This window comes from Lysinibacillus piscis, from assembly GCF_026012395.1.
Classification (GTDB): domain Bacteria; phylum Bacillota; class Bacilli; order Bacillales_A; family Planococcaceae; genus Lysinibacillus; species Lysinibacillus piscis.
Genome location: NZ_BRZA01000002.1, coordinates 1 through 922,746, shown reverse-complemented (window position 1 = coordinate 922,746; position 922,746 = coordinate 1). Strand labels below are relative to the sequence as shown.

At 38.1% G+C, this 922,746-nt stretch carries 951 protein-coding genes, 17 tRNA genes, 1 other RNA gene, 6 pseudogenes, 3 CRISPR repeat arrays, 11 riboswitches and 9 other annotated features (1 of these 998 only partly in view); of the genes and pseudogenes, 204 read left to right on the top strand and 771 right to left on the bottom strand.

Going from position 1 to position 922,746, the window contains the following annotated elements; translation table 11 throughout:
* The 4 genes from OPF91_RS11145 to OPF91_RS11130 all read left to right on the top strand — a co-directional run.
* Window positions 1-194 carry the 3' portion of a PTS lactose/cellobiose transporter subunit IIA gene (locus OPF91_RS11145; protein ID WP_264988823.1) on the top strand. It extends 133 nt beyond the left edge of the window, so the window shows 194 of its 327 coding nt (coding positions 134-327); its start codon lies beyond the left edge, outside the window; it ends in the stop codon at window positions 192-194.
* Window positions 191-1,612, top strand: coding sequence for a glycoside hydrolase family 1 protein (locus OPF91_RS11140; RefSeq protein WP_264988822.1), 1,422 nt, complete (start codon window positions 191-193; stop codon window positions 1,610-1,612). The genes OPF91_RS11145 and OPF91_RS11140 overlap by 4 nt, the downstream gene beginning before the upstream one ends.
* Window positions 1,587-1,880: a PTS sugar transporter subunit IIB gene (locus OPF91_RS11135; protein ID WP_264988821.1), complete on the top strand. Its 294-nt coding sequence runs from the start codon at window positions 1,587-1,589 to the stop codon at window positions 1,878-1,880. Before OPF91_RS11140 ends, OPF91_RS11135 begins: the two co-directional genes overlap by 26 nt.
* Window positions 1,881-1,956: 76 nt before the next feature.
* On the top strand, window positions 1,957-3,270 hold the full coding sequence (locus OPF91_RS11130; RefSeq protein WP_264988820.1) for a PTS sugar transporter subunit IIC: 1,314 nt from the start codon (window positions 1,957-1,959) through the stop codon (window positions 3,268-3,270).
* 40 nt (window positions 3,271-3,310) lie between these two features.
* Here the strand turns inward: OPF91_RS11130 and OPF91_RS11125 are convergent, their stop codons facing one another.
* Complete coding sequence (locus tag OPF91_RS11125) at window positions 3,311-3,550, bottom strand: cyclase (RefSeq protein ID WP_264988819.1); 240 nt, start codon at window positions 3,548-3,550, stop codon at window positions 3,311-3,313.
* Between the two features lie 352 nt (window positions 3,551-3,902).
* Here OPF91_RS11125 and OPF91_RS11120 point away from each other — a divergent pair, with 352 nt between their 5' ends.
* Window positions 3,903-4,889 (top strand): phosphotransferase enzyme family protein, encoded by a 987-nt coding sequence (locus OPF91_RS11120; protein ID WP_264988818.1) that lies wholly within the window; start codon window positions 3,903-3,905, stop codon window positions 4,887-4,889.
* Window positions 4,890-5,106: 217 nt separating this feature from the next.
* Here OPF91_RS11120 and OPF91_RS11115 read toward each other — a convergent pair whose 3' ends face one another.
* Window positions 5,107-6,027: a Gfo/Idh/MocA family protein gene (locus OPF91_RS11115; RefSeq protein ID WP_264988817.1), complete on the bottom strand. Its 921-nt coding sequence runs from the start codon at window positions 6,025-6,027 to the stop codon at window positions 5,107-5,109.
* Between the two features lie 393 nt (window positions 6,028-6,420).
* Between OPF91_RS11115 and OPF91_RS11110 the strand changes: the two genes are divergently transcribed.
* The 5 genes from OPF91_RS11110 to OPF91_RS19100 all read left to right on the top strand — a co-directional run bounded on the left by OPF91_RS11110 (window position 6,421) and on the right by OPF91_RS19100 (window position 10,007).
* Window positions 6,421-6,744, top strand: a complete 324-nt coding sequence (locus OPF91_RS11110; RefSeq protein WP_264988816.1) for an ArsR/SmtB family transcription factor — start codon at window positions 6,421-6,423, stop codon at window positions 6,742-6,744.
* Complete coding sequence (arsB, locus tag OPF91_RS11105) at window positions 6,737-7,792, top strand: ACR3 family arsenite efflux transporter (protein ID WP_264988815.1); 1,056 nt, start codon at window positions 6,737-6,739, stop codon at window positions 7,790-7,792. The genes OPF91_RS11110 and arsB overlap by 8 nt, the downstream gene beginning before the upstream one ends.
* Window positions 7,793-7,807: 15 nt before the next feature.
* Entirely contained in the window at window positions 7,808-8,260 is a 453-nt protein-coding gene (gene arsC, locus OPF91_RS11100; protein WP_264988814.1) for an arsenate reductase (thioredoxin), read from the top strand.
* Window positions 8,261-8,355: 95 nt separating this feature from the next.
* Window positions 8,356-9,711, top strand: a complete 1,356-nt coding sequence (locus OPF91_RS11095) for an NAD(P)-binding domain-containing protein (protein WP_264988813.1) — start codon at window positions 8,356-8,358, stop codon at window positions 9,709-9,711.
* Window positions 9,712-9,770: 59 nt separating this feature from the next.
* Complete coding sequence (locus OPF91_RS19100; RefSeq protein WP_309297424.1) at window positions 9,771-10,007, top strand: GNAT family N-acetyltransferase; 237 nt, start codon at window positions 9,771-9,773, stop codon at window positions 10,005-10,007.
* A gap of 432 nt (window positions 10,008-10,439) precedes the next feature.
* Here OPF91_RS19100 and OPF91_RS11085 read toward each other — a convergent pair whose 3' ends face one another.
* Window positions 10,440-10,862 (bottom strand): VOC family protein, encoded by a 423-nt coding sequence (locus OPF91_RS11085; protein ID WP_264988812.1) that lies wholly within the window; start codon window positions 10,860-10,862, stop codon window positions 10,440-10,442.
* 413 nt (window positions 10,863-11,275) lie between these two features.
* On the opposite strand from OPF91_RS11085, the gene OPF91_RS11080 reads away from it, so the two are divergent.
* A complete protein-coding gene (locus OPF91_RS11080) occupies window positions 11,276-11,977 on the top strand; it encodes a DNA alkylation repair protein (protein ID WP_264988811.1) in 702 nt (233 codons plus the stop codon).
* A 115-nt stretch (window positions 11,978-12,092) separates the two neighbouring features.
* Here OPF91_RS11080 and OPF91_RS11075 read toward each other — a convergent pair whose 3' ends face one another.
* The 3 genes from OPF91_RS11075 to OPF91_RS11060 form a co-directional block, all read right to left on the bottom strand.
* Window positions 12,093-12,911 (bottom strand): SPL family radical SAM protein, encoded by an 819-nt coding sequence (locus OPF91_RS11075; RefSeq protein WP_264988810.1) that lies wholly within the window; start codon window positions 12,909-12,911, stop codon window positions 12,093-12,095.
* A gap of 385 nt (window positions 12,912-13,296) precedes the next feature.
* Window positions 13,297-13,686, bottom strand: coding sequence for a RidA family protein (locus OPF91_RS11065; RefSeq protein WP_264989148.1), 390 nt, complete (start codon window positions 13,684-13,686; stop codon window positions 13,297-13,299).
* Between the two features lie 227 nt (window positions 13,687-13,913).
* Window positions 13,914-17,018 (bottom strand): MMPL family transporter, encoded by a 3,105-nt coding sequence (locus OPF91_RS11060; protein ID WP_264988809.1) that lies wholly within the window; start codon window positions 17,016-17,018, stop codon window positions 13,914-13,916.
* 171 nt (window positions 17,019-17,189) lie between these two features.
* Between OPF91_RS11060 and OPF91_RS11055 the strand changes: the two genes are divergently transcribed.
* From OPF91_RS11055 to OPF91_RS11045, 3 genes are all read left to right on the top strand, one after another.
* Window positions 17,190-17,762 (top strand): TetR/AcrR family transcriptional regulator, encoded by a 573-nt coding sequence (locus OPF91_RS11055; RefSeq protein WP_264988808.1) that lies wholly within the window; start codon window positions 17,190-17,192, stop codon window positions 17,760-17,762.
* Window positions 17,763-17,875: 113 nt separating this feature from the next.
* Window positions 17,876-18,856, top strand: coding sequence for a permease (locus OPF91_RS11050; protein WP_264988807.1), 981 nt, complete (start codon window positions 17,876-17,878; stop codon window positions 18,854-18,856).
* Window positions 18,853-19,731, top strand: coding sequence for a TIGR03943 family putative permease subunit (locus OPF91_RS11045; RefSeq protein WP_264988806.1), 879 nt, complete (start codon window positions 18,853-18,855; stop codon window positions 19,729-19,731). Before OPF91_RS11050 ends, OPF91_RS11045 begins: the two co-directional genes overlap by 4 nt.
* On the opposite strand, the gene OPF91_RS11040 is transcribed toward OPF91_RS11045, so the two are convergent.
* Window positions 19,706-19,909 (bottom strand): hypothetical protein, encoded by a 204-nt coding sequence (locus tag OPF91_RS11040; RefSeq protein WP_264988805.1) that lies wholly within the window; start codon window positions 19,907-19,909, stop codon window positions 19,706-19,708. The genes OPF91_RS11045 and OPF91_RS11040 overlap by 26 nt on opposite strands.
* Window positions 19,910-20,065: 156 nt before the next feature.
* Here OPF91_RS11040 and OPF91_RS11035 point away from each other — a divergent pair, with 156 nt between their 5' ends.
* Window positions 20,066-20,641 carry a Uma2 family endonuclease gene (locus OPF91_RS11035; protein WP_264988804.1) on the top strand — a complete coding sequence of 192 codons (576 nt, stop codon included), beginning with the start codon at window positions 20,066-20,068 and terminating at the stop codon, window positions 20,639-20,641.
* Between the two features lie 218 nt (window positions 20,642-20,859).
* Here the strand turns inward: OPF91_RS11035 and OPF91_RS11030 are convergent, their stop codons facing one another.
* The 4 genes from OPF91_RS11030 to OPF91_RS11015 form a co-directional block, all read right to left on the bottom strand.
* Window positions 20,860-21,477, bottom strand: coding sequence for an FMN-binding negative transcriptional regulator (locus OPF91_RS11030; protein WP_264988803.1), 618 nt, complete (start codon window positions 21,475-21,477; stop codon window positions 20,860-20,862).
* Window positions 21,478-22,002, bottom strand: a complete 525-nt coding sequence (gene paiA, locus OPF91_RS11025; RefSeq protein ID WP_264988802.1) for a spermidine/spermine N(1)-acetyltransferase — start codon at window positions 22,000-22,002, stop codon at window positions 21,478-21,480. It abuts the gene before it with no gap.
* A 15-nt stretch (window positions 22,003-22,017) separates the two neighbouring features.
* Window positions 22,018-22,470 (bottom strand): MarR family winged helix-turn-helix transcriptional regulator, encoded by a 453-nt coding sequence (locus OPF91_RS11020; protein WP_264988801.1) that lies wholly within the window; start codon window positions 22,468-22,470, stop codon window positions 22,018-22,020.
* 126 nt (window positions 22,471-22,596) lie between these two features.
* Window positions 22,597-23,187: an SCO family protein gene (locus OPF91_RS11015; protein WP_264988800.1), complete on the bottom strand. Its 591-nt coding sequence runs from the start codon at window positions 23,185-23,187 to the stop codon at window positions 22,597-22,599.
* Window positions 23,188-23,652: 465 nt separating this feature from the next.
* Between OPF91_RS11015 and OPF91_RS11010 the strand changes: the two genes are divergently transcribed.
* Window positions 23,653-23,988, top strand: a complete 336-nt coding sequence (locus OPF91_RS11010; RefSeq protein WP_264988799.1) for a DUF485 domain-containing protein — start codon at window positions 23,653-23,655, stop codon at window positions 23,986-23,988.
* Window positions 23,989-23,999: 11 nt separating this feature from the next.
* A complete protein-coding gene (locus tag OPF91_RS11005; protein ID WP_264989147.1) occupies window positions 24,000-25,544 on the top strand; it encodes a solute symporter family protein in 1,545 nt (514 codons plus the stop codon).
* 214 nt (window positions 25,545-25,758) lie between these two features.
* Here the strand turns inward: OPF91_RS11005 and OPF91_RS11000 are convergent, their stop codons facing one another.
* From OPF91_RS11000 to parE, 12 genes are all read right to left on the bottom strand, one after another.
* Entirely contained in the window at window positions 25,759-25,914 is a 156-nt protein-coding gene (locus OPF91_RS11000) for an NUDIX domain-containing protein (protein WP_264988798.1), read from the bottom strand.
* Entirely contained in the window at window positions 25,915-26,664 is a 750-nt protein-coding gene (locus OPF91_RS10995) for a TatD family hydrolase (RefSeq protein ID WP_264988797.1), read from the bottom strand.
* Window positions 26,654-27,394 carry an ABC transporter ATP-binding protein gene (locus tag OPF91_RS10990; RefSeq protein WP_264988796.1) on the bottom strand — a complete coding sequence of 247 codons (741 nt, stop codon included), beginning with the start codon at window positions 27,392-27,394 and terminating at the stop codon, window positions 26,654-26,656. The genes OPF91_RS10995 and OPF91_RS10990 overlap by 11 nt, the downstream gene beginning before the upstream one ends.
* Window positions 27,372-28,142, bottom strand: coding sequence for an ABC transporter permease (locus OPF91_RS10985; RefSeq protein WP_264988795.1), 771 nt, complete (start codon window positions 28,140-28,142; stop codon window positions 27,372-27,374). Before OPF91_RS10985 ends, OPF91_RS10990 begins: the two co-directional genes overlap by 23 nt.
* On the bottom strand, window positions 28,142-28,432 hold the full coding sequence (locus OPF91_RS10980) for a thiamine-binding protein (RefSeq protein ID WP_264988794.1): 291 nt from the start codon (window positions 28,430-28,432) through the stop codon (window positions 28,142-28,144). The genes OPF91_RS10985 and OPF91_RS10980 overlap by 1 nt, the downstream gene beginning before the upstream one ends.
* 1 nt (window position 28,433) lies before the next feature.
* The gene (locus OPF91_RS10975; RefSeq protein ID WP_264988793.1) at window positions 28,434-29,429 is read right to left on the bottom strand and encodes an ABC transporter substrate-binding protein; all 996 of its coding nucleotides are present in this window, start codon (window positions 29,427-29,429) and stop codon (window positions 28,434-28,436) included.
* Window positions 29,430-29,525: 96 nt separating this feature from the next.
* A riboswitch (TPP riboswitch) is annotated at window positions 29,526-29,636 on the bottom strand.
* 83 nt (window positions 29,637-29,719) lie between these two features.
* Window positions 29,720-30,169, bottom strand: coding sequence for a hypothetical protein (locus OPF91_RS10970; RefSeq protein ID WP_264988792.1), 450 nt, complete (start codon window positions 30,167-30,169; stop codon window positions 29,720-29,722).
* A gap of 145 nt (window positions 30,170-30,314) precedes the next feature.
* Entirely contained in the window at window positions 30,315-31,091 is a 777-nt protein-coding gene (locus tag OPF91_RS10965) for an SDR family oxidoreductase (RefSeq protein WP_264988791.1), read from the bottom strand.
* Window positions 31,092-31,436: 345 nt separating this feature from the next.
* Window positions 31,437-31,928 (bottom strand): DUF3267 domain-containing protein, encoded by a 492-nt coding sequence (locus OPF91_RS10960; RefSeq protein ID WP_264988790.1) that lies wholly within the window; start codon window positions 31,926-31,928, stop codon window positions 31,437-31,439.
* Window positions 31,929-32,130: 202 nt separating this feature from the next.
* On the bottom strand, window positions 32,131-32,442 hold the full coding sequence (locus OPF91_RS10955; RefSeq protein WP_264988789.1) for a CHY zinc finger protein: 312 nt from the start codon (window positions 32,440-32,442) through the stop codon (window positions 32,131-32,133).
* Window positions 32,443-32,519: 77 nt separating this feature from the next.
* Entirely contained in the window at window positions 32,520-34,961 is a 2,442-nt protein-coding gene (gene parC, locus OPF91_RS10950; RefSeq protein WP_264988788.1) for a DNA topoisomerase IV subunit A, read from the bottom strand.
* Window positions 34,962-34,963: 2 nt separating this feature from the next.
* Complete coding sequence (gene parE, locus OPF91_RS10945) at window positions 34,964-36,934, bottom strand: DNA topoisomerase IV subunit B (protein WP_264988787.1); 1,971 nt, start codon at window positions 36,932-36,934, stop codon at window positions 34,964-34,966.
* 305 nt (window positions 36,935-37,239) lie between these two features.
* On the opposite strand from parE, the gene plsY reads away from it, so the two are divergent.
* The 6 genes from plsY to OPF91_RS10915 all read left to right on the top strand — a co-directional run bounded on the left by plsY (window position 37,240) and on the right by OPF91_RS10915 (window position 42,362).
* Entirely contained in the window at window positions 37,240-37,842 is a 603-nt protein-coding gene (gene plsY / locus OPF91_RS10940; protein WP_264988786.1) for a glycerol-3-phosphate 1-O-acyltransferase PlsY, read from the top strand.
* Window positions 37,843-37,862: 20 nt separating this feature from the next.
* Window positions 37,863-38,150 carry a HesB/YadR/YfhF family protein gene (locus tag OPF91_RS10935; protein ID WP_264988785.1) on the top strand — a complete coding sequence of 96 codons (288 nt, stop codon included), beginning with the start codon at window positions 37,863-37,865 and terminating at the stop codon, window positions 38,148-38,150.
* 122 nt (window positions 38,151-38,272) lie between these two features.
* Entirely contained in the window at window positions 38,273-39,808 is a 1,536-nt protein-coding gene (locus OPF91_RS10930) for a spore germination protein (protein ID WP_264988784.1), read from the top strand.
* On the top strand, window positions 39,808-41,013 hold the full coding sequence (locus tag OPF91_RS10925; protein WP_264988783.1) for a Ger(x)C family spore germination protein: 1,206 nt from the start codon (window positions 39,808-39,810) through the stop codon (window positions 41,011-41,013). The genes OPF91_RS10930 and OPF91_RS10925 overlap by 1 nt, the downstream gene beginning before the upstream one ends.
* Window positions 41,014-41,016: 3 nt before the next feature.
* Window positions 41,017-41,265 (top strand): hypothetical protein, encoded by a 249-nt coding sequence (locus OPF91_RS10920; protein WP_264988782.1) that lies wholly within the window; start codon window positions 41,017-41,019, stop codon window positions 41,263-41,265.
* The gene (locus tag OPF91_RS10915; protein ID WP_264988781.1) at window positions 41,262-42,362 is read left to right on the top strand and encodes a GerAB/ArcD/ProY family transporter; all 1,101 of its coding nucleotides are present in this window, start codon (window positions 41,262-41,264) and stop codon (window positions 42,360-42,362) included. Before OPF91_RS10920 ends, OPF91_RS10915 begins: the two co-directional genes overlap by 4 nt.
* A gap of 43 nt (window positions 42,363-42,405) precedes the next feature.
* On the opposite strand, the gene metA is transcribed toward OPF91_RS10915, so the two are convergent.
* From metA to OPF91_RS10890, 5 genes are all read right to left on the bottom strand, one after another.
* Window positions 42,406-43,341, bottom strand: a complete 936-nt coding sequence (gene metA / locus OPF91_RS10910; protein WP_264988780.1) for a homoserine O-acetyltransferase MetA — start codon at window positions 43,339-43,341, stop codon at window positions 42,406-42,408.
* Window positions 43,342-43,427: 86 nt separating this feature from the next.
* Window positions 43,428-43,537: riboswitch (SAM riboswitch) on the bottom strand.
* Window positions 43,538-43,695: 158 nt separating this feature from the next.
* Window positions 43,696-43,965 carry a hypothetical protein gene (locus OPF91_RS10905; RefSeq protein WP_264988779.1) on the bottom strand — a complete coding sequence of 90 codons (270 nt, stop codon included), beginning with the start codon at window positions 43,963-43,965 and terminating at the stop codon, window positions 43,696-43,698.
* 321 nt (window positions 43,966-44,286) lie between these two features.
* On the bottom strand, window positions 44,287-45,162 hold the full coding sequence (locus OPF91_RS10900; protein ID WP_264988778.1) for a phosphotransferase family protein: 876 nt from the start codon (window positions 45,160-45,162) through the stop codon (window positions 44,287-44,289).
* 82 nt (window positions 45,163-45,244) lie between these two features.
* The gene (locus OPF91_RS10895; RefSeq protein ID WP_264988777.1) at window positions 45,245-46,165 is read right to left on the bottom strand and encodes an aldo/keto reductase; all 921 of its coding nucleotides are present in this window, start codon (window positions 46,163-46,165) and stop codon (window positions 45,245-45,247) included.
* Between the two features lie 186 nt (window positions 46,166-46,351).
* On the bottom strand, window positions 46,352-46,819 hold the full coding sequence (locus tag OPF91_RS10890) for an NUDIX hydrolase (RefSeq protein WP_264988776.1): 468 nt from the start codon (window positions 46,817-46,819) through the stop codon (window positions 46,352-46,354).
* A 419-nt stretch (window positions 46,820-47,238) separates the two neighbouring features.
* Here OPF91_RS10890 and OPF91_RS10885 point away from each other — a divergent pair, with 419 nt between their 5' ends.
* Window positions 47,239-49,032, top strand: a complete 1,794-nt coding sequence (locus OPF91_RS10885) for a M3 family oligoendopeptidase (protein WP_264988775.1) — start codon at window positions 47,239-47,241, stop codon at window positions 49,030-49,032.
* 56 nt (window positions 49,033-49,088) lie between these two features.
* Here OPF91_RS10885 and OPF91_RS10880 read toward each other — a convergent pair whose 3' ends face one another.
* From OPF91_RS10880 to OPF91_RS10830, 11 genes are all read right to left on the bottom strand, one after another.
* Window positions 49,089-49,499 (bottom strand): hypothetical protein, encoded by a 411-nt coding sequence (locus tag OPF91_RS10880; RefSeq protein WP_264988774.1) that lies wholly within the window; start codon window positions 49,497-49,499, stop codon window positions 49,089-49,091.
* A gap of 21 nt (window positions 49,500-49,520) precedes the next feature.
* Window positions 49,521-50,528, bottom strand: coding sequence for a GTP 3',8-cyclase MoaA (gene moaA, locus OPF91_RS10875; RefSeq protein ID WP_264988773.1), 1,008 nt, complete (start codon window positions 50,526-50,528; stop codon window positions 49,521-49,523).
* A gap of 42 nt (window positions 50,529-50,570) precedes the next feature.
* Window positions 50,571-52,079 (bottom strand): nitrate/nitrite transporter, encoded by a 1,509-nt coding sequence (locus OPF91_RS10870; protein WP_264988772.1) that lies wholly within the window; start codon window positions 52,077-52,079, stop codon window positions 50,571-50,573.
* A gap of 185 nt (window positions 52,080-52,264) precedes the next feature.
* Window positions 52,265-52,780 (bottom strand): hemerythrin domain-containing protein, encoded by a 516-nt coding sequence (locus tag OPF91_RS10865; protein WP_309297423.1) that lies wholly within the window; start codon window positions 52,778-52,780, stop codon window positions 52,265-52,267.
* Between the two features lie 14 nt (window positions 52,781-52,794).
* A complete protein-coding gene (locus OPF91_RS10860; RefSeq protein ID WP_264988770.1) occupies window positions 52,795-53,442 on the bottom strand; it encodes a response regulator in 648 nt (215 codons plus the stop codon).
* A gap of 16 nt (window positions 53,443-53,458) precedes the next feature.
* Window positions 53,459-54,505: a sensor histidine kinase gene (locus tag OPF91_RS10855; RefSeq protein ID WP_309297422.1), complete on the bottom strand. Its 1,047-nt coding sequence runs from the start codon at window positions 54,503-54,505 to the stop codon at window positions 53,459-53,461.
* Between the two features lie 11 nt (window positions 54,506-54,516).
* Complete coding sequence (locus tag OPF91_RS10850; protein ID WP_264988769.1) at window positions 54,517-54,954, bottom strand: GAF domain-containing protein; 438 nt, start codon at window positions 54,952-54,954, stop codon at window positions 54,517-54,519.
* Window positions 54,955-54,999: 45 nt separating this feature from the next.
* Complete coding sequence (narI, locus tag OPF91_RS10845) at window positions 55,000-55,683, bottom strand: respiratory nitrate reductase subunit gamma (protein WP_264989145.1); 684 nt, start codon at window positions 55,681-55,683, stop codon at window positions 55,000-55,002.
* On the bottom strand, window positions 55,676-56,251 hold the full coding sequence (narJ, locus tag OPF91_RS10840; RefSeq protein WP_264988768.1) for a nitrate reductase molybdenum cofactor assembly chaperone: 576 nt from the start codon (window positions 56,249-56,251) through the stop codon (window positions 55,676-55,678). Before narJ ends, narI begins: the two co-directional genes overlap by 8 nt.
* Entirely contained in the window at window positions 56,244-57,785 is a 1,542-nt protein-coding gene (gene narH / locus OPF91_RS10835; protein ID WP_264988767.1) for a nitrate reductase subunit beta, read from the bottom strand. The genes narJ and narH overlap by 8 nt, the downstream gene beginning before the upstream one ends.
* Entirely contained in the window at window positions 57,775-61,449 is a 3,675-nt protein-coding gene (locus tag OPF91_RS10830) for a nitrate reductase subunit alpha (protein ID WP_264988766.1), read from the bottom strand. The genes narH and OPF91_RS10830 overlap by 11 nt, the downstream gene beginning before the upstream one ends.
* A gap of 219 nt (window positions 61,450-61,668) precedes the next feature.
* On the opposite strand from OPF91_RS10830, the gene OPF91_RS10825 reads away from it, so the two are divergent.
* Entirely contained in the window at window positions 61,669-62,040 is a 372-nt protein-coding gene (locus OPF91_RS10825; RefSeq protein ID WP_264988765.1) for a nucleotide excision repair endonuclease, read from the top strand.
* Window positions 62,041-62,096: 56 nt separating this feature from the next.
* On the opposite strand, the gene panF is transcribed toward OPF91_RS10825, so the two are convergent.
* Together panF and OPF91_RS10815 are read right to left on the bottom strand one after the other, a co-directional pair.
* The gene (gene panF, locus OPF91_RS10820; protein ID WP_264988764.1) at window positions 62,097-63,542 is read right to left on the bottom strand and encodes a sodium/pantothenate symporter; all 1,446 of its coding nucleotides are present in this window, start codon (window positions 63,540-63,542) and stop codon (window positions 62,097-62,099) included.
* Complete coding sequence (locus OPF91_RS10815) at window positions 63,527-63,802, bottom strand: YhdT family protein (RefSeq protein ID WP_264988763.1); 276 nt, start codon at window positions 63,800-63,802, stop codon at window positions 63,527-63,529. The genes panF and OPF91_RS10815 overlap by 16 nt, the downstream gene beginning before the upstream one ends.
* Before the next feature lie 265 nt (window positions 63,803-64,067).
* On the opposite strand from OPF91_RS10815, the gene OPF91_RS10810 reads away from it, so the two are divergent.
* The 3 genes from OPF91_RS10810 to OPF91_RS10800 are packed head-to-tail and all read left to right on the top strand — an operon-like array spanning window position 64,068 to window position 65,325.
* Window positions 64,068-64,409 carry a DMT family transporter gene (locus OPF91_RS10810; protein ID WP_264988762.1) on the top strand — a complete coding sequence of 114 codons (342 nt, stop codon included), beginning with the start codon at window positions 64,068-64,070 and terminating at the stop codon, window positions 64,407-64,409.
* A 1-nt stretch (window position 64,410) separates the two neighbouring features.
* Window positions 64,411-64,725 carry a DMT family transporter gene (locus tag OPF91_RS10805; RefSeq protein WP_264988761.1) on the top strand — a complete coding sequence of 105 codons (315 nt, stop codon included), beginning with the start codon at window positions 64,411-64,413 and terminating at the stop codon, window positions 64,723-64,725.
* Between the two features lie 21 nt (window positions 64,726-64,746).
* Complete coding sequence (locus tag OPF91_RS10800) at window positions 64,747-65,325, top strand: TetR/AcrR family transcriptional regulator (RefSeq protein WP_264988760.1); 579 nt, start codon at window positions 64,747-64,749, stop codon at window positions 65,323-65,325.
* Between the two features lie 80 nt (window positions 65,326-65,405).
* Here the strand turns inward: OPF91_RS10800 and OPF91_RS10795 are convergent, their stop codons facing one another.
* Both OPF91_RS10795 and OPF91_RS10790 read right to left on the bottom strand, forming a co-directional pair.
* Window positions 65,406-66,386: a diaminopimelate dehydrogenase gene (locus OPF91_RS10795; RefSeq protein ID WP_264988759.1), complete on the bottom strand. Its 981-nt coding sequence runs from the start codon at window positions 66,384-66,386 to the stop codon at window positions 65,406-65,408.
* A gap of 294 nt (window positions 66,387-66,680) precedes the next feature.
* A complete protein-coding gene (locus OPF91_RS10790; RefSeq protein ID WP_264988758.1) occupies window positions 66,681-69,491 on the bottom strand; it encodes an S-layer homology domain-containing protein in 2,811 nt (936 codons plus the stop codon).
* A gap of 236 nt (window positions 69,492-69,727) precedes the next feature.
* Between OPF91_RS10790 and OPF91_RS10785 the strand changes: the two genes are divergently transcribed.
* Both OPF91_RS10785 and OPF91_RS10780 read left to right on the top strand, forming a co-directional pair.
* A complete protein-coding gene (locus tag OPF91_RS10785) occupies window positions 69,728-69,907 on the top strand; it encodes a hypothetical protein (RefSeq protein ID WP_264988757.1) in 180 nt (59 codons plus the stop codon).
* 100 nt (window positions 69,908-70,007) lie between these two features.
* The gene (locus OPF91_RS10780; RefSeq protein WP_264988756.1) at window positions 70,008-70,397 is read left to right on the top strand and encodes a hypothetical protein; all 390 of its coding nucleotides are present in this window, start codon (window positions 70,008-70,010) and stop codon (window positions 70,395-70,397) included.
* 32 nt (window positions 70,398-70,429) lie between these two features.
* Here OPF91_RS10780 and yeiL read toward each other — a convergent pair whose 3' ends face one another.
* The gene (gene yeiL / locus OPF91_RS10775) at window positions 70,430-71,095 is read right to left on the bottom strand and encodes a transcriptional regulator YeiL (protein ID WP_264988755.1); all 666 of its coding nucleotides are present in this window, start codon (window positions 71,093-71,095) and stop codon (window positions 70,430-70,432) included.
* Between the two features lie 97 nt (window positions 71,096-71,192).
* On the opposite strand from yeiL, the gene OPF91_RS10770 reads away from it, so the two are divergent.
* Window positions 71,193-72,344 carry an MFS transporter gene (locus OPF91_RS10770; protein ID WP_264988754.1) on the top strand — a complete coding sequence of 384 codons (1,152 nt, stop codon included), beginning with the start codon at window positions 71,193-71,195 and terminating at the stop codon, window positions 72,342-72,344.
* 43 nt (window positions 72,345-72,387) lie between these two features.
* Here OPF91_RS10770 and OPF91_RS10765 read toward each other — a convergent pair whose 3' ends face one another.
* The 4 genes from OPF91_RS10765 to OPF91_RS10750 form a co-directional block, all read right to left on the bottom strand.
* Complete coding sequence (locus tag OPF91_RS10765) at window positions 72,388-72,777, bottom strand: hypothetical protein (protein WP_264988753.1); 390 nt, start codon at window positions 72,775-72,777, stop codon at window positions 72,388-72,390.
* A complete protein-coding gene (locus OPF91_RS10760) occupies window positions 72,774-72,980 on the bottom strand; it encodes a helix-turn-helix transcriptional regulator (protein ID WP_264988752.1) in 207 nt (68 codons plus the stop codon). Before OPF91_RS10760 ends, OPF91_RS10765 begins: the two co-directional genes overlap by 4 nt.
* 153 nt (window positions 72,981-73,133) lie before the next feature.
* A complete protein-coding gene (locus OPF91_RS10755) occupies window positions 73,134-74,051 on the bottom strand; it encodes an exopolyphosphatase (protein ID WP_264988751.1) in 918 nt (305 codons plus the stop codon).
* A 66-nt stretch (window positions 74,052-74,117) separates the two neighbouring features.
* Entirely contained in the window at window positions 74,118-75,548 is a 1,431-nt protein-coding gene (locus OPF91_RS10750) for an aminotransferase-like domain-containing protein (protein ID WP_264988750.1), read from the bottom strand.
* A gap of 100 nt (window positions 75,549-75,648) precedes the next feature.
* Between OPF91_RS10750 and OPF91_RS10745 the strand changes: the two genes are divergently transcribed.
* The gene (locus OPF91_RS10745; RefSeq protein WP_264988749.1) at window positions 75,649-76,251 is read left to right on the top strand and encodes a LysE/ArgO family amino acid transporter; all 603 of its coding nucleotides are present in this window, start codon (window positions 75,649-75,651) and stop codon (window positions 76,249-76,251) included.
* A 35-nt stretch (window positions 76,252-76,286) separates the two neighbouring features.
* Here OPF91_RS10745 and OPF91_RS10740 read toward each other — a convergent pair whose 3' ends face one another.
* Genes OPF91_RS10740 through OPF91_RS10730 form a run of 3 tightly spaced genes read right to left on the bottom strand, consistent with a single transcriptional unit; the run spans window position 76,287 to window position 78,241 of the window.
* Window positions 76,287-77,267, bottom strand: a complete 981-nt coding sequence (locus OPF91_RS10740; protein WP_264988748.1) for a DUF3221 domain-containing protein — start codon at window positions 77,265-77,267, stop codon at window positions 76,287-76,289.
* On the bottom strand, window positions 77,260-77,769 hold the full coding sequence (locus OPF91_RS10735) for a sigma-70 family RNA polymerase sigma factor (RefSeq protein ID WP_264989144.1): 510 nt from the start codon (window positions 77,767-77,769) through the stop codon (window positions 77,260-77,262). The genes OPF91_RS10740 and OPF91_RS10735 overlap by 8 nt, the downstream gene beginning before the upstream one ends.
* Window positions 77,770-77,809: 40 nt before the next feature.
* Window positions 77,810-78,241 (bottom strand): Lrp/AsnC family transcriptional regulator, encoded by a 432-nt coding sequence (locus tag OPF91_RS10730; protein ID WP_264988747.1) that lies wholly within the window; start codon window positions 78,239-78,241, stop codon window positions 77,810-77,812.
* Window positions 78,242-78,379: 138 nt separating this feature from the next.
* Here OPF91_RS10730 and OPF91_RS10725 point away from each other — a divergent pair, with 138 nt between their 5' ends.
* On the top strand, window positions 78,380-78,964 hold the full coding sequence (locus OPF91_RS10725) for a DJ-1/PfpI family protein (RefSeq protein WP_264988746.1): 585 nt from the start codon (window positions 78,380-78,382) through the stop codon (window positions 78,962-78,964).
* Window positions 78,965-79,021: 57 nt separating this feature from the next.
* Here OPF91_RS10725 and OPF91_RS10720 read toward each other — a convergent pair whose 3' ends face one another.
* Window positions 79,022-80,473 (bottom strand): S-layer homology domain-containing protein, encoded by a 1,452-nt coding sequence (locus tag OPF91_RS10720; RefSeq protein WP_264988745.1) that lies wholly within the window; start codon window positions 80,471-80,473, stop codon window positions 79,022-79,024.
* A 112-nt stretch (window positions 80,474-80,585) separates the two neighbouring features.
* Window positions 80,586-81,575, bottom strand: coding sequence for a glycerophosphodiester phosphodiesterase family protein (locus tag OPF91_RS10715; protein ID WP_264988744.1), 990 nt, complete (start codon window positions 81,573-81,575; stop codon window positions 80,586-80,588).
* Window positions 81,576-81,711: 136 nt separating this feature from the next.
* On the opposite strand from OPF91_RS10715, the gene OPF91_RS10710 reads away from it, so the two are divergent.
* Entirely contained in the window at window positions 81,712-82,056 is a 345-nt protein-coding gene (locus OPF91_RS10710) for a hypothetical protein (protein ID WP_264988743.1), read from the top strand.
* 173 nt (window positions 82,057-82,229) lie between these two features.
* Here OPF91_RS10710 and acnA read toward each other — a convergent pair whose 3' ends face one another.
* The gene (gene acnA / locus OPF91_RS10705) at window positions 82,230-84,935 is read right to left on the bottom strand and encodes an aconitate hydratase AcnA (protein ID WP_264988742.1); all 2,706 of its coding nucleotides are present in this window, start codon (window positions 84,933-84,935) and stop codon (window positions 82,230-82,232) included.
* A gap of 419 nt (window positions 84,936-85,354) precedes the next feature.
* Between acnA and OPF91_RS10700 the strand changes: the two genes are divergently transcribed.
* Entirely contained in the window at window positions 85,355-85,504 is a 150-nt protein-coding gene (locus tag OPF91_RS10700; protein ID WP_264988741.1) for a YjcZ family sporulation protein, read from the top strand.
* Between the two features lie 259 nt (window positions 85,505-85,763).
* Here the strand turns inward: OPF91_RS10700 and OPF91_RS10695 are convergent, their stop codons facing one another.
* The 7 genes from OPF91_RS10695 to OPF91_RS10665 form a co-directional block, all read right to left on the bottom strand.
* Entirely contained in the window at window positions 85,764-86,039 is a 276-nt protein-coding gene (locus tag OPF91_RS10695) for a YolD-like family protein (protein WP_264988740.1), read from the bottom strand.
* A gap of 14 nt (window positions 86,040-86,053) precedes the next feature.
* Window positions 86,054-86,278: a transcriptional regulator gene (locus OPF91_RS10690; protein WP_373877043.1), complete on the bottom strand. Its 225-nt coding sequence runs from the start codon at window positions 86,276-86,278 to the stop codon at window positions 86,054-86,056.
* Between the two features lie 231 nt (window positions 86,279-86,509).
* Window positions 86,510-86,920 carry a YkvA family protein gene (locus OPF91_RS10685; RefSeq protein ID WP_264988739.1) on the bottom strand — a complete coding sequence of 137 codons (411 nt, stop codon included), beginning with the start codon at window positions 86,918-86,920 and terminating at the stop codon, window positions 86,510-86,512.
* A 198-nt stretch (window positions 86,921-87,118) separates the two neighbouring features.
* On the bottom strand, window positions 87,119-87,586 hold the full coding sequence (locus OPF91_RS10680; RefSeq protein ID WP_264988738.1) for a GNAT family N-acetyltransferase: 468 nt from the start codon (window positions 87,584-87,586) through the stop codon (window positions 87,119-87,121).
* 92 nt (window positions 87,587-87,678) lie between these two features.
* On the bottom strand, window positions 87,679-87,834 hold the full coding sequence (locus OPF91_RS10675; RefSeq protein ID WP_264988737.1) for a hypothetical protein: 156 nt from the start codon (window positions 87,832-87,834) through the stop codon (window positions 87,679-87,681).
* Window positions 87,835-87,906: 72 nt separating this feature from the next.
* Window positions 87,907-88,110, bottom strand: coding sequence for a hypothetical protein (locus OPF91_RS10670; protein ID WP_264988736.1), 204 nt, complete (start codon window positions 88,108-88,110; stop codon window positions 87,907-87,909).
* A 16-nt stretch (window positions 88,111-88,126) separates the two neighbouring features.
* On the bottom strand, window positions 88,127-89,602 hold the full coding sequence (locus OPF91_RS10665; protein WP_264988735.1) for a methyl-accepting chemotaxis protein: 1,476 nt from the start codon (window positions 89,600-89,602) through the stop codon (window positions 88,127-88,129).
* Window positions 89,603-89,913: 311 nt separating this feature from the next.
* On the opposite strand from OPF91_RS10665, the gene OPF91_RS10660 reads away from it, so the two are divergent.
* The 3 genes from OPF91_RS10660 (at window position 89,914) to OPF91_RS10650 (ending at window position 91,465) form a co-directional block, all read left to right on the top strand.
* Window positions 89,914-90,945 carry a DUF418 domain-containing protein gene (locus OPF91_RS10660; protein ID WP_264988734.1) on the top strand — a complete coding sequence of 344 codons (1,032 nt, stop codon included), beginning with the start codon at window positions 89,914-89,916 and terminating at the stop codon, window positions 90,943-90,945.
* 52 nt (window positions 90,946-90,997) lie between these two features.
* The gene (locus tag OPF91_RS10655) at window positions 90,998-91,216 is read left to right on the top strand and encodes a hypothetical protein (protein WP_264988733.1); all 219 of its coding nucleotides are present in this window, start codon (window positions 90,998-91,000) and stop codon (window positions 91,214-91,216) included.
* Between the two features lie 141 nt (window positions 91,217-91,357).
* Complete coding sequence (locus tag OPF91_RS10650; RefSeq protein WP_264988732.1) at window positions 91,358-91,465, top strand: YjcZ family sporulation protein; 108 nt, start codon at window positions 91,358-91,360, stop codon at window positions 91,463-91,465.
* 603 nt (window positions 91,466-92,068) lie between these two features.
* On the opposite strand, the gene OPF91_RS10645 is transcribed toward OPF91_RS10650, so the two are convergent.
* From OPF91_RS10645 to OPF91_RS10610, 8 genes are all read right to left on the bottom strand, one after another.
* On the bottom strand, window positions 92,069-93,274 hold the full coding sequence (locus OPF91_RS10645; protein WP_264988731.1) for an EAL domain-containing protein: 1,206 nt from the start codon (window positions 93,272-93,274) through the stop codon (window positions 92,069-92,071).
* A gap of 168 nt (window positions 93,275-93,442) precedes the next feature.
* Window positions 93,443-94,546 carry a TFIIB-type zinc ribbon-containing protein gene (locus OPF91_RS10640; protein WP_264988730.1) on the bottom strand — a complete coding sequence of 368 codons (1,104 nt, stop codon included), beginning with the start codon at window positions 94,544-94,546 and terminating at the stop codon, window positions 93,443-93,445.
* A gap of 12 nt (window positions 94,547-94,558) precedes the next feature.
* On the bottom strand, window positions 94,559-95,884 hold the full coding sequence (locus OPF91_RS10635) for an SPFH domain-containing protein (RefSeq protein WP_264988729.1): 1,326 nt from the start codon (window positions 95,882-95,884) through the stop codon (window positions 94,559-94,561).
* 302 nt (window positions 95,885-96,186) lie between these two features.
* Entirely contained in the window at window positions 96,187-96,312 is a 126-nt protein-coding gene (locus OPF91_RS10630) for a hypothetical protein (protein WP_264988728.1), read from the bottom strand.
* Window positions 96,313-96,391: 79 nt separating this feature from the next.
* The gene (locus tag OPF91_RS10625; RefSeq protein WP_264988727.1) at window positions 96,392-96,766 is read right to left on the bottom strand and encodes a DUF423 domain-containing protein; all 375 of its coding nucleotides are present in this window, start codon (window positions 96,764-96,766) and stop codon (window positions 96,392-96,394) included.
* A complete protein-coding gene (locus tag OPF91_RS10620; RefSeq protein WP_264988726.1) occupies window positions 96,763-97,191 on the bottom strand; it encodes an acyl-CoA thioesterase in 429 nt (142 codons plus the stop codon). The genes OPF91_RS10625 and OPF91_RS10620 overlap by 4 nt, the downstream gene beginning before the upstream one ends.
* A 759-nt stretch (window positions 97,192-97,950) precedes the next feature.
* Window positions 97,951-99,093 carry a glycerate kinase family protein gene (locus OPF91_RS10615; protein WP_264988725.1) on the bottom strand — a complete coding sequence of 381 codons (1,143 nt, stop codon included), beginning with the start codon at window positions 99,091-99,093 and terminating at the stop codon, window positions 97,951-97,953.
* Between the two features lie 34 nt (window positions 99,094-99,127).
* Window positions 99,128-99,649: a hypothetical protein gene (locus tag OPF91_RS10610; RefSeq protein WP_264988724.1), complete on the bottom strand. Its 522-nt coding sequence runs from the start codon at window positions 99,647-99,649 to the stop codon at window positions 99,128-99,130.
* 183 nt (window positions 99,650-99,832) lie between these two features.
* Here OPF91_RS10610 and OPF91_RS10605 point away from each other — a divergent pair, with 183 nt between their 5' ends.
* Window positions 99,833-100,201 carry a hypothetical protein gene (locus OPF91_RS10605; RefSeq protein WP_264988723.1) on the top strand — a complete coding sequence of 123 codons (369 nt, stop codon included), beginning with the start codon at window positions 99,833-99,835 and terminating at the stop codon, window positions 100,199-100,201.
* 44 nt (window positions 100,202-100,245) lie between these two features.
* On the opposite strand, the gene OPF91_RS10600 is transcribed toward OPF91_RS10605, so the two are convergent.
* Window positions 100,246-100,980 carry a class I SAM-dependent methyltransferase gene (locus tag OPF91_RS10600; protein ID WP_264988722.1) on the bottom strand — a complete coding sequence of 245 codons (735 nt, stop codon included), beginning with the start codon at window positions 100,978-100,980 and terminating at the stop codon, window positions 100,246-100,248.
* Window positions 100,981-101,209: 229 nt separating this feature from the next.
* Here OPF91_RS10600 and hutG point away from each other — a divergent pair, with 229 nt between their 5' ends.
* Complete coding sequence (hutG, locus tag OPF91_RS10595; protein ID WP_264988721.1) at window positions 101,210-102,154, top strand: formimidoylglutamase; 945 nt, start codon at window positions 101,210-101,212, stop codon at window positions 102,152-102,154.
* 52 nt (window positions 102,155-102,206) lie between these two features.
* Here hutG and OPF91_RS10590 read toward each other — a convergent pair whose 3' ends face one another.
* The 9 genes from OPF91_RS10590 to OPF91_RS10550 form a co-directional block, all read right to left on the bottom strand.
* On the bottom strand, window positions 102,207-103,463 hold the full coding sequence (locus OPF91_RS10590) for a polysaccharide deacetylase family protein (RefSeq protein ID WP_264988720.1): 1,257 nt from the start codon (window positions 103,461-103,463) through the stop codon (window positions 102,207-102,209).
* Window positions 103,464-103,728: 265 nt separating this feature from the next.
* Window positions 103,729-104,232 (bottom strand): GNAT family N-acetyltransferase, encoded by a 504-nt coding sequence (locus OPF91_RS10585; protein WP_264988719.1) that lies wholly within the window; start codon window positions 104,230-104,232, stop codon window positions 103,729-103,731.
* Between the two features lie 138 nt (window positions 104,233-104,370).
* Window positions 104,371-105,192: an aldo/keto reductase gene (locus OPF91_RS10580; RefSeq protein WP_264988718.1), complete on the bottom strand. Its 822-nt coding sequence runs from the start codon at window positions 105,190-105,192 to the stop codon at window positions 104,371-104,373.
* 18 nt (window positions 105,193-105,210) lie between these two features.
* On the bottom strand, window positions 105,211-106,041 hold the full coding sequence (locus tag OPF91_RS10575) for an aldo/keto reductase (RefSeq protein WP_264988717.1): 831 nt from the start codon (window positions 106,039-106,041) through the stop codon (window positions 105,211-105,213).
* Between the two features lie 73 nt (window positions 106,042-106,114).
* Window positions 106,115-106,504, bottom strand: a complete 390-nt coding sequence (locus tag OPF91_RS10570; protein ID WP_264988716.1) for a DUF3995 domain-containing protein — start codon at window positions 106,502-106,504, stop codon at window positions 106,115-106,117.
* A gap of 52 nt (window positions 106,505-106,556) precedes the next feature.
* Window positions 106,557-108,233: an AAA family ATPase gene (locus OPF91_RS10565; RefSeq protein ID WP_264988715.1), complete on the bottom strand. Its 1,677-nt coding sequence runs from the start codon at window positions 108,231-108,233 to the stop codon at window positions 106,557-106,559.
* 70 nt (window positions 108,234-108,303) lie between these two features.
* The gene (locus OPF91_RS10560) at window positions 108,304-108,639 is read right to left on the bottom strand and encodes a hypothetical protein (protein ID WP_264988714.1); all 336 of its coding nucleotides are present in this window, start codon (window positions 108,637-108,639) and stop codon (window positions 108,304-108,306) included.
* Window positions 108,640-108,753: 114 nt separating this feature from the next.
* Window positions 108,754-109,233, bottom strand: a complete 480-nt coding sequence (locus tag OPF91_RS10555; RefSeq protein ID WP_264988713.1) for a nucleoside 2-deoxyribosyltransferase — start codon at window positions 109,231-109,233, stop codon at window positions 108,754-108,756.
* Between the two features lie 2 nt (window positions 109,234-109,235).
* A complete protein-coding gene (locus OPF91_RS10550) occupies window positions 109,236-109,673 on the bottom strand; it encodes a GNAT family N-acetyltransferase (RefSeq protein ID WP_264988712.1) in 438 nt (145 codons plus the stop codon).
* A 70-nt stretch (window positions 109,674-109,743) separates the two neighbouring features.
* Here OPF91_RS10550 and OPF91_RS10545 point away from each other — a divergent pair, with 70 nt between their 5' ends.
* Window positions 109,744-111,684, top strand: coding sequence for an elongation factor G (locus OPF91_RS10545; protein WP_264988711.1), 1,941 nt, complete (start codon window positions 109,744-109,746; stop codon window positions 111,682-111,684).
* Window positions 111,685-111,808: 124 nt separating this feature from the next.
* On the opposite strand, the gene aspA is transcribed toward OPF91_RS10545, so the two are convergent.
* From aspA to OPF91_RS10510, 7 genes are all read right to left on the bottom strand, one after another.
* Complete coding sequence (aspA, locus tag OPF91_RS10540; RefSeq protein WP_264988710.1) at window positions 111,809-113,227, bottom strand: aspartate ammonia-lyase; 1,419 nt, start codon at window positions 113,225-113,227, stop codon at window positions 111,809-111,811.
* Window positions 113,228-113,469: 242 nt separating this feature from the next.
* Window positions 113,470-114,096 (bottom strand): NAD(P)-dependent oxidoreductase, encoded by a 627-nt coding sequence (locus OPF91_RS10535; RefSeq protein WP_264988709.1) that lies wholly within the window; start codon window positions 114,094-114,096, stop codon window positions 113,470-113,472.
* A gap of 71 nt (window positions 114,097-114,167) precedes the next feature.
* A complete protein-coding gene (locus tag OPF91_RS10530; protein ID WP_264988708.1) occupies window positions 114,168-114,578 on the bottom strand; it encodes an Rrf2 family transcriptional regulator in 411 nt (136 codons plus the stop codon).
* A 74-nt stretch (window positions 114,579-114,652) separates the two neighbouring features.
* The gene (locus OPF91_RS10525) at window positions 114,653-114,859 is read right to left on the bottom strand and encodes a thymidylate synthase (RefSeq protein WP_264988707.1); all 207 of its coding nucleotides are present in this window, start codon (window positions 114,857-114,859) and stop codon (window positions 114,653-114,655) included.
* A gap of 47 nt (window positions 114,860-114,906) precedes the next feature.
* Entirely contained in the window at window positions 114,907-115,077 is a 171-nt protein-coding gene (locus OPF91_RS10520) for a hypothetical protein (RefSeq protein WP_264988706.1), read from the bottom strand.
* Window positions 115,078-115,211: 134 nt separating this feature from the next.
* Entirely contained in the window at window positions 115,212-116,189 is a 978-nt protein-coding gene (locus OPF91_RS10515; RefSeq protein WP_264989142.1) for a thymidylate synthase, read from the bottom strand.
* A gap of 54 nt (window positions 116,190-116,243) precedes the next feature.
* Window positions 116,244-117,152 (bottom strand): hypothetical protein, encoded by a 909-nt coding sequence (locus OPF91_RS10510; RefSeq protein ID WP_264988705.1) that lies wholly within the window; start codon window positions 117,150-117,152, stop codon window positions 116,244-116,246.
* A gap of 213 nt (window positions 117,153-117,365) precedes the next feature.
* Here OPF91_RS10510 and OPF91_RS10505 point away from each other — a divergent pair, with 213 nt between their 5' ends.
* The 4 genes from OPF91_RS10505 (at window position 117,366) to OPF91_RS10490 (ending at window position 121,184) form a co-directional block, all read left to right on the top strand.
* Window positions 117,366-119,558: an ATP-binding protein gene (locus OPF91_RS10505; RefSeq protein WP_264988704.1), complete on the top strand. Its 2,193-nt coding sequence runs from the start codon at window positions 117,366-117,368 to the stop codon at window positions 119,556-119,558.
* Window positions 119,551-120,177, top strand: a complete 627-nt coding sequence (locus tag OPF91_RS10500) for a response regulator transcription factor (protein ID WP_264988703.1) — start codon at window positions 119,551-119,553, stop codon at window positions 120,175-120,177. Before OPF91_RS10505 ends, OPF91_RS10500 begins: the two co-directional genes overlap by 8 nt.
* 85 nt (window positions 120,178-120,262) lie before the next feature.
* Complete coding sequence (locus tag OPF91_RS10495) at window positions 120,263-120,676, top strand: GNAT family N-acetyltransferase (RefSeq protein ID WP_264988702.1); 414 nt, start codon at window positions 120,263-120,265, stop codon at window positions 120,674-120,676.
* A 316-nt stretch (window positions 120,677-120,992) separates the two neighbouring features.
* Window positions 120,993-121,184: an aspartyl-phosphate phosphatase Spo0E family protein gene (locus tag OPF91_RS10490; protein WP_264988701.1), complete on the top strand. Its 192-nt coding sequence runs from the start codon at window positions 120,993-120,995 to the stop codon at window positions 121,182-121,184.
* Window positions 121,185-121,222: 38 nt separating this feature from the next.
* Here OPF91_RS10490 and msmX read toward each other — a convergent pair whose 3' ends face one another.
* The 16 genes from msmX to OPF91_RS10410 form a co-directional block, all read right to left on the bottom strand.
* The gene (msmX, locus tag OPF91_RS10485) at window positions 121,223-122,323 is read right to left on the bottom strand and encodes an ABC transporter ATP-binding protein (protein WP_264988700.1); all 1,101 of its coding nucleotides are present in this window, start codon (window positions 122,321-122,323) and stop codon (window positions 121,223-121,225) included.
* Between the two features lie 130 nt (window positions 122,324-122,453).
* A complete protein-coding gene (locus tag OPF91_RS10480) occupies window positions 122,454-123,338 on the bottom strand; it encodes a PucR family transcriptional regulator (RefSeq protein ID WP_264988699.1) in 885 nt (294 codons plus the stop codon).
* 99 nt (window positions 123,339-123,437) lie between these two features.
* On the bottom strand, window positions 123,438-124,406 hold the full coding sequence (locus OPF91_RS10475; protein WP_264988698.1) for a sugar phosphate isomerase/epimerase family protein: 969 nt from the start codon (window positions 124,404-124,406) through the stop codon (window positions 123,438-123,440).
* Window positions 124,407-124,431: 25 nt separating this feature from the next.
* On the bottom strand, window positions 124,432-125,475 hold the full coding sequence (locus tag OPF91_RS10470; RefSeq protein WP_264988697.1) for a Gfo/Idh/MocA family protein: 1,044 nt from the start codon (window positions 125,473-125,475) through the stop codon (window positions 124,432-124,434).
* A gap of 18 nt (window positions 125,476-125,493) precedes the next feature.
* Window positions 125,494-126,519, bottom strand: a complete 1,026-nt coding sequence (locus OPF91_RS10465; protein ID WP_264988696.1) for a Gfo/Idh/MocA family protein — start codon at window positions 126,517-126,519, stop codon at window positions 125,494-125,496.
* A 5-nt stretch (window positions 126,520-126,524) separates the two neighbouring features.
* The gene (locus tag OPF91_RS10460) at window positions 126,525-127,244 is read right to left on the bottom strand and encodes a ThuA domain-containing protein (RefSeq protein WP_264988695.1); all 720 of its coding nucleotides are present in this window, start codon (window positions 127,242-127,244) and stop codon (window positions 126,525-126,527) included.
* 18 nt (window positions 127,245-127,262) lie between these two features.
* Window positions 127,263-128,276: a LacI family DNA-binding transcriptional regulator gene (locus OPF91_RS10455; protein WP_264988694.1), complete on the bottom strand. Its 1,014-nt coding sequence runs from the start codon at window positions 128,274-128,276 to the stop codon at window positions 127,263-127,265.
* Window positions 128,277-128,335: 59 nt separating this feature from the next.
* Complete coding sequence (locus OPF91_RS10450) at window positions 128,336-129,160, bottom strand: carbohydrate ABC transporter permease (RefSeq protein WP_264988693.1); 825 nt, start codon at window positions 129,158-129,160, stop codon at window positions 128,336-128,338.
* On the bottom strand, window positions 129,160-130,020 hold the full coding sequence (locus OPF91_RS10445) for a carbohydrate ABC transporter permease (protein WP_264988692.1): 861 nt from the start codon (window positions 130,018-130,020) through the stop codon (window positions 129,160-129,162). Before OPF91_RS10445 ends, OPF91_RS10450 begins: the two co-directional genes overlap by 1 nt.
* A gap of 346 nt (window positions 130,021-130,366) precedes the next feature.
* On the bottom strand, window positions 130,367-131,656 hold the full coding sequence (locus OPF91_RS10440; protein WP_264988691.1) for an ABC transporter substrate-binding protein: 1,290 nt from the start codon (window positions 131,654-131,656) through the stop codon (window positions 130,367-130,369).
* A 450-nt stretch (window positions 131,657-132,106) separates the two neighbouring features.
* Window positions 132,107-134,020: a threonine--tRNA ligase gene (gene thrS, locus OPF91_RS10435; RefSeq protein ID WP_264988690.1), complete on the bottom strand. Its 1,914-nt coding sequence runs from the start codon at window positions 134,018-134,020 to the stop codon at window positions 132,107-132,109.
* 456 nt (window positions 134,021-134,476) lie between these two features.
* Window positions 134,477-134,863 (bottom strand): hypothetical protein, encoded by a 387-nt coding sequence (locus tag OPF91_RS10430; protein ID WP_264988689.1) that lies wholly within the window; start codon window positions 134,861-134,863, stop codon window positions 134,477-134,479.
* Between the two features lie 50 nt (window positions 134,864-134,913).
* Entirely contained in the window at window positions 134,914-135,393 is a 480-nt protein-coding gene (locus OPF91_RS10425) for a GNAT family N-acetyltransferase (protein ID WP_264988688.1), read from the bottom strand.
* A 20-nt stretch (window positions 135,394-135,413) separates the two neighbouring features.
* Entirely contained in the window at window positions 135,414-135,755 is a 342-nt protein-coding gene (locus OPF91_RS10420) for a DUF3147 family protein (protein ID WP_264988687.1), read from the bottom strand.
* Entirely contained in the window at window positions 135,731-136,153 is a 423-nt protein-coding gene (locus OPF91_RS10415; RefSeq protein WP_264988686.1) for a MarR family winged helix-turn-helix transcriptional regulator, read from the bottom strand. The genes OPF91_RS10420 and OPF91_RS10415 overlap by 25 nt, the downstream gene beginning before the upstream one ends.
* 166 nt (window positions 136,154-136,319) lie before the next feature.
* A complete protein-coding gene (locus OPF91_RS10410) occupies window positions 136,320-138,443 on the bottom strand; it encodes a 5'-nucleotidase C-terminal domain-containing protein (RefSeq protein ID WP_264988685.1) in 2,124 nt (707 codons plus the stop codon).
* 466 nt (window positions 138,444-138,909) lie between these two features.
* Here OPF91_RS10410 and OPF91_RS10405 point away from each other — a divergent pair, with 466 nt between their 5' ends.
* Window positions 138,910-139,182: a hypothetical protein gene (locus tag OPF91_RS10405; RefSeq protein WP_264988684.1), complete on the top strand. Its 273-nt coding sequence runs from the start codon at window positions 138,910-138,912 to the stop codon at window positions 139,180-139,182.
* A 675-nt stretch (window positions 139,183-139,857) separates the two neighbouring features.
* Here the strand turns inward: OPF91_RS10405 and OPF91_RS10400 are convergent.
* A complete protein-coding gene (locus OPF91_RS10400; protein ID WP_264988683.1) occupies window positions 139,858-140,247 on the bottom strand; it encodes a YybH family protein in 390 nt (129 codons plus the stop codon).
* 272 nt (window positions 140,248-140,519) lie between these two features.
* Between OPF91_RS10400 and OPF91_RS10395 the strand changes: the two genes are divergently transcribed.
* On the top strand, window positions 140,520-140,972 hold the full coding sequence (locus OPF91_RS10395; protein ID WP_264988682.1) for a VOC family protein: 453 nt from the start codon (window positions 140,520-140,522) through the stop codon (window positions 140,970-140,972).
* A 304-nt stretch (window positions 140,973-141,276) separates the two neighbouring features.
* On the opposite strand, the gene OPF91_RS10390 is transcribed toward OPF91_RS10395, so the two are convergent.
* The 6 genes and pseudogenes from OPF91_RS10390 to OPF91_RS10365 form a co-directional block, all read right to left on the bottom strand.
* Window positions 141,277-141,837, bottom strand: coding sequence for a GNAT family N-acetyltransferase (locus OPF91_RS10390; RefSeq protein ID WP_264988681.1), 561 nt, complete (start codon window positions 141,835-141,837; stop codon window positions 141,277-141,279).
* A 490-nt stretch (window positions 141,838-142,327) separates the two neighbouring features.
* On the bottom strand, window positions 142,328-142,750 hold the full coding sequence (locus tag OPF91_RS10385; RefSeq protein WP_264988680.1) for an ester cyclase: 423 nt from the start codon (window positions 142,748-142,750) through the stop codon (window positions 142,328-142,330).
* A 197-nt stretch (window positions 142,751-142,947) separates the two neighbouring features.
* Window positions 142,948-143,823, bottom strand: a complete 876-nt coding sequence (locus OPF91_RS10380; protein ID WP_264988679.1) for a gluzincin family metallopeptidase — start codon at window positions 143,821-143,823, stop codon at window positions 142,948-142,950.
* A 361-nt stretch (window positions 143,824-144,184) separates the two neighbouring features.
* On the bottom strand, window positions 144,185-144,772 hold the full coding sequence (locus OPF91_RS10375; protein WP_264988678.1) for a YpjP family protein: 588 nt from the start codon (window positions 144,770-144,772) through the stop codon (window positions 144,185-144,187).
* A 463-nt stretch (window positions 144,773-145,235) separates the two neighbouring features.
* Window positions 145,236-145,686: pseudogene (locus OPF91_RS10370) on the bottom strand (helix-turn-helix domain-containing protein); the annotation flags it as partial.
* A gap of 91 nt (window positions 145,687-145,777) precedes the next feature.
* Complete coding sequence (locus OPF91_RS10365; RefSeq protein WP_264988677.1) at window positions 145,778-146,287, bottom strand: DinB family protein; 510 nt, start codon at window positions 146,285-146,287, stop codon at window positions 145,778-145,780.
* 814 nt (window positions 146,288-147,101) lie between these two features.
* On the opposite strand from OPF91_RS10365, the gene OPF91_RS10360 reads away from it, so the two are divergent.
* Complete coding sequence (locus OPF91_RS10360) at window positions 147,102-148,688, top strand: catalase (RefSeq protein WP_264988676.1); 1,587 nt, start codon at window positions 147,102-147,104, stop codon at window positions 148,686-148,688.
* Between the two features lie 189 nt (window positions 148,689-148,877).
* A CRISPR array of direct repeats spans window positions 148,878-150,470; the repeat unit is 29 nt; unit sequence ATTCACATTCCACTTAGTTAATAAAAAAC.
* 323 nt (window positions 150,471-150,793) lie between these two features.
* Here OPF91_RS10360 and OPF91_RS10355 read toward each other — a convergent pair.
* The 5 genes from OPF91_RS10355 to OPF91_RS10335 all read right to left on the bottom strand — a co-directional run bounded on the left by OPF91_RS10355 (window position 150,794) and on the right by OPF91_RS10335 (window position 154,688).
* On the bottom strand, window positions 150,794-151,135 hold the full coding sequence (locus OPF91_RS10355) for a YhjD family protein (protein WP_264988675.1): 342 nt from the start codon (window positions 151,133-151,135) through the stop codon (window positions 150,794-150,796).
* Window positions 151,128-151,469: a YolD-like family protein gene (locus OPF91_RS10350; RefSeq protein ID WP_264988674.1), complete on the bottom strand. Its 342-nt coding sequence runs from the start codon at window positions 151,467-151,469 to the stop codon at window positions 151,128-151,130. The genes OPF91_RS10355 and OPF91_RS10350 overlap by 8 nt, the downstream gene beginning before the upstream one ends.
* A gap of 15 nt (window positions 151,470-151,484) precedes the next feature.
* Window positions 151,485-152,741, bottom strand: a complete 1,257-nt coding sequence (locus OPF91_RS10345; protein ID WP_264988673.1) for a Y-family DNA polymerase — start codon at window positions 152,739-152,741, stop codon at window positions 151,485-151,487.
* Between the two features lie 727 nt (window positions 152,742-153,468).
* Complete coding sequence (locus OPF91_RS10340; protein ID WP_264988672.1) at window positions 153,469-154,269, bottom strand: class I SAM-dependent methyltransferase; 801 nt, start codon at window positions 154,267-154,269, stop codon at window positions 153,469-153,471.
* Window positions 154,257-154,688: a BrxA/BrxB family bacilliredoxin gene (locus OPF91_RS10335; RefSeq protein ID WP_264988671.1), complete on the bottom strand. Its 432-nt coding sequence runs from the start codon at window positions 154,686-154,688 to the stop codon at window positions 154,257-154,259. The genes OPF91_RS10340 and OPF91_RS10335 overlap by 13 nt, the downstream gene beginning before the upstream one ends.
* Before the next feature lie 338 nt (window positions 154,689-155,026).
* Window positions 155,027-156,275: direct repeats of the CRISPR family, unit length 33 nt; unit sequence GTCTCTCTCTTTATTGAGAGAGTGGATTGAAAT.
* A 336-nt stretch (window positions 156,276-156,611) separates the two neighbouring features.
* On the opposite strand from OPF91_RS10335, the gene OPF91_RS10330 reads away from it, so the two are divergent.
* The 3 genes from OPF91_RS10330 (at window position 156,612) to OPF91_RS10320 (ending at window position 158,292) form a co-directional block, all read left to right on the top strand.
* Window positions 156,612-157,457, top strand: a complete 846-nt coding sequence (locus tag OPF91_RS10330) for an MBL fold metallo-hydrolase (protein ID WP_264988670.1) — start codon at window positions 156,612-156,614, stop codon at window positions 157,455-157,457.
* Between the two features lie 72 nt (window positions 157,458-157,529).
* Window positions 157,530-157,991, top strand: a complete 462-nt coding sequence (locus OPF91_RS10325) for a DinB family protein (RefSeq protein WP_264988669.1) — start codon at window positions 157,530-157,532, stop codon at window positions 157,989-157,991.
* 37 nt (window positions 157,992-158,028) lie between these two features.
* Complete coding sequence (locus OPF91_RS10320) at window positions 158,029-158,292, top strand: excalibur calcium-binding domain-containing protein (RefSeq protein WP_264988668.1); 264 nt, start codon at window positions 158,029-158,031, stop codon at window positions 158,290-158,292.
* A gap of 24 nt (window positions 158,293-158,316) precedes the next feature.
* On the opposite strand, the gene OPF91_RS10315 is transcribed toward OPF91_RS10320, so the two are convergent.
* The 4 genes from OPF91_RS10315 to OPF91_RS10300 all read right to left on the bottom strand — a co-directional run bounded on the left by OPF91_RS10315 (window position 158,317) and on the right by OPF91_RS10300 (window position 160,636).
* The gene (locus tag OPF91_RS10315) at window positions 158,317-158,943 is read right to left on the bottom strand and encodes a DUF2306 domain-containing protein (protein WP_264988667.1); all 627 of its coding nucleotides are present in this window, start codon (window positions 158,941-158,943) and stop codon (window positions 158,317-158,319) included.
* An 18-nt stretch (window positions 158,944-158,961) separates the two neighbouring features.
* Complete coding sequence (locus OPF91_RS10310; RefSeq protein WP_264988666.1) at window positions 158,962-159,531, bottom strand: TetR/AcrR family transcriptional regulator; 570 nt, start codon at window positions 159,529-159,531, stop codon at window positions 158,962-158,964.
* Between the two features lie 108 nt (window positions 159,532-159,639).
* Window positions 159,640-160,059 (bottom strand): hypothetical protein, encoded by a 420-nt coding sequence (locus OPF91_RS10305; protein ID WP_264988665.1) that lies wholly within the window; start codon window positions 160,057-160,059, stop codon window positions 159,640-159,642.
* A complete protein-coding gene (locus tag OPF91_RS10300) occupies window positions 160,046-160,636 on the bottom strand; it encodes a DNA-3-methyladenine glycosylase I (RefSeq protein WP_264988664.1) in 591 nt (196 codons plus the stop codon). Before OPF91_RS10300 ends, OPF91_RS10305 begins: the two co-directional genes overlap by 14 nt.
* Window positions 160,637-160,731: 95 nt before the next feature.
* Here OPF91_RS10300 and aac(6') point away from each other — a divergent pair, with 95 nt between their 5' ends.
* From aac(6') to OPF91_RS10270, 6 genes are all read left to right on the top strand, one after another.
* Window positions 160,732-161,166: an aminoglycoside 6'-N-acetyltransferase gene (aac(6'), locus tag OPF91_RS10295; RefSeq protein ID WP_264988663.1), complete on the top strand. Its 435-nt coding sequence runs from the start codon at window positions 160,732-160,734 to the stop codon at window positions 161,164-161,166.
* Between the two features lie 217 nt (window positions 161,167-161,383).
* A complete protein-coding gene (locus OPF91_RS10290; protein ID WP_264988662.1) occupies window positions 161,384-162,337 on the top strand; it encodes an ABC transporter substrate-binding protein in 954 nt (317 codons plus the stop codon).
* A gap of 104 nt (window positions 162,338-162,441) precedes the next feature.
* Entirely contained in the window at window positions 162,442-164,064 is a 1,623-nt protein-coding gene (locus tag OPF91_RS10285) for a helix-turn-helix domain-containing protein (protein ID WP_264988661.1), read from the top strand.
* Window positions 164,065-164,105: 41 nt separating this feature from the next.
* The gene (locus tag OPF91_RS10280) at window positions 164,106-165,266 is read left to right on the top strand and encodes a helix-turn-helix domain-containing protein (RefSeq protein WP_264988660.1); all 1,161 of its coding nucleotides are present in this window, start codon (window positions 164,106-164,108) and stop codon (window positions 165,264-165,266) included.
* A 45-nt stretch (window positions 165,267-165,311) separates the two neighbouring features.
* The gene (locus tag OPF91_RS10275) at window positions 165,312-166,280 is read left to right on the top strand and encodes an ABC transporter substrate-binding protein (RefSeq protein WP_264988659.1); all 969 of its coding nucleotides are present in this window, start codon (window positions 165,312-165,314) and stop codon (window positions 166,278-166,280) included.
* A complete protein-coding gene (locus OPF91_RS10270) occupies window positions 166,277-167,077 on the top strand; it encodes an alpha/beta hydrolase (protein ID WP_264988658.1) in 801 nt (266 codons plus the stop codon). The genes OPF91_RS10275 and OPF91_RS10270 overlap by 4 nt, the downstream gene beginning before the upstream one ends.
* A gap of 299 nt (window positions 167,078-167,376) precedes the next feature.
* Window positions 167,377-170,500: direct repeats of the CRISPR family, unit length 33 nt; unit sequence ATTTCAATCCACTCTCTCAATAAAGAGAGAGAC.
* Window positions 170,501-170,674: 174 nt separating this feature from the next.
* Here OPF91_RS10270 and cas2 read toward each other — a convergent pair.
* From cas2 to OPF91_RS10170, 20 genes are all read right to left on the bottom strand, one after another.
* Complete coding sequence (gene cas2 / locus OPF91_RS10265) at window positions 170,675-170,965, bottom strand: CRISPR-associated endonuclease Cas2 (protein WP_264988657.1); 291 nt, start codon at window positions 170,963-170,965, stop codon at window positions 170,675-170,677.
* A gap of 9 nt (window positions 170,966-170,974) precedes the next feature.
* Window positions 170,975-172,006 carry a type I-C CRISPR-associated endonuclease Cas1c gene (gene cas1c, locus OPF91_RS10260; RefSeq protein ID WP_264988656.1) on the bottom strand — a complete coding sequence of 344 codons (1,032 nt, stop codon included), beginning with the start codon at window positions 172,004-172,006 and terminating at the stop codon, window positions 170,975-170,977.
* Window positions 172,006-172,656, bottom strand: coding sequence for a CRISPR-associated protein Cas4 (gene cas4, locus OPF91_RS10255; RefSeq protein ID WP_264989141.1), 651 nt, complete (start codon window positions 172,654-172,656; stop codon window positions 172,006-172,008). Before cas4 ends, cas1c begins: the two co-directional genes overlap by 1 nt.
* A complete protein-coding gene (gene cas7c, locus OPF91_RS10250) occupies window positions 172,646-173,497 on the bottom strand; it encodes a type I-C CRISPR-associated protein Cas7/Csd2 (RefSeq protein ID WP_264988655.1) in 852 nt (283 codons plus the stop codon). The genes cas4 and cas7c overlap by 11 nt, the downstream gene beginning before the upstream one ends.
* A gap of 2 nt (window positions 173,498-173,499) precedes the next feature.
* Window positions 173,500-175,410, bottom strand: a complete 1,911-nt coding sequence (cas8c, locus tag OPF91_RS10245; protein ID WP_264988654.1) for a type I-C CRISPR-associated protein Cas8c/Csd1 — start codon at window positions 175,408-175,410, stop codon at window positions 173,500-173,502.
* Complete coding sequence (gene cas5c, locus OPF91_RS10240; RefSeq protein WP_309297436.1) at window positions 175,411-176,127, bottom strand: type I-C CRISPR-associated protein Cas5c; 717 nt, start codon at window positions 176,125-176,127, stop codon at window positions 175,411-175,413.
* 23 nt (window positions 176,128-176,150) lie between these two features.
* Window positions 176,151-178,625, bottom strand: a complete 2,475-nt coding sequence (cas3, locus tag OPF91_RS10235; RefSeq protein WP_264988652.1) for a CRISPR-associated helicase Cas3' — start codon at window positions 178,623-178,625, stop codon at window positions 176,151-176,153.
* A gap of 476 nt (window positions 178,626-179,101) precedes the next feature.
* Window positions 179,102-179,863 carry a DUF817 domain-containing protein gene (locus OPF91_RS10230; RefSeq protein WP_264988651.1) on the bottom strand — a complete coding sequence of 254 codons (762 nt, stop codon included), beginning with the start codon at window positions 179,861-179,863 and terminating at the stop codon, window positions 179,102-179,104.
* Between the two features lie 3 nt (window positions 179,864-179,866).
* The gene (locus OPF91_RS10225; RefSeq protein ID WP_264988650.1) at window positions 179,867-180,088 is read right to left on the bottom strand and encodes a helix-turn-helix domain-containing protein; all 222 of its coding nucleotides are present in this window, start codon (window positions 180,086-180,088) and stop codon (window positions 179,867-179,869) included.
* A 10-nt stretch (window positions 180,089-180,098) separates the two neighbouring features.
* Entirely contained in the window at window positions 180,099-180,578 is a 480-nt protein-coding gene (locus OPF91_RS10220) for a DUF2975 domain-containing protein (protein ID WP_264988649.1), read from the bottom strand.
* A gap of 126 nt (window positions 180,579-180,704) precedes the next feature.
* Entirely contained in the window at window positions 180,705-182,138 is a 1,434-nt protein-coding gene (gene proS / locus OPF91_RS10215) for a proline--tRNA ligase (RefSeq protein ID WP_264988648.1), read from the bottom strand.
* 190 nt (window positions 182,139-182,328) lie between these two features.
* Window positions 182,329-182,496, bottom strand: a complete 168-nt coding sequence (locus tag OPF91_RS10210; RefSeq protein ID WP_264988647.1) for a hypothetical protein — start codon at window positions 182,494-182,496, stop codon at window positions 182,329-182,331.
* A gap of 101 nt (window positions 182,497-182,597) precedes the next feature.
* Window positions 182,598-182,814 (bottom strand) — a binding site (T-box leader).
* 153 nt (window positions 182,815-182,967) lie between these two features.
* A complete protein-coding gene (locus tag OPF91_RS10205; RefSeq protein WP_264988646.1) occupies window positions 182,968-184,536 on the bottom strand; it encodes a glycoside hydrolase family 10-like protein in 1,569 nt (522 codons plus the stop codon).
* A 262-nt stretch (window positions 184,537-184,798) separates the two neighbouring features.
* Window positions 184,799-187,000, bottom strand: a complete 2,202-nt coding sequence (locus OPF91_RS10200; protein WP_264988645.1) for a 5'-nucleotidase C-terminal domain-containing protein — start codon at window positions 186,998-187,000, stop codon at window positions 184,799-184,801.
* 265 nt (window positions 187,001-187,265) lie between these two features.
* Window positions 187,266-188,303 (bottom strand): lactonase family protein, encoded by a 1,038-nt coding sequence (locus OPF91_RS10195; protein ID WP_264988644.1) that lies wholly within the window; start codon window positions 188,301-188,303, stop codon window positions 187,266-187,268.
* 96 nt (window positions 188,304-188,399) lie between these two features.
* Entirely contained in the window at window positions 188,400-188,867 is a 468-nt protein-coding gene (locus tag OPF91_RS10190) for a GNAT family N-acetyltransferase (protein ID WP_264988643.1), read from the bottom strand.
* A gap of 156 nt (window positions 188,868-189,023) precedes the next feature.
* Window positions 189,024-190,565 carry a YndJ family protein gene (locus OPF91_RS10185; RefSeq protein WP_264988642.1) on the bottom strand — a complete coding sequence of 514 codons (1,542 nt, stop codon included), beginning with the start codon at window positions 190,563-190,565 and terminating at the stop codon, window positions 189,024-189,026.
* A complete protein-coding gene (locus tag OPF91_RS10180; protein WP_264988641.1) occupies window positions 190,534-191,133 on the bottom strand; it encodes a DUF4166 domain-containing protein in 600 nt (199 codons plus the stop codon). The genes OPF91_RS10185 and OPF91_RS10180 overlap by 32 nt, the downstream gene beginning before the upstream one ends.
* Window positions 191,130-192,041, bottom strand: a complete 912-nt coding sequence (locus tag OPF91_RS10175) for a DoxX-like family protein (protein ID WP_264988640.1) — start codon at window positions 192,039-192,041, stop codon at window positions 191,130-191,132. Before OPF91_RS10175 ends, OPF91_RS10180 begins: the two co-directional genes overlap by 4 nt.
* A gap of 14 nt (window positions 192,042-192,055) precedes the next feature.
* Window positions 192,056-193,402, bottom strand: a complete 1,347-nt coding sequence (locus tag OPF91_RS10170; RefSeq protein WP_264988639.1) for a trypsin-like peptidase domain-containing protein — start codon at window positions 193,400-193,402, stop codon at window positions 192,056-192,058.
* Window positions 193,403-193,454: 52 nt separating this feature from the next.
* On the opposite strand from OPF91_RS10170, the gene OPF91_RS10165 reads away from it, so the two are divergent.
* The 3 genes from OPF91_RS10165 to OPF91_RS10155 are packed head-to-tail and all read left to right on the top strand — an operon-like array spanning window position 193,455 to window position 197,363.
* Window positions 193,455-194,087 (top strand): sigma-70 family RNA polymerase sigma factor, encoded by a 633-nt coding sequence (locus OPF91_RS10165; protein WP_264988638.1) that lies wholly within the window; start codon window positions 193,455-193,457, stop codon window positions 194,085-194,087.
* A 52-nt stretch (window positions 194,088-194,139) separates the two neighbouring features.
* Window positions 194,140-194,868 (top strand): ABC transporter ATP-binding protein, encoded by a 729-nt coding sequence (locus OPF91_RS10160; protein WP_373877049.1) that lies wholly within the window; start codon window positions 194,140-194,142, stop codon window positions 194,866-194,868.
* Window positions 194,868-197,363, top strand: a complete 2,496-nt coding sequence (locus OPF91_RS10155) for an ABC transporter permease (protein WP_264988636.1) — start codon at window positions 194,868-194,870, stop codon at window positions 197,361-197,363. Before OPF91_RS10160 ends, OPF91_RS10155 begins: the two co-directional genes overlap by 1 nt.
* Window positions 197,364-197,386: 23 nt before the next feature.
* Here OPF91_RS10155 and OPF91_RS10150 read toward each other — a convergent pair whose 3' ends face one another.
* Window positions 197,387-198,064: a type 1 glutamine amidotransferase domain-containing protein gene (locus OPF91_RS10150; RefSeq protein ID WP_264988635.1), complete on the bottom strand. Its 678-nt coding sequence runs from the start codon at window positions 198,062-198,064 to the stop codon at window positions 197,387-197,389.
* Window positions 198,061-198,399: an ArsR/SmtB family transcription factor gene (locus OPF91_RS10145; RefSeq protein ID WP_264988634.1), complete on the bottom strand. Its 339-nt coding sequence runs from the start codon at window positions 198,397-198,399 to the stop codon at window positions 198,061-198,063. The genes OPF91_RS10150 and OPF91_RS10145 overlap by 4 nt, the downstream gene beginning before the upstream one ends.
* Before the next feature lie 168 nt (window positions 198,400-198,567).
* On the opposite strand from OPF91_RS10145, the gene OPF91_RS10140 reads away from it, so the two are divergent.
* Window positions 198,568-199,566: an NADP-dependent oxidoreductase gene (locus tag OPF91_RS10140; RefSeq protein ID WP_264989140.1), complete on the top strand. Its 999-nt coding sequence runs from the start codon at window positions 198,568-198,570 to the stop codon at window positions 199,564-199,566.
* Window positions 199,567-199,599: 33 nt separating this feature from the next.
* Here the strand turns inward: OPF91_RS10140 and OPF91_RS10135 are convergent, their stop codons facing one another.
* Window positions 199,600-200,124, bottom strand: coding sequence for a tubby C-terminal domain-like protein (locus OPF91_RS10135; RefSeq protein ID WP_264988633.1), 525 nt, complete (start codon window positions 200,122-200,124; stop codon window positions 199,600-199,602).
* A gap of 177 nt (window positions 200,125-200,301) precedes the next feature.
* Here OPF91_RS10135 and OPF91_RS10130 point away from each other — a divergent pair, with 177 nt between their 5' ends.
* Window positions 200,302-200,808, top strand: coding sequence for a cysteine hydrolase family protein (locus tag OPF91_RS10130; protein ID WP_264988632.1), 507 nt, complete (start codon window positions 200,302-200,304; stop codon window positions 200,806-200,808).
* A gap of 66 nt (window positions 200,809-200,874) precedes the next feature.
* On the opposite strand, the gene OPF91_RS10125 is transcribed toward OPF91_RS10130, so the two are convergent.
* From OPF91_RS10125 to OPF91_RS10015, 23 genes are all read right to left on the bottom strand, one after another.
* Complete coding sequence (locus tag OPF91_RS10125) at window positions 200,875-201,300, bottom strand: DUF1801 domain-containing protein (protein ID WP_264988631.1); 426 nt, start codon at window positions 201,298-201,300, stop codon at window positions 200,875-200,877.
* Between the two features lie 130 nt (window positions 201,301-201,430).
* Window positions 201,431-202,147 (bottom strand): toast rack family protein, encoded by a 717-nt coding sequence (locus OPF91_RS10120; RefSeq protein WP_264988630.1) that lies wholly within the window; start codon window positions 202,145-202,147, stop codon window positions 201,431-201,433.
* 111 nt (window positions 202,148-202,258) lie between these two features.
* Window positions 202,259-203,122 carry a hypothetical protein gene (locus OPF91_RS10115; protein ID WP_264988629.1) on the bottom strand — a complete coding sequence of 288 codons (864 nt, stop codon included), beginning with the start codon at window positions 203,120-203,122 and terminating at the stop codon, window positions 202,259-202,261.
* Window positions 203,106-203,639, bottom strand: a complete 534-nt coding sequence (locus OPF91_RS10110) for a sigma-70 family RNA polymerase sigma factor (protein ID WP_264988628.1) — start codon at window positions 203,637-203,639, stop codon at window positions 203,106-203,108. Before OPF91_RS10110 ends, OPF91_RS10115 begins: the two co-directional genes overlap by 17 nt.
* A 362-nt stretch (window positions 203,640-204,001) precedes the next feature.
* A complete protein-coding gene (locus OPF91_RS10105) occupies window positions 204,002-205,042 on the bottom strand; it encodes a ribonucleotide-diphosphate reductase subunit beta (RefSeq protein WP_264988627.1) in 1,041 nt (346 codons plus the stop codon).
* Between the two features lie 9 nt (window positions 205,043-205,051).
* Entirely contained in the window at window positions 205,052-207,322 is a 2,271-nt protein-coding gene (locus tag OPF91_RS10100) for a ribonucleoside-diphosphate reductase subunit alpha (RefSeq protein ID WP_373877048.1), read from the bottom strand.
* Between the two features lie 93 nt (window positions 207,323-207,415).
* A riboswitch (cobalamin riboswitch) is annotated at window positions 207,416-207,600 on the bottom strand.
* A 66-nt stretch (window positions 207,601-207,666) separates the two neighbouring features.
* Window positions 207,667-208,344: a hypothetical protein gene (locus OPF91_RS10095; RefSeq protein ID WP_264988626.1), complete on the bottom strand. Its 678-nt coding sequence runs from the start codon at window positions 208,342-208,344 to the stop codon at window positions 207,667-207,669.
* Window positions 208,341-208,838 carry an ECF transporter S component gene (locus tag OPF91_RS10090; RefSeq protein ID WP_264988625.1) on the bottom strand — a complete coding sequence of 166 codons (498 nt, stop codon included), beginning with the start codon at window positions 208,836-208,838 and terminating at the stop codon, window positions 208,341-208,343. Before OPF91_RS10090 ends, OPF91_RS10095 begins: the two co-directional genes overlap by 4 nt.
* A gap of 21 nt (window positions 208,839-208,859) precedes the next feature.
* Window positions 208,860-209,252, bottom strand: coding sequence for a bifunctional adenosylcobinamide kinase/adenosylcobinamide-phosphate guanylyltransferase (locus tag OPF91_RS10085; protein WP_264988624.1), 393 nt, complete (start codon window positions 209,250-209,252; stop codon window positions 208,860-208,862).
* Window positions 209,204-209,800, bottom strand: a complete 597-nt coding sequence (locus tag OPF91_RS10080) for a histidine phosphatase family protein (protein WP_264988623.1) — start codon at window positions 209,798-209,800, stop codon at window positions 209,204-209,206. The genes OPF91_RS10085 and OPF91_RS10080 overlap by 49 nt, the downstream gene beginning before the upstream one ends.
* Window positions 209,770-210,552, bottom strand: a complete 783-nt coding sequence (gene cobS, locus OPF91_RS10075) for an adenosylcobinamide-GDP ribazoletransferase (RefSeq protein ID WP_264988622.1) — start codon at window positions 210,550-210,552, stop codon at window positions 209,770-209,772. The genes OPF91_RS10080 and cobS overlap by 31 nt, the downstream gene beginning before the upstream one ends.
* A 12-nt stretch (window positions 210,553-210,564) precedes the next feature.
* Window positions 210,565-211,137, bottom strand: coding sequence for a bifunctional adenosylcobinamide kinase/adenosylcobinamide-phosphate guanylyltransferase (locus OPF91_RS10070; RefSeq protein ID WP_264988621.1), 573 nt, complete (start codon window positions 211,135-211,137; stop codon window positions 210,565-210,567).
* A gap of 152 nt (window positions 211,138-211,289) precedes the next feature.
* Window positions 211,290-211,898, bottom strand: a complete 609-nt coding sequence (locus OPF91_RS10065) for a histidine phosphatase family protein (RefSeq protein ID WP_264988620.1) — start codon at window positions 211,896-211,898, stop codon at window positions 211,290-211,292.
* A complete protein-coding gene (locus tag OPF91_RS10060; RefSeq protein WP_264988619.1) occupies window positions 211,895-212,980 on the bottom strand; it encodes a pyridoxal phosphate-dependent aminotransferase in 1,086 nt (361 codons plus the stop codon). Before OPF91_RS10060 ends, OPF91_RS10065 begins: the two co-directional genes overlap by 4 nt.
* A complete protein-coding gene (cbiB, locus tag OPF91_RS10055) occupies window positions 212,967-213,923 on the bottom strand; it encodes an adenosylcobinamide-phosphate synthase CbiB (protein WP_264988618.1) in 957 nt (318 codons plus the stop codon). The genes OPF91_RS10060 and cbiB overlap by 14 nt, the downstream gene beginning before the upstream one ends.
* Window positions 213,920-214,597, bottom strand: a complete 678-nt coding sequence (locus OPF91_RS10050) for an adenosylcobinamide amidohydrolase (RefSeq protein ID WP_264988617.1) — start codon at window positions 214,595-214,597, stop codon at window positions 213,920-213,922. Before OPF91_RS10050 ends, cbiB begins: the two co-directional genes overlap by 4 nt.
* Before the next feature lie 24 nt (window positions 214,598-214,621).
* Window positions 214,622-214,804: a hypothetical protein gene (locus OPF91_RS10045; RefSeq protein WP_264988616.1), complete on the bottom strand. Its 183-nt coding sequence runs from the start codon at window positions 214,802-214,804 to the stop codon at window positions 214,622-214,624.
* 103 nt (window positions 214,805-214,907) lie between these two features.
* Window positions 214,908-216,260, bottom strand: coding sequence for an aspartate kinase (locus tag OPF91_RS10040; protein WP_264988615.1), 1,353 nt, complete (start codon window positions 216,258-216,260; stop codon window positions 214,908-214,910).
* 501 nt (window positions 216,261-216,761) lie between these two features.
* Complete coding sequence (locus OPF91_RS10035; protein WP_264988614.1) at window positions 216,762-217,361, bottom strand: DUF2812 domain-containing protein; 600 nt, start codon at window positions 217,359-217,361, stop codon at window positions 216,762-216,764.
* A complete protein-coding gene (locus OPF91_RS10030) occupies window positions 217,354-217,671 on the bottom strand; it encodes a PadR family transcriptional regulator (protein WP_264988613.1) in 318 nt (105 codons plus the stop codon). The genes OPF91_RS10035 and OPF91_RS10030 overlap by 8 nt, the downstream gene beginning before the upstream one ends.
* Window positions 217,672-217,792: 121 nt before the next feature.
* Window positions 217,793-219,925 carry a type IA DNA topoisomerase gene (locus OPF91_RS10025; RefSeq protein ID WP_264988612.1) on the bottom strand — a complete coding sequence of 711 codons (2,133 nt, stop codon included), beginning with the start codon at window positions 219,923-219,925 and terminating at the stop codon, window positions 217,793-217,795.
* A 91-nt stretch (window positions 219,926-220,016) separates the two neighbouring features.
* Window positions 220,017-220,562: a GNAT family N-acetyltransferase gene (locus tag OPF91_RS10020; protein ID WP_264988611.1), complete on the bottom strand. Its 546-nt coding sequence runs from the start codon at window positions 220,560-220,562 to the stop codon at window positions 220,017-220,019.
* A gap of 58 nt (window positions 220,563-220,620) precedes the next feature.
* A complete protein-coding gene (locus OPF91_RS10015; RefSeq protein ID WP_264988610.1) occupies window positions 220,621-221,127 on the bottom strand; it encodes a hypothetical protein in 507 nt (168 codons plus the stop codon).
* Between the two features lie 67 nt (window positions 221,128-221,194).
* On the opposite strand from OPF91_RS10015, the gene OPF91_RS10010 reads away from it, so the two are divergent.
* Window positions 221,195-221,650, top strand: a complete 456-nt coding sequence (locus OPF91_RS10010; protein WP_264988609.1) for an NUDIX domain-containing protein — start codon at window positions 221,195-221,197, stop codon at window positions 221,648-221,650.
* A 64-nt stretch (window positions 221,651-221,714) separates the two neighbouring features.
* Here the strand turns inward: OPF91_RS10010 and OPF91_RS10005 are convergent, their stop codons facing one another.
* From OPF91_RS10005 to OPF91_RS09995, 3 genes are read right to left on the bottom strand one after another with little or no spacing between them, the layout of a single operon-like run.
* Window positions 221,715-222,158 carry a GNAT family N-acetyltransferase gene (locus OPF91_RS10005; RefSeq protein WP_264988608.1) on the bottom strand — a complete coding sequence of 148 codons (444 nt, stop codon included), beginning with the start codon at window positions 222,156-222,158 and terminating at the stop codon, window positions 221,715-221,717.
* A 9-nt stretch (window positions 222,159-222,167) separates the two neighbouring features.
* Window positions 222,168-223,100: a PD-(D/E)XK nuclease family protein gene (locus OPF91_RS10000; protein WP_264988607.1), complete on the bottom strand. Its 933-nt coding sequence runs from the start codon at window positions 223,098-223,100 to the stop codon at window positions 222,168-222,170.
* Window positions 223,101-223,116: 16 nt separating this feature from the next.
* Window positions 223,117-223,851, bottom strand: coding sequence for a sulfite exporter TauE/SafE family protein (locus OPF91_RS09995; RefSeq protein ID WP_264988606.1), 735 nt, complete (start codon window positions 223,849-223,851; stop codon window positions 223,117-223,119).
* A gap of 76 nt (window positions 223,852-223,927) precedes the next feature.
* On the opposite strand from OPF91_RS09995, the gene OPF91_RS09990 reads away from it, so the two are divergent.
* Window positions 223,928-224,413 (top strand): DUF1648 domain-containing protein, encoded by a 486-nt coding sequence (locus OPF91_RS09990; protein WP_264988605.1) that lies wholly within the window; start codon window positions 223,928-223,930, stop codon window positions 224,411-224,413.
* 34 nt (window positions 224,414-224,447) lie between these two features.
* Here the strand turns inward: OPF91_RS09990 and OPF91_RS09985 are convergent, their stop codons facing one another.
* The 7 genes from OPF91_RS09985 to OPF91_RS09955 form a co-directional block, all read right to left on the bottom strand.
* Window positions 224,448-225,071: a hypothetical protein gene (locus OPF91_RS09985; protein WP_264988604.1), complete on the bottom strand. Its 624-nt coding sequence runs from the start codon at window positions 225,069-225,071 to the stop codon at window positions 224,448-224,450.
* Entirely contained in the window at window positions 225,068-225,247 is a 180-nt protein-coding gene (locus OPF91_RS09980) for a hypothetical protein (protein ID WP_264988603.1), read from the bottom strand. The genes OPF91_RS09985 and OPF91_RS09980 overlap by 4 nt, the downstream gene beginning before the upstream one ends.
* Window positions 225,244-225,426: a helix-hairpin-helix domain-containing protein gene (locus OPF91_RS09975; RefSeq protein ID WP_264988602.1), complete on the bottom strand. Its 183-nt coding sequence runs from the start codon at window positions 225,424-225,426 to the stop codon at window positions 225,244-225,246. Before OPF91_RS09975 ends, OPF91_RS09980 begins: the two co-directional genes overlap by 4 nt.
* An 18-nt stretch (window positions 225,427-225,444) precedes the next feature.
* On the bottom strand, window positions 225,445-225,885 hold the full coding sequence (locus OPF91_RS09970) for a GNAT family N-acetyltransferase (RefSeq protein ID WP_264988601.1): 441 nt from the start codon (window positions 225,883-225,885) through the stop codon (window positions 225,445-225,447).
* 11 nt (window positions 225,886-225,896) lie between these two features.
* On the bottom strand, window positions 225,897-227,120 hold the full coding sequence (locus OPF91_RS09965) for a GNAT family N-acetyltransferase (protein WP_264988600.1): 1,224 nt from the start codon (window positions 227,118-227,120) through the stop codon (window positions 225,897-225,899).
* Entirely contained in the window at window positions 227,117-227,848 is a 732-nt protein-coding gene (locus tag OPF91_RS09960) for an AAA family ATPase (protein ID WP_264988599.1), read from the bottom strand. The genes OPF91_RS09965 and OPF91_RS09960 overlap by 4 nt, the downstream gene beginning before the upstream one ends.
* Before the next feature lie 266 nt (window positions 227,849-228,114).
* Window positions 228,115-229,563, bottom strand: a complete 1,449-nt coding sequence (locus tag OPF91_RS09955; RefSeq protein WP_264988598.1) for a DHA2 family efflux MFS transporter permease subunit — start codon at window positions 229,561-229,563, stop codon at window positions 228,115-228,117.
* Window positions 229,564-229,879: 316 nt separating this feature from the next.
* Between OPF91_RS09955 and OPF91_RS09950 the strand changes: the two genes are divergently transcribed.
* The gene (locus OPF91_RS09950) at window positions 229,880-230,095 is read left to right on the top strand and encodes a hypothetical protein (RefSeq protein WP_264988597.1); all 216 of its coding nucleotides are present in this window, start codon (window positions 229,880-229,882) and stop codon (window positions 230,093-230,095) included.
* Window positions 230,096-230,263: 168 nt separating this feature from the next.
* A complete protein-coding gene (gene fumC / locus OPF91_RS09945) occupies window positions 230,264-231,655 on the top strand; it encodes a class II fumarate hydratase (protein WP_264988596.1) in 1,392 nt (463 codons plus the stop codon).
* A gap of 245 nt (window positions 231,656-231,900) precedes the next feature.
* Here the strand turns inward: fumC and OPF91_RS09940 are convergent, their stop codons facing one another.
* From OPF91_RS09940 to OPF91_RS09915, 6 genes are all read right to left on the bottom strand, one after another.
* Complete coding sequence (locus tag OPF91_RS09940) at window positions 231,901-232,785, bottom strand: stalk domain-containing protein (protein ID WP_264988595.1); 885 nt, start codon at window positions 232,783-232,785, stop codon at window positions 231,901-231,903.
* An 81-nt stretch (window positions 232,786-232,866) separates the two neighbouring features.
* Window positions 232,867-234,141 (bottom strand): glycerophosphodiester phosphodiesterase family protein, encoded by a 1,275-nt coding sequence (locus OPF91_RS09935; protein WP_264988594.1) that lies wholly within the window; start codon window positions 234,139-234,141, stop codon window positions 232,867-232,869.
* A 13-nt stretch (window positions 234,142-234,154) separates the two neighbouring features.
* Window positions 234,155-235,756: an amidohydrolase gene (locus OPF91_RS09930; protein ID WP_264988593.1), complete on the bottom strand. Its 1,602-nt coding sequence runs from the start codon at window positions 235,754-235,756 to the stop codon at window positions 234,155-234,157.
* A 13-nt stretch (window positions 235,757-235,769) separates the two neighbouring features.
* Window positions 235,770-236,447 (bottom strand): TIGR04104 family putative zinc finger protein, encoded by a 678-nt coding sequence (locus OPF91_RS09925; protein ID WP_264988592.1) that lies wholly within the window; start codon window positions 236,445-236,447, stop codon window positions 235,770-235,772.
* Between the two features lie 156 nt (window positions 236,448-236,603).
* Window positions 236,604-238,025, bottom strand: coding sequence for a GGDEF domain-containing protein (locus OPF91_RS09920; protein ID WP_264988591.1), 1,422 nt, complete (start codon window positions 238,023-238,025; stop codon window positions 236,604-236,606).
* A gap of 424 nt (window positions 238,026-238,449) precedes the next feature.
* Complete coding sequence (locus OPF91_RS09915) at window positions 238,450-240,222, bottom strand: cation:proton antiporter (protein WP_264988590.1); 1,773 nt, start codon at window positions 240,220-240,222, stop codon at window positions 238,450-238,452.
* Between the two features lie 116 nt (window positions 240,223-240,338).
* Between OPF91_RS09915 and OPF91_RS09910 the strand changes: the two genes are divergently transcribed.
* The gene (locus OPF91_RS09910; RefSeq protein WP_264988589.1) at window positions 240,339-240,788 is read left to right on the top strand and encodes a MerR family transcriptional regulator; all 450 of its coding nucleotides are present in this window, start codon (window positions 240,339-240,341) and stop codon (window positions 240,786-240,788) included.
* Complete coding sequence (locus OPF91_RS09905) at window positions 240,766-241,119, top strand: DUF4260 domain-containing protein (protein ID WP_373877042.1); 354 nt, start codon at window positions 240,766-240,768, stop codon at window positions 241,117-241,119. The genes OPF91_RS09910 and OPF91_RS09905 overlap by 23 nt, the downstream gene beginning before the upstream one ends.
* 54 nt (window positions 241,120-241,173) lie before the next feature.
* Here OPF91_RS09905 and OPF91_RS09900 read toward each other — a convergent pair whose 3' ends face one another.
* Together OPF91_RS09900 and OPF91_RS09895 are read right to left on the bottom strand one after the other, a co-directional pair.
* Window positions 241,174-242,190: an inorganic phosphate transporter gene (locus OPF91_RS09900; RefSeq protein ID WP_264988587.1), complete on the bottom strand. Its 1,017-nt coding sequence runs from the start codon at window positions 242,188-242,190 to the stop codon at window positions 241,174-241,176.
* 15 nt (window positions 242,191-242,205) lie between these two features.
* Window positions 242,206-242,826, bottom strand: a complete 621-nt coding sequence (locus OPF91_RS09895; RefSeq protein ID WP_264988586.1) for a DUF47 domain-containing protein — start codon at window positions 242,824-242,826, stop codon at window positions 242,206-242,208.
* A 770-nt stretch (window positions 242,827-243,596) separates the two neighbouring features.
* On the opposite strand from OPF91_RS09895, the gene OPF91_RS09890 reads away from it, so the two are divergent.
* A complete protein-coding gene (locus OPF91_RS09890) occupies window positions 243,597-244,217 on the top strand; it encodes an NAD(P)-dependent oxidoreductase (RefSeq protein ID WP_264988585.1) in 621 nt (206 codons plus the stop codon).
* A 68-nt stretch (window positions 244,218-244,285) separates the two neighbouring features.
* Here the strand turns inward: OPF91_RS09890 and OPF91_RS09885 are convergent, their stop codons facing one another.
* Entirely contained in the window at window positions 244,286-244,609 is a 324-nt protein-coding gene (locus OPF91_RS09885) for a YnfA family protein (protein WP_264988584.1), read from the bottom strand.
* A gap of 119 nt (window positions 244,610-244,728) precedes the next feature.
* Here OPF91_RS09885 and OPF91_RS09880 point away from each other — a divergent pair, with 119 nt between their 5' ends.
* Window positions 244,729-245,496 (top strand): sporulation protein, encoded by a 768-nt coding sequence (locus tag OPF91_RS09880; RefSeq protein ID WP_264988583.1) that lies wholly within the window; start codon window positions 244,729-244,731, stop codon window positions 245,494-245,496.
* A 35-nt stretch (window positions 245,497-245,531) separates the two neighbouring features.
* On the opposite strand, the gene ptsP is transcribed toward OPF91_RS09880, so the two are convergent.
* From ptsP to OPF91_RS09830, 10 genes are all read right to left on the bottom strand, one after another.
* Window positions 245,532-247,244, bottom strand: a complete 1,713-nt coding sequence (gene ptsP, locus OPF91_RS09875; protein ID WP_264988582.1) for a phosphoenolpyruvate--protein phosphotransferase — start codon at window positions 247,242-247,244, stop codon at window positions 245,532-245,534.
* Window positions 247,241-247,507, bottom strand: a complete 267-nt coding sequence (locus tag OPF91_RS09870; RefSeq protein ID WP_264988581.1) for an HPr family phosphocarrier protein — start codon at window positions 247,505-247,507, stop codon at window positions 247,241-247,243. Before OPF91_RS09870 ends, ptsP begins: the two co-directional genes overlap by 4 nt.
* Entirely contained in the window at window positions 247,504-248,208 is a 705-nt protein-coding gene (locus OPF91_RS09865; RefSeq protein ID WP_264988580.1) for a glucosamine-6-phosphate deaminase, read from the bottom strand. Before OPF91_RS09865 ends, OPF91_RS09870 begins: the two co-directional genes overlap by 4 nt.
* 25 nt (window positions 248,209-248,233) lie before the next feature.
* Window positions 248,234-248,944 (bottom strand): sugar isomerase domain-containing protein, encoded by a 711-nt coding sequence (locus tag OPF91_RS09860; protein WP_264988579.1) that lies wholly within the window; start codon window positions 248,942-248,944, stop codon window positions 248,234-248,236.
* A 49-nt stretch (window positions 248,945-248,993) separates the two neighbouring features.
* On the bottom strand, window positions 248,994-250,139 hold the full coding sequence (gene nagA, locus OPF91_RS09855) for an N-acetylglucosamine-6-phosphate deacetylase (RefSeq protein WP_264988578.1): 1,146 nt from the start codon (window positions 250,137-250,139) through the stop codon (window positions 248,994-248,996).
* Between the two features lie 131 nt (window positions 250,140-250,270).
* Window positions 250,271-252,211 (bottom strand): N-acetylglucosamine-specific PTS transporter subunit IIBC, encoded by a 1,941-nt coding sequence (gene nagE / locus OPF91_RS09850; protein WP_264988577.1) that lies wholly within the window; start codon window positions 252,209-252,211, stop codon window positions 250,271-250,273.
* Window positions 252,212-252,391: 180 nt separating this feature from the next.
* The gene (locus tag OPF91_RS09845) at window positions 252,392-252,616 is read right to left on the bottom strand and encodes a DUF2651 family protein (protein WP_264988576.1); all 225 of its coding nucleotides are present in this window, start codon (window positions 252,614-252,616) and stop codon (window positions 252,392-252,394) included.
* 31 nt (window positions 252,617-252,647) lie between these two features.
* A complete protein-coding gene (locus tag OPF91_RS09840; protein WP_264988575.1) occupies window positions 252,648-253,283 on the bottom strand; it encodes a DUF3885 domain-containing protein in 636 nt (211 codons plus the stop codon).
* A 29-nt stretch (window positions 253,284-253,312) separates the two neighbouring features.
* Complete coding sequence (locus OPF91_RS09835; protein WP_264988574.1) at window positions 253,313-254,170, bottom strand: patatin-like phospholipase family protein; 858 nt, start codon at window positions 254,168-254,170, stop codon at window positions 253,313-253,315.
* A gap of 38 nt (window positions 254,171-254,208) precedes the next feature.
* Window positions 254,209-254,436, bottom strand: coding sequence for a PH domain-containing protein (locus OPF91_RS09830; RefSeq protein WP_264989138.1), 228 nt, complete (start codon window positions 254,434-254,436; stop codon window positions 254,209-254,211).
* A 191-nt stretch (window positions 254,437-254,627) separates the two neighbouring features.
* Here OPF91_RS09830 and OPF91_RS09825 point away from each other — a divergent pair, with 191 nt between their 5' ends.
* Window positions 254,628-255,440, top strand: coding sequence for a pentapeptide repeat-containing protein (locus OPF91_RS09825; protein ID WP_264988573.1), 813 nt, complete (start codon window positions 254,628-254,630; stop codon window positions 255,438-255,440).
* 75 nt (window positions 255,441-255,515) lie between these two features.
* Here OPF91_RS09825 and OPF91_RS09820 read toward each other — a convergent pair whose 3' ends face one another.
* The 12 genes from OPF91_RS09820 to OPF91_RS09765 form a co-directional block, all read right to left on the bottom strand.
* Entirely contained in the window at window positions 255,516-257,237 is a 1,722-nt protein-coding gene (locus tag OPF91_RS09820) for an FTR1 family iron permease (protein WP_264988572.1), read from the bottom strand.
* The gene (gene efeB, locus OPF91_RS09815; RefSeq protein WP_264988571.1) at window positions 257,212-258,459 is read right to left on the bottom strand and encodes an iron uptake transporter deferrochelatase/peroxidase subunit; all 1,248 of its coding nucleotides are present in this window, start codon (window positions 258,457-258,459) and stop codon (window positions 257,212-257,214) included. Before efeB ends, OPF91_RS09820 begins: the two co-directional genes overlap by 26 nt.
* 6 nt (window positions 258,460-258,465) lie before the next feature.
* On the bottom strand, window positions 258,466-259,332 hold the full coding sequence (efeO, locus tag OPF91_RS09810) for an iron uptake system protein EfeO (RefSeq protein ID WP_264988570.1): 867 nt from the start codon (window positions 259,330-259,332) through the stop codon (window positions 258,466-258,468).
* Window positions 259,333-259,493: 161 nt separating this feature from the next.
* The gene (locus OPF91_RS09805) at window positions 259,494-260,693 is read right to left on the bottom strand and encodes an MFS transporter (protein WP_264988569.1); all 1,200 of its coding nucleotides are present in this window, start codon (window positions 260,691-260,693) and stop codon (window positions 259,494-259,496) included.
* Between the two features lie 11 nt (window positions 260,694-260,704).
* Window positions 260,705-261,124, bottom strand: coding sequence for a MarR family winged helix-turn-helix transcriptional regulator (locus OPF91_RS09800; RefSeq protein WP_264988568.1), 420 nt, complete (start codon window positions 261,122-261,124; stop codon window positions 260,705-260,707).
* Window positions 261,125-261,319: 195 nt separating this feature from the next.
* Window positions 261,320-262,273 carry a nuclease-related domain-containing protein gene (locus OPF91_RS09795; RefSeq protein ID WP_264988567.1) on the bottom strand — a complete coding sequence of 318 codons (954 nt, stop codon included), beginning with the start codon at window positions 262,271-262,273 and terminating at the stop codon, window positions 261,320-261,322.
* A gap of 260 nt (window positions 262,274-262,533) precedes the next feature.
* Window positions 262,534-263,604, bottom strand: coding sequence for a hypothetical protein (locus OPF91_RS09790; protein ID WP_264988566.1), 1,071 nt, complete (start codon window positions 263,602-263,604; stop codon window positions 262,534-262,536).
* 398 nt (window positions 263,605-264,002) lie between these two features.
* A complete protein-coding gene (locus OPF91_RS09785) occupies window positions 264,003-264,620 on the bottom strand; it encodes a hypothetical protein (RefSeq protein WP_264988565.1) in 618 nt (205 codons plus the stop codon).
* Window positions 264,621-264,802: 182 nt separating this feature from the next.
* Window positions 264,803-265,471, bottom strand: a complete 669-nt coding sequence (locus tag OPF91_RS09780; RefSeq protein ID WP_264988564.1) for an ankyrin repeat domain-containing protein — start codon at window positions 265,469-265,471, stop codon at window positions 264,803-264,805.
* Between the two features lie 13 nt (window positions 265,472-265,484).
* Window positions 265,485-266,171 (bottom strand): response regulator transcription factor, encoded by a 687-nt coding sequence (locus OPF91_RS09775; protein WP_264988563.1) that lies wholly within the window; start codon window positions 266,169-266,171, stop codon window positions 265,485-265,487.
* Window positions 266,168-267,616 carry a sensor histidine kinase gene (locus tag OPF91_RS09770; protein ID WP_264988562.1) on the bottom strand — a complete coding sequence of 483 codons (1,449 nt, stop codon included), beginning with the start codon at window positions 267,614-267,616 and terminating at the stop codon, window positions 266,168-266,170. Before OPF91_RS09770 ends, OPF91_RS09775 begins: the two co-directional genes overlap by 4 nt.
* Window positions 267,617-267,747: 131 nt before the next feature.
* Window positions 267,748-269,073, bottom strand: a complete 1,326-nt coding sequence (locus tag OPF91_RS09765) for a PepSY-associated TM helix domain-containing protein (RefSeq protein WP_264988561.1) — start codon at window positions 269,071-269,073, stop codon at window positions 267,748-267,750.
* A gap of 366 nt (window positions 269,074-269,439) precedes the next feature.
* Between OPF91_RS09765 and OPF91_RS09760 the strand changes: the two genes are divergently transcribed.
* Window positions 269,440-270,486, top strand: a complete 1,047-nt coding sequence (locus tag OPF91_RS09760) for a Cj0069 family protein (RefSeq protein ID WP_264988560.1) — start codon at window positions 269,440-269,442, stop codon at window positions 270,484-270,486.
* Window positions 270,487-270,537: 51 nt separating this feature from the next.
* Here the strand turns inward: OPF91_RS09760 and OPF91_RS09755 are convergent, their stop codons facing one another.
* Entirely contained in the window at window positions 270,538-271,275 is a 738-nt protein-coding gene (locus OPF91_RS09755) for a tetratricopeptide repeat protein (RefSeq protein WP_264988559.1), read from the bottom strand.
* A 142-nt stretch (window positions 271,276-271,417) separates the two neighbouring features.
* Here OPF91_RS09755 and OPF91_RS09750 point away from each other — a divergent pair, with 142 nt between their 5' ends.
* From OPF91_RS09750 to nspC, 3 genes are all read left to right on the top strand, one after another.
* A complete protein-coding gene (locus OPF91_RS09750) occupies window positions 271,418-271,627 on the top strand; it encodes a hypothetical protein (RefSeq protein WP_264988558.1) in 210 nt (69 codons plus the stop codon).
* 145 nt (window positions 271,628-271,772) lie between these two features.
* On the top strand, window positions 271,773-272,999 hold the full coding sequence (locus tag OPF91_RS09745; RefSeq protein WP_264988557.1) for a saccharopine dehydrogenase family protein: 1,227 nt from the start codon (window positions 271,773-271,775) through the stop codon (window positions 272,997-272,999).
* A complete protein-coding gene (gene nspC / locus OPF91_RS09740; protein ID WP_264988556.1) occupies window positions 272,999-274,138 on the top strand; it encodes a carboxynorspermidine decarboxylase in 1,140 nt (379 codons plus the stop codon). Before OPF91_RS09745 ends, nspC begins: the two co-directional genes overlap by 1 nt.
* 44 nt (window positions 274,139-274,182) lie before the next feature.
* Here the strand turns inward: nspC and OPF91_RS09735 are convergent, their stop codons facing one another.
* The 6 genes from OPF91_RS09735 to mce all read right to left on the bottom strand — a co-directional run bounded on the left by OPF91_RS09735 (window position 274,183) and on the right by mce (window position 280,162).
* On the bottom strand, window positions 274,183-275,049 hold the full coding sequence (locus tag OPF91_RS09735; protein WP_264988555.1) for an amidase: 867 nt from the start codon (window positions 275,047-275,049) through the stop codon (window positions 274,183-274,185).
* Between the two features lie 43 nt (window positions 275,050-275,092).
* Window positions 275,093-275,182, bottom strand: a riboswitch (cyclic di-GMP riboswitch).
* Window positions 275,183-275,375: 193 nt separating this feature from the next.
* Window positions 275,376-275,864, bottom strand: a complete 489-nt coding sequence (locus OPF91_RS09730; RefSeq protein WP_264988554.1) for a chemotaxis protein CheW — start codon at window positions 275,862-275,864, stop codon at window positions 275,376-275,378.
* Window positions 275,865-275,880: 16 nt separating this feature from the next.
* Window positions 275,881-276,999 (bottom strand): M20/M25/M40 family metallo-hydrolase, encoded by a 1,119-nt coding sequence (locus OPF91_RS09725; protein WP_264988553.1) that lies wholly within the window; start codon window positions 276,997-276,999, stop codon window positions 275,881-275,883.
* A gap of 82 nt (window positions 277,000-277,081) precedes the next feature.
* Window positions 277,082-278,035: a hypothetical protein gene (locus OPF91_RS09720; RefSeq protein WP_264988552.1), complete on the bottom strand. Its 954-nt coding sequence runs from the start codon at window positions 278,033-278,035 to the stop codon at window positions 277,082-277,084.
* 160 nt (window positions 278,036-278,195) lie between these two features.
* On the bottom strand, window positions 278,196-279,743 hold the full coding sequence (locus tag OPF91_RS09715; protein WP_264988551.1) for an acyl-CoA carboxylase subunit beta: 1,548 nt from the start codon (window positions 279,741-279,743) through the stop codon (window positions 278,196-278,198).
* A gap of 2 nt (window positions 279,744-279,745) precedes the next feature.
* Window positions 279,746-280,162 (bottom strand): methylmalonyl-CoA epimerase, encoded by a 417-nt coding sequence (mce, locus tag OPF91_RS09710; RefSeq protein WP_264988550.1) that lies wholly within the window; start codon window positions 280,160-280,162, stop codon window positions 279,746-279,748.
* A gap of 260 nt (window positions 280,163-280,422) precedes the next feature.
* Here mce and prli42 point away from each other — a divergent pair, with 260 nt between their 5' ends.
* The gene (gene prli42 / locus OPF91_RS09705) at window positions 280,423-280,518 is read left to right on the top strand and encodes a stressosome-associated protein Prli42 (protein WP_264988549.1); all 96 of its coding nucleotides are present in this window, start codon (window positions 280,423-280,425) and stop codon (window positions 280,516-280,518) included.
* 18 nt (window positions 280,519-280,536) lie between these two features.
* On the opposite strand, the gene OPF91_RS09700 is transcribed toward prli42, so the two are convergent.
* The 5 genes from OPF91_RS09700 to OPF91_RS09680 form a co-directional block, all read right to left on the bottom strand.
* Window positions 280,537-281,526: an aromatic acid exporter family protein gene (locus OPF91_RS09700; protein ID WP_264988548.1), complete on the bottom strand. Its 990-nt coding sequence runs from the start codon at window positions 281,524-281,526 to the stop codon at window positions 280,537-280,539.
* 60 nt (window positions 281,527-281,586) lie between these two features.
* Window positions 281,587-282,027 (bottom strand): BrxA/BrxB family bacilliredoxin, encoded by a 441-nt coding sequence (locus OPF91_RS09695; RefSeq protein ID WP_264988547.1) that lies wholly within the window; start codon window positions 282,025-282,027, stop codon window positions 281,587-281,589.
* Between the two features lie 93 nt (window positions 282,028-282,120).
* Window positions 282,121-283,206 (bottom strand): methylmalonyl Co-A mutase-associated GTPase MeaB, encoded by a 1,086-nt coding sequence (gene meaB, locus OPF91_RS09690; RefSeq protein ID WP_264988546.1) that lies wholly within the window; start codon window positions 283,204-283,206, stop codon window positions 282,121-282,123.
* Window positions 283,206-285,359 (bottom strand): methylmalonyl-CoA mutase, encoded by a 2,154-nt coding sequence (gene scpA, locus OPF91_RS09685; RefSeq protein WP_264988545.1) that lies wholly within the window; start codon window positions 285,357-285,359, stop codon window positions 283,206-283,208. The genes meaB and scpA overlap by 1 nt, the downstream gene beginning before the upstream one ends.
* Complete coding sequence (locus tag OPF91_RS09680; protein ID WP_264988544.1) at window positions 285,359-287,047, bottom strand: methylmalonyl-CoA mutase family protein; 1,689 nt, start codon at window positions 287,045-287,047, stop codon at window positions 285,359-285,361. The genes scpA and OPF91_RS09680 overlap by 1 nt, the downstream gene beginning before the upstream one ends.
* Window positions 287,048-287,296: 249 nt before the next feature.
* Between OPF91_RS09680 and OPF91_RS09675 the strand changes: the two genes are divergently transcribed.
* Both OPF91_RS09675 and OPF91_RS09670 read left to right on the top strand, forming a co-directional pair.
* Window positions 287,297-287,602 (top strand): hypothetical protein, encoded by a 306-nt coding sequence (locus OPF91_RS09675; RefSeq protein ID WP_264988543.1) that lies wholly within the window; start codon window positions 287,297-287,299, stop codon window positions 287,600-287,602.
* Between the two features lie 68 nt (window positions 287,603-287,670).
* Window positions 287,671-287,964 (top strand): YdcP family protein, encoded by a 294-nt coding sequence (locus OPF91_RS09670; protein WP_264988542.1) that lies wholly within the window; start codon window positions 287,671-287,673, stop codon window positions 287,962-287,964.
* Between the two features lie 120 nt (window positions 287,965-288,084).
* On the opposite strand, the gene OPF91_RS09665 is transcribed toward OPF91_RS09670, so the two are convergent.
* The 6 genes from OPF91_RS09665 to bcd all read right to left on the bottom strand — a co-directional run bounded on the left by OPF91_RS09665 (window position 288,085) and on the right by bcd (window position 295,092).
* Complete coding sequence (locus OPF91_RS09665; RefSeq protein WP_264988541.1) at window positions 288,085-288,879, bottom strand: hypothetical protein; 795 nt, start codon at window positions 288,877-288,879, stop codon at window positions 288,085-288,087.
* A 252-nt stretch (window positions 288,880-289,131) separates the two neighbouring features.
* Window positions 289,132-290,466, bottom strand: a complete 1,335-nt coding sequence (locus tag OPF91_RS09660) for a dihydrolipoamide acetyltransferase family protein (protein ID WP_264988540.1) — start codon at window positions 290,464-290,466, stop codon at window positions 289,132-289,134.
* A gap of 25 nt (window positions 290,467-290,491) precedes the next feature.
* Window positions 290,492-291,475: an alpha-ketoacid dehydrogenase subunit beta gene (locus OPF91_RS09655; protein WP_264988539.1), complete on the bottom strand. Its 984-nt coding sequence runs from the start codon at window positions 291,473-291,475 to the stop codon at window positions 290,492-290,494.
* On the bottom strand, window positions 291,475-292,491 hold the full coding sequence (locus OPF91_RS09650; protein WP_264988538.1) for a thiamine pyrophosphate-dependent dehydrogenase E1 component subunit alpha: 1,017 nt from the start codon (window positions 292,489-292,491) through the stop codon (window positions 291,475-291,477). Before OPF91_RS09650 ends, OPF91_RS09655 begins: the two co-directional genes overlap by 1 nt.
* Window positions 292,492-292,507: 16 nt before the next feature.
* Entirely contained in the window at window positions 292,508-293,935 is a 1,428-nt protein-coding gene (lpdA, locus tag OPF91_RS09645) for a dihydrolipoyl dehydrogenase (protein ID WP_264988537.1), read from the bottom strand.
* 62 nt (window positions 293,936-293,997) lie between these two features.
* Complete coding sequence (bcd, locus tag OPF91_RS09640) at window positions 293,998-295,092, bottom strand: branched-chain amino acid dehydrogenase (RefSeq protein ID WP_264988536.1); 1,095 nt, start codon at window positions 295,090-295,092, stop codon at window positions 293,998-294,000.
* Between the two features lie 335 nt (window positions 295,093-295,427).
* On the opposite strand from bcd, the gene OPF91_RS09635 reads away from it, so the two are divergent.
* On the top strand, window positions 295,428-295,664 hold the full coding sequence (locus OPF91_RS09635) for a DUF2627 domain-containing protein (RefSeq protein ID WP_264988535.1): 237 nt from the start codon (window positions 295,428-295,430) through the stop codon (window positions 295,662-295,664).
* Between the two features lie 29 nt (window positions 295,665-295,693).
* Here OPF91_RS09635 and OPF91_RS09630 read toward each other — a convergent pair whose 3' ends face one another.
* The 3 genes from OPF91_RS09630 to OPF91_RS09620 form a co-directional block, all read right to left on the bottom strand.
* Window positions 295,694-296,422: a glycerophosphodiester phosphodiesterase gene (locus OPF91_RS09630; protein ID WP_264988534.1), complete on the bottom strand. Its 729-nt coding sequence runs from the start codon at window positions 296,420-296,422 to the stop codon at window positions 295,694-295,696.
* Window positions 296,415-297,986, bottom strand: coding sequence for a flagellar assembly protein A (locus tag OPF91_RS09625; protein WP_264988533.1), 1,572 nt, complete (start codon window positions 297,984-297,986; stop codon window positions 296,415-296,417). The genes OPF91_RS09630 and OPF91_RS09625 overlap by 8 nt, the downstream gene beginning before the upstream one ends.
* 414 nt (window positions 297,987-298,400) lie before the next feature.
* Window positions 298,401-298,910, bottom strand: a complete 510-nt coding sequence (locus OPF91_RS09620) for a GNAT family N-acetyltransferase (protein ID WP_264988532.1) — start codon at window positions 298,908-298,910, stop codon at window positions 298,401-298,403.
* 396 nt (window positions 298,911-299,306) lie between these two features.
* On the opposite strand from OPF91_RS09620, the gene OPF91_RS09615 reads away from it, so the two are divergent.
* Entirely contained in the window at window positions 299,307-299,702 is a 396-nt protein-coding gene (locus OPF91_RS09615; RefSeq protein ID WP_264988531.1) for a VOC family protein, read from the top strand.
* 406 nt (window positions 299,703-300,108) lie between these two features.
* Here the strand turns inward: OPF91_RS09615 and spo0A are convergent, their stop codons facing one another.
* The 11 genes from spo0A to nusB all read right to left on the bottom strand — a co-directional run bounded on the left by spo0A (window position 300,109) and on the right by nusB (window position 311,352).
* Window positions 300,109-300,900: a sporulation transcription factor Spo0A gene (gene spo0A, locus OPF91_RS09610; RefSeq protein ID WP_264988530.1), complete on the bottom strand. Its 792-nt coding sequence runs from the start codon at window positions 300,898-300,900 to the stop codon at window positions 300,109-300,111.
* A 281-nt stretch (window positions 300,901-301,181) separates the two neighbouring features.
* Window positions 301,182-302,165, bottom strand: coding sequence for a SpoIVB peptidase S55 domain-containing protein (locus tag OPF91_RS09605; RefSeq protein WP_264988529.1), 984 nt, complete (start codon window positions 302,163-302,165; stop codon window positions 301,182-301,184).
* Between the two features lie 123 nt (window positions 302,166-302,288).
* On the bottom strand, window positions 302,289-303,980 hold the full coding sequence (gene recN / locus OPF91_RS09600; RefSeq protein WP_264988528.1) for a DNA repair protein RecN: 1,692 nt from the start codon (window positions 303,978-303,980) through the stop codon (window positions 302,289-302,291).
* Window positions 303,981-303,998: 18 nt separating this feature from the next.
* Window positions 303,999-304,448: a transcriptional regulator AhrC/ArgR gene (ahrC, locus tag OPF91_RS09595; RefSeq protein WP_264988527.1), complete on the bottom strand. Its 450-nt coding sequence runs from the start codon at window positions 304,446-304,448 to the stop codon at window positions 303,999-304,001.
* A gap of 100 nt (window positions 304,449-304,548) precedes the next feature.
* A complete protein-coding gene (locus tag OPF91_RS09590; RefSeq protein WP_264988526.1) occupies window positions 304,549-305,367 on the bottom strand; it encodes a TlyA family RNA methyltransferase in 819 nt (272 codons plus the stop codon).
* The gene (gene dxs, locus OPF91_RS09585; RefSeq protein ID WP_264988525.1) at window positions 305,364-307,268 is read right to left on the bottom strand and encodes a 1-deoxy-D-xylulose-5-phosphate synthase; all 1,905 of its coding nucleotides are present in this window, start codon (window positions 307,266-307,268) and stop codon (window positions 305,364-305,366) included. The genes OPF91_RS09590 and dxs overlap by 4 nt, the downstream gene beginning before the upstream one ends.
* A 229-nt stretch (window positions 307,269-307,497) precedes the next feature.
* Window positions 307,498-308,373: a polyprenyl synthetase family protein gene (locus OPF91_RS09580; RefSeq protein ID WP_373877041.1), complete on the bottom strand. Its 876-nt coding sequence runs from the start codon at window positions 308,371-308,373 to the stop codon at window positions 307,498-307,500.
* Window positions 308,374-308,607 carry an exodeoxyribonuclease VII small subunit gene (gene xseB, locus OPF91_RS09575; protein ID WP_264988524.1) on the bottom strand — a complete coding sequence of 78 codons (234 nt, stop codon included), beginning with the start codon at window positions 308,605-308,607 and terminating at the stop codon, window positions 308,374-308,376.
* Entirely contained in the window at window positions 308,604-309,962 is a 1,359-nt protein-coding gene (gene xseA / locus OPF91_RS09570; RefSeq protein WP_264988523.1) for an exodeoxyribonuclease VII large subunit, read from the bottom strand. The genes xseB and xseA overlap by 4 nt, the downstream gene beginning before the upstream one ends.
* 101 nt (window positions 309,963-310,063) lie before the next feature.
* The gene (gene folD, locus OPF91_RS09565; RefSeq protein ID WP_264988522.1) at window positions 310,064-310,921 is read right to left on the bottom strand and encodes a bifunctional methylenetetrahydrofolate dehydrogenase/methenyltetrahydrofolate cyclohydrolase FolD; all 858 of its coding nucleotides are present in this window, start codon (window positions 310,919-310,921) and stop codon (window positions 310,064-310,066) included.
* Between the two features lie 50 nt (window positions 310,922-310,971).
* Window positions 310,972-311,352: a transcription antitermination factor NusB gene (nusB, locus tag OPF91_RS09560; protein WP_264988521.1), complete on the bottom strand. Its 381-nt coding sequence runs from the start codon at window positions 311,350-311,352 to the stop codon at window positions 310,972-310,974.
* A 267-nt stretch (window positions 311,353-311,619) separates the two neighbouring features.
* Here nusB and OPF91_RS09555 point away from each other — a divergent pair, with 267 nt between their 5' ends.
* Window positions 311,620-312,789 carry an MFS transporter gene (locus OPF91_RS09555; RefSeq protein WP_264988520.1) on the top strand — a complete coding sequence of 390 codons (1,170 nt, stop codon included), beginning with the start codon at window positions 311,620-311,622 and terminating at the stop codon, window positions 312,787-312,789.
* Between the two features lie 44 nt (window positions 312,790-312,833).
* On the opposite strand, the gene OPF91_RS09550 is transcribed toward OPF91_RS09555, so the two are convergent.
* From OPF91_RS09550 to OPF91_RS09540, 3 genes are all read right to left on the bottom strand, one after another.
* Entirely contained in the window at window positions 312,834-313,244 is a 411-nt protein-coding gene (locus OPF91_RS09550; RefSeq protein WP_264988519.1) for an Asp23/Gls24 family envelope stress response protein, read from the bottom strand.
* A gap of 474 nt (window positions 313,245-313,718) precedes the next feature.
* Window positions 313,719-314,204, bottom strand: coding sequence for a hypothetical protein (locus tag OPF91_RS09545; protein ID WP_264988518.1), 486 nt, complete (start codon window positions 314,202-314,204; stop codon window positions 313,719-313,721).
* 204 nt (window positions 314,205-314,408) lie between these two features.
* Complete coding sequence (locus OPF91_RS09540; RefSeq protein WP_264989136.1) at window positions 314,409-314,843, bottom strand: protein kinase family protein; 435 nt, start codon at window positions 314,841-314,843, stop codon at window positions 314,409-314,411.
* Window positions 314,844-314,963: 120 nt separating this feature from the next.
* Between OPF91_RS09540 and OPF91_RS09535 the strand changes: the two genes are divergently transcribed.
* Window positions 314,964-315,269, top strand: a complete 306-nt coding sequence (locus OPF91_RS09535; protein WP_264988517.1) for a hypothetical protein — start codon at window positions 314,964-314,966, stop codon at window positions 315,267-315,269.
* An 813-nt stretch (window positions 315,270-316,082) separates the two neighbouring features.
* Here OPF91_RS09535 and OPF91_RS09530 read toward each other — a convergent pair.
* The 3 genes from OPF91_RS09530 to OPF91_RS09520 form a co-directional block, all read right to left on the bottom strand.
* The gene (locus OPF91_RS09530) at window positions 316,083-316,349 is read right to left on the bottom strand and encodes a hypothetical protein (protein WP_264988516.1); all 267 of its coding nucleotides are present in this window, start codon (window positions 316,347-316,349) and stop codon (window positions 316,083-316,085) included.
* A gap of 826 nt (window positions 316,350-317,175) precedes the next feature.
* Window positions 317,176-317,661, bottom strand: a complete 486-nt coding sequence (locus tag OPF91_RS09525; protein WP_264988515.1) for a phage antirepressor KilAC domain-containing protein — start codon at window positions 317,659-317,661, stop codon at window positions 317,176-317,178.
* A gap of 81 nt (window positions 317,662-317,742) precedes the next feature.
* Complete coding sequence (locus OPF91_RS09520; RefSeq protein ID WP_264988514.1) at window positions 317,743-318,324, bottom strand: tyrosine-type recombinase/integrase; 582 nt, start codon at window positions 318,322-318,324, stop codon at window positions 317,743-317,745.
* Window positions 318,325-318,873: 549 nt separating this feature from the next.
* Between OPF91_RS09520 and OPF91_RS09515 the strand changes: the two genes are divergently transcribed.
* Complete coding sequence (locus OPF91_RS09515) at window positions 318,874-319,074, top strand: YegP family protein (protein WP_264988513.1); 201 nt, start codon at window positions 318,874-318,876, stop codon at window positions 319,072-319,074.
* Between the two features lie 247 nt (window positions 319,075-319,321).
* On the opposite strand, the gene OPF91_RS09510 is transcribed toward OPF91_RS09515, so the two are convergent.
* Window positions 319,322-319,612 (bottom strand): hypothetical protein, encoded by a 291-nt coding sequence (locus OPF91_RS09510; protein ID WP_264988512.1) that lies wholly within the window; start codon window positions 319,610-319,612, stop codon window positions 319,322-319,324.
* A gap of 8 nt (window positions 319,613-319,620) precedes the next feature.
* Window positions 319,621-319,791 (bottom strand): hypothetical protein, encoded by a 171-nt coding sequence (locus OPF91_RS09505; protein ID WP_264988511.1) that lies wholly within the window; start codon window positions 319,789-319,791, stop codon window positions 319,621-319,623.
* Between the two features lie 134 nt (window positions 319,792-319,925).
* Here OPF91_RS09505 and OPF91_RS09500 point away from each other — a divergent pair, with 134 nt between their 5' ends.
* Window positions 319,926-320,261, top strand: coding sequence for a helix-turn-helix domain-containing protein (locus tag OPF91_RS09500; RefSeq protein WP_264988510.1), 336 nt, complete (start codon window positions 319,926-319,928; stop codon window positions 320,259-320,261).
* A gap of 331 nt (window positions 320,262-320,592) precedes the next feature.
* Window positions 320,593-321,612, top strand: a complete 1,020-nt coding sequence (locus tag OPF91_RS09495; protein WP_264988509.1) for a GTP pyrophosphokinase — start codon at window positions 320,593-320,595, stop codon at window positions 321,610-321,612.
* A 285-nt stretch (window positions 321,613-321,897) separates the two neighbouring features.
* On the opposite strand, the gene OPF91_RS09490 is transcribed toward OPF91_RS09495, so the two are convergent.
* The 16 genes from OPF91_RS09490 to OPF91_RS09415 all read right to left on the bottom strand — a co-directional run bounded on the left by OPF91_RS09490 (window position 321,898) and on the right by OPF91_RS09415 (window position 334,291).
* Window positions 321,898-323,181 (bottom strand): hypothetical protein, encoded by a 1,284-nt coding sequence (locus OPF91_RS09490; protein ID WP_264988508.1) that lies wholly within the window; start codon window positions 323,179-323,181, stop codon window positions 321,898-321,900.
* Window positions 323,182-323,656: 475 nt separating this feature from the next.
* Window positions 323,657-324,070 (bottom strand): hypothetical protein, encoded by a 414-nt coding sequence (locus tag OPF91_RS09485; protein ID WP_264988507.1) that lies wholly within the window; start codon window positions 324,068-324,070, stop codon window positions 323,657-323,659.
* 10 nt (window positions 324,071-324,080) lie between these two features.
* Window positions 324,081-325,124, bottom strand: coding sequence for a tyrosine-type recombinase/integrase (locus OPF91_RS09480; protein WP_264988506.1), 1,044 nt, complete (start codon window positions 325,122-325,124; stop codon window positions 324,081-324,083).
* Between the two features lie 91 nt (window positions 325,125-325,215).
* Window positions 325,216-326,583 carry an acetyl-CoA carboxylase biotin carboxylase subunit gene (accC, locus tag OPF91_RS09475; protein WP_264988505.1) on the bottom strand — a complete coding sequence of 456 codons (1,368 nt, stop codon included), beginning with the start codon at window positions 326,581-326,583 and terminating at the stop codon, window positions 325,216-325,218.
* A 12-nt stretch (window positions 326,584-326,595) separates the two neighbouring features.
* Entirely contained in the window at window positions 326,596-327,096 is a 501-nt protein-coding gene (accB, locus tag OPF91_RS09470) for an acetyl-CoA carboxylase biotin carboxyl carrier protein (RefSeq protein WP_264988504.1), read from the bottom strand.
* A 408-nt stretch (window positions 327,097-327,504) separates the two neighbouring features.
* Window positions 327,505-328,050: a SpoIIIAH-like family protein gene (locus tag OPF91_RS09465; RefSeq protein ID WP_264988503.1), complete on the bottom strand. Its 546-nt coding sequence runs from the start codon at window positions 328,048-328,050 to the stop codon at window positions 327,505-327,507.
* Entirely contained in the window at window positions 328,051-328,389 is a 339-nt protein-coding gene (locus tag OPF91_RS09460) for a SpoIIIAG-related protein (RefSeq protein WP_264988502.1), read from the bottom strand.
* A gap of 132 nt (window positions 328,390-328,521) precedes the next feature.
* Window positions 328,522-328,665 carry a hypothetical protein gene (locus tag OPF91_RS09455; protein WP_264988501.1) on the bottom strand — a complete coding sequence of 48 codons (144 nt, stop codon included), beginning with the start codon at window positions 328,663-328,665 and terminating at the stop codon, window positions 328,522-328,524.
* A gap of 1 nt (window position 328,666) precedes the next feature.
* Complete coding sequence (locus OPF91_RS09450) at window positions 328,667-329,425, bottom strand: stage III sporulation protein AE (protein WP_264988500.1); 759 nt, start codon at window positions 329,423-329,425, stop codon at window positions 328,667-328,669.
* Between the two features lie 164 nt (window positions 329,426-329,589).
* On the bottom strand, window positions 329,590-329,967 hold the full coding sequence (locus OPF91_RS09445; protein WP_264988499.1) for a hypothetical protein: 378 nt from the start codon (window positions 329,965-329,967) through the stop codon (window positions 329,590-329,592).
* 5 nt (window positions 329,968-329,972) lie between these two features.
* Complete coding sequence (locus tag OPF91_RS09440) at window positions 329,973-330,182, bottom strand: hypothetical protein (protein ID WP_012295089.1); 210 nt, start codon at window positions 330,180-330,182, stop codon at window positions 329,973-329,975.
* A 283-nt stretch (window positions 330,183-330,465) separates the two neighbouring features.
* Complete coding sequence (locus OPF91_RS09435) at window positions 330,466-331,473, bottom strand: NAD(P)H-dependent flavin oxidoreductase (protein WP_264988498.1); 1,008 nt, start codon at window positions 331,471-331,473, stop codon at window positions 330,466-330,468.
* A 193-nt stretch (window positions 331,474-331,666) separates the two neighbouring features.
* Window positions 331,667-332,224 (bottom strand): elongation factor P, encoded by a 558-nt coding sequence (efp, locus tag OPF91_RS09430; RefSeq protein ID WP_264988497.1) that lies wholly within the window; start codon window positions 332,222-332,224, stop codon window positions 331,667-331,669.
* A gap of 18 nt (window positions 332,225-332,242) precedes the next feature.
* Window positions 332,243-333,304, bottom strand: a complete 1,062-nt coding sequence (locus OPF91_RS09425; protein ID WP_264988496.1) for a M24 family metallopeptidase — start codon at window positions 333,302-333,304, stop codon at window positions 332,243-332,245.
* A 2-nt stretch (window positions 333,305-333,306) separates the two neighbouring features.
* Window positions 333,307-333,741 (bottom strand): type II 3-dehydroquinate dehydratase, encoded by a 435-nt coding sequence (gene aroQ / locus OPF91_RS09420; RefSeq protein WP_264988495.1) that lies wholly within the window; start codon window positions 333,739-333,741, stop codon window positions 333,307-333,309.
* 124 nt (window positions 333,742-333,865) lie between these two features.
* Window positions 333,866-334,291, bottom strand: a complete 426-nt coding sequence (locus OPF91_RS09415) for a hypothetical protein (RefSeq protein WP_264988494.1) — start codon at window positions 334,289-334,291, stop codon at window positions 333,866-333,868.
* A 125-nt stretch (window positions 334,292-334,416) separates the two neighbouring features.
* Here OPF91_RS09415 and OPF91_RS09410 point away from each other — a divergent pair, with 125 nt between their 5' ends.
* On the top strand, window positions 334,417-335,349 hold the full coding sequence (locus tag OPF91_RS09410) for a DUF1385 domain-containing protein (RefSeq protein ID WP_264988493.1): 933 nt from the start codon (window positions 334,417-334,419) through the stop codon (window positions 335,347-335,349).
* Window positions 335,350-335,425: 76 nt separating this feature from the next.
* On the opposite strand, the gene OPF91_RS09405 is transcribed toward OPF91_RS09410, so the two are convergent.
* The 5 genes and pseudogenes from OPF91_RS09405 to lipM all read right to left on the bottom strand — a co-directional run bounded on the left by OPF91_RS09405 (window position 335,426) and on the right by lipM (window position 341,979).
* Window positions 335,426-336,346: a phosphotransferase gene (locus OPF91_RS09405; RefSeq protein ID WP_264988492.1), complete on the bottom strand. Its 921-nt coding sequence runs from the start codon at window positions 336,344-336,346 to the stop codon at window positions 335,426-335,428.
* A 384-nt stretch (window positions 336,347-336,730) separates the two neighbouring features.
* On the bottom strand, window positions 336,731-337,651 hold the full coding sequence (locus OPF91_RS09400) for a serine hydrolase domain-containing protein (protein WP_264988491.1): 921 nt from the start codon (window positions 337,649-337,651) through the stop codon (window positions 336,731-336,733).
* 398 nt (window positions 337,652-338,049) lie between these two features.
* A pseudogene (locus OPF91_RS09395) lies at window positions 338,050-339,831 on the bottom strand (vitamin B12-dependent ribonucleotide reductase); the annotation flags it as partial.
* A 344-nt stretch (window positions 339,832-340,175) separates the two neighbouring features.
* A pseudogene (locus OPF91_RS09390) lies at window positions 340,176-340,970 on the bottom strand (ribonucleotide reductase barrel domain-containing protein); the annotation flags it as partial.
* A gap of 178 nt (window positions 340,971-341,148) precedes the next feature.
* Window positions 341,149-341,979 carry an octanoyltransferase LipM gene (lipM, locus tag OPF91_RS09385; protein ID WP_264988490.1) on the bottom strand — a complete coding sequence of 277 codons (831 nt, stop codon included), beginning with the start codon at window positions 341,977-341,979 and terminating at the stop codon, window positions 341,149-341,151.
* A 137-nt stretch (window positions 341,980-342,116) separates the two neighbouring features.
* On the opposite strand from lipM, the gene OPF91_RS09380 reads away from it, so the two are divergent.
* Entirely contained in the window at window positions 342,117-342,494 is a 378-nt protein-coding gene (locus OPF91_RS09380) for a rhodanese-like domain-containing protein (RefSeq protein ID WP_373877047.1), read from the top strand.
* Window positions 342,495-342,547: 53 nt separating this feature from the next.
* Here the strand turns inward: OPF91_RS09380 and OPF91_RS09375 are convergent, their stop codons facing one another.
* The 12 genes from OPF91_RS09375 to comGC all read right to left on the bottom strand — a co-directional run bounded on the left by OPF91_RS09375 (window position 342,548) and on the right by comGC (window position 352,957).
* Window positions 342,548-343,510 carry a glutaminase gene (locus OPF91_RS09375; protein WP_264988488.1) on the bottom strand — a complete coding sequence of 321 codons (963 nt, stop codon included), beginning with the start codon at window positions 343,508-343,510 and terminating at the stop codon, window positions 342,548-342,550.
* 87 nt (window positions 343,511-343,597) lie between these two features.
* Window positions 343,598-345,919 carry an ATP-binding protein gene (locus OPF91_RS09370; protein WP_309297435.1) on the bottom strand — a complete coding sequence of 774 codons (2,322 nt, stop codon included), beginning with the start codon at window positions 345,917-345,919 and terminating at the stop codon, window positions 343,598-343,600.
* Window positions 345,919-346,080, bottom strand: coding sequence for a competence pheromone ComX (gene comX, locus OPF91_RS09365; RefSeq protein WP_264988486.1), 162 nt, complete (start codon window positions 346,078-346,080; stop codon window positions 345,919-345,921). Before comX ends, OPF91_RS09370 begins: the two co-directional genes overlap by 1 nt.
* A 265-nt stretch (window positions 346,081-346,345) precedes the next feature.
* Window positions 346,346-347,809 carry an aminomethyl-transferring glycine dehydrogenase subunit GcvPB gene (gcvPB, locus tag OPF91_RS09360; RefSeq protein ID WP_264988485.1) on the bottom strand — a complete coding sequence of 488 codons (1,464 nt, stop codon included), beginning with the start codon at window positions 347,807-347,809 and terminating at the stop codon, window positions 346,346-346,348.
* Window positions 347,802-349,148: an aminomethyl-transferring glycine dehydrogenase subunit GcvPA gene (gcvPA, locus tag OPF91_RS09355; protein WP_264988484.1), complete on the bottom strand. Its 1,347-nt coding sequence runs from the start codon at window positions 349,146-349,148 to the stop codon at window positions 347,802-347,804. The genes gcvPB and gcvPA overlap by 8 nt, the downstream gene beginning before the upstream one ends.
* Before the next feature lie 91 nt (window positions 349,149-349,239).
* Complete coding sequence (gene gcvT / locus OPF91_RS09350; RefSeq protein WP_264988483.1) at window positions 349,240-350,343, bottom strand: glycine cleavage system aminomethyltransferase GcvT; 1,104 nt, start codon at window positions 350,341-350,343, stop codon at window positions 349,240-349,242.
* Between the two features lie 201 nt (window positions 350,344-350,544).
* Window positions 350,545-350,639: riboswitch (glycine riboswitch) on the bottom strand.
* A 145-nt stretch (window positions 350,640-350,784) separates the two neighbouring features.
* Complete coding sequence (locus OPF91_RS09345; RefSeq protein WP_264988482.1) at window positions 350,785-351,297, bottom strand: shikimate kinase; 513 nt, start codon at window positions 351,295-351,297, stop codon at window positions 350,785-350,787.
* A gap of 20 nt (window positions 351,298-351,317) precedes the next feature.
* Complete coding sequence (locus OPF91_RS09340) at window positions 351,318-351,518, bottom strand: hypothetical protein (RefSeq protein ID WP_264988481.1); 201 nt, start codon at window positions 351,516-351,518, stop codon at window positions 351,318-351,320.
* Window positions 351,496-351,984 carry a competence type IV pilus minor pilin ComGF gene (comGF, locus tag OPF91_RS09335; RefSeq protein WP_264988480.1) on the bottom strand — a complete coding sequence of 163 codons (489 nt, stop codon included), beginning with the start codon at window positions 351,982-351,984 and terminating at the stop codon, window positions 351,496-351,498. Before comGF ends, OPF91_RS09340 begins: the two co-directional genes overlap by 23 nt.
* Window positions 351,914-352,231: a hypothetical protein gene (locus OPF91_RS09330; RefSeq protein ID WP_264988479.1), complete on the bottom strand. Its 318-nt coding sequence runs from the start codon at window positions 352,229-352,231 to the stop codon at window positions 351,914-351,916. The genes comGF and OPF91_RS09330 overlap by 71 nt, the downstream gene beginning before the upstream one ends.
* Entirely contained in the window at window positions 352,224-352,658 is a 435-nt protein-coding gene (gene comGD / locus OPF91_RS09325) for a competence type IV pilus minor pilin ComGD (protein ID WP_264988478.1), read from the bottom strand. Before comGD ends, OPF91_RS09330 begins: the two co-directional genes overlap by 8 nt.
* A gap of 2 nt (window positions 352,659-352,660) precedes the next feature.
* Window positions 352,661-352,957: a competence type IV pilus major pilin ComGC gene (gene comGC, locus OPF91_RS09320; RefSeq protein ID WP_264988477.1), complete on the bottom strand. Its 297-nt coding sequence runs from the start codon at window positions 352,955-352,957 to the stop codon at window positions 352,661-352,663.
* A gap of 139 nt (window positions 352,958-353,096) precedes the next feature.
* Between comGC and OPF91_RS09315 the strand changes: the two genes are divergently transcribed.
* Window positions 353,097-353,339: a hypothetical protein gene (locus OPF91_RS09315; protein ID WP_264988476.1), complete on the top strand. Its 243-nt coding sequence runs from the start codon at window positions 353,097-353,099 to the stop codon at window positions 353,337-353,339.
* 60 nt (window positions 353,340-353,399) lie between these two features.
* Here OPF91_RS09315 and OPF91_RS09310 read toward each other — a convergent pair whose 3' ends face one another.
* The 56 genes from OPF91_RS09310 to OPF91_RS09035 form a co-directional block, all read right to left on the bottom strand.
* The gene (locus tag OPF91_RS09310; protein WP_264988475.1) at window positions 353,400-353,690 is read right to left on the bottom strand and encodes a hypothetical protein; all 291 of its coding nucleotides are present in this window, start codon (window positions 353,688-353,690) and stop codon (window positions 353,400-353,402) included.
* Window positions 353,691-353,748: 58 nt separating this feature from the next.
* Window positions 353,749-354,423, bottom strand: coding sequence for a M15 family metallopeptidase (locus tag OPF91_RS09305; RefSeq protein ID WP_264988474.1), 675 nt, complete (start codon window positions 354,421-354,423; stop codon window positions 353,749-353,751).
* Window positions 354,420-354,806: a phage holin family protein gene (locus OPF91_RS09300; RefSeq protein ID WP_264988473.1), complete on the bottom strand. Its 387-nt coding sequence runs from the start codon at window positions 354,804-354,806 to the stop codon at window positions 354,420-354,422. The genes OPF91_RS09305 and OPF91_RS09300 overlap by 4 nt, the downstream gene beginning before the upstream one ends.
* A 112-nt stretch (window positions 354,807-354,918) precedes the next feature.
* Window positions 354,919-355,077, bottom strand: a complete 159-nt coding sequence (locus OPF91_RS09295; RefSeq protein ID WP_264988472.1) for a hypothetical protein — start codon at window positions 355,075-355,077, stop codon at window positions 354,919-354,921.
* Window positions 355,077-355,364 carry a hypothetical protein gene (locus OPF91_RS09290; protein WP_264988471.1) on the bottom strand — a complete coding sequence of 96 codons (288 nt, stop codon included), beginning with the start codon at window positions 355,362-355,364 and terminating at the stop codon, window positions 355,077-355,079. The genes OPF91_RS09295 and OPF91_RS09290 overlap by 1 nt, the downstream gene beginning before the upstream one ends.
* Before the next feature lie 15 nt (window positions 355,365-355,379).
* The gene (locus OPF91_RS09285; protein ID WP_264988470.1) at window positions 355,380-356,747 is read right to left on the bottom strand and encodes a hypothetical protein; all 1,368 of its coding nucleotides are present in this window, start codon (window positions 356,745-356,747) and stop codon (window positions 355,380-355,382) included.
* Entirely contained in the window at window positions 356,748-357,176 is a 429-nt protein-coding gene (locus tag OPF91_RS09280; RefSeq protein WP_264988469.1) for a hypothetical protein, read from the bottom strand.
* Entirely contained in the window at window positions 357,145-358,770 is a 1,626-nt protein-coding gene (locus tag OPF91_RS09275; RefSeq protein ID WP_264988468.1) for a hypothetical protein, read from the bottom strand. Before OPF91_RS09275 ends, OPF91_RS09280 begins: the two co-directional genes overlap by 32 nt.
* Window positions 358,771-358,778: 8 nt before the next feature.
* On the bottom strand, window positions 358,779-359,123 hold the full coding sequence (locus OPF91_RS09270; RefSeq protein WP_264988467.1) for a DUF6711 family protein: 345 nt from the start codon (window positions 359,121-359,123) through the stop codon (window positions 358,779-358,781).
* Window positions 359,124-359,137: 14 nt separating this feature from the next.
* Window positions 359,138-362,194 (bottom strand): tape measure protein, encoded by a 3,057-nt coding sequence (locus OPF91_RS09265; protein ID WP_264988466.1) that lies wholly within the window; start codon window positions 362,192-362,194, stop codon window positions 359,138-359,140.
* The gene (locus tag OPF91_RS09260) at window positions 362,178-362,513 is read right to left on the bottom strand and encodes a hypothetical protein (RefSeq protein ID WP_264988465.1); all 336 of its coding nucleotides are present in this window, start codon (window positions 362,511-362,513) and stop codon (window positions 362,178-362,180) included. Before OPF91_RS09260 ends, OPF91_RS09265 begins: the two co-directional genes overlap by 17 nt.
* Before the next feature lie 53 nt (window positions 362,514-362,566).
* Window positions 362,567-362,926, bottom strand: coding sequence for a DUF6096 family protein (locus OPF91_RS09255; protein ID WP_264988464.1), 360 nt, complete (start codon window positions 362,924-362,926; stop codon window positions 362,567-362,569).
* 300 nt (window positions 362,927-363,226) lie between these two features.
* On the bottom strand, window positions 363,227-363,649 hold the full coding sequence (locus tag OPF91_RS09250; RefSeq protein WP_264988463.1) for a phage tail tube protein: 423 nt from the start codon (window positions 363,647-363,649) through the stop codon (window positions 363,227-363,229).
* A gap of 14 nt (window positions 363,650-363,663) precedes the next feature.
* Entirely contained in the window at window positions 363,664-364,017 is a 354-nt protein-coding gene (locus OPF91_RS09245; protein ID WP_264988462.1) for a hypothetical protein, read from the bottom strand.
* Window positions 364,017-364,451, bottom strand: a complete 435-nt coding sequence (locus OPF91_RS09240) for an HK97-gp10 family putative phage morphogenesis protein (RefSeq protein WP_264988461.1) — start codon at window positions 364,449-364,451, stop codon at window positions 364,017-364,019. The genes OPF91_RS09245 and OPF91_RS09240 overlap by 1 nt, the downstream gene beginning before the upstream one ends.
* On the bottom strand, window positions 364,448-364,777 hold the full coding sequence (locus OPF91_RS09235) for a hypothetical protein (RefSeq protein WP_264988460.1): 330 nt from the start codon (window positions 364,775-364,777) through the stop codon (window positions 364,448-364,450). The genes OPF91_RS09240 and OPF91_RS09235 overlap by 4 nt, the downstream gene beginning before the upstream one ends.
* Window positions 364,758-365,081 (bottom strand): phage head-tail connector protein, encoded by a 324-nt coding sequence (locus tag OPF91_RS09230; RefSeq protein ID WP_264988459.1) that lies wholly within the window; start codon window positions 365,079-365,081, stop codon window positions 364,758-364,760. The genes OPF91_RS09235 and OPF91_RS09230 overlap by 20 nt, the downstream gene beginning before the upstream one ends.
* A 4-nt stretch (window positions 365,082-365,085) precedes the next feature.
* Window positions 365,086-365,271, bottom strand: coding sequence for a hypothetical protein (locus OPF91_RS09225; protein ID WP_264988458.1), 186 nt, complete (start codon window positions 365,269-365,271; stop codon window positions 365,086-365,088).
* Between the two features lie 50 nt (window positions 365,272-365,321).
* On the bottom strand, window positions 365,322-366,314 hold the full coding sequence (locus tag OPF91_RS09220; RefSeq protein WP_264988457.1) for a major capsid protein: 993 nt from the start codon (window positions 366,312-366,314) through the stop codon (window positions 365,322-365,324).
* Window positions 366,315-366,336: 22 nt separating this feature from the next.
* Window positions 366,337-367,044, bottom strand: a complete 708-nt coding sequence (locus OPF91_RS09215; protein WP_264988456.1) for a DUF4355 domain-containing protein — start codon at window positions 367,042-367,044, stop codon at window positions 366,337-366,339.
* Window positions 367,045-367,141: 97 nt separating this feature from the next.
* A complete protein-coding gene (locus tag OPF91_RS09210) occupies window positions 367,142-367,384 on the bottom strand; it encodes a hypothetical protein (protein ID WP_264988455.1) in 243 nt (80 codons plus the stop codon).
* A gap of 60 nt (window positions 367,385-367,444) precedes the next feature.
* Window positions 367,445-367,678, bottom strand: coding sequence for a hypothetical protein (locus tag OPF91_RS09205; protein ID WP_264988454.1), 234 nt, complete (start codon window positions 367,676-367,678; stop codon window positions 367,445-367,447).
* Between the two features lie 5 nt (window positions 367,679-367,683).
* A complete protein-coding gene (locus tag OPF91_RS09200) occupies window positions 367,684-369,234 on the bottom strand; it encodes a minor capsid protein (protein WP_264988453.1) in 1,551 nt (516 codons plus the stop codon).
* Between the two features lie 22 nt (window positions 369,235-369,256).
* On the bottom strand, window positions 369,257-370,651 hold the full coding sequence (locus OPF91_RS09195; protein ID WP_264988452.1) for a phage portal protein: 1,395 nt from the start codon (window positions 370,649-370,651) through the stop codon (window positions 369,257-369,259).
* A 4-nt stretch (window positions 370,652-370,655) separates the two neighbouring features.
* Window positions 370,656-371,954, bottom strand: coding sequence for a PBSX family phage terminase large subunit (locus OPF91_RS09190; RefSeq protein ID WP_264988451.1), 1,299 nt, complete (start codon window positions 371,952-371,954; stop codon window positions 370,656-370,658).
* Window positions 371,941-372,705: a phage terminase small subunit gene (terS, locus tag OPF91_RS09185; protein WP_264988450.1), complete on the bottom strand. Its 765-nt coding sequence runs from the start codon at window positions 372,703-372,705 to the stop codon at window positions 371,941-371,943. The genes OPF91_RS09190 and terS overlap by 14 nt, the downstream gene beginning before the upstream one ends.
* A 396-nt stretch (window positions 372,706-373,101) precedes the next feature.
* On the bottom strand, window positions 373,102-373,335 hold the full coding sequence (locus OPF91_RS09180; RefSeq protein ID WP_264988449.1) for a DUF7662 domain-containing protein: 234 nt from the start codon (window positions 373,333-373,335) through the stop codon (window positions 373,102-373,104).
* 88 nt (window positions 373,336-373,423) lie between these two features.
* Window positions 373,424-373,858 (bottom strand): helix-turn-helix domain-containing protein, encoded by a 435-nt coding sequence (locus tag OPF91_RS09175; RefSeq protein WP_264988448.1) that lies wholly within the window; start codon window positions 373,856-373,858, stop codon window positions 373,424-373,426.
* An 80-nt stretch (window positions 373,859-373,938) separates the two neighbouring features.
* On the bottom strand, window positions 373,939-374,199 hold the full coding sequence (locus OPF91_RS09170) for a hypothetical protein (protein WP_264988447.1): 261 nt from the start codon (window positions 374,197-374,199) through the stop codon (window positions 373,939-373,941).
* Window positions 374,186-374,629 (bottom strand): ASCH domain-containing protein, encoded by a 444-nt coding sequence (locus OPF91_RS09165; RefSeq protein WP_264988446.1) that lies wholly within the window; start codon window positions 374,627-374,629, stop codon window positions 374,186-374,188. Before OPF91_RS09165 ends, OPF91_RS09170 begins: the two co-directional genes overlap by 14 nt.
* Before the next feature lie 20 nt (window positions 374,630-374,649).
* Entirely contained in the window at window positions 374,650-374,751 is a 102-nt protein-coding gene (locus OPF91_RS09160; RefSeq protein ID WP_264988445.1) for an olfactomedin domain-containing protein, read from the bottom strand.
* A 100-nt stretch (window positions 374,752-374,851) separates the two neighbouring features.
* Window positions 374,852-375,130: a hypothetical protein gene (locus OPF91_RS09155; protein WP_264988444.1), complete on the bottom strand. Its 279-nt coding sequence runs from the start codon at window positions 375,128-375,130 to the stop codon at window positions 374,852-374,854.
* A gap of 122 nt (window positions 375,131-375,252) precedes the next feature.
* Window positions 375,253-375,507 carry a hypothetical protein gene (locus OPF91_RS09150; protein ID WP_264988443.1) on the bottom strand — a complete coding sequence of 85 codons (255 nt, stop codon included), beginning with the start codon at window positions 375,505-375,507 and terminating at the stop codon, window positions 375,253-375,255.
* Between the two features lie 238 nt (window positions 375,508-375,745).
* A complete protein-coding gene (locus OPF91_RS09145; RefSeq protein WP_264988442.1) occupies window positions 375,746-376,345 on the bottom strand; it encodes a DNA methyltransferase in 600 nt (199 codons plus the stop codon).
* A gap of 56 nt (window positions 376,346-376,401) precedes the next feature.
* Complete coding sequence (locus OPF91_RS09140) at window positions 376,402-376,692, bottom strand: hypothetical protein (RefSeq protein WP_131522292.1); 291 nt, start codon at window positions 376,690-376,692, stop codon at window positions 376,402-376,404.
* A 37-nt stretch (window positions 376,693-376,729) separates the two neighbouring features.
* Window positions 376,730-376,912, bottom strand: coding sequence for a hypothetical protein (locus tag OPF91_RS09135; RefSeq protein WP_264988441.1), 183 nt, complete (start codon window positions 376,910-376,912; stop codon window positions 376,730-376,732).
* Window positions 376,913-376,957: 45 nt separating this feature from the next.
* Window positions 376,958-377,206 (bottom strand): helix-turn-helix domain-containing protein, encoded by a 249-nt coding sequence (locus OPF91_RS09130; RefSeq protein ID WP_264988440.1) that lies wholly within the window; start codon window positions 377,204-377,206, stop codon window positions 376,958-376,960.
* A 2-nt stretch (window positions 377,207-377,208) separates the two neighbouring features.
* Window positions 377,209-377,628: a DUF1064 domain-containing protein gene (locus tag OPF91_RS09125; protein WP_264988439.1), complete on the bottom strand. Its 420-nt coding sequence runs from the start codon at window positions 377,626-377,628 to the stop codon at window positions 377,209-377,211.
* 77 nt (window positions 377,629-377,705) lie between these two features.
* On the bottom strand, window positions 377,706-377,885 hold the full coding sequence (locus tag OPF91_RS09120; protein ID WP_264988438.1) for a helix-turn-helix transcriptional regulator: 180 nt from the start codon (window positions 377,883-377,885) through the stop codon (window positions 377,706-377,708).
* The gene (locus OPF91_RS09115; RefSeq protein ID WP_264988437.1) at window positions 377,882-378,073 is read right to left on the bottom strand and encodes a hypothetical protein; all 192 of its coding nucleotides are present in this window, start codon (window positions 378,071-378,073) and stop codon (window positions 377,882-377,884) included. Before OPF91_RS09115 ends, OPF91_RS09120 begins: the two co-directional genes overlap by 4 nt.
* Window positions 378,066-378,452: a hypothetical protein gene (locus OPF91_RS09110; protein WP_264988436.1), complete on the bottom strand. Its 387-nt coding sequence runs from the start codon at window positions 378,450-378,452 to the stop codon at window positions 378,066-378,068. The genes OPF91_RS09115 and OPF91_RS09110 overlap by 8 nt, the downstream gene beginning before the upstream one ends.
* 100 nt (window positions 378,453-378,552) lie before the next feature.
* Window positions 378,553-378,780, bottom strand: a complete 228-nt coding sequence (locus OPF91_RS09105; RefSeq protein ID WP_264988435.1) for a hypothetical protein — start codon at window positions 378,778-378,780, stop codon at window positions 378,553-378,555.
* A complete protein-coding gene (locus OPF91_RS09100) occupies window positions 378,777-379,853 on the bottom strand; it encodes an ATP-binding protein (RefSeq protein ID WP_264988434.1) in 1,077 nt (358 codons plus the stop codon). Before OPF91_RS09100 ends, OPF91_RS09105 begins: the two co-directional genes overlap by 4 nt.
* The gene (locus OPF91_RS09095) at window positions 379,750-380,598 is read right to left on the bottom strand and encodes a DnaD domain protein (RefSeq protein WP_264988433.1); all 849 of its coding nucleotides are present in this window, start codon (window positions 380,596-380,598) and stop codon (window positions 379,750-379,752) included. The genes OPF91_RS09100 and OPF91_RS09095 overlap by 104 nt, the downstream gene beginning before the upstream one ends.
* Window positions 380,599-380,613: 15 nt before the next feature.
* On the bottom strand, window positions 380,614-381,258 hold the full coding sequence (locus OPF91_RS09090; protein WP_264988432.1) for a hypothetical protein: 645 nt from the start codon (window positions 381,256-381,258) through the stop codon (window positions 380,614-380,616).
* A complete protein-coding gene (locus OPF91_RS09085) occupies window positions 381,242-381,376 on the bottom strand; it encodes a hypothetical protein (protein ID WP_264988431.1) in 135 nt (44 codons plus the stop codon). The genes OPF91_RS09090 and OPF91_RS09085 overlap by 17 nt, the downstream gene beginning before the upstream one ends.
* A 9-nt stretch (window positions 381,377-381,385) precedes the next feature.
* Entirely contained in the window at window positions 381,386-381,562 is a 177-nt protein-coding gene (locus OPF91_RS09080; RefSeq protein ID WP_264988430.1) for a hypothetical protein, read from the bottom strand.
* Window positions 381,563-381,575: 13 nt separating this feature from the next.
* A complete protein-coding gene (locus tag OPF91_RS09075) occupies window positions 381,576-382,379 on the bottom strand; it encodes a PD-(D/E)XK nuclease-like domain-containing protein (protein WP_264988429.1) in 804 nt (267 codons plus the stop codon).
* Window positions 382,330-383,253 (bottom strand): hypothetical protein, encoded by a 924-nt coding sequence (locus OPF91_RS09070; RefSeq protein WP_264988428.1) that lies wholly within the window; start codon window positions 383,251-383,253, stop codon window positions 382,330-382,332. Before OPF91_RS09070 ends, OPF91_RS09075 begins: the two co-directional genes overlap by 50 nt.
* An 81-nt stretch (window positions 383,254-383,334) precedes the next feature.
* On the bottom strand, window positions 383,335-383,619 hold the full coding sequence (locus OPF91_RS09065; RefSeq protein WP_264988427.1) for a YqaI family protein: 285 nt from the start codon (window positions 383,617-383,619) through the stop codon (window positions 383,335-383,337).
* Window positions 383,595-383,894, bottom strand: coding sequence for a hypothetical protein (locus OPF91_RS09060; RefSeq protein WP_264988426.1), 300 nt, complete (start codon window positions 383,892-383,894; stop codon window positions 383,595-383,597). Before OPF91_RS09060 ends, OPF91_RS09065 begins: the two co-directional genes overlap by 25 nt.
* A 96-nt stretch (window positions 383,895-383,990) precedes the next feature.
* Window positions 383,991-384,128, bottom strand: a complete 138-nt coding sequence (locus tag OPF91_RS09055; RefSeq protein ID WP_264988425.1) for a hypothetical protein — start codon at window positions 384,126-384,128, stop codon at window positions 383,991-383,993.
* Window positions 384,129-384,227: 99 nt separating this feature from the next.
* Window positions 384,228-384,431 (bottom strand): hypothetical protein, encoded by a 204-nt coding sequence (locus OPF91_RS09050; protein WP_264988424.1) that lies wholly within the window; start codon window positions 384,429-384,431, stop codon window positions 384,228-384,230.
* Between the two features lie 19 nt (window positions 384,432-384,450).
* Window positions 384,451-384,696 (bottom strand): hypothetical protein, encoded by a 246-nt coding sequence (locus OPF91_RS09045; RefSeq protein ID WP_264988423.1) that lies wholly within the window; start codon window positions 384,694-384,696, stop codon window positions 384,451-384,453.
* An 80-nt stretch (window positions 384,697-384,776) separates the two neighbouring features.
* The gene (locus OPF91_RS09040) at window positions 384,777-385,064 is read right to left on the bottom strand and encodes a hypothetical protein (protein WP_264988422.1); all 288 of its coding nucleotides are present in this window, start codon (window positions 385,062-385,064) and stop codon (window positions 384,777-384,779) included.
* A gap of 223 nt (window positions 385,065-385,287) precedes the next feature.
* Complete coding sequence (locus OPF91_RS09035) at window positions 385,288-385,455, bottom strand: hypothetical protein (RefSeq protein WP_264988421.1); 168 nt, start codon at window positions 385,453-385,455, stop codon at window positions 385,288-385,290.
* Window positions 385,456-385,513: 58 nt separating this feature from the next.
* On the opposite strand from OPF91_RS09035, the gene OPF91_RS09030 reads away from it, so the two are divergent.
* Entirely contained in the window at window positions 385,514-386,335 is an 822-nt protein-coding gene (locus OPF91_RS09030; protein WP_264988420.1) for a TIGR02391 family protein, read from the top strand.
* On the opposite strand, the gene OPF91_RS09025 is transcribed toward OPF91_RS09030, so the two are convergent.
* A complete protein-coding gene (locus OPF91_RS09025) occupies window positions 386,319-386,519 on the bottom strand; it encodes a hypothetical protein (protein ID WP_264988419.1) in 201 nt (66 codons plus the stop codon). The genes OPF91_RS09030 and OPF91_RS09025 overlap by 17 nt on opposite strands.
* A gap of 58 nt (window positions 386,520-386,577) precedes the next feature.
* On the opposite strand from OPF91_RS09025, the gene OPF91_RS09020 reads away from it, so the two are divergent.
* Window positions 386,578-386,847: a hypothetical protein gene (locus OPF91_RS09020; protein ID WP_264988418.1), complete on the top strand. Its 270-nt coding sequence runs from the start codon at window positions 386,578-386,580 to the stop codon at window positions 386,845-386,847.
* Here the strand turns inward: OPF91_RS09020 and OPF91_RS09015 are convergent.
* The 4 genes from OPF91_RS09015 to OPF91_RS09000 all read right to left on the bottom strand — a co-directional run bounded on the left by OPF91_RS09015 (window position 386,840) and on the right by OPF91_RS09000 (window position 388,729).
* Window positions 386,840-387,040, bottom strand: a complete 201-nt coding sequence (locus OPF91_RS09015) for a hypothetical protein (protein ID WP_264988417.1) — start codon at window positions 387,038-387,040, stop codon at window positions 386,840-386,842. The genes OPF91_RS09020 and OPF91_RS09015 overlap by 8 nt on opposite strands.
* A 16-nt stretch (window positions 387,041-387,056) precedes the next feature.
* Window positions 387,057-387,233, bottom strand: a complete 177-nt coding sequence (locus OPF91_RS09010; RefSeq protein WP_264988416.1) for a hypothetical protein — start codon at window positions 387,231-387,233, stop codon at window positions 387,057-387,059.
* A gap of 20 nt (window positions 387,234-387,253) precedes the next feature.
* Window positions 387,254-388,036, bottom strand: a complete 783-nt coding sequence (locus OPF91_RS09005; protein ID WP_264988415.1) for a phage antirepressor KilAC domain-containing protein — start codon at window positions 388,034-388,036, stop codon at window positions 387,254-387,256.
* Between the two features lie 75 nt (window positions 388,037-388,111).
* Window positions 388,112-388,729 (bottom strand): BRO-N domain-containing protein, encoded by a 618-nt coding sequence (locus tag OPF91_RS09000; protein ID WP_264988414.1) that lies wholly within the window; start codon window positions 388,727-388,729, stop codon window positions 388,112-388,114.
* 197 nt (window positions 388,730-388,926) lie between these two features.
* Here OPF91_RS09000 and OPF91_RS08995 point away from each other — a divergent pair, with 197 nt between their 5' ends.
* Entirely contained in the window at window positions 388,927-389,313 is a 387-nt protein-coding gene (locus tag OPF91_RS08995) for a helix-turn-helix domain-containing protein (protein ID WP_264988413.1), read from the top strand.
* Window positions 389,314-389,336: 23 nt separating this feature from the next.
* Here OPF91_RS08995 and OPF91_RS08990 read toward each other — a convergent pair whose 3' ends face one another.
* Both OPF91_RS08990 and OPF91_RS08985 read right to left on the bottom strand, forming a co-directional pair.
* On the bottom strand, window positions 389,337-389,681 hold the full coding sequence (locus OPF91_RS08990; RefSeq protein ID WP_264988412.1) for a hypothetical protein: 345 nt from the start codon (window positions 389,679-389,681) through the stop codon (window positions 389,337-389,339).
* A gap of 146 nt (window positions 389,682-389,827) precedes the next feature.
* Window positions 389,828-390,160: a hypothetical protein gene (locus OPF91_RS08985; RefSeq protein ID WP_264988411.1), complete on the bottom strand. Its 333-nt coding sequence runs from the start codon at window positions 390,158-390,160 to the stop codon at window positions 389,828-389,830.
* A 521-nt stretch (window positions 390,161-390,681) separates the two neighbouring features.
* On the opposite strand from OPF91_RS08985, the gene OPF91_RS08980 reads away from it, so the two are divergent.
* Entirely contained in the window at window positions 390,682-392,202 is a 1,521-nt protein-coding gene (locus OPF91_RS08980; RefSeq protein WP_264988410.1) for a recombinase family protein, read from the top strand.
* Between the two features lie 81 nt (window positions 392,203-392,283).
* Here the strand turns inward: OPF91_RS08980 and comGB are convergent, their stop codons facing one another.
* Together comGB and comGA are read right to left on the bottom strand one after the other, a co-directional pair.
* Window positions 392,284-393,357, bottom strand: a complete 1,074-nt coding sequence (gene comGB, locus OPF91_RS08975; RefSeq protein WP_264988409.1) for a competence type IV pilus assembly protein ComGB — start codon at window positions 393,355-393,357, stop codon at window positions 392,284-392,286.
* Entirely contained in the window at window positions 393,335-394,354 is a 1,020-nt protein-coding gene (gene comGA / locus OPF91_RS08970) for a competence type IV pilus ATPase ComGA (RefSeq protein ID WP_264988408.1), read from the bottom strand. Before comGA ends, comGB begins: the two co-directional genes overlap by 23 nt.
* Window positions 394,355-394,700: 346 nt before the next feature.
* Between comGA and OPF91_RS08965 the strand changes: the two genes are divergently transcribed.
* Window positions 394,701-395,402 (top strand): helix-turn-helix transcriptional regulator, encoded by a 702-nt coding sequence (locus OPF91_RS08965; RefSeq protein ID WP_264988407.1) that lies wholly within the window; start codon window positions 394,701-394,703, stop codon window positions 395,400-395,402.
* Between the two features lie 121 nt (window positions 395,403-395,523).
* Complete coding sequence (locus tag OPF91_RS08960; protein ID WP_264988406.1) at window positions 395,524-395,766, top strand: DUF2626 family protein; 243 nt, start codon at window positions 395,524-395,526, stop codon at window positions 395,764-395,766.
* 42 nt (window positions 395,767-395,808) lie between these two features.
* On the opposite strand, the gene OPF91_RS08955 is transcribed toward OPF91_RS08960, so the two are convergent.
* Window positions 395,809-396,453, bottom strand: a complete 645-nt coding sequence (locus OPF91_RS08955; protein ID WP_264988405.1) for an MBL fold metallo-hydrolase — start codon at window positions 396,451-396,453, stop codon at window positions 395,809-395,811.
* Window positions 396,454-396,619: 166 nt separating this feature from the next.
* Between OPF91_RS08955 and OPF91_RS08950 the strand changes: the two genes are divergently transcribed.
* Window positions 396,620-396,799: a DUF2759 domain-containing protein gene (locus tag OPF91_RS08950; protein WP_264988404.1), complete on the top strand. Its 180-nt coding sequence runs from the start codon at window positions 396,620-396,622 to the stop codon at window positions 396,797-396,799.
* Window positions 396,800-396,900: 101 nt separating this feature from the next.
* Here OPF91_RS08950 and OPF91_RS08945 read toward each other — a convergent pair whose 3' ends face one another.
* Window positions 396,901-398,796, bottom strand: a complete 1,896-nt coding sequence (locus OPF91_RS08945; RefSeq protein ID WP_264988403.1) for an LTA synthase family protein — start codon at window positions 398,794-398,796, stop codon at window positions 396,901-396,903.
* Between the two features lie 640 nt (window positions 398,797-399,436).
* Between OPF91_RS08945 and OPF91_RS08940 the strand changes: the two genes are divergently transcribed.
* Complete coding sequence (locus OPF91_RS08940) at window positions 399,437-400,405, top strand: GGDEF domain-containing protein (protein ID WP_264988402.1); 969 nt, start codon at window positions 399,437-399,439, stop codon at window positions 400,403-400,405.
* Window positions 400,406-400,471: 66 nt separating this feature from the next.
* On the opposite strand, the gene OPF91_RS08935 is transcribed toward OPF91_RS08940, so the two are convergent.
* The 3 genes from OPF91_RS08935 to rpmG form a co-directional block, all read right to left on the bottom strand.
* Window positions 400,472-400,678 carry a YqgQ family protein gene (locus OPF91_RS08935; RefSeq protein ID WP_264988401.1) on the bottom strand — a complete coding sequence of 69 codons (207 nt, stop codon included), beginning with the start codon at window positions 400,676-400,678 and terminating at the stop codon, window positions 400,472-400,474.
* The gene (locus OPF91_RS08930) at window positions 400,671-401,264 is read right to left on the bottom strand and encodes a 5-formyltetrahydrofolate cyclo-ligase (RefSeq protein ID WP_264988400.1); all 594 of its coding nucleotides are present in this window, start codon (window positions 401,262-401,264) and stop codon (window positions 400,671-400,673) included. Before OPF91_RS08930 ends, OPF91_RS08935 begins: the two co-directional genes overlap by 8 nt.
* Before the next feature lie 72 nt (window positions 401,265-401,336).
* On the bottom strand, window positions 401,337-401,486 hold the full coding sequence (gene rpmG, locus OPF91_RS08925) for a 50S ribosomal protein L33 (RefSeq protein ID WP_008408521.1): 150 nt from the start codon (window positions 401,484-401,486) through the stop codon (window positions 401,337-401,339).
* Between the two features lie 150 nt (window positions 401,487-401,636).
* Between rpmG and OPF91_RS08920 the strand changes: the two genes are divergently transcribed.
* Entirely contained in the window at window positions 401,637-402,089 is a 453-nt protein-coding gene (locus OPF91_RS08920) for a hypothetical protein (RefSeq protein WP_264988399.1), read from the top strand.
* 1 nt (window position 402,090) lies between these two features.
* A complete protein-coding gene (locus OPF91_RS08915; RefSeq protein ID WP_264988398.1) occupies window positions 402,091-402,579 on the top strand; it encodes a hypothetical protein in 489 nt (162 codons plus the stop codon).
* A gap of 35 nt (window positions 402,580-402,614) precedes the next feature.
* Here the strand turns inward: OPF91_RS08915 and OPF91_RS08910 are convergent, their stop codons facing one another.
* The 12 genes from OPF91_RS08910 to OPF91_RS08855 form a co-directional block, all read right to left on the bottom strand.
* Window positions 402,615-403,187, bottom strand: a complete 573-nt coding sequence (locus OPF91_RS08910; protein ID WP_264988397.1) for an anthranilate synthase component II — start codon at window positions 403,185-403,187, stop codon at window positions 402,615-402,617.
* The gene (gene trpE / locus OPF91_RS08905; RefSeq protein WP_264988396.1) at window positions 403,184-404,569 is read right to left on the bottom strand and encodes an anthranilate synthase component I; all 1,386 of its coding nucleotides are present in this window, start codon (window positions 404,567-404,569) and stop codon (window positions 403,184-403,186) included. The genes OPF91_RS08910 and trpE overlap by 4 nt, the downstream gene beginning before the upstream one ends.
* Before the next feature lie 127 nt (window positions 404,570-404,696).
* Window positions 404,697-404,909, bottom strand: a binding site (T-box leader).
* Window positions 404,910-404,946: 37 nt separating this feature from the next.
* The gene (locus OPF91_RS08900; protein ID WP_264988395.1) at window positions 404,947-406,011 is read right to left on the bottom strand and encodes a mechanosensitive ion channel family protein; all 1,065 of its coding nucleotides are present in this window, start codon (window positions 406,009-406,011) and stop codon (window positions 404,947-404,949) included.
* Window positions 406,012-406,172: 161 nt separating this feature from the next.
* A complete protein-coding gene (gene phoU / locus OPF91_RS08895) occupies window positions 406,173-406,832 on the bottom strand; it encodes a phosphate signaling complex protein PhoU (protein ID WP_264988394.1) in 660 nt (219 codons plus the stop codon).
* 13 nt (window positions 406,833-406,845) lie between these two features.
* Window positions 406,846-407,679 carry a phosphate ABC transporter ATP-binding protein PstB gene (pstB, locus tag OPF91_RS08890; protein WP_264988393.1) on the bottom strand — a complete coding sequence of 278 codons (834 nt, stop codon included), beginning with the start codon at window positions 407,677-407,679 and terminating at the stop codon, window positions 406,846-406,848.
* Window positions 407,680-407,691: 12 nt separating this feature from the next.
* Window positions 407,692-408,570, bottom strand: a complete 879-nt coding sequence (pstA, locus tag OPF91_RS08885; protein ID WP_264988392.1) for a phosphate ABC transporter permease PstA — start codon at window positions 408,568-408,570, stop codon at window positions 407,692-407,694.
* Window position 408,571: 1 nt separating this feature from the next.
* Window positions 408,572-409,519: a phosphate ABC transporter permease subunit PstC gene (gene pstC / locus OPF91_RS08880; protein ID WP_264988391.1), complete on the bottom strand. Its 948-nt coding sequence runs from the start codon at window positions 409,517-409,519 to the stop codon at window positions 408,572-408,574.
* A 59-nt stretch (window positions 409,520-409,578) separates the two neighbouring features.
* A complete protein-coding gene (locus OPF91_RS08875; RefSeq protein ID WP_264988390.1) occupies window positions 409,579-410,556 on the bottom strand; it encodes a PstS family phosphate ABC transporter substrate-binding protein in 978 nt (325 codons plus the stop codon).
* Between the two features lie 482 nt (window positions 410,557-411,038).
* Window positions 411,039-413,246 carry a peptidoglycan D,D-transpeptidase FtsI family protein gene (locus tag OPF91_RS08870; RefSeq protein WP_264988389.1) on the bottom strand — a complete coding sequence of 736 codons (2,208 nt, stop codon included), beginning with the start codon at window positions 413,244-413,246 and terminating at the stop codon, window positions 411,039-411,041.
* 232 nt (window positions 413,247-413,478) lie between these two features.
* Window positions 413,479-414,084 carry a superoxide dismutase gene (locus tag OPF91_RS08865; protein ID WP_264988388.1) on the bottom strand — a complete coding sequence of 202 codons (606 nt, stop codon included), beginning with the start codon at window positions 414,082-414,084 and terminating at the stop codon, window positions 413,479-413,481.
* A 127-nt stretch (window positions 414,085-414,211) separates the two neighbouring features.
* Complete coding sequence (locus OPF91_RS08860) at window positions 414,212-414,691, bottom strand: DUF456 domain-containing protein (RefSeq protein ID WP_264988387.1); 480 nt, start codon at window positions 414,689-414,691, stop codon at window positions 414,212-414,214.
* Window positions 414,692-414,756: 65 nt separating this feature from the next.
* Entirely contained in the window at window positions 414,757-416,385 is a 1,629-nt protein-coding gene (locus tag OPF91_RS08855; RefSeq protein WP_264988386.1) for a Na/Pi cotransporter family protein, read from the bottom strand.
* A gap of 388 nt (window positions 416,386-416,773) precedes the next feature.
* On the opposite strand from OPF91_RS08855, the gene OPF91_RS08850 reads away from it, so the two are divergent.
* The 4 genes from OPF91_RS08850 (at window position 416,774) to OPF91_RS08835 (ending at window position 419,627) form a co-directional block, all read left to right on the top strand.
* The gene (locus tag OPF91_RS08850) at window positions 416,774-417,283 is read left to right on the top strand and encodes a DUF1189 family protein (RefSeq protein ID WP_264988385.1); all 510 of its coding nucleotides are present in this window, start codon (window positions 416,774-416,776) and stop codon (window positions 417,281-417,283) included.
* Window positions 417,284-417,337: 54 nt separating this feature from the next.
* A complete protein-coding gene (yqfZ, locus tag OPF91_RS08845; protein ID WP_264988384.1) occupies window positions 417,338-417,682 on the top strand; it encodes a protein YqfZ in 345 nt (114 codons plus the stop codon).
* A 250-nt stretch (window positions 417,683-417,932) separates the two neighbouring features.
* On the top strand, window positions 417,933-419,042 hold the full coding sequence (gene ispG, locus OPF91_RS08840; RefSeq protein ID WP_264988383.1) for a flavodoxin-dependent (E)-4-hydroxy-3-methylbut-2-enyl-diphosphate synthase: 1,110 nt from the start codon (window positions 417,933-417,935) through the stop codon (window positions 419,040-419,042).
* A 12-nt stretch (window positions 419,043-419,054) separates the two neighbouring features.
* Window positions 419,055-419,627: a 5' nucleotidase, NT5C type gene (locus OPF91_RS08835; RefSeq protein WP_264988382.1), complete on the top strand. Its 573-nt coding sequence runs from the start codon at window positions 419,055-419,057 to the stop codon at window positions 419,625-419,627.
* A 43-nt stretch (window positions 419,628-419,670) separates the two neighbouring features.
* On the opposite strand, the gene OPF91_RS08830 is transcribed toward OPF91_RS08835, so the two are convergent.
* Entirely contained in the window at window positions 419,671-419,820 is a 150-nt protein-coding gene (locus OPF91_RS08830) for a hypothetical protein (protein WP_264989157.1), read from the bottom strand.
* A gap of 184 nt (window positions 419,821-420,004) precedes the next feature.
* Between OPF91_RS08830 and OPF91_RS08825 the strand changes: the two genes are divergently transcribed.
* Both OPF91_RS08825 and OPF91_RS08820 read left to right on the top strand, forming a co-directional pair.
* Window positions 420,005-420,409, top strand: coding sequence for a hypothetical protein (locus OPF91_RS08825; protein ID WP_264988381.1), 405 nt, complete (start codon window positions 420,005-420,007; stop codon window positions 420,407-420,409).
* 409 nt (window positions 420,410-420,818) lie between these two features.
* Window positions 420,819-421,547 carry a metallophosphoesterase gene (locus tag OPF91_RS08820; protein ID WP_264988380.1) on the top strand — a complete coding sequence of 243 codons (729 nt, stop codon included), beginning with the start codon at window positions 420,819-420,821 and terminating at the stop codon, window positions 421,545-421,547.
* Window positions 421,548-421,566: 19 nt separating this feature from the next.
* Here the strand turns inward: OPF91_RS08820 and cyoE are convergent, their stop codons facing one another.
* From cyoE to OPF91_RS08800, 4 genes are all read right to left on the bottom strand, one after another.
* Window positions 421,567-422,505 carry a heme o synthase gene (gene cyoE, locus OPF91_RS08815; protein WP_264988379.1) on the bottom strand — a complete coding sequence of 313 codons (939 nt, stop codon included), beginning with the start codon at window positions 422,503-422,505 and terminating at the stop codon, window positions 421,567-421,569.
* A 218-nt stretch (window positions 422,506-422,723) separates the two neighbouring features.
* Window positions 422,724-423,374 carry an alpha/beta hydrolase gene (locus tag OPF91_RS08810; protein WP_264988378.1) on the bottom strand — a complete coding sequence of 217 codons (651 nt, stop codon included), beginning with the start codon at window positions 423,372-423,374 and terminating at the stop codon, window positions 422,724-422,726.
* 17 nt (window positions 423,375-423,391) lie between these two features.
* The gene (locus tag OPF91_RS08805; protein WP_264988377.1) at window positions 423,392-423,949 is read right to left on the bottom strand and encodes a hypothetical protein; all 558 of its coding nucleotides are present in this window, start codon (window positions 423,947-423,949) and stop codon (window positions 423,392-423,394) included.
* Window positions 423,950-424,047: 98 nt separating this feature from the next.
* Window positions 424,048-424,527, bottom strand: coding sequence for a thioredoxin family protein (locus tag OPF91_RS08800; protein WP_264988376.1), 480 nt, complete (start codon window positions 424,525-424,527; stop codon window positions 424,048-424,050).
* A gap of 175 nt (window positions 424,528-424,702) precedes the next feature.
* Between OPF91_RS08800 and OPF91_RS08795 the strand changes: the two genes are divergently transcribed.
* On the top strand, window positions 424,703-426,760 hold the full coding sequence (locus OPF91_RS08795; RefSeq protein WP_264988375.1) for a YhgE/Pip domain-containing protein: 2,058 nt from the start codon (window positions 424,703-424,705) through the stop codon (window positions 426,758-426,760).
* Window positions 426,761-426,829: 69 nt separating this feature from the next.
* On the top strand, window positions 426,830-427,300 hold the full coding sequence (locus OPF91_RS08790) for a PCYCGC motif-containing (lipo)protein (protein ID WP_264988374.1): 471 nt from the start codon (window positions 426,830-426,832) through the stop codon (window positions 427,298-427,300).
* A 45-nt stretch (window positions 427,301-427,345) separates the two neighbouring features.
* Here OPF91_RS08790 and OPF91_RS08785 read toward each other — a convergent pair whose 3' ends face one another.
* The 5 genes from OPF91_RS08785 to OPF91_RS08765 are packed head-to-tail and all read right to left on the bottom strand — an operon-like array spanning window position 427,346 to window position 433,980.
* On the bottom strand, window positions 427,346-429,400 hold the full coding sequence (locus tag OPF91_RS08785) for a cellulose biosynthesis cyclic di-GMP-binding regulatory protein BcsB (protein WP_264988373.1): 2,055 nt from the start codon (window positions 429,398-429,400) through the stop codon (window positions 427,346-427,348).
* A gap of 11 nt (window positions 429,401-429,411) precedes the next feature.
* The gene (locus OPF91_RS08780) at window positions 429,412-430,671 is read right to left on the bottom strand and encodes a glycosyltransferase family 2 protein (protein ID WP_264988372.1); all 1,260 of its coding nucleotides are present in this window, start codon (window positions 430,669-430,671) and stop codon (window positions 429,412-429,414) included.
* Entirely contained in the window at window positions 430,664-432,106 is a 1,443-nt protein-coding gene (locus OPF91_RS08775; protein ID WP_264988371.1) for a DUF2334 domain-containing protein, read from the bottom strand. The genes OPF91_RS08780 and OPF91_RS08775 overlap by 8 nt, the downstream gene beginning before the upstream one ends.
* Window positions 432,096-432,953, bottom strand: coding sequence for a diguanylate cyclase domain-containing protein (locus OPF91_RS08770; protein WP_264988370.1), 858 nt, complete (start codon window positions 432,951-432,953; stop codon window positions 432,096-432,098). Before OPF91_RS08770 ends, OPF91_RS08775 begins: the two co-directional genes overlap by 11 nt.
* Window positions 432,928-433,980, bottom strand: a complete 1,053-nt coding sequence (locus OPF91_RS08765; RefSeq protein ID WP_264988369.1) for a hypothetical protein — start codon at window positions 433,978-433,980, stop codon at window positions 432,928-432,930. Before OPF91_RS08765 ends, OPF91_RS08770 begins: the two co-directional genes overlap by 26 nt.
* 391 nt (window positions 433,981-434,371) lie before the next feature.
* Between OPF91_RS08765 and serC the strand changes: the two genes are divergently transcribed.
* Together serC and OPF91_RS08755 are read left to right on the top strand one after the other, a co-directional pair.
* Complete coding sequence (gene serC, locus OPF91_RS08760; protein WP_264988368.1) at window positions 434,372-435,460, top strand: 3-phosphoserine/phosphohydroxythreonine transaminase; 1,089 nt, start codon at window positions 434,372-434,374, stop codon at window positions 435,458-435,460.
* Window positions 435,461-435,611: 151 nt separating this feature from the next.
* Window positions 435,612-435,923, top strand: a complete 312-nt coding sequence (locus tag OPF91_RS08755; protein ID WP_264988367.1) for a hypothetical protein — start codon at window positions 435,612-435,614, stop codon at window positions 435,921-435,923.
* A 42-nt stretch (window positions 435,924-435,965) separates the two neighbouring features.
* Here the strand turns inward: OPF91_RS08755 and OPF91_RS08750 are convergent, their stop codons facing one another.
* Genes OPF91_RS08750 through OPF91_RS08740 form a run of 3 tightly spaced genes read right to left on the bottom strand, consistent with a single transcriptional unit; the run spans window position 435,966 to window position 437,997 of the window.
* Entirely contained in the window at window positions 435,966-436,376 is a 411-nt protein-coding gene (locus tag OPF91_RS08750) for a Fur family transcriptional regulator (protein WP_264988366.1), read from the bottom strand.
* Window positions 436,373-437,236, bottom strand: a complete 864-nt coding sequence (locus tag OPF91_RS08745) for a metal ABC transporter permease (RefSeq protein ID WP_264988365.1) — start codon at window positions 437,234-437,236, stop codon at window positions 436,373-436,375. The genes OPF91_RS08750 and OPF91_RS08745 overlap by 4 nt, the downstream gene beginning before the upstream one ends.
* Window positions 437,237-437,250: 14 nt before the next feature.
* Window positions 437,251-437,997: a metal ABC transporter ATP-binding protein gene (locus tag OPF91_RS08740; RefSeq protein WP_264988364.1), complete on the bottom strand. Its 747-nt coding sequence runs from the start codon at window positions 437,995-437,997 to the stop codon at window positions 437,251-437,253.
* Between the two features lie 97 nt (window positions 437,998-438,094).
* On the opposite strand from OPF91_RS08740, the gene OPF91_RS08735 reads away from it, so the two are divergent.
* On the top strand, window positions 438,095-438,331 hold the full coding sequence (locus OPF91_RS08735; protein WP_264988363.1) for an endonuclease IV: 237 nt from the start codon (window positions 438,095-438,097) through the stop codon (window positions 438,329-438,331).
* Between the two features lie 66 nt (window positions 438,332-438,397).
* Here the strand turns inward: OPF91_RS08735 and OPF91_RS08730 are convergent, their stop codons facing one another.
* From OPF91_RS08730 to OPF91_RS08705, 6 genes are all read right to left on the bottom strand, one after another.
* The gene (locus tag OPF91_RS08730; protein WP_264988362.1) at window positions 438,398-438,928 is read right to left on the bottom strand and encodes a hypothetical protein; all 531 of its coding nucleotides are present in this window, start codon (window positions 438,926-438,928) and stop codon (window positions 438,398-438,400) included.
* A complete protein-coding gene (locus OPF91_RS08725) occupies window positions 438,912-439,460 on the bottom strand; it encodes a hypothetical protein (protein ID WP_264988361.1) in 549 nt (182 codons plus the stop codon). Before OPF91_RS08725 ends, OPF91_RS08730 begins: the two co-directional genes overlap by 17 nt.
* Before the next feature lie 146 nt (window positions 439,461-439,606).
* Window positions 439,607-440,500, bottom strand: a complete 894-nt coding sequence (locus OPF91_RS08720; protein WP_264988360.1) for a deoxyribonuclease IV — start codon at window positions 440,498-440,500, stop codon at window positions 439,607-439,609.
* A gap of 12 nt (window positions 440,501-440,512) precedes the next feature.
* The gene (locus tag OPF91_RS08715) at window positions 440,513-441,814 is read right to left on the bottom strand and encodes a DEAD/DEAH box helicase (protein ID WP_264988359.1); all 1,302 of its coding nucleotides are present in this window, start codon (window positions 441,812-441,814) and stop codon (window positions 440,513-440,515) included.
* Window positions 441,815-442,007: 193 nt separating this feature from the next.
* Complete coding sequence (locus OPF91_RS08710; RefSeq protein ID WP_264988358.1) at window positions 442,008-442,418, bottom strand: SRPBCC family protein; 411 nt, start codon at window positions 442,416-442,418, stop codon at window positions 442,008-442,010.
* Between the two features lie 410 nt (window positions 442,419-442,828).
* Window positions 442,829-444,064: an EAL and HDOD domain-containing protein gene (locus OPF91_RS08705; RefSeq protein ID WP_264988357.1), complete on the bottom strand. Its 1,236-nt coding sequence runs from the start codon at window positions 444,062-444,064 to the stop codon at window positions 442,829-442,831.
* 311 nt (window positions 444,065-444,375) lie between these two features.
* On the opposite strand from OPF91_RS08705, the gene vrrA reads away from it, so the two are divergent.
* Window positions 444,376-444,840 carry a VrrA/YqfQ family protein gene (gene vrrA / locus OPF91_RS08700; protein ID WP_264988356.1) on the top strand — a complete coding sequence of 155 codons (465 nt, stop codon included), beginning with the start codon at window positions 444,376-444,378 and terminating at the stop codon, window positions 444,838-444,840.
* A gap of 74 nt (window positions 444,841-444,914) precedes the next feature.
* The gene (locus OPF91_RS08695) at window positions 444,915-445,889 is read left to right on the top strand and encodes a 4-hydroxy-3-methylbut-2-enyl diphosphate reductase (protein ID WP_264988355.1); all 975 of its coding nucleotides are present in this window, start codon (window positions 444,915-444,917) and stop codon (window positions 445,887-445,889) included.
* 42 nt (window positions 445,890-445,931) lie between these two features.
* Here the strand turns inward: OPF91_RS08695 and OPF91_RS08690 are convergent, their stop codons facing one another.
* From OPF91_RS08690 to ccpN, 10 genes are all read right to left on the bottom strand, one after another.
* Complete coding sequence (locus OPF91_RS08690) at window positions 445,932-446,180, bottom strand: DUF2164 domain-containing protein (protein ID WP_264988354.1); 249 nt, start codon at window positions 446,178-446,180, stop codon at window positions 445,932-445,934.
* Between the two features lie 15 nt (window positions 446,181-446,195).
* Window positions 446,196-446,411, bottom strand: coding sequence for a hypothetical protein (locus OPF91_RS08685; protein ID WP_264988353.1), 216 nt, complete (start codon window positions 446,409-446,411; stop codon window positions 446,196-446,198).
* 14 nt (window positions 446,412-446,425) lie between these two features.
* On the bottom strand, window positions 446,426-447,547 hold the full coding sequence (locus tag OPF91_RS08680; protein WP_264988352.1) for a Nif3-like dinuclear metal center hexameric protein: 1,122 nt from the start codon (window positions 447,545-447,547) through the stop codon (window positions 446,426-446,428).
* Window position 447,548: 1 nt separating this feature from the next.
* On the bottom strand, window positions 447,549-448,241 hold the full coding sequence (locus OPF91_RS08675; RefSeq protein WP_264988351.1) for a tRNA (adenine(22)-N(1))-methyltransferase: 693 nt from the start codon (window positions 448,239-448,241) through the stop codon (window positions 447,549-447,551).
* 247 nt (window positions 448,242-448,488) lie between these two features.
* Window positions 448,489-448,836 (bottom strand): c-type cytochrome, encoded by a 348-nt coding sequence (locus OPF91_RS08670; RefSeq protein ID WP_264988350.1) that lies wholly within the window; start codon window positions 448,834-448,836, stop codon window positions 448,489-448,491.
* Window positions 448,837-449,022: 186 nt separating this feature from the next.
* Window positions 449,023-449,592 (bottom strand): hypothetical protein, encoded by a 570-nt coding sequence (locus OPF91_RS08665; protein ID WP_264988349.1) that lies wholly within the window; start codon window positions 449,590-449,592, stop codon window positions 449,023-449,025.
* Between the two features lie 175 nt (window positions 449,593-449,767).
* The gene (rpoD, locus tag OPF91_RS08660; RefSeq protein ID WP_264988348.1) at window positions 449,768-450,895 is read right to left on the bottom strand and encodes an RNA polymerase sigma factor RpoD; all 1,128 of its coding nucleotides are present in this window, start codon (window positions 450,893-450,895) and stop codon (window positions 449,768-449,770) included.
* 32 nt (window positions 450,896-450,927) lie between these two features.
* The gene (gene dnaG / locus OPF91_RS08655) at window positions 450,928-452,760 is read right to left on the bottom strand and encodes a DNA primase (RefSeq protein ID WP_264988347.1); all 1,833 of its coding nucleotides are present in this window, start codon (window positions 452,758-452,760) and stop codon (window positions 450,928-450,930) included.
* Window positions 452,761-452,956: 196 nt separating this feature from the next.
* On the bottom strand, window positions 452,957-453,769 hold the full coding sequence (locus tag OPF91_RS08650; RefSeq protein ID WP_264988346.1) for a pyruvate, water dikinase regulatory protein: 813 nt from the start codon (window positions 453,767-453,769) through the stop codon (window positions 452,957-452,959).
* A 14-nt stretch (window positions 453,770-453,783) separates the two neighbouring features.
* Window positions 453,784-454,419: a transcriptional regulator CcpN gene (ccpN, locus tag OPF91_RS08645; RefSeq protein ID WP_264988345.1), complete on the bottom strand. Its 636-nt coding sequence runs from the start codon at window positions 454,417-454,419 to the stop codon at window positions 453,784-453,786.
* A 373-nt stretch (window positions 454,420-454,792) separates the two neighbouring features.
* Between ccpN and OPF91_RS08640 the strand changes: the two genes are divergently transcribed.
* Together OPF91_RS08640 and OPF91_RS08635 are read left to right on the top strand one after the other, a co-directional pair.
* The gene (locus OPF91_RS08640; protein ID WP_264988344.1) at window positions 454,793-456,178 is read left to right on the top strand and encodes a glycine--tRNA ligase; all 1,386 of its coding nucleotides are present in this window, start codon (window positions 454,793-454,795) and stop codon (window positions 456,176-456,178) included.
* A gap of 20 nt (window positions 456,179-456,198) precedes the next feature.
* A complete protein-coding gene (locus tag OPF91_RS08635) occupies window positions 456,199-456,405 on the top strand; it encodes a chorismate mutase (protein WP_264988343.1) in 207 nt (68 codons plus the stop codon).
* Between the two features lie 219 nt (window positions 456,406-456,624).
* On the opposite strand, the gene recO is transcribed toward OPF91_RS08635, so the two are convergent.
* The 12 genes from recO to OPF91_RS08575 all read right to left on the bottom strand — a co-directional run bounded on the left by recO (window position 456,625) and on the right by OPF91_RS08575 (window position 466,679).
* Entirely contained in the window at window positions 456,625-457,395 is a 771-nt protein-coding gene (recO, locus tag OPF91_RS08630; RefSeq protein WP_264988342.1) for a DNA repair protein RecO, read from the bottom strand.
* A 65-nt stretch (window positions 457,396-457,460) separates the two neighbouring features.
* Window positions 457,461-458,378: a GTPase Era gene (gene era / locus OPF91_RS08625; RefSeq protein WP_264988341.1), complete on the bottom strand. Its 918-nt coding sequence runs from the start codon at window positions 458,376-458,378 to the stop codon at window positions 457,461-457,463.
* A complete protein-coding gene (locus OPF91_RS08620; protein WP_264988340.1) occupies window positions 458,365-458,781 on the bottom strand; it encodes a cytidine deaminase in 417 nt (138 codons plus the stop codon). Before OPF91_RS08620 ends, era begins: the two co-directional genes overlap by 14 nt.
* Before the next feature lie 135 nt (window positions 458,782-458,916).
* Window positions 458,917-459,267 (bottom strand): diacylglycerol kinase family protein, encoded by a 351-nt coding sequence (locus tag OPF91_RS08615; RefSeq protein WP_264988339.1) that lies wholly within the window; start codon window positions 459,265-459,267, stop codon window positions 458,917-458,919.
* Entirely contained in the window at window positions 459,268-459,738 is a 471-nt protein-coding gene (ybeY, locus tag OPF91_RS08610) for an rRNA maturation RNase YbeY (protein WP_264988338.1), read from the bottom strand. It lies immediately after the preceding gene.
* A gap of 10 nt (window positions 459,739-459,748) precedes the next feature.
* A complete protein-coding gene (locus OPF91_RS08605; RefSeq protein WP_264988337.1) occupies window positions 459,749-461,869 on the bottom strand; it encodes an HD family phosphohydrolase in 2,121 nt (706 codons plus the stop codon).
* A gap of 172 nt (window positions 461,870-462,041) precedes the next feature.
* On the bottom strand, window positions 462,042-462,998 hold the full coding sequence (locus OPF91_RS08600) for a PhoH family protein (RefSeq protein ID WP_264988336.1): 957 nt from the start codon (window positions 462,996-462,998) through the stop codon (window positions 462,042-462,044).
* A 2-nt stretch (window positions 462,999-463,000) separates the two neighbouring features.
* Complete coding sequence (locus tag OPF91_RS08595) at window positions 463,001-464,113, bottom strand: sporulation protein YqfD (protein ID WP_264988335.1); 1,113 nt, start codon at window positions 464,111-464,113, stop codon at window positions 463,001-463,003.
* Window positions 464,103-464,357, bottom strand: a complete 255-nt coding sequence (locus tag OPF91_RS08590; RefSeq protein ID WP_264988334.1) for a hypothetical protein — start codon at window positions 464,355-464,357, stop codon at window positions 464,103-464,105. Before OPF91_RS08590 ends, OPF91_RS08595 begins: the two co-directional genes overlap by 11 nt.
* A 55-nt stretch (window positions 464,358-464,412) precedes the next feature.
* Window positions 464,413-464,811: a YqfB family membrane protein gene (locus OPF91_RS08585; RefSeq protein ID WP_264988333.1), complete on the bottom strand. Its 399-nt coding sequence runs from the start codon at window positions 464,809-464,811 to the stop codon at window positions 464,413-464,415.
* A gap of 26 nt (window positions 464,812-464,837) precedes the next feature.
* Complete coding sequence (gene floA / locus OPF91_RS08580; protein WP_264988332.1) at window positions 464,838-465,839, bottom strand: flotillin-like protein FloA; 1,002 nt, start codon at window positions 465,837-465,839, stop codon at window positions 464,838-464,840.
* Window positions 465,840-465,857: 18 nt separating this feature from the next.
* Window positions 465,858-466,679: an NfeD family protein gene (locus OPF91_RS08575; RefSeq protein ID WP_264988331.1), complete on the bottom strand. Its 822-nt coding sequence runs from the start codon at window positions 466,677-466,679 to the stop codon at window positions 465,858-465,860.
* Between the two features lie 143 nt (window positions 466,680-466,822).
* Here OPF91_RS08575 and OPF91_RS19140 point away from each other — a divergent pair.
* Both OPF91_RS19140 and OPF91_RS08565 read left to right on the top strand, forming a co-directional pair.
* A pseudogene (locus tag OPF91_RS19140) lies at window positions 466,823-467,009 on the top strand (transposase-like zinc-binding domain-containing protein); the annotation flags it as partial.
* Between the two features lie 427 nt (window positions 467,010-467,436).
* Window positions 467,437-467,958, top strand: a complete 522-nt coding sequence (locus tag OPF91_RS08565; RefSeq protein ID WP_264988330.1) for a GNAT family N-acetyltransferase — start codon at window positions 467,437-467,439, stop codon at window positions 467,956-467,958.
* Window positions 467,959-468,566: 608 nt separating this feature from the next.
* On the opposite strand, the gene rpsU is transcribed toward OPF91_RS08565, so the two are convergent.
* The 16 genes from rpsU to chrA form a co-directional block, all read right to left on the bottom strand.
* On the bottom strand, window positions 468,567-468,740 hold the full coding sequence (gene rpsU, locus OPF91_RS08560) for a 30S ribosomal protein S21 (RefSeq protein WP_004227078.1): 174 nt from the start codon (window positions 468,738-468,740) through the stop codon (window positions 468,567-468,569).
* Window positions 468,741-468,894: 154 nt separating this feature from the next.
* Window positions 468,895-469,464, bottom strand: a complete 570-nt coding sequence (locus OPF91_RS08555; protein WP_264988329.1) for a manganese catalase family protein — start codon at window positions 469,462-469,464, stop codon at window positions 468,895-468,897.
* A gap of 24 nt (window positions 469,465-469,488) precedes the next feature.
* Window positions 469,489-469,752 (bottom strand): spore coat protein CotJB, encoded by a 264-nt coding sequence (locus OPF91_RS08550; protein ID WP_264988328.1) that lies wholly within the window; start codon window positions 469,750-469,752, stop codon window positions 469,489-469,491.
* Window positions 469,745-469,972, bottom strand: coding sequence for a spore coat associated protein CotJA (locus OPF91_RS08545; RefSeq protein ID WP_264988327.1), 228 nt, complete (start codon window positions 469,970-469,972; stop codon window positions 469,745-469,747). Before OPF91_RS08545 ends, OPF91_RS08550 begins: the two co-directional genes overlap by 8 nt.
* Before the next feature lie 152 nt (window positions 469,973-470,124).
* Complete coding sequence (gene deoC, locus OPF91_RS08540; protein ID WP_264988326.1) at window positions 470,125-470,793, bottom strand: deoxyribose-phosphate aldolase; 669 nt, start codon at window positions 470,791-470,793, stop codon at window positions 470,125-470,127.
* 152 nt (window positions 470,794-470,945) lie between these two features.
* Window positions 470,946-473,204 carry an ATP-binding cassette domain-containing protein gene (locus OPF91_RS08535; protein WP_264988325.1) on the bottom strand — a complete coding sequence of 753 codons (2,259 nt, stop codon included), beginning with the start codon at window positions 473,202-473,204 and terminating at the stop codon, window positions 470,946-470,948.
* Between the two features lie 102 nt (window positions 473,205-473,306).
* Entirely contained in the window at window positions 473,307-474,656 is a 1,350-nt protein-coding gene (gene mtaB / locus OPF91_RS08530; RefSeq protein ID WP_264988324.1) for a tRNA (N(6)-L-threonylcarbamoyladenosine(37)-C(2))-methylthiotransferase MtaB, read from the bottom strand.
* A 215-nt stretch (window positions 474,657-474,871) separates the two neighbouring features.
* A complete protein-coding gene (locus OPF91_RS08525) occupies window positions 474,872-475,165 on the bottom strand; it encodes a 3-isopropylmalate dehydrogenase (protein ID WP_264988323.1) in 294 nt (97 codons plus the stop codon).
* 159 nt (window positions 475,166-475,324) lie between these two features.
* Complete coding sequence (locus OPF91_RS08520) at window positions 475,325-476,056, bottom strand: 16S rRNA (uracil(1498)-N(3))-methyltransferase (protein ID WP_264988322.1); 732 nt, start codon at window positions 476,054-476,056, stop codon at window positions 475,325-475,327.
* Window positions 476,057-476,122: 66 nt separating this feature from the next.
* A complete protein-coding gene (gene prmA, locus OPF91_RS08515) occupies window positions 476,123-477,064 on the bottom strand; it encodes a 50S ribosomal protein L11 methyltransferase (RefSeq protein ID WP_264988321.1) in 942 nt (313 codons plus the stop codon).
* 21 nt (window positions 477,065-477,085) lie between these two features.
* The gene (gene dnaJ, locus OPF91_RS08510; protein WP_264988320.1) at window positions 477,086-478,207 is read right to left on the bottom strand and encodes a molecular chaperone DnaJ; all 1,122 of its coding nucleotides are present in this window, start codon (window positions 478,205-478,207) and stop codon (window positions 477,086-477,088) included.
* 107 nt (window positions 478,208-478,314) lie between these two features.
* Window positions 478,315-480,150, bottom strand: coding sequence for a molecular chaperone DnaK (gene dnaK, locus OPF91_RS08505; RefSeq protein WP_264988319.1), 1,836 nt, complete (start codon window positions 480,148-480,150; stop codon window positions 478,315-478,317).
* A 76-nt stretch (window positions 480,151-480,226) separates the two neighbouring features.
* The gene (gene grpE / locus OPF91_RS08500) at window positions 480,227-480,778 is read right to left on the bottom strand and encodes a nucleotide exchange factor GrpE (protein ID WP_264988318.1); all 552 of its coding nucleotides are present in this window, start codon (window positions 480,776-480,778) and stop codon (window positions 480,227-480,229) included.
* A 24-nt stretch (window positions 480,779-480,802) separates the two neighbouring features.
* A complete protein-coding gene (gene hrcA / locus OPF91_RS08495) occupies window positions 480,803-481,825 on the bottom strand; it encodes a heat-inducible transcriptional repressor HrcA (protein WP_264988317.1) in 1,023 nt (340 codons plus the stop codon).
* A 174-nt stretch (window positions 481,826-481,999) separates the two neighbouring features.
* Entirely contained in the window at window positions 482,000-483,139 is a 1,140-nt protein-coding gene (gene hemW, locus OPF91_RS08490; protein WP_264988316.1) for a radical SAM family heme chaperone HemW, read from the bottom strand.
* Window positions 483,140-483,212: 73 nt separating this feature from the next.
* Window positions 483,213-484,373 carry a chromate efflux transporter gene (gene chrA, locus OPF91_RS08485; protein WP_264988315.1) on the bottom strand — a complete coding sequence of 387 codons (1,161 nt, stop codon included), beginning with the start codon at window positions 484,371-484,373 and terminating at the stop codon, window positions 483,213-483,215.
* A 301-nt stretch (window positions 484,374-484,674) separates the two neighbouring features.
* Between chrA and OPF91_RS08480 the strand changes: the two genes are divergently transcribed.
* Entirely contained in the window at window positions 484,675-486,363 is a 1,689-nt protein-coding gene (locus tag OPF91_RS08480) for a methyl-accepting chemotaxis protein (protein ID WP_264988314.1), read from the top strand.
* Window positions 486,364-486,526: 163 nt separating this feature from the next.
* On the opposite strand, the gene OPF91_RS08475 is transcribed toward OPF91_RS08480, so the two are convergent.
* Together OPF91_RS08475 and OPF91_RS08470 are read right to left on the bottom strand one after the other, a co-directional pair.
* The gene (locus tag OPF91_RS08475; protein ID WP_264988313.1) at window positions 486,527-486,814 is read right to left on the bottom strand and encodes a hypothetical protein; all 288 of its coding nucleotides are present in this window, start codon (window positions 486,812-486,814) and stop codon (window positions 486,527-486,529) included.
* Between the two features lie 127 nt (window positions 486,815-486,941).
* Complete coding sequence (locus tag OPF91_RS08470) at window positions 486,942-488,384, bottom strand: MDR family MFS transporter (RefSeq protein ID WP_264988312.1); 1,443 nt, start codon at window positions 488,382-488,384, stop codon at window positions 486,942-486,944.
* A 172-nt stretch (window positions 488,385-488,556) separates the two neighbouring features.
* On the opposite strand from OPF91_RS08470, the gene OPF91_RS08465 reads away from it, so the two are divergent.
* The gene (locus OPF91_RS08465; protein WP_264988311.1) at window positions 488,557-489,186 is read left to right on the top strand and encodes an HAD family hydrolase; all 630 of its coding nucleotides are present in this window, start codon (window positions 488,557-488,559) and stop codon (window positions 489,184-489,186) included.
* A gap of 41 nt (window positions 489,187-489,227) precedes the next feature.
* On the opposite strand, the gene OPF91_RS08460 is transcribed toward OPF91_RS08465, so the two are convergent.
* Together OPF91_RS08460 and OPF91_RS08455 are read right to left on the bottom strand one after the other, a co-directional pair.
* A complete protein-coding gene (locus OPF91_RS08460) occupies window positions 489,228-489,653 on the bottom strand; it encodes a GatB/YqeY domain-containing protein (protein WP_264988310.1) in 426 nt (141 codons plus the stop codon).
* Between the two features lie 38 nt (window positions 489,654-489,691).
* On the bottom strand, window positions 489,692-490,099 hold the full coding sequence (locus tag OPF91_RS08455) for a hypothetical protein (protein WP_264988309.1): 408 nt from the start codon (window positions 490,097-490,099) through the stop codon (window positions 489,692-489,694).
* Between the two features lie 360 nt (window positions 490,100-490,459).
* On the opposite strand from OPF91_RS08455, the gene OPF91_RS08450 reads away from it, so the two are divergent.
* Window positions 490,460-491,128, top strand: coding sequence for a Fic family protein (locus OPF91_RS08450; protein ID WP_264988308.1), 669 nt, complete (start codon window positions 490,460-490,462; stop codon window positions 491,126-491,128).
* Window positions 491,129-491,236: 108 nt separating this feature from the next.
* On the opposite strand, the gene lepA is transcribed toward OPF91_RS08450, so the two are convergent.
* From lepA to gpr, 4 genes are all read right to left on the bottom strand, one after another.
* Window positions 491,237-493,063 carry a translation elongation factor 4 gene (lepA, locus tag OPF91_RS08445; RefSeq protein ID WP_264988307.1) on the bottom strand — a complete coding sequence of 609 codons (1,827 nt, stop codon included), beginning with the start codon at window positions 493,061-493,063 and terminating at the stop codon, window positions 491,237-491,239.
* A 123-nt stretch (window positions 493,064-493,186) separates the two neighbouring features.
* Window positions 493,187-493,966: a class I SAM-dependent methyltransferase gene (locus OPF91_RS08440; protein ID WP_264988306.1), complete on the bottom strand. Its 780-nt coding sequence runs from the start codon at window positions 493,964-493,966 to the stop codon at window positions 493,187-493,189.
* 152 nt (window positions 493,967-494,118) lie between these two features.
* Window positions 494,119-494,949 carry a stage II sporulation protein P gene (gene spoIIP, locus OPF91_RS08435; protein ID WP_264988305.1) on the bottom strand — a complete coding sequence of 277 codons (831 nt, stop codon included), beginning with the start codon at window positions 494,947-494,949 and terminating at the stop codon, window positions 494,119-494,121.
* 59 nt (window positions 494,950-495,008) lie between these two features.
* A complete protein-coding gene (gpr, locus tag OPF91_RS08430; RefSeq protein WP_264988304.1) occupies window positions 495,009-496,028 on the bottom strand; it encodes a GPR endopeptidase in 1,020 nt (339 codons plus the stop codon).
* Between the two features lie 163 nt (window positions 496,029-496,191).
* On the opposite strand from gpr, the gene rpsT reads away from it, so the two are divergent.
* Window positions 496,192-496,440 carry a 30S ribosomal protein S20 gene (gene rpsT / locus OPF91_RS08425; protein ID WP_264988303.1) on the top strand — a complete coding sequence of 83 codons (249 nt, stop codon included), beginning with the start codon at window positions 496,192-496,194 and terminating at the stop codon, window positions 496,438-496,440.
* A 119-nt stretch (window positions 496,441-496,559) separates the two neighbouring features.
* Here the strand turns inward: rpsT and holA are convergent, their stop codons facing one another.
* Window positions 496,560-497,570: a DNA polymerase III subunit delta gene (gene holA / locus OPF91_RS08420; protein WP_264988302.1), complete on the bottom strand. Its 1,011-nt coding sequence runs from the start codon at window positions 497,568-497,570 to the stop codon at window positions 496,560-496,562.
* A gap of 158 nt (window positions 497,571-497,728) precedes the next feature.
* Between holA and OPF91_RS08415 the strand changes: the two genes are divergently transcribed.
* The gene (locus tag OPF91_RS08415) at window positions 497,729-497,866 is read left to right on the top strand and encodes a YqzM family protein (RefSeq protein WP_264988301.1); all 138 of its coding nucleotides are present in this window, start codon (window positions 497,729-497,731) and stop codon (window positions 497,864-497,866) included.
* Between the two features lie 22 nt (window positions 497,867-497,888).
* Here OPF91_RS08415 and OPF91_RS08410 read toward each other — a convergent pair whose 3' ends face one another.
* From OPF91_RS08410 to OPF91_RS08400, 3 genes are all read right to left on the bottom strand, one after another.
* Window positions 497,889-500,159: a DNA internalization-related competence protein ComEC/Rec2 gene (locus tag OPF91_RS08410; RefSeq protein ID WP_309297419.1), complete on the bottom strand. Its 2,271-nt coding sequence runs from the start codon at window positions 500,157-500,159 to the stop codon at window positions 497,889-497,891.
* A 47-nt stretch (window positions 500,160-500,206) separates the two neighbouring features.
* A complete protein-coding gene (locus OPF91_RS08405) occupies window positions 500,207-500,776 on the bottom strand; it encodes a ComE operon protein 2 (RefSeq protein WP_264988300.1) in 570 nt (189 codons plus the stop codon).
* A 129-nt stretch (window positions 500,777-500,905) separates the two neighbouring features.
* The gene (locus OPF91_RS08400; RefSeq protein WP_264988299.1) at window positions 500,906-501,532 is read right to left on the bottom strand and encodes a helix-hairpin-helix domain-containing protein; all 627 of its coding nucleotides are present in this window, start codon (window positions 501,530-501,532) and stop codon (window positions 500,906-500,908) included.
* A gap of 198 nt (window positions 501,533-501,730) precedes the next feature.
* Between OPF91_RS08400 and OPF91_RS08395 the strand changes: the two genes are divergently transcribed.
* The 3 genes from OPF91_RS08395 to OPF91_RS08385 are packed head-to-tail and all read left to right on the top strand — an operon-like array spanning window position 501,731 to window position 503,755.
* Window positions 501,731-502,252: a sigma-70 family RNA polymerase sigma factor gene (locus tag OPF91_RS08395; protein ID WP_264988298.1), complete on the top strand. Its 522-nt coding sequence runs from the start codon at window positions 501,731-501,733 to the stop codon at window positions 502,250-502,252.
* Window positions 502,224-503,282 (top strand): hypothetical protein, encoded by a 1,059-nt coding sequence (locus OPF91_RS08390; protein ID WP_264988297.1) that lies wholly within the window; start codon window positions 502,224-502,226, stop codon window positions 503,280-503,282. The genes OPF91_RS08395 and OPF91_RS08390 overlap by 29 nt, the downstream gene beginning before the upstream one ends.
* 56 nt (window positions 503,283-503,338) lie before the next feature.
* Window positions 503,339-503,755, top strand: coding sequence for a DUF3997 domain-containing protein (locus tag OPF91_RS08385; RefSeq protein WP_264988296.1), 417 nt, complete (start codon window positions 503,339-503,341; stop codon window positions 503,753-503,755).
* Between the two features lie 11 nt (window positions 503,756-503,766).
* On the opposite strand, the gene OPF91_RS08380 is transcribed toward OPF91_RS08385, so the two are convergent.
* The 10 genes from OPF91_RS08380 to OPF91_RS08335 all read right to left on the bottom strand — a co-directional run bounded on the left by OPF91_RS08380 (window position 503,767) and on the right by OPF91_RS08335 (window position 510,262).
* Window positions 503,767-504,279 (bottom strand): GNAT family N-acetyltransferase, encoded by a 513-nt coding sequence (locus tag OPF91_RS08380; protein WP_264988295.1) that lies wholly within the window; start codon window positions 504,277-504,279, stop codon window positions 503,767-503,769.
* A gap of 59 nt (window positions 504,280-504,338) precedes the next feature.
* Window positions 504,339-505,079, bottom strand: a complete 741-nt coding sequence (locus OPF91_RS08375; protein ID WP_264988294.1) for a class I SAM-dependent DNA methyltransferase — start codon at window positions 505,077-505,079, stop codon at window positions 504,339-504,341.
* 1 nt (window position 505,080) lies between these two features.
* Complete coding sequence (gene rsfS, locus OPF91_RS08370) at window positions 505,081-505,425, bottom strand: ribosome silencing factor (RefSeq protein WP_264988293.1); 345 nt, start codon at window positions 505,423-505,425, stop codon at window positions 505,081-505,083.
* 98 nt (window positions 505,426-505,523) lie between these two features.
* Window positions 505,524-506,084, bottom strand: a complete 561-nt coding sequence (gene yqeK, locus OPF91_RS08365; RefSeq protein ID WP_264988292.1) for a bis(5'-nucleosyl)-tetraphosphatase (symmetrical) YqeK — start codon at window positions 506,082-506,084, stop codon at window positions 505,524-505,526.
* The gene (locus OPF91_RS08360; protein ID WP_264988291.1) at window positions 506,074-506,643 is read right to left on the bottom strand and encodes a nicotinate-nucleotide adenylyltransferase; all 570 of its coding nucleotides are present in this window, start codon (window positions 506,641-506,643) and stop codon (window positions 506,074-506,076) included. The genes yqeK and OPF91_RS08360 overlap by 11 nt, the downstream gene beginning before the upstream one ends.
* Window positions 506,644-506,652: 9 nt before the next feature.
* Window positions 506,653-506,955 carry a ribosome assembly RNA-binding protein YhbY gene (gene yhbY / locus OPF91_RS08355; protein WP_264988290.1) on the bottom strand — a complete coding sequence of 101 codons (303 nt, stop codon included), beginning with the start codon at window positions 506,953-506,955 and terminating at the stop codon, window positions 506,653-506,655.
* Between the two features lie 2 nt (window positions 506,956-506,957).
* Window positions 506,958-507,791: a shikimate dehydrogenase gene (gene aroE / locus OPF91_RS08350; RefSeq protein WP_264988289.1), complete on the bottom strand. Its 834-nt coding sequence runs from the start codon at window positions 507,789-507,791 to the stop codon at window positions 506,958-506,960.
* 30 nt (window positions 507,792-507,821) lie between these two features.
* On the bottom strand, window positions 507,822-508,925 hold the full coding sequence (gene yqeH / locus OPF91_RS08345) for a ribosome biogenesis GTPase YqeH (RefSeq protein ID WP_264988288.1): 1,104 nt from the start codon (window positions 508,923-508,925) through the stop codon (window positions 507,822-507,824).
* On the bottom strand, window positions 508,922-509,443 hold the full coding sequence (locus OPF91_RS08340) for a YqeG family HAD IIIA-type phosphatase (protein ID WP_264988287.1): 522 nt from the start codon (window positions 509,441-509,443) through the stop codon (window positions 508,922-508,924). The genes yqeH and OPF91_RS08340 overlap by 4 nt, the downstream gene beginning before the upstream one ends.
* A gap of 36 nt (window positions 509,444-509,479) precedes the next feature.
* Window positions 509,480-510,262, bottom strand: a complete 783-nt coding sequence (locus OPF91_RS08335) for a phosphatidylserine decarboxylase (RefSeq protein WP_264988286.1) — start codon at window positions 510,260-510,262, stop codon at window positions 509,480-509,482.
* A gap of 94 nt (window positions 510,263-510,356) precedes the next feature.
* Here OPF91_RS08335 and pssA point away from each other — a divergent pair, with 94 nt between their 5' ends.
* Together pssA and sigK are read left to right on the top strand one after the other, a co-directional pair.
* Complete coding sequence (gene pssA / locus OPF91_RS08330; RefSeq protein WP_264988285.1) at window positions 510,357-510,899, top strand: CDP-diacylglycerol--serine O-phosphatidyltransferase; 543 nt, start codon at window positions 510,357-510,359, stop codon at window positions 510,897-510,899.
* 86 nt (window positions 510,900-510,985) lie between these two features.
* Window positions 510,986-511,693: an RNA polymerase sporulation sigma factor SigK gene (gene sigK, locus OPF91_RS08325; protein ID WP_264988284.1), complete on the top strand. Its 708-nt coding sequence runs from the start codon at window positions 510,986-510,988 to the stop codon at window positions 511,691-511,693.
* Between the two features lie 294 nt (window positions 511,694-511,987).
* Here sigK and mtnN read toward each other — a convergent pair whose 3' ends face one another.
* From mtnN to OPF91_RS08290, 7 genes are all read right to left on the bottom strand, one after another.
* Window positions 511,988-512,680: a 5'-methylthioadenosine/S-adenosylhomocysteine nucleosidase gene (gene mtnN / locus OPF91_RS08320; RefSeq protein WP_264988283.1), complete on the bottom strand. Its 693-nt coding sequence runs from the start codon at window positions 512,678-512,680 to the stop codon at window positions 511,988-511,990.
* 60 nt (window positions 512,681-512,740) lie between these two features.
* Window positions 512,741-513,391, bottom strand: a complete 651-nt coding sequence (locus OPF91_RS08315) for a YrrS family protein (protein ID WP_264988281.1) — start codon at window positions 513,389-513,391, stop codon at window positions 512,741-512,743.
* 165 nt (window positions 513,392-513,556) lie between these two features.
* Window positions 513,557-514,045, bottom strand: a complete 489-nt coding sequence (greA, locus tag OPF91_RS08310) for a transcription elongation factor GreA (RefSeq protein WP_264988280.1) — start codon at window positions 514,043-514,045, stop codon at window positions 513,557-513,559.
* 180 nt (window positions 514,046-514,225) lie between these two features.
* The gene (udk, locus tag OPF91_RS08305; protein WP_264988279.1) at window positions 514,226-514,864 is read right to left on the bottom strand and encodes a uridine kinase; all 639 of its coding nucleotides are present in this window, start codon (window positions 514,862-514,864) and stop codon (window positions 514,226-514,228) included.
* Window positions 514,864-516,144, bottom strand: a complete 1,281-nt coding sequence (locus OPF91_RS08300; protein WP_264988278.1) for a peptidase U32 family protein — start codon at window positions 516,142-516,144, stop codon at window positions 514,864-514,866. The genes udk and OPF91_RS08300 overlap by 1 nt, the downstream gene beginning before the upstream one ends.
* 11 nt (window positions 516,145-516,155) lie before the next feature.
* On the bottom strand, window positions 516,156-517,088 hold the full coding sequence (locus OPF91_RS08295; protein ID WP_264988277.1) for a peptidase U32 family protein: 933 nt from the start codon (window positions 517,086-517,088) through the stop codon (window positions 516,156-516,158).
* A gap of 5 nt (window positions 517,089-517,093) precedes the next feature.
* On the bottom strand, window positions 517,094-517,726 hold the full coding sequence (locus OPF91_RS08290; protein ID WP_264988276.1) for an O-methyltransferase: 633 nt from the start codon (window positions 517,724-517,726) through the stop codon (window positions 517,094-517,096).
* 520 nt (window positions 517,727-518,246) lie between these two features.
* Here OPF91_RS08290 and OPF91_RS08285 point away from each other — a divergent pair.
* Together OPF91_RS08285 and OPF91_RS08280 are read left to right on the top strand one after the other, a co-directional pair.
* Window positions 518,247-518,924 carry a hypothetical protein gene (locus OPF91_RS08285; RefSeq protein WP_264988275.1) on the top strand — a complete coding sequence of 226 codons (678 nt, stop codon included), beginning with the start codon at window positions 518,247-518,249 and terminating at the stop codon, window positions 518,922-518,924.
* A 14-nt stretch (window positions 518,925-518,938) separates the two neighbouring features.
* The gene (locus OPF91_RS08280) at window positions 518,939-519,181 is read left to right on the top strand and encodes a hypothetical protein (protein WP_264988274.1); all 243 of its coding nucleotides are present in this window, start codon (window positions 518,939-518,941) and stop codon (window positions 519,179-519,181) included.
* 129 nt (window positions 519,182-519,310) lie between these two features.
* Here the strand turns inward: OPF91_RS08280 and mltG are convergent, their stop codons facing one another.
* The 10 genes from mltG to recD2 all read right to left on the bottom strand — a co-directional run bounded on the left by mltG (window position 519,311) and on the right by recD2 (window position 532,503).
* Window positions 519,311-520,438 (bottom strand): endolytic transglycosylase MltG, encoded by a 1,128-nt coding sequence (gene mltG / locus OPF91_RS08275; RefSeq protein WP_264988273.1) that lies wholly within the window; start codon window positions 520,436-520,438, stop codon window positions 519,311-519,313.
* A 118-nt stretch (window positions 520,439-520,556) separates the two neighbouring features.
* Window positions 520,557-521,087 carry a DUF1292 domain-containing protein gene (locus OPF91_RS08270; RefSeq protein WP_264988272.1) on the bottom strand — a complete coding sequence of 177 codons (531 nt, stop codon included), beginning with the start codon at window positions 521,085-521,087 and terminating at the stop codon, window positions 520,557-520,559.
* Between the two features lie 120 nt (window positions 521,088-521,207).
* Window positions 521,208-521,516: a DUF1292 domain-containing protein gene (locus OPF91_RS08265; protein WP_264988271.1), complete on the bottom strand. Its 309-nt coding sequence runs from the start codon at window positions 521,514-521,516 to the stop codon at window positions 521,208-521,210.
* 21 nt (window positions 521,517-521,537) lie between these two features.
* Complete coding sequence (ruvX, locus tag OPF91_RS08260) at window positions 521,538-521,954, bottom strand: Holliday junction resolvase RuvX (RefSeq protein WP_264988270.1); 417 nt, start codon at window positions 521,952-521,954, stop codon at window positions 521,538-521,540.
* Entirely contained in the window at window positions 521,951-522,223 is a 273-nt protein-coding gene (locus tag OPF91_RS08255) for an IreB family regulatory phosphoprotein (RefSeq protein ID WP_264988269.1), read from the bottom strand. The genes ruvX and OPF91_RS08255 overlap by 4 nt, the downstream gene beginning before the upstream one ends.
* Before the next feature lie 87 nt (window positions 522,224-522,310).
* Window positions 522,311-524,971, bottom strand: a complete 2,661-nt coding sequence (gene alaS / locus OPF91_RS08250) for an alanine--tRNA ligase (RefSeq protein ID WP_264988268.1) — start codon at window positions 524,969-524,971, stop codon at window positions 522,311-522,313.
* 68 nt (window positions 524,972-525,039) lie between these two features.
* Window positions 525,040-525,255 (bottom strand) — a binding site (T-box leader).
* Window positions 525,256-525,304: 49 nt separating this feature from the next.
* Window positions 525,305-526,270: a magnesium transporter CorA family protein gene (locus OPF91_RS08245; RefSeq protein WP_264988267.1), complete on the bottom strand. Its 966-nt coding sequence runs from the start codon at window positions 526,268-526,270 to the stop codon at window positions 525,305-525,307.
* Window positions 526,271-526,527: 257 nt separating this feature from the next.
* Window positions 526,528-526,697: riboswitch (M-box (ykoK) riboswitch) on the bottom strand.
* Between the two features lie 47 nt (window positions 526,698-526,744).
* Window positions 526,745-528,181, bottom strand: a complete 1,437-nt coding sequence (hpaB, locus tag OPF91_RS08240) for a 4-hydroxyphenylacetate 3-monooxygenase, oxygenase component (protein WP_264988266.1) — start codon at window positions 528,179-528,181, stop codon at window positions 526,745-526,747.
* 168 nt (window positions 528,182-528,349) lie between these two features.
* Window positions 528,350-530,035: a polysaccharide deacetylase family protein gene (locus OPF91_RS08235; RefSeq protein ID WP_264988265.1), complete on the bottom strand. Its 1,686-nt coding sequence runs from the start codon at window positions 530,033-530,035 to the stop codon at window positions 528,350-528,352.
* Window positions 530,036-530,106: 71 nt separating this feature from the next.
* On the bottom strand, window positions 530,107-532,503 hold the full coding sequence (recD2, locus tag OPF91_RS08230; RefSeq protein WP_264988264.1) for an SF1B family DNA helicase RecD2: 2,397 nt from the start codon (window positions 532,501-532,503) through the stop codon (window positions 530,107-530,109).
* Between the two features lie 159 nt (window positions 532,504-532,662).
* Between recD2 and hisA the strand changes: the two genes are divergently transcribed.
* Window positions 532,663-533,418 carry a phosphoribosylformimino-5-aminoimidazole carboxamide ribotide isomerase gene (gene hisA, locus OPF91_RS08225; protein ID WP_264988263.1) on the top strand — a complete coding sequence of 252 codons (756 nt, stop codon included), beginning with the start codon at window positions 532,663-532,665 and terminating at the stop codon, window positions 533,416-533,418.
* A gap of 111 nt (window positions 533,419-533,529) precedes the next feature.
* Complete coding sequence (locus OPF91_RS08220; RefSeq protein ID WP_264988262.1) at window positions 533,530-533,814, top strand: hypothetical protein; 285 nt, start codon at window positions 533,530-533,532, stop codon at window positions 533,812-533,814.
* Window positions 533,815-533,875: 61 nt separating this feature from the next.
* Here the strand turns inward: OPF91_RS08220 and OPF91_RS08215 are convergent, their stop codons facing one another.
* The 4 genes from OPF91_RS08215 to cymR are packed head-to-tail and all read right to left on the bottom strand — an operon-like array spanning window position 533,876 to window position 537,305.
* Window positions 533,876-534,538 carry a tetratricopeptide repeat protein gene (locus tag OPF91_RS08215; RefSeq protein ID WP_264988261.1) on the bottom strand — a complete coding sequence of 221 codons (663 nt, stop codon included), beginning with the start codon at window positions 534,536-534,538 and terminating at the stop codon, window positions 533,876-533,878.
* A 53-nt stretch (window positions 534,539-534,591) separates the two neighbouring features.
* Window positions 534,592-535,716 carry a tRNA 2-thiouridine(34) synthase MnmA gene (gene mnmA / locus OPF91_RS08210; protein WP_264988260.1) on the bottom strand — a complete coding sequence of 375 codons (1,125 nt, stop codon included), beginning with the start codon at window positions 535,714-535,716 and terminating at the stop codon, window positions 534,592-534,594.
* 16 nt (window positions 535,717-535,732) lie between these two features.
* Entirely contained in the window at window positions 535,733-536,878 is a 1,146-nt protein-coding gene (locus OPF91_RS08205; protein ID WP_264988259.1) for a cysteine desulfurase family protein, read from the bottom strand.
* A 7-nt stretch (window positions 536,879-536,885) separates the two neighbouring features.
* The gene (gene cymR, locus OPF91_RS08200; protein ID WP_264988258.1) at window positions 536,886-537,305 is read right to left on the bottom strand and encodes a cysteine metabolism transcriptional regulator CymR; all 420 of its coding nucleotides are present in this window, start codon (window positions 537,303-537,305) and stop codon (window positions 536,886-536,888) included.
* Between the two features lie 128 nt (window positions 537,306-537,433).
* On the opposite strand from cymR, the gene OPF91_RS08195 reads away from it, so the two are divergent.
* Window positions 537,434-538,717 carry a replication-associated recombination protein A gene (locus OPF91_RS08195; protein ID WP_264988257.1) on the top strand — a complete coding sequence of 428 codons (1,284 nt, stop codon included), beginning with the start codon at window positions 537,434-537,436 and terminating at the stop codon, window positions 538,715-538,717.
* A gap of 64 nt (window positions 538,718-538,781) precedes the next feature.
* Here OPF91_RS08195 and OPF91_RS08190 read toward each other — a convergent pair whose 3' ends face one another.
* The 14 genes from OPF91_RS08190 to hisS form a co-directional block, all read right to left on the bottom strand.
* A complete protein-coding gene (locus OPF91_RS08190; protein ID WP_264988256.1) occupies window positions 538,782-539,426 on the bottom strand; it encodes a hypothetical protein in 645 nt (214 codons plus the stop codon).
* 138 nt (window positions 539,427-539,564) lie between these two features.
* Window positions 539,565-540,326: a tRNA threonylcarbamoyladenosine dehydratase gene (locus OPF91_RS08185; protein WP_264988255.1), complete on the bottom strand. Its 762-nt coding sequence runs from the start codon at window positions 540,324-540,326 to the stop codon at window positions 539,565-539,567.
* 158 nt (window positions 540,327-540,484) lie between these two features.
* Entirely contained in the window at window positions 540,485-541,447 is a 963-nt protein-coding gene (locus OPF91_RS08180) for an N-acetylglucosamine kinase (RefSeq protein ID WP_264988254.1), read from the bottom strand.
* 63 nt (window positions 541,448-541,510) lie between these two features.
* On the bottom strand, window positions 541,511-542,593 hold the full coding sequence (locus OPF91_RS08175; protein ID WP_264988253.1) for a DUF871 domain-containing protein: 1,083 nt from the start codon (window positions 542,591-542,593) through the stop codon (window positions 541,511-541,513).
* Between the two features lie 100 nt (window positions 542,594-542,693).
* Window positions 542,694-543,977, bottom strand: a complete 1,284-nt coding sequence (locus tag OPF91_RS08170) for a PTS sugar transporter subunit IIC (protein ID WP_373877040.1) — start codon at window positions 543,975-543,977, stop codon at window positions 542,694-542,696.
* 41 nt (window positions 543,978-544,018) lie between these two features.
* Complete coding sequence (locus OPF91_RS08165; RefSeq protein WP_264988251.1) at window positions 544,019-544,339, bottom strand: PTS sugar transporter subunit IIA; 321 nt, start codon at window positions 544,337-544,339, stop codon at window positions 544,019-544,021.
* A 12-nt stretch (window positions 544,340-544,351) separates the two neighbouring features.
* Complete coding sequence (locus tag OPF91_RS08160; protein WP_264988250.1) at window positions 544,352-544,663, bottom strand: PTS sugar transporter subunit IIB; 312 nt, start codon at window positions 544,661-544,663, stop codon at window positions 544,352-544,354.
* A gap of 204 nt (window positions 544,664-544,867) precedes the next feature.
* The gene (locus tag OPF91_RS08155; RefSeq protein ID WP_264988249.1) at window positions 544,868-546,043 is read right to left on the bottom strand and encodes a GNAT family N-acetyltransferase; all 1,176 of its coding nucleotides are present in this window, start codon (window positions 546,041-546,043) and stop codon (window positions 544,868-544,870) included.
* A gap of 15 nt (window positions 546,044-546,058) precedes the next feature.
* Window positions 546,059-546,334 carry an HPr family phosphocarrier protein gene (locus tag OPF91_RS08150; RefSeq protein ID WP_264988248.1) on the bottom strand — a complete coding sequence of 92 codons (276 nt, stop codon included), beginning with the start codon at window positions 546,332-546,334 and terminating at the stop codon, window positions 546,059-546,061.
* Between the two features lie 16 nt (window positions 546,335-546,350).
* Window positions 546,351-547,070 (bottom strand): sugar isomerase domain-containing protein, encoded by a 720-nt coding sequence (locus tag OPF91_RS08145; RefSeq protein ID WP_264988247.1) that lies wholly within the window; start codon window positions 547,068-547,070, stop codon window positions 546,351-546,353.
* Between the two features lie 4 nt (window positions 547,071-547,074).
* On the bottom strand, window positions 547,075-547,797 hold the full coding sequence (locus OPF91_RS08140; protein WP_264988246.1) for a GntR family transcriptional regulator: 723 nt from the start codon (window positions 547,795-547,797) through the stop codon (window positions 547,075-547,077).
* A 225-nt stretch (window positions 547,798-548,022) separates the two neighbouring features.
* Window positions 548,023-548,223: non-coding RNA, 6S RNA (gene ssrS, locus OPF91_RS08135), on the bottom strand.
* 242 nt (window positions 548,224-548,465) lie between these two features.
* Entirely contained in the window at window positions 548,466-550,235 is a 1,770-nt protein-coding gene (gene aspS / locus OPF91_RS08130; protein ID WP_264988245.1) for an aspartate--tRNA ligase, read from the bottom strand.
* 34 nt (window positions 550,236-550,269) lie between these two features.
* Entirely contained in the window at window positions 550,270-551,535 is a 1,266-nt protein-coding gene (hisS, locus tag OPF91_RS08125; protein WP_264988244.1) for a histidine--tRNA ligase, read from the bottom strand.
* A gap of 164 nt (window positions 551,536-551,699) precedes the next feature.
* Window positions 551,700-551,943 (bottom strand) — a binding site (T-box leader).
* Window positions 551,944-552,076: 133 nt separating this feature from the next.
* Between hisS and OPF91_RS08120 the strand changes: the two genes are divergently transcribed.
* Entirely contained in the window at window positions 552,077-553,636 is a 1,560-nt protein-coding gene (locus tag OPF91_RS08120; protein WP_264988243.1) for an N-acetylmuramoyl-L-alanine amidase family protein, read from the top strand.
* A 63-nt stretch (window positions 553,637-553,699) separates the two neighbouring features.
* Here OPF91_RS08120 and OPF91_RS08115 read toward each other — a convergent pair whose 3' ends face one another.
* From OPF91_RS08115 to recJ, 9 genes are all read right to left on the bottom strand, one after another.
* Window positions 553,700-553,918 (bottom strand): DUF2642 domain-containing protein, encoded by a 219-nt coding sequence (locus tag OPF91_RS08115; protein ID WP_264989134.1) that lies wholly within the window; start codon window positions 553,916-553,918, stop codon window positions 553,700-553,702.
* Window positions 553,919-553,998: 80 nt separating this feature from the next.
* Window positions 553,999-554,439: a D-aminoacyl-tRNA deacylase gene (gene dtd, locus OPF91_RS08110; protein WP_264988242.1), complete on the bottom strand. Its 441-nt coding sequence runs from the start codon at window positions 554,437-554,439 to the stop codon at window positions 553,999-554,001.
* Between the two features lie 18 nt (window positions 554,440-554,457).
* The gene (locus OPF91_RS08105) at window positions 554,458-556,653 is read right to left on the bottom strand and encodes a RelA/SpoT family protein (protein WP_264988241.1); all 2,196 of its coding nucleotides are present in this window, start codon (window positions 556,651-556,653) and stop codon (window positions 554,458-554,460) included.
* Between the two features lie 151 nt (window positions 556,654-556,804).
* Window positions 556,805-557,719: a pseudouridine-5'-phosphate glycosidase gene (locus OPF91_RS08100; RefSeq protein WP_264988240.1), complete on the bottom strand. Its 915-nt coding sequence runs from the start codon at window positions 557,717-557,719 to the stop codon at window positions 556,805-556,807.
* Between the two features lies 1 nt (window position 557,720).
* A complete protein-coding gene (locus OPF91_RS08095) occupies window positions 557,721-558,815 on the bottom strand; it encodes a carbohydrate kinase (RefSeq protein WP_264988239.1) in 1,095 nt (364 codons plus the stop codon).
* A gap of 197 nt (window positions 558,816-559,012) precedes the next feature.
* Window positions 559,013-560,080 (bottom strand): branched-chain amino acid aminotransferase, encoded by a 1,068-nt coding sequence (locus tag OPF91_RS08090; protein WP_264988238.1) that lies wholly within the window; start codon window positions 560,078-560,080, stop codon window positions 559,013-559,015.
* A 159-nt stretch (window positions 560,081-560,239) separates the two neighbouring features.
* Complete coding sequence (gene cbpA, locus OPF91_RS08085; RefSeq protein WP_264988237.1) at window positions 560,240-560,881, bottom strand: cyclic di-AMP binding protein CbpA; 642 nt, start codon at window positions 560,879-560,881, stop codon at window positions 560,240-560,242.
* A gap of 336 nt (window positions 560,882-561,217) precedes the next feature.
* Window positions 561,218-561,730, bottom strand: coding sequence for an adenine phosphoribosyltransferase (locus OPF91_RS08080; RefSeq protein ID WP_264988236.1), 513 nt, complete (start codon window positions 561,728-561,730; stop codon window positions 561,218-561,220).
* A gap of 24 nt (window positions 561,731-561,754) precedes the next feature.
* Window positions 561,755-564,070, bottom strand: coding sequence for a single-stranded-DNA-specific exonuclease RecJ (gene recJ, locus OPF91_RS08075; RefSeq protein WP_264988235.1), 2,316 nt, complete (start codon window positions 564,068-564,070; stop codon window positions 561,755-561,757).
* A gap of 395 nt (window positions 564,071-564,465) precedes the next feature.
* On the opposite strand from recJ, the gene OPF91_RS08070 reads away from it, so the two are divergent.
* Window positions 564,466-564,747 carry a hypothetical protein gene (locus OPF91_RS08070; protein ID WP_264988234.1) on the top strand — a complete coding sequence of 94 codons (282 nt, stop codon included), beginning with the start codon at window positions 564,466-564,468 and terminating at the stop codon, window positions 564,745-564,747.
* Between the two features lie 123 nt (window positions 564,748-564,870).
* Window positions 564,871-565,107 carry a hypothetical protein gene (locus OPF91_RS08065; RefSeq protein ID WP_264988233.1) on the top strand — a complete coding sequence of 79 codons (237 nt, stop codon included), beginning with the start codon at window positions 564,871-564,873 and terminating at the stop codon, window positions 565,105-565,107.
* Window positions 565,108-565,161: 54 nt separating this feature from the next.
* Here OPF91_RS08065 and OPF91_RS08060 read toward each other — a convergent pair whose 3' ends face one another.
* Window positions 565,162-565,551, bottom strand: coding sequence for a hypothetical protein (locus OPF91_RS08060; RefSeq protein ID WP_264988232.1), 390 nt, complete (start codon window positions 565,549-565,551; stop codon window positions 565,162-565,164).
* A gap of 286 nt (window positions 565,552-565,837) precedes the next feature.
* Between OPF91_RS08060 and OPF91_RS08055 the strand changes: the two genes are divergently transcribed.
* Window positions 565,838-566,443, top strand: a complete 606-nt coding sequence (locus OPF91_RS08055) for a hypothetical protein (protein ID WP_264988231.1) — start codon at window positions 565,838-565,840, stop codon at window positions 566,441-566,443.
* Between the two features lie 75 nt (window positions 566,444-566,518).
* Here the strand turns inward: OPF91_RS08055 and trpA are convergent, their stop codons facing one another.
* From trpA to OPF91_RS08025, 6 genes are read right to left on the bottom strand one after another with little or no spacing between them, the layout of a single operon-like run.
* Window positions 566,519-567,286, bottom strand: coding sequence for a tryptophan synthase subunit alpha (trpA, locus tag OPF91_RS08050; RefSeq protein ID WP_264988230.1), 768 nt, complete (start codon window positions 567,284-567,286; stop codon window positions 566,519-566,521).
* A complete protein-coding gene (gene trpB, locus OPF91_RS08045; RefSeq protein ID WP_264988229.1) occupies window positions 567,283-568,494 on the bottom strand; it encodes a tryptophan synthase subunit beta in 1,212 nt (403 codons plus the stop codon). Before trpB ends, trpA begins: the two co-directional genes overlap by 4 nt.
* Entirely contained in the window at window positions 568,494-569,108 is a 615-nt protein-coding gene (locus OPF91_RS08040) for a phosphoribosylanthranilate isomerase (protein ID WP_264988228.1), read from the bottom strand. Before OPF91_RS08040 ends, trpB begins: the two co-directional genes overlap by 1 nt.
* The gene (trpC, locus tag OPF91_RS08035; protein ID WP_264988227.1) at window positions 569,105-569,896 is read right to left on the bottom strand and encodes an indole-3-glycerol phosphate synthase TrpC; all 792 of its coding nucleotides are present in this window, start codon (window positions 569,894-569,896) and stop codon (window positions 569,105-569,107) included. The genes OPF91_RS08040 and trpC overlap by 4 nt, the downstream gene beginning before the upstream one ends.
* Complete coding sequence (gene trpD / locus OPF91_RS08030; protein ID WP_373877039.1) at window positions 569,893-570,930, bottom strand: anthranilate phosphoribosyltransferase; 1,038 nt, start codon at window positions 570,928-570,930, stop codon at window positions 569,893-569,895. Before trpD ends, trpC begins: the two co-directional genes overlap by 4 nt.
* Before the next feature lie 8 nt (window positions 570,931-570,938).
* Window positions 570,939-572,246, bottom strand: a complete 1,308-nt coding sequence (locus OPF91_RS08025) for a chorismate-binding protein (RefSeq protein ID WP_264988225.1) — start codon at window positions 572,244-572,246, stop codon at window positions 570,939-570,941.
* Between the two features lie 258 nt (window positions 572,247-572,504).
* Window positions 572,505-572,729, bottom strand: a binding site (T-box leader).
* Between the two features lie 334 nt (window positions 572,730-573,063).
* Between OPF91_RS08025 and OPF91_RS08020 the strand changes: the two genes are divergently transcribed.
* Entirely contained in the window at window positions 573,064-574,752 is a 1,689-nt protein-coding gene (locus OPF91_RS08020; protein WP_264988224.1) for a methyl-accepting chemotaxis protein, read from the top strand.
* A 48-nt stretch (window positions 574,753-574,800) separates the two neighbouring features.
* Here the strand turns inward: OPF91_RS08020 and secDF are convergent, their stop codons facing one another.
* Together secDF and OPF91_RS08010 are read right to left on the bottom strand one after the other, a co-directional pair.
* A complete protein-coding gene (gene secDF / locus OPF91_RS08015; RefSeq protein WP_264988223.1) occupies window positions 574,801-577,068 on the bottom strand; it encodes a protein translocase subunit SecDF in 2,268 nt (755 codons plus the stop codon).
* A 252-nt stretch (window positions 577,069-577,320) separates the two neighbouring features.
* A complete protein-coding gene (locus OPF91_RS08010; RefSeq protein WP_264988222.1) occupies window positions 577,321-577,629 on the bottom strand; it encodes a post-transcriptional regulator in 309 nt (102 codons plus the stop codon).
* A gap of 93 nt (window positions 577,630-577,722) precedes the next feature.
* Between OPF91_RS08010 and OPF91_RS08005 the strand changes: the two genes are divergently transcribed.
* Window positions 577,723-579,240 (top strand): putative polysaccharide biosynthesis protein, encoded by a 1,518-nt coding sequence (locus tag OPF91_RS08005; protein WP_264988220.1) that lies wholly within the window; start codon window positions 577,723-577,725, stop codon window positions 579,238-579,240.
* Here the strand turns inward: OPF91_RS08005 and OPF91_RS08000 are convergent.
* The 8 genes from OPF91_RS08000 to OPF91_RS07965 form a co-directional block, all read right to left on the bottom strand.
* Entirely contained in the window at window positions 579,237-579,872 is a 636-nt protein-coding gene (locus OPF91_RS08000) for a DUF421 domain-containing protein (RefSeq protein ID WP_264988219.1), read from the bottom strand. The two genes, OPF91_RS08005 and OPF91_RS08000, sit on opposite strands and share 4 nt — an antisense overlap.
* A 107-nt stretch (window positions 579,873-579,979) precedes the next feature.
* On the bottom strand, window positions 579,980-580,249 hold the full coding sequence (gene yajC, locus OPF91_RS07995; RefSeq protein ID WP_264988218.1) for a preprotein translocase subunit YajC: 270 nt from the start codon (window positions 580,247-580,249) through the stop codon (window positions 579,980-579,982).
* A gap of 147 nt (window positions 580,250-580,396) precedes the next feature.
* Entirely contained in the window at window positions 580,397-581,542 is a 1,146-nt protein-coding gene (gene tgt / locus OPF91_RS07990) for a tRNA guanosine(34) transglycosylase Tgt (protein ID WP_264988217.1), read from the bottom strand.
* 163 nt (window positions 581,543-581,705) lie between these two features.
* The gene (gene queA / locus OPF91_RS07985; RefSeq protein ID WP_264988216.1) at window positions 581,706-582,746 is read right to left on the bottom strand and encodes a tRNA preQ1(34) S-adenosylmethionine ribosyltransferase-isomerase QueA; all 1,041 of its coding nucleotides are present in this window, start codon (window positions 582,744-582,746) and stop codon (window positions 581,706-581,708) included.
* 18 nt (window positions 582,747-582,764) lie between these two features.
* Window positions 582,765-583,769 (bottom strand): Holliday junction branch migration DNA helicase RuvB, encoded by a 1,005-nt coding sequence (gene ruvB / locus OPF91_RS07980; protein ID WP_264988215.1) that lies wholly within the window; start codon window positions 583,767-583,769, stop codon window positions 582,765-582,767.
* Between the two features lie 25 nt (window positions 583,770-583,794).
* On the bottom strand, window positions 583,795-584,415 hold the full coding sequence (gene ruvA / locus OPF91_RS07975) for a Holliday junction branch migration protein RuvA (RefSeq protein WP_264988214.1): 621 nt from the start codon (window positions 584,413-584,415) through the stop codon (window positions 583,795-583,797).
* A 90-nt stretch (window positions 584,416-584,505) separates the two neighbouring features.
* Window positions 584,506-585,351, bottom strand: coding sequence for a phosphotransferase (locus OPF91_RS07970; RefSeq protein WP_264988213.1), 846 nt, complete (start codon window positions 585,349-585,351; stop codon window positions 584,506-584,508).
* Between the two features lie 22 nt (window positions 585,352-585,373).
* Window positions 585,374-586,330 carry a LysM peptidoglycan-binding domain-containing protein gene (locus OPF91_RS07965; RefSeq protein ID WP_264988212.1) on the bottom strand — a complete coding sequence of 319 codons (957 nt, stop codon included), beginning with the start codon at window positions 586,328-586,330 and terminating at the stop codon, window positions 585,374-585,376.
* A gap of 135 nt (window positions 586,331-586,465) precedes the next feature.
* Between OPF91_RS07965 and OPF91_RS07960 the strand changes: the two genes are divergently transcribed.
* Window positions 586,466-587,002, top strand: a complete 537-nt coding sequence (locus OPF91_RS07960) for a transcription repressor NadR (RefSeq protein WP_264988211.1) — start codon at window positions 586,466-586,468, stop codon at window positions 587,000-587,002.
* Between the two features lie 51 nt (window positions 587,003-587,053).
* Here OPF91_RS07960 and OPF91_RS07955 read toward each other — a convergent pair whose 3' ends face one another.
* From OPF91_RS07955 to OPF91_RS07935, 5 genes are all read right to left on the bottom strand, one after another.
* On the bottom strand, window positions 587,054-587,449 hold the full coding sequence (locus tag OPF91_RS07955) for a thiol-disulfide oxidoreductase DCC family protein (protein WP_264988210.1): 396 nt from the start codon (window positions 587,447-587,449) through the stop codon (window positions 587,054-587,056).
* A gap of 12 nt (window positions 587,450-587,461) precedes the next feature.
* Window positions 587,462-588,337 carry a prephenate dehydratase gene (pheA, locus tag OPF91_RS07950; protein ID WP_264988209.1) on the bottom strand — a complete coding sequence of 292 codons (876 nt, stop codon included), beginning with the start codon at window positions 588,335-588,337 and terminating at the stop codon, window positions 587,462-587,464.
* A 70-nt stretch (window positions 588,338-588,407) separates the two neighbouring features.
* Window positions 588,408-588,863, bottom strand: a complete 456-nt coding sequence (gene thrR / locus OPF91_RS07945; protein ID WP_264988208.1) for a transcriptional regulator ThrR — start codon at window positions 588,861-588,863, stop codon at window positions 588,408-588,410.
* Between the two features lie 24 nt (window positions 588,864-588,887).
* Window positions 588,888-590,177 carry a GTPase ObgE gene (gene obgE / locus OPF91_RS07940; protein WP_264988207.1) on the bottom strand — a complete coding sequence of 430 codons (1,290 nt, stop codon included), beginning with the start codon at window positions 590,175-590,177 and terminating at the stop codon, window positions 588,888-588,890.
* Between the two features lie 6 nt (window positions 590,178-590,183).
* Window positions 590,184-590,711: a Spo0B domain-containing protein gene (locus OPF91_RS07935; protein WP_264988206.1), complete on the bottom strand. Its 528-nt coding sequence runs from the start codon at window positions 590,709-590,711 to the stop codon at window positions 590,184-590,186.
* A 150-nt stretch (window positions 590,712-590,861) separates the two neighbouring features.
* Window positions 590,862-591,045, top strand: a riboswitch (cobalamin riboswitch).
* 136 nt (window positions 591,046-591,181) lie between these two features.
* On the opposite strand from OPF91_RS07935, the gene OPF91_RS07930 reads away from it, so the two are divergent.
* On the top strand, window positions 591,182-592,165 hold the full coding sequence (locus OPF91_RS07930; protein ID WP_264988205.1) for an ABC transporter substrate-binding protein: 984 nt from the start codon (window positions 591,182-591,184) through the stop codon (window positions 592,163-592,165).
* Between the two features lie 15 nt (window positions 592,166-592,180).
* Window positions 592,181-592,822 carry a sulfite reductase gene (locus OPF91_RS07925; protein WP_264988204.1) on the top strand — a complete coding sequence of 214 codons (642 nt, stop codon included), beginning with the start codon at window positions 592,181-592,183 and terminating at the stop codon, window positions 592,820-592,822.
* 85 nt (window positions 592,823-592,907) lie between these two features.
* Here the strand turns inward: OPF91_RS07925 and OPF91_RS07920 are convergent, their stop codons facing one another.
* From OPF91_RS07920 to OPF91_RS07845, 16 genes are all read right to left on the bottom strand, one after another.
* A complete protein-coding gene (locus OPF91_RS07920) occupies window positions 592,908-593,687 on the bottom strand; it encodes an ABC transporter ATP-binding protein (RefSeq protein ID WP_264988203.1) in 780 nt (259 codons plus the stop codon).
* A gap of 4 nt (window positions 593,688-593,691) precedes the next feature.
* Window positions 593,692-594,735: a FecCD family ABC transporter permease gene (locus OPF91_RS07915; protein WP_264988202.1), complete on the bottom strand. Its 1,044-nt coding sequence runs from the start codon at window positions 594,733-594,735 to the stop codon at window positions 593,692-593,694.
* 237 nt (window positions 594,736-594,972) lie between these two features.
* A riboswitch (cobalamin riboswitch) is annotated at window positions 594,973-595,156 on the bottom strand.
* A gap of 65 nt (window positions 595,157-595,221) precedes the next feature.
* Entirely contained in the window at window positions 595,222-595,521 is a 300-nt protein-coding gene (rpmA, locus tag OPF91_RS07910; RefSeq protein ID WP_264989133.1) for a 50S ribosomal protein L27, read from the bottom strand.
* Window positions 595,522-595,534: 13 nt separating this feature from the next.
* Window positions 595,535-595,873 carry a ribosomal-processing cysteine protease Prp gene (locus OPF91_RS07905; protein WP_264988201.1) on the bottom strand — a complete coding sequence of 113 codons (339 nt, stop codon included), beginning with the start codon at window positions 595,871-595,873 and terminating at the stop codon, window positions 595,535-595,537.
* A 16-nt stretch (window positions 595,874-595,889) separates the two neighbouring features.
* Window positions 595,890-596,198, bottom strand: a complete 309-nt coding sequence (gene rplU / locus OPF91_RS07900) for a 50S ribosomal protein L21 (protein WP_264988200.1) — start codon at window positions 596,196-596,198, stop codon at window positions 595,890-595,892.
* A 14-nt stretch (window positions 596,199-596,212) separates the two neighbouring features.
* Window positions 596,213-596,288, bottom strand: a sequence feature (ribosomal protein L21 leader region).
* Window positions 596,289-596,370: 82 nt separating this feature from the next.
* Complete coding sequence (locus tag OPF91_RS07895; protein ID WP_264989132.1) at window positions 596,371-596,937, bottom strand: site-2 protease family protein; 567 nt, start codon at window positions 596,935-596,937, stop codon at window positions 596,371-596,373.
* Between the two features lie 34 nt (window positions 596,938-596,971).
* Window positions 596,972-597,526, bottom strand: a complete 555-nt coding sequence (locus tag OPF91_RS07890; RefSeq protein WP_264988199.1) for a peptidoglycan DD-metalloendopeptidase family protein — start codon at window positions 597,524-597,526, stop codon at window positions 596,972-596,974.
* Between the two features lie 91 nt (window positions 597,527-597,617).
* On the bottom strand, window positions 597,618-598,415 hold the full coding sequence (gene minD, locus OPF91_RS07885; RefSeq protein ID WP_264988198.1) for a septum site-determining protein MinD: 798 nt from the start codon (window positions 598,413-598,415) through the stop codon (window positions 597,618-597,620).
* Between the two features lies 1 nt (window position 598,416).
* Window positions 598,417-599,085, bottom strand: a complete 669-nt coding sequence (minC, locus tag OPF91_RS07880; protein WP_264988197.1) for a septum site-determining protein MinC — start codon at window positions 599,083-599,085, stop codon at window positions 598,417-598,419.
* Between the two features lie 29 nt (window positions 599,086-599,114).
* Window positions 599,115-599,639, bottom strand: coding sequence for a rod shape-determining protein MreD (mreD, locus tag OPF91_RS07875; RefSeq protein WP_264988196.1), 525 nt, complete (start codon window positions 599,637-599,639; stop codon window positions 599,115-599,117).
* Entirely contained in the window at window positions 599,639-600,553 is a 915-nt protein-coding gene (gene mreC, locus OPF91_RS07870; protein WP_264988195.1) for a rod shape-determining protein MreC, read from the bottom strand. Before mreC ends, mreD begins: the two co-directional genes overlap by 1 nt.
* A gap of 13 nt (window positions 600,554-600,566) precedes the next feature.
* On the bottom strand, window positions 600,567-601,586 hold the full coding sequence (locus OPF91_RS07865) for a rod shape-determining protein (protein WP_264988194.1): 1,020 nt from the start codon (window positions 601,584-601,586) through the stop codon (window positions 600,567-600,569).
* 515 nt (window positions 601,587-602,101) lie between these two features.
* Entirely contained in the window at window positions 602,102-602,710 is a 609-nt protein-coding gene (locus OPF91_RS07860) for a group-specific protein (protein ID WP_264988193.1), read from the bottom strand.
* 340 nt (window positions 602,711-603,050) lie between these two features.
* Entirely contained in the window at window positions 603,051-603,722 is a 672-nt protein-coding gene (gene radC, locus OPF91_RS07855) for a RadC family protein (protein WP_264989131.1), read from the bottom strand.
* Window positions 603,723-603,754: 32 nt separating this feature from the next.
* Entirely contained in the window at window positions 603,755-604,351 is a 597-nt protein-coding gene (locus tag OPF91_RS07850) for a Maf family protein (RefSeq protein ID WP_264988192.1), read from the bottom strand.
* 84 nt (window positions 604,352-604,435) lie between these two features.
* Window positions 604,436-605,071: a hypothetical protein gene (locus OPF91_RS07845; protein ID WP_264988191.1), complete on the bottom strand. Its 636-nt coding sequence runs from the start codon at window positions 605,069-605,071 to the stop codon at window positions 604,436-604,438.
* 156 nt (window positions 605,072-605,227) lie between these two features.
* On the opposite strand from OPF91_RS07845, the gene OPF91_RS07840 reads away from it, so the two are divergent.
* Window positions 605,228-606,469, top strand: coding sequence for an MFS transporter (locus OPF91_RS07840; protein WP_264988190.1), 1,242 nt, complete (start codon window positions 605,228-605,230; stop codon window positions 606,467-606,469).
* An 8-nt stretch (window positions 606,470-606,477) separates the two neighbouring features.
* Here the strand turns inward: OPF91_RS07840 and OPF91_RS07835 are convergent, their stop codons facing one another.
* The 4 genes from OPF91_RS07835 to OPF91_RS07820 form a co-directional block, all read right to left on the bottom strand.
* Window positions 606,478-607,737 (bottom strand): bifunctional folylpolyglutamate synthase/dihydrofolate synthase, encoded by a 1,260-nt coding sequence (locus OPF91_RS07835; protein WP_264988189.1) that lies wholly within the window; start codon window positions 607,735-607,737, stop codon window positions 606,478-606,480.
* Window positions 607,734-609,026: a bifunctional folylpolyglutamate synthase/dihydrofolate synthase gene (locus OPF91_RS07830; RefSeq protein ID WP_264988188.1), complete on the bottom strand. Its 1,293-nt coding sequence runs from the start codon at window positions 609,024-609,026 to the stop codon at window positions 607,734-607,736. The genes OPF91_RS07835 and OPF91_RS07830 overlap by 4 nt, the downstream gene beginning before the upstream one ends.
* Before the next feature lie 76 nt (window positions 609,027-609,102).
* Complete coding sequence (locus OPF91_RS07825; protein WP_264988187.1) at window positions 609,103-609,504, bottom strand: hypothetical protein; 402 nt, start codon at window positions 609,502-609,504, stop codon at window positions 609,103-609,105.
* A 168-nt stretch (window positions 609,505-609,672) separates the two neighbouring features.
* On the bottom strand, window positions 609,673-612,321 hold the full coding sequence (locus OPF91_RS07820; protein WP_264988186.1) for a valine--tRNA ligase: 2,649 nt from the start codon (window positions 612,319-612,321) through the stop codon (window positions 609,673-609,675).
* Window positions 612,322-612,480: 159 nt separating this feature from the next.
* Window positions 612,481-612,713: a binding site (T-box leader), on the bottom strand.
* Window positions 612,714-612,792: 79 nt separating this feature from the next.
* Here OPF91_RS07820 and OPF91_RS07815 point away from each other — a divergent pair.
* Window positions 612,793-612,987 carry a YszA family small membrane protein gene (locus tag OPF91_RS07815; RefSeq protein WP_264988184.1) on the top strand — a complete coding sequence of 65 codons (195 nt, stop codon included), beginning with the start codon at window positions 612,793-612,795 and terminating at the stop codon, window positions 612,985-612,987.
* Here OPF91_RS07815 and OPF91_RS07810 read toward each other — a convergent pair.
* The 22 genes from OPF91_RS07810 to OPF91_RS07705 all read right to left on the bottom strand — a co-directional run bounded on the left by OPF91_RS07810 (window position 612,970) and on the right by OPF91_RS07705 (window position 639,883).
* Window positions 612,970-613,539, bottom strand: a complete 570-nt coding sequence (locus OPF91_RS07810; RefSeq protein WP_264988183.1) for a valyl-tRNA synthetase — start codon at window positions 613,537-613,539, stop codon at window positions 612,970-612,972. The two genes, OPF91_RS07815 and OPF91_RS07810, sit on opposite strands and share 18 nt — an antisense overlap.
* A 112-nt stretch (window positions 613,540-613,651) precedes the next feature.
* Window positions 613,652-614,098 (bottom strand): SRPBCC family protein, encoded by a 447-nt coding sequence (locus OPF91_RS07805; protein WP_264988182.1) that lies wholly within the window; start codon window positions 614,096-614,098, stop codon window positions 613,652-613,654.
* Between the two features lie 88 nt (window positions 614,099-614,186).
* Window positions 614,187-614,912: a hypothetical protein gene (locus tag OPF91_RS07800; protein WP_264988180.1), complete on the bottom strand. Its 726-nt coding sequence runs from the start codon at window positions 614,910-614,912 to the stop codon at window positions 614,187-614,189.
* Window positions 614,905-616,233: an AAA family ATPase gene (locus OPF91_RS07795; RefSeq protein WP_264988178.1), complete on the bottom strand. Its 1,329-nt coding sequence runs from the start codon at window positions 616,231-616,233 to the stop codon at window positions 614,905-614,907. The genes OPF91_RS07800 and OPF91_RS07795 overlap by 8 nt, the downstream gene beginning before the upstream one ends.
* Window positions 616,234-616,406: 173 nt before the next feature.
* Window positions 616,407-617,339 (bottom strand): ABC transporter permease, encoded by a 933-nt coding sequence (locus OPF91_RS07790; protein WP_264988177.1) that lies wholly within the window; start codon window positions 617,337-617,339, stop codon window positions 616,407-616,409.
* Entirely contained in the window at window positions 617,317-618,240 is a 924-nt protein-coding gene (locus OPF91_RS07785; RefSeq protein ID WP_264988176.1) for an ABC transporter ATP-binding protein, read from the bottom strand. Before OPF91_RS07785 ends, OPF91_RS07790 begins: the two co-directional genes overlap by 23 nt.
* Window positions 618,241-618,518: 278 nt before the next feature.
* A complete protein-coding gene (locus tag OPF91_RS07780) occupies window positions 618,519-619,049 on the bottom strand; it encodes an SF0329 family protein (RefSeq protein WP_264988175.1) in 531 nt (176 codons plus the stop codon).
* A gap of 60 nt (window positions 619,050-619,109) precedes the next feature.
* On the bottom strand, window positions 619,110-620,402 hold the full coding sequence (hemL, locus tag OPF91_RS07775; protein WP_264988174.1) for a glutamate-1-semialdehyde 2,1-aminomutase: 1,293 nt from the start codon (window positions 620,400-620,402) through the stop codon (window positions 619,110-619,112).
* Window position 620,403: 1 nt separating this feature from the next.
* On the bottom strand, window positions 620,404-621,384 hold the full coding sequence (gene hemB / locus OPF91_RS07770; protein WP_264988173.1) for a porphobilinogen synthase: 981 nt from the start codon (window positions 621,382-621,384) through the stop codon (window positions 620,404-620,406).
* Window positions 621,381-622,142 carry a uroporphyrinogen-III synthase gene (locus OPF91_RS07765; RefSeq protein ID WP_264988172.1) on the bottom strand — a complete coding sequence of 254 codons (762 nt, stop codon included), beginning with the start codon at window positions 622,140-622,142 and terminating at the stop codon, window positions 621,381-621,383. Before OPF91_RS07765 ends, hemB begins: the two co-directional genes overlap by 4 nt.
* Window positions 622,132-623,064: a hydroxymethylbilane synthase gene (gene hemC / locus OPF91_RS07760; protein ID WP_264988171.1), complete on the bottom strand. Its 933-nt coding sequence runs from the start codon at window positions 623,062-623,064 to the stop codon at window positions 622,132-622,134. Before hemC ends, OPF91_RS07765 begins: the two co-directional genes overlap by 11 nt.
* 18 nt (window positions 623,065-623,082) lie before the next feature.
* Window positions 623,083-623,910 (bottom strand): cytochrome C assembly family protein, encoded by an 828-nt coding sequence (locus OPF91_RS07755; RefSeq protein ID WP_264988170.1) that lies wholly within the window; start codon window positions 623,908-623,910, stop codon window positions 623,083-623,085.
* Between the two features lie 329 nt (window positions 623,911-624,239).
* Window positions 624,240-625,589, bottom strand: coding sequence for a glutamyl-tRNA reductase (hemA, locus tag OPF91_RS07750; protein ID WP_264988169.1), 1,350 nt, complete (start codon window positions 625,587-625,589; stop codon window positions 624,240-624,242).
* Window positions 625,590-625,915: 326 nt separating this feature from the next.
* Window positions 625,916-628,843: a VWA domain-containing protein gene (locus OPF91_RS07745; RefSeq protein WP_264988168.1), complete on the bottom strand. Its 2,928-nt coding sequence runs from the start codon at window positions 628,841-628,843 to the stop codon at window positions 625,916-625,918.
* A 40-nt stretch (window positions 628,844-628,883) separates the two neighbouring features.
* The gene (locus OPF91_RS07740) at window positions 628,884-630,335 is read right to left on the bottom strand and encodes an S-layer homology domain-containing protein (protein ID WP_264988167.1); all 1,452 of its coding nucleotides are present in this window, start codon (window positions 630,333-630,335) and stop codon (window positions 628,884-628,886) included.
* 95 nt (window positions 630,336-630,430) lie between these two features.
* Complete coding sequence (locus tag OPF91_RS07735; protein ID WP_264988166.1) at window positions 630,431-632,086, bottom strand: hypothetical protein; 1,656 nt, start codon at window positions 632,084-632,086, stop codon at window positions 630,431-630,433.
* A gap of 178 nt (window positions 632,087-632,264) precedes the next feature.
* Entirely contained in the window at window positions 632,265-632,438 is a 174-nt protein-coding gene (locus OPF91_RS07730) for a YjfB family protein (RefSeq protein ID WP_264988165.1), read from the bottom strand.
* A 116-nt stretch (window positions 632,439-632,554) separates the two neighbouring features.
* A complete protein-coding gene (yihA, locus tag OPF91_RS07725; protein WP_264988164.1) occupies window positions 632,555-633,136 on the bottom strand; it encodes a ribosome biogenesis GTP-binding protein YihA/YsxC in 582 nt (193 codons plus the stop codon).
* A gap of 3 nt (window positions 633,137-633,139) precedes the next feature.
* A complete protein-coding gene (lon, locus tag OPF91_RS07720) occupies window positions 633,140-635,464 on the bottom strand; it encodes an endopeptidase La (protein WP_264988163.1) in 2,325 nt (774 codons plus the stop codon).
* Window positions 635,465-635,769: 305 nt separating this feature from the next.
* Complete coding sequence (gene clpX / locus OPF91_RS07715) at window positions 635,770-637,038, bottom strand: ATP-dependent protease ATP-binding subunit ClpX (RefSeq protein WP_264988162.1); 1,269 nt, start codon at window positions 637,036-637,038, stop codon at window positions 635,770-635,772.
* A gap of 456 nt (window positions 637,039-637,494) precedes the next feature.
* Window positions 637,495-638,784 carry a trigger factor gene (gene tig, locus OPF91_RS07710; RefSeq protein ID WP_264988161.1) on the bottom strand — a complete coding sequence of 430 codons (1,290 nt, stop codon included), beginning with the start codon at window positions 638,782-638,784 and terminating at the stop codon, window positions 637,495-637,497.
* A gap of 118 nt (window positions 638,785-638,902) precedes the next feature.
* The gene (locus OPF91_RS07705; RefSeq protein ID WP_264988160.1) at window positions 638,903-639,883 is read right to left on the bottom strand and encodes a tetratricopeptide repeat protein; all 981 of its coding nucleotides are present in this window, start codon (window positions 639,881-639,883) and stop codon (window positions 638,903-638,905) included.
* Between the two features lie 133 nt (window positions 639,884-640,016).
* Between OPF91_RS07705 and OPF91_RS07700 the strand changes: the two genes are divergently transcribed.
* From OPF91_RS07700 to qoxD, 5 genes are all read left to right on the top strand, one after another.
* On the top strand, window positions 640,017-640,859 hold the full coding sequence (locus OPF91_RS07700) for a DUF2785 domain-containing protein (RefSeq protein WP_264988159.1): 843 nt from the start codon (window positions 640,017-640,019) through the stop codon (window positions 640,857-640,859).
* 520 nt (window positions 640,860-641,379) lie between these two features.
* The gene (gene qoxA, locus OPF91_RS07695) at window positions 641,380-642,273 is read left to right on the top strand and encodes a cytochrome aa3 quinol oxidase subunit II (protein WP_264989130.1); all 894 of its coding nucleotides are present in this window, start codon (window positions 641,380-641,382) and stop codon (window positions 642,271-642,273) included.
* 19 nt (window positions 642,274-642,292) lie between these two features.
* Window positions 642,293-644,236, top strand: coding sequence for a cytochrome aa3 quinol oxidase subunit I (qoxB, locus tag OPF91_RS07690; RefSeq protein WP_264988158.1), 1,944 nt, complete (start codon window positions 642,293-642,295; stop codon window positions 644,234-644,236).
* A 1-nt stretch (window position 644,237) separates the two neighbouring features.
* Window positions 644,238-644,837, top strand: a complete 600-nt coding sequence (gene qoxC / locus OPF91_RS07685; RefSeq protein WP_264988157.1) for a cytochrome aa3 quinol oxidase subunit III — start codon at window positions 644,238-644,240, stop codon at window positions 644,835-644,837.
* Window positions 644,837-645,121, top strand: coding sequence for a cytochrome aa3 quinol oxidase subunit IV (gene qoxD / locus OPF91_RS07680; protein ID WP_264988156.1), 285 nt, complete (start codon window positions 644,837-644,839; stop codon window positions 645,119-645,121). Before qoxC ends, qoxD begins: the two co-directional genes overlap by 1 nt.
* A gap of 273 nt (window positions 645,122-645,394) precedes the next feature.
* On the opposite strand, the gene OPF91_RS07675 is transcribed toward qoxD, so the two are convergent.
* Window positions 645,395-646,030: an HAAS signaling domain-containing protein gene (locus OPF91_RS07675; protein WP_264988155.1), complete on the bottom strand. Its 636-nt coding sequence runs from the start codon at window positions 646,028-646,030 to the stop codon at window positions 645,395-645,397.
* Window positions 646,031-646,585: 555 nt separating this feature from the next.
* On the opposite strand from OPF91_RS07675, the gene OPF91_RS07670 reads away from it, so the two are divergent.
* Entirely contained in the window at window positions 646,586-647,446 is an 861-nt protein-coding gene (locus OPF91_RS07670; RefSeq protein WP_373877038.1) for a DUF6612 family protein, read from the top strand.
* Between the two features lie 218 nt (window positions 647,447-647,664).
* On the opposite strand, the gene OPF91_RS07665 is transcribed toward OPF91_RS07670, so the two are convergent.
* Together OPF91_RS07665 and OPF91_RS07660 are read right to left on the bottom strand one after the other, a co-directional pair.
* Window positions 647,665-648,087, bottom strand: coding sequence for a universal stress protein (locus tag OPF91_RS07665; RefSeq protein WP_264988153.1), 423 nt, complete (start codon window positions 648,085-648,087; stop codon window positions 647,665-647,667).
* A gap of 149 nt (window positions 648,088-648,236) precedes the next feature.
* On the bottom strand, window positions 648,237-650,249 hold the full coding sequence (locus OPF91_RS07660) for a helix-turn-helix domain-containing protein (RefSeq protein ID WP_264988151.1): 2,013 nt from the start codon (window positions 650,247-650,249) through the stop codon (window positions 648,237-648,239).
* A gap of 139 nt (window positions 650,250-650,388) precedes the next feature.
* On the opposite strand from OPF91_RS07660, the gene OPF91_RS07655 reads away from it, so the two are divergent.
* The 3 genes from OPF91_RS07655 to OPF91_RS07645 all read left to right on the top strand — a co-directional run bounded on the left by OPF91_RS07655 (window position 650,389) and on the right by OPF91_RS07645 (window position 655,234).
* Window positions 650,389-651,618 carry an MFS transporter gene (locus tag OPF91_RS07655; protein ID WP_264988150.1) on the top strand — a complete coding sequence of 410 codons (1,230 nt, stop codon included), beginning with the start codon at window positions 650,389-650,391 and terminating at the stop codon, window positions 651,616-651,618.
* Between the two features lie 18 nt (window positions 651,619-651,636).
* On the top strand, window positions 651,637-653,073 hold the full coding sequence (locus OPF91_RS07650) for a M20 family metallopeptidase (protein WP_264988149.1): 1,437 nt from the start codon (window positions 651,637-651,639) through the stop codon (window positions 653,071-653,073).
* A gap of 721 nt (window positions 653,074-653,794) precedes the next feature.
* Window positions 653,795-655,234: a protein adenylyltransferase SelO gene (locus OPF91_RS07645; RefSeq protein WP_373877037.1), complete on the top strand. Its 1,440-nt coding sequence runs from the start codon at window positions 653,795-653,797 to the stop codon at window positions 655,232-655,234.
* Between the two features lie 50 nt (window positions 655,235-655,284).
* On the opposite strand, the gene OPF91_RS07640 is transcribed toward OPF91_RS07645, so the two are convergent.
* The 18 genes from OPF91_RS07640 to OPF91_RS07555 all read right to left on the bottom strand — a co-directional run bounded on the left by OPF91_RS07640 (window position 655,285) and on the right by OPF91_RS07555 (window position 670,850).
* Complete coding sequence (locus OPF91_RS07640) at window positions 655,285-656,427, bottom strand: acyl-CoA dehydrogenase family protein (RefSeq protein WP_264988148.1); 1,143 nt, start codon at window positions 656,425-656,427, stop codon at window positions 655,285-655,287.
* Window positions 656,428-656,442: 15 nt separating this feature from the next.
* Window positions 656,443-657,210, bottom strand: a complete 768-nt coding sequence (locus OPF91_RS07635) for a 3-hydroxyacyl-CoA dehydrogenase (protein WP_264988147.1) — start codon at window positions 657,208-657,210, stop codon at window positions 656,443-656,445.
* A gap of 12 nt (window positions 657,211-657,222) precedes the next feature.
* Window positions 657,223-658,374 carry a thiolase family protein gene (locus tag OPF91_RS07630; protein ID WP_264988146.1) on the bottom strand — a complete coding sequence of 384 codons (1,152 nt, stop codon included), beginning with the start codon at window positions 658,372-658,374 and terminating at the stop codon, window positions 657,223-657,225.
* A gap of 41 nt (window positions 658,375-658,415) precedes the next feature.
* On the bottom strand, window positions 658,416-658,913 hold the full coding sequence (locus OPF91_RS07625) for an AMP-binding protein (RefSeq protein WP_264988145.1): 498 nt from the start codon (window positions 658,911-658,913) through the stop codon (window positions 658,416-658,418).
* A 475-nt stretch (window positions 658,914-659,388) separates the two neighbouring features.
* Complete coding sequence (locus OPF91_RS07620; RefSeq protein ID WP_264988144.1) at window positions 659,389-660,891, bottom strand: SH3 domain-containing protein; 1,503 nt, start codon at window positions 660,889-660,891, stop codon at window positions 659,389-659,391.
* Window positions 660,892-661,541: 650 nt separating this feature from the next.
* A tRNA-Arg gene (locus OPF91_RS07615) sits at window positions 661,542-661,615 on the bottom strand.
* Window positions 661,616-662,078: 463 nt separating this feature from the next.
* A complete protein-coding gene (locus tag OPF91_RS07610; protein WP_264988143.1) occupies window positions 662,079-662,555 on the bottom strand; it encodes a hypothetical protein in 477 nt (158 codons plus the stop codon).
* A gap of 80 nt (window positions 662,556-662,635) precedes the next feature.
* On the bottom strand, window positions 662,636-663,289 hold the full coding sequence (locus OPF91_RS07605) for a uridine kinase family protein (RefSeq protein ID WP_264988142.1): 654 nt from the start codon (window positions 663,287-663,289) through the stop codon (window positions 662,636-662,638).
* A 68-nt stretch (window positions 663,290-663,357) separates the two neighbouring features.
* Window positions 663,358-663,861 carry a metallophosphoesterase gene (locus tag OPF91_RS07600; RefSeq protein ID WP_264988141.1) on the bottom strand — a complete coding sequence of 168 codons (504 nt, stop codon included), beginning with the start codon at window positions 663,859-663,861 and terminating at the stop codon, window positions 663,358-663,360.
* A 12-nt stretch (window positions 663,862-663,873) separates the two neighbouring features.
* The gene (locus tag OPF91_RS07595; RefSeq protein ID WP_264988140.1) at window positions 663,874-664,470 is read right to left on the bottom strand and encodes an XTP/dITP diphosphatase; all 597 of its coding nucleotides are present in this window, start codon (window positions 664,468-664,470) and stop codon (window positions 663,874-663,876) included.
* 2 nt (window positions 664,471-664,472) lie between these two features.
* Window positions 664,473-665,219 (bottom strand): ribonuclease PH, encoded by a 747-nt coding sequence (gene rph / locus OPF91_RS07590; protein ID WP_264988139.1) that lies wholly within the window; start codon window positions 665,217-665,219, stop codon window positions 664,473-664,475.
* Window positions 665,220-665,396: 177 nt separating this feature from the next.
* On the bottom strand, window positions 665,397-666,194 hold the full coding sequence (racE, locus tag OPF91_RS07585; RefSeq protein WP_264988138.1) for a glutamate racemase: 798 nt from the start codon (window positions 666,192-666,194) through the stop codon (window positions 665,397-665,399).
* A gap of 10 nt (window positions 666,195-666,204) precedes the next feature.
* A complete protein-coding gene (locus OPF91_RS07580; RefSeq protein WP_264988137.1) occupies window positions 666,205-666,657 on the bottom strand; it encodes a MarR family winged helix-turn-helix transcriptional regulator in 453 nt (150 codons plus the stop codon).
* 73 nt (window positions 666,658-666,730) lie between these two features.
* A complete protein-coding gene (locus tag OPF91_RS07575) occupies window positions 666,731-666,952 on the bottom strand; it encodes a helix-turn-helix domain-containing protein (RefSeq protein ID WP_264988136.1) in 222 nt (73 codons plus the stop codon).
* Between the two features lie 109 nt (window positions 666,953-667,061).
* On the bottom strand, window positions 667,062-667,517 hold the full coding sequence (locus tag OPF91_RS07570) for an acyl-CoA thioesterase (RefSeq protein ID WP_264988135.1): 456 nt from the start codon (window positions 667,515-667,517) through the stop codon (window positions 667,062-667,064).
* A gap of 121 nt (window positions 667,518-667,638) precedes the next feature.
* Window positions 667,639-668,418 carry a succinate dehydrogenase iron-sulfur subunit gene (sdhB, locus tag OPF91_RS07565; protein WP_264988134.1) on the bottom strand — a complete coding sequence of 260 codons (780 nt, stop codon included), beginning with the start codon at window positions 668,416-668,418 and terminating at the stop codon, window positions 667,639-667,641.
* A gap of 5 nt (window positions 668,419-668,423) precedes the next feature.
* Window positions 668,424-670,178 (bottom strand): succinate dehydrogenase flavoprotein subunit, encoded by a 1,755-nt coding sequence (gene sdhA, locus OPF91_RS07560; RefSeq protein ID WP_264988133.1) that lies wholly within the window; start codon window positions 670,176-670,178, stop codon window positions 668,424-668,426.
* A gap of 57 nt (window positions 670,179-670,235) precedes the next feature.
* Window positions 670,236-670,850, bottom strand: a complete 615-nt coding sequence (locus tag OPF91_RS07555) for a succinate dehydrogenase cytochrome b558 subunit (protein ID WP_264988132.1) — start codon at window positions 670,848-670,850, stop codon at window positions 670,236-670,238.
* 274 nt (window positions 670,851-671,124) lie between these two features.
* Between OPF91_RS07555 and OPF91_RS07550 the strand changes: the two genes are divergently transcribed.
* Entirely contained in the window at window positions 671,125-671,559 is a 435-nt protein-coding gene (locus OPF91_RS07550; RefSeq protein ID WP_264988131.1) for a YslB family protein, read from the top strand.
* A 48-nt stretch (window positions 671,560-671,607) separates the two neighbouring features.
* Here OPF91_RS07550 and OPF91_RS07545 read toward each other — a convergent pair whose 3' ends face one another.
* The 19 genes from OPF91_RS07545 to OPF91_RS07455 all read right to left on the bottom strand — a co-directional run bounded on the left by OPF91_RS07545 (window position 671,608) and on the right by OPF91_RS07455 (window position 698,429).
* Window positions 671,608-672,834 carry an aspartate kinase gene (locus OPF91_RS07545; protein ID WP_264988130.1) on the bottom strand — a complete coding sequence of 409 codons (1,227 nt, stop codon included), beginning with the start codon at window positions 672,832-672,834 and terminating at the stop codon, window positions 671,608-671,610.
* Window positions 672,835-672,998: 164 nt separating this feature from the next.
* Window positions 672,999-673,177, bottom strand: a riboswitch (Lysine riboswitch).
* Between the two features lie 53 nt (window positions 673,178-673,230).
* Window positions 673,231-675,021, bottom strand: coding sequence for an excinuclease ABC subunit UvrC (gene uvrC / locus OPF91_RS07540; protein ID WP_264988129.1), 1,791 nt, complete (start codon window positions 675,019-675,021; stop codon window positions 673,231-673,233).
* A 118-nt stretch (window positions 675,022-675,139) separates the two neighbouring features.
* Window positions 675,140-675,451: a thioredoxin gene (gene trxA / locus OPF91_RS07535; RefSeq protein WP_264988128.1), complete on the bottom strand. Its 312-nt coding sequence runs from the start codon at window positions 675,449-675,451 to the stop codon at window positions 675,140-675,142.
* A gap of 149 nt (window positions 675,452-675,600) precedes the next feature.
* A complete protein-coding gene (locus OPF91_RS07530) occupies window positions 675,601-676,578 on the bottom strand; it encodes an electron transfer flavoprotein subunit alpha/FixB family protein (protein WP_264988127.1) in 978 nt (325 codons plus the stop codon).
* A 53-nt stretch (window positions 676,579-676,631) separates the two neighbouring features.
* Window positions 676,632-677,405 carry an electron transfer flavoprotein subunit beta/FixA family protein gene (locus OPF91_RS07525; RefSeq protein ID WP_264988126.1) on the bottom strand — a complete coding sequence of 258 codons (774 nt, stop codon included), beginning with the start codon at window positions 677,403-677,405 and terminating at the stop codon, window positions 676,632-676,634.
* A 108-nt stretch (window positions 677,406-677,513) separates the two neighbouring features.
* Window positions 677,514-678,287 carry an enoyl-CoA hydratase gene (locus tag OPF91_RS07520; RefSeq protein WP_264988125.1) on the bottom strand — a complete coding sequence of 258 codons (774 nt, stop codon included), beginning with the start codon at window positions 678,285-678,287 and terminating at the stop codon, window positions 677,514-677,516.
* 14 nt (window positions 678,288-678,301) lie between these two features.
* Window positions 678,302-678,883 (bottom strand): fatty acid metabolism transcriptional regulator FadR, encoded by a 582-nt coding sequence (gene fadR / locus OPF91_RS07515; protein WP_264988124.1) that lies wholly within the window; start codon window positions 678,881-678,883, stop codon window positions 678,302-678,304.
* A gap of 144 nt (window positions 678,884-679,027) precedes the next feature.
* Window positions 679,028-680,719, bottom strand: a complete 1,692-nt coding sequence (locus OPF91_RS07510; RefSeq protein ID WP_264988123.1) for a long-chain-fatty-acid--CoA ligase — start codon at window positions 680,717-680,719, stop codon at window positions 679,028-679,030.
* Between the two features lie 357 nt (window positions 680,720-681,076).
* Window positions 681,077-681,490 (bottom strand): DUF350 domain-containing protein, encoded by a 414-nt coding sequence (locus OPF91_RS07505; protein ID WP_264988122.1) that lies wholly within the window; start codon window positions 681,488-681,490, stop codon window positions 681,077-681,079.
* A 29-nt stretch (window positions 681,491-681,519) separates the two neighbouring features.
* Complete coding sequence (locus OPF91_RS07500; RefSeq protein ID WP_264988121.1) at window positions 681,520-683,886, bottom strand: endonuclease MutS2; 2,367 nt, start codon at window positions 683,884-683,886, stop codon at window positions 681,520-681,522.
* Between the two features lie 18 nt (window positions 683,887-683,904).
* Window positions 683,905-685,614, bottom strand: coding sequence for a DNA polymerase/3'-5' exonuclease PolX (gene polX / locus OPF91_RS07495; RefSeq protein WP_264988120.1), 1,710 nt, complete (start codon window positions 685,612-685,614; stop codon window positions 683,905-683,907).
* Between the two features lie 60 nt (window positions 685,615-685,674).
* Complete coding sequence (locus OPF91_RS07490) at window positions 685,675-686,214, bottom strand: CvpA family protein (protein ID WP_264988119.1); 540 nt, start codon at window positions 686,212-686,214, stop codon at window positions 685,675-685,677.
* Window positions 686,215-686,219: 5 nt separating this feature from the next.
* Window positions 686,220-686,480: a cell division protein ZapA gene (gene zapA, locus OPF91_RS07485; protein WP_264988118.1), complete on the bottom strand. Its 261-nt coding sequence runs from the start codon at window positions 686,478-686,480 to the stop codon at window positions 686,220-686,222.
* A gap of 621 nt (window positions 686,481-687,101) precedes the next feature.
* Complete coding sequence (locus OPF91_RS07480) at window positions 687,102-691,442, bottom strand: S8 family serine peptidase (protein ID WP_309297417.1); 4,341 nt, start codon at window positions 691,440-691,442, stop codon at window positions 687,102-687,104.
* Between the two features lie 551 nt (window positions 691,443-691,993).
* Window positions 691,994-694,411: a phenylalanine--tRNA ligase subunit beta gene (gene pheT / locus OPF91_RS07475; protein ID WP_264988117.1), complete on the bottom strand. Its 2,418-nt coding sequence runs from the start codon at window positions 694,409-694,411 to the stop codon at window positions 691,994-691,996.
* Between the two features lie 15 nt (window positions 694,412-694,426).
* Complete coding sequence (gene pheS, locus OPF91_RS07470; RefSeq protein WP_264988116.1) at window positions 694,427-695,464, bottom strand: phenylalanine--tRNA ligase subunit alpha; 1,038 nt, start codon at window positions 695,462-695,464, stop codon at window positions 694,427-694,429.
* Window positions 695,465-695,852: 388 nt separating this feature from the next.
* A complete protein-coding gene (locus OPF91_RS07465) occupies window positions 695,853-696,623 on the bottom strand; it encodes a TrmH family RNA methyltransferase (RefSeq protein ID WP_264988115.1) in 771 nt (256 codons plus the stop codon).
* Window positions 696,624-696,648: 25 nt separating this feature from the next.
* On the bottom strand, window positions 696,649-697,623 hold the full coding sequence (locus OPF91_RS07460) for a sensor domain-containing diguanylate cyclase (RefSeq protein WP_264988114.1): 975 nt from the start codon (window positions 697,621-697,623) through the stop codon (window positions 696,649-696,651).
* A 2-nt stretch (window positions 697,624-697,625) separates the two neighbouring features.
* The gene (locus tag OPF91_RS07455; protein WP_373877046.1) at window positions 697,626-698,429 is read right to left on the bottom strand and encodes an alpha/beta fold hydrolase; all 804 of its coding nucleotides are present in this window, start codon (window positions 698,427-698,429) and stop codon (window positions 697,626-697,628) included.
* A gap of 150 nt (window positions 698,430-698,579) precedes the next feature.
* Between OPF91_RS07455 and OPF91_RS07450 the strand changes: the two genes are divergently transcribed.
* Window positions 698,580-698,741: a YfhD family protein gene (locus OPF91_RS07450; RefSeq protein WP_264988112.1), complete on the top strand. Its 162-nt coding sequence runs from the start codon at window positions 698,580-698,582 to the stop codon at window positions 698,739-698,741.
* A gap of 79 nt (window positions 698,742-698,820) precedes the next feature.
* On the opposite strand, the gene OPF91_RS07445 is transcribed toward OPF91_RS07450, so the two are convergent.
* Together OPF91_RS07445 and OPF91_RS07440 are read right to left on the bottom strand one after the other, a co-directional pair.
* The gene (locus OPF91_RS07445; RefSeq protein ID WP_264988111.1) at window positions 698,821-700,977 is read right to left on the bottom strand and encodes a bifunctional diguanylate cyclase/phosphodiesterase; all 2,157 of its coding nucleotides are present in this window, start codon (window positions 700,975-700,977) and stop codon (window positions 698,821-698,823) included.
* A gap of 288 nt (window positions 700,978-701,265) precedes the next feature.
* Entirely contained in the window at window positions 701,266-701,784 is a 519-nt protein-coding gene (locus OPF91_RS07440; protein ID WP_264988110.1) for a sigma-70 family RNA polymerase sigma factor, read from the bottom strand.
* 213 nt (window positions 701,785-701,997) lie between these two features.
* Between OPF91_RS07440 and sspI the strand changes: the two genes are divergently transcribed.
* Window positions 701,998-702,207 (top strand): small acid-soluble spore protein SspI, encoded by a 210-nt coding sequence (sspI, locus tag OPF91_RS07435; RefSeq protein ID WP_264988109.1) that lies wholly within the window; start codon window positions 701,998-702,000, stop codon window positions 702,205-702,207.
* A 168-nt stretch (window positions 702,208-702,375) separates the two neighbouring features.
* Here the strand turns inward: sspI and argF are convergent, their stop codons facing one another.
* Complete coding sequence (gene argF, locus OPF91_RS07430; protein ID WP_264988108.1) at window positions 702,376-703,341, bottom strand: ornithine carbamoyltransferase; 966 nt, start codon at window positions 703,339-703,341, stop codon at window positions 702,376-702,378.
* Between the two features lie 255 nt (window positions 703,342-703,596).
* Here argF and OPF91_RS07425 point away from each other — a divergent pair, with 255 nt between their 5' ends.
* Window positions 703,597-704,064 carry a DUF2975 domain-containing protein gene (locus OPF91_RS07425; protein WP_264988107.1) on the top strand — a complete coding sequence of 156 codons (468 nt, stop codon included), beginning with the start codon at window positions 703,597-703,599 and terminating at the stop codon, window positions 704,062-704,064.
* A 202-nt stretch (window positions 704,065-704,266) separates the two neighbouring features.
* On the opposite strand, the pseudogene fic reads toward OPF91_RS07425, so the two are convergent.
* From fic to OPF91_RS07400, 5 genes and pseudogenes are all read right to left on the bottom strand, one after another.
* Window positions 704,267-704,868 (bottom strand): annotated as a pseudogene (fic, locus tag OPF91_RS07420) (protein adenylyltransferase Fic).
* 259 nt (window positions 704,869-705,127) lie between these two features.
* Window positions 705,128-705,250, bottom strand: a pseudogene (locus tag OPF91_RS07415) (peptidase M28); the annotation flags it as partial.
* Window positions 705,251-705,364: 114 nt separating this feature from the next.
* Complete coding sequence (locus OPF91_RS07410) at window positions 705,365-706,210, bottom strand: Rpn/YhgA-type helix-turn-helix domain-containing protein (RefSeq protein ID WP_264988106.1); 846 nt, start codon at window positions 706,208-706,210, stop codon at window positions 705,365-705,367.
* A gap of 379 nt (window positions 706,211-706,589) precedes the next feature.
* The gene (locus tag OPF91_RS07405) at window positions 706,590-707,678 is read right to left on the bottom strand and encodes a M42 family metallopeptidase (RefSeq protein WP_264988105.1); all 1,089 of its coding nucleotides are present in this window, start codon (window positions 707,676-707,678) and stop codon (window positions 706,590-706,592) included.
* 79 nt (window positions 707,679-707,757) lie between these two features.
* The gene (locus OPF91_RS07400) at window positions 707,758-708,240 is read right to left on the bottom strand and encodes a dUTP diphosphatase (protein ID WP_264988104.1); all 483 of its coding nucleotides are present in this window, start codon (window positions 708,238-708,240) and stop codon (window positions 707,758-707,760) included.
* Window positions 708,241-708,336: 96 nt separating this feature from the next.
* On the opposite strand from OPF91_RS07400, the gene OPF91_RS07395 reads away from it, so the two are divergent.
* Complete coding sequence (locus OPF91_RS07395) at window positions 708,337-708,732, top strand: sigma-w pathway protein ysdB (RefSeq protein ID WP_264988103.1); 396 nt, start codon at window positions 708,337-708,339, stop codon at window positions 708,730-708,732.
* A 115-nt stretch (window positions 708,733-708,847) separates the two neighbouring features.
* On the opposite strand, the gene OPF91_RS07390 is transcribed toward OPF91_RS07395, so the two are convergent.
* The 16 genes from OPF91_RS07390 to hflK all read right to left on the bottom strand — a co-directional run bounded on the left by OPF91_RS07390 (window position 708,848) and on the right by hflK (window position 728,451).
* Window positions 708,848-709,111, bottom strand: coding sequence for a DUF1294 domain-containing protein (locus OPF91_RS07390; RefSeq protein WP_264988102.1), 264 nt, complete (start codon window positions 709,109-709,111; stop codon window positions 708,848-708,850).
* 123 nt (window positions 709,112-709,234) lie between these two features.
* Window positions 709,235-709,594 carry a 50S ribosomal protein L20 gene (gene rplT, locus OPF91_RS07385; RefSeq protein ID WP_264988101.1) on the bottom strand — a complete coding sequence of 120 codons (360 nt, stop codon included), beginning with the start codon at window positions 709,592-709,594 and terminating at the stop codon, window positions 709,235-709,237.
* Between the two features lie 59 nt (window positions 709,595-709,653).
* Window positions 709,654-709,854 (bottom strand): 50S ribosomal protein L35, encoded by a 201-nt coding sequence (gene rpmI / locus OPF91_RS07380; RefSeq protein ID WP_264988100.1) that lies wholly within the window; start codon window positions 709,852-709,854, stop codon window positions 709,654-709,656.
* A 32-nt stretch (window positions 709,855-709,886) separates the two neighbouring features.
* Window positions 709,887-710,393, bottom strand: a complete 507-nt coding sequence (gene infC / locus OPF91_RS07375; protein WP_264988099.1) for a translation initiation factor IF-3 — start codon at window positions 710,391-710,393, stop codon at window positions 709,887-709,889.
* Window positions 710,394-712,097: 1,704 nt separating this feature from the next.
* Window positions 712,098-714,029: a threonine--tRNA ligase gene (gene thrS / locus OPF91_RS07370; protein WP_264988098.1), complete on the bottom strand. Its 1,932-nt coding sequence runs from the start codon at window positions 714,027-714,029 to the stop codon at window positions 712,098-712,100.
* 348 nt (window positions 714,030-714,377) lie between these two features.
* Window positions 714,378-715,316: a primosomal protein DnaI gene (dnaI, locus tag OPF91_RS07365; protein WP_264989127.1), complete on the bottom strand. Its 939-nt coding sequence runs from the start codon at window positions 715,314-715,316 to the stop codon at window positions 714,378-714,380.
* 2 nt (window positions 715,317-715,318) lie between these two features.
* Window positions 715,319-716,704 carry a replication initiation and membrane attachment family protein gene (locus OPF91_RS07360; protein WP_264988097.1) on the bottom strand — a complete coding sequence of 462 codons (1,386 nt, stop codon included), beginning with the start codon at window positions 716,702-716,704 and terminating at the stop codon, window positions 715,319-715,321.
* Between the two features lie 17 nt (window positions 716,705-716,721).
* The gene (nrdR, locus tag OPF91_RS07355) at window positions 716,722-717,189 is read right to left on the bottom strand and encodes a transcriptional regulator NrdR (protein ID WP_264988096.1); all 468 of its coding nucleotides are present in this window, start codon (window positions 717,187-717,189) and stop codon (window positions 716,722-716,724) included.
* A 200-nt stretch (window positions 717,190-717,389) separates the two neighbouring features.
* Complete coding sequence (locus OPF91_RS07350; RefSeq protein ID WP_264988095.1) at window positions 717,390-718,412, bottom strand: glyceraldehyde-3-phosphate dehydrogenase; 1,023 nt, start codon at window positions 718,410-718,412, stop codon at window positions 717,390-717,392.
* Window positions 718,413-718,622: 210 nt separating this feature from the next.
* Window positions 718,623-719,225: a dephospho-CoA kinase gene (gene coaE / locus OPF91_RS07345; RefSeq protein ID WP_264988094.1), complete on the bottom strand. Its 603-nt coding sequence runs from the start codon at window positions 719,223-719,225 to the stop codon at window positions 718,623-718,625.
* 13 nt (window positions 719,226-719,238) lie between these two features.
* On the bottom strand, window positions 719,239-720,111 hold the full coding sequence (gene mutM / locus OPF91_RS07340; protein ID WP_264988093.1) for a bifunctional DNA-formamidopyrimidine glycosylase/DNA-(apurinic or apyrimidinic site) lyase: 873 nt from the start codon (window positions 720,109-720,111) through the stop codon (window positions 719,239-719,241).
* A 68-nt stretch (window positions 720,112-720,179) separates the two neighbouring features.
* A complete protein-coding gene (polA, locus tag OPF91_RS07335) occupies window positions 720,180-722,807 on the bottom strand; it encodes a DNA polymerase I (RefSeq protein ID WP_264988092.1) in 2,628 nt (875 codons plus the stop codon).
* Between the two features lie 178 nt (window positions 722,808-722,985).
* Window positions 722,986-725,805 (bottom strand): S-layer homology domain-containing protein, encoded by a 2,820-nt coding sequence (locus OPF91_RS07330; RefSeq protein WP_264988091.1) that lies wholly within the window; start codon window positions 725,803-725,805, stop codon window positions 722,986-722,988.
* Between the two features lie 168 nt (window positions 725,806-725,973).
* Window positions 725,974-726,375, bottom strand: coding sequence for a DNA polymerase I (locus tag OPF91_RS07325; protein WP_264988090.1), 402 nt, complete (start codon window positions 726,373-726,375; stop codon window positions 725,974-725,976).
* Window positions 726,376-726,490: 115 nt separating this feature from the next.
* Window positions 726,491-727,492 carry a protease modulator HflC gene (gene hflC / locus OPF91_RS07320; protein WP_264988089.1) on the bottom strand — a complete coding sequence of 334 codons (1,002 nt, stop codon included), beginning with the start codon at window positions 727,490-727,492 and terminating at the stop codon, window positions 726,491-726,493.
* Complete coding sequence (hflK, locus tag OPF91_RS07315; RefSeq protein ID WP_264988088.1) at window positions 727,492-728,451, bottom strand: FtsH protease activity modulator HflK; 960 nt, start codon at window positions 728,449-728,451, stop codon at window positions 727,492-727,494. Before hflK ends, hflC begins: the two co-directional genes overlap by 1 nt.
* Window positions 728,452-728,852: 401 nt before the next feature.
* Here hflK and OPF91_RS07310 point away from each other — a divergent pair, with 401 nt between their 5' ends.
* Window positions 728,853-729,005, top strand: a complete 153-nt coding sequence (locus OPF91_RS07310) for a hypothetical protein (RefSeq protein WP_264988087.1) — start codon at window positions 728,853-728,855, stop codon at window positions 729,003-729,005.
* A gap of 128 nt (window positions 729,006-729,133) precedes the next feature.
* On the opposite strand, the gene pnpS is transcribed toward OPF91_RS07310, so the two are convergent.
* The 5 genes from pnpS to citZ all read right to left on the bottom strand — a co-directional run bounded on the left by pnpS (window position 729,134) and on the right by citZ (window position 734,455).
* Entirely contained in the window at window positions 729,134-730,657 is a 1,524-nt protein-coding gene (gene pnpS / locus OPF91_RS07305; protein WP_264988086.1) for a two-component system histidine kinase PnpS, read from the bottom strand.
* Window positions 730,654-731,370, bottom strand: coding sequence for a response regulator transcription factor (locus OPF91_RS07300; protein ID WP_264988085.1), 717 nt, complete (start codon window positions 731,368-731,370; stop codon window positions 730,654-730,656). Before OPF91_RS07300 ends, pnpS begins: the two co-directional genes overlap by 4 nt.
* Window positions 731,371-731,426: 56 nt before the next feature.
* Window positions 731,427-731,867: a MaoC/PaaZ C-terminal domain-containing protein gene (locus OPF91_RS07295; protein ID WP_264988084.1), complete on the bottom strand. Its 441-nt coding sequence runs from the start codon at window positions 731,865-731,867 to the stop codon at window positions 731,427-731,429.
* Between the two features lie 129 nt (window positions 731,868-731,996).
* Entirely contained in the window at window positions 731,997-733,259 is a 1,263-nt protein-coding gene (gene icd / locus OPF91_RS07290) for an NADP-dependent isocitrate dehydrogenase (protein WP_264988083.1), read from the bottom strand.
* Window positions 733,260-733,339: 80 nt separating this feature from the next.
* The gene (gene citZ / locus OPF91_RS07285) at window positions 733,340-734,455 is read right to left on the bottom strand and encodes a citrate synthase (RefSeq protein ID WP_264988082.1); all 1,116 of its coding nucleotides are present in this window, start codon (window positions 734,453-734,455) and stop codon (window positions 733,340-733,342) included.
* 544 nt (window positions 734,456-734,999) lie between these two features.
* On the opposite strand from citZ, the gene OPF91_RS07280 reads away from it, so the two are divergent.
* Window positions 735,000-735,965 carry an AI-2E family transporter gene (locus OPF91_RS07280; protein WP_264988081.1) on the top strand — a complete coding sequence of 322 codons (966 nt, stop codon included), beginning with the start codon at window positions 735,000-735,002 and terminating at the stop codon, window positions 735,963-735,965.
* Here OPF91_RS07280 and OPF91_RS07275 read toward each other — a convergent pair.
* From OPF91_RS07275 to OPF91_RS07240, 8 genes are all read right to left on the bottom strand, one after another.
* Complete coding sequence (locus OPF91_RS07275; RefSeq protein WP_264988080.1) at window positions 735,949-736,338, bottom strand: FxsA family protein; 390 nt, start codon at window positions 736,336-736,338, stop codon at window positions 735,949-735,951. The genes OPF91_RS07280 and OPF91_RS07275 overlap by 17 nt on opposite strands.
* A gap of 124 nt (window positions 736,339-736,462) precedes the next feature.
* Window positions 736,463-738,223, bottom strand: coding sequence for a pyruvate kinase (gene pyk / locus OPF91_RS07270; RefSeq protein WP_264988079.1), 1,761 nt, complete (start codon window positions 738,221-738,223; stop codon window positions 736,463-736,465).
* A 25-nt stretch (window positions 738,224-738,248) separates the two neighbouring features.
* A complete protein-coding gene (pfkA, locus tag OPF91_RS07265; RefSeq protein ID WP_264989126.1) occupies window positions 738,249-739,208 on the bottom strand; it encodes a 6-phosphofructokinase in 960 nt (319 codons plus the stop codon).
* 196 nt (window positions 739,209-739,404) lie between these two features.
* Window positions 739,405-740,361: an acetyl-CoA carboxylase carboxyltransferase subunit alpha gene (locus tag OPF91_RS07260; protein WP_264988078.1), complete on the bottom strand. Its 957-nt coding sequence runs from the start codon at window positions 740,359-740,361 to the stop codon at window positions 739,405-739,407.
* On the bottom strand, window positions 740,354-741,211 hold the full coding sequence (gene accD, locus OPF91_RS07255) for an acetyl-CoA carboxylase, carboxyltransferase subunit beta (RefSeq protein WP_264988077.1): 858 nt from the start codon (window positions 741,209-741,211) through the stop codon (window positions 740,354-740,356). The genes OPF91_RS07260 and accD overlap by 8 nt, the downstream gene beginning before the upstream one ends.
* Complete coding sequence (locus OPF91_RS07250; RefSeq protein WP_264988076.1) at window positions 741,198-741,863, bottom strand: FadR/GntR family transcriptional regulator; 666 nt, start codon at window positions 741,861-741,863, stop codon at window positions 741,198-741,200. The genes accD and OPF91_RS07250 overlap by 14 nt, the downstream gene beginning before the upstream one ends.
* A 285-nt stretch (window positions 741,864-742,148) precedes the next feature.
* Window positions 742,149-745,181: a DNA polymerase III subunit alpha gene (gene dnaE / locus OPF91_RS07245; RefSeq protein ID WP_264989125.1), complete on the bottom strand. Its 3,033-nt coding sequence runs from the start codon at window positions 745,179-745,181 to the stop codon at window positions 742,149-742,151.
* A 25-nt stretch (window positions 745,182-745,206) separates the two neighbouring features.
* On the bottom strand, window positions 745,207-746,151 hold the full coding sequence (locus tag OPF91_RS07240) for a DHH family phosphoesterase (protein ID WP_264988075.1): 945 nt from the start codon (window positions 746,149-746,151) through the stop codon (window positions 745,207-745,209).
* A gap of 90 nt (window positions 746,152-746,241) precedes the next feature.
* Here OPF91_RS07240 and OPF91_RS07235 point away from each other — a divergent pair, with 90 nt between their 5' ends.
* Entirely contained in the window at window positions 746,242-746,547 is a 306-nt protein-coding gene (locus OPF91_RS07235; RefSeq protein WP_264988074.1) for a YtpI family protein, read from the top strand.
* Window positions 746,548-746,579: 32 nt separating this feature from the next.
* On the opposite strand, the gene OPF91_RS07230 is transcribed toward OPF91_RS07235, so the two are convergent.
* The gene (locus tag OPF91_RS07230) at window positions 746,580-747,887 is read right to left on the bottom strand and encodes a DRTGG domain-containing protein (protein WP_264988073.1); all 1,308 of its coding nucleotides are present in this window, start codon (window positions 747,885-747,887) and stop codon (window positions 746,580-746,582) included.
* Between the two features lie 98 nt (window positions 747,888-747,985).
* Window positions 747,986-748,666 (bottom strand): metal-dependent hydrolase, encoded by a 681-nt coding sequence (locus tag OPF91_RS07225; protein ID WP_264988072.1) that lies wholly within the window; start codon window positions 748,664-748,666, stop codon window positions 747,986-747,988.
* A 120-nt stretch (window positions 748,667-748,786) separates the two neighbouring features.
* Between OPF91_RS07225 and OPF91_RS07220 the strand changes: the two genes are divergently transcribed.
* The gene (locus tag OPF91_RS07220; RefSeq protein ID WP_264988070.1) at window positions 748,787-749,875 is read left to right on the top strand and encodes a M24 family metallopeptidase; all 1,089 of its coding nucleotides are present in this window, start codon (window positions 748,787-748,789) and stop codon (window positions 749,873-749,875) included.
* Between the two features lie 133 nt (window positions 749,876-750,008).
* Here the strand turns inward: OPF91_RS07220 and OPF91_RS07215 are convergent, their stop codons facing one another.
* From OPF91_RS07215 to OPF91_RS07195, 5 genes are all read right to left on the bottom strand, one after another.
* A complete protein-coding gene (locus OPF91_RS07215; protein WP_264988069.1) occupies window positions 750,009-752,012 on the bottom strand; it encodes a methyl-accepting chemotaxis protein in 2,004 nt (667 codons plus the stop codon).
* Window positions 752,013-752,731: 719 nt separating this feature from the next.
* Window positions 752,732-752,917: a hypothetical protein gene (locus OPF91_RS07210; RefSeq protein ID WP_264988067.1), complete on the bottom strand. Its 186-nt coding sequence runs from the start codon at window positions 752,915-752,917 to the stop codon at window positions 752,732-752,734.
* 277 nt (window positions 752,918-753,194) lie between these two features.
* On the bottom strand, window positions 753,195-753,656 hold the full coding sequence (locus OPF91_RS07205; RefSeq protein WP_264988066.1) for a hypothetical protein: 462 nt from the start codon (window positions 753,654-753,656) through the stop codon (window positions 753,195-753,197).
* Between the two features lie 613 nt (window positions 753,657-754,269).
* On the bottom strand, window positions 754,270-755,091 hold the full coding sequence (locus OPF91_RS07200) for a type II CAAX endopeptidase family protein (protein ID WP_264988065.1): 822 nt from the start codon (window positions 755,089-755,091) through the stop codon (window positions 754,270-754,272).
* Complete coding sequence (locus OPF91_RS07195) at window positions 755,084-755,653, bottom strand: PadR family transcriptional regulator (protein WP_264988064.1); 570 nt, start codon at window positions 755,651-755,653, stop codon at window positions 755,084-755,086. The genes OPF91_RS07200 and OPF91_RS07195 overlap by 8 nt, the downstream gene beginning before the upstream one ends.
* A 518-nt stretch (window positions 755,654-756,171) precedes the next feature.
* On the opposite strand from OPF91_RS07195, the gene OPF91_RS07190 reads away from it, so the two are divergent.
* Entirely contained in the window at window positions 756,172-757,308 is a 1,137-nt protein-coding gene (locus OPF91_RS07190) for a Fic family protein (RefSeq protein ID WP_264988062.1), read from the top strand.
* 334 nt (window positions 757,309-757,642) lie between these two features.
* Here the strand turns inward: OPF91_RS07190 and ald are convergent, their stop codons facing one another.
* Entirely contained in the window at window positions 757,643-758,758 is a 1,116-nt protein-coding gene (gene ald / locus OPF91_RS07185) for an alanine dehydrogenase (protein WP_264988061.1), read from the bottom strand.
* A 322-nt stretch (window positions 758,759-759,080) separates the two neighbouring features.
* Here ald and OPF91_RS07180 point away from each other — a divergent pair, with 322 nt between their 5' ends.
* Entirely contained in the window at window positions 759,081-759,530 is a 450-nt protein-coding gene (locus OPF91_RS07180) for a universal stress protein (RefSeq protein WP_264988059.1), read from the top strand.
* 44 nt (window positions 759,531-759,574) lie between these two features.
* Here the strand turns inward: OPF91_RS07180 and OPF91_RS07175 are convergent, their stop codons facing one another.
* The 4 genes from OPF91_RS07175 to sppA form a co-directional block, all read right to left on the bottom strand.
* Complete coding sequence (locus tag OPF91_RS07175; RefSeq protein WP_264988058.1) at window positions 759,575-760,504, bottom strand: class I SAM-dependent methyltransferase; 930 nt, start codon at window positions 760,502-760,504, stop codon at window positions 759,575-759,577.
* A 76-nt stretch (window positions 760,505-760,580) separates the two neighbouring features.
* Entirely contained in the window at window positions 760,581-761,084 is a 504-nt protein-coding gene (gene tpx / locus OPF91_RS07170; RefSeq protein WP_264988057.1) for a thiol peroxidase, read from the bottom strand.
* 80 nt (window positions 761,085-761,164) lie between these two features.
* Entirely contained in the window at window positions 761,165-761,767 is a 603-nt protein-coding gene (locus OPF91_RS07165) for an RDD family protein (RefSeq protein ID WP_264988056.1), read from the bottom strand.
* Between the two features lie 13 nt (window positions 761,768-761,780).
* Window positions 761,781-762,794 carry a signal peptide peptidase SppA gene (gene sppA / locus OPF91_RS07160; protein ID WP_264988054.1) on the bottom strand — a complete coding sequence of 338 codons (1,014 nt, stop codon included), beginning with the start codon at window positions 762,792-762,794 and terminating at the stop codon, window positions 761,781-761,783.
* A gap of 244 nt (window positions 762,795-763,038) precedes the next feature.
* A riboswitch (TPP riboswitch) is annotated at window positions 763,039-763,136 on the top strand.
* A 75-nt stretch (window positions 763,137-763,211) separates the two neighbouring features.
* On the opposite strand from sppA, the gene thiM reads away from it, so the two are divergent.
* Genes thiM through thiE form a run of 3 tightly spaced genes read left to right on the top strand, consistent with a single transcriptional unit; the run spans window position 763,212 to window position 765,437 of the window.
* Complete coding sequence (thiM, locus tag OPF91_RS07155; RefSeq protein WP_264988052.1) at window positions 763,212-763,976, top strand: hydroxyethylthiazole kinase; 765 nt, start codon at window positions 763,212-763,214, stop codon at window positions 763,974-763,976.
* The gene (thiD, locus tag OPF91_RS07150) at window positions 763,964-764,788 is read left to right on the top strand and encodes a bifunctional hydroxymethylpyrimidine kinase/phosphomethylpyrimidine kinase (RefSeq protein ID WP_264988051.1); all 825 of its coding nucleotides are present in this window, start codon (window positions 763,964-763,966) and stop codon (window positions 764,786-764,788) included. The genes thiM and thiD overlap by 13 nt, the downstream gene beginning before the upstream one ends.
* Window positions 764,778-765,437 carry a thiamine phosphate synthase gene (gene thiE, locus OPF91_RS07145; RefSeq protein ID WP_264988050.1) on the top strand — a complete coding sequence of 220 codons (660 nt, stop codon included), beginning with the start codon at window positions 764,778-764,780 and terminating at the stop codon, window positions 765,435-765,437. The genes thiD and thiE overlap by 11 nt, the downstream gene beginning before the upstream one ends.
* A gap of 41 nt (window positions 765,438-765,478) precedes the next feature.
* Here thiE and OPF91_RS07140 read toward each other — a convergent pair whose 3' ends face one another.
* The 5 genes from OPF91_RS07140 to ezrA form a co-directional block, all read right to left on the bottom strand.
* A complete protein-coding gene (locus OPF91_RS07140; protein ID WP_264988049.1) occupies window positions 765,479-765,697 on the bottom strand; it encodes an alpha/beta-type small acid-soluble spore protein in 219 nt (72 codons plus the stop codon).
* Between the two features lie 121 nt (window positions 765,698-765,818).
* Entirely contained in the window at window positions 765,819-767,027 is a 1,209-nt protein-coding gene (gene thiI, locus OPF91_RS07135; protein WP_264988048.1) for a tRNA uracil 4-sulfurtransferase ThiI, read from the bottom strand.
* A gap of 3 nt (window positions 767,028-767,030) precedes the next feature.
* On the bottom strand, window positions 767,031-768,182 hold the full coding sequence (locus tag OPF91_RS07130) for a cysteine desulfurase family protein (protein WP_264988047.1): 1,152 nt from the start codon (window positions 768,180-768,182) through the stop codon (window positions 767,031-767,033).
* Between the two features lie 95 nt (window positions 768,183-768,277).
* On the bottom strand, window positions 768,278-768,748 hold the full coding sequence (locus OPF91_RS07125) for a GNAT family N-acetyltransferase (RefSeq protein ID WP_264988046.1): 471 nt from the start codon (window positions 768,746-768,748) through the stop codon (window positions 768,278-768,280).
* Between the two features lie 82 nt (window positions 768,749-768,830).
* Window positions 768,831-770,531 (bottom strand): septation ring formation regulator EzrA, encoded by a 1,701-nt coding sequence (gene ezrA, locus OPF91_RS07120; RefSeq protein WP_264988045.1) that lies wholly within the window; start codon window positions 770,529-770,531, stop codon window positions 768,831-768,833.
* A 280-nt stretch (window positions 770,532-770,811) separates the two neighbouring features.
* Between ezrA and hisJ the strand changes: the two genes are divergently transcribed.
* Window positions 770,812-771,606, top strand: a complete 795-nt coding sequence (gene hisJ, locus OPF91_RS07115) for a histidinol-phosphatase HisJ (RefSeq protein WP_264988044.1) — start codon at window positions 770,812-770,814, stop codon at window positions 771,604-771,606.
* A 26-nt stretch (window positions 771,607-771,632) separates the two neighbouring features.
* Window positions 771,633-772,112 (top strand): free L-methionine (R)-S-oxide reductase MsrC, encoded by a 480-nt coding sequence (gene msrC / locus OPF91_RS07110; RefSeq protein WP_264988043.1) that lies wholly within the window; start codon window positions 771,633-771,635, stop codon window positions 772,110-772,112.
* A gap of 70 nt (window positions 772,113-772,182) precedes the next feature.
* On the opposite strand, the gene OPF91_RS07105 is transcribed toward msrC, so the two are convergent.
* Window positions 772,183-773,895: a sensor domain-containing diguanylate cyclase gene (locus tag OPF91_RS07105; protein WP_264988042.1), complete on the bottom strand. Its 1,713-nt coding sequence runs from the start codon at window positions 773,893-773,895 to the stop codon at window positions 772,183-772,185.
* A gap of 623 nt (window positions 773,896-774,518) precedes the next feature.
* On the opposite strand from OPF91_RS07105, the gene rpsD reads away from it, so the two are divergent.
* Window positions 774,519-775,121: a 30S ribosomal protein S4 gene (rpsD, locus tag OPF91_RS07100; RefSeq protein ID WP_264988041.1), complete on the top strand. Its 603-nt coding sequence runs from the start codon at window positions 774,519-774,521 to the stop codon at window positions 775,119-775,121.
* A gap of 310 nt (window positions 775,122-775,431) precedes the next feature.
* Here rpsD and OPF91_RS07095 read toward each other — a convergent pair whose 3' ends face one another.
* The 49 genes from OPF91_RS07095 to OPF91_RS06855 form a co-directional block, all read right to left on the bottom strand.
* Window positions 775,432-775,872 carry a hypothetical protein gene (locus tag OPF91_RS07095; RefSeq protein ID WP_264988040.1) on the bottom strand — a complete coding sequence of 147 codons (441 nt, stop codon included), beginning with the start codon at window positions 775,870-775,872 and terminating at the stop codon, window positions 775,432-775,434.
* A gap of 255 nt (window positions 775,873-776,127) precedes the next feature.
* Window positions 776,128-776,799: a M15 family metallopeptidase gene (locus tag OPF91_RS07090; protein ID WP_264988039.1), complete on the bottom strand. Its 672-nt coding sequence runs from the start codon at window positions 776,797-776,799 to the stop codon at window positions 776,128-776,130.
* Window positions 776,796-777,218: a phage holin family protein gene (locus tag OPF91_RS07085; protein WP_264988038.1), complete on the bottom strand. Its 423-nt coding sequence runs from the start codon at window positions 777,216-777,218 to the stop codon at window positions 776,796-776,798. The genes OPF91_RS07090 and OPF91_RS07085 overlap by 4 nt, the downstream gene beginning before the upstream one ends.
* Window positions 777,219-777,407: 189 nt before the next feature.
* Complete coding sequence (locus tag OPF91_RS07080; RefSeq protein WP_264988037.1) at window positions 777,408-777,545, bottom strand: XkdX family protein; 138 nt, start codon at window positions 777,543-777,545, stop codon at window positions 777,408-777,410.
* A complete protein-coding gene (locus OPF91_RS07075; RefSeq protein WP_264988036.1) occupies window positions 777,545-777,760 on the bottom strand; it encodes a hypothetical protein in 216 nt (71 codons plus the stop codon). Before OPF91_RS07075 ends, OPF91_RS07080 begins: the two co-directional genes overlap by 1 nt.
* Entirely contained in the window at window positions 777,760-780,213 is a 2,454-nt protein-coding gene (locus tag OPF91_RS07070; protein ID WP_264988035.1) for a hypothetical protein, read from the bottom strand. Before OPF91_RS07070 ends, OPF91_RS07075 begins: the two co-directional genes overlap by 1 nt.
* Complete coding sequence (locus tag OPF91_RS07065) at window positions 780,214-780,822, bottom strand: hypothetical protein (protein ID WP_264988034.1); 609 nt, start codon at window positions 780,820-780,822, stop codon at window positions 780,214-780,216. It lies immediately after the preceding gene.
* Window positions 780,815-781,123, bottom strand: coding sequence for a hypothetical protein (locus tag OPF91_RS07060; RefSeq protein ID WP_264988032.1), 309 nt, complete (start codon window positions 781,121-781,123; stop codon window positions 780,815-780,817). The genes OPF91_RS07065 and OPF91_RS07060 overlap by 8 nt, the downstream gene beginning before the upstream one ends.
* Window positions 781,120-781,788 (bottom strand): DUF2612 domain-containing protein, encoded by a 669-nt coding sequence (locus OPF91_RS07055; protein WP_264988031.1) that lies wholly within the window; start codon window positions 781,786-781,788, stop codon window positions 781,120-781,122. Before OPF91_RS07055 ends, OPF91_RS07060 begins: the two co-directional genes overlap by 4 nt.
* Window positions 781,781-782,959 carry a baseplate J/gp47 family protein gene (locus OPF91_RS07050; RefSeq protein ID WP_264988030.1) on the bottom strand — a complete coding sequence of 393 codons (1,179 nt, stop codon included), beginning with the start codon at window positions 782,957-782,959 and terminating at the stop codon, window positions 781,781-781,783. The genes OPF91_RS07055 and OPF91_RS07050 overlap by 8 nt, the downstream gene beginning before the upstream one ends.
* Window positions 782,937-783,293 (bottom strand): contractile injection system sheath initiator, encoded by a 357-nt coding sequence (locus OPF91_RS07045; RefSeq protein WP_264988029.1) that lies wholly within the window; start codon window positions 783,291-783,293, stop codon window positions 782,937-782,939. The genes OPF91_RS07050 and OPF91_RS07045 overlap by 23 nt, the downstream gene beginning before the upstream one ends.
* A gap of 10 nt (window positions 783,294-783,303) precedes the next feature.
* The gene (locus OPF91_RS07040; protein WP_264988028.1) at window positions 783,304-783,618 is read right to left on the bottom strand and encodes a PAAR domain-containing protein; all 315 of its coding nucleotides are present in this window, start codon (window positions 783,616-783,618) and stop codon (window positions 783,304-783,306) included.
* A 13-nt stretch (window positions 783,619-783,631) separates the two neighbouring features.
* Window positions 783,632-784,123 carry a Gp138 family membrane-puncturing spike protein gene (locus tag OPF91_RS07035; RefSeq protein WP_264988027.1) on the bottom strand — a complete coding sequence of 164 codons (492 nt, stop codon included), beginning with the start codon at window positions 784,121-784,123 and terminating at the stop codon, window positions 783,632-783,634.
* On the bottom strand, window positions 784,120-784,956 hold the full coding sequence (locus OPF91_RS07030) for a phage protein (RefSeq protein ID WP_264988026.1): 837 nt from the start codon (window positions 784,954-784,956) through the stop codon (window positions 784,120-784,122). Before OPF91_RS07030 ends, OPF91_RS07035 begins: the two co-directional genes overlap by 4 nt.
* On the bottom strand, window positions 784,949-785,269 hold the full coding sequence (locus tag OPF91_RS07025) for a phage baseplate plug family protein (protein ID WP_264988025.1): 321 nt from the start codon (window positions 785,267-785,269) through the stop codon (window positions 784,949-784,951). The genes OPF91_RS07030 and OPF91_RS07025 overlap by 8 nt, the downstream gene beginning before the upstream one ends.
* Window positions 785,266-785,790 carry a phage baseplate protein gene (locus OPF91_RS07020; RefSeq protein ID WP_264988024.1) on the bottom strand — a complete coding sequence of 175 codons (525 nt, stop codon included), beginning with the start codon at window positions 785,788-785,790 and terminating at the stop codon, window positions 785,266-785,268. Before OPF91_RS07020 ends, OPF91_RS07025 begins: the two co-directional genes overlap by 4 nt.
* An 11-nt stretch (window positions 785,791-785,801) precedes the next feature.
* Window positions 785,802-787,988 (bottom strand): phage tail tape measure protein, encoded by a 2,187-nt coding sequence (locus OPF91_RS07015; protein ID WP_264988023.1) that lies wholly within the window; start codon window positions 787,986-787,988, stop codon window positions 785,802-785,804.
* Between the two features lie 4 nt (window positions 787,989-787,992).
* Window positions 787,993-788,226 carry a hypothetical protein gene (locus tag OPF91_RS07010; protein ID WP_264988022.1) on the bottom strand — a complete coding sequence of 78 codons (234 nt, stop codon included), beginning with the start codon at window positions 788,224-788,226 and terminating at the stop codon, window positions 787,993-787,995.
* Between the two features lie 13 nt (window positions 788,227-788,239).
* Complete coding sequence (locus OPF91_RS07005) at window positions 788,240-788,509, bottom strand: hypothetical protein (protein WP_264988021.1); 270 nt, start codon at window positions 788,507-788,509, stop codon at window positions 788,240-788,242.
* Between the two features lie 25 nt (window positions 788,510-788,534).
* Complete coding sequence (locus OPF91_RS07000) at window positions 788,535-788,924, bottom strand: phage structural protein (protein WP_264988020.1); 390 nt, start codon at window positions 788,922-788,924, stop codon at window positions 788,535-788,537.
* 12 nt (window positions 788,925-788,936) lie between these two features.
* Entirely contained in the window at window positions 788,937-789,962 is a 1,026-nt protein-coding gene (locus tag OPF91_RS06995) for a DUF3383 domain-containing protein (RefSeq protein WP_264988019.1), read from the bottom strand.
* Window positions 789,963-789,966: 4 nt separating this feature from the next.
* Window positions 789,967-790,452 carry a phage neck terminator protein gene (locus OPF91_RS06990; protein ID WP_264988018.1) on the bottom strand — a complete coding sequence of 162 codons (486 nt, stop codon included), beginning with the start codon at window positions 790,450-790,452 and terminating at the stop codon, window positions 789,967-789,969.
* Complete coding sequence (locus OPF91_RS06985) at window positions 790,449-790,790, bottom strand: hypothetical protein (RefSeq protein ID WP_264988017.1); 342 nt, start codon at window positions 790,788-790,790, stop codon at window positions 790,449-790,451. Before OPF91_RS06985 ends, OPF91_RS06990 begins: the two co-directional genes overlap by 4 nt.
* Entirely contained in the window at window positions 790,790-791,254 is a 465-nt protein-coding gene (locus OPF91_RS06980) for a hypothetical protein (RefSeq protein WP_264988016.1), read from the bottom strand. The genes OPF91_RS06985 and OPF91_RS06980 overlap by 1 nt, the downstream gene beginning before the upstream one ends.
* On the bottom strand, window positions 791,255-791,617 hold the full coding sequence (locus tag OPF91_RS06975) for a DUF4054 domain-containing protein (protein WP_264988015.1): 363 nt from the start codon (window positions 791,615-791,617) through the stop codon (window positions 791,255-791,257).
* A 10-nt stretch (window positions 791,618-791,627) separates the two neighbouring features.
* Window positions 791,628-791,939, bottom strand: coding sequence for a hypothetical protein (locus OPF91_RS06970; RefSeq protein WP_264988014.1), 312 nt, complete (start codon window positions 791,937-791,939; stop codon window positions 791,628-791,630).
* 16 nt (window positions 791,940-791,955) lie between these two features.
* A complete protein-coding gene (locus tag OPF91_RS06965) occupies window positions 791,956-792,864 on the bottom strand; it encodes a DUF2184 domain-containing protein (RefSeq protein ID WP_264988013.1) in 909 nt (302 codons plus the stop codon).
* Between the two features lie 13 nt (window positions 792,865-792,877).
* Complete coding sequence (locus tag OPF91_RS06960; RefSeq protein ID WP_264988012.1) at window positions 792,878-793,324, bottom strand: structural cement protein Gp24; 447 nt, start codon at window positions 793,322-793,324, stop codon at window positions 792,878-792,880.
* Between the two features lie 12 nt (window positions 793,325-793,336).
* On the bottom strand, window positions 793,337-794,443 hold the full coding sequence (locus OPF91_RS06955; protein WP_264988011.1) for a DUF2213 domain-containing protein: 1,107 nt from the start codon (window positions 794,441-794,443) through the stop codon (window positions 793,337-793,339).
* Window positions 794,444-794,521: 78 nt separating this feature from the next.
* The gene (locus OPF91_RS06950) at window positions 794,522-794,713 is read right to left on the bottom strand and encodes a hypothetical protein (protein WP_264988010.1); all 192 of its coding nucleotides are present in this window, start codon (window positions 794,711-794,713) and stop codon (window positions 794,522-794,524) included.
* The gene (locus OPF91_RS06945; RefSeq protein WP_264988009.1) at window positions 794,710-796,053 is read right to left on the bottom strand and encodes a minor capsid protein; all 1,344 of its coding nucleotides are present in this window, start codon (window positions 796,051-796,053) and stop codon (window positions 794,710-794,712) included. Before OPF91_RS06945 ends, OPF91_RS06950 begins: the two co-directional genes overlap by 4 nt.
* A complete protein-coding gene (locus tag OPF91_RS06940; RefSeq protein ID WP_264988008.1) occupies window positions 796,046-797,386 on the bottom strand; it encodes an anti-CBASS protein Acb1 family protein in 1,341 nt (446 codons plus the stop codon). The genes OPF91_RS06945 and OPF91_RS06940 overlap by 8 nt, the downstream gene beginning before the upstream one ends.
* 15 nt (window positions 797,387-797,401) lie before the next feature.
* Window positions 797,402-798,868 (bottom strand): phage terminase large subunit, encoded by a 1,467-nt coding sequence (terL, locus tag OPF91_RS06935; protein ID WP_309297416.1) that lies wholly within the window; start codon window positions 798,866-798,868, stop codon window positions 797,402-797,404.
* The gene (locus OPF91_RS06930) at window positions 798,846-799,796 is read right to left on the bottom strand and encodes a terminase small subunit (RefSeq protein ID WP_264988007.1); all 951 of its coding nucleotides are present in this window, start codon (window positions 799,794-799,796) and stop codon (window positions 798,846-798,848) included. Before OPF91_RS06930 ends, terL begins: the two co-directional genes overlap by 23 nt.
* A 221-nt stretch (window positions 799,797-800,017) precedes the next feature.
* On the bottom strand, window positions 800,018-800,959 hold the full coding sequence (locus OPF91_RS06925; RefSeq protein ID WP_264988006.1) for a hypothetical protein: 942 nt from the start codon (window positions 800,957-800,959) through the stop codon (window positions 800,018-800,020).
* 251 nt (window positions 800,960-801,210) lie between these two features.
* Window positions 801,211-802,500 carry a hypothetical protein gene (locus OPF91_RS06920; protein ID WP_264988005.1) on the bottom strand — a complete coding sequence of 430 codons (1,290 nt, stop codon included), beginning with the start codon at window positions 802,498-802,500 and terminating at the stop codon, window positions 801,211-801,213.
* Window positions 802,501-802,752: 252 nt separating this feature from the next.
* Entirely contained in the window at window positions 802,753-803,166 is a 414-nt protein-coding gene (locus tag OPF91_RS06915) for a helix-turn-helix transcriptional regulator (RefSeq protein ID WP_264988004.1), read from the bottom strand.
* A gap of 72 nt (window positions 803,167-803,238) precedes the next feature.
* Window positions 803,239-803,457: a hypothetical protein gene (locus tag OPF91_RS06910; RefSeq protein ID WP_264988003.1), complete on the bottom strand. Its 219-nt coding sequence runs from the start codon at window positions 803,455-803,457 to the stop codon at window positions 803,239-803,241.
* 2 nt (window positions 803,458-803,459) lie between these two features.
* The gene (locus OPF91_RS06905; protein WP_264988002.1) at window positions 803,460-803,735 is read right to left on the bottom strand and encodes a hypothetical protein; all 276 of its coding nucleotides are present in this window, start codon (window positions 803,733-803,735) and stop codon (window positions 803,460-803,462) included.
* Window positions 803,736-803,757: 22 nt separating this feature from the next.
* Entirely contained in the window at window positions 803,758-804,609 is an 852-nt protein-coding gene (locus OPF91_RS06900; RefSeq protein WP_264988001.1) for an ATP-binding protein, read from the bottom strand.
* Complete coding sequence (locus tag OPF91_RS06895) at window positions 804,548-805,474, bottom strand: DnaD domain-containing protein (RefSeq protein WP_264988000.1); 927 nt, start codon at window positions 805,472-805,474, stop codon at window positions 804,548-804,550. The genes OPF91_RS06900 and OPF91_RS06895 overlap by 62 nt, the downstream gene beginning before the upstream one ends.
* Window positions 805,475-805,518: 44 nt before the next feature.
* Window positions 805,519-806,289, bottom strand: coding sequence for a PD-(D/E)XK nuclease-like domain-containing protein (locus OPF91_RS06890; RefSeq protein WP_264987999.1), 771 nt, complete (start codon window positions 806,287-806,289; stop codon window positions 805,519-805,521).
* A 352-nt stretch (window positions 806,290-806,641) separates the two neighbouring features.
* The gene (locus OPF91_RS06885; RefSeq protein ID WP_264987998.1) at window positions 806,642-806,923 is read right to left on the bottom strand and encodes a YqaI family protein; all 282 of its coding nucleotides are present in this window, start codon (window positions 806,921-806,923) and stop codon (window positions 806,642-806,644) included.
* Window positions 806,923-807,111: a hypothetical protein gene (locus OPF91_RS06880; protein ID WP_264987997.1), complete on the bottom strand. Its 189-nt coding sequence runs from the start codon at window positions 807,109-807,111 to the stop codon at window positions 806,923-806,925. The genes OPF91_RS06885 and OPF91_RS06880 overlap by 1 nt, the downstream gene beginning before the upstream one ends.
* A 347-nt stretch (window positions 807,112-807,458) precedes the next feature.
* Window positions 807,459-807,812 carry a hypothetical protein gene (locus OPF91_RS06875; RefSeq protein WP_264987996.1) on the bottom strand — a complete coding sequence of 118 codons (354 nt, stop codon included), beginning with the start codon at window positions 807,810-807,812 and terminating at the stop codon, window positions 807,459-807,461.
* Window positions 807,800-808,039, bottom strand: a complete 240-nt coding sequence (locus OPF91_RS06870) for a hypothetical protein (RefSeq protein WP_264987995.1) — start codon at window positions 808,037-808,039, stop codon at window positions 807,800-807,802. Before OPF91_RS06870 ends, OPF91_RS06875 begins: the two co-directional genes overlap by 13 nt.
* Window positions 808,040-808,048: 9 nt before the next feature.
* A complete protein-coding gene (locus OPF91_RS06865; protein ID WP_264987994.1) occupies window positions 808,049-808,300 on the bottom strand; it encodes a DNA-entry nuclease in 252 nt (83 codons plus the stop codon).
* A gap of 494 nt (window positions 808,301-808,794) precedes the next feature.
* Window positions 808,795-809,619, bottom strand: a complete 825-nt coding sequence (locus OPF91_RS06860; RefSeq protein ID WP_264987993.1) for a BRO-N domain-containing protein — start codon at window positions 809,617-809,619, stop codon at window positions 808,795-808,797.
* Between the two features lie 206 nt (window positions 809,620-809,825).
* A complete protein-coding gene (locus OPF91_RS06855; protein ID WP_264987992.1) occupies window positions 809,826-810,053 on the bottom strand; it encodes a helix-turn-helix domain-containing protein in 228 nt (75 codons plus the stop codon).
* Between the two features lie 166 nt (window positions 810,054-810,219).
* Between OPF91_RS06855 and OPF91_RS06850 the strand changes: the two genes are divergently transcribed.
* The 6 genes from OPF91_RS06850 (at window position 810,220) to OPF91_RS06825 (ending at window position 815,876) form a co-directional block, all read left to right on the top strand.
* Complete coding sequence (locus OPF91_RS06850; RefSeq protein WP_264987991.1) at window positions 810,220-810,582, top strand: helix-turn-helix domain-containing protein; 363 nt, start codon at window positions 810,220-810,222, stop codon at window positions 810,580-810,582.
* A gap of 220 nt (window positions 810,583-810,802) precedes the next feature.
* Window positions 810,803-811,696, top strand: a complete 894-nt coding sequence (locus OPF91_RS06845) for a hypothetical protein (protein ID WP_264987990.1) — start codon at window positions 810,803-810,805, stop codon at window positions 811,694-811,696.
* Between the two features lie 89 nt (window positions 811,697-811,785).
* Complete coding sequence (locus OPF91_RS06840) at window positions 811,786-812,247, top strand: ImmA/IrrE family metallo-endopeptidase (protein WP_264987989.1); 462 nt, start codon at window positions 811,786-811,788, stop codon at window positions 812,245-812,247.
* A gap of 609 nt (window positions 812,248-812,856) precedes the next feature.
* Window positions 812,857-813,381, top strand: a complete 525-nt coding sequence (locus tag OPF91_RS06835) for a hypothetical protein (protein WP_264987988.1) — start codon at window positions 812,857-812,859, stop codon at window positions 813,379-813,381.
* 384 nt (window positions 813,382-813,765) lie between these two features.
* Window positions 813,766-814,968 (top strand): iron-containing alcohol dehydrogenase, encoded by a 1,203-nt coding sequence (locus tag OPF91_RS06830; protein WP_264987987.1) that lies wholly within the window; start codon window positions 813,766-813,768, stop codon window positions 814,966-814,968.
* A 104-nt stretch (window positions 814,969-815,072) separates the two neighbouring features.
* On the top strand, window positions 815,073-815,876 hold the full coding sequence (locus OPF91_RS06825; RefSeq protein ID WP_264987986.1) for a cobalamin-binding protein: 804 nt from the start codon (window positions 815,073-815,075) through the stop codon (window positions 815,874-815,876).
* 162 nt (window positions 815,877-816,038) lie between these two features.
* On the opposite strand, the gene tyrS is transcribed toward OPF91_RS06825, so the two are convergent.
* Both tyrS and OPF91_RS06815 read right to left on the bottom strand, forming a co-directional pair.
* Window positions 816,039-817,307 (bottom strand): tyrosine--tRNA ligase, encoded by a 1,269-nt coding sequence (tyrS, locus tag OPF91_RS06820; RefSeq protein ID WP_264987985.1) that lies wholly within the window; start codon window positions 817,305-817,307, stop codon window positions 816,039-816,041.
* 63 nt (window positions 817,308-817,370) lie between these two features.
* Window positions 817,371-817,574: a binding site (T-box leader), on the bottom strand.
* Window positions 817,575-817,831: 257 nt separating this feature from the next.
* On the bottom strand, window positions 817,832-818,320 hold the full coding sequence (locus OPF91_RS06815) for a hypothetical protein (RefSeq protein ID WP_264987984.1): 489 nt from the start codon (window positions 818,318-818,320) through the stop codon (window positions 817,832-817,834).
* A 425-nt stretch (window positions 818,321-818,745) separates the two neighbouring features.
* On the opposite strand from OPF91_RS06815, the gene OPF91_RS06810 reads away from it, so the two are divergent.
* The 3 genes from OPF91_RS06810 to OPF91_RS06800 all read left to right on the top strand — a co-directional run bounded on the left by OPF91_RS06810 (window position 818,746) and on the right by OPF91_RS06800 (window position 823,800).
* Complete coding sequence (locus OPF91_RS06810; protein WP_264987983.1) at window positions 818,746-819,477, top strand: helix-turn-helix domain-containing protein; 732 nt, start codon at window positions 818,746-818,748, stop codon at window positions 819,475-819,477.
* Between the two features lie 372 nt (window positions 819,478-819,849).
* Window positions 819,850-822,822 carry a transglycosylase domain-containing protein gene (locus tag OPF91_RS06805; RefSeq protein WP_264987982.1) on the top strand — a complete coding sequence of 991 codons (2,973 nt, stop codon included), beginning with the start codon at window positions 819,850-819,852 and terminating at the stop codon, window positions 822,820-822,822.
* Between the two features lie 90 nt (window positions 822,823-822,912).
* The gene (locus tag OPF91_RS06800; RefSeq protein WP_264987981.1) at window positions 822,913-823,800 is read left to right on the top strand and encodes an NAD-dependent epimerase/dehydratase family protein; all 888 of its coding nucleotides are present in this window, start codon (window positions 822,913-822,915) and stop codon (window positions 823,798-823,800) included.
* Window positions 823,801-823,871: 71 nt separating this feature from the next.
* Here the strand turns inward: OPF91_RS06800 and argD are convergent, their stop codons facing one another.
* The 6 genes from argD to acsA form a co-directional block, all read right to left on the bottom strand.
* Window positions 823,872-825,002 (bottom strand): acetylornithine transaminase, encoded by a 1,131-nt coding sequence (argD, locus tag OPF91_RS06795; RefSeq protein WP_264987980.1) that lies wholly within the window; start codon window positions 825,000-825,002, stop codon window positions 823,872-823,874.
* A complete protein-coding gene (argB, locus tag OPF91_RS06790) occupies window positions 824,999-825,775 on the bottom strand; it encodes an acetylglutamate kinase (RefSeq protein WP_264987979.1) in 777 nt (258 codons plus the stop codon). The genes argD and argB overlap by 4 nt, the downstream gene beginning before the upstream one ends.
* Entirely contained in the window at window positions 825,738-826,970 is a 1,233-nt protein-coding gene (gene argJ, locus OPF91_RS06785) for a bifunctional glutamate N-acetyltransferase/amino-acid acetyltransferase ArgJ (protein ID WP_264987978.1), read from the bottom strand. The genes argB and argJ overlap by 38 nt, the downstream gene beginning before the upstream one ends.
* A gap of 13 nt (window positions 826,971-826,983) precedes the next feature.
* Window positions 826,984-828,018, bottom strand: coding sequence for an N-acetyl-gamma-glutamyl-phosphate reductase (gene argC / locus OPF91_RS06780; RefSeq protein ID WP_264987977.1), 1,035 nt, complete (start codon window positions 828,016-828,018; stop codon window positions 826,984-826,986).
* Between the two features lie 191 nt (window positions 828,019-828,209).
* Complete coding sequence (locus tag OPF91_RS06775) at window positions 828,210-829,607, bottom strand: hypothetical protein (RefSeq protein WP_264987975.1); 1,398 nt, start codon at window positions 829,605-829,607, stop codon at window positions 828,210-828,212.
* A gap of 112 nt (window positions 829,608-829,719) precedes the next feature.
* A complete protein-coding gene (gene acsA / locus OPF91_RS06770; protein ID WP_264987974.1) occupies window positions 829,720-831,447 on the bottom strand; it encodes an acetate--CoA ligase in 1,728 nt (575 codons plus the stop codon).
* 206 nt (window positions 831,448-831,653) lie between these two features.
* On the opposite strand from acsA, the gene OPF91_RS06765 reads away from it, so the two are divergent.
* From OPF91_RS06765 to OPF91_RS06755, 3 genes are read left to right on the top strand one after another with little or no spacing between them, the layout of a single operon-like run.
* Complete coding sequence (locus tag OPF91_RS06765) at window positions 831,654-832,286, top strand: GNAT family N-acetyltransferase (RefSeq protein WP_264987972.1); 633 nt, start codon at window positions 831,654-831,656, stop codon at window positions 832,284-832,286.
* Between the two features lie 22 nt (window positions 832,287-832,308).
* Window positions 832,309-832,962, top strand: a complete 654-nt coding sequence (locus OPF91_RS06760) for an acetoin utilization AcuB family protein (protein ID WP_264987971.1) — start codon at window positions 832,309-832,311, stop codon at window positions 832,960-832,962.
* Entirely contained in the window at window positions 832,959-834,116 is a 1,158-nt protein-coding gene (locus tag OPF91_RS06755) for an acetoin utilization protein AcuC (protein WP_264987970.1), read from the top strand. The genes OPF91_RS06760 and OPF91_RS06755 overlap by 4 nt, the downstream gene beginning before the upstream one ends.
* A 77-nt stretch (window positions 834,117-834,193) precedes the next feature.
* Here the strand turns inward: OPF91_RS06755 and ccpA are convergent, their stop codons facing one another.
* Together ccpA and OPF91_RS06745 are read right to left on the bottom strand one after the other, a co-directional pair.
* Complete coding sequence (gene ccpA, locus OPF91_RS06750) at window positions 834,194-835,204, bottom strand: catabolite control protein A (RefSeq protein ID WP_264987969.1); 1,011 nt, start codon at window positions 835,202-835,204, stop codon at window positions 834,194-834,196.
* A 185-nt stretch (window positions 835,205-835,389) separates the two neighbouring features.
* A complete protein-coding gene (locus tag OPF91_RS06745; protein WP_264987968.1) occupies window positions 835,390-836,463 on the bottom strand; it encodes a bifunctional 3-deoxy-7-phosphoheptulonate synthase/chorismate mutase in 1,074 nt (357 codons plus the stop codon).
* A 174-nt stretch (window positions 836,464-836,637) separates the two neighbouring features.
* Between OPF91_RS06745 and OPF91_RS06740 the strand changes: the two genes are divergently transcribed.
* Window positions 836,638-838,788 carry a cell division protein FtsA gene (locus tag OPF91_RS06740; RefSeq protein WP_264987967.1) on the top strand — a complete coding sequence of 717 codons (2,151 nt, stop codon included), beginning with the start codon at window positions 836,638-836,640 and terminating at the stop codon, window positions 838,786-838,788.
* Between the two features lie 92 nt (window positions 838,789-838,880).
* Here the strand turns inward: OPF91_RS06740 and OPF91_RS06735 are convergent, their stop codons facing one another.
* From OPF91_RS06735 to OPF91_RS06695, 9 genes are all read right to left on the bottom strand, one after another.
* Window positions 838,881-839,360, bottom strand: a complete 480-nt coding sequence (locus OPF91_RS06735) for a YtxH domain-containing protein (protein ID WP_264987966.1) — start codon at window positions 839,358-839,360, stop codon at window positions 838,881-838,883.
* A gap of 77 nt (window positions 839,361-839,437) precedes the next feature.
* Window positions 839,438-839,926 (bottom strand): DUF948 domain-containing protein, encoded by a 489-nt coding sequence (locus OPF91_RS06730; protein WP_264987965.1) that lies wholly within the window; start codon window positions 839,924-839,926, stop codon window positions 839,438-839,440.
* Between the two features lie 126 nt (window positions 839,927-840,052).
* Entirely contained in the window at window positions 840,053-841,354 is a 1,302-nt protein-coding gene (gene murC / locus OPF91_RS06725) for a UDP-N-acetylmuramate--L-alanine ligase (protein WP_264987964.1), read from the bottom strand.
* Between the two features lie 147 nt (window positions 841,355-841,501).
* The gene (locus tag OPF91_RS06720) at window positions 841,502-844,165 is read right to left on the bottom strand and encodes a DNA translocase FtsK (RefSeq protein WP_264987963.1); all 2,664 of its coding nucleotides are present in this window, start codon (window positions 844,163-844,165) and stop codon (window positions 841,502-841,504) included.
* A gap of 162 nt (window positions 844,166-844,327) precedes the next feature.
* On the bottom strand, window positions 844,328-844,942 hold the full coding sequence (ytpR, locus tag OPF91_RS06715) for a YtpR family tRNA-binding protein (RefSeq protein WP_264987962.1): 615 nt from the start codon (window positions 844,940-844,942) through the stop codon (window positions 844,328-844,330).
* Entirely contained in the window at window positions 844,939-845,763 is an 825-nt protein-coding gene (locus OPF91_RS06710; RefSeq protein WP_264987961.1) for a DUF1444 domain-containing protein, read from the bottom strand. The genes ytpR and OPF91_RS06710 overlap by 4 nt, the downstream gene beginning before the upstream one ends.
* Window positions 845,764-845,784: 21 nt before the next feature.
* The gene (locus OPF91_RS06705; RefSeq protein WP_264987960.1) at window positions 845,785-846,300 is read right to left on the bottom strand and encodes a hypothetical protein; all 516 of its coding nucleotides are present in this window, start codon (window positions 846,298-846,300) and stop codon (window positions 845,785-845,787) included.
* Window positions 846,293-846,832, bottom strand: coding sequence for a DUF84 family protein (locus tag OPF91_RS06700; protein WP_264989123.1), 540 nt, complete (start codon window positions 846,830-846,832; stop codon window positions 846,293-846,295). The genes OPF91_RS06705 and OPF91_RS06700 overlap by 8 nt, the downstream gene beginning before the upstream one ends.
* A 62-nt stretch (window positions 846,833-846,894) precedes the next feature.
* Window positions 846,895-847,971, bottom strand: coding sequence for a M42 family metallopeptidase (locus OPF91_RS06695; RefSeq protein WP_264987959.1), 1,077 nt, complete (start codon window positions 847,969-847,971; stop codon window positions 846,895-846,897).
* A 154-nt stretch (window positions 847,972-848,125) separates the two neighbouring features.
* On the opposite strand from OPF91_RS06695, the gene OPF91_RS06690 reads away from it, so the two are divergent.
* Window positions 848,126-848,440, top strand: coding sequence for a hypothetical protein (locus tag OPF91_RS06690; RefSeq protein ID WP_264987958.1), 315 nt, complete (start codon window positions 848,126-848,128; stop codon window positions 848,438-848,440).
* A 42-nt stretch (window positions 848,441-848,482) separates the two neighbouring features.
* Here the strand turns inward: OPF91_RS06690 and OPF91_RS06685 are convergent, their stop codons facing one another.
* From OPF91_RS06685 to pepV, 7 genes are all read right to left on the bottom strand, one after another.
* Window positions 848,483-849,709 (bottom strand): carboxylate--amine ligase, encoded by a 1,227-nt coding sequence (locus OPF91_RS06685; RefSeq protein WP_264987957.1) that lies wholly within the window; start codon window positions 849,707-849,709, stop codon window positions 848,483-848,485.
* Window positions 849,710-849,810: 101 nt separating this feature from the next.
* A complete protein-coding gene (locus tag OPF91_RS06680; RefSeq protein WP_264987956.1) occupies window positions 849,811-850,674 on the bottom strand; it encodes a YtnP family quorum-quenching lactonase in 864 nt (287 codons plus the stop codon).
* Window positions 850,675-850,694: 20 nt separating this feature from the next.
* Complete coding sequence (trmB, locus tag OPF91_RS06675; RefSeq protein ID WP_264987955.1) at window positions 850,695-851,333, bottom strand: tRNA (guanosine(46)-N7)-methyltransferase TrmB; 639 nt, start codon at window positions 851,331-851,333, stop codon at window positions 850,695-850,697.
* 54 nt (window positions 851,334-851,387) lie between these two features.
* Window positions 851,388-852,317 carry a diacylglycerol/lipid kinase family protein gene (locus tag OPF91_RS06670; protein ID WP_264987954.1) on the bottom strand — a complete coding sequence of 310 codons (930 nt, stop codon included), beginning with the start codon at window positions 852,315-852,317 and terminating at the stop codon, window positions 851,388-851,390.
* Window positions 852,318-852,320: 3 nt separating this feature from the next.
* Window positions 852,321-853,316, bottom strand: coding sequence for a nuclease-related domain-containing protein (locus tag OPF91_RS06665; RefSeq protein WP_264987953.1), 996 nt, complete (start codon window positions 853,314-853,316; stop codon window positions 852,321-852,323).
* Window positions 853,317-853,441: 125 nt separating this feature from the next.
* Window positions 853,442-854,287, bottom strand: a complete 846-nt coding sequence (gene dat / locus OPF91_RS06660) for a D-amino-acid transaminase (protein WP_264987952.1) — start codon at window positions 854,285-854,287, stop codon at window positions 853,442-853,444.
* A gap of 27 nt (window positions 854,288-854,314) precedes the next feature.
* Window positions 854,315-855,721 (bottom strand): dipeptidase PepV, encoded by a 1,407-nt coding sequence (gene pepV, locus OPF91_RS06655; protein WP_264987950.1) that lies wholly within the window; start codon window positions 855,719-855,721, stop codon window positions 854,315-854,317.
* A 401-nt stretch (window positions 855,722-856,122) separates the two neighbouring features.
* Between pepV and OPF91_RS06650 the strand changes: the two genes are divergently transcribed.
* Window positions 856,123-856,344 (top strand): DeoR family transcriptional regulator, encoded by a 222-nt coding sequence (locus tag OPF91_RS06650; protein ID WP_264987949.1) that lies wholly within the window; start codon window positions 856,123-856,125, stop codon window positions 856,342-856,344.
* Window positions 856,345-856,488: 144 nt separating this feature from the next.
* A complete protein-coding gene (locus tag OPF91_RS06645; protein WP_264987948.1) occupies window positions 856,489-857,658 on the top strand; it encodes an MDR family MFS transporter in 1,170 nt (389 codons plus the stop codon).
* A 39-nt stretch (window positions 857,659-857,697) separates the two neighbouring features.
* Here OPF91_RS06645 and OPF91_RS06640 read toward each other — a convergent pair whose 3' ends face one another.
* The 4 genes from OPF91_RS06640 to asnB all read right to left on the bottom strand — a co-directional run bounded on the left by OPF91_RS06640 (window position 857,698) and on the right by asnB (window position 863,871).
* On the bottom strand, window positions 857,698-859,227 hold the full coding sequence (locus OPF91_RS06640) for a GGDEF domain-containing protein (RefSeq protein ID WP_264987947.1): 1,530 nt from the start codon (window positions 859,225-859,227) through the stop codon (window positions 857,698-857,700).
* 320 nt (window positions 859,228-859,547) lie between these two features.
* Window positions 859,548-860,261 carry a pseudouridine synthase gene (locus OPF91_RS06635; protein ID WP_264987946.1) on the bottom strand — a complete coding sequence of 238 codons (714 nt, stop codon included), beginning with the start codon at window positions 860,259-860,261 and terminating at the stop codon, window positions 859,548-859,550.
* Window positions 860,262-860,273: 12 nt separating this feature from the next.
* Window positions 860,274-861,884, bottom strand: a complete 1,611-nt coding sequence (locus OPF91_RS06630; protein WP_264987945.1) for a putative polysaccharide biosynthesis protein — start codon at window positions 861,882-861,884, stop codon at window positions 860,274-860,276.
* A 136-nt stretch (window positions 861,885-862,020) separates the two neighbouring features.
* Window positions 862,021-863,871, bottom strand: a complete 1,851-nt coding sequence (asnB, locus tag OPF91_RS06625; protein ID WP_264987944.1) for an asparagine synthase (glutamine-hydrolyzing) — start codon at window positions 863,869-863,871, stop codon at window positions 862,021-862,023.
* A 159-nt stretch (window positions 863,872-864,030) separates the two neighbouring features.
* Between asnB and OPF91_RS06620 the strand changes: the two genes are divergently transcribed.
* A complete protein-coding gene (locus tag OPF91_RS06620) occupies window positions 864,031-865,281 on the top strand; it encodes a BaiN/RdsA family NAD(P)/FAD-dependent oxidoreductase (protein WP_264987943.1) in 1,251 nt (416 codons plus the stop codon).
* 89 nt (window positions 865,282-865,370) lie between these two features.
* On the opposite strand, the gene OPF91_RS06615 is transcribed toward OPF91_RS06620, so the two are convergent.
* The 6 genes from OPF91_RS06615 to OPF91_RS06590 all read right to left on the bottom strand — a co-directional run bounded on the left by OPF91_RS06615 (window position 865,371) and on the right by OPF91_RS06590 (window position 872,946).
* On the bottom strand, window positions 865,371-866,069 hold the full coding sequence (locus OPF91_RS06615) for an AIM24 family protein (protein WP_264987942.1): 699 nt from the start codon (window positions 866,067-866,069) through the stop codon (window positions 865,371-865,373).
* A 59-nt stretch (window positions 866,070-866,128) separates the two neighbouring features.
* Window positions 866,129-867,679, bottom strand: coding sequence for a glutathione ABC transporter substrate-binding protein (locus OPF91_RS06610; RefSeq protein ID WP_264987941.1), 1,551 nt, complete (start codon window positions 867,677-867,679; stop codon window positions 866,129-866,131).
* Between the two features lie 199 nt (window positions 867,680-867,878).
* Window positions 867,879-868,757, bottom strand: a complete 879-nt coding sequence (locus OPF91_RS06605; protein ID WP_264987940.1) for a DMT family transporter — start codon at window positions 868,755-868,757, stop codon at window positions 867,879-867,881.
* 80 nt (window positions 868,758-868,837) lie between these two features.
* Window positions 868,838-870,046: an amidohydrolase gene (locus OPF91_RS06600; RefSeq protein ID WP_264987939.1), complete on the bottom strand. Its 1,209-nt coding sequence runs from the start codon at window positions 870,044-870,046 to the stop codon at window positions 868,838-868,840.
* Window positions 870,043-871,293, bottom strand: a complete 1,251-nt coding sequence (locus tag OPF91_RS06595) for an amidohydrolase family protein (protein WP_264987938.1) — start codon at window positions 871,291-871,293, stop codon at window positions 870,043-870,045. Before OPF91_RS06595 ends, OPF91_RS06600 begins: the two co-directional genes overlap by 4 nt.
* A 99-nt stretch (window positions 871,294-871,392) precedes the next feature.
* Window positions 871,393-872,946, bottom strand: a complete 1,554-nt coding sequence (locus OPF91_RS06590) for a glutathione ABC transporter substrate-binding protein (protein WP_264987937.1) — start codon at window positions 872,944-872,946, stop codon at window positions 871,393-871,395.
* Window positions 872,947-873,131: 185 nt separating this feature from the next.
* Here OPF91_RS06590 and nikC point away from each other — a divergent pair, with 185 nt between their 5' ends.
* The 7 genes from nikC (at window position 873,132) to OPF91_RS06555 (ending at window position 879,730) form a co-directional block, all read left to right on the top strand.
* Window positions 873,132-874,034, top strand: a complete 903-nt coding sequence (gene nikC / locus OPF91_RS06585; RefSeq protein WP_264987936.1) for a nickel transporter permease — start codon at window positions 873,132-873,134, stop codon at window positions 874,032-874,034.
* 14 nt (window positions 874,035-874,048) lie between these two features.
* Window positions 874,049-874,969: a nickel ABC transporter permease gene (nikB, locus tag OPF91_RS06580; RefSeq protein WP_264987935.1), complete on the top strand. Its 921-nt coding sequence runs from the start codon at window positions 874,049-874,051 to the stop codon at window positions 874,967-874,969.
* A gap of 12 nt (window positions 874,970-874,981) precedes the next feature.
* Entirely contained in the window at window positions 874,982-875,989 is a 1,008-nt protein-coding gene (locus OPF91_RS06575; RefSeq protein WP_264987934.1) for an ABC transporter ATP-binding protein, read from the top strand.
* Between the two features lie 4 nt (window positions 875,990-875,993).
* The gene (locus tag OPF91_RS06570) at window positions 875,994-876,986 is read left to right on the top strand and encodes an ABC transporter ATP-binding protein (RefSeq protein WP_264987933.1); all 993 of its coding nucleotides are present in this window, start codon (window positions 875,994-875,996) and stop codon (window positions 876,984-876,986) included.
* 112 nt (window positions 876,987-877,098) lie between these two features.
* Window positions 877,099-877,785, top strand: a complete 687-nt coding sequence (locus tag OPF91_RS06565) for a sensor histidine kinase (protein ID WP_264987931.1) — start codon at window positions 877,099-877,101, stop codon at window positions 877,783-877,785.
* Between the two features lie 6 nt (window positions 877,786-877,791).
* Complete coding sequence (locus OPF91_RS06560) at window positions 877,792-878,490, top strand: response regulator transcription factor (protein ID WP_264987930.1); 699 nt, start codon at window positions 877,792-877,794, stop codon at window positions 878,488-878,490.
* 4 nt (window positions 878,491-878,494) lie between these two features.
* Window positions 878,495-879,730, top strand: a complete 1,236-nt coding sequence (locus OPF91_RS06555) for a permease (RefSeq protein ID WP_264987929.1) — start codon at window positions 878,495-878,497, stop codon at window positions 879,728-879,730.
* 146 nt (window positions 879,731-879,876) lie between these two features.
* Here the strand turns inward: OPF91_RS06555 and OPF91_RS06550 are convergent, their stop codons facing one another.
* The 4 genes from OPF91_RS06550 to OPF91_RS06535 form a co-directional block, all read right to left on the bottom strand.
* A complete protein-coding gene (locus OPF91_RS06550; RefSeq protein ID WP_264987928.1) occupies window positions 879,877-880,149 on the bottom strand; it encodes a hypothetical protein in 273 nt (90 codons plus the stop codon).
* Entirely contained in the window at window positions 880,109-880,255 is a 147-nt protein-coding gene (locus tag OPF91_RS06545; protein WP_264987927.1) for a hypothetical protein, read from the bottom strand. The genes OPF91_RS06550 and OPF91_RS06545 overlap by 41 nt, the downstream gene beginning before the upstream one ends.
* Before the next feature lie 94 nt (window positions 880,256-880,349).
* Complete coding sequence (gene leuS, locus OPF91_RS06540) at window positions 880,350-882,764, bottom strand: leucine--tRNA ligase (RefSeq protein ID WP_264987926.1); 2,415 nt, start codon at window positions 882,762-882,764, stop codon at window positions 880,350-880,352.
* 76 nt (window positions 882,765-882,840) lie between these two features.
* Window positions 882,841-883,041: a binding site (T-box leader), on the bottom strand.
* A gap of 50 nt (window positions 883,042-883,091) precedes the next feature.
* Complete coding sequence (locus tag OPF91_RS06535; protein ID WP_264987925.1) at window positions 883,092-884,270, bottom strand: MDR family MFS transporter; 1,179 nt, start codon at window positions 884,268-884,270, stop codon at window positions 883,092-883,094.
* Window positions 884,271-884,408: 138 nt separating this feature from the next.
* Here OPF91_RS06535 and mnmL point away from each other — a divergent pair, with 138 nt between their 5' ends.
* A complete protein-coding gene (gene mnmL, locus OPF91_RS06530; RefSeq protein WP_264987924.1) occupies window positions 884,409-885,365 on the top strand; it encodes a tRNA modification radical SAM protein MnmL/YtqA in 957 nt (318 codons plus the stop codon).
* Window positions 885,362-885,934 (top strand): tRNA 5-(aminomethyl)-2-thiouridylate-methyltransferase MnmM, encoded by a 573-nt coding sequence (mnmM, locus tag OPF91_RS06525; protein WP_264987923.1) that lies wholly within the window; start codon window positions 885,362-885,364, stop codon window positions 885,932-885,934. The genes mnmL and mnmM overlap by 4 nt, the downstream gene beginning before the upstream one ends.
* Window positions 885,935-885,991: 57 nt before the next feature.
* Here the strand turns inward: mnmM and OPF91_RS06520 are convergent, their stop codons facing one another.
* Both OPF91_RS06520 and OPF91_RS06515 read right to left on the bottom strand, forming a co-directional pair.
* Window positions 885,992-887,503 (bottom strand): alanine/glycine:cation symporter family protein, encoded by a 1,512-nt coding sequence (locus OPF91_RS06520; protein ID WP_264987922.1) that lies wholly within the window; start codon window positions 887,501-887,503, stop codon window positions 885,992-885,994.
* Window positions 887,504-887,630: 127 nt separating this feature from the next.
* Window positions 887,631-888,437, bottom strand: a complete 807-nt coding sequence (locus OPF91_RS06515; protein WP_264987921.1) for an alpha/beta hydrolase — start codon at window positions 888,435-888,437, stop codon at window positions 887,631-887,633.
* A 210-nt stretch (window positions 888,438-888,647) separates the two neighbouring features.
* Here OPF91_RS06515 and OPF91_RS06510 point away from each other — a divergent pair, with 210 nt between their 5' ends.
* On the top strand, window positions 888,648-889,169 hold the full coding sequence (locus OPF91_RS06510; RefSeq protein WP_264987920.1) for a gamma carbonic anhydrase: 522 nt from the start codon (window positions 888,648-888,650) through the stop codon (window positions 889,167-889,169).
* 27 nt (window positions 889,170-889,196) lie between these two features.
* Here the strand turns inward: OPF91_RS06510 and metK are convergent, their stop codons facing one another.
* On the bottom strand, window positions 889,197-890,402 hold the full coding sequence (gene metK, locus OPF91_RS06505; RefSeq protein ID WP_264987919.1) for a methionine adenosyltransferase: 1,206 nt from the start codon (window positions 890,400-890,402) through the stop codon (window positions 889,197-889,199).
* Window positions 890,403-890,627: 225 nt separating this feature from the next.
* Window positions 890,628-890,744, bottom strand: a riboswitch (SAM riboswitch).
* Between the two features lie 640 nt (window positions 890,745-891,384).
* On the opposite strand from metK, the gene pckA reads away from it, so the two are divergent.
* On the top strand, window positions 891,385-892,971 hold the full coding sequence (pckA, locus tag OPF91_RS06500; RefSeq protein WP_264987918.1) for a phosphoenolpyruvate carboxykinase (ATP): 1,587 nt from the start codon (window positions 891,385-891,387) through the stop codon (window positions 892,969-892,971).
* 23 nt (window positions 892,972-892,994) lie between these two features.
* Here the strand turns inward: pckA and OPF91_RS06495 are convergent, their stop codons facing one another.
* The 10 genes from OPF91_RS06495 to OPF91_RS06450 form a co-directional block, all read right to left on the bottom strand.
* Window positions 892,995-893,783, bottom strand: a complete 789-nt coding sequence (locus tag OPF91_RS06495) for an alpha/beta hydrolase family protein (protein WP_264987917.1) — start codon at window positions 893,781-893,783, stop codon at window positions 892,995-892,997.
* Window positions 893,770-894,234, bottom strand: coding sequence for an NUDIX domain-containing protein (locus OPF91_RS06490; RefSeq protein WP_264987916.1), 465 nt, complete (start codon window positions 894,232-894,234; stop codon window positions 893,770-893,772). Before OPF91_RS06490 ends, OPF91_RS06495 begins: the two co-directional genes overlap by 14 nt.
* A gap of 66 nt (window positions 894,235-894,300) precedes the next feature.
* Entirely contained in the window at window positions 894,301-895,224 is a 924-nt protein-coding gene (locus tag OPF91_RS06485; protein WP_264987915.1) for an aminopeptidase, read from the bottom strand.
* Window positions 895,225-895,236: 12 nt separating this feature from the next.
* Window positions 895,237-895,998, bottom strand: a complete 762-nt coding sequence (locus OPF91_RS06480; protein WP_264987914.1) for an IclR family transcriptional regulator — start codon at window positions 895,996-895,998, stop codon at window positions 895,237-895,239.
* Between the two features lie 81 nt (window positions 895,999-896,079).
* Window positions 896,080-897,348 carry a M20 family metallopeptidase gene (locus OPF91_RS06475; RefSeq protein WP_264987913.1) on the bottom strand — a complete coding sequence of 423 codons (1,269 nt, stop codon included), beginning with the start codon at window positions 897,346-897,348 and terminating at the stop codon, window positions 896,080-896,082.
* 4 nt (window positions 897,349-897,352) lie between these two features.
* On the bottom strand, window positions 897,353-898,294 hold the full coding sequence (locus OPF91_RS06470) for a DUF1177 domain-containing protein (RefSeq protein WP_264987912.1): 942 nt from the start codon (window positions 898,292-898,294) through the stop codon (window positions 897,353-897,355).
* Between the two features lie 166 nt (window positions 898,295-898,460).
* Window positions 898,461-899,453 (bottom strand): ABC transporter ATP-binding protein, encoded by a 993-nt coding sequence (locus OPF91_RS06465; RefSeq protein WP_264987911.1) that lies wholly within the window; start codon window positions 899,451-899,453, stop codon window positions 898,461-898,463.
* Window positions 899,440-900,459: an ABC transporter ATP-binding protein gene (locus OPF91_RS06460; protein ID WP_264987910.1), complete on the bottom strand. Its 1,020-nt coding sequence runs from the start codon at window positions 900,457-900,459 to the stop codon at window positions 899,440-899,442. The genes OPF91_RS06465 and OPF91_RS06460 overlap by 14 nt, the downstream gene beginning before the upstream one ends.
* A 15-nt stretch (window positions 900,460-900,474) precedes the next feature.
* Entirely contained in the window at window positions 900,475-901,341 is an 867-nt protein-coding gene (locus OPF91_RS06455) for an ABC transporter permease (protein WP_264987909.1), read from the bottom strand.
* Between the two features lie 2 nt (window positions 901,342-901,343).
* On the bottom strand, window positions 901,344-902,306 hold the full coding sequence (locus OPF91_RS06450; protein WP_264987908.1) for an ABC transporter permease: 963 nt from the start codon (window positions 902,304-902,306) through the stop codon (window positions 901,344-901,346).
* A 212-nt stretch (window positions 902,307-902,518) separates the two neighbouring features.
* On the opposite strand from OPF91_RS06450, the gene OPF91_RS06445 reads away from it, so the two are divergent.
* From OPF91_RS06445 to OPF91_RS06430, 4 genes are all read left to right on the top strand, one after another.
* The gene (locus tag OPF91_RS06445) at window positions 902,519-904,135 is read left to right on the top strand and encodes an ABC transporter substrate-binding protein (RefSeq protein ID WP_264987907.1); all 1,617 of its coding nucleotides are present in this window, start codon (window positions 902,519-902,521) and stop codon (window positions 904,133-904,135) included.
* Between the two features lie 65 nt (window positions 904,136-904,200).
* Window positions 904,201-905,262 carry an amidohydrolase family protein gene (locus tag OPF91_RS06440; RefSeq protein ID WP_264987906.1) on the top strand — a complete coding sequence of 354 codons (1,062 nt, stop codon included), beginning with the start codon at window positions 904,201-904,203 and terminating at the stop codon, window positions 905,260-905,262.
* 1 nt (window position 905,263) lies between these two features.
* Window positions 905,264-906,415 (top strand): amidohydrolase family protein, encoded by a 1,152-nt coding sequence (locus OPF91_RS06435; protein WP_264987905.1) that lies wholly within the window; start codon window positions 905,264-905,266, stop codon window positions 906,413-906,415.
* Window positions 906,412-907,077, top strand: a complete 666-nt coding sequence (locus OPF91_RS06430) for an AroM family protein (protein WP_264987904.1) — start codon at window positions 906,412-906,414, stop codon at window positions 907,075-907,077. Before OPF91_RS06435 ends, OPF91_RS06430 begins: the two co-directional genes overlap by 4 nt.
* Before the next feature lie 46 nt (window positions 907,078-907,123).
* Here OPF91_RS06430 and OPF91_RS06425 read toward each other — a convergent pair whose 3' ends face one another.
* Entirely contained in the window at window positions 907,124-907,441 is a 318-nt protein-coding gene (locus OPF91_RS06425; protein WP_264987903.1) for a transposase, read from the bottom strand.
* Between the two features lie 127 nt (window positions 907,442-907,568).
* On the opposite strand from OPF91_RS06425, the gene ytzI reads away from it, so the two are divergent.
* The 4 genes from ytzI (at window position 907,569) to OPF91_RS06405 (ending at window position 909,199) form a co-directional block, all read left to right on the top strand.
* The gene (gene ytzI / locus OPF91_RS06420) at window positions 907,569-907,712 is read left to right on the top strand and encodes a YtzI protein (RefSeq protein ID WP_264987902.1); all 144 of its coding nucleotides are present in this window, start codon (window positions 907,569-907,571) and stop codon (window positions 907,710-907,712) included.
* Between the two features lie 15 nt (window positions 907,713-907,727).
* A complete protein-coding gene (locus OPF91_RS06415) occupies window positions 907,728-907,877 on the top strand; it encodes a hypothetical protein (protein ID WP_264987901.1) in 150 nt (49 codons plus the stop codon).
* Window positions 907,874-908,107 (top strand): membrane protein insertion efficiency factor YidD, encoded by a 234-nt coding sequence (gene yidD / locus OPF91_RS06410; RefSeq protein WP_264987900.1) that lies wholly within the window; start codon window positions 907,874-907,876, stop codon window positions 908,105-908,107. The genes OPF91_RS06415 and yidD overlap by 4 nt, the downstream gene beginning before the upstream one ends.
* 102 nt (window positions 908,108-908,209) lie before the next feature.
* Window positions 908,210-909,199 carry a metal ABC transporter solute-binding protein, Zn/Mn family gene (locus OPF91_RS06405; RefSeq protein WP_264987899.1) on the top strand — a complete coding sequence of 330 codons (990 nt, stop codon included), beginning with the start codon at window positions 908,210-908,212 and terminating at the stop codon, window positions 909,197-909,199.
* Here OPF91_RS06405 and OPF91_RS06400 read toward each other — a convergent pair.
* From OPF91_RS06400 to OPF91_RS06370, 7 genes are all read right to left on the bottom strand, one after another.
* The gene (locus OPF91_RS06400; protein WP_264987898.1) at window positions 909,150-910,247 is read right to left on the bottom strand and encodes a transglutaminase domain-containing protein; all 1,098 of its coding nucleotides are present in this window, start codon (window positions 910,245-910,247) and stop codon (window positions 909,150-909,152) included. The two genes, OPF91_RS06405 and OPF91_RS06400, sit on opposite strands and share 50 nt — an antisense overlap.
* A 293-nt stretch (window positions 910,248-910,540) precedes the next feature.
* Window positions 910,541-911,095 carry a VanZ family protein gene (locus tag OPF91_RS06395; protein WP_264987897.1) on the bottom strand — a complete coding sequence of 185 codons (555 nt, stop codon included), beginning with the start codon at window positions 911,093-911,095 and terminating at the stop codon, window positions 910,541-910,543.
* A gap of 4 nt (window positions 911,096-911,099) precedes the next feature.
* Window positions 911,100-912,527: an o-succinylbenzoate--CoA ligase gene (locus OPF91_RS06390; RefSeq protein WP_264987896.1), complete on the bottom strand. Its 1,428-nt coding sequence runs from the start codon at window positions 912,525-912,527 to the stop codon at window positions 911,100-911,102.
* A gap of 79 nt (window positions 912,528-912,606) precedes the next feature.
* Complete coding sequence (gene menB, locus OPF91_RS06385; RefSeq protein WP_264987895.1) at window positions 912,607-913,425, bottom strand: 1,4-dihydroxy-2-naphthoyl-CoA synthase; 819 nt, start codon at window positions 913,423-913,425, stop codon at window positions 912,607-912,609.
* The gene (menH, locus tag OPF91_RS06380; protein ID WP_264987894.1) at window positions 913,422-914,246 is read right to left on the bottom strand and encodes a 2-succinyl-6-hydroxy-2,4-cyclohexadiene-1-carboxylate synthase; all 825 of its coding nucleotides are present in this window, start codon (window positions 914,244-914,246) and stop codon (window positions 913,422-913,424) included. Before menH ends, menB begins: the two co-directional genes overlap by 4 nt.
* Window positions 914,234-915,958 carry a 2-succinyl-5-enolpyruvyl-6-hydroxy-3-cyclohexene-1-carboxylic-acid synthase gene (gene menD / locus OPF91_RS06375; RefSeq protein WP_264987893.1) on the bottom strand — a complete coding sequence of 575 codons (1,725 nt, stop codon included), beginning with the start codon at window positions 915,956-915,958 and terminating at the stop codon, window positions 914,234-914,236. Before menD ends, menH begins: the two co-directional genes overlap by 13 nt.
* On the bottom strand, window positions 915,951-917,327 hold the full coding sequence (locus OPF91_RS06370; RefSeq protein WP_264987892.1) for an isochorismate synthase: 1,377 nt from the start codon (window positions 917,325-917,327) through the stop codon (window positions 915,951-915,953). Before OPF91_RS06370 ends, menD begins: the two co-directional genes overlap by 8 nt.
* Window positions 917,328-917,650: 323 nt before the next feature.
* Here OPF91_RS06370 and OPF91_RS06365 point away from each other — a divergent pair, with 323 nt between their 5' ends.
* A complete protein-coding gene (locus tag OPF91_RS06365; protein WP_264987891.1) occupies window positions 917,651-918,571 on the top strand; it encodes a 1,4-dihydroxy-2-naphthoate polyprenyltransferase in 921 nt (306 codons plus the stop codon).
* Window positions 918,572-918,593: 22 nt separating this feature from the next.
* Here OPF91_RS06365 and OPF91_RS06360 read toward each other — a convergent pair whose 3' ends face one another.
* From OPF91_RS06360 to OPF91_RS06270, 19 genes are all read right to left on the bottom strand, one after another.
* Entirely contained in the window at window positions 918,594-919,517 is a 924-nt protein-coding gene (locus OPF91_RS06360; protein ID WP_264987890.1) for a dipeptidase, read from the bottom strand.
* A 49-nt stretch (window positions 919,518-919,566) separates the two neighbouring features.
* Window positions 919,567-919,989, bottom strand: coding sequence for a TraR/DksA C4-type zinc finger protein (locus OPF91_RS06355; protein ID WP_264987889.1), 423 nt, complete (start codon window positions 919,987-919,989; stop codon window positions 919,567-919,569).
* A gap of 66 nt (window positions 919,990-920,055) precedes the next feature.
* Window positions 920,056-920,817 carry a MerR family transcriptional regulator gene (locus OPF91_RS06350; RefSeq protein ID WP_264987888.1) on the bottom strand — a complete coding sequence of 254 codons (762 nt, stop codon included), beginning with the start codon at window positions 920,815-920,817 and terminating at the stop codon, window positions 920,056-920,058.
* A 397-nt stretch (window positions 920,818-921,214) separates the two neighbouring features.
* Window positions 921,215-921,286, bottom strand: a tRNA-Glu gene (locus OPF91_RS06345).
* 2 nt (window positions 921,287-921,288) lie between these two features.
* Window positions 921,289-921,379 (bottom strand) — tRNA-Ser (locus tag OPF91_RS06340).
* Window positions 921,380-921,384: 5 nt separating this feature from the next.
* Window positions 921,385-921,461, bottom strand: a tRNA-Asn gene (locus tag OPF91_RS06335).
* Window positions 921,462-921,468: 7 nt separating this feature from the next.
* Window positions 921,469-921,542: transfer RNA gene (locus tag OPF91_RS06330), tRNA-Ile, on the bottom strand.
* Between the two features lies 1 nt (window position 921,543).
* Window positions 921,544-921,617, bottom strand: a tRNA-Gly gene (locus OPF91_RS06325).
* Between the two features lie 7 nt (window positions 921,618-921,624).
* Window positions 921,625-921,700, bottom strand: a tRNA-Phe gene (locus tag OPF91_RS06320).
* 31 nt (window positions 921,701-921,731) lie between these two features.
* Window positions 921,732-921,807, bottom strand: a tRNA-Asp gene (locus OPF91_RS06315).
* Window positions 921,808-921,821: 14 nt separating this feature from the next.
* A tRNA-Met gene (locus tag OPF91_RS06310) sits at window positions 921,822-921,896 on the bottom strand.
* 43 nt (window positions 921,897-921,939) lie between these two features.
* Window positions 921,940-922,032: transfer RNA gene (locus OPF91_RS06305), tRNA-Ser, on the bottom strand.
* A 20-nt stretch (window positions 922,033-922,052) separates the two neighbouring features.
* Window positions 922,053-922,129, bottom strand: a tRNA-Ile gene (locus tag OPF91_RS06300).
* Between the two features lie 6 nt (window positions 922,130-922,135).
* A tRNA-Met gene (locus tag OPF91_RS06295) sits at window positions 922,136-922,209 on the bottom strand.
* A 24-nt stretch (window positions 922,210-922,233) separates the two neighbouring features.
* Window positions 922,234-922,309: transfer RNA gene (locus OPF91_RS06290), tRNA-Ala, on the bottom strand.
* A gap of 37 nt (window positions 922,310-922,346) precedes the next feature.
* Window positions 922,347-922,423, bottom strand: a tRNA-Pro gene (locus OPF91_RS06285).
* 16 nt (window positions 922,424-922,439) lie between these two features.
* A tRNA-Arg gene (locus tag OPF91_RS06280) sits at window positions 922,440-922,516 on the bottom strand.
* A gap of 9 nt (window positions 922,517-922,525) precedes the next feature.
* Window positions 922,526-922,614, bottom strand: a tRNA-Leu gene (locus OPF91_RS06275).
* 6 nt (window positions 922,615-922,620) lie between these two features.
* Window positions 922,621-922,695: transfer RNA gene (locus tag OPF91_RS06270), tRNA-Gly, on the bottom strand.
* Between the last annotated feature and the right edge of the window lie 51 nt (window positions 922,696-922,746).

The following is a 922,746-nucleotide window of genomic DNA, read 5'->3' as shown; positions in this document are numbered from 1 at the left end:
CAAAGGATGAGTTGAAGAAAGCGCAAAAGGTGCACGCTGATTTGATTTTTGAAGAAGCGAATGGCACTTCACCAGATTTTTCTTTATTGCTTATGCATAGTGAAGACCATTTTGCAATGGGACAAATTATTGTCGAATTAGCAACAGAAATGGTAGATCTTCATGAAAAAATAGAAAGCAGGTGTGGAGAATGAGGGAGAATTTTCTTTGGGGAACCGCAACAGCATCCTATCAATGCGAAGGTGGCTGGGATGAAGGCGGCCGTGTTCCATCACTTTGGGATACGTACCTTCACAATAACCAATTAGAAAATGGTAATGTCGCTTCAGATCATTACCACCAATACAAAGAAGATATTCGTCTGATGAAAGAGGGAGGACATAAATCATACCGCTTCTCACTTGCATGGCCGAGATTAATAAAGAATCTTGAAGGAGAAATTAATCCTGAGGGTGTTCAATTTTATCATAACATTATTGATGAATGTCTAACAAATGGCATCGAACCATTTGTGACGATTTTCCATTGGGATTTGCCACAATACTTAGAGGATATTGGCGGTTGGACAAGCCGTAGAGTGGTAACGGCTTATGAGGAGCTGGCAAAACTCGTTTTCTCTGAGTACGGTGAAAAAGTTACTTATTGGACGACCTTTAACGAGCCAAGATACTATGTTTTTAGTGGTTATAAAATTGGAAATTACCCACCAGGAGTTAATGATACGCAAAAAACCATTGAAGCTTCTTTTTACATGATGCTGGCCAATGCAAAAGCGATAAAAATCTATAAGGATATGAACTTAAAAGGGGAAATTGGCATTGTCCATAGCTATGCCCCAATCTTTGGTGTGGATGATTCGTTAGAAACGAAAATAGCCATGAGAAATGCTGATAACTACTTTAATAATTGGATTTTAGACACGGCCATTAAAGGTGAATTGCCAATTGATATGTTAACGAGATTGAATGACAAGTACGATCTTTCCTTCATTCAAACGCAGGATCTTCAAGATATGAAAGAAAACACAGTTGATTTTATCGGATTAAACTATTACGCCAGAGCTCTTATTCGCCCTTATTCAGGTGGTGAGACAGTACTTAGAATCAATAATAGTGGTTCTTCTGCCAAAGGAACAAGTAAAGTGGTGGTGAAAAATTGGTTTGAGCAAGTGTGGGATCCAAACTCTGAGTTCACCGAATGGGATACAGAAATTTTTCCACAGGGACTTTATGAAGGTATCTTAATGGCTCATAAAAAATATGGTATTCCGATTTATGTAACTGAAAACGGTGTTGCTGATTACGAGGATGTAAGCGTTGAGCAAGTGAACGATGAGAAAAGAATAGCCTTTTTAAATGATCACATCGATGCGATCATCAGGGCGGTTGAAGCTGGTGCTGATGTACGTGGCTATTACATTTGGTCAACGATGGATTTATACTCTTGGAAAAATGGCTGCGAAAAACGTTATGGACTAGTAGCCATTGATTGGGAAGATAACTGTAAAAGAAAGCCAAAAAATTCTTACTATTGGTATAAAAAGGTTTGTGAATCTAACGGAGAAATGATTGAAAGGAAGAGAGAATATGAAACAAATTTTGTTAGTTTGTAATGCTGGTATGTCATCAGGTATCCTTGCTCGAAAAATGGAGGATGCTGCTAATGGCACAATGACAATTAAAGCAGTCGGCGTTAGTGAGTATAAGGATCACGTTGAAAATAAGGACCTGTTAATAGTAGGACCTCAAATTCGATTTCAACTGGATGAAATCAGTAAAGCTGTTCCCATTCCAGTTATGCTAATCGATTTTCAAAAGTATGGGTTAATGGATGCTGAAGGAATCTTAAATGATGTTAGAAGTGCCTTAGAAATGAATTAGTTGAGCAATCGGGCAGAGAGCAATCCACATCTGCCCGAAATAATAGACAGTTTCCATTTGAAAAGGAGGGTTAATCATGAGTAAGTTTTCTGCAATGAGTCAGGTAATCGAACGAAGAATTCTACCATTCGCCAATAAGATGGGGCAACAACGCCATTTGGCTGCCATTCGAGATGCCTTTATTACTTTATTACCAATCAACTTAATGGGTGGTCTTGCTGCCATTATCAAATCGCCACCAGTAACAGAATCGACAACCAATGGGATGTTGCTCGCATGGAACTCGTTTGCTATGGCAAACGACCTTTTATTAAACTGGCTGTATGCGTTTACATTAGGTGCCATGTCATTGTATATTTGTGTGGGTGTAACGCATTTTTTATGCCGCCATTATAGCGTAAATAGTTTTATCCCGATTTTATTTTCACTCGTTGGATTTTTCCTTACTGTAACAGAGCCAATGGAATTAGGGTGGGACGGAAAATCCTTATCGTTTTCTTTTATTGATGGAAAAGGGATTCTTCCAGCCTTAATTATTGCCATCTTAACAACAGAGCTATATCAATTGATGAAAAAGAAAAATTTCGGGAAAATCTCCATGCCACCTGGTGTTCCACCGAGCTTAAGTGATGTTTTTGCTTCTCTATTTCCTGGCATGATTTTGATTACTGTTTATATTTTGATCTTTGCTTTATTCCGTTCGTTTGATTCATCATTTGCTAGCTTTATTTTCACGCAAATGGCACCAGCGTTTAAAGCTGCTGATAGCTTAGTATTTGTTATTTTCATTACGATTCTTATACACTTCTTATGGTTCTTTGGTATCCACGATGCCTCACTTTCAGGGGTTGTAGGTCCAATTCGTGATGGCAATTTATCCATCAACGCATCTGCTAAAATAGCAGGAGAAGTACTGCCAACTATATTTACCACGCCATTTTGGGTATACTTTGTGGTGATTGGTGGCTGTGGAGCTGTACTTGGATTAGCCGTTCTATTAATGTTTTCAAAATCTAAGCAGCTAAAAACAATGGGGAAGGTTGGTTTCCTGCCAGCACTATTTGGCATATCTGAACCATTAATCTTTGGCATTCCATTAATGCTTAATCCCATTTTCTTTATTCCATTTATCTTTGCGGCAACCGTAAATGCGGTGACTACATTCCTGCTCATGGATTGGGGCATAATCGCAAAAACATTCTCCATGGTATCATGGAATATGCCTTCATTCTTAGGAGCCTTCTTTTCAACATTAGACTGGAAAGCACCGATACTAGTCATAGCTTTAACCATTTTGAATACGCTCATCTATTATCCTTTCCTAAAAATATATGACCGTCAGCTATATAATAGAGAACAAGAATTTAATGCTAAAAAGGTTGAATCTTAAGGTATCTGTAAACTGTAGACAAATCCAAAAACGGGTTTGCCTACAGTTTTGTTGTATCATCCGCATGATGAGCGCTTCGTTTATGCTGCTCGTTAATAATTTGTTTGTTAAGAATTTTGACGTTGCCAACCATGAGCAGCCGCATATCTTCTACAATATACTTTGCTAATTCTTCGTCAGCTATATCGTCTCCATCAATATCAAGGCGAAACGCTTGTCCTTGAAGGCCACCTCCATTTGTAAACTCTATTTCAAAATCAAATAACACTCTCTTATCCATTGTCATACCACCTTTATTTTAGTGTGTTAGTCATTCTCATTGTAATCGACAACTATAGCTACAACTATATATTTTTCAGTCAGCATCATATAAATTTATATATATACGTCATGCAAGTGTCGTCACGATTATAGGTAATTCATATAGATGAGCGTAATTTTATATGAAGCGTTGACATTGATACTAATTTTACATAAAATTAGTATATATAGGGTTATTTAGTTTTATAACCCAAACAGCAGGAAGGGGTGACTATTGAAAATGATCGAATTTCAAAATAGCATGCCAATGAGAGGGAGTACTTCTTAACTAAAGTTTAAGCCTCTCATTGGCAATGGGAGGAAAATAAAAGATGATGGATTTAGGAATTATGGTAAGAGGAGTAGCTTCTGATGCCGTCGCACAGAGGCTTGTTCAATTTTGGGAACACGACGAGGGAACTTTGGAGCTGTGGCGTGCAAGTTCAAACTTTGTCTATGGCTTTGAACGGAATCAAGTTCAATATTTTTTGAGAGTTAGTTTGGAACAGGATAAATCTATTGAACAAATAAAAGCCGAGTTAGAATTTATGTGCTATTTACAATTAAATGGATTTCCATCTGTAATACCCATTCACTCAATAAGTGGACAATTAATTGAAACATTAAAAACACCAGAAGGAACGTATATAGCTGTTGTCTTTAGTGAAGCAAATGGTATCCATTTAGATGCTGATACAATTACTGCAAAACAGATGGAGGAATGGGGAAGATCACTTGCCTCACTTCATTGTTTATCTAAAACTTTCGAGCCTGTATCTGAAAAAAGAAAGAATTGGTTGGACACAGTACAGTTCATGGAAGATGTATTTAACAAGCATCCAGCAGAACAAACAGCCTTAGAAGAGCTAAGTAGGGTGACCAATTGGCTGCAATCGCTGCCTACTAACAAAGATGTCTTTGGATTGATACACTATGATTTTCAATTAGACAATATTTTTTGGGAAGAGAATCAGGGCCCTCATTTCAATATAATCGACTTTGATGACGCGATATATCACTGGTATGCACTTGATATTGTCACAGCACTTGATGATTTTATTGACGATGATAATCCTTGTTCACCATTACTTATTCAATCTTTTTTGAATGGCTATCGTTCCAAAATGGATTTAAAAAATGATATAGTAGCCCAATTCCCACAGTTTCAAAGATATGCAAACTTATATAAGTTCTCTAGAATAATAAAATCCTTGGATCATGATGAAATAAATGAAGCACCATCTTGGTTTCCTGGATTGAAGAATAAATTGATTCATGTTGCAGATGAATTAAGACAAAGCTTTCAAAAACCATGGTAAATGAATAGCATGAAATAACTAAATAAATAAGCCATTCCAAATTTTGGAGTGGTTTTTACTTTTATCATATAAATAACTGTACAGCTCTAAATGAACAAAAGGGCATAGTGTAAAAAGACATACATATTATGGAACAAACATTTTCTTTTTAACTACATAACATCAGTGAGATATAGATACAAAGCTGAGGATAAAGTCAGCTTTGTATACCTGTTACTTAAGTGTTTTGCTTTAGTAGTTGGTCGACAAGTAGTTGAGATTTTAAACCTTCTAATCCATTAACAAGAGGTTGTTCATTATTGTGAATACAATAAATGAAATGTTGTACAGCATCTTCAAAGCCTCGTTGTTTTAAAGTTGTTTCCCATGAAGAAGAAAAAGTTGTAGATATGGCATTGGCTTCTTCGATTTCTGTTGTATTCATATTTTTTACACGGATAATTGCTCCATCTGTTACCAATTCTATTTGCTCTAAATTCGTTCCTGCTTTTCGATGCATAGCTGTGGTGAAAGATCTATTTTGAGAAGATGCATACGTATGTTGCGCAAATAAAAGTTGCCTTTCATCGTTTGTATAAATAGTACCATGCAGCACGCTAAGATTTTCATCAACCAACCAACGTACCGTATCCACTAGGTGAAGATAATCATCTAGCATTGTGAACTCATAAGAATACGGACCAACACTATCCATTCTGTGCTTTTCAACACGTACCCAAGCTGCTTTATGCGCTTTTTCCTTTGCTTTCACATACATGGGAGCAAAACGACGATTAAATCCAACCATAAGCTTTCGTCCCAATTTTTCACTTAATTCGACTAATTTTTCTGCCTCTGAAATGGATGCTGCTAATGGTTTATCAACATATACATCTATCCCTTTGTTAAGCAGTTCCGAAACCACTTCATAATGTGATTCAGTTGAGCTATGTACAAACATAGCATCGCACTCTTGAGCCAATGCTGGTAAGCTATGAAAGTCTTGTATACGGTATTGATTGCAGATTGCCTTTCTCTTTTCTTTATTGGGGGAAAATGCACCCACAAATGTCCAATCTGTTTCTTTTGAAAGAATAGGTAAATATGCTTTCTGAGCAATACCACCCAGTCCTACCATTCCAATTCTAGGCTTTATCAAATGGATCATCCTTTATCATTTATAGATTTTGTACCATAGTAATGCTACAACTTACTTTTAGTATACAATAATGAAGAGACAAATAGTTTTAAACCTTAAATCATCTATAACGTTTTTATCTTGATTCAGCAAATGTTTTTTGTATCAAAAGCGAAGCACCATATATTCTGAATTCATGATGGTGATGTACCAGCAATAACTCTTTAGATAATGGGTGTGAATAAAATGAAGTAGCTACAAAATAATTTTCAAAAATGAGTAAATAGCCATTGCAATTATTTGTAGGTTCGCATAATATAAGTTTATAATTATATACATATACAATTACCTGTATCATGAGGTGATTTTATTTTAAACAATATATAAGAAAATGCTTATATAAGGAGAACCCATATGGAACACACACTAATAGAGAAACAATTAAAGGCAGCAGCTGATTTGAACCGTATTAAATTACTTGCATGCATGAAGAATGGAGAGGTATGTGTATGTGATTTTGTAGATATTCTAGGAATTTCACAGCCAGCAGTTAGTCAACATCTTAGAAAATTAAAGGAGGCAGGTATTATTACGGAAAGAAAAGTAGGGACTTGGAAACATTACCGTTTAGTTGAGGAACAAACACCTTTGATGCAGGGAATTTTAGCACAAATTCAGCCTTTAAATAGGTGCAACTGTGATACAGATTGTTGTCATGGAGGAAATGAACATGAATAATGAAGCTTTAACCAAACAGCTTTCTTTTCTAGATCGTTACCTTACTCTTTGGATTTTTATTGCAATGGGTATCGGTGTTGTATTCAGTATCACAATACCTACAATTGGTGAGGCATTAGAATCCATGTCTATTGGCACAACATCTATACCGATTGCCATAGGATTGATTGTGATGATGTATCCTCCTCTTGCCAAAGTTAAATATGAGGAAATGTGGCGTGTATTTAAGGATTGGAAAGTACTTTTACTCTCACTTTTTCAAAATTGGTTACTCGGACCGTTTCTTATGTTCTTTTTAGCAATTATCTTCCTGCATGATTATCCCGAGTATATGGCAGGGCTCATCATGATTGGTTTAGCCCGATGTATCGCCATGGTCATTGTATGGAATGATTTAGCACGTGGGGATCGCGAATACGTTGCTGGCTTAGTTGCATTTAACTCCATCTTTCAAATCGTGACGTATTCGATTTTTGCGTACTTTTTCTTGAATGTATTACCTGGTTGGTTTGGTTTAGAAAACTTCCATGTATCTATTTCCATGTGGGAAATTACAAAGAGTGTGTTGATTTATTTAGGAATTCCGTTCGTTGCAGGTTTCCTCACACGTTGGATTGGCATCAAAACAAAGGGAAAAGAGTGGTATGAGGAAAAGTTCTTACCTAAGATTTCACCACTTACTTTAATCGCATTACTGTTTACAATTGTGATGATGTTTGCTCTAAAAGGAGAGCAATTAGTTGAATTGCCACTGGATGTAGTACGCATTGCGATTCCATTATTTATTTACTTTGTGATTATGTTTGTTGTATCATTTTTTTCTTCACGCAAAGCTGGCGCATCTTATCCTGTCACAGCAGCACTTTCATTTACAGCTGCAAGTAACAATTTTGAGCTAGCGATTGCAGTAGCTGTAGGTGTGTTTGGGCTTCATAGTGGGGTAGCCTTTGCCGCTGTTATTGGACCACTTGTAGAAGTACCTGTTCTCATTGCGCTCGTATGGGTAGCCTTACACTGGCAAAAAAAATACTTTCAAACGATTAAATGATAAGGAGCAATGATAATGACAAATACACTTTATTTCTTGTGTATAGGGAACTCTTGCCGTAGCCAAATGGCTGAAGGTTGGGCAAGAAAGTTACTGCCCTCAGATTGGATAGTAAAAAGCGCTGGTATTGAAGCACATGGCGTGAACCCAAAGGCTATCCAAGTAATGACCGAGATAGGAATCGATTTATCGCATCACACATCCGATTTAATTGACCCTGAAACATTAAATAATGCAACGTTGGTTGTTACACTGTGTGGGTATGCTGCTGATAAATGTCCAATGACACCTTCACACGTTCGTCGAGAACATTGGGGCTTTGAAGACCCAGCGAAAGCGACAGGAACAGAGGAAGAAAAATGGACTGTATTCCAAAATGTACGTGATGCCATTGGAAAGCGTATTGAACGATTTATTACAGAGGAACTGAACGAAAAAGCTGTTAGGAACGAGTCACATATTATTTAATCACTGCGCCTAGCTTTATGTTAGGCGTAAAAATACACTCAATATATAAGTAAATACTTATATTATAAATTAAAAAGGAAGAAGGAATTTTATTTATGGAAACACTAAAGGTTATCCAGCCAAATGCTTCTTGTTGTACAGCTGTTAAATTTACTGAGATGGATGTAGATTTTCATGCTATCACTAAAAATTTACCTATCATTATCATTGGCGCTGGTCCGATTGGGCTAGCTGCAGCTGCTCATTTAGTAGAGCTAAATCAATCATTTCTGTTACTAGAAGCAGGTAAAGAAGTGGCTTCTACTATTCGAACATGGGGGCATGTCACACTATTTTCCCCATGGCGATATAACATCAATAAAGCCGCAAAAGCTTTATTAGAGGAGACGGATTGGCAAGAGCCAGACTTAGATACTTTACCAACAGGACATGAGCTAATTGATTGCTATTTAAAACCTCTAGCCGAACTAGCGCAAATCAAACCTCATATTCACTTGAATACCAAAGTTGTAGGGATTTCAAAACAATTCAATGATAAAATGAAGTCAAAAAATCGAGTAAATCAAGCCTTCCAGGTATATGTTGAACAGGGCAATGACTTGGATATCATTGAAGCAAGAGCCGTAATTGATGCGACAGGTACATGGGGAAATCCAAACCCAGCAAATGCTGCAGGCGTATGGTTAAAAACCGAAAAAGCATTAGCACACCATATCGAATATGGCATTCCAGATATTAAGATGAATGTGGAAAAATACGCAAATAAGAAGATTGCCGTCATCGGTGGTGGTCATTCAGCGATTAATACATTACTATCGCTAGCCGAATTACAAGAAGAAAACCCTTTAACTCAACTTGTTTGGATTATGCGTAAAAAGTCTGTAGAGGAAGCCTATGGTGGTGAGGAAAAAGACGCTTTAGAAGCACGTGGCACGCTAGGAATTCGCATTCATGAATTAGTAGACACAGGTAAGGTGGAGGTCATTACGCCTTTCTATGTTTCACAGGTGAAAAGGGGAGAAAGCATTCATATTATTGGGACTGTAAATAATGAACAAAACGTATTAACGGGATTCGATGAATTAATTGTCAATGCAGGGAGCCGTCCAGATTTTACAATGAACAGTGAGTTACGCTTTTCAATTGATACAGTAACAGAAAGCGTACAAGCATTAGCGCCACTGATTGACCCAAATGAACACAGCTGTGGGACAGTACGAGCGCATGGTGAAGAAATACTTCGACAACCTGAAAAGGACTTTTATATTGTTGGTGCAAAGAGTTATGGACGCGCACCTACATTTTTAATGGCAACAGGCTATGAACAAGTCCGTTCCATCACAGCCTATTTAGCTGGCGATAAAGAGGCTTCAAAACGAGTGGAATTGAAGTTACCTGAAACAGGTGTATGTGGAATTAATCTAGCCGATAACTCAAAGTCATGTTGTTAATTCATTGACTGCTAGCTTTCGCTAGCAGTCCTTTTAAAATACGAAAGGGGTAATAAGATATGGATAAACTGATAATTCGCAAAATGGAACAGAAAGACTTAAAAGAGGTATTAGCAATTTATAAAGAAGGAATCGACACAGGAATGGCAACCTTTGAAACGAATGTACCAAGTGAACAAATCTGGGATGAAGGGCATCATGCCACATTGCGCTTTGTAGCAGAAGAAAACAATCGAGTAGTGGGTTGGATTGCCATTTCACTCGTTTCTACCCGTAAAGTTTATTCTGGTGTTTGAAGAGAGTGAAAAAGTAGGATTTTGGACACTGCAATCATCCATTTTTGCGATCAATTTCATAAGTATTCAATTACATAAAAAGATGGACTTTAGAATTGTGGGAACAAGAGAAAAAATTGCTCAATTAAATGGTAAATGGCATGATACTGTGATAATGGAAAAACAGCATTCTTTGTAAAATGTCTGCAGTCTGCAAGTTCTTGTCCTCATACAACATACACATATCTAAGCCCTCCTCTACGCCAAACGATTTTAGTTTACATAATATAAATTATAGGAAGTTATATATAACTAAAAAATATAACAATACATTCTCTGCTCAGCAATGAAATTTTTTTCTAATTGTTTACCGTCAATTTTGTGAGAAAAAGGAGCCATTAAAAAACGACTTTGTCATTCGTACAAAGCCGTTTCTCTACTTTTATCGTATGTCTAACTTTGATATCCTTTAGTATAAATTTGGAATCTTACACCGAATTTATCTTTAATCACTCCGAAAGCAGGACTAAAACCAGTTTCTGTTAGTGGCATTTCAACTTGTCCACCATCCTGTAAGGCTTCAAAAATTTGGCGAGCTTTGTCTGCATTGTCAAAGGTAACACAAATGATTACTAGGTTCCCTTCATGTGCTGGCTGACCTGGGAATGTATCTGAAAGCATAATTACAGACTCTCCAACCCTCATCGTTGCGTGCGAAACAAGGTCTTTTGTATCCTCATGGATAGGAAAATCTGGGGTAGTAGGAATTTCACCATATGTAATAACCCCTAAATTTTCCGCATGAAATACCTTTTCGTAAAATTCAATTGCCTCTTTTGCATTTCCGTTCAACTGTAAATAAGGAATCAATTGCATTTTTTCAGCTCCTTTGATTTTATTGGAAGTAGGTACTCCAAATAATATTATAACCAATTTGCTTTATTTAAATAAAACCCTTTTTTTCTTGTACTATCCTGCCCGTTAGTTTAAGTATGTTTCTTCACAAACTCACTTATATTACTCGCATTATAATTATTCTATAGATTCAGTTTACACTTACCTACTTAATCAAGTAATTAAACGACTTTATTGTCACTTTACACTTTGAAGGTTTAACGCTCTTGCAATGAATGATTACTAGTCAGCTTTTATTTATCCAGTATTATCTATACAATGGTTTCGATATCTTGCTGTTATATTCAATTTTTGGCTTTTTCAGAAAAAAATCAGTTATAGTAAGGTTGTCAACTACTAAAAGTAACGAAAGCAAACAAAATAGGAGAACTCGAATGGAAAATATAATTAGAAAACAAATTTTTGAACTCATTGATACAGACTATCAGAAGTTTTCGGCCGCACTTATACCTACTACTAACAATGTATTAGGTGTTCGGCTGCCAGAGCTTCGTAAAATAGCTAAAAAAATTGTAAAGGGTGACTGGCGCACTTACCTTGAAACTGCAAAAGATGAATATTTTGAGGAAATCATGCTGCAAGGTATGGTCATTGGCTATGTTAAGACAGATATTGAAGAACTCCTGTTTTATGTGGCTTCGTTCGTGCCAAAAATTGATAATTGGTCGGTATGTGACAGCTTTTGTACAGGTCTTAAATCTACAAAGGAAAATAAAGAGCGTGTATGGGCGTTTTTACAGCCCTTTCTGTCTTCTAAGAAAGAATATGAGATACGATTTGGAGTGGTTATGCTCTTAGATTTTTATATCGAGACCGAATACATCGAAAGAGTGCTCAACCTCTTGGATTGTGTAAAGCATGAAGGGTTTTATGCCAAAATGGCGGTTGCATGGGCTGTCTCTATCTGTTATGTGAAGCTCCCTGATTCAACAATGGAATATTTGAGAAACAACACGCTCGATGATTTTACCTATAATAAAGCCCTGCAAAAAATTACAGAATCTAATCGTGTGGATAAAGAAACAAAAAGTCTCATCCGCAGTATGAAACGGAGTAAGAAAAGGTCAATAGAATGAAAAATAAGTTGGTATATGAAATACATATATCTGAATATCACTGTAATTTCATTTACAAAAATGTATTTTTCCCATTTTAAGAACTATCTTTACATGCAATCACTTCTTATTATTTTTACGGCTCGAACCCTGTCTGGCTCATATAAACCTGATTTTCCGGAAAGATTTCTATCAATCTGTTATATACTTTATTAATAACTTCCGGTCCATACCATTCTTCTAAGCCAAGTTGGGCATATTTTTTTTCAATTCCAAGTTTTCTTGTACGTTTTCCCCCACTGCCATCACCCATAAAGTAGTCATCCATACATATCCGATTGACAAATGGCTTCAATTTCTCAGGAAAATAATCCCCACTCGGTAGTATGGGTGCTATCGCAACTTGGGTCGGTATTCCCGCACCTGCTAATTTTTCCAATGTCTTAAAGCGTGCCTGAATCGGAGGTGCCTCTGGAGTGAAATGTTTACGTATCGTTTCCGAATCCGTTTCAATCGTCATACTTACCCGAACCCTATCTTTTAACTGCTGCAGCAAATCGATATCTCTACTTACAAGTGGGCTTCTCGTCTGTACTAATAGGAAGTTAGGGGGATCTTCTACCATAACCTCTAGTAAAGATCGCGTCACTTTTTCCTTATACTCTATGGGTTGATACGGGTCTGTGCTTGATGACATAAAAATGGTTACATTTCCTTTGGCTTTGGCACGATGAAGCTCCTTGCTTAGTAAATTTGCAGCACCATTTTTAACATCAACCCAATTTCCCCACTCCCCTTCTCGAAAAAGGGATACAGGCATTTGACGTACATAACAATATGAACAGCCAAATGAACAGCCTGTATATGGATTTAGTGAGTGAGTATAACCGGAAAGAAAGCCTGTCCCTTTATTAAGAATGGTTTTCGGGTTTTTATAGAATAATTCACTTTTCATGACAAAACCTCATTTCTATTCATTGTAATAAAATAACCATTTATACCCTAAATTATTCCATATATTGAAAAGTAGCAACAAAAAGAGATTGTAAAATATATTCATGAATGGTTTGATCTTGATAACGATTTACCGTCATTTTATGAAATATTTAGCATTAATGAGGTTACCCAAGTTAATTTTCATGGAGATTAACTATCAATAATTATTGACTCAAAAAATGAATAAAGATAACAAACAAGCTCTTCTATACTGAGAGAGAAGCTATCATTTTTATGTCCCATATTTAGGACGCAAAAATGATAACTTTTGTTATTAATGCCTTATATAGTAGGATTTAAACTTATAACTTTCATGTCCCTATACATCTTCCTATAGTATCCATTCAACTATCCTTACATGCCCAAGCATCAATCTCTACCTTAAAAACTGGGGCTGCTAGCGCTACCACATATAGCATCGTTGTACAAGGGAGATGTTCACCTAAAAAATCACCAATTATTTTTCTTCTTTGCGTTGCTTCAAAGTCTCCAACTAAATAAAAAACTAGCTTTGTTAAGTCGCTAACTTGCATATCAGCGGACGCAAGGTTTCTTTTTATATTCTCTAAGGCTAACTGTAATTGCTCTAATGGATTTTCAGGAACTGTTCCATCTACTTCCATCCCTAATTGTCCTGACAAAGTAAGCCATCTTTGAGGACCTGTTATTTCTAGTTGATGTACGTATGGTGCTACAGGTTGATGTATCGTTTCTGGATTTCTTGCAATTTTCAACATATCTCACCTCTTTTATTGTTAGAAAACTCTATATTCTATTATAGTAGTTATAGGAATTGATGTCATTGCCAAATGATAGTTCATAGTGATTTCTTCCATTATTGTTAACTATCGTCTGAATTTTATATGTATTTAAAAGCCATTTAGCATCTTTTATCAAACTTAAAGACACTAAAAAATCGATTTATACCAAGCAATTAGTATAAATCGATTATTAAATAACCTTAGCCTTCCTTTTTCATTCTCCCCATTGCCCGAATTCGCTCTACAATGCCGAACAATGCAGGAATCAAGATTGGTAATGTCACAAAGCTAAGCAAGAAAAGACCGAAAATAACAGTCAGTGCGATTTCCATAAGTGTCAGGATCCCTGAAGGAATCAAAGCTGCAAATGTACCACCAAGAATAATGGCTGCTGCTATCACAACACCACCAATATGACGTGTAGCATCAACAATCGCCTGTGTAGAATGATGATCCATCTCTCTATAACGCATCAGTAAAAAGATACTGTAATCCACACCTAGCGCTACAATCATAATAAAGCCAAAGAACGGTACATTCCACCCTAGCTCATTGACATGTAATAGCTTCATACTAAATAATTCACTCATCCCAAGAGCTGTGAAGTAGGTTAATACAAGCGCGCCTATAATGAAAATCGGTGTCAAAAATGAACGGGTAATGATGATGAGAATGATGCCTATGCCAATTAACATCATCATTGCTGTTCGTGTGAAATCTCCATTCGCAATTTCTTCAAGGTCTACGTTTTGAGCCGTTTTTCCACCAATTGCAGCCTCCATACCCTGTAACGCATTATGTTTCATAATCGCCTGCTCAATTCGCTTCACAATAACCATCGCTTCCTTTGAATATGGGTTAACATCTAATATAATACCCATTTTCGCTGTTTTTCGGTCGTCAGACATATACATATTCAATGAGCTTTGGAATGCAGTACTTTTTAAAGCATCTTGTGGAATATAGAATTTTTCAGATGCCTTTGATTCGCTTAGACCTGTCAAATAGTGTTGAGCATTCGTTAAACCTCTGCTCACTTCCTGCAAGCCATTTGTACTTTCAGCTAAGCCCGTTTGTAAGGTTATCATGTTATTTGCTAAATCTGTTAAGCCAGTAAGTAGTTGCTTTTGCCCATCATTAATCACTGTTAAGCCAGCTGCAAGAGCTGGTGTTTGGCTTGCCATTTCATTGGAGCCATTAGCTGCCTTTTGCAACCCTTGTTTTAAACTAGATGATCCGTCATATAGCTGACTTACACCAACCTGTAATTGAGAAAAGCCATGATTCACTTGGGCAAGCGCCGTATTTGCTTCTTTAAAAGACGCTAGTGCCTCTCCATATTGAGCTGTTAATACTTGTAATTGTGCTGATAAATCACCTAGCTGTTGCTTGTTAGTTGAAGCAATATCCATTGTAGTTTGCACATGAACATCATTCGCTAACTCTGGCTTTGATTGGATAAGTGCTGTCATGCTATTTTCAATCTGCTCATAGCTTTTTTGAACACTGTCCACGGTGTGCTGAATCGTTGAAAAGGAGCTGCTAAACGATGCTAACCCTTTTTCAATTGCCGTATAGCTGTTCATTAGTTGTGCTACCGAATGTGATAAAGTAGCCATATTCTCTTTGACAGATGCTAGTCCTTCTTCTAGCTCCTGTGCACCATTAGCCCCTGTCCCTACACCGCTTGCCAATTGCTCTACAGCATCGCTTAAACTAGCAACACCTGCTTTCACATCAGTTGTTCCATCAATTAATGCTTGAACATTTTCTATATCATTTGTATCAGCTTGCTTAAATTGCTGCTCAGCTGTAGATAAGCCATTATTTATTTTGCCAACACCGTCATTAGCATCACCAAGTCCATTATTCAATTGCTTGGTTTGCGCTGTCATATAGAAATCCGTTATTTTTTCACCAATTGGACGAGTGGCAGTTAACACCTCTGCTACACCATCTATTTGAGTAATTTGTTCAGCCAGCTCATCTAATGCTTGTAATGATTGGGCATTATCCAATGCATGATTTGACTGGATAACTAGGGTTGTTGGAGAAGAAAAGCCAGCAGGAAAATGTTGCTCAATCACATTAATTCCTTGTTTAGAGGAATAGCGGTCATCCACCTCCAACAAATCATTGTAGCTTAGTGAATGGCTATAGCTCATAACAAATGGTACACATAAAATAGCGATAAAAATTAACGCAATAAATGGTCTGATAACAGAGGTCCTCGCTAAAAGCCCCCAAATTTTGCTTTCATTATGCCCATGAAATGTTTTCGCTGGCCAGAATAGCTTCTTCCCTAATAGCATCATAAAAAACGGATTTAAGGTCATTAATACAAGGACAAGGACAGCTACGCCAATCGATACAGATGAACTTGCTTGGTATAATTTGAATTCAGCTAAAATCAGTGCGATAAACCCAATAAACACCGCGAGCGCACTATATAGCACAGTTTTACCAGCCGTTTTATACGTTGCGCGAACGGCTGCCCAGCTATCCTCCTGTTTGACTAACTCCTCCTTAAATCGTGTAAATAATAAAATATTATAATCTGTCCCAATACCGAATAAAATTACGACTAAAAATACTTGTGTAAAATTCGAAAATGGGTAATTAAATTGATCTACTAAGTGCGCAATAATTCCAAGCGACACTAAATAGGATATGCCTACTGATAACAGGGAAACGAACGGCACGATTGGCGAGCGGAAAATAAGAATAAGCACCACAATAATAAAAATAACCGAGATGACTTCCGTTTTTTGAATTCCCTCTTGTGTGGATTGAACAAAATCCTCCATCACAAGACTATCTCCTGTCAAATAGACGTCTACATTTTCGCTAGCTACAATTTTATACAGCTCTTTCGCTACGTCAGCAATTTCTCGATTATTTTTCTGTACAGAAATTTGCGCTAAAATAGTAGATTTATCTTGAGAAATAAGCTGTTGCTGTGTTTGCTCATTATCTAAATGCGTCATCATTTGACGAATACCTATTGCAGATTGTTGACTTTTTAATTGTTTGATTATTTTTTCTATCTCTGTCTTTTGTGAAGTTGTCAATGCTTGCTCATGACCACTATTGAAAATAGCAATGATTTGATAACTGTCACCATTATTCTCATTCATTTGCTTCAGCATCGCCTCAGCTTGATTACTTTGGGCACTGTCAGGAATCGTAATTTGTCCTTTTTCCCTTACTAATTGCTCCAAATTGGGCATTGTCATAACAATCATGACTGTCACTACTATCCATAAAACGAACGAGGCCAATCGCCAATTCATTATTTTTTTCATCGTTATGTCCCCTACTTTCAAAATCAAACACATGTATACTTTTGTCTGTAAGCAAAGTATACTTAGCCTTATAGCACGGCACAATGTTCAATTTTTGCCCATATGTATAATTTTGAACACTTCCCTACTATAATGTATAACTTTAGAAAAATTTTTGGAGGAGAGCTAAAAATGGCTAGTAAAACAGAATATAAAAGTGCGATTCGCTCACGAAAAATGATTCGATATGCATTAGCAGCATTAATTTTAGAAAAGGAAATAGAAAAAATAACGGTTAAAAATATTGTAGAAAGAGCTGAAATTAGTAGAGGCACATTCTATGCCCATTATGCGGATATTTTTGCCGTTTTTGAAGAAATAGAAAATGAAATAATGGACAATATAGTAGCGTTTCTGCAAGATTTCACAAGTGTTGATATTATTCAAAACCCCATGCCATTGTTAGTAAAAGTAACTCATTTTTTCGAGCAGGATATAGAATTTTATCGCACAATTACCAATACACAATGTGCTCCTACTTTTATCACAAAATTGCAGGATGTTTTAATAGCGAAAATTTTAAGCTGCGATGAAACCTGCCAATCGAACGATGAGTTAATATATCATGTTCATTTTTTAGTCGGTGGGCTTGTTTCACTCTATCAAGACTGGTTCGCAGGAAAATTCGACTGTTCATTAGAAACATTAACAACGACTGTTGCCCGCACGATGACAAAAGGATTCCAACCGTATACTTTGATATAAAGTGACCAGACCAGCTAGATACTGGTCTTATCTTTTGCCTAAATTGTCATATCTGACTACTACCTCACATAAATTACTTTAAAACGTAATTATTACTGTTTATGGAGGGAATAATGGGACAATTTATATATCGATCGACTACTTGGAGCATTTTGGCGATATTACTTTTGCTAGCACTCGCAATGAACGTTAGCACTTTGCACACCTCAATACTCAATCTCAACACGATATTTTTAAGTATTCTAATAGAAGCACTCCCATTTGTATTAATAGGCGTGCTAATCGCAGGTTTTATTCAAATTTTTATAACAGAGGCACATATTCAAAGATGGATTCCGAAAAATAAAGCACTGTCAATTATCATGGGCTGTGTCGTTGGGGCGTTATTTCCTGCTTGTGAATGTGGAATCGTGCCTATCGTCAGAAGATTGATGACAAAAGGCGTTCCTTTACATGCAGCGATGGGCTTTATGTTGACGGGCCCACTTATTAACCCTATTGTCATTCTTTCCACTTATATGGCTTTCGGCAATGATTTAAAAATAGCAGGGCTACGCATGTTGCTAGGCTTTTGTATTGCCGTCATCGTTGCACTAATGATTGGTGTTTTTTTTAAAGGAACGCAATTTAAAAAAGAGCCTTTCCATCCTAACCACACACATCTCACGACAAATGCATCCTTTTTCGCTAAATTACTGCATATGTTACAGCATGCAATCGATGAATTTTTCGATATGGGGAAATATTTAATTATAGGGGCTTTTTTAGCTGCTTTTGTGCAAACATATATATCTACCAAAACACTTGTATCAATAGGCAATGACCTCCCCTCTTCCATGCTTGTTATGATGGGACTAGCCTATATTTTGTCACTTTGCTCAGAGGCAGATGCCTTTATAGGAGCTTCATTTAGTGCCATGTTCCCTTCTCCAGCCATTTTAGCCTTTTTAATTTTTGGCCCTATGGTGGACTTGAAAAATACGATGATGCTATTAGGTGTATTTCGATTGAAGTTTGTGATATGGCTAGTCATGCTAATTGCTACTGTGGTTTATGGTAGTTTACTGCTATTAGCGCATGGAGGGATATTGTGAAAGTTCATTTTCAACAGGTGGTCAAAGCGATTATTTTACTTGCTTTTTCAGCGATGATTGCAAGTCTACATGTTACTGATAATATCCAAAAATTTATTAATCCGAAATATGAATATTTAAGCATCACAGCCTCTCTATTATTTTTTATGTTGTTTATCGTACAAGTGACTCGAATTCTATCATTTTCAGCAGTAAAGCATCACCATTGTAGTCATGACCATGAGATAAAATTATTTTCTTATATCATTATTTTACTACCTATTATTAGCGGATTTGTATTTCCTGCACAGCTAATGGATGCTGCAATGGCTGAGAAAAAAGGTGGTGTTTTGATGCTAGCTAAGCAGCAACAAGCAAAAATAGAAGACTATCTCACTACCAACGAGCCAATAGTGGAAAATATTTATGATGCTGAGCCTGACCCAGGGCTGTTGGAGGGTAAACAGGAGATGACAAAGCAGGAATATGACACCCTAAAAAAACAGCTTGTCGCCAAACCCATCATTCAAATGACGGATAAGGATTACACAATTTATTATGAGGATATCAACAATAATTTATCAACGTATATAGGGAGAAAAATACAATTGAAGGGATTTATTTTAAAGGAAGAGGACTTTGCTGAAAATCAATTGGTTCTATCCAGATTTTTTATTACACATTGTATTGCCGATGCCAGCATTGTCGGGTTTCTAGCTGAATTTCCCGAAGCTATTTCCTTGCAGGAAGATACATGGCTTGAGGCAATTGGCACATTAGCGATAACCGAATTAAACGGCTCCTACTTACCCGTTATTAAAATAGAAGAATGGGTACAAATCGAGGAACCACAAACACCTTATTTATACCCTATTGATATTTTTTTGAGTCCGTAATTTTAGCAATCGCTTGCTCGGCTAACTGAAGAGCTCCTTCGAGATGTCCATCAAATGATGAATTTGTTTCTGTACCAGCAAAAATAAGCTTATTCTTCCATGCACCTACTATTTGTGATTGACCATAGCTTGGGTAATCTCTGAGTCGTTCTAAATCTTCCTCCATAGACCGTTTCAATGTCCATTGACCAATCTTTATAAAGCATCTACTCTCCTTGAGCAGCTACCCTTTGCTTGCTTTGGAAATGGAGGGCTAAATTGACCCTCCCTATCAATAGAAATACGTATCACATATACACTATACTGGAAGCACAAAAATAAGGAGTTGAAGCGAATGGCGATGAGCGAACCATTTATAGACCCTCGTACAGAAATAATTGATGGTGAGGCGATTATGATGTCACTCCGTCCGACACTGAACCACAATACCATTATCACCAATCTAGCCTTACTAATGGGTAACTATCTGAAAGGTAAAAAATGCCGCTACTTTACGGACGGTGTGGACGTTCATTTTGATGAAAAAAATAGAGAGATTCCTGATAGTATGATTGTATGTAACCCCAACATCATGAAACCGAATGGCATATATGGCGCGCCTGACTTAATGGTTGAAGTGCTTTCACCATCTACAGCACGCAAGGATAGAGGGGATAAGAAAGAACTCTATGAAAAACATGGCGTAAAAGAATATTGGATTATCGACCCTGTCGCTAAATCGATTGAGGTCTATTTATTAAAAGAGGGCAAATATAACCTTGATAATGTCTATACCGTGCTTCCTGATTGGGATTGGGAGCAAATGTCAGAGGAAGAGAAAAAAGAAGTGGCACTCACATTAAAAGTATCGCTTTATGACGATTTCATTATCAATATTAACGATGTATTCGAAAATGTTATTGCCTATTAACTCTCTACAAAGAGGTGAAAACCATGCGAGAAAAATATGGTTTTGCAAACGATCGAAGAAATCCATATGTATAAAAACGATTGCAAAACGGTTGAGCTATCATTCATAAACGAAAGACGCTAGGATATATTCAACCCCTTTTGCTCGATTAACGGCCTCAGTTTGTTAAAAGCCAGAATATCCGTCATCCAAGCCACAGATGTTCTGGCTTTTGCCAATTACTTCATATGCCTTTTTTTCATAGCATCTGCTATCCGATCCGCCTGTGGTTCCTTTTCTTTATAAAGCTGCTGAATAATATTGGCATAATCCGTAGCATTCCGATTTTGACTTAATTTATAGGCAGCTTGCATTTCTGTTATTTTAATTTTAAATCCTTTGATGCCTTTCATTTCTTGCTCTAACAATTCAGGAGACAGCTTATCCCATAAAACAGGATTTTCACGGAATTTCTCGTATTTTTCAAGTAATTGCGCTAAATCTTGTGCTAGCTCTTTGCCCTCCATAAGACTTGCTTTACCATATATATGGACAACTTGATAGTTCCACGTAGGCACATTTTCTTTTTCATACCAAGAGGAAGAAATATATGCATGTGGACCATTGAAGATGACGAGCACTTCATCCACCTCCTCAAACGTTCTCCATAGTGGATTGCCATATGCTAAATGACCTGTGAGGTAATCTTCCCCTTGTATTGTTTGTAGCATCAAGGGTATATGGGCTGCGATTGGTTTCCCCTTTCGAATGGAAACGATTGTAGCGAAGGCATTATGGGTAACAAATTCTGTAATTTCTGTTACATCTGTTATGGTGTAATATTTAGGAATATACATCTAAATCGCTCCTACCGCTTTTGTCATAATAATATCTATTTGTTCTTCATCCCCCATATAAAATGAATGCGCTCCTGTTTGCCTAAAGCCCATTTTTTGATAAAAGCCGATTGCTGGCTCATTTTTCTCCCATACACCAAGCCAAATACTCGCTTTTCCTTGCGCGGCAGCGATTGCTACAGCTTTGTCGATTAAATAGTTGCCAAGCCCTTTACCTTGATGACCATTTCTAATATAAATGCGCTCAATTTCGAGTGAATCGTCCCCCATTTGCTCCGACTGTGCCTCATCCATATTGACCTTTAAATAGCCTACAAGTTCTTCTTGATCATAGATGAAATAAAAAGTGGAGTGTGCTGTAGTCAATTCTTTTTCTAATTGCTCAGTATGAAAGGCTTTTGCCAAATAAGCCTGCATATTTTCAGGTGAATTTTGCGCTTGAAATGTCTCATAAAATGTAGTAATACTTACTTCTTTCAATTGTTGTACATCGTCAAGTTGACATTTTCTCATGGTGATTGTCATTCGTCCGATCCTCCATTAATATTCTCTTTTATGCCCTTTTTTCACATATTCCCAATCCACTTCCACGTTTTTTCTCACTCTTTGCAACAGCTCGGCAATCAGCTTCGTCTCGCTTGCTGAAAAGCCTGTTAATGCGACGCTATTGGAATAATCATTTTCTCTTTTAATAATGGGGTAAATTTGTGCCCCTTTTGCTGTGGCAAAGAGCCTTTTGATTTTTCGATTATCGGAATCATCTCTTTTTTCAATAAAACCATTCAATTCTAGCTTTTTAATGGCTCTTGCTGCGGTTGTACGGTCAACTTTAATCATCTCCGCCAGCTTTTCTTGAATAATGCCAGGATTTTCGTAGATTCGTACAAGGTATAAATACTGCCCTTTCGTCAGGTCGTATTCTTTAAACTCGATATTACTAATGGAATCCAACGCTCGAGCAATCATACCAATTTCTCGAAGAATCTCTTTCATTCATGCTCTCCTTCGTATATTTTATTGCAAATGCAACATAAAAATCTTATATTAAATATAACGTAATTTTATTGTATTTGCAATAAAAGACGCCCCCTTTCAACAAAGGAAAGGTGAGCGTCCTTCTTATTTTTCTTGCATTAAAGCCTTCATATCTGCCACAATCGTTTCTGTTGGCACATCCTCTGAGCCATTATAGTCTTTCACAACCGTACCATCTGCATTGACTAAATAAAATCGCGACATATGTGTTACTTGGTCGGAGTTCACCGTTTTTCTTACTAATGATTGAAATGAATTTTTAGCGAACTCTTCGATAAATGCCTGTTGGTAGCCTGTGAATAGCTGCCATTTACTAGCATCGATTGGTGAAAATTTATTCAAATAATCAGCTAATACTTGTGGATGGTCAATTTCAGGATCAACACTAAAGCCAACAATTTGATAATCCTCCAGCCCTTTATCTTTCAATGCCTTTTGGATTTCCGTCATATTATATGTCATTGGCGGACATATTGTCGTACAGCTTGTAAAAATAAACATCGCTAACCATGGCTTGCCCTTTAAATCAGCCAAGCTTACTTGCTCATTGTGCTGATTCGTCACAGTAAAATCCTCTACTTGAATATCGAGCTCAGGCTTGAATTGATAGCTACCACATGCACTTAATATAACGCTTATGAGTAACATACAAGCAAGCAACATACTTTTTTTCATATTGCAAATCACTTCCTAATTCATTTAACATCCTATTCATTGTATAAGAAGATGCAATGAAAGTACAAGGCTATGATTTTTTATTATGTTATCGTAACTGTTATATAATAAGAACCCCCTATTTTCCCTTCATTATTTGTGATTCATTACCATCTTATCCGTTTTTTCTTTTCTTTCATTTATGCAGAAATTTTCTCTTTTGAGCAATGAAATTGTCAATATATTATTTTTAAAATATATATTCCTCCATGATAAATTCTTATGAATATCAATCAAATCCTTATTATATCAATATTTTTAAAATAACTAAAAATTACAAATAGTAAAAATTCTATATTGCATTATAAAATTTTTCCTACTAAAATAAATGAGAATAAGAGAATAAATATACTTTTTATAGCAAAATCATCTGTGCTATAACAATTACTTATTCAATTATTTTCACAAACATTAGGGGGAATGTGAATGGCAAACAAACAAGTAAACAAAAAGAATGATATTGACTATGATGCAATTGCACAGCAAGCCTCGTTTAAGGCCTTAGTCAGAAGAAAAAATACGTTTCTTTGGTCGATAACAGCAGTCTTCTTATGTGGCTATCTGTTATTACCGATTCTAACCTCTTACACGACAATTCTACATCAAAAGGCAATTGGGGATATTACCTGGGTGTGGATTTATTCGGCAGGGTTATTTGTGATGACATGGGGGTTATGTCACTTATATGTAGCGAAGGCAAACAGCTTTGACAAAGAAGCAAAGGCAATTATCGCTGAATATGAAAATGGAGGTAATCACTAATGAACAATGGTATGAGCTTGATAGCGGTCTTTTTCTTCGTCGCAATTGTTGGATTAACGCTTGTTATTACATGGTGGGCATCAAAACGTACCTCCTCTGCTAGTGATTTCTATACGGCGGGTGGCGGTTTAACTGGCTGGCAAAATGGACTAGCTATTGCAGGTGATTATTTATCCGCAGCTTCTTTCTTAGGGATTGCAGGCGCAGTTGCTTTGTTTGGCTTTGATGGTTTCTTCTTCTCTATCGGCTATTTAGTAGCTTATTTAGTCGTATTATATATTGTAGCTGAGCCATTACGTAATCTTGGGAAATTTACATTAGCTGATATGATTACAGCACGTTTTGATAAAGCGAAGGTGCGTGGTACAGCAGCACTAAGTACCATTACCATTGTATTATTTTATATGATTGCACAGCTTGTTGGTGCTGGTGCACTGATTCAATTACTATTAGGCATTGACTATTGGATTGCGGTCTTACTTGTGGGGACAATGATGACCATTTATGTATTATTTGGCGGAATGACAGCTACTTCTTGGGTACAAATTATTAAAGCCTGCTTATTAATGCTTGGGACAGTCATTATTTCATTTTTAGTGTTGAGAGAATTTAACTTCAGCATCGCCAATATGTTCACCGAAATGAAAACGGTTACAGAGAATGGTGAAGATTACTTAAATCCAGGACTGAAGTATACAAATGGCATTGATACGATTTCAATGTTGATTGCATTAGTATTAGGAACAGCAGGGCTTCCACATATTTTAATGCGTTTCTTTACAGTAAAGGATGCACAAACAGCTCGCTCCTCTGTTATTTGGGCAACATGGATTGTTGGTATTTTCTACGTCTTAACCATTTTCTTAGGCTTCGGTGCAGCGGCATTCGTTGGAAAGGAAAACATTATTGCAGCAAATGCGGCTGGTAATATGGCTGCCCCACTACTGGCAAAGCAGCTTGGTGGCGATATTTTATTCTCCTTTGTCTGTGCAGTAGCCTTTGCTACGATTTTAGCTGTAGTTGCTGGTCTTGTATTATCAGGTGCATCTGCCCTATCGCATGATATTTATGGGCAAATCATTAAAAAAGGGAAAGTTACGGAAAAGCAACAAGTCACTGCAGCTCGTCTTGGCTCTATCGCTATTGCTGTTGTATCCATTATTTTAGCACTTGGTGCACAAACGTTAAACGTAGCCTTTTTAGTATCCATTGCCTTCTGTATTGCGGCATCCTCCAATTTACCTGTTATTATTTACACAATTTATTGGAAGCGTTTTAATACAGCAGGCGCGGTCACAGCGATGCTAACAGGTTTGATTTCAGCACTTATTTTAGTCGCTGTGTCACCAAATGTGTGGAACCCAGTTGAAGGTAAGGCCATTTTCGTGGGAACAGCCTTAATTTCCTTAACAAATCCAGCTATTATTTCTGTACCACTAGGCTTCTTAGGTGGCTTTATTGGCACATTATTATCAAAAGAAACAGATGCAGCGAAGTATCGTGAGGTTGATGTCAAAGCCAATACAGGGATTTCAGTGCAAGATGTGTCACATTAATTCACATAAGCCGAGAACATATGAATGGTTCTCGGCTTATTGATAGAATGTTTGGATTTTAAGTGTAGCAATAGCTATCCACATCGGCTCATATATTCCTCTCCCAGCAGTTGTATATTCAATCCCTTGTCCCGTTCCAAAAACACACCAACGATAGTAGCAAGAAAAATAACGTGCTGTTCCATCTCATCTAGACAGGTTTGAATCTCCACTGCTACTCAAAGTTTTCTCTTTTTGCAGCTTCCTCTGCTATTTCACCCGCTTCTATACCCCCACCTGGAAAAACATAATACAATGAATTGCCACGAATGCGTTTGATTACTGCTACCTTATGCTCTTGAATGATAATAACTGTGCTTCGTACTCGCATTTATAGCCCATAAAAAAACTTCGTATTGTGCGTAATCTGGTCAGCTACTTTCTGGCGCTCTAGCCCTTTCAAAGAAGCTATGACATCAATACTTTGATACATCATATATGGAGATGTCCGTTGCTTGTCAAACGGTCCCTCAAACGGCCAAGGTCCATCCGTTTCGACCATCATTAGCCCTAAAGGATAGGCTTGAATTAACTGTTGGATTTCCTGCTCATACAAGCAATCAGGTGTAATCGAGATAAAGTAACCGTTACGGATCATACGTTGCACTACTGCTTCACTGCCCTTAAACCAATGAAAATGTGCTTTTGTCACTTGATGTTTTTCAAGTAAATCACAAACAATTTCAGCATCCTCATAAACAGCATGCAAAACAATCGGCTTATGCAATTCCTTGGCGAGCACAAGAAAACGCTCTAATAGTTGAATGTAGGGCGTATAATCAACAGACTGCTCTTGTTTTAAATAATACGGCAATCCCACTTCCCCAATGGCTACCATATGATGTGCATGCTGACGTATCCATGCGAACAGCGCCGCTTCCTCTGTCTCATTTAGTAAAGCTTGCTCTGGATGAAAACCAAATGCTGCCTTCACTTTTGGATAAACTTGTGTAAGGGCTAATGTCTGTTCACAAGAATCTCTATCCATACTGACCGCAATCACCATTTCTACCTCTTCTAGCAATGCAGGAATTTCCTCTGCCTGATATTTGTCTAAATGAATATGGGCATCAATCAGCATACGCTTCCTCCTTCAAATAGGTAAATAGCTGCTGCTTTAAAGCTGTAAAAGTAGCTGAATGGCGAATATCCTCTGTGCGTGGTCGTGCAAATGGAACCTCTATTTCTGCTTTGACCGTAGCAGGTCGCTTCGTTAAAACAATGACACGATCTGCTAAAAATAAAGCCTCCTCAATACTATGTGTAACAAACAACACCGATTTACGATACGTCTCCCACGTTGACACAAGCCATGCCTGCATTTCCAGTCTTGTAAATTCATCCAAAGCTGAAAAGGGTTCATCTAAACATAAAATCGGCTTATTGCTGACAATGGCACGGATGAATGATACACGTTGCTGCATACCTCCTGACAGCTCATGTGGATAAGCTTGCTGAAATGCTGATAGTCCCACCTTATCTAGCCATTCCTTTGCTAGCTCCATATTCGGCTTATGCCGTAACTCCTCCACAAGTATTACATTGTCTAGAATAGTGCGCCATGGCAGTAAACAAGGCTGCTGTGGCATATAGCCAATAACGCCACGCTGTTGTTGAATTGCTTCCCCATCTAATAAAATAGCGCCCTCATCCAGCGACGTTACCCCGCCAATTAATTGAAAGAGTGTACTTTTCCCGCTACCAGATGGTCCGATAATCGCTACGAATTCCCCATCCTGTACCTCAAAGGAAAGCCCCTGAATGACTTGTAGGGAATCAAAGCTTTTATCAATGTTTTGAATATGTAACATCTGCGCCCCTCCCCTTGACAAATAATTGCTCTAGCAAACGAATCAGATAAAATAATAATAAACTTAAAAGGATAATCGCAAAAATAGCCACAAATACACGGTCTGTACGGAAGGAGGATTGAGATAATGTCATATAAACGCCAATGCCCTTCTTCGCCCCAAGCCATTCTGCAATTACTGCCCCCATTACACTATAAGTAGCCGCAATTTTAACACCTGAAAAAATCGCAGGGTAAGCATACGGCCATTCCAATTTCCAAAATAATTGTGATTTGCTTGCACCAATCATTTGAAAATAATGCTTGAGCTCAGCTGGTGTTTGACGAAAGCCATCCATTGTCGCAATCACAATCGGAAAGAAACAGACAAGACAAATAATAATCAGCTTCGGCAATAAGCCAAAGCCAAACCAAATAATTAATAATGGCGCTAATACGAGGACAGGAATATTTTGCGACATAATCAAAATCGGATAAAGCAGCTCACGTATAAAGACAAAGCGATGTAGTAAAATCGCTACACTTAATCCACAAAGCACACCGATTGTCAACCCTAGTAACGCTAATTGAATCGTCGCCATTACATGTGGGAAAAAGGTATCATAGGATTGTGTGGCTTCCTTAAAAATCCTGCTAGGAGCTGGCAATAACCAATGTGGAATTTCGGCAAGCCGTACAGAAATCTCCCAAATACATAAGAGGAAGGCGATAAAAAGCATCGACCTTCCTTTGTTCAACCCTCGCTTCATCAACGATATTTCTCCGTTAATGTACCTAATGTAATACCTGCTGGTTGGTATAAAATTTTCACCTGTGTAATCACATTGATAGCACCAAGCTCAATCATTTTTTCATTCATTCGTTCAATAATTTGCAGTAATACAGGTAGTTCACCTTCCATCGTTGTTTCTAATGGATGTACCTCATAGGGCACACCAGCCGCATCAATAATCGCAATAGCAGCATCCACATATGGAATAACATCCTCGTATTTTTCTGTTTTTGGAATGATTTGTACACTAATTAATGAGTTCGCCATCTTATTTTGTCTCCTTTGTTGGTAAAAAGTCATTTGTAAAGGCTTCTGAGGCATTAAAATTTCCCTCTAATACTTGATTGTCTTGCATCCATTTCGCATAGTTTTCCCATACAGCCAGCTTTTGTTCCCCCCATTGTGCTGCATCGTCCTGATACTTGTTTGCTAGCCATTCCTGACTTTTATGTACAAGCTCTTTATCTAAATCAGGTGCTGCCTCTAATAAAATAGCTGCCGCTTCACTTGGGTTCACCATTGCATATTCATAGCCCTTTGCTACCGCAGCAACAAAGGCTTTGACTGTATCGGGATGGTCCGCTATCATTTTTTCATTTGTCGCAAGAACAGGTGTATAATAATCCAATTGCTCACTATAATCTGTTAAATACAGCATATTTAATTTTTCCCCACGTAATTCTGCTTCAATACCTGTCCATGCATAATAAATCCATGCAAAATCAATATCTTGCTTCATCATCGTAAAGAAGTCTAAATCGCCTGCATTGACAATATCCAGTTTATTAATATCTGCATTCTCCGTTTGCATTAATGATTGTAAAACTGCCTGTTCTAACGGTGCACCCCAGCCACCATATGTCTTACCTTCAAAATCCTTTGGTGATGTAATACCTTTTGACGCAATCGATGCAAAGCCAGATGTATTATGCTGAATGACAGCCGCAATGGACACTAATGGTACATCCTGCACACGTGCCTGTGTAATGGCTTCTTGATAGCTCACCCCAAACTCTGCCTTGCCTGATGCCACAAGCTGATCTGCTCCTGCATCACCTGGCGATAAAATCTCGACATCTAATCCTTGCTCTTTAAAATAACCTAGCTTTTGTGCCACATAGAGCCCTGTATGATTGGTATTTGGTGTCCAATCCAGCACAACGGAAACCTTTTGCAAGGTATCCCCTTCTTGTTTACTATCTTTTTGGCTACAGCCAGCCACCAGCACGAGCATAGCCAACAATAATATCCACCATTTTTTCATTTCTAAATCCTCCTCCACAATGATTCCATATGAAACGAATAGAAAAAAAGCGCCTAGGAATGTTCCCAGACGCTTTGTAATCACAATCAAAATTTTCGTTTTGAATTCGATGTTCCCTACGCTGGTACGAGCCAAATCAGGTTCAAAGGGTGAGCATCTATCGGACACAATCTCAGCTAGCATTCACTAGCTCCCCTACATTCTTTTCATATGCACTTGTCGTTGAATATTATAACCATAGAATCAGAGAAATAACAAGAGCCATCAGACAAAGTATTTTTCACTTCAATTTAAGCTCTTTTCTGTAGTTGAAAAATAGCACGCTCATGTTTGGCTATTTTATGTTCAAAGTATTCTAAATCTGCTTTTGTTGCTACCGTTTCAAAACGAGCCATTGTTTCGATATGGTATTCAGCTAGTTTTCCTGTTTGCTCATACATGATATGCTGTTTTGCTTCAATGCTCGCCAATCGTTCATTTGTTTTCTGTTGCTCTGATTTTAAATTTTGAACATCTTTTTTAAGTACTTTAACATCTTCTTTAAGCACTTTAACGTCCTCTTTAAGCACTTTAACATCTTCTTTAAGTACATCAACATCTTCTTTAAGCGCTTTAACATCCTCTTTTAATACCTGTACATCTTCCTTTAAGTCCTTGATATCTGTTTTCATCTCTTGCATATTTGTTTCCATACTCGTTACTTTTTGTAGTACTAATTCAAATAATTCACGATCTGTCATTGATATGTCACCCCTTCCACCAAGTTACTTTAAACTATTACTTAACATCATTGTACCATTTATTTATAACTTCGTTGAGAGAAAATACACGTTTTCTCTAAATTCAAGATTTCGGCGTTTTTTGCAAATTTACTGTCCAAAATGTTCACCAAAACCCACCATCTGAATGAATAATTTGCCCTGTAATCCATGCGGCTTCATCACTCGCTAAAAAAACCACTAATTTCGCCGCATCCCTTGGTTCGCCAATTCGCCCCATTGGAAATTTAGGTAATAAATTAGCTTTTAAGTCATGGCCCATCCATCCACTATCTGTTGGCCCAGGGTCCACGGCATTCACCGTAATTTGAAGCGGTGCTAATTCGAGTGCAACGGATTTTGTGAAGGTAGACACAGCCCCTTTTGTCGCTACATAGGCTAAATTACCAGGCTCAGGCGATTTATCTTGACCTGATACCATATGAATCACACGTCCACCATGCCTGCCTTCAATTTGACGAGCAAATTCCACAGTCAATAGACATGTACCTCTAACATTCACATAATAATGAGCATCTAAAATCTCAGCATTGATTGTACGAAAATCCACATCAACGGAATGTGTGGCATTATTCACAAGAATCGACGGAGAGCCTAATTTTTCATGCACTTCAGCTAGTAATTGTTTTGGTGCATCTAGCTGTGACAAATCCACTGCCATCGATTCGCAGCGTACACCTAAATGGCGAATTTCCTCCATCAATTGCAAAGACCAATTTGCATCTTTCTCCACAACATAGGGCATCTGTGCATCATAGCTTGACCAATGTGTAAAGAAAATGTCCGCGCCTTCACTAGCCAAAGCCCGACATATCGCTGTCCCAATTCCATTCACTCGGCTTGCCCCTGTAACAATCGCAATTTTATTAGTTAAACGTTTCATAAAAGCATCTCCTTTTTTAGAAACGCCGAATACGAACATGCTAGGTAGAGATGTATACTACGCCAAAAAACGAATACCTAAAATCGGCATCCGTTCGGCGTGTTACTAGCACATGAACTCAGCGATTCAATAATGGTGTATAGAAAAATAGACATAGTTCTCCCTTAGAGCCCTTCATCTATTTCTTCAATTACTTCACCATTAAAGAATATCTCCCATTCAAGTCCATGCCCCTTTCGTACATCTCTATAGTGCTATCGTATCGTAAGTATGGATTATAGTAAAGTCATTCGTTTTTTCTAGCATCAAGTGAATCTATTATGTAGAAATAAAAATCATGTAATCTTAGTTAACTCGATAATAACCTCTGCAAAAAACAGCATTTCTTGGTTTAAGTGCAATTAAACAGGAATTAATGATATCTGAAGCGGAAATCAGTGTGTTGATCCAGCTTACAAATAATAAGATTGATTTGATATTACTTGGTACATATAAAGATAGAATGACAGGAATGATTGATAATAGAATAAAAGGTAAGCTCATAAATAACCAAAATCTCGTTTTAGACAGGACTGCGTTTGTATTTAGCCAAAAAAATCCTCGAAAAGTTAAGCTAATATCGCCTTTTTTATTTATGGTAATAATATGAATATATTCGTGAATAATAAAAACAATAATACCCATTATAATGAGCCAAAAAATATGAATGTGCATGAAGCTTGTTTCAAAAAAGGAAGGTATCAGTAAAATAATGAACTGCAATAGATAGACAAATTTCATATAATGTTGACGATACCAATGATTCTGTATGAAAGGCGTCCAATCTGACAACTTCATATCTATCTGTGGTAAGTGCCGAAACCAAAGTATTATAATTGTTCCCCCCTTACTTAAGCAAATTTAGTTTTTAAAATTTTTAATCCCTTATTGCCAAATTATTCATTTTATTTCTAACTAATATTATTTTAAAGTAAATTTCTATAAAAGGCTATTTATAAATTCAAATATTGGTTGATTATCCCACAACCAAAGCTGTTGATTAATACACAAAATAAAGATGATAATGATTTGCACAGCCTTCATTAAATAACGACTGACAGTGTGGGCAATGTGTTACAGCCATGTACTCCTCAATCGTCAGCTCTGTTTGACACTTGCCACATAAAATAGCTTTTGTTCCCCATTCCTCTTTCTCCCAGCGCTCAATGGCATGATCGGCATGCTCCTCATGACATTGATAGCATGGATAATATTGCGCACAGCATTTGAATTTAATCGCAATAATATCTTTTTCTGTATGATAATGCACACATCTCGTTTCCTCATCCACAATCGCACCTAAAACACGCATCCTCATCCCTACTTTCTCCCATTTCTATAGAAAAACATCGCCCTGTATCATTTATACAGGACGATGAAAAAGTCATTTTAGTTTTCCTCAGCTTGCTCTTTTTTCACAGTCAATACGTAAGAAATAGCGCCATCTGCGGTAATATCGATTTTAAAGGAGCCATTCGATAAACGATCTGCACGTGACAACGCTTGAACATCAAGTAGCTCTTGAACACCTTTTTCTGTGCCAATCACTAGTTGTTCATCATCTGTTGCTTTGACAACCGCTACAAGACGATGAGGATTTGTTTTTAATTCGGTTAGAATTTTCACACCACGTTTGGCACGATTCGCTAACTCTACCTCAGCGACATTCATTTTTTTCACAGCTCCACGCTGTGTTACAACGGCTACATATTCAGTCTCACTCGGATTTAAAACATTCACACCAACCAATGTCTCATCGGTTTTTAATGTGATTCCTTTGACACCACCTGTTTTTACACCTGTTATCGGCAGCTCCTCGATTGGGAAACGTAGCGCATAGCCAGTATCTGTCGTCAATAACAATTCCGCTTCATCTGTCACAAATCCTGCGTAAATCATTTCATCGCCAGCTTTGACATTCATTGTTTTAATAGACTTCGAGTAACGAGACACGGCATAATCAGCAAGTGGTGAACGCTTAATTTGCCCTTCTTTGGTCGCTGTTAATACATACATTGCTGGTTGCTCAAACGTCGCAAAACCATAGGCTGCCAGTATCGTTTCGTCTTCTCCCGTAGGCACGATGCTTGAAATATGCTGACCAAGCTCCTTCCATCGAATATCAGGTAATTCATGCACAGGCTGATAAATATAATTTCCTTTGTTTGTAAATAGCAATAGATGATGCTGTGTATTTAATAACCCTTCATACAATACATAATCAGAATCTTTCATCGCTAAATCTTGACCATTGGATGCAGCATGTGAGCGTGTAGATGTTCGCTTAATATAGCCATCCTTCGTCAACGTAACAACAACCTCTTCACTTGGTACAAGCACATCCAATGTAATTTTAATGTCCTCAATATCCTGTTCAATTTTAGAACGGCGTGGCTCTGTAAAACGTTTTTTAATGTCTTGTAACTCTTGCTTAATCACGCGTACCAATTTCGTATCACTCTGTAAAATACCCTCTAACTTCGCAATCGTTTGGTTGAGCTCATCTTGTTCAAGCTTTAATTCTGTAATATCTGTATTCGTCAAACGATATAATTGCAAACTCACAATGGCTTCCGATTGTGCCTCTGTAAAATCAAATTGTCCTTGTAAATTCGCTTTTGCATCCTTTTTATCTTTAGACGCACGAATTGTCGCAATCACTTCATCTAAAATGGATAAGGCTTTCATCAAGCCCTCTACAATATGTGAACGCTCCTTCGCCTTTTGTAAATCATAAATAGAACGATTCGTCACAACCTCTTTTTGATGGGCAATATAAGCATCCAGCAATAATGGCAATGTCATTAAGGTTGGACGGCGATTATGAATGGCAATCATATTAAAATTGTAGGCTACTTGTAAATCCGTTGTTTTAAACAAATAATTTAAAATACCTTGCCCTGGCACATCTTTTTTCAGCTCAATCACGACACGCAATCCTGTACGATCCGATTCATCACGAATATCTGCAATCCCCTCTAATCGCTTATCGACACGCTGCTCATCAATTTTTTTTACCAAATTTGCTTTATTAACATCATAAGGTAATTCTGTGATAACAATTTGCTCTTTTCCACCTTTAATGGACTCGACAGCCGCTTTAGCACGGACAATAATTTTCCCACGACCTGTTTCATATGCTTTTTTAATGCCGTCTACACCTTGAATAATCCCACCTGTTGGGAAATCTGGCCCTTTAATAACCGTCATTAACTCATCAACCGTTGTCTGTGGTTTTTCTAAACGCATCAATACAGCATCAAGCACTTCGTCTAATGCATGTGGTGGAATATCGGTTGCATAACCAGCAGAAATCCCTGTAGAGCCGTTCACCAATAAATTTGGAAAACGCGCTGGCAACACAGTTGGTTCCATATCTTGGTCATCAAAATTCGGCACAAATTCCACCGTCTTTTTGCCAATATCTCGCAGCATTTCTGTCGCAATGGCAGACAGTCTTGCCTCCGTATAACGCATGGCTGCTGGTGGATCTCCATCTACAGAACCGTTATTTCCATGCATCTCAATCAACATATGACGAGCTTTCCAATCTTGGCTCATCCGTACCATTGCTTCATATACCGAGCTATCTCCATGCGGATGGTAGTTACCAATGACATTCCCGACTGTTTTCGCCGATTTACGGAATGGCTTATCATGTGTATTGCCCTCTGTATGCATGGCATATAAAATACGACGCTGTACAGGCTTTAGTCCATCACGTGCATCAGGCAGTGCACGGTCTTGGATAATATATTTACTATAGCGACCGAAACGATCACCCATTACTTCCTCTAGTGGTAAATCTTGAAATACTTCTGTTTGACTCATACTTAAACCTCCTCTTGCTGGATGAATTCATTGTCTAAAATATTGACATCATCCTCCATGCCAAAGTTGACATTGGCTTCAATCCATTTACGACGTGGCTCTACTTTATCGCCCATCAACGTTGTCACACGGCGCTCTGCACGTGCACCATCTTCAATTGTGACACGAATTAATGTACGTGTTGCTGGATTCATCGTCGTATCCCAGAGTTGGTCAGCATTCATCTCACCAAGACCTTTGTAGCGTTGAAGTACATAGCCTTTCCCGACCTTTTTCATCGCTTTTTGTAGATCGTTTTCAGTCCACGCATATTCCACTACTTCTTTTTTGCCTGTCCCCTTCGATACTTTATACAATGGTGGTAAAGCAATAAATACCTTGCCTGCTTCAATCAATGGGCGCATATAACGATAGAAAAATGTCAGTAGTAACACTTGAATATGTGCGCCATCTGTATCCGCATCGGTCATAATCACTACTTTATCATAGGCAGCATCTTCTACAGCGAAATCTGTCCCAACACCTGCACCAATAGCATGAATAATCGTGGCAATTTCTTCATTTTTCATAATATCTTGTAGTTTCGCTTTTTCCGTATTAATGACTTTCCCACGCAATGGCAAAATTGCTTGGAATGTACGATCTCGACCTTGCTTAGCAGAACCTCCTGCCGAATCCCCTTCGACTAAATACAATTCATTTTTCGCCGCATTACGAGATTGAGCAGGTGTTAGCTTACCAGAAAGAATCGTGCTACCTTTTTTATTTTTCTTGCCGTTACGTGCATCCTCTCTTGCTTTCCGAGCCGCTTCTCGCACCTGTTGCGCACGAATTGCCTTTCGTACAAGGGAAGCAGATAGCTCCGCATTTTCTTCTAGTACATATAAAATTTGCTCAGACACGACACCGTCTACCGCAGAACGTGCTTCACTTGTGCCAAGCTTGCCCTTTGTTTGTCCTTCAAATTGCAATAAATGCTCAGGAATACGGACAGAAACAATAGCTGCAAGACCTTCTCGAATATCTGTGCCCTCTAAATTTTTATCCTTCTCTTTTAACAGTCCAATTTTACGTGCATATTCATTAAAAACCCGTGTTAAAGCAGCCTTTGCGCCTGTTTCATGTGTACCACCATCACGTGTGCGCACATTGTTGACAAAGGATAAAATCGTTTCTGAATAGCCATCATTATACTGGAAGGCAAATTCTACTTCGATTTCCTCTTGTGTACCTTCCACATATTTCACAGGATGCAAAACATCTTTTTCCTCATTCAAATAACCAACAAATGCCTCGATACCGTTTTCATAGAAGAACGTATCTTGCTGTCCTTCTTCACGCTCATCAATTAAGTCAATTTTTAAACCTTTTAATAAAAATGCAGACTCCCGTAAACGTTCAGCTAATGTCGCATAATTATATTTTGTCACAGAGAAAATCGTTTCATCAGGTAAAAAATGCACCAATGTACCCGTTTGCTTTGTGTTACCAATTTCCTCTAATGTTGTCACAGGTTGTCCACCATTTTCAAAGCGCTGACGATATTTTTTCCCATCGCGATGAATCGTCACTTCTAAAAATGTTGATAAGGCATTCACAACAGAGGAACCGACACCATGTAAACCACCACTCGTTTTATAGCCACCTTGTCCAAATTTTCCTCCTGCATGTAAAACAGTGAAAATAATTTCAGGTGTCGGCTTGCCCATTTTGTGCATTCCTGTTGGCATTCCACGTGCAAAATCACGCACGCTAATGCTCTGATCTTTGTGGATGGTAACAATAATATGTGAACCAAAGCCAGCCAACGCTTCATCTACGGCATTATCGACAATTTCGTATACGAGATGATGAAGTCCTCGACCGTCTGTGGAACCGATATACATACCTGGGCGCTTCCTTACTGCCTCTAATCCCTCTAATACTTGTATGGCGTCATCATTATAGACGCTCGTTGATTGTTTATTCGTCAACAAAATTCCCTCCAAAAAACAAACGAATGTTCTCTTTTAGTTTCTCATTATTATAATAACATTGCTTGTCAATAGCTAGTGATTTGTAAGCACCGTTTTCAACAAAAACATAGAACTCTATTCTACCAAAGGAATGCGCAGTTGACAAAATTGCCAAATGACCTATTTTTCTCTTAGTTGTACTGAATTCAAGAAGACAGATGAAATTCCCTTCTCTACATTGTAGATTTCCTTAAAAAAGTGTAAAATATTTATTACAAACTATTAGTACCAAGTGGTAGAATAAAAGGGAAAGGGGTTGTGTTATGTTCAATCTACTCATACTTGCTTGTGCCTATTTAATTGGCTCCATTCCATCTGGGTTATGGATTGGCAAAATTTTTTATAAAACGGATATTCGTGAGCATGGTAGCGGTAATTTAGGTGCAACCAATACATTTCGCACGTTAGGGAAAAAAGCAGGAATCGTTGTAACCATTATGGATGTACTCAAAGGCACGGCAGCTGTATTACTTGTCACATTGCCTGTGTTTTCAGATGCGACAGTTCACGGCTTAGTGCTAGGGCTTGTTGCGGTAGTTGGTCATATGTTTCCTATTTTTGCAGGGTTTCGTGGAGGCAAAGCCGTTGCTACCTCAGCAGGTGTTTTATTAGGTTATTCGTGGCCATTATTTGTTGTTCTGTTTATTACATTTATGGTGACATTGAAAATCACTAAAATTGTTAGTTTAACCTCTATGATTGCCGCTTTGGTCGCATTAATTTACGCTATCGTTTATTATGTTATCACAGGTGATTATGCACTAGGCATTTTAGTCGCCTTTCTATTTACATTTATCGTCTATCGTCACCGTGCTAATATTACACGTATTAAAAACGGAACAGAGCCAAAAGTCAAATGGCTTTAACGAAGAAAGGAGCACCCTGTATGGATATTACGCTAACAGAGAAAGCCTTACAATGGTTTAAAGAAGAGATGGAGGTTGCTCATGGTGACACCATTCGCTTTTATGCAAGATATGGTGGCTCTAGTCCTTTTCATGAAGGCTTTTCACTTGGTATGACACGTGAAGAACCCATTGAAATTGGTGTTCAAACAGTCGTAGATGGTGTAACGTACTATATTGAAGCAAAAGATATATGGTTTTTCAATAATCACAATTTACATGTAGATGTCAATGTAACAATAGATGAATTGCAATATGACTATCGTTAATAAAGCAGCGTTTCTCCTTCATGTGAGAAGAAACGCTGCTTTATTTTTATTTGCTAAGTTTAGCGCAATGAAAAATTGTCCATTCTATAGATAATGCAAGCACAAGTAGAGGAGGAGCCAAGATGTCTGTTTCAAAAGGAAATGATACCTCCCATATCAATGCCACAGAAGATTGTCTTCATCGCTCGCTAGCCAAAAATATCAAAATTATTAAGCAAACGCTTGGCAACAGTGATGATATTATCATAAGGCAACTTGTCATAGATGAAGCCCAGAACCAGTCCATAGCTATTCTTTATATAGACGGTTTGTCTGATAAAACAGCTATTTCAGATGCTATTATTGACAAGCTCCTGCTCAATACGAACGACTTCACTATCGAACATATAAAAGCATCTTGTCTAACAATAGGAGATGTCAAAGATATTACACAGTTTATGACGCTCTATCAAACATTGCTAAATGGCGACGCTGTCATTTTAATCGATAACTGTGTGACAGGCATTGCCACTAATACGAAGCATGCAAAAGATCGAGCTGTCATGGAGCCTTCTACTGAGTCCGTTATTCGTGGACCACGAGAGGCATTTACGGAAACGCTACGCACTAACACAGCTTTGATTCGTCGAAAAATTAAAAGCCCCAACCTGTGGATTAAGTCCCGTATCATAGGTGAAGTGACACAAACAGACGTATCTGTGATGTATATCAATGGTATTGCTAGTGATAAAATTGTCGCTGAGGTGCTTGCACGATTAGACCGTATTAACACAGATAGTATTTTGGAAAGTGGCTATATCGAAAGCTATATTCAAGATGCGCAACTTTCTTTATTTCCAACTATTTACAATACAGAACGACCAGATGTCATTGCAGGCGAATTATTAGATGGCAAAATCGCGATTTTAGTGGACGGCACGCCCTTCGTATTAGTCGTTCCTGCTTTATTCACATCATTTTTACAATCAGCAGAGGATTATTATCAAAATTGGATGGTCAGTACATTAATAAGGGCTCTACGCTTTTTTGGTATCAGTCTCGCATTAGTCGCGCCCTCTCTTTATGTAGCCATCACGACATTCCATCAAGAAATGCTACCAACGCCGATGCTGATTAGTATTGCCTCACAGCGAGAAGGTGTGCCCTTCCCCGCCATTGTAGAAGCCCTTATTATGGAGGTTGCCTTTGAAGTATTGCGTGAAGCAGGTCTACGTATGCCTCGAACGATTGGTCCAGCTGTTTCCATTGTTGGTACGTTAGTTATCGGTCAAGCGGCTGTGGAAGCAGGCGTTGTATCCGCAGTGATGGTTATTATCGTTGCATTGACTGCGATTTGTAGCTTCTTATTCCCTGCTTATGGCTTATCCAATACAGTTCGTGTTTTACGCTTCCCACTAATGATTATCGCCTCTATGTTTGGCTTATTTGGTGTGATGTTTGGTGTCATGATAATTCTGCTCCATCTATGCAGTATTCGCACATTTGGCGTTCCTTATTTGTCACCATTTGCGCCATTTATTTTAAAGGACCAAAAAGATGCTTTTATCTTATTTCCACGTAAAGCTTTGTTGACACGTCCACGTCTAATAAATCAAAAAAATATGGTCAGAGGGCATCGTTATATCGCTATTAAAAGAAGGAATCAGAGGGATGGATAATGCACAAATTACAATTGATTGGCTGTCTGTTAATCGTGTCTTTACTACTAAGTGGTTGTTGGAGTAAACGAGAGTTAAATGAATTAGCAATTGTCACTGCACTTGGTATAGATAAAGTAGATGATGGCTTTGAGATTTCCATCCAAATCGTTGAACCAAGTGAAATTTCTGCTAAACAGCCCTCCGCTGGTCGCTCACCTGTCATCACCTATCATGAAAGAGGTAAAACAGTTTTTGAAGCTATTCGAAAAATAACAACATTAGCTGCACGAAAGCCTTATTTTTCCCACCTTCAAATTGTCGTAATCGGCGAAGAGTTAGCGAAAAGTAACATGGTGGATGTGCTTGATTTTATCTCACGAGATCATGAATTCCGAAATGATTTTAATATTATTGTGTCACATGAGGTCAATGCCAAGGAGGTGTTAAGTATATTGACGCCTATTGAAAAAATTCCAGCTAGTAAAATGCTGAACTCCCTGCAAGCATCTGAAAAGGTGTGGGGTTCTGTATTAACTGTCAATATTGATGATTTAATTAACACGCTCAGTAATAACGAGGAAAGTGCTGTTATTTCAGCCATTACGATGGATGGAAGTAAAAGCTTAGGTATGAGCCAGACAAATGTACAACAGGCGGAAACCTCGACATTATTAAAATATATTGGTTTAGCAATTTTTAAAAACGGGCAGCAAATTGGTCTATTAAATGCTGAGGACAGCAGGGGAATTAGCTATTTAGATAATAAAATAGAAAGCACTGTAGAAATCATCTCCTGTCCAAAAGAAGGCACATTGACAACCGAAATTACACATGCTCAAACGAAAATAAAGGGGCGCTTTGAGGGAAATATGCCACAGCTCAAAGTACAAATTACGATTGAGCAAAATGTTGGTGAAGTTGAATGTATGCTAAATTTAGGTGAGAAAAAAACGATTGAGATGATTAATAAACGCACAGAGGAGCTTATTCATAAACGCATTGAACATACGTTACAGATACTACAGCAAGATTATCAAGTAGATGTGCTAAGCTTTGGTGAAGTTTTACACCGTAAAGACCCTGAGAAATGGAAAAAAATCAAAAAAGATTGGCTTGCTATCTTCTCAGAAATGCCGATTCATATTGAAGTCAATGTGAAAACACAAGCATTAGGGACAATGGAAAACTTCCCTGTCCGAAACGAAAAAAATATGGGGGAATAATGAATGCTTACTGTCATTTGTATCATTGTTGCTTCAATTATCATTGCCTTTATCTTTATTCCTAGCTTGCTCAAAATAAAAGATACGAAAACCATTGTGATTTTTTCACTATTATTACTAATTGGTGCTCTATTGAATAGTTTAAATGCCTTAAACATCCATGTGCCTAGTCCACTAATCCCTCTTGTTATGATTTTATCACCCCTAAAAAAAATTCTTGATTCATGGCGAGAGGGAGGCACAAGAAAATGAACAAGGAAATGATTAGCTCTAGGCAATTTACCATTATTACCCTTCTTTGTTCGATTGGTACAGCTATTCTTATCATCCCAGCAAGCATTACTAATGATGTGCAACAGGATGCCTGGATTGTAGCGTCAATCGGTGTGATTTTTAGTTTATTAATCATCAAATTATTTATCACTTTAGGCAAACGCACACCTTCCTTCACATTTCCTCAAGCCATTGAGAAAATAGTAGGAAAATTTTTTGGAAAAGCGATTAATCTTTGTTTTACCATGTTAATGTTACTTTCAGCAGGTGAATTGCTTTATTTTATAGGCATTTTTATGAAAACAGAGATTATGCCCGAAACCCCCTCTATGTCATTTGTCTTGCTATTTGGGATTATCGTGATGTATGCGGCTTATTTAGGCATTGAGGTCTTTGCACGTTCGGCTGAAATCCTCTTTCCTGTGTTCGCTTTTATCTTTATTGTCTTTGTACTCTGTATCTCACCACAGATTGATATCGGCAATGTGCAACCAATATTAGAAGCCTCTCCGTCATCTATGGTATTTAGCACGATTCGCTTCATGAGTCTATTTTCCTTTCCTCTTGTCATATTATTAATAGTATTTCCATCAAATGTCGATGTCCAAGAATCGGCTACAAAAGGCTTTTATATTGGAGCAATGATCGGTGGCGTCGTATTAGTAACGGTTATTTTGTTATCCATACTGGTATTAGGTCCAACATTAACTTCTTCCCGTACCTTTCCAAGCTATGCGCTCGCTCAACGAATTTCTATAGGAGACTTTTTACAACGAATTGAAGTTATTATGGCTGCGATGTGGATTACTACAATTTATATTCGAATGTTTATGTATTTCTACGCAAGTGTTATTAGTATGGCACAAGTGTTTAATATTGCCAATCATCGACCACTCATTATCCCACTCGGTATGATTAGTATGGGATTATCCCAAGTGATTCACCCTACTATTATTGAATCCAATCTATACAATCAAGAGTACTGGCCAATCCTTGCTACTATTTTCATGGTTTTATTACCACTTATGTTACTCATTATTGCCATGCTTCGTCACATAAAAGCACCTTCAAACTAAAGCCCATTTGTCCTTTTTTCAAAAGATAAATGGGCTCATTTCTTTAAATATGATATTCGATTGCGTCCACAAAATCCCACTCATATGGCGTTTCTTGATAAACATAATAGTTAAGCCAATTGGAGAACAGTAAATGTGTATGGGCACGCCATGTATTGATTGGCTCCAATGACGGATTATCATTTGGGAAGTAATTCACAGGCACAGCGATGTCTAGTCCTTTTGCAATATCACGACTATATTCATCTGCTAATGTCGTGGCATCATACTCTAAATGTCCTGTGATAAAAATGTTTTTATTATCCTTCGATTGCACAATAAAAACACCTGCATCTTCTGAATAAGATAATAAACGTAAATTAGGGTGATTGCGTACTTCTTCAATTGATACAGATGTATAACGAGAATGAGGGGCATTGAATAAATCGCTAAAGCCACGTACTAAATCGACCGTTAAATCTGTAATCACATGCGAATAAATACCAGAGCATTTAGCTGGTAGCTCGTATTTACCTATATTGTAGTGGTGATATAAAGCAGCCTGCGCTCCCCAACATATATGTAACACAGATGTGACATGTGTTTGCGACCAGTCCATAATTTCAGCAATTTCTTGCCAATAGTTTACTTCCTCAAACGCCATTTTTTCTACAGGCGCTCCTGTAATAATCATGCCATCATACAAGCGATGACGAATTTGATCAAACGTTGTATAAAACAGTTGTAAATGCGATTTACTAACATTTTTCGATTCATGTGTCGCTGTGTTTAAGAACGTAATATTCACTTGGAGCGGTGTATTTCCAAGTAAACGTAATAATTGTAACTCCGTTTTTTCTTTTTCAGGCATTAAATTTAAAATTAAAATATTTAACGGACGAATTTGCTGCGTTTTCGCTCGGTCCTCTTCCATCACGAAGATTTTCTCCTCACGCAAATGCTCTCCAGCTGGTAAACTTTTCGGAATATTAATTGGCATACTACTTTTTCCCCTCTCCATCAAATCATTAAAAAATCCCCCTCATTCCATATGAGATAGAATGAGAGGGATTTTCATCACGTTCACGCTTATCTCTCAAAGGACAATGCCTTTGCTGGAATTAGCACCTTTCTACACAACGTAGAGGTTGCTGAAGCTTCACAGGGCCAAATCCCTCAGCTTCTCTTGATAAGAAATTATTTAACTAAAGAAAATTGTAGCATGGATGGGGGTGAATAGCAATAGTGTTGTTGACACCATTTATACTACATCTACACTGTATTTTAATTGGTTATAACCACTTCTAATTAATTCCTATAACAACGTAATTCTACCATTTTAAAAAGTATCCTTTTAGTTTCTAAGATGTGTTTTTAATAATTCTATCTCAAAATCTAATTTTTTTGAAACCTCAATTATTTCTAACACCTGCGTTTTCAATTCAGCATTCTCAGCAGTTTGCTTCATGATAGTATCTAATTTTAAACCCTGTCTATTTAGTTCCTTTTTTTGTGCTTGCATTTCTACTTGAAGCCCTTGCACATCTGTTTTAATTTCTCTCTGTTCCTTTAAAAGCGTCCCCAAAACTTCCAGGACATGGTGCTGAAAGTCATTGTGATCCATCTGATTTTTCATCTCCTAAATGTTTTTATTCACCGTCATCTATAAAAAATTTGTTTTTATTATCACACATAAAAAATGTCTTGATTCCGCCATTCTCCATATTCAAATTTTAACATTGCTATTCCTTCCAATTCAATTAAAATTAATTTTTAATTCCTCGCTCAGTCGGGTTATTTAAATCTATTTCATTTCCATACCATAATTTTATTTTTTTATGTATCTAGCGAATTTTTTTAAACATAATAAGAACGCATGCTAGCATGCATAGATTATATTGTAAAAAAAGGAAATTTAAAAATACTTTTTACTAGAACAAACCATCTATCTATAATCGTTAATACCACTTTCAAAAGCCTCTTTATCGTTATGTTCTACCCCATGTAATGCTTCTTGTAAAGCGAATGTACTTTGATAAAAACGAACTCGCTCTGCTATTTCATTGCCATTAGGATATAAACGAATGCACGTATTAAAGAAATCTTCACCATAGCTAGAAAGAATACCCGCAAAATCATACGCTGGATCACCTAAGCCAGAGCCACCAAAATCTATTATTCCTGAAATTTTACTTGTTTCTGGATTCCACAAAATATTAGATGCACCAAAGTCCCCATGAACAAGTGTTATATCGAAATTTGACAATGCTTGTCCATTTAGGAATGTTTCAAAAGCATTAACGATTTCTGTTTGGGCATCTTTTCGGATATAGGAAAATAGTTTAGTTTGAATCTTATCATATAAATGCTGCATTTCTTCATAAGGATTACGAACCTTTAGCTTCAAGTCCTGACCTACTTTTTTTCCTGAAATAGCATGGAGTTCTACAAGAAAAGAAACAAGCTGTTCTGCCAATCCCTTCACTACTTCGCCACGTTCAATACTTAATAAATCTTCCTTCCACAAAGGTGCTCCTTCTATTAGATGATAGCCAGTAAAAGCTTGACCTGGTTCTTCTGATTCAAGTGACTGATAGCTTGGGTTGGGAATAGGAATCGAAACAATATTTTGAATGTACGTCAAAATAGCTGTTTCTCTCCGTAATTGCATGATTCCATTTGGATACTTTGGAAATCTAAAAACGAATGAGTCATTTATAATAAATACGTCATTATTCTGTCCAATTTCATTTAGATGAACGTTTTCTATGGAAAAATTAGGATAAATCAATTGAATCTTTTCAAGCAAGTCATTTTTCATGTCATCAAACTTCCTTTTCTATTGCATTAATGGATAAAAATCAATGACCGCTAGCCAAACAGCTAAACGGTCACTTTATTATTTATGGAAGGATATTTCCTGCTGCTTGGTAAATAGCGTACCATTCTTCACGAGTTAAAACAATATCACTTGCCTCCGCACAATCCTTCAAACGATCCATATTCATCGTACCAATGACTGGCTGCATCTTCGCAGGATGACGAAGTAGCCATGCAACCACAATTGTTGTATTACTGACACCATATTTCACAGCGATTTCATCGATTTTTTTATTCAGCTCTGGAAATTTTTCATTGTTTCCTAAGAATACCCCCTCGAAAAATCCATATTGGAATGGAGACCAAGGCTGAATCGTTATATCATTCAATCTACAAAAATCGAGCACGCTTCCATCACGATTCACAGCAGAGGCATTTTCCATATTGACGTTCATGCCGTTGGAAATCATTGTTGCATTCGTAATACTAAGTTGTAACTGATTCACAACAAGTGACTGCTTCACAAACTTCTGCAATAGCTGAATTTGCATTGGATTTTGATTAGAGACACCAAAGTGGCGTACTTTGCCAGAGCTCTCCAATTGTTCAAACGCTTCAGCGACTTCCTCTGGCTCTACTAATGTATCTGGACGATGCAGTAACAACACATCTAAATAATCCGTTTTTAGACGTTTTAAAATGCCATCTACCGAATTTAAAATATGTTCCTTAGAAAAATCAAACATTCCTTTACGAATACCACATTTGGACTGAAGAATCATTTTTTCTCGAATGTCACTGTTCATCTGAATCGCATCCGCAAAAATTTCTTCTGAAGCTCCTCCACCATAAATATCCGCATGGTCAAAAAAGTTTGCTCCCAATTCAAGCGCTGTTTGTACAAATCGCTCCGCTTGTACTTTATCTAGCGAACTCATACGCATACAGCCAACCGCAATATTCGGTACTTCCAAAAGACTTGCACCAAGTTTAATTGTTTTCAAAATAAGTTCCTCCTCATATCATCGAATAATCTCTTAGTTTACGAGATTTCGTTGCCTATACAAACTTTAAGCCTGCTTTGTATTTCGGTCAATATTTAATTGAAAATTGAGATAATTAAATAAAGAAAACATATCTCTCATTTCTCATTTCTCATTTCTCATTTCTCATTTCTCATTTCTCATTTCTCATTTTACAATAGGTTGCTTGACCTGCTGTTGCCAATCAAGAATAAAAGGTGCTTGTGTTGGATTTAAGTTTGACGGTAGTTCATGTCTTGCCTTAAATGTAAGCTCTTGACTTTCATAATCTATCTTAAGATGACCTGTATACTTGCTACAATGGAAAATAATTTGCACGCTAAATACCTGATCACCATTAGGATAGCTGACTAAACTCTTCTCCCCTGAATATAAGCCAAATAATGTAATTGTATCAAGATGTAACTGTGTCTCCTCATACACCTCTCGTTTTACCGTTTCTTCAAATGTTTCTCCTATTTCCATAAGCCCACCTGGAATTCCCCACATCGCATTATCTGTTCGCCGCTGCAACAGAATTCGCCCTTCTGCATCTTCAATAATCGCCCCACAGCCCACTGTGAGCAATGGTTCATGTCCAATCATAGCTCTCATTGTTTTAATATAATCACGCATCAATATACCCACTTTCTCCTATACTTCCCATTGATATAATAACGCAATCTTTCAAAAAGAGGTTCATTTTCAAATGAGGGGTGCCATTGTGAAAAAATTAAGTGTTGCGCTTATTGGCATCATTGTGCTTTTTCTATTGAACGAACTACTAAGTAAATACATAGTAAATGAATATACAGCTTTATTGCTATGAACGGCATCAATAAATTACATTCCAGCATAATTGCATTTGGATTTTTATGAACTTGTAATAAAAAGTTAGCATACATCAATCGACTTACATCGTGTATATTCTCAAAATCCATGATATCCATTAAGATTGAACCAAGAGAAAAAATATTTCGTAACACGAAAAAAATCCGTGAAAAAATTTCTAAATTTTTGTAAAATAAAGAAGAATACTTAGAGGAGGTTTTTATATGACAACGAATTACCCTGAAGTATGGGATGTAGAGGTGTTTTTTGAAGGTGGTAGCACGTCTCCACAATTTGTGGCACATTTAGAGCATTCAGCTAACCTAGTGCAAGAGCTACAACAGCTTGTCAATGCACTAGCTATCCCACAAACAGCGAGTGATGCCATTCATATTGTACAAGTATTAGATAAAGTAAAAGAAGTACGCCAACATCTAGCACAGGCTGGCGCTTTTTTATCCTGTTTAACAGCGCAAAACATTAAAGATAAAGAAGCGCTGTTACATTTAGGTAAATTATCTGCTATTTACGCTGAATCCGCACCGACATTTGAAAAACTGCGACAAATCGTTGGTCAAATTGAAGGCACTGTTTTTGAGCAACTATTAGCTACAGCAGAGCTTGCACCATTTGCCTTTATTTTAACGGAGTGGCGTGAGGCATCAAAGGAATCTCTTTCTGAAGAAGAGGAAGCGATTATTTCTGCCCTAGCTGTAGATGGCTACAAATCATGGGGCGAAATGTATGATGTGCTGATTAGTGATATGCGTGTCGAAGTTGAAATCGATGGTGAAGTAAAATCGCTTTCTGTAGGACAAGCGAATAATTTAAGCTCACATAAAGACCCAAAAGTACGTAAGGCAGCGTTTGAAGCCATTGAAAAAGCATTCACCGCACGGGAAGATTTTTTTGCGAAAACATTAAATCATTTAGCAGGCTTCCGTTTAAGTGTTTATAAAAAACGTGGTTGGGACAATGTTTTAAAAGAGCCATTAACGATTAATCGTATGAAGGAAGAAACATTAGACGCAATGTGGGGTGCGATTACAGAGCGAAAAGCTACATTCACTCGTTATTTAACACATAAAGCGCAAATGCTTGGTGATGACAAACTGAAATGGTATGACTTTGATGCACCTGTCACAGAGGCAACAGCGAAAATGGATTACCAGCAAGGGGCAGCCTTTATTTTGAAACATTTCGGGCGCTTCGGTGCAGAGTTAGAAGCGTTTTCTCGTACAGCCTTTGAGGACGGTTGGATTGAAGCAGAGGACCGTGACAATAAAAAACCAGGTGGCTTCTGTACAGGCTTCCCACTTTCGCAGCAGTCACGTATTTTCATGACGTATTCAGGCTCGATGTCCAATGTTTCGACATTAGCACACGAGCTTGGCCATGCATTCCATAGCTACGCATTGCGCCCTGTTCACCCATTAAATACAAGCTATGCGATGAATGTAGCGGAAACAGCGTCTACATTTGCGGAAATGATTGTGGCAGATGCAGCGGTTGCTGAAGCACAGTCAAAAGAAGAAAAAATTGCGTTATTAGAAGATAAGGTACAGCGCTCCGTTGCCTTCTTTATGAATATTCATGCACGTTTCCTTTTTGAAACACGTTTCTATGAAGAGCGAAAAAATGGACTTGTTTCTGCACAGCGTTTGAATATGTTAATGGAGGAAGCACAACGTGAGGCATATGCAGGTGGTTTAGGTGAAACACATCCACATTTTTGGGCAACAAAGCTACACTTCTATATTACAGGTGTCCCATTCTATAACTTCCCTTATACATTTGGCTACCTCTTCTCACTTAGCATTTATGCGAAAGCAAAAGAAGAAGGCACAGGCTTTGAGGAGAAATACATTGCCTTATTGCGTGATACAGCTGTCATGACGGTAGAAGATTTGGCAATGAAGCATTTAGGTGAAGATATTACAAAGCGTGAATTTTGGCTAAAAGGCATTGCACTTTGTGAACAAGATGTAGAAGAATTTATTGCACTAACAACAGCGTAAATAGATTGTGAAAAGGTGGAGACAAAAGCTACAGTAGCCTTTATCTCCACCTTTTTTTAAAATAATAATCGTTCCTCGTCTCTACTATGAATTTCATTAATCGTTAATAAAGCATAGAATCGTTGAATAATTGCTTCATTTAGCCCCTCTTCTTGTCGAATCGCGTGAATATCTTTCACGATGATACGCAAAAGTTCGTGGTCACGAGCTAATTGAATAACCGTTTCTTTCAATGCCTCATTATGTTGCACTTTTTCCTCATAAAAGCCCGATTCTTCAGCATCTGCATGGCTAATGACACGCGTTTCCCAATAATCAAGTAAATCATCCGCTGCATGGTTCGCCTCTTCAACTTTTCCTTCTTGCCATAATGCTAGAAAATGGTCTGTTTTTTGAATAGCACCTGATAGGCCTCCTGCATGTATTGTCTGATGTGCATGTAATTGTCTTAATGCTGGACCCGCCATTAAAAGTCACCCTTTCTGTCACTACCCACCAATATACGACATATTGATTTTGGTGCGATTTTTCTTGGTTTGTGCTGTTCGTTCATCTGAATAACGGTCTGTTCGATGTTCCCAAACATCCACAATCGCTGCACGTAATTCAGCATCTGTAGCTCCCTCTCGGATTAATGCACGCAAATCTAATCCATCAGAAGCAAATAAACAAGTGTAAAATTTCCCGTTTGATGACAATCTGGCCCTTGTACAGGAGGAACAAAAGGATTCTGACACAGAGGTGATAAAGCCTACTTGCACACCATCATCTTGATAGCGGTATCGTTTAGCCACTTCCCCAAAATAGTCAAGCTCAACCGCTTCTAAGTCAAATTCCTGTTGAAGTAAACTTACTATTTCTTGTTTCGTTACTACTTTCGCAAAGCTCCAGCCATTATCATTCCCAACATCCATAAACTCAATAAATCGTAGGACAATGCCTCTCTTTTTAAAATAACGAGCCATTGGAATAATTTCTTGTTCATTGACATGTTTTTGAACGACCATATTGACTTTGATATGGAAGCCAAGTTGCTGCGCCAATTGAATATGCTCCAATATTAATGCTGGTTGAATGCCTCGACCATTCATCTGACCAAATAACTGTCCATCTAAAGCATCCAAGCTCACATTAATTCTTTTTAAACCCGCATTTCTCAATTTTTCACCATATTGCTTTAATAACACACCATTCGTTGTCAAACCTATATCTTCAATGCCCTGTAACTGTGTTAATTGGCTAACCAACTCATGAATATTCCTTCGCATCAAGGGCTCTCCACCAGTTAAGCGAATTTTTTTGACGCCAAGTTGTGCAAATATATTGACCAGCCTTGTGATTTCCTCAAATGTTAACAGCTCATCTTTCGGTAAAAAAACGTAGTCATCTCCGAATATTTCCTTTGGCATACAATAGCTACAGCGGAAATTGCAGCGATCTGTGACAGAAATACGCAAATCTTTCATAGGTCTATTGAGTTGATCCTGTATCGTCATGGTATCCCTTCTTTCTGTGCAATGACCACTGTAATGATGGAGCTATTCAGACGTTTTCTGGCGATGTGCCGTTATATCTGTAAATGTACCTACATAGCTGACATCTTCCCCCGTTTCATCTTTGACAGCACTAATATTCAGCCACTCCAAAAATTCTTCCCCATTTTTTTTGCGATTCCAAATTTCTCCCTGCCATGCCCCTGTTTCCTTAATGCTTTTCCACATAGCATCATAAAATTCCTTCTCTTGTCTAGCTGTTTTTAAAATTCTTGGCGTTTGTCCAATGACCTCTTCATCACGGAACCCTGTTAAAGCAGTAAAAGCGGGATTCACAGCTTGTATTTTACTCGTAATATCCGTGACAATAATACCTTGCCCTGTAGAATTAAATACTTGCTGAGCTAGATTTAATTTGTCTTGATAATACATACTTACTACTAATACTAAGCTCGCTAACGATACGGAAGATAACAGCATAAAGCCAATCGCATATTGACCTGTAATCGAATGAATGGCTGCTAGTAATAATGGTGGGAAAAACCCTCCAAGTCCTCCCATCATCGACACAATCCCATTGGCAATTCCTGCTTGTTTATTGAAATAAAATGGCACAAGCTTAAAAATAACACCATTGCCGATTCCTGCACAAAGCGCAATGACTAAACAACCAATAGAATAGAGTAGTATTGACGGTGAAAAGGCTAGCATAATAGCTGCTAGTGTATACACTAAAAATACCCCCATTAATAAAAACAAAGGCTGAAATTTATCACCTAACCAACCACCAATCGGTCTAAACAATGTGGCAATGGCGATAAAACCAGCAGTCCGAATCCCTGCATCTACTTTATCTAATCCAAAATTACTCACAAGAAAATTCGGTAAATACACCGTGAATGCCACGAACGAACCGAACGTGATGAAATAAAATAAAGAAAAGTACCATAGCTTTGGATTTTTGTATACACCTTTTATTTGCTCAATAATCGGTGTTTTCACTTTTACTTCTTGCCGGTCCCCTAAAATAAAGTTCAGCACAATGAATATCAGTAATAAAATTAAATAGAGCTTGATTGTTAATGACCAACCAATTTGTGTGGCGATGATCGGAGCGGCAAACGTAGAGATAGCCGTCCCAATATTCCCTGCGCCGTAAATACCGTTGACAAAGCCATGTTTTTCTTTTGGATAATACTTTGGTAGAGAGGTAACACCTACTGAAAATACAGCACCCCCTACCCCTAAAATCAGTCCACCAATAACTAAATCAATATAGCTAGAAGCTTCACTAATATAAAATACAGGAAATAGCAATAACACAAAGCTAATTAAAAAGACAAGTCGTGCACCAATAATATTGGCATAATAGCCAAGCGGGATACGCAAAATAGAGCCGAGTACGACAGGTATAGCCGTCAAAATAGCAATTTTATCAGCAGGTATATCGATATCCTCTCGAATAAATGGCAGTAAAGAAGAAATAATCACCCACACCATAAACCCAACAACTAAATTCAATGTTTGCAATGGCAATTGTACTTTTTTTATCATTTAAACCACCTTTTTCTTCTGGTACTAAATGACACATGTATTGATTCCCTATGTATAGTGTAGCGAAAATGTTGGTGAATGCTAATAGGGGAATCCCCTTAACTGCACAGGCGATTCCCTAAAAAATAATGTAGATAAATAGCTTGAATAACATAAAAAATAACCAATGACGAGCAATGGTTATTTTAAATAATGCACGTATTTAATTGCTCAAGCAATATATCTTGGTCTACCGCCTTCATGATGCGCTCTGTCATGGGAAACAGAACGGCTTGTTCTTTCACAAAATGCACCATCAATACTTCAAATGCTTCCCCTGCATCTTTGGCGATAGCTGTCATATCTTCTACTGTCAGTTGGTCAATACCGACTCTTGTATGATGCAAAAAATGACCGATATATGCATCGATTTCTTCATGCTCTGCCTCAATAGTCACAATAGGTCCCTGCTCCTTGCCAATATATTGCCCAAGTAAAGGAAAGAAGTATTGCTCTTCTTTTTCCGTATGTTTTTTTAAAGGCTCGATAAATTGAATAAGCAAAGTTCGTAACTGTTTGAATGCTACAGTAGCCTCCTCCTGTTGATAGACAGCATTTTCAAAATTAAGAACGATTTGATGCCAATCCTCCATTAAATGCATTAAATACTGATGCTCATTTTCCAATATACGCATCGCATAATCCTTGTTTTGAAACTTCATCATTTACACCTCCCTTAAAAATCAAGCAATTTCTTTTTTAAAGCATACTCTACTAGCTCAGGACGGCTTTTTAAATCGAGCTTTTCCATAATTTTTGCCTTATGTGCCTCCACGGTTTTCACGGAAATAAACAATTTCTCCGCAATATCTTTATTGCCATATCCTTTCGCTACTAATGGTAAAATTTCGAGCTCTCTTTTCGATAGCACATGGAATGGGTCATGGTCGACAAGTGCTTGATCTTTTTTGATAAATTCTTTGACAAGAGAGGTCGCCATTTTCGGATGAATATACGTTCCTCCTTCATAAATCGTCCGTATGGCACTAAGTAATTCCTCGTCAGGTGCATTTTTTAAGATATAACCAGAAGCACCACTTTTCAACACATGAAACATATACTCTTGATCCTCATACATCGTCAACACTAAAATTTTTGTGTTCGGAAAATCTTCATTAATTTTTCCTGTAGCGATTAAGCCACTTTCACCTGGAGGCATACTTAAATCAAGCAACAATATGTCAGGCTTATATTTAGCGACCATTAAGTGGGCTTCAATACCATCCGCAGCCGTTGCCACCACTTCCATATCCTCTTGATAGTTTAAAATCATCGAAAAACCGCTACGTACCACTGCATGATCATCTGCAATTACAATTCTCAACCCGCTCACTACTCCTTTACACAGGGACTTCTAAATGCACTTTCGTTCCATTCCCAATAGAGGATGTAATCGAAAACGTACCTTTGACAAGCTCTGCTCGCTCTTTCATGCCAAACAAGCCTAACCCTGTCCCTTTCGTTTCCCGATTGCTCATATCAAAACCATTGCCCTGATCAATGATATCTAGCATTAATGTATTTTCTGTCTCATACAAATGAACAAATATTTCATCGACATCCGCATATTTTAAAACGTTCAATATCGCTTCTTGACATACACGATAAACAACCGTTTCGATTTCATTGTTAAAACGTTTTCCTTGGATTTTATGACTATAATGGACAATCAAACCATAATTTTTTTCAATCCATTTAAAATGGGAGCGAAATGCTGCTTCAATACCTAAATCATCTAGTGAAGACGGTCTTAGCTCTACCGACATATTGCGTATTTCATCCAATAATCTCGTTAAGGATGTTTCAATATGTTTCATTTTTTGCGAGACATCTGCTGGGTCTTGTAAATATTTCATCACACGTATATCCACAAGTGAGCTGAGTATTTCTTGTGCTACCCCATCATGTAACTCTCTTGAAATTCTTTTTCGTTCATCTTCCTGTGCCTTAATAATATGCTTAATCGTTGTATTATGAAATAATAACTCCTGTGTTTCTAATTGTTTCGTTAAATTTCTTAAAATTAACACTTTCGTATCTTCAGCCTGATCAATAGTATGAAAACTAGCTACATATGGAAGAACACCTTTGCCTTTCGTTTCTAAATAAATTTGAAAAGAGCTGAAATCTTGCCGAGGATTTAAAAAATAGCAGCTTTGACAAGTCACTAATTCCTCTGTGCTTGTATACCCTTTACAGCTTAAACAAATTGACTTTTCTCTTCCTTGTAGCATTTCCTCTAAAACGCCTGCTTCTAAAATTTCTTTAGCTGCGGGATTTAAGTTCAGTAATTTATTATCCTTGCCAAAAAAGAAAATCGCCTCTGAACTATATTCATACATTCCTAATAAACAGTCTATTAATTGTGAAGGCATATGATTAATCACGCTTTTGCCACCTACCTTTCATAGAAGCCAGGAACATCTGTACTCATATTTTTTTTTATGGTTTCATATAACACATCGGTCATGGCATCCTCTATTCGATACCCTAAAAGAATAACCCCTTGTACTTTATGATTTTGATAAAGAGGTAAGGCACAGAAGCTTTTTATTTTTTCAGATACAACAATCGGAAAGTTGAATAAATCCTTCATTGGATATTCAGTTGTGACATTTTTGACAAGCATCGGCTTCCCTGATTTGAAAACAGAGCCTGCCACTCCCTTACCTGATTGCAGCACAATTCGTTTAAAGCGATCACTTATATTACCCGCTGCATACTGCCATGTCAATACATAGTCCAATTGAGCTGGCTGTATAAAGGCTAACATCACAAGATCCAGCCCATACTTCTCCTTTATCATCGTTATGATTTGTTGAAAATTAGTATCCATCGTCATACTCCTTATGGCTAAAAAAGAAGACCGAAGTCTCCTTTTTTATGATCCTGAATGATTTTTTCTATAGAGAATATAACTTCTACCTACATAATTCAATGGTACACTCCAAACGTGAACTAATCTAGTAAAAGGCCAAAATGCTAGAATTAAAAATCCTGCTAACACATGGATTTTAAAAGATAGTGGCACATTTGACATTAGCGTAGCATCAGGTTGTAAAATAAATAAATGTCTAAACCAAAGGGAAATCGATGTACGGTAATCAAAATCAGGCTGTACAGCATTTGTTACAAGTGTCGCATACATTCCCATAAACACGATAAACAACAACAAAATATTGACGATGACATCAGATGTTGAGCTTAACTTGCGCACCGTTGATTTTGTGAAGCGACGTGCTGTTAAAACAATCATTCCTGCTAGTGTGACAAAGCCAAAAAATCCACCAATGTAAACAGCGCCGATATGGTAGAGATGATCGTTGACACCTAAAGCAGCCATCCATGATTTAGGAATGCCTAGCCCTGAAATATGACCGAAAATAACAGGAATAACACCTATATGGAAAAGTAAACTACCAATCATTAATTGCTTTTTCTCAATAAATTCACTCGATTTAGCCGTCCAGTTAAATTGGTCTGTTTTATAGCGAAAAAAATGTCCGACAACGAAAACAGCTAGACAAATATAAGGGAAAATCACCCATAATAGCTGATTAATCATGTTCATTGCCAACCGCCTCCCTTATTAAGCATGCTTTTAATGTGGCTCGAATGCCTTTCACAAGAGTTAGATAAGGGCTTTTTAACTCCTCTAATGCTTTCACTAAGTGGTACGTCCCATCCTCAAGCACTGCAAATAAAATAGCAAAACTTTCTTGTGCACGTGGATCATTCCGCCATTCCGCTGCATATAAAAACTCACAAATCAATGGTAAATAATCCGAAAGCTCCTCTGCTGGCATATTTAAGCCAAACATTTCATACATCACCTTGAGCTTTGCTAACATTTGCCCACGTTCTTTCGCATCTTCAAACTTAAAATAAGTCATGTATAATGTGGCTCGCTTTTGAAAATCAAACGTTTGTACATATATTTCTTGTACATCATCTAAGCTATATGTCTGTATGTCCTGCCAATACGTTTTCACAAGCTCGAAAGCTGGATCATTTGGAGTAAAGGACCCTTCCATCACCTGAGGATGGAAGGTCAATTTTTCAGGATAGCTTAATTGCTGTGAAAAGAAACCAAAAGCTGTCTTATGAGTGTATAAATAATCGAGATCAATCACGCCAAATACCTCCGTAGAAGTTCTCTTCATATATTTCTTTGCCTGTTTTATTCATTGGATTTGGTGATGCAGGCCCACAACCATCACAGCCCATATCATAGCCCATTGAGCCTTGTGCACGGTATGGGTCCATATAGCTTTCACGATGAGACGTTGGCACAACAAAACGATCTTCATATTTTGCAATCGCCAAAAGTCGATACATTTGCTGTGTTTGGTGTGCTGTTAAGCCTACACGTGCCAAACGACTTTCATCGAATGCTTTACCAGAAGATAATGCTCGCATATAAGAGCGCATCATCGCCATACGTTGTAAAGCTTCTTTTACAGCTGTTGCATCACCAGCAGTCAGCATATTGGCTAAATATTGAATAGGTGTTCTCATTTCCTCTATAGCAGGGAAAATCATATCTGGATTTTTAATCGAATCCTTCCCTTCAAAATAATTCATAATCGGGCTAAGTGGCGGCACATACCATACCATTGGTAATGTACGATATTCAGGATGTAAAGGAAAAGCAAGCTTATATTCAATCGCCAGCTTATAAACAGGTGAATTTTGCGCTCCTTCAATCCATTCTTCAGCAATGCCATCTTTTCGTGCCTGCTCAATCACTGCTGGATCATATGGATTTAAAAAGATATCACATTGTGCTTTATACAAGTCTTTTTCATTGGGTGTCGAAGCTACTTCTAACACACGATCCGCATCATATAGCAGTACGCCTAAATATCGGATGCGTCCTGTACATGTTTCGGAGCAGACGGTCGGCAAGCCTGATTCAATACGTGGATAACAAAACGTACATTTTTCGGCTTTATTTGTTTTCCAATTGAAGTACACTTTTTTATAAGGACAACCAGTCATACAGTAACGCCAGCCACGACAAGCCTCTTGGTCTACAAGAACGATACCATCTTCTTCCCTTTTATACATTGCACCAGATGGACAAGATGCTACACAGCTAGGATTTAAACAATGCTCACAAAGCCTTGGTAAATACATCATAAACGATTGTTCGAAGTTAAATTTAATTTCTTCCTCTATCTTTTGGATATTCGGATCTTGTGGGCCTGTAATGTGAGCGCCAGCAAGATCATCCTCCCAGTTTGGTCCCCATTGTAAATCCATATATTCACCCGTCACCATAGATTTCGGTCGAGCAACAGGTGAGTGCTCTCTTTCAGGTGAGGTTGTTAGCTTTTCATAATCATATGTCCACGGCTCATAGTAATCTTTCATCTCTGGCATATCAGGATTATAGAAAATTTTCCCGAGAGCCACTTTGGACAGCTTGCTACCAGATTTCAGCTCTAGCTTGCCCTTGCGCATTTGCCAGCCACCTTTATAGACCTCCTGATCTTCCCAGCGTTTCGGATAGCCCATGCCTGGCTTTGTCTCTACATTGTTAAACCACATATATTCAGCACCTTCACGATTTGTCCAAGTGCTTTTACATGTCACACTACACGTATGACAGCCAATACATTTATCTAAGTTCATTACCATTGCAATTTGCGCTTTAATCTTCAAGCCAGTTAACCTCCTTCATCTTCCGAACCGCTACATAGCCATCTCGCTGATTGCCTATAGGTCCATAATAGTTAAATCCATAACTTAACTGTGCGTAACCCCCAACCATTTGTGTCGGCTTGACATGAATCTTTGTAGGAGCATTATGACTGCCGCCACGTTCTTCTGTTATTTCAGAGCCAGGAACATTAATATGCTTATCTTGCGCATGGTACATGAATAGTGTTCCTTTTGGCATACGATGGCTAACAACGGCTCTTGCTGTAACAACGCCATTTCGGTTATATACTTCTAGCCAGTCATTATCATTGATTGCATGTGCAGCGGCATCCTCATTGTTAATCCATACGGTTGGGCCACCTCTGAATAGCGTTAACATATGCAAATTATCCTGATACGTACTATGAATATTCCATTTGCCATGTGGTGTTAAATAACGTAATACTAAGGCATCTTTGCCCCCTATCACCTGCTTATCCTTCGTACCAAACACCATTGGCGGTAGTGTCGGTTTATAGACAGGTAAGGATTCGCCATATTGTAAGAAAATCTCATGGTCAATATAAAAATGCTGCCGTCCTGTTAATGTTCTAAAAGGCACTAAACGCTCAATATTTGTCGTGAAAGGTGAATATCTTCTGCCCGACTTATTAGAGCCACTAAAGACAGGTGTTGGAATCACTTCTCTCGGTTGCACCGTAATATTTTCAAACGTAATTTTTTCCGCTGCTCGGTCTGCTGAAATATCCTTTAGCTCAACCCCTGTATCTTGCTCAGCAGAAGCCCACGCCTTTTGTGACACTTTGCCATTCGTTGCAGACGATAAATGTAAAACGGCATTGACCGCCTGTCTTGCTGTTTGGATTTTTGGTAGTCCATTTTTAATGGTGTTATCAAAATGGGTGCCATTGATTTTTTTCATATCCTCATATTCCTCTGAAACAGAGAACGTAACACCATGTGCACCAATTTTATTTTTCTCTGCTAATGGTCCAAGCGAAATAAATTTATCATAGATTTTCGTATAATCCCTTTCGACAATTGTAAAATTAGGCATGGTTTTCCCGATGATTGGCTCAATCTCGCCTTTTTTCCAGTCCTTTACTACACCTAATGGCTGGGAAATTTCACTTTTCGAATCATGAGCAAGTGGAGATGTCACCACATCCTTATACACCCCTGGCAAATGCTCTTCAGCCATTTTGGAGAATGTTTCAGCAAGTGTTCGATAAATATCCCAATCTGAACGCGATTCCCATAATGGATCGACTGCTGGATTAAATGGATGTACAAATGGATGCATATCCGTTGAAGAAATATCCGTTTTCTCATACCAAGTAGCAGCAGGAAGGACGATATCTGCGTATAAAGGTGTCGTCGTCATTCTAAAGTCGAGTGAAACAAGTAAATCTAATTTCCCTTCGACATCCTCTCGCCAAATGATTTCTTCTGGTTTTGTCTCCTCGTTTGGTGTAGCAAGTAACCCATCACTTGCACCGAGTAAATGCTTCATAAAATATTCTTGCCCTTTTGCGGAGCTTGATATTAAATTAGAGCGCCACACAAACAGTGATTTTGGGAAGTTTTCTGGTGCATCGGGATCTTCAATCGCCCCTTTTACTTCTCCCGACACGACTTGATCATAGGCATGTTGAATAATTTCCTCATTTGTCGCATGCCCTTTCTTGCCAGCTTCCTCTGCAAAGAGCAAGCTATTTTTATTGAATTGTGGATAGGATGGAAGCCAGCCTAGTCGAGCAGCTAGTACATTGTAATCTGCTGGGTGCTGGTATCTGATATCACCAGCAAGCGGTGACTTCAAGGAATCATTACTCATCTCTTCATACTTCCATTGATCTGTTGCAAAATAGAAAAAGGATGTAGCGTTTTGTAATCGCGGCTGTGCTTGCCAATCTTTTGCAAAGGCAATCGTAGACCAGCCTTCAATCGGACGTACTTTTTCTTGCCCTACATAATGCGCCCAGCCACCACCATTGACACCTTGTGAAGCTGTTAAAATGACTAAATTTAAGATAGAACGATAGATGGTATCACTATTAAACCAGTGATTAATCCCTGCACCCATAATAATCATGGAGCGACCATTTGTATCAATCGCATTTTGTGCAAACTCACGTGCCACTTGCACAACGACTGAAGCTTTCACTCCTGTTATTTTTTCTTGCCAAGCAGGTGTATAGTGCGCCCCTGCATCCTCATAGCTTTTGGCGTTGTACGGGCTATCATTTCGTTTAATGCCATATTGACTTAACATTAAATCATAGACTGTTACGGCTAGTTTTGTACTGCCATCTGCTAACGTGATGGGCTTTGTTGGAATATGACGACTAAACGTGCCATTCGTTATATGGTCGAAAAATGGAAAAACAATTTCTTCCCATGTCATCTCATCCTGTTCCACTGTCAACGCTGGATCAATTGTCGAGCCATCTTCATTTTCCAATATCAAATTCCACTTTTTATCTTCTTCCCAACGCTGTCCCATTGTGCCATTCGGGACGATTATTTGCCCTGTGATTTCATCGATAATAACAGGCTTCCATTCCGCATGTGCTGTTGTATCTCCCAGATCACTAGCACGCAAGAAACGACCTGCCTTATATTTACCTTCATACTCATCCAGTAAAATTAAAAATGGCATATCTGTATATTGTTTAGCGTATCGAATAAACATGCCTTCTTTACGCTGTACATAAAATTCATCTAAAATCACATGTGTCATCGCCTGTGCCACGGCTGCATCTGTTCCTGGATGTGGAGCTAACCAATTATCTGCAAACTTCACATTCTCTGCATGGTCAGGTGCAATGGATACCACTTTTGTTCCTTTGTAGCGTACTTCTGTCATAAAGTGGGCATCAGGCGTTCGCGTTAAAGGCACATTAGACCCCCACATAATTAAATAACCTGAATTATACCAATCTGAGGATTCAGGCACATCTGTCTGCTCTCCCCAAATTTGTGGAGAGGCTGGAGGTAAATCGGCATACCAGTCATAAAAGCTAAGCATTTCTCCACCAAGTAAGCTGATAAAGCGAGAACCAGCTGCATAGCTAATCATGGACATCGCTGGAATCGGTGTGAAGCCTGCAATTCGATCTGGTCCATATGTACGAATCGTATAAATCAATTGCGCACAGATTAGCTCCATTGCATCTTGCCATGAAACACGTACATGTCCTCCTTTACCACGCGCTTTTTTATAAGCAAAGGATTTTTCAGGATTTTCTACAATGCTTGCCCAAGCATCGACAGGATTACTATGTTCATGTAAAGCAGATTTCCATAATCTCCACAGTCGTCCTCTCATATAAGGGTACTTCACACGTAATGGGCTATATTCATACCAAGAAAATGACGCTCCACGTGGACAACCTCGTGGTTCAAATTCTGGCATTTCAGGTCCACATGATGGGTAATCAATTTGTTGATTTTCCCAAGTAATAATGCCATTTTTCACAAAAACCTTCCAACTACAGGAACCCGTACAGTTTACGCCATGTGTTGTGCGCACGACCTTATCATGCGACCAACGTTCACGGTACATATTTTCCCAATCTCTGCTTTTTTGTTCAAGAATCGACCAACTACCTGAATACTTTTCTGTAGGTTTAAAATACTTTAAGCCAAATTTACGTTTCATGTGTATCGATCACCCTTTCCTTTTGAATGATAAAGTTTGACGGGAATCAATAACTTGTTCATTCTTATAGCTTTATTATGAAGGACGATAAAAATTTGCGACATTAGGGAAAGTCCTATACAATAGCGGGTTTTCCCTAGACAACGATAGACCATTGTTTCCTTGTGCCTAAAATTATGATAAGATAAGCCTTATGTAACAGAGAGGAACGTGAAGAAGATGATTAAAATTGAATTTCCAAAACCGAATGTTGTTATTCGTCAGCGTGAGCAAGATTTAAAGCCAGGGGACGTACCGATTACGCCATATCACGGCTTTATTGATTTCCACCAAATTACACGTGATAAAGGTGGTATTTTCTTATTTTATAACCAAGCGAATGAGTTATTATTTGTAGGGAAAGCACGTAAAGTTCGCCAACGCATTAAAAAGCATTTTGAGGATAATGTGTCACCAATGAAAAATCATCGTGATGAGATTTATAAAATCGAAGTATATGAAGTAGAAGACCCAATGGAGCGTGAAATTTACGAAACATATGCAATTAATACGTTCCGCGCTAAATACAACACAGAAAAAGTATTTTATTAATACTAAACGATGAATAAAAAGCCGTTTGCCTTTATAGTGGCAAACGGCTTTTTGTATTAAATCACCCATTCCTCGTCCTTACATAAAGAGCTTGTACACAGACTCACTATAACAAAAACGATGAAAGATATAATAATCGGCAATGTTACAGTATGCATACCAAAGATTGAGGGATAGAAGCGGTCAATGAAAATATAGAGACCCATTCCTGTAATCATTGATGTAATAGCACCATATTTATTCGCCTTTTTCCAGTATAAACCTAAAACGACTGTCCAAATAAAGACAGCCTCTAGCCCACCAAACGCAAATAAATTCAGCCATACTAATAAATCAGGTGGGTTTAAAGCAAACACAATAACGGCTAGACCAATTACCGTTGTCACAATAAAGCTCGCTCGCTTAATTTCCTGCTCGGATGCTGTCGATTTGATATAATTCAAATAAATATCTTTCACAACCGTTGAGCTGACAAGCATTAAGAGTGCATTGACTGTGGACATGGTCGCTGCCATTGGTGCGGCTAATACAACACCTGCTAAAAATGGTGGTAGCACCTTTAATGTTAAAAGTGGCATGACTTTATCACCAATTTCAATACCTGGTAATACAGGTCGGGCTAGTACACCAATGACATGCATCCCAAACATGATCGTACCAATAGCAATTGTTCCAATAATAATGGCTCTATGCATACTTTTGGAATCCTTATAGCTCATTGCCCGTACAGCAATTTGCGGTAGCCCCACAACGCCAACACCAATTAAAATCCAAAATGTGGAGACATATAGTGGTGTTAATTCTCCCTTTGCGCCATATGGAGACACAAAATTTGGATTTTCTGCAACAAGTGCAGCCATAATGTTCTCTATACCACCACCTGCAATCACTGTGCCAATTAATAAAATAACCGTACCAATCACCATAACAGAGCCTTGTACTAAATCACTCAATGCGACAGCACGAAAGCCACCTATAATCACATAAACCAGGACGGAAATAACAAACAGAAAGAGTGCAGTTGTATAATGTAGTCTTGTTAATGATTCAATTAAGCGTGCTCCACCTACCCATTGCGCGGTCATAGCGGAAAATAAAAACACAATAATACTAATAGCAGATAGAATGACAATTGTATGACTTTTATAGCGTTCTCGTAAAAAATCAATGAGTGTAACAGCTTGATAACGTCTCGCAAGAATAGCAAATTTCTTACCTAAAATCATTAAAACAAAGTAACCAGCAGGTAGCTGTGCCATTGCTAATAGCACCCAACCTAGTCCTTTTGTGTAAGCAACACCTGGACCACCGATAAAGCTACTCGCACTCCCATATGTAGCCATCATTGTCATAGCTAAAAGAAATCCTCCCATTTCACGACCACCGAGGAAGTACTCCTGTAAAAAAGAATGCGAGGAGCGGACATGCTGATTTGCCCAAATACCTATTCCGAAAATAATGATTAAAAATAATAGCAGTGGAATAATTACTTGCCAGTGCATTCGTCATCTACCTCCTCATCAAAGGGCACTTCCTTAAAAAATAGCTTGATGACAAGCCAAATAAGAAAAATCATAAAAATTGTTCCTGCCATACAGCTATAGAAAAACCATGCTGGAAAGCCTAATATATACGTGTAGCTTGCTGGGTCACCAGAGCCTAGTCCATAAGCAAATCCGAACCAAATCAAAAAATTGATGATAACCAGTCCGATGCCAATCAAAGCCTCCCGGTGTGCAATAATAAAACGTTGGTCCTTCACAATTTCTTCCTCCTTTACTTCTCCCTATTTTACAGATACTAGCACGTGAAGAAAAGCGTTAAAATGCTTCCCATCCTATTACTTCCTCATTTTTTGCTTAATTACATGCAAAAATAAATGATTATTCGATGATTTTCTTCTTATTTCAGTAGTTGCATTAAAATAAAAAAGGCATTACAATCTAACTAACGTTAGTTAGATTTTTGTTTAATAATAACTAACTAATTATTTTATGATAAAAGACATTACCGAAAGGAGCATTTTTATGGCATGGTTTTTTCTTATTGTTGGAGGAATTTTAGAAGTAGGTTGGGCTTTAGGTTTATCCTACTCAGATGGATTTACAAATATAAAAGTAGTAATACCAACTATGATAATGCTAGTAGTAAGTTTTTATTTTTTTGCTAAAGCATTAAAATATATTCCCATTTCAACTGCCTACGCTGTGTTTACTGGTCTTGGCTCGTTTGGGACAGCTGTAGTCGGTATGATGTTTTTAGGTGATTCTGTCAGTGTTATTAAAATTGTACTAGTCTTGACGCTCATTAGTTGTATTATGGGCTTGAAATTTGTATCCAATCAACCTACAGGAGAGGAGAATGTTTGATATGAGTTGGGCTTTTATTGTGATAGCAGGATTATTTGAAATCGGAGGAGTCATATTCTTAAAAATAGCAGCAGGCTTTTCAAAATTAAAGCCAACATTGATTTTTATTACATGTATGCTATGTAGTTTTATTTTCCTCTCCTTGTCATTGAGAGAAATACCGATTAGTATTGGTTATGGTATATGGACAGGTATTGGCGCAGCAGGTAGTGTTTTATTGGGCATGTATGTTTTTAAAGAGCCAAAAGATGCACGAAAATTAGCATTGGTTGGTGGTATTATTATCAGTATTGTCGGCTTAAAATTAATTTCTTAAAAGTGGGTGGAGGTATAAATGATGAGTAAAGGGGAAGAAACAAAACAGAAAATCGTAAATAGCGCTATTCTTTTGTTTTCGACAAAGGGATATGACCAGACGTCTATTCGAGATATAGCACAACAAGTCAATATAAAAGCACCGTCTATTTATGCCTATTTTTCAAGTAAAGAAGAATTGTTTGAACAGGTTCTCAATTTTGTAATGAATGATTATCAGCAGTTTATACACAGTCAAGCAAATGCCATTCATCATCTTTCTGTCAAAGAACAATTATATACATTGTTGCATGTATTAAATGATTATTTTTATGAATATGAGCTAGGGCATTTTATTAGTAGATATGTGATGCTGTCCCCTGAGCAATTTAAAGAAACGGTTATTCAAAAATATCAGCAATCTGAAGAGGAAATTAAAGATTTATTGCGCAGCATTTTAACGACCGAATCGGAAAAATACATCGATACAGATATTATTATTATGTCATTTTTATGTATGTTGGATGGCATGCTTTTTTACATGATTAATTTCTCACAAGCTGAATACGAAAAAAGACTAAAGGCAAGCTGGGAGGTCTTTTGGAAAGGAATTCTTCAATAATTCTTAGCTGTTCATGTAGAAGAAAAAAAGGAGCGCTTATTACCTTTTTAGCAATAAGCGCTCCTTGTCATTTTTACGAATTATAATAGTTCTTGGCGTAATTCAGCAGCTGATTTTGGTGATAATAAACCAAATGGAATATCAAATACTGTTTTAGCCCCTTTATCTCCTGCTTGGCTTAAGCGGTGAATGGCACGAGTATAGGCTACAAGTACGCTTGATGTAAAGTTTGGATTGCTTTCTAGTTTCAATGAAAATTCAAGAATTTGTTTGTCGTCTGCCCCACTGTTACCACTACGGATGACAAATCCACCATGTGGCATCCCTGTATGGTTAGTTGTAAATTCTTTTTCTGAAATAAAGTTCACTGTTGTATCATATTCATCAAAGTAGTTAGGCATTGTCACAATTTCTTGCTCCACTTTCGCTGCATCTGCACCTTCCTCAAGAACAACCCAGCATTCACGTGCATGTTTTTCGCGTGTTGTCAGTTCAGGATTTTCTCCGTTACGCACACGTTCTACAGCATTTTTAATCGGCAATGTATATTGCACGGCATTTTTGACACCTTCAATGCGACGAATAGCGTCTGAATGTCCTTGGCTTAAGCCATCACCCCAAAATGTATAGGTTGTGCCTACTGGTAACACTGCTTCCCCTAATAAACGATTTAATGAGAATAAGCCTGGATCCCAGCCTACTGAAATCATGGCCACTTTCCCTGACTTTTGTGCCGCTGCATCTACCGCTTCAAAAAATTCTGGAATTTTCGCATGTGTATCAAAGCTGTCAATCGTATTAAACCATTGTGCAAAATGTGGTCCTTGCTCTGGTAAATCGGTTGCTGAGCCCCCACATAAAATCATCACGTCAATATCATTTTGGAATTTTTCTGCGTCGTCCACTAAATAAACGCTCGCATTACTAGCAACCTTCACTGTTGATGGGTCACGACGTGTAAATACCGCCACTAATTCCATATCTGGATTTTGTGAAATGGCATACTCAACACCACGTCCTAAATTTCCATATCCTACAATACCTACTCGAATTGTGCTCATTCAAATTCCTCCTCATGATTACGTGACCTTGTGAAAACCTTCACGTTATATTTATACATAATACTTTGTGTTTCTAAAATTCACAATAGTTTGAGTACATATTTTCACTAAGGAATGATACTAATTTAATATAGATTCCATCCATTTTAAGCATTGATTTTCATCATGTGATGAGCAAATGAAAACAGACGGCCAACTGGAAAAGACCGTCTGTTTTCATTCAGAATAGGCGTACGTTTATTTATTGAGCAAAGCAAGCAACTTGTTATTTTGCTTAGATGATATCACAGCCATCTATTGACTATTCTTTACTGCCGTCTGAATTTCATAAAATGCCCAATGCGCTGGTGTGACATCTGTAAATGATGCAGTATCTACAGTCGTTAGAAGTTCTAATTCAAATAAGCGATTTAATACTTTTACAGCCTGCGCTCGTGTCAGCGTACTATTGGGTTTGAAAGTAGCTGAATCTACACCCGTCATAATACCGAGAGCACTAATTTGTTGAATAGCATTGGCAGCCCAATCATTTGGGGCAACATCTGTGAATATTTTATCTGTAGTCGGCTCTAGACAAAATGCCGCTGTATGGCTTTCTAAACAATTTGCTTCAATCCAGCGCATCGCTACTGTTGCCATTTGTGCTCTTGTCATCGTGCCATTCGGATTAAAAGTTGTGCTAGAGATTCCATTAAATAATCCCATAGTCCGTACATATTCAATCGCATTTTTAGCATCATGCTCCTCTGTATCGGCAAATGTAACAGTAGCTTCTGGTATATTATTATTTGTTACATAGCGTGCAAACATACTAGCTATTTGCGCTCTTGTAACAGCCATATCTGGACGGAAAGTTCCATCAGCGTAGCCTTTAATATAGGGCACCTGTATAGTATCTTCTTGATTTGGTGGCTCTATAGGATCATCTTCAGGTACATATAAAGTAGAAAATGTAGAGAATTTATCTACGTCAAATTGTAAGCCGCTTGTTTTGTCATCAAATGGTACAACCTGACCTTGAATAACCTCCTTTGTACCATCGCTATGCTCAATATAAACCACCAAATGCTCAAGCTGTTGCTGTGTGATAGCGCTTGGTAAAGGAAGTGTTAGCGTAACAGGACGATTTTGCAGATTCGTTTCAATCTTCATTGGACGTCCTAATAATTCAATCGTTGTCACACCTACTAAATTCTTCACCTGCTCCTCTATCCTTGCCCGTTCTTCAATAGCTTGCTGTGCTGCTTGTGTTTTAATCGGTATGATACGGAAGTACAAATCCTCCTCCACTATATCAAGCGAATCATTGCTAATATTGATACTCACACCTTGCGTCTCCATGATAAGATGAACATCACTATTTTGTAATAATGTAAGTGCATTACGTGGAATTGAGATATCTATCTGACTTATGCGATCCAGCATATCTGGCATTAACATGTACACTGTATTTGCATTATTTTCTGTTAGCTTGGCTAGCATTTCTATCATATTTTGTGTTGTGAAAGTAATTGTATCATGCCATGTACCATCTGCATTTTCTACACGTTTTATTTCCACTCTAGATACCATTTGGTCATTCCCCATAGCCATCGTAATCGTCAATGGTTCACGTGTATTGACACTTTCTTCAATCATAGGAGATGGTGTAAAGTCATTGAATCCTTTCACAATAACTGTAAAGATTTTCGTGTCTGTAACACTACCTTTACGGATCGTCGCTGTTAAAGTAACACTACTATCTCCATAGGTTGGTCGCATTACGACACCATTCGGCTGAATAACGGAGGGGTTACTAGATGTCCAACTAATCGCCGTATCATGCAACCCTGCTGTAGCTAATTGTAAAGGTTGCGTGACATGTAGTACATTATCAGCTGCTGTATAACCGATTGTTAAAGCTGCTTTGGCATCTGTTACAGCCGTTACTAATGACTTCACGGTTACTTGTGCCACATTACTTATAGCAGTTGCTGTTTTCACCCCACCTACACTAAGATTGGTATTTGTAACAACTACATAATAATACATTGTACCCGATACGTTCGTTGGTACAGTATAAGAAGCATTTGTTGCACCATGAATCAGCGTTCCTCCCATTGTGCTGTTGTTAGTATGGCTATACCATTGATAACTTAAATTGCCACCATCATTTACACTCGCATCAACAGTTAGTATCACATTCTCTTCTTCATACACGGTCTTATTTAATGGCTGACTATGAATCAGTGGTATGACTGCATCTGTTATCGGCTTCACAGTTACTTGTGCTGTATTACTGAATATGGAGGCTGTCTTTGTACCATTGACGTTATTATTTGTGTTGATAAGCCCTACATAATAATAAGTTGTCCCTATTGTATTCGTTGGTACAGTATAAGAAGCGCTATTGGCATCCAAAATTGGTGTTCCGCCACTAGTATTGTCCACGGTGTTACTAAACCATTGATAATTTAAAGTACCACTATCACTTATACTAGCATTGACAGATAACGTCGCAAGCTCTCCTTCAAATACGTTTTTAGTCGATGGCTGACTATGAATCGTTGGTGTCGCTGCATGAATTAACGGATTGACTGTAAAGCTTATTTGCACACTCTCACTTAAGCCACCATCTGCTGTGAGTGTTAATGTTTCAGTATAAGTACCTGGTGCTAATCCTACTTTAGGGCGAATATTTAATACGGTTGATCCTACGCCTGCTCCTAATGTATCTAGAGGAACTGTTCCATGAATAAAGCTTGTACTTGCCCCACCACTTAAACTAGCTCTAACATTGCTAATGACTTCACTTGGTAGTCCTATTTTCGTCAATGTAATATACTGTTGAATTGTAAGTGTGTCATTAGATCTATAGCCTTGAACTAAATTACTAAATGTAACGGTGGCTGGTGACGCAGTAAATGTCGGACCAGAGATAGCCATTTTAGTAACAGGCATGGTTTGTAAGCCTTGTACATGATAATTCTTTTTCATTATAGGCTGCTGCACTAATAAGGTTTTATCACTGTTAACAATTGCACTTGCTGTAGTGCTCTCTGCTAACCCGAACGTCCAAAAACAGAGCATACAGCTTAGCATAATGGATACGATTTTTTGCTTCATTTTTTCTCCCTCCATTCTTTATGTTAGTGTTTATTTCTATAGTACATGATAAAGGTTAAAAATAGGTTAAAATTTCAGAATATTAAGAATTTTTATTAAGACGTTCAACTATTTTTTGATTAACTTTATTCTCTTTAACCTATTTATGTGAAAATTCTGTAAATTAATTGTAAATTCAGTCTTTTTCAACTAAAAATCTTATACACTAGTAATAACCACAAAAGGGGGCATGTTGAATGAAGATGTATTGTATCCAAGTAAATGATATGAACGCACATTGTACAAGACCACCGTTTGAGCCATTAATGACCTGTACATATACACATGAGGTATATTTCTACCATAGCCATAAAGAAATTGCACGTTGGTTTATCAAAAAAAGTGAGTATAACAAGCATCACTCACACTTTTCATAGCCTACAAGTCTATTCCATCTCAATCCCCCATCACAAATTATCTCCAAAAGTACCCTTCTCACGACTATTTCGCTATAATGAAAGAAAGGGAGGCTATAGGATGAGCTACGATTTAATGGTATTCGACAAAGAGCGAGCGCCTGATACACGGGAAGATTTTTTAGCTTGGTATCATGAACAAACGAAATGGTCAGAACCACATGATTATCAAATAGCAGCACACACAACACCTGCACTACAAAAATGGTATGCCGATATCATTGAGCACTTTCCTAACATGAATACAGTAGACGAAGAGCTATTGGATGAAGATGAGGACAATGAATTGGAAAGCAGATTAGCAGAATACAGCATTGGCTATCATAGTATTTATGTCTGCTTCGCCTGGTCAGTCGCCGATGAAGCCAATCGCATAATGAAGATGCTTGCACAGAAGCATGATGTTGGCTTTTTTGATGTCAGTTCTACCAATGGAGAGATTATTCGATAGAAAGGGAAATGGTCATATGCCACTTTCCCTTTTTAGGAGATTTCCTGTGCTAAATAAGCAAGCCCAGCCTCATCCACAATATGATAGCCATTTTTTTGTTTCACTAAAATCCCCTGCTCGCAAAACTGCGCCAGTACATATAATAAATGGCGATAGGACACGCCTAAGTATTCACAAATTTCCGTATGCTTTTCTTTATAAATCCCTTGCTCAGCCGACAATTGAATAAAAGCAGCAAGCCGATTTTCCAGTGGATAGGCTTGATTTTGTGTATATTTCGCGGTCATGTTCGCTGCCTTTTCCCCTAAAAACACACAAAGTTTTCGTAAAAAGCGGGCATCTGCTAATAGCTTTTCTTTACAATTTTGCGTGGTAATGGACAAGCAAATTGTCGGTGTGACCGTTTGAATGCCCTTTGTATACTTTGTTTCATTGAGCAGCTCAATCTCTCCCATAAAAAGAGGTGCTTTCAAATATTCAATTAAGGAAACCTTGCCATTTTTATGTGTCACATAAAGCTTGGCCTTTCCTTCCATCATATAGTACAGCGTATCTGGAAATAAACCCTCTTGGAAAATCCACTCCCCCTTCTCAAATTGACATACTTCCAAAAATGGTGAGACATCAAAAGAGAAAAAATCATCAATCTGGTATTTTTCAAGATAATATGTACGTTCTTTATGTGATAGGATTTGCATCTTTTTTTACCCTTCTTTAAAAATATGAGATTTCTCACATTATTGTAGCGAAGAACATGCTATGATTCAAGATAGTTATTGGAGGGACGGATGCTTTATGAATAAACAACGCTGGCTTTCACAAAGCTTTTTTACATTTTTCTTTACATGGGGAATTTTTATTCCGTATTGGACAGGTTGGTTGGTGGATGCTAAACAGCTAACCGTATCACAGGCAAGCATCATCATGGGCTGTGGTTTATTGGCACGAGCTGTTTCTAATTTATTTATTTTCCCAAGCCTATCTAAATACATGCACAATAAACAATTAATGACATTATTAACGACTGGCGCATTAATCATCGTCTTATTGTATATTCCAAGCTCTACCTTCGCTTTTTTACTGATTGTAACGGTTTTGTTTAGTATGGTTTATCCAGCTATACAGTCGGTTATTGAAAGTGGTGCAGCAATCCTTGTGCAGCAAGGTCATATACACTATGGTAAAAGTCGCTCATACGGCTCTCTTGGCTTTATCGTGGCCGTTTTAATTATTAGTATGTTAACAGGTGTTTTTGGTGATACGATTATTTTTTGGAGTATGGTTGTAGGTCTTATTGGGATATTATTAATGCAGCAATTGGAAACACCACAAGAGCTACTCGTTGTGCCAACAAAGGAGCAGCGTGCAAAATCCTTGTCCATGAAGAAGCTTTGGGCATATAAAAGTCTGCTTATTGTCTTGCTTGTTGTTATTTTACTGCAAGGTTCCCATGCCTCTTATTACAATTATGCCTATATTTACCTAGGCGATTTACATGTCAATCCTTTTTATATGGGGATGATTTTGAATATCGCTGTTATTTGTGAAATTTTATACTTTATGAAGGCGGATACGCTGTTTAAAGGATGGCGCTCATCCTCACTTTTATTGTTAGCGGCAAGTGGTTCTTCTGTGCGCTGGCTTTTGATTTACCTATTCCCAAATGTCTGGGTCTTTATTGCTTCTCAAACATTGCACGCATTATCCTTTGCACTGGCTCACTTTGCCTTTATCAATTACATTTCAAAAAACTTGCCAAAAGAGCAAATTCCAAATGCACAAGGATTATATTCAGCCTTAGCTATGGGACTTAGCACAGCCATCCTTACATTTTTAGGTGGTTATTTGTACGAAATTACCCCTGGACTCGCTTTTTTAGCGATGCTCATTTGTACCATTCCTGCGATTGGGCTAATTTTGCTTACACGGACGAAATATCAATATTAAAATAAAAGGCAGGAATATTGCGTTTTCACAACATTTCTGCCTTTTAACGATATTTTTTCGCCATAACAAATTCTACAAATGGTAAAGTAATCAATGCAAGCCCTAATATACTTACCAAAAAGATATTCATTGTACCATTGACCATTTTATCGGCTACTACTGCTAGCATAATAAAAGCGATTAGCAAAAAGTAACTGATTTTCGAACTTTTCTCTATAATTCTTTGACCAAGCTCTTCTTCCGCTAATATACCATCCTTATCTTCTTTACTACCCCAAGTAAGCATAGAGAAAAATAGCATCAATAATCCAGCAATGCTGATAATTTCATTGAAGCCCACTTCTCTGCCTGTTATTCCTTTAAAAATAGCATAACCAATTACAAGCAAAGTAGCTATAGCAATACTCATCGCCATCCATATACGTATTTTCATTGTTGGGCCTCCTCATCATTTGCAAATAAATTGTCTACTGTTGTGCCTAGAATGTTTGCAAGGTTAAAAGCTAATTGTAAGCTAGGATCATATTTAGCATTTTCAATCGCGTTAATCGTTTGTCTACTGACATGACATAAATCCGCCAATTCCCCCTGCGAAATCCCCTTTTTTTCACGATATTCTTTGATGTTATTTTGCATACAATCAACACCTTTAATGAAAGTGAATGTAAAACATATTTTACATCTTTATTATAAAAAAGAAATAGATTGCCTGTCAAATATCTTTTACAAGTAAAGTGCTCTTATATAAAACAAAAAATCGAGCATGTCCCATGAACATGCTCAATTCCTTTATGCTTGCTTAAAGTTCGCTACAATTTCTTCAATCACTGTATTCGCATTGTCATATGGTACTTGGCATGTACCAGCCGCTTCATGGCCGCCACCACCATGTGCACGCATTAAATGCCCCACATGTGTTGTGCATGTTTTATTAATAATGCTGTAGCCACATGCAATTGCACAGTTTTTTTTACGGAAGCCATCTACAATCCATAGCGATACATTTTGCTCTGGATAAAGTGCATAAATCATAAAACGATTACCTGGATAAATCGTTTCTACATCACGTAAATCGGTAATAATCACATTACCATCTATGCGTGTATGTGTTTTTAACATCTCTACAAACAGTTCATTTAATTCATAGTAACGTTTGACACGCTCCTGTACATCCTCGTCCTGAAGAATTTCTTCCACTGTATGCGTTGCACAAAGTTCTACCAGTTTTTCCATCAACTGATAGTTACTAATGCGGTAGTCACGATAACGTCCAAGCCCTGTACGTGCATCCATAATAAAGGAAATCAAATCCCAGCCTGTCGGATTTAAAATATCTTCTTTAGAGAAATGTGCTGCATCTGCCTTGTCTACACCACGCATAATATCATCAAGTGCTACACCAAATTTATCACGACCACCGAAATAGTCGTAGACAACACGTGCTGCACTGTCTGCAATACGTACTTCTCCTTCAAATTGGAAATTCTCCTCTTGAGAACGACGCAATTCACTTGCATGGTGATCAAACCACATACCACAGCCTGCCATATATGGAACATTCGTTAAAATATCATTTTTCGTAATGTCCACTTTACCATCCTGCATATCCTTTGGATGCACAAACAGCATATCATCAATCATATTTAACTTGTTTAATAGAACGGCTGTCACTAAGCCATCAAAATCAGATCTCGTTACTAAACGCATACAATTCAACCCCTTATACTCATCAACTATACGCTAATTGTATCATTTTCAAGCAGGACTGAATAGCTAGAAATTATGCGCTGTCACACAATCATATAAAATTTGAAGTCCCTTTTGTAACTCATCATATGTTGCGTACGCATAAGATAAGCGAATATGATGCATATCTTGTGGCTGATAAATATAGCCAGGGTTTAATAAGACATTGTGCTGTAATAACGCCATAAATAAGGGTTTTCGTACAATGGGTTGATGAAATTTCAGCCAAATATAAAAGCCGCCCTTTGATGATTGCCATGAAGCGATAGAATGAAATTTTGCTTGCAATAGGCTCTCGACATATATGGCTCGCTGCTGTAATTGTTGACGGAGGTTCATCAAATGTTGCTCATATTTACCTGATTGAAGCCAATATCTCACTATTTCTTGGGAAATGGCACTGGAACCGTAGTCCGTTTGCATTTTAATATCTGCTAGACGTGTGATAACAGTTGTTGGACCGATAATCCAGCCAATTCTAAGACCTGGGCTTAATGTTTTTGAAACACTGCCAATATAAAGAACTTGCCCACTTACATCCATTGCCTTTATCGGTGTGGAATCTCCAGCAAATAAGAGCTCATGGTATACATCATCCTCAATAATGGGAATACGTGATTGTTGGCAAGCCTCATATACTTGCTTTTTTTCTGCCATTGTCCAAACAGCACCAGTTGGGTTATGCAATGTTGGAATAGCATAAAAAATCGCTTGTCGCTTCCGTTTTTGTTGAGCCAATGTGGTTGCCAGTTCAGATGTACGCTGTACGGCTACCATTTGCATCCCGATTGACTGAAAGGGCTGTATTGAATGTAAATAAGAGGATTTTTCGTGAAAAACAATGGCCCCTTGTTCTAATGTGCCCATTGCAATGAGCTGAAGTGCCTGCAATGCTCCTGACACAATACAAATATTTTCGGGCTGTGCATGAATGCCCCTTTTTTTCACATAGGCACAAATCGCCTGACGTAAAGCGAGGCTACCTTGTGGTGATGAATAGCCTAACACTTTAGGCTGTAAAGTAATTTGCTGTAAGGATGCTTCTATTTCGGCTGTTGGCAATAAACTCGGTGCAAGCTCACCCGTGCCTAATCGAATCATATCGTCACGTTGCTCATAGTCATTGATTAATTGAATCGTATAATCATTCGGTTTATGTAAGCTCGTTTCAATGGAATGTTGCCAATTCGGTTGGGTGCGTTGCAGCAAGGCATGCCATGATTTGGGGGCAACATAGACACCCGCACCAACTCTCGCTTCTAGCAACCCCATGCTCTTTAATTCCTCCATTGCTTGTTGAATGGTGCTACGATTAACACCAAATTGCATAGCCAAAGCTCTTTGCGTAGGAAGCTTTGTACCTGCTCCCCAGTCCCCCCTCTCGATATGTTCTACAACCCATGCAATAATTTGTTGCTGTAATGTTTGCTTCCCTTGTTTATTTGGTTGCCAGCTCATATGTAGCCTCCCTCAATTGGATGGCTAAAAAACCATCCAATTGGTCGTTTTCATTTAGTTATACCATAAGTAGAATAAAGAGAGAAAGGAGAGATACACATTGGAAGCATTTTTTCATGGGGTCATTTTAGCATTTGGACTTATTTTGCCATTAGGTGTACAAAATATCTTTGTTTTTTCACAAGGTGCTACACAGCCACAGCTGATGAAGGCATTTCCCGCCAGTATAACCGCTGCCCTTTGCGACACGCTCCTAATTGTATTAGCCGTCTTTGGTTTATCATTGATTGTGCTACAATTTGAATGGCTACGACTTCTGTTGATGGTGGGTGGTATCATCTTTTTACTTTATATGGGCTATACTATTTGGCGCTCGAATCCGTCATCTGTCGTAAATAGCGAGGCACTACCTGTAAAAAAACAAATCGTGTTCGCCCTGTCTGTGTCACTATTAAACCCTCATGCCATTTTAGATACAATTGGTGTCATTGGTACGAGTGCCCTGAAGTATAGTGGCATAGAACAGTTATTATTCACGATAGCCTGTATATGGATTTCATGGGGATGGTTTTTTGGCTTAGCCATTGCAGGAGCATCTTTAAAAAAGCTGGATGGTACAGGGAAATTAATGAACATGTTTAATAAATGCTCGGCACTTTTTATTTGGGCAACGGCTTTTTATTTGATGATTGGTTTAACATAAGCAAAAACGCCATCTCCAAATGGCGTTTTGCTGACTTATGGCGCTTCTTCAATAATTTTTATACTTTTCGTAGTTATTTCTTTATAATAGGCCACTTCACTATAGTCTACTTGGACACGATCACCAACAGACAAGGATTTTGGTGTATCTTTACGTTTGAAACGTACACCATTGCCACGTTTTGTAATCATTTCTTGTGTTGTGAGCTTGCCAATATCCTTAGCTAAGGCTCCTGGCACAACGACAAATTCTGTATCGGTCATTTCTACGACTAGTCCAAATACAGAGGAATGTGTGACTGCCTTCTCATTTGCATATGCCGTATATTCAGGAGGAATCGCATATTTCTCTGTTAAATAGGTATACTGTTTGTCATAATGTTGCTCTAAATATGCTCTCGCCTCTTGCAATCTTTTATATAGCGGCTGTTCTTGTGAATTTTTTAGGATAAATAATTCATAAGTTGCGTACTTATAAGCTAAATTATAGCCATACTCTTGCCAATACTGTTCCTCTGTTAGTTGTAATTTTTTCAACGCATAGATATACTCTTCAGACTGTTTCCATCGTGTTACTACTTCGTCAATCTGCTTTTGTGTAGGAACCATCCCTTTTGCCTGTGTATAGGCAAAAACAGATTCTACATTCATAAAGCCTAATTTTACATTTTTCTGTAACTCTTGTTCTCTCTGTGGATAGCTATTCTTTGGTACTTCTATCGTTTCTAAATTATGCTGTAATAGCTTTTCATCCAATACAGTTGGCACAGGCATGCTTGTTGTTTGTTCCTGTGCAGGTGACATCGGTATGCTCGCTGTTTGCCCTTGTTGCGGGATAGATTGGATGTAAATAAACAAACCAATACCACTTGTCAATATCACTGTGACAATAGGATATACCCAACGTCTTGTACTTTGCCGTTGCTCTCTCTTTTCTAGCTGCTGTACAACATTGCTCATCACACGCTGTTTGCTTTCTGTTAAATTGCGTAATACACGTATATCTGCTTTAGTCATGTAAAAGCACCTCCCACTCAATATCCTCAAGACTCGATTTCAGCAATTCTCGACCACGACGTAGCCTTGTTTTCACTGTGCTGTCAGGAATCATTAATAGTTCGGCAATCTTCGCAACAGGCATTTCCTCAAAGTAAAAATAAATCAAAACCTCTCGTTGCTTTAACGGTAGTGCAAGAATGGCATTTTCAATAATTGTTCGTTCATCCTGCTGGACAAGCATATCTCTCTTTATCACGACTTCCTTCGTAAAAATCTTTTGTTGCACTTGCATTTTACGATAAGTCCAGCTGCGTAAATAATCTTTACTGCGATTAACGACAAGTCTCGATAAGTACGCCTTTAATTCCCCTCGTTCCTCATAATTTTGCTGATTATCATAAAATTTAATAAAGACATCCTGCACAATATCCTCAGCCGCTTGCAAATCACGTACATAGTAAAAGGCAAGTCTTAGCAAGCGTTCTGTATGTAATGTCATGATGTTTTCAAGTTCTTCCATGCGCAATAACCTCTCCCCCTTTCTACACTATAAACGAGGCTCACTGTGAGAAGGTTTGGATAATTGTCTTATGATGGGAAGATAAAATAATATTTGTGGAAGGTGTACCATACGGCATCGCAGCATCGATAAATTGCTCTAACGTTTCGACAGAGTAGGTCGCAATTTTTACGATATAGCTAATCTCTCCTGCTACGCGATAGCATTCTAAGACATCTGGATGTGCATGACAAAACGCAGCTAGACTTTTACAATCAATAGACTTGAATAAAATCATTGCTTGGATAGTACGTTCCAGCTTTTTAAGATTGACTTTAGCATGATAGCCCTCAATAACGCCCTGCTCCTCTAGCTTTTTCACCCGTTCAATCACGGCTGGGGCAGATAAATGTACCTTTGTCGCCAATTCTTTCATTGAAACTTTCGCATGTTGTTGTAATTCCTTTAAAATTTCTGCATCAATATGATCCATTTGATTTCTCCTTTTTTAATTTGGTAAATAGCTCATGATTCCTTTGAAAATAAAGTAAATCTACTAAAATACATTATACAGCTTCTGTTAACACAAAGAAGCTTCTATTACAATGAAAGACAAGGAGGGAATAGAATGATGTCAAAAACTTTATTACTATTAGCGAATGGCTTTGAAGCGGTCGAGGCGAGTGTCTTTACAGATGTACTCGGCTGGAATAAATGGGAGGGAGATGGCTCTACAGAGGTAGTGACAGTAGGGCTACATGAAGAATTACAATGTACATGGAATTTCAAGGTCAAGCCAGAGAAGTTGCTACATGAGGTGACATTAGAGGACTTTGATGCACTTGCTATTCCTGGCGGCTTTGAGGAGGCAGGCTTTTATGTGGATGCATTCAGTGAGGATTTTCAAGCGGTGGTCCATCATTTTGACGCACAGAAGAAACCAATTGCCACGATTTGTGTAGCTTCATTAATTTTAGGGCATAGCGGTATCTTAAAAAACAAGCAGGCAATAACATATAATCATCCTACAAGTAAACGATTAACACAATTAGCAAGCTATGATGCGGTGATTATGAATGAACGGATTGTGCAAACAGGGCATATTGTAACCTCCTCTAATCCAGGAACAGCCTTTGATGTTGCCTTTCGTTTATTAGAAATATTGACCACTGTTACTAATACACAGAAAGTAAAGCGTTTGATGGGCTTTCAGTAATGATGGTAATGCCCTCGACTCTAAAAAGAAATCGAGGGCATTTATTTTGTATAGCCATTATTTTGCTTGTGGTTCTTCTGCTAAAGCATCCAAATCAATTTCCTTCGCATTTTTTAATACATCTTGTGGAATCGTAATCGTTGTCACTGCATCAAAATCATGATAGTTGATTGTTACTTGCTGCTGCAATTTCACTTTGTTACCCTCTACATTCATGTTTAAGGTCATATCAATCGCAATTTCTTCTACATTAAATGTCTCTTTATTAATAAGTAGTTTGTATGCGAGACCATCGAAGGACATATTGCCTAACTGTGCCTCCACATCAGCTCCCATATCGAAGTCCATTGACGTTAGCTGCTGTTTCACAAGCTCTGTGAATTTATCGCCAGCGCCCTTCAATGTTAATTCATAGCGGTTCGCTGTTTCTTGAATTGTCATATCTTCCGCAAATGATTGTAGCATAGCTAATTGCTCTGCCACATCTGTCTGCATACCTGTTTGACCTAGCATTTCATCAAAGAACTGGCTTGGGAGCTTCATCCACACCTTTTGATCCGCATCATACATATACATGCCATCTTTAGCCGTCATATACATTTTAATTGGCAAATCCATTGCTTCCCCAGTTGTCGGGTCTGTCATCGACATCGTTCCATCTGTAAAGAATTGCATTGGCTCTGTGACAATATCCATTGTCATTTTGCCTTTAGAATTAACGGTTGTCGTTTCTTTGCCATCATTCATCGTAATTGCTTGTGACATCGTCATCGTCGCTTTTACACTTTTCAATGTTTCTTGCTTTGCTAATGTTTTAGCAAATACTTCTTCTAATAACGCACTATCGTTTGTTGTAGCTGGTTGCTCTTGTGTTGGTTGTGGTACAGATTTCTCACCAGTTTCCTGTAATGCATTCACGATAAATGTCGCTAATTGACCTCGTGTCACATTTTTGCCTACACCAAATTCTGTTGCAGAAATACCCTTCGCAATGCCTGCTTCATGCAATGCTGTAACTGCATTGGCAAATGGACTGTCCTGTGGTACATCTGCAAATGGACTTTTCCCTTGTGCTGTTAAGCCTGTTGCTTGTGCGACCATCATTGCCATTTGCCCACGTGTAATCGTATCATCTGGACGGAATGTGTTATCCTCATAACCTTGTACAACGCCTAGATTTACGAGTGTAGCAATCGCCTTGTAGTACTGGTTAGATTTGTTTACGTCTTTGAAATTCATGTTTTGTGCATCTGTTGTTGTTAGTTGGAATGCACCAACAATCATTTTCGCCGCTTGCCCACGTGTTACATCCTGTGATGGCTTAAAGGTACCATCTGGAAAACCATTAATGATTCCTGCTGCCTGCAATGTTGAAATACCTTTAAAATGTGCATGATTTTCGCCCACATCTGAAAATGGACTAGCAGCTGATACAGGTGCTACTGCTAAAGCTGTTATCGTCACTGCTGCTGCCGTTGCTGTGTAAAGCTTATGTTTTTTCTTTGTCATTATTTTTTATCCCCCATTTATGTAAATTTTAAAAGGTTTACATTTCTATTTTACATAAATGAATGGGAGAGTGCTATAAATTTGGTAATTAATTCGATATTCGAAATAGAAGTTACTCATTTGTACGTGATTCTTTCACAATTGGTGCAATCAAATCTATTCGATTTGTCCAAATACCACCTGTATAGGAAGTAGGTAAACGCTCTAAATCTTGTAAGCTATCAAAGCCTTCAGACCATTTCCCATTGCCTGCAACCAAAATAACCCTCGTATCAGCCCCATCCATGCGATTCAAAAATTTATTAGGCCAGCCCCACAGCCATGGAGCAATATTTTCTGGAACATGAATTTGTGTATGATGACATGCTTTTGGTACATAGCCTGTCCAACCAAGTCCGATATATGGTAGCAAACAGCTTTTTAATGTTGCTTTCGACATCACAGGTATTTTGGGTAACACTGTCTTGAATGCTTGGATTGGCGCATCACCACCATACACCGTTAGCTGTCGTTGCTGTTGTACGGGTAAATGTGCAATAAGTTCAGCTAACTGTACACCTTCCTCTGCTTCATTACTTTTAATATGAATAAGGAATTGACCTTCTGGAAAATGGGTTAGCACCTCTGTTAAAGAAGGCATTAAGCCAACACCCTTTCCGCGAAAAGGATATGTCTTTCCGCCATCCGCTGTATAGCCATAGCCAATATCTACTTGTTTTAACTCCGCCATTGTATAAAGCTTGGGCTCACCTGTTGCATCTGTTCGACAATCCAATGTCCAATCATGAAATACTGCCAATTGCCCATCCTTTGTTGGACGCACATCCAACTCCACAACATTCGCCCCTGCTGTAAAGGCTGCCTTCATAGATGGAATCGTGTTTTCTAAATATGGATGCACTGGCTCATCAATATGTTCTGCCGTACAAGTATCCCCCTCTATTCCTACCATACTAAATGATTGGGCCATACCTCGATGCGCTAACAGTAAAGGTTCACTATGACGTGCTTTTGTTAAATCGGAACTATTATTCAAATATATGAAAATCGTTATTAACAGTATGATGATAATCATTCGTTTACGTATTTTTTTCCATTTCATCGAACAGTTCACCTTCCTTATTTCTTTCTGTTATAATTATAAAATATGCAATAGTAACTTTTCTACTCAATTACCATTAATCAACACACTAACCTTTTTCTTTTTTTATAAATTAAACAAAAGGAGGCTAAATCTAATGAGATTTTTGATTATTTTATTGAGCATTTTACTGCTATCAGCTTGTGAAGGAGAAACATTTGTATTTACTGGTGAAAGTGATAACTGGAAAATGAATTATGAGGTAGAAAAATCAAGAGAAGGCTGTCAACGAACTGCTGGTGCTATTAAATACATTGGTAAAGAGCCTATGCCAAAAATGATTGAAATTTCTTATGACAAAGCTTCTGGTAATAGCCCACTCGATCATAATGGTGTATACACATTAATGAACGGTTGTTCAAATGCTAGTGCAGATGAAGAACTTGAATTGACTATCAAATGGAATGATCAAACAGAAATAATCCCTTTAACTGTAAAATAGAACGAACCTTCAATCAGATTATTTGCCCCTGCTTCCATATGAGGATTAGACCTTCTGTTGTGAAATAGGGTTCATATAGTTTATTAATATGGAATACATGTATCAAACTAATGATTTGAGAATACATAAAACCAGCATGCTAGAAAAATCTAACATGCTGGTTTTCATTTTAATTATTCAGCTGCTTTTGCACGAAGAACCATTTGTAGGATACCACCATGACGGTAGTAATCTACTTCAACTTCTGAGTCAAAACGAGCCAATGCGTCGAATGTTTTCACAGAGCCGTCTTCTGCTTTTGCTGTTACTGTTAAAATATCACGTGGTTTTACATTGTCTGTAATGTTCACTGAGATTTCTTCTTTACCAGTTAAGCCTAAAGACTCCGCAGAATCACCATTTAAGAATTGTAATGGTAACACACCCATCATCACTAGGTTTGAACGGTGAATACGCTCATAGCTTTGTGCGATAACTGTTTTAATGCCTAGTAAGAATGTACCTTTCGCAGCCCAGTCACGTGAAGAACCCATACCGTAGTCATTACCTGCAAGTACTACTAAACCTGTGCCTTGCTCTTGGTATTTCATACATGCGTCATAGATATACTCTACGTCACCTGTTGGCCAGTAAGTTGTGAAACCACCTTCTGTACCTGGAGCTACTTGGTTACGAATACGGATGTTAGCAAATGTACCACGCATCATTACCTCATGGTTACCACGACGAGAACCATAAGAGTTGAAGTCACGAATAGCTACACCATTTTCGATTAAATATTTACCTGCTGGTGTATCTTTACCGATTGCACCTGCTGGCGAAATATGGTCAGTTGTAATAGAGTCACCGAACTTCGCTAAAATGCGTAAGTTGTCTAAGCTTTGAATAGCTTCTGGCTCTTTCGCAAGACCTTGGAAGAATGGTGGGTTTTGGATATATGTTGATTTGTCATCAAATGTGTATAGAGACTCAGTTGATGTCACAATTTCATTCCATTTTTCATTCGCTGTGAATACAGTTTCATATTCTTTTTGGAATAGCTCACGGTTAACAACAGTGTTTAATACTGCGTTTACTTCGTCAGTTGATGGCCAAATATCAGCGAAGAATACATCATTACCATCTTTATCTTTACCGAATGAATCTTTTTGTAAGTCAATATCCACTGTACCAGCAAGTGCATAAGCAACAACAAGTGGTGGTGAAGCTAAGTAGTTTGCTTTTACAAGTGGGTGTACACGACCTTCAAAGTTACGGTTACCAGAAAGAACAGATGTTACAAATAAATCATTTGCTTTAATTGCGTCTTCGATTTCAGGTAGTAATGGACCTGAGTTACCGATACATGTTGTACAGCCGTAACCTACAGTGTTGAAGCCGATTTGGTCAAGATAATCTTGTAAACCTGAATCTTCAAGGTAACCAGTTACAACTTTAGAACCTGGTGCTAAAGAAGTTTTTACCCATTTTGGCACTGTTAGACCTTTTTCAACAGCTTTTTTCGCCACTAAGCCCGCAGCAATCAATACATAAGGGTTAGATGTATTTGTACAAGAAGTGATAGCAGCGATCGCTACAGCACCTGTTGGAATTTCTACATCACCTTCTGCAAATTTTGCTACAGATGTTTTTGCGAATTCATCCTCTGTTAAACCGAAGCCTTGTGTACCTTGTGGCGCTACAACTGCTTCTTTATAACGTGTACGCATTTGAGATAGTGGAATCAAATCTTGTGGACGCTTTGGACCAGAAAGGTTTGGTTCGATTTCTGCTAAGTTTACTTCTAATACATCTGTGTAAACTGGCTCTAATGTTGGATCAAAGAACATATGGTTAGCTTTTAAGTAAGCTTCGACCACTGCGATTTGCTCCTCATCACGACCAGTTAAACGCATGTAGTTTAATGATTCTTCATCAATAGCGAAGAAACCACATGTAGCACCATATTCAGGCGCCATGTTTGAGATTGTTGCACGGTCAGCTAATGGTAATTTAGATACGCCAGGTCCGAAGAACTCAACGAATTTACCAACTACACCACGTTGACGTAATACTTGTGTTACTTTTAATGCTAAGTCAGTTGCTGTTGTACCGTTTGGCAGGTCACCAACTAATTTAACACCGATAACTTCTGGAATTGGGAAGTATGAAGGCTGTCCAAGCATACCCGCTTCTGCCTCGATACCACCAACGCCCCATCCAAGAACACCAAGACCGTTAATCATTGTTGTATGTGAGTCAGTACCTACTACTGAATCAGGGAATGTTTCGAATGTACCATCTGCATTTTCGTTTACGTGTACAACTGGTGCTAAATACTCTAAGTTTACTTGGTGAACGATACCTGTTGCTGGTGGTACAGCACGGAAGTTGTTATAAGCTGTTTGTGCCCATTTTAAGAAATTGTAACGCTCTGCATTACGTTCAAATTCAAGGTCCATGTTCGCTTGTAAAGCTGCTGCATTTCCGTATTTATCAACTTGTACAGAGTGGTCAATTACAAGGTCAACTGGAATAGCAGGGTTGATTTTACTTGGGTCGCCGCCCATTTCCTTCATTGCTGAACGAAGAGATGCAAGGTCAACTACTACTGGTACACCTGTAAAGTCTTGTAATACAACACGAGAAGGCTTGAATGGTACTTCTGCTTCTGGGTCAGCACCGTTACCCCATTTTGCTAATTCGTTTACATGTTCTTCTTTAATCACATATGCATCATATTGACGTAAAACAGATTCTAATAATACTTTAATTGAATAAGGAAGGTTTGAAATTTTTGCAACGCCTGCTTTTTCAATCGCAGCTAAATCATAATAATTATACGTTTTACCATTGACTTCGAATGACGCACGACTGTTGTGTAAATTACCTTGTGTCATTTGAGATTCCCCCTACTGTCTATTTGAAAAGGTTTAACAAAAGCATCTTTTCTCCAATTCCTATGATAACGTATTTATATTCATAAGTAAATTACATTAATATTATCCTTTTTCATAAGTTTTGCTTATGACCTTGCTATCCATCCTCCTATTTTTAATTTTGAGGTTGTTGTCATAGCAAGGTTTTGTTTTAAGGTATGTTTTTATACCTATGTATTTAAGTGTACCTCAATCATACATAATAATGATAAATTTCATCCCATACATATAATGGTAGCAACAGAAATCTTATCAAAACAGAAAATGATTCATTTTAAACGATGACTAACTTTCTTTTATTGGCATTTTGTTGCATAGTTCAAAACCCCACCTCTTCTCTACAACTAACATATTATATATTATAGAAAGGAGGCATACTTATGGGATATTATGGCGGAAATGTTGGTGGTATTAATAACTGTGGCTGTAACAGCGGCAGTTATGGTAATGGTTCATCATTTGCCTTAATTGTTGTTCTATTTATACTTTTAATTATTGTTGGCGCTACTTTCATGAATAGAGAGTGTTAACATTTTCAATTCAAGGGTCACTCTCAGCATGGTGACCCTTTTATCGTTACTTTTGTCATTGTGCGCAATTCATTTTCATCGATTACATCCCAAAATATGAAGAATGATTTCGATGATACGTTTTGTTTAAGATCTTGCTGTTCATCATCATGTTATTCATTTTGATATTGTTGTCATAGAAAGGCTTTGTTTCAAGGAGATATTTATAACTACCTACTTGAAATGTTCTCGAAAATAAAATGAATCACCTTCTATTTAATTAATCATCCATATGTGACACACTTAAAATATCAAGAAAATGTATTTTGTAGATATTGGAGTATTTATCTTGAATATGAATTAATTTCGTATTTGCATCCATTTTAACAACTACGCCAGTTAGCAGTTCATCCTTTTTATAGATGGCAAAGTTTTTATATGCCTTTTCCTCCATTGCCTCTGTCAACACCGTTGCAAGTTCCTCTAGCTCAAATTCATCACGAGTTGGATGCTTAGGTTCTTTTTTTTTCGATGTCGTTTCTTTTTTATCTACCATTGTTCTCTTCCTTCCTATATAATGCTTCGATCTTTTTTATTCACTGGAATGATGGCTAGAACATTGCTGGTAATAAATGTGCGTTTTGCCCGCCTCTCGAAACAAAATGCTTGAAACATATCTCCAGCTATTTTAACGACTTTCACCCGACGCTTAGATATTTTCCCGTCCTTCGCCATATACATCATATGAACCAATTGACCACGCTGCATCGCTTTCATTAATTGCTCTTTCATCATTCCACACCTCTCAAAAAGAACATTTGTTTCTATAATTTTAGAACAAACATTCCTTTTTATCAAGTGGAATTTTTAGAAAATAGACGTACTGTGATTTCTTTGATCTCTAGTGCTGTTATCACGAATTCAATTATCCTTCAAACTCCCTAAAAATCTTCTTAAATAAATGTGAATTTGTATGTACATACTGTTATAAATAAAAGGAGCAATCATCCTTTCAGACGAGTGCTCCTATACTAATTGATCATCGATGTCTGAAGTATCAACATCTTCTCCAAACCAATCTGTTAATTTTGCCTTGGCTTGCTGTTTAATATCTTCGTCAATATACATAGCCACTCGTACTAAGGCTGCTACTAATGCGCCGATATCATCTGCATAGCCTACTCCAACAGCCATATCAGGAATTAAATCAAAAGGAAAGATAAAATACCCGAGTGCCCCGATAATAATGACTTTATCTTTCTTTGGTACTTCCTCTTTTTGCAAGACAAAATATAAAATGAGTACCGCATAGACAACAGAAGAGCCTGCTTTTTTAGCATATTTTTTGATTTTTGCCCATAATTTATCCTCTGAATAATGTGTATCGTGTTGTTGCATAATTTCATTATCAATGGATTCTTGCCGTTTTTCCACCATCTCAAATTCCCCCTCTATATATCTACTATATATGATTTTAAGAATAGTGACAAAAAAAGAGAGTTCTTCATAAATGCTTTCTATCCTATAACAATTTAAACTAAAGGTGAAATTTAGATTAAATCGATTTTTAGGCATTTAATTACATTTAAAAAGAATTAATAAAGCTGCATAATTTTTATTAGGCCAAAGTCTCCATCAGTTCAACAACTTCTTTAAATCAATTCTTGTGTAGGTTTTACTATAGGTCGTACCATCATCATGATAGAATATAGCATGTTTTAAATATGGAATAGAGATAGGTTCGTAACCATGTTTACTAATTAACTTTATCATTTTGGGGTTTTCAATTGGATCAACACTCACAAATATCTCAGAATGACCTAAATCCCTTGCAATATTTTCTCTATACCGAATTAAATCTGAACCTATACCATTCCCTCGATAATCCGCTTTTACATATAAATCACTTAGTTTAGGAAGCAAAGTACCTTTTAATTTAAGAACTCCAAAGCCAAATATACGTGAACCTTGTTCAGCAATTGCCAAATATATTTCCTTTTTTGCAGATTGCTTTAAATAATTTGTGAATAAATCTTTATTATTTCTAATATCACATAAAGCTGATAAGTCGTTTTCATTCGCTAATCTTATTATGTAGTGCATTGCTACTTCTCCTTTTTTACTTCACTACCCCATTAGTGCCATTTCCTAAAAAGAAACATGCTAGACTAAATCTAGCATGCGCATTTGTTCTATTATTTATTTTTGTTGCATGTGTTTTTTTCTGTAGGTGTATTCTGTTTTTGCTCCTTGGTCATCTGATTCTTATTACGCGTATCCAAATCATCTGGGCTTAGCTCTTGTCCGAACTCTTCACGTACATTCTTCTTAGACGATTTTTTCTCCACCATCCTCACCTCCATGTTTAGCGTATCCACTTCATCGCCTTTTATGCACAGTGGGCAAGGATAGTTAATTCAAATTTAATCACAAGAAGAGCTACTAGAGGAAGTATCTGTACAATCAGCTACTGAGGTATCCTGTTCAGCAACAAATGTGGTTGGTGGTAGCGTATCATTTGTATGTGATGTCTGTGAGTGTGAACTGCCTTGTTTCCCTGTTTTAATTTGACTACCTACAATACCTATGACTAATCCCCCAACAATTAGCATAATAAAAAACCCCATCTTTTCCCTCCTCTCATTATTTTTTAGCTGTAGCAAGCGTTTTTAGTGTATGACTTAATGTTTGTAGATGATTGGTTGTTTCCACAAGCCTATTTAACATCTGATTTTCATCTTCAACAGCATGAACAATTGCACTAGTAGAAATGGCATTATGCTCTGCCATATCATTTAACTTCTCCACCTGCTGTTGGATGTAATCAAATTGTGCAATAGCATTTGTTAATTCCTGCATACCACGTGTTAAATCTTGGTTGCTCTGTGTGAAAGTATTTTTTAAATGCTGGAAAAAATGGCTCACCTCTTGCAGAGATTGTTCTCCATGTGTTTGAGCTTGCTCACCTTCCTGTGAACGTTGTTGTGCCTCTGTTGATTTGGCGAATAAGCTTTGTGTTACCTGTGTAATATTCACTGTAATGGCCGCACTTTCCTCCGCTAATTTACGAACTTCCTCTGCTACAATCGCAAAGCCTTGACCATGTTCACCTGCTCGTGCCGCCTCAATCGCTGCATTCAATGCTAATAGATTGGTCTGTTCGGCAATATGTTGGATGCCAAGTAATAACTGGTCCACTGTTTGCAAACTATTCTGTAGTGCATTTACAGTACCCGCTGTAGCATGCATCGCTTGATTCATCACAGTCATTTGCATCATAGTGCTCTGCATTTTCTCCCAACCTGTCATGACCTCCTGTTGCAAATTCGTCGATTGTGCTACGGTATCTTTGGAAATAACCAATGTATCATTCACTAAATGCATGGATTCTGTCATCGCATTGTGAATAAACTGTAGACTTGAAGCCTCCTGTTGAATACTTGCTGAAATAGATTCGGAAGCCGTAACAATATCATGACTACCATTAGCTAACTGTGCCATTGTCTGCTGAAATTCTGTGACATGCACATCTAATGCTTGACTACTTGTCTCAATTTCATGAAACGTCTCCTGCAGTTGTTGAAAAGAATGCTGCACTTCAGCTTGTTGTTGACTAGCATGATGAATCAAGGCATTTCCCCAACGTGCAATTAAATAAAAGGCAATAATCACGCCGTTTAAAATGGATAACAGTGAGACAAATGTGATGGCTGTATTGAATGGTCCAAGTAAGCTATCAGGTCTTACAATATAAAGCATAATAAAGCCCATATTTACAAGAAATCCATACAAAACAATAAGTTTACTTTTAAAATACAGCGCAATAATAGCAACTGTACATAATAAAATATAATGTTTACTTAGTGAAAATTGGTCAATTATAAATAAGGTAAAGACAATTGTCGCAGGAATCATACCAAAAATAAAGCCTTTTATATAAGGCGATATTGGCAAAAAATAATTACCCACAGCTAATGCGACCACTGCAAGACCAACAACTAAAAATAATACCCCCCGTGAAACCACTAAAGGTCCACAAATAAGCATCGCTAAAATTAAAATAATGGCCAAATTGACACGATGAACCTTTTGTGTGTCATATTGAAATGTGACTCCCATCATACCCCTCCATAAAATGAATAGTGATTCATTTATTATACAAAAAAATGGCTATCATGTCATCCATTCAAATATAAAAATCACTTTATGTGGTAACAACACGATAATGCCTTTGCACCATTTTTCCATATTGCTTCGTGCTCACTAACGTTAACTGCTGAAATGGATGATATCAATATCATGGATAATATGGATTTTAGCCTACAATTTACAAGAAAATATTTACTGAACTAAATAGAACATAACAAATTTGTAATGTTTTTGTCCTATGTAACTTCTGTATACTTAATTTGTTAAGGAGGAGATTCGTGTTGCAACCAATTGAAAACAATCAACGCATTGATGTATTGGATTATTTGAGGGGATTCGCATTACTTGGGATTATTCTTGTCAATATTCCCGATCTATTGAGGCTCGATATACCAAAAACATCGACAGATATTATATATCATCACTTTTTATTGCTTTTTGTGGAGGGGAAATTTTTCACGATTTTTTCTTTTTTATTTGGTGTAGGCTTTTATATTTTTATCTCTCGTGCAAAAGCCCAACAAAAGCGAGCCTATTTATTATTCACTAATCGCTTAATGCTTTTACTCGTGATGGGGATTATACACACTTTCTTCAATTCAGGGGAAGCCTTAAAATTTTATGCAATCTATGGCTTATTCGCATTGCCTTTTTACAAAGTACGAAAAGAAATCAATTTAGTGATCAGTTTGATTTTATTAGCTTTAACTGCTTACTTCGGTATAAAAGCTGCCATGCCCCTACCGCTCATCTTACTAGGCTTAACGGCTGGACAGTATCACATTTTTGAAAAAATAGCAGAACATCGTCAAAAAATTAGGCAATTCACTATTGTGATGTTTGGCATAAGTATTGTAGGTTTGCTCTATCAATGGCAGTACGTGCCAGAAGGGAATGTTCAATTTAATGAGCTATCTGAGCAAGCGTTAGCTCAACATGTGACCAATGTTCAGCAATTCAGCTTAATTGGCTTACAAATCAGTCCTTTTGTGTCAGCATTTTATGTAGGTTTGCTTATGTTATTGCTGCAGTACCCGTTTGTCAAAATCGCTCTTTCACCGTTACAAGCATATGGGCAAATGGCGTTAACTAATTATTTAGGACAGACCGCACTTATTTTATTAATTGGCCATCAATTCGACCTCATGAATACGACTGCATACATTCATACATTATGGATTTGTATCGGTATTTATATCGTCCAATTGCTCTTTAGTAAGCTGTGGCTCACCTATTGCCGTTTCGGTCCAATGGAATGGCTATGGCGAATGGGAACATATTGGTCCATTCCACCATTTTTGGCTAAACGTTAAGCACCCATCTACCATTTATGGCATATGATGCTATAGTATGGAGGGGGATTGGATGGGGCAACCAAAACCAGAAAATCAAGCGGCCAAGTTAGCCGTGATTGGTACTGCTTTGACAACACTTGGTGATGCGATTGCAACGATAGCAGCCGTCATGGCTTTAGAGGAGGTACAGCAAGACGAAGAAAATAATCAACGCGATATGTTAAATTTACAGAAGCAAATTGATGCACTAGCATTAGAAATTAAACAAATTAAAAGAATGCTTCGTTAAAAATCTGGGTACATGGCGAATGTACCTGGATTTTTTATTTTTGAGAATGTCGCCTTATACAAAATCTTGTTATTTAAGATGAATACCCTTTAACTTTCCACTGCTATACATATTATAGATTGTAGAAAGGAGGGATATTCTATGGGATACTATGGTAATAATAACAATGGCTACAGCGGTTCATCATTCGTGCTAATTGTTGTACTATTTATTCTTCTGATTATTGTTGGCGCATCTTTCTTGTATTAAGCTAAAAGCATCAGTTGCTGTCTATAAATAATATCACTTCATTGTCAGAGTCATTTTTTCTTGATAGATAGTTATCGCACTTCCTATTAGCAGCCATTCATATTGTATAGAAGGAAAATTAGTATACCTCAACCTTAATACTATAGCAATGACTCTAATGGCGAGTTTCTACTAAACATTATCTATTGTCGTGTCCTACAAGTTTAATACTCTCACTTCTACTATTTAGAATGATATCCCTTTCCCTTCTAACCATTATTAAGGGTTACGCTTCTCATGGTAACCCTTTCAACTTTTTTTCTAACATCATTCTCTATTTGATGGAATCTGCAAAGCACCTCTATAACAGGAACAAATTCAATGTAAAAAGGACACGCCTATTGACGTATCCTTTGCAATCCCGAACATTTTATATTTTATAGAATAATGGACCTTTTAATTGATACAAAATTCATTGGCGATACACCGGAAATGGTAACGAGGGCATATGCTCACTCTCTTACTGATGAGAATCGAAAACACTCCTTCAATTAAGTTTAAATAAATTTGGGGTACAAGTATCATTTATACCCCACAACCCTTGATATATAAGCATTTGTCCGATTATCTAAAAATACCATGCTCATACAAATAGTCATATGATAAGTCAATAAACAAGTATTCGTGCTCATTGATTGCGGTCGAGAAGGTGCGTGTAATTTCTCCTGTTTCAATATCTCGATACAGTTCTGAAATTTCACCACTTTGGTCGTTACGCATTTTTATAATCGTTTGCAGGAAATATGGACGCCAGCTCCAGTTTTTATTAATTGCTTGAGGCTGTAATTCCCATCGATTGTCTTTACGCATAATATTGGGTGTTAGCTGGAAACCATCCTCATTACAAATATAGAGGCGGAATGAGCAGTCTTCCAATTGCTGTGCCAGCTGCAGTAAATTGGACAAATCATCACTCGATGGTTTTACTCGCTGAATCTTGTTTTCTAGCTTTTCACGTAATTTTTTCAATTCCATATATTGTGCCTCTAGCATTTTCTTTTCAGAGACAATGAATTTCTGGCATTCTTCCTTAAAACGTTCTTTCAAAATATCTTTTTCAATAAATGCTTGATTCGTATTCGCTAAATAGGGACCTTGATAAAAACGTCCACCATTTTTCCATGCAAATTGCAATTGATAGACTGTTTCAATGCCTTCAAATAAAAGATTTGCCCCGATTTTATGGGCTAGACTACCAATGGCGGAAATCATATCTGCTTGTGCTGACCAAGAGTTATAGTTGAGCTCATGGATATTGACCTTTAAAATTTGCGGCTCTAATAAGGCAATACGCTCTAAATGACTTTCCGCTCCAACCCCCTGTAATGCCACCTTCACTCCAAAAGTTGTAAAATAGCGCAGTGCATGATGTAAGCGGTCAACATCACCCCTAAAATGATGCTCAGCAATGACCAATACAACACGGCTCAAATGCTTCTCTGGAATATAATGTTGAATAATCGTGAAATGACTCTCTCCAAAGTCTTGCATCAATAGATTTGGATTACTTGGAATATAAATATCTACATCGGAAACAATTTGGCTGACTTGTGCTAATGTCGCATGTAAAATTTTATGTTCCATATCAATGCGATACTCTTCTGGAATATCCTCATTATTTAAAAAATCGTCTAAATGGATTTGTTGCTCACCCATTTGCAATCGTCCAGATACCTCATAGCCAATCACTGTGTGCGCATCTGCACTAAAAATGGGTTGAAAATACCCATGTATTTGATCTAAATTTGTTAATACTTCCATCGCGTCCATCGCTGAACCTCCTATACAGGAATCATCCACATACTGTTAACTGTATCATAATTCGTTTATCCCGAATTCGCAACACATGACACCTCTCTATTTACTATATGCCACTTTCTTTGTGACAGCTATGATAAAAGCAGTATCCCATTTTAATGGAATACTGCCATAGCTCTCTTAATTTGTATTGAGGAAATACCAAACACAGGCGATAACCATCAATGATAATAAGACCGCAATGGTTACACGAAGTGGCGAAATCGGTGCATCTCCACCAACTCGTCCTGTTTGTCCGTTGACCATAAAACGATAAATTTTTTCTTTATAGCGGAATGAAGAAAGCCAAATCGGCAACATCAAATATTTGTAGGTAATATTATCATGTGTCGTAGAAAAGCGTAAATTCGACACCACATCCGCTCGTTTTTCACGGCGAATTCGCTCTGTAATTTGCGCATGTAAATGATTGTTAATATCTTGCTGTGCCTGCTTCCAACCATCTTGTAAGCCAATACTATAACGCTCCGATAAAAAGCCTGCGACATATTCAGGTTTATAGCCTTTATTATTCAATAAATTAAAAGGTTCAATTTTACGCATCATATTTCGATCATAGCGTGTTGTAGCACTAACTAACTGGTCATCAATAAACTCCTGATAAAAGCCACTTGTTGAATACCAATCTGTTTCTGTGCGTGTTTTACCATCCTTATCTGTCACAGTGCGGTGACGACCATAGCGAGCGGAATATTGCGAGCTTGTTTTTGTATCGAATGTCCAGTATGGTAGATAGACGCCTTTAAAAGCGTCTGGCTTGGCACTATTTTTCGCTGCTCTCGGTGTAAACCAGCGCCCGTTAATCCACTTTTGGAAGTTTGCTCCTGCTTGCTTCGCTGTGACCTCAAAGCTACAAACGCCATTCGGTGCTAGTGTATTAACAGCACTTGCCTCCATAACTTGGTTAGAGCCACAATAGGGACAGCTATCTGCTACTTGTAAGGCATCATAAATCGTTTCTGCTGCACAGGCTTTACAAATCACTGTTTTTTTCTCTACACCCCAGTTGAAGTTGCCGCGTTGCTCAGCTTTAGCAAAGTCCATTTCCTGTGCCACTTTGTCTTCTTCTTTTTCTGGTGCTGCAATTTCTGTTTCATAGCCACAATAAGGACAAGATAATTTACCACTTGCTGGATTAAATTCAATCGAAGCACTACATGATGGACATTCGGCATCAAATTCTAATTTGGCTTCTTCCACATGCTCCATATCTTGTGTTGCCATATAGCATTCCTCCTATTTGACATCGTGTGCATCGAATACATCGCCACACTCAGGACAGAATTTAGGTGGTGTTGCTGGGTTTTCAGGCTCCCATCCACATTTATCACAAGCATATTGCATGGCACCCTCTGGCTTTTTCCCACCACATTCACTACAGAACTTTCCTTTATTCACTGCACCACATGCACATGTCCAGCCTTCCTCAGCAGGTTTGGATGCGCCACATTCTGCACAGAATTTCCCTGTGTTGTCATGACCACATGCACATTTCCATGTATTTGGTGATGGAGCTGTTTGTTGTGGTGCTTGCTGTGCCATTTGCACTTGTTTGTTTTGCTCATTCATTTGGAATAATTGACTAGCATTAACGCCACCTGCTTGATTCGCCATGTTCAGCCCCATAAAGCCTGTCATTGCGCCACCTTCATTATTTGCCGCCGCAATCATTGCATCTGCTTGTGCCCCTGTTAAATGGGCTGCTGCCATACCAGGATCACGCATAACGGCATTGCGTTGTAGCTGCTTAATCATCGCTTCATCTTCTTCAGATGCTTTTAATGAACTAATGCCAAAAGAAACAACCGCAATGCCTCGTGTCGCCAGCCATTTTTCAGATAATACTTTATTCAAAGCATCAGCAATGGCCATCGTATGCGCAGGAATTTCACTATAGCGTACACCGCTCGCTGAAATTTGCGCAAAGGCAGGCTGTAATGCAGTCATTAGCTCTGTTTTTAATTGGCTATCAATCGTATCACGTGTAAATTCACGCTCCACGTTGCCACTAACATTTGTATAGAATAATAGTGGGTCTACAATTTTATAAGAATATTCACCATGACAACGAATCGCAATATCAATATCTAGTCCAATATTACGATCAATGACACGGAATGGGATTGGTGCAGGTGTGCCATATTTATTACCCACGATTTCTTTTTTATTGAAATAATAAACACGTTGGTCTTTGCCAGGTTCACCGCCAAATGTAAAGCGTTTGCCAATTTGCTTAAATGTTTCTTTAATACTACTTGCTAAATCACCAGAGAAAATAGATGGCTCTGTCGATGTATCATAGACGTATTCACCAGCTTCCGCAGAAAATTCTACGACCTTGCCTTGCTCCACAATCATCATACATTGCCCTTCATTAATCGCAATAATAGAGCCATTACTAATAATATTGTCATTGCCTTTATTCGTACCCTTTTTAGAAGTACGTTTTAAGCCCTTTGTCACAAGCACATCGGCTGACAAAGAATCACAATAAAAATATTCACGCCATTGATCCTCTAATACCCCTGTTAAAGCACCATATCCTGCTTTTAATAAACCCATACCAAATCCCCACTTTCACCAATTATTATTTTCATTATAATGTACTATATGTCAAATGCTCAATCGGTTTTATCGCCACTTATATGAATTGCATACGATAGTAATCTACATCTCGTACAGTTTCGATATCGGTTACGGTGATTGTTTTGCTAGAAATGCGCTTTTTCGGCAGACTTCCCTTCACCAACCAAAAAAACAAGTAATTCTACTCTATCCTCTACATGTATATAGGAATGAATATAATGCGTGAATAGCCCAGCATTCCATTGTCCATCGATACAATACACATGTATAAAGTTAGTTCATAAGGTGGATTGCCCCATCGAATAATATGTAATTTGTAAAGGCGCTTCAGCTTCAGCATATACAACCAGTGCTACATCATCTTTCTTCTGTAAAGCATGATTTTTTCGGATTAAGCTTTCCATTCTTTGCCTTTCATTGTCACAAATCCTCTATCATCGGCTTCCTACAATGAACGAGCTGCTACCAATACAAAATATCATGTCATTGTAATATCTCAACAGCCACTAGTACCCATGCTACAATAAAGAGCATGCCGCCAATTGGTGTAATCGCTCCTAATTTTTTAATACCTGTTACAGCTAATACATATAAACTACCTGAAAAAAAGACAATACCTGCAAACATCAAATAGCCTGCCCACGCAAATAATGAAGAAGCCCCCCATAATGCTTCATTGGCTAAAATGCCTATACCAATCAATCCCAATGCGTGATACATATGGTATTGCACAGCCGTTTCCCAAATAGCGGCATAGCGTGGTTCTGTAAATTTATCTTTTAAAGCGTGTGCCCCAAATGCTCCTAATACAACAGCTAAAGCTGCTAAAATCGCTCCAAGCCCTGTAAATAATGTCATGCCTCGTCTCTCCTCATTACTTCTTTATATTTCGCATCCCAAGCAGGATCTACCTTACTTAAAGAAACAGGGCGCAATGTATCCTTGTGCGCTAAAATATGAACAGAATGAGCCGTTGCTGCGACAGTACCATCCTCATGTAAAATTTCATAGCCATAAGTTGTACGCAAACGGTCATGCTTGTCAATCCATGTCCTTACTGTTGCTATTTGCCCATAATGCATGGCTGCCTTATAAGAAATAGATAAATCCATCACTGGTGACACATAGCCTTCTTGCTCTAAGGCTGCATACTGAAAGCCTAAATCACGGATTAACTGTGTCCGCCCAATTTCTAGCCAGATGACATAATTTGCGTGGTAGACAACACCCATCTGGTCTGTCTCTGCATAACGTATTTCAATTTGTTTTTCACTTACAAACATATTCTTCACCTCGGTTACTATCATACCTTGTTGTGTAGACGTTTGTCAGTATTGAAGTATTATTTTAGAATGATTGTTTTTATTAGGTTTTAGGCGTATGTTGTGGAATTTTTCACCAATCTATTTTTTATTGATGTCCATAGGAATGTATAGAAATGTTTCAATTTGGGGTACAGTACCTACTTTTTGCTGTATCGCTTTCATTAGTAACTCACGCTAATCATCTATTATGACTTTGTTTGTACATAATTAACAAATCCAAAACAGACATTTCAGCAATAGCCTCTGAAAAATCCAAAGCATAATCTCTATCTCTAATGTAGCATGTTCAAATTATTGTTTACTCAATATAACCTCTCATTTAGTTGAAAATTAATTGTCTTTACTACTTTCATCAAGTTTTTTTGAACAATAGTAACATAAAAAACCAGAAATTAAAGAAATAAGAAAAGGAATGATTGCAATTAAGGGCATTACAATTGTCCAATAGAGTAAATATGCACTTATTGCAAATATAAACCAACTGATTATATGTAGAAAACTTGATAGAAACTCTTTAAATGCCAGCAAGATGTCTGCCTCCCTCCCAATATCTTAGTCTATTAGAATTATGCTAGGAAATTCGGCACATTTCTACTTTATTTGTTCAACAGTTCAACAAATTAAATTTTCTATATATCTCCTGTTATTTAATTCTTGCTATTCTATCGATGTAACCACTTCTGTATTAGCAACAAGATTTACTGTACAATTTTAAAATTAAGAGAGGAGTCTCATAAAGCGAGCCACATTTTCTGCTGTTCTTTCTAAGTTTTGCTTTCCGTGCAATAAAGCATTATCTAGCGTTGTCGCTTCTGGCATAATCCCAAAAATAGCATCGATTTTTTCATACAGTTCATCAATATCGTTGCCTATTCTTCCTGCAAAAGCAATGACAGGCTTTTGATATTTTTTCGCAATGGTTGCTACCCCAAAAGGCGTTTTGCCATACTGTGTTTGACAATCAATACTGCCTTCCCCTGTCCACACCATATCTGCCTCTTTTATTTTCTCCTCCAAATTTACATAGTCAATGACTAATTGAATGCCCTCTTTTAATGTACCATTTAAAAATGCCATTAATCCTGCACCTAAACCACCTGCAGCGCCAGCTCCCTGTACATCGATAATATCCTTATTGAGTTGTCTTTTGATACTATCTGCATAATGCCTTAAATTATCATCCAATAGTGTCACCATTTGTGGAGTAGCTCCCTTTTGTGGTCCAAACATATAGGAAGCGCCATATTTACCGCAAAGAGGCGTATTGACATCACAGGCAACATCGATTGTTATATCCTTCAGTCTTGCATCCAAATGAGCTAAATCAATCGTAGCAAGCTTACCTAGTTCGCCACCGCCAAAGCCGAGCTCCTTGCCATAACTATCTAATAATTTCCCACCTAATGCCTGCACAACACCCGCACCACCATCATTCGTTGCACTACCACCAATACCAATTAGCAGTTTTTTGACCCCCTTGTCTAAACAGGCATGAATCAACTGCCCTGTACCGAAAGTTGTTGTCAATAAAGGATTCCTTCTTTCGGTTGCTACTAGATGAATTCCGCTGGCACTAGCCATTTCAATTACGCCTGTTTGCCCATCACCTAAAATGCCATAACACGCTTCTACTTGATCGCCAAGAGGACCCATTACTGGTAGAGAATAAACCTCTCCACCTGTAGCATCCACTAAAGATTGCATTGTGCCCTCCCCACCATCCGCCATCGGAATATGGATACATGTAATATTTTTATTTACTTTTTTAATCCCCTTTTCCATCGCCTCGCATGCGTCCTTAGCCGTCATGCTTTCCTTGAATGAATCAGGTGCTAATACAATCACAAAATTTTTCTTCAATAGGATGTCCCCCTCTCTTCTATGAGTACTAAATTTATTTACGACTAGGAAAAAACACATAGGACAAACTAATAATGACATCAATCACTAAAACAATACCCCATATTCTCATAATCTGTAGCAATGGCGTTGCATCTGTATTTGTCCCAACTAAAATAACCATTCCATATAAAGCACAAGCACCAATGACAAAAGCAATTATATGGCGTGCAAGCATGTTCATTTCATGTAGAGCCTTTTCTTTGCCAGTAAGTCGTATTTTTTTGGGCTTCTTTAAAAACCATTGCTGGAATTTATCATCTGCCCAAGCAATCATCGTTTTACCATAGGCAATGGAAACCCCGATATAAATAGCCGCAATCCCATGTGAAATGGCAGCGGGTGTACCTCTTTTTAAGTCGACTATCGTCAGTATAATCAGTAATAGGTCAATAACAGGTGTTAAAGCAAAGAAAAAGATACTAAGCTTTGGCATTTTGAAAGCATAACGACTAATCAATCCAAAGATAATAACAATCCAAAAAGCAATTTCTGCTGTAATAATCCACGTAATCATACAAACCTCTCCCTTTTAATTGAAAATTCCTCCAGTCTTTATCTAACTGTATGTACGGTAAAAAATTTAAATAGTTTCAAACTATTGAAAGTCTTATTCAAAAACAATTGGACACTTCACCAATGCAGAAGTATCTCTACATCATAGTCTAATACTATTACTAAACAAGGGAGTGTTTAAGTAATGGAGTCAAAGCGCTATTTGGAGCGTTCCGACAGAGTTTTTTATAATTTCTATAAATTTCGTAAATGTCTATGCCTGTCTCCTACTGCCGATTATGATGAACCAATAATGAAAATTTATAACTTTCATCACACAAAATCAAAACCATCAGCAAATACAAAAGCAAATCGTTATTTTTTAACACGTTGTGAACCTGGTACAGCTGTCGATATTTTTTTAGCTAATGGTAGTAGCTTTCTAAATGTCTATTTTCTCCATATAGATAATAAAAATCAGTGTGCTTATTTCCTTGAAATTGCAGACAAAGCCATGTCTATTATTGTGGATTATGCTAAAATCATAGCTGTTCGTCTGCATCGTGCTATCTAAACAAAAATGACCAGCCTCATTTTGAGCTACTGGTCATTTTTTATTTATCTTTTTTCTGCTGCAATCATTAAAAACATCGGTCGACGAAGCTCATCACGCATTTCAGCAATTGCTTGTAGCATTTCATCTGAAGGTGTTGATTCCTTTACTGCGTTTATCTGAAAGCCTGCCTCAATAACAGCATTCATATAAGTTGCTACTGTACGATGATATTTGATAACATCATTGTTTAAAAATGATGTTTCACGTCTACCTTCAGTTTGATAATAGTCGACTGGCCAATGCAATCTGTTTCCATGGTCATCATAATACCAATCCTGTTTACTGCAGGCTGTAAAAATAGGATGCTCCACTGAAAAAACGAACGAGCCACCCAACTTTAAAGCACGATATACTTTACGACAAATGACTTCAAATGACTCTATATAATGAAATGCCAATGAGCTAATGATAACATCGAACTGTTGATCAGCAAAATGAATGTCTTCAATTGGTAGCTGTTGATAGGAAATGCCAGAGTCATTTGTTAATTCACGTGCTCTTTGTAGCATTTTTTCAGAAATATCTACTCCTATTACTGTATGAGCATTTTGCTCACGTGCATAGCGACAATGCCAGCCAAATCCACACCCTAAATCAAGTACATCCTTATCTTTTAAATCTGGTAATAATGTTTGCAGTATATGCCACTCTCCAGCAGCCTTCAGCCCTTCAGTGGAACGAGGCATTTGTTCATAGGCATTAAAAAATAATGTATCATCATATTTGTTTTGTTTCATTTTGTTTTTATCTCCCAACATATCAATGTGTTCCCTAATTATACCACAATCAATGCCTCTTATTTATTTTACGTGAATAAGTAATGATGATTTTATAATACTAGGTGCGAATATTAATTTAAAATATTTATTTTAATGTCGGATAATCTGTTATTAACCCCTTGCTCTACACAAGCTTTCAATTATATAGTAAGCATATACATATTAAAATTGGAGCTGAGACAACACGATGTATATTATGACAGAGCCAAAACATTGGCAAGGCCGCATTGATTCTACAACAAATCCAAGTAGCTTTCGTTTGCACCAAAAAATAACAAGAGTACCAATTAACGATGTACAGCCATCAGAGCAGCTACTCGCAGGTATTGTTGGCTTTATTTGTGATGAGGGTGTCGAACGCAATCAAGGACGCATTGGTGCGGCACATGCGCCAAATGCACTCCGTGAAGCATTATCTAGCCTTCCATGGACATTTGAGGAAGAGCAACAAGTCATTGATGTAGGAAATATTGTTTGTTTAAATCATGCGTTAGAGGCGGCACAGCAAGAGCTTGGCGAGGTTGTGACGACATTGCTGACAAAGCAGACAAAATGTATTGTGCTTGGAGGTGGACATGAAACATTATATGGACATTATTTAGGTGTGCGGGCAGCTCTACCAAAAGATGCGACGATTGGTATCGTCAATATTGACGCTCATTTCGATTTACGGTCTTATGATAAACAACCCTCGTCAGGCACAATGTTCCGTCAAATTTTAGAGCAAGACCCTTATGCCCATTATTTTGTACTAGGCATTCAGCGTTACGGCAATACAAAGGAATTATTTGAAAAAGCAGATGAATTACAAGTACAATATGTGTTAGCGGAAAATATCACCGCTGAAGCGATGCAAGCACTTCAGCACTTTATGGACCAACATGATTATATCCTACTCACATTATGTACAGATGTGCTAAATGCGGCGTTTGCCCCTGGTGTTAGTGCTACATCTCCATTTGGGCTTGATCCAACAACAGTTCGCACAATCATTCGCCAAGTGGCCTCCCATCCAAAGGCACATTCCTTTGATATTTGTGAAGTCAATCCTTTACTTGATGTCAATGGACAAACGGTTAAATTAGGTGCTTATTTTATCTATGAAGCATTAAATCAATTAGTAAAAAAATAAACTCACACAAAAATACCACGCAACAAGTCTATTTCCGTTGCGTGGTATTTGATTATTGCAATATCTCACTCACCGTCACCAATTCATAGCCTTGCTTTTGCAAATAAATAATCACATTTTCTAAGCCTTGTGCTGTCGATAGATGGATGTCATGCATTAAAATGATACTGCCATCCTTCACAGAGGCTTGCACATAATGTAAAATTTTCGCTGCATTGCGGTGCTTCCAATCGAGTGTATCAATAGACCATAGGATTGTTGGCATCACCAATGTCGCACGAATTTGCTCATCTGTCGCACCATACGGCGGTCTGAAAACAGTTGGATATTGACCGATTACCTCATAAATGGCATTGCTTGTGCGTTCGATTTCTTGCTTCACATTTGCAACAGATAAGCTTGTTAATTTGGAATGATTCCACGTATGGTTGCCAATTTCATGACCTGCTTCATCAATTTGCTGAACAAGTGCTGGATTTTTTGCTACATTGCGACCTACCATAAAGAAGGTTGCTTTACTATTATATTTTTTTAATATGGTTAAAATTTGTGGTGTTACTTTAGCATCTGGCCCATCATCAAATGTTAAAGCCACTCGCTTTTTCATTCCTTTGCCTGCTGTTACGCCCTTGTTATAAATCTTATTGTCAGGCTTTACTAAATCACTCAAGTCCGTTGCCTTCACATAGCCCTGCTGCTCATCTGCCACAATATACGCCCATCCTGCTAACACTGTATATTGTTGAACAATTGTTTTTGTAGGCACTGTGCCGATTGTTTCACCACTTGGACTTGGGGTTTGTCTTAGCACTGCACCGTTTTTTACATGTACCTGTTTTTGTAACACACTTGGCTTTTTTAGGCTTGCTGTTGCTACATAACCCATTGCATGTCCATTGTAGACAAATGACCAACCACCAGGCACTACGCCATAAACCCAAGCCATACTATTTTCATATAGTTCTCCTATCACTTGGGCACTGGGACTCGGATATGTTACTACATGTGTACCACCTTTTTTCCCTACTACATAGATGTCTGCTGAGGCGTTTTTTAATGCAGCAGTTGCCACATATCCTACAAGCTGTGGTGTCTGAATATGGGTCCATTCCACATTAACAGGTGTCGCTAACACATAGCTCCCTTGTGCCATATCTCCTAATCGTTCACTTGTTGCAGAAGCTTCGGTATATAAAACTGTATCAAACATAATTTGTTGAATCATTGGCTTATTTTCTGCGTGTACATGTATAGCACTAAGCCACATCATACTAAATAGAGCCATTACACAAGCTACATATTTTTTCATCCACCTATCCCCCTTTATCTGACTACATATTAGGTTTTTATTATAGAATACTCTTGTTGATGTGCCTAGAGCAGAAAGTAACTAAAACCCACTATTCACTAGGGTTTGTGTTCCTATTCAGTATATTTTAAAAACTTTTATTGCATTGCTGGGCAATACAATCAGCAAACAATAGTACCAAAGCATTTTCTGTTTTTCCTTTATTTCATTCTCAAAAATCGTTGCTTCTCGTTTAGCTATCTTCTTCAGCTAAGCTTCTATTAACTTACTGAACCTTTCCAGCATATATACAATGATTTTTATTGAAAATAAACGATTCTTTTTCTTTAGTGAAACCATTTTTCTCTGCTACACGTATAGATGGAATATTTCTAGGGTCAATGATACTTATCAATTTAGTCAAGCCCAATTGATTAAAGCCATATTCCTTACAACCTGTAGCTGCTTCCGTTGCGAAGCCATTTGACCAATATTTTTTATGGATATGATAGCCGATTTCTACTTCCATTCTTCCATCTACTATCTGTTTAACTAGTCCACAATCCCCTATTAATTCATCGGTTTCCTTCAGGCAAACACCCCATAATCCAAAGCCATCTTTCTCGTATCGTTCTTGGTTTTTCTTGATCCAATTTTGAGTTTGTTCCAAATTAAATGGTGCTGGATAATATACCATTGTTTCAGCATCTGAAAAAATAGAAAAAAGAGTATGTACGTCCTCCTTTCTATATGGTCTTAAGTACAATCGCTCTGTTTCTAAAATAATCATTCTATTACCTCTCCCCTATCTATGTAAACAAGTATATGATTGTATAATTCTGTGTTATATCCCATGTTTCCTTTATTAATCTAACCTGAACCAAGATAAAACCACCCTTACATCGGTAAAGGTGGTTGCTTATTCATATTAAAAATCAAAATTATCAGGGTCTGCACTTGTACGATGGAATGTATTTAATGCAGAAATAGCAGCTACTTCATCCGCTGCTAACGCAAAATCATACACATGTAAATTTTCAGCAATACGTGCTGGTGTAACAGATTTTGGAATCGCAATATTGCCGATTTCTAAATGCCAGCGCAATACGATTTGTGCGGGTGTTTTGCTATATTTCTCTGCTAAATTGCGAATAACAGGGTGTGTAAAGACAATACCTGTTCCAAGTGGTGCCCAAGCTGTCACGGCAATTTGATGCTCATGACAAAAAGCACGTAATGCATCTTGTGATAAGGATGGATGACATTCGATTTGATTAACCATTGGCTTAACATTCGCTACAGCAAAAACTTCCTCTAAGTGGTGCTGATGGTGGTTGGATACCCCTGGTACACGAATGAGCTTTTCCTCATATAAGCGCTCAATGGCCTTATATGTGTCAGCCAACGTTGGTTTTGGCCAATGTGTTAAATATAAATCGATATAGTCTAATTGTAACTTTTTTAACGATGTTTCAAACGCACGCAATGTATTATCAAAGCCTTGGTCTGAATTCCATACTTTTGTTGTAATAAATAGTTCAGAACGGTCGATTCCTGATGCTTTAATCGCATCGCCTACCGCTTCTTCATTGTCATAAATGGCTGCTGTATCAATCGCACGGTAGCCTGCTTTTAATGCTTCTGTCACACCGTTAAATGCGACTTCATGCTCCTTCATACGAAATACACCATAGCCGATACGTGGCATTTCTACACCATTCGCTAATGTAATTGTTGTTGAAATTGTCATCATTGAATCCTCCTATAATTAAAAGTCAAAGTGGAAATTGTCTGGGTTTTGCCCAAAGCGCTTATCTTGATGTAGCGCATCAATGGCTTGCATGTCTGCCTCTGTTAACACAAAATCAAAAATTTGCGCGTTTTCCTCAATACGAGCAGGTGTCACTGATTTTGGTATAACGATATTGCCATGCTGTAAATGCCAGCGCAGTACGACTTGTGCTGCTGATTTGCCACGTCGTTGACCAATTGCTTGCAGTGTAGCATCTGCTAGTACACTACCACGACCAAGTGGTGACCAGGCTGTAATGGCTACATTTTGTGCTGCACAAAATGCACGTAAGCTTTCTTGGGTTAAATATGGATGCATTTCAATTTGATTGACAGCAGGTGCTGTATTCGCTGTTGCTAATAGCTGCTCTAAATGATGCTGATGATGATTGGACACGCCAGGTACACGGATTAACTTTTCGTCATATAAACGTTCAATCGCACGATATGTATCAGCAAATTTATCCGCAACAGGCCAATGCGTTAAATACAAATCGATATACGCCATATCTAGCTTTTTCAATGATGTTTCAAAGGCACGTAATGTATTATCATAGCCCTGATCGCTATTCCACACTTTTGTTGTTACAAAGATGTCTTCACGTGGTATGCCTGAATGGCGAATGGCCTCACCCACTTCTTCTTCATTATAATAAAGGGCTGCCGTGTCAATCGCACGATAGCCAAGCTGTAGGGCCTTCAAAATGGCTTCAATCGTCACATCACGCTCTGTCATTTTATAAACGCCTAAGCCAAACACAGGCATATCCACACCATTTGCTAACGTTTTTGTACTTTGTAAATGCATATCATCTGCCTCCTTTCACTTAGATAATTCTATTATATACGGAAAAGCGATTTATTTCGAGAAACGAATCTTTTTAACTCATGAAAAGATATACAATGCTCAAAAATAAGCAGAGTGGACTGTACAGCCATGTATCATAGCTTGCAAATGTTGAATGACATATTCGTTTAAAAAATCCGACATAATGAAAATCACGAATCGCACGTAAACCAATCACAATACCACAAACAATACTGCCTATTTTAGATAGTTTATTAGCTGGAAATGAATACAAATAACCACCTTGTATTAGCAATAAGAGCCCTGCTAACCAAAGGAGACAGCCAACAATACCTGTTACCATCCCTGTGGCGTAAAGATAGCTTGTTGTGTACCTTCTTGCGTAGGTATCACAACGCTTGCGCCCTCCAAAAGCCCAATAAATATGCAGACAGCCAATTAGCCAAAGTATACTAATCGCCACTATTCCTAATCAACGATCCATCCAGTCTCTTACCTTTGTTATTTTTATGTACTTAAAATGTATTCGCAAAGAGTTGCTCTGCCATTCCTTGCACAATGTCTTCCTCTGTAAAGGTCATTAAATCTTCTTTGCTAATGGACGACTGCTGAATGAGACGGTTTGACTGCAATGTCACCAATTTTTCAAAGAGATTGCGAATATAGCGCCCATTAGAGAAATTCGGTATTGTTTCCACAGGCATTTGATGAAGCTGTTCACGTATATGCCCAGCAAAAGCCTCTCCATACTGGTAGTCATTTTGTCGGCAAAGCATCGCAAAAATCTCATACAATTCCTCTGTGCTGAAATTATCAAATTGCACAAAATGATTGAAGCGTGATTTAAAGCCTGGATTCGCTAATAAAAACTCCTCCATTAATTCTGTATAGCCCGCTACAATGATGACTAAATCATCGCGTAAATCCTCCATTGCCTTCAGTAAGCTATCAATAGCCTCTCTTCCAAAGGCATCCTGCTTATCATGCACTAATGAATAGGCTTCATCAATAAAGAGCACACCACCCTTTGCCTTATCCACAACTTCCTGTACTTTTAAAGCCGTTTGCCCCACATAGCCTGCTACTAAGCCTGCACGGTCTGTTTCCACAAAATGCCCACTAGACAAGACACCAAGATGCTTATAAATTTGTCCAATAATACGTGCTACCGTTGTTTTACCTGTACCAGGGTTGCCAGAAAACACTAAATGATAGGTAATCGGGAAGCTTGTTAAGCCGTGATCAACACGCAAGCTTTGAATTTTAATAAAATTAATTAAATTATGTAATTCTTTCTTCGCATTCGGCAGCCCTACAAGTTCATCTAATTGTGCTTGTAGTTTCGCTATCTCTCGCTCAATTTCAGGTGTGATGCGCAGGCGTTTCCCGTTGGTAAATTCACCACTATAAATCGGTTTGCCATCCTCATTAAAATAATCGCCACGACCATGCATTTGCCCATTAACAAGCTCCCCTATATAACGTGCTTGCCCATTCGCATAATACAATGTCCCTTTCCCTGTTAGCGCATCCTCTTTAAACTGCCCCTCTGCCTCTAAAAGACCTTGACGTGAATAGACCTTACCTTTGCCATGACGTGTATCCTCGAAAAAATAGCCTTTATATTGAACAGATGTCACGCCATTTGTGATTTCCTCCATCGTTGGCTCTTCTGTTGCATAATAAAGCGTCCCTGCCCCTTGCATATGATTCCAAATAAAATCACCCTCATATTGCAATAAGCCGTTCGGATAATATTGTTTCCCTTTACCTTTTTTAATACCATGCGCAAACTCGCCTTCATAATAAGGGCGATTCAAATGGGGATACTGGCTGCGTAGTGCTTGATAAGGAGCAATGACTTCTTCTTCATAATATAAAATGCCATAGCCTTCCATTAAATCATTGCGAAATTGTCCTTCATAGTAAAGATTGCCGTCTTTATATAAAATACCACTCCCTTGCTTTTTATTTTGAATAAATTCGCCTTGATATACCTTTTTGCCCTTTAAATACATGATGCCATTGCCTTGTTTGACATGGTTGGCAAACTCGCCCTCAAACAATAGTTCACCCTCTTGGTCAAATAGCATCCCTTTGCCATCATATATGTCATGACCAAAATCGTTTTTCTTCATGCCCCCCCGATACATCAGCTTGCCATCAGGGTAATATAATTCTTTTTCCACCATTATACATTCATCCTTTTGTTAAAGTTATCCCTTTATTATAGCGAAAACTCTGAATATTCTCGATAAATTTTTATATTCTTGGTGGAATGACCTCTGTGATAAGTAATAAAAAGAAAACAAGCCCTATCGCACTAAATAAAGCAGAAGCTAAAAATACAGGTCCCACTCGATATGTAAAGGATTCTCTTTTTTGCATAATACCCGTTTGCGCACTCGCTTGCACGGAACTATAGCGTGATGTCCATCCACCGCCACTTGAAAAATAAAAAATAATACATGCACATGCAAAACCGATAAAGAACATGACCTCAATAAAACGCACATTAAAATAAGATGCAACCGCATAACTAATAGCGCTTTCTACAGCAATTGTCAACAAGCCAATCAGTAAATTTTTCTTATTCATCCATAACCCTCCTAAATTTAACATTGCTATCTATACGGTTTATTAAACAAAAAGGTTTCATCAAAGAAGATAAAATGGCGCACAAGAAAACGAATTTCTGATACGCCATTTGTTTTATAGCCGATATTGCTGGATAGCTGTTACTGCTTCCTCAATTGATGAAGTAATGATACCATTACGCTTAATCAAACCAACTACAAATAAATTACGGTAAACAAATTGATTTTCCAAGCCGTCCTGTATTAATGCCTCAATCTTTGCTTGATTGTCTCGACCTTGCTGGCGCACATCTGTTAATACGCCTACAATCGGACGACCTAACATCGCAAACGCACCGATTTCTGCGGCTACCCCCGAATCAATTTCCACACCATCCAACACCGCTATTAACACATCACTTTGCTGTAGTTTTGCCAAATCTGCCTCGGCAATCGCTAAGCTGTCTGCATAGGCGCTTTTATCATTAATTGCATCATTTTCCTGTGGCACATATAAATCGATATGTGGAATAGCTGCTCGTATTGCCGCTGCAAGCTGTTCATTGACAATACGGTCCCCTAACGAAAATAAACCATTTGCTAAATAAGCCTTCATTGTCATTCCTCCAATGTTTTTTCAAATACAATCTTATGTCGCCCTTTATCATCTACAAAAGTGGAGACAATATCAAAGCCATGTTTCAAATTAGTGATTAACATGGCTTTATAGGCATTTCTTCCATATGTACGCACACGCTTATAGCCCTTTTCCTGTAAAAAACGATGTTGCTGTACCATTAATTGACTAGCAATACCACGTCCTCGCATTTCTTCACGGACACCGCCAAGCCAGCTATAAAAAACGCCATCTGGATGACAATAACCGAGCTTAAAGCCTACTAATTGTTCTTCCTCTTCAGCTAGTAGACAAAGTAGGTCTTCCTTGCTTTCTAGCTTAGTAGCTGGTAAATCAGCACCATCAAAAACATGGGCATGTAGTGCTTGCAGCGGTTGCAACCATTCATAGGGCACACCCTCCATTGTTAAAATCCGCATTTATATCCTCCCTTCCCTACTCCTCTATTATACACGGTCTGCTATAATGGTTGGGAATGGAGGATTTTTTATGTTTAAAACACTCGGTGTTCTTGCCCATGTAGATGCAGGCAAAACAACTTTTTCAGAGCAATTACTTTACCATACAAACAGCATCGGACAGCGTGGTCGTGTGGACCATCAGGATGCGTTTTTAGATAATCATGCATTAGAGCGTCAACGTGGCATTACCATCTTCGCTGAACAAGGTCGCATGCAAATCGGTGAAGATGTCTATACATTAATTGACACACCTGGACATATTGATTTTTCACCAGAGATGGAACGTGCTATTCGGGTGATGGACTATGCCATTGTGATTCTTAGCGCTGTAGAGGGTGTACAAGGACATACGGAAACGGTTTGGCAGTTACTGCGACAATACCATATCCCTACTTTCTTTTTTATTAATAAAATCGACCGTGAAGGTGCACAAGTAAATCGTGTGCTCACACAGCTGCAAAAAGATTGTACAGAGCATGTCCTATTGATTGATGAGCCATTACAAGCGGACTATGTATCACCAGCAATTAAAGAATGGCTAGCTGAGCGAGATGAACAATTGCTCGAAGCCTTTCTTCAAGATACATTAGATGCACCAGCTTGTTTGGCAGCCCTACAAAAAATGATACAAACTGAACAAGCCTTTCCTTGTTTTACAGGTGCTGCATTAAAGGATATCGGGATACAGGAATTTCTAACACAGCTTCCTTTTATGACAGCTACCGACTATACAAATGATGCTGCTTTCCTTGGTGAAGTGTTTAAAATACGTCACGACGGCCATCAACGCCTCACTTTTTTGAAAGTATTGCAAGGCACACTGCGCGTACGAGATGATTTTGCCTTTGGCGATACGACAGAAAAAGTGACAGAAATTCGCTTGTATAATGGCCATCGCTTTGAAGTCGTACAAGAAGTGAGGGCAGGTGATATTTGTGCTGTGAAAGGCTTGAGTCAAGCGCCTATTGGGACCATCATCGGTAGCGATACACTCGTAAAACCTTATGAATTAGTACCACCCCTACAAGCAAAGGTGCAATATGAGGGGGAACAGCATATTAAGGATGTTTTAAAGGTATTCCGTTTACTAGAGGCTGAGGAACCATCCTTACGTGTCGTTTGGCAGGAGAAATTCCAAGAGATTCATGTCCATATTATGGGGGTCATTCAGCTTGAAGTATTAACCGATATTTTGTCCAATCGCTTCTCACTCATGATGACATTCGGCGAGCCCCATATTTTATATATGGAAACGATCACCACAACGGTAACAGGCTATGGACATTTTGAGCCATTAAAGCATTATGCAGAGGTGCATTTATTAATGAAGCCAAACAAGCGTGGGATTGGTCTTACGTTCACGAATGCCTGTCATGCCGACCATTTATCAGTTGGACATCAGCGTTTAATTGAGCAGCATCTTTTTGAGCGTGACCATCATGGCTTATTAACGGGCTACCCTATTACTGATATTCATTTTACTTTACTAACAGGACGAGCCCATGTCCAACATACGGATGGTGGTGATTTCCGTGAGGCTGCTTTCCGTGCATTGCGACAAGGCTTAGAACAGGCAGAAATACAGCTACTAGAGCCTTATTACCGCTTTAAACTAAAAGCACCCAGTGAATTAATTGGTCGTATGATGACCGATATTCAACAAGCAGCAGGTACGTTTGAAGCACCTATTGTCACAGAACAAGATGCCATGTTAACAGGACGAGTACCTGTAGCTACTTTTATGAACTATAGCACGACATTTGCAACATATACCAATGGCAAAGGAATGATTTCCTTGCAATTTGATGGCTATGATGATTGTCATAATACAGAGGAGGTCGTAGCACAAATTGGCTATAATAAAGACGCCGACCCTGACTATACCTCTACTAGTATTTTTTGTGCGAAAGGCAAAGGCTATGCCGTCCCATGGCAAGAAGCACAGGCAGCCATGCACTGCTTAAAATAAATCAGTCGATGGGGTGGCTCCGCTATCCGTCACTTTCGCGATTCTATCCGTCTATTTGACTGTTCTATCCGTCTAAAAAGCACTTTGACCACAAAATACGGTCAAAGTGCTTTGTTTTACCTCTTTATTTCAATGTCATCATACTTGCTCCTGCAATACCAGGATGTGTCATTTCGTATGGGTCTAAAATCAAATCCAATTGCTCGGTTGTTAAAACGCCTGATTCAAGACATAGCTCACGAATGGAACGGCCTGTTAAAATGGCCTCACGTGCAAGGCGTGCCGCTACTTCATACCCAATATGCGGATTGACAGCTGTCAGTACGCCAACACTTTTCTCTACATATTCCTTCATACGATCTTCATTTGCTTCAATATCCTTTAAGCAATTGTCCGTAAAGGCATGGAATACATTATTCATAATGCTAATGGATTGAATTAAATTAAAGACAAGCACTGGCTCCATCACGTTCAGTTCCAGTTGCCCAGCTTCCGATGCCAATGAAATCGTATGGTCATTGCCAATCACTTGGAATGCTACTTGATTCAATACTTCTGGCATTACAGGATTGACTTTCCCAGGCATAATCGAAGAACCTGGTTGACGTGCTGGTAAAACAATTTCGCCTAAACCTGCACGTGGACCTGAAGCCATTAAACGTAAATCATTGGAAATTTTCGACATATTAATCATACAAATTTTCAATGCACCAGATACCTCTGTATAAGCATCCGTATTTTGTGTGGCATCTACTAAATGTGTGGCTCCTTTTAATGGTAAGCCTGAAATTTCTGCTAAATGCTTATCCACTGATTGAATATAGTCTGGAAAAGCATTTAAACCTGTACCAACCGCTGTAGCCCCCATATTCACATCATATAAGTTAGGACGTGTTTGGCGAATGCGCACAATATCTCTATTGATCACACGACAATACGCTTCAAATTCTTGACCAAGACGAATTGGCACGGCATCTTGTAAATGTGTACGTCCCATTTTAATAACATGAGCAAATTGCTCTGCCTTTTGATGGAACACAGCCTGCATTGTATCCATCGTTACTAGTAACTCATCTAATAAATTTAATACGGCTATATGAATCGCAGTTGGGAATGCATCATTTGTTGACTGCGACATATTCACATGGCTATTCGGACTAATTGTATGATAATCGCCTTTTTCTTTTCCTAGTAGTTCTAACGCACGGTTTGCGATGACTTCATTGGCATTCATATTAATCGATGTACCTGCCCCACCTTGAATTGGGTCTACAATAAATTCAGCATCCCATTGACCATCAATGACTTCCTGTGCAGCGGCTACAATCGCTTCTCCAATATCTTTAGGTAATAAATGAACATCCATATTCCCTAATGCAGCTGCTTTTTTAACAATCCCCATTGCTTGAATTAATGCTGTATGAATTGTATAACCTGTAATTGGGAAGTTTTCTGTCGCTCTTAGTGTTTGGATACCGTAATACACATGCGCTGGTAGTACACGCTCCCCTAAAAAATCTTTTTCAATACGTTGTGTAGACATCATTGTCGTCTCCTTTATTCCCCATCTATTGAAGCGCTTTCATTATTCGCTTTATGTATGGTATGTTACCTTCTTGATAGTAGCTAATTCCAACCGAATTGTAAACAGTCATTTTTCAGAAAAATGATATCCCCAGAATAATAATAGCTACACAAAGAAAAAACGAACGTTATGCTACACGTTCGTTTATCCTTCATTTATCCCGTATTAACAGGCTGTAAGAACCCGATTGAAGGTTCACTTTATTGTGCCACTACTGTAAATCGGCTATTTTCATGTTGAGGATTTTCAATTTCATCCATTAATGCTATTGCATAATCCGCATAACTAATATAGCTTTCACCAGCAGCATTGACTAATAAATGATCTACACCCGTTATAAAGTTTCCTGTACGTGGGCCTTCCGCATCAAAGAAAGCAGCTGGGCTGAAAAATGTCCAATGGATGGAGGATTGCTGTAAATCCTTTAAGTTTTCACCTTGATTTTTCGCTGTTGCATAGAACATCTCTGGAAAATCTGGTGTATCCATCACACGGATTGTTTTGTCAGCGTCCACAAATAAACTTCCCGCTCCTCCGACAACAACTAATTTCGTTGCGATGCCATTGAAAAGAGGAATTAAATGACGCCCTACTTTCACATGTAAGTCTTCCTGTCCAAGTGGTGCACCAAAGGCATTAACCACCACATCAAATTGTTCAACATCTGCTTGTGTCAAAGCGAACACATCTTTTTCTACAATTTTCACATCATTCGCTACCTTAGAAGCAGAGCGTACAAGAGCCGTTACATCATGCCCACGCTGTAAAGCTTCCTCCATCACTTTTTGACCTGCTTTTCCTGTTGCACCAATAATACCTATTTTCATCTTCTTCATTCCTCTCTTTTCGTTGTAACTTAATCAGTTACAGGTTGTGCGAAAAATCAACCTCGTTGCATTTAACGAAGTTGATCGAGCACATCTTGCAAAGTCTGTGCTTGTAGTTGTTCTTTCATTGCTCGCCAAACCGATGTATAGCTTGCTTCTAGCGATTGTTGGATTTTTTGTCCAACATGACATGCTGGGTTAGGCTCTTCATGAATTGTAAAAAGTTGCTTGGGTCCATCAATGGCTTCATAAATCATGAAAAGTGTGATGTCTTTCGGCTCCTTTAGTAATTCATATCCTGCTATACCTGGCTGTGAAGTGAGCAAATCTGCTTTTTTCAACATACCAATCATGCGACGTATGACCACAGGATTGGTATTCACACTACCTGCGATAAAGTCAGAGGTTAGCTGACTTTTATCAGACGTTATGGCAATTAGCGAAAGTACATGGATCGCTACCGATAATCGACTGTTCACCATCTCTATCACCACCTGTTGTAACTATTATAGTTACATCTCAATGAAAAAGCAAGAAATTTGAGCATAGTTCTTTTCTATATTTGCTTCACATAAATGACAAGCTCTTGTTTGATTTCTCCATTTTCTTCATAAAAATCAAGGTTATGAAAATCATATTTAAAGTGGCCCATTGGAAATGTAATACTTTCTCCTTGGGCTGCCACTAATACACCTGCTACATCCTGCGACACGAGTTGTAATAACTCGGTTCCTGAAACAGAATCCACAAAAATAATATACATATTAAAAAGCACCTCCCTCGTTAGTATACATGAGAAGGCGCTTTCATTTATAGTCTTTCTTTATAACCATTTAGACGAATGGCATCCACAACTTGCATTAACTGACGTAATTGCTCATTTGTTAACGCTTTAGAAGGATAGGTGGTACTATCACGCATAGTAGTGTCCATCGGTTTTTTTACTTCCCTTTCTACTACTTGCAACATAACTGTCTCCATCCTTTTCACCTCTACCTCATCATTTGACTTACATCAATACACACTATATACAAAATACACCAAATTCAAGTGGAATGCCATACGTCCTATAGCCTATTTTAGGAGCAACTTCCAAAAGCTGCTCCCCCCATCTGCTATACAGCAATCGGTGCTTTAATCGTTGGATGTGGATCATAGCCTTCAATCGTAAGATCTTCTAGCTCTATATCAAAAATGGACGTTTTATTCGGATTGATTTTCAAGGTTGGTAGTTCCTTTGGTTGACGTGAAAGCTGTTGTTGCACTTGCTCCACATGGTTGCTATATATATGTGCATCCCCAATGCTATGAATAAATTCGCCCACTTCTAATCCACATTCATGTGCGATTAAATACGTTAATAATGCGTAGGAAGCAATATTAAACGGACAGCCCAAGAAAGCATCCAAGCTACGCTGCATTAATTGACAGCTTAAACGACCATCTGCCACATAAAACTGGAACATGACATGACATGGCGGTAATACAGCTTTACTTCCTTTTGCCCCTGCATGGATGACATCTTCAGGATTCCAAGCATTCACAATGATACGTCTTGAATCAGGATTATGCTTAATTTGCTCGATAACATCTTGTAATTGGTCAATCGTATCCCCTGTGCTTGTCGTCCAATTACGCCACTGTTTGCCATACACATTCCCAAGTTCCCCATACTGTCTGGCAAACACATCATCAGTTCGTATTTGTTCGCAAAAGAAAGCCAATTGTTCTTGATATTGACGGTTAAATGCTTCATCTACTAAACAACGACGCCCAAAATCGGTCATATCAGGCCCATGATAATCGGCTGATTCCACCCATCTTTTAAAAGCCCATTCGTCCCAAATATGATTATTATGTTGTAATAAATAGCGAATATTCGTATCCCCTTTTATAAACCATAATAATTCACTCGCTACTAGTTTGAATGGTACACGCTTTGTTGTTAACAGCGGGAAGCCTTTCGTTAAATCAAAGCGCATTTGATAGCCAAATATGCTATATGTACCTGTCCCTGTACGATCTTCTTTTTTAATGCCATTATCAACTATATGTTGCAGTAAATTTAAATAGGCTATTTCTGGATGTGTCATATTGTCTAGCAGCTCCTTCATTTGTACTGCCATTCATTATACCATTTACATATATCAGAAGAAATCCTCCTGTGGTCCATGTACTAATTCCTGCTCTGTGACGGAAAAAAAGGTTGGTAGTAAAATAATATTAATTAGTATTGGTACAATGATAAATAGTAAATCAATGCCAGGACTAAAATAGAGACTAAACGCTGTTAATAAGCCAGATACCACTAAAAACACGATTTGTAACAGCATAATGAAAAAAGGAATGCTTTGATACGTGTATTTCAGTTTACGAAAATGATGGATACTTTCTGCATTTTCAAGAATGTGGTTTTTAAAGCGCTTTGATAACAAGACACAGGCAATAATTTGGAGCACAATAAAGCTACCATAAAGACCACTATAGCCAATTAGTTGTTTTTTAGAGATGGAGCCATCAAAATGACCAACACGTTGCTGTAATAGTTCATTGACTGCCCCCTCGTAAATATATTGTCTGTCACTTAAAAATGCCAATGGCTCAGCAAAGCCAAGTGAAGCCCAATCTTTCGTGTTGATTGTCCAATTGCTCAATTTGCTAGCTAAAACACGCAATTGGATGACTTCATCTTTACCAAACATGCCTACTAACACTTGATAGGGAATAGCGATTTTCATTTGTCCATTCTGCTTTTGTTGAAATAAATCTTGCACGAAGAAAGTGTATGATACATCTGATCGATGATTTTCATAATGAACATCTTTAATTTTCCAATGACTTGCTAGTGAAGATTCAATATCTTTCTGCATATCTGCATGGGACATACCCTCATGTAATGTTTTAGGAACTTTATAGACGAAATGATTATCACCACCAATAATACAAATATCCACTTCTACGGCTTCCTTTGTCACCTCTTGTGCAGAAATCGTCATTGACCCTACGCTAATGGTAATGAGCAGGAAAAGGATGAAAACCTTCCAGCCCTTTTTCATAAACAACACGCCTCCTTTCATTATCTATATTAATTTTAGGCTACCATACCTACTACCGAAAATACGATTTCGTGATTCCGAAAACATGGTGGTGGTTTTCCGAAAGAATCGATTTCGGTATTCCCTAATCACTCATTTTTATGGATAATATATGGTAGAATGATAAAGTAAAAGTGAAACGGGGCATTTTGATGATAGCAATGAGGTTGATTTATGAATAAATGGCGTTACAGTATACTGACAATCTATGTATTGCTAAGTGTCTATTTACTGATTGTTGCCATACGTGTACCCTTTGTCAGTATTGCAGTGGATACAACAAATGAGCAGGCAGTTATCACCTCCTTTTATTATCCAAAGTGGGCACATGCACAGCATATAGAAAAAGGGGATTTTTTACTAGCGGTTGATGGACAACCTATACAAGATAATCGCTCGGTTCAGCGCTATTCCGTTGTGCGTGGAGCATCCTCTTTAACAATCGAAAAACCCGATGGCACTATAAAAACGATTTCCGTGAAACATCAAGATATTCCAATTGAGTTTTATTTGCACGTTGTTTTTCCAATTGTTTATTTTATTTTTTCCTTTGGTGTTGCTTGCTATTTATGGCGGAAAACAATGCATCACGCCTTAACAAATTTATTGATTTACTTTTTATTAACATGCTCACTGGCGTATACGAGCACAGGTGCATCTGGTCGTGGAAATATAGTCGGTATGTTCGTTGTTGGCATTGGTATTTTATTATGCTTAGTACTGCTAATTCATTTTTTGCAAAGGTATTGTGAGTACTTACACATCGCATGGCCACATATACAAGCAAAATGGCTCTATATACTGCCCATATTATTAGGAATCGGGGATGTATTTATTTTATATGTACCGCATATACGGGAAACCATTTCTGTAATGAACTTAACGATATTTGCCTTTTTACTACTGTACATTATTTATATTTTATTGCGCAGTTATTTGCAGACCAAATCGGCAAAAATTCGCTTTATTGCTGTCGCATTGATTACGCCATTTTTGCCTTTTTTATTGTTATTTGTCATACCAGAAATTTTAAATTACCCGCCGTTTCTGCGCGCAGAGTTTGCGGCTTTATTTTTACTAATGATTCCCTTTTCCTTTATTTTCATTCAAGTCAATGAACGCTTATTTGATTTGGAATATCAGCTCTCTCGCTTACGCTATTACTCATCTTTAGCTTTTTGGATTGCGCTTTTGTTCATAGGGGGCACGATGCTATTTTTCATCAAAGAGCTGCCTACTGTGAAGGTAATTAGCCTATTTATTTTTACATTTTTACTGCTAGTTGCTAGTTTTTATTTAAAAGAGCAACTCGATTTCAAATATCGGAAAGTGATCTTTTCCTCTACAGGGAATTATGTACATAATTTATATGCTGCGGTCCATCATATGGGGAAAGCGAAAAATTTAGAGGAGCTTTTAGAGCGATTTCGAAGCGAGTTAGCCGAAAAACTACGCACCACCGCTTTTTCTATCGAGCGGACAACGGAGGATATGTCCTTTCATGCAGGTGAAATTCATACGACGTTTGGTGTTACGCATCTATTACTTTATGATACAGGTGAAGAAAAAATCATTTTGTCTATTCATCATGTACTGCAAAAAGAGGAATTATTATGGTTGGAGCTTCTGGCGCTGTACGTGTCAATGTTTATTGATAATTTGAAACAAATGGAAGATTTAATACGAGAAATACAACATATACGCACAACAAATAATGCACAGCTACCATGGCTAGATACATTATTATGGAACATGATTGAGAAAGAAAAAAGTATTTTGGCACAGGAACTACATGATACGATTTTACAAGAGCAACTCCATTTAGCACGTGAGCTTGATTTACTAACAGATGCGCCAACTATTCAAAAAGATAAAGTACTTCGTATTCGAGAGCAACTCTTAGATGCCACACATGATTTACGAGAATACTGCGAAAATTTAAGCCCACCACTACTGGATACATTTGGCTTACAAATTGCTTTGAAAAAATTGATTCAAAAAACAAAAATACGTGCTGATTTTTTAGTACATGCACAAATTGAGCCAGTACATTTTCATGATGCTGCCTTGCATTTAGTTGTTTATCGACTTGTACAAGAACTCTTAAATAATGCGATTAAACATGCAGAAGCAACAGAGGTTTCCCTCCAACTGCAAGCAACAGCTAACGGGTTCATCCTGCAATATGATGATAATGGCATTGGCTGTGATGTAGAGGATTTAATGCCATCTTCTGCTTCAATGGGCATCAATGGCATTCGAGAGCGTGTTCGTGCCTTTAATGGTTCGATTTCGATTACCTCTCAGCCAAACGAAGGTATGCATATTATTATTCAAATACAAGAGAATGGAGATTTTCATGATTAATCTACTTATTGTTGATGACCATCCCGTTGTACTAGACGGTACGAAAACATTATTGCAAGATTTAGCCAATGTCTCTATTCATACTGAGCGCAATAGTACGGCTGTCTTATCTAGAATGGACATACAAACCTTTCATCTATTTTTAATTGATATTAATATGAAGGTCATTAACGGTATCCAGCTTGCGGACTTGATTAAGAAAAAACAGCCTGATGCGTTCATTGTCCTTTATACAGGCTACGAGCTCTCCGATTATTATGAATTATTAATTGAAAAAAAGGTGGATGGCTTATTGTCGAAACTTGCAACAAAAGAGCAAGTTATTCAAACAATTCAAGCGACTTTGCGTGGAGAAATTTTATTAGCTGCCGATTTTTTAGATTTTGTACAACAACGGACGAATGTACCGACTACGGAGCACGACGTATTGTTAAGCGATAAAGAACAAGAAATTTTAAACCTTGTAGCACAAGGCGCTACGAACAAAGCGATTGCTTCAACACTCGGTGTCACACAGCGCACCATTGAAAATTATTTATCCAAGCTATTCGTCAAGCTCAATGTCGAATCACGTGCAGAGGCAGTCATTGTAGCAAAAGCAAAGGAATGGATTCATTAATAGCTAGGAGGCATGATTTTGTTATTACACTATTGATTGTTACGAACTACCCTATCATGAAAAACACTACGGGAGTTGGTAACGAATGCTTTACACAAATAGTCTTACAGAAATTTCAGCTAATATGTTACAAGGCTTTTTTGATGGCTGGCCTAATCCACCAAGCCCACAAACCCATTTAAAGCTATTACAAAATAGCCATAAAGTTGTTATTGCGATAGACGACACGAGTAAACAGGTCGTTGGCTTTATCACAGCGATTAGCGACGGTGTTCTATCTGCTTATATTCCAATGCTTGAAGTTTTACCAGCCTATCAAAATAAAGGCATTGGTCAGGAATTAGTGACAAGAATTTTACAAGAGCTAGATGCTATTTATATGATTGATTTGTGCTGTGATGATGAATTGGTGCCTTATTATGAGAAATTTGGCATGATGAAGACAAATGGTATGTGTGTAAGAAATTATGACAGACAATCAGGAATTTCCAATAAATAACATAAAAAAACGCTTGGATTTTCGCTCCAAGCGTTTTTCTATACTTCTTCATTTTTAAACATAACTCTATCTACATCATACTAAAAATATAAATGCTAGCCATACAAGCACACAGTTTCGTCGCTGTGTGCTTGTTTTGATTGATTGATTGATTGATTGATTGAACGAATCCATATTCAGTTATGACAAATTTGTGAACCTTTGATTTCTTTACACAATACGACAAATTTTTCAAATACACTATTATACACTATAAAAGTTGTGTAAAATCCCATATCCCATTTTAACGAACTACAAATAGTAGGAGGAACCTATATTGTTACATCTATTATATAAACTAGCCTTAAAAATAATGATTGAAATGAAACGGAAGATCATGTATAAAAAAGCGGAACATTTAGGCTTTACACATCCTGCCGTTGTTCAATACAGCCAACAATTAGATGTGTTACTGAATCGCTATAATAAACATCGTCAACCATGTACAATAAAACTGCACTTTAAATGATGAAATATCATCATTCAAAGTGCAGTTGCTCTGGATGCTTATGGACGAATACGCACTTCCGTTGTTACATCAAAGAAATGTGCCTTATTCATATCAAATGCTAGTTGAATTTGCTCCCCTGCCACAATATCAAGACGTGAATCTAAGCGTGCAACGAAACTTTGACCAGCAAGCTCAGAATATACCATAATTTCCGCACCAAGTAGTTCAGAAACAGAGACAGTTGCATTGAATGCAGAATTTTCGAATGTCTCAAGGAACACAAGCTCATCACGAATATCTTCTGGACGGATACCAAGTGTAATCTCTTTTCCAACATAGCCTTGTTCACGTAAATAATTCATTTTTCCTTCAGGTACATTTAATGTTTGATCACCAACTTTTACAAAGCCCTCACTCAATTGTGCTTTAAAGAAGTTCATTGGTGGTGAACCGATAAAGCCTGCAACAAAGGCATTCTCTGGATTTTCATATACTTCTTTTGGTGTACCAATTTGCATGATTTTCCCAGCCTTCATCACGACAATACGTGTCGCCATTGTCAATGCTTCTGTTTGGTCATGCGTTACATAAATAGTCGTTGTTTGTAAGCGTTGGTGAAGCTTAATGATTTCAGCACGCATTTGGACACGAAGTTTAGCATCTAGGTTGGATAGTGGCTCATCCATTAAGAATACTTTTGCGTCACGGACAATTGCACGCCCAAGTGCTACACGTTGACGCTGACCACCAGATAATGCTTTTGGCTTACGTTTCAAATATTCTGTCAAACCTAAAATTTGTGCCGCCTCTTCCACACGTTGCTTAATTTCAGCTTTTGGCACTTTACGAAGCTTTAAACCGAATGCCATATTGTCGAAAACGGACATATGTGGGTATAACGCATAGTTTTGGAATACCATTGCAATATCACGGTCTTTCGGTGCTACATCATTCACACGGCGCTCATCGATAAAGAAATCGCCTTTTGAAATTTCCTCAAGCCCTGCAATCATACGAAGTGTTGTTGATTTACCACAACCTGATGGTCCAACAAAAACAATAAACTCTTTATCTTTAATATGTAAATTGAAATCCTCTACTGCTGTTACGTTACCGTCATAAACTTTATAAATATGATTTAATTGAAGCTCTGCCATGTCAATTCCTCCTACAATCTTTTCTTGTTTCTATTGTATACGCTTACAAACAAAATAAAAATGGACAAGATGCACAAAGATTGCTCATACAATTTGTACACATTGCCCATATTTATAGCTCCAGCTCACTTTACCGCTTGCCACTTAACAGGCAAAGCATATACACAACAAACGCCCCTTCATAAGAACGTATATCGATACCTGTCCGATGGATGAATTTATCGAGGCGATATTGTAAACTATTGCGATGTAAATGCAATTGCTTCGCTGTTTGGCTCACATTTAAGTGATTCTGAATCAACAATTGTAGCATATTGCGTAAATCGTAATCCTCTTGAAACAAAGCTAGCTCATTGGCAAATAATCGAGATAGCTCACCACCGCTTTGTACGACTAATAACTGTGGTATAAGCATTTCAATTCTCATGACACGTTGCTCAGGCATAAACAAAACTGCTTTACGTGCCGCCTCTAATTCATTGTGATACATCGCTTTCAATGATAGCTGAACAGTTGAAAAGCGCCCTAAAAATAAACGTCCTGTTATGTAAAAATCACCAGCTAGCACATCTAAAAAAATACGAACATCCTCTTCTTGCACAGGATAATCGGATTCTTCTTCTATTAAAAGGCATTCCTTTTCCCCTATCCAAACAACCAATAGCTTATAATCGAAAAAAGTGTCCACTGCCTCCAAAAAGCCGCTCTGATCATTGGCAGACAGCTGAACATACAAAAAACGTACCCTCTCCGTCTTCGCCTCTGGGCATTCCCCCTCGCCAAACAGAAAATCCCACCATGCCTGTGCAAGTGGTGCATATTGATTTGTCTGTTTTTCCTGCTCCATCAATACATAAAAATGAGCAAGTAACTGGGCCTCCTTCTCTGTAATATCCTCTTTAGGAATCGCAATATAGCGATTATGGCTTTTATCATAATAGTGTAGCTTTGTATCATCTGACAGTGGCTGCTCTGTCATGATTGCTTTTGGATAAATCGCTTCAATTTGATTCATTATGCAAGCCTCCTTTTCGTATAGCGACTATATCATAAATGCCTAGCAACAGCAAAAGACTGTAGGAAGAAATAAATCTCCCTACAGCCTCTCTATGCTTTATGCCCACCACATCTCGCCCGATGAGTCACGAATTAGCACATCATTTAAGTTCTTCACTGCACGATTGAACCCTTCCTCAATAGACATAATTGGGTCCTCATGTTCAATGCTCACAACATGATCATAATTGTATATGCGTAAGGCACTCATCATATCAGACCATTCTTTCAAGCTATGACCGCAGCCCACACTACGGAATGTCCATGCACGTGTTTGCACATTGCCATAGGGCTGCATATCTGTCAGGCCATACATATTGACATTGTCTTGGTCGATATATGTGTCTTTCGCATGGAAGTGATGAATTGCGCCTGCTTTACCAAGAATTTTAATCGCTGCTACTGGATCAATACCTTGCCACCACATATGACTTGGATCAAAGTTCGCACCAATTGCCTCGCTTGTTGCTTCTCGTAGCTTCAATAAAGTGTACGGTGTGTGTACAAGGAAACCACCATGTAATTCGATACCGATTTTCACATTATGGTTTTCTGCTAATTGACCAATTTCTTTCCAATATGGAATTAATTTATGTTCCCATTGCCATGTTAACACATCTGCATATTCCAGTGGCCATGGTACAACTGGCCAGTTTGGTTGTTTGGCGTCCTCAGAATCACCCGCTGTGCCTGAAAAACAGTTGACAACAGGTACATTTAATAATGAAGCAAGCTCAATTGTTTTACGCAATGTCACATCTGATTCTTCTGCAAAAGCCTTATCTGGTGAAATGGGATTGCCATGACAGCTAAACGCACTAATTGTTAGACCACGTGATGTCACTGCCTCTAAATACGCTGTTCGCTTTGCCTCGTCCGCTAATAGTTCATCTAATGGACAATGGGCATTCCCAGGGTAACCGCCTGTACCGATTTCGACTGCATCAAGGCCTGCCGCTTTCACATGGTCAAGCATATCTTCAAATGATTTACCTGCAAATAATACTGTAAACACACCTAATTTCACTGTAACCGCTCCTTTTTCACCACAATTAGTTTGAATTGATTGTTACACTAGCCCCTTTGGTAGAACTCTCATAAATAGCTTCAATCACACTGGATACATGCATTGATTCTTGTGGGCTTGCAATGGCAGTGCTTTCTCCAAGACAGCAAGCCACAAAATGCTCTGCCTGTAACAAATCATATGATTTTTCTTCAGGTATAAAATCGACCGTATTTGTCATCAGCATACCATTTGCTGCTTTATTGATACGCAGTGGGAAAACATCAATCCCACCCTTTGTACCTGAAATACTAAGACTTTCCTCGTCCGCTAAAATATTCGCTGCCCAAGAGGTTTCGAGTAAGATGACTGCACCATTTTCAAGACGGATAAAGGCTGTCGCATGATCTTCTACCTCAAAGGTCTCCGCATCAATTGTACCCCATTCATTGACAAGTCCTTGTTGACGACTTAATGCATTAAAGGTTGCACCACTCACTTCAGCTGGTTTTGGATTACCAACTAACCACAAAGCCAAATCCAATAAATGACAGCCGTAATCAATCAATGCACCACCGCCCTGTAAATCACGGTTCGTAAATACGCCCCAACCTGGCACTTTTCGACGACGCATGGATTGAATGCGAATCACAAGTGGCTCACCAATTTCACCAAGCTCAATCAATTGCTTCGCTGCACGTGACTCCTTCATAAAGCGCCAATGATAAGCAATTAACAATACTTTTCCTGATTTTTCAGCCGCTGCTGTCATCGCTTCACATTCCTGCGTATTCAGTGCCATTGGTTTTTCACATAATACGTGTACACCTGCATTCAAAGCCTGAATAGCGATAGGTGCATGGAATTTATTTGGCGTACAAATTACCAAAGCATCTATTTTATCTAGCATGTCCTCTAATTGCTCACAAACATACGGAATATCGAAGTCTTTCGCAACCTTCTGTGCCTGTGCCTTGTTCATATCGCTAACAGCCACTAGTTCTACTGTAGGAAGTTGCAAAAAGGCGGGAATATGACGCCCTGTTGCAATACCGCCTACACCAATGACGCCGATTCGTAGTTTTGTCATGTTGTTCACCTCTTCAAATTACACACGAACAATTTGCTTTGTATCGTGGGATGCCAATGCGGCTAAAATCACTTGTAATGATTTTTTCCCTTCTTGTCCACATATAGGTGGTGTTGTATCCTCTACAATGCTGCCAATAAACTGCTCAATCACATGGGAAGTCGTTTGTTTTCCCTCTTCATTGGATTGAATAGCACCTAAGCTATGACGCTCACTATTGCCGTTTTTATAATCAATAATTAATGAATAGTCAGGATCATCCTCTAAGCGTAAAATACCTTTTTCTGCATAAAATACCGTTGAATTATCTTCACTACCGTTGTATGCCCAGCTTGCTGCTAATGTGCCAATAATGCCGCTTGCTGATTTTAAGATACAGACCGCACTATCATCTACCGTAGAATTTTCTTTCGCAGCCTGCTCAACAAATGCCGCTACCTCTACAAATTCCTCGCCTAATAAATAGCGTAGTAAATCCGTTTTATGCACACCTAAATCACCCATTGCACCGATAAAGGCTAATTCTTTTTTAAAGAACCAGCTATTCGCCCCATCTGCACTCCAGCCCTCAGGTCCACCGTGTCCAAAAGCAGAACGGAAGCTATAAATACGACCAAGCTCGCCACTTGCAATGATTTGACGTGCTTTTACATGGGAAGCCACAAAGCGTTGATTATGCGCAATCATCAGCTTTTTCCCGCTTTTTTCAACAGCCGCAATCATTGCATCTGCTTCTTCACTTGATGTAGCCATTGGTTTTTCGCATAGCACATGCTTACCTGCCTCAAGTGCTGCAATCGAAATTGGTGCATGTAGTGCATTTGGTGTACATACGCTAACTGCATCTATATCCGCTTCTTGTAATAATTGCTCATAGCTTGTGTAAGCCTTTGCACCGTATTGATTGGCAAAGCTCTGCGCACGCTCTGCAACAATGTCGCAAAAGGCAACAAGCTCTACATTGTCCTGTGCTGCATATTCTGGAATATGACGGTGCTTCGCAATACTTCCGCATCCGATTACTGCTACTTTTAATTTTGTCATGGCTCTCATTCTCCTTTTAATGTTTCAAGTGGTTGTGCATTGCCATATACAGGGCGCTCGCGTTTCACAGGTGCAGCCCATTGTACAGCATTTTTAAGTATCGTTTGAATTTGTTCATTATGATACGTTGGATAAGTTTCATGTCCTGGGCGGAAATAAAAGATTTTGCCGTTGCCACGTTTATAGGTTACGCCACTACGGAATACCTCGCCACCCGTAAACCAGCTCACAAAAATCAATTCATCTGGTGCAGGGATATCAAAATGCTCGCCATACATTTCTTCATTTTCCAATTCCACATACTCACCAATGCCCGCTGCAATTGGATGAGATGGATCAACTACCCAAAGGCGCTCTTTATCTGTTGCTTCACGCCATTTCAAATCACAGGAAGTGCCCATTAATGTTTTGAAAATTTTCGAGAAGTGGCCTGAATGCAAGACAATTAAGCCCATGCCATCTAATACACGCTGCTGTACTTTTTGAACAATCGCATCATCGACTTCATCATGTGCAATATGTCCCCACCAAAGTAACACATCTGTCTTATTTAATACTTCATCTGTTAATCCATGTTGTGCTTCATCTAATGTAGCAGTTGTAACGTGATGATTTTCTTCTTGTAAAAAGCTTGCTAGTACGGCATGGATACCTTGTGGATAGATTGCTTTTACTTTGTCATTGCGCTGCTCATGGCGGAATTCATTCCATACTGTAATGTTCATTTATTGTCGCCTCTTTTTTCACATTTTTTTACATGATTCTCTTGTTACAATCGTGGCTGGCACTAAAATATTGCGTTTCATCATCTTTGGATTTTCTAATAAATCGACAAGTGATTTCGCTGTTTCATAGCCAAGCTGGAATGGATGAATATCCATTGTTGTTAAAGGTGGACTAGATAGCTCTGACAGCATCGAATTCGTAAACGCTGTGACAGCTATATCATCTGGCACACGCAGCTTTTGCTCATACAGTGCTGATAAAATGCTCATAGCCCTCAGCTCATCTGTTGTCACAATGGCTGTTGGTCGTGGTTGTTGAGCCATGATTTGTTGAACAACGTTTCGAGCATTTTCCTTCGATACTTCCTGTCTGAATATATGCTCTGTTTGAATATTCGCCTGTATTAATGCCTGTCGATAGCCTTGTTCACGATCTTTATGTACTTCAAATTTCGGATCACCACCGATATAGGCAATACGTGTATGACCAAGTTGAATTAAATATTCCGTCATATCACAGGCTGCTTTGACATTATCATTATCAACATACATCACTTTATTGCTATGTTCAGTCGGTTTACCTAGCATCGTAAAAGGGAAATCTTGCTCTACTAAAAAGTCAAATACAGGGTCTTGATATTGAGAATAGAGTAAAATCATGCCATCTACACTTTTGCCCTGTACCATATTCACCACTTCTTGATAAATTTCATCCTCCGCTTCGCCGTTAACAGTTAAAATACTATATTTTTTTGCGCGTAATAAATCATTAATACCTTGCAGTGCTTCAGGAAAAAATGGATCAGACAGCAAATACTTCGATGACATTTTACGAATCACACCAATCGTTTGGGATGATTGTGTCACAAGCTTTCTAGCTAGTAAATTAGGATGATAGCCAAGCTCCTGCATGACTTTTCTCACTTTTTCCTTTGTTTCCTGCGTAATTTTAGGATGATCTGCAATTACACGAGAGACTGTTGATGGTGCAACTTTTGCCTTTTTCGCGACATCTTTTATTGTTACAGTCATACTTTATACCCCCTCATAAATCGCATCTATCATACCATTTTTTGTACTATAAAATATATTTATTTAACTGCCCCTTCAGATACACCTTTAATAATTTGTTTTTGTGCCAGTAAGTAGAACACAATAACTGGAATAATTGAAATCGTTAACCCCGCAAGTGCTAAATGCCACTGCTTTGTATATTGACCGAAGAATAAGAATAATTTCAATGGAATTGTGTCTGTGCCCGCACCACTAATCACAAGAGATGGCAATAGATAATCATTCCAAATCCAAATGATATTTAAAATAGCTACTGTCACTGAAATTGGTTTCAGCATTGGTAGAATAATATACCAAAATACTTGGAATTTATTACATCCATCAATTGTTGCTGCCTCGTCAAGTGATTTTGGAATACCTTTTAATGCTCCGTAGTATAAGAAAATTGATAAACTACAGCCAAAGCCTAAATACATAAACATTAAACCATAAAAGTTTAAGGCATTCATTTTTCCAAAAAGCGATACTAGTGGAATCATGACCGATTGGAACGGAATCAGCATCGCCGCTACAAATAGGAAGAAGATTACACCCGATAGCTTGCTTTTATTGCGTGATAAAGCATAGGCTGCCATTGCAGAGAAGAAAAGAATAATCGCAATACTCACCACAGATAAAATAAGCGAGTTCATAAACGTTTTCAAAAAGGCTAGCTCTTTAAATGCTTGTGTAAAGTTATCAAATGTCCATGTTGCTGGTAATTTTGTTGTATTTGTAAATATTTCCAATTTCGTTTTGAACGCATTGACAACCATTAAATAAAACGGTGATAGCCATAGAAGACCAAGTAGAATGCCGCATAATTCAAGTAAAAGACGCTGCTTCGATTTCTTTTTCTCCATTACATCTCAACCTCCCGTTTCTTATTAATGTACACTTGTGTCAAGGAAATAATGGCTACAATGATAAAGAAGATAATTGCCTTTGCTTGAGCAGTTGCCATCATATTGAACTTAAACGCTGTATTAACGATGTCCATCGCCACCATTGTTGTCGAATCGTAAGGTCCACCATTTGTTAAAGATAAGTTTTGGTCGTAAATTTTAAAAGCATTCGATAATGTTAAGAACATACTCACCGTAAAGGCAGGCATAATCAGTGGGAACGTAATATTACGGAATTTTTGCCAATGGTTTGCCCCATCAATATCTGCTGCTTCTAATAATTCACCTGGTACATTTTCAAGGTAAGCAATGTAGATAATCATAATATAACCAGCCATTTGCCAGCTCATTAAAATGACCATTCCCCAAAAACCTGTTGTGGAATCAGACAACCAGCCCTGTAACCAGCCGATACCTGTCGCCTTGCCAATTGCACTAAAAACATTTACAAATACAAATTGCCAGATAAACCCAAGGATTAACCCGCCAATTAAGTTTGGCATAAAGAATACTGTTCTCAAAATATTACGAGATTTGATTTTAGTTGTTACCAACATCGCTAAGCCTAAGCCCATGATGTTAATGACAATAACGGATGCTACGCAAAATTTCACAGTGAACCATAGCGCATTGCGGAATGCCTCGTTTTTCAAAACATTCACATAGTTATCTAGCCCAAGAAACTCTGTATAACTGATTCCATTCCAGTTTGTGAAGGAATAATAAACGCCGAATAGAAGAGGAATTAAAACCACTGCACTTAAGGCAAACAAAACTGGAGCAAGGAATAGCCAGAAAGAAACATCTTTATTTTTCATGTTGGCAACCTCATTTCAAATAATTTTTTTAAACAATGCGTGCTGCTTGACGCATAGCTTTCATTATCAATTACGCCCCAGCGTAATTGCGTCTGGATTTTTTTCGAGTTCACTCGAAAAAGCTCCTCTTCCAAATCCATGACACATGGTTTTTCTGTGCGAAAGCGCAGCGTCAGCAACATCCGCCGGGGCTTTTATCTTGATTCAGTGGGCGTTTGGACACCCACTGAATCAAGATAAATCTAGTTGGTAGTTTGCTATGGTTGGCATTAAGCTCTCCTAATGCCAACCATGCATTCCATTAACATATACTGCTTGTCATCATCAACACGCATGTAAAAATTGGTTATTTACGAAGCTCTGCCCATTTTCCTTTAGATGATGTAATCGCTTCTTCCCATGTTGCTTCACCAGCTAAATATTTTTGTAAATCTGCACCCATAAGGTCTGTCCAACCAGTTGGGAATCCTTTGAATGTCCAGCCAGTTGTGTTACCAGCTTGTGCATATTCATACACTGTTTTTGATAGTGGATCTGTAATTTTTGATGTGTCATAGTCACTATATGCTGGGATAAATTTGAATTGTGTTAATACAGCTTCTTTCCCCTCATCAGATGTATACATCCAATCTAAAAATGCTTTAGCTGCTTCTTGTTGTTCTTCACTTACTTTGCCATTAACAGCCCAATAGTTTGGTACGCCAACTGGCATCTTCATTTCGCCATCCACTGGAATTGGCATTAAGCCGATATTTTCTGCAAGTACTGGGTCCATTTGTTCTACCGTTGGATATACCCAGTTCCCTTGTTGAATCATTGCTACACGACCTGTTGAGAATAGTTCTTCTACTTGTTTAGAGTAGTCTAAGCTCACTACTGGTTGTACTGAGTATTTATTTTGTAAATCAATATGCTTTTTGAATTGATCTGCTTTTGTAAAGGCTAATTCTTTGGCATTAAATGCTTCAAGTGCACTGTTATTAAAGTCTGTCGCTACAAAGGCATTCACACCGTGTTGCCCCTCTGTCCATTTTTCTTTACCAGCCATTGCGAATACTGCTTCAAGCCCTAGTGCCTCTTTTTGGCTATCGATTTTTTCAACCGCTGCTGTTAAATCTTCAATTGAATGAATAGCTGCTGCATCTACACCTGCTTTTTCAAACACTTGCTTATTATAAACAAAGCCATAACCTTCTTGATTGTAAGGTAAACCATATACTTTACCATCTACTGTGATAGCATCTAATGTTCCAGCAAGTGCTGCATCCGCTGCTTTTGTAGCACCTACATCTGTTAAACGGTCGCGGTATTCATCAATATCCGCAGGACCACCAATATTGAAAATAGCTGGCTCATTACCTGATGAGAATTTCGCTTTTAAAGCACCTGCATAATCGTTACCGCCACCAACTGTTTCAATGTTAATATCAACGTTTGGATTTGCTTCTTCATATTGTGATGCTAATACTTCAAATTGATTTTTAAACTCTACTTTAAACTGGAAAATATCAACGACCGTTTTGTCACCGCTTTTACTTTTACTTGATGAGCTGCCATTGTCTGCTGTTGAACAGCCTGCAAGACCTAATAACAATGCAGACGTAAGAATTAATGCACTTTTCTTGAACTTAAACATATTCTCTACCCCTTCGCTATTTGATAATCAGAATGAAAACGTTGTCATTCTCAACTCTTGAAATCACTATAGCATTATTTGTGACAAAACGTCAACACTTTTTACGCAATCGTTTGCACAAAATTTAAAAAGCCATAAAACGTTGATATATCAATATTTTATGGATTTTCTAATCAATTATTTTAATATTTTATGAGCAAACGATTGCTTTTGAAGTCAAATTATTCAGTCTATTCAACTGGTGAAAATCGACAATAGATGACAAAACCATGCTAGTTTACACTACAAGCCATTTACCTACAAATGGTTGTCGAATACTTACAAAATTTTGTCGATTGTCTACGAACTTTTGTCGAATATCTACCAATTCGTGTCGATTGTCTACCCATCTGTTCACCAAATAGCAAAAACCAATGAAATCAAGTACAATTTCATTGGTTTGCTTCTTTTTTATAAACTTTTCTGTTGGATTGCTTGCTTTATTTCAGCAATAAAATTGGCTAAAAGTTTTTCTTGCAAAGCTTGCTGTCCATAGCGTCGAACAGTGACACTTTCTTGCTCTTTTTCTTGGTCACCTAGCACTAAAATATAAGGGATTTTTTGCAATTGTGCCTCACGAATTTTTTTACCGAGCTTCTCTTGCCGTGCATCGACATGCACACGAATTTGTTCTTGTTGTAAAGCTGTGACAACTTGTTGCACATACTCTTCATGCACATCTGCAACCCCTATTACACGTACTTGCTGCGGGGCAAGCCATGTCGGGAAGGCTCCACCAAAGTGTTCAATTAAAATACCTAAAAAACGGTCGATTGAGCCAAAGACAGCACGATGAATAACGACAGGTCTTACTTTTTCATTATGCTCGTTCATGTATGTTAAATCGAATTTTTCAGGTAATTGAAAATCAAGCTGCACTGTTGCACATTGATGACTGCGTTGGATGGCGTCCTTAATATGAATATCAATTTTCGGTCCATAAAATGCTCCGTCACCTTCATTTACTGTAAATGGTAACTGTAACCGATGCAGTACATTTTCCAATGCCGCCTCCGCTCGATTCCATAATGTAATGTCTCCCATATAATCAGCAGGACGTGTTGATAATTCCAATGTATAGTCGAAGCCAAATACACGGTACACTTCATCAATAATTTGTAAAGCAAGTGTGATTTCTGCTTCAATTTGCTGCGGTGTCACAAAAATATGTGCATCATCCTGACAAAATGTCCGCACACGAAGTAAGCCATTTAAAGCACCACTAAATTCATGGCGATGCACTTGCCCAAATTCCGCCATACGAATCGGTAAATCTCGATAAGAATGCAGACTATTTTTAAAAATAAGCATATGCCCTGGACAATTCATTGGCTTTAAGGCAAAGCTTTGATGATCCACATGTGTAAAATACATATTGTCCTTATAATGATCCCAGTGACCTGACTGCTCCCACAACCGTTGATTCATCATCAATGGTGTACGTACTTCCTGATAATCATATTTTGTCTGTACACGACGTAAATAGGCTTCCAATTCATTGCGAATAATTTGACCATTTGCTAAATAAAACGGCATACCTGGCGCTTCCTCTGAAAACATAAACAAGCCTAACTCTTTCCCTAGTTTTCGATGATTACGCTTCTCCGCTTCCTCTAAAAATACAAAATAATCGGCAAGCTCCTCTTTGGATGCGAAAGCCACGCCATAAATACGCTGTAACATACGATTTTGACTATCACCACGCCAGTAAGCACCTGCGATATGCATCAATTTAAAATGCTGTAATTTCCCTGTGGATGGTACGTGTGGACCACGGCATAAATCGTAAAATTCACCCTGTTCATACATTGTAATCACTTCATTATTCGGAATATCCGCTAACAATTCCAGTTTCAAAACATCTTGTGCAAATAGTTGTTGCGCCTCTAATCTTGTTACCTCTCGACGCTGAATAGACAGATTTTCTTGAACGATTTGTTTCATAACTTTTTCAATTTTTTGCAAATCATGTGTTGTTAACGAATGAGGCAAATCAATATCATAATAAAAACCATTGTCAATCACGGGCCCCACGCCGAATTGTGCATCTGGATATAAACGTTTCACTGCTTGTGCTAACAGGTGGGCAGTCGTATGACGAATCGTTGTTATGCCTTCCTTTGAACTTGCATCATACAACATTATCGCTGCATCGGTTGTTAAAGGGTGCGTCAAATCCGTGATGGTGCCATTTACACTCCCTACGACTACTTTTTTGCGTAAAGCAGGACTTAACGCTTGTGCAATATCGGTTAGTGTCACACCTTTTAGAAATTCTCGTTGTGTTCCATCTGGCAATTGAATTGTAATCACTTGATTTGACATGTTCTACACTCCTTTTTATAAAAAATCAATTATGCCCCAGAATAATTGCATCTAGATTTTTTCGAGTGCACTTGAAAAAGCTCCTCTTTAAAATCCATGACACGCACCAGGACTTTTATCTTAATTCAATGAGTGTCCAAACACCTACTGAATCAAGATAAAAATAAAAAAACACATATCCGTCCTCTAAAGGGACGAATATGTGTTTAATATCCGTGGTTCCACCCAAATTCCCACTAGTATAGCTAGTGGCTCATTGTGATGCAGTAACGTTGCAAGACGGTGCAAGTTTCCAAGCACTGCTCAAAGGTAGTAAGTGATAATCGCTTTATTTAGGAAGCTTCCAGCCATGACTTCCCTCTCTGTAAATCGCTGCATCACACCCATGTCCTTCTCATCGCCGATTCCATGATTGTATGAAATTGTTATTTACTATAACGAATGGCTATCTTTTTGTCAAGCCTCTTTTTTTGTCTGTAGCTTCATTTTGAAAGTGAATGGAAATTTTAAATAGTGATACTGAATCGTAATCGTCTGAATGCTTGAATGGTCGATTTTCAATGCATAATACGTAGTTGAATCAGGGACAATATCAATTTGTCTAATATTATAGATAGACAAATCCTCACGACCTGTTATCGTCATTCCTGCTACAAAGGGAGCTTCCTTACTGACGATTAGTTTACCTGTATCCACTCGTTGATCGTTTACAAGCACTTGCTGTAACGTAATATTTCGTACACCTGTATTTTCAATCTCAATTAATGTTGCAGTTGGGCTATCCTTCACCGCCATATATTGATGCACAGCAAGTGGTGGCTGGCTTTTTATGTATATAATCAAAACGGCTCCTATTAGCAATACACTCCATATACAAATAAAGATGATTTTTTTCATGTACATAACCATTTTTGCAATCGTAGCTCGTCACGAATAGGAATACCCTCATAGCCAATCAATGGAATTTCAGGCTTATACTTTCTCGCTTCGGCAACCGCATTTGACAATACTTCTACTAAAAAGTAGCCACGTTTTTGATAAAAGCGTAAAGCATCTAAATTATCATTTGTCGTAATAAGTGTCACTGTCGTGCAATGTTGATCTTTTGCCCATTGCTCCACGGCCTGTACAAGCAATGAGCCAATTCCTTTTCCTTCCTGACTACTATCTAAGGAAATGATTTCACATTCCTTGTCTCGCACTACATAAGTTACTAGTCCAATAATAGCCTGTTGCTCGTCTAAATAAGCAAATCCATCGAGTGTCTGACAATCATATACACCACTGGATATCACCATTTCTGTACTCCCCCAATGGTCATGAAAAAACTGTACTACTTGTTGGCTTGCTAATTGCGCAATCGCTTGAATCATCTAGCTCTCTCCTCTTACTATCAACCTTGAAATAACTGACCAATCATTTTTTGAACACTTAAACAAATCACCCATGAAACAATGCCTAATCCAATCGCTAGTGCAATGTTCACTGATGATCTCATCGCCACATAAATCACATAGAGCATGATAATGGTAGCAGGTAGCCCAATCATCACACCTAGTACAAATTTTTGTATATGCTCATTTGGTTCATGTTGTACTGTTAACCAAATAATACTCAAAATACTGACAAGTGGCAATGCAGCAATGAGTCCTCCGTACATCGGAAATTTCCGCGCTACCTCTGATACAATGCCGATAATGGCGGCAGATATTACAATTTTGATGACTGTGTACATGCTATGGAAACCTCACTTAATAATTGAAACGCTGATTTGATTTGTTGTTGCTCTTGCTCAGATAATTGCGCTAATGCATCCTGTAATTTTTGTTCATCTAACTGGGTATGTTTTTTGACTATAACAAAGCCTTCCTCAGTCAGATGAAGATAAACCTTTCGCTGATCCTGCTCGGCACGTTCCTTATGAACCCATCCTCGCTGTTCTAATTTTTTTATATGCTCCGATGCCGTATTATGTGAAATATGCAGCAACTCCGCTATATTTCTGACCGTCACCTGCCGCTCTTTCTGAATCATTTGCAAAATACGAACACTTTGATGGGAAATCGTTTCCTCATGTGTCGTATGAAGATGATAGAAAATCGTTGTAAAGCAATCATTAATTGTTTGAATCATCTACTGACCTCCTTATGCGATTGGTGAAACGATAAACAGTGAGTAATTTTATTGATTGAAGGATTATTTTATATCGTACAAACAGATTATATCGCAAATAACGATATATTTACAAGCAAAAAAACAGCATGCTAGAAATCATTCCTAACATGCTGTCCATTCATGATTATTTTTTTGCGATATCAACAATGCGTCCTTCAGTTGTTGTTTTCACTTCTTTTAGTGAAAGCAATTGCTCTTGAAGGTTTTCCCAATCTGATAAACCTAAATCTGTGACACGACCTGCTTCATATGCTTTTCCAAACATAGTGAAACCATCTCCACCTTTAGCTGTGTAAGCGTTTGTTGCTACTGTATATGTTTTACCATCTTCTAATGCTACATATTTACCAGTTGCTTTATCGAAATATTCGATTGACACAACGCGTGAGCCCACTTCTTTAGATGAATCATATTGTACTTTTGCTCCAGCAACGTGTAAGAAACCACCATTTTCTTTTGGTGAGCTTTTCACAGATACTTCAAATGCTGCCTTTAACTCAGCGCCTGTCACATCCATAAGAGCTAATGTGTTACCAAACGGCAATACAGTAATCACTTGGCCAACTGTAATATTACCTGCTGGAATTGCTGCACGAATACCACCACCGTTTTGCAATGCCATGACAACTGTTTTGTCTGTATATTTTTGTGCTTTCGCTAACATACCATCTGTAATGATATTACCAAGTGCTGTTTCATTGCTACGTACACTTGTTAAATCTGTTTCAGTTGCACGTGGATTTACTAAGTCTTGTGCTAGTTTCACACCAATTTCTTTATTGTTTACTGCATCTACTTTCGCTTTATATGGCGCAAGTATTTTCACTGCTGCTGAATCTGGTGTCACCTTAGCAAGGTCGATTAATGCTCCATCATACTCTGTAACAACACCATTTTTGTCAAAGGCTACATCCACTGTACCTAAATATTTTGCATATTCATTTGCTTGTACAATTATTGTTGCATCCTTCGCTTCACCAACTGTATTTGTATCAACCACAACTGGCTTATCTAATTTCGTATGATCGTGTGCACCAACAATCACGTCAATACCTGGTACGTTTTTCGCTAATAAAATATCATTGTCCACATTCGGGTTATCATTATAACCGATATGTGTTAAAGCGATAATTTTATTAACACCCATCCCTTCAAATGCCGTTACTGCTTTTTTCGCTGAATCAATGTAGTTAGAGAACGTTACTTTTCCTGGTGAAGAAATATCTGTTGTTTCTGCTGTCGTTAAACCAAAAATCCCTACTTTTTCACCATTGATTTCTTTCACAATACCATGATAAATTTTACCGTTTTCAGGCTCACTTGATACTAAATCTGTGAATAAGCCTTTGAATTTATCATCTGCTGAAAAATCAGCATTGGCATCTACAAATGGGAAATTGGCTGCTTTAATAAAGTCAACTAATACTTGTAACCCTTCAGATGTTGAACCTGAATCGAATTCATGATTTCCAAATACCATTGCATCAAAACCGATTTCATTTAATACAGCTATATCTGCTTTACCTTGGAATTCATTATAGTATAGCGTTCCTGTTAATGCGTCACCTGCATGCAATGTTAACACATTGTCCTTTGTTGCACGTTGCTCTTTCACAACTGTGGCTACTTGAGCAATACCTTCTGCACGAGAGTGTGTATCATTCACATGTAAAATAGATAAATTGAATACATCGTCTGCTGGTACTTCTGGTGTTTCTGGGTTGAATTGTGCTAGTGCTTCTGTAATTAATGTTGCTAATTGACCACGTGTTACATAGTCAGCTGCTGCATAGCTTTTTGCACTTTCTAATTCTGGTAATGTTGGCACTGCCGCAATCATTTTTGCTAACTGACCATGTGTAATCGTTTGGTCTGGACGGAATGTGTTGTCTTCATAACCTGTAATTACATTTAAGCCTACAAGTGCCGCAATTGGTCCGTAGTATTGGTTTGATGTAGCAATGTCTGTAAATTTAGGATTTACAACATTTTTCGTATCTAGCTTTAATGCACCTGCAATCATTTTTGCCGCTTGTCCACGTGTTACATTTGCATCTGGCTTGAATGTGCCATCTGGGTATCCGCTTACAATACCTGCTGCATAAAGCGTAGCAATGCCTTCAAAATGAGCATGGCTCTCACTTACGTCTGAAAAAGGGCTTGCTGCGGATGCTGGTGCTGCTGCCACCGCTGTGATTGCTAATGCTGCTGCAGTTGCTGTGTAAAATCTGTTTCGTTTGTTTGCCATTATAAATGATACCCCCACTAATCATGAAAAATTATGAATCTTACATACAAATTCTACATGAACATTGGATAAAATGCTAGAACATTCACAATTTGTTGTTACATTCTCTTTTTAGACAAGTCTAGGTAGATTATGCGGCAATTGATGATTATTCCTCTATAGACACAGTAAATATAGGTTTTACAAGAAGCTACAAAATAATTCATACAGCGAAAATAGCTCCCCTGCTTTTACAAAATTTTAATACTTTAGCAATATAATTTACCTTTTTCAGGAGAATAAATAACGCATATTCCCAAACTCGCTGGCTCTATATGGTTATATCCATTTCTCCATTTTGTATCTCGTTTTCTTATTGAATACGTGAGCTTTAGCCCTTCACCCCAAACAGCCTAAGACAAATAACATATCTAGAATAAAATACAGTGTAACAAATACTTTAAAAGCGAGGAGTAATCAAATGTACATGGGTAATCAACAACCTTATCCAAATTATCAGCAAGCAAATCCTAATGCCTATTATCAAGATCGTCATCTTCAATCTCAAACACTTTCAGCTATCAGCCCTGCGGTTAGTCATGGATTAAGAGAGGCTCATTACCTTGGCTATCAACATGCTTTAACAGAAGCGGTTGCTATCGGTTATTTAATGGGCAAAGGCTATAATTATGACACGGCATGGCAAACTGTAGAATCATGGTGGAGACCACAAGGAACACCGTTACCTAATATGTATTAATTTAAAAAATCGTGGACTTCAATGAGCGTGTGGAACTATTTGAAAAAATAAATACCTGCTTTAATGTTATAAATTGCGTACTGTGAATATCATATGATGCGTAATGAAGGAGCTATAAATCTCTGTAAAGGACTGTTTCACCTTCATCCAAGATGAGCAAATTTAAAATGCCAAAACGTTGATTTAACCATGTTTTGGCATTTTAAATTCAAATGATTTTATAACAAAAGAGGCTCTTTTTAGGGTTTTATCATGGTATAATTTATGCAAAATATATAATGAGGTAAATTTATGGACATATTTTCAAGTATATCAATAAGGGGCGGCTTGTTACATATTATTCCACCCATGTTATTACTCCCTATTATCATGGTGACTTGCGTAGTGATTTACAAAATATTATTAGGGAAAATCTTGCCTACCAAAATCTATAATTTCTTTATTGGACCTGTTGCCTTACTCGGATTTTTTGTATGGGCAATTCCAATGAATATGGGATTTTACGAATTTTTTAGAGCAATCATGTAATTGCTCTTTTTTGTTCATCTCGCTTCTACCATTGTTAGTATTTTTTTCGAATCACTATAACATCATTTCTTAACTTCAAAGCATAATAAAGTTATTGAATGAATGCACCTGTTAGTTTAAGCACAAGATTTCATAATCCACCAACACCTACTGATTGATTAATTCTGTACCATATGAGTTATCAATTGCGCAAAGCCATTCGCCTTGTGAATTTCTTTTAAACACATATGTTGCTCTTCTATCCATTGAATACGCTGAATCATCTTTATCCGCATCAAGTAACGTTTGGGCTATAACTAACGCCGTATCACCTGCTTCTAAAATAATCATTTCCCCTTGTGTTGGTACAATGCTGTTGTTAAAGTATGCTGCAATGGCAATAAATGCGTTTTTGATTTCCTCTTTACCTCGTACAATCATTCCAGGTTTTACAACTAAAATGGCATCATCTGTATAGTAATTCATTAATGTATCAAAATCTTCTTGCTTTATTGCCATATCACACTTTTTAATTACCTCTTTTAATGGATGCTCCATAAAATACTCCCCCTCTAAATTGTATTTTAGATAAATTTTACATCATTACAATTTGTCAAACTACCTTTTATGAACGCTTTCTTGTCAATTAACTATACTAACGACAGGACAATATATCCACTTTTTATACATAATTGATTTGTTAGATGGATATTTAAAAGTACAAAGTGTTGTTCGTTAATAAGATATTATGTTTGGTAGGAATTTGTACCTTTTCATAGAATAATTATATAAAGATGATAATAAATCTGCACATATAAGGAGATAAGGCTATGACAAACAACAAATTACTACGAATGGATAATGTCGGAATCGTTGTAGAATCCCTTGATGACGCCATTTCTTTTTTCGAGGAGATTGGCTTGACTCTTGAAGGACGAGCTACTGTCGAAGGTGAATGGGCTGGTCGTGTCACTGGATTGGACTCTCAATGTGTGGAGATTGCCATGATGGTTACCCCAGATGGCCACAGCCGACTTGAACTTTCGCGATTTCTCACCCCACCTACTATAGCAGATCACCGAACCGCTCCTGTCAACGCCCTTGGTTATCTACGTGTCATGTTTGCCGTTGAAGACATTGATGAAATGGTAACCAGACTCACTAAACATGGTGCCCAGCTCGTTGGTGAAGTGGTCCAGTACGAGAATTCATATAAGCTCTGCTACATTCGTGGAATCGAAGGGCTTCTAATCGGTTTGGCGGAGCAGCTTAATAACAAATAAGTAATTGATCTTTTAATGAAAAAAAGCATCCTAACAGCTAAGACCGTGATTTGTGTTGCTAACGTTAGGATGTTTTTTAAAAGGTTATAAGTGATAGTCGAATTCACTACCTATTATGATTTTGACAAATGATTTGTACTTCAAGTGTACCTGCCAATTAATCTTTGTCTGTACTCTCCTCCATAATAAAAAGGACATGCACGCACACATCCACCTAAATTTTATTATTTTGTCATAAAAAATACGCTACCCAATATGAGTAACGTACCTGCTGAACAGTAGAAGAAATATAGTAAAAGAATATTTAATTTTGAGAATTAAACCAATCTTTTCTAAGTAATCCCATACAATGAATATCGTAAAACTTCCCAAATCTAAATAATTCCTCTTTTAAAGTCCCTTCTAAAGAAAACCCACATTTTTCATAAGAAGCAACTGCTCTTTGATTGAAACTAAATACTTGAAGCTTCACTTTATTTAAATTCATATAATTGAAAATAAAGTCGATCAATATTTTCATCGCATCTGTGCCATAGCCTTTTCCTTGATATGCGGCTCCAATGGAAATACCGACATGACATGTACTGTTTTTCCAATTCACTGAATACACAGCAATCGTTCCAATAAAGATCTGCTCATCTTTCAGCTCAATCCCGAATATATATTCATCTTTTTCAGGATTTACTTCACTTAGAAACTTCTCATGGTCACTGTTCGTTGGTGGAAATGGAATCCCATCATTCATTAATAATCGACTTTCCACAACATCTTCAATTGTATAAAAATTTTCATAATCATCTTTTGTGATTTTACGTAAAACGACTTTATCACCTGTTAGAAATTTTTCAATATAATGCTTTATCATTTTTTATCCCCCAATTAATATGCAGGGAACAGCAGTAAGGGTTATTCTACTGAACCCTTGCGAATTTTTTGTTTCTTTAATCCTTGTAAAACTTCTAATACAATACATGCCATCAAGAGTTCATCTCCCTTTACTTATGATAGTTAAATTATATATAAATTTAGCATTTTTTTCAATCGAATTATTTAACAAGTCAACCTATCACTAAGTCTTCGATAATCTACTACCTCTTTTTTCTCAATAGGTTAACCAAATCCTTAATTAGACAATAAAAATAACGCTAGCCACTGACTGCGTTTAGCTACCCTCTGTTGCTAGTAAAATATAATCCACCACTATTATTCAAAGGCTTTGTTAGTATACGTCATTGGCTATTGATACGATTCTTGTTTTGCCATACCTGTACTGCTGAATATGAAATACCCATATTACTTGTTATTACTCATTATGCTAGTGGCTTTGCCCATAATAAAAAACACCCCGAAGGATGTTAATTACTTTGATTGCGTTTAAGCTGATTTTCAATACCAGCCCGATCAATTTGAATCCAATATTCTGCTATTTTTCCATCTTTAATTCTATATACAGCGCTCGCTATTTCAATAATTGGAAGATTTGTTGGCTGATATTCATCGACCTCTCCTATATGCGTACCAACCTGTTTCCAACGTACATATACTTTATGATCTTGTACCATAAACTCTTGGATTTCTAATGAAAAATCGCCATATGCTTCTACCATTTCTTTTACATGGTCTGCATACTCTTTGGGCGTTCTTATAACCGTTAATTCCTCTTCAGAAATAACTTGGTGTGCCAATACTTGATCTGCCATTAATTCAGCCGCATAATCTGGATGATTGCCCGAACGTACTTCTTCAAAAAACTTCTTAACAATTTGCTCTGGTGTCATTTAAGTCCTCCACTATAATTTACTGTATACGCTAGCGAGGATAGCAATATCTCCTCCATTCTTAATAATAAGGCAAGAGATAATGAATTGGAATCTTATTCTACAAGTACCTCTTTCAAAACTGCAGCAAATTGGGTGCTGTCATCACAAGGTTTTTAGGTGTTTGATTCCATTTTCAAAGCTCTCACACAATCGAGCTATTCCTTTACAAAATACTTTGAATCAATTTGTTCAACAAGTGAAGGATCTATTATCATTTTTATTTTATATTCATTGATTGGTTCTTGAATATTTTTAATAAAAGTGATCCAATCTTGCTCTATCTCGCCCATATTCTTCCCATATACTTCTTCTATTTTATTCGCTACATTCTTTTGATTGTAAATTTTTTCAAACTTCTCTAATCCATATGTATCAATTAAATAAGTAGTAAAGGAAGCCGCATGATTATAACTCATACTCTGTAGAGTAGACCCTGTTGGACTTTTAAGGTCTGGTCGGAAATAGAGATTATCTTCGATCGGATCTATTAATTTGCTAATAGGCATTAATTTATGTGAATCAATAAAAAACTTCACCAGCTGATGGGAATAGGAGTCTCCTTTTCCAAACTTATCTTCCATGTAAGAGGCAAAACCTTCTGGTGTAAAATAGCCATAACCATCTCTTTTTTCAAAATTGTTTCCATAACCATAACCAAGTAAAGAATGTGTCAGTTCGTGAACAAGTGGATATTGTCCTTTTGTAATACCATATAGTTGAACTTCCGATCTCAGCCCCCATGACATGCCATATCCTTCATTGAGATATACATTTATTCGCTCAGCTGGAACATAATCCGTTTGAATTGAATTGCGAATAGCATCATAGGCAGCAACAAGTTCGTCTTTTATTAATTCTACTTTTTGTTGTCGAGCTCCCATGTTATTAATAATCACGAAGGTTGTTTTGCCATCCGATGTAACCACAATATTTTCATCACTTTTTTCTTGTTCTTTAGGAATAACGGTATCTTGCGTACAGGCAGTTAATAAGAATACTAATATAAGTAAGCAGCTTCTAAATTTAAACATTTTTACCCCCCCAGAAAAAATAGTATTTTTCCAATTATACGGACTTATTATGTAAAAGTTTCATTTTTTGTAATATTTCTAAATAGTGAAATGTAACAATATAGCCAAGAGTACTAATTGTTTCATGATTCAACCTTTTTATAGCAATGACTTTATCAATTATTTCATGAATATGAGGAGCACAAAGTCAATAATTTTATGTAGTATCCACCATTTTACTGGGGCATATAGGACTGTATAGTGCGACTATTAATCGAAACTACACATAAAATACACCCTTTTACCAAATCGCTATAAACGTTGATACACCAACGTTTCCAAACAAAAAACACCCGTATCGCCAACGAGTGTTTCATACTGTTTAGGATAGCCATTTTGGTGGCGTGTTTTTTTCCCAATAAATATCGCCTAAATGATTGTGTGCAGTGAAGTCATCTTCTGCACTATGATAATGGAAATTGTAAAAATAGCCATCTAATGGGCGTTTTTCAGTGCGTACATGAAAACGAATCACGTCATTTCCTGTTTCCGTATTGCTGATATTGAAGATTTTTTCGCCGTAATTGCCACTTGGTCTTTCTGTAATAGTTAAGTTAGCAGCAGTTCCTTCGTCTAAACGTGCTACCGTCATGGCAATGGCTTCCTCCATTTTTGGAAAAATGATTTGGTCAAATTCTTCGCCAATTTTTGGACCAATTTTTGTGCCAAATTTCAAATAGGATTGTTCTTTTGCTGCGTCAATTAATAAAGAGGTATGGTCAATGGTGTCTGCTGGTGGTGCTTCCACTTGTGCCACAACTGTCGTATTGTCCTCTGGTGTTGGATTAATCGCCGTTCTATTAGCCGAATGACCGTCAAATACTTCCCAAATTTCATGGGTAGGTGTGATTAAACCAAATGTTAAAAGCGCTACCGTAATGACAATGCTTTTTTGAATCCATTTTTTCATCGTTAATCATCTCTCTTTTATGTACAAATTCGTAACTCTCTTATCAATATATACGTACAACCGAATAAAAGGTTTCATCTTTCTATCATTCATTGTACAATATGAATGTATAAATGTGTCGTTTTAAAAGGAGGTACAAAGCATGGGTATCGCAATGGGTATTGGTCTTTTACTAATGTTAGGTTATTTAACATCTTTATGCTTCACGGACTAATTTTTATATTATGCAATAAGCACCCTATTATGCCCCCGAAAACCTATTATAACAAGGTTTTCGGGGTTTTGTCATTTTTTTCAACTTTGCATAATCGTGCAGGATAATGCACAAAGTTGGGGCAAAATTCGGGGCAAAATTGGGGCAAGTTTTGTTATAAGATGCTTACCATTTTGTCCTTGCATAAAACAATAGCACATTGATAAAAAATTTTTTCTTGGCGGCGCTATAAAATAGAACGAAGGCATTCAACTTTTTTAAATACTCGTTTTCCATTTCTAGTTGTTTAATACGTGCCTCAAGTGCTTCGGTAGAGCCTTTAACTGGTGCTTGTTTTAATTGTTTTCATGGATGTACGCCCCTTTTTCTTTGATTGAAAGACATCTAATCCTTGAATTTCATATTGCTTTCTCCAAGCACTAATTGTTGAAGGGGCAGGTATCTTAAAAATCGCTGCCGTCTCGTTTAAGGACGTACCATTTTCAATCATAAAATTTAGTACATCCATTTTAAACGTTAGTGTGTAATTTGTATATGGCTGAATAACAGCTTCAACACCATTGTATTCATATTATTTCACCCATTTAAGAATTGCTTTATTATCAGTTCCCAAAGATTTAGCGATATCATTGGAACTTTCTTTTCCGCTTAAGTAACGTACAACAGCTTGTATTTTATCTTCGGCAGTATACTTGACCATAGAAAAACTGCACCCCAATTGTTAAATGGTGTCTAACAATTGGGGTGCAGTTCAAATGAGAAATTAGGTTTTTTCATTAATAGAAAAGGACTTATAAGTATTTTTCACTAATCACTTTCATATGGTGTAACTCGTGCCCAGCAATGCCATATGCAATGGTACCTAACGAAACTGGGCTGTTCATTACAGTTCCATTACGAACCCACGCTACATCATCTATGGTTGAAATAAGGCTTAACGTGTTGGAGCGTACCGCGTCTAAACCAGTTAGTAACTGCTCCCAGGATAATTTGTTGAAGTTTGCCTCAGCAACGTATTGATCCTGATCCATTGCTGGGAGTTGTGCACTTTCATTTCGCGCAATGGCAAGCATTCGATACGACATCACACGTTCCGAGTCGGTCATATGCCCAATTACTTCTTTTAAAGTCCATTTCCCTGGTGCGTACGCCTTCCTTGCTAACTCCTCTGACACGCTGCTTAAGAGGGTAAGAGTCTTAGTTCGTTGCTTACTAAGTATTTCTTCAATATCTCCATCTGGCACAAGACTAACATACCTCTCATGCTCTGGGTTTTCAATAAATAATGGTCTTGGACGCACAAGAATCCTCCTCATCAGAATAGTTAATTATGGTTCTAGGCTAATATTCGACTGTCAAGAAGATATTTCCTTTATTTTCAATTTCATTACTGCAAGATAATTGTAAATTAAATAACTCTATTATCTCTGTACATGTCTACTGATTCTTCCTTTTTGCCATAATACACCTCTCAACTAAATAATTTAGATACAAAAAAACACACGTTTGGAGGTATTTCAAATATACTCCAACATGCATTTTTAAACAACCTTTTTATGAATTGGCTGTTTTCGTATAGATTGTGGCTTTCTTGACCTTACTAATAAAAGGTTGAATACTTGTTAAATCATCTAATTTTGTGTACTGGTGATATTTTATATAAATCGCCCTATAGATCATTAAGTAATCAATTACGCCCCAGCGTAATTGCGTCTGGATTTTTCCGAGTTCACTCGGAAAGTTCCTCTTCAAATCCATGACACACGGTTTTTCTGTGCGAAAGCGTAGCGGCAGCAACAGATACAGGCTTTTGGACACCCACTGAATGGAAGTAAAAATAGGCATTCATCCCCTGTAGAGGAAGGGGTCTTCTGTATCTGACGCTTCACTTTCGATACAAAAACTATTTGCTGAATCAAGATAAAGAAAAACGATATAAAATGCCCTCATCTTTTTCGCTTAATTTTCTACGAATTATGGTTTGCTAAAATAGTTTCAAAATGTCTTTTATCTAATGAATCTAAATTTTTTAGCCATTCACTCCTTTTTATTTAAATGTCTAGTTCGTCCCAATATTGGACAATATAACATTATCTACCCGAAAGGAGTTATCTAATGACAAAGCAAAACGATTCGACACATCAGCAGGATACAACTTTAACCAATCGGCAAGGGCATCCCATTACGAACAATCAAAATTTACGAACGGTTGGGAACCGTGGCCCTGCAACACTTGAAAATTACGATTTTTTAGAAAAAATTAGTCATTTTGACCGCGAAAGAATTCCTGAACGTGTAGTACATGCGCGTGGTGCTGGTGCGCATGGTTATTTTGAAACATACGGTGTTGTTGGTGATGAGCCCATCTCTAACTATACACGTGCAAAGGTCTTTCAAGATAAGGGCAAGCAAACACCTGTATTTGTACGTTTCTCTACTGTAATTCATGGAGGTCATTCCCCTGAAACATTACGAGACCCACGAGGCTTTGCCGTAAAGTTTTATACGGAGGATGGCAACTGGGATTTAGTCGGTAATAATTTAAAAATCTTCTTTATTCGTGATGCCATGAAGTTTCCCGATATGATTCATGCCTTTAAGCCTGATCCGATTACCAACCTTCAAAGAGTGGAACGCTTTTTTGATTTTTGTGCGAGCTCTCCAGAAACCTTCCATATGGTGACGCTTGTCTACTCACCTTGGGGTATTCCAGCAAACTATCGCATGATGCAGGGCTCTGGTGTTAACACTTATAAATGGGTGAATAATGAGGGAAAGGCTGTTCTAGTGAAATATCATTGGGAGCCGCTTCAAGGCATTAAAAATTTAACACAACAAGAAGCGGAAGAAATTCAAAAGGAAAATTTCAATCACGCTACACAGGATTTATATGATGCGATTGCACGTGGAGAATATCCTGAATGGGAGCTCAATATTCAATTTATGGAGGATGGTCCACACCCTGAGCTTGATTTTGATCCATTGGACGATACAAAGCTTTGGCCAAATGATCAGTTCCCATGGTATCCCATTGGCAAAATGGTGTTAAATAAAAATCCTGAAGATTATTTTGCTGAGGTGGAGCAGGCAGCTTTCGGCACTGGCGTACTCGTCGATGGCTTAGATTTTTCAGATGATAAAATGTTACAAGGTCGCACATTCTCCTATTCTGATACACAACGTCATCGTGTAGGGGCTAACTATTTACAGCTACCGATTAATGCACCGAAAAAGCATGTTGCAACAAATCAAAGCGGTGGGCAAATGATGTATAAACGCGATTTAGCGCATGGGCAAAATCCACATATTAATTACGAGCCTTCCATGTTAAATGGCTTAAAGGAAGCAACACAAAGTGGCAAAGAGTATACACCATATATTGAAGGAAATCTTGTTCGTGAATCCATCGATCGTCAAAACAATACGAAGCAAGCTGGTGAAACCTATCGTAATTTTGAGCAATGGGAACGTGATGAGCTACTTACCAATTTAATACGTGATTTATCGGTCTGTCATGTCGATATTCAAAAAGCCATGCTTGCTTTGGCAGAGGAAGCCGATGAGGAATACGGTCGCTTATTGAAGGCAGGCTTGCAGAAAGCACAAAATGATGCTAGTGCTTCAAAACCACTTGGCAATATAGAGGGTAACGAAGCGCCGAAAGATGCCATTAATAAAGGTCATGATGCCGAGCCTTATTAACACTTTAAAAGCTTTATCCCATCAAGAGAGGATTAATATTATCTCCCCTTTAAGTAGACCATGTTGAAAACTACAGTACGCTGTAGTTAATATCCTACTTAAAGGGGATTTTTTGAATAATGTATGAAATTGGGCTAATTTATTAATAAAAAACAGATAGAAATGATGTACATTGATAATCATCTACATCTTTACATTCCACTTAGTTAATAAAAAACGGAACTGGGCTGGCAGGACAATCCGCAACGCATGAATTCACATTCCACTTAGTTAATAAAAAACGAAGTGGTATACATGAAGCAAGCAAAATTAGTCGAAGATTCACATTCCACTTAGTTAATAAAAAACTGATGACGCAGCTTGATATGCTATTAGAGCATTTTGATTCACATTCCACTTAGTTAATAAAAAACTTAAACAGCCTGTAATACCTCTGTCACACCTTTAATCATTCACATTCCACTTAGTTAATAAAAAACGTTGTAATTACTGTCATGGGATGCTATATCAAAATTATTCACATTCCACTTAGTTAATAAAAAACTAATCCTTCTACCTGCTTGGATATTCGAGCAGGCGAATTCACATTCCACTTAGTTAATAAAAAACGAAAGTGTCTAGTAACACTACGTTGTCTAGCTCTTTAAATTCACATTCCACTTAGTTAATAAAAAACAATAAGCCATCTGCAAAGGAATTGATTGTCATGATTGATTCACATTCCACTTAGTTAATAAAAAACTTAAACAGCCTGTAAAACCTCTGTCACACCTTTTAATTCACATTCCACTTAGTTAATAAAAAACCAATAGTAGATTAATTATGTAATCTAATGTGTACACATTCACATTCCACTTAGTTAATAAAAAACTACCAAACTTGCAGTATCTCCTTCTGAAGTAGACTATTCACATTCCACTTAGTTAATAAAAAACGATGATGTTAAACGCAAGCAATATTTCGATTATACTATTCACATTCCACTTAGTTAATAAAAAACTTAAATCAACCGAGACACGACGCATGAGTTGCATATTCACATTCCACTTAGTTAATAAAAAACTATATTGATTGAAATGTGTATTTGTGATTAAAGTAAAATTCACATTCCACTTAGTTAATAAAAAACTAACACGCAGTAGAACCATTGTGTGTAGTAACGAAATTCACATTCCACTTAGTTAATAAAAAACGGTGTGGTTGCTACTATATGAAAAGGATCTTTCCAAATTCACATTCCACTTAGTTAATAAAAAACTAACGACTTGACTATCCATATCGTTTATTGTTTCAAATTCACATTCCACTTAGTTAATAAAAAACATAAAATCAGCCGCCTTGCGATTTAAGTCTTTTTTATTCACATTCCACTTAGTTAATAAAAAACTGCTTTACATCGCTTATATGCTGCACTTCCGGAAACATTCACATTCCACTTAGTTAATAAAAAACTGAAAGAAATTCGGGGTGATACGACGCAATTACAACTATTCACATTCCACTTAGTTAATAAAAAACCAAAAGATTCAAGAATTAGAAGATGCCTTATTATTAGATTCACATTCCACTTAGTTAATAAAAAACAAACACTAACTGTTGAAGTTAACCCTGATAATTATAATTCACATTCCACTTAGTTAATAAAAAACAGTAATATCGTATCAGGTCTAGGTACTATAACTAACAAATTCACATTCCACTTAGTTAATAAAAAACGTGATTACTATGTATCTTGATGTAGTTATGCGCTTAAATTCACATTCCACTTAGTTAATAAAAAACCCACCTCAATAATAACCAAAAAAGCTAGTGATATCAATGGTTTGCTACACTAACTTTCATTGGCAGATTTAGATTTTTGCAGTCAATCGGTAGTGTTGAATTTATCCTGGATGCCAAAAATGGGTTGAAGCCCTGTGACATCTAGGCTGAACTCACTTCATCATGAAAATCGATTCACTGCAATTTCAGCCTACTAACCTTTTTTGGTTTAGACAATGCATTATAAAAATCCTTAATTAGTTTATAAAAACATACTTTCAAAATCCTTTTCTGGAGCTACAGCTTTTTCTTCACTCTTTTCTCAAGGCACTTTGCTAAGTTGGTTATTTGTTCATATAATGCAAAAGTAGTTGCTCCACTTGACTTTTTAAAGCCTGTTTAGCATATCGAAGTATCGTATCATTGCCTTGTGTTGCTATTTTTACATCACTAAAATATTCATTTACTTTCATCCAACAAACAATGTGAATCCCTTTTTTGGCTAATCTTCGTTTATAATTATAATAATCATGCCTCAAATTTTTTAATGCTTGTTCAACGATACCCAGATAAAATTTTTTCATTTTTAATGTTTCCAGTGTTGATAAGTCATTTTGCAAGGAACGAATGGCGAGATCTAGTATAAGAAATCCATGAACTTCTTGACGAACCTCACAATTAATCATGGTAGTCATCCACTAACTGTACAACATCAATAGAAGAGAAGGAAATTCGCTTTACTGTCAATGATGTTTCGAGTAGTAGCTCATGTGTGGTTCTATCAATTGCTGTAATCATACCTACCGCTTCTTGCCATGATTGATTTTCCCACCATCTAAACTGTAAGATACTCCCTGTACCTACCGTTTGTTGAATCATTTGCTGTAATTCTTCTAGCTCCCACTCCATTTTTTCACTAGGGAATACACAGCACTCCTCTTGCTCCCAGTCATGTAACATTCTCACATGCTCAGGTAACATCATAGGCATCCATTTGATAGTACCTCTATCTTTCATCATCACTAACCCCTCCCCTTAACCAATATGTCCTCCAACCAGTTGATTACGCTTTAGCGCTGTGCCATTTTTCGTGAAGGATACTGCTCGCAATATCGATGTTTCACCAAAGCGTTCACGAATGGCATCCATTGTGTGACCAAGTATTTGACGTTGCTCTTTCCTTGTGTCAAATAAATCAAGCTGTATACTGGATGCCCATTCTAAATTCGAAATACGTACAGAAAGTTGCCTTGCTGGTTTATTAGCGAAATGAATAGTAAGTAATTCTTTACATACAGCATATAGTTGCAACGTCTCATTAGTAGGTTCTGAAATGGTTTTGGAACGATAAAAGCTTTTGGTCATAGCGGTATGGCTATAAGAGAGACCTAGAGATATGGTTCGCCCTACATAACCAGCAAGTCGAGCTCTTTTGGCAACATCTTCACACATCTCTAATAACACAACTAAAATTTCCTGACTTGTATGATAATCACGCATAAGCATTTGCCCCTTACCTAAACTCATTCGCTCTTTTACTAAAGGCTCCTCAAACGTTGATAAATCAATTCCCCATGCATGGTAGTAAAGTTGATTACCTATAATGCCAAAATATTTTTCAAGCATAGTAAGATTTGCATGGGCTAAATCATAGACACTAAATATCCCTAATTCATGTAGCTTGGATTCCATATGGCTCCCTATCCCCCACATTCGGGACAATGGTTTAACTGGCCAAAGCTTTTTGGGAACATCATCGTACGTCCATTGCGCAAACCCCGTGTCTTTCGCATCCAAATCAAGTGCTAACTTTGCCATCAGCATATTTGGTCCTATGCCAATGGATGAAGGAATACAAAATTGATTGTAAATAGCCTGTTGAATTGCTTTTGCTGTTTCTTCAGGCGTGCCCCACAATCGTTTTGTCCCAGTTAAATCAATAAAGCTTTCATCCACACTATATATATGAACCGCCTCTCTTGGCACAAACTGGGCGATAAGCCGTGTAATCGCCATTGACACATCTAAAAAAAAGCTCATTTTAGGCTCAAACAGCTTGATATCTGAATGCTTTGGTATTTCATAATAACGGCTACCCGTTTGAATATGGAATCTTTCTTTCATCATTGGTGAAGCCGCAAGCACCACACTACCAGGCTGTGTAAAATTGGCTACCACTGCAATTGGCGTCCGTAGAATATCAAGTCCATGCAACATCGCCATACAGCTTGCGTAAAAGCATTTCATATCAATACATACAATTGGGCGATCCGGCATTTTTTCATAATCCATACAAATATACGCTCCTCTCACAGAACATTTGTTTGTATTTATAGTATGTCTCCTATAGCTATTTTACAAGTGGTAATTTATTCAATTTTAAATATATAGTAGTTAAGATAATACAAAAATTAAAATTATTCTGAAATTTATTCCTATAATAAAAGATACTCTACTTGTTCTTCTAAAAATTCTTTACAAAAATAAGCTATTTTCCATTCATTGTTTCAAGTATTCTCTACTTAGCATTCAAACGTCTTAGTTACTCAACTTCTTCTAACAAAATACATTTGATTTTAGTGAACTCCTATAATATAACTGCTCTGTAATCCTATTTTGACGTACATGTTACCAAAACAATTAGACAAGGGGTGACCTCGCACTCATGCGAAGCCACCCCTTTAGTATTTAATAGGTAACATTTTCGTAAATTGTAAAAGTCTCAACCCAATCATCTGGGGAATATAAAGTGCCGCGATAAAATTCCACTGTATGCCTTCTAACTTAAGCAACGCAAACCCAACCTTCTTTTGCGTCCTTGCAGCCCCAAAGCATGCGCCAGTGTGAATAAGCATCATCAAAAACAAAAAGTAGAATGCCAGATTACAGAAATATGCCACCTAAAATAGCATGAACTAATTATAACACATTGTGTTTAAAAAGTAAAATCGCTGTTATAGCAAAGCTTTATAGGCATTTTGAATTTTTCATCTTTTCAAAGCTATCGCACCATCTTATGTTAGTCAAAAAGTTCATTCTTTTCAATCACACCATAATGAAACTTCGCCGTCTGACGGGTAAAGCGTTGAAAGCCATACTGCTCAAAATAAGCCGATTGATAATGTGCCTTTAACACAACACGGTTTTTCGCTACACGTAGCGCCTCTTGCACCCATTCAGCCGTCAACACCAAATGATTACCAGCCTGACGTAGTGCTTCAAAATTCTTCGCTTCCTCAATAGTCTCCTCAAACATAGGGTCCATATAGACGACATCAAAGGCATTTGCAGGTTGCTGCTTTAAAAATTCAACCGCCTCTGCATGCACCACGTCAATTTGTCGCATACAAGCAGTCAAAGGTAATTTCGCCGTATCATACATCTGCATCCCATGTTTCACGATAAAAGCAATATTGTGATTCGCCTCAAGTCCAACAATTGTACCCTGCTCCCCCACTGCAAACGCCGCCAGCATACTATCTGCTCCCATACCAAGTGTGCAATCTAAAAAGGAATCCCCCATTGTAAGCTGACAAGCGTCCAGCATTGGCTCCGCTTCACCACGTGCCACCCGCTTCAAACGAAATGCCGCTGAATTGGGATGAAAAAAGAAAGGCGCATTCGCACCTTTCGCATAATACTCATAACGATTTTTGCCCGCTACAATTACGTTTGCCTGTAATTCATGCCCAATCGCCGCAACTGAACGTTTTTGACGTGCAACAAATTCAATGTTTAGCGTTTCACATACAAATTGTGCGAGCTTCTCTGACAATTCGTCTGGTCTTCCTGCTGTTGTGACAACCGTTACTCCGCACATACTTGCTTTAATACATCTACCAAATGGTCGCGCACTTGCTCCATTGGAAAGCCTTCAATATTTTCACGTGGAATGAAATAAGCAAGTTGCCCATCCTTTAAAATGGCCATTGAAGGAGAGCTTGGTGGTACTTCCTCAAAAAATGCCCGCATCGTCGCAGTTGCTTCTGGGTCCTGCCCTGCAAATACCGTCACTAACTGATCCGGCTTCACTTCTGCAATTGCTTCATTTGCTGCTGGACGTGCCAAGCCTGCCGCACACCCACAGACAGAGTTAATAACTACTAATGCTGTTCCCTTTTGCTCTGCCATAAATTCATTTACTGCATCAGCTGTTGTTAATTGTGTAAAGCCTGCATCCACCAATTCCTGACGCATTGGCTGTGTTACTTGTTTCATATATTCATCGTACGCATTCATGCTTTTACCCTCTTTCATGTATATTCACAAAGCCTATTATAGCAAGGTTTTTGAGCGCTGTAAAAGATTTGAGTTTCATAGGTTTTCGTAGAATTTCGGGAAAAATGTGAGTTTTTTGTGATGTTAAAGAGAGTTTTAATATAGACAAGGCTTTGATTTTATAGTTAGAAAAATAGTTGGTGCGAATGTAAAGTAAACATGATTTTCTAGGGGGATTCGCACCAACAAAGTTGAGGATATTCCATTGAAATGGAATATTGAATAGGATAATATTATCTATAGATTTATTATTTTAGTGAAAAACGACGATAATTATTATTTTTCACTCATTTTTCACCGTCTCTCTCTTTATTGAGAGAGTGGATTGAAATCGTCAATGAGGTAATCACTAGTATTAACTGGTTAAGTCTCTCTCTTTATTGAGAGAGTGGATTGAAATTGAGGATACATATGCCTGTGGAATTTGATAGTAGTCTCTCTCTTTATTGAGAGAGTGGATTGAAATTTTGATAACGATTGGAACTAAAATAGTTGCCACGTCTCTCTCTTTATTGAGAGAGTGGATTGAAATGAGCGTAGCCAAATAAGGATTTACGACTCCATAAGTCTCTCTCTTTATTGAGAGAGTGGATTGAAATGATAGTGGAGATACAAGATATTATTGTGGCTATTTGTCTCTCTCTTTATTGAGAGAGTGGATTGAAATCATCACGGGTATATCGACTAAAAACTGTTGCTAAATCGTCTCTCTCTTTATTGAGAGAGTGGATTGAAATTTATATCCTTCTGGGGCTTCTCCTACCCAGTTATCGTCTCTCTCTTTATTGAGAGAGTGGATTGAAATAAGATAACTATTATGTGAAATCAAATTTACAAGATGTCTCTCTCTTTATTGAGAGAGTGGATTGAAATTGCTTATTTTTATCGTGATGATTTATTAAGCAATAGTCTCTCTCTTTATTGAGAGAGTGGATTGAAATAAAAGTGGCTTAAACAGCTTACTGATTTAGGTTATGTCTCTCTCTTTATTGAGAGAGTGGATTGAAATTATCGTTGATGTGATTGCAGATGATAAAAGGCTTGTCTCTCTCTTTATTGAGAGAGTGGATTGAAATAGAATCGCCATTTCTGGAACTTTTTTGTACTGCTCGTCTCTCTCTTTATTGAGAGAGTGGATTGAAATACAGAAAAGAAAAAGCACTTTTTCTCAAAAATTGTCTCTCTCTTTATTGAGAGAGTGGATTGAAATATCACATAGGTGATGTTCATGGATGTTATACTGCGTCTCTCTCTTTATTGAGAGAGTGGATTGAAATGCTGTTGGCGGGATGTTTGGCGGATTACTAATAGCGTCTCTCTCTTTATTGAGAGAGTGGATTGAAATATGCATCATACGCTCATCACCATAATGCATATAGGTCTCTCTCTTTATTGAGAGAGTGGATTGAAATTTCTAATACCATAATATTTGTATCTCCATGTTGTCTCTCTCTTTATTGAGAGAGTGGATTGAAATACCGCTTTTATCGCAATATTAGCCCCCGCAACAAAAGCGTCTCTCTCTTTATTGAGAGGGTCGATTGAAATAGGAAAAGTGCATACTTCAGCAACTTTTGAAAAATATTTCTCTCCATTAAGAGATTGAACTGAAATACACCTCTCCCACACATTTTGTTCTTACAATCATTCACAAAACATATACCACAAATAAATAGCACATAGAAACAAACTATTTAAATTTTTCTAAAAAAAAATTTTATTCAAACTAATTATCTGCTATAATTTTCCTCAGTACAAAAGGAGGTACAGGTCCAATGGTAAAAAAATAACCTGAGAAAATCTTCTATTATTTTATTAAAATTAGAATAAACATGTAGATTTTCTCTTTCATCGAATGAATCGCTAAAATAGAGGAGATTGAACATGTTAAATAAATTAAGTGATACGATTTATTATTTATCCAACCAAGACGATAAAGACCGTCCTACATTAGGATTAGTGTGTGGTGACCGATATAGTCTCATTATCGATACTGGCAATTCAACACAACATGCGAAAGAATTTTTACTAGAAATCGAAAAACTCAATGTGCCACCTATTAAATATGTAGTCATTACCCATGCACATTGGGACCACTTTCTTGGTATGAATGAATTTGATGCAACTGTGATTGTTAATCGTCAAACAAATGAACGATTAAAGGAATGGCAAAGTTATCAATTTGATGATGATTCACTACAACAGTATGTAAATACGAATCAAATAAGTGCTAAATGTATGGAAATTATACAAACTGAGATACCCAACAGAGATGTTTTCAAATTGAATTCTCCAGATATTATCTTTGAGCATACATTAACCATTGATTTAGGGAATAAAGTTTGCCTAATTGAAAGTATTCAAAGCACACATACAGATGACTCTACCGTTATTTATATTCCTGATGAAAAGGTTTTGTTTTTAGGTGATGCTGCCTATGGGACAACGACAAATTCGCTATTCCATTTCAAGCAGTCTTTGTTAGCACCTATGATTACGGATATTCAAAAATATGATGCGGAATGGTTCCTGCTTGGTCATGAATCCATTTGTGATTTACATGAGATGACTCTTTATTGGGACGAGTTAGTAGCGGCAAGTCAAGCTGCCCAATCTACCTCCCTCGAAAATGCAGTAGATTGTTTTAAAGCAGAAAAGCAAAGAGATCCTAACGACAATGAATTGTTTTTCTTACAAGCATTTGTGAATGACCGTATCGTTCAATCATGATGATAATAGCCACTTCATTCAATATGGAGTGGTTATTTCTTTCACTTATCACTTAAAGGAGATGATACATACATGATAGAAGCTAAAACCATCTTATCAGACCAATTGCTGGCGAATGCCAATGATCCGAGTTGGTATCTTTCATTTGCTGAGGCTGTTGATGGACTTTCTGAAGCAGATGCCTTTTGGAAACCTGATGATACCAGCCATAGTATTGCTGAAATTGTCCAACATTTAATTTACTGGAATGAAACTTGGCAATTATGGTATAAGGCGAATCAAGTAAATGCTGATGCTCAAACCGATAATGCAGAGACATTTTTGGTACAGGACGGCATAACTTTCCTTGCATTAAAAGAAAAGTTGCTACAAATATTGCTTCATTGGCAAGCACTTATTGAAGAAAAACAACTTTTATCGATTGTCAATGGATATGCTGTGAAAGCTGAATGGTGGGGAATTATAGCCAATGCTACTACACATAATGCTTATCATATTGGACAAGTAGTCTATATTCGTAAAATGGCAAAATAATCATTGATAGCAACAACCTATTGAGGGGGAAATGAACATGAAAAAACGAGCAACAACACTTATTGTAAGCACATTACTAATTGGCGGTGCACTCATTGCTCCAATTTCAACAGATGCAGCAGCAAAATCTTATTCAAATTGTGCGGAATTAAATAAAGACTATAAAGGTGGCGTGGCAAAAGATGCTAACGTCAAAAATAAAGGTGGCAAAACGAAATTTGCTCCATTTGTATCAGCCGAGCTATATAAAGTAAACTCCTCTAAAGATCGTGATAATGATGGCATTGCTTGTGAAAGGTAATAAAAAATAGACAAAGCGCTTTGTCTATTTTTTATTATCCCTTTTCGTATACACCCACGCAAACAGTAAATTCGGCACCCAGCATAGCCATGCAATAGCGGCGTAATACGTTGGATATGCCTCCTCTCCAAACAGCACCATACACAATGGTAGCCATAAACGTAATGTTACAGCAGCAAATGTTAAGCTATAGCTTCTAATCGCCCATTGCCGATGAATAGACCTTTGCCTTTTTACCGCATAATAAACAGCCATCCCTGTTGTACCTAGCCAACAAATCGCAAGGAAGAAAAAGCCAAGTTGTGCTACTAGCCCACCTGTTGCATAAAAGGCTACATAGCCCCCTGCAATCCCCCCTAAAACAATGCTCCCTGCATAAAGATAGCCAATTGTTTGATGTAGCCATAGCTTTGTCGCTCTTATTTTTTTGACAAATAATAATGGTCCAATTACTAATGCAATTGTTCCACCAACAATATGCGTAGCTAACATTGGATGCCATATACTAGACAGCCATTCCTTATACACATTCACTTTCGTTTGATAAAAACCCGATTGCTCTACGCCAATAATGCCATATTGTACGATAGCATAGATCCCGATTAAAACAGCAAATAGACCAAGTATCCATAACCCCATATGTTTTTTCATCGCCAATACGCTCCCTTTTCAACGAATTGCTTTCATTAAAAACTGTGCATGTAAAAATGCGATTTCCTTTACCTCATCAAAATTTTTACTATGATGCAGATGGTGGACAATAAAGCCATGTAACGCCATAAAAACAGAGTATATATCTGATAACATGATGGATTCTCGACAAAGTGGATGGACAGCTTGTGCAAATTTCGCATAGCTTTTACTAGCCGCTTCCTGTGATAAACTATTCACCTCCTCATTCCTCATGACAAACATATATTCATATTGACTTTGGTTATTCAGACCGAACCTCATCAAACAAAGAAAAATATGAATCAATTTTGTGTCGGGCTCCCCCTCTTCCTTTAATGTATTGGCTAAAAGCGTATCTAATTCGGCAAAATATTCTTCCACAACGGCATAAAATAAGGATGCTTTATTTTTAAAATGATAATAAATAGCACCATGGCTACATGCCAACTCTGTCGCAATGACGCGCATAGATACTTCTTGAAAGCTTTTTTCAAGAAATTGCTTTCTTGCAACATCGATAATCATTTCTCTTGTTAATTCCTGCCCTGCTGGTTTACGTGGTGTCATAGCTTCTCCTTTTAATTGAACGGTGGTTAATTAAAATATACAGGGTTTACTAGTCCATGACAATAGCTTGTCAAAATAAAAAGTGCCACGTTGTGTGACACTTTACACTTATTTATACAATTCTTGATAGACAATGACCTTTAAAGCAAGTTGCTCTTCTGGTGTTAATTTCCCTTGGATTTCTTGGATAACCTCTTCCTGTGACAGCGTACCGTTTTGTGCCTTCACACGAATATCATTTAATGTCGTCACGCCAACCTTTTGAATCAATACCTTTGTCGCTTCCTCCTTTGTTGTAAAAGGTAATTCACTCGGATCAGCCGCCTTTGCCTCTTCCATATAGCCTGCAAGTACCGCATCCTGCTCAATCACTTGCTTGACCGCTTCCACCTGTCCACTATCTACTAATTCCGTCGTCACCGTCTCCGCTATTTTTTCAGAAGCAAAATCCATACCGAAATAATAAACTGCATAGCCAGCTAATCCAAGCACAAGTATCGTCACAAGTAAAAATTTAATCAGCTTCATGCACAAGCTCCTCCTCTGTCCTTTCACTGCGGCATAAACAATCCACCACATGGTCGTTTACCATGCCAACCGCCTGCATAAAGGAATAACAAATCGTACTGCCGACAAATTTAAAGCCATCCTTCTTCAATTGCTTACTCATACGATCACTAATTTCTGTTGTCACAGGTACTTCGGCAAGCGATGCCCAATGATTAATAATTGGCTGATGGTCAACAAATTGCCAAATATACTGTGAGAATGAGCCATATTCCTCTTGTATGCGTAAAAAAGCCTGCGCATTTGTGACAACGCTAGCAATTTTTAATTTATTGCGTACAATTCGTGTATCCTCACGCAATTCATGTAACTTGTCCTCTGTATAATGAATTATTTTCGTTGCATCAAATTGGTCAAAGGCTGCACGATAGCCTTCTCGTTTTTGTAAAATCGTCCACCAGCTTAAGCCTGCCTGTGCCCCTTCTAAACAAATCATTTCAAATAAATGCTGATCATCATGAACAGGTACACCCCATTCTTTATCATGATACGCTACATATAAGGGCTCCTCTAACTTTACCCATCCACATCTTGTCATACATAAATCCCTCCCGTGTCTTCTATATATACGATTTTTCTACAACAGAAGTTTCGTCCTACAAGCTATAATACATGATAGAAGGAGGTTTTTGTATGATTAAACAAGCAGTAGCAGAAGATGCACAACAAGCCGCACAATTAGCTTTATTATTATGGCCAAATCACACATTATCCGCATTTATAGAAGAAATGACACAGCTTATCACAGCACACAACGCCACCATCCTCCTAGCCTATGAGGGAGCTGAGGCAATTGGTTTTGCACAATGCCAACTGCGCACCGATTATGTAGAAGGCACAAGCTCAAGTCCTGTTGGCTATTTAGAGGGCTTGTTTGTTCAAGAACCGTACCGCAAACGTGGCATAGCTCAACAGCTTGTATCTGCCTGCGAGCACTGGGCAAAACAGCAGGGCTGCACTGAGTTTGCGAGTGATTGTGAATGGCAGAATGCTGAAAGTATAGCCGTTCACAAAAAGCTTGGTTTTCAAGAAGCAAATCGAATCGTATGCTTTACCAAAAAATTATAATGTCGGACAGTACAAGCCAAGCATAGTAAACCTCATATGCTTGGCTCTATTGCGCCCTTTCTATCCAAATTTGAATTAGGCACTCCATTACATTTTGGATAAATATCAATATACCCTCTTTAATTTCTCCATTGTACAAGAGAAAGGACTATTTTATGCTAATTAACAGCGATAATGATTCTCATTATCTAATAAATAGCTTTACGGAGGAAAAAATATGAAAAAGTTCAATCGATCACTGCTTATTTATAGCTTGCTATTAATGATAGGCATTTTACTGGCTGCTTGTGGTGGACAAGAGGAAAAAACAACAAAAGAAGATACACCAACTGAAGCCAAAACACGCACTTATAAAGACTATATAGGTCATGAGGTAGAAATCCCTGTCAATCCTGAACGAGTGGTTTACCATGGAGAAGGCTATGGTGATTTACTTGCTTTAGACATCCAAACAGTGGGTGCAGGGTTCTCATGGATTACCAATTATGCTTGGGAAGATCGTGTAAAAGATGTGGAGGACGTTGGTTTTCCAATCAATGTAGAAAAAACATTGGCACTGAAACCTGACCTGATTATTATTGGGACAACTGATGAAAAAATATATGCGCAACTTTCTAAAATTGCACCAACGATTGTCTTTGATACGTTTGCACCGTTAGATCAACGTTTAACTGAGCTAGGCGATATATTGAATAAAAAAGATGAAGCAGCGCAATGGCTCAATGACTATACAGCAAAAGCGGAGACGATGTGGCAGTCACTTGTCGCTGACGGCACTGTGAAACAAGATGAAACAGTATCCGTTTTAACTTATTATCCAGGAAATCGTTTATTTGTAATGGCACGTGCAGGGCTTTCTCAAATTTTATACGATTCAAAAGTACTGAAGCCAAATGACAAAATTCAAGAAATACTTGATGCGGAGACAGGATTTGCTGAAATTTCCACAGAACTTCTTTCTGAATATGCAGGTGACCATATTTTCATCCTTACACCAGTAGATAATGAAGCGCAACAATCCACAAAAGACATGCTGGAAAGTCCAATTTGGAATAACCTACCTGCTGTGAAAAATGGACATGTCTATACGATTGATATCGAAAAAAGCGATAGCGATGCCTCTACTAGACAATGGCTATTAGAAGAACTACCTACTATCCTAAAAAAATAATGATATTTTGAAGAGACATTTCATCTGCTATTGAAATGTCTCTTCACTTTTTATACAATACGATTAATTGATAATCATTTTCATTTAAGAAAGGACATACATATATGCAAGACAAGAACACCTCAACATTCCTTTTTCAGCTTATAGATATTACTTATATTTCACAGCGTCAGCCTCTTTTAACAGCTGCTCACTATACATTAATTATTTTTAAACAGGGCAACGGCACGTTAACGATTGATGAGCAGCCCCATGTTGTGACAAAAGGGAAAATTTTTCTTATACAGCCCTATTCTACAGTAGATATATCCACTATAGATGAAGATGCCTGTTTTTATCAAATAACCTTTAGCGCTTTCCAGACCGTACATCAGGAGCTTGCTGTCTACAAAGGGCAACTTTTCTCTGAGCAAGTTGCCTTTACTTTATATCCTTACACTCGCTTTTTGCGCCTTACAGAAAATTTATATAAGCTGAAACAGCATCCTGATTACTTGAAACAGCAAAGTCTATTATATGAACTGTTCAGTATGCTATTTGAGCCACAACTTCATAAACAGCACACATTAAATATGACAAAGGCCGTTGAACAAACCATTGACTATATCCATACATGCTATCAACAGACTTTAACGGTGAAGGAACTAGCAGAATTAGCTTGTATAGCACAATGGCAATATAGTGCCGCTTTTCAAACAATAACAGGCAAAAAGCCACTCGATTATATCACCGATCTACGTTTGCAAAAGGCGAAAAAGCTGCTAGAGCAAACAAATGAGCCTTTAAAAAATATTGCACAACGGGTGGGCTTTGATGATGAATATTATTTTAATCGACGCTTTCGACAAATTGTTGGAGTGCCTCCGAAACAATATGCTCGGCAACAGCGACAAAAAGTGCTTGTCACGGATTGGACTGGTCATAAAGTAGAAATTCCCTATGCACCTCATCGCATTATTTACCATGGAGAAACGTTTGGCGATATGCTTATTTTTAATATTCAGCCCATAGGTGGTTATAAATCCATTATTAATAAATCTGTCTATAAACACCATGTACCAGCTATTCAGGATGTAGCTTTTCCCATTGACATTCAGAAATCGTCTATGTTAAATCCTGATTTAATTATTTTTACCAATAGTGATGAACAACAATATCAAAATCTAGCCGATATCGCCCCTACCGTGACACATAATTCTTGGGATACCCTTGATGAACGAATTCGCTTATTAGGTAACTGGCTTAGTCAAAAACAGCGTGCAGAGGACTGGTTATCACATTATCAGCAAAAGGAAACCCACATGTGGCAACAACTGCAATCTGTTATTCAATCAGGCGAAACGGCTTCTGTTTTTATTATAGATCATGGGAATCGACTTTTTGCGATGGGTTGTACTGGGCTATCCCCTACCCTTTTTCATCCACAGGGTTTTCAGCCTCAGAAGCACGTTCAGAAATTACTTCAAGCACGGTTAGGCTATAAAGAAATCACAGTCGATGAATTACCACAATATGCAGGAGATCGAATATTCATGCTTTTATCCGATCAACTTAATGCTCAAATTGCTACGCTAGACTTAATGAATAACGATATTTGGAAGAGCCTTCCTGCTGTGCAAAAAAACCATGTTTATTTAATAGACGCAGCTAAGTGGAACTATAATGATGCTTTTACAAGAGAAAAACTGCTACATGCATTGCCACAACTATTAGGTCATATCTCGTAATGGCTTCATCAAGTAAAAATGACAAGAGGTGCAATTTCAACATGACAACGTCCATATCCTTAAAGGATATTCGAGATTATATCGCTCAAAACCATCATCTGCCCCTATCCATTGAGCATCTAGCTTATATTGCTGGTTTAAGTGCCAGCTATTTTGGTGAGGCATTTAAAAAAGCATATGGGCAAAGTGCTACGGATTATTTGACAGAGCTGCGTATTGGTCATGCCAAACAGCTACTACGTGATAGCGACTTATTACTCCGTGATATTGCTAGAGAAGTTGGCTATAGTGACGAATTTTATTTTAGCCGTAAATTCAAAAAAGAGGTCGGTGTTTCACCATCTGTCTATAGTAAAGCAGCCCGTCAGCGCATTTCTACTTTTTCTGTAGCTACGATGGGCAATCTATTAGCGCTTGGTATACTCCCTGTTGCAGCGCCCATGAATGCGAAATGGAGCCCTTATTATTACAATCATTACCATGAGCACATTCACGCCCATTTAACTATTTTTGATACCGAGTCAGAGGACAATTTTAGAAAACTAGCATCAGTCAAGCCAGATATCCATATTTTTCAGGAGGAGCCTTCTCTTATCATGGTTGACTGGCTAGAATCCATTGGCGTTAAACCGATTTATATTCAAACAAATAATTGGCAAACACAGCTAATGGAAATTGCTAGTGCTATCAATCGACAAAATATAGGCACACAGTTTATTCATGACTATAAACAGAAAGCATTACAAGCCAAGCAAGCAATCCAACAAGTAGCAAAACAAGATGTTTTCGCTGTTCTGCGATTATGTGAAGATCAACTATTTTGTTATTGCAATCAAGGCATTCAAGATGTTTTATTTACCGATTTACAGCTTCAGCCTATTGATACACAGCGGCAAACATGTAATGAGCCTATGACACTTGAAGAATTACTTGCCATTAATCCTGACCGTTTATTGCTCATTATTTGTCCTGATGCAAGCACGCGTAATTATTGGTTGGCACTACAATATGTTGATAGCTGGAAAAAGCTACAAGCAGTCAAAAATGGGCATGTCTATGTTCTTCCATCCAATCCTTGGTTCGAGTATTCAGCCATTGCCATCAACCGTATGCTAGATGAAACATTACTAATGCTAACAGGGAAAAATCCAAATCCATTTCCTGTTTCTGTCCATGGTATCCTATCAAATGCTAGCTTATAATCCTATTTGAGAATGATTATCATCAAAAAGGAGACTTGAAACAGCATGAACAACCAATCGTCAATTATTTGCAAACCAATCTATATCATGGTCCTTTTACTGTTAGCAATTAGTATCGTAACAGCTTGCAGTGCTTCCCCTGAGAAGGCCAAGGAAGAAAAACCAGCACCAGCAGAAACTAAACTTTATCCATTAACAGTACAGGATGAGCTTGGTCATGATGTGACATTACCAGCGAAGCCTACGAAAATATTTGCACCTATTCTAGAGGATTCCCTACTAGCTTTTGATATCAAGCCCGTTGCACAATGGTCAAATGGTGTAACACCACAGCTTTATTTACAGGATCAGTTAAAGGATGTGCCTGAAATTAGCTTTGCCAGTGGTCCACCATCTGCTGAAGCTGTGATGGCTTACAAACCCGATTTGATTATTTTACCTAACTCTTTTTATGTAGAAAATGGCACATATGAGCAATATGCGAAAATTGCCCCTACTTATGTATTTGATAACGCATCGAATAGTGTAGAAAATACGATTCAAGTAATGGGACAATTGCTAGATGAGCAAGATAAAGCAACGCAAGCCTTACAGCAATATCAAGCTAAGGTCGATACAGCAAAAGCACAGCTCACTTCTGCTACAGCAGGTAAAAAAGTAGCGTTAATCCGCTTTAACGCAAAAGGAATGTTTTTCATGACAGATGAATATTTTAGTGGCTATGTATTAACACATGAATTAGGCTTTACGCAAAGTGATTTTGTGAAAAATGGAGCCTTTGAAGTATCGTTAGAAATTTTACCTGAATTAGATGCAGACTCTATTTTCTTGATTAATGATGGTCATTTAGGCGATGCGTTTTTACAGGAGTTAAAGGACAGCTCTATTTGGCAAAGTACTACTGCCTTTAAAAACGGGCAAGTATACGAAACATCAGGCGATCATTGGCTAAATGGTGGCATTCATGCACAAGGAAAGGTTATCGAGGATGTATTGGAGTTTTTAGCGCCATGAACACAATGACCAAAATACCTTATAAGCAAGATCACTATTTTGAATATGCCATGACTTCCAAGCAACAGCTAGATTATCGGATATTGTTTGCCTCGCCAGTCGACGAGCCTCCAGCAGATGGCTATGCAGTCATTTATGCCTTAGATGGAGATGCCCTCTTTTCAACACTTGCAGAGGCAGTAAAGCTCCAAACAAGAAAACCAAAAGGCTTTGACCCGATTCTTGTTGTTGGCATCGGCTATCCATCAAAAGAGCCCTTTGATATAGAGCGTCGATGCCATGATTTCACACCGCCAGTCAGTGAACAGCAGTTACCCTCTCGTCCTGATGGTACACCTTGGCCATCTAATGGTCATGCTGACGATTTTCTCGACTTTCTTGAACAGGAGCTTATGCCTACTGTAGCAAAGGAATGGCCTATTAATCCAGCGAAACAAGCAATTGTCGGTCATTCCTTGGGCGGGCTATTCACATTGTATACTTTATGTACAAGACCACGGCTATTTAGCCATATCATCGCTGGAAGCCCCTCTGTTTGGTGGGGAGACAATGCCATCCTAAAGAAATTAGATACCTTTATCGAAACATGGCAAGGTGAACAGCCCCTTCATTTACTCCTCACAATTGGAGCGAATGAATTGCCTGATATGCTAGAAGGAACCGATCAGGTAGCGGAACAAATACAACAGCTATTGGACAAAAATCTGCACACAAGCTATGTCAAATTTTCCGCAGAAGATCATGTTAGTGTCCTCCCTTGTATGCTTAGTAGAATACCTCGCTTTATGCAATCATAATGCGTATTTAAAAATGCCAAAGTGTTATTAAATCAACACTTTGGTATTTTTTAGCTTTAGTAATCTTTATTGAAAATATTTATAATCATAGCGAGATATACACTTCACGTATATACGACACTCTCCCTTTGAAACCTTCCATTCTAAATAACGAGCCATTACAATAGGCAAGCCTTCTATTGAAAACAATGCAACATTAATCAATTTTATCAATTAATGAAATCGCTTCCGTATGTGTAAACAGATTGATGAAAGTTTCATAGAGACTGCCCTAGTACAAACCAACAAGTGTATGTGTAATTTTAATCTCGTCTCTCAATAAAGAGAGAGACAGAGCAAAAGCGCCTACCACTGCCTTTATGGATTTCAATCCACTCTCTCAATAAAGAGAGAGACCTACGTTGAATAGGAATAAGTCGTTCAATTACTATTTCAATCCACTCTCTCAATAAAGAGAGAGACTTGGAGGGATATTACGCCAATGGAAATGATACAATTTCAATCCACTCTCTCAATAAAGAGAGAGACCATCCTCTTTCTGCTTATTTTGATACATAGCATAATTTCAATCCACTCTCTCAATAAAGAGAGAGACGCTATTCGTAATGGTTCTGCCACGACTGACCAGATATTTCAATCCACTCTCTCAATAAAGAGAGAGACGAAAAGGCAGCCTTACAATTAACACAATCTTGGCAAATTTCAATCCACTCTCTCAATAAAGAGAGAGACTGACACACTGGAAACAGATGATCCAAAGGTTATCAAGATTTCAATCCACTCTCTCAATAAAGAGAGAGACTTGGAGGCTATGAAAATAATGATATAGTCTTTATATTTCAATCCACTCTCTCAATAAAGAGAGAGACAAGCGATGAAGAAAGAGAGCTTTATGGCTCCATTATTTCAATCCACTCTCTCAATAAAGAGAGAGACGCGCCATACATTCGCTCAATTGAGCCTAGACAATGATTTCAATCCACTCTCTCAATAAAGAGAGAGACAGCAAATCAATTCGTATTTCTTCAATACGTTTTATTTCAATCCACTCTCTCAATAAAGAGAGAGACTCAGGGATACGCTCTGTTGGTACAAATGCGTAGATTTCAATCCACTCTCTCAATAAAGAGAGAGACTGAGTAGCATATTTTTCACGTAGAATTTCAATGATTTCAATCCACTCTCTCAATAAAGAGAGAGACCAAAATAAAAAGACTGCTCTTTTTCCGATGGAAATTTCAATCCACTCTCTCAATAAAGAGAGAGACAAATCGGGTGCTAAGTCGGCTGTGTCGGTTTTAAAATTTCAATCCACTCTCTCAATAAAGAGAGAGACGGTTTTCGACACACTCATGCAGTTCTCCTACTGATTTCAATCCACTCTCTCAATAAAGAGAGAGACTTTATAGACACATATGTTCGTGTTTTGTATAATGATTTCAATCCACTCTCTCAATAAAGAGAGAGACTTTCGGGTACAATAATCCGCTTCCGTCCAAGACATTTCAATCCACTCTCTCAATAAAGAGAGAGACATTGATGAGCTTTGCTGGATTATTTGACACATTTATTTCAATCCACTCTCTCAATAAAGAGAGAGACACAAGTAACCATCAAAGAAACAGGTAAAGCTGTAATTTCAATCCACTCTCTCAATAAAGAGAGAGACTCCAGATGGGCCTTAAAATTAATTGACAGGAGAATTTCAATCCACTCTCTCAATAAAGAGAGAGACGCGAGTAAAGCGTCCACGCAAATTTACTTTTGCGATTTCAATCCACTCTCTCAATAAAGAGAGAGACCAAAGACGTTTGGATGCAGGTGAGCATATAAATAAAATTTCAATCCACTCTCTCAATAAAGAGAGAGACTTTGTATTCAAAGCCTCAACATCAACACCAATTACTGATTTCAATCCACTCTCTCAATAAAGAGAGAGACTTTAAAGTGATTGGTACACCATCTACAAGAAACATTTCAATCCACTCTCTCAATAAAGAGAGAGACAGGCAAGTGGTGGGACAAGTGATCCAGTTTTTACAATTTCAATCCACTCTCTCAATAAAGAGAGAGACCGAAGCCCTTGCCAGTACAAAATCAGCCCATCACCATTTCAATCCACTCTCTCAATAAAGAGAGAGACGGCTGTCTCAACCACGGGGAATGCTCTTAAAAAATTTCAATCCACTCTCTCAATAAAGAGAGAGACGATTAGCTCGTAGTGCTGCGTTAAATCCATGGGTAGCATTTCAATCCACTCTCTCAATAAAGAGAGAGACGATTTTTTCATTGCGACTTTTATTAAGGCGAATGATTTCAATCCACTCTCTCAATAAAGAGAGAGACTGCTGTAATCGTGTGCAAACAATCATCTAATGCAATTTCAATCCACTCTCTCAATAAAGAGAGAGACATTTTAGCATTACGCGCTTTTTTTAATAGCGCTCATTTCAATCCACTCTCTCAATAAAGAGAGAGACGTTCGACGTCATTGACCAGTTATGGCTACAAATTATTTCAATCCACTCTCTCAATAAAGAGAGAGACTGTCACGTTCCGATATGTTTGTTAAGTCTGCCAATATTTCAATCCACTCTCTCAATAAAGAGAGAGACACCATAGGTTAGTGTATATGTCAATAGTTTTGGGATTTCAATCCACTCTCTCAATAAAGAGAGAGACAGTTCAGCATCAATGGTGTCAGCATTTTGATTTAATTTCAATCCACTCTCTCAATAAAGAGAGAGACTCTCAATAGCTTTTTCATCATTACTTTCTAAAAGATTTCAATCCACTCTCTCAATAAAGAGAGAGACGACATCATCGACAAGGCAGTCGAGCAATGTAATATTTCAATCCACTCTCTCAATAAAGAGAGAGACAACATCAGCTGTAATAACTTCCCCTATTGATTGATTTCAATCCACTCTCTCAATAAAGAGAGAGACGTCTGCCAGGGCAAAAGAAAAATTCGGCGCCGATGCATTTCAATCCACTCTCTCAATAAAGAGAGAGACAGATATGATTTTAGAGTATGTAAAATATCACTAGTATTTCAATCCACTCTCTCAATAAAGAGAGAGACACCTCTCAAAAAGAACGTTTGTTTTTATTTATTATAATTTCAATCCACTCTCTCAATAAAGAGAGAGACGAGTATTGCATGACCAGACAAGGCGTTTAGAGGACATTTCAATCCACTCTCTCAATAAAGAGAGAGACGGTAAACATCTTCCGTATCTTGCCACAACAGCGAATTTCAATCCACTCTCTCAATAAAGAGAGAGACCGTCTTGTTCACTTTGTTCAAATTACGCATAAATATTTCAATCCACTCTCTCAATAAAGAGAGAGACCTCTCAAAAAGAACGTTTGTTTTTATTTATTATAATTTCAATCCACTCTCTCAATAAAGAGAGAGACGGTGAAAAATGAGCGAAAAATAATAATTATCGTCGTTTTTCACTAAAAAAATAAATCTATAGATTATATTATCCTATTCAATATTCCATTCCAATGGAATATCCTCAACTTTGTTGGTGCGAATCCCCCTAGAAAATCATGTTCGCTTCACATTCGCACCAACTATTTTTCTAACTATAAAATCAAGGTTTCTTCTACATTAAAACTCTCTTTAGCACCAATATGCTCTACCTTTGACTTATATTGATTTCCTAATTGATAGAAACGCAAACTATCCATTTCTTCATCAATAATATCCGTTAATTGCAACTTTAATTGTTTAAATTGAGTGGCATCTACTATACATTCAAAAACGGAATTTTGAACACGCAAACCATAATTTTCACAAATTTTCGCTACTTTTCTTAGCCGCTTTTGACCTGAAGCAGATTTTGTTGCAACATCATATGTGACTAAAACCAGCACATGTATCCCTCATTTCCATAAAAATGGTGGGTATTCCTCTAAATCTCCACGTAAATAGCGTGCTAATAACATTGCCTGTGCATGTGGCACAAGACCCCAATTAATTTTCTCTTTCAAGAATGGATGTGTTAATGTCTCCTGTTTTCGCTCTTGCCATGCTTGTATAAACTTCTTTCGACCATCCTCTGTCAACAACACAGCACCATTTTCCTTTTGAATAAAATCTTTAGCTGTTACAATTTTTTTATTGATTAATTTCAAAACAAAGCGATCTGCTACCACTCCTCTTAATTCTTCCATCACATCTAATGCTAAAGAAGCTCTACCTGGTCGATCTCGATGTAAATAGCCAACATAGGCATCTAATCCTACATTTTCAAGTGCTGCACTAACATCTTTTGCAAGTAATGTATAGGTGAAAGATAGTAAGGCATTGACATTATCCGTTGGCGGTCTACGATTTCTTGTCTTAAAATAGAAAGACTCCTTCTGCTGTAAAATCATTTGATCAAAGCATTTAAAATAATGATTGGCTGCCTGTCCCTCCAAGCCACGTAAAACATCTAAATCTTCTGTTTCTAAAATTTCCTTTAAATAGTCACTTAATGTAGCCGATATCTTTTTAAAAGCTGGTACATCAATACGCAATGGATAATCTCGTGTCATACGCTCCAAAATCCATTTTTGATTCGCTACTTTAGCAAAAATAAAATTTCGTGCAATTTTTGCACTTTCTTCTACACTTTCAGATAGACGATATTGTGTTTTGCGTAGTACAACATTACCTTTAGATTCACCTACCACTCTTGCTAAAAACCTACCGCTTCTTGATAAAAACGTAAGAGAAATATTACGTTCTGCACAGGCATGCATTAAGCTTGGACTCGCTCCTGCATAGCCAAATGTACATATAGCCTCTAAATTGTGCAGTGGAATTCGTCCTAGCTGCTGCTCATCATGTGTTACAATCACTGTTTCGCCCTTTAATGTTAAATAAATATCAGGTGTTGTAATAAATAATGTATTTAATAGTTTTCTCATTACAAAAACCCCTTCATGTATTGACGTACAGGTGTTGAATTAACCAATGTCGGTAAGCATATATTTTCTAAAGAACAACTTTTACAGTGCTTTCCAATTCTTACTTTCGGTGTGTGGCGACGATTATAGTAATTGTACATTTGTTTAAAAATCAATCTTACTTCATCCTTTAACTGCTCTGTAATGATTACTTCTTCACGTCGCTTGATTTCATCATAAAATAAATAGGCTTTTGGTACTTCACAAACAAACATTTCCTCTAAGCACATGGCTTGAGCAACAAGCTGTACAATATCTTCCTGTCCTACTTTTGGTTTACCACGTTTATATTCGATAGGCACTGGTAGATATTTTCCCAATTCCCCCATCAGCTCAATGCCATCTTGATCTTGTATAAATTCTACAACATCACAAATACCTGTTGTTTTTAACTCGTGAGAGCGAATAGGCATCGCTCTCACGATTAATTTATTGCCACGTTTTTCACGAATAAAAGGCTGGTCTGCTTTTTGATGAATATACTGCCCTTCTATCGTTCTTACATTTTCTGCCCATTGTTGCTCGATATGAATAAGTGCCCATTGTCTTTGACAAAAACGAAAATGTTGAATGCCCGATAACATTAAATAATTATCTTCATTATTTTCCATCCAACTCATATACTTTCAACCCCTCTAAAGGTGTCATTTGAATAAATTCTTCGTAAAATTCATGAGCATCTTCTGGTATTTCAACTTTTAACGAACGGTGCACCTTAGCAGAGGAATATTGACCAAGCTTTGAATCATGCTCCCACCAAATCACCTTATGTACTTCTAGTGACCCCTCTGGGCGGGCTGATGATGCATCATTCTCAAATAAAGAAACAAGCGCTTCTTTTAATTTTTCTGCATCTTCTCTTGTAAAACCTGTTTTTTCAGCAAGCTGTGTATTGATACTACCTACAAATTTATATACACCAAAATCTACACGATGTTTCATTCCCATTGTGTCAGAGCCTTTTTTGTCACCTGTCACTGAATTGACGCTTTTCGTAATTTGGATACTTGTAATATCAATCGGCTGTACACTGATTGCCGGATGGATGGACACAGGACCACGCACACCTACAGATAAATTACTACCTTTAAAAGCAAAAACTTGGCCAAATGCGCGTACATCATACCAAGTATTAGCCGCAATTGTTGCAAAAATATCTGCATCTCCACCCTTTTTATCTGCTTTAATCTTTTTTAACTCTGGTATATCATCAGCGCGATCATTTAAACTTTTAAAGCCATCTGTTGCACGATCATCTGATTGTACAAAAATCGCCTCACCTAAATCCTGCAAACGATTACGTAACTTTCGTTTAATACAAACATCGGATACTTCCCCATAACCATCAAAATTTTGGCGTGGACGATTGCCATTCAAAGGATCTCCATTTGGATTGGCATTATGAACTGAAAAAATAACAGCAAAATCAATTTTATGATCTAAAATAGTCATGATTATTCCGCTCCCTCTTTATGCTCTTTTTTTGTATATAAATCTTGTCGTTGACTGTAGTAGCCTAATAAATATTTTCCACTCAACGGCTTATTGTTAAAGTCCTCCAACTCAAATTTGGAAGCAATTTCATCAATTAGTTTGGAATAACGAATACCTTTTTCACGCAATTTCATTTGATATGGCTGTAAATTACGTTGAATAGTACTCCAAGTTCTTTGTGGATTACTTTGAAACATGTTCATATAACGCAGTGCATTCGTTGCACGATTTTCTTCTGCACCTAAAGCACTTCTTTCCAACACATCTGCTACTGCTAATAGTCGGCCAAATAAATAGTCTCGATTGGTTGTTTCTGTATTTAATGCCACATGCCATCCCTCCTTTATAAAATGCTTTCTTACCAATGCACAAGCAACAGTCAACACTTGCTCCCATTCCCATTTTTGATCGTAAAATTGTGGATTAGAAGCACGAATAATTGCGCTACGTGTAATATCTAACGGCACATTTCTTCCATCTAATACACATGGTAATAAACGCTCCATTACACCTTTCACTACTTTATCATTCGGTCTTGGTCCAAAAGCTGCGTGCGCGATGGTATAAAATGATGGTGAGCCATAAAACTCTTTCCACTCATCGCCCTTTTTACGCACTTGACGCCAGCTTGTTTCACGATGCCATCTACGTAAACGGTCAAAGTATGTCTGTATTTGAAAATCTCGATAATACAATACTGCCATCCGTCCTGGTGTAGCTGCATCTAACGTCAACACAAACACTTTTTCATTGGCTAGTTGCTCAAACGACATCTTTTTTTGCACGCCTACTAATAAACCGCTATATTTCTTCGCCATCATTTCCCTTGTTTCAACATGTTCATCATCTTCTATAGCTGTTTCCTGCATGAACGCTTCAAAATCAATCTCTTGTTCAAATAAATCTTCTGTAGCAGAAAACATATCAATATAGGTTGAACCCCAAACAAGAAAGACACGCCCATCTATTTGTTTACCTTGACGTTCAATGAGCCATTTCAAGGCATTATGTGCTTTTTGGGATACGTCGTAACTAATATTAGCTGCTTGTAAGCTATCCTTAAAACGTCCCCGATATGTGTAGCCTGTACTATCATTGGCTGAAATTAATTTTGCTTTATCTCCTGAATTGCGCAATTTATTGGGATGCCGCTCAATCATTGGAGAACGTTCACCTGATACATAGCAAATATCTTTCTCTTTTAACTTCGTATTGTAGTAATCAATATACGCATTAAAAATTTCTTCATTGCGCCAAATTGCTGGCAAAATCTGTTCTGGTTCATGAATAGTAAATCGAATAAATGCACTTGCTTGTTCCCCTGTTAAAATAGAAAAAATTTTTGGTCGCTCTTGTTCAGTATTTTTCCATTGCTTTAACAGACGATTTTGTCCATCAACATGCAAAACCCCAGCCTGTACTAAATCTTTTATTACCGTGCCTTGCTTTACATAGCTATAAATTGCCTCAACATGTGAATGCGTATAAGGCGATGTACACCAATCACCCAATTGCTCGATATATTTATGAAAGGCTTCTGTTTTGTCATCTTCTCCTGTATATTGACAATAATCGCCCGCTACATACATTAATTTATCGTGTAAAACATGAGGTGCAAACTTTTTACCCGCCCGACTACCCGATTCCTCTGTAAAAGGTAATATCGTATTCACTTTGTCAATAACTCGTGCTTGCAGGAATTCCCCTGCCAAATTCACTGTCACTTCAATATGCGCTGTTTGGGTTGTATGGGAAATCGGTAGCAACATATATTCCACCATTTTCCCATCCTTTGTTGGCTTTTCGACAACTTTTCCTACTTCATTTATGCTATTTTCATAGGTTTCATACAATGCCTGCAAATAATTCATCTACTCGCCTCCTTCCAATTCATCATATAAATCAGCAACAGACTGCATTGATTGCCCAATTTGGAATGATTTTGCTTCCATTTCGTAAAGCGGTCTGACAAGTGTACATTCTTCTGGACGGATAAATTGAATTTTGCCATAGGTCATTTTCGGTTGCCACAGCCTCGTTTCCAACATACTTCGACCTGTTTCATCTGGATAATTAATACCATGTACCATCGTACCAAAGTGCATTTCATCAATTTTATCGTAAAAGCCATCACCTTCTCCAAAAACACATGGCATTACATACCCTTGACATTCACGTGTTCCTAGGAAAATATCACGTCGCCCACCTTTTTCAACGCAACGTTTCGCAATATTATGATGCTTATGTTCATCAAAATCTACCTGTAAATCAGGACGGTTTTCATTGAAAATAAAATGTGCTCGCACTTGATACTTCACATTACGCAAATAACTGTAATTCGCCAATGTATTGCCACCACTCATTTCAATCGGGCGTACCCCTTTTGATTCCATGCGAATTGGCTTCATCACACGCACCTCATCAATCACCCAAATAATGCTCGGTTTCCAGTAGATTGATTCTGTAATACCCTTTAATGCCGAGTATGAAGGAATTTGTGTCGTCATTTTCTCCCCACCTAACTTCATCAATGGGTCTGTAAATAAAGCATAGTCCCCAAACACCTCATATTCAATTTGATTACGCACCTTTGTCATTCTCTCACCTCCCTTCACATCAGTAAATTTGCCATCGCTGCCTCACCCTCTACACTTAACCCATACGCATCATCATAAGCTGTGTCTTTCGCTATATAGACTTTTGTAAAACCAAAGTCAAAGATGTCAATCAATCCATTTTCACATAGTGCATTTAATTCATATTTAAATACATTGACACTATACTGTTGTAACTGCTTTAAAAAGAAGGACAAATCAGTAATACGGTCTCCAGCTAATAGTTGCGTAATTAAATCTCTTCCCTTGCCATAAGGGACAAGCACAGTCTGTGTATTCGCTTCAATCACTTCAAAATGCTGTGCCGCTGTTTTAAAACTAGCCTTCAACCAAAAATCTCCATTAAATTCCTTCCATAACACACTGTTTTGTGTAAATAAAATATCGTACATTGACAGTGAAATCCCTTTTAATGGATAATTCAACATACCTGCCAAATGCTCATAAAATAAACGGAAATAATAGGTCATCGCCTGTGCCGCTAATAAATCACCACCATAACGTGTGTCATCTTCTGCCACATCACGTAACAATAAATTCGTACAATCCTTGCCTTTATCAATCGTCATCAGCCATTTCAATGATTCTTCTGCATGGTTAATCAAATACACCTCTCGCAATGCCACTTCTCCATGCCGATTACAACGACCCGCCGCCTGCGCAATTGAATCAAGTCCAGCCAATGAACGAATAACACATTGGAAACTAATATCCACACCAGCTTCCATCAACTGCGTACTAATACAAACAACACGTTTCTTCGCTTTCAACTTGCACCTTATTTCTCGTAAAATTTCTTTACGATGTGCCACACACATCCCTGTACTTAAATGATAGATACCATCACCTTTAAGCTCCTCATATAAAGCCTTCACTACACGCTTATTATTCAAAATAATCAATATATTTTGTACAGAATCAAGTTTGTCCTGAACAAATTGGCGAATATCCGCTGTAAACCAACCTTCTTTTTTGATTAATGGTACAAGTTTTGTTCGTTTAAACGCACTTGCAATGGCTGGTAAGTTGTCAATCAGTTCACCGTCCACCGCAATCCCATGCTTCACATATTCCAGTGCTGGTTGCGTTGCTGTACAAAGCAAAATCGTTGTATGACAGCTTTTACTTAAAAAATTCAATGTTTGGTTAAATAGAGAAACACAAGTAATCGGCACAGACTGCACTTCATCAAAAATAACAATGGCATTACTCAAATTATGTAACCGTCTTTCATTGCGAGATTTACCACTATAAAATGTATCCAAATACTGCACCATCGTTGTAAACACAATTGGAATATCCCAATTATCCTTAGCATTCGCTAGCTTACGCCTTTTCTCTAATTCATCATAAGATAATGGCTTGTCCTCATCTACGGTTGCTTCTTCTAATACATTGCTATGATGTTCTAAAACATATTTATCCACCTGTAAAATCTTTCTTACTTCTTGTGCATTTTGTTCAATAATGGTTGTATAAGGCACAATATAAATAATCCGCTCCTTGCCATGTTCCAGTGCATGCTTTAGCGCAAAACGCAAACTCGCTAACGTTTTCCCACCGCCTGTTGGAATCGACAATGTATAAATACCAGTAGGCAAAGTAGCTTTATCCAAACAATTATCAGACATTTGTTGGCGCAACTTCGTAATGTCATTCGCTGGGGCTTTCTGTTGTATGTCAACAAGTTGCCCCTCTAGTCGCTGTAAAAATTGGTGATAGAGTTCGGTTGTTGCTGGAGGAGATACCTCGTCGTTCACTTGCTCATCAAAATTTCGCGAATTCGTGCGATCTGCATCTATCAAGGCACTGAAAACCATTTTTGTTAACAAAGTAATGGCAGGTCGAGGAGCTTCATAAATGGCAAGCTTCATCTTTTGTTGATACGCCACTCGCTCTGATTGTGCTGTCAAGCCATTCAACACAGTCATCATCGTTTGCATCGTCTTTTGTTGATACGGCTTAATAAATGCCATGAACTCCTGATATGCCTGTGCAATATAAGCCTCTAGCTCCTCACGCGTACAAACTTCACTAAAAAAGCGTTCCTCAATCACAGCAAAATCAATCGGTTTTTTAGGTGTTTGACGATTAGCAAATGGCGACTCACCCTCCATATTTACCATATCTAATAATTGCCCATGATGTCCATAAATCACATTTGCTACACACTCAACCAATGGCTTCATCTTGGCATGATAATGTACCATCAAAAAACGTCCCCCCGCTGTCGAATGATTGACACTCCCTCGTTTCGGTGGTTGCGATGGATTTTCATAGGCTTCTTTTATGTAGTCCTGAAATTCATCACTATATTTCCCCATATCATGTAGTAATGCAGCAAGTCCTGTTATATGTGGAATACCTAATTTTCTACCAATATCTTCTGCTATTTTTTGTGTTTCTTTTAGGTGGATGGGAAGAGGTTGAACTTGTCCATCTAATTTCCTAATGTGTGCGATGGAGCTCATCATGTAAACACCCTTTCTTTATTTTTTCATATTGTAAAAAAGCTTGATGGTTCTTTCACAATAATCTAGCCTAGTAATTAATCTTTTTTCACTACTTCTACTTTTGTATTTGCAATATACTTATTTCTGAAATTCCATCAAATAAGTAGTCAATTTGAAATTACTATCCGTTATTTACTATATTTAACTATAAGATACCATTAATTTTCAGAAAAATCAATATTATATATGAAAATATGTCATTTTTAATGTCATATTTTCATATAGTTCTAATTAGAATAATATAATATTTTAATTTATCTAATCAAATTTCAATTTTTATTCTCTTACTCATTGTGTTATTCTAAACATGTCGTAATAATTTATTACGTGGATTGAAATTAATTAGAACGCTATGACATATGCATTTGTATTGATATGCATAGAAATCCTCCAGTTTATTAAAACACTGGAGGATTTCTACTTAATTATTTGATTTATTGTTGCCCTTTCACCCGCTTCAAAACCGCCACAATCAAAAAGCTCACAATCACCAGCAACAACCAAGAGCTTACCTTCCCTACATGCACCAAGCTCCACGTTGCTGTTTGATTAGGATATTGCCAAGCGCCAAAGAACGTGGCGATATTTTCGGCAATCCAGATAAAAAAGCCGATTAACACAAAGGATAGGGCAAGAGGCATACGATAACGCCTGTCACCCACCTCATAACTCACCCATGTGCGCCAAAAGATGATAATGACACCAACGGATAACCACCAGCGTACGTCAATCCAAAAATGATGGGTAAAGAAGTTCAAGTAAATGGCTGTTGCGAGTGTGACAACGAGCCAAAATGGGGGCCAGTTCACCAGCTCGACATTCAAACGCCGCCATGCTTGGCAAAGATAGCTAGCGACACTGGCGTACATAAAACCACTATATAAAGGAACGCCAAAAAGTTTGAAATAGCCTGCCTCTGGGTATGACCAAGAGCCCATATGTACTTTAAATACTTCGAGTGCTAGCCCAATTAGGTGAAACAATGTAATGACCTTCAGCTCATCCTTTGTTTCAAGTCCTGAACGCATCATCCACCACTGCATGACGAGGCAGATGATGAGCAGCCAATCGTAGCGGGGCAACAATGGTAATGGAATGAATTTTGTTATGGCTAAGGAAGTAAAAATCACTACTGGAAAGAGACAAGATAGTGCTTGCTGCCAGCCAAAACGGATAAGCTGTCTGAATGCGTTCATTTTTTATCCCTCTGTCTGCTCATCATCTCTATATTCCAAAATATCACCAGGCTGGCAGTCTAATGCTTTGCAGATGGCTTCCAGTGTAGAAAAACGAATTGCCTTTGCTTTGCCATTTTTTAAAATAGATAAATTCGCCATTGTAATTCCTACACGCTCTGTTAATTCTGTGACACTCATTTTTCGTTTTGCTAGCATTACGTCAATATGAATAATTATTGCCATCAAATTCACCTCAAATCGTTAAGTCATTTTCAGATTGGATTGCAATGGCATTGTTTAATAGTTTTTGTAGCACTGCCGCAAAGACTGCTACTGCCAGCGCCGCGCCTCCAATCAACACACCGTATAAAATAAGACCTGGCGCATCATCGTCATCTGCAATCAAGAATAAAAAGGGCAGGCTTACCACATATACGCCACTAATCAACAACGCACACTGCTTGATGCGTTTAATGGCTTGGACAGACAGCTCTGAAAATGCGATATTTCGATCAATATAGCTTAGCAGTTTATGTGTTTGATAAAGTGCAACGAAGTACATACAGGCTGTTGCGTACAAGCAACCAACAACAATGTAATAGGCATATGCGATTGAAATTTCATTATTAATAGTAGAAATAATGACTTTTGGTAAAACAAATATACAGATGGCTAACACAGGTAGACCCATTAACATCACAACGATTTTCAAAAAAAGTGTTTCTCGTTTCATACAAGCACCTCACTTCTAAATATTTGTTCTAAATATAACATCTCATTTATCGTTTTTCAACAAATAAACATCGAAAAACAAAAAAGCATTTCTCTAAAATCAAGAAATGCTTTGTCATATGAATTTTTAATAGGCTCTAGCAAACCAAACCGTATGTTGTGCCTCTTGCTCACAGCAAATGCAGGTCGATTTTTGAACAGGTGGCTGGAACGGAATATTACGTGTGGTAAATTTCGTTTCTTCCTTTACCTTTTTCTCACAATCTGCACTGCCACACCAGCCTGCTAATACCCAGCCTGGAATTGTGCCTGCTGCTTTACTTGCTTCAATATGCTGCTGTAGCTGTGCCAAGGAATCAATTGTCACATGGGCATTAGCATCTCTAAATTGACGTGCTTTTGTAAGAAGACGTTGTTGCATATGTGCAAGCTCCTCCTCGACTACTGTGACTAACTGTTCCAAATTCACTGTTTGCTTGTCATCCTCATCACGAGCCTTGACGATAGCCTGCTGATTTTCGTAATCACGTGGTCCTAGCTCAATACGCAGTGCCGCCCCTTTTTGCTCCCATTTATTAAATTTAAAGCCTGCTGTTTGATCCGTATCATCCAATCTCACACGAATCCCTTTTGCCTTTAAATCCTTTTGAAGCTGCTCTAGCTTTGCGACAATCTCTGGATGCTTTTTAAACGGCCCCACTGGTATTAAAACAACCTGTGTTGGCGCAATTTTCGGTGGTAGCACTAAGCCCTTATCATCACCATGCACCATAATAACAGAGCCAATCAGTCGTGTGGATGTACCCCATGATGTTGTATGCACATGTGTATGCTCGTTATTTCTATTTAAATACTTAATATCGAAGGCCTCTGCAAACTTTGTGCCTAAATAATGGGATGTCCCCGCTTGCACAGCCTTGCCATCTCTCATCATTGCTTCAATTGAAAATGTATCCACAGCACCTGCAAAACGCTCTGATTCGGTTTTTGTACCACCATAAACAGGAATAGCTAAAATATTTTCCACGACCTCTTTATAAATAGCCAGCATTTGCATCGTTTCATGACGTGCCTCTTCTTCATTTTCATGTGCAGTATGTCCCTCCTGCCATAAAAATTCAGAGGTACGGATAAACGGTAATGTTTTCTTTTCCCAACGAAACACATTCGCCCATTGATTCAGTAGTAGTGGCAAATCACGATAGCTGTTCACCCATTTGGCATACAAATGACCAATCATTGTCTCAGAGGTTGGTCGTAATGCTAGACGCTCCTCTAATGGCTCACCTGCTGCCTCTGTCACCCATGGTAGCTCAGGTGCAAAGCCTTCAATATGCTCTTTCTCTTTTTGGAAAAAAGATTCAGGAATAAGCATTGGGAAATAGGCATTGCGATGTCCTGTCTCTTTAAAACGCTGGTCCATCGCTGCTTGAATATGCTCCCAAATTTCATAACCATCTGGTCGAAACGTAATACAGCCTCGTACAGGTGTATAATCCATTAACTCCGCATCTTGAATTGTTTTTAAATACCATTTTGTAAATTCATTTTCTTGATACATTGACAATCCACTCCTTTTGAACAAAATCAATTACGCTCCAGCGTAATTGCGTCTGGATTTTTCCGAGTTCACTCGTATAAAGGATGTTAGCCTAAAAGCATCACATCCTGTGACAACGGCTTGTTACTGTCACTGCGTTGTACTACGCTTTCGTACAGAAAACATTAACTGACCTACATCGTGTAGACCCTCAAAATCCATGACACACGGTTTTTCTGTGCGAAAGCGGAGTGAAACGCAGCGTCAGCACCTGTTTTTCTGTACCGAAAGCATTAGCGTCAGGTACAACATCCGCCGGGGCTTTATCTTGATTCAGAGGGCGTTTGGACACCCACTGAATGGAAGTAAACATCGGCATTCATCCCCTCCCTGTAGAGGAAGGGGTCTTCTGTATCTGACGCTTCACTTTCGATACAAAAACCATTTGCTGAATCAAGATAAAAAGCACAAAGTTATCCTTGTTAGGACGTCTTTGTGCTTAGCAAACGTGGTACCACCTATTTTCAGCTTTAATTGCTTAAAGCCCTCTCACGTTGGATAACGGTAACGAGCCGATTATGTTTGCATAATTTCTCCGTGGTAGGGTTCAATAAAGAAGCGGTGATATAGCTCTCAGCTATTGCTATATTTTCTGTCTCACAATTCTTTATTTACTTAGCCACATCCATGAATTTTGGCTACTTCACTTGATATATGCTTTCCATCATAACAAACAGCATACATAAATTCAATGACCATTTAACATACCTTGATTTATTTAAACCTGTACCATACAAAAAAGCCAATGCATCCTCTAAAAAAAGAATCGCATCGACTTTATTCGTTATTTCTATTCGCCTGCTGTCACGACAAATGTGTCTGTGCTTTCTACACCCATAGCAGAGACAGCTTTGATGCCGTATGTGTAAGCGCGTTTAGTAAAAGCCGTTTTATCTACAAATACTGTGTTGCCATTCGTATTGTATACAACATCCACAATATTTTGTGGATCTTCATAGGAGCCTTCTTGAAGACCATTAAAGCGATAAATAACATATTTGCGTGGCTGTGTGCGATTTTCGTCTGTAATATTAATTTTACGACCAGCTGTTTCTTTTGTCACCTGTACAACAGTTGGCATAGCTGGCACTGTTGAATCATCCCAAGATGTATCTGGTGTCAGTGCTGTATAGTTATACAATTGTTGCTCCACAATCGTTGCATAGCCTAGCTTATTACTTTGAATATTTTTTAACGAGAAATGCATTTGCCCTTTTGCAGCTGCTTGTGCTACACGATTGGCTATAATTTGATTTGGTAGCTCCATTTTATCCTTCCATGCTGTATCACTATCTGCTCCTACCTTGTAATCGGCAAGCCCAATATAGAGATTGACAGGATGTGTCTGTGCATAGGTTTGCACTTCACGGCTCCACCAATCAAGCAATGTACCATATTTCGCTACAGCTAATGTGCGTGACCAATAGATTTGTGGGGCAATATAATCAATTGTTCCTGCTTTAATCCATGCTCTTGTATCTGCATATAAATCATCATAGTTATTGACACCTGCACGTGTATCACTGCCTGTTGCATCCATTGATTTATTGCGCCAAACGCCAAATGGTGAAATACCAAATTGTACATGTGGCTTTGTTTCTTTAATTGCGGTATACAAATTTTTCACCAATTGATTGACATTATCACGTCGCCAATCTTCCACCTTTTTAAAGGACGTACCATATTTTTTATAAGCAGCTTGGTCTGGAAAGGCTTCTTTCGCAATTTTGTATGGATAGAAATAATCATCCATATGCACTGCATCAATATCATAATTGGCTACAAGCTCTTTCACTGTATCAATTAAATAGTTTTGTACTTCTGGTAAGCCTGGGTTGAAATAATACTGTTTACCATATTTCACAACCCAATCTGGATGTTTTTTCGCCGCATTATCAGCCGACAAACTTGTTAGTGCTTGTCCTGCCATTGTGATACGGTATGGATTCATCCAAGCATGTAATTCCATCCCTCGCTTATGTGTTTCCTCTACCATAATCGCAAGTGGGTCATAGCCAGGGTTTGTTCCTTGTGCCTTCCCTGTAATATAGGCAGACCACGGAGCTAATGTAGATGGATACAGGGCATCACTTGTTGGTCGTACTTGAAAAATCACTGCATTAAACTTGCTTGCTTTCAGTTTATCCAATGTTTGGCGTGCCCATGTTGTGTATTGCTCCTGATTCATACCTGCTTTCATATCCAAATTGAGCACGGTCGGAATCCATGCCGCCCGCATTTCTCTTTTCGGCTGTGTCGTGCTAGCTGCCTCTGTTTGCATAGGAATGCTTGAGACACTCAAAGCAAACACGATAACCATTAAACTAATCATCTTCCACACACTATTTTTCTTCATCATGTTTCTACTAATGCCTCCAATTTCCTATTTTCCTATTCTAGTATACGACAGGGATGCCATACACTCAATGCATATCCAAGCTCCATCACATCATCCATACAGTTTCTTGTCATGAAAGAAGAGCCTATACTATAAAACAACATTACTTGTAAAATGGTTCCATGCAAGCAATAACACTAAGATTCTTTTATTACCTACTAGACGCACACGCTCATAAAAATGAAAAAGAAGCAAGCCATTTTACTGGTTGCTTCTCCTATTATTACTTATCGCTAATGTTTACATAGTTACTATGAATATAGCCGAATTTACCTTTATACGAAATTTTATACCAGCCTTTTTGGAATCCTAAAATCGTTATTTCCGTGTTTTTAGAAAGCGTTCCATATAGCTGACCTTCGTTTGATGACGTAGAACGGACATTTACAGAATTGGCAGTGACGATGCCTTTTGATAACTCGAAGTGAATACCAGTCGACTTCGGTTTCTCTGTTTCTTGTTCCTGCTCTGCTTCAGGAGTATTCAACACTTTTACTAGTTGCTGATAAAATTCTCCTGTCGTTTTTGCTTCAGCAAATTGACTTGCCTCTACATTCGCTTTTGTTGCTAATTTTTCAATCTCTTCTTTTGTGATCGCATCTTTTACATTAATCGAAGCAATATTTGTATATTTTCCATCTTCTGTTGTAGGAACAGTTAAAATACCTTGATTAATTAACTCCACAACAGCCGCACGAGCAGGTGATGTTGTATCAACACCAACAATTTTCCAGTTATTTTGGATAATAGGCTCATACACACCATTCATTTCTTCTTTCAAGTAGCGAATAGATAGATTACGGATTGTGCCTCCTGTTTCTCCATACGCACTTTCTTCTTTAGAGGACCAAATCATATTAAATTTACGTCCTTCAAGTGCTTGCCCTTTTGACACAAGGAAGTCCATTCTATATGCGTTCATACCAAGCTTTAAGTTGTCTTCCATTTTAATTGGTGTACCATCTAATTTGCGAAGATTTTTAATTCTATTGCCAGGCTGCTCTGTTAAATCAATATCATACTTTACATTACCAAAATAATCATTCGTACTATATTTAGAGGCACGTCGTGTTTTATCGAAGCTAACTGTCACATCTCCATCACGTGTGCTATTAAAATAACCAACAGCCCATTCCATATAATCCTTTAAATCTTTGCCTGTTACTTCATAGACAGATACTTCTCCGCCAGCAAATTGATAATTATAGGCAATATCCTTTTTCTTAATAGGCCCTACATTTAATGAGGCTTTATCATTATCAATTTGGTGTGCAACTACATCAGCCTTACTATAATGAAGCATTACCTCATGGAAGAAGTCTGACAAAGGTGTTTCTTGAATGTGTACAGTGGGAATACCTTTCATTTCATTTTTAGGGACAAGGTCTGTTCCTTTTAGCTGTGCCACTTCGATGTTCGCATCTGCACGTGCAAACTCATGATATGGCTTTAAGATTTCTTCCAATTCTTTATCCGATTCCACAAATGTGCCATCTGCATTTTTTACTGGAATTGTGGATGCGTCTTTTGCTTTTAATGTCACTTGCTCGCCTTGACGAGTAAATGTTAAATCAATTCGTGAAATATGTGAGCCGTATTTATTAGGCTCTGTAATAACAATGCCATTCACTTCTTCTTTATTAATTAGTACATGGTTATGACCTGCAAAAATAGCGGCTAGCTCTGGAATAGCATTCGCCATTTCCTTCACACCTGTTCCTGGTTTACCGTTTTCATTTTCCAGACCCATATGCATAAGACCAACCATTACATCTACTTTACCTTCTAATTCTTTTACCGCTTTTTTCGTTTCTTCGATTGGATTTTTAACAACTAAGCCATCTAAATGATCTGTGCCTTTTTCATACTCTGTAATCAGTGGCGTTACCATCCCGATGATACCGATTTTAACCCCTTCACGCTCAATAATCGTATACGCTGGTAAATAACGCTCCCCGTTTTCTTTGTAAACATTACCAGCAAGTCTTGCTCCGTTGAATTGACTAGATACTTTATCTAGTACATCCAAGCCGAAATTGAACTCATGATTACCATATGTCCAAGCCTCATAGCCCATTTCATTAATCGCAACCGTCATTGGAGACTTTGGTTGATCATTAAACAATTCAGCCGAATTATCCTGTATCAAATCACCATTATCCAATAAGATTGTATTTGGGTTATCTTGACGCACCTTCTTAATAATCGTATATAATTGCGTCAAGCTTCCCGTTAAATTAGCGCCATCTGTCGCATAATCCCACGGCATGGAGCGACCATGAATATCGGATGTCGCAAGAAGTGTAATATGTATATCCTTATCGCCCTCTTGTGCACTAACAGATGATTGTGTAAAGAAAATCCCTGTGGCAAAAATCAATACCGCAATACTTAGTATAGATATCGCTTGTTTTAATTTCCTCATTTTCACATAACTCCTTTTCCAAATTTTAAAATTTATTTTACTAGTTTAGCACTTCAAATTATTTTTCACAACATAATATTTTTAATTGAAAATATGGATGAAATAAGGTTTAATAGTGCAAATTTATTATATTTGGCAATCTAATGGAATAATTAGTGCTATACAAACGAAACAACCATCTACATACATTAGACGGTTGTTCAGAAAAAGATTATGAGTAGCCACTTCTCACCATACATGACACATTGCTTAGTCAATCCCTATCTTATTTCACTACTTTTATACAGACAGGTTTTTCAATCGTATACGTTGCATTTTGTAATGCCAACTCACCCTTATTATTCATTTTAGCAAATGTTAATTGATCAGAATTTTGGTTGCCCATTACGATAAGTTCATCGGAAATGACAGCAAAGTTGCGGGGTGTAGCTCCTCCTGTCTGCAAACAATCATGCCATGCTAATTGCCCCTGCTCACCAATCGTAAAGACAGCAATACTATCATGACCACGATTTGATGCCAAGACATATTTGCCCGATGGCGATACATGAATATCTGCCCCTGTGTTATCACCTGAAAAATCAGCAGGTAATGTCGAAATGGTTTGCAGTAAATGGAATGTTTGTGCATCTTCAGCAAATTGCAATACATCAATAGTTGACGTTAATTCGCTTAATACATACACTAGCCTATGCTCCTGATGAAAGGCTACATGGCGAGGTCCACTTCCTAATGGCATTTGATGCGTATTGACCAATGTTAGCGACCCATCCTCAGCAGTACCGTATAAAGAAACTGTATCACAGCCTAAATCCTGTACGATTTTATAGTTGAGGGCAAAAGGTAAAATTTCAATGGAATGGGCATGTGCCGCCTCTTGTCTTACTTGGTTAACACTGCTTCCTTTATGCTGAATAACCTGCTGACAAGGCTGGATTTCAAATTTGTCATTTACCTTAAAAACAGCTATTGAGCCAGAGACATAATTGGTTACATACAGCGCTCCTTTATCCGCGTCATAGATGACATAACAAGGCGCAGCACCGTGAGTAGATTGGCGACTTAGCTCGATTAATTGCTGCTGCTCCTTATCATATCGATAACTGTATACAGAACCATCCTCTTCTTCACTAACAGCAAAAATATAGGATTGATAAACAGTCACAAACGAAGGAGAATCGATGGATTTCATTGCCACCTTCTGCTGGATTGCTAGTGTCTCTGTATCTAATGTGATGATTTCTAGTGCCGCCGTATTTGACTTTTGATAGGTTCCAATTACTAAATCAACTGTATTGTACATTCTAACCACCATCCCTTTCATAATTAAACGTATACTGAATTTTACAGCTTTATGAGGAAAAAATAGAAAATTTTATTATCGATCTGACATCAATTTTTATACTTTCAATATCTTCTCCATCGTCACAATTGGTATCCTGCTCCCCATTGTACTAACAATCGTTTCTTCTAAAATAATGCGATAGCCTAGTTTTTGATAGTAACAGATATTCTTTTGCTCACTTTGACGTACTTTACATGTTATGTACGAGAGCTGCTGGGCTATAGCAAATTGTTCAATGAAATACAGCAATTGTGTTGCAACACCCTTACCCTGTGCACTCGGCAGGACAGCTAAACGTGAAAAATATAATGAGGCTTGCTGAATGGTGCATTTGACAACAGCAATTAATGTATCCTGTTCACTTGCGCCAAAAATAAGAACACCTTGGTTAAGCTCCTCCTGTATCGATAGAGCGGTTTCCTGTAAAGCGCTGGATGGAACTGGCTCGTTTTCATAACGCTGAAATGCTGCGTGTATGACTTGAATAATCTCTGTTGGCTGCTCATTGCGTTGAATGTACATGTTAACCCCCTTTATGTATATACAAACTGAAAATAGCATAAAAATACAAACATATCAATGTGGCAACCTTCTCAAGCCTCCCTAATTAGCTAAATTAAAGAGGCTGAATACAATTTATTCGTATCACTATTCAGCTAACTTCCTAATTTTCATTCGCTATAAATTTGTAGGCTCAATTACATACTCAATACGTAAAAAGGGCAATCCAAAAAGACGCATTTGATGACTAGCCGTTAATGCTGAGGTATCTTTGACTGTAATGATAAAATGCTCCTGTAATGGTAACTTACAAACAAAACGGCCTATTGCCAAATAAATACCTGCATCACCATCTTGCTCACTTGTTAAATGAAGCTGCCCATTCTTTGCCTCCACATATAACACACCGACCATTGTTGAAAATGGCAATGGTAGCGCAATATTCATATAAGTCGTTTCTTTAGTGGTATGCTGCGAATAAATGGCCGTGAAAACTGTTTGTCGCCCAATAGTACGAATCCATGCTCGTGGTGCTACACGTCCATCCTCCTGTGCACTCACTTTCACAATTTTACCTGTCATTTCAATCTGCTTGCTTGAAAATGGCAGATTTAATTGCTGTATGATGCGACTAATACCTTGATAAACCAAAGCGAATGGCTTAAACCATCCTCTCCATTGTACAGATGCCAGTAAACGATATTGTGTCGTATGCTCATAAAAATGAACAATTGCAGGCGGTACTTCTGTTGTATTGACAAAATCCTGTAGCGAGTCCACTAGTCCAGCATGTGGCTCCTGCTGTGTACGTAATTTCCCTCGAATTTGACTCACAGGAAATTGCACGGTTTGTTGCTTTGTCGGAGGTACTGCCATTGCCCAAGCAAGGACACCGATTCCAGCAAATAATAGCCCATTCATCACACCATGAAATTGCAACATCCTCGGAATGGTTACATAGCCGAACGCATATAGTAGTGACCATAAAATAGTGACACAAAGGGAGCCGTAAGAAATACGCAACAATACACCTTGTATAACAGGAAGCTTGCTTTTGATTGTCAGGGCAAACAATATGTAAATCGCTACAATATAGAGCACAACCGATACAACTTCTAGTACTTTAGAAAATGTAATACCTAACGCCGTCAGTATTGGACCTGCCAATAAAATCACTGCGACCATTGTATAGCCCTTACTTTTATGTATACGCCCAAACAGTCCGACTGAGATAATAAGTATACAGGCTGAATAATGAAAATGAATCGCTGTCAACCATGTAATAAGCGGTGAAAAGCCTGTATCTATCTGCGCAGTATAGGCAAAAAACCATAGCCCTCCCATGAAGATATATAGTAAGCCAATGTCTATCATGATCTCTGCTATATCAGTAAAGCCTCTTTGTAGAAATCGTTTCACACCTTGCCACGCAATAAATACTGTATAGAAAACATACATAATCGCCAACAAATCCGCCAACCAGCCCGCTGAAAACCAATGCAATAATGTCACAGTTCCCATCATTATGACCAGTACTATTTTACCTACTGTCTGCAAATCCACAATCATTTTCACCATGGCAGGCACAAAAACAAGCTGTGCCATCGTCAATAACAGTAAATAATCAGGTTGTGGACTAAACAAATAACAAAGTATGAAAAACATCATGCCTACTAGCACTAGCGGATTAGCTAGATTGTGGCGTAAATTCACCAGCATACATCATCAGCCTCCCTAGTAATGGATTATGAATGAAAACATGGATTGTAAACACCTCTTTTTGATCATCGTAGCCTTCCTCTACTGTCACACGTCCCTCCAACCACTTTGGTATACGTACCTTACCAAAGCGCTGTAGCCCAGAGCGAATCACTAACCGTCCCTCCTGTGTGACAGCAAAATGTAAATCCGCATAAAACAGTGCTGGTGAGCCTAAATAGTCTTTGACAACCTTTTTTACAGGATCAATGGTCATACGTGCATCAAAATATCTTGTTTGCTGTGGGAAATAAAAAGTGCGCTCCCATAGCACCTCCAGCTCACCATTTGGCAAAGCATGGCATGTATTACGGATAGTAAAAGGGATATTCGTGCCCGATTCAGGAAATAAAAAACGCATATAGGCTGCTAAATAATAAAATGGACGCATCCATACCGCTCCTGACTGAATCGTCTGCATCACACCTGTAGCGACAAAAGCTGTATCTAGTGGCAAAGCATAGCGTTGTTGTAGCTTAGGATGCAGTCGATCAAAATCTGCTCCTAATAATGTTTGATAAATGGTCATCTGCTAGCTCCTCGCTTTCGTTTACAGCTTTTCGCACTCGGCATATCTTTACTGAGCACCAGTCCGATAATCGATAAAACCCATAAGGCACTATTGAATGTAATTGGATTAAAAGGCGCAATGGCTAGCTGGTCATCCGCCAAAATCGCACTCACTGTCAGTAATGGAAAGAGCCCTATTTGTAAACCAAATAACAACCTCTTACCAGATGGCCATAGCCAACAAAGCGCAAACAAGCTTTCTACAATACCAATCACATAAACAATGACAGTCGCATCCGAAACAGTGAGCAATTGTGCGGTCATCTTTACTTCATCAGCATGTGGAATTAGCACTTTTGGTACAAGACCGTGATAGAGCCATACAAAGCAAAACAGTAAGCTCACTAACTGTACTAAAAAGAAACGGCGATATTGGCTCGCTGGATTTTCCCCTTTTTCCAGCCATCTTCTCAACACATCAAAGCTAAGTGCCGTAGCCCAACCCATCATTGGTCTGAAAAACAAATCGAAAAATTTACCTATGGAACCGTAGCGAACATCATAATCATACTGCGTTAGAAAAGTAAGTCCCTTATGATGCGGTATGTACTGCCAGTAACCTCGCCCTTCCGCAATCGGTGACATTTTCTGTGGTGTACCGAAATGTAAGGAGGATGTTCTCGTACCATCTTCTTTGTGATGCTCCCCCTTACTCTCACCCCAGCCACTGACGGCTAACCCTGGCATAATTTTCGTTGTATAGGTAAAGCGCTGTGGCTCCGCTGCTGTCGCTTTCGGTAAATAGGTAATCGATGTAAAGCGTAAATCCCACTGCTCATGCAATGCAGGTGTTTGCGTATAGGTCCAAACTTGCTCGATTGACGTTGTTGCCATCTCAATTTCAACGTAAATGGGCTTGTGTTGCACATCATCACCTTCTTCTAAATTGTTTGTTCGATAAATTTCTCCGCAAATTGGTACAGAATGGCAGCAGGTACAGCGAGATTCAAATTTTGCCCCCCATCAAAGCCCGCCGTATTTAAACCAACTAAGCGACCATACATATCGAGCAATGCACCGCCAGAGCTACCATTAGAAATCGGTGCAGTAAATTGAATCATCGGCATAGAACGTATATCTCGAAACCCTGACACAATGCCGTCGGAAATCGAATTAAATAAACCTAATGGACTGCCAATTGCGACAATTTTTTGCCCTCTAACTAATGAAGCGTGACGATACACAGGTAACGCAGGACATTGCTTCCCTACTTTTAAAATAGCCAAATCGTAATCTTGATGATATTTCACTAATTGATTTGTCCAATATTCCTCTGTATCATTTTCATAAAGCACAGAATAATAATGTCCACCTGCCACTACATGGAAATTCGTGATGATATAGCCTTGTGAATGAATCACAACCCCTGAACCACCACAAATGATTTGCTGATCTTCATCATAGACCTTAATCATCACCACCGCACTCGAAAGCCCTGCTAGTTGCTCATAGCTCCATTCCTCGGTGGTTTGTATTGGTAATGATGTTGATTTTGGCTGTGGTGCTACTGGCATTTCAGATAAGTGCCATTGCGCTGTATACACATGCTCACATTGATAAAGCGTTGAATAGCTATTAATCGCCTCATCGAGATGAGCAATATCTTCCTTTGTATTCATATAGCAAATATCACAACCGAGCTGAGATAAAAAATATAAAAAGAAGAGCTCTTGCTGTTTTATGTCACCCATAAAAAGGAGCTTTGGTGCAACAGTCGGAGATGGAAAAAGCTGTGGCAAATAAAGTGCCATCCAGTGCAAGCATTTAATGCCGAAATTTTTGACAACCGTTGCATTTGTTGTCGTTTTTCGATACATCGCCACTGTACGCAAAAAAGCGATTTTTTTTGTCCATTCCAATGTTTCATGACAAAGTGACTCTCCTAGTGATAGTTGCTGTAGCAACTTAGCATCAAATAATTGTGCATCGATGGCTTGCCACTTTTCCCAAATGACCGATAAACGCTGACTATTTTGTGGATCGATTCTCGCATCCAAGCCTTGCAATCGTTTATAAGCAATATGAGTGGCATTTGCTGCAAAATGACGCTCCATCTCGTGAAGTGTTTCTTCATATTGTGCAATGGACTGTGGAATGCCAATATAACGGACAAATAACACCTCTTTTTGTATGGCTGCTGCATTTTGTGAAGTAATTGCCCTAAAATCAGCGAGTGGCTCTTTTGTATGCTTCAATTTGACTTTTAGCGGCTTTGTTGTAACAATCATCCACAACCCTCCCTGTTTTCTAAATCTTACTTCTATTGTAAAGAAAATAGCAATGGATGCACTACATTTTGCAAAAATAGTTGAATCGAAATACTTGTTTGCGGAGTCTAATAGTCGGAAGGAGGCGTTTTTCATTACAACTGAACTAGTGCAATTAGCGCAAAATGGCGATGAGCAAGCCTTTTATACACTTATCCAGCAAGAACAACCTAAATTGTATCGCATGGCTTATGTCTATGTGCAAAATGAAAATGATGCTATCGAAGTATTTCAGCAAACCATTATTCGAGCATATGAAGGATTGCCACAATTAAAGGAACCTCATTATTTTTCGACATGGCTAACACGCATTATGATTAATTGCTGTAAAACATATGTAACCAAAAACGGTACTGTACAGCCTGTGGAGCCTTCAACACTAGCCAATGTGAACAGCACATCCCCTACATACATCGAGGAGGAGCTTGATTTATGGCAAGCCTTATGCCAGCTAGAGGAAAAATACAAGACCGTGTTACTATTGCGCTTTTATCAAGATTATTCTGTAAAGGACATTGCCGTCATCTTACACTATCCTGAAGGCACAGTAAAAACTCATATTCGCCGAGGTTTACAAGCTTTACGACATCAACTAAAGGGGGCATACATAGATGACTGGGTTCAATCCGTTGAAACACATCATTGAGGCAATTCCAATTCCTGAGGAGCGTTTGACAGAGGTGTTACGTGTAGAAGGTATGTCGAAAGTTTTTCAACAAAAGCATCATACTGTACATGCCTTAAAAAATATTCATTGCACCATTTATCAAGGTGAAATGGTAGCTATTATGGGGACAAGTGGCTCTGGTAAAAGTACATTACTCAATATGATTAGTGCCATTGATGAGCCAACAGAAGGTGAATTATTTTTATTTGGTAAAAGAGCGCATCATATTTATCAGGAACCAACAGCATCACAATTCCGCAAAGAAAATATCGGCTTTATTTTCCAATCATTTCATCTATTGAAGGACTTAACAGTAGAAGATAATGTCGCACTCCCTCTTATTTTAAATGATGTACCAAGCAAGGACATTAAGGAGCGTGTGCAACAAATATTGCAAAAATTACATATGGTGGCTTGGGCAAAACACCGACCAAATGAACTGTCAGGTGGACAAAAACAACGTGTCGCTATTGCACGTGCATTGATTGCCAATCCACCTATTTTACTAGCAGACGAGCCAACAGGGGCGCTAGATGTCCATACTACAGATGACATTTTAGCCCTGTTAGTGACATTACAAAAGGAGCTAAAGCAAACCATTCTACTTGTTACACATGATCCCTATGTGGCGACCTATGCCAATCGAGTATTATTTTTCCATGATGGAGCTATTGTGGATTCTTATCAAAACACACAAACAGCAGTGGATTTAGATGCCATCTTGGCAAAATTCAAGCAAGTAACAAGAGGTGAAGTCTAATGTTTACGATGCGTACCATTGCCTTTAAACTATTTCGTGCTGCATGGCTCAATGTTTTGACAAGTATTAGTATAATTACAATTGCTATTTGTCTTATTATGACGATGAGCGTTTATAGCTGGAATGCACATCGTCAAATGACCAAGGATATTCAAGCATTACTTGGTAAAATGGATATTATGGTCGGCTATAACCCAGAGCAGCATAAGCTATTAAGTCATACACACATAAACGATTTTCAAACAATACCAGATGTTATCAACGTTTCGAGCGTTTCGTTAGCACATACAATCGTCGAGCATGAAGCCCATACAACCTTTTACACTGTTGGGGTGGAAAATGATGCACTGGTGAAAAGTCGCTATCATTTCACAACCAATTTAGGGTTACAGGATGTGGTAATATCTGAAAATGTAGCACGTATTTTCAAGAAAAAGGTTGGCGATTCCCTTCATATTGCCATGCCTCAGTTAGATGGACCATCACAATCTTTCATAATTCGAGAAGTTTTACCTACGATTAAGGGAACAGATAGTCCAAGTATGGTTTTATTAGCCAATGACGTGCTAAAAACTTGGATGCCTAGGAACGATGCACAAACAGCTGGTATGTTTGCATTACTCGAAACACAATCTAACAAAGCGACACTTGTTGGCATGACATTGAAACAGCTTGACCCTACATTACGAGTCGATGTCATGAGCGATTATGCAATTTTTAAGAAGAATTTACAAGCTCTTATTATTTTTATTGCCGTGCTAGCTGTCTTTATTTTATTAATTGCCAGTGTGTTATTGCTCTCTACCTTCCAGTTATTATTTTATAAAATGAAAGAACAGTTAATGGTTTTACGTGCACTTGGAGCCTCTACTAAACAAATTAAAAAGCTGGTACAGTGGCAACTCTCTCTCATTAATATGATTGGTGTATCATTAGGCACAACGCTCAGTCTACTCATCACGAAAAGTTTGTTACCACAGCTTATTCAATGGATGAAAGTTCCTGATGCGAAAACAGATTTACCTGTTCTATTCGTTCTATTGATTGCATGTGGTAGTTTTGGACTCTTACAGTTAGTGACTCAATGGCAAGTACGAAAAAGCAGTAAGTTATTACCGTTACAAATCGCTACAGATAATGAGATACTCAGTTTGCAATGGACGAAATGGAAAACATGTATAACAGGTGGGATGGCAGTCGTTGCTTGCCTATTATTTGCGAATGCCTATCATATGGGAAACGGACAAGGCGCTTTGATGATTTTATTTTCCACATTATTCCTATGTGGTACCCTACTCTTTATCATGCCTTATCTTTTTTCTGCTTTATTAAAATTCGCTTTAACCCCCATTCGTACTATTGCTGGCAAAGAAGCCTATTTAGCTTGTCAGCAATTAATGCCACAAGTACGACGTAATATGCCAATTATTCTAAGCATTATTGGACTAATGGTTATTTTAACGTTCGGTAGCTCTCTCTTAAAAACCGTGCAACATAATGAATTAACCTCTATTGATTCACGCTATGAAACAACAATAAAAATAGATAATGAACTTGCGGACCCAAGTATATTGCCCGCTATCATTGATGAAATTGAAGCATTACCAAGTGTGACCTATGCCTATACAAAAAGCAATGCGTCTTATGTTGCCTTACAGTTTAGAAATGAATGGCTACACGAAAACTTTGAGACGATTGATATTCAAAAATGGATTCAACTCGGAAAACTACCAGCGATTCAAGGAAATTACAAGGATGGCATTATTGTCACAAAGCGCTTCGCTGACAAGTATCAGCTAGTTATTGGAGATACCATGACCACAGGGACATTTGATGAAACCTTACAACGACAAATAACAACTGACACGGTACAGATTATTGGAATTGCGCTGGATGACTATACACATTATATGGATATTTACGTCGATTGGTCCTCTACATTAGCGGTAGCCACTAAACCAACTATTCAATCTATTATGGTAGAAACAAACGATACGCAGCAAACGATGACAGAACTAACTTTCTTAGAACAACGATGGCCAGCCTTAAAATTGACCGATAAAGAGACAATACTGGTGCAATCCAGCGAAATGTTTTTCCAACGTTGGAGCTTATTTGTTGGCGTTTTTATCATTTTAATTGTGGCAACCTGCTTAGGTGTGCTACAAACTTTATTACATGTAATTTATACAAAGCGACAAGATTATGCCATTCAGCGTTTACTTGGCTTATCACCAAATGGTGTGATAAAGCTAATTTTGACGCAAGTATTGTCATTCGTGTTGTATGGGCTAGCTATTGGCTCACTTTTAGGACTACTCTTAACCAAAATGCTTAGTCTTATTGACGATGAAGCACATGTCTATTATGATTTCCTCACATTAGGACTGACAAGTATCGTCTTTGTTGTTGCTACCTTAGTCGTCTTTTTATGGCAAGGCTATTGGATTAGTCGTAAAAAATTAACACAAGAAATGACAACAGCCCCTCTCTAATTGATGGGGCTGTTTTAGATTACTTATTTTAAATTAGCTAACAATGTTTGAGCGACAGCTTTTGTCGAAAATGGATTTTGACCCGTGATGAGCCTGCCATCTTGCACGACAAAGGAACGGAAAGCCCTAACTTTTTGAAAGATGGCGCCATTTTTATTCGCGATATCGATATTTAAAAATGGCACAATTGATTTTTTACCACTTAACAATTCCTCCGTAGTAGTAAAGCCTGTGATTTTTTTATTTTGGATAAGATAGTTGCCATTCGTATCTTTAATATGTAATAATCCAGCAATACCGTGGCAAACAGACGTGATATAACCGCCATTATTATAAATCGCTAAGCTAAGTTGCTGCAATTCAAGATTATGAGGAAAATCCCACATCACACCATGGCCACCTGTATAATAAATAGCCATATACTCATTTGGATTCACATCTTTAGGCTGCATGGAATATTTTAACGCTCGGTTTTGAAAATCCTCACTTTCGTAAATAGAAAAAGTGGCTTCATCCGCATACTTCAAACTCCTTGGATCAAGAGGCACAAAGCCACCTTTTGGACTAACATAATCGACTTCAAAGCCTTGTTTTGTGACTTCCTCAACAAATTCAGTAGCTTCTCCAAGCCATAACCCTGTAGCATCTGTTGTACCTTGATATCTTGTTGCATTGGTTAACACGACTAAAATTTTTTTCATTTTGTTTCCACACTTTTGCCCATTATTTCTGTCACGTGATTCAGTAATTTTTTTAATTTATCAATCTCCGTTGTCTTATGTGATAAAGAATAGTAATTTTTAGTCCCCTCACTATGTAGCTCAATTAAGCCAACTTGTTTTAGGATTTTTAAATGATGGGATACTGCTGGTCTAGAAAGCTCTGTTGCATCGGTTAAATCAATAACACGTAAGCCTTTACAGCTATTTGCTTGCAAAAGTGTAATGATGATAGCTTGACGTTTTTCATCACCGAGTGCAATCAAAAAATCACTCACCTCATCGAATTCTTTTTTTAATTGGTTTAAGTCGCTCATAGCACACCTCTAACGTTTAATATTTTAAACCATTGAACCATCTCTTTTGCTTATTGTCAATTATTTTGACAAAGTGAGATTTAGTTGACAATTTTATCGTTACACTCTAACATGATTAATGGTTTAAACGAACGAACTAATAAAGGAGATTTTTACATGGAACAATATATGAATGCCGCACTAATCAATCATTATGGTCAAAAGCAACTTGAGATAAAAAAAGTAGCAATGCCGAAAATTTCTGCTGATGACGTATTGGTGGAGATTCATGCAGCAAGTATTAATCCTATTGATTTTAAAGTGAGAGATGGGAAATTGAAAATGCTATTGAAGTATAACATGCCATTAATTTTAGGTAATGATTTTTCGGGTGTTGTCATTCAAGTAGGGAGAAATGTGACTGCATTTAAAGTGGGCGATGAAGTATATGGTCGACCAAGAAAGTCAAGAATTGGGACATTTGCGGAATACATCGCTATTCATCAGGATGATATCGCCATGAAGCCGAAAAATGTAAGCTTTGAAGAGGCAGCAGCTATCCCATTAGTTGGTCTTACTACCTATCAAGCTTTCCACGATATTATGCAGCTAAAACCAACAGATAAAATTTTGATTCAAGCTGGCTCAGGGGGAGTTGGCACGTTTGCCATTCAACTTGCAAAGGTAATGGGTGCCTATGTAGCAACTACCACAAGTGCCAAAAATGAAGCATTCGTTAAAGATTTTGGGGCAGACAGGATCATTGATTATACAACAGAAAAATTCGAGGATGTATTAACAGATTACGACTATGTTTATGATACATTAGGTGGCGAAGCCTTAAAGAACGCATTTAAAATTCTAAAACCTGGTGGGAAAATTGTGTCACTATCTGGCATACCCAACTATCGCTTCGCTAAAGAGTATGGATTGAATATATGGAAATCCTTTATTCTAAAATTAGCAACACGCAAACTAACAGCATTAGAAAAGCAACACAAGGTTCAATACCATTTTCTATTTATGAAGCCTAGTGGAGCACAACTCGCTATCATTCGAGAGTTGATTGAAGCACAAAAAATCAAGCCTATTATTGACCGTGTTGTCTCGTTCCCAGATATTCAAAAGGCTTTTGACTACGCTGAATCAGGCAGAGCAAAAGGCAAAGTGATTATTAAAATTAAATGATAACTATAAGCAATTATGTCTCAGCGTCATTGCTTATGCACCGATAAATAATACAGCCTGTCCAATAGTGATAAAAAAAGCTTCCTGTTGGATAGGGCTGTCTGCTTCAATTTGCACAGTCATCGTGAAGTAACTGTCATGGAAAGTAGCCTGCCATCGTGCAATAGGCTGCTCATCGATAGAGAATACCGACCAATCTTCCATTTCTTTATTGAGTTTGATTGTCTGCACACCATCTGTAATCATAAGGTCAGGCAGCATCAACTTCCAGCCATCATAGGCAATCGTATAGTCCTTACCTGTCTGCCAATCCTTGCCTTGAAAATAGACACGTCCGCGTCGGGTCATTTTTTTACAGGTGAAAAGCGGCTGACCGCTGACATCTTTGGTATCATAGCGTACAAAATAGCGATACTCCATTGTGCGGTCGAATGCTTTTTTCAAAGCATTACTATAAACACGTTGCACAGTGGAAGTAACCTCTCCCGCTTCATTCAAAATGGAGACTACTTCTGTCGATTCAATAGCCATTGGTTGTGTATATGTAAAAGTTTTCAATTGCTTATCTTCCTTTCAATATGTCACATCCATTTTACATGATTTTAATACGCAATAAAAGTTTAGCAATCCCCTCGTGTGTACTATCAAAATAGTGAAGACTGCTATTATTATATATATTGCTTAGTGTATAATAGCGTATGATGAACATATTGCAACGTGAAAGAGGTAAAAATAATGGAGACTTGTGCCGATGTTTTAATGGTTATTGATTTGCAAAATGGTGTATGTTATGACAATGGAGAGTATTTATTTGATTTACAAAATTTACTTACGAAAGTGAACAGTAGAATCTCTCTCTATAGACAATCACATAAACCCATCATTTTTGTCCAACACTGTGATGAAACATTAGTACCTGAAGGCGAGCAATGGGCTATTCATACAAATCTAGATGTTCAAGAGCAAGATTTTATTATACAAAAAACACATGCAAATTCTTTTTACCACACAAATTTAAAAAATCTTTTAGATCAATTAGCTGTTCATCGTATTGAGTTTTGTGGTGCTCAAACCGAATACTGTATGGATGCTACGATTAAATTTGCGCATGGATTGGGCTACGAAAATGTGATGGTACAAAAAGCAACCTCTACTTTTAATAATCCATTGCTGTCTGCAAAAGAGACAATCGATTTTTATGAGAACATATGGGACCGTAGATTTTTAAACATCTTAAAATAAATAATTTCATTAAAAAACGAGCAGCTCTCCAATAGCATCGAGAAGAGTTGCTCGTTTTTTGCGATTCTATGATTGATTAGGATACATTTTTTGAACAACCGCTATCGATTGTATAATAAGTTGCTTTAACACATCCACATCAATATCAGCTAGCTTATTGACATAAACACATGATTTTCCTGTTGTATGCTTCCCTAAACGGCTTAATGTACTTTCACGCTCAGGGTCCTCTGGTGCAAAATAGAGGCTGATTTTTGCTTTGCGAGGTGAAAAGCCAGCAAGTGGTGCATCCCCTTCATGCCCTGTTTGATATTGATAATGATATTTGCCAAAACCAATAATACTCGGTCCCCACATTTTTGCCTCATAGCCTGTTACTTCTGTAAAAATATCCACTAATCGATACGCATCCTCACGCTTTTTCGGAGAATCAACACTTTCGATAAATTCAATGACACTGTGATCTGTTTCTTTTGTTTTTAATTCGTACATCGGGAATCCTCGCTCTCTAAGTCAAAGTTTTTATGATAGAAAACATTTTGCACAACCACTTTCCTCCTTCCAAACTACCACAAAACAAACGCCAAATACAAAAAATCGTATTTGACGTTTATACTACTTATTATTTATCTAATGTAAATGTCACATCTCCAACGCCCATTTCAGCACGTATATTGATGACAACATCTGCCTTATCATAGGCTTCATTGACATAGACATCGTTCTCTTTCGCTATTAAACCATCCGTATTTAGAGAACCAATGCCTTTCTCTGCTGTAATTTTCACACCTATCTCTGTTGGTAAAATCACGGTTGTTTGCCCTACACCTGATTCGATTGTTGTGTCAAAGCTCTTTGCCCAATCGCCACCTAAGTTCACCGTCAAATCACCTACACCTGTATCAATATCTAAGCCTTCAAGTTGTAGTCCACGTAAATCCAAATCAGCCACAGAGGCACCCGTTTCAACAGCTAAATTCATCGGTACATCTTCATTTAACATAATAGACCAGTTATTTTTCACTTCCGAGAATCCGAAGCTTTTAGCATTTTTCTGCTCAATGGACACTTCGCCTGTTTTTCCCTGCAATTGATAGCTTACTTGTGGCGCTAATTTCTTTTTATTGTACACTGCTGTGCCTTCTACCCATTCCTGTGCACCTTTTTTGACCGTCATTTCACCTACACCAAGCTCAATATCTACCTCTAATTTTTTTGCTTTATCTTTGTTCACTACAATGGATTCCTCCGCTGTTTTCCCAGGTAGAATGGAGAAACACCCCGTCAACAACATCACGGAAACCCCCATCATTGCCCCTACTACCATTAATTTCTTCATCTAAATTGCCTCCTTCTGTATACTATATCTACTGTTTTTAGTATATAGAAGTCGCCTTTTTCCAGAAACGCACCTCCGTTGGATATATGACTAAGACCTTAGACGGAGGGGTCATCCATCATATGTCCAAATTCGTTCAGGCTTATATAGAAGTGTTTCATTTCCTTGTGCATCTACACCGTAAATCGTCCAACTTTGATAGGTAGTGGGGATAGCCGTTAATGGAGAATCCACCAATTGTTCAATCCGCTCATGGTCATTTTGTAAAATCAGCTTCTGTACATTTGCATGTTCCTTTAGTGGGATAAGCAGTGTTTGTATATCACGTATATAGATTGCTGATAGTAACGTTTCATCTGACGTCATCTGTGCCGTCTCAATTTTATAGCCTCGCCCATCATGCATTAAAATAGCTATGATTGGACCATAATCGCTCGTTTTCAAATAGCTAAAACGGTATTGCTGTAATGTCATCGTCTCGTAAAAATGAAGCCCCTCGATACGACCAATCGGCCAAATGCCATCACGCAAAGCCATTTCCATATCCGCTTCTGTTGTGACATAATAGCGATAGCCAATACGATCATTGATATTATCAGCGATGGCTATCACAACAATCACGCATAATAATACACGCCACCACCATTTTTTGATGACCGCTACTATCATAAAGCCAATTAATAAAATAGCACTTATCATTCCCGTTAGCATCCATGGTCTTAGTAACACGCTAAAATCCCTTTCACGCCCTGATTTTTCCGCATAGACTGTCGGCGCAGTGGACGTGCTATCCATCACAGGGAATAGGATAAAAGCTAGGACAAGACAGCTAAGAACTGTCGCTGCAAGGGTTACTGGTGCAATGATTTTATTCTGTTGTGGTCGATTGATTTTTTGCCATGTTTTTTGCTGTTGTTCTGCTGAAAATGTTTGCTGGCTATACATTGTGTCAATTGCTTTACGAATCGAATCCATTTTCAAATCCCTCCTCCTGTAATGTTACACCAACCATTTGTCGTGCTCGCCTCAATCTTGTTTTCACTGTATTTTCGGGTAACCTTACTAATACAGCGATTTCCTTTAGCGAAAATTCCGCAAAATGAAAAAGCAATAGTACATCCTTATATTTTGTCGGCAACCGCTCAATCGCATGTACGAGGAAAGCGTCCGCTTCCTGTGCAAGCAGCTGTACTTCAGGTTCATCTCCATGACTTATTAGCTTATGCCAATAATCAATGATTTGTAATTTTGTATAACGCCAGCTCGTTAAATAATTATGACAATGATTAATAGCAATGCGATATAAGTAGGTTTTCACGGCTGCTTCTTCTCGGAATTGCTCCATTTTTTCATAATATTTCACAAACGTGTCCTGCACTAAATCCTCTGCAACCGTCCAATTATGTACATATGTATAACAAAGCTTCAGCAAATAATTGCCATAAATTCGCATCGCCTCTGTTAAACGCTCATCCTTTTGCTGCTTTTCCATGCCCTCACCCCTTTCCTGCGTTAGTAGTTAGACTGACGAATATAGGAAAAGTTTCATTTCTAGCAAGAAAATCTTTTTAACCATTTAGCTAGAGCGTGTCTGAAAACTACAAATTCAGGTGCTATGTACACTTTTTACAATCATCATGTTGTGCAAAAACTATGCCAAAAGTAATGTTTTGCCCGAAAAGTAGTTGAATTCGCTCGTAAAATAGATTGTTTCGCCCGCAAAGCAAACGAATTCGCCCAATTATCCATGTAGTAAGCCGTTTTCAGACACGACCTACGCTGAATACTTTCTTCTATACAAAAAAGCGCTAAAAATATGGATTTCTAGCGCTTTTAGTCCTTCAATGTTCTTTATTACAAATCATCAAAGCCATTATCTTCTACATTCACTTTGACATATTGACGAGAACGCTGCTCAAAGAAATCCGTTTTTCCTTGATCTACATCCTCATAGGCTTTCACCCACTTCAATGGATTTTTACGATAACCGTCAAATGGTCGCTCCACCCCTAATTGGTGACAACGCACATTAGCATAAAAATACACATAATCATGTACATCCTCAACATCCAAGCCATCAATTTTATCGCCAATCACTTCATTTGCCCAATCAATTTCAAGCTGTACAGCCTCACGGAAAATAGCCTGTACATGGGCTGCTCGCTCTGGTGTATCATATTCAGGGTATTCTGCTAATAGCTCCTGATAAATTTTCACAAATAAATCGACATGAAGCTGCTCATCACGGTTAATGTAATTAATCATTGTAGAGGTAGCTACCATTTTTTGATTGCGTGCCAAATGATAAAAGAAAGCAAAGCCTGAATAGAAGAACAATCCCTCTAAAATAACATCGTAGACAATCGCCTCTAGCATACTTTCTACTGTTGGTTCTTCGGAGAATGCATGATAGCCTTTAATAACAAAATCATTGCGGCGCTCTAGCACAGGCTCTGTCCGCCAAAAATCAAATGTCCGATCCTGCTCATCCTTTGTCACAAGACTAGACAGCACATAGGAGTACGAATGATTATGAATCACCTCCTGCTGTGCTAAAATAATCATCAAGGCATTTAAGCTCGAATCTGTTAAATAATCCGCTACCTTACCCGCAAAATCCGTTTGTACGCTATCTAGCAATGCTAATAAACCAATAATTTTCAAGAAAGATTCTCGTTCATCTGCTGATAATGTAGAAAATTGTTTGACATCATTGCTCATATTAATTTCAAATGGTGTCCAAAAGTTTCCTAGCATTTTTTTATATTTAGGATATGCCCAGTTAAAACGAACATCATCCCAGTTTAAAATATTGGATGAATGCCCGTTGACGATGCTTGTAGAACGGTTTGGTGCTGTTTTATCCATAATCGGTCGTTTCGTAATTGTTGTCATAATGTCCTCCTAGCTTGCACACGATTCACATTCGATTAATTCCACCGATGTAGAACGTACATAATAAGTCGTTTTGACACCACTTGCCCAAGCGTGTAAATGTAGTGCCAGTAAATCCTTTGCCTGTATCGTATTTTGCACATATAAATTTAAAGAAATGCCTTGATCAATATGACGTGCACGTGCGGCATTTTGCTTAATTGTCCAATTTTGGTCAATAAAATAAGCGGATTTATAATACCATGTTGTCACAGGTGATAAATCAGGTACTGTCACTGGAATTTTATAATCCTTCTTCTCCTCTGAATAGCTTTTTTGGAAAATCGGGTCAATCGTTGCTGTACTGCCTGCTAAAATAGAGGTAGATGAATTCGGAGCAATGGCCATTAAATAACCGTTGCGTAGCCCTGTTTGTGCCACCGCTTCACGCAATGCTTGCCATTTGTCACCCATATAAGCACGTTTGTCAAAATAGGCTCCTGTTTGCCAATCCGAGCCTTCAAACAATGGATATGCACCTTTTTCTTGCGCTAACGTATTAGATGCTTGAATCGTTAAATAGGCAATTTCCTCATACAGCCTATCTGCATACGCAACAGCCCCAGCCGACTCCCATTGAATATTTTGTAGAGCTAATAAATGATGCCAGCCAAATGTACCAAGTCCAATACCACGATAGCGCAAGTTTGTACGCTCTGCCTGTTTTACTGGAATATCATTGAGTTCAATAACATTATCTAGCATCCGTACTTGAATCGGAATTAAACGCTCCAACACATCAGCAGGAACCGCTTTGCCTAAGTTAATGGATGATAAGTTACAAACAACGAAATCCCCTGGCTTACGACGTGTCACAATGACATCATCCTCTAATACAAGTGACTCAAATTCAGTTGGTGACATATTTTGTGCGATTTCTGTACATAAGTTTGAGCTATAAATCATGCCTTCATGTTTATTTGGATTCATGCGATTCACTTCATCACGATAAAACATAAACGGTACACCTGTCTCTAATTGAGAGCGCATAATACGCTTCATAATATCAATGGCTGGTACAACCTCACGATTTAGTAATGGGTTCGCAATACATTCGGCATATTTTGTGCGGAAGGAGCCAGCACCCTTTTCTTCATCATAGAAATCCTCTAAGGAGAAGCCCATCACCTCACGTACTTCATGTGGGTCAAATAAATGCCAGTCGCCACGTGCCTCCACTGTTTCCATAAAGAGGTCAGGCAAGCAAAGCCCTGTGAAAATATCGTGTGCACGTAGGCGTTCATCTCCATTATTTAAACGTAAATCTAAAAAGGTGAACACATCCTTATGCCAAACATCTAAATACACAGCAATCGCCCCTTGACGCTGCCCAAGCTGATCGACTGACACCGCTGTATTATTCAATTGTTTAATCCATGGTAAGACGCCACTCGATGCCCCTTTAAAGCCTTTAATGGAAGAACCACGACTGCGAATTTTCCCCATATAGACGCCAATCCCACCACCATATTTCGATAATGTGGCTACATCTGTATTCGTATCATAAATACTTTGTAAGCTATCATCCACTGTATCGATAAAGCAGCTAGATAATTGTCCATGTGTTTTCCCTGCATTCGATAAGGTCGGCGTGGCAACGGTCATATACAAATTACTCATCGCCCAGTAAGCCTCTTTGACCTTTTCTAAACGGTTCACAGTTTCATCCTGCATTAATGTCATCGCAATCACCAGCCAGCGTTCCTGTGGTAATTCGACAGGTGCTTTTGTATAATCACGCACAACATAACGATCCATTAATGTTTTCAAACCAATATAGGTAAATAATGTATCACGGCTTGGCTCTAACACGATCGCCAATTCCGCTAATTCTTGTGTAGTGTATTTTGTCGTTAAATCCGTATGGTATAACCCTGCTTCTGTATAGCGCTGTAATTGCTGTGGAAAGGATTGATAAACGTCCTCCGCTGTCACACCACGCATAATGGCAAATTGCTCATAAAGCTTTGCTAAATAAAGCTGTGCCGCTACAAATGTCCAATATGGCTCCTCTTCATCAATCAAGCTCAATGTTTGTAAAACCATCGCCTCTGCCCATGCTTCAAATGTCGCTTCTTCATTTTTGCGTAACCAACGCTCTGATAAGCGTAAAAAGCTTTCCAGTTCATCCTCCGTGTAACTGTTTTTTAGCTTTGTTAATTGTTGTTCAATTTGATTTGTCATTTCCAATCTCTCCTTTTGCTCACTAACACGAAAAAGCGATGATGCACCATGCATCATCGCTGTAAAATCGGAAATGGAAATGAAGGACATGCATACAAAAACGTATGCAAATCAATCGCCTCCACCTCTCAATCCCCGAAGAATGTGCTGCTTATTTTGGAACAGGTGGCAGGTCTCCTGGCTCATGCTTCCTCCAAATAATCACCTTCCCGTTGTTCACAGTGGTTTATCGATTATTTGTCAGCACTCACAGTTGCGGGGACAGCTTCGGCTTACATTTACTGCTTCCGAATTCCCTTTTAAACCATATTGGTACCGCTTGTCCAACTACTATATATTGTGTTTGACTTCCTCAATTAATCTAACATATTGTGTTTATCGTGGCAATAGGCGTTTTGTCCTTAGCCTATTGTGAGCTTATGAAAATGCCTTTGGAAATAGTGTTTTGCCAGCTGCTCATTTTCTGGACGAATACCGAGCAACACAATCGTACAAGGACCAGCCGTTTTCATACAATCAACGGGACATGTAATCGTTCGTTCACCAAATAAACGGCTAAATTCTGCCTGTAAGCCTTTTGAACCAACAGGCCAAACTTGCTGCACAACTTCCTTCTGCCATGCTTGAAAAACAGCTTGTACCTGTGCTACATCCTCCGCTTGCTCGACCACCTCCGCCCCAACAAGTGGTAGCCCATATGTGTACCAAATCAGGTCATCTGTTGCATATAGATCTCGCTGTTGCTGCTCGCCAAGCATTGTAATAGCTAGCGCCGATTGCATTGTCGACATATTGGATTCTGTACTGCCTGCAATCGGTGGACATGATAGTGCTGCCTCTTCAAATACTTGCTGAATGCCCAAGCAATAGTGTGACCATGTGACATCACCTGAAAAATTGGCAAGCAAAATTTGTGTTGGCAAGGCATTGGCTGCTAATTGCTCAAAGAATGTGACACGTGCTGTAAAATAAGCGGTCAATTGGTTTGGAGCAGCTACAACATCTTGTGGTTTCTCACCAATTGCTGCTGCATTATCCATTGTGGCAATCCAGTTGCCTATTTGGATGGCATTTCTCAATGTACTCGCCCTTCCTTACGCATCAAAACTTTCGTTAACACAGGTAAAACAATCGCTACCACAACTAAATTAATTGTGGTTGCTATCAATAGGTTCACAATAGCACCGAAATAGAAGGCTGGACTAATAATAAAATAAAATGGCAATGGCGCTACAATGCCATTTAGCAGTAATGCAACAGGCCATTTCCAAAAATGCCAGCCCTTTTTGTGCATGAAGCCAAAAATCCACACGACGATAAACATTTCAATAGCAATAATGATATGTAATGGCCCAAACGGAAAACCTGATGTTAAAGCCGTCACCATATGCCCAATAAGTCCTGCCACTCCTGCCAATATAGGAGATAAAAAGACCACACTTAAAAAAGCAGGAGCTGAATCCAATGCGGCACTATTGACAATAGGCGCTGGTATTTTAATCATTGCTCCAATAGCACAAATAGCCGCAACAAGTGCCGTCATTACTAGTTTGATTAATTTTTGTCGATTCATAGCCATTTCCTCTTTTCCGCATTATTTTAATCGTTCCCCAATTCCATACCAAATTCGTTCTACATGTGTGGCTCTAGCAAATAACGCTTGATATAAACGTCCACATGTGTCACGCAAATATCTTGCCTGCTTATCCATCGGTACAACACCACGCCCCATATCTGTGACAATCACGTACAAGGTACACTGCTTTTCAATCGCCTCAAATGTTGTGACAATATGGTCAATAAGTGGTGCATCTTCGGTTAAATTTTGTGTGATGAGCCATCGTTCTAGATTTTTTACGACAAGCGTCTCTCCTGCCACTGCTTCACTTGGTAACACACCATCTATAAGTGTGACGGATTGACCATCGAGTAGACGCATTACATAGTCGGTTTTGCCATTATAGGCGCCGCCAATAAAGACATGCATCTCGCTCCCTCCTCCCAAGCTGCTTGTGTAAAATGTAATGTCCATTGCTGATGATGTGGCACTGTATAGGACCAAAAAGATTGTGCTGTTGGCGCAAAGGCAACAAGTAACGCGCGAATAACGCCACCGTGGACAACCAGATAATATTCCTGATTGTCTTTTGGCAATGCGCGAAAGCCTTTTTGCACACGCTGACAAAATGCGTTAAATGTTTCTCCATTAGGTGCTGGCGATTGTGTTGGGTCGTCCAGCCATGCACAATAGCGTTCATCTGTTTTTAATTCCTCATAGGTTTTACCTTCAAAATCACCAAAATTCATTTCACGTAATTGCTTGTCTGCTAAATAGTTGGCATTTGGAAAATAAGCGGCAGCCGTTTCTCGACAGCGACATAGATCGCTACCATACACCGTTGAAACAGTCGAGCTAATAATTGGCAGTACAGAGCCATCTGCTAATGGCGCATCTGTCCAACCTATATAACGTTTTTCTCTATTTTCCTTTGTTGGTGCATGTCTTAATAAGTGCACAGTAACAATATCACCCATAATACAGCCTCCATTCCTTCGATTGATGCCCCCAATAAATCACCTGACACGCCTCCAAAATGACGTATCGTAAATTGACGAAAAAGCCAAAAGACCATTACTACTACAAGAAGCAGTAAAGCGGGAACATAGGATAAACCAATTATAGTATACAGTACGCTGTAGACAATAATGACGAGGACAAACAGCCAAGCTATTAAATGGTTCGGTAGTATATGTGCTTTAAAAAAAGCAGCAAGCCCTTTGTCTCTTGAGCATTTTAAGGATAAAAAGTAGAAAATCATGCCTAGTCGTGTTAAAAATGGCAACAATATTACCATCCATAGAGCAAATTGCTGCTGTATAAGCAGCTCATGAATGATTACTAACTTGCCAAGCACTAAAAATAGCACAGCTAGCACACCGAATGCACCTACACGCGGATCATCTAATATTGCTAAGCGTTTTTCTTGTTCTCGATAGGAAAAAAACGCATCGCTCATATCAATAAAGCCATCTAAATGCAGACCACCTGTTAAAAAAGCGAACAGTCCGACAATTAAAAAGGCAAGCAACAGTTCACTGCTCGCTGTCCATGTAGTCAAGATGTAGAGTACAAGTGCAACAAAGGCTCCCATACATGCGCCTATCAACGGTAAAAAAGCGAACATACCTGTAATCGTGCTTTTCGACAAAGGTAGTTCTTTTTTTATCGGGATACTCGTGAAAAACTGCCATGTTAATAAAAAACTATGCCAGATGTTTTTTGCCATGTCATCCCCTCATTATTTCCATTTTTTCAAGCAACCATAATCCATCTCATACGCCTCATCGGCAATAGATGCCAACCATTGATGTAATTCACCCAATGTCTGACGATACAGCTCTACTTCCCTATTAGCATATGGTGGCTCTTCAAATAATTCATTGGATACAACTAATAATGTTACTTGTTGTGTAAGGGCCATTTGGATAGCCTGCTTTAATTCAGCTAATTTCTGCTCCAAGCATCCTGACTGTGAGATACATGGTGTACCTGCTTCGAAGCCATCATATAAAGCGTTTGCCAGCCATGTTGTGACACAGTCCCATAGCACAATATCACCTGTTTGTAGCTGTGCAAGCGCATCTGCCAGATCTACGGGTGCTTCCATTGTCAGCCATTGAACAGCTTGTGTTTGACGGTCTGCTTGATGTCTCGCAATGCGACTTGCCATTTCAGCATCTAAGGCGACACCAGAGGCAATATACAGTAAACGCTTATTTTGTTGGGCTTCTTGATAGTAACGAATAGCCGTTTGTTCCGCAAAATGTGATTTCCCACTGCGTACACCACCAGTAATAAAAAGAAGTGGCATTCCCCTACACCTCCTCTTGTACTATAAATAACGAAAAGAGCGATTTATCTACATCACTTTGTCGAATATCCACGTTATTTTGTCGATTGTCTACGAAGTTGTGTCGAATATCCACGCAATGTTGTCGATTGTCTACGAAACCCTTTCTCTACTTAGTCTAAATGGGTTATATTTCCAATCTCCTTCACCAACCATTGCTGCTCTACTCGCTCAATCGTTGTGACACTGGTACCATGAATAAATGGCTCCGCCCATAATGATGCCAACTCACGCCCTAAAACAGCATTTAACAGACATTTAATCGTAACTGCATGAGAGACAATTAAAATCGTGCCATTTGGCTCACGCTCCGCAACCGCAAGCAGTACCTGTAATGCACGTTCTGTCACAGCTTCAAAGCTCTCTGTATGTGTCGGCTGAAATTTTTCTGGTGCATATAAATAGTTACTATAAGACAGCTCATCTACCGCGATAATATCCTCTACCGTTTCTCCTTGCCAATTACCTAGAAAAATCTCTCGTAAACCATCTTCCTCTACAATAGATAATGAACGTTGCCCAAGAACAATACGCATCGTTTCCATTGCTCGTCCACTTGAACTACTATAAGCGGCTGTAAATGGCACATCCCGTAACGCCTCACACAATTTTTCAGCTTGTGCAATACCTGTTGCTGTCAGTGGTGAATCCAACCAACCTTGTAGACGCTGCATTTGATTCCATATTGTTTCTCCATGTCTTACCATATAAAAAGTTGTCATTCTTCCACTCCTTGAAACCATGCTTCCAAACAGCTTTTTAAATAAGTCATCGCTACTTGATTTTTAATGCCTATACGGAACCATTGTCCGTCCAAACCGAGAAAATTATGCGTATGACGTAAAACAATGCCTCTTGTCAAACAATGTTGAAAAAAAGTATCATTGTGCGCAACTGTTGGTAAAGCAAAGCATACATAATTGGTCACACTATTTGTCACTTGGCAGCCATGCTCACGCAAATAGTGCTGCAATGCTTGTCTTTGTGCTACAGCATAAGTAATTGCTTGCTCCCGATAGTGTGTTTCTTGTAAGCAATTAGCCCCAATCGTCAACGCAAGTGCATTCAAATTCCAATGGGCAAGCATTTGTTGAAGTGCGGCTATAATAGCTGGTTGTGCGACTAAATAACCAAGACGAATACCTGGAATGGCATACATCTTTGTCATCGAACGTACCACAATTAGATGTGGATACTGTTGAATTTGAGGAATCCATGAATAGGCTTCCTCCACCCAATCCATAAAGGCTTCATCAAACACAAGCTCACATGCTACATTCGCTCCATGAATAAGCAATTGTTCAATGTCCTGTTGATTTGGTAATACACCTGTTGGATTATTCGGTATACATAGATATAATGCGTCCGCCTCCACCATCGCCTGTTGAAGCTGCTCCATTGGTAATGTATAATCCCGAACATCTTCCACAACAATCGATTGTACCTTTGCTCCTGCTGCTCGCAATGTGCGCTCATACTCTGAAAATGTTGGATGTATCAAAATCACCCGTTTATGACGGTAGCGTTTCGCTAGGACAGTCAAAAGCTCAGATGCCCCATTTCCTAGCAACACCTCTGTCTTATCGAGCTGATGAAAGGCTGCCACCTGTGTCAAAAATGGCTCACCTTCTGGATTCGGATAATGTTGCAATAGAGAGAGATAGCTTTGCCATTGCTGCTCTACAAAAGCAGGTGGACCAAATGCATTGACATTTTCACTGAAATCATAGACTTTAGCTGGCATTTCAAGCCCTAATTGTTGATACAAATACTGTGGATTCGCTCCATGATTAGGCAATAACAAAAAGTAGCACCCCCCATGCTAACATGACAAGTGTGAATAACAATGTAGCGATACGCATATGTCGAATGGCTGTGAGAATATGTTGCTTTGTGAGCGGTACTAATTTTTCGCCCATCACCGCTCGATTCGAAACGATACCTTGATATGTATTTCGCCCACCTAGCTGTACACCAAGCTGTACGGCTGTCGCTGCCTCTAAGTAACCACTATTAGGGCTTGGGTGTTTTTTAGCATCCTGTAGCCAGCGCTTCAATCGTGTGCTTAAAGAATGAGCTGTTTCATTTTTCGTTCCCAAAACCATCAACAAGCCTGTTAAACGACTTGGAATAAAGTTCAAAACATCATCTAGCTTGGCTGAAAACATGCCGAACTCTTGATATTTCTCATTTTTATAGCCAACCATTGAATCCAATGTATTGACCGCTTTATAGCCCCATAAGCCAATCGCTCCAAATAAAAAGGCATAAAATAATGGAGCTGTAATGCCGTCACTCGTATTTTCAGAAACGGTTTCGACAACACCTCGCACAATTTCATCCTCCCCAAGCTTTTCTGTATCGCGCCCTACAATCCATGAAAGCTTCACACGTGCCTCTGCAAAATCGCCTTGTGCTAATGGTGTATACACTGCTAGTGCTGCTTCCTTTAAACTGCGTTGTGCCAAGCCAATCCCAATCAGCAAGCCTTCGACAACAATGCCAAAGAGCAGACTCACCCGATAGCTCATAATAATCAGTATGGTCACCACCAGCATCGTTGTGCCAATGACAGCTAGTGCCATCAACATACCCTTTAGCTTCCGTGCTCGTCCTTTATTCCAAAGTGCTGTTTGAGATTGAATCAGTGTACCAATCCAACGTACAGGATGTGGCAGTTTTGGCGGATCACCCACGATTAAATCAAACAGAAGCCCTATCAAGCAGGCTATGACAAGTGGTATCATTTCTCCTTTTCCTCCTGTGCTTTTTTATAACGCGCTATTGCCTCACACATTGTTTCATAGACGCCATGACCGATGACTTTGCCTAACAGTGTAATTGGGCCTGCATATTGATGATAGTCCCCTTCCTCTGTCGACGCAATTAATAAACTATCTGTGGATGTACCTGTAGCAAGCGTCCCTGTTGTTGGGTCTATAATTTGTCCATCCAATAAAGCTCTCACCTTTGCTTCTGTTGAGGAAATCATGGCTTGAAAGAGCGCTTCATCCGATAGTCGTCCATTAATAAGCACCCATGTATTAATCGTTCCAGGATAATACAGCTCTTGTCGATGAAACGCCCTCGTAATATCTACCGCATTACTAAGACCAGCCGTAATCATCACCACTAGATGAATGCCTTCATATGTAAACTCTCGAACTGTTGCATAGTGAGCAGGAACAGCTGTCATCATGGCGACTGTATCGTCTACTGGAAAGTTTTCCTTTTGTAAGAAATGCGCTAATTCCTGATGTGGCTGACGCTCATCATAGCTTTTCGCTACAGAACGATTCACCAAATGTCGATAATAGCCAAAGCCTGGATGGTGCATTGCGGAGGATACAACCTTCATCGGTGCTTCGGTTCTTACCATTACATAATGCTCTAAAATTTCTATCGCTGTTTTGTCTAACATCGCTACCGATTCATCCCCTTTTACCTAACGCTTTTGCTGTAATTGTTTAAAGCGCACAATGGAGCCTCCAATAATAAACACCCAGCCAATCGCTATATACACAATCTTCATCGTTTTCGTTTCGGCAGGTAATACTTCCATGATTGTCAAACACACGAATAATATGCCGATTACCGAAAGAAACATCCCAAATGATAATTTTTTCATAAAAAAGCCTCCAATTCTTATGTATGTTCTCGATTTTACTGCATCTGAGGCCAAAAGAAAACACTAATCCATATCGTCAACGCATGGATTAGTGTTCATAGTATTAGGCATGTGCAAAAAATTCTTTATACAATGCTTGTAAAATTTGATTCTCGTATTCCTGTAAGACACCAAATACTAGACTAACTTCTGATGAGCCTTGATTAATCATTTCAATATTGGCACCTGTTTGAGAAATGGCCGTTGCTGCGCGTGCTGCTAAGCCTGTATTATGACGCATTCCTTCTCCCACAATGACAATCATAGAGAAGCCGTGACGCATTTCAACATGCTCAGCCTGTAATTCATTTTTCACACGTTCAATGATGCGTGTTTCATTTTCTGGTGTTAATTGATGAGAACGCATAATCACTGAAATATCATCTAAACCAGACGGTGTATGTTCATACGAAATATTTTCGTCCTCTAAAATTTGTAGTAGTCTGCGTCCAAAGCCTACTTCACGATTCATTAAATATTTTGACACATATAAAGTTGAAAAACCACTGTCCGCCGAAATGCCCGTTACTGGGCGACCTGTTGCTGGACGACGTGCAACAATGCGTGTACCTGGCGCTGATGGATTATTTGTATTTTTAATGTTCACGGGCACCCCAATCTTATAAACAGGCATTAATGCTTCATCATGGAATACTGAAAAGCCTGCATAGGATAGCTCACGCATTTCACGATACGTGATTTCTTTAATTTCCACTGGATCATTGACTACTTTTGGATTAGCTGAAAAGACACAATCAACATCCGTAAAGTTTTCATATAACTCTGCCTCTACAGCCGCTGCTAAAATAGAGCCTGTAATATCAGAGCCACCACGGTCAAAGGTGCGCAATACACCCGCTTTAGTGTAACCGAAGAATCCTGGGAACACAATAATTTCTTTTGTCTCTTTTAACACAGCTAAATTCTCATAGGCTTCTGGTAATGCAAAAGTACGCTCTGGTAAATCATTCACCACTAAGCCACTTTTAGGACTAACGTAGCGTGCTGGCATACCGATAGAAGTGAAATAAGCGGCAATCAATTTCGCATTATTATCTTCACCTGCCGCCTTAATGCTGTCGATAAACAGTTCTTCATTTGTTTGGTCGCCTTGTACGCGCTCACGTAAATCCTCTGCAATCACATCGCAAATGCTATTATCTAAATGCAAGCCTTCTGCAATCGCTTGGAAACGGTTCACCACATTTTGTATTTTTTCTTCGACCTGTTCATTTTTTAATGCTGCATTTGCTAGTTCAATTAATAAATCCGTTACTTTGATGTCATCTCCTGAGCGTTTGCCTGGCGCTGATACTGCTACGATTTTACGTGCAGGGTTTGCTTTGACAATAGCAGCTACCTTTTGAATTTGTTCAGCACTTGCCACAGATGTTCCACCAAATTTACATACGATCATATTGTATCAAATCCTTACTTTTTAAAATAATGTATTTTCCGAAAAAACAATTGAATGTACACAGTGTACAAATTATCATTCTCTACGTCAATACAATTTTTTAAATTCTGCATAGAAAATGGACAATTTTTCGTACTGTTTGATATATTATACGGATTTCATCTGAAATAGTTAAGGTTTTTTAAAAATTTTTTCATAAAGTTCACAGAATCATGAAAATTCTAGACAATCAATTACGCCCCAGCGTAATTGCGTCTGGATTTTTCCAAGTTCACTCGGAAAGTTCCTCTTCAAAATCCATGACATCTGCTGGGGCTTTATCTTGATTCAGCGAGCGTTTGGACACCCACTGAATGGAAGTAAAAATAGGCATTTATCTCCTCCCTGTAGAGGAAGGGGTCTTCTGTATCTGACGCTTCACTTTCGATACAAAAACCATTTGCTGAATCAAGATAAAAGGAGGTACATAGTGTGATGCAACCCCCTTCATCATGGAATCAGCTAATTGTTTTTAGTTAACTCTTTCTTATATTTTAAGTATGTGCGAATAAAGACGATGCTGCCAATCATGAATAACCATGGGAGACTAAATCGCAAAAGGGCAAAGGGTGTTTCAAATAAAAAGCTAGTGACAAAATCACTGCCTTCCTTTTCCCAAAGATTAGGTGTAAGGTAAGCTGCTTTCACATTTATATATTGTGACAAATTATTAAACAAACTAATCGTCAACACAATAAAGAGGAGTGTAAGCGAGCTATAATAGGTTGTTAAACGGTTTAAATACGCTTTTTCAGATCCATTATCAGAGTACAGTTCATCAAGTTCTCCATTTGGATTTAGCCAATAATGTAAGGAAGAATGACGAGAGCCTCCGATATACTGCCAACCAAAATCCTCATATAGTTGTACATATTGCATGTACATCTCTGCTGATTTGAATGATTGAAAGTCGAGACGAATCGTTTGTTCAGCTATCTCCCTTTTTTCAAAATAATAAACGCCATAGCGATTAGCCTTGCGACATACCCATCCCTGCGTAATCATTTCATTTAACCATCGCTCTTCTTTTTTTATATCAACAAACATTCTAAATTTATTCATGGTGCTCAACTCCTTCATACAATGAGAGAATATGGTGCAAACGCTCTTTTTCAATTTGTAAAATATGGAGACCCTCATCTGTAATACGATAAACTTTTCTCCTTGGTTCTTCAGACGCCACTAATACAATCCAGTTGTATTTCAATAAATTTTCGATTGCTCCGTATAAAGTACCTGCCGCAATACGAACTTGCCCCTCACTCATCACCTCTATCTTTTGCATAATTGCATAGCCATGCAGCGGTTCTCTTAATGCCAGCAATATGTAGTGCATTGTTTCTGTCAAAGGGAGTAATTTATGTTTTTTCATATAATCCACCTCACTAACTATACAGTTTAACTATATAGTTGTATTGTATACAGTTTAACTATACATGTCAACTGTATAAAAAAACCGTGCAATGGCGATGTTATTCACCATTGCACGGTTTTCATTGTGCTCGATTAAAATCAAATTCAATTTTACCATCAACGAAATAAAGTGCTGCGCTAAAGGATTTGCCACTTTTCGCTTTGAACCCTTTTATTGTGGACGTTTTACCATTACTACACAAATCTTTAATGTTTTTTTCCGTCAGTTTCTTCCCTAGTAAACGCTCAGGAAATGTTTGCTTACAGCCATCTTTATACGCTGAGCAACCATAAAATTTCTTACGTAAGCTAATCGTACCGACTTTACATGTTGGGCACAGTACAATATCTTTTGCCTTTGCTTGCGTCCATTGTTCTGCTTCAATGGTCAACTGATTAATTTGATTTGGTACTTCTGCTATTAATTGATTAATAAACTTGCCAATATTCTCGATAAAATGATTGACTGAGCCTTCACCACGCCCAATCTTCTTTAAATAAATCTCCCATTTCGCTGTCATAGAAGGGCTAGCAAGTAAAGTGCCTTCAATCGCTTGGCATAATAGTTCTCCCTTTGGCGTTATGTTGACAATATTTTTCTTCACTTCAATAAATCCATGCTTTTTAATCGTCTCAATAATACCGCTTCGAGTTGCCTCAGTTCCAATTCCTTCTACAGCATTTAATACCTCGATTTCTGCTTCATCCTCCACCGCTTTGCCACATGTTTTCATCATGGTAATTAACTGCCCTTCTGTATACGGCTTAGGAGGTGTTGTCGTCCCTTCAACAATCGCAATTTGACCTTGCACCATTTCACCTTGTATAACAGCAGGTAGCGCTTCTTCCTGTTGACGAGGTTCCTTTTCCTCATCAAAAAGCTCTTTCCAGCCCTTTATCAACTCTGTTTTACCGACTGACTTAAACGCCATATTTTTCACATTGGTGATAATCGTTTTCTCATCATACTCATAATTTTGATGAAACATAGCAAGTGTTGTACGCACAATTTCCATATAAATATTGCGCTCATCTACCAACATCGACTGTAATGCTTTTGCAGTTGGAATCTTTTTCGTTGGAATAATGGCATAATGCTCCCCGACATTTGCACTATCTACATAGCGTTTGTTATTCCCTCTTGCAATAGACATAAATGACTTGCCAATCAATTGCTGGTATTTTGGTAATGTCTCCTGCAAATAGCTGTACTCATTATGCGTAATCAGTTGGGAATCGGTACGAGGGTAAGACACGAGCTTTTTTTCATACAGTGACTGTGTGAGCTTTAAGACATGCGCTGGACTATATTTCCAACGTTTATTAGCTGTAGCCTGTAACGTGGACAAGGCATGGAGCTTTGGTGGCTGGATATGCTTTGTTTTATTCACCACACTCGTAATTTGCCCCATCTCTATTGGTTGAATACCATGCTGCTGTAGTAATTGCTCGGCTTCCGCTCTAACTTTTGTCTTTAGTTTAGCCTTTCCTTTATAAATCCCTTGCTGTGCCTTAAATAGCCCCTCAATCTCATAAAAATTTTCTGGCTTAAAGTTTTCAATTTCTTGTAATCTTTTATAAATTAAATAGACCGTTGGCGATTGTACGCGCCCAATGGAAATACTTCCTTTAAACCCTTTTTGCTGCAATAGCAATGTATACAGGCGACTGCAATTCATGCCAACGAGCCAGTCGCTAATTTGACGTGTTTTCGCTTCTTGATACATCAATAAATCCTGTTCATTGCTTTGCATATTCAGAAAGCCTTTGCGAATTTCATCGACCTCTAAAGAATTAATCCATAAACGTTTAACAGGCTTTTTCACTTTCGTCATTTTATAAATCGAATAAAAGATATTTGCCCCTTCACGCTCCGCATCACAAGCGTTATAAATCATTGTTACTTGCGGATCATGGAAAATTTTTTTCACCGCTTGAAACTGCGAATACATATGAGAAACTACTTTATCCTCATATTTATCTAAAAAGATAGGTAGGGAAGCGAGTGACCATTTTTCCCATTCCTTTTTATATTCTTTCGGCTCCTTTAACTCCACCAGATGACCAATGCCCCAAGTAATCACTGCACCAGCAGGGAATGTAGGACAAGGCTCTAATTCAATAAATGTTTTTTCTTTTTGTTTAATTTTAAAGGCCTCTGCATACGCTCTTGCCTGAGAAGGTTTTTCAGCTAAAATAGCAATTTTCCCCATAAATCATCACATCTTCTTTTAAAAATTTTCTCTACACATATCAGAACAAACGTTTTTTCTAGTATACTGTAAGAGAAAGCTATTTTTCCAGCTAATTCGCCCCTTCATATGCTGTTTTTAGAAGTGCATAAATGATTGTATCGTGCGCCTGCCCATGCTGATACATATAAGCTCGTAAAATACCTTCCTTTTGAAAGCCCATTTTCAATAACAGCTGACTTGACGCTGCATTTTCGATAAATACAACCGCACCAATCCGTGTCAAATCCATCTTCTGAAAGCCATATGCAAGCACTTCAGTCAGTGCCTCTTGCGCATAGCCTTTGTGCCAATAATCTGGATGGAGCTCATAACCAATCTCCGCTCGTTTATGTGCCTTTAACCAATTATGAAAACCGATTGTCCCTATAATTTCAGCTGTTTCTTTCAGCTCAATGCCCCAACGAATCCCTTTCTCTGTAGCAAAGCTTTGCGCAAACAGCTCAATTAATCGTTCAGCCTGCTGTAATTCCTGAAAGCGCTCCTGCCCATAATAGCGGATCACCTCTTCATGTGCAAAGCATTGGAAAATTCGCTCTGTATCTTGTGTAGTCAATGCTCGTAAGCGTAATCTTGCTGTTTCTAGTAATGGAAACATCCATATTCCCCCATTCTTTCTTCTTTCATATGTTCTAGGGAGAATAGCAAAAATCCTTTTATCCAAAATAATAAGCGATGACTTCATCATAGGAATGAAAAATAATACCACCCTGTGTTTTATAATTAAAGGTTGGCTCTTTGCAGGCATTGTATAAACTTTTAGCTTGTTGCAACTTGTCCATCATTTGCTCCATGACCTCTGCATAGCCATCCACATCTTGACTGATTTTAGCTACTTTTACTTGCTTAATCGTTAACACAATCGAAATTTGATCCTCAGCATAGCTATTCAGATTAATAAAAAAACATTCTTCTAAATGCTTGGAATGCTTATCTACATTAATAACCGCTTCCTGATAGTTAGCAATCAGCCCTGTAGATGTGCGTGTAATCGTAAAGTCTTGTTCCGTTAATTTTTGGTCAATACTATCTAAAAACTGCTGTGTTTCTGCCTCTAATTGTGGTGTAACCGTTGTTTGAATCAAATCATCACATTGCCGATAAAGTGCATCAATTTCTGCCTGCTTATCAACAAGGTATTTAAAATTTGTCAGTGCATACATCGAACATCTCCCCTTTGTTATAATGTTGACAAGCGCACTTACTTTTATGCAAATAAGGAGAACAACTATGACCATCAGAAACTCGATCAAAGCCATTATTATTGAAAATAATCATATTTTGCTTACGAAAAACCATGATACGGACGGTGATTTCTATCTTTGTCCTGGTGGTGGACAAGAACACGGCGAAACATTTTATGTAGCATTAGCGAGGGAATGTCTAGAGGAAATTGGTTGTCATGTAACGATTGGCGAACTACTTTTTATCCGTGAGTACATCGGAAAAAATCACGAGCATGCCTCTTTTGACGCCCATGTGCACCAGGTCGAATGTTATTTTCACTGTCAAGTAAACGGCGCACCACATCAGCCAACAAACCCTGACAGCCATCAAATTGGCATAGAATGGGTTCCTCTGCAAGACTTAGCCCATTATCGACTCTATCCAAAAGAGTTGATAGCCTATATTCAACAGCACCATTTTGAACAGGCTACACCTATTTATTTAGGCGATATTAATTAACACAAAAATGAAACCACCTACAATCCCAATTTCATTGTAGGTGGTTGATAAATTTTCTAATCACTCATGTAAATACTTTTACCATCGTGTAATAGCTGCTACCTGGTGGGTAATCTTTAATTTCTCCGACCACCTGATAGCCTTTTGCCTCATAAAATGTCCGTGCTTGAAATTCATAGGTCGTTAATAGTGCCTTCGTTGCCCCCATCTGTTTGGCAACTTCCTCAGCCTGTGCCAGTAATTGCCCACCTAGCCCCTGTCCACGATAGGTATCCTGAAACCAAAATTTATGAATTTCCATCCAATCCCAGTAAATCTCCGCTGTTAGCCCACCCAGCCATTGCTGTTCATCATCCGTCACCATAATGTTTAACGGCTGAATTGCTCCCGCTTCACGACTTGCTCGATGGGAATGGGAATGTTCGTTATTATAGGCACGAATTTGCTCATTTAAAAAGGCTGTAAATTCCTTATGCTCCTCCGTTAAAACAGTTACTTTGTAAACCATTCTATCTCCCTACCTTCTACATAATTCCTTAAAATTACAGCTACGACAATGCCATTCCTCTACTGTTTGTGGAAAATCCTCTACATCCACAGGCTCATTGACTAAAATATCTGCCTGAAATTTTTTCATTTCCAGCACACTGTGTCGAAATGTATAGAGCATATTGTCCATATCCGTTGCTGTAAATTGGTATTTTTTACGCTTACCTGTCAGCAAATATTCATTGTACACAGCAATCTTCTCTAATGGCACACGATACTTTTGCTGAATATAATAGGCATACAAAGCTAATTGCTGGCGATCATCGTCCGATTCACCACCTGTTTTCCAATCAATAATTACCCATTGCTCGGCTAGTTCATCATAATAATGAAAGTCCATTACAACAAACACCTGTATATCATCTATTTTCATCGAACGAAATTGCTCAGGCTCACCAATTCGCAATGAACCCCTTTTCGCTGTAATATACTGGAATGTCTCACTTTGTAAAAAATGTGTAACAACAATTGGTAAACGCTCCCGATACGTTTGTACTAATGCAGCATCTAATTGACCATCATAATAAATCTCCTGCATCATATGAAAGCGATTCGGCTTGTAACGCCACTGCTCCATATAACGTGTCGAATCAATATACGCCGTATTCAATTGTCCACGTGCTCGCTGTACAAGCTCTGCCTGTGTAGCTGTTGTACCTGTCTGCATATATTCGTTCAACGTTTGTTCAATCAGATGATGGACAATCTGCCCAAATAATAGTGGCATCGATTGCAATTTTTTTAGACGATACACATACTGATGGAAAGGCTCTACATCATGATGCAGCCAGCCATTATGTGCAAAATAATAGTCATAGCCATATTTACGCGCACAACTTGCCAATGTTTTATAGCGTGAAAATGACCATGAGAATGTTGGAAATGGTTTTATATCAAACATCAAGATTTCTCCTTCATTAATTGATAAAATCATACAGTAGCTGCACAATTAATAGCAACGTTACGATGCGTAATAGTAGCTTTACTTGCTCTATTTTAATTTTTCGAGCAAGCGCAATGCCTATTTGTGCGCCAATTATAGAGCCGATCGTTAAGGTACAGGTTAATGTCCAGTTGATTTTGCCTGTTATAATATAAATAGTGGCGGCTCCAAGACCCATCGCAAAAACACCTACACGAGATAGCCCAATTGCCTTGATATACGAAACTTTTGAATAGGCATATGTATAAATAGCTAGTGTTGTGCTACCTGGACCAAAAAGACCGTCATAAATACCGATTCCAAGCAAGACAGCTCCCTTTTTCCAATCCATCAAAAAGGATTCCTTATCTCCAAAATGAATTCCACTCACAAAAGACGTAATAAGTGCAAAGCTTAATAAAATAATCGCAACCAATGTTAATGTTTGCCCGCTTAACAATGCTGCGAATAGCCCACCGAGTGTACCTCCCACTAAAGAGACAATCAATACAGCATAAACTTCCTTCCAAGCGAGCTCCTTATTTTTAAAAATTGTATAAAAGATGGAAAAAGAGCTGACCATCGTCGATATTTTATTGGCACCAATGGCTGAATGCACAGGTACACCCATTAATAGCATCGTAGGCAATGTGATTAAGCCCCCACCCCCAATTAGCGTGCCAATAATACTCCCAATAACCCCAACAGCTAAAAATAATATATACTCCATCCAACATCCTTCCTTCTGTCCGTTACCTACTTATGGTACAGTATAACAAACTATAGTATGGAAATGAGGTGAATCCATGCCATCCACAAAAAAAATAGCAACACCACGCTTTTGTCGTCATTTGACGGGATTAACTATTCTTATCTTTAGTGCAGGTGTAGTTGCCACAATTATGCACTATTCCAATTTACCTGCTTCTATTCCTGTACTACAAAGCTTCACAAGTCGTGATGCTCAATTTGGACCAAAGATTGCTATTTTTTATTTACCCTTTGTCGCTTTTATGCTTTTTTTATTATTGCAGTATTTAGAATACCGAGCGACTTTCTCACAGTCCACTGAAACAGGAGCACAGCACAAAAATAGAATCATGACCTTTTGCCTAATTAAAAATAGTATTCTTTTATACTTTACATACTCCTTATGTAATGATTTAGCTGTTGCTTTTGGTCATCCACGTATTTTACAGCAATGGCAGGCATATGCATTTTTAGCCTTACTATTCGGTATTCTAGGAATAGGCATTATTCGTGGGTTATTCCTTACACGCCATGTAAAGTGAGGCTATCCATCCAAGACAAAAAGCTAGCCACACATTAGGTGTTAGCTAGCTTTTGCTTCATTTTCGCAAAATTATGAATGAGTGTATATTTTTGTACGCCTCGTGCCTGCTCTACGCTTTGTTGTACACATTGCTCGAAACGTTGATCGTCTTTATATGTATAGGCATAAACAGCTTCTACTGCTGGCTGCATCCATGGCTGTGTCAATTGCTCACTATACATCGCCTCTGTTCGCCCCTCTAATGCAGCAATATAGCAATGGGCATAGCTTGCGAAAGGCTCCTTTTGAATCTGTAAAGCTGCTTGCTTCGCCTGTTCCAAATCCTCCTGTATAATTGCTTTCATAAATCGATAATTATATTGAATAAAAGGCCGCTTGTATTTCTTGATAATGACATCGAATGCTTCCAGTAATTCTTCCTCTGTCCCATGCACCATCAAATAAGCAGCTTTAAAAATAGGCTCCTTTTGACGCGCTTTTATAAATCGCTCTACAGTCCGCATATTATTTGTCCGATACGCCACATACCAATAATGTAAAGTAGATATAGTTGGCACAACCATACAAATAGCAATCGACATAGGCAATGACAGCTTCAAAAAAATGATAAGTAAGAAAATCGCGATGTACACCATCGTTAATCGTAACAATCTCATGCTGTACCCCCTAGCCATTTTTTACGCATTTTGCTCGTCAATAGCAGCCCTGCGCCAATCAAAAACACGAGAGCGGCTCCCTTCATCAGAGGTACAACAAAAAATTTACTAACAAGTACGACAACCACAATATAATACATCATCATTGCCACTAAAAATAACCTTAATTTATTCATTCGTCACACCTTTTCTCCTTTAATGCTTCCTCAATAGCTGTCAATGCTTTAGGACCCATCCCATGTAAAGATTTTAATGTAATTAAATCGATATGCTCTAGTTGTTTTAATGTTGTATAGCCCGCCGCGTTCAATGCACGAATCGCAGGCTTGGCTACACCCTTTGGCCATTCTGTCATACATATCGCTCCTCCAAACTACCAATATTTACTGTAATGCAAAACAGTTGTATCCACCTGCATCTCCATTTGCTCATATAACCTTTGTGCATTTTTATTATCAACTGCTGTTTCTAATGTGATATAACGTGCATTTTGTTCTTCACAGTACACATAGCATCGCTCGATTAAGCTCTTTGCTACGCCTTGTTGACGTGCCTGAGCGGTTACAAACAAATCGTTTAAAATAAAGGCTTTTTTCATCGCCACAGATGAAAAGCTTGGATATAGCTGCACAAACCCCACTGGCTGTTCATGAATAGAAGCAAGAAAAATAATGGACTCTCTGTTAGTAAAACGCTCCGTTAAAAACTGCTCTGCTCCAGCTAAATCAGAAGGCTGTCCATAAAACTCACGATAAGCATTAAACAGCGGGACAACCTCCTTCAAATTTTCCTGTGTAACAATTCGAATATCCATTTTGGCTCCTCCTAAAAATAATCAATAAAGGTTGGAATCCCTATTGGCAAGAGTTCCTCAAGCAATATCACATCTGAAATTGTGCCCCGTAAACGTTCAATTTTTTCTAAATAGCTTGGACGTTTATAGCCTAACAGCATCGTTGCCAATGTTTGTACCGTAAGCTGAACTGCCTGCTCTGCTAAAGCGTCACTCACCTTGTCAACTGTTACCTGCCCATGCTGCTTTGTCACCACAAATGTCCCATGATTCCATGGTACAATACGGTCATGCACAGCGAAAGTCAGTTGGAAATCATCTCCCTCAAATGGATATCGCTTTAAAAATGGCTCCACATCGACAATACGTGCCATAAAATAAGGGGACACCTTTTGAATAATTTCGCTATCCTCCAACAAAAAGGCTACCGCTTCATTGCCCGTTGTTTTACCATAGACATTATAAATCATGGAGCTATGAGCAGACACAAAATTCCATAATCCTTTACGTGCTTCCTCCTGCAAATAAACGATTTCATCTATATAGTAATTTTCTTCCATAATGCGATAAAACATATAGCCTTGTGGGATGTCCTCTTCATCATAATAAACGGCTGCCTGTAGCTGCACATCACTATCGATAAATTTTTCCTCCCAAAAATCCTCTTGAAACTTTTCATTCCAAGCAATGCTGTTACGCACCATCACACCGTGTGTTTTCTTCGCATAATTCGCATAGATGGTGACAACATCCTCATGTTTCGGATGCACACGACGAATTTTACCATGAATGCCTGTATGGTGAGGTAATTGTGTATCTTTAATTTCAAATTCCACAATATCGCTCATAATTTCCCAGCCCTTTTTACGATAATAAGGAATCGAATAAGGAAATAAATACGAAATATATTGCCCCTCTGCACGCATACGCTGTAAGCATTCCATAATAAGCCCTTCCATTAAACCATGCCCTGAATATTCAGGATATGTGCCAACAGCCGTAATGCCACCCATATCATACACTTCCCCATGCACATTGACTTGGAATGGCAAACTTAAAATTTGTGATACAAGCTGCGCCCCATCAAACCAGCCAATTGCATGACCTACATCAAATTGCTTACTTTTGGCATTTACAAAGCGACGGTCTTTATGAATAGACATGGACATTTGAAAAACATAATTGAGTAAATCGATGGATTGTGCCATTTCATCTAAATGAATTTCCCGCATAATCAAGCCTTTTCGTTGGTTCATGATTCCCTCTCCTCATCAAATAGCTCGGCAAAGATCGCTTCAGGTGCATGTAAAAAACGTTTCGTCACAATATAATGAATCGTCTCCTCATAGCGAATCGCTTCAATTGGTTCACAATCAAAATTATAAATGGTGGCATTAGGATAGCCTAGTAAAATGGGTGAATGTGTCGCAATAATAAATTGTGCCTCATGCTCTAAATCCTTCATAATTTTCAATAGACTCAATTGACGTGTTGGTGACAATGCCGCTTCAGGCTCATCCAATAAATAAATCGCCTTACCTTTAAAACGATTCATAAATAAAGATAAAAACGACTCCCCATGTGATTGGTGATGTAGGGATTTTCCACCAAACGCTGCATACTTATTAGGATGAGACTCTAATAAATCAATATGACTGGCAAATTGATAAAATGTTTCTGAACGTAAGAAAAAGCCATTTGTTATTTTAGGTAGCCAAGATAAACGAAGAAATTCACCTAATGCTGACTGTGCCTCATGTACCTCATAGCTGTTTTGCCGTCCACCACCCGCTGTATTGAAATCACAACGATCTGCAATTGCTTCCAATAAGGTTGATTTACCAGAGCCATTTTCCCCAACAAAGAACGTCACATTCGTTGGAAATTCAAGCTCCTGCAAATGCTGGAGGCTTGGAATATTAAAAGGGTAGACATTTTTCTTGTGTATTTTTTCTTGCAAAACTTTACATGATTTCAAATACATCAGACATCCCTCCTTTCTTTATTTTACCATAAATTGAAGCGACAGTCGGTGTCCAATAGTCTGTAGCTGCCACTTTGCTTTCAATACCAAAAAAGAGCACCCTCTAAGGATGCTCTTTACAGGTTATTTTGTTGCTGACGTTTCACTTTCGCACAGAAAAACACTTGTTGCTGACGTTTCACTTTCGCACAATAAACATCTGTCGAATGCTTACAAAGCTTTGTCGATTGTCTACAAACCCTTTCTCCTCTTCCATTCCCCATTGATTACATTGGCATTGTATGATTTGGCTTCACTCTCTTAATAAAGAAAGCCAGTAACAAGGCAATAGCAGCTATCCATGTGGAAATGAGGAATGTATACGTAATCCCATCTAACATCGCTTCGTTCATTATTTGCTGCGACATAGCACCCGTTTTAGCAACCAATGCTTCTGCTTTAGCTGTCGTGTGATTGTTCATCACAGTAATCAACACCGCCGAGCCAATAGCACCTGATACTTGCTGTAATGTATTGTTCATCGCTGTACCATGTGGATTATTATGCGCTGGTAACTGGTTCAAACCGTTCGTCATCACAGGCATCATCACCATAGACATCCCAAACATCCGCAACGTATACAATAAAACCAGTGTGGTATATGCTGTCTCCATCCCTATTTTACTAAAGTAATAGGTTGTAACAATCGTAATTGTCAAGCCAATCACAGCTAGACTTCTGGCGCCATATTTATCAAAGAGCTTCCCTGTAATCGGTGACATAATCCCCATGACAATCGCACCTGGTAACATTAATAACCCTGAATCCATTGGTGAAATCCCACGAATCGTTTGTACATAAATCGGCATTAAAATCATCGCTGAAAACATCGCCACTGAAATGACAATGGATATCGTTGAGGATAGGGCAAACATTGGATATTTGAAGATGCGAAACTCCAACATTGGCTCAGCCATACGAAATTGACGAAGGATAAAAGTAATAAGTGCAAGTGTTCCAATGATAATTGTGCCATATACAAGGATATTATCCCATCCTTTTTCCCCTGCCGAACTAAAGCCATACAGTAAGCCACCAAACCCAATACTGGATAGCACAAGCGACCACACATCTAACTTAATAGCCCGTTGTGGTGTCACATCCTTTAACTTAAACGCCGCTAAAATTAACGTGATAATCGCAATTGGCAATACAAGATCAAATAACATTCTCCAGCTATAATGCTCAATCAACCAGCCAGAAAGTGTTGGTCCAATTGCTGGTGCTGTAATCATCACAAGCCCAAACATTCCCATCGCAGCACCACGCTTTTCAACAGGGAAAGCCGTTAGCATCACATTCATTAATAAAGGCATCATAATGGCTGAGCCTGCTGCTTGAATCATACGTGCACCTAGCAACACACCAAATACTGGTGCAATACTTGCTAAAAATGTTCCTAACGTAAATAAAGCCATCGCTGTCATAAATAATTTTCTATCTGTAAAACGTTGAATGAAAAAGGCACTAGCAGGGATTAAAATTCCATTAATTAGCATATAGCCTGTAGAAAGCCATTGTACAGCCGTTGCATTCACATCAAATTCCTGCATAATGGCTGGTAACGCAATATTGAGTAATGTTTCATTCAAAATCGCCACAAATGCGCCAATAAATAAAATAGCTATCATGCCATAAGGTGCTTTGGTATCAACCGTATTTATTTTCTCTGACATTTCACATCAGTCCTACTTTCGTATTTAGAGTTCGTTTTGCTACCTTCCATTTATTCAAGTTTTCACTCCTCACAACACTCCTTTTCTAGCCAAATATAAAAGTTGACAAACAAACAGACTATGTTATATAATTAAGATAGAGGTAGTATACAAAATTCTAATTATATAATGTCTATCTATATTAATTTACCACAAGATTGCTTATTTTTCAATGTGGTAAACTTTTTTTTGTCTTCTTTTTCCCCTACAATTGTTCTATTATCCTAAAATCCCACATACATTATGCCAACCTCAATGAATAAGGAGAATCTTCCCTATGTTTACCATTCATTTTTATGAGCATAAAACGGTTGTTTTAAGCCAGTTACTCACACATATCCCCTGCATCGAAACGAACATCCAACTCAAAGGACGGAAAGCGAAAGTAAACCATGTCCAACAAATCAATGAGCAAACGTATCATGTGTATGTACTATTTGAAAAAATACCACCAAAACCACCTATCAAAGATCTTGGCAAAAAGAAAAGATAATGTTGACTTTTTAATTGATAAAGATTATCATTATCAACAGATAATTTCTTATCTCCATATGGCAACATTCAAATCCCCCCTCTTTTTTTGAATGTAGTGCATATTTTGCGGATATTCTTTTAATAGAGAATATCCTTTTTTTAATCAATGACTGAAGGAGCTGACAGTATGGATTATCGTATTGAAAAAGACACTATGGGTGAAGTGAAAGTACCTGCTCATAAAATTTGGGGCGCACAAACACAACGCAGTAAGGAAAACTTTCAAATCGGCACAGAGCAAATGCCAATTGAGCTTATTCAGGCGATGACGATTTTAAAGAAAAGCGCCGCCCTTGCCAATCAAAGGTTGGGCAAGCTGTCTGCGCTGAAGGCAAAGGCTATCGTACAAGCAGCTGACGAAATTTTATATGGGCAGTGGGACGACCAATTCCCGCTTGTTGTTTGGCAAACAGGTAGTGGCACACAAACCAATATGAATGTCAATGAGGTCATTGCGCACCGTGCCAATCAAATTTTACAGGATACTGGCGAAGTAGACCGTATCCATCCAAATGACGATGTCAATCAATCCCAAAGCTCGAATGATACATTCCCAACAGCTTTACATATTGCGGCTGTTTTAAAAGTAGAAGATTATTTATTGCCACGTTTACGTACATTAAAAGCAACCTTACATGAAAAATCACAAAAGTTCCAAGATATTATTAAAATCGGCCGTACCCATTTACAAGATGCCACACCATTAACACTAGGTCAGGAAATTAGTGGCTGGGTAGTGATGCTGGAAAAATCAGAACATATGATTCAGCAAAATATTCACTATATGAAGGAGTTAGCAATTGGTGGCACAGCAGTTGGGACAGGTATTAATGCCCATCCTGAATTCGGGGAGCGTGTCGCAGCGGAAATCAGTGAGCTAACAGATAAAGCATTCACATCTGCTCGCAATAAGTTTCATGCCCTCACAAGCCATGATGAAGCCGTTGTAGCACATGGAGCATTAAAAGCACTGGCTGTTGATTTGATGAAAATTGCCAACGATGTACGCTGGTTAGCAAGTGGCCCTCGCTCAGGTATTGGTGAAATTACGATTCCTGAAAACGAACCAGGCTCATCCATTATGCCAGGTAAAGTAAATCCAACACAAAGTGAAGCCATGACAATGGTCGTGACACAAGTAGTTGGCAATGATGCTACAATCGCCTTTGCTGCCTCACAGGGTAACTTTGAGCTTAATGTTTTTAAGCCTGTGATTATCTATAATTTTTTACAATCTACACGCCTACTTGCAGATACAATGAAGTCCTTTAATGACCATTGCGCCCTCGGTATTGAGCCAAATAAAGAGGTACTTGACCATAATTTGAAAAACTCATTAATGCTTGTGACAGCATTAAATCCATATATCGGCTATGAAAATGCCGCAAAAATTGCTAAAAAAGCACATCAAGAAGGCACGACATTGAAGGAAGCTGCCCTTGCTACAGGTTTATTGACAGAGGCACAATTTGATGAATATGTAGATCCTGCTACGATGATTTATCCGAATGTGAAATGACATAGATACAATATTGATACATCAATAGGATAGAAATGGATTGGAGCGAGCTGCTTCAATCCTTTTTTATTTAGTAGCATAATACTCCTTTACCTATCAATAGAATAGCTATCACATATACGCTGTACTGTAAACGCAAATAAAACAGAAAGCACCTATTCATATTGGCTAGGCACTTTCCGTTTTAATTTATACTACACATAACAACCCTCTACAGTTTCACACCGTAGAAGGTTGTTCCCATCTTATTCTTGCATTAAGCCCTTAATAAATTCCACAGGCACATAGGTTTTTCCCTTTTCTAATAATGCAGGTGCTATCGTAAACATTCTTAATGTCTTATTGTAGCCATATGCTTTTTGATCCCTTGTAATCGTATAGGATACGGCATCCTTTGATACGATAGCTCCTTGACCAGTTGACTCTACTTTATAGCCAAGCTGCTCTGCAATTAAGCGTAATGGCACCATTTTTGTACCTTCAACCTCATAAAAATCCGTATCGATAATCGCCTGTACTTGATTGTTGATCGGTTTCTGCTCTATTGTATCCAACACCACTACTTTTGTCGGTGCTGTTTGGGCAGGAATACTTCTTGTTGATACAGTATAAAACACTAGCAAATAGTGATTAGCTAAAACACTTTCAAAAGTCGCCGCCTTCACTTTTTTTCCTGAAGCATGGCTTACCTCGATTTGCTCACCAATGATTAATTTTAAAAAATGGTCTGTATCAACTAAATCTTGATTAAAAAAATCTACTTCAACATTCCCCACTGCCTCCGTCTCCACAATGATAACCTCTGGATGAGTAGCATTTTTAGTCAATGTATAGCCTGTTATCTGATCTCCCTTTTGTAGCTCAACTTTCTGCCCTGTGTTATCAAAAATAAGTGTATTTGGATGCCCAATAAAGACATGTATCGTTTTATCCGTTTTCACTGTATAATGGATTTCATTTTCATTGCTCTCCATTTTCTCTATCGTCCCTGTGATTTTGAAAAAGATAGGCTCCTGCTGCTCCTTCACTGTCACAGCTACCTCACTTTCTTGTGCCGATACTACTGATGGTACAGATCCGCTTACTACAACTGCTGCTAGTACGAATGGTATCATTTTCGTATAGTTCATCTGCTGACAACTCCTTTATAACCTTGTTATACGAGTAGTCGTTTGCTAATTGTAAAGGTTACTTAATAACGAAAAAATTTTTTATTCGCGCTGTACGCTCGCTGCTTGCGCTACCTCATCTGTAATAATACCTGCAATAGAAGGAATCATCAGTCCACGTAGTTGTTGTAAGTCATTGACAGTCCATACAAAAAGAGCGATATGTCGTTGTTGTAATTCTTTCAGTAATGTAGCGTTTACCCATGATGCCTCCACTGCAATAAAATCCATGTTTTCCTCTAATTGCTCTACATTAAGGGCATAGACAATTCCCACTCGTAATCGTGGCACTAGCTTTTTTAATTGCTTCATGGACACGACATTGGCTGATTGGACATAATATGTATCAAGTACATGATAGCTTTGTAATTTTTTCGCAAATTGCAGCAGCACATCTTCCGTTTCTTGCCCATGGATTTTTAATTCAATCACTAATGGAATCTTCAATTGTTTAGCTGCTACAATAAAATCATCTAATGAGGGAATTTGTTCTTTTATACCATGATGATAAATTGGGATTTTTCTTAACTCTGCCAATGTCATATTTGTAATGATGCCATTTTTCCCAGCTAGCCGTCTTAAAGTACGATCATGAAAAACAACAAACTCGCCATCTGCTGTCTGCTGTACATCGATTTCTACTAAGTCAGCTCCTTTGCTGGCAACATCGAGTAAACCCGTCAATGTGTTTTCAACACTCGTATTTGTATGACTACGATGGGCAATCAATTTTGGCTGTGTGGCATTTTCATAGTATGCCAGCAACCAACTATTAAACAAACACAGGACAAGAAACAACATCACCCCTGACCAATGTTTGTTTATTCTTTTTTTCGTTACATACATTGTAGAAATAGCATATTTTCGTTTCATCCATAATTGTACAAATAGCAATTGCCAAAAGCCTAGGATAAACAATAACCCTATTTGCACAATCGCAAGCAAGCTTGGCCAAAAATACTTTATGAACAACACACCCACTAATAGCCATTGCCATATCGCTCTCTTTGTATAACGACTATTTGTGGGCTGTTGTTGTACGAATTTCAGCAGTTGTTTTATTTCCCAACGTCCTAACAACAACAGGATGACAAGTAATAAAACCATCCATCCTTGTACAATGGGATTTGTGATAAAAGGATACCAATTTTGTCTTGTTAGCTGTGTATAGCCTGTCATTGTAAGGGCAAACTTTTCAAAAAAGAGCATTACGATTGAAACGATGATTAGCTGTAGCCCTTTCATTTTTACATACGCATAACGGTGTACATAGACGATTTTAATCGTATCACCTATGAGTCGAGCACTTTGCCGCACATCGTTCCCCCAATCATCCTTGTTTTTCTAACATATGATTGTCCACTATGCTCTCATGTCTATAAACCACTTGATCATCAACAATTGTATACGCAACAGGAATGGTCGGTATCCTATCAAGTTCGACTTGGAAAACATCCTCCATCAGTACAGTAAAATCTGCTGTATAGCCCACTTGAATCTTTCCTCTACAATGGTCTTGCTGAATAATTTGTGCCGCCCCAACTGTATATAAGCGCACCGCTTCAAAGCGAGAAATTTTCTCCTTAGGACCATACCCTTCATGTGACTCTCCAATATTGCGTCTCGTCACCGCCGCATAAATTCCTTGCAATGGATTCGGTACTTCAATCGGTGCATCACTGCCACCAGCGACAATCAGCCCTGCATCTAGCAAGGATTTTAATGGATGTAAGCCTTGCGCTCGTTCCCCCCCTAATTTTGCCACTTCTGCATTATACTCTCCTTGCACAAATTGTGGCTGCATATCTACTGCAACAGGTAAACTTGCCAATCGGTCAAGCAATGCCTCGTCCACTAAACTACAGTGGATAATACGATCAAGCTGGCCTTCCTTCGGTGGTATTGCCCCAAATACATCTAAAATGGTCGCAATGGCTAAATCCCCAATCACATGAACTGCCACCGTTTGATTATAGTGACGTGCAAGCCGAACATAGCTCATTAGCTGTTCCTTTGAATGGACTAGTATCCCCGCATTATTCGGCTCATCGCAATATGGTTCTCTCAGTGCCGCCGTTCGCCCACCAAATGCGCCATCCACGAAAATTTTCATAGCGCCAAATTCAACATAAGGAGAAGAAGGTTCACGGCGATCCATCACTTCCTCAAAAACAGTGTGATGCTGTAATAAATGTACTTTAAACGATTTTTTCGCCTCTACAATGTGACGATATGCAGTAATCGGCTGACTAGGTGGTCCATAATAGCTTAAATCCTCTGAATGCCCGCCGACTAAGCCATACGCCTGCAAAGATTTTACTGCTTTTTCTAATGCGTCCTCAATATAGACAGGTGTAATATGTGGCATATGGTTGACAATCATATACAGTGCCGCATCCTTTAACACACCCGTTAGCTGTCCATTTACCTTTTCAATTACACCACCCTCTGGTGACGGTGTGTCAGACGTGATTCCTGCAAATGCCAAAGCCTTGGAATTCGCTAAAATTAAATGATGACAACTTCTTTTCACAATTAAATGGACATCTCCAAGTGCATCTAGCTCTGCTAAAGATGGGAATATCGGTTCATCAAATTGCGTTTCATTCAAACCAATCGCAATCACCCACTCCTCGGCTCCGGAGGCTTGCATACGTGCCTGCAACAGCTTGACTAATTCTTCTTTACTCGTCACATGTGAGACGTCTAAATGCTTTAATTTTTCTCCGTAACCGATAATATGTAAATGGCTGTCCACAAAGCCAGGGTACATGACCTTCCCCTGTAAATCATGTATTGTCGTCGCTTGTGGTGCTAAATTTGCTCGTGAGCCTGTTGCTGTAATGATGCCATTTTCCACAAGGACCGCTTCCACTGTCTCCCCTTCACATGCCATCGTATAAATTGTACCGCCTGTCCATAATGTTGCCATACATTTTCTCCCCTTACCATAATGGTTTTTCCTCTTCTTGCAAATCATACGAATATGGTGTTGTATAGTAAATCCACCACAATGCACCTATACCATAAAATGCGATACCAATCCAAAAATGTTGGAACATATTCATGCAAAATATAGTAATTGGGATTAATATATACAATCTATTCATCCATCTTTTCTGCCCCATTACACGATATTGCTTTTTTTGACAATACGGGCATGTGACAGAATTATCGTTTGACATCGCTACACGTCGCGCTTGTTTGACTGACCATTGTTCGCCACACGCTATACAGCTAGGCAAATCAATACCTCTTTTGTAGTCCACACGTTTTAGGATGATTGTAGCACCAACAATGAAGCAAAGTATACAGACACCCTTTACCATATCCGTTACAAAAGGATTCCATGAAGTGATTGTAGGCTGGCTTGCCGTTCGTTGTGTTGAAGTTTGTGTCAATAAATAGCCAAAGAACACAAGCCCTATTGTAAAAGCCAGCAACACGGCTCGATAATGCCATGAATGTTGCTTTCGTTGTGGGCGTTTTTGATGTGCTTGTTGAATAATGATTTGCTTTCTGTCCTCTGTTAATTTCACATTATGCAATTCATATAAAATATCCTTTTTAAAACGACTCATAGCGTAATCCCCATGCTCTGCAATAATATCTTCTATATCCATACGGCCTTTCACCTTCGTTCTACCATTCTACACTACTGACGGATACCAATGGATAAACGATTCACATTCCATTCATTAATTACAGCTTTTTGGATACCCTGATAAAAAAACTACCTATTTTCATTGGTTCGACCAGTGAATAATAGGTAGTCTCTATTAATTAAAAATCGTCACTTGATTGCGACCGTTTCGTTTTGATTGGTAGAGCGCAATATCTGCATTATGAATCAACTCGCCTAAATTAAATGCTTGCTCATGATTGCTCATACTCACACCTAAACTATAGGCTAAAGAAATCAGCTCATCATGACACGTAAATGGCATCTCCGTTAAAGCGTCATATAAATTATTAACGATGTCTTGCAACACAATATTTTCCGTCAAACGCATTAAAACAATAAATTCATCTCCACCAAAACGAGCAACAATGGCATCAAATGCTTGGAAATAATTTTTCAATATCGTTGCTGTATTGATTAACACCGTATCACCAAATAAATGACCTTTTGTATCATTTATTTCTTTAAAATGATCTAAATCCACCATAATCAACGCTAATTGTTCACCATTGCAAGCAGCAGCCTCTATCATCTGATTGGCATTCGCATCAAAGTAGCGGCGATTATACACATTTGTTAGCGGGTCAATATAGGACGTTTTTTCAAATTGCTTTTTCTCATCACTATACTCTATTTCAAATAAGATATGTGTGTAGTTTTCTTGCTGAATTTTTAATAATGTCTCAATATATTCTTTTTGTATTTTACATAAAGCCTCAACGTCATTTTGCTGTTCAATAATTTGCATCAATGAATCACAAATAGCTTGCATCATTTCCCAATCACTATTTTGGAAGGCATAGTTTTTTGCTTTTTGATAAGTATCAATCGCCTCCTGAATACGACCTGTTTTATGGCAATATAAGGCATGTACATTGAACACTTCAATTTCTGGTTTAGCATACGGTGGCGATTGAATCACCTGTAATAGTTCTTGGATGATTGCATAGGCTCCGTCAAACTCACCTAGCCAAATTTGCGAAGTAGCTAAATTTACCTTTGAAAAATGGACGCCTTTAAAGGGATTGGAATGTTTCACCTCGAAATAATTACCATAATAAAGACTTTTTAACGCAAATTCTTTTGCTTTATCATAGCGCCCCATTTTCAGCTCTAAATGACTAAGGTTATTATTGATTTTGCCAATTCCTTCTACATCATTTATACGTTCTGCAATTTCTAACCCTTTCAGCATTAAATCTTCCGCTTTTTTGAGATGCCCGAAGATTTCCCAATAAATAGCCATAATATTATAATAACTAATGATATCTGTATCACTACCATATTGAAAAGTTAATTCACGATATTGTTTTAATAAACTAATAGCCACTTGCAAATTACCAACTTGGTAATGGCTCGCACATCTGTAACGTAATAACAAAATAGCTTTATCGTACATACCAAATCCATGGGCATTTTCAATAGCCGCATCACTCAATTCGATATATTCAAAAAAACGATTTTCGTTATATAGCTCCGTTAATGTCAGATATAGCTCCTCAAACTCTTGGATGCTCACACACCGCCGCCTCCTTTACCAATTTGTATACGATATGTAATTAGCAGTATTCTACTATAAGATATGAAAACACTTTCAAAAAATTAATCGTCGTTCATTTCATGTTATATCGCTTTATATCTTTAATACTAACTTTTCTCGAATAATATTACAAGTCTTTAGTCACATTTCTCAACATCAAAAAACGAGTTATATAAAACATTCTTACTAGCATCTACCAATTTTTAATCCCTTAGTGGATGGAGTATGTCATGCGTTATCAACTCGATATGAAAACACAATATGTAGAGATTATAAAATATTTTGACAAAAGAAGAAATATAGAACGTAAAAAAATATCGATTTGTTTTTAGCATCTCGTTCTTGGTCCAAAAAGTAGCCCAAATTAACAACGGTCATCTTCCCATGTTAATCTGGGCTATTTTTATAGTAAGCTAATAACACTATGCGGTTCCTGTTGTATTTGCTTATATTTATTCATCATATCAAAAATAATTTCACCATTTGGACGAATTGCATATACCATCACAGCTTGTGGATTTTGTAATTTATACTGTTCAATTGTATAAACATCTGTAATTTTTGTCTGACGTAGACTTGCTCCTTGTTCAATTCGTTCATTCAATTGTTGAATATCATAGTTTGATGCTACTAAACGCTGCCCACCATATTTGCGTGAATAATTTTCTGGATCAGCTGAATGTAATGCCGTTTGATAAATATTAAATCTTCCTAAAATAGGAAGAAACTCTGCACATACTAAAACATTGTATGCATCCTGTGTTGTTGCAGCAATTAACTGATTATACGGTGTTAAATCCACATAAAATTCCGTATGCTCACTTAAAATATCGCCAACCTCAGTCTTAATGCCTTGTTGTCGTGCCATCGATAGCTGTTGCCAAGAGGAATCCATTAATAAGACCTCGACATTATTATGCTGTAGTGAGGTAGCTAGCTGTGTGGTAAATGAGGACGCCCCAACAATTACAACACCTGTACCAGAAGAGGCCTGTAAATCTAATTTTTTTGCTAACCAACTAATACTGAAACCATGTGCTACTACTGTTGTAAATACTAATGCCAATGTCAATGCTGTCAATAACTGAGCGCTTGGAAATCCAGCTTCCTGTAAAGCTGTCGCAAAATAGCCCGAAACCGTCAAAGCAACAATACCTCTTGGTGCTATCCATCCAATCAATAAGCGTTCCTTTTTCGATAAACCTGCATTGATTGTCGCTCCCCAAATGGACAATGGTCTCACAATAAACATCATCGTTAAACCAAATAAAAACATACGCCAATCTAAAATTTGGGCCAATGTGTCGGTTGTTAGAGAAGCCGTCAGCATAATAAAGACGCTCGATATTAAAATAACAGAAATATTTTCTTTAAAATGAAGCAATTCATGATGACTTGTTAAATGCATATTGGCCATAACTAGCCCCATAACAGTGACAGCAAGTAAGCCTGTCTCATGCATAATGGCATCACTTATTGCAAAAACAAGTAAGACCGTTACAAGCAACAAAGGGGATTTTAAAAATTCTGGAATAATTCCACGCTCCAAACATTGTCCCATTAAAAATCCAACTATGCCTCCTAATAACGCTGCTAGCAAAGCAGAAACAAAGAAAATCAAAATGGAGGTGCTACCCTCTAATTGATAGATATTAAGCACAACTTGATAGGCAAATAACGCTAATAATGCACCGAATGGATCAACAACAATGCCTTCCCATTTGAGAATAGCTGCTGGACGTTCCTTTAATTTTGCTTGTCGCAATAATGGCAAAATAACTGTTGGACCTGTCACGATAAATAAGCCACCAATGACAAAGGCTACTGGCCATGATAATCCAGCTACATAATGCGCTGCCATAGAGCCTGCAATCCATGCTATCCCCGCACCAATTGTCGCAATTCGTTTAATTGCTTTACGAAACTCACGTATCTCTCGAAAATCTAAGCTCAAACTACCTTCAAATAAAATAACTGCAACAGCTAAAGAAATCAATGTATGGAATATTGGTCCAAATGTTTCCTTTGGCGATACCAATCCTGTAAACGGTCCTATTAATAGCCCAGCCATACTCATTATCACAATGCCAGGTAGCCGAAAACGCCACGCTATCCATTGGGCTAATAACCCTACGAAAAGAAGAAATGGTACTTGAAATAATAAATTTTCAAACATACATATCACCTGCAATTCATGTAGATAAATAGTGTATTCCCTATTTTCTAAAAATGAAAACCATACTTGACCTTAGAGTATACTCCAATGCTACGATAATTGCAGGAGGGGTTAGCATGTATATTAAACAGTTTGCTACACAATATCAGGTATCACCAGACACTGTTCGCTATTATGAAAAAGAGGGGCTTCTACATCCTATTAAGCAATCTAATGGCTATCGTGTATATGACGCTAAGTGTGAATATACCATGAAATTTATTCTTGTTTTGAAGCAACTCGGTTTTACATTACAGGAAATAAAGCAACTCATTTTGTTAGAGCAAAAACCGATTTCTGTCACTTGCAATCAAGAAACACTCCAACACTTTGCCTACAAAATAACAACGATTGAACAGCAATTGTATTTTTTACAGCAAGCATTACAATCTTTACAAACAATTCAAGGCTTAATAATAGACGAACAATACGAGAAAAATAAAGAAATTATTGCAGCTATTATCGACAAAACGTATCAAAATTTAATAAAGGACGGTGATGAATGTGAAATTACGTCACATTATTAAATTAGAATACGCCAGCATTGCACTACTTTGTCTATTGTTTTACTGGTATTATCAATTTCCATGGCTATATCTTATTTTGTTTTTGCTCACCCCTGATATTAGTATGGTAGGCTATTTAATCAATGGAAAAGTCGGCGCTTTATTTTATAACATGAGCCATAGCTTTATTTGTCCAGCTTTCCTATTATTTATTGGCATTGTTTGTACAGAAAACGTCTGTATGATGATTGCTTTAATCTGGTTGATGCATATAGGGGTAGATCGCGCATTAGGCTACGGTCTAAAATACAAGGATGCCTTTACTCATACACATATACAACACATTCCTTAATGGAAACGTGTATAAAAAAAGGAATGTACTTCAATTTGTACATTCCCCTTCCATTTAAAAGAACACATTTAATATAAAGTAAATGAGTGCCGCCATCACTGCCGAAATTGGCATCGTAATAATCCATGTCATTACGATACGACGAGCTGTTCCCCATTTTACACCTTTGACACGATGTGCTGTTCCCACTCCCATAATCGAAGATGAAATGACATGTGTTGTAGAAACAGGTAAATGAATCAATGTTGCCCCAAAAATAATGGAAGCAGAAGCAAGATCGGCTGCCACCCCATTAACAGGACGAATTTTCATGATTTTACCGCCAACTGTTTTGATAATTTTATAACCACCAACAGAAGTCCCTAGTCCCATCGCACAGGCTGCTGCAAAACGTACCCAAAATGGAATATCATCGCCTTGATGTAAGCCACCTGCGATTAAAGCGAGCGTAATAATCCCCATTGCCTTTTGCGCATCATTTGTACCATGTGTAAACGATTGTAATGCCGCTGTTCCGATTTGCATCGTGCGGAAGCCTTTGTTCGTTCTATATAAATTCATATCTTTAAAAATAACTTTTAGTAATGTCATCATCATAAAACCAGCCACAAAAGCTAGTAATGGTGAGAAAATAAGCGCTTGAATAATTTTAATAAAGCCAGCATAGTTCAGCACATCAAAGCCTGCTGCAGCAATTGCCGCACCCGCTACTGAGCCGATTAATGTATGAGAGGAGCTCGATGGAATCCCGTAATACCACGTTAGTAAATTCCATGTAATAGCTGATAAAAGCGCCGCTAAAATAACGACCGAGCCTGTAATATCTCCATCATATGCGTTTAAACTAAATGGATTGACAATATCTTTTGTCAAAGCTTTCGCTACCCCTACAAAGGTAATAGCCCCGATAAAGTTCATAATCGCAGCCATATAAACGGCTGTACGTGGCTTCAGTGCACGTGTTGATACAGATGTCGCAATCGCATTAGCTGTATCATGGAAGCCGTTAATAAAATCGAAAACAAGTGCGAATATAACGACTAATATCGTAATTAATAAAATCGTATCCATGTGTTACACTCCACCCTATGCATTACGCATAATTATTGTCTCAATGGTATTGGCAACCGTTTGGCAATAATCAGCAATATTTTCAAACTGCTCATAAATATCCTTGAAAATAATAAGACGCATTGGATCTTTTTCTTGAATAAATAATTGTTTCATTGTAGAACGGAAAATTTCATCACATTCGCGCTCATAGTCTTTGATTTGAATCGCATGTTGACGCATGTCCACCAATTTTTTGTTATTTAATAATTCCATTGCTTGTACCATTTCGTCTGTACTTTTCGCAATATAAGATAAAAACTGACGCATTGGCTCTGTCACTTCTGTCAAATTGTACATGTTGAAGTGTGCAATACAGCCTTCCATGCCATCTAAAACATCGTCTAATTTATTGGCTAATGCCAAAATATCCTCACGTTCAATCGGTGTCATAAAGGATTTATTGAGCATCACAATTAGCTCATGAATCAATTTATCACCGTCTGTTTCGTATCGCTTCATTTTATCAGCAATTTCTTTTAATACCTCTACATTGTCTGTTGGTGCATTTTGTGCATACTGTATCGCTTCATTTACATTTTCAGCGATTTTTAATAGTACTTGAAAAAATGGGTCTTTTTTGTTTGAGTTGAACATCAATGTTCCTCCTGTATCATCCATAATGTCGATTTTTGAAACCTTCTACACAAAATATTTACACAATAAAACAAAAATTTAAAGATACATCGTTTGATTTTTACAAACATGTAATATTGGAAATGTCACAATTTAAATGGATATAGGGAAAAATAGACATGTATATAGTATAAATTTTATATTAATATTAATTTTATAGTATTTTTCAATCATCACTGCAAAAATGAGGAAAATGACAGCGCCATCTTTTTACCTCTTGAAAATCCAATTATTAAGATTTTGTAAATTTATAAATCGCTTTTCTGCTCAAAAAACAACACCACATACAGAATTTTCAATTAAAAAGAGTGCCTATTATAATTAATTCTCCAATACATTGAAGTGAAAGCTCCTTTCCATCATTTTATATACTTTATTATCACCATCTAACAGGACTGTATCCATCTAATCTGCATTCAGCTAGACTTGGCTTCTTTCGTTTTTACGGACGAATGGAGCTATGAATTGGGCGAAGTTATGTATTTTGTGGGCGAAATGCTACTTTCGTTGGTGAACATAATAAGAATTTGCTTAGGAATTTCATAAACCTTGCTTGACTTTTAATAAACACTTTGAATCATTGTGCTTATCAAAATCCAAATTTGTTCTATAAATAAAGTGATTATCTGTAAAATTAATTCACCCATATGTTACTCCACATTGACCTAAAGTAGTGGTAAGAAGTATCATTGAGGGCGTATTTGTCTTCTTATTTTTAAAGGGGTGAGGATATGAAAATTTTAATTTTAGGAGCAACTGGTCGAGTGGGTGGTCATTTATTGAAATATATCCTTAATGATGGACACCATGTTACTGCCCTTGTTCGGATGCCAGAAAAGATTCAATGGAATAATGAAAAATTAACGATTATCCAAGGTGATGTTTTAGATAAGGATGCTATTGCTACAGCTCTACACGAGATAGATTTAGTCATTAGTGCATTAAATACAGATGGAACAACTACTTTATCCGAAAGTATGCCACTCATAATTGAAGCAATGCAAAACCAAAACATTCAACGTATTATCACTATAGGAACGGCAGGAATCCTGCAAAGTAGAAGTACCCCTAGCTTACTGCGTTATCAGTCAGGTGAATCAAAACAGAAGTCAACCCGTGCAGCAATTGAGCATCATAAAGTGTATGAGCTACTGAATCACTCAAAACTCGATTGGACAATTGTTTGTCCTACTTACTTGCCAGATACAAAACGTTTAGGAGCTTATCGTATAGAACGTCATTTTTTGCCAATGGATGGTAAGGAAATATCTGTTGCAGATACCGCAGAGTTTGCATTTAGCCTAATCCAAAGTAGAGATTTTTTAAAGACTCGTATTGGTATCGCCTACTAAATAAAACGCTTCTTTTGTTTACTTGGTTCTATTTAAAAAGGTAGCTGCCTACTACGGCAACTACCTTTTTAGGATGAACGTGGCAATAATATAATCAGTACACCAATTAAACAAACACCTGCACCAAGCCAATCAAGTGTATCGGGCTTTTTGCCATCCACACCCCAGCCCCATAAAATAGAAAGGACAATAAACACACCACCGTATGCAGCATACACTCGTCCAAAGGTTGGAAATGTTTGAAAGGTAGCTATGACACCATACAGTGCTAATGCTAGACCACCTAAAACTCCCCAATACATAGGCTTTCCTTCTCGAAGCCATTGCCAAATCAAATAACCGCCACCAATTTCACCAAGCCCTGCCAGTAAAAATAAAATCATTGCCATCATTATGTAACCCTCTTTTCACTCGTCCATTTCAACTTCATTATAAAAAAATTTTACTACACTTGAAACCTTTTCAATGAATCATCGTATCTATAGCTAAACAATTAGATGGAGGAATGGATATGTCATTTTTTAATAAAGCACTTGCGAGTATCGGGATTGGAGCAGCAACAGTCGATACAAAATTAGAAAGAGATACTTACCGAGCAGGTGATGTCATGCGTGGTGAAATTATTGTGCGAGGTGGTCATACAGCACAACAAATTGATGCGATTTATGTATCACTGCATACAACCTATATTCGTGAATCAGGTGACCGTAAACACACAGAGGTAGCAACATTACAAAAAATGAAGGTAACAGACCCCTTCTCCATCGCGGCTGGGGAACATAAAGCCTTTCCCATTGCACTAACATTGCCATTAGATACACCTATCACCATTGGTAAAACACAAGTATGGCTACAAACAGGTCTTGATATTAAAAATGCAGTCGATCCAACTGATAAAGACTTTATTCGTATACAGCCCACTGACTTAGCTACCCATGTTTTAAATACGATACAAGGACTGGGTTTCCGTTTACGTGAGGCTGAGTGTGAGCATGCACCAGCTAAATTACGTGGCGCTTATCCGTTTATACAAGAATTTGAATACGTACCAACAGGACAATACCGTGGACATTTAGATGAATTAGAAATTACATTCTTATCACAATCAACATCTTCAGTAGATATTTTAATGCAAGTTGATCGTAAAGTACGAGGAATCGGTAGCTTCTTTGCGGAGGCACTCAATATGGATGAAAGTCATGTACGCACAACCATTACAACACAGGACTTACCAACGATTCAAACGAAGCTACAACAACTGATTACCAAGCATTTATAAGCATGAAAAAGAGGACCTATCATAGGCCCTCTTTTTTATTTCACGATTTGTTTTACTTTTTCTAATACTTCATCCGCTGTCGCTAGCTGTAATGCTTCTGTTGCTAATGCTTGCATATCTACCTTAGACAAACGCTTAATTAATGAACGTGTTTTTAAAATAGATGTAGCGCTCATAGAGAATTCATCCAAGCCTAAACCAAGTAAAAGTGGTACGGCGTGTTCATCGCCCGCCATTTCGCCACACATGCCTGTCCATTTGCCTTCTTTATGTGAAGCATCGATGACCATTTTCACCAAACGTAAAATGGCTGGGTTATATGGTTGATATAAGTAAGATACTTTTTCATTCATACGGTCCGCTGCCATTGTATATTGAATCAAGTCATTCGTACCGATAGAGAAAAAGTCTACTTCTTTCGCAAACGTATCCGCCATCACAGCTGTCGATGGAATTTCGACCATGATGCCGATTTCAATCGTTTCACTAACCGCTTCACCTGCCGCTAACAAATTCGCCTTTTCTTCTAAAAGAATGGCTTTTGCTGAACGGAATTCTTGCAATGTGGCAATCATCGGGAACATAATTTTCAAATTACCATAGTTAGATGCACGCAATAAAGCACGCAACTGCGTACGGAAAATATCTTGACGGTCTAAGCATAAACGGATAGCACGGTGACCAAGGAATGGATTCATTTCCTCTGGTAGTGGTAAATAAGGCAAATGTTTATCGCCTCCGATATCCAATGTACGAATAACGACTGGTTTACCATCCATACCTTCTAATACCGTTTTGTAAGCTATAAATTGCTCATCCTCTGTTGGTAAATTGTCACGTCCCATGTACAAAAATTCTGTACGATAGAGACCGACACCTTCCCCGCCATGGCGAAGAACACCATCTAAATCATTTGGTGAGCCAATATTAGCAACCAATTCTACTTGTGTCCCATCACTTGATAACGTTTTTTCGTTTAATAGCTTCGCCCATTCTTCTTGTTGAGCAGCAAATTCTGTAGCTTTTTGACGATAAGCGGCTACAACCTCTTCATCTGGATTGACAAGAACATTGCCTGTTAATCCGTCGACAATGACGATATCCCCATCTTGAATTGTTGTTGTCGCTGTACCAGTTCCAACGACAGCAGGAATCTCCAATGAACGCGCCATAATCGCTGAATGTGACGTACGTCCACCAATATTTGTCGTAAAACCAAGCACAAAATCACGATTTAACTGTGCTGTTTCAGATGGTGTTAAATCATCTGCCACTACAATTACTTGTTCCTGAATATTGCTTGGGTTTGGAATATGAACACCTAAAAGATGCGCTAAAATACGATTGGAAACGTCTTTAATATCCGCCGCACGCTCTCTCATGTATTCATTATCCATGCTTTCAAATAATGCTACGAAAGATTTTACAACTTCCGTTAATGCGTATTCTGCATTGACCATCGCCTCAGCAATTTTTTGCTTCATTGCACCGACTAGTTCTGGATCGTTTGCCACTAGCAAATGTGCACCAAAAATAGCAGCCTCTTCTTCACCAAGTTTTTCACGTGTTAACTGTTGAATTCCAGTTAGCTCTTCAATCGATTGAGCAAGTGCATCATCTACACGCTTTTGCTCTGCTTCCACGTCTGAAATCACTTTTTGACTCACTGTTAAATCTGGCTGTACTAAACGATACGCTTTGGCAATGGCAATGCCGTCAGATGCGGCAATACCTGTTAGCTGTATCATTTCGCTAGCCCCGCTTCTACAATTAGTTTTGTTACAGCTTCAAATGCCTGTGCTTCATCTGCACCGTCCACTTGTAATGTAAATGATGAACCTTGTTTTAAAGCTAATGCCATTACATTTAAGATGGATTTTAAATTTGCTACTTTTCCAGCTGTATGTAACTCAATTGTTGACGCAAATGGTGTTGCCGCCGCTACTAATTGGCTTGCTGGGCGTGCGTGAATACCTTGCGGGTCTACTACTGTAAATTGTTGTGTTTTCATAATGAATTCTCCTCTTCTTGTAGGTCTGTTAAAATAATCACATTTGGATGCTTCGTCAAGGCACTTGCTGGTACTTCTTCTGTATATTCTGATGCAAGTACACGTTTTAGTACCTCATGCTTAGCTTCTCCAACAGCGAGTAACAAAATGCACTTCGCACGCATAATGGATTGAATTCCCATTGTAAAGGCTTGTGTTGGTACTTCATCAATCGTATCGAAGTAACGTGCATTTGCTTGACGTGTTGACTCTTCTAGCTCTACAAGATGTGTCAATGAGTCAAAGGATGTTCCTGGTTCATTAAAACCAATATGACCATTTTGTCCAATACCTAGTAATTGAAAATCTAGTGGTTGTTGTTGCAACAAATCTTCATATTTTGCTGCTTCTGCGACAACATCATTTGCTAGACCATTTGGTAAGTGGGATGCTTTAAATGGCTTGTATTGAAATAGATGTTGCTGCATGTAATATGCGTAGCTTTGCTCATGTGTAGCGCTTAGCCCAACATATTCGTCTAAATTATAACTCAAACTTTCTGAAAAATCGATATTTGTTTCACGAATTTTAGCATATAACGGTTCCATTGTACCACCTGTAGCCAAACCGAATGTTGTTGCTCCGTCATTTTTAACCTGTGTAATAATCGCTACTGCGCGGTCATATAGCGCTTCTTTTGAAGAAAAACGTTCTACTTTCATAGTATCCCTAACCCTTCTTTTTTTATTAAAAATCAATTCGATGGCCATATTTTGCAATGAGCTCATCATTGTTTGTCGTACCTAAATTACTGCTGCTAAACACAGGCAACATTTGCTTATTTTTGTTCATTTGCTCAATTATTTCTGCAAACAAAGCATTTAAAATCGTAGCGCCCAATACCGTGGAAACTGGTGCATATTGCAATTGTTCCACAGTTAGCACACCATCACCTAATGGTACATGTGTATCTAACACTTCATCCACTATTTGCTCCAATCTTTTACCAGATGGGTGACGTGATGATTGATCTTGATAAACTAATGATTGCAATGAAATTGTTAAAATACCCGCTTCTTTTGCATACAGTGCCATATCAATTGGCACTGGATTTCTAGCTGAAGTCGAAATAATAATACATATATCATGTTGTTCAAAATGCAGTTGCTCTTTATAAGGAGCTAAAAAGTCTTGCTGTTTTTCATTTTCTGATGATTGTAATGCACCTTGATGTAACATTAATGGCTCAATTTGAATTGGCTTAATCGGTACAAGACCACCAGCACGGTAGTACGACTCTTGTGCTAATAGCATCGAATGACCTGAACCAAATAATTGAATAATGCCGCCCTTTTCAAGACGTGGTACAATTTGCTGCGCAATATTGGCAATTTGCGTGCCTTCCTGTGCTTCCACCATCTCCAAATAGCGTTTTACTTGTTGAAAGTAGGCGTTCATCTCTTTCTCCTCCTGTTACTCAATTAAAAGAAACGAGCATAACAATGAATTATGCTTCGTAAATAATTTTTCCCGCTTTAATCGTTTGGTGGACAACTAACTGCGCATCCAGCACAAGTACATCTGCATCTGCCCCTTGTGCAATGCGTCCTTTATTAGCCAAAGATAGCTGCTCAGCTGCATTGTAACTTGACATCTTTACAAGCTCTTCCAATGAACAATTCGTCACAAGCTGCATATTACGCACAGCTTGATCCATTGTCAAAATACTGCCTGCCAGTGCACCGTTTGCTAAATGAGCCCCATGCTCTGTAACATGAACGACTTGACCACCTAAATCATACTCACCATAGGGCATCCCTTTTGCACGCATTGCATCTGTAATTAAAATAATGCCATCTGCTCCTTTTAAACGATACGCTAATTGTGCAGCATCCTTATGCATATGAATGAAATCCACAATCATTTCTGCCTTTACAGCCTCTTGTAATAACACCCCACCTACTGTACCTGGATCACGGTGGTGGAATGGACGCATTTGATTGTATAAATGAGTACCTTGTGTCACACCATACTGAACGGCTTCTACCATCTGCTCAAAGGTTGCATCGGAATGACCAATGGACACAACCACACCACTCTGCGCAATTTTTCGTACATCCTCTAGGCTTTGTGCTTCCTCAGGCGCAAGTGTTACTTCTTTAATTTTATAGCCACTCAATGCTTGCCATTTCATAAATACATCGATATTTAATGGCACCATATACTCTACAGGCTGTGCACCTGCTCGTTTTTTTGAAACAAACGGCCCTTCAAGGTGAACGCCTAATACTTCTGCTTCATCTGCGCGTGGCACAAATTGAGCAACATTGGCAAGCGCTTGCTCAATATTATCAAAGCTTTGTGTCATTGTTGTCGCTAAAAAGCTAGTTGTGCCCTCTTTGGCAAGTGACTGCGCCATCGTATGGAGACTCTCATCTGTCGCATCCATCGTGTCCATTTGTGCGGAGCCATGAATGTGCATATCAATATAACCAGGGAACAAAAATTTTCCTGTACCATCTAGCTGTTGTCTACCTTCTGCCTCAATGCCTCGTGCAATTTGTACGATCTTTCCACCTTGTAGCAATACATCCACATGCTCATCTCGCCCTGTTGCATTGACAACTGTGATGTTGCGAATTACTAAATCCATATGAAACATCTCCTAATGATGAAATGGTTATGCCTTTATTTAAAGGCTTTATCTTAACTCAGCAGGAATTCCCTCATGCACCTGCTGAACTAAGATAAAAGCCAAAGTCATGATGACTTTGGCTCCTGTCATTACTTGTTAATCGAAATAATATTCGAAGAGCCTGCTCGTTGGTAACCTGATTTCTCAAGTTTAACTTCTTGCCCTGTTAAGTTTGTGAAAATAACAGGTGTTACAAGAGACGGCACGAGGGTCTTAATACTTGCTAAATCTACTTTGATTAAAGCATCTCCGCGTTGAATGATTTGACCATCTGTTACGAGTGTTTCAAAGCCTTCCCCATTCAACTTCACTGTATCTAATCCAACATGAATTAAAATTTCTACACCCGTATCAGCTTTTAAACCAATCGCATGTTTTGTTGGGAAAATCATCACAACTTGACCATCAAATGGTGCATATACTGTACCATCTTGTGGATTAATACCAAAGCCAGGTCCCATCATGCCTGAAGAAAAGGCTTCATCAGGTACTTCAGATAGTGGCAATAGCTCACCTGTAATCGGCATTTCAAAATCACTTGAAGCAATTGTTGCCTCTACTGATTGTTCTGGCGTTGATGCCACTTGTTGTAATGCTACATTAGCAGGTGCTGGATTTCCTTTTTTCAAGCGTTCTTTCATTGCTTCTGCTAAAAATTCTACAGATGTACCAATAATTACTTGCACATTTGTTTTGCTAATACGCATCACACCACGTGCGCCTGTTTGTTTTAAAACTTTATCATCTACTTGACTTGCATCACCCACTGTTAAACGAAGACGTGTTGTGCAGTAGTCAATTTGTTTAATATTTTGTTGTCCACCTAATGCTTCGATTGTATGATAAGCACGAACATCTAAGTCACTTGTTACAGCTGAAGCGCCCTCTGTTTCTTCCTCATCATCTTCACGACCAGGTGTTTTTAAATCTAATTTTTTAATCACTACATAGAAAATTACGAAATAAACTGCTCCAAATGCAAGCCCTAATGGCAATAACATCAATGGTTTATCTGCCAAACCAAAGTTTAATAACCAGTCCATTAAACCAGCCGAGAAGCCGAAGCCATCACGGAAGCCGATAACGTGTGCAACCGCAAGTGAAACACCTGTTAAGACAGCATGTACACCATATAATACTGGTGATAAGAACATAAATGTAAATTCAATCGGCTCTGTAACACCTGTTAAGAAGGCTGTTAGCGCAATCGATACAAACATCCCACCAACTGCAGCACGCTTTTCCTTTTTCGCTGCAAAATACATCGCTAAACATGCACCAGGTAAACCAAACATCATAATCGGGAAGAAACCAGCTTGGAAATATCCTGCTGTAGTATCTCCATTTAAGAAGCGGTTAATATCCCCTTTAACAACTTCTCCTGCTGCATTCGTAAATTCACCAAAATCAAACCAAACAACTGTATTAATAACATGGTGTAAACCTACTGGAATTAATAAACGGTTTAAGAAACCATATGCACTATAACCAAGTGCACCTGCACCGATAATCCAGTTCCCTACTGCATCAATACCATCTTGTACTGGTCCCCAAATAACAGCTAAAATTGCGCCTAATAATGTAATGACTACTGAGGTAATAATGGGTACAAACCGTCGTCCACCAAAGAATGATAGCCACTCTGGGAACTTAACGTTATAAAACTTATTATATAATAGCCCTGCTGTAATACCTGAAATAATACCACCAAATACACCCATATTTAAGTCTGCATTAACAGCCCCTAATACAGCTACTAATACAAGCTGTGCAATCGCACCCGCTAGTGCTGCACCACCACTATTATCATGCGCAAAGCCCATCGCAATACCAATAGCAAAAATAATAGGTAAATTACCTAAAATTGCATTACCAGAAGCAGCCATAATACTAGCAATATACTGAATTGCTTCATTTGGTACTGCACCAAGTAAATCTCCAGAGCCTAAACGTAGTAATAACGCCGCTGCTGGCAAGGTTGCGATTGGAAACATTAATGATTTACCAATCTTTTGTAAAAAAGCGAACATCTTTTTTCCTCCCCTTTTTTGGTATAGTTGTCTAGACCACTTTTTAAAAAAGCGTTTTCAACAAGTTAGTAACTATTATATTCCGACTTTTTAAAAAAATAAATAGTTTTTTTAAATTTTTGTGACGCTCACAAAAAAATAATCCTCTAAACCATTGGCAATAGTGGCTTAGAGGAATTTTTATTTATATTTAAAAAATAGCAAAATACTCACTAAAAGTGATAAAATTGTATAAATAACTGTCCAAAAAAGAAAAGTAGGGTTAAAAATTGTATAGGTGAGTATAACAAAAATAACACAGGTAATAATTGGCGCAATAAACCATTTTTTCACTAAAAAGAAACTACTAATCGAAAAGATAACTACAATTATCGGCCAAAATAAAAAAGCAAATACAAATTCCAACTATTCCAGCTCCTTCTATTTTTAAAACAAATTATGGCTTAGTTTGTATGTCCCACTCTGCCAAATAGTCTACTAAATGTTTATGCCATGTTCTGTCCACATTCATTATTTCACAGCCCCTATCATCATACAAATGGAAAATACTCTTTGTACGAACATTTATCAAAAACACATCGGGAGCAAACATACTATGCCTACTGTTTAAACGTGGTGATTGATGACGAAAATCTTCATGAATACATGTTTTTAAAAGTAGCGCTAATTTTAAATCTGACACTTTACAAAATAGCTCCATTTGTTGAACAAACACAGTGTCCTCATCATATTGCCAGTGATGGTCTTGTAAACGTACCTTATACTTTTTCTTTTGGTCTTTTACATAGCGCCTGAAAAAATTTGGGTACACTGTTTTCTGGGCTAAATATGGATACGAATTTACCACTACAATCACTTCATCGGTTTCCTTAAACAAGAGCGCACTCATTTCAGCTACTTGTTGATACAAAATATGAAATTTCGTTAAAGAACGCTTGTGGTCATTGTGAGTTTGATCAATGCCTCCATTATGACCTAGCTCAACATGGATACCTGTATGCCAATAATGATACGTGTTGGACCATAACATTAACCCATTATAATATTTTTGCATGAATTTTTTAAACTGCATGTCTAAACACCTTTTTTAATTTCTAACCCTTACTGTAAAAACCGTTTCAACGCATCCATCTGCTGTATCGCTTGTTCATAGCCCATTTGATAATTTTTCTTCATTTGCATTGTATCTTTTTCAAAGCTATTTAAAGGTGCTGTTGGACGAAAGATAAAGGTTTTTCCTTCTGCTTCTAACTGCTCACACAGGGCTAAAGAGGCATTATAATGTGCAGCACGTTTTTGCATACTCGTCACTAAATTAGGATAACGTTTGGCGAGTAGCTTCATCGCCCATTTACTTTGACGATCCATCTTTTTTTGATAACCCTTTGGACGTGTCAGCACAAGTACGTGCTTCTGGAATCCTTGCTCTACACTATGTTGAATGGGTATTGGCTCAGCTAAACCGCCATCATAATAAGGCGTGTCATTCAGCTTAATTTCAGGAAATAAAATCGGGATGGCACAGGTTGCACGTAGCATTATACAAGCACGGTCCATCTGTTTTGCATCCATATATTCCACCTGTCCTGTATAAGCATTTGTAACACCAAATAGCAATGTTCCATCATATTGCTGGTATGTATCCCAATCGAATAAATCAAGCTGGTTTGGAATCACATTATAGGCGAAATCTAAACCAAATAAACTCTTTTCTTTGACAAAGTTTTTTAGTCCCATATAACGCTTATCATGTCGATAATCTGTCAGCACGCGCAAAGAACGCTCCTTTTGCTGAGAAACATAGGAGCAAGCATTGACTGCACCGCCTGAAATCGCCACAACGTAGGGCATCATTATATGATGTTCTAATAAGGCATCTAAAACACCCGAACTAAAGACAGTCCGAAATGTGCCCCCTTCTAAAATTAAACTCGCATTTTGAACATTGACCTGTAACATCCTTCCACACTTCTTTCTACATTCACAAAACACAGCTATTAGCCAATTTTTTCTTGCACCTTTGCTACAAATTGTTCGATATTACCCTCTTGAATATGCGCAATCTTTTCACGAGCACTCTCATGGTAGAAAATAATTTTTGCACCACTCAATAGCTCGCTCTTAGCCTCAATTGAATCCAGTTTATCATAGGCAAATTCCTCAAATGTTTCACTATCCATATATTTGGTATAAAAGAATAGACGCTGATTAGTTGCAGCTAATATGCCTTTGCGCTGGCCACCTGCACCAAATGTCGGATAGTGAAATAAACCGTCATTTCTTATTTTCCTACATTATAGTATCATTCAACAAAATATACCAATCATCACCCCTATTATTTTGGACACTACTTTCGTTCTTTCTATAAGTACGTTAAAATAAGGAAAAATAAACACAAGGAGACAAATTATTTCCTATGACAAGCACTGATTACACAACACTCCGTCAAAATTTACAGGCAGATTGTCAGCAATGCTTTGGGCTATGCTGTACCGCGTTAACCATTACAGCCTCTAGTGACTTTGCTCTCAATAAGCCTGCTGGAACACCCTGCCCTAATTTACAAATAGATTTTCGCTGTCAAATTCACCATCAACTTCGTGACAAAGGCTTTAAAGGTTGCACTGTTTTTGACTGCTTAGGTGCAGGCCAAAAAATATCGCAACAAACATTTCATGGGCAAGATTGGCGACAACACCCTGAAATCGCAGACACGATGTTTCGTGCCTTCCCTATAATGGAACAGCTATTTGAAATGATTGCTTATGTAGCCGAAGCTTTAGCCTACAAGCTCCCACCACAGCTTACTAAAAAACTACAAGCACAATTAGCAACCTTACAGAATGCGACTGAGCTAGATGCAGATGAATTGGAGAAATTGGATATTGTCAGCTATCGTCAGCCTGTCAATGCACTATTATCGGAAGCAAGTCAACAAATTCGACAAAGCCAGTCCAATTTTAGAGGGGTTGATTGGATGGGCAAAAATTTAAAGGGAAAAAATTTAAAACAAGCGGATTTACGAGGCGCTTACTTAATTGCAGCTAATTTACAACAGGCGGATTTACGTGGTGTTGATTTAATTGGTGCTGATTTACGAGATGCTGACCTACGTGGAACAGATTTATCGACCAGTCTTTTCCTCACGCAAATGCAAATCAATTCTGCACGAGGCAATAGCCAAACAAAGCTTCCTTACTATATTAAACGCCCAGTTCATTGGCAGTAAATTAAAAATAGCTCTCCATATAGGTAGTAGAACCCCAAAAGTTAGTATCAAAACTAACTTTTGAGGCCAACACCATCAAGAAGAGCTATTTTTCTTTTTATATACAATGGTTGCTAAAACAAGTACGAGTAAAAGGCCTTGACCAACCATCGTTTCCACAGTTGGGTAAAAACCGATGAAATTGACAATCGGTAAGCCATCGACAATTGTTGTGGATATCGTATCTCGCAATTGCAGTGTATGCAAGCTCACACCAATAATTTTAAAGGCAAGTACATAAATGAGTACGGTTGCCACTGCAAAAAAGCGATGAATTGGTATTTTACCACTGGCTTTCAATAATACCACCGTGAAAATCGCTAAAATCACAAGTGCTACGACAATTCCTAATGCAAATTGCGAAGTTGCCATTTTAGGGGCAAGCCCTGCATAAAAGACGAGTGTTTCTGCTCCTTCACGGAAAACAGATAAAAAGCTAATCATCGCCATCGCAAGGACAGAGCCACTAGAAATGGCTTGGCCAAGCTGTTTAGCAATATAGCGATTCCAGCTTGCTACACTGGATTTACTGTGCAGCCAGATACCAACACCAATCATCATCGCAGCAGCAAGTAAGCCCACATAGCCTTCCATCAATTCCCTGTTCATATCGATTGTTGCCGATTGAAAAACAGTGGACATCAGTACAGCAGCAACGGCTGATAGTAGAATCCCTGCTAATGCCCCGATATAAATCCAGCGACGCATTGCCTTTTGTCCTGAGCGCTCTAAAAAGGATACTAAGGCTAAAATAATCAGCAATGCTTCTAAGCCCTCACGCAGTAAGATCAAAGCAGCGTCCCATAATGTATAATCTGAATTTCCCTGTATTAATTCAATTTCTGTACGAAATGTTTGCAGCTTATTTTGTACAGTCGGCACATCCACATTCGATTTTAATAAATCACTGACAATGATCGGCATATCGCTTTCGATTTTTGTATACAGACTACCATTACGTGTCGAAATATCAATCTCCACACTTGGCCATATACGAATAAAATCTTTTATTTTATTAGAAGCTGCCTTGTAATCTCCTGCATCAATAAAATCATTTGCTTCATCAATATAGGCAATTAATGTCGCTAAAGAATAATCGCCCTCTACCACTTTGGCTGTATCATGTCCCGCTACAAAATCCTCAATGCTTTGTTTCACATCGGCATATTGAGCTTCAATTGTCGCAATAGCAGGTGTCTCTGAAGCTAATTCAATGCGAATAAATGCCATTTGTGTTTCAATTTGCCCATACATAGCAATGCTTTGCTCACGTACAGGCCGTTCATTTTTATTCCAACGTACATTAAATTCCTTATAGGCTTGATCAATTGCCTTTACATCACCACTTGCCAACGCCTTTTCAAATGTCGTCATCACAGGCTTGAATTTTTGACCAAATTCTGCTCGCTGTGCTGCCTCATCAACAGGGTTTTCAAGCTTTTCTAAATGACGTAAAGCATTTGATAGCTCTATTAATGCGGCTAAACGCTCTTCTTTAACTGTTGCTTGTACAGCTTTCGCAAGTGCTTGATCTACTTTTGCCTTTGCGTCCTTTTGCTCAGAAGTCACAGATGCCCATGCTTCCGTAAATTGTGTCAGCGCCTGTGTTGCCTCTGCTTCCTTGTCTTGCTTTGTGTTCATCAGCGCATCGCTAATCGCAATATAGAATTGACTATAGGATTGTGCCGCCTGTGCAGGCAGTGTAAAAGCAAGCAATATTACCATGATAAGACTACAGTGCATTAAAAAGTGCTTCACCTAAATAACTCCCCTTTTGTACACCAGGGAAACATGCAAATACGGCACTACCTCGGTGGGTAATATATTCATTTAACTTATCCATACGCCCTAAGCTATTTTGTACAGCAATAAATTGCGCAGGATCCTTTTGAAAGGAAATAAATAATAAGCCCGCATCATGCGCACCTGTATTCGACATTACACCAGATGCGTATGAATAAGAACGGCGCAACATTTGCACACCTGATTTACGCGCTAAATGCGTATGGGACGTATCAGGCATAAGATATTCGCCATTACTGTCCTTCTCCTCTACATCAAAGGCATCAAATTCTTGCGTTTTTCCTAGAGGTGCACCACTATCCCTATGACGACCAAATGTTGCCTCTTGGTCCTTTAATGATGTACGGTCCCATGTTTCTAAATGCATTTGAATTTTACGTGCGACTAAATAAGAACCATCTTTTAACCAACCATTATCCACCCATACAGCCTTTTTTAATTCCTGCACATCGGTCGGATTGCCTGTACCGTCTTTAAAGGCAAATAAATTGCGTGGTGTGCCTCCTTTTGCTGGAAAGGAATTAAAGCCTGCTTGCGACCATTTAATTTCCACTTTACCAGAGGCTGCACGCACTAAATTACGTACGGCATGGAACGCTACTTGTGGGTCATCCGCACAAGCCTGAATACATAAATCACCACCTGTCCATTCCTGCTGGAGCTGGTCCTTTGGGAAATGTGGTAAATCCTGAAGTGCTGTAGGCTTTAAATGCTGCATAGCCAATTTATCAAATAAAGAAGGACCTATGCCCACTGTAATGGACAAATTCGCCGCATCCAGTCCTGCTGCTTCTCCCGTATCCCCTGTTGGCACACGCGTATTCGTTGTCGCTTCTACCATCGTTTCTCCATTCATTAAACGCACAACAAGAGGTGTCCATTGCTTGAACAACTCTTGTAGCTCCTGCTTCGATGTCAATAACACATTCAGTGAAGCAAAGTAAATATGCGTTTGTACAGGTGTCACGATGCCAGATTGATGTGGACCATAAAAATTCACTTTATTTTGGGCCGTTGTACTATCATCCTCTAATAGCTCATAGCCCATCGCTTTCATAACGCCGCCTAGACCTGAAGCACCAATAGCTACCCCTGCCATACCGACACCTGTTAGCTTTAACATCTCACGTCTAGAGATTTTTTTCTCTGTCCATTTATCATCTTTTGACACTGTCATCTATTATCACTCCAAAATGATCCCCATTTGACTTAAAGGTTCACCAAGCTGATTCACAGCCGCTGCTAATGCTTTTGTATCATCCTCTGTTAACGCCTCGTAGGACACATAGCCACCATCAGCTGTTGCATGTTTTGCCAATAAATCATCTACTGCTTTGAATTTTTCATCCAATGTAGTAACTAATGCTGCATCTTTTTCTTCTAATTTCGTGCGCAGAATGTCAAAGATTTTTTCAGCACCTTCGATATTGGCTTTGAAATCATATAAATCGGTATGGGAATAAATTTCCTCTTCACCTGTAATTTTCGATGTAGATACTTCATTTAACAGGTCTACTGCCCCTGTAATCATTAAATCAGGCGTCACTTCTACTGTTTGTACTAAAGCATGTAATTCCTTCGCATCTGCTAATAATTGGTCTGCTACTGCTTCATAACCTGCTGTAGTATTTTCTACCCAAAGTGCATGCTCTAATTTATGATAGCCTGTCCACTCTTCTTCTCCTTTACCTTCCTCTTGAATATCTGCTAAACGCCCATCAATGCGTGGGTCAAGATCACCAAAGCTCTCTGCAATTGGCTCAGAGCGTTCAAAATACATACGTGCAGGTGCATAAGTCGCTTTTGCCCCTTCCATGTCGCCAGCCTTCACGAAATTCACAAATTTTTCTGTTTCCATTAAAAACTGATCCATTTGCTCAAGTGCAAATTGTTTATATGCTGCTAATTCAGCCGATAAATCAACCTCTTTTGCCGGCTCTGCTTGCTCTGTTGCTGGCTTATCCTCTTTTTTTGCTTCCTCTGTATCACCACAGCCAGCCATTAACACGCCACCCGCAACAAGCACTGATAATAATGATTTATATTTCATAATAAATACCTACTTCCGCATTAGTTTACATGAAAATGATAATGATTATCATAATTGAATGCAAGCGCTATTTTCATTTAAAGCAAAAAACGACATTTCGCAGTTCCCTTATACAGAAAACTAGCAAAATATCGTTTTTTCTACAATATAATGATTCTAATCTACGAAATTTGTACTTCTTTTGTTTTTTCATTTTTCCCATATAAAAAATAATACAGCACAATCGCCACTAAAATAACAAAGACCATTGCCAAGAAAATTTTACTGTAGCCCATTGTTGATGCAAATAAACCTAAGACATAAGGCCCGACACCTAAACCAGTATCATATAAAATAAAATAAGTGGATGTCGCAAGTCCTAATCGCTCATGTGGTGTTACCTTGACGGCTACAGCTTGTCCTACAGAATTGAAATTTCCGTAGCCAATCCCGATTCCTGCCGCTGCTAATAAGAGCACAAAACTGGTTGTAGCTGTACTAAATGCATACATACCAAGTGCATAAATAATAAGACATGGATATACCACAATATTAGCGCCTCTTGTATCAAGTAGCTTACCTGTGAACGGGCGTGTCACTAAAATGACAATCGCATAAACGATAAAGAAATAGCTACCTGCTGTCACTAAGTTTAACTCCTTCGCATAAAACGTTAAAAAGGACATCACACCTGAATAAGCAAAACCAATAACAAGAGCCACAAAGGCAATCGGTAAGGCACGCATTTCAATAAAATTAGAGAGTTGAAAGCCACTTTTTTCTGTAACTGCTTTCGCTTTCGTAGGTGAGGCTGGTACAGTAACAATAAAGTACATGAAGAAGCATATGACCGCCAACACAGAATCAACAGCGAAAATCATACGGTAATCGCTAAACATTTGTGTTAATAAAATGCCTACAAACGGTCCAATCGCTGTCGCTAAGATGGCACTTAAACTATAATAGCCAATCCCTTCTCCACGTCGCTGTGGCGGTAAAATTTGTGCAATCATCGTTCCTGTTGCCGTGCTTGCTATACCAAGTGCAATCCCCTGTCCTAAACGAATGAGCATTAATAATGGTAAATTAATCGCAATGAAATAAGCCATTGTCAATAACATAAAGGATAGTAGCCCAACAAATAATGTTTTTTTGCTACCTGCACTCCCGATGATGCGCCCTGTACCGATACGACCAATTAACGTACCAATAATAAAAATACTCGATACAAGCCCTGCCGTACTTGTCGATGCATGGAAATGCTCTACCGCATAGCCTGCAATTGTCACCATTAATAAGAAGAAAATGAGTGTAATTGTAAAGTTAATTAAGGAGACGATTAAAAAATCTTTTGTCCATAATTTTTGTTTTGTTGTTTCCATTTGTCTTACTCCTATCTATTGATGTTCGCACATATTTTGGCTAACACCTGTGTTGCAATCAGCATCTCTTGCTCGGAAACTCCTGTTAATGCTTCCTTTAAATAGGGCTTTAAATACGCTTGAATTTCTTGTACAACTTGTTCACCACTTGTTGTTAACTGTACAAGCTTTTCTCGCTTATCTTGCCCTGTCATCGTTTCCACATAGCCAAGCTCTACCAGCTTTTGTACAAGCCTTGTCACACTTGGCTTTTCAATATACATAAAGTGTGCAATGGTCACGAGTGAATGTGGTCCTTTGTCATGTAATAGCCTCAAAACCGCCCATTGCGAATTGTATAATTGATATTTTCCTAATAGCGTATTGATATGATTAATGAAAGGTCTGTATAGTAAGCGATATTCATTAAAAAAATCCTGTTCTAGTGTCAAACGATCACCTCACATGAAATTAATTAGTTACCCTAACTAACCATATACCTAAAATAGCTCTTTGTCCAGAGCTATCCACCTGTTTTGAATTTCTATCCGTCACTTTTGGCATTTTATCCGTCTGTTTCGAGGTTCTATCCGTCACTTTAACATTTCTATCCGTCTTCGCCCCAAAAAGCCAACATAATCCCAATTTCATGTTGGCTCCATAATCCAATATTGACGGTGTCGCTTCTCTCCCACGGCTTGTAATGGTAATTTCTTCAATAATTTATAAGCAATATTGGGAGAATCAATTGCGAAAAATGTACAAAAGCTTTGATTTGTTAACATCTCTCCCATTAGCAAGCGATAGTCCTCTAGCGTTCGCAGCAAAGCATTGGCATCAATCAAGCCACATCGCCGACAAACCCATTTTTTATAATGATAGTCCATCTGTTGCCCATTTGAGCATTGTGGACAAAGTACACCCTTTTGAATGTCCTGCAACGGTAATGACAGTTTACGCTGAAATGGCCTATGTTTGGCCAACAACTGCTGTGCGAGCTGGGCTAACTCCTTTTCATCCAGCATCACGTTCGGATATTGCTGTAGTAGCTTTCGCACATAGTAACGTAGGCCCGCTACATGAAAAATTGCTTGGTCACTTAAGCCATTCGACAAAATCGCCTTCTTTGTAGCCATCACAACAGCATGATGCACTGGGATGGTCATGTGTACCTGTTGTAATTCCCAAGTCAACCATTCCTGATGTCGCCTTACTTGATAAAATGGGTTGGTCATACCATCTAATTGCCCATCTATTGTTGTCCTTGTAAATTGGGCAAATTCCTTATCAAGTTTCAGCATACCTGCAATATTCTTGATTTCAAGCAGTAAAATAAAATGAGGACAGAGCAAAATTGTATCTATTTGATGGGATGTACCGAAGCGATTGGTCACTTGTAAATCATGAAGAAAGTAATGTGGGAAAGGTAAGTCGATTTCCAGCCATTCTGCATCCACACGCTGCTCTCCCGCAAAGCCAGCCTGTATGCGTCTTAGCTGTTCTTCATAATACATATAATCACGATGTGTAGCAGGCAATCGATAAAGCAATGCCTCCAACATTTTCTTTGTTTCTGATGGTTGTCGTGCCAAAAGAATCAATCTCTTCACCTCCTGCTAGTATTATATCAATTGCGCTGGGGCGTAATTGCGTCCGGATTTTTTCGAGCTTGCTCGAAAAAGTTCCTCTTCAAAATCCGTGACATCCGCCGGGGCTTTTATCAAGGTTGGTATGGGTGTTCAAACACCTATGCCAACCTTGATAAAAAAGAACCTCATAAAAAGAGGTTCTCAAAAACTTACTATTCTGAGCATTCAAAATCAATTTTTCTAGCCTAAAAATACGACTAACCAACTATATTTTAATTACTTTTTGCTGTTAGCGTAATATTTGTTGCCGCAGCCCAATTGTTTAATGGTAGCACTTTATATGAAACGTTCGCTTGTAATGTACCACCTGTAATATCAAAAATACCAATAGTGCCTTTTCTTGAAGAATAGCGATATTGTGCTTGAAGCTTACTACCATCTGTACCTTGTAGCTCAACACTTCGGCCTGCTAATAAATCTGCTTGTGGGTCTTGTGCTAATTGAATTTCAATAGATTTCTCATCCACTGTTTTCGCAGATTGAATCGTTAATGGTGCAATGACTTTCGCTACAAAGCTCTTGTTATCAATCTCTGCCCATTCCGCATACACACGATAAGTTACACCTGTTTTAAATGTTTCACCAGCAGGTAGTCTAAATTGTGGTGCTTGTTTGCCATCAGCAGCCTGTGTAAATGGTACATAATTTGCTACAAATTCCTCACCATTGCTTCCTTTAACCGTTACATAACGATCACGCAATGAGGAAATCACGTCGAAGCGTTGACCATTCGCATCTCGATTTTGTTTATCTAAACTAAAGGCTAAGCTGCCACGTCCTTGTCGATATGCTTCGATAATATTGGCATAATCCACAACGCCATCTTCTAAAAATGATTCTAATTTCAGCGTATCATTGGTTACTTGTGCTGCATCACGTACAAACACTTTTTCATCTGTGCCTTCAAACACTTTGTTACGTTGCTCTTTATAGCTTACTGTGTAAATAAAATCATCCTCTTGGAATGTTACAGGAACGATGTATGTGCTTTTAGCGCCTGTCATTAAGCGAGGCACATTGACAATTTCTAAATCACCGTTAAATGTAAAATGCTTTTTAATAGCAGCTAAATTATTTTGATCCACATCTTCAGCAGCTAATGGCTGATTAAATGTAATTTGTAATGTCATTGTGTTTAATGGTTTAATCATTGTCATTTTTGCTACTTGCTCCTGTTGTTCTGTAGCGGCTGCCTCTGCACGGGTTGGTATATCGACTGCAACTACTCCTGATAAAATTGAGAAAGCAAGTGCAACGGGTACAATTCGTTTTTTAAATGTCATAAATTTCATTCTCCTTTAATGTGTAATTTGTTTACAAAACTTATGATAAAGACAACATCTAAACTGCCTCTAAATAAACTATTAAAAAAACATTAAATAATAGAGAAATTAATTTAAGATAGTAAATTCCAAACCATAGACAAAAGCCATCGAGAAGTTTTCGATGGCTTTATCTATGGTGTGAAACCTAGTCTAATTAAGATTTTTTCTGTTTATCCATTTAAATACTACCGTTAATACTATTACACAAGATAGTATTAACAAAGAAATAATCAATGCCACATAAGCATTTTTTTGATCTGGATGGAGATATGAATATATGCTTAGAATAATACTAGAAAAAATCATGAAAAAAATGATTGAAAAAAAAAGCTTTTTCATAATTGTTACCAGCCTTCTTATTGTGGATTTACCCAATACGGATAAAAATCATTGGTAATAGGATTTACTAATATTCGAATCTTAACACCAGTTCCATCAGCGTTATTGTAAGCTAGAATTCCCCCTCCTATTACATAAACGGCAGAGGCAATTCCAAATACAGGAGCTGCACCTGGAAATGGAAGAAACGCCATGATTGCATGAGCTCCACCACCAATAGCTATTATTGCAATTATTTTATTTGTTTTACAAGAATCTATATACATTGTACCAGCAACCATATTTCCATCATATTTATTTTGTCCACTACAATTTTTTTCAACTGAACTTCTGGAAAAAACATTTTGTTGAAGTAGTCCAGTTTCATTTTCAGTTAAGTAAATATTAGCTTTTTCATAAGTTTCTTTTAATTCAGTAGCAAGTTGAGGATCTGCTCCGTCTAGAATTGCTTGTTCGTAATCGAAGTCTATCAGATTCCCACTAACATCAATGTATTTTTGGAAATCTTTTATCTTTTCATTATAGATTTCTGATGCTACGTGTCCAGTAAATTGGTTTTCTTGAGCAAAAACATTAGGAGTTAAAAAAACTATACTTATAAAAAATATAAGTACTACTGATAATATCTTTTTCAATTCTACCCCGCCTTTTATTATTTGATAAATCTAATTATATCAATAAAAGGTAAGTAATGAATGTTTTCTACAAACAAATACAATTTATGATAAAATTATACAAATAACTGTAATATAGATATTTTCGAGAGATACAGTTTATAGCAGGAGAAATTTACATGGATCACCTCACTTTGTCATTGCTATTTCGCACCTGCCTCTTGCAATAATTTTACAATCTCCTTAAACCCTTTTGCTTTGGCATGCTGTAAAGGTGTAACGTTATCATCATCTGGAATATTAACATCTGCTCCATGGGCAATCAATAAACGTACTACTTGTTGCTGTGTGGCATTGCCATCATTTAAAATAATCGCTTCCATCAAAGCTGTCCAGCCCAGACGGTTGACATGATTGACATCTATATTCGTTTTCATTAATAGCTCTTCAATGACAGCAATATGCCCATGCTCAGCAGCAGGAATAAGCGCTGTTCCACCGTAGCGATTGGTAATGCTAGGATCTGCTCCAGCTTGAATTGTTAATTTGACAATTTCTAAATAGCCTTCCGCCCCCGCATAGAGAAATGGGCTGTTCAACATATCATCTTGCTTATTGACGTCTGCTCCCGCCTCAATTAACAGTTTTGCTATTGCTACATCATGATTGTAGGTTGCCTTCATTAGGGCTGTTCGTTTGTGGGCATCCTGTGCATTGATATCAACAGGCTTTTGTAAAATAGCTTGGACTGCTTGAACATCGCCTTGTTCGACTGCCTCAAATAATTGTTCCACTAATTTCTCACCCCCTTTTGGTAATGGTGTAGATAGGAAAAAGAGTAAACCACAAATAATAACAACGATAGGTTTCATCTATAGCTCCTCCTTATACATTAAAACGATAGCCCGCTCCCCATACCGTTTCAAGATATTTAGGCTGAGCAGGGTCTCGTTCAATTTTTTCGCGCAGCTTGCGAATATGCACTGTGACTGTTGATACATCTGCGGCTGATTCATAGCCCCAGTTTCGTTCATAAAGCTGCTCCTTACTCAACACTTGGTTCGGATGCTTGACAAAGAACACGAGTAAATCAAATTCCTTCGTTGTAAAAGCGACCTCTTCTCCATTGATGTGAACCTTGCGTGCAGATGTATCAATCGTCATTCCATGAATGGCCATAATATGACCCGTGTCCTGCTTACCAGCTAAACGGTCATATCTTGCTAAATGTGCCTTCACTCTTGCTACAAGCTCACTCGGACTAAATGGCTTCGTGATGTAATCATCTGCCCCTAGCCCAAGTCCTCGAATCTTATCAATATCCTCTTTTTTGGCTGATACAAATAAAATAGGTATATTATGCACCGCCCGTATTTGCTTACAAATATCAAAGCCATTCATCCCTGGTAGCATAATATCTAAAATAATTAAATCATAGCTGCCCTGTAATGCCTCTTGTAGCCCATCTTCCCCATGATGCTGCATCGTTACTTGGAAATCATTAATCTCCAAATAATCACGCTGTAGCTCAGCAATACTCACTTCATCTTCAATTAGTAAGATACGTTTCATTCGTTGTCTCCTTTATTTAGTGAAATAAATAGGCTTGTCCCCTTCGTTAGCTCACTGGTTGCCCAAATGGTACCGCTCATTCCCAATACAATTTGCTTGGCAATCGCTAAGCCTAGCCCACTGCCACCTGTCTCCGAATTACGTGATTTTTCTGCACGATAAAAGCGGTCAAAAATATGGGGTAAAGCTGTAGCCTCAATGCCTGCACCATTATCCTTTACTTCCACCACAACTTCATCAGCTTTTTCATATAGCGTAATCGTAATTTGCTTGTGCTGCTTATCCATATATTTTGCACTATTGTTGACTAGATTCGTTAATACACGTCTTAATTTATCACGGTCTGCCTTCACATAAAGTGAGCTGCTCAGAGGCCTATACTGCAATTGAATATCTCTCGCTACTAAATCCAAATTGACCTCCTCCACAAAATCACGCATATACTGCTGTAAATCAATCGTTTCCATCGTAAAAGGCACTTTTTTTAAATCTAACTTTGAAAATAAAAATAATTCATCAATTAAGACATCCATATCTTTCGCTTTCGTATGAATCGTCGTTAAATATTTAGCCATTTTTTCCTCTGTGTTCGCTACACCATCCTTTATGCCCTCTACATAGCCGATAATTGCGGTAATGGGTGTTTTTAAATCATGGGAAATATTAGACAATAATTCTTTGCGATTTTCCTCATACTGTAATTGCAGTTGCACAGATTCTTTTAGCTTGATTCGCATTTCCTCAAAGGCACGATTCAGCTGCCCAATTTCATCCTTTGACTGTGTAACAATCTCAAAATCTAAGTCACCCGATTTAATACGTTCTGCTCCTTCTTTTAAGGAAGAGATAGGCTTTACGATACTTCTTGAGACAACATAGTTTAACAAACCGATAATGAGCATAAATATCACAAATAATAGAATCAATAAAATCGGTAATAGCTCCCTCGTTAATTCAGTATAGGAGCTGACTTTGCGTAACACGAAAATACTGCCCTCTGTTTGGTCTGAAAAATAAAAATCAAACTTCACATATGTGTAAAAGGCATTGTCTAGCATAATGGTGTCTCGTGTATTAATATTCGTTGCCTCGAAGCCAGGTAAATGTGCCAGTAGCCTTCGCTCATAGTCAGCCTTTGATGTGTAAATGATGTGTTGACCCTTCCTCACAGCAATTTCAATTGTAGGTGCTTCAATTTTTTGTAGCTGTTCACGATCCAATAATTGCTCTGGACTCCTTTTAGCGAGTAGTTTCAAATCTAGAAAAGCACTTTCCTCAGCCGACGTTAAAGGTTTTTGCACATAGGATTTTTTATAAAAATGTTCAATCGCCCTAACATCCCCTGTAACGGCAAAAGAAAATAAAAACCCTGCTGCTAGGAAAAGTAAGATGGCAATTAGCATGACGGCTATATAAGATAATAAAAATCGTGTTTTAATCGACATAACAATCCCCCCGTGCAAACACCTTACCATATAAATCTTAAAATTTTATAAACTGGTGCTAAAATTTTTATTTCGAGGTTGTAAGCATAAAAAATCCCGTCCTGAATTTAGAACGGGAGTCGTCGGATTTGCTACTTTTTGAAGCGCTGAATGATCCATTCCACCAATACTACGATTAGCAAGGATAAACCAAATAACGGCATGATCATTCCTAATACAATCATAAAAAGGATAAATGGTATCGATAATGTTTTATGCATTGTTGGTGGTGCTGATAACTGACCTTGTTTTTTGCGTAAAAGCCATGTTCTAAAGCCCCAAATAATCACTACTAAAAAGGCAATACATACTAATAAATTCATGACTTTATTCGGCCAGCCAAATAAATGCCCTTCATGTAGCGGGATTCCCCATGTAAACCATTTCGCTAAAATACCATAATCAGCGTAGTCCACTTTATCAATAAAAGCACCACTGTATTGATCAAAATACATCGTTGTTTCATCATAAGGGCTAACATCTAAGCCTGTGACACCTGTATTGCTCGATTTCGCTACTGTATAAACGCCATCCTCTGTCATTGGATAAATAATGGCATATGGTTTCGCGATAGCCATTCCATCGATTTCTTGTTGTAGCTTTTCTATCGTTAGACGATACGGATTTGCTGTTACGACATGCCCACTCGCGCCATGATGCGCATGTGAACTCGGCGCTGTTTCTTGACGTGTTGCCCACGGAATTTCACTCATATCTGATGTTGGAGGCTGTTGTTGTAATAAAGGAACACCGATAGAAGGATGCTCTTGTGCCGCAGAATAAATAAATTTCCCCATCAATGCTGACCATGGTAAACCTGTAAAGATAATGACAACCATCGGGATCGTAATGATGACACCTAACAGCGCATGAATTCTTCTACTCGTTTGACGTTTATTGGATTGCTTTGTCTTCTTAAACAGCTTGGCGCTTACGGTCATATATACACCTGACAGCAATAAGAAAATCGCCCAGCAAGCCGCTAATTCTACTAAATAATTGACGAATGTACCACCGATAAATAGTGAACTATGCAAATTCCTAATAATATTAGCAAACGTATAAGCTGCATCCTGCCCACCGATAATTTGATTATGTTCGTCTAAAAATAGATATTTTTCAGCTCCATCTGCATTCATCATCGTTAGTCTTGTATTATATGGCTCTTCTAGCTCTATAATTTTCATCGTATGATAGCCTGCATATGCCTGCTCTGCTTGTTTGACAGCATCATCAATGGACAAATTCTCCGTTTTACCACTGTCACCGAAGAAATAGTTGTCATAAAGCTGATTTTCAACATCCGTATAAAATAAATAGCCAATACCACTTAACGTTAACGAAAGAAGTAATGGTGTAATAAATAGCGCAGCATAAAAATGCAGTCGCCAAAATCGTGTGTAAAGCGTATTTTTCATCTTGTATTCCCCTATTCTTTCAATATGCAAAAATAATTATATAGAAGAAAAGTGAAATAAGAATGAAATGTACCACATAAAAAAATAGTAAGTGTGACATGTACCATCATCACCTACTATTTTTTCACCCTAGTATTTCTTTTAAGACGTTTGTATAAGCAGCTACAATCGCTTGTTCCTGTAAGCTAAATTCCTCTAAAAAAAGTGTTACTACAGCAGTATTATGTTCTACACATTTTTCCATCAAAATCAACATGTTATGCCATATCTACAGAGAACATTTACAATTTCTATACTTACAAAAAAACGACTGTTATTTTATGATAAAGAAGTAAGTGACTATGAAAATGGAAAGAGGCACCCATGATGCAAAAGAAAGTGATTTTTTTCGAGGTACAAGGTGGTACAGATAAAGGTCCTGATGGCTATCGCAAAGATACGATGCCAATGGTTCATGCACTAAAAGAGCGTGGGCAAGATGCGGAAGTTATTTTCTTTGATTTGGCAAAAAGAGAGGACATTTTTCAATATGTGAAAGAGCATGGCATTGCCTATGTGTCACGAATCAACCCAGGAAATTTACAGCACGAAGCGGAATATTTCGATATGCTACGTGAGCTGTGTGCAGTAGGTGTTATTGGTATGCCACATCCAGAGGCAATGATTGGCTATGGCTCAAAAGATGTGCTCTCAAAGCTAACATCTACCAACCTAGTGCCTGATGACACATTTGCGTACTACACGGTTGAGACCTTTCAATCGCAGTTCCCTACTTCTTTAGCTAGTACAGAGAGAGTCTTGAAACAAAATCGTGGTTCAACAGGTGAGGGGATTTGGCGTGTACAATTAGTAGAGCCACTTGCCGAGGGTCTCACAGCCGTGCCACTAGATGCACAAATTAAGTGCACAGAGGCGAAGGATAATCATGTGGAGTATTGGCAACTTGCTGAATTTATGACATTTTGTGAGCAATATATTACAGGGACAAACGGTATGTTAATCGATATGCGCTTCCTACCACGTATTGTCGAAGGTGAAATTCGCCTCTTTATGCTGAGAGATAAACCTGTCCATGTCGTACATAAAAAACCAGCCGACACAGAGGATGCCTTTAGTGCCACACTGTTCTCAGGCGCACAGTATCGCTATGATGCGCCTGAAGCATGGCAAGCACTTGTCGACAATTTCCTGACACAGCTACCACTTGTGACACGTTTATTAGGCAATTATGCTTTACCATTAATTTGGACAGCAGATTTTATGCTTGATACAAACGAAGCTGGTGAGGATTGCTACATTTTAGGAGAAATGAATTGCTCCTGTGTAGGCTTTACATCTGAGCTTTCTTTAGCACATCAAGTTGCAGAGGAAATCATCACCTATCTTGCTGAACAAACGGCTACAACTGTTTAATTTTAAAAATGCGAAAAATCGGCTTTATGATTTTTCGCATTTTTCATGTATTTATAACAATTGCTTCTGCCATTGTGTGAATAAATCTATCGATTGGGTAATCGCTAATTTTAAAGCGACCTGTTTCGCTGTGCAACGTTTCTTCGCTTTACCCCATGCTGCTTCTAGTGCTGGTACATAGCTTAAATTTTTTGTCGTTGTCACAAGCTGGAAAAAAATATTACCTTGTATATAATGCCAGCGTGGATTCATACCATCTAATTGTATCGCCTCTTCAATAAGACGTAACGCTAAGTACGGACTCTCCTCACTACGCTGTACATATTGAGCAAAAGCACCCCAGTATAACGCTTTATTCGGCTGAAGTTTTATCGCCTCTACATATTGTACCATCGCTTTTTCCTGTTCCTTCGCTAGAGCAAAAAATTCCGCCATCGTATAATACGCATTTGCCTGCGCTTCGCTTGAACCAGCCAGTAATTCATCCACCACTCGACCAAACTGCGCTTCATCCTGACTGCCAATATAAGCTGCTAATACATCACGCTCAGGATAGGACTCGTCTGCCCGCTCCACACTCTGCTTTACTTTTTCTGCCGTCGGTTCTGGCATATTGGCATAGCCATTCGCTTCTAGTAAAGCTATATGTTGTTGCAGCATCGAAACAGACTGCTCGTCTGTCGCAAGTGCCCCAGTCACTACTTTTTTAGCCAATTGATAGCTCTCTTTTACATGTCCATTAATAAATAATTCATTGATCTCTTGGACATATTCTTCAAATTGTGTCATTTCTAATTGGTGACCTCGCTTTCATCTATAACCTATGTAGACTTTACTTAGTAGTGTACCATCTCTTTGCAAGAAAAAGTATTAGATAAATAGTCAGAATTATGAGATAATTTTAAAATATTATCAATTAGGGGGGGCTTTTATGCAAAAAATGATTCCATGGCTGGCTTGCATCTCAGGAAATTTATTAACATTAGGCGCTATTTTCATCTACGCTTTGCAAAGTCACATACAAATAGCCCTCAGTAGTTATATACTCGTCACACTTTCTTTTAATGTTATTTTATTTATCTTTTTTAGTGTATGGAAGCTTGAAGAGCATTCTTTCGTCCAGCAAGTCGATGAATTTTAAAGCGTTTTTCTGCTATCTTGACAACAGATTGTAGAAAAATAAATTTTTTTGTAGAAATTTTTGAAACAATGATTGAGTAGTACTTCGATTTTCTGTATAATCAGCTTGTTTGACAATACTATACTACGAACTTGGGGGTAGACAATTGGGTAAAGCATTGATTATAGGAGCTGGCGGTGTAGCTAGCGTTGTGGTACACAAGTGTGTTCAAAATTCGGACGTCTTCGAGGAGATTTGTATCGCAAGTAGAACTGTTTCAAAATGTGACGCTCTAAAAGAAAAATTAGATGGCGGAAAAACAAAAATTCATACTGCACAGGTAGACGCAGACAATACAGAAGAGGTGATCGAGCTAATTAAATCGTTCGGACCAGATGTTGTCATTAATGTTGCATTACCTTATCAGGATTTAACAATTATGGACGCTTGCTTAGCAACGGGTGTACATTACGTGGATACAGCAAACTACGAGCCACCTGAAACGGCAAAATTTGAATATAAATGGCAATGGGCTTATAAAGAAAAGTTTGAAAAAGCTGGCTTAACAGCACTACTTGGTAGTGGTTTTGATCCAGGTGTAACAGGCGTTTTCGCAGCACATGCCCAAAAACATGAATTCGATGAAATTCATTACATCGATATCGTGGATGCAAATGCTGGCGACCATGGCTACCATTTCGCTACAAACTTCAATCCAGAAATCAATATTCGTGAAATTACAGCGAATGGTCGTTACTGGAAAGAAGGCAAATGGGTAGAAACAGCACCTCTTGAGAAAAAAGAAGTGTATAACTTACCAGAAATCGGACCAAAAGATATTTACCTTCTTTACCATGAAGAATTAGAATCTCTTGCGAAAAACATTCGTGGCTTAAAGCAAATCCGCTTCTGGATGACATTCTCTGAGAAATATTTAACGCATTTACGTGTATTGGAGAATGTTGGTATGACATCTATCGAGCCAATCGAATTTGAAGGGCAAATGATTCAGCCAATCCATTTCTTAAAAGCTGTTCTTCCTGATCCAGCATCACTTGGACCACGTACAAAAGGTAAAACAAATATCGGTTGTATTATTCGTGGATTAAAAGATGGCAAGGAAAAAACATACTATGTATACAACGTATGTGACCATGAAGAATGCTATAAAGAAGTGGGCTCACAAGCGATTTCTTACACAACTGGTGTACCAGCTATGATTGGTGCCATGTTAGTAATGAATGGCGAATGGCGTAAGCCTGGTGTTTGGAATGTAGAAGACTTCAATCCAGACCCATTCATGGATGCGTTAAACAAATGGGGTCTACCATGGCAAGAAAGTCATAACCCTGAGCTATTAGATCTTGACTTAGATGCGAAGGAATTGAACTAATGAAACCCATCGATTTTTCAAAAGTGCCATCTCCTTCTTTTGTAGTGGACGAACGTTTATTAACAAAAAATTTAGAGCTATTAAAGTCGATTCAAGATCGTACAGGCTGTCGTATTCTGCTTGCATTGAAAGGCTTTTCGATGCATTCTACATTTCCATTAGTTGGGGAGTATTTAGCAGGCATTACGTCAAGCTCCCTATTTGAAGCACGACTTGGCTATGAAAAAATGGGCAAAGAGGTACATGTCTATGCGCCAGCCTATGTGGAGCATGAGATGGACGAGCTACTTGGCTATGTCGATCACATTGTCTTTAATACTTTTGGTCAATGGGCGAAGTACAAGGATAAGGTGAAAGCTACTGGGAAAGCGATCGAATGTGGTATTCGCATCAATCCTGAATACTCAGAGATTGAAACAGCGCTTTACGACCCTTGTTCACCAAACTCTCGCTTTGGCGCAACGATTGCAAACTTTGACCCATCACAGCTTGATGGTATTGATGGCTTACACTTCCATGCTATGTGTGAACAAAACTCAGATACATTAGAGCGTATCATTGAAGTAGTTGAGGAAAAATTCGGTGATGCTTTACATCAAATGAAATGGTTGAACTTCGGTGGTGGTCACCATATTACACGTGATGACTATGATGTGGAAAAGCTTGTATCTATCATTAATCGTATTCAAGAGAAGTACAACTTACTTGTTTACCTTGAACCAGGTGAAGCCATTGCTTTAAACACAGGCTATTTAGTCGCTACAGTCTTAGATATTCAGAAAAATGGTATGGATCTTGCTATTTTAGATACATCTGCAACATGTCATATGCCAGATGTACTGGAAATGCCTTATCGTCCGATGATTATCGGCTCTGGACAAGCAAATGAATTCGCCCATACTTATCGTTTAGGTGGGCTAACATGTCTTTCTGGCGATGTGATTGGGGATTATTCATTTGAAGAACCATTAAAACCAGGTGACCGCCTTGTCTTTACAGATATGGCACACTATTCAATGGTAAAAACGCATATGTTTAACGGTGTGAATTTGCCAGCAATCGCTTCTTATAACGATGAAGAAGGGATTAAAGTCATCCGTCAATTCCAATTTGAGGATTATAGTGGGCGACTATCATAGTAGAAAAAGCGTGCTAGAGAGTAGTATCTCTAACACGCTTTTCTTTATGGTTGTAATGCTCTCCAGCTATCGACATGGTGAATAGCAATACCTTTAAATCCAGCCTGCTGTGCATAATGCTGTTGAACTATGGCTAGTTGCTCATTCATATAACGCTCCCCGTCTTCATAGAAGGAAATTTGCTGCCCTTCTGCCGAGGCATCTGTTTCTACCCCAACAACAACTGATTTTCCTACTTGTCCTGCAAAAGCAATTTCATGCTGAACAATATCAATAATATTTTGCGCTTGATCGCGGTAAGCCATAATTGTGACACTATCTACTTGTTGGATTACCCAATCTGCTAATAAGCCTTTGCCAAATTGACCTTTATATGTTATTTCATCAAACCAAAATGGGATATCTGCCTCTATAGATAATTGCATAGTATGTGCCTGTGATACAGCATTAGTAAGCAATGTTTGGTATGCATCTACCACTTGTGCTTGCTGTTTAGACCAATCACTATGTAGATAAGGTTCCACATCTAAATGGATACCTGAAAAACGAGCTGTTGTCGCCTGTTCTTGATAGGAGCGCAACCAATTCATAAACTGTGTAAGTGCTACGTCAGATGATACCCAGTTTGCTGCCCCGTCCAATGCATACACTTGAATGCCTTTAGCTGTCGCTTCATTAATAAACTCATTGTAATAATGCATATCTATATCTGTATTTATTTGTAAATATACTTTTGTCACTGTCTTCTCTTCTAAAAACGATAAAATAGTTGTACCATCAGTCATTATTTTAGATGTATCCCATAGCCATGTCGTTCTGTCCTGCATGCCCATTGCTTCTCCTTTTTCAAACGACAATGGCATTATCAATAGCATTGCCACCATTACTGCTACTACTACACGTTTTAACATACTTACTCTCTCCATTCTACATGCCAAGACCCATAGAATGGAATCTGGCAACCTGACAATCATGCACTAAGAATAGTGTTTAGACTCATGGCTTTGCGTCCTTCTCTTTCGATGAAGTTTGCCTTTTTCAGTATTATTTTTTAATTCAATTATACATTTTTATCAGCTAAATGGATGTAGGTATATTGACTATTTTTCGACTTTTTTCGACAAAAAAAGAGACTGTCCAATAAGCTTCTTTAGAGCGAAATTGCATACATTTAAAAAGGCAGAAACATTGTTAAATCAACATTTCTGCCTTTCACTATTTACAACAGCGCACCCGTTTAGGACAGCTCCTCTGCTTTCTCATCTTCCAGCATTTTATGTAAATACTGAATAATTTCACGAATACCGTCTAATGAATCGACTAAAATTTTTGGGTCTACATACGTAATCATACGATTTTCTAAATTAGCCACCGCCGTAAAATAGCGTGTTTTTGCATAATTCACAAGACCCATCTGCTGCAATACATTTTCCTCAAAATCCAAAATCTCACGTGCTTCCGTTACAAGAAGTCCATAATTAACAATATCTGTATTCAAGACAATCACACGTGCTGTTGGTGAATTAGATGAACGATTGTATAAAATACGCTCAAAATCAAGTACAGGAATTAATTCCCCACGAATGCGTGTAAAGCCTAATAAGTAATTCGGTAAATGTGGAATTGGTGTAACACGCTCTAATTTTTCAATGGAAATCGCCTGCTCTACTGGCACAGCGTATTCCTCTGTTCCACAAGCAAACACAACGGTCTTGACATTGCCCATATAGTTTCCCCTTTTCTTACGATACTTTGACAGATTCTTTGACAACTTCTACAAGTAAATCTGCTAATTTTTCTAGCTCTTCGATTGGCATTTTTTCATTTGTTGTATGAATATCCTCATAGCCTACAGATAGATTAACGGTTGGAATGCCAAAGCCTGCAATTACATTTGCATCAGAGCCACCACCTGAAATGCCTAACTGTGGTGTACGGTTCACATTACGCACCGCTGCCATCGCAATCTGTACCACTTTATCTGTCTCTGTCACACGGAAACCAGGGTACATTAATTCCACCTTCACCTCTGCGCGTGCATTTAAGGAGGCTGCTACTTGCTCAAATGTTTCCTGCATATGCTTTGTTTGAGCATCTAGCTTTGCTTGGTCAATGGAACGTGCTTCGGCTAGAATATTGACTTCATCACAAACAATATTTGTCGCCTGTCCACCCTCGAAACGACCAATATTGGCTGTTGTTTCCTCATCTAAGCGACCCAATTTCATTTGTGCAATACATTTAGACGCAACTGTAATAGCCGATACACCTTTTTCTGGTGCTACGCCTGCATGCGCTGTTTTTCCAATAATTTTGACGAATAGCTTTGCTTGGAATGGGGCAGCAGTCACAATTCCCCCTACTTTACCATCACTATCCACCGCAAAGCCGTATTTTGCATGAATTTTAGCAGGGTCTAGTTCCTTCGCCCCAACAAGCCCACTTTCTTCGCCAGCCGTTATAATAAATTGGATATCACCATGGGCAATTTGCTGTTCTTGCAAACGCTTTACCATTTCAAATAATGCAGCAAGCCCTGCTTTATCATCTGCACCTAAAATCGTTGTCCCATCTGATACGATATAGCCATCCTCACGAATTGATGGTTGGATGCCTTTCCCTGGTACAACTGTATCCATATGAGCTGTAAAATAAATTGGTTCAACAGCTAATGAACCCTTTAACGTAGCAATAATATTGCCTGCCCCATGTCCATTACGTGTATGTGCATCATCTTGCTCTACCGTAAAACCTAGTGCTGTCAGCTTATCGACTAAAATCGGTGCAATGACCTGCTCATATTTTGTTTCTGAATCAATTTGTACAAGCTCTAAAAATTCTTCCACTAAACGACTTGTCATGTTATAAGACCCCTTGTTCATAAGATATCTTTTATTGTAGCATAACGTCTTAGAGCTGGAAATCCTTCATTGTGAATCGCTGTTAGCCTTCGTAAATAATTTCCTGTTCGGCTTGTAAAAGCACTAAATAATCCATTGCTTTTTGTTGTTTATCTTGTAAACGTAAAAGTGTATTGTGTACATCATCTTGTACTCTAGAAATTTGCTCCCTTGCTGTGGAAATTTTCGCATGGATAGACCAAGCTGAAAAAATATCATCAAAGAAATAGTCTGCAAATTTCACAAAGCCATCTTTTTCAATATACAAGGCATTCGTTGTCACCGTTTGTATATCTAACAGTTCATTGTGAAAGCGTTGTAGGGCAATTTGTGCGTTATGTAAGTCTATTTCCGACTGGTCAAGTGAGTCATGTTTTAAATGTGTTGCTAGCAAACCGCCACCAAAAAACGTATCCCATGTAGAATAATCACTCGCTGAATGCAAGGAAGCCGCTACTTGCCCAAGCTTCGTCAAAGCCACTTGCCCAGCTTCTTCGGCTTCTTTTATTTCCTTAAGCATCTGCTTGGTTTCAAGCTCTTCATTCATTAATTGCTCTAATTTCGCCACTTGGGTAGGATGGTGTACTTGTAAATAGCCCTGCTTTTTCGAGAGAATGTGCTTCAAAGCCTCCTGCAATTGCTGGGCATCGATACAGCGAAGTTGCTTATCTATTCGCTCTGAATCTTCTGTCAAATCATGTGCTACTTTTTTGGCTTCCTTTATCTTCAATTCTAACACAGCCGCTTGATCTATTTTTTCTTCTCGTAATTCATCCTGCTGCCCTGTCCATGTACGTACCATATTCATAAATGAGAAATGTTCCAGCTTATTTAGCTTAGTTTGAATTTCTTTAAGTGCTTGCCTATGTTTATCTATATCTTGCTTAACATGCTCGATTTGCTTGGTAACTAATTGCTTCTGCTCATTTAGTCGATGAAGCATTCGTATTTGTGTATGTATACGTTCTTGTTCTTTTTGTAACATTTCCCATTCCATCCGCTTCAGCTCCCTCTTTTTATTTGTACGAATAAACAGGAAAAATGTTTCAAATTTAATCATGAATAGGCTATTTTTCTTATCTACTGATCCATGTATTGCTTATTTTGGTATAAAAAATAGGACTATCAAGTAAATCCATCACTCGATAGCCCTTCTCTTATAATGGCATATTGCCGTGTTTTTTTGCTGGGCGTGTTTCTTGTTTATTCGTCAGCATATCTAATGCTTGAATCAGCTTAATACGTGTATCGCGTGGGTCAATCACATCATCTACCATACCACGAGATGCCGCCACATATGGATTCGCAAATTTTTCTTTATATTCCTCAATTTTCGCTGCACGTGTTGCCTCTGGGTCCTCTGACTGCCCAATTTCACGGGCAAAAATAATATTAGCTGCGCCTGCTGCCCCCATCACCGCAATTTCAGCGTTTGGCCATGCAAACACAAGATCAGCGCCAATGGATTTAGAATTTAATGCTACATATGCACCACCATAGGCTTTACGCAAAATAACCGTAATCTTTGGCACTGTCGCCTCTGAATAAGCATATAAAATTTTAGCACCATGACGAATAATGCCACCATGCTCCTGCTTTACACCTGGGAAGAAGCCTGACACATCTTCAAATGTAATAATGGGGATATTAAATGCATCACATGTACGAATAAAACGTGCTGCTTTATCAGAGGAATCAATATCCAAGCCACCTGCTAATACTTTCGGCTGATTACATACAAGCCCCACTGATTCACCTGCGATACGTGCAAAACCAACCACTACATTTCTCGCAAATTCTGAATGGACTTCCATAAAGGAATCCTCGTCCACTACTTGTGCAATGACTTTTCGTACATCATATGGGCGTGTTGTTTCAATTGGTACAGTATCCACAATATTTGGACGATAATCCTCTCCCGCTGGACGTGTGCCACGAGGTGCTTTTTCTTTATTGTTTTGTGGCAAATAACTAAGTAACTGCTTAATATGTGCGATGGCTTCCTCCTCAGATGGTGCACGGAAATGCGCGTTGCCACTTACCGCATTATTAACCTTCGAGCCACCTAAATCCTCCGCAGAAATTTGCTCACCTGTTACTGTTTCAATCACTTTTGGCCCTGTAATAAACATTTGTGATGTTTCATCCACCATTAAAATAAAGTCCGTAATCGCTGGTGAGTAGACCGCACCACCTGCACATGGTCCCATAATGACTGAAATTTGCGGAATTACACCTGAATAAATGGCATTGCGGTAAAAAATATGCCCATAGCCATCCAGTGACACAACGCCTTCTTGAATACGTGCGCCACCTGAATCATTAATCCCAATAAACGGTGTACCATTTTGTGCTGCTAAATCCATCACAGCCGCAATTTTCTTCGCATGCATTTCGCCAAGTGCACCACCAAATACAGTAAAATCTTGTGAAAATAAATAAACAGGGCGACCATTTACTTTCCCATAGCCTGTGACAACACCGTCACCTGGTCCCTCCATTTTATCCATTCCAAAATCGACTGTACGATGGGTAATAAATGGATTAATCTCAAAAAATGTGCCTTCATCTAGCAGTAAATCAATACGTTCACGAGCCGTTAGTTTCCCTTTTTCATGCTGCTTGTCGATGCGCTCATAGCCCCCACCAAGCTCTATTTCTGTTTTGCGATCATATAAGTCATTAATTTTATCAAACATGTCCATGGTTAGTATTTATCCCCTTTGCCACTTTTATCACATAGTTCATAGAGCACACCATAGGATGATTTTGGATGCATAAAGGCTACTTCCGCACCACCTGCGCCTAGTTTCGGCTCCTCTGATAAAAGCTGGATGCCTTTCTCACGAAGCTCTGCCATCCGCTCCCGAATACCTGTGACACCGAAAGCAATATGATGTACACCCTCACCACGTTTTTCGATAAAGCTATGAATAGTGCTTTGCTCACTCATCGCCTCTAATAGCTCCAGTTTGACATTACCAGCATCAATAAAGGCTACTCGTACTTGCTGTGATGCTACTTCCTCCACCTTTAAAAGTGTTAAGCCCAATGTTTCGGTATAGTATGTAATGCGTTCCTCTAAATTTCGTACCGCAATTCCGATATGATCCACTTTCTCCATCATGACATCCCCTTCTGCTATGATACATCATCTATTTTACAGATTTTCTATGTAAAACTCTACTACTTGCGAAAAAATGCAAAAGAGGTGACCATATGTTGGCCACCTCTTTGCTCTTGCTTATGCGTGTTCATTTACTAACCTTGACATGAATAGCTTACCACAATCTTCTGAACAAAATCTAAACATGTAGCTACCCCTTGAGAATTTCCGCAAATTTGTTAAACTAGTGAGTAAGAACAAAAGGAGCGAGTGAACAAATGAGCAATAAAAAATTCCAAAAAGTTGTCGTTTATATTATGGTTGTGACAATGGTCATTTCATCTTTAGCATTCGGTTTGTCTATGCTTCTATAACAAAGGAAGCGTCCCTCGTCAATTGGGACGCTTTTTTGCTAGCTTTAAGCCGATAAAGGATTGCTTAATTTCTAAATAACGATCCATTTCCTCGATAAATTGATAGAGTGCTGCCTGTGCTAAAAATTCCTCATGATTTTGTGGCAAGGGTAGCTGTGCAAAATCCTCTTTCACTTGTGTGAGCTTTTCTCGGTAATGATGAGCCGTATTACCTGAATGCACATGTTCACCAAGATCTTGTAAAAAGTCAGCCACAATAGCCGCTTCTTGCACGATAATCGGCAATGCAGTTATTTTCGGCAACATTCTATCCATAATTTCAAGCTGTTGCTCCCGCATATCAAAATAGCGATAATAATCATTTTGACGACGTGTAAAATGATTTTCTACATCTTTAAAAGCAATCGATTTCGCATCATCTAATAGCTGAAACGCTTCGATAATCTCCTGTCCACCCCATGACGTATCACCATCTCGTAAATAACTAGCAATTTTCAGAAAAATAGTACGGTACAGCTCTTCTATTCTCGTCGTATAATAGGTCAACTCTTTTTGACTATCTGGCATATACATATTCACGGCAAGCCCTACACCATAGCCCACCGCCATTAATGCGAGCTCATTGCCCACAAGTGTCCACGAAAAATGACCAGCTACATAAATATGCATCATAATAACCGCACTTGAGACAAAGCCATCTGTCACCTGTAATGACACAAGTATTGGAATAAACAACAGCAACATCCCTGCAAAAACAAGTGGATGATAGGCAAATAACTCAAAGCTGACAAAGGCAAATATCATGCCGATTAAACTCGCCACAAAGCGTGTATATACGGCTTGTACCGATTTTTTCTTCGTAGGCTGTACACAAAGAATCGTCAAAATACCTGCTGAAACATAATAGGTTAAATCAAAATATTGTGCGATGGCAATCGCAATCGCTGTGCCGATAGCTGTTTTCACTGTACGATAGCCAATGGAAAATCTCTTCACCTTGCACGTCATCCTTCCTGCATACAACAGTAGCAAGCCTTTGTTTATACAAGGCTTGCTACGTGATAACGATTATAGCTCGTCACAATATTCCTCAAAATTTGCTTGTAGGTTTGTGACAACAGACATTGGATCATGTCCTTCAATTTCATAACGGCCTACTTCTGCCACAACTTGCCCATCTTTTAATAAGACGAATGATGGAGAAGATGGTAAATGGTCCTCACCGAAATGATAGCGAGCTGCCGCTGTCGCTTCTTTATCTTGCCCTGCAAATACCGTTACAAGATGGTCTGGACGTTTATCATAATGCACACATTGAGCCGCCGCTGGACGTGCAATACCTCCTGCACAACCACAAACAGAGTTCACCATCACAAGCGTTGTACCTGGACGTGCAATCGCCTCTTCCACCGCTTCTGGCGTGCGCAACTGCTCATAGCCTGCCGCCTCAATTTCAGCACGTGCTGTTTTTAAAATTTCCTGCATAAATAAATCATAATCCATGCTCATAAATGTATAGCCCCTTTCTAAATTGCGTTCGTTAGCATACGCTTTTACATCCTCTATCATAGCAGTTCATCACGCATTTGTGCACCGAATTGCTCATTTCTTATGAAATAAACAGTCCACACCTTGTGCGACAGTTAATTGACCTGTTAAAATTTGCTGTTCTAACAGCTGTACTTGTACTTTGTGCGCTGGATTGCCATAAAAAGAATCGATTAAATGGTCAATAATCATCGACTGGAACCAATCCTTCGTTTGCTTCTGACGTCGGATTGCCCAATATTCATTTGCTTCAATAGCTTCTTGAAAGTTTTTAATGGTCTGCCACACTTCATCTAACCCGCGTTTTTCCAATGAACTAACAGGCAGTGCCGTAGAAAGCCAGCCAGGTGTCGCAGGCTGTAAAAAGTGCAACATTTGCTTGTACTCAGCCACCGTCTTTTTCGCTAAACGACTATTGTCACCGTCCGCTTTGTGTACGACAATCGCATCTGCTAGCTCCATAATGCCTTTTTTCATGCCCTGCAATTCATCACCAGCCCCTGTTAAGACGAGCAATAAAAAGAAATCGACCATCCCACGGACATAGGTTTCACTCTGACCAACACCTACTGTTTCAATTAAAATTACATCATAGCCTGCTGCCTCACAAACAAGCATCGTTTCTCGTGTCTTTTTATGCACACCACCTAATGTACCCGCAGATGGTGAGGGGCGTACAAAGGCATTGGGCTTTTTTACTAATGCCTCCATTCTCGTTTTATCTCCTAAAATGCTACCGCCTGACAATGATGAGCTAGGGTCAATCGCTAATACGGCTACCTTTTTCCCCATATCACAAAGCATTGTACCAAAGGCTTCAATAAAGGTGCTCTTTCCTGCTCCTGGTACACCTGTAATACCAATGCGAATGCTGTTCCCTGTATAAGGTAACAGCTCCTGTAGCAATGCCTGTGCCTGCTCTTTATGTGTCGCATTGGCACTTTCAATCAATGTGATGGCCTTTGATAGCTGTGTGCGAGCACCTGCACGAACTTCCTTTGCCAGTGCTTGAATATCTAATGTATCTGCCTTTTTCTTGCGGAACTTTTTCGGCTTACTGTCATACATGCCATCATGACTGGCTGCTACCCCATCCATCACCACTAACGCACTTTCGACCTGTTCCTGTTTTTTGTCCATCAGTCAGACACTTCCTCATAGCCTAGGCGCTTGTAAATTTCCTCAATAATCTTTTGTGCAGATACAGGAAGTACCGTACCAGGTCCAAAAATAGCCACAGCACCAGCCTCATATAAAAATTCATAATCTTGTGCAGGAATGACGCCACCCACAATAATCAAAATATCTTCTCGTCCTAACTTTTCTAGCTCTGTAATCAGCTCTGGCACCAGTGTTTTATGACCAGCCGCAAGTGAGGATACACCAATGACATGGACATCATTTTCCACCGCCATTTTTGCTGCCTCAGCAGGTGTCATAAATAATGGCGAAATATCCACATCAAAGCCTAAATCGGCATAGCCTGTCGCCACTACTTTCGCTCCACGGTCATGCCCATCCTGCCCCATTTTAGCCACTAAAATACGTGGGCGACGTCCTTCATTTTCTAAAAACTCCTCTGTCATTTGCTTCACTTCCGCAATTTGCTCCTCATCTGAGAAATTGGCAGCGTACACCCCTGAAATAGAACGGATAATCGCTTTATGACGACCAGATACAGCTTCAATCGCATCTGAAATTTCACCTAATGACGCGCGTGCCCTTGCCGCATCTACTGCCACTGCTAGTAAGTTTTCATTGCCATCCTGTGCTGCCTTCGTTAAACGAGCTAATTGCTTTTGTACTGCTACCTCATCACGTGTCGCCTTCATCTGCGCTAAACGTTCAATTTGCTTTTGGCGTACCAATGTATTATCAATATCTAAAATATCAATCGGCTCTTCCTGTGTTAAACGATATTTATTGACGCCGACAATCGTTTCTGTTTTCGAGTCAATTTTCGCTTGACGCTTCGCCGCAGCCTCCTCGACTTTCATTTTCGGTAAGCCTGTTTCAATCGCCTTTGCCATACCACCAAGCTCCTCAATTTCTTCAATTAAAGCCCATGCGGATTTTGTCAGCTCATCTGTTAATTTTTCCACATAATACGAGCCACCCCACGGATCAATCACTTTGGTCATCGCTGTTTCCTCTTGTAAAAATAACTGCGTATTCCGTGCAATACGTGCTGAAAAATCTGTTGGCAAGGCAATCGCCTCATCTAAAGCATTTGTATGCAGTGATTGCGTATGTCCCATTGCAGAGGCATTTGCTTCAATTAATGTCCGTGTCACATTATTAAATGGGTCCTGCTCTGTCAATGACCAGCCTGATGTTTGGGAATGTGTACGCAATGCGAGCGATTTTGGATTTTTCGGGTTAAAGGTTGACATCATCTGTGCCCATATTCGACGTGCCGCACGCATTTTCGCTACTTCCATATAATAATTCATGCCAATTGCCCAAAAGAAAGATAGTCGTGGCGCAAAGGCATCAATATCAATACCTGCCTTTAAGCCTGTGCGCACATACTCTAAGCCATCTGCCAATGTATAGGCAAGCTCAATATCATTCGTCGCTCCAGCCTCTTGAATATGATAGCCTGAAATCGAAATGGAGTTAAACTTCGGCATATAGTTTGCCGTATATTCAAAAATATCCGCAATAATTTTCATCGACATCGCTGGTGGATAAATATACGTGTTTCGTACCATATATTCTTTTAAAATATCATTTTGAATGGTCCCTGTTAGCTGTGCTGGTGTCACACCCTGCTCCTCTGCCGCTACAATATAAAAAGCTAGCACTGGCAAGACAGCCCCGTTCATTGTCATGGAAACAGACATTTGATCCAGTGGAATTTGGTCAAATAAAATTTTCATATCCTCCACAGAATCGATAGCCACACCCGCTTTCCCCACATCTCCTTTAACACGCGGATGGTCGGAATCATAGCCACGATGTGTAGCTAAATCAAAGGCAACCGACAATCCTTTTTGCCCCATTGCTAAATTACGTTTATAAAATGCGTTAGATTCTTCCGCCGTGGAGAAGCCTGCATATTGACGGACCGTCCACGGGCGTGCCACATACATCGTTGGATATGGACCACGTGTATTTGGTGCAATACCTGCTACATCTTGTAAATGCTTGACACCTTCAAGGTCTTCTTTTGTATATAGTTCTTTAATGGCTATACCTTCGTTTGTCATAAATGGATTGGTGGATTGCTGTGGCAGTTCTTCTGTTAACATATGTGCAATATCCACAGCTTGAAAATTAGGCTTACTCATTATTGAACCTCCTTGACACGGACTAATACGTTCGTTAATTTTTCAATGATATTTTGGCCTGCAAAAATAAAGCCATTTAAGCCCTGTGCCTGCCACTGTGCCTCTTGCTCTTTAAATTTACCCGCTACATCTACTAGTATGTGAGCTGGCTTTGCTGCTAATATAGCGTCTAGCATTGCTTTTGTATCCTCATCATTACCTGCTATAACTACATAATTAGCCTGTACAGACTGTAGCCATGCAATCGCTTCTCCCACTGTCTCCATTGGTACACTATGCTCTGGTACTAAGCCAACTGTATGTAAGAAGCCTGTAACAAAGTCAACACGTGGCTTCGCATTTTTAAACGTACCAGCTGTTAAAATAGCGGTTTTCACTTGCGCTGCTGTCATCTCTGCACGCAATTGTTCAAACGGCTCTGCTACACGTTTCATATGGCTATACAGCGGATTGGTTGCTTGTGTCAGCACATCTGCTGGGTTGGCATAAATATTCGTACCAATCAAGGAATGCTTACGTGTTTGTACAGCTTGTAAACGTGCTTGATGGACGGCTTCAACTTCTTGTGTTAACTGACCTGATGCTGTATACACATCAAAGCCTCCAGCCGCTTCAATCTCTAAAAATAATGCCCATGCCGCCTTCACCAAATCCGCTGTTAACGATTCAATAAAATAAGCGCCTCCTGCTGGGTCTTTTACTTTGGAAATCGTCGTTTCTTCTGTTAACACTAATGATACATTGCGTGCAATACGCACAGACTGCTCTGTTGGCTGTGTGAGTATATCATGTGGATGCACGGTCAACACATCGATACCACCGATAAATGCCGCTAATGCTTCATTGCCTGCACGTAATAAATTGACATAGCTATCTAACTTGGAAAAACTTCTTAAAGAGGTTTCTGCTACTATAGGCACACGCATTGTAGTCGATACCCCATACGCCGATGTAAACGCTTTCCAAAGAACTTTAAAAGCACGAAGTTTAGCGATTTCGGTAAAGAACTGTGTATCGACCGCAAAGGACACGTAAAATTTCTTCGTAAATGCCTCAAAATCTTGTAGCTTTGTCGCCTCTTTCGCTGCTAGTGCTAGTGCATACGCCAATTCTTGTACAGCATTGGCTCCTTCATAATGATACACAGTTGTATCAGCACCGATTGAGCGCACGTTCGGCAAATGGTCATAAGAAATCGCCTCCTGTGCAACAATAAAGCCCTTCACGATTTGACATTGCTCCTCTTTCAAAACATCAAATACCTTTAATAATGGATCACTAGCATTGGTTACCATCAATTTAAATGGATGGTTTAGTAAATAAGCTGACAACTTTGTTAAGACATCCTCTGTCCAGTCAAAGCTCACACGGCTATCGATTGTAATCACTTCATTCCCTCGCTGTAAACCATTTTCTAATTGAGCAAAAAAAGCCTCACTTGTTTCTGCATAAAGCTGCTGTGCTAGCTGGAATGTAGCTGTTTGTTGAAAGGAACGAATGGTTGACACTTGCTGCTCTAGCTCTGCACCCATTTTTTCAATTAATTGCTCCTGTGTATACAAAGGCTCAATTGTAATGCCCTCATTTGTTTTTGTTAGTAGCGATTCAAATGGCTTCCCCTTTAAAGCCTTCAATGCCTCTCCCTGCCACGCTGCATACGATGGCTTGGCAAATTCTATATTTTTCATGTATAAACGCTGCCCCCTTAGTGTTTCTATTACTATTTTAGCAGAAAATACGCTAGAAACATCTTTTTCATTGTAAAAATAAAAGACGCAAATAAGAGACAATTCGTCCATTTGTAAATTGATGATAAAAATTGGACATTTGTAATGTATGGAAAAATTAAGTTTTATGAAGCACATATTGTTATGTATGATTTTTATTCTTCGAGTGAAAATAGAATAAAGTATATCAGAGAGCATAATTTGTGGCATATGAAGCTAGAGGTTCAACTAAATAATGATGCAAATACGAAGTTTAAGTATGTATTAACGATTGTCTACAAGAGCAATACAGATAATTTGCAAAATATCATCATCATGTATGATCAATATCAACTTGGGACATGGATAATTGACCAAAATGAAAATCGGTCTGACGGTTTTTCTACGCATAAGACCGTTATTTATACAAATAATAAAGAAGAAACTAATTTCGAGCTTACGAAACAATCAGAAATTCCCTATACAATTTATTGGAATGATGACCATGCAACATTTGTTTTACATAACCAGCCTTAATCTTTCACTACTCCCCATCTATTTAAGTGAAAACCCATCAATACCAAGGTTTTTGAAATGCTGACGACATGGTAAAGCATCAAGCGGAATCAGCTATACAATTAGCACAAGGTATCGTCATTGATAAGGAAAAAACATTTGGTCAATTCAAATTTTCAACATTAAGATGTGGAATATTTCACCAAGGTACAGTATATACAGAAGTCAAAGGCCCCACATATGGTGAACAAGGTTGCATGAGTGTTCCTACCACTGTTCTACTAAGGGAATTTGACTACAACGTAGAAGTCGATATTCTCAGCCTGATTGCGAATACAACATTTCGTGGCGCAGATATGAATTGGATCAATAAAGTAGTTTAAAAAATCCCCTTTGTGTAGTATTTATTTAATACTTCAAGAGGGGATACCATATTAAGTTTCGTCATTGCTTATGCATTGACCATTTGTTATTTATCAAATAAACTTCCTACATTCCATTCTTTAAACTGAAAAATTGTACTTAGGGCTTTGAGCAGTTGGTAACTTAAATGATTGCATTTCTTGAAAATTGGAAATGAAATCATTCCATTTTGTACGCAGTTCTTCTTGAAAGCCTTGTAAAAGCTTGTCAGAATCATTGTATAAATTTTGTTGATGATTTTTAAAGTTTGCTAACATTTTTTCAAAGGATTCTGTAAACTTAGCCGGGTTTGATAAATCTAATTCATTATAAAAACCTTTAATTGTTTTCTCTTGTTCATTAACAAACGACTTTATTTCATCAAATGATTTTGACTTGCTGCGTAGTATTGGGGATTTCTGCACATTTCGATATAGTGCTTCCTGTATTTTTAATTCATAGTTATAGCTCTCTTCTTGATATTGTTGAATAGCTTGTCCCATCTGCTCTTTATATTTATCAGGAATCAGCCTTTCTGTAATCAATTGCAATTGCATTCCTGTTTGAGCACGAGTCATTTTATAATAATCGCCTGCCCATGCACCTGGCTTTTTGATACTTTCTTGAATTAATTTCATAATGCGGTCTTTTTCATCAGAACTAAGCTCCTCAATATCATTAATAAACTCGAATGGAGCTATATCACCCGAATCAACTACTGTTAATTTTGGGGAGCTTACTGAAGTATCATTCTCGAACTTAACAGCAGGATTATTTTTTATTATTTCTTTTGCTTGCTCTTCAATCTTTTTCAGTTCTTCCCCCTTATTTAACGAATGATTTCTCAATGAAACGGCATTTTCAACATTAAATCCATTTGTTTTGATAATATTCAAATTATTCCCTCCCATCTTTATTCTTAGTATCGGTTCTGTTATACATTTATAAAGCAGTAATGAAATTTCATATTTAACATGCGCTCCATTAATAAAATCTTTAGAGAGAATGTTCTTCACTTCAGTAATAGACACATTTCCATCAACATGTTTTGTTACAGCATTATTCGAATTTACCAAATATCCATTTAATCAATAAATTATAGGCATAAAAAATCGGAAGCCCTTTATCCTAGTGGCTTCCGATTTTCTTTAATAAATAGGTGTTGAAGATGCGTTCGTGTTTTCTAATATTTCTTTCACACGATTTAAGAATTTGCCACACACCAGTCCATCTAACACACGATGGTCTAATGATAAGCAAAGGTTGACAATATCACGTGCAGCAAACATTCCACCTGGCATAATGACAGGTTTTTTCACGATGCTTTCTACTTGTAAAATAGCTGCTTGTGGATAGTTGATAATGCCCATGGATTGTACAGAGCCAAATGCACCTGTATTGTTCACAGTGAATGTACCACCTTGCATATCATTCATCGCTAATTTACCTGTGCGCACTTTTGTTGCTAGCTCTGAAATTTCTCTCGCGATGCCTTTAATTGTTTTTTCATCTGCATGTTGAATAACAGGAACGAATAAGGCATCGTCTGTCGCAACTGCAATCGAAATATTAATCGCATGCTTTTGAATAATTTTATCGCCTGCCCACATCGAATTCATCATTGGGAATTCTTTCAATGCTTGTGCGACAGCTTTTACAAAGAATGCAAAGTAAGTTAAATTAAAGCCTTCTTTTTGCTTGAACTCTTTTTTCAAGCTATCACGATAAGCCACTAAATCTGTTACATCGACTTCCATCATCATCCACGCATGTGGTGCTTCCTGTACACTGCGTAGCATATTGTTCGCAATCGCACGACGCACATTCGTTACTGGAATTTCAATATCACCTGCTTGAACAGGTGGCTGTGGTGCCACTGCTGGTGTGCTTGCCTGTGATGCTGGTGCTACAGTCACTCCTGCCTCTGGTTGTGGAGTGGCAACAGGTGCTTCCACTGGTGCTGTTGGAATTGTGCCTGATTCGATTAATGTTACTATATCTTTTCTCGTAATACGACCACCTTCGCCTGTACCCGTCACAAGCTCTAATGCAATATCATGCTCCTGTGCAAGGCGCAATACGGCTGGTGAATAACGTGCCTTATCCTTTTTCACCGCTTTAGCTGGCGTTGGTGCTGGTGTAGACGCTTGTACTTCTTGTTTCCGTTGTACCCCTGCATTCAAGATAGCTGTACTTACCGATGATTTTTTAGGTGGTGGCGGCGGTGGCAACTCCTCTTCACCTGCTATTTCAATTGCACAAACAACTGCACCGACTGGTAATGTTTGTCCTTCTGTGGCAAATAATTCAGTAATAACTCCCTCAAAAGAAGATGGGATTTCTGCATTCACTTTATCTGTAACAACTTCTGCTAATGGATCATATTTTTTCACTGTATCGCCTGGTTTCACAAGCCATTTTTCAATTGTTCCTTCTGTTACACTTTCCCCAAGCTGTGGCATTGTAATATTTTGAATCGCCATTCCACTATTCCTCCCATCTATAGCGTTAGAATGCGGCTAACTCACGCATCGCACGCTCTACTTTGTCAGGATTAATCATAAAGTATTTTTCCATTGTTGGTGCATATGGCATTGCAGGTACATCTGGTCCTGCCAAACGTTGAATTGGTGCATCGAGCTCGAATAAACAATGCTCTGCAATAATGGCTGCTACTTCGCTCATAATGCTACCTTCTTTATTATCCTCTGTTACTAATAATACCTTACCTGTTTTGCTCGCTGCCTCAATGATTGCTTCTTTATCTAGTGGATAAACGGTACGCAAATCCAAAATATGTGCCGAGATGCCGTCTGCCGCTAAACGTTCTGCTGCTTGTAAAGCAAAATGCACGGCTAAACCATATGTAATCACCGTTACATCATCACCTTCACGCTTCACGTCTGCTTTTCCAATTGGTAATGTATAATCCTCCAATGGGACTTCTCCCTTAATCAAACGGTACGCTCGTTTATGCTCAAAGAATAGTACAGGATCTTCATCACGAATGGCTGCTTTTAATAAACCTTTTGCATCATATGGTGTCGATGGAATGACAATTTTCAATCCAGGTGTTCCTGCAAATAAAGCTTCTACAGATTGTGAGTGATACAATGCCCCATGAATACCACCACCAAATGGTGCACGAATAACCATTGGACATGACCAATCATTATTAGAACGATAACGAATTTTCGCTGCCTCTGAGACAATTTGGTTCACTGCTGGCATAATAAAGTCAGCAAACTGCATTTCAGCAATTGGACGTAAGCCATACATTGCTGCCCCGATACCAACACCTGCAATCGCACTTTCTGCAAGCGGTGTGTCTAGTACTCGATATTCGCCAAATTGATCGTAAAGGCCTGTTGTTGCTTTGAATACGCCACCTTTACGTCCAACATCTTCTCCTAAAATGAAAACACGTTCGTCACGTTCCATTTCTTCCTTCATCGCCAATGTAATCGCATCAATATAAGACATTACTGTCATTACATCTCACCCCCGTCTACTGGTGCATATACATAGTTCAATGCATGCTCTGGTGTTGCATATGGGGCAGCCTCTGCATAATCAGTTGCCTCATTCACTTCAGCCATAATACGTTCCTCAATAGCCGTACGGATTTGCTCTGTCAGTACGCCTGCCTCTGTTAAATACTTTTCAAATAAAACGATTGGGTCCAATGCTTTTCCCTCTGCGATATCCTCAGCCGTACGATATTGACGGTCATCATCATCAGAGGAATGGGCTGTTAAACGATATGTTACAGTTTCGATTAAGCTTGGTCCTTCTCCATTACGTGCTCGGTCTGCTGCTTCTTTTACCACTTTGTATACTTCTAATGGATTTTTCCCATCCACTGTTACACCAGGCATACCATAGCCAATACCACGGTCAGATACCTTTGCACAGCCTAATTGACGGTCAACAGGTACAGAAATAGCATATTGATTGTTTTCTACCATAATAATAACGGGTAGCTTATGCACACCTGCAAAGTTAGCTCCTTCATGGAAATCACCTTGGTTGGATGAACCTTCACCTAACGTAACAAATGTGATAAAATCATCCTTTTGCAAGCGACCTGCAAGTGCTACACCTACTGCATGTGGTACTTGTGTTGTTACAGGTGAAGAACCTGTTAAAATGCGATTTTTCTTTTGTCCAAAATGGCCAGGCATTTGACGACCGCCTGAGTTCGGGTCTTCTGCTTTAGCAAAGGCTGATAACATTAGCTCTTTCGGTGTCATGCCAAAATGTAAGACAACGCCCATATCACGATAATATGGTGCAATATAATCCTTATCTTTATTTAAAGCGAAGGCTGCTCCAACTTGTGCTGCCTCTTGTCCTTGACATGAAATTACAAATGGAATTTTCCCTGAACGATTCAGTAACCACATACGCTCATCTAATCGTCTTGCCATTAACATCGTCTCAAACATCGCTAGTACATCTTCATTCGATAATCCTAAATCTTCGTGCTTGATTTGAACATCCTGCATACGAACACCCTCCTAATTAAAAATGGATTGCACGTGAATCTACTGCTAAGGCTGCCTCTGCTATGCCTTCATTTAATGATGGATGAGGATGGATCGCCTGTCCGATTTCCCACGGTGTTGCATCAAGTAATTTTGCTAATGACGCTTCTCCGATTAAATCTGTTACATGTGAGCCAACCATATGAATGCCTAATACATCATTCGTTTCTTCATCTGCTACAATTTTAATGAAGCCTTCTGCATCCCCATTCACAAGTGCTTTCCCAATCGCTTTAAATGGAAACTTCCCAACTTTTAGTGTAAAGCCTTGCTCTTTTGCCGCACGCTCCGTTAACCCGATGCTTGCCACCTCTGGATGTGAATACACACATTTCGGCACAGCTAACGCATCTAGCTTCTCTGTTTTTCCTGTTGCAATATGCTCAATGGCACATATGCCCTCATGAGAAGCGACATGTGCAAGCTGTAAGCCACCAATCACATCGCCTATAGCATACATATGCGATTCTTTCGTTTGATACGAGTCATTTACTTGAATAAAGCCGTTTTCTACTTCGATTTCTGTATTCTCAAGACCAATTCCTTGTGTATTCGCTTCACGACCTACACAAAGTAATAGCTTTTCTGCTACAAATGTTTCTGCTTGTTCACGCACATTCGCCGAAATGAAAACGTTATCATTTTCGATTTTAAACGTTTCTGTGTCAATTCGTGCATCGGTCACAATGCGAACGCCACGCTTTTCTAATTGCTTTGTCACTTCCTTAATGACATCTGCGTCTTCTGTAGGTAAAATGGCTGAACCATATTCAATGACCGTCACTTCTACGCCAAAATCACATAGCATGGATGCCCATTCAATACCAATCACACCACCGCCGACAATCAGCATCGATTTTGGTAAAGCTTCTAGCTGTAGGGCATGGTCTGAATTTAATACATGCTTCCCATCTACTGGTAAGCCTGCCATACTGCGTGGCTTAGAGCCTGTTGCAATGACCACATTTGTTGGCACAAGCATTTCATTTTCACTACCATCGCTCATTTCCACGGAAATAGTACCTGGCATTGGCGAAAAAATGGAAGGTCCTAAAATGCGACCTGTACCATTGTACACATCAATTTTCCCTTTTTTCATCAATGCCATCACGCCTTGACTCAGTTGTTCGACAATCGCTTGTTTACGTGCCTGTACTTTATCAAATTGCAATGTCACACCCGCTACTTCTACGCCATAATCTGCGGCTGTTTCATTCGCTAATCGATATACCTCTGCACTGCGAAGTAATGCTTTACTTGGAATACAACCTTTGTGCAAACATGTACCGCCTAAACGCTCACGCTCGACAATCGCCGTTTTTAATCCTAATTGTGCGGCACGAATTGCTGCGACATAGCCTCCTGTACCTCCGCCTAAAATGACAACATCATAATTATGAGCCATGTTGAATCCTCCCTATGAGAAAGCACTTTTTAATTGAAGAGAAGTCGATAAATCGACTTCTCTTAACGACCGTGTAAAATATTTTTTTCATTTTTTAAGAATTGGCTACGTGATTTTGCTACACGTGCAATACGTTCTTCTGCTAAACGATTTGCTGCTAAGTATGTTGGAATACCATCACGTTTTGAAATAGCGAAGATTTTTTCGATGCTATCATAAATACCATCTACACGCTTCATCGCACGTTCACGATTATAGCCATACAATTCATCCGCTACGTTAATAACACCGCCTGCGTTAATCACATAGTCTGGTGCATAGACAATGCCCATTTCATGGATTAAATCACCATGACGTGAATCTTTTAATTGGTTATTCGCACAACCAGCAATCACTTTTGCTTTCAATTGTGGAATTGTATCATCATTAATAATAGCACCTAATGCACATGGTGCAAAAATATCTACATCTTGTCCATAAATTTCATCTGGCGCTACTGCTGTTGCTCCAAAATCATTCACCACACGCTCAATCGCCGCTTGGTTAATATCTGTCACAATCAACTTTGCACCCTCATTATGTAAATACTCACATAGTTTGTAGGCAACATTTCCTAAACCTTGTACAGCCACTTTCAAGCCTTCTAATGAATCTGTTCCAAAAGCTTCTTTTGCAGACGCTTTCATTCCACGATAAACACCGTAAGCTGTTACTGGCGATGGGTTACCTGATGAACCAAACGCTGGTGAAATACCTGTTACATAATCTGTTTCTTCATGAATTAAATCCATATCTGTTACTGTTGTTCCCACATCTTCAGCCGTGATATAACGACCGTTCAGTCCGTGAATGAAACGACCTAATGCACGGAACATTTCTTCATTCTTATCTTTAAACGGATCCCCAATAATAACCGTTTTTCCACCACCAAGGTTTAAACCAGCTACTGCATTTTTATAAGTCATTCCTCGTGCTAAACGTAGTGCATCTTCAATTGCATTTTCTTCTGTTGCGTATGTCCACATACGTGCGCCGCCTAATGCTGGCCCAAGTGTTGTGTCATGAATCGCAATAATCGCTTTTAAGCCTGATGCCTCGTCTTGACAAAATACTAATTGTTCATAATCATATTTCTCCATATACTTGAAGATTTCCATGAAAATTCGCCCCTTTATTTTGGAAAGTACATCCCCAAACGTACAGTCCACTTAGAATGATAAACTCAACGCTTTTATTACTTAGTAATGGATAATATTATTCCATTTAATTTTACAATACTGACAAATTCACAATTTCGCAACTATTATTATTCTTTCTCTACTAAGAAAGAATTTTCCGAATATTCTTTCGTATATTGGATATGTACTATTTTGTGACAGTCCATAAAGTAACGATGCCGATTGGCGATGCGCTGAATTTGCTTAAAGTTCCCCTACCTTGACATTCCTTTTTCGACAAGTACAATTAAGAATAAGCAGAAGGAGGGACTAGCATGGCTCGTCTAGCTGCATTTATTGTAATGTTAATTCCTGGCTTAATGGCTGCAGGTGGCATTAAATTTATGCGTGATACATTATTTGGTAAACTCATCTCACCTTTCCCATTTTTATGGGTACAATTTGTTGTGGGAATTATTCTATTTGTTCTCGGCTTTGGTTTTTTTGCAGGATTTTTACTTCATCGAGATCGAAAAAATGGAAAAGTGGCACCACGTTTCCAAAAAAAATAAAATGAGTAATCCAATAGGCATCTATTGGATTACTCATTTTTTATTTGCTGTGATAAAACATAATCAGGATAGTCTGTAATCCAGCCTTTCACCGCAGGATGTGGATTCGTTAAAAAAATTTCACTGCCATCAACCGCATAAAAACGACATGCTTTTTTACTTGCTACGCATGCCTCTAAATATCTGGTTTTATAGTATTTTTTGTGCATATGAACTGTATCGATCGCCTCATAATCACTCAACAAATCCCAATGTAGCTTCTTCGTCGCAATGAGGGCTGTTTCATAATCTGTCTTCCATTTCACCATTTCTAACAATTCATAATGAAAAGATGAAAAATGGCTACCCTTCGGCAACACTAATCCCTCTAGCATTGCATAAAGCGCATCATGATTATCCAGTAACGTTGACTTTAATTCAATGTTAAGTGGCATTTGTCGTTCATTTGCCCATACGACAACATCATGGAATGTTGGCATTGTATATTTTGAGAAGAGCCTTCTCCATGATTTTCCTAACTTATATTTTTGAAGTTCCTTTACTGTACATTCATTAATTGCTTTATGCTTGCCCGTCAATCTTTTCAACTGTAAATCATGATAAATGACAGGAATGCCCTCTTTTGATAATTGCACATCTAATTCGATACCATCTGCACCTAATGCTAGTGCTTTTTCGAATGCCTGCCATGTATTTTCTAATGCCCTAGCAGATGCACCACGATGCGCATATACAGGAAGACGTGCTACACTAGACATTTAACTCACCAAACTCCAGCAAAAATTTCCCATTTGTCATTTTTGTTAATAAGGAGGATTTTTTGCCAATTTGAATATGCGTACCTGGATACGCCTCTTTCGTCACAACAATTTCTGCTTTACCTGTTCGTCTAAGCTCATCCATAATTTGTTTCACTTCATGATCCACCTCAGTCGCCTCTGCCTTCAACATGGATAGCGTCTGCTTCACTTGTTCAAATGAAGCCTTTTGTTCATCTGTCAATTGGTTCAAAATAGGCAGTATACTTTTGATTTTTGATTCATATTCTGTGATTTGTGTTTGTAAATCTTTGAGCTTTGTCGCTTTCGTCTGCATAGCCGCATAATTTTCCTGCTTGTTGACGCTTTCAATAATCAAATCCGTTCTTCGTTCTAAACGATTGCCAGAAATAGCAGTGACAATAGTATCTCTTGCTATCGCACGTCCACCAATAATTTTTCCTTTGCGCTCATCTACAAAAATAGATTCCGCCGATAATTGTGAACCAAGTGCATAAAAACCAATATGAATGCTATTATTTGCCGTTAAATTAGCCTCATTCACATGCTTTACAAAAATATTTCCACCCGCTTCAACCTGTGTAGAGCCAAGACCAAAAATACCGCCTCGAATATAAATATCGCCTTCAATCGATTTAATAAGCTTCGCACCACTTACGCCCTCTATGCCTTCGATTGAAATATCACCTGTTGCAATAACTGTATAGCCTGTTGTAACAGTTCCCTTAATACTTAATGAGCCGTTAAACTCCAAGTTACCTGTTTCCACACCAACATCACCATTAATCGGTAAATGACGATTAACACCAATCATACCTTTGACATCATCTAATACACCTGCGATTTTAGAGCGAATAACAATTTTGCCATCTTCCTCTACTTCGTAGGCTGATTTTTTATCATATTGTATTGGTAAATCACGTCCTGGCGTTGCTGTAATTATGTCACCTAATACATTTTTCCCCGATTCACCAACTGTCGCCGGAATCTTTTCACCAAGCCATGAACCTTCTGAAATTTCTGAAATAAAATTCATATCATAGTAGTCTGCCTTACCGTCTTCACGTATAACAGGCTTTCTTTCAGGCTTAGGTAAATATGTAATTTGTGCATCTTTTCCTGCCACTGGTGGCGTACCTTCAGCGATTAAAAATGCTTTTCCAGGCTCTATTTTTGTAAGGTCTATGTCAAAAACACCATGAACCACCCCTTGTTCTTCAAGCACCTCTAAAATTTGCTGTACTAAGCTTTCCTGATTTTCCTTCATATACTGAGGTGTCTCATAAACAAAGATAGAAGCCGACATTTTATCACGTGCTATTTCCAAATCTACATTTGGAAGCCAGCGTCCTATTTCAACGGGCAGCTCACTAACAGTCGCTAAAACATTTTTTAATTTTGAAAAGTTGGATAATTTAAGTCGTGGATAATTGCGCAAAATCGTATCGAAATCTTTTAATGAGAAGCCTGTATTCAATGTACGTATATATACATTTCCATTCTCTTCAGATAATTCTAAATAATCATTCCGAACTAGAATCACATTACCTCCTCCTTCCCTCTATCTGTAAGTATATACAATCTCCTGCTATTTGTTTAGAGACAATTGTCACTACTAGTAAAGAAAATATCCTTACTTTATACGCATAAAAAATAATGAAATTTTATTTTTATAATAAATAATATGTAAAAATAACCACATATTTACCTTTAAATACCTTTATGAACATAAATGAGCTACCTATACTACACCAAATTGTATGTATATACTTCAGCATATCAATTAACTTAGCAACCTCCACAACGATTCCATTCAATTAATCAAGCCTTTAGAACTATACTATCGTTGGATGGATTATTTCACTTTAATACCATCCTATTTTATTCTATTGGAGCACTCTGATTTATCGTAATGCAACCGATAAACCACGGTGCCCCTAGTCATAGTACAATCACATTATATGGATTGAGAGAAACGCCAAAACAATAATTCTTTCGTTTCTTTATACATGATTGCCCCAGCTTTTTCTAGCACTCTATGTGATGCGATATTGTCCCTTTCCGTATCAGCTATTACATACTTAACATCTAATTGACTTAACAACCACTTTTTCATCGTCAAAATAGTTTCTGTCATATAACCATTTCCTTGATATGTAGGAAATGTATAATATCCAATAATCACCTCACCATTGTTGTTCGGACGACCTTTTAACATAATCCCACCAATTATACAATTTTGAGATTTCAAGACGATTATCCAATTGGTATACCACACAAAGTTTTGTTCATCCTCCAACAATTTAGCAAGTCTTACTTTCATGGCTGATTGGATCTCTACATCAAGCAAAATATCTGTTTCATGTAAGGATAATTTTGATGTTAATTCTTTTTGATTAGCGATTAATAATGATAAATTTTCTGCATTTAAAGGAATTATTCTTAGTCTATCTGTATGTAATTCCATCGTTCCAACACCCCTATCATATAAATTAAGTAAACAATTTACGAATAGGTTATCTTAATGGCAACAACTCTCCTTGTTTTTTTAGCATAAGAACGTCCTTAAAGAAATGAACTGTTTGATATCAAGATTAAATTATAGCATTCTTCTATTCGTTCTCAAAAATGATTGAAGCTTAAATATAGGAAGATATATTCCAAATAAAGAAACATATTTAACAGTGATAATAAAGTTAGTAATATATAGGCATAAAACTCCTCCACTTTAAGGCATGCTTATGATTATACATTTTGCTTCCATGCTCCTGTATTACCAATTTAATTTGTCAATATATTAAAATTGTAACTAAAAAACTATCTGATAAAATAATTAATATAACTTAGAAAAGGAGGTCATCCATTGCCACAAGGACTTATTCATCATATTGAAATATATGTTTCCGATTTAAAAAGCTCAATTAAATTTTGGAGTTGGTTTTTAGAGGAATTAGGATATCAGCCTTTTCAATCGTGGGAAGGTGGTCATAGTTGGAAAATAGGAAAGACATATATCGTTTTTGTACAAACGGAAGAACGGTTTATGGACATACCTTATCATAGATGTCGTGTAGGTCTAAACCATCTGGCATTCCACGCAATTTCTCGTCAGCAAGTAGACGATATGACAAAAAAGTTAGAACTCAAAGGTATTAAAATTCTTTATACTGATAAGCATCCCTTTGCAGGTGGAGAAAAGCATTACGCTGTTTATTTTGAAGACCCCGATAGAATTAAGGTTGAATTGGTAGCACCTTGATTGTTTATTTTTATCAATTTATCTATTTTTTACACTTCTTTATTCTAGCCACATCATCGCTATATTTGCAATAGCGCACATTAATAAGGTGTATATGCCATCATGCGTTTCACTCGATGGTATTTAGCATTCTACATGCTGTTCCCACTATTACTTGCTCAAATGTGTGATACCTCAATCTGGTCACCACTACTAATACCATTTCAAACAACAAAAGAACACCTCCAATCTACAAGAAGAATACTTGTAAATTGGAAGTGTTTCATGTTTAAAATAAATACTTAACTAAGTATAAATGAAACAAATAAAGTTCATTGTATACTTTTAGTAGTTTATCGCTTAAATATTTTGCGGTCAGACTACTTCAAATTCACTCAAACCCATACACATCAACGCTTCATTACTCCTAGCTCGCCATCATATCAATACGAATTTTATCCGCAATCATGGCAATGAATTCTGAATTGGTTGGTTTTGATTTTAGGTGATGTACTGTATAGCCAAACATTGATGAAATAGATTCATAGTTCCCACGATTCCATGCGACCTCAATGGCATGGCGAATCGCTCGCTCCACACGTGAGGAAGTGGTGTTGAATTTTTTTGCTATCTCTGGATATAAAATCTTTGTGACAGAGCCTAAAAGTTCAACATCCTCATACACCATTTGAATCGCTTCACGTAAATAGGAGTATCCTTTAATATGAGCAGGTACACCAATCTCTTTAATAATGGCTGTAATCGTACTATCCAATTGATGTTGATTTAATTTTTGTGGTGCTGCTGTCTGTAATACACTTGATTTTTTAGGTAGTGCTGGTTTTTGCCCTGCACACGTTAAAATTTTCTGTACCAATTGATCGAATTCAAATGGTTTTAGCATGAAATACGATGCACCATACTCAACAGCTTGTTTCATCACATCTTCTTGACCGAAAGCCGTTAACATAATGACTTGTATTGTGGACAAGCGTTCATTTTGATGGATAGCTTGTAATACCGCTAACCCATCCAAATGCGGCATAATGATATCTAATAGTAAAATATCTGGTGTTACTTCCTCCAACATTTGTAGACACACTTTTCCATTAGGAGCTGTGGCGATAATTTCAATTTCCGAATGCCCTTGGAAATATTGCTCCATTGCATTTAATAATTCACGATTATCATCCGCAATCGCTACTTTAATTTTTGACATTTTAGTTCCTCCTTCTACACAGTGCATTGCCTTTTAGCAAAGCGAGTATTCCATCGAAATATTGTTTTTGACGCACTCTAAAAATTTCGACATTTTAAAAGTGAAAACCTTCTATATTTCCAAAAATGAGTATGTAGTCCGATATTTTCTATTTTTATCGACATATTATGCTAAAGGCTTTCAAATATGGACAGCCCTTCTTTTTTCTATTGTAGTGAATAACTACAATAAACACCACATCTTTTTATGGAGCCATCCCGAAAGATAAGCTCCACATATAGTTAAGATGATTTTCTGAGCATTTCCGCTACTGAAATGGCTGCACCCTTTTTTGGCTCCTCCACAAACATATGCGTAACAGCGCCTACAAAACGCCCATCTTGAATGATAGGGCTGCCACTCATCCCCTGTAAAATACCACCTGTTTTTTCAATTAGCTTTTCGTCCGATATGACAAATTCAAGTCGCTCATTGCTAGCCTTTATAATATCAATCGCAAAGCGTTCCACTTTTTTACCTTCTATCGCTGTGTAAATTTCTGCTTTGCCGATTTTTATATCTTTTTCATGCATAATTTCAATCGCTTGTGGCAATCTTTGTTGATAACCATCTTCCCAACGGCCAAAAATACCGTAAACTGTATTTTTATCAATAGTTCCTAAAGGGCTTTGTTGCTTTTCAATGGAGGATATTTTGTAGCCAGGCTGTCCAGGCGTGCTTTTGCGAATTTGTTGAATCGAGGCTAAAAAAATAGAGCCACGTAAAAATGTTGGGGCTTGTTGTAATGTGGCATCTACAATTTGATGTCCTAATGCACCATATTTTTTTGTCTCTGGATCAATGTATGTCAGTGTTCCTACTCCATCTGTTTCGTCCTTCAAAAAAGAAATGACATGTTCCGCTTCTTGCGCCTGTAATTTTACTGTCATTTCTTTTCCTTCACTATTGATTGTCCATGTTTGCTGTCCCTTTTGTGCAATCGCTTGTTTGGCTTCTGCTAGTGTTTTGACAGCTGTGTCGTTAATTTTTTCAACAACTGCACCGCCCTTCATCCACTCATTTGAAGCTAACAAGACATCATGCGCAACAAAAACATGAGATAACTGTAGCTGAATGCCAATCGCTTCGCCCATCGGTATTAGCTTTTTGGCTGCAAACGCTTGAGCAGGCATCCACAACAACATGATGAGCATAGGCAATATGACAAATTGTCGCTGTCGCTTCGCTTTCGCACAGAAAACACATTGATACCAACGACGATTCATATGACACCTCCTTTTCTTTATTGTCCTTTTACTATGTGTTGTTGCGTCATTCTTATAAGCGGTAAATATTTGCGCAAAATGCAAAAAACCTAGAAACCACCCAAACGGTTTCTAGGTTCATGCTTATCTCATTTGCATTTTGCGTGCATTCGCCATATTTAATAACTCTGTCGCGTGCTGCAATGTTAACTCCGTAATTTCTGCACCTGACATCATGCGACTTACTTCTTCGATACGTGCATTTGTATCAATTTCTTGTAAAGAAGTAAATGTGCGATCATGTTCGACCTCTTTTTTAATAAAGTAATGATGGTCGGCCATCGCTGCAACTTGCGGTAAATGCGAAATACACAGCACTTGCGAATTCATGGAAATAGCTGCAATTTTTTCAGCAATCGCCTGTGCAACACGACCACTGACACCTGTATCCACCTCATCAAAAATAATGGATGTAATACCATTAGATGTTGAGAAAATCGTTTTTAATGCTAACATCATTCGTGATAATTCCCCGCCAGATGCAATTTTAGGCAAAGATTTCGGTGGTTCGCCGACATTCGTTGAAATATAAAATGTCACTTGATCTTTCCCATTGCTATCAAAATGCAGTAATTCCTCAAAGTTGACAATGAATTTTGCCTTTTCCATATGTAATTCACGCAGCTCTGCCATAATGGCTTCACTTAAATCTTTCGCAGCTGTTTTACGTACAGTCGATAACTCTGTAGCAAGTTGTTGTAATACGGCTTCCATTTCGACTACTTTGCGTTCTTTCACTTGCAAAATTTCATCTCGATTTAATAGCTCATTTAACTCCACTTTAATTTTTTCATAATAAGCTAAAATTTCTTCCACTGTCGAGCCGTACTTACGTTTTAAATTTTGTAACAAGGCTAAACGCTGCTCTACTTCATTTAAACGTGCAGGATCAAATTCCAGCTCATCCAACACATTTTTCACTTGATAGGCAGCATCCTGTAAGGCATAAAAGGCTGTTGTGACAGCTTCTGATGCTTCTTTAAATTGCTCATCCACTATTGCCGCATCCTCTAAAGCTCCCATGGCATTGCCAATCCAATCAAGCCCTTTTGACTCTCCCTGAATGGCTTCATAAGCCGCATTGGAACGTTCAAAAATTTTATTAAAATTCATGAGACGACGACGTTCATCCAGTAGCTCATCTTCCTCACCGAGCTTTAAATTTGCCTCTTCAAGCTCTTTCATTTGGAATTGATATAAATCGATGCGTTGAGCCATTAATTGTTCATCAATCGAGATAGAGGATAATTCCTTTTTCAGTGCACGGTATTCTTCATACTGTGTTTGATATGTTGTATAAATCGGTGCTAAAGATTCTTCCGCGTAATGGTCCAATAAATAAATATGCTGCTTTTCATCCATTAGCTCCTGATTTTCATGCTGTCCATGAATATCAATTAAGCTTGCACCAATATCACGAAGTACAGACAACGGTACAAGTTTGCCATTGACACGACAGACGCTTTTCCCTGTATCATGTACATCACGTCGTAAAATAATCGTATCTTCCTCGATTTCAATACCTGCCTCCTCCAATTTCTTGTAGACAGGATGTTTAGCATGAGAAATTTGGAATAAGCCACCTAGTTCAGCTTTTCTTGCACCATGACGAATAAATTCCGAATTCCCTCTACCACCTGCTAGTAAATGGACAGCATCAATTATAATCGATTTTCCTGCGCCTGTTTCACCCGTTAAAACCGTTAAACCACCTGAAAAGCTAACTGTTAAATCTTCAATGATGGCAAAGTTCCGAATGCTGAGTTCTCTTAACACAATGTCACCTCTTCGCTTTTACAGCATTTCTAATAAGCGATTTTTAATGTTTTCACGTTCACTATCATCACGACAAATAATTAAAATCGTATCATCACCAGAAATCGTACCCAAAATTTCAGGCCAATCTAAATAATCAAGTAGTGACGCAATAGCATTTGCATTACCTGGAAGTGCTTTCATCACTAAAAAGTGTGAAGCCCCATCAATGCTCACAAAGGCATCTGCCAATGCACGATGTAATTTTTGTACAGGATTAAAGCGTTGATCTGCGGGCAAACTATATTTATAACGCCCATCTTGTAAAGGAACTTTCACAAGGTGCAACTCTTTAATATCACGTGATACAGTTGCTTGTGTCACATTATAGCCTGCTTCTTTTAAAAAATCGACTAAGTCATCTTGTGTTTCTACTTCATGATTGGCAATAATATCCCTGATGCGTATATGTCTTTGATTTTTGTTCATTACAATCACCTCTTATAAATAATGAATTATCTGTATATTTACACTACCATTTAAAAGTGAAAAGCACAAGAAAAAACACGGCTCAACAAGTGAGCACGTGTTATTTTAACGTTTGATGTGCTTCTTCCACAAGTGCATTAAAAGCTGTATATGCAACAATATCTTCCCCATCTCGTGGGTTCACTAAGTGGAATAAAAATTCAATATTGCCCTCTCCACCTGTAATTGGTGAAAAAGAAGCATCTTTCACCACAAAGCCAACTTCTGTTGCCATTGTCGCCGTTTTTTCTAATACATCAATATGCACCTTTTTATCACGAACAATGCCTTTTTTGCCGACATTTTCTTTCCCTGCCTCAAACTGTGGCTTCACCAGTGCCATCACATCACCGCCAGGTAGCAACACTGTTTTTAATACAGGTAAAATTAAAGATAATGAAATAAAGCTTACATCAATCGTTGCAAAATCAGGCAACCCCTCTGTTAAATCTGTGGCAGTTGTATAGCGGAAATTCGTTTTTTCCATTACTGTCACACGTTCATCAGAGCGGATTTTCCATGCAAGCTGATTGGAGCCAACGTCTAGCGCATAGCAATGACGTGCTCCATTTTGTAATGCGCAATCCGTAAAGCCCCCTGTAGAGGAGCCAATGTCTAGCATTAGCTTGCCCTCTACGGACATATCAAAAATTTGGAGTGCCTTTTCTAATTTTAAGCCACCACGACTCACATATTTTAAATCAGAGCCTTTTACTTGTAATGGTGCATCTATCGCGATTTTTTCGCCCGCCTTATCAATGCGGATTTCATTGGAAAACACAAGTCCAGCCATAATAGAGCGCTTGGCTTTTTCACGTGTTTCACATAATCCTCTTTCGACAAGTAAAATATCTACACGTTCTTTCGGTTGTTTTGTCATACGTTCTTTAAACCTACTTGCTGTTTTTGTTGTAGTAAAACATGCATTCGTGCCACTGTATCCTCAGCCGTTACATGAATTTCCTCAAGCAACTGATCTACATCACCATGCTCAATAAATTGATCTGGAATCCCAATGCGGTCAATTAATGCCTGTAAATAACCATGATCATGTGCAAATTCTAGCACACCACTGCCAAAGCCACCTGTTAACACTGCTTCTTCAATTGTCAAAATAGGCTTACGGCTTGTTAGTAAACGATGCAGCATTTCCTCATCCATCGGCTTAATGAAACGAGCATTCACTACCTCTACTTCAATTCCTTGTTTAGCCAATAAATCAGCGGCTTTTAATGCCATTGGAATGGTTGTACCAAATGTTAAAATCGCTGCATCTTGCCCTTCACGTAGTACTTCCCAGCTACCAATTGGTAACACCGTTAATTCTTCATCTAATGGTACACCAATCCCATTTCCTCGTGGGTAACGCAAAGCAATTGGACCATCTTCATAGTCTAACGCTGTTTTGACCATATGCTGTCCTTCATTTTCATCTTTCGGCATCATAATCGTCATATTTGGCAAGCTGCGTAAAAAGGCTATATCAAAAACGCCTTGATGTGTTTCACCATCTGCACCAACTAAGCCAGCACGGTCAATACCGATAAAAACGTTTAAGTTAGGACGAGCAATATCATGGAGCACTTGGTCATAGGCACGTTGTAAAAATGTTGAATAAATCGCTAAAAACGGTTTCATTTTTTGTGTAGCAAGTCCTGCTGACATTGTCGCTGCATGCTGTTCTGCAATGCCGACATCAAAGAAGCGATTTGGGAAATCCTGCTGAATCCCTTGTAGCTTGGAGCCAACTGGCATAGCAGGTGTAATCGTGACAATTCGCTCATCTTGGTGTGCCACTTTACGAACCGTTTCCGCAATAAGGCTACTCCATGCTGGACCTTTTGCTTCTGATTTTACAAATGCACCATTTTCAATTTTGTAAGGCCCTGTTCCATGCCAAGTACCAACTGTATCACTTTCAGCAGGTTGGTAACCCTTCCCTTTTTTCGTAATGACATGTACAAGCACAGGCCCTTTTACTTTTTTCGCATGTAATAATGTCGTTTCTAACGCATCAAAATCATGTCCATCAATTGGTCCTAAATATTTAAAGCCTAATTCTTCAAAAAACACACCTGATACGACTAAATATTTTAAGCTATCCTTCACACGTTCAGCAGTAGAAGCTAATTTACCACCTAGGACAGGAATTTTATGCATCAAGGATTCAAGCTCTTCTTTTGCTTTGGAATATTCCTTGGCTGTACGAAGGCGTCCTAATACACTGTGTAATGCCCCTACATTTGGCGCAATCGACATTTCATTGTCATTTAAAATCACAATCATATTTGTTTTCGCATGTCCGATATGATTTAATGCTTCAAGTGCCATGCCCCCTGTTAATGCACCGTCTCCGATAATCGGTAGGACAAAATTCTTTTCATTTTTAATGTCTCGTGCAGCTGCCATCCCCATGGCTGCTGATAGAGAAGTGGAACTATGACCTGTTTCCCATTCATCATGTTCACTCTCCACACGCTTTGGAAATCCACAAAGCCCCTTGAACTGACGTAATGTATCGAACTGATTTGCACGTCCTGTTAAAATTTTATGCACGTAAGCTTGATGACCGACATCCCATAAAAATTTATCTTTTGGGCTATCAAACAGTTTATGCAGCATAATTGTTAATTCCACAACACCTAAGTTCGGTCCAATATGCCCACCTGTGATCGAGCATTTCTCAATTAAGAAGGTACGAATATCTTGTGCTAAATGCTCAAGCTCCTTCTTATCTAAGTTTTTTAAAAAGGAAGGACTAGTAATGTTAGTTAAATCCACCTTTCACACACACCTTTTCAATAAATTAGTCACTATTATAACAGTGTTATCCTGATACCGAAAGCGAGAAACCCCAGTAGATATTTATCCCACATTAACAGGCAGTATGTTTCACTAATGGATTGGAAATACTACCTCATCTACCTGTGACTTTCTCTGAATTTGGCACAACCATCTAACTAGCCAAAAACAACCCTATCTATTCTAGCATATTCTCAACATCACACGTTTAATTTTTTCGTCGTACAATATACGCTGCAAATGCACGCAATAATTCTGCATCTACTTGTAATTCGTCAAGTGCTTGAATGGCTGCTTCATAATGCTCATTCAATTTCTGTTTTGCTCCATCTAATGTTAACAGTGCAGGATAAGTACTTTTATCACTCGCAACGTCTTTTCCTGCTGTTTTACCTAACTCCTCTGTCGTCCCTTCAATATCCAAAATATCATCTTGAATTTGGAAGGCAAGACCGATATGATGGGCATATCGCTTCAGCACATCACGTTCTTCTACTGTTGCATCTGCTAATACAGCTCCAGCCTCAATGCTAAAGCGTAGCAATGCGCCTGTTTTATTTATGTGTACATGCTCAAGCTCCGTTAGATTTAGTTGACGTTTTTCGCCCTCCATATCCAATACTTGACCACCAACCATACCTTCTGCACCCGCTGCAATACTTAATAAATTTACAAGCTCGATACGCTTGTCAGCAGTAATTTCCATACGGGCTAAAATACCGAAAGCAAGCGTATTCAATGCATCACCAGCTAAAATAGCAAGCGCTTCACCAAATACCTTATGATTCGTTAATTTACCACGACGAAAATCGTCATTATCCATACTTGGCAAATCATCATGAATAAGAGAATAGGTATGAATCATTTCAATGATAGCGCCAACCGTATAGCCCACTTCTTCATGTTTTTTATATAACTCTAAAACCGCTACTACAAATAACGGGCGAATCCTTTTCCCACCAGCTTTTAATGAATAAAGCATGGCATCCTTCAGCTGTTCAGGTGCTTCGATTTGCTCCACAAGCGCATACATCGTCTCTTCCACTTGTGGCACATTGTGAGCAATAAATTGTTGTAATGACACTTACATCTCTCCCTTTACTGGATCAAAAGCTGCGGTCTCGCCTGTCTCATGTACAATAGATACTAACTGTTCTTCCGCATGTTGTAGCTTGTTATGACAAAGCTGTGACAGCTCCATTCCTTGCTTGTATAAGTCAATCGCATTTTCTAGTGGCACATCACCCTGTTCTAGCTGACGTACAATATCCTCCAATGTTTGCATTGCCTCTGCGAATGATTGTTGTTTTTTCGTCATTGATCTTCTCCCCCATCCTTTAACACAATTTTCGTCACTTCCGCAGTAATCTCGCCATCATGAAACGCAATCGTGAGCTCATCCTGTAATTGTATGGTACTTGCAGACTTTAGCATGTGCTCGTTTTGATACGTCACTGTAAAACCTCTTGTTAAAATGGCTAGTGGATTCAATGCTTCAAGTGTTCGGACAGTCGCCTCAAACTGCTGCTGTTGATGGCGAATCGTTTGGGCTGTTGCCTGTGTTAATTGTTGTACACGTGTCGCCAGCTCTCGCTGATGAAAATGAAGTACCTTTTTCGGTGAATACTGTTCCACAGTACTGCGTAGCTTTTGCAACTGTGCTGCTTTTTTCATTACATCTACTTGCAATGCTCTTTGTAATCCTACCTCTAGCTGTATCAACCTTTCTGTAAATGGTCGATACAGACGTTCTGGCATTGCTAATGGGTATGATGCTTGTAGCTTCTGTAGACGTTGACGCTCTGTTAAAAGTTGCGCCCTAACCATCTGCTGAATTTGCGATTGCTGTGTGAATAATCGCTGCAACAGCTCCTGTTGTGCAGGAACAGCCATCTCAGCTGCCGCTGTTGGTGTTGGTGCACGTAAATCTGCCACATAATCTGCAATTGTCGTATCTGTTTCATGACCAACTGCACTAATAATAGGAATATGACTACTAAAAATCGCCCGTGCTACACTTTCTTCATTAAATGCCCATAAGTCTTCAATCGAGCCACCACCACGCCCAACAATAAGCACATCACATCTTGCTTCTTCGTTCGCCTGTTCGATACTACGCACAATACTTGGCGCAGCTTGTCCACCTTGTACAAGCGTCGGATAAATGAAAATCGTTGCCAATGGGTACCGTCTTTTTAAGGTTGTACAAATATCTCGAACTGCCGCACCTGTCGTGGAGGTAATCACACCAATTGTCTCAGGTAATTTTGGAATAGGCTGTTTCCATTCCGCTTTAAAAAGCCCTTCTTGTTGTAACTGCTCTTTAAGTTGATTAAAGGCTACAAATAAGCTGCCAATGCCATCTGGCTGCATTTCTTGCACATACAGTTGATATGTGCCATAGCCTTCATAGACATTGACATCCCCTCGTATAAATACTTGCATACCCTCTTTAGGTTCAAAAGCTAATTGACTAGCTGACGCTTTAAACATTGTGGAAGCAATCCGTGCACCATCATCTTTTAATGTGAAATAAATATGCCCAGACTGGTGAATTTTCACATTCGATAATTCCCCTTTTACATACACTTCACGTAAATGTGGGTCAGCGTCAAATTTGCGCTTAATATATTTTGTTAATGCTTTTACCGTTAAATAAGAAGCGGATGACATCTTTTCATGCTCCTTTGCTCAAAACTATATTTATCATACCATTTTTTTATCGTAAACAGCAGAAAAACCTCCACAATAACGATGGAGGCCTTTCATTTCAATTAATTTGTTTGTGCAAATGTATTTTCTGCTGCTTGCACTGTATTGAATAATAACATCGTAATTGTCATCGGCCCTACACCACCTGGCACTGGTGTAATATGAGAGGCAATGCCATCAACCTGTGCAAAGTCGACATCACCGCATAGTTTATTGTGCTCATCACGGTTAATGCCCACATCAATAACGACTGCCCCTTCTTTCACGTGTTCCTTTGTAATAAAGTTGGCACGTCCAACTGCGGCAATTAAAATATCAGCTTGTTTTGTGAAATATGGTAAATCAGGTGTTTTAGAATGTGTATACGTCACCGTTGCATCTTTTTGCAGTAGCAATTGCCCCATTGGTTTCCCCACAATATGACTGCGCCCTACAATCACCGCATGTTTGCCCGCAATGTCGATTCCTGAATACTCTAATAGCTTCATCACGCCAAATGGTGTACATGGTAAAAATGTTTCTTGTCCAAGCATCATTTTGCCAACACTTACTGGCGAGAAGCCATCTACGTCTTTTTCTACGGCAATGGTTGCAATGACTGTATCTTCATCAATATGCTTTGGTAATGGTAGTTGTACTAAAATACCATGAATATCTTCACGTTCATTTAAGTTTTGAATTTGTGTCAATAATTCTTCCTGTGTCGTTGCTTCTGGTAATTTCACAAGCTCAGAAAACATACCAATCGCTTCACAAGATTTTTGTTTATTACGCACATATGTAGCTGACGCTTGATTGTCTCCTACTAGAACAACCGCTAAGCCAGGTGTTAAGCCTCGCTCTTTTAGATGAGCCACACGCTTAGCTACTTCATTACGAATTTCTTGACCGATTTCTTGACCATTAATAATTGCTGACATATATTCTTGTACCCCTTCCATTTTTCACACATTTCTTTTAACAAGTCTTGTTATTGCTCTGTAAATTTAGAAAGTACACCATTGACAAATTTAGACGAACTATCGTCGCCAAATGTTTTGCAAAGTTCAATCGCTTCATTTAATACAACTCTTTTTGGTGTTTCTGGCATATATAAAATTTCATATACAGCTAGACGTAAAACGGTTCTTTCAATTTTTGGTAATCGTGCAAGTGACCATTTTTCTAAATGCTGTGTAATCGCCGCATCAATTTCCTCTAGATGTTCAGCCGTTCCAGTAACAATCTTTTCGTAGAATGTATTTGTCGGTTGCCCTTTAATATGGCTCATCGCTTCTTCCACTGTTAAATCGGTATTGTCTAGCTGAAACAATACTTGCAACGCTTTTTCACGCGCTTCATGTCGTTTCATGTAAAAGCTCTCCTTCATCAGTAACATTAGAATTTATCATAGCACAAATTCGTGTCAGAAACACGAATTCATGCAAGTTTTCAATAATCTGAAACCTTTTTCAAGCATTTTGTTGCTACTTTGTAGATATCCACAAAACGAAAGCGCTTTCTTTATTTTTCCAAACAAAATCTTTGACTATATAGTTACTATAGGGGTTATTGTAATACATGGACATTATATAGAACGTAGATTTTATCAATCCATTACGTTTGGAAGGAGAACTTTATGAGCAAACAACAATTACTCACATTAGCGATTTTATTATCCAATTTATTTATCGCCTTTTTAGGCATTGGCTTAGTCATCCCAGTTTTACCAACATTGATGAATGAGCTACATATCTCAGGCTCTATTGTCGGTTATATGGTAGCTGCCTTTGCCATTACACAGCTAATTGTGTCACCTATTGCGGGGAAGATGGTGGATAATCTCGGCCGAAAACCAATGATTGTCATGGGACTTTTCATTTTCGGATTATCTGAATTATTATTCGGGATTGGTCGTTCAGTAGAAATATTATTTATTTCACGTATGCTAGGTGGCGTCAGTGCCGCATTCATTATGCCAGCCGTAACTGCTTATATAGCAGATATTACGACAATGGCTCAACGTCCAAAGGCACTGGGCTATATGAGTGCAGCTATTAGCACAGGTTTTATTATTGGTCCTGGTATTGGTGGACTATTAGCAGAATTCGGTACACGCATACCCTTTTATACAGCAGGTGTACTTGGTTTCCTTGCCGCAACCCTGTCGTTCATATTATTAAAAGAACCAACACGTGCAACAGATGATCAAGAAGCCGCACCATCTATTTTTAGTAGCATTGGGCGTATTTTTAGTCCGATGTATTTGATTGCCTTTTTATTGATTTTTGTGCTGTCCTTTGGATTAGCTGCTTTTGAATCATTATTTAGCTTATTCGTTGATCATAAGTTCGCCTTTACATCAGCAGATATTGCCATCATTATTACAGGAAGCGGCATTGTGGGCGCTATTGCTCAATTAGTGCTCTTTGATTGGCTGACGAAAAAAATGGGAGAAATTAATGTTATCCGTTACTCTCTCGTTCTATCAGCAGTTCTTACATTTGTAATGACGCTTGTTCATCATTATTTTGCTATATTGTTCGTAACCTTCTTCTTATTTGTTGGTTTCGATCTTATACGACCTGCGATTACGTCCTATTTATCAAAAATTGCAGGCAATGAACAAGGCTTTGTCGGTGGGATGAACTCCATGTTTACAAGTTTAGGGAATATATTTGGTCCTATTATAGGTGGTATTTTATTTGATATCAATTTGAACTATCCATACTATTTTGCTGCCATTGTCTTAGTCATTGGGACGATTCTTGCATTCTTTTGGAAGAAACCAAAACATATTGAACTATAATCAAAAAAGCTCGCAAATCATGATGCGAGCTTTTTCTTTGTGACTTATTCTTGAATAGCTACTTCCTCTTTATCGAAATGAACACCTGTAATATGAACATTGACCTCAGCTGTTTCCAATGCTGTCATATTCAAAATTGCTTGACGAATTTGCGTTTGTACATCCTTCGCTACTTTCGGAATGGTATAACCATATTTTACTGAACAAAAGACATCAATGGCGATTTCTCCTGTCTCTGTTACACCTGATTTAATCCCTTTATTGTGTACTTTTTTACCAAAGCGCTCCACAACACCCGTTGCAATATTACCACGTGTCGCAGCCACACCCTCCACTTCATTCACAGCGATTCCAGCTACAATCTCGATAACCTCTGCAGCCACTTCAATTTTACCAAGTTCCTCTTTACCGGAAGGTGTTGGTTGTACAAAAGATTGTCCTATTTTTTCTGCCATATTGACTATCATCCTTTCTTCTACCCGTTACTACTATTATACTGCAATATGGCCATAATAGCGTATAGTTTCTGTTGTCTAAATTTTAGCTCTCCTATTCATATAGTTAATAAAACCTAATTCAAAGCTGAAGTAATAGACTTTATCAGACATAACGAGTATACTTTAATATTTAATAAATGTAGGGCTTATATTTATGATGAAATTTCATGTGTGCAAGTCCTTTTATTATGTGTTTATACGGTCAATTGAAAACTCCTAGCATTGATTAAATCATCTTCATGAATGATTTTCCCTAGCGAATTGAATCTCATTACTATCCACGAAGCATTTTCGGAAGAACTGTTACACTTAATTTGACAAAGTATCATAAAAAAGAGTAGTAATGGTAGTATCTTCAAAATATACTTTGAGGTACTGTCCATTTACTACTCTCTATGTGTACTTGTCACTAAAATATATAAATATACTATTTTAAATTTCTAATTGTTTTAAAATATTTAGTATTTTAGTTTTTGTAGAATGACCTACTAAATTTCCATATTGAAGATCCTTTGTTGCACGTGCACTAAACTCAGCAATCCAATCTCTCTGACCAAATTTATCTGCATTCGTTTCATACATACTGAAATTTTTCGCAACTGGCATTGACGATAGTTGGGCTGCTTGTTTGATATAATCAGTTGCTCTACCATAATCAAACGTTAAGCTCATAAGCTCCTTCAAAGAAATGGCTCCTGCTTTATGAAGTGAATTTGCGATTTCTTTCATTTCATCAAATGTGGCATTTCGCACATCATATGTTTGCGAAAGTTCTTCCCAAACATTTTCATTCGTAGCAGCGGGTATTATGTCGTTCGTCTCTTGAATTGAAAATACAATATGTTGTGACGGCGTTTCCAAACGCTGACTAGTAGTAGACCAAGAACTAGGTTGTGAAGAAGTAATTATGTTTAGCATTCTATTTCCATCCTCTCTCATAACGATATTTATTTAATATACATTGAATCAAATATTTTATTCCATGGAGAATTCGTAGATTTATTTTCATAATAGAAAGAACCATTTTTATAGCCACTAGCATTTCAGAAAACAAAATAATCATCTATACTATTATCGCCATTAACGTCGATAAATTGAGTATCAATCTGTGTTAATTTTGCATTATTCATTATGTAAAGACGAATCATTAAAAGAGCCTTTAATATCTGAATTTAATGATGTTAATTCTAGCTCTGGAATTTTAACAAGCCCAAAATCAGATATTTTAGCTACAATTACATCTTCATATCTTATTAGTAGTGCATTGTAAGGACTAATATCTCTATGAAGATAGCCTTTTGAATGAATATATTTAACAGCTTTTAATACTTGAAAACATATGTTTTTCCTTTGTAGAGTAGAAAGAGGGTCGTTATTTTTTAATATATATTCATATAATGTATAATCCATACATTCCATAATGTATTCGTTTTTATCGTTGTTATATCTATAAACTTCTACAATATAAGGTGAATGCATTTTTTGCATTTCTGTAAATTCATTTTTAAATCTAATTAATTCTTTCTGGTCTAAATCTTTTTTTGCTCTTTTAACAATAACGGTGTAGTTTAGTTGAATAACAACATGGGTTTTTGTAGTAAAATAGTAGACGATAGGTGCATCTTCATCTTTTCAGGAAAATGGGATGGGCTATCGTTTAGTTAGGAGGTAGAGGTTTTGGCTGTTTTGGCTGTTTATGGTGTTTGGGGCGTTTTGATTTTGATAGTTGCCATAATTTTATTTTGGTCGACTGGATTACCGAAGATTAAAAGTAAAAAATTATCATTTGTGATGATTAGTTTGGGATTGAATGTAATCGCAACTCCATTGGCTTTTTTTATAGGTGGAATGGCAACAGCCTCCCCGACCAGCACTACAAATGATTTTTGGACAGGATTTCTAATCGTACAGGGAATACCCATTTTAATACTAATAATTGGAATTTCAAAATGGTTTATCATTGACAGAAGAAAAAATAAATAAGTATATCAATTACGCCCCAGCGTAATTGCGTCTGGATTTTTTTCGAGTTCACTCGTATAAAGGAAGTTAGCCTAAAAGCATCACATCCTGTGACAACGGCTTGTTACTGTCGCTGCGTTGTACTACGCTTTCGTACAGAAAACATTAACTGACCTACATCGTGTAGGCCCTCAAAATCCATGACACACGGTTTTTCTGTGCGAAAGCGGAGTGAAACGCAGCGTCAGCACCTGTTTTTCTGTACCGAAAGCGTTAGCGTCAGGTACAACATCCGCCGGGGCTTTTATCTTGATTCAGTGGGCATTTGGACACCCACTGAATGGCGTAAAAACTGGCATTCATGGGGCTGTCTAATAAGTCTCTTTTATAACAAAATCACTTGAATTTAAAATGCCGAAACGCTGTAAAATCAACGTTTCGGCATTTTATATTTAGGCTCAAATACCCCGTTTGGGACAGCCTCTCTTCTGTTGAATCAAGATAAATAGTAATAATTAATTAGGTTTAAAAAGACAAGTTTGTGAAGAAATCTACTTAAACTATAGGAGTGCTTTACTTCAATAAGAACAGGGCTTGCGTCTATAATTAATTTTTATATATGCAAGTCCTTTTGTTATGGTATCAACACGTATACGAACGTCTTTCCAAAAGTTTCTCTCTATCCATCCGTTATCGTAAAGTCGATTTAAAATAGCTTTAATGACACGTAAACGGCTTTGTTTCGATACATCTGAAATATCCCTAAGCTTGCAAGCCAACCAAATATAGACTTCAATTTAATGTCATCTACGTATTCAATTTTCATTGCATCTACTAAACGTTTAAAAGTATAATATATTCGCTGATTGTAGCCTTACGAACGCCCGACAGACGCATTTGTTCTTTCACAATTAACAAAGCACTATTAATTTCTACACCTTTCTTACCCTCATGTAATTCAGCTACATCAATCATTAGCTTTGGTGGAGTAATCAGTATCGTATCTTCCTCTTTAAACGTACCCTCAAAACTTGGTAGCTGTATAGCTTCTGTCACATCCTCTAAATCAAAAATCCCTGTACGCTGACCTTTTCTAGCCAAATAAAAAACCTCCTAACAATTGAATGCTAGAAGGTAATTTTATTGCGATATTTGGAATGCATTCTATTCCCTAAATCCACAAACACTTACTTCGCTTTCTCAGCCACACCCAAAACATCATTCTCTTCTAGGAACTTCGTATTGAATTGCGCCGATTTGAAAACGTCATTGTTCATCAACGCTTGGTGGAACGGAATTGTTGTTTTAGGGAAAAATTTCAAATGTTTGATTTGCATATCATTGTTGATATTACAAGGTTTATATTTAAACTTGGGATAAAGTAAATATGGAACAGAAATTCCTTACCTTTAATAATAGATAATATACACTATTTATATGGGTTTTTACAATAGATATAGATTGTCATATCGTGCCGTTTTCTGAATCGGTGGATGGAAGTGTTAGAGGTAGGGGTCAAAACAAAATGTGCCTTTCATCGGAATCGCTTACTAGGGGCAGGGCATACCACTTCTATCCTCACAATCTATACAACTCCATAGAAGCGCTCCTGTGACGTTCTGATACTAGCTGACCTTCACATATTAAACTCTCTCATGGAACGCTGACAGGGGCTTACATGAAGCCACAGACACATGATAAGTCACCTATATCACATTCAAAATAAAACTGTGATTTTACTTGTCAATCCATAAAATTTTAATGTGCCGTAAAGCCCTATAAATTAAGGTTTTCGTCTGAATATACCTAAACGTAACCTTCGGAAAATCAACTAAATTTCTTCAATACGTCACTGATTGCAATTGCTAAAAAATCTGATTTCTTGATTCTATGAAGCTCACAAAAAGCGTCTAGTTGCTCTATAAGCTCATCCTGAATGACGAATGTCTTCTTTGCTTGTGCTACCTGTAGGAACACTTTGAATAACTTCTAAGATGGCTATAGCACCACCTGAATCATTCTCCACTGTACCTTTAGCTAGTTGTTGTTGTGCTAGGTGCTTTAATATCATGATTTCTTCTTGTGTAAATTCATGAGTAATATCTGTATTATCATCAGTAATATCATTAGTATTCTTTTCTTCTACATCAATTGTATCAACATCGGTAATATCAATATTACTATTAACACCATATTCCATGATTAACCACAAAGAGCGATTCCTATAATCCTTTGATTCATCCATTAGAACATACCGCCATTTTCGTTCAGCACTATCGTATTCATAGCCCATTGAAGAAAGCACATGCTTTAGCTTCTTCTCACCAATACCGATTTCTTTCGCTATCTGTTTCATGTTCATTGCTTCATGTGCTTGCTCTATCTCTAGTATCGTACTGTCTAATGTTAGCATTGTTGCACCTTCCCTCTTTACATATTACTCTTTATTACCAAAAGAATAAGAGCATATCAATGATGATATACCCTTAATTCACTAGAAGAATGATATGCTCTTAATGCTATTTTCAATTGATTCCTCTGTAATACCTATGTAGCGTAGTGTAGTCTTTTGTGATGAATGGTTGAATATCTCCATCAATGATGCTACGTCCTTTGTTGCTTGATAGTATGTGTAGCCGAATGTCTTACGCATTGTATGTGTGCCAATTGAATGGTTATCTATCATGTCACCTGCTTTGGCAATGATACGGTATGCTTGTGTTGTTGTGATGTGACTATCGCCTTTACGACTTGGAAACAGATAGACAGTACCTTGTGGCAATGTTTCAATGTAGTCTGCAATGTCTGCCATCAAGTTGTTAAGATATACTGTACGCTCCTTCTTTGTTTTTCCTTCTCTAATCTTAAACGAGCTTTTCCCTTTCACTTGTTCTACCTTCAAAGCTACTAAGTCACCACAACGTAAGCCTGTTGAGATACCTAGCTTAAATAGTAATTGGTCACGTAATCCATTTTGTGACATTCCTAACGCTTCGATTAATTCATTAATTTCCTGCTTACTTTTTATGGGTTGTACATCTATCAACATGCCTTTCTTTTCATTCAAATTAGCCATAATTTTATCCCTTCTTCAATGTATGCTTTTTTTATTATTTTTAAAATATCATACATTCAAACAAGTATCAATAATGAAATGCCTTTATACCAAGGTTTTATATGTATGCTAACTACAAAAAGAATACATTCAATTAATCTTACAAATTCATTCGTACACCTTATCGTTAAATGATACATACTTACAGCTTTATTACATTGCTATTCAATCAAATAGGAATATACGTTCCATTTTAATAAGAATCACTATTTTTTAATAATTCAGTTGAAACCATCATCATTAGTCAATGGTTATGTATGTTTCCCTGTGTTTTGATTGATTGGACTAGTAGCGGTTTAGCCCTTATCGTATCGCATAAGGTAACAAGAAATTTTTTTTGTTACAAACTTATAAGAAATATTTTATAAATTTGAAACTTTCTACATTTTTCACCGTATATAAAAATGAATTTGATTTTTACAATTCAAACTATGGGCAATTAATCATTTTGTTCAACATGATTGAAGTAATTATTTAATTCAACTTATATATCGAAAGGTGGAATTTATCATGTTTTTTTCAAGTACTAACCCCAAATTTGAAATCCTAAGAGCCAAAGATAATCAATACTACTTTGTGCTAAAAGCTCCTAATGGTGAGATTATTGCAACAAGTGAAACCTACACAACAAAAGAAAACTGTAAAAATGGTATTAATTCAGTCATAGTAAATGCACCAAAAGCAACTGTTGTTGACTATTCTAGTTTATAGAATTATTAACAAAAATATTTATCATTCAAGACAACAACATTCTAAAGGACTTGTGTATGACTCCTGCACAAGTTCTTTTCACGCTTACCAACTTGCTAGTAAACCCTTTAACATGGCTCACATAACGCTCCATTTTCACCATCCACCAAGTTGTCGTGACTGCATTAAAGCACCTCATAGCGTGACTGTGAGCTTCTGACATGACAACAAAAAAAGATAGAGCTGTTCGCCCTATCTCCTATGTAACCTATTCATTGTCTATCAGCCAATCTAATTTCTTTTCAGCGTCATCAATATCTACTTTCCCATCAAAATTCCAATCGTTAGGGTCATAGGAATCACGCTCACCAAAATTCCAATCATAGATAAGGATTATTACAACTAAAACAAAACCAATAAGTAATAATGTGCCACAACCTAACTTTTGAGGTGAATCGTTATTGTTTTCCACTTCTGTTTTTCCATTCACTTTTCTTTGTTCCATCCTTTCGTTGAATATCCTCTGTTGGTCTGCCTTAACTTCATCTTTAATACTCATAGTTCACCTCAATATTTTTCTTCAATTGGTTTATTCTCTTTACATTTTTCTCCATCAGCCACTTGATTAGATTGAGCATATTCGAGAGCTTGCATAATTCCAAGTATGTATTGCTTCCCTTCGTCATTTAGCTTCTTAAAACTACTCTCTAATTGCTTATATTTATCTTCATTCTCCATAATACCCCTCCCTAGCAAACCTTATGAGAGTATTATATAATTTCATAGAGAGTGATTCAACTCTATTTTAATTATATTTACTTTCAAAGTGAGTGAATATGTGATATTTTGAATACAATAATGAGGTGATAAATATGTCTATAACTATCAATCAGCGTGTTAAACAGATACGCACAGCACTTAACCTGTCACAAGCGAAATTCGCTACTGCCATTTCAATTTCTAATAGCCATATAGCAGGCATTGAGTTAGAACATCGCAAGGTAAATGACCGCATCATCAGACTAATTTGTATCACTTTCAATGTGAATGAAAATTGGCTCAAAAGTGGTGAAGGCGATATGTTCAAAAACCCTGCTGATACTAAGTTTGAAATGGCAATGAATGTTTTTAAAGAGCTGAATCCTGATTATCAAGAATTTGTTTTAAAGCAAATTGATGAGCTATTGAAGATTCAAAACAAGAAGTAGGGCTATCCTTTGTTGGTAGCTCCTATTGTCTACACACTCGATATGTTATACTTAAACGCTCATACAGGCTCTGTAACCACCTAAAAATGAACATAAGCTTACTCATATTGTTACTTACAGGACGTGTATTGACTTTAAAAATCCATCTGAGAGCTGATTTTCAATTTATCTGGGAACACACGCTCTAGTAACTACTAAACAGCCTCTGTGTGAACGATTCCTCTGCTTAACTAACCAATGTTAACAAGGTCAGAATTACGTTATAGCTAAATCACATTTCTTAATCTAGAATAGAAAGATAAAGATGAATTTTATAAAGGAGGCTACTTGGATGACTTCTACTACAATTAAAGTAGGTAGCAACTTTAACATTGAAGCAGTAGAAAAAACATTTTCCCAACTCTTCCACGTCTATAAACAACTTGAGGAAGAAGGAAAGCACACATTAAAACTCGCTCTAAATCAAGAAAATATCAAGATACACACAATTTTATCAAGGGTTAAAGAAAAAGATTCATTCTTGAAAAAAATTGAAGAAAAACAGACTACTAACCCTTTTGAAGATATTACTGATATTGTTGGTTTAAGAGTTGTTTGCTTATTCTTATCGGATATTGAAAAAATTACAAAAGTAATCAATAATAATTTTGAAATCATTTTAGAGGATAACAAAATCACTGACCCTTCTAATTTCAATATGTTTGGTTATATGTCTGCACATTATATTGTAAAGATTAAGCAACACTTCAAAGGTTCTAGATATGATTCAATAAAGAATATAGCATTTGAAATTCAAGTAAGAACAATTTCAATGGATGCTTGGGCAAATATTTCACACTTCCTAGAGTACAAAAGTGACAACGATATTCCACCTGAGCTCAAACGTGATTTCAATGCTCTCAGTGGTCTTTTCTATGTTGCAGATACTCACTTTGAAATGTTTTACAAAGAACGTCAAGAAAACACCATATCTATTTCAGAAGATATTGAAGGTATAGTAAAGAAAAGTAACAATCACGAAGATATAGCGTTAAACTTAGATAGTTTAACCCTATATTTAACTAATAAATTTTCAAATCGACCTCACGCAAATAGTAAAATTGTATCGCACTTTGTATCCGAATTACTTAAGAGTGGCTATACTACAATTCAAACACTCGATATGCTGATAGAAAAAGGTTTCGAAGCCTCCTTAAAATTTGAAGTCGATAAATTCGGTAAGCCACACTATACTGATGTTGGATTTACACGTCTTATATTAACTATTGCAGATAATAACTACAGAACTATAATAAATCCACATGTAGAAGATTCTGAATTAACACCATATCAAATGTTAATAAATAAATAAACTATTTTTCCGAGTACATCACACCTAAGCGATGTGCTCTTTTTTATTATAGGCTAGCTAGAAACCCTACTTCTCTCAAAGATTGCTGAACGCTCCTCACGTATAGTCACTTTAACTCTAAAGAGTACAAGAATGATGCACTTTGCAGACTTTTCAAATCATTTTCACCGCAACTTCATAATGATATATTCACACATACAGCAATACTACTCCATACATACTATCCTACTCCCTAGCTGTACTGCTGTTAAGGGCTAGAAGTAATAATACATCTAAGTGGAATCCTCATGAGCTACCTTTAAGTTTCGATTTCATACGCTTTATTGTACTTTCAGAACAACTTAATAGCTCTGCAAGCTCCTTATTCTTCAATTCGGGCTGTTGCTCCATTAGCCTATTCAAAGCCATCATGCGTTCATCTGACAGCTCCCTACGTGATTCTTGATACTCAGCCATTGGTCGAATACCATTTTCCCTTCTCTTAGCTTCTTTATGCTTCTGCTCTCGTTCCTTTTTGACTTGCTTACTAATAATTGTTGTAAGCTGTCTCTGCTGTTCTAACGTGATATTCAAATCAGCTATCAGTGTAGTATTAGTCATTTTATATGCCACTTGGTTCACTGAATTTATTGCCCCTCTTATTCTCGAGTCAGGCAATGGTTTATAGAAGCTTGCGTTGATACGTTGCAAATTTCGTTCAATCATCTTATCATCCATCCCTACTGCTTTAGTGCAAATAGCATAGTTGAACAATAAAGTCTTACGGTTCACTACAGGTTGAATTTCAAGAAGTTTCTCAAAATCTTTCAAACGTGCTTGATTCAAGCTATATTCTGTTAATAAATGACTAACAGCTTTTTTATCACCCTTTTTCTTCTTAGTCTTCGGGGTAACGACTTCCTCATTTATCACTTTCGGTTTACTAGGAAGCTCAGGTAAAAGAAACTCCTTCATTTCTCCAATTGAGTAACGAGCATCTCTTAAATACTCTGCTCGTATAATACCACCTGTTCTCGAAGAAATACTTCCTGCTAAACGAAAAATTTGTGTGACCGATTTAGCTTTATTATCAGAATGAAGATGTTGAAATCTCTCATATATTTCATTTTGCATACGAAGCCACAATTTGAGATAACGGTCATGCTTCATATATTCCATTAACCAAATAAGCTGTAGACCACGCCCACTATGAATAATAATATTTGGTGGCAATATGACCTCATTTGCTATCATTTCATCAATTTGATAACGTGCTTCAATTAAATCCATTCCCTCTTTATAGAAATCTAAATCGGTATAGAGTGCATTAAGTCTTACACAATCTTTTGATACCCTCTTATAGCTCTTAAAAGTATTTAAGGAAAAATACACATCCTTCCCTAACCATTCACTTTGAGGAATCTCATAGTAGATTGCTTTCCCTATTCTACTTACCATCTTAGGTTGTTCTTCTGTGAGTTGAATTAACTGAGCAAAACGTTTATTATCTCCATGTACAAATTGAAGTAAATCAATAGCAGATATTGCACTAGGATTTGTGTCGAAACAGTTGTGAGTAAAGTGATACATTTTTATTTCTCCTTTTGTTCGCTTACGCCTGCTACAAAAGGGGCTTTACCATATATATTGAAATAACTTCAAACAAAAAAACACTTCTAAACTATTGTTTAAAAGTGTCTTTCTAATTGTTATTGTCTTTTCAAATAGACACGTATAACAAGATAGACAGCCTTAGTATAGTTCAATAAATTTACATAACAAAAAGCCCTATTGGCAGGGTATTTTTTTCGTATTTTATTATTTATCTATACTAGGCACATGCTCTATTAAAAGAGCGTCTGTTTGCTGTAAATGCCTAAAAAATCATATTACTATTATTGTACATCAAATTATTATCAATTGAAAGCCCTCCAACCAAAAATACCAATTTTCTCAATTGATTCTATATTTGAGGTCAATAACTATTTATTCTACTCTCCAAGAGTATTCAAATCTTCATAATAAAAACACGCCACCTCTTGAAAGATTAGCGTGTTTGACTTATCTATATTAGCTTTCTGTCTTTATCTTCATCAATATCAATCTCTACTGCCTCTACAATCTCAAAGCTCTCCACACTAGTTAACATCATTGTTTGACCATCACTTGTTGTAATAACAATGCTGTCAATGTTCCCCTGTGCTGTTGTAAATTCATTGAATCCTTCAAAATCATGCGGTACTGAAAAAGTAACTTTGTAATCTATCATCGGTTGTTCGCTCCCTTTGTCTTCCATATCATAGAAATATTTAAGCATCAAATGTAAATCTTCCTTTGTTAGCTCAATTGACCCCATCCTAAAAGGCGGTTGACTACTATAGACTGCATACTTATCGAATGTAACTACGTTGTATATGGCATTGTAGCGAGCATGAAGCTCATATAAACCATAGTTTGCTGTATTGATAATTTTTGACATTGTATCCCCCTCATAAGTAATCTCTTAAATCTTTCGCTACTTCATCCACTGATAACCCTAGATAAGCAGTCGTAGTAGCGAGAGACTTATGTGATAATGCCTTACTGATTAACGCTACATTTGCGCCTTTTCTTAGCAGATTAGTTGCATATAACCTGCGTATGGCGTGAGGGTTAATGTCTTTTAAATGATATTTTTTTGCATAGTAGGATAGCCTTTTTGATATGGTGCAAGTTGATTTTTCTGTAATAAGTGATTCACCAAATTTATTAATAAAAATATATTTATTGCGTTTTCTATAATGACTTCGAATTTTATTGTTTTGTGCAATCAACCGCTTCAAAAAGCGTTCTAATTCATCATCAATAGGAAGCTTTAATGCCTCCCTCCCTTTCATAATGTCTCCCTCAATCATTAGTAACTGATTATCAAAATCAATATGCTTCTCTTCTAATCGCACTAATGTATTCACTCTCAAACCACATTTATAAATTGTTAAAACAGCTACTGCGTCACGAAAATGAATGAAGTTGCTCATATCAAAAGTAGACAATAAAATAGCTAAATTATTTTCATTGGCAGGGGGCTTAATTTTGCCATCTACCTTTATTTTTACATCTTTCCAAAATCGCTTTTCTATCCATCCATTGTCAAACATGCGATTTAGTATTGCCTTTACAACACGTAGTTTACTTTGCTTTGTAATATCTTTGATGTTCCCTAAAGAAGCAATAAAACCAAACAATGTTTCCAAAGAAATTTCGTCTACATATTCAATATTCATGTTTTTCAACATGCGAGTAAAAATATAATCATATTCGCCAATTGTTCGCTTCCGAATACCTGACAGTCGCATTTGCTCTTTGACAATCATTAAAGCTGAATGGGCGCTAATACGATTACCTTTTAATCGAACAGAATTAACATCCACCACAATGGATGGTGCTATTATAAGTGGTTCGTCATTCTCATTTTTAGGATTCATTTTTTTCAGCTCAATGGGACTTATATGTTCTAAATCAAATATCCCTGTCCTCTGCTTATTTTTAGACATAAAAAAACCTCCAACCTAAATAAATTTAGTTAGAGGTAAAAAATTTCGGATATTCCGATTTGTTTTATTCCAAGTTTTATTCCCTAAACACTTACTTCGCTTTCTCAGCCACACCCAAAACATCATTCTCTTCTAGGAACTTCGTATTGAATTGCGCCGATTTGAAAACGTCATTGTTCATCAACGCTTGGTGGAACGGAATTGTTGTATGAATACCAGGACCCGCTACTTCAAATTCACTTAATGCACGATTCATTTTAGCGATGGCTTCCTCACGTGTATCGGCATGAACGATAAGCTTTGCCACCATTGAATCATAATAAGGAGGAATCGTGTAGCCTGCGTAAACAGCGGAATCAATACGCACACCATAACCACCAGGTGTGATATACGTATCCACTGTCCCAGCAGATGGGATAAAGTTTTTGTAGGCATTTTCGGCATTAATACGGCATTCGATTGCCCAGCCCTTTAATTGAATATCCTCTTGTGTAAATGGTAGCTTCTCACCAGAGGCAATTTTTAATTGCTGCTGCACTAGGTCAACGCCTGAAATCATTTCTGTGACAGGATGTTCTACTTGGATACGTGTATTCATCTCCATAAAGTAAAATTGATCATCCTGATAATCGTAAATAAATTCAATTGTACCCGCACCCTCGTAGTTACAAGCCTGTGCTGCTTTTACCGCAGCCTCGCCCATTTCTGCACGACGTTCTGCTGACAATGCTGGTGATGGTGCTTCCTCTACCAGCTTCTGCATGCGTCGTTGTACTGTACAATCACGCTCACCTAAATGCACGACATTGCCATAGCCATCCGCTAACACTTGGATTTCACAGTGACGGAAATACTCAATAAATTTCTCTAAATACACACCAGGATTCCCGAAAGCTGCTGCAGCCTCTTTTTGTGTAATATCAATCCCTTTGACAAGCTCTTCTTCTGTACGTGCTACGCGAATCCCTTTACCACCACCACCAGCAGTTGCTTTAATGATGACAGGATAGCCAATCGTAGCCGCCCATTTTTTCCCTGTTTCAATATCAGGGACGATGCCTGTACCTGGTACAAGTGGCACGCCTGCTGCTTCCATTGTTGTACGTGCTACATCTTTAATGCCCATGATTTTAATGGAGTCAGAAGATGGCCCGATAAACTTAATGCCTGCATTTTCGCAAGCCTCTGCAAAGTCAGCATTTTCTGAAACGAAGCCATAGCCAGGGTGAATACCATCTACCCCTGTTTTCTCCGCAACACTTAGGAGAGCAGCGAAACTTAAATAAGAGTCTTTCGATAGCTTTGGTCCAATGCAATACGCCTCGTCCGCTAATTTTACATGTAAAGCATCTTTATCTGCCTCTGAGTATACGGCAACAGATTGTATGCCTAGCTCTCGACAAGCACGAATAATGCGTACGGCAATTTCACCACGATTAGCAATTAATACTTTTTTCATCATTCGCACTCCTTAATTCGCTCTTACAAGGAATAATGGTTGACCGTATTCTACTAATTCACCGTCTTTTACAAGAACCTCCACGATTTCACCTTGTACCTCTGCTTCGATTTCATTGAATAGCTTCATTGCTTCAACGATACATACAATCGTTTCATTGCCAACTTTGTCACCAATATTCACATATACTGGTGATTCAGGATTTGGTGATTGATAAAATGTTCCTACCATTGGAGAAACAATTTTATGTAACGATGCATCATTAACAGCTGGCGCAGCTGCCACTGGTGCAGGCACTTCCTCTACCTTTACTGGTGCTACAGATACTTCTGGTGCCACTTGCTGTACAACAGGAGCTACTACCTCAATTTGTGGTGCAACCGCTTCCTTTACAACGACCGCATTATTTTTTTTCAATTTTACTTTTGCGCCGTCTACTTCATATACAAACTCATCAATCGAAGATGCATCTACTAATTTAATAATTTCACGAATTTCTTGGATTTTTAACATGTTGAACGCTCCTTATAAAATCAATTATGCCTCGACTAGTCACGCCAAAATCTGTGATATATACAAGGCCTCTATTTTGGTTTAAGTAGGTGTTCCATCTCCTTCAACAACCAAAATCAAAATATAGTACGACTACTATTCTATAGTTTTTTGCAGCAATTTGAAATAGTTTCACCAAAATTCTCTATCGCTCTGCTGATATGTTACCTTGCTTTATCGCCCATAACAAAAGGCTTTCGCTATGATACCGAAAGCCTTTTCATTATATCAATATACATTACAATGTAAACTTGTACATTTTACATTTTCAAGAAAATCAACACTTCATATCTATTTTTCTGATAGTTTATTTTCTTAAAAATAATTGTAAAATAATTTTAATCCCTTACTTCTATCTATTATTTTATGTTAATAATTATTTGTACTAAATTTCACATTTACATCGCTTGCCCCATCCATTTCTGTTCGTACAAGATGGATAATTTCATTGGCCTGTGTTTTGGATAATTCTTCTGCCATCACCGTAACAGATACTTTTTCTCCCTCTGCACGAACAAAGGCATCTGAATAGCCCATTGATTTGATTAGCATTTCTAACATAACTTCCGCCGATTCTTGCTTAATTAGTTTTTCCATATCATTAAAGGCTTGGTTTTTCTCTTCGGCTGAAGCCTGATCAGAAGCAATTTTTTGTGTTAATTGCTGATGTAGCTGACTTCTTTCATCGCTCATCTGCATACGCATTTCCTCAAATAAATGGCTTGGTGAAGATACTTCCTTTGTCTCACCTTCCTGCTCCGCTACACCTGTAATTGCTGTTTGTTGCAATGTATCATCTGTAAAAATGGTTAAGCCATTAAATTGTTTAGATGGATCTACCACATAATAAACCGAAATAACAGCTACTAAACTTAATAATGTCATCAACCAAACTGTTCTTCTACGTACACGCATTTACTGTTCCTCCTTATTTTCCATTGGTACAATTACAATCCGATGAATCGGTAATTGCATCATTTGACTAATAACCGTCCGAATTTCATTTTTCATGAAAATGTCTGATGCTCCCTGCGCCACAACTAAAATCCCTGTGACAGTTGTTTTTTGCTGGTCAGTTCCTCGAAAATACTGACTAAATAATTTATTATCATCTTGTGCCACTTCCAAATCACCATAGTAAAAATAAACTTTTACCTCCCCAACACCTTGTATGGCTTGTAATACTTGTGCTAATTTTTCTTCATTTGTTACCTGTGATACACGCTCATTTGACTGAAACATAGGTAGAATCATTGAGATGCCCACGGAGGCAACAACGAGTATTATGATCCATGCTGCTCTTTTTTTCTGAACTTTTTCCACTTCACTTGTACATTGCCTCCCCTCATCCCTTTCTTTTTCAAGTGTATGTACGCTTGTTTCCTCCTATGAATGAATAAATGGAATCTTTAGTATCCATTGTAAAAAGGCTAATGTCATCACAATTTTCACAAGATACACCACCTCTCGATCTTGCTCTAAAAAGAGGAATAGCTGACAAATAAAAAGAAGTGCGAGTAAAAGAAGCACGTTATTTCCCTCCAGTCATAATTTGCACAAAGACAATTAGGAAAAAACAAGAAAACATAAAGGAAAAAGCGATGAGGAACGAAATAGCACATAATGTAAACAAAGATTTACTAACACTATCAAGTAACCGACAAATATCATCAAACGCAATCGGTTCTAAAATAGCAGCCAACATTTTAAGAGAGTATGCACTAATCACTAGCTGCACAGTTGGTATAAACGACACTGTAATAACTGCTATAAATGCACTAATGCTGCTTGCTGAGGACGAAAATTGTGTCATGCGTTGGAACATCGAAAAACTATCTACGACAAAAGAGCCAACAACAGGGATATTTTCTTCTATTAATTTTTTGACAGGTTCTGCGACGGCTGCATTCACACTAAAAGCGGCTACACCACTAACAGACATTAACAAAATATAGCAAATAACAGAGGCTGATACGATGCTCAATAATGTAAAACGAATAAGCTCTGCAATACGTGTAAATGAAATTTCTTTGACCATGACACTGCACACATCAAACACGATGGCTAATAATACACCTGGAATCAGCCATTTACTGCTCACAATGGTCAAGGCTTGTACAAAAAATAACAACATGGGCTGCCAAGAAGCTACGGCTGTAATACTACTAGATAATAGAAAGCTGGATGTTAGAATGGGATAAAAGGCGGTAAATAAATGGGCTAGTCCTTGGGCAATTTCATCAATTAATGTAAAGGCTTGTACCACAATAGGGCCAATGGTAGCTAACACAATGAGAAAAAAAGGATTCTCGTTCCTTTTTCAAACTGAGGCAGTAGAAGATTGATGATGAGAAAAATTAGCATATAGCTACAAAGTAAAAGCGTCATTTTTAATAATAGAAAAAAAGGATCTGTCAGAAATGCCACTAACTGCTCAACCAAGGATTTCACCCCCTACATAATACGCTGTAAAATGGCTGATACTTCTTGTAAAACTGTTAAAAACTCCTTTAACCAATACATAACGATGACAATTTTCACACCATCAAATACGATATGTCCAAGCAATTTATAACCATGTTCAGCAAGTAACATCGCTACCCACTGTCCAACATAAAAAAGGCTCGCACTGATGAAAATTAGTTTAGCATATGATAAAAAAGAAAATAATTCCATTAATTGTTTAACAAGTGGTACTAATAAAGTTGAGAACAGTAGGCTAAATAGTAAAAAAGCAAACATCACACTCATCAGTGCATGAAGTGGTTGAATGACCTCTTTTATTAACAGTAGAAGAAGCAATATAATAATAGCGATTAGCACTAGTTCCATGTAAGCTACCCAGAAGAGGTCAACCATTGGAAGAATGTAAGAATTTCATTAAAAAACAAGCGCAAAAATCGCAATAGCTCCGCTGTCATATATAAATAGGCGATAAAAAATAAAAAAAACGAGAACTCCTTCTTCCCTGTTTGATCAAAAAAAACATGAAGAAGCGCTACGACTAGGCCCACTCCCGCAACTCTTAACACATCTTGTAATTCCATTCATACGCCTCCTCGTGTACAGCAATATATGTCCTTGAGCAAAAAAAAAGACCTCTAAGGTGAAACAACACCTTATCAGTCCTTTTGTAATATTTCACTAAGAATTACTAGTATATGCGCGTGAAATACCAATCCATAGTATATTCATTTTTTGGTGTTTTATAACAAAAAAAACAAATGTTCAAACTAAAACGATAGCCAAAATCGGATTCAGTAAAAAGGAGACGGCAATGGTCAAATCAATCATCACTTACACAGCTCCTATACTTACACTTTAAATAACTTATACTAATTGTTCGACAATGCTTTTGACAGTGCCTGTTTGTTGCACTAAATGACTATTTTCACCCATCCATAATGCTCCATATGCTGGATTTCCTTGCGCTACACTTTCCTTACGAATAGGCGCTGTTAAATAGTGCTGTAATGGATATGGCGCAATCGTAGCTGTTTCCATTTGTTTGATGAAAGCATTCACTAGACCTCTTGCTGATTTACCTGTAAATGCTCGTGTAATTGTTGTCTGTTGTGCTTTTGACTGAATGACAGCCTCTTTATACAGCCTAGCAATCTCACATTCATCTGCCACTAATAAAGCGGTACCGATTTGAGCTGCTACTGCACCATTCGCAAGCACTCGTCGGACATCAGCTTGTGTCACAATACCACCTGCTGCAATAAATGGAATCGTTAATTGACCTGCAACTTGTTGAATGAGCTCATCTAATGTAACCAATTGGACAGGTTCAGTGAAAGAACCGCGATGACCACCTGCTTCTCCGCCCTGCAATACAACAGCATCTAATCCTGCTTGTTCTACGCGCTTCGCTTCTTCCAACGTTGTCGCCGTCCCAATCAAATAAACATCATGATTTTTTAAACGCTGAATCACGTCATCGGATGGAATGCCAAACGTAAAGGAGCAAATGGCTACTTGTTCATCTATCACTGCCTGTATTTGTCCTTCAAACACTTCCGTTGACATGACACTTTGCACGGGAGATAGCCCAAGTTCATCATAAAATGGTTGTAAAGCCATACGTGCTTGTTGTAATACTTCAATATCAATACGTGGTTCATCTTGTACAAATAAATTAATCGCAAATGGTTTGTCTGTCAATTGTTTCACCTGTTGAATAAATTGCTGTGTCTGTTCACCATTTAAGTAGCCTGCGCCAATGGAACCTAAAATGCCTGCCTCTGCACAAGCTGCTACAAATTTAGGCGTTGTCACACCAGCCATGGGTGCTTGAATAATTGGATGTGTTATGTGAAATTTTGTTTGTAACATCAAATCCTCACTCCTTCTATTTCCATTGTAAACATTTTTCTACTTATCGACATCTATCCGATGACCGAAAGAATAGCCATTTTTCCGCAACGATACCGCTCTTCTCTACCTTTTGTACTACATTCAACATCATTTATGCTCAATCGATACAAAAAACCTACCTCATAAAAAGGTAGGTTTTTGTCTGTTATCATTATGCGCGTGACACGTATGAGCCTTCTGATGTGTTGATGATTAACACATCACCTTGGTTAACGAAGAATGGTACTTGTACGATTAAACCTGTTTGCAATGTTGCAGGTTTTGTACCGCCAGAAGCTGTATCACCTTTAATACCTGGTTCTGTTTCTACTACTTCTAGTTCAACAGTGTTTGGTAACTCAACACCTAACATTTCACCTTGGTATGATTGGATATGCACTTCCATGTTTTCTTTTAAGAATTTTAATTCATATTCGATTGCTGCTGAAGCAAGCTCTGTTTGCTCATATGATTCTAAATCCATGAATACATGCTCATCGCCTTGTGCATATAGATATTGCATTTTACGATTGTCAATTTGTGCCTTTTCTACTTTTTCACCAGCACGGAATGTTTTTTCATTCACAGAGCCATTGCGTAGGTTACGTAATTTAGAACGTACGAATGCAGCCCCTTTACCTGGTTTTACGTGTTGGAAATCTAACACACGGTATAATTGGCCATCTACAATAATTGTAAGACCTGTACGAAAATCATTTACTGAAATCATTCTTTATTCCTCCATCATTTATAAAATAATCAATTCTTTTGACGAATGTGTTAGTAGCTCATTACCTGTTTCCGTAATTAAAATATCATCTTCAATACGGACACCGCCGATACCTGGTATATAAACACCTGGTTCAATTGTAACAGCCATACCTGGTTCTAATACCGTTTCTGAGCGGAAAGATAGACCAGGGTTTTCATGCACTTCAAGACCAATACCATGTCCTAATGAGTGACCAAATGCTTCACCGTAACCTTTTTCTTTTAAGAAGTCACGTGCAATGGCATCCGCTTGAATACCCGTTAAGCCAGGGCCTACTTTTTCAAGTGCTAAAAGCTGTGAGCCAAGTACAGCATTGTACATATCCACTAACTTTTCAGATGGCTCACCTACTGCTACTGTACGTGTAATATCTGAAATATAACCGTTGTATAATGCACCGTAGTCCAATGTCACAAAGTCGCCTTTTTCAATCACTTTATTTGTTGCAACACCGTGTGGCAATGCAGAACGTAGACCTGATGCTACGATAATATCAAACGAGGATTGTGTTGCACCTTGTTTACGCATGAAAAATTCTAATTCATTCGACACATCAAGCTCTGTTTGACCAGGCTTAATGAAATTTAAAATATGTGTAAATGCGTGATCAGCAATTTCACACGCAACCTTAATAATATTAATCTCTTGTTCCGTCTTAATCAAGCGAATTTTTTCAATTAAGCCTGAAGTCGGCACTAATTCAGCCGAAATATTGTTTTTATATAGCTCATATGTGCTATAGCTCACAGTATCTTTTTCAAAGCCTAATGTTTGAATGCCCATTTCCTGTACTTGTTTCGCAATTTCCTCAATAATTGTTTTTTCATGTTGGACAATGCGGTAGTTCGCTATTTGTGTTGCAGCCTGCTCTGTATAACGGAAATCTGTAATAAATACCGCATCATTTTGTGACACAATCGCAACACCTGCTGTACCTGTAAAGCCTGTCATATAACGACGGTTATAACCATTTGTAATCAATAAACCATCAATATTTTGTTCTTGGAGTGCCTTGCGTAACTTTTCTAGTTTCAACATAATCAATTCTCCCTCTCAATAAATGTGCGTAGCGCTAGTTCATAGCCCTTTGTCCCAAGTCCTGAAATTTGACCAAGACAGGCAGGAGCAAGATAGGAATGGTGACGGAAAGCCTCACGCTTATGAATATTGGAAATATGTACCTCTATTACAGGTACCGTAATACCTGCAATGGCATCATGTAATGCAATGCTTGTATGTGTATAGGCACCTGGATTAAAAATAATACCATCATACTGTTCATCTTCTGCTTCATGCACCCAATCGACCAGTACCCCTTCATGATTCGATTGACGAAAATCTACTGTAGCTCCCAAAGTGGCTGCCAGCGCCTGCAATGTACATTTGACATCTTCTAATGTCTCATATCCATAAATATGTGGCTCTCGTTTACCAAGTCGGTTTAAGTTCGGTCCATTTAAACATAATAGCTTCACGCACTATTCGCCTCTTTCTATGTACTTGCCATGTATACGATGAATTGAACGAACATGCGATACTACTCTTTTACATACCGCATGATGTCACATTTTATTTTATCATACAAGGCGTATTCAGCAACTAATTTTCCTTTTGAGCCGTATGCTCTTTTTGATGAAAATTAGCCGTTTCTAATAAAAAGCGCAACAGACAAATCACAATGACAATAAAAGGAATTGATAATTTTTTAAAGGAGACAAGCTGTAGTGGTAAATCGAGTACCACCCATTCTAACGTAATCGTCACTAATAAGCCTAATAAAAGGGAGGATAACACAGCAGGAATCATATGCAAATAACGTAACGTCATAAATAATAAAAAACTAAGAATACACAATAAAAAAATAAAAAAGCTCCATTGAAATAGTTTCGAGCTTCCCTCAAATAAATGCCATTTTTTATAAAAGCCTAACGGATGCCATTGAATAAGATGAAACAGATGGAGTCCTTTTAAACAAAGCGCTAAAACACATGCACTGACAATCGCTGTTATACTCGCTGTTTTCACTGCCACTACCCCTTTTTACCATCAGTGTAACCATATCAAATTTTTCCTATGCGTAATGCTAGAGCTTTTTCACTAAATTTAGTACAATGGTACAGTTGAAAACTATATAGAGAGTGGTGTTAGCTTTGAGCAATTCACCTGTATACGGGGGACAAGCACAGTTAGAAGGTGTGATGTTCGGAGGAAAGGAACATACGGTTACAGCCATTCGCCGTAACGATGATTCCATTGATTATTATCATTATAAAAAAGTACAAAAACCTATTTTACAAAAACTAAAAAAAATCCCATTTGTACGGGGTGTCGTGGCATTGGTGGAATCAGCAGGTCTAGGCTCACGTCATATGCAATTTTCAGGCGATCGTTATGATGTAACACCAGGTGAAGAAGAAGACCAAAAGGAAGAAGGTTCAAAGCTACAAATGATTTTAGGGGTAGCCGTTGTAGGGGTACTATCTTTCTTATTTGGTAAATTCGCTTTTACATTAGTGCCTGTTTTTATGGCCAATCTATTTTCTCCTTGGATTGAGGGCAAGGTTGGTCAAATTTTACTAGAAAGTAGCTTTAAGCTAGTATTGCTACTAACCTATTTATATTTTATTTCACTCACACCACTTATTAAACGCGTGTTCCAATACCATGGTGCTGAGCATAAAGTGATTAATTGCTATGAAGCAGGTATGGATATTACAGTGCAAAATGTACAAGCACAATCACGTCTACACTATCGCTGTGGCAGTAGTTTTATTTTATTTACTGTTTTTGTCGGCATGTTTTTATATTTCTTTGTGCCAGCAGAGCCGTTATGGTTACGTCTTGTGGACCGTATTTTATTAATCCCTGTCGTTCTTGGCATCTCCTTTGAAGTATTGCAAGCGACAAATGCTTGCCGTAATATACCTGTCTTACGCTTCCTTGGCTATCCAGGTTTATGGCTACAATTGCTGACAACGCGTGAGCCAAATGATGAGCAAGTCGAAGTAGCGATTGCTTCTTTCAATATGCTCCTTCAAGTCGAAGAGCAGCCAGAAATCGCCGCTACATTGAATCATGATTAAATCTATAAGCAAAAGAATCCATTTTGAAAAAATTAATCAAAATGGATTCTTTTTTTATCAAGAAATATATAATTTTTTAAAGTTTATAGCCAGCACCATCAATCAAAACACGAATTAAGCTATGAAACAATTTTTGCTGTGAAGCGTTTTGCCAGTCCTCTTCATATTCAGCCATTAACCACATTACTTCATCGAGGAAGACGTGCTGTTTCGCCTTTTCCCAAAATACTTTCTCTTGATCAGTTAACACAATATATTCTTTATATCCTGCTAAAAATAATGCCCATTCATCAATTGTAAAAACACGGTCTGGGGCTTCTTTATGCTCATTATGAAAAAGTAACAATGCCAAGGCTAGGTCAAAGATTCTTGGTATCCACATAGCATTGTCTGAATCAATCAAATACGGTTCTGGAATTAAAACTAGATTATTGGCTTTAAAATCATGAGGTGTTGTAACATGCGGTAATCCTGCATGGGCAAGCTCCTGTTGACTCGCAACACTTTCTAATAGCTTTGTTTTCAATTCCGTACCAATTTCAATTCCAGCTTTATTTGCATGTTGAATAATTGCTTCCATGCTCTCTTCTACTTCTTGCTGATTAAAATCATAAACATCGTAGTCAAGAAGGTTATAAGTATTGGAAACAGGTGACAAACGATGAATTTGTCCTAACATTTTGCCAGCTTCATAGATTTCCTCTTCTGTGCCTGCATATTTTTTACCTTCTATAAATGGATAAACAACAAAATTTGTGTCCTCATATTTTTGTGGATTAGCTACTTGTAATTTCACTGGCGTGACAACATTTACCCCATTATCTTTTAGCATTGTAATATAAGACATGACACTCTCAGCTCTTCTTTGCGTACGTTTTACAACGACATCTTTATCACCATGTTTAACTCGATATACAGGTGAATAGGGATAAATACTTACAGGCTCTTCTTGGACTTCAAATCCAAAAATCTTCAAAATTTCTTTTCCATTCATCATTTGTAACCACCTATTATTTTTTAGAACACTGATTGTAGAAGAATGAAAGCTACAAGTTCATCTCTTTTGCAATCTTCACTCTTCTATTTTAACATGATTAGCTCATTTTTAGTTCAATACAATTCCATTAAATGGTATTTTTGAGAACGAAATCGAGCATATCCAAAATGCAAGAATCACAACATGATATAAAGATACCCCTTTAGATTACTATAATCCAAAGGGGCATCTTTATGTCCAATCTACAACATGTAGCTTTGGAATAAAGTTTGATTAAAAAATATCCCTCAATCCTTATCTAATCGCAACTTCAAAAACTCCATTTTGAAAAAAGATTAAGCCATCGGAGGAGGAGATAAATCCCTTTTTATTTGTATAAATGTCTCACTTACCCATCCAACTACCTAAAAGTTCTTCAAAAAAGAGTCTCGGTGTAGATTGCTCATCATATTGTAGATGGCTTTTGACTACAGCCATTATATTTAACTTCGGTACAATAAATATATATTGTCCGTATAACCCACTAGCATAGTAATATGCTATTTGAGTATTATTAGTAGTACTTTCATAGGTCCATAACTGATAGCCATATCCATATGTTCCTTCATTAATAGTAGTATCGACTTGTTTGTATGGTCTTATCATTTGTTGGACAAAGTCGGATGAAATCAACTGCTTTGAATGAAATTGCCCCTCGTTTAAAAATAAAAATCCAAGTTTCACCATGTCCTCTACATTTAATGAAATACTAAAGCCACCCCCGTGAATTCCTTGTGGGTCCTTTACCCAAATGTATTTATGGATCCCTAATGGATGGAATAAATACTTCTCAGCAAACGATGCGGTAGAAGTACCTGAAATTTTTTGGATAATTGCGCTTAATAAATGAGAGTTGCCATTATGATATTGGAAGGTTGAACCTGGTTTATGTATCATTGGTTGATCTAGTATGAACTTAACCCAGTTTTTTGAACCTTGAAAATTCCCTACTTGTAACCCCGAGGTCATAGTCAACAAATGAAATAGTGTAATTTCCTCCTTCACTGGGTCATTAAATTCTAGTATTTCTGGAAAGTAGTGATGAATAGGCTCATGAATATTTTTTATTAGCCCTTTATCCACCATAATGCCAATTAATAGAGATATAATACTCTTTGTAATGGAATAAACCTTTGACGGCTTTTCTACGACTTTTTTATTCTTTAAATATTCAAAGATCCGTGTATTTCCTTTATAAATGACAAATGCTTCAATTTTAACCTTTTTGACCTTCTTCTCTAACTCATGAAAAGATATTTCACTCATACTTCTAATCCCTCATTCACTAACTTTCGTCATTAGTTGATGTGCATTACTTCATAATATAACATAAATTCCATATTTAATCAAAAATATTATTCAATTAAATAGCCCATTTGTTGAACAAAATTATAAATGATTACTCTTTTTTATAAATCTACATTTAAACGGGTAGACCGACCTTTTGAAGATATTTCTTGAATATTTAACCACAGTTTATAATCTGCACTAACTCTCGAGCCACGACCTTCTTTAATCCACTTTCCAACTTTAAATGTTCTAGTTCTTTTAGATATAAAAACACCCCTTTGGCTAAAAAATAACCAAAGGGGTAAAGCTTCGCAACATTTTACAAACATCGTAACTTTATTTCAAAGCTATACAACTAGTAAACACTTTTTATCTTACAAGCCACACTTCAACTGTGCACCACAGTTTGTACATGTGTTACAGCCGCCCATTTCCTCAACTGTTCCTTTACGACAAACAGGACATGTATTACCAACGTCTGAGCCAATTACCGTTGTGGATTCTAATGCTTGAATTGTATCTACTAGCACAACAGGACGCTTTGTTTGCTCCTCTACTAGCTCTTCCTCAAATGATAGCTGATCCATATCATTTTCTTCTGCCTTCAATGTTAGCACCTGTGAATCGCGGCTACCATCTACATAAACCGTACCACCTTTTGCTCCACCACGGTACAAGCGTTCATACACTTTTTCAACCTGCTCTACTGTATAGCCTTTTGGTGCATTCACCGTTTTAGAAATCGATGAATCAATCCATTTTTGAATAATACATTGTACATCTGCATGGGCTTCTGGTTTTAGCTCCATCGCCGTTACGAACCATTCAGGTAATGCTTGTTCATTTACCTCTGGATGTTTTGCTAAATATTCTTGCACAATTTCAGCCTTTACTTCAATAAACTTACCAAGACGACCAGAACGGTAATAGGTGAAGGAGAAGTAAGGCTCAAGACCTGTCGCTACACCCACCATCGTACCTGTAGAACCTGTTGGCGCTACTGTTAGTAAATGCGAATTACGAATACCTGTCGCTAAAATTTGCTCTTTAATATGAGCAGGCATTTTCTGCATAAAGCCTGTTTCTGTGAAGGCTTTGCGTAAACGAGCTGTTTCTTCCTCTGTTGCGCCTACAAGGAATGGGAAGCTGCCGCGCTCTTTTGCAAGCTCTGTCGATGCCTCATACGCTGTTTCCGCAATTGTTTTAAAGATTTCATCTACTAATGCGTTGCCTGCCTCTGAGCCATACTCTTTTTCACAGTAAATCAATAAATCCGCTAAGCCCATCACGCCTAAGCCTACACGTCGCTCGCCAAGTGCTTGTATACGGTTTTCTTCTAGGAAATAAGGCGTTGCATCGATTACATTATCCTGCATGCGTACGCCAACACGAACCGTTTCACGTAATGCCTCGTAATCGACTGTTTGATTTTCTTTATTGGCAAACTGTGCTAAATTCACAGCAGCTAAGTTACAAACGGAATACGGTGCAAGTGGCTGCTCACCGCACGGATTTGTTGCTACAACGCTTTGTCCATAGGCTTTCGCATTTGTCATATCATTGGCATTATCGATAAAGAAAATGCCTGGCTCTGCTGAATACGTCGCACAAATATTAATCAAATTCCATAATTCTTTTGCTTTAATTGTGCGGTATGTGCGTACTTTATAGCCCAATTTCTCCCATTCACGTACATCGCCAATTTTATGCCATTCACGATTGTAAACAGCCATTTCTTCTTTTGTATATTCTTCAACAGCTGGGAAACGAAGCTCGAAATCTGCATCCTGTTCAACAGCCGTCATAAATTCTTTTGTCAACGTAACCGAAATATTCGCACCTGTTAAAAATTCTGAATTGTGGACAGTATATGTCCCACCATCACGTAGCTTATTTTCAGCTTCACGAATAATCGCTGTATCAAAGCCACCGAAGCCTTCAATATTTTTATAGTTCACAATGCCTTGATACATCGCTTCTTCTTGCAATGATAAAGGTTTAAAGTTTAATTTTTCTTTTGCTAAACGGATAATTGTTGCATCCGTTGTATTTTCGATTAAGTACCGTAGAATACGTGGATTTTGCATTTTTGAAATAATAAATTCCACGATATCAGGGTGCCAATCTGCCAGCATAATCATTTGTGCTCCCATTTTTTGTTACAAAAAAATAGTGAATATTATTTTTTTGGTATGGTCATTTCTGCCATACTCTTATGCTTTCACATAAGATCAGACTATATCATCAAAGAATCGTGTCCTTTGTCTCGCACCTCATAAGAGCGTTACCGCATCCTATAATTTACTTCTTTCATACTTGAGAAGCTTAGAAAGTTTCAATAGTCGTTGAACGTTCATCTACGTTTCCATAGATGCTTCGCTGCTGATTGCCCAATCTTTTCTTTTTTCAAGCATTCACGCCTAGCCTCACAGCTTACGTTGTAGCAAGAAAAGCTCTCAGGGTGTTCCAGCAATTCGCGAGATTACGTCGCCGAGTCTTAACGACGTGATCCACCCTGTTCAACAAGGTGAGTCAGCTTTGCAATATCATCTAGCCATGAGACAGAGCCAGAAGATTTCCCATTGACGCCACGTGCCAATGTGTTGCGTGGACGAAGTGTCGAACCATTTGTCCCAACACCACCACCACGGCTCATAATTTCCATTACTTGCTTACGGTGATCACTAATGCCTTCACGTGAATCCGCTACAAATGGCATCACGTAACAGTTGAAGAAGGTCACATCCGTTTCAGAGCCTGCTCCATAAATCACACGTCCTGCTGGAATAAATTTCAGCGATACAAGCTGCTCATAAAATTTCTCAAACCATTCTTGACGCTTGTCCGCTGTTTTTTCTACTGCGGCAAGCCCCGTCGCATTACGCTTGGCAATTTGCTCATAAAAAATTTCTAATGGCTTTTCTAACACATCAATTGAGCGTGTGATGATACCACTTTCTTGCTCCTGTGGGTTATCTAAAGCACTACGATAGTCTTCCTCAATTAAAATATCTGCTGTTTTTGTCGACCAATCTAACGTTTGAATTGTTCCTAAACCCCTTGCAGGAAATCTTGGATCAGCCTTCACCGTTAAAACAACAAAATCACCAACTTTTAACGTTTTCTTTTCTGTATCCTTAAACGAATAGCGATCAATCATCACGAGTCTTGACACACCTTTATGCGTAATATGCATATCTGGTGTTACAGGATGCACCTGTGGAAATTGTTCAATATCCTTGTTTAATTGCTCAAATTGTGTGTTTACTTCGGGTTGATGATTTAGCGTTACCATCATTTTGCCTCCCTTACAATAATAAATACACAATATCATGTGTTATTAACACTACATATTGTGTATTGCTTTATTTTAAAATACTATATATAGTTTTTCAATTCAACTCTTGCAATTTTAGCGAACATACGAACCACTTGCTATAACAAGGTTTATACTACTAAAAAATATTTTTTCTCTATTTTTTGAAGTTCCATTCATCCTGTTTATATTTTTTTTCTTCAAGCGCATGCACATATGCTAACTGCTCTTCAGAAAGTGTAAATGGTTTTAACTCAATTTGCAACGATTTTGCAAAGCCATCTCGGAAAGCCACAACACATTGCTCAATCGTCACAGGCTCCTTCGCCAAGGTATTAATCGCCACTGCTTTTTCTGGTAATTTTCTGCGCATACGTGCTTTCGCTTCATCACTGGAGAAATTAAACACAGATAATAATTTTTCCTGATCTAAATCAAGCAAAATCGCACCATGCTGTAAAATAACACCCTTTTGACGTGTTTGCGCACTGCCCGCAATTTTTTTACCCTCTACAACAAGCTCATACCAGCTCGGTGCATCAAAACAAACCGCACTTTTCGGCTGCTTTAAATCCGCTCTTTTTTCTTCTGTATCAGGCACACTAAAATAAGCATCCATCCCTAAATGATGAAAGCCTTGCAAAATACCTTCACTTAATACTCGATATGCCTCTGTCACCGACTCAGGCATATCAGGATAGCTTTCTGATACGATGACGCTATATGTCAACTCATGCTCATGTAAAACCGCTCTACCACCTGTTGGTCGACGCACAAAGCCTAAGCCTTGCTCCTTCAGTGCTTCAAAATTAATGTCTCTTTTTGCTTGTTGGAAATAACCAATCGACAATGTAGCTGGCTCCCATTCATAAAAGCGAATTACTGGTGGAATTAATCCCTCACTATGCCAATCAAGCAATGCCTCATCCAATGCCATATTAAAAGAAGGACTACATTTTCCCGAATTTAAAAAATACCATGTTGTCATTTCGTCATCTCCTACAATTCTGTCATGTCTATGTAACACAATCTAGTTAATTTTATCAAACTCATTGGACTATCGCTAGCGCATCTTTTATAATAAGTAAGAAGATAGAAAGGGGTAAGAACATCTTGAGCATATGGATTTCACTCGGTGTTGTGCTTGTAGTCCTATTAGCATATTTAGGGCTTAATGCACTGCGCCTCAAAAAAGCTGTCACAAATTTAACACAGGAACAATTTATTGAAGGGTATCGTAAAGCACAAATAATCGATGTGCGTGAGCAAAAAGAATTTGATGCAGGTCATATTCTAGGTGCACGTAACGTCCCATCGTCTGCAATGCGTCAACGCTACAAAGAAATTCGTCCAGATTTACCAGTATATTTATACTGCCAAAATACAGGTCGTAGCGCACGTACAGCATTATTCCTTAAAAAGCGTGGCTACCATCAAATTTACCAACTACAAGGCGGCTTCCGTACTTGGACAGGTAAAATTAAATCGAAGAAAACATACTAGACTATCCAACAAAAAGAGCCATCTCCTTTGACCGAGATGGCTCCTTTTATGCATTAAAAAATAGTCATTTGCCATTTAGTCGCAAGATACTTTAGCAACTGAACACCTGCCACGCTATTGCCAATCTCGTCAATCGCAGGTCCATAAATGCCGATGCCACAGCCTGTAGGAAATGGTGAATGTAAGCTTGCATGACTTGGTACAGCTGCCAAAATCGCACCTGAAACACCACTTTTCGCAGGCAAACCTATAAACGCTGCGAATTTGCCCGAAGCATTATACATCCCACAAGTCACCATCAATGCTTTCGCCATCTTGGCAACCTCTTTTGAAAAGAGTTGTGTTTTTAAAAGTGGGTGATAGCCATCATGCGCAATGACTAAGCCAATCTTAGCCAAATCCGTAACCGTTACTTCAATGGCACACTGCTTCAAATAAACTTCAAGAGCCTCTTCTACAGGACAATCTAAAAAGCCTGAATCCATTAAATAATAAGCGAGGGCACGATTGCGGTTAGCCGTTTGCCATTCTGATTGAAAAACAGCTTCATTAATCGTAAGTGCCCTTCCTGTAATTTGCTGTAGGAAGTGGAGTAGCTTTGTTAGCTTTTCAGATGGCGAATGCCCTGTCAGCATGGAGGATACCGTAATCGCACCTGCATTAATCATCGGATTAAAAGGTTTGCCTGGCTGATGGCTCTCCAAGCGAATAATCGAATTAAATGTATCACCTGTTGGCTCTACATCTACTCTTTCTAAAACATATGGTAAGCCTTTATCCATACATGCTAAAATAAAAGTCAGTACTTTGGATACACTTTGAAGTGTGAATAATTCCTCACTATCGCCAGCACGAACTTCGTAGCCATCTGGTCCAATAACAGACACAGCCAAGTGATCAGGATTTCGTTCAGCTAGCATGGGAATATAGCTAGCACAGCGCCCCTCTTTGGCAAAGCCTCTGAATTGCTCAACACCATTTATCACCACTTGCTCCTGCATGTCCTTTTTTTCCATTCAAACATCGTCCTTTCCATTGCCAATAGTAGCTGTCACACTATACAATACCACAAAAAAACCTCCTAAAATAATTAAGAGGTTTCTTTAACTCGGCATAAATGGATTTGCAATGGCTTCATCCGGATTTGTCTGTGTATACTCTCTTTCATTAACTGTAATACGAATCGACATCCCTTTACCTACAGTTGATTGGATAATGAATTGACCGTTAAAGGCTTGCACGCGCTCCTGCATCCCACGAATTCCCATAGACTCCCTTAATACAATTTCATCTATATTGCACCCTACGCCATCATCTGCATAAATAATTTCAAAGCCTTCCTTTGTTTCTAATAAATGAATGTCCACTGTTTTTGCCTGTGAATGCTTCAGGGCATTATTTAATAGCTCTTGAAATAGGCGAAAAATCATAAGGTTCAAACGCTCATCCTCTAAATATAAACGATCGACTGTGTATCTTAATACAAATGGCACACGACGCTGCATCTTTTGCAATAGCTTATCCAGTGCAGCACTCAGGCCCAATGTATCGAGTAAAGGTGGCTTTAAATTTTCACAATAGCTTCTTAAATCACTTAATGATGTCAGCATATGTTCGTGAATTTCAGACAGCTTAGATTGAATCGACTGAACATCTCTTGTGTGAACAAGCACATCCATCTCTCTTGCAATATGAAGCTGTTCCTGTAAATTCGTATCATGTAATTCTTGTGCCAGTTGATATTTTTCTTCCTCAAAACGAATCCACAGTAGTTTATTCAGCCATGGCAATTGATTGCGGTCTACTTCATGCACATTTTTTAATTGATTCAGCAATTCTTCCACTTGCTTTGTATTTTCGATAAAATTGTTGACATATAAAATAAGCAATTCCAGCCACAACAATTCCTCATCTTTTAATGTGATGGATTGATGATGGTCAATCACCAATATCCTTTTGAATTGAATATCTTGATGGATAAAGGCAACATAGAAATGCTCCGTCTTTTTAATTGTACCAACATGTAATTTCTCCAACAAAATTTCATCGATTTGCTCCTGTGTAAAACGTTTCGACTGGCTTGTGGAATGAATTTGATGTGTCTCAAGATTATAAGTCACAACATATGTATGATCGATTTCCAAATGTAAGGCAACTTCTTTGGCGAATCGTTCTAATAAGTCATTAATTTTAATTACTCTGCCAATACTATCAATCGTTGTATATAAACGATGAATATAGTCACCTTTGGTAGAAAACAGAATTTTCCGTTTACGATAATCGATTTTTTCTTTAATAAAAAAGAGCATAACCAGTGAGATACAAGCAAATACTAGGAGTTTAGATATTTTCGAGAAAGATATATCGGTAAACCAATACATCCCTAGCCCTATCCAAAGCGCATAAACTAAGGAAAAATTCACGTAATAACGTAAGCGAGTAATATAATACTGAATATCAAAAATCCGCTCCGTTAATTGGGTGAAAATAAAGCTGTATGGGATAAGCATTAGAAATAAGGAACAAACTTCAGCAGATATTATTGGTTGCTTTGATAAAAGTTTTGGTACTACATATAGCACAAGGAAAGGTAAGAATGGTGTAACTACACTTATTAATAATACTTTTAATGGTGTTAATTTATAGATAAAATAGCCAGCTATTATAATGCCTAAAACTACTACTAGCAATACTAAGAATATGGCTAAAGTAAACTGAGAAAGTAATTGATATATATTGGTATAAAAAACACTATATACACCAAAAAATACAATTAATACAGGAATTAAGTATAACCATATTATTTTATCAATAAATACCCATTTAATATTCAAAAACTCAAAATATTGCTTTAAAAAATGAATCAGTAGTACTAAGCATAAAATCATACTGCCACGATTAACAATAATACCAATACTATTTTGTACACCTGAAGCACCTATACTCGCATATGCTAATGAAATTGTTAATATGAATAATATTAGTAAATTTAATAATAGGTCTTGTTTATGTTTAAAATATAAATAACATGAGATAATTAATGACAATAAATAATAACAAAAAGGTACAACAAATATGTAATAAAATTGTGATGGAATTTCTGTTATGTTAACCTTTATATGAACTAAACGACCATTTTCTTTTTGTAAAGTTAAATCATTGGCTCTTCTAATAGAAAGATTACGTTTTACATTAGTAATATCTTCTACATTCCTTCCATCTACTTGAATTACTGTGTCTCCAATACTAATTTGCTTATTTTCAGCCCAATCTTTATAAAAAAAGTCCGAGATTATCCATGCCCCATTTATTTCTTCTAAAACAATATTTATGTTTGGTTTACTATAAGTGATTGTTAATGAGTATATCCCTAGTAATATATACAAACTTATAGTAAACCAAAACCACTTGCTTTTAATAAACACTAATCCCAATACATACTACCTTTTGTATTTAACTCTCCCTCAAACGTTTCCACAATCGCTTGTTGTTCCTGCTCTGTTACACCAAGAAGAGAAGCCTTATTTTCTTTTAGTGCTGTAACTACTGATGGGTTTTTTTCTAAAAATTGAATTACATTAATCATAAAATCTCCTCATTTCTATTATTTTTCTGCAACTACATTATACTCATCATTTAATTAACCATTGTTTAACAAGGTATTAATAACCATAAATGTAATCGCAACTTCATTATACTACCTTCTACTAATTAATCAACATTATTTTCTATTAATTTTAAAAATTTTGTCAGATGAAAAGATATTTTGTCAGTAATTCCGTTATTTTGTTTATATACATAGAAAAAGCTATTCCATAAGTATGAACATACTCATGAAATAGCTTGTCATTTTACGCTTGTTGGTAACGCAGTACTGGTGTACGAGCAGCACGTGTTTCATCTAAGCGAGAAACAACGGTTGTATGTGGTGCTTCTTGTACGATCGATGGATTTTCCTCTGCTTCTTTCGCAATTTGAATCATAATATCGCAGAAAGCATCCAATGTTTCTTTTGATTCTGTTTCTGTTGGCTCAATCATCAACGCCTCTTCCACATTTAATGGGAAGTATGTTGTTGGTGGATGGTAGCCAAAGTCAAGCAGACGTTTAGCAATATCTAATGTACGCACACCCAATTTCTTTTGACGACGACCAGATAGAACAAACTCATGCTTACAATGACGGTTGTATGGTAGGTCAAAGAATGGCTCTAAGCGACGCATCATATAGTTTGCGTTTAGAACCGCATATTCTGTTACTGCTTTTAGACCATCTGGACCCATTGTACGAATATACGTATAGGCACGTACGTTAATACCAAAGTTACCATAGTACGGTTTCACACGACCAATTGATTGTGGACGATCATAATCAAAATGATATGTGCCTTCTTCTGTCTTCACTAATACTGGTTTTGGTAAGAATGGGATTAAATCTGCTTTTACCCCTACTGGACCTGAACCTGGACCACCACCACCATGTGGACCTGTAAATGTTTTATGCAAGTTTAAATGTACACAGTCAAAGCCCATATCGCCAGGACGTGCCTTACTCATAACCGCATTTAAGTTCGCACCATCATAGTAAACTTTACCGCCAACAGCGTGAATAAGCTCTGCCATTTCGATAATGTTTTCTTCAAATAAACCAAGTGTATTTGGGTTTGTTAGCATTAATGCTGCTGTATCAGGACCCACTACTTGACGTAAATCTTCAATATCAACTAAACCATTTTCGTCTGATTTTACTGTAATCGTTTCAAAGCCTGCTACTGTTGCAGAAGCTGGGTTTGTACCGTGTGCAGAGTCTGGCACGATAACTTTGTTACGATGCCCTTCTCCATTTGCCTCATGGAAAGCACGAATCATCATTAATGCTGTCCATTCACCATGTGCACCTGCTGCTGGTTGTAATGTTACTTCGTCCATTCCTGTAATTTCCACTAATGAGGTTTGTAAATCATATAGAAGCTCCATTGCGCCTTGTACTGTTGCTTCATCTTGTAATGGATGTACATGTGAGAAGCCTGCAATACGTGCAACAGTTTCATTAATTTTTGGATTGTACTTCATTGTACAAGAGCCAAGTGGGTAGAAACCAGAGTCAACACCGTGGTTACGGCGAGAAAGTGCTGTATAATGACGCATAATATCAAGCTCAGATACTTCTGGTAAGGCAGCCGCCTCTTCACGAATTAAGTTTGCAGGAAGAATGTCTGCTAAATCAACTGCTGGCACATCCAGCGCTTCTAAGTTGTAGCCTACACGTCCTTCTTTCGTAATTTCAAAAATGAGTGATTGATTTTCGTTATGCATGAAGAGCCCCCATTTCCGCAACTAGTGCATCAATTTCTTCCTTTGTGCGTAATTCTGTCACAGCGATTAGCACGTGCTGTTTTAAAGATTCATATGTTTGACCTAATGGATAGCCACCAATAATGCCTTTTTCTAATAAACCTGCATTTATTTCTTTCACACATTTAGTTGTTTTTACAACGATTTCATTAAAGTGTGCGCCTTGGAATGCTACTGTAAAGCCAGCCGCCTCAAAAGCATTTTTCGCATAGCGTGTTTTGGCAATGTTTTGTGTCGCCATTTCACGAACACCTTGTTTCCCTAAAGCTGTCATTGCAACAGATGCTGCTAATGCTAAAAGTGCTTGGTTTGAACAAATGTTAGATGTCGCTTTATCACGACGGATATGTTGTTCACGTGCTTGTAATGTTAATACATAGCCACGACGTCCTTCTCCATCAACAGTTTCTCCTACAAGACGACCTGGTACTTTACGCATTAATTTATTTGTTACAGCGAAGAAACCACAGTGTGGCCCACCAAATGCTTCTGCAATACCAAACACTTGTGCATCACCTACACAAATATCCGCACCTAGTTTGCCAGGTGGTGTTAATACGCCTAGTGCTAACGGATTGGAAGACACAACAAACAAGCCTTTCGCTTCATGCACGATATCGCCAAGTACTTGTAAATCCTCTACTTGACCGAAGAAGTTCGGATATTGTGCAATAACAGCAGCCGTATTGTCATCAACCAATGCTTTCAATGCATCCACATCCGTGACACCATCTTTATGCGGTACTGTCACCACTTCGATAGACTGACCATATGCATATGTAGCTACTACATCACGATATTCAGGATGAACCGTTTCAGACACTAAAATCTTTTTACGACGTGTGTGACCTGCTGCTAACATACCAGCCTCAGCTAGTGCTGTACCACCATCGTACATAGAAGAGTTTGCTAAATCCATGCCTGTTAATTCAGCAATCATTGTTTGGAATTCAAAAATTGCTTGTAATTCACCTTGCGAGATTTCAGGCTGATATGGTGTGTACGCTGTATAAAATTCAGAGCGTGAAATCACATGATCAACAATGACTGGTTTATAGTGGTTATAAACACCTGCACCTAAAAAGGATACGTGTGAACTTGTATCTTTATTTTTCGCAGCCATAGCAGACAGCTCTTTTATTAAAGCTGCCTCTGACTTTGCTTCTTTAATATTATATAAGCCTTGAAAACGAACTTTTTCAGGAATATCTTCAAATAATTCATCTACAGAAGATACACCAATTACGTCTAACATTTCTTTTTTGTCTTGTTCCGTCATTGGTAAATAACGATGTTTCATAACTATAAGTCCCTCTTTTCAGCTATTATTTTGCTTCAATTCACGTAGCACTAGAAAGAGTATCTTGCTCCTTCTACCATTCATTTGCTTATTATTTTGAACGTTTATAAAACGGTGTTGCCACTGTTACTACTTTTAACTGCTTTCCACGAATTTCGATTGTTAATTCTGTACCAATCGCTGCATATTGGCTATCAATTAAAGCATGACCTACATTACGTTTGGATGAAGGAAGCTGTGTACCTGTTGTCACTTCACCAATTTCCTGTCCATCTTTAAATACTTTATAGCCATGACGTGGAATGCCTTTATCAATCATTTCAATTCCCACTAACTTGCGTGGTAAACCATTTTCTTTTTGTTCTACCAACGCTTCATGACCGTTAAAGCCATCTTTATTTAATTTCACAGCAAAGCCAATACCCGCTTCAAGTGGTGAAATAGTTGCAGATAGTTCTTGTCCGTATAATGGTAAGCCTGCTTCAAAACGTAATGTATCACGACTACCTAAGCCTGCTGGTACAACACCTTTGTCTTTACCAGCTTCTAAAATTTTATTCCACAATGCTTTAATATCCTCTGGAGAACCATATAACTCAAAACCATCTTCCCCTGTATAGCCACTGCGAGAAACTAATACTTTGTGACCTGCTACATCAACATTTTCTTCAAAGCGGAAATAGTTAATCGCATCCACATCCGTCGCTGTTAATGATTGAAGCACTTCTACTGATAGTGGTCCTTGTAATGCAATTTGTGCATAGTTGTCAGATTGATTATCGATCGTTACATCATATTGATGCTGATTTTCCATCATCCAATCGTAATCCTTATCAATATTCGCTGCATTGACACATAATAAATAGTGATTGTCAGCTAATTTATACGTTAATAAATCATCCACAACGCCGCCATCTTCATAGCACATTGCATTGTATTGTGCTTGACCTGTGGCAATTTTGGCAATGTCATTTGACAAAAGATTCTGTAAAAAAGCGAGTGCGTCAGGACCTGTTACAAAGATTTCGCCCATATGAGACACATCGAATAACCCTGCACGATGGCGTACTGCATCATGCTCTTCTTTAATAGAAGAAAATTGGACAGGTAACTCCCAGCCACCAAAATCAATTGTTTTCCCACCGTATTTTGCATATTCATCAAATAAAGGTGTACGTTTTAAAGCATTTGACATTTTTTTGCCCCCTTAGTGTTATGTACCTACTACGTCACATCATTCGTCTGCTTTCATAGACAAAAAAAGACAGACGAACCCCTTTTTAGGATTCTCTGTCCTTGCACCTGAAAGTTACACCAAACAAATCTGCATGACATCATGCCAATCTGTCGGCTTTCCCCTTTGGTGGCTGTTATCATACAGCGCTCTCCAGAGTTGCGTCTTATACGAGTCCTTTTACCTGAGAGATTCATAGCACCTTACTACTTGCTCCTTCGGTGACGCCTACATGCGTGCTCTCCCCGTATAATCATCCGCCCAAGATGTTCTTGGTGTTATTTAGCAATCATTACATTATGAATGATTCATTTGTCTATATCCTAACATTAATTCATTTGAAAAGGCAATCTTTTTTTAATCCTTCTCAAAACACGAACATTAGATAATAAAAACAGATAATCATTCGCCTTTTAGACGTTTCGCTTGGAATACTAAATAATCAAGAATTTGACGAAGTGACCTACCTTCTGTCAACACTTGTATATGGCCTACTTCCCGATAAAACTTCCGTCTGTATTGGAAAAGTTTGTATAACTCCTCTTTTGTAGAGCTTTGCACAATCGGGCGGTTGGTATCATGTTGAATACGAGTATATACATCTTCAAATGTCGCATCTAAAAAAAATACCAGTCCACTCCGTCTCATAATTGTCCGATTTTCCGCATTTATTGCCACACCACCACCTGTTGAAATAATGCAAGCCTCGTCCCTAAAAGTTTTCAAAAATTCAGTTTCAATTTCTCGAAAACGAGCCTCGCCATATTTTTCAAAAATTTGTGGAATGGTCATTCCCTGCTGTCTGACAATTTCATGATCCATATCATAATACGGTATTTTCAATAAATAGCTTAATCGTCTCCCCAACACGCTTTTCCCACTGCCCATAAAACCAACTAAATAAATTTTTCGCACTTAAAATCACCTTCTTATAACTACGATTCTACACTGTCTGACAAAATTTGTCCTAATAAATTTATCGTAGCGCGAACATGTAACTGTTCTAGTCCATCAAATGTTTTCAGCTGAATTTCATAAGACGCACAATACGCAAGAATAAAAGTAGTTACCAAAAATAATAATGCAATTGCAACGAAAAAAACAGCCCCTCTATCATTTTTCAATAATTGGTACATAGAAAGTGCGCTCCTTTTTGATACCACTCGGCATTTCAACCGCTACTGTGACATGACCATCTATATACTCAAACTGACATCTTCTCACACCGTTAAGTAAAGGAATATGTCCCCCTGCCACTTGATCACGAATCAGGTCACTGTAACAATCAATATTATGGGTAATGTTGTTTGCTTTAAACGTAATTCGTCTCTTATCATAACGAACACTAAATGATTGGATATTTTGTAAATACATATTGAAATCATAGACAAATAGCTCCCACTTGGATTGTTCGTCAGACATCACTGTTTTATTCATCGTGCCAAACCATAGCATAAGGGTAATAAATAAATGAGAAATGAGCACAAAGACAACTAGTTGAAATAATGCCTCTAGTAATGTATAGCCCGTCTCATTTCGCCATTTCCCCCGACAGTTGGATACATTTTTGACGCATTTGTCTCGTATTTTGAAAATGCACACACACCTCCTGTCCATCAAACACCCAGTTATACGTTACATGATCAATAATGGTTGTCCCTTCCGTTTGCTGTAATGCTCGATATAGCTTCAGTCCTTCATATGCCGTTTCTGCTGCCACAACCTCCAATCTTTTATTGTAAAGTGTTGTTTTCATCGTATAACTGACTGGTAGTAGTGTGGCACATAACATCATGATGATACTTACAGATAGAATGGTTTCTACAAATGAATAACCTCCCTCATTCAACTCTCGCTCGCCCTCTTCCTAATGTGAGAATCACCCGTTTCGTTCCATAGGGTGTTCTAAAAATTAATGTTCCTGCATTCACAATGCTGCCTGTATTCGTGTATCGAATAGCAATAATTGTACTTGGGCTTGGTGCAAACTCCACACCTTTTGGATAGGGCCTTTTATAAACATAGGTATACAAATCTTTTTTTACTCCGTAGTGCCTTGCTGATTCTTCAAATCGCATCTCTAAATATTCTCGTCGATGCATATTGTAAATTTGCGTATATTGAATATCTAATTGCATTTGTTTAAAAAAACGGTCAATTTCTCTTTTTTCTGCTATACTGAATGAAAATTTAACAATGAGTGTGGATAAACAAATCATAATAAACAATACAAGAAGTGTTTCGAGCAGTGTAAAACCTTGTTGTGACTTGACCATGCTCAACCACCAGCATTTGTAGCAGAAGGAGCATTCGCTAATTTCACTTCTCCTTCACTCGTAATGACAATCGCCTCTTTATTTGGACAGCTTGTTTCATTTTCTTTCAAATAGCCTTTAGCCACTAAATCTTCTATCGTTGGATACCCCATATAATCCACACGATATGCCTCTACTTGTCCTTGCACCATGGCGATATATGCTTTACACCCTTTTTCATCAATCGTAGCGAAATGTTTGGTTACGTTTGGGATTGAAACTAAGATTAAAATGGATATAATTAACAATACAATAAGCATTTCTATAACTATATGGGATAACCCTTACATAATTTGTTATACTACTGTTCTATATGGTCTTTTCCTATTTATATATATGTACATTTTGTAATTTATCTTATAAACTATATACAAAATTATACATATAAGGAGGTTTACTATGAAACATCGTCCACCAATAGCTTATCACAGCGCAGGTAAAGATATTATTGAAACCGATGATGAACGCTTTTTTGCCCTCAACGGCTGGGATGGCGAGCGCTATATGAATTGTTATGAGTGTACTTACTTTGGTCAGAAAATTAGCCAAACGGTATATGTGGTACGTCCTGTATGGGGAAATGCTGTGCTGGGCATCACAGATGAAGAAGATTTTATTTTGGATTATGTAGTTGAAGAATAGTAAATGACCAGCAAAGCTAAAAAGCCGAGCTGGTCATTTGTTTATATAACTCAAAAGTAGTTATCTGTCTATAGAAGATTTCCATTTATAAGATACTACTTCTCCAACCAAAATAGTTTTGACATTATTTAAATCAAAAGGGCCGTATCCTACTAATTTCTTTAGCTCTTTAATAATTATTTCTTCTTGATTTTCTAGTAAGTTACCTTTGTTAACTCTAACACTTGTTCCAGAATATTCAATTTCAAATTTATAACTAAGATGCCCAGAAGCATAATCACCTGAAATAATTAATGTAAATGCACCTTTATTTTTAAGTCTAACTTTAGAAATTCTTAAATTAACAAACATAGATACTCTCCCCTTTACTGGAAAGTATAATAGTAATGTAAAATATATGCAACAATTATTAGTTGTTGTTGCGTCGTTGCTGAATCGTAATGTACAATCCTAACAAACGATCTGTAGTCATGTGCTTATTTTGCAGGTCCTTCAAATGGGATGCCTGAATAACACCTTCTTGAATGGCTTGCGCTAAAAAAGCCTCTGCAGCAGTTTCCATCGCAGGGCTTTCTGGATTCCAAGTTGTATTTGTCAATGCGTTTTCCTCCTTTGGTTTATCTTCCACAATTAATTGTACTTGCATCTTGCTGTTACTTGGTACAACAACCTGCCCTTCTAACTTATAGCCTTTTGGTGGTGTCCAATTTGATTTAACTTCAAAATGTGGTCGGTCAATGTTACCTACCCAATCACCACCCCATGTAATACCTAATTTACGAGCAATCGCCCCCACTTTACCCAATGTTGCCACATCATACAATGATTGTGGTGGACCAACAGCAATGTCCCATGCTAGGCGTGATTTATGATTGCTTTGTAATGTCCAAGTAACAATTTGCCCAGGTCTTGTGCGGCCCTGTGCATATAAGTAATTCTGGCGCTCTTGGCTACGATACGTTTCAGTAATAAAAATATTGGAGATGCCTGCTTTATAGCATTCCTGAAATAGCAATCGACAGGCAGTTTGTGCAGCTGGTAATAACTCGGCTAAATCTCGACATGTAGTTGTTACGCTTGTCATTTACGTTCACCTTCTTTATTCAGTTTTTCAATTGTCTCTCCTACAATACCTGGCATATTAACACCCAATGTTTGTAGATTTTCCGCAATTGAGCCACCTTCCTTGTACAAGAAAAGCCCCAAAGTAGCTCCTAACAACACAAAGTTAAAACCGAATAGTAAATCTAATACAAGCACCAAAACAATGGCTATTAGCTCCCCAATCCATCTAATAATGCCGTCACGCATGATTGCTGATTTGTAAGGACTAACCTTCTTCCATGTTTTTAATAGGCCCGTCAGAAAATCGAGAGATTTAAAAATAAAGTACGCTGCCAACATGTAATAAATCGGCTTTGGTACAACCGCAAAAATCGGGTGTTGAATAATTTGTGTAATGTCCATAAAATACCTTCCTTTTTCTCCATAATAAAAAGGACACGCAAATGCGCATCCTTCAAAATCCCAAACGTTTGGGATTATAGACAATAAAAATAACGCTAGTCATTGACTGCGTTTAAATGCCTTCGGTATTCGCTAAAATGTAATCCTCCACGGCTTGTCGGTATGCCTCATTTGTGATGTCATCAATGACATATGTTTGACCTGTTTTTGGATTAAGACCCCCCAACAAAATTCGCTCTGCTGCAATTCTCACTACAATTTGATTGACCATTATAAAATCCCTCCATTTTCTGCGTCTGCTGCTAGTAATAAAGCATCCTCTAATTCACGGATGCGGCGTTGTTCCTCATTTTCAATCGGTTGTAAAATAGGTACTCTATTTTCCATATCAATACCAATAATCATATTCTTTGAGTAATCGATTGAACCATAATCAACATCAATAAACTCTACTATCTCATCCACATCACGAGGCGCCTCTGCATTGTTAATTTCGCCTGCTGTAAACAATATGTTGCCTGTAGAGGCATTATAATAAATCCTATTTCCTACTTGCATGTATGAATCCCTCCTTCACTTAATAGCCCACCAATCGAATTGTCCTGTCCCCAACGGGTAAGCTACTTTGACGTCAAAACCGCCAGCAAACACAGAAAATACATTTCCGTTATTGGTGTTACCCATAATAGTAATAAACTCAGATGTTGTCCATGTACTGTTATACAATCCCCATGCTTGTATATTCCCTCCTCTCGAACGAAATATGATAGCACGTGGTTTGAATGATAGTCCACTCACTACAAACATCGTTTGACTTTGAGTGCTCGTAATAGTCCCTGCGCCTGATACGATATTACTTAAATTTAAAATATTTGCCGCCATGACTGCGAACTCGGCTGTTGGTGATGTCACAACACCCATTTGGGTAATGGCGTTCGCGATGGCGGTTTTACCATTACTTACAGATTGCTTTAAATCATCAAGATAAAAATAATTATTGTCATGTGTGTCTAAAACAATTATCCTACCGTCTTGTAAAAATGACATAGCAACTTTGCCGTTACGTAAAAACTCAAAACCATAGTCTGCAGTGTCACTAGCATTAAATCGTACATGAGCACTGTGTTGTTTATTATTTGTCCTGAATAATAAACTGCGTAATGCACCCTCAATAACAACGTCCTCTTTTGTCACAAGTAATCCAGTAATTGTATTATCACCTTGCTTCGTTACAAAACCAGAAGATTGTGGTAACCAGGGGTAACCATCACCCGTAGGAGAACCACTATCCCATATCCTAGTACCTGCTGATTTTAAGTCGCCAAATATAGAGTATGTTCCTATCATTTCAACTTTGACCGTTAGCGGATTACGTGCTGTAGGGGCTTTACTTAAGGATATATCTATCCCATTTGGACCATGTACAATATCGCCTATTTTATAAGACTTAGCAAATGTTGGAGATATACTAATTATGTCCATTTGATTGTAGTAAAGAGTATCAGTGTGTTTTGCTATATTATATACAACTTCAGCACCACCTCGTACTGTCGAGTGACCTGCTGCTGTTGCATAAGTTACTTTAATAAGCCCAGAAAAATGACTAACACTAATTCCAACGATTAGCCTTTCCACATTAACTTCAGACTGCCAATCTTCCGCAGTCACATGAAAAACTTTTGATACACTATAAGTACCTAAGTTACTTATATCAACATCATTATAAACACCTTTTTGCCACGAGTTACTGGCTTGTTGGTCAGATTTAACAAGTTGTTCTTCAATCTTATTCATATTCGCTGCCATAATAGGTGTACCTGGCTCATTGATTTGACCTTCGGCAGGCATTAAAGTAGTTGTTCCATCCCCATTATCTTGCAATGTAAATGTCCGAGGTTTTTCAACTTCTCGGTTTTTCCATATGGTCGGTTCATATGCCAATTAAATCAACCCCTCTCCCACTATATAAGCACCACAAATAGGCACAGCGTCTACGTTACCTCTGTAATGCAAATATAGTAAATTCAAATTATGTTCTAATCGATGAGCGTCTATATAGGAAAAAGCATCGTTTGCTTTCCAGTCCAGTTTGTTAGGTAGCCACCCTGCTGGAGTTAAACGTTGTCGTAATAAATGCTGATTGCTTTCTATTCGATTTAAACTATCAGCAAAATCAATATGTTTCATATCACGATTGTACACAGTGTTTAATGGTGGACCCGCAATAAAATACCTTACAAAATCAGCAATAACTTCTGTATTGTTTTCCACTCTATTGAGGTCTTCGAAATTATAAAAATCGCTTGAAGACCAATCTAATTTAGGAGCTATCCACACATTACACACCGCCTCTCGCTTCTGTTTTGCCACTTAAATAGCCTGCAAATTCATATTCTTGTTTGGTGATTCTCGATTGTTTTTGTGCAGCAAATGAATCCTCAATAAAGACAATATCTCCACATTCAAGCGCTGGATTTTGACGCCAATTAACTTGGTAGATTGCGCGTAAATTACTTTCATCTATAATCCATTTAGCTACATCCTGTGCATGGGCAAACGTATTAATTAAAGGATTATCACATTTAAGTGAAACACCTTCGCGGACGTCATCGTTAGCAAATGTATATTCTGTTTTAGTCCCTCCAGAATGAACAACCATAATAAATGTTTGAACTAGCTTTTCTAAACTGATTTGTGGCTCCTTGTAAACATTGTCAAACGTGATATTTTTCATGTCATACCCAGAGTAAACTGTTGGTGTAACCATACCTGTAAACACATCAAAACCTGTAAAGTTAATATAAGAAGTGCTTTCATCTAATATTGCAAAAGGCTTAATAATCACAGTACCTTCTCTATCTTGATAAACAGCACTTTTGCTTGCAATACCTATACATTGAAGAGCTTTTCGGTAGGTTATTTTGTCGTTAAACCCGTTTGTAGTTATACTTTTCAAAGTATTATCGATAAAGTATTGAGCCACACCTACTTTGATTAAAATATCCTCTGCTAGCTCATACAGATTGGACACAGTTGATTGAGTGTACTCTTTTTCCAATAGCTCAAAAATATTACGAGCTGTAAATGTCGTTGTGAGGGCTCCTTCATCAGATTGCCAATCCGTTAAGTAAAAGCCCTTTGCAGTTATATATTCAAATGTATCTTCCTCAATTTCAACACCTAGCTTTACAGCTACTTCTTGGCGCTCTTTCAAGAATCGATAGAACCCTTGAGGATTCAAAATGTTGAACTCTTTGCTTGAGTTATCAATGGTAAATTTCAGCTCATTCGCTGGCAATGTATCACCAACCACATTCATCTGTTCTACTAAATTCACTTTGATTAACTTGTTACCCTCATACTCCTGAAATACACCAAAATCGATATTTACAAGTCTTGCTCTTCTATAAGGTTTAGCCCATTTATAAAAAGTAATAACGATTTTTCTGTATTCATCCAAGCCATGCACCCAAACAAAAGAAGCTCCTTTATGCCCCTCTACTAATTTCGACGTGATTAAAATATTGTTCTCCTGAAACACTTCAATTTTAAAATCAGAAGGATACTCATTGGTTAACACATCAAAAGATAAGGTAAGCCCCATTGAATTATGAGGCTCTTCAAATGTAAGTGTTATAACTTGAGGTGTAGAGAAAACACCATCTGCTCCACTTATTTCCCCACTCCACCAGCCTACCTCACTGTCACCATCAACAGGCTTCGGCGGAATGCGAAAACTGCCATCTAATCTAAAATAATCTCGTTCAAAAGTAGCGTATTTATTCATTGTTTGGCGTGCTCGATTCGTAACTTGCCAAAGTCTACTTAACGGAGCTTCAGAGCTGGCAGAAAGTGTTACATCTTCGTAAGCAGCGTTATCTAAAATCTCAAAGTGGACTTTGGCAGATGTTTTCCTTATTGGGGCATACACAGCTGACTTAAATTCTCTACTTACCTCAATCATAACCTCACCTACTTTTCAATAATATTGAATTTAATATCTTTCCAACGTACATCACCATTACGAAAATCAAGCGCTCCGATAGTTCTATCACCTGCATAAAAGGTTCCTGACTGGCGAGAGTTTGTTTGCGGATCCTCATACTCTACTTTAAAAAAAACAGGACTTACAGCGTTTAATACTAACTGTAAGTCCAATTTACTAAGGTGCTTCCATGCCAAATCAATTTTTCTTTTTGTGGTAATACGTTCAATTATCATATCTCCACGAGCATTTCGCTCTGCCTTAGAAATATCAAGAATCCCTATTGAATAATCTGAAGGAGTGGGAATCTCCTTACCATCAATTTTTATCAAGATACCTCACTCCTTTAGATTGGTTGAATGATTGTCGAGCCTAAACGTTGTCCTTCCTTCACAAGATAAGGATTAAGGATACGGGCTAAAGTTGTCCCATCCACATTGAGAATGATGTCTCCACCATCGTTATTTGTAGACTGTGGCCCGCCCATTTGCATGGCTGCCATTACTGCTGTACCAAGCGCACTCGCTAACTTGTCAACAAATGGTGTATTTTCTAACGGAACAACCATTTCTGCCCCAGCCTCACCAGCAATGTAATTACCAAAATTAGTTGCTCCGTCTACGATACCACCTCGTGCAAGTTTAGGGATTTGCGGTACACGTATAGGATTTATTTTTATATCCACCCCAGGTATTTTATCAACTAATGACGTAGCTCCCTGAATCAAGCTATTCAAATGGTCCAGAATACCTCGAATAGCAAAATTGATAACATCAATTGTCAGATTTAGAACACCTTTAAAAATCCCTGAAATCATCTCAATTAATCCCTTATAGATATCAACTATTCCTTGCCACGCCTTGCGCCAGTTTCCAGTAAATATCCCTGTTAAAAAATCAATTATTCCACCAAGTACTTTTAGAAGACCTTTTATAATGTCAGCCAATCTAGCTACAGCTGTCGATACAATGTCCACTATAAATAAGAAGATATTCTTAAATTCAGGACCCAGAATATCAACAAGAAATTTTACAATCGGTGTTATGAACTTGTTTGAAATTTCAAGAGCTCCGTTAACAAGTTTTGCTATGAAATCACCAAGTTCTTTTATTAATCCCTTTAAATGTTTGTCCCATAACTCTGTGAGCTTCTCCAAAAAGGGTTCTACTATCGGTTTCAACACTTTGTCCCATAATCTCTGAAAAATATCCTCAATATTTTTGAATAAATCTTTTAGATTATTTAATAAATCTTTTCCGTGTTTATTCCAAAGATCAGCTACGATTTTTAGTGTATCTGTCACGATTTTTTTCACTAAATCAAATGTTGGCTCAATGACTGATTTATAAATATCATTCATTAAGTTAGCCGCCCATTCAAAGGCTTCTGCGGCCACTTCAAATGCAGCCACCAAAATGTCCGTGAAAATAGGAACAACTGTTTTAATAATGGTGTTCGCGATGGGGATAGCGAATTTATTTAAAATATAATCAACAAAAGGTTTAATAGTACCATCTAACAAGGTTTGGAGGGCTCCGCCTACTCGAGGTACAAATTCAAGGAATGCATTTTTTATCTTTTCAAGAGCAGGTAGAATAACCGTAGCTGTTAAGTTATTAAGCGTTTCTGTCATATTTCCAAATGTTTTAGCAAACAACTGCATCGCAAAAACTAAAATATCTGTAAAAATGGGGGCAAAGGTTTTAATCAGTTGGGATGAAATAGGAATAATAAAACTATTTATCATGTAATCCACTAAAGGCTTAATAGTTCCATCTAATAAGGATTGCAATGATGCTGCAACAGATGAATTTGCTTCTAACCAGGCTGATTTTATACTTTCTAATGACGGAAGAAAAGTGCCGTCCCATAAAGTTATCAATTCGTTTGTAACGTTTTGCATTGTTTCAGCAAGTAACTGCATAGACCAAACAGCTACATCTGCAAATACAGGTGCAAAATCTTGTACAAAGCCTGTTACAATAGATGGGATAAAATCAAATAAAATATATTCTGCTGCCGGCTTTAAAAAATCATTCGTTAGTTGCTGTAATGTACCACCCATTTCAACAAACGATTGTTTAATTGGACCTATAGCATCTCGCAATGGCTGTAGTGCTGGACCTAATCCGCTGAATGCATCAGCAAATCTTGCTCCAAGGCTCTGTGCACCTCCCCATAAATCGTTAAACGACTCCTTGATTTTATCAACCATTTCTTGGATATGCGCCGGAATTGTCTCTGTATCGATTTCAGGCATTTCAAAATCTGCAATGTCATCGATTCCTCCAATTCCACCTACATCTCCCCCCGATCCACCAGAGCCACCTCCACCCCCGGAATCACCATCAGCTTTTTTGGACGGCTCAGAAAGTGAATTGATTTCATCAAATCCTGCTACTGCTCGTTTTGCTTCTTCTGCGGCTTTCTTAACTTTCTTACCTGATTTTTCTGCTTTCTTCCCCGCATTTTCAGCCGCTACACCCATCGAATCTTGTACTGCCGCACCACCTCCGATTGATACGCTAGCCTGCTTATTTGACTTCGAAACACCAAATAAAGCCTGCATAAAGAATTTAAAATATGCTGTCACTTTAACTAGCCAACTAGCCACTCTTTGTAATATTGGGATAACAAAATTTGCAATTGGCATAAATGCATCACCAATGTTAGTTTGGATATCCCCTAATGTTTTGTGTAATAGGGATAATCGTCCCGCAAAAGTATCTGCATATCTTGCAGCGTCGCCAACTTGAAATTTAGTTTCATCCATGATTCCGTTTACTTCGGCCTGAATTTTCTGTTGTTGCGTAAGATTGTTTGCAGTAGTACCAATTGACTTTGCATACTCATCCCACATTTTTGCCACGTTTTTTGTTACACCTGCATTATCAACTAATATGGAATTTTCGCTTTTTAAACCTTCTGCTGCACTTGCAACAGCTGCACCTAACGTGTACGACGATTGTCGACCAAACGCCGCAGCATCCTTTAATCGTTCCATCACCAGTTGTATTTGTTCGTCATTATATCCTCGTGCAGCTAAATTCTTATAAGCTGTCACAGCATCGCCAAGGGGGACTAAACCATCCGCAATATATTCATTAATGAAACCCTTTGCCTTAGAAAAAGAACGCCCTTGTCCCTCGATGATACTTTGTAAGCCAAGGAATGCACCTTCGAGATCACTTGATGCTTGTATAGCGTCTTTAATGTACTTACCGATGGCTAATCCAGATAAAACAATGGCTATTCCTTTAAAAGCACTCTTGATAGCATCAGTAGATTTTCTGACAGCACCTTCCATGCCACTAAGCTCTTTCTTTACTTTGCCCATTTCGCTTCGAAGTTGTGAGGTTTCAGATGTGATTAAAATCTGCAATTCTTCAATTGTCATCGCCATGCTGTAATCCACCTCGTTTCCTTTTCTCAGCTGCATAAGTTTCGATGCGAGCTTTCATAAGCTCCCAGTTTTGTTGCTTGATTTTCTGTTGCTCTGCTCGTTTTTCAAGTTCAGGGAAAATGCTAGGGAAGGCTTCGTGTATTTCTTTTGGTTGCTGTTTACTTCCTAGAGCGATGCCAACTAGATGAGAGATGAGATTCGCTTGGTGATAGGCAACAATTGATTGATATTGCAGTTCGACTTCTTGCCTTTTCACATGGCCTTTTATCACCGCTAAAATTTCCGCATACGTCATATCCCAATAAAAAACTGCATCCACGCCAGCTTCTACAGCTAATGGATACAGTTTTTCGAATAGCTCTGTTAAATTTTTTATTGGTTCGCCTGTTGCGTCGATGTCTCTTGCGTCTTCTCCTGACTCGGGAAAAAACCCGATACGCGAAATACCTCGATTAACACAGGCAATAAATCTGTATAGGCATTGCCATCCTCTACATATTGGTCATATAAATTGACGATATCATCAAACTTAACCCCATGATGAAACTTTTGGATAGCTGCATGAAAAATCAATAATACGCTACTGATAGAAGGCATATTTCCACTTTCTACAGCCATTAGAATATCCAATGGGTTTCTTCCGCCGAGCTTCTTTTCTAAGTCGATTGTTGCAGCTGCTGTAATGCGTAACTTGAACTCTTCGCCACCATAATTTAAGGATGTATATTTCATTATTTTTCCTCCAATATAAAAAGCACCCTCGAGTTTGAGAGTGCTTCTAAATTATTTGTTATCTGATTTTTGATTTACAAAATGGGCAATAACTTTTTGATTTAAATGGGTATGTAAGTAGCCAAAAACCTGATGTAATAAGGCATAATCCTACAAAAACCCATGATATTTGTCTCTTTGGCTGTACTGGTCTTTGGCACAAACCACAATGAATAATTGCGCTCATTGATATCCCCCTAACAAACCTTATTTATAGGGGTATTTTACCACAAAATCAAACATGCTCCAACATCTTAATAACTATGGAGTCGGATTTGTCACTGTAATATCGCTCTGCAGCGACATAGAAGCAGTGAACGTCATAGCTGCATTTACTGCTGCTGAATCCATTTTTACGTTTACGTATGCATCAAATTCATGCCCTGTACCATCTGGATATTCAACCTTGAATGTTACCACTTTCCCTGCATCTTGTAGCCCCCGTAATACACGGTAATTACTACCCGATGTTTCATTGTCATACAGGAATTTAAACGCCAAATCCCCTAAATCTCGAATACCAGGGATATACTGCTTCACTGATGATGCTAGAGTAGTAACATCCACTTTCTCTGGGTCTCCACCTAGCTCAGGTACTTCCATTAGATGCTCAATTTCAGTAAATGAACCTCCGCTAGTAGCTTTATAGCTTAAAGTCGTGTCTTTTGTTAATAAGCCTGCCATTTTTCCACTCTCCTTTATTGATGAACAAATTTTGTCCGTTTATCTACTACACCACGAAAGCGCATTGTTTTTCGTTTTATGCCACTGGGATCGTTTAAGTCAGCTTGAAACTGCCGAAGAAAACCAATACTAGCCATTTTCTCATTCACAGCTTGAGCAATCGATCCTGTTGACCTTGTATGCCACACATCTATTAAAATGATAATTTCAGACTGTAGCTCTGTATGCATAGCTCTGTAATTGGAGTTATCTGCCTCTTTAAACGTAATATGCGGCGTTTGTGCTGGTCCGGATGGAAACTCATCAGAAACAGATACCCCTTCCATTGTATTAAGCAATGCAAAGATTTCAGGTTTCACATCATACATTAACGACCACCTAACTTCCTTATCTCTTTTTGCAGATGTTCTTTTAATGTTTGCTTTATCTTTACTTTATTTTGCTGTAAAGCTGGATATAGATAAGGCTGTGCATCCATCCCTGCCCAATCCTGACGATAATTTAAGTTTTGAGGGGATTTAGGAGGAGATGGCGACCCTTCCCCTCGTTGTCCTGTCCCGAATTCTACATAAGCAGCATATTCAACATTTGTAGAGACTTTACCAATAATAATGTCCGATTTTTCCTCGACAGTTCCTTGTATACTATTTTGCAATCTGCCTTCATCAGCTGGCGCAAGGTCTTTCGCATCTCCTTGAACTTGCTTGATAGCTTGGCGTATACCTGTTTTTAAAGCTTTTTTGCTGTTGCCCCCTAGCGCATCGATTTTCCTTACAAGGCTGTCCAACCCTCGAATTGTCATGTTACCACCTTCTCTAAATCAATTACAAAATGGGTATTCCATGGACGAATCGCTACTACTTTATAATCTGGATCTTTATCAGCTGCTACAAAAATGCAGAGACCATCGTTTTCAGTTAAATCATCGATCGTCTCTGCATAAGCGACTAACATGTACTTGATTTTTGCACCGTACATCTCTACATGCATTTTGCCGCCTGCAGGTTGCACATTTGCATGTAGTGTACCGCCATCTCCCCAACCGTCGTATGTTGTACCGTCATCCTCTGTTACCTTTCCAAATTTTTTTAAGGTGCAAGGCTTTAAATCACGTTGTCTTAGCCGCATAGCGTGTCGCCTTTAGCAATCTAGCTTGGATAATGATATTTTGTATGGACTGTGGTAAAACATCAAAGGAACGGCTAATGCCACCCTCTGAGTGGGATGTCTGCCCCTCAACCCCTTGCATGTTGTAACGAATAACAGCAATTTGACGGATGGTTGACTCTAATAATTTCGGCAGTTCGGCACGATTAGTCCAAGTTAAAATGTCATCTTGAACATCATCTAAAATAAGTTGAAGCTCTGCATCTTTGGTATCGTCACTTATTCCCAAGGTCATTTTCAATTTATCTAATTGAGTTTGAGACATCTCCTCACTCCTCTTGCTCAGTAATCAATTCTTTTAGCTTTTTCGCACCTAATTTAGACGCATTTTCAATTCCTAACTGTTGAGCACGTTCACGTAATTGACTTAATTCATCGCTTTGTTTTTTCTCTTTTTCAAGGGCTGCTTTTGCTGCTAATTCTCTGCGCCTGCGTTGGAATGCTGTTGCTGACAATGTTATCATCCTTTCCTTGGGATTATAAAAAGAGAGGTTGTCGGCCTCTCTTACTCCAATTTATAATTAAATTTCACGATACGAATTGCTTTAGGTTCATACACACGCTCCCAATTAGCCACAAGAGCGACTTCTGCATTTGATGGTGTTGGACCAGTAACAGTTGCATTTTTAAATGCTACACCACGTGGATGCAACACAAATGCCTGACGATTAATCAAGATATCATCCCCCGCGAGAGAATCACGATCAGTTTCAACTGCTTCGGGATGGAATCCATTTCCTAAACCAATAGCACCTTCACCGAACAAGTATGATGTATAAACACCTGCATTTACTGGATGTCCGTCATCAACAATTACTCGTCGCCCCATGTAAGTAGGAATTTGTACTTTCCCTTCCGAATCAGGAATGAATTCAATGAGATTTTGCTTTTGCAAATGTGTGTATGAAGCACTATGCATCGAAATAGCTGTAAGAAGGCTTGATGCATCCCCTAGCTTTTGTTTGGCATCAAGGAAAGTAGAACCAGATAAAAGAGCTTTGTCACCTGCTAAAGATGAAATATCATGTGTATTGTCAGCCATTGTTGGCGCTGCAAATACACCTTTCAGCATAGCGAATAACAACGCTTGTCGGCGACGTGCCCAATAAGTAGCAACTAAATCACCGATAGCCGCCATAGGGTCGGAACCTGCTAAAACATGCGCTAAGTCATTCGAACTCCATGCCTTTCCTCGTAGGAATAACGCCGCAACATCTTGTCCAGCTGTAATCTTACCTGGTGTTAATGCATTATCATCAGACAATACTTCATCGTCGCCATCAAGATCTTCCCAATACGGCATATTGATGAGTTTTCCGCCTCCCTGTGCTAACTTATCTAATTCAGGGTTATTAGAAATGATGCCAGATGCCTGCAACGCAGATAATTCCATAGAACGTTGAATAACATACGGGTTAAACACCTCTGGAACGATGACATCACTAATTTTTGTTTTAGCAAAGAATTGAATATCTAATTTTACTAATAGTTTACTCATATTGAACCACTTCTCCTTTTTATTACTTAGCAGCTGCAATAAGTTGCTTCGCTAAGTCTGGATTTTCTTTTAAAATGCGACCTTGTTCAGTAAGGTTGAAGTCAGGACCTTTCTTCCAAGGATTCTTTTCACCTCCGCCTTTAGCACCTCCTCCGCCTGGAGGATCGCTACGCAGACGTTCATTAACACCTGCTTCCACTGCTGTGCGGAATGCAGTTTCAACAGCATCTAGACTTGCATTAGTAGCCTCAGCGCTAGAATAGACAAGGATATCTGCTAGCGTTTTTGGTAAACCTTTTTCAGCAAGAGTTTCTAACGCTGCAGCACGGAGTTCACGGCGAGTAATTTCACCTTCTCGCTTCAACAATTCATTTTCACGCTTCTGACGTTCATGCTCAGCCTTTTGCTCGGCGTTCATTTTCGCCAGCTTTTCAGCTTCCGTTTTCGCTTCCTCTAGTTTATCTTGGTAATCTTTTTCCCATTTTTTATGTGCCTTACCTAAACGCTCTCCTAAAATGCGGGTAATCTCCGCCTGTTGTTCTGGAGTAAATTCGACCTTTTTATCTTTGTCTCCATCACTCTCTCCAGAATCATCATCGTCAGTACCTTCATCGTCACCGTCTGCAAAGAATTGCAAATCAAGTTTTAAAGGCTCAAACGCTTTAACAGCTTGTTTAGGTTTTGAAAATAAAATCTTGACAAACAAAATAAACATCTGAATAAATTTCATAATTACCTCCACCGTTTAACGCCCGTCGGCTATTTCCATGCTGCTTTTAGAGTCTTCGGCACGTTTTGGACATAATAAAAAGCCGTATCACTACGACTTAAACTTCTTCAATATTCGCTGCAACTATAGCCATCGTTATGTCACTTTGAATGTGAGACATTAAATACTGGCGTTCGTTTACATCTGCATTGGCATATCCTGTTAAGACCTCGCCATTTGTTGAATGTTCTGCAGCTAAAGTGATGTTTTTAATTTCACCTTTTTTAGCTAAATCAAGAATCTGTTCAATCACATCAACAATTTGGGCTTGTGGCGTGCTAATTCGTGTAATTTTTGCCATATATTTATCTCCTTTAGGCGTAATAAAAGCACTCTCTAAACCTGACAAGGCAGAAAGTGCTTAATTAAAGAAGGGCTCTATATCAATTTCCGACTTAATATAAACCGCACCGATAACGTAATCGTTATAAACTTTTATAATCGATCCTTTCAAATTATAGGATTGAATTTTACTATTATCCACATCGGTCAATAAATCTTTCTTACGTAGTTCTGGAAGGTGTTTCTCTAAAGCCGAACACTGTTTTACAAAGATTTCTTCATCCGGTTGATTGCAAATATTGTATTCAAACACTTTAATCACTCCAGTCCTAATTTTTTATTTACTTTTTTATTTGTCTTACCAGCTGTGTCAATAATATCTTGATAAGCCTGCTCTTTGGTCAATCCTTTGCGCTCCATTTTACTTATAACTAGATCTTCAAATTCGATATTCGGATTACTTTCGTTCAAAGCTTCTGCAGCTTCTCTATTATTCATCATTAACCGTGCTTCTGTACGATATCGGTTCCTCATAGCGTGTGCTTGTTCGGCTTGGTTCTTCAAAGGTTTGCTTCCGTCAATCTTATTAATGATATCCTTATCATGTGCGATGTACCATTGCCGTACTTCTTTATCACTAAACTTGCCATTGAACGTCTTTCTGTAGTCTAAAGAGTTTAAAACCTGCTGTTTTCTACTCTTTAAATCCTCCCAAGTCTTTCTTTCATTGTACTTCAAATTCTGAAACTTGGTAAAGCTTTTAGCTCCTAATTCCTTACCATAAACCAGTTTATATTTCTCATATTGTATTTTATCAGCTGCTTTATTTGCAAGCTGGGTTTCTATAATAACTACCCGATTAGTACCATGTTTTTTATCTAAACTTTTTCGCCATTGGGCATAATTCATGCTAGCAGGTATCAGTTCTACTTCACCTGTAACAGGGTCTCTAGCTCTCCGTTGTACACCCTCAAGTGTTTTAGGACCGAAATATGCTCGAGTGGTTGAACGGCAAAAAACATGCATCGGAGGCATGTTAACACCAGGCTTTGCATCCTTTACCTTATAAATTTCACCATCTTGCTTTTGGCAAATGGTAGATGTTCTTTTATCTAATACAGCCCGAAAGATATATTCGTCTATTTCTGCCTCGATATAACTCTCCATTTCAGCAGCATTCGCCATATAGGTTGTTTCAGTGCGAATTAAACGATTGGCCGCATGTTTACCCACATTCATTCGTTCAGACAGTTCACGTGCCATTTTAGCAGTGCCTGTACCTGCCATGAATCCTGCTGTGATTACCTCCGTTATTTGCGAAGCTAGTACATCAGTATTACTCCAGACACGTTGACTGAAATGTTCACCACTCCACGGATTTTTTAGGATGGATTCGACTGTACTTGCTGGCATGGCGGCAAATTCAAAGCCAACCCCTAGACCTTGTTGGATATCAAACATAGTACGATAATAGGCGTCATTTATGGTGCTTGCACAGCCTGCTGTAGTAGCCTTTATTTCGGCGTCAGCGATTATTTTTGACTGTAGGTATATATTTTCTTTCAGCGCCTCTAAACGGGTAATACGTGCCACATAAGCAGGAGCATTTAATCGATTTAACAGTTGACGTTTAATAGCTGGATCTTGTACTTTATCTATCTTTCGTTTAGTGGCGTTCCATTCTTTTCGTGAGATGGGCTCATTTAATATCTGTCGAGCTTCTGTCGCTGAGAGATCGCCATCCTTAGCAAACTTATCAAATATCTTTTGAGTTTCAGCATTAATATCCTGCTGTGCCTTGTCATAAGCACTGGTTACTGTCTTAACAGTAGAATCAGCTGAGTGATGGTATTTATCCATGCGCTCCATTGCTCGCTTATCCCAGTAGGCGTTACTTCTCGATTTCAGCGTCATCGTCTGTCACGTCCTCGGGTGAGTCTGTAGGGAATCCAAATGAACGCTGTTCACGTTTCATCCTCTCCTCTAGCTCTTTTTGAACCTTCTTCTGTTCATCCTCCGATGATTCTACAAACGGCAGCAAAGAAAGAAGTGTTTCACTACTCACTAAACCAATAAGGGAAACGATATCCTGAATTGTCAACTCATTTTCTGGCAGATTTCGAATCATAGTAATCTCTACGTTTGATATATTAACAGCCTGCGCTTTTACAGTGAGGATGTTTGCAAATAACTTTAATCGTTCACGTAATCCTTGCACGAAGTAGCGCTCTTTGATCACAGCCAATTGCTCTAATCCGAATAACTTGTACTTCATAGCAACCCCCGAAGCATTAGAAGCAAAGTTTTCATCCGTTAAATTCGGCACCATGGAAAATTCATGGATATCCTTTTTAATAGCATTTTTCAACACTTCAACTTCTGTTTCGTTCAGCCCCTTTGTAAGCCATCCTGCATCAGCACCAACTGGTAGTTCAATAATTTTATGCTTTTTGATCATCCGTGCTGTTTCTGACTGTTCCTTTTCGGTATCTCCAAGTGATACACCTATTAATTTTAAAAGAGCGTCAACAAGCTGTTCCTTGTCATTGATACGGTCAGATTGCAGTAAATTATATGCATCGATTAAACTTATCTGTTGTTCAAAATCTCCTTGCTGTTCTTCATTGTTCCAAAATTCAACGACTGGTACACTTTGATAATAATGAGGTAGCGTTTCTATCAACTCATATTCTTCAGCATCGATTTTTTCCGTGAAATATTTGACAATTGATGTTGCCGAATAAACATTGATATTCCAGCCAATTTCTTTGTTGTCTATATCTCGTTTTTCATAGTAATGAACTGCAAACATCGATTTATATTCGACCGTATCGTCAACGACTAGGAATATCTGTCGTGGGTCAATCACTGTTACTTTGGGAATTGGTACTTCATCACTCGACATAAAATGGAGCTCTAACCCTATCCCAAAAATAGATAAGTCTTTTGACAGTTCTTGGTCATGAGAAACGATATCGATTTCTTTATAGGCTGCTGAAATAGATTCAATTTGTTCACCCTCATACTTAATCGGCTTACCAAACGTATACCCTGTTGCAATATCCGTAATATACTTTGCGTGATTCGCCACTATTTTATTATTAGGCAGACCCATTTCGTCACCGGAGAGTTCCCGCGCTAAAATAACGTGCTCTCCTTTGTAATAATTTTCAAGATTATTTAATCGACCTATACTTGTTTGATGCTCTGCGATACAACTGACAAGTAAGGGAATTGGAATATTGTTAATATCCTCAACTAAGCTCCTATCACGAATAATTGCCATTTCATCACCTCAATCCTAAAACTGATTTTTTGTTTACTTTTAGTTTTACTTGACCTACTAAAATCGTATTAACGAAATATCTATCTCCATCTAATTGATGGTCGTTTTGTTTAATTGGCTTATCTTCCCCGCGTTCAGCAGCTTTCGGGTCCCATATATAGGATGAAAACTCACGAAACGTTTCTTCACACACATCGTTATATAATATCTTGCCTTCAATGAGCGCAGATGCAAGGTTACGTATGCCGTCTAACACTTCATTCTTTGCTTGTATCACGTTATATCTAGCCTGTTTTAAAGCAGCTATGAATGATGCAGCAGAAGGGTCAACAATAATTGCACTTGGTTTAATAGTGCCTAAAAACTCCTTCATATCGCTTACATATTCTTGGTCTGTTTTCTGTTTGCTCGTCTTACGTCCATCGTAGTGATATTCTTTGACCTTGTACCAAACACCATTAAAAAGACCCCACAAACCAAACGTTGTAGGGTTCTGCGTGCCGTAATCGACACTGACATAATATTTTGTGTATGCACGTTCAATTGTTTTAACACTATGCTTGTCTATGTCGAACATGTCGTAAATAATACCTTCAGCAAGCACCCACAAACCCAAAATGTAGCGTTTATAGAAAACACCAACATACATACGCTTATAACGCTCTTTAACAGATTCAGCTAATGAAAGATTATCATCCATCGTGAAATGTAGATGGATTAAATTTTTCTCTTTTACCTTGTCAATCCAGTTGATTTTGAACCAATGGTATGGTCCTTCTGGGTTGCAGTTGAACCAATATTTAGAACCATTCACAGAACAGCGCCCTGTAGCTTGGTTAACAAATGATTCGGGCATAAGTGCAGCTTCATCAAAAAAGACGCCAGCTAACGTGATACCTTGTATCAAGTCCTGCGAGCGTTCGTCTTTACCACCAAAAATATAGAAATAGTTAACCTTATTGCCTTTTGAGATAATCAGCAAATTGTCAGCACGATGATCTTTTACTTGATACCCACGTGCTTTGAGCATTAATTTCAGCCAAAATACTACATTGCGTCGAAAAGAGCCAATAGTCTTTCCACACAATCCGAAGTTTTGGCTATCAAAGCTCTCCATCGCCCACATGACGAACGATAATGACATGGATACTGTTTTACCTGAACGGATAGAACCGTCGGCTATGATGCCATCCTTATCCTTAACTGGCGAATCTTTATGCCACCAGGTTAAAACCTTTTTTTGTTTTAGTGAAAACGGACTGAATTTGAAAATGGCTGCTTTAATCTTTTTAAGCATCGTCATCAGCCCACACTTCTTTAGCTGTTGCTCCTAAAGCTTCCATAAAGCCGTCATCTTCTGTTTCTTCTTCTGGTCCATTTTCTTTTTGAATAGCAATTTTTGTTTTATCAATCTCCAACTGCATCTGTTCAAGTTTTAAGCGTCGCTCATCCGTTTTATCAGTGATTGAATCAAATTGCTCAATCAAGTTTCGTAGCTCGCTAATGGCTCGACTTTGGGCTGTTAAAAATTGAGCTTGCCGATCCCAGGCAAATTGAAACTCATACTCTATTTCCTTACCAAACTGCGTATCTTTACGCTTTTTGAGCTCTTTAATCATTTCATCTTTCGACTCCACAAACATAATTGATTGCGCTCGCATGATAGCCATATACTGTAATTTAATTTGATCCCATAACATATCTGCTGTAGAAATACCTTCTTCAATTTCGGCAAATAAATCTTGCAATTCTACTGGAATAACACGACTATAGAATCCATGTTTTACTGCATTTGTGTTTTGCTTAGGTGCACCATGACCCTTTGCATTATTGTTGCCTACAGGAGCACCTCTACTGCGTTTAGTAACATTACTATTCGGTTTGGTAACGTTACCTTTCAAATGTTCATCCCAACTGTCTTGATTTTTCCATTTTCTAATTTGCGAATCAGACAAATCCAATTGAGCTGCAATATCCTTCAAAATCATTTGCCCCTGGCTTTTAAGCCACATTTGAAATGCTTCATCGCGCTTTGGATTTCTTGGTCTAGCCATAATTCATCAACACCACCTCCGAGCTATTTGTTTGTTTTGTAATTACTGCATCACCTCATTATGCTAGTTGCTTTGTCCATAATAAAAGCCACAACTCGAAAGAGTGTGACTTGGATTAAATAAGTGATTTTATTGTACTTGTTATAACCGAAGTACCTAATCTTTTAAAAAAAATGGGGCCGCCCATGCTGTCCCCTCTCCGCACAACGTTTAAATTGCGCAGGTCGGTGGTCGGTTGGTCTGTCTTTTGTAATTAAGTAATGATAAATACCAAGGGAGGAAAACCTTACCGCGCCGTCCTCCCTCCCAGTGTACACTTTATTTTCTCATTCACAAACTATCGTACATGTTTTACATTTGTTACTTTTGTTCTTTTTGTTACATCTGTTCCGTTTGTTACATTTTTTTAAAAATCACATACTCACCTAATTCAAATTCATCCACTTTATAACCAGCATCTAACCAAAAATTAGAATAATAATGTCCACCATTTGCCCACCAAGCATCATGATTTGTAGCTGAATCTGGTAGCTCTGTCGATAATATTTTTTCTATATCATCGAAACTTAATCTAATCGTTTCATCATTTCTATTATTAAAATAATCAAAAAATGGTCGATACTTACTCATCATTTATTCCCCCTTTTAAGAGATTGCTGTAGTTAAATTCTACCTTTTATACTTTAAATATTCCACAAAAAAAGTAGCCTTTTGGGGGCTACTTCACCATCTGATTCAAAATATTGTTTCTTACTCTAAATATGGTTGTGCTAGAAAGTTTCATATGCTTACCAATAGCTCGCATACTACTACCATTAAGAAGTCTATGCAACACCTCAATTTCTCTATCTCCATGTACAAATGGAATACGTTTTTGTACTTCGATAACCTTTATTTCATACTCACGAATCCTTTTATTACTTGAATATACACGTCTCTGTACTTCAATAAAGACTGGATCACTCGTACCACCACTTGCCTTTGGTAGCGTTGCCTCAATGCCGTACATAGCCGTTTTTGCCCCAATATAACTATTGTTATCAATTTTTGCTACTGGCTGCCTTGCTTCCTCGATTGTTTCAATCATCCAACTATAATCCTCAATCCACTGCAATAGGTTTTCTCTGGTAACTGTTACTCGCTCTTTTAACATAGTTTGCCCTCCTATGTGTTATAATGCTGTTAGGTACTCGTAAGAGGGCAGGAGCCGTAGCACGGACATGCTACGGCTTTTTATTTTGAATCTAAAGCCGCCTTTGCAATTTTGCTTAGTTCCTCATTGTTGGAGGAAGCTATTTCTTCAAGTGCTTGTTTATAAACTTCTGCCAGTTCAGCTTGTTCTAACAAAAAATCTCTTGCTGCTTTAATACGTGGTACATCAAAAATCGTGCGTTCTGCCAGAAAACTTAACCACCACGAATCATCGTAACGTCTAATAACTGCCAATCCCTGTTCATACACTTCTCTTCTAATTGCCTCGTCATAAATTTTCATTATCCCACTCCCACAGGCTCAACTTGCCCTTCGCTGGCACAGGTTCAGGTAACACCTGTACATTATCAAGTTCCCATGCGTAGCGACCCTCTTCATAATAGCCAAACCAATATTCGTCACCTTCGATTTTTACACCTTTATCTGTTTCTGCTACCCCAAATTCACACCAGTCTTTAGTGATAGCATGACACTCAATCATATTTGCTGTAGCCAATACTGCTCCGGATGGTAATTGCTTATATGATGTAATACCATGCTTTGCTAGTGCCTGTTTAATTTCTTTATCCTCGCAGGCTTCTTTATCAACACTTTTGCCTGCATGGATGGCTATTTGCCCTCTGTATTTAGTCTGCCAGCTCCGTGTCTCAAATTTCTTCTCGCCCAGCGCTATCAACGTGGCCCACGGCTGTTTGATTGTGATGGCTTTCATATATGCTCCTTTCGTTGCAACTAATTTAATGTATATAAAACTCCACAAATGATTAAAAAGGCATTTCCTAGCCACACAATACGTGGGAGTTTGATTTCTTTTTGCTCCAATAAATATTTCATTCCTTATCCTCCAAATGGTCATTGTTGTGTTTAGTTAATAAATCTAATAAAAAAAATACCGACTGTGATATTAAACAGTACGGTATCTTAGCAATTTATTTTATTGTTCACGGGCGATATAATCCCCTACACTATCATAGTATTTGAATCCAGCTTGACTAATGAGCCATTCTATCTCTTCATCACTCAACTGAGGGCCATACATACAATTAAATAACAATTCTATCTGTTTTTCCTCACGGATACGTATAAGATGACATTCGACCTCATTTACAATAAAAAATTTATTTTCATTCAGTTCATTTGAAACATAGACCATTTGAGCTCCACCGCCAAACCATCTACCTTTAGACTCTTCTCTATAACCTTCAAACGCCATATGCTAACCTCCTACTAAACAATACAAATCTCATTATACATCTCAATGTACCATACTTTAATAAGATTACCATACTATTCAATTGTCAAAGTGCTATTTGTTTTTGACATTGTGTGTGGACATTATTTCTCAACTTCCACCCATTCAAAATGCTTCATCATATTTGTGTACCCTACATTACAAATAGCATCCTCGCCAAACTTTTTGAAAATAGCCTCTTCCCAGTTTTTCATAAAAGATTCTGCTTTGGCTTTGTCATAGATGATATTTGCTTGGTTTATATCATCTGTAAGCTCATCGTCTTCATCCTGGTAATACTGAGGTACATCACTATCATTAAACTCATCTTTTAAACGCAGTACCCATGCATCTTTCATCCAATCAATCCCCTATCTTCTAGTGTTTTGTGTGCTTATTCTTTTAAATTTCGTACAAAATAGCGAAGTTCGCTTTGTGTTAATTTCCGTATAGCACCAGAGTATTCTTCAAATAGATAGCCGTATTTGTCACACCCAATATAAACCGTCCCTGTGTGCTGTTCGTATAACTTAATCCAATTGAGTATTGGCAATAGAGTTCACCTACCTCCCTATGCAAAATTGGCAGAATGCCAAGTTATTTTTTAGCTTGAAACACCCATAAATAGCTGTGATTCTTTCGGGCGTGTTGTTGTTTATACAATGGCTTGGGCTTTTTCGTATTTACCAAGACAAATAAATCTTTCGTATACAGCCCAAATTCCTCAACTGCCATATCGTGTATTTCAATATGTGTCCATTTTTGTTTCCCACCATGTATTTCATCTTGGCATTTTACAAAAATGAATCCTCCTGGTTTCGTAATCCGTACAAGCTCTTTTAAACCTGCTCGATATAAACCTAAAATTTCATCATGTGTGGTATGCCGAGTAGTGTTATAACAATCAACCATACCTTTTAGATTGGTGATTCGTGCATATGGTGGATCAATAACAGTATGATTAAACGAATTATCCTCATAGGGTAAGTTTCTAAAGTCTACTCCCGTTTTAAGGTCAGTACCGATTATGTCGTATTTTGATTTATCAACTTGTTTCCAAAATACACCTCTACCCCACGTAACATCAGCAACCTTGTCTCCATCCACAAAATATAAATCACTGACTTTTTTAATTAATCCTGAATTATCTCCTACATGCACTGTATAAACAGGATCCTGAACATCATGACTTTGCACTGGTATTCCCCCTTTCGTTACTACACAATTTGGTTCAGATATGTTCCTCAAATTGATCAATATTTATGGAAACGATTTTCTAGTTTTAAATTATTTTTAATATCTTTTTCAGTAATGCGATGATTAATGATTACATCATGTTTTTTTACTGGAAATATTAAAGATTGATATAACCCATTTTTTTGTTTGTTTAATGTTTTTACTTCAACAATGTTGCCATAAATTTTTGAAATTTTTCCAAATCCATCAGTCAATAGTTTTCCTGAATCACTAAACCACTTGAAATATACAAAATTCCCTATTTGAAGTTCTTCTTCTATGAAATCAAATATATTTAATTGATTCATATTACACCTCACTTGCCGCACATAATGATTCCCTCGCTCACACTCCTAAATCGTTTAAATATTGCTCTATGTTTAAACAAAGTAGTATTTTATTCATGTAAGACCTACCTGGAATTTTGAATACACAAGCAGCTTTTTTGAGTGTTTTTAAATCATAATTAAAATTTAACTCTTCTGGTGTTTGATCAGACAGCTCAGCTAAAAATTCCTCTTTTGACATCATGATCACTCCTCAACAAAATGACTCTTGTACTAAACAAATATATTATTTACTTCCAAATACACCTGTAGTTCTTTCTTTCAACTTGCCTGCCATGTGTAAATCCATAACAACTAGTCCAGCATTGGTAGTATTGATACCAAATTTCTTAGCGATTTTTGCAATTGGTATACCTTCATCCCATAAACTGATAAATTTATCAATTTCATGCTGAGTAAAATCGAATTTCATGTTTTCGTGAGCTTCGCCAGTGAACAAAATATATCTTTTTTGACGTTCTCTCATCCCCTTCATATTTACCCTCCTGTCTTAAGAGCTCTACGTGCCTTTCTAGCCTTTTTCAATTCATCATGAGTAATCCATCCACCATCAATCTTTGAATACGTTAGAAGCCTTAATTCGAGCGGATAACGGTATTCGAATAACTTCTTCCTCAATTCAAATTGCTGTGTAACCATTCCCTTGATGTCAACCACTTCTGAATGGCCATCTGCATAATGAACTGTGAAATCTGCGTTATAACCAATCTCACGATATTTCTTCCCATTCTTTTCGAACTTTGGCAGCAATACAAACCTTGGCTGTAATTCAAAGGAGGTCACAATACCTTGTGCTTGTAGATGTTTCAAGTGATCATAATATTTCACTTCCAAAGCTGAATCGAAAGTAATTCCGTCATGAACAACTTTTTTATTACCATATTTTGATTTAGTCATATTCCCACCTCAATTATTAGCACTCTTAGTAGTCTGCTGATAAAATAATGTAATCTCGTTCTACCAGCAGCGTGTATTTAGTCTTCAAGCTTAATGAGTTGCAATCTGTTATTTACCTTGCTATTTGAACGTCTTTGATAAGCTCCTGACATGTAATAACGTATTGTTTCAGGCTTAACACCACGTTCCTTAGCAATTTCATTTACTGTTCCAATGGCTATCATCTGGTCCCCTTTGTAAAGTGCATAATCTTTCATGCTATCACCCTGCTTTTTATTGGATAATTAGCCGCATAATCAACTGTTTCATCTTGAGTTTGAAAACCCTTTAATTTACGCAAAGATTCAAGATTTTGATAAAAGCCTATTTCATTTTCTTTGTACTGATATTTCTTGTACAAACCTACATGCAGTGAAATTTGGTCGATATAGTATTGTTCATCCATCTGCTTCACCTACCAATGCTTTGTGAGCTATTATGATTATGTCTTCATAGCCATGTGGAGATTGCGATTCAATTTCTTCTTTTGCAACCGAAATGATGCCTTGTAATTCTGATTTTAATCTTTCTAACTCTGCAATAAGTGCTGGTACATCTTCTCGAGCATGCGCAATGAATTTTGCGTTGTCTTTATCAATCCACACACGACTATAAGGTTTTTCACCCCAATAACTCATTGTCACAACATGCATTGGTGATTTTAATTGTGGATGATGTTCTACTGTTCCGATTTGTGTGCCATCTTCCATTTCGTACACTTGCCATGGCCCGTCTGTAGCATTTACTGCACGTTCTTTAATGGCATCTAACTGTTCTTGTTTCATCGTCGTACCTCCTAATAACGTTTAAAAGCCTTGTGAGCCGTTTTCGTCTGCACGTGAATCCCTTTGTCGAAATCAATTCGTAAAACCTCCACAAGACCACCTACGCTTTCACACCACTATTCTTTTGCTCAATCATCTTCTCAATCTCTGCTCTATTGAGTTTGTGCACTTTTTTAGGAAATCCAAATTGATTTTGCACCTCGTCTCGTGTCAAACCATGCTCCAATCTCAAATGCGTTTTTGTAATTACTGTCCCGATGTGATGACAACCAGTAACAGGGCATCTAACTAGACCATTTTGTTCAGCGTGCCAATATTCTAATCTCATCTTGTTTCCTCCTTAATAGGTTTAAATAAGATTTGTTCAAAAGCGTAATTTTCATGTTGTGCTTCCATATCACGCACAGATTCTTCTGGCATGTTGACTGAATAACACATTTTGTTAACTCGACTTCTCAATCGTTCACCACTGTCGCTGTTTAGGATTGGATTACCCTGTTTATCTTTGGTTTGATAAATATCGGCTAACTCGTCAATCGTCTTATTTGACGTTATTAGCGTCGTTTTGAAATTTTCCATCCGAGAATCCAAGATGTTGTACAAAACCCGACCTGCGAAATCAGATGGCTTCTCAACAGCAATGTCGTCAATGATTAACACATCAGCTTCACGATAGATTTTTAGAATTTCATCCTCAGTTGTTTCACTGGAATCTTTATACGTTTTACGAATTTGCAGAAACAGATCATCAGCTTTCATGTATACAACTGTTTTGTTGTACATGCTCATTAATGCGTTACCAATACCACAAGCTAGTCGGGTCTTACCTGCACCTTTGGTTGTACTGTAGAAATAAAGTCCTTTACCTTTTTCTATTTCTTCATAGCCTTTTATAAAGTTCATAGCTATTTTTAGGGCAAGTGTTGCATCTGTTCTCGATTCTTCTCGCTTATAAATATCTGTTTTGAACCCCATCACTTTAACTTTTCTAAATTTTTCTGGCATACCTGACAAATCTAACTTTCTAGCAATCTCTTGTTCTTTCAACTTGTGTTCATAGCATTCACATTTCTCCCACCACTCGGCTTCCTTTTTTAAATTTTCAAGAATGTCAGAAATGCGAACCATTTCTTGTTCATCATTTTTTTCATGAGCAACAGCATACAACTCACGATGTTTTTTTATATCAGCAGCAACCTTATGTGGATTGAGTTTCTTGTAATAGTCAATAAACCATAAGAACCCACTACCATCACACTTTCCTTTCGGGCAAACTTCACTAGGCTGGGTTAAACACTCAATCCCTTTGGATGCCAGCAAGTTTTGCGCGTCTATCATTCTCTGCTCGAATTGCGGATTTTCTTGCTTCAACTTCTGCATTGTCGTGTTGATTGATTCCATTCTGCTGCACCTCCTTCAGCTCTAACAACTCTATAGTGGTAATTCCTTCATGTTTCCAATTGCGGAGAGTTGCCAAAGCATATTTTTCTTTAGCTTTTACACTTCCATTTGTTAGAGCTCTATTGAATGCTTCTAAAATGAGATTTGCATCATGATAAGTTGCTATATAGAAATCAATATCTTCTCGTAACTTATCACTAGGAATTTTTTGCAAGCGACTGACAAAAAATTCATATAGCCTTTGAGTATTCTCCATGTCTGTAGTCAGTACTTGGTTTATATCAGTATTTGGTTTATTCAATACTTGGTTTATATCAGTATTTGGTTTATTCAATACTTGGTTTATATCAGTACTTAGTAGTTGCTGATTTTCCACAGGGTGGATTTCCAGGTGGGTGGTTTCCCAGTGAGTGGTTTTTCCACCCACTGGTTTTTCGGGTTGTGGCTCAAATGGTATTTCATGAACAATCGTTTCCCAATGTGTAATTTTTTGAGTTTGTTCATCTTTAACCTGTCTACGCTCCACATATCCATGTTTTTTTAATTCCTTAAACCCACCGTCAAATGCTGTTTTTCCATCACAAGAATGTGTTATTAGCTCATCTTGATAAAACACCCAATCATCTGGCATTGAAAGCATGTAAGCCATGATTCCCTTCGCTCGCCAAGAAAGTCGATTATCATTTAATGCTGTACGATTCATTACTACATAGTTACTATTTTTAGCTACTCGGATGATGCTCATTTACCTTCACCCCTCCTAGTAAATTCTGCGTGGTAAAACTCCTTTAGTCATATCTTCATTTTCAAAAATCATAACTTTCAATGCACCTTGATGATGGACCGTAATATTTTCATTTGATGAGAATTTTAAGAAAGCTTCTAAGGCATCTAATAAATAGATAGGTGTGAAAGAAATAATATTTTCAGTGTCTTTATGTTGCTTAATATCAAATTCAAAATCGTCTAATTTTAAATGAATACCAGGTACTGAAAGTTCAATATAGTCATTTGTAAATGTGAATTTCATTATTTGAAATTTGTTAGATTTAATGAATTTAATTGCTGGTATTAGTTTCAGTGCATCTTCTTTAGATAACTGAAAAGATGATTGTGTATGTTCTTCAACTTTCAACAATTCATTCAAATGAGGAAACACGTAACCTTTAATCAAATCTAATGTTTTATGATTTAACAAGATTTCTTCTTGGTAAGAATGAACATTCTTTAAGATAATTGCTCGAAAAGTATCTGTTGCATGCATTTCACCATTTTCCTTTAAAGCAAGATGATTTAATGCTGGTCTAGATGGGGTAGTAGATGTGAATTTTTTTGCTACCTCTAAAGCTGGTGTTAATCTTTCTCTTCCTACGATTTCAATTTCATTTTTAATTGCTACTGTCATAGTTGCCACCCTCCACTTTTTCAATATTCCGAACTTTCAATATCGACTTACTCTTAAAATCCACAAACACGACATTTTGAAGTGCTACCTCATAGGCTTTTTGTAATTGTTTGAGCATAGCTACCTCCTATATAAGTCCACCTAATCGTTCGCAAACTGCGAAACTACCATTCACTTGAATAATTCGATAGTTTGGATAACGTTTCATATATTCCAGCACCAAGCGCTTAATTTCATCCCTATCACCTTCTGCCTGCTCGAATATCCAGCGAGGCAGAAGGACTTTGTGGGGTACGTTGTTCATCCGTTTGCACCACCTAATCTAGTAAATACTCAATCTCAAATGATGATTTTAATTGCTTGGTTGCTCGACAGTATGGACACTTTTCACAACGATGCCCTTTTTTAATACCCTGCTTTGCTTCTAAGATGCTTGGTAATATTGTTTGGACATATTCCTTCTCAAAGTCAAAACGGCTAGAGTCAAAGTGTAGAACGGCTTTGTCGGGTGGTGTTTCTTTTGTGACTGCCACGATATACGGATCATAATAACGCCCTGTATTTTGAAAAATGATTTCTCGGTAAACGTACATTTGCAGGATGTAATCATACGCTTGTACAAATGACCCGTAAGTATTGTATTTCTCGCTCCAATAACGTTTAGCAAGCTCTTGGGTGCTTTTGAGGTCCGTAAAAGTACCTCGTTGATGGTTGATACTATCCACTCTGATTTTCCAATCGGCGCCGAATAACTGCCCTGTCATGATAACCTCTTTTTCGCCATCTAGGGCGAACATGCAAAATTTATCGTTCTGAATGGTTTCAATCATTTCATCAGCTTTCAGATAATCAGCATATTTATTACCTTTAGTATTAAAAATGGCATCGTGATTAGCATGTAAATAAGCACTAAACACCTCATCACTATCAAATGCTGCATGTAAGTAGCTACCTACTGCCATAGCTGGAGAGAGTGGGCGAATAAACTCGCCCTTTAATTCAGCTATCATGGAAGCCTCACACTGCATTGCTTGCTTAAACTGCGACACGCTCATATAGTGCTGGTTCGCCTCATTCGAGTGGTAATTCTGGCTGTTCAATCGGATTTTGGTTTGGTGCATCTGATTTCACCTCTGTTTTTGGCTGTTCTTGTGATTTTTCAAACTCGGTCGCTAAGCCACCATCTACTTTTTTCGCTTCCTCTTTACTAAACCAATCTTCCACAGTAGACATACCATCTTTTAAGGAATTACGAATATTTGTTAGTTGAACCAAATCAAACTCACTAAACGAACTAGCATTATAACCAAAACGAACTTCAATCATTTCCTGTGTTACGCCATGTTTTTCTTTAAAGAATGTAAGAGCTTTTACAATACGTTCTTTTAATGGTCCTTCATTTTGACCTGCCAATGTTTTTGTACATTCCTCCACAGCTAAGTCCACAATGTCACCAGGAATGACACCTAGAATACATGCTCGTAACCTACGTGCCCCATCATTCGCTACTTTTTCATATATGTCTCGTGGATCTAATAACAGCTTCGGACCTCCTTGTTTTCGATAAATTGAGTGTTTTACTGTAAACACTTTCTCTTGTCTAACATTTGTCTCTAAATCCCAACAATATGCCATCGCAACAGACTCGCCATCACGTTGTTCTAATTCCTTAATACCATAAGATAGATTGCCCCAGTTTCGAGCTAATACTTCTGCTAAACGAATAGATGGTCCAGTTACTTTTGTTCCACCTTTAGGATAGGAATACATAGATGATGCTGCTAATGCAGGGCGCTTACAATTATCTAAAATACGGTTTTGAGCTTCAAACATATTACGAGGAAACTGCTTTGCTAAGAAAATAGCCCCTTTAACTTCCTCTATCTCCCGAGATGCACTTGAATGAGCTGTTACGCTTTGATTTTGCATAGGTTGTCCACTTTGAAATTGCTGTGAACTTTGTGGATTATTGAATTGTTCTGATAAGTTATTCATTGAAATTTCCTCCCACATGCGCTACAATGGCGCTAAAGTTATTGTTTTTTTCTTGCTTTTGTCCACTGCTGGAACAGTGGACTATTTTTTTACATAAGCAGAACCATAATGTAGTTCTACGTAGGCAATCACTTCAAAATCTGCCATCTCATAAGTCAAATAATCTTGATAGCCAACGGCTAGATAATCACTAATATTGTCCATGTGTACGATAGCGTCACCTATCTCAAAATACACATCATGGCAAACTATCAAACTGCCAAAATCGTCATACATTTCAAAGCTGATAACTGGCTCATATGGCTGATAACGTAGCTTCGGATACTCGATACGACCTAAAATCATTGGATTTTCGACATATGGCATTGTTCAGTCACCGCCATTCCAAAATTCACAAATGTTATGCCATATTTAGTAATTTTTCGATAATTAGCTGGTTCGCCTGTATAACTAATGTATGGTGCTAATTCACTCATTCCGATTTTTTCTATCGATTCTCTAGAATACAAACTCACCAATACATCAACGTCTGTTGCATTCCAACTATAAGACACATTAATTACATCTTTATGAGGAATACCATACTCAGCTAAAATCTGTGGTAGTTTAGCCATTTTCTCTAAAGCTAGTACTAATTTCATAAAACTAACTCCTTTCGTTTGATAAGTTCCATTAACATCAACACTCGCTGCTTTTTATTCAAATGTAAGTAATCTCCTGCTTTGATTAACACGACATCATCCCTTCAATGTGATATTTAATTCGCCCTGTTGCCAAGCCTTTACAAACTGTAAAAACTCCCAACCTTGATTCACGAGTTTATGTGTAACAAAGTAATCTCCTAAAACTTCTAGTAAACTATCATTCATTTTCATAACCTATTCTTCATTCTCCATTTCTTCTAATTCTCTACTAGTGAAAATAGTTTATATTTGAATTCACCCAATTAGGATGAATTCTGTTTTGCGAAAAATTTAATTAATATTGTCTACTTCCTCATAGTCCCATACATCAATTTCATTAGTTTCAGCATTTTGACAAGCTTGTTGCCAATCAATATGTCCATCCAAGTAAGCATGTGCCTCTTGCTCTGACATTGCCTCATAAGCCGCCTCTGAAATCGGAAGTTCCACTTCATAACGAACTTTTAGTGTTGCTTGTCCAGTTACTTTTAACATCCATTTTCCTCCTTAGACTTTACTTTTCTTTAGGTGGTGTGTACTGCTTGATTATTGCCACTTCTTCACATTTCACACATCCAACATAAAAGCATTTCTTTTCATAGGCTATAACGATAAAATCATGCTTTTTCCCGTCTATACATTTTTTTGTTGGACTAAAAATCGCATCACCTACTTTCCTTTCCATTTTTTTGATTTTTTCATAAAGCTTTGGATTAGTTGTCTTTAACTTCTCATTACGATGATTAATATATACTTCCATTTTTCGCATCCTCATTCCGAAATTATTAAACATAGTCTCGGCATTTGAAGAGTGAAAAAATCAGATTTTAATTAGTAATGTTAACCAATTAAATTCGTGCCAGTTTGGTTTTCAATAGTTGTTCCTACAATTTTATTAAATCGAGCCAATTCCTCACACAGCTTATCAAATAAAGGTGTTATAGCTATCTTTTTCTCACCCCATATGCGCAGATATTCAATTGACTTTGTTTGGTCTAAATAAGATAATTCTGCAATCAAACCAGGTATAGCACCTCGTTTTTGTAAGATAATCGGGTCAATCGGATATTCTTTAAAAATCGTTCGAATCTCTGTTGCTTTGATACGAATTGGTTCTACATTCGTCATTTTTCATTCCTCCATTGATAGGTATTGATACTAATATTGATGATTTTTTATAGCTTGCTCTAAGTTCAATTTAGTACCACATCTTGTACAAAATAATGCTTCTTCTATGTGAAATTCCTTTTACACTTTTCGCATTTACAATACATTGACTCTTCCCAAAACCCTTTATTCACAGTTATATCTCCCCTTCCCCAGAAGTGGGGAACTTTTATTTTCATGCATACTACGCCCCCACCCCTCCTACATTAATTGAATGTTTAATCGCCATTTCTTTAACAATCGCAAGATAAATTTCAACCAACTTTGGGTCATCTGCGATAATATCAATCTTTTTGAATTTTTCGATTTTAGCCTTTGGTACAATACCATTAGCCAGCCCTTCTTTCGACATTTTTATGGTTATTTTCGCCTACATTTCTTATAATTAGATAGAAAATGGAGGTATATGAATGAAGCAAATAGATGAAATATGTGTAGAAAAAATAACTCGGATACTAGGTGATTTAGTTACTGGTAACACAATTACTGAACTATTAGCTAAAAATCATTGGAAAGACCATGACACTGAATCTAAATCACCTATATATAGCACTAAATGGAGACGCTTGAAAGCCTCTATGATTTATGAAATTAATAGAAATCATGCACCAACACCTTTTTTTAAATTGATTGAAGAAATTATGAATCCAGCTAGTTTTTCGAGAGATGAACAAGAACTATGGAATTGCAATTTAACTGAAATTAATTTCACTTTGAGTTTTTATGGTTATGAATTAAATGATGCTGGTAAAGTTGTTAGCATAAAACCCTCAACTACATTCAATGAAGCCTTTAATCGATCTCAAAATTTGATAGATAAACTTCGGAAAAATAATGTACATGAAAAAGTTATTCTTTACTGTACTCCAGAACTTTTAGACGAAAATTATTTTCACGCAATATTAGAAGCTAGTAAAAGTGTTTTAGAAAGAATAAGAGAACTTACTAATTCAACTCTTGATGGAAACACTCTTATTAATGAAGCCTTTAAAGCTAAAAACCCTGCTATAGTTATACATGGAAATTTATTAGAAAACGACAATGATAAAAGTCAGTATCTTGGCTTAAAATCCCTTTTAAATACAATTTGTTACTTTTATCGAAACCCCACAGCCCATTCACCTAAGATGTTTAATGAACAAAACGAAGATGATGCTATTACAGCTTTTTTACTTATTTCTATGGCACATCAAAAGTTGGATAATTGTTTTACTGTTAGATTTCTCGATTAAACTTTAGATACAATTCGGTGTATTGAGTAACTTTGTCGATTAGTTCAATACACCGTTTTGGAACACTCACTGTTTTTTGATTATGAATTTGTTGTAATTCCAAAATCAAAGCATCGTTTAACAATCGACAATTATTTTCCATCATTTCTAACAAGATGTCACTTTTATCATTAGGTTGATTCATTTGAATTCCTCCTTTTGGTATAATTCACCTATACTTAGTAGATAGGAGGTGAATATCTTTGAATCATTACGAAAAACAATTTTTAAAACTAGGTCTTGAAAATTTCTATAAGAGTGGCAGCTCTTATTCAGAGATTCAACCTAAGAATTCACAAGAATTGATAGACTTCACGAATACCGCAAATTATCTGCATGAAAATGATTGGCTAATTTCACATTCAGATAACATCTTTTCTAATTCAGTCATTATAGTGCCAAACGAAACATTAATTTGTTACGAATTAACACCCGAAGGCTTGTCAAAAGCTAAGTCATTGGAAACTACTTAAAAGCAAACTGAATAACGAATTCTCTTGTGCTTTTTTCAAATTTGACCTCACGACGAAGATGTTGTCTGAATTCTTGTGGGGTCATTTTTTGGAATTTTTCATAAAGTAGCACTGTGATTTTATCCATTACTTCTTCACTGTCAGCGTTTGGTTCCCAACCTCCAGCTTCAATTAGTAAATTGTTTATATCCATACTTCTCACCTCTTTTCTATGCAATGTCATTGAGTTGTTCATCTGGACTCTTTGGTTCTTTTTCTTGTGAACGCTTTTGTTCTACGGCATTTTTACGCAAACCAGCGATTAAACCTGCAACATAGGACATGTTCACGTCATTCAACTGTTGTGCTCCTGTAACGATAGCGTAAATAAGGTCCTTTTTATCCATCTCTCTCACCTTCCCTTCTATTAACTAGCTTCCTCTCGTTCAATAACAGGCAAGATTCCTTCACTTTTTAACAAGTCATAAATGAATAATCTACCTTTTTGCGTCCATTTCGTTAGTATTGAAGAATTATCAGCATCAATTACGTGTGTTGTCGTTTGCGTGTAACCCTTGTTTTGATACTTGGCATACAACAACCAAATATCACTTTGTTTATATTGGACACCTAGCTCATGAAGTAATTTGTTCAACTTAGTAGCACTCATGCCGTAGTCCTTCGCAATCTTAGACACAGACAGCAAGGACTTATTTTGCAACACCATGTCGTAGTAGCTAGCTTTCGGCTGTAACTCGCTGTTCTGCTGAACCAGTACGAGGTTTTCGGTTTGGAGCTTTTCGTTTTCCTCTACCTTTTCCACCAGTTGCAACAAGGCTTCTTTATATGTGGTAGGTACGTTGAATTGTGGTTGTTGCTCAATCACCCTGTAATACTCGTCCACTAGTAACTCGTATGCCTCCCATGCCCTGTCGGTATTGAGTGACTTTGCGTGTAGCCATGCCCCCTTTTCTGTCCAGAGGTAGAGTTTATTGACGTTTGGCGCAACACCTAAATTTTCGAAGTTGCGTTTGAAATCCCTCAAATCATCACCTTGAAGTAAAATAAAGTGTTTGCCTTCTTTGTAACGTTCTTTGTTATTGTTAAAATTTTGCTGAACTAATTTTTCATCAGCTTCATACTTCTCAGCAAGTTGCACTGTTGTTAAAACACGTCTACCACGCAATTGAATAACTATTAAATCTAGCATGATAATTGCTCCTTTCATTTTGTTTACTAGATGGCATAACCACCAACCTATTTACAAAACTGTCACCGCCACTAGTTAATGCACATACTTCCCATAAACAATTTCGCTAACGGATAACCCAAGCTGAAACTTTTCATTAGCAATCATCAAGTCCACCGCATCCGCTAAAATCGGTTCACGCTCCACTAACATATCAGGTGTCATTTGATTTTTCTTGAGCATCTTCGGATGTCCATACCTGCTTGATACGGCTTTGTTAGCAATTGTATTGGCTTTGATAAAATTGACGGGCTTAGGGTCTTGTAACGATTGGTTCAGTTTGGACATCATTTCTTTTTGGTGTTCCTTGTCCAACATGCGGAATATTTGAAAACCTTCCAATCCGCTTGATTGACGGAGCGTTTTAACTACTTCAAATACCCAACGCTTAAATTCCTTTGCTTCTTTCTTACGGCTCTCAAATACTGTTTCGTAAATACCTAGCTCATTGACGATTAGCATTTTACGACTGCCGTTTCCAAAATCAACCATGTGATTTGAAATCACCTCTTTTGGAAGCCTACGTTTAATAGGGGCTGTTTGACCTAAATCTAACGCTTTCGCTAAATCATCAAGCACCGCCCACCACTCATTAGGCTCTTTCTCCACAAAACGAATTTCAAAGCCGTTCCAATTCTCTATTTTCATGTTCATTTGTTTCATCTCCTTCTTTTTATTTTGTTTAAATAGATTGAATTACAAACAACTTACCTGTTTTGAGATATTGGTTATATGTCATTTGCAACTTAATAATATGTCATTGAGATATTTAAGTCAATACTATTTCTTAAAAAATGTTGCAAATGAGATATTTGTAATTTACTATGTAAAGAGAAAGGAGGCGATAACAAATGAATATCAATGATAGAGTAAGAATGATAAGGAATCATTTGAATATGACACAAACTGATTTTGGAGAGAAAGTAGCGATAACACAAAACCATCTTTCAGGTGTAGAAGTAGGACGAAGAGAGGTTTCAGAACGTTTACTCAAACTAATTTGTAACGAATTCAACGTCAACGAGGAATGGTTAAGAACTGGCGAAGGTGAAATGTTTCTTAAATTAAGCGATGAACACGAAATAGGAAAATTGCTAGCGACAATAACCAAAAGAGATGACGAAATGTTACAGAACGCCATGAAGAATTTAACGGAATTATCTATGGATGACTTAAAAATAGTTAATAGAATAGTTGAATCGTTATTAGAAAAAGAAAAAATGGAACGACTCAAGTAGTCCGTTCCATTTTTTTATCACTATTAAATTAACATTTCAGAAGTGTAGTGTTTTAAGATTCCTAAGTGTCTATCATTGGTAATGCCTAAGGTATTCAATATGACATACATTTTATCATCATGAATATGATTGAATAGAATTGATACAGCATACACTACATCCAGCGAACTTTCATCTTCAAAAGGCAGTGCATTCAAGAATAAATCTAATAGGTTTTCATCTAGCGTTGCTAAAGTATGAGTAATAACTAATAACTTCTGTAATACAATTGGATCATCAATCTGCAATACCATTTCAATAATTTCTAAATGCTTTTTCTGTATTTCATTTTTGGAACCGTCTACTAACCTAATCAATTCATTTTTCAAGTCGCTCACCTCTTTGTTCTCCATTATATAAGAACATTCGTTCTTATTCAACCCCTATGTATTCTTTTTCCACATCCTTATCCTTCACAATAATCTATCTTGTCAGTATTGTATAAACGTGCTACAATATCCATGTTTTTCTTTTTTCACTTGGTTGTAACGTTTGCAGACGTTACAGCCTTTTTATTTGTCTCATTTTCCTCGCTTGTTATTATCATTGATGTTTTAAAGTATTGTGAAGTTTCATTCAACGTTTTTAAATTCGTCTTTGCTCCTTCAAAGAAACAAAAGAATTTTTGTTTAATATTATCCATTCTTACAATCATTTCATCATCTGAATTTAATAAATATTCAAATCCTTCAAAAATTGAAACTATTTCATTTGCCGTTTTTTCCATATAGGTTAAATCTACTAGATACCTAAAAATATCCTTTTCGTGTTTAAAGATTATTGCTGCTTCTTTTTCATTTACTTTCAACTTCATCACCTCTTTAGATTAATTTTATTATACAAGAACATTAGTTCTTGTTATACAGGAAAAAAATCACTCTACTTGTAGTTCATTTTGCTAGAATATCCATCTACTAAATCCGACATTATATGACAAAATTAACTATTGAGGCTAGTATATATCATATCTTAGTAATATCAATGCAAGATTTTAACAGGGAATTTATTGCTTTGTCGAATGCTATCAAAAAAATCTAAAATTTTTTTGAATTATTTAACCTATAAATTTGTTTATATTATCCTTATAAGAATATAAAATGAAATGAAAAATAAAAAACCATTTACTAATATTTTATTAAATTCAATAATTTATGAACTATTTTTTCTTCTTGTCGAATCCTCTATTGACAAAATATTTTTTCTGTGAAATTGATTTCAAATGAAATTTCTATAAACTAACAGTGAAAATCAGGGGATATCTGCTATAATCGACACAAGAACAGTACATACATTTGTTCTAAAAAATAATTATAGTTAGGGGAAAATACATTGAGAGTAATTATTTACATTCGTGTTTCTACCAAGTTACAAGAACAAAAATTTTCATTAGCTGGTCAAGAATCCGAATTAACAAAATATGCTGAATCTCAAGGTTGGATAATCGTCAACATCTATCAAGATGTAGATAGTGGTGGAAAGCTTGATAAAGCAGGATTAAACGCATTATTAGATGACGTTGAAGAAGGAAAAGTTGATGTTGTACTGGTAGCTGACCAAGATCGGTTATCTCGACTAGATACTGTAGAGTGGGAATATTTGAAAGACATTTTACGTACAAACAATGTCAAGATTGCAGAACCAGGGCGCATTACGGATTTATCAAATGAAGATGATGTTTTCTACTCCGATTTAAAAAACCTTATCGCACAGCGAGAAAAGAAAACGATTGTCCGTCGTATGATGCGTGGTAAAAAACAACGTATGCGTGAAGGTAAAGGATTTGGAATGGCTCCACTAGGATATAAGTTTGATAAAACTACAAAAAAATATGTATTGGATGAAGAGTGGAATTGGGTAATACCGTTCATCGACAAGTTATATTTAGAAGAGCAACTTGGAATGATGGCTATTGCGAATCGTTTAAATGAAATCTCTCGAACTCCTAGTGGTCGCTTTTGGAATGAAAAGCTAATTAGTGATCGTTTAACATCTAAAGCATTTCATGGTGTGATGGAGAAAAGATTTAGTACTGGAGAAATTATAGTTATAGAAGATGCCTACCCACCACTACGAACGAAAGAAACCTATGACCTCATCCAATTAGAACGTGAAAAACGAGGCACTATCTACAAAGTAACAAGTAGAGCGAAATTGGATTTGCATTATTTACGTAGAACTACTTTTACATGTGGTTTATGTGGCAGAAAAATTTTACTAGTACAACATGGTACAGCTAAAACACCTCGCTACTACTTAAAACACGGAAGAAAATTAAAAATAGCTGACAGAAGTGTTTGTGATATTTCTATTAACACTATTCGTTTTGATAAAAATATTTCTAAGCTGTTCACTGAAATATTAGATAGCGAAAGTCTTGCAAGTAAATACTTTCAATTTGAGAACAATGAGCAAAAAATAGAACAACTAAAAGAATCAATCGAATCTCTAAGTAAAGCCATTCATAAAAACGAAATTAAGTTAGATAGATTGCTTGAATTATATTTAGATGGTGAGTTTGATAAAAGTACACTTGTTAAACGACAAACGAAAATTAAAGAAGAAAATGAGTCTTTGACAAATGAACATACCCAATTATCCAAAAAATTGAAGTTGATGCAGAACAACGAATTTAATTATGAATTGATTTACGATTTATTTAGTTCACTTAAAAACTTTGAAATAGATTATACTCCTGGGGAACGTGCTAAAATATTCGGACATTTATTTCCCAAAGGAATTTTATATCCAGATGAATTAATTTTAATTTCAGAAATTAGTGGTGTACCTCTTGAAATCGGCGTGGTTATTGATAAAGACCCCTACCCAGGACATGCTTCCAAAAAAGTCTAACTAGTAGGGGTTATCCCCTGTATTTATCTCTATTAAAGTAAAGCCTTGCTGTTGTTTTAAATACTTCATGATAGATTCCTCCTATACAAATTCAATCATTTGATAAATGGGCAATAATATGCTGATATATGCAGCGACAATACATATCGCAATAAGTATAAAAAAGGTTGGCTGTACAAATGCCAGCACGCGTTGTAGCCATTGTTGTTGTTTTTCAGTTAATAGTTCACTGTATACCATTAATTCTTTGCCTAAATAACCGCTTTGTTCTCCATGATGGATAAATACAGCAAAATCCTTCTGCCAAATTTCCATAAACTGCACAGCTTGTGTGAGCGTGTCCCCGAACATAACACGCTCTTTAATGGCTTGTGCTAAATATTGTAAAGATGGCTGATGTGGTTGTTCCTCTAAAACACGAAGACTTGCTTGTAGAGAAAAACCACTTTGTAGTAAACTTCCCAAATAAACAGCAAATTGTCTTGTCACTGATAAGCGAATATAGCGCTTCACTATTGGTATTTTGGCGACAATATGTAGTTGTTTCGCCACCTTGTACCTTTTGATATACAGCATGAATAACAATCCACTGCCCACCACAGCACCACCACTCATAATAAAAGCATCTGGCATATGCAATAAAAATTTAGCCAGTGTAATACTGGAATATTCTTGATTTGTCACTCGATTGACGACCATTTGTTCAATATTCGGAAAAAATAAAGTACGAAACACGAAAAAGAGGAATACTAAAAATACGGTGAGCACAATGGGGTATATGAGGAGTTTGCTTAACTTGTCCTTTATCGCTTTCTGTAAAGCCATTTGTTTTGCAATGCCGTGAAAGGCCTCTATCATGTGACCATTACTTTCAGCAACCGTAATTGCGACTAAATAGGGCTTTGCTAGCTGTAATTGCATTAAAACACTTGTTACGCCTCCTCCTTGTCTCAATTTTTCGTCAATGAAAAATTGCATTTCGTCGTATGCTTTAACATGATGTGGTAGCAAAATAGCGATAGCCTGTGGAAATAAGTATCCTTCCTGCATTAAAATACTTAATCGATGAAAAAAATCAGCTTGCTCTCTTACTCGCCACTTCGTATTTCGTCTAAATGTCTGCTTTATGTTGTCAGTCCATTGTCGTAGCCACATAGCATTGTTTCTCCACTAATTCTTTCTGACCTGCAAGCGTTATTTCATACGGTAGCTCGTAACTGATTTTTTGTCTAATCGCTCTCATGGCAAGCTCTAAATGCTCATCACTTAATATTTCAAATAATGCACGGCGTTCTTCCTGCACAATTGGCAATTGAAAAAGCACCTGGGCAACGATACCAATGACTGTTTGATTAAGCTCTTCAATTGAAACGCCTAGATCCAGTAGTCGGTAAAGACAACGCACTGAATCCTTCGCATGAATACTTGACAATACTAAATGACCTGTTAAAGCAGCTTCCACCGCAATTCTAGCTGTTTCTTTATCACGAATTTCACCAATCATAATTACATCTGGAGAATGACGCAAAATAGCTTTTAAGCCCGTTGCATATGTCACACCAGCTCTTTCATTCACTTGAATTTGTAATAAATGGGCTTGATTATTTTCTACAGGATCTTCTAATGAAATGACATGTCGTGCTAATTCGGTGGAACAATAATGAAGTAATGCATAGAGGGAGGTGGATTTGCCTGAGCCTGTTGCGCCACTGAATAGGAGCAACCCTTGCCTTTGTTGTACAAGCTCTGTTAACTTGGCTGGTGCATCATGAAAATAACATAAAGATGTGAGAGGGAATGTATGGTTTTGCAACAGAAGGCGAATAATTAAACTTTCTTTAAAAAAGACAGAGGGCAATGTAGAGACACGGAAGGCATACTGCTCTTGTTCTAATGATTTTTGAAAGGAGCCACTTTGGGGTTTACGGCGTTCACTAATGTCGAGCGTTGCTAAAAATTTATAAAACGAAATCATTCGCTCTGCTAAATCCGTTGGTAGCTCCCCTGCATTTAACAACTTATCATACTTTCTAAAATAGAGACGATACTGCCCATGTTCGGGAATCATCAATAAATCGGACGCCCCAAAATGATAGGCCTTTAACAAAAGTTGTTCACATTTTTGTTCAATCACGCTTTCAAATTGCTGCATAATGACACCTCTTTCATTATTAGTTCGAATATGACCGCCTATTCGTTGCCCTCAGTATAAATGGTAACTTCCTTCTAGGAAAGACCTTTTGGCAAACTAAAAATTCTCGATGAAATAAGCTATGAAATTTATTTTTTCAAGAGAACATGTGGATAGTATTTCCTTATCGCTAAAAAATATGGCTTTATACCATCTCCACAGCTAACTTAACCCACTATTTTTACAAATTATTACTATAGGATAAATATTTATACTAAAAAAACTGTATATTTTTCCATAATGCAATATAATAGAATGAACAGGTGTATTTTCCTAACTTACTACATAGAAATTTGAGGTGAAATAAATGATTCATCCATTAAAGATTACTAGTACATTAGCAGATGAAACTAGATACTCTATTTATGAATATATTTTAAAAGAAAAAAAAGCAGTGACTGTCCAGCAAATTGCAGACGAATTTCATATTCATCCAAATGTCGCACGTCTCCATCTCACAAAACTAACAGAAATTAATATTATTTCTGCTGATTTTATGAAAACAGGGAAAGGCGGCCGTCCTGGTCGTGTCTATAAAGCTGCTGAAAAAGGGATTTCTTTATCGTTTCCAAGGCGAGATGAAATTCGCTTGCTAAAATGGACAATCCAACTAGTAGAAGAGCTTGGTCCATCAGCTATCGCCCATTGTCAAAAAATTAGCTATCAAGATGGCTTTCAACAAATGAAAAATTATGAATATGGCTATTTACACGGTCTACCCTCTTTTGAAGATAAGCTACAACTATTAACGGAAAATGCCGCATTAATCGGCTATATTCCACAAGTTCAACAAACAGAGCATGGGAAAAAAATCACCTTCTCCATTTTTAATTGTCCGTTCCAAGAACAGTTAACAACACATTCAGAAATGGTTTGCTCCTTACATGAGTCCTATTTAAAGGGACAGCTTGATGCACTATTCCCCAACAACGAATTTGTTCAAGTCGAAAGCATGGTACATAATTGCGATTTATGCAAATATGAAATAAACGTTACAGAAATGGACTGATGTATGAAAAAGCCATTTGTTTGTCACAAAGAAAAGGAAGTTCCAGTTTACAGATTCCTTTCATATCATTTATAATAAGTAATAGACTATTGTGTCGTGGGCAGAAGGAGGGAAAACTTTCATGGATAATATGTATAAAGTTATGGCATTCTGGACAGGTATTTTCGCAGTCATGTTCTACCTTGGAGGTATGAACGAAGTATCGCTATTATTCGTAGGTAATACAGGTTTATTCTTATTATTAGGCTTCTTAAACCTTTCAGAGCGTATGTACATGTACATTTTCGGAGCATATTTAACTGTATTCTTCGCTGGCTTCACGTACTATGCAACATTCATTCACGTACCTGGTGGAGGTCATTAATACAAAAAGCGTATCTCATAATGAGGTACGCTTTTTGATTCGTTAAAAGCCATTTAAAAAAGGATTTGTCTCCATTTCAATACCAACCGTTGTATATGCACCATGCCCTGGATAAATAATCGTTTCCTCAGGCAATGTTAGGAGTTTCTGATGAATGGATGCTACTAACACATCCATTGAGCCACCAAGTAAATCTGTGCGCCCTATACTTTGTTCAAATAAGGTATCTCCTACAATCGCAAAACCATCTTGTTCAAAGATATATGAAATACTCCCTGGAGAATGACCAGGTGTGAATACTGCTCTAAACACAAAATTACTGATTTCAAATAGTTGCTCTTCTTTTATCCATTGCTCTTCTACTGGTACAGCCACTTTATAATCAGGTAGTTCAGCATATTTACCAGAGCCATTTTTCATTGGGTCGCTTAGCCAGCTCACCTCTTTATAATGCACCCATACAGGCACATCAAATGCCTCACGCAACGCATCCACTGCACCAATATGGTCGAAATGTGTATGTGTTAGAAAAATCGCTAGTGGCTTAAGCTGGTTGCTGTGAATGGCTTTTATTAATTTATCAGCTTCTTCCCCCGGATCAAAAATTAAACATTCCCTTTCCTTGTTCGATACAATATAACAATTGGTTTGTATTGGCCCAAGTGCGTAATTTCGTACATTTATCATCATTATCACCTCAATTTCTTATTATAGCGTCTTTACCACAATTTGACGATAAATGTTCATAGTTTCGGCGATTTTAGTTCTCGACAAAAACAAATAGAACGTATACAATTAAATAGGAATATTGTTTACGACATTCATTTTCTGATGTCGAAAGGAGTGTCTTTTAATGAACTTATTGATGGTTATTTTTGGTTTAGTAGCGATTTTAGCTGTAATTGGTACATTCCAAGCAATTAAAGAAAAGAACTTATTAAGCGTTGGTTTCAACCTATTAAGTGCACTTGTATTCGGTTGGTTTGTCATCATGACAGTTATCAACAGTGGATACCCACCAAAATTACACTAAGCGTACACGAAAAAGAGCAACTTCTCAAAGGAAGTTGCTCTTTTCCGTTTTCTTATAAATTCTATATAAAAAGACTCGCCCATTAAGCGAGTCTTTTTTCACTATTTCACAGCACCTTGCTTTAAGTTGCCTGTTTTTTCATCATAAAAGCGCAATAAGTCGCCATTGATAATCGCATCTGAATTTTCTAGCTCCATTGTAGCCTGTTCTGCATATGGCTGACAAGCTGCACCATCCATTTCTTCACCTGTCGCTTTATCATAGCACACTTCACCAGTGTAAACATACTTATCTGTTACAAAACGACCGTCACGGAAAATAACAAAGTTTTCATGTTCAGGTGAAAATAAATCTGCACCTAGCTGCATATCTTTTGATGTGTCTACGCCAAGAAGATGTAAAATAGTTGGGCGTAAATCCATTTGACCTGCAACCTCTGTCATCTCTTTTCCATCACCAGAGCCTGGAATATGGATAAATAAAGGTACTTCTTGTAACATAACTGTATCAAGTGGTGTAATGCTTTCTTTCCCTAAATACTGTGCCATCGCTTTGTTATGGTTTTCTGAAATACCATAGTGGTCACCATACATCACGATAATCGAATTATCATAAACACCTTGATCTTTTAAACTTTGGAAGAAAGTTTTCAGCGCCTCATCCATATAACGAACCGTTTGGAAATAACGATTTAATGTACCAGAGTTCGATGTATATTCTGGAATCATCACATCATCTGGGTCCAATGTAAATGGATAGTGATTTGTTAATGTAATTAAACGTGAATAGAATGGCTGTGGCATATCTTTCATCAATGCCGCTGATTGCTCTAAAAACGGTGTATCTTTCATACCCCAGTTAACTGCTTGCCCTTCTCCAACTTGATAAGAATCCACATCATAAAATTTCTCTACTTTTAATGACTTATACATCATATCACGATTCCAGAACGATTTATTATTAGGATGCATGACATTCGTAAAGTAGCCATTTTCGCCAAGGCGTTCAGCCATTGAGTTATATGTGTTACCACCGTGTGTAAAGAAGACTGCCCCACGTCCTAAACCAAATAAGGAGTTTTCCACAATAAATTCAGAATCAGACGTTTTCCCTAAACCTGTTTGGTGATAAAAGTTGCTGAAATAGTATGTGTCTTTATCTTGTGTTAAAGAATTCAAGAATGGTGTAATTTCATGTCCATCCATTTGATTATTAATCACAAAGTTTTGTAAAGATTCCATAGAAACGACAATTAAATTGCGTCCTTGATATTTTCCAAATAACTCTGGGTTCACGGCTGCTTGATTTGAGCGAATATAGTTGTTAACTTCCACTAATTCACTGCCATCTGCTAATGCACGCTGCGCAGATGATTTAGATTGAATATAAATATCATATAAATGATAGTTGTAAGTACCGATATTTTTGACAAGTAGCTCTCGGTCAAAGCTACGTGTTAATAGCTGTGGACGCTCTGTTTCCGCTAATCCTAAGTTTAAGAAAGTCATGGCAATCGCTAAGACGAAAAACGCACGACGGAATTCTACATTTACTTTTATAGCTTCTTTCATTTTAGGAATATAGCGTTTTGCTAAAATTAAAATGATAACATCCGCAAAGTATAGGACATCCCATGGCTCAATAATTGCTGTCACGGATGTGCCTAAATCCCCAAAATTACTTGTTTGGAACAATACTGGTAATGTAATAAAATCATTGTAAAAACGGTAGAATGCTACATTACCATAAACAATGACTGATAAAATCACACTCACTGTAATAATGTAACGATTTCTTCCTTTTGGCATTTTAAAGAATAATGATAGCCCGTAAATGAATAACAAGAAGCTCAATGGATTAATAAATAAAATAAATTGCTGCATAGCGTTCTCGATTTTCATATCAAAGCTAGTGTGGTAGACGATGACCGTTTTAATCCATGTTGCGATAATTGCCAATATCATAAATGAATGTTTAGGCCACTTGATTGATTTCATTCCTAACATCCTCTCCATCTCTTTTCTATCAAATATATTTTGGCATGCACATTTGCCAAAGATTAACCTCCATTTCGTTCGTAATGGATTACTAACGCAATAGAGGTACATTTAACAATCTATTTCTAAATCATCATATATCTTAATCCTTTTTTTACAAATAATCAACATATATATGCTGGAAATTAGTTGTTTTTGTGCGACCTAACTATATATACGTTTTAGTATGTAAAAAGTTTCTTAAAAAGAAGTAAAAAATAATCGAACAGATAATTTAAAATCATTTCATTATGAAATATCCATCTTAACTTTAATAAAATAATTTTATGTAATAGATTAGAAGTGATGCATTGTTAATAAATTTCAAAGAGCAATTAAAATTACTTCATTATGAAATATTTATCAAAAATTCATCTTAACTTTGATAAAGGAATTTTATATAATAAATTGGAGGTGATACATTATTAATAATCCTATTTTACATTTCAAAGAACAATTTTTTCATTATTTAACACAAAATAATATTATCAATGTCAAACGTGCAGCAATCATTGCGATTGTCTTAGAAATTTGCTTACTCGCTCGCAACATTTATTTTTACGGGATTACATTCCATTATTACATTCGATTTTATTTACTCATGTTAATAGCATCAGTCATTATTTTATTGGTCATTCGCAAAATTGAAGTGATACAAAACGAAGAAAAAAAATATCGGCTTGCCCATTATACGATGTTTGGTTATTATCTATTTGTTCTTCTTTGGGGCGTATCTGTCACACTTTTTGACCAATTATCGTATGGACATGTCACCGTTTATTTAACTAATTTATTCCTGACATCTACATTATTTATTGCAAGTCGTCGAACAACTTTCGTCTTACATATTATCCCTATTATCACGTTATTAACAGGCTTTATCTATCTTGTTCCAACTGGTAAAGCGTTGAGTGGTCATATAATCAATATTTCATTCTTTTGGATTTTTGCGATTCTCTTGACGAATACCCTACTTACGCAAATGGAAAAGATTTTCAAACAACGTCTTTTATTAAATGAACAAAATGAACAATTAAGACTGTTAAATCATAATTTAGAATTCTATGCCAACCGAGATCCTTTAACACAACTTGCCAATCGCTATCATCTTGAAACCTACTTAAATGAAAAGCTACGGGAGAAACAAACCGTATCTATTTTTATTTTCGATATTGATTCATTTAAAAGTTATAATGATTTTTATGGTCACCCTCAAGGCGATAAAGTATTGCAAGCTATCGGCCATGCATTGCATCATCTTGCAACAAAAAATCAACTATTTGCTTGTCGTCTAGGTGGAGAAGAATTTTTACTAATAGGCTTCCAACTAACTGTCGAGCAAACTGCTGAAATAGCTGAAGAAATTCGAGCAACTGTTGCTGAATTACAAATTCCACATGAAAAATCACCAACCAAGCCTTATGTAACAGCAAGTCTTGGTTATATACAAGCGAAAATCGAAACGATGCAACAATTTGATGAGTATGTGCAATTAGCTGATGAAGCACTTTATACAGCTAAACATAATGGTCGAAACCAAGTATATGGCTCGGCGCAAATTCTTGTATAAGTTTTGTATCAAAAAAGCGCCTTCAAGCACTGTTTTAGTACTTGAAGGCGCTTTTAACTTGGCATATTACTGATTTTCTTTCATTTGTAGCCTTGTTGTTTCTTGTCGAATCAACAATAATGCCATTTGATAATCTTTTATATCGAGTACATTGGCTTTATAAAGCTCACGGATTTCATCTTCCATCAGCATTAAATCGCCAATTGGATCACGTGTATAAATATAAGTGCCATATGTTTTTAATAGTTCATAAATATCTAACATTTTATCCATGTTGATTCACTCCTCGCTCTTTCACACAATCTATACGTTTTGTTGGTGTTATAATGATATCTACTGGATAATCATGTGCCTCTGTTGGTACTCGCTCATACAGTTGTTCATCAAATAGCAGTGAGAGTAGCTTCCCTCTTTCATAGTTACATAAATAGCGATCATAATAGCCACCACCATAACCAATGCGATAGCCAGATGAATCAAAGACAACACCTGGTACAATGATAACATCCAAATCGGCTGCATCTACAAGTTCACACAGTTCAGGTATTGGCTCACGCAACTGCATATACACCATTTCAAGCTGAGCAAATGATTCAATCTCGTAAAAGGACATTTGCTTTGTTTTGGCATGACATTTTGGCACTGCAACCCGTTTTCCTAATTGCCACAATGCTTCGATTAAATGCACTGTATCCACTTCTGGTTGATTCGAAATGGTTAATCCAATCATATTTCCTTCTATTATATATGGTTCCTGTAGCACCTTGTTAGCGATTACAAACGATTGACTACGGTAATTCTCTGCACTTATTGTCGCTAAACGAGTTTGTACTTCCTTGCGCATCATTGCTTTGTCCATCGTTACCACTACCTCCAAAACTTTGAGAATGTAAAAAGCCAAAACCACAAGTGGCTTTGGCTTAATGAGCGATTACTTCGTTTCACGGTGAAGAGTGTATTTCTTTTCACGAGAACAATATTTTTTAAGTTCAAGACGCTCTGGATTGTTACGCTTGTTCTTTTTAGAAATGTAGTTACGTTCGCCGCAGTCTGTGCAAGCTAAAGTAATATTTACACGCATCATTAACCCTCCCACTCTAAATCAAGAATTAAAAATTGAGCATGATTTATACGACTAATTTATTATAACATAAACTGAAAAAAAATCTACCTTCATTTCATATTAAGTTTGCATATGGTAAAATACTTTATAACTACATAACATAATGGGGTGAAACGATTGGATTTATCCATCATATTAATGGGCATTGGCGTTTTTTTCATCTTGCTATCATTCTTTGTGAAAGATAAAACGAAGAAAGTCGAACAAGACCTTGAAGAGCTATCTATCTCTCTTTTCCAAGAAACACATAATTTAAAACGTCGCTTAAAAATCGTAGAAGAGGAATTATTAGTTGAACCTGAATTTCAAGTAACGACTCCATCGACAAATAAACAAACTGTGTCTAATCAAAAAATTCAACAAGTGATGCAGGCTGTTCAACAAGCGACACAAGCACCGAAAGTAAACAAAGCAATGTCAAATTCAAAACCGATTCATCAAATTATTATTAGTCAAGTGCTTGAATTACATAAACAAGGTTTGTCCATAGCTGATATCAGCATTCGCTCCAATTTAACAGAAGAGCAAGTACGACAAGTGATTGCTGACGGAGGTCGATAATATGAATAAATCCTCGCTTCGTGCATTTGGCATAGCCCTATTTCTTGTAGGAGCACTTATCACGCTTGCACAACGTTTTGATATCAATATTGGCTTACCCGCTACCGCTGTCACGAAGACGGACGATAGTGCAAAGTGGCAAAAGCGGCTTCAGCAAGCACAAGAAGAAATCGCTTCATTACAAAAACAACTCAGCCAGGAATCCTCAACCGAGGTAGAAACAGAAACACCGGAAGAGGCATCTACTGATAGCGAAAATACCACAACAGAGGATGTCAATATGATGACCTTGCAAATTTATAGTGGCATGACACCATATACAGTGGCACAAAAGCTAGAAGTTGGAGGTATTATTGACAATGCTGTTGAAATGGAGCTATTGCTTGCCAATCCACGCTATGCTCGTAGCCTACAAATCGGCTTTTATGATATCAATTCAGCGATGTCTTTAGAAGAAATTGCTCGATTAATTACAGGTAAAAAACAATAAGTTAAGGGGGTATCTATCTCGATACCCCCTTTCCCTTATGCTAAATTGGCTAAAAAGGCTTGAATCATTTGTGCACCTGTTGCTGTACCAATAGATTCAGGATGGAATTGCAAGCCATATACAGGATATTGCTTATGCTGAATCGCCATAATCTCACCATCATCACTAGAGGTAGCTACAATTGAAAAATCCTCATGCAGCGTGCTTGGCTCAATGATTAATGAATGGTATCGCATGACTTCAATCTCTCCTTCTAACTGAGCAAACATTCCCTCTTGACGATACGTTAATGTCGATAGTTTACCATGCATAATGTGATTGGCCTGCACAATTTTCCCACCAAATGCTTGCCCAATCGATTGATGCCCAAGACAAATACCTAGAATCGGAAATTTCGTATATAAATTCTTCACAACATCAACTGTAATGCCTGCCTCATCAGGTGTTCCTGGCCCTGGCGATAAAATAATAGCTTCTGGCTGCATCGCCTCAATTTCTGCGATCGTATATTCATCATTGCGTACAACTTGCACTTCTTTTCCGAGCATACTAATTTGTTGAAATAAATTATAGGTAAATGAATCATAATTATCGATTAATACAATCATTTTTTTACCTCCAATAGCGCACGGGCTTTATTTAATGTTTCTTCATATTCAGATAATGGAACGGAATCATAAACAATTCCCGCACCCGCTTGCACATGCGCATAACCATCCTTCACAATCATAGTACGAATAGCTAGTGCCAAATCCATATCACCTGTGACAGAAATATAGCCGACCGCTCCTGCATATACGCCACGCTTCACAGGCTCTAAACCATTAATTAATTGCATCGCACGAATTTTTGGTGCACCTGATACAGTGCCTGCTGGTAAACAAGCACGCAATACATCTAATACATGTAAATCATCACGCAATTCACCACTAACCTCTGATACGATGTGCATGACATATTTATAACGCTCTACCTTCATATATTTTTCTAGTTTGACAGTGCCTATTTTCGCAATGCGTCCAATATCATTGCGCCCTAAGTCCACTAACATACGATGCTCCGCTATTTCCTTTTCATCCTGCAATAACTGTGCCTCTATTTGTTGGTCTTGTTCAGGTGTTTTTCCTCTTGGCTTTGTCCCTGCAATCGGGTTCGTCGTTACAACACGATCCTTTACCTTTACTAAACTTTCAGGAGATGTTCCTAAAATCGTATATGTGCCATAATCCATATAAAACATATAAGGAGAAGGATTTGATGTCCGTAGCTGACGATATAAGGCAAACGGATTATCTGTAAAAGGTGATGTAAAGCGCTGTGATAGCACGATTTGAAAAATATCGCCTTGACGAATATGGCGTTTCGCCTGCTCCACCATCTCCATAAATACGTCTTTTTCAATCATTGGCTGAAAATGAAGTGAATTCAATGACATCATTTCAAATGTTGAACCGCGTTGAAGTTGTGCCTCCATTTCTGTAATTGCGAGCTCCATTGCCTCTGCTGTGCGTCCTTCGTGAAATAAATCAATCGTTGCCAATGTGACCTCTTGCTTTAAATGATCGAACACGATAAATGTATCGTAGAAAAACACATGTACATCAGGCATTGCTAAAGGATCTTGCAAATACGCACCGATTTTCTCTGTATAAAAGGCTGTTTCGTAGCCAAAATAGCCAATTGCGCCACCAAAAAAGGCAAATGGATAGTTTTCTTGATGTGTTGGCATTATTTGTTGTAGTTTCATCAGCACATGACTATGAACAAGTTCTTCTTTACCATCCTTACAAAATGTATAATGCTGCTCGTCACCCTTCAATTCCGCAACAGGATTGAAGGCAATAAATGAATAACGCCCACTTTCCTCGTGCTTAGCTGATGATTCAAATAACATTTTATGTGTACCTGTTAAGGATTGATAGACCGAAATGGGCGTCATCATATCCCCTTGTAATACTTTCATCCTAAACTTCCTCAGCTCAACTGTCATACAATTCTCTCCTCTACTCATCAATATGCCTCAGCATTATCGTACTAAGCTAAAATAAAGTGAACCTTCAATCGGTGGGGATCTTACAGTCTGTTAATACGAGATAAAAAAAAGGCCTTCCCGTCACAAAAAGGACGGAAAAGCCGTGGTACCACCTTCATTGGTCTTTTTTTATCAAGACCCACTTCATGCCTGTTAACGTTGGCTCACGCTAATCCCTACTACTCGTTCAGGATTAGAGCTCCGAAGTCCATTCACTATTTCTTTGCACTAGTTTCCACCACCCACTAGCTCTCTTTAGCAAATACGAATAGCTACTACTCTTCATCAAAGCTGTTGACTCTTTCATTGTAAAATAAAAAATCATACAATTCAAATTATTTTTTCAAACGACTTTCTTCTTCTAATTCCACTAAGCGAATCGAAAATTCATCTAGAATTGGACGGATGGCAAATAAAATATCTTGTTTGACAGCTAGCATCACAGCCGTGTCATTGGTCGTCACATAAAAACGAACAAGTATACGATAAGCTGTTGCCTGTAAATCATCAATAAAAACATGGATAAGCTCTTTTTCCGTTTGCTTATGTAGAGCAATCACTTTATGAATCGCACTCAACGCATTGCGTAATTGCTCCTCATTACTATCAACCGCTACATGGAAAAATTGCTCACATTTCCGCTTCTCCCTTTTCGCTAAATTATAAATAGGGCGATTGACTAAATAGGCATTTGGTACATATACAAGTCCCTTATCGCTCGTTTGAATCAGTGTGCTTCGTAAATTAATATCTTCAATAATCCCTTCAATTTTTTGATCCTCTGTCGCAATCCAGTCACCAATTTGAAAAGGATTATCGAGTGCCACTGACATCCCACCAAATACATGACCGAGTGTATCTCGAATACCAAAGGCAATTGCCACACCTGTCAGCCCAATACCTGTTAAAAACCCATTGAGGTTAAAATTCCAAAATGAAGCAATGGTAAACATAGCCAAGAGCATCACAATCACTTTGCCAATGCGTAAGAAAAATGGCAATAAAACATTTGGTTTCTCATCACCTTCTAAAGCTAATGGCTGCTTCGTATAAAAATGCAACACATCATAGACACCTTTAAAGGCAAAAAAGACAATAATGGACCAAACAAAATTTTTTGTTGCTACATGTGTTAATATGGGCACTTTTATCAAAATCGTCATAGCCACTGCCACGACAATCGTCATAAAAGCATAGCGAATCGCCTTATCAAATTGTGATAAGACAACTGCTTGGAAATAACGTTGTCTATTCTTTAAAAATGTGACGTTTTTCACCATAATCCATTTAAATATAAAATGCTGGATGAGCCAGCCTACTATACAAATGAGCGCTACTAACGTCATATCCACCCATGTCGGAATTGATAATTGCGCCCATTGTTTTTGCAATAACTCCATATCATTCTCCTCTTACTGTATCCGTTGTATCGCTTCATTTATCGTACCGTTAAATGATTTTTTTGACAATCTATTAGACGCCATTTCCACTCACATTGTTGCTAGTCCATTACACTTTACTGAAGCAAACAAAAAAAGAGCCTTTTTCAGCTCTTCTTTCGTTAATTATTTAATTCGTAATGCTTCCCTTTAATGAGGTAAAATAAATGTTCTGCAATGTTTGTTGCGTGGTCTGCTGAACGCTCTAAATAACGACAAACAAACGTTAAGTGCGTAATTTGCGAAATATGTGCTGGATCCTCAGCGCCTGCACGAAGCAATAAAGTAATCGTTGCCCCATATAAATCATCAATATAATCATCAAGCTCCGCAATTTCTTTAGCACGGACTGTATCCTCTTCCGTGAAAGCTGTAATAATATTTTCTAGCATCTCCACTGTTTTATTGCACATCGTTTGAATGTTTGTCAGTGGGAATACAATCGGCTCTTTGCCAATACGAATGGCTTCTTTTGCAATATTGACTGCATAATCACCCACTCGCTCCATATCCGCTGCTGCTTTTACTAACACCATTAGTCTGCGTAAATCAGTCGCTACAGGTTGCTGTTTAGCAATCATTAAAATGACATGATCATTAATGGCCTCTTCTAGACGATTAATAATTAAATCATCCTCTAAAATTTTAAGTGCTTTCTCTAAATCTTGCTCCATTAAAGCCTCAAAGCTTATTTTTAATGCTTGAATACTACAGTTTGCTAACTCAACAAATTGCTGTTGTACTTCTTGTAATTCTTGTTCAAAGCGTTCACGTACTACCATTTATCGTTCCTCCTTAACCAAATCGTCCTGAAATATAATCTTCTGTACGTTGATCATTTGGTGTTTGGAAAATGATATCCGTTTGATCATATTCAACAACCTCACCGTTTAAGAAAAACGCTGTACGGTCAGAAATACGTGCTGCTTGTTGCATGTTATGTGTCACAATAACAATCGAATAATCTTTTTTCAGCTCTTGTACAAGCTCTTCTACTTTTAATGTCGAGATTGGATCCAGTGCAGATGTTGGTTCATCCATTAAAATCACATCTGGTTCAATTGCTAAACATCGTGCCATACAAATACGTTGTTGCTGACCACCTGATAAACCATACGCATTTTGATTCAGACGATCCTTTACTTCGTCCCAAATCGCTGCACCACGTAATGATTTCTCTACGATTTCATCTAAAATCTTTTTATTTTTAATACCATGGATACGTGGTCCATACGCAATATTATCATAAATCGATTTTGGGAAAGGATTCGGCTTTTGGAATACCATCCCTACACGTGTACGCAACTCCTCTACAGTGTAGTTTTTATCTAAAATATTGCGCTCACGATATAAGATTTCACCAGATGTACGCACACTCGGTACAAGCTCTACCATACGATTTAATGTTTTTAAATACGTCGATTTCCCACAGCCAGAAGGCCCAATAATCGCTGTTACTTCATTTTCATAGACACTTAAATTAATGTCCTTTAAACCATGATGATCCCCGTACCATAAATTAAGATTACGTGTATCATACACAATATTTTTTGCCACTTCAGTAGATGGTTGCCCTACTGTTTGCTTCACTTTATTTGCTAATTTTTCTTCTTTAAAATTGACCACCATATATGCACCTCATTAATAACGTTTTTGGAATTTATTACGGATAAAGATTGCGATGGAATTCATCAATAACAGCACGACCATTAATACTAAAATCCCTGCTGCTGCTACATATTGGAATGCCTCTTGTGGACGTTTTGCCCAATCATAAATTTGCATCGGTAATGCTGTAAATTGACTTAATAAGCTGTTCGGTAAAAACTGCAGGATAACAGGAATACCAATAACAACAAGTGGCGCTGTTTCTCCAATCGCACGAGATAATGCTAAAATACTACCCGTTAAAATACCAGGAATCGCCGCTGGTAGTACAACACGTAAAATAGTTTGCCATTTCGTTGCTCCCATACCATAAGAGGCTTCACGCTGCTCATTTGGTACAGCACGGATGGCTTCTTGTGCCGCCACAATAATGACAGGTAAAATTAGCAAACTCATTGTAAAACCAGCTGCTAATACACTTTTTCCTAAACCTAACATACGCACAAAAATCGTTAATCCTAGTAAACCAAAAACAATAGAAGGTACACCCGCTAAATTCGAGATGTTCATACGAATAAAGTCATTTAATTTATTTTTTTTTGCATATTCTTCTAAATACACAGCTGTTCCAACGCCCAAAATAATGGAAACAGGTGCAACAACAGCCATTAACCATAATGATCCAATAAGGGCTGCTTTAATTCCCGCTTTATTGGCAAAGCGTGAAGCGAAATTCGTTAGAAAATCGAATGTTAAATAGCCTGCACCTTGTGATACGATGCGATACAATAAAATAGCTAACGCTACTAATGCAAATGCTGTAGCAGCAAAAAATAATGATTTCCATACTTTATTAAATGTAATACGCTTTGCCATGCGTTTCATGACAACGGCATCGTCCATATAACGCATACTAATAAACCTCCCTGAAGCGTTTTGAAATATATTGAGCAAGTAAATTCATTGCTAATGTAAAGATAAATAATGTGAATCCTACAGAGTAGATGGAATAGTAGATTGTTGTCCCATAACCTGCGTCACCAGAAGATACTTGGACAATATATGCCGTCATCGTTTGGATAGAATCGGTCACATTGAAATTAAATTTCGGTGTCGCACCACCTGCTAACGATACAATCATTGTTTCACCAATTGCACGAGAAACGGCTAATACCACAGAAGAGATAATACCTGACAATGCTGCTGGTAGTACTACTTTAATCGCTACTTCAAATTTTGTTGCGCCTAACGCTAATGCACCTTCACGCATACTATTAGGAACAGATGACATCGCATCTTCTGATAAGGATGTAATCATTGGTAAAATCATCACACCGACAACAATACCTGGGCTTAATGCGTTAAATAATTTTAAGCTAGGCACTAATTCTTGTAACAATGGTGTGACAAATGTTAATGCAAAGAAGCCATAAACAATGGTTGGTACTCCTGCTAATACTTCCAAAACAGGTTTCACAATACGTCTTGTTTTTTCATTGGCATATTCACTTAAGAAAATAGCTGAGCCAATCCCAAATGGTACTGCTACAATCGTGGCAATCAATGTAACCTTCAATGTCCCTGCAATCAATGCCCAAATTCCAAATAACTGCTCTTTTCCAGAGAAGGGCAACCATTCTGTACCAAATAGAAAATCTGTAATGGATACACGTTTAAAAAATTCAAACGTTTCAAAAATAAGGGTGAAAACAATGCCAAATGTTGTTAAAATCGAAAGTACTGCTGCAGAAAATAATAGAGTTGGCATGGCTTTTTCCACTATTTTCTTTGTTTTATGATTGCGTGAATTTGCAATTAATTGTTGGACAGAAGATGTCTTTTGCTCTTTTTGGGAAACCATGGGATACTCCTTTCAAATTAAGCGGGGGAAGAGTACAAAGCTCTTCCCCCTGTAACTACTTATTTTAAGCCTTCTAAAGTTGTTAATGCTTCTTGATATTTTTCTTCTGGTAGTGCTACATATCCAACTGCATCGGCCATAGCGCCTGCATTTTCAATTGTATATTTGATGAAGTCATATGCTGCTGCATTGTCTTTCATTGCACTATTTTTCACATATGTGAATAGTGGACGTGAAAGTGGTTTATATTCGCCAGATTGAATTGTATCACCTGTTGGTTCAACACCGTCTATTTTCACAATCGCTAATTTATCTTTATTTTCTAGGTAGTATGCATAACCGAAGAAACCAATCGCATTTTTATCACCTGCAACACCTTGTACCAGCATGTTGTCATCTTCTGATAATGTCGCTGTTTTCGCTAAATCTGCACCATCTAAAATCACTTCATCAAAGTAATCATAAGTACCTGAGTCAGTACCTGGTGAATAGAAGACGATTTTTTCTGCTGGCCATGATGGGTCGATATCAGACCATTTTTTCTCTGTGCCATCTTCAATCCAAATTTTCTTTAATTGGTCTACTGTTAAGTCTTTTGCCCAATCATTTTCAGGATTCACAACAACAGATAAACCATCATATGCTAAAGCAAGTTCTGTAAAAGCAATTCCTGCTTCGTCTAATTTTGCTTTTTCTTCATCTTTAATTGGACGAGAAGCATTCGAGAAGTCTGTCTCACCTGCGATGAATTTTTCAAAACCACCACCAGTACCAGAAACACCTACTGATACTTTTACATCTGGTTGAGCTCCTGCGTACTCTTCAACAACTGCTTCAATGATTGGTGCTACTGTTGATGAACCATCACCTGCAACCGCTCCTTGCAGTTTTTTGTCAGCAGATTCTTGTCCTGCAGTTTCTTGCGTGCTAGTGTCTCCAGTGCTACCATTTTGTGTAGCATCATCTTTGCCACATGCACCAAGCATTAATGCTGAACCCATTACCGCTGTCATCGTTAAGTACTTCCACTTTTTCATTTCATTTGCCTCCGTCACTTACTGTTTTTATATTGTTTTGCCTTACAAGTATTACTATAGTGACTGAATGTTGATATCGTATGAACTGTTTGTAAATTTAGTGTAAATGAGTGTAACACTTTGTAAATCGATGTAAATACACCTTTACATAGTACGACAAAATCGCTTCGCTTTCGCACAGAAAAACCTCTACTACATCAAAATCAATTACGCCCCAGCGTAATTGCGTCTGGATTTTTTTCGAGTTCACTCGAAAAAGCTCCTCTTCCAAATCCATGACATCCGCTGGGGCTTTTATCTTGATTCAGTGGGTGTCCAAACGCCCACTGAATGGCGTAAAAACTGGCATTCTTCCCCTCCCTATTGAGGAAGGGTCTTCTGTATCTGACGCTTCACTTTCGATACAAAACCATTTGCTGAATCAAGATAAAAAACTGCACACCCATCATTAGATTGCTCTAATAATAGATGTGCAGTTTATATTATTCTGACTGATCTTCGCCAATTTTATCTTTCGTAATTGCTGGTAAAATCGGTTGTACCACATTACTATCGGTCACTTTTTCAGCAGCATACTTTGCCTTTAATTCATAATATTTATCGACTGCTCGTCTCGCAATATCATTATTATTCGTAAAATGCTTGCTAAAATTCGTGTCTGCCCATGGAATCACAACCGCATAGGCAATTTCTGGATTTTCATATGGCGCAAAGCCCACATGTGTTAAATTAATCGTATCTGTCCCGTAACGTTCTCGCAATGGCCCATAATAAACTACCTCGGCTGTACCTGTTTTCCCTGCCGCTGTATATGGTGCATCAGCAAATTGCTTTCTGGCTGTACCATTAGAGCCTGTATACACACGACGCATCCCTTGCTTAATATAATCAATTTCTGCTGGTGTATTATCAATATGATTTAAAATCGTCGGTCCAATCTCCGTCACCAGTTGGCCTAGCTGCTGCCCATCCTGTGATGGCTTTCGCACCTCCTTGACGATATGTGGTTGAATACGATAGCCACCATTGGCAATTGTTGAAATATATTGTGCCAATTGTAATGGTGTATATGTATCATACTGACCAATCGCTAAGTCAAGTGCTTTACCACCCATTGTTGGACCTGATTCCCCCTGCACCCCACTAAATTCATTGGGCAAATCAATACCTGTTTTCACACCTAAGCCAAATTGTGCATAGGAGCTACGCATCTTTTGGAATGTATCATCTTTTAAGCGCAAAGGCATGTTATAGCTATATGGTGTACCGTTGACAAGCAACGCTGTTTTAAACATATAAACGTTGGAAGATTGCTCTAATGCTCGTAACCCATCCATTGTAATATAGCCACCCTTGTTGTTAAAGATAGAAGACTTAACAGGCGTATTCAATAAATGAATCGATTCATCTCCAAATACAGTATTTGGCTTGATGACTCCCTGTTGATAGCCCATTAACATCGTCGCCCCCTTTACCGCAGAGCCTGACTCATAAGCTGTTGTAAATGCACCATAAGCATAATCAACAATTTCATTTTTCCCTGTTTTCTCATTCTTCTCGATTTTTTTACCGACTATCGATAGAATATCGCCTGTATGTGGCTCCATCATTATTAAGAAAGCACGGTCTAATAGTGGAGAGCCCGATGCTGCCTTTAATTTCAGCAGTTCATCTTCCACAATTTTTTCCGTTTCAGCCGTTAGCTCGCTATCTAATGTGAGAATTAAATCTTTTCCTGGCTCGCCCTCATAGGTTGTCACCGTATCAACGACTTGCCCCCTTTTATTTGTAATATTTTTGACAACCGTTTTTTGCCCCTGCAATAATTCCTCGTATTGGGCTTCAATATAACTTTCACCCACACGATCATTGCGAGAGTAATCACGTGCTAAATAATAATGTAAATTTTCTTTTGGAATCCCTTTAATCGGCAATGTGGTACGACCTAAAATGGATAACGCTGATAATTTCACACGTTTCCAGTCTGTTGTCGTATTGACACCTGGTAGCTCCGTTAAACGCTCCGACACACGTGCAAATTCGTCATCAGACACATTTTCACTTTTAATAATTTGTGGCGATAAATTATAGCCTGAAGCCATTTCTCGATAAATCGCTAATACTTCTAAATCCGCATCCGTTAGTTGCAAAAGCTCTTCATTGGTAATTCGTGAGCGTACAATGGTATCAATTTCACGATTAATTTCACTCGTCGTAATCTTTTCCTTTTTTCGAATTTTAGTTTCTTCTGCGTCTGTTATCTTTTCATAAGCTGCATCATGATTTTTCAATATCCAAAAATCTTGCTTATCTCGTAGTGTTACACGATTGATTGGTTGTTCGATAAGCTGTGCTAGCTTTTCCGCTATATCTACCATTTCATCTATTTTCGTTGTCTGCATTTTTGTATACGTAATGGCGTTTTCAGGGGAATTATCCACTAAAATACGGCCATATCGATCATACATGCGACCTCTTGGTACACTTGTATTCACAGGCACTTCTTCTCGCTCTAAAATACGCATTGCATAATCCGCGCCATTTACAATTTGCATATAGCCTAATCGAAAAATTAATAATGAAAATATCACGAATATAGCAAAGAAAAGGACATTCATCCGAAATGTTAAATTAGCTTGTTGCTTTGCTTTAACACTCGTCGCGCGATTTTTCCCCGTCACTTTGCGCATCTACAGCCCCTCCTTACTTCACGACAATATTACACGGTACTTAGTATACCATTTGCAGGTATGACAGAAAAGCATACTCTTCTGAAATACTATCTATGTGACGGTATTTTATTAGAAAAGTTGCGCTACTATATATAAACACAAAAAAGTGGAGGTATAGAGAAAATCTTTCATTCCTCCATATCTCCACTAAAATTTGCAGGTGGTTATTGCGCCACTTTTGCAACAGCCATTATTTTGCTGCTTGGAATTTAGCTTCTACTACGTCCCAGTTTACAACGTTCCAGAATGCACCAATGTAGTCTGGACGACGGTTTTGGTAGTTTAAGTAGTAAGCATGCTCCCATACGTCTAATCCAAGGATAGGTGTTTTGCCTTCCATTACTGGTGAGTCTTGGTTTGGTGTAGAAGTAACAGCTACGCCATCACCATCAACGATTAACCAAGCCCAGCCTGAACCGAAACGAGTTGTTGCTGCTTTTGCAAACTCTTCTTTGAAAGCATCGAAAGAACCGAATTTTGCATCGATTGCTGCCGCTACTTCGCCAACAGGTGTGTTAGAACCGCCTGGTGTGATTACTTCCCAGAATAATGTATGGTTTGCATGTCCGCCACCATTGTTACGTACTGCTGTTTGCTTGTCAGCTGGTAGTGCATCAAGATTTGCGATTAATTCATTCACATCTTTATCTGCAAATTCTGTGCCTTCTAATGCTGCATTCACGTTTGTGATATACGTTTGGTGATGTTTTGTGTGGTGGATCTCCATTGTTTTTGCATCGATATGTGGTTCTAATGCGTCATAAGCGTAAGTTAATTGTGGTAATACATAAGCCATTGTTAAGTTCCTCCCTAAAATTAAAGAAATAATTAGTACATCTTTAGAGTATCAAAATTGGTCAAGCCATTCAACGAAAAATACTTCAATTCCATGATTTCAGCCTTTTGACCGAGTATAGCACTCATTAAACTACGATAAAGAATACAATAATCATCACGATTTGGAGAATGCCCTTCGTCACTGTAGACGTTAAAAAACCAACTAATGAGCCAATCCCGCTTTTGACTGCTTCTTTCCATGTGCGACGCTCCACCAACAGTTCACCAATCACTGCACCTAAAAATGGCCCGATTAAAATACCCGCCACTGGAATAACAAATGGTCCGATTAATAAACCAATCGTACTACCCCACATTCCTGCATTTGTGCCGCCGAACTTTTTAATCCCGAAAGCATTAGCTACAGTATCTGCACCAAATAATAACACAACAAATAAAATTTCAATCACCCAAAACCACCAGCTTAAATCGGCAAATGAGAAAAACAGCCCATAGACAATAAAGCCTCCGAGTAAAAACAATACCCCTGGAATAATCGGGTACACTAAAGCAATAAACGAAATAACAAAACAAGCAATGACAAGCAACCAGCCGATAATCTCCATATGAAACGCTCCCTTATCAAATCATACTCTCTATACGACCGTTCCATATAAAAAGTTTCAATCTCTTACTGACGAGTGCCTAAAATGGAATCTGCTATGTTAACAGCATGATCTCCTATACGCTCCAAGTTACTCACAATATCTGTATAGACAACACCCGCTGCCCCACTACATTCTTCTGCATTCAACCGAGCAATATGTTTTTGTCTTAGCTTGCCCTCCATATCATCAATTAAGCTCTCTAATTCTGTGACCTCTTGTGCCAAGCTCAAACTTGCTGTATCCAAAGCCTCTATACTTTTTCTTACCGCTTCAATGGCTAGACTAAACATACCAATTAAATCTTGTCTTGCAGATTTACTTAAATACACCTCATGATGCTCTTTATATTGCAGTAACTCCAAAATATTTTCAAAATGATCGCCAATTCGCTCAATATCACGTACATTCGTTAACAATGTATGATGTCGAATAGAATCTGCTCGTGATAGTGGTTGCTTAGAAACCATCACTAAATAATTTGTAATTTCTTCATCTAAATGATTGAGCGCTCCTTCTAATTGGATGACGGTTGGAATATGGAATGCCTCCCCTGTCTTCATATACAAGAAGGTTTCCTCCAACCCTCGCAAGGCATGTGCGCCCATATGCAAGACCTCTTCCTTTGCTTGTCCTAAAGCAATCGCTGGTGAGGAGTCAATAAAGGACGGATCTAAATGCTTTGCGGTGACATCAATGCGTCCATCATGTCCTGGCAATATTTTTGTAACAAGTATTGTTAGCCCTGTAATGAATGGCAATTGGATCAATGTATTAAAGGTGTTAAATGAGCCATGTGCTAAAGCAATTTGCATACGTGGCTCTAAATGGAGTACACGGCTGAGCCATTCTATATATTGGATAAAAGGTGTAAACAATAGCATGAAAATAATCGTGCCAATCACATTAAATAATACATGTATGGCGGCAGCTCGTTTCGCATAAATAGATGCACCAATCGAGGCAATAACGGCTGTAATGGTTGTGCCAATATTTTCACCAAATAATACAGGCAGTGCACTTGTCAGATCAATCAATTGCTCTGCATACAATCCTTGTAAAACGCCTACTGTCGCTGTTGAGCTTTGAACAAGCAATGTGAAAATGGTACCTAAGAAAATGCCGATCACAGGCTGATTGCTTAAATGCACCATTAATGATGGTACATTTGCTAGTTGATGAAGGGACTGCATACTATTACTCATTAATTCAAGTCCTAAAAATAAGCCTCCAAAGCCAAAGACAATTTGTCCAATATGATGGTATATTGATTTTTTAAAGAAAAATAATAATGCTGCACCTAACGCTAAAAATGGATAAAAATAAATACCGATATCAATACCAATAATAAATGCTGTCACGGTTGTACCGATATTAGCTCCCATAATGACGCCAATCGCTTGACGCAATGTTAGAAAGCCTGCACTCACTAAGCCAACTGTAATCACTGTGGTGGCTGAGCTTGATTGAATACATACCGTGACAATAATCCCTATTAACACGCCCATTAACGGATTCGTTGTAAAACGGCTTAACCATTCACGCAATCGGTCATCCGCTGATTTTTGTAGTCCCTCTCCCATAAATTTAATGGAAAATAGAAAGACACCTAAACCGCCCAAAAATTGAAATAGTATATTCTGCCAGTCTATCATTTGTTGTTTTCTCTCCAATTCCTACTTCTCTACTCTTAATATTTCATCATTGTATAGAAAAAGTAAAGAAAAGCCTGTACTTCTTTACATAAAATTAACATTTTAGATGATATCAAATAGGAAAGCAAGGCGTTGATTTCCGTTTTGGCAGTGCACTTTGTTGCTGTCGCTTCGCTTTCGCACAGAAAAAACCTTTGTTGCTGTCGCTTCGCTTTCGCACAGAAAAAACCTTTGTTGCTGTCGCTTCGCTTTCGCACAGAAAAAACCTTTGTTGCTGTCGCTTCGCTTTCGGATAGAACAACATTTTCATTATACTTGCTACAATTTCAAGCATTTACATAGCTATCTCCTCCATTCATGCTAAAATAACGAATGGAGGAGAGATTTGATGAAACATTCACAACTTTTTATTGATAGTTTACTACACCCTAAAAAACTAGCAGCTTATCGTTTACTACCTATAGGAAAAGTCATTCAATATACGTTTCTACTTATCACAATCGTCACGGTATTCTCTTTTGGCCGTTTTATAGCAGGTGTGCCTGTCGATTCCTTTAATATGAGTGGCTTTGAAGACTATTTAGACGGTATTAAATGGGTGCTCTACCCTGTTACATTCATCATGCTTTTTGTGTTTACTACCATGCTCATTTTTGCGCAAATCGCCCTCTATGCTTTGGCAGGCTTATTCACATTAAAGGTGATGAAGCGCCGTGGGGAGTATCGTCATATTTGGCGTACCACAACATTTGCGATGACATGGGCTGTATTGCTGACAATGCTAGCAGATTATGTGCCCATTAACAGCGTGATTATCTCTGTTTTTTCTTTTTTATTAACGATGACACTCGTAATCATCGCCTTTACAAAATACCCAAAACAACCAATGGCAAAATAATCCGCATGAATTCCCTCTCCTATCCATATAGTGTAAAAAAGGAGGGGGATTTCTTTGCGTGCATTTCTCTTAACAGCTATTATTGTCATCATTGCTTTTGTTATTAAAGTAGATTTAACAGAGGGCTCACTGCAATTCACCAACTTTTATACTGAAAAAACAAAGCAGCTCCAATGTGAGCAACAACAGGAGCCCGATTATATTTCGATTCAAACGATGCAGGACGATACGATTCATAGCTTATTTGCGTTACACCCTGCTAAAGAGCCTATGACCTTCCCTGAACGCTTACAATTATTTTATAAATTAAATCCGCATTTACAATTACAGGCGCTTACTGCTGGTGAAAATATTAAACTACCATTATCTTTTCCACAGCAGAATCAATGTGAAAATTGAAAAGTTAATGTTTCTGCCTTGTCCTTATTTTCGTACACTGCTAAAATAAGTGTCAGTGCAGAGATTGTCGAAAAGACTTTTCAGACAATCCCTTTGTAATGAGGACGATGGTGTGTCATACAACCACCGCAGGAGCACTGCTGTTGCGAAAGCAAGTCAGCCATATTTAACAGACTATGATGATAGGAAACATAGAGCTATTGAGAGCGTTTTAAGCGTTCAATCGTCTCTAAAAAGGAGAGAAAATGAAATGAGTGAGATTTGTCACCGTTCAAATACACGTCCTGTACGTGTCGGAAACTTAACAATTGGTGGTAGTAATGAATTATTCATTCAAAGTATGTGTACAACAAAAACACATGATGTCGAAGCAACAGTAGCAGAAATTTTGCGCCTTGAGGAAGCAGGCTGCCAGCTTGTACGTGTAGCTGTACCAGATGAACGTGCAGCTGATGCCATTGCAGAAATCAAAAAACGTATCCATATTCCATTAGTAGCAGATATTCATTTTGACTATAAATTAGCATTAAAAGCAATCGAAAATGGCATTGATAAAGTGCGTATTAATCCAGGTAATATTGGGCGTCGTGAGAAAGTCGAAGCAGTTGTCAATGCCGCTAAAGCAAAAGGAATTCCAATTCGAATTGGTGTAAATGCAGGGTCATTGGAGCGTCATATTTTAGAAAAGTATGGCTATCCAACAGCAGATGGTATGGTCGAATCTGCCTTACACCATATTAAAATTTTAGAAGACCTTGATTTCCACGATATTATCGTGTCCATGAAAGCATCGGATGTCAATTTAGCGATTGAAGCCTATGAAAAAGCGTCAAAGGCATTCACTTATCCATTGCATTTAGGTATTACGGAATCAGGGACATTGTTTGCAGGAACGGTAAAATCAGCGGCTGGTTTAGGTGCTATTTTATCAAAGGGTATCGGGAATACATTACGTATTTCATTATCTGCTGACCCTGTGGAAGAAATCAAAGTAGCCCGTGAGCTATTGAAATCATTTGGTCTTGCCTCTAACATGGCGACACTCATTTCTTGTCCAACATGTGGACGTATTGAAATCGATTTAATCTCGATTGCCAATGAAGTAGAGGAATATATTTCAAAGTTAAGTGTGCCATTAAAGGTAGCGGTTCTTGGCTGTGCAGTAAATGGTCCTGGGGAAGCACGCGAAGCAGATATTGGTATTGCGGGTGCACGTGGAGAAGGCTTGCTCTTTATGAAGGGCAAAACTGTACGTAAAGTACCAGAGGAGACAATGGTAGAAGAGTTGAAGAAGGAAATTGATAAATTAGCGGCAGAGATGTTGGAGCAACGTGAAGCTGAGGAAGCCGCACAAGCATAGGAGGTTTTATGAATGACAAAGCCTCGTTTTGGTATTGATATTGATGGCACAGTCACATGTCCAGCCACATTGATTCCACACATTAACAAGCAATATAATGTAAATATTACACTTGATGATGTTTGTGAATATGATTTTTTATCAGCTTTTCCATACCCTGTAGACCGTGCTGCCTTTCAAACATGGTTTCAGGAAAATGAGCCCTATATGTATGCTGTATCGGAAGTGGCACAGGATGCACAGACCATTTTAAATACATGGAAAAATGACTATGAGCTTTATTATATTTCAGCACGTGGGGAAAATGTAACAGATGTCACAATGAATTGGTTCCATACGCAAGAAATTCCTTACGACCATATTGAGTTAATTGGCAGTCATGATAAATTAGCTATCGCCCAAAAATATGATGTAGATGCTTTTTTTGAGGACAAACATGATAATGCGGTGATGCTTGCAGAAGAGCTACAAATTCCTGTTGTACTATTTGACACACCTTATAATCGCCTAACTTGCCCTGACAATGTGGTACGTGTTTATAATTGGCAAGAGGCAAATCAATTTATTACAAAGCATTTTAAATAAATCAAAGTCGTGTTGGGAAACTAACACGACTTTTTATATCACTTTACATGTCCACTATTCCTCGTAACCACCGCTTCACAAATTGCTCAAATGTAATTCCATAGTTCTCATAAATAGCATGGTAGACAAAATAAATACCTAAGCGATCCAATAATTCATCATTAATTTTCAGCTTAAATCGCTCCTCTCTCACGGCTATTAATACGCCATATAATCAATGTACGTTCATGTGCCTACCATTATGCTATAGAATTTTCATCGCCTCCGTGAAGGGTGCACAAAGAAAATGCGTATCTTCCTTGTTCCATATTCCATCTTTAGACAACTATCGGTATAATATAAGCATTATGACTTTATTTTTTAGGAGGGGTTGTCTTATGAAACTATTTAAGCTCTATCATTCAGAAGGTATTCATATTATTACAGATGTAAAGAGACATAAAACCAATCTTGAACTACAGACAATCACAGGTGAAATTCTTCATATCATTGTGATAACAGATGAAAATTATACGGTATATGACGATCGTTTTGCAGGTGCTTCTAAACAATTAAACTCCATTGAAGCATTTGATATTGATGGTAGCTTCCGTAGCTTAGATTTTGACCATATGCGGACACTGTTTCAAAAAGCCTTCTCCAAACTACTTGAAGAAATTGCGGTTTGTGTAAATGACAAGGATGCCCTTGTCGATATCGATACACTTCGCCATAAAGTGAGCGCTGAAATTAAAGGCATTCATTTCCGTGTTATTTCAGATACAAAAAAATACGAAATTTAACTAAAAGAAGCGCATGCAATCAAATGAACAGATTGCATGCGCTTTTCAGCTTGACCGTATTTCTGTAAATTCCCGAAAATAAGTGAAGTGGAATAACTTTTTCTTATTACTGAATAGCTTGGACTCCTCGATGCTATAAATGTCTGTAATTCTTCGTGGATAAAATCTAAAGCGATATCTTTTAAAATAATGGAACCTCGCTATCACATATTTATCAATTTTTAATCAGCTCTTATTTAACCTCTATAGATATATAAGAAATTTCATTAATCTTGTGACACTTCTATGAGAGCAATACTGTTTATATCGTCAGTTGTTCATACTAATAAGTGAGAATAGTCGAATTTTGGCACAGTATTCTTTATACTAAAAATAGTATTTGTTTTTCTACTAGAAAGGATGCTGCTGTATGAGGAGAATTCTAGCCATCAGTGATATACACGGCGAACTAGAGCTATTTGAGGAACTATTAGTAAAAGTCAACTATGACGCTGCACAAGACCAATTATTTTTACTCGGAGATTATGTAGACCGTGGCCCTGCTGTCAGTGGTGTGCTCAATTTAGTCAGTGAGCTCCGAACACAGGGGGCACGTGTATTGCTTGGAAATCATGAAGCCATTATGTTACGTGCTTGTCGCTCAGGTCAAATGCAACCTTGGCAGCATTGGGTTGGTCTATGTGGTGGTGAGGCCACACTCGCTAGCTACGGTTACCAATTAGCTGATTTTGATGAAGCGATACAACAAAATACTTTACCAGATTTCATTCAATCATTACCGAAATTAGAGGAGCACTTACAATTACTCGAAACATTTGAGCTCTATATTGAATTGGATGATGCGATTTTTGTCCACGGTGGCGTTGTACCTGATCTAACACTTGAGGAAACGGACCCACTTCGTTTATTGTGGATTCGTGAAGAATTTCATCATGGCTATCATGGTGAAAAAACCGTCATTTTCGGCCATACTCCAACCTATCGACTACACCAAGACCCTACAAACTATAGTGTTTATATGGGCGACAATCGCATTATTGGCATTGATGGTGGTGCTGTATTTGGTGGTCAGCTTCATGCCTTGGAATGGCCTAGCTGTCAGGTCATTTCTGTACAAAAGCCAACAAGCACCCCCTAAATGCTTGTTGGCTTTTCAATTAATACAATTTAAAAATTACACCTACTACGGAATAAATAATGACAGTTGAAAATAAAATTGTCATATGGAAAAGAGAGAACACAAACATTTTCGTTGCCCATTTTGTTTGATCCGTATTGCTGTGGTAGCCATAAATACTCATACCTAGCCATGCCATGCTGAGTAATAATGCAACAAGCATAATCCCCACACTTAAAGAGCCGAATAAAAAACTAGATAAAATTAATAAAATCAAATAAAAGTTGGTTTGATAATACGTTCTGCGCAAGCCTTTCGCAACAGGTAACATAGGCACATTTGCCGCTTCATAATCCGCATGTTTGCGAATGGCAATCGCATAGAAATGCGGCATTTGCCAAATGACCATGACAAAAAATAACCCTAATAAAGCAGGATGCGTAATATCAGAGGAAACCGCAGACCAGCCGATAATTGGTGGTATCGCCCCACTAATACTACCAATTTCCGTATTATAAATTGTGTGACGTTTTGTCCACATTGTATATGGAACCACATATAAAAATACACCAAGAAAACCGAATAAAGCAGCTAATGGAGAGGCAAACGCTAATATCACTAGCCCTGCAATTAGCATGAATATAGCTAACAGCATTGTCGATTTGACCGACATCTCTCCTGTCACGGTTGGACGACTTTGTGTACGTGGCATAATGGCATCAATATCGCGATCATAGACATTATTGAACGCCCCTGCTGCTCCAATAACAAGGGCAGAACCAACTGTCGAAAAAATCATCTCTGGAATATGATCCACAAATGTCATTTTATTTTTATACATGCCTAATGTTAAACCAGCCCACATGGGAATGAGGTTCGATTTTATAATACCTGTTTTCACTGTTTGCGCTAAAATCGTAGAGCGTGTAGGCTGTTTTGAAGAATCTATTTGCTGCTCCATGTTTATTTTTTGTTCCATTCTCCTTAATTCCTTCTCTCATAATTTCTACGCTCTTTACTTGATTGAAAGAGATTCGTTCATTCACAACATCTTCTATGATACCATTGACTGACATGAATTTGAACCTCCTTCCCGTGAATCCTTTTCGAACAAATGAAAAATTGTGACACAATTCTCCATGAATCGACATAAAGAAGCCCACTTCCATAAACAATAGGTGAAGTGGGCTTCTCTTATTAGTGAATCGTCGTTTGCAGTTGCTGTGCTAAAAATAATTGTACATCACGTAAATTATCAGGTGTTACACCATGACCGTCTGCATATTGCTTAAAGGTCACTGTTGCGCCAAATTGCTCAAACAGCTCTTTACTTTCTTCTCCCCACTGCGATGGAATAACATAATCATAGTCACCATGCGAAATAAAGATTTGTAAATGCTCTACCGAACGAATAGCATAATCAGTTGTCACAAATTTGGGTGTATAACCGCTAAGTGCCACTACGCCTGTTAAAAAACTGCCCATAATAAATGCCAATGATTGAGCTAATACAGCACCTTGACTAAAGCCCAACACATAGACTTGATTTGGGTCAATTTGATATTCCTCAACAGCTTCCAAAATAAAACGTTTTAATGCTGTTAACACAACATCAAAAACATCACGGTCAGGTTGTCCAATATCTTGAATCGTGAAAAAAGCATAGCCTGGCTTTTGTGTGACAGGACCGCGTAAGCTAAAAATATGGCATTGCTCCTTAAAATCTTGTACTAATGGCGGTAAATCTCTCTCATCACTTCCCATACCATGCAGTAAAAAAATAGCAGGGTATTTTTGCTCCCCCATCGTCGTAGGCTTTGTATGTGTAAAGGTAAATGGTGTGTTCATCGCTCAAATTCCCCTCTTTAGCGTAATGTCGTTTTATTCAACAGACCATCTAAATGATAAGCAATATAACCATTGATAATCCGAATCGTCTCTTGTGGGTCCGCTTCAAATAACAGCTGTGTTTGTGCTGGTGTAGAAACAAGTACCATTAATAAATCAGCACGCATGGAATGCCCCGCAGAACTGTAAGCATAGTCATAAATAATCGCTTCTTCCACGAAGCCTTCTTCTATATATTGTTGATGGAATACCTCTTTTGCTGCATCTATTTGCTCCGCTACTTGTTGACGAATACGCAATTGATGCACTAGCAACTCTTCCTCTAATGCAACAGGTGTTAGCCATTTTTTCGCCTTCAACATCTTCAGTAATTCTTGCTCCCACACTTGCTCATTCTCTGTAAAATAAAGCATATTCATCATCAGCATATCCCAAAAGTCTCGGTCTTTTTGTGCCGATTGACGATACATATCGATTGTTTGCTGAAAGTGTTGCTCCATCTTCGTTATATCCATGCCATGCACTAAATGATGACATACCTTTTCAATCAATTTGTTTGCTGCTTCTTGTGCCATGTAAAATCCGTCCTTTTATCGCAATAAAATCGTTCCATTTCATCATACCATGTAAAAAGAGACTACTCAAATTCACTTTGATGTAGTCTCTAAAGCTGTTATTTTTTTAACACTTCTTTATTTAAAAAATCGCGCAATTGCTCTTCCGAAATAGCACCTACGAAACGGCTTACTTCCTTGCCATCTTCAAAATGAATAAATGTTGGTGTTGCTTCAATGTTATATTGATCCCATAATGCTCGGTATTCAAGGACATTTAGTTGACCAATATCGACATCCAATTCATCAACGATTGGCATTAACACGGGTGTAAATGCTTGACAGTGGACACATGTCGGGCTAAAGAAATAAGCATTGACACTTTCCCCTGCAGCAATCTTTTTTTCCAGCTCATCTGGCAACATAATTTTTTGGTAATTTTCGTCTGTCACTTGGTCAAGCGTTTCCTGTGTTAAATCTTTATCGCCATATAACTCTTGTGCTTTTGCCATTTTACTCTTGTTCGACACATTCGTTAGTACAATAATAGTAGCAAATAGCACAACAATTACTGAACCAATAATTAATAATTTTTTCAAAGCAACTAGCTCCTCCTTTACACACTAAAAATAGCCTAATTTTAGTGTATCTCAGATTGATTATATAAGGTTTTGAAAAGATAGTAAACTAATTTCCCTTTTCTCCAAGTATGTGAACATAATTTAGCTGATTTTTGACAAGCTAAGTCTATATGTTACTGATGGAGTGATGACGATGAAACAGACCATTCAACATGCTTGTCGAATTTATCGGCAAGATTTACTTCATATTACAACCAATTGGGTAGTAGCCGTCATTATTGGTGGACTCATTTTTTTACCTTCGCTTTATGCTTGGCTCAACATTTACGCTTCTATGGACCCGTATGCACAAACAAGTCATATGAAAATTGCTATCGTGAATGAAGATACAGGCACAACCATTCAAAATCAACATATTGTCGTTGGTGATGAAGTCGTGCAAACATTACAAACAAATGAGAGCTTCACTTGGTCTTTTTTACCTTATGAGCAAGCACTGCAAGCATTGAAAAATGGCGATTACTTTGCCGTTATTGTCATTCCCAACGCCTTTTCAACACAGCTCTCCTCTATTTTAACAGATATGCCAACAAAGGCACACATTGATTATTATGTGAATGAAAAAATCAATCCGATTGCTCCTAAAATTACAAGTAAAGGAGCTAGTGTGCTTACGCAACAAATTTCGAGTGAATTTATCTCTACAGTCAATGGCACATTATTCTCTATTTTTAATACCATTGGCGTTGAAATAGAACATGAAGTGCCTGATTTCCAAAAATTTGAGCATTATCTTTTTACTATCGACCAACGTCTGCCTGAAATTGAGACCTTTTTAACACAGGTGGCACAAGATGGTCAACAGGCTGAAACATTATTAAATCATACGATCGCAGAGCTACCAGCCGCTAAAGCCATCCTAGCAAATGGTCTAACAGCGCTTCAACGAGCAGTATCTTTAATGAATGATACAGAAGCTTTATTCAATCAACTAATGCCAACAATTCAACAGGATTTACAGTCTATACAATCCATTCAGCAACCTGAGCAACATCTCCAAGCATTACAAACGATTTTACAGGCACATATTGAGGCACATCAACAATTGGGGCATGTAGTACAATCACTCTTACAGCAACGTACATCACTTGATACAGCAACCGTCCAACAGCTAGAACAGTTAAACACAATATTACAAACGATGCCTAAATTGTCAGATGCACTTGCGACCTTGCAACAATTGAATATGAATCAAGCAGAGGATATAAGCACCTTGTTGAATAAGCTTCAGGAGCAAGTCCTACCACAACTACGCAATACCTTTGCACATACGAAAGAATTACTTACAAAAGCCAATGCAATTCTACAGCAAGTGCAGCAGTCATTACCTGATGCCATTAATCGTTTACTGAAAGCCCAGAAAATGCTGACGACAGCTAATCAAAGTGTTTCCGCGCTGCAAGCCGATTTTCCAGCTATCCGTGCGAAAATTCAAGCACTCACACAAAAAATACAAGCACTTGAAAAGGAAATGTCTATTACCGATCTTGTACAATTATTAAAAAACGATGTACAGGCAGAGCAGGATTTCTTTGCAGAGCCTATCCAATTAAAAGAGCATCAGCTGTTTCCTATCGCCAATTATGGCACAGCAATGACACCATTTTATACGGTGCTTGCTATTTGGGTTGGCTGTTTATTATTAATTTCCTTACTAGCAGTCAATTTGCCAGCACAAGAACACATTTCCGTGCGAGCCATTTATTTTGGACGTCTCCTGACGTTTCTGACATTATCCCTGTTACAAACCTTCATTATTACGGTTGGTGACTGCCTTCTTTTAAATAATACGCTGGCTTCACCACTCTATTTTATCCTATTCGGATTGCTGATTAGCTTTGTTTTTATAACTGTTGTCTATACACTTGTGTCCGTATTCGGCAATGTGGGCAAAGCGTTAGCTATCGTCATGCTCGTCCTGCAAATCGCTGGCTCTGGTGGCACATACCCAATCGAATTGCTACCACCTTTCTTTCAAGCCATCCACCCTTTCCTGCCATTTACTTATGCCATTTCATTATTACGAGAGGCAGTAGGTGGTATTATATGGACAAAAGTAAGCATCGACTGTCTGTTATTAATTAGCTTTTGGCTATTCTTTTTACTTATGGGTGTCTTTTTCAAACAATTACTCCGTCGAAAAATGGAACTTTTTATGAACAAAACACATGATTCTAATTTATTTCACTAATGATTTACGCGCCCTCCTCTTAAAATCATGTATACTATAGCTATCAACAACCTATAGGGGGTATTTGTTTTGAAAAAATTAATGATGCTGATGACATTTGTACTGATTTTGAGTGCCTGTAGTAGTGAAAAAGAGGCATCACATGATGAACATGCTCATGTGACGGGTGATATTCAAGAAGAAACGGCATCTGCTGATGTTTTACCGTCATTTTTAAATAATCAACCTGAAAATGTCCGTTTCGTTTATCAAGTTGCAGGGCAGTCTACAGATATTTTGCAATGGATTCCTTGCTACTGTGGCTGTGGTGAGTCAGCAGGACATAAAAATAACTTAAATTGCTTTATTCAAGAAAAACGTAAAGACGGCACAATCGTGTGGGATGATCATGGTACACGCTGTCTCACTTGCTTAGAAATCGCCGTACAATCAGCCAAAATGTATCAGGACGGCAAAAGCTTAAAAGAAATTCGCACTACAATTGACAACACCTATAAAGAAGGCTACGCTAAACCAACACCAACGGATATGCCTGCATAATAAAACACCCGAACAATCTCGCTATTGTTCGGGTGTTCTTCTAGCTTATTCCTCTTCTGTCACTTCATTTTTCTTACGCTTGCGAAGAATGAAGTACAGAGCAATGCCAATAACGGCAATCAGCCCAATAAACTCTGCAATTACGATAGCAGAGACACTTGATTGCTCCTCTTGTGCTGCGTCTACATCTGTAGCCGTCTTAGCACCTGCTACAAATTGACCTTCTTTTGTCGCCACAGCCATCTTGACTACTTCATTTTCTTGCTTTAAATTTGTTAAAAATTCACTTGCTTGAACAGTATCCTCTGTTAATCGCAACAGCATGACTGGCTTCTGTTGTTGCCAAAAACTTGCTGTGACAAAGGCAGATTGCGCTATCGTGGTTGGTAAAAAACCTTGCTGTGCCAATTCTTCTGCTGTATGCGGTATAGTCGATGTATGTTTAGTAAGCGTCGTAAATTGCTCTAGCTCTCCGACAAAAATAGCTGCATGTTGTTGTAAATCTTTTTCTGTTACCGCCCCATTTTTGACCAGTGTCGTTTGTGCCATTTGACCATTCATCATCAATTCCTTATAAAGCAGTAACATTTGACCATCAACTGCTTCTGACGCATCTGGCACAATAATCAATGTATCCTCATGAAACGTATTTGGGAAATCTTTTAATGAAAAGGACGTTTCTGTTACTTCATTATTCCCCATAATTAATGTACTACTACCATCAATATATAACCAATAACGCTCATTTGTTGTTTCACAAGGATCTTCTAACTGGAAGCCGGTTACTTCAAATTGAATATCTGTCATCGCCTGTTTATTTAAAAGATTCGTCTCAATTGGTAGTTGTGCCTCATAGACATCTTTCCCAATCGATTCTAGCTTTCGTAAATCAATCGCATGTGGCACATTATTAATCGTCACAATTAACTCTACTTGGCGATCATTTTGATCTTTTGCTGCCGTTGTTGGTAAAATGGCTGCTTTCTTTAATTTGAAACGCATCACCGCTTCTTGATCTGCCTCTAATCGTGGCAAGGAGATATAATAATGTGGTGTGAATGTGCGGTCACTCGATAATGTTTGACCTTCAAACCCAAATTTCGTAAATGGAATCGTTGTAAATGATTGCTTTTCCAATTGTGGCAGCTCGTCCACTACCATCGTATCCCCCACTAATTGTTGAAATAAACGAGCATCTGTTAAAAGGGCTATACGCTCTTGTATTTCTTCTGGTGACGTTGCCGTTACCCATAACAATGGTACATGATTCGTAGCATCTGTATTTCCTATTGCATGTATACTTAAAGATACGCCTTTGTCATACGTGATATTTGCATTCGTTGCTATTTTTCGCATCAATTCCGTGCTAAACTCATCTTTCGCCCCAAGCACAATCGCTGGGCCTGTTAGCTGTTCGATCGCATTTTCTCGTTTAATTTGGACGTTTTTCACACTATTGCTGGATAAATAGGCTGCCAACTGATAGCCACTATTCAATGTTGCTTCAGACGCATTTTCAGGCAAAATTAATGTTGTTTGGCTATTTTCATAGCTTAAAAACATGGATGGATAGCTACCTAATGTCCATTGTTGCTGCTCACCATCAAAGGTAGAAATAGACGACATAATATCAAGACGAAGCCAATTTCCTATATTACCTGGTGCTACACAAATACCGTCTTTTAAGCTGCCATAAAAGCTAGCTGTTATTTTATGTGTTCCTTTACTTAGTGCTTCTTTCGGTAATATGACTGTGATGGATTGCTGTAATTGTTCGGGTGTTAGAGCAACTGTTTTTACAGATACATCATCAATTTGTATCGTAAAAGAAGATGGTGCAATTAATAATTCCGAATGTTGTGTGTGGAATGTCACTGAATAATTGTTTGGCTCCATATCTTTTGACAAAGTGTAATAAAAATCTCTTGAGGCAGATGGTCCCTGCAAATCAATTGCTTGTGATAATAATGGTTTTTGATGTGATGAACTCTCCTCTATTTTCAATGTTTGGTGATCTACAGAAATTGTTGCTGCTTCCACATGTGTGGATAAGAACAACAAACTAAGCATCATCATAAATGCATAATATAGACTTTTCATTCTTCCTCTCCTTACTTCGGCTTTTTTGAGAATCGTTCTGTTTTATACCACTGAACTTCTTGCCCTGTAAATAATCGTTTAATTTCTAAATATAATGACCAAATAACGAGTACAATCCACATTTGAGAATAGGTAAAGTACATCAAAATAACATAGAAGAAATTTTGGCGATTCATCTCCGTTTTCTCAATGCTCAACGTAATCATAACCTCACCTAAAAATAGTAAAAAGGCGAGTCCCCATAATACGAGCGATACATTGCCTACTGTTAAGCCAATATCGAAAAATAAATTGGCGATAAATAAACCATTTGATAAAATAACACCAAAGAAAAATAAAAAATAAGTAAAAAAGAAATAAAGTAAGTCAAACATAATGCTCTTACGTTTCAATGTAAAAAATTGACTTAAAAACTTCAAGACAACATATTGATTTCCACGTGCCCACCGTGTGCGCTGTTTCCACCATACCTTTAAAGTTTCAGGCTCTTGCTCCCATGTAATCGCTTTTGGGAAAAAACGAATATGATAGCCTAAATTATAAACACGAATGGTTAATTCTGTGTCCTCTGCTAACGCCTTGACATCCCAGCCACCTAATTGCTCCAATACACTTCGTCGAATGGCAAAGTTTGTACCTGGAATAGTTGCCACCTTAAACCATTTCCAACGCCCACCTTGTGCCATCCATTGAAAACAAATGGTTTCGATATTAATAAAACGTGTCAGCCATGTTTCGTTTGCATTGACTACTCGAAACTTCCCTACTGTTGCTGCGGCTTTCGGGTCGTTTACTAGGCCCATCACCAAATACCATACAGCCATACGCTCTGGCGTATTATCAGCATCATAAACAACAACGATATCGCTACTTGAGTCGACCAATGCTGAATTTAATGCGGAGGATTTCCCTTTCCCTTTATTCGGCTCCACCGTATCGAGCACCCGAATAAAGGGGAACTGCTCAGCAAATTTCCTTGCAATTTCCCCTGTGTTATCAGATGAATTATCATTAATGACAATAACCTCTAATTTATCCTTTGGGTAATACAAACGAGACATCGCCCTTAATGTTTGCTCAATGACTACCGCCTCATTATGTGCAGGTATAAAAACACTGACAGACGGAACATTGACCATCTTCTTTGACCATTCATCGATTGGTTTTTCAAATGAACGAAAATGAAGATAGCCCCCCTCCATGAGGAACATATGATACAGTAGCATGATCCAAATGAGGAATAGTGAAATATAAAATAAAATATCAGCCATTTGTTTTTCGCTCCTCAAATAATCGTTTACGCAATGTTATCCGCAAACGGAATGTATTCACAAAGAATAATGCCACGAATAATGCTACCGTTAATACAAGCCCCCAGAGCATTACTTCAAACGGGCTTTCTTGAAAACGCATTTTTAAACGTTCTCGATAAGAAAAGGCCATATCATTCGTTTGCTCACCTGTTATTTCTTGTGATATTTTTCCATTATCTGTTTGTACAGTTTGGTTTGTCTTTTTGAAATCTAACCATTTTAGTTCAGGCTTCTTTTGTACATAGGCTATCAATTGCTCTGCATAGGTTGCATTAAGATAAGCTGGATATGCTATGCCAAGGACAGAGCCTGGTACTTGTAATACTTGCTCCATTCTTCGCTGTACAGGATAGAAAAAATCATCACTGATACTTGCTAATTCTGTAACTGTATAGGGATAGTATGTTTGTTGTCCCTGATGTGTTATATACAATGATGTTTGATTGTGCTGTTGTACAACTCCTGTAAACAAAGGACTATCCTCATTCGTTAATATGGGGTAAATTTTTCGTTGTACAAGGTAATTCAAACTTTCTTCCAGAGGCATATTTGCTGATGAAAGTACAAATGGCAAACCCCTCTTTTGTAGTTTTTGCAAATAGCTCAATAAATTTTGATTATCCTGTAAATATAAAACCGCGTGATCTTTTTTTACATAAATAGGTGCTATTTCGAGGCTAATCGGAATTTGCTTTGCTATAAACATGTCCACTACCTTTTCTAGCTGCTTGCTATCTGTTTGTGCGTTAATGTCTGTTAATACAATGAAAGCTTGATGGTTAAATGGCGCTTGTAATAGTAAAAGATCCGTTATGATCCTAGGCCATTCATATTGCATCGCCTTATTGTCAATTATCTCACCGATATAAGACCAATTTCCCTGTGCTGCCTGCACGATAAATGGATAGTTTTTTTGCAATGTAGAGGCTTCCTTCACCACTTTAGCGTCTGAAGAAGGAATAATGCTCTGCCATGTAATCGTTTGGTCAAAAATGTGCTCTCCGATTGCTCGCAATTCCACTTTCTTTCCCATTTGCCATTGTGAAAATGGTGCTAATTGTAACGTATTTTCACCAATCGCTATGGCAGAACCTTGAAATGAATTGAGTGCATCTAATGCTTTTTGTGGCATTTTGGACGATGTATAGCTAATCACAATCACCTGTTTATATGTTTGTAAGCGTTGATGATCCACTTCGTCTATCGATAGTGTATCCACAGCTGCATATGCGTTTAACATGGCTTGTACATAAGCAGTAGACTCTGTTTGTTGTTTCGTTGTATAAATAATAGCGATATCTTTTTCCTCAGCAAATGCCGTCAAGACATTCGTCATACAGATAAGATAAACAAAGCTAATGATGAAGAGAAAACGATATGAATTATAGTTCACTTGTTTTCATCTCCCTTTCTAACTCCACTAATAATTCATCAAATGTTTCATTCATTAATGGCTGATACGTAAAATAGCTTGTTTTATAATTTAAGGTTACCCATTTTTCATTTAAAAGTTGATGATTGCGTAAAGCTTGGTCTAATTTATCATAAATGATGCCGATATATTCTTCTGTCGTATCAATCAATAGTAAGCCGACATAATTGTCACGGAAGCGATATTTTTTATCTGTTTGTCTGACTGTTTCTTGTATGCGCTGTGCTAGCTGCTGCCATAAAAAATGAGCTTCTTTGATACCATATAATGTTTGAAATTGCTCATAATTTTCAATTTTTAAAGCAATAAAAACAAAAGTATGTTTATGTCGATCAGCTCTACGCATTTCTTCATTCACACTAATACGCATACGCGCTTCATTTTCAAAGCCTGTTTCTACATCAATTGCCACGTAATTTTGAATATCTTGCTGTAACAGATGAATATAACGTGCCTGTTCAACCAATAGTTCATGTACCTTTCCTGCGCATAAAATATTTAACAGCAGTGCTACACCATATATGAAAAATACATTCATTGGCAATGTAACATTAAAATAAGCAATACTCCCAACAAAACTAATATAGAGCAGCATGGAGCCACTGACAAAGATGAAGAGCAAGCTACTAATAAGACCAAAAACCGTCCCGCGCCATAGCGTGAGTAGAATAAGCAGAATTAAAAAAAGATGTAATAACAAACTGTCCGTATCTTGATGCAATAAAAAATAACTAGCACATTGTAGTAGTAGCAATAAGACAATACCATAAATCAATATTGACTTATTCCAATTCATCGCTTTCCGCATTCTTTACCTCTCTTTCTGCCAATAATGGTAGTAAATTATCAAAAATATGTGTTGCCTGTGTTTGTTTATCTACATAGCCTGTGCCTTTATTGACTCTCAGTGTCTCCATTTTTTGCAAAAACTGCTCCGCCAAGTTTCTTTCACCAATCGCCAGCATATAGCGAGCCGCCATTGCATACACGGCTGGTGATTCATAATCCACGGCTGGTTGATCTGTGTTAGCATCATAACGACCATATAATTTGCCATCTCGACGGTAATGTTGCAATAGCCATTTTCTAAAAACAGTCGTTTCTCTATCTAATGTGCTCATATGATACGCTGTGTATAATTGATCAATCATATGTAGTTCTTTGTCAAATACATATTTTTTCGATTGCACATCATAATATTTCGGAAAATACCCCTTTTGTAATGGTGCATTTCTTAAAATCGTCAGCTGCTTATTGAGTTGTTTTTTTGAGATAAGCTGATGGCTTTGCAGGTTCTTTAATGCTATCGGCATAATATAGCACATTGTTAATACTGAAGCTTTATCGTGTGATATTACATCTACAAAATCAACAAATACATCGTCTTTCATGCCATATTTCGCTAAGTTTTTCCCGATTTTTGTTGCTAATTTTGTATAAGAAGGCTCGTTCCATTTATCTCCTGCTACAAACAATGCTTGAATAATTCGTAAATCATCAATAAGTGCGTTCACAGTTGCTGCTTGTTGTCCATCAATTTGCCAAACAATAAAGTTTTTTTGCAGAAAATGGTCTTCTAGTACAGATACTTGCTCATCAAAACGTCCTTGGTCATCCTTTTCAAGCAAATAGTCTAACCATAAGCCCACCGATTCCGATAAATATAAGTCATTCTGCTCCGTTAAATCTGTGGCTAGTAAACCTTGGTCATTCATTAATTCTTGAATGACAAATTGTTCTGTCGATGAAAGTGGCTTTTTTTGTGACAATGCTTCTTGCTTGGAGCAGCCAACTAACAAACACACCATCACGACAATAAAAATAGATTTCTTCATCACTATTTTTCCTACTCTCATTCGTATTTCTTATTATAATACCATTTACTATACAAATTCTGAACAAATATATGAATAAAGTATCTATCAATTATTTTTATTCAAAATGATTTTATAAAACGTAAATCTAAATACCTTTTCAAATAAATAAAAGTGATATTTTTTTGCTTTTTATAATAAAATATAGCTATATTATTTCTATTCTACTATTTTTCCTTTACAAAAATATAGCCGCTTATTTATGCATGATTTATATGCGAACTTGCTATAAATTCACTTAAATAGAGCGAATTTTCTTTTTTCTCTTGAATTTCACACTATAATCCAGTAAAGTGCTTTTATCACATGTTATATTTCGCATGATTCAAAATGATAGAAGGAGTGTACGACTTTGACGCAACGAGCATACAATTTCAACGCAGGTCCATCCGCACTACCATTAGAAGTATTACAACAAGCGGAGCAACAATTCCTTAACTTTCAAAATTCAGGTATGTCGATTATGGAAATGAGCCATCGTGGCGCTATTTTTGAGGCTGTCCATAATGAAGCGATTACACGATTAAAGCAACTATATGCGATTCCTGAAAACTATGAGGTATTATTCCTACAAGGTGGCGCTAGCTTACAATTTGCCATGATTCCTATGAATTTCTTACAAGCAGACCAACAAGCTAGCTATGTACTCTCAGGTGTATGGTCAGAAAAAGCATTCGAGGAAGCTAAATTGTTTGGCACTCCTATTATAGCCACAAGCTCCAAAGATAATCAGTACCGGAACATCCCTAACTTAACAGACATCCAATTCCATGAACAAGATGCCTATGTTCATATCACTTCTAATAACACGATTTACGGTACACAATGGCAGGAATTCCCGAATACAGGTGAGGTGCCATTAATCGCCGATATGTCGAGCGATATTTTATCAAAGCCTATCGACGTTCGTCAGTTTGCACTCATTTATGCTGGGGCTCAAAAAAATCTTGGCCCATCAGGTGTAACGGTTGTGATTATTCGCAAAGATTTACTCGAAAAAGCGAATACTAACATTCCTACGATGTTAAAATACTCAACACATGCAGATAGTAACTCCCTCTACAATACACCACCAACATTTGGTATTTATATGCTGGGTGAGGTATTGAAATGGGTAGAGTCACAAGGTGGTGTGGCTGAAATTGCCAAGCGTAATGAGGAAAAAGCGAAGGTCATTTATGATGCGATTGATAACAGTAATGGTTTCTACTATGGACATGCTACACCTGAAAGTCGTTCACTGATGAACATTACATTCCGTGTCGCAGATGAAGCACTTGAAAAGCAATTCCTTGCTGAAGCAAAAGCTGCAGGTTTCGTTGGACTCGATGGTCATCGTTCTGTTGGTGGCTGTCGTGCTTCCACTTATAATGCGGTTCCATTAGAGGCTTGTGTTGCCTTACGTGATTTTATGATAACATTCCAACAAAAACATCAATAACGAATACACAAAGTGGATGATGCTATTTTCTATCATCCACTTTTTTTATGTGCCTACTAGACAGATTACTAAGTTCTTTCTTTTCTCTATCATATATTAAATCATGTAAAGGGTTTCCTTTATAAATAGGTACACGAGGGGAGGTATTTACATGATTGAAGATCAACGTTACACATCTTATATGAACGGGGCATGTTGTAAAAAACAAAATCCGACAAAGCCAAATTGCCCATCTGCACCTAAGCTGAATATTCGCTGTAAAAGCTGTATTTGTGCACAATTACACCAATTAGCTGTCCCTACAGTACTAGACTTGTTCTTATCAAATGGTAGCACATTCCTTGGTGTTACATTCATCGGCTTTAACAATAAAAATTGCTGTGCTTCGTTCCTTGAAGCTGGTAGTACAACACCGCTTATTATTGACTGCAACAAAATTGATGCAATCCGTAAAGCGGCTTAATCATAAAGGAGAGAGCTCTAGTAATGGGCTCTCTCCTTTTCATTATTGACAACTTGGGCATTTTCCATAAATCTCAAACTTATGTCCCTCAATTTCATAGTTAGGAAGCTTCTCATCCAACATTTCCATTGGACAAAGATGCAATTCTTTTACATTGCCGCAAACTAAACAAATAAAATGGTGATGATGCTGCGTTGATTCACATTGCATACGGAAATTGCGCTCACCGGATAGCTCTGTTTCTTCTAATATACCTAATTGGACGAATGTAGCTAAATTTCGATAAATCGTATCAAAGCTCATTCCTGGAAAATCCTTTTTCAAAACGACCAATAAATCGCGGGCTGTTAAATATTTATCTGTTGCCGCAAACATATCTAATAGTAATACACGCTTATCTGTCTTTTTATAGCCGTGCTCCTTCAATATTTCCCAAGCTCGTGACACATTCATGATATACCCTCCTTTTGTCTACTAGCCATACGCAAAGCTATTTTCTTTCCTATAATGACCAATAATAAAATGACAATAGATGTCACCACAATGGTTCCTCCTGGTGCTAAATCTAAATAAAATGCACTGACTAACCCCACGAGGACAGCTAATTCACCAAAAAGAATCGCAAAAATAATGGTTTGCGTAAATCCTTTTGCCAATCGCATTGCTGCTGCTACTGGTAATGTCATCAATGAAGATACGAGTAAAATGCCGACAATACGCATACTTGCCGCAATCACAAGCGCTGTTACCACCATAAATAATAGATGAATCCATTGTGCTGGTAGACCGCTTGCTTTCGCATATTCCTCATCAAATGACAAGACAAATAGTTCTTTAAAAAATAGCCAAAGAAATAGTACAACTACGAGCGCAATCCCTATAACAACCCATAAATCTTGACGAGATACAGCGGAAACAGAGCCAAATAAATAACTCATTAAATCCGTGCTAAAGCCGCTTGCAAGGGAAATAAAAATAGCACTAATACCAATACCACCCGACATGATAATTGGGATAGCTAGCTCCTCATAGTGCTTATACAAACGTCTTAAGCGCTCTATTAAAATAGAACCGCTGACAGAAGCCACAATCCCTAAATAAATCGGATTGAGCATCGCTAGTGCTGTGACTGACTGACTGATATATAAACTGCCCGCAATACCCGCTAGCGTCACATGTGATAGAGCATCTGCAATAAGTGACAAGCGACGTACAACGATAAAAACGCCTAATAATGGTGCTAATATGCCAATTAATAGCCCAGAGAAAAAGGCATTTTGTAAAAATTCATAATGTAAAATTGCTTCAAGCATTGTGCCTTCTCCTTCTAGTGAATTTTTCTCACTGCATGACCATACCACGCATCGAGCGTATTTTGTGAAATTGTATCAAAATCACCTTTATAACCATGAAAATGAATCGTTTGATTGAGACAGGCAACATGACTAATACGATCTGATACGATATCCACATCGTGCGTCACAAGCATCATCGTAATGCCCTGTTCCCGATTGAGTGTTACGAGCATATCATAAAAGGACTGCACATTCTCATGGTCAATCCCCACGGTTGGCTCATCTAAAATAAGTAGTTTAGGCTCACTAACTAAAGCTCTTGCAATAAAGACGCGCTGCTGCTGCCCACCTGATAATTCACCAATATTGCGATGGATAAACTTCTCCATTCCAACGGCTTGTAATGCTTGGTACACCTTTTCCTTTGCATCTCGTCCAGGTCGCTTCCATAGCCCTATCTTTTTCGTCAAGCCACTTTTCACTACTTCTTGAACAGTTGCTGGAAAGCCTGAATTGAACGCATTGGATTTTTGTGACACATAGCCAATCCATTCACGATGCTTAAATGTGGCACTGGGCTCACCAAAGAGTTTAATTTCTCCAGACATCGGCTTTAATAAGCCTAAAATAATTTTCAATAAAGTAGATTTGCCTGAGCCATTTGGACCAAGCAATGCTAAAAAGTCACCTTCTTCTACACGAAAAGAAATATTTTTCAATACTTGTGTATAGTCATATTGAAATGACACGTTTTGAATATCAATTAATGGTTTCTGCATAGTATTTTCGCTTCTTTCTAATTCAAAATCATTACGATTTACAAATGGTAAGTATAAATCAATGTCTGCTATTTGTAAAGAAAAAGGAGGAATTATCTTGAGTATTCAATTTTTACAGCAGTTAACGCAAAGCAGTGATAAAGAAATTGTTGAAATTGCACGCACAGAAGGCTTCGAGATTACGACTTCGGAAGTAAGAAAATTGCGTCCTCACCTAGAAAAATTCTCATTTTCTTGGCTTTTTTTAGGCATCCCTAAAGAAGTGCTCGTTGAAGTAGAGGCTGTATTAGGAAGAAAACGCTCTCGTCAGTTGATTGCTTTGTTTACGAAATAGCTTCTAATTGAAAAAAGCGAGGGAATTGAACGAAAATGCTCAATTCCCTCGCTTTTTGTTTCACATTCAAATATCCTTTAAATTCAAAAGTAAAGAACATTCTCCATCCTCTAAATTATAGATTGGACTAGTGCCTACTGTAGGTAATAACTCACAAGTTAAAGAGTAATACCAAGGATCTTCTATTTCCCACTCTAGATAGCTTTGAATAACAGATTTTTCTGTAATTACCTCTTTTTCACCTGAATCAATTGTATATTTAACCAATGCTACTGTATTATTTTCAATATTTCTTAAAATATACTGTATCTTCCCTTTATCTATTCGGATATGGTCGATACAATGGGTGTAATCAATAATTTCTATAGGGATTGCACATGACATACTTTGATTCTTAATCAGATTTTTCACAGATATGATATAAAAAGATTCCAAATGGTCATAATATGGATTTTCTTTGTCTATCGTCACAAATATATTTTGCTTTTCATGTGCCATAATTCTACCAGTTTTTATTAACACATAGGACTCGTTCTGCCATTCAAAATTTTTAGCCATATCGAATCGGCGTAAACTATCGTCATTTGGAAAGCACACAATTCATTTCCACCATATCCCTCTTCATTGAATTTATTAAAAATACGTATTTAAAATAGGGTGTCCCATGTTCGCCAGTAGTTGATAATAAAAATGTAAAATGTTCTTCACTAAAAGGGATTCCCTCATATTCAGGAGGCAGGTCAGATATAAAGAATAGAAAATAATCTTCGTTTAAGTAAACTAAATCTGTACGATAAGAGAGATGACGTGCACCAAAGTATTTTTTCAAATCAACTGTTGCGAATTTGTGCTGGACAAAGGATTCTATATTCAATTTAAAAAAATCAATATGGCTATGATGACCATCGAATTCTGCTAGATACATGCTCTTTTTATTAGGAGCATCCGCTTTTTGAGCATTCACATACCTAAAATCGTTATTTTCTAAAAATGCCCTCTGTTGCAAACAGTTGATTGTCCCCTTTTCCAAATCCACTTCACACAATCCAATGACATTTTCATTGATACTCACTACATTAAATTGTGCTTGAACAATTGGACTACTTGGAATCAGCTGGATACATTCCAATTCCAACACCCCTCTTCTCAAAAAAATGATTAATCATCATGTATTTATTTGCTGATTCACATCAAAATATGCTGCTAACTCTTACAATAATGTATATAAAAAAAGCAATTTTCTGTTCATCCACCAACAGAAAATCGCTTCTTTTACTATCCTCTTAATGCATCGATACGTGCTGGCTGAAATTCACCACTACGCAACATTTCAATTTCCTCTTTATATGGCGCAGATTTGCTTTTCGCATCTGTTGTCAAAGCTACATAAGGCGTTTCTAAAATCTTCGGTACAGCCATAAGCTGTGGATGATGCACAATATAATGCAGTGCCTCAAAGCCAATATGACCAAAACCGATATTTTCATGACGGTCTTTACGCGCACCACGGACATTTTTAGAATCATTAATATGCAGTACCTTAATACGCTCGACACCAATCAAGCGATCAAATTCTGCTAAAACACCATCAAAATCCTCTACGATATTATAGCCTGCATCATGCGTATGGCATGTATCAAAGCAAACTGATAAACGCTCATTATGTGTGACACCATCGATAATTTTAGCTAGCTCCTCGAACGAACGCCCACATTCTGTCCCTTTGCCAGCCATTGTTTCTAACGCAATTTGTACAGGAAAGTCTTGTGATAACACTTCATTTAGACCTTCAATAATTTTGGCGATTCCTGCATCCGCTCCCGCGCCAACATGTGCACCAGGATGCAACACAATTTGCGTTGCCTCTAATGCAGCTGTTCGCTCAATTTCAGCCTGTAAGAAATCAACCCCTAAACGAAATGTTTCAGGTTTCTCTGTATTACCAATATTAATAATATAAGGTGCATGGACGACGATATTGCTCATGCCATGCTCTTTCATATGTTGTAAGCCGTTAGCAATATTCAAATCCTCGATTGGCTTGCGGCGTGTATTTTGAGGTGCACCTGTATAAATCATAAATGTGTTTGCACCATAAGACAGCGCCTCTTTACTTGAAGCAAGCAACATCTCTTTGCCGCTCATCGAAACATGTGAACCTAATAACATGCTAATGCCTCCTTATTTTTTACCACGCGCTTTTAAACGACGTTCACGTTTTTTAATTTTTTCCATTTCCCATTTCATATTACGTTTATAGCCTGGCTTGACCTTTTTAGGTTTACGTACTAATGCCTTTGCTTTTGCATCAATTTCATTTTCCTGTTTTACACGATTTTTACGTGCATGACGATCCTTTAATTCTGACCATTCGCCATCCTTTACATCTTTTTGAACAAATGGAATACCCATTTTTTCAACGTTTACTACAGCATCCTCATCAGAAGGCTCAAACAATGTAATGGCTGTTCCTTTATTTCCTGCACGTGCTGTTCGACCAACACGATGAATAAAGAACTCTAAATCCTCAGGAATCTCATAGTTAATGACATGGGAAACACCTTGAATATCAATACCTCGTGCCGCTAAATCTGTTGCCACAATGTATTGATACTCTAAATCACGAATTTGTTTCATCATTTTTTTACGATCACGTGGACTTAAGTCGCCATGTATTTGACCGCAACGAACTCCATGCTCCTGCAAATAACCCGCTACTTGCTCAGCTGTTTTACGCGTATTTGTAAAAATAACGGCTAAATATGGATTAATCCCTTCCAATACATCCAATAAACGCTTATTACGTGACTTAGAGCGCACAGGAACAAGTACAAAATCAATGCCCTCTGCTACAGGACGTTTATCATTCATTTGAATATGCACAGGTGCTTCCATATATTTTTTCAAAAATGGCTGTAGTTTTTCTGGAATCGTTGCAGAGAATACGAACATTTCCAATTTCTCAGGCATATGGGAGGCAAAGCCATCAATTTCTTGAATAAAGCCCATATCAAATGCTAAATCTGCCTCATCCACTACTAAAATAGACGCTGTATGCACCAGCAATGCCTGTGCTGATACAAGATCACGAATACGCCCTGGTGTCCCCACAACAATTTGTGGTTGTGTTTTCAATTTATCAATGGAGCGCTGTTTATCCGTTCCACCCATAAAGAGCTTCGCTTGTATCTCAGTTCCTTCAATTAATTGCTGTAATGCATCAAAAATTTGCTGTGCTAGCTCACGTGTCGGTGAGGTAATAACAGCTTGTACTTCTTGTTTGCTTGCATCAATACGCTGCACAATCGGAATTAAAAAACTATGTGTTTTACCTGTTCCTGTATGTGCTTGTCCAATAGCACTTTTCCCTTTTAATACTAATGGAATGATTTCCTTTTGAATGGGTGTTGGTTCTGTAAAGCCAAGTTTTGCAATAGCTTCCTGCAAAAATGGCTGAAAATTATAATCGGTGTATTTTGACATTTTCCGTTCCTCCTAATCATCTTTGTTATTGTACCACGATTCACACCGCAACGTGTATTTATCGACAAATCCATTAAAATTACCATGCATCCTAGATTACTTTTTCATATAAAATGGGGCAATTTTCTATCTCTCGTTAAATCCAATGTCCTTTTCACACAATGACCACCTATCGATTATTTTGATAGGTGGTTTATAATCTTTCCTGTATTCCTTCTAAAACGGTCTCCCAATGCCTTTTCATTACTTCTCTAGCCTCTTGGTTGGGAAGCTTTTCTTGATGGAAACTAATCGTCGTTTTATCGCTTGCTTGTGATATAATGCGAATTTGAATTGTTGACGGTTTTTCCCATCCTTCTGTTTGCCACGTTAGTCGAAGCTGTTGCAACGGTTTAACGATCCGTATTTCGCCTTCCCCTGTTTTCGTCATATAATGTTGACCTGCTTGAAGTATTACATTAGCGCCTTCTCCTAACCATAAATGTAACCCTTCTTCAGAAGTAATCAGTTGCCACGCCTTTTCTTGTGAGATAGGGAAAGTTCTTCTAACCCCAATTTGAAATCCAACACTTTTCGTCTGTCCAACCACTCGTCCATTATCCATTTTCTCACCTCATTTAAAGTAATCGTCAATCAAAACGTACGTTCCTTTATTTTCATTATAAACAAGTGGATGTGTATTATACAAATATTTTATGTTCTAAAAAAATGGCACTTTCTTGTTCAGGAAAGTGTCTTACATTACTCACTGTTACACTTTTTATACAAAAAGCAGATGGTAATCAATCATTTTAATTTCATGCTTTGCGAATTGCCATGCTTTCACTAACAATCATTAACAATAGGGTTGAACGCTCATTTATACGAGTAGCATATTTTCGCCTTATAACTTTCCTTCATAGCAACTGTCTCTGATTTTTTCTATCACAAATTTAGTCATAAAAAACTGCACCTCCAACAATTGAAGTGCAGTTCACATTTTTCATCTTCTATTAATCCCTCTAAAAATTCACTCTATAAAGATTTTTCAGCCCATATGATAGCTTCATAATATAAATCATCTAAATGATGAATTTCTACATTTACCTGTGAGGCTAATTGCTCTAGTCGATCCCATTCCATCTTGCTTAAGGCAATACTAAATTCTAAATAAGGCGTTATATCTGTTTCTGTCCCAAGCAATGTTGTGACAACTCTTTCTGAGAGTGGCATTTTTCCTAATATTTCTTCTAACGGTCTTTGTAGTAATGTATCTATTAAAGAAAACATTCCCACTAAAAAATATTCGGATGTGTTTATTTTATACGACAATTTCGCTAACTTTTCACAAATTTTTGCTCGGAATAAAGACGTATACATCACTTCTTTTACCAAATCAGAATCTGCATTTTGACCACTCTCTCGCATCGCCAATAAATAAATCCATTTTTGCAAATTAGGTATTCCTAATATAATAATCGCCTGTTTAATGGATTGAATTCTAGATTTAAATTGCCCTGTAGCATTATTAATCATTTTTAATAACTTATATGTAAGGGACAAATCACGTTCAATATTTTCAGCAAGTAACTGAACATTCGGTTCCTCTTCTGTCAACAACGATAAAATCGTTAAATATTGTATTGTATTTGCAGGTATATCCATGGCTTTTATAATTTGTGGTTTCTCAAAAAAATAACCTTGAAACAACTCATACCCTGCTTTTTTCGCTACTTCATATTCTGCATGCGTTTCCACTTTTTCTGCTAACAATCGGATGTGTGGGAATTGTTCCTTCACTTTGCGTTCAATGGCTAGTCGTTCTTCTGGTGAGGAATTTAAAAAATCCACTTTAATATAGTCGATATAAGGGAACAGTTCATCATATACCTGCACAGGCTCTTCTAAAATAAAATCATCCAGTGCAATTTTAAAACCTCTTGCTTTCAAATCTTTCATTCGCTCTACTAATTGGGGTGTCAATTGTACATTTTCTAAAATTTCAATGACTACATGTAAAGGATTCAAATAACTTTCAATAGAACTTGTAATTAACTTTTCAGTGAAATTAACAAATCCTGGCTTATTTTTTGTCACTTCTTCTATACCCATCGTCACAAATGAGTTGACAAGCACCTCAATAGTCGCCATATCTGAATCTACCATCGGGAACACATTCGCATCTTTATTACGATATAATAGTTCATAAGCTTCAATTTGCTCATCTAAATTGAAAATTGGCTGTCTCCCAACAAACACTTCTACATCCATTCCCATTTCCACCTCTTATTTTTCACTCTGTATCTATGATATCAAGCTTCTCCACTAGCTATTCAAAGATGTTTGTACTACATTTTGTTAAAAGATCTCAGACTACCGTTATGAGCCACCATTTGCCACAAAATATACAATCAAGCATAAAAAACAAATATTATATCAATCAACTCTATCACTAGCATATCATATTCCCCCCTACAACTTCTAAACATTTATATCCTTTTGCACATTTCTCAGCGTATTTGCATATGATAGCTATAAACGAGTATGTCAATCGTAATCCACCCTACCGAAAGGAGATTATTATGGTATTTCGACAACCTTATCCATTCCCTATGTATCCTGGCAATATGAGAATGCCCATGCCTACTATGCCCCCAAGGTCCTATCTTCCGCCTGGAGGCTTTCCTATACAGCCACGTATCCCAACCAATTTTCCCATGACACAAGGAATCGGTTCATTCGGAGGGCAAATGGCAATGCCTCCTGTACAAGAGACTTCTAAAATCGGCTCATTCCTGCAACAAGCCAATAGCTTATTTAATACCGCTAAAACATACACACCTTATATTCAGCAAGCAATGCCAATGGTTAAAAATATTCCTTCCTTACTCAAATTATATAAGGGATTTCAAGGCTTACCTGCAGCAGATGCAGCCACAGCTACAGCAGCCGCTACCTCACTTACACGTAGCGCTCGAACAGTACCATTAACAACACCAGCCGCTCCACTACCATCCACACCACGCATTTTCCAACCACCAATGTAGATACACGTTTCTTTGTATTCATCGCATTTGTCCGTTATAATAATAGATAGGTAAGCTTGAAAGGAGTCACAACCATGCAAGTATTAAAAATTAACCCTCGTGGTTATTGCTATGGTGTTGTCGATGCAATGGTTATTGCACGAAACGCCGCACTCGATAAAACACTACCAAGACCTATCTATATTTTAGGTATGATTGTGCATAATAAACACGTCACAGATGCTTTTGAAGAAGATGGTATTATTACATTAGATGGCGAAAACCGTTTAGAAATTATCGAGCAGGTTGACACAGGAACTGTGATTTTCACAGCACATGGTGTTTCACCTGAAATTCGGGAAATTGCAAGACGTAAAGGACTTGTATCCATCGATGCAACTTGTCCTGATGTTACTGTTACGCATGATTTAATCCGTGAAAAGTCAGCAGCAGGCTACGATATTATTTATATTGGGAAAAAAGGGCATCCAGAGCCAGAAGGGGCGATTGGCGTTGCACCTGACCATGTACATTTAGTGCAATCTTCTACAGATATTGATACTTTACAGCTCACAAATCATAAATTACTTGTAACCAATCAAACAACGATGAGCCAATGGGATGTCGCTCACTTAATGGAGCATCTACAAGAAAAATTCCCACACATTGAAGTCCACAAAGAAATATGCTTGGCTACACAAGTACGTCAAGAAGCGGTGGCAGAGCAAGCAGGGGCTGCTGAGCTACTTATTGTTGTTGGTGATCCAAAATCGAATAATTCCAATCGCTTAACACAGGTTTCTGTAGAGATTGCTGGGACACCATCTTATCGTATTGCTGATGTATCTGAGCTAAAAATCGAATGGTTACGCGGCATTCAAACCGTAGCGGTTACAGCAGGTGCTTCCACACCAACACCGATTGTAAAAGAAGTCATTGCCTTCCTTGAAAAATTTGATGAACATGACGAATCGACACATATCATTCAACGAACAGTAACACTGGATAAAATTTTACCTAAAATTAAAACACCTACACCTGTGACAAAAATTATGCCATTTGACAAATAAAAAGGAAAAGCGTGAGAAGCTCGTGTGGCTCTCACGCATTTTTTATTTACGCACAATCGGTCTTTCGAGTGCCTCTAGCTCCTCTTCAATCGTCGCATATTGTCGGTCTACTGCATATTTAGCATCTGCAATAGCTACATTATAAATATAAGGTGCGATGGATTCCTTCACAAAATCAAACACTCGCTCTGCCTCAAATTCACTAATATCTTCATCACGTTGATTGTAGAAAAACCGTTGAATATCCTCAATAATCCGTTGTTGCTGCTCCTGTGTAAAACGAAGAAACATGGTTATCCTCCTCTACTATTTCTTACATTCAAAAGCATATTTTGTTGATAGCAGACTTTTTTCCTTGGAAACCTGTGCAATGCCGCCCTCTTCCTCACATTGCGCTGTCATGGCATCTATTTTTCGGTCATTCACAATATTCGTTGTAATCGTCATACCTATACCAAAAATAGCAATGAATAAGCCGATTAACAACCACAGTTTACCACCAGCAGATCTATTATTCGTCACGTGTTCTCCCTCACTTACACAAATATAAATGGCTCTGTATGAATAGCCGATTGAATGAATGTTACAGCAAATTTTTGTTGCTCACATAAATTTGCCATTTTGTTTGCTACGCCCGCTATCATTACCTTCTCAACATGATGACCAGGATCAATGATTTGCAAACCAATTGCTTGTGCATCCTGTGCCGTATGGAAATACATATCGCCTGTTAAAAACACATCTGCTCCCGCACGTTTAGCGGCATAAATATATTTATTGCCATCCCCACCGACGAGCGCTACTTTTTTAATTTTCGACTGTAAATCCCCTACGACTCTCACGGCAGGTACATCTAGTTGCTGTTTGACGAAGTTTGCAAAATTTTGCAAAGTCATTTCTTGTGGTAAATAGCCTACTCGTCCAAGCCCCATCACATTTGTTTGTTGTTCTAAGCAAATGATGTCATAGGCAGGCTCTTCGTACGGATGCGCATTAAGCATGGCTTTCAATACACGGTTTTTACTGGATTCAGGCAAAACAACCTCTATTTTGACTTCTTCCTCTATATGCAATGTCCCAATTTGCCCTACATAAGGTGTCGCTCCTTCTAAAGCACGGAAGCGACCCTCACCCATTGTTGTATAACTACATGCTTCATAAGCACCAATACGTCCTGCACCAGCCTTCGCCAATGCCTCACGCACTGTATCAGCGTGTACAGTTGGTACAAATACGACAAGTTTGAGTAACTTTTCTGCATATGTTTCCTCTAGAATGGTGCGTTTTTCAAGCTGCAGTGCATCTGCTAACAAATCATTCACGCCACCCTCTGCCACATCTAAATTCGTATGTGCGGCATAAACCGCAATATCATTTTTCAAAAGCTTTTCATACAAGCGACCAGCAGGTTGATCCGTACGAATATGAGCCAATCGTCTAAAAATCGGTGGATGATGTGCAATAATAAGCTCGCAGCCCTGTGCAATCGCCTCGTCTACCACTGCTTCATTGACATCCAATGTCACTAATACCTTGCTCACTGACTTATTTAATGACCCAATTGCTAAACCAATGGGATCATTGTCCATACAAGCTAGTTTTTTCGGAGACCATGCTTCAAATAATTGAATAATCTCTTGCCCATTGACGGCTTTCATACTATAAAACCCCTTCCACTAAATGTAGCTGCCTGGCTAATTCTTGACGCTTTGTCTCAATATCAGTCGTTTGCTCTGCTCCTTCAATTGATTGTAAAATGCGCTGCCAATTTTCCTGTTCACGCTGCCATTTCTTCACAAATGCAGGCGCTTTTCTTTGTATTAATTTAGGTCCACATAATAGCTCTATCTCATCAAGTTGCATAGTACCTTTTTGTAAGACAAGAATTTCATAAATTTTATCGTCTTCTTCGATAATTTCTTCGTCAAGTATTGCCCATTGATGACTCAATGCCCATTCACGAATAGCCTTTGCATGAATATTTGGCTGTAAAATAAGGCGTGTCACCGTTTGCAGTTTCTCTGGATGCTTTTCTAGAATAGACGCAATTAACGGTCCTCCCATGCCAGCAATCGTGATTGTGTCAACATGGTCCTCCAATTTGATAGCAGCTAAACCATCCGCTAAACGAACCGTAATTTTTTCGCTCAAGCCTTCCTTTTGTACCTGTCTCACTGCTGATTCAAATGGCCCTTTCACCACTTCCCCTGCAATCGCAGCAGTCGCAATATCTGCTTGTACTAAATAACATGGTAAATAGGCATGGTCACTGCCAATATCCGCTACGATGGCCCCCGTTGGTACAAAAGTTGCTACAGTTTGCAAACGTTGTGATAATTTTTGTGCGTTCATGTTTTTCGCTCACTTTCCATATAGTCCATTATTAGTATGTATGATAATACTGAAAAATACAAATGGCGTTATCTTATGTAATTAATTCAGCCTAGATGCAATAATTAATCCCTATATTTTAACTATTACGCTTAGAAAAGTTCCTCTTTAAAATCTATGACACCCACTGAATCAAGTTAAACAACCTCATAAAAAAAGGTAGCTGTACAAATCGCACGTAATGGCTTTTCATACAGCTACTGTCATACTATTTTTCTAAAGTGGAAATATACTCAGCAATTGCTTTTGCTTCCGCTTCATTTTTCATGTTTGGTTGCATTGGTGTGCCTTCAATACCATTTTTTAATACATCTTGGATATGTGCAGCATCTAAACCACGTAGGTCTGGACCAACAGCACCAGATAAATCACCACCGTGACAGCCAATACACGCTTGTACTAATGCAGATTTATCATCTACTTCTGTTGTTTCGCCACCCTCATGCTCAGCAGCAATTTCTTTTTTGTTGTCCGCGCCTTGTACAGACATGAAGAAAATAAGACCAATACCGAATGCCAGAATTAAGATGTAAGGAACGACTGGATTGTTTTTCATAAGTTTCCCCTCCTCATTTTCAGTCTACTTTTATCTATATAATATAGAATCAGTCAACACTTAATATTGTACTGCATTACCTAAAAAACGAAAAGCCCTATTCGTGAAGTTTTCCTTTGTTTGTAACAAATTCGACATTTCCCTCAGCCGAAAGACAAATATCTATTGCTAATAGAAAAAACAGTATTATGTTAATCGAAAAATATAGTATCCAATTAATGCAAGTAGGCCGAGAATACCTGAAACGGTAAAATAAAGTAGCTTCATTTTGATACCTGACCATAGCCAAATGAGACAATTGGCTGCTACTAAGCAAAATAGTGCCAAATTATTGCCATCAAAATAAGCTGAATACATTTGAATCGACATACTAAACAATAAAATAGCTGCCAATAAATGCAAGATAGGTACAACGATTTCACGATGCTTCTGTACTGTTCGGAAAGCCACTATAAATAATGTAACAGCTAGTCCTCCTATTACAATCGTTAATAGTAGCATCAAAGCAGGTATTGTAAAATAGAGTACCAATAATGCCATGACACCTATACATAGCCCTAACATGAGTAAACGAATTTTCCTTTTCTCTGATGGTAGGACAGCTTGTTTATGATGCAAGATAGGCTCCATTTCTTCAATCGCTTCTCCCTCTGCGTAGAGAGCCGCTAGAAAATCACAATAATGTTCTGGCAATAGCTTATTTTGCTTCCAAAAAAGAATTTCATTTAAAATAATTTTTTTTCGTTGATTTGTCATAATGTTTACCCCAAACATTGCTTGATAATGGTTGTTATTACAATTTTATATGACATTTTTATAAAAGACATCTGTATAAAGTCGCAAAAATAAAGATTATCCTTATTTGATACGAATAAAAGGGCTACCGAATAGACATTGTCCTCCATCATTCGGTAGCCCTCATTTAAGTTGTTTATTCCAAGAAATCCTTTAATCGCTTACTACGAGAAGGATGACGTAATTTACGAAGTGCTTTGGCCTCAATTTGGCGAATTCGTTCACGCGTTACACCAAATACTTTACCAACTTCCTCTAATGTACGTGTACGTCCGTCATCTAAGCCGAAACGTAAACGTAGCACATTTTCTTCACGATCTGTTAATGTATCTAAAACATCTTCTAATTGTTCTTTTAATAGCTCATATGCTGCATGGTCTGACGGTGATTGTGCCTCAGAGTCTTCAATGAAATCCCCTAAATGCGAATCATCCTCTTCTCCAATAGGTGTTTCAAGCGATACTGGCTCTTGTGCAATTTTTAAAATTTCACGTACTTTTTCAGGTGTTAAATCCATTTCCTCACCAATTTCCTCTGGTGATGGTTCACGACCTAAATCTTGTAATAGCTGACGTTGTACACGAATCAATTTATTAATGGTTTCCACCATATGCACAGGAATACGAATCGTACGTGCTTGGTCTGCAATGGCACGTGTAATCGCTTGTCGAATCCACCACGTAGCATATGTCGAGAATTTAAAGCCTTTACGGTAGTCAAATTTCTCTACTGCTTTAATTAGCCCCATATTTCCCTCTTGAATTAAATCAAGGAATAACATCCCACGTCCTACATAGCGTTTCGCAATGGATACTACAAGACGTAAATTCGCTTCCGCTAAACGTTTTCGTGCCTCTTCATCACCTTGTTCAATACGTTCTGCTAAGGCAATTTCTTGTTCAGCTGATAATAAATCTACTCGTCCAATTTCTTTCAAATACATGCGAACAGGATCATTTATTTTAACACCTGGTGGCACACTTAAATCATTCAAGTCAAAAGTTTCTTCATTTGCCTCTTCTTTCATAAGGCTTTCTTCTTCAAATTCTTCTTTTCCAATAATTTGAATATCTTTGTTTTTTTCAAGGTCTTCAGCGAAATGGAAAATTTCATCTGTTTCTAGTTCAAAAGGCGCTAATTTTTCTGAAATTTCCTTCATCGAAATTTCACCTTCTGTTTTTGCTTTTTCTTGTAGTACTTTTTTCGCCTCGTCTAATGTCATTTCTACCTCTACCTCTTTTGAACGTTCTGACTTGTCTGCCATAAACCTTCCTCCTTCTAAACAACCGAATCAGGTCAAATCGCTGATAACGATTTTCTTAAATGAATAATCTGTTGAGCGATTTCAAGTGCACGTGCGTATTCATGCATCTTTTCTGCTTCCTTCGACTCATGCATTTTTTGCTGAATTTCCTGTTCAATTCTATATTTTTGAAGCTGACGCATGGAATCTGCTATTTCGGCCTCTGCTTGATCGGGATCTCGCTCCGCTAAAGCCGCTTCCATTACGATTTTACGCAATTCTGCATCATCCAATATTTCCACAAAGCGCTGGTAATCTGGATGACCATATTCCTCATAAAAACCGATTAATCGAACAAATACAGCCATATAAGCATCTCTAACAAATGGCTCTTTTTGCTCACTGCGTAGTACTTTATCTACTATATCTATATTATGAAGCATATGTGCTAGCAATAAACGTTCTGCTCGTTCTGCTGCATCCATAGGCCTATGTTGCTGCACAATGGGCATCGTAGATATTTGTGTTGGCATGGCCACCTTAGTAGAACGTACTTGTTCTGCCTCTAACTTACGAAATTGTGCATAGATTGCTTCTTCTGAAATATTCGTTTCATTCGATAGCTGCCGTATATATAAGTCTCGTTCCACAGGTGAAGATCTACCTGCCAACTGCTCTAGCACCTCTTGAATATATTGAAGCGTATCATTTTCAAATTGAAAGTTTTTATTCCGTCTAGCATGCATCATCATAAAAGCAATGTAAGTATGCGGATTCTCCAATACCTGCTCTTGAAAAGCTTGTCCACCAAATGTACGAATATACTCATCAGGATCAAGCCTATCTGGTAAAACAGCAATATCCACTTTCATACGCTCTGTCTGTAATAGTAACGCTGCACGTTTGGCCGCATCAAAACCAGCATTATCACCGTCATAACAAATTGTAATTTGCTCTACTAGGCGTTTTAGCTTTGTGATATGCTGATTGGTAAGTGCCGTTCCCATCGTAGCCACCGTATTTGTAATACCCACAGAGTTAGCTGCTAAAACATCCATAAATCCTTCCATCAAAATGACATGACGATTTTTTCTAATAGAAGTTCGTGCTTTATCTAGGTTATATAGCACTTCGCTTTTTTGAAAAATCGGGGATTCTGGACTATTCAAATATTTCGCTTCTTCTCCTGTAGAAGACAAGATTCTCCCTGAAAAGGCAATAATTTTGCCATTTTCATCTCGAATAGGAAACATAATGCGTCCTCTAAAGCGGTCAAAATAACGTTCTTCACCATCACGCTTGATGATTAAGCCGCTGTCAGCCATCTCCTGCAAATGATAGCCTTTTCTTTCAAGTAAAATTGTCAGCGCATCAAAACTTGGAAGAGACCAGCCAATAGTATTAGATTCGATAAGTTCTCTTGTAAATCCTCTTTCTAGCAAATATTTTAAAGGTTCTTCACCATCTTCTGTATTCAACAATAAATGGTGGAAAAAATCTGCGGCAAATGTATGCGCCTCTTTCATTCGCTCTTCTGCTTTAGAAATCTTTCTTTCTGTTTGCGGAAGAGTAGGCCCCATATCAATTGCCATGCCAAGTCGTTCAGCCAACTTGATGACTGCATCAGGAAATGCAATTCCTTCGATGTCCATCACAAATGTAATGGCATTGCCACCCGCACCACAGCCAAAACAATGGAAAATTTGCTTGTCTGTTGAAACTGAAAAAGATGGCGTTTGTTCTCCGTGGAAAGGGCACAGACCAAACCAATTGCGTCCACGCTTTGTTAGCTGCATGTACTCACTGATGACATCCACAATATCTGATTGTGTACGAATTTGTTCAATCAATTCTTCGGGAATTTTCCCTGTCAATTGTATCACCATCTTTAAATTACGTTCTAGAACACATGTATTCGCCGTACATTTTAAAAATCCTTCATATTTCGACAAAAAGTACGATTTTTCGCATTTAAAATATTTTTACCACAATTTTATTATTATAAAACAAAATATTTTTTTTATCTACATTATTATCTCAAAACGAGCTCAAAAAAACCGCCTCTTTATAAAACGAGGTGGTTTATCGATCATTCAACATATAGCCAATAATCACATTCGCTGTTTCTTCTACAGCTTTATTTGTCACATCAATGACCTGACAGCCAATTTTTTCTGCAATTTTGTTAAAATGTTGAATCTCCTGTGATATTCGATGATACTGTGCATAAATAGCATTGTCACTCAAACCTAATGCCTTTAAACGCTCTTTTCGAATCGAATTCAATTGGTCTGGTGAAATCACCAAGCCAAAGCATTTACTCGCATCAATTTGAAATAACTCTTCAGGTGGCTCTACTTCTGGCACTAAAGGAACATTGGCCACTTTATAGCTTTTATGAGCCAAATATTGGGAAAGTGGTGTTTTCGATGTACGTGACACGCCAATAATCACAATATCTGCCTGTAATAATCCTCTTGGATCTTTGCCATCATCATATTTAACAGCAAATTCAATGGCTTCAATTTTTTTAAAATAATCATCATCCAGCTGATGGACAATTCCTGGTGTCTCCGTTGGCGTTTCTTCGATAAAAGTAGCCATTGTTTTTAATATCGGTCCTAAAATATCCACTGCATGAATTTGTTGCTCTTTACACAATGCCTGTAAAAAAGAACGCATTTCCGCTTGTACCAATGTATACAAAATCAATGCTTGTTGTTTGACAGCTAAGGATACAATTTTTCGAATAAGATCCTCTGATTGGATATGTGGAAATCGGCGAATCACTGTATACTCATATCCTGGTCGAAACTGTCTAATAACAGCTCTTGCTACTTGCTCGCCTGTTTCACCAACTGCATCTGACACGACAAATACATGTAATCGTTTCATGGATAATCCTTTCCTTATTCATCATGCTGTGTGAGGAATAAAAATGCTCGTGTAATTGTTGTTTTTGTTAAACGACCAACAATTTTTAATCCACCTTCTTGTAATTCTACAACTGGTAATGAATCCACTTCTCGTTCGATTAATTTATTGGCTGCTTCTACTAAAGAATCCGATTTCTCACAATATGAAATATTCGGCATCCTCGTCATAATAATATGTACAGGAATTTTATTTAGATCTTGTGTGCCAATACTTGTGCGCAGTAAATCTTTACGAGAAAGTACGCCTGTTAACAATTCATTTTTATCCACAACAAAAAGTGTACCAACATCTTCTGCAAACATAAAACAAATGGCATCATAGACCGTCATTGTTTCAGGTACAACGACTGGACCTGAATGAAAATCCTTCACTTTTAAATCATGAATATTATCAATCAATGTGACCGATGTTTTTTTACCAACATAAAAATAGCCTACTCTTGGCCTCGCATCTAAAAAGCCAGCCATCGTCAGTATAGCTAAATCAGGTCTCAATGTTGCTCTTGTTAGACTAAGGCGCTCTGCAATATGCTCGCCTGTAATGGGGCCATTTTCTTTTACAATTTGTAAAATGTCTTCTTGACGCTTGTTGAGTTCGATTGGGTTCACCGCCTCAAAATCTAATAGTGTTATACTTATAGTAAATATTATATACTATTTTAATCAATATTGCGAAGAAAAGAATGACATGCTACAATATTGTCATATACGCTTGCTCTTGTTGTATTTTCGAGCAATATAGCGTTATACAGGCGATGATAGGAAAAAAGTATCTGTACAACAAATAAGCGAGTAGAGCATGGTGAAAGTCTACACTGTAACAGAGAAAGGCACTCCTTGAGCCAACATTTTACAAAAGAGGTTTTAAACGATATGTTTAAAACAATCAGGGTGGAACCGCGGGTATTAGCACTCGTCCCTGGGCATTCATTGTGCCCGGAGACGGGTGCTATTTTCATATATATTACAGGAGGAGATTTGAATGACAAACAAATCAATGGAAACAATTGTAGCACTAGCGAAGCACCGAGGCTTTGTCTTCCCAGGCTCTGAAATTTATGGTGGCTTAGCAAACACATGGGATTATGGTCCACTTGGTGTAGAACTGAAAAACAATGTTAAAAAAGCATGGTGGCAAAAATTTGTTCAAGAATCAGAACACAATGTAGGCTTAGATGCAGCGATTTTAATGAACCCAAAAGCATGGGTTGCTTCTGGACATGTTGGTAACTTCAACGACCCAATGATTGACTGTAAAGCATGTAAAGCACGTCATCGAGCAGATAAAATTATCGAGGATGCAGCATTAGCAAAAGGCGATGAAATTATCGTAGACGGTATGACATTTGACCAAATGAAAGAAACAATGGTGAAATATGATGTCGTTTGCCCAGATTGCGGGAAAAATGATTTTACAGATATTCGTCAATTCAATTTAATGTTCAAAACATTCCAAGGAGTCACAGAATCTTCAACCAACGAAATTTATTTACGCCCTGAAACAGCACAAGGGATTTTTGTTAACTTTAAAAATGTACAACGCTCTATGCGTAAACGCACACCATTTGGTATTGCCCAAATCGGGAAATCATTCCGTAACGAAATCACACCAGGTAACTTCACATTCCGTACACGTGAATTTGAACAAATGGAGTTAGAATTCTTCTGCAAACCTGGCGATGACCTTGAATGGCATGCTTACTGGCGTGAATTTTGTAAAAACTGGTTATTAAACTTAGGGATGCATGAAGATTCTATGCGTCTACGTGACCATGACGAAGATGAGCTATCACACTATTCCAATGCAACAACAGATATCGAGTTCAAATTCCCATTCGGCTGGGGCGAGCTATGGGGTATCGCTGACCGTACTGACTATGATTTAAAACAGCATATGGAACATTCAGGCGAAGATTTCACGTATATCGATACAATTACAAATGAGCGCTACGTACCATACTGTATCGAACCATCTTTAGGCGCTGACCGTGTGACATTAGCGTTCCTATGTGATGCTTATGATGAGGAAGAGTTAGAGGGCGATGATAAACGTACTGTGCTACGCTTCCACCCTGCACTTGCACCATTTAAAGCAGCTGTTCTACCACTTTCTAAAAAGCTATCGGATGAAGCGAGCGATGTATGGGCAGAGCTACGTAAAGCCTTCCCAGTCGATTTTGATGAATCACAATCAATCGGGAAACGCTACCGTCGTCAAGATGAAATCGGTACACCATTCTGTATCACATATGACTTCGACTCTAAAGAAGATGGTCAAGTGACTGTACGTCACCGCGACTCAATGGAACAAGTGCGTATGCCAATTACAGATGTGAAAGCGTACATCGAGAAACATTTACAATTTTAAAAAGAGCGAAGCACTGTCATATGGGGTGTCACAGTTTAGAGGAAGTACGAGAACATATCAACCGAATTGACCAAGAAATCATTCAGCTTATCGCACAACGTGGTACTTATGTTGTGCAGGCCTCTACTTTTAAAAAAAGTGAAGACGCTGTACAGGCTCCCAAGCGTGTTAAAGCTGTTATTACAAAAGTACGTACAACAAGCAAAAGCTTATGGAGCAAACCCTGATATGGTTGAAGCATTATATCGGGAAATGATTCGCTATTTTATTAATATAGAGATGCAAGCATTTCAGCAAACGAATAAATAAAACTGAAAAAAGACCAATTCACCCTAAACTTAGGTATAATTGGTCTTTTTCGGTTCTAGCGAAGAAAAATCTTGTTATACATGACGTAAAAAACAACTCTATTCATTTAGCACTTATTCTTCTGTCATGCAGTTATCTCACTCTGTATCCTCTTTCGGTTGCAATGCAGGCGTCCGCTCTAGCTGCTCAATAAATTTCTTCGTCTTAAAACGAATACCCGTCTGCTCCTCATAAATGGTCGTAATAATTTTTTTAATAAAATACTTCGTTTCCTTTTTCAGCTCTAGTTTGCCAATTTGGTCAATTGGCACTGTGTAAAACATCCGAATAAGCTTTAATTGCGTTGGTGTTAAACGAATAATATATGGATCATGCTGATAACAACGATGACATAAAAAACCACCCTGTGCAAAAGAAAAAGCAAATTCTCCCTCCACAGCACCACATACTGCACAAGCATGTAAAATAGGCTGTACACCCGTGTAAGGGAGCATCTTCCATTCTACAAACAATGCAATTGCCTCAGGATCATAGCCTTCCTCTAGTGCCTGCAATGCTTGTAATAATACATCAAAGGCAAAAGGCTCTGCTTTCCCTTCTTCCACGACACGTTCCACAAGCTCCATCACATAGCTTGCATATGCAGTTACAATAATATCCTCTCGAATATGGCGCATCGCATTCAAATATTCACCTTGCTGTAGTGTGCCCATACCTGTATGATGCTGTACGACAAATACACCGTGTGTAAATGGTTGTGTCACAGATGCCAAGCGACTTGTTGGCTTCTTCGCCCCACGTGCCATCGTTGCCACCTTGCCCGCTTCTCGTGTCAGCAATGTCACAATTTTATTTGTTTCACCATAGGCACGAGCTTTTAATACAATGCCTTCCCATTTGTGCAGCATATGTATCCCCCTTTCTATTGATAAAAATGGAGCTACCCAATGATTATTGGGCAGCTCCACTCCTCTTAATATTCATCGTCACGGAAACCGAAGTCACGTAAATGGGTTGCTTTATTGCGCCAATCTTTTTGCACCTTCACCCATAGCTCTAAATAAACTTTTGAGCCAAGCAACATTTCAATATCTTTACGTGCACGTATTCCTACCTCTTTTAGCAAGGCTCCACGCTTTCCAATAACAATCCCTTTTTGAGAATCCCGCTCGACAATAATTGTTGCCGCCACATGGATTTTATCTTCATTTTCCTCATCACGGCGAATTTTATCAATCACCACCGCAATGGAATGTGGAATTTCTTCACGTGTTAAGTGCAGCACTTTTTCACGAATTAATTCAGAAATAATGAAGCGCTCTGGATGGTCTGTTACTTGGTCTGCTGGGTAGTATTGTGGACCTTCTGGCAAATAGTTCGACAATGTTGCTAATAAATTTTCTACATTATTGCCTTGTAATGCCGAAATAGGCACAATTTCTGCAAAAGGATAACGCTCTTTATAGCTATCAATAATGCCTATTAGCTCATCTGGATGGATTTGGTCGATTTTATTGATAACGAGAAATACAGGTGTGGAATTGCCTGCTAACATCTCTAAAATAAATTCGTCGCCCTTCCCTAACTTTTGCTCTGCATTGACCATAAACATAATGACATCTACTTCACGCAATGTATTTTTAGCCACTTTCAACATAAAATCGCCTAATTTATGCTTTGGTTTATGAATACCTGGCGTATCAATAAAAATCATTTGACTCGCATCGGTTGTTAATACACCTTGTACTTTATTTCTTGTCGTTTGTGGCTTATCGCTCATAATAGCAATTTTTTGACCAATGACACGATTTAAAAATGTTGATTTCCCTACATTAGGTCTACCAATAATCGAGATAAAGCCCGATTTAAAACCATTTTTATTGTCCAGCATTTTCTAAATCCTCCGTTGTAAATGCAAACGGCAACAATTCTCCAACAGATGTTACAGTTACATCGCCTTTTAAATTGGTTAAATAGACAGGCATAGATGGTGCGCAAAACTCCATCATCACTTGGCGACAAGCCCCACATGGTGCACAAGGTCCTTCTGTATCTGCAACGATGGCAATCGCCGCAAAATCATAAATACCTTCTGATACCGCTTTAAAAAATGCTGTACGCTCTGCACAGTTTGTCATGCTATAGCCTGCATTTTCAATATTACAGCCGTGAATGACTTCTCCCTCTTTTGTTAAAAGAGCTGCACCTACTTGAAATTTAGAATATGGTACATACGCTTTTTCACGTGCTTTTTTTGATTCCTCTAGCAATGTATGCATATCAATTGTTGTCATCTTACATTAATTCCCCTTTATCCTGTATTCGTAAGCTGCCGATTCCTTATGTTAAAGTGGGAATCGACAGCCTACAACAACCCGAATGGTGCAACTAACAACCCCTCACAGATTGAAAGTCCACTTTATATCGTGTTATAGCCATTTTGGCAAAAATATGAGTAATCCGATTATAGCACTAAATACGGCAAATACAAGCACCGCCCCTGCTGCTAAATCTTTCGCTTGTTTGGCAAGTGGGTGCTGTGCTGGTGATACTAAATCCACCACGCGTTCAATTGCTGTATTCACCATTTCTAATGCAAACATCAAGGCAATTAACAATAGCACAATCAACCATTCCATACGCGATAGCCCTGTCCAATAGCTTGCCACTAATACAATACAAGCACTGAGCAGATGTGATTTGAAGTTTTGCTCCTTACAAGCCGTCACAATCCCTTCAAATGCATAGCCAAAGGAGCGGATATATTTGCGAACATCCATTTAGTCACGTCCTAAGCCAAAAGATTGCAATATCGCATCTTGCTTTCCAAACATGACTTGCTCATCTGCTGGATCCATATGGTCATAGCCTAGTAAATGTAAGAAACCATGAACGGCTAAAAAGCCTAGCTCTCGCTCAAAGGAATGACCATATTCTTCGGCCTGCTCTTGCGCTCGGTCCGTTGAAATAATAATATCGCCTAAAATACGTGGCATACCTTCAAAAACAACTTCCATTTCGCCTTCACCTAATTCCTCTAATGCAAAGGAAATCACATCTGTTGGCTGATCTTTATCACGGTATTCACGATTAATATCTTGAATCGTGTCATTCGTAACAAAGGTAACAGATACCTCTGTTTCTTCTGTAATGCCCTCGCTTGTCGCAGCATGCTGTAATAATTGCTCAACAAGCTCGATGTGCGTAGCCTTGACCTGATTTGTTTCATCTGTAAAATCAATGGTTAACATAGTAATCCCCCTATTTATTGTCCTTTGGGTATTCAATACGTGAATGGAAAATGCCGTTTAATGATTCACATAACACATGCTCTATACATTTTAACTCTTTAATGGATATATCACATTCATCAAATTGATTGTCTTGTACACGATCATCAATAATCGACCGTACAAGTTTTTGAATTTTCTCCGCATTCGGCTCCTTCATCGAACGAACAGCTGCCTCTACACTATCCGCCACACTAATAACAGCGGCTTCCTTTGTTTGAGGCTTCGGACCTGGGTAACGGAATTTCGCTTCATCAATACATTTCCCAGCTTCCTTCGCTTTAAAAACAAAGAATTTCAACAAGCTCGTCCCATGATGCTGCAAGGCAATATCAATAATTTCCTGTGGCATTTTATAGCGCCTTAGCATATCCGCACCATCTGTTGTATGAGCAATAATAATTTCTGCACTCGTCTCTGGCGGTAAGGAATCATGTGGATTAACACCAGATAGCTGATTTTCAATAAAGAAAGTAGGTCGTTTCGTTTTCCCTATATCATGATAATAACAGCCTACACGTGCGAGTAACCCATCTGCACCAATCGCTTCACACGCCGCCTCCGCTAAATTCGCTACCATAATACTATGATGATATGTTCCTGGTGTTTCCACTAATAATTTTTTCAACAGTGGATGATTTGGGTTTGATAGCTCAATTAAACGCAAGGATGATAATAAACCAAAAGCTGATTCAAAAAATGGTAACAGCCCCATCGTTAAAGCCCCTGAAATAAGCGCAGATAATATTGCCGCCACTAAGTAAAACATTAATTCTGGCAAGCCATAAGAAGATTGTGTCATCAATAAATAAAAGGCAATAAATGTGATATTAACAAGTGTAATCACGCTGACAGCTTGTAAAATATGTGACCGTTTTTCTACACTGCGTAAAAAGAATACACTCGCAAAGCCACCAAATATAATATAGAGTGCTACTTCCATTTGCATCACAGATGAATAGCCTTCTTGGAAAATAACACCCGCAGACGTTGCCGTCATCACCGTAATCAATATCGCTGTCCGTTCATCTACTAATAGACGCACAAGCATCGTTGCTAATGCAGTCGGGTATAAAAAGGCAACTGTTACATCAAATTCACTGGACACTAGGCCCATAAATTTCATCAGCACAATAGACAAGCTATAAACGATAATCGTTACTAGCAATGCATTGCGCTTTTTCAATCCATCTGCATCCCATCGCTCAAATAAAATATAAAGAAATACCATTTGTAGCAACGTTAAAATCATCAACCCTGCAATTGGTTTTAGCGAGGCTTTATTGCTTACCATACCTAAAAGTTCTAATTGTCGAAATGCTTCATTGTCAACAATTTGCCCTTCTTGTACAATAATTTGCCCCTGCAAAATCCGAGTAGGTTCTATCGCTTCCTTTGCCTGTGCTTTTCTCTTTTTCGTTTGTTCTTCATCAATGGTTTCATTTTCAATAATGCTTGTACGGCCAATTAAAATCACTGTATTAAAAATTTTATCTGGATAGCCAAGTTGTCCACGTATTTGCGCCTCGATATCATTTTGCGCTAAAAAGACATTTTCACTCCGTATCGGTTGCTGAAGAAAGTCTTCTACTAATGTTGATAATTGTGTACTCGTTCTTGTTAAATCTGCCTTACTTTGCAATAGTAATGCCTCTAATTGTGAGTCTGTAAAAACAATGGGCATTTGTGCTGCATCTGTCGATTTAAATTTTTTGCGAAGCTGTGCTACTTGATTGGCAAGCGGTACAGGCTCATCACTATTTTCGACATCCTGCTTCACTGCTAATACATAATCAAACAAAGTCGTGACAATGGCTGCACGTTGTTTCGCTACCTCTTCAGAAAATTGGTAGACAGGCTGTATCGCATTTGCCGCTTTCTCTTGTTCTTGTTGCGTTTTGACCGTATCTTCAACTGTTTTGGTCGAACGCACGGTCTCTGTAGCAAGCTGCAATGGTTTAAAATCATATGTAATCCCTTTCACATTGCCATACATAAGGAAAAATTGTAATATCCCTGTTATCACCAATACGCCTATTAAAAAATAGCGAAAGTCAATAAGCTCTGTCATTTTCGGAAGTTGTTTCTTCATTTCATACCTCCTCTATCTCTATTCTATCATACCAATTTTCCTTACATTTTTCTCGCAAAATATGTAAAAAGGCAAAAGAGTCTTGGACAAATGTTTTTTGTACTTTTCCGCAAAAAAACGGAGGACGCAGTAACCTACTACTCCATCCTCCGTTTTCTTATATTGTATGCAATTAAAGCTGTTGGTCCTCATACGCCTGAATGATTTTCGCTACTACTGGGTGACGTACGACATCGCCTTGTTCAAGTATTTGGAAATGAATTGGCTTCACATACTTCAATGTACGCTCTGCTACAATCAAACCTGACTCCGTATTTTTTGGTAAGTCAATTTGCGTTTTGTCCCCTGTGATAACCATTTTTGAACCGAAACCTAGTCGTGTTAAAAACATTTTCATTTGCTGATGTGTTGTATTTTGGGCTTCATCTAAAATAACGAATGCATCATCTAATGTACGGCCACGCATATAGGCTAGAGGTGCAATTTCAATTGTTCCTCGTTCAAGTAATCGCTGTGTTTGCTCTGTGCCATAAATGTCATTTAAAGCATCATACAATGGGCGTAAATATGGATCAACCTTTTCCTTTAAATCCCCTGGTAAAAAGCCTAAGGATTCTCCTGCCTCCACAGCTGGTCGTGTTAAAATAATACGTTTAACATGTCCATTTTTTAACGCTTGTGTCGCCATTACTACTGCTAAATACGTTTTTCCCGTACCCGCAGGACCAATGCCAAATACAACATCTTTATGACGAATCGCTTGTATGTACTCTCTTTGGCCAATTGTTTTTGCACGAATCGGTTTACCCTTTGTTGTACGAGCAATTTCTTCCTCATACAGCTCTGCAAAATATTCAATTGTTCCTTTGTGTGTCATTTCAACAGCTGTTGCTACATCACGTTGGTCAATGTTGATTCCTTTACGAATGACTTTTAACAATGCCTGTAAAAGAAGGGTTGTTTGCTGTTTCGCTTCTTCTTCACCTGCAAGCTGAATTTGTTCACCACGTGTAATAATTTGCACACGGAGTGCCTCTTCGATTAACTTCATATTGGCATCGGAAATTCCGAGTAACATTACTGCTTCATTTGGATTGTCTACTTGTAAAACTGTTAACTTTTCCTCCATAATCATCCTCCATGTGAATCGGTTATTGGATTTGCAATATTCTCATTAATTAAATAAAGAATCTTCCCTTCCACTGTACCATTCTCCCACTTCACCTGTAAAAGGTTTTCTTTTTTTATTAATGTTTTCATAGGTAAAGACCGTATTATTTTTTCATGCAGTAAGGGCAGTAGTAATGACTCAATTGTCGATTCGTTTAACTCAAACGTCATCGTTTCTGTGTGTTGTTCCTCCACAATGGATACATACGAATCCAACCAACTTGGTAATTTCTTTTTCTGTATATAATCCACTTGTTCTGGATGTATACCTTTGATGGCTATACGCCACTGCTTTTGCTGCTGTGTGGCCATCGTAATTTTAGTTGGCATTTTAAACGAGCATTCTAACCAATAATCCGCATAAACCTCACCTTTAGCACCTACAAAAATTGTATCCGTTCCACTATCAATCATACCACTTACAAGAACATCTCCTTCATAAGCAGTATCATTCACCGACAACTTCCGCTCTCCATTTTGAATATTAAAATGTGTAATCACACCATTTTTTGTAGCCACTAAATAGCTTGCTACAGCATCCTCTGCCTGCTTGACCTGCTTTGGTGACTCTTGTGGGCGTAAAATTATACGGCCACCACTTTTTTCAATATGCACCCATGCCAATTCTCGATGTGCTTCTAGTAATTTTTGACGAATCAAGGCATCCGATGGTAAATTTCTTTTGAAAAAGGGTGTTTGCACAGGAAAGGTTGTTTGGAATGTATTCATCAGGCGTTGCTCCAGCTCTGGTGACGCTGCCTCAATATCGACACGCCATAAAATTTGTGCACATAAGAGTGGAATAAGTATCATTACCAGTAAGCCGACCAATGTCCAAAATTGTACACGAAAAATGTGTAATTCATCTGTATAATAAACAGCCATTTTCAAACGATAATGTCTACGAGCACGACGAATTTCTGGTAAGTAGTGCATCGTTGTTTCTAGAAGTACTTCTTGCTCACGAAAAACAATATGCTTTAATGGCACATGGCGCGCATGTAGTGTTTGAATAAAAGGATGAACATTTTCATGACGCTTTATACGAATACGAATCGCTCGATTATTCCACATGTTTACTCACATCCGTTGTTTTTTTCATATGAATCTCCTGTAACCCTTCCACCGTAAGATGCAATAATTCTTCCTTTAACGCATGAATGGTGACTGTTTTTCCATGGATGACGATATGGTAATGGGCATAATGAAAAGAGCAAGATGTTCCATCCGCATGTACAAATCGGTATGGACCAATTATTTTTAATGTTTCGTATTGTGATAGCTCCAATAACGGCGTTAATTGAAATAATTTTTTCATCAAAAATGCCCCCCTCTTCGGCAATATATGCGCCGAAAAAGGAGGACATACTTCATTATCTTCTTTTTGCCTTTGGTGGACCTAAAATTTCTGCCATAACGACTGCCTGCATCAATGATTTTTTCGAATTCGGCATGGCAAAAGTAGCTTGATCCTTTGTATTCGTTACTTCAGATTGTTGGATTACTCGCTGACGAGATGGCTTTGGTGCCGTTTCAACAACAGACTGGACGTTCGCAGTCTCTATCGTCCCTTGCGACTTCTCCTGCAAATATGTTTGAGCAAATTCTTTAAAACCTCGCTGGCTGTCTATCTTTTTATCTGTTGTATCTGACACTTCCACTTGCGCATCCATCTTAAAAGGTGGCATTGCTTTTTGTGGTGATTTTTGTTTTACTTTTCCGAAAATAGAGCTAGCTATGGCTATAATGATGAAAATAATGAGTTGTTCCATTTGTCCATGTCGCTCCTTTCCGTTTTTTAAGCATTCGGCTCTGTTGTTTCTGTTTTGTCTACACTCACCTTAGAAATGGAATCACGCATTGCTGTGTCCGCTTGAATATTGCGGTAGTTCATGTAATCCATAATTCCTAAATTACCAGAGCGTAGTGCCTCGGCCATCGCTTGTGGTACTTCTGCTTCGGCTTCCACTACTTTCGCTTTCATTTCCTGTACGCGTGCAATCATCTCTTGTTCATTCGCTACAGCCATTGCACGACGCTCTTCCGCTTTTGCTTGGGCAATGTTTTTATCTGCCTGTGCCTGCTCAATTTGTAATTCTGCACCGATATTTTTACCGATATCAACATCCGCAATATCAATCGATAAGATTTCAAAAGCTGTACCTGAGTCTAGACCTTTTGATAACACTGTTTGTGAAATCATATCTGGATTCTCCAAAACCTCTGTGTGGAAGTTAGCGGAACCAATTGTTGATACAATCCCTTCTCCGACACGTGCGATAACTGTTTCTTCACCAGCACCACCTACTAAACGCTCAATATTCGCACGTACTGTAATTCTTGCCTTCGCCTTTACTTCAATCCCGTTCATCGCCACACCTGCAATAAATGGTGTTTCAATAACTTTTGGATTAACAGACATTTGTACAGCTTCTAATACATCACGTCCAGCTAAATCAATTGCGGCACAACGTTCAAAGGATAATTCAATATTGGCACGATGAGCTGCAATTAACGCATTGACAACACGGTCTACATTACCACCTGCTAAATAATGACTCTCTAACTGATTAATCGTCACAGGTAAGCCTGCTTTATGTGCTTTAATCAATGGATTGACGATACGTGATGGAATTACTCGACGCAAACGCATCCCGATTAATGTGAAAATACTTACACGAACACCTGCCGCTAATGCTGAAATCCATAGTGCTACAGGGACAAATGTAAAGAATACTGCTACTACGATAAATAAGAGAACTAATCCTAAAATCGGTCCTATTAAAGCTAATTCAAACATAGATAATTCCTCCATCCTTTATAATATAGCTCTCACAACAATACGTGAGCCTTCTACTTTAATAATTTCTACTTGTTGTCCTGCATCGATATAGCTTCCTTCTGACACAACATCTATACGCTCATTCTCTAAGACAATCGTACCTGCTGGACGTAGCGGCGTCAGTGTTTCGCCTCTTTTTCCAAGCAGCTCTGTACGATTAATGTTTGATACATAGCCTTCTTCTGTTGTAGTCGCATCCATTAAAACAAGCTTGTTTAATACGTGCAGTTTTTTATTGAAAAATTTCATCAGAATCACCATTCCTATTATCGCTACTACAAGTGCTATGAAAATAGCGATGATCATATATGTTGTATTCGCACCTGCTAAAATTAAACTCATTAGGATGAACACACCGCCGATAACCCCTACAATACCTCCAGGTACTACAAGCTCTGCCAGTACGAGTAGTAGCCCAACGATGAATAAAATCCATGTTTCATACCCTGCAAAACCAGCTACCGTATGTCCATAGAAAAACAAACCGATGGCGGATAACCCCATTATACCAGGAACACCAAAGCTTGGTGAATAGAGCTCCATCACAAATCCTAAGCTCGCAATGGACAATAAAATAGGGATAACGAATGGATGTGTAAGTAAACTTGCCATTTTCTCAACTATTGTAGGCTCCACATCCACTACTTCATGATGTTGTAAGTCAGTTTGGACTAATAGCTTTGGAAAATTGGCATTAGTTCCCTCTGAGTAACCAATTGCCATGGTCGTCAATGGAAACGCTAACAAAAAAATTCCCCAGGCAATGAACATACAACGAAGAATTCGCCTTCGATGCATCATCTCCTCCTCCTTCCTAAAATACTTGTCGACTTATATACGCACCACTTTGTAAAAAGTTTCACAAATTTTTTATCTTTTTGGTTCTGTTAAAATCAGAGGATTCAAAAGTGAGTAAAGTGTTTAGCAATTTATGAAAACATATAGATAAAGAACGTGTGTTTCAATGGGTAAAGTGCTATATTGAACCTTCCGTAACTGTTAATGGTCGCCTAATCAATGAAATGAGAGAAGTATGTTTTAAAGAAGGTTTTGAATGCCCTCATTGCACTTCGGAACATTATTAATCGATTTGGTAAAGTTAATGGCCGTCAATGCTATCACTTAAAACATTGGATAAATCGTTTAAAGGTGTTGCTTCTAAATACCTTGCTTGGTCTTTATTTATAGATAATCATAGCAATGAAAGTACAAAACACAATATCAAAGATTTTCTTTTAACATCATTTATATTTGAAATGACTGGAACTTATCGAAGTTTACGATTATCGAAATTCAATATGTAATGCTTATTTGACAATTAGGGTAACTAAATCAAAACAGAGTTCTGTCAAATTTTTGTGGATTGACAACAGTAAACACAAAAAAGTTCTCGCAAAAAACGATTTGGGTACATTTTCATTATTCAACAATCAAGCTATTTTACAGAACAAGGGTTAGCATGGATGAATATTTTTATACCCTATTTTTACAATTATGGTTATAATGTTTTAGACTAGGTGTGAAAGTAGCTTGTCCTAGAAGAGGAGATAAAAAGATGATTGAATTACGAAAAATAGACGGGGATAACATAGATGAGGTAATAGCGCTTGATGTTGAAGAAAACCAGAAAGAATTTATAGAAACTACTAACCTTAGATCCTTCGCAGACGGTCATATGTTGAATACAGATGGTATACCAGCAGCCCCATTAGCTATTTATGCGAATAATACGATGATTGGATTTGTGATGTATATTTATGATACGACGGATCATGAATCATTTCAAAATGAAGTTTATTACGGAACGAAGACCTATTTCATTTGGCATATTATGATTGATAAGCGTTATCAGGGGAAAGGATATGGCAAGCTTGCCTTTGAAAAAATGTTGGCGGATATTGAAAAGATGCCATATGGGAAAGCGCAATATGTAGACCTCTTTTATCATAAAAATAATGTCGTAGCTAAAGAATTATACGCTTCATTTGGTTTTGTAGAAACAGGCATCATTCAGGATAATTCGGTGCATGCGATTAAAAATCTAGATGGGAAAATAACAGAAGCCATAGTAGAATAGGATGTCCCTGAAAGAAATGTAAGCTATCACGGCTTGACCTATAATAAACACAACTAGCCAGAAGAAGCACTGATTTTGTTAGCCCTGTTCTAATAAAAATATAATATTTATACCGCAATCAGGTACGATTGTTTAAGAAACGTTCCCAATGACAGTTTGGAGGACAATTTAAAAGATACGAACGTTGATTTAATAGTGTTTCGTGCCTTTTCTTATGGACATTTTTTATGCCGTATTTATACAGATGCCTCAAATGGTTGATGCAATTGTATTTGTGCTTGATAGACGTGTTCCCTATCTTGTATAAAATCGTGTATGTTCATAATTATTAAAAATCCCTATTTTCCTATCCTAAAAAATGGCGAACCACAATAAATCAGGTTCTCAAAATTATTTGTTTAGAAAACAATCATTAAAATTAACAGAGCCATCTGTTTGCATATTGTACATAAAAAAGTCGACTACATGTAGCCGACTTTTTTAGACGTGTACGAAAAATACCTGAAGTTACTCAGCAAAACTGTTAACTTCAGGTATATCTTTGATCTGCTCAGTGAATCATACGATTGCGTGTTATGAACGTAGGGATTTTTAACGGGAAATTAAAATTACCACTTACGTTTACGTGCAGCTTCTGATTTCTTTTTACGTTTTACGCTAGGTTTTTCGTAGAACTCGCGCTTTCTAACTTCTTGAATTGTACCACTTTTTGATACAGTACGTTTGAAGCGACGAAGAGCATCTTCAAGCGATTCGTTTTTGCGAACGACAGTTTTTGACATCTCTCTTTCCCTCCCTCCGAACACACGTCAATACACAATTAGGCAAATTACCTTCTGTTGTGTACTAAAAAATTATATCGTATTGTCTGATAATGGTCAATAGAAAGTATACGAATATTTTGGGCTTTATTTCAGTAGGAGAGGTAAGAGATACCTAAAATACTTTCTTTTGATTTTGATCCTCTTTTAAAATTTCTACTGCCTCTCGAAAACGCTGCGAGTGCACAATTTCTCGTTCACGCAAAAATTTCAAACTATCATTTAAATCTGTATCATCTGATAAATCGATGATCCATTGATAGGTAGCACGTGCTTTTTCTTCTGCAGCAATATCCTCATATAAATCAGCAATCGGGTCTCCTTTTGCCTGAATATAAGTAGCTGTAAACGGGGCACCCGCAGCATTTTGGTAAAATAATGCGCGATCATGATTTACATAGTAATCACCTAATCCTGCTTCCTTTAACATCTCAGGTGTGGCATCTTTTGTCAGCTTATAAATCATAGTAGCAATCATTTCTAAATGCGAAAATTCTTCTGTTGCGATATCTGTCAGCAGCCCTACCACTTTATCAGGAATGGTATATCGTTGATTCATATAACGCAGTGCTGCTGCCAATTCTCCGTCTGCGCCTCCATATTGTTCAATTAAAAATTTCGCCAGCATGGGATTACATGTACTCACTCTCACAGGATACTGTAGCTTTTTTTCATAATACCACAAATATAGTTCCTCCCACTTTCATGTTTACACTTGCCATGGCCACGGTGTATCAATCCAATTAAATGGATAATTTGAATAGCTTCTCCCAAAATTCATGAGAGGACCAAACTTCTGCTCAAATGCAATTTTCAACTTCATGCTTTTTTCAGTCTGCTCATTAAATTGTCGAATCGCTTCATAATCAGTTGGATGTGTATCTAGATAAAGGTTTAATTCGACAATTACAAAATCGATGGCTTGTATTTCTTCTAGTAATTGATAAAATTCTGGTGGCATCTTTTTAGTCATTCTTCACCCCTCCATTATGTGGATTAGGATAGGCACTAAATAAGGCTGGCCATAATGTTCCAGCTCTGAGTGCTTCTTTTGGGGTTGCAAATTGAGGTAAATTAGGTGGCTGAAAACCCATATACAGTTGCGGAGGCGTTGCATAGCTTTTTACTTTAATTGGCTTACATGGATCAAAGGGGCTTATATAGGGCATCCAATATTTATATTGTGAAAACATAATCTCCTCCTTTCTCATATACCTAGCTCAATGGAGTATATGAGAGAAGCTAAAGCCATATTCACTTCAAGCAATGAGCAGAGGTTTTGCCATATAAAAAATGAAGCAATCCTGTAGTAGATTGCTCCATTTCATGTATCATTGATATCGCATTAATAATTAGAATCAGTTGTTAAACCATTGACAATCGCTACGCCTGAGCTTGCGCCGATACGTGTTGCACCAGCTTCCACCATTTTTTGCATATCTTCTAAGTTACGCACACCACCAGATGCCTTCACACCTAAGTCTGGCCCTACTGTTTTACGCATTAAAGCGATATCTTCTGCTGTTGCGCCACCTGTAGAGAATCCAGTAGATGTTTTCACAAAATCTGCACCTGCTGCCACAGATAATTCACATGCTTTCACTTTTTCTTCATCTGTTAATAAGCATGTTTCAATAATTACCTTAACAAGTGTACCATTTGCTGCATCAACTACTGCTTGAATGTCACTTTGTACTAGGTCAAAATCGCCATCTTTTAATGCGCCAATATTAATGACCATATCAATTTCACCAGCACCGTTCGCAATTGCATCCTTCGTTTCAAATGCTTTTACTGCTGATGTTGTTGCACCTAATGGAAATCCAATTACTGTACAAACTTTTACATCTGTTCCTGCTAAAAGCTCTGCGCTATATTGTACCCATGTCGGATTCACACAAACAGAGGCAAAATCATATTGCTTTGCTTCTGCACAAATTTGTGCAATTTGGTCACGTTTTGCATCTGCCTTTAATAATGTGTGGTCAATCATTTTCGCATAATTTTGAGTCATGATCATAGCTCCTTTAAAAAATATAAGTTGTCCGTACAACTATATCATACCATTTACAACAATAACAGCATACACAGCTTTACAAATACAAAAAATTGTTTGTCACTTATCATTGGTGGAGATAAAACAGCCTCTCCACCAATCATTTTCTATTATTTTTCTATGTCGGATTGTAAATATTGTGCTGTAATCGAACGTTCACAGCTGGCGATACCTGTAGGCGGACCTTCGTATAAAATTTCTCCTCCACCGATACCACCTGTTGGACCGATATCAATTAACCAGTCACTATGGCGAATGACATCTAAATTATGCTCAATCACAAGTACAGTATTGCCTTTTTCCACAAGTTTATTGAGCATTTGTAAAATCGTCGCAACATCTGACATATGCAAACCAGTTGTAGGCTCGTCCAATATATAAATATTCCCTTTTGTTGTCATTTCCTTTGCTAGCTTTAATCGCTGACATTCGCCACCTGATAATGTATTCAGCGGTTGCCCTAACGTTAAGTACGACAAGCCCACTGTATTTAAGGTTGTTAATTTACGTTGAATGTCTTTCGCCTCAAAGAAAGTGACCGCCTCCGCAATGGTCATTTCCATGACATCGACAATATTTTTCTCTTTATAAGTGTATTGTAATACCTCTTGCTTATAACGATTACCCTGACATGTAGCACAAACAACCTCTGCTTTATCCATAAAGGACAAGTTTAGTTCAATTGTACCTGTCCCGCCACATGTTTCACAGCCACCTGTTGAGTTATAGCTAAATAACCCCGCCTCCACACCATTCACATCTGAAAATACTTTACGAATAGCATTCATAATACCTGTGTATGTGGATGGGTTCGAACGGCTATTTGCCTGTACAGCACTTTGGTCAATACGAATAGCATCTGGAAACTGCTTGGCAAACACTTCATTCACCAATGTACTTTTTCCAGAGCCTGCTACACCTGTCACTGCTGTCAAAATACCAAGCGGCACACGCAGACTGACATTTTTCAAATTATGCAACGTGCTTTTTTCACTCTCTAAAAATGTTGTGGCAGGTCGTGGATTTACCTTAATCGTTGCTTGATTTTTTAAATATTTTGCTGTCAATGTATCAGATGTTAACAGCTCCTCATAGCTACCACTAAACATAATTTGCCCACCACCTGCACCAGCTGCTGGTCCTACATCAATGACATGGTCTGCGATACGAATAACATCTGAATCATGTTCCACAACAAGCACTGTATTCCCTTTATCACGTAATTTCACCAACAAATCATTTAAACGATAGACGTCATGTGGATGTAGCCCTGTACTTGGTTCATCAAATATATAGAGCAAGCCTGTTAAATTACTGGACAAATATTTCACCATTTTCACACGTTGGGACTCCCCACCTGATAATGTTGGTGTTTCACGTGTCAGCGTCATATAGCCTAGACCAATATCACATAAGCTTTGCAGACGTTCGATGATGCCTTCGATAAGCTGCTGTGCCATTGGTTCTTCTAGCTTTTTCAATGTAGCGATTAAATCATCGAGCTGCATTGCCGTCATATCATAAATAGAATAACCTAATAGCTTCGAGCTTAATACAGTTGGATTATAGCGCGTGCCGTCACAGGTAGGACATGTACAAGTGGTTGTAAATTGCTCGAGCTTACTAGCAGCCGCCTTTGTTGTATCTTTCTCTGTTTTCACATTTTGACGCATAAATTTCACTGCAATGCCTTCATATGTTGCATTGATTTCAGTATTTTGGTAGCTTACCATCACTTTTTGTGAATCGGCATACATTAATTGATGAAGCTCTTCTTTTGTATAGTCTTTTAATTTTTTATCATTATCAAAAAAGCCAGATTCAGCATAAGCCTTCCATTGCCAAGTCCCTGGTCCAAAGCCTGGCAATAAAATAGCCCCCTCATTCAAGGATTTTTCCATATCTAAGGTTGTCGCTATATTTAAGGTAATCGTTCTTCCGATTCCTTCACATTGTGGACACATACCGCTCGGGTCATTAAAAGAATAGGCATTTCCATAACCAATACTCGGCGTGGCAAAGCGTGAAAATAACAATCTTAGCAATGAGTTAATATCTGTTGCTGTACCAAGTGTAGAACGTGCATTGCCTCCAAAGCGTTTTTGATCGACTACAATAGCTGTTGACAAATTATGAATCGCATCCGCCTCTGGACGACGATAGCGTGGTAAAAATGTGCGCACAAAGCTACTATACGTTTCATTTAATTGACGACCTGCCTCCTGTGCAATCGTATCAAAGACAATGGATGATTTTCCTGAACCTGAAACACCTGTAAATACTGTAATTTTATTTTTCGGTATTTGGAGACTAACATTTTTCAAATTATTCTCTCTTGCGTTAACAATTTCAATATACGTTTGCTGCATGGAAAGCCCTCCTTTAAAAATGATGCTTTCTAACTTTAGCGTAAGTTTGATGGAAAGTAAAATAAAAACACAACCTACAAGAATGTAAGTTGTGCTTGTTTATTATTGCAGTTGTTCTTCTAATACACGGACAAACTGCCCCTCATTGTATGGATAACCTGCCTTCGTGATTTTCACCTTCACAAGCTGTCCAATCATGTCTTCTGTCCCTTCAAAGACAACTTTTAAATAGTTATCTGTATAGCCAACATACAGATTGTCGTTATTTGATTCTTTAAAGCGCTCTTCTGGAATAATTTCCAACACTTCATCCTCAAAGCGAGCCGCATATTCTTTTGCCAATTGGTCATTTAGCGCAATTAAGCGATGGACACGTTCATTTTTCACGTCTTCCGCAATTTGATCCTCCATACGTGCAGCAGGTGTACCTGTACGCGGAGAGAATGGGAATACATGTAATTCAGAGAACTTGTGGTCACGAATGAAATGATATGTTTCCATAAATTCTTCCTCTGTCTCACCTGGGAAGCCAACAATTACATCCGATGTCACGGCAAGGTTTGGCAATGCTTCATGCAATTTCGTTAAACGTTCACCGAAAAATTCCATTGTATATTTACGACGCATACGTTTTAATACCGTATCAGAGCCTGATTGAATCGGAATGTGTAAATGATTCACGACGATATTCGATTCACGTAATACCTCAATCACTTCATCTGTTAACTGACTTGCTTCAATCGAAGAAATACGCAAACGCTTCAAGCCCTTTACATTTGCTTCTAAATCACGTAATAATTGAGCTAAATTATAGTCCTTCAAATCTTGACCATAGCCACCTGTATGAATACCTGTTAACACAATTTCCAAGTAGCCTGCATCCACTAATTGCTGTGCTTGTTGTAATACCTCTTGTGGATCACGTGAACGCATTAAGCCACGTGCCCATGGAATAATACAAAATGTACAGAAATTATTACAGCCTTCTTGAATTTTTAATGATGCACGTGTACGGTCTGTAAACGCGGGCACATCCAATTCCTCATAGACGCGATTTTTCATAATATTGCGCACCGCATTAATTGGCTGACGCTCTGTACGGTATTGTTCAATGTAGCCTAGTAGTTTTGTGCGGTCCTGTGTTCCCACAACAATATCTACACCAGGAATCGCCATAATTTCAGCAGGTGATGTTTGCGCATAGCAACCTGTCACACAAATCACCGCATCTGGATTTTGACGAACCGCACGACGAATGACTTGACGTGATTTTTTATCCCCTGTGTTGGTTACAGTACATGTATTAATGACATACACATCTGCCTGTTGCTCGAATTCTGTACGTCCATAGTCCTGCTCCTTAAATAATTGCCAGATCGCTTCCGTCTCGTAGTGATTTACCTTGCATCCTAAGGTGTGGAAGGCAACCGTTTTTGCACGCTCCTGACTCATCATTTTTTCATCCTTTCAAAAATAACTATATATGTTCAAATCATTAACTAATCTATAATAGCACAAAAGAATAAAAGGAGCCTAGTTTTTTGGCTAGAGTTAAGAAAGTAGTAACAAACAATGTTATCTATTGATTAAAATTCTCATCTCTTTTGTCACTTTACATCACTATAAAAAATCCTCATTTCCCACATGACGTTACCTACACTTATAAATTAAACTTTTCTGTTGTTATATTTTTTTATGATACTTACTAAAATAGCCATCATAAAAACAATTATGCTATTTGTTACCAAATACTGTCCCAGCTGTATGCCATAAAATATCGCAAACGGATCATGAATAATAAATATGGCTAATACGCCACCAATTGAACCAAATAAAATGGCTAGTAGTAATAGTACAAAAGCAGCAAAATATAAATTTTTCTTTTTGTTATAAAATATAAACGCAATAATATTAGCAATAACGATAAAGAAGCCCATCAGTATGAAGAAAAAAGTTGTCATTGAAATCCCCCTAAGACTTAAACTTTTGCTGAATTATTCTACTCATTAGCTTAAGTATATTCTCTCACAACACTCATCTATCTATTTTATAATTCTCCTAAAAAGTATCCTCTACCTACTTATATTAAATCTATATTTTTTAAAATATACCTTTTTCTTTTATTCCAACTCATACGATATCGCTGACAACGCATAAAGTGGTGCGGTTTCTGCTCGTAAAATTCGTGGTCCTAATGACATCGTTTGTGCGCCAGCCTGCTGTAATTTCTCCACTTCTTTACGTGCAATGCCACCTTCTGGACCAAAAATAAGTAAAATCGATTTCGTATTGCTAGTATTTCTTAATTTCTCTGCAAATTTTGTGCGATTTTCAACCTTAGCATCTTCTTCATCTGCTATAAAAACAGCGTCAAAATCGCCTAGCTGCTTGATGAATTGTTGGAAAGAGACAGGTTCATGAATGATTGGAATATGTGTACGATGGGATTGCTCTGCCGCTTCCTTAGCAATCTTCTGTAGACGTTCTTGTTTTTTAGCACCCTTTTTCGCATCCCATTTCACAATGGAACGCTCTGCTTCAAATGGCAATAGGGCAAACATGCCAAGCTCTGTTGCCTTTTGTGCAATAAATTCTAATTTATCGCCCTTTGGTAAACCACAGGCAATCGTCACTTGCACAGGTAACTCAGGTGATGGTATTTGTTCACCTGTCGCTTGAATGCATACCTCATCATCCACAAAATCTTGAATCGTACAAATATGTGCCATCTGTTGCGCAACGACAACGATTTTGTCGCCTTCCTTCATGCGCATTACTTTTATCATATGACGGGCATCTTCTCCTGTAATGCGTGCTCCTTCAATAGCTGTTTCAATAAAATAACGTTGCACATTGACTCGCTCCTTTATTTTCAAAAAAGCGCCAAATGCTAATGATCTGGCGCTTTTCTAGTCAATTTATAGTGGACGACGAGCGATAATCGCTACCCAATCTTCCATTAATAATACTTCTTCAATGACAAAGCCTGAAGCCTGTAATGCTGCTTTGACCTCATCACGTTTTGCGCCGATGATGCCTGAAGTGATATAGTAGCCACCTGGTTTGACAATAGAAAACGCATCATCTGTAAAGGAAATGATGATATCTGCTAAAATATTCGCCACCACAACGTCTGCTGGCTCCTTCACTGTATCTAGCAAGTTTCCATGATAGACAGTCACTTGATCGTCTACTTTATTCAGTGTCACGTTTTCCTTTGCTGAACGTACTGCCACCTCATCCAAATCTAAAGCATGCACACTTTTTGCACCAAGCAATGCTGCCCCAACAGATAGGACACCTGAACCTGTACCAACATCCACTACGGTATTATCTGCTTTTACAATTTTTTCAAGTCCCTGTAAACACATCACCGTTGTTGGATGTGTACCTGTACCAAATGCCATACCAGGGTCAAGCTCGATAATCAGTTCATCCGTTGACACAGGTGTATAATCTTCCCATGTCGGTACAATTGTAAAGCGTTCAGAAATTTTGACAGGATGATAATATTGCTTCCATGCTGTTGCCCAATCTTCCTCATTCACTTCTACAACCGTCACACTGTTTTCACCAATATCAATATTAAAGTTCGTTAAGTTGGTAATTGCTACTTTAATTTCTTCTACTGTTTCATTTAAAAAGCTGGATTCTGACAAATAAGCTTTCACAATGACACCGTCTTTTGGGAAATCATCTTCATTGAGTGCATAAATTTCACCGTATTGATCTTCTCTCGGCTTGCCAAATTCCGCTGAATCTTCAATCACGACACCACTTGCACCTGCTTCATGCAAAATATTTGAAATTGCTTCTACCGCTTCATTTTTCGTATGGATGGATAACTCTGACCACTTCACGTAGCATTTCAGCTCCTCTAATTATTCACCTTGGAATTTTTTCTTAATCTTGTCGAACAGTGAGCTTCCTTGTTCTTCTGGAATATCGCCACTAATTTCTGCAAACTCACGCAATAATTGCTTTTGTTTTTCTGTTAGTTTTTCAGGTGTCATCACTTTTACTGTCACATATTGGTTACCAGTGCCGTAGCCATGCACATTTTTAACCCCTTTGTCTTTCAAGCGGAATTGTGCGCCCGATTGTGTACCTGCTGGAATGCGTAGCTTCACTTTACCATGCACAGTTGGCACTTCAATTTCATCGCCAAGAGCCGCTTGTGGGAATGTTAACTTCAACTCATAGTAAATATCATCGCCATCACGTTCGAATTCTTTATGCCCTTGTACACGGAACATAATGTATAAGTCGCCTGCTGGACCACCGTTGACGCCTGGCTCTCCTTGACCTGTAACACGAATTTGTTGCCCATCATCGACACCTGCTGGAATCGATACTTTAATTTTCTTACGTTTTTGCACTTTACCAGCGCCACGACATGTTGAACATTTTTCTTTAATAATTTTACCTGTCCCTTGACATGTTGAACAAGTGCGACGGTTCATCATACGACCAAATGGTGTATCTACTGCTTGATTCACCTGACCAGCACCATTACATGTCGAACATGTTTCAGGCTGTGTTCCTGGCTTTGCACCTGAGCCATGACATGTATCACATAGCTCATCTTTCGGAATTTCGATTTCTGTTTCTTTTCCAAAAATCGCTTCCTCAAATTTAATGTTCATGCGATATTGTAAATCGTCCCCTTTGCGTGGCGCATTTGGGTCTTGACGACGCCCACCGCCGCCAAAGAAGGAACTGAAAATATCCTCGAAGCCGCCAAAGCCGCCGCCTCCGAAACCACCACCACCGAAGCCTGCATTTGGATCTTCATGACCGAATTGGTCGTAGCGCGCTTTCTTTTGGTCATCGCTTAACACTTCATAGGCTTCTGCGATTTCTTTAAATTTTTCGTCTGCCCCTGGCTCTTTATTCAAGTCTGGGTGATATTGCTTGGATAATTTACGATAGGCTTTTTTAATTTCATCTTTAGAAGCTGATTTCGTTAAACCAAGCACCTCGTAATAATCACGTTTTTCCATGAGTCACACTCCGCTCTTTTTACATAAAGTCTATTGTACATCACATTTGTCAAAGTGAAAAGCCAAAGCCGCAAGCGGTCTTTGGCTTTTCCTCAACTGTATATAGCTTATTTATCGTCTTTTACTTCTTCAAAATCAGCATCTACAATCCCATCATCTTTTGCACCAGCGTCCGCGCCTGCTTCGCCACCTTGTGCTGCCTGAGCCGCTGCTGCCGCTTGCTCATATACTTTCATTACTAGTGGCTGTAATACGCCTTCTAGTTTTTCTTTTGCTGTTTTAATGCCTTCTAATTCGCCTGCTTCAAGTGCTTTTTTCAGCTCATCACGTGCATCCTCTACAGATTTTTTCTCATCTTCTGTAATTTGCTCGCCTAAATCTGCAATTGTTTTATCTACTTGGAATACTAATTGATCTGCTTCATTGCGTAAATCTGCTTCTTCTTTACGCAATGCATCAGCTTCTGCGTTTGCTTCAGCATCTTTCACCATACGCTCGATTTCTTCCTCAGATAAGCCTGAATCTGATTGAATCACGATTGTTTGTTCTTTATTTGTACCAAGGTCTTTTGCTTTAACAGATACGATACCGTTTTTATCAATATCGAATGTTACCTCGATTTGTGGAATACCACGTGGTGCTGGTGGAATATCCGCTAATTGGAAGCGACCTAATGTTTTATTGTCCGCTGCCATTGAACGTTCACCTTGTAGTACATGAATATCTACTGCTGGTTGGTTATCCGCTGCAGTTGAGAACACTTGTGATTTAGATGTTGGGATTGTTGTGTTACGGTCGATTAATTTCGTGAACACGCCACCCATTGTTTCAATACCTAATGATAATGGTGTTACATCAAGTAATACAACGTCCTTCACATCACCTGTTAATACCCCACCTTGAACAGCAGCACCCATTGCTACTACTTCATCTGGGTTTACACCGCGGTGTGGCTCTTTTCCTGTTTCCTTGCGTACAGCTTCTTGTACTGCTGGGATACGTGTAGAACCACCAACTAAAATAACTTGATCTAATTCAGAAGCAGATAAACCTGCATCTGATAATGCTTGACGTACTGGACCTACTGTACGTGTTACTAATGGTAATGTAATTTCATCGAATTTTGCACGTGTTAAAGTGACTTCTAAGTGTAATGGGCCTGCTTCACCAGCTGTGATGAATGGTAATGAAATTTGTGTAGATGTTACACCTGATAAGTCTTTTTTCGCTTTTTCAGCCGCATCTTTTAAACGTTGCATGGCCATTTTATCTTTTGATAAATCAATGCCGTTTTCTTTTTTGAATTCAGCTACTAAATATTCAATGATTGCGTCATCGAAGTCATCTCCACCAAGTTTGTTATCACCCGCAGTTGCTAATACTTCAAATACGCCATCGCCTAGTTCAAGAATTGATACGTCAAATGTACCACCACCAAGGTCAAATACTAATACTTTTTGGTCTTGGTCTTGTTTATCTAAACCATATGCTAACGCCGCAGCAGTTGGTTCGTTGATAATACGTTCTACCTCTAAACCAGCAATTTTACCAGCGTCTTTTGTTGCTTGACGTTGTGCATCGTTGAAGTATGCAGGTACTGTAATAACAGCTTTTGTTACTTTTTCACCTAAATAGTCTTCTGCATAGCCTTTTAAGTATTGAAGAATCATCGCAGATACTTCTTGTGGTGTATATTCTGTATCTTCCACTTTTACTTTTTCTGCTGTGCCCATTTTTGATTTAATCGAAATAATTGTGTTTGGGTTTGTCACAGATTGACGTTTTGCCACTTCCCCAACTTGACGTTCACCGTTTTTGAATGCCACAACAGATGGCGTTGTACGGTTACCTTCTGGATTTGGAATTACTTTTGGCTCGCCGCCTTCAAGTACAGATACACAAGAGTTTGTTGTTCCTAAGTCAATACCAATAATTTTGCTCATTCTAAAGTTCCTCCTATTTATGAAACGCTATAAATGCGTCATTTCCATTATATTTATTAAAAAATAGCACGAATAACTATTCGTTCACAGATACCATTGATGGACGTAATACACGATCCTTTAATAAATAGCCTTTTTGCAATTCACGTACAACCGTGCCTGCTTCTTTTTCGCTATCTTGTTCTTGCATAACCGCTTGATGCACATTAGGGTCAAATGGTTGTCCCTCAGCCTGAATAACTTGTAAGCCTTCACGTTCAGTCGCCTCGATTAAAGAACGATAGACCATTTCAATCCCTTTAACAATAGAAGCTGTTTCTTCAGAAGTTGTTTCTACTTGTAAAGCACGTTCAAAGTTATCAAGCACTGGTAATAAATCCGTTAGTAGGCTTTGTGCTCGATATTTTTCTGCCGCTTCACGGTCAAGTTGTTGGCGACGACGTAAATTGTCAAAGTCTGCACGCAGGCGTAGGTGACGATTCTCTTCATCATCTAGCTTTGCTTGTAATTCAGCAATCTGCGCCTCATACTGCTCCTCCACTGTCAATTCAGCTTGCTCTTCTACCGTTTCTTCTGTTACTACATTTTCTTCTTGTACAAGATCTTTGTTTTCTGTTGTCTCTGTCACGTAAATCCTCCTCATCAGCCATCATTACGATTTTTTCGTAAAGGCTTGTGTTAAATCCATGCGCATGATTTCTAGTAAAGCCACAACACGTCGATAATCCATACGTGTAGGACCGATAATGGCAATCGCCCCTTGTTGGTCTTCACCAATCGAATATGTGGTCGTAATGACACTACAGTCGCCCATTCCCAACTGTTTGTTCTCTGAGCCAATTCGTATATGAATACCCGATTCATTTGGCTGGAAAAGAGAATGTACTTGGCTTTTTGTTTCCATTAAATCTAAAATCATGCGAACTTTATTTAAGTCGTGGAACTCTGGCTGGTTAAACATGTTGGTTTTTCCACCGTAGAAAATTTTACTTTCTGAATTATGCATTGTCGCTGTGACAAGCGAATGAATGAACTCATCTGCTGATTGTACATGCTGTTGAAAAATGGCTAATACTTCAGCTTCAAGCTTTTTATGAATCTCCTCTAATGGTACACCAATTAAGCGTTCATTTAAAATATTCACCATTTTTTCCAATTCAGAAGCGGTAACATTCGGTGGCAAACTAAATATGCGATTTTCAACATGACCATTGTTCGTCACGATAATGGCTACTGCCGTATCAGTAGAAAGAGGCACAATCGAAAATCGTTTTACACGATGTCGTTGTACATCTGGTCCCAACAAAATAGATGTATACGATGTCAAATCAGATAAAATATTAGCTGACTTCCGAATAACCTGTTCTACCTCTACTAAACGATCATTAAAGATAGATTGGATTTGCTGAACATCCCTCGAATTAATGCCTTGTGGGCTTAGCAAATGATCAACATAAAACCTATAACCTTTTTCCGAAGGCACTCGACCAGAGGAGGTATGTGTTTTTTCTAAAAAGCCCAATTCCTCTAAATCCGCCATCTCATTACGAATGGTAGCGGGACTAAATGTAATCTCTGTTTTTTTGGAGATTTGGCGAGAACCTACCGGCTGTGCTGACAAAATAAAATCATCAATGATTACTTGCAATATTTGTAGCTGCCGATTTGTTAACATGATCATCACCTCTGTTAGCACTCAACTAAGAGGAGTGCTAATACTATTATTAAGTTATCAAATCCCACTTTTTCTGTCAACGAAATCGCTCAATTTTCTAATCAATTATATCGAGGTAACATTGTATGCTGTTGTAACAGTTGATTTAAAGGCTTTAGCGACGATGTGTACATGTCACAGTAAAAATTGTTGGAATACCTCATTCCCTACAAAACGACCTTTACGTGTAAGGCGAATTCCCGCTGTATCATGTACTAAAAGCTCCTCTGACACAAGCTTGTCAATCACCTTTCCATAGCGTACATACAGGGACTCTTGAAATTTTTCCTCATATATACTGTGCAAAACACCTGCTGTTTTACGCAAGCCTAAAAACATTTGCTCTTCTCGTCGCTCATTCGGCGTAACAAGATGCTCATGTACATAAGGCAAGTCACCATTTTTAATCGTTTCCATGTATTTCTTCAATGGTCCATGATTAGAATAACGTACACCAGCTAAATAGCCATGTGCTCCTGCACCAAAGCCAGCATATTCATCATTATCCCAATAAATTTGGTTGTGCACGGAATGAAAGCCAGGCTGAGCAAAGTTGCTAATTTCATATTGTTGCAATCCACTTGCTTCCATTTCTAACATCAATACATCATACATATCCGCTTCCAAATCTTCCGTTGGCAAATGTAATTTACCTTTCGCATACTGATTATAAAAAATCGTTTTCGGTTCAACAATTAATGAGTAGGCTGAATAATGTGGTAGTTTGAGGGCCAATGCCTTGGCTAATGAATCTCGCCATTGTGCCATTGTTTGACCTGGTAATCCGTACATCAAATCAATACTAATGTTAACAAAGCCCACTTTTTTTGCTAAAGCAATGGTGTCATAAACATGTTCATTACTATGTGTTCGTCCTATTTTCTGTAACAGTTCCTCATCAAAAGATTGCACGCCCATGCTTAAGCGGTTCACACCTCCATCAAGCAATGCGTAAAGCTTATCCGCTGATAATTCATCAGGATTTGCCTCTGATGTAAATTCTGTCACATAATCCATTGGAATATACGTTTGAATCAGTTCAAGCAACCGTTTTAGCTGTTGAGGCGATAACGCTGTTGGTGTTCCACCACCAAGAAATACCGTCTCAATTTGTTGAAAATGCTCAGGATTTTTTTGTGTGACAAATGCCATCTCTTGTCCCAGCATTTCTATGTAATCGTCTACAGGTTGATTTTGAAAATAAAATTTATTGAAGTCGCAATAATTGCAAATTTGATGACAAAAAGGAATATGAATATAAACACCCCGTGCCATAATTATCCCTTCTTTCTCATAAAGTCTCTCCCATTATAAACAATCCATAAACAGAACGCCATGAATCCATCTATTAATAGAATAACAATCCTACTACAATACCGATTGCTACTAATAAATACGGCTGTACTTTCCAACGTAGTAAGCATAAGAAAAATATACATGCTAGCACACCATCTAAAGCACTGTGAATTGTATCGATAACAATTGGTTGAACAAAAGCCGCAGTTAAAATGCCTACAACTGCTGCATTCGCCCCCATCATCGCCCCTCTTAGTTTAGCATGCTGCCCATATGTGAACCAAAATGGCAGTACACCTACTACTAATAAAAAGGCGGGTAAAAAAATGGCTACAATCGCTACAGTTGCTCCAAATACACCAGCAACGGTCATCCCAATATAGGCTGCAAAAGTGAATAATGGACCAGGTACGGCTTGTGTCACACCATAACCTGCTAAAAAATCAGCAGAACTCAGCAAGCCACTATGAACAAATTGCGCTTCGAGCAATGGTAAAACAACATGACCACCACCAAACACGAAGGCTCCTGCCATATAAAATTTCTCAGCTAGTATGAGCCATTCATTGTTTATATATGTAGCAGCTATCGGCAAACTAACAAGTAGTAGCACAAACAATAATAAGCAGCCCATTCCCACTTTTTTTGTCATCGGTAAGTTGATTGTATACACATTTACAGATTGGCTATTTCCCCTAAACCAATAATAACCAACGATAGCAGCCATGCTAATCGCTGTTATTTGCGCTAACGGATGAACCCACACAAGCATCAAAATAAGCACACCTATAGCGATAGCAATGTGATAACTATTTGTTAGTAACTTTTTAGACATATCAACAATAGCCTGCGCTACAATGGCTACGGCTACTAATTTCAAGCCCTGTGTCCATCCCATATCGAGTGTTGTATGTGTATAAAAATAAGCAAAAAACATTAATAGTAGCGCTGATGGCAATGTAAAGCCTAAAAATGACACTATCCCTCCCAATATGCCACCTCTCAATAAACCAATGCCCATCCCCACTTGACTAGAAGCGGGCCCAGGTAAAAATTGACTAAGCGCTACAAGTTGACTATACGTATCATTTGTTAACCATTTACGCTTCTGTATGTATTCTTGTTGAAAATAACCCAAATGTGCAATCGGTCCCCCAAACGATGTACAGCCTAATTTTAAAGCAACGAAAAAAATTTCCCACAATGTACGCATTCAATTCAACTACTTTCTCCACTGGATATATTCATAGTACACAGGAACATCATGATGAAACGTTAAAAATATGTAAATTTTCACGCTTGAAAATGAAATCATTCTAAAAAATCAGAAAATAGAGTTTTTCTATCGGAATATGATATTATGAATCCAGCAAATTATCCTACTCGTCAGACAACTATATAAGGGCATTAAGCACTATATACATGATACAAATAATATAAATCAATTCATTATTGTAGCAACAAATAGCACGGATTTTCACAAAGAGTTTACTATATCAAGGAGGATTCACACATTGTCTAAGCTCAAACGCTCTTTACTCTATAAATATATTGCGAGTTTTACCATTCCAATTGTTATCATTTCTTCCATCTTTAGTTATGTCTTATTCACTACCGCTTCACGTATTATCGACGATTTTGTTTTAACACAGTTTGAAAGCTCACTCCAAACGATATCGGGTGATATTGTAGATAAAATTGATAAATATGATATTATTGCTGCTGAAAATGGCAGTCCAAATAAATATAATAAATTAGTTACACGCTTAAACCGCTCTGTTGAGAAATATAACATTGAAAGTGTCTACATCCTGTCAAACACAGGTGAGAAAGAACATATCGTAGCGATGAGCGACACAGATATCAAAATGCAGGATTATACATTTTCAAAAGAAATGCGTCTTGCATTAGAAACTGGCGATGCCCAAATGAGTGATATTTATCAAGATGAATTCGGCACACATAAAGCCATCTTCCTGCCGTTTAAAGATACAAACTTCCTTCTCGGTTTAGATATGGATGCTTCATTTATCACGACACTCCAAACGCAAATCTTATGGGTTTGTATCATTATGACAGCTATTTTTATCGCTGCAGGTATTATCATCGCTTATTTCATTAGTATTATGATTATTAAGCCGATTAAAAAAATGACGACATATGTTGAAAAAGTAGCAACAGGTGATTTAGCTGCGGAAGCATTGCATATTTCAGGCTCCAACGAAATTGCACAGCTCGCACAGGGCATTGAAAATATGACAGCAGACTTACGCACACTCATTCAGCAAATTTCAGACAATGCTGAGCAAGTGGCTGCTATGTCTGAGGAATTAACAGCTGGCTCTGAGCAAACAAGTGCATCTATTCAGCAAATTACTTCTTCTATGCAAGAAATTTCTGCTGGCTCTGAAAAACAAACATTGACGATTGACGAGGTCGAGCAATATATTACCGCCATCTCTGGAAAAATGAGCAATGCCGTAGCATCTGTCAATGACATTACATCACAAGCCAAAGCAGCATCGTCTATTTCAGCAAACGGCAATACAACAATTGAAAATGCCATCGAAAAAATGGCCCTAACGACATCCGCTATTCAAGAAACATCAACAGTCGTCCAGCGTTTAAATGATTATACAAATGAAATTGGTGACATTATTACATTAATTAAAGCCATTACAGATCAAACAAATTTACTCGCATTGAACGCTTCCATTGAGGCAGCAAGAGCTGGTGAGCATGGGAAAGGCTTTGCCGTTGTAGCAGAGGAAGTACGAAAACTAGCAGATCAATCATTAGCGGCAACAAATAATATTCGTGAACATATTGATACAATTAGAGAAGAATCGCATCATGCAGTGACATCGATGGCGACTAGTCATCATAATCTCATCGAAAGTGCTACTACTTTTAGCGATTCTGGTGAAGCCTTTAGAACCATTTATAAACAAATTCAAACATTGGCAGAGGAAGTTAATCATGTGAATACAAATATGCTTCATATGAACGAAGATATTCAGCATATTGTTCATTCTGCTGAACATATGAACGCCATTGCCATTCAGTCATCAGGTAATATTCAAAACGTTGCTGCTGCCTCAGAAGAACAAGCAGCTAGCATGGAGGAAATTACAACCTCTTCAAATAACCTCGCTGAAATGGCACAGCAATTACGCACTATCATTCAAAAATTCCAATTATAATCAATTACGCCCCAGCGTAATTGCGTCTGGATTTTTCGAGTTCACTCGTATAAAGGAAGTTAGCCTAAAAGCATCACATCCTGTGACAACGGCTTGTTACTGTCGCTACGTTGTACTACGCTTTCGTACAGAAAACATTAACTGACCTACATCGTGTAGGCCCTCAAAATCCATGACACACGGTTTTTCTGTGCGAAAGCGGAGTGAAACGCAGCGTCAGCACATGTTTTTCTGTACCGAAAGCGTTAGCGTCAGGTACAACATCCGCCGGGGCTTTATCTTGATTCAGTGAATATCTTTTTATTTGCCGCTGACGTTTCACTTTCGCGCAGAAAACATTTGTATCGAAAGCGCAGTGCAACGTAGCGACAATCTTTTTTGTGCGAAAGCGCAGCGTCAGCAACAGATACAGGCGTTTGGACACCCACTCTATGGAAGTAAACATAGGCATTCATCCCCTCCCTGTAACGGAAGTGAGCTTCTGTATCTGACGCTTCACTTTCGATACAAAAACCATTTGCTGAATCAAGATAACACAAAAGCCCAGAACCATGTCATCCATGCTTCTGGGCTTTCTACTATGCTTGTTGTTTTGTTTTTGTAGCGATAAAGAACGCAAGCACAAAGGCCATCACAGCAAAAACAAGTGCTGCTATATAAACATACCCTACACCATTTGCAATCGTATCCTTTAAAAATTGAACTTCCTGCGCACTAAAGCCCGCTTTAGCGAACTCACCGTTTAGCTGAATTTCCCCTTTGCCAAGTGAGGCCATATCCGCACTTGTCGCAATGTTAAATAACATACCAAATAATGCTGCCCCTAACGCTTGGCTAAATGTATTCATAAAGGAATTTAAGCCAATCGATGTACCTAGCTGTTTCGGATCAGCTACTTTTTGAATAGAGATCATTAACATCGGCATAATTAAGCCCATTCCAAGCCCTACAATCGAAGAGCCAATATAGACACGAGCTTCTCCTGATGTACTTGATAAGCCAGCTAATAATAATGTACCACCTACTAATAAAATCGCACCGATTTGAATAATGCGCTTATTTGTTAAACGCCCGATGAGATTACCTGCTACAATGGCATTGACCGTCCAAAGTACAGACAACGGTGTCAACATTAACCCAGCCTGTGTCGCATTTTTGTCAAGTACACTTTGGGCAAAAATAGGAATATATACGGTAACGCCAATCACGACAGACATACCACTTAATGTTAAGCCATTAACAGCCATCAAACGTCCATTTTTAAATAAGGATAGTGGAATAATCGGCTCTTCAGCACGTAACTCCACGACAATAAATATGGCTAAAAATACGATAGCTACTGCATATAAAGACAATGACTGTGTCGATAGCCACATCTGTGTTTTACTATTGTCAATAATGGCATATAGTAATGCAATCATACCAATCGTAAATAACACCGCACCTAAGTAATCAATTTTACGTTTTACAGCTACAATTGCCTCTTGATAATGCTTCGCAATTAAATAAATCGCTGCTAAGCCAAATGGAACATTAATGAAGAAAATATAATGCCATGAAATATTATCCACAATAAAGCCACCAAATAATGGCCCAATCACACCTGACACGCCCCATACCATGCTTAAATAACCTTGTCCTTTAGCACGTGCTTTCTCCGTGGGGAACAATTCCCCTACCATCGTCAGCGTTAATGGTAAAATCGAGCCTGCTCCAATACCTTGGATTGCACGGAAAATGATTAACTGCTCCATCGATTGTGCGAGCCCACAAAGCATGGAACCAACTAGGAAAATCAAAATCCCAATGATAATCATACGTTTACGTCCAAATAAATCAGCCAATTTCCCAAAAATAATCGCTGCAATAGCAGATGCCAATAAATAAGCGGAGTAAATCCAGCTAATTAAATCCACACCTAATAAGTCAGCCGTAATACTTGGAATCGCTGTACTGACAATCGTTCCTTCAATTGCTGCTAATGCTGTCACTAATAGCAATGCACTAAATACTTTATTCATCCTGTCACCTCTACCTTTCCTGCATGTCCTACATTAACAATTTCACAGGAAAAAGAAAAGGTTAAATGCAAAATTTAGGGCAAATGACTGAGATAATCATTCTTTAAAATGGATTTTCAGGGTATACACTCTATGGTATAGTTGTCTTCAAGAATGAAAGGAGTGGCTAAAGATGAAGGCGATTATCTTTGATTTTGATGGTACATTAGCAGATACATTACCAATTTGCTTCTATGCCTTTCAGCAAGTATTTCAGCAATTCGATGCTCGTTCAGTAACGAATGATGACATTAAAGCGATGTTTGGACCATCCGAAACAGGTATTATTCAGCAAAATTTACAGCACCCTGATGTTGATAAAGCAATTGAGCTTTACTATAAAGCTTACACTGAACAGCATGCCCATTTTGTTCAAGCAAACACGGCAATAGCCCAGCTTTTAAATAGCCTAAAAGCAGACTATAAATTAGGCATCGTGACAGGAAAAGCAAGACGTAGCTTGGATATTTCGTTACAAGCCCTACAGATGGAAAATCTATTTGAGGTCATTATCACAGGCGATGATGTCGTACAGCCCAAACCCCATCCAGAAGGATTACAGCAAGCACTCGATTTATTAAATGTCGATTCAAGTGAAGCAGTGTTTGTTGGGGATAGTGATGCGGATATTCAAGCAGGCAAGCAAGCGAATGTTTTCACAATAGCTGTTCAATGGCTAGAGCATTGTGACACGACACACTATAAATTAGAGCCAGATGCAATAGTCAAACATGTCGAGGAATTGATGCAGTTTGTTCAATAAAAAAAGGAATCTCCTCAATTGCCAGGAGATTCCTTTTACAGTTAAATCAAGCTTTTCACAACTTTAGATATAACCGCTCCTTCAGCCTGTCCATTTAATAGCGGCTTAGCAATTTTCATGGCATCTCCCATGTTCATGCCCTTCGTTACCCCTGCTGCTACTAATTTGTAGGCAATTTCTTCTTCAGATAGCTGCTTTGGCAAAAACGATTTTAAAAGTGCTAGTTTCGCTTGCTCTTTCTCTACTAAATCAGCTCGTTCCGCCTGTGTTGCACCTTCTAATGCTTGATTTGTTTGCTTTACCTCACGATTAATAATCGCCATTTCCTCTTCTGGTGATAAAGCAGTACCTTTTTCCTTTTCAGCTAAATCTAGTGCTGATTTTACAAGCGTTAATACACCTTTCGCCAACACATCTTTTTCTTTCATCGCTGTTTTTAACTGCGCAAATACTTCATCTTTTAACATCATCAATACTCCTTTCAAATGAATAGTTTAACTATACCTTACTGTACTTCTAAAGCGAAAACATAAAAAGCATCACCATTTGACATATGCCCGTCTTCGTCACTCAACCACCATACACCATAAGAATAATAATAAATGCCTTGTTGTGTAGGTGCTGTAAATTGATTAGCTGTTACTGTAATCTCAACGGTTTCCTGATTTTCTCGCACCTCTTCAAGATACACTTTACTCGGTTGTGGCTGATAATCCATCACGATGCCCACAGTCTCCCCTGATTGCACCTTGATCGTCTCTTTATCACGCAATATTTCAATTGGTCCAGCCGTATCGACACAGCCACTTTTCCAGCAATACGTCCCAAGTGTGGTCGGATAGGTTTTACCACCAATTTCAAGCTGAACACTCGGCGGTTTCTTTCCTGAAATAGCGTTACTTGAACATCCCATTAAACAAATGACCACCATCATCAGTAAAATCCATAATTGCTTACGAATCGGAATTCCCCCTTATTTTTTATATACACGCTGAAAGAGCTAGGTGAGTGTCTATCACTATTGTAAAATAAAGGCGTTCATGTTACAGCTAAAAACGATTACTAAAAAGCTTCATTGCTAGGGCAATCGTAGTACATATCATAAATACTATGTAAGCTACTTTCATTCATGAACAATGAACAATATTGACTTACACTACTTTCTTTTCTAATATCTTACTTAACAGGTGAAACAGGAATGAAAGAGCGAATCAAAAATAAAAAATGATAAAAAAACCTGAATATCCGAAATAAAAGGAGTTAAGTAAAAATAATGTTTAACATAAACAATAAATATAATCTAAGTGAACGTGAATCTAGATTTTTATTAAAAAAGTCATTAGTCGAACTCATACACGCAAATTCACGACTTGAAAAAGTAAATACAACATTCCCTCAGACCAAAACCATTGTTGAAGGTATGAGTGTTAGTGGCGTAAGCATGGACGATATTCAAATAATTTTAAATTTAAAAAATGCCTATACCTATATTTTAAAAGAATCAGCTCCATTTACATTGGAAGTGGCAAAAAAAATTAATTCCTTTGTATCCTATAATGAATCACTTGCATGGGGTGTTGTACGAAATGGAAATGTCGGTATTCATGGCGTTAATTATCAGCCTAGTATTCCTGTAGAGCATAAAGTAACAGCACATATTCAATCTCTTTTAACAGACGATAGCGTTTCAACCACTCACCGCGCATTGAAATACATGTATTATGCTATGCGCACACAAATTTTCTGGGATGGCAATAAACGCACAGCATTAATTTCTGCAAACTATATTATGCTTCTAAACGGGAATGGCGTTTTACACATCGAGGAGAGTAAGCTAGAGAAGTGGAATGAATTATTATCCGAATTTTATGAAACAAATAATGATGAAAAAATCATCACTTGGACATCTAACAATTGTATTTTCGGTATCGACTATCAATAAAATGCTTCATTTGCAAATGAAATAAAACTTGCCAATCAGTTATAAACTAATCGGCAAGTTTTTCTATGAAAATGAGCATTAGCCTTTTCCCAAGACTGTAGCCCACTACTACTTACTATCATCCATCTTCAATACTGCCATAAACGCCTCCTGAGGTACTTCCACAGAGCCAACTTGCTTCATTCGTTTTTTACCTTCTTTTTGCTTATCTAATAGCTTACGTTTACGTGAAATATCTCCACCATAACATTTCGCTAATACGTTTTTACGAATGGCTTTAATTGTAGAACGTGCCACTACTTTTTGACCAATTGCTGCTTGTACAGGCACTTCAAATTGCTGACGTGGGATTAATTCTTTTAATTTTTCTACAATCACTTTTCCACGCTCGTAGGCAAAATCACGATGTACGATAAAGCTCAGCGCATCGACCTGTTCACCGTTTAATAAAATATCCATCTTCACTAATTTCGATGGCTGGTAACCAATTAACTCATAGTCAAACGACGCATAGCCTTTTGTATTTGATTTTAAATAATCAAAGAAATCATAAACAATTTCAGCTAATGGAATTTCGTAAATGATGCTGACACGAGATGTATCAATATAATCCATTGTCATGAAATTCCCACGCTTCATTTGGCAAAGCTCCATTACTGCCCCAACATAATCATTCGGTACCATAATTGTTGCTTTTACATATGGTTCTTCTACACGGTCAATTTTTTGTGGATCTGGCATAAAGGATGGGTTGTCTACCTTCAATGTCGAACCATCTGTTAAGTGCACATCATAGATTACAGAAGGTGCTGTCGTAATTAAATCAATATTAAATTCACGTTCAATACGCTCTTGAATAATTTCCATATGCAACAGTCCTAAGAAACCACAACGGAAACCGAAACCAAGTGCCTGAGATGTTTCAGGCTCATATTGCAAGGCAGAATCATTCAGCTCTAATTTTTCTAACGCTTCACGTAAATCATTATATTTAGCTGTATCAATTGGATATAAACCACAGTACACCATTGGATTCAAACGGCGATAACCTGCTAATGGTGCTTCTGCTGGGCGATTTGCAAATGTTACTGTATCCCCTACACGTGTATCGCCTACATTTTTAATAGAGGCTGTTAAATACCCTACATCCCCTACCGTTAACTCAGCTTGTGGAGCGACTTTTGGTGTATGTACGCCAACCTCAATGACTTCAAATTCTGCGCCTGTAGCCATCATACGGATTTTATCGCCCGCTTTGACTGTACCTTCCATAACACGAATCGAAATAATAACACCTTTGTAGGCATCATATACAGAGTCGAAAATCAGTGCTTGTAATGGTGCTTCTGGATCACCAGTTGGTGCAGGAACCTTTTCAACAATTTGCTCTAAAATATCTTCAATACCAATACCCGCTTTCGCAGAGGCTAATACCGCTTCCGATGCATCTAAACCAATCACATCTTCCACCTCTTGACGAACACGCTCTGGGTCTGCTGCTGGTAAGTCGATTTTGTTGATAACAGGTAAAATTTCTAAGTCATTATCCAATGCTAAATAAACGTTTGCTAATGTTTGTGCCTCGATACCTTGTGCCGCATCCACGACTAAAATAGCGCCTTCACAAGCAGCTAAACTACGTGATACTTCATACGTAAAATCGACGTGTCCTGGTGTGTCGATTAGATGGAATGTATACACTTCTCCATCCTTTGCTTCATACTTTAATTGTACAGCATTCAATTTAATCGTAATACCTCGCTCACGCTCTAAATCCATGGAATCGAGGAGTTGTGCTTTCATTTCACGAGAGGTTAAGGACTTCGTTTGCTCTAAAATACGGTCAGCAAGCGTTGATTTCCCGTGGTCGATATGTGCAATAATAGAGAAATTTCGAATATTCTCTTGTCTTTTTAAACGTGCTTCTCGGTTCATTTTTTCCACTCCTAATTAAACTATATTGAATTATACTATGAACGAGATGCAAAGTACAACAACATATAGCGCTTAAATCCCATCGTATCAGCAGTTGACAGGTTTTAATAGATTATTGTACTTTTAAACAATGATTTGAACGATATATCGTGAAAAATGGATAGGTAAACCTTTTTCAGTAGCATTTTGCTCAAAAATAGTCGTTATGGGCGTTAAATTTTTCTCTTTTAACGTTTCAAAAATAGATGGATGTTGACCAAAACAGCGGAGTTTCAATATATCTAGTGGGGATTGGATATATTCCGTACTGTCAACTGTTTTGATATGTGACTGTGAAAAGTTGCTTAGCTTAAGCTTTTGTTCAATACTATCCAATATAGGTGTTCCTTCTGATATTTCAAAGAGATGAGGAAATAACAATGGTAATTCCTTTCCTAAGGCATCTCCAGGATGAAGTCCAATAATAGCTCCTCCCTTTTTTATCACTTGCTTTAAGGCAAGATACGCAGAGGTCGGGCCCTTTCTTATGTATGCACAATTAAACTCTTCTGCTTTAAATGGTAAGCCATCTTTTATGTTACCTACGATAAAAGAAGCATTTGATTTTTTATTGTCATTTCCAACTTGAACGAAATTATCTGTGGCATCAAAGCCAACTATTTCTTTTGCTACTAAACTGCATTTAAGTGTGAATTCACCATGTCCACACCCAACGTCCAATACTTTTTTATTCGGAATAGTCTGCATGACAATTTGATCAAACATCGATTCTCCATTAGGCTCTGAAAGTACAGAACGCCACGGATATTCATAATTTTTTTGTAGATGACTAAGCTGCTTGTACCATTTAATTGAATGCGGTGGTATCCAATTTTCAAAGGTCGTTGGGTCAAGTAATTTCATACTTTCATCCTCCTTTATTTTCTGTAAACGAATAAAATATTCTACAAAAATAAAAAAATCCCTTGTGGAATGACATAATTTTTCAATAAAAAACACAAGAAGGGACATGGCAACATCGATTACCCGCCCCTTCTTCACATTTCAAATATTATTTAAGATGGTTGTTTTTCTAACATGAAAGATTTGGCAATCGCTTTGCCGATCACTGCAATCGTACGATTTAATTCATCCTCAGTGTTATCAATGCCACCTAACTCAATTAACAGCATTTCCTTAGCCAAATCCTGATTGTAGCGACCGTCTACATTGTCACCACTTTTTGAAATAACCCCTTTTGAAATTTGAGGTACTATGTTATTCATCGTAGCAGATAAAGTTTCTGCATACTGGGTATTCCATTTGTAATTTGGATGCTCTGCTCCTACAACCAACGATATACGTGCATAATTTTCGTTATTGTGCATAATGGTAGAAGCTTCTTTTTTCGTTGCATCTCGGTGAAAGTCAATGATTACATCATAAGACTGCTCCTGCAAGCGTTTTGCCAAAAACGGTCTTACAGTGCTGTAAGAAGCCGCCATATTTTTCCCCTGTAATTTCACTTCTTTCATGACATCCACATCCAAAACATCCGTTTGTATCCCATTCATGCTGAAATGTTTAGCAATGGCCTCTTGTAGCTGAAAAATATTTGTTTTTTCATCGTAAACCGCCATTTTGCCACTAACAGCTTTGACAATCGGTTGATAGGATTCATGTGAATGGGTGAATAATATTAACGCTTTAAAAGGCTCTTTCGTTTGTTCTAATACCATTTGTTCTTCTAAATTGGTGGCAGCAAACACAACCTGCTTATCTTCAGGTGGTTGAATCGGAGTTGATGTCTGCTGTTTGTTAATCGGAAGTTGCCCAGCAATGACAGGTAATACGAAGAAAAACAACAATATACCAAATGACCATTGTAATTTTTTTAGCAAAGTCACACCCTCCTCCCCATATCGTATGGAGAGGACATGCTGTTTAGAACGACCTTTTTTCTATTCTACTCTAAATCTTGTGCCCACGTCATAAGCATAGAAGCAATTAATTTGGCATAACGCTCAGTCCAATAATCAGCTTCCTTTGGCGTTACCATCAGTTGTGTATGTGCACTCGCCAACGTTTCCTCAAATAATTGCTGACGTTCCTCCTTCGACCATGTTACCCATTCGCCAAAAATCGGCTTGATCGGCGTCATATCCAATTCTTGCTCACTTGTCGGTTGCCAAGATGTTAGTGATAATTTTGCTGAAGGCTTGTTACGTTCTGCTATACGCGTTGTAATGGAACGCAGCATCATTTCTACTGCTCCTGCAATAAGGACAGGCGCATCCACTACTGTCGGAATACCAATAGCTGTGACAGGAATACCTAATGTTTGTGCTGAAATTTCTTGCCGTTGATTGCCAACCCCTGAGCCTGGATGAATGCCTGTATCGGTTAATTGAATGGTTTTACATAGTCGTTCACTTGCACGTGTTGCTAAGGCATCGACCACAATAATTAAGGTTGGCTTTAATCGTTCAGCAAGTGCTGCCACAAACTCACCTGTCTCATAGCCTGTTTGCCCTGTCACACCAGGTGCATACATAACAAACTTATCATCAATTTCATCTAAACTATGCAGTTCATCAATCAAATATGGACCAATGGCATCAGGTGTAATCGTTCGATTGCCCAACCCAATAATTAAAATTTTGGCGTCTTTTGACCATGTAATCGTTTCATGTAACTGTTGAAAATTTTGCAATAACACTTTTTCCATTTGTTGAAATCCATCTTGGTCATCCACCGTTAACGTTGGAATCGATAACGTAATATAACGCCCCTCTTTTTTACCAATACCCTTCTCACCTGTTGCATCGACACGGACATCCGTGATTTTCACACGTCCTACATGACGATCTTCTATTTGAACACCACTTGCTTGTTCTAACTTATCCTTCTGTTCCTTTGTTTGATGTAATACAACTTCTTCCGCTTCATCCACTAAATCTGTTCGTTGCCAATTTACATTTTGCATGTTATTCACCTCATTATTCAGTTTGCACAAGCTGTCAAGTAAATATTCTTTGCATTTATCTATTGCAATTTAGCCCTGTGTTTGCTAAAATAACTTTTGTTGTATAAACACAAGAAATTAATGAGAAGATATCATCTCGTACCTATTCTAGGAGGTGAAACATATGCCAAACATTAAATCTGCGATTAAACGCGTAAAAGTAAACGCAAAAGCAAACGTTGCTAACTCTCAAGCAAAATCTGCAATGCGTACTACAGTGAAAAAAGCTGAAAATGCTATTGCTGCAAATGCTGAAAATGTACAAGAGCTTGTACAATCTGCTCACAAAGCACTAGACAAAGCAGCTTCAAAAGGACTAATCCACAAAAACGCGGCGGCTCGTAAAAAGTCTCGCCTTGCAAAAAAAGCGTAATAATGGTGTTAAAAGATCAGATACCTCTATCATAAGGGGAGCTGATCTTTTTTACATCGTACAAAAAAGGCAGAAACATTGTACAATCCATGTTTCTACCTTTCATTCTTTTATGATCGCTATAATTTGCGTAATAAAAATAACTCCAAATACCTTTCCCGATTACCACCTGCTGTTTTCAACTGCAAATCAACCTCTGCTAGCTGATACAATGCCTGCAACAATCGTTCCTCTGATGGGCGATTACGCTGCTCAACCATTAACTTCACGCGATATGGATGAACTTTTAAATTTTTCGCAATTTGTTGTGGATGATAGCCCTTTTTTAATAAATAAAATACATTAGACATCGTGCGTACATTAGAGGCGAGTAACCCAACTAACATAATGGGCTCTTGCTTTTGACGCAGTAAATCATGATAGATGGACAAAGCTGTGACAGAGTCGTTTGCAAAATAAGCATTCAACATTTTAAACGCATCCTGCTCCAATGTTTTCGCTACTAAATCCTCTACCAATGCTACTGTAATTTCACCACTCTGTCCTAAATAAAGCGTTAATTTTTCAAGCTCCATTTGCAACTGTAGCATATTAGCCCCTACCATTGCAACAAGCTGCTCAATGGCAGGTTGAGCAATCGTGCAGCCCTCTGCCTTTACCATGCTTTGAATCCAAACTGTTAAATCCTGCTCTTTTGGTGTCTCTGCTTGTACAAGAAAAGCATGCTCTTTCATCATTTTCGTCACTTTTTTACGTTCATCTAATTTTTCATATGGCGCAATAAATACTGTTACTGAAAAATCAGATGGATGCGCCAGCCACGTTTCAAGACGTTTCATATCATGGTCTATTTTTTCTTTACCTTTTTCACTCGCCTTTAAAAAAGAAGCATTTTTCGCAATAATTAATTTGCGCTCTGAAAAAAAAGGAATCGTATCTGCTTCATCAATCACTACATCTACAGGCACTTCCTCCAAGTCAAAGGTTGCCACTTCTCGCTCTTCCTCCGAACCTAGTGCTTCTTTTAAACGGTTAATCGTTTCATCAATAAAATAGCTTTCTTCCCCAACAAGTAAATAGACGGGCGCCAGTTGCCCTTTATTTATATTTTGCCATACTTTTGAAATCATACGTTCTCCTCCATCTAGCTATACTATTAGTATACACGATTGCCCTATGTTTTTGACTGAATTGTGTCGATTGCCTTCTATATGATGAATTCTCCTTTTCAATATAGCTTTTCTAAAACGGTTGCCTTATAATAAATAGCAGAAGTGGAGGGATAATTATGAATCCATTTGAAGGAAAAAACATCCAATGCAAACGTAACGATGCCATTGATTCTGCAATAGGTTTCGTTGTACCATTTGGTGTTTTCACACTAATGTTTATCATCGCAACAATTGTAGACTTCGTTGCTAAGTAAGCACTATAAAAAAAGACCTTGTTTATTGGACAAGGTCTTTTTTTATTTTGATTTCAAGTGTACCATCTATGCCTGTTGTCCATGTTGGTAGTTGTCGCCTGTGAAAGCGTTCTACTACCTCTTGATGTGGGTGATGATAGCGATTATGGAGACCTGCACTAAATACCGTTAACATTGGGCGTACCAGCTCTACAAAGGGCTCACTGCTCGATGTTTTACTGCCATGATGCCCTGCTTTCAATAGCGTAAGATTAGCTAAATGCTCACCATACAATGCCTGTAGCCCTTGCTCTCCTGCTTCCTCTAAATCACCTGTCAGCAGCCCCCGAAAACGACCATGCTGTATATAAAGCACAATGGAATCATTATTGCCCTCATAGTCTGTATCATGTGGCCATAAATATTGAAACACTGTCTCTCTCACCTGCCAGCTCGTTCCCTGCATCTTTTCTTTTACTGGTACATGCCGTTTTTGTGCTTCTTTCAGTATATCCTGCATCACCTGCTTAGTCGTTGATTGCGGTGTGACATGGATTTCTCCCATAGCAATTTCCTGTAAAACTTCCTCCGCACCTTCTACATGGTCTGCATCTGCATGTGTCACAATGAAAATATCAATCATTCGTATTCCTTTGCCCTTTAAAAATGGCACAACCACTTGCTTACCTACTTCATATGGCTGCTTAGATGCTTTCCACCTAGCTTGCTGAAAACGTAGAACACCTCCTGCATCAATCATGTAGACAGCTTTTCGGTAAGGCAGTTCAATAATCGTACAATCTCCTTGTCCGACATTTAAAAAGGTTATTTTCATCTCCGAAAAAAACATCGGTGACCAATGAATCCAACAAGCTGGTAGGAAAAGTACGATAAGGCATAATACATAACGCTTAATTTCTAAAAAATAAAGACTAACAATAGCACTAACCATCGCTATACCGCATAGCCATATAGCAGGTCTTCCTGGTGACCATAGTTGATAAGGAAGCTGTTGAAGAAAGAAAATAAACGCCGTTAACCATAGTCGTAAAGGCTCGTAAAACACAAAGCATAAATGAACTAGTGGCATTGAAATGAATGTTAACAGAAAGAGGAAGATATTAATCGGTAAAATAATGAAGGAAAACAGAGGAACGAAAAAAATATTAGCGATGAAAGAGGAAAGGGAAATTTCATAAAAATGATAGAGTAATAATGGATAAACGAGCAATTGACAAACAAAGGTAATCAAAAAAGAACGCAATAGCCAATTCGTTGCTTCTTTCAAAATACGATTGGAATAAATCAAGCTAGCCGTTGCTAAATACGATAACTGAAAGCCCACTTGAAAAATAACACCTGGCTCTAGCAACACGAAACCAATAAAGCTCCATGCTAGTGCATCATCTATCGCTAATCGCCAATTAAAATAGCGTAGTAGCAAAATGAGTTCCACAACCGAAACTGCTCGCCATACAGACGGAGCACTACCTGCAAGTACACCATATATCGGTAAAATAAGCAGTAAAGAAAAGGTGGCAATGCCCTTGCGTACATGTAAACGCAAAAGCCCCTCAAAAAATAGCCAAGAAATAAGCGCAACATGTAGTCCAGAAATCGCAAATAAATGCGTAATACCTAACTTTTGATAGGCTCGTTGCAATTCGTCATCTACCTCATCCTGTATACCAAATAGCAATGCCTGTGCCTCTGCTACAAGGGATGGTGGAAATGTTTGTTCAATATGCACTTTCATGCGATGTCGCTGCTGTGCCAGCCATGTTTGGAAAGATTGGCGCTGTTGTACAAATGTCCATTCTGTTACCTCAAAAATACCTCTTGCTCCTTTACTCTTTAAATAATCGTTCATGGAAAAGGCATATGCATGTGCCTTTGGTGCGGGCTCTACTAACTCACCCTGCACCTGATAGACTGAGCCTGCTAAAGAATGTTTTGCAAAGAAATTTTTCTCCTGCTCAGAATGGAATGTATAAACAACATACAATTTGTCCTTTGTTGCAGTCTGCACAAAGCCTCGTAGCTTTTGTCCATTCACTTTATATTCATTTGTCCATGTAATCAGAATTTGGGAAGGTAAGGGAGAGGGCTCGGTCTGTTGCCCAAGCATAATAAAGCCATAGGAGAAAAAGCCACTGCCCAGCATAAGGGCTATCACAGCACGTTGCTCCCCTTTCAAAAGGAGTAGCAATAATAAAATAAAAAGGAACGTGAGTAGCCATGCTGACTTGTGTGCTGCTAAAGAGGCGACAAGTACAGCAAGTGCTACATAAATCCATTTATGTTGATTCAGCAAAAAATCCCTCCTCAATAGTTAGAGGATGCGTATCTATCTGAAAGTCATTAAATTATTTTACCAAATAATGCACTCACCCTTTGTTCATAAGGGCGTAATTCTTCTTCTGGCACACCCTTTTCTCGCAGTGCGTGTAGCATGTCGATATACAGGGCTAGTTTATCCTCGCTTAAAAAATCTATTTTACGTTCATCGAAAGGTACATGCACGACCTCGACACCTGCTTTTTGAAATAATTCCTGTGCATACGGATTATTTTTATAATCTGTCGCATAGTAGACACGCTCAATGCCTGCTTGAATAATGGATTTGGTACAAGGGAGACAAGGAAAATGTGTTACATATAAATCGGCTCCTCTTGTCGGTGTACCATATTTCGCACATTGCAAAAGGGCATTCATTTCCGCATGAATGGTGCGCACACAATGATTATCTACAACATAGCATCCCTTTTCAATACAATGCTCGTCCCCTGTAATCGAACCGTTATAGCCCCCTGCAATAATGCGTTTGTCTCGAACAATTGTCGCACCTACCGCTAGTCGTGTACACGTACTACGCAATGCTAATAAATGACTTTGTGCCATGAAAAATTGATCCCAAGTAATTCGCTCCATATGACATCCTCCAATCAATGACGCCCTAGTCTATCTTGATTAAGGCGCTACTTGCATTCAGCAGCATTAGCTGAACCAAGCTAAACTATCTTTGTTTAGTGTAGCTCTTTTAGAAAAGAAACGTCAATATCACTTTACTGTAATCGCATCTTTTAACTTTTCGTACGTTTTTTCACCGATGCCACTTACTTTTTTTAAATCCTCAATCTGCCCGAAACCGCCATTTTCCTCACGGTAAGCAATAATGCTTTTCGCCTTTGCTGGTCCAATACCTGTTAAGGTCGTCAATGTTTCTTCATCTGCTTGGTTTAAATTCACCTTGCCATCTTGTATAATACTGGCGCTACTTTGTACAGGGAAGCTCGCTTGCTCTATTGCCTGCTCCCCCTCTACTGGAACATAAATCACCATTTCATCCTGTACTTTTTGCGCGTGATTAATAAATTTTGTATCTGCATTGTCCTCATAACCGCCTGCCAGTTGCACCGCATCGATTACACGTTGGTCATCACGCAGCTGATAGACACCAGGCGATTTCACTGCACCTTTTATATCGACAAATACTTGCTTACTCACCGCAGTCTCTATAAGGGTTGTCTCATTTTGTTGTTCAATAGGTTGGATTGGTTCAAACAGCTCTTCTTGGGGAGTTGAAGAGGTTTCATTTGAAAAATAGAAGTAACAAAGTACACTGATAAGCAGTACACTGGGGATTAGCATACTTTTTTTATACTTTTGCCAAAATGATTGGATCATCTAAGCACCTCTCTTCTATGGAAAGAGGTCATATGGAGCTACTGCTAGTTTACAATACTAGATACAGCTTGAGAAGTTATTTTTTCAATGCAAAAATGTCACGCTCCCACAAAATTTATTTTTATATAAAAAATTTTGATCATTTTGCGTCCTATTCGATAAAACGTCCGTCTATACAACTGAAAGGAGGAACGAGCAATGCAAATTGAGCAAATTATACATACATATGGCGATTATTTATACCGTGTTGCCTTTATTTATACGAAGGATATCAATGCAGCAGAAGAAGTTGTACAAGATGTTTTTTTCAATTATTCTCGTAAATCAATCCAATATAAAGGCGATGCTACATTAAAAACGTATTTAGTCAAAATGACCATTAATCGTAGCTATGACTATTTACGAAGCTGGAAAAATAAGCGCTTAGTGCTATTAGAAAAAATTCAAGGAAAGCCAAGCCCTACAACAGAGCAATTGCTCATCCAGATGGAGTCACGTGGTGAAGTGACCAAAGCGGTCCTTGCATTACCTATCAAATATCGTGAAATCATCTTGCTGTATTATTATGAAGATTTTTCGATACGTGAAATTGCCACATTAACTAATACCTTAGAGTCTACACTAAAATCAAGGCTCCAGCGTGCACGCGAAAAATTGAAAATAACGTTACAAGATAAGGAGGTTTTAGAGGATGAAACAATTCAAACAAGAATTGAATAGTGTCCATTTATCCGAGGAACAAAGGCAACGTATTATGAAAAAAGTGCAGCAAGGGCATGTGACCGCACCTAGTCATTGGCCATATCGTATTGTTTTATCAAGCTTTGTCGCTTTAGCTATCTTTTTTATCCTCCTTAGTATGGAATTGCCACAGCTTACAACAGCAAATCACGCCTTTTCCTATTTAGAGACTACACATGACAAGCATTTTCGAAAATTGCTCCTACTAGCAAGTATTAGCTTGTTGCTTGTCTTAACAGCGAGCATCATGGCGATCCGCCTACTCTATGTAACAGAACGCTGGCAAACGAAGCCTGTTGTTAGGAAAGCTAAACAAATTTTACGTGCTTATCGTCAAATGTGGGCATGGCATATGCTCACACCGATTATCTGGGGTATCCTCTTAATAATCTGGTGGAATACGATTGATCGTGCTAGCTATCCAATTTTCAATACATTACTGCTTTTACCAGTCTATGTGTGGCTTTCTACAAGCTATTTATTATTGATTCACCTGCGTATAGCAAATGCTACATGGAAGGATGCACTACGCTGGCACAGCTATGTGACACTTTACATCACGATAGTGTTCTTATTATTTGTACCATCTTTGTTCATAGCAGATACACAAGCATGGTTTTGGCATGTACTATATATTTTGACAATCCTGCATATTACGTTCCTGCTTTTTGCCTATAGTAATCGGAAAACAAAGCAACCAAGCTGTCCACATTGTCAACACGTACTAACGGCCAAAGAAGGTCGAAAAATCTATTTTGCAACCTTGAACAAACAATGCCCACACTGTCAGCAGCCTGTTTATATCACTCAAAAATCGAGACAAAGTACTAGCATTGTTTGGCTATTCCCTTTACAAAGCCTATTTCTCGCTAACTTTTTCCACGTCTCATGGATACTTGTCGTCTTAGCATTTATTAGTAGTGCTTATTATTTCTATTTTTATGTTTTAACATTACAAGTCGAATTAAGCGCGGAAAAAGAAGATGATACAATTAAACCTTTGTGGTAATCGCAACCAAATATTCATTCATATCGTCCCCTTATCCAAGAAGGGGGCGGTTTTTTATGCGCTATTTAGGCTATCCACTACTATGTCTTATACTATTAACGGGCTGTGCAGGCTTAGCTGATTATACGATTCCTTTACCAAATGGCTATCGGATTGACCGTACATCCGCTCAGCAAATTAGCATTTATAGTGAAGAACCTATTGCAAATGAACAAAATTACCGTTATACACCGCCTAAAATCACTCATATTTGGTGGAATGACGATTTTATTATAGCGAAACAAGCAATTCTCAAATCAGAGAATAATTGCGTAGCAGTACCTACAGAAGGAAAATATGCTTTTTGGATAATTGATATGCACGCTCATCTTGTCTATGGTCCATTTGATAAAAATGCTCTAGCTCAGCAAAAGGAGCTTTTAGGATTACCTCAAAAAATAAAATGGACTGCTATTGAAGATTTACATCAATAGCAAGTGCCCTATTACTCATCTAAAAATGCTTCATCATATTTGACAACGCCTGTAACATCCTGTAAGCCGTTTTCACATAGCTCTAATGCCATAAATGCCTCTTGTGGTACATCAAATGGCGCTATAATATGCCACTGGGAAGCAGGCATGAAGCCAAACTTCGGATAGTATGCTGGATGCCCCAATACAATCACCGAATGATAGCCAAGCTTCTGTGCCTTCTGTAATGCCTCTTGGATTAACCTTGTACCAATGCCTTGTTGTTGAAAATCAGGCAATACTGAAACAGGCGCTAACGCTAAGGAAATCGCCTCACCAATATGAATTTTTGTCAATAAAATATGACCAATTATTCGACCATTACGCTCCGCTACTAATGATAGCTCAGGAATAAATGCCTGTGAATTGCGCAATTTCTTGACTACATGATGCTCCTGTTTATCACTTATTTCTTCATTGACAAATGCTGCTTGTATAACTGCTTCCACTGCAGGATAATCTGCCGCTTGCTCTTGTCGAATCATGCCCTAGCCCTCCATAGAAAAATAGCCCGATAGATATAATATCCATCAGGCGTTATTCGTTATTTGATTGCACGTATAAAAATGCGCTCACTGTCATCCACTGGCGCTTGCTTTGTAAAATCAGCCGTTACCTCAATCGCTGTAAAGCCAATTTCCTGTAACCATGCTACATATTGCTCCACTGGAAATGTTCGCTGTCTATGCTCTTCATCAAAGCGCTCATAAAGATTACTTGCCTCATCTCGTACATAAAATGTCATTTGGTGCATCACGGAATGGGCAAACTCATCTGGCTCTGTATGCCAAACATAGCTAATGTCTCCATCATCATACGTAAATGGACCATCTAAAAAGATTTCGTCCATTTTAAATAATGAATGAACATCAAAAAATAGCTGTCCACCTTGTCTTAATGCATCATAAATACGCTGAAACGTAGTATAAACAGCCTGCTCCTCCATTACATAATTCAAAGAATCAATCGCAATTGTTACAACATCCAATGCTTCAAAACCATCTAACTTATCCATAGACATACAAAATAACGGGACATGTACACCTGCATGGGCAAAATGATTGGCTGCTATAGCTAACATTTCCTCTGATAAATCAATACCACTCACCTGATAGCCCATTTGTGCAAAAGCTACTGTTAATGTTCCTGTCCCACAGCCAATATCTAAAAGCTGTGGAAAGGATTCACTCGGTGCATGTTCCATGACCCATTCACTATACAACTCATATGGAATATCAGTTTGCAGTGCATCATAGACATGGGCAAAGCGCTCATAACTGCTCACCTTATACCTCTGGAACGTCTAATTGTGGTGCATCTCCCCATAGACGCTCTAAATTATAATAGGCACGCTCATCTTTATGGAAAATATGTGCGACAACATCGCCAAGGTCCACTAAAACCCAACGTGCTGCATCAAACCCTTCAATGCGACGAATTTCATAGCCTTCTTTTTCTGCAAGGTCTTGTAATTCACGTGCAATCGCCTGTACTTGACGATCTGAATTTCCGTGTGTAATCACAAAATAATCTGCTAAAAGGGAAATACCCTGCATGTTTAATACGACAATATCCTCCCCATGTTTATCGTCGATCGCTTTATAAGCTGCTTGTAATAATGTTGAAGTCATCCTTCACTGTCCTCTCTTATTTATCAATTACGCTTCAGTGTGTTTGTGTCTAACTGTAACATCCACCGAGACTTTTATTTTATTATAGTAGAATACTGTTACTCTACCGACATGACATCATTGTAACACTCTAGTGATACAGGATAAATCGGCCGCTTTGTATCGATTAAAAAAGCCAATGTATGGCGTATACAAGCACGCACCGCTTTATCTAAATCTTTTTGCGCTTTTTTGCGCAGACGTTCTACTCCATCGAATTGACGATTGGGCTCAATCATATCTGCCACAAAAAGTATTTTTTCTAAACGACTCATTCCTACACGTCCTGTTGTATGAAAACGAATGGCATTCAGCATATCCTCATCGGTAATACCAAATTCACTTTCTGCAATATATGCACCAACTGGCCCATGCAGTAATTCACTGCCCCAGCCAATGAGACGAGCGTCTAGCTCCTCATCACGCACGATTTGCTCCATCCATGCAATATCTGCATATTTCGCAATATCATGAAGAATGGCGACTGTTTCTGCTTTTTTGACATCCTCACCATAGCGTTGCGCTAAATCGATAGCTGTTTCCATAACGCCAATCGTATGAATATAACGTTTTTCAGGCATTCGTGGCTGAACCGCTGCTAAATACTGCTCACGCTCCATAAAGACCCTCCTGTCGTATAAACGCTTCTACTGTTTCTGGCACTAAAAATGTCACCGTACTATGTGTAGCAAAACGCTCACGAAGCAATGTAGATGATAAATCGATTTGAGGAGCATCCACCATGATGATTGGGTATGCTGTCATCGCTACTGTTTGCGGACGTTTGACACCTACAAATTTGACTAATGCGAGTAAATCCTCAATGCGATACCATGTATGTAGCGAATCAATCATATCGCCACCAATAATGAAATAAAACTCGACGTCTGGCTCTCTTGCACACAATGCCGATAATGTATCATATGAATAGGATACACCACCTTTCTCCACCTCATACGATTCGAGAGAAAAATGAGCATATGGCTGAATGGCATGTTGCACCATTGCAAGACGCTGTGTATCACTCACATCATGACGCTTTTCTTTATGTGGTGGTAAAGCGTTCGGCATAAATCGTACCTCATCTAACTGTAACGCATGAAATACTTCGTTCGCCATCATTAAATGTCCCATATGTGGTGGGTTAAATGTGCCGCCCAATAAACCGATTTTTTTCATCTGCTCACCTTACTTCGCTGCTTTTGGTAAGATTATTTTTTTCTGATTGCGTGATTCTTTATATAAAACAACCGTTAAGCCAATTAATTGTACAAGTTCTGCATGTGCCCCTTTTGCTAAAGCCTCTGCTACCTCGTGTTTATCGTCCTCACAATTATCTAAAATACGCACTTTAATTAATTCACGTACTTCCAATGCTTCCCGAATTTGCTTCGTCATTTCATCATTTACGCCACCTTTCCCTACTTGGAAAATCGGTGTTAAATGATGTGCCTCTGCACGTAAAAAACGTTTTTGCTTCCCTGTTAACATAATTATTCTTGTCCTCCTAATTGTGCTTGTAATTGCACAATCATTGAATTTGTATTTGGATATCGTCCAAGCCAATGCTCAAAGGCAATAGCTCCTTGATGTACAAACATGCCGAGCCCTGTGACAATTGTCGCACCTTGTGCTTTAGCCGCTTGTAAAAATGGCGTCATTAATGGATTATACACAATATCAGCAACAATTGCGCCCTTTGTTAATCGTTCTAAAGAAAAAGGCATCGCAAAACTACCTGTAGCAAGCCCTGCTGAAGTCATTTGCACTAACACTGCAAAATCCGCCAATCGCTCTTCTGCCTCCGTTAACGAGATTGCACAACCAACGCCCATTTCGTCCACAATCGCTTGTGCATTCGCCACTGTACGATTGGCAATTGTGATATTCATATAGCCTTGTTGCTGCATGGCAAAGGCAATCCCACGTGCAGCTCCACCAGCTCCGATTAATAATATAGGCTTGTCCTTATGTGCTGTTCCAACTGCTTCTTCTAATGAACGCACAAAGCCAACACCATCTGTATTATAGCCTTTTAATGTGCCCATAGCTGTACGTACAACCGTATTAACAGCTCCCATTTTCTCTGCTAACTCATCTAGCTCATCTAAAAATGGAATAATCGCCGTTTTATGTGGAATTGTGACATTCCAGCCACTTGCGCCTAATGTTTTTAAGGCTGTAACGGCTGTGGCTAGATTGTCAGCAGACACATGTAACGGAATATAGGCTGCATCGATAGCCATCTCTTCAAACCACGCTGTGTGCATGGTTGGCGATTTGGAATGTTCAATCGGATCACCTATAACTGCAAACCATTTTTTCATCTTCCTCTACCTCTTCTCCGCACACAATTTTTAAATAAGCGATGGGCGAATGGATACTTGAACGCCTTTCGGTGCATGGGCTGCTACGACCACATTCGCGTGCTGTATCGTAATCCAACCAAGACCTGAAAAGACAATATCCGTTTTCGCTTCTTTAATAGAAAACTCATGACGTACTAATGGCGGTAATTGCTCAATAAATGCAGCCGTTGGTGGAGCAAGTAGCTCTCCTTTATGTTCCGCATACAATGTATCGGCTTTTTCCAATTTTGTTCGATGAATTGGTAAGTCATTTGCCACATGCACTGTAAAGGCTGAGCGTTCCCCTTGTATAAAATCAAAGCGTGCCAGCGCACCGATAAATAATGTTTGTCCTGCATTTTGCTGGTACACTTTTGGCTTAATTTCTTTTTTCGGCATAATATATTTTAATTCACTTGAATCAATATGATGGGCCATTTGATGATGATTGATAATACCCGGCGTATCATATAATGAGCTGCCGTCATCTAATGGAATTTCAATCATATCGAGCGTTGTACCTGGGAAATGAGATGTCGTAATGACTTCTCCTTCTCCTGTTGCCTGCTTAATCACACGGTTAATAAAGGTTGATTTCCCAACGTTTGTACAGCCTACTACATAAACATTTTGACCGTTACGATAGGTATCAATCGCTTCCATCGCTTCTGTCATGCCTTTCCCTTTATGGGCGCTCACTAATAGCACATCAATTGGCTGTAAACCAAGTGCCTTTGCCTCACGTTTCAACCAATTAATCACCTTTTTAGGCTTCACTGATTTTGGCAATAAATCTGCTTTATTAGCAATTAATAAGACAGGGTTATTGCCCACAAAACGATGCAATCCTGGCAACCAACTACCATTAAAATCAAAAATATCAACAATTTTTACGATTAACCCTTGCTGTGTGCCAAGCCCATTTAAAATGCGTAAAAAATCATCATCTGTTAATGAAACAGGCTGAATTTCATTATAATTTTTCAGACGGAAACAGCGCTGACAAATCACAACCTCTTTTTCTAATGAAGAAGGCGGTGCATAGCCAACTGCTGTTTTATCCTCTGTTTGAATCGTTGTACCACAGCCAATACAATTTGGCATTTCACTCATTCTTGTTCCTCCCACGTTGTCATTCCTTTTCGTTTCAAATCATTAAACACACGACGCTCAATAAAACGGTTCAATTTCGTCACAAGCCCATCCGATTGTGCAACAGGCTTTACAAGGATTGTATGTAATCCTAATCGGTTTGCGCCCATCACATCTGTTAGCAATTGGTCACCCACCATTGCAATCTCCTCTGGACGTAACCCGAGTTGAACAACGCCACTATAAAAAGCATTGCGCAATGGTTTTCTCGCCTTGTGGATATATGGGATACCTAGCGGCTCTGCAAAATGCTTCACACGTGCTTCATTATTATTGGAAGCAATGATGACACGAATGCCTGCTGCTTTCATAATGCGCAACCAAACGATTAACTCCTCTGTCGCATCAGCACGATCCCATTCCACTAATGTATTATCCAAATCCGTAATGATTCCTTTAATACCGAGCTCTTGTAATTTTTCTGGTGTAATAGCAAAAATGTTTGTCACAAATTCATTTGGTAATAAAAAATTATACAAAATAGCGACCCCTAATCTACACGTAATATCTCTTTATTATAGCATACTTGCGAAGGCTTCACCCATACGAATCGCACTTCCTTGTATCACATTGTCTAAAAATGCAATGGTGTCTTTTTCAAATAGCATAACAACCGTTGAGCCAAATGAAAAATAGCCTACTTCCTGCCCTTTTTTCCACTCGGTTGTGGTGTTGGTCAGCACGATGGAGTTCACAAAAGTAGCACCGACTTTAATAAAGGCTACTTGCTGTTTATTTGCCACCTCTAACTCTGTCACTTGACGATAGTTATGAGAAATTGGCTTCTTCCCATATGTCAAACCAAGCTGATTTACAGGATATGATTTTTGTCCCAATGTGTATTGTCGAATGACATGCCCATCAATTGGACTATGAATACGATGATAATCGGCTGGGCTTAAATAAAAGACAATAAAATGCCCCTCTGCATATTTCTTAGCATGTTCTGTGTGTCCTAATAAATCGTGCAACGCATAGGGTTTTCCTTTTACTTGAAAAGTCATATTCCACTCAATGCGTCCAAATGATTCAATTTTTGCATCTACTGGGCTTGTGTAAACCTTCGTTCCTTCTTCAATGGGACGGGCACTTGTCAGTAGCTCCCGTGTGAAAAAATCATGCAAACTTGAAAATTGCTGCATGTTTTTTGAAACTTCTTCAAGGGTAATATCGTATAACTTAATATAGCTTGGAATAATACGTTTACTCCACTTTGCCTTCGCTACACGTTGTAGCACACGTGAAGATTGTTTACCATTCGTTAATTCAATCAAGCTTTGATATATTTTTTCTTTCATTGTGTAATTCCCCTATTCATTAATTTAGACTGTCAATTTTTTTGCATTCGCAGTATAATGGTACAATATCTTAAATACAAAGGAGTGATCCGCCTTGTTTTTGTATCACAAGTTGGTGGATACCACGGTTAAGAAAATGAAAGCAAACGCAGCAAATTTCATTACCATTAGTAATATGTCCTTCGGTGGCGCAGCGATTATGGCTACTTTACACGGATACTATAGCTATGCTGTGTTATTTATTTTCATTGCTGCCTTACTCGATCGTTATGATGGTAAAGTGGCAAGAGCACTTGGACAAGTATCTGATTTAGGTAAACAATTAGATTCGATGAGTGACATTATATCATTTGGTGTAGCACCTGCTTTATTAATGTACGAAGTAGTATTAGTCAATTTCGGCTTCACTGGTATGTCGATGACTGTATTATATATTATTTGTGGCGCTATGCGATTAGCACGCTTTAATATTAGCGAAGCAAACGGCTACTTTACAGGACTTCCTATTACAGCAGCAGGTACATTATTAACATTGACGTATTTTGCATCTACTACGTTCCATCCGGCCTTTTATCTTTTCCTTTATCCAATACTGGCATTTTTAATGATTAGTACATTTACGTTAAAAAAAGTGTAACAGCGCATTTGCTGTTGCACTTTTTTCATGTTCGACAGCGCACTAACATATACTGTCGAAAAATAGAGAAAGGATGACGGGATTCAATGAGCGGAATTTTTACATCCATATTGCAACTATGGTTTGAAATTCCAGCATTACTTGGGTATTTAAAAGGGCAAACATTCCATAAGCCTTTTTCAAAGGAAGAGGAGGCTGCCTGTATTGAACGCTTTCTCGATGGTGACGACCAAGCTCGCCTTGATTTAATCGAACGCAATATGCGGCTTGTTGCCCATATCGTCAAAAAATTTCACCCAAAACATGAGCAACTTGACGATTATATTTCCATCGGCACCATTGGATTGATGAAAGCAGTTGAAAGCTATACACCCGACAAAAAAACACGTCTTGCTACCTATGCCGCACGCTGTATTGAAAATGAAATCCTTATGCATTTGCGCTCTCAGAAAAAAGTACAAAAGGATGTATCTCTTTTTGAACCGATTGGCACAGACAAAGATGGCAATGCCCTACAAATTCGTGACCTTTTGCAATGTGATGAGGAAAGTGCCACTGAAAAGCTTGAGCATAAAGAACATGTCACACAGCTTTATCAATATTTGCATATGCTAGATGAACGTGAATTCGAAATTATTACACTTCGCTATGGCTTAAACCAACAAAATGCGCTTACCCAAAAGGAAATTGCTGCACGCTTAAATATTTCTCGTAGTTATGTATCTCGTATCGAAAAACGGGCACTCATCAAACTTTATCAGCTCTATAAACGCGACCAAAAATTCATTGAATAATTCATTCTAAAATGGAATAGAAAAAATTTCAACCATAAGAAAAAGCTCCTTTGCTATATAAATTCTTCGCAAAGGAGCTTTTTTCTATGAATGGATGGATTCTGATAACTCTACAGAAATAAGCGCACCCAATATGAGTGTAATCATAATAACACCTGCTGTTAAAAAAAGCATGGCTATCTGCCTCCCCTTCTCCTAAAGAGCTTGAATTACTGTCAGTGTACCATCCATGTATACGAAACACTGTGATTTTTTTCACACAATTCGTTCGATAGTTTGTCCATTTTATGTCTTTTATAATAATTCAATCGCTTTTAACACAATTTGTGTAGAATGTTTAGCCGCTATTGGTAAAAATTCATCAAAGCTAAGATCTGATTGTTGTCCCGCAATATCTGATAATGCACGAATGACTACAAATGGTGTTCCAAATTGATAGCATACTTGTGCAACCGCTGCTGCTTCCATTTCTACGGCTTTCATTTGTGGAAACTGCTGACGAACCGTTTCTACACGTACAGGATCAGCCATAAATACATCCCCCGAACAAATTAAACCAACACCATATGGATGCTCACCAACTGCTTTTACCGCTTCCTCAGCCACTTGCATTAATTTTTCATCTGCTTTATAGGCTGCAGGCATACCAGCCATTTGACCGATTTCATAGCCAAAAGCTGTTACATCTACATCATGATGACGTACTTCATCTGAAATGACTACTGCGCCGACTTCTAATGACACATCATAGCCACCAGCAGAGCCTGTGTTAATAACAACATCTGGCTGATATTCTTGCAATAAAATCGTTGTAGACATCGCCGCATTTACTTTACCAATGCCACTTTTCAATAATACAACCTCTTTGCCCTTATATGTACCAGTTGTATATTCGCTACCTGCAATAGTTGTGCTTTGTACATTCTCCAATGTTGCTCGTAATAATTCTACTTCTTGTTCCATTGCGCCAATTACTGCTATTTTCATTAATAATAACTTCCCTTCTCCATCCAACTCTTTTAAAAATAATCAAAAGACAGCTATTCGTCAATAGGCGCCTTTTAATGTATTCAATTGCTCCACTTTCAATGGTAGCCAGCCTTTATTATCTACCCATTCCATACTAACACGATACATCTTGGACTTGTCTGTTGAAGAAATGGTTGCTATTGCTGTGCTTGCACTACCGTTATTTTTCATACGCCATATAATCATATCGCTAGGCTCAAGCTCTGTGACAGCAGTAATCGTAGCTATTTTTTCAGCCCAATCGACAGATGTATCGTCATAGGAAGATACATGTTGTCCTACTTGTGTTGTTGGCGTTGGCTGCCAGTCTTTGTTTGTGATGACCTTATCCACAATCGGATCGTCTGATGTTGTTTCAGATACTTCTTCTACTATAGGCTCTTCTGTCACAGATGATTCTTGTTCTGTATCCACTGGCTCTGTCGTATCCTCTTTTTCCTCAGAAGGTTTTTCTTCCCTCACTGGATTATCCTTTTGCGTCACAGCGTCATTTTTCGGTTCATCTACCTGCTCTTTTTCTGCTACCCCATCTTGCCATTTAAACACAATTGTCACTGTAATCACAATCAAGACAATGACAATAGCAATTAACTTATTCAATAGTTTATCTAATTTTTTATTTTGAGATGGCTGCAAATGACGACTGCTTCTTGTTTGTCGTTCACTCATAAAATCTCTCCTCTTCTAGCACTTATTGTAGCAAGCTCTCTATCACTTACACAATGGTAACGTCTCACATAGCTAACAGGTTGCTCTACTATCAAAATCAAAAAGGCTTTACTGAACAAAAATAGCTAGCTTCTCCTCTATAGAAAAGCTAGCTGCTCGCTGAAATTATTTGATTGAAATAATTTTCACTTTCATTTCGCCACCAGGTGTTTGAATTGTCACTTCGTCACCTTCACCACGACCTAGCAAGCCTTTTGCGATTGGTGATTCATTTGAAATACGGAATTCCATTGGATCTGCCTCTGCTGAACCGACAATCGTATAAGATTCTTCATCTGTTGATGGTTTACCATTAATAATTTCCACGAATGTAACCGTTTTCCCAAGCGCTACTGCACTGTTATCTGACTCATCTTCTGTGATAATGACTGCATTGCGAATCATTGATTTCAACGTTGAAATACGTCCTTCTAAAAAGGCTTGCTCTTCTTTTGCTGAATCATACTCCGCATTTTCAGAAAGATCACCAAAATCACGTGCAATTTTAATACGCTCTACGATTTCTTTACGTGTCTCTGTTTCTAATTTTACTAGTTCTTCTTCTAATTTACGCTTACCTTCCGCTGTCATCGGATATTGTTTTTCGTTTGCCAAAATCCTTCACTCCTCATTTTATCAATACAAAAATATAAAACTCGATTAAACGATTAGGCGTTTAATCGAATTTTATTATTTTTAAATGCTTTTTTTACTATGCTTTGTCCCATAGTATGCAGTGTTTTCCAAAATATGCACGTAAAAGACGCTAAATATTGTCAGCACCACTCTATATTATTACAATACGCTGTCAGTTTCAAGAATTGTTTTAATTTTTGTAACCATTAAATCAATCGCTACCTCATTGTCTCCACCTTCAGGAACAATAATATCTGCATAGCGTTTTGTTGGCTCAATAAATAAATTATGCATTGGGCGAACCGTTGTTAAGTATTGCTCTATCACTGATTCTGTCGTACGTCCACGCTCTTTAATATCACGTTGAAGGCGACGGATAATACGTAAATCTGCATCTGTATCCACAAATAATTTAATATCCATTAAATCTCGTAATTCTGCATCCTCTAATACAAGCATACCTTCTACGATAATAACATCTACTGGCTCCACACGAATAACCTCTTGTGCTCTCGTATGGTGGACATAATCATATACAGGCTTATCAATTGGCTGTCTTGCTAGCAATGTGTTAATATGCTCGCTTAATAAATCATTGTCAAAAGCTAATGGGTGGTCATAGTTTGTTTGTAAACGTTCTTCAAATGTTAAATGACTTTGGTTTTTATAATAGTAATCTTGCTCAATCACTACTACCGAATGTTCACGAAATACTTCATAAATGGCACGTGTAACACTCGTTTTGCCTGAGCATGAACCACCAGCAATACCAATTACAACAGGACGTTTGATAGTCATTAGCGATTCTCCTTTCGCATCATGTTTTGCGGTTTTAATGGTGTTTCACATTTAAAGCGTACAATTTGTAATGGATGTCTTGCTGCATCTAAGCTATTGCCATCCTCATCCCAAATTTCGCCCATTGTGAAACGGAAGTTGTCGATTTCTGGACCAAAAAATTCGACTTCATCCCCAGGTTTAAAGTAGTTACGTTGTTGCATTGTGACCATTTTTGTTTCTGGGTCATGTGCTAAAATAAGTCCTGCAAATTCATAGGTTGTTTTACGTCCATGTACACCGAACATTTGCTCTTCGTAACCTGGTGTATCATGGAAAAAGGCTTCTGCTGTATCACGGTTGGCACATTTATCTAGCTCTTCTAACCACTCACGTTTGATTTTGAAATTATCAGGATCTGCACAATAAGCGTCAATGACTTTACGATAAACGGAGGTAACTGTTGCCACATAGTGAATCGATTTCATACGTCCCTCTACCTTCAATGAATCAATACCTAGCTCAATCATATGTGGAATGGCTTCAATGAGCTTCAAATCTTTCGGGCTCATAGCAAACGGCACATCATTTTCATCAAATAAAGCTTTTTCTTCGCCGTCTTCTAGTTCATATAAATCATAGTCCCAGCGACAAGATTGACAGCAACCACCACGATTCGAGTCACGAGCTGTCATATGATTGGACAGTACACAGCGTCCTGAGTAAGCAATACACATTGCACCATGAACAAACGCTTCAATTTCAATATCCACATTGTCCTTCATCATCTTCATCTCTTCGCCACCGACTTCACGTGCTAATACAACACGATGTAAGCCTTCCTCTTTCCAATATTGCACAGCCTTCCAATTTGACAAAGATTGCTGTGTAGAAAGATGAATTTCAAGCTTCGGTGCAGCCGCTCGACATGTTTCAATAATCAGTGGGTCCGCTACGATAATACCCGTCACACCCGCTGATTCAATATCTTGTAAATATTCGGCTAAGCCGTTCATATTTTCATTGTGGGCAAAAATATTTGTCGTAACATACACTTTTGCACCATATTGATTGGCGAATTCTACTCCTTCACGCATTTCATCAATAGAGAAATTATCGGCATTGGAACGTAAACCAAATTCCTGTCCACCAATAAAAACAGCATCTGCTCCATAATGGACAGCTACTTTTAATTTTTCCAAGTTCCCTGCTGGTGCAAGTAGCTCTGGCTTCTTCGTAATGACACGTTTACCGTTGACAACTTCACGGATTTTGTCATTTTGCTCTAATGCGAATACCATGTTTGTCCCTCCTAGTAAACTGTTTCTTTGAAGATAAAGCCTGTATCCAATGGTCTGATAGCTGGCTGAATCTCTTCAATTTTTGCTAGTAAATCATCTTTTATATCCTCATAGGCATCTTCTGACTCATCAAAATAGGTGTCAATGGCTTGACGATAAGCCTCTGTCACCGTCACAACGTATTCTGGTGCCTGTAAAACGCCCTCGATTTTCAATGCATCAATACCAGCCTCAAACAATTCACCAAGCTCATCAATAATGCACATATCGTTTGGACTAAAAATATGCGTACCATTCGCATCTTCGTAAATAGGATACTTGTTATTACGCTCATCATCATGTAAAAACATATTGCGGTGGTCTTTACGATTTTCAATTTCCATGACCTTATCTTGATATAAGAAGTAATGACCAAGTAATGGACGTTTCGATTGGAACATACATGTCATCCCATGCACTTGCACTTCTATTTCAACTTCGGCATGTTCTTTAATTTCAAGTATTTCGTCTAACGATAGCTCACGTGCAAGCACTGCTCGTGTTGCGCCACGCTTACCCCAGTAATTCGCTGTAAACCAGCTTGTGGCTGTTGTCTCCGTATTCCAATGCAACGGAATCGTCACATCTTGCTCACGACGGACAATCAATACAGCTGGATCACCATAAATTAAACGATCTACACCAATACGCTGCATTTCCTTTAAATAAGTAGCGAGAGCCTCTAATTTTTCATTATGGAATAACGCATTCACTGCCACATATACTTTTTTGCCTGCTGCGTGAATTAACTTTGTTGCTTCTTCAACTTCCTGTACAGAAAATTCTCCTGCTAAACGTAGCCCGAATTGTTGTTCTCCAATGACAAAGGCATCTGCCCCCGCATGTAAAAGTGCTTTTACATGTTCTACAGATTGCGGTGTCACAAGCAATTCTGGTTTTTTCATACTTGTCACCTCTTTAAACATAATAATAAACCGTCACCAACTGGTAAAAAAGCACTCGTATAATCAGGGTGCTGTAGTATCCAATCCGTGAAATTTTTTAAATTACGAATCATCGTCCGTTTTCGACGTGGCACTTCCTTTAAATCTAAATCCGATAAACCATGCATATACATATTGTCTATATACAACACACCACCTGAGCGTACTAACGGTGCATATTTTTCAAAAAAGCGCTGATATTGACCTTTAGCAGCATCAATAAACACTGCATCAAATGCTCGATCAATCGCCTTATCATTCACCTCTAAGGCATCTCCTTCGATGACTGTAATACGCTCTGCTGCTACTGAACGGGCAATATACGCCTTTGCTCTATTTGCACGCTCTACATCACGCTCAATCGTGACAATTTCCACAGTCGGTAGCGCCTCTGCCATACGAATAGCTGAATAGCCGATTGCCGTACCAATTTCCAAAATCGTTGCTGGTTTTTGAATGCGCAATAATTGATTGAGTGCATCAATGCCAGCAAGCTGCATAATCGGTACATGATGGGCTGCCGCAAATGCCTCCATTTCTAAAAGCAATTCGTGGCGTGGTTGAATAAAAGATTGTATATACGTATCTGATAATTCCATTGTGTATTCACCCTCATTCCTCATCACAACACGTTCTTAGTCGTTATCCATGTAACAACAAAAAGAAAAAGACCAAACCTAATGTCTTGGTACTTTGTCATACAAAAATGAGCAAGGGACTAGTGAGAAGCCAAACACTCTCTCAACAGCCTTACTCTTCTATCATAAATATCTGCATCGCAAAAGAACCTATCTAAATGCCCCTTTGCTATCACGTATGTTTAAAAGCCACCATTTATAATAGCATGAAAATAAAAAGAAAGCTATGGTTTTAGCCTTATTATGTAGCATACTGAATTTTAGTGAACCTTCCTATTGTATTAAACAAATTTTATACCGAAATAAGTCGATTATCCACTAGTTTTAACGAAATTTGTCGAATGTGCAGAAAAAATCTGGATTTTTTTTTTTTATGATGTAGTAATGTGGAATTGAAGGAAGGAGGTCTCAGGTTTAAGAATAGGACCTATGAATTTGGTACATATGTAGGTAAAATAATAATGGAAGGGAATTTGCACAAATGAAAAATACTTTCAACAAACAAAAATGGTTATCGTTTCTTTTGATTTTCGTTATTACGTTTACAACAACCATCACACCATTTAGTTATGCTCGTGCAGTAAATGAGGAGGAAAATCAAACCGTTAATGCACAAGTGACAGTAACTGATGAGGGCATTCACATCAACGGAACATTCTATTCTAAAGAAGAATTTCAGCAATTGCTTGAACAAGCTGTCTATACCGAAAATACAGCACCTACAACCTTTGCAATTACTGGTGCTTTATCGGGGACATGGTTTATTCCTGGAGTAGGACAAGTGGTTATTACAGCAGCTGGGGTTGTTATCGTAGCTGGTGCAGTTATTGCTGCTGGTACATGGATTTATAATCTTATAGAAGATTACCTTGATGAAAAAACTTATCAAGAACACAAACAAAATGGAACTAAAACGGATGGGCACACTGTATATCCTGACCCACGTTCACTACCTACAACTGGAAAGCCTCGCACTAGTCAAGATAGAACTGCTGATGGGTCTTGGAATGGAAAAGTTGTACAAAGAAGATACTTTGATAAAAATGGAAATGCAGATGTAGATATTGATTACGATGATCACGGAAATCCAAAACAGCACCCCAAAGTACCTCATAGACACGATTGGGTAAATGGGGTTAGAAATAAAGATTGGTATTGAAAGAGGGATAGTAGATGACTGAGGAAGAATACAGAGAATTTCAAAGTAGAATTGCAAATGGTGAGGAATTCAATTTCCTTTATAAGGAAAAAGAGTATTGGATAAGCCATGGTCAAAATGGTGAATCTTTTTTGTCAACGTCCAGTGGTAGACATCACTATTATCAGAAATTTGATGATACTGAGGAACTCTTTGAAGAGGGCACGATTGAAGGGATAAAACTCTCTGACATTTACCCTGAATTAAAATGGCGCTAATAAAACCCCACTACATGACCATCATTCAAGTAATCACTTTTTAGTTATTCATCATGAAAATGGGCGAGTGAGAAACCTCTTAAATACAGGTTTCTCACTCGCCCTATTCATTATTTCTTCTCTAACAGCTTACTCTGCTTTTCGTAAATATTTTTCTACCTTTTGCAAATGTTCATCATATGTTTTAGAGAAGTGGTTCACGCCCTCTTTGTCTGCTAAGAAGTAGAAATACTCTGTTTTGCTTGGGTTCAATGTCGCTTCAATAGACGATTTCCCTGCACCTGCAATTGGTCCTGGTGGCAGTCCTTTATTTTTATAGGTGTTGTATACATTATCTACTTCTAAATCCTCATAAAGGACGCGATCTTTATGTCCACCAAGTGCATATAAAACAGTCGGGTCTGTTTGCAATGGCATGTCCGTTTTTATACGATTATAAAAGACGCTGGCGATTGTTTCACGATCTGTTTGCGCTGTCGCCTCTTCCTCTAATAAAGACGCAAATGTTAATAGCTCATGCACTGACATCTCTTTTTCAGCTAACACATCACTATAATTTCTCACAACATCATTCATCGCAGAAATCATCTCTTCGACAATCGCTTCAAGTGATGGTTTTTCCTCATAATAAGGATACGTAGCTGGGAATAAATAACCCTCTAAATCATAGCGAATCGTATCTGCTAGTACAGCATCTGTAATCAGCTCTGGATAATTAGCCATCATTTGTTGAACAAATGCATCACTTGTCACCAAATCCATAAATTGTTGCTGTGTATATGGTGTTTTCTTTTCGATAATGTTACCAATTTGTTCAAGTGTCAAGCCTTCTGGAATCGTCATCGTAAAGACTGGCTTACGATACACTTTACCTGTCTTTAAACTTTCAATTAATTCATCAAAGGTCATGGCTTTTGTTAAATCATAATCTCCCGCTTGGAACTGAGATTCATTTTTAAATTTTGCGTAATATTTAAATACACGGGCATCTTTAATAATACCTTTTTTCTCTAATAAGGCAGAGATTGTACTTAAACTTGAGCCAATTGGCACTTCGACCGCAATTGTTTTCGTTGCGTTCGGATCTATTGGTTGAAGTGCTTCTTTTACATAACTATAGCCAAACCAGCCAGCACCAGCTAATGCGATAATAATGACGGCGGCAATTATTGCTACTATTCTTCTCACAATTTTTACCTCTGACTTTCTTTCTTGCATCTTAGATAACATTTCTTGCTTTTTGGAACCGTTACTCACGGGTGTCTCCCCCCTATCATTCCCCATTATCATACTAGAAATCACTTTCTACGACAAACAAAAAAACGTAGCTACTCCTTTACCTTCGCAAAAGAGTAACTACAAATCGCTTTTTCTCTTATGATAATTTCGCTAACTCTACTTCAATTAATGCCCATTCTTCCTCTGTTTCAATAGGCAATAGCTCTTCAATCGCATCCTGCTCTCCCGCCATATACTGTGCAGCAAAAATTTCTCGCTGTGCTATTGGCTCATCTGTTGCAGCAACATAGAGGACATAGGATTTCTGAAATTGTGGGGATGCAAATGTATGAATGACTTCACATACTTGTTCATTGCCATCCTCCTCTACTACTGTAATTAGCTGTGGCTCTTCCTCAAATTCATCCAGTAACGTTAAGACGACCTCATTAATCATTTCCCACTCTGCCTCTGTTTCAACGGGCTGTAAATTCGTCATCTCGCCTGTGTTGTCATCATAATCAAACGTCATAGCCGATAAATCACCAGCTATTTCATTGCCATCTGCATCAATTAATGAAAACAGCACATATGATTTTTCCTCTGCATCAAAGGTAAAAACGACACGACATTTTTGCTCCTTGCCCTCTGCATCGACAATAAAAAATTCCTGTATTTCCTCGTTCATCACACTACCGCCTTCCACTTTGTCTTTTTATCCTGTAAAAACCCGATTGAAGGTTCACTTTATCCAAGCCAAGAAAAAAACAAGGACTGCGAGTTGCTATCCTTGTTTTATATGGATTGATTAGTCTTCAAGCTCATCTTCTAATGCGTTCAGCACATCTTCTACCATATCCCACTCTGCCTCTGTTTCAATCGGTGTTAATTCACCGTCTTCACCATTTTCAGATGGTACAAATGAAGATACGAAAATTTCTACTGAGCCATCTTCATCTTCTTCAGCGCCTACCATTGAGTAAAACACATACGATTTTCCGAATTCTGGCGATTCGTGTACGTGAATCACCTCGCATAGTTGCTCGTTACCGTTTTCATCAATCACCGTAATATGTTGTACATGTAATTCTTCTTCATGGTTATGCTCGTTTGTCATGTAAAATTATCTCCCTACTCGTTAATTTTTGCTATCTAAATAGCCTTGTAAAATCATTACAGCCGCCATTTTATCAATGACTTGCTTACGCTTTTTGCGACTTACATCTGCCTCAATCAACATGCGCTCCGCAGCCATTGTCGTTAGACGCTCATCCCACAGCTTGACGGGCATTGCAAAAGTATCTTCCAATAGCGTTTTATAGCGTTCGGAAGCCTCCCCACGTGGCCCTACCGTATTATTCATGTTTTTTGGATAGCCAACAACAAATTCCGTGATGGCATACTCTTTGACAAGTTCGGTAATGCGCTCAATACCGAACTCATCTTGTGTTTCATCAATTTTTACGGTTTCAATACCTTGAGCCGTCCATCCTAAAGCATCGCTAATAGCAACGCCTACAGTTTTCGACCCAACGTCTAATCCCATAATTCTCATTTTAAATCCCCATTATTCTGTTTAATATAAAATTTCACAAGCTCTTCTAAAATTTCATCACGTTCAAGCTTTCGGATTAAATTACGAGCATCCTGATGGCGAGGAATGTATGCCGGATCACCAGAAAGTAAGTAACCGACAATTTGATTAATTGGATTATATCCTTTTTCCTCTAATGAAGAATGTACTTTCAACATTACCTGCTTGACTTCCTGTTCCATTGATTCTTCTGGAAAGTTAAATTTCATTGTTTGATCAAATGAAGTCATGACCAGCACCTCGCTTTCAGAAATAAGGAGATGTGCACAAAAGCTCATCTCCTATTTCCATCTATTATAACTGATATTGATGATTAATTAAATGGTTTTAACATAATCATACACAGAAAGTAGTGCTTCTTCAAGTTTTCCAACCTCTTTTGCACCAGCCATCGCCATATCTGGACGACCGCCACCTTTACCACCACAGCTTTCAGCAACCATTTTCACAATATTTCCAGCGTGATAATTGCCACCGATTAAATCTTTTGTCACACCAGCACATAACATGACTTTATCCCCATCCACAGCACCTAGTACAATGACTGCTTTGGACATTTTTCCTTTTAAGTCATCCATCATTTGACGAAGCTGATTATTATCTTTTGCTTCTACTTTTGTTGAAAGTACTGTGACATCACCAATTGTTTGGGCTGCATCCACAATTGCACCCGCTTGTGCATTGGCCATTTTTTGTGATAATGCTTCATTTTCACGTTGTAATTCTTTATAGTCTGCTTGTAATGTTTGTACTTTTGTCACAATGTCTTTTGGGTTCGCTTTTAATAATGCTGCCGCCTCTGTTAATAGCGCTTCTTCTTCCTTCACCGCTTCATAAGCCACTTTGCCTGTCACAGCCTCGATACGGCGCGTGCCCGCACCAATACCACCTTCAGAAACAATTTTAAAGAAGCCAATTTCTGAAGAGCGTTTTACATGAAGCCCACCACATAGCTCAATTGAATAGTCGCCAATCGATACAACACGAACAATATCGCCATATTTTTCACCGAATAAAGCCATTGCACCCATCGCTCTTGCTTCATCAATCGCTTTTTCTTCAATGATGACCTCTATATCATCCCACACTTTTTCATTAACAATACGTTCAATTTGCTGTAATTCCTCTTTTGTTACTTGACCGAAGTGTGAGAAGTCAAAGCGTAAACGATCAGGTCCTACATAAGAACCAGCTTGGTTGACATGGTTGCCAAGTACATCTTTTAATGCACGTTGCATAATATGTGTCGCTGTATGGTTTTTAATGATTAAATTGCGGTCATCTCGGTTAACCGTTGCTGTGACCACATCGTCTACATGCATTTCACCAGATTCCACAACTACTGTATGCAATGGTTGACCATTTGGTGCTTTTTGTACATCTTTGACCACAGCTGTAAAACGGTCATTGACAATACGTCCGTTATCCGCAATTTGACCACCCATTTCTGCATAAAATGGCGTTTGTGCTAAAATAACTAATGCTTCTTGTCCTTCTGAAGCGGCTGTTGCTACTTGTCCATTCACAATCATCGCTGCAACACTTGTCTCTACTGTTAATGTATCGTAGCCAACAAATTCACTTGCTACTGTTAAGTTGGCTAGCACTTCATTTTGCACCTGCATGGAATCCACATCTTGACGAGCCGCACGAGCACGCTCACGTTGCTCCTCCATTGCTACCTCAAAGCCTTCATGGTCTACCTTCATACCTACCTCTTCCGCATATTCTTCTGTTAATTCAATTGGGAAGCCGAATGTATCATACAATCGGAATGCATCTGCACCAGGAATATAATCATGACCAGCCGCCTTTTGTGCTTCTACAACCTCATTAAAAATAGCTAAACCACCATCCAATGTTTCATGGAATCGTAGCTCCTCATTTTTAATAACACGTTGAATAAATTCACATTTCTCTGTTACCTCTGGGTAGAAGTCCTCCATGATTTTACCAACTGTCGGTACTAGCTCAAACATAAATGGTTTTTCAATGCCAATTTGTTTTGCATAACGCACAGCACGACGTAATAAACGACGTAGTACATAGCCACGCCCCTCATTGGATGGCAATGCACCATCACCAATTGCAAAGGCTACTGTACGAATATGGTCTGCAATGACTTTAAATGGTGTATTAATATCTTCCTCAGAGCCAAAAATTTCGCTTAACGCTACTTCACCTGGACGTTTATAGGAACGATTCGCAAACTCCTCGATTTTTTCAATAATTGGCATGAATAAATCTGTGTCAAAGTTTGTTGGTACATTTTGCACAACAGAAACGATACGCTCTAAGCCCATTCCTGTATCAATATTTTGCTTTGGTAGTGGTGTATATGTGCCATCAGGATTATGATTGAATTGTGAAAATACTAAGTTCCACACTTCTAAATAGCGCTCATTTTCGCCACCTGGATACATTTCTGGATCATTATCATCTGTGCCATATTCCGCTCCACGGTCATAGAAGATTTCAGAGTTTGGACCAGATGGACCTTCTCCGATATCCCAGAAGTTCCCTTCCAAACGAATTAAACGCTCCTCTGGAATGCCAATTTCCTGATGCCATACATCATAAGCTTCTTGGTCTTCAGGATGGACAGTAATCGATAACAGCTCTGGATCAAAGCCCATCCACTTTTTGTCCGTTAAAAACTCCCATGCATAGTGGATGGACTCTTTTTTAAAGTAATCACCAATCGAGAAGTTTCCTAGCATTTCAAAGAATGTATGGTGACGAGCCGTTTTGCCTACATTTTCAATATCATTGGTACGAATCGATTTTTGGGCATTTGTAATACGTGGATTATCAGGAATAATACGACCATCAAAATATGGTTTTAATGTCGCTACTCCTGAGTTAATCCATAATAAGGATGGGTCATTAATTGGGACAAGTGGTGCTGACGGCTCATGATGATGCCCTTTTTCTTTAAAAAATTCTAAATACATACGGCGAATATCTACTGCTTTCATGTGAAAAATTCCTCCTAAAATGTTTAATCAAAAGACGATTGAAATACGCAAAAAAGCCCTCATCCCAATAAAGGGACGAGGACTTCCATTATCTCGCGGTACCACCCTAGTTGTAAGCAAAAAAATCTACTTACCTCTTTCAGCACTTGTAACGTCAGTGAACGGCAGTGATTAGCTGCACTCTGGAGTAGCTTTCGGCATTTGTGGTTGTGAGGATTTTTTCAGCCAAGAAATCCCTTTCTGCGACACATACAAACACGTACTTATTCCATCATCGTTTTTTACTCTTTTCTTACGAGAATTATAAAAAAAATCTTTTTTGCTGTCAATTGCTTATGCGAGCATTTTTCTGAAATATGCCCACATACCCCAAGTAAATACGACTAAAAATACTGTAATAACAATCGTCGTCATTGGTAAATCTGAATATGGTAACGGTACATTCATTCCAAAAAAGCTTGTGATTACAGATAATGGCAGCATAATTGTTGAAATCACTGTTAGTAAATTCAATTTTTCAATTGATTTGCCACTGATGATGGAAAAATACGTGTCCAGTGCACTATTAACTAAATCTCTATACGTTTCAGTCGATTCCACAATAAGCTCTAAATGATCCTGTAAATCCTTATAGAACGGGATATTTTCTTCTCGAATATCAAACTTCCACTGTCCATTTATTGTGGAAAAAATTCTTTTTTGTGGCATGATGGCTTGACGAATAAAAATAATCGTACGTTTAAGCGCAAGGAATTCCTCTGTCACCACTTTTGGTTCATAATCATATATTTCGTCCTCTAGCTCATCAATACGTGTGCGAATACGCTCTAATACTGGGAAATACTCATCGGTAATTCCATCAATGATCGTATGCAGTAAAAAATCGGCCCCTTTTTCTAAATAGTGCGTGCTATGCAAGCAGCTATTTTCGATATGGCCAAGCCACGGTAATTTTTGTTTATGAACCGTTACAATATAGTTAGCGCCCATAAAAATATTCAGTTCTATTGTTGTAATTTCATTGTCACTTTTTTCATGATAAATAGGTGCATGAAAAACAAAAAATTGATAGCCCTCATATTGATCCATTTTAGGACGTGAGCCTTCATGTAAACAATCTTCAACTGCCAATGGATGGAAGTTAAATAAATCAGCTATATCATTTAATTCATTATAATTATACGCATATACATCAACCCATAATAAATCCTCTGCATGAAGGCGTTGTGTTAATTCTTGCAGTGGAAAATCATGTTTGACTGTGTTGCTTTCTTTTTCAAAGTAATGGATTTTAATCATTGTCTTCACCTCATGTTTTATTATTTCAGGAAAACAAACAGGTATTGCGCATTATATCGCTTTTATACCTGCTATGTTGGCGATAAGAAATCGGCATTCCTTCCGAATTTGATTTTCACTTGTACTATACCTACTCGATTCAGGGCTACTATCCATTTCTCATCACCTTCCTTCCATAACAAAAACACGCCTTCGACGAATGAAGGCGTGTTGAAAACACAACATAAAAAACAGCATAGTAAAAAAACGACTCTGCTCTCTTCCTTCAAACGTTGAGTTTTAGCACTATGCGGCATAGGATTCTTTCATTCCAGCTACGTTAAAAAACACCTTATTTCGATGATTTCTGTTGACCCATTGGCGTCTCTCGACATTTTTGGGCAGTAGCATATCTCCAGCATAGGAGCCTCACCTAACGAAGGGTGGCTATTTTTAATTCTCATCTATTTTAATACAAAAAATAACAATTGTCAATTAATCCTTTTCAGCTAAAAAATCAGCGACACGACGGACAAAACCATTTCGTTCATAGCTATGGTATAAACTAGTCGTTAAACGCACAGGATCACCGAAAAAGAAGCGTTCATATAATGTTTGTCTTGTGCCAAAGCTGCTCATTACTAAATCCCATGCTAAACGGAATTTTTGTACACGCTCCTTCCCTTCGTCTTGAAAGGATTGTAGATAATGTACCAAATCTCCATTATCTGCAACAAATGCTTTTTCACTTGGAATCGACATTAACCCACTCGCACCAAGCAACTGAATGATGTCTGTAAAAAGAGGATATACTTTTGGAAAAACTTGAATGGCTACAAGTAATGTTGGATGATGTGGTCGTAAATAGCCAAATGTGTCCCTTGTCGCCTCTAGCTCAGATTTTAACAATAACGCCTTCATCGTTTCCAATGCCACAATGATATCTGCAATTTTTTGATGGACATGCTGGTAATCGCCAATATGAATAGTATCCACAATAGATTGCGCCACGCCTAAAATAAATTCCGTTTTCACAATTTGACGAGACAACACTTGATGGAGTGTATATGCCTGAAAACCACTAATATTCATAAAACGATTAGCGACATCTACATTTTCATAATAAAATACACGCTCCCACGGCACTATGACATCATCAAAAACAACAATGGCATCCATTTCCTCAAAGCGACTGCTCAATGGATAATCGAATGTGGAAGCACCACCTATAAAAGACTCTCTACAATAAAATGTTAGGCCTGCTGTATTGCTTGGGATAGAGAACCCAAAGCTTTTTTCTCGGTCAAAGCCGTTTGTAGATAGCACTAACAGCTCATCCGTCATACCACCTTGTGTAGCCAATAAACGTGCGCCTTTAATGACAAGCCCCTGACTGGTTTTCCCTACAATTTTCGCTGCAATCGTTACCTCATCATCCTCTGCATAAAACTGCTTGCGATTCACTTGTGGCTCAATAAACGTATGGGTCATGGTCAAATCTTGTTCACGTGCCCATTCATAAAACCGTTGTAAATGCTCTGGAAAACAATTCGGCTTTCCCTTCAAATAATATGACGCTGAAGCAAGTGCCATCAATGTTGTATTCATATAATCAGGGCTTCTTCCCATAAAGCCATGTGTGCATAATGCCCATTCCCTTGCCGCCTGTCTTCTTTTTACAAGGTCCTCAACTGTCAGTACTTGGCGAAAAGACATGCCCACACGCTCCTGACTTGTCGGTGAAACATATGTCAGTATATCGATAAAATTTTCTTTATGCTGCTGATCAAAAAGCTTTGCCTGACTACGCATGACGCCTTGAAATACAGGATGCTCTGACACTTTCCCTTCAATCCTGACGCCATCCATCATAATACATGATTGAAGTGTATCAATACGTTCAAGATATTGCTTACCTGTGCTTATCGGCATACCTTCACTCCTAATTTCATCTTTATTCAAAGTATATGAGCAAATGTATGTTTATGGCACTTACCACAAAAGGATATACTATTTGAAAATTTACAAAATTTTACTTATCAACAATAAAAAGCACATCCCTCTCAAAGAATAAAAATTTGATGGGATGTGCTTCCTTATTTATTGTGCATATGGTGCAACCATCTTTTGGAATTGTGCAAAAGATGTTTTTTGATCACTGTATAGACGCTTAATTTGATACACGTCATCATATGGGTTGTTGTAGCCTGGTTTCGTTGAAAAAGCCATTGTAAAACCAGCCTCTTTGACCGCATAGATTGTATTTGAATTGTATTGACCAAACGGATAGGCAAAGGCTTTCGCATCCGGAATAATTCCTAAACTATTTTTTAAATCCTGTACCACTTCTCGATATGGAAGAAGCACCATTTTCCCTACATTTCCAACTAATTCGTGCAAATTATACGTGTGTGAACCATAAGAAAAAACATCATGCATTGCCTCGATATCTAATAAAGACAATGGCTGTAAATCATTAGGGTCAAATGGTCTAAGATTTGGTGATTGTTCATTGCGATACGTAATTAAAAACTGTGTTGCTGTAAAGCCATTATTTTTGAGAATTGGATACGCATATTCATGTGTTGATAATAAACCATCATCGAAAGTTAACACAATCGAATAGGCAGGCAATGTAATTTCATTACGCATAAAACGAAGCAGCTCATCTGTACTTACTGTTTCATAATTTTTACTCTTTAAATATTGCATTTCCTGTGCAAATTGAACATTGGTTACTGTCGTGCTAGCATTTTTAAAACGTCCAAGTTCATGTGGCTGTAATATATGATGGTACATTAATACAGGAACACCACGGTCAATCGCCACTTTTGAACTATGGATATAACCCTCACGTCCCCCAATTACCGTTACATACCAAACGCCTTCTTTTCTTAAAATCGGATAACGGCGATTTGTATCTAGCTTTGCAAATGGCTGTAACGTCCCTGCTGTACGATCATATACTTCGCTATTGACAGATGTCGGAATGAAATATTGATTTTTCACTGCTTGATCCTTGCCACTATTACGGTAAATTGGATCACTAATCAATTGCACTTTCGATTTTTCTGCATATACAAATGTTTGTCCCCAGCGTACTTGTATAAATGTGTCATCGGTTGTATCCACTACCTCTAATTGCTGCCCTTTTAGTAAAGTTGCAATAACCATTGGTGATTCACGGCGGAAATCATATAACTCCACATTTTCAAGTGCTTCCATATAGCCATCTAGCTTACTTGGTGGTAAAGGGGCTGGCTTTGGTGTATTTGTAGTAGGTGGAACGGTTATTTTTCCAGCTTCCGCTACGACTGCATTACTATGTACATAACCTAAACGTCCATTGACAGCAATTCCATACCAGCTTCCCATTTTATTGTAGATAGGAAAACGTACGCCTTCAGACAATGTGGCAAATTGTACAAGTTGCTTCCCTGTATTATCATAAACAGGTGCATTGATAGAGGCGACGATATAATCTTTTATTTTCACTGCTGTAGGAATCATATTTTTATATGTTTTTTGAGATACGGTCTTTGTATAACGTTTGTCAACATAGCCATAATGACCGCCCCAGCGAATTTGCCACCAGTTCGTGCCGTAATCCTTTGTCACTTCAAAAGTTTGCCCTATTGATAACGAGCCGACTTGCACCAATGCACCTGAGCGATTATCATAAACAGCAGCTTCCTCTTTTATTTCAATAATGGTATTGTTGGCGTATGCTTTTCCTGCAATGGGTAGTAGCACCATTAGCAGTAGCAATACTACGATTTTCTTCACTTTTTCTCATCTCCTAGTATATTTTTCAAGCTCACTCTTTTGAGGAAGTTAATGGTAAAGGTTTCTTAAGATTAAAAATCATAGGGTGAAATATTCTCCATGCCGATCATCGGATGAATATGTGGTGCTGTTTCTACTGTTAATTTGAGGGCAAGGACAGGACTATCTTGCACCACTAATTCCACATCCTCCTGTATATCCATTGGGTTTAACCTTGCACACAGAGAAGTAAAACGTTGTAAATCATCTGTACGCTGTAAACCATCCACCAGTACATCGGATTCTCCACATAAAATTAAGAAGTTTTTCGCCCTCGTAATGCCCGTATATAATAAATTCCGACGTAGCATTTTGGAATAACCACGCACAACAGGCATAATGACTGTTTGAAATTCTGAGCCTTGCGATTTATGAATGGAACAGCAATACGCTAATGTTAGCTGATTGAGATCGCTACGCTGATAGGTCACTTCAATCCCATCAAATGACACAACGAGCAAATCTTGTTTCTCAATCGTTTCCTTCGCTTTAATAATGCTAATAACCTCACCCATATCACCATTGAACACATTGCTCTCTGGCTGGTTCACAAGCTGTAGCACTTTATCCTTTATGCGATAGGTTACATCACCGAAAACAAGCTCCTTACGTGTTCCTGTATCATTTGGATTGACGAGTTCTTGAATCATTTTGTTGAGATTATCAATTCCAGCAGGCCCTTTATACATTGGCGCTAATACTTGAATATTGCGTATTTCCTGCCCTTTTGCCACAGCACTTTTCACAACTTGCGTCACAACACTGGCAACCTGATCTGAGGCAGCCTTAATAAAGGAACGGTCAGATGTTTTCACTGTGACATCTTGTGGAATCGTCCCTCGTTTAATTTGATGGGCTAGTTCAATAATGGTAGATCCTTCTGCTTGTCGATACACATCGATTAATTCAACTGTCGGAATTTGCTTGGAAGCGAGTAGATCCTTTAATACTTGTCCTGGGCCTACTGGTGGTAATTGGTCCTGATCCCCTACAAAAACTACTTGCACATCCTCATGCAATGATTTTAATAATTGATGGGCAAGCCAAGTATCCACCATGGACATTTCATCCACAATAATGAGCTTCCCTGTTACTTCTCGTTCAGTTTCCTCCTCTTTCTCCTGCCCTGTAAAGCCGAGTAAACGGTGAATCGTCATAGCTGGCAGTTCAGTGGATTCTGCCAAACGTTTAGCAGCACGCCCTGTTGGTGCACATAAAATAATAGGGAATGGCTCCTCTTTTTGTGCATATTCTTTTGGGTTTAATGATAAGCCATGTAATTTTGCATATACTTCTACTATGCCACGTACGACCGTTGTTTTCCCTGTACCTGGACCACCTGTTAAAATCATCACAGCTGAATTCAATGCTTGCTCAATAGCATTCGCTTGTGTTTCTGCATAGGTAACATGTAGGAATTCCTCCGTCTCACCTATTGCTTTACGAATTTCATCCTTACTAAAGTGGGATGCTTGCTGGTTGCGTGCAATTAAGCCAATGATTTTTGAAGCAATACCAATTTCAGAAAAATACAAGGATGGTAGATAAAGTCTTGTTTCCTCACCACAAATTTTACTGTCCTCACGCATTTCAATACACGCTTTGGAGATAACTTCATATGGGATTTCCTCACGCTGACTTTGCTCAAGCATGTCTTTCACAGCTGGTAACACATGCTCTGCATCTAAATACACATGCCCATCTGATAAAGCAGCTGTATTTAGAATATGTAAAATAGCGGCCTTAATACGGTCTGGATGGTTGCCGGTAATACCTAATTTAGCCCCTAGCTCATCTGCCCGAAAGAATCCAACACCTTCCACATCTTCAATAAGACGATAGGGATTCTCCCTTAATAATTCGATTGCTTCCGTCCGATATGTTTGATAAATTTTCATTCCAAGCTGTGGACCAAATCCCCATTCATTCAATTGAATCATGACACGCTCTAACCCTAAATTTTGTTCAATTGTTCGACGAATAACTTCTTTTTTTTCAGCGGATAGACGTGGGACAACATCCAATGCTTGTGGGTCTTCTAAAATTAGACGTATCGTATTAGCTCCAAGTTTCTCGACAATTGTTTCTGCTGTTTTTTTACCAATCCCAACAAATAAATCACTTGATAAATAGTGAACAATGCCTTGCTCTGTAGCAGGCACTTCCTTTTCAAATGTCTCTATTTGAAACTGTACACCATATTTCGGATGCTGCTTTACTATACCTGTAAAGCGATAGGTTTCATCCATTTGTAATGGTGGAAAATAGCCTACAACAATAATTTCTTTATCGGAATAGTCGATATTGGTTTCTTGAATTTTTACACGAACAATCGAGTACATATTTTGTGCATTATGAAAAATAGAGACAATAGGGCGACCGAGTATGAAATATGGGTTAAGCTCAAATAAATTTGGATGTTCTGTCATTGCGGCACACCTCTTTCACCAACTACTTCAATTTTTATATTTTATCATAAATAGCCAAGAAAAATCGTTTGAAACGATATTTACCAAATTTTTTAACATTCTGCTAACATACCATGCTAAAATGAAGACAATTTAGATAAACAGAAGGGTTGGATATAGTTGCAATTTAGACCTTGTATTGATGTACATGATGGAAAAGTAAAACAGATTGTTGGTAGTACATTAGGACATGATGATCAAGAAATAGTGGAAAATTTTATCTCTACGCATGATGCTAGCTATTATGCAGCACTTTTTGCCAAAGACAAGCTGACAGGTGGACATGTCATTATGCTAGGGCAAGGTAATGAAGAAGCAGCTCTCTCTGCCTTAGCCACTTATCCACAAGGCTTACAAATTGGTGGAGGAATTACAGCAGACAATGCACAGCAATATATTGAGGCAGGTGCAACACATGTCATTGTCACGTCTTTTATTTTTTATGATGGACAATTAGATATCGCACGATTAGAAGCGCTTGTGCAAGCAGTTGGCAAGGAGCATCTTGTCATCGATTTAAGCTGTCGTATGCGAGATGGCAAATGGTTTGTTGTCACAGATAAATGGACAAAATTTAGTGATTTTGAGGTCAATGCCGATTCGATTGCTTATATCGAGCAATTTTGTGATGAGTTATTAATTCATGCGGTGGATGTAGAAGGAAAACGAAGTGGTATGCAAGAGGCGCTTGTGCGTGATTTAACAGCTTGGACATCTATTCCAACAACATATGCTGGTGGTGTTCGCTCATTAGCTGATTTAGAGAGATTTAAAGAGCTATCGAATGGCAAACTACATGTCACAATCGGTAGTGCCTTATCTATATTTGGTGGGGATTTATCGTATGATGAAGTTGTCTATTATTGCAAAAAGTAGGCTCTTATCCACAGTGTGGCAATGACCTTGCTGATAGTTGTAGTCGTGTGTATTTGAATTGAACTTTATGCAATGAATAACGTAAAAAATGAAATGACAGGAGGTATTATCTTGAAGCAATATAAAGAATTTCATCCAATCATTTTAACCTTAGCTTTATTCTTCGTTGCATTAGTCATTTTCTTTGTGGTTCGTTTCCCAAATATTAATTTATGGATGCTCATTTTCTTATATGCTTTTATAGATATTGGGTTTATTGTGGCATTCATTTTAGGGGTTAAATCTAAAAACCGTACTGTAAAAGTGGTCAGTATCTTTTCAAATATTGCCTGTATGATACCAACATCCATTTGGTTATTTCTATTATTATTAGCCAATGGTATTTCTGAATCCTAGAAAACGAAAAGGAAGGAAGCCTGTTGTTAGAGCTTTCTTCCTTTTTGATTGATTAGAGTCTTTAGTTAAAACGTTGGGCAATCATATCATAAATATAACGAGCTTGGTCATATTCAGGTTGAAGTGTAAAGGCTTGCTTCAAATGATACATTGCATCCTCTGTTTGTTCTGTTGATACAGCATATAATACGCCTAAATTATAATGAGCATCAGCATTATTCCAGTCTTGCTCAATTAAATAATTCAACTGCTGTTTGCCTTCATCAAACATTTCTAATGCACAAAGTACAATGGCATAAGCAAGACGACTTTGTACATCTTCTGGTGCTAGTTCAGTTGCACGCTGTAGATATGGTAAGGCTAGTTTTGGTTGTTCAAGACGTTCCAAGCATTTGCCCATCATATAGTAAACATCTGCTCCTTCAATTTGATACTGCAAGGCTTTTTCATATAATTTGATTGCCTCTGCATAACGCTCCAAATTGAAATATAAATTGGCTAAGCCATAATAAGCTGTTGCGGCTGTTTCATCTACTGTAATTGCCTTTTGAAAGAAGCGTTCTGCACGTTCTGTATCGTCTAAAACAGCTAACAAATTGCCAAAATTCACATAGCCAATGGCCTTTTCTGGCTCCGCCTCAATCGCTTGTGTAAACAACTGTGCTGCATCCTCATATCGCTTGTCTTGTAAGGCTTCAATGCCTAGTATATTAAAATCTTTCATTTTATTCACCTATACATAACACAAAGACCACCTTATCAGTAGTCTTTGCATCATTATCCTACATATGTTAATTTTTCAGTGCTTTTAAATACTTCATCAATTGTACCGCCACCTAAACACTCTTCCCCATCATATAATACAACAGCTTGTCCTGGTGTAATCGCACGTACTGGCTCTGCAAATACTATATGTGTTCGTCCATCAGCTAATATTTCGACTTCAACAGGTGTGTCTGTTTGACGATAACGGAATTTCGCTGTACAAGAAAATTTCCCAGGTAATTTTTTTGTTGACGTGTAATTCATTTTCACAGCTGTTAATGATGTTGAATACAAATAATCATTATCAAAACCTTGTCCAACTAATAACACATTGCGTGTTAAATCTTTACCCAATACAAACCATGGTTCCCCATCGCCACCGATTCCTAAACCATGACGTTGTCCAAGTGTGTAATACATCAAGCCATCATGCTGTCCCATCACTGTGCCGTCCATCGTTTCCATTTTACCAGGTTGAGCAGGTAAATATTGACTTAAAAATTCCTTAAAATTACGCTCACCAATAAAGCAAATACCTGTAGAATCTTTCTTTTTAGCTGTTGCTAAACCTGCTTCTTCTGCAATTTTTCGTACTTCCTTCTTCTCAATATCACCAATCGGGAACATAACATGTGCTAATTGCTCCTGTGATAATTGATTTAAGAAATAGGTTTGGTCTTTATTATCATCTATACCACGTAGCATTTTCACTTCGCCATCTGCACTACGATCAATACGTGCATAATGACCTGTCGCTAAATAATCTGCTCCAAGATTTAATGCGTGCTCTAAAAAGGCTTTAAATTTAATTTCCTTATTGCACATCACATCAGGGTTTGGTGTACGTCCTGCCTTATATTCCTCTAAAAAGTAAGTAAATACCTTATCCCAATATTGCTTTTCAAAATTGACAGCATAATATGGGATGCCGATTTGATTACATACTTTAATCACATCATCATAATCCTCTGTTGCTGTACAAACACCATTTTCGTCTGTATCATCCCAGTTTTTCATAAAGATTCCGATGACTTCATACCCTTGCTGTTTCAATAAGTACGCAGCCACCGAAGAATCTACCCCACCTGACATACCGACAACGACACGGATTTGTGAGGGGTCACGTGTTTCTTTCATGAATTGGTCACCTTCTCTATTTTTTTGCTAGTCTTTTAACAATCATCGCTGTTTTTTCAGCAGCCTGTTGTACATCTGCCTCTGTCAGCCCTTGACCAAAGCTAAAGCGAATGGAATTACGTAGTTCCTCTGCTCCTTGACCGTACATTGCTACTAATACATGAGATGGGTCAATAGAACCTGCTGTACATGCTGAACCACTTGATGCACAAATACCTGCCATATCAAGGTTCACTAAAAATGATTCTACCTCCATACCTGCAAAGCTAATGTTCAGGACATGTGGCAACGTTTGTGTCCATTCACCATTTACATGAAACGTAAGCTCCTGTTGTGTAAACGTATCTAGCATCAGTTGTTTAAAGTGATTGTATACTGTTCGTTTTTCTTCACGCAACTCATTTGCTTGCAAAACAGCTGTCGCAAACCCGATAATAGCAGGAATATTTTCTGTCCCTGCTCGACGTTTTTTCTCCTGTGCCCCGCCCAGTGCGTAGCTAGCAAGTGGTGTACCTGCTTTTTGGTAAAGGAACCCTACACCTTTTGGCCCATTTATTTTATGAGCAGATACGCTAAGTAAGTCTACCTGTAAATCGGCGACCTGTAAACTTTCCAAGCCATATGCCTGTACCGCATCTGTATGGAATGTAGCAGGATGTTCTTTCAACAACGCACCAATTTCTGCAATAGGTTGGATTGTACCGACCTCATTATTGCCATACATAATTGTCACAAGAATGGTATCTTCTCGTAATGCTTGTTGTACTGTGCTGGCAGATACATAGCCGTTATGATCCACAGGTAAATAAGTGACCTCAAAGCCATCACGTTCAAGCTTTTCACATGTATGCAACACCGCATGATGCTCAATCTTCGTTGTAATAATATGCTTGCCTTCATGTGCTCGTGCATAGGCAGTCCCTAAAATAGCTGTATTATCAGCCTCTGTTCCACCACTTGTCAAAATAATTTCATTTGCTCTTGCACCAATCGATTGCGCCAATTGTTCACGTGCTTCATCTAAATATTTACGTGCCACTCGTCCTGCTTGATGAATGCTTGAGGCATTGCCATAAACATTGTGCATTGCCTCTGTCATTACTTCCATTACTTTTGGATGCATTGGCGATGTCGCTGCATGATCTAAATAAATCATCTGCATACCCCTTTTAAATATAGAACATATAGCCCTCTACGACTGTTTCTTCCGTATATTGAGCTAAATCTTCAATTGTTGTCGTATCTAATACGTTTTTTACAGCATCACGAATACGTAGCCAAAGCTCTCGCTGTGGTGCTTCTTCATTTTCAATACCTTCTACAGGCTGAATCGGTCCCTCTAACACACTAATGACATGAGCAGCGGAAATTTCACTTGGTGGGTTCGCTAACATATAGCCACCATATGCACCACGCACACTTTTTACTAAGCCTGAATTACGTAACGGTGATACCAATTGCTCTAAATATGCCTCTGAAAGGTCTTTCTCTGCTGCAATTTTACGAAGCGGAATAGGTCCTTCTCCATAATGTTTTGCTAATTCAATCATAATTGTAAGCCCATAACGGCCTTTAGTTGAAATTTTCATTTTATCCACCTCGAATAGTCTAGTCAAAATACTATTATTCAGTATATCATAATTCCCTGTTGCATAACTCGGAAATACACCTAACACATTATGATATACTAGAACGAATAAAAAAAGGGGGAATTTTTTTGCATAATGAACCACTTGCTTATCGTATGCGCCCTTTAACCCTTGATGAAGTTGTGGGACATCAAGAATTTATTGGGCAAGATACAGCATTATTTAAAATGATTTCAAATGGACATGTCCCTTCCATGCTGCTATATGGTGCACCAGGTGTTGGCAAAACATCCATCGCTAATGCCATTGCGGGTAGCTCAAAACTCCCTTTTTTTGCATTAAATGCGACAAGAGCAGGTAAAAAGGATGTCGAGGATATTGTACAGGAAGCGCGTATCTCAGGAAAAGTGCTACTATTTTTAGATGAAATCCATCGCTTCAATAAACTACAGCAAGATACCTTATTACCACATGTTGAAAATGGTTCTATCGTGTTGATTGGAGCAACAACAGAAAATCCGTATCATGATGTGAACCCTGCCATTCGTTCACGCTGTGGGGAAATTTATCAGCTTCAACATTTAACAGTCGATAATATTTTAATGCTGTTACAAAAGGCATTGCTGGATACAAAACGAGGACTTGGGCAATATCATATGGTCTTAACTGAAGAACAGCTCCAAAAAATTGCCATTGCTGCAAATGGCGATGCACGTAAAGCACTCACTCTATTAGAATCGATTTATTATGCAGGGGACGAAGTGGATGGTCAAACGATTGCTTCTGATACTGTGATTGACCATTTAATTAGTCGCATTGGTGTATATGGCGATAAAAAAGGCTCTCATTTTTATAATTTATTATCCGCCTTACAAAAATCCATTCGTGGTAGTGATACAAATGCCGCTATTTATTATTTAGCCCATCTATTAGAAAATGGTGATTTAGTCGCTGTGAGTAGACGCTTATTAGTGATTGCTTATGAAGATATTGGGCTAGCAAATCCTGCTGTCGGTGCACATGTGTTAGCTGCCATACAAGCAGCCGAGCGTTTAGGGTTACCTGAAGCACGTATTCCACTGGCAAATGCCGTAATTGAGATGTGTCTAGCCTCTAAGTCTAATTCAGCCATTCTAGCTATAGATGCCGCTATTGCTCGTATTCATGCAGGTCAAACTGGCGAAATTCCCCATCATTTACGAGATGCTCATTACAGTGGAGCAGAATCTTTAGGACATGTGGGCTATCAATATCCACATAATACCCCTATTGGTACATTCGGAGGCTGGGTCAAACAGCAATACCTACCAAGCGAATTAACCAATGTAGAATTTTACAAGCCTGTTATTGCTGGCGAGGAAAAACGTTTGGCTACGATTTATGAGAAGCTCCAATCCTTTAATCAACAATAGCGAAAAAAGCAGAAAGGTTGTTTAATCAACGTTTCTGCCTTTTGCTATTTAGTATCCACTATACTCATTCAAATGATGCCGCCAGCTTGTCCAGCAATGGACCCATTTCAGTCACCGTGTCAATTTTTATATCTTGCACCAATTCATAGGCATGTCGCATCTGGTTAGCAAATTGTCGCACATTTTGCTGTACTTCCACCCGAATGGCTTTCACCGCAATGGCTTGAGCAATCGTAAACTCTCTCGATAGCTCCTCAGACTCCTCATCATTCTCCTTTTCTACAGAATAATACAATAATTTCACCGCTTCATATACTTCTCGATCCATGGACAATCTCTCTTTTAACCAGTGTAAAATTAATTGTGTATAAATCACCGCATAAATAAATGATAGATATTCATGATCTAGCGATTTTTTCGCTAAATGCCTAATGGACTCTTCCTGCATCACCAATTCAAAAAGAATAAAACGAATTGGGTAAAACATCGCATATTCATTATTAATAAATACATTCTCTCTATACAGCGCACACCAAATATCTTTCACTAATGATGTCGAGGCTTTTGTGGAAAGTGCTAGTAACGGCCATTGTTTATATGTAAGAACCTCTTGAAGAAGTGTTTGAAATAATTGCTCATCCTCTTCACTGATTAAAAGTAGAGGCTTTTCTAGGTTGGTCAAGCTGATTTCGATATCATTGATAGACACTACAAATAGCCCCCTTTTGATTGCCTTTACCATGCAAAAAATGCATAGTCTACAGTCAATAGTTCGACAAAAAACGCTAAATACCTTTTCATCGAAAAATCGCCACCTCTGTCTTACATGAGATAGCGATTTTCCCTATTATCCTTGCACTCGTGTGATCGGAATATCTTTTAAAATTGTATTTACTACCCAACTAGCAGCCACTAAGCCTGCTACAGAAGGCACAAAGGCATTAGAAGATGGTGGCATTTTGGCTTTACGAATCGTCGCATCTGGTTTTCCTACATGCTCCACTACATCTGGACGTACTACGATTGGGCTTTCATCTGAAAAGACAACGGTTATTCCTTTATGAATGCCCTCTTTACGCAATTTTGTACGAATAATTTTAGCTAGTGGATCTGTATGTGTTTTGGAAATATCCGCAATTTGAAAGCGTGTTGGATCCATTTTATTGGCAGCTCCCATGCTTGAAATAATTGGGATATCACGTTTTAAACACTCTTTCATGAGATGAATTTTATACATCACTGTATCGCTTGCATCAATGACATAATCAATACCTTGTGCAAAAAATTGCTCATATGTTTCTTCTGTATAAAACATATGCATATCAATCACTTCACATGCTGGATTAATATCGGCAATACGCTCTTTCATAACAGCCGATTTAGATTTACCTACTGTCGAAAGGTATGCTACTAATTGACGGTTGACATTTGTAATATCTACATTATCCTTATCCACTAAAATAATACGACCAACACCACTGCGTGCACAAGCCTCCGCCGCAAATGAACCAACGCCACCTACACCTAAAATAGCCACGGTTGTATTTTTTAACTTTTCAAGCCCCTCTGTACCAACAGCAAGCTCGTTACGAGAAAATTGATGTAACATTCTGATTGACACTCTCCATCTATTAAAATTTCATATATCTTTTCGCTTAATTCATAGGAAGCAAGGTAAACCTATCAACATACTACATTCTAAGCAATACAACAAAAAAAAGCAATTGAAGTCAATACCCCTCAACCGCTTCTTCCCACATATTCGATTCATCGTTTGTTAAACGTATCAACAAATTGTTGACCAATCTCCACGCTTATTTGTTGAAATGCCCCTACAACCGCACCACCAATTGGTTCGACAAGCGCTTTCATAAAATGCAGTGGTAAACCATCATCCTCTGCAAGCTGTTGTAAAGTCGGAATAAAATGTTGTTCATTGGAAAACACACCACCTGTTAAAATGACGGGTACTTGTTCATCCTCCCATGTCATTTGAGCGTAGCAGGTTTTGATTGCCTCATAATAGCTTTGACATGCTTCTTCAATAATCCTTAATGCGATAGCATCTCCCTGTTCTACAGCCTCTATTACATATTTACTCAATGGAGCAATATTTGTTCGTGGATGTTCGTCATTGTAAATACTTGAAATCAGCTGTGGGACAGTGTCTTTCGCAAAATGACGCAACACCGCTTCTGTCAATTGAGTAGCAGGTTTTCGTCCGTCATAGTTTTGGAAAACAGCTTTCAACGCCTGTACGCCTAAGTCATAGCCACTACCTGCATCATCAAAAAGATAGCCCCAGCCACCAACACGATGGAACTTTTTTTCTTGGTCATAGCCCATTGTAATAGCACCTGTCCCCGCAATTTGTATGATACCTGGCTTTCCTAAAGTACCTGCATAAAGTGCAATTAGCGCATCATTTTCTACTAAAACAGGCACTTTTTTTTGTACATATTGACGGATAATATGCTCTACAGTACTCTCAGCATGTAACTCTTTGACACCTGCCATTCCCGCAAAGCAGCTTTCAATCGCCACAAAGGCTTGGGGATTTTGCTGCAATAGATTTTGTAATAACGCATGCAACGTTGCCTCAAAGTAGGGAATATCCATTGCCGTTGGATTACTACGAGTTGTGTTTACTTTAGCATAGACATGCCCAACTTCATCACAAATGACGGCTGATGTTTTTGTTCCGCCCCCATCCATTGCTAATACATACATAGCTTACCTCCATTCAATTCAAAAGAGGACTAAGCATCGGCTTAATCCTCTTTACAAAGTACTTTATTTTGTAAACCCAAATGATGCCCATGGTTGAATTTGTTTCAATAGAAAAAGCTCTTCCTCTACAACACGTGCGACAATATTACTTGATCCAGCATTCGGCATATCCTGCAAAACAATTTGCAATTCCCCTTTATAACGAACGTCTAAATCATTATCTATCGTAACATCCCCTAATGTCAATACTTCTATATCATGCGCAGGGAAATTCTCTCCCTTGTATTTCACACGAGATTGCGTACTACGAATCACATAGTCTGATACATCGCCACGGTTGTAGTGGAATTCTTTGAATAAAATCGTTTCTTCTAATGATGACGTTTCTTTTGATGGAACAACTTTCAATTCAAGCTTATTGCGATTTAATTGCCCCAATGCACGTAATTCTTCCTCTGATGCATACATATTACCAATAATACAATCATCGATTAAGCCTGTATGCCACATATCCTTCGCTTGTACCGTAATTGGTAAATAGCGATGTTCTTCTAACGTTGGTAAACCATGCTCGGTTTGCTCCCAAGGTCCAAACTTTGCATGCTGTGACGAAATCATGGCTGCTGTTCGGATATGATTGTCTTTGAATTGTTTAGAGGCTGCTAAAAAATGTTGTCGTGAAAGACCTGTAAATCGTCTAGGGTAAAAGTTATGGCATCCAATAATGTTTTCCTTATTCGGTTGGTAAGACAAAATATTATCGACATATTTTGTGCCATTACTAATATTTAATTCTACTTTTAAATTACTTGCATCGAGTGACATAAAGGCTTCCTCATGTCCAGAGAACCCCATATCTAAACGCAATGCTGCCAAATGATAGTGTTCTTTAAAATGTGCAATATCTTTGTATGTTAGCCCTAGCTCTTGAAAAACATTAGGTGCAATGTCAGCAGAGATATCAAAACCTAACTCCTTAGCGAACGCATTAATTTGTTGTAACTTTTGACGTTCTTGATCATTATTTAAGGACATTAAACATGTAAAAATACGATCAAATCCATTCTCATGTGCCAACTGTACATAGCGTTTCATTTCCTCCAATGTACTATGTTGAGGATACAGTGAAATACCAAGTCTTCTCAATTTTAATACCTCCATATGCTAAATAATTGCCTAATTAAATAATCAAGCTATTTATAGATTCAGTGAAGGATGCTAGACCCTTCACTGAATAAGTAATCAATTATTTTGTTGCTTGTTCTTCTGCTTGTTTCGCAGCTGCGCGGTTTGCTGCAAGTAAGAATGGTGTGTAAATGAGAATCGATACAACAATTAACACAACACTTAATGCCGCACCTGTCCATGATTGTGTTACTAACCAACCATTAATAATTGGTGGTGTTGTCCATGGTGCTGCCACTGTCGCTGCTGGTACCCATCCCCATTTTGTTGCAAAGTAAGCAATCGATACGTTCACCATTGGCGTTAAAATAAATGGCACAAATAAAATTGGGTTTAATACAATTGGTAAACCGAATAGTAACGGCTCATTGATATTGAATAAACCTGGTGCAGCAGATAATTTGCCGACTGTACTGTACTGTTTATTCTTTCTCGCTACAATAAAGATCGCAATGACTAAAGCAATTGTTGTACCTGAACCACCCATGTTAACGAATGCATCAAAGAATGGTTTGTTAATGATATATGGTGCTACTTGACCTGCATCGATTGCTTCCATGTTTTTCGCAATCGCATCTAAGTTAATTGTTTGCATGAATGGATCGATGATGTTTGCACCATGAATACCGAATGTCCATAAAAATGCTGGAATAAATGCTAAAAGAAGTCCTGCTGTCCATGTGTTTGTTAAGCCCATGAATGGCTCTTGAACTGCTGAGTAGAATGATGAAATAATATCTGGCATTTCAAAGCCTACTGAAATAACTGTACGAATTAATGCTAAAATACCGATCGTAATAATAGCTGGTAATAAAGCTGCAAACGATTTTGATACAGCTGATGGTACACCTGCTGGCATTTTGATTAGTAATCTAGGGTTTCCAGCTAAACGTGAGAACAACTCTGCTGAAATAAGCCCTAGTATAATAGCTAAGAAAATACCGCCTGTTCCCGTCGTTAAACCTGTTAAACCACCTTCACCAAACGTACCGAATGTCATATAGCCTGCAAGACCAATTGTCCCACCAGCTAATGCGTCTTTACCATAGCTTTTTGTTAGTTGATAAGCAATTACAAAAGATAATAATAGCGAGATAATACCGAATGTAGCACCCCAAACGTTACCGCCCCATTGCTTCCACGTGCCATCACTAAACATAGCATTCATAGCATTTTGATATAAATCAATTGGCAAGTTGTTCACTAAAACAGCTAGTGACCCTACAATCGTTAATGGCATAATAGAGATAAAGCCATCACGAATTGCAACTAAATGGCGTTGGTTCCCGACTCTAGCGGCAACTGGTACAAATTTTTCTTCTAAAAAACGAAACATTCCATACACTCCCTTGTTTTATTAGTTTATAATGACATCAAATTTTGATGTTATTCCCCTTTGATTTGTCCATATAGCTCAATCACTTCTTGTGCTAAATCTTTAAATGTAATAGCATTCATTAAATGATCTTGCGCATGAATGAGTAACATAGAAACTTCTACTTTTTCCCCTCTTGCTTCCTGTGTAAGCAAATTCGTTTGTGAATGATGCGCCTCAATCAACGCTTCATTGGCAAGTTTGATTTTTTCCTTTGCCGCATCAATTTGTCCCGTCTTTGCTAATTGTATTGCTTCCATACACTCACTTTTCGTATTCCCACTATGTATAATTAACCCCATAATGGATTCTATTAAAGCTTGCTCTTCCATTATCATTGCTCCTTACCCGATTAAATTTAATGCTTGCTTCAAAACATTTTCACCATTCATCATGCCGTAATCTGACATATTGATTACATCAATTGGAATATTTTTATCTTTGTATTTCGTCTCAAATGAGCCTTTTAAGTAGCGCACTTGTGGACCAAGTAACATAACATCCACTGATTTAGCACCTAATACTTTTTCAACTTCACTTTCTGCAATGGCATAAATATCTGCCTCTAAATTTTGTTCTTGTGCAGCCTTTTGCATTTTTGAAACTAATAAACTTGTACTCATTCCAGCAGCACATACTAACATAATATTTTTCATAACATACACTCCTTAATGTTTGACTTTCATGTGTAATCGCTTTCTTGGTATGAGAATATCACCTATTGGTCTATACCACAATACCTTTTTTCTAGATTTTCTTGTCTTTACTAGCGCTTAACAAAACTGGACTATACCAATTATTCATATAAATCAAGGTATTATCACCAACTGGTATAGTCCACAAAAAAAATTTAAAAATTTTTAAAAATATTCATAAAATACAGGCTTATTAGCTGGTAATGCTTGTTGCCATCTATCAATTATTTCCTTATCATACTGTTGTCCAGCAAACATCACAGCCTCTTTTATCGACAAATGACCAACCATCATAGCTGAAAAAAGATGGATTGGTAATGTGATGATAGATGCTGGGGCTACTGTGTTCTCTTCCATTATTTGCACATCACCATTGCCATTAATTTGATATAGCTGTTCATTCCATTCACAAAAACGATCTTCAATACGTACATATAATGGTTTTTCAACCGATTCCCATTGATAACGTTTCATAAATGCTAATACATCTACAATACGCACCATAATATCTTGCACAATTTCTCGTTTAAATTGTGGCTCTTGGAAATAAAAGCCGAAATGCTGGTGATTAGCTGTCACACCTTGAATTGTTGTGACACTTGCTGCATGGGATGTGACGTAGCGCCAAATAGCCTGCTCTGCCTCCATATCCTTCACAACGAAATCATGAACAACAAACGTTGTCCCTTGAATGGCATAACGAATATAGCCAGCTATTTGGTCGTCTTTAAAATAAGCAGCTAAATGGCTATCAGGCGCTCTGCTCTCTAAGCGATTCCACCAGACATCATCCCGCAGCATGCCACCATTCGTGCGCAATGCCTGCTCATTATGGAATTCTTTAATCGCTTGAAACAAATCAGGATCCACCCATTCAAAACTCATGCGCTTCATAACATCTATTTTTTTACCTAATATAGGAAACAATGTTTGCGGAATGGAATAATGTAATTTGTCAAAAAATAATTCCCACCCAAAATAACGATAAAAAGAAACGGAAAATGGGGCTAATACAGAAACTGTTTGCCCATTTTGACGCATTTGCCTTAACGATTCCATCATCAGCTTTTTCACAATACCCTGTTGACGATATTCTGGATAGGATGCAACAAAGCCAATGCCTCCCATTTCATAGTTCTCACCATGAATGGTCATATTTAAAGGCAACACCAATACTTGCCCTACTACCTTATTACCATCATATGCCCCTAATGTTGTACTATGCTCAACCCAGTGATGAAAATCTTTTCGACGAGCGTCCGTATATTTATTGGGAAAACAATAATCACGGAGCTGATGAATTTGTTGATAATCTTTTTCTTCTACTAATTTTATTTCCATGTATCAGTCACCTCTTCAAGCTTCACATTCTATGCCAATTTTTTTGGAAGCCATTAATTCTGTAATAGTTTGAAAAAATCGTTCTACTTCTGGTCCTACAGCAGCAATTTCAATCGTGTCACCATGTATAATATTTTGTCCTAAAACCCCTTTAATGGATTTCAAATTGACGGATTTACCATGATAAATTAAACTTGCCTCACATTCAAATGGCGTTGCAGCGACTACAAGCAATACAGCTAATTTTGCATGTACCCCTGCTGAATCTGTGATTCTATAGGTTTTCTTCAACCATACCCCTCCCATTTCACTTAAATTTAATACGATGCTGATAGTTAGCCATCATTCGTTCATTATGAGCTGAATCTCCTTGCACATTATTACTTTCAAAAATAGGCAGTTCTTCCCCTTCGCTAGCCATGTACGAAAGCACTTTACTAAATAAAACATTCAATATTGTTGCACCAATAACGGTTGAAGAAGGACCATATTGGAGATGATTGTGGCTTAATATACCGTCTCCTACTGGTACATGTGTATCCAATACAATATCAACAATGTCCTCTAAACGTTTTCCACTTGCATGATAACTTGGTTGTTGATGATAGGCAAGTGACTGAAGCGATAGGACCAATACACCTGCTTCTTTTGCAAAAAGAGCCGCATCTATTGGCGCATTATTTCTACCTGAAGTGGAAATAACGATAAAAACATCCTCCTGTTGAAAATCAAATTGTTCCTTATAACGTGCCAAAAGAGTCGCATCTTTTTCATTGTTAGATGCTATCACTGCACCCGCTTGTATTGTGAGTGGTTCAATAATAATCGGGTGAATTGGCACTAATCCACCAGCCCGATAAAATGCATCTTGCGCTAAAAGCTGTGAATGCCCACAACCAAACAAGTGAATAATGCCACCAAGCTGTAGCTTCTGTCCAATGATGATTGCCACTTCTGCTAAATATGTCTCCTCGGCTTCTTCTACCATTCGTAATAAATGTTGAATTTCTTTAAAATATGCATCCATCTAATCACCTTTGAATTTCACTAATAAATTTATAGCGGTCTGCTCGATACGTACTGCGCACAAGCTCAAATGGCACACCATCTGCTAAATAACTGGTACGCTTAATAATTAACACAGGTGCTGTATGATTAATTTGTAGAAGTTTACTATCTTCTTTTGTGACAATAGCAGCCTCCATTTGTTGAATCGCATTACCAATTTTTCGTTGGAAATGTGTTTCAATTAACGCATAAAGTGAGCCTGTGATTTTCTTTTCATCCAAGTCAGGATAAATTTTCACAGGAATATACGTTCTTTCAATAGCCATTGGTTTTGAATCAGCACTACGAATTCGCACAACAAAAAATACTTCTTCTCCATGCTCTAGCAATAAATCATTGGCGATATCCATCGGTGGGACAATTTTTTCAAAGCGTAATACTTTGCTGCTTGGCTCCATACCTCTTGCTCGCATATCTTCTGTAAAACTCGTCAATCCTTGTAATGGTTGCTCCAGCTTAGGATTTGCTACATAGGTCCCTCTACCTTTTTCACGATAAAGTAGACCTGTATTCACTAAGTTCGTGATGGATTGACGTACAGTCATACGACTCACATCAAATTGTATTGAAAGTTCTCGCTCAGAAGGAATCGTTTCACCAATTTTATATTCATTTAAATAAATACGCTGTTTAATAATTTCTTCGATTTGTATATAGATTGGTATATGAGAGTTTTTATCTAACACAGCTATTCACCATCCTCATGTTCTACTACTATCATCAGTTACCCTACAAGGAACCGTTCATTTTTGCTTTATGGTGTGAACGCTTTCATTTCAGAAGATGATAATCGGTATAGTTGTCTATACCGATTATATGCTGTTTGAGGTAAAATAAAAAGCATTTCTTTCAATTTTGCCATAAAAAAAGAAGCCTCTCCTTGAAGAGCTTCTCTTGTTTACTATGTATGGACGAATCCCGATTGTGCCGTAATGCCAAGAAATAGTTGTTTTGAACCCGCAATTTGCAGGTGGGTGTCTCATTCATTATATTAAACGTCCCGCTCCAAAGGGGGCATGTTTGCGATAATAAAATAAAGACTCCCATTTCATTAGTGTTCGGTCAAAACTGTTAAGTATAGTTAGCAGTTAGACGAAACACATCAGGATTCGTATTACCGTTATCTTACCATCATATTTCTGATAATTCAAATTATTTTTCCGTGAATGACGAAAAACACAAAAAATGCCTAGCTTTTCAACAATTTTTGTTAAAAAACTAGGCTCCATTCATATTTTATCCCACACTAACAGACTGTATGACCCCACTTCAAAATAGGGGGCGGAAATGAACTGTTTAAGTGGGAGAAGAGGAAAAGCCCCACTAATTGAAGGTTCACTTTATACTACACAGATTATCTTTTAAATGGTGTAATTGCTAAATTTAATTCACTTAACTGCTCTGGTGATACAGCACTTGGCGCATCTGTCAGTAGACAGCTTGCACTTGCTGTTTTTGGGAAGGCAATCGTATCACGAAGATTTGTGCGACCTGCTAATAACATCACAAAACGGTCAAGACCAAATGCTAATCCAGCATGTGGTGGTACACCATATTCAAATGCTTCTAATAGGAAGCCAAATTGTTCGCGCGCCTCTTCTTCTGTAAAGCCAAGTAACTTGAACATTTTTTCTTGTAGGTCACGTTCATAAATACGCAATGATCCTCCACCAAGCTCATAGCCATTTAACACGATATCATAGGCTTGTGCACGTACTGCTGAAGGGTCTGTGTCCATCAACGGGATATCTTCATCAAAAGGACGTGTGAATGGATGGTGTGCCGCATAGTAACGATTATCTTCCTCTGAGTACTCAAACAACGGCCAATCTGTAATCCATAAGAAAGCAAATTGAGAAGCATCAATCAATTCTAAGTCTTGAGCTAATTTTGTACGTAATGCACCAAGAGCAGCCGCTACAACAGAAGCTTTATCTGCTACAAACACTAAAATATCGCCTACTTCAGCGCCCATACGCTCGATTAATGCTGTAGCCAATGCCTCATCAAAGAATTTAGCGATTGGTCCATTTAAGCCTTCCTCTGTAATTTTTAGCCAAGCTAAACCTTTTGCTCCATAAATATTCACGAATTTCGTCAATTCGTCCATATCTTTACGAGAATATCGATCAGCTGCCCCTTTCACATTAATACCTTTTACTTGCTTGCCTTGTGCTACTGTATCCGCAAATACTTTGAAGCCACAGCCATCAAAAATATCATTCAATGCGACTAATTCTAAGCCAAAGCGAACATCAGGCTTATCAGAGCCATAGCGATCCATTGCTTCTTGGTATTTCATACGTTGGAATGGTGCAGGAATGTCCATACCTTTTACATCTTTCATCACCGCTTGGATTAAACGTTCATTCATCTCTAACACTTCTTCTTGTGTTAAAAAGCTTGTTTCGATATCCACTTGCGTAAATTCGGGCTGACGGTCTGCACGTAAATCCTCATCACGGAAACAACGGGCAATTTGGAAATACTTTTCAAAGCCTGCCACCATCAACAATTGTTTAAAAAGCTGTGGTGATTGTGGTAAAGCATAAAATTCCCCTTCATGGACACGAGATGGTACTAAATAGTCACGTGCTCCTTCTGGTGTAGATTTCGTTAAAATTGGTGTTTCCACCTCTAAAAAGCCTTCATTTTGTAAAAAATTACGAATTGTACGTGTGACATCTGAACGCATTTTAAATGTATCAAACATGACAGGGCGACGAAGGTCTAAATAACGGTATTTTAAACGTAAATCTTCCGAAACATCTGTACGATCTTCAATTTGGAATGGTGTTGTTTTCGCTGTATTAATTACGACTAAACTTGTCGCTGCTACTTCAATTTTCCCATTCGACATATTTGGATTAATCTGCTCTGCTGCTCGCAGTACAATTGTACCTTCTACTTCAATCACATATTCACTGCGCACTTTATCAGCTAAAGCATGTGCCTCTGCCATATCTGGGCTAAACACAACTTGTGTAATGCCTGTGCGGTCACGTAAATCAATAAATATTAAACCACCTAAGTCACGACGACGTTGTACCCAACCTTTTAATACAACCTTTTCGCCTTGTAACGCTTCTGATAATTCGTTACTAGCATGTGTTCTTGTTGCCATATCGTTTTCCTCCAAAATTCCATTCGTATTTTAATTATCGCTTCAGTAAATAATTGACCAGCTCAGAAAAGGCTACTTTTTGCTGTTCTCCTGTCACCATTTCTTTTATTGTTGCTGCTTGTTCTGCTAACTCTGTTTCACCTAAAACAATGGTATATTTAGCACCTAAACGGTCTGCTGATTTCATTTGTGCCTTCATTTTACGTGCAAGGTAATCCATCTCTGTTGCAATGCCTTTTGCACGGAATGTACTTGTTAGTTCCACCGCTTTCAATTTCGCCTCATCGTCCATCGCAATGATATAGACATCAAGCCCTGATGCTGTATCAAGCATCACACCTTCCGCCTCTACTGCTAATAACAAGCGTTCAATGCTTAGTGCAAAGCCAATCCCTGGTACATCTGGACCACCAATTTCCTGTACAAGCCCATTGTAACGACCACCACCACAAAGCGTTGTAATAGCACCAAAACCTGAAGCCGTAGACATAATTTCAAATGTTGTGTGATTATAATAATCCAACCCTCGGACAAGGTTTGGATCTACCTCATAGCTGATTCCGAGTGCTTCTAAATAGTTTTTCACTTGTGCAAAATAGGCTGCTGATTCCTCTGTTAGGAAATCTGTTAATGCTGGCGCTGTTTGCATCAATGGATGTTCACGGTCCACTTTGCAATCTAAAATGCGTAGTGGATTTTTTTGTAGGCGGTTTTGACAATCGGTACAAAATTCGTGAATATGTGGCTCAAAGTGTTGTAATAATGCTGTGCGGTGTGTATCACGTGTTTCTTTATCACCAAGTGAATTAATGACTAATTTTAAATCCTTTAAGCCAACTGTTTCGTACACATCCATCGCAAGTGCAATGACTTCTGCATCAATTGCTGGGTCTGCTGAGCCAATTGCCTCTACGCCAAATTGTACGAATTGACGGTAACGCCCCGCTTGTTGTCGTTCATAGCGGAACATTGGCCCTAAATAAGATAATTTTACAGGTTGATCTGGTGCACCAAACATTTTGTGTTCCACATAAGCACGTACAACACCTGCTGTATTTTCAGGACGTAATGTTAAAGAACGATCCCCACGATCTGTAAATGTATACATTTCTTTTTGCACAACATCTGTCGTTTCACCAACACCCCGAGCAAATAATTCAGTTTGTTCAAAAATAGGTGTACGAATTTCGTTGTAGCGATAGACACGGCAAATGTCACGAATGATGCTCTCAACCTTTTGCCATTTTTCAGATTGCCCAGGTAAAATATCTTGTGTTCCTCTTGGCACTTTAAAACTCATCCAAATACCTCCTTCGAAATTGCTTATGATTCCATTACGCTGTGATGTCATTGCGTCCAGATTTTTCGAGCTTCTTCCAAATCTGTAACATCTATTGAGACTTGTATCGTGGTTCATCAGATAGATGAAGCAAAATAAAAAAAGCCCTCGCCACCTTGCATAATGCAAGGGACGAGAGCTATTGATAGCTTCCGCGGTTCCACCCTAGTTGACACATAAAAAAACTGTGTCCTCCTCAATCTCGGATAACGGCCGACTCCGTTTTTTCCTACTAAGTTCTCACCTTTCAGAAAAAAGCCTCTCAAGTGTTGTTCGCATTGTACATTTTTGGAGGAAAGATTGCAGCCTAAGTCTTTCCCTCTCTGATCCAACAGCGGTATATGCTACTTGCTTGGTCATAAGCGGTAAATCTTTTTTTGATTATTCTTTATGTTAGTCACAACCATTCATAATGTCAACTGTTTTATCAGATTATGACCTTTTTCCCGTGAATTTTATAGTTGAAGCATGATAAAATAGTACAAGGAACTGGAGGTATTTGATGAAGACAAAATTTTCCTATGCCATCATCTTGATGCTATTACTAACAATGGCTTTTCCAATACCCAATCAATCTACATTAGCCAATGACCATAATTTAAAAGTAACAGGTACAATTCTTCATTTACGTGAAGGACCTGGGCTCTCTTATCCTATTCTAACGACATTGGAAAAGGGCGATGAGTTGACTAGCATTGGACGTGAAGGAGATTGGATACAAGTAAAAGCCGCAAACTATGAAGGTTGGGTAGCTTCTTGGTTAACCGCGCCTATCAATGCAAAAAAAACTGTTGCTAAATCGGTCATCTCACAAGTGGATAGACTTAATATTCGCACAGACCCTGATATCGCCTCTGCTGTTTTAGGACAACTATCTACTGGTGACCAAGCCGATTTAGTCGAGGAACAAGGTGAATGGGCTAAAATTAGCTGGAATGGTATTAATGGCTGGGTAGCTGTGGACTATGTCACAATCAATGACAAAGCACAGCCAAAATCGACTACATCTAAGCCTACTGTTGAAGCGACCACAACTATAACGAACAAAAGTACAACATTCACCGTTTTAGTAGACACATTAAATGTGCGTGAAAAACCAACACTAAATGCTAAAAAAATAGGCACAATTCAAAATGGGCAATCATTTAAAGTGCTCGGACAAGAACATAACTGGGTGCAAATTCAATACAGCAGTAAAAAAACAGGCTGGGTGTATAGTTTTTATGGAACATTTGCCTATAATGAGAAAAATACAGCTAAATCAACCTCAAAAGAGCTTGAAATGGTGACGATTATTTACAACGGTACGAATTTGCGAACAGATGCTTCAACCGTTGCAGATGTCGTTGAACGTGTAGATGCTGGTCAAACATATCCTATTGTCGGCATGAAAAATGATTTTTACGAAATACAGCTTAAAGATAGTACTGCATTTGTCGCCAATTGGGTGGTGACAACAAGCTCCAATAAGGTTGTTAGCAATACGCAAGAAACAAAGAAACCTCGTAAAAAAGATACGTTAAATGGGTTGACGATTGTCGTAGACCCTGGTCATGGTGGACAAGACCATGGTACAACAGGTCAACGAGGAACAGATGAGAAAGATATTACATTAAAAACCGCTTCTCTGCTTGCCTCCAAGCTACGAGCTGCTGGGGCTAACGTCATCATGACAAGGGAATCCGATGAATTCGTCACGTTAAGAAAGCGTGTATCAATTGCTCACCAATCGGAAGCAGACGCCTTCATTAGCCTACATTATGATGCGACAGATGATGGTGCTATTTCAGGCTTTACCTCGTATTATATGAATAGCCAGCAAAAAGGGCTTGCTGATGCCATTAATCAAGGGATTGCCAATAAAATCACCTTAAAAAATCGTGGTACACAGCAAGGAAATTATTTAGTGCTACGAGAAAATCGTCAAAAAGCTGTATTAATCGAATTAGGCTTCCTAAGCAATGCTAGTGAAGAACGTGTGATGACAACAGCCAAATTCCGAGAGCAAGCTACTCTTGGCATTTATCAAGGGATTTTGCACTATTTTAATACAAACGAATAATGCACCACAAACTGAAAAATCGGAAGTAATCAATAGAGCTACCATTGATTACTTCCGATTTTTTCATCTACATGATGTCTTACTTTCCCCCTCTAATACCACTCCTACCAACTCATTCAATCTAATAAAAATGGGCATTTGAGCATCTTCAATGACCATATAATCGGGAAGTAGTGCACGTAAGACCCCTCTTTGGCTTTTACCTGCCGTATGTACGACAACCATTCGACCAATCATCTGTTGTAATGTTATATACAAATTAGGATTGGTACTACTGTTCATTTGTATCACCTTCCATACGCCTCCTTACAAAAATAGCATCACGCTATTAATGTATGAAAATTGTATGGAAAAATGACCTCTTATTTTGAATCAAGTAAAATGGTCACAGGTCCATCATTAATCAATGCCACATCCATCATCGCACCAAAAACGCCTGTTTCTACTTGTAACCCATATTCACGCAAAGCTTGGTTAAAATGATCCCATAATGGCTTCGCTACATCTGGCTTTGCTGCATTGCTAAAACTCGGTCGATTCCCTTTTTTAACATCACCATATAAAGTAAATTGTGAGACAGATAAAATTTCTCCACCATGTTCGACAATAGAGTAATTCATTTTTCCTTCACTGTCTTCCCATAAACGAAGTTGAGCAATTTTTTTGGCTAAATAGGCAACATCTTCTACTGTATCCTCATGTGTAATACCGACTAACAATACATAGCCACTATTAATTGCTCCTGTCACTTGTCCATCGACTGTGACAGAAGCAGCCTTACTACGCTGTAACACAACTTTCATTTTTGCAATCCCTCACCATTAATTAATAACACGCTGTACAGAATAAATATCAGGTGTTTGTTTAATACGTTCGACGACTTTATGCAAATGCGAAATATTTGAAATGGCTATCGTTAAATGGATTGTTGCCATTTTCTCTCGATCCGCACGACCACTTACCGCTAAAATATTCGTTTTCGTCTCACTAACAATTTGCATGATTTCATTTAAAATACCTGGTCGATCAAAGGCCGCAACTTCTATATCAACAGGATATTCTTTTTTCGCAGGAATGAGTGCATGCTCCCACTCCACCTCGATTAAACGCTCTTGGTCATCCTCCAGTTGGATATTAGGACAGTCCGCACGGTGCACAGAAACACCACGCCCTTTTGTAATAAATCCGACAATGTCATCACCTGGCACTGGTGTACAACAGCGTGATAGACGTATTAACATATTGTCAATACCCTTCACGATGACACCTGATTCCGTACGTTTTTGTGGTATCGGATTTTTCATTTTTTGCTCGATTTTTTCAAGTGCTTCTTCCTGTTCACGCTCTTTACGACGTTTTTCAGCTAAACGATTCACGATTTGCTGTGCGGTAATACCATTTACCCCAACAGCTGCATATAAATCGTCCTCATTCGTATAATTAAATTTATCACACACACGCTTTACATTTTCTGCTGCCATCGTTTCTTTTACGTCATAGCCTTGCGTGCGAATCTCTTTTTCAACCATCTCTTTACCTTTAAGAATATTATCTTCTCGTAGATGGCGTTTGAAAAATTGTTTAATTTTATTTTTCGCCTGTGATGATTGTGCAATTTTCAGCCAATCACGGCTTGGACCAAATGATTGCTTGGACGTTAAAATTTCAATAATATCGCCCGTTTTCAGCGGTGTATCTAACGGCACCATCTTGCCATTAATTTTAGCGCCAATGGTACGATTTCCAACCTCTGAGTGAACACGGTAAGCAAAATCAATTGGCACAGAGCCTGCTGGTAACTCAATGACATCACCCTCTGGCGTAAAAACATATACCATATCTGAAAACAAATCGAATTTTAAGGATTCCATAAATTCTTCTGCATTCGATGATTCGTTTTGGAATTCTAAAATTTCTCGGAACCATGTTAATTTTTGATCGACATTTTGTTTTTCAACGTCTACCGTTTTGCCTTCTTTATAAGCCCAATGCGCTGCAATCCCGTATTCAGCAATTTTATGCATTTCTTTTGTACGAATTTGCACCTCTAACGGATCACCATAAGGACCAATCACCGTTGTATGCAAAGATTGATACAGATTTTGTTTAGGCATCGCAATATAGTCTTTGAAACGTCCTGGCATTGGCTTCCACAATGTATGCACAATTCCTAATACCGCATAGCAGTCTTTAATACTATCTACAAGTACACGAATCGCTAATAAATCATAAATTTCATTGAACTGCTTTTTTTGTAATACCATTTTTCGATAAATACTGTAAATATGCTTTGGACGACCATAAATATCCGCACTGATTTCCACTTCTGTTAATTGTGACTCGATTTCCGACATGACATTATCTAAATACGCTTCACGTTCCTCACGTTTTTTCTTCATTAAGCTCACAATACGATAATATTGCTGTGGATTTAAGTAACGTAATGCTGTATCCTCTAGCTCCCATTTGACCGTTGAAATCCCTAAACGATGGGCAAGGGGGGCAAAAATTTCAAGTGTCTCTTTAGAAATACGACGTTGCTTTTCAGCAGGTAGATGCTTTAATGTCCGCATATTATGTAAGCGGTCTGCTAGTTTAATTAAAATAACACGAATATCCTGTGCCATTGCCACAAACATTTTGCGATGATTTTCAGCTTGCTGTGCTTCTTTTGATAAATATTTAATTTTGCCAAGCTTTGTTACACCATCTACAAGCATGGCTACTTCTTCACCAAATTCTCGCACCATGTCTTCACGTGTAAATTCTGTATCTTCCACAACATCGTGTAAAAAGCCTGCTGCTACTGTTTGAGGGTCCATTTGTAATTCCGCTAAAATACCTGCGACTTGAATCGGATGAATAATATATGGTTCCCCAGAGCTACGGAATTGCTCGCTATGAGCCTCTCGTGCCAATTCATATGCCTTTTTCACAAATGCGACATTTTCTTTATTCATATAAGACTCGACTAACTGAAAAACGTCTTCTGGAGTCAAAATTTGCTCTTTCGCCATAATATGTCCACCTTGTTCGTCAAAATTTTCGGATTAGATATAACTTCAATTGTATAAAATATAATAGGCGATTGTAAAGGGACTGTATCATTTATCAGCAGAATGTTCAAAAAAACTCCTTGCCATCGTCTAATAGCAAGGAGTTTTTTCCTTATTTGTTTTGATTATAAGCAACAGCGATTTGTGCACCGACTACTGCATTATTTTTCACTAAGGCAATATTGGCATCAAGACTTTTACCATCTGTTAGCTCTTTTACTTTACCTAATAAAAACGGTGTTACATTTTTACCTTGGATACCATTTTCCTCTGCTTCTACTAATGCTTTTTCGATAATATCTGTAATAAAGGCATGCTCCATCGCCTCTTCTGCTGGGATTGGGTTAGCAATAACAGCGCCACCTTTTAGCCCTAGTTGCCATTTTGCTTGAAGCATTGCCGCCACTTCTTCTGGTGTATCTAGCTTAAAGTTGACATCAAAACCACTTTGACGTGTATAGAATGCAGGTAATTCTGCTGTGCCATAGCCTACAACTGGCACACCTTTTGTTTCAAGATATTCTAATGTTAAACCAATATCTAAAATCGATTTTGCCCCTGCACAAATAACGGCCACATTTGTTTGTGCTAGCTCCTCTAAATCAGCTGAAATATCCATTGTTGTTTCAGCACCACGGTGTACACCACCGATACCGCCCGTAACAAAAATTTCAATACCTGCTAGCTCTGCGCAAATCATTGTCGCTGCTACCGTTGTTGCACCTAATTTTTTGGTTGCTACTAAATAGCCTAAGTCACGGCGAGATGCTTTCGCTACATCCGCTGCATTGCCGAACATTTCTAGCTCTTCATCTGACAAACCAATTTTAATTTTACCGTCGATTAAAGCGATTGTTGCTGGTACTGCACCATTATCACGAATAATTTGCTCTACTTCACGTGCTGTTTGTACATTTTGTGGGTATGGCATACCATGTGAAATAATTGTCGATTCTAATGCCACAATCGGTAAACCTTTTTCTTGCCCTGCTTTGACTTCCTCTGATAATACGATAAATTCTTTCATACTATAATGCCTCCATTTCATTTTTTAGCAAGCTTGCAGATAATTCTGGTCTCACTGTATAAGGGGATGCGAGTGTATACTTCGCATTCGTTAACCCAGCCTCAATACATGTGGTGAACGGCTGTCCTATTAACCAGCCATGGATGACCGCACTAACAAAGGCATCCCCTGCCCCTGTTACATCCTCAATTTTCTCTATTTTTTTAGCCTCAATATGCAATGGCGTCTGTTCAGTAGATGCTACATAAACACCTTTACTGCCAGCCGTAATCACGACATGCTCAGCGCCTAAATGCTGTAGATGGACTAATGCACGCTTGTAATCTTCAGCCGTTTGAATGGTTTGCCCTACAATCGTTTCTGCTTCATCCGTATTACAAATAAACCATGTCACACCTTGCAATGTATCTGGTAATCGATTCATCTTTGGCGATGATACGGGCACAATCACCAAAGGAATTTTACGTGCAATCGCTAATTGTTGTATATACACAACCGTTTCTTTTGGACAATTCAAATCGACAACAAAGCAACCTGCATTGGTCAACATTGGTTCATGCTGCTGCAAATAGCTTGGCAACAAATAATCATAGACATCCATATTAGCTACAGCTAACGCTAGCTCTCCTGCTTCATCCATAATCGCTATATAAGAGCCTGTTGACGCATTCGCTAGTTGTTCAACATAGCGCAAATTCATAAATGGCTCCGATGCCTCATGAATCGCTTGCCAATCCGCATCTTTCCCAGCCGTTGTCAACATTGTGACACGATGTTGAAGTCGCCCTAAATTTTCTGCAATATTGCGTCCAACGCCGCCAATACTAAAGGATGAGCTAGCAGGATTCGATGTACCAAATTGGACATCGCCCTTCACATGAAATTTTCGATCTAAATTAGCGCCACCAATGCAAACAATGTCATTTTCCTCTGGCAATATATACGCGCGCCCGACAATTTTGCCTTGCTTCATCAAACTCGACACAAGATTTGCTAGCACAGGCCGAGATAAACTCATGACATCTGCCATTTCTTGCTGCGACATAAAAGGATTTTGACGGATTAACGCCAGTAAAGCCTGTTCTCTATCATTCATAGCATCACCTTTTATTATATTTGTTTAAATTATAAACTTTTGTTTGAGTGTTGTCAAAAAATTATTCGATAAAGTGAATCTTCAATCGGTGGGAGTTTTCCTCATCCCCACCAATTGGTAGTTTCACCAATCAAGTTTTTACGGGATTAAAAAAACAGTATTTTGGTGAGTGTTCCAAAATACTGTTCTTACGTATCTTATAGTTTAATCGTCCAGCCAAATGTATCTTCCAGTTTGCCATATTGAATGCCTGTTAATGTATCATAAAGCATTTGTGTAACTTCACCAATTTGTCCATTGTTCACATCAATTGCCCCATCTGACCATTTTAAATAGCCTACTGGTGATATTACAGCGGCTGTACCTGTACCAAATACTTCTTCCAATGTGCCGTTATTTGCCGCTTCAACAATTTCCAAAAAGGCAATTTTACGCTCCTCGACTGGAATATTTTTTGATTTTAATACGTTAATCATGGAGTCACGTGTAATACCTGCTAAAATACTGCCATTCAATGCAGGTGTAATCACTTTACCAGCAATTTTAAAGAAGATGTTCATACTACCAACTTCCTCTACATATTGATGTTCCTTACCATCTAACCATAATGTTTGTGCATAGCCCTGTGCATTTGCTAGCTCTGAACCTTTTAGGCTGCTTGCATAGTTACCACCAGCCTTTGCCTCACCTGTACCACCTGCAACTGCTCGCACATAATGCTGTTCTACTAAAATTTTAATTGGGTTAATTCCCTCTGCGTAATAGGACCCAACTGGTGACATAATAATCATAAATTTATAGTTTTTCGCAGGACTAACACCTAAATATGGTTCCGTTGCAATAATAAAAGGGCGTATATATAATGACGTTCCCTCTGAAGTTGGCACCCAATCACGGTCAATTTGCAAAAGCTCCTTTAACGCATATAAGGCAAATTCTTCATCAATTGCTGGAATACAAAGGCGTTCGTTTGAGCGATTTAAACGCTTAAAATTTTGATCAGGACGGAATAGCAGAATTTCGCCAGCCTCCGTTGCATATGCCTTTAATCCTTCAAATACAGCTTGCCCATAATGGAGAACTGTCGCCGCTGGACTTAGCTCAATTGGCTTATATTCGGTAATCTTCGCATTATGCCAGCCTTTTCCTTCCTCATAATCCATACTAAACATATGGTCAGTAAATCGTTTGCCAAAGCCTAATTGATGATCTGGTGTTTTATCTTTTTTAGTTGTTGTTAGCTCTTTTATTATTTCATATGTCATTTTATTTACCCCTTAAAGAAATTTAGATTTACACTATTTAAATTTTTACAAACAAAATGTATCACCATACTAGCTATATTTTGGCAATAGCAAAATCCACCAAACTGAATATATTCAATTTAGTGGATTCATGATGCAACATCCATTTACTTATATCAATTAGAAATTATCTTTATCAAATACTTCAATATCGATAATACGAGCACCTTGTTTTAATAATGCCGCTTCAATATTTGCAACATGTGATTCTGTTGCTCCTTTTGACAAAGTAATAATAATACGTCGTAAATAAGTTGTCTCATCGTCCAATGAGAAAACACAATGTAATGGCCAAATTTTACGTAAGGCTGTTAATACTTTCGCTAAAATACCATCTGTATCAGGTAGTGCAATCGTTAATGCACAGCTCCCTGTTTTATACCCCCATGCCTCTTCAAGTAGCTCAAATACTTTTGAGTGTGGTAAAATACCTGCAAACTGCCCTTTTGTATTTACTACAGCTAAATACGGCAGCTCTTTAATCGAATCAAACACCTCAAAAAATGAGCTATTTTCATGCACATATGCCTCTGCCTCTTGCACTAGCTGTTTAATCGGTACAGTCATATCGCCATCTTTTAGCTTGTACTCTAAAATCACGACTTTATAAATATTGCCGACAAATTTGCCATCTGCTGTATCCAATACAGGGATGCAACGGTAGCCACTATCATATAGCGTTTCGAGTACCGCTGCAACACTATCTGTCTCCTTCACGAATACAACATCATTTTTCTTCAATTGCTTTTGCTTTACTAACATTCAATAGCCCCCTGTGTCCCGTATTAACAGGCTGTAAGATCCCCACTTCAAAATAGTGAATGGAAATGAACTGTTTAAATGGGGGATCAACAGCCTGTAAAAACCCTATTGGTGAAACTACCAATCAGTGGGGATGAGAAAAAACCCCACTGATTGGTAGTTTCACTTTATCCCACTTATCCTTATTGTAGCATACTATTTAGCTAGTACACCACAATTATCAGAATATTATATCACCCTGATTGTTTGGGTTTGTGAGGAAAATTAAAATGCTTGATCTTTCCATTTTCAAGCATAAAAAAACGCCACAATGCTGTGACGTCTTCTCTATTTCTCTTAATATTGAATTAATGTTTTAACATCTAAGTTACCAAGTTTTGCACGACCATCTAGCTCTGTTAATTCAATCAAAAATGCACAACCTACTACTTGTCCACCTAATTGCTCTACTAAACGTACTGTCGCTTCCACTGTACCGCCAGTTGCTAGTAAATCATCACAAATTAATACTTTTTGTCCTGGCTTAATCGCATCTTTGTGCATTGTTAAGGTATCTGTACCATACTCAAGACCATAATCTGCACTAATCACTTCTCGTGGTAGTTTACCAGGTTTACGCACAGGAGCAAAACCGATTTCCAAAGCATAAGCCACAGGACACCCGATGATAAAACCACGTGCCTCTGGTCCAACGACGATTTCTGCGCCTAGTTCTTTCGCATAGTTAACAATTTGGTCTGTCGCATATTTATAGGCAGCTCCATTATCCATAATTGTCGTAATATCCTTAAAACTAATACCTTCTTTTGGGTAATTCTCTACTGTTGTTACATATTGCTTTAAATCCATCTTCTTTTTTCCTCCTAGGAATATCTATAATCGTTCATCAAACCATTGTTTCAGCTCTATATAAGGGGCATAAACCAATTTTTGCTCCATTTCAATCTGTTCTGAACGTTGTTTGTAGACGAGAGCTTCTGTCAATGCTTGTTTTGGTGCATTGCTATTGACAGTTGTCAGTCCATTCTCCATTCTAACAAAATCAAGCTCAAAAAACACCTGTGTCATAAATTTTAATATTTCGAGTGACCAGCCCTTATGTTTCGCTAACTCCTCTATATGTGTATGTAAAGGAAACGCTGGACGCTGTTTTAAAAATGAATAATACCATGCAAACTGCTCACGTGTAGGCATTCCATTAAAATAATGCGAATCTGGCATATAAAAATGAGCATAAATACGTGTCGGCTTTGTTTGTTGCATCATTTCCTCTAGCAATGTAACTGCTGGTGGTAAATCTAGTAACACAACATAATCAGTTTGTTCCACTGAAAGTAATGAAGCATCTACTAATACAATCGGTCTATCAATTAGTGATTGATAGTAAGCAATCGTTTCTGGACGGAAAGCAAAAAAGGTCGCTTCCTCCTTTGGGATTGTGCTTAGCCAGCGTGATGTTTGACGAATACCTCGAATATCAAACAATTGCCATTCGGTTGTTTGCACATCCTCAATCATAAACTGTGGCTTTTTACGTCCTTGCCATTCATTAATTTGCACATCACCAATAAAGGATACTTTAATGCCATATGTCAGCTCATCATGCAAATAGCCTTTATTAAAGCCAACACTATCCAATTTATCATAGCCATCTGTCAATTCCATTTTAACGTGATTTTCAGCCGCCCCAATTTTACGCATCGAGGCAATTTCTACATCCTCTAGCACGTATACAGGCTTCGGAAATGCTGTGCCAAATGGACCAAGCATTGCAATTTCTTCGATAGCTTCTGCTGAAATTTCATCGATTTTTAGTGGAATATCAATTTTCACAACAGGCGTTAACTGCTCCTCTGTTAAACAGGCTCTTGCCTGCGCATCCAAACGTTCACGCAATTCCGTTACATTGTCTAATGGCAGTGTCATACCCGCCGCCATTGGGTGTCCACCGAAATGTGGCACAATATCTCGGTTTTTCGCTAATTCATTATATAAATGAAAGCCTTCAATACTACGAGCTGAGCCCTTCGCAATGCCCTTTTCCTCATCCAGCGATAAAACAATGGTCGGACGATAATAGCGTTCAACTAAACGAGAGGCAACAATCCCGACAACTCCTGCATTCCAGCCATGGCCTGCGACAACTAGCACCTGTGACTCTCCAATAGCTTTGTCTGCTTCAATCATCGCAATCGCTTCATCTGTAATGCTTTGGACAATATCTTTACGTTCACTGTTACATGTATTTAATTGTTTAGCAAGTGCAACCGCCTCTGTACGTGCTTCCGCTGTTAAAAGCGCAACAGCGGGGGCTGCTTCTCCTAAACGACCAACCGCATTCAAGCGTGGCGCAAAATAAAAACCAATTGTTTCTTCCGTAATTTTCGCCTGTTCCGCACTCGATACCTCACATAGTGCCTGTACCCATGGATTATTAGAGCGTCGTAATTCCTCTATCCCTCTTTTCACAAGATAGCGATTTTCATCCACTAATGGTACTAAATCGGCTACTGTACCAACTGCTACTAATTCGATTAAATGTGTTGGCAATTCTCCATAAAGTGCATGGGCTAGCTTAAAGGCTACCCCAACACCAGCCAGCTCACCAAATGGATAGTGCCCCTCTGGAATACGAGGATGCAAAATAATATCGGCTGGCGGTAATTCCTCGCCTGGCTCATGATGGTCAGTCACAATAACATCCATGCCTAGCTCCTTTGCCACACGAATCGGTTCTAGCCCTGAAATCCCATTATCTACGGTAATAATGAGCTGTACCCCTTCCTCATGTGCCTCACGGAATAATGCTTCATGTGGGCCATAGCCATGTATAAAACGATTCGGAATTTTAAAGGATACATCTGCGCCAAGCGCCAATAAAGTCGTCAGCATCACTGTCGTACTTGTCACACCATCGGCATCATAATCACCATATATTAGAATTTTTTCATTATTTCCCAAAGCCTGTTCAATGCGTACAACAGCCTGTGTCATACCGTGTAGTAAAAACGGATCATGAATAGTCGCTTCCGTCATATTTAATAAGCCTTCTGCTGTAGCCGCCGTTTCACAGCCACGCGCTACTAAAATTTTCGCTGCAATCGCTGAAAGCTGTAGGTCATTTTGTAATGTTTGGACAAGCTGCACATCTGGACGCTCCACTTGCCACCGTTTTTTCGATACAATCATCTTTTCACTTCCTTATCAACGTATATTATACCGAAAATGGCTTGTAAAAGATGCAAAAAAAGTCGATTTGTGATGTGAAGGATACTTTTTTATTGTGAATTTAACGACTACAGTAGTTGCTAGTGGTCAAAATGAATAATATGTAAATTAATAGCAAAATTTGTCGAACGAAGATACTGGATTTTTTTTTAATACAGTAAAATGGTAATTAAGGAATTGTACATTTTCTAACGTTACTATTAGTGAAGGTGGTGGGAATAAAAATAGAAAAGGCAACAATTGAAGGCATCAAAATTTCTGAAATCTATCCTAAAATAAAATGGTGATGATGAATTCTCTCACAGACATAATTTAATGGAGTGAGAACTACACATTAACATACAAGGAGAAAATGAATGAATGATGATAAAAACGCTGATACTCTTACGGAAAGACTCATTAGTTATGAACAACTTCTAAAGTATTTAAAGCAAGGGAGAGAAATTGAATTTATTTATAATGGGACAGAATATTTTATTTCTCACGATAAAAAAGGTAGAACTTTATGGTGTAATAAAACACAATTAAGTGACTATTACCAAGATGATATAAGTACAGTGAATTTTATAAAAATTGAGGGGACTAGTATAGCGAATTTATTCAAACAACAGCTAGTCAAAATTCAAACCATTTTTTAAAGAGCATAGGTGAATCAAAAACCTGTATTTCCGAGGTTATTCACTCCCCATTTCCCTATCTCTTTGAATTAACTAGCAATATAATCCCTAATTTTAATGTGATTCTCAGGAGGGCATAACTAGATGACAGAAGAAGCGTACAAAAAACTTCAAAGTCTTATCGCAATAGGAGAAGAGCTAAATTTTTATTACAAGAATGATGAATATTGGATAAGCTATGGCAGAGACGGAGAATCTTATTTGGCACGAAGTCGAGATCACTATACGCAAGAATTCAGTAATTATGAAGAACTTTTTGAAAAAGCAACAATTGAAGGCATCAAAATTTCTGAAATTTATCCTAAAATAACATGGGGATAATAAAATTCAAATCGTATTATACAAAAAGCTGAAAGGGCGCGCCCTTTCAGCTTTTTACACAACCTCATGATAATACATTGCATATAAATCATTTAACGTTACTTTGCCAAATGAAAATTCATGTAGCTGACAATCTGCTAAATAAGTCGTCAGCTCGCTTAATGTAGCCGTGTCCTTTTGTTCTAGTGTTAGCAATGTCATGCCATTCACCAGCGTCTGTACTTGAATAGCTGGATAACGACTTTGGAATGCCGATTGCACAGGCTCTGGCATATTTTTCACACGCACTGTCGTCAAAGTGGACTCACTAAATCCATCGACAATGGCATTAACATCAATTAGCTTCCCTTCTTTAAATAAGAAAATACGAGCTGCATATTTCTCAAGATTATCTAATAAATGTGAAGCGATAATAATCAGTTTACCTTCTTCTTTTTTCTTCATTATTAACTTCACACGTTTTTGTTTTTCAACACCACAAAAAAGCCTCTATTATTTGATTATTACCATTGTATAAAGTTGTTACAATAGCACCTCCTACGACAACTTGCGTTGGTATGGGAATATTAAAATCTGTCATGCTTTGACCTTCCACATACTAAAAAATACTTAAAAAGATTGTTTTTGTCGAAATTTGTTGGAAAAAATAACCTCTTTATTTAATCATTGTGTTATCATAATACTAATGGATTACATAATTCCTTAAAAATAGCAAAAAGGAGCGATTATTATGAAAAAGATAGGAGCAGTCCTCACAGCATTATTTGCAATATTCGTTGTATTCGGAATGACAGGAAAGGCATCAGTAGCGGAGTTAACACAGACAGAAAAAGAAGCATATTATCAAAAATATGTTTCCATCGTTCAAGAGACGAATGACAAGTATGAAACATATTTGGAAATTTCATCAATAGAAGAATTTACAGTTGAAGATTGGAAGACACCAGATGAATTCAAAAAAATAGTAACAGATATGGCTACACAAAAATGGGTTGCTGTCCCGAATGATAAAAATATGGTTTCACCTTTTGCCACAACTTCTGGAAGTAAAACAGTTACTAAATATTTAGCAGGTGTGTCAGTCATTATAACTGTTAATGGTTCTTTCAATACAATTCTTAGTGAGGGTAGACAAGTATTTTCTCCAACCATTAACTCATTAACTTTCTCGGCTAATAAAGGTACATGGGCACAACTAGCCTATACGGCAAATATGATAGAAGGTGGTAGAACATTTCTTATCGACATTGGCGGAAAGTTCACTTATAATGGTGTTTCTGAATCTAAAAATATTGCTGTACAATTCAATTGTTCTTCAACTGGCATTGTCTACTAATAGCAAATTCATAGTAAAACAGCAGGCTGTAGATACATCGAATTTTGTATCTACAGCCTGTTGTTTTATGTCACTTTATCTCGAAGCGGCTACTAAATCCTCTATTGTTTGACTATCGCCATTGTGTAAAGCCGTCACAATCGCACTCCCCACAATAACGCCATTAGCTAGCGCACCCATGCTAACAACTTGCGCTGGCGTTGAAATACCAAAGCCCGCTAACACAGGAATGGCACTTGCCTCACAAAGCTGTGCAAAATGGTGATCTAAATCATTAGCAAAGCTAGCACGAGCTCCTGTAATGCCATTGACCGTTACGGCATAGACAAAGCCCTGACTTGCTGCGGCGATGCGAGCAATACGCTCTGGCGGACTTGTCAATGACACGAGCTGCACAATAGCTACACCATATGGATTTAATACCTCTCGTAAAATAGCACTTTCCTCCAGTGGCACATCAGGAACAATTAAGCCTTTGACACCACCTGCCTCACAGCTTTGCGCAAATGCCTCCAATCCATAGGCTAATACAGGATTAAAATAGGTCATGATAACAAGTGGTACCGTAATCTCCTCTCGAAAAGAAGCTAGCTCCGCTAAAACATTGCGTAAATTGACACCTGCCGCTAGCGCTCGCTCACCTGCTTGTTCAATTGTCGGGCCATCTGCCACAGGGTCTGTAAAGGGAATCCCTACTTCAATCGCTGTAACGCCTAATGCCTGTAACTGTAAGATGGTTGGCTTTACTGTTGCAAGTCCACCATCACCAGCCATAATATATGGTACAAATGCTTTTTGTCCCGCATCGTTCACTTGTTCAATTGCCTGCTGTAATGTTGTCATGCCTTATCCCCTCCTAGTACTTGACGTACTGTATGTACATCTTTATCACCACGACCGGATAAGCAAACAACAATCACTTCATCAGCAGCCATCGTTTTCGCCAATTTCGCCGTATAGGCAATGGCATGTGCACTTTCCAATGCAGGTAATATACCCTCTGTACGGCATAATAGCTGTAAGCCCTCTAATGCTTCATCATCTGTAATCGATTCAAATGTCACACGTCCAATATCATGCAAATAGCAATGTTCAGGTCCTTTTCCTGGATAATCAAGCCCAGCAGAGATAGAATGCGCCTCCTGTACAAAGCCATTTTCGTCCTGTAGTAAATACATATACGCACCATGTAAAACACCAAGCTTGCCACCAGCAATCGCTGCTGCATGCTTGCCTGTCTCAAGGCCTGCTCCTGCTGCCTCTACACCGTATAACGCTACCTCTTCATCGTCCACAAATGGATGGAACATACCAATCGCATTACTCCCACCACCAATACAGGCTACTACCGCATTTGGCAAACGTCCCTCTTTCTCTACAATTTGCCTTCTTGTTTCCACGCCAATCACTCGCTGGAAGTCGCGCACAATTTTTGGGAATGGATGTGGACCTAATGCAGAGCCTAAAATATAGTGCGTATCCTCCACATTTGTCACCCAATAGCGAAGTGCTGCATTACACGCGTCCTTTAATGTCTTGGAGCCTGATTCCACCGACTCTACCTTTGCCCCAAGCAGTTCCATTCGAAAAACATTTAATTGCTGACGTTTAATATCCTCTGCACCCATAAAAACAACACATTCTAAATTTAATAAGGCACAGGCTGTTGCTGTTGCTACACCGTGCTGTCCTGCACCTGTTTCAGCGACAACTTTCGTTTTGCCCATGCGTTTTGCGAGCAATGCCTGTCCAATCGCATTGTTGATTTTATGTGCGCCTGTATGATTTAAATCTTCACGCTTTAAATAAATTTTCGCCCCACCTATTGTTTTCGTTAAATTTTCTGCGTAATAAAGCGGTGTTTCTCGCCCTACATAATCCTTTAAATAGTAGGCTAATTCCTCTGTAAATGCAGAATCCTGTATCGCTTCCTCATACGCTGTTTCTAATTCGATTAATGCGGTCATTAATGTTTCTGGTACAAATTGTCCACCAAATCGTCCATAACGCCCTCCTGTTGTCGGGACACTATTTGCAATTGACTGTGTCATTAGGCTTTCCCTCTTTTCGCTCGTTGTAAAAATGCTTGAATTTTCTCACTATCCTTGACACCATCTGATTCCACACCACTTGATACATCCACCATCCAAGGTGATACAAGGGCAATGGCTTCTTCAATATTGTCAACATTTAAGCCACCCGCTAAAATTAATCGACTTTTCGCAATGCCTACTGATTCAAGTAATGTCCAATCAAATGTATGCCCACTACCGCCTTTAAAGTCTGTACCAGGTGCATCAAATAAATAATAACCAACCTCGTAATTTGTAGCCGCTTGTACATCCTCCACACTTCTTACAGATAATGCTTTAATTGCTGGATAACCTTGCCTATGAATAAAGTCAGGTGTTTCCTCTCCATGATATTGCACATAATCTAAGCCAACTGTTTCTACTGCTTCACGTAAAATGGCTGGCTCTGGATTGACAAAAACACCAATTTTCAATACGCCCTCTGGTACATGCTTAGCTAATTGCCGTGCTTGCTCTATTGATACTTGTCGTTTACTCGGTGCAAAGACGAAGCCAATTGCATCTGCACCTGCTTGCACAGCCGCTTCCACATGTTGTACTTCCTTTAAACCACAAATTTTGACCTTTGTCATACCGCTGTCCCTACCTTTTTCACCTGTAACGCTGTTAATGCTGCGCCTGCATCACCGCTACGCATTAATGATTCCCCAACAAGAACTGCGCTTGCTCCCACTGATGCCACAACTTGCGCATCTTCTGTTGTCCAAATACCACTTTCACTAATCAGTACTCGCTCCTCAGCAAATGGAAAAGCCGCTGCTATTTCACTTGTGCGCTCTAGGCTCACTTCAAACGTTCGTAAATCACGGTTATTAACACCGATTAATTTTGCATTCACCGCTAATGCTCGCTGCAATTCCTCTACATCATGTACCTCTACTAAAACTTCCAAGCCTAAATTCGTCGCATAATGATATAAATCTCGTAATGCCTCATCTGTTAAGGCTGCTACGATTAATAAAATAATGGACGCACCTGATGCTTTCGCAAAGCGTATTTGAATACGATCAATCATAAAATCTTTGCAAAGTAAGGGCGTATCTACTGCTTCTGCAACTGCTGCTAAATCTGCAAAAGACCCTTGAAAAAATTTTGTATCGGTTAATACTGAAATAGCGGCTGCTCCTGCTTGCTCATAAATGCTAGCCTGTGCCACAGGATTTGCTCCTTCAGCAATTAACCCTTTGGATGGCGAGGCACGCTTCATTTCAGCAATCACTTGCAATGTCTCACTTTGTCGTAATCGTTCAAATAAAGAGGGACGTACCGTTGCTGTAAAATGTGCTAGTGGATCAGGCTGTTCTAACAATGCCGCCACTTCTATTTTTTTTTGTGCTAAAATTTTCGTTAAAATCGTCATTGCTCCACCTCCACTTTTTTAATTTTTTCACTATATGCAGCAACCGCCTCTAGTTTTTGTAAAGCACGCCCACTTAAAATACTGTCCTTTGCCATTTCGACACCTTCTTTTACCGTTTCTACCTTCCCATAGCTAAATAAACCGATTCCTACGTTTAACAACACCGTATCAAAATAAGCACTGCGCTCACCAGCTAAAAGTCTACGCATAATCGCCGCATTTTCTACCGCATCACCACCACGAATAGCCTCTAATGGTGCATAGGCTAATCCCGCATCCTCTGCCGTTAAGGAAAATGGAATGAGGTCTCCTTTATCGACTAAAACAAATGTATTTTGACCAGCCAATGATGCTTCATCTAAGCCTTGTGGTCCTGAAACCACCATTGCTCGCTCACGTCCAAGCATTTGTAAAACAGAGGCATACTCCATCACAAATTGTGGACGACTAATCCCTGTAAATTGTGTGGACAACGGAACAGGGTTTGTCAATGGTCCGACAAGATTAAAAATAGTCGGTTTGCCAAGCGCACGCCTCACTTCACCAATACGCTTCAATTTTGGATGGACATTGGGTGCATATAAAAAGGCGATACCTTCTTGCTCTAATAATTCAACCGTTTGTTCAACCGTAATATTGGTGTGAATACCAAGTGCCTCTAATACATCTGTACTACCTGATGAGGAAGAAATTTTACGATTGCCGTGCTTTGCCATTTTAACGCCTGCCCCTGCTAATACAAAAGCAGAAGCTGTACTAATATTAAACGTGTTCAGTCCATCACCACCTGTACCACAGTTATCCATATAAACCCCTTCAACTGCAGGAACATGCAATGCAAATGACCGCATCACTGTAGCGAGTGCTGCCACCTCATGGGCTGTTTCACCTTTCGCTGCTAACGCCGTTAAAAAACGACCGATATCTTCCTTCGGTGTTTCCTCTTGAAACATCCATTCTGCTACTTGCAGCATTTCTTCATACATTAAATGCTCATGCTGCTGTACTTTTTGATAGATTGCGTCCACGCACATTAGCCTCCTTATTTTTCAAATATCTGCTTAAATCTTGCCTCATGCTCTGCCATTTGCTTTAAAATTCTTTGTATATTGGTATGCTTTGTCATTGTTATAGCAGACTGTAGATGCATCGTTTCCTTGTCAATGACAATAGACTGCCCTGTTAATGCAAAATCAAGATGCCCATTAAAGCCAACAAAGCCAATTGCTCCCCCAATGCCTTCTATCAATGGGTCTGCTTGATTAAAAGGTGGTAAGACAGACGCCAACACATCCAGTGCATGTAACATGGGTAATAGCTTCCCCTCTACCCTTGATGTCATATAAAGCAACTGTTTGGAACGTTCAATTTTCATTGCTTCAATCACTTGTATAGAATCTCTGAAGCAAACCGACTGTAATTCTTGTTGAATAGCAGAAACGGACACGGTATGTGAATTGCGAATTTCTACATTTTCATATAATTTTCGTTCATTGATGACATCCTCACTGCGCTGTGTACCGCGAGGAAATGCTCCTTCTGTCGGTGTAGCAATCACACGCTCACCCTTTACGCGAATCAAGCTAGATGGTGCTGTCCCTATCACTGTATATTCCTCAAACTCTACATAATACATATAAGAGCTAGGATTTTTTTTGCGCAATTGTCGATATAAAGCAAATGGCTCTCCTTGGAACCCAGCGATAAAACGATTGGACACAATGATTCTTGTTGCTTCACCATGTAAAGCTGCTTTCTCTGCCTTCAGTACATCATCAAATGGCTCTTTTTTTCCTACATGAAGAGGTTGATAGCTCCATGTTGGCTCAGCACTATTATCACCTTTAAGTAATTGCGCTGCTAATGCCTCCAAATCAGGCTCTTTCTTTTCAGCATCAATATTGGTATAAATCATCGTTACTTCATCTGTTAGATGGTCAAAGACAATGATGGTTTCATAAATATGAAAATGGATATTTGGCAATTGTCCACTATCATGTGCTATTCCTTGTGCCAAATGATTTACATAGCCAACAGCTCCTCCTGAGAATGGAATTTGTGTCGTGTTAGAAATACGTGGCATCATTTGCTTCAGTAAAGCAAGTAAATCTCCCTTATGTGTATAAGTCGAATCTGTTTTATATACATATTCCTGTATTTCGTTGCCCATCCCTTTATATGTCTTTCTTGGGTTCGCTCCGATAAATGAATAGCGTCCTGCCCCTTCGTGTTGCGCTGAACTTTCAAGTAAAAACTTATATTGTCCTTGTAGTCGTCTAAAAATTAAAATAGGTGTCAAGGAATCTCCATTAATGGTCTTCATTTTTGTTCTTGAACTCGTCGATTGCATTCCACCCCAACTCCTTTCAAATCTTAAAATCAATTACGCTGAGGCTTTTATCTTGGTTTAACAAATTACCCACTTCGCTTTCGCACAGACAAAACATTTGCTGCTGTCGCTTCGCTTTCGCACAGACAAAATATTTGTTGCTGTCGCTTCGCTTTCGCACAGACAAAACATTTGTTGCTGTCGCTTCGCTTTCGCACAGACAAAATATTTGCTGAACCAAGATAAAAAAGTCCTCTGCAAATTAGGAATTTCCTAATTGCAGAGGACGATTATGACCGCGTTGCCACCTCAAATTAGAGCATGATGCTCTCACTTATGTATCTTACGTTTATTTGTAAGATACGCCCTTTAACGTAGGCTAGCCGTTTGCAAATTATTGCAACTCTCATAAGTCCATTCACATATGCTACAAATCAGTTTCCACCTGCCACTGACTCTCTGTTGTTGCACACATATGCTACTACTCTTATTCAACAATTTCTCTACTATACTCATCTCTGCTTAGCTCATCTGCTCTAAGGCTAGGCTCACTCCTGAACACTACACCTTGTATCGAACAAAAAGTTAGAATTATTCTATGCTAAATTAGCTAAATTGTCAATTAATTCTGAGAAAAAGATTTTTCACTAGCTTATTATTTTAAGGAAAGATCTTCAATTATCACAAAATCGATTGCTAGGTATATAACATTTAAAAATCTTTTCTAAAACGCAGGTGATTTTCAGAAAATCTCTCTATATCTACATTGACCACTGAAAAATATCAAGTTATAGTAAATTCAAAACATTCATTTTATGACAGAAAGTAGGAACGCATTATGTCCGTTCGCAGAAAATTAAATCTTGGCTTTATTTCCTTAACCTGTTTACTATTCATTTCTAGCGCCATCGCATTTTTTCAATTTAGAGCTGTTCAAGATGACTTACAAGAAGTGCTCGACCACCGTGTTGTTCAAATACAGCTCACATTAAAAATACAGCAACAATTGGCATCACAAGGTCTATTTTTACGTTCTTATATGTTAAACGATAAGGATACAGTAGCAAAGGAGGCGTTAGACCGCTATAATAAAACGCTCCCTGAAACGATTCAGCAATTGGCCAACGAAGCTCGTTCTGAGAATTCTAAAAATGTAGTAGCGCAATTAGTAACACTTCAAGATGGTTTGTTATCAAGTACAGACAAAGCTTTGGAGGCTCATAAGAAAGGCCATATGGAGTTGGCTCTATCCTATGTAAACCAAGACGTAACTCGTTATAATAAAGAATTTTTCGACGTAACGAAAGAATTTTTAGCTTATCATGAGAAGCAGCTTCAAGTGATTGAAGAAAAGGTTAATCAAACTGTCCTTTCTTCTATAATCGTCTCTATTGTGCTACTCGTTGTAAGTATCATCGTTGGCTTCTATTTTATGTATTTTGTGAAAAAATATATTATTCAACCACTATTTAAAGTCATTCATGCCGCAGATATGTTGGCACAAGGAGATCTAACAATCGAGGAACTTAAACATAAAACAAAGGATGAAATAAGCACACTTGCTACAGCGGTCAATACACTAAAAGGCAATCTATCTGCACTTATTTTCAAAGTACAAGACAATGCCTCACATTTGTCGGCTGTTTCAGAGCAATTATTTGCTAGTACAGAGGAAGTGACATCGACAACCATCGATATTACAAAGCGTGTACAAGAAACATCTGGTCGTCTATCATCATCTGCCAGCGCCTCTCAGCAAAGCTCTGTGGCAATGGACGAAACAGCAACGGGTGTACAACGCATTGCGGAGGCTACCCAAACACTGCATCATAAATCTGTCGAAATGACACAATTAGCGACAGAGGGAAGTAGTATTATTACAAATGCACAGCAACAAATGGATGTCATTTCTTCATCTACGCAACAAGTTGTCACAATGACAGAAAAGCTGAATAAGCAATCAGAAGAAATTGGTGAAATTTCAAAAGTCATCACCATGATTACAGAACAAACGAACTTACTTGCCTTGAATGCAGCCATTGAAGCGGCACGAGCTGGCGAGCATGGAAAAGGCTTTGCGGTCGTAGCTGATGAAGTTCGCAAGTTAGCCGAACAATCTAACCAATCGGCTAGTCAAATCGTGACATTAACACAAGAAATTTTAGTGGATACACAAAATGTAGCACAAGCTGTCGGTGATGGCTTAACATCTGTGCAAGAAGGCGTTCATAAAATGCAGCAGGCAGGCGATAATTTCTATTCCATTGCGACATCAATTCAAACATTTACAGGACAAATTGAAGAAATTTCAGCCACATCCGAACAAATTTCAGCCAGCGCCGAAGAAGTTGCCGCTTCTGTTGCAGAAATTGCCACAGGTACTCGTGCCTCAGCAGATGATGCCACAACGATTTCAGAAGCAACAGACGAGCAAGTTGCCATGATGGAACAAATTAATGCGGTTGCCGAAGAGTTAAGCAGCAATGCTCAACATCTCCAAACAACTTTACAACAATTTAAACTTTAAGACAAAAAAGGCTTGCTCCCCACAAAAAGGAAGCAAGCTTTTGTTTTGTTATACAGTCGGTTCGTCTGTACCCCATTGTTTTTTCTCTTTTTTCTGTAGCTGACCATTTGATTTTTTCATTTCACGAATTTTTAATGAATACCAAATTTGAGCTGCGATACAGATGGAAGAATACATACCTGTAATTAACCCGATTAATAAGGCAATCGAGAAGTTTTGAATCGATGGTGCACCGAAAATTAACAATGTGATTGTTACAATAATTACGGTTAGCACTGTATTGACAGAGCGTCCCATCGTTTGACGTAATGATTTATTCACAATATCCGCAAGTACTTCACGGTCATTAATCGTATCATAACGATCTAAATTTTCACGCATACGGTCAAAGGTAACGATAGTATCATTAATCGAATAACCAACAATCGTTAACACAGCCGCAATAAATGTAATATCAACCTCTAAGCGCATAAAGCTAAATACTGCGACGATTAAGAATACGTCATGTAGTAATGACACAATAGCGCCAATACCCATGCGCCATTCAAAGCGAATTGCTACATAAATAATAATGCCTACTGCCGCAATTGCTAACGCATAAATGGCATTTTTCACAAGCTCTTTCCCAACTGTATCTGACACAGTACTTACAGTCGGATTATGACCATATTTCGCTGTTGTCTCTTTTTGGAATTTCAAAATGTCTTCTTGTGATAAATCCTCTTTATAGCGAATAACCGCCATATTTTTCTTTTCACCAGACAAGACAATATCTTCTGCTGGGAAGCCAATGCTATCAATATAGCTCGATACTTCTTCCTGCGTCAATGTTTTATCTGCTTCGATTTGCACACGTGTACCACTTGAGAAATCGATACCTAAATTCAAACGGAAAATACCAAGTACTACTAAACCAGCTACTAAAATAGCAAGTGATAATGTATAGAATTTTTTACGATTGTGTACAAAATCAAAACGATCAAATTTCGTAGACAAATCTAATGTACCAATATTTTCATCTAAGCTATGCTGTTTTGATTTCGCAATACCAAACCATGCTGGGTTATTGAAATAACCACTATTCGCAAGTAAGCCTGTCAATACACGAGAACCCCAAACAGCTGTTAAGAAGCTTAGTAAAATACTAATAATTAATGTTGTAGCAAAGCCTTTAACAGAGCTTGTCCCGTAGTAGAATAATACGCCTGCTGCCAATAATGTTGTTAACTGGGCATCGACAATCGCTGATAACGATTCTTTTGAACCAATTTGGAAAGCTTGTTTCACGGAATAGCCTACACGCAATTCCTCTCGAATACGCTCTGCTGATAAAATGTTGGCATCCACCGCCATCCCAATACCAAGTACAATGGCTGCAATCCCTGGTAATGTTAATACGGCATTAATCCAATCAAACACCACTAATACTAAGAATGTGAAAACAGACAATGTAATAATGGATACAAAGCCTGGTAAACGGTAGTAGAACAGCATAAAGGCGAAAATAATGATGACGCCTACAATACCAGCAAAAACAGTATCATTTAATGCGTCCTCACCAAATTGTGCACCAACTGAAGTTGAATAGATTTCAGTTAATTTTACTGGTAATGCACCCGCATTTAAAATACCTGCTAAATTTTTCGTTTCATCTACAGTAAAGTTACCGCTAATCATAACATCTGTTGTATTCAGCGTTTGTGTAACAGTCGCTGCGGATGCATAACGTGGCTTCTCTTTTTGTGATTCTGCTTTAAAAGAATCGACACCCTCTTCAAAGTCTAACCAAACAACAAGTAAATTTTGCCCTTGTGGCTTTGCTGCAATTTTACTTGTAATATCCGCAAATTTTTTCGCATCTTTTAATGTTAAAGATACAATTGGACGATTTTGTTGGTCAAAGGAATCACTTGCACCACCTGGTTTTAAATCATCACCATCTAACAATAAATTATCATCAACATCACGGAATGTTAAATGAGCTGATGTAGACAATAATTTACGTGCAGATTCTTGGTCTTCAACACCTGCTAATTGCACACGAATGCGATTGTCGCCTTCGATTTCAATGCTTGGCTCACTAACACCAATTTCATTGATACGTTTATCGAGTGCTGTTGCCGTTGCCGAAACAACTTCTGGTGAAATTTTTTGACCATCTTTTAATTGACTTACCTCATAAAGAACCTCAAAGCCACCTTGTAAATCAAGACCAAGCTTAATGTCCTTTAAGACGCCATTGACCGTCGTGCTCATACCCGCTGCAAGCAACGCAATTATCAACACAAACGCAACGATACGACTTTTTAATTTCATCTATAAATCCTCCTCGAATTAGTGCAAGACAATGCTTACACAAACAGTTCCTTTTGAAATAGTAATCCTCCTTTTCTTTTAAAATCATGTATAGTAGGGATTCAAAAGGTTCTGTTTCTTTCTATCTATCGTTCCTATAGGCGCTAATTTATTTTATGTACTTCTTTATATATAAAAGCGCAACATACTCATTATGAAACACGTTGCGCTTGCTGTCAATTCAACATAGCGTGTATTCTTTGACAAAATTTCTTATATTTTCATCGGATGCAGTAATTGCTGTAAGTCATCTATATTGATTTGTGCAAATCCTTCACTGCTTTGTAAAAACTCTACTTGGTAAAACGACACAATATCGGATGGTGATACCGAAAAAAGTGTAGCAATGACTTCATGCAACGGTAATTGTTCTACATTTTTTTTACGCCATTTTTTTTGAACACAAAAACGCCAAAGCTCTTCCCCTGTAATTGTATCATAGCGGAATTGTTTAAATTCTTCGATTTTACTATCAATTGCAGGACGAACTTTTTCAAATAGTTGTGCATACAGCATCTCCATTATGAATCATCTCCAATCAAAGTTGTATCGTAAGACAAGTTTGCATACAAATAGTGTAAATGAATTTTTGAGGCTTGAGAAGGGACGGATGGCATGAGTTCTTTTGTACGTGGTACGCTATTTTTAATGTTTGTTATTTTCTTATCGAAACTTTTTGGCTTTTTCTATAGAATGCAATTTATGCGTATTGCTGGTGAAGAGGCTGTCGGCATTTATATGACTGTTTATCCAGCATTTATTTTCTTTATCTCACTTATTCAGCTTGGACTACCAATCGCTGTTGCTAAAATTGTAGCGGAATTACTAGCCAAAAATAAACGTGATAGCATTTTAGGTGTGATGCGCACAGCTATTTTTTGGTCATTCCTTGGCATGCTTGTGTTCATGCCACTTGTGGCACTCACAATTCCCTATATTTCTACTACACTTTTACATAACGAACATACTACCTACACACTCTGGATTGCCCTCTTTGCCGTACCTGTTTCTGTCGGCTCTGGACTCTTGCGTGCTTACTTACAAGGCGTTGCTAAAATTACACCAACTGCTTGGGCACAAATGCTTGAACAAGCGGTGCGCATTGGCTTTATTACGCTCATGCTTCCCATTGTCGCTACATATCAAAATGCAGCTGTCACAGCAGCAGCTTCCATGGGGATTACATTGCTAGCAGAGATTGTGGCATTTCTTTATTTAGCCTTCCATTACATGGTTTCTAAAAAAATGATACTTCCTAAAAAATCGTCGGTAACTGCTTATCCAGCCTCACCGATGTTGCGCATTGCCCTGCCTTCTGCTGGCAGTAAATTATTTGGCTCCTTCACATGGTTTTTAGAGCCGATTATCTTTTTAAAAGCGTTGACAATGGCGGGATTAACTGCCTCTGCTGCGACTATTTTGTATGGTGTCATCTCAGGTGTTTTAGTGCCTTTATTATTATTTCCAGCATTCGTCTCTGCCGCACTATCCATTGTGTTAATTCCAGCGGTCAGCGATGCTGTGGCTAGGCAGCATACACCCCTTTTACAAGAACGAGTAGCTGTGTCCTTACGTCTATCTTCCTTAGTCGGTTGTATCGCTGCTACTTATTTTTTCATTCATGGTGATGAACTAGCCATTAAGTTATTCCACTTACAGGAAAATCGTGGCTATGTGAAGATATTAGCACCTATTTTTTATTTTTACTATATTCAAAGCCCCTTACACTCCATTTTACAGGCAATCGGTGAAGCCCGTGCCGCCATGATGAATTCTATTTATGGCGGTCTTGGCAAATTATTTGTGATGTTTGTGCTCGCCTCACAGCCTGGTATACAAGAAAAAGGAGCCGTTGTCGCCATCGGTTTTGGTGTTCTGTTGACATCCTTTTTACACATTGCAACCGTGAGACAGCGTAAAAATTTGCGTGCAGGGTTTCGCATGTTTATCGTTCCGTACAGTTGTTTTATCGCCGTTTGTATTACACAATACTTTTTGCTGCCGCTCTTGGCCCTGCCTTTCGTGTTAAGTAGCTGTGTCACTTTATTTTTACTGTTCACTTATTTATTAGTGACCAATCAACTACGAATAACTGATTTTCGCTATTTGCGCAAGCTCGTGAAAAAAGTTTAACTTTCTTTCAATTGAATATGAAGTCGGTTGTCCTCCCAAATACAAAAAAATACAGTACGACTATCGTCAATATGGTTTTTCGCTAATTCTGCCTGTAGCCACTCTACATCCTTATGCACGATTCGCAGGTGTCTTTCTTGAATATCTCCATCAATAATAAGTGGGTAGACGAATGACTTTTCATCTTTTTTATAGACCGAAAGATTTCCTGAAGGCTCTAAATACGCATAAGCAATCTCGGTAACAGAGGAAATGCCGTTTTCACGCAGTTGCTGGCATAAATCATCCAAATTATAACGTTGCTTGCGCATTTCTTTCTCTAAAATCACACCATCTCGCACAAGTAATGAAGGTTCACCATCGACTAAATCACGTACCTTTTTAAATTTAAGCGATAAGTAGGCACTCACAATTTGAATTAGCAATAAAATAAGTATTGGTAAGATAGCTTTAAATAATGAATTTTTTTCATCATCCAGCGCAAATGCTGCTACCTCTGCCATTAAGACAAAAACAACTAAATCAATCACTGATAATTCGCCTACTTCACGCTTACCCATTAAACGGAATACGATGACTAAAAAGATATAAAGAAACACCGTGCGAAAAATAATGAGCCAATATTCTTCCATACAGACACCCCCATACTATCAAGGTGACCGTACAGCTCTCTTTTTATACAAAAAAGCTTTGTCAAAATGAAAACAATCATCTTAACAAAGCTTTTCTCACTTACTTACTATTTCTCATCATTTGCAACACGTCCGATAGCTTGACGTTCAAATTTCATACGCACATTTTCGCCAATTTTCAACGTCACTGTGCCATCTTCAATCGAATCAATGACACCGTGTAAACCACCGATTGTCACGACTTTATCGCCACGTTGTAAACTGCTTTGCATATTTTGTGTTTGTTGCTGTCTCTTTTTAGCAGGACGGATTAAAATAAACCACATTGCCACAAACATTAATAAAATTGGTGCTAGACTTAATAGTTGTTGACTCATAAATTTTTTGCCCCCTTTCTAAACATCACTTTTTTTAGTATAGACTATTCCCCCTATAAAAAGCGACGGTCAAGCCTCAAATTTTTCTAGTTTATTAGTTATTTTTCTAGTAAACGTACTATTTTTCTCAAAATAGCCATATTTCCATTAGAAATTTTTAGCATCTGGACCATTAAAGCCGTATTTCTCGAAAAATTCTTCTCGGAAATCACCTAGACGGTCTTGGCGAATCGCTTCACGCACTTGCTCCATTAATTTCAATAGGAAGTGCAAATTATGATATGAAGTTAAACGGATTCCAAATGTTTCCTCTGTACGAATAAGGTGACGAATATAGGCACGTGAATAATTTTTACATGTGTAGCAATCACAGTTCGGATCAATCGGTCCAAAATCACGTGCATATTTTGCATTTTTCACAACAAGACGACCTTCTGATGTCATTAATGTACCATTACGTGCAATACGTGTTGGCAATACACAGTCAAACATATCGATCCCACGAATCGCTCCATCAATTAAGGAGTCTGGCGAACCAACGCCCATTAAATAACGTGGTTTATTGACTGGCATTAAAGGTGTTGTGAATTCTAACACACGATTCATAACATCTTTTGGTTCACCCACCGATAACCCACCGATTGCATAACCTGGGAAATCTAGCTCCACTAATGCCTCTGCCGAGCGGCGACGTAAATCCTCATACTCACCGCCTTGAATAATACCAAATAAACCTTGCTCTTCTGGGCGTTGATGCGCTTCTTTACAGCGTTTTGCCCAACGTGTTGTACGGTCTACAGATTTCAACATATACTCATGTGTCGCAGGATATGGTGGGCATTCGTCAAAGGCCATCATAATATCTGAGCCTAAATCATTTTGAATTTCCATCGCCTTTTCTGGGCTTAGGAATAATTTATCACCATTTAGATGGTTGCGGAAATGCACGCCTTCTTCCTCAATTTTGCGGAATTGACTAAGTGAAAATACTTGGAAACCACCTGAATCCGTTAAAATGGGGCGGTCCCAGTTCATAAATTTATGCAAGCCACCCGCTTCTTTGACAATATCATTTCCTGGACGTAACCATAAATGATAGGTGTTTGATAAAATAATGCCTGCATTCATTTCTTTTAATTCCTCTGGTGACATTGTTTTCACCGTTGCCTGTGTCCCAACAGGCATAAAGGCAGGTGTTTCAAATGAGCCGTGTGGCGTGTGCACGATACCAAGGCGTGCTCCTGTTTGTTTACAAGTATGAAGTAACTCATAACGAATTGCTGGTTGTGTCATAGCTAAAAAAATCCTCTCTTATCTGAAGTAAAAACAGTACTCCGAATGGTCACGTAATATTGTATCATAAAATTAAAAAAACTCGATTAATATGATACTTTCAAAAATGGCACAAAAAGAAAGTTACCCACTTGTGAGCGATGAGTAACTTTTTTCTTACAGTCTATCGTTTCGGGCGAATAAACATTGCATCACCAAAGCTAAAGAAGCGATATTTTTCTTCAATTGCTTGATGATAGGCACTTAAAATCGTCTCTCTTGAAGCGAGTGTGCTCACAAGCATCACAAGGGTAGACTTTGGTAAATGAAAATTAGTAATCAAGCCATCTACAGCAGAAAACGTATAGCCTGGATAAATAAAAATAGATGTCCAGCCTTGCTCTGCTCGCACTTCTCCATCATATTTAGAGGCAATCGTTTCTAATGTACGTGTAGAGGTTGTGCCAACAGCAATGATTTTCCCACCACTTTGCTTCACACGATTAATCGTTGCTGCGGTTTCCTCTGACACACTATAAAATTCAGCGTGCATTTCATGATTTTCGATTGTCTCTACACTGACAGGTCGGAAAGTACCAAGCCCTACATGTAACGTAATAAAAGCAACTTCCACACCTTTTGCCTTTACTTGCTGTAACAACTCTTCTGTAAAATGTAAGCCTGCTGTTGGTGCTGCTGCTGAGCCACGTTCTTTCGCATAAACTGTTTGGTAGCGATCCTTATCCTCTAATTTTTCACGAATATATGGTGGCAATGGCATATCACCAAGCTGCTCTAAAATTTCATAAAAAATCCCATCGTAATGGAATGTAAACAGCCGTCCACCATGCTCTAACTCCCCTGTACAAGTAGCTGTCAATAAACCGTCACCAAATGTCACCACTGTGCCAACTTTCACACGTTTTGCTGGTTTCACAAGCGTTTCCCATTCATCTGTTCCAGCCTGCTGCTTTAACAATAGCACCTCAATATGGGCACCTGTCTCTTCCTTTACACCCATTAAACGTGCTGGTAATACCTTTGTATCGTTTAGCACAAGACAATCCCCTGCCTGTAACTCCTCTAAAATATGAGCAAAATGATGGTGCTCGACTTTAGTGGAATCGGGTGTGACAACCAACAAGCGACTTGCTGTCCGATCTGCTAACGGTACTTGAGCAATTAGTTCTTCTGGTAAATCAAAATCAAAATCTTCTACACGCATAAAAAACTTCCTTCTTCTCTATGTTTGTTGGGCATAATCATAGCCGAAATGTTCGTAAGCTGCTGGCGTTACGATGCGACCACGAGGCGTCCGCTGAATAAAGCCAATCTGCATTAAATACGGCTCATAGACATCCTCTATCGTCACACGCTCTTCCCCAATGGAAGCAGCCAATGTATCTAAACCTACAGGACCACCTCGAAAACGTTCAATCATATTGGTCACCAATTTATGGTCAATATGATCCAGTCCTCTTGGGTCTACCTGCAATAATTCAAGCGCCTGCTTTGCCAATTCCTCTGTTATCATACCATTTCCAAGCACTTGTGCATAATCTCTTACTCGCTTCAATAAGCGATTGGCAATGCGGGGTGTCCCTCGTGAACGTTTAGCCATCTCCTGTGCAGCGATTTCTTCTATAATAACCTCGAATAATTGCGCACTTCGTGTGACAATGTCAGCAAGTGATGCTGTATCATAATACTCTAAACGTAATAACACACCGAAGCGATCACGTAATGGTGCAGATAAAGCACCAGCTCTGGTCGTTGCACCAACAAGCGTAAATGGTGGTAAATCGAGGCGAATCGAGCGAGCTTCAGGTCCTTTGCCAACCACAATATCTAAACAAAAATCCTCCATTGCGGGATAAAGAACTTCTTCTATTGCACGAGGCAGGCGATGGATTTCATCAATAAATAAAACATCTCCTGGCTCTAATGAACTTAAAATAGCAGCTAAATCACCAGGGCGTTCAATAGCAGGACCACTCGTCATGCGCACGTTGACATCCATTTCATTGGCAATCACAGCAGCTAATGTCGTTTTGCCAAGTCCAGGAGGTCCATACAGTAACACATGGTCCAAGCTTTCCTGACGAAGCTTTGCCGCTTCAATGAAAATTTGTAAATTCTCTTTTACCTGTTGTTGCCCAATATATTGTGTTAATCTTTGTGGGCGTAACGATAATTCAAACTGCTCCTCATTGCTACTTACCTCGCCTGCCATGATACGCTCAGCCATTCCTCTGTCCTCCTTCCTCTCATCACTATGTTAATTTCAATAACAGCTGTAATGCTTGCTTCATAAAAGCATCTGTCGTTTCCAGTTTATCATTCTCCTCTAACTGCGGACGAATTTTGTCTAATTCTTTTTCTGAATAACCAAGTGCCATCAGTGCAAGAATCGCTTCTTCTAATTCATGCCTATGCGGATGAATACCAAATAGCGGAAGTTCATCTTCCATGCTTGGTAATTCGGTAGCCTCTAATAATGCACCAAGTTTGCCCTTTAAATCTAAAATCATTTGGCGTGCTGTTTTCTTCCCTACACCTGGGAATTTAATTAAAAACGCTTCGTCCTCTCGCTCAATGGCATGAATCACTTGCTGTGGATTGCCTGTCGCTAAAATAGCTAATGCACCCTTTGGACCAATACCCGATACTAAAATCAGCTTGCGGAACAACTCTCGTTGATCAAGATTAGGAAAACCGTATAGTAATTGTGCATCTTCACGTACATGCAAATGAACATAAATCTGCTGTTCAGACGCAGATGCTCGAAAAGCAAATGGATTTGGTGTATTCAATTGCCAACCAATCCCTTGCTGTTCAAGTACAATATATTCTGGTGTTACACGTATAACTTGTCCTTTTATATAATCATACATTCCATAATCCCTCACATTCATATCTTTCATTATAACATAAAGCGAACGAATGCTCGACTATTGACAGACAAAATGACCGCCCAATGACGGTCATTTTTCTATCAGCCTATCAATATCGTACCATAGTTTCGGCCAATGTGTGAGCGCTCGTTTTGTAAATGGCACTAAATAATCTAAAAAGACGAGCTGCTGCTCCAACGGTAAATCTACAGCAAATAACCATTCCCGCAACAGTTCATTTGGATATTTTAAACGATGAAGCTTACTCTTGTCTAATCGTTTCAGCTCTGGTAGCTCCTGAAAAAGTTTGTCAATGTCATAATCTATTGCTGGTAATACACGATGCAACCATAAAATATATTCATCGTCTGCTTCACCTAGATGGGCCAAATCAAAATCAATTAATCGCAATCGACCATCTGCACACCATAAAAAATTATGGTGCACCACATCACCATGTAATAATGTAATTTCTTTTTTCGGTGCACGCTCTAATGCAATTGATTGTAAGGCTTTATCACTATAATGAAGCAATTGCTCTATTTCCTGTACTGTTAATAAAGCTTGAAAATCTTTTTTTCTACTCTGAAAACGCATATAACGCATTTGCCATTTAAGTAATTGTGAATACGTGTATAAGCCAGGTATTTGTTGCCATTTTACGAGGGTATTTGTATCATGTAGTGCCATTAACAATCGCAATGATTCTTGTCGGTCCTTTTGCTGTGTAAAATTCGCACTGCGACTGCCCTCTTGCCAAAGCTGAACAATCATTTGTTCATCATCGTTTGGCACTAATGGCAAAATCAAAGCTGGTTTTACACGTTCAAGCTGACGATGAATTAACCTTACTTTCTTCGCCATTTCTATTTGCTTTGTGCGTTTCACAAAGTAATTAGTAGCATGGTAGCGATATTTCCATACATTCGCTTTCAATTCTTCTACTACATACGCTTTTTTACCATCGATAAGGCATCATCCCACCTGGGAAGTATTGTGGTGACATCCATGGATTTCCGTCAGGACAAGGTGGTGGACATTGCGACTGACATTGATATGGATTCATTTGCCAATTAGGCATCATTGGCGGTGCTTGACAACCACAAGCTGGCTCCATTTTCATCTCTGGCATCACACCACACTGGGATGGCATTGGTTGATGGTGTGAATGGAAAAATGGGGATGTAGTCGATTCTAAAAAGTCACCCATTCCTGAAACATTCATATTTGGCATTTGACAATTGGTCGGCTGCTGTGACATTGTACAAGCCTCAACTTGCGGCTGCATCGGCATTGGCATCGGTTGCCACCACATATGATGATGCACAGGTTGATGACAGCTCATACAGTGTGGCACTTGGGGCATGATATAGATTGGTTGTGGCTGCGGCATTGGCATCGGTAATGGCATTGGTTGAGGCGGTGGTGCAATAGGTTGCTGTGGCTGGATTGGTTGAACTGGTGGTGGTGCTTGTTGTGTAACATGCTGCTCCATCTGTGGCATTACCACTTGCTGATGCCAATTTAATTCAACAGGTTGAGGTGTCCACATTGGCTGCTGTGGCATCATCGGCATTGGGAATGGTATCGGAATCACTTGTGGCTCTGGCATTGGCATTGGTGCAAGAGGTGGTGTAACAACTGGTGGTGGAGGTGTTGGTTTTTGTACCTCCTTTTTCACGCCTTCTTTCACAGGCTTTATATGTGTTGGCGTCTCTTTTGGTAAATGTGTTTCTTTTTGTCCACCTTTATGCTCCTTATTCACTTTTTCTGGCAAAATAATTTCCATACCTGGCACAATATAATCAGGATTCGCAAGATGGGCATTTAGCCGCTTTAAATCTTCAAACGAAATACCATATTCTTTGGCAATTTTCCATAACGTATCTCCCTTTTGTACAATATGAATACGCAATGTTTTCCTCCCTTCCTCTCTCCGTATCATATGTTCAATGTTTTATTTGGATACAAAAAATTCACGCATGTTGGAAAGGCTTAATGGTACAATAATACTTAACACATCTTATCCATCGGCAGGAGGTACTCTTTTATGAAAAAAATGTTAGGCGAAGAACGCCGACTGCAACTGCTTGCACAATTAAGAAATAGTCATACCCCCATTACAGGAACTGATTTAGCCAAATTTGCCAATGTATCAAGGCAAGTCATTGTCAATGATATGACATTATTAAAGGCGAGAAATGAACCCATTATGGCGACAAGTCAAGGCTATCTTTATATGCATCAGGAACAGCTACAGCAAACAGTAGAACGCACCATTCCTTGTCTTCATTCTGCTGAGGATACTGAAGATGAGCTCGTTACCATCGTCGATTGTGGTGGTACAGTCAAAAATGTTATTGTGGAACATCCTATTTATGGGGAAATTACCGCCTCTCTCATGGTATCGAACCGCCATGAAGTGAAAGCATTTGTGCAACGTGTGAATGAAACCCAAGCAAGCTATTTATCAGAGCTAACAGGTGGCGTTCATCTACATGTTATTAGCGCTCCATCTGCCTCTATTTTAGATTTAATCGAACGTTCACTATTAGAGAAAGGTTATTTGATTACGGATAAAACATAATTGACAAGGTAAAAGGAGATGCTCATTTTGAGGAAACATCTCCTTTTTCCATTAAGAAAGAAATCGTTGGCGCTGTGAAGGTGTTGGAAGCATACAGTGCTGTGTCTGACCAAATAACCGGTAACGATGCTTCGCAAAGAGACGATAAAAATAATTACGAATAGGGGCTGGTACAATGATAAAAGCATAGCATACTGGCCAGCCACCATCTAAATTTCGACATATTTTTAAGGCTGCTGTCGATTCAATATATGCATGATCTTGCTCAATTAACACCATGCTATCAATCGTTTTTGGTACATGGTATTGTGTAAGTAATCTTTGCCCTATTTCACTCTGTAATGAAGCAAATTGAAAATAAGCAGCATGGTCCCGTTTTATCACGAATTGCACACTACTATTACAAAAATGACAATCACCATCAAATAAAATGATACCATGTTTCATCAGTGTTTCCTCCTATCCTTCAGATGCGAGATACGTGAAATAAGTTCCAAGCGATTTTACTTGACAGCCAAGTGCTGCCAGCTCCTCCATTGCCCCACGCATCATCGGTTCATGCTCATCGGCTAACACATCCAGCATAAAGAAATAATCGCCAAGTCCTGTTTTTAATGGACGTGATTCAATTTTACTTAAATTCAACTGGCGCCATGCAAACACTGATAGCACTTGATGCAATGCACCTGAACGGTCTATAGGCAATGTAATCATCAATGTTGTTTTTGCATGACCATCTGCTAATTCCTGTGGCAAACGTTGATTTTGTTTGGATAACACGAAAAAGCGTGTATGGTTAAAGTGAAAATCATGAATATTTGGTTGCACAATTTCCAAGCCATATTTTGTTGCTGCCGCCGCATTTGCTACTGCTGCAATACATTCATTTGGATGTTCTGCTACATATTTAGCTGCTGCCGATGTAGACGTTGTTTGATGCAATGGCGCATGGCTAAAGCGATAAAATAAATATTTATGACATTGTGCTAAAGCATGTGGGTGTGAATAAACACCCTTTATCTCTTCCCATTTCGCCTTTTGTTCCTTGTTCACCATCAAATGCTGCTGGATTTTTAATTGCAACTCACCAGCTACATAGAGTGTTGCCTCGTGGAATAAATAATCCAATGTTAACGGTACAGAGCCTTCTAACGCATTTTCTAATGGTACGACAGCAAAATCTACTTTATCATTTGCCACCGCTTCAATACACTCTGGAATCGTCGCACATGGTACAAGCCATTCATTTGAAAAAATCGCTTTTGTCGCTAAGTATGTAAAGGATGCTTCTGGCCCTAAATAAGCAATTCGTTTTTCCCATTGTTGATTCGTCACAATAAAATCCTCCTTCATTATTGTAAAAAAGGTGTCCTCAAAACTTCGGACACCTCTATTGCTATGTTATTTATAAAGCGCCTGAGCTAATGACATCTGCTGCTTCCACAAAATCTAAACGCTTTAATTGTTGAATTAATTCATCTAGCTCACATGTCATTGTCGTCACATCCAATGATAATGTGACATTTGCTCTCCCTTGAATCGGAATCGTTTGATGAATCGTTAGTACATTACAATGCGTATTGGTTACCGTCTCTAATAGTTTTGCCAATGTTCCTTTGCGATCTTGAATTTGTAAAAAGACCGTCAAAATACGTTCCTGTACAATGGAGTGGAATGGAAACACGGCATCACGATATTTATAAAATGCACTACGTGACAAATCTACCTGTTTCACGGCATCCCAAATGGAGGATACTGTGCCACTCGATAATAAATGCTTGGCTTCCAACGTTTTTTGCATGGCATCTGTTAACACATCTTCACGAACTAAATAATAGCGCTGATTTGCAACATCCTTCATACGCTTCCCCCTAAAACGCTTGTCTTAGTCGACAAACTCAAATTCAAACTCTTGTAAACGCACAACATCCCCATCTTGTGCACCTCGTTCACGTAAAGCTTCATCTACACCCATTGCACGCAATTGACGAGCAAAGCGGCGAATACCATCTTCACGGCTAAAGTCCGTCATTTTGAACAGACGTTCAATCGCATAGCCACTTAAAATAAATGTACCATCATCATCACGTGTAATGTCAAAGTCTTCACCTTTTGCTTCATGCTTGTACATAACAGTTGCCTCTGATTGTTCCTCTTCTTCATCATATAGAGGGAACTCAGGCGTTACTTCTAACAGGTCAGCAATGGCAAATAATAATTCCTTCAAGCCTTGACGAGAAATAGCGGAAATTGGGAAGATTTGTACGTCTTCACCAACCTTCTCTTTGAAAGCAATTAAATTTTCCTCTGCATCTGGCATATCCATTTTATTGGCTACAATAATTTGTGGACGCTCTGTTAGACGTAAATTATATTGTTTCAGCTCATCATTAATTGTCAAATAGTCTTCATGTGGATCTCGCCCTTCCATGCCTGACATATCAATAACATGGACGATAACACGTGTACGTTCAATATGGCGTAAAAATTGATGACCTAAGCCTACACCCTCATGTGCCCCTTCAATTAAACCAGGTAAATCAGCCATCGCAAAGCTACGGTGGTCATCCGTTTCAATCATGCCTAAATTCGGTACAATCGTTGTAAAATGATATGCACCAATTTTCGGTTTTGCAGCAGATACGACAGATAATAGTGTCGATTTCCCTACACTTGGGAAGCCAACAAGTCCAACGTCTGCTAATACTTTTAGCTCTAATATAACATTTAACTCTTGTCCTGGCTCTCCTTTTTCAGAAAGCTCTGGCGCTGGGTTGGCTGGTGTAGCAAAGCGTGAATTTCCTCGCCCACCACGACCTGCTTTTGCAATAATCGCTTGTTGACCATGCTCTACTAAATCTGCAATGACCACATTTGTTTCTTCATTCATCACCACTGTACCTGGTGGGACTTTAACGATTAAATCGTCTGCATTTTTACCATGCATCCCTTTACTCATACCATGCTCACCACGAGGCGCTTTAAAATGACGTTTATAACGGAAGTCCATTAATGTACGTAAACCCTCATCTACTTCAAAGACTACATTACCACCATGACCTCCATCACCGCCAGCAGGTCCACCATTCGGCACATATTTTTCTCGACGAAAGGCAACCATACCATCGCCACCGTCGCCACCTTTAACATAAATTTTTACGTGATCGACAAACATCTACTTTCACTCCCTATTTGCGCTCAACCTAAATCGCCAGCTGCTATTTGTCTGTTCGATTGTTTGAACGCTGCATTGTGTCAAACCTTCTTCAGTGAATGCATCCGCACTCCAAAGCCCCGTTAATGTAAATGTTAAGATGAAGTGTTCATCATCAGCACGAACATCAAGTTCTAGGGTCTGCTCTGTAAATGGATCTAATGTATCATAAACATGGCTAACAGTTTTGTTTAAAAAATTTACTACTTCCTCATCAATCACATTGACAACAGGTTTAGCACCATCACAATAGACGTTCCATGTAAACGATGGATAGCGCCATCTAGCTGTTTGTAACCATTCAACTGTTTGTGGTAAGCGTAAATGATTGAGTGTAGAACAGACACGCAATTGCTCACAATATTGTGTAATGAGCTCCTTTGAGTGTTCAACTCTACCTAAATCTAAATTCATACGAATCAATTGTAGCTGATTCACATAATCATGATTTGCAAAACGTAATACCTCACTAATGGCTAGTGATTGATTATTCATTCCATTCACTCCAATAAAGTTATCTTACCTAGTATAACAAGTTTCACATTATTTTTCCCTTAAATCTTCTTTGAATTTTGCAATTATCCTGTTATTTTCTCTTTCTACTATCGACAGTCTCTTTCTTTGTGTGTTAGTATGTTGCTAAATTCATATTTAATTTATATAAGTGCTCATCATAATGGATGAGGTAAAAGGGAAACTAGTGCAAAGCTAGTGCAGCCCCCGCTACTGTAAACGAGGATGAAACTACAAAGCCACTGACGAAGGTTGGGAAGGTGTAGGAGTAAAGTGATTCGACAGCCAGGAAACCTGCTTATATAAAATGTTACCAACTTTTCGGAGGGAGGAGTTTAGGCAGAGCATTTGTTGATTTTTACTATCACTATGTCCATTTCAAGTAGCCTACATTCTCTTTTAGAGCGATGTGGCTGCTTTTTTTTATGGAAAAAAGAAGGGAACTTATAACAATGAAAAAATGGTTACTGACACTAGCAATGATGACGAGTATTATTTTAGCAGCCTGCTCGAATGATACAAAAACAACAGAAGACACAGCTTCAACACCAGAAGCACCAGCTGAAAATACAGCGGTGACAATCAACAATCAAGATTTTGTTATCGACTATACAGAAGCACCAAAAAAGGCGATTTCCTTAAACCAACATGTGACAGAAATTATGCTGGCATTAGGCTTAGAGGATTCTATGGTGGGAACAGCCTATTTAGATGATGAAATTTACCCGCCACTCCAAACAGCGTATGAGAAAGTACCTGTTATCGCAGAGCAATACCCAACAAAGGAACAAGTCATCAATGCAGAGGCTGACTTCCTATATGGTGGCTGGTCTAGTGCATTCAATGAAAAAAACATCGCTACACGTGAAGAATTAAAGGAATTAGGCATTAACACATACCTACAAAACGCTTCCACAATGATTAACCCTAAATTACAAGATATATATGGGGACATTGCCAATATCGCAAAGATTTTCCGTGTGGAAGAACGTGGTGAAAAATTAATTACTCAAATGAAAACAGATGTAGAAGCCATTACATCTCAAATGGGGGAAGTGTCCACACCATTAAAAGTCCTTGTTTTTGATAGTGGGGATAAAGAAGTATTCACAGCAGCACAAAACTTTATGAATGAGCTTGTCACTGTGTCAGGTGGACAAAATATTTTTGGGGATGTAGATAAAACTTGGACAACGGTATCCAAAGAGGCTGTTGTTGAGCGTGCACCTGAAGTGATTGTCATTATTGATTATGGAGATACAACAGCTGAACAAAAAATAGAATTTATTAAAAATGATCCTGCTCTTAGCACTGTACCAGCCGTAGCGAACAATCATTTCGTTATTTTACCTCTATCGGCTGCCGCTGAAGGTGTTCGTGCAGCAGATGCGATTGGCATTTTAGCAAAAGGCTTCTATCCTGAAAAATTCAATTAATTAGGGGGACAATCTATGTTTACCATGCCAACTAAAACATTTGCCACATTAAAGGAGGCCGAGGCGTTTACACGTCTCGCTATCTCTCCTGGCATTATTAACAAGCATCTCACAGGTCAGCAATTACGTTTACTGGCAGAGCTAGAGGAAATCGGAGCAGTGAAATACTCAGCTAGCCATAGCCTATTACTTTCTGTGCCTACCGAACAACTGGAGGAAGTGCAGCATAAACTATTAGCAGTCAAGTTTTATATTTTACCAGCTGGCAATTGTGCCGTATTTAAAAACTGCGATTTCTGTGATGGTGAGAAAATGGAGACACTGCCCTTTTTTACAGCATTATTTGAAAAACTAGAGGGCTATTCAACAAAGCGTAGATTACGAATTGGCTACAATGCCTGTGCTTCCGCCTGTTATAATGCCGTACTGGACGATATTGCTCTTATCGTCAAAGAAGACGTAGCGGATATTTACGCAGGCGCTATTCAAATGGGCAAAAAAGCCAATGCAGGACAATTATTATATGAAAATATTGCATTAACAGACGTAGAGCCAACCTTATTAAAGCTAATTGACACATACAACCATTCTACGTACTCACTATTCTCTACTTTTATTGCAAATGGGGGATTGGATGGAACCAGAAGTATTCGTTGAGGAGCAAGACCTTTTGACAATATATGTACAAGAAGAAATATGCTTTTTAACTTTTCTTCTAAGCCAAACCCCTTAGGCTAAAGCACTAAGGGGTCTTTATTTGTGCATTGGAATAGAACAGTAAATGTGGCTTATTGGTAAATGGATTGCGTGATATATCCGCCTGAATATGAAAAACATCCATTAGCATTTGCTGTGTTAATACATCCTCAGAGCGCCCCATCGCATAAATTTCCCCCTTTTGCATCACGATGAGCTCATCACAATAGGAAGCAGCTAAATTTAAGTCATGCAATGCAGCAATAATGGTAATCGGTAAATCTGCCACTAAATCCATTAGCTGAAACTGATGCTCAATATCTAAATGATTCGTAGGTTCATCTAAAATTAAAATTTGTGCCTGCTGTGCAAGTGCTCTTGCCAATAACACACGCTTCTTCTCACCACCAGACAATTGACCAAATGAACGCTCTGCTAAATGGGCAATATTTGTACGCTGCATACACGTTAGCACAATTTCTTCATCTGATGCTGTATCACTCTCCAGCCACTTTTTATGTGGTGTGCGTCCCATATACACCATTTCCTTAACACTAAAGTCAAATAATACAGGGCTATCCTGACTAACTACGGCTACCTGCTTTGCAAATATTTTCTGTGGCACCTGCATTAAATCCTGTTCATGTAAAACGATTGTTCCTTGCTGTAATTGAAAATAGCGATAGAGTAATTTAAGCATTGTTGATTTCCCACAGCCATTCGGTCCAATGATGCCAACAAAATGCCCTTCTTGCACAGTAAAATTCATATCTTGTAAAATGCGATGCTCGCCAATAGTATAAATAACATTCTGAATCGTAATCATCTCACTAGGATTCTCCTTCCCCAAACGAATATTTTTGCTTGCGTAGCATCCAAATAAAGAATGGTGAGCCACACAATGCCGTAATAATCCCAATCGGCATTTCCTGTGGTGCTATGACAATGCGCGCGACAATATCTGCTACTACTAAAAAAATAGCCCCTGCTAATGCACTAAATGGCAAAACATTTTTATAATTAGAGCCAACAAACATACGCACAATATGCGGGATAATCAATCCAACAAAGCCAATGCTACCACTAATTGCGACAACAACTCCTACTAATAAAGACACCGCCACAATAATAAATAAACGGAATTTTTCTAAATGGATGCCTAATGTAGTTGCTGCTTCCTCCCCCATTAGTAAAGCGTTTAGCTGGCGATAATTGATAAGCAATATGATAAATACCACTACTAATGCAAGCGCTGGAATCCAAATATTCATCCATTTTGCACCAGCTAGACTACCAAGCATCCAGTGCATCACAGCTTGTATAGCATTTTGCTGCTTTGACATCATCAATAGAAAGTTTGTAATGGCTGAAAATACAAGAGATACGGCAATACCCGCTAGCAATAAACGAATGACCGAAGTACGTCCTTGTACACGGGCTAAGCCAAAGACAATGACAATCGACAGCAGGGCAAAGATAAAGGCTGAAATAGAGAGTGCGTACATACCCAAAAAGCTAAATGCCCCTACTAAAATAACGAGTGTTGCCCCAACAGAAGCACCTGAGGAGACCCCCAAAATATACGGATCTGCGATAGAATTACGCACAATGGCTTGAATAGCTGCCCCACTAATCGCTAACGCCGCTCCAACAATAGCGGCTAATAGCACACGAGGCATACGAATTTCCCAAATAATAATTTGTTGCGCATTTCCTACCTTCTGCCCTAAATCAACACCAATTTTATCCAATAAAATTTGCCATACAGTTAAAGGCGTGAGCCCAACCGAGCCTACCATTATGGCAACAGTCATGACAATCAGTAAGCAAATCGTCAGCATAGTATATAAAATCATTAATTTTTTTATTTTCATATTTTCTCCTAATCCAAAAACTTGCAACAACTATAAAATGGTAGCCCTATCCGTCACTTTGAGCATTCTATCCGTCAGTTCGATAGGTCTATCCACCACTTTGAGTGTTCTATCCGCCACTTTATTTCTAATAAAAAAGCCAAACCCCGCTTTTACAGCAAGGTTTGGCATTCATGATAAGTATTCGCTCTATGTATATACTAAGTCCTTATCCTGAAACTCCTCCCTCCGAAAAGTTAATATCATTTTATATAAGCAGGTTTCCTGGCTGTCGAATCATTTTACTCCTACACCTTCCCAACCTTCGTCAGTGGCTTTGTAGTTTCATTCTCGTTTACAGTAGCGGGGGCTGCACTAGCTTTGCACTAGTTTCCCTTTTACCTCATCCATCACGATGAGCACTTATATAACTTTATGTAATTGTCATTATCGTAACATATTATCTACAAGAAAAAAAGGACTGCTAAATAGCAATCCTTTTGAATATTATGCTTCTTGTGATACTGGATATACAGATACCTTTTTACGATCGCGACCATAACGTTCAAATTTTACAACGCCGTCTACTTTCGCAAATAGTGTATCGTCACCACCACGTCCTACGTTTGTACCTGGGTAAATTTTTGTACCGCGTTGACGGTAAAGAATAGAACCACCAGTTACAAATTGACCGTCAGCACGTTTAGCGCCAAGACGTTTAGATTCAGAGTCACGTCCGTTTTTAGTAGAACCTACCCCTTTTTTCGATGCGAAAAATTGTAAATCTAATGTCAATAATAGTTTCATCATGTTCCACCTCCTACAGCATTTTATATTTTAGTTCGATAAATTCTCCATAACTTGCGACCATCGTATAATACTGTGTCACCATCGTTTGAAGAATAACTTGTAATTTTGCGTCTGTTTCAGCATCTATATCTTTTGAGACGATACATGATAGAAAACCACCCTGTTCGCCTTGCTCGATTGTAGGTTGTATCTTTAAAATCTGTCCAATCGCATTCACTGTGCCAAAAGCAATAGCAGATGCGCCTGCACATACTAAATCACGACCATATTCATCCGAGTAAGCATGACCTGAAATTTCAAAGCCATATGACTTTCTGTTTTCATCACTATGAATTGTAACAGTAATCATATTACACACCTCATTATTAAGCGTTGATTGCTTCAACAACTAATTTTGTGTAAGGTTGACGGTGACCTTGTTTACGACGGTAGTTCTTTTTCGCTTTCAATTTGAAAACAGTAATTTTTTTAGCGCGACCTTCTTTGACAACTTTCGCTGTTACAGTTGCACCTTCAACAGTTGGAGCTCCAACTTTAACTGTTTCGCCACCTACGAATAATACTTTATCAAATGTTACCACTTCGTCAGCTTCTACACCTAATTTTTCAACGTAGATTTCTTGACCAGCTTCTACTTTGATTTGTTTACCACCAGTTTCAATAATTGCGTACATTTTACTGCACCTCCTCTTAGACTCAGACTCGCCTGTATTGAAAGGTGATCCAAAGATACTTAAACCTTTCCAGAGCGGTTGTAGTAGCAATGGGTTGACTAGAATAAATACATTTGTTTATCCTACCAGGTGCTACAAACAATAACATTAAGATATTACCACAAAAAATTTTTTAAGTCAATCGCTTCATTGCATATTTCTCAAATGCTAAGCGATATTTTCGATAACGCCATTCTTTCCATGCTTGCAACCAAATAAATAGACAGACGACAATTAAAAATAGGACGTGTGGCAAAAAACTAATAACACCCAATAATAGACATGTAGCCATTACTAATGAAGCACCATAATAATAATCAATGACCTGTGTAGATGGACAATAAATATATAAGGAAGCGAGCACGATCCTGCCACCATCCAGTGGAATCAGTGGACAAATATTCATACATAATAAAATAAGCTGCGTTTTTACTAATGCATTAGCGAGTAATTCTGGTAATAATAAGGAAAGACCAATTCCTACAATTGTAGCCATTGGTCCACCTAAAGCAATCCACAACAATGCAGAAGGCTGTACAGTTGCTGGGTGAGCGAATTCAATTTCTCCTCCATATGGTGCAATCGTACATGACTTTACTTTAATATGGCAAAGCACAGCCATCACTAAATGCCCCATTTCATGCCATAGTAATGAACTAAGAATAATCATATACGTTGCAATTTGACCATTTATGAGCATCACCAAGATGAGAGGAATACACAAAATGTGTAATTTAATTTTCATGGATATTTGCCGATTCGAGCCATTGTACAATTTGCTCTAATGTATAATGAACGCCATCCTTCTCAATAGAAATGTACAATTGCCCCGCTTCCTTCATACCGATTAAATCTCGTTGATATATTCGTGTATATGGGAGTTGCTCGATGCGATCTAGCTTACCATATGATACCATTGTGCCATCATCATAACTAATCGTCATTGTTTTACCTGTATACTTCGTATGTCCTGTATAAACGATTAAGCCGCCTTGTCCCGCATAAATAGGTAATCCCACATCATACTTCAACAAAAAGCCTTCTCTCCATGCCTGTGCATCCGTAAACGTTAGTAATTCAGCCTGACTAATATCACTGGATACCATAATGGTAGTTTCTTTTTGATGAAACCATTCTTGTCCCAACTCTGCTAAATACGTTAAATCTGCTGATGTCATCACCACTTGCCTTACAGACGTATCCAGCACATCTTGATCTTCCAACCGAACAAGCAACATCACAATCGCCACTACAAAGAACGCAGCAAGCCATTTCCATTTTGTAAACAAGCCTTCATCCTTTTTTCACACTATATGTTCTAACATTTCGCTTCATGCAAAAATCCCTCTCGCCAACAAAACAGGTACGAGAGGGATTGTATTATTTTGAAAATAATGATTTTAATTTAGAGAACATGCCTTTTTGCTCTTCTTCAATCACCATCAATGGTACGGATTCGCCAAGGATTCGACGAGCAATATTGCGATAGCCCAAAGATGCTTTATTAGTAGGATCCATCACAACAGGTTCACCTCTATTTGATGAGGCAATGACACCTTCATTATCTGTAATAATTCCTAATAAATCAATCGATAAATGTGTTGTAATTTCGTTCACATCTAATGTATCACCATTTTTCATCATATGCTGACGAATACGATTAATGACTAGCTTAGGTGCTGTAATATTTTCTTGTTCCAATAAGCCAATGATACGGTCTGCATCACGTACAGCCGAGATTTCAGGTGTTGTCACCACAATCGCATGGTCAGCCCCTGCTACGGCATTACGATAACCTTGTTCAATCCCTGCTGGACAATCGATTAGCACATAATCATAATCACGCTTTAACTCGTCAATCAGGTTTTTCATTTGCTCAGGTGTTACAGCATTTTTATCTGTTGTTTGAGCAGCAGGTAATAAGTATAATTTTTCATCGACTCGTTTATCTTTAATTAATGCTTGATGCACTTTACAACGGCCTTCTACCACATCCACTAAATCATAAATAATGCGATTCTCAAGACCTAAAACAACATCTAAATTACGCAAACCAATATCCGTATCAACTAAACATACTTTTTTTCCTTGTAAAGCCAATGCAGTGCCAATGTTAGCGGTTGTTGTTGTTTTACCAACACCACCCTTACCTGAAGTTATAACAATTGCTTCTCCCACACTAGCTTCCTCCCTTAGACACATTTAACAATGGTCGAATATTTTTCAACACATGAATTTGATCATACGCAATACGTCCTTCATAGCCTATAAAAGCACAAGTCATTTCTGTCTGATTCATCGCCTTTAATTGCTCATCTGACATGACCTCTACCTGATCAGCAATCATAATATGTGTAGCTTCAAAGCGTGAGGCTGCAATAATAGACTCTTTTTTACCATTTACACCTGCGTGTACAATCCCCTTTAATTTGCCCAACACATAGACATTTCCGCCTGCTTCAACACGTCCATTTGGATTGATGTTGCCAACAATGACAATGTCACCTGGCGCACGTAAAACTTGCCCCGATCTGACTACACCTATATATGTATCCTGCTGACTTTCAATCATTTTCAAGTTACTCTCTTGGACAGTCAATACTTCACTATGCACATTTGAAACGATGAGCTGCTCTGTTTCCTGAACAATGCTAATTAACTCTTGTAATTGTTCTTCGGTACAATAACGATAGCCTAAATCAAGCTGTACATTGACTTTACCATCAATGCCACCTTCTAAAACCTTTTTTTTCAATTCATCTAATAACTCAACATATGCACACTGATCGTCTAGTCGCAGAACAAATCCATCCTTCGTCCCTTTCATATGCACGATTTGCTTTTTCATGAATGTCTCACCCCACATTGCTCTTTACATTAAGAAACTTCACGTGCTCTCTGTAAAACACGTGCATGAATTAGATATCTGAAAGCCCACCCTAAAATCATTAAAAATAGCGCATTGGCAATAATGGTTGGCAACAATCTTGACTGTAAAAAAACAGCTAATGGAATCGTTGTGAAATCAATTAAATAGAAAAATTGATACAGAATAAATTCTAATATCGCCACTAAAATAACAGAAACACTCGTTGTGACCACTAAATGCTGATGAATGACTTTAACGATAGATCCCGCCACAAAACAAACAAGCGGATATAACACTGAATATAATCCAATAATATCAATGTAAAAGACATCATACAAGACACCAAAAAAAAGACCATACATAACTGCACGTTGACGACTGTAATAGATGGATATAAAAATTAAATATAAAATTAAAAATCGTGGTACTAAGTAATAAATATCCCCATGTATTTCAATGGGGGAAAGCATAGCCAGCTCAGGTTCTAATAAAAAAAGTAATACAGCCACTGTGGGAATGAGGAATCGCACCATTAGTTTGTTTCCTCCTCATCCGCCTTTTGTGGATTTGTTAAATCTTGATTCGTCGCATCACCATCTGAACCATCAATCGTAATAGAAGAACGTTTGGCAATGACCACATGCTCTAAAATAGAAAAGTCCGCTGATGGCTTCACATACACCATTTTGGTTAGCCCATAATCATCTGTGCTCACCTCTGTAATCTCACCAATTGGTACACCTTTTGGGAAAATACCACCAAGACCTGATGAAATGACCTGCTCGCCTTTTTTAACAGTTAGACTAGCATTAATTCGTTTCATAATGAGCTCATTACGCTCTTTATCAAACCCTTCAATTAAACCATATGCTTCTTTTTCACCTAAAACCATTGCTGAAACACGATAGTTAGGATTATTTGTATATAATAACTCCACTTCAGACGTAAATGGTGTAACCAGTATAATTTTACCGATTAACCCTTGTGCCGTCATAACAGCCATATTGGTTTTGACTCCATGTGAAGAGCCTCTATTTAAAATAATTTTCTCTTCCCATTGATCAGGATTTCGAGCAATAACGGTTGCATGAATTGGATCAAATTCACGCAAACTATCTTTTTTATCGAGCAAGTCTTGAAGTTTTTGGTTTTGTGATTTTAAATCGGTCGCTTCTGCTTGCACAACCGCAAAATCTTCTAAACGTGCTTTTAGGCGTTTATTTTCTTCATACGTGTTTAAAAGTGAATCAATATTATTAAAAATGCCTGTAACATAATTCGCCGGCTTCGCAACAATGGATTGTGCAAAGCCGACAGTATCTTTAATAATTTGCTCGGGTAAGGTTGCGTTTGTCCGATCACGTAATGAGAAACTAATCAATGCCACAAGAAAAATCATCCCTACCAGTAGTAAAATGAGTTTCTTGTTGAAAAAAAAGTGTGGCATTGTCTAACCCCCCTTACCCTTTCATTTGTTGCTGACGAATTAAATCAATATTATCAAGTGCTTTACCTGTACCAATCGCTACACAATCCAGTGGGTTTTCTGCGATAAAGACAGGCATATTTGTTTCATGACTGATCACTTTATCTAAGTTCTTCAGTAACGCACCACCACCTGTTAGTACAATACCACGTTCCATAACATCCGCTGATAACTCTGGTGGTGTTTGTTCTAATGTTTTACGAACACCATCAATAATTGCGGCTACTGCTTCACGTAAAGATTCACAAATTTCTTTTGACGAAACCTCAATTGTTTTTGGTAAACCTGTTAATAAATCACGTCCACGAATTTCAATCATGTCCACTACATCTTCAACAAGAGCTGTACCAATTTCCATTTTAACGCTTTCTGCTGTACGTTCACCAATCGTTAAATTGTAGGATTTACGAATATACGAAATAATCGCTTGATCCATCGCATCTCCGCCAACTCTTACAGATTCACTTGTAACGATACCACCTAATGAAATAACCGCTACCTCTGTTGTACCACCACCAATATCGACAACCATCGAACCTGTTGGGTCCCATACAGGTAAATTTGCACCGATTGCTGCTGCAAATGGCTCTTCAATCGTGAAGGCTTCTTTTGCACCTGCTTGACGAGCTGCATCGATAACCGCGCGTTGCTCTACAGAAGTAATACCATATGGCACACAAATCATAACATTCGGCTTTTTCCAATTGCTACCTGAGTTTTTAGAAGCCTCTCTCAAATAATATTGAATCATTGTTGTTGTAATATCAAAATCCGCAATAACGCCATCTTTCATCGGACGAATCGCCACGATTGAACCTGGTGTACGACCAATCATATTTTTAGCATCGTTCCCTACAGCTACGATATCGCCTGTTTTTGTATTTTTTGCTACAACAGATGGCTCACGTAAAACAATGCCCTTCCCTTTAATAAATACAAGAGTATTCGCTGTGCCAAGGTCAATCCCGACATCTTTATTCCCTAATCCAAACAAATTGTGTACTCCCTTTCTATTCAAGCCTAAGCTACATGTTTTTCATTTATCTCGAATTCACAGATTGTCTATGAATTATTTACTGCCCCTCAAAACAGAATGGTGAAGACCACTGGACAAAGTTATGTGTTTGCTACGTCTCTTTGCTGGATACTTCATTATTTTCGACATAAAATCATACCGTTCATTATAACGGAAAAATACAAGAATTTGTAGTGCTACATACCACTTCTTGCGGAAAAAATACTATTTAAATGACCATACCAAGAAAAATAGTACATATAGCTTAGCATATATTTTTTATCACTAGAAGACAACCCATCACCTAGCACCAATTTCTGCTAAGAGCATAGTTGTCTCTTAAGAGATATAACGTTTTTTGTTTCAAAAGGTTCGCAGACAAAAACCTTGCCTACAACAGCAAGGTTAAAAACAGTCTTTCTTTTAAAGTAATCCATTGCTTGCGGTCATAAGTATGTACCACTTGTGTCATCCTTTTCACAAGTACAAGGTGATTAAGGTAAATTATTCAATATATTCATTACTATATTGTTTTTATTTAAAAACAATTCTTCCATTGGCAAAAGATAATGATATGGCGTAATATTTTGAGCAACTATCGTTTGTTTATCGTATAGAAGCATAATCGTTAATTGATTATTTGGTATCATGAGATTTTTCGATTTTATTGCTATGGCTAACTCATCATAAATCTCGCTTCCTTCAGCTACATACACCATTTCCACAGCTCCCTTTCCAAAAAATATACTACCCCACCAAGATTGGAATAGCCTTATACTCTCAGAAAAACCATAGTCCCCCTTTACATTCCCTTCAAAAAGCTGTCTATATAATGGAGCATCCGATTCAAGAACGCCATTGTAATCATAGTGAGGGCTTTGTGTATTTTTTCTAACCACTTCATCCCAAATACTTTTGAATTTAGCTTGAAAGTCATCGTGCTGTAATAGATTCCACTTAGAGCTATCTACAGATGGGAAATGATGTGAACCATCTCGATTGTTTAAAAAAACATTTTGAACAAATATTAAATAGTTTAAAGAATACGGGGAGTCTACTCTTAAAATAAAATGATCATTTTCAAATTCATTGACATCAAGCATGAATTAACCATTCCTTTCTTCTCTAAAATAGAAAGAACTTCTTCTAGTTTAACCTAGACTAAGCTCTTTCTTTGACATAAACATATATTTGTTATCTATTTTAAGAATTTCTGAAATTTCTTGCGGTGATTTTGATCATTAGGCACACCAATTACTCCCACAATCTAGTTAACACCTTTTGTTAAAGACACATAGACGTTTCTTCCGCTTCCAATCCCTGAACCTGTTAAGTAAGTAGTATCTTGTTATTTTCATTTCAATATCTCATATAATTTCACTTTCTAAACAGTATACCATTTATATTTTAGAAGGGAATTTTGAAGTCCACACAATGGCAGGATTAAAAATAGCCTTTCTCTTTTAAACTAATAAATTGATGGTCACCAATAATCAGATGGTCAACCAATTCAATGCCCATAATATAGCCCGCTTCAACAATTCTTTTCGTCACATCAATATCCTCTGTGCTTGGTGTACAATTACCGCTCGGATGATTATGGGCACAAAGAATAGAAGCTGCTGAACGTTTCACAGCTTCGTGATAAATTTCTCTCGGATGTACAATAGAAGCATTCAGGCTACCGATAAAAATTGTTTTTTTATGGATGATTTGATTTTTGACATTTAGAAAGAGGACAACGAAGTGTTCTTGATTGAGTGAGCTCATATCAGGCATTAAATAGGCAGCGGCATCTTGCGGGGAACGTATCGTATATTTTTCATCACTTTGTTTTTGGGCAAGGCGTCTACCTAGTTCAATCGCCGCTAGTAATTGAACAGCTTTCACCTCACCGATTCCTTTAATCGCTACCATTTCCTCCACAGTGGCATGCTTTAAATGATGGAGGCGCTCAAAAACACTGAGCACACGGTTGGCTAGCACAAGCACCGATTCTTCCTTCGTACCTGTGCGTAATAAAATAGCTAATAGCTCCTGATTGGATAAGCTCGTCGCCCCTTGTCGCAATAATCGTTCACGGGGGCGATCCTCCACATGGACATCTCGTATCATCATATCTGATACAACATCATTCAGCAAAAATGTCACTCCTTTGCGAATTGAATAATTTGTCGATTCATTAATTGTTGAAATAACGCAGTAAGTGGTAGACCAACAACATTGTTATAGTCACCTTCTATACACTTCACTAACAGTGTACCAATGGTTTGTATACCATAACCGCCTGCTTTATCATATGGATCATTCGAGTTCACATATGCTTCTATTAACGCTGGTGATAGCGAATGGAAATAGACGCTAGTTTCCTCTATAAATATGGTTTCATCGCCAGTAGGCTCTATAATAGCCACAGCCGTCATGACCGTATGTTGATTATTTGATAAACGCTCTAGATGGGAAATCGCTTCTTCACGTGTTTTTGGCTTATGCAATAATTCATTTTGAAACACGACAATTGTATCCGCTCCAATTACCGTTGCATGCGCGACTTTTTTAGCCACATCACGTGCTTTCAATAGAGCAACACCTTTTACATAGTCTTGCACTGTTGATGCCTGTACACTCGTCTCTTCCACATCACTTGTCACAATATCAAAAGGTACTCCAAGTAGTGTAAGTAATTCTTTGCGTCGTGGTGAAGCAGAGGCAAGCACCAACTGATGGTTTGTTGTCAATTTCATTGTTCATTCTCCCTTCTCCATTATCATAACGGAGAATCGGTTATTTGAAAATTTTCAAAAATGTAGCACAACTATTTTTTTATATTAAAATTTCACTTGTAAGCATGGATTTTTTGCCTTGTAATGGGCAAACATTTGCAGACGAATCACATCGAAATTACTAGAAATAGTGGAAGCAGCCTTACCAATCGACTGCCAATCTGTTGGTAATGTAGAATCCTTTAAATCCTCATTAAATTTTAATTTTGCTGCATTTTTCTCTGCCAGCGCTTTTGGCACTTCGACCATCGTTGCTTCTTGACAGCTCTCTCCACTCACATAGAACGCCTTTTTAAATGTTTTTGGATTATCTACTAATAAAAGTTGGCTTTCCTCCATGACCATACTTGTCCAAACATAGTATTTGCCCTCAACTTCCACAATGGCACTTTCCTTTAATGCTGGCTGCTCTGCCACAAAGGCACTAGCACTTTCATAGTTTGAATAGACACCTGCTTGGCTAGCATAAAATGATGTAGCATTCTTCATTTCTCCTGCTACAGGCGTTGTGGTAGTATCCTTCGTTTGCTGTGTAACGTCACTATTTTGTTCCTTCGTCGCTAGATGCGAGTTTGCTTGTAAAATACCTAAAAACATAGCTACTCCTAACAGTCCAACACTAGCGCCAATCACCATTGCTCGAATAATTTGTCGCTGCATGACACGATTCACTACTTTCATGCACATACAACCCCCTTCATTTTACTTTCTTACTATAAGTCTATGAGCAAAATAGGATAGACATACTTGTTTGATAGGTCTCATAGAAAAAGTCATTGACGAACAAAGTATAGATGATTAGAATGCAGTTAATAGAAAAGCTAAAAGGGGATTATCATGACATCTATCGAAAGTTTTATTCAATCACCAGCAAAGCTCAAACAACTATATAAACGTGTATTATTTGTTGTCAGCTTATCGCAAATTTTCGGTGGTGCTGGGCTTGCCGCAGGGGTAACTGTTGGTGCATTACTTGCACAGGAAATGCTCGGTACAGATGCCTATGCCGGAATCCCATCTGCTTTAATCACACTTGGTTCAGCAGGTGCTGCATTTGCTGTTGGTAGACTGTCACAACGCTATGGACGGCGCATCGGTTTATCTGTTGGCTTTGCAGTAGGTGGACTTGGGGCTATTGGCGTGATTATAGCGGCTTTAACTAATCATGTCATGCTGCTCTTTATTGCCTTGTTTATTTACGGAGCTGGTACTGCCACCAATTTACAAGCACGTTATGCTGGCACAGATTTAGCTAGCAAAAAGCAACGAGCTACTGCTATTAGCACCACAATGGTGATGACGACATTTGGTGCTGTATTAGGTCCTAATTTGGTCGAAAAAATGGGTGAAGTTGCTGTAGCCATTGGTGTTCCTGCCTTGACAGGTCCATTTATATTATCTGCTGTGGCATTCATCACAGCAGGGCTGACATTATTTTTATTATTGCGTCCTGATCCATTAGAGATTGCGAAAAAAATAGCAACCTACGCACAGGAAACACAATCAAACAACACAGAGCAACCAACACATAATCATCGTGGGCTGATCGTCGGCGCTACCGTCATGGTATTAACACAAATTGTAATGGTCGCCATTATGACGATGACACCTATACATATGAAACATCATGGACATAGCTTGGCAGATGTCGGGCTGGTTATTGGCTTTCATGTCGGCTTTATGTATTTACCTTCCTTGATTACAGGCATACTGGTCGATAAAATCGGACGCACAGCTATGAGTATTGCCGCAGGAATCATCTTACTTTGCGCTGGACTTGTTGCATCATTTGCCTCTGGTGACTCTATGCTCGTCTTTATCATTGCTCTTTCTTTACTTGGGTTGGGCTGGAATTTTGGGTTAATTAGTGGAACAGCACAAGTTGTAGATGCAACAGAGCCTGCTACACGAGCAAAAACACAAGGCAAGCTAGACGTTTTAGTAGCGTTAGCAGGCGCTTCTGGTGGTGCATTGTCAGGGTTGGTTGTAGCGAATGCTAGTTTTGCTATATTATCATTAACAGGTGGGCTCTTATCGTTGGCGCTTATTCCTGTTGTTATTTGGGCGAAAAAAGGGTAAAAATCCGGTTAGCTAGACGGATTTTTACCCTTTTTTTGTAGATTAGTGCGTATGTCTGTTAATAAATACAATGATCCTGTGACAATTGTTGTTGCTCGTGCAGCTGATTGCTGTTGCAAAAACCATACATAATCCTCTACTATTTCCTTGTGTGCTGCATTGGATAAAGCAAGCATATCTTTCGCAGCCATGGCACGTGGATTATTGAAGTCCACAAAATAAAAGCAATCACTTACTTGCTCTAGTAATTGAAGCACTGCCTTTACATCTTTATCTGCTAAAATCCCTACTACCATCGTAATCGGCTCATTTGGATAATGCTGCTGAATTGTTGCTACAAGCTGTTCAGCACTTGCAGGATTATGTGCGCCATCCACTATAATCGAAGGCAAAATTTCCTCAAAGCGTCCTAAAATTTTTGCTTGTCGCACGCCTTGTTGAATCGCTTCTTGCTTGATTTCGATATGTAACAGTGCAGCTATTTCGATAAAAGCTGTAATCGCTAGTGCCATATTGTTCACTTGATGAGCACCTTTCATCAAAGGCTCTAGCTTTGGCACATATAGATGCTTTAAGTGATGTACATATTGTTTGTCCAGTACATCAAAATCTTGATGTAGCGTTAAAAGAGGCGCACTTTGCTGCTGTGCTGTTTGTACTACAATTTCTCTTGCTTCATTTGGTAAATCACCAATAATAACAGGTCGAGATGGCTTAATAATGCCTGCCTTATGCTGGGCAATGCTTGTCAATGTATTTCCTAAAAACTGTGTATGCTCAAGCGCAATACTCGGAATAATGGAGACCATTGGCAAGACAACATTGGTGCTATCTAATAGACCACCCATACCCGCCTCAATCAATGCAACATCTACATCACATGTTACAAAATGCAAAAAGGCTGCTACTGTTAATAGCTCAAAATCTGTCAGTACACCGCTAAGTCCTGCCTCCTGCATTTGCTGAAATACAGCATCCATTTCAGCTACAGTCATATACTGCCCATCGACTTGAATTTGGTCGTGTACATCAACAATACACGGAGACATAAATTTTCCTACACGTAAACCATGTGCTTGGGCAATTGCCTCTAAAAAAGTGAGTGTCGAGCCTTTTCCATTCGTGCCAGCAATATGGACAACCTGTAATTGCTTTTCAGGATTACCTAGTCGTACCAAGGCCTCCTCAATTGCTGCTAATCCAGGTTTTATCACATCATCACTCTGCATATGCCATCGTTCTTTATATGGATTTAAGCCTGGTATCATCGTCCATCCTCCCCAAACCACTGTCTCGCTTCCGCAATAAAATACAGCGAACCTGTGATAATGACAACATCATCCGCTCCTTTTTTCTGTAGAACAGCTTGTAAGGCTTGACGCCAATCCTTATCATACACTTTAGCAGAATGCTTCGATAATGCCGCTAATTGCTCAGCTGGCATCGCTTGAGGTAAACCAATTTGAGTAAAGGTAATGGACGCTGCTTTCTGATCCATTAAAGCAATGCTATTGGCATGGTCTTTATCAGAAAGTGCCGCATACACAATATGATAGCGCTGCTGCGGATACACCGTTGTCAATGTTTGCAAAAGAGCTGCTGTGCCTTCTGAATTATGAGCACCGTCCAGTATAATACGTGGAGAGATTTGTTCAAAACGTCCTGCCCACTGCGCTTGTGCCAAGGCTTGACGGATATGGGCATCGGTTATGTTGACCAGCCCTTGCTCCTTCAACAACAAGATGGCTGTTATCGCTATACTTGCATTGACAACTTGGTGTAAGCCCGCCATTTTTAATGGCACTGCTGACAATATGATTTCCTTATAATGATAATCAAAAATTTGTCGGTCGGCTTCTTGGTACAGATCGTCTATAGTAAAATCTTGCCCAAATACATAACATGGTGCATGACGTTGCTTTGCTGTTTCATAAATAACAGCAAGTGCTTCTTCATTTTTCACACCTACAATCACAGGGATACCTTCTTTAATAATGCCAGCCTTCTCAAATGCTACTTTAGCAAAAGTATCACCTAAAAAGGCTGTATGCTCTAATGACACTGTTGTAATAATGGATAGTACTGGAATCACAACATTCGTTGCATCTAACCGTCCTCCAAGACCTACTTCAATTAACGCTATTTCGACTGCCTCATCTGCAAAGTATTGGAACATAATCAATGTCACAACTTCGAAAAAACTAGGAAAATCGCCATTATAATGCGTCTCAATAATCGTAGCAATTGTATTCATATAAAGTAAAAATTGCTCGTCTGAAATCGGTATACCATTGATAGTCATTCGCTCGTTGACACGCTCTAAATGTGGTGATGTAAATGCGCCTACTTTATAACCCGCTTGCTGTAACATTTCACGCAAGGCATTTACTGTTGAGCCTTTCCCGTTAGAGCCTGCGATATGAATGACACGTAATTGATCTTGTGGATTATTTAAACGTGTTAATACATCCCTCATTAACACCAATGGCTGTCGTTTATGGTCTACTGCTTTTAAAGAAAAAATAAAATCTGTACATTCCTGCATCGTTGTAAACAATCGCAAACACTCCCTTATCCTAACCGTAAGTCTATTTTAGTATAAGTGTTGAGGAATACACAGCTATTTATTTTGCTTATTGCAGTTGATTCACTCCAAGTAATGCCCCCATATCATGCAAAATAATTTTAGCATCACTATTTAAAAGAGGCGTTATTTCCTCACGCTGCATCAATTCTAAAGATGTTTTTAATGTTCGCTTCAGCATAGGAATATCAAAATTCGTGCAGTATTCATTCACTCGATTAATGATTAATAACTCTGCACGCGTTAATGGATTAGAGCCTTTTTGACTGTTTTTGCTATTCGCTAAAATATGCTTCAAAAGTACTTGGCCATTTGTATTTAATAAACGATAATATTTGCCCTCAGATAATTTCACTAGGTTTGTCTCAATTAGTACTCTAGCACTCACAAAATCCATGTCATCACAAGCTTTATTTAACTTTGTTATGATAGTAGCTATATTTCCTGTCATGATAATCCCTTCCTCTTTATCATTTATTTAGGTTTTGTTTACTAACTATTCCGAAACTTCTTTCATCCATTATACTATATACATAGAAAAAAAATAAATACTTATACTCATATCCTCTCTATCTTTTTACATACAAAAAGTGGGTAGCTTATCGCTACCCACTGCTTATTATGACATCGTTTTTAGTTCTTCTAAACGTTTTAAAACAATCGCATGTTTACTTTCGTAGTCTGCTAATTTTTCACGCTCCGCATTGACAAGAGCCTCTGGTGCTTTCGATACAAATTTTTCATTCGATAATTTACCTGTTACAAGTTTCACTTCTTTTGCCCATTTCTCTAATTCTTTTTCAAGACGAGCAATTTCTTCATCTAAATTAATCAAACCTACAAGTGGAAGGAAAATTTGTGCGCCCGTTACAACCGCTGTCATAGATTGACCTGGTGCTGTTAAGTTTTCTCCGATTGTTAATGGTTCTGGATTACAGAATTTCTCTAAATAAGCTTTATTCGCTTCTAGCACTGTTACAGTCGTCGTCTCATTTGCTGAAATATAAAGCGGTACTTTTTTGCTCATTGGTGTATTTACTTCTGCACGAATATTGCGCACTGAACGTATAATATCCATAAGAAGCTTCATATTGTCTGCTTCTGCTGCGAAATGAAGGTCTTCACGTACTGTTGGCCATGCTGCCACTGTAATGGATTCCCCTTTATGTGGTAGATGTTGCCAGATCTCTTCTGTAATAAATGGCATAAACGGATGTAATAGACGCATTGTTTGATCCAATACATATGCCAAAATAGAGCGTGTTGTTTTCTTTGCCGCTTCATCTTCACCATAAAGTGGTAATTTCGCCATTTCAATATACCAAGAACAGAAATCATCCCAAATGAAGTTATATAGCTCACGACCTACTTCACCAAACTCATAACGTTCTGCAAGAGATGTCACACGTTCAATTGTTTCATTCAAGCGCGTTAAAATCCATTTATCTGCAACCGATTTTTCACCTGTTAAATCGATTTCGTCATATGTCATACCATCCATATTCATTAAGGCAAAGCGAGAGGCATTCCAAATTTTATTGGCAAAGTTCCAAACAGCCTCTACTTTTTCTGTTGTATAGCGTAAATCTTGCCCTGGTGATGAACCCGTTGCTAGGAAATAACGCAATGAGTCTGCACCATATTGCTCGATTACATCCATTGGATCCACACCATTACCAAGCGATTTACTCATTTTACGCCCTTCACCATCACGTACTAAACCGTGAATTAATACATCTTGGAATGGACGTTTACCTGTAAATTCAAGCCCTTGGAAAATCATACGTGATACCCAGAAGAAAATAATATCATAGCCTGTTACTAGTGTGCTTGTTGGATAATAGCGTTGGTACTCTGCATTTGTTTCATCTGGCCAGCCCATTGTTGAAAACGGCCATAATGCAGATGAGAACCATGTATCCAATACATCTTCATCCTGTGTCCAGTTTTCCGCATCTGCTGGCGCTTCCATGCCAACATATACTTCACCTGTTTCATTATGATACCAAGCTGGAATTTGATGCCCCCACCAAAGCTGACGAGAAATACACCAATCACGAATATTTTCCATCCAGCGAGAATACGTGTTTTCGAAGCGTGCTGGTACGAAGTTGACTTTCCCTTCTTCATCTTGTTGTAATCCAAGAGAAGCATCTGCAAGTGGCTGCATTTTTACAAACCATTGTGCTGATAAATAAGGCTCTACTACTGCACCTGTACGCTCTGAATGACCTACTGAATGCATGTGCTCTTCAATGCGAATTAACACGCCTGCTTCCTGTAAATCTGCTACGATTTGCTTGCGGCAATCGAAACGATCCATACCATTATACTTGCCAGCCAGCTCATTCATTGTGCCATCTTCATTCATCACAAGAATACGCTCTAGGTTATGGCGATTCCCTACTTCAAAGTCATTTGGATCATGCGCTGGTGTCATTTTTACAACACCCGTACCAAATTCCATATCCACATAATCATCAGCTACGATTGGGATTTCACGACCTACGATTGGTAAAATAACCGTTTTACCAATTAAATGCTGGTAACGCTCATCATTTGGATGCACAGCCACCCCTGAATCACCAAGCATTGTTTCTGGACGTGTCGTTGCTACCTCTACATAGCCTGAACCATCTGCTAATGGATATTTCATGTGGTAAAATGCACCTTGTACATCTTGATAAATAACTTCAATATCCGATAAAGCCGTTTTCGCTGCTGGGTCCCAGTTAATAATACGTTCGCCACGATAAATAAGCCCTTTTTCATACAATTGGACGAATACTGTTTTTACTGCATCTGATAGACCTTTATCTAACGTGAAGCGTTCGCGCGTATAATCTAAGCCAAGACCAAGCTTTGCCCATTGATCACGAATATGACCAGCATATTCTTCTTTCCATTCCCATGTTTTTTCAAGGAATTTTTCACGCCCTAAATCATAACGTGTAATATTATCTTCGCGCAGTTTTGCTTCTACTTTCGCCTGTGTCGCAATCCCTGCATGGTCCATACCAGGTAACCAAAGTGCATCATAACCTTGCATACGTTTCATACGAATTAAAATATCTTGTAATGTCGTATCCCATGCATGTCCTAAATGTAGTTTACCTGTAACATTTGGCGGTGGAATCACGATGGAATATGGTTTTTTCCCACTGTCTGGCTGTGCTTCGAAAAACTTTCCTTGTAACCACCAGTCATAACGTCCAGCTTCAATGGACTGTGGCTCATACTTTGTTGGCATTGATAAATTTTCTGTCATAGTAAAGTTCCTCCTTGTAAAAAATCAATTACGCCCCAGCGTAATTGTGTTCGGATTTTTCTGTACCAAAAGCGCTAGCATCAGGTACAACAACTGCCAGGGCTTATATTGGTTCAGTAAATGGAATTTACTAAACCAATATAAAAAACTCCTCACGTCTAAAAGGACGAAGGAGTTTTAAGTTCGCGGTACCACCTTTAATTCCGAATTGAATACATAGCTTCCAACTCGGCTCTTAATTCGGTAACGGTGTTTAACCGGCTTTAACTACTATTAGTTCATTAAAACTGCTCAAGGGCTACCTTCAACTAAGTACAAATAGAAACTTCTCAGCTACCGTTTCCTCTCTTCATTTGTACGATTAATTTACTCTTCCCTGTCATCGCATCTCTTTTTTAATTTGTTTTTATTGTATCGTAATAACTCACTATTTTTCAAGTGATTTCATTAGATAAAAGAAAGGTGATGGATATGAGAAAACGAAAATATAATCCTTGGCTTTTACCACCTTGGCTACGTCAATTCCGTTTTTATTGTCGCACGATTATTATACCAATCTGTGCTTTTCAATTTGTCCGTGTCATTATCGTTCCTACATCGGGTGATTTTATCTTTTTATTGTTACTCTTACTACTTTGCTATTTACTATTATGTGATATTATTTGATACACGAATTTTAAGTGGCGTGTAATCCTCTGTCAAATCCCAAATCATGGATGGCACCTCATGCCAAGAGCTTGATTCTCGCATGACGATTTGACTAGAGGATTCTCTTAATGCAATCTTTTGCTCCAGCGCACTATCTTGTATCAATGGCTCATTAGGAGGAATAGCCACAAAGGGTTCTTCCTGCTCATTAAACACGCTTGTTACAGCCCATTCTAGTTGACAGCCCTGATTGGTCAAAAGTGGACGAATATCCTTCACCATTAAATCTTTCACCGCTGCATCTTTTGGTAAATCAACATGCAAGGGAACCGCATATTCAAAATAACCTGTATCCCCTTGAATATCTAATGCATCAATCATCACCGAATCGTCCCCATAATGGGTCGCCTGCATATTTTGAAAATCAAAGCGCACATGTGCTGTAATATGATAAATACCAATTAAACGTAATGAGTCTTCTAGCTGCTTTGTTTGCCATTGTGGTGTAATTTGCACCGCCGCTATTTCTGTAGGGCAACCATATCCTTGAAAACAAAATGTCTCTCGCATTGTCCATGTTTTATGTTCGATACTAATCCCTCCTTGTGCATCATATGTCTATAAAGAGAGAGTTATGCGCAATGAAAAAGGCATACTAGTCCATTACTAGCACGCCTTTTACTTACCCATGAATCGATTTAATTTTATTTGCCACACGATCTGTCAGCATTTTTGTTGCTTTCGGGACGATTGGCTTAAAGATTGGATTTAATACAGGCCCAGCTAAGCCACCTGCTACCACCTCTAATACACCTGTCATTTTAGTATGTGCTGCATCAATGCTTTCTGCTTGGAAATGCCCTTTACCCGTGAAATTATCAGATAATCCTTTTAGCTCAAATGTAACTTTTGAAGGAGCTACCCACTCTAAAATCGTAATTTCCACTTCCACTGTTTTTTTCAAAACGCCTACATTGCCTTTAAATGTCCATGTAGAATGCTTATCATCAATCATCGTATGTGCGTTATAGCCAGGGACAAGTTTTGCCCATTTCTCCATATCACTCACGAAATCCCATACTTGCTCAATGCCTACGGGTACTTCCACTGTATGTGTGCCTGTTGCCATATTCTTTCACTACTTTCTTTTTCGAATAGCCTTATTATAAACGATTTTGCCGACTATTTGGTTAGGTCGAAGGAAATATTTGTGACACTTATAACGGCACTTGCTCTTGCAAAAAATCAAGCATTAAAGGTATATTTGTAGCACGCTTCAACGAATTTAAGTCCTGCGAAACAAACTGCCAACTGTTTTTATATGTATCCTCATATGTTGCGGTTCGCTCCTGTGGCAGAAATGCTTCCAGAAATTCTTCAATCGGTACCTCTAGCTCGTCCAAAAAACGATCGACCTTTTCTACCTTGTTTTCTTTTTTTGGATTCATGTCATTAAAAACAACATGCTCTAAATGTCTGGAGAAATAATAGGCTTGATAGGAATAGGTTAAAATTTTTTGCGTTGTATTCATGATTTGGATATTCCGTGAGCGTACTTCATTTCTTTGTTGAATATTATGCTTTTGTGCTTCGGTTTGAACATAAATACCATTTTCCTGATATTCAGTTAAAGTGGCTTGCTCATTATTTACTAAAATAGCATCTGACTCAATAAAGCAGCCATCTGTATCTAAAATATGGAGTACAGCTAAAATATTAGATGGCTTAAACTTTCTTTTCAGCAAAATCTCTTTCACACGATTGCCAATTAATTCTTTGACTGGCTTTTTTGCTTGCTCCATATCATAAAATATATCACCATTTTTAGGCTCAAACCGAATTTCCTTCTCTTTAAATAATTCCCGTAAACGCCCAATCAGCAATGTCTCATCCGTATTCCCTTCTACCAATACAAGCACAACCTTTTTCTCCATATTAGCCAATAATATTGCCCGCCTTCCTAAAGGATTTTTTGATATCATACATATTTGTCTCATTGTAGATGAGCTCATCTTGTCCACCTAATTGAACCGCTCTTAAATAAATATCTCGTGCATTATTTAATTTTTTGACACCTTTTAATTGTAAATAACGATTTTCTTCATTCATCGTTGTAAACCATAAATGCTGAATTGGTAATACTTCTAGAATGCGCAAATTATGTGACGTAAAAAATAGCTGTCCTTTGCCATTTTCACTAATCACCTCTAATAACTCCCCTAATAAATATTCAAAAATCCCCGCATCTAGTTCATCAATGACAACACAGGCATTTGGGTTGTTATACACAGCTATCAGTGTACTTAAAATAGAAATAATTTTAAGCACGCCCTCCGATTCACTGCGTAATGGCAGTTCAATATCTTCTTTAATCGATAAAAACTCAAAGCGAACACCATCTTCTCCACTATCCATTTTCTCTATATGGATTTTTCTTACTTTGATAAATAACCCAGGAATAATTGTCTTCAACACAACATTCGTTTGCTCGATTACTTTCTCAATCGTTGTAAATACATCTTTCGGAAGAAGCATTGTATCCTTTAATTCATAGGGGATGTTTCCTCGAATATTTTCAATATGAACACTAAAGGGCATAATAATATTCGCTACTAAAAGACCATATTGCGTTGTATCAATAACATGAAAATCCTTTTTGAAGTGATGCTGAATATTTTGCATAATTTCTTGCTCTTCCTCATTTAAAACAGCCTGCCACACTTCCTGTAGCTCTTTTCTAAAAATAAATGATGTCGCATTATCTACAGCCATTCGTTCTGCTACCATCATAGTGACACGATCATTTTCAGAGAAAGTCGTCATTTTTTTATTGCGTACAGAAATGATTCGGTCACTTTTAGATAAAATATCTTTAAAACGCTTTTTGCTTATATTTTCTTTATAGGACAGTGTTTCATCTGTGACAACAAGCCTTTCTGTACCCTCTTTTAACACAATCGTATATTTGACAAAATACTTACCAAAAGAATTTGCAATCAAAAATTCAAATACTAACTCAATCGCTGATTCTCCAAAATAAATTAGTTTTTTAGTCTTTTTTGGCAATGCCTCTATATGTAATAGTGATTTTAATAAGCTAAATGCTTCGACTACTGCTGTTTTTCCTGAACCATTTTGCCCATAAAAACCAACTACATCTGCACAATCTATTTGTTCAAAGCTCGTATTTGTTTTGAACTTACCATGCTTTACATTTTTCAAATGATTTATTGTGACATTCGTTACTCTAATAATCGCATCCATTATTCTTCCTCCAATCAACACGCTAAAAAAAGTATAACACACTAAAATTAAATCGCTAAATGATAAATTTTTTATCAAATCTTAATATAAGTAAAGTATATTCTGATTCTCCAATGAATATACAATAAAAAACAAGCTATTTTCTCTTTGAAAGAGAAAATAGCTTGTTTACTTTAAGCCGTCACATCACGTTTACTGAATGACCAGTAGCTAGCAACTAAGAAAATAACAGCATAGACTGCTAGCACTGTTAATGACAGGGTCATTGTGCTTCCTTCAATCATAATATTCCCTGTTTGATATTGTGTTAAATCTGCATGTGCAAGCCAAATATATTTCGCAAACGAATACTTACTTAGTAACAGGACAATGACTGTACCCATATACGATAAAAACATCGTTAAACCGATAGCTAAAGCGCTTGAACGGAATACAGAGCCAATAAAGAAAGCAAAAAGGATGGAGATAGTAAAGTTACCAAGAGATAAATAGGCTTTTTCAAATAAATCCCCCCATACATCTACCTCCTGTACGACACCATTCACTAATTCTAGCTGTACACCTGCACCTTGACCAAATAATATCAGCCCAACGATAGCTACTACGGCAAAATTCACTACAAGCATAAATAACCCATATAAAAATGATAGCAATAATTTAGAAGTCAAAATTTTTGTACGTGACACAGGTCGAGTTAACAGCATTTTAATGGTACCTGTGGAAAATTCACTCGATACGATACCCGCAGCCACAATGACAGCAAACAATGTCACAAAGGTCATTAAATTGACACTAAAGTCCATAAAACTCGCAAAGGTTGCATCTTGTGGTGGTGCTATGTCATGTGCTAAACGATATTCACTAATCGTTATTTGCTCTTGGAAATAGGCCGCATCTGCCTCATTCATATTATTTTCAGTGATGATTTGTTTATTGGAGGCAATATTTTCTTTTTCGATTGTCTGCCAATCACGCGTTTCTTTTACACTGTAGTATTTATTAATGCCACCAAACCCAACAATGACGGCAATTAAAATAAGAAGCATTGCCCATGTTGCTTTTTGATGCCAAAGTTTCATCCATTCATTTTGTATGAGTTTCAGCAATTTGTCCGCCTCCTGTCATCTCTAAAAATTGTTCTTCTAATGTTTTTTGCTGTGGCTGGATAGTAAAAATCGCTACGTTTTGTGCAACAAGCACTGAGACAAAATTCGGTACATGCTCTTTTGTTAACTGTAGCTCCAGCCCTTTTTCTCGCTGCGTGAACTCAATCTGCAAGGCATGTGCTACTTCCTCAACTTTTTCTACAGGTGTAGCTTCCACATAATAAACTGTTTCAGCCTCGCTGTTCATTTCACGAATATCAATTAATTGTCCGTTTTGAATAACAGCAATACGGTCACACATTAGCTCAATTTCGGATAATAAGTGACTGGAGACAAATACAGCAACATCTTCTTCAGCAGCAATTTTTCTTAAATATGTACGGAATTCACGAATACCTGCTGGATCTAAACCATTTGTCGGTTCATCTAAAATTAAAAACTTTGGCCGATGTAATAATGCTTGCGCTAAGCCTAAGCGTTGACGCATCCCAAGCGAATAGGTCGACACCTTTTCATGTATACGCTTTTCAAGCCCAACCTGCTGTACAACCTCATCAATTCTTGTCTTATCTACATTTTTATGCATTCTGGCAAAATGCAGTAGATTTTTGTAACCTGACATATATTTATACATTTCAGGATTTTCTACAATCACACCGACTTTACTAATGGCTTCCTCATAATGTGTTTTCAATGATTGACCATCAATAATTACCTCGCCTGCTGTTGGGTACATCAGTCCTGTCAGCATACGAATCGTCGTTGTTTTCCCTGCTCCATTCGGTCCTAAAAAACCTGTAATTTGCCCTGGATATAAATCCAAATTTAAGTTATCAATTAGCTTTTTCCCACGAATCACCTTCGTGATGTTACGAAGCTGCACGATTGGCTGTTGTGTCATTTATTCCATCCTTTCTATATATCGAATTACTAATCCATCATGTATAATACGTATGAAACATAAAAAGGTTTCATCCACTTAACAATAAATCCATTATTTAGAAAGGAATACGCATTGATGAAAACAACAACACTCATCTACAGCATTGGTGCAATTGCTTTACTAATTGCTGCTCTGCTTGATTTAAAATATAAAGGACTTTTTTATCAGCTAATGCAAAAATTTAAAAAATAAGTATATAGAAAAAACAGAAACCCTAACATGGTCTCTGTTTTTTGCTATATTAACCCTTCTGCCTGACAGCGAATTCGGTGAAATTTTTGTACAAGTGGATGCTTTGCCTGCACCTTTATTAATCGTCGTTTCCCCAATCGATAATCAATCATCGAAAATGCTTGAATCAATGGATTCGTTGACATGAATGCTTCTTCAATCGACAGGTTCATATACGTCAGTAGTGCATCATATACTGTCCAACTTTCATAAAAACCTGCTGCCATCTTTTGTTGCTCAATTGTCTCATATACTTCGACTCGTTGTACTCGCTCTGGTGAAGCAAACATTACTCTCCAATCTTCGTTATATGGAATTTTGGGCATATCCTTCGTGTCCTGCTCATATTGCCGATTGAACTGCACTTGAAATGCTAAATCATCAGCTCTCAAAATTTCCTCTTTTTCATACATAAGCCAAACTTTACTCGGTGCATCATGCGCCTTACGATACACCGTGGCATAAAGCTTGACTTTCCCTTTAAGCGAATTTGCTAGCCTTTGCTCAAACTGCTTTTTTAATTGACTAAATCGCATCAATATCACCTAATTAAAAAGATGGCAATGAATAGTAAAATTCACGCCATCCTTTTTATTTTATTTCGCCAACTTCGCAAATACTTTATGGAAAGCCTCCACCGTTTTGGCGATATGCTTCTCTGTATGGGCTGTTGAAATAAACAAGCCTTCAAATTGTGATGGTGGTAGGAAAATGCCTTCCTCAGCCATCAGTTTGAAGTATTCCGCAAATAATTGTAAATCAGATGTTTTTGCTGATGCGAAGTCCACTACATCCTCGTTTGTGAAGAAGAAGCCAATCATCGAACCTGCACGATTTACCGTATGAGGAATATTGTATTTCGTCGCTGCCTCTCTAAAGCCTGTCTCTAATTGATCACCTAATTGAATGAAATACTCATAAGACGCTTGATCAAGACGAGACAGTGTTTCATAGCCTGCTGTCATTGCCAATGGATTACCTGACAATGTACCTGCTTGATAAATAGGACCTGCTGGCGCAACTTGCTCCATGATGTCCTTTCTACCTGCATAAGCTCCCACAGGAAGTCCGCCACCAATGACTTTACCGAGCGTTGTCATATCTGGTGTCACATCGAAATAACCTTGTGCACAGCCATAGTCTACACGGAAGCCAGTCATCACCTCATCAAAAATCAATAAGGCTCCGTGCTGTGTTGTTAAATCACGTAAGCCTTGTAGGAAGCCTGGCTGTGGTGGAACGACACCCATATTCCCTGCAACAGGCTCCACAATAACAGCCGCAAGCTCCGTACCGAATTTTTCAAAGACTACTTTTGCGCCCTCTAAATCGTTATAAGCTACTGTCAATGTATTACGTGCCACATCTGCTGGAACACCAGGACTATCAGGTAAACCTAATGTTGCTACACCTGATCCTGCTTTAATCAATAATGAATCACCATGTCCATGATAAGAGCCTTCAAATTTTAAAATTTTATCGCGTCCTGTCACACCACGCGCCACACGTAAAGCAGACATTGTTGCCTCTGTGCCAGATGATACAAAGCGAATCATTTCCATACCAGGCAAACGCTCTAGCACTAATTTGGCTAGTTGATTTTCTGTATAGCTTGGTGCACCGAAGGAAGAACCCTTTGCAGCTGTCTCTGCAATAGCTTTTACAACCTCTGGATGACAATGTCCTAAAATAAGCGGTCCCCATGATAATACATAATCAATATAATCATTACCATCAATATCCGTAATAATTGCCCCTTGACCTGATTCCATAAAAATCGGGTCCATATTAACTGATTTGAATGCTCGAACAGGACTACTTACGCCACCTGGCATTAATGTGACAGCTTCTGCATACGCCTGCTTTGATTTCTCATATGAACGTGCCATTTTATTTCTCCTCCAACCATTGTGCAACATCTTTTGCATGATACGTAATAATTAAATCTGCGCCTGCACGCTTCATGCCTAATAATGTTTCAAGCACCATTTTTTTCTCTTCAATCCAGCCGTTGATTGCTGCGGCTTTAATCATGGCATATTCACCTGAAACGTTGTATGCCACAATTGGTAACGGATAATTATTTTTGACATCACGAATAATATCTAAATAGCTAAGCGCAGGCTTGACGATTAAGAAATCCGCCCCCTCCGCAATATCAGACTCCGCTTCACGGAAAGCTTCTAAACGATTCGCTGGGTCCATTTGATATGTTTTACGGTCACCAAACTGCGGTGCGCCATCTGCTGCATCACGGAAAGGCCCATAATAGCTTGATGCATATTTAATGGCATAAGACATAATTGGTATATGCTCATAGCCCGCTTCATCTAAGCCAGCACGAATCGCCGCAACAAAGCCATCCATCATATTCGACGGTGCTATAATATCTGCCCCAGCTTTTACCTGTGATACGGCTGTACGTGCTAACACCTCTAAAGAAGCATCATTTAAAATTTGCTCGCCATCAATTAAGCCACAATGGCCATGGTCTGTAAATTCACATAAGCATGTATCAGCAATCACTAATAGCTCTGGGTGACGTGCTTTAATGAGACGTGTTGCCTCTTGTACAATACCGTGATCATGGAATGCGCCAGTACCAACTGCATCCTTCTCTGCTGGCAAACCAAACAAAATAACAGAAGGAATCCCTAAAGCCACAATATCATCAATCTCTGCCACTAGGTTGTCCAATGAAAATTGGAAAACACCTGGCATTGATGATACTTCATTTTTAATATTTTCCCCTTCTATCACGAAAAGCGGATAAATTAAATCTTCCTTGTGTAAGTATGTTTCTTTAACCATCGCACGAATCGTTGCATTTGCACGTAGACGTCGGTGTCTTTGGAATTGTAAGTTTGTCATGTTCTTGCCTCCGCTTTTACTATTTCTTCAATTACAGCCTGCATTGTATAAATACTCGGCATAATATCTACGGTCACGCCATGGTTCACAATAGCCTGTTTGGTAATATGTCCAATCGCTGCTATCTTTGCTTTTTCCCAGCCAATTACTGGTGCAATATCCATTACATAAACATCCACCGCAGAAGGGCTCGCAAATATAACTGTCACATCACGCTCTTTACGAATACAATCTATTATTACTTGCTGTTGATCATGACGCTCAATCGTTTCATAAACAGTCCATTCTTTCACTGCAAATGGTAATTTTTCTTTCAGTGTTGCCTTTGCTTTTTCTCCACGAATAAACAAGCAGCTTGGCTGTTCACCTGCCACTTTCGGAAACTCCTCCACAAATACATCTGCACTAAACACAGAAGGAATAAAACTCACATGAAAGCCTAATTGCTCCAAAGCAAGCATTGTTTTTGTCCCTACTGCGGCAACTTTACTTTGGAATTGGACAGGTGTTAATTGAAAACGTTGCATTTTATGCGCTAGTGCCTCTACAGCATTTTGGCTAGTGAAGATAAGCCAATCAAACTGACGGGCCCATGCCATTTGCACCTCATCAGTCTGTACAACCAGCTCTTGTGTTTCAATCAATGGTGCGACAATTGTCTGACCACCTAAGGCTGTAATATCATCTATAATCGTAGTTGTTTTAGATGTTCCTGTTAAAATAATGGTTTTACCCTGTAAAGGCAGGTTATTCGGCATTTTGCTCAGCCTTTACTTGTTGGATTAAATCAAAGGCTCCCTGCTCCGTTAGCTTTGCTGCTAACACTTTTCCTAAATGTTCTGCATCCGTGCCAACCATTGTTTCTTTGTAAATAACAGAAGCATCTGGTGCAGCTACAAGTCCTGTTAGCGTGATTTCTGTGCCACTTACTTTAGCATAACCAGCAATCGGCACTTGACAGCCACCGTCCATTGCAGCTAAAAAGGCACGCTCTGCATGTGCTTCTTGCCATGTTGCATCGTCCGTTAATTTCCCTAGTGCCGCTAATAATTCTGTGTCATCTGCACGACATTCAATCCCTAGTGAGCCTTGTGCAACGGCTGGTAAACATGCTTCGACAGGTAAAAATTCTGTCACGACATCCTCGCTCCAGCCAAGGCGTTTTAAACCTGCTGCTGCTAAAATAATCGCATCATATTCTTCTGTTTCTAGTTTTGCCAATCGTGTATCAACATTACCACGAATCCATTTAATCTCGATATCTGGACGCATTGTTAATAATTGTGCACTACGACGAAGTGAACTTGTACCAACAATGGCTCCTTTAGGCAAGTCAGCAAATTTCACATGCCCTTTTGAAATAAAAGCATCACGTGCATCCTCACGCGGTGGTATACAGCCAATAACTAAGCCTTCAGGTAAAATCGCTGGCATATCCTTCATTGAATGAACAGCAAAATCGATTTCTTTGTCATACAATGCCTGTTCGATTTCCTTCACAAATAGCCCTTTCCCACCGACTTTTGATAGCTGTACATCTAAAATTTGATCGCCTTTTGTCACAATTTCTTTTACTTCGAAATCAAATGGCGCGCCAGTTGCCTTTAATTCATTAATAAACCAATTTGTTTGTGTTAATGCAAGTTTACTTCTTCTAGAACCGACAATAATTTTTCTCAATCGTCTCCAACCTTTCCGTTAATACCATAAATGGAATTGTGATAAGCCACTTCCCAAAAAGAAATTGACAACAACTAATAAATAAGCATAAATATGTAGCCAAGCATATTTTACCCCTGTTAGCTTATTTTTACGATGAACATATAAAATATAGCAATAGACCATTAAAATAATAAAAGAGCCTATAATTTTTGCATCTAAAAGCGAAAAAGAAGCGATGGTCACAGCAGCCCACTCAAAACCTAACAATAAACTGACAAATAGCAGAGGAATGCCAATAAAAAAGGATATATTCATCCAACTAGACGTTTGCTGTAGAGAAGGTAATCTTGTCCATATATTGGTCCACTTTTTTTTCTTCAATAAACGATACAAAACTAAATATAAAATCGCAAAAACAAACGTGAGTGTAAATGCGGCATAAGATAAAATAGCGAAGGATATGTGTATCGCTAACATTTCAGACATGAGTGTATCACTGACAACGCCTGTTGGTCGCTTTGGCATAAACGTAAAAACACTAGCGAATAAAAAACCAAGTATATTAATGACGAATACAGGTAAATCTACACGTGCAATACAATGCAAAAAGATGGATAATGTGACAAGTAACCACGAATAGAAAAGGATACCTTCTGATAAAGACAAAATAGGAAAACGCTTTGTTTCTATCATCGTTAATATAATCGCTGCACTTTGAATAATCCAAACAAAGGAGACGAACCAAAAAGCAATACGCCTTGCTTGTAGTTGTTTATAAAAGTAATCTGTAAAATAAAGCACTAGACTGATCGCGTACAAGACGATCATAACCTCATAGAGCCTTGTCATGGTCAAATCAGCCATAGAACATCCCTTCTTTTTATATAAAGTTGCCTCTTCCAAATCTATGCTCACCACTACGTCAATTACGCCCTAGCATAATTGCGTCTACATTTTTTCAAGCTCGCTCGAAGGAAGTTAGCCTAAAAGTGTCAGATATAAGAAAGCATTTACTGAACCAAAATAAACAAAAGACGCTTTCGTATCTAAGTTTACCATACAGATACGAAAACGCCGCATAAAAACATTTGTTAGTTACTAAAGATTTGCCACAGTCCAAATTGGATTTGTCACAATTTATGCATACATCTATTGAACAATAGATGCTCACTACTGCCAAAACACCACTTTAGTTAGAAGGAGTATTTAGGCTCAGTTGTTACTTGTGAGCGTTCTTGTTGCTTCGACATTTGATTCATTTCAATTTCAACGTCCACTGCTTCTTCAATACCAAAGATTTGTTGGAATAATTGCAATTGCTCATGTGCCTTTGGTGAATTGGCTAGCTCTTTCGCCTGTAAAATAGGTTCTTTTAACAATTGATTAATAATCGACTTCGTATGCTTACTTAAAATTTTCCGCTCACGTTCTGTTAAATCAGGCATTTTATTTTCAATGCTCAACATTGTCTCTACTTGGATTTGGTTTGCTTTTTGACGCAAAGCTGCTATTACTGGAACAACACCAAGTGTAGTCACCCATTCTTTAAATTGCAGCACTTCATTGCTAATCATTTCCATAATACGTGCTGCTGCTCGTTCACGCTCCGCTAAATTCGCTTCGACAATTCCTTGTAAGTCATCAATATCATAGAGGAAGATATTATCTAAATCTCCTACCTGTGGATCAATATCACGTGGAACGGCAATATCAACCATAAATAATGGCTTGCCTTTGCGTAAACGTTCAACAAATTGCATTAATTCATAGTCAATGACATAGCTCGTTGCACCTGTCGATGTAATTAAAATATCCGCTTCTAATAATGAACATTGTAATTCCTTCATCGACTTCGCTTCACCATGGAACCTGGCAGCGAGACTTTCTGCCTTTTCAAACGTACGGTTAATGACTGTCACTTTCCCTACGCCATTACCATACAAGTTTTCCATCGCTAATTCACCCATTTTACCAGCACCTAAAATAGCAATATGCTTGCGCTGTAATGAGCCAAATATTTTTTTTGCTAATTCTACGGCTGCATAAGAAACCGATACCGCATTTTCGCCAATCGCCGTTTCATTATGCGCACGTTTAGCAAATGTAATCGCTTGTTTAAATAACTGATTGCATATCGTGCCAGTTGTACCAATCTCTTGTCCATTTAAAAAGCTTTTCTTCACTTGCCCTAAAATTTGTGTCTCACCAAGCACCATAGAATCAATGCCTGCCGTCACTTTAAATAGATGTTCAATCGCCTCATCTTCTTCACGAATCGTTAAATACGAAGAAAATGTCTCCACAGGAAGTTTGAACCAATTAGCTAAAAATTGCTTCACAAAATGACGTCCTGTATGCAACTGATCGACTACCGCATAGATTTCTGTGCGGTTACAAGTAGAGACAATGACGTTTTCTAAAATACTTTTCTGCTGTTGTAGCGCCTCCATTGCTCGTGGTAGCTCCTGTTCGACAAATGACAGCTTTTCACGAATTTCAACTGGCGCTGTTCTATAATTCAAGCCTACTACAATCGTATGCATGAATAACACCTCACACGTTCGAATTCACATTTTTTATTATAACATAGTTCGACAATAGTTCAGCGATAATTTGTGAACATGTCATGAAGATCTTTATCTTGCTCTAACAATAAAGTCTGTATTCATGTAAATGACAGTTGTTACACCATTCAATGAATGTCCATTTCTCATACGAATTAAGAGAAAAATCTAAGCGTAATTATGTTGGAGCATAATTAGCTCACCTTCTAAATTAGAATTATTATAAACTAAGTGTAACAAATTATACGGATGCTTTCAAATACAAAAACTGCCTCCCTTGAGAAAAGAGAGGCAGTTTTGTTCAATTAGTTTGCTAATGTCGTTTTCTTTACAGCAATTACTTTACCTGTACTATCATATGCAATAAATTCAATATCATTATTCACTTTGAATTCTTGCATCACCTGTACTTGCTTTGTCAGCATGTAGACACTATCACTACGTTTTTTCAGTTCAAATTGCACATCACCACTAATAGATGGGAAACGTACATTGACTTTTTCAACGTTTGGACAATTGCCATCCACTCTTGCATTCATCGTGATATACCCTTTGCGTAAAGTCACTGATGCTTCTTCAAATAAATCTTCTGGGTTTAAGCAACTTGATGCAGATGTTTTACATAAAATAACGTCAATCATTTTTTGGAATGTTTGATGCAGTTGTAAATTATCCAGTGCATGGTAGTATGTGCCACCTGTTTCTGTTGCTAACTGCATTAAAATAGCATCATTGATTTTTGCTTTTTTGCCCATGCTTACAGTATAAATTTTAATGCCTTGCTTTTTAGCATCACTGATTACTTTCGTCAGCTTGGATTTACTTGTCTTGCCATCCGAAATCACAACGATGGATTTAGCTGTTTTTGAATCATTAGAGAACTTCGTCAAGGCTAGTTCAATCCCGGCCAAAATATCTGTTGCTCCTTTTTCTTTTGATGCTTTATACAAATCTTTTTTCAAGACATTATCTGTACTACCCTCTGCAAGTAAAGTAGCATGTGTATTTGTTTCCACCACAATATTATTTTTTGCTTGTAACTGTTTGATTAATTCTATCGTCTTTTTACCACGGAAGTTTTCTTTATCCAACTCTTTCATAGAGGATGAGTAATCCACTACATAGGCAACTTCCGTATCCAAGGAACAAGAATTTTTACTGAAGTATGGGTTTGCGAACATTTCTTGTGTAATTGTCTTATCTTTTAACTCACTCAATATTTTTTCATAGCGTGGGTCAATTTTATTGACTAATGTTGCTTCAACCTTTGATTTACCATAAATGATTGTATCAAAATAAGCAACGGCTGTACCTGGACCACCTGTTTTATCAAGATAATCAGATGTATTTGTGACAAAGGATGCTGTTTTTTCAACACCATCAAATTTAATTTTCACTGTTCCTTGATAATCCGTAATCGGGTCTTCTTGACCTGGTGCTACAAGCGTAATCATCACTTTTGTGTAGCGATCTTTGCCAGTTGGTCTTGAAGCCGCGTCCGCACTTTCTTTTAATGCATCCACTCGTTTTTTATAAGCCTCTACTTGCCCTAATAGCTTACCACCTTGGTATTTTAATAACACGGTACGATCGTAATTACTTAAATTCGTTAAAATTTTATAGATTTTCATGACACTATCATAATGCTCTAATGTCAGTTGCTTTTCTTCTGGCATATGTGTCATTAATTGAATAATGGCCCCTACTGGATTGATATTTTCTACCTGTGAAGCAATGGCATCATCAATCCCTTGGACACGATAAATCGGACGACCATCTTCTGAAATCATATACATAATCTCTGTTTTGGCAGGTGTTGTTACAGAGTTATTCAAACGATGCTTTAACAGCTGCTCAAATAAATAAACAGAAATATCATATGTTTCAAATTGCAATACAGCATTTTCATAACCCATCGCAGGATATTGTGTATCTGCACCACCATACTCTAAATATTTGTTCACCACATTGCCGAGTGCGTCTGTCACATTCGTTTGTTGCCCAATATGGAAGAGCTTTTTTTCAGCATCATTAGATAATGGAACTGGGCTATAAACATCAATTACATTTTCTGTGAAGAATTCTGGCAATTTTTCATATGGCACATATGGTGGTGTGGTATTGCCATTATCACCACCTGTATTCGTTGGGTCATAGATTTCATAGTTAATACGCATTTCTGCCTTTGGTGTGTAGTTCACTTGAGCGTTTAATTTTTCACCCACTAAACAATTGAGGGCAGGCTCTGTATTATTTACTAACTCAAATGAAATTGTATCATGCACGGATTTTGTTAACACAGGGGCAATCACAATGGCTGATACTGTCGCCCCATCAGATTGTACAGTACGCACAGATTCACCAGATGTGTCTACAATTTGTGCCCCATTTAATGACGTAACACGGAATGTATAGGATTTATCATCTGCAATCGGATCACCATTACATGCTTTTAGTGAAACAGTCACTACAGTAGAATCCTTGCCATTAGCAATCAAGTTTGGCTTTTCAACCTCAATGCTTTGTAGTGCATTATTGACATACTTTGGCCCTGTGAAATCGCCTGTATTATTTTTAGGCTCTTCAAAATCAGCATTGCTTGAGCCCATAAATCCTGCTGGTAACGTTACTTTATCATTATCACGACCTGTTGCTGCACTTTTTAAACCTTTTCCTGCCAATGCACCACTTTTGGCACTACGATAGAAAAAGACTGCCGCATCTCCACGTGTTAGTTTTGTAGATGGAGTAAAATCAGCATATGTTTTTTTACCTGTATTACCTGTTGAAATATCATTTGTATACAAATATTGAACAGCTTGTGGTTCATCTAAATCTAACCCTTTCAAAGCTGCATAAATACGTGCAAATTGTCCACGTGTAATCGTCTTTGAGCGGTTTGCTGTTGTACGCAAGCCATCTAATGGTAAATAAAAATCGCTATAGAAATTATAAATAACATCTGCATTATATGTTAATGCATAATTGCGATCCATTTTTGCCAGCATCACCACTAACTCTTGCTCTGTTATTTGTGCATCTGGTGCAAAGTTATTCGTATTTTTCATCGGCAAATAATCATTATCTACTGCCCAAACAATCGCTTGATATTTACTATCCGTCGCTGGCACATCATCCATTTTCGTTGCAGCCCTTGTTATAACAGGTGTTGCTGTCGCAAGAAGTAGAACAAAGCAAAGGAAGGATATTAATGCTTTTTGTGCATATTTCATGGCATTCAACCCTTTCGAAGTTTCAAATAATCGTTCCATACTAGTTTAAGAATAAAATATCATCGCGATAATTTTGTTTTAAATCATTCTCTAAATATTTTAAGAAACGCTCAAGCACTAAGGAAGCTTGTGCTCTTGTTAATGGCTGGTTTGGATTGAAGCGACCTGTGGCACTATCCCCATTCATTAATCCCAATTCACTTGCAACATAAATACCATCTCTCGCATGATTTGGTATTTGATCGTCATCTGCAAATGCTGTTGCATAGCCTGGGTCTGGTGCTTTATGGTCAAGCCCTAATGCACGAACAAAAATAGTTGCTGCTTGTGCACGTGTAATTGAATCGTCTGGCGCAAAGTAATCTGCCGTTTTGCCTTTAATAATGCCTTTATTGAAAGCAGATTCAAGATAGCCGTAATCTTTCACAGTGCGCTTCACATCTTTGAAAACACTTGTTGTCACTGCTTTTTTCGATTTCTTCTCTTCCATTACACGCAAATCTACAGCTTTTCCGATAGCAATGGTAAAGTCAATACGCTTCATCGGTGTATTTGGTGAAAAGAAGTTACTTGCATCATCATAAATACCTAATGAATAGAGCTTTTCAATAGCTTGCTTGGCTGTAGAGCTCGATACATCACGAAACTTTGGAATAATCAAGCGCTCAATTGTTGGCATGTAAGACGTGTGTAAATCTAAGTTCCCTTTTTGACCTGAGGATAGCGTATACGTGTATTCAGAAATGACATCCTTCTCACTAACAACTGCATAGCCACCATCAAAGCTGCCTAAGCTACCTAAATTATTTTCATAGTTTAGTACACGTGATTTACTTGTTGATAAACGGTTTTTCACATGGCTTGTCTTACCATCGCTATATGTGTACACCGCATCTGTAATTTGTGTCTCCGTCGCTCCCCAGAAATTTTCATATCCAGCATGACGGCTATCTGTATCAATCGTTACTGTATTTTGGACTACATTTCTACCCGTGCCTGTTTGATATGTGTACGTTTTTCTAGAAATCACATTACCAGAATAATAATCAGAAGCAGCTCGGTTGTCCGTTACAGTACCTTGTGAAAATTGATAATCGACTAAATTATACGTTACTTTCCCTACTGTAATTTTCTCTGTGTATTTTTGCACAGTACCATTTGATGTTTTTTGACCAATTGTTGCATGATCAACTACATCTGATTCATATGCTACCGTTCTTGCCAATGTAGCGCCATTGCTTGCGACTAGTTTTAAATTATAGGTTTCTGTTAGCTTACCTTTTGATTCTTTTTGTGTAATTTTAATATCTTTACTTGTCCCTTTAAAGACAATCGGTGTCCCTGTAACAAAAACAGCTTCTTCATATGTATATTCATTTTTTACAGCACCTGACGTTTCTAATGAAGCCGCTAATGTAGTCGGCTGACATGTCGTTCCTACTAAGATGATAGCCAACGCAGCAACCATGATTTTCAACAAATATTTTGGCATTCGCTAATAGTCCTCCTCTATCGTGTAATCAAAAATCTGCTCGTCTCTTTGTGACATACAAAGTGACAAAGAGACTGGCAGATTTCCTCTATGCTTTAATCTACAAGTATAACATGTGCTTTCACAAAACGATCTGATAGTACAATCAAACGGTCTGATGGTTGAACATCAGATGGCTGAATGACTTTGCCCGCTTTCAGCAACGTAGCTTGGTCTATATTCATATCGACCATTTCAGCCGCCTCATACCAACGGCCATCTTTCCATTGACTAACACTTTGTACAGTCATGCCTGCTGGATATGTTGCTTTAATGGCTTGTACCTTTCCAGCTAGCATTAATGGTGCAACTGGTTTCGCATTATCTAAAATATGCAGTGCTTGGACATGACCATCCTTCACATAAAAGTAGCCATAATCGCCTTCAAATAAATGCAGCTCAATATCTGGCATAACATTGAATGTTTTCTTTCCATCATCCACCTTTGCCTTCGTTGAGTTACTTACTGACAATACCGTTTCTTCTACTTTTTTGAACACATTGGATTCAATTTTCATCGCATCATCAATTTTTAGTAAATAGCCATCCGCTTGTGATAGACGACCATAGTATAATTCATGGTGTGCTAAGTTTGGCGACATAAAGCTATCACTTGTCACTTGTACAACTTGTGCATAATTATCGCGTGCTGCCCCATCGGAAATAACGAAAGCTGTACCATAGGCTAACAATCCTGTTGGTTCAATTAAACGCCCATTGCGAATTAAAATTGTCCCATCGTGGAAGTATAATGTACCTGCTGATTTCAGCTTAATCAATTGATAATTCGCGTCAACAGATAGCATTGGCTCATAATAAGTACGCTCATTGTTTTTCAAAACAACAATTTTTTCAATAATCTCTTTACCAAATTGCTTTACTGTTGCATAGTAGGCTTCACTACCGACGTAATTCTTCAACTGTCCTTTGTCTACCTTTGTATTTCCTACATAGACAGGTACTTTTGATGTGAATTCCATTGTAGATAGTGCAGCTGTTTCTTTAGAGCCAAATTGCCAATTCGTAAAGGCATGTTGATTTTTGACTGTTAATTTATTGGCACTACTATTGACAGTTTGAATTTCACCTTTATACAAATTTTCTACTAATGTCCCCGCTTCACTAATCACTACCTTTGCCACAATCGATGTACCGTGATTTTTTAGTGTTAGTTTGACACGATCCCCCACATATAGCGCACTAATGTCCACAGCAGAAGAACTTTTTTGATAGCTTGTATCTTTATTTACGTAATAAGTAGTTTCTACACCTGTATCTGGTTTAAATGTGATAAACAAACCATTTGGATCAATGCTTGTCACAACACCTGCTAGCATTTTATTTTGTGCTGAAGGCGTCTCACCCTTTTCAAGTTCTGGCTCAGTAACACTACTAGAAGTTCCATGTAGCTCAACTACACTACGAAGTGAGATACTCGCCTCAACCTTCATCCCTTTTTTAAAGCCTTCAATTGTCGTTACTGTATTATTAATATACAAACGAGCATTGTTATTAATATCATATGTGTTTGTGCGACCACTATCATTTTGCAATGTAATTTTCGTTAATTTTTTCTCACCTGTTGCTGATTCTGAAAATGTTACATCCACAAAAGTACCGGTTACTAGCGTTGCAGCACTCGCTTTTTCTACAAATGATAGACTTAACATCGCAACTACCAGCAATGTTACTATGTATGTTATTTTTTTCAATCCACTTACCTCCTTCATTCTTACCAGTATATCGTATTATTAGTCGTTTTTCTCATTGAAAAAGTTCCATTTTTCTCGCAATGAATTACTATCATGCTAGTTAGAAAGAAAGTCTTCTTTTTATCTTTGTTGATAGAAAAGGCTGTTTGACAAGCTAATGTAACAGCCCTTTCCCACATCATACTTGAATATCAATTGTCTGCCCTGCTGTTGGGTGTGGTGCATCAAGCATTTCGACCAATTGCGCTGTATTTTGCTGTTGCACTTCCATTGCTTGTTTCGCAACAGCTAGCGATACATTTTGCATGAGCGTTGCTTGATTCATTGCCATCGATAATGCTGCAATATCCATTCCATCCACCTCCTACTTATCTTTATCGGCTATATGACAGCAAATTTGCAGTTAATTTCGGCAAAAATTGAAAAGGCCTGCTCTGAAAGATACCACTTTCTGAACAGACCTTCTTATTACATATAGCTTTCAATCGTGCTCCATGCTTCCTCAAAACCTAAACCTGTTTCTGAAGAAAAGACCAGTAATGTATCGCTTTTCTCCATGTCTAACGTTTCTTTCACAACCTTTTTATGCTTATCCCATTTTCCTTTTGGAATTTTATCCGCCTTTGTTGCAATAACAATACATGGAATATTATAATGCTTTAAAAAGTTATACATCATACAATCATCAGCTGTTGGCGGATGACGTAAGTCGATAATTTGGACAACCGCCTTCAATTCTTGACGTCCTGTAAAATAACGCTCAATCATTTTTCCCCATGCTTCGCGCTCTTTTTTAGATACCTTTGCATAACCATATCCAGGTACATCCACAAAAAATAATTGCTCCTCAATTTTATAAAAATTAAGGGTTTGCGTTTTCCCAGGTTTGGATGAAATGCGGGCTAATGCTTTACGACCAATCATTCGATTAATGAATGAGGATTTCCCTACATTTGAACGACCAGCTAAGGCAAATTCAGGTAGTCCATCTTCTGGATATTGGTCAGGTCTTACAGCACTAATGACCATTTCGACGTTATGGACTTTCATCGTTTAAAAACCTCCCTCCAACGCATTTGCTAATACTTCATCAGCAGATGACACTAATTTGAATGTCAATTGCTCACGTACACCTTCAGGAATTTCTTCCAAATCTCGCTCATTATCTTTTGGACAAATAATCGTTGTTAAACCTGCACGGTGCGCACTTAATGTTTTCTCTTTTAAACCACCGATTGGTAATACACGTCCACGTAGCGTTATTTCTCCTGTCATCCCTACTTCACGACGTATTGGACGATGTAAAATAGCCGACACAATCGCTGTAGCCATTGTAATACCAGCAGAAGGGCCATCCTTTGGTACAGCGCCCTCTGGCACATGAATATGGATATCATGTGTGTCGAAATAATCCGCATCCACTTTTAGCTTTGCTGTTTGTGTACGTACATACGATAAAGCCGTTTGTGCAGATTCCTTCATGACATCACCGAGCTTACCTGTCAACTGTAATTTCCCTTTACCCGGCACAAGTGATACTTCAATTTGTAATGTATCGCCACCAACCGTTGTATAGGCAAGTCCTGTTGCTACACCTACTTGATTTTCTTTTTCGGCTTGACCATAACGGAAGCGATGTTTACCAAGTATTTGCTCTAAAGATTTAGCGTTCACCGTTACACGTTTTTTCTCACCTGATACAATCACCTTCGCTACTTTACGGCATAATGTCGCAATTTGACGCTCTAGACCACGCACACCCGCTTCTCGTGTATAGTAACGAATAATATCAAGTACCGCATCTTCCTTCATCACAAACTGTGCTTTTTTCAAGCCATGCTCTCGTAATTGTTTTGGAATTAAATGGTTTGTCGTAATTAACGATTTTTCTAATTCTGTATAGCCTGCAATGGAGATGACTTCCATACGATCAAGTAACGGTCCTGGAATGGTGCTTAAATCATTTGCTGTCGCAATAAATAATACATTCGATAAATCATATGGTTCTTCAATATAATGGTCACTAAATGAATTATTTTGTGCAGGATCAAGTACTTCTAGCATTGCAGCGGCTGGATCACCTCTAAAATCATTGGACATTTTATCAATTTCATCCAGTAAGAACACTGGATTAATCGTGCCTGCCTTTTTCATTCCTTGAATGATACGCCCTGGCATGGCTCCAACATATGTGCGACGATGCCCACGAATTTCAGATTCGTCACGCACACCGCCTAACGAAATACGCACAAATTTACGATCTAAACTTTCTGCGATAGAGCGAGCTAAAGATGTTTTCCCAACACCAGGTGGTCCAACTAAACATAGAATGGGTCCACGCAATGATTTTTTCAATTGCTGTACAGCTAAATATTCTAACACACGTTCCTTCACTTTTTCTAAGCCATCATGGTCACGGTTTAGAATTTGCTCTGCATAGGCAATATCCATACGATCTTCTGTTGCTTCTGTCCAAGGCAAGGAAATAAGCCATTCAATATAATTACGAATGACGCCACTTTCTGCACTTGCTGATGGTAATTTTTCATAACGATCAAGCTCTTTTAAAGCAGCCGCTTGTGTGGATTCAGGCATTCCCGATTCTTGAATGCGATTTTGTAATTCAATTACTTCACCTGTTTTTCCTTCTCCATCACCAAGCTCAATTTGAATCGCCTTCATTTGTTCACGCAAATAATATTCTTTTTGCGTGCGTTCCATTGATTTTTTCACTTTCACACTAATTTTTTGTTCCAGATCTAATACTTCTTGTTCATCATGTAAACGAATAATTAAGTGATCCAAGCGCTTTTTAACATTCAGCATTTCTAATACTTCTTGTTTATCAGCAATTTTAAATGGTAAATGAGAAGCAATAATATCAGCCAAACGCCCTGGCTCTTCAATATCTACTACAGCTTGAACAGTTTCAGGTGTAATTTTATTAGAGGACTCTGCATATTTCTCGAAATATTTCAGCAACATACGCATCAGGGCTTGTGTTTCCATATCCTTCGATATTGTATCCTCTTGCACCTCAATATCCACTACCGTATATTTCTCGAGGGCTTGGTAATTCGTCCAGCTAGCACGTGTAACACCTTCCACTAGCACACGCAATGTACCATTCGGCAATTTTAATATTTGTTTCACTTGTGCTAATGTACCAATATCATGTAAGTCCCGTTCATGTGGCTGCTCATCATGGACTTCCTTTTGTGTCACTAATAAAATTAACTGATCCTCTAACATCGCCTGTTCAAGCGCCGCTACCGATCGACTTCTACCCACATCAATATGTAACACCATAGATGGATACACTAATAATCCACGTAAAGGTAGTATCGGAATCATCGTTGTTTTTTGTATTGTCACCATGCGGGTACTCACCTCCATCAATATATTTTCTTTCTATCCCGCATTTTAGTATGTCTCTAAAATAATAATTCACACGAGTAATCAAGTGAACCAAATTTTTCATGCCATCACGGGCTTATGTATGAATAGTAGTCATTACACTTGATTTTTTAAGAGTCATTGCGTGCAGCTAAACTAAGATAAAAAGCTGACATTGATATGTGCCTATATTGCACAATCAATGTCAGCTACATTACTCTCTATCCTATAACAATTGAGCTTTTTGGCAAGTTGTTATGTTGCTGACGCTACACTTTCGCACAGAATCATGCTGAAGTTTTTTTATTGCTATCTTCATCGAGTTCACTGCCATCTTCAAGAAGCAATTTCGGTTTTTCTTTATCCGTAATTGTTTTTGCTGTAATAATACATTTTTTCACATCTTCACGTGAAGGTAGCTCATACATCACATCTAGCATTGTAGATTCAATAATAGAACGTAAGCCACGTGCACCTGTTTTGCGTTCAATCGCTTCTTTTGCAATAGCTACAAGCGCTTCTTCATCAAACTCAAGCTCCACACCGTCTAGTGCTAGCATTTTTTGATATTGTTTCGCAAGTGCATTTTTAGGTTCTGTTAAAATTTGCACTAGGGCTGTTTCGTTTAGTTGTTCTAAACTTGCCAACACTGGTAAACGTCCAATAAACTCTGGAATCAAGCCAAATTTCAACAAGTCTTCTGGAATGAGCTTAGCCATTACAGAGCCTTCGATTTCTTTTTGATTTGCATCTGAACCGAAGCCGATAATTTTCTCACCTTGACGGCGTTTAATAATCGTTTCGATTCCATCAAATGCACCACCAACGATAAATAAAATATTCGTTGTATCAATTTGTAAAAATTCTTGATGTGGATGTTTGCGTCCGCCTTGTGGTGGTACACTTGCCACTGTGCCTTCTAGAATTTTAAGCAGTGCCTGTTGTACTCCTTCGCCTGATACATCACGTGTAATAGAAGGATTTTCAGATTTACGTGCGACTTTATCAATTTCGTCGATGTAAATAATCCCTTTTTCCGCACGTTCAATATCATAATCAGCCGATTGAATTAACTTTAGTAAAATATTTTCAACATCTTCACCAACATAACCTGCCTCTGTTAATGAAGTAGCATCTGCGATAGCAAATGGCACATTCAAAATACGAGCCAATGTTTGAGCTAATAAAGTTTTACCGCTACCTGTTGGGCCGATTAACACAATGTTCGATTTTGATAGTTCAACATCATCAATTTTACTATTTGTATTGATACGTTTGTAATGATTGTATACGGCTACAGCTAACGCCTTTTTCGCACGTTCTTGTCCAATCACGTATTCATCTAAAATAGTTAAAATTTCTTTTGGCTTCGGGATATCTTGGAAATCAATTTCCTCTTCAACACCTAATTCTTCTACAACGATTTCTGAGCATAACTCAATACATTCGTCACAAATATAAACACCAGGACCTGCCACTAATTTTCGTACCTGTTCCTGTGGTTTTCCACAAAATGAGCATTTTAAATTGCCTTTTTCATCATTAAATTTGAACAATATGTTTCACCCCTATTCAAGCAACAATCTTACAAGATTATTGCTCCATTATCAAATAATTGACCTCACGTCGTCATGAGCTACCATTCAAGCAATAATTTCCATGCTGTTAATGGGCCTGTTTCTACCAACGATACTATATGTATAAGAACCTAGTAAAGAGCTTATTTTATCATGATTCAGCAAATGTTTTTTCTGTGCGAAAGCGTGAGTGCAACGTAGCGACAGCCACAAATGGTTTTTCTGTGTGAAAGCGTTAGCATCAAGTACAACAAACGACATTCGTTGAATCAAGATAAAAGCCCCAACGGATGTCATGGATTTTACAAAGGAGCTTTTCGAGTGAACTCGAAAAAATCCAGATGCAATTATGCTGGAGCATAATTGCTCATTGCTAGCTATATGTGCTAAAACAAGGCACGGTCTAATGCCGTACCTTGTTTCTTATCAGCTATCTTATTCAGTAACTTTTGCGTTTTCTACTAGGAATTCTACTGTTTTTTGAATTTTAATATCATTCTCAAGAACAGATGTACCACCTAAAACATTTGTAATTTGATCTTTTGGCATATTGAATTGAGCAGACATTTTTTCTAATTCTGCATCAATATCCGCTTCTGTTGCTTCGATTTTCTCAGCTTCAGCAATTGCTTCAAGCGTTAATGATACACGCACACGGTTTTCTGCTTCTGCTTTCATTTGCTCACGTAAATCATCTTCTGATTGACCTGAGAATTGGAAGTAAAGTTCTAAGTTCATACCTTGCATTTGTAAACGTTGACCGAATTCTTGTAACATGCGGTCTGTTTCTGTTTTAATCATACCTGCTGGTACTTCAAATTCAGCATTTTCAGCTGCTTTTTCAACTAGCTCATCACGAAGTGTTGCATCTGAATCAGCTTGCTTTGTTGCAGCAGTTTGCTCTTTAATTTTAGCACGTAAAGCGTCAACGCTCTCCACTTCTGGATCAAGTTCTTTTGCGAACTCATCGTTTAGCTCTGGAAGTACTTTTGTTTTTACTTCTTTAACTGTTACTTTGAATGTTGCTTCCTTACCAGCTAATTCTGCTGCATGATATTCTTCTGGGAATGTCACCACAACGTCTTTTGCTTCACCAGCTTTTACGCCAACAAGTTGTTCTTCAAAGCCTGGAATGAATGAGCCTGAACCGATTTCAAGAGCGTAATCTTCGCCTTTACCACCTTCAAATGCTTCATCACCTAAGAAACCTTCAAAATCGATTACCGCTGTATCGCCTTCTACGATTGCTTCATCTTCCTTGATTTCTAATTCTGCTTTGCGTGCTAATTGTTCTTGAATTTGCGCTTCTACTTCTTCATCTGTTACATCTACTGGAAGTTTTGTTACTTCTAAGCCTTTGTAATCACCAAGTTTTGGTTCTGGTTTTACTGTTACTTGTGCTGTAAATGTGAAATCTTGACCATGTACAAAGTTTTCTGTACCATCGATTTCTGGGTAATCTACTGGTGAAATACCTGCTTCATCAATTGCTTTTGAGTATGACTCTGGCACGATAATTTCTAATGCATCTTGGTATAATGCTTCAATACCAAAACGTTGTTCGAACATTTTACGTGGCATTTTTCCTTTACGGAAACCTGGCACATTAATTTGCTTTACTACTTTTTTGAATGCTTGTTCCATCGCTGCATCTACTTCTGTAGCAGGTACTTCGATTGTAAGTGTTCCAATATTACCTTCTTGTTTTTCCCATTTTGCTGACATGTATAAATACCTCCAAAAAATAATCAAGTTTAACTGTTAGACAATTCATTCGTAAATATGATTTTGACAACCATTTTAGTATATCATAGATGTGTAGAGTTTCAACTTATTTCACCTTTTATGATAGTTCCGAGAGGCTGTCTAACATTTGCAGAAATTCAATGATATCATAATCCATTTCTTGCACTTTTCCAAGCATCATTTGTACATAATCAATATAACTATATGCCACATCATCTGGTTCAAATGAGCACCACTCAAACGGATAAGCTGTAATGGCATGTCTAGCTACTAAAGATTGCACCATCTCTAATGTTGATGGATCTTGCTCTAGTTGTTTGACAATCATATGTTGTATTTCTTGAAATTGTGGTAATTGATGCGGCAATGCTAAATGAATAGGATTCACTGTCGCTGTATGCTGAAACTTCGTTAGCGTGATGTCAATGGATACCTCTTGTTCCACTAATAATAACAACGCCATACTTTGAATAAACGGATGTGTTTCAGAACGCTCAATAATTTGTTTCAGCATTTTTTGAAACGGTCGAACATTACTAGTAGCCAGACGATGCAGCAAGTGAACTTGTTCGTGCAAAGGCAAGCTCGAAAATGTTGCTAGCCCCTCCAAACGCTCTGCTTCAAGCTGCTGTGCTTCTTCTTTTTTTTGCAGATTGTCAGCTATTTCTCGATTGAGTTTGCGTAACCGCTCAAATTTTTCTATTTGTGTTGCTGGTAGTACTCGCTCTTCCAATAAAATTGTAATCAATTCTTCTACCTGATAGTATTCTTTTTGCTGCATACAAATCGTGATGTAGAGCTCCATCACCTCTACGTACATGGTCGTGTTCATCAACAATTGTTCACAAATATTTTTCGCCTTGTCATAGGCCTTTGTTTCATATAAAGCATAGGCGTATGCACTTAACGCTTGCTCATCCCCTGCCTCATATAAAAAAGCTTTTTCAAAATATTGAATTGCCTCTTCATATTGATAGTTCTCCGCTAAGCGATGCCCTTCACGAAGAAGCATTTGAATCGTTCCTGGGAAAACAACTACATTGTCATGTTGAATGACACGCTGCTTTTTTTTACTCATCCTTGTTCACCTCCTTGCCACTGACTCCATATAGCCTATTCTATCTTACTATGTTTTACTAAAAAAGACGCTATACTTCAATCAGGAAGCACCGCGTAATACTACAAATCAATTATTATGGAGGAATCACTTTATGCTATTAAAAGAAGCATTACAAACATTCACCACGATGACACACGCACAACGCCAAGCATGGATGGCTGAACAAGGTGATTGGTTATTACAAGAAATGCTCACACATATCGGTTCCATTGATGCGGAATTACGAGATCAATTGATTTATCGTACTTTTATTGATTTATTAAGTGATGATTTATTAACAGCTCAGCAGCTTCAATATTTATTTGATACAGCGATTAGTGAATCCTTTTTATATGCTGGTATTGGTGAACGCTTGACGGACAGCGTATTTACACGCTCCTTTTCTGCCCTACTCGTCGCAGGGATATTGGCAAAAGATGCGGAATTATTTGTATTACAAGAAGAAACGTTACATACTTTCTTCAAACAAATAGGACGTTACTTATTATTAGAGCAAGATACACGTGGCTTTGTACCAGAGAAAGGCTGGGCACATAGCATTGCACACGGAGCTGATTTAGCCGTTACTATCATTCGTCATCCTCAATTCGACTTAAAATATGCACCCTCTATTTTACATGCATTGAAATTGGTCGCATGGAAAGGGACGGTTTACGTTGATGATGAAGAAGAACGTTTAATCGCTATTGTAGAAGCATTGCTTGACCGTCAATATGCGGAAGAAGCCCTCATTGAATTTGTTGAACAAGCCTTTGATAAATTTGAGATGCATCTATTGACAGAGGGCTATAATGCTCGCTTTTTTAAAGGGCGCACTTGTACACTGAATATCATGAAAACATTGTACTTCGCTTTAAAAATGAATAATCGTGCACCACAGCTCCAAAATTGCCTTTATAGTCAAATTGCTAAATGGTTGAAAATTGGCGCATAAAAAACAGGAGTGGCTACAACCGTCACTCCTCCCTAATATATGGTTATTCAGACAATCCACTAATTATATTAACATAATTAATTTCATTATCCAATTTCAACCAAAAAGTAAGTCTCTTCTATTTAAATTTAATCCCCTCTGCTTATCTATTCCGACCTTTACATACTCCTTTCTCCTTTAAATTTCAACTAAAAACTATCGAAATGAGCCGTACCTCCGTTATTTTATTACAAAATGGCGTCCAAAATGTGAAATGCATTTTTTTATAAAAAAATAGCTATCTCTACAATGATTCACAAGCCCAGTATTTACAACATATACACAGTGTTTACCCTAAAAAGTGAATTGTGAAATAATAAATTCTGTTCATATTTTTTTCATATTCTACCTCTATTCACGCTCATTTTCAGCACAAAATAATGTTTTTCTGTCAAACGAGGCGTATAATCCTGTTTGCAAACAATGAAATGGGATATCCGATTTGCATAACATGTTATGTCTTACGTTAAGAGAGGAGTACATTATGAAAAAACTTAGTTTACTCATGCTAGTATTTGGTGCAATTACGATGCTTGCTGGTTGTGAACCATTAACCATCTTTAACCCAAAAGGACCGAATGCTGAAACATTATCAAACACGATTATTTTATCCATTATTACAATGGCTTTTATATTACTTGTCGTCTATACATTACTAGCCTTTATGCTCACAAAGTATCGTGCATCAAAGGCAGCAGCCGACTATGAGCCACCACACGAGGAAGGCAGTCACCTGCTTGAAATTATTTGGACAGTCATTCCAATTATTATCGTCGCTTTTTTAGCGGTCGTGACAGTGCGCACAACAAGCACTGTAGAGGCTAGACCAGATGGCTATGACAATCAGGAGCCACTTGTTATTTATGCGTCCTCTTCTAACTGGAAGTGGCATTTTAGCTACCCAGAACAAGGTATTGAAACCGTAAACTACGTGAATTTACCTGTTGATCGAGCAATTGAATTTAAGCTTTACTCCTTTGGACCGATTACAAGCTTTTGGATTCCACAATTAGCAGGGCAAAAATATGCTATGAGTGATATGGTGACAACGATTCACCTTGCCGCAGATGAGGTTGGCTCCTTTATGGGACGTAATTCTAATTTTAACGGTCGTGGCTTTGCCGAGATGGAATTTGAAGCACAGTCCATGACACAGCAGGATTTTGACAAATGGGTAATGGATGTCAAAACACATGAGAAACCATTAACAGAAGAAAAATTCAATGAGCTATTAACTGCTGAGCATGTAGGTCGTTCAAGCTATTCTTCTACACATTTAGAATTTAGACCTGCACCAATGGAACATAGTGAGCATATGAACATGAACCATACAGAAGATTCAACAGATTCAGAAACGGAAACACATTCACATTAATTCGAAGGGAGCACATGCTATGAATGCGAAGGAATTATTTCATCCAATGCAGGAGCCGATGATTTTAGCGGCAGCGATTAGTATTATCGTTGGTGCAGTAGTCGTCGTAGCAGGGCTGACATATTTCAAAAAGTGGGGCTATTTCTATAAAAACTGGCTTTCCACAGTCGATCATAAAAAAATTGGGATTATGTATATTGCGGTAGCGCTAGTCATGCTCTTCCGTGGTGGTGTGGACGCTTTATTAATGCGTGCCCAAACAGCTGTGCCAGACAATGGTTTATTAGATGCACAGCATTACAATGAAATTTTTACAACCCACGGCCTATTAATGATTTTATTTATGGCGATGCCGTTCGTCATTGGTTTAATGAATATCGTCATTCCTTTGCAAATTGGGGCTCGTGACGTCGCTTTTCCACGCCTAAATGCCGTTAGTTTCTGGCTTTTTGCAGCAGGCGCTGGCTTACTTAATTTATCGTTTATTATCGGTGGTTCACCAGATGCTGGTTGGACAGCCTACTTCCCACTAGCAAGTATAGAATTTAGTCCGACTGTCGGGAATAACTATTATTCATTGGCACTGCAATTATCAGGGATTGGTACATTAATGACAGGTGTAAACTTCATTACAACCATCATTAAAATGCGTGCCCCTGGTATGACATTAATGAAAATGCCTATGTTTACATGGTCCGTTTTAATTACCAATGTCATTATCGTTTTTGCCTTTCCTGTATTAACAGTCGCTTTAGCATTAATGATGCTTGACCGTCAATTCGGCACAAAATTCTTTGCGATGCAAGACGGCGGTATGGATATGCTTTGGGCGAATCTTTTCTGGGTTTGGGGACATCCAGAGGTATATATCGTAATTTTACCTGCTTTCGGTATTTTCTCTGAAATTATCGCGACATTTGCACGTAAAAATCTATATGGCTATAAATCAATGGTAATGAGTATGGTCGTGATTTCTCTATTATCGTTTATCGTTTGGGCCCACCATTTCTATACAATGGGACATGGTGTCATGGTCAACAGTGTATTCTCCATTACAACAATGGCGATTGCTGTACCAACAGGGGTAAAAATCTTTAACTGGCTGCTGACGATGCGGCATGGGAAAATTCAATTTACAACGCCGATGCTTTATGCACTAGGCTTTATTCCGATCTTTACAATTGGTGGAGTAACAGGGGTTATGCTTGCAATGGCAAGTGCTGACTATCAGTATCATAATACGATGTTTTTAGTAGCCCATTTCCACTATGTATTAATACCAGGGACTGTCTTTGGTGTATTAGCAGGTTATCATTATTGGTGGCCGAAAATGTTTGGTTTCCGTTTAAATGAAAAGCTAGGTAAAACAGCATTTTGGTTTATTGCGATTAGCTTTAACGTAACCTTCTTCCCATTATTTATTTTAGGATTAGATGGCTATGCTCGCCGTATGTATACTTACTCAGCTTCCACTGGTTATGGTCCATTGAATATGCTGTCGTTTATCGGTGGCTTAGGGCTAGCAGTTGGCTTTATCCTACTTGTCTATAATATTTATTATAGCTGGAAGCATATGCCTCGTAATGAACAAGCGGATATTTGGGACGGACGTACATTGGAATGGGCGACACATTCACCTGTACCAGAGTATAACTTCGCTATCGTACCAACTGTGACACGTTTAGATGAATATTGGTTTGCCAAAAAAGAAGGTCGTGATATTACAGCTGGTACTTTTGAAAAAATTCATATGCCAAACAATACAGGCACACCGTTTTGGATGAGTGGCTTCTTCTTCCTAGCAGCGTTCTTTGCTGTATTTAGCCAATGGATTCCAGCCATCATTAGTATGCTTGGCGTCTTCGGCTTTATGCTACACCGTTCATTTGAAAAAGATCACGGCCGCTACATTTCCGTTGAAGAAGTTGCTGCAACTGAGAAAAAATTGAGAGGTGACAAGTAGTATGAAAATCGATGCTTCACTTCCATTAGAATATAGTACAGAGGAAAATCAATTAAAAATCTTTGGTTTTTGGATTTTCCTCGGCGCTGAAATCGTGTTATTTGCTACACTTTTCACAGTGTATTTCACATTGCATAATCGCATTGGCAATGGTCCTTCTGGCGCTGAAATTTTTGAATTAACACCTGTACTGTGGGAAACGTTTTTACTATTAACAAGTAGCTTCACCATTGGGCTTGGCATTCACGCAATGCGCATTGGTCATAAAAAGGCGATGATGACGTTTTTCGCTATTACTTTGTTATTAGGTCTTGGCTTTTTAGCTATTGAAATTGATGAATTTGTGACATATGTGCATGAAGGGGCAACGATCCAAACAAGTGCCTTTTTATCAGCCTTAATGACACTACTCGGAACACATGGTGCTCACGTAACGTTCGGCTTATTTTGGGGTATCGCCATTGTTATTCAAGTAGCCAAACGTGGTTTAAACCCACAAACGGCGAATAAAGCGTTTATCTTTTCACTGTATTGGCATTTCCTAGACGTTGTATGGATTTTCATCTTCAGCTTCGTCTATTTGAAAGGACTGATTAGCTGATGAAAGAATTATTCCCAAAACAACATGTGATGGGCTTTGGCTTCTCACTATTACTGACAATTATTGCACTTGCTGTTGTCAAATTCGATATGTCTTATAATATGGCCTTTGCGCTACTCCTCGTAACCGCCTTAGCACAAGCAACTGTGCAATTAGTGTTATTTATGCATATCGGTGAATCTGAGGATAAGAAAACATTATATACTACCATCCTCTATTCTGTATTCGTTGGTGTAGTGACAATTATCGGTACACTATTTACGATGATTTGGGGTTATCAATAAGCAACATTAGAAAAAAAAAGAAAGAAGTCAAGCAAGAAAATTTTAATGTGGTACCCAAGTCAAGGACAAACTAAAAAAAGAGATTAAGCTGTTAAGAGATGGTTTCTGTATTGCACAGGAGCCATCCTTTTTAAATCCCAATGGTTGTTTTTAAAGAATAAATTGTAAAAAAACGTTATTCCTTCAATAAAACACTCGAAAAGAATAACGTTTTTTATTTTGAAAATTTATTTTATTAGCCTGGTGGGTATGTGTTGGAACACTTAAATAAAATCAATAGTTGTTTAATTGTTTATTATAGAATAATTTTCTTAGTAGTAAGTATATTCCTAAACCTACAATGATAATTACTAGGAGATAGCTTAAAGAAGCGTAATTTATAGCATTATCTTTGATTATTCTAATAGAAAAAAAAGTTAATGGAACACCTAAGAATCCTATTACAATTCGTGAAATCCATTTTATATTTTGAAGTTGATTTTCGTTCCATTGAATAGTTTTAGAATTCAATAGTATAATACCAACAATTAAACTCATAACAAAAGGTAAAATTATTCCTAAGTTTAATTCTCCACGCAAAATTGGGATGGAAAGACCGCCTAAAGAACCAACAGTAAGCATTATTCCATAATTAAATAAAGTTTCCCCTTTGTTTACTAATAATTTGTTTTCTTCTTCATTTATTATCGCTTTAGCAAGTTCTTCCGGGGAAAGGAATTCTTGCAGAGTATCTTTAGCTGCTTGGTTGATATTCATTCCTGCTTTTGTTTTTTCTTGTATTGTATGGTATATATGATCTCTTATTTCAGAGACTTGGTGTTCGCGTTCTCTTTTAGGTAATAATTGAAGTTTTTTATTTAATTTATTTAGATAGTCTTCAATTAAGGAATGATTTAATTCATTAACCATTATGATGTCCTCCTGCCATGCTTTTAAGAGCACTGTACATACTTTTGTAATCTTCCCATCTTTTTTCTACTATTTCTTTTCCTCCTTGAGTAATTTGATAATACTTACGTTTGGGTCCTCCTCCCATATCCACCCATTATTTTACCTAGCTAACTACCCTACTATGCCATTCCCTACTACAAACACATTTGCTAAGAAAGAAAACTTTTTTTCCTATGTAGATGTACTACTTGCAAACTCTAGCAAAGAAAATCAAACAAAATCGACCTATTTACAGCAAGCTAGCTATGCAAAGCAGTTTCAGCTACTTTCCTCAGCAAAGGACAAGCTGCAAAAAGAGCTGGATAGCTTTGCTACAACAACTACTCATGCATAGCACAAGCTGACAATGATGCAACATAATATTGACACATTGAACCACTATTTAAAAACGACTGCTACACAATTTTCTAATAAAATATAAATAAACATTTTTCCAATTCAATGAAACTTTTTCTATTTTTTACTCGTATATAAATAGAACATTAATCTACTACAAACTAGGAGATGATAGAATTGAAAACATTATGGAAGGTTGTCGGCATTAGTGCACTTGCCTTTACATTGGCTGCTTGTAATTCCAGTGCGAAACCTACGAAAAACACGACCAACAAAAGCGAACTCACATTAGAACAAGTTTACAACAAAGCTGTTGAGCGTCAAGAAAACATTACAAGTGCTAGTGCCACAATGGAAATGACACAGCATACAACTGCTGGCTCTGGTGAAGAAGCAATGGAATTTTCCATTGACTCACAGATGACGATGGATGTTGTTGTCGATCCAATGGCTATGCATCTTTCTGGCTCTATGTCCATGTCAGATATAGCTGGTACTGGTGAAGAGCCAGCCTCTATGCCACTCGAGATGTATATGGATCAAAATAAAGGCTTTTTCATGAAAGATATGTCCTCTGATATTTGGATGAAATTCCCTGATTCTGATTTTGATGATATTTTAGCACAAACTGCTTCCTCTGCCGATACAAAAGAACAATTAGCGCAACTAAAACCATTTATCAATGATTTTACATTTGAGCAAACAGATGATGCCTATGTATTAACATTAGAAGCAGAAGGGGAGCGTTTTAAAAAATTAATTGAAGAAGAAGTAGAAAAGTCTATGCAAAGTGTAGGATTAGGGGAAAACCCACTTGACCAATTACAAATCGATAAAATCCATTATATTGTCTATATTGATAAAAAAACATTCGATACAACAAAAATGAATATGGACTTTGATTTAAAAATGGATATCGAAGGTGAAACATTAGCAATGACAACGGCTTCTGTTATTACCTACACAGCATTCAATCATTTAAAAACAATCGATATTCCCCAAGAAATTATTGATAATGCTACAGTAATTGATTACTAATCAATTACGCCCCAGCGTAATTGCGTCTGGATTTTTCCGAGTTCACTCGGAAAGTTCCTCTTCAAAATCCATGACATCCGCCTGGGCTTTATCTTGATTCAGTGAATGTCTTTTTATTTGCTGCTGACGTTTCACTTTCGCGCAGAAAACATTTGCTGAATCAAGATAAAAAAATCTGCGAGCTTTGATGTAAGCTAGCAGATTTTTCATTTCTATGATTAGCGGACAAGCAAAACATCACAAGTAGCTAGTCGCATAATACCACTAGATACTGAACCAAGCACCACTGCTTCTACCCGATTTAAGCCTGTTGCACCACAAACAATAAGGTCCACATTTGGCAACTGTGTCAAAACATGCTTTGGTGAGCCCTCTTCGATGACCACTTCTACAGCTTGCACACCTTCTGCTAAGGCTTTCTTTTTCAATGCTTCCATTTTCGGTGTATGCTCATGCTTTAACTGTGTTGCATATTTGGCATCATAGGCTGTTACAGCACCAAAAGATTTTGTATCAATGACATTCACCAGCATTAAATTGGCATCATAAAATAGCGCAAGTTCAATGGCTTTGTCAAATGCTTGTAATGAATGCTCTGAAAAATCAATTGCTACCGCTACAGTACTATATATTTTTGTCATCAGTGGTCACCTCTTTTTTCTTTAGTATAACATAAAAATATTTAATACAACCTATCACAAAACCTAATCATTCTAATTTTTGCTAATAAAATACATAAATCCATCCAAATAGTAATATCATTATTTTTCAAGTAAGAACTGCCTTTTCGCTACTCCACCATCCCTTTCAAATAACAAGCTAGCTGCAATTTCAACATATCCTCAGCATTTTGAAAGGAAATGTTTAATTTCTCCTCAATTTTCTTTAATCGCTGATACAATGTATTTACATGAATGTGTAACTGTTTTGCTGTCTCTCCCACCGAACTATTATGTGCCATATAAGCAAGTAATGTTTCTTCTAAAAGTGGATACTTCGTTTTATCATTTGCTAGGGGCTCAAATATTTCATTGACAAAGCTTGTTAATTCCTCCTGTGTTTGATGGATGAATAGACGATTCACACCAATATCTTGATAATGCATAATGCCATCGCGATGGCGTGTTATCAAAAATGATAATGCTTTTTCAGCCTCATGATAGCTTTTTGCAATATTTTCAAAACCCTGATACAATGACCCGATGCCTATTTTCAATGCAGAATATTTCATTTTCTGCCAGTTCATTTGTAATTGCTTTGTACGCTTTACTAGATCATCCACCTGTCGCTGAAATTGGCTAACAACCGTTACTTTATTATCAAATCCAAAAATAATAGCTACTTTATCTTGAAAAATTTGACGAATTTCTCCGATTAAAATATGTGTTTGTACATTCATTCCTTGTAAATCAGGGCTAATCGGTAGCTGAATAAATAGGACAGCGGAAAATGCTGATGATTGAAGTCCCAGCTCCTCTCCCTTTTTCTCTAGTAACAGATAATCCTTACATTGAATAAACTCACGAAATAAATCATGTGTTTTTTTATAAAATGAATCTACAATACTTTGCTTACGAATCATTTCTAACGCAAAAATAGCACTTGCTTGTTCAATAATCATTTTGTGGAGTGGTAATAGTTGCTGTTTCTCTACTTCGATGAGCAACATCCCTAATGTTTGACCAACACCAACAATCGGCTGAATATAGCAACAAATCATCCCCTCCTCTGTTTCCACTTTAGAAAATGTAGGTCTATCAGGAATGATGAATATACGCTTATAATCACTTTCCTCAAACCAGTGACGTGGGCTTGCAAATATTGAATTGTCTATCAAATCAATCACTACAAGACGTAGCTGTAGTATACGCCTTATTTCATTGACAATCATTTGTATCCCTGTATTTTGCAATGATAAATTCATCAACGTATGATGAATGTGGTCACGTTGACGCAATAATTCATTTTGTTGCTTTAAATGTTGAAAAAGTCTGGCATTCATTAAAGCGATGGATACTTGGTCGGAAAAGCTTTCTAGTAATTGCTGATCTTCTACCGTTAAAAGTGGTATTTGTCCTTTTTGATAAATAATTAACACACATAACGCTTGCTCCTCGACAAGAATGGGGGTTGAAATAACAGATTGTAAATCTTCAAATGTATAAGCACTTAATAAATGTTGCATATTTTCAACTGTTATAGAAGAAGATTCCGTTAATACATCTTGATAGGAGGTCAATAACATCGACCGTTTTTCTAGAAATGTTTTACCGATGATTCCCTCACCAATTGTCATTCGCATATGCTGTATATCTTCACCCGGTCCACCTACCCATGCTTTCGGTAGCAATGCTCCTTCTTCCTCATCATACATCCACAAGACACCAAAATCAGCTACTGGAATAACAGATAGTGCGTTTTCTAATATTTTCGTTAACAATGACTGCAAATCATTGACGGCAGATATCTCCCGAATACTTTCCATCATTTTTTTACGAATAAATTGCTCCTTCTTAAGCATTTTTTCTAAATGATGGATTTGAAGGAGACTTTCTAATTGTTGTTGTTCTACTACTGTTAACTGCTGATGATTACCTATTCGTAAAATAAATAATCGCTTATCCTCTATATTAAAATCATAGGTTCTAGTTGCTGATTCGTTTGTAGAGAAAGACAATCTCTCTTCAATTCCATAAGAAAGAGTAAGAGAAAATTGATCTTCATTCACTTTTTCCCATAATTGATAAGACATCAGTTGGCAGGAATCATTTAAAAACTGTGTAATCTTCTCTATATTGCCCATCCCTGAAGAACCCCCTCTTGTCTATGTATAAACATCTATATTTTTAATATTAATTATATGTAAATACATATTGTTAGAAAAGTCTAAATTTTTTATACTCTTCGATATAAACAAATTCAGTGGTAGGGGGGAATCATTTATGGCAACAAAATCTCAAAATTGGAAATATGTCATTATTATCATGTTATTTTTAGGATGGTCATTAGGAAATTTTGATCGCTTTATTATTAATTTCGCTATTCTTGATATTGCCAAGGAATTCAATTTAACGGAATCATTAACAGGGATTGTTCTGAGTAGCTTCTTTGCTGGCTATGCCCTTATGCAAATTCCTGGTGGTTGGCTGGCAGACCGATTTGGTTATCGGAAAATATTGATTTTGACAGTGCTCGTTTGGTCTATTTTTACAGCTTTAACAGGAGCAGCTTGGTCACTTATATCATTAGTCATTATTCGTTTCCTATTTGGTGTTGGTGAAGGTAGCTTTTTCCCTTCTGCATCGAAGGGAATTGCGAACTGGTTCCCTGTAAAGGAACGTAGTAAAGCGATGTCCTTTATGTTGATTTCAGGTTCTCTAATGGGTGTTGTCGCACCACTTGTTGGTACACGTTTAATGGAGACAATTGGTTGGCGTTCTATTTTTTATATCGTAGGTGGTCTTGGTATTTTCTTTGCACTTGCTTATTTCTTCTTCTTAACAGAACGAAAAAGTGCAGAAACCGTTGCAACAGTGCAAGCACCACAAACAAAAGCACCTCTACGAACAGTTTTAAAGTCATTAACCATTTGGCAGCTATTTATTGCTTATTTCAGTCTTTACATTGTGAACTGGGGCTTAATGGCTTGGATGCCGATTTATTTATCAAAAGCAAAAGGATTAGATTTATCAGCAGTTGGTACGTACTCTGCTATCCCTCCTATTGCAGGTATATTCGCAGTGCTTGTTAGTGGCTATATTTTAGATAAAATGCCACAAGGGAAAGATAGACTAGTTGGTGGTATTGCCGCATTAGTTGCAGGTGGTTTCTTAATCTTAATGTCAACAGCACCCGATATGATTACTTTCACCATCTATCAATGCGTTGTAACAGCGATGTTATCCTTTAATATTATTTTAATTACAACTGTGCCATTAAAGACATTACCAGACACGATGATTGGTACAACAAATGGCTTTATTAATACAGGCGCACAACTTGCAGGTGTTTTAGCACCAACACTAATTGGTTTCTTAGTAGAGGCTTCTGGTGGCTCTTATACAGCAGCGTTTATTATGCTCATTAGCTTCTCTGTTGTGTGTGCGATTGCACTCTTTACTATTCGAACAAAAGCACAACGAACAACAGATATAATCACTTCGACTAATTAAAAGAGGGAGATGGACAAATTGACACTTACAGAAAAAATTGCGCAATTAATTGATGAAAAAGGTCCACGCTATACGGAAATTAGCGATAAAATTTGGGCATTTGCAGAAACAAGATTTGAGGAAGTACAATCTGCTAACCTATTATGTGAAACATTAGAGAATGAAGGGTTTCAGGTTGAACGAGGTGTAGCCAATCTTGAAACAGGCTTTATCGGAACATTTGGCAGTGGTAAGCCTGTCATTGCGATACTCGGAGAATATGATGCACTTGCTGGTTTAAGTCAACAAGCTGGCAGTAGTGAACATAATCCAATTATCGCCAATGGTAATGGCCATGGCTGTGGACATAATCTACTTGGCGTGGGAGCTTTAGCTGGAGCGATCGCTGTCAAAGATTATATACAGGAACAAGGTTTAACAGGTACAGTCAAATATTATGGCTGCCCTGCTGAAGAAAGTGGTTATGGAAAGTCGTTTTTAGCGCGTGATGGCTATTTCAAAGATGTCGATATAGCTCTTTCATGGCATCCTGGTACAGCGAATGCAGTATGGCATGCGCGAGCAAATGCCGTGATTAATGCTACTTTTACCTTTAAAGGACGCAGCTCACATGCTGCTGCCTCACCTCATCTTGGTAGAAGTGCCTTAGATGGTGTAGAGTTGATGAATGTCGGTGTCAACTATTTACGTGAGCACATGGTGGATGAGGCAAGAATTCATTACGCCATTACAAATACAGGTGGGCTTGCACCAAATGTCGTGCAAGCAGAGGCAGAGGTAACCTACTTAATTCGTGCACCAAAGCCAGAACAAGTACGAGATTTATATCGCCGTGTGTTAAACTGTGCAAATGGCGCTGCATTGATGACCGAAACCTCTGTGGATGCACGTATTGTTGGCTCCTGTCATAGCTTAGTTCCTAATCGAACTCTTGAAACCATTATGCATCAGCATCTACAAGATTTAGGGAGCTCAACAGTAACAGAGGAAGATTTGCGCTTTGCTAAAGAAATTTATGATACATTCTCTGATGAAGAAAAGGCGTTAGTTGTTGCACAAGTAGGGAAAGAAGTGGCTCAACAACTTGCAGAAAAACCACTATTACGTACAGTTGTACCGCTTGCAAACGAACCTGTTTTTTTAGGTGGCTCAACAGATGTCGCTGATGTGAGCTGGAATGTTCCAACCGCACAATGTACAACAGCAACCTATGCATTTGGTACACCATTCCATACATGGCAGGTCGTAGCACAAGGGAAAACAGCCTATGCCCACCAAGCAACACTACTTGCTGGAAAAGCCATTGCCTGTACAGCCATTTCTGCTTTAGAAAATCCAACGCTTATCGAGGAAGCAAAGGCCGAACTGCAACAGCGTCTTGATGGCGAAACATATGAAGCACTTATTCCAAAAGATTTAGTGCCCCCTACTGTAGTAGAGGCAAAGATATTATAAATAGTAGGCTCCTTCTTCTGAGGGAGCCTATATAGCTTCAATGTAAAAAACGGTAACAACTCTCCTGCTACATATGACTTTTGCAAACGAATTTGAGTATCATAACAATCTAACTCCTCAGAAATAGTCTATCTTTTTTGAAACAAACCGAAAATCGTCAAGCATTAACGTTCATAATTAAATTGTTATTTTCCCTCTAAATGACTATGATAGCTTTTGATTCATTTGCCATCTCACAATAAATTTTCATAATGTTAGCTGGATTATACAGGCGGATAAAGCTTTCTCAGCATTTCGCCAATTAGCTGTCTTCTCGGATAAATTCCTTCTGCATTTAATAATTCTTCCACCTAATCCTCAACCACTTACTATGTATACACACTCTCTAAACTTTCAAAAAAACTCACAGCTCACCATCCAATTGTATGCAATATACCAAAATAATAACATTTCGTCTATTCATCAAACAATAAAGTCTATCCCAATTCAACAGTGAAACAAAAAATTTGAACAAGTGTGAATAGATTCGTTACTAAACGAAAAACTGAGTATACTATAAAACGCTAAGCATTTTATTTTTGCAAAGTAATTTGCAGTGGTATGCTCATACTATGATGAAGTTCCATATTAAAAAGCTGCTCTATCTGGTCATTGAAACAGCCGTTCATCATTTTGGTGTTTGTACAGATAAATTTAAACTATTTCAAGGAGGATCAATCAATTGGGCTGGAATTTAGACAATAGCTATATCCATTTACCAAGCATTTTTTATACAACACAAAGGCTTAACCCTGTTGCTACACCAATGCTCATAAAACTTAATACATCACTAGCAACGTCACTTGGCTTAAATACTCAATTACTTCAAGACGAAGTGGCTGTTTTGGCTGGTAATGCTGTTCCTACTGGTGGTTTTCCCATCGCACAGGCATATGCAGGACATCAATTCGGACATTTCAATATGCTTGGGGATGGTCGTGCATTATTGCTTGGAGAGCAACTTACCTCTACAGGCGAGCGTTTTGACATTGCTTTAAAGGGTTCTGGTAGAACAGCGTACTCTCGTGGTGGCGATGGACGAGCTGCACTTGGTCCAATGCTACGTGAATACATCATTAGCGAAGCGATGTTTGCACTCGGTATTCCAACAACACGATCACTTGCAGTTGTGACAACAGGTGAAACGATTTTTCGCGAAACAGCGCTTACTGGAGCGATTTTAACACGTGTTGCAAGCAGCCATTTACGTGTCGGGACATTTCAATATGCCGCTCATTTCGGCACAGATGAAGAGCTACGTGCCTTAGCGGACTATGCAATCTCCCGTCATTTCCCACAAATCGCCAATACAGAGAATCGTTATTTAGCATTGTTAAATGAAGTAATAAAAAAGCAAGCTGCTCTTATAGCAAAGTGGCAGTTAGTCGGCTTTATACACGGTGTCATGAATACGGATAATATGACCATTAGCGGTGAAACGATTGACTATGGTCCTTGCGCTTTTATGGACGTGTATCACCCAGCCACTGTTTTTAGCTCCATTGACCGACAAGGACGCTATGCTTATGGCAATCAACCATCCATTGGTGGCTGGAATTTAGCACGACTAGCTGAAGCATTGTTGCCACTCATTCATGATGATGAAGAACAAGCCATTGAGCTAGCACAGGAAACATTACAGCACTATTCACAGCACTATGTAAACAATTGGCTAGCAGGTATGCGTGCTAAGCTTGGTATTTTTAATGAGGAGGAGCAGGATATTGAATTAGTGGAAGAGCTACTGAAACTGATGCAGCAACAGCAAGCTGACTACACCAATACCTTTATTGCCCTGACATTTGAACGATTCGATAGCAACCTTTTCCAAACACACGATTTTCAAGCATGGCTCACTAAATGGCAGGCACGATTAACACGCCAAACTGAAACACAAGCCATGTCTCAACAATTAATGAAAAAACATAATCCTGCTGTTATTCCTCGCAATCATCGTGTAGAAGAGGCATTAACAGCAGCGGTTGAGCATGACGATTACAGTGTTATGGAACAACTATTAAACATAGTAGCTCAACCATTTGCACATACAGAAGAACAGCAAGCATATGCTTCACCACCATCTCCTTCTGCTACACCATATCGCACATTTTGTGGCACGTAAAAAAGAGAGAATTTGTACCATTTACAAGCTGTACAAATTCTCTCTGCTTTTTATAAACCAAGATTTTTCGCAATAATGACCTTCATAATTTCATTCGTCCCTGCATAGATGGACATAACAGGAATATCTCGATAACGCCTAGCAATTTTATATTCCTCCATATAACCATAGCCACCATGTAGCTGCATGCATTCTGTCGCGATTTCACGAGCTGTTTCAGTAATCCAGTATTTCGCCATAGAAACCTTTGTTACCACATCCTTGCCAGCCATATGCTCCTCAATGAGTGACTCTAAAAAGGTTTTGCCTAACTCTATTTTTGTCGCCATCTCCACCATTTTAAATTGTGTATTTTGGAAAGAAGCGATTTTTGCACCGAATGCCGTACGCTCCTGAATATATTGCTTCGTCAGCTCAAACATATCCTCTGCTGCTGTTTGTGCTGCTAACGCTACAACAAGTCGCTCTTGCTGTAATTTTTCCATTAAATAACGGAAGCCCATGCCCTCTTCACCTAATAAATTACTAATAGGCACACGACAATCCTCAAAATAAAGCTCTGCTGTGTCTTGTGAATGCATCCCGACCTTTTCCAGCTTTCTGCCCTTTGTAAAGCCCAGTGTGTCCCCCTCAATAACAAGCAAACTAATCCCTTTATGGCGCTCATGTGGATTCGTTTTCACCGCTACCACCACTAAATTCGTATGAATACCGTTTGTAATAAACGTTTTTTGCCCATTCACAATATAATGATTACCATCACGATTCGCTGTCGTCTTGATATTCGCTAAGTCAGAACCTGCACCAGGCTCTGTCATCGCAATAGCTGTAATATAATCACCTGTCACACACTGAGGTAACCATCGTTGTTTTTGCTCTGCTGTACCATATGATTCAATATAAGGCACAACAATATCGTTATGTAGACCAACACCTGTTAGTCCAGCCCCCACACGCTCCATTTCTTCACCAATAATGACACCAAAGCTAAAATCCAGTCCAAGACCACCGTATGCCTCATCTACTTGTGGACATAAAAACCCCTTCTCACCAAGCTTTTTCCAAAAGGTACGTGGAATAAGTCGCTCTTTTTCCCAGTCCTCATAATAAGGTACAGCCTCATCCGCTAAAAATTTGCGCAATGATTTACGAAACAATTCATGTTCACCTGTTTCAAAACGATAACGTCCCATTTGAGATTCCCCCTATTACTTTGGCTGCATACGAATCGCTCCATCTAAACGAATCACTTCTCCATTTAACAATGTATTACGAATCATCATTTCTACTAACAATGCATACTCAGATGGTTTGCCTAAACGTTTAGGGAATGGTGTCATTTGCGCAAGTGCCTCCTGTGCTGGCTCAGGCAATCCTGCAAACATCGGTGTTTCAATTAATCCTGGTGCAATCGTCAGCACCCGAATGCCATGTTCAGCTAGCTCACGTGCAAGTGGTAATGTCATCGCCACAACACCACCCTTTGAGGCACTATAAGCCGCCTGACCAATTTGCCCATCAAATGCCGCTACAGATGCTGTGTTAATGACCACACCACGTTGACCATCCACATCTGCCTTATTATGCTGCATAGCCTCAACTGCTAAACGAATCACATTAAATGTACCAAGTAAATTAATGCGCAGTACTGTATCAAACTGTGCTAAAGAATGAACACCTTTGCGAGATAGAACCTTTGCAGGCGGTGCAATCCCTGCACAATTCACAACAACATTCACTTGACCAAATACTTCAATCGCTTTATTTACTGCCTGCTGTACAGATACTTCGTCCGTCACATCTGTCTTCACCAACACCATTTGTCCATCATAGGCAGCTATAAGTGCATTCCCTTTGTCCTCATTCAAATCAAGCAATACAGCCTTTCCACCCTGTGCAACAATATGCTTTGCCGTTGCTTCACCCATCCCTGAAGCACCACCTGTAATCAGTGCTACTACATCACGTAACTCCATTGCATCCCCCTCCTACAATCGTTCAATAATCGTGGCATTTGCCATCCCCATACCTTCACAAATAGCCAACAAACCATATCGTTGCTGTTCACGCTGCATACGATAAAGCATCGTCGTTAATAGCTTTGTCCCTGTTGCACCTAGTGGATGACCAAGTGCAATCGCTCCACCATCTACATTTAATTTCTCAATGTCTGCTCCGATATCCTTTAGCCAAACAAGTGGCACAGGTGCAAAAGCTTCGTTTACCTCATATGTGTCCATATCAGCAATAGTTAAATTAGCCTTTGCCAATACTTTTTCAGTTGCTGCAATTGGCCCTGTTAACATCAATGTCGGATCAGAGCCAACAACCGCTCGTGCGACAATACGCGCTAATGGTTTAATACCAAGCTCATCAGCTCGCTCACGTGACATTAGTAGGACAGCCGAAGCGCCATCACTCATCTGACTCGCATTACCAGCCGTAATCATGCCATATTCCTTAAACACCGTTTTTAAATTGGCTAGCCCTTCAACAGTTGTATCTGCTCGTGGCCCTTCATCCGTGTCAAACCAGTACACTCTACCATCAGCATCTGTGACTTCCACACCTACAATTTCCTCTTGAAAACGCTCATCTGCAATCGCTTGTAATGCACGTTGATGGCTATTATAGGCATACTGATTCACATCCTCTGCACTTAATTGCCACTGTTCGGCTATTCGTTCTGCTGATAAACCTTGATGAATAATATCATATTGTGCTGTTAGCTTTGCACTCGGTTTACTATCCATATAGTTAGAGCCCATTGCCATACGTGTCATACTTTCAACACCACCAGCAATGACAATATCCATATCGCCTGCTAAAATCGCCTGTGTCGCAAAATGGACTGCCTGTTGACTTGAGCCACATTGACGATCAATCGTTACACCTGGTACATGAATAGGAAAGCCTGCAATGAGTAAAGAAGTACGTGCAATATTGCCAGCCTGCTCAGCACTTTGCGTGACACAGCCTAAAATCACATCTTCTACACTCGCTTTGTCAATCCCCGCTCGCTTCACTACTTCATCTAAGACGACAGCCGCTAAATCATCCGCTCGCATATGCGCAAGTGCCCCTTTACGTCTACCAACGGCTGTACGCGCTGCCGCTACAATCACTACTTCTCTTCCCATAATATTTTATACCTCCACAAATTGATCTCGCAATTGATATTTCAAAATTTTTCCTGATGTATTACGTGGTAATGCCTCGATATAGTGGAAACATATACTGCTGGCTGTTCTCGATTCGTCGATAAAAAATCAGCCCACTCTATGTTTTTGTTCGTTGTTGAATGTGGAACACTAACAACTGAAGTGACCGTTGCTACGTTCCCACGGACATCCTCTATAATCGATGCCAATTCCTCATCACAAAATACACATTTCGTATCTGATTGCGTTAAAATATAGTCTGTCTCTATTGCAGTTAACCGAAAATTAACAGGAACAGCCACACAGCCAGCCCGTACAACGCCATAAAATGTAATCATGAAATAATCAGAGTTCCTCATAAAAAGTGCCACTTTATCGCCTTTTTCAAAGCCATGCTCCATTAATCCGTTGGCTACACGATTGACCTCTTCATTTAATTCCTGATAAGAATACGTTCTTTCTCCATAAATAATAGTGCCCTTGAATCCATTTTCAGAATTAACTGAATAATAATTCATTTATATTCTAGCAATTTGGTATTTATTTTGCAATCGCTTTCATTTTTAGTTACTTGGCTATTCAACTTTGTGATAGCCTACTTTTATTGTATTTTACTGCTTGAGTGAGCCTGTACAAGCCCTCAAACGAACTCTCAATAAGACTCATAGGATGTTCGGTTAGCTTCAACTTCTTAACTTATGACTATCAATTTAAATTTTTGAACTGTCAAAAATCATTACATGATCTGGAGATTACCCTATGAATGATACAAACTAATTCAGGACTTGTGCATATCAAAATTGCACACAAGTCCTTTTGTTATGCTTTCTCAATCACTCCAGTAGCTTAACACAAGACTTTGTAGCTCCCATCAAGCAATCTGTGTCAGTGAATTTAGTTATGAAAGGTTCGAGGAGTGTCAAGAAAGGATTTATTAAACATAAAAAAGAAAAGATGACTTTTATAGTCACCTTTTCACTTGTAGGTAGCAATTTAGTTATTGAATATTTGTTCATAGCGGTGGAAGAATGCCACTGTGTGCGCTCTTGTTAGAGAATCATTTGGTTTAAACTCTTCATTTGTTTTAGTAGTTGTTAAACCATTCTCACGAAGGAATTTAATAGCTTCTGACTGAGATACAGTCTTACCATAATGCATTGAAGCTAAGATACGAGCGAAGTTACCCCGTGTGATATCCTTACCTGCAATGGCTTGTTTGGATGCTGTGTTTGCACCTAGAACTGGTAAAGCGTATTTTGTAGCCAGTTGGTAGTTTACGTCTCCATACCATGAAGTATTAGCTATCGTTGAAGCTAGTTCTGATGGTTTGAAGTAACGTAATAGGATAGATAACATTTGGTTTTCCGTTAAGTTAGTGTACGGTTTAAGTAAGTTTTCGTACTTACCTGTTGATGGGTTTTTCACGTTTGTGTATCCACTGATGATACCAACATTGACTGCCCATTTAAAATCCTCAGCCCAGTATTGGTTGGCCTTGTAATCAGCAAACTTTGATACATCAACGTTGCCCGTTGTGGGCGGTGTTACTGGAGGTGTTGAAGCTGAGTAGTTTAAATAACTTGATGCTACATACCCCTCTGTCCCGTCATTTCTTTTCACAGGATACCAAACAAAATGGTTTTTCTTCGTTGATACTTTTTCATATTCAAAAGGACCCATAACGGTAACAATTTCACCTTCACGTAAAGTACCTAAAGAAGGACTATCCGTAGTAGGTTTTGTCCTAAATGTTACATTAGTTATTGCACTAACTTTTTGATTTGCTTCAAAAAAATACTTAGATTTTGTTAATGGTAAATCAAAATCATAGTTCATCGTTGAAAATTTAATATTTTCCCTGCTGTTAGAGTCATATTGAAATTGTTCACGTGAAAAATGCAGCTCTGTTACGTCTATTAATTCCATTTTATTAATAATTTGAAGAACTCTTTCTTGATAGGCATTGATATTTCTTTCACCCGTTGCTTGAACAATTGGGCTATTTACTGGCTTAGTACCGTTATAAGCCATGATAGCAAAGTACCAATGTTCCAGTACGTCTCTTTCCCCACCGTTGATACTAGGTAAGTCCTTTCGCTTAAACATATCATCTAGAGTCTCTACACCAGCTTGAATATTATAGACAATATCGCTTTTTAATCTATCTTGATTGTAGCCTGCTTGATTTGTAATTTGCATAATGCCAATTCCATTATCAGCTGTCACAATCGCTTCGCCATTCATATCAAAATGACGCCAATTTCCACTTTCACCTTCCGCTATTGCCTTCACAATTTCAGGAGGAACATCATACATAAGTGCTGTTTCGGTTAACAAACAGTTCATTGTGGAATAATCAGGGTTTACTTTCAATGCCGAATCATACTCACATGTATTTGCAATATTATTAGCTAATACATTTTTATCTATGTTTATAGATAATGAGAGAGTACCAATGGCAATAACACTAATCAATGGTTTCAATATCTTTTTCATATGTGATTAATACACTTCCTTTCATATTTTTTAAAGTTAAAAGATTCAGATATATGTTATCATAAACCCAATATTTGATATAGGGGTAATAGTCAATGTTTCTTTTATTTAACAAAATAGAGTGATAAACGAGAGCTTTAACATATATTGCTTAATTTTAATTAAGTGAAAAGGTTGTAAATAGCGATTGTTGGATTTTTACCTTTTTGTGAAATAGGTAAGCTTCGTAAAGTCCATTGAAACAAGCCCAAGTCAAATCTATCAACTCTATACAGGCTCGTTATACTCTTCGCAAAGTTCAATGGGACTGTATTGTAATCTTTGATAGTTCGAGGACGATAATGGCTCACGCCCATTTGATTAACGATTTCACTACGGCTTCTGAAAAGGTCTTGTAGCGAGCTGTAACAGTTTTCTCTCCTTTTAATAGAAAGTGGTACGCTTTTTGGTCATCAGTGTGAAATCCACATCAAATAATCCTATCTTTTTTGACATAAAAAAATCCTCCATTCAATTGAATTGGAAGATAATTCTTGCGCGCTATTCACGTAATTTTCTAGGGTAATAAAAAAAGGGATTCAGCATCAGTGACTAAATCCCTAATTTCTCACAAATCCAATTGTATCAATGGTTTGTGACTGCTTTATAGACGTCCCAGGAGGGATTCGAACCCCCGACCGACGGCTTAGAAGGCCGTTGCTCTATCCTGCTGAGCTACTGAGACATAATGATAACGACAATATTTATTATATGTATTATTCAACATAATGTCAATATAATTTTCACTAAAATGAATAATCTATACAAATTTTTACCTTAATCGTATTATATTTTTGTAAAAAAGAAAAGATAATATTCTCACCAAACTATTTAATATCTTACTGGAAGACAGAGAAATAACAATAAACGAATTACCATTGCTGAAGCAGTTTATCAATTAACCAAAAATACAACATTCGATAAAAATTAAACCAACAGGTACACACTAAACCTACTATTAAAATAGATACTTTGAATGTACCTGTGTTATTTAGTAAAATGAAAAATGCTGCCTTTAGTCAACTATTTTTGGTGATGACGGCCGTGGAATGGTAGATTCGTTTAAACCAACTAATTGCCTGTTGTAGAGGTTTCAATCAATTAAATATTGTATGCCTTTGGTTAATCAAGAAGGAACTCTTCCTAAATTAGAACCTATTCATTTCTATTTTCAAGTCATCCACAAACTCTATAATCTGATTCATTTTCACTGTTAAACATAACGAAGGGCCACCCCCTGTTGCATGAAGGTGGTTTTTATAGCCTGCATCTAATACAAAAATCAATTTAAAACTAGGCTCCCATTCACATCTCTCACTATCAGGTATTTGGAGAATGCCATAACCAGGATAAAAATATTCTCCAAATTGAGGAATATGATAAATACACAGTCCAGGGTCGTGGGTCTCTAGCATACTTAAATGTGTGCTATCGATTTGTTGTAAATCATCTAATAACTTAAAAAAATCCCTCTTTAAACAAGCAATTTCCATATGTACAACTGGAAAAGCAGGACCAGAACGAAAATAAATAAGAAATTCTACACTTTCTTCATTGGCTAATGTTAGCTTTATTTCAACTTCACATTTATTAGGTACACTAGAATAATCTTTTAATATAGCCATAAAAACTCCCTTTTTCATTTTTTATCATTAGTATAACATTTTATGAAAACAGAGCTGATTACATCATAAATAAGCATTATCTATACATTTTTCTCAAAAAAATTCTTCTCAATAACCACCTGATCGCCAACAGATTTCACCATCACATCAAAATGCTCGCTATATGGATGCATAAATACCTGATATTGCAATCTTCTTTCCTGATGTGAATGCTGTAAATAATCATATTCCATGCCTCTCTCCACAATATCACGCCCTGCTCTTCTCACAAATTCTGTATCATCATCTGTATAGAAGTATAATTTTAAATCAAATAGCTGTGGCTCCAGAAAAGCGACACTCATTCCTTCCACAATCGTGATTTTTTTGTTAGAGGTAATCAATGTACTTTCCGCATAGTGTGTGTCAATTGTGTAGAAGTCCACTCCTGCCCTCACCATTTGTACATCTCTTGCTAATGATGGGAGGTGATGTGCAGCAGGGTGGCAAGCGGTCATTTTATAGCGATGCGCTTCATTGTCATATGTATAGTCAATTATCGTTTTTTTACGCATTACTGAATCTACAATATAAGGGTCTGTATTGATATAATTGACTGACTGCGGTTCAAATAACTGGATCAATTGTTTAGCAAAGGTTGTTTTCCCTGCTGCACCATGTCCTGATATGCCAATGATGAGCCTTTCCTCTGATGCTTTTGCCCAACTGACTATCCTCTGTAATAACTTTTCCATTTTCTATTCTCTCCTTATGATGAATAAAGCTGAATCCCTACAAAACGAGGAATTCAGCCTTTAGTCGTTTATTGACGAGCAAATTGATGGGTTGAAATAAGGTCATTCGCATCTGTTAAAAAGTCAACTTGAAAATAATCGTCTGTTATATCTACAAGAGCAAAACTTTTCTCTTTACGCCCACGTGGCATTAACAAACTTCCTGGATTTAAAAATAAAATACCACCTATCATTTCTGCCCCTAAAAAATGCGAGTGCCCAAAACACGCTATCTGTGCACCAAGCTCTCGTGCACGATAATTTAAAGATGTGAGAGACATTTTGACATTAAACAAATGCCCATGTGTCACAAATATTTTCGTACCGCCTACCTCAAAGACAGCTTCCTCTGGGAAAGCTCTATCAAAGTCACAATTACCCTCTACCTTTTGCATCCCTTCTAATGCTGGATGTGAAAAGGCGAGCTCGCTATCACCACAATGTACTAGCACATCTGCATTTGGATAATAGCCTCGTACCTTATCAATCACACCACTATCACGATGTGTATCGCTCATTACTAACATTTGCATCCATACCACCCCTTAGTTCATAAATGTTGGTAGTTGCTCCTTCAATTGACGAATTGCATTGCCACGATGAGAAATTGCACCCTTTTCCTCTGCCGTTAACTCTGCCATCATACGATTTAAACTTGGTACAAAGAAGATAGGATCGTAGCCAAAGCCGTTTGTGCCACGTTTTTCATGAGCAATTACGCCCTCACATGTACCAAATACAGTCATTGTCTCAAAATCAGGTCCAGCTATCGCAATACAGCAACAAAAGCGTGCTGTGCGCTGTGCATCGTCTACATGCTCCATGTTAGCTAATAACTTTACCATATTGGCTTCATCATCATGGTCCCCTGCATAGCGTGCAGAATAAACACCTGGCTCACCATTTAGCGCATCTACAGCTAGTCCACTATCATCAGCAATGACAATTGTACCTAACTCTCTTGCCAATGTTTCTGCTTTTAGTACAGCGTTTTCTTCAAAGGTTGTACCTGTTTCTTCTATTTCTAGCTCGGGCGCCACTTCAAACATTGTCACAACTTTATAACCAAGTGGTATAAATAACGCTTCGAAATCCTTTGCTTTGCCTTTGTTTTTCGTTGCAATGACGACTTGTTTTGTCATGGTTATGCCCCTCCTACTTTATTCGCCAATTCGCCTAATACTTCCTTCTGTAATGCGATTAATTCACTAATTCCCTTTTCGCCCAAAGCTAATAGCTCATTTAATTCCTCACGAGAGAATGTTGCTTCTTCACCAGTCCCTTGTAATTCTACAAAGCGACCTGCGCCTGTCATGACAATATTCATATCCACTTCAGCCGCTACGTCTTCCACATAGTTTAAGTCTAAAATGGCTCCTTGCCCTTCTACAATGCCTACGCTTGTTGCCGCTAAAAAGTCTGTAATTGGGAATCTAGCTAATTGTTTTTCCTCTGCTAGCTTTGCAATGGCCTGTGTCATAGCAACAAATGCCCCTGTTATAGACGCTGTTCGTGTACCACCGTCCGCTTGAATAACATCACAGTCAATCCATACTGTACGCTCACCCAAAGCCTCTAAATCAACGACTGCACGCAATGCACGACCGATTAAACGCTGAATTTCCATCGTACGACCATTGATTTTGCCACGAGCTGCTTCACGTGGTGTACGTTGCTCTGTTGCACGTGGTAACATAGAATACTCTGCCGTAATCCAACCCTTCCCTTGTCCACGTAAAAAGCCTGGTACTTTATCTTCAATTGTTGCCGTACAAATCACCTTTGTATTACCTACTTGAATGAGTACAGAACCCTCTGGATGTAATAAATAATCACTCTCGATTCGTACTGGACGTAATGCTTCTGCATGTCTTTCATCAAATCTGCTCATAAATAAGTTGTTCCTCCTAACTATTTTCGCGCAACTATCGTAACATATATTTTTTTTGTGCGAAAGCGTTAGTGCAACGTAGCATTAGTAGCACATTTTGTTTTTGTTCGAAATAGCATACCCTTTTTCTTATAAAACAGTAAAAATCAGCTTAGCTACCTGAGCCAAGCTGATTGATTACTTTAAGGTAATTCGTTGAATCGCCAGTGTGCCTTGCTCTAGCCAACTTTCAGCAATCGAACGAAAAATAGGCACAGAACCTGTTGCAAAAAATTGATGGGCTGGCTTCGCATGGACATCTGCTAGCGTCCCATTGTATGCTAACATATCTTGCACATCCTTTGCCGTTTCCTCCGCTGAAGATAGAACAAATACATTTTCTCCAACAACCGCCTCAATTTGCTTTTGTAGAATGGGATAATGTGTACACCCTAAAATCACTGTATCAAATGATTTTTTTTGCAATGGTTTCAATCCATCTGCAATGAGCTGGTCAGCAAAATCACCTTTATATTCCCCACTTTCCACAAGTGGTACAAATGTTGGGCAAGCTAGTGGAATAATTTGTGTGGACGTACTCAGTGCTAACAGTGCTTTTTCATATGCCCCACTTTTAATCGTTCCTTCAGTTGCTAGTACAACGACTTCATGTCGCTTCGTCTTTTTTACAGCCGCACGTGCGCCAGCATTGATCACGCCTAATACTGGAAAAGGCATATTTCGTTGTAAACTTTCGAGTGCTACTGCCGTCGCTGTATTGCAAGCAATCACAAGCATTTTCACATTCATTTTTTCCAGTGCTTTCGCCATTTGCCAAGTAAAATTCCGCACTTCCTGCTTCGTTCTTGGACCATATGGACATCTTGCTGTATCACCAATATAGTAGATGGTTTCATTAGGTAAAAGCTTCATAATTTCCTTTGCTACTGTTAAACCACCTACACCTGAATCAATAACACCTATAGGGGCATTCATCTTTACCGCCTCAATCCTGCTTCATCTGTACATGTAATTTTTCTAAATAGTGAGACATTTGTGCTACTTCCTGTTCTGTAAAATCAACAAGTTTCTCCTGCAAATACTGCTGTCTCTTTTCAATAACCTCTTGAATAATACGCTCACCTTTTTTCAATAGCTGAACAACAACCACTCGGCGATCATTTTCATCACGTATACGCTTCACTAATTCATTTTTCTCCATACGATCCACTAAGTCGGTTGTCGTACTAAAAGCTAAATATAAGCGGTTTGACAAATCACCAATCGTCATATCCCCAAGCTCTTCCAGCCATTGCAATGCAACAAATTGTGGTGGCGTAATGGCATATTGCGAAACAATTTCTCTTCCTTTTTGCTTCACAATTGCTGCTATATAACGCAATTCCTTTTCAACCGCTGCAACGGTTTCAGGTGAGTGCCTTGTTATTTTATCTGACATAACGATTTCACCCCTAAAAATACGCCTTCATAGTTCTATTGTGTCGTTTTTTTTGTAAAATAGCAAGTGTCCATTAATCTAATTTGAATTCTTCTAAGCGTAATAATTCAATTAATGCTTGTGACCTATTCGTTACCCCTAATTTTTGAATGGTGTTGGAAATATGATTTCGCACCGTTTTTTCACTAATCCCAAGCTGCTGTGCAATATCTTTCGTTGTTTTTTCAGCTAATAAAAGCGCAAATATTTCACGTTCTCGGTTTGTTAACAAAGAACGATGATGAGAGCCATTCATGTTCAGTTACACCCTCCTCCCCCGCACGTATTGTAACTTATGTTAAGGAGTGTGGGGCGGTGACGGCTATTTGAACGAATAACGCAAGTTCCCAAAAAATTTTAAAAAATTACGACTTATTATGTAGCAATCGTGTGCGCATTTCATCTGATAATGGTACACTTTTTCCTGTTTTGGAATCCATTTGCACAATCGTTCCACGCCCTGTAAAGCACACAGCATTATGCTGATTTTTGGCCATATAATGAATATCCATCGAAGAATTCCCCATTTTAGCCACTTTCGTATAGATGCGTAAAACATCATCAAAAAATACTTGATTAACATAGTCACATTGCAAATCCGCAACAATTAAAATCGGTTCCTCTGGGTTTTCTGTCGCTAATGGCATAAAAAGATCTAAATGGCGTAAATAATCAACACGAGCTTGCTCAAAATAAACAAAGCTCACAGTATTATTCATATGCCCATACATATCCGTTTCTGAAAAACGTACACGTACCTCTGTATAAAATGAAAAATCTTTCACCCATTCTTGAAAATCTCCGATATAATTCGCCTTCATCTGCATCTATCCCCTTTGTGTGAAATTTAATGAATATAGATTCATTATAGTAAAAAATAGTATAGCAGCATAGAAAAAACTCCCTTACCTATTCATAAAGTAAGGGAGTTTGTGCATTTTATTAATCAACAAAGTGGTCAGAACCGAAGAAGTTACGGAACATTTGCACTGTTGCTGCACGGTTTAATGATGCGATAGATGTTGTCAAAGGAATTCCTTTTGGACAAGCAGCTACACAGTTTTGAGAGTTACCACAGTTTGCAAGACCACCGTCACCCATAATAGCGTTTAAGCGTTGGTCTTTAATCATTGCACCTGTTGGATGTGTGTTGAATAAACGCACTTGTGATAATGGTGCTGGTCCGATAAATGATGCCTTTTCAGACACGTTTGGACATGCTTCCATACATACACCACAAGTCATACATTTTGATAATTCGTAAGCCCATTGACGTTTACCTTCTGGCATACGTGGACCTTCACCTAAATCATACGTACCATCAATTGGTACCCATGCTTTTACTTTTTTCAACGCATTGAACATACGCTCACGGTCTACTTGTAAGTCACGAATAACAGGGAATGTTTTCATTGGCTCAAGTCGAATCGGCTCTGTCAATTGATCAACAAGTGTTGAACAAGATTGACGTGGACGCCCATTAATAACCATTGAACATGCGCCACAAACTTCCTCTAAACAGTTCATATCCCATGAGACAGGTGTCGTTTTTTGACCATCTGCTGTCACAGGGTTTTTTTGAATTTCCATTAGAATCGAAATCACGTTCATACCATGGCGGTAAGGTACTTCAAATTTTTGCGTGTAACTAGTACCACCTTGTGTATCTTGACGAATGATTTCTACTTTAACCATTCTTCCAGTATTAGCTGCGAGTTGCATAACTTTTAGTCTCCTTTCGCAGAGTAGTCACGTTTACGTGGTGGGATTAGTGAAACGTCAACCTCTTGATATGTGATGATTGGGTCTGTCGTTGCTGCATCAAACTTCGCCATTGTTGTTTTTAAGAATCTGTCATCATCACGATTCGGGAAGTCTGGTTTATAGTGAGCACCTCGTGATTCGTCACGTAATAATGCACCTTTTGTCATAACTTTCGCAAGGATTAACATATTTTTCAACTGACGTGTGAAATGAGCACCTTGATTGCTCCATTTTTGCGTATCGTTAATATTAATGTTATCCCAACGTTTTAACATCTCATCTAATTTGCTTAATGTATCTTTTAGCTGGTCATTGTAACGTACTACTGTCATTGTAGCTGTCATCATTTCCCCAAGCTCTTTATGCAATAAATAAGCATTTTCTGTGCCATCCATTTTTAGAATAGTATCCCATTTTGCTTGTTCTTCTTGTACACGTGCATCGTAAATATCTTGTGAAAGATCTTCTGCATGTTTTTTCAAATGCTTTACATATTCTACTGCGTTTGGTCCTGCAACCATACCACCATAGATAGCAGATAATAATGAGTTTGCACCAAGACGGTTTGCACCATGTTGTGAATAATCACATTCACCTGCAGCAAATAGTCCAGGAATTTCTGTCATTTGGTTGTAATCTACCCATAAACCGCCCATTGAATAGTGAACTGCTGGGAAGATTTTCATCGGTAATTTACGTGGATCATCCCCTACGAATTTTTCGTAGATTTCGATGATACCACCAAGTTTTACGTCTAACTCATGTGGATCTTTATGTGAAAGGTCTAGGTATACCATGTTTTCGCCATTAATACCTAATTTTTGATTTACGCAGACATCAAAAATTTCACGTGTTGCAATATCACGTGGTACTAAGTTACCGTATGCAGGGTATTTTTCTTCTAAGAAGTACCAAGGTTTACCGTCTTTATATGTCCAAATACGGCCACCTTCTCCACGAGCTGATTCTGACATTAGACGGTTTTTGTCATCGCCAGGAATCGCTGTTGGGTGAATTTGAATGAACTCACCATTTGAATAGGATGCACCTTGTTGGTACACGATTGAAGCAGCAGAACCTGTATTAATAACAGAGTTTGTTGTTTTACCAAAAATAATACCAGGACCACCTGTTGCCATAATGACTGCATCTGCACGGAATGATTTAATTTCTTCTGTACGCATATCTTGCGCAACAATTCCACGACAAACACCATCTTCATCAATAACAACACCAAGGAATTCCCAGTGCTCATATTTATTCACTAAACCAGCTACTTCATGTGAACGAACTTGCTCGTCTAGTGCATATAGTAATTGTTGACCAGTCGTTGCACCTGAGAAGGCTGTACGGTGATGTAGTGTACCACCAAAACGACGGAAATCAAGAAGACCTTCTGGTGTACGGTTGAACATAACACCCATACGGTCCATTAAGTGAATAATACCAGGTGCTGCGTCACACATACCTTTTACTGGTGGTTGGTTCGCTAAGAAATCGCCACCATATACTGTATCATCAAAGTGAATCCATGGAGAATCCCCTTCACCTTTTGTATTAACTGCACCATTAATTCCACCTTGCGCACATACAGAATGTGAACGCTTTACAGGAACTAATGAGAATAAATCAACTTCTGTACCAACTTCAGCCGCTTTAATCGTTGCCATCAGACCAGCAAGACCGCCGCCAACAACAATTACTTTGCTTTTCGCCATGATTCTATCTCACTCCTCTTAACAAATCGCTCGAATTATGTGTGCTTTCTATCTATATTAAACAAATGATAGAATAGCAACCACACCAGCTATACTTAAAATCACGAAAATAATATTTGTTACATAAGTAGCAATCTTTTGAGACTGTGGAGATTGTGTAATACCCCAGCTTACTAGGAATGCCCATAAACCATTTGATAAGTGGAATGTTGCTGATAAAATACCGACAATATAGAAAGCAAGCATCAATGGGTTATCAACAATATCCTTAATCATATTGTATTCTACACTTGCACCAAGCGCTTTTTGAATACGTGTTTGGAAAATATGCCAAGCAATAAACACGACTAAAAATACACCTGTAAAACGTTGTAGTGTGAACATCCAGTTACGGTATGTGCTGAAGCGACCTGTATTTGTTGTCGCTGTAAATGCAATATACACACCATAAAAGGCATGGAACATTAATGGAATATAGATAATTACCCATTCCATTACTAGTAGCAGTGGATGTGGAATCAACTCCATCATTCCAATTGAATCGTTGTAAGTCTGCTCACCGCCCACAGCAGTGAAGTTCATTGACAAGTGGAACACCAAAAACAAACCTACTGGAAGCACTCCTAATAGAGAATGTAAGCGGCGCCATAAAAACTCTCGCTCTTTCGACAAGACTGTTACCCCCCTCAGTACTAAAAATAGCACAGTTCAACAGAAGTCACCAATTTGTAATTGATCCTTTATTGACTGTGTATTCCATCATGGTACAATATTATGACATGTTTATTGTACTCTCAAGAACTATAAGCGTCAAGGTAAGCAAGGGTTTTTCATAGGTCTTATTATCGTAATAATCTAGTAGATTATGTCCTAATTTTTCTCGAAAAATCCTACTTTACTTTATACGTGTCAAATTAAAAGAGAATTACTAGAAAGAAGGGTATCCATGTCAAATCATTCATCTTCTACCATTTCAGCATTTGGCTATGAAATTATACGGGATCATATCTTATCTTCCGTTCTCGGCAAACATGAAAATGAGGTTCTATATTGGGCTGGTAAAGAACTTGCACGCAAATTTCCTTGTAGAACGATCGAGGAGCTCGTAGCGTTTTTTGTGGATGCAAGCTGGGGGATGTTGGAGCTTATAAAAGAAACAAAGGATGGTCGCACATTTCAGTTAACCAATGACCCTGCATTAATGCAAATTGGCTATCGTAGTTTCCGACTTGAAGCAGGTTTCATCGCCGAACAAATACAGCAAATCATGGGCTATTTAACAGAATGCTATGATGAAAAGCGTGAGAAACAACAGCTCATCACCTTTACAGTGAAATGGGATGTCAAAGAACGCATCCAAAACACTATTCCAAATGAATAAATAATAGAAAAGGAGTGTTCCCACTATCAAGGTAACACTCCTTTTCTATTAAATTTGTACAGGCTGCTCTAAATTAAATTCCTTATGCAATAAATTAGCTGCACGAATCATTTCCTCCTGTGGCACAACAACAGATACTTTAATTTCAGATGTGCTAACCATTTTTACAGGAATATGTTCACGGCATAGACACTCAAACATGCGAGCGGCAACACCTGGATTCGACGCCATTCCAGAGCCAATAATCGATACCTTTGCTAAGCCAATTTCAAAATCAGCAAAGCTAAAGCCAAGTGATACTTTACTATTTTCTAACACCTGCAATGCCTCTGCAAATTGCTCCTTTAAAATCGTAAATGATACGGTTGGCTTTAATTGATTAATAATCGCTTGCACAATAATATCTACATTAATATGATGTTCAGCAAGCACCGCAAATATCCCAGCTAATGACACATCTGCATTCGCATCATAGCCAACTGTTAAACGAATAATATCTGCCTCATAGGCAACTCCACGCACAAGTAAATTTCTTTCCATTTCCACTTCCTCCTTCAGTACGGTCGCTGTCGTCTCTTTTACACTCGAACGAATCATGACAGGTATTTGGAACTTCTTCGCTAATTCTACGGCACGAGGATGAATAATAGGTGCACCTAAATGAGCTAGCTCCAGCATTTCATCATAGGAGACTTCATTTAATTTACGCGCTCCTTCAACAGTATGTGGGTCTGCTGTATACACACCATCCACATTTGTAAAAATAATTACTTCTTCTGCATCTAAGGCAGCCGCCATTGCGACAGCAGTCGTCTCTGCACCGCCCTTACCAAACGTTGTAATATTATGCTTATCATCTATCCCCTGCTCGCCAGCAACGACAACAATGGCTCCTTGTGCTAAATGCTCCTCTATATGACTGCCATCAATCCAATCAATACGAGCATGACCATATACATTGTCCGTTTGTACACCTGCTTGCCAGCCTGTCAGTGACAATGCCTGATAGCCAGCTTCTTGCAGAGCCATTGCCAATAAAGCACTCGATAATTGGGCACTTGTCGCTAACACAACATCCATTTCACGCTTTGACACATCCTCCGTTAATTCGTTAGCCATATGCCATAAATTTTGGGTTGCACTTCCCATTGCAGCTGTCACTACTACGACATCAAAGCCTTTGTTCTTTATCTCTACTACCTTTTGCACGGCTTCATGAATTTGTGCTGTGGACGCTAATGCACGTCCACCAAATTTCATCACTATTTTTGCCATTGTAAGCCCTCCTTTAGTAAAACAAAAATCCATTACGCCCCATGTATACCATTCACAGGAACTTTATCTTGATTCAATAGACATTCGCTAAATGAAGATAAAAAAAGATAGCCTTCACATGATATGAAAGGCTACCTAAATGTATACAAACTATTTGTATCCATATGGGTGATAGCTCTCCGAAACATGTAGAATCGACAGTCTTACATTTCTTAAATGCAAAACCAGCACAGTGTCAGAAGCAATGACACGGAACTTCGGCAAACTCCCCTTTCCTACATCATCACTGGACTTGTTCCTCCTCCGATGTACTACTATTGAAGCTCGCACCTCTATCATCAATTATGCAATTATTCCTTATAAACAAGTAAATATATCTATCACTCTAGCACATGGTTATTCTTTTGACAATGTACCCTGTTGAAAATAGCTATAAATCTGCTTCGCTAAATGAACAGGTATCCCTGCTTCCTGCAATGCTTGCTCACTAGCCTCTCGAATTTTTTTGACAGAGCCAAAATGCTTGAGTAATTGCTGTTTACGCTTTGGTCCAATGCCTTCGATTTGATCCAGCACCGATTGAATTGTCTGCTTATCACGCTGCTGACGCAAAAACGTAATGGCAAAACGATGCACCTCATCTTGAATACGTTGCAATAAATAAAAACCATCACTTGTCCGCTTCAACGGTACAATGTCAACAGGCTCTCCAAATAAGAGCTGAGATGTATTATGCTTATCATCCTTCGCTAAGCCTGCTATTGGAATAACCAAGCCAAGCTCATCCTCTAGCACCTCACGTGCCACTTCCATTTGCCCTTTCCCACCATCAATCAATACTAAATCTGGTAATGGTAATCCTTCTTTTAAAACACGTGTATAGCGACGACGTATCACTTCCTGCATTGCGCCATAATCATCATGCTTTGCTGCTGTGCGTGTTTTGTATTTACGATACTCCTTTTTCGCTGGCTTGCCATCAATAAATACGACCATCGCTGACACCGCATCTGTTCCATGCATATGACTATTATCGAATGCCTCGATACGCAAAGGCGCAGAAATCCCCATTGCCTCGCCAAGTGCCTCACATGCACCAATTGTGCGCTCTTCCTGTCGCTCAATCAATTGGAATTTAGCGGCTACCGCAATTTCAGCATTTTTCGTCGCTAACTCCACTAGCTCTTTTTTCTGTCCACGTTTTGGTGTTAGCACTTTGATGCCTAATAGCTCTGTTAAAATAGCGGCATCAATCGTATGTGGAATAAAGACTTCTTTTGGCTTAATATGCTCTGCCTTTTCATAAAATCGACCGACAAATGTTAAAAATTCTTCCTCTGGGTCTTGATAAATCGGAAAAATAGAAACATCTCGTTCAATGAGCTTCCCTTGCCGTACAAAAAATACTTGTACACACATCCAGCCTTTTTCTACAGCATAGCCAAAGACATCTCGATTTGTTGTATCATTTGAGACAATTTTTTGCTTCTGCATCACCGTATCGATATGCGCAATTTGGTCACGCAGCTCCTTCGCTCGCTCAAACTCTAAATTTTCAGCCGCTGCCAGCATTTTCGTTTCTAGCTCTTTTTTAACAGCGTCCACACCACCATGTAAAAATTTTGAAATATCCTCTATCATATCGTCAAAAACCTGTGCTTCAATTGGTTTAACACAAGGAGCTAAACATTGCCCCATATGATAATACAAGCAAACCTTTGTCGGCAATTGCACGCATTTACGCAAAGGATATAAACGATCTAATAATTTTTTCGTTTCACTCGCTGCATACGCATTCGGATAAGGACCGAAATATTTTGCCTTATCCTTCTTCACTTTACGTGTCGTAATCAAACGTGGATATTTTTCATTTGTAATTTTTATATATGGATATGTTTTATCATCCGTTAGCATAATATTGTATTTCGGATCATGTAGCTTAATCAGATTAAGCTCTAAAATCAATGCTTCAATATTGGAGGACGTCACAATATAATCGAAATCCTCTATTTCTCCTACCAGTCGCTGTGTTTTGCCCTCATGAGTACCAGTGAAATAGGAGCGTACACGATTTTTTAGCACCTTGGCTTTCCCTACATAAATAATCGTCCCTTGTCGGTCTTTCATTAAATAGCAGCCAGGCTGATCTGGTAAAATGTCAAGTTTATGTTTGATAAGGTCATTCATCGCCTACTGCCCCCTTTTTACTTCTATTATAACGAAAAAAAGCCGAGTACATCTATAAATAGATGCCTCGACTTTTCATCTTGCTTCTGTAGATAGTTGGACATCCACAAAATCAAAATTAAGCATGTTTTGCGATGAATGCTTCTAATGCTTCTTTTGGTTGGAAGCCAACTGTTTTGTCTACTAATTCACCATCTTTAAATAATAATAATGATGGAATTGACATAATTTGGTAATCAGCCGCTGTACCTTGGTTGTTATCTACATCAACCTTTACAATTTTAGCTGCACTGCCTGCTGCATCCAATTCTTCAAGAACTGGTGCGATCATTTTACAAGGTCCACACCAAGCAGCCCAAAAGTCTACTAGCACTAATCCCTCTTTAATTTCCTCTTTAAACGTTGCGTCTGTTCCATGTACAATTGCCATTTGAAATCCTCCTTCAACTTATTACACTCGTAGTATAGCATGGCAAAATTCATTTGAGCGAATAATCTGCTTAGCCTTACAAAACTCGTTTTTTTAGCATTGGAAAATGAAAAAAGCCGAGGAAAAATACATTTCCTCAGCCCATTATTTTACGCATTTACTTTTAATGCTTTAAATTCTTCGATTAATAGAGGAATTACTTCAAATAAATCGCCTACGATACCGTAATCCGCTACTTTGAAAATATTTGCCTCTGGATCTTTGTTAATCGCTACGATTACTTTTGAGTTAGACATACCCGCTAAATGTTGAATTGCACCTGAAATACCTGCTGCAATGTATAGGTCTGGTGTAACGACTTTACCTGTTTGCCCAATTTGTAATGAGTAATCGCAATACTCTGCATCACATGCACCACGTGATGCACCAACAGCGCCTCCAAGTAAGTTAGCTAATTCTTTTAATGGCTCGAAACCTTCCTCCGATTTCACACCACGCCCACCTGCTACAACCACTTTCGCTTCTGATAAGTCTACACCTTCAGATGATTTACGAACAACCTCTTTAATGATTGTACGAAGATTTGTAATATCTACCGTAATAGAAGAAACGTCACCTGATTTACCAGCCGCTTTTTCTAATGGTGCAATATTGTTTGGTCGGATAGACACTAAGACAACGCCATCTTTCACTTTCACTTTTTCAAACGCTTTACCAGAATAAATTGGGCGAATAAATACAGCACCATCGCCAGCTCCTTCAATTGTCGTTACATCGGATACAAGACCTGCTTGTAATTTACTTGCGATTTTTGGTGATAAATCTTTACCATTCGCTGTATGACCAAAGACAATTCCTTCTGGTTTTTCTTGTTCAATAACGGCTAATAATGCTTGCCCAAAACCATCTGATGTATATTGTTTTAAATGTGGATGCTCCACTGTTACGACACGGTCAGCACCATATTCAAATAATGAACCTGCTAAATTAGCTACAGCATCCCCTAAAAGAACACCCACAACCTCGCCACCATCTGCGATTTGTTTAGCTGCTGCAATCGCTTCAAAAGATACATTTCGTAAATTTCCTTCACGCACTTCACTTACTACTAACACTTTCTTTGACATAGTATATTTTCCCTCCGTTACCCATTATGATTCCATTGATATGATTCAATCACTTATACTACTTTCGCTTCTGTATGAAGTAGATTTACAAGCTCTTTTGCTTGTGCAGCTAAATCACCTTCAAGTACACGACCTGCCGCTTTTTGAGCTGGTAAGAAAATTTCCACTGTTTCTACTTTTACTTCTACATCATCTTCATCAATATCTAAATCATCTAATTCCAGTTCTGCAAGCGGTTTCTTTTTTGCTTTCATAATACCTGGTAAAGATGGATAACGTGGCTCGTTTAACCCTTGTTGAGCTGTTACTAAAAGTGGTAGAGAGGTTTCAATGATCTCTGAGTCCCCTTCAATATCACGCACGATTTTTGCTGATGTGCCGTCAATTTCAAGATTTGTAATTGTCGTTACATAGTTAATACCTAATAAATCAGCTACACGTGGGCCAACTTGACCTGATCCGCCATCGATTGCAACATTCCCTGTTAAAATCAAATCTGCCTCTTTATCTTTTAAGTATTCTGCTAAAAGGTATGCTGCTGCATTTTGGTCTAACTCATCTAAGTCATCTTCTGTATTAATAAGAACGGCTTCATCTGCACCCATTGCAAGAGCTGTACGCAATTGCTTTTCTGCATCTTCTCCACCGATTGTGATTACTGTTACTTTACCACCTGCTGCATCACGCACCTGAATGGCTTCTTCAATTGCATATTCATCGTATGGATTGATGATGAATTCAGCACCATCTTCTTGAATTTTACCACCCGATACAACGATTTTTTCCTCTGTATCAAATGTACGTTTAATTAATGCAAAAATGTTCATATATTTATGCCCCCTGAAACGTTTTAATTTCTAAGTAAATTTATAAATATTATATATTTTCATCGCAAAATAAATGACTTATGCCCATTATTCCACATTGATAAAATATCATTTGCCAGTAAATACAGGCTCACGTTTTTCGATGAATGCCTGAATTCCTTCTTTTGCATCTTCCGAGACAAATACTGTACCGAAAGATTTGGCCTCTGCTTCAATTCCTTCATAAAAGGATGCATGTTTAGCATATTGCAATGTTTGAATGGCTGCCTGTAAAGCAATTGGACTTTTCTTCGCAATTTTTCGTGCGATTGTTAAAGTTTCTTCCAGTAAAGCTTCATCGGTGAAAGCACGATTTGCTAATCCCCATTGTACAGCCTCTTCACCTGAAATTGGCTCACTTGTAAATAGCATTTCGGCTGCTTTCGCAACACCAACATAACGTGGTAATCGCTGTGTACCACCGAAACCTGGAATAAGGCCTAATTGTAATTCAGGTAAGCCAAGCTTCGCTGATTGTGTAACAAAGCGTAAATGGCAAGCCATTGCTAATTCAAGGCCACCACCAAGTGCTGCACCATGAATCGCTGCAATAATCGGTTTTGAGAACGTTTCCATTCTTTCAAACACTTGTTGACCATTACTTGCTAATCTCGTGAACTCTTCACCAGATGTCACATCCGTAAATTCTTTAATATCCGCACCTGCCGAGAAGAAACGCCCTTCTCCGTGCAATACTAAAACACGTACTGTTTCATCGCTTTCAACCGCTTCAAGCACTTCATTCACTTCAGCGATAATTCCACGCGATAGAGCATTCGCTGGTGGACGTGCAATTGTCACAACAGCTACTCCATCCTCTACCTTCCAACTTAGAAATTCCATTTCTCCACATCCCTTTATGGTTTAATGCCATTCATAATAAGTGCCTGAACTTTAGGAATTTGTTCCATCAAATCATATCGGTACTCATTCATTACCCACGACGTCGTAATTTCATCAATAGTTCCAAACACCATTTGACGTGCTAAACGTACGTCCATTGTAGGATTGAATTCACCCGAAAGCATACCTTCGACTAGAATTTGATCGAGCAATTGTAAATACTCTCTTAAAACAGCATTAATTTTTAAGCGTAAGTCTTTATTCGATTGTCGAAGCTCTAGCTGTGTAACGGTTGCTAAGTATCGATCTGTTGCCAGAACAGTTAAATGATTCGCAATCATTTTAGAAAGTTTGTCATACGACGTATTTCCATTTTCTATTATATCTCGTAATGACTCAATAAAAACAGCCATTTTTTCATTGAAGACTGAAATTAAAATATCTTCTTTATTTTTAAAATATAAATAGATTGTTCCGTCAGCCACCCCTGCTTGTTTTGCAATTTTCGATACTTGTGCTTGATGATATCCATTCTCTGCAATAACGATGACAGCTGCATCAATAATTTGCTTATATTTCGGCTTATCTCGTTTCACTTTTCTATCACCACCTAAAACATCCGCACATTTCACATACTTTTGTGACATGTTAACTAAAAAAATATGAAAATATGAATGGTCATTCATTCATATTTTCATATTATAATTTAAGCTCTTATTTGTCAACACTTTCACTTGTATTTATTTTGCTTCTTGCATGGCTAATTTCGCTTTCTCTTCTTCTACCAATGTACGACGTAAAATCTTTCCGACTGCTGTTTTCGGCAATTCTGTTCTAAATTCATAATACCGTGGTACTTTAAATGCGGCAAGATGCTGACGACAATGTTTATTTATTTCTTCCTCTGTTAGTGAATGTCCTTCTTTTAACACGATATAGGCTTTGACTGTTTCACCACGATATGGATCTGGTATCCCTGCAACGACACACTCTTGAATTTCATCTAATTCATATAGGATTTCCTCCACCTCACGTGGGTAAATATTAAAGCCTCCTGCAATAATCATATCTTTCTTGCGATCGACTACATAGAAAAATCCTTCTTCATCCATATAACCTAAATCACCTGTTAAAAACCAGTCATTGGCAAAGGTTGCAGCTGTATCTTCTGGTCGATTCCAATAGCCCTTCATCACTTGCGGACCTTTCACTGCAATTTCGCCAACTTCACCAATTGGTAGCTCCTCTGTATCACCCACACGTAAAATGGTCGCATCCGTGTTAGGCCATGGCATACCGATTGAACCTTTGACACGTTTGCCCCAAATCGGTGTCGCATGTGTGACTGGCGATGTTTCTGTTAGTCCATAGCCTTCTACCAGCTTACCACCTGTCACCGCTTCAAATTGCTCCTGTACTTCCACTGGCAATGCAGCCGAGCCACTTAGACAAGCTGTAATAGATGACAAATCATACTTTCCAATATCAGGATGATTTAACAAACCAATATATAGTGTTGGTGCACCAGGGAATAATGTCGGCTTTTGCTTATCAATTGTTTTCAATGCTGTTTCTGCATCAAATTTCGGTAGTAAGACCATTTTATTTTGTGTAAAAACAGATAGCAGCATCACGGTTGTCATACCATATACGTGGAAGAATGGTAAAATGCCCATAATGGTTTCTTGTCCATTGACACATTTATAAAGCCATGTATCACACATTGTCACATTCGCAATTAAGTTTTTATGTGTCAGCATTACACCTTTCGGGAAGCCTGTTGTTCCACCTGTATATTGCAGCAAAGCTAGATCCTCTTCAAAATCAAATGGATAGTCAATCATCGTGGCAGGAGCGGATTTCATAATCTCTGTAAATAAATGATTTTGTCCACTGTGCTCTACCTTCACACTAAAGCCATATTGCTTTTTCTGTATGAATGGATAGACTAAGTTTTTAGGAAATGGTAAATAATCCTTAATACCTGTCACAATGACATTTTCCAATGCTGTTTCCTTGATGATCTTCGTCACACGTGGATATAAGATGTCCATGACAAGAATGACCTTTGCGCCTGAATCAGCCATTTGATATTGTAATTCTCGCTCTGTATACAGTGGATTTGTCTGTACAACGACAGCTCCTGCATACATAGCGCCAAAGTAAGCGATTACACTTTGAGGTGAATTAGGCAACATAATCGCTACACGATCCCCTTTTTCTACACCAAGTGACTGCAAATAATTTGCAAATTTCAGTGCAGATTCATATAGCTCTATATACGTTAGCTCCTTCCCCATAAAATGAATGGCTACTTTGGATGGATGCTTTTCATAGGCACGTGTTAAAAATGCCTGTACTGGGATTTTTTCAAATGTTAAAGTTGCTGGTACTTCTTCAGGATAATTTGCTAACCATGGTTTTGTCGTCATACATGCTCTCCCCTTTGTCCCAAACTTTGTCAATTCTTATCTTTATTATAATAAAAAAGAATTGTACTTTCAAACACAAAATAGAAAATACCTGCATTTTCGATTAGTTATTATACGTTACATACTATTCATTTATACATATTTTATCAGCTTCATCTTCACAATCTTTATGAATAGCAATTCATTTCATAGGGAAATAGCTTCGTTATTGTTATATAAAAATAACAAAAAATGCACCCAATGACTTGGATGCATTTGCTTTTATAATGTCAACATATAGTAAATACCTACTACGAGAAAGGCAATACAAACAACAATTAAAACCTTTGCTAGTTTTTCCATGTTACGACAACGCTCCTATGCAATACTTGCCCCAATGACGAACGATAGACCAACAGAAATCGTAAAAGAAATAAAGCCGACAGAGCGATTGTCATTAGCAATTTCTTGATCTACATTAAAGCGTGGTGTCATAAATTCAAATAAAAAATAAGCCACAATCAATAATGTGAAACCAAAAAGCCCCCAGCCAATCATTTCACTCAATGTGCTATGACGTGCAATTGAATAGCGGAAAATATTACATATTCCCAATATTTTCCCACCCGTTGCTAGTGCGACAGCCACATTGCCCTTCTTTATTTCTTCCCAGTTTTTATACTTCGTCACGACTTCGAATAATGCCATCGACACGACTAAACATAACACAACAACACTAAAATATCCTGCCGTTTCGATAATTGGATATTTCCAAAAATTAGAATCAAGCATTTTCTCTGTCCCCTTTATCGTCTATATGCTTATTTCAATTCCACTACAGTTACACCAAAGCCACCCTCGCCTGCTTCACCAAAGCGGAATGATTTGACACGTTTATGCTTTTTCAAATAGCTTTGAATACCTTGTCGCAATGCGCCTGTACCTACACCATGAATAATGGACACACGACCATAATTGGCAAGTAAGGCATCATCAATATATTTTTCAGTACGCAAAATGGCATCCTCAAAACGCTCACCACGTAAATCTAGCTCTAGTTTCACATGACTATTACGATTTTTGACACCTGCTATACGTTGAACAGGCTCTTTTTCAGGTTTAATATACTCTAAATCACTATCAGCAATTTTCATTTTTAAAATGCCCATTTGCACAATCCATTCTGTATCGGAGACTTTTTCAACTAAAATGCCTCGTTGTCCATAGCTTAACACTTTTACCTCGTCACCGACAACTAAGTTTTGTGCACGCTCTCTCACCTGTACTGCCTTTTGTAGCACTTTATTGTTATCAAGTGGTGTTGCATCCTCTAATCGTTTACGTGCTTCGATTAGCTCATGCTCTTTCACAACTTGGTTTGCATTTTTACGCATTTCACGCAGCTCCGCAATAATCGCTTCGGCTTCTCTTTTCGCTTCATCCACGATTTTACGTGCTTTGTCCTTTGCCTTTTTATCAAGCGCTTCTTTCCGTTCTTCATATGCTTGTAATTTGTCTTCTAATTCTTTGCGCAATTTTTCTGACTCTAGTAGCAGCTCATGTGAACGCTCTGCATCGTTCTCAGATTGACGACGTGTTTCCTCCAATGAAGCAATCATCGATTCAACTTCATGACGATCTGTACCTGTAAAGCCTTTTGCTCGTTCAATAATGACTTCTGGCAAGCCAAGACGATTTGATATTTCAAAGGCATTGGAGCGGCCAGGTACACCGATCAGTAAGCGATAGGTTGGGCTCAATGTTTCAATATCAAACTCGACGCTCGCATTCGCAACACCAGGGCGATTATAGCCATATGCCTTTAATTCAGGATAATGTGTAGTCGCCATAACACGTGCTCCTCGACCATGCACCTCATCTAAAATGGAAATCGCTAGTGCTGCTCCCTCCTGTGGATCTGTTCCTGCCCCTAATTCATCAAATAACACTAATGATTCATGGTCAAATTTCTTCAAAATGTCTACAATATTGACCATATGTGCTGAAAATGTTGATAAAGACTGTTCAATGGACTGTTCATCCCCAATATCAGCAAATAATTGTTGGAACACAGCTAACTCCGAGCCATCCAATGCAGGCACTGGTAACCCAGCCTGTGCCATTAACGTACAAAGTCCTACTGTTTTTAATGTCACCGTTTTACCACCTGTATTTGGTCCAGTAATGACAATGGCTGTAATGTCTTTACCGAATTCAATATCATTGGCAACGGCTGTGTCTATTGGCAATAATGGATGGCGAGCTCTTACTAAACGAATATAACCATCCTGATTCATTTTAGGCATCGTACATTTATTAGCTTGTCCATATTTCCCTTTTGCCAAAATAGCATCAATTTCACCTAGCAGTTTCACTAAATGAAATAAATCAGGTGCTACTTCCTCTACCATGGCACTTAATGCTTGTAAAATACGCTCAATTTCGATTTGCTCTTTCATTTTTAATTGATGAATTTCATTATTTGCTTGCATTACCGACTCAGGTTCGATAAATAATGTTTGTCCAGAAGAAGATTGGTCATGCACCATACCACCATAATGATGACGATATTCCTGCTTTACTGGAATAACGAAACGATCATTACGAATGGTCACAATTGCATCTGATAACATTTTAGCAGCATTACTACCACGAATAAGACTTTCTAGCTTTGAACGCACCTTTGCTTCTTCTGAGCGTAATGATTGACGAATCGAACGTAATGTCGGGCTAGCCGAATCCAATACTACCCCATTATCATCAATACAGCTATTAATCTCATGCTGTAAGCCTGTTAAGACAGGCAGTGCTTCTTTTTTAGTAAGAAAATGTGGGATTGCAATAACATCTTCCGTCTCTAAATCTTCAAGGAAATTGCGTAAAATGCGACTTGCTCGAATCGTGCTCGATACTTCCATTAATTCCATTGCAGACAGCATTCCACCAATTTGTGCGCGCCTTGCGGCTGGACGCACATCAAAAATGCCACCCATTGGCACGTTGCCTTTGACACGTAAAATGGCTAAACCTTCATCCATTTCCTCTAATAACTGTACAACTTTCTCATAGTCAGTTTGCGGTACAAGTTCTTCAATGGCTGATTTTCCAATAGAAGATGTACAATGTACAGCCACTTGCTGACGTATTTTATCATACTCAAGTGTTTTCAATGCGCGTTCTGCAATCATTGATCACACCTCCTCCATTTATTTATGACGACGAATAAACGCTTCAAATTGTTCATATGTCCATGTATTGACAATCATATCCTTTTTTAACCATGCCCGATTAGCATAACGAACACCAATATCCATAAAACGTAGATGTGCACTATCATGCGCATCTGTATTAATGGCAATCGGTACACCTGCTGCCATCGCCATTTCTAAATGCTCCACACACAAATCAAGACGATATGGGTTCGCATTTAACTCTAAAATTTTACCATATTCCTTCGCCCAAGCAATTAACTGTGGCATATCGGGATGATAGCCTTCTCGTTCTGCGATAATACGCCCTGTTGGATGAGCAATCATATGGACATATGGATTTTGCATCGCTGTTAACAGGCGAGCCATAATTTTATCCTGTGATTGTGTAAAGCTCGAATGAATAGATGCGATAACAAAATCAAGCTCTTTCAACACAGCATCCTCAAAATCAAGGGAGCCATCTGGCAAAATATCCATTTCTGTGCCTGCATATAAACGAAATGTCGGATTTGCTTGATTGAATGCCTCAATTTCAGCACGTTGCTTCACTAAACGTTCAGGTGTCAAACCATTTGCCACCTTTAAAAATTGTGAATGATCTGTAATCACACCATATTGATAGCCTCGTGCCATCAAAGCCTGTCCCATTTCTGCTACCGAATATGCGCCATCTGACCAAGTTGTATGCATATGCAAATCAGCCTTTATATCAGTTAATGTCACAAGGTCTGCAATATCCGCAGCTTTGTCAAATTCGTTTTTCCCTGTCCGTAAACTCGGTGGGATGAATGGCAAATCAAAATGTGCAAAAAATTGGGCTTCATCTTCAAATGTCAGCACCGTGCCATCTGCCTGTTCCACCCCATATTCACTAATTTTTTCACCTCGTGCCTTGGCAATTTGACGCATGCGCACATTATGGTCCTTAGAACCTGTAAAATGATGCAAAGCCGTTGCATATTCAGCATCCTTCACTAAACGAAAATCAACACTAACTGGCTCGTCCAAATCCAATATAACCGAAATTTTTGTATCGCCTGCTGCTACTACCTCTTGTACAGCTAGCTCTTGTAGTAATTGCTCACGTACAGTAGCTGGTGCTTCTGTCACGACGATAAAATCAATATCCTTACTTGTTTCCATAGCACGTCTAAAACTGCCAGCAACCGAAAAACGCACTACCTCTTTCATACTACCTAGAAGCGCTTCAATTTGTAACACAACGGGCTCCAACTGCCAAATGGCTAAGCGTTCTGAACGGTTCGCTAAATTTTCAAGCTCTTTTAAAATTTTTTCTTCTGTTTTTGCTGCAAAGCCTGCCAATTCACGAACTTGCTGTGCTTCACAAGCTGCCTTTAAACTTTCCGCAGAATCAATGCCTAATTCTTGATGTAGCTTCGCAATTTTTTTACCGCCTAAACCTGGTAATTTTAATAATGGTAATAAACCACTTGGCACAGCTTCCTCTAATTCTTTCAAATAGCTCGATTCACCTGTTGCCATTAAATCTTCAATGACCGCTGCTGTTCCTTTACCGATTCCTTTTAGCTTTGTGACATCTTCCATTTCACTTAATGAGCGCTCATCACCTTCTAATGCCGCCGCAGCCTTGCGAAAAGCGGATACTTTAAACGGATTTTCTCCCTGTAATTCCATATATAAAGCAATTTTTTCAAGTGTACGAATAATTGTCTTTTTATTCATTAAAAATAATCCCCCTATCGTAAAAACACTTCTCCCACAACGAGAGAAGTGTATCATCTACTATTGTGCGTAAATATACCACCAGTTTTGGAACATTTTCGTGATAATGGGTGTATGCTCCAAAATGAGACTACTTAACAATGATTTAGCCATCATATTTTGAATCGTATCGATTGGTAATAATGCCAACACATACAGAACAATAAATAAAATAAAGAAATATTCAACGATACCAAACAAAGCACCTAGCCAACGATTCATTGTCTTTAAAACAGGTAAATAGGCAATAAAATCAAAAACAGATGTAATGATTTGTAAAATAATCTTCACCGCAAAGAAAATCACCGCAAAGGCAATGACTTGATAAAATGTACGGTCTAAATCAAGATTATCAATAATAACACCTAGACTGCCTCCATCTACTACGCCTGGATACGGTACCCAAAATAGCAGCTTCTGTGCAAGGGATTCATAATATACATACGCAACAATAAGTGCAACAATTAAACTAACTACATACATCAGTTGGACGATTAAACCACGCTTAGCACCAGTCACCAGCCCAACGAATAATAATATCAATATAATGAGATCTAACATTACCTTCAACCCTTTAATTTTTTCAATTCTTCCTCTAATTTTTCCATCTGTTCTTTTAATAACAAATAATCATGAACAGCATTGACCGCTGTCAACACAGCAAGCTTTGTGCTATCTAATGAGGAGTTATGTACTTTTATTTCGCGCATACGGTCATCCACCATGGACGCAACTAGCCGCATATGTCCAACGGATTCTGTGCCAACTATTTTATATGTTTGACCATATATTTCTACAGAAATTCGATTCTTTTCCTGATTTTCCATAGTTGCACCCTCCTTCAATATATCAATTACATCACAGCTAACGTTCATTCAAATTTTTAAGCTCCAACAAGAAAACCTCTGCAAAAATTGGATTTAGAGGCTCACCCATGTCATTTATACACTAACTAAGCCATAATAAACACTGCTTACTATCATAACATGAAAAGTATGAAATTGTGAATAAAGAGCCATAGAAAGAGCAATATCTTAGCAAAAGCCCTATGTTGTTAACTTTTCCTATAGAAAAGACCAGACATGTTGTGTATTGAAAACGAAGCGTCTTCATCTGAGATGTGTATATTTTGGAAACATCCTAAAATTTCCTCCACATATTTTGCATGTGCTACATCATCAAACTCATATTTATCAACACAAAGCGCTATCATAAGCTGTATCAATACAATCAAAAGCGACAGTTAGCAACATCAATAGTGCCAAACTTATTTTACTGCTAGTCTATGTGCCAAAATCGGGAAAGAATAACATAGTAAAACAGGACTATACAAAAGGAACATCCTTTTGCATAGCCCTGCTCTTTTTATTAATATACTGTTGTTGGTGCACAATTCCATATCATGAGATACAGAGTTACGATACTTCTTCTAATGAATTGACCGTTTACTATTCTCCTAGCACTTGCAATAAATTCACAAAAATTTTGGCTCCTTGTGCACGAGTTGTTGCATTTTCTGGCATAAATTTGCCTTCAGAACCCGTAATAATTGTTAATTCGTGTAGTAAGGAAATCGCTTGAATTGTTTCAGCATCATACTGTTTGATATCACTAAACGGAGCAATCTGAGTTGGTGTGTATGCTTGCTGTGTTTGATACATATACGCACGAGCAATCATTAAAGCCATTTGTGTTCGTGTGATAGCTGCGGAAGGATTAAATTGTCCATTGCTTCCTTTAATAATTCCACTTCTAAAAGCGGCAGCTATTTCATTTTGTGTTTCCACGGCATAATGGTCAATATCACGGAACGGTGTCGTCGTATCCGTCAAATCCAATCCTAAAGCACGAACAAGAACTGAAGCAAACTGAGCTCGTGTCATATCGCTATTTGGCTTAAATGTCCCATCTGGATAGCCCTTTAATAGTCCCTGTTCAACTGCTTGTTGAATATAGCTCGCTGCCCAATGTGTTTTCGGTATGTCTGTAAACATTATCTTCGGATTACTTTTTTCTGGTTGTTCCTTTGACGGTTCAGGCTTCACAGGTTCAGGTTTACTCGGATTTGGATTTGAAATCGTTGGATTTACTGGACTTGGGATGACTGGCTTTGAATCAATTCGATCCCAATCTATATCTGGGCTTGGATTTGGCTGTGTTGGTGTTGGGTTTACTGGTGACGCTGTGACATTCACCGTTACTTCTACTTCATTGTTGCCATGCTGTACAATAATTTTCGTTGTACCTGGTGATTTCGCATATACCAATCCTTCTGTTACTGTTGCCACACGTGAATCTTCCACAACATACGTGGCTTGCTTTGTTACATTTGTCACTGTTGGCGATTCAAAAATGGATGGACGTGACATTCCTTCTGCATTATGAACTATGTCCTGTTTATTCATAGCATATGGATTGTCATAGTAAATTGGTGACACAAGTGTTAACGAATTAGCAGTAGTATCCTCAACGAATGAATCTGTGTAAGTCCATGGCATTCCCTCGCTCACATTAGCCTGCAAAAACTTCGCTTTCGCTGTTGGTAATGTTTCCTCATTAATTGGTGCTGCTGGCTCTTCCGTCTGTACAGGTGCACTACCTATTGGTTCAAATAATATGGACTCTCCTCGATTACCTGCTGCATCTCGCACAATGACCTTCATAGTATCTGTTGTTGAATTAAATCCAGCAATAGCAAACTCATAAGAGCCATCTTCATTTAATACAAAATCTTGCTCTTCTACTACAGTACCAGCTCTCAGTATTTCATAGGAAGCATGTAATTTCGTATTGATTGGATAAGCTAAACCATATTTTTTTAATTCCTCGTTATAGTCAATATATTTATCTGTTATTTGTCCACTTACCACACCTGCACTATCCCCAGATGTTACTTGAACAACGCCTGCAATATCAGGTGTCGTCGATTTTACTACAATAGGTCCAACATAATCTTTAATCGTCCCACCTGAGGCTACAGATGCTGAAAAATCAACTGTGTATAAACCATCTGGTATTTTCGCTTTAGCACTTCCACCCCACGGTGTATAAGTTCCCGTAATCGGTAATTTCCATTGACCAGCTGCTAGTGAGCTTCCTGCATGTAAATAACCAATATACCCATCTTCGTATTGACCGCCCTGTGGATTCATTACATCCCAAAGCTCGATGTAATTCGTGTTGACCTCACCTGTCAGCGTAAATGTTAAATCGGCTGAATCATTGATACCATCTTGATTAAATGATAAATCGGTTGATGTAATCGCCATGTTTTTAATTTGAGTTGGTGCAACACCGCCAAAATCGGCTGCAAACGGCAATGAAATTTCCGTATAGTAACGCTGTGTTTGTGTTGTTTTTTCAATAACATCTAGCTGTACTGCATCGCCAGATTTTAAATTTAATGCTGTGCGGTCTACCGTTAATGATACATCTGTTGTCACTGGCTCTGTTGGTGTAATGTGAATGTAGCCGAATAATTCATCACCAAATTGAGCTGCTTCATTTTTAGAGGCGGTTAATGTCACTGTCAGAAGCTCTTGCCCGTTTAAAACAAAGGATGGCTTGTCCACTGTAACCATGGCATCTCCAAAAGGCTGTAATGTTTCAACAGAAACGCTATAGCTTCCACCAACACCCTTTATATCCTTTACGACAATTTCCTTTGAAACTGTGATAGCTTGCTCTTTAATAGGCTGAGGACCAAATGTCACTGTCCCTTTCACATTATCAACAATCTCACCACCACTGTCTAAAACCGCTGTATCTTGTACATAGGCAAGTGCACTTGGATGAACGGCTGCATAGGCATTTACTCGACCTGCTCCTTGCGAAAAGACATCATATTTTGTCGTATCTAAAATTTGAGCCGTATTAGATAGAGCTACTTTCACATCAAAGGGACTCCAATCAGGATGAGCTTGTTTAATCAGTGCCGCAATCCCAGCAATATGTGGTGTTGCCATTGATGTGCCCGTTTTACGATCATAGGCTTGATCGTATGAAGCATTTGGGAAATCCTTTTTATACATAGGAATCGTTGACATAATATTAGTACCAGGTGCTGTGACATCAGGTTTAATATCGAAATTAGGAACAGATGGCCCACGTGAGCTAGAATCATTGACCTCATCACCTAAGGATGTCACAGAGCCAAAATGAGTAAAGCTTACCTTGCCTTCCCCTTTTTTCAATGCATCTCGAATCGCTACACCATCTGTAACAGACATATCAAAGGTTGGAATGAAGCTAAAGGAATCTCCTAAAAATGTGCCAGATGGTCCAGGCGCATTTGTACCACCTTCAAAATTATGAATAATCGCAGCAACCGCTCCATTCTTTTTCGCATTTGCTATTTTATCCACAAAAGCAATAGAGCCACGGGCAATCAAAGCAACTTTTCCTTCCACATCCACATTTTCAAAATCAGAAGCTGCACCAATGCCTGGAACGGCTACTAAATCAAATTCACCAGAAAGCTGTTCATGTAAATTTGCACCAAATGTTGTCGCCATAGCATTGAGCTGCTTATTCACTTGCTCGTTACTAACTGTGACATTTACTTGTGCGTCATAGGCTTTTTCTGGATTGGTCGTATTTCCTACTGCAATGCCTAGTGGTGCTGTTGACGGTGTACCCATCGTTCCACGCTTTGGACCTGAGTTTCCTGTCGCAATGACAGAAATCACACCTGCCATAACCGCATTATTAATGGCAAATGAGCTAGCATCCACTTCTGTATTGGACTCGCCACCTAGAGATAGATTAATAACGTCCATCCCTTCCACTACCGCTGTTTCAATGCCCTTCACAATACCTGATGTTGGGCCGTTTCCATATGCACCAAGCACACGGTACATATATAAATCTACTTTTGGCGCAATTCCTTTAATGCCGTATGGATTTGCACCAATCGCAGCAATCGTACCTGCTACATGTGTGCCATGTGACGTATAGTAGGCACTTCCACGTTCATTAAACTCTGGCTTATTCGCTGGTTTCTCTTTAGGCGATGTTTCAGAAGCATCATCATCCGCCCTTTGTTTTAAATAATCTGCTGAATTTGGAATAAAGTTTTTTCCACCTTTATAGATACCCGCAAACTCCGGGTGGTCCACATCAATACCTGTATCTAAAACAGCTACTTTCACACCTTGCCCCTCAAGCCCTTCTTGCCATAATTGCTCGATACCAAGAAATGAATTACTTGTATTCATATAAGCATCTACTTGTCCATTTTCTATAGGTGTCACTTCTTCTGAAGCATAAACTGTTACGTCTGGTTCAATTAATGTGATGCCATCAATTTGTAGTAATTTCTCTAAATCTCCTGCTTTTACTTCAGCTGCTAAACCATTTAACACCGTGTCAAACGTATAGCCTAGCGAAAAGGAAATACGTTCGTCCTCCATTTCTTGCACCACTTCTTCCTGCTGTGTGGCTACAATTTCTTTCACTTCCTGTTCCGTCTGCATACTAAAGCTTCGCCCTGTAAGCTCGGTGATTCCCTTCTCAAGTGCTACAGGCTTCTCAGATAAGTGAATAATGACATCCACACTTTCATCACCCGTTAATCCTTGTAAGTCTCTGTGTAATGTTGCAGGACCATTTTGTACACGTAGTTGCTCTGCAATGGCTGCTTTAGCAAGTATTGCTTGTTCATTCAAGCTATTATTTTTGAAGTGATCTCCATAACTATTTGCTGAAGTATGAATAGGCAACAACATACTAAGAAACAGAACAAATACTAGAAAGATTGCTGAAATTCTACGAAATTGTTTATTTTTCAAATGAACCCCTCCTAAAATGATAGATCTACCCACACATATCTTGCTAAAATACTGCCTCCTCCTGTTTGTTTGAGTACTTGTGGTTGTCGCTACGTTAGTACTCACGCTTTCTCACATAGAAAACACTTGTTGCTGTCGCTACGTTTCACTCACGCTTTCGCACAGAAAATACTTGTTGCTGTCGCTACGTTTCACTCACGCTTTCGCACAGAAAATACTTGTTGCTGTCGCTACGTTTCACTCACGCTTTCGCACAGAAAATACTTGTTGCTGTCGCTACGTTTCACCCACGCTTTCGCACAGAAAATACTTGTTGCTGTCGCTACGTTTCACCCACGCTTTCGCACAGAAAATACTTGTCCATGCCATAACTATGAACATATTATCTACTATATGAGCAAAATTAAGTTTCTATGAAAAAAATGTAAATATATTATTAATTTTATCTGAGTAAATTCTTACTATGTTCCCCAACGAAAGTAACATTTCGCCCACAAAAAACAAAGGTCAGCTCAGAATAAACTGGAGCTGACCTTTGCTTTTCTTTTGTATTAACGTACTTCTGTTCCTTCAATTGTTGCAATTGCTTTCAATACTTTCGTATGTGCTGCTACAACTTCCTCATCTGTTAATGTGCGCTCTGGATCGAAATACGTGAGCGAGAAGGCTACAGATTTCTTACCTGCCTCCATTTTGTCTCCTTCATATACGTCAAAGACATGCACATCTTTTAATAATTTCACACCTGCTTTTTCAATGACCGCAAGTACTTCACCTGCTGGTGTTGCACGATTCATAATCAATGCAATATCACGAGACATCGCTGGGAATCGAGGTACGGCTGTATAAGAAAGTGGTGCTTCCTCTGTGACAGCTTGTAATAATGCGACCAAATTCATTTCCATCACATATGTGTCCTTTACACCCCAAGCCTTTTGCTCTGCTGGATGTAACCCACCAATAATACCGACTTGTGTACCATCCAATAAAATGCTCGCTGTACGTCCAGGATGTAAGCCATCCACTTCCGCTTTCACAAATGAAATACGCTCTGTTAAACCAAGCTTGCCAACGACACCTTCTACAATCCCTTTTAGTACAAAGAAATCAACTGCTTTTTTCTCACCTTGCCAAGCATGATCCAGCCATTTGCCTGTTAGAACTGCCGCTACATGTTCTTCCTCATATGGTTGCCCTTCTGCTGATTGACCAAGGAACACGGAGCCAATTTCATATAGTGCTACACCGTCTGCTTGACGTGCTACATTATAAGCTGCTGCTTCAATTAAATGAGGAATCAGACTTTGACGTAATGTGGAACGCTCCTCACTCATTGGCATTAATAAACGCGTCACAGATTCTGCCTTTAAAGCAAAACGCTGTGATAATGCTTCTGATGTTAAAGAATACGTCACTGCTTGATATAGACCTGCTCCCTCCATGAAATTACGCACAACACGGCGAGTAGCTTGATAAGCCGTTAAGCTACCTGCTTGGTTTGCTCCTTCTGGTAATGTCATTGGAATTTCATCATAGCCATATAGACGAGCGATTTCTTCCACAATATCTTCTTCAATTTTAATATCTTGACGACGTGTTGGCGCATCAATGATTAATAATCCATTTGCCGCTTCCACATCAAATTTTAAACGCTCTAAAATAGACAGCATTTCTTCTAACGAAATTTTCATGCCTAAACGTTCATTAATGAAATCAGGTGATACCACTACACGTGCTGGTGCTTTGTCTAATTCATCAACAATACACATACCTTCTAACACTTCACCACCTGCTAATTCTGCAAGTAATGCCGCTGCACGGTCTGCTGCTGCTAATACACGATTTGGGTCAACCCCTTTTTCAAAACGTGCAGATGAATCAGAACGTAAACCTAAATGACGTGATGTTTGACGCACTGTTAATCCATCAAAGTAAGCTGACTCAATCACAACCGTTGTTGTCGATTCTGTTACTTCTGAGTTTGCTCCACCCATAACACCTGCAATTGCTACAGGCTCTTTGCCATTTGTAATAACTAAATCTGTTGCTTTCAATGTACGTTCTTGGTCATCCAATGTTGTGATTTTTTCACCTTCTGCTGCTTTTCGTACAACAATTTCACCTGTAGCTAAACTATCATAGTCGAAAGCATGTAATGGTTGACCATATTCCATTAAAATATAGTTCGTTACATCGACAACATTATTATGTGGACGTATACCTGCTGCCATTAAACGATTTTGTAACCAGCGTGGTGATTCAGCAATTTTTACATTTTTCACGACTTTGGCTACATACATCGGATTCGCAGTCGTATCTTCCACACGTAATTGTAAAACATCTTGTGCTTTTTCAGAAGATGTTGTGTAAGTAGCTGTTGGATATGTCACTTCTGCTGATAAAATAGCACCTACCTCATAAGCTACGCCAAGCATTGACAAAGCATCTGAACGATTAGGTGTTAAGCCAAGTTCCAATACTGTATCACGTAAGCCTAATAATGCTAATGCATCTGAGCCAACTTCCGTATCAGCAGGCAACACATAAATACCCTCTGCATAGGCTTTCGGCACAAGTTTTCCTTCAATGCCAAGCTCTTGTAGTGAGCAAATCATCCCATTTGATTCATGTCCACGTAGTTTTGCCTTTTTAATTTTAATGCCACCTGGTAAATGTGCTCCTGGACGAGCGACAATCACTTTTTGTCCTGCATCTACATTTGGTGCACCACAAATGATTTGCTGTAAGCTTTCTTCACCAACATCCACTTGACAAATATTTAATTTATCTGCTTCTGGATGCTTTTCTTTTGACACAACATGCCCAACAACTACCTTCTCCATACCATTCGCACGATCAATCACCGCATCCACTTCAATACCTGAGCGTGTAATTTTCTCTGCCAATTGTGCAGGTGTTAAATCTTGTATTTGTACATATTCTTTTAACCATTCTAATGATACTAACATACTAGTAGCTCCTCCTTACGCCTCTGTTCGCTCAAATTGTGATAAGAAACGTGTGTCATTTGTATAAAAATGACGAATATCATCCACGCCATATTTCAACATCGCAATACGCTCAGCGCCAATACCGAATGCAAAGCCTGACACTTTTTTCGCATCATAGCCAGCCATTTCAAGCACATTCGGATGCACCATACCTGCTCCTAAAATTTCAATCCAGCCTGTTTTTTTACATACATTACAACCTGTACCGCCACATTTGAAACAAGAAATATCCATTTCGACAGATGGTTCTGTGAATGGGAAGAAACTTGGACGTAAACGAATTTCACGATCAGCACCAAACATTTTTTTCGCTAATGTATCCAATGTTCCTTTTAAATCACTCATACGAATATTTTCGCCAATGACTAAACCTTCAATTTGCATGAACTGATGTGAATGTGTCGCATCATCATTGTCACGACGGAATACTTTACCTGGACAAATAATACGAATTGGTTCACCTTGTTTTGCTTCCATTGTGCGAGCTTGTACTGGTGATGTATGTGTGCGTAATAATATTTCCTCGGAAATATAGAATGAATCCTGCATATCACGAGCTGGATGTCCTTTTGGCAAGTTCAATGCCTCAAAATTATAATAATCCTTCTCTACTTCAGGACCTTCTGCAATTTCATAGCCCATACCAATAAATAAATCTTCAATTTCCTCAATAACACGTGTTAATGGATGACGATTTCCGACTTTAATTGTGCGTCCTGGTAATGTGACATCAATCGACTCATTTGCTAGTTGCTCTGCAATAGCCGCTTCCTCTAAAACAACTGCTTTTTCTTCCAATACAGTCGTCACATGTTCACGAACCGTGTTTACTAAAGCCCCCATTTTTGGACGTTCTTCAGCAGATAATTTACCCATTCCTTTTAATAAATCTGTAATGGGTCCCTTTTTCCCAAGATAGGCTACACGCACCTCATTTAATTCTTTTAAATTTGTTGATGCTTCAATTTTAGCAAGTGCCTCTTGCTCCAACTGTTTTAATTGCTCTTCCATACAAAAACCTCCCTTTGAAAATAAATGTCCGCTTTATAGACATAAAAAAACTCGCCCCCTAAAAAAAGGGACGAGGCTCGATTCGCGGTACCACCCTAGTTATTGCAAGATTCCTACCTTACAATCACTTCATTGACATAACGACTGGATAACAGCCGGCATACCTTTACAGTTACTTTATTTCAATAATTAATGTAACTGGTCCCGGTAGCTGCTCACAAGATGAATTCAAAACTGCATTGGTACGGCGTTAGCTCTCAATCTTTGGCTTATACGCTCCCTGTCAACCATTCACAATCTTTACTACTTCTTGGTCTAAGCATTTTTAATTATTTGAATTTAATTATACAATGCTCTATTTAAAGAAATCAAGTGTCGTGTCATACTTTTATGATTGATGAACAAAACTAAAGAGCACAATCCCTGTTGCTACAGCTACATTCAAGGATTCAGCTTGTCCTATAATCGGAATCATGATATTTTGGTCTGTTAATGCTAGCAATTGTGGATGAATGCCACTGCCTTCATTGCCCATCATAATCGCAAATGTCCCTGCATGCTGAATATCACGATAAGATACAGCCTCTTCGTCCAATGCTGTACCAAAAACAGGTACACCTCGCGCTTGTAAATCATCAATCCAATCCTCTAATTCACCACGTATAACAGGAATATGGAAATGAGAGCCTTGTGCAGAGCGCAATGTTTTAGGATTATAGCTGTCTGCACAGCCTTTTCCTAATATAACTGCATCTAAGCCTGCCGCATCTGCTGTGCGAATCATCGTGCCAATATTGCCTGGATCTTGCACAGCATCAATTAATAACACTTTGCGCCATGAAGCCATTGTCTCTTCCTGTAAAGCAGGCTGCTGGCACACCGCAAATACACCTTGAGTTGTTTCGGTTTCAGCAAATTCCTTTGTAACTGCTGCTGTCACTTCTACAATGGCAATATCATCAATTGGCCAAAGCATCGGTAAGTCAACGCCTTCACGTACAATCAGCTGTTTTACTGATTCCTTTTGCTTTAAAGCCTCTTCTACTAAATGAAAGCCTTCCACAATAAATTCACCTGAACGTTCACGCTCTTTTCTTGTCGTCGCTAATTTTTTCCAATATTTCACTAACGCATTTTGTGTGGATTCGATTCTTTTCATCATATATACCTACCTTTTTTATTTACTATCCTTGATAATGCGTCACTCGATTTCGCCCATGCTCTTTTGAAGTATATAGTGCATCATCTGCATTTTTCAACAATGTATTTTCATCATCAGTCGTCATCACTGTCGCTACACCAATACTAATTGTCAATGTTTGTCCAGTTGGCCACTGTGCTATTTCTACAGCTTGTCTAAAATGCTCTGCTAACGCCTTGGCTTCGGCTATATTGGTATTGGGCAAAATAACAATAAACTCTTCTCCGCCATAACGAATCGGTATATCTTGTAGACGAACATGCTGTTGTAATAATTGAGCTAATTGAACAAGAACGTCATCTCCTATTTGATGCCCGAATACATCATTAACCTTTTTAAAATAATCAATATCCAATATACATAAAGAAAATAATTGTGCGTGTGTATTAAATAATTGGAATTGCTCGGCTAATCGCTCTTGGAAAAAGCGTCTATTTTTTAAGCCTGTTAACTTATCCGTCATCGACAATTCAACTAAGGATGCATTCATTTGCAATAATTCTTCCTGCTTTTGCTCAATCGCTATATGTAGCTGCTCTAACTTTGCCAATGCTTGCTCTTTTTCAAAATAGGCTGTCTCTATTTGCTTTTTAGCTAATCGTAACTCCTGTTCATAATCAATACGCTTTTTCATTTGCATGAAAATACAATCAATCTGCTCTATTCCATTGGCAATAGATAATTTGGCATTCATTAAACACGGAATGGACCGACCATCTTGATGTTTTAAGCTAATAAATAATTCTTCTACATGCTTATGTAAATTAATATTTGGGTAAAAATAAGAATGAAATATTAATTTATTTGGTATGGATAATAATGTCTCAATATGTTTATTTAATACGTTTGCTTGTTCATAACCTAACCATTGAAGAAATGTTTGATTCACTTCTACAATAGTCCCCTCGTGGTTGAAAGATAAAAAACCACAAGGTGCATGATTTAAGCGATTGTTCATCTTTAACACCCTTCTCCTAAAAATTCCAACATATGCTGAATACTTTCTTTTGGATGGCTAATATGTGGATAATGTCCCTTTGCCTCCATTAAACATAGCGTACTATTCGCTAAATGTTCATGTAAGTACTGGCCCACTTCAATTGGTACAATGCTATCTTCTGAACACTGCATAATTAAAGTAGGAATGCTTGTTTTTGCTAAATCGGCACGACAATCTGAGAAAAATGTCACTTCAGCAAATTCTCTCGCAATACGAGGATTAACTGAAACAAACATTTGCTCTAAATCCTGTGATAATTTCGGTTGCTCTGGTGCATTCATCACAATAGGCGCCATATAGCTTGCCCAACCAGCAAAATTCATCTCCATCATATCTAAAAGCTCAGCAATATCACTTTTCTCAAAACCACCTTGATACATACTGTCATTCAAATAACAAGGTGATGGACCAATCATCACCATTTTTTTAAAAACATCTGGTCGCTCAATGGAAGCTAACATACCGATCATTGAACTAATGGAATGCCCAACAAAAATAAGTTGCTGCAAATGCAAAGCCTCTATAATATCTAACACATCTTGTGCATAGCCTTGCAATGTTTTATATTTTTCGGTTGTGTAGGCATGAATGTCTGAATTTCCTGCACCAACATAATCAAAGAGAATAATTTGAAATTTTTCTTGAAATGCTGGTGTAATAAAACGCCACATATTTTGATTGCAGCCAAAACCATGTGCAAACATAATTGGTTGTTTGCCATTCCCGATGATTTTAACACAATTCCTTGTCAGAATATCCATTATTTTTTGAACCCCTTTCAACTAGCTACATTATCTCTATTGTGAAGTGGTCGCCCTCAATAATCAAGCAACACATTTCCTACATTTACTTATGATAAAAACCACACAGCAAGCCATATTAAAAACAAGAAAATGAAAGGAGCTGTCTCACATATGGGTAGAGATAATAAACAAGGCAAAAGTGCGAATAAAGGAGCTTTACCACAAACACCTCAAAATCAAAAAATCGCACCAAATAAAGTCAGTGAAGAATTTTCTCAAGAATTTATCAATTTAATCCACAATGTGACGGATACGAAAAAAAAGAAAAAATAACTTTGGTCATCTAATGAATAGAGACAGCGAAAAACACTGATTATCAGAATGTTTTTCGTTGTCTCTAATTGATATATGCTCAAATAGGATGATCTTGTTGAAATGGGGTTAAAATCGTCAATGCTTTTTGATGTAGCTCCTCAAAGTGCTGGGAAATTTGCTCCGCAGCAATGGGCTTACTAAATAAATATCCTTGAATATAGTCACAATCACCATTGATGAGAAAAACGAGCTGGCTCACTTCTTCAATACCTTCTGCTACTACTTTTAAATGCAAATGTTTAGCCATCGAAAGAATCATAGAAACAAGCGCTTTGTCATTCGTATCATGTTGAATATTTTGCACAAAGGCACGGTCAATCTTCAAACAGTCTATCGGAAAATCCTTTAAATAGGAGAGAGACGAGTAGCCTGTCCCGAAATCATCCACTGCAATTTGAATACCCAGTGTTTTTAATTCATGAAGCAGTTGTGTCATTTGATCAATATTCATCGTCATACTTTCCGTAATTTCTAATTGTAAATATTCAGGATCTAAGTCTGTACGTTGTAAAATATCTCGCACCATCTGTACTAAATCCTGCTGGAATAATTGACCTAATGATAGATTCACAGCCACTTTCATAGATGGTAAGCCTTGCTGCTCCCATTCCTTCACTTGCGTACAAGCTCGTTCTAAAATCCATTTTCCTAATGGAATAATGAGCCCCGATTCTTCCGCAATTGGTATAAAGACATTTGGTGGCATAAATCCATGTACAGGATGTCGCCAACGAACTAAAGCCTCTACACATTCAATTTTGCCTGTTTTTAAATTAACCTGTGGCTGGTATTCTAAATAAAATTCTTCATTGATTAAGGCTTGTTGCAACTCTTGCTCCATCATCAAACGATTAATTGTGCCCGTAGACATTTCAGGCTGATAGATTAAAACACTTTGAGGCATATGTCTTGCTTCCCTCATAGCCAACTGTGCATTAATGAGTAATTCCTCGCCAGAGCTTTGTTCATCAGACAAAACAATCCCCATAATCAACCGAGCATTAAGTGAAAATAATTGTACTTGTAATGGTTGTTCCATCACTTTTGTTACCTGCTGACAAAACTGCATCAGCTCCTCTTGTGAACGCATCTGTTTGACATAAATAACAAAGCAACCTTCTCGCAATCTGATGCCCTCATAATGAGCAGGTAAAATAGCTTGAATGCGCTCCGCTACCACCCTCATCATCTGATTAGCATAGCTGATACCAATAGATGAACGAATCGTTACAAGCCGCTCAATTTCAATAGCAATCAATGCCTTTTGCTGTGTGTTTGCTTGTAATTCTTCTTTCAATGTTTTAAATAACCAATTTTCATTTTTTAACTGTGTAAGATCATCATGATAAACCTGATAATTTAAGTTTTGCTGTGATTCTTCTAATTCTCGTTTCGCCTGCAATAACTGTTGGTATGGCTTTTCTACGGATAGATCATGAATCACTTTCAACAAAAAATAATACGCTAAAAATTGCAGTATGAGAGGCGCAAATAACCAAATAGTATTTGAGCTCTCATCCAATAAACTAATAATATCACTGACAATTAAATATGCAGCCGAACCAATTGACCATGTAATACGCTTTGGTGCACGGCTTAAATGCTTACTCATAATGAGTATCATGACAACTTGCAATATAATTAATAATCCATGACTGTATTTATCTATTTGGTGTAATGCTATTTGCTCCATTAACGAGGTACTTGATAGAACAGAGAATACAGCCAAGCTAATAGCAACAACTAATAAAGAGAAACTATATGTACGTGTTCGTGAATGCATCGTAGCTGGCTTTTTTTGTTTAGTGATGATGATAAAAAAAATAATGGCTGCATATAAACGCATAAACATATGGACACAATCTTCTATGAGTAACGCTCTATCTGTACCACTTTTCAATAGCACCATACTGGCTAGTTCACAAAGACCAATTACTGAAAATACATGTCCTATGTATAAAATGTGATTCGTTTTTAAATGTGTAAATACCAACCATGATTGAATCGAAATGGCTAATGTAATCACAATAATTAATGTTTGAATAATTAACTTCACATAGGAGTAATTATCTAGATTAAAAACTGCAAATACTTGATTTATAATGGAAAGAAAGGGGACGATGAGCATTAATAAAATAGCAATATAATACACTTCTTTCTTTTGTAGCTTCTCTTGATCTCCCATTCGAGCCATTCCATCCCCTTCTTTCCCACATGACAAATTATAACAAAATAAATATCTATATATAGTTTTATTCTCTTATCGGTATCTTTCTATTAATTAGCTAAATGTACTATTTATAACAATAAAAAATAGGTCATCTTATTTAAAACAATATCACTTTTAGTAGGAATTGTATACAAACCATTAAACCGTTTGAATATTTAAAGCACTATTATCTTATCATACTTTTGGTATTTTTTCTGCATATAATCTATAATTATTGTATTTTTAATAGATATTTTACTTTGTCATGCATAATTATTTATTCCTTCTCCATTTCTGAAGTTTTGCTCGCATACGTATACTTCTTTTTTTCACGGCTTCGACAGACAACTGTAATTCTTTTGCTATCTCTATATAACTATAGCCTTCCATATACCAACGAAATAAAATAATCTTTTCTTCTTCAGATAAAGCAGAAAGTAACTGTTCCATTGCATATTCTGTTTGCTCCTCATATTGTTCATAATATTCCTGATATAAAAAATATAATGTGTCATCCATTGTTGGGGTGTATAACTCCATCGATATCCGCTCTTTAGAAAGTTCGTTCAATATCGCTCCTCTGATGGACGTATATACATAAGAAGAAAATACGCCTTTCGAGCAATCAGCCTTTTTCCATGCCTCCCATGCAGCAATGGAGGCAATTTGGCGATAATAGTCATGCTCTTTGTAAATACGACATTTGACACAAATAGCTGTAATCATTGGTTGCACAGCTTGCAATAGCTCTTCAAAGGGCTGTTCGGGAAATAGTTGGGGTTGCTTTGACATGATTTTATCCTATCGATTATGCGCACAATCCTTTATTCCTAGGTAGCTCCATAGTAATAATTTATGGCAATCCACATCAAATCGCCCTTTACGCTAAAAGGTAAGATAGTTTTATGCAAATTATTTTATTGTTATGCATTTTTCTTTCATCATTTGTACTGAATGAATATTTTTTTTACATTGGGACACATTATAAATAAGGAGGCGATTTATATGAATTTTCAAATACGAGATGCCATTACAACCAATGTACATGGTCAATCTGCTGCTGAATTGAAAGATATTGTAGTGGATGCCATTGATCGTGGAGAGGAACATTTATTACCAGGACTTGGTGTATTTTTAGAGAAATGGTGGCAACAAGCAAGCATCACTGAACAAGAGGCTTTTACTCAAAAGCTAGAGCAAGCTTTTGCCCATTAAAAAAAGTAACCTAGCGTCCCCCAGGTTACTTTATCTATGTAGCGTGTGCGGTCCGTCCATCCTGACAAACACGCATCGCATGTGATCTACATCCCTCTGGCTGTATGCCACTATTTATCATGCACAATAATTCCCTCTGTTCTTATTGTGCATGTCCTTACCCAATCATTATGCTAGAATCGATGCCAGCACAGCCTTTTGTGCATGAAGTCGATTTTCAGCCTGCTCAAAAATATAGGAGTTTGGTCCATCAATAACAGATGTTGCAACCTCTTCTTCACGGTGTGCAGGTAAACAGTGAAGGAACATATAATCTGGCTTGGCATGTGCAACAAGCTCATCATTAATTTGATAACCAACAAAATCTTGTAAACGTTTTGCTGTTTCATCTTCTTGCCCCATAGATGTCCAAACATCTGCATAAATAGCATCTGCTTGTAATACAGCCTCCACAGGGTCATTGGTAATTGTAATAGTACTACCATTTGCCGTCGCAATCGCTTGTGCCTTTGCTATAATCGTTGCATCACATTCATAGCCAACAGGTGTTGCCACAGCTACATGCATTCCTACATGTGCCGCTGCTACAACTAATGAGTGTGCTACATTATTACCATCCCCAACATAGGCGATTTTCAATCCTTGTAAATGACCTTTATGCTCAGCAATTGTCAGTACATCTGCTAATGCTTGACATGGATGATATAAATCCGTTAAACCATTGATAACAGGAATCGCTGCATGCTCGGCTAACTCTTTCACCATCTCATGTGAGTTTGCACGAATCATAATACCATCTAAATAGCCTGATAAAACATGTGCTGTATCATAAATAGATTCACCACGACCAATTTGCAGATCACGCGCATGCATATACATACCTTTTCCACCTAATTGATTCATACCGACCTCGAATGAAATACGTGTACGTGTCGAATGTTTTTCAAATATCATGCCCAGTGTTTTCCCTACTAATAGTTGTGGGCATTTCCCTTCTTTTGTAAGAAATTTCAATTGTGCCGCTAGTTCTATCAACTGTTGCACATCGTCACTCGAATAATCTAATAATGTTAATAAATCCTGTCCTTTTAAATTAGCTACTAATTTCAGCTGTACTTCCTCAAGTAATTTCATCCAATCCGCTCCTTATTCCGTTGCTCTTGAAATAAGTATAACATGCATAAATATAAAATCAAGTGAATTTTTATTATTTTTAAATAAATAAATTAATCATTTCAATATATAACTATGCACAATAAAGAATATTTAGTCATAACAATCTATTTCTTTATTATTAAGCTTCAATTATAAAAAACAATATAATTTTATTGTTAAACGATAAAATATATGCTAAAATCATGTTGCTGTTATATAAGTGAGGTGTTCGAAATGAATGTTCAACGAGTTTCTACTACTTTTTTAAAAATCATGATTTTTCTAGCTGGGCTTGCAGTGCTTGCTTTATGTATCTGGTTACCTGTGATTGCTATTAAGGATGCAAAGGTACATCCAGATACGGCTTACTTCTTAATTCCCTTTTTAATATGTGCATACGGATTCTGCATCACATTTGCTATTACGTTGTATCAAGCATTTAAATTGTTAACCTATGTTGAAAGAAATAATGCTTACACGAAGCAATCCCTGAAAGCACTACAAATTATTAAAAAATGTGCTTTTGCAGTGATTGTCCTTATTTTTATAGGAAGCATCACCTTAAAGATACTTTCTAAAGTGACAAATGACGATCCAGCAGGCCCAATATCACTAAGTTTAATGGGGATTTTAGCAATAAGTATCTTTGCTGCTATTGTGGATGTACTTCAGAAGCCATTAAAAAATAAATTAGACAAATAAAAATAGTGTATGTATGCTTTTTACTATCATCATTTTGTACAAAAACCCTGCTAAAAGTACTGTTTCGCCCGATTAACGGATGAATTCGCCCAATTATTTATGAAATAACAAGTTTTCAGACACGCCCCAGTGTTATTAACAGAAATACAATACAAAAATAGGTGTACGAGTTTTTTCTAACACTCGTACACCTTCTATCTGTTTACAAATCTTCTATATTATACTCTGTATAACCTTCATAGTAGTAGCTAATATCAATACCTTTCATGAATACCTCACGACTATTAATTTCACCAACTAGTGCATTTTTGAGTAATTGCTTGATTTCAATATCCCAAATCGGACTACGTTCCATTGCCAAAAGGTAATCTTCTTTGTCTATTTTATTCCACTCAACTATCCGCTGTAATTCTTTTTTAAAAATCAAATCAAGCCAAATACGTGTACTTCTCCCGTTACCTTCTCGGAATGGATGTGCAATGTTCATTTCAACATATTTTTCAACAATCTCATCAAAAGTCGTTTGTGGCATTTTATTAATATGTTCTAAGGATACCTACAAATACATAACAGGGCAAACCGAAAACTCCCTTTTGTGATATTCACCTCTCGCACCTTTCCAGTGAATGGGTAAATCTCTTCAAATAAATATGCATGAATTTCAGATAAGCCCTTAAAAGTTCCTACCTCTATTTGATGAATCTGTCCCAAATCATAAAGCGTCTTTGCCCTTTTCTTTGAAAGTCGTTCCTCTTCACGGTTTAGCTCAAGTTGGTTTGTAATGTTTTGTTTATTTTCAAGCACAACAATCCCTCGATTCTTTTCCTTCAATTGTTTCTTATATTATATCCAACTTTATATCAATACAGTTAGATGATTTGTTTCAGCGTCTATCAACTTCGGTTTGGTAAGTATTTGTCACGGTTAGTTAATGTTACGAACAGTATACCATTGATACCTCTTTTTATATTTGAATCGCTAAGTCAACATTGCTATATTTTTTGGTCTAACCAACACAAAAAGCCTCCTAACATAGTCGTTAGAAGGCTAAATCATTTAATGCTTATTCAAAAATAATATGGTTCACTGCATCACGGTCTAATTTTTTGATGACTTCTACGATTAACTTTACTGCGTTATCATAGTCATCACGATGTAAAATACCTGCGTGTGAGTGGATATAGCTCGATTGCTGCCATATGGATGGAGCCAACAAATACTGTACTCGTATAAGGCAGATGATATTTCAAGTGTGAGATTATGTCACAGTCAATAATTAAAATGCCCCTCCCTAAAGCCGTTACATTTCTGTACGTAGTTGATTTATTTGCTCATTTGTTAAATGTGTAACGTCCATGATAAAAGAATTATCTAAACCTTTTGCTATCAAATTTTTAGCTATTTCAAATTTCTCTCTTTCAATTCCTTTTCTAATCCCCTCTTGTTTACTGAATTGTAATTGTTCCTCTAAACTCCATTCATGAAGTAACATATTTTCCACCTCGCTCGCATGTTGTTCTAAAAATTCCTGCATAATCCCTTGACGTTTACACTCTTGTACCGCTTGATGAATGGCATCTGCTAATGGTAACCCCTCTTTTCGATACTGCTGCACCGTGTAAATAAAAAATCCATAGTGCTTTAACGTGCTACTTTTCTCTAAGATAGCGTCATTCTGTCCATAATTAATATTAATGACCTTCACAGATAAATCGAGTGTATTGATGTGTGGTGCATCCTTAAATGTATCTGATAAGGATATGATTTGTTCTTTCGGTAAGTTCTCTTCTCCATTGTATAAGACAAGAAATTCAGGTGCTGGTAAACGAATTGGCGTTGACCCATAAATATTGTCGCCTATGGTCATTTTTTCGTACAACCGTCCAATATACATCAACATCCGCAATGGCATGTTGGTACAAATAGTGGATTGATGCTCGACTAATATCACAAATTTACCATCTAATACAAAGGATACATCATTGATACGGTCTTTATACAGGACATTTTCTAATGTGTTAATTTCCACAGGTGTATCTAATGCGTAATTTTCGTTTTGAACGGCATTGTACACATCAATTAATCGTTTAGAGTCACTCAAATACAAGGAAAATACACTATCTTTATGCTGAATATTCGCCTTCAATCATAGTCATCCTTCCTGTTGTTTGTGTCTACAGTATAGCGCATATATGTTATGTATTTCTATTGCTACGGATTAAAGTGAACATAATAGATTTTTAATCTTATCTATAGTAATTAGATTTAAATATTAAAAAATATATAGTCTTACTTTTGTTAATTAAGCACCAGTCATGAATAGTAATATTCTTAATGCTCGTATCATTCACAATTGGCATATAGATTTTGTCTATAATACTTTGCTCCTCTGATAGCTCCCTTTCCTCTTTTTGGCTTTGAATCGCTAAAATTTTTGTATCAACATCAACATTGCTATATTTTTTGGTCTAACCAACACAAAAAGCCTCCTAACATAGTTGTTAGAAGGCTAAATCATTTAATGCTTATTCAAAAATAATATGGTTCACTGCATCACGGTCTAATTTTTTGATGACTTCTACGATTAACTTTACTGCGTTATCGTAGTCATCACGATGTAAAATACCTGCGTGTGAGTGGATATAGCGTGTTGCTACACCGATTGCTAAAGCAGGGACACCATTTGCTGTGATGTGGATAGAGCCAGCATCTGTACCACCACCAGCCATTGCTTCAAATTGGTAAGGGATATTATTTTCTTCCGCTACGTCTAATACAAAATTGCGTAGACCGCTATGAGATACCATTGATGCATCATAAACAACGATTTGTGGACCTGCACCCATCTTACTTGTTGATTCTTTTGGTGTTACCCCTGGTGTATCACCAGCCACACCTACATCAACAGAGAAGCCGATATCTGGTTGAATTTTATATGTTGCTGTTTTCGCACCACGTAAGCCAATTTCTTCTTGTACACAGCCAACTGAATATACGATGTTTGGATGTTTTTCACCTTTCAATGCCTTCATAACATCAATGGCAATTGCACAACCAATGCGGTTATCCCATGCTTTTGCTAATAAATATTTTTCATTCTTCATTACATTGAATTCAAAATACGGTGTTACCATATCACCAGGACGGATACCCCAGTCAAGTACCTCTTCCTTAGAAGCTGCACCAACATCAATAAACATATCTTTAATGTCTACCACTTTATTACGTACATCTGCTGGTAAAATATGTGGTGGTTTCGAACCGATTACCCCAATCACTTCATCGCCCTTACGTGTTGTAATTGTCACACGTTGTGCAAGCATTACTTGGCTCCACCAGCCGCCGATTGTTTGGAATTTAATGAATCCTTTATCATCAATTTGTGTTACCATAAAGCCGACTTCATCTAAGTGACCTGCAACCATAATTTTAGGACCGTTTTCATCGCCAACTTTTTTAGCAATTACACTACCCAAATTATCTGTTTCCACTGTATCTGCATACGGTGCGATGTATTGTTTCATTACTTCGCGTGGTGCACGTTCATTGCCTGCAATACCATTTGCATCTGTTAAATCTTTAAACATTTGTAATGTTGCGTCTAATTGTGACATTTGTTTGCCTCCTAATATTGAATCCCCTTTATTATACTTCGTTTATCGAAATATTCCTAGTTTAATCGTCAGAAATTTTTCAATAGCCAGAACGTTGGCGCTCATAATTTTTTTCATTTTTCGCCATATAGGCTGTCACAATATCCTCAAATGTAAAGCCTAAATTATAAGCAATTAATCCATAGCATTGCCAAACAGCTTCATATTGCATCTCAGTAGGGTGATTAATAAAAGTTAAAATATATTCTTGTGTCATTAAAAATAAGGACGTTAAATCATAGCTTTCCTCAAGCACAGGCCATTTATCCAGCGTATAGCCTTTCAGTATACCTAATGATAAAACAAAGTGAATGGAATCAACATACTCCTCTACAATTACAGCACGCTCAGATGGACCCTTTGTGCTCCAAAATTTAAAGCAGCGTGTTTCGTTTGCTAGTTCTGCTAGTTCAACCATCAATGCTAAGCCTTTCTCCTTAAAAACATCCTGTTGAATATTTTGCGTTTGCTCAATAAAAGCATCTAATTCTCTTTGCATTCTAAATAATTGTTGTAAATTCATTAGTTCCTCCTACAGTAAAAAATATTAAAAAAAAACGAAACTATTTGCCCCTTTAATCGTATAGGGAAGAATAACCTTTCTTCAAGGGGGAATTTGATGTTACCATTACTCATTCGTCTTGCTGTTATTGTACTTATTCTTTATGTATTTTATAAAGCCATTCGCTATATAACGGATCCGAAACGAAAGCTCGATGAAGCCTATGAAAAAGGGCATTACTACTTTTATGATGATGTGAAAAATGTTCGTAAAAATTTTTTCATCACCTATAAAGGTGCTCTTTTTGAAGGGGAAAAATACTTAGGTACGACAAATGATGCTTTTGAAATTGTCAGTATTTTTGTCGGTGCTCGTGACACCGCTACATTGCAAGGCTTCACAAAAAAGGATTTTGAATACTTGCAGCAAGAAATTTTAATGAGCTATCCAAATGCTAAAATCAATTGGAAGCAGCCCATAGAGCAACTGATGCAGGACACATCCTCTGAATGAGGACGTGTCTTGTTTTACATTGTCAGCAACAAAATTGTGTCGAATTTTTGCCGCTGACGCTATGCTTTCGCGCAATAAACATCTATCGATTGCTTACAAAGCCCTCTTTCATTCCTTAATTCCATAATTGAACAAGGATAAAAATTTGAATAGCTGCTAGCAATGGAAAACCGAAAGCAAACGTATTATGACGTGTTTTATGTCGAAATAAATACATACCAAGTACGCCACCTGTTGCTCCACCAGCAATTGCGAGAACAAATAATGTACGCTCCGCAATACGCCACTCATGTTTTTTTGCCCGTGATTTATCCAATCCCATCATCGTCAATAATACAATGGATACGATGGTCATATAGGCTAATAATGCCTGTGCCATGCTATTTGGCCTCCCTATGAAAAAAGACTGATGGAAAAATCCATCAGTCCTTACTATTATAAATTATTTCGCACCTACTGCTGTTGCACTCGGTACAGAAATACTATCTGACAAAGTCAAATATTATTTAGCAACTGCTTTTTTTGCAGCGTCTGCTAATTGTGTGAATGCTGCTGCATCTGTTACAGCTAGATCAGCTAACATTTTGCGGTTCACTTCGATACCAGCAACTTTTAAACCGTGCATTAAACGGCTGTATGAAAGACCATTGATACGAGCCGCTGCATTGATACGTGTGATCCATAATTTACGGAAATCACGTTTCTTTTGACGACGGTCACGGTATGCATATTGACCTGATTTCATTACTGCTTGGTTAGCAACTTTATATAATGTATGTTTAGAACCATAGTAACCTTTAGCTAATTTCAATACTTTTTTACGACGTTTGCGCGTCACTGTTCCGCCTTTTACGCGTGGCATATGAATTACCTCCTGCTTTTCATCTAAAAATGAATAAGTATTTTATTTTGTATAGTCAATTATTTCATGTAAACAAGTAAAGACTTGATGCGTTTGAAATCGCCTGAAGTGGCAACTTTTGCTTTACGTAGGTGACGTTTTTGCTTTGTTGATTTGTTTGCAAATAAGTGGCTACCATAAGCACGGTCAAATTTTAATTTACCTGAGCCTGTTTTTTTGAAACGTTTCGCAGCTCCACGGTGAGTTTTCATTTTTGGCATGTCAGATTTCCTCCTAAACTAGATACTAAATATTATTGTTTTTCGTTCTTTGGTTGAAGAACTAAAAACATGCTACGGCCTTCCATCTTCGGTTTTTGTTCAACCGTCGATACTTCAGCACAAGCTTCAGCAAAACGATCTAATACACGCTGACCAATTTCTTTGTGTGTAATCGCACGACCTTTGAAACGTATGCTACATTTTACTTTATCGCCTTTTTCAAGGAATTTAATCGCATTACGCAATTTCGTTTGGAAATCATGCTCATCAATTGTTGGGCTCAAACGAACCTCTTTCACAACGATAACCTTTTGATTTTTACGAATTTCACGGTCTTTCTTTTGCTGTTCAAACTTAAATTTACCATAGTCCATGATACGTGCGACTGGCGGCTTGGCTTGAGGGGCCACAAGGACAAGATCCAAGTTTACACGAGTGGCAATTTCTAACGCTTCATTACGTGTCTTTACACCAAGCTGGTCACCATTGTGATCGATTAATCGAAGTTCACGTGCGCGAATGCCTTCGTTTACATACATGTCTTTGCTAATAGTAATCCACCTCCAAGAATTGTCGCGAATACATGGTTTGGGCAAAGCCTTGCCCGGTTGAACGGTACATCCTCTTGTCATGTCCATAAAAAAAGGACGGACACTTTGAAGATGTCCGCCCGCTATATGTGCATGCGCAAGTGTGCGCAAAACAATTCAACGTGTCATACCTGTTCACAGCTTAGAGCGTTGTATCAGGTGAGAAGCGGGCAGCCTCTACTTCAACCACAAACTTTTGTATTCATTAACCTTATTAAGAATACCATGATTAAAATTTAATTTCAATCATTTTTATGTATTTTTTATAATAAGTTATTCTTTTTTCAAAACATATCTCAGCTTAATTAAAAATGTTGCCAATCAAATTCATTATTTTATCTTGACACTTCCCTTCATTCATCCACTTTTTAAACACTCATCATTTTTTAAATTTCGACCACCCAACACTTTTATAAATCAATCTATATGAGTGTGTAGTAGGTTCTGGTTCTTAAACAAGTCTTGTCTTTTATTCTTATTATTGTGCTTTAGTCATAGCATATGTGTTTTCAGAGCTATTATAAAAATTTTAAACAACCTTTATCTTCATTAATCTAGTAAGAAAAATATTGGTTCTATCAAAGTATATTCAAGATAGTATATAAAGTTCTGAGAATAAAATATATAAATAATATAATTCCCATAGATCCTCATTTTTTTGCTGATAGAACCATATTTATTTGCTTTGATTTTATAAGAATATCTTTTCTTCAGGTCATTTATATTTTGTATTTATAAATAAATGCTCATCTGGATTTTCTTGAAATGAGATATCCCTATTCTCCTTAACTTAAAGGATAAGAATTCAATTTATGTATTTTATTTTTGAATGTTTTACATGTTCAGGTGAATAATTGGATATATATAGGGGTTAATAATAGAAAATATCCATATATATAATCGGTTCGAAACTAATTTCCCAAATATAATGTGATTTATCAAAATCAGTTGGCTAATCAAATATTGTATTCATTAAAAGAACGCTAAAATCTATTGGTTTAGTATAATCATAATATTTCCCCTGTAAACATAGCACATTAAGCTCACTATCATAAATTTCAAGCAACTCATTACAAACAAAACCGCCATAATTTATAATTCCTAGACAATGTTTTTATATTTTATTCAATATTGAGTGTACGATTTCAAATAATGCATCATATATACAATAAATCTCGATGAATTCTTTACAAAATACATAAATACCTTATTTCCCTAACGATAATTGATTCACAATTGAAATTGCAAAATTCTTAGCTATATTACCTAAACCCGTAACATTGTTATATTTTTTGATTTCACTATATTCTAAAATATTTTTAATAATACTTTTCTTAATTAAAGACAGTTATAATCACCTTCCTTGTTTTACATGTACCACTTTATTCTTTTTTATAACAACAGAAGGTTTAACAAAATTTATAGCCACCAAAAACATTCTGTAATAAAATATATGTCACTATTTTTTCCAAATTCCTATTTCGAATATGGTTATCAATCTTTTGATACGCACATTTTTTTTATTATTAATTATATACATTTATCTCATGGAAAAAAGGAGAATTTAGTTAAAATAATAACCATATAAATACTAAAATGACTGAAAACAAAATTAAAACAGCCCCCAGTAACACTTGAGAGCTGTTTTCATATTTATTTCTTTACTTCATCTTTCAAACCATTTAAGAAGTCCTCAAAGCTCACTGTTTCTGAATCTTTTGAGCCATAACGACGTACATTGACACCGTTTGATTCCACTTCTTTATCTCCAATGACCAGCATATACGGAATTTTCTTCATTTGCGCTTCACGGATTTTATAGCCAAGTTTTTCTTCACGATCATCCATTTCCACACGTACACCAACTGCCATTAATTGTTCTTCGATTTGTTTTGCGTAATCGTAGTGTACGGCATTGGATACAGGGATAATTTCCACTTGTACAGGTGCTAACCAAGTTGGGAATGCGCCTTTGTATTCTTCAATTAAGAAGGCTACAAAACGTTCCATTGTAGATACAACACCACGGTGGATGACAACTGGACGCTGTGGCTGACCATCTTCACCAATGTAAGAAAGCTCAAAGCGCTGTGGTAACAAGAAGTCAAGCTGTGCTGTTGATAATGTTTCTTCCTTACCAATCGCTGTTTTCACTTGTACGTCTAATTTCGGACCGTAGAACGCCGCTTCGTCCTCTGCCTCAAAGTAATCTAAACCTAGCTCATCCATTGTTTCTTTCAGCATGGCTTGTGCTGTTTCCCACATTTCATCGTCATCGAAGTACTTTTCTTTATTGTTCGGATCACGGTAAGATAAGCGGAATGAGTAATCATTAATATCGAAATCTTTATACACTTCTAAAATTAATTCAACTACTTTTTTGAATTCAGCTTTAATTTGGTCTGGACGAACAAAAATATGCGCATCATTTAAAGTCATCCCACGTACACGCTGTAGACCAGATACAGCACCACTCATTTCATAACGGTGCATTGTACCAAGCTCCGCAATACGGATTGGTAAATGACGATATGAGTGTAAGCCATTTTTAAAGATCATCATATGGTGTGGGCAGTTCATTGGACGTAATACTAATGTCTCGTTGTCCATTTCCATCGGCGGGAACATACCATCTTGATAGTGACCCCAGTGTCCTGAAGTTTCATACAATTTTTTTGAACCAAGTACTGGTGTATATACATGCTTATAGCCTAATGATACTTCTTTATCTACAATATAACGTTCAATTGTACGACGAATTGTTGCACCATTTGGCAACCATAGCGGTAAACCTTGCCCCACTGTTTGAGAAGTCATAAATAACTCTAATTCTTTCCCAATTTTACGGTGGTCACGCTCTTTTGCTTCCTCTAACATTTGTAGATGATGCTTTAATTCTTCTTTTTTGAAGAATGCTGTACCGTAAATACGTTGTAGCATTTTATTGTCAGAATTCCCTCTCCAATAAGCGCCAGCTAATGATAATAACTTGAATTCACGTAGTTTACCAGTCGATGGTGCATGAATACCACGACAAAGGTCAAAAAACTCACCTTGGTAATAAATAGATACTTGCTCATCAGCAGGAATCGCTTCTAATAATTCTAGTTTGTATTCATCGCCAACTTCCTCATAAATCGCTTGTGCCTCTGCACGGCTCACATTTTTACGTTCAATTTCTAAGTTTTCCGCAATGATTTTTTTCATTTCTTTTTCAATTGCTGGTAAATCTTCCACAGTAATTGGTGTTGGTGAATCGATATCATAATAGAAACCATTATCAATGACTGGCCCGATACCTAGCTTCGCATCTGGGAATAAACGCTTTACTGCTTGCGCTGTTAAATGCGCTGTAGAGTGACGCAAAATTTCAAGTGCTTCTGCATCATCCTGTGTAATAATCGCAATCGCTGCATCTTCTTCAATTGGTGTTTTTAAATCAACGAGCACACCATTGACTTTCCCTGCATACGCTTTTTTGCGTAAGCCTGGGCTAATTGATAATGCGACATCATCAGTCGATGTGCCTTTTGCAAATTCCTTTACTGCGCCATCTGGAAATGTTAATTGAATCATATCTGTCATTTTTTCGCACTCCTTCTTTTATACATATACAGCTTATAGAAAATAAAAAAGCTCCATCCCTATAAAAGGGACGAAGCATATGCTCGTGGTTCCACCCTTCTTCCTTCCGACTCTAAAAGTCAGACGAAGCTCAAGGCTAGCTAACGGGCTAGGGACCGGCGAAACATTATCCTTTTCGCTGCTCAGTAGGTAGTAAATGATGTGCTCTCACTAGGAAGTTTTCAGCCAATGCCTTCCCTCTCTTGTAGCCGTTACACAACATTCATGTCCTCATCCATGCATATTGATATTTAGTATTTGTATATGTGTCAGTATACGCTCGATTGCTCGAAAATGCAACTGACAAAATTACAATCGACGATTTTTACCACGCATTTCAATTGGTATGGTCAAAGCTTTAATACGCTCCATAATTCGCCCTGCCTTCACTACCTCAATATCGCCTTTTTGAGATTGTGCCAAATGGTGCTCCAAGCCATCATAATCAAAATTCGATGTAATAAACGTAGGTAATTGTTCAGCCATTCGGTAATGAAAAATCGTTCCTAAAATTTCATCACGTGTCCATGCAGTCATCGTTTCTGCTCCTAAGTCGTCTAGCATTAAGACAGGTGCTTTTTTGATATAATCAATTTTTTCATTCAATGTATTATCACCAATTGCATTTTTCATTTCTCGTAAAAATTCAGGAACAAACACAACCACAGAGCGGATTTTTATTTTAGCTAACTCATTAGCTAGTGCACCTAAAACAAAGGATTTCCCTACACCAAACTGTCCATGCAAATAAAAGCCTTTCTTCGGAAGTTGTCCTGTCGCTACCGTCATATCAAGAAAATCAGTCGCTTTATTCGCAATATCCATTCGCAAACGATCATCAATATATAAATCACTTAATGTTGCTTGAAGTACGTCTTTTGGCATATGCATACTAGCAATCATTTTCGCTACATCTCGCCGCTCATCTTCTCGTATTTTTTGCTCACATTGCACATAATCAATTTCGACTGTATTTCGTACAACACGTAATGTTGGCACAAAGCCTTTTAAATAATTCGTGCAATTTTCTGTATTGTCACAGCCACAGCATACAGTAGATTGACTAATAAACTCATGTAACTTGGGTAAATTGCGTTCGATTGTTTCACGGCTCAATTCATCCTTATGTTGTGTTAAAAATGCTTGAACATGTGGATGTGCTAAAATTTCTTGACGCATCGCCTCATATCGTTCTTGAAATGACGGGACGTTAATTGCTCTTTTTAATGGTCCATTAATAGGTTCGATGGTCATTCACCTACCTTATTTTGTATATTCCCTAATTTTTCAAGCATTTTTTGTCTTTCTGTTTCAAAATCCATCTGGTCATTTTGTGACGTTTCCTCGGACTTTTCATTTCTTTTATAAAACCAATCAGGCACTTTTTCTTCTCTTCGCTTCTGATTTTTAGCATATGTGTTTTTTTTCGGCGTTGTTGTTTGTGGGCTATTTTTCCACGTCGTATATTTATCATGCTCCTGACGAGCTAATTCCATTGCCTGTTTGGCGGTTTGGATATTTTTACGTCCCCAATGGTCAGCAATTGTTTCAACATATTTCTTTGGCAATTTCATATCCGTTGTCAGCATCACGTACTCTAGTAAGGCATTCACAACACCGATTGGCATTCCATGCTGAACAATTAAATTTTCAGCAAGCTGAATCGACGTTGGTAATGGCTCTTTTCCATTATTGATGTCACGCAACACTTGTACAGGTGGCGTCGTTTCTAAATAGTGCTGGAGCTCTTGCTCTTTTGTCTTAATGCCATTCTGCTCGATTGATGGTGGTATTGCTGTATTCACTTTTTCTAACTTTGGTGACTCTTTCGATACCGTAAGTTTATAAAAATCGGCTGCTGCCTTGCGTAAACGCTCCTTAGAAATACCTAAATCATCATCCAGCGCTAAAATGACAACCTTCTGCATATCCAATGCATTCAAATGATATAAAAAGGCAATTTTAGCAATCATCTCACGAATATCTACTGTCAATAAACTTGCTGGCACTAATTGCTCTGACAAGCCAGCCTTCAGTAATTCAAAATCAAATTGCTCCACATAAAATGGATAATTTTTTGGCTGCTCCCCATCACGTTGAGTCACTATTTGCAAGTCTGCTGGAATCTGCGCATTAACAGGTTTAAATACATCAATAAATGCTCTAGATACCTCCTGAAATTCGCCTTCTCTCGGTGGTACAATAAATCGTTGACGCAGCTTTCGATATGCTTGCTCACCTATTTTATTAAATAAAAACATCGATAGTAGTGGATCTTTCATAAAATTTTCGGCATCAAGCGGACGCATTAATTCATATAAAAAATGACGTTGTTCCGCTGTTTCTTTTTTCCATGTACGCACTAAACCGATTGCTTCTAATGTAATACGTGCCTCAAATATTTTACCAATCGGCAGACCAAGCACATTCATTAAATAATAATGTGTCATCGGTTGCCTTATTACCTGCTCACCTTCTGCCCATAACGTCAAATAAAGACTAATTGGCTCTGCCCCTGTTAACGGCTGATAAAATAAGGTAATTAGTTGACGTTCCTGTGTAGAAAGCATATGGGGAAGACGAATATCGAAAGCATCTGCTGGCTGCAATTCCTTATACAGCTGTCTCACCGTCATTCCCCCTCTCTTTTCGACTATTTTTGCTCTGTTTGACGTTGTACAATATCTTTAATTTCATCAATAAAAACCGATATATCTTTAAATTGACGGTACACAGATGCAAAACGCACATAGGCTACCTCGTCAATTTTGGCTAAACGGTCCATAACCATCTCACCCACATCCTCTGAACGAACTTCCGCATTGCCAATACGGCGCAAGTCTTTTTCAATCGCCATGACCAATGTCTCTAGTACATCTAATGCCACTGGACGTTTTTCACATGCACGAATAAGCCCACGAAGTACCTTTTCACGGCTAAACTCCTCGCGTGAGCCATCCTTTTTCACAACAATTAATGGCGTTTCCTCAATTTTTTCAAACGTCGTAAACCGAAAGCCACATGACTCGCATTCACGTCGTCTCCGTATTTCTTTATTATCATCTACTGGTCTTGAATCCACAACTCTTGTGCCATTGAATTGGCAAGATGGACATCTCATATATTACCTCTCCTGATTTCACAACAATTTAATATGCCTATTATAACAAATTTACACTACTGAAGAAAAGTGCCTTACCATTTACACAAATTGAACTTTCATCATTTATTTTGTGCGCCTATTATTATAAAAAACGACAAGTATATAGCATAACAAAAAATGCACACTGAAACCATTTAGATTTCAATGTGCATTCATTCTTAAGCGTTTACCACTTCTAATGCATTTGCTACTTTGACTACTAATTCCACAACACGTGCAGAGTAGCCCCACTCATTATCATACCATGCAAGTACCTTCACTTTACGATTACCCATCACAATAGTAGATAGACCGTCCACTGTAGATGAATACGTCGTTGTATTATAGTCAGATGATACTAAAGGTTCTACAGAGAAATTTAAAATGCCCTTCATCGGCCCTTCTGTTGCAGCTTTCACAAATGCAGCATTTACCTCATCCACCGTAACATCTTTTTGAACATCTACAACAAGGTCTACTAATGACACATTTGGCGTTGGTACACGCAGTGCCATACCGTGAATTTTTCCCTCTAATTCAGGTAACACCAATTTCAATGCTTTCGCCGCACCTGTTGATGTTGGAATAATCGATTGCGCACAGCCACGTGCACGACGTAAGTCTTTGTGTGGGTTATCTAGGTTTTTTTGATCATTTGTATAAGCATGAACCGTTGTCATTAATCCATTTTCAATACCGAACGCATCATTTAACACTTTTGCAACAGGTGCTAAACAGTTTGTCGTACAAGATGCATTAGAAATGATATCATGTTTAGCAATATCCAATTGGTCATCATTCACACCTAACACAATTGTCACATCTTCGTTTTTACCTGGTGCTGTTAAAATGACCTTTTTTGCGCCTGCCTCCAAGTGCATTGCTGCTTTTTCACGTGCATTAAATTTACCAGTTGCTTCAATCACGATGTCTACGCCCATTGTCGCCCATGGACATTGCAATGGATCACGCTCACTAATAATTTGCACACGTTTGCCATTAACAATCAAAGCGTCTCCAGCTGGCTCAACCGTACCCTCAAATATCCCGTGATTTGTGTCATACTTTATTAAATGTGCTAACGTTTCAGCAGGATAACATGCATTGATGGCTACAATATTTACATCATCCTTCATCACAGCTTGGCGGAATACCATTCTTCCAATACGCCCAAATCCATTAATAGCAACTGATACTGTCATTTATAAAATCCCCCTATGAGTAAATGTTAAGGTTTACGATATACTTTATGTTCATTAGTATATCACATTAAATGAAAAGGTGAACACATTTTAGCCAAAAATAAAAAGTTCTTATTTTCTGAAAACACTTACATTATGTATTAAGGAAAAAAAGATTGCTCAAAAAGCTGATTATAACAGCATTTTAAGCAATCTTCGAATTAAGTTATACTATTTATCTTGCAATATACCCCAATACGTTAAAATCTTGATTAATTGTTCTTCCGTATTTGTTAGGTTTTCATTATTATAAATAACGGCATCTGCTCCCTTTTCCTTAACGGATAAAGGTAGCTGTGAGTGAATTCGAGCAAGTGCCTCTTCCTCTGACAACTGATTACGCTCCATTAAACGACGTAGCTGTACTTGCTCACTAACAGATACGACTAAAATACGCTCGACAAAATGCTGGAGCTTACTTTCAAACAATAAAGGAATATCCATAACAACATGCGGATGTCCTTCTTGTATGTAAGCATCCCGCTGTCGTAGCATTTCCTGACGAATAGCAGGATGCATAATGTCATTTAGTAACTTCCGTTTCGCAGGTTCATGGAAAATAACATTTCCTAGTTTTTCACGATTTAAGTGACCATCTTCCAGCAAGATATCTTGCCCAAAATGCTCAGCGATGGTTGCCAATGTTACTGTGCCAGGCTCGACAACATCACGTGCTACAACGTCTGCATCCACAATCGGTAAGCCCAACGTAGCCATCATTTTAGCCACTGTACTTTTTCCACTAGCAATACTTCCTGTTAATCCAATAATCATTATTCAATCCCCTTTAACGCTGACATTGCGGGCAAAAAACCGATGTACGTCCACCGATTGTCATCTGACCTGTCGTCACACCACACGTAGGGCACAGCTTTTTGCCATACATTTGCAACCGATTTTGCATGTTCCCCGCTTCTCCGTTAATATTTCGATAATCAGAGATGGTTGAGCCACCCGCCTCAATGCTTTGACGCAAAATCACAACAATTTCCTCAAATAACGCCTGCTTTTGCCCATCCTCTAGTTCCTGTATTTTCCTTGCTGGATGAATTTTCTGTGCAAACAATGCTTCCGTTGCATAAATATTGCCACAGCCCGAAATAACCTGTCCGTCCATAATGACTTCTTTCACCGCTTTTTTCGCATACTTTGGCAAAAGTGACTTCGCTAAAAAATAGGCATAAGCTCCATCCTCAAATGGCTCTGGTGCTATTTTTGTCAGTGGTGAATGTTCTTCAATGGTTGTTAAAAAGCGCAATTCACCAAAGCGACGAATATCTGAATAAATTAAATACCCACCATCTGCTAATTGGAATGTTGCATGAATATGCTTTTGAAATTTCGCCTCATTGATTTCCTCTGGTGCATTCACCACAAACCATGCACCCGTCATGCCTAAATGACTAACTAACACATAGGTCACATCATCCTTTAACAAATGAAAGAAAATATATTTGGCACGACGTTGGATTTTCGTAATGGTCATTTGTGTAAGTGCTGTTTCAAACACATCAGGCTCTGCTTGCTTCACAATACATTGTTTCCCTGCTGCAAAAGATGAGCGAACGACATCGGAAAGCTGCACTTGTCGAATTGTTCGCCCCTCCATTTTCGGTTTTAATGCCTGTACGACACCTTCAACCTCTGGTAATTCAGGCATTGCTACCCCTCCTTATTCTATAGCTTCCCATTCTCAGCCAGTGAGGACGAAGAAGCTCCTCACTGATTTTATTTTGCTTCATACCAAGTTGCACCACTATTAAAATCAACCTTTAACGGCACAGTAAGCTTGATGGCATTTTCCATTACCTCTGGCACGATTTTTTCTAGTATGGCAATTTCCTCTGCTGGTGCTTCAAAAATAAGTTCATCATGCACTTGTAGTAATAGCTTAGCCTGCATATTTTCCTGCTTCAAACGAGCCGCCATATCAATCATCGCTTTTTTTATAATATCGGCTGCACTGCCTTGAATCGGTGTATTCATTGCTGTTCGTTCTGCAAAACTACGCAAGTTAAAATTAGAGCTCGTAATATCGGGCAAATAGCGACGACGGTTTAAAATCGTCGTCACATAGCCATGCATTTTCGCATCTATGACGATATTATCCATATATTGTTTAACACCAGGGAAGCTATCTAAATATTTTTCAATAAAAGTTGCCGCTTCCTTCCGTGTAATATCCAAATTTTGTGATAAACCATAATCACTAATGCCGTACACAATCCCAAAGTTAACCGCCTTCGCAGCACGACGCATATTGCTATCTACCTCATCTGCTGACACATGGAACACATCCATCGCTGTACGTGTATGAATATCCATCCCTTCACGGAAAGCTTCCACTAGGTTTTTATCCTCAGACATATGGGCTAGTACACGTAGCTCAATTTGTGAATAATCAGCCGCAAATAACAGCCAGCCTTCCTTCGATGGTACAAAGGCTTGACGAATTTTACGTCCCTCCTCTAAGCGAATTGGGATATTTTGCAAATTCGGATCTGTTGAGCTTAATCGACCTGTTGCTGTCAATGCTTGCTGGAAGCGGGTATGCACTTTATTATCTGTTGAATGAATTTCCTTTAACAAGCCTTCAATATAAGTCGATTGTAATTTACCTAGCTGACGATACAATAAAATATGCTCAATAATCGCATGCTCTGGCTTTAATTTCTCCAATACATCCGCCGCAGTTGAATAGCCTGTTTTCGTTTTTTTGATAGCAGGTAAGCCTAATTTATCAAATAAAATCACCCCTAATTGCTTTGGTGAATTAATATTAAAGGCTTCCCCTGCCTCTGTATAAATATCCTGTTCAATAATTGTAAGTTTATCACTTAACTCCTGCCCCATTTGCTCCAATGTAGCACGATTCACTGTAATACCCTCACATTCCATCTCGCCTAAAATAGCGGCAAGTGGCAATTCCAAGTTTTTATACAGTTCAAATTGCTCGTTCTCTTGTAATAAATGCTCTAGCTTTGGCTGTAGTGACCAAACTGCAAAGGCTTTTCGACTCACATGCTGTGCCAAGGTTTCTTCATCTGGAATAGCACGCTTTGCACCTTTTCCATAGACAGCCTCATTTGTTTGCACATCACGATAACCAAGCTCCCTTGCTAATGTCGCCACATCATCGCCACTTAACGCTGGATTGTTGATATAGGAAGCCAGCAATAAATCAAAGTCAACGCCTGCTAGCTGAATACCTACTCGATTGAGCGCTGCCTGTGCTGCCTTGGAATCAGCTAAATATTTTATTTTTGTGCCATCTTCTAACCAATGACGTAATGCCTCCGATTTTACCGCATCATCAAACGCTATATAGATTGTTTGCTTGCCATCTGTTAAAGCGATGCCCAATTGTGCACATGTATGATAATGCTCATCTGCTAATTCAACATGTACTGCCATGACATCTTGTAAATGTTCAGGCTTCACCTCTTTGATAATTGTATAATCAAATGGTGCTTGCTCTTCTTCTTGTACAGTAAAATCACTTTTCTCTAGCAAAGACTTAAAACCAAGCTCCTGCCATACTGCTGTTAATGCCTCTACATTTGGTCCGTCATAAGCAAGATCAGCTAATGTAATTGTGATGGGTGCTTCAGTAAAAATAGTTGCCAGTTGCTTACTCATCAAGGCTTGTTCTTCATTTGCCACCAGCTTTTCCTTCATTTTAGAAGCCTTTAACGTATCCATTGCCGCATAAAGCCCCTCAACAGATGCATGCTCCTTCAACAATTTCACTGCTGTTTTCTCACCAACACCTGGTACACCTGGAATATTGTCTGAGGAATCACCCATTAAGCCCTTCATATCAATAATTTGCAATGGTGTTAAGCCGTATTTTTCCTCAATAAAGGCTGGCGTATTTCTTTCAATTTCTGTAATTCCTTTTTTCGTAATATAAACGGTCACTTGCTCTGTCGCAAGCTGTGTTAAATCACGGTCCCCTGATACAATGATGACATCCATATTTTGAGTTGCCGCTTCTTTTGCCAATGTCCCAATAATATCGTCTGCCTCATACAGCTCTAGCTCATATTGTGGAATGCCGTATGCTTCAATTAACTTGCGTAAATACGGAAATTGCTCCGATAATTCAGGTGGCGTTTTTTGACGACCTCCTTTATATTCAGTAAATGTCTCATGACGGAAAGTTGTTTTTCCCGCATCAAAGGCAACCAAAACTTTTGTTGGCTGCTCCTCTTCTAATAATTTTTGTAGCATCGTTGTAAAGCCATATACTGCATTCGTATGAATCCCACTATCATTCGTCAATAATGGCAACGCAAAAAATGCACGATAGGCTAAACTATTGCCATCTAATAATAATAATTTTTCTTTCGTCATCTGCTCGCCTCCACTCCTCTCTCTACTTTAGCGAGAAAAACATCTTTACGCAACATTCTCGGCGCTATCAGTCAGTTCAAGCGTTCTATCCGTCACTTTTCCTATTCTATCCATAAATAAACCGTATGAAATCATGGCTCATACCTTTGATTTCATACGGTTTATTTTTAAATGATAATTAGCCAGGTAATAATTCAACTTGTAATGGTGATGATAAAAGGTTTTGCCCAGGATTATTTACGCGTTGAATCTGCGTAAAAGTAGCAGCTGGTGAAAGATCCACAGCAAATGTTAGTTGGATAACATTTGGGCTGATAATTTGAGCGACAGTGCCTTGAATTGGGTTTAGTATATTTTCCAACCTACATGTAAATTGCTCACCCAACGCTATTTCAACATTTTCATTAAACGTTAGCTCAATTATTTGCGAATTTATACGTATGGCTTGCGTAACAGCTAATGCAGGTTGCCCAATCGTTAGTTGCGCCGTCAATGCTGGTACAAGCTCTGTTGTTTGCAATGTTACAGGGTCTGTATAAGAAATCGCCTCATGCAATGCAATGGTTACTTGATCAGGTGTTGTTACTTGAACTTTTTCTGCTTCATATAGTTCATAAAATGTACTTTTTATTATCTCCTCTTGTTCTGAAAGATATTTACTGAAAATTTCTTCATATACTCTACCAGTAGTTATATCATGAGCTGGGATAATTAACGCTTGTCCATTTAGCAAACTGTGTAGCATAGTAACTTCCTGTAAGCCCTGTGCAATCGGCTGAATATTCATGAGCTTCTGTAACTTCACAACCATATTATTAATATCTGTTTGTGTCGTCGCAAGTAATAAATTCATATTTGTCAAGGAAGCGACTCGTTGATAGGCAACTGATGGCCTATTAGCATTAGTTACCATTGTATTCGCTTCTGTAATCGCCGCTTGCAATGCATCTGTTGCCTTTTTAGGTATCCATTGCTGTGCTCGTGAGATGCTTTGTCCATTTTCAGATATAGGAATTGCGCCATTATTTACTTCATTTAGCTTCTCCTGTGCTTGCGTAATCATTGAGACAAGGCTCGTTGTCACAAGTGGTGGTACAGGTAGTGGTGCTGTATTTCCTCCTGCGCTACCATTGTTCCAGTTAGAATCGATAACAGGAGGTGGTGTTAGCGTATATGGCTGTGGCTGACCATTAGCAAATTGAACTGTATCAATTTGTCCTGGCCGAGCATTTGCTAACATCATGCGTAGTTGCTCTTGTGTAAATGTTGTAATCACATTATTAATATGCACAGCTGGTTCAAGTGTCATGATTGGCTGAGTAAATGCTGGTAATAATACATTATTAAGCTGTAATGTACCGCCGATATTCACAGGCATTTGAATCGGCTTGTTTAGCAATTTTTCTTGTTGTTTTTGCTCCTTTATTGCTTCTGTCAGCTTCTTTAGTTTCTCTTGCATATCGGTTGCTTTATTGTCGAGAGACGGTAATGGTGATGTGCTTGCCTTATCTGCTAATGGTTTACTTGCTTTTTGCAACAACAGCTCCCTTTGCGCCTGTTGTAATTGTTGTTGCACTTGTTCACTTGGGTTAGCCGTATTTTGTATACGTAAAAGCAATTCATTTATTGTTTTCTCTAGATTAGCGATAGTAGCCTCTATCGATTGATTCCTCTGCTCTTGTAACTTTTGTTGCTGTGCGGATATAAAGTCTTGGGTTTCAGCCTGTATTTCAGCTAGCGACTGTACGAGTGCTGCTAATACCTCAGGATTTGAGTTAATAATCATATTTTCAATAGTGGCTGTCCCACTTAATCCCGCACCTCCTAATGGTAGCTGCCATTCTAGTGCACCTACACTCGGTGCATTCACTATTAAATTGCTTCCTGGATACACAATGCTTGGCAACGACACATTAGAGTTAATCGTAGCAGAGCCATTGATAGTAATGTTCGGTAAGTGGCTGTTTTGGATAAATAATTTTCCATCTACCACATTCAATACTACTGCAAGAGAAGCCGTTTTTGGCATCTCCGCTTCCTCTAGCAATAGCTCACCTTTGACATTTAGCTGATTGAGGGTCGTATTTATGCCACGTCCTGTTACACGTATATCCCCTATAACCTCCATATTTTTCAGCTCTACAAAATCAGCATCTACCACAATATTGCCTACGGTTGCCTTTCCACCATCCAATACAACGTTTGCCCCCTGCTGTCCAGATGTCTTTAAATCAATTGCTAACACTTCAGCAATCTCACCATCCACCACAATAACATCTAGCTCTGCACCAGCTAAAGCAGCAGCGTTTTTCTTGTTTAAAATCGCCTGTGCATTTGTGCCAATCGACCATTTTTGCCCATCTATTATCACTTGATTATTTTGAATACCCTCAACAATAATGGTCGCTCCTGCAATCCCTTTTCCTGCCGATTGCTGTTGTACCACTGTTTCTGCTCTTGTAATAAACGTAGCAAGCTGTCCTCTTGTCACAAACTTGTCCCCGCTAAATGTAGTTACAGATGTCCCTGTAGTAATCCCGTATTCAAACAGTGCTGCTACAGCCTGCTGATAGGCTGGGTCTACATCTGCAAACGGTAGGGCAGCCTTTTCAGATGCAGCTAACCCTAATGCGTTGACAATCACCTTTGCCATGTCATTACGTGTAATCGACGCATATGGCGTCCATGTGCTATCCATTATTCCCGCCGCTTGTAAGGCTACTAACTCCTGCTCGCTACCTACCTCTAAACCTAACACCCCCGCAAGAATTTTAGCGGTTTGCTTATATGTAACGAATACATCTGGTTTAAATGTCCCATCAGGATAGCCGTGAATAATATCTCTTTGTGCTAAATCTATAATTGCTGGGTAATGACTGCTTTCTTTTGACACATCTGGAAAATTAACTGCTGCCTCTGCTGTTATGTTTGCTCCTACTGTGAAAACGCTTGCTACAGTTGCTATTGTTGCTACAGCAAATAACTTATTTTTCCCCATATCGTCCCCTCCATGTATGTTGTATTGTTTATAACATTACTTTATTTAATGCAACAAAAAAAGCTCTTTTTCTTAACACTACATGATAAAGGTTAAAATTAGATTAAAAATAAAAAACTTTCATGCAAAGAGAAAATCCCTTGTCATGAAAGTTTCAGTATTGCTTATTCATTTAAAAACTTCTTCATAAATAACCGTTGCTAAAAAAGCATTCATAAAGGCAAATACTAAAAATAATGGCATGCCACCAAGCTGAAATTGTGTCATCTTTGTATAAAAAACTAACACAATACCAATTTGCGCTACAAAAATAATAGCACCAATGCCCACTTGCCAAATCGGACGTTTATCTTGACGCTTTTCATAGAAAAATAACTTTTTGCATGCTTTACGCACATCCTCAGCAATCAGAAGACTAGCTAAAAAGATGATACTAAAAAAGATGGGTATATGATAAATAGTCGTTGTCAGCCATGCAAAGTCAGACAAACGAAACAGGAATGTTATGAATGAAGAGATACTACAGGCAATCCCTATATTTTGAAGCCAAATACTCATGCGTAATTTCATTTGACCGATCTCCTTTCTAAGCACCCTTATTCTATCAAATAGCTAGACACTATGAAACAAGTAAAATATAGCAAAAAAACGCCTCGTATAATGACTGAGACGTTTTTCATTTATGTTATTTTGTATAGCCTGATAACACCTTTGCATATGGTGAATTGGCTGGTAGTACAATAACAGTATCCTCACCAATCGTTTTTTTGTAGGATTCTAATGTACGATATAATGAGTAAAATTCAGGGTCCTGTGAGAAGGATTGATTATATATTTTGGCTGCCTCTGCTTCCCCTTCTGCCTGAATACTAGCCGCTTCAGCCTTCGCTTGTGCTAACTTTTCCTGTACATTTTTATCTGTTTCTGCCTCTGTACGGCGTTTTTGTGCATCTCCCTCAGATAAATACGTCTGTGCAATCGATTGACGCTTCGAGCTCATATTGGTAAATACCGATTGCTCATTCTCTTTTGGTAAATCAATACGGCGAATGCGAACATCAACCACCTCAATACCGTATTTATCAGCAGATAATAGCTCATTTACACGCTCTGTTACCGTATCGTTAATGTTTCCTCGTGAAGTAGCCTTATCATTAATAATTTGCGTATACTCAATACGCCCAAGCTCCGAACGAATAACAGAGTAAATAAACTCCTCCATACGAGATTCTACCTTTTCGATCGTACCTGCATTGGAAATCAATAATTTTGGATCGGTAATACGCCAAATCGCATAGTTATCGATAATAATACGCTTTTTATCCTTCGTTGTAATTTCTTCCTCGGAGATTTCATAGGTTAATTGATTTTTTGGTAGTTTTGTAACGCTTTGAATAAATGGCACTTTCATATTCAAACCTGGCTCACGCTCAAATTTTACCACCTCTCCAAATTGACGAACAATGGCATACTCAGATTCTTTGACAATATAAATATTGGCAAAGAGCACAATAAATAGCGCAAAAATCAATGTGAGGATACCAGCAATCGAGAGATATTTTTTCGGGTTTTTCGGTGCTGTATTTTTGGTAATCGGTATCGTATTATCTTCCTGTGAAGTCGTCGGTTTTGCTTTACCGAATAAAAAGCTAAAAAATTTATCAACGTCCTGATTTTTTTTGCCCATTAACGACCGCTCCCCTCTGTTTTTTCTGGCTGTGTAGCTGGCTGCAATGATTGTAATGGTAAATATTTCATCGTTCCACCATCATCATTCATAATATAAATTTGTGCCTTTGGTAAAACATTTTCCAACGTTTCTAATACTAGACGTTCACGTGTAATTTGTTGATTGCCTTTGTATTGCTCATACAATTTATTAAATACTTCAACATCCCCTCTAGCCTGTGCGATACGTGCTTCTTTTTCACCCTGTGCCTTTAAAATAATGGCATCCACTTCCCCCACAGTTTCACTCATACGCTGATTTTTATATTTCTCTGCTTCATTAATTTTGGTGTTTTTCATTTCCCGTGCATCTGTTACTGCCGTAAAGGCTGCCCGTACTTCCGCATTCGGCAGCTCTACATCTTGTAATTTAACACCCAATATACTAATACCGATATCATATTTATTGATAAGAGAGGCGAGCAAATCTTTTGTTTTTGATTCAATATCCATTTTTCCCTCTGTTAATACTTTATCTATAGAGGAGCTACCAACAATGGAACGAATCGCACTTGATGTCGCACTATGTAATATTTTTTCGGGGTTTTGTGCATTAAATAAATATTTAGTTGGCTCAGTAATTTTCCATTGAACAACAAGGTCAGTTAAGACAATATTTTCGTCCCCTGTAATCATTTTGGTTTCGGCATCATATGCTTCCAGTTCACCATCTTTATTTTGCTTATAGCCGAACTGCAAGCTATACGTTTCCTTTGATAAAACCGCTACGGATTGTACTGGCCAAGGTAGTTTAAAATGAAGTCCTGAATTCGTAATCGTTTCATCTGCACGACCAAATGTCATGACAACAGCCTGCTCTGATTCATCTACTGTGTACCATGATGTAAACACAGCGATTAGTGCCAAGATGCTAACGATGGAAAGCCCCACAATCATCAATGTTTTTTTCACACTCATTTTTTGTTCCTCCTCCACTATGATTACTATCTATTTACGGACTACTTGGCTGAAAGTTTCAAATTTTATCCCATATTAACAGGCTGTAAGACCCCTCACTGCAAAATAGGAAATAGAAATGTATAAGTGGAGATCAACAGCCTGTAAAAACTAAGGTTGGTGAAACTATCAATCGGTGGGGATGAGGAAAACTCCCACCGATTGAATGTTCACTTTATACAAATACCGTATATTTAATCATAAAGGAGATTGAAAATGAAGTGACTTATTTTTTTCATTAGCTTTTCTTATTTAGTAGCTTGCTCTGCACCAACATAAACATTACAGGCATTTTATACAGATGCAGAATTAGAAAATATTGAGCAAATCATGATTGTGCATGGCAGTATGGGAGAGCAAAAATGGTGGCAGATAAAGAAGCAATTGAAGTCTTTCTACAACTAACCAATGCGATTGTATTTACACTACAGAAAATTGACAAAGCCTACTATGACACAACACCTGAGCTATTGCCAATTGTTGATGACTATTATAAAAAACTACCCCCTAAGTAACTTAGGAGGTAGTTTTTTCAAATTATGATATTCACGTATATGTATCCATCACATCTACAGGGGGGTTTCTACTTGAACAGTATATCGCCTCATTATGAATAGCATGTGTGGATATTGTAAAGAATTTGTTAAGTTTTTGGAATGCAAACAATCATCTTTGTGCCGACACCCACTTCGCTCACTACTTGAATGCGTCCATGATGTGCCTCTACTAAATGTTTCACAATCGCCAAGCCTAGCCCTGTCCCACCTGAATTGCGACTTCTTGCACGGTCTACCCGATAGAAACGTTCAAAAACACGTGCAATTTCATGTTTTTCAATACCTATTCCTTGATCCTCAATTTCGATAATACCATGAGTGGCATTTTCCTTTAAACGAATCGTAATCGTTGTATCCTCTGGAGAATAGGTAATGGCATTCGTAATTAAATTCGTGGCAATTTGGATTAAACGATTCACGTCGCCCATCACCTGCACATCATGCTCCATCTCCACTTGGAAATTCATATCTTTCTCATCTAAGCGTGGTCCTGTCAGCTCTACTGCTCGAATCAACACATCTTGTAAGCCCATTGGCATCAGGTTAACGGTAAAGCCATGCTGTTCGATTTTAGATAGCTCCAATAAATCTTGAATCAACATTTGCAGACGATTACTTTCCTTATGCATAATTTCTAAAAAGGATAATAGCATCGGCTCATCTTTATATGCACCATCGAGCAACGTCTCCGAAAAACCTTTAATCGACGTCACAGGTGTACGCAATTCATGTGAGACATTCGCTACAAAATCTTTACGAATTTGCTCAAGGCGAATCAACTCCGTAATATCATGCATAACAATCACAACACCTAGCCAGCGTCCATGGTCTCCAATAACAGGTGCACCATAGACATCATGATGATGTAGCTCCTGCTGAATTTCCATTTTTAACTGCTGACGATATGGTTTTTCAGTTAAAAATACATGATCGATAAATTGCTCTAATGTTGCAGGTAAGCCTACTGTGCGGAAAACTCTACCTTGCACATTTTCAAGCTGTATATCAAAATGATTTAAAAATACACGATTAACAATCGAAATATTGCCCTCTCGTCCAATCATCATGAGTGAGCTTCCCATATTTTCAATCAATGTTTTTAATCGTTCTTCCTCTACTTCACGAACGGTCGTAATGTCTTGTAAGTTCCTTGCTAAAATATTAATGGAATGACTTAATGGCATTGTGCGATCATATTCGCTTTCATGTGCCCGAGCTCGGTAATTGCCTTTTGCTAGCTCCAAAGCCGTTTCTGTCACATTATCAATAGGTGCGATAAAGTCACGAATCATATAACGACTAATAATCGCTATCAATACAAGTGTAATGAAAAATAAAACAAACAAGGTAATGTTTACTTTTTCGCTAATTGCATCCAATAATATATCTTTCGAAGCACTATTGTGAAAAACATTTAACGCTACCTTTTCTTCTTTGGATAATGTGATGTGTCGCTCATCCGTGATTTGGTTGATAGCTGTTTGTATTTGTGAACTAGATTGTTCTAAATAAATAGGAAAAAGCTGGCCTATAACAATCATTAGGACAGCTAGTATCGTACCAAGTATCAACACGAATCTCAAAAACAGACGATTACTCATTGATTTCATGTCGTTTTTGGCTCCTCGAATTTATAACCAAGTCCACGAATTGTTTTGATAAACATTGGTTTACGACTATTTTCCTCAATTTTGTCACGTAGATGGCTAATATGCACATCGACAATTCGTGTATCACCAGCGAAATCATATTTCCAAACAGCGCTCAATAGCTGATCACGTGTTAAAACACGGTTTTTATTATCAAGTAAATAGAGCAGTAGCTCAAATTCCTTTGGCGTAAATTCCAATGGCTCATCATCTAAAAATACTTCAAAGCGCTCTGGATAGACACGTAAATGACCAAATTCATATAATTTTTCTTGTGTATCTTCTTTTTCTTCTACGACGACATTTTGTGTAAAACGTCTTAAAACGGCTTTGACACGAGCCAATACTTCACGTGGACTAAATGGCTTCGTCATATAATCATCTGCCCCTAGCTCAAGGCCAAGCACTTTATCAAATTCATCATCTTTTGCTGTTAGCATAATGATGGGTGTATTAATGCGTTGCTGACGAAGTTGCTTACAAACTTCCATACCATCGAGCTTTGGTAGCATCAAATCTAACAGTAGCAAATCTGGTTGCAGTTCGATTGCTTTTTGTAGGCCTGTTTGACCATCTGCTGCCGTTTCTACGATGTAACCAGCCTGCTCTAAATTATATTTTAATAATGTTGCAATCGAATGTTCATCTTCTACCACTAAAATCGTTTTTGTCATTGTTATATTGCCTCCATAAATGATTTGAAACCCCCATCTCAAATCGTGCAGGACGTCTATACTACTTGTGGTGGTATAACGAGTAATGTACCCGTCAAAATCGTTTTTTCCTGCTCATTATAAGAATGTACAGATACCGTCATTCTATTATGTGCTTGATCGACTTCGGTTACCTCTAATACCGTATGAAATAATTCATAATGATAAAGTGGTTCTGCATATGTGAAATGTTGCTCAATAATATGTGCACCTGGTCCAGGCATGTATTTCGATACGGCCGATGTAATAATTCCATTTAGCATAATTGTCGGAACAATCGGTTTTTGAAATGGTGTTAACGCCGCATAGTCATGTTGGATATACAATGGATTATTATCATTTGTTAGCCCTAAATAAAGTAATAAATCTTTATCCTCTATTTTTTCTGTCAGATGAATTTTTTCACCGATAACAATTTTATCAATTGTCAGACCCATTTTGCTGTTTTTGTGCAACAACGATATGCCAACCCCTTTTCTATCATAACTACTTCCATAGTAACAATTTTATATGTAAAGTACAAATATCAATTACGCTAGAGCAAAATAAAAACCGAGCAAGTATCAACTTTGCTCGGTTTATTTATCTTATAGATTTTTGATTAACTCGTTTGCGAATTCAGAGCATTTTACTTCTGTTGCGCCGTCCATTAAACGAGCAAAGTCATACGTTACGACTTTAGAAGAAATTGTTTTCTCAACAGATGCTGTCACAAGATCAGCAGCTTCTTGCCAACCTAAATGTTCAAGCATTAATACGCCTGAAAGCAATACTGAAGATGGGTTTACTTTATCTAAACCAGCATATTTTGGTGCAGTACCATGTGTAGCTTCAAAAATAGCATGTCCTGTTACATAGTTAATGTTCGCACCTGGTGCAATACCAATACCACCAACTTGTGCAGCTAGTGCATCAGAAATATAGTCACCATTTAAGTTCATTGTTGCTACAACATCGAACTCAGTTGGACGTGTTAAAATTTGTTGTAAGAAAATATCAGCGATTGAATCTTTTACAATGATTTTGCCTTCAGCAACAGCTTTTGCTTGTGCTTCATTCGCAGCCGCTTCACCTTGCTCTGCTTTAATTGCATCGTATTGGTTCCATGTGAATGTTTGATCGCCGAATTCTTTTTCAGCTAAATCATAACCCCATTGTTTGAAACCACCTTCAGTGAATTTCATGATGTTCCCTTTGTGTACTAAAGTCACAGATGGTTTGTTGTGCTTAATTGCATATTCAATCGCTGCACGTACTAAACGCTCTGTACCTTCTTGTGATACTGGTTTAATACCTAAACCTGAAGTTTCTGGGAAGCGAATTTTGTTCACGCCTAGCTCAGTTTGTAAGAAGTTTAATAATTTCTTTTGTTCATCTGAACCAGCTTTATATTCGATACCTGCATAAATATCTTCTGTGTTTTCACGGAAAATAACCATGTCCACATCTTCTGGACGTTTTACTGGAGAAGGTACTCCGTCAAAGTGACGAACTGGACGTAAGCATACGTATAGGTCAAGCTCTTGACGTAATGCTACGTTTAATGAACGGATACCGCCACCGATTGGTGTAGTAAGAGGCCCTTTAATAGCGATTAAATATTCGTCAATTTTGTCTAAAGTTTCTTGTGGTAACCATTCACCTGTTTGGTTGAATGCTTTTTCACCAGCTAGAACTTCTAACCATTCGATTTTCTTTTCACCATTGTACGCTTTTTCTACTGCTGCGTCGATAACACGTGATGCTGCAGCCCAAATATCTGGACCAATACCATCACCTTCGATGAAAGGAATTACTGGGTTATTTGGCACGTTAAGTACGCCATTTTCAACTACAATTTTGTTTGACATTGCTGTTGCCTCCTAAAGTCATAATCATAGGACTGCATGTAAAGCTATACAGTCCTAAATATTTTAGCATATTTTTAGTATTAACGCTCGCTGATTGGAACATATTTCTGCATACCTGGTCCAACATACTCTGCACGTGGACGAATTAAACGGTTGTTTGCATATTGTTCTAAAATATGTGCTACCCAACCTGATGTACGAGATACGGCAAAAATTGGTGTGAATAAGTCATGATCGATACCTAATGAATCATATACTGACGCAGAGAAGAAATCGACATTTGCTGGTAAGTTCTTTTGCTCTACAATCATGTCATGAATTTTCACAGACATTTCATAAAGCTCTGGTTTACCAGTTAATTTTGTTAGTTTTTCAGACATTACACGTAAATGTGGTGCACGTGGGTCGCCTTTACGATACACACGGTGACCAAAGCCCATAATTTTTTCTTTATTGTCTAATTTATTTTGTACCCATGCTTCTACATTATCAAGTGAACCGATTTCTGTTAGCATGTTCATTACTTGCTCATTTGCTCCACCGTGAAGTGGTCCTTTTAATGCGCCGATTGCTGCTGTTACACCAGAATAAACGTCAGATAATGTCGCTACACATACACGTGCTGTAAATGTAGACGCATTCAATTCGTGGTCTGCATGTAATACTAATGCTTTGTTGAACGCTTCCACTTCAATTTCTGCTGGCTCTACGCCTTTTAACATGTATAAGAAGTTTGCTGCATAGCCCAATTCTGGTTTCGGTGCAACTGGCTCCAATCCTTTACGGATACGTGAGAATGCTGTTACAACTGTAGCAATTTTCGCTTGTAAACGAATTGCTTTACGATAGTTTGCTTCTGGTGTCATCACATCTGCTTCATCATCAAATACGCCAAGTAAAGATACCGCCGTGCGAAGTACCGCCATTGGATGCACTGTTGCAAGTGGGTATGTTTTAAATTGATCGATAATTGCTTGTGGAATCGCCATGTTGTCTGCTAATTGTTGTTTCAATTCAGCTAGCTCATCCTGTTTTGGCAAACGTGTGTGCCATAATAAATAAATGACTTCTTCAAATGTTGCATTATCTGCTAAATCATCAATGTCGTACCCAACATATGTAAGTGTGTCATCAATAATTGAACTAATTTTAGATTCCGCTGCTACGATACCTTCTAAACCTTTAGTTGCTGACATAAATAATCGCTCCCTCATATCTTATACTATAGTGTAAATACTTAATTTTATCTTGGTTCAGTAGAAGATTCCTTCCTCTGCAGGAAATGGATGAATAACCTATCTTCCCCTCTTTTCAGTGGGTGTCCAAACGCCCACTGAACCAAGATAAAAACTGCAATGGATGTCATGGATTTTGAAAAAGAACTTTTTCGAGCTAACTCGAAAAAATCCAGACACAATTACGCTGGAACGTAATTGATTAAGTAGTATCTACGATTTTTATTTCTACGAACCATTCAGTCAATCGCTTACATTGCTATTATAATCATTTTTGACATCTTTGTGAATGAAAAACCTCTAAACAAAGAAAAAGGTACACTAAAGAGAGTTTTTCTTCATTTTCAATGCTTTTCTTCATATCTTTCATTGACTATCAATGTTACTACTGATATTTATGATATGCTAAAAAAATTTTTATGGCAATATGTAAGCATTGGCATGAATAATTACAAATAAATTGAGCTGACAGAACTTCTGTTGAAACGAGGCGAAATAGAAAGAGATGCGAAATATAAAATATTTTTCTTCTGATAAAATAACAAGTGCTTTATTTTTCATCGTATACTTACTCGTACTATGGTTTGTACTCCCTGTGGCACTAGCTATTTTCTTATCCTATTCCACCTATCCCATCATCCAATTTTTCCATAAATATTGCAAAATGGCATATTGGCTAGCTGCTCTTGTTGTTGAAATTTTGATTGTAGCATGTATTTTTATGCTAATTCTTTTATCTATTAATAGTGTAGTGCTTGTTTTCCCTGAAATCAAAGATATTCTACAAAACTTTTCTTTCTTCAATGAATATGAATCAATCCTTATCCAATTTATCAAAGAAAAGTCTCTCTCTATATTCGATTCTGTGTTACTCTATGCTGCAGATTTTTTTCAAATTTTCATGCAGCATGTTATTGAGATTTTTATATTTTTTATCGCCTATTATTTCGCTCTCTTAGAAACACGTAAATCTCGCTACTGGTTTTTTCAATATGCCCCCAAAAAATTTAGACATGAATGGCAAGGTCATTTTGCAAAAGTGATGAAGCTATTTCATTACTTTTTATTTGTTGAATTTCAACTATTCACCATCACACTGTTTATTCTATGTATTGGATTTATTTTGCTACAATTTGAACAAGCTATCGTCAAAGCTTTTATCGTTGCGTTCGCTGATGTGTTACCGTTTTTCGGTATCGGCGTATTTCTTGTTCCAATGAGCATTTACTTTTACTTGCAGGGCAATACTTTTTTATGTATAACAATTTTATTTTTATATTTATTTGTACAATTAACAAGGCAGCTAGCTGATTCTTTATTATGGTCCAATACGCTACAATTACGTACATTCCATACCTTTTTCATCAGTGCTGCCTCCATTTTATTATTTGGGTTTTACGGTATTTTACTAAGTCCTATTCTTTTATTTTTAGCGGTTAAATTAAAAGAAAATACTATTTTTGAACGATAATCACTTGGTTATGTTTCATTTTTTTCCGCATCCAATAATAAACGATTGGCTGGAAGAGTTTACGTGAAATCGGCATAAGTAATAAAACACCAAGTACATCCGTTAAAAAACCTGGCAATGCTAGTAAAAAGCCACCACTAAAATTGAGCATTGTATCTACCATCGCTGTGCCTGGTGCTTCCCTATTTTCTAGCGCTTGTTTTACGGAACGTACAGAATTCATCCCTTTATTTTTCACAACATATATGCCAAGTACACTCGTTGCTACAACAAGTAATAAAGTTGGTAGCACACCGATTAATTTTCCTACAACAATCAACAATGCAAGTTCTAGTAACACATAGCCAAGAAAGCCAAACACTATTTTTCGCATCTATTTTTCCTCCTAATATGCCATAAAGTGAGCCTTTCTACTTCTATACGTTATCATACCCTATTTGGTTGCATCGTATCATGCAAAAAGCTCCAGTACAAATTTCGTACTGGAGCTTTTCTTGTTATAGCACACTTGCATGTCCTTTATAAATAACGCCTGTTTCAGCGTCCATTGTAATTTCTTGTCCTTGACGAATCAGTGCTGTCGCTTCTTTTACGCCAACGATAACTGGAATACCTAAGCTCAATCCAACAACCGCTGCATGACTTGTTAAGCCACCTTCTTCAGTGATTAAGCCTGCGCATTTTTCCAATGCTGGCATCATGTCTTTATCTGAGCCAATTGTTACTAAAATACAGCCCTCTGTGTCATAAGCTAGTGCCTCTTCGGCATTTTTAGCAACGACAGCTTTCCCGACAACAGACGCTTTGCCGATTCCTTGACCGCGTGCTAGTAAATCGCCAATAATATGCACTTTCATTAAGTTCGTCGTTCCTGCTTCACCAACAGGAACACCTGCTGTAATCACAACGGCATCACCGTGTGTCACATAGCCATACTTCAAACTTTCATCTACAGCTAAATCTAAAATTTCATCTGTTGTTGTCACACGCTGACAAACGATTGGTTGTACACCCCAAACAAGCGTTAAAGCATGTGCTGCATCCACAGAGCTTGTCACCGCAACAATCGGTACACCTGGGCGATATTTCGCAATCATTCTTGCCGTGTTACCACTTTCTGTTGGTGCAAGAACCGCCTTCACACCTAGATTAATCGATGTATAAGCAACAGCTTGCGAAATCGCTTCTGTTAGGTTGGCCTCTTTTTCACGACTACGTGCAGATACAATTCGTTTATAGTCTAATGATGTTTCTGTGCGTTGTGCAATTTTATTCATCATTTGTACAGATTCTACTGGATAAAGACCTGCTGCTGTTTCACCTGATAACATAATTGCATCTGTGCCATCCATAATTGCATTGGCTACATCGCTTGCCTCGGCACGTGTTGGACGTGGATTACGTTGCATGGAGTCTAACATTTGTGTAGCAGTAATAACTGGTTTTCCAACTTGATTACATTTTAAAATTAAGCTTTTTTGAACAAGTGGTACTTCTTCTGCTGGAATTTCTACCCCTAAATCTCCACGAGCTACCATTAAACCATCCGATACTAAAATAATTTCGTCAATATTATCGACACCTTCTTGGTTTTCGATTTTCGGGATAATGTGAATGTGACCACCATCATTTTGCTCTAATAATTCGCGAATTTCTAAAACATCTTTTGCACGACGTACGAAGGATGCTGCAATAAAATCAACGCCTTGTTTAATACCAAATAAAATATCTTGCGCATCTTTTTCTGTAATCCCTGGTAGTTGCACGGATACATTCGGTACGTTGACACCTTTTTTATTTTTTAAAACACCTGCATTTTCAACAATTGTATGAATCAAGCCTTTGTCCACATCTTTTGCTAAAACACGTAACTGAATCAAACCGTCATCCAACAAAATAATTGAATTTTGCTCTACGTCCTCGATTAAACGCTCATATGTCACCGAGAAGCTTTTCTCAGTTCCTTCTACTTCTGTCATCGAAATATCAATCACTTGACCTGTTGTTAAGTGTAACTCACCATTTTGCATATTGTGTGTACGAATTTCTGGCCCTTTTGTATCTAGTAAGATCCCCACAGGCTTGCCCACTTTTTCTGCTGCTTCACGAATTAGTTGAATACGTGCTGCATGCTCCTCATGAGAGCCATGTGAGAAATTTAAACGAGCTACGTTCATTCCTGCTTCGATTAATTTTTCTAATGTTTCTGGTGCCTCACTTGCTGGACCAATTGTACAAACGATTTTTGTTTTTCTCATTTTTGCCACTCCATTTTATACTAGATTAGATTGATAATTCTTTCATTAACGTATACAAGCTCATATCTGCTTCATGATTTTTCTGGAATGCTTCAGGCATATCATAATCAATGACTTGGTGATTACGCACACCAACTGCTCGACCTGCCTTACCCTCCATTAATAATTCTACTGCATATGCACCAAATTGACTCGCTAATACACGATCTCTCGCTGTAGGCGAACCACCGCGCTGCATGTGACCAAGCACAGAAACACGTGTTTTCTTACCTGTTTTTGCTTCTAAAAGCTCAGCTATTTTGTGTCCTGGCATAACACCTTCTGCCACAATAATAATGCTATGCTTTTTCCCACGTGCTGCCCCTCGTTCAAGGCGTTCCACAATATCATCTAAATCATAGGCTTCTTCAGGGATAAGCACTGTTTCTGCGCCTGCTGCAAGCCCAGCCCATAACGCTAAATCACCTGCATCTCGCCCCATTACCTCCACAACAAATGAGTTTTCATGTGAAGTTGCCGTATCACGAATTTTATCAATCGCTTCTACGACTGTGTTTAAGGCTGTATCAAAACCAATTGTATATTCAGTGCCTGGTACATCATTATCGATTGTACCTGGAATACCTACAACGGGGAACCCTTTCGCCACCAATGTCATGGCACCACGATAAGAGCCGTCACCACCGATGACAACTAGACCCTCAATTCCCGCTGCTTGGAGGTTGTCCAATGCTTTTTGCTGCACAGCATCCTCTTTAAATTCTGGAAATCTCGCTGAGTTTAAAAATGTTCCTCCACGCTGAATTAGACTACCAACTGAACCTAAATCTAACTCTTCAAACTGACCATTCGTTAGTCCTTCATAACCATATTTCACACCAACCACTTCAATTCCATGATAAGCTGCCTTACGAACAACTGCTCGAACAGCTGCGTTCATGCCCGGTGCATCTCCACCGCTTGTTAATACAGCAATTTTTTTCATCATTGAACACCCTCCTACAGCTATTAATATTATTCACATTAACACGAAAAAACAAACTTTGTAAGAGCTCGAAGCCTATAAAATATAACTTTTACAGAAAAAATAAAAAGAATGCGCTTTCACACACTCTTTTTACTCCATTTAAACAAAATTCCCCATAAAAATAAACTTTGCTCTTACACAGTCAATAGTTGTTCTACATTTCAGTATATTGACCAATTTGTTTAAATTTCTCATAACGGTCATCAATTAATTGTTGCCCTGTTAGTCTATTTAACATACCTAATGTAGCAATTAAACATTCTTTTATATAAAGCGCTTGCTGTGCGATATCACGATGTGCGCCACCCATTACCTCTGGAATAATGCCATCAATTACCCCAAGATCCTGCAAATCAGGTGCTGTAATACGCATCGCCTCTGCTGCTTGTTTAGCTAGGCTACCATCTCTCCATAAAATAGATGCAGCGCCTTCTGGTGAAATCACGGAATATGTGGAGTTCTCCAGCATAAACACACGGTTTGCGATACCCAATGCCAATGCACCGCCACTTCCACCTTCTCCAATGACAATACTAATGACAGGAACCGTTAAGCCAGCCATTTCAACAAGATTACGTGCAATGGCTTCACTTTGCCCACGTTCCTCTGCCGCTTTGCCAGGATAAGCTCCCTTTGTATCAATAAAACAAATAATAGGACGCTTAAATTTTTCTGCCTGCTTCATTAATCGTAATGCTTTACGGTAGCCTTCTGGATGTGGCATACCGAAATTTCGTCGAATATTTTCTTTCGTTGATTTCCCACGTTGATGTCCAATAATTGTGACAGGCTGTCCTTCAAAAAAGGCAATCCCACCAAGAATGGCGCCATCATCTCCAAATGTACGGTCACCATGTAGCTCGATGAAATTTTCACACATCGCTTCAATGTAATCAAGTGTTGTTGGTCGCTCTGGATGTCTTGCTACTTGCACACGATCCCATGGCTTCATATTGGCATAAATCGATTGCTCTAATTGCGTTAAACGTGTTTCTAACGTTTGAATTTCATCCGTCATATCTACATCTGCCTCAGTGGCAATTTTTTTAAGCTCCGCAATCTTTTCTCGCAATTGGATAATCGGCTCTTCAAATGCTAAATGTTTAGACATGTTGCACGCCTCCTTTTGTATGCATTTGGACAAGTATCGCTACTTGCTGGCGTAAGTCTTTACGTTGGAAAATCGCATCTAACTGACCATGTGCCAATAAAAACTCTGCTGTTTGAAAATCACTCGGTAATTTTTCACGTACAGTTTCTTCAATGACACGACGTCCCGCAAAGCCAATTAATGCTTGTGGCTCTGCAATATTAATATCTCCTACTGAGGCAAAACTTGCAGATACACCACCCGTTGTTGGATGCGTTAAAATGGAGATAAACAATAAGCCTTCATCACTATGACGCTTTAATGCCACACTTGTTTTTGCCATTTGCATAAGAGACAATACACCTTCCTGCATACGTGCGCCACCACTTGCTGTAAAAATGATAAATGGTACACGCAAAGCCGTTGCTTTTTCTACTGCACGAGTGATTTTTTCTCCTACAACAGAGCCCATTGAGCCCATACGAAAATGAGAATCCATAATTGCGACAACAACTTGCTCTCCACCTAGTGTCCCAACACCTGTTAATACCGCTTCATTTAAGCCTGTTTTTTCTTGGTCAACTGCAATTTTTTCTGTATATGCTGGGAATTTTAATGGGTTGCTCGTTTGTAAATGATCATCCATTGAGACAAATGAACCTTCATCCATAAAATCGGCTACACGTTCTTGTGCCGTCATTTTAAAATGGTGGTTACATTTCACACACACTTTATGATTTTTTTCCAGCTCTTTCGTTAATTGAATATGTCGGCATTCTGGACATTTTATCATCAAGCCTTCTGGAAAGCCTTTTTCTTGTTCCCCGTCTTTCTTTTTGCGATTACCGCTAAATAAGTCACGTATTGCCACGTTTTACTCCCCCTTGATTGTCTAAATGCTTCATCCATTGACCATAGGCTTTTAATGCTTCTTGTTGATAGCCTAATTCTAGTGACTTCAATAATGTCTGTATCATGATTTTTTCATCTTCTGTTGACTGCCGATTAAGTCGATCACCGTCATAAGCAGCTAACTGAAACCAAATTTTTAATGCAAGACGATTGCCTGATGTAATCATTATTTCTCTTAAAATATCTCGGCAATTGACTGTGCCTTCAATCTCTAATTTAACAAAAAAGCTTTCCCATACAGGTGATGTACGCATTTCCTTTGTACTACATATAATACGAATTGCTTCTTTTTCATGGATTTGTCGTGTTTGCGCAACATCTTTCTTTGATCGCTCGTCCTCTAAAATAAACATGGATAATACTTCGACAAGCTGATGCTTATGTGTGGTAGCTAAAAATGTTCCGCCGCCATGTCGGGTTTCAATAAGCCCTAATAATTCTAAGCTTCGTAATGCCTCCCTCACAGATGATCTTCCTACTCCTAAACGTTCCGAAAGCACTCGTTCGGAGGGGAGCTTTTCACCAGCCTGAATTTTTTCCGTTTGAATGAGCTGACGTAATTGCTGAACAATTTCTAAAAAAACTTTCTTTTGTATCGTTTCTTTCGCCATATGCTCAACTCCACCCTAAAATGGTCAGACCACTTTTCAACATTGTTTTTAGCTTACAAAATAATGTAGCAAAAGTAAAGAAAAAACTGCATCAATTACACCCAGCATAATTGCGTTCAGATTTTCTCGAGCTCGCTCAAAAAGCATCTCTTCAAAATCTGTAACAATGTTTTTCTGTACCGAAAGCGTTAGCGTCAGGTACATCCGCTGGGGCTTTCTCTTGATTCAGTGTGCGTCCTGCCCCCACTGAATCAAAAGAAAAAATTTACGCAGTTTCCATCTTCCCTATATTCTTTTCGCCACTTGTGCATGTTTTACCTTCACTTGTGGTTTACCAAAACGTCTTTCAAGTGTGCCTTCCACATATAAAAGTCCATCCTCAGCGAGTATATCTTGAGCAAGCTGAAATACTTGTGGAAACAATGTAATGGATACTGTTCCATATTCATCCTGCAATTGAACAAATGCCATTTGCTCCCCTTTTTTCGTACGGATTTTTTTGACTTCTTCCATTACACCAAGTAATTTCACATATGTTCCATCACGCATCGCCTTCAATGTTTGGCAAGTCGCATTGACCTCCGACCACAGTGCTCTTTCTACTGTTACGGGATGTGCCGAAATATAAAAACCTAGATACTCTTTTTCATACTGTAATGTCTCTTTCAATGTGAATGGCTCAGCCTTCGTATATTGTGGTCGCCCTATTTGAAATTTCATATGACTCACCGCTGCACTGAGCGAGGCAATCAACATCGCTCGATCCACACCCAAATAATCAAGAGCACCTGCATAAATAAAGGGCTCCATGATTTTATTTGTAAAATAGCCCTCTCCAAGTGCAACAGCTAAATCAAATAAATTATCAAACGCATCAGGCTGTGTTTTCTGCAATCCAACAACCTTTTCTAAAAATGGTCGTGTAGCTCCTTTAATACTTGATAAGCTATAACGAATACCATGTTGATCAGCTAAAAAGGATTTTTGACTATATTTTAAAGATGGTGGATAAAATACAATGCCCTTCTCCTTTGCTTCACTAACAAGCTGCTGTATTTTTTCGCCATTCCCAGTTGCCCCAGATAATAGCGCAGCATAAAAATGTGCAGGAAAATGTGCCTTCAAATAAGCCATTTGATACGAAATCATACTATAAGCGACTGCATGACTTTTTGGGAACCCATAATCGGCAAAGCGTACAATTAACGCATATACCTCTTCTGCAATGTGTTGGTCAAAGCCTTGCTTCCTTGCCCCATCTACAAAAGCCATATGCTGCGCCTCTAATACTTGGCGATTTTTTTTACTAATAGCTCGGCGTAGTAAGTCTGCCTTGCCCATTGTAAAACCTGCCATGCGTGCTGCGATTTGTAGAATTTGCTCCTGATAAATGATAACGCCAAATGTTTCTTGTAAAATCGGTTCTAGTGCTGGATGAGGCATTTGAATGGCTTCTTGCCCTGCCTTCCTCTTGGCATACATCGAGATAAAGTCCATTGGCCCTGGACGATACAACGCATTGACGGCTACAATATCTAAAAAATGGCTCGGTTGAATATCTCGCAATGCTTGCTGCATACCTGTCGATTCTAGCTGAAATATGCCTACTGTGTCTCCACGCTGTAAGAGTTGAAATGTTTGGTCATCTTGTAATGGCATCAGCGAAAAATCAATCCACGGCCCACCCGCTTTATAAATAGACCAACGTATTTGCTCGATGATTGTTAAATTACGCAGCCCTAAAAAATCAATTTTCACAAGACCAATTGCCTCTACATCGCCCATTGGCCACTGTGTACAGTAAATGTCATCATGACCTGCTTCAATCGGAATTGTATGGACAAGTGGCATTGGTGCTATGACAATACCTGCTGCATGTGTCGAAGCATTTCTTGGTAATCCCTCTAATGTAAGAGCTACCTCTAGCCACTGTTGATGCTCGACGTTTTCTGCAAGCCATTCCTGCAATGGCTGTGACTCAGAAACAGCCTGTTGCAATGTAATACCTGGCTTATTCGGAATCATTTTCGAGATTTTCTCTAATGTTTCTGCTTCAAAGCCAAAAACACGTGCTACATCTCTTGCCACAGCCTTTGCAGACAATGTCCCAAATGTAATAATTTGTGCCACATGTGTCTTGCCATATTTTTGTGCTACATATTGAATAACCTTTTGTCTTTTATGATCGGCAAAATCAATATCAATATCTGGTAGGGTTACACGCTCTGGATTTAAAAAACGTTCAAATAATAAGCCATATGCTAGTGGATCTACTTGTGTAATCTTTAAACTATACGCCACAAGCGAGCTGGCAGAGGAGCCCCGACCAGGACCTGTTAAAACCTGATTCTCTCTTGCAAAACGTATAAAATCAGCTACAACTAAAAAGTAGTCAGCAAAGCCCATTTGACAAATAATATCAAGCTCATACTGTAATCTTTGCTGATAAATAGGTGGGATGGTTTGTGACTGAAAACGCTCAGTTAGCCCTGCATATGCCTCCTTTACTAGCCATTGTGCTGCTGTTTCACCTGCTGGAACAGGAAATTTCGGCATTTTTACAGATTTATTTGGTATGTCAGCCTGACAGCTTATCAGCATATCGGCACTCGCTGTGAGCCATTCTGGATGGTCAGCAAACCAGCTCTGCCATTCTGTCTCTGTTGGTGCAAAATAATGCTGTAATGTAGCACTTCGCATTCGATCAGCTAATTTTTCACCTGTATCAATCGCTCTCGCCGCTTCATAAGCAATATAATTTTCTGGACGTAAAAAATAACAGCTTTGTGTGGCGACAATTGGAATAGCCTGTCCTTGACACCATGCTATGTATACATCCTCTCGTTCATTTCGTATTCCTGCTGGTCTCGCAATGCCAAAGAAAAAGCGTTGACCAAAAATACTTGCAAGCGCTTGTGCTAATTCTGTCCAATCTGCCTGTTCATTTATATCATCTGTGGAAAGGAGTGCTAAACAGCCAGCTGCATATCCCTCCAGCCACTTCCACGGCAGTGTGTCATCTTCTCGAATGGACACGGCACTACTAATTTTCAACAGTTGTTGATAGCCCTCTGTTGTTTGTGCGTATAAAACAAGTGGAATTTTCGTTTCTTGCCACTGCACATGTACAGTAAGACCAATAACTGCATGGATATTTGCTTGCTGTAACGTTCTCCAAAAAGGCAAAAGCCCATACAATTTTGAATTGACAATTGCACAGGCCCTTGTATGTTGTTCTTGTAAAAAAGGGATTAATCGCTCAAGTCGAATGGTACTTTTCAATAAATCCGCACTCGTATGCATTTGTGTGTAAACCATTGGCACAGCAATCCCTTCCTTCCTATTACTTATTATTTTGACATACTTCTTGTAAACGCTGAATCACACGGTCTGCTTCTGTCCATGAGTAAGCTGTTGCACCAGAGGCAAGTGGATGTCCACCACCATTAAATTCTTTCGCTAATGTATTAATAATAGGTCCTTTTGAACGTAGACGCACACGAATTTGCTTGTCCTCTTCAATAAAGACAACCCATGCTTGTATCCCTTTTACACTCCCTAAACAGCCTACTAACAAAGAGGCTTCTGATGGCACGACGTCATGCTGTGCTAATAGTTCTTTTGTTAATTTAATGGAAGCTGCACCGTACTCATCCATTTGGAAGTTTTGATAAATATAGCCTTGTAAATTCAGTAGCTTTTGCTCCATTTCATACATGCCATTGAAAACTTTGTCACGGTCAAATGAATAAGTGACAAGCTCACTCGCTACTTGGAAGGTTTTAGCTGTCGTACTTGAGAATTGGAAGCGTCCTGTATCACCAATAATTCCTGCAAACAATAAACGAGCTGCTGTATCAGACAGTATCCAGCCTAATGCTTCTCGCCCTTCTTCAAATAATGTATAAATCATTTCACTGCATGAGCTTGCCTCTGTATTTACCCAGAGTAAATCTCCATAAGGATCGTCATTTGGATGATGGTCAATTTTAATCACCATTTTCCCCTTCGTATAGCGTTGATCGTCAATGCGCTCTGTATTAGCTGTATCTGTCACAATGACTAATGCATTGTCATACACATCATCTGTAATGCTATCAGGCTTCGTCATAAATGATAATGATTCGTCATGCTCGCCTACAGCAAATACTTTTTTATTCGGATAATTAGCTAAAATTAATGCCTTTAATCCATGCTGTGAGCCATAAGCATCTGGATCTGGACGAACGTGACGATGAATAACAATTGTGTCATATGAAGCAATTGTGTCGATGATTTGTCTTTTCAAAATAAATTCCTCCAAAATGATAGTAAGAACCGTTAGCATTTTTCTTCAATAATCGGTACAATAATAGCTAGTTATGCTAGGAGGTTTACTATGCTCAATTTAATATTTGTCGCTTTTATTATTATATCATTTGTTTGCTATTTTTATTTTAAAACAAAACAATTCCGTTCTACACTACCAATCGCAAAAAAATGGTACAAAAGTAAGGCAAATGTAGCATTTGGTTGCTTTGTTTTCTTTTTTGGTTTGAATCAAGCCTATCTATTTCCCGTTATGTATACATTTATTATTGTAGCTGTTCTTCTTATCTTCAGCCTTTATATCATTACAGAAAATAGTAAAAAAGTGCGCCATTACGGTCGTTTCGTTGAAGAAGAATACCGTATTAATCAATAGAAGGGATGACTCTAGGTCATCCCTTTCTCCGTTTAACGCTCCAGTAATTGGAACATCATCATCGCTTTTCCGACAAGCATTTGTTGATTATATACTTCAAAATCCATCTTTACAAACTTACGACTCATATCTAAAATACGTGGCTTCACCGTTAATATGCTTTCTACCTGTACAGGCTTAATAAAATAAATCATCATATTTTCGGCAATGGCATCTCCGCGTTTACGGCGCTTTAACGCAAATGAGCCCACTTCTGCTAACAGTGTTGTAAAAGCACCATAGGAAATTGCCCCATATTGGTTGGTCATTTGTGGCGTCACATTAAACTCTACCGTTAATTCCTCATCACCAAGTACTTTGATTTCATTTTTAACTAAATCGTCAATCGTTTCTCCCTGATGTGGCTGTCTTTGTGCCAATTGCAATGCCTTTAATACATCCTGTCGACTAATAACTCCCTGTAAAATCATATCATCATCAACGATTGGCAATAAATCAATGCCTTCCCAAATCATGCGATGCCCAGCAGAGGCAACACTCATCTTCATCGAGCCTGCAATCGGATTTTTCGTCATGACCTTATCAATAAGCTCCGTTTCCTCTCGACCAATTACATCCTTCACCGTCACCATACCGATGAGCTTATTGTTGGTTGTCACAACAGGAAATGCACCATGTGTCGTTTGCTCATTCAATTTTTTAAAATGGTAGATGGTTTCATCATTTTTCAAAACAGCCGTATCAACCATTGGGATATAAATATCTTCAATAAATAAAATATCCTTTTTAATTAACTGGTCATAGATGGCACGGTTAATCATCGTAGCCACGGTAAACGTATCATAGCTTGTTGAAATAATAGGTAAATTCAATGAATCAGCCAGCATTTTATTGTCCTCTGTCGTATCAAAGCCACCTGTAATCAATACAGCTGCACCTGCACGTAGCGCATTTTCATGTGCCTTAATTCGATTGCCAACGATAAGCAAGCTGCCTGCATCTGTGTAACGCATCATATCCTCAAGCTGCATAGCACCAATAACGAACTTTGTTAATGACTTATGTAGGCCTGTTTTTCCACCTAATACTTGTCCTTCAACAATATTCACAATTTCAGCAAATGTTAGACGCTCAATATTTTCTTTCTTTTTCTTTTCAATACGAATCGTACCTACACGTTCAATCGAGCTTACTAATCGGCGATTTTCTGCCTCTTTAATAGCACGATAGGCTGTCCCTTCACTCACCTGCATTTCCTTTGCAATTTGACGGACAGAAATTTTATCCCCTACAGGTAGCGATTCAATATATTGTAAAATTTTCTCGTGTTTTGTTGACAAAATATCACCTATTTCTCAAACATCTATTTGCCTCTAGTGTACCATATTTTTTGAGAAAGGTAGTTGAAAATCCTATTCTGCCCAACACGACGATGTTCTTACTTCTCAACCTTGTCACCTGCTTGCAAAATTTGTACGTCGGCATTTTGTACTAAATTCGCAAAAACTGTCGGATCTTGTACAATTGGTGGGAACGTATTGTAGTGAATAGGTACAACGATTTTTGGCTGTAAAAATTCAACAGCACAAGCTGCATCCTCAGGACCCATCGTAAAATTATCACCGATTGGGACAAAGGCAATGTCAATCGGATGACACTCACCAATTAGTTTCATATCGCTAAATAAAGCCGTATCGCCTGCATGATAAATCGTTATACCCTCTATAAATAGTAAAATTCCTGCTGGCATCCCCATATAAATAATTTGGTTGTCCTCTGTTGTATAGGACGACCCATGAAAAGCCTGTGTCAATTTCATCTTCCCAAAATCAAATTCTTGCGTACCACCAATCCCCATACCATGTGTTTTCACGCCTTGCCATGATAGCCAAGTCGCTAATTCAAATGGGGCTATCACAAGCGCATCCTTTTTCCTAGCAAGTGCTACTGTATCCCCGACATGATCGTTATGTCCGTGAGTTAGCAAAATAAAATCAGGTGCTTCCTCCTCCACTTTCAAATCTGTTTGTCCATTGCCATTAATAAAAGGGTCAATCAAAATCGTTTGTCCATTTGTTTGGATTTTTACAACCGCATGACCGTGATAACTAATTTGCATGATGCTTCCTCCTTCTCTTGACCTGCCTTAATATTTAATTCGTGAGCGATGCGTTTTTTCCCTTTTTTTGATATGATGAAGCAGGTATTCTATTTTGCGTTACGCAGGAGGTCACTACATATGTCAAAAATTCAAGAAATTCAAAGTTATTTACAGCAACAACAAGTAGACGTTGCTTTCATTACAACACCAGACAATGTTTTTTACGTTTCAGGCTTTCATAGTAATCCACATGAGCGTTTATTAGGTGTCGCTGTTTTTAAAGAAGCAGAGCCGTTTTTAATTTGTCCAAAAATGGAAGTTCCTGATGCTCAGGCTGCGGGTTGGACATATGATACGATTGGACATCAAGATACAGAAAATGCAATGGAGCTACTTGCCCAAGCGATTCAAGATCGCATCGGACAGCCTGCTACATTTGCTATTGAAAAAGCACATTTAACAGTAGAACGTTTAGAAGCATTGCAACAATCTTTTGCAGCCACTCATTTCGTTCGTTTAGATGAAAAAATTAATGCAATGCGTGTGATTAAAGATGAGAGCGAATTAGAAAAATTGCGCAAAGCAGCGGAACTAGCTGATTATGCTGTGGAAATCGGTTGCAAGGAAATCGCTGAAGGCAAGACAGAAATGGAAATCTTAACAGCCATCGAAAGCGCTATCCAAGAGAAAGGCTGTAAAATGTCCTTTGATACAATGGTATTAAGTGGACCAAAAACAGCTTCTCCACATGGTGTGCCAGGTGCACGTAAAATTGAAAAGGGTGATATGATTTTATTTGACCTTGGGGTTATTTACGACGGCTATTGTTCTGATATTACACGTACAGTTGCTTTCGGTGAGCCAAGTGACGCACAAAAAGAGGTTTACAACACGGTTCTTGCAGCAAATATGAATGCGATTGCAGCTGTGAAACCTGGTGTACGTGCCATGGATTTAGATAAAATCGCACGTGATACAATTACAGCAGCAGGCTATGGTGACTATTTCACACACCGCCTTGGACATGGGCTCGGTATTTCTGTACATGAATTCCCATCAATTACAGGCACAAATGATATGGTCATGACAGAAGGAATGGTCTTTACGATTGAGCCAGGTGTCTACAAAGCAGATATCACAGGTGTCCGCATTGAAGATGACGTTGTTGTAACAAAAGATGGCGTGGAAGTATTAACGAAGTTCACAAAAGAATTAATTATTCTATAGTCAAAAAAGTAATTCACTCATAAAAATGCATAACATAAACTAAAAACCCGAACTATTACGAAACACTAAATTTGAAGTGTCTCGCAATATAGTTCGGGTTTTTCAGTGACTAAAATTCTTTTGCCTCAGTCGTTTAAATTTTAAAATTCTTAATCGCCTCAAGAAGATTTTTAGCTTCATATACCACATCGTCAGAATCAGCTCTTACTTTTTGTATTCCATGAGCCTGATTTTGAGTAACTGCTAAAAACTCTTCTGTAGCTGCTGCATTTTCCTCCGCAACAGACGCAATATTCTCCATAACCTTCGTTATTTCATGTGACTTTTTATTTACCTCATTTGCTGAAGTTGCTGCATTGTTTATTTGTATGACAATGTTTCTTACAGAATCTCTTATTTGGTCAAAATATTTCTTTGTATCATTTACTGCAACTTCTTGCTTGAATACAACATCTTTTACTAGGTTAACCTCATCAACGCTTTGAGATGTTCTTTCCTGTATTTCCTTAATAAGTGCAATGATTTCATCGCTTGAATTCGCTGATTGTTCTGCAAGCTTCCTTACCTCATCCGCAACAACAGCAAAGCCTTTTCCATGCTCTCCTGCACGTGCTGCTTCTATTGCTGCATTAAGCGCAAGAAGGTTTGTTTGGTTAGCTATACCACTAATAACATCAACTATATCGCTGATTTTAGCCGATTTTTCAGCTAACATATTAATGGCCATCCCTACATTTTCAGTAGTTTTCTTGCTTTCCTCCATAAGGCTTAACTGGTTTACAATAGCCGTAAATCCTTCATCGACAGCTACATTAACTCCTTTAATCATATCTACAGAGTTTTCAACATTCGTTGTAATTTCCTGCATATCCTTTGTTATACCAGTTACCATAGATGACCCATTTTGAACTGACTCAGCTTGGTCATTTACACCATGTGCAAAACTATCTACTGTTACAAGTATTTCAGATGATACTTTTCCTGACTGAATAGCCATATTGTTCATTTCACACGCTTTAGAATCTACAGTATTTGTAGCAATGACTACTTGCTGTATTAAATTTCTTAAGTTATCAATCATTGAATTATAGGCAATCGAAAGCTCGGCGATTTCATCCTTACCTTTAACTTCAATTTTTGTTGTAAAATCGCCATTAGCCATGTTCTTAGAGTTTTCTATAAGCTTTAAAATAGGGCGAACTACTACTCTTGAAAGGAAGATGGCAATGATAGCCACACTAATCAAAGAAATAACAATAATAATAATGGCTATTTTCATAGATTTCATAGCTTGCTCATTCATTTCCTGTGAAGGAGCATCTAAAACTAGTCGCCAACCTGTTCGCTCGATTTCTTTATAGGAGGCAACAATACTTTGACCACCATCTTCTTGATATGTAAAGATGCCGTTTTTATTGGCCAGAACATTCTTATTTAATAGTTCAACAGTATCTTTATTTTCTATTTCATTTATATTCTTGCCAATTTTCGCGACATCAGGATGAATTAGAATTACGCCACTGCTTGATACTAAGTATCCTTTTCCTGTTTTAGCAACTTTAATATCTTTAACAACCTTCGAGATTTTCGATACATCTAGCATCGATTGAACAATCCCTCTAAACTCTCCCTTGTCATTGACAAGAGGAACGTCGATGATAATGATGTCCAGATCTTCATTAACAGCTTTAAGAATGTCAGAGACTGCAACCTTTTTTGTACTCATCGCGTTTTTAACATTTTGAAAATTACTTCCATCATAGCTTTGGTCGCTTGTTTCATAAACATATCCCTTCACATCCACATACGAATATACTTGTACGTCAGAATCGCTTTGTGCCAGTATTTTAAGAACTGGGATGACCTGTTTAGGATCATTATTCAAAAATTCTGGATGCTCCTTCACTACAGCTTGCATCGATTCAATTTTTTGTGAAATCCAGTCATTAATATATTTTGCATTAAGGTTTGTTGCCTCTTCAAAAGCGTCTTCAGATGTAGTGCTTAAGGCAGAGTTGGATTGCATGAGTAAAATGGTTGAAGACGCAACGAGTGGAACTAACGATATAAATAGCAAAATAAACATTAATTTGAGCTTAAAAGATTTATTAATGGTTGAAAAAAGATTTTTACTCATATTCGTCATCCTTTTTTGAACATAGATTTTGTATTTTCTTAGCTAAAGACCCCTCCTAAACATTTCTCTTATATTTAGATATTGTTGGAGTCATTTACAGTATCTGCACTTATATCATAAAATCATAATACTACATAAAACGCCATATTCCATCAAAAATTTTTTATTATTTATTTTCTTGGCAACATAGCTAAAAATAATTTTTATTACTTAGTTTCTATACACTACTAATTGCTATGAACAAACAGCCTAATTATTTTACACTAATAGGGACTGTTCTCTAAAATTAATATACTTGTACAATAGACGGTATAGTATATATTGTTCAATTCCAATGAATGCATTAGAAAACAGCATCATTTTTTATCCTCGTCAGTTAAAGAATTAATTCTAGCATATCGTTATAAAACTTATATCTACATATAACAAAATACGTGGTTTTTTGGTGCTGCCTGATAATATTACTTAAGAGGGTTTTCTAGAGTTCTAGATCTCTCAAATAATACAATAGCTATTCAAATGAGTCACATAAATATCGACAAGATGAAAATCTCCAACAAAATCATTCGTTATTTTCCAATTAAAAACCATCTGAAACGCATTATTCCAGCGTTCAGATGGCTCTTTTCATTCATTTACTTGTCATAAGGTTTCTCGTACCACTTTTAAGTGCAATTTTAATTAAACTAAAGATTTTTAGTTAGTAGCACAACGATTAATTATAGTCGCTCTAAATCCTGATATTCTTTCATATACGGACCATCCTCTGCAACATATGAGTGGTACAGTGCCTTGACTGCAAAATTTTTCTCTAAACCCAATTCAGACTTTAGCTTTTTTAATTCATCATGCAACGCTCGATGTTCATTGATAAGCTTTAGCATAATTGTTTTATTATATTTCATTACATCCGTCCTTTTTGTTTATCACTTGAATTATTCAATTCAAGGGAATTAAAATTCTTGGACATCTGATATCGTTCTAGTATTTTCTAATGTGTATTGATTTCTTTTCAATAAACTTTTTCTATCAAATGTTGAAGCTATATTACACCATTATTAATCATCACCGCAAGAGTATTCATTAAATAGGTTACGCTCGCTTTATACAAATGTTCTTAAAAACTTACTTATGGTATGTATAAATATAATTTTATACATATATCCATTATTATATAAATACTTATTTCTTTAGTTGTTTATTTACCTCTTGTACAATAACTTGAATTAAAAAATCTTGTGTAATGTTGTTTACATTATCGCCATATTGAAAGTCATCTATCATTTCACTTATTTCATACCAATTGCTCACTTTTTCATGAGTAGAATGTTCTCGAATTACCTGATATATTTCATGTGCAATAGCTATCGCATTGTTGTTATCCAGTAATATTTGCTGTAACAAATACTGTACATAAAATTCCGCACTTTCTTCATAGGATGGCTCCGTCAACTTTAACTCATTTAAGGTCCTTTTAAAAAGCTGTTCTACTTCAAAACTATTTAATGGTTCTTCCAAAGTAGCGAGAATAGTTAAAGTCTGTGAAGAAAATTCATTTTCTAGCATTTGATAAGCCCATTTTACATAATCAACGGGCAAAACATTACCTTTCAATTTCTTATAATATAAAAGCTTTATATCCATTTAATACCTCTTTATAAATCTCACTTACTTATGATAAGACGTTAGAGCCTATTTATTACTTATTATTTTATTCATTTACACTAAAAATGGCTAATCTCTTCATGTAACAATTCAAATGAAAGTACTAATGAAAAGAAGACCACTACTCAGATTATTGCAGAAGAAATTCTAAATGACAATCCAAATACAGGCATTCTTGTGATTAATGAGAGCGATGATTCCATTGAAATTTATACTGGCTCCATAGGCAAAGAACTGGGAGAAATTTTTAATAATGGTGTAGCAACAAAGTTAACGATAATATATATGTTTATATTGGAAAAGCAGAAGGAAAAATTTATTGTCAATTCAATTCCTGTTCTCTATAACCTTTATTTCATTTAAATAAAAAAACGCTATCTCTTGATAGTTTTACACAGGCATAACCTATTTAGAGGCTAATTCAAAGGCAATCCGCTTCGGTAAATTAATCAAAAAACAGACTGACCACCTATCGAAGGAGCAGTCTGTTTTTATTGGTCAATGAGCGGATCAAAACCAACGTTTTTTCATGGCTTGATGTATCTTTTTATGTGAGAATGACCTATTTCATTCTCTCTAATGGTTAAAAGCCTTAAGCTCTTGTTTTTCCTGCTTCGACCTCTGTTTGAACTGATTCTGGTCTCGCTGCTAATCTCGAGACAAGATACAATCCAATGATAAGCAATAGAATAGCAAATACAGTATAAGATAGATTTGAGGTTTTAGGTGCGTACAAGCCTACATATGAAATCGCATTAAACGAAGCATGGAATAGAACAGCCAAAATAACACTCCTTGTTCGCACATATAGCCATGTCAAGATGGCACTATAGCCTATTAATTCTATCGCATAGATAGCGAAGTTGTTGCCGTATTGACCAGAGTCAGGGATAAAAAACAAAGGAATATGCCAAAGCGTCCAGGCAACACCAACAAGCAGCGTCGAGAGGTAGTAACCAAATCGTTGTAGCAGATTTGGAAGTAGCAAGCCACGCCAGCCCAATTCTTCTAATCCTCCGAACACAATCGAGCTTAATAAAGCGGGTATGAAAGTATAGAACGCTCTCATTTCATTCTCTCGTATCAATTCAGGCTCCAACACAAAACCTATAGCATAGCCAAATCCGCCTAACAGAACAGGAAGCCCGATTGCAACCATCAGCCATCGCCAGCCGAAGTTCCATCGAAATTGTTGATGATACGACTTGAACCCGCCTTTTTTCTTAGTAAAGGCTATCGCAAAATAAGCGCCAAGGGTAGGTCCCATTAAACCCAACAGCATTAAAATCCCCATATGGTCGGAGAAATTAAGTGCGCTATCAACTCGATGAATATATACAGCATAAATACTCCATGAAACATACGTCAGGACATAGGTGAAGAACAGGTATAAGCTCGTTTGTTTTCTACTCATTTTGTGTTCCTTCATGGTTTAGCTGATCCAATATACCTAAAGTGTCGATACCCCAATCAATATTCGCGCGAAAAGTGTAGCGACCTTTTCTCAAACTAATCAACCAGTACAGGGCATCCGATTCCGACTGCAATCTCTCGGGTGGGAGATGCTGCTGTTCGATATCCTCTAGCTTTTTTAATAGAGCCTCATTCCACTCGATATATGCATGCAAAGCGGACCTTAGCTCGTCAAAGTTGCCCCGAGCACTGAAAAAAATTCGCAGAGCAAAGGCGTCTCGCACCTTCATGGATTCCTTGAAATGGTACTCATTTACCCAATCCACTAGCTCCTGTAGACCAATGTCAGTTATGGTATATTGCTTTTTGCTCGGCTTGCCTTCTTGAGGGATGATTGTTGAAGTGACATAGCCATTCTTCTCTAAATCCCCAAGCTCCCTATACACTTGACTTTGCTGGGCATGCCACATCAGGCTGAGTGAGGTGTTGAAATCGTTACTGAGTTCGTAGCCCGTCATCGGACCGTTTGCAAGCAACCCTAATATTCCATGCTTTAATGACATAAAATCAATCCTCCATTGTCTGAGCTGTTGTGCTCATTTCATATTACACATGTATAATATTATACACATAGAATATAATCAAGCAATTTCTTTATGTCCATTCAATTTTTGCAAACTAATCGCTCGTTCTTCACACATCGGCCTCTTGTTTGTAAGTTGTTGAACGGAATCACCAAAAAGGGCTGTGACAACTCACCTAATGGCAAGCTGACACTGCCCTCAAACCTATGTGTAATACGGTCTTCCCCTCTCCGTCGCACTTAAATTCTCTCTATATAAAATCTAATCTCTCCAGCTGTCAGATGAGTTTAATTCAATTATTGCTGTACTTGTGGTTCTCCATGACTGACACAAGTAAGGTTTTTCTGAATTCTTTTCACCTGAATAAAATGTCTTTAAATAACATATACTAACCTCAATATAAATAAGATTTTTTTCTTCGTTTTTTCAACCTTAAGTGGTATATTATATTTATTTGAGGAAAAAAAATAAAATTATTTACTTAAGGAGGATTTATTATGTCACCAATTAGAGGCATTAAAAAGCTTCCTATTAGCATTCCTGTAACAGATGCAACTAAGCTATTGATTCTTTTAAATGAAGTCTCAAATAAGCTAGGAAGATTAGATGAACGATTTAAATATTCCCTATTAGGTACTGAATTAATCAATACACTTTCATTAAATGAATCTGTACAATCCACTAGAATTGAAGGTACTCAAGTTACATTCATAGAAATGGTTGAACAGGCACACAAAAAAAGCACTGCACCTAAGATTCATGAAGTAGATAATTATCGAAAAGCCTTGAATTATGGTTATGAGCAAATCCGGAATGGATACCCAATCTCTACTAGATTAATTTTAGAATTACACGAAATTTTAATGGAAAATTCTAGAGGAACTACAGAGGGAAGTGGCGAATTTAGGAGAATTCAAAATTTTATTGGTCCTAATAATAAAATTGAAGATGCTTCCTATATTCCTATTGAAGCTAACGAGATACCCGATTACTTAAATAACTGGGAGAACTTTATTAATAAACATCCTTATGGCCAAAAACTCTCAACAGATCATCTTGAGAAAGAAAATACATTTATAATTGATGAAAACAGCCCTGCATTGTTAAAAGTTGCTATCATGCATGCCCAATTTGAATCTATACATCCATTTTTAGATGGTAATGGTCGTTTAGGTAGGATTTTAATTGCTTTATATACAGTACAATCGGATTTAATAGCAAGCCCAATCTTTTTTGTTAGTGAAGAACTTGAGAAACAAAGATTTAAATATTACCACTTTTTAAATAGCACGAGGGGTAATAATGCAAGTTGGACTCAATGGATTGAATTCTTCTTGGAAGCTTCTAATAGAATGGCCGATAAGTTAAATCTTTTATTAGAAACGGCTGAAAAAATTGCTTTTGATGGTCTTAAAAAATGTGAAAAAGAAGTACAAAAAAATGTTTATTTATTGTCATTTCGCTACCCTAAAACAAATGCTATAGAAATGGCACAAGCTTTAAATATCTCTCCATCTACAGCTAGACAAGCTTTAAATTTCTTAGTTGAGAATCAGCTACTTTATAAAGATGATCAGTCAAAAAGAAATGTCGCTTACTATAACTATGATATTACCCAATTGATTCAATCTTAAATACTTTTAAACCTGTATCTAATTTATTAATACTAGATGCAGGTTTAATTCTTTTTATAAACCGCACTTACTTATGATAAGGTTCTCCATAACTAATCTCAAATCATCGAATTAATCACAATCTTTTCTTTGCCCATCTAGTTCTATTTCCAAACTATCTATCCCTAACTGTTTTTCTTATTTTTCTAAAAATAGTTTCTAAATTGCAACCTTGAATAATCACGCATGTCACTTGTAATTTTAGTCATTAAAAAACGACACCTCCAACTATTAGATGCTGTGTCTAACAATTGAGGTGTCGTTCCTATGACATGGTGTTTCTTTTGTATTTAAATTATTGAATTAACTCATCTACATTTACATATGGTAATTGTTGATCGTCTGCTACTGCTTTATAAGTAAGGTGACCTTCTAATGTGTTTACACCTTTTTTCAATGCTTGGTTATCAAGACATGCTTGTTTGTACCCTTTGTTCGCAATTTGTAATGCATAAGGAATTGTGTTGTTTGTTAACGCAATTGTTGATGTGCGAGGTACAGCACCTGGCATATTTGCTACTGCATAGTGTACAACACCGTGTTTTACGTATGTTGGATCATCATGTGTTGTGACACGGTCAGTTGATGCAAAAATACCGCCTTGGTCGATTGCAATATCCACTACAACCGAGCCTGGTTGCATAGATTGAATCATTTCCTCAGATACAAGCTTCGGTGCTTTTGCGCCTGGAATTAATACAGCTCCAATCACTAAATCAGAAGTTTTTACAGATTCTGCAATGTTAAATGGATTTGAAATTAATGTTTGTACATCACGACCAAAAATATCTTCTAATTGGCGTAAGCGCTCTGGGCTTAAATCGATTACTGTTACGTCTGCACCCATACCAACAGCAATTTTTGCTGCATTTGTTCCAGCAATACCACCACCGATAATCGTTACTTTACCACGTTGCACACCAGAAACACCACCTAGTAAAATGCCTTTACCTTCATGGTTTTTCTCTAAGAATTGTGCACCAATTTGTGTAGCCATCTTCCCTGCTACTTCACTCATTGGTGTTAAAAGTGGTAGAGAACCGTTTGCTAATTGTACTGTTTCATAGGCAATACCTACTACTTTTTTATTTAAAAGAGCTTGTGTTAATTCTACTTCTGGTGCTAAGTGCAGGTAAGTGAATAAAATTTGACCTTCGTAGAAATAATCATATTCTGAAGCGATTGGTTCTTTTACTTTCATCACCATTTCTTGTGACCATGCTTCTTTAGCAGTTGCCACAATATGTGCACCCGCTGCTTGGTAATCAGCATCTGTAAAGCTAGAGCCTAAACCTGCACCTGCTTCGATATACACTTCGTGACCTGCTTGTGTCAATGTCACAACGCCTGCTGGTGTCATCGCAACACGATTTTCATTATTTTTAATTTCCTTTGGAACGCCGATCTTCATTTCCCTTTTCCCCTTCCATTACTTGTAAATGTAAGCAGCGTTTTATTCAATACATATTTATGTATCTAAATGCACTCCTTATATGTTCATATTACCAAACAACTACAAAAAAATCTTCAAATAAAAACGCTACCAAAAATATTCGCAATGTTTCAAAAATATGAAATATTAAATAATTTATTATTGTTATCATAATATTTTTCGAAAATCCTTCACACACTTGAAAACGCCTTCAATTTTTCACATTTTTATGTTGGAGTAGTATTTCTTTTAACCAATCATTTGGTATAATTAGCATATACAGATGGAGGAGGTTTTTTAAATGGCAAATCAATATAAAAGTATCGTAGTTGCAGTAGATGGTTCTAAGGAAGCTGAATACGCTTTCCGTAAATCCATTGATGTCGCTAAACGTAACGAAGGTTCTATTTTAAATTTGGTGAACGTTATTGATACGCGTTCATTTGCAGCTATTGAAGCCTATGACCGTTCTATTGCTGAACGTGCGCAAAGCTTTTCTGAAGAGCTATTAAACGGCTACAAAAAGCAGGCTGAAGAAGCAGGCGTTGCAAATGTAAACCTCATCATTGAATATGGCTCACCAAAAAATATTATTACAAAAGAGCTTTCTAAAGTTGTAGATGCAGATTTAATTATTTGTGGTGCAACAGGTTTGAATGCGGTTGAACGCTTCCTTATCGGTTCTGTATCTGAAGCAATTGTACGCTCGGCTAAATGTGACGTACTTGTTATCCGTACACCAGAAATTTAATCAAACAGCAAAAAGGTATCCATTCAAGTGGATACCTTTTTTTGTTAGTTTGCTTCCTGCCACATTTTCACTTTTTCAAAGAACAACGCTAATGCTTGTTTATTTTGCATATTTGGCACCTTCGCTAATAATACTTCTTTCGGTGCTTTCAGCTCTTTACTTTGCTTTTGTAGAATAACAATACTTTTTTCAAGTGCTTTGTTGGCAAACATCGTATCTGGCAATTGGATAATAGCTTGAATCCATGCATACTTTTGAATATATTTATGCAATTGCTTCGACTGCTCTGACTCAAAAAGATGGGTCGGTGCTAGGAAAAATAAATAGCCACCCTCTTTTGTATAGTTCATAGATTGTTCAATAAATAAATGATGTGCATAACTCATGCCTTCAGCAGGACATAGCTCATATTCCAATGCTACTTCCTCATTCGGATAATAACCAACTGGTAAATCACATACGACTGCGTCAACAGGATTTACTAATAAGTCTTGTAATGCATCTTGGCGATAAAGGGCTACAGGCTGCTCTGTTAAATCGGCTGTTGCTGCTGCTAAACGAATGAGTAGCTCATCAATTTCTACACCTGTCGCTTCTATTTTGCCATCTAATAAATTCATCACTGTTAACAATAGATTTCCTGTACCAACTGCTAAATCTAATACTGCAATTTTGTCATCTTTTAAACGTTTAGCGAAAATTTGCTCCACTAAATACCCCACCAATAAGCCTAATGTATCTGGTGTCATTTGATGATTTGGTTGTGCACTTTGACGCATACCCTTTAAAATCGCTATTTGAATAGCTTTCCGTATATCCTCTTTTGTTGCTCCTGGCTGTGAAAAGTCAACTTCTCCATCTAGCCATGTCTCTAAACCATCTAAAATGCCTTCTAGCAATGTCACTTGCTGCTCTTTTTCTACTTTCACAGCATGGTCATTGAGCATTTTAAATATTTTTTCCATATTCTCCATCTTGAACATCCTTTCACGAAAGAAAGGAGCTATGACAACATACTGTCACAGCTCCCCATCTAGTGTTCTAACTTGCTTATGCCAATGCTTTTACTGCTGCAATCGCTGCTTCATAGTTAGGATGGTCTGTCGCTTCTGGCACATACTCTACATACACCACATTGTCATTTGCATCTACAACAAAAATCGCACGTGCTAATAGACGTAACTCTTGAATGTAAACACCATATGCTTCACCAAATGATAAATCGCGGTGATCTGATACGGTTTGAACAGCATCAATGCCCGCTGCACCACACCAACGTTTTTGTGCAAAAGGAAGGTCTACAGATACCGTATAGATTACTACGTTATCGCCTAAGTTTGCTGCTTCCTCGTTAAAACGACGTGTTTGTGCATCACATACACCTGTATCTAATGATGGTACAACGCTGAATAAACGAATTTTACCTGTTGAATTTTGTAATGTTACCGCAGATAAATCATTTGCTAGCACAGTGAAGTCTGGTGCTTTGTCACCAACTTTCACTTCATTACCAATCAATGTTACTGGACCATTTTTAAATGTTATTTGTGCCATGTTAAAACGCCTCCTACTATTCGTATATACATCATATTACTAAACAACTAGAAACGATTGCAACTAAGATAGCTTAAAATTTATTTATCTGTTGATTCAGACACTATTTCTACTTCTTCTGTTGACTCTATTTTTTCAAGAGCTAGTGACTGATTTGGCTCCACTGCTGGTGTTGAAATCAATTCTTTTTCAATATAAACATTTTCATGTACAACAGCTGTATCTGCAAAGAAGTCGTGTAAGCCTTGATTATTTGGCATCACAACTGTTAATAAATAAAGTGGCTTAAAAATATTGCTAATCACACGACCAATCCAATCACGAAATAATACATCTGACCATGTTAGCTGTTCATGCTTTAAGGAAATCACACGTAAACCAAGCGCCATTTTCCCTATGGTTTGTCCGAAAAATTTCGTCATCAATACAAAATAACTATAGTAAAGTATCGCTGACAAAATAGAAATCGGCGCATACCAAGCTGATTGCGATAATGACCAATCCATTAAATAGAAAATCGGATTTATAATAATACCACCAATTGCCGCAATAATTAAAATATCCAATAAAAATGCCCAAAAACGTACCCAGAAGCCTGCCGTTTTTAATACATAGTTTTTAGATGTAGCCAAATTATATGTTGGAGAGGGTGCTGTCTGTAGCATCAGCTCATGATTTGTCATACGTTACCCCTCCTCAATAGTCACCATATAAGTACATCATTTTTGGTGCTTTATAATCTGTCATAATTTTCATCAACATTTTCTCTTCGGTAGATGGTCCAAACATAGAGCTTATTTTCATGCCCATATAAGACTGCCAGCCACCAACATCTTGTGTGTATTCAAATAATGTTGCATCCTCTAAGCCAAAATCTTCACGTAGGGCAGCAATTGTTGCTTCCTCATCACCAATCGCATCAATAAGCCCTGCCTCTAATGCTTTGTTACCACCCATAATACGACCATCCGCTACTTTTTTAACATCGGCCTCAGACATATTACGCCCTTGTTCCACAATATCAACAAATTCCTCATATGTTTCATTAATCATATCCTGCATCATCGCACGTTCTTCTTCCGTTACTTCACGTGTTGGGCTCAGCATATCTTTATGTGCACCCGATTTGAATGTTTCGAACTTCACGCCGACTTTTTCAGCTAGTTCTTGATAATTGATTGATTGCATGATGACACCGATTGAGCCTGTAATCGTATCACGATGTGCAAAAATTTTATCGGCTGGTGCAGCAATATAATAGCCTCCCGAAGCTGCCATCGAATCCATTGATACATAGATTGGAATTTGACGTTCTTCTTTAATAGCTAACAGCTTTTTATAAATTTCTGCTGATTCTTTAACACCACCGCCTGGAGAATTGACGCTTAAGACAACACCTTGTACCGTATCATCATATAAAATAGTATCTAATTGTTTTAGGAAAAATTGATGATCATAGGCAACTGGCTGCCATATTGTACTTGTACCAATATCCTGAATTGTTCCATCTACTTTTAAATAGGCAATTCGCTTATCTAAACTACCACCTTCAATATCCGTTTCAAATACAGCTAAATCATCACCTTGCATTAAGCTATCAAAACTGCTTAAAAAATCTGCTTTCAACAAAGTAAATATTGTGTTAATTCCTAAAGAAAACAACAGTAATACGCTCGCAATAATAAGCGCAACCCATCTTTTTGCATTCATTTTCATTCTCCTCCTTAACTTGTTCTACGATTTACCTTTGTATAAGTTTCATTTTTTTACTTGCTATCCCCTATTTGGTAACGTTACTACTTTACCTAATTTAGCAAAAAAAATCAAAATGTGCTGGAAGGATTGAATACATTGTGGACATATGATACATTTGGATCAACTACAGATGTTTTTTGTGGCGAAAACGCATTGTCAGCCATAGATGTTTTTGTAGCGAAAATGTAGTATCAGTCACATACCATTGCGGGGGGACTCCTATGAGTTGAGAAGGTAAAACCTGACCCTTTGAACCTGTTAGTTAATACTGACGTAGGGAGCAATTCACATCCATTTTATTGGTGAAAGGCTCTTTTTATGTAAAAAGAGCCTTTTTTGCATGCTTACGTCCACCCTAAAGGAGGACTTTTCATGATTTTTCAAGCAATTCGACAACAACAGCCACTCGTTCATTGCATTACGAATTATGTGGTGGCTAACTTTCAAGCAAACGGATTATTAGCGATTGGTGCTTCACCTGTTATGGCAGATGATCCAAATGAAGTAGAAGAAATGGTAAGCATCGCCTCTGCTTTATTGCTCAATATTGGTACATTAAATGAGCGAACAAGAAAATCCATGCTGCTAGCAGGAAAAAAAGCGAATGCACAAGGTATTCCTGTGGTGTTAGATCCTGTTGGTGCAGGAGCAACAACGTTTCGTAAGCAAACTGTGCAGCAATTATTAGCGGAAATTCACTTTGCTGTTATTCGCTGTAATGCTGGTGAGCTTGCTGCAATGACAAATACAGCATGGCAACAAAAAGGAGTGGATAGTGGTGATGGCACAATAGACCTTGTTGCAGAGGCAAAACAACTGGCTCAACGTCAACACTGTATTGTCATCGTGACGGGTGAAAGGGATCTCATTACAGATGGAGAGCAAGTCGAATGGCTTACAGGTGGGCATGTACAAATGACAGCCATAACAGGAACAGGCTGTTTGTTAAGTGCCATTTGTGGTGCTGCCTATACAGTTGGCAATAAACCTTTCCAGCAATTAGCGCAAACTTTAGCGCTTTATAAAAAGGTAGCCGAGCAGGCTATAGCTACTCCAGCTATTGGTGACTTTCAGCTTGCTATTTTAAATGAATTACATGCCTTCTCAAAGGTAGGTGATGTATCTTGCACGTTGTAACAACGATTGCTGGCTCGGATAGTGGTGGCGGTGCAGGCATTCAGGCGGATTTAAAAACCTTTCAGGAGCTTCATGTATTCGGCACCTCTGTTATTACAGCGCTTACTGCTCAAAATACACTAGGTGTCTCTGGGGTTTTACCTATCGAAGCCGCTTTTATTCAACAGCAATTTTTTGCCCTACTTGAAGACTTTGATATTCGTGCAGTGAAAACAGGTATGCTTTTTTCAGCGGATATTATTCATAGCATTGCACAAATACTACAACATAAACAGCTTCCATTAGTTGTGGACCCTGTGATGATTGCCAAAGGTGGCGCTAGCTTATTACAGCAACAAGCCATTGAGGCAATGCGTAGTGAACTATTACCTTTGGCGACCATTTTAACACCAAATATTCCAGAAGCGGAAACATTAACTGGACAGCATATAGAAACCGTAGACGATATCCATCGTGCTGCTCAAACATTACTACAAGTTGGTGGACAATGCATTATCATCAAAGGGGGACATTTTGAATGTTCTACTACTGCTACAGATTATGTATTTTTCCAAGATGGGCGTGCATGGATGATGACGATGCCTCGTATAGAAACGCTTAATACACATGGCACTGGCTGTACATTCTCTGCCGCACTGACAGCCTTTTTAGGCAATGGCTTACCTATAGAGCAAGCGATTATCGAAGCTAAAAAATTTATTCATCTTGCCATTACACATGATTTAAAGCTAGGACATGGGCATGGACCAACAAATCATTTTGCCTATCAGCAATATCAAGGAAGCTGTGAGGTGATTGTCCATGAAGCATGAAAAACTTCAGCTTTATTTTATTATGGGAACAGCCAATGTTCAGCAGCGTGAACCACTTGTTGTATTAGAGCAAGCATTACAAGCGGGCATTACGATGTTTCAGCTACGTGAAAAAGGATCGACCGCTTTAACAGGTCAAGCATATGAGCACTTTGCACGTCAATGTCAGCAGCTTTGTCAAACCTATCATGTCCCCTTTATTGTGAACGATGATGTGACACTTGCCATTAAACTTGGCGCTGATGGTGTACATATTGGGCAAGAGGATTTACCTGCCTCTATTGTACGCCAACAAATAGGAAAAATGCTATTAGGTGTTTCGGTTCATTCACAGGAGGAGTTACAAATAGCATTACAAGATGGAGCAGACTATGTCGGTATTGGACCGATTTTTGCTACAACATCAAAAAGTGATGCAAAAGCGCCCTGTGGCACACAATTTTTACAGCAGGCAAGAGCAATGTATCCAGAGCTTCCTATCGTTGCCATTGGTGGTATTCATGAATCCAATGTCCAAATGATATGGGAAGCTGGAGCTGATGGTGTAGCTGTCATTTCTGCCATATGTGATAGTGAGGATATTGCGACGACTGTAGCTGCACTGCATAAGAATTCATCCTTTACACAAACTAAAACCAGTGCCTTGTAAGAGGTCACTGGTTTTTCGTTTACCAATTGCTTATACAGCAATTATTGGTTGTTGTTTGGCATACCTTTTAATTGAGATTCTGCCATTTGTACAAGACGTTTAGTGATTTCACCGCCAACGGAACCGTTAGCACGAGCTGAAGCGTCAGCCCCTAATTGAACACCGAACTCTTGTGCAATTTCGTATTTCATTTGGTCAAGTGCTTGTTGTACACCAGGTACTGCAAGCTGATTTGAACTACGGTTGTTATTTGAAGTCATGTTTCTCACCTCCTTGTGACTATAGAATGTGCGCTATTTCGTTTTTCATACAAACTTTTAAGTAGGTAAATTATACCTAAAAAAAGCCGCCTCCTGTATATAGGAGACGACAATCATCACATTATAATAAATCAGCAAATTTATCTGCTGGTTGCTCTTTTTTAGGGAAAATATAAACTTCACGATTTTTAACTGCACGCGCAATCAATTCATCAAAATCAGAGAAGCTCTCATAATGCTCAACTTTTTCAAGCTTTGGCTTCGTTTTTGGACTTGCTGGTGTAAAAATCGTACAGCAATCCTCAAACGGCTGAATCGATGTTTCATATGTGCCGATTTTTTCTGCAATCTCAATAATTTCTAATTTATCTGCTGAAATTAATGGGCGTAAAATGGGTGTATTCGTGACAGCATTAATAGCCGTTAAGCTCTCTAATGTTTGGCTCGCTACTTGTCCTAAGCTTTCGCCAGTAACAATAGCTAATGCATCAATTTCTTCACGCACTTTATCAGCCACTTTCAGCATCATACGACGTGTTGTTGTCATTGAAACATTTGACGGCACTTTTTCTTTAATTAATACTTGAATTTCAGTGAATGGAATGACATGTAAGCGAATATTCGCTCCAAATTTCGTCAATTCATTCGCTAATACCTTTACTTTTTCCAATGAATTTTGACTTGTATACGGTGGGCTAAAGAAATGAATCGCCTCTAAACGCACGCCTCGCTTCATCATTAAATAACCTGCCACTGGGCTATCAATACCACCCGACAGCATTAATAGCGATTTGCCGTTTGAGCCAACTGGCATTCCACCTGCACCTGGGATAACCTGTGCCATCATATAGGTTGCATCATGACGCACCTCGACACGCAGTTCAATATCAGGCTGCTTTACTTTAACGGATAAATTGCTAAAACGTGGCAACACATAGCCACCGATTTCACGCTGTAGTGCATGTGATTCTAATGGGAATGTCTTATCTGTACGCTTCACTTCTACTTTAAATGTATAAGTCTTATCTTGAAACGACTCCATAATCGTAATAGCCAGCTCTTTCATCGCCTCTACATCTTTTTCACATGCTGCTACTGGACTAAAGGACTGGATACCAAAAATTTTCGGTAAACCTGTTACTAAAACATCCATTTGTTGTTGGTCTTGAATCGCAATAAACATACGATCTCGCTCTGTACGAATGTGTAGCTGTCCTAAATCAGCAAACGCATGACGAATGTTTTCACGTAATCGACGGATAAAATCCATTTTATTGCGTCCTTTTGTGGATAATTCCCCATAGCGAATTAAAATTTCTTTCCAAATCATGATTTATTCTCCTTTAAGTTCTAACATTATTTCTTTAATGACACGCTGTAACTGTACAATATCTGACTCTGTTACATGCACACCAAAACTAATCCGAATCACACCATTTTTAAAGTGTTCATTGATATGCAGTGCTTCTACCACATGGCTTGTTTTCGTTTGCTTTGATGAACAAGCACTGGATGTCGAAACAATCACACCTCGTTTTTGCATGGCATTGACGATGACCTCTCCCTTTAAATCCCGAATACTAAAGGATAAAATATGAGCTGCTCCCTGTGGCGTTGATAAAATATGAACAGCTTCGCCATAATCACATAGTTGTTTATATAATGCTCCATGCCATTCACGATAGTTATCCATACGCTCCTGCATGTTACTTGTTGCTAATCGAGCCGCTTTTGCTAAGGTAACAGCTTGCGGAACTGCCACTGTACCACTGCGTAAGCCAAATTCCTGCCCACCACCAAGTGCGTATGGCTGCCAAACCATTTGTTTACGAAATGCCAATACACCTGAGCCTTTCAATGCATGAATTTTATGCCCTGAAATCGAAATGCAATCTGGACCTTCCTCACCAGCAAAAGCAATCGGTAATTTTCCAAAGCTTTGTATTGCATCAACGTGAAAAGCTGCACGACTGTGCGCATGAATCATTTTGGCTGCTTCTGTAATTGGTTGAATCGCACCTATTTCATTGTTGACATGCATAATACTCACTAAAATCGTATCCTTACGCAACTTAGCCTGTAATTCATCTAAGGAAATAACACCGCTCTGGTTCACCTGTAAATATTCTACTTCAAAGCCCTCTTGTGCAAGCTGCTTCATTGGCTCTAAAACAGATGGATGCTCAATGACGGTCGTCAAAATATGCTTGCCTTTATGTGTATTACTACGCGCTAGTCCAAAAATAGCTGTATTATTTGATTCTGTACCACCTGATGTAAATAGCACATTTTTTGCTTCGGTATGCAAAATATCTGCTACTTGCTCACGTGCACGCATTAATAAATCATTTGCCTCGACACCCATCGCATGGATGGATGCAGGGTTCGCATAATATTGTTCATTAACCGCTACAAATGTCTGCATTACTTCTTGTAATGGCTTTGTTGTAGCACTATTATCTACATAAATTGTCACTTTTTTCACACACTTTCACCACATGAATTTACCGCCTTTTATCATAACGCAATCTGTCTCACTTGACCACAAACTTTTCTTAACGAAATGTTGAATAGATACTCTCATGCTGATTTTTGTACCATGACAATAAAGTCAACGGCTGTGGAAAATTCCATTTGCCGTTCAAAGCCAAGTTTTTCGTATAAACGAATCGCTCTTTCATTGAATTTAGCTACCGTTAAACGTAATGGCACAGAATGATTTTGCTTGATATGCTGAATAATGAATGTAAAGAATGCTGTACCTAATCCTTGACCTGTAAGTGCAGGCTTCATGCCAAGTCCAATATCAATACATGATGCCAAATAAGCATGATCCTTATGGCCTTTTGGAACTTGTGCTGCTGTGCCTGTACAGAAAAAACCAATCAGCTCTCCTTGCTCATTCACAATAGCCTCATATGCATGCTCTAAAAGCTCCTGCTTAAATTCCTCTGATGCATCGCCATTATAAAAATCATATGATGCAGCATACTGCCAGCTACTAATTTCGTTAGCAAAATTTTCAGTCATTTCATGAATTACATAACGCAATACTTTCATCTCCTCAGCCTATTTTATTGCGAAAAAAAGCTGTTTAAAAAGTAAAATTGTCACTTTTTAAACAGCCTCATACTTATTGCTTTATTGTACTGCCTTCAACCATTGCTTGGATACGTTTTAATGCTCCTGGTTCCATTTCTTCTACAGCTGTCCCTGCCTCTTCTAAGGCTTTACTGTAGCGGAATTGGTGGAAAGCTTCTTCTGCCTCTTTTAAGCGCACATTTAATGCTGGATTTGTTGCACGATGACGGTTGCCATATTGAATAATGCGTTCAATCAGCATGACATTTTCAATTAATTCCTGTGCCTTGGCTTGAACTTCCTCCACACAAAGGGTAGCCGTGTTTAAATGATTATGCACAGCACCCATATTTAATGGTACTTCTTGTAAGCTTTGCACGACCATATAAATCTGCTCTGCTGCTTCATCTAAACGTACTTCCATTTCTTCAGGAATACCAGGAATATTCGCCTTGTTTAATAATCGGTCTGTATCTTGTAATATTTTCTTCAAATTGCTTATTTGCTCACGAGCCTTATTTTCATCAATGCGCAATTTTTTCATGGTATTCGATAAATGCTCTTGCTCTTCATGAATTCGCTCAAGTTCATCACTAATTGTAATCAATTCCTCTTGTAAGCTGGAATAAGCAGATTTCTCCTCTTTGACACGCATAGCTAGTAAATCGTAACGTCGTTGTAATGCTTCCAATTGCTTCAACGCAATTTTTGGAATTTCTACATCCTTTTCATGTAAACGATAGCTTTGTTGTACATAGGTAGCTTCATCACTAATTAATTTCGTTGAGCTAATCACATTTGTAATTGAACTTAATAAACGATCACAGTTTTGATCTACATAATTTTTAGCAATCACTTCTTTTTCTAATAAATCATATAAACGATCAATTTCTTCGTTAATTTCTAAAACACGCGGTTTGACCACAACCAAATTAAGCGCTGCTAATTCTTTTTTTAATGCTACAAACTGCTCTTCAAATTGGTTCAATGTCTCATTTAGCTCTAGGTGTTGTAAATAATATGATTTTTCTTCCATCTCACGTTGACCATTGCGCAATTCCTGCACAGCCCCTGGTAATTTCACTTGTAATTCAGTCAAAATAGCTGGAACATCATTAATGTACTCAAATGTTTGCTGTGATTCATGGTTTAAATGAATGACAATTTCTCTCGCTTTGAGATAGTTTCCTTCCTCTGTCAGCTTATCGAATTCCTCAAACTGTTCAACAAACACTTCTAATTTTTTCTCTAATGCTGGTAAAGCAATCCCAAATGAATGTTGATGGGCTAATAATGTTTTTCTTGCTGAACGATAATATTCTTTGAGCTGTTCAATTTCAATGCGATTTTTTTCTTCACTGCCAATTAATTCATTCAACTCGTCTAAAATACGATTCTTATCTTCCTCACATTTGATGATATAATCTTCAATTTCTCGTTCAATCAATATGGCTTTTTTGAATCGTAAACGATTAATTTGATCTTCTGCATCAAATAATAATGAATCAATTTTTGTCATATGTACATCGATGACTTCATCCCAGCTATTACGCCATCTCTCAAACATTTCTTCTGTTTCACCATTCATGTTTAAAGATTTCACTCTTGAAATTTCTTCATTTATAGGATTATGTTGTATTTGTAATTTTTCATTTTCTAGCTTTGCTATAATTGCTATATGCTTGCGTCGCATCATAAAACCTACTATTGCTAAAATTAATAGTAGGATAATCGGAATAATGATATACTCCATCGTAAGCCCCCTATTTCTACACTCAATTACACCTCGGACATCAGATTCCATAGTCGTCAAAGGTTCACTACTTAATATACTGCTATATTTTATATTTAATCCTGCTTTAACAGGCTGTAAGACCTTCACTGATTGAAGGCTCACTTCATTATACTGTTTTCTATTATATACTATTTTTTTACCTTTTGTCCTAACTTTTCAGCGTTTTTCAGAAAAGTATATCTATTTAATGGTGAAACGTTATAATTATAATTTAATACAGAAAGGAGCTGTCAGCCAAATGAAACGTGACGGACATATTCATAGCCCTTATTGCCCACATGGTAGTGCAGATTCATTTCAGCAATATATTGACAAAGCCATTCATAATGGATTTACAGATATCACCTTTACAGAGCATGCACCTTTACCTGCTAATTTCATAGATCCTACACCTGCGCAAGATAGCGGGATGAACCCTGAATTTCTAGTGCCCTATTTTGAGGAATTACAGTCATTGCAAAAACAATATGCACAAAATATCCGCATCCGTATTGGCTTGGAGGTTGATTATATTCAAGGCTTTGAGCAAGAAACACGCCATTTTCTTGATACGTATGGTCATTATTTAGATGACGCTATTTTATCTGTTCATTTTTTACGTTGGCAAAATACATATACATGTATCGACTATTCAGCTGAAACCTTTATTGATTTTGCCAAAAAGGTTGGCAGTGTGGAACAAGTATATGCACTTTATTACGATACTGTTTGGCAATCTATTCAGGCAGATTTAGGCGACCATAAACCAAAACGTATTGGACATCCTTCACTCGTACACAAATTTCAGCTTGCCCATCATCAAACTATTGATGATACGGCACAACTACAACAAATTTTAGATGCCATGAAAGAAAAAGGCTATGAATTGGACGTGAATAGTGCTGGCTTAAGTAAAATTGATTGCCAAGAACCTTATCCACCCGTTCCCTTTATAGCGTACAGCAGGTCTATTGCACTGCCAATGGTCTTTGGCTCTGATGCGCATACTGCTATAGATTTACATCAACACTATGATATACTATTTTCAAAATAAAGTAGATTCAGAAAGAGGTAATTATTATGTTTGCACAAATCAACTATGAGGGCTCCTCAACCGAACAATTTGACACATTATCAAAACAACTAGATGCTCTTTTAACAGGTGAATCGAATATGATAGCCAATTTGAGCAATGCCTCTGCTTTACTCAATCAATTTTTGACAACCATTAATTGGGTAGGATTTTATTTAACAGATGGTGAAGAGCTTGTACTTGGACCATTTCAAGGCTTGCCTGCCTGTGTCCGTATTCCTTTTGGTCGCGGTGTCTGTGGTACAGCTGCAGCAAATGGTGAAACGGTTGTTGTTGAAAATGTTCACGCATTCCCAGGTCATATTGCCTGTGACGCAGCATCACAGTCTGAAATTGTCATTCCCTTAATTAAAGAAGGAAAAATCCTTGGCGTCTTAGATATTGATAGCCCGATTGTTAATCGCTTTTCAGCAGAAGATCAAGCTGGCTTAGAAAAATTTGTAGATACTTTACTAGTACATTTATAATTTTTTGACAAAAAATGCCTTGAAATGGTCAGCAATCCATTTCAAGGCATTTTTATTTGATAGTCATTACTTAAGCATTGGTTTGATACAATCTTTCATGCACACATACGCGGTTTTTGCCACTCGTTTTCGCCTCATATAATGCTTTATCAGCCAGATTAAAAACAGCTTGGAAGGCCGGGCGATATTCAACGTCCCACACAATCATCCCAGCAGAAATCGTTACTTGTGGATTAGTTGTTTTAGGAATCGTCTCCACAATCCGTATCGCAAGCTGCATCGCTTCCTGTGCATTAATATTTGGAACATATACGGACATCTCTTCTCCGCCCCATCTAGCGCAAATTCCGCTATTGCCAATAATATTTTTTAATTGTGTGGCAATTTGCACTAAAATTTTATCACCAATTTGATGTCCATATGTGTCATTAATCTGTTTAAAATTATCCACATCAATCAATAGGAACATACCTGCTTGGTCATTCACAAGTGATTTTTCCACATAACGATCCAAATACCCTCTTGCATACAATTTTGTCAGATGATCCAAATCTACCATTTCTTGAAGTTGATTTCGTAAAATGGAGTTCGCAATAGCCAATGATGAGTGATGGATTAATGACTGCATTAATTTAAAGCTATCAAAGGAAAAGAAATATGGCTCCTTATGCAACACGATACTAAAGCCATTTATTTTTTCTTCCATTAATATCGGAATCGCCATAATAGAACGATATTCGATTGGATTTGGCGTCAATCTGCTAAAATCTGCAATAAACAATGGGTCATTTGTATGTTCAAAATGCTTTTCAATGTGCCTGATATATATTTTGCCTTCCTGAGAATTAAATAAGGCTGTACTCGCATCTTTAATGTCAAAAATGTCTTTTTCTTTAAATGCAAAACAAACCTCCATTGGTTGGAAAGATTTCATCAGCTGTTTTTGCAAGAAAAGTAACATTTCATCAATATCAATTCTCATATTCAAGCGATGTGATGTTTCATTAATAAGTTGTAAGTCACTAACGAGGCGATGTGATTGATGATACAGCTTGGCATTCTCAAGCGCATTTCCAGAGGCATGTGCTAACATTTGAAGAAAATCTTTTTCTTCTACTGAGAAAAGATATGTCATTGGTGCACTAATTTGTAAGATACCATATATAGCCTGTCGCCCTTTAATTGGAGCGTTTAATATTCGACACTCCAAATCTCTTGCAAGTTCTGTTGTCACCTCACCTGAGACAAATGCTTCAATTGTCGCAGGTCTTTCAGCCAAATAATCAAAAAGCTTAATATCCATTGTCGTATGTCGATCTTGATCGTTAGATAAAATCAGCTCTACATTAAAATGTGGAAAATTTTCTTGTATATTTTTCAATACATTTTCCAAAATTAAGTCAATATCCATTGTGGAATGAAATATATCTGTCATATTGTATAATTTTCTATATTGATTTTCACTTTGCTTCACTTTCATCTGTTCATGAATCATAGAAAACACTTTGGTGATTGTTTCCATACATGTTTCACCATGAGGAGTTGACATAAAGTCCTGCCACTCAGCTGTTTTCTCTATGAGTAATACCCCAATTGGTTCTTTGTCTTTTTCTTCAAAAAGTACCATATCTGTCATAATAGAATAGGTCTTTATCTCTTGTATAAAGTGTGGAATTTTAACTATTTTCTGTTGTTGGAATTTAGCTTCAATCGTTGCCCACGACACAACGTCAAACTTTTTATCAATTGTTACTGCAGCTAAATCCTCTAAAGAAATTAGCATACCATCTTCATATCTAAGAAATGTAGCATTTACAATGTTCAAGTGCTTCTTTAGACACTGTTTTAATGAATAAACATACTCACAAAAACTGACTTGTTCCTCTTGAGAACTCACCCAAAAGCTCAAAACATCTGATTGTATATATTTTAGCATTTGTAAATGGTCTGTCATGAAATCACCTTTTCTATTAATAACGTCCAAATCAATTACGATCACTTTATAAAGCATTATACATAATTTGTGTCCTTTTGACTATGCAATTCTATTTCATGCTCCAAATTTTATATTTAACGTGATGTACATAATGAAATAAAAGCCCTAAATAAAAGGCTATTCATTGAGTTAAAATGAAAATATTTTATCATTATCTACGAAATTATTTGACGCGTTTCATTTAAAGAGGTACAATGTAATTTGTGTAAAATGAACGCAGCAGTGGTATAACCTTATATGTGTATTTTATTCCTCCGTTTTAGTGAATAGAACTAAAGAGTGGATGGTGTATTGTGTAACCTAATGGCTGCATAGGCGAAAGTACATGAAAATAAAATGCCAATAAGAATGGGTACTACTGGTTTTTGTTTTACAACCAAAAAACCAAATTTAAAGGAGGAGACAACAATATGTCTCGTTATACAGGTCCATCTTGGAAATTATCACGTCGTCTTGGTATCTCATTAAGCGGTACAGGTAAAGAAATCGAAAAACGCCCTTACGCACCAGGTCAACACGGTCCAAACCAACGTAAAAAATTATCAGAATATGGTTTACAACTTCAAGAAAAACAAAAACTACGTCATATGTATGGTATGAACGAACGTCAATTCCGTACTTTATTTGACCGCGCTGGTAAAATGAAAGGTGTACATGGTGAAAACTTCATGGTTCTTCTTGAAACTCGCCTTGACAACCTTGTTTACCGTTTAGGTTTAGCTCGCACTCGTCGTGGAGCTCGTCAATTAGTAAACCACGGTCACGTTTTAGTAGATGGCAAACGCGTTGATATTCCATCATTCAGCGTTAAACCAGGTCAATCAATTTCTCTTCGTGAAAAATCTCAAAACCTTGCTGTTGTAACAGAAGCAATCGAAGTGAACAACTTCGTACCTGATTACTTAACTTTTGATGCAGACAAAAAAGTTGGTACATTCAACCGTCTTCCAGAGCGTTCTGAATTATCAGGTGAAATCAACGAATCACTTATCGTCGAGTTCTACAGCCGTTAATTTTCTCGCCTTATCAATCGACGATTTTATCAAACCTCGAAACAAGGAAATTCCTTATGTTTCGGGGTTTTTTATAAATATTGAGTTCCAATAATGAAGGATTATTGTTGATTTGATTCGAGGGGATTATGGGGGCGCTAATTTAATATCGAGCAGCTTGTTTCATCTTATTTTATATTGGAAACTATATGAAAGACTTTCTACAATTATATAGAAATTTAAAGTCATTCAATTGTACTGCACCCTATTGTTAAATTTATGGTCTAACTTTCGGGATGCGGTACAATTGACAAGTGACCTTTATTTTTAGCTATCTACGAACTACCCACTTATATAAAATGTGTAAAATTAGTTTTCCGAGCGGCACTGTTATTGGTAAAAAAACGACACTATAAATAATACCAGCAACCATAATACTTTTAACATTTAGTGTATCTAGATTTCCATGTAGTATTTTTTCAGCCATTAATATTCCTACTGTACCAGTAAATAAACTAACGATTAAAGCCATCGCAAAACTAATCCACCACATTGTTTTATTTGAAACAGTGTGTACTACTGAAAAATAGTATCCTCCTCCTATTAAAGCGATAATGATTGGTATCATTATTGCTAGATACAACCATGTTCCACCTAAATAACTTACCGTCCCGCCTGCTAAGCTCTGCCCAATATTCATGAACACAAAAGGAATGATACTTGCACAAATAACACCTATTACTAATCCCTTCACAATACCTTGTAGTTTCATATTCATCTCTCCTATAATATATTCATAATATTATTATACAATATTTAACAGATTTATTATGTAAAAACTGTAATCAAAAATAAAGGAGCAAATTATTTAATTACTCTAAAAAAGGGATTCAATATAACGAATTTATACTTTTCATAGCATTCGTTATAGGTTATTTATTTTTCAAAAATCACAGATGTAGAATAGGTGTAAACTGTAATTTTCAAACTGCCCAGATTCAAAATAAATTGAATCTAGGCTTTGCAGTTATTTATTTCGGCGTTGCTGAATCGTAATATACAATCCTAATAAACGATCCGTTGTCATGTGTTTATTTTGCAAGTCCTTCAAATGTGATTCTTGAATAATACCTTCTTTAGTTGCTTGCGCTAAAAAAGCCTCCACAGCGGCTTCCATCGCAGGGCTTTCTGGATTCCAATTTGTATTTGTCAATGCGTTTTCCTCCTTTGATTTATCTTCCACAATTAGCTGTACTTGCATCTTACTGTTGCTTGGTACGATTACTTGACCTAATTTATAGCCTGTGGGTATCTGCCAATTTGCTTTTACCTCGAAGTGTGGTCTGTCGATGTTTCCCATCCAATCACCACCCCATGTAATACCTAATTTACGAGCAATCGCCCCCACTTTACTCAATGTTGCCACATCATACAATGATTGTGGTGGACCAACAGCGATGTCCCATGCTAGGCGTGATTTATGATTGCTTTGTAATGTCCAAGTAACAATTTGCCCAGGTCTTGTGCGGCCCTGTGCATATAAGTAATTCTGGCGCTCTTGGCTACGATACGTTTCAGTAATAAAAATATTGGAGATGCCTGCTTTATAGCATTCCTGAAATAAAAGTCGCACAGCTTGTCTTGCTGCTGGTAATAACTCGGCTAAATCTCTACATGTCGTTGTGACACTTATACTCATTTCATATTCCCTCCTGTACTTTTATTAAAAATCTCTTTTAATTTTTCCACAAAAAAACTCAAAGGCGTTGGCATATCCAAGCCAAGCTTCTTCGAGTTTTCTTCAAGTGATATAATTTCTAAAATAATAAAATAGAGCGTCACAAAATTCGGTAACACTTCTCCTGCATCATAACCAAGCTCAAGCAAAATTAAATAGATGAGATTGGATACACCTACCCACATCCACATAATACCTTTTTTAATCCCACCTCTAAACGCCTTATAGGATGACCGTTTTCGCCAATTGGCTGTTAATCCAGTTGCATAATCAAGTGCATTTAATGTAATAAGTGCTGTTAATAAAATTGACCAACCACCCAGAAAATAAGTGATAAAGCTGCTTACACTCAAAATCACTACTCTTTCAATTTGTTCCATATTTGAACACTTTCCTTTCCATAATAAAAGCACATCCGATAATAGAATGTGCTTTATTCTTCAGTATCTCTATTGATATCTTCATTAGGACGAATAAGCTATAGCTAAAGCTTTTATTCATGTAAATTCACTTTGAAAGAGGCTCATGAGACAGCATCTTCAAAAGTCTAAGCACTTGAAATGATTCAGCTAAAAATCTTGTCCTGTGATTTCTTTATACTGTGCTGATGAAATTTCTCCAAACGGATTTGTTTCTGTTTTCACTGCTAATCGTAATTGCTCTGCTGTTACCCACTTATACATAAAAGCGATTTGCCAAAATTGCATTATTCCCCACTCCCTTTCATCTCCATTACTTCTAGTTTCAACTGTGTAATTGTTGTACCCAAGCTATTGATAAGCATGTCCTTTTGTATATTTTTAATTTTTTCTTGTGCTAATTGTGCTCCCAGCGACATGACCTGTTCATCTATTGTGAGCGCAGAGCCGATTTTTTCAAGCTCTCCAAATGAGCCATTTGCTAATCTTTGACGTCGTAACATTACTCCAGCACCCCCGAAATTAGATGTATTTTGTGATTCACGTTACTATCTGGACGAGTAGCTGATAATTTTAAGATGATATTATTTTTAGGCTCAGTTGCTTCATAATAAAATTCGTCCTCAACAATTTCCGCTGACACTGGCGCTGTATGGTCAGCTGTTAGCGTCGCATATTGCTCCTGCTCACCTTGTAATGTCATAGATAATTCAGCTACTAACTCAAGGTCCACATCACGCTGAATCCACAATAAAACGCCCTTTGCACTTCCCTTCGGTGGCTCGATTTTATAGCGAGCAACGGAGTGTAAAATAGGCGTTTTGATTTCATTTTTATTCAATTTGATTGTTTTGCTGGCTTTAGCACTGTAATTGTCGATTACCTCAATTACGATTGAGTTTTCACCAACTTTTAATTGAGCGAGGGAAATATCAAATTCCCACTCTCCACCTGTACCATTGTAAATCTCGATAGGATTTCCACCGTTTATACGACGTGTGACAGTTACATCGGAATTGGCATCTAAATCTGTTGCCGTACCACTGATTGTAAATTTATCAGCATCAATTACACCTGATGGTACAACCGCATCCACAGTTAATTGTGGGGCTCGGTTAGGTACGACATAAAATGTACGCTCTACAATGGTTGATTGAGCACCATCACCATCTTGTGCCCAAACCTTTACTATTTGTGGAACACCATCTAACAAACTGGTTGTAAGGACTGTATCACCGTCATACAACTTTCCTCCACTAAATTTTAATTGCTTACTAAATGATATAGGTGCATTACTTAAACCTACACCTAGCGCAATACGTTGCTCACTGTTGATTTGTGCATAGACTGTGACTGATTGATTAGCGTCTACATCTGATGCAGAGCCAGCAATTTGCAAAATATCATTTTCGTATAGTGTCGTGTTGGCAGATGGATTTGTTAATGTGACAACTGGCGCTAAATTGTGCTCAATGACAAATACCTCCGAATGGATATAATCACTATATATGTTGCTTGTGTTTTTCGCACGTACACGTAGCTCCAGTGTTTTTAATGACTTATCTGTTGTAATAGTCAGACTACGAGTAAGTGCCGTGTTGTAGGCTAATTGTGTCCATGCACCTGTGCCGTATTTGTAATCTACTTCATATAGGGCTAAATTCGGTGCATTTGAAGCTCCAAATGCAATAGTAGCAACCTCACTAGGTCGGAATTTTTTGTTTTGTGTTGGCTGTGTAAACGCTGTTGGTGGCGCAATCGATTGATTTACTCTATTTCCTCGTATATACCAATACCCATCATTTGGATTTCGTTGGTCATTTGGATACTGTGAATACGTTCCTTGAAGGGTGGTTATGAATGATGATCTAGAGTAATCAATCGCTGTGACCGTAACATTCATCCATTCTAATGTTTGCACATGAGTTAATGATATTTTCCCTGCGGTGAATTCAGTTGAACCCCAATCACCCACTAGAACCTTTATCACACCATAAGTCTCATAGTTACGATATACATGATGGCCGTTAGCAGGAGTGTAATTTACAAATGCTCGCCTACCTGTACCTCTAGGTGTATGATGACCATTATTCTCTACAATTGTAAAACTTTCGAAATATTCACTTGCATCGGAATTAGGAGTCCACCAAATATGTCCTGATGTTGATTGCCAATCGAAACCATAGGTATAATTTGTTTTAGTATTATATTTTTGCCAATAATATTGTGGTTCTATGACTGTATATAAACTACTTTCTCGATATGCACTTTCTAACCCACCTGTATCAACAGCCTTTACTCTCATCTTTAAATTTATGGCCGTAGGAATTTTATAAGTTAAATTAGGTGTAGTTGTTTCACCAACTTTTGTATACGCCCCACTATTGATAGATGCTTCCCAGATGTATTTTGCTAAGTTGGATTCTGCATCTGATGCAGCACCTACTGAAAATGTTCTATCATCCCCAATTTCCAATAATCCGCTCGGTTGTGTAAATGCTCCTGGTTGGGTTGGCGCTGTATTGACAACTGTCCCACGTTCGTACCAATAACCATCTGCATTTCTTGCATTGTTAGTGTAGGTAGTTTCTTCTGCTTGAATTGTGGTAATAAAACTACCTTTATTATAGTAGACTTGTGCATTTGTGATGTAGATTCTGTATACATCCCACCAATATTCTGGCGTCCCATTGTTCGTTATACGGCCTCTACTAAGGTATTCCAACACTTCGTAACTATTAACTGCCGTATATAAAACTTGACCAGCACTAGATCGGTCAGCAGAACTAACCTCCCCACCATTTAGTTTCAACTGATGTTGATTTCCTACAATGGCGGTCGTATATGCAGTATTACCTGTGAAAGTATAAATCGTTGTCTCTTGCTCTTTGAATACCCTAGAAATTGGTGGTTGATTCGGTGTTGCAGTATATTTATGCCAGTAATATAAAACCATCTACACCACCTCCACTAATTCAACATTATAAGTCTGCCAATCTCCAACACCCATCTCTGCCAATGTTGTGTCAATTGCTACATTACTACGAGCCACTTTTGCACCTTTTTTAAAGTTATGTGTAAGGGTGGTTTGTACAGTGATAGTTTTTGCATCTGCATTAATTGCTGTGATAAATACTTCCTCGCTAGACACATCATCAAAAATCGTCACTTGCGTAAAGGCTTTAAAACCTGCTGTATCCGCTACTCGCAAGACTGGGGGTCGCCCACCTTTATTCTCAATAATATCCGTGTGTGTTGTATCTAAGGTGATTTTATTTGTGCTACCATCCAGAGTATCCGCAAATGTACCGCCATTCCCTGGTGCACGTCCATCTAGTTCTAGTTGCACCTGCATACGCTGCATTTGACGAGCCATTTCCACCATACCGTTATATAAATTGAAAATGCCCCACTCAAAATTGTTTGCGTACTCAGACATGTAAGGCGTGCCATCCTCGATAACTTCCCCTGTCACTGGATCCGTCACATCATCATGCCACTGTGTACGGTCGTATGGGTTTGTTTTAAAATTCCATTCTATTTCACCATTCATAAGCTTACGCATTTACCTTCACCTCTTTTGCTTCAATTTGTAAAGGGAACGTAATCACATACCCCTGTACCCCTTTTTGATAATTCATGGTTTTTACATACAATTCTCGTCCATGACTATCTACCAATGCTGCACGAGTTACTAAGCCCTGTTCCATAGACAACTTTACATATTTTCTTAGTCCATATTTCGTGCTAGTATGATAGATTTCTTTGTCATAAACAACACCATCAATCGTTACCTTTGCACCTACTACCATATTGCTTAAATATTGTTGTAATAACTCCAGCATTAATGATTGTATTTCATTCAATATCTAGCACCTCCTGCTCTAAATCGTCCACACATACGACTATTTGTTTTAAAACTATATATACCAGTTGTGACGCTGATTATTTCTTGACCTAGCGTCCCATGTGTTGTTTTTGTTTTAAAGCGTCCACAAATTTTATAATGTAGCTGCCAAGCGTATGTACCCGCATGAAGGAAAATAAATTCATTCAATTCATTTAAAAGAATGAAGATACCTACCCCTGCTGTTTTCATCCGCTTAACTAATTCCATAGGTACTGCTTTAGCTGAAGCACGAATATTTAGTAACAATGTAGCTGGCTCGAAATCCCGCCAACCTTCCTCAAAGCCAATAAACGCATCGCCCATATAAGCATCCATAATTTGATTCATGACTTCCATGTCGCCTTCTGATAAGTTGAGAATGCACTGAATTTTTATCATTTTGCGATATTCTTCATCATCCCAGCCACCTCGCGCAATCCCCTCATCCTTACCTAGCCGATCTAACCCGTATCCTTCAGCCTGATCTATATCCCAATATTTTAATATTGTTTGCTGGATAGCTACGTTCTCAACACCGTTTTCAGCAATAATTTTTAGCAATTTATAGTTGTTGCTATCCTCTGCACGCGTAAAATGGCGTGGCATACGCTCCAACAAAGTTTGTAAACGTTGATTAGACAAGTGGCATCACCTCAATTTTACTTTCGTCTGTTTCGGCAACTTCAGGAAAAGCGATCGGCACGTTCTGAGCTTCATAGGTCACACCATCAATTGAAAATTCTACTCGTACATCCTCCACACCATCAATTGATAAGATACGTGCCTCTGCCTTTGTACAAATCACATCTGTACTCATACCAACACCATGATAGAGCGTACCATCATATGTGCCCCCAACGTATTTCACCAATTGGGCGATGACTAAATTTTCCCCACTAATGGGGAATTGATTGCTTTTTTTGATATATACCTTTACATAAACGTTGACAGTTGTTGCACGAGTGAAGCCAATTTCATGTACAATTCCACGGTTATCAGTAAATGTGTATACAGTAGAGCCATATGCCCGAATACCGCCACCTTTTTTCTTGAAAATAGCCATTGCTATCTCTTCATCTAACCCGCCAAGGACAACCGTTTCAACGCTATGTGGTGGGCGTCCTTCCGCATCTTCGACATTTGTATCATTTTCAATAGCGATGGCAGCTCTTACCCCCGCTACCTCATCCAGTACGTTCGCCTCTATGGACTCTACACGCCGCGCTCCCACTTTTCCAAGCGAAGCATAGTAACGGTCTTGTAATTCCTCATCTGATTCCTCATCTTGGCCATTAAAAAAAGCATCTTGATTCACAACGGAATGGATGCCTGACTGGGGATTTACGATTATACATAGATCATTCGGCTCTATGTTGCCAATAGCGCCATATTCGAGGGCTTCAACAGGAATACGGTAATTTCCATCTTCAACAGCTTGGACGGTTTCTAACGCTTTAAAATACACATTATACTTTGTCCTAAACAAATCACCTGTATTAATTTTAGCCCCTTTGCTTAATTGAACCGTGACCTCGCCAGTAGCCTTTATCCATCGTTTACGAGTAAGCAATGCCCGCTTAACATTTGCCTCTAAAGTTGCCCCCTCACTTGTATCAATAAAGCGAGCATTATAGACCATTTCAAGCTGCTCATTGTCTTCAGCCCTTTGTTGGGCTTGCAGATGAAGGAATTTGCCTAGGGGTGTACGATCCGATAAGTCCGCATCCTCACCAAATAGCTCTCTTGCTTGCTCCTCCATGATAGGCAGATAATCCGCCATTCTCTGTCGCTTAAATCCCGACTTGGTTAACAATAGCCTCCCCTCCAATCTCGTTACCATTCACTGCTCTTGCTCTAAAATCAATCGTAAGACGGCGTTTAATGCGATTGAAATCATATTCCACACTCAACACCTCAGCTACTCGTGGCTCTTGGTATAAGCAATCGTGCATAGCTTGTACGATTTGCTTTTTGTCTGGTATTTTTTGTTCAATTATTGAACGTCGAAACCCATGCTGCTCGTTAAACATCCATTCTCCTACTGCTGTACGCAATAAATGCTTTAGGTTTTGTGTGAGCTGTTCATCTCCCGCTACTAACTCATTTAATACCCAATCGCCATCCTCGTCATATTTAAATGTGTGCATATAATTCCTCCTATCCAGAATAAACATTCGGGCTAGATTCCACGATTTTTCCACTACCTCCTGGATAAATGACTGTATCACCAAGGCGAGCAATTTTCTTACCATTCACAAAAACGGTCTCACTGCTCGCCACAATCCAACCAATCCCACAATGCGGACAGTTATGATGTACTAAATCGCCATCCCTTGCTTGTTGAAGCCCATTGGTGAATGTATCAGTGCTACCTTCTACAATTGGACCCGACACCCCATGAGGACAGCATGGTTCAGCATGATCACAGACACCTACATGTTGATCTGTAACTCTAGCTACTAATTTTCCCACAAAAATCACCTCTTTACGGATTAAAATGTATAGCTGGTGCAATGGCTGTAATTTTATGATCAGATTCTATGAATATTTCACCATTTGGCTGAATGCGAATTTTATTGCTAAATTGTTTGTCTGTGATAATTACGTTATCAGGATGTGCATTGGCTAAAGGCTTTGTAAAGTAATTAATCCCCCCAACAATTAGGGCGTCATTTGCGCTAAAAGAGCGACTAGCAGCCTTCCCACCGCCAAATAGCAATGGATCAATATCAGCCTGTGAGCAAATGACTAACACAATATCACCTTTTTTAAAGGGTACTTGGATGACAAATTGTTCTGTTTGCCAAAAAGCAAAAGGTACATCCAAGATGGGCGTTGCATCTGGATCATGTAACGGCAAGATATCTGCTTTATACAAATTCATATCAACTTCTAGTATTTCACAAATTAAACAGGTGTTTATATTCAAGAGACTTTCCTCTATAGTTGCTCCTACAAATTCCGTCATTTTTGTCATACTGGCACGACCTCACATTCCGTATAATACTCTTGCCCCGATGTATCGCCTTTATGTTCACCTTTTGATACCCGAAAAACACCGCTCACTTTTTTAGATGTCAATTTAATAATGATATCCGTTGTAACACGATGATTGAGCAGCATTTTTAGCTTGTAGCCTTTTATCTTTTTCTTGTCATTGTTCAACTTAGAACCCTTTTCATCCTTCGCTTCTTCTTCGATTTCCTCTGGCTCATCAATCAGCCCAGTCTCTTTCGATATATCCAACGCTAAATTATCCCCTTTTTTACTATCACGGACATAGATACGTCCTTTATTAATATATAGCTTTGCTTCACAGTCCTTCGCAACTTCAGCGACAAGCGTTTTGATTTTGCCATTTAAAGCCTTACCACTTCGGTAAATGAAATCGACAGGAAGGTCAATATCCCCAATTGCAAGCCCTGCATCTCTAGCTAATTCACTTAAAATCAATGATGCAGAAGTATTTCGTCCATATGTTCTCTTAATAACGGCACTTGTGTAGTCCAGACTGGAATCAATGCATTTAAACGTAGTAATTTTGTCTAACCCTTCCCACTTTGTTTCCTTTTTCTTGAGTGTGCCACTAAAAATAACGCCATTATCATCTACATAACCAGCACTTAAAATAGCTGCTTGATTAGTAGCTATAGCGTTAATGGTGTCATCTTTAAGGTTATATACACTAATGTCAATCGTATCCACTTTTTCATTGTCGCCAAATGGCACACTAAATTGAATAGTAAGTGGCTCAGTTATTTCATGACTACTGACCAAAAAAGCTGTTTTATGCATATATAAATTACTCATCTGGTTCACCTACATATAAAAAGACCGTCTCATTCAAATTTTCGTATGTAATACGAGTAGCTGAATGAGCTCGGTCTTTTGGTATAATTTGCACGTTTGGTAACTCACTGCTCACTCGATTCCTGAACAATGGACGATTCAAAATCAGTTTTTCACCAACAACTAGCGCACCGCCATTTTTAAATAAATCCAGTGTAAAAAAATCATGGGCACGATTGTAGTTGACTTCAAACCCAAATATTTCTCCTGCCAGCTCCATTTCAAATGCATAAGGAATTTCATTTTTATCAATTTCAATATATTCATCCATCATTTACGCCCCTCCAATCCAGCCCATCCACCACCTGACGCTGTGGGCTTCGGTGGTGTCACATACTTAGTTTTATTTGTTTGAGCTGTTTTTGCAGGTGTCTTTTTAGTTTGCTGCCTTCCTTTGCTTGTCACTGGTTTCGTCTGCTGTTTGACTGGTGCTGACACACTCACAAATTTAGCCACTTTAGCGACTTTTATTTGTTTTAACGTCATCGTAAAAGCATAGCCATTCTTAATCTCAGCAGAATAATCACGGCTAAAATCAGTAATCACTACATGCTTTAAAGCTGTCATATAATTATAATCAATGATTTCGCCTTTTTCTCGATATTCACGGAGTTTCAAGACTTTTTCTTCTGTATCATCAAGTATAATACCTGATAATGAAATGGTGATAGGGTTGCTCTTTACGTGATCCGTAATTTGCTCACCATCTTCAAGCGCATGGTCAGCCGTGGTAGAAGATTCAGGCATTGAAACCTTTGTGATGACATCGATTAAAACATCCTTAATGTACGGCATCTTATCACCACCTACGTTGTTTGCATTTCTGTATCGAGAATATCACTAAGAACCTCACGTACTTTTTGTGCAATGTTCATTGGACTATCACCTTTGATGTTAAAAATAAACTGATGACCTCCACTGCCCATAGTTGGTGCTGATTGGATTGTACCTCCGCCTCCCATGCTTAGCTTAGGTGTGCCATCAGCATTTTGAGACAGCATTCCCGCAGTTCTAAGGGCGCTGGATTGTTGCGCTGTTAAAACAGATTCTCCTTCATGGAGCTCAGCAACATATCCATCATAAGGTACATGCTCTAAGCCAGTAGCATGTGATCCATTAAAGACGCCTTTGAACACGCCACCTCCAACCACGCTACCAACTTTCGAAACCCATCCAGGCATTTTAAAATTTGAAATTGCACTTTTAAAGCGATCCCATTTATCTCCTAAACTTTTAAACCAACTAATGGCAGGCTGTACAAAATCAGATACAGATTGTTTAATACCCGCAAATTTTTCCGTTACAGCTCCCCATAATGCACCTGCTTTGCTTTTGATAGTATCCCAATTTTGATACAAATAAACCCCTGCTGCTACTAATAAACCAATAGCTGTGACGACTAGCCCAATTGGATTTGCTCTCAAAGCAGCATTAAAACCATTTGTAGCCAAAGTAGAGGCAAATGTGCTGGTTTTATATAAATCTAATGCGGCTTTTACAAAGGTAATGGCTTTAAATGCTACAAAGCCACTGACAACTCCAGTCAATGCGGCTATCACTAAATCTTTATTATCCACTATCCAGCCCACACCTATTTTAAAGCCTTCATAAACAGGTTCAACATTATTTGTCATAACTTCTGCTATTGACTTAAAGGCATTTTTGATACTTGGTACAGCCGATTCAATGTCACTCATGACCCCACTAATAAAGCCCTGCATTTTCTCAGATTGAAAGGCTTCAACCATACTCAATTTTAAATCTCGCCATACTTTTTCTAGACGAGAACCGAAGTTATTGTGTAATGCTTCCGCTGCTCGTCCAGTAGCTCCTTCGAACCCTGCAATAGCCGATGTGGTATCCGCCATCGATAAAACGACATCATCACGCACATCTTCCCATTGTGTGCCAAAAAGAGCAACACCTGCTGTATTCCGTTCTATTGGGTCTTTCATAGCTGCTAACCCTGCAATAGTTGCCACAAAGGCATTTTGAGCTGACTCACCGCCAACACCAATTTTTTTAGCCATGTCATCTGCGTCTAAACCAATTGCTTTAAAGCCCTTTGCTGTACCTTTCGAGCCATCAATAGCATTTATCCCAAACTCCTTAACAGCATCGCCAACTTTATCCATATTCCAAGCACCTTGTTCTGCTCCTGAAATTAAAATACCTGTGAAATCCTCTGCTGAAAGACCTAATTTTGAAAAGTGCACACTGTATTCATTGAATGTATCAAGTAGATCATCTGAATAGTCGCCCGTTTTTTGGAAGGCATGTGTCATTAAATCTAATGCTTTTGTTTCGCTTAGCCCTTCAAAATTGCGTGTCATGGATTGAATCGTACGACCAACTTCTTTTGATTCTGTGCCCCAAGCCTCCGAAATAGTTGCTGCGCCTTTAGCAACCTCTGTTAAGGCATCACCTTTTAAATTTTTAAACATGGCTCCTAACGTCGACACATCATCAGCAACTTGCGTCATGTTTTCCCCGAATCCTGCTCGGAATACGTCTTTGGTTACACCTTCCAGCTCTTTTAATTCTGCTCCTGTTGCGCCAGTACGTGCTTCAAGTCGGCTAAAGGCAGTATCCATCTCTAGAGCTGTGGATATAATCGTTGACCCCACTGATGTACCTAGAGCTCCAACAACACCTGCGATTTTACCTGCCATGCCTTTGAAGATATTGTTAGTTTCCTTAGCATTACCATTTAAACGTTCTACCTCTTGTCGCAATCCCGCCATTTCTTCCTCTGAGGCTTCAATACGACTTTGTAGACCTTGTATCTCTGTCTGTGCACTACTTAATTCCGTTTCAAGACGAGTGACTTCACTTACTAGTGAATGAAAACCGCTAGTGGATGTATCTACACTATTACCCAAACTGTGGAAGCTACTTTCAATCCGATTCACTAAACGCTCTATATCTTGTAAAGCAGAAGAAGCTTGATCACGAAAATGTATTGACACATACATATCACGTAATGTAGACATTGCCTCACACCTTTCTGCCAAGCAAAGCTGCTAAATATTTTTCGGTATATTGCCTTTGCTCTTGTTCTCGCTTCATGCGCTCATGGATTGCTGCCAGATGCTCTAAAATCTCATCCTGATCCATCAAATCAATATCGGCAGGCTTATATGATGGAAAGTATTCAGGAATCAAATAACGCCAATACTGTTTATTTGCTTGCTCAATATAAACTTGAGGGACACGTTCGATGCCCCTCAAGCGAAGTAGTGGACTATTTGCCTTTACGTTGAAAATTATAGGCAGCCATCGTCACTTCCTCTAACTCTGCCCACGATTCAAAGTCATCCAATTTCAATCCCGCTGGTACAACGACTACCTTGTCAAGCATTTCAGGCATCGCTACGGATACTAGCAATTTTCCTCCTTTATCTGTAATTTTATCCTCTACTTTTGCCCAGACGCTTGGTAAAACTGTCTGGAATGTATAGTGATTTCCACCTTCTGTTGATGTGTATTCATGTGTTTTTGGTTGAAATGCCATAATCAAATTCCTCCTCATGTTTAGATTAATTTTCTGTATAATGTGCAGCTAAAATAACAATTTCGCGGGCTTCTTCTTCCTCTGCACGTGAAAAGGTCGGCCACTTTTGAATACGACAATCTTCGCCTGTTGTGCGTGTATTCAACTCCGTATCTTGAATCATAAAATCAAAGGACTCCCCACTTTTGTAAAGTTGCTGAAGCACAGGAATCGAGGCGGAGCTAGGCTTTAATTTTAGTGTGAGCGTGCCTGTTTCATTCGCTGATTCATTGTAAGTAACCCCTCCATCTGCACCAACGCTTTGTGACCATTTGTCTTCATTTGCCTCTGCGGAAATAGCATCTCCATCACCATAGCCAGTGATAATGTTGCCAGCTACGATAACTTGTGTATGTTTAAAATTGTGTACAGTCATTTAAATCCCTCCTTATAGCGCTAATACGCCATTGATTTGTACTTTTTCCACACCACCAGCAATGATGATGCGGAAGTTGATGTCTGGTAAAATACGCTGAGCGATTGTGTTTTTTGGAATATCCTTGCGACGTGGGAAGGTGATTGTATAATCTGGTTCTCCATTGTCGTCCTCTGCGATAATTCCTTGACGATATGCTGATTTAAAACGTGTATCCATGCAAGCCACAACTTGAGCAATTCCTGCATCTGTATATGGGATTTTTTTCACTGTGGCTAGTAACTGGAATACATCCTCACGCAATCGGGCACGAAGGAAGTAATCTGCTTGAATGACATCTAAATATTCGCCTCCTACAGCCTTCCCACTTGCATTAATTAGCCAGCCCATTTCGTTAATACATGTTGTGGCATTGTTAGCAATAATGGTGTTAATCTCTGCGTTCGATAGTTTAGCAGCACGTACACCATTAACCTGTTTATGACTAAACACATAGGAACCAATGACTTGCGGTGCTCCATATGCAATCAGCCCTTCCGCATGGTAGGCATGTTCGTCATCGTGCACGGATAACAGTACATTTTCATATAAATTTTTCAATTCCTCAGTCAAGGCAATGTTTGGTGTTGTCACTGCATAGATTTTTTCCTGCGTAGACATCCACTGGCATAATGTTTTGATTTCCTCATCACCATTTGCTGTTGACACTAAATAAAACCAATCATTATGTGTTGTAACTAAATTATTTAATGCTCCTGTTAATACAGTTACATCATCAGTTCCTGAAATATAGGACACACCATAGCAAGCTAACTCCCTAATTTTTGGTGATTGTCCAAACATACGAGTGGCAAGTTTGTATTCCTTTGTTGTTTCTGCGAAATCTTCTGCCACCTCAGAAATGTCGGTGTAAACCTTGTAATCTAACTCTTTACTTGTTGCGAGCATCAAAGGTAACCCAAAGCCCTTTTCACTCACTGGCTTTGTCTCACGTGTAATATTGACCTCAACAAAGCGTGATTTATCGGATGCAGCCATGCTGTCACTCCCTCTCTACTGTTATTTTGTACTCGACTTTGTCAAAGTAGTCGATTTCATATTGATCTGTTTCGTTGTATCTGATAATGACGTCAAAGCCCCATTTTTCGTCATACGCATCTACTAAAAAAGTTGTACGATTCTGTACATCAGCACTACTTGCAACCGCCACGTCCAATCCGTCCAAAAATAAAGAACCTCGCCCCTCGAACCATTTGCGTAGCTGTTGTGCTACCTCATAAGCGTTCGATTGCGAAGTTCCATATACATTGAATGAAATTGTAGCAGTGCGTTCCTGTGACCGTGTTTCATTTAAGGCGCTAGGTTGGTCTGTGTGAATGAGATTTTCACGCCCACGCCCCTTTCTATCACTAATGATTTTATATGTGCTGTATGGTAGTGTCGGCAACTCTCCAGCCTGGTCAGCACGAATAATTGTTATAGACGTATCAGTGGCTACTTTATTACGAATTAATTTCATCAAATTCATTTCTTACGCCACCTCATCACATACATAAGAATATCTGTATAATCAGCAAAATCCTTAAATGCTTCAATTGTATAGAGTTCCCCTTTATACTCGCATTGTGTACCCTCTTCAAGTGGTGTCGTGGTCAAAAGCTTCTTCTCTTTAGTTGTATATGTCCCACTCTCTGAAAAATGAAGCACATCCTCCGTGAGTGGCAAAACAATACCTACAAGCTCAATTGGATTCGTTATACCATCCACCCACTCACCATCCACATAAGCCCCTGCACTTTTAACATGTGCAATCAACGACATACCTTGCGATTGAATAACTGGACCAAACAACATTTTTTCCGGCATTAGTGCTTCACCACCTTATACGTAACACGCCTATACAAGCCACCCGAATCTATCAATGGGTTATTAGAGCCTTTTTTAGCAATTGTAGCTAGTGCATTTGGTAGTGTATCTAAATTGGTCAATTTTTCTTGAACGTCCTCCACTATCTTTACACCAAGTCTTTCGCACAGTGTTTTGACTCCAATACGGCGATTGAATACATGCACTAGTTGCTTTTCCACAAATTTAAACCACTCATTTTGCTTTTCGTCAAATGTGGATCGTAAAAATGAGCGTTCAGGAATGACAATCGATCCTTTTTCTTTCTGAATGATGATCCCAAACTCATGAACACCTGCAATCATGACGTATTCAGCACCATCACTTCTGAAAATCCCTACATGAATTTCGTATTTTTTGAGCTTTTTTAATTCGCTTATAACTTGCGGAATATTATTCTGGCTACTAATAATGCGTACACCCATTTAGAGCACCATCAAATTCAAGTGTTTTTTTGGTTCTTTTTCCAGCTCAGCTAAATCATCCAAAAGACGTTGATATTCCTGACCATATTTAGAAGCCATCAACCCGATATTTTTATTTGGGTCACTGTACTGACGTTCGATAACGTCTACCTTCTCGCGAATTACAGCTTGTTTTAATTCTGTTGATAAAATGGCTAAATGTGCGGCTAAATAGCGTGTAAGGCGCTCATAGTGTGCTTCATTAATTTCTAAAGAGGACACTTCTAAGGAAGCATCCTCAATACACATTTCTAGTCGTGCATCTGAGACAGCATCAAATCCACTATCTAATAGGCGTATACGCTCAATTGTTGTTAATAGCATAGGAGCCCTCCTACTTTTCAGGATTCTTCAATTCTTCAATACGCTTATCAATGGCATCAAGGACGGTTGTACGGCTCTCTTCAGCTTTCAAAGCCTCTAGCATATCTACATCATAGGCATCCTCAATCATGGCAATCAATTCTTTGGCAGAGGACTTGCTCTGTTCTCCTTCATAAACGAATTCACCTTGTTTATCTAAATGAGCCATTAAGGGATGCGAAAGAAACTTCTCGAACTCCTTGTCATTCACTTTATTAGTACCAGGAACGAGTGTTAGACCATTCGCTTCATATGAATAATTTCCTTTATTTTGTACTAGCATCACTTAATCCTCCTTCTTAAATTCCATCAACACGGCAAATAGCCATTGGATAACGAATAATTAAACCTGTTGTGCGTTCTTCAAATGGCACTTTTGTATTCGGGAAGGCGTATTCCTCTGGGTGTCGCATCACGTCTAATGGAATGCCAAGCTCCACGACATCAGGTGAAGAATCTAGTACTACAAAGCAATCTGTTCCAGCTAATCCTTTGCCTTTAAAATCATTAATTGTTTCAATGCGTTGGAATAAACCTTCTGATTGAATATATTGTAACGCCGTTTGCTTTGTAAATTCATTGAATACTTTCTTTTGAAGCTGCTTCTTTGCATCAGGTGTCAATAGTAATGTATCAGCTTCATGACCATTTAATAAATCGACTTTCGATTTTGCTTCGATAATATCATCAATAATCTCCTCGCCCGTTTTGTCAGCCCATTTCGTAGATGTACCTGCCCCATTTTGCGGTACTGCATATACCTGAATACCTACTGCATCGGTTAACCCTTTAATGCCATGCGTTTTATCGCCTGAAAAAGCAATTTGATTTTCCTTCTCAGCAATGGCCTTTCTTACGGTATCAGCCTTAGTAACATCGATAGCACGGCCAGCCATTTGCGCCTCACGCACTTCCTGCACAGAAATATTAAATGCGGCAGCAATAGAGTAAATTTTGATAGTTTCTTCTTTTAAATCGGCATCGACTAAAGGTACATCTGTTGCACCTGGAGCCAAAATTTTGGCTGCGCCTGAGCGTGTTAAAACGTCATAGCTGTATGTTTTCGCTCCTGCTGGAATATCCGTTTTTAAAGCAAAAATGGAACGGGCTTTTAATTCAGATGTATGTGGTTCATACACACGCTTGTCAATTGCGTTTAAGTCTTGTGGACGGATAACAGCATCCGCACGATATGTTTGCATTGTCATATAAAGATTCCTCCTAAGGTAAGTTAATTTCGATTTCTACTAATTGATTAGCTAAGGCGTTTGCTTTGAATACAGCCCCGTTGATAGCAATTGCCCCATCTACAGTAAACTTTTGAGTAGCAGGGTCTACTTTTACCGCTTGACCGTTGATTACGTCACCACCAGCAACTACAAAAATACGACCACGTTTAACAATCGTCGCCGCTTCCCCAAATGGATAGTTTTGATTATCTGTCTTTTCTACCCAATCATGAATAGTTTGAGCTAATGCGATACCAATGACTGTGCCACCTGTGGCGATTGGTTTAATCGCTGTACCTGTAGCATTTAATTGTACGGCTGCACCAAATGGCACTACCGCCTCCACTGCGTATGTGTCCGCTGTGTAATCTTGATAGCTAGATAGTTGCCCCGCTTTGCTTGCTGGCTGCATATAATCGGGATAGTTTGTAATAGGCATGTCAGTTCCTCCTTATTTACGCATATTTAAGCGTTGATTTTTTAATTTTTGTACGTCTTTATCAGCATTTGCAGCATCACCAGTGATAACAGAGTTAGCACCTGTCGAAGAATAGCCAGTTGAATGGACTTGTGTAATGGTTGCATCAAAAAAGGCGTTGATATAGTCATCTGACTTCCCATCGCCTTTAAAATCCTGTTTGATTGTAGCAATAACTGCTTCTTTGATGGCACGCTCTGTTTTGCCTGTGAAGTCGAATGAATCACCTAAAAATGGCTTTGTTGTGCTAATGAGCTGCACACGCTCCGCTACTTTTTTATCAAGCTCATCTGCTGACGACTGCTTTACTTTTTCGTTAGCAAGCGCTCGCTCCGTATTTTGTAGCTTTATCTTCAAAGCATCTAGACGCCCCCGTAGTACATCTACAGCATCTGTTTTTTTCTTTTTTGACTCTTCCTCTTCTTCGTCCTCTTCACCTGTTGAGGCGGTTAAACTTTCAATGTAAGTCTTTACTGCTGGATCCACTTCATATTCCACGCCTTCAATCTCAATTTTTACCATTTTAATTTTTCCTCCTTCTACCGAATCAATTTGCCATGCGTCTGAATCGGAACGAATCGCTACTTCTGGGCCAGCTCGTCCTTTATCTACAATGGCGATATGATTAATTTCAATATTACGTTGCACATATTCATAGGGTTGCCCATTATATGTGCCCGTTTCTGCCACCACATCACTCATAAAGCCAATGCTGATTTCACGTTTCCCCTCATGAATCTTGTTAATAAGCCCTTTATCTGTAATGGTAAGTGATACATATAACTTGAGATCCTCCACCTGCACATCTGTATGGCTCATGCCCTTTGCATAGGTCTGATAGTTATCTAAAGTGACAGGCTCATTCGGATGTTCGTCTGTAATCGGCTTACTGCGTGCCGATTGGATTGTTACATCGCTGAAAATCTCATCAGGCAACTTGGCTTCCATCTGTACTGCGCCGTCTTGTCGTGCATAAGGAAAAACACCAGGACGAGTAATCGGCACACGTACCGTTAAATACCCTTCTGGTGTCTCTGCATAATCCTTTATTAAGCTACGGTCATAGCGTTGTAGTTTCAATTGTTGTCACCTCCTTTCTAAAATCCCAAACGTTTGAGATTTTGACCAAAATAAAAATGCCGAACCAAGCTTAGGTGCTTAAGATTTTTGCTTTCCGTGTGTTCTTTTAAGTGAATATGGGTTGTGATTGTCTCTAGGGTGAGCTTGACCGACCACTTTATTAAAATGATTCGTAGCCTGTTCATCTCTCTCATCTGGTGTTAATTGCTTATACAATTCAAGAACCTTCCCCTGTTCAAATGTATTGAAAAATTCCTCTCTTACACTCACAATTCCAGCTCCTTTATAAAGTTGTATAGTGCTATATCTTTTTCTTGCAATAGCTTTGGATTGTTAATGAAAACCCTATATGCTTCCGCAAAGTATTCTCCCATTGCTCCTATATTGAATTCACCATGATCATCTAAAAATCCTGCGCTATCATATAATCGACCTTGATACTTGCTAACGAAATGGTCTGATTGAATCAAATAAACAGGCATTGTGAATGTATCCATATCGTAATAAATGTCTGAAAATGATTTATCTTTTACAGCATTTCTTACTATGGATTGGTATTCTTGATTATTACGGAAATCTAATTTTGTTTCTAATGCATGACCTAATTCATGGATTAATTCCCCTTCCTCCATACCCTCAAGGATATATAATACACCTGCAGCTCGGTCATATCTTGAATAGCCTTCATCCACAATTGTAATATAAGACACCGTATCTTCTAATATCTGACGATGGTTTTCAGGAATCCGCTCTAATTCTTGCTGAATCGCTTGATAATCGTCTGGGAAATCCTCTTCACTAGCATTCACACGTAAGAAGTTTGGTTCAGTAATTTCCGCTTCTTCCTCATCATCGAAAATAGGAATGGCAATACAGCGACAACGAAAATCCATACCTGGTAGTCCAACGGCAGGTGGCTCATCGTATGAAAAAATCTTATCCTCAAGCACTCTATGGGAATCACGCACTCGTTCATCCTTAGACGTGCGCCACTTGAAGTGATTAACACCCATATTTTGATGCCTTCGTGCAGTCATTTGTCCAAAAAGGCTGCCTGTTTGATCCACAGCAATAAATTCAGCCCTTCGTCTAGACATGCTGATTTGTTCCTCAAGTTGCTCGCGTATCTGTTGATGCCTACCGCTACTATTCAAGCCATCCAATACGATTTCTTCCACTTTTTGCGTATAATCATCACGGAGATTGAGGAGATAGCCAACATTTTTCTCAACATGCTCTTTCATAAATGGGTCAAGCCAAGGGTCAGATTCCACTAGATTCATTCCTTTGACACTGCCCTGTTGTTCCATGTTAGTTTTATTGGTTTGATTAAGATTTTTCATGAATCGGTCGGCTGTTTTAATGACCTTCTGTTGTGAAAAAATTTTTTCCAATGCTTTTGACAGTTGATTGAGTACCTGTTTCAAACTATCTGCAACAAAAAAACCGCTACTATCCGCGCGGTAACTGTCAATGTATTCTTTTAAATGTGTATCATAGATAGCTAATGTAGCTTTGCCTGCCTCTTGGACAAGTTTATCGATGGAACGATAATAGGATGCCGTGACAACATCAGGAAAACGAGTAGGCGGAACATGCTTACTAGCCATGTGTACGGTTTTCCTTCCATGCACGGTATACCTCATTCGCTACCCCTTGCCAATGTGCATCATCACCACTAAATTTAAAATCATTCGATACACCAAACTGTCCAAAACGTGCCTCCCGAACTTCATCGACGCCGATAACACCATTCGATAAATAAATTTGGTCAGTTTCAGCCACGATTTTCCGAATTTCAGCATCTGTCTTTGAATCAACTGACCACAATGGATTGAATTTGATTTCCCATTCAATTGTATCTGGATCAATGCGCCCTCCTGGTTCCTTTTCAGCCCATAATAGCATACGGATGAGGTACTCAAGTAATGGCTTTAGCTCATTTTCCTGCGCAGAAATAATGCGTGCATAGTAATTCATCACATCGTACTGTGCTCCTGCCAGTGTACCCGCTTCTTGTCCTTTGATAACCGATTTTGGCATTCGTGCAGCAGAAGCGATATAATCCCACACGAAATCGAGTAAATCTTTAATACCGGATACAGGTGTTGTCTGTTTGGTTAAAGTCTCCTCAGCACCAATGATTGCTAATGCCTCTGTACGAAACATGAAATCCATAATCATACTGAGTTCACGCTTTTCCTCTTTCGTTAGATTTTCCACATCTTTCGATTGATAGACTTTAAACGTGAAATCATGCAATATCTGACCGACAGACCATAAGGACGTATCGAGCACTGTAATAGCATCATATAACGATTCTAACAGCGATATGCCTTGCTCTTCATCCTCTAAACGTCTCGTCTGGTCATGTAACACCCTTGAATAATGCACGAGCGATTCCGTCGCCAATGTTTGTATACCACTGCGTGAGGCACGGCTAATGCGTAAATTCTCTAATTTACCATAATCGCTACTGAAAACATCATTATTGATTAACAATTCACTGACCTTCATTGATGAAAATGGGTGTAGATAATCCACTGAAAGTAAATTGTCTAGCTTCAACGGATCCTGTAAATCAAATTTATTCCGCTGTGTTACTCCTAACGAAATAAAGCCATCACCACGCATACGCTCATACATACGCATTTGTTTAAAGGCATCTTTCGCTTTAAGGTCCGCCAATCGCCCCATAATGTCCCGTGCAAGTTGGTCATCTTTCATTCGAAGTGTAAACCAGTGTCTGGTCATATCCTCGGCTGGAATATCTACAAGGTTTTGCACAATGGGATTATCTGCATACAAGGCTGATATTTCAACATGTGTCAGCTTACGACGCATACCTGGCACTTGTCGAGTCAGATTATCCTTTGGACCTGCTTTACCATTCCCTTGCATAAAATCCTCTTTGTACTGTCTAGCCTGTTCAAGCACACTCACTCTTTATCACCTACCTTAATATCCTGCCTGTTGTTTGAATCGGTCAAGCAGGTTCGTGTTATTTGTATACAATTGATTCAGTGCCTGTGTCGTCATATCCACGAAATCGTCATGTGCAGCATTAGGGAATGACACAAGCTCTTCTATTACATTCTCAACCCATGAGCATATATTTGGATGTGGCAAATAAACATTACCAGCTTCAAACAAAGGAGACACCGCATGTGCGCGTGCCTCCTTTCCTCCATCAGGATTAACAGCTATAATACCGCTAATTTCATCTTTTAACATCTCGATGACGGCTGAACCGTTTGCTTTATCCTCAATGTACTTGCTCCGTGCTTGTGGCCATTTATCAGCCATAGCACGAATTGCTTTCATCGTATCTGCAAACCCCATACGGCGATGCTCCACGTCTAACAGGAAATAGTGCGCTCCTTTTCGTGACCACACACCACCCGCTACAAAATCACTGGTAGACGTATCCTTGAACGTACAATCCCATGATTGAGCTACTTTATCAAAATGAGTCGGGAGAACAATCACATCATCACTCAAGCCCCACTGACGTTTTTGTTCCTCCGTGCGCACATAATAACGAATCCATTCACGCTTGAAGATGTTACCACCTGCTGGAGCTGGTCTTTGTTGGTACAATGACGCCCATGTGCGTGAGCCAACTTCTGCTTTTTTATTGGTTGCCCATTTTTCGTCATAGCCAAGCTCACGGCATAGCGGCTCTCCTAATGCACGATTCAATAAATCGTCCTCATCTTCTGCAATCGCTGGCAGGCGCAACCTTATCCATTTACGTGGACTACGGACAAGCAATCGTCCGATGAGGTCATCTTCATGCCAGCGCGTCATAATAACAATAAGCGAACACGCATCTCCCTGTAGACGGGTTGAAAGGGTGGCTTCCCATTCATCCCATACAGCATCACGTATCGTTTGGGACATCGCTTCTTTCATGTTTTTGATTGGATCATCAATAATCATTAAATCCGCACCATGCCCAGTGATAGAGCCACCAATCCCTGTAGCAATCATTCCACCAGCTTTCCCCTCGACACCCCAATCTTTAACGGCTGCATTCGATACGGATAGCTGTTCACCAAATAATTCATAAGCAAACTCATTGAATTTATTGCGATTCAATCGACCAAATTTCTTGGCTAGGCCATCACTATAGGCAGCAGTGATAATACGCTTATTTGGATTACGTCCTAGGTAATAGCTAGGGAATGATTCTGTCACCGTCATAGATTTGCCGTGACGTGGTGGCATTTCAATTAATACAGAGAGGTGCTCTCCATCCGCTATGCGCTGTAGCACGCTGCATACAAGCTCCGTATGTGCAAAATGCATGTAGTGTCCATGATGTACAAATTCAACATAATCACGATAATTTTGCCGCGCAAGCTCACATTCCGCTTCATATGCTAATGTATCTAATGTCTCATCGCTTATTCCTTGCAGCAAGTGCTCTCAGCTCCTCCTGTGTTAATCTACTTAAATCCACGCTACGTTGATTGTGAGCATTACCCTTTGTCTCTGCACGGATTTTAGCAATCTCCGAATGGGTCTTTTTAATGTTCAGTTTATTTTGCTCGATTAGTAGCTGCTTCCGTGTATTTTCATCCAGCAAATCCGTATACTTCGCTAGCATATTGAGTGCGACCATCTTATCAGCTAGTTGTACTTTAAACACGCCATCCTTGCCTTTTGATAATGTCGTAAGAAGCGTGCCATCAATTTCATCTGAGTGACGCAGAGCGAATTTGGTATACGTGAATGGCTCCGTACGGATTGTTTGTACCTCGTTGCCATCCTCATCAGTCGTGACTGTTGTTTCAGTAGCATACGACTCGACTTGTGAAAAATCGATAAAATCTGTGATGTCTGCAAATGCAATATCAACATATTTTTGAAGTACCTGACGTGCATCAAGCATAATACCGTTAGCTAGCTCTGCTTTTAATCTACGAATCTCCTTCTGTACCTTGTCATTCTTTATCAATCGACTACTACTACTCATAGCTGAAGCGTAGTCACAACCGTATACTTTTCGGTATGCTTTGGTGGCATTCCAATACTTTGTGTAGTACAGACAAAAAAGCAACTGCTGACTGTTGAGACTGTCACTTGGAACGATTTCGAACTGTACAGCTGCTTCGGTATCCGATTTCTCTTTCACAGAATATTCCATGTTTTTTTCAGATTTTGATTGACGCATTCCATTCGATTCTGCCTCTAGACGTTCGTCCCATTCATCTTTATTTTTCCACCCTCGTACAGTGCTTTCGGATACATTTAATTGCGCTGCTATATCTTTGAGTTTTATCTCACCATTATGGGCTTTATAAATATCATAGGCCTTGTCACGTCTTGGGTTTCTTGCTCTAGTCATGTTTCATAATCACCACCTCCAACATTTGTTGTTCAATCACCTCTCTTATGCTAATTACTTTGTTTTATTTATTTCTAAGGCTTTAAGAAAAAGCCATACCTTACTCATGAATGACCCATTTCAATTGTGTTGTCCACCTTACAAATACCATCAGCATTAACTGTATAACTGCTCAATATTTAAAGGCCCCTAGTAAAAAGGTACCTCAAAACTACTTACATTCAAATAAAATATTCATCAACTTCAAACATAAGAATTTTACTGTAGATTACATATTCAGTGCGTTTAGTAAATGGTCCCATATTCCATGTTTTTTCAAATGCGTATTCTTCTAGTCCCGTTCCATTGGTTCTAGCATTATACCAATCAATAAAAGCCTCTAACTCTTGAGCAGAAAGATCATATTCCTTCATGACTTCATTCATTAAAGTGACTCTCAAAATTGCTCGTTTTGACTTACTAATCATAGCTGATGCTTCATTTGAATTAACTATCTCAGTTGTAGCATTAACCGCAGTCACAATATAATAGTATGTTTTCTCATATTCAACAGCATTGTCAATATATATACCACCTTGTACATCAGTTGCAATTACCTCGTGTGGCCCACCTGATTTTAATGCTCTCTTCATCGTATAAGATGTAGCATTATTAACTTCATTCCAGTTTAAAGTAATGCTATTACGTTCAGCAGTAGCCACTAAATTGAAATCTAAAGAAGGGTCTTTATATAAATCCCATTCTATTACCTTATAATCCGACCCACTGCTACTTCCATTAGAATTATAAATATAAACTTTTTTTACATCACTTATTCTTTTCGGAAGACTATAAATTTGATGATCTCCAGGCACAAGTCTATCTTCTTGTGAATATAAGACAGCTCCTTTTCCATCAAGGAAAACGAGATATACCGACTGACCATTATAGTTTTCAATATAAATTTTATATTTATCAATAACTTGCGGTGTTTCAAAATCATAGATTAAAAAATCAGATACAGTTGCACTAATAATTTCCTTTTTCAAGAGAAAACCAGTTGTACTATCGCCATCCGTTATCAGCTTTGTTGTACCTAATGGATTGTTTGGATTTGTTCCATGCTTAATCTCCTTTCCCCCTAATAAAGATTGTAAATTTTCCTGTTTGAATGTATTTTCCATTTCAATTCCTCCTCAATTTTAAGAATAAAAAAACGACACCCATAATTAGGTATCATTCCCTATTCTTTTTGCAGTCACGCTCTGTAACTTACCAATAGCTGCAGGTTAAGGACCTTGTAATGCAATCAGATGTATTTTCAAAGCATAATAAAAACGATGCTATGTGGTTACCTATGCCTTCACTTCGGCATAATAGAAAAAGAGGAAAGTCAATTAAGACCCACCTCTTTTTAGTGATACTTTATTACTTTTTAATGACCATCAGTAATAGTGGCAACTCCACGCATCATTAACGCAGCGAAACCTGTTAAGATTCGACCAGTAGCTGCAATACGAGAATTTTCTTTGTTTGGAGCATTTACAACCGCACGCATAGCCGATACGCCTGCTAAATTAGGATTAGCTTCTCCTGTTTGAACCACAAGCTTATCTAACTTTTGTAAAAATGCAATTGGTGCTCCCCATGCTAATGAATAAAGGTACGCTGATGATTGAGCGTGTGCAGGTGTATTAATTAAAGCAGTAGCTTCGTTATAACGTGCTTGGGCTTTCGTAGAATCTGGATCGGCTTTGAAGTTTGATGAATCGGCTGCACTCATTGCAGCATCAAGCATAGCCTTTGTTACTGGAATACCCTGAGAGTTGTGAAATTCGTCTAATCGAATGCCACGATTATCAATGATCGTTTCGTAGAACTTAGCAATTCGCTCACCTGCACCTTGATATTTATTCGTTGAAACAGGCGTGTCAGTAAACGGTTTTTGTGCTAAACCTTTGTAACCTAAGAATAAAGCTTGCCCTACCACTGAGTTATAGCCTGCTGAACCGAATAAACGTCTTGGAGCAACTACGCCACCACCAATCGTATAATAGCCACCATTATTAACTTGATTTTCAAAGCCAAGTAAAGCATCACAGAATTTGATGATTAAATCAGATGAGCCTTGTGATTTTGCAATTAGGTTCTCGTACATTCCCAATGCGCCAATAAGAATAGACGTACTGTTTAAACTCATTAATGGCACTTTAATTTTGGTACCTGTTTGGTATTCAGTGTAAACGGTTGGAACTCGATTTCCCCAAGTACCACCATTACTATATTCAACAGTAAGTTTGTTCTTAGCAAATGCAACTAAATTAGTTAACCCATTATCAACAATTTGTTTAGACGGTCCACTTAATTTTGGATAAGCTGTACCAGCCTTAATAATGGATAAGCCCATAAGAGCGAATGATTCATTTAAGTAATTGTTATTTTCGCTGTTTGTAACGTTTAGGTAGCCTTCCAGGTCAAGAATTGAAAGTACCTTAGTAATTTCAGTTTCAATACGACCTTGACGTGCTGTATTCGTCGAAGGTACTTGATTGTGTAATGCACCTAAAAATTGTAACTGTTCGCCTAAGCGCATTGAGTTCGTTTCGCCAATTGGACGAATACGGGGTTTAGTAATTTGATCTAATCCTGAATTGTAATTTAAACCTGCTGGGAAGTACTGTTCGAATAAGTTAATCGCTTCTGAAACTGTGTTAAGATTTGTCATAAATAGTGTTCCTCCAATTTTATCTTTATTTGTCTTCCTATAAAACCTTCATGATGCAAAGCGAAAAATTTGATGACCACCCCATTTATCATTTTTGACGCAGATCGGTCTGTCCCTAATAGTTCGTCATTTATAAATATCAAGGGAGAAAAAGCTTACTGCACCGATCTATCTCCAAGTTTACAAAATATTTTTATTCTCACAAAATGTTGAAAGTATTGAAACTTTTGAAAGTATTGAAAGTATCTCTAATCATTTCACCATCTGTTTAATAATATTTTCTTTAATGTTCTTAATATGAGTATGACTAATCCCCATTTTTTTCGAAATCCAATTCTTACTCTTACCATCTAACATCCAATTTAATACTTGTACTTCCCTATCATCAGTCACACGTTCAGCTAGTCTTTGAACCTCCAATAACTTCTCCTCATATTCTGCAATTCGTTTAATATTTCGGGAGCGTCTAATAGCCTCTTGCATGATTGGATCACCTACACCACCTATCGCCTTGGGCAGTGTAGCCTCGATTCCGTATTGCGATGTTTTTGCTCCAACGACCATTTCAGCACGCATTTCTTTAATGGCATTAACCATCCAATGGTAGTCAGTAATCATTTCATCTAAAATATCTGGTGTAATAGTTGATTTTTTCTCTTTTAACATCGTTTGCCCTCCTATGTGGTTCTAATGCTGTTAGGTGCTCATTCTTTAAGTCTAGCCATACCTGCTCCTTCTTTACGAAGCCTTATCGCCCTGTTTTAACATAACGATGTGTTCTGCAAAGTCGATTGCCTCGTCATAAGTAGCTAACCCCCAACGCTGACGTAGTACTTCGATGTGCTGGTAAAAGCCGATTTCGTTTTCTTTATAGCCGTATTTGCCGTAAAGTTGTGCATGAAGTATCATTTGGTCAATGTGGTATTGTTCATCACATCTGTCTGCAAAGGCTGCCATACTCATTCCTCCCAACTAACAGCGAAATAGCCGATTTTAAAGATACATGCAAGCCCGCCTACTTCTTCTAATTTCTGTGCAATCACTTTTAGCTCTCGTTGTTCATCATCTGATTGCATTTGATACTCCCAGCTTGTACCGCCTATCTGTGCGGCTTCATCGATTTTTCGTAACACCCTCTTAAACAACGGTCCTTCTAACACTGTTTTGCAATAGTCAGCATAGCCCTGCTTGGCAACAACTCGTAAATGGGCTGCTGTCGGTATTTGAATCGTCATAATTAGTCCTCCCTATCCACTTTTAAAATCCGAAATCCACTCGACGCTTATCTTTGGTTTCAACAAACTTGATGACTCGTGCATTTTTGTTCAACCTTGACAGCGTTTTGTGGTCATAAATGCTGTTCAGCTTGGCTCCTGAAAGATTTGTTGTGACAATGGTTACTTTATCTTGTCGTGCGTTAGTGACAGCTCGTAGGATACGCCCTATGAAGTCCGAGGCTTTTTTAGTTGTATGCTCATTCCCAATCTCTGCTCCCAAATCATCTAAAACCAATACATCCACTTCACTTAACAATTTGACAAAATAAAATTCCGTGTATAGGCTATCTGGATTGTCATAGGACGCTCGTATTTCACGTAACATCTGGTCAAAATCTATAAATAAACAGGATTTCATCTTGTCACTATTGTTATTAATTCGATGCAACAAACTATAGCTCAAATGTGATTTTCCGACGCCTGGTGTGCCGTTCAAAAAAATATTAAAGACTTGTCCATTACTAATTTCATCCGCATATTGAGCCATTAATCGAGCATTTGTACGTGCCTCATGCTCCTCTTCCTTGAGATGATAGGTATTGAAGCGAGCATTTAAAATGGTTTTGTCGGGCACTACACTACGTTTTGAAAGGGTGTTGAACTTGGCCAGTTGTTCTTGCGCTTGCTTCAACTCCGAATATTCCTGCTCTAACACCTTATTATTGGCTTCCCTAAAACACATAGGACATTCAAATTCTCCAGAACCTTTCACTCTTTCTAGCATCTGAATACCTGCTGGGAATTTCTTTTCATCATGCTTAAAGCAATATTCAGAAGCCCAAGTCAACCTTGTAGCCATCGTCTCCTGTATCACCGTTCCTATGGCCTGCATATGATTGTGCCTCCCTTGCTTTTAGCTGTTGATATGTTGTGATGAAATCCTTTCTCCAATTAATCAGCGTGCTCTCTGCATATTTGATTTTGTTTCGTGCATGATTGAAAACGGCATTTTGTAATGCTGCTAGAATTAATTCAATATCTTTAAACTCGTCCAAGATGTAACCGAGATACTCCGCAATTGTCGGAAGAACCGGCGTAATGTTTTGATTAGTAAATGCAACTAATCTAGCAAAATCAGATGAATGATGAACAGATGGATGTTCTTGTTGTTCTTCTTGTTGTTCTTCTTGTTGTTCTTCTTGTTCTTCTTGTTCTTCTTTTTGTTTGTCTTGTCCACGTATCGTAGGCGTATCGTCAGAAGGTACATTATTATTGGATTGCGGTACTTTTGGCTCTGTTTCGTCACGACTTGTTGACGTAACGTGTAACGATTCGTAATACAATTCGTATATTTTTTTGATTGGTTCGTTATTAATGCCCTCCACTACATAAGGAATGAGCTCAATATCTTTCACCTGTTTCAACTCAGAAGTCACACAATCTAATACAGGTTTACCACCCTTATTAAAGTTGTATTTGCCCCAGTTCTTTATCGCTATTTCACGTGTGACAGCATTGTAACGAATTAATTTATGATGCTCTGTAAATCGTTGCATGAGAGCATTTATACTTTCTATTGAATAGCCTGTCTCAAAGGCCATTTGTTTTTTCGATATGCCATAAATACCAATCTGCGTTGTGTGCTCATTTGTCAGTAAGTACAGAAAGAAATATTTGTCCTCTGGTGTCATTTCTTCCGATACCGTTGGATCATTCCAAAATGTGGTGTGTACCATTCTGAATTTTGCTTTTGCCATGTTGATGCCCCCTAATCTAGTAAATATTCAGTCTCGAATGGTGCTTATAATTGCTGATTTGCCCGACAATAAGCACACTTGCCACAGCGATGCCCTTTTTTAATACCTTGCTTCGCCTCTAATATACTTGGTAACATCGTTTGCACATACTCCTCCTCAAAGCCAAAACGTGCGCTATCGAAATGTAAGATGGCTTTATCAGGTGGTGTTTCTTTCGTGACTACCACGATATACGGATCATAGTAACGCCCTGTATTTTGAAAAATGATTTCCTGATAGACATACATTTGCAGAATGTAGTCATGAGCTTGTATAAATGACACATAAGCGTTATATTTTTCACTCCAGTGACGTTTATCAAACGCTTGTATACTTTTAAGATCTGTGAAAGTCCCTTGTTGGTGATGAATGCTATCCACTTTGATTTTCCATTCAGCACCAAATAAATCACCTGTCATGATGACCTCTTTTTCGCCATCTAAGGCGAACATGCAAAATTTATCATTGCGAACGGTTTCCATCATTTCATCAGCTTTCAGATAATCAGCGTATTTATTGCCCTTCATGTTAAAGATGCTGTCATGATGATTCTGTAAATAAGTGCAGAACGCCTCATTGCCTTCAAATCCAGCATGTAAATAACTGCCTACCGCCATAGCTGGAGAGAGAGGACGAATAAACTCGCCCTTTAGCTCCGCTATCATGGCTGCTTCACATTGTATAGCTGCTTTAAACTGTGACACACTCATATAGTGCTGATTGGCTTCTTTCGAGTGGTAATTTTTACTTGTCAGTTGGAACGTCGTTTGCTGCATCGTTCTTCACCTCTTGCTCGTTCTACTCTTTAAAGGCTTTTAACGGACCTGCTCGATTCCCTACCAATGTTTCATGACTTGACTGTCTTGTCGATGATGTCATCAGGAATAACACCAAGGATACAGCTACGCAAATATCTCGCCCCGTCATTTTCTACTTTTTCGGATACATCTCATAGGTCAATGAGCTTGCTATTGATACATGGCTGCTTTTGCTAGTGCTGGTTGTCTACAGGTGTCTAAAATACGTTACGTGGGAATTGTTCCTTTAAGTTGCTCATTGAAATTTCCTCCCACATGCGCTACAATGGCGCTAAAGTTATTATTTTTGGTCCACTGTTCCCGCAGTGGTCTATTTTTTTATATGAGCACTACCATAATGTAGTTCTACGTAGGCAATCACTTCAAAATCTGCCATCTCATAAGTCAAATAATCTTGATAGCCAGCAACTAGATAGTCGCTAATATTGTCCATGTGTACGATGGCGTCCCCAATGACAAAGTACACATCATGGCAAACGATCAAACTGCCAAAATCGTCATACATTTCAAAGCTGACAACTGGCTCACATGGCTGATAACGGAGCTGTGGGTACTCGATACGTCCTAAAACCATTGGATTCTCGACATCCATTACGACACCTCTCTTTCAATTAAAGTCGCATGTTGCCATGTAGACTTCGGATTCAAGTCCTCCAAACCTTTAATGCTATGGCCATCAAAATAGATTTCTTGCCCTAGCTCATTGATAAATGCGTCACCCTCTATATAACTACCATTTGCACAATCTTTGATGATTTCCCAAATTTTCATTGTTTCCAAGACTTCTCCTCCTTTCAATTTGTTTTTGTGATGGACTTCCCATCAAGCAGCTTAAAAGTGAGGGGATGCGCGCTAACCTATACGCTCTTTTAAGCTGCTTGACGAGAGCAAGTACAACACTCGCCAACGTCTGATTTTGTGTTATAATATGCTTAGACTAATCTGGATTTGTTGTTTAATCGCTCCAACGATTAAGCAGCTTTTTTTATTGTGAACAAGCAATAATGAATGTAGCACCAAGAACAACTAGCAATAAAGGACACCTCACCATCTAAACCACCACTTCCCAGTAACTACTAAGCGCTGTTGTAACGACAGCTTGTCCCATCCTTTCACCTTACATCGTTTCATTCATCCTCACGCCCCTTCACTGGTAAGTCAAACCACTTCGTAACAGCGAGCATGCCATTCAAAAAATCATGCTCGAACTGAACAGGGGATTCTGAATACTTATTGTAGAAGAAATTAAATTCCTCGACTGGTGTTCGTTTGACTACAAAGTTGCCAAAGCAAATTTGTACAGCATCCTCCAATTCATACCCATTTTCGATTAGTAAATCGCCTAGTTTTCGACATGCTGATCTGACGCATGAATGGTTTCCATATACAGATGCCATTTCACGGATGTAAAATGATATTTCAATTGGATGACAAGCTTTTTCTGCCTCTGCAATTGCCTGTGTAATTTCTATTTTGCACATTTACATTTCCCCCTGTAATTTTGTAGTACATATCCGAAATTTCGATTGTCCCGAAGCTGTGTCTGCATCTGAACAATTGCATGTGCTGTATTTTTTATCTTGCGTCCACAGTCAGCCGCTAACGCATATTCGCCACGCTGGTTATGCACGTTAATAGCTACTAATAAATCCTCAATACATGCCTTTTTCATCGCTATTTCCAGCTCTAAATTTTTTGCTTGATTCATATAGACCTCCTACCAATATTTATTGCGATTTTTATAATATTCATATAACCCATTCTCTTTAAGCTCAGTAACCTTTGCACGTATTGTCTGCTCTGTTTTTCCGATAGCAAAAGATATGGTTCGTGCATCGTCAACTTCATAAAATTTACAAATATACTCTAAATTTGATTCACTGAATGGCTTATCCTGTGCAAAGTGAAAGTCTGGATGGTAGTTCATCCGACCAAACTTGTCATATGTGATTTCTATTTCTTCTGCCATATAAACTCCCTTCCTAGCTTATGAACATGATAAATATCAGTACTGTCTGCAAAAATTGCGTTGTCGCATCTGTACTAAATAATGCCACTACAGTTGTATCTCGCGAATTGGCAATAGCTACTGTCACAAGAAATGTTTTTGCTTGATTCTACTGATATGGCTTATGAAACGTTCATCTTACGGCATTTTTGGATTAATGCCCTAATACATAGTGTCTCTATTGGCTTTCTATTTGAAATAAGAGGTTCATTATCCAAACCTTTTTGATTAGTAGAGAGATTATTAAGCTTAGCCTCTCCTAGTCCGTACACTTGCCCGATGGATTTAGTTTTTAATCCCATTCTCGGAGTGCTTCCACACTACCGTCATACATCCAAATGCGTAATCCGTTACCATCAGATTCATTACTTACTACTAGATTGATAAAGCACACTATCCCATTTCGATTACAAATCCGTTTGTCAGTAAAATTTTTTTGCCAATCACTTCTCACATTAGGCTCCCTCTCCTTCTACTTTAATTTTGTGTGTAATGGCCATTTCTTTGACAATGGCTAAGTAGATTTCAACTAACTTCGGATCATCAGCAATAACATCAATTTTTTTGAACTTCCCAATTTTCGCCTTTGAAATAATGCCTTGTGCCAACGCTTCTTTCTTACGGTTCTCTAATCGAATATTCAAACGACAATGACCACGCTTTTCTAATAACTCATAGCTTTCATTTCGCACTAAGCGATATTGCTCACCACCACCACGAGCTAAAGCGATTTTATTGAGCATAATATTTACCTTGTTCTTCCATTCATTTGGACTGAGCAAAACAATTTGAGTAATATTTTCGTGTTCTCGTTCAAGTTCATTTTGCTGGTATTCAATTTTTTCAAGCCTTATAGCCTGTTCACGTTGTTTCAATTCTGTTGAAGCAATCGCCTTATATAAATGATTGAACATTTGGAGCTCTGGGCTGAGCTGAGTAGTATCAATTGAGTAACTACCTGTTTGACGAATAGATGGGATAATCTCAATCGCTAACCAATCTTGAAACTGCTCTGCAACTTCATTTGAAGCTTTGAATGCAAGCTTGTAGACTAATGATTCAGGGATTAAAGAGCCTTTCCCCACTTCTGGGGAATTTTTCGGAAGATATTCATTCACTCGCTCCCAACGAACATATTCAATGTTGTTTTTCTTTTGAGTAATACCTAAGCACTTAGCAACTTGCTCAACCTCAAATAAAATCGTTCCACCTTCTACCTTCGCTGCAACTTCAAATAATTGATATTCACCAGTTCCTTTGAATGTTTGTAATTGATTCATGATGAAACCCCCTTTGTAAGTTATATACAGATTTACATGTGGTTTCGGGACATGATTTGTAATTAATGATCCTTCCCTTTAATCACTCGAAGCATCTGTAGTGTTACACATAATCCGAAATGTTGGGTTTACGCTACCTTCTATCATTTGTAGGGTAGATTTTTTCACTGGATTTGCCACCGCTGTTTTGGTTATTTGGATGAATTTTATAAAATTGCTATTTTAGCAATTTTATATTCAAAAAAATTTTCTACACTACACTGTAATACATAAGCTAATAAAGGTAGTTGCTCTGCTTTAAACGAATACGTCCCATTTTCATACTTCATGTAAGTGGAAGCATTTTTCATTTCCATAGCCTCTGCTACCTCCTGTAGTGTCATATTTAACTCTTGTCTACGCTGTTTTATGAATTTCAAATTGAATACCATCATCAATAATCACCTCACTCAAATTGCTATTTCAGCAACTACTTGAACATAATATAACATTGCTATTTTAGAAATTCAAGTATTTTATTTGCTGTTTCAGAAATTTATTTATTTCTAAAATGGAAACGTGATATATTGAATATACAAACTCGCTGAAAGTGGTGAAAACATGGATATAGGAAAAAGAATAGTTTCATTACGAGAAAGGCGAGGTTGGACTCAAAAAGAGCTAGCTAATCGGGTTAACCTAAACGTTAGTGTAATGAACAGAATTGAATCGAATGATAGACCCATTAAAGATAGTGAGCTACTGAATTTAGCTAATGTATTAGAGGTCAGTACAGATTATCTTCTTGGTCGCTCTGAATCCTCCACACTTTCACAGACAGAAAAAAAAGAAGCTGAGTTCCAAGCTTTCGCCAACAACCCAACCCTTCAAAAATGGTATAAAGAGTTACCTAAATCAAAGGAAGAGGACTTGGAGAAGCTGCGGAAGATGTGGGAGATTTTGAAGGACCACGGAGAAATATAACAGCTAATTGAATATTGGATTGATAGGACATGGCTTGGACATGTCCTTTATTAGTACTATTATTGGTAATATTGCTTATTTATGTTTCTTACTGTTTTTTAGTGCTGTTATAAATATATTTATACAAAAAATTTAAACATATGATATTTAAATCTTTTCTAACTGTATAAAGGTTTATTTTGAATACATATACTAGTAAATGAGCAGGAAGGTGATGAAAATGATGCAAATTGAACGAATGAATATAAATGATGTTAATATTGCTTCTGACAATGTGCCCCCTGATTCTCGTTATCAAAAACTAATTAATTTTGGACTATCAGAAATTAATCGTTTTGAAAAGGAAAAGGTGAAACGGCAATGTACATCTGCCTTAAATATTAAGATTGAGTCGGAATATCCATCTGGAAGTATCAGTTTAGAAGCTCTTAGTTTGGTTTCGGGTGGGCTTCAAAGAGTGTTTAATTCGATTTGCAATAATTTAATTGGAAACAAAAAAAGTAGTGGTCCTATCCCTAAAGAAGTGCTAGACTATTCAAATCTTATATTAGTAAATTCAAGCGCAGGTTCATTTAACATGCACATTGATCAATTTCAACAAACAGAGCAACTTACGCTTCTTGGAATAGCGGATTTGGAATTGTTACCTGAATTAGAAAATGCGTTTCAAATAATACAGTCTACTGAAAATGATGTAGGAAAAATTGTTGAACAGTATGGTCCTAGAACTTTCAATATTATGAACAAATGGTTTTATGAACTGCAACAAAATAATATTGAATTTACAATAATGAGACCAGATAAAGATTCTATCGTTTTCACGAAAGATACTGTAAAATCAACTTACGAAAGATTGGCTGATGTGAAGGTTAAAGAAAGTAGTGAAATAGAAGTTGCAAAAGGATTTATTGTTGGGGCAAATCCGATTACTAATACTTTGAGCATTACACTTGAAAGTGGAGAAAAAATTTCAGCTCAGGCTTCTCCAAAAATTTTGCATCAAAATTTAGTCTTATTAACAACTACCTATACAATCCGTTTTAATGTTACTAACATTAAACATGTTTCTACTGGAAAAACAAACAAATCATATCAGGTAATAGATATAGCTTAACTTCTTCCACCCCACTTCCCAAAAGTGGGGTTTTATTGTATACTAAAAAGAACATATGTTCTTAAATGTCATTTTAGGGGTTGATTTACATGCACTACACATATCTCGAAGATTATGTCCAACAATTCTACACTCGTTTAGGCATTACACACCCTGCTGCACTAAGCTTTGAAGAAGTGTCAGTTAGATTGGGGTTGAAGGTCTTTTATTGGTCAGATAAGAGTCAGGCCTTATTTATTGATGGACGCTATTTTATTTTTCTCAACGAAAACCAATCAGCACAAGAACAATGGCAGGATTTTTGTCATGAATTATCGCATGTACTATTACATACAGGCGATCAAATTCATATGTACCCCCTATTCCGTGAATATCAGGAATACAAAGCGAATCACTTTATGTACCATGCTTGTATCCCTACTTTTATGTTGGAAAAATTACCGGTACATAACCAGACAGAACAAGCCATTATGGAAGCGTTCAACGTAGAGTATGAATTTGCCAGCAAGCGACTTATACAATATCAAAATAAACTCATTATGCAAAAATAACTCCTTCAAACCTATTGAAAGATGATGATTTATCTATCCCCTCCCGTACATCGGCCCGATAGCGAATGAGGGATAAGCATGGCGACCTAATATAATCAAGCAAAATGATTAGTTAAACATACAACGCAAGCATCTAGCAAAAAGAATCAAATGCTTATGGAGGTCACTCATCAATTAAAACGAGTGACCTCCATTAATTGTTTAGATCAAGTTTGTATCAATTTCATTTTTAGGCATTTACGAGCTACCCACTGATACAAAATAGTTAAAATCCATTTTTCAAGTGGCACGTTTATTGGTAAAAAACGACACTATACATAACGCTAGCAACCATAACACTTTTAACATTTAGTGTAGCTAGATTTCCTTGCCATATTTTTTCAGCCATTAATCTACCTACTACATCATTTCCCCTTTCCTCGCTAAGTTCTGCCCAATATTCATGAACACAAACGGAATCGCAAACGCATAAATGATACCTATTATTAGCCCCTTCAAACACCTATAGTAGTGCATTTTTAACATACAAATGGATTAGGCATTCGTTCAAACTCTATTTAAGTAAGTAGAATATACTAGTTATAGCAAACTGTATAGGAGGCTTCAAGCATGCCATGTAACCATCAAAATGAGTGCGACTGTTCTAGTAGAACGAATTCCTTTCCAAAAATAATTGCTCTTCCTTGCCCAGTTACGCCAATTACTCCTATTGATAATACTTTAGGCTTTGGCTCTTTAAGAGGAGATACCGTAGGAATTTTAACGCCTACGATGACGCCAATTCCATTTCCAATCGTGGGCCCTTTATCAAAGGTTAGTGCGGTTGGAAACGAATTGGTAGTAGAAAATGCTGGTGTCTATCAAATTACGGTCTCTATCAATTCCCAAGCCACAACTGAACCTGACCCATTTCAGTCATTTTTTACAGTAAGTATCACAGTCAATGGGAGCCCTATTTTTCTGCAAGGACTAGCGGTCTTTAATGTAATAAATAGAAGTAGCTCCACATTTGTGGTGCAAGCTGAATTAGCTGCTGGAGATAGCATAGGAGCAAGCGCAAGTGCAGCACTAACCTCTCCACTTGCTGGTTATGCCAATCGTTCTTTAACCGTTGTTCAGTTGAGTAATTCATAGCTATTCCCTCTAGCCAAATTCTCTAACTCCAATTCTTCACGAGTTAGATGCTTTGGCTCTTTTTCATGTGTCTTTCTTTACTTATTAACAAAACAAACCATATCAAATTTCCACTATGCACAATGATGCTTAAATAGAACAATTTATCAAAAAATATATTTTACCTTCATTACAAAAATTTTATTAAATTAAGGATTACGCTACCTTCAGCCTTCTATAAAAGCCATTAATGAATTATCATTTTTTTACAATAACAAGTAAGAAAAAGACCTTAAATTTAATATTTTTTTGATTTGCACTTTGATTGGAAATAGCTTACTATGATGTTCAGAAGGTGGTTTACCATCATTCAAGCAATAACAATTTTTTAAAGGGGTTGGAATTATGTCAAACATTCTAAAGCAATTTGTTATGCCGAAAACAAACTTATTTGGACCTGGAGCAATTCAAGAAGTTGGTCAGCGCTTACGTGATTTAGAAGTGAAAAAGACATTAATCGTAACAGATGAGAACTTACACAAACTAGGTCTCTCTACACAAATTGCTAACATCATTACAGCAGTCGGAATTGATGTAGCAATTTTCCCGAAAGCAGAGCCAAATCCAACAGATCAGAACATTGAAGATGGTATTGCCATCTATCACGCTGAAAATTGCGATTCCATTGTTTCAATCGGAGGTGGCAGTGCACACGATGCAGCGAAAGGTATCGGACTTATTGCTTCGAATGGTGGACGTATTCATGATTATGAAGGCGTTGATAAATCTCAAAATCCGCTCGTACCATTAATTGCGGTGAATACAACTGCTGGCACAGCGAGCGAAATGACACGCTTTACAATTATTACGGATACTGAACGTAAAGTGAAGATGGCCATTATTGACAAACATATTACCCCACTACTATCCATTAACGACTCTGAACTAATGATTGACTTATCTCCAACGCTCACAGCAGCAACTGGCTTAGATGCCCTAACACATGCCATTGAATCCTATGTCTCAACAAATACAACACCCATTACAGATGCTTGCGCAGAAAAAGTATTGCAATTGATTCCAACTTATTTACCACGTGCCTATGCAAATGGGACAGATTTAGAGGCTCGTGAACAAATGGTTTATGCACAATTTTTAGCAGGTATGGCATTTAACAACGCTTCACTTGGTTATGTACACGCAATTGCTCATCAATTAGGTGGCTACTATAATTTGCCACACGGTATATGCAATGCGATTTTATTGCCACACGTATGCCGCTTCAATATCACAGCACGTACAGAGCGCTTTGCTAAAATTGCTAAGCTACTGGGTGAAAATGTGGAAGGTTTAAGTAAGCGTGAGGCTGCGGAAAAAGCGATTGTTGCTATCGAAAAGCTAGCACAGGATTTAAATATCCCAACGAGCTTACAAGAATTAGGTGTTAAAGAGGAAGATATTGAAACACTTGCTCAAAATGCCTTGTTAGATGTATGTGCGGCGACAAATCCACGTAAAGCTACGTTAGAGGATATCCAAGAAATTTTGACAAATGCTATGGGTGGTACTATCAAGCAAGAGGAGAAAGTGCTTCAAGTTTCACCATAAAATTTATGTGCAAGCAGTAGCGTCGACCAACGCTGCTGCTTTTGCATTGTAACTAACATACCACTTTCACAATATGATATGCTAAAAAATAAAGGAGGTTGCTTATGCGTTTAATTTCTATTTGTCCAAGCAATACAGAGCTTGTTGCTTATTTAGGTTTAACAGAACAGCTTGTTGGTGTCGATGATTTTTCAGATTATCCTGCAACTGTGAACGCTTTACCGCAGCTCGGTCCAGATTTAGCAATCGATATCGACGCATTAGAAGCGTTGCAGCCTGATCTTGTATTAGCATCACTTAGTGTACCTGGGATGGAAAAAAATATTGAGGCACTACAGGCTAGAAATATTCCACACATCATCTTTAATGCCAATTCCTTAAAAGAAATTGCACAGGACCTGTTAACATTAGGCAAGGCGTGCGGTGTAGAACAAAGAGCCGAAACCGTCGCAGCAGCCTATTTACATTGTGTAGCGCAGTTACATAGCATTGCCCAAACCATCGCTCAAAAGCCTACGATTTATTGGGAATGGTGGCCAAATCCTATTTTCACACCTGGTCAAATCAATTGGCTCACTGAAATTAGCGCTATTGCTGGTGGGCAAAATGCCTTTCAAGATGTAGCGTTAGCAAGTGTGCAGACCGATTGGGAAGATGTTGTACAGCGCAATCCTGATTATCTTATGATGGCTTGGGTAGGTGTGGCATTTGAACGCATCAAGCCTGCTCATTTATTGAAGCGCCCACAGGCTGACACACTGCATGCTGTAAAAATGAAGCAATTGCATGTCATGGAGGAGTGGCTCTATTGTCGCCCCTCTCCACGCTTACTTGAAGGGGCTTTAAAATTGGCCAAACTGCTTCATCCTAAAGAATATGCACACGTACAGCTCCCTGACTTTTTATAAATCTAAACAAGCCCCTTGCACATATCATTGCGCAAAGGGCTTGCTTCCTGTTGTTTAAAAATAGACTATCAATAATAAACAAGGCGTCTTCTAGCAGTTTATCCACGATATTTTGTCGAATACCTACAAACACCTTTACTTATCCTACAGCAAAGTACTTATTTATACGAACTTCACCATATGATATTTTTTCTTACCACGACGCACAATACTAAAGGCATCATCTAAACGGTCTTTAGCATCCACAACATAGGCTACATCTGTTATTTTTTCGCCATTCACACTAATCGCACCATTCGTTACATCTTCACGTGCTTGACGTTTGGATGGTGAAATCGCTGCTTCTACTAATACATCTACAATGTTTTTATCTTCTTTTGCCATTTCAATAGAAGGAACATCTTTGAACGCATCCTTCATTTCCTCAGCAGAAAGTGCTTTTAAATCACCTGAGAACAATGCAGCTGTAATGCGAATAGCTTGCTCCAATGCCTCTTGTCCGTGAATTAAACGTGTCATTTCCTCTGCTAATGCCTTTTGAGCTTTGCGCAAATGTGGCTCTTCTTCTACTGATACAGCTAACGCATCAATTTCCTCATGTGATAGGAATGTGAAGATCTTTAAGTATTTCACAACATCTGCATCTGCTGCATTAATCCAAAATTGGTAGAACTCATATGGAGATGTTTTTGTCGCATCTAGCCAAACCGCTCCACCTGCTGTTTTACCAAATTTCGTGCCATCTGCCTTTGTTACAAGCGGAATCGTAATCCCAAAGGCTTTTGTTTCTTCCTCATGTGTTTTACGAATGACCTCTAAGCCAGTTGTAATATTCCCCCATTGGTCAGAGCCACCTACTTGCACACGACAATTGTAATGATTGTATAAATGATTGTAGTCAATCCCTTGAATTAATGTGTACGCAAACTCTGTAAAGGAAATACCTGTTTCTAAACGAGAGGCAATCGTATCCTTTGCTAGCATGTAATTCACATTAATTAATTTACCATAATCACGTAAAAATTCGATTGTGTCCATGCTGCCAATCCAGTCACGGTTGTTCACTAACTGTGCCCCATTGCCATCTTTTGAAAAATCAAAAATACGCTCTAACTGACCACGAATCCCTTGCACATTTTTATCAATTTGCTCCACTGTTTGTAATTGACGTTCCTCAGAGCGACCTGATGGATCACCAATCATCCCTGTTGCACCACCAACAAGGACAATCGGACGATGCCCAGCTTGTTGGAAGCGGCGCAACGTTAAGAAAGGTACGATATGTCCGATATGCAAAGAATCTGCTGTTGGATCAACACCACAGTATAGTGACACCGATTGTTCACTTAATACTTTTGCCATACCCTCTGCATCTGTTTGTTGGTATAGCAAGCCACGCCATTCTAAATCTTGTAATAATTCATTTGTCATCTTTATGCCCTCCTAAAAGTTTTGCATGTAACAACAAAAAGTCCCTACATACAAATAATTGCATGCAGGGACGTTAACTACTAACGCGGTACCACCCAGCTTGAAGATGTTAGCCATCTCCCACCTCATTCGATTGCCTTTATCGCAGGCATACACGTCTAAGCTCCAAGCACGTAATTCATTTCTACAGTATGACCAGTTTACACCAACCACTGGCTCTCTATACAGGGACTTTAAAAACTACTGCAAGCTCTTCTTCGCTAGAAAACTATACACATTATTCTATAGGATTCCTTTCCAATGTCAATATCTATATTCTTAGTAAATCGAATAAATGCAAAATAGGGGTGCAAATAAAATTGAATCCATGCTTTGGCAAAAACAAACATACATTTTAGAAAGCAAATCATTGTTTCTATAAATTTTTTATACCCTTTGATTTTACTAAAAGTATGGAATGTCTTTGAAGGCATGCGTAATATTCTCATATCCAAGCCAGTTATTCACAGTGTAGCGTCTCTCCATTAAGACATCTTCATATATCGCTCGATTTCATGCGCTACTTCCCGTATATTATTTTGGCGCATCTTCGCTTGTTCACGCATTTGCCATACTTTAGAACCAGGATGGCTGTATATGATTTTAATTTCACGACCATGTAATTTCTCAATAGCTTGAATATGTTTCGCTGTTTCAGATTCAATTATGTTCGCTTCATCTATTAATTCCTCTACTTCTTTTGCTATGAGCTCCTTTTCATCCTCAATCCATTTCTGGACTTCTGCAAGGATTGCCTGCTGTGCCCCTTCAACTTTAAGTGCTAAGGCCTCCATACTTTTTTCTACCTCTTGAAGTGAATTTTCCAATGTCTTCAACATACTGTCACCTTGCTTAAAAGCTACTATAGGCTTTTGCTTTGTTAAACGTTTTTTTCTAGTATGCAGTGTGTCTAATTCCTCTTTAGTTGTCACAATATACTTTTCTAAATCAATAATTTTTTGTGGTTTATTCATATTAGTACTCCTTTAAATTTATTTTTTAATGTTCAACTATCGCAGCCATCTTCACTCATCCAAAATCCAAATGTTTAGTACTAGATTTGGTGGCAACACTAACTATAAGGTTGTTATCTACCAAAATAATTAAAAAAATTTCATCAATCTATTTTCCTACTACAATAGCAATCCGTGTTTTTTTGTTTATAATCCGCGATAAAAAAGCATACAAACCACTTATACAATAAGCAAAATCTCTCCCTTCAAAGCAATTTGAATCATTATTTCCTAACTCAAATTTAACCATATTTCACCTCACAGCATATCTATAAGCATTATACTAACGGTTGCTAGTTACCAAAGTCAAGTTGTTTGTTATTGACCAACAACCAAATGACCTATAAGATGATAAAGAAAAATGATATAAACGAGGTGTTACAACGGTGATCGACAATTTCGGAGACGTGATAAGTAACGCAAGAAAAGAAAAAAAGCTTACATTAAGGGAAGCAGCAAAACAGATTGGTATTTCTCACCCCTATCTCTCACAATTAGAAAAGAATAAAAATAAAAAACCCTCCCTTGAGATACTTTATAAAATAGCCTATGAATTAAATATTTCGTTTGCCTACTTAATTTTATTATCTGAAATTGACATCGGATATACAGCCAATCAATTTACCAAAGAAGCCTTAGAATTCATTAAAGAAAGAAAAAATAATGATTTTCAGATGCAGCAAGAATTTCCTCATGATTTAAATGTGAAAGAAAATCCCTTGATTGCTTTAGATACATTTAATTATTTAGAAACAGCCGAGGAATTGAAGGAATCTATTAGGCAAAATTTATTAAAAGGCGCATTAAAAAATTTATCCAATTACAAACTTGAAGAGGAAAATAGTTTTAAAAATCCTTTATTAAAGAATTTTCAAGATTCTGGTGGAACAGTAAATCATAAAATTACTTTTGATATACCTGCTTATAAAAGTAGTACCATTGACGGAATTACTTTTACCACATATATTCCACCCGATGAGGCTAAAGAAAATTTTTTCAACATAGAACATCTGCTTGAATTAAATTTTGACCTACTCCATTACAGAGGGAAAAAGATTACAAGGGAACAAAAAGAAAGGTTACTCCAGTCTTTAAAGAGCATCATGGAAGAAAAATAATTCATTCCTATATATACGTTTGTCAAAGCACGAAAGGAATGGGTAAGGTGAGCGAGCACAAGAACTAGAGATGTACTACTTCAATGTTACAAAGGAAGCCTTATTTTGATTCGTATAAATGACAAAAATCAGACTATCCACATTTTTTATTGCAGAAGGTTTAGGAAGTACACCTGAAAGGATTCATACTATAGGAGCACACACTAACAGTCTTTAGTGATAGTTTGAAGGGAATTGCGACTAAAAGTAGGGCTAACTTATAGTTAAAAAAACCTAAATGCCATATATATCTAAGTTTCCAATCATTCAATATCTATATTCCTAGTAAATCATTCTATGCTATAATAGACAAGATTTTAGGAGGTCGATACATTGAAAGAGTGGATTGAAAATATCAATGCAAAGATCGATGAATTACTTACACATAAATGGTTTAAAAGATTACGCCTTTCAGGAAACGTAATCTGGAATTTATTTTTACTATTTTTAGTCTTTGCATTAGTAGGTACAGTGTTTGTTGGCTCAGTTGGCGCTGGCTACTTTGCTTCCCTCGTAAAAGAGGAGCCATTGCGTTCAAAAGAAGAGTTGCGCAAACTCATTTTTAACTATGAAGCAACCAGTGAAATTTATTTTGCTAATGATATTTATATTGGGAAGCTACGGACGGATTTAGATCGTCGTGAAACAACATTAGACCAAGTAGCACCAGATGTTATTCATGCTGTGTTAGCAACAGAGGATGAATACTTCCGTGAGCACAACGGAATTGTGCCAAAAGCTGTTGTGCGTGGATTATTGCAGGATGTAACGAATTCTGCTACACAAACAGGGGGCTCTACCCTTACACAGCAATTGATTAAAAACCAAGTATTAACAAACGAAGTATCTTATGAACGAAAAGCAAAGGAACTTTTACTTGCAATGCGTTTAGAGCATTTTATGACAAAGGATGAAATTTTAGAGGCTTATTTGAATATTATTCCTTATGGTCGAAATGCCTCTGGTCGCAATATTGCAGGAATTGAAACAGCAGCTGAAGGTATCTTTGGCATTAAGGCAAAGGATTTATCTTTACCACAAGCTGCCTACATTGCAGGGATTCCACAAGCACCTTTTGCTTATACACCATTTACCAATACAGGTGTACGCAAAAGTGACGAGGCCCTACAGCTAGGTATTGATCGCATGAAAAAGGTATTATCTCGTATGAAAGAGGCCAATTATATTGATGAAGCACAATATCAAGCAGCACTTGCCTATGATATTACAGCCGATTTCCGCGAGCCTGAAATACGTGCAGAGGAGCGCTATCCATGGCTAACACGTGAGCTAGAGGAACGTGCAAAGCAAATTATTGCTGAAATGCTAGCGAAAGAGGATGGCATTGATGTAGAACGCCTACAATCAGAGGATAAGCTACAAAAAAAATATATGATTCTAGCTGACCGTGACGTGCGTTCAAAAGGTTATCGCATTTATTCAACAATCAACAAAGATATGTATGATGCGATGCAAACTGCTGCACAAAATTTTAAATACTACGGCCATACCTACACAGGAAAAGAAAAGGACCCTTCCACTGGTGAAGAAACAGACGTTAAAATGCCTGTCGAAGTAGGTAGTATTTTAATTGAAAATAGCACAGGTCGTATTTTAAGCTTTGTTGGTGGTCGAGATTTTAGTAACAGTCAGTTAAACCATGCGACACAAGCAAATCGTTCCAATGGTTCGACAATGAAACCGTTACTTATTTATGCACCAGCCATTGAATATGGAGTTATTGGTGCAGGTAGCCCATTGGTCGATGTGAAATTTTCAATAGGTACTTGGAAGCCAAGTAACTATACAGAAAGCGATGAACGTGGCATTATTCCTGCTCGTGAAGCATTAGCAAGCTCTCAAAACTTATCAGCATTGCGTTTGTACAATGATATTATTGATCGACGCCCTGCACAGTTTTTAGCGCAAATGCATTTTTCAAAACTTCAACCAAAGGACTATGAAAATCTTTCTACAGGTATCGGTGCGTTAGAAATTGGCACAACTGTAGAAGAAAATACCAATGCTTACGCAACGTTTGCCAATGGTGGACAATTTATTCAATCTTATATGATTGACCGTATTGAGGACCAGAACGGTAAAATTATTTATCAGCATCAAGTAGAGCCTGTACAAGTATATAGCCCTGAAACATCTTATATCATTACAGATATGATGCGTGATGTACTATCAGAAGGTACAGGGACAGTAGCTCGAAGTACATTAAAGTTCTCTTCTGACTTTGCAGCTAAAACAGGGACATCTCAAAAATACAATGATGTTTGGTTCGTTGGTTATAATCCAAATATTTCACTTGGTGTATGGTTAGGCTACGATCAACAGCGTTCCTTAAATGCCTTTAACAACACCTATTTGCAACCAAGTACACGTATTAATCGACTTTGGGGAACATTAATGAATGCTGCCTATGATATTGACCCACAGCTCATTGATGCACCAACGAATTTCAAAGCACCGAAAAATGTGGTAACTGCCTCATTCTGCGGTATTTCGGGTCTAGCACCTTCTGCAGCATGTTCCAATGCAGGTCTGGTACGTTCAGATTTATTTAATGCGAAAGTATTTTTACCATCTAAGCCAGATGATAGTTTAGCAGCTTCTTTAAATGTTGTAACGATTGGCGGTAAAACCTATAATGCACTGCCAAATACGCCAGCAGAGTTTACAAAAGCAGGTGGCGCTGGTCTTAATCAAGCCTTTATTAAACGTATGTTGGGTAGACTTGGAGGTAATCCCGCAAGCCTACTACCGAAAAATTCAACATTGGCAAATACAGCTGTTTCTGCTGCTGATTTCCCTGCGGATAGTAATCCACCAGCCGCTGTCAATGCATCGTTAAACGGCAGCACATTATCATGGTCACACTCGTCAAATGATGTTGTAGGCTATCGCATTTATAATGTGACAAATGGTGGCAGCACACTTGTCACCTCTGTTACTGAGTCTACACGCAGTATTACAGTTGCAAGTGGACAAGCCTATGTCGTTGTCGCTGTAGATATTACAGGGTTAACGTCAGGAGCATCCAACACGGTAGGAATGGACAAAGTACCTGAACCTGAAGATAAGCAAGATCCGACACCACCTGATAATAATAATGGTGCTGATAATACAAATGGCAATACGAACAACAATAACAATAATAACGGAAATAATAGTAATAATGGCAACAATGGTAGTAATGGCAACAATGGCAATGGTTCGAGTAACAATAATGGTACGCCAAATAATAATTCCAATAATGGCAATACAACACCACCTTCATCTGATACTTCGACCCAATAACAACAGACTGACTACGACATTTTTTGTTTGTAGTCAGTCTATTTTTTTGTCATGATAAAGAGGATACTAAATTAGAGGGGATGTTGGTTTATGAATATTTTAGTTTTAGGTGGTACACGTTTTTTTGGTAAAAAACTAGTGGAGCTTTGTCTACAAAATGGGCATCAAGTAACGATTTTAACACGTGGGCAAAGTGGTAATCCTTTTGGCACACAGGTACAACAGCTAATCGTCGACCGCAATGATGTTGAGGCATTAACAAAGGCACTTACTGACACGGCATGGGATGTTGTTTATGACAATATTTGTTACTCTCCTATGGAGGCACAGCAATTATGTGAGCTACTCGCTGGCAAAACCAAAAAGCTTATTTTTACCTCATCCCTTTCTACTTATGATGCAGAGGGCTATGTCAAAGCAGAAGAACATTTTAATCCTTATGTCTACCCTATCAAAATGGACAATCGTGAGGCATTTTCCTATGATGAAGGGAAACGTCAAGCAGAAGCGGTCTTTTTCCAACAGGCAACATTTCCTGTTGTCGCTGTAAGGTTCCCTATCGTGATGGGAGTGCATGACTATACACGTCGCTTACATTTTCATGTAGAGCGAATTTTACAGGAACAGTCGATTTCATTGCCAAACATAGATGCAAAAATGAGCTATATTACGGATGATGAAGCTGCTGCCTTTTTATATTTTGCAGGTACTACTGCTATAGAAGGTCCTTATAATGCAACAGCGACAGGAGCTATTTCTTTAAAGGATTTATTACAGCTCATTGAAAAAGAAAGTGGCAAACAGGCCAACATTTCACTTACGGATGATGAACAATCTCGCTCCCCATATGGTGTGTCAGCGGATTGGTATATGTCCAATGCTAAAGCGACACAAGCTGGCTTTACCTTTAGCAAATTGGAGGATTGGTTACCTAACCTTGTGCAAACATTAGTGCAACAATTACAAGCTGCTGATTGATGTAGAACACTATCCGTCATAATCAAAAAATCTGCTAGCTTCCATTACGAAACTAGCAGATTTTTTGATTTTTACAATAAAATTGTTTTTAAAATAGCCACGGCTTCATCAATTTCTGATTTAGAGACTGTCAATGGTGGTAATAGTCGAATGACAGTTGGCCCTGCTCCTACTAATAGCAAGCCTTTTTCCTCTGCCTGTGCAATATAAGGTGCAACCTCTGTCTCGCCACAGCCAATCCCTAATAATAGTCCTTTACCTTGTATGGTATAGCTAGATGGTAATTGCTGTGTCAATTGCTCGACAAAATAGTGTGATAACTCCTGTACTTGCTGTAAAAAGGCTGGCTCAAAAACGTGCTCTAACACGACCTCTGCCACACTCATCGCAAGTGGATTACCACCGAATGTTGTGCCATGCGTACCAGCATTAAATGTATCGTAAAGCTCAGCTATTCCAAGCATTGCACCTACTGGGAACCCGCCACCTAGCCCTTTTGCTAATGTCACAATTGTCGGTTTTAATACAGTTTGCTCATAAGCATAACGTGTACCTGTCCGACCAATGCCTGTTTGCACTTCATCCACAATTAATAAAATGCCTTTTTCTTCACAAATAGTTGCAATCGCTGTCGCAAATTCAGGTGTGACCGAATTGACGCCACCCTCACCTTGAATCATTTCTAACATAATGGCTGCCACAGAATCATCTATTGCCGCTTCCAATGCTGCCACATCATTAAAAGGTAAAATCGTGAATTTTTCTACAAGTGGACCGAAGCCATTGTGGATTTTACTTTGACCTGTAGCTGACATAGCGCCAAATGTTCGTCCGTGGAAGGACTTCTCGAACGTAATGATATGGTGTTTACCCGTATACTTACGTGCTAATTTAATAGCCGCCTCATTTGCCTCCGCACCACTATTACAGAAAAAAGCATGAGCGAAATGTGTATCCGCTACTAGCTTTTGTGCTACCTTTTCCTGTCCTACAATATCAAATAAATTAGAAATGTGCCAAAGCTGCTCACTTTGTGCCTGCAACGCTTTGACAATCGCTGGATGTGCATGACCTAAACTGACAACGGCTATGCCACTCGTAAAATCTAAATATTGCTTTCCATTCGCATCCTCTACAACTGTTCCCTGTCCCTTGACAATTTGTGCACGACGCTGACCATAATTTCCAAATAAAGCACTCATTCATGTCCCTCCTGACAGATTGTTGTTCCTATTAAAGAATCTCCTACAATTTGCACGGATGGAATGCCTGCATGTAAGCAATCAATTGCCCCTTGCACCTTTGGGATCATTCCACCATAAATATGTCCATCTGCAATCCATTGCTCAATTATGCTCGGTGTCGCTGTTGCTTGATATTCATCGTCAATACGAATACCACTCACATCGGTTACTAGTAATAAGCTATCTGCGCCAACAGCTAATGCAAGCTCACTTGCCACGGTATCCCCATTAATATTTAGCGCTTGCCCTGTAACACTTGCTCCAACGCAAGCAATCACAGGCACAATTCCTGCTGCAATTAATTTTTCTAATAGTGCTGTCTGAACAGCCGTAATCTCACCGACAAAGCCATAAACATCTTGCTCTAAAAAATCTGCTACTAGCAGTTGATTGTCAAAGCCATTTAAGCCAATTGCTGCAATACCTGCTGTTGTTAGCTCATGAACAAGTGCTGGATTAACCTTGCCAATTAATGTGGATTGCACAATTTCCATGGCAGCCTCGCTCGTTACACGAATACCGTTTAATGTATGCGATTCTACACCTCTTTTTGCAAGCTCTTTATTAATCGCAGGACCACCTCCATGCGTAATAATTAGCTCTACACCACTATCCTGTAGCTTTTTAAAGTTCTCAAAAAACGCCTCGTTTAAACCATCGAGTGTGCTACCGCCTAGTTTAATGACCACACGTTTAGGAGCGGTATGATGCGTTGATTTGAACATAGTCATAAGTTAGGTCACATCCCCAAGCATGTCCCTTGCCTTCACCTATACCAAGCGACACGAAAATTTTCACTTCATGCATTTTTAAAATTTGAATAAGCTCTTCCTCTGAAAAAGGAATTGGCTCGCCATTTTCCACCATTGTAGCTCCACCAATTTGAATCGTAATTTTATCAGGATCAACGGTTGCGCCACTGTAGCCAACTGCGGCAATAATACGTCCCCAGTTCGCATCACAGCCAAATACTGCTGTTTTTACAAGGGGTGACCCAACAACTGTTTTAGCAATTTTACGTGCTTCCTCGTCTGAAATAGCTCCTTCTACCTCAACCTCGATCAGCTTTGTTGCGCCTTCTCCATCCTTAGCAATCATCTTTGCTAAATCTTCTGCTACTGTTTTAAGTGTATAGTAGAAATTCAACCAATCAGGGTGTTGTGGTGTTAATGATGCATTGCCTGCTAAGCCATTTGCCATCACGACTACCGTATCATTTGTCGATGTATCGCCATCCACTGTAATCGCATTAAATGTTAAATTCGTAATTTCTGAGAGGGTTGCTTGTAATGTAGCAGATTCAATATTGGCATCTGTTGTAATAAAGCCAAGCATTGTCGCCATATTCGGCTCAATCATCCCTGAGCCCTTCGCCACGCCCGCAACAATCACTTCTTTGCCGTCTATGATTGTGCTATAGCTTGTATTTTTCATAACTGTATCTGTTGTCATAATGGCTTGTGCAAAATCAATAGCGCCCTCTAATGTATCCTGTGGCTCTAATTGCGTAATACCTGCTGTCACAGGCTCCATTTTCATGATTTCACCAATCACACCTGTCGAGCAAACACCTACTAAGCTCGCATCAATGCCTAGCTTTTCTGCTGTTAATGCTTGCATTGCTTGCGCATCCTTCATGCCTTGTTTGCCTGTACAAGCATTGGCATTCCCTGAATTAACAATCATCGCCTGCATTTTTTGTGTTGTATAGACAACTTCCTTTGTTACCTTTAATGGTGCTGCCTGCACAGCATTTGTTGTAAACACACCTGCCACACTTGCAGGCACATCACTCACTAATACAGCTAAATCCTTTTTCTTATGCTTCAAGCCACAGTGTAAGCCAGCAGCCTTAAAGCCCTTTGGTGAAACAATATTTTTACTAGATAATTTTTTCATCATATCGGTTAATAGTATTTCTGTCATTATTATTTCCTCCTTATATAAAGAATGGTACGACATCAAGACCTGTCGTTTGTGGTAAATCAAATTGAACGTTCATATTTTGAATCGCCTGCCCTGCTGCACCCTTCACTAAATTATCAATCACAGAGGCAATGGTTGCACGATTTGTACGTGGATCTACTTTCACAAAAATATCACAATAGTTTGAACCTTTCACACGGTTTGTACCAATGCCGCTTCCCTCTGTCACAATACGCACAAATGGATGCTTTTCATATGTCGCCTGTAAACAGTCAATGAGCTGTGCCTCTGTAACATTCGGCATCATGGCTGCATAAGAAGTGGCTAAGATACCACGTGTCATTGGGATTAAATGTGTGTTAAAGGAAATCGCTGTCTCAACACCTGCAAACATCGCAATGGCTTGCTCAATTTCTGGAATATGTTGATGTGTGTTGGCTTTATAAATAGCAAAGCTTTCATTTGCTTCACTAAAGTGCGTTGCTTGTGAAGGTTTATTGCCAGCTCCTGAAATACCACTTTTCGCATCAATAATTAAATGCTGTGAATCGATTAATTGCTCCTTTAATAATGGCAGTAATGGTAGTAGCACAGCTGTTGGATAGCAGCCAGGGTTCGCAATCAATGTCGCTTGTTTAATTTGTGGTGCATTCCACTCTGTTAAACCGTATACGCTTTGCTGAAGTAAATCGAACGGCGCTGCCTTTTTGCCATACCAATTTTCATAGCTCCTCGGATCTTTTAAACGATAATCACCTGATAAATCAATTAATTTTGCACCTTTTCCTACCAATGGTGGCAATAGCTCACTCGTCACCCCTGATGGTGTACTTGTGAAAATAACATCCAATGTCGCTAAAGCAGCCTCATCAATTTTTTGTAAAGGTGTATCCATAATGTTTGCTAAATGCCCAAATTTAGAGGAAAAAAGAACGTCCGCTTCTGAAGAAGTAAATAATTCAATGTGTTCAACTTCTGAATGATTATGTAAAAAGCGAATTAACTCTAGCCCACCATAGCCTGTTGCTCCAATAATTCCAACCTTCACCGCACTCACCCCTGAAATAAGATAAAATTAGTATACAATTGCATATTTATTAAGTCAATTGAATTTTTATTTATTTTTAATTATTCATACAATCATTTTATCTGCTGTTATTCTATATTTCACGCTACTATATCACTTCACAAAAAAGGCTATTCTTGTGTAACTAGCAACAAGAATAACCTTCCTTTATCTTAATAAGATAGCAATCTTTTATCATATGCTTCAATCAAACCATAGCCTGGTGCGAAAAATTGATCGAAGGATGTTTCTACAACATTTTCAAAAGTACCTGCTGGAGTTTTTATGGAATAATGGATAGCACGTACATAGCCTTCATTATCTGTCCCTCTTATAATTTTTGATCCTTCTTTTATTGGTTTTTCAAATAAATACTGACTCCCATCTATTTCAAAATGAAAGGCTTGCTCCGTTTCATTATACGAAATAACAGTATGGTCTCCTGCTTCAAATCGATTGTTCGTCACTCGTTTATATACTTTTTTATCACCCAAAGTATTTTTATATTCTAGCTTTTGTAGTTTATCATTTGGTAAAAAAGATACTGCAATTACAGGTGATTCATTCGGCATTTTTATCGCTAGCGCACTTTTCGGAATCGTATACATTTTTCCATTTACTTCAATTAATGCGGTAATTTCATTTTCTGTATAGAACAATACTTCGTCAAAACGTTTTAAATTTATTCGCTCAGACGTTCCAAAGCTATTAGCAACAACTCCATAACGAATATAACGTTTATCATGATGCGTAATAGGTTGAAGTCTATTGAATGGAATATAGCCAATACTTCCATCCAACGACTGCACTCGAAGATAGCCATTTATCTCAATACCTAAGGATTGGAATGGTGTCCCTTTTGAATAGTTTTTTGTATCTTTAAAAGAATAAAAGCCATCTACCATAGCTGGTTGACGCCATTTTGGTGCTTCTGCTCCCACTATTGGACCTATTAACCTAGGACTATCCGTTAGTAACGTATAATAACCTGTATCCCTTGTCGTTGTTTCTACAATTCTAATATCCGTACCATCCACAACACCTGTTGCATCAAAGCCCTCTGACATTTCAGAATAACTTAACTTACCATTGATGAAATATATATGAGAAGTAAAATAATAACTACCTTTTCTATTCTCACTCAATAAATGTTTGCCATATGGAAAATCAATCGATGGGTATTTCTCCTCAAGATAGGCAGTTGTTCCTTGACGATTAATCACAATATAAGCTGGATTGCTATAAAAGGATGCTCGGATTTCAGCAGGTATTTCCTTAAAACGAACTAAATCCGTAGCCTGTATACGATAGCCCGAGCTCATCCAATAAAACGTTTTTTGATCATATTTCTCGATATTATAAACTCGAAAATAATGATTTCGTTTTACAACCATAGAGCTATATGTACCATCTGCATTTTGCTTATACACTTTCACATCCTTGGTAAATGTCATTTTTCCAGTTTGTCCCTTTACAATCTCTGAACCATCCCAATTCACCTGTGCATCAGCTTTTGTTGGGATAATAAAAAAGACAAGAATGATTAGTAAAGTTATACTATATTTTTTCATTTACTTTCCTCCAAATGCTCTTTTATTTCTCTTTTTCCATTGTACCATTACTGAATAATGAGGACAAAAAAGCAGGAATTGCTCATTGATTGAACAATTCCTGCTTTAACTATTAATCTTCCATTGTAGAAAGGTCACCAGTTGGCAAGTTTAACTCCCAAGCCTTCAACACACGGCGCATAATTTTACCGCTTCGTGTTTTCGGTAGCTTCTCTTTAAATTCAATTTCACGTGGTGCTGCATGTGCTGATAAACCTTTTTTTACGAAATTGCGAATATCCTCACTCAATTCCTCTGATGGCTCAACTCCTTCACGCAATGCCACGAATGCTTTAATGATTTCACCACGTACAGGATCTGGTTTCCCAATAACACCCGCCTCGACAACATCTGGATGCTCTAATAGCTTGCTTTCCACCTCAAATGGCCCAACACGCTCACCAGCTGTCATAATAACATCATCCACACGTCCTTGGAACCAGAAGTAGCCCTCATCATCCATATAAGCGGAGTCACCTGATACATACCATTCTCCTTTTAAGAAGTATGATTCATAACGCTCTGGATTGCCCCAAATTTGACGCATCATTGAAGGCCAGCCACGACGAATTGCTAGGTTGCCCATTGTAAATGGTGGTACTTCATTACCCGCATCATCCACGATTGCTGCATAAATACCTGGCAATGGCTTACCCATCGAGCCTGGTTTAATATCCATGCTTGGGTAGTTACAAATCATATGTGCACCTGTCTCCGTCATCCACCATGTATCGTGAATGCGATGCTGTAGCTCATCGACACCCCAACGAATTACTTCTGGGTTCAACGGCTCTCCTACAGATAATACATGACGCAATGAAGATAAATCATAGTTTTCTAGCATCCCACTGCCAGCGCCCATTAACATACGGAACGCTGTTGGCGCACTATACCAAATTGTCACACTGTAATCCTCAATGGCTTTATACCAAGCCTGTGGTGAGAAGCGACCACCAATGACAAGCATTGTCACGCCATTTAACCACGGTCCAAAAATACCATAAGATGTTCCTGTTACCCAACCTGGATCTGCTGTACACCAAAAAATATCTTGTTCATCTAAATCGAGCACCCATTTAGCAGATTGTGCAATTTGTAGCATTGCATTATGCACATGTAATACGCCTTTTGGTGCGCCTGTTGAGCCAGATGTATAATGCAGGATCATGCCATCTTCACGATCTACCCATTCGATATCAAACTTTGCAGATGCCTCCTGTAGACGTTTATTAAAGTCCAACATTTTATCATTTTCTTCAATATCAGAACCTACTAAGAAAATTTGTTTTAAATGTGGTAAACGCTCTACAGGTACACGGTTGAGCAATTCTGGTGTTGTCACTAATACTTTCGCTTCACTGTTCACTAAACGGTCATAAACAGCACCTTCCATAAACGCTTCAAATAATGGACCTACAATAATGCCCATTTTTAATGCCCCAAGTAAAGAAAAATACAGCTCTGGTGAACGTGGCATAAAAATAAATAAACGATCACCCTTTTCTAAATCCGTTGCTTCTTTGAAAACGTTTGCAGCTTTGTTCGACCATTTCTTCATATCATTAAATGAATAGGCTTCCTTACGTTTGCCATCATTAAAATACAAGGCTACTTTATTTTTGCGATGCGTATCAGTATGACGGTCAATTGCCTCGTAAGCGATATTCACATTTCCTGTTTCATACCAACTAAATTGCTTTTCTGCCTCTGACCAATCATATGTTGCGGCAATTTTATCATAATCCGCTAAATGATACTCCCCTTTTACAGCCTTTAATTTTTCAATAGTGTTCATCCCCATGAAACTACCCCTCTCTTTTACTATAAATTCCATATTCCCATCCCAATAACAGGTACAATATACATTTTATTTTACAAAAATTCAATCGTAATGTCTCAATATTTTCATTTTTCCAAAAACAATATGTATATTTTACAAAAATAAACGTATTTTCGCATGAATTCCGTTATAATATGTGTATTAAATACAGGTGGTGTCACTTCACTATGGAACATACAAAAACTTTTTTTTCTATCACAAAGGACACAACACATGGAACGGTTTATGTAGAAGGACCTGTTCCTCCTGAAACGCTAGCTACCTACTCCTTTCATGAAGATTTAGTTGCTTTCAGACCGCCAACACAGCAGCATAAGGCAATTGTTGAAATTGCAGGCTTGCCAGAAGGTCGCATCATTATTATGCGCAACGACAAGATTATCGTAGGCTATGTCACTTACTTATATCCTGACCCACTTGAACGTTGGGCAGAGGACCCAATCGAAAATATGATTGAATTAGGTGCTATTGAGGTGGCTCCTGCTTACCGTGGAACAGGAGCTGGCAAAGCGCTATTAGCTGTCTCCTTTATGGATGATAAAATGGAAGATTATCTTGTCATTACAACAGAATATTATTGGCATTGGGATTTAAAAGGGACTGGTTTAAGTGTTTGGGATTATCGAAAAGTGATGGAAAAAATGATGAGCTCTGTTGGCTTTGAATACTTTGCAACAGATGATCCTGAAATCACTTCACATCCAGCTAATTGCTTAATGGCTCGTGAAGGCAAACATGTATCCGCTGACACAATGGAAAGATTCGATCAACTACGCTTTAGAAATCGTTTTATGTATTAATGACTACAAAGGGGATACGTCAATGATTGTTGAAGAGATTATGAATACGGAGCCGTACACATTGGCTCCTCACAATACTGTACGAGAGGCATTAAAATTAATGCGTGACAAAAAGGTACGTCACGTACCTGTTGTCAACGAAGAATTACATGTTGTGGGCGTTATTACAGAACGAGATATCAAGGAAGCACTACCATCTTCATTACAGGATGAACCACCAAATACAGCAATCCTTCAAGAGCAAATCGCCAACATTATGATTAAAAATCCATTGCTTGGACACCCTCTTGATTTCGTTGAAGAGGTGGCACTGACATTTTATGAGTCCAAAATAGGCTGTCTGCCAATTGTTTCTGGTGGTCAATTAGTTGGTATCGTGACAACGACGGATTTACTCTACACCTATATCGAATTGACGGGTGCAACTGAACCAGGCTCAAAAATTGAAATTCGTGTGACTGATACGCCAGGTGTTTTATTTGAGGTCACTAAAATTTTCCACGAACATCATATGAATGTACAAAGTGTTCTTGTGTATCCTGATGCAGAAAATGCGCAAAACAAAATTTTAAGTATCCGAGTGAAAACATTGAATCCATTAGCTATGATTGAAGATTTACGTCAACAGGGCTTTGATGTCTTATGGCCTAATTTACCAGGTGTGTCATCGTCATGAAAAAGGCTGCCTTTATCTATTCACCAGAGCAACTCGGATATAAATTTTCAGATACACACCCATTCAATCATAAGCGGTTAACCTTAACAATGGATTTACTAAAAAATATCAATGCTCTGCATGATATAGATATTGTGCCTGCACGTGTGGCAACAGATGAAGAACTATTACTTGCACATGATGCGAAGTATATTGAGGTTGTTAAAAAAGCAGGCCATGGTGAGTTATCGGCTGCACAATGCGAAAGCTACGGTATTGGAACTGAGGATACACCTGTTTTTGACAATATGCATGAGGCAAGCGCACAGCTTGTCGGTGGTACATTAACAGCTGTTGACTATGTAATGGAAGGTAAAGCAGAACATGCACTCAATCTAGGGGGCGGATTACATCATGGTTTTCGTGGACGTGCATCAGGCTTTTGCATTTACAATGATAGTACAGTCGCTATCCGCTATTTACAGGAAAAATACAATGCCCGTGTGCTCTATATCGATACAGATGCCCATCATGGTGATGGTGTACAATGGAGCTTTTATGAAGATCCTGATGTTTGTACATTATCCATTCATGAAACTGGCCGCTATCTGTTCCCTGGTACAGGTAATATTACAGAGCGTGGCAATGGTCAAGGCTATGGCACTTCCTTTAATTTTCCATTGGATGCCTTTACTGAGGATGAAAGCTTCCTCGCAATTTATGAGGCAGCCGTCCGAGAAGTGTTTGAATTTTTCAAGCCTGATGTTGTCTTAACACAAAATGGAGCAGATGCCCACTACTTTGATCCATTAACACATTTATATGGAACAATGAATATTTATCGAGAAATACCAAAGCTAGTCCATCAATTAGCCCATGAGTATTGTGATGGTAAATGGATTGCAGTTGGTGGTGGTGGCTATGATATTTGGAGAGTAGTACCACGGGCATGGTCGATGCTTTGGCTTGAAATGACAGACCAACCTATGCCATCAGGTGCACTTCCTAAAGCATGGTTAGAGCGCTGGCAACCCGAAGCACCTGTACCATTTATTCCAACATGGGAAGACCCAACCCCATTGTACGAACCAATTCCTCGTAAAGCTGAAATCGAGGAAAAAAATGCCCAAATGCTTATAAAAGCGCTACATATCATTCGTAATGAAAAAAGATAATGTGACGGACTCTTCATCAATCAAGGTTTGACAAAATAAAAGGTTGCTGAGAAAGTAAAATTTTCTCAGCAACCTTTTTAAGATATGTTCCCTTTGACGGATTGTCGATATTCAATTCGATGAGGTAGAATAACTGTTTCATCTTCTACTACTTCTTTATTCATCAACTTTGTTAATAAACGCATCGCTACCGCCCCTATATCATATAAAGGTAATGCTACACTTGTTAATTGTGGACGTACCATACGTGCTAATTTTGAATTTTCAAAGCTAATGACTTCAATATCCTCTGGTACAGTTTTCCCCATATCTTGTGCCCCATGAATAATACCAATCGCTAATTCATCACTACCTGCAAAATAAGCAGTCGGTGGTTGCTCTAATGCAGATAATATTTCCCAAGCCTCTAAGCCCATATCATAGCTCGATTCTTCCGCTACAATTAACGATTCATCTATTGATAAACCAGCATCTTGCAATGCTTTTTTATATGCCTCTAACTTAAATTTTCCATTAATCGTATAAGCAAGTGGACCTGTGACAAAGCCAATGCGTTGATGACCATTGTTAATCAATAATGTCACCGCTTCATAAGCTGCTTGGAAATAATCAATGTTCACATTCGCAATTGTTTGAGATTCGTCTACCGAGCCTGCTAAGACAATTGGGACAGGTGATTGGTCCATCGTTTGCTGCATTTTTTCCGTCACTTCATCACTCATCATGACAATACCATCTACTTGCTTACCTAACATTGTATTGAGCAGCTCTAGCTCTTTATCTTCATGTTGATCAGAGTTGGATAAAATAATGTTGTAGTGATACATTGTAGCGATATCTTCAACACCTCTTGCTAGCTCTGCATAGACATTGTTCGCAATATCAGGGATAATCACGCCAACTGTTGTTGTTTTTTTACTTGCTAACCCTCTTGCTACTGCATTGGGACGATATTCTAATCGTTCAATTACTTCTAATACTTTTTTACGTGTCGCTGGTTTTACATTTTGGTTGCCATTCACTACACGTGAAACCGTTGCCATTGAAACGTTCGCTTCTCTTGCCACATCATAAATTGTAACAGTCATAAACATGCCTCCCTTACTTTCTTTTGTTGCTTTCGTCAGAAAAAACATCTGCTGAATCAAGATAAAAACATATGTAGCCTTATCATACGACAGTTTTCATATGCTTTTCAACTATAGAAATCCATTCTACCATATTCCTCTAAAAAAACCGCCTGCTTACTACGCAGACGGCTTCATCCCTATCATTAATGATTTTTCATAAATGTTTGAATCTCTTTATAGAACGCATCAAATGTTGGGATATCCATTTGTTGTTGTGAATCAGAAAGTGCTACAGATGGATCTGGATGTACTTCTGCCATTACACCGTCTGCTCCAATCGCAATCGCTGCTTTTGCGCATGGTAATAGTAAATCACGACGACCTGTTGAATGCGTTACATCGACAAACACTGGTAAATGCGTTTCTTGTTTTAAAATTGGTACAGCTGAAATATCTAATGTATTACGTGTTGCTTTTTCATAAGTACGAATACCACGTTCACAAAGAATGATATTTTCATTGCCTTTTGACATAATATATTCTGCTGCATGGATAAACTCATCGATTGTTGCTGCTAGTCCACGTTTTAACAATACTGGTTTATTCACTGCACCCGCAGCCTTTAATAATTCAAAGTTCTGCATATTACGTGCACCAATTTGAATAACATCGATATAATCCAATGCTTCCTCTAAATGACTCGGTGTCACAATTTCAGTAATAACAGCTAAACCATACTCTTCAGAAACACGCTTTAAAATTTTCAAGCCTTCTAAACCAAGACCCTGGAAGTCATATGGAGAGGTACGTGGCTTGTATGCACCACCACGAATTAATTTTTCACCTTTTGCTTGAATTGATGCTGCTACTGCTGCTACTTGTTCATAAGATTCAACTGCACAAGGTCCAAATACAAAAGATGGTTTTCCTTGACCAATTAGTTCGCCATTAATATTAATGACAGTATCTTCTGATTTTTTCTTACGTGATACAAGTAGTTCCTTTTTCGTATCTGCTTCAAGCTGTTTTAAAGCTGTCTTGAAAATTTGCTTAAAGATATAATCAACCGTCATTTGGTTTAACGGACCTTTGTTATGTTCCTTAATTAAATCTAGCATATGGCGCTCACGTAATGGATCATAACGGTGTACACCTTGCTTTTCTTTTAACTTTCCAATCTCATCAACTACAGCTGCACGTTCATTAATTAATCGAAGAATTTCTAAGTTTAATTCATCAATTTGGCTACGCAAGCTTTCTAAATCTTTTTGGCTCATCTTTTTCTTGCTCCTCTCATCATGACAAACACTTTCAGAACTCTGAAATGTATGTTACATTTTTAGATAATAGCATTATTATAATCAAAGTTATATAAATTGTCACGCATTTTTAATTTAGCGCTTCAACTCGCTAAATTAAATTGAGCTATACCAAGGAAGGAAGCGATTACATTGTCTTCAAAATTATTTGCACTTGATATTGGCACACGTTCTGTGGTCGGTATCATTTTAACGGAAGAAAATAACCATTTCCATGTTGAAGATATTATTGTAAAAGAGCATAAAGAACGTGCAATGGTCGATGGTCAAATACATAATGTCATGTATGTGGCAGAATTAATCAACGAAATTAAACAAGAACTTGAGGAAAAGCATGGCCCTTTAACAAAAGTAAGTGTAGCTGCGGCTGGACGCTCATTAAAAACAGAGCAAGCTAGCGTTACCATCAATATACGCAACCGCCCTATATTTACGGAAGAGGATATTAGCCGTTTAGAGCTTCAAGCTGTTCAGCAAGCACAACAACAGCTTCTTCAACAAAAAGAGGATGCTAAAATTAGTCATTATTATTGTGTAGGTTACTCTGTTTTGTACTATCGTCTAGATGGTGAAGAAATTGGTAGCTTGCTTGATCAACAGGGAGACGAAGCACAAATCGAGGTTATTGCCACATTCCTTCCACGTGTGGTTGTTGAATCACTGATCGCTGCATTAAAACGTGCTGATTTAGAAATGGAGGCACTCACATTAGAACCTATTGCTGCCATCAATGTACTCATCCCACCTACAATGCGTCGCCTTAACGTAGCATTAGTTGATATCGGTGCAGGCACTTCTGATATTGCGATTACAGATAAGAGCACAGTTGTTGCCTATGGTATGGTGCCAACTGCTGGAGATGAAATTACAGAGGCGTTGAGTGACCACTATTTGCTTGATTTTCCGGTAGCAGAAACAGTAAAGCGTCAGCTTCAAACCGCAGAGGAAATCGTCATCCAAGACATTCTTGGCTTCGACCAAACATATCCACAAGCAGAAGTACTACAAGTAATTAACCCTGCTGTGAAACAACTAGCTCATGCAATTGGACAAGAGATTTTACGTTTGAACAACCATGTTGCGCCAAAAGCAGTCATGCTTGTTGGTGGTGGTAGTTTAACGCCAAACTTAGCTGAAGAACTGAGCGAAATTCTTCAACTACCAACAAACCGCATTGCCGTTAGAGGCATTGATGCCATTCAAAATTTAACAAGAGATGCACAAATTCCAGCGTCACCTGAACTTGTAACGCCAATTGGTATTGCAATCGCCGCGCGAAAAATGCCTATCCAATATATGAGCTTAACTGTCAATAATCAAGTTGTACGTCTCTTTGAATTAAAAGAAATGACGGTAGCAGATGCTTTTTTAGCAGCAAATATTCGAGCAAAGCAATTGTATGGTAAACCTGGACATGGCTTATCGATTAGTGTTAATGGACAAGATATTTTCATTCCTGGCGGACACGGATTACCTGCTGAAATTTTGGTGAACGGACAGGCAGCTTCAACAAAGACGTTCATTCAAACAGGCGATACAATTCAATTAGTGGAAGGACGTGATGGACAGCCTGCTACAGCTACTGTGCGTGATATTGCCGATAGTGTCGTTGTGAAAACCATTACGATTCAACAGCAAGCCTACCAAATTGAGCCACAAATTTTAGTAAACGGGACTAAAGCGACACTCGATACACAGTTACAAGACCGTGATACTGTGACATTTACAGTAGCTGAAACAATAGCTGAAGTATTGAGTATCACGAAAAATAACCATACAGTGACGCAGCCTTCACCATACGCTATTAAAATTGATGGACAGCCACTTTACTTACCTGAGTTCTCTGCGCAATTATTGCTCAATGGCAAGCCTGCAAAAATGACTTATGCAGTCAAAGATGGTGACAACATCACACTAGAACAGCCTGTGCTTCCTACTGTACAACGTATCGCTGACCAAATGAATGTATTGTTAGAAGATAAAATCGTTATTCATTTTCAGCATGAGCTTTTAGAGTTAAAGAAAATCGCACATGAAGCATTACTAAATGGTGTTGCTGTTTCACCACTGGTTACTGTACCGAACGGGGCAACAATTGCTTTTCAAGAAAAGGATCAAAGTCGTTGGATTTATCAAGATGTTTTTCGCTTCTCCAATTGGCAACTGCCAACAGCCTTTAAAGGGCAATTTACCATTTTACGCAACGGTCAGCCAGCCAGCTTTGATACAGAAATTTTCGGTGGTGACCAACTAGAAATTCTTCTACAAGAAAATAATGCATAAAGTGAGCCTTCAATCAGGTGTTTACAACCTGTTAATACGAGATAAAAAAAGCCGATTCGGAATGTGTCCGAATCGGCTTCATTTCTCTGCCCTTATGCCCGTGTTTCTTCTGTTGTTTCTGCATTTACTACGTCAACCTGTTCCTCTTCTGTAGGAACAAATTCTTCTAATGGTTCTTCTCCTTCAAAGGAAACTGTGCCATCGTCAAAAACAGTTGGTGCTTTTGCTGTTTTAATTGTCTTTACTTTTTCAACTAATTGTGTGGACTGCTCTTGAATTTGTTTAGATAATTGTAATGTTTTATCTTTCGCTGTTGTAGAGAATCCTGCACTACGGTCTTTTAAATGGACAGCTTGTACGGCTACATCGCTACGTAAGTCCTTCCCTGACTTTGGCGCTAGTAATAAACCAGCTGCTGCCCCTACAATTCCGCCAACCAATGCACCAATAACAAAGTCTTTCATATTCACTCGCTCCTCTTCATAAATCACTGTTTGTGGATAATAAAGTTGTGGTAGTGAGCTTTCTAATTGTTGCTCTTTTCCTTCAGCTGTGTTGACCTTTGTTGACATACATGAATTCCTCCCTTTTTTCAAGCTATCATTATGTTAAAGGAGCATGAAAACAATGTACTCCTTTCCACATGCCATTACTTTTTGCGTCCCCATTTTCTAGTTGTCTTCTTTGGTTCCGTAGATGTAACCGTGTAAATATTTTCTGGCTCCACCACTTTGCGCTGCTTCCATTTATCTGCAACACCCATGACTACATTACTCCATTGTACGACTTGCGCAATTTTTTCTTCATTTTCTTCTACACTTTTCGTAATAGAAGATGTAATGTTATTAACAGATGCATTTAAGCCACTTACTGAATCCCCAATGCCTTTGACTGCATAAACAACTGAATTCAATTGCTCTGATTTATGTTGAATATCTTCTGCTAAACCATTTGTTTTCGTTAGCAAAGAAGTTGTCTCGCGTGTAATGCCTTCCATCTGTTTTTCAATACCTGATAATGTACTTGCCACATTTTTCATAATCGGCTTCAATGATAACAATGTCATGCTAACGCTTACACACAATACTAAAAATCCAACTGCTGCAATAATTGCTGCAATATATAAAATCATTTCCATCTGTTAATCCTCCTAAATGTATCATTCTCTTTAGTAGTACTTCCCATATTTTCGACAAAAGAAACAAAATTCCTGCTATGTAATAGGCGAAGGTGTCTGGTAGCCCCTACACCCTCGCACAAGTAATTATTTTTTTAATACATCCTCGAAGGCTTTTTGGAATTTATTGACGTCTCCAGCACCCATAAATAAGAACACAGCACCTTCATGCTTTGTGAGGACATCAATACCTTCTGGTGTAATAACGGCACTGCCCTCGATTAACGTTGCTAAATCCTCAATGGATAAAGCTCCCTGTGATTCTCGTGCTGAACCAAAAATATCACATAAATAGGCTGCATCAGCAAGACTTAAACTATCCGCAAAGTCTTGTAAAAAAGCTTGTGTACGTGTAAATGTATGTGGTTGGAAAACAGCTACTAATTCACGATCAGGATATTTTTGACGTGCGGCTTGCACAGTTGCACAAATTTCTGTTGGATGGTGTGCATAATCATCGATCAACACATTATTACCAATCATCGTTTCTGTAAAACGTCTTTTCACACCTTGATACGTGTTTAAACGCTCTTGTACAAGCTGTGGTGGAATTTCTTCATATTCACATAATGTAATCACAGCTAGGGCATTTAATACCGCATGATCTCCATATGATGGGATGAAGAACCTATTGTAAAATTCATTGCGCACAAAGACATCAAAATTTGTACCCTCTGTTGTTTTTTCCACATTGCGTGCCTCAAAGTCATTGTCTTCACCAAAGCCATAGTATACAACAGGTACATTAGCTTGAATCCGTTGTAAATACTCATCATCACCACAAGCAATAATTGCTTTTTTCACTTGTAATGCCAACGATTGAAATGCTGCATATACATCCTCGATATTCGCAAAATAGTCTGGATGGTCAAAATCGATATTTGTCATAATCGCATAATCAGGATTGTATGCTAAAAAATGACGGCGATATTCACATGCCTCCATCACAAAATAGTTTGCATCTTCATGCCCTGCACCAGTACCATCACCAATTAAATAAGATGTTGGTTTATAGCCTGCGACAACATGTGCCATTAAACCTGTTGTCGAAGTTTTACCATGTGCTCCTGTAATGGCAATCGATATATATTGTCCGATATATTCGCCTAAAAATTTATGGTAACGAATGACTTCTATACCCATTTCTTTAGCACGCACTAATTCTGGATGCTCATCAGGAAAAGCATTCCCTGCGATGACAATCATATTCGGTTTAATATTGTCTACATCAAATGGCAAAATCGTAATATTACGTTCACGCAATGGTTGTTCTGTGAAAAAATATTTCTCAATATCTGAGCCCTGCACCTGCTCGCCAGCATCAAATAAAATTTGTGCAAGTGAACTCATACCAGAGCCTTTAATGCCTGTAAAATGAAAAACTGTCATGAATTAACCCCCCGGGAAATAGACTATCCCATCTATCAAATCTGTTGCATTTTATGTTGTAAATCTATACTGCCCAATACATCTTATCTATTATAGCATATCGTATAACTTTTCTAAAAAACTAATTTTGTCACAAAATCAAATGTTTTATTCAAACATGGTCATTAAATCATCTTCCGTAATATAGCTTTCTCTTGGCTTGCTGCCTCTTGCTTCAGAGACAAAGCCATGTGATTCTAGCATATCAATTAGACGTGCTGCACGATTGTAGCCAATATGATATTTACGTTGAATTAATGACGTAGAGGCTCCACCTTGCTCATAAACAAAGCGACAAACATCCTCAAATAAATCATCTTGCTCTGATGAGACCTCTGTCTTTTTCAATAATTCCTCTTGATCGAATATATAATCTGGCTCCCCCTGCTCACGCACATGGTCAATAATCGCTTCAATTTCCTCATCTGTGACAAATGTTCCCTGTAAACGCACAGGTGCTGACATACCATTACCTAAATACAGCATATCGCCACGTCCAAGTAAACGCTCTGCTCCTTGCCCATCTAAAATCGTTCGTGAATCAATTTGTGAAGACACAGCAAAAGCAATACGTGTCGGGATATTGGATTTGATTAACCCTGTAATAACGTCAACGGATGGTCGTTGTGTAGCAACAATTAAATGAATACCACAAGCACGTGCCTTTTGTGCAATACGACAAATCGCTTCCTCCACATCGGCTGGTGACATCATCATTAAATCTGCCAATTCATCAATGACAATCAAAATATAGGGCAATTTTAAACTATGCTCATTATTTTTGTCTGCTAAAGCATTATAACGAGTAATATCACGTGCTCCTGCATGTGCAAAAAGCTGATAACGACGCTCCATTTCCTCTACAGCCCATTTCAAAGCCGCCGTTGCCGCTTTCACATCTGTAATCACTGGACTGACTAAATGCGGAATATGATTAAACGGCGCAAGTTCTACCATTTTCGGGTCAATAAGCATCAACTTCAATTCATGTGGTGCAGCCTTATATAGTAAGCTGACTAAAATTGAGTTAATACATACAGATTTCCCTGAGCCTGTTGCGCCCGCAATTAAACCATGTGGCATTTTTCGTAAGTCAAGCGTAACAGGCTTCCCTGTTAAATCAAGCCCCAATGCAGCTTCTAATGGTGAGTCAGATTGCAAGAACGACTCACTATTTGTCACTTCTGATAAGCGTACCGCTCGTGACACACGATTAGGAATCTCAATCCCAATAGAGCTTTTACCTGGGATTGGTGCTTGAATACGAATATCCTTCGCCGCTAAAGCTAATTTCAAATCATCTGCTAAATTACGAATTTTACTAACCTTTGTCCCTTGGCTTACTGTGATTTCAAATTGTGTCACAGCAGGTCCCTGCATAATCGATTCAATTTGTGCCTGGACTTGGAAATGAGACAATGCCTCTATCAACGTATCGCCTTGTTGCTCCATCCACTCTGTATCCTGCGTTTTTTGCTCAGGTGGTTCTAAAAATTCTTCCAATGGCTTTTGATAGACTTTTACTGGTTTCGTTGATTTTACTGGTGGGGGTGTCATGACCAGCCCCGCTTCCTCAGTTACCTCACTATCAGAGATTTCCCCATCTATTAGCTCTATTTGTTCCAATGTCGTACTTGCTATTTCCTGTGAAGAATACGCTACAACTGGTTCTTCAGTAATAAGCGTCTCTTCCTCCTCCAATTGTAGGCTGATTGGCTCTTCTGAAAGCTGTATAGGTTCTTCTACACTAACAGATTGTGTTTCTTTTAATTGTTGCTTCATAGCCCATTTCGCTTTATCTGTTTTCAACATTAAAACATTAAAAGGTACACGACTTGTAATTTGCTGTTCTGTGCCTTGCTTCTCCTCATTTGTCTCTGTTGATTGTAAAACAGTCACTTCGCCAATATGAATGGTTGAATTTTCGATTTGGACATTTTCAACAACCATTTCTTTTAGATGAATTTCCGATTCCTTCACGATCTGCTCTTTTTGCTGGACTTGCTCTTGAACCGTCATCGTTGTTGGCTGTACTATCGGTAATTCCTGTACATACTCCTCCTGAGGCATTGGGGTTTCCTCAATGATTGGCAATGTTGGGTACGGCTTTTCCACCAATGTTTCCATTGTTTTTTCTTGTAGTATATTTTCACTGTCCTCATTTGTTGCTTCTTCTATAGGCTCTACTTCTTGTTTGCGTTTATCTTCTAGCAATTGCTCAATTGGACGAGGCTTCGCAAAACCATAGACAGGTGACGGCACATCCGTTGGCACAAAGCGTTTGCGATTAGTAGGTAAACTACTTTTTACTGGCTTTTCTTCATAAATCGGCTGTTCCTTACTAACAGACTGTTCAACTTGTGCATCACGAAATACAAGGCTCGCTTTAGAACGCGGTGGCTCTTGTGTTGTTTGACTACGTGTTACAGTTGTACGCCCTGTACGTTTAGCTCGATTCGCTAGTAGCTCACGAATGCCCGATACTTCGACATCATAAATACTAGCATCCACCACTTGATGGTTTAAATGCTTTGGTAAGGACAAGTCCTCTATTGGCTCATAGTACACATCTTCCATCTGATTGAATGCCTCTTTTGTTTGCTGTTGTGTAAACATCGCTTGTTCATCTTCAATCAATGGAAAACGAAACTTTTTTTGTGTCGTTGTAGCAGAAGGCGTTTCTATCTCATCATAGGATTCTTCATAGTCCATATAAAATTCTTCATCATCTTTATTAAAAAATTTATCAATTTGTTTTTTAAACCAACTCATGTTACTTCACTCATTTCTCATACACTTCATGTTAGCTAAATAGCGAGAGGCTATCTCTAAAAGCATACCATAAAAACGTATCAGAAACTTCTATTTAGCGATGGATTCGCAACAAAAAATCGCCACACTATCAACGAATTGATAGACATGACGATTTTCAAATTAGCGACTTGGTGTTTCAAATGGACTACCCACTACGGCATCCTCTGCTAGCACTAAAATACCTTTTTCAGATGGCGCATTCGGAATCTCCAATTCGCGTGCCGAGCATAACATACCGAAAGAATCGACACCACGTAAGTTTCCAGCCTTAATCAGCATTCCAGAAGGCATAACAGCACCAATTTTCGCTACTACAACTTTTTGCCCAGCCTCAACATTTGGTGCACCACAAACAATTTGTAATGTTTCTTCACCAACATTGACTGTACAAACGCTTAATTTATCCGCATTTGGATGTTTCTCTTTTGTTTCTACATAGCCCACAACGAATTTTGGGGAGAAGTCTACATCAAGGCTAATCACAGCACCATTTTTTGCAATCGCCGCTTCCACTTGTGCCACTAGCTCTGGTGTCATTTCAACTAAACCTTGTACATCTGTTTGCACATAGCTACTCGCATTAAATAAGTTAAACGCTTTGATTTCACCTGTTTGTGCTTCTTTTAAAATAGCAATGTCTCCTACACGCTCTACCTCTGTTTTGACGATTGGCTCTGTTGCTAATTGTACAAGTAAAACATCGCCTACATGTGCTTTATTGTAAAATACATTCATTTCTTTTCTTGCTCCTTTTTCACTCTGTTTTTGGCTAGAATAAAGATTGGCTCTAGCTCACCATCTTCATAAACAAATGATAATGACGTAATCGGTACCATACCCACTGTAAAGAAATGCATCGTCATCTGTGCTAATACATCATACCCTGTTTCATTTCGAATATCACCTATAATTAAAACGTCCTGATGCGGCACAGATACCGTCATATCCCCTTCAATTTTTTGAGACATCGCCTTCAAAAAGCTGTCGTTTAAAATACGACTTGCATCATAGCCATCATTGACATTAACGAAATAAAAAATATTGCCTGCTACCTCATCCTGCTTCGTTGTAGTCGGTAGCTGCTTCACAGAAAAACGAGCCATTTCACGGATTTGTTCCACTGTTAATTGTAATGCCTCTAACATGGATTCATCAATAAAACGATAGGTTTTTCCTAAATCAAGCGCATAAAAAATACGTGTTTCGGCTGTATGCTCTGTTGTAATGAAGGCATGTCCTTCTTTGGAGATACGTGGATAGGATGTCGCACGAATCACAGGGAAAATTTGTGTTGTTGCTTGAAATCCCTGCTCTTGCTCTCTTTCCATTGCTTGAAATGTTTGTTCAATTGTATAAACGACCTCTTGAATCGCCGCTTCTTGTTTATCATTATATTTCGCTACAATCCCTGGCAATGATAGCTCCATGCCCTTACCAATTTTTTTATGATTCAAGCGTAATTTATCATGCTTTTTATCAAAAGCAAAATCAAATATGTCCTCTGTTAATTGTTGTTTTAACAAAGCAACAAGCTGCTCAGATTTTATTTGTTTCATCCATTAACACATCCTTTCGTCCTATTGAAGATGAACAGAATGAACAATTTTCGCCATCTCTAGCAAGTTATCCTCTACATGCTTAGTTGGAGAAATGGTTGTCATTTTAATACCACCACTGCTGACAATTAATTCAAACTCATCTTCTTTAGCTGTTTTGACAATGGCAATAAAGCTAAATGTGTCCTCATTTTCATATGTTTGCTCTTTCACAATTGTTTTTGTACTATCTTCTTTCAATAACTGATAATACAATTGACTATCCTCTTTTTCACGATCATTAATAAAAAGAATATAATCTTCTCCACCTTTTGTAATGATCATATTGTATTCATCTGAACTATCTTCTACTTTAAAATTAGCAGGTAAATATAATTGGATATTGCCAATCGTGTTTGTTGATTTTGCTGGTTTTTCAGTCAATGTCGTTTCTATTGGCTGAAGCCCATCTTGAAATTGCTCCTCAACCGATTGTGTGCAGGCTGAGAGGATGATTAGTAAAATGAGTAAACTACAAGATTTTAACCATTTATACATGATGTTTTTTCCCTTTCTGTGCAACTGTGTAGAAATATTGACCAATAAGCAATTTAACAATATGTTCAAACATTTGCTGACGATTTATTAGCCCATGTGTAAAAATACCTATTGCTCCTTCATTTTGACGAATATCTTGACGCTGTGTATAGTCGTTCATCACAGGTCCTAATTCCTTACCATTCCGTATTTCCTGGGCAATTTCCTCTGGTAGTAAAATTTGCGCCCCTGCTGCTGTAAAAACATCCCCATCTGCTGTAACAAGAGCTCCCCAATTACAAACGTACATAGCCCCTTCTATTTCTGTGATGCCACCCTCTAAGCCGAATGCTAATTGTACATCCACTGCCTGCAATGTATTTTTTGCACGATGAATAGCGCCTAGTCGTGTCTCTTCATGTGTCATCGGTTGATTTGCTACTTGTGAAGCCGCCTTTACATATGTGTAGCTAGGTTGTTCCAAATAGTCATTGGCTACTGTCTCAACCGCAGCAATTTTTGCTTTATTTGTTGTACCAATTGCGATTTTCATCATTCCATACCTCTTTTCACATAGAAAAAGATGCCTTTTTAACAGGCATCTTCCCATTTATTTTATACATTAGCGTGAATCGTCTCTAATGTCGAGCGATTTGCTTGTTTCACTAATTCTACAATGAGTGCTTTCGCAGCAGCATAGTCATCAATATGAATAATCGAAGCTGCTGTATGAATATAGCGTGAGCAAATACCGACTACAGCACTTGGTACGCCATCATTCGCCGTATGCACACGTCCTGCATCTGTGCCACCTTGTGATACGAAATATTGATATGGAATATTATTTGTTTCTGCTGTATCTAAAATAAATTCACGCATACCACGATGTGTGACCATTGAGCGATCTAAAATACGCAGTAATGTTCCTTGACCAAGCTGTCCAAATTGATTTTTATCTCCTGATGTATCATTTGCTGGTGATGCATCTAAGGCGAAAAATAAATCAGGCTGAATCATATTAGCAGATACTTTTGCGCCACGTAGCCCAACTTCCTCCATAACATTTGCACCTGAATAAAGATGTGCAGCTAATTTTTCATGCTGTACTTCTTTCATTAGCTCAATCGCCAATCCACAGCCATAGCGATTGTCCCACGCTTTTGCCATAATTTTTTTCGAATTTGCCATTGGTGTAAACGGACATACTGGAATAATCGATTGACCAGGACGTACACCTATTGCGATAGCATCTTCCTTACTATCTGCCCCAACATCAATCAGCATATTATTGATTTCCATTGGCTTTGCACGCTCTGCATCTGTCAATAAATGCGGTGGAATAGAAGCAATCACACCTGGAATAGCGCCATTTTTCGTATATACATCAACACGTTGTGCAAGCATGACCTGATTCCACCAACCACCAAGTGGCTGAAAGCGAAGCATACCGTTATCTGTAATTGATGTCACCATAAAGGCTACTTCATCCATATGCCCTGCTACTAAAATTTTAGGCGCATCTTCTGCTTCACTATGCTTCACACCAAAAATACCACCTAAATTATCTTGAATCACTTCATCTGAATATTTTGCAAGTTCTGTACGCATAAAAGCACGTACTGCATGTTCATTACCTGGAGCACCTGGTAGCTCTGTTAACGTTTTAAATAATTGTAATGTCTCTTGATTCAAGTTGTCTCTCTCCTCTTACAGTGAAATATACTCATCTTCATTGTAGCACAAATTATTTCTTAAATCGAAATATTCGTAAAGTCTTAATGTATGCAGATGCATTTTTTTCCCATCCTATGTTAAAATGAAACTATCGAAAAAGGAGGAAAATAATATGAAATTACGTGATTTTTTAATCGGTGTTGCCACTGGCTTAGCTACAGCAGTCATTATTAAAGAAGCAAGCGCAAAAGTTTCCCCATATGCCCCAGCAGGACAAGTACTTGAAAATATAAAAAAAGAATTTAAAAAAGAAGCGCCGATTGATGGCTCTTGGATTTATATGAAAACAGAGGATTTTTCAAATGGTATTATCACAACACCTGTTTATCGTGGCGGTATTTCCCGTATGCACGAAGGGGAGATGCAAACATTTGAATTTGCGGCAGATGCTCGTTCGGGTGTGGTTGTAGAATTAGTGGAAGTATAGGACGTACGAAAAAAGGAGCGACTGATAAAATCGCTCCTTTTGTTATTCAGATAAACCTTTATTATTAAAGTATTTCTTATATTTTCGGTAATAATTTAAGTTATTTAATGTGAGCTTCACCCAACGTTTGGCATTCATATCCTCATTAAAGTAAAGGGAGTTTGTATAGTTACCTTCACGAATTAATTTTTGTGCCTCTAATTTCAATTTTTCATTGGATGCATATTTAAATAACACACCTTTTGGAATAATCATCCACAAATGCTTATTTTCCACATATGTTGTTTCTTGTTCAATATTCAACATATGGTCATCCGCTACATATTTCATTAAATTATGCCCACTAGCCGTTACATAATAGCTAGAACGCCCATTGCGCAAATTGATTTCAAACAGCTTATATTGTTTATCACGAATATCGTATTTCATATCAAAATTCGCAAAGCCTGTATAGCCAATATCCTCTAAGAAGAAACGTACACGATCCATTAATTCCTTATCATACGTTGTAACGATCGCTGCATAACTACCAATGCCCTCTGGAGAATGCTCCTCTAGAATCGGATTCCCTAGACACATTAGCTTCACTTTGCCATCCTTACCAACATACGCATTTAATACACGCATATAAGAATCATCGCCAGGAATAAACTCTTGAATAATCATTGTATCCTGATAAGTGGAGCTGTAAATCGCCTTTAAAATGGCTGTTTTTTCGGCTTCATCATGTGCCACAAATACTTTTTTCTTCCCTGGGAACTTACATGCCCAATATTCTACAGAGTTTGATGCCTTTAAAATAATAGGATAGGCAAATGGTGGTGTGAAATTTTCATAGTTGTCAGCCGTTACTGTTGTTGTACCTGGGTATTTAAAATGATATTGATCACACATTTTATAAAAGTTTTCTTTTAATAAAATTTCGTCCATTAATGACTCATCAATATAAGGTACTGTAAAATATTCCTGTAATGCGGGCTTGTTTTTAATAATCAGCTTTGCATAATCATCTCCACAAGCTAATAGCAGTAGTTTTTGATTGCTATATTTTTTTGCCACCTCAATCATCGCAGGCACAAAGACCTCTTGCTCATTCAAACGGTCAATCTCTTGGAAATCTAAAATATGACTATCCTGTGTAGCTGTTAAATGGGAGCGTCCTAATACAATTGGTCTAATGCCATATGCCTCGTAAAATGAACGTGCCATACCATAAGCATTCATATCTGATCCTAATAATATTGGTAAAAATGGTTGTGCTGTTGCCATATTTATTCAACTCTCTTTTATAATATAGTATTTTTTTAGTGTAACATACTTTACATAGAAAAACGTGTGAACACCGTTGAAGGTTTCACACGTTTTTTCATTTAAAAAGTAATCGTCGCCTTTTTACTGCGCTCTAGCTTGTCCACAATATTTTTACCTGTTTCATCCCATTTAATCATACGGTAATAGGCATCATGGTAAAAAATAAAGCGATAGCCATTCGTCAAAGCCTCTTTCATTAAACGCTCCTTAGCAAAAACACTTGTCATTGGATAATCGTCATAAGCTAGTACCCATAATGGATTTTGATGAGCATGTGTTGGCATAATATCTGCCATATGAATCAACACTTCCTCATTTTGTGTTAACTTAATAATGGCATGTCCCTCACTGTGACCACCTGTATGAATCATTGTCACACCAGAAGCTACCTCCAATGTACCGACATATGTTTCGACTAAGTGCTGTATAGGCTCCCAATTTTCCTTCCAATACGTGTTTTTTGAACGAATATTCGGGTTACGCATTTCATCCCATTCAAGCTGTGTTACATAAATTTTGGCATTTGGGAATGTTGGTACCAATACATCCCCCTCCCACATCGTCAAACCACCTGCATGGTCAAAATGTAAATGTGTCATGAGTACAGCATCAATATCCGTCGCCTTTAAACCAAGCTCCTGTAAGCTCTCAATGATTGCAGACTCCTCTGTGACACCAAAATTACGCAATTGCTTATCACTTAATTTCCGAAACCCCACACCTGTATCAATCAAATAATTTTTCCCTGCATATTGAATTAGCATAGGCTCTGTCGGTAATTCGATTTGATTGTTGTCATTGACAGGATATTTTCGTGACCAAAGTGGCTTTGGCACAACGCCAAACATTGCACCCCCATCAAGGCAAGTGACACCCCCGTTTAACCATGTGATTGTCATGTCGTGAAACTGTAATTTATCCATCCCAGCATCCCCTTACTTTGTTAAAACTTTGACTCTAAACGATAAATCGGCTGTCCCTTCGCTGAAAACTTTTGCTCATATTCAGTCATAACATTGTCTTCAGGCATATTGACATGTAAATCGAGTGATACATCCTTTAAAAGCATGCCATATGCAGACATACTCATCAATGAATATTCAAACAAGCCGCGATTATCTGTTTTAAAATGAATTTCCCCATTGTCGACTAAAATCGATTCATATAATTTCAAAAAGCCTTCATGTGTTAAACGGCGCTTCGCATGACGTGTTTTTGGCCATGGATCAGAGAAATTCAAATAGACACGATCGACATCGTTTTTTGTAAAATATTTCTCTAAATCCGCTCCATTGACCTTCAGCAAACGTAAATTACTAGGTGAGTCTGCCTCTAAAACCTTCTCCAATGCACAAACAATCACACTATCATACAGCTCAATGCCAATATAATTAATTTCTGGATTTTGCAAGGCCATCCCTGTGACAAATTGCCCTTTCCCAGTTCCTACCTCGATATGTAGTGGCTGATGATTGCCAAAAACAGCTTGCCAATTGCCTTTAAATTGTTCTGGATTTGGTACAATCACCTCTGGATGGCTACTAATCATTTCCTCTGCCCAAGGCTTATTTCTTAATCTCACTATGTTTCCTCATTTCTTCATATACTAAGTCTACTCTAGTATAGCAAATTCATTTCACAAGGGCATTTTAATGATTTGCAATGCTTGCTCTTGAATAGCGCAAGGCATTGCTGTTTCTTGCTCTACTATACCAGCATAATTCCCATCCACATGGCTATCGATATGTTTTGCATGTACAACAATATCAAAATGTGCTCCTTGTAAAAGCGTAAATTCCTTAAATTTTGTATGCCAGCCAAAAAATACTGTTGCAAACACGAACAATAATTTCCATGGTGAAATATCATGTACAATGGCGATTTCAACCTGCCCATCAGTTGGCTTAGATATTGGTGAAATATTCATGCCTCCACCAAAATAAGGCTGATTGCACATCGTGACAAGCCATGTACGCTGAAATGTCCATCGCTCATTATTCCCATAAATCGTTACAGGAAAGCTTTTAAAATGAAATAATGCGTTGATAACAGCAGCAGCGTAGGAGAGCTTTCCTAATCCTACCTTATTCAAATAGCCCTTCAATCGAGAGCCATTAATGTTTTTCGTCACAAATGCATCAAAGCCAATCCCTGCATTATTGACAAATATTTGAGGCTGCTCGGCTAAATTAACCGTCCCAATATCAATAAAGGTACTTAGCCTCTCTCTTTCTATATAAGTGTTGATTTGTGATGCCTGCTGGAATGTTGGAAAAGTGCGTGCAAAATCATTGCCAGAGCCAGCAGGTACAACGCCAATGACAACATACGGATTATGTATCACACCACTTACTACCTCATGGATTGTGCCATCTCCACCAACAACCACAATGAGTAATTTTTCTTTGGCTTCCTGTCCCCAGCGCTGTGCAATCTCTTGCCCATGTCCAATATATTGTGTATAGACAAGCTCATATGCTACTTGTAGTTCTCGCTGTAGACGATGCCAAACTTTCTTCCCTTTGCCGTTTCCAGCCATTTCATTGACGATAAACAATAACTTCATTCGTTATTCCTCTGCTGATGGAGACCATATATCTCGATTGAATGAAGTCGTTTGCACAGTATTTAAAATGGTTTGTGCTGCACGAATTTGCATATGCTTCATCGGGGAGGATACTTTTTTTAATTGCTCCAACCACTCTCCATAATTTCGGCGGTCGACAAGCTGTGTGCCAAACAAAGAGCCAGGATAATCAAAATAACCATTACGTGTTAAAATCACCTTGCGAATCGGCATACTCACGCCATCTTGTGCAAGAAGCTGCTTAATGACTGATTCCATACGATTTAAATTGATCAAGGGGTTTAATATTTTGGAATCCTTTGTCCCTACTTTTTTCATCCAAAATCGCTCACTTCCGCCTACATAAACAGCCTGATTTTCTCCATCTAACACTGTAATACAAATACATTCTGTTGGTGACATAAGAACAACATCCAACTCAATCGGTGCTTTTTTAATTTTTAAAATAGGGTAATAAAATAACAAATAATTATCAGGCAATTTTTGCAATAAATCACGTAATAGGCCATCACGCATAAACCGTGGGTCGACATAGGATTTTTCACGCAACGTAGAGCTTGCCCATTTCATTTGAAAATGAAAAAACTGATCGATAAACATTTGTTTTAATTCATAAATCGATTGTGGTGCATAAACGATTTTTGGTTCAAATGTTAAGGTAGACTCTTCCTCTGGAATACTATCTTCATCACTGACTAACTCATTGCTAATTTCTACTTGCTCCACATCTTCTGTTTCTTCCTTCGACCGACCAACAAATATTTTTTTCAATAAAGAAAATCGATTTTTCTCTTCGATGAGCTCGTTATCTGAATCATTCGTTGGTTGTTGCCATTCTGTAATTTCTTCGCCAGCTTCCCACTGTCGTCTTACACGCTCCCATTGATTCTTTTTCAAGCGTACAAACTGTGTAGGATAGCGCGCTAAATCAATTTGATAACGTGAAATATAATCTTGTAATTTCACTAATTGTGCCATCCATATGTCACTCCATTCTTACTAGCCCTCTATCATTCTCTTATTTTACATGACATAGTATTAGAAAACACCATAAAAAGAGAACTATCCCACTAAAAAATAGGATAGTTCTCTCAAGTTCCTTATTATTTAGCTAACGGTAGCTTTGCTTCGAACGCTTGTTGTAACTTGCGTGTCCATTCACCAGGTACGCCTTGACCAATGACATGTCCATCCACGTCAATGACAGGTGTAACCTCTGAAGAAACTGAGGATACAATTACCTCATCCATAGTAAGTACATCCGCTTTTGTCATAGCTTCTTCCACAACAGGTAAGCCAATTTCTGCCGCACATGTTAAGATAACTTGGCGAGTAATACCATTCAAAATAAAGTTATCTGCTGGATGTGTGTAAAGCGTACCATCCTTAATGCCATAAACATTAGCAGATGAACATTCTGTGACAATATCTCCTCGGTGTAAAATAGCCTCGTAGCAACCTTTTTCAGACGCTTCCTGTTTTGCCAACACAGCGCCAAGTAAATTTAACGATTTAATGTCACAACGTAGCCAGCGAATATCTTCTACAAATGTAGCTTTAACACCTTTTTCAAAATTGGCGATAGGTCGTTCACTTACTTTGACATTACCAGTTAACACAGCAGGTACAGATGCATCAGGAAATACATGGTTACGAGAGATTGCTCCACGTGTAATTTGGAAATACACATGCCCATTGTCCAAATTATTTTTTTCCACTAGCTCATGTAATAATTTGTGTAAAACGTCCTTTGTATAAGGAATAACAAGACGAATTTTTTCGGCACTGGCGTAGAAACGATCAATATGTTCTTGTGCTGTAAACATATTCCCGTTGTATACCTTTACGACTTCGTAAATACCGTCACCAAATTGATAGCCTCGATCTTCTGGTGATACTACAATAGATTCTTCTTCAACGATTTGATCATTCCATAATGAATACGCCATGTCCTCTTCATCCTTTTTGTTTCTAGATTATTTTTTGCCTGCAAGTTCTACAATCGCCTCAGCATAGATAGCTGTCGCTGTTACTAAATTGTCAATGACAACAAACTCATCTGCTCGATGCGCAACATCTGGCTCTCCTGGGAACAACATACCGAAAGCAACACCTTTTTTCATCACACGTGCATATGTGCCACCACCTGTTGAAAGTAGCGGTGTTTCATAATCACCTGTTTGGCGTCGATAAATAGCAGCTAACGTTTGAATCAAGTCATCATCTGCACTCACATAATGAGGCTTTGAATCATCACGAATCGTTAAGGCAAACCCTTTTGACAATGCAATCGGTTGTGCCGTCGCTATTTTTTCATCATATGGATATGTGACAGCGTAACGCATGCTGACAATAATGCTACCGCCTTTTTCTACATCATAATTCACAATTCCTGGATTCAAGGTTGTTTTGCCTGACATATCATCCTCAAATTGTAGTGCTAATGCGTGACCATAATGATCTTGGTGGAAAACATCTACAACAAAATCAACAAATTGCTTGCTGACTGCTGTTGTCACCTGCTGTTGTAAAAATGCAGCAAGATAAACAGCCGCATTGACACCCTTTTCAGGTTCCATCGCATGCGCTGATTTACCTTTGATAGTTATTATATAGCGAGTCCCCTCTGTTGCAAAAGAGCCTTCTAGCTGATTTTTTTGTAAAAATATTTGAAAATTCTGTTCAAACGCATCGTCCAGCAATTGAAGCGTTGCCTTCGCTACATCTGGCACCATATTTGGACGTTTCCCTGCATAAAATTGTAGTAATTGCTCTGTCTGTTCATCGCCTGTTTGTTGTTGCACAAATTCAAGCTCAGCAATTCCTTTTTCAGCATTAATCAATGGGAAATCAGCATCTGGTGCAAAGCCAATTGTCGGCATTTCTTCTTTTTCAAAATAATGGTCTACACAGCGGAAGCCTGTTTCTTCGTCTGTACCAATAATCATTCGTACTCTTTTGTGAAGTGAAATACCTGCTTCTTTCACCAGCTTCATTGCCATCCAAGCAGCAATTGTTGGTCCTTTATCATCAATCGCACCACGAGCATATAATTTACCATCTGCTACTGTGCCACTGAATGGAGGGTATGTCCAATTGCTTTCATCGCCCGTCGGTACAACATCGACATGACATAAAATGCCAAGCAAATCTTCACCTTCACCCATTTCAATATGACCAGCATAGTTATCTACATTTTTGGTTTGCATACCAGCCGCTTCACCTTGTGCTAATAACCATTCTAACGCTTGCAATGGTCCATCTCCAAATGGCACATTTTGTGTTGCTGTTTCTTCATCCAGTACACTATTAATTTGCACAAGTGCCTGTAAATTTTGTATTAATTCCTCTTGTTTTGCTTTTGCAGCTTGTAACCAATCCATCTTATCATCCTTCCAACTGTCATAACATTATTTTACTGCTTCTAGACTAAATAACAACCATTTCACGCTCTCCATATAATAAACATATGACTTTCGTACTCCATAATAGGTCTAAAGACGAATGCCTACTAACAAACCTATACTACTACATATAGTGTACTACTCTTATTTAACCACAAAATGATGTATTAATTTTATGTTGAAATTGTAAATTTCTATTGTAATCACTAGAAAATCCACACATTTTTTTATATAATAAAATTATCAGAATAATTATTCTGACTAAATTAGTAGAAAAGGGGATGTCTCAGGCAGCAACTTAATCGCCTTAGTGCACTCCGCACATAATGTCGTCCGCTAGTCTTTGCCAAGAGAATTAAGATGAAGGAGTGGTTCATTTTATGAAGCCAACTACTGATCGAATGCTTAATCGTATTAAAGATGTGTACATGTTTATTTTAGACAAAGGAACTGTGTCTACACAAGATTTAGTCGAAGAGTTTAGTATCACTCCTCGCACCGTTCAAAGAGATTTGAATGTGTTAGCCTTTAACGATTTGGTGACAAGTCCAAGTCGAGGCAGATGGACAACGACGAGTAAAAAAGTAAAATTGACATCTTAGTTTTACGTTTGCCGTAAAGCATTTTGCATGAGAAAAAGAATGACCTTTCGTCGGGGTCATTCTTTTTTGTGCTATTTTCTATTTACAGCGCTGATACAATCCGTTACACTCGAAACATTCTACATATCGAGAGGAGGTTTTCATATGGCTGTATTTAAGTTTTTCCATCCACTAGTATGGATTATTTTAGGTGGAACAATTTTCACCCGCATTGCCAGTTTTATGGCCATGCCCTTTTTAGCTATTTATTTACATAATGAAATTGGCGCTTCTCCCTTAGAAATAGGGATAACGATTGGGATTGCGCCATTGCTCTCTACGGTGAGTGGCTTTTTCGGTGGTTATTTTACAGATCGCTTTGGGCGTAAAATTGTTATTTTATCAACAATTCTTGTTTGGAGTATTGTATTTTTTGGCTTCGCTACAGCACAATCCATATGGCTGTTTGTCCTTTTTAATGCATTGAATGGCTTATGCCGCTCTTTCTTTGAGCCTTCGACACAAGCCTTAATGATTGACTTTACACCAGCTGACAAACGAAAAAGATTATTTTCACTACGTTACACAGCCATTAATATTGCCGCAGTAATCGGTCCTATTATCGGTGTTTATATTGCTAAATTAGCCAATCCGAGTATGCCATTTATCCTAACAGGCATTATGTATATTATTTATACCATCTTTTTATTTTTCGTGTTAAATCATTACACAGCACAGGCATCTCAGCCTTCAACAAAAACAAGTATTCGTCAAACCTTTACTATTTTATTGACAAACCGTGTACTACTCAGCTTTATATTAGGCGCTATTTTAATCAATATTGGCTATTCACAATTTGACTCAACACTGCCACAATTCATTGAATTAAAAATAGAAGATGGTGTAGCGCTCTATTCACTCTTAATTTCGCTCAATGCAGGTGTTGTGCTGTTATTACAGCTACCTATTAGCATTGTGACAGAACGATTTTCAACAACCACGACTTTGCTAGTAGGTGTTCTGTTTTTCGCATTGGGGCTCTTATTATTCGGTTTCTCTACAAATTATCCACTCTATATTACAGCTATGGTTATCTTTACCATTGGCGAAATTTTTGCCTTTCCTACGATGAATGTCATGATTGATGAAATTGCACCTGATACACAAAAAGGCACTTATTTAGGTGCAGCACAATTCAGGAATCTAGGCGGGTTCATTGGACCTATTATAGGTGGCTGGTTGTTAACGCATTATCTAGATGGTATGTTCATTATCATCGCCATCCTTGTTCTATGTAGCGCTTTATTTTACCGTATGAAACCTCAGCAAAGCTAAAGAAAAACGCATGAAATCATGACATTTGATTTCATGCGCCTATTTTTTTGTTAAATAATAGCTTTGGTCTGCTGCTACTTCTTCATACTTAGCATATTGGTCCTTCCCTGCGCTTTTTGCCACATACAATGCTTTATCTGCTCGTTCAAATAAACTTCTTTCTGTGTCACTTGCTGGATGAAGCGTCGCGCCACCCATACTAATAGATAAAAGAGACCATTGTTCATGTTTAAGTTGTGGCTGATATTTGAGCAATCTAAACTTCTCCAAAATAGCATCAGCAACTTGTTGAATCACTTTTTCATCTGCTTTGTATAACACAACAGCAAATTCATCTCCACCAAACCGAACAACAAACCCTTTTTTGCCTACGACTTGTTGCAGCAGCTTTGCCGTTGTAATAAGCACTTTGTCGCCTTCCATATGACCAAATTGATCGTTGATTTTCTTGAAGTTGTCTAAATCCACAAGTAATAAGCCAAGATGTGTCGTGTTCTTTTTTTTCAATAACTCATTCATTTTCATAATATAAGTAGCACGATTATACACATTTGTTAGCGGATCAAATGTCGCTAAACGTATTGTGTTTGACATCAATTTATTAATGATTGCTAACATAATGAAAGATGTTGTTAAGGCAACACCCAATACAAACCAAAATTGTTTTGTATTTTTAGCAAGTGCCTGTGTTTCCGCAATGTTACCGTATTTTACATAGATGACTCTTTCAGAAGCCTCTCCACGCACATTGTCGGACCGATATGGTAAAAATCGATATGTTTCAACATAGCCATTGTTGAATTTTTTTTGATATTCAGCTGGATACATCGTTGTTTTTGCTAACTGATACTGTTTTTGAAATTCTGCCGATTGGTCTTGAACCGTAATAGCAACTGCATTGGAATCATTAAAGAAAACGCCACCTGCATTAATGGTTTGAATTTCTAACAAGTCAATATATTTACCAACTAAATAATGTGCCGTTTTTTCAAAATTAAAGGTTTGAAATAATTTGTCCTCTCGTAGATAGACACCTAGCTCAAAAATGTATTTTTTATCAGGTGTCGCTAAATAGCCGTATTTTCGATAATCGCCTGTTGCTGTAGCAATATCAATACCATCTGTATAAAATTTTCCACTTGCTCGCCGATCATCCAATGTCTTGCTGAATCTTTGGCAACACTCCGCAAAATTTAAGCCTTTATCCTGCTCGAATGTTGTATAAATAACAGTATTTTTTTGGTCAATTATGTATACTTCCATGCCATGAGCAGCTTTCATTTTTTTTAAATTCCATGTTGAGACATCTGGATTTTTTTGGTATTCAACTATCATCTTTTGTAATTCTTCTTTTAATTGATCTGATATATTGTTGTCAAAATAATAATGTGCATTATCAACTGTTTGCATATCTGTTAAAATATGATTTTCAATTAACGTTCTATTCATCTCAGCTTGCTTTTGAATATCCGTCAGTAATATTTGTCGGTTCACATAAAAAATTACCGCAACCAGTATTAAAGCAAATGCAATTAAAGATATGAACAATTTCATCCTCAAATTTTTCATATATCTATCCTCTACTATTCTGATTGTTATCAATTACGCCTCAGCTAATTCGAAAAAACTGTGACATCTGCTGTTATTTTGGTTCAGCGTAGTAAATATTTGCTGTGTTACCAATATAAAAATATAGTACCATAATTTATTAACCTTTATCCAAAAGTTTTATCATATTATACAACTATTAGTATATATATGTATATACTAAATTTCCCCATTCTTTAATATTATATAACTAAAAATTCCCCGATACTATTATTATAATACCGAGGAATTTTTTATCTTGTATTAATAGGCTGTAAACTTCTTCTAATTGAATGTTCATTTTATGATTTATTTTGTAGACTAGCTAATTCTGCGGCTGTTAGCTCTCGATATTCGCCTAGTGCTAAATTTTCATCAAGCTGCAAATTGCCCATCGACAGACGCTTTAAATAAACGACACGTTTACCAACAGCCTCAAACATGCGCTTCACTTGATGAAATTTTCCTTCTTGAATGGTCAGCTCAATTTCAGATTGCTCCGCAGATGCTAAAATAACGAGCTGTCCAGGTTTTGTTACATAGCCATCATCCAACTCTACACCTTGTGCAAATTTTTCACCATCTTCTGCTGTCACAATGCCTTCAATTTTGGCATAGTAGACTTTCGGTACATGCTTCTTAGGTGATAATAAATTATGTGCCAATATACCATCATTTGTTAACAGTAGAAGCCCTTCTGTATCCTTATCTAAACGCCCAACAGGAAATGGTTGAAAATGCTGATGTAGTGGCTCTAGTAAATCAATCACGGTTTCATCTCGTAAATCCTCTGTAGCTGATATGACACCTGATGGCTTATTCATCATATAGTAGACAAATTCAGTATACACGACACGCTCACCAAAAACAGAGACATCTTGTTTGTCAGGATCCACGTGTGCTGCTGCATCTTTCACATAAACGCCATCTACTGTCACGGCTTTTTGCTTTAATAGCTGTTTGACCTCTTTACGAGAACCATAGCCCATATTTGCTAATAATTTATCTAAACGCATAGCTCCCCCTAGTTAAAATCCAAATTTATTCGTTATTTTCGTTAGTCGTTCACCAAGTAATTTTTGTGCTAAACCTAATTTTAACGATAAATAGCCATACACACCTACACCTACACCTGCACAAATAACCGAATACAGGAGTGCAGTAAACTTGCCATCAGCAGGTCCGATAAAGACAACTAACAGCTTATGCACAACTACTACATTCAGTGCCATAACAGCCGTTAAACCCGTAATAAGTAAAATACGACGCACGACAATTTGCGATGTATAGTTTAATGTGCGTTTTAATACCCAGAAGTTAATAACAATCGATACACTATAGCCGATAGCCGTTGCTAAAATAGCGCCATCTGTCTCTAACCATCGAATCAATGGAATATTCAGTGCTAATTTGACTAAAATACCTGATAATAAGCTCAGCACAATCCATTTTTGAAAATCAATACCTTGCAACAATGCAGCCGTCACTTGGAATAAGGCAAATAAAATAGCGACAGGTGCATAATGTGCTAAAACAGATGCCCCCATTGTACTATTTGAGTACAGTACAAAATAAATTTCATGTGACAGTAAAGAAATGCCTACAACGGCTGGCAATGTAATAAAAATTAATATTTGATAGGTTTTATCCATTGCGTGCTTTAAGGAAACATACTCACCCTGTGTAAAATATTTAGTAATCGTTGGCACTAAAGCCATTGAAAAACCTGTTGCAAGCATAACAGGAATAATCACTACCTTATGTGTTGTAAAGTTAATCATCGACAAATACTTATCTGTGACCTCTGCTAAACCTATCGATGCCATCGCTCCATTAAATGTCAGCATATCAACTAACTGAAATAATGGATTGGCAACTCCTACAAATACCATTGGAATAGAATAGGTAATGACTTCTTTGTAGATATTAGACATCGGAAGCTGTGTGGATGTTATACTTTTACTGCGCAATAAATCAAATTCTGGCTTATATTTTTTCCAATAATAATAAAGAACAGCTAAGCCACCAATTGCGCCGATAAAAGCAGCAAATACAGCAAAGGATACTGCTGTCGTTTGTTTACCGTTAAACACAACAACAACTAAAAAGGAACCACCTAATAACACAACAATACGCACAATTTGCTCCACTAATTGAGAGATAGCAGTTGGCTCCATCTTGTCATAACCTTGGAAAAAACCTCGCCATAAGCTCATAAATGGCACAACAATTAACGCAAAGCTAACCCAACGAATAACTGATGCAATCTGTTCTACACTAAATACTTGTTCTTCGCTTTTAATGACCAAACCTGCAATTGGATGAGCGAGTAAAAAAAGGGCAAGAAACGAAGCAAAGCCTGTTATTAGCATAATGATAATGCCCGATTTCATCAATTTGCGACCAGATTGATAATCACCTAAGGCATTATACTTGGATACAAATTTCGATACAGCAATCGGTGCACCTGAAATCGCAATAGCTAGCATAATCGAATACGGAATATAGGCATATTGATACAATGCTACATTTTCTTCCCCTACAATGGCGTAAAAGGGAAAAATATAAATTAAACCAAGTACTTTCGATAAAAACATGCCAATTGTTAATATCGCAGTACCTTTCATTAAATTGGACATCCTATCCATCCATTCATCATAAAATCAATCATCGTTATCTTAACATATTTTAGTTATATAGACGCAGCATTCCTCAAAAAAGTTCGAGTGCAAAATAATCGGTGGGGATTAAGTCTTTCTCCCCACCGAATTCATTTTATTGCATATCCACAAAGAATTGCTTATACCAAACTAAAAATACATAGGCTGTCCAAATGTAACGTGCACGATTTGCTTGACCTTCGTAATGCTCATCTAAATAGCCCATTAATTGCTTTGTATCAAAGAATTCATGGGCAAAATCAGCCGTAAATAATTCTTTGACCATATTGTAATATTTTTCTTCACGTAGCCAATGACGAATTGGCACTGGGAATCCTAGCTTTGGACGTTTTGCCCATTCCTCTGGTAATTCCTGATGTGCTGCTTGACGTAACACATATTTCGTATCAATATCGTTGACACGATAACGAGATGGAATATTTTTCGCTAACTCCATCACTTCTTTATCTAAAAATGGTACACGTAATTCAATCGAGTGTGCCATACTCATTTTGTCAGCCTTCAATAAAATATCGCCTGGCATCCATAAATTCAAATCAAGGTATTGCATCTTTGTCACATCATCTGAATGTGGTACTTCATCATAAATACGTTTTGTAATCGAATATACGGATGGGCCTTTTTGATAATCAGGCTTTAAGACGTTTAATGCGTCTTCTTCATCCCAAACAACGGCTTCCCCAATAAAGCGCTCCTCTACCGTTTGACCACCTTTAATTAAAAAGCTAGAATACGCATTTTTCGGTAACTTTTCTGCAAAGCCTCGAATTTTTTGACGCAGACCAAATGGTAGCTTCTCGTATTTCTCCATTTTGCCTGAATTTTGATACCACGAATAACCGCCAAAAATTTCATCTGCGCCCTCACCAGATAACACGACTGTCACATCTTTTGCCGCTAGTTCTGATAAGAAATATAACGGTACTGATGATGGGTTCGATTGTGGTTCATCCATATGCCATTGAATTTTTGGTAGCGCAGCAAAACATTCATCCGCTGAAATATATTTACGTTCATTTTGAATACCTAGCTCATCTGATAATGCTTTCGCATGATGGGTTTCATTGAACATATCCTCATAATCTGAGAAACCAACAGAGAAAGATTTATCTGGACGTAGCAATGCTGTAATATAGCTAGAATCAATACCACCTGATAAGAATGAGCCTACTTTTACATCACTAATTTGATGTGCTTCTACAGATTCTTTGACTGTCGTACGAATATCTTCCACATACTTCTCCATTGGTGCCTCAATTGCATGGAATTTTTTATCCCAATATTGGACGATTTTTTTCTCCCCATTTTGAATCAGCATATAATGCGCAGGTGGTAATTTATAAACACCTTTAAAGAAGGTTTCATCCATTGAAGAATATTGGAATGTTAAATACGGACGTAACGCATTTTTATTTAATTCTTTTATAAAGGATGGATGTGGTAAAAAGGATTTAATTTCTGAGCCGAAAATAAACGTACCATCTGTTGTATTTTCACTGTAGTAAAGTGGCTTAATCCCAAAGCCATCACGTGCAATTAGTTGTAAATCATTCTTTTTATCCCAAATACAGAAAGCAAACATACCACGTAGCATTTTAACAAATTCTACACCGTACTCCACATAGCCATAAATAATCACTTCACTATCAGATTGTGTTTTAAATGTATAGCCCTTGTCGGTTAAGCCTGCTCTTAAGTCCTGAAAATTAAAAATTTCACCATTAAAAACAAGCACAATGTTACCATCTGCACTGTACAATGGTTGGTTTGCCACGTCCGATAAGTCAATAATACTTAAACGACGAAAGCCTAATGTTACTTTGTCATCACTATGAACGCCACCGCTATCAGGTCCACGGTGAATAATTGTATTCATCATATTTTCAATTGTTTGATGGTGGTCGATGACATTTGTTCCGTTAATATAGCCAATAAATCCGCACATGCTAAATTTCACCTCATATATTTAAATGCTTACTAATTTCATACTGTTATACAATTAGAAAATTATAAAACACTTTGCGTCAATTTTCAATGTAAGTATATAGACTTCATGTATAATAAAAAGGATTCCTATATTTAATAAGAAAGCGAGTTAAAATATATGTATGATGTAATTGTTATTGGTGGTGGTCCATCTGGCTTAATGGCAGCGATTGCGGCTGGTGAACACAAGAAAAAAGTACTGTTGCTCGAAAAAGGAGCGAAATTAGGTAAAAAATTAGCTATTTCAGGTGGTGGACGCTGTAATGTCACGAATCGTTTGCCCGTTGAAGAAATTGTGAAGCATATCCCTGGCAATGGACGTTTTTTATATAGCCCCTTTACTGTTTACAATAATGAGGATATTATTGCGTTTTTTGAGGGGCTTGGTGTCGCTTTAAAAGAGGAAGACCATGGACGAATGTTTCCTGTGTCAGACCGTGCACAGGATGTCGTAGATGCTTTAATTCGTCAGCTAGAAAAGTTACATGTAGAGGTACGGCTACATACAGCGGTGAGTAAGCTGCTGATGGATGACGAACAAATTTTAGGGGTGCGACTGGTGGATGGCACAGAGCTTCGTAGTAAGGCTGTTGTTGTAGCTGTTGGGGGTAAAGCAGTGCCACAGACAGGCTCTACAGGGGATGGCTACCCATGGGCAGAGCGTGCAGGTCATACTATTACACCCCTTTTCCCAACAGAAGTACCTATTCTTTCAAAGGAGGACTTTATTCAAAATCGTGAATTGCAAGGGCTAGCATTGCGAGATGTGGCGGTTTCTGTAGTCAATCAAAAGGGCAAAGTACTCGTCACCCATCAAATGGATATGCTCTTTACTCATTTTGGCTTAAGTGGCCCTGCGATTTTGCGCTGTAGTCAATTTGTTGTCAAAGAGCTGATGAAAACAGGCTACACACCTGTCACGATGCGCATTCATACACTTGTTCAATATAATGAAGAAACCTGTCTACAGTATTTGAACAAATTAGTAAAGGATGAGCCTAAAAAAGCAGTGAAAAATGTGTGGAAAGGTATTGCTCCTGAACGTTGGCTACTGTTTCTATGTGAACGTGCAGACATTGATGTACAAGCAATGGGTACAGAAATTTCACAAGATAAAATGCGTCAGTTAGCACGACTGCTCGTCAATTTCACGATGACAGTGAGTGGTACACAATCGCTCGATAAAGCCTTTGTGACAGGTGGAGGCGTCTCAGTTAAAGAAATTGAGCCGAAAACAATGGCCTCTAAGAAAAAAGCTGGGCTCTATTTCTGTGGTGAAATTCTCGATATTCATGGCTATACTGGAGGCTACAACATCACCTCTGCGCTTGTTACTGGGCGAATTGCGGGGATGAATGCGGCACAATGAGCAAATTCTTGTTATAACACCCAACGAAGGTCACATTTCGCCCGTAAAATGACAGGAGCCAAGCATATTTTCTTATGCTTGGCTTTTATTCAACCACCACTACTAGTCGTCATATACACTTCTTCAAACGGCTGGATAATAACAAAGCCCTCACCTGAAAAAGCCATTTGGATGGATTCGCCACTTCCTCGTCCAATCAATGTCCGGAATGAAATATCGGTTTTAAACTCTGGCTGTAAATTGCCTGACCATGCCACTGTTGCATGTGGGTCTGTATAGACGGTTTCCCCAGGCTTTACAAGTAACGTTAATGGCTCAAAATGCGTTGTAATCGCTACCTTACCAGTTCCTTGTAATGTCACATTAAATAAGCCGCCCGACATAATGCCTGCCATTTTCCGCATTAATTGAATATCCCATTTCACAGTTGGCTCAAAAGCGAGTAAATCATTGCCATTCACACAAATGCTATCGCCCTGCAAATCGAAAATCGTTACTTTTTTGCCTTGGTCAGCTAAATAGAGACGACCTTTACCAGTCGCTTTCATCAACTGTGTACCTTCACCCGTCAATGCCTTTTTAAACATTTTTCCTAATCCATGCTCCAGTACACGCTCGCGCTCAAATTTAATATCGCCTACATAGGAAATCATCGCACCCATTTTTGACCATACTTCACCATTCAAGTTAATTTCCAATACACGCTCTGTTTCCAGCTCAAAATAATCGTTTTCATTATCATCCTGCTGTGTTTTTTGAATAAATTCATCTAACGAAAATTTGCCCATATTCGATTCCTCCCTTTCCTTCTTATACGTTCCTATAATGGAAAAGATTCGTCAATATGTTATTTAGCTATTTGAATATTTCGAATCATGGTAAAGTTAGCCGAATCTAACCAAAAAGCCTGCACCATATTATGATAAGCAGCTAAATGTTCATCATTTCGCAGTGGGACATAGACTGCATCATCTAATTCTTTTTGCATCACTTCTTTATAAATACTGTTACGTGTTACTTGATAAGATATTGCACGACCTTTCTCAATTAAAGCATCTACCTCAGGATTACTATAATTAAAATGATTACCTGCCACTCCTATCGCACTCGAATGAAATAAATTGTATTGGTTATAGTCTGCATCTCCTGTTGCATTTCCCCATGCTCGAATAAATAATTGATGTTGCCCTTTTAATACTTCGGAAACAAAGTCACCCGAATCAATAATTTGAATATCCATTTCTAATCCAATTTCCTTGAGCTGAGCTTGAATGGCCTTTGCTATTTGAATACGTTCTGTACGATCATTCACTAGAAACTTAATGTGTGTTCCTTCTTTAATACCAGCTGCTCGTAATAATGTCTTCGCCTCCTCAACATCATAATCATATGCTTTTGTTTCCGTCGAATAGCCAATGACTTTCGGACTGATAGAGGAGTTCGCCAATGTGCCTGTATCATGATACACCTCATGAATGATGGCCTCACGATTAATGGCATGGCTAATAGCTCGTCGTACTTGCACATCCTTTAATAGTGCATCTTCCACATTAAAGCCGATAAATTCTACCGCTAAACTTTCTGCACGAAATAGATTCAATGTAGGGGAATTATTGATGTAGTCTATATTCGCTACAGCTACTTGTTCTGCAATATGTGCTTCACCTTTCTCTACCATCTTTAAACGTGTCATATCGTCTGGTACAATTTTAAAGGTTACGCCACCATACTTCGGCAAATTACCCCAATAGGCTGCATTGGTCTTTAATTTGATTTCTTTACCCTTCTCCCATGAGTCAAAAATAAATGGACCTGTTCCTACTGGATGTGTTGCTAGCTGATCTGATCCTTTTGTCACTGCCTTCGCACTTATCATACTACCTTCATGACTCGCTAAAATAGCTAGTAAAGGCGCATACGGTTCTTTGAGCTTTATCACAACTGTGTAGTCATCCTCAGCAAGAACTTCCTTAATCATAGACACCTTCTCCCACTGTGGCGAACCAAGTGCAGGGTCTAATAGACGATCAAGTGTCGTTTTCACCGCTTTTGCATTAAAGTCTGTCCCATCATGGAAATGAATTCCTTCATTTAATATAAATGTCCACGTTAATTCATCTGTTTGCTCCCATGATTTAGCAAGTAATGGTACAATTTTACGGTCTTTATCGAAAGCGACAAGTGTTTCATATACTTTGCCATGAACAACATTTGTAGATGGCATGTCTGTTACAAAATGAGGGTCAAGATTAGTTGCATCAGATGCTTTTAAAATAATAAGCTCACTATCTGCATTTTCAATTTCTTTTTCAACATGTTCATTTTGTATATTTTTAGTAGAACATGCTTGAAGTACTAGCATAGCAATCAATATGAAAAATAATAACATTTTCTTCATAGGCACTTCCTCCTTATCGTTTAGGTCGTTCTACAAAATGTACTTACTTTTTTCTTTGATTCCTGTTCCTTTCTCTTTCGTGCGATAAAGTATATTAGTATGATTATAGTACGAAAGCAGTAAAAAGGCGATATTTCATTAAGCAAATTTCATATTCAATAAAAAAAGATGCCCTATTACTCAGAGCATCTTAGCATTTTCAATACTTTTTATTCACTTTTTGTTGATAAATACAAAGGACGATGCCCAGCAAGATCAAAATAGAGCCACCTATTTGAATCATTGTTGGATAGTTTCTTAAAATAAGTGCACTTAGCGCCATAGCAATAGCTGGCTCTATATTTAACAACAATGAGGCGTTTGTCGAGCCAATGACCTTCATATTTTTATTCCATAGTAAATTACTTATACCATGAATAAAAATTGCTGAGCTAATTAACAGTAGCCAGTAAGACATAGCTGTAGCTTGTAATGACCAATGATTGATACTGAATGGCAATAAGACGATTAAACCAATACCATTTGTATAAAATGTAATAACTGCCGCTGATAAGTGTACACTTAAATGATTAACCATAATTAGAAACAACGCAAAGCTTACCATCGTTATCAAGCTCAGTATTTCACCTTTACCAATAGTAAGAATCATCCATGCTCCTTTTGTAATAATAAGTGCCACACCAATAAATGACGTTACAGCTCCTAGCCAAAAGAGCCAATTGCGCTTTTCCTTATAGATTACTTTGTTTAATAATGACGTTACAATCGGTGCACAAGCTAAAATAAGTGCAGCTGTAATAGGAGAAGTGTGTTGAAGACTAGCATAAAAGCTGTAATGATTAATAGCCACACCTAATATACCAGCAATGGTAAGTAGCAATACATCTCGCTTTGTCAATCGCACTTTCACAATAGCCCGCCAACTAATACAGCCTAAAAAAAGCACAATGACTATTAACCTTAAAATAGCAACCATTACTGGTGACCAATGCTCAACTAAAATCGCACCAATAATAAAATTACTAGCCCAAAAAAATACACATGCTACTAAAATTAAATATGTCGTTACTTGTTTCATAAGCAAATCTTTACTCACTTTCATTGATTGAAAACATAAATAAGCATAGTAATCATCTTTACTATGCTTATCTTCATATTTTAAATAAACTGCCCTTTTGACATCATGATGCGCTCTGAAGGCTTACGTGCGATAACCTCTGCACTTGATATAGCATCGAAAAATACAAAACTTGCTTCATCCTGTACATTTGGCCACACCTTTTGACCGTTTGCATCCAATGGCATCACACCATTTGTAATGTATTTTAATGTTTGACGAATAGAACGTTCATCTAATTTACGGGAAATTTCCGCAAATGTCGTCGCCTTTTCTAAAATATCACCAGAGCCATATGGACTCCATGAATCATAGAAGCCATCACAACCAAAATGAACATCCACACCATGTTCGGTTAATAAATCAATTGGTGGTATTGCACGATTTAAATTAAATGGCACGGTTGACATAATTTTCACACGTTGCTCTGCTAAACGTGTTGCAATCGCATGTTGTTCCCCAACTGAAACATCTCCAAGCGCAAAGGCATGACTTATAGCTGTACGCCCCTGATAGCTAGCTTCCTCAACCATATCAAGCCATTTATCAATTGTATAATAGCCAACATGACCACCATCATGTAAATGAATATCAACATCCACATTAAATTCATGGGCAATATCCATCGTCTCATATAATGAACGTTCAATCGTGTTATCAATGCCTGCTGGATCAAGTCCACCGAGCATTGTTGCACCATTACGTAATGCTTCACGTAATAAGCTTGGCACATTATCTCTCAATAAACCATGCTGTGGAAAAGCAATCACCTCAGCCGTCACAATACCTTTATATTCGTCCAATGCCGCCAAAACACCCTCTAAATTTTTCAAACCAATATATGGGTCAATATTAACATGTGTACGAATATGGTTTGCACCGTTCGCAACAATTTTTTCAATCATCGCCAGTGCACGCTGCTTAGCTGTTGGCGCTAAAATCGTTAACTCCTTCGCTTCTTTATCTAAGCGATCTTTTAAATTTTTTGCTGGCACAACAGCCTTCCATGGTAATGATAAATATGTTTTATCCAAATGGTTATGCATTTCTTTAAACGCTGGTAATAACAACTTGCCCTTCATATCTGTAACATTTCTTGAAGCATCAATCGTTTCAGATGCTGATACAATTTGAGAAATAACACCATCTGTAATCTCTAAATGAAATTGTTCAACCTTTGTACCTACTGTGTCATTGTCTTTTATATACTCCCCTGTTTCAAGTAGAACATTCGTCAGCCATTGCTTCATCGTAATTCTCCTTTCAACTCTCCTACATCCTGTTGATGAATAATTGTGCCTTGCGAAATCACTGTAGAAATTGGACATCTCCGTGCCACAACATGTGCTGAGCTGACACCATCTACTAGTAACATATTCGCCGCATCACCAACTTTAGGCCATATACGTTCACCAGCATCATTTAACGGTATAATGCCACCAGAAGCATATTTCCATGAACGACTTAATGAATATTCATCCATAAAGCGGAATCGTTCTGCCATCACATTGAGCTTCATAATCGTGTTACCTGTACCATATGGTGACCAATGATCTGTTAAACTGTCATGTCCTAATGAAACCTTAACACCATTGTCATATAAATATGGAATTGGAATCGTTGAGCGGTTTATCGCTACTGGCACTGTTGACGTCACATCCATTTGTACAGCTGCCATTGCTTGTACAAGCTCCCCTAATTGAGGCTGCGTTAAATCAGCTAATGCCATTGCATGACTAATGGTTACTTGTCCTTCTTTTTTCGCTTGTTTCGTTAAATCAATCAACTTATAAAACTCAAACTCACCTAATGTATTGGGTGTATGGATATGAATATCGATACCAGCATTATAATCCTTGGCAATACCCATCGTTGTTTCAAGTGATTTTTCAATATGACGGTCCACAATCGATGGGTCAACACCGCCTACCAATGTTGCGCCCATTGTCATTGCTTCACGAATCAATCCTTCTACATTTGAACGTAATAAGCCATGCTGTGGGAAAGCCACAATATCATATGTGATTTGATCTTTATATTTTTCTAGTACTTGCTTTGTAATTTCAATATGCTTTGTGCCAATTTGTGGATCAACATTACAATGGGAACGAATGTGGGTATGCCCTTGTGCAATTAGCCACTTCACCATTTCCTCTGCTCTATATGCTGCTGTTGGTAATTGCTTTGGTAACAATAATTGTTCTTCCTCAATACGTGTTAAAATCCCCTTTGTAATGGGCCTCGGTGCTTGCCATTCACCACCAAAGTATGTTTTGTCGATATGAATATGCATTTCACGGAAGGAAGGGAGCAATAGCTGCTTCTGTGCATCAATTACCTCCATACCATCCTCTGCTACAATGTTCGTCTCTAATTGTTTCACATAGCCATCTTCAATAAGAACATCATAAATAGCTGTTTGTGTCGCAATAATATGCTCACCCTCACGCTCAAAAGCTTCTTCCAATCTAACATTTTTCAGTAGTAGCTTACCCATAATTCACTCTCCCGATGGTATTAATAGATGAAATTAGCCGTTGCTTTCAATTACAGGCAACGGCTAATTTTGCAGAAATCAATCGACCTGAATGATTGATTATTCTACGATTTCAACGCCACTAATCATAGCATAGTTAGAAGCATCTAACCAAAAACCTTTTACATTATTGCTATAAACAGCTAAATGCTCATAGTTACGAACTGGAATATATACTGCATCATCCAACTCTTTTTGCATTGCTTGCTTGTAAATATCATTACGTGCTGTTTGGTCAGATGTGGAGCGCCCTTTTTCAATTAAGGCATCTACCTCTGGATTACTGTAGTAGAAATGGTTACCTGGTGCGCCCATAGATGCCGTATGGAATAAATTATATTGGTTATAATCAGCATCCCCTGTTGCATTACCCCAACCACTAATGAATAATTGATGCTGCTCCTTCGTAATTTCTGAAATAAATGCACCATATTCCATTACTTGAATGTCAACATCTAAGCCAATACCTTTTAACTGTGACTGAATAACCTCAGCCATGTTAATACGTTCTTTACGATCACTTGTTAATAACTTCACCTTTGTACCTTCTTTAATACCAGCTTCTTTTAATAGCTCTTTTGCTTTCACAACATCATAATCATATGCTTTTGTTTCACTTGAATAGCCAATTACCTTTGGACTCATTGCTGAATTAGCAAGTGTACCAACATTATTATAAATACCGCTAATAATTGCCTCACGGTCAACCGCATAGCTAATAGCTTGACGAACTTTCACATCTGATAATAATGAATCTTGCACATTAAAGCCGATAAATTCAACAGCAAGCCCCTCTGTACGGAATAGATTCATAGTAGAAGAATTTTCAATACGTTCAATATCTGTAACAGGGACTTGATCAGCAATATGTGCCTCTCCACTTTCAATCATTGCTAAACGAGTCGAATCCTCTGGAACAATTTTAAATGTAACCTTATCAATTTTTGGTACGTTACCCCAGTAATCTTTATTTGTATTTAATTTAATTTCCTGACCTGACTTCCATGAGTCAAAAACAAATGGGCCTGTCCCTACTGGATGTGTCGCTAACTGATCTGCTGATTCTGCAATAACTTTCGGACTCATAATACTACCTTCATTACTCGCTAAAATAGACAACAATGGAGCATATGGCTCTTTTAATTTCAATGTGACTGTGTAATCGTCACCTACAATCACTTCACTAATCATAGATAATTTATCACGCTGTGGTGAGCCAGTCGCTGGATCTAAAATACGATTGAATGTTGCCTTTACTGCTTCAGCATTAAAATCTGTACCATCATGGAATTTGATACCTTCATTTAATGTAAATGTCCATGTTAGCTCATCTGTTTGCTCCCATGATTTTGCAAGTAACGGGACTATTTTGCGATCTCTATCGAATGCAACCAATGTTTCATATACTTTTCCATGAATAATATTAGCTGATGGAATATCTGTTATAAAATGCGGGTCAAGACTCGTTGCATCTGAAGCTCTTAAAATAACAAGCTCGCCTCCTACGCTTTTCGTACCTTCCTTTGCTCCCTCTTCACTTTTGTTATTTGCTGTTGAACATGCTTGTAATACTAGCACTGCTACTAATGCAAAAAATAATAACATTTTCTTCATAAGTGATAGCCTCCCTCATTGTTTGTTTTTGCTTACAAATCGAATTATAAAGAAATAAAATTTACTTGTTTTTTAAAATCTTTACGTGTTTTTTAAATTTTCTGACTAATAATGGTGAGAATATTTACTTTCTTTGCATTTTTCAATAAATTGATATCACATCAACTAGTAAAGGAGTATTCAGCATGGAGAAAATAACATTAACAGTCGATCATTCTATTTTAACAAATGCACGAAAAGCAGCTCGTAAAAAAAATAGGGCTCGTTTTATGAACAAAATGAAGAAAAATAAAGCGGCTGTCGCAGGAGGTATCATTATTGCTCTTTATCTTCTTATTTTTTTAATAGGGCCTTTATTAGCACCCTATGATCCTTACGATGTTCAGCTTGAGCAAAAGCTACAAGCACCTAGCCTTGAACATTTGATGGGAACAGATGATAAAGGCCGTGATATTTTTAGTCGTATTTTATATGGTTCACGCTTATCTATTGGTGTCGGTTTTTCAGCTGTTTTATTTGGTGGCACAATTGGTACAATTTTAGGATTAATCGCTGGCTATTATGGAAAATGGATTGATTCTATTATTAGTCGAATTTTAGATATAATGCTTGCTTTCCCAGGGATTTTACTAGCTTTAGCTATTGTCAGTGCATTAGGACCAAGCCTTATTAATGTAACAATTGCTGTTGGATTTTTCTCGATTCCTATGTTCGCCCGTATTGTTCGTGGCTCTACGATGGAAGTAAAAAAACTAGAATATATTGATGCAGTGAAAACACTTGGTGCAAATGATTTTACTATTTTAGCAAAACATGTTTTTCCCAATATTTTATCGCCTATTATTGTGCAAGCTTCTATGCGTTTAGCAACTGCTATTTTATCAGCAGCAGGCCTGTCATTTTTAGGTTTAGGTGCACAGCCTCCATCACCTGAATGGGGAGCCATGCTATCCAGTGGACGTGATTTTATTTTCACAGCACCTTATATGGCAATGTTCCCAGGTATTATGATTTCAATTCTTGTACTAGGCTTCAATTTATTTGGTGACGGTTTACGCGATGCCTTAGATCCAAGAATGAAAAATTAAAGGAGTGACAATACATGACATTATTCATATTAAAGCGTCTCGCTCAAATTATTCCTGTAACACTTGGGGTAACGCTTGTCGTATTTTTAATTATGCAAATGATTCCTGGTGATCCTGCCATTATTTTAGCTGGGGAGGGCGCATCAACAGAAACCGTTGAAGAGCTACGTGAAAACTTAGGATTAAACAAACCTTTATATGTACAGTATGGGGAATACGTGAACGACTTATTGCACGGTGATATGGGACATTCTTTGAAAAATAAACAACCTGTTTTAGAAGAAATTGCAACACGTTTACCGATTACAATCGAACTAGCATTTTACAGTATTTTAATTACGATTGTTTTAGGTTTGATTGCAGGAATTATTTCTGCTATTCGCCCCTATTCCATCATTGATGCTAGCTTTATGGTCGTCGCATTACTCGGTATTTCGCTACCAAGTTTTTGGCTTGGCATTTTATTAATGTATGTTTTCTCTGTGCAATTACAGTGGCTACCAGTAGCAGGCTGGGACAGTGCTAAGCATATTATTTTACCAGCCATTACGTTAGGTGCTGGTGGTGCAGCAATCGTTGCTCGTATGACACGTTCTAGTATGCTTGATGTTGTCAATCAAGATTATATCCGTACAGCAAAAGCAAAAGGTTTAAAGGGCTATGTAATCATCGCAAAGCATGCCTTACGAAATGCGTTAATTCCTGTTATTACAGTAGTAGGCTTACAGTTTGGTAGTTTACTTGGCGGTACAGTATTAGTAGAATCTGTTTTCGCCGTCAATGGTTTAGGGCGCATGATTGTTGATGCCATTCGCACACGGGATATCCCAGTTGTACAAGGTGGGGTACTTGTTGCTTCCTTGATATTTGTTGTCATTAATCTTGCTGTAGATATTATGTATCGTCTATTTAATAAGCGAATTGATTTGAACTAGGGGGGATTTTTGATGAAAGATGAAAAAGTGCTAGAAGTAAAAAATTTACAAACATATTTTTATTCAAGTGAAGGTATTGCCAAAGCAGTGGATGGTGTATCTTTTACACTGCATAAAGGAGAAACATTAGGAATTGTTGGAGAATCAGGTTGTGGAAAATCGATGACATCCTTGTCTCTATTACGCTTAGTGCCCTCCCCTCCTGGTAAAATCATCAACGGAGAAATATTGCTAAACAATACAGATTTACTCAAGCTATCTGATGAGGAGTTACGTAAAATACGTGGCAATAAAATTTCAATGATTTTCCAAGAGCCGATGACTAGTTTAAATCCTGTATTAACGGTGGGTGAGCAAATTGCTGAAACAATTCGTCTCCACCAAGGCTTATCTCGTAAAGAGGCTTGGCAAAAAGCAGTGGAGATGATTCGCCTTGTTGGTATACCTGCACCTGAAAAAAGAGCTAAACAGGAGCCATATCAATTAAGTGGTGGCATGCGCCAACGCATTATGATTGCAATGGCTTTAGCTTGTACACCAGATGTTTTAATAGCAGATGAACCAACAACTGCGCTCGATGTAACAATTCAAGCACAAATTATCGATATTATTCGCAACCTTCAGCAGCAATTAGGGATGAGTATTATTTTCATTACGCATGATCTTGGTGTTGTAGCTGAAATTTGCGATAAAATTGCTGTTATGTATGCAGGTCAAGTGGTGGAAGAAGGAGCGACGGATAGTATTTTTGCTAAACCGTTACACCCTTATACAAATGGTTTAATACAATCGCTGCCAAAGCTTTATGAGGATCAGGAAGAGCTTTCAACAATTCATGGCACTGTACCAAGTACCTATGATTATCCAATAGGCTGTCGTTATGCAGAACGTTGCCCATTCGCTACTGATTTATGTCATGACCAGCAGCCTGATTTAATGACTGTAGTGGATGATAAAAAAGTAAGATGTTGGATGTATAGTGAAGAATGGCAAGGGAAACATTTACGAGGGGCGGTTTGACGAGATGACAACAAAAAATATGCACAAACCATTGTTGCAAGTAAAAGATTTAAAACAGCATTTCGCTTTAAAAAAAGAAAAACTTTTTGGGGAAAAACAAGTCGTTAAAGCTGTTGATGGTGTATCGTTCGATATTATGCCAGGAGAAACACTAAGTATCGTTGGCGAGTCAGGCTGTGGAAAATCCACAACAGGTCGCTCTATTTTACGGTTGGATGAGCCAACAGCTGGAGAAGTTTTATTATTTGGCAAAAACCTAGTGGAGATGACAAAAAAAGAGCTACGTCTAGCAAGAAAAGATATTCAAATTATTTTCCAAGATCCATATGCTTCCCTGAATCCACGTAGAACAATTCGTCAAATGCTGACGGAGGCTATGTCCATTCAAAAGGTTGTCCCACCAGCACAACAAGAGGCAAGAATGCTGGAATTGATGTCATTTGTTGGTTTGCGCCCAGAATATTTAGAGCGTTATCCACATGAATTTTCAGGTGGACAACGTCAACGTATTGGTATTGCGAGGGCTCTTGCGGTCAATCCTAAACTCATTATTTGTGATGAATCTGTTTCAGCCTTGGACGTTTCTATCCAAGCGCAAATTTTAAACTTATTGAAAAAGCTACAGCGTGAATTAGATTTAACGTTTTTATTTATTTCACATGATTTAAGTGTAGTGCGTCATATATCTGATCGGGTAATGGTCATGTATCTTGGAAAGGTTGTCGAAATTGCAGATAAGCATTCTTTGTTTTCACAGCCACATCATCCATATACAAAAGCTTTGTTCTCTTCCATTCCGATTATTGATAAAGAGCATCGTAAGGAGCGCATTCTATTAAAAGGCGATATCCCATCTCCTCTTAATCCACCTTCTGGCTGTAGCTTCCATACACGTTGCCCATTTGCAACCGATAAGTGTAAAGCAGAAATTCCAAATTTACGAGACATTACGCCTACACATAAAGTCGCTTGTCATTTTGCAGAAAATTTAGTTTAATGAGTTATGCAGCTATTCTATAACAGGGGAGATTACTATGTTACAGCTCGAAACATTCAACATTTATATTCTCCTATGCGTCATTGCTCCAATTATTGGAGCTTTTCTGCTTATGTCTGTTTTTATTTTTGAAAAACAAATTGACAGTTTAGAAGAAGAAAAACGGCATTTAGAGCTGAAGCAAGACTTGCAGCGAGCAAATATTTTGCAGCTCAACCAGCAAATACAGCCTCATTTCTTTTTTAATGCGCTAAACTCTTTACTAAGTCTTGCACGTATTAATCGTAAAGAAGATTTAGTAATGGGCATTGAAGCTTTAGCGATGTTTTTTAAATTTAAGTACAACAACCATGAAGTACTTATTGCGCTAAAAAATGAAGTACAGTTTGTCGAAAGCTATTTACGCATTCAGTCTTTGCGTTTTGGGCATCGTCTAACGATTCATAATCATGTGGACAACGCAGCGCTCACCGTGCCAATTCCACCGTTTCTTTTGCAAACAATTATTGAAAATGCCTTTAAACACAGCTTTGAAAAACATATAGAACCAGCCGAATTATTTATCAATATCCATAAATCGGATGAGTTACTGATAATCGAAATTAAAAATACACATTTTTCTCCTGCTCTTGAAAGTACAAATAATGAACATCAAGGATATGGCTTAGAAAATATAAAAAAACGTCTTGAACTCATTTATGGTCTTGAAAATATGACATTTTCAACACAACAACATGAACAATTTTATGTTGTAACCATTCATATTCCAGCAGAAGCAAGTTCCAATAAGAAAGGGTGACATGGTATGAATATACTAATTGCAGATGATGAGCCTTTAGAGCTTGAGCAAATGATTTATTTATTAAAGCCACATTTTCCAAACTGGACATTTTTTACTGCTCAAGATGCTTCACAGGCATTACAGCTAGCGAAAAAAAATCGTATGACTATCGCCTTTTTAGACATTCAAATGCCTGGAAAGGACGGCATCACTTTAAGCAAAGAATTAAAGCAGCTTTATAATTTAGACATCATTATGGTAACTGCCTTTCAATCCTTTGAATATGCCCAAAAAGCATTGCGTATCGGTGTGACAGACTATTTGACAAAGCCTGTTATTGCCAGTGAATTAGATGCCATTATTGAAAAATATAAAGTTTGGAGCTCAAATCACGATGCTATTCAAAGTGCTCTATCTTATATTCATGAAAATTATCATGACAAACTAAGCTTAAATAGTATTGCTGAAAAAATTCATTTAAATCCAAGCTACTTAAGTCGTAAATTTTTAGAAGAGCAGTCCATTGGGCTAAATGAATATATTAACAATTACCGTTTAGAAATGGCTGTTAAAAAAATGAATGACAACCATGATACAAGTATATCTGCCATTGCAGAGAGCTGTGGTTTTAATAGCCAGCATTATTTTAGTGTGGCATTTAAGAAAAAATACAATCAATCACCGCGGCAATTTAAGCTATCTCAACTATTTAAAGGACAATAACGCTATGACTTTCACTAAACGCTCACTTATCTTACCATTTGCAAGTCTTAGCACAGCGGCTGGTGTTATCGTATTATTAGCTCGTTGGATTCACGGGAATTTTTTCATTTCCTCACCTTCTGCCTTAATTTCATTTGGTTTGACAGCAGGTATTTGTTATCTATTAGCAATGGCTTTAGCTTTTATCATTCTTGGGATTTGTTTAAAGAAACACCATGTTCAGCACAATCAAAGCTTTTTATTAGCTACGATTCAAGAAAAGTTAAGTGGTCTAAATTTGAAATTTATTAAAGTATGCTATTTAGTTGTAGGATTTGAAATATGGCTTATTCAGTTAATTAGTATGAGTGTGCTATCAACGATTATGTTTCATATCCCTCTATATTTGACATTACCTTTCTTTCTAATTATCGTGGTATTGTTAGAACGATTCCTATCGCATCGTGGACTATTGTGGCTGGACAGTTTATTTATTATCGTGCTGTTTGCTTTACTTATCTTTATTCCCATTTATTATTTTGTGCAAAATGGTGCAAGTTCAGTATATGAGGGTATTCGCCTTTATCATCCATATTTACTTTACTTTAAAAATAGTTATATTTTATTGTTTTTTATCGTTATGCAGTTTGTCGTATTAGGACAAGTACTGTTTGATAAATCTACTTGGTATTTAATAGCCTTTATCAAACCTCAAAAGGTAAGAAGCAGCCTATTATCATCAGGCGTCATTTTAGCTTTATTAACCTTTTCATTTACAGCCATTTTAATGATTGCTTTATACAGCGGTGCTTATGGACAGTTCGAAATATTGATTTTAACCTTTTTATATGAAGTCCAGCCAGGGTTTCTGACATTGGCATTTTTGCTTTTTACACTGCTTGCTATACTCACAACATTGCTTGTAGAAATGCGTGCAACAAAGCCTTTTTTTACACATAAACGCTCCTACTACAGCTATATGATTGCGGTAATAATTGGATTGCTAGCCTTCGTGTTAACAGTAGATTTGACGATTTTAAGTGTTATTTATACATTTGCATTTCTTCATATTACGCTACTTCCCTTTGTTGTCGTATTATTATTTACGAAACGAAGCATCCATAAGCTGAGCTGGCTGGCGATGATTATTGCTTTGCTTAGCGGTGCTACGATTAGCCTAGCCTCTGAGGTGCTCTATGGACTAATCGTTAGCTTTATTATTTCTTGTATAGCTCAGCTCTCTTTACAAACAGAGGCCTGATTTGCTTTTCAGGTCCCTGTTAATGACAGCTAACACCTCCCATTCACTCACTGGCAATTTGTTTTGTAATAGTTATCTAGCTCTGTGCATTATCGCTTTTACTACATTTTCCATACAAGCTAAAATACTCGCTATTTTCCGTACCTTCAACTCCTGATAATAATAACCTCTCGATATGTAATAGGCAGTTCAAATAATGCAGTAGTTAATAGATTACGCTCATCTTGTTCAAGTACATTTTTTTCAGGTGTTTGCCTACTTGCACCAATATGCCATCTATCGAATAAGACATGATGTTTATTTTTCCAGCTTCTTAAGTAATCATGACTTTTATGTACCGTTATTTTTACTAAATATGTTCTTAATGATGCACATTGTTCAAAGCACTCCTGCTGGCGATAATAGGCAAAAAAAGACATCCTGCACAATTTCCTCTGTAACAGCCCAATCTTTCACATATAAACAAGCAACACGTAAACAATATTCTCCATGCTCTGCCATGATTGCTGCTAACTGTTCACTCAAATAAGCCCCCTCTTTTATCTATAGTCGTCAAAAATTTCGCTGTGGTTTCATAAACAATGAAAAAAGTGCCCAATGACTGGACACTTTCCCTCAATTATTTCGCTACAATATTGACTAACTTACCTGGAATCACGATGATTTTCACAATATTTTTACCAGCAAGATGCTCTTGTACTTTATCATCTGCTAGTGCAATTTTTTCAATCTCTTCTTGTGTTGCATCTTTCGCTACGATAATTTTCGCACGGACTTTTCCTGCAACCTGTACCGCTACTTCTACTTCTGCATCGATAAGTTTAGCTTCGTCATATGTTGGCCATTGTGCATATGTTAATGTTTCCTCATGACCTAATAGCTGCCATAGCTCCTCTGCAACATGTGGTGCAATTGGTGCTAATAGCTTCACAAAGCCTTCAGCATAAGCTGTTGGTAGTACATCCGCTTTATAGCAATCATTGATGAATACCATCATTTGTGAAATCGCTGTGTTGAAACGAATGCCTTCGTAATCCTCTGTCACCTTTTTCACTGTTTGATGATATGATTTTTCCAATGTTTTATCATCTGATGCTTGAATTTTTGCTGCTACTGAACCATCTTCATTGATAAATAGACGCCAAATACGGTCTAGGAAGCGACGTGCACCATCCAAGCCATTTGTTGACCATGCCACAGATGCCTCAAGAGGGCCCATAAACATTTCATAAAGACGTAATGTATCTGCGCCATGAGAAGTAATAATTTCATCTGGGTTCACAACATTGCCTTTTGATTTAGACATTTTTTCATTGCCTTCCCCAAGAATCATCCCTTGGTTGAATAATTTTTGGAATGGCTCTTTTGTATGCACAACACCTAAATCATACAGCACTTTATGCCAGAAGCGTGCGTATAGTAAATGTAGTACGGCATGCTCTGCACCACCGATATAAATATCTACAGGTAACCAGCGTTTTAATAGCTCTGAATCAGCAATCGCTTCTTTGTTTGTTGGATCAATATAACGTAAGAAGTACCAGCTTGAGCCTGCCCATTGTGGCATCGTATTTGTTTCACGACGACCTTTTTTGCCTGTCTCAGGGTCTACAACATTTACCCATTCTGCAATATTTGCTAATGGTGATTCTCCTGTACCAGACGGACGGATATTATCTGTTTTTGGTAGTATTAATGGCAATTCGGATTCAGGTACCGCTGTCGTTGTACCATCCTCCCAATGAATCATTGGAATTGGCTCACCCCAATAGCGTTGACGTGAGAATAACCAGTCACGTAGACGATAAGAAATTTTCTTTTGTCCAACACCTTTTTCCTCTAACCATTCAATCGCCTTTGCAATGCCATCTGCTTTATTTAAGCCATTAAGGAATTCAGAGTTAATGTGCTGACCATCCCCTGTAAAGGCTTCTGTCTCGATATCGCCACCTTCAAGTACAGCGACAATATCTAAACCGAATTCTTTCGCAAATTCATAGTCACGCTCATCATGCGCTGGAACCGCCATAATTGCACCAGTACCATAAGACACTAGCACATAATCAGCAATCCAAATCGGCACTTTTTTACCGTTGATTGGATTCACTGCATATGCACCTGTAAAGACGCCTGTTTTTTCCTTCGCTAAATCTGTACGCTCTAGGTCAGACTTCATTTTCACTTTTTCTAAGTAAGCCTCAACCGCTTCACGCTGCGCTGCTGTTGTAATTTGCTCCACCAATTTATGCTCTGGCGCAAGTACACAATAGGTTGCACCAAATAGTGTATCAGGACGTGTTGTAAAGACAGTGAAGTTTTCTGCTGTCCCATCCACTGCAAACGTCACCTCAGCCCCTTCAGAGCGACCAATCCAGTTACGTTGCATATCTTTAATAGATTCTGGCCAATCCACTTCTTCTAAGTCGTCAATTAAACGGTCTGCATAGGCTGTAATTTTGAGCATCCATTGCTTCATTGGACGACGCTCTACAGGATGCCCACCACGCTCTGACTTCCCATCAATAACCTCTTCATTCGCCAATACTGTGCCAAGTGCTGGGCACCAGTTAACCGCTACTTCATCAATATAAGCCAAGCCTTTATTATAAAGTTGAATAAAAATCCATTGTGTCCATTTATAATAATCAGGATCTGTTGTGTTAATTTCACGATCCCAATCATAGCTAAAACCTAATTCTTGAATTTGACGCTTAAATGTCGCAATATTTTTCGCTGTAAATTCAGCAGGGTCATTCCCTGTATCTAGCGCATATTGCTCTGCTGGTAAGCCAAATGCATCCCAGCCCATTGGATGTAATACATTATAGCCTTGCATACGTTTAAAGCGTGATAAAATATCTGTCGCTGTATAGCCCTCTGGATGTCCTACATGCAAACCTGCACCAGATGGATAAGGGAACATATCTAACGCATAAAACTTTGGTTTATCCGTTTCATTTTCAGTTTTGAATGTTTTATGGTCAGCCCAATATTGCTGCCATTTTTTCTCGATTTGCTGATGATTAAAGCTCACAATAATTCCTCCTTCAATTTCGTTTTAAATTGACGAAATATTTAAAAAATAAAAAAACTCGTCCCTCTCTTTATCAGAAAGGGACGAGAGAATCTACAGCTCCCGCGGTACCACCCAAATTAGTGATTACACTCAACTTTTAGCTTCTTTAACGCAGAAGAAACGGCACATCGGCAGACTCCGTAGGCAAGTTCAATTTGTTTTCCTGCTAGCTTCCACCAAACGCTAGCTCTCTATCAAGAACGACAAATTTACTACTCCTCATCACTGTCTTTTCATGTATTGCATTTATTCTAATGGAAAGCGAAAAAAAATACAAGCGTTAGTTTAATCCAGCGATATTCCTTGCTTTTTCAATGGATAATCATATACAAGACATGGAATAATCGCTAATAGGACAACAAACACTAAAATCGAAACAAGCATAATCATGCCAAATTGATCTACCATAATGCCTCCAAACAATGGACCAATCATCCGACCGATTGTAGCGGCACTATTAATGATACCTTGATAAAAGCCTTGTCGTCCTTTTGGTGCAAGCTGATTCGCAATCGTTGGCAATGCAGGTGTATAGAACATCTCACCGAAAGTTAAAACGACCATAGCCGCCGCAAACATTGTAAAGCTTTGCGCATAAACAATAATACCAAAAGAAGCCGCAATTAAGACAACCCCTAAAACCAACTGACGTTTTAATTGACCTTCCCAACGCTTCACAAGTGGTGCAATAAGCGGTTGCCCTAAAACAATCAGTAAGCCATTTATTGTCCATAATAAGCTATATTGCTTTAAACCAAGTCCTAAATCCTGTGTATAAGAAGAAATCGTTGCACTCCATTGTGAATAAGCTAGCCAGCATAACACAGAAGATACACTAATAATTAATAATGCGTAAAACGGTGCTTTATTAACAATTTTTTTACTTTCACTCACTACATTTTTCGGTGCAACACTATTATGATCCAATTGCTTAAACGTCAATAATGCAATGAAAAAGAACAGCGTATATAAACCTAGGTTCACTTTAAATATATAATCAAATTGATAATCTGCTACAATTCCTGCAAGTGCTGGTCCAATCGCTACACCGACATTTTGAGCTAAATAAATGGCATTGAAGGCTTTTCGTCCACCTTCTGGCCATGCCGAGCCTGCTAGTGCAAACATCCCTGGGAACACGATACCACCGCTAAAGCCAATAATCGTTAAAAACCATACATAATGCGGCCAGCCATGCCAAAACAATAAGCCAATTAAAGCACCAATCGTTAAAATAATGCCAAGCATAATCGATTTAAAGCCACCTATTCTATCAAATAAATAGCCACCTAAAAGATTGCCAAGTACACCTGCCGCTGAATTGAGCATCAAGACAAAGCCAGCCAGTGCAAGTGATTTCCCTAAATAATCATGTATATAAATAGCGTTTAAAGGCCATAAAAAAGAGCTGCCCATCGTATTCACGAGCATTCCAATCAATAAAAACCAAAGTTTTTTTGGCATGCGTTACCCTCCATTATTTCGTTACTCTAAACAATTAGTCTATGCCGAAATGAGTAAAAGTACAAGAAAAATAATTGTTGCACATGTGACGGAACGAATAGTACATGTTAAAATAGAGTGTTAGAGGAGTGAAATATCATGACAGAAATAAATTTCCCTTTTCCTTCCGATGGGAAAAGATATTATACATGGAATCGTTATTTACGCAATCACTTTGGGCATAAGGTTTTTAAAGTAGCACTTGATGCTGGCTTTGATTGCCCAAATCGTGACGGCACTGTTGCTTTTGGTGGCTGTACATTTTGTAGTGCGGCTGGCTCAGGCGATTTTGCAGGCAATAAGGTCGATCCGATTGACGTTCAATTTGCAGAAATCCGTGAGAAAATGCAGCAAAAATGGAAAGATGGCAAATCGATGGCCTATTTTCAAGCTTATACAAATACACATGCACCGCTACCAGTATTAAAGGAAAAATTTGAAGCGGCATTAGCACAGGAAGGTGTCATCGGCTTATCCATCGCCACACGCCCAGACTGCTTACCTGACGATGTTGTAGAGTACTTAGCAGAATTAAACACACGTACTTATTTATGGATTGAGCTTGGTTTACAAACTGTACATGAAAAAACAGCGAACCTCATTAATCGTGCTCATGATTATGCAACATATGTAGAAGGTGTAGAAAAACTACGCAAACATGGTATTCGTGTCTGTTCCCATATCATTAATGGGCTTCCACTTGAAGATTATGACATGATGATGGAAACAGCACGAGCAGTAGCTAAGCTCGACGTACAAGGCATTAAAATTCATTTATTACACCTACTCAAAGGAACACCCATGGTTAAACAATATGAGAAAGGGATGCTGGAATTTTTAGACCAAGATGTCTACACAAAACTGGTAGCCGATCAACTGGAAATTTTACCACCTGATATGGTCATTCATCGTATTACAGGTGACGGGCCAATTGATTTAATGATAGGACCAATGTGGAGTGTCAACAAATGGGAAGTGTTAAACGGTATCGATGCAGAGCTTGAACGCCGTGGAAGCTGGCAAGGGAAATTTTATCAAGCCGAGGTTTTAAAATGAAGCTACAGCGTGTTTTACAATATGCCCAACAGCTATTAAAAGAAACGATTACAGAAGGCGATACAGTGGTTGATGCAACAGCAGGCAATGGGCATGACACCTTATTTTTAGCACAGCTTGTTGGTGATACAGGGCAAGTATATGCCTTTGATGTCCAAAAAAGTGCCGTGGATGCGACACTTCACCGTTTATTAGATGCAGGCTTAGAGCATCGTGCTCTTATTTTACATCGTGGGCATGAGGAGCTAGCCAACCATGTACACAAAACAGTAGCCGCAGCCATTTTTAATCTTGGCTACTTACCTGGCAGTGATCACGATATTATTACAAAGCCTAATACAACAATACAAGCAATTGAAGCCTTACTAGCGCTCTTAAAAATTGGTGGCATTATTGTGCTTGTCATTTATCATGGACATTCAGGTGGGAAAGAAGAACGTGATGCGGTGATTAACTATGTAAGTCAGCTACCTCAGAAATATGTTCATGTATTAAAATATGAATTTCTAAACCAACAAAATGATCCCCCTTTTGTCATTGCTTTGGAGAAAATGAAAGAATTAAGTTAATCAATGTTAAAAGGTAGATTAGGAAAGCATTTTCCCAATCTACCTTACTTTTAACTATTATTTCTTGTTGCGCTTTTCATTATATTCAACCCAGAAATCAGCCCCTTTAATTCCTAACTCACGAGGATCGAACACAGGGTCTTTTCCTTCTTTTTTCTGTTTCTCATAATCTTTTAATGCTAAAATAGCAGGCTTCATAATAATTAAAATAGCTAGTACGTTAATCCATACCATTAATCCTAATCCAACGTCACCCATTGCCCAAGCAAGATCCGAAGTACGAACAGTTCCGTAAAAGGCTGTTACTAAAATAGCAATTTTTGCAACCCAGATAAAGATTTTCTCCATACTTCCCGAGAATAAATATGCCACATTCGTTTCAGCAATATAGTAATATGCCATAATAGTTGTAAAAGCAAAGAAGAATAATGCAATAGCTACGAATGGTGCACCAAAGCCTGGTAATGCTGTATCAACCGCATATTGTGTATAGGCTGCACCTTCTTTAATACCTTTTGCAAACGTCATTTGTTCTTCGCCACTTAAACCACCTTGATTGAATTCACCAATATGAATATAACGATTTGCATCATCTACGTCTACTTTTTCATTCTGAACATTGTACATACCTGTAAATAAAATCATGAATGCTGTAGCTGAACATACTAATAATGTATCGATGTAAACAGATGCTGCTTGCACAATTCCTTGTTTAGCAGGATGTGAAACTTCTGCGGCTGCCGCTGGATGTGCGCCAGTTCCTTGACCAGCTTCATTGGAATAAATTCCACGCTTAACACCCCATGCAATAGCGGAACCGATAATACCACCAAATACTTCTTGTGCTCCAAATGCACTTGAGAAAATTAAGCTAATAACTGCTGGAATTTCGCTAATATTCATACAGATAATAACAACTGCCATTAAAATATATGCTAATGCCATGAATGGAACAATTATTTGTGCAGCATTTGCAATTGATTTTACCCCGCCAATAATAATAGCACCTAGTAGTACAGCAATAATAAGCCCAGTAATCCAAGGTTCAATATTGAAAGCGTTTTCAACAGCACCTGCAATTGCATTCGATTGAACACCTGGCATTAAGATTAGCATAGCAATTAATGCAGCTACTGCGAATATAACACCAAACCATCTTTGCCCCATCCCTTTTTCGATATAAAAGGCTGGACCGCCACGATATTCTGTGTCTTTCTCTTCCTTGTAAATTTGAGCTAATGTAGATTCCACATATGCTGTCGCAGCACCAATAAAGGCAATTGCCCACATCCAAAATACTGCACCAGGACCACCCATTCCAATTGCTGTAGCTGTACCTGCAATATTACCAGTACCTACACGACCTGATAATGCAATGGACATCGCTTGGAATGATGAAATACCTTTCTCTGATTTTTCCCCTTTGAACATTAAAATAACCATATCTTTAATGTGTCGTACTTGTAGGAATCGCGTAAGAATTGAAAAGAAAAGTCCGATTAATAAAATACCATAAATAAACCATGGTCCCCAAAAAAGTTCATTTAATTTTCCTACAATTATTTCCATTTTATCCCTCCCCAATAAAAATTTCCTTGCTATAGGTCAATATATTATTATATTTTTCTGAAGATTACAATATTATTTCCAAAAATAAATATAAGAAAAAAAGCATCCATATACTGGATGCTTTTTTCTATTCAATAATATAGCCGATTCTTCGTAATGCATTATTAATAAAATCACGTGTATACATAAAAATTTCTTCACGCTCTACTTCGTGAAATAAATTATGATAACAATTTGCCCATTCTTTATATTGAAATTCAGAGAGGTCCTGTTGATTTAACCAATGGCGAGCTTGCTTACTATCAGATATCGCATCCTTTTCAGCCGTCATCAGCAAAACAGGTATCGTCGGAAATTCTACTTTTGGCATTAAAATGAGCTGGCGCATCATTTGTTGCAGCTCGCGATACCATTTAACTGAAACAGTTGATTTAAAGGATACCTCATCTTTCATTTCTTCTTTTCCTTCCACACTGCGAGTTAATTTATTCGGATGGACCGCATGTGTTAATTTCATATTAGCTGTGAGTGCACTTAAGCTTGTTAAGGCATTCGACAATTTCCCTGGCAGCAATTTTAAATTTAACCATGGCGACGTTAAAATTAAACCTGCACATTCGTATTTATATTTATACATAGCCTGTAATAATAATGTTGCACCTAATCCATGACCGATTAAAAAAACAGGTAAATTATATGAAAAAGCATTTTCAATCAAATGTTTTGTATATTTATAATAGGTTTGAAAATCTTCATCATGGACACGTGAAAATTTCGCATTCACACCATGATTCGGTAAATCCCCCATAACTATGTGAAAACCTTCTAATCTTAACTTTTCTATTAGCCACGCATACCAGCGATGATTTTCATATGCACCGTGCATAATCGCAATCACAGCCTTCGCTTGTCCATCAACTTCCCACTTCCACATTCACATAGTCCTCCTCATTCACTACACCTTGACCATCTTGCTAGTGGTCACCAAAAGCTATATCTTTATCAACAATATATTGCTAAATCAAAATCAAATTACTTAATTATTATATCGCAATATGTAACAAATCTTTCAGTTTATATTTGCATAAAGTACCGCATTTGATACGATATATAGTACATCATTTCAAGAAAAGAGGCGATTCATATGATTTATCCATTTAAAGACAAACAGCCCAATATCGACCCATCTGTTTTTATTGCTGACTATGCCACCATTACAGGTGATGTGACGATTGGTGCTCACACAACAATTTGGTTTAATACGGTCATTCGAGGTGACGTTTCTCCAACAATTATTGGAGAACGTGTCAGCATTCAAGATCTTTGTTGTTTACATCAAAGCCCCAAATATCCACTAATCATTGAAGATGAAGTAACGGTTGGTCATCAAGTCACTTTACATAGCTGTACGATTCGCAAAAATGCTTTAATTGGTATGGGGTCTATCATATTAGACGGCGCAGAAATCGGGGAAGGTGCATTTATTGGTGCTGGTAGTCTCGTACCTCCGGGTAAAGTAATTCCACCCAATTGTTTAGCATTAGGTCGTCCTGCTACAGTTGTACGTGAGCTGAATAAAGAAGATAAAAAAGATATGGAACGTATCGTACGAGAATATGTAGAAAAAGGGCAATATTATAAATCTCTACAGGCTGAAAAAAAATAGAAGGGGCGCACATGTCCCCTTCTCTTCTTATTGTGCAGCTAAACTTGCTTTCGCTTTTAATTCTTCTGCTTTATCTGTTTGCTCCCACGGTACATTTAAGTCTGTACGACCAAAATGCCCGTATGCTGCTGTTTGTTTGTAAATAGGGCGACGTAAATCTAGCATTTTAATAATGCCTGCTGGACGTAAATCAAATAACTCACGTACCCAATTCACGATGTCGCTTTCTTTTACTTTTCCTGTACCAAATGTATCAACAGCAATCGATACTGGCTGTGCTACACCAATTGCATAAGCTAGTTGTACTTCTGCACGCTCTGCTAAACCAGCTGCTACAATATTTTTGGCTACATAACGGGCCGCATAAGCTGCTGAACGGTCAACTTTGGTTGCATCCTTACCAGAGAATGCACCACCACCATGACGTGCATAGCCACCGTATGTATCTACGATGATTTTACGACCTGTTAAACCAGCATCTCCTTTTGGTCCACCGATAACAAAACGTCCTGTTGGATTAATGAAATACTTTGTATCTGCATCAAGTAATTCACTTGGTACAACTTCCGCAATCACTAATGCTTTTAAATCCGTTTTAATTTGCTCCAATGTTACTTCTTCATCATGTTGTGTCGAAATAACAATTGTATCTACACGTACTGGTACGTTATTTTCATCATATTCTACTGTTACTTGTGTTTTACCATCTGGACGTAAGTATGGCAATGTACCTGTTTTACGTACCTCTGTTAAACGACGTGCTAATTTATGTGCTAAGCTAATTGGCAATGGCATAAGCTCTGGTGTTTCATTACATGCATAGCCAAACATTAATCCTTGGTCACCTGCACCAATTGCTTCAATCGCTGCATCTGTCATCGAACCTTCACGTGCCTCTAATGCTTGGTCAACCCCTTGCGCAATATCAGGTGATTGTTCACCAATTGCCACAAGAACGGCTAAATTTTCTGCATCGAAGCCATATTTCCCTCGTGTATAGCCAATTTCTGCTACTGTATCACGCACAATTCCTTTAATATCTACATATGTAGATGTACTAATTTCTCCAGCTACTAATACTAATCCTGTTGTAACAGTTGTTTCACACGCTACACGTGCATTTGGATCCGCTGCTAAAATAGCATCTAAAATAGCATCTGAAATTTGGTCACAAATTTTGTCTGGATGTCCTTCTGTCACACTTTCTGATGTAAACAGTCTACGGTTTGTCATTTGGTTTTCCTCCTATTAATAACTCATATCATATAGTTTTGAATACGGTACTCATTACCCATGTCAAGTCCGCTCCTAAGGATTGAACTTTCAAGCCGTTGTTACTGTTGCTTTTAACACGAGGATTTAGAAAAAATCACTAATCACTATTTTTTGACAATAAAAAAATCCTTTTCCCACGTTTACTATACATGAGGAAAGGAATAATGACTGTGTAACCTTTCACTCTTATCGTTCAAGGGCTGTTCCCTTGCATCAGGTTGGCACCAACGCATGTCGTGAATGTTCATGCAGGTTGCCGGGTTTCATAGGGCCTGACCCTCCACCAGCTCGGGATAAGAGTATCCGTTCAATAAATTATATTACGGAAAAGGTCGAACATTGTCAATTATTTATTCGCAGCATTATTCGTAACACAAAACTACTAACAACAAACACATAATATTCAAATAATACTGAATTTATTTTTATTCTAAAATATAAACCTTTCCACATGTAATAAATACTATTGTAGCGACAAATGCTTTTTTACATGAAAGCGAAATATCAAGTATACTCGCAATCCATCGCTACTCGTACAAATAATTGTAGCAACTAAAACAACAAACAACTATTTATATTGTCGAATTAAAATATATGTAAATTATTATTGTAATTCAAACAAAATCATCCTTAATTGTGGTAAGATAATCTTTGTTCTCAGACTTCTGTAAACGCATTCAATGTTGATTACAATAATTTATGCTCGTTTATTTGATTTTTTGTATTTCCTATGTCATTCATTATTGATGTAAATACTTTATACACTCTATTAACAAGCACCTATTTAGATATTGAATTTCTCATTTTGTTCATGGAAGTTTTAAAATAAATTTTTAATTAGTATAGACTATTTAGGTAATTGTGTTATACTATTTTTAAATTTAGGAAACAATCCCTTGCATATTGTAGGGAATATTATAAAAAAGGATGGTATTAATCGATGAATTCAGTAGAAATTACAAATGAACTGAAGGAATTATTAAGCGGAGGGAATATTCATGTTCAACTTTCCGTACCACAATTAATTGAAAAAGCTACATCTCGTGGAGAAGCAATGTTAACAGTGGATGGTGCGCTGCGTGCTGAAACTGGAAAATACACAGGTCGTTCTCCTAAAGATAAATATATGGTAGAAGAAGCAAGCACTAAAGATCAAATTGACTGGGGTAAAATAAACCAACCAATTTCATCTGAAATATTTAATAACTTATATGTAAAAGTTGTGAAATATTTAAAAGAGCGTGACGAATTATTTGTATTCAATGGCTTTGCAGGTGCTGATAAAGACTCACAATTAAGCATCCAAGTCATCAATGAATACGCTTGGCACAATCTTTTCGCCCATCAATTATTTATCCGTCCAACACAAGAAGAGTTAACAACACATGTGGCTGATTTCACTATTATTTCAGCACCTAACTTTAAAGCAGACCCTGCCGTTGATGGCACCGCTTCTGAAACATTCATCATTGTATCATTAGAGAAAAAGATTATTTTAATCGGTGGTACAGAATATGCTGGTGAAATTAAGAAATCGGTTTTTGGTATTATGAACTATTTACTACCACAGCAAGGTATTTTCCCAATGCACTGTTCTGCTAATGTAGGTGAAGCAGGTGATGTAGCACTATTCTTCGGTTTATCAGGCACTGGTAAAACGACTTTATCTGCTGATGCTGATCGTAAATTAATCGGTGATGATGAGCATGGCTGGTCTGATAACGGTGTATTCAACATTGAGGGCGGCTGTTATGCAAAAACAATCAATCTTTCTGCTGAAAAAGAGCCTGAAATTTATAATGCCATTCGTTTTGGCTCTGTATTAGAAAATGTAGTTGTGGACGCTGAAACACGTATTTGTGACTATGATGATGGTTCATTAACTGAAAATACACGTGTTGCTTATCCAATTCAATTTATCGATAATATTGTTGACCCATCCATTGCAGGTCATCCAAAAACAATCATCTTTTTAACAGCCGATGCTTTTGGTGTATTACCTCCAATCAGCAAGCTAACAAAAGAACAAGCAATGTACCACTTCCTAAGTGGATTCACATCTAAACTTGCAGGTACAGAGCGTGGTGTCACAGAGCCAGAACCAGTATTTTCAACATGCTTTGGTTCTCCGTTCTTACCATTGCCAGCAACTGTCTATGCTGAGCAATTAGGTCAAAAAATTGACGAGCATGGTTCACAAGTATTTTTAGTGAACACAGGCTGGACTGGTGGAGAGTATGGCGTAGGTTCTCGTATGAAACTTGCCTACACACGTGCAATGATTCACGCTGCAATTGAAGGTAAATTAAACAATGTAGAGACGACTCAAGATGCTGTATTCGGTTTACATATCCCTACAGTAATTGAAGGTGTGCCATCAGAAGTGTTAAACCCTCGTGATGCTTGGGCTGACAAAGAAGCATACGATGTAAAAGCACAAGAGCTTGCTCGTTTGTTCAATAACAATTTCCAAAAATTCGCTGATGTTTCAGAAGCTATTACGAAGCTTGGCGGTCCATTACAATAAGACAATCAAACAGAGGAGTGCCCTTAATGGCCTCCTCTTTTTTGCGCCTTCATCCATCGACATAATTTATGGACTACTTGTAAATTAATCATTGTTGGGAAAAAGTGTGTCAATCGCTCATAATACCATGTTTCATATACTTTATAGGTCTTCTGTAAATGCTGTTCAAGCTGTCTTGCATGTCCCATATCCACATTTTCATCCTGTGTGCCGTGAATAATCAGCACAGGTGCTTCAATGGCTGTGATATCAAACAATGGCGTTCTTTTATGGTAGGCTTCTGGTACACGATTCGGGCTGCCACCAACTACCCGCTTTAACATACGACGCATATCAATTCGTTCCCAATAGGTGGCTGTAGCATCAGATACACCAGCCCATACCACAACAGACGTAATATCACTGCGTAAAATCGCTGTCCAAAGTGCCATCAACCCACCACGTGAAAAGCCAAAAACATGAATGGCGTTACTACAGTAGTGCTTTAACACATCTACTGCATATACCGCATCATAACGGTCCTGCCCTGCAAATTCATCTCGTCCCTCGCCCCCCCGATTACCGCGATAATAGGGTGCAAAGACAACAAATCCTTGCATCGCAAATTGGGCAATACGTGAAGGTCTTACCATCCCAATATTTTGCATACCGCCACGCAAATACAAAAAGCCATCATAGTTGCCTGCTTCTTTCGGCTCTGCTAATAAGCCTTTTACACGTAGTCCCTGCGAATAGTAAGTCACTTCTGTTAACCGTACCTTGGCATTTGGTGAAGGGTATGGACGTGTTGCGACAATTTCACCATTTCTCATGTTGCTGTAATACCTCCAACATTTTGTGCATCCCTTCATCCTGCATATGAAAGCTTAATTGTGGATGATTTACAAATTCTTCATCAGTTAGCCATACCATACCAGCTGTCTCTAAATCAAATGCAATCTCTTCCTGTCCTGCAAATTGTGCTGTAAATACAGTCTTTGCAAATACAACCTTATCATGCACAGCATATTCCGCGAACCATGTTAGATTTTTTGCATGGACACCTGTTTCCTCGAACACTTCACGTATGGCGGCTTGCTCTAATGTTTCGCCAGCTTCCACCTTACCACCTGGCACTTCCACACCACGCTGCTTATGAATGGTACAAAGCCACTTATTTTCATGCTTTAAAAATACAAGTACATGCTTTGGCTCAATAGCAAATTCACCTTTTGTAAAACTTAAATCGACTTGTAAGCCATGTAAATCAGTAAATGACAACATTTTATTCAACCCCTTTAAACTAACAAACGTGACTTCATGTCGCTTGAAGTCACGCTCTTACATCTATTATATAATTTGTTGCCCATCAAAATAAACTGTTGGGCTTTTCACAACACAATCAATATGCACATCTGCCTCATTGGCTCCACCAAATGAAGCATTGCTACCAAATGCAATATGAATCGTACCATATACTTTTTCGTCCTCTAACACATTTCCACATAAAATAGCACTTTTATTAGCACCAATACCGAATTCCGCAATCACACGTCCATTTCCTTCACCTAATAAAGTAAGCAGCTTTTCTCCATCTGGACCGATTGCTTCCTCTAGTCGACCGTTGCGAATTTTTAATAATAGTGGTTCTGCCAATACACCAATATTAGCAATCGAACCATCCACTAAAATATCTCCATTAGCAGAAGATTCAATCGGTGCAATATAAGCTTCCCCAGAAGGAATATTACCATAATCACCTGCATTGCGCACAATGCCTGTCGAATGAATGCCTGAGCGATTTTCCAAATTGAAGGTTAACTCATAGCCATCCTTCACAATGCGTACATCTTTTGCTGAATCAAGTAATTGAACATAGTCTTCCACAAGTGCCTCAATTTCCTTTGTATCCCCATGCAATGCACCTTGCTCTAGCATCGAAAAAGTCACTCCTGGCATTGTTGCCACTCGTCCACCTTGTTCACATGCCTTTTTACGAGCGACCGTATGTGTTAATGAATGCGAAGTAATACATAGTGTCACATCGACATTTGCCATCAGTGAAGCAATCGCTGGAATTGGCTCCTGTCCTGATTTTTGCAACAAAGGCATAACGACCAGTAATGTATGATCTGTTATTGCCAATCCTGCCTCGTAAAATACGTTGGCAACCTCTTGCTTATGAATATCCGTTAAAATGAGCAATGTTTCTGATGGCTGAACATGTAAATTCCCTTTCAAAACAGTTAATGCAATGTTATGTAAATGCTGCATAATCGTAGCTCCTTAATTAAAATTCAAATGATAACGGTAAATGATTCCTTCAATTTCTCGCTTTGCTTGTGCTAATGGCTCTAACACTTCATCAATGCGCTGTTCTGTAAAGCGATAAATAGGGCCTGATACTGTTACAGAGGCAACTACTTGATTGTCACCATTGAAAATAGGCATTGCTAGTGCCATCACATCATTTGTATATTCACTTTGGCTCACTGCATACCCACATGCTCGGATTTTTTGTAATTCAGCTCGAATGGCTTGTGCATCTGTCATTGTATTATTTGTGTAAGCTGTTAATGGTCTATCAATTACTTCTGCAATTTGCGCTTCACTTAAAAAGGCTAGCATTGAGCGATAAGAAGCTCCTACATAAAGTGGTGTTCGACTTCCTCTTGAAACAGAAAATTTCACTTTATTTAACGGCTCAACTTTTAACAATGTCAGTGCTTCCAAGCCATTCAACACTGTAAAAATCGCTGTTTCTCCTGTCGCTTCCTGTAATTTTTCAAGAATTGGTATACATAGTTGATCAATATTCAATGAATCATACATGTTCATACCCATTTCCCACAAAGCAATACCAAGTGAATATTTTTTTGTCACAGGGTCTTTCGTAATAAAGCCATTCATTTCAAATGTTTCTAAAATTCGATACAAATTTGTATGATTTAGATTCATTGCCATAGCTAGTTCACGTCCACCCCATGTTGGCTTTTCTTTCGTAAACATTCTTAAAACAGCAATGGATAAATTTAAGGTTTTTAGCATCTCTCTCGCATCCTTTTAATCTATTTATATTGTGTAGTCACCTCTATACACATCTACAAAAGCAAGAGAGAGAGCTCTCCCTTACTTTTGATATAAGAAATCAATGGCAGCCGCAATATATACCTTTGCACAGCGAACAATATCCTCAACTAATACTTTTTCGTTGTAGCCATGAATACTTGGCAAATAGGCTGGACCATATTGTAAAACGGGGATATCATATTGTCTAAAATGTCGTGCATCACTGCTCGCCCACTGCATCACACCATAAGCTTCTCGCTCTGTCACAAACGAGATATTATCGACAATTGCTTGACATACAGGGTCCTGTGCAGATGTATAGTTTGCCACACTTTTAAAGCCAAAACGTTTAATGGAATAATCAATGTTGAGTGCATCCAATTTTTGTGCCAAAATAGCTGTGACCTCTTCCTGTGTAATACCAAATGGTAAACGACAATCCACTTGCACTTTACAATAATCAGGAATAACGTTCGACTTTGTTCCCCCTTCAATTGTACCAATATTTACAGTAATTTTCTCTAATACTTCTTGATATTTCAAGCGATCTTTTTCAACTTCACGCATATATTTTTTAGATACTTCGATTAATGGCTGCACTTCTTCTGGAATTTGAATCGATAAATCCCACAATGTACGAATTTCTTCAATGGCACGAATGGCATCGACAATGGCATTATGACCAGCTAGTGGTGATAAACTTCCATGCCCTGGCTCTCCACGCACTTCTAATTCAAACCAATAGGAGCCCTTTTGTCCAATCGTCGGATTTAAAGGTGATGAAGGCTCAGCAATCAAACAGCCATCCCCTTTGACTAAACCACGCTCTAACAGCCAAGGGACACCGAATTCACCACCCGTTTCTTCATCTGGTACAATGGCTAATGTCAATTTTCCTGGTAGCTCAATATTTAATTTTTTCAGCATTTTCGTTGCAAAAATAATACCCGCTAGCCCTGCTTTCATATCACTTGCACCACGTCCAAGCATCCAGCCATCTTTTACCTCACCTGAAAATGGATCGAAATCCCATTTGGATAAATCACCAACAGGTACAACATCTGTATGTCCACAATAAATGAGCTCTTTACCATCATCATTGCCAATTGACGCTACTAAATTAAACATTTTATCAGCAGATTCATATTTTTCATAAGGAATATGGACCTCATTTAAATAATTTTCAATAAAAGCTGTAATCTCTGTCGTATCTCCTGGTGGATTGACACTTGGAATTTGAATGAGCTTTGAACAAAAATCAATGAGCTCATCTTGATGTTTTTCTACTTCATCGATTAATTGAAGCTTTAGCTCCTGTAAATTATGCATGGATTTATACCTCCATTCCTTTTGTTTGCAAATGCTTCATACTACCATATAAACTTTCCATTAATGTGAATTGTTGCTCATCATAGAAAGCACATTTATTTGCTCCATATGCTTTAGCCACTTCTAGTGCAAATCGAACAGCTTCTTCAACATCAAACATATGCGTAGCACCTGTTGCACAGCCTGCTACTGCTGCTTCTGTCGTAATCGCTACTCCCACAACTGGACTAGTTGTCGCTACTGCTGGCTGTAAAATACTATTAATATGATATAAGCCATTGCCATATGGTGTAATATCTTGCATCGTAATCGGCAAAATAACAGGTGCGATACCTGCCGATTGCTTGTAAATATGCAATAAATCATCACTAATTTTTAAAATGTAGCCCTCTTTAACTGTTGGTGTAATCGCAAATCCCTTATGATTACATACTTGATTGCCCTTTGTTGTATCAATCGATAAAATGGCGTCCATTGCTGGATCAATTTCATGCTCATTCATCACACCAATATCGACAGGCGAATCCATAAATGGTACTGGATCATGTGGTAATGTTGGGGCTGTTGGGCAAATATGCGTTGTGAAAATGACATCGCCCTCTAATTGATCTCCCTTTAAAGTCATATCCATCGCTTTAGCAGCACTTGCCATACATGCTAATGCACCATCACCATCCGAAACAAAGCCCACCATTTCAGGTCGTGCACCAATACCACCTAAACGGCCAATAATACCTAATGTAGGTGCACTTCCACCAGAGGATTTACCATTCTTGCCAGGTAGAACGACCTTCACGAAATCAGTCGAGCCATTTTTTCCTTCAATGGTCTTTACTGTCACATCTACATTTGGATTAATCGCCTGTAAATAGCCTTTTATCGCTTCTCCATCGACATAAATACTGTCCATTATTTCGTATAGCTCCATCACATGTTTTAATGACATAATTCGTTACCTCTTTCTCATTTATAATTTATTTTTATGGAAATAAAGCGGACCTTCAATCAATAAAGATTCGCCTCATCTCCATTGATTGTTAAGGTTTTTACAGCCTGTTCATTCCCCATACTTAAACAGCTTGATTTTATTTTCTTATTTTGAAGTGAGGATTTTACAGACTGTTAACACGGAATAAATGACACGATACTTGATGTGTATCTGTCACTGTATCTAGCATTGGTTGAATTTGTGCACATTGCTCCATCGCAAAGCGGCATCGCTTATGAAATGCACAGCCACTCGGGGGATTGACTGGACTTGGTACATCTCCTGATAAAATAATGCGCTCCTTTGCATCAAACGGATTTTCCTTAGGGATAGCCGATAATAACGCTTGTGTATAGGGATGCTGTGGATTGCCATATATCTCTTGATACGTGCCAATCTCTACAACCTTACCTAAATACATCACAGCAATTCGATCACACATATAGTTCACAACATTTAGGTCATGGGAAATAAATATATATGTTAAGCCAAAATCCCGCTGTAAATCTTTCAATAAATTAATAACCTGTGCCTGAACCGATACATCCAATGCCGAAACAGGCTCATCACATACAACGATTGCTGGATTTAAAGCAAGTGCACGGGCAATATTAATGCGCTGTCTTTGACCACCTGAAAATTCATGTGGATGTCGTTTTGCATGATATGCACTTAACCCCACTGTTTCAAGCAAGTCCACCACACGTTTTTTGCGTGATGCATCATCGCCAATACCATGAATAGCAAGTGGCTCAGCAATTAAATATTCAATCGTTTTCCTTGGGTCCAGTGAAGCATATGGATTTTGAAACACCATTTGAATAGATTTTCGTGCTGAACGAATATCGGCTGTTTTTAAGCTAGCTAAATCCACACCATTAAATTCAACTTTGCCCTCTGTCGGTGTAATTAATTGATTAATTAAACGAGCAACGGTTGATTTACCACAGCCTGATTCCCCTACAATACCGAGTGTTTCACCTTTATATAAATCAAAACTAACACCATCTACCGCCTTGACAAATTGTGTAGCTTTTTTGAAAGGGATGGAGCTTTTAATTGGAAAATGCTTTTTTAAGTTACTTACTTTTAGTATAGGTTCTCTATTTTGCTGCATTAAAAATCCCCTCCTTACGTTCGACAATTTGTTCCTTAGATTGCAAATGACAGGCAACAAAATGATTACTTTGCACTTCTACTAATTCAGGAGCGGTATGATGACAAATCTCTGTTGCTAATGGACAACGAGAGGCGAAATGGCAACCACTATGTGGCATCGTCAGATCTGGTGGACTTCCTGGAATAGCGGGTAACCGTTCCTGCTCCTGTGTCCCCATCGTAATTTGTGATTCTAATAAGCCCCATGTATACGGATGTAGGGCATTGTCATAAAGCTGTCGTGTTGTAGTAGATTCCACTGTTCGTCCTGCATACATCACATTCACTTTGTCACATAGCTCCCACACAACGCCTAAATCATGTGTAATCATAATAATGGCTGTGTCATGTTCCTGCTGTAGCTTTTTCATCAAATCTAAAATTTGTGCCTGTACCGTTACATCCAGCGCTGTTGTTGGTTCGTCAGCGATTAACAGCTTAGGATTACATGCTAATGCAATCGCAATCATCACACGCTGTCTCATTCCGCCCGAAAATTCATGTGGATACATTTTTAAACGTTTTTCAGGCTCAGGAATTCCTACCATTTTCAGCATTTCTACAGCTTTTGTAGCGGCATCCTTTTTTGATATCTTTTCATGCGCTCGTATTACTTCCACAATTTGATTGCCTACTGTCAGCACAGGGTTCAAGCTTGTAATAGGATCTTGGAAAATCATGGACATGTCATTTCCTCGTACATTGCGCATATCCTTCTCTGATAGCTGGAGCAGATCACGTCCATTAAAATAAATATGACCATCTGTAATTTTCCCTGGTGGTGATGGAATAAGACGCATTAAAGCAGTCGCTGTCACACTTTTACCAGAGCCTGATTCTCCTACTATTCCAAGTGTTTCCTTCTTATTTAATTGTAAATTCACACCATTGACAGCCTTCATAGTAGAACCACTGCTTTTAAATTCAACCGTTAAATTTTCTACATTCAATAAATGCTCTGTCATCATTTCACCTCCCCATTAAACCTTCATTTTTGGATCTAGTGCATCACGTAAGCCGTCCCCTAATAGGTTAATGCCCAGCACTGTTACTAAAATACAAACACCTGAAAATGTCGCCATTTGAGGATTTAACACTAAGAAATCCTTACCATCCTTTAAAATACTTCCCCATGAAGCTGTTGGTGGCTGAACACCTAAACCTAAAAAGCTAAGTGCTGCCTCCGAGATAATTGCTCCAGCCGTACTCATCGTGCCATAAACAATTAATGGCGCTAAGCAATTCGGTAAAATATGACTAAAAATAATACGGCGATGTGTTGCACCTAATGAATGTGTCACTTCCACAAATTCTTCTTCCTTCACACTCAATACCTGTCCACGCACAAGCCTTGCAAACCCTGGGATATTGGCAATCCCAATCGCCACAATAACATTGACTAGTCCTTGACCTAAAACTGTCATTAATGTAATAGCTAATAAAATAAATGGGAAGGCAAATAGACCATCCATTGTACGCATAATCACAGCATCTAAACGACCACCAAAATAGCCAGCAACTAGGCCTAGTAATGTACCAAAAACAGCGCCAAACAACACAGCAGCAATCCCAACAATCATTGAAATACGTGTGCCATAAACAAGACGACTAAATAAATCACGACCATAATTATCTGTACCAAGTAAATGTCCTTCTGTATTCCAAGCTAAAAAGGATTTACCAACCGTCATTTCATCTGGCGGATGGGTAGCAATCCACGGTGCAAAAATAGCGACAATCGCCATAATGGCTACAATGACTAAGCCGATAGATGCTAATTTATTTTTTAACAATTTGCGAAGCAACGTATTTTTCTTTTTCGTATCATTTACAATCGCTTGTACCATCGCTATTTTTTCCCCCCATCCGAATCTAAATTTACTTTAGGGTTGACAACCTTATACAGTACATCAACAATTAAGTTCACCAAAACGAAAATAAAGGCAATAAAGATAACTGTTCCTTGTACAACAACAAAATCACGTTTATCAATCGCATCAACGATAAGTCTTCCCATGCCTGGCCAGCTAAAAATAGTTTCTGTCAAGACGGCTCCACCAAGCAAATTAGAAATCTGCATCCCCAATACAGTCAAAATAGGTGTTAGTGCATTTTTAAAGGCATGTTTTCCAATAACTAAATATTCTTTAATACCTTTTGAACGAGCTGTTTTAATATAATCCTGTGAAATTACCTCTAGCATGCTAGAACGTGTAATTCGTGCAAATGTCGCCATTGGAATCGTCGCTAAAGCACAGGCAGGAAGTATTAAATGCTTAATAAATGCCCATAATCCATCATCCATACTCCCCATCCCTGTTGCAGGTAGCCAACCGAGATTGACACTAAAGAATAGGACGAGCATAATGCCCAACCAAAAAATAGGCATTGATACACCAACTAGTGAGACTAACATCACCACATAGTCTACTATTGTATTTTGCTTTCTTGCTGCAAAGATACCAGCAGGGATTCCTATCACAACAGCAATGAATAATGCGGCTAACGCTAAAATCACTGTGTTTGGAAACCGCTCTGCTATCAAGCCAAAAACAGATTCACTATATGAATAAGAATAACCAAGATTCAGTTGCGCTAAATCTGCAATATATGAAACAAATTGAGCTGGTAGGGATTTATCCAACCCTAACTCTGCTCTCAAATTTTCTACATCCTCCACACTAGCTTGTGGCCCTAGCATAACGGATGCTGGATCACCCGGAATCATTCTCGTAATAATAAAAACAATGATTCCAACTACTAGCAATGTAGGGACTAAGTTAATCAATCTCTTTAAAATAAATGAGCCCATTTCGTTCCCCCTCTTTTTCATTATTAGAAACAGTAGTTCATATTGTGAATAAATACATACTACACCCCACCCACTTTGTTTGTAAATATTTTTTCTGAATTTTTTAAATTATTATTTACTTTCACTTTACAAGTGTGCTAATTTTATATTCAACATTACATTATGAATCAATAGTTCATATTGTGAAACAAAAACAAGGAGGCTGAAATAGCATGAAGAGTTTATCTTTCAAAAAATCGTTTCTATTGCTGATGCTTACATTAATAATTGGTGTATTGGCAGCTTGTGGTGGCGGTGATAAGACAAGCACTGATGATAACAATGATTCATCTGGAGAAAAAGCAGGAGAAGCAACATCTGGTGGTACATTAAACATCGGACTTTCTGCCAACGCCAAAACATTTGATCCTATCAAATACACAGGAGTTTACGAATCACAAGTAATGCGACAAATGGCTGACACATTGGTAATCTATAATAAAGATTTATCAGATATCATTCCATCATTAGCAACAGAATGGAAAGTATCAGATGATATGTTAGTCTACACATTTAAACTACGTGAAGGCGTGAAATTCCAAAAAGGTGAATATCAAGATGGACGTGAAATGAAAGCTGAGGATGTCAAATATTCATTAGAGCGTTCTGCTAAAGAATCTGCTATGAATCGTTTAAATGGTGTGACAGAAGTAAAGGTTCTTTCTGATTATGAAGTAGAAATTCATTTAGCATCACCAAATGCAGCATTATTAGCAATGCTTACAGATGCTGGTAATATCATCATTCCAAAAGAAGAAGTGGAAGGCTGGGGCGATAGCTTCTCTGAGCATTTTGTAGGGACAGGTCCATTCCAGCTAACTGAATGGAAAAAAGACCAAGAAGTCAAATTTGTGCGTAATGATAATTACTGGGGAGAAAAACCTCATGTTGATAATGTAACAATGAAGTTTATTGCTGACCAAAACATGATGACAAATGCCTTACGTTCTGGCGATATTGATATTGCAATGGACGTAAAAGGCCAAAACCGTGAAATTGTGAAGCAAGATAGCAATTTAGAATTGCTGACAAACCCTGGATTATCTATCGTTTACCTTGATTTGAACAATAAAGTAGGACCAACTGCTGATAAGCGTGTACGTGAGGCTATTTATAAAGCAACAAATGTAGAGGAAATTATTACAGGTGTTAACCAATGGGGCGGTGGCGATGTTTCTTACCTACCATTACCACCTGGTTCATGGGGCTATGACAAATCATTAATTGATGCTGTGCCAAAATACAATCCAGAGGAAGCGAAAAAATTATTAGCTGAAGCTGGCTATCCTGATGGCTTTAAAACAGAAATTTATGTATCACAGGCACGTGTACCATATGCAACCATTTTCCAAAGTCAATTAAAGAACAACTTAAATATTGATGTGGAAATCAAAGTCGTTGAATGGGGTACTTACAGTGATACAGTAGCGAAAGGAAACGCACCGATGAATATTGGTGGTTGGACTTGGTATCCAGACCCATACTTCTTCTTATATCAATTATTCAGTACAAAACAAATTGGCGCTTTAGGTAATGGTAAAGGCTATAGTAACCCAGAAGTAGATGCCTTACTAGAGCGTGCGGTTTCCGAAACAGTTGTCCAAGAGGAACGTGCAAAACTATACCAAGAAGCATTAAAACTAATTTTAGCGGATGTGCCACGTATTGAGTTAGAGGCAACACAAACAGTAGCTGCGATTAATAAAAAAGTACAAGGCTTTACAGTATCTCCTGATAACTCAATTCAAATCGTAAGTCCAAACGGTACAAACGTTTCTATCGCTAAATAAACTGTGACTATAAGAAAAGTGGAGAGCGTTTTCTCCACTTTTCTCTTCATATGGAGGGGAATATTTTGATTACACGCTACAATAATGGACTTATTTTTAATTCGGACACTCGTCAATTTGAACAAAGCACTTTTCAAGTAAATGGACAATACTTCGAGCAAACACACCATGTAGCTGAAAACGAAGTGGATTTAACAGGCTATTACGTGACACCTGGCTTTATTGATAGCTGCTCACAAATCGGTTTACAGGAAATTGGTATTCGTTGGGAGGGAGATGATAGCTTTGAATGGGAGGCGAATCTACAGTATTCCGTTATCGATGGTATCTACCCATTCGATTTAGCTTTTCCTAAAGCAGTGGCACATGGTATTACGGCTTCTCATATTGTGCCCTCCCCTAAAAGTTTAATCGGTGCGAAAACGGCTGTTATTCATCATACACATTCCACTGTTGATGAAATGGTGCTGCAAAAGGATGTGGCATTCGCCTTTTCTATTGGTCAAAATGCAAAAAGTACCTTTTTTAATGCGACAAAAAAGCCACTAACACGTATGGGTATTGCCAAAATTGTGAGAGATACACTGCAAGAAATCCAGCAGCAACAGCCTACTATTCGTAAAATCGTGATTCGTGCACATAAGGCTGTGGATATTGAATTGATTACTCGTCTACAACAGGAATTTGCTATCGATTTCCATATTATTCACGGTACAGAACTACCACTCATTACAGAAGCTGCGTTTAATACGGTCATTGCAGGTCCTACATTCCGCTATATTGAACATAATGAAATGCTGGCACTATCACCCAAACTATATAAACAGCTTGCTAGTGCACATATCCCCTTTGTCTTTTGCACTGACCATCCTGTAAGCAGTGCAACTCATTTAGCATTAGAAGCTGGTTTAGCTATACGAGAGGGTATATCACGTCAGGATGCACTTTATACATTAACAACAGGTGCGGCAGCCTTCCTTGGTATTGAACATTTAACAGGTTCCATGCGCACTGGGCTACTAGCGGATTTCGTTATTTGGAATAAACATCCTTTAGATTTAGATGCACAAGTCGTCGCTACCTTTATTAAAGGTCAGCAAGTTTATGCACGGGAAGAAGGTAACTAAGATGATTATTTATCATAATGCCAAATTTATTACTGTTAATGCTGGGCATGATATTTTTGACCAGCTATGGGTAGAAGATGGACGCATTCTTTATATAGGGCCTGCAAAAGCGATACCCGCTGATGTGCAAACAATCGATTTACAAGGTGCTTTCGTGACACCAGGGCTTATCGATATTCATGCACATGTTGGTACGTGGGCTGAGGTAACAGAGGATATTAATGATGCGAATGAATATAGTGAGCCCTTTACACCGCTTATGCATGCATTGGATAGTGTCGATATCCGCCATTTTTCCTTTCAACACGCACTAGAAGGTGGCGTCACAACCGTGCAAACGGGACCAGGCAGTGCCAATGTTATTGGTGGTATTTGGAGCATTCTCAAAACAGCAGGTCCAACACTACCATCACGCGTATTAGTGGAACGAAGTGGCTTAAAGGGAGCATTAGGTGAAAATCCGAAAAATGTCTTTGGTAATCAATATAAACGGAAGCCCATGACACGAATGGCGATTGCACAATTGTTACGTGATGGCTTTCAACGTGCAACCCATTTAAGCGCAGAAGAGCAGGCTATGCACATTCAACAAAATTTAGAGCTCCGTCCCTTTATCGAAGTACTACGAGGAGAGATGCCATTACGTCTCCATTGCCATCGGGCAGATGATATTATGACTGCCATTCGCATTGCCAAAGAATTCAATGTTCAGCTACATTTAGAGCATTGTACAGAGGGACATTTAATTGTCGATGCTGTAAATGCTAGTGGCTTTAACACAACAGTAGGTCCTTATATGCTGACACCATCTAAATATGAAACCCGTCATTCTACACCTGCTATCGCTAAAGTTTTCAAGGAAAATCATATTCCATTTGCCATTATGACTGACCATCCATTTGTACCGATACAATATTTAAAATATTGTGCATCTGAGGCAATTCGTTATGGATTAGATGAGGAAACCGCTTTAAAGAGCATTACGATTAATGCCGCAAAGCTTGTGCAGCTAGACTATCGCATTGGCTCACTTGAAGAAGGCAAAGATGCAGATTTTGTTGTCTGGTCACACCCTATTTTTGAGACAGAGGCAAGAGTGCTCCAAACCTATGTAAATGGTATAAAATATTATGAGGCGGAGGGAGAAATATGAAAATTGCTGTTGTTACAATTGGTCAAGCTCCCCGCAAAGATATGGCTACCGATATTGCCCAATTACTCGATGCTGGTTTAGATGTCACAGAATTTGGTGTGCTTGATACATTATCATCTGCTGAAATTGCAGCGCTTGCTCCCACTCCTAACGATACAGACATTCTTGTCACATTACTGACAAATGGTGAACAGGTGAAGCTAAGCAAAAAGAAGCTAATGCCCTTTATCCAACAATCACTTGATACTTTACAAGATTTTACATGGATTTTATTAATGTGTACAGGTGATTTTACGAATAAATTAGCAGGTAAAAACCTATTGCTACCCGATCGTATCATGACAAATTTTGTGAAAGGTATCAACAACGATTTAATGCTCGGCTTAATCGGTCCTGAGCCTGAACAATATAGCAGTGTCATAGAAAAATGGCAAAACGCACAATTTGCTGTCACTTTTGGGGCTAGCTCTCCCTATCATTTTAACGAGCAGCATCTATTAGCAACAGCTCAACAACTACAATCTCAAGGAGCTGAACTGTTAATTCTTGACTGTATGGGCTACTCATCCACTATGAAAAATAATATGAAAGACCAATTAGCTATTCCTATTATTGTTCCCAGAGAAGCGATTTTTACAATGCTGAAAAATATTTTATCCTAAAAGCAAAGGCTGTTCAGAATGCGATATTTGTCTGAACAGCTTTGTTTTAAACACGCCTATTAAAATACGGTAGCTGCTCCACAAAAGCCTTCGTATCCTCATCCCCATACTCATGAATCAACGCGTAAATTTTCTTCAGACGCAAATCAATTTCATCATTTTCTTTGTCTGAATGGTATTGTATATAAGGTAATTGTGCACGCCACGCGTTGGAAATCTCCAGTAACTGCATTTGCTGAAAAATCTTCTCGAATACATCTAATGCCTGACGATCCACATTCAATTCAAAATTCCATTGTCCTGCATGTGGATTCGTATAATATGTTTTATTCGCCAGCGAAAAATAGACACGTTGTCGCTCCATTCCATCACACTCCTTTTTTCCATAGTATGGTGAAAGATAGGTGATTTTATTCGTTGAAATGTCAAACTTCTACAGCCCTTATTCCATCGACATGCTATATAATGAAATATAATTGGAGGGAATTGCTATGAGTTTAGCTATACTTTTAACGATTGCCATTATGATTGTTATCATTATTACATGCACGACAATTGTCAGCATTAATCGTGCATATGCTTTTCAGCATACTATTGACGCAAAACCAAAGAAGCATGATACAACACAAAAATAAGTTAGGAGGATTCCAATGGGTGTACCACTACCAATTATCATTATGATTGCAATAATGATGCTGATGTTTGGCATATCTGTCATTTATATCATTAAGAAAAAAAATCATCTTTTTACACAAACAATTGATGCAAAACCACAGCCTCCAAAGGATGAGCAGCTATGAAGCATCTTTTTATTGGACTGATTACCTTTTATCGAAAATTTATTTCGCCTATGACACCACCAACTTGCCGCTTTCATCCCACCTGCTCGGCTTATGGATTAGAAGCTTTTCAAAAACATGGTGCGGTGAAGGGGTTCCTATTAACTGTAACACGTATAGCTAAATGTCACCCATTTCATGCAGGTGGCTTTGATCCAGTCCCTGATAAATGGCCTTCAAAAAAAGATTAATTTTTTGAAGGCTTTTTTTCTTGTACTTTTCTTTCATATGCGTTATTATAAAAAATGTTCAAATTATAAATCGTAATAATTACTATTTAAGAGAGGTATTTTATGAAAAAATTATTTTTATTAGCATTCGTCATGATGCTCGCTTTATTCACAGCCGCTTGTGGTAAGCAAGACACATCGTCAAGCACTTCCAGAGATCAATTATCTATTTATACAACGGTCTATCCATTAAGCTATTTTGCTGAAAGAATTGGTGGTGAATTTGTTCATGTAACATCTATTTACCCTACTGGAGCCAATGAGCATACATTTGAGCCTACCCAAAAGGATATGATGAAATTAGCTGATGCAGATATGTTTTTTTACATTGGCTTAGGGCTAGAGGGCTTTGTTGAAAATGCCAAGAAAACATTGGCGAAAGAGGATGTAACACTGGTCGCTACTGCTGAAGATGTCTCAGATGAGAAATTAGCTATGAGCACTGGTCATACACATGCAGATGGAGAGGAACATCAAGACCATGATGAAGATGAGGAAGATCATCATGGACATGAGGAGCATGAGCATGGTGATCTAGATCCACATGTTTGGCTATCACCTACTATTAGCCAAGATTTAGCACTTGCTATCAAAAATGCCTTAGTCGAAAAAATGCCTGCACAGGAAGCAACATTCACGGCTAACTACGAGACATTAGTCAAAGAGCTACAGGATTTAGATACTGAATTTGCCACAATGGCAGACCAAGCACAAAATAAAACATTTTTTGTGTCACATGCAGCATTTGGCTATATTGCAGGTCAATATGGCTTAACACAAGTGCCAATTGCGGGCTTGAATTCTCAAAGTGAGCCATCTCAAAAAGAGTTAACGGCTATCGTTGAAAAAGCCAATAACCTGCATATTCACTATATTTTATTCGAGCAAAATGTTTCATCTAAACTAGCAGAAGTGATTCAAAAAGAAGTAGGCGCAAAATCACTTGTACTGCATAATTTAAGTGTCTTAACAAAAGAAGACATCAGTCAAAAGGAAGATTATTTCACACTAATGAAAAAAAATATCCAAACATTAACAACTGTTTTAAATTAACAAATAGGAGGTGTCCCAAATTACTGTGGGACACCTCCTTGCGTATGACATGTTTTTCTTGTGGTGTGCGTTTGGTTATTTGTCGAAATGATTGATTGCTTTTTTCTGCCATTACAAACAGCATGATAATAGGATCTAACTGAATAATTTGCCTTTCTTCTATACAGGATTCTTTTTTATCAATCGCTGGCTGTTCATTGAATTTTACACTACTTTTCGTTGTTTTGAATAGCATTGGTTGAAAAACAGGGCGAAAATCAACATAGCTTGCATTTGTCGCTGCAGGAAATTCCGCAGTATTCCATGTATGCTCCTTGGCCATTTGCTGGTCTGATACAAGAAAATATTGATATTGTACCTCTCCCTGACGATTTGGCAATGGATCATCCCATGTCACATCGATATGATACCATGCCTGCTGTAGCTTCACTAATACCCATGCATGTAGCTGGTTATTAGCAGTTCCGGGCACATAACGCACATCAACCCCCAGCATCTCTAACATTCGGTACAGCGTTAACGCATATGCCTGACAAACGCCTTTCTTCTCCGTTAGCAACGTATAAATCGAATATGGGCTTCCTAATGTTTCATTAGAATATTCACTTGATAGCACGATAAAATCATGTGCCGCTTTTATTTTTTCTACATCACTCAAGCCATACATTGGCGACAGAATTTTTGCTAATTCTCGCTTTACAAACGCCTCTTCATCAGGTGAAATACGATATTCTATAACGAAATCAATGAGGACATCGTTAACTTTACCATCATATTTCCATGTAAAGCTCGCCATATTCGCATATACATATGGATCTTGAATGGCTTCTTTAATAATAGCTGTAAGCTTATCTTTGATAGTTGCTGTCTCGCCTGTGTAACGAACTGTAAAATTCGTTGACCACTGCATAACTTCTTGTTGGATTGCTTGTTGTAAAGTAGGAATCGTATCAACTGTGGGGACTGTTTTTTTCTCTGCTATCACTGGCACATGACTCATTTGTAGGAAAAATACCATTACAATCATCAAATACATGTATTTTTTCATATGAGCCATTCTCCTCTATTAACTAGTCTATGTTTAATAGAGTATGATTTATGCTTCATCTCCAACAATCTATCGTTGTAGAACTGTCCATTTAAAAATATGTAGCGTACTAAATTTAAGATGCATGTTTACATAATCAATTACGCCCCAGCGTAATTGCGTCTGGATTTTTCCGAGTTCACTCGGAAAGTTCCTCTTCAAAATCCATGACATCCGCTGGGGCTTTATCTTGATTCAGTGGGTGTCCAAACGCCCACTGAATCAAGATAAAGAATAAATAAAACGCTTAGCAACTAGCTATGCCAAGCGTTTAATAATTTTTCTATCACTGGCTTTAGCAGCAAAAAAATCATATACCCAATAAAGCCACCTATTGTATTGGTAATTAAATCCGTTACATCAAAAGCACGTGAATGCACGCCCCACCATGAACCTAACAGTTGTATACTTTCAATCGACAAACTCAATAAAAAAGTTACGAACACCGTTTTCCATATATTTTTCTTCCAAATCAAAGGATACAACACACCAAAAGGTATCGTCATCACAATGTTCAATATGATTTCTTTGTGAGCACCACGATAATGTTGTATAACATCTCTAAATGGTGTGAGATTCACCGATTGCCAAGATACATAATTCGTCCCACCCATTGGTAGTGGAAATGGCATCAATGTAAAAAATAAAACCATTGTCATGTATATATACATTAATGTTTTCAGTAGCCATTGCTCTTTACCTTGTTGATACCATTTTTTATAGAACAACCAAAAATACAGGACAGCCAGTAATAGAAAGTCAACAATATAGCTCAATGATTCTGACCCTCCATACTCATTTCTTTCCATCCATCTACTCTTTCTTTAATTGACGACGCAATAGCTTATTTGCCCCATTACGAGGTAATTCATCTACCATGATAATCTCTTTTGGTACTTTATAGCGTGCTAATTTTTGCTGACAAAATACTTGTAATTGTTCAGTGGTAATGGTTTCCTTCAAAACGACAAACGCAATTGGTACTTGTCCCCATCGTTCATCCTCCTGTCCACAAACGCCTGCCTCTTGAACAGCGGGGTGTGTTAATAGCACATTTTCAATTTCAGCAGGATAAATATTTTCTCCACCTGAAATAATTAAATCTGCACGGCGATCCAATACAAATAAATAGCCTTCTGCATCGATATAGCCAATATCGCCTGTATGTAGCCAGCCATTTACTGTAGTACTTTTATCCGCATAACGCCCAATATAACCAGGTGTCACATGTGGACCTCGAATACAAATTTCTCCTTCACCATGTCCATTTGGCTCATTGATTCGTAACTGATTAAAAAATAAGGGCTTCCCTGCCGAGCCAATCTTTCGTAGCCCATCCTCACTCGTTAATGTTGCTGTTTGAGAAGCCGTTTCTGTCATGCCATATGTTTGTACAACCGCTAACTTCCTTTGATATGCACGTTGTAAATAATCAACAGGTACAGGTCCGCCACCAGCCAGCATCACTTTAAAACGTGGTGAGGCTTGTGCATTTTGCTGTTCTAATGTATGCAAAATACGCTCTAATGTCACTGCTACAACCGACATATGTGTCACATCACCATCAATAATATGTTGTGTAATTGTCTCTACATCAAATTGGTCATATAAATAAATCGCATTTCCATATAGCAATGAACGCACAATAATCGATAAGCCACTAATATGAAACAATGGCACAGCACATAGCCAAGCATCCTCTGTCTGTAAGCCTATATTTAATACGGAAGCTGTTGCACTTGCTTGGTGGTTACCAACTGTTTGACGCACACCTTTTGGAAAGCCTGTTGTACCAGATGTATACATAATGGAAATTGTGTGCTGTATAGACCATTCTTGCGCAATATCAACTGCCATCTCAGCACTATTGGCAATTGTTGAAAAGGTATATTGTTGTACATGCGGTGGCAATTTTTCCTGGTCTTCATCCGCAACAAGTACCATCACCGCTTCTGAATCTGCCAGTTGATAGGCAAGCTCCTCTTTTGTTAAACGACGATTCAGTAACACGATTTCACACTGTAAATGCATACAAGCGTATAGCATCATCACAAAATAGGGTGTACTTGGTCCCATAATCGCCACACGACTTCCCTGTTGAACACCAAGCGTTGTTAGCTGGTGAGCTCGTTGTAATGATTGTTCCTTCAATTGCTCAAATGTCCATGATTGCTCATGAAAAACTAAAGCCTGCCGTGTTGGTGTTAAATAGGCTCGCTGTAAAATCCAATTCGGATACATGTCACTCTCTCCATTCTATCCGTTTCCATTCAAAAGGTCCGTACCTACAAGTGATACGGACCTAACTAGCAACATCAAATCAAGGGAATCTTGGGAATTGACCAAAGTCTGGTTGACGTTTTTCTTTGAATGCGTCACGACCTTCTTTTGCTTCATCTGTTGTGTAATAAAGTAATGTCGCATCACCAGCCATTTGTTGAAGCCCTGCTAAGCCATCTGTATCTGCGTTCATTGCTGCTTTTAAGAAGCGTAGTGCAGTTGGTGACATTTGCAGCATTTCTTCACACCATTGAACTGTTTCATCCTCAAGCTGTGCATAAGGAACAACCGTATTGACTAAGCCCATATCAAGTGCTTGCTGTGCATCATATTGACGGCAAAGATACCAAATTTCACGTGCTTTTTTATGACCGATAATGCGTGCAAGATAGCCTGAGCCATAGCCTGCATCAAATGATCCTACTTTTGGTCCTGTTTGGCCAAAGCGTGCATTATCAGCAGCAATCGTTAAGTCACATACTACGTGTAGTACATGTCCACCACCGATTGCATAACCAGCTACCATTGCGACAACTGGCTTTGGAATGACACGAATTAAACGTTGTAAATCTAATACATTTAGACGTGGAATCTCATCGTCTCCTACATAGCCACCATGACCACGCACTTTTTGGTCTCCACCTGAACAGAAAGCATGTTCACCTTCACCTGTTAAAATAATGACGCCTACATTTTTATCATCACGTGCACGTGAAAAAGCATCAATCATTTCCATTACCGTTTTTGGGCGGAATGCATTGCGCACCTCTGGACGGTTAATCGTCACTTTTGCGATGCCGTTATAAAATTCATACTTAATGTCTTCGTAAGTATGTAATGTTGTCCATTGACGTGTCATTTATTTACCTCCTCATTCATATGCTTCATTACTATTGTAGCAAAATTATCGGGATTTTCCACATGAATTGCATGTCCCACATCATTTATGATAACATGTTTCCCATTTGGCAAAGCCCTACACATTTCAGTGGCAATCGAGCAAAATTTACGATCCAATGAACCTGTAATTAGCAGGACAGGACATACAAGCTGCCCTAATGTCTCCCAGTTGGATGGCTGATTACCTGTACCAATACCTCGTAAGCTCCCTGCTAAACCTTCCTTACGTTGAGCTAAACGTTCTGCACGAATTATTTGCTGTTTCTGTGCAGATAACCGTTTTTGCGAGGCGAACAAAGCGATATTTTCCCATTCCTCTACAAATACTTCCACACCATACTGCAAAATCATATCGGCTAAACGTGCATCTTGCTGGCGTCGTTGTAATCGCTCCTCTGCTGTTTTCAAACCAGGTGAGGCACTTTCTAATAGTAATTGAACCACACGAGTAGGATAAGCAAGTGTATAGCTTAAAGCAATACGCCCTCCCATTGAATAGCCTAGCAACGTAAAATGCTCGAGTGACAATTGCTGAAAAATTGCCTCTAAATCCTGTATTTGCTCCTCCATACTAAAACGATTGGACTGTTCAGGAATAGCTGTTTGACCATGTCCAATTAAATCAATCGCAATCACCCGCACATTTGGCATAGCCTTAGCGAGTGTTTGCCATGTAGTGGTACTGCCTGTAAAGCCATGTAAAGCAACAATGGTTTGTGAGGCTTCTGCATTCCATACTTCAATAGCTGTTTCAAGCCCTCTCACCATTAGCTTTGCCATGCTTTTAACCCCGCATTAATGCGATTCCATAATGCTCGATGTGCATAAACATTTTCTTCTCGGTCCGTAAAAATTTCTACTAAACGTAATGGGCGCTTTTTCGGTTCCACCAATTTTTGAGCCAATTCTGTAATATGTTCAATGCGAATATAATCGAGATCATACATCTTCGCCATATCATTGAATGTAAGAGCTGTTGGTGTACCGAATAAATCCTCATAATGTGCCTTGATTGTCGATTGAGGTAAATAAGAGAAAATCCCACCACCATCATTATTCATGACAATGATAGTTAGCTCACATTCTTGATAACGTGAGGCGATTAAACCATTCACATCATGTAAAAAAGCTAAGTCACCAATTAATAAATACGTTTCTCGCTCATTGCCCTGACTAAAGCCAAGTGCCGTTGATACGACACCATCAATTCCGTTTGTGCCACGATTCGCAAAAATACGTAAATCTTTTGTAGTTGGCATTAAAAATGTATCAATATCACGTATAGGCATACTACTGCTCACAAATAAATCACTGCCATTTGGTAACATATCGAGCAAGTGACTGACAATCGCGCCTTCATCTACTGCCGCTTCCGCATAATGCTCAATATATTCTAATGCAATATCATTAGCATCTTGCCATTCTGCTAAATAAGCTGGCTCTAGTGCTGGCTCTGTGAGTGTTAATTGTGTCAGCCATTCTCCGATTTCTGCGTGAATAAAATGAGTTGAAACACTTGTAGAATCACGGAACATGGGGTCCTCATCCACGACAATATAGGCATTGGGCTGACTTGCTGTAATAAATTGCATCAAAAATTTAGAAATTGGCTGTGCGCCAAAACGCAACACCGTTTCTGGTTTTACTAATGCTTTAAAATCATCACTTTTCATAATGGCATCATACGTTGTAATCACATAAGGTACACAGTCCTTTGGTATCGCTGTACGCATATTGGCAAGACTTTCGACAATGACAGGCCATTTTAATTGACGTACTAACTGCCATAAAAACCCTATATCTGTTCCAAGTGCTAGTTCTCCTATGACCATAAAACCACGCTTCGTTGTGCACAATCGTTCTGCTAATTCCTGCTGTGCCTCCAATGATGGTACAAGTTTCCCCATATGAATATGCTGGAATGTCGCCACAGGTAATTCATCACGAAAATCAATCAATAATGGCTCACGGAACGGCACATTAATATGTACAGGTCCAAAGGGAGCACACTTTGCAATGGCAATCGCTCGTGCAATATGACGCTCAATAAAAGGTAATGTTGGTGCCGCATCATCTGGCAATGGAAAATCCACACTCCATTTCACATGTTCACCATATAAATTTGGTTGATGAATTGCCTGTGGTGCACCCACCTCACGTAATTCATGTGGACGGTCCGCTGTTAATACAATTAATGGCACACGTCCATAGCTTGCTTCCACAATGGCTGGAAAATAATTAGCGGCAGCTGTACCTGATGTGCATAATAAAATGACAGGTTTGGCAGTCGCCTTTGCTAAACCTAGCGCAAAAAAGGCGGCTGAACGTTCATCCACTTGACGATACATACATATTTCCTTTGTGGAAGCGAAAGCATAGGCTAATGGTGTTGAACGTGAGCCAGGGCTAATGACTACTTGCTCTACACCCGCTTGCACAAAGGATGCGACCATTTGATACACATAATCTGTTAAAACCTTTCGCTCAGTCATGTAATTGTCCTCCTAACGCACGTAGCATTGGACGGAATTTCACTAATGTCTCCTCATATTCAGCTTGTGCTTCTGAATCTGCGACAATCCCGCCACCCGCATACAAATAGGCTTTATCCTGTAGTAACGTAGCTGAACGAATCGCTACAGCGAATTCGCCATTGCCTTGCGCATCTACCCAGCCAATCGGTGCTGCATAAAGCCCACGATTCATCGGCTCATATTGTCGTATTGCCTCCAGTGCTGCTTGTCTTGGTGAACCCCCAAGTGCAGGCGTTGGATGCAATGATTTGGCTAATTGTAAAATCGTTGCACCTTCTTTTAATAGTCCTTCAACAGGTGTATATAAATGTTGAATATCTCTTATTTTTAATAATGTTGGGCTACTTGGTAATGTGACATCCAAACAATTTTCTTGAAATGTTTGCGCAATCATATCAACCACATACTGATGCTCTCCACCATTTTTAGCATCGTTGAGTAGACGTTGACCGTATACCTCGTCTTCTGCTACTGTTTTTCCTCGTTTAATAGAGCCTGCGACACACGAAGAAAAGGCATGTCGATCCTGCACTTTCACCAAACGCTCAGGCGACGCACCAAAAAATAATAATTGTTGATGTTCTAAACCAAATAAATAGCTTTCTGGCTGCTCTTCCGTAATTTGTGCCAATACTTGTGAAGTAGACACGGGCTCTTGGAATTGTAAGGCCAATGAACGAGCAATAACAACCTTATCTGCTTGCTTTTCCTTAATTAATGCCGTTACTTGGTCAATCGATGCCAAATAGGCTTCTTTATGTGGTTCAAAATAATGAATAATTTCTGGCTTTGCATACATTGTTATCATCGTTTCCTGTGCCAATTGAATTAAAGTATCACGTTCTTGACGCAATACCTGTAGCTGTTCTTCCGTTTGTGGCTCTGTTGTCACCGTATGCAAATTGACATAGGCTTTGTCCTGTTGAATAACTAATTGAAATGTCGCCAATGCAAAAAAGGCATCTGGAAAGCCCGTCCATTCTCCAGCAATTTGATGCTGTGGGTCAAAGGTAAAACCGCCAAATAATATGGGTGGCTGTTCCTGTTGGATATCACCATTTTTCGTTAAACTGCGCCATTTTGCTTCTACTTCATCAAAGCGATGTTGACTCGTTTCAGATTGAATTGTATAGGCATGTCCTAGCCCAACTAATGTCATTGTTTTTTCTCTATTTTGCCAATAAAATCGTTCACCTTTATAACGTTTCTCGCCCGCTGTATAAAATGCGAGCCCAGTGAGACGGCTTACTTCGATCGTTTCCATATAAAAATGAAGGTTTTGGCCCAAAGAGTTCACCGCTGTGTCTTGGTACCACTGTTGTTGCATGAAAATTACCTCCGTTGTTGCAATATACATCCTAGCACAATATTGTACCTGTCACTACACTTTCGCACAGTAAACACAATGTTGTACCTGTCGCTAATGCTTTCGGTACAGGAAAATATTTGCTGTCGCTACGTTACACTACGCTTTCGCACAGTAAACACAATGCAATGCTATTCGATATATTTTTTACCTGTTCATAAGTGCATCTTCTATTGTATCATTTTTTCAACCAATCTGTATGTAATAAGCTATAACCTACCCAATTTCCCTGTCATCGTTTACAATAGAAAGAGTCTATATTATTTGAAGAGGGGAATTACTATATGACCAAAGTTATTGAGGCAGATAGGGGCTTTAAAGTTTGGTGGCATTTAACACGTCCACATACACTAACCGCTTCTTTTGTTCCTGTATTTTTAGGAACAGCAATTGCCTTAGCTATTGAAAAACACACTATCCATATAGGACTATTTTTAGCTATGCTTGTCGCAAGTATGCTGATTCAAGCAGCTACAAATATGTTCAATGAATATTATGACTACAAATTAGGCTTGGACAATGAAAATTCGGTTGGCATTGGTGGGACAATCGTCCGTCATGGTGTCCAGCCAAAAACGATTATGATCATCGCTTTAAGTTTCTATGCAATCGCTATAGTGCTCGGCATTTACATTTGTGCCTCTACTTCTTGGTGGCTTGCAGCTGTTGGACTTGTCTGTATGTTAATTGGCTTTTTATATACAGGTGGACCATACCCAATTGCGTATTCACCATTTGGAGAACTTGTATCTGGGGCTGTTATGGGCATGGGGATTGTGCTTATTGCCTTTTATATTCAAACATTGACAGTTACACTAGATGCTGTCCTGCTTTCTATGCCGAGTATGATTTTAGTGGGAGCCATTATGCTAGCTAATAATATTCGTGATATCGTAGGGGATACAGAAGGCGGACGGAAAACACTAGCTATTTTAGTTGGTCGTGACCATGCTATTTCTGTTCTATCAGGCTTTTTCATCGTCTCGTATCTATGGGTAATCGCACTTGTTGCTGTAGACGGCATTACATTTTGGGCACTGATTGTGTTTTTAAGCGTGCCAATGCCACTACGAGCAATCCAAATTTTCCGTGATAAAAAAGAAGCAAAAGAAGTTATGCCTGCCATGAAATTCACAGCGCAAACAAATACCTTCTTCGGCTTCCTTTTAGGACTCGGACTCATCATCCATCATTTCTTTTATTAAAAGCGTAAGGAGTCTTGGCTTCTTACGCTTTTATCTGTGCTGTATAGCGTAAAAGGTTCTGACTTGTAATACCTTGTACTTCCTCTATTGAAAAATGTGCTTCTAATGCGTGTACTAAATTTTGTACTTCTCCTGCATGTGCTAAGCCATTCACAGTGTAATCAATCCCATCAAAATCAGAACCTAAGCCAAGATGCTCTATACCAACTAAATCAGCTAAATGCTGAATATGCGACACTAAGTCAGCCAATGTTACTTGCTCTCCAATAAACGGTGGATAATAAACAACATGAATATGTCCACCATGTGCCACAAGCGCTTTTGCCTGTGCATCCGTTAAATTGCGTGGATGATCACATAGTGCACGGGCATTACTATGACTGGCAATGATATGCTTCGCTAACGGCAGGACATCCCAAAAGCTTTGCTCGTTTAAATGCGACACATCAATAATAATATCACGTTCATTGAGTAGCTGGATAACCTCTCGACCAAATGCTTTCAAACCTAGGCTCGCATCCTGCTCAGCACCATACGCAACAGCGTTTTCCTCATTCCACGTTAAGCCTACTAATTTAACGCCCGCATCTAAAATTGCCTGCAACTTTGTTATATCATCGCCAATTGCATCACAGCCCTCTAAGCTTAAAATGGCCCCTATTTCCTGTGGAGCCAGTGTCTCAAGCTGCGCCCAATCCGTGATATGCACCATGCCCTCTGTTTGGCAAATATGTGTATGGAAGGCTTCAATTTGTCGTACAACCTCTAAAAATTTCATGCTTTGTGGTAAATCAGGTTCAATAAAAATAGCAAATACTTGTGCCTTCACTTGCCCTTGCTGCAAACGTTCTTTATTTGTTTGCAACCTTACATCATCTGCAAACGTAATAGCTTCCAGTGTCGTCAATTTCATTAATGCATCACAATGTAAATCAATAATTTTCATCTTCTCACCTCACACATTTATTATACTGTGTGCAAGGGAATTTGCTTACTTAAATTTCTGAAGAAGAGCCAAACTGTTCCACCTCTAAAAAATCATCTGATGGTGGATACGCAGATAATAGCTCTTCCTCAACAGGTCTTAGCTCCTCATCTTTTTGCTCTGCATGCTCTACACATGTCAATGTTTGTGGTATGGCTTCTAAACGCCCTAATGGAATCGTTTCTCCACAGACAACACATTGTCCATACGTTCCATCCTCAATTGCTTGCAATGCTCGCTTAATTGCTTCTGCTTCATCTCCACGATGCTCATCTATCGCCATTTCTGTCAATTGATCTGTTAAATCACTCGCATTATCGGCAGGATGATTATCATAATTCGATAGCTCTGTTGAGACAGGACGTTCAGATGCTGCAAGTCGTTGTTCAATTTCCTGTAATTGCTGTTGTAACTGTCGTTTGAATTTTTCCATGATGCTCCCTCCTTATGCCATTATTCTGACCGACTTTTATCATTCTAAAACATAAGGAGACATCGCTTATTTTTCGGCATATGCACAAATTGCATCAAATAAAAATTGTGCTGCCCCTGTGTCGACACGTTCATCATAATAAGCTGTAAAACGTTCATCAGCCACATACATTTGTGCTAAGCCTACATGTGCTTCTTTCGAATAATGTGTCCATGTAAAGCTCAACCAACGCTTATGCAGTTCAGCTACCTCCATCGCAATATCATTCGTTGTATCACCAATTGTCATCGCTTCTCGCAAACGTTCAAATAGCTGTTGCTCTAGCTGTTGCATCGCCTCGTATTGCTCTTCTGTCATATTCATTAATTTGGCATTGGATGCATTGACTGCATCCTCTCCATATTTTTCGCGAATTTCCTGACCATACTGCTTTTCATTTTCTTCAATTAATTGCTCTTTAAAGCCTTTAAATTTAGCCTCATTTGACATCGGTTTGTCCTCCTTCATTGCTTGTAATGTGTGCTCCACTGTTTGTACTAATTGCTCTAGCTGCTCTTTCCTTTGTATTAAAGCGAGACGATGTGCCTGCAATGCCTCTGCGTGTTGGAAATTAGGTGCATGTAAAATCTCCTGAATCTTTGCCAACTTCATATCCAGTGCTCTATAAAATAAAATTTGCTGAAGCATATCGATTTCTGCTTGCCCATAATAGCGATACCCAGCTTCATTCGTTCGTGCTGGTTTCAGTAAGCCAATTTCATCATAATAACGTAATGTTCGTGTACTAACTCCCGACAATTTAGCAAGCTCTAAAATGGTATATTCCATTGTTCTCACCTCCCTATAGCTACTGTAAACCTTTACGCAACGTCAAGGTCAAGTGGAATATGTAAAATAATTTTTTTCATGATGATATTCTTATTAATACATATGAGAAATTGCATTTAGTAGAAACAATAAAATTGCATAAGGCTGTTGAAAAATGGTTTCAACCCCAAACAAACAGATATAAAAATGCCAAAGCGTTGATTTAACAACATTTTGGCATTTTAAAATTCAAATTACTTTACACTGTTCTGTGATTACAGTAAGGATTTACTATAGGATAATACCCTTCACTCATAAGCTATACACTGTTTTCGTTATCCTCATCAACATGTCTTTACTACAATTTTCCAATAAAAAAATGCAATGAACGTCTAGTTGACATTCACTGCATTTTGTATGACCCGTACGGGATTCGAACCCGTGTTACCGCCGTGAAAGGGCGGTGTCTTAACCACTTGACCAACGGGCCAATGGCGGAGAAGGAGGGATTTGAACCCTCGCGCCGGTTACCCGACCTACACCCTTAGCAGGGGCGCCTCTTCAGCCTCTTGAGTACTTCCCCATTCTTGGCTCCGAAGGCAGGACTCGAACCTGCGACAACCTGATTAACAGTCAGGTGCTACTACCAACTGAGCTACTTCGGAATAATGATGGGCCTAAATGGACTCGAACCATCGACCTCACGCTTATCAGGCGTGCGCTCTAACCAGCTGAGCTATAGGCCCTTGGAGCGGGTGATGAGAATCGAACTCACGACATCAGCTTGGAAGGCTGAGGTTTTACCATTAAACTACACCCGCATAATGATGGTGGGTCAGGACGGAATCGAACCGCCGACACTTAGAGCTTCAATCTAATGCTCTACCAACTGAGCTACTGACCCTTATTATCCATTTCAACCTTCTTCTTAAAAATGGCGGTCCCGACCGGGATCGAACCGGCGATCTCCTGCGTGACAGGCAGGCATGTTAACCGCTACACCACGGGACCTTTTACTTAAAATTTGGTTGCGGGGGCTGGATTTGAACCAACGACCTTCGGGTTATGAGCCCGACGAGCTACCACTGCTCCACCCCGCGTTAATATTATTTTTACTTTTGAGACCACCGATAAACTGAAAAATGGAGGAGGTAGAGGGATTCGAACCCCCGCGCGGTGTTACCCGCCTGTCGGTTTTCAAGACCGATCCCTTCAGCCAGACTTGGGTATACCTCCATGTATTTATCCTACCTTAGTGGTGGACCTTGCAGGACTCGAACCTGCGACCGGACGGTTATGAGCCGTCTGCTCTAACCAACTGAGCTAAAGGTCCTTTAGATGGCGGCAGAGGGGATCGAACCCCCGACCTTACGGGTATGAACCGTACGCTCTAGCCAGCTGAGCTACGCCGCCTTGATCTTTATCCTACTTCGTATATGGTGGAGCCTAGCGGGATCGAACCGCTGACCTCCTGCGTGCAAGGCAGGCGCTCTCCCAGCTGAGCTAAGGCCCCATATATGTACTACAATTCTCTTGCTTTTTAGAAAAACTGGTCGGAATGACAGGATTCGAACCTACGACCCCTTGGTCCCAAACCAAGTGCTCTACCAAGCTGAGCTACATTCCGACAAACTTTATTCTTTTGGCGCGCCCGACAGGAGTCGAACCCATAACCTTCTGATCCGTAGTCAGACGCTCTATCCAATTGAGCTACGGGCGCTTATTAAAATGGTGCCGAGGACCGGAATCGAACCGGTACGGTAGTCACCTACCGCAGGATTTTAAGTCCTGTGCGTCTGCCAGTTCCGCCACCCCGGCACATATTGGAGCGGAAGACGAGGTTCGAACTCGCGACCCCCACCTTGGCAAGGTGGTGTTCTACCACTGAACTACTTCCGCATGTGCATACGTTGTTTTTTTATCTGGCTTATTTATACTGGTGCGGGTGAA

Bases quoted from the DNA above. Each gene is read 5' to 3' on its own strand.
- OPF91_RS11140 (WP_264988822.1), top strand. From the start codon at position 191: ATGAGGGAGAATTTTCTTTGGGGAACCGCAACAGCATCCTATCAATGC.
- OPF91_RS11135 (WP_264988821.1), top strand. From the start codon at position 1,587: ATGAAACAAATTTTGTTAGTTTGTAATGCTGGTATGTCATCAGGTATC.
- OPF91_RS11130 (WP_264988820.1), top strand. From the start codon at position 1,957: ATGAGTAAGTTTTCTGCAATGAGTCAGGTAATCGAACGAAGAATTCTA.
- OPF91_RS11125 (WP_264988819.1), bottom strand. From the start codon at position 3,550: ATGGATAAGAGAGTGTTATTTGATTTTGAAATAGAGTTTACAAATGGA.
- OPF91_RS11120 (WP_264988818.1), top strand. From the start codon at position 3,903: ATGATGGATTTAGGAATTATGGTAAGAGGAGTAGCTTCTGATGCCGTC.
- OPF91_RS11110 (WP_264988816.1), top strand. From the start codon at position 6,421: ATGGAACACACACTAATAGAGAAACAATTAAAGGCAGCAGCTGATTTG.
- arsB (WP_264988815.1), top strand. From the start codon at position 6,737: ATGAATAATGAAGCTTTAACCAAACAGCTTTCTTTTCTAGATCGTTAC.
- arsC (WP_264988814.1), top strand. From the start codon at position 7,808: ATGACAAATACACTTTATTTCTTGTGTATAGGGAACTCTTGCCGTAGC.
- OPF91_RS11095 (WP_264988813.1), top strand. From the start codon at position 8,356: ATGGAAACACTAAAGGTTATCCAGCCAAATGCTTCTTGTTGTACAGCT.
- OPF91_RS19100 (WP_309297424.1), top strand. From the start codon at position 9,771: ATGGATAAACTGATAATTCGCAAAATGGAACAGAAAGACTTAAAAGAG.
- OPF91_RS11085 (WP_264988812.1), bottom strand. From the start codon at position 10,862: ATGCAATTGATTCCTTATTTACAGTTGAACGGAAATGCAAAAGAGGCA.
- OPF91_RS11080 (WP_264988811.1), top strand. From the start codon at position 11,276: ATGGAAAATATAATTAGAAAACAAATTTTTGAACTCATTGATACAGAC.
- OPF91_RS11075 (WP_264988810.1), bottom strand. From the start codon at position 12,911: ATGAAAAGTGAATTATTCTATAAAAACCCGAAAACCATTCTTAATAAA.
- OPF91_RS11060 (WP_264988809.1), bottom strand. From the start codon at position 17,018: ATGAAAAAAATAATGAATTGGCGATTGGCCTCGTTCGTTTTATGGATA.
- OPF91_RS11055 (WP_264988808.1), top strand. From the start codon at position 17,190: ATGGCTAGTAAAACAGAATATAAAAGTGCGATTCGCTCACGAAAAATG.
- OPF91_RS11050 (WP_264988807.1), top strand. From the start codon at position 17,876: ATGGGACAATTTATATATCGATCGACTACTTGGAGCATTTTGGCGATA.
- OPF91_RS11035 (WP_264988804.1), top strand. From the start codon at position 20,066: ATGGCGATGAGCGAACCATTTATAGACCCTCGTACAGAAATAATTGAT.
- OPF91_RS11030 (WP_264988803.1), bottom strand. From the start codon at position 21,477: ATGTATATTCCTAAATATTACACCATAACAGATGTAACAGAAATTACA.
- paiA (WP_264988802.1), bottom strand. From the start codon at position 22,002: ATGACAATCACCATGAGAAAATGTCAACTTGACGATGTACAACAATTG.
- OPF91_RS11020 (WP_264988801.1), bottom strand. From the start codon at position 22,470: ATGAAAGAGATTCTTCGAGAAATTGGTATGATTGCTCGAGCGTTGGAT.
- OPF91_RS11015 (WP_264988800.1), bottom strand. From the start codon at position 23,187: ATGAAAAAAAGTATGTTGCTTGCTTGTATGTTACTCATAAGCGTTATA.
- OPF91_RS11010 (WP_264988799.1), top strand. From the start codon at position 23,653: ATGGCAAACAAACAAGTAAACAAAAAGAATGATATTGACTATGATGCA.
- OPF91_RS11005 (WP_264989147.1), top strand. From the start codon at position 24,000: ATGAGCTTGATAGCGGTCTTTTTCTTCGTCGCAATTGTTGGATTAACG.
- OPF91_RS11000 (WP_264988798.1), bottom strand. From the start codon at position 25,914: ATGCGAGTACGAAGCACAGTTATTATCATTCAAGAGCATAAGGTAGCA.
- OPF91_RS10995 (WP_264988797.1), bottom strand. From the start codon at position 26,664: ATGCTGATTGATGCCCATATTCATTTAGACAAATATCAGGCAGAGGAA.
- OPF91_RS10990 (WP_264988796.1), bottom strand. From the start codon at position 27,394: ATGTTACATATTCAAAACATTGATAAAAGCTTTGATTCCCTACAAGTC.
- OPF91_RS10985 (WP_264988795.1), bottom strand. From the start codon at position 28,142: ATGAAGCGAGGGTTGAACAAAGGAAGGTCGATGCTTTTTATCGCCTTC.
- OPF91_RS10980 (WP_264988794.1), bottom strand. From the start codon at position 28,432: ATGGCGAACTCATTAATTAGTGTACAAATCATTCCAAAAACAGAAAAA.
- OPF91_RS10975 (WP_264988793.1), bottom strand. From the start codon at position 29,429: ATGAAAAAATGGTGGATATTATTGTTGGCTATGCTCGTGCTGGTGGCT.
- OPF91_RS10970 (WP_264988792.1), bottom strand. From the start codon at position 30,169: ATGACAGATCGTGAATTATTTGAATTAGTACTACAAAAAGTAACGAGT.
- OPF91_RS10965 (WP_264988791.1), bottom strand. From the start codon at position 31,091: ATGAAACGTTTAACTAATAAAATTGCGATTGTTACAGGGGCAAGCCGA.
- OPF91_RS10960 (WP_264988790.1), bottom strand. From the start codon at position 31,928: ATGAAGTTGTCAGATTGGACGCCTTTCATACAGAATCATTGGTATCGT.
- OPF91_RS10955 (WP_264988789.1), bottom strand. From the start codon at position 32,442: ATGCGTGTTTTAGGTGCGATTGTGGATGAGGAAACGAGATGTGTGCAT.
- parC (WP_264988788.1), bottom strand. From the start codon at position 34,961: ATGAGTCAAACAGAAGTATTTCAAGATTTACCACTAGAGGAAGTAATG.
- plsY (WP_264988786.1), top strand. From the start codon at position 37,240: ATGTTCAATCTACTCATACTTGCTTGTGCCTATTTAATTGGCTCCATT.
- OPF91_RS10935 (WP_264988785.1), top strand. From the start codon at position 37,863: ATGGATATTACGCTAACAGAGAAAGCCTTACAATGGTTTAAAGAAGAG.
- OPF91_RS10930 (WP_264988784.1), top strand. From the start codon at position 38,273: ATGTCTGTTTCAAAAGGAAATGATACCTCCCATATCAATGCCACAGAA.
- OPF91_RS10925 (WP_264988783.1), top strand. From the start codon at position 39,808: ATGCACAAATTACAATTGATTGGCTGTCTGTTAATCGTGTCTTTACTA.
- OPF91_RS10920 (WP_264988782.1), top strand. From the start codon at position 41,017: ATGCTTACTGTCATTTGTATCATTGTTGCTTCAATTATCATTGCCTTT.
- OPF91_RS10915 (WP_264988781.1), top strand. From the start codon at position 41,262: ATGAACAAGGAAATGATTAGCTCTAGGCAATTTACCATTATTACCCTT.
- metA (WP_264988780.1), bottom strand. From the start codon at position 43,341: ATGCCAATTAATATTCCGAAAAGTTTACCAGCTGGAGAGCATTTGCGT.
- OPF91_RS10905 (WP_264988779.1), bottom strand. From the start codon at position 43,965: ATGGATCACAATGACTTTCAGCACCATGTCCTGGAAGTTTTGGGGACG.
- OPF91_RS10900 (WP_264988778.1), bottom strand. From the start codon at position 45,162: ATGAAAAATGACTTGCTTGAAAAGATTCAATTGATTTATCCTAATTTT.
- OPF91_RS10890 (WP_264988776.1), bottom strand. From the start codon at position 46,819: ATGCGTGATTATATTAAAACAATGAGAGCTATGATTGGACATGAACCA.
- OPF91_RS10885 (WP_264988775.1), top strand. From the start codon at position 47,239: ATGACAACGAATTACCCTGAAGTATGGGATGTAGAGGTGTTTTTTGAA.
- OPF91_RS10880 (WP_264988774.1), bottom strand. From the start codon at position 49,499: ATGGCGGGTCCAGCATTAAGACAATTACATGCACATCAGACAATACAT.
- moaA (WP_264988773.1), bottom strand. From the start codon at position 50,528: ATGACGATACAGGATCAACTCAATAGACCTATGAAAGATTTGCGTATT.
- OPF91_RS10870 (WP_264988772.1), bottom strand. From the start codon at position 52,079: ATGATAAAAAAAGTACAATTGCCATTGCAAACATTGAATTTAGTTGTT.
- OPF91_RS10865 (WP_309297423.1), bottom strand. From the start codon at position 52,780: ATGAAGTTTCAAAACAAGGATTATGCGATGCGTATATTGGAAAATGAG.
- OPF91_RS10850 (WP_264988769.1), bottom strand. From the start codon at position 54,954: ATGGATACTAATTTTCAACAAATCATAACGATGATAAAGGAGAAGTAT.
- narI (WP_264989145.1), bottom strand. From the start codon at position 55,683: ATGATTAATCAGCTATTATGGGTGATTTTCCCTTATATTTGTCTAGCT.
- OPF91_RS10830 (WP_264988766.1), bottom strand. From the start codon at position 61,449: ATGAAACGTAAATTTGGCTTAAAGTATTTTAAACCTACAGAAAAGTAT.
- OPF91_RS10825 (WP_264988765.1), top strand. From the start codon at position 61,669: ATGATTAAAATTGAATTTCCAAAACCGAATGTTGTTATTCGTCAGCGT.
- panF (WP_264988764.1), bottom strand. From the start codon at position 63,542: ATGCACTGGCAAGTAATTATTCCACTGCTATTATTTTTAATCATTATT.
- OPF91_RS10810 (WP_264988762.1), top strand. From the start codon at position 64,068: ATGGCATGGTTTTTTCTTATTGTTGGAGGAATTTTAGAAGTAGGTTGG.
- OPF91_RS10805 (WP_264988761.1), top strand. From the start codon at position 64,411: ATGAGTTGGGCTTTTATTGTGATAGCAGGATTATTTGAAATCGGAGGA.
- OPF91_RS10800 (WP_264988760.1), top strand. From the start codon at position 64,747: ATGAGTAAAGGGGAAGAAACAAAACAGAAAATCGTAAATAGCGCTATT.
- OPF91_RS10795 (WP_264988759.1), bottom strand. From the start codon at position 66,386: ATGAGCACAATTCGAGTAGGTATTGTAGGATATGGAAATTTAGGACGT.
- OPF91_RS10790 (WP_264988758.1), bottom strand. From the start codon at position 69,491: ATGAAGCAAAAAATCGTATCCATTATGCTAAGCTGTATGCTCTGTTTT.
- OPF91_RS10785 (WP_264988757.1), top strand. From the start codon at position 69,728: ATGAAGATGTATTGTATCCAAGTAAATGATATGAACGCACATTGTACA.
- OPF91_RS10780 (WP_264988756.1), top strand. From the start codon at position 70,008: ATGAGCTACGATTTAATGGTATTCGACAAAGAGCGAGCGCCTGATACA.
- yeiL (WP_264988755.1), bottom strand. From the start codon at position 71,095: ATGCAAATCCTATCACATAAAGAACGTACATATTATCTTGAAAAATAC.
- OPF91_RS10770 (WP_264988754.1), top strand. From the start codon at position 71,193: ATGAATAAACAACGCTGGCTTTCACAAAGCTTTTTTACATTTTTCTTT.
- OPF91_RS10765 (WP_264988753.1), bottom strand. From the start codon at position 72,777: ATGAAAATACGTATATGGATGGCGATGAGTATTGCTATAGCTACTTTG.
- OPF91_RS10760 (WP_264988752.1), bottom strand. From the start codon at position 72,980: ATGCAAAATAACATCAAAGAATATCGTGAAAAAAAGGGGATTTCGCAG.
- OPF91_RS10755 (WP_264988751.1), bottom strand. From the start codon at position 74,051: ATGCGTTTAGTAACGAGATCTGATTTTGATGGCTTAGTGACAGCCGTT.
- OPF91_RS10750 (WP_264988750.1), bottom strand. From the start codon at position 75,548: ATGAGCTGGCAACCAAATAAACAAGGGAAGCAAACATTACAGCAACAA.
- OPF91_RS10740 (WP_264988748.1), bottom strand. From the start codon at position 77,267: ATGACTAAAGCAGATATACGTGTATTACGCAATTTAACAGAAAGCAAA.
- OPF91_RS10735 (WP_264989144.1), bottom strand. From the start codon at position 77,769: ATGGAAGAACTTGAAAACATCATGACATTACATACAGAACGCTTGCTA.
- OPF91_RS10730 (WP_264988747.1), bottom strand. From the start codon at position 78,241: ATGGATCATATTGATGCAGAAATTTTAAAGGAATTACAACAACATGCG.
- OPF91_RS10725 (WP_264988746.1), top strand. From the start codon at position 78,380: ATGTCAAAAACTTTATTACTATTAGCGAATGGCTTTGAAGCGGTCGAG.
- OPF91_RS10720 (WP_264988745.1), bottom strand. From the start codon at position 80,473: ATGACAAAGAAAAAACATAAGCTTTACACAGCAACGGCAGCAGCAGTG.
- OPF91_RS10715 (WP_264988744.1), bottom strand. From the start codon at position 81,575: ATGAAATGGAAAAAAATACGTAAACGAATGATTATCATCATACTGTTA.
- OPF91_RS10710 (WP_264988743.1), top strand. From the start codon at position 81,712: ATGAGATTTTTGATTATTTTATTGAGCATTTTACTGCTATCAGCTTGT.
- acnA (WP_264988742.1), bottom strand. From the start codon at position 84,935: ATGACACAAGGTAATTTACACAACAGTCGTGCGTCATTCGAAGTCAAT.
- OPF91_RS10700 (WP_264988741.1), top strand. From the start codon at position 85,355: ATGGGATATTATGGCGGAAATGTTGGTGGTATTAATAACTGTGGCTGT.
- OPF91_RS10695 (WP_264988740.1), bottom strand. From the start codon at position 86,039: ATGGTAGATAAAAAAGAAACGACATCGAAAAAAAAAGAACCTAAGCAT.
- OPF91_RS10690 (WP_373877043.1), bottom strand. From the start codon at position 86,278: ATGATGAAAGAGCAATTAATGAAAGCGATGCAGCGTGGTCAATTGGTT.
- OPF91_RS10685 (WP_264988739.1), bottom strand. From the start codon at position 86,920: ATGGTGGAAAAACGGCAAGAATCCATTGATAATGAAATTATGCAACAA.
- OPF91_RS10680 (WP_264988738.1), bottom strand. From the start codon at position 87,586: ATGCACTACATAATAAGATTAGCGAATGAAAACGACTTATCAGCTTTA.
- OPF91_RS10675 (WP_264988737.1), bottom strand. From the start codon at position 87,834: ATGGTGGAGAAAAAATCGTCTAAGAAGAATGTACGTGAAGAGTTCGGA.
- OPF91_RS10670 (WP_264988736.1), bottom strand. From the start codon at position 88,110: ATGGGGTTTTTTATTATGCTAATTGTTGGGGGATTAGTCATAGGTATT.
- OPF91_RS10665 (WP_264988735.1), bottom strand. From the start codon at position 89,602: ATGGGAGTCACATTTCAATATGACACACAAAAGGTTCATCGTGTCAAT.
- OPF91_RS10655 (WP_264988733.1), top strand. From the start codon at position 90,998: ATGGGGCAACCAAAACCAGAAAATCAAGCGGCCAAGTTAGCCGTGATT.
- OPF91_RS10650 (WP_264988732.1), top strand. From the start codon at position 91,358: ATGGGATACTATGGTAATAATAACAATGGCTACAGCGGTTCATCATTC.
- OPF91_RS10645 (WP_264988731.1), bottom strand. From the start codon at position 93,274: ATGGACGCGATGGAAGTATTAACAAATTTAGATCAAATACATGGGTAT.
- OPF91_RS10640 (WP_264988730.1), bottom strand. From the start codon at position 94,546: ATGGCAACACAAGATATGGAGCATGTGGAAGAAGCCAAATTAGAATTT.
- OPF91_RS10635 (WP_264988729.1), bottom strand. From the start codon at position 95,884: ATGGGTTTATTAAAAGCAGGATATGGTGCTTTAACAGGGGTATTAGAG.
- OPF91_RS10630 (WP_264988728.1), bottom strand. From the start codon at position 96,312: ATGGAAAGCTTAATCCGAAAAAATCATGCTTTACAGAAGAAAGATGAT.
- OPF91_RS10625 (WP_264988727.1), bottom strand. From the start codon at position 96,766: ATGACATTATTTACAGGGCTTGGAGCGATTTTAGCAGCTTTAGCTGTT.
- OPF91_RS10620 (WP_264988726.1), bottom strand. From the start codon at position 97,191: ATGTTTGTAAGTGAAAAACAAATTGAAATACGTTATGCAGAGACAGAC.
- OPF91_RS10610 (WP_264988724.1), bottom strand. From the start codon at position 99,649: ATGATTACGTGGATTATTACAGCAGAAATTGCTTTTTGGATTGTTATT.
- OPF91_RS10605 (WP_264988723.1), top strand. From the start codon at position 99,833: ATGGAGTCAAAGCGCTATTTGGAGCGTTCCGACAGAGTTTTTTATAAT.
- OPF91_RS10600 (WP_264988722.1), bottom strand. From the start codon at position 100,980: ATGAAACAAAACAAATATGATGATACATTATTTTTTAATGCCTATGAA.
- hutG (WP_264988721.1), top strand. From the start codon at position 101,210: ATGTATATTATGACAGAGCCAAAACATTGGCAAGGCCGCATTGATTCT.
- OPF91_RS10590 (WP_264988720.1), bottom strand. From the start codon at position 103,463: ATGAAAAAATATGTAGCTTGTGTAATGGCTCTATTTAGTATGATGTGG.
- OPF91_RS10585 (WP_264988719.1), bottom strand. From the start codon at position 104,232: ATGATTATTTTAGAAACAGAGCGATTGTACTTAAGACCATATAGAAAG.
- OPF91_RS10580 (WP_264988718.1), bottom strand. From the start codon at position 105,192: ATGACAATTTCAACAACAATTACATTAGCGAATGGTGTAGAAATGCCA.
- OPF91_RS10575 (WP_264988717.1), bottom strand. From the start codon at position 106,041: ATGCATTTACAAAGTACAAAAACGTTAGCAAATGGTGTGGATATGCCT.
- OPF91_RS10565 (WP_264988715.1), bottom strand. From the start codon at position 108,233: ATGGTGGAAAAAGAATTATATTACCCTGATGGCAAGCTGATGTATCGG.
- OPF91_RS10560 (WP_264988714.1), bottom strand. From the start codon at position 108,639: ATGAATAAGAAAAATTTACTGATTGGCTTGTTGACAATTGCTGTAGAA.
- OPF91_RS10555 (WP_264988713.1), bottom strand. From the start codon at position 109,233: ATGAAGGCTTATTTAGCAAATGGTTTATTTTCGTTAGGGGACCGTATT.
- OPF91_RS10550 (WP_264988712.1), bottom strand. From the start codon at position 109,673: ATGCGGATTTTAACAATGGAGGGTGTGCCCTATGAATGGTTGCAACCG.
- OPF91_RS10545 (WP_264988711.1), top strand. From the start codon at position 109,744: ATGTTTAAAACACTCGGTGTTCTTGCCCATGTAGATGCAGGCAAAACA.
- aspA (WP_264988710.1), bottom strand. From the start codon at position 113,227: ATGTCTACACAACGTATTGAAAAAGATTTTTTAGGGGAGCGTGTACTA.
- OPF91_RS10535 (WP_264988709.1), bottom strand. From the start codon at position 114,096: ATGAAAATAGGTATTATTGGTGCAACAGGAAAAGCAGGTCAAAAAGTG.
- OPF91_RS10530 (WP_264988708.1), bottom strand. From the start codon at position 114,578: ATGGTGAACAGTCGATTATCGGTAGCGATCCATGTACTTTCGCTAATT.
- OPF91_RS10525 (WP_264988707.1), bottom strand. From the start codon at position 114,859: ATGTATATTATTTTTGTGGATTCTGTTTCAGGAACCGAGTTATTACAA.
- OPF91_RS10520 (WP_264988706.1), bottom strand. From the start codon at position 115,077: ATGGAGACAGTTATGTTGCAAGTAGTAGAAAGGGAAGTAAAAAAACCG.
- OPF91_RS10515 (WP_264989142.1), bottom strand. From the start codon at position 116,189: ATGACACATCCAGAAATAGCCTATTTAAATTTACTGCAACATATAGTT.
- OPF91_RS10510 (WP_264988705.1), bottom strand. From the start codon at position 117,152: ATGAAAAAGGGCTGGAAGGTTTTCATCCTTTTCCTGCTCATTACCATT.
- OPF91_RS10505 (WP_264988704.1), top strand. From the start codon at position 117,366: ATGAATAAATGGCGTTACAGTATACTGACAATCTATGTATTGCTAAGT.
- OPF91_RS10500 (WP_264988703.1), top strand. From the start codon at position 119,551: ATGATTAATCTACTTATTGTTGATGACCATCCCGTTGTACTAGACGGT.
- OPF91_RS10495 (WP_264988702.1), top strand. From the start codon at position 120,263: ATGCTTTACACAAATAGTCTTACAGAAATTTCAGCTAATATGTTACAA.
- msmX (WP_264988700.1), bottom strand. From the start codon at position 122,323: ATGGCAGAGCTTCAATTAAATCATATTTATAAAGTTTATGACGGTAAC.
- OPF91_RS10480 (WP_264988699.1), bottom strand. From the start codon at position 123,338: ATGAATCAAATTGAAGCGATTTATCCAAAAGCAATCATGACAGAGCAG.
- OPF91_RS10470 (WP_264988697.1), bottom strand. From the start codon at position 125,475: ATGACAAAACTACGAATCGGCGTCATTGGTGTAGGCGGTATTGCAACA.
- OPF91_RS10465 (WP_264988696.1), bottom strand. From the start codon at position 126,519: ATGACAAAATTAAAAGTAGCAGTAATCGGATGCGGAAGTATTGCGAAG.
- OPF91_RS10460 (WP_264988695.1), bottom strand. From the start codon at position 127,244: ATGAACATTACAGTATGGAATGAATTCCGCCATGAGCAGCGCAATGAC.
- OPF91_RS10455 (WP_264988694.1), bottom strand. From the start codon at position 128,276: ATGACTGTAACAATAAAAGATGTCGCGAAAAAGGCAAAAGTTGCACCA.
- OPF91_RS10450 (WP_264988693.1), bottom strand. From the start codon at position 129,160: ATGGAGAAAAAGAAATCGAAGCAGCGTCTTTTACTTGAATTATGCGGC.
- OPF91_RS10445 (WP_264988692.1), bottom strand. From the start codon at position 130,020: ATGAAAAATAAAGATGTTTCTTTCTGGCTATTCCTTGCTCCAGTTTTG.
- OPF91_RS10440 (WP_264988691.1), bottom strand. From the start codon at position 131,656: ATGTTTAAGTTCAAGAAAAGTGCATTAATTCTTACGTCTGCATTGTTA.
- thrS (WP_264988690.1), bottom strand. From the start codon at position 134,020: ATGTCAAATCAAGTGATTACAATTCAATTGCCAGATGGAACACAACGA.
- OPF91_RS10425 (WP_264988688.1), bottom strand. From the start codon at position 135,393: ATGATTCAAGCGATTGCGCAATTAGCAAGCCAACAAGTAGTACAGTTT.
- OPF91_RS10420 (WP_264988687.1), bottom strand. From the start codon at position 135,755: ATGTACACAGTCATCAAAATTGTAATATCTGCCGCCATTATCGGCATT.
- OPF91_RS10415 (WP_264988686.1), bottom strand. From the start codon at position 136,153: ATGATTCAAACAATTAATGATTGCTTTACAACGATTTTCTATCATCTT.
- OPF91_RS10410 (WP_264988685.1), bottom strand. From the start codon at position 138,443: ATGGCAAACAAACGAAACAGATTTTACACAGCAACTGCAGCAGCATTA.
- OPF91_RS10405 (WP_264988684.1), top strand. From the start codon at position 138,910: ATGGGTAATCAACAACCTTATCCAAATTATCAGCAAGCAAATCCTAAT.
- OPF91_RS10400 (WP_264988683.1), bottom strand. From the start codon at position 140,247: ATGGAGCATCCATTAAAAGAGGTAATTAAAAAGTGTGATATGGCAATA.
- OPF91_RS10395 (WP_264988682.1), top strand. From the start codon at position 140,520: ATGACAAACAACAAATTACTACGAATGGATAATGTCGGAATCGTTGTA.
- OPF91_RS10390 (WP_264988681.1), bottom strand. From the start codon at position 141,837: ATGATAAAGCATTATATTGAAAAATTTCTAACAGGTGATAAAGTCGTT.
- OPF91_RS10385 (WP_264988680.1), bottom strand. From the start codon at position 142,750: ATGACACCAGAGCAAATTGTTAAGAAGTTTTTTGAAGAAGTACGTTCG.
- OPF91_RS10380 (WP_264988679.1), bottom strand. From the start codon at position 143,823: ATGTTTAAATTTAGAAGCTGCTTACTTATATTAGTATTCTTATTAACT.
- OPF91_RS10375 (WP_264988678.1), bottom strand. From the start codon at position 144,772: ATGAAAAAATGGATTCAAAAAAGCATTGTCATTACGGTAGCGCTTTTA.
- OPF91_RS10360 (WP_264988676.1), top strand. From the start codon at position 147,102: ATGACAAAGCAAAACGATTCGACACATCAGCAGGATACAACTTTAACC.
- OPF91_RS10355 (WP_264988675.1), bottom strand. From the start codon at position 151,135: ATGATTAATTGTGAGGTTCGTCAAGAAGTTCATGGATTTCTTATACTA.
- OPF91_RS10350 (WP_264988674.1), bottom strand. From the start codon at position 151,469: ATGATGAAAGATAGAGGTACTATCAAATGGATGCCTATGATGTTACCT.
- OPF91_RS10345 (WP_264988673.1), bottom strand. From the start codon at position 152,741: ATGGATTATGAAAAAATGCCGGATCGCCCAATTGTATGTATTGATATG.
- OPF91_RS10340 (WP_264988672.1), bottom strand. From the start codon at position 154,269: ATGTGCGGAGTAACGGTTGTCACAACAGCAGGAAGACCAGACGAATTG.
- OPF91_RS10335 (WP_264988671.1), bottom strand. From the start codon at position 154,688: ATGAATGCGTACGATGAATATATGAAACAAGTAACACAGCCAATGCGT.
- OPF91_RS10330 (WP_264988670.1), top strand. From the start codon at position 156,612: ATGTTAAATAAATTAAGTGATACGATTTATTATTTATCCAACCAAGAC.
- OPF91_RS10325 (WP_264988669.1), top strand. From the start codon at position 157,530: ATGATAGAAGCTAAAACCATCTTATCAGACCAATTGCTGGCGAATGCC.
- OPF91_RS10320 (WP_264988668.1), top strand. From the start codon at position 158,029: ATGAAAAAACGAGCAACAACACTTATTGTAAGCACATTACTAATTGGC.
- OPF91_RS10315 (WP_264988667.1), bottom strand. From the start codon at position 158,943: ATGAAAAAACATATGGGGTTATGGATACTTGGTCTATTTGCTGTTTTA.
- OPF91_RS10310 (WP_264988666.1), bottom strand. From the start codon at position 159,531: ATGACACCACGTAAACCAGCAGGGCAGGAATTAACAAGAGAAATGATT.
- OPF91_RS10305 (WP_264988665.1), bottom strand. From the start codon at position 160,059: ATGAAGCTGATTAAATTTTTACTTGTGACGATACTTGTGCTTGGATTA.
- OPF91_RS10300 (WP_264988664.1), bottom strand. From the start codon at position 160,636: ATGACAAGATGTGGATGGGTAAAGTTAGAGGAGCCCTTATATGTAGCG.
- OPF91_RS10290 (WP_264988662.1), top strand. From the start codon at position 161,384: ATGAAAAAGTTCAATCGATCACTGCTTATTTATAGCTTGCTATTAATG.
- OPF91_RS10285 (WP_264988661.1), top strand. From the start codon at position 162,442: ATGCAAGACAAGAACACCTCAACATTCCTTTTTCAGCTTATAGATATT.
- OPF91_RS10280 (WP_264988660.1), top strand. From the start codon at position 164,106: ATGACAACGTCCATATCCTTAAAGGATATTCGAGATTATATCGCTCAA.
- OPF91_RS10275 (WP_264988659.1), top strand. From the start codon at position 165,312: ATGAACAACCAATCGTCAATTATTTGCAAACCAATCTATATCATGGTC.
- OPF91_RS10270 (WP_264988658.1), top strand. From the start codon at position 166,277: ATGAACACAATGACCAAAATACCTTATAAGCAAGATCACTATTTTGAA.
- cas1c (WP_264988656.1), bottom strand. From the start codon at position 172,006: ATGAGAAAACTATTAAATACATTATTTATTACAACACCTGATATTTAT.
- cas4 (WP_264989141.1), bottom strand. From the start codon at position 172,656: ATGGAAAATAATGAAGATAATTATTTAATGTTATCGGGCATTCAACAT.
- cas7c (WP_264988655.1), bottom strand. From the start codon at position 173,497: ATGACTATTTTAGATCATAAAATTGATTTTGCTGTTATTTTTTCAGTT.
- cas8c (WP_264988654.1), bottom strand. From the start codon at position 175,410: ATGAATTATTTGCAGGCATTGTATGAAACCTATGAAAATAGCATAAAT.
- cas3 (WP_264988652.1), bottom strand. From the start codon at position 178,625: ATGAGCTCCATCGCACACATTAGGAAATTAGATGGACAAGTTCAACCT.
- OPF91_RS10230 (WP_264988651.1), bottom strand. From the start codon at position 179,863: ATGAACGCATTCAGACAGCTTATCCGTTTTGGCTGGCAGCAAGCACTA.
- OPF91_RS10225 (WP_264988650.1), bottom strand. From the start codon at position 180,088: ATGGCAATAATTATTCATATTGACGTAATGCTAGCAAAACGAAAAATG.
- OPF91_RS10220 (WP_264988649.1), bottom strand. From the start codon at position 180,578: ATGAAACGAGAAACACTTTTTTTGAAAATCGTTGTGATGTTAATGGGT.
- proS (WP_264988648.1), bottom strand. From the start codon at position 182,138: ATGTATCAAGAAAATGAATTTACAAAATGGTATTTAAAAACAATTCAA.
- OPF91_RS10210 (WP_264988647.1), bottom strand. From the start codon at position 182,496: ATGCCGATGTTTACTTCCATTCAGTGGGTGTCCAAACGCCCTCTGAAT.
- OPF91_RS10205 (WP_264988646.1), bottom strand. From the start codon at position 184,536: ATGATGAAGAAAAATAGTGTGTGGAAGATGATTAGTTTAATGGTTATC.
- OPF91_RS10200 (WP_264988645.1), bottom strand. From the start codon at position 187,000: ATGAGGAAATTAAAACAAGCGATATCTATACTAAGTATTGCGGTATTG.
- OPF91_RS10195 (WP_264988644.1), bottom strand. From the start codon at position 188,303: ATGTACAATACAGTTGATTTAGTAATTGGAACCTATCAAAAGTCAAAT.
- OPF91_RS10190 (WP_264988643.1), bottom strand. From the start codon at position 188,867: ATGTACATTCAACGCAATGAGCAGCCAACAGAGATTATTCAAGTCATA.
- OPF91_RS10185 (WP_264988642.1), bottom strand. From the start codon at position 190,565: ATGCTGGTGAATTTACGCCACAATCTAGCTAATCCGCTAGTGCTAGTA.
- OPF91_RS10180 (WP_264988641.1), bottom strand. From the start codon at position 191,133: ATGACCATTTATCAAACATTATTAGGAGCAGATTTTGATCGACTGCAT.
- OPF91_RS10170 (WP_264988639.1), bottom strand. From the start codon at position 193,402: ATGATTGTTACAACAAAGCCGCTAAAAGTCAAATTGAAGCATACAAAA.
- OPF91_RS10165 (WP_264988638.1), top strand. From the start codon at position 193,455: ATGGATGCACTACATTTTGCAAAAATAGTTGAATCGAAATACTTGTTT.
- OPF91_RS10160 (WP_373877049.1), top strand. From the start codon at position 194,140: ATGTCGAAAGTTTTTCAACAAAAGCATCATACTGTACATGCCTTAAAA.
- OPF91_RS10155 (WP_264988636.1), top strand. From the start codon at position 194,868: ATGTTTACGATGCGTACCATTGCCTTTAAACTATTTCGTGCTGCATGG.
- OPF91_RS10150 (WP_264988635.1), bottom strand. From the start codon at position 198,064: ATGAAAAAAATTTTAGTCGTGTTAACCAATGCAACAAGATATCAAGGT.
- OPF91_RS10145 (WP_264988634.1), bottom strand. From the start codon at position 198,399: ATGAGCGACTTAAACCAATTAAAAAAAGAATTCGATGAGGTGAGTGAT.
- OPF91_RS10140 (WP_264989140.1), top strand. From the start codon at position 198,568: ATGAATGCCGCACTAATCAATCATTATGGTCAAAAGCAACTTGAGATA.
- OPF91_RS10130 (WP_264988632.1), top strand. From the start codon at position 200,302: ATGGAGACTTGTGCCGATGTTTTAATGGTTATTGATTTGCAAAATGGT.
- OPF91_RS10125 (WP_264988631.1), bottom strand. From the start codon at position 201,300: ATGTACGAATTAAAAACAAAAGAAACAGATCACAGTGTCATTGAATTT.
- OPF91_RS10120 (WP_264988630.1), bottom strand. From the start codon at position 202,147: ATGAAGAAATTAATGGTAGTAGGGGCAATGATGGGGGTTTCCGTGATG.
- OPF91_RS10115 (WP_264988629.1), bottom strand. From the start codon at position 203,122: ATGGATTCGATTCGTAAAGCAATTGACACAATGTATAGCCAGCAAACA.
- OPF91_RS10110 (WP_264988628.1), bottom strand. From the start codon at position 203,639: ATGGAAAAGCAGCAAAAGGATGAGCGTTTAACAGAGGCGATGCGAATT.
- OPF91_RS10105 (WP_264988627.1), bottom strand. From the start codon at position 205,042: ATGACAACAATTACGAAACGACCGATTATGGATAAAACAGCACCAAAC.
- OPF91_RS10100 (WP_373877048.1), bottom strand. From the start codon at position 207,322: ATGATGCATGGTGCATCATCGCTTTTTCGTGTTAGTGAGCAAAAGGAG.
- OPF91_RS10090 (WP_264988625.1), bottom strand. From the start codon at position 208,838: ATGAATCGACAAAAATTAATCAAACTAGTAATGACGGCACTTGTTGCG.
- OPF91_RS10085 (WP_264988624.1), bottom strand. From the start codon at position 209,252: ATGCATGTCTTTATTGGCGGCGCCTATAATGGCAAAACCGACTATGTA.
- OPF91_RS10080 (WP_264988623.1), bottom strand. From the start codon at position 209,800: ATGGGTGATATTGTTACTGTGCACTTATTAAGACATGCACCAACAAAG.
- cobS (WP_264988622.1), bottom strand. From the start codon at position 210,552: ATGGCAAAAAACATCTGGCATAGTTTTTTATTAACATGGCAGTTTTTC.
- OPF91_RS10070 (WP_264988621.1), bottom strand. From the start codon at position 211,137: ATGCCACTTCTTTTTATTACTGGTGGTGTACGCAGTGGGAAATCACAT.
- OPF91_RS10065 (WP_264988620.1), bottom strand. From the start codon at position 211,898: ATGACAACTTTTTATATGGTAAGACATGGAGAAACAATATGGAATCAA.
- cbiB (WP_264988618.1), bottom strand. From the start codon at position 213,923: ATGATACCACTTGTCATAGCCTGCTTGATAGGGCTTCTGTTTGATTTA.
- OPF91_RS10050 (WP_264988617.1), bottom strand. From the start codon at position 214,597: ATGTTAGACAAAACAGCGATAGAAATTTTAGAGCATTATGTAATGGTA.
- OPF91_RS10045 (WP_264988616.1), bottom strand. From the start codon at position 214,804: ATGAAAAAATTATCATTTGGGATGTTTCTTTCGGTAATCGGCATATTA.
- OPF91_RS10040 (WP_264988615.1), bottom strand. From the start codon at position 216,260: ATGATCGTATGTAAATTTGGTGGAACATCTGTGGCAAGTGCTGAACAA.
- OPF91_RS10035 (WP_264988614.1), bottom strand. From the start codon at position 217,361: ATGAATAAATTTAGAATGTTTGTTGATATAAAAAAAGAAGAGCGATGG.
- OPF91_RS10030 (WP_264988613.1), bottom strand. From the start codon at position 217,671: ATGAAAAAACATAAATTACTCCCTTTGACAGAAACAATGCACTACATA.
- OPF91_RS10025 (WP_264988612.1), bottom strand. From the start codon at position 219,925: ATGGGGAAAATTGCTATTTTAGCTGAAAAACCTTCTCAGGCAAGAGCG.
- OPF91_RS10020 (WP_264988611.1), bottom strand. From the start codon at position 220,562: ATGTTTCCATTACTAGAAACAGCAAGATTACGCTTACGAGCATTGACT.
- OPF91_RS10015 (WP_264988610.1), bottom strand. From the start codon at position 221,127: ATGTATGCACTGACAAATTTTAAATACCTTGTTGATAAGCAGGCAGAA.
- OPF91_RS10010 (WP_264988609.1), top strand. From the start codon at position 221,195: ATGACCATCAGAAACTCGATCAAAGCCATTATTATTGAAAATAATCAT.
- OPF91_RS10005 (WP_264988608.1), bottom strand. From the start codon at position 222,158: ATGGTTTACAAAGTAACTGTTTTAACGGAGGAGCATAAGGAATTTACA.
- OPF91_RS10000 (WP_264988607.1), bottom strand. From the start codon at position 223,100: ATGTTTGATATAAAACCATTTCCAACATTCTCATGGTCATTTTCACGC.
- OPF91_RS09995 (WP_264988606.1), bottom strand. From the start codon at position 223,851: ATGGAGTATATATTATTTTTAGCTGTTGGGGTTATTGGGAGTATTATT.
- OPF91_RS09990 (WP_264988605.1), top strand. From the start codon at position 223,928: ATGCCATCCACAAAAAAAATAGCAACACCACGCTTTTGTCGTCATTTG.
- OPF91_RS09985 (WP_264988604.1), bottom strand. From the start codon at position 225,071: ATGAGATTGTTACGATTAACGATGGTGTACATCGCGATTTTCTTACTT.
- OPF91_RS09980 (WP_264988603.1), bottom strand. From the start codon at position 225,247: ATGAATAAATTAAGGTTATTTTTAGTGGCAATGATGATGTATTATATT.
- OPF91_RS09975 (WP_264988602.1), bottom strand. From the start codon at position 225,426: ATGACAGAATGGCCAAAGGGTGTAGCCAAGCCTGCGATTCGTGCATTG.
- OPF91_RS09970 (WP_264988601.1), bottom strand. From the start codon at position 225,885: ATGGATATTCGAATTGTTACACAGGAAAATTTGAAGGAGGTTGTCCCG.
- OPF91_RS09965 (WP_264988600.1), bottom strand. From the start codon at position 227,120: ATGAACCAACGAAAAGGCTTGATTATGCGGGAAATTCATTTAGATGAA.
- OPF91_RS09960 (WP_264988599.1), bottom strand. From the start codon at position 227,848: ATGTATTTGAAATCATGTAAAGTTTTGCAAGAAAAAATACACAAGAAA.
- OPF91_RS09955 (WP_264988598.1), bottom strand. From the start codon at position 229,563: ATGTCAGAGAAAATAAATACGGTTGATACCAAAGCACCTTATGGCATG.
- OPF91_RS09950 (WP_264988597.1), top strand. From the start codon at position 229,880: ATGTTTACCATTCATTTTTATGAGCATAAAACGGTTGTTTTAAGCCAG.
- fumC (WP_264988596.1), top strand. From the start codon at position 230,264: ATGGATTATCGTATTGAAAAAGACACTATGGGTGAAGTGAAAGTACCT.
- OPF91_RS09940 (WP_264988595.1), bottom strand. From the start codon at position 232,785: ATGAACTATACGAAAATGATACCATTCGTACTAGCAGCAGTTGTAGTA.
- OPF91_RS09930 (WP_264988593.1), bottom strand. From the start codon at position 235,756: ATGGCAACATTATGGACAGGCGGTACAATTTATACGATGGCATGTGAA.
- OPF91_RS09925 (WP_264988592.1), bottom strand. From the start codon at position 236,447: ATGGATATAGAAGATATTATTGCAGAGCATGGGGATTACGCTATGAGT.
- OPF91_RS09915 (WP_264988590.1), bottom strand. From the start codon at position 240,222: ATGTTTGAAAATTTATTATTTCAAGTACCATTTCTTCTTTTCGTAGGG.
- OPF91_RS09910 (WP_264988589.1), top strand. From the start codon at position 240,339: ATGTATATTAAACAGTTTGCTACACAATATCAGGTATCACCAGACACT.
- OPF91_RS09900 (WP_264988587.1), bottom strand. From the start codon at position 242,190: ATGGATACGATTTTATTAATTACGATATTAGTCGTTATATTCGCACTT.
- OPF91_RS09895 (WP_264988586.1), bottom strand. From the start codon at position 242,826: ATGTTCAACTCAAACAAAAAAGACCCATTTTTTCAAGTACTATTAAAA.
- OPF91_RS09890 (WP_264988585.1), top strand. From the start codon at position 243,597: ATGAAAATTTTAATTTTAGGAGCAACTGGTCGAGTGGGTGGTCATTTA.
- OPF91_RS09885 (WP_264988584.1), bottom strand. From the start codon at position 244,609: ATGATGGCAATGATTTTATTTTTACTGGCAGGGCTTGGTGAAATTGGT.
- OPF91_RS09880 (WP_264988583.1), top strand. From the start codon at position 244,729: ATGTCATTTTTTAATAAAGCACTTGCGAGTATCGGGATTGGAGCAGCA.
- ptsP (WP_264988582.1), bottom strand. From the start codon at position 247,244: ATGATACAGCTAACAGGTATTGCCGCATCTGACGGCATTGCCATTGCC.
- OPF91_RS09870 (WP_264988581.1), bottom strand. From the start codon at position 247,507: ATGAAAACACAACAATTTACAGTAGTAGACCCGCAAGGTATTCACGCA.
- OPF91_RS09865 (WP_264988580.1), bottom strand. From the start codon at position 248,208: ATGAAAGTAGAACGTTTTTCTTCAAAAGAAGCGCTATATGACCGCGCA.
- OPF91_RS09860 (WP_264988579.1), bottom strand. From the start codon at position 248,944: ATGAACGCCTACTTTCAACAAGTAAAACGCTATTTGGAGATGGTGGAA.
- nagA (WP_264988578.1), bottom strand. From the start codon at position 250,139: ATGGATTTAGTAATTCGCAACATCACAGTTGTCAATGCAACAGGGCGA.
- nagE (WP_264988577.1), bottom strand. From the start codon at position 252,211: ATGTTCGCTTTTTTACAAAAGATTGGTAAATCATTAATGTTTCCAATC.
- OPF91_RS09840 (WP_264988575.1), bottom strand. From the start codon at position 253,283: ATGCAGTTTAAAAAATTCATGCAAAAATATTATAATGGGTTAATGTTA.
- OPF91_RS09835 (WP_264988574.1), bottom strand. From the start codon at position 254,170: ATGTTACAGGTCAATGTTCAAAATGCGAGTTTAATTTTAGAAGGGGGC.
- OPF91_RS09825 (WP_264988573.1), top strand. From the start codon at position 254,628: ATGACAAGCACTGATTACACAACACTCCGTCAAAATTTACAGGCAGAT.
- efeB (WP_264988571.1), bottom strand. From the start codon at position 258,459: ATGACAGTGTCAAAAGATGATAAATGGACAGAGAAAAAAATCTCTAGA.
- efeO (WP_264988570.1), bottom strand. From the start codon at position 259,332: ATGAAATATAAATCATTATTATCAGTGCTTGTTGCGGGTGGCGTGTTA.
- OPF91_RS09805 (WP_264988569.1), bottom strand. From the start codon at position 260,693: ATGGAAACAACAAAACAAAAATTATGGACAAAAGATTTTTTAATCGTC.
- OPF91_RS09790 (WP_264988566.1), bottom strand. From the start codon at position 263,604: ATGACATTTAAAAAACGAATTGTACCCGTTGCACTTGCTTTCTCAATT.
- OPF91_RS09780 (WP_264988564.1), bottom strand. From the start codon at position 265,471: ATGAAACCTATCGTTGTTATTATTTGTGGTTTACTCTTTTTCCTATCT.
- OPF91_RS09775 (WP_264988563.1), bottom strand. From the start codon at position 266,171: ATGAAACGTATCTTACTAATTGAAGATGAAGTGAGTATTGCTGAGCTA.
- OPF91_RS09770 (WP_264988562.1), bottom strand. From the start codon at position 267,616: ATGTCGATTAAAACACGATTTTTATTATCTTATATAGCCGTCATGCTA.
- OPF91_RS09765 (WP_264988561.1), bottom strand. From the start codon at position 269,073: ATGAAAAATACGCTTTACACACGATTTTGGCGACTGCATTTTTATGCT.
- OPF91_RS09760 (WP_264988560.1), top strand. From the start codon at position 269,440: ATGCAAAAGAAAGTGATTTTTTTCGAGGTACAAGGTGGTACAGATAAA.
- OPF91_RS09755 (WP_264988559.1), bottom strand. From the start codon at position 271,275: ATGACACAATTTGAAGAATATGTCCAAGAGATCAATGAATTATTTATT.
- OPF91_RS09750 (WP_264988558.1), top strand. From the start codon at position 271,418: ATGCAAAAAATGATTCCATGGCTGGCTTGCATCTCAGGAAATTTATTA.
- nspC (WP_264988556.1), top strand. From the start codon at position 272,999: ATGAAACCCATCGATTTTTCAAAAGTGCCATCTCCTTCTTTTGTAGTG.
- OPF91_RS09735 (WP_264988555.1), bottom strand. From the start codon at position 275,049: ATGTTAAAACGTGTAGTAGTAGCAGTAATGGTGGCAATGCTATTGATA.
- OPF91_RS09730 (WP_264988554.1), bottom strand. From the start codon at position 275,864: ATGGGCAATGTCAAGACCGTTGTGTTTGCTTGTGGAACAGAGGAATAC.
- OPF91_RS09725 (WP_264988553.1), bottom strand. From the start codon at position 276,999: ATGACAAGTCGTTTAGTGGAAGAATTTTTAGAGCTTGTACAAATTGAT.
- OPF91_RS09720 (WP_264988552.1), bottom strand. From the start codon at position 278,035: ATGGAATGGGAAATGTTACAAAAAGAACAAGAACGTATACATACACAA.
- OPF91_RS09715 (WP_264988551.1), bottom strand. From the start codon at position 279,743: ATGGACATGTTTGATAAAATTAATGACTTATATGATCGCAAAACAGAA.
- mce (WP_264988550.1), bottom strand. From the start codon at position 280,162: ATGGAGAAAGTGGATCATATCGGAATTGCGGTACGAAATTTAGAGGAA.
- prli42 (WP_264988549.1), top strand. From the start codon at position 280,423: ATGAGCAATAAAAAATTCCAAAAAGTTGTCGTTTATATTATGGTTGTG.
- OPF91_RS09700 (WP_264988548.1), bottom strand. From the start codon at position 281,526: ATGACGTGCAAGGTGAAGAGATTTTCCATTGGCTATCGTACAGTGAAA.
- OPF91_RS09695 (WP_264988547.1), bottom strand. From the start codon at position 282,027: ATGAGCATGGATTATGATTTATTTATGCAGGAAATTTTAAAAACAGCA.
- meaB (WP_264988546.1), bottom strand. From the start codon at position 283,206: ATGGACAAAAAACAGGAACAGGTCGAAAGTGCGTTAGTGGTGATGGAT.
- scpA (WP_264988545.1), bottom strand. From the start codon at position 285,359: ATGAGTAAGCCTAATTTTCAAGCTGTGGATATTGCACATATGTTAACA.
- OPF91_RS09680 (WP_264988544.1), bottom strand. From the start codon at position 287,047: ATGAAAAATATAGAATTTGCCAAGCCATCGTATGCAGCGTGGCAGGGA.
- OPF91_RS09675 (WP_264988543.1), top strand. From the start codon at position 287,297: ATGAAGCTAGAGGTTCAACTAAATAATGATGCAAATACGAAGTTTAAG.
- OPF91_RS09670 (WP_264988542.1), top strand. From the start codon at position 287,671: ATGGTAAAGCATCAAGCGGAATCAGCTATACAATTAGCACAAGGTATC.
- OPF91_RS09660 (WP_264988540.1), bottom strand. From the start codon at position 290,466: ATGGCGATTCAAAATATTACAATGCCACAGCTTGGGGAAAGTGTAACA.
- OPF91_RS09655 (WP_264988539.1), bottom strand. From the start codon at position 291,475: ATGACAGTAATGTCTTATATTGATGCGATTACATTGGCGATGAAGGAA.
- OPF91_RS09650 (WP_264988538.1), bottom strand. From the start codon at position 292,491: ATGCAGGATGTTCAAATCAAGCACGAAGATTTAGGATTATCGAATGAA.
- lpdA (WP_264988537.1), bottom strand. From the start codon at position 293,935: ATGGCTCATAATTATGATGTTGTCATTTTAGGCGGAGGTACAGGAGGC.
- bcd (WP_264988536.1), bottom strand. From the start codon at position 295,092: ATGGAAATCTTCAAGTATATGGAGAAATATGATTATGAACAATTAGTA.
- OPF91_RS09635 (WP_264988535.1), top strand. From the start codon at position 295,428: ATGGCTCGTCTAGCTGCATTTATTGTAATGTTAATTCCTGGCTTAATG.
- OPF91_RS09630 (WP_264988534.1), bottom strand. From the start codon at position 296,422: ATGTCTAGTGTAGCACGTCTTCCTGTATATGCGCATCGTGGTGCATCT.
- OPF91_RS09620 (WP_264988532.1), bottom strand. From the start codon at position 298,910: ATGGAATTACATACAGATAGACTAAGAATAATTCCTTTAAATGCAGAA.
- spo0A (WP_264988530.1), bottom strand. From the start codon at position 300,900: ATGTCAAAAATTAAAGTAGCGATTGCGGATGATAATCGTGAATTATTA.
- OPF91_RS09605 (WP_264988529.1), bottom strand. From the start codon at position 302,165: ATGAATCGTCGTTGGTATCAATGTGTTTTCTGTGCGAAAGCGAAGCGA.
- ahrC (WP_264988527.1), bottom strand. From the start codon at position 304,448: ATGAACAAAAATCAAAGACATATACGCATCAGGGATATTATTGCCAAT.
- OPF91_RS09590 (WP_264988526.1), bottom strand. From the start codon at position 305,367: ATGACAAAACAACCGAAAGAACGTGTAGATATTTTACTTGTCGAAAGA.
- xseB (WP_264988524.1), bottom strand. From the start codon at position 308,607: ATGACGAAAAAACAACAATCATTCGCAGAGGCAATGCAAACATTGGAG.
- xseA (WP_264988523.1), bottom strand. From the start codon at position 309,962: ATGTCATCCGCTTCTTATTTAACGGTAAAAGCATTAACAAAATATATT.
- folD (WP_264988522.1), bottom strand. From the start codon at position 310,921: ATGTCAGCAATTATTAATGGTCAAGAAATCGGTCAAGAAATTCGTAAT.
- nusB (WP_264988521.1), bottom strand. From the start codon at position 311,352: ATGAAACGACATGAAGCGCGTGAAAAAGCGTTGCAAGTATTGTTTCAG.
- OPF91_RS09555 (WP_264988520.1), top strand. From the start codon at position 311,620: ATGAGCAAACAACAATTACTCACATTAGCGATTTTATTATCCAATTTA.
- OPF91_RS09550 (WP_264988519.1), bottom strand. From the start codon at position 313,244: ATGGCAGAAAAAATAGGACAATCTTTTGTACAACCAACACCTTCCGGT.
- OPF91_RS09545 (WP_264988518.1), bottom strand. From the start codon at position 314,204: ATGCTAAACATAATTACTTCTTCACAACCTAGTTCTTGGTCTACTACT.
- OPF91_RS09525 (WP_264988515.1), bottom strand. From the start codon at position 317,661: ATGCTAACATTAGACAGTACGATACTAGAGATAGAGCAAGCACATGAA.
- OPF91_RS09520 (WP_264988514.1), bottom strand. From the start codon at position 318,324: ATGGCTAATTTGAATGAAAAGAAAGGCATGTTGATAGATGTACAACCC.
- OPF91_RS09515 (WP_264988513.1), top strand. From the start codon at position 318,874: ATGTTTTTTTCAAGTACTAACCCCAAATTTGAAATCCTAAGAGCCAAA.
- OPF91_RS09510 (WP_264988512.1), bottom strand. From the start codon at position 319,612: ATGAGTATTAAAGATGAAGTTAAGGCAGACCAACAGAGGATATTCAAC.
- OPF91_RS09505 (WP_264988511.1), bottom strand. From the start codon at position 319,791: ATGGAGAATGAAGATAAATATAAGCAATTAGAGAGTAGTTTTAAGAAG.
- OPF91_RS09500 (WP_264988510.1), top strand. From the start codon at position 319,926: ATGTCTATAACTATCAATCAGCGTGTTAAACAGATACGCACAGCACTT.
- OPF91_RS09495 (WP_264988509.1), top strand. From the start codon at position 320,593: ATGACTTCTACTACAATTAAAGTAGGTAGCAACTTTAACATTGAAGCA.
- OPF91_RS09490 (WP_264988508.1), bottom strand. From the start codon at position 323,181: ATGTATCACTTTACTCACAACTGTTTCGACACAAATCCTAGTGCAATA.
- OPF91_RS09485 (WP_264988507.1), bottom strand. From the start codon at position 324,070: ATGTCAAAAATTATCAATACAGCAAACTATGGTTTATATGAGCTTCAT.
- OPF91_RS09480 (WP_264988506.1), bottom strand. From the start codon at position 325,124: ATGTCTAAAAATAAGCAGAGGACAGGGATATTTGATTTAGAACATATA.
- accC (WP_264988505.1), bottom strand. From the start codon at position 326,583: ATGAAAAAAGTATTAATTGCTAATCGTGGTGAAATTGCCGTACGCATT.
- accB (WP_264988504.1), bottom strand. From the start codon at position 327,096: ATGTTAAAAATCCAAGAAATTCGTGAAATTATTAAATTAGTAGATGCA.
- OPF91_RS09465 (WP_264988503.1), bottom strand. From the start codon at position 328,050: ATGCGTGTACGTAGAAGAACAGTTTGGTTGATGACATTATTAAGTTTA.
- OPF91_RS09460 (WP_264988502.1), bottom strand. From the start codon at position 328,389: ATGATTCTACCTATGTTTCAGTCAAATGAGCGTGTATCACAGGTAACA.
- OPF91_RS09445 (WP_264988499.1), bottom strand. From the start codon at position 329,967: ATGGAACTAGTGCTAATCGCTATTATTATATTGCTTCTTCTACTGTTA.
- OPF91_RS09440 (WP_012295089.1), bottom strand. From the start codon at position 330,182: ATGGAATTACAAGATGTGTTAAGAGTTGCGGGAGTGGGCCTAGTCGTA.
- OPF91_RS09435 (WP_264988498.1), bottom strand. From the start codon at position 331,473: ATGTTACAAACAAAATTTCACATAACACATCCAATTATTCAAGCACCC.
- efp (WP_264988497.1), bottom strand. From the start codon at position 332,224: ATGATTTCAGTAAATGATTTTCGTACAGGTCTTACAATTATTGTAGAT.
- OPF91_RS09425 (WP_264988496.1), bottom strand. From the start codon at position 333,304: ATGTTGAAACTAGAAAAGTTACGCAAGGCACTCCAAGAACAAAATATT.
- OPF91_RS09405 (WP_264988492.1), bottom strand. From the start codon at position 336,346: ATGATGAATGGAAAAGAAATTTTGAAGATTTTTGGATTTGAAGTCCAA.
- OPF91_RS09400 (WP_264988491.1), bottom strand. From the start codon at position 337,651: ATGAGTGAAATATCTTTTCATGAGTTAGAGAAGAAGGTCAAAAAGGTT.
- lipM (WP_264988490.1), bottom strand. From the start codon at position 341,979: ATGACAACATGGTATTTTTTAAATTCGGGAAAATGTAGTCCTTCTTTT.
- OPF91_RS09375 (WP_264988488.1), bottom strand. From the start codon at position 343,510: ATGGAAAAAAAGGACATGCAGGAGCAAGTGGTGATAAATGGTGTTGAG.
- comX (WP_264988486.1), bottom strand. From the start codon at position 346,080: ATGATTAATGTAATTCAATTTTTAGAAAAAAACCCATCAGTAGTTACA.
- gcvPB (WP_264988485.1), bottom strand. From the start codon at position 347,809: ATGCATAACGAAAATCAATCACTCATTTTTGAAATTACGAAAGAAGGA.
- gcvPA (WP_264988484.1), bottom strand. From the start codon at position 349,148: ATGAAACATCGTTATTTACCAATGACGGAACAAGACAAAAAAGAAATG.
- gcvT (WP_264988483.1), bottom strand. From the start codon at position 350,343: ATGTCAAATGCTTTAAAACGTACACCTTTATTTGATGAATATGCAAAA.
- OPF91_RS09340 (WP_264988481.1), bottom strand. From the start codon at position 351,518: ATGTACCAATTATTGAAAAATGATAGAGGGGCTGTTTTTTTCGTTGCA.
- comGD (WP_264988478.1), bottom strand. From the start codon at position 352,658: ATGGTCAAGTCACAACAAGGTTTTACACTGCTCGAAACACTTCTTGTA.
- comGC (WP_264988477.1), bottom strand. From the start codon at position 352,957: ATGCTTATTGTATTGTTAATTATATCCATTTTAATCTTAGTTTCAATC.
- OPF91_RS09315 (WP_264988476.1), top strand. From the start codon at position 353,097: ATGAAACATCGTCCACCAATAGCTTATCACAGCGCAGGTAAAGATATT.
- OPF91_RS09310 (WP_264988475.1), bottom strand. From the start codon at position 353,690: ATGTTTGTTAATTTAAGAATTTCTAAAGTTAGACTTAAAAATAAAGGT.
- OPF91_RS09305 (WP_264988474.1), bottom strand. From the start codon at position 354,423: ATGACAAGCGTAACAACTACATGTCGAGATTTAGCCGAGTTATTACCA.
- OPF91_RS09300 (WP_264988473.1), bottom strand. From the start codon at position 354,806: ATGGACATTACACAAATTATTCAACACCCGATTTTTGCGGTTGTACCA.
- OPF91_RS09295 (WP_264988472.1), bottom strand. From the start codon at position 355,077: ATGGTCAATCAAATTGTAGTGAGAATTGCAGCAGAGCGAATTTTGTTG.
- OPF91_RS09290 (WP_264988471.1), bottom strand. From the start codon at position 355,364: ATGCAAGTAGGAAATAGGATTTATTATAATGCCTCTACAGGCAACATA.
- OPF91_RS09275 (WP_264988468.1), bottom strand. From the start codon at position 358,770: ATGATTGAGGTAAGTAGAGAATTTAAGTCAGCTGTGTATGCCCCAATA.
- OPF91_RS09265 (WP_264988466.1), bottom strand. From the start codon at position 362,194: ATGGCGATGACAATTGAAGAATTGCAGATTTTAATCACATCTGAAACC.
- OPF91_RS09255 (WP_264988464.1), bottom strand. From the start codon at position 362,926: ATGAAATATACATCCTTAAATTATGGTGGCGAAGAGTTCAAGTTACGC.
- OPF91_RS09250 (WP_264988463.1), bottom strand. From the start codon at position 363,649: ATGGCAGGCTTATTAACAAAAGACACGACTTTAAGCTATAAAGCTACT.
- OPF91_RS09245 (WP_264988462.1), bottom strand. From the start codon at position 364,017: ATGTATGATGTGAAACCTGAAATCTTTGCATTGCTTAATACAATGGAA.
- OPF91_RS09240 (WP_264988461.1), bottom strand. From the start codon at position 364,451: ATGACAATTCGAGGGTTGGACAGCCTTGTAAGGAAAATCGATGCGCTA.
- OPF91_RS09235 (WP_264988460.1), bottom strand. From the start codon at position 364,777: ATGCGGCTAAGACAACGTGATTTAAAGCCTTGCACCTTAAAAAAATTT.
- OPF91_RS09230 (WP_264988459.1), bottom strand. From the start codon at position 365,081: ATGTCTCAAACTCAATTAGATAAATTGAAAATGACCTTGGGAATAAGT.
- OPF91_RS09220 (WP_264988457.1), bottom strand. From the start codon at position 366,314: ATGAGTAAACTATTAGTAAAATTAGATATTCAATTCTTTGCTAAAACA.
- OPF91_RS09215 (WP_264988456.1), bottom strand. From the start codon at position 367,044: ATGAAATTTATTCAGATGTTTATTTTGTTTGTCAAGATTTTATTTTCA.
- OPF91_RS09210 (WP_264988455.1), bottom strand. From the start codon at position 367,384: ATGGCAAAAATTACACGAATTAGCACGCCACAAGCCCAAATTGTTGAT.
- OPF91_RS09200 (WP_264988453.1), bottom strand. From the start codon at position 369,234: ATGGAGCGCATGGATAAATACCATCACTCAGCTGATTCTACTGTTAAG.
- OPF91_RS09195 (WP_264988452.1), bottom strand. From the start codon at position 370,651: ATGGCAATTATTCGTGATAGGAGCTTAGTTGAGGATATTAACAATATT.
- OPF91_RS09190 (WP_264988451.1), bottom strand. From the start codon at position 371,954: ATGACGATGCTTAAAAAGATTAAAGCAGCCATTTTCAAATTCAGTCCG.
- terS (WP_264988450.1), bottom strand. From the start codon at position 372,705: ATGGCTAGACCAAGAAATCCAAAGCGCGATGAAGCATTTCAAATGTGG.
- OPF91_RS09180 (WP_264988449.1), bottom strand. From the start codon at position 373,335: ATGAGTAAGTATCGACCATTTTTTGATTATTTTAATAATAGAAATGAT.
- OPF91_RS09175 (WP_264988448.1), bottom strand. From the start codon at position 373,858: ATGTTAAAAGAGCGAGTAACAGTTACCAGAGAAAACCTATTGCAGTGG.
- OPF91_RS09170 (WP_264988447.1), bottom strand. From the start codon at position 374,199: ATGAAAATTTATGACGAGGCAATTAGAAGAGAAGTGTATGAACAGGGA.
- OPF91_RS09165 (WP_264988446.1), bottom strand. From the start codon at position 374,629: ATGAAAGCCATCACAATCAAACAGCCGTGGGCCACGTTGATAGCGCTG.
- OPF91_RS09160 (WP_264988445.1), bottom strand. From the start codon at position 374,751: ATGAAATATTTATTGGAGCAAAAAGAAATCAAACTCCCACGTATTGTG.
- OPF91_RS09155 (WP_264988444.1), bottom strand. From the start codon at position 375,130: ATGGCGTTTGAAGGTTATAGAGAAGAGTCTAAAGGTAGATGGTTTGGC.
- OPF91_RS09150 (WP_264988443.1), bottom strand. From the start codon at position 375,507: ATGAAAGATGCATGGGTACTGCGTTTAAAAGATGAGTTTAATGATAGT.
- OPF91_RS09140 (WP_131522292.1), bottom strand. From the start codon at position 376,692: ATGAATCAATTAAATATATTTGATTTCATAGAAGAAGAACTTCAAATA.
- OPF91_RS09135 (WP_264988441.1), bottom strand. From the start codon at position 376,912: ATGTCAAAAGAGGAATTTTTAGCTGAGCTGTCTGATCAAACACCAGAA.
- OPF91_RS09130 (WP_264988440.1), bottom strand. From the start codon at position 377,206: ATGAAGGGGATGAGAGAACGTCAAAAAAGATATATTTTGTTCACTGGC.
- OPF91_RS09125 (WP_264988439.1), bottom strand. From the start codon at position 377,628: ATGACTAAATCAAAATATGGTAATAAAAAAGTTGTTCATGACGGAATT.
- OPF91_RS09120 (WP_264988438.1), bottom strand. From the start codon at position 377,885: ATGAAAGATTATGCACTTTACAAAGGGGACCAGATGATAGCCATTGGA.
- OPF91_RS09115 (WP_264988437.1), bottom strand. From the start codon at position 378,073: ATGGATGAACAATACTATATCGACCAAATTTCACTGCATGTAGGTTTG.
- OPF91_RS09110 (WP_264988436.1), bottom strand. From the start codon at position 378,452: ATGAAACAAGAACAGTTAGATGCCATTAAAGAACGTGCAGTAAATGCT.
- OPF91_RS09105 (WP_264988435.1), bottom strand. From the start codon at position 378,780: ATGAGATTAGAATATTGGCACGCTGAACAAAATGGTCTAGTTAGATGC.
- OPF91_RS09100 (WP_264988434.1), bottom strand. From the start codon at position 379,853: ATGGAATCAATCAACACGACAATGCAGAAGTTGAAGCAAGAAAATCCG.
- OPF91_RS09095 (WP_264988433.1), bottom strand. From the start codon at position 380,598: ATGAGCATCATCCGAGTAGCTAAAAATAGTAACTATGTAGTAATGAAT.
- OPF91_RS09090 (WP_264988432.1), bottom strand. From the start codon at position 381,258: ATGACAGTAGCAATTAAAAATGAAATTGAAATCGTAGGAAGAGAAAGA.
- OPF91_RS09085 (WP_264988431.1), bottom strand. From the start codon at position 381,376: ATGCTCAAACAATTACAAAAAGCCTATGAGGTAGCACTTCAAAATGTC.
- OPF91_RS09080 (WP_264988430.1), bottom strand. From the start codon at position 381,562: ATGAACAACGTACCCCACAAAGTCCTTCTGCCTCGCTGGATATTCGAG.
- OPF91_RS09075 (WP_264988429.1), bottom strand. From the start codon at position 382,379: ATGCACCAAACCAAAATCCGATTGAACAGCCAGAATTACCACTCGAAT.
- OPF91_RS09070 (WP_264988428.1), bottom strand. From the start codon at position 383,253: ATGAATAACTTATCAGAACAATTCAATAATCCACAAAGTTCACAGCAA.
- OPF91_RS09065 (WP_264988427.1), bottom strand. From the start codon at position 383,619: ATGCCATATGTCGAAAATCCAATGATTTTAGGTCGTATCGAGTATCCG.
- OPF91_RS09060 (WP_264988426.1), bottom strand. From the start codon at position 383,894: ATGAAATTAGTACTAGCTTTAGAGAAAATGGCTAAACTACCACAGATT.
- OPF91_RS09055 (WP_264988425.1), bottom strand. From the start codon at position 384,128: ATGAAAATGAATGATAGTTTACTAGAAGTTTTAGGAGATTACTTTGTT.
- OPF91_RS09050 (WP_264988424.1), bottom strand. From the start codon at position 384,431: ATGTTAAAAGTAACTGGACAAGCAACACTAAAAGTTCGTTATGAAGTG.
- OPF91_RS09045 (WP_264988423.1), bottom strand. From the start codon at position 384,696: ATGGAAGTATATATTAATCATCGTAATGAGAAGTTAAAGACAACTAAT.
- OPF91_RS09040 (WP_264988422.1), bottom strand. From the start codon at position 385,064: ATGACGAATGTAGAACCAATTCGTATCAAAGCAACAGAGATTCGAACG.
- OPF91_RS09035 (WP_264988421.1), bottom strand. From the start codon at position 385,455: ATGTCGAAAGAAGGGCTGGCTAATGGTATTGTACCAAAGGCTAAAATC.
- OPF91_RS09030 (WP_264988420.1), top strand. From the start codon at position 385,514: ATGAAGCAAATAGATGAAATATGTGTAGAAAAAATAACTCGGATACTA.
- OPF91_RS09025 (WP_264988419.1), bottom strand. From the start codon at position 386,519: ATGAATCAACCTAATGATAAAAGTGACATCTTGTTAGAAATGATGGAA.
- OPF91_RS09015 (WP_264988417.1), bottom strand. From the start codon at position 387,040: ATGGATATAAACAATTTACTAATTGAAGCTGGAGGTTGGGAACCAAAC.
- OPF91_RS09010 (WP_264988416.1), bottom strand. From the start codon at position 387,233: ATGGATAAAAAGGACCTTATTTACGCTATCGTTACAGGAGCACAACAG.
- OPF91_RS09005 (WP_264988415.1), bottom strand. From the start codon at position 388,036: ATGCTAGATTTAATAGTTATTCAATTGCGTGGTAGACGTGTTTTAACA.
- OPF91_RS09000 (WP_264988414.1), bottom strand. From the start codon at position 388,729: ATGAACATGAAAATAGAGAATTGGAACGGCTTTGAAATTCGTTTTGTG.
- OPF91_RS08995 (WP_264988413.1), top strand. From the start codon at position 388,927: ATGAATATCAATGATAGAGTAAGAATGATAAGGAATCATTTGAATATG.
- comGB (WP_264988409.1), bottom strand. From the start codon at position 393,357: ATGTGGCTACGACAATGGACTGACAACATAAAGCAGACATTTAGACGA.
- comGA (WP_264988408.1), bottom strand. From the start codon at position 394,354: ATGCAGCAATTTGAAAGCGTGATTGAACAAAAATGTGAACAACTTTTG.
- OPF91_RS08965 (WP_264988407.1), top strand. From the start codon at position 394,701: ATGATTCATCCATTAAAGATTACTAGTACATTAGCAGATGAAACTAGA.
- OPF91_RS08960 (WP_264988406.1), top strand. From the start codon at position 395,524: ATGGATAATATGTATAAAGTTATGGCATTCTGGACAGGTATTTTCGCA.
- OPF91_RS08955 (WP_264988405.1), bottom strand. From the start codon at position 396,453: ATGATAAATGTACGAAATTACGCACTTGGGCCAATACAAACCAATTGT.
- OPF91_RS08950 (WP_264988404.1), top strand. From the start codon at position 396,620: ATGAACTTATTGATGGTTATTTTTGGTTTAGTAGCGATTTTAGCTGTA.
- OPF91_RS08945 (WP_264988403.1), bottom strand. From the start codon at position 398,796: ATGAAATCAATCAAGTGGCCTAAACATTCATTTATGATATTGGCAATT.
- OPF91_RS08940 (WP_264988402.1), top strand. From the start codon at position 399,437: ATGTTAATAGCATCAGTCATTATTTTATTGGTCATTCGCAAAATTGAA.
- OPF91_RS08935 (WP_264988401.1), bottom strand. From the start codon at position 400,678: ATGGATAAAATGTTAGATATTTATGAACTATTAAAAACATATGGCACT.
- OPF91_RS08930 (WP_264988400.1), bottom strand. From the start codon at position 401,264: ATGGACAAAGCAATGATGCGCAAGGAAGTACAAACTCGTTTAGCGACA.
- rpmG (WP_008408521.1), bottom strand. From the start codon at position 401,486: ATGCGTGTAAATATTACTTTAGCTTGCACAGACTGCGGCGAACGTAAC.
- OPF91_RS08915 (WP_264988398.1), top strand. From the start codon at position 402,091: ATGAATAAATCCTCGCTTCGTGCATTTGGCATAGCCCTATTTCTTGTA.
- OPF91_RS08910 (WP_264988397.1), bottom strand. From the start codon at position 403,187: ATGATTGTATTAATCGATAATTATGATTCATTTACCTATAATTTATTT.
- trpE (WP_264988396.1), bottom strand. From the start codon at position 404,569: ATGACAGTTGAGCTGAGGAAGTTTAGGATGAAAGTATTACAAGGGGAT.
- OPF91_RS08900 (WP_264988395.1), bottom strand. From the start codon at position 406,011: ATGGAGTTATTGCAAAAACAATGGGCGCAATTATCAATTCCGACATGG.
- phoU (WP_264988394.1), bottom strand. From the start codon at position 406,832: ATGGTAGTACGTGAACGCTTTGAACAAGAATTACAAGAAGTACAACAG.
- pstB (WP_264988393.1), bottom strand. From the start codon at position 407,679: ATGGTGGTCAATTTTAAAGAAGAAAAATTAGCAAATAAAGTGAAGCAA.
- pstA (WP_264988392.1), bottom strand. From the start codon at position 408,570: ATGCGTTATATGGACGATGCCGTTGTCATGAAACGCATGGCAAAGCGT.
- pstC (WP_264988391.1), bottom strand. From the start codon at position 409,519: ATGGTTTCCCAAAAAGAGCAAAAGACATCTTCTGTCCAACAATTAATT.
- OPF91_RS08875 (WP_264988390.1), bottom strand. From the start codon at position 410,556: ATGAAAAAGTGGAAGTACTTAACGATGACAGCGGTAATGGGTTCAGCA.
- OPF91_RS08870 (WP_264988389.1), bottom strand. From the start codon at position 413,246: ATGCGCAAAGTGACGGGGAAAAATCGCGCGACGAGTGTTAAAGCAAAG.
- OPF91_RS08865 (WP_264988388.1), bottom strand. From the start codon at position 414,084: ATGGCTTATGTATTACCACAATTAACTTACGCTTATGACGCATTAGAA.
- OPF91_RS08860 (WP_264988387.1), bottom strand. From the start codon at position 414,691: ATGGAGATTATCGGCTGGTTGCTTGTCATTGCTTGTTTTGTTATTTCG.
- OPF91_RS08855 (WP_264988386.1), bottom strand. From the start codon at position 416,385: ATGATAGACTGGCAGAATATACTATTTCAATTTTTGGGCGGTTTAGGT.
- OPF91_RS08850 (WP_264988385.1), top strand. From the start codon at position 416,774: ATGAAACATTCACAACTTTTTATTGATAGTTTACTACACCCTAAAAAA.
- ispG (WP_264988383.1), top strand. From the start codon at position 417,933: ATGAGTGAGATTTGTCACCGTTCAAATACACGTCCTGTACGTGTCGGA.
- OPF91_RS08835 (WP_264988382.1), top strand. From the start codon at position 419,055: ATGACAAAGCCTCGTTTTGGTATTGATATTGATGGCACAGTCACATGT.
- OPF91_RS08825 (WP_264988381.1), top strand. From the start codon at position 420,005: ATGAAACTATTTAAGCTCTATCATTCAGAAGGTATTCATATTATTACA.
- OPF91_RS08820 (WP_264988380.1), top strand. From the start codon at position 420,819: ATGAGGAGAATTCTAGCCATCAGTGATATACACGGCGAACTAGAGCTA.
- cyoE (WP_264988379.1), bottom strand. From the start codon at position 422,505: ATGGAACAAAAAATAAACATGGAGCAGCAAATAGATTCTTCAAAACAG.
- OPF91_RS08810 (WP_264988378.1), bottom strand. From the start codon at position 423,374: ATGAACACACCATTTACCTTTACACATACAAAGCCTACGACGATGGGG.
- OPF91_RS08805 (WP_264988377.1), bottom strand. From the start codon at position 423,949: ATGGCACAAGAAGCAGCAAACAAATTGATTGAAAAGGTATGTCATCAT.
- OPF91_RS08795 (WP_264988375.1), top strand. From the start codon at position 424,703: ATGAAACAGACCATTCAACATGCTTGTCGAATTTATCGGCAAGATTTA.
- OPF91_RS08785 (WP_264988373.1), bottom strand. From the start codon at position 429,400: ATGAAAAGTCTATATTATGCATTTATGATGATGCTTAGTTTGTTGTTC.
- OPF91_RS08780 (WP_264988372.1), bottom strand. From the start codon at position 430,671: ATGGCTGATATTTTATTTTATATTTCACTATTCCTCATTTGGATCATG.
- OPF91_RS08770 (WP_264988370.1), bottom strand. From the start codon at position 432,953: ATGCGGAAAGCGATGAATTGGAATAAGTCAATATTGATTTATGGTATT.
- OPF91_RS08765 (WP_264988369.1), bottom strand. From the start codon at position 433,980: ATGAAGAAATCTATTTTTATTGTCGTGATGGTGTGTTTGTTAGTTGGC.
- OPF91_RS08755 (WP_264988367.1), top strand. From the start codon at position 435,612: ATGATTGAAGATCAACGTTACACATCTTATATGAACGGGGCATGTTGT.
- OPF91_RS08750 (WP_264988366.1), bottom strand. From the start codon at position 436,376: ATGAATGTGTCACGAGCTTGGGAAATATTGAAGGAGCACGGCTATAAA.
- OPF91_RS08745 (WP_264988365.1), bottom strand. From the start codon at position 437,236: ATGCTTGAAGCAATTTTACATTATGAATTTTTACAAAATGCCTTTTTC.
- OPF91_RS08740 (WP_264988364.1), bottom strand. From the start codon at position 437,997: ATGCAGAAACCATTAATTGATATTCAAAACGTGTCATTTCAATATGAC.
- OPF91_RS08720 (WP_264988360.1), bottom strand. From the start codon at position 440,500: ATGTTATTAGGTTCACATGTTTCGATGAGCGGCAAAGAGATGTTGCTT.
- OPF91_RS08715 (WP_264988359.1), bottom strand. From the start codon at position 441,814: ATGTCAAAATACACCGATTATAATTTTCAGCCATTTTTGCAGGAAGCT.
- OPF91_RS08710 (WP_264988358.1), bottom strand. From the start codon at position 442,418: ATGGATAATGGACGAGTGGTTGGACAGACGAAAAGTGTTGGATTTCAA.
- OPF91_RS08705 (WP_264988357.1), bottom strand. From the start codon at position 444,064: ATGGATGTAGAAGTGTTTGTTGGGAGACAGCCAATTTTCAATTTAGAT.
- vrrA (WP_264988356.1), top strand. From the start codon at position 444,376: ATGGTATTTCGACAACCTTATCCATTCCCTATGTATCCTGGCAATATG.
- OPF91_RS08695 (WP_264988355.1), top strand. From the start codon at position 444,915: ATGCAAGTATTAAAAATTAACCCTCGTGGTTATTGCTATGGTGTTGTC.
- OPF91_RS08690 (WP_264988354.1), bottom strand. From the start codon at position 446,180: ATGTTTCTTCGTTTTACACAGGAGCAGCAACAACGGATTATTGAGGAT.
- OPF91_RS08680 (WP_264988352.1), bottom strand. From the start codon at position 447,547: ATGAAAGCCGTCAATGGGCAAGAGATTATTCAATTATTTGAAGCATGG.
- OPF91_RS08675 (WP_264988351.1), bottom strand. From the start codon at position 448,241: ATGAACGCACAAAAATTATCACAACGTTTGCAAACTGTAGCAACTTTT.
- OPF91_RS08670 (WP_264988350.1), bottom strand. From the start codon at position 448,836: ATGAAAAACAATCCAGTCGTTCCTTACATCTTAATTCTGGCATTCGGT.
- OPF91_RS08665 (WP_264988349.1), bottom strand. From the start codon at position 449,592: ATGACAAATCAACGAAAAAAAATTATTTTAAATGAAATTCTTTTTTGG.
- rpoD (WP_264988348.1), bottom strand. From the start codon at position 450,895: ATGGCAGACAAGTCAGAACGTTCAAAAGAGGTAGAGGTAGAAATGACA.
- dnaG (WP_264988347.1), bottom strand. From the start codon at position 452,760: ATGGTGATACAATTGACAGGGAAAATTCCCGAAGAATTGATTGAACAA.
- OPF91_RS08650 (WP_264988346.1), bottom strand. From the start codon at position 453,769: ATGAAACGATTACATGTATTTGTCGTGTCAGATGCAGTTGGTGAAACA.
- OPF91_RS08640 (WP_264988344.1), top strand. From the start codon at position 454,793: ATGACAAACAAATCAATGGAAACAATTGTAGCACTAGCGAAGCACCGA.
- OPF91_RS08635 (WP_264988343.1), top strand. From the start codon at position 456,199: ATGGGGTGTCACAGTTTAGAGGAAGTACGAGAACATATCAACCGAATT.
- recO (WP_264988342.1), bottom strand. From the start codon at position 457,395: ATGCTGCACAAATGGGAAGGCATTGTATTAAAAGCTCGTGCCTATGGT.
- era (WP_264988341.1), bottom strand. From the start codon at position 458,378: ATGCTGGACAATAAAAATGGTTTTAAATCGGGCTTTATCTCGATTATT.
- OPF91_RS08620 (WP_264988340.1), bottom strand. From the start codon at position 458,781: ATGACAACAATTGATATGCATACATTGCTAGAGGAATCAAAAAAAGCA.
- OPF91_RS08615 (WP_264988339.1), bottom strand. From the start codon at position 459,267: ATGGATGTTCGCAAATATATCCGCTCCTTTGGCTATGCATTTGAAGGG.
- ybeY (WP_264988338.1), bottom strand. From the start codon at position 459,738: ATGTTAACCATTGATTTTACAGATGAAACAAATCAGGTCAAGGCTACG.
- OPF91_RS08605 (WP_264988337.1), bottom strand. From the start codon at position 461,869: ATGAAGAAACAACTTCCGAAAATGACAGAGCTTATTGACTTTCGCTAT.
- OPF91_RS08600 (WP_264988336.1), bottom strand. From the start codon at position 462,998: ATGGAGGAAAAGTTAACAGTTTTACAAGTAGACAATCCAAATGAAGCA.
- OPF91_RS08595 (WP_264988335.1), bottom strand. From the start codon at position 464,113: ATGTGGAATAATCGAGCGATTCGTATTCGTATAAAGCGTCATGAAAAT.
- OPF91_RS08590 (WP_264988334.1), bottom strand. From the start codon at position 464,357: ATGAAAAAATTATTTCAATTAACGCCGTTATTGGAGCTATCACAATAC.
- OPF91_RS08585 (WP_264988333.1), bottom strand. From the start codon at position 464,811: ATGGAACAACTCATTATTTTCATCATTATAGCCATAGCTAGCTCTATT.
- floA (WP_264988332.1), bottom strand. From the start codon at position 465,839: ATGTTTGAATTAGCTTTAATAGGACCGATTTTAGGATTAGTTCTCTTA.
- OPF91_RS08575 (WP_264988331.1), bottom strand. From the start codon at position 466,679: ATGCATCGAAGGCGAATTCTTCGTTGTATGTTCATTGCCTGGGGAATT.
- OPF91_RS08565 (WP_264988330.1), top strand. From the start codon at position 467,437: ATGATTGAATTACGAAAAATAGACGGGGATAACATAGATGAGGTAATA.
- rpsU (WP_004227078.1), bottom strand. From the start codon at position 468,740: ATGTCAAAAACTGTCGTTCGCAAAAACGAATCGCTTGAAGATGCTCTT.
- OPF91_RS08550 (WP_264988328.1), bottom strand. From the start codon at position 469,752: ATGACTAAAAAGATGCCACCAGAATTTTATCAATTACTAGAAGAAATA.
- OPF91_RS08545 (WP_264988327.1), bottom strand. From the start codon at position 469,972: ATGTTTTCACAATATAAATATTGGATGCCCTATATAAGCCCCTTTGAT.
- deoC (WP_264988326.1), bottom strand. From the start codon at position 470,793: ATGACTCAAAATTATGCGAAAATGATTGACCACACATTATTAAAGGCA.
- OPF91_RS08535 (WP_264988325.1), bottom strand. From the start codon at position 473,204: ATGCAGCAAACGTATATTGAAATTGTTAACGCAAGAGAGAATAATTTG.
- mtaB (WP_264988324.1), bottom strand. From the start codon at position 474,656: ATGAGTCAGGAGCGTGCAAAAACGGTTGCCTTCCACACCTTAGGATGC.
- OPF91_RS08525 (WP_264988323.1), bottom strand. From the start codon at position 475,165: ATGACAACTTTTTTCTTCATACTGATGGGCTTCTTTATCGTTATTGCT.
- dnaJ (WP_264988320.1), bottom strand. From the start codon at position 478,207: ATGGAAAAACGTGATTATTACGAGGTGCTTGGTTTAACGAAATCAGCT.
- dnaK (WP_264988319.1), bottom strand. From the start codon at position 480,150: ATGAGCAAAATTATTGGTATTGACTTAGGAACAACAAACTCTTGTGTA.
- hrcA (WP_264988317.1), bottom strand. From the start codon at position 481,825: ATGTTAACAAATCGGCAGCTACAAATATTGCAAGTAATCATTGATGAT.
- hemW (WP_264988316.1), bottom strand. From the start codon at position 483,139: ATGGCACGGGGTGTTTATATTCATATTCCTTTTTGTCATCAAATTTGC.
- chrA (WP_264988315.1), bottom strand. From the start codon at position 484,373: ATGCGTACATTGTGGGAAATTTTTTTCGTTGCTTTAAAATTAGGCTGT.
- OPF91_RS08475 (WP_264988313.1), bottom strand. From the start codon at position 486,814: ATGCCTATGTTTACTTCCATAGAGTGGGTGTCCAAACGCCTGTATCTG.
- OPF91_RS08470 (WP_264988312.1), bottom strand. From the start codon at position 488,384: ATGAATAAAGTATTTAGTGCATTGCTATTAGTGACAGCATTAGCAGCA.
- OPF91_RS08465 (WP_264988311.1), top strand. From the start codon at position 488,557: ATGAAGGCGATTATCTTTGATTTTGATGGTACATTAGCAGATACATTA.
- OPF91_RS08460 (WP_264988310.1), bottom strand. From the start codon at position 489,653: ATGTTAAAAGATGAAGTATTTGCGCAGTTAAAAACAGCGATGAAAGAA.
- OPF91_RS08455 (WP_264988309.1), bottom strand. From the start codon at position 490,099: ATGGGATGTTCAAGTAACGCTATTTCAGGAAAGAAACCGCCGAGTGTT.
- OPF91_RS08450 (WP_264988308.1), top strand. From the start codon at position 490,460: ATGTTTAACATAAACAATAAATATAATCTAAGTGAACGTGAATCTAGA.
- lepA (WP_264988307.1), bottom strand. From the start codon at position 493,063: ATGAACCGAGAAGCACGTTTAAAAAGACAAGAGAATATTCGAAATTTC.
- OPF91_RS08440 (WP_264988306.1), bottom strand. From the start codon at position 493,966: ATGAAATTACTTGACCCAACGACCTTTGAAAATTGGATACCACCGCAT.
- gpr (WP_264988304.1), bottom strand. From the start codon at position 496,028: ATGCAAAATGTAAATTGGCAACGAACAGATTTAGTGGATGAAGCGGAA.
- rpsT (WP_264988303.1), top strand. From the start codon at position 496,192: ATGCCAAACATTAAATCTGCGATTAAACGCGTAAAAGTAAACGCAAAA.
- holA (WP_264988302.1), bottom strand. From the start codon at position 497,570: ATGATTTCAAAAGTATGGCAAAATATAAATAAAGGGCAACTGGCGCCC.
- OPF91_RS08415 (WP_264988301.1), top strand. From the start codon at position 497,729: ATGAATCCATTTGAAGGAAAAAACATCCAATGCAAACGTAACGATGCC.
- OPF91_RS08405 (WP_264988300.1), bottom strand. From the start codon at position 500,776: ATGGAGCGAATTACTTGGGATCAATTTTTCATGGCACAAAGTCATTTA.
- OPF91_RS08400 (WP_264988299.1), bottom strand. From the start codon at position 501,532: ATGATCCAATCATTTTGGCAAAAGTATAAAAAAAGTATGCTAATCCCC.
- OPF91_RS08395 (WP_264988298.1), top strand. From the start codon at position 501,731: ATGCAAATTGAGCAAATTATACATACATATGGCGATTATTTATACCGT.
- OPF91_RS08390 (WP_264988297.1), top strand. From the start codon at position 502,224: ATGAAACAATTCAAACAAGAATTGAATAGTGTCCATTTATCCGAGGAA.
- OPF91_RS08385 (WP_264988296.1), top strand. From the start codon at position 503,339: ATGCGCTATTTAGGCTATCCACTACTATGTCTTATACTATTAACGGGC.
- OPF91_RS08380 (WP_264988295.1), bottom strand. From the start codon at position 504,279: ATGATTCGACAAGAGCAAGCGGCAGATTATCCTGCAGTGGAAGCAGTT.
- rsfS (WP_264988293.1), bottom strand. From the start codon at position 505,425: ATGACTTCAACATTATTACAAGCAGCTTATAAAGCGATCGACGATAAA.
- yqeK (WP_264988292.1), bottom strand. From the start codon at position 506,084: ATGGAGCGTGAGCAGTATTTAGCAGCGGTTCAGCCACGAATGCCTGAA.
- OPF91_RS08360 (WP_264988291.1), bottom strand. From the start codon at position 506,643: ATGAAAAAAATCGGTTTATTGGGCGGCACATTTAACCCACCACATATG.
- yhbY (WP_264988290.1), bottom strand. From the start codon at position 506,955: ATGTTAACAGGGAAGCAAAAACGTTTTTTACGTGCAGAGGCACATCAT.
- aroE (WP_264988289.1), bottom strand. From the start codon at position 507,791: ATGAAAAAATGGTTTGCAGTTATAGGTGATCCGATTGAACATTCCAAA.
- yqeH (WP_264988288.1), bottom strand. From the start codon at position 508,925: ATGAGTGAAATGCCAAATTGTATTGGCTGTGGTACAACGATTCAAACA.
- OPF91_RS08335 (WP_264988286.1), bottom strand. From the start codon at position 510,262: ATGAAAGAAAAAATATATCAAAGCTTGATTGAATTAACGAATGGTAAA.
- sigK (WP_264988284.1), top strand. From the start codon at position 510,986: ATGAGCGGAATTTTTACATCCATATTGCAACTATGGTTTGAAATTCCA.
- mtnN (WP_264988283.1), bottom strand. From the start codon at position 512,680: ATGAAAATAGCAGTAATTGGCGCAATGGAACAAGAAGTAGAATTATTA.
- OPF91_RS08315 (WP_264988281.1), bottom strand. From the start codon at position 513,391: ATGAGTGAACGACAAACAAGAAGCAGTCGTCATTTGCAGCCATCTCAA.
- udk (WP_264988279.1), bottom strand. From the start codon at position 514,864: ATGACTATCAAACGTCCTGTTGTAATTGGTATTGCTGGTGGTTCATGC.
- OPF91_RS08300 (WP_264988278.1), bottom strand. From the start codon at position 516,144: ATGGTATTCGCATTAGAGCAAAATGACAAAATCCGTGAAGTTGTCAAC.
- OPF91_RS08295 (WP_264988277.1), bottom strand. From the start codon at position 517,088: ATGAAAAAACCAGAATTGCTTGTGACACCGCAATCTGTAGAACATGTA.
- OPF91_RS08290 (WP_264988276.1), bottom strand. From the start codon at position 517,726: ATGGAATTATCAGATACGTATATACAATCTTTTATTCAACCACGCCAC.
- OPF91_RS08285 (WP_264988275.1), top strand. From the start codon at position 518,247: ATGAAAAATACTTTCAACAAACAAAAATGGTTATCGTTTCTTTTGATT.
- OPF91_RS08280 (WP_264988274.1), top strand. From the start codon at position 518,939: ATGACTGAGGAAGAATACAGAGAATTTCAAAGTAGAATTGCAAATGGT.
- OPF91_RS08270 (WP_264988272.1), bottom strand. From the start codon at position 521,087: ATGAACGAGGAAATACAGGAATTTTTTATTGTCGATGCAGAGGGCAAG.
- OPF91_RS08265 (WP_264988271.1), bottom strand. From the start codon at position 521,516: ATGACAAACGAGCATAACCATGAAGAAGAATTACATGTACAACATATT.
- ruvX (WP_264988270.1), bottom strand. From the start codon at position 521,954: ATGAGAATTATGGGATTAGACGTTGGGTCGAAAACTGTAGGCGTTGCT.
- OPF91_RS08255 (WP_264988269.1), bottom strand. From the start codon at position 522,223: ATGACTTCATTTGATCAAACAATGAAATTTAACTTTCCAGAAGAATCA.
- alaS (WP_264988268.1), bottom strand. From the start codon at position 524,971: ATGAAAGCAGTAGATATTCGCCGTATGTATTTAGAATTTTTTAAAGAA.
- OPF91_RS08245 (WP_264988267.1), bottom strand. From the start codon at position 526,270: ATGATTAAAATCCATTACTTTGAAAAAGAAAGCAACACAGTCAAACAT.
- hpaB (WP_264988266.1), bottom strand. From the start codon at position 528,181: ATGCCGATAAGCACAGGTAAGCAATATCTTGAACGTATTGATACACTT.
- recD2 (WP_264988264.1), bottom strand. From the start codon at position 532,503: ATGACAGAACATCCAAATTTATTTGAGCTTAACCCATATTTCATACTC.
- OPF91_RS08215 (WP_264988261.1), bottom strand. From the start codon at position 534,538: ATGAAAGATTTTAATATACTAGGCATTGAAGCCTTACAAGACAAGCGA.
- mnmA (WP_264988260.1), bottom strand. From the start codon at position 535,716: ATGAAAGAAACACGTGACCCCTCACAAATCCGTGTCGTTGTCGGTATG.
- OPF91_RS08205 (WP_264988259.1), bottom strand. From the start codon at position 536,878: ATGCAGATGATTTATTTAGATCATGCAGCGACATCGCCAATGCATCCA.
- cymR (WP_264988258.1), bottom strand. From the start codon at position 537,305: ATGAAAATTTCAACTAAAGGCCGTTATGGGCTTACAATTATGATTGAA.
- OPF91_RS08185 (WP_264988255.1), bottom strand. From the start codon at position 540,326: ATGTTACATCAATTTTCTCGTAACGAGCTTGCTGTTGGTACAGAGGGG.
- OPF91_RS08180 (WP_264988254.1), bottom strand. From the start codon at position 541,447: ATGTATGTATTAGCAATGGATGGGGGCGGAACAAAAACATCAGCCGTC.
- OPF91_RS08165 (WP_264988251.1), bottom strand. From the start codon at position 544,339: ATGGAAGAGCAAGCTTTAATAGAATCCATTATGGGGTTAATTATACAT.
- OPF91_RS08160 (WP_264988250.1), bottom strand. From the start codon at position 544,663: ATGAAAAATATTATGTTAGTATGTGCTGCTGGAATGAGTACAAGTTTA.
- OPF91_RS08155 (WP_264988249.1), bottom strand. From the start codon at position 546,043: ATGGAAATAAAATTAGTAGAAGAAAAAGATTATCAACAAATTCATCAG.
- OPF91_RS08145 (WP_264988247.1), bottom strand. From the start codon at position 547,070: ATGGATGCATATTTTAAAGAAATTCAACATTTATTACGAATGGTAGAA.
- aspS (WP_264988245.1), bottom strand. From the start codon at position 550,235: ATGGCAACAAGAACACATGCTAGTAACGAATTATCAGAAGCGTTACAA.
- hisS (WP_264988244.1), bottom strand. From the start codon at position 551,535: ATGAGTTTTAAAGTGCCAAGAGGAACACAAGATATTTTACCTGGGCAA.
- OPF91_RS08120 (WP_264988243.1), top strand. From the start codon at position 552,077: ATGAAGACAAAATTTTCCTATGCCATCATCTTGATGCTATTACTAACA.
- OPF91_RS08115 (WP_264989134.1), bottom strand. From the start codon at position 553,918: ATGAACAGTAGTACCAATCCTAATTTGTATATAACATTACAACAGATG.
- dtd (WP_264988242.1), bottom strand. From the start codon at position 554,439: ATGAAAGTTGTGTTACAGCGTAGTAAGGCTGCTTCTGTCACAGTCGAT.
- OPF91_RS08105 (WP_264988241.1), bottom strand. From the start codon at position 556,653: ATGGCGAAAGAGCAAATTTTGACTCCAGAAGACGTTTTTCAGTTAGTC.
- OPF91_RS08100 (WP_264988240.1), bottom strand. From the start codon at position 557,719: ATGAAAGAATTTATCGTATTATCAGAGGAAGTCAAAGCAGGGCAAGAA.
- OPF91_RS08095 (WP_264988239.1), bottom strand. From the start codon at position 558,815: ATGAATGATAGAGAACAGGCTTTACTGGCGTTAATCCGTCAAAATCCT.
- OPF91_RS08090 (WP_264988238.1), bottom strand. From the start codon at position 560,080: ATGACATATGAAATAATAAAAGAGCTAACAACAACTAAAAAAGATAAA.
- cbpA (WP_264988237.1), bottom strand. From the start codon at position 560,881: ATGTTAGTAAAGCAAAAGCAATTGAAGAAAAATGATGTTGTATTCGTG.
- OPF91_RS08080 (WP_264988236.1), bottom strand. From the start codon at position 561,730: ATGGATTTAAAGCAATATGTAACAACAGTAGAGAATTACCCAAAAGAA.
- recJ (WP_264988235.1), bottom strand. From the start codon at position 564,070: ATGATTGTATCGAAAAAACGGTGGCAAGTGGAGCGTCCAGATGTGCAG.
- OPF91_RS08070 (WP_264988234.1), top strand. From the start codon at position 564,466: ATGAATGATGATAAAAACGCTGATACTCTTACGGAAAGACTCATTAGT.
- OPF91_RS08065 (WP_264988233.1), top strand. From the start codon at position 564,871: ATGACAGAAGAAGCGTACAAAAAACTTCAAAGTCTTATCGCAATAGGA.
- OPF91_RS08060 (WP_264988232.1), bottom strand. From the start codon at position 565,551: ATGAAGAAAAAAGAAGAAGGTAAACTGATTATTATCGCTTCACATTTA.
- OPF91_RS08055 (WP_264988231.1), top strand. From the start codon at position 565,838: ATGAAAAAGATAGGAGCAGTCCTCACAGCATTATTTGCAATATTCGTT.
- trpA (WP_264988230.1), bottom strand. From the start codon at position 567,286: ATGACAACATTACAGCAGGCAATTGAACAAGTGAACGATGCGGGACAA.
- trpB (WP_264988229.1), bottom strand. From the start codon at position 568,494: ATGACACAGTCAATTGCAAATAGTGTCCCGACAACAGGAGGGCGTTAT.
- OPF91_RS08040 (WP_264988228.1), bottom strand. From the start codon at position 569,108: ATGACAAAGGTCAAAATTTGTGGTTTAAAGGAAGTACAACATGTGGAA.
- trpC (WP_264988227.1), bottom strand. From the start codon at position 569,896: ATGACGATTTTAACGAAAATTTTAGCACAAAAAAAAATAGAAGTGGCG.
- trpD (WP_373877039.1), bottom strand. From the start codon at position 570,930: ATGTGCGTGGACGCAATCTATCAAAAAGTACAGCAGCATGAGCATTTA.
- OPF91_RS08025 (WP_264988225.1), bottom strand. From the start codon at position 572,246: ATGCAATCGACGAGTTCAAGAACAAAAATGAAGACCATTAATGGAGAT.
- OPF91_RS08020 (WP_264988224.1), top strand. From the start codon at position 573,064: ATGTCCGTTCGCAGAAAATTAAATCTTGGCTTTATTTCCTTAACCTGT.
- secDF (WP_264988223.1), bottom strand. From the start codon at position 577,068: ATGAAATTAAAAAGTCGTATCGTTGCGTTTGTGTTGATAATTGCGTTG.
- OPF91_RS08010 (WP_264988222.1), bottom strand. From the start codon at position 577,629: ATGGAGATGCTGTATGCACAACTATTTGAAAAAGTTCGTCCTGCAATT.
- OPF91_RS08005 (WP_264988220.1), top strand. From the start codon at position 577,723: ATGAGTTCTTTTGTACGTGGTACGCTATTTTTAATGTTTGTTATTTTC.
- OPF91_RS08000 (WP_264988219.1), bottom strand. From the start codon at position 579,872: ATGGAAGAATATTGGCTCATTATTTTTCGCACGGTGTTTCTTTATATC.
- yajC (WP_264988218.1), bottom strand. From the start codon at position 580,249: ATGAGTCAACAACTATTAAGTCTAGCACCAATTTTATTAATGTTTGTG.
- tgt (WP_264988217.1), bottom strand. From the start codon at position 581,542: ATGACACAACCAGCAATTCGTTATGAGTTACTTCATACTTGTAAACAA.
- queA (WP_264988216.1), bottom strand. From the start codon at position 582,746: ATGCGTGTAGAAGATTTTGATTTTGATTTACCAGAAGAACTAATTGCT.
- ruvB (WP_264988215.1), bottom strand. From the start codon at position 583,769: ATGGCTGAGCGTATCATGGCAGGCGAGGTAAGTAGCAATGAGGAGCAG.
- ruvA (WP_264988214.1), bottom strand. From the start codon at position 584,415: ATGTATGATTATATAAAAGGACAAGTTATACGTGTAACACCAGAATAT.
- OPF91_RS07960 (WP_264988211.1), top strand. From the start codon at position 586,466: ATGAAAAAAATGTTAGGCGAAGAACGCCGACTGCAACTGCTTGCACAA.
- OPF91_RS07955 (WP_264988210.1), bottom strand. From the start codon at position 587,449: ATGAAACATGGTATCATTTTATTTGATGGTGATTGTCATTTTTGTAAT.
- thrR (WP_264988208.1), bottom strand. From the start codon at position 588,863: ATGAAGGATGTTGCAAATCAGCGCTATTATTTAGTTCGTGAAGATGTG.
- obgE (WP_264988207.1), bottom strand. From the start codon at position 590,177: ATGTTTGTCGATCACGTAAAAATTTATGTTAAAGGTGGCGACGGTGGC.
- OPF91_RS07935 (WP_264988206.1), bottom strand. From the start codon at position 590,711: ATGAATAATCAATCACTAGCCATTAGTGAGGTATTACGTTTTGCAAAT.
- OPF91_RS07930 (WP_264988205.1), top strand. From the start codon at position 591,182: ATGAAAAAATGGTTACTGACACTAGCAATGATGACGAGTATTATTTTA.
- OPF91_RS07925 (WP_264988204.1), top strand. From the start codon at position 592,181: ATGTTTACCATGCCAACTAAAACATTTGCCACATTAAAGGAGGCCGAG.
- OPF91_RS07920 (WP_264988203.1), bottom strand. From the start codon at position 593,687: ATGATTACGATTCAGAATGTTATTTATACTATTGGCGAGCATCGCATT.
- OPF91_RS07915 (WP_264988202.1), bottom strand. From the start codon at position 594,735: ATGAAAATAAAAAAATTAATGATTTTATATACTATGCTGACGATTTGC.
- rpmA (WP_264989133.1), bottom strand. From the start codon at position 595,521: ATGAAACTATTATTGACATTAGATTTACAATTTTTCGCATCGAAAAAA.
- OPF91_RS07905 (WP_264988201.1), bottom strand. From the start codon at position 595,873: ATGATTACTGTTACAATTCATAGTGATGAAAACAGAAAGTCATATGGC.
- rplU (WP_264988200.1), bottom strand. From the start codon at position 596,198: ATGTACGCAATTATTGAAACTGGTGGTAAACAAATCAAAGTAGAAGCT.
- OPF91_RS07895 (WP_264989132.1), bottom strand. From the start codon at position 596,937: ATGCTCATAAATGGTCAAATTGCAACGTATATGATTATTCTTAGTTCA.
- minC (WP_264988197.1), bottom strand. From the start codon at position 599,085: ATGAAAAAGCAAATCGTGCATATGAAAGGGACGAAGGATGGATTTGTT.
- mreD (WP_264988196.1), bottom strand. From the start codon at position 599,639: ATGGTGCGATTCCTCATTCCCACAGTGGCTGTATTACTTTTTTTATTA.
- mreC (WP_264988195.1), bottom strand. From the start codon at position 600,553: ATGCCACACTTTTTTTTCAACAAGAAACTCATTTTACTACTGGTAGGG.
- OPF91_RS07860 (WP_264988193.1), bottom strand. From the start codon at position 602,710: ATGCTTGATGTCAATGAATTTGAAAATGATCATTTTATTTTAAGAGTA.
- radC (WP_264989131.1), bottom strand. From the start codon at position 603,722: ATGATACGAGATGTCCATGTGGAGGATCGCCCCCGTGAACGATTATTG.
- OPF91_RS07850 (WP_264988192.1), bottom strand. From the start codon at position 604,351: ATGAAATTGACAACAAACCATCAGTTGGTGCTTGCCTCTGCTTCACCA.
- OPF91_RS07845 (WP_264988191.1), bottom strand. From the start codon at position 605,071: ATGAAAGTAGTGAATCGTGTCATGCAGCGACAAATTATTCGAGCAATG.
- OPF91_RS07840 (WP_264988190.1), top strand. From the start codon at position 605,228: ATGACATCTATCGAAAGTTTTATTCAATCACCAGCAAAGCTCAAACAA.
- OPF91_RS07835 (WP_264988189.1), bottom strand. From the start codon at position 607,737: ATGATACCAGGCTTAAATCCATATAAAGAACGATGGCATATGCAGAGT.
- OPF91_RS07825 (WP_264988187.1), bottom strand. From the start codon at position 609,504: ATGACAGGAAATATAGCTACTATCATAACAAAGTTAAATAAAGCTTGT.
- OPF91_RS07820 (WP_264988186.1), bottom strand. From the start codon at position 612,321: ATGACAGAAAATTTATCAATGCCAACAAAGTATGAGCCACAGTCCATT.
- OPF91_RS07815 (WP_264988184.1), top strand. From the start codon at position 612,793: ATGAGAAAACGAAAATATAATCCTTGGCTTTTACCACCTTGGCTACGT.
- OPF91_RS07810 (WP_264988183.1), bottom strand. From the start codon at position 613,539: ATGCGAGAGACATTTTGTTTTCAAGGATATGGTTGCCCTACAGAAATA.
- OPF91_RS07805 (WP_264988182.1), bottom strand. From the start codon at position 614,098: ATGGCAACAGGCACACATACAGTGGAAGTACCCGTAGGCATTGAGCAA.
- OPF91_RS07795 (WP_264988178.1), bottom strand. From the start codon at position 616,233: ATGGATGCGATTATTAGAGTAACGAATGTCACAATAAATCATTTGAAA.
- OPF91_RS07785 (WP_264988176.1), bottom strand. From the start codon at position 618,240: ATGACACAACAGCCAATCGTGCAGCTTCGTAACATCACGAAGGTGATT.
- OPF91_RS07780 (WP_264988175.1), bottom strand. From the start codon at position 619,049: ATGCGATTTAGTCAATTAAAAAAGCAGTTTGAGCAAAGGCTAGCAAAT.
- hemL (WP_264988174.1), bottom strand. From the start codon at position 620,402: ATGGCACGTTCATATGAGAAATCAAAGCAGGCGTATGCAGAAGCTGTC.
- hemB (WP_264988173.1), bottom strand. From the start codon at position 621,384: ATGACAAACTTACAATTCCAAAGACACCGACGTCTACGTGCAAATGCA.
- OPF91_RS07765 (WP_264988172.1), bottom strand. From the start codon at position 622,142: ATGCCGAATAACCTGCCTTTACAGGGTAAAACCATTATTTTAACAGGA.
- OPF91_RS07755 (WP_264988170.1), bottom strand. From the start codon at position 623,910: ATGGCTGATTTGACCATGACAAGGCTCTATGAGGTTATGATCGTCTTG.
- hemA (WP_264988169.1), bottom strand. From the start codon at position 625,589: ATGCATACGATTGTAGTAGGCTTGAATTATAGAACAGCGCCAGTTGAA.
- OPF91_RS07745 (WP_264988168.1), bottom strand. From the start codon at position 628,843: ATGAAATATGCACAAAAAGCATTAATATCCTTCCTTTGCTTTGTTCTA.
- OPF91_RS07740 (WP_264988167.1), bottom strand. From the start codon at position 630,335: ATGCCAAAATATTTGTTGAAAATCATGGTTGCTGCGTTGGCTATCATC.
- OPF91_RS07730 (WP_264988165.1), bottom strand. From the start codon at position 632,438: ATGGATATTGCAGCATTATCGATGGCAATGAATCAAGCAACGCTCATG.
- yihA (WP_264988164.1), bottom strand. From the start codon at position 633,136: ATGAAAGTCCATAACGTCGAAATGGTCATTAGTGCTGTAAGACCTGAC.
- lon (WP_264988163.1), bottom strand. From the start codon at position 635,464: ATGGTGACAATACAAAAAACAACGATGATTCCGATACTACCTTTACGT.
- tig (WP_264988161.1), bottom strand. From the start codon at position 638,784: ATGTCAGCAAAATGGGAAAAACAAGAAGGTAATATTGGAACACTTACA.
- OPF91_RS07705 (WP_264988160.1), bottom strand. From the start codon at position 639,883: ATGAGTAAAAAAAAGCAGCGTGTCATTCAACATGACAATGTAGTTGTT.
- OPF91_RS07700 (WP_264988159.1), top strand. From the start codon at position 640,017: ATGCTATTAAAAGAAGCATTACAAACATTCACCACGATGACACACGCA.
- qoxB (WP_264988158.1), top strand. From the start codon at position 642,293: ATGAATGCGAAGGAATTATTTCATCCAATGCAGGAGCCGATGATTTTA.
- qoxC (WP_264988157.1), top strand. From the start codon at position 644,238: ATGAAAATCGATGCTTCACTTCCATTAGAATATAGTACAGAGGAAAAT.
- qoxD (WP_264988156.1), top strand. From the start codon at position 644,837: ATGAAAGAATTATTCCCAAAACAACATGTGATGGGCTTTGGCTTCTCA.
- OPF91_RS07675 (WP_264988155.1), bottom strand. From the start codon at position 646,030: ATGGTTAATGAATTAAATCATTCCTTAATTGAAGACTATCTAAATAAA.
- OPF91_RS07665 (WP_264988153.1), bottom strand. From the start codon at position 648,087: ATGACAAAAATATATAGTACTGTAGCGGTAGCAATTGATTTTTCAGAG.
- OPF91_RS07660 (WP_264988151.1), bottom strand. From the start codon at position 650,249: ATGGGCAATATAGAGAAGATTACACAGTTTTTAAATGATTCCTGCCAA.
- OPF91_RS07655 (WP_264988150.1), top strand. From the start codon at position 650,389: ATGGCAACAAAATCTCAAAATTGGAAATATGTCATTATTATCATGTTA.
- OPF91_RS07640 (WP_264988148.1), bottom strand. From the start codon at position 656,427: ATGGGACGTTATCGTTTTGAAACAGGTGAACATGAATTGTTTCGTAAA.
- OPF91_RS07635 (WP_264988147.1), bottom strand. From the start codon at position 657,210: ATGGAGTTACGTGATGTAGTAGCACTGATTACAGGTGGTGCTTCAGGG.
- OPF91_RS07630 (WP_264988146.1), bottom strand. From the start codon at position 658,374: ATGGGAAGAGAAGTAGTGATTGTAGCGGCAGCGCGTACAGCCGTTGGT.
- OPF91_RS07625 (WP_264988145.1), bottom strand. From the start codon at position 658,913: ATGAATTATTATTCAGTTAATTCTGAAAATGGATTCAAGGGCACTATT.
- OPF91_RS07620 (WP_264988144.1), bottom strand. From the start codon at position 660,891: ATGAAAAAGATATTGAAACCATTGATTAGTGTTATTGCCATTGGTACT.
- OPF91_RS07610 (WP_264988143.1), bottom strand. From the start codon at position 662,555: ATGGCTATATTAAAAGATTATTCTAGTGTACCTAATAAATGTGAAGTT.
- OPF91_RS07605 (WP_264988142.1), bottom strand. From the start codon at position 663,289: ATGGAAAAGTTATTACAGAGGATAGTCAGTTGGGCAAAAGCATCAGAG.
- OPF91_RS07600 (WP_264988141.1), bottom strand. From the start codon at position 663,861: ATGCAAATGTTAGTAATGAGCGATACACATCGTGATAGTGGTGTGATT.
- OPF91_RS07595 (WP_264988140.1), bottom strand. From the start codon at position 664,470: ATGACAAAACAAGTCGTCATTGCAACGAAAAACAAAGGCAAAGCAAAG.
- rph (WP_264988139.1), bottom strand. From the start codon at position 665,219: ATGAGCAGATTTGATGAAAGACATGCAGAAGCATTACGTCCAGTACGA.
- racE (WP_264988138.1), bottom strand. From the start codon at position 666,194: ATGAATGCCCCTATAGGTGTTATTGATTCAGGTGTAGGTGGTTTAACA.
- OPF91_RS07580 (WP_264988137.1), bottom strand. From the start codon at position 666,657: ATGTCAGATAAAATAACAAGGCACTCACCTGAAACCGTTGCAGCGGTT.
- OPF91_RS07575 (WP_264988136.1), bottom strand. From the start codon at position 666,952: ATGAATGGCTCTCATCATCGTTCTTTGTTAACAAACCGAGAACGTGAA.
- OPF91_RS07570 (WP_264988135.1), bottom strand. From the start codon at position 667,517: ATGAAGGCGAATTATATCGGAGATTTTCAAGAATGGGTGAAAGATTTT.
- sdhB (WP_264988134.1), bottom strand. From the start codon at position 668,418: ATGCAACTCGCAGCTAATACTGGAAGAATGGTTAAAGTAGAAATCATT.
- sdhA (WP_264988133.1), bottom strand. From the start codon at position 670,178: ATGGCGAAAAGCAAAGTAATTGTTGTTGGCGGCGGTCTTGCTGGTCTG.
- OPF91_RS07550 (WP_264988131.1), top strand. From the start codon at position 671,125: ATGTCAAATCATTCATCTTCTACCATTTCAGCATTTGGCTATGAAATT.
- OPF91_RS07545 (WP_264988130.1), bottom strand. From the start codon at position 672,834: ATGGCAAAAATAGTGATGAAATTTGGTGGACGTGCATTAGCGTCCACA.
- uvrC (WP_264988129.1), bottom strand. From the start codon at position 675,021: ATGAATGACCTTATCAAACATAAACTTGACATTTTACCAGATCAGCCT.
- trxA (WP_264988128.1), bottom strand. From the start codon at position 675,451: ATGGCAATTGTACATGGAACAGACGCAACGTTTAAAGAGGAAATTAAA.
- OPF91_RS07530 (WP_264988127.1), bottom strand. From the start codon at position 676,578: ATGTCAAAGAAAGTGTTAGTAGTAAGTGAAGTGCGTGAAGGAAATTTA.
- OPF91_RS07525 (WP_264988126.1), bottom strand. From the start codon at position 677,405: ATGAACATTTTTGCATTAATTAAACGTACATTTGATACAGAGGAAAAA.
- OPF91_RS07520 (WP_264988125.1), bottom strand. From the start codon at position 678,287: ATGGAATTTCTAAGTTGGAAGGTAGAGGATGGAGTAGCTGTTGTGACA.
- OPF91_RS07510 (WP_264988123.1), bottom strand. From the start codon at position 680,719: ATGACGACAAAACCATGGTTAGCAAATTATCCTGAAGAAGTACCAGCA.
- OPF91_RS07505 (WP_264988122.1), bottom strand. From the start codon at position 681,490: ATGCTTGATTCTAATTTTTGGAAATATCCAATTATCGAAACGGCAGGA.
- OPF91_RS07500 (WP_264988121.1), bottom strand. From the start codon at position 683,886: ATGATTGCAGAACGCGCATTGAAAACACTTGAGTATGATAAAATACGT.
- polX (WP_264988120.1), bottom strand. From the start codon at position 685,614: ATGAATAAAAAGACAATTATTCGTACACTTGAAAAAATTGCTTTATAT.
- OPF91_RS07490 (WP_264988119.1), bottom strand. From the start codon at position 686,214: ATGTTAGATCTCATTATATTGATATTATTATTCGTTGGGCTGGTGACT.
- zapA (WP_264988118.1), bottom strand. From the start codon at position 686,480: ATGGAAAATCAGGAAAAGAATCGAATTTCTGTAGAAATATATGGTCAA.
- pheT (WP_264988117.1), bottom strand. From the start codon at position 694,411: ATGTTAGTATCATTAGAATGGTTAAAAGAATATGTACAAATACAAGAT.
- pheS (WP_264988116.1), bottom strand. From the start codon at position 695,464: ATGGAAGAGCAATTAAAACAGTTGGAGCAAGAGGCACTTGCTAAAATT.
- OPF91_RS07465 (WP_264988115.1), bottom strand. From the start codon at position 696,623: ATGAAAAGAATCGAATCCACACAAAATGCGTTAGTGAAATATTGGAAA.
- OPF91_RS07460 (WP_264988114.1), bottom strand. From the start codon at position 697,623: ATGAACAATCGCTTAAATCATGCACCTTGTGGTTTTTTATCTTTCAAC.
- OPF91_RS07450 (WP_264988112.1), top strand. From the start codon at position 698,580: ATGGGTAGAGATAATAAACAAGGCAAAAGTGCGAATAAAGGAGCTTTA.
- OPF91_RS07445 (WP_264988111.1), bottom strand. From the start codon at position 700,977: ATGGCTCGAATGGGAGATCAAGAGAAGCTACAAAAGAAAGAAGTGTAT.
- OPF91_RS07440 (WP_264988110.1), bottom strand. From the start codon at position 701,784: ATGTCAAAGCAACCCCAACTATTTCCCGAACAGCCCTTTGAAGAGCTA.
- sspI (WP_264988109.1), top strand. From the start codon at position 701,998: ATGAATTTTCAAATACGAGATGCCATTACAACCAATGTACATGGTCAA.
- argF (WP_264988108.1), bottom strand. From the start codon at position 703,341: ATGAAATTACTTGAGGAAGTACAGCTGAAATTAGTAGCTAATTTAAAA.
- OPF91_RS07425 (WP_264988107.1), top strand. From the start codon at position 703,597: ATGAATGTTCAACGAGTTTCTACTACTTTTTTAAAAATCATGATTTTT.
- OPF91_RS07405 (WP_264988105.1), bottom strand. From the start codon at position 707,678: ATGTCACAATTAGACGCAACATTACAAATGTTTAAAGATTTAACAGAT.
- OPF91_RS07400 (WP_264988104.1), bottom strand. From the start codon at position 708,240: ATGAATTTACAACAATTATTTAGAATGCAAAGAGAATTAGATGCTTTT.
- OPF91_RS07395 (WP_264988103.1), top strand. From the start codon at position 708,337: ATGTTACCATTACTCATTCGTCTTGCTGTTATTGTACTTATTCTTTAT.
- OPF91_RS07390 (WP_264988102.1), bottom strand. From the start codon at position 709,111: ATGGCACAGGCATTATTAGCCTATATGACCATCGTATCCATTGTATTA.
- rplT (WP_264988101.1), bottom strand. From the start codon at position 709,594: ATGCCACGCGTAAAAGGCGGAACAGTGACGCGCAAACGTCGTAAAAAA.
- rpmI (WP_264988100.1), bottom strand. From the start codon at position 709,854: ATGCCAAAAATGAAAACTCACCGTGGAGCTGCGAAACGTTTCAAAAAA.
- infC (WP_264988099.1), bottom strand. From the start codon at position 710,393: ATGTATGTAAACGAAGGCATTCGCGCACGTGAACTTCGATTAATCGAT.
- thrS (WP_264988098.1), bottom strand. From the start codon at position 714,029: ATGACAGATATGATTCAATTAACATTTCCAGATGGCGCAGTAAAGGAA.
- OPF91_RS07360 (WP_264988097.1), bottom strand. From the start codon at position 716,704: ATGACGGTGAGACAGCTGTATAAGGAATTGCAGCCAGCAGATGCTTTC.
- nrdR (WP_264988096.1), bottom strand. From the start codon at position 717,189: ATGAGATGTCCATCTTGCCAATTCAATGGCACAAGAGTTGTGGATTCA.
- OPF91_RS07350 (WP_264988095.1), bottom strand. From the start codon at position 718,412: ATGACAGTATCAGTTGCTATTAATGGATTTGGGCGTATTGGAAGAATG.
- coaE (WP_264988094.1), bottom strand. From the start codon at position 719,225: ATGATTATTGGATTAACAGGAAGTATTGCTAGTGGAAAAAGTACAGTG.
- mutM (WP_264988093.1), bottom strand. From the start codon at position 720,111: ATGCCTGAATTACCAGAGGTTGAAGGTGTCGTACAGGCATTAAAACCG.
- polA (WP_264988092.1), bottom strand. From the start codon at position 722,807: ATGACGAAAGAAAAATTATTATTATTAGATGGCAATAGTTTAGCCTAT.
- OPF91_RS07330 (WP_264988091.1), bottom strand. From the start codon at position 725,805: ATGGGGAAAAATAAGTTATTTGCTGTAGCAACAATAGCAACTGTAGCA.
- OPF91_RS07325 (WP_264988090.1), bottom strand. From the start codon at position 726,375: ATGAAATTACGCATGAGTATTTGGCTTCAAAATATAGGGATTGCCTGT.
- hflC (WP_264988089.1), bottom strand. From the start codon at position 727,492: ATGGGCAAAAAAAATCAGGACGTTGATAAATTTTTTAGCTTTTTATTC.
- hflK (WP_264988088.1), bottom strand. From the start codon at position 728,451: ATGAGTGTGAAAAAAACATTGATGATTGTGGGGCTTTCCATCGTTAGC.
- OPF91_RS07310 (WP_264988087.1), top strand. From the start codon at position 728,853: ATGGTGGCAGATAAAGAAGCAATTGAAGTCTTTCTACAACTAACCAAT.
- pnpS (WP_264988086.1), bottom strand. From the start codon at position 730,657: ATGAAATCAATGAGTAATCGTCTGTTTTTGAGATTCGTGTTGATACTT.
- OPF91_RS07300 (WP_264988085.1), bottom strand. From the start codon at position 731,370: ATGACAAAAACGATTTTAGTGGTAGAAGATGAACATTCGATTGCAACA.
- icd (WP_264988083.1), bottom strand. From the start codon at position 733,259: ATGTCAAACAAAATTGTAGTTGAAAATGGCGTACTTAACGTGCCAAAT.
- citZ (WP_264988082.1), bottom strand. From the start codon at position 734,455: ATGTCAGCAACTAAAGGTTTAGAAGGTATCGTAGCAGCGGAATCTAAA.
- OPF91_RS07280 (WP_264988081.1), top strand. From the start codon at position 735,000: ATGCGAAATATAAAATATTTTTCTTCTGATAAAATAACAAGTGCTTTA.
- OPF91_RS07275 (WP_264988080.1), bottom strand. From the start codon at position 736,338: ATGCGAAAAATAGTGTTTGGCTTTCTTGGCTATGTGTTACTAGAACTT.
- pyk (WP_264988079.1), bottom strand. From the start codon at position 738,223: ATGAGAAAAACAAAAATCGTTTGTACAATTGGTCCAGCAAGTGAGGCA.
- pfkA (WP_264989126.1), bottom strand. From the start codon at position 739,208: ATGAAAAAAATTGCTGTATTAACAAGCGGTGGAGATGCACCGGGCATG.
- OPF91_RS07260 (WP_264988078.1), bottom strand. From the start codon at position 740,361: ATGTCTAAACATTTAGCATTTGAAGAGCCGATTATCCAATTGCGAGAA.
- OPF91_RS07250 (WP_264988076.1), bottom strand. From the start codon at position 741,863: ATGGCGAAAGAAACGATACAAAAGAAAGTTTTTTTAGAAATTGTTCAG.
- dnaE (WP_264989125.1), bottom strand. From the start codon at position 745,181: ATGGTTTACACACAAATGCATACGAGTGCGGATTTATTGAAAAGTACC.
- OPF91_RS07235 (WP_264988074.1), top strand. From the start codon at position 746,242: ATGCTCAATTTAATATTTGTCGCTTTTATTATTATATCATTTGTTTGC.
- OPF91_RS07225 (WP_264988072.1), bottom strand. From the start codon at position 748,666: ATGCAAATTAGTTATCACGGTCATGCGGTTGTAAAAATCCAAACAAAT.
- OPF91_RS07220 (WP_264988070.1), top strand. From the start codon at position 748,787: ATGTCAAAAATTCAAGAAATTCAAAGTTATTTACAGCAACAACAAGTA.
- OPF91_RS07215 (WP_264988069.1), bottom strand. From the start codon at position 752,012: ATGAGTAAAAATCTTTTTTCAACCATTAATAAATCTTTTAAGCTCAAA.
- OPF91_RS07210 (WP_264988067.1), bottom strand. From the start codon at position 752,917: ATGAAATATAATAAAACAATTATGCTAAAGCTTATCAATGAACATCGA.
- OPF91_RS07205 (WP_264988066.1), bottom strand. From the start codon at position 753,656: ATGGATATAAAGCTTTTATATTATAAGAAATTGAAAGGTAATGTTTTG.
- OPF91_RS07200 (WP_264988065.1), bottom strand. From the start codon at position 755,091: ATGAGTAGAAAACAAACGAGCTTATACCTGTTCTTCACCTATGTCCTG.
- OPF91_RS07195 (WP_264988064.1), bottom strand. From the start codon at position 755,653: ATGTCATTAAAGCATGGAATATTAGGGTTGCTTGCAAACGGTCCGATG.
- OPF91_RS07190 (WP_264988062.1), top strand. From the start codon at position 756,172: ATGTCACCAATTAGAGGCATTAAAAAGCTTCCTATTAGCATTCCTGTA.
- ald (WP_264988061.1), bottom strand. From the start codon at position 758,758: ATGAAGATCGGCGTTCCAAAGGAAATTAAAAATAATGAAAATCGTGTT.
- OPF91_RS07180 (WP_264988059.1), top strand. From the start codon at position 759,081: ATGGCAAATCAATATAAAAGTATCGTAGTTGCAGTAGATGGTTCTAAG.
- OPF91_RS07175 (WP_264988058.1), bottom strand. From the start codon at position 760,504: ATGGAGAATATGGAAAAAATATTTAAAATGCTCAATGACCATGCTGTG.
- tpx (WP_264988057.1), bottom strand. From the start codon at position 761,084: ATGGCACAAATAACATTTAAAAATGGTCCAGTAACATTGATTGGTAAT.
- OPF91_RS07165 (WP_264988056.1), bottom strand. From the start codon at position 761,767: ATGACAAATCATGAGCTGATGCTACAGACAGCACCCTCTCCAACATAT.
- sppA (WP_264988054.1), bottom strand. From the start codon at position 762,794: ATGAATGCAAAAAGATGGGTTGCGCTTATTATTGCGAGCGTATTACTG.
- thiM (WP_264988052.1), top strand. From the start codon at position 763,212: ATGATTTTTCAAGCAATTCGACAACAACAGCCACTCGTTCATTGCATT.
- thiE (WP_264988050.1), top strand. From the start codon at position 764,778: ATGAAGCATGAAAAACTTCAGCTTTATTTTATTATGGGAACAGCCAAT.
- OPF91_RS07140 (WP_264988049.1), bottom strand. From the start codon at position 765,697: ATGACTTCAAATAACAACCGTAGTTCAAATCAGCTTGCAGTACCTGGT.
- thiI (WP_264988048.1), bottom strand. From the start codon at position 767,027: ATGATTTGGAAAGAAATTTTAATTCGCTATGGGGAATTATCCACAAAA.
- ezrA (WP_264988045.1), bottom strand. From the start codon at position 770,531: ATGGAGTATATCATTATTCCGATTATCCTACTATTAATTTTAGCAATA.
- hisJ (WP_264988044.1), top strand. From the start codon at position 770,812: ATGAAACGTGACGGACATATTCATAGCCCTTATTGCCCACATGGTAGT.
- msrC (WP_264988043.1), top strand. From the start codon at position 771,633: ATGTTTGCACAAATCAACTATGAGGGCTCCTCAACCGAACAATTTGAC.
- OPF91_RS07105 (WP_264988042.1), bottom strand. From the start codon at position 773,895: ATGCTAATTTCTTTAGAGGATTTAGCTGCAGTAACAATTGATAAAAAG.
- rpsD (WP_264988041.1), top strand. From the start codon at position 774,519: ATGTCTCGTTATACAGGTCCATCTTGGAAATTATCACGTCGTCTTGGT.
- OPF91_RS07095 (WP_264988040.1), bottom strand. From the start codon at position 775,872: ATGAAACTACAAGGTATTGTGAAGGGATTAGTAATAGGTGTTATTTGT.
- OPF91_RS07090 (WP_264988039.1), bottom strand. From the start codon at position 776,799: ATGAGTATAAGTGTCACAACGACATGTAGAGATTTAGCCGAGTTATTA.
- OPF91_RS07085 (WP_264988038.1), bottom strand. From the start codon at position 777,218: ATGGAACAAATTGAAAGAGTAGTGATTTTGAGTGTAAGCAGCTTTATC.
- OPF91_RS07080 (WP_264988037.1), bottom strand. From the start codon at position 777,545: ATGCAATTTTGGCAAATCGCTTTTATGTATAAGTGGGTAACAGCAGAG.
- OPF91_RS07075 (WP_264988036.1), bottom strand. From the start codon at position 777,760: ATGTTACGACGTCAAAGATTAGCAAATGGCTCATTTGGAGAGCTTGAA.
- OPF91_RS07070 (WP_264988035.1), bottom strand. From the start codon at position 780,213: ATGGTTTTATATTACTGGCATAAATATACTGCAACACCGAATCAACCA.
- OPF91_RS07065 (WP_264988034.1), bottom strand. From the start codon at position 780,822: ATGCGTAAGCTTATGAATGGTGAAATAGAATGGAATTTTAAAACAAAC.
- OPF91_RS07045 (WP_264988029.1), bottom strand. From the start codon at position 783,293: ATGCACACATTTAAATATGACGAGGATGGCGATTGGGTATTAAATGAG.
- OPF91_RS07035 (WP_264988027.1), bottom strand. From the start codon at position 784,123: ATGACAAAAATGACGGAATTTGTAGGAGCAACTATAGAGGAAAGTCTC.
- OPF91_RS07030 (WP_264988026.1), bottom strand. From the start codon at position 784,956: ATGAGTAATTTATATATGCATAAAACAGCTTTTTTGGTCAGTAGTCAT.
- OPF91_RS07025 (WP_264988025.1), bottom strand. From the start codon at position 785,269: ATGATGGATGAATATATTGAAATTGATAAAAATGAAATTCCTTATGCA.
- OPF91_RS07020 (WP_264988024.1), bottom strand. From the start codon at position 785,790: ATGCCGTACATTAAGGATGTTTTAATCGATGTCATCACAAAGGTTTCA.
- OPF91_RS07015 (WP_264988023.1), bottom strand. From the start codon at position 787,988: ATGTCTACATTACGTGATATGTATGTGTCAATACATTTTCGTGATCAA.
- OPF91_RS07005 (WP_264988021.1), bottom strand. From the start codon at position 788,509: ATGGCATTTCAACCAAAAACACATGAATACACATCAACAGAAGGTGGA.
- OPF91_RS07000 (WP_264988020.1), bottom strand. From the start codon at position 788,924: ATGACTGTACACAATTTTAAACATACACAAGTTATCGTAGCTGGCAAC.
- OPF91_RS06995 (WP_264988019.1), bottom strand. From the start codon at position 789,962: ATGGCTGCATCCGATAAATCACGCTTTGTTGAGGTCAATATTACACGT.
- OPF91_RS06990 (WP_264988018.1), bottom strand. From the start codon at position 790,452: ATGAATTTGATGAAATTAATTCGTAATAAAGTAGCCACTGATACGTCT.
- OPF91_RS06985 (WP_264988017.1), bottom strand. From the start codon at position 790,790: ATGCCGGAAAAAATGTTGTTTGGTCCAGTTATTCAATCGCAAGGTATG.
- OPF91_RS06980 (WP_264988016.1), bottom strand. From the start codon at position 791,254: ATGGGTGTACGCATTATTAGTAGCCAGAATAATATTCCGCAAGTTATA.
- OPF91_RS06975 (WP_264988015.1), bottom strand. From the start codon at position 791,617: ATGCTATTAACAACAATTGAGCGTATACGCCTATTAGATAGTGGATTT.
- OPF91_RS06970 (WP_264988014.1), bottom strand. From the start codon at position 791,939: ATGCTAGTACAAAATAAAGGAAATTATTCATATGAAGCGAATGGTCTA.
- OPF91_RS06965 (WP_264988013.1), bottom strand. From the start codon at position 792,864: ATGACAATGCAAACATATCGTGCGGATGCTGTTATCCGTCCACAAGAC.
- OPF91_RS06960 (WP_264988012.1), bottom strand. From the start codon at position 793,324: ATGCCTATTACAAACTATCCCGATTATATGCAGCCAGCAAGCAAAGCG.
- OPF91_RS06945 (WP_264988009.1), bottom strand. From the start codon at position 796,053: ATGGCTAGTAAGCATGTTCCGCCTACTCGTTTTCCTGATGTTGTCACG.
- OPF91_RS06930 (WP_264988007.1), bottom strand. From the start codon at position 799,796: ATGACTAGAGCAAGAAACCCAAGACGTGACAAGGCCTATGATATTTAT.
- OPF91_RS06925 (WP_264988006.1), bottom strand. From the start codon at position 800,959: ATGGAAAATACATTCAAACAGGAAAATTTACAATCTTTATTAGGGGGA.
- OPF91_RS06920 (WP_264988005.1), bottom strand. From the start codon at position 802,500: ATGACAAATCTTAACACAGTTTCAGAAGCGATTAACTTATTCGAACAG.
- OPF91_RS06915 (WP_264988004.1), bottom strand. From the start codon at position 803,166: ATGTTAAAAGAGAAAAAATCAACTATTACACCAGATATTTTAGATGAA.
- OPF91_RS06910 (WP_264988003.1), bottom strand. From the start codon at position 803,457: ATGGCAGCCTTTGCAGACAGATGTGATGAACAATACCACATTGACCAA.
- OPF91_RS06905 (WP_264988002.1), bottom strand. From the start codon at position 803,735: ATGACGATTCAAATACCGACAGCAGCCCATTTACGAGTTGTTGCCAAG.
- OPF91_RS06900 (WP_264988001.1), bottom strand. From the start codon at position 804,609: ATGCAGGCCATAGGAACGGTGATACAGGAGACGATGGCTACAAGGTTG.
- OPF91_RS06895 (WP_264988000.1), bottom strand. From the start codon at position 805,474: ATGGCAAAAGCAAAATTCAGAATGGTACACACCACATTTTGGAATGAT.
- OPF91_RS06890 (WP_264987999.1), bottom strand. From the start codon at position 806,289: ATGCAGCAAACGACGTTCCAACTGACAAGTAAAAATTACCACTCGAAA.
- OPF91_RS06885 (WP_264987998.1), bottom strand. From the start codon at position 806,923: ATGGATGTCGAGAATCCAATGGTTTTAGGACGTATCGAGTACCCACAG.
- OPF91_RS06875 (WP_264987996.1), bottom strand. From the start codon at position 807,812: ATGTGCAAAATAGAAATTACACAGGCAATTGCAGAGGCAGAAAAAGCT.
- OPF91_RS06870 (WP_264987995.1), bottom strand. From the start codon at position 808,039: ATGAATCAAGCAAAAAATTTAGAGCTGGAAATAGCGATGAAAAAGGCA.
- OPF91_RS06865 (WP_264987994.1), bottom strand. From the start codon at position 808,300: ATGGCAGAAGAAATAGAAATCACATATGACAAGTTTGGTCGGATGAAC.
- OPF91_RS06860 (WP_264987993.1), bottom strand. From the start codon at position 809,619: ATGAATCAATTACAAACATTCAAAGGAACTGGTGAATATCAATTATTT.
- OPF91_RS06855 (WP_264987992.1), bottom strand. From the start codon at position 810,053: ATGATGGTATTCAATTTGAAATTCATAAAACAGCGTAGACAAGAGTTA.
- OPF91_RS06850 (WP_264987991.1), top strand. From the start codon at position 810,220: ATGGATATAGGAAAAAGAATAGTTTCATTACGAGAAAGGCGAGGTTGG.
- OPF91_RS06845 (WP_264987990.1), top strand. From the start codon at position 810,803: ATGATGCAAATTGAACGAATGAATATAAATGATGTTAATATTGCTTCT.
- OPF91_RS06840 (WP_264987989.1), top strand. From the start codon at position 811,786: ATGCACTACACATATCTCGAAGATTATGTCCAACAATTCTACACTCGT.
- OPF91_RS06835 (WP_264987988.1), top strand. From the start codon at position 812,857: ATGCCATGTAACCATCAAAATGAGTGCGACTGTTCTAGTAGAACGAAT.
- OPF91_RS06830 (WP_264987987.1), top strand. From the start codon at position 813,766: ATGTCAAACATTCTAAAGCAATTTGTTATGCCGAAAACAAACTTATTT.
- OPF91_RS06825 (WP_264987986.1), top strand. From the start codon at position 815,073: ATGCGTTTAATTTCTATTTGTCCAAGCAATACAGAGCTTGTTGCTTAT.
- tyrS (WP_264987985.1), bottom strand. From the start codon at position 817,307: ATGACAAATGAATTATTACAAGATTTAGAATGGCGTGGCTTGCTATAC.
- OPF91_RS06815 (WP_264987984.1), bottom strand. From the start codon at position 818,320: ATGAATAAACCACAAAAAATTATTGATTTAGAAAAGTATATTGTGACA.
- OPF91_RS06800 (WP_264987981.1), top strand. From the start codon at position 822,913: ATGAATATTTTAGTTTTAGGTGGTACACGTTTTTTTGGTAAAAAACTA.
- argD (WP_264987980.1), bottom strand. From the start codon at position 825,002: ATGAGTGCTTTATTTGGAAATTATGGTCAGCGTCGTGCACAAATTGTC.
- argB (WP_264987979.1), bottom strand. From the start codon at position 825,775: ATGACTATGTTCAAATCAACGCATCATACCGCTCCTAAACGTGTGGTC.
- argJ (WP_264987978.1), bottom strand. From the start codon at position 826,970: ATGACAGAAATACTATTAACCGATATGATGAAAAAATTATCTAGTAAA.
- OPF91_RS06775 (WP_264987975.1), bottom strand. From the start codon at position 829,607: ATGAAAAAATATAGTATAACTTTACTAATCATTCTTGTCTTTTTTATT.
- acsA (WP_264987974.1), bottom strand. From the start codon at position 831,447: ATGGGGATGAACACTATTGAAAAATTAAAGGCTGTAAAAGGGGAGTAT.
- OPF91_RS06765 (WP_264987972.1), top strand. From the start codon at position 831,654: ATGGAACATACAAAAACTTTTTTTTCTATCACAAAGGACACAACACAT.
- OPF91_RS06760 (WP_264987971.1), top strand. From the start codon at position 832,309: ATGATTGTTGAAGAGATTATGAATACGGAGCCGTACACATTGGCTCCT.
- OPF91_RS06755 (WP_264987970.1), top strand. From the start codon at position 832,959: ATGAAAAAGGCTGCCTTTATCTATTCACCAGAGCAACTCGGATATAAA.
- ccpA (WP_264987969.1), bottom strand. From the start codon at position 835,204: ATGACTGTTACAATTTATGATGTGGCAAGAGAAGCGAACGTTTCAATG.
- OPF91_RS06745 (WP_264987968.1), bottom strand. From the start codon at position 836,463: ATGAGCCAAAAAGATTTAGAAAGCTTGCGTAGCCAAATTGATGAATTA.
- OPF91_RS06735 (WP_264987966.1), bottom strand. From the start codon at position 839,360: ATGTCAACAAAGGTCAACACAGCTGAAGGAAAAGAGCAACAATTAGAA.
- OPF91_RS06730 (WP_264987965.1), bottom strand. From the start codon at position 839,926: ATGGAAATGATTTTATATATTGCAGCAATTATTGCAGCAGTTGGATTT.
- murC (WP_264987964.1), bottom strand. From the start codon at position 841,354: ATGACAGTTTTTCATTTTACAGGCATTAAAGGCTCTGGTATGAGTTCA.
- OPF91_RS06720 (WP_264987963.1), bottom strand. From the start codon at position 844,165: ATGAGTTGGTTTAAAAAACAAATTGATAAATTTTTTAATAAAGATGAT.
- ytpR (WP_264987962.1), bottom strand. From the start codon at position 844,942: ATGAATGTATTTTACAATAAAGCACATGTAGGCGATGTTTTACTTGTA.
- OPF91_RS06710 (WP_264987961.1), bottom strand. From the start codon at position 845,763: ATGAAACAAATAAAATCTGAGCAGCTTGTTGCTTTGTTAAAACAACAA.
- OPF91_RS06705 (WP_264987960.1), bottom strand. From the start codon at position 846,300: ATGTATAAATGGTTAAAATCTTGTAGTTTACTCATTTTACTAATCATC.
- OPF91_RS06700 (WP_264989123.1), bottom strand. From the start codon at position 846,832: ATGAAAATCGCAATTGGTACAACAAATAAAGCAAAAATTGCTGCGGTT.
- OPF91_RS06690 (WP_264987958.1), top strand. From the start codon at position 848,126: ATGAAATTACGTGATTTTTTAATCGGTGTTGCCACTGGCTTAGCTACA.
- OPF91_RS06685 (WP_264987957.1), bottom strand. From the start codon at position 849,709: ATGGCAACAGCACAACCATTTTTACCAATATTATTAGGATCAGATATG.
- OPF91_RS06680 (WP_264987956.1), bottom strand. From the start codon at position 850,674: ATGGATAAATTACAGTTTCACGACATGACAATCACATGGTTAAACGGG.
- OPF91_RS06670 (WP_264987954.1), bottom strand. From the start codon at position 852,317: ATGAAGTTATTGTTTATCGTCAATGAAATGGCTGGAAACGGCAAAGGG.
- OPF91_RS06665 (WP_264987953.1), bottom strand. From the start codon at position 853,316: ATGGCACAATTAGTGAAATTACAAGATTATATTTCACGTTATCAAATT.
- dat (WP_264987952.1), bottom strand. From the start codon at position 854,287: ATGGCGTATTCATTATGGAATGATCAAATCGTTGAAGAAGAATCTATT.
- pepV (WP_264987950.1), bottom strand. From the start codon at position 855,721: ATGGATTGGTTACAAGCTGCAAAAGCAAAACAAGAGGAATTAATACAA.
- OPF91_RS06650 (WP_264987949.1), top strand. From the start codon at position 856,123: ATGAAGCCAACTACTGATCGAATGCTTAATCGTATTAAAGATGTGTAC.
- OPF91_RS06645 (WP_264987948.1), top strand. From the start codon at position 856,489: ATGGCTGTATTTAAGTTTTTCCATCCACTAGTATGGATTATTTTAGGT.
- OPF91_RS06640 (WP_264987947.1), bottom strand. From the start codon at position 859,227: ATGAAAAATTTGAGGATGAAATTGTTCATATCTTTAATTGCATTTGCT.
- OPF91_RS06635 (WP_264987946.1), bottom strand. From the start codon at position 860,261: ATGCGTTTAGATAAATTATTAGCAAATATGGGCTATGGTTCTCGTAAA.
- OPF91_RS06630 (WP_264987945.1), bottom strand. From the start codon at position 861,884: ATGTCCAATTTAATGAAAGGTACTGCGATATTAACAATTGGCATGTTT.
- asnB (WP_264987944.1), bottom strand. From the start codon at position 863,871: ATGTGCGGATTTATTGGCTATATTAACGGAACAAATGTCATCGACCAC.
- OPF91_RS06620 (WP_264987943.1), top strand. From the start codon at position 864,031: ATGTATGATGTAATTGTTATTGGTGGTGGTCCATCTGGCTTAATGGCA.
- OPF91_RS06615 (WP_264987942.1), bottom strand. From the start codon at position 866,069: ATGGGCAAATTTTCGTTAGATGAATTTATTCAAAAAACACAGCAGGAT.
- OPF91_RS06610 (WP_264987941.1), bottom strand. From the start codon at position 867,679: ATGAAGAAAATGTTATTATTTTTCATATTGATTGCTATGCTAGTACTT.
- OPF91_RS06605 (WP_264987940.1), bottom strand. From the start codon at position 868,757: ATGAAACAAGTAACGACATATTTAATTTTAGTAGCATGTGTATTTTTT.
- OPF91_RS06600 (WP_264987939.1), bottom strand. From the start codon at position 870,046: ATGAAGCAATGGCTGACGAATGTTCTACTTGAAACAGGGGAGTATATA.
- OPF91_RS06595 (WP_264987938.1), bottom strand. From the start codon at position 871,293: ATGGGTAAGCTACTACTGAAAAATGTTAGATTGGAAGAAGCTTTTGAG.
- OPF91_RS06590 (WP_264987937.1), bottom strand. From the start codon at position 872,946: ATGAAGAAAATGTTATTATTTTTTGCATTAGTAGCAGTGCTAGTATTA.
- nikC (WP_264987936.1), top strand. From the start codon at position 873,132: ATGGAGAAAATAACATTAACAGTCGATCATTCTATTTTAACAAATGCA.
- nikB (WP_264987935.1), top strand. From the start codon at position 874,049: ATGACATTATTCATATTAAAGCGTCTCGCTCAAATTATTCCTGTAACA.
- OPF91_RS06575 (WP_264987934.1), top strand. From the start codon at position 874,982: ATGAAAGATGAAAAAGTGCTAGAAGTAAAAAATTTACAAACATATTTT.
- OPF91_RS06570 (WP_264987933.1), top strand. From the start codon at position 875,994: ATGACAACAAAAAATATGCACAAACCATTGTTGCAAGTAAAAGATTTA.
- OPF91_RS06565 (WP_264987931.1), top strand. From the start codon at position 877,099: ATGTCTGTTTTTATTTTTGAAAAACAAATTGACAGTTTAGAAGAAGAA.
- OPF91_RS06560 (WP_264987930.1), top strand. From the start codon at position 877,792: ATGAATATACTAATTGCAGATGATGAGCCTTTAGAGCTTGAGCAAATG.
- OPF91_RS06555 (WP_264987929.1), top strand. From the start codon at position 878,495: ATGACTTTCACTAAACGCTCACTTATCTTACCATTTGCAAGTCTTAGC.
- OPF91_RS06550 (WP_264987928.1), bottom strand. From the start codon at position 880,149: ATGTCTTTTTTTGCCTATTATCGCCAGCAGGAGTGCTTTGAACAATGT.
- OPF91_RS06535 (WP_264987925.1), bottom strand. From the start codon at position 884,270: ATGCCAAAAAAACTTTGGTTTTTATTGATTGGAATGCTCGTGAATACG.
- mnmL (WP_264987924.1), top strand. From the start codon at position 884,409: ATGACAGAAATAAATTTCCCTTTTCCTTCCGATGGGAAAAGATATTAT.
- mnmM (WP_264987923.1), top strand. From the start codon at position 885,362: ATGAAGCTACAGCGTGTTTTACAATATGCCCAACAGCTATTAAAAGAA.
- OPF91_RS06520 (WP_264987922.1), bottom strand. From the start codon at position 887,503: ATGGAAATAATTGTAGGAAAATTAAATGAACTTTTTTGGGGACCATGG.
- OPF91_RS06515 (WP_264987921.1), bottom strand. From the start codon at position 888,437: ATGTGGAAGTGGGAAGTTGATGGACAAGCGAAGGCTGTGATTGCGATT.
- OPF91_RS06510 (WP_264987920.1), top strand. From the start codon at position 888,648: ATGATTTATCCATTTAAAGACAAACAGCCCAATATCGACCCATCTGTT.
- metK (WP_264987919.1), bottom strand. From the start codon at position 890,402: ATGACAAACCGTAGACTGTTTACATCAGAAAGTGTGACAGAAGGACAT.
- pckA (WP_264987918.1), top strand. From the start codon at position 891,385: ATGAATTCAGTAGAAATTACAAATGAACTGAAGGAATTATTAAGCGGA.
- OPF91_RS06495 (WP_264987917.1), bottom strand. From the start codon at position 893,783: ATGAGAAATGGTGAAATTGTCGCAACACGTCCATACCCTTCACCAAAT.
- OPF91_RS06490 (WP_264987916.1), bottom strand. From the start codon at position 894,234: ATGTTGTCATTTACTGATTTACATGGCTTACAAGTCGATTTAAGTTTT.
- OPF91_RS06485 (WP_264987915.1), bottom strand. From the start codon at position 895,224: ATGCAGCATTTACATAACATTGCATTAACTGTTTTGAAAGGGAATTTA.
- OPF91_RS06480 (WP_264987914.1), bottom strand. From the start codon at position 895,998: ATGCTAAAAACCTTAAATTTATCCATTGCTGTTTTAAGAATGTTTACG.
- OPF91_RS06475 (WP_264987913.1), bottom strand. From the start codon at position 897,348: ATGCATAATTTACAGGAGCTAAAGCTTCAATTAATCGATGAAGTAGAA.
- OPF91_RS06470 (WP_264987912.1), bottom strand. From the start codon at position 898,294: ATGTCATTAAAACATGTGATGGAGCTATACGAAATAATGGACAGTATT.
- OPF91_RS06465 (WP_264987911.1), bottom strand. From the start codon at position 899,453: ATGCAGCAAAATAGAGAACCTATACTAAAAGTAAGTAACTTAAAAAAG.
- OPF91_RS06460 (WP_264987910.1), bottom strand. From the start codon at position 900,459: ATGACAGAGCATTTATTGAATGTAGAAAATTTAACGGTTGAATTTAAA.
- OPF91_RS06455 (WP_264987909.1), bottom strand. From the start codon at position 901,341: ATGGTACAAGCGATTGTAAATGATACGAAAAAGAAAAATACGTTGCTT.
- OPF91_RS06450 (WP_264987908.1), bottom strand. From the start codon at position 902,306: ATGGGCTCATTTATTTTAAAGAGATTGATTAACTTAGTCCCTACATTG.
- OPF91_RS06445 (WP_264987907.1), top strand. From the start codon at position 902,519: ATGAAGAGTTTATCTTTCAAAAAATCGTTTCTATTGCTGATGCTTACA.
- OPF91_RS06435 (WP_264987905.1), top strand. From the start codon at position 905,264: ATGATTATTTATCATAATGCCAAATTTATTACTGTTAATGCTGGGCAT.
- OPF91_RS06430 (WP_264987904.1), top strand. From the start codon at position 906,412: ATGAAAATTGCTGTTGTTACAATTGGTCAAGCTCCCCGCAAAGATATG.
- OPF91_RS06425 (WP_264987903.1), bottom strand. From the start codon at position 907,441: ATGGAGCGACAACGTGTCTATTTTTCGCTGGCGAATAAAACATATTAT.
- ytzI (WP_264987902.1), top strand. From the start codon at position 907,569: ATGAGTTTAGCTATACTTTTAACGATTGCCATTATGATTGTTATCATT.
- OPF91_RS06415 (WP_264987901.1), top strand. From the start codon at position 907,728: ATGGGTGTACCACTACCAATTATCATTATGATTGCAATAATGATGCTG.
- yidD (WP_264987900.1), top strand. From the start codon at position 907,874: ATGAAGCATCTTTTTATTGGACTGATTACCTTTTATCGAAAATTTATT.
- OPF91_RS06405 (WP_264987899.1), top strand. From the start codon at position 908,210: ATGAAAAAATTATTTTTATTAGCATTCGTCATGATGCTCGCTTTATTC.
- OPF91_RS06400 (WP_264987898.1), bottom strand. From the start codon at position 910,247: ATGAAAAAATACATGTATTTGATGATTGTAATGGTATTTTTCCTACAA.
- OPF91_RS06395 (WP_264987897.1), bottom strand. From the start codon at position 911,095: ATGGAAAGAAATGAGTATGGAGGGTCAGAATCATTGAGCTATATTGTT.
- OPF91_RS06390 (WP_264987896.1), bottom strand. From the start codon at position 912,527: ATGTATCCGAATTGGATTTTACAGCGAGCCTATTTAACACCAACACGG.
- menB (WP_264987895.1), bottom strand. From the start codon at position 913,425: ATGACACGTCAATGGACAACATTACATACTTACGAAGACATTAAGTAT.
- menH (WP_264987894.1), bottom strand. From the start codon at position 914,246: ATGGCAAAGCTAATGGTGAGAGGGCTTGAAACAGCTATTGAAGTATGG.
- menD (WP_264987893.1), bottom strand. From the start codon at position 915,958: ATGACTGAGCGAAAGGTTTTAACAGATTATGTGTATCAAATGGTCGCA.
- OPF91_RS06370 (WP_264987892.1), bottom strand. From the start codon at position 917,327: ATGCAACAACAGTGGTACCAAGACACAGCGGTGAACTCTTTGGGCCAA.
- OPF91_RS06365 (WP_264987891.1), top strand. From the start codon at position 917,651: ATGACCAAAGTTATTGAGGCAGATAGGGGCTTTAAAGTTTGGTGGCAT.
- OPF91_RS06360 (WP_264987890.1), bottom strand. From the start codon at position 919,517: ATGAAAATTATTGATTTACATTGTGATGCATTAATGAAATTGACGACA.
- OPF91_RS06355 (WP_264987889.1), bottom strand. From the start codon at position 919,989: ATGGAAAAATTCAAACGACAGTTACAACAGCAATTACAGGAAATTGAA.
- OPF91_RS06350 (WP_264987888.1), bottom strand. From the start codon at position 920,817: ATGGAATATACCATTTTAGAGCTTGCTAAATTGTCGGGAGTTAGTACA.